The organism is Pseudomonas sp. B33.4 (assembly GCF_034555375.1).
In the GTDB taxonomy this organism is placed as follows: Bacteria; Pseudomonadota; Gammaproteobacteria; order Pseudomonadales; family Pseudomonadaceae; genus Aquipseudomonas.
Genome location: NZ_CP140706.1, coordinates 2,126,464 through 3,049,209, shown reverse-complemented (window position 1 = coordinate 3,049,209; position 922,746 = coordinate 2,126,464). Strand labels below are relative to the sequence as shown.

Below are 922,746 nucleotides of genomic sequence, written 5' to 3'. Positions count from 1 at the left end.
TTACCCATTGATACTTCATTCATAGACCGCTCCGTTTACGACAAACAGGAGCGAGCGCACATCACTCGCGCCCTGAGGACTACTTTAACGAGCCTTGATTCGAGCGTGACGGTTGATCGTTTCACCGTGAGTGCATCTCTGCCATCGGATTCAACTGTCGACCTGCAAGACCTGTTTATCCCTCGCGTTGCCGGCAGTACATTTGACGAGGCGTATGATCCTGCTCGCAACGTAATGCGGAAAATGACTCAAACCGAGGCGTTTTCGATCCTGCTCAACAAACTTTCTTACGCTGCCGATATTCAAGTCGGCATTGACGTCAATGCCGATCTTTTCATGGTCTTTGACTCTTATCGTTTCAGCATGCCAACAGCGTCTGATCACACCGGAGCGCTGGCTGGTGAAGTGATGATACTTGCAGAACTCGCCAAACAAACCGGTGGTTATGTCTACTCCGGCGAAGTGACAGGCGTCGAGCAGTGGCTGGCCTTCGGGGGTTTTACGCTACCGAAAACCCAAGGTGAAACAGAACACCTTATCGCCTATCTCGACTTCGAAATTCCCGCGCCCCCGGCACTGGGCGATTATCATGAATTATTGTCAGCCGATGAGAACTCACCGTTCCATTTGTCGGTTTCCGACCGTGAAACCATTACCCAAGTCATTCAGCAAACCACTCAAGGCAAGACGAGCCTTTTACAAAAGCTAACATTCGCTAACTTTAATTTGATTCCAGCCCCCGATAAGCGCAACAACGCAGATAAATTTCTGGAAAGCTTCTTGAAAAATAAGATCACTTCCAGTGTCGGCGAAGCACTCCATCAAAGTCTCGACTGGCATCTGGCTACGGACGATGCGCAAGTGCGCGACCGCCAACTCAAAGAGTTAATGGTCGCAGCGCTGATCATCGATATCGAAGCGCAGTCCGATGAGCCCTCCATCGCGGGGTATGACGTCTATCAACCCTTGAACGCAACACGCAGCGTCGCACAAGTGCGCGAAGACCTTGAACTGCATCTGATTGCCAAAGGTTTGATCGAACCGGACAACGCGCCGCTGGCAGCGCATCTGCTCCTGGCCGGGACAGCACCCGAATTTCTTGTTCAGGACATCCCGTCCGAATTGACGCTGGACAAGCCCGGATGGGTGGCCATAACGCAAGCCGTGGCGTTGATAGAATCAGCATCGCCAGGATCATCACGCTTGATGACGTTTGCGCAGATCAAAGCGTTTTCGGATCTGGCGCCCGTTACCCCCGAGCAGAACGAATTACACGACGCCGCCGGAATTATCCCCGTAGTCAATTGGGCAGTGCTCAATGACGTCATCACTTACCGGATGGCAAAGGACTACGACAAAGACGCTCTGGTCAAATCCACAACGTATTTCAATCGCTACATGGAAGCGCTCGGGCAGTCCGAAACGGGCCTGTCAACCACGCCTCCCGATCGGACTAAAATCGCGTTGCAGGAACTGAAAAGAGTGATGCCAGATGGTGGCTATATCGAACAGAAAACTTTCGAAATAACCTACCTCGGCAGCTTTGGTGAGCGCAGTTGGTTGGAGGGTTTGAAAGCGGCGCATCCGGCAGGCATTCTCAGCGAGTTCTGGGACTTTATTGCTACCAGTACGGATAACAATAAATACGCAATAAACAGTCTGTTACGGCTGCGCCTGTCGATTCTGGATCTTTACCTCTCCGGCGACCTTGTTGAAGAAGGTAAATTGTCGGAGAAGTTCAAGCAACAAAGCGGCTTCAATCCGCCACCCGCTGCTTTCACTCGCCTGGGGGAACTTGGATCGCCTGAAAAGCTGTTTGATAAAGCCTTCGACACTTATTATCAGAACGTCCGACAAGGATTATCGTCGGTTATCAAAATGGCCCTTTGCAACATGTCGGAGCAGGATCGGTATGCACTGACAAATGGGCACATGACGCTCTACACCGTCAGGAAAGAAGTCAATCCGCTGAACCCACAGGAAGAAACCCAAAGCGATCGCGATGAGGCGAAAGGCCGTTATGGGATCATTCTCTGCTGCAAGAACGGACGCGAAACGCATGCCTATGAATTGTTTACGTTGCGCGGGTTGTGTCGCGCGCGACCGGAACTGGCAGCCATGTTGCAAGACACCGGGATCATTCATGATCACCCTACACTCTCGTATCTTGGCGACAAGCAAGACTTCCAGCCAAAAAACAAAGCTCAGGAATGGCCTCTGGACTTTGCGGCCTACAACGAAGGTAGCGAGCCACGAACCAGCCAGACGTCCAGTGTCGTCGTAGAGAAACTTTGGCACATGAGTCTGAGTGCGACCGACGTGCGACCGGTCTCGCTGTTTTTCTCTCGTACAGCCGATGACATCGCCGAATGCATACTGACCGATCATCCCGTTGCGAGCCGCGATGAGTTGTATGACTCGCTTGATGTCTACACAGGTTTGAAAGAGTGGCGTAGTACCAAAGACAAGATCGAGCGGGTGGTGATCAATGTGATCGTGCCTTTCAAGCAATGTATTGAAGACATTCGCTCCGGGCGCGCTGATCGCGTGTCAGAAGGGATCGGCGGGTGCGTTCTGGACGGACTTTCGGTCCTCGGATTGTTGGTTGGCCTAGGCTCAACGGCAGCAAGCATTATCGCCAAAACAGGCTCGACAACACTCAAACTACTGAAAATTTCCAGAGCTATCGCCCGTGCAGCCCTGTCCCTGATCAACCCGCTCGACGGGCTGCCGACGCTGGCACGCAAGGGCCTGCGACTTGCAGGGCGGGGCGTTGTCTTTGTCGGCGAAAACGGTCTGAACGCAGTCAGAACCGCCAATACGCAGCTGCGAAAACTGGCCGGCGGCGCAAACGCCTACGATTTGTTCAAGGCCGAACGACTGACCGATATGCGTCAGGCGACCTGGCGGCGGGCCGGCAGTCTCGACCAGACACTTGACATTGCAGTGCTTGAACGCAACAGGGAATGGCACGCGTTCAATCTTAGGACCGGGGGGGCGTGGGGGCCTAAGTTGAAGGTATTCAATCTGAGCAACTTTTCACCCTTCAAGCGTTTTTTCACAAAACCCACACCTTTCAGTTACACACAAGGCTATCTGACAAAAGGCATTCAGCATGCAAAAGGCAGTTTGGACAACACAATAGAGATGATCTCGAACATACATGCAAGCGATCATGAGGTGGACTGGTTACTCAAAAATGTATTTGGTACCACCAGCAGTGAAGCCATTGAATACATCAATAAAAACTTGCGCGTCATGCGCAAGGATCTAGATCACGTCCAACTTTCTAACGTAGTTTTTCGACCTCCCGTGCCGGAAGTCCTCGCCTCCTTGCGCCTCGAAAGCTACGCAAAATGGAAAGCAGGCATCGAGGCCGGAGCGAATGTGAAAAAAACCGGGTTTCTGGCGATTTATTCAGACAATCTGGATGCGTACTACAAGTCGTTCAAGTATGACGATGCGATTATTGGAGATGTCCTCGTGCACGAAATGTCCCACGGAGGGCATGGTACACTGGACATGTACTACGCCGGCGAGCAGGCCGGAAAAACCGATGCCGTCGGGCTGTTTGAGTTTGCCAAGAATCCGTACAAAAAAGCGCACCCCAAGAACTTAATCAGCCCGCATCGCCGGTTTGCACAACAAAAGGGCTATGATGATTTTGAGCAACTCAGAGGGTCGCTGCCCTACTTCGTAAATGACCATCCTCCACTTGTGAATGCGGATTCGTATGCACTGTTTGTTTCACTTCTCGATCAGCGCAAGACCGCACCTGCTGCGTTTCAAACCAATCTCTCGATCATAGAAAATGGATTGAAGACACTCACGCCTGAAAATTTTATCCAGGGGCCGTTGCTGCTTGACCTTGCAAGACCCGCTTTTTAAAGAACACAGGCCGCACTTGATCACTGTGGCTGTGTTCTAATTGCGCCCTTTTTCTCACCGAGAGGATCTGCACCCATGACCCAATCCGATAACACCAAAGTTCTGGTCATCGGTTACGTCTGGCCAGAGCCGCGCTCCTCAGCGGCGAGCGGGCACGTCATGCAGATCCTCGAAACCTTTCTGCAACAAGGCTGGAACATTACCTTCAGCAGCCCGGCCGGTCCCGGAGAGCACAAAGCCGATCTTGCTGCACTCGGCATCCGCGAAGTCGCCATCGAACTGAACAACAGCAGCTTCGATCATTTCATCAGCGAACTGGCGCCGGACATTGTCTTGTTCGACCAGTTCATGATGGAAGAGCAGTTCGGCTGGCGGGTTGAGAAACACTGCCCTCAGGCGCTGCGCGTGCTGGAAACGTCCGACCTGCAAAGTCTGCGGCATGCGCGTCATCAGCGACTCAAGTCTCGCCTCAAGGTCAATCCTGATCAGAATGATTTCAGTGATGTATTCGCCCCGGCCCTGCGCGACGAGTTCGAACTGATGGCCGACACCGATCTGGCCAAACGCGAAATTGCCGCGCTGTATCGTTGCGATCTCAACCTGATGATCTCCGAAGTGGAAATCGAATTATTGATCGAGCAGTTCGGCTTGCCCCGGCAATTGCTGCACTGGTGTCCGTTGATGATCGCCCCACCTGCGGTCACCGCCGCCGCATTTGCAGAACGCGCGCACTTCTTGAGTATCGGCAACTTCCGCCATGCGCCCAACTGGGATGCCGTGCTGTGGATGAAGAGCACGATCTGGCCTTTGATTCGTCAACAATTGCCCCAGGCACAACTGCACATCTACGGCGCCTATACGCCGCCGAAAGCCACGGCACTGCATAACGCCAGCGAAGGTTTTCATATCATGAACTGGGCCGAAGATGCATTGCAGGTGATGTCGGCTGCGCGGGTCTGTCTGGCGCCTCTGCGCTTTGGTGCCGGCATCAAGGGCAAACTGATCGACGCCATGCTGTGCGGCACGCCCAGCGTCACGACCCCGGTGGGCGCTGAGGGCATGCACGGCAACCACGCCTGGCCCGGCGCTGTCACGGGCAGCGCAATCGAATTGGCCAACAGTGCCGTGGCGCTTTATAACGACGAGGCGCGTTGGCAGGAGGCCTGCCAGGCGGGATATACGCTGCTGAATGAACGCTATCAACAGTCCGTACACGGTTTGGCATTGATAGAGAAACTGCGTTATTGCCAACAGCATTTGCATGAACTGAGAGCTAAAAACTTTACCGGAAGTATGCTTCGCCATCACTCGCACAAAAGCACGCAATATATGTCGCAATGGATCGAAGCGAAAAACCGGAACATTTAACCGGCGTCAAACATACAAACAAAAACTTTCACATAACTTGCATTAAAAGCCGACTTTGCCCATCAGTCGCCACCCGTTATAAACATCCTGCGCGCACTTCAAAAAACTTATAAATCAAACGCAGGATGTATCACATGAACAACCATGAAAATTTTCAACCCTATCAATGGATGGCCGACGCGCCGCAACTTGATAACTTGTCGCTTTTCGAAATGACCTTGCCGGGTGCCCATAACGCTGGCTGCGACTGGGAAGCGGGTTATGCACTGATACCCGGCAAAAATCTGGTTGCCTGTCAGGACGTATCCTTTTATTCACAATTGAATCGCGGCGCTCGTGCACTCGATGTACGCCTGACTTCTGACAATAAAGCGCAAGGCCTGGCCAAGTTCAGTTTCCATCATGGCGGTTACCGATCTTCCCGTACGCTTGCAGATCTTGTCCGTGACATAAAAGCTTTCTATGAAAGAAACATCAATGAATTCATCATTCTGGACTTTCATGAACTGGGAGAAGACAAGGTCGCCTTCGATCATTCGGGATTTCAGGCATTGCTGCTGGAGCATCTGGGTGACCGGATGATCCCTACCCGGAATCTGCACCTGACGCTTGGCCAGCTCAAGGCGATCAGCCCTTTGCAGAGAATCATGGTGGCAGCCTCCATGACCTGGGAAACCGAGGACTACCGGATTCTTGGAAAAATTCAGCACAAGTGGATCGATAAACAGTTTGTCAGCTCTACCAACTTACACGGTTACATCAAAGAAGTATTGAGCACACCCGCCAGCACACTTCGCCCATGGTCGCTGTCAGCCACATGTTTCGGGATCGGCCCTCAGCGAATTCTGGATGATCTCGACAACTGGTTTGATCCAGCCAGATCCGACTGGGCAAAAAAGTGCAACATTATCAATTTCGACTTTATAAAAAACTCGAACATTGTGCGCTTTTGCCAGATGGCCAATCTGGAAAAAGCCATCGAGAAGTCCAGAAGCACCGTCCGCGAGCAGGCTGTTTGAGTGAAGCTGGCGCAAGCCCCGAGAAACGAGGCATGATCGGCAGGCGATAACAAAAAAGTAGCTCGCCATGACCCGAACCGCCCGCGTGACCGACCCCTCATACGAGTTGATGGATGACCATAACGGCTTGTCCATCATCTACCGTCAGCATGGTTTTCCGTGTCCGCTGGTGCGCTGGCATTTTCACAAGGAATATGAACTGCACCTGATCGTCGCCAGCTCCGGCAAGGTGTTCATCGGCGACTACATCGGCAACTTTTACCCCGAAACCCTGTTCCTCACCGGCCCCAATCTGCCGCACAACTGGATCAGTCAGGTAGCCGAAGACGAGGTGGTGGAAAAGCGCGACATGCTGGTCAACTTCACCGACGAGTTGTTCGAGAGCGGCCACCAGGTGTTTGCCGAGCTGAAAAGCCTGGCGCCCTTGCTCGAGCGCGCGCAGTACGGCATCGAGTTTCGCTGCAAGCGCACCATCCGCCAGGCCATGACACTGATGCAGCGCATCGCCGACAGTAAGGGCATCACCCGCCTCGGGCACTTTTTCATCCTGATGGAACTGCTTGCCGCCAGCGATGATTTCCAGTTGTTGTCCGGCGCCACCACCCCGCAACTGGCCGACGAGCACAACATCGATCGTACCAACCGGGCCGTCGATTACATCTTCAGCCATTACGCCCGCGACATTTCCCTGGAAGAAGTCGCCGAGCACTTGGGCATGACGCCGACTTATTTCAGCCGGGTGTTCAAACAAGCCACCGGGCGCAACTTCATCGAATTCGTTAATCGCCTGCGTATCAGCAAATCCTGCGAGCTGCTGGCCGACGGCGACAAACCGGTGACCGAGGTGTGCTTCGAATCCGGTTTCAACAATATTTCCAATTTCAATCGGCGCTTTCAGCAGCTTAAAGGCATGACGCCGTCGCACTACCGGAGGCTCGCGGTGCAGCGCCTGACTGAACAGAACCACCACTGACAACGCAATTCCCCTGTAGGAGTGAGCCTGCTCGCGATAGCGGTATGAAGGTTTACAGATGTGTTGGCTGACAATCCGCTATCGCGAGCAGGCTCACTCCTACAAGGGGCTGCGTCGGCATCAGAAACCTGTACGCATTCGATAGCGTCTGACCGCTGCAAACCCCTTCCCTGCGTTTACCCCACAAAAGCCCAGTGCAAAAAAGTATCGATAAAAGTGCTAGGGATGATTTGTCAGCCCTGCGATTGAAGGCTGTAATCAGTGCACATTCTTCCAGTCGTCGGAAGACACAAAAACAATAACTGTCCTTCTGTAACCCACTGGGTGCAGAAAAGGAGTGCACGATGCAACCCACTGCAAAAGCTCTGCTTGCCCTCACCTGCATGACCCTCAGCAGCGTCAGCATTGGCGCCCAGACCCTGACCATCGCAACCGTCAACAACAGCGACATGATCCGCATGCAAAAGCTCTCGAAAACCTTCGAGACCGAGCATCCGGACATCAAGCTCAACTGGGTGGTGCTCGAAGAAAACGTCCTGCGCCAACGCCTGACTACCGACATCGCCACCCAGGGTGGTCAGTTCGACGTGTTGACCATTGGCATGTACGAAGCGGCACTGTGGGGTGGCAAAGGCTGGCTGGAACCGATGAAGGATCTGCCCGCCAGTTACGCCCTCGATGACGTGTTCCCGTCGGTGCGTGAAGGTCTGTCGGTCAAGGGTTCGCTGTACGCCCTGCCGTTCTACGCAGAAAGCTCGATCACCTACTACCGCACCGACCTGTTCAAGGATGCCGGGCTGACCATGCCGGAGCGTCCGACCTGGGAACAGATCGCCGGCTTCGCCGAAAAACTCACCAACAAAGACAAAGAGCAATACGGCATCTGCCTGCGCGGTAAAGCGGGCTGGGGCGAAAACATGGCGCTGATCACCACTGTCGCCAACGCCTACGGCGCGCGCTGGTTCGATGAGCAATGGAAACCGGAATTCACCGGGCCGGAGTGGAAAAACGCACTGAATTTCTACGTCGACACCATGAAAAAATCCGGGCCGCCGGGTGCCTCCAGCAATGGTTTCAACGAAAACCTCGCACTGTTCAACAGCGGCAAATGCGCAATGTGGGTCGATGCCAGCGTCGCCGGCTCGTTCGTCACCGACAAGACCCAGAGCAAGGTCGCCGATCACGTCGGCTTCACCTTCGCCCCGCATCAGGTCACTGATAAAGGTTCGGCCTGGTTGTACTCATGGGCGCTGGCGATTCCGACCAGCTCCAAAGCCAAAGACGCAGCGAAAGAATTCAGCGCCTGGGCGACGTCCAAGGAGTACGGCGAGCTGGTCGCCAAGACTGACGGCATTGCCAACGTACCGCCAGGCACTCGCGCCTCGACCTACAGCGACGCTTACATGAGCGCAGCGCCGTTCGCCAAGGTCACCCTGGAATCGTTGAAAGCGGCTGATCCGAGCAAACCGACGCTGAAACCGGTGCCGTACATCGGTATTCAACTGGTGACCATTCCTGAGTTCCAGGCGGTGGGCACCCAGGTCGGCAAGCTGTTCTCGGCGGCACTGATCGGCCAGACCACGGTGGATCAAGCCTTGGCGGCTGCGCAGCAAACCACTGAACGCGAGATGAAGCGCGCCGGTTATCCAAAGTAACTTTCAGCGCTCGCTCTTGCTTTTGTAGGAGTGAGCCTGCTCGCGATAGCGGTTCTCCATCCAACAAAGCGGTGACTGACACACCGCTATCGCGAGCAGGCTCACTCCTACAGGGGATCTTCATTCGCCTGTCGAATCGGTTACTGCCATGAATACTTCAACTGCCAAAGCCCACCTCGACCTGTCGCAACCTGCGCGCAAGGTCCGCGTACGCAATCCCGGCTGGTTTCTGGTCAGCCCTTCAGTGGCCCTGTTGCTGCTGTGGATGATCGTGCCGCTGGGCATGACCATCTACTTCTCGATGATCCGCTACAACCTGCTCTACCCCGGTGAAAACGAGTTCGTCGGGCTGGAAAACTTCACTTACTTTCTGACCGACTCAGGCTTCATGCCCGGTGCCACCAATACACTGCTGCTCGTGGGTAGCGTGTTGCTGATCAGCGTGGTCCTCGGTGTGTTGATCAGCGCCTTGCTGGAGGCCAGCGAGTTTCTCGGTCGCGGCATCGTCCGGGTCATGCTGATTTCGCCGTTCTTCATCATGCCCACGGTCGGCGCACTGATCTGGAAGAACCTGATATTCCATCCGGTCTCGGGGATCCTCGCCTATATCTGGAAGCTATTCGGCGCGCAACCGGTGGACTGGCTGGCGCACTACCCGCTGCTGTCGATCATCATCATTGTTTCGTGGCAGTGGCTGCCCTTCGCCATCCTGATTCTGATGACAGCCATGCAGTCCCTCGACCAGGAACAGAAAGAAGCCGCGCGCCTCGACGGTGCCGGGCCGATCGCGATCTTCTGGCACCTGACCCTGCCGCATCTGGCACGGCCGATTGCCGTGGTGGTGATGATCGAGACGATCTTCCTGCTGTCGGTGTTCGCCGAGATTTTCACCACCACCAACGGTGGCCCCGGTTATGCCTCGACCAATCTTGCCTACCTGATCTACAACCAGGCGCTGGTGCAGTTCGACGTCGGCATGGCTTCGGCGGGCGGCTTGATTGCCGTGGTCATCGCCAACATCGCCGCGATCATTCTGGTGCGGATGATCGGCAAAAACCTGACTGACAAAGCCTGAGGCCTGCCATGACTCTTCAACAATCCCGCCGGCTGCAAAGCCTGCTGCTCGGCACCCTGGCCTGGGCCATCGCGATCGTGATTTTCTTCCCGATCTTCTGGATGGTGATGACCAGTTTCAAGACCGAAATCGACGCGTTCGCCACGCCGCCGCAGTTCATCTTCACGCCGACGCTGGAGAACTACCTGCACATCAACGAGCGCAGCGACTACTTCAGCTTCGCCTGGAACTCGGTGGTGATTTCCTTCAGTGCCACAGCTTTGTGCCTGTTGATCGCGGTGCCGGCGGCCTACTCGATGGCGTTCTACGAAACCCAGCGCACCAAAGGCACACTGCTGTGGATGCTCTCGACCAAGATGCTGCCGCCGGTGGGCGTGCTGATGCCGATCTACCTGCTGGCGAAGAGTTTTGGCCTGCTCGACACGCGCATCGCACTGATCGTGATCTACACGCTGATCAACCTGCCGATCGTGGTCTGGATGGTTTACACCTACTTCAAGGACATCCCCAAAGACATCCTCGAAGCCGCGCGCCTCGACGGCGCCACGCTGTGGCAGGAAATGGTCCGCGTGCTGCTGCCGATCGCCAAGGGTGGCCTCGCTTCCACCGTGCTGCTGTCGCTGATCCTGTGCTGGAACGAGGCGTTCTGGTCGCTGAACCTGACCTCGTCGAAAGCCGCGCCACTGACGGCGTTGATCGCCTCGTATTCGAGTCCGGAAGGCTTGTTCTGGGCCAAGTTGTCGGCGGTGTCGACCCTGGCGTGTGCGCCGATTCTGATCTTCGGCTGGATCAGCCAGAAGCAACTGGTGCGCGGCCTCTCGTTCGGTGCCGTGAAATGAAGATTGAAAAGCAAAAGATCGCAGCCTTCGGCAGCTCCTACATAAAGCATGCCGTCCCCCTGTAGGAGCTGCCGCAGGCTGCGATCTTTTGATCTTAAAAAAACAACATTGCGGAGGCCCATCATCATGGCCAACCTGAAAATCAAGAATCTGCAAAAAGGCTTCGAAGGTTTCTCCATCATCAAGGGCATCGACCTTGAGGTGAACGACAAGGAATTCGTGGTCTTCGTCGGCCCGTCGGGCTGCGGCAAATCCACCCTGCTGCGGTTGATCGCCGGCCTCGAAGAAGTCAGTGGCGGCACCATCGAACTCGATGGCCGCGACATCACTGAAGTCAGCCCGGCCAAGCGCGATCTGGCGATGGTGTTCCAGACCTACGCGCTGTACCCGCACATGACAGTGAAGAAGAACATGTCGTTCGCCCTCGATCTGGCCGGCGTACCGAAAGCCGAAGTCGAGAAGAAAGTCGGCGAAGCGGCGCGCATTCTCGAACTCGGGCCGATGCTTGAGCGCAAACCAAAACAGCTTTCCGGTGGCCAGCGCCAGCGCGTCGCCATCGGCCGTGCCATCGTGCGCAATCCGAAAATCTTCCTGTTCGACGAACCTCTGTCCAACCTCGACGCCGCGCTGCGGGTGCAGATGCGTCTGGAGTTGCTGCGTCTGCACAAAGACCTGCAAGCGACGATGATCTACGTGACCCACGATCAGGTCGAAGCGATGACCATGGCCGACAAGGTCGTGGTGCTCAACGGCGGCAAGATCGAACAGGTCGGCTCACCGCTGGATCTGTATCACAACCCGGCAAACATCTTCGTCGCCGGGTTCCTCGGCACGCCGAAAATGGGCTTCCTCAAAGGCAAGATTGCCCGCATCGATGGCCAGAGCTGCGAAGTCTCGCTGGACGCTGGGACGCGCATCACCCTGCCCTTCAATCCTGCCAACCTCAGTGTCGGCAGCGCCGTGACCCTCGGCATTCGCCCGGAACATCTGGAACTGGCGCAACCGGGCGACTGCAGCCTGCAAGTCACTGCCGACGTCAGCGAACGCCTGGGCAGCGACACCTTCTGCCACGTCACCACCAACGCCGGCGAAGCCCTGACCATGCGCGTGCGCGGGGATCTGGCCAGCCGTTACGGCGAACAACTGAGCCTGCACCTCGATGCTGCGCACTGCCATTTATTCGATGCCGAAGGTATCGCGTTGACCCGTCCGCTGCGCGCTGCGGCCTGATTTCGAGAACTCCCGATGAAACTCAACCAACAGAACCTCCATCGTCTGGCCAGCGAAGTGCAACTGCCGGCCTACAAACTCAGCGACACCCGTCAAGGCATCGCCCACATCGGCGTCGGCGGTTTCCATCGCGCGCATCAGGCGTATTACACCGATGCCTTGATGAACACCGGCGAAGCCCTCGACTGGGCCATTTGCGGCGTCGGCCTGCGCGCCGAAGACCGCCGCGCCCGCGACGATCTCAAGGAACAGGATTATCTGTTCACGCTGTTCGAACTCGGTGACAGCGACGACACCGAAGTCCGCGTGATCGGTGCGATTCGCGACATGCTGCTGGCCGAGGACGGCACTCAGGCGTTGATCGACAAACTCGCCGACCCACAGATCCGCATCGTCTCGCTGACCATCACCGAGGGCGGTTATTGCATCGACGACAGCAACGGCGAATTCATGGCGCACTTGCCGCAGATTCAGCATGATCTGGCCCACCCGGACAACCCGAAAACCGTGTTCGGTTTCTTGTGTGCAGCCCTGGAAAAACGCCGGGCGGCGGGCATCCCGGCGTTTACCGTGATGTCTTGCGATAACCTGCCGCATAACGGCGCGGTGACGCGCAAGGCGCTACTGGCATTTGCCACGCTGCGCAATAGCAACCTGTGCAGCTGGATCGACGCCAACGTCAGTTTCCCCAACGCCATGGTCGACCGCATCACGCCGATGACCAGCACCGCGCATCGCCTGCAACTGGCCGATAAACACAGCGTCGACGATGCCTGGCCGGTGGTCTGCGAGCCGTTCGTGCAATGGGTGCTGGAGGACAAATTCGTCAACGGTCGCCCGGCCTGGGAAAAGGTTGGCGTGCAGTTCACCAATGATGTTTCGCCCTACGAAGAAATGAAGATCAAATTGCTCAACGGCAGCCACCTCGCGCTGACGTATCTGGGCTTTTTGAAGGGCTACCGGTTTGTGCACGAGACCATGAACGATCCGCTGTTCGTGCGTTATATGCGCGCCTACATGGATCTCGACGTGACCCCGCAACTGGCGCCGGTGCCGGGCATTGATCTGACGGATTACAAAAACACCCTGGTGGCGCGGTTTTCCAATCAGGCGATTGCCGATCAACTGGAGCGGGTGTGTTCGGACGGTTCGTCGAAGTTTCCCAAGTTCACCATTCCGACCATCAACCGGTTGATTGCCGATGGGCAGGAGACCAAACGGGCGGCGTTGGTGGTGGCGGCGTGGGCGTTGTATTTGAAGGGTGTGGATGAGAATGGTGATACCTATTCGATTCCTGATCCACGCGCGGCGTTTTTTCAGGCGTTGGTGGCGGACGATGCTTTAATTACGCAGCGGTTGTTGGCGGTCGAGGAGATTTTTGGCACGGCGATTCCGCGTTCGGCGGAGTTTGTGGCGGCGTTTGAGTGGTGCTGCAATAGCTTGCGCGAGGACGGTGTGACGCGGACTTTGCAGCGGATTCTGGATTGAAAAGCCCCTCACCCTAGCCCTCTCCCGGAGGTAGAGGGGACTGACCGAGTGGTTTGTGCGCCTTACATCGACCTGAAAGTCCGGAGTTGAACTCAGGTTTTGAACAGCTCCGGTTTGAGAGAACCGCAGTCGAACTCAGATTTTGAACAGCACCTGATTGAGATATCCGGAGTCAAACTCAAATTTTGAACAGCCCCCGATCGGCTCCCTTCCCCCTCGCCCCCTTGGGGGAGAGGGCTGGGGTGAGGGGGTAAGCTCTTGATCTTCACCACACCCCGAATGGTTCAAACATGACAACACAACAACTCTTCCTGGGCATCGACTGCGGCACCCAAGGCACCAAAGCCATCATCCTCGACGCCGCGACCGGTCAAGTCCTCGGCCAGGGCGCCGCCGCCCACACGATGATCAGCGGCGCCAACGGCCGCCGCGAACAAGACACCCAGCAATGGCTGGAAGCCTTCACCCTCGCCACCCGCAGCGCCCTGCTGGCGGCGAATGTCGATGGCCAGTCGATCCTCGGCATCGGCGTCTCCGGCCAGCAACACGGTCTGGTCCTGCTCGATGATCAAGGTGAAGTGCTGCGCCCGGCCAAGCTCTGGTGCGACACCGAAACCAGCGCCGAAAACGACCGTCTGCTGACTCATCTGGGCGGTGAAAAAGGTTCACTGGAACGCCTCGGCGTGGTCATCGCCCCAGGCTACACCGTGTCGAAACTGCTCTGGACCAAAGAACAACACCCCGTAGTGTTCTCGCGCATCGCACGCATCCTGCTGCCCCACGACTACCTGAACTTCTGGCTCACCGGCCGCGCCTGCAGCGAATACGGCGACGCTTCCGGCACCGGCTATTTCAACGTGCGCACCCGCCAATGGGACTTGCAACTGCTGCGCGACATCGACGCCAGCGGACGCCTGCAAGCAGCTTTACCGGAGTTGATCGACGCGCACCAATCAGTCGGCACCCTCCTCCCGGCGATTGCCGAACACCTCGGCATCAACCCCAATGCGCTGGTCTCCAGCGGTGGCGGCGACAACATGATGGGCGCCATCGGCACCGGCAATATTCAGCCCGGCGCGATCACCATGAGCCTCGGCTCCTCCGGCACGGTGTACGCCTATTCCGAAGTGCCGAAAGTCAGCCCGGACGCCTCGGTTGCGACGTTCTGCTCGTCGAGTGGCGGTTGGTTGCCGCTGATCTGCACCATGAACCTGACCAACGCCACCGGCGCGATTCGTGAGCTGTTCGACCTCGATCTGCAGCAGTTCAACGAGCTCGTCGCCCAGGCCCCCATCGGCGCTAACGGCGTGAGCATGCTGCCGTTCCTCAACGGCGAACGCGTCCCCGCCCTGCCCCACGCCACCGGCAGCCTGCACGGTTTGACGCTGGATAACCTGACACAGGCCAACCTCTGCCGCGCCGCTGTCGAAGGCACCACCTTCGGTTTGCGCTACGGGCTGGATTTGCTCCGCCACAATGGTTTACAAAGCCGCAGCATTTGCCTGATCGGCGGCGGTTCGAAAAGCGCGGTGTGGCGGCAGATCGTCGCCGACATCATGAACACCCCAGTGATCTGCACCGAACAAAGCGAAGCTGCCGCCCTCGGCGCGGCGATACAAGCGGCGTGGTGCAAATCCTGGTCGAACGGCCACGAAGACACCCTCGCCGACCTGTGCCAGCGCTGCGTGAAACTCGATTCCAGCAGCGAAACCCTGCCGATTGCCGTCAACGTCGCGGCGTTCCAGCAGGCCTATGAACGCTATCAACAGCATGTCGCAACCCTATAAAGAGCAAACAATTATGTATTTGGTGTGTGGCGAAGCCCTGTTTGATTTTTTCAGTGAAGACGATGCCAGTGGTCTGGCCTCGAAAGTGAATTTCAAGGCGATTGCCGGCGGCTCGCCGTTCAACGTCGCTGTCGGTTTGCGCCGTCTGGGCGTGGACTCGGCCTTGTTTGGCGGGCTGTCCACCGACTACCTCGGCCGCCGCTTGCAGCAAGTGCTGCAGGACGAAGGCGTGTGCCCGGACTATCTGGTGGAGTTCGCCGCGCCGACCACGCTGGCCATGGTCGCCGTCGGTGCCAATGGCTCGCCGCACTACAGCTTTCGTGGTGAAGGCTGTGCCGATCGGCAACTGAGTCTTGCGCATCTGCCGACACTGGGCCCCGAGGTGCGTGGTCTGCATATCGGCTCGTTCTCGCTGGTGGTGCAGCCGATCGGCGACACCTTGCTGACCCTGGTGCAGCGTGAAAGCGGCAAACGCCTGATCACCCTCGACCCGAACGTGCGCCTCAATCCCGAGCCGAACATCGACCTGTGGCGTGAGCGCATCGCGACGCTGGTGCCGCTCGCCGATCTGATCAAGGTCAGCGACGAAGACTTGAGCCTGCTCTATCCCGAACAGGACCCGCAACGCGTGATCGAAGGCTGGCTCGAACAACGCTGCCAGATCGTCTTCCTCACCCGGGGCGGCGACGGCGCCACCGTGTTCAGCCGCCAACACGGCACATGGTCAGTCCCGGCAGCCTCGGTAAAGATTGCCGACACCGTTGGCGCGGGCGACACCTTCCAGGCCGCGTTGATCACCTGGCTGACCGAGCACGGTCTGGACTCGGTCGAAGGCGTTCAGCAACTCGCCCGCGAGCAGATCGACGCCATGCTCAGGTTCGCCGTGCAAGCCGCCGCGCTGACCTGCAGCAAGACCGGCCCGGATCTGCCCTATCGTCACCAATTGAGCTGAGCGCGTAGACTGTCGGCCTTTTTGCGCACGACGGGATAACGGCTTTTGAATTACGGGCAGACGCTTGGACTACTGACACTGGCAACGCTACTGAGCGGGTGCGGCACCTCGCCGCCCCGCTCGCCGGAAGACATCTGCGAAATCTTCCGGGAAAAAAGCGACTGGTACGACGCTGCGCAAGTCACGCAAAAACGCTGGGGCGTGCCGATTCAGGTGCCCTTCGCGATCATGTATCAGGAATCCGGCTACCGCTACGACGCCAAGACCCCGCGCAAATACCTGCTGTGGGTGATCCCGTGGGGCCGCGTGTCGACCGCTTCAGGTTATGCGCAAGCCAAGGATGAAGTCTGGGCCGATTACCAGAAAAGCACCGGCCGCAGCGGAGCCGATCGCGAAGACTTCGACGACGCCATCGACTTTGTCGGCTGGTACATGGACAAAACCTATTCGATCAACGGCGTCTACAAGTACGACGCCTATAACCAGTACCTCAACTACCACGAAGGCTGGGGCGGCTTCCGCAACAAGACTTACGCGAGCAAAGCCTGGCTGATGCCAACGGCGCGCAAAGTGCAGAACCGCTCGGATGTATATGCGCGGCAATATGCCGGGTGCAAGGACGATTTGAATCGGGGGTTCTGGAGCCGGTTCTGGCATTGGTTGTAACGGTGACTTCAAGGGCCTCATCGCGAGCAGGCTCACTCCTACAATGGATCAATGTCGAACACGATATCCGCGTCCACTGAAGATCCCCTGTAGGAGTGAGCCTGCTCGCGATAGCGCCCGATCAAGCACTACACATCCAAGACCTACAACACCGAAAAGCTATAACTCACAATCAACCGTGTCTCATCCACATCCCGGGCAAACTTCTCATAGTTGGTGCGATACGTCGCATTACGCAAACGCAGACTCACATCCTTGAACGTGCCCGTCTGAATCACATACTTCAACTCGCTGTCGCGTTCCCACTCCTTGCCTTCCTGATCACTGCCCAACACCTTGATGTGGTCACCGTTCACATAACGGGTCAGGAAGCTCAAACCATTAATACCAATGGCCTTGAAGTCATAGTCATAACGCAGTTGCCAGGAACGTTCCTGCGCAGCGGCGAAGTCGTTGACCTGCACATAGTTGACCAGATACGGGTTACTGCCATCCAGATACGGCATCGAGTTGTCGCCGTTCATGCGCTGCCAGCCGGCGCTGAAGGTGTGACCGCTGTGCGCGTAAGAGAGCATGCCGCTCAACGCCCGGTTATCGATGGAACCGGCCTTGGCATCGCCGCTGTCGGCACTTTTCAGCACCCGCAGATCTGCTTTAAGTACACCGCCAGCTAACGGTTGATTACCCAGCAGCCCGACGAAGTGCTGACGATAGATGTCTTCCAGTTCGGCGTAGTGATACTGCGCGGTCAGACGATCATTGATCTTGTAGTCGAAGCCGTACATGTCGAAATGATCGGCGGTGGTGTTGCAGGCGTAGCGCTTGTTCTTGCAGTGCACGCGGATATCTTGCGAGTCGGTGGAATCGCGCGCGGTGTACTTGTCCAGGCGCGCGGCCATGAAGGTCAGGTCTTTCACCTCTTTAGAATTGAGCATCGCGCCATTGAACATGGTCGGCAGCAAACGACCGTCGTTGTATTTCAGCAGCGGCAGATCCGGCAGCAGCGCGCCGTACTTCAGCACCGTGCCCGAAACCTTGACCTTGGCGGTCAGACCCATTTTTGCGTATTGCCCTTTCGAGCCGCGCGGGTCGTTGCCGCTGGAGGGCAACAAGCCGCTGTTGCTGCGGTCCGGGCTGGAATCGAGTTGAAAGCCGAGCATGCCCAGCGCATCGATACCGAAACCCACGGTACCGTCGGTGTAGCCCGATTGCAGGTTGAGAATAAAGCCCTGTGCCGACTCTTCACGCTTGGAGGCGCCCTGAGCGTTCGAGGTGCTCCCATCACGGAAATCGCGGTTGAAGTACACCGTGCGCGATTCGATTTTCGCCGTGGTGTCTTCAAAAAATCCGCTGGCCTGAACCTGTGCGGTAAAACCTGCGCACAGCACAAAGGCTCCGAAGCCAAACGACTGGCGCGGGGTGATGAGGGGAAATGGGGGACGCATGAAAAACTCCAACAATGCAGCGTTTGCGCAAGCGCGCAACAAGCCAGAAAAATAGCTCCCGTCCCGGGTCAGATTGAGCCAGGAGAAAGTGAACACGCAGGGGTGAACGGCAATGATGGCAGATGGCTTTGACGTGCTACAGGCGACTTTAGTCTGAATCTGACTGATGATTCTTCTACTCAGGGTCGTGGGAAAAGTTGCCGGCAGTGAGCACCGATTCGCACAAACCGCCCGGTTTCATTGGGCCAAACACCCCATCTAAGGGTTTTCCCTATACCGCAAACCTGCCAGACCTACGGCTTTTGTGCCTTGAACGAGGCCGCTTAATCCTCCATCATCCGTCCCCTGCTTATTCAACGGACGGAATTCAAGGCATGCTGGACGCCAACGCAACCCACATCACCCTCACGCTTGAAGGCGCCAACGCCGACCTGCAAGTCCTCAGCTTCACCGGTCGCGAAGCCCTCAACCAACCGTTCCGTTTCGACCTCGAACTCGTCAGCGCCCGCCCCGACCTCAAACTCGAAGAGCTGTTGCACAAGCCCGGCGTCCTGACTTTCGGCCCGACCGGCGAAGGCAAGATCCACGGTCTGGTCTATCGCATCGAGCAAGGCGACTCCGGCAAGACCCTGACCCGTTACAGCCTCAGCCTGGTGCCACAACTGGCCTACCTGCGGCACAACCATGATCAGCAGATTTTCCAGCAACTGACCGTACCGAAGATCATCGCTCAGGTCCTGGAAGATCGCGGCATCCTCGCCGACGCCTACAGCTTCCAGCTCGGCGCCGAGTACCCGGAACGCGAATACTGCGTGCAGTACGACGAATCCGACCTGCATTTCATCCAGCGCCTGTGCGAGGAAGAAGGTATTCACTTCCACTTCCAGCACAGCAGCAGCGGCCACAAACTGGTGTTTGGCGACGACCAGACCGTGTTCCGCAAGCTGAAACCGGTGAGCTACCAGCAAGACTCCGGCATGGCCGCCGACAAACCGGTGATCAAACGCTTCAACCTGCGCCTGGAAACCCGCACCACCCGCGTCAGCCGCCGCGACTACGACTTTGAGAAACCAAAGATCCTCCCCGAAGGCGCGGTCAAAACCGAGTTCGCCCCGGACCTCGAGGACTACGACTACCCCGGCCGCTTCACCACCCGCGAGCGCGGCAAGTTCCTTTCCACCCGCGCCCTCGAACGCCATCGCAGCGACTACAAACTCGCCGAAGGCAAAGGTGACGAGCCGACCCTCACCAGCGGCCATTTCCTGACGCTGGCCGAACACCCGCGCGCCGAGTGGAACGACCTGTGGCTGCTGCTGGAAGTCTTCCACGAAGGCAAACAACCGCAAGTGCTCGGCGAAAACGTCACCAGCGACGTCACCGATAACAAAAGCGATTTCCACCAGGGCTACCGCAACAGCTTCCTCGCCACCCCGTGGGACGCGCACTACCGCCCTGCCCTTGAACACCCGAAACCAAAAGTCCTCGGCAGCCAGACCGCCGTCGTCACCGGCCCCGCAGGCGAAGAAATCCACTGCGACCAATACGGCCGCATCAAAGTGCAATTCCACTGGGACCGCGACGGTCAGTCCAACGACAAAACCACCTGCTGGATGCGCGTCGCCAGCGGCTGGGCCGGCGCCGCGTACGGCGGCATCGCCATCCCGCGCATCGGCATGGAAGTCCTCGTCACCTTCCTTGAAGGCGATCCCGATCAGCCACTGGTCACCGGTTGCCTGTACCACAAGGAAAACGTCGTCCCCTACGACCTGCCGGCAAACAAGACCCGCAGCACCTTCAAAACCCTGAGCTCACCGGGCGGCAAGGGCTACAACGAATTCCGCATCGAAGACAAGAAAGGCGCCGAGCAGATCTACATCCACGCCCAACGCGACTGGGACGAGAACATCGAGCACGACCAGAAGATTCGCGTCGGCAACGAACGGCACGACACTGTCGAAGCCAACACGCTGAGTGAGTTCAAGGTTGAAGAGCATCGGATTACGCATCTGGATCGGATTAGCGAAATGCGTGCGGATGATCACCTGACCGTCGGTGTCACCCAGCACCTGAAAGTGGGGACTGCGCAGTTTGTTGAGACTGGGACGGAGATTCACTACCACGCCGGTGACAAGGTGGTGGTTGAAGGTGGCATGGAGCTTACCGCCAAGGCTGGCGGGAGTTTCGTCAAGGTCGACGCCGGTGGTGTGACCATTAGCGGCGCTGAAGTGAAGGTGAATTCGGGTGGTGGGCCGGGAGCCGGCACCGGCATTCAGATCCTCGCCCCATTCATCCCGGGGCTCGCAGCCATTGATAACGCCGGACGCCTGATGCAAACCCGCGCCAACCAGATGATGCAAGCGGAGTCCCTCGCCGTGACGCCGAAACTCAAAGCACCTACCGGCATCTGCGTCGAATGCCTGAAAAAAGCCATGCGCGAAAAACTTGCCCTGCAATCGGGGGCCAATTGATGACAAAGAGTGACGCGGCGAAAGCCTGGAGCGAAGCGCAAAAGAACGCTCAGTCGATATTCGCGATTGTTGAAACCGGTCTGTTGCCGGACCCCGCTCGATTGCAGTTCGTCAGTGCGGACCCGTCGCGACGACCGTTGATGGTGCAACCGGAATTCGCCGAACTGCGCAACTACGGCCCATGGCTGGTCGACGTTAGCCACATGGAATTCGAGGCCTTTCTCGCTCACGAACACTTCACCGGCTGCACCGCGATGGCCTGTTGGATTCGTACCGACTGCCCGGCCGACAAGCTCGCCGCTCACCTGAGTGATGCGTTGCTGGCAAAAAATGAAGCTGGCGAAGTTCTGATGATCCGTAGCTACGCGCCAGAAGTGCTGCCGATGCTGTACGCACGCGATGATCTGTCTTGGCATGCTTGGCTGTTTGGCCCGCTGCAAGAATGGTGGGTGCCCACAGAAGAAGATCAATGGCACTCTCTGAAGGGCCTCAACCTTGAAAAGCCCGGAAGATACGAGCCTATTTTTCTAGACGCAAAGCTGTGGACGGACATGGAGATCGATCCCCTGCCCTACAGCCTCACCACTGAACTGGAAAAAGAAGCGCCGGAAGTGTTTACCAGCACCTGCCACGGTGCACGGTTGAAGCAAGTGAAAGAAGCGCTGGACGCTGGCCGCAGTGAAGGCTTAACAGACGCGGAAGACGTCACTCTCTTTGCCAGCCTGCAATTGATGGATCGCGAATTTCCGGCGAACTGGCCGATGTGGGAAAAGGCGAAAGAACGGGCAATTGGAGAGAAGTTGCCGCTTGGTGTGGTGATGCGAGAGTTGTCGGAGTGAGTGTCGTGATGAGCATGTTGATCAGCACTTTCTGTCTGTCTCAAAGTTTTCTGGATATTCAAGATGCATTGCTGGATAAGGAATTTACGTAAATGACCGTGGCCATGAATACTAAGCGGCAAAAAATCTGGCGTCGCCGCAACCTTGTCATCGGGGTATTCGTTTTACTGCTGCCTTTCATTGGATCGTATCTTTATAATCAGTTTCGCACGCCGGGCGCGATGTTGACGTCTGAAAACTATATGGATCGGCCTATTCTAAGTTTTTGGATAAATGACTTCTGGGGAGGGAATCTCTTTGCGATGGGGGGCGGTGGAGTGATGTGCTGCCAGCGCATCAGTGGGCCAACGGTTAAAGTCACCTGGATCCTGAGTCGCACCGGAGAACAGCTTCGACAAGGAGTGAAAAAAGAAGAACATGAACGGACGTTACCTCTACCTGAACGCACGAAAAATGACGTTTATCTTCATGTTAGATTTCTCCCTGGAAACATTGTAGAACTGAAGTGGAGCCCAAATCTTATCAGCCCATTTGATGAGGTTCCCAATTCACAGAACAGTACAGTGCAAGGACGCGAAAAATGACTGAGACCAAAAACTTGGATCGTGCTCAATCAGTAAGCACGAGGGCAAGCACATGTGCTGGAAAGGAAAAAAAATCGGTTTTACCTTGCGAGACGACATTACATCTAAGCTTTTTTTTTGATGGATTTGGTCGAAACCTTATTAGCGATCTCAAGGAAAACCGACTAAGTAACGTTGCCCGCTTATTCATTTCTCATCCTGATGATAAAAATAAAAATACCGAGACAGCGGATACCGTTAAAAAATTCTATATATCCGGTTTAGCGACCGATTTTGACGCAACATTGGGTGGCGGTACTCAACTAACCAGCGCAGGTATGGATGGCGCAGTCAGTAAGGCGATGGATAGCGCTGTAAAATCACCGGAAGGGACAATAAATAACAGTCCATTAGACGCTATTAAAGATGTTCTGACAGGTAAGAAATGGTGGGAATCACTGCTCAACAATCTTAAAGTCGGCAACGTCATTATGGGTGCAGTTAAAGCGGCTGCTCCGGCAGCATTTGATATCTTTGGCATTACCCGCGACAACCCGATAACAGCAACGGTCTTAAAGACCGGGGTAAACACGCGTCTCGAAGCGGCATTTAAAGTTGTAGAAGATACTCTCGAGTCAGTGAAAGCAAAAAATGGAGTACCGGTAAAACGTGTGGCGATTTCTGTTTTTGGTTTTGACTTTGGCGCTAGTCTTGCCCGAGCGTTTATTCATAAATTGTTTGAAGAGTGTGATCCCGCCACTACCATTCTTAAAGGGGTAAAGCTGGATGTTATTTTCGCGGGCTTATTCGACTCTGTTGATCGGAGCGACGAGAGCTCGATTGTTTTGGAGTATCTGATCCCGTTCGTAAACACGGTAGATGACGGAGAGTGTCTTGCAGGCCCGGTTAAATCTGCTCTTCATCTAGTGGCTGCACATGAATGCCAAGGGGACCGCCGCTCTAGACTTATCGGTACAGGCACCTCCACTCCTAGGTGGGAGGAGCGGCTAGTACCAGGCACAAGCTATGACGTGGGAGGCGGCTTAAGAAAAGAAGACGTACTTCATAGCACTGAACTTCATCTGGCGAGCTTGCACGAGATGTATCAGGCTGCGTGCCGTGCTGGAGTGCCTCTCCTACCACTCGACAAACTGCATGAAGCCGATGCGGATGCGGCCGAGTACTTCGTTCTCAACGATCACATCAGCGGCACTAGTGCCATTGGTGCGAGCAAAAATTACATGGGCAAGGCAGGTAACAAAAAAGTATCCGCTGAAAGCTTTCTGGCTCACCGACGGTTGTATATCCAACGATTACGCGGTCTTTGGGAACTGTATCGTGGGCAGCATCAAGCATATGACGACCAAGAAGAGCGCCTACAACGTCCTATTTTTAGCAAACAAGGCTCAATCGCACGAGCGCTAGGGATGAGCAGCGAAAGCGCCGCTCAAGCTGCGAAACGCGATCAGGCTCTCAAGCAAACTCAGCAAGGCAAGGCTGCCCTTCGCGCCGAGCTAAGTTGGCTTGAGGACGTAGACCGCGAAGCCTGGAGGTTGAAAACCAGCTTTCCCTCTGCCCCCGTAAAAGCGCTGTTGGACGAGTGGTTTGCTCCAGTTGCCAAAGGTCTTAGTTTCGACGTTGAAGATCTACTCGAATTTTACGTAAACGATCAATACATGATCCAACAGATACCTCGGGGCACAGGTATTCCGATACCTAAATACTTTCGCGTTCGAGAGTTCGACATGCCGAGCCTGAATAAAACCAAAGGGATGGCCCCCGACTATCTGGAACAGATGATGCGGAAACCTTCAGCAGAGGCTCCCGGTGCATCAACCTAAACTCAGGCAGATTCATTTCAGTCTCAAAGACTGAATATTGCTTTTCTAGTGTGGATTTCATGCGTTTGATAGATATTGCTGCGGACGCACGTCGAAAACGAACATGGCGAAGAAGGCGAAGAAGGCGAATAGCCGTTGCTTTACTAGCTTTGCTGATTAGCTACGCCACCCCAAAAATCATTGATCTATTTCGTACACCCGGCGCCATGCTGACGTCAGAAAATCACACAGACCGCCCAATTTTCAGTTTTTGGGTAAATGATTTTTGGGGCGGCAATATGGCCGCATTGGGCGATGGCGGAATCATGTGCTGCCGGAGAGTTGAGGGGGAAGCGGTTCGTGTCTCGTGGATCGTTAGCATTACAGAAGATCAGTTCAGGCAAGGAATGAGGCAAGAAGAGCATGAGGTGACATTGCCTCTGCCCCTCCAAAAACGCACTGATCGTTATCTACATGTGCGTTTTCTGCCCAAAAATATTGTTGAGTTGAAATGGAGTCCGAGCTTGGATAGTCCGTTTGATTCCGAACCGAATACAGCATTTCTTAAGTGATCGAATTTCGTAATCGAAGAGAAAAAAATTCCGTCCTGGCATCACGCGAGGATTGAACCTCAGACCTAGGATTTGATGCGTGTGATCAGTATTTCTGCGGATGCGCACCGAAAGCGAACGTGGCGGCGAAGACGCATTGTCCTTGGCGTTCTGGCTTTGCTGCTTAGCTACGCCACCCCAAAAATTATTGATCTATTTCGTACGTCCGGCGCCATGCTGACATCAGAAAATTACACAGATCGCCCAATTTTCAGCTTTTGGATAAATGACTTTTGGGGCGGCAATCTGTTCGCAATGGGCGGCGGTGGAATAATGTGCTGCTCCAAATTTGAGGGAGACACAGCCAAAGTCACCTGGATATTGGACATGACCAAACAGCAGCAAATACAGGGCGCGGTAGAAGAGCACCATGAAGTTCAGCTTTCGCTTCCCCAGCGTGGCCCACACGATCAGTACCTGCATGTGCGCTTTGATCCGGGTAATAAAGTACGGCTCGGATGGAGTACTGACCTCTTCAGCCCCTTTGAATCCCGCCCAACCAAGGCTGTTTCGCTAAGCAGTGAGGCGCAGTAAGAATATGCGGTTCAGTCAGCCCCCCACGTGCAATCGGACTGAATCCAGCCCGCTCGGCTTATCTCAGGCGCTTATAACAAAACTACTACAGCTTACTCAGGACAAAATTAAGTCCCTAACTGCAGTTTTGCTTTTTTTGATATTAATGCCAGGGCTATCGCTCGGCGCACTCACACCCGATCAGTCGCAAGCCAAACGTAAAGGCATTGAACTTTACAATCAAAATCAATGGCTTAAATTAGAACCATATTTGAAGATTTCAGCCGAAGCGGGTGATACTGAATCACAGTATTTTTTGGCAGAAACCCTACGCCACCAAAAATTGTTTATGACGGAAGAAGCGCAGCATTGGTACGAGGAGGCTGCGGCCAAAGGTCACGTATATGCAATGTTAAGGCTCAGTGAGAACAAAGAGCTTTGCACTCTCACTGAAGAATGCAAACAGGATGAAAAGTATTGGATAAATACTGCGCGTAAAATAACAAAGGAATGCGCGGACACCGGTCAAAAAAAATGCCTTCTCATGATGTACAACGCCACAGCAGAAATTGAATGGCTTAAGAAATCTGCTGAAGCCGGCGATTCTCTCGCGCAAAATCTTCTTGCGCATCGTTTTGAGGAGGGTGAGGGATGGTTTTTACTTCCTTCTCAACGCCAACATGCTGTTATGAAATGGGCGAAGGCTTCGTCTGATGCGGGATATCCGCCAGCCATGCTCGAATGGGCCTTAGAGTTAGCGAAAGAAGGGAGCGCAGAAGCAGCCAAAAATGCGCTGATAAGTTCGGCAGAAACTGGATATGTAGACGCTGTATTTGAGTACGCGGCAGCTCTATCTTCTGAGGATCACAGCAAAAAATATGAAATAGAGCTGAACAAGGCAAAATCCTACGCTCTATTCAGTCTGCTTTCTGAACTGGGAGACAGCAGCCCAGGCGACTTAGCACAAAAGCAGACTTCGATCCTAGCTAGCAGCATGTCGAGCGACGAAATCAATCATGCAAAAAAAATTGTTCAGGACTGGAAATCTTCCCACCCCCCTCTTTCCTATTTTGCACCTGAATTTGGCTTCTAAGTTTTGAAAAAACAGTACAAACCGTGATCAGCAGATCTTCCAGTAACTGACCATGCCTAAGATCATCGCCCGGGTGCTGGAGGATCGCGGCATCCTCGCCGACGCCTACAGCTTCCAGCTCAGCGCCGAATACCCGCAGCGCGAATACTGCGTGCAGTACAACGAATCCGACCTGCACTTCATCCAGCGCCCTGCCAGAGTATTGAGGGGGCGATGGCTCTTCTCGTGGATCGGTAGCACTACAGAAGATCAGTTTAAGCAAAGAATAAGACAAGAAGAGTATGAGCTGACAATGCCTTTACCCCTGCAAAAGCGTACTGATCTTATCTACACGTACGTTTCTACCCGGGAATATTGTTAAGTTGAAGTGGAGTCCAGACTTATTTAGCCCATTTGAACCTGCCAAACAATCGTATCGAGTTGATGTGGGCATCGACGATGCTGGATCCTTGCCACACTGAAACACGGGTCGTTTCTCACTCCGTCCCGTGGTTGCGTCCTTTCAATTTCTCATCAAACCGGCGCGGTCCAACTCAACATCTGCTGCTGCGCCACCTGCAGCAAATCATTGCCATCTTGCGTCAGCAGGTACAGCGCATGGGTGATGTGTGGAATGTCTTGCACGTCGGCGTGTTTGAAGCACAGGCAATGCAAGGTCTCGAGCAGGTCGGCGGCGGCGCGGATGCGCTGGACGGCGGCTTCGAGGATGTCTTTCGGGTTGGCTTGGGTGTCGATGAGCAGCGTCGGGGTTTCGGTGACGTTGCTGCTGAGGGGGAGATAGCGGTTTTGTAGCAGTTTGATTATCGGCATAGGTGATTACTCAATTGGGGCGAAAGTAACCGCCAGCACTGTGACCAAACAGTGGGAGGCGGACTGTGTGCAGGCTTGGTCAACCGAGAACAACCCCAACTCAGCTCGCCCGAAGGCGTCCTGCACACAGCCGCCACAGCTATGCACCGCACGGACATAGATGTCCGCAGCGCAAATGATGGCACATCTGCAATGAGGAAGTTGTCAGGTGACCAAACCCGAACCACTGATTTTGCAGCGGCAACCGACAATAACCGCCCTGCTCCAACCGCCGAAAGCAGACAAGGCACCAGCCTTTGTAGGAATTCGCCAAACCTTCCAAAGAAAACCGCCGCACTCCCTGACAGCCGGCGTTCAGCTTGGTTAACCATCCCTTAACGCCGTGGTCAAAAACTCTACTGAACCGCACGCCCTCAGCCATTCTGGCTGTTGCCCAGTGCGGCAGGTTCGGGTGAATCACGCCGAACTCTAGAACCGCCACTCGGGAGTCCTTTCATGAACATTCGTCCTTTATTGCTCACCGCCGCCCTCGCCTGCACCGCGTTTGCCGGGCTGGCCCAGGCCAATGACACCTCTGCCACGTCCAAAGCCGTGCCGTATCAGTACGGCATGCCGCTGCATGTGGCCAAAGTGGTGTCGTTGACCGAGCCGCAAACACAAACGTGCAAAGTGGTCACGGCCGACATGAAGTACATCGACAACGCCGGTAAGCCTGAGGAAATCAGCTATCGGAAATTGTCTGACGCGTGCAACTTCCAGAACTGACAGAAACGTCTGATTTGCGGGTTTGCGGTAGGCGTGGGGTGTTTCGGCGGTTATGCTCGGAGCCCTCCTCACTGCCGCAAGGATTCGCCATGCAGTTGTCGTTTCGCACGTTGTCGGGCTTCACTTGTTCGTTGTGTTTTTTGCTGGCGCTGGCCTGGGGCTTTGTCCCAGACATGCTCCTGGCGATCTGGAGTATTGAATATTCCGAAGGTGCCGGGTTTGTCGCGCGGCGCAGTGCGGTGCTGTTTGCGGCGTTGGGGGTGATGTTTTATCTGGTGCGCAATGCGCCGCCGTCGCTGGGGCGCAATGCGCTGAGCAACGGGTTTATCGTCGGTTGTTTTGGTTTGGCGGTGCTGGGTTTTGCGGAATGGCTCAACGGCCATGCCGGCCCCGGGATTTTGCTCGCGGTGCTGGTCGAGTTCGCGCTGGGCCTTGGTTTTGTGCAGGCCCGGCGCGTGACGGTCGAACTGGGTGAAACGGTGCGTTAGACGACTCTGGAGCGTGGGCTGTAGTGATGTTGCACGGTTTGCTGGTTCAGATCCGAGCGCAGCCCGGCGATCAGTTCGTTGATTTCACGACAGCCATTGAGATGGCTGGCGTCGATGCCACTGACCAGCAGATCGACCTGATCGGTCTGGTGATCGCCGAAAACCTTGACGGTCATCGACAAGTCCGGCGACAGCGTGCACTGGCAGCGTTTCGGCAGAAAACTGCTTTCAATGATATTGCGTAGTTCCAAGGCAGACAGAAACATGGCGAAACCCTCTCCTTACTGTGAGATGCCAATCAAGTATTCACGCTGACCGTTGCGGCTCCTGCACGGGTGTGTCCCCGCTGTTTCCATGGTGCGACAAGCGGTGGTACTGCGAAATGCTCATTGGAGTGTAGGCGCCCAAGTCCGGTGCGCCGCACTGAAAAGACGCATAAAGCGTGCCTTTCATCGGTTCATTTTCACCCTCATGAAATCAAGCACTTGGCGGCGGTGCCAGTATTAGGCTACTTGCAAATTGCAAGAATGGCCTCGGCGGATACTGCAATTTGCAACTCGACGCTGGTTTGCAATCACGGCCCATGACGGTAAGAATGCCCGTTATCCACCCTACACCCGCACGGAGGCTTCCATGGGTTCTTTACGCGTCTACGCGACCACCGGCTTGTTCATCGCCAGCCTGTCCACCCTCGCCCACGCTGCCAAACTTGAAGACGTCGCGCCGTTCCCGAAGGCTGAAGCAGGGTTCACCCGCCAGGTCATTCACTTGCCCAAGCAAGAGCAGGAAGAGAACTTCCAGGTTGAAATCCTCGCTGGCAAAACCCTTGAAGTGGACTGCAACCGCCAGCGTTTGGGCGGCGTTCTCGATGAGAAGAATCTTGAAGGTTGGGGTTATCCGTTCTATCGACTGGAAAAGGTCATTGGGCCGATGAGTACGATGATGGCCTGCCCACCTGGCAGCCAGAAGAAACGTGCGTTCGTGCCGGTCGTCGGTGACGGCTTCATGCTGCGGTACAACAGCAAGTTGCCGGTCGTGGTGTATGCGCCGTCGGACGTCGAAGTGCGTTATCGCATCTGGTCGGCGTCGGACAAAGTCGGTACAGCCCTGCAGGAATAACCGAACAAGGAGTGCGTTGCTTGATTACCTGCCACGTCCGATATGTCATTGATCCGTACCAATTGCCCGAGTTCGAGGCCTACGCCAAGGCCTGGATCGGCATCGTCGAGCGCTTGGGCGGCACGCATCACGGCTACTTTTTGCCGTCCGAGGGCGCGAGCAACATCGCTTATTGCCTGTTCAGTTTTCCGTCACTGGCGGATTACGAGAGCTATCGGCACATCGCGATGACTGACCCGGAAAGCACCGCACTGGTGGCCAGCCTGGTCGAGAAGAAGTTTATCGTCAGCTACGAGCGCAGCTTCCTGCGCCCCTTGCTGCCCTAAGCCTCATCATGCCGAGATGCCGCACACTGCGGCGCGCTCGGCGACATGGCGCAGGCTGTCGAAGTTGATATTGGCGCCCGAGTCGATCGCCACGAATGTCTGCTCGCGCACCCCGGTTCGCGCTACATACTGCTTGATCCCAGCCACGGCCAGGGCGCCGGAAGGTTCGGTGATCGAGCGGGTATCGTCGTAGATATTCTTGATCGCCGCACAGAGATCGTCGTTGCTGACGGTGATTACCTCGTCGACGCAAAAGCGGCAAACCTCAAAGCCGAACGCGCCAATCTGCGCGACCGCCACGCCATCGGCGAAGGTGCCGACGCTCGGCAGCACCACACGCTGGTCCGCTTCCAGCGCGGCCTTCAGGCACGCTGAATGTTCCGATTCGACGCCGATGATCCGCACTTCCGGGCGCAGGTATTTGACGTAGGCCGCGATGCCGGCGATCAGACCGCCACCGCCCACCGGGATAAAGATCGCATCCAGTGTGCCTTGATGCTGACGAAGGATTTCCATTGCCACGGTGCCTTGCCCGGCGATCACCTCTGGGTCATCGAACGGTGACACGAAGGTGCGCCCGGTCTGTTCCGCCAGTTGCAGCGCATGGGCCAGCGCGAACGGGAAACTCTCGCCGTGCAGGAACGCTTCAGCACCGCGACTGCGCACACCCAGCACTTTCAGCTCCGGCGTCGTCGCCGGCATGACGATGGTCGCCGCGATCCCCAGTTCGCGCGCTGCCAGCGCCACGCCTTGCGCGTGATTGCCGGCCGATGCGGTGATCACTCCGCACGCCTTTTGCTCGTCACTGAGCTGCACCAGCTTGTTGTAGGCGCCACGGATCTTGAAGGAGAACGTCGGTTGCAGGTCTTCGCGCTTGAGCAGAATCCGGTTGCCCAGCGCCTCCGACAGCGCCGGCGCCGCTTGCAAAGGCGTGCGCACCGCGAGGTCGTACACCGGCGCGGCGAGGATCTTTTTCACGTAGTGCTCAAGCAGGGTTTGCTGATCGTATGTGTAGCTCATGAACATCTCCTTGGCAGAATTTCACACGGTCCCTGTAGGAGCTGCCGAAGGCTGCGATCTTTAGAAAAATAAAAGTCAAAAGATCGCAGCCTTCGGCAGCTCCTACATGAGCCACATTTCAAAAACCCCGGAGACAGAAAGTAAAAACCCGCCTCTAGGGCGGGTTGGGTGCTGCAGTCGTGAGCTAGCCCGCCAAATGAGGAATGGCGGTAATAATCATTGGCTGGCAGCGCGATACAGTCGAAGTCATGGACTGGAAATTAGCCTGCGCGCTAATGGCAAGTCAATGGCCAATTTTCCGTGGTGACGTTAGTCTGGCGACTCTCTCATCACACCACGGAAGGAATGCATGATGCCTATCGCCCTGCCCCTCACGGCTTTGCTCGCTTTTACCGGCTACACCGTTTCGGTGATGCTGCAGGCTGAACAGTCGTTGATCGATTTTGGCATCAGCCTGATGTCGCGGCCTGATACCGCGCAGGTGGTGATTGATCTGTATCTGCTGGCCACGCTGGCCGGCGTGTGGATGGTCAAGGATGCCCGGTCGCGGGGGCAATCGGTCTGGTCGGTGATGCCTTATTTGTTGTTGACGGCGGTTTTCGTGTCGATCGGGCCGTTGTTGTATCTGGTGGTGCGTGGGGTTCGCGAGCGCCGGAAGGCGGTGGCAAAGTGCAGCCAGATACTATGAACACCTGAAACCCCTGTAGGAGTGAGCCTGCTCGCGATAGCGGAGTGTCAGCCAAAGATGAGGTGACTGACACTCCGCTATCGCGAGCAGGCTCACTCCTACACTGGAATGCCGTGGGATTCAGCCCTTTTTTACGGCGACGAACGCGGCGGTTTCGTAAGGCACCGTCAGCACATCCCTGCCACGCAATTCAGGCTCTGCGGCGATCAACGCACGTATCTGCTCATCGACCTGCGCCCGCTGCGCTTCCGGCAGCGCGGCGATGAAACTGGTGGAGCGCACGCGGTTGAAGATCACATCTTCCGGTGAGCCGGTATGACCATGATGAAACTGTTCAACCTGCAATTTCTCAAATGCCGGGTGCGGAAATGCTGTGCGCCAGGCGCCGGTGTAATAGCGCGGCGTGTCCCCTTCCAGTGCGTTGACGATGGCATCCAGTTTCGGCACCCAACGGACTGCGATATCACGCAAGTTCCAGATCAGCCCCAACTTGCCACCCGGCTTGAGTACTCGAGCGATTTCGCTCAGCGCCTCGGTACTGGCGAACCAGTGAAACGCCTGCGCGCAAATCACCACATCCACGGAAGCATCCGGCAACGGCAGATCAGTCGCCGTGCCGCTCACCGCCAGCACTTCAGGCCAGGCGTCCGAGAGCTTTTCCAGCATTTGCGCCACCGGTTCAACGGCGATCACTTGCGCGCCGGTCGCCACCAGACGCCCGGTGAACTTGCCGGTGCCGGCGCCCAGATCAATCACCGTTTTATGCCCATCCAGGCCCAGCGTCGCGGTCAGCCACTGACTAACCTGCGGCGGATAGTCCGGCCGCCCTTTGACGTAGGTGTCGGCGGCAGTTTTGTAGCCGGCAGCGGCTGAGTGATGGACATGGTCGGTCATGGCAACGCTCCTTACGGCAAAACATCGGATCGACGGCAGACGCTGACGAGCATAGCGCTTGAATTTACGCTGAACTTGAACAGTCACTGATAAAGCAATGAATAAAAATTCACCCTGTGGTGTTCAAAGTGAAACATAACCCTCTGTGGAGCCTTGCCCATGACTATCCGTTCCGTTATGTTCGCCGCCCCGTTGCTGCTGGTCGCCGCGATGTCCAGCCAGTTGGCTTTCGCCAATGGTGATGAAGAAGCGCCAGTGCAGAAACCCGAGTGCCCCAAAGGCCAGGTCTGGGACAGCAAAACGCAGAAGTGCGTGCTGCAAACCAGCAGCCTGTTGCCGGATGCCGACCGCACCGACTATGCCTATCGCCTCGCCAAGGTTGGTCGCTACGAAGAAGCGCTGGCGCTGTTGGACACGCTGAAACAACCGAACACCGCCAAGGCTCTCAACTATCGCGGTTATGCAACGCGCAAGCTGGGAAGAACAGACGAAGGCATCGGTTATTACCTGCAATCGGTGAAACTTGATCCGCAGTACGCGCAAGTGCGCGAATACCTCGGCGAGGCCTATGTGATCAAAGGTCGCGTCGATCTGGCGCAGGAGCAGTTGCAGCAGATCAAATCGATTTGCGGCACCTCGTGCGAGGAGTACCAGGACCTGGCCGAAGCCATCAACGATTCAGCGAAAACCTGAGCATTTTCATAAGGGCAGCCATCATCGTCAGCGATCAGGCATTCAGAGCAGAACTCGGACAGCATCTGGCGCGACTGTGGCGCTACGGTTTGCTGCTGTCGCGCAATCGGCATGTGGCCGAGGATCTGGTGCAGGCCACCTGTGTGCGCGCGTTAGAACGTGCGGCTCAGTACGTGGCCGGCACGCGTATGGATCGCTGGTTGCTGAGTATTTTGCATTCGATCTGGCTCAACGAAGTGCGCGCACGACGCGTGCGTCAGGGTACGGGTCAGGTCGATGCCGATGGGCAACTGGCGTTCGATGGTGAATACGCGGCGCAGACTCACGTCATGGCCGCACAAGTGATTCGCCGCGTCGATGCGCTGCCGGAAACCCAGCGCGAAACCGTGTATCTGGCTTATGTCGAAGGCCTGTCCTACCGCGAAGTTGCTGAAATCCTGCAAGTACCGATCGGCACGGTGATGAGTCGTCTGGCCACCGCCCGCCTCAAACTCGCCGAATACCCGCCACTGCAAGCGGTGCCGAAATCCACCGAAGGAGACCGTTGATGAACACACCTTCGGATGAGCAACTGGTCGCCTACCTCGACGGAGAACTCGAGCAGGAATATCGCCATCAACTCGACAGCGCCATTGCCGAAGACCCGCTGCTCAGTCTGCGCGTGCAATGGCTCAGCCGCAGCAATCTGCCGTACCGGAAAGCCTATGACGAACTGGCGCAGCAGGCGCCGCTGGATCGCCTGCAAGCGCGGCTGGATGCCATTCCTTCGCCAGAAAGGCCGGGGCTGAGTCGCCGCTGGTTTATCGCTGGCGCCGCCGCCGCGTTGGTGACAGGCGGTGTGTTGGCTGACCGTTTGTTCCTTGGCTGGCATGCCGCGCAATCAAACAATTGGCGCGCACTGGTCGGCGATTACATGGCGCTGTATGTGCCGCAGACGCTCGATCATCTGCCCACCGACGAAGCGTCCCAGCGCGCGCAACTACGCACGATCGATGCGCGCCTGGGCCTGAACCTTTCGCCAGCTAATTTGAAGTTGCCTGGTGCCGAATTCAAACGGGCACAAATGCTTGAGTACGACGGCGTACCCATTGCGCAGATCGTTTATCTGGATCCGCAGCATGGGCCAGTGGCGCTGTGCGTGACACGCTCAAATAGCGGCAGTCAGCCGTTGGCCCATGAGCGTCGGCATGAGATGAATGTGGTGTACTGGACAGAGCGCGAGCAAGCGTGGATGTTGATTGGCCGTAATTCGTCGGCGGAGCTGGAGCAGCATGCGGGACGGCTGCGCGCGCAACTGCTGAAAGTGTAAGAACGCTGTAGACCTTCGCCATTTCTAAATCGCGGACAACCAGCACTGAAGTTGGCGACTGATCCAGCGCTTTCGCGGGCAAGCCCGCTCCCACAGAGACTTCGGGTATTCATACACTCTATGTACATCCAAACCTGTAGCTGCGGCACGCTGCGATCTTTTGACTTTGATCTCGAAAATCAAAATCAAAAGATCGCAGCGTGCCGCAGCTCCTACAAGGATATTGCGCGATAACAGATACAGCGTTCGACTTTATGCGGTAGTGGGCAACCACAACCGGAACCGTGCCCCGCCCAACGGCGAAGACTCAACCGTCAACGTGCCGCCCTGCGCTTCCAGTGCTCGACGGCTGATCGCCAGGCCAAGCCCAAAACCACCTGTGGCCCGATCCCGGCTGCGATCGAGCCGATAGAACGGCTCGAAAATCCGCTCGCGCTCGTCATCGGGAATCCCGATGCCGTCATCGTCGACCCAGATTTCACAACCCGCGGCATTGACCTGCACGCCAATCTGAATACGTTTCTCGCAATAGCGCATGGCGTTGCGCAGCAGGTTCTGGATCGCGCGCGCGGTCAGGCGTGGATCAAGCGAGAAGCGTTCGAGCTGACCGTGCAGCAACACGTCGATGACGATTTCCGGCGATTCCAGTTCTTCATCGACGCTGCCCAGAATGCTGTCGATGAACTCATCCAGCGACACCTCGACCTGCTCCGGCAACTGCGCCGGGTTCTGCAAACGGCTGTAGGAAAGTAGCTCCAGCACCAATTCATCCAGCTCGCGAATGTGTGCGACCAGTCCCAGCAGACGTTCACGACTGGCCGTCGGCAAGTCATCGGACAAAGCCAGGGCCAGACCGAAATCCAGACGCGTCAGCGGCGTGCGCAGTTCGTGGGACACGGCGTTGAGCAAATCGCGTTGTTGGTTGAGCAGGTTTTCGATGTCGCCGGCCATGGTGTCGAAAACGTTGGCGAGGCTGCCAATGTTAGAGCTTTGAGCGATTTTCGTGCGTTCGCTCAAATGGCCTTTGCCGAAGCGTTCGGCTGTGCCTTTGAGGCGTTCCAGATCGCGCCAGTGCGGGCGCAGCCACATCAGCAGGCAGGCGAGCAGGCTCGCGCCGATCAGCACATTGATGCTCCAGTACAACAGATTGACGTCCAGCGGGTCCGGCGGCACGACCATTTGCACCGCTGTGGTGTCATCCAGCGGCGTCACCGCCAGCGTGCGCCAGCCCCAATCGCCGATACGCACGACGTTTTCACCACGCCGCAGTCGCTGCTGCTCGATGGCGGTGAACTGAGCATCATCGATTCGCGCGAGGACGATGTGCAGCGGCTGGAAATCCTTGTCCATCGACGCCGCCAGCGCCGGCCATTGATCGTGCGGCACGGCATGAAACTGGCGGGTGATCAGCGATTGCAGGCCGCGCGAATAGTCGAGGTTATAGGTGACGAAGCGATCCCGGAACGCCATGACCACCAGATCCGGCACCAGATAAATCGCCGCGCTGTACGAGACGATCGTCACCAGATACAGGCGAAACAGGATGCGAAACATCAGCTCAGCATTCCCACTCGGAACGGCTGAACAGATAGCCCTTGCCCCACACGGTCTTGATCTTGCGTGCCTCGCCGGCGTGGTCGTCGAACTTGCGGCGCAGCTTGGAAATCGCCACGTCCACCGAACGGTCGGTGCCGTTGAATTCGATTCCACGCAGACGTTGCAGGATCTGGTCGCGGCTCAACACTTCGCCGGCGTGGCGGGCCAGGACTACGAGCAGATTGTATTCGCCGCTGGACAGTTCGACCGGTTGATCGCGCCAAGTGACGGTGCGCTCGGACAGGTCGATGCACAGATTGCCCATGAGGATGCGGTCATTGGCGGTCAGCGGTTCGCCGAGGCTGCTGCGGCGCAACAGGGTGCGCACCCGTGCCAGCAACACGCGCGGTTCGCAAGGTTTGGTGACGTAATCGTCGGCGCCCATTTCCAGGCCCAGAACCTGATCGTGGCTGTCGTCGCGGGCGGTGAGCATCAGGATCGGCAATGTCGCTGAATCGGCACGCAGTAAACGGCAGACTTGAAGGCCGTCGAGGCCGGGCAGCATCAGGTCGAGAATCACCAGATCCGGCGGATTGACCCGCGCCCGTTCGCGCACGTGGTCACCACGGCCGATCACGCTGACGGAATAACCGTTGCGCTCCAGGTAGCTGGAAATCAGTTCGGCGAGGGCGGTGTCGTCTTCGACCAGGAGGATGTTGGGCATGGGTGATCCAGAAAGTGCTGTGGCGACTGATAAGGCCCATTCGCGAGCAGGCTCGCTCCCACACTTGGAATGCGATTCCTTGTGGGAGCGAGCCTGCTCGCGAAAGCTATCTATCTGTCGCAATAAATTTCAAGACCTGAAGGATATACGCCCTCGCCCATCCCTGAGCAAAACCCTTACACAATTTCACACAGCGCCTACAAAGCTTCACCGCTAATCTCGGCGTCTGCCCGTAGGATGCGGACATCAATATTGGGGGTTCTACATGTCGAACAAACTGCTGGCCGGGCTCGGCCTGATCGCGATGGCGCTGACACTGAGCGCCTGTGATTCGTCCTCGAAGGCAGAGGATCAGACGCCACCGGCCACGGTGCGCATCGAGACGATCGAAGCGCATCCCCTGACGCTCAGCAGCGAACTCAGCGGCCGCATCGCCGCGCCGCGAATTGCCGAAGTGCGCGCACGGGTGGCCGGAGTGGTCTTGCAGCGCACCTTCCGCGAAGGCAGCGACGTGAAAAAGGGCGACGTGCTGTTCCGCATCGACCCGGCACCGTTCAAGGCTGACCTCGACAGCGCCGAAGCCGCGCTGCGCAAGGCCGAGGCCAATGCGTTCCAGGCCAAACTGCAAGAGCAGCGCTATGCCCAGTTGATCGACGACCAAGCCATTAGCGGCCAGGACTACGACAACGCCCGCGCCAATGCCCGGCAAACCGCCGCTGACGTTGCGGCCAACAAGGCTGCCGTCGAACGCGCAAAACTGAACCTCGGTTACGCCACCGTCACCGCGCCGATTTCCGGGCGTGTCGGTCGTGCACTGGTGACCGAAGGCGCCCTGGTCGGGCAGAACGAAACCACGCCGCTAGCCCTGATTCAGCAACTCAACCCGATCCACGCCGACCTCACTCAGTCGACCCGTGAACTCAACGAACTGCGCCGCGCTTTCCGCTCCGGGCAGTTGCAGGAAGTCGGCCAGGATCAGGTCAAAGCCACACTGATTCAGGATGACGGCAGCCTGTATCCGCTGCCGGGCAAATTGCTCTTCAGCGACATCACCGTCGACCCGGGCACCGGCCAGATCATCCTGCGCAGTGAATTCCCTAACCCGGATCTCGACTTGCTGCCGGGCAGTTTCATCCGCGTGCGTCTGGAGCAGGCAACGATCCAGAACGGCATCACCGTGCCGCAACGCGCGGTGCAGCGTGACAGCGCCGGTATCGCGCAAGTGCTGACGGTTGACGAGCAAATGCGCGTGGCCCAGCAACCGGTGCAAGTGGGCGCGGTGCAGAACGATCGCTGGATCGTCACTGGCGGCCTCAAGCCCGGCGACCGCATCGTCATCGAAGGCCTGCAACACGCCCGTCCCGGCGAAAAAGTACAGATCGACGACACCCCTCTTCCACTTGCCCAGACCTCTGGTCAGTAAGCAGGACGCTTTTCTATGCCGCAGTTCTTTATCGACCGCCCGGTGTTTGCCTGGGTCGTCGCGTTGTTCATCCTGTTGGCCGGTGCGCTGGCCATCCCGCAGTTGCCCGTGGCGCAATACCCCGACGTCGCCCCGCCGCAGATCGAAATCTACGCGGTGTATCCCGGCGCCTCGGCGCAGACCGTCGATGAAAGCGTGGTCAGCCTGATAGAGGAGGAACTTAACGGCGCTGATCACTTGCTGTACTTCGAATCGCAGAGCAGCCTCGGCAGCGCGACGATCAAAGCCACGTTCCAGCCGGGCACCAACCCGGAACTGGCGCAGGTCGACGTGCAAAACCGCCTCAAGGTTGTTGAATCGCGGCTGCCGCAAGCGGTCAATCAGCAAGGTTTGCAGGTCGAAAAGGTTTCGTCCGGCTTCCTGTTGCTGATCACCCTGACTTCCAGCGACGGCAAACTCGATGACGTCGCGCTCAGTGATTATCTGGCGCGCAACGTGATGAACGAGATCAAGCGTCTGGACGGTGTCGGCAAGGCGCAGCTATATGGCGCTGAACGGGCGATGCGCATCTGGATCGATCCGCAAAAGCTGATCGCCTTCAACCTGACGCCGGCCGATGTCAACGCCGCCATCGTCGCGCAGAACGCCCAGGTGTCCGCCGGCAGCATCGGCGATCTGCCCAATCCGTCGAGCCAGGAAATCACCGCGACCATTCTGGTGAAAGGCCAGTTATCGACGCCGCAAGAATTCGCCGACATTGTCCTCAAGGCCAATCGCGACGGTTCAACCGTGCGCATCGGTGACGTGGCGCGGGTCGAGATCGGCAGTCAGGAATACCAGTTCGGCACGCGCCTCAACGGCAAGCCGTCCACCGCCGTTGGCGTGCAACTGTCGCCGGGCGCCAACGCGCTGAACACCGCGACGCTGGTGCGGGCGAAGATGGATGAGCTGTCGCGCTACTTCCCGGCAGGGGTGGAATACAAGATCCCGTACGATACCTCGCCGTTCGTCAAAGTCTCGATCACCAAAGTGGTTTACACCTTGGGCGAGGCGATGCTGTTGGTGTTCGCGGTGATGTTCCTGTTCCTGCAGAACGTGCGCTACACGCTGATCCCGACGCTGGTGGTGCCGGTGGCACTGATGGGCACGTTCGCGACCATGCTGGCGCTGGGTTTCTCGATCAACGTGCTGACCATGTTCGGCATGGTGCTGGCCATCGGCATTCTGGTGGATGACGCCATCGTGGTGGTGGAGAACGTCGAACGGATCATGGCCACCGAGGGCCTGTCGCCCAAGGAAGCCACGCGCAAGGCGATGACACAGATCACCGGCGCGATCATCGGCATCACCCTGGTGCTGGTGGCGGTGTTTATTCCGATGGCGTTCATGCAGGGCTCGGTCGGGGTGATTTACCAGCAGTTCTCGCTGTCGATGGCGACGTCGATCCTGTTCTCGGCGTTTCTCGCCCTGACCCTGACGCCGGCACTGTGCGCGACGCTGCTCAAGCCGATTGCCAAGGGCGAGCATCATGAAAAGTCCGGGTTCTTCGGCTGGTTCAACCGCCGCTTCGAGCACCTGACTGATCGTTATCAGGGCTGGGTCGGCTATGCGCTGAAACGCAGTGGCCGTTATCTGCTGATCTACGTTGTGCTGCTGGTGGGCCTGGGCCTGTGCTTCGCGCGTCTGCCCTCCTCTTTCCTGCCAGTGGAAGATCAGGGTTACACCATCACCGACATTCAACTGCCGCCCGGTGCGACCAAGAATCGTACGGTGGCCGTGGCTGAACAGCTTGAAGCGCATAACGCCGGCGAGCCGGGGATCAGCGACAGTGTGGTGATTCTCGGTTTCAGCTTCTCCGGCAGCGGCCAGAACGCAGCCTTGGCGTTCTCGACGTTGAAGGACTGGTCGCAGCGCAGCAGTGATGACTCCGCCAGCTCGATTGCCGATCGCGCCAACATTGCGCTGAGCGAGATCAAGGACGCCATGGCGTTCTCGGTACTGCCACCGCCCGTGGATGGCCTCGGCACGTCCAGCGGTTTCGAGTTCCGCTTGCAGGATCGCGGCGGCCTCGGCCATGCGACCTTGATGCAGGCGCGCAGCGAACTGCTCGCGGCGGCCGAAAAAAGTCCGGTGTTGATGAACGTACGTGAAAGCGCGCTGGCCGAAGCGCCGCAAGTGCAATTGATCGTTGACCGCAAACAGGCGAATGCCTTGGGCGTGTCGTTTGCTGACATCGGCAATGTGCTGTCCACTGCCGTCGGTTCCAGCTACATCAACGATTTCCCCAATCAGGGGCGCATGCAGCGGGTTGTCGTGCAGGCCGAAGGTGATCAACGCAGCCAGGTCGCCGATCTGCTGAAAATGCATGTGCGTAACAACGCCGGGCACATGGTGCCGCTCTCGGCGTTCGTGCAGGCCAACTGGATTCAGGGTCCGGCGCAGTTGACCCGTTACAACGGTTATCCGGCGATTGCGATTTCCGGCGAACCGTCAGCGGGGCACAGTACCGGTGAAGCCATGGCGGAAATCGAACGCCTGGTTGCGCAGGGGCCGAAAGGCCTTGGCCAGGAATGGACCGGGTTGTCGTTGCAGGAACGCTTGTCCGGCAACCAGGCGCCGATCCTGCTCGGTTTGTCGCTATTGGTGGTGTTCCTGTGTCTGGCGGCGCTGTACGAGAGCTGGTCGATTCCGACCTCGGTGTTGCTGGTAGTGCCGCTGGGCGTACTCGGCGCGGTGCTGGCGGTAACGTTACGCGGGATGCCCAACGATGTGTTTTTCAAAGTCGGCCTGATCACTATCATCGGTCTGTCGGCGAAGAACGCGATCCTGATCATCGAGTTCGCCAAGAGTCTGTATGACGAAGGTCACGACCTGATCGACGCGACGTTGCAGGCGGCGCGGTTGCGCCTGCGGCCGATCGTGATGACTTCGCTGGCGTTTATTCTCGGCGTGGTGCCATTGGCCATTGCAACAGGCGCAAGCTCGGCGAGTCAGCAAGCGATCGGTACCGGGGTGATCGGCGGAATGATCACTGCCACGCTGGCAGTCATCTTCGTCCCCGTGTTTTTCGTCGTCGTCATGAAGCTCGTACAACGTTTCACCAAACCCCACTGATCCAGACTGTAGGAGCTGCCAAAGGCTGCGATCTTTTGACTTTGCTTTTAGAAGATCAAAAGATCGCAGCCTGCGGCAGCTCCTACAAAAGCCAGGTGGCGTGCGCTATGGTGCAGAGACATTTCACCAACGTGATTCCCCATGCGCTTCCTCGCCCGCACTCACCCTCGCCTGTCTGCCGCCGCCCTCCTCGGCCTTGCCACCGGTCTCCTGGTCCCCGCCGACTCCATCGTCAGTAAAATCCTCATCGGCTGGAACGCTGGCGTCTGGACTTACCTGATCCTGATGTTCTGGCTGACCGTGCGCGCCAAGGCTCCGGACGTCAAACGCATCGCTGAAGTCGAAGACGAAAATGCCGGGCTGGTGCTCTTCGTGGTCTGCATCGCTGCGCTGGCGAGTCTGGCGACCATCACCTTCGAACTGGCCGGCAGCAAGGACCTGGAAACTACGCGCAAGCTCATGCATTACGGTTTCACCGCGCTGACGGTGATCGGTTCATGGCTGCTGATCGGAGTGATTTTCTGCGTGCACTACGCGAGGTTGTATTACACCTGGGATGGCAAGGAGCCGGCGCTGCGCTTTGCCGAAGGGCTGACCACGCCTAACTATTGGGACTTTTTGTACTTCTCGTTCACCATTGGTGTCGCGGTGCAGACAGCCGATGTGGGGGTGGCGACGCGGGATATTCGGAAAATCGTGCTCGCGCAGTCATTGATCGGGTTTGTGTTCAACACGGCTATTTTGGGATTTTCAATCAATATCGCGGCGGGACTGTTTGGCTGATTATTTTATTGTCCACCAAGACCGTCCTTCCAATCGGGCGGCGCAGATCCGCTAACCTGATGATCGGGAGCCTGAACCGTTTTAAACACTTTCCCCATGAAGAACTAACCTTCGCCAATAACCCAATTCGGAAATCACACTTCCTGCCAACTGTAAACTGTCAAGTCTGACAGTTTACAGTTGGCCTCATTAGCGTTCTGATAGCTCATCCCGAAAGTTTCCTGATAACGGGATATCTCGTCATGACATGGAGACCGCAAAAATGATCAATAAAATTCTCAAACGTAGAAATGCGATCGGCACAGGTGAGTGTGTAGGGACAATCAACACCGTAGAACAGTTTAAAGCAAGCCTGGTTGAGCTCTCCGAGCAAACCTTCCCGCTGCCGCATGGTAAGGCCTACGTAATGTTTGCCCGTCAACGTAAAACGGACTTCACGACCAAAGAAATCACCCTGTCCTTCTCCAAAAACCTGCCGAATGACAGCTACGAACTCACACCGACATCCCATGAGGTTCGCCTGACATTTGTCGACAACAGCGATCCAGCCAAGCCTGTGACTTACACTCAGCGTTCGGGGACAGCCATCATCGCTTATGATCCTGACTCAGCTACTCTTTCCGGGAACTTGAACAGCGTCGTGGTGGAGAATCGAGACGACGATGAGGAGAAAGAACTAACCTTGGATGTCAGATTTTCAGCAAAGGGAGACATCGTGAAATTGCGGGGATATCGGTCGATCGCCGCATAACCATAATGCCGGCAAACAAAAAAAAGGAAGCTTTCGCTTCCTTTTTTATTGCCTCGTTCACCAAATATAGCGAATCCCGATGTTGGCACCCAAGGGCTGCTCAAAGTACCGGCCGTTGCTGTACTCGAAATCGGCATGCACGCTGAAACTTCTGGCTATCGCTACAGCGACGCCAGCACCCAGTTCCCCACGAGAGCCGGACAGGTCATTGTTGAACACATTGTTATTCACTTGGGCTTCATTGTTCTTTGCAAACTCATGTGCCCAGGCAAGTCGAATATAAGGCTGTACAGTCCGCCCCTGATCCAGTTCGATATTTCGACCGGCAGTGACACCCACTTTACCGATAAATGAACGAGTTCGATCACCTTCTGCCTGCAGGTCATTACTCAAGGAATAATCCTTGCCCTCAATGACCACTGCAGACCATTGCGTGTAGGGCTCCAGGAAGTTTCCGTCAGCAAGACTGATGTGTTTACCGATTTCCACCGAACCACCGACCCCGGAATTGTCGTAATCACCCTTGGCCCGCGTTCCATCACTCAGCCCTACCTTGGCATCATTATTGAAGCGGTTGGCCTTCAATACTCCGTCAAAGTAATAACCGGTTTGCGCATCCAGCCAGGTCACATAGCCACCCACATAGTAGCTGTCCACGCTCCCGGAGGTGCCTGCGTCAAGATCGAGGTCGGATTGACTCTGACCCGCCATCACCCCGACCAGCCACTGCCCGTCACCCACCGGCAGCGGCGCATCCGCCCCTAAAGTAAACCCGCTCTGGCGTTGCTGATAGCCGACACCCGAGCCATCGGCGATGTTGTACTTGTTGGTGTAAGTACGCCCCCACGCGCCGGATTGACCACCATTGAAGCGCAATTCGCCCATACGCGTGCGCAATGAAGTCAATTCGCCCAGCCATACCGTTGAGGCCGTGTTGAACAGAGCGAGCACAGAGCGAGCCCCAGGACTGATGGTCCGCGTAGTGGGATCGAGTATCCAGTCGTTGCCACTTTTCGCCAGACCATAGGAATACGTCCCCAAATCGACATCACGGCTCATGAAAAACCGAGCGTCGCCGCCTGCGGTTTGCACCACGCGGACAGGTTGTCCGCTAGCAGGATCAAGACCACTGCTGGCAATCAGCAGTTCGTGTGTCCCTTGGGCGGTGCCCGTGATATTCAACACGTCCGTTTCACCCGTGGTGAAGTTGGTGCCCATCACAAAACGGCCATTGCCAGACAAGGACGTTACGTTGAGTTGATAAAAGGCGTCGGTAGCCCCGAAGACCACCGAGCCACCGTTGTTCAGGCTCAACTGGTCGATACTGCTATTACCCGTCAGTACCCACTGGGAACTGTCATTGATCGTGGCGCTGGCCACATTTTGCAGTTGGCCCGTCAGCTTCGAGTTGTTTTGCAGAGTCAAGTTTGTGGTGCTGCCCTGCTCCGTGACGATGTCACCATTGAGCGTACTGTCGTTGACTACCAGCGAAGCATCCGCCCCACCTCGGACATCCAGTAAGGTGCCGTTGCCAGCGAGCAAGCGCGAGTTGGTCAACGTAATGGCCGCTGTGGAATCCGTGGTGTTAGCCAAGTCGACCAGAATGGCAGCGCCGGTTTTGCCTTGCACTGTAGTGTTCTCAAGATTCAACGTCGCCGGTTGAACCTGGTTGAGATCGGAATCGATGACGACGCCTTCCCGACCACCAATGATAGAGCTGTTTCGGGCCGTCGCTTGACCGCTATTCAGCCGAAGTCCGTAGCTGCTGGCTCCGGTCCCGAGAAGGTCGGAATCGCTGAGGTTCAGGACGCTGAAGGCACTGACCAACGCTCCCCCGGTCACACCAGTGATCTTCGTGCCATTGGTGACAGAAACACGGGAGCCGTCCTGTGTATTGGCATCGCGAACCACTTGGAGTCCTACACGATTTCCGCTAATAGAACTGCTGTCGATCGTCGCTTGCGAGCTACTTAAAAAGACCGCCGCCAAGCCCCCGGTAGCTGAAACGGTCGCACCGCTCAGATTGACCGTTGACCCTTCGCGAGCCGATATCTGTTGCGTTGTGCTGCCAGGATTCACAATCAATGTGGAATTTTCAGAGTTGATGACCAGCGTTTGCGCGCCGTTGACCGTCAGCGTGGCGTTCTGGGAAAGGTCCCATCGTTCCGGCGTGCCGCCGTTTACCGTTTCCTCGCGGCCCACGACCGGTGCCGCGCTTGCGCAGGCACTCAAAATTGCCAACAACGAAGGGCTCAAAACTATGTAACGCCGCGTACGGCCTGGACCCGACAATAACTTACCCCGCATAGTGAATACCTGCTGTCTGACTGGTGAAATGGCAGTCGTAGCCATTCGTGGAGGGGCGTAAGGCTATAGAGAAGACTCATAAATTTATGTAGGACTTATCCTCAGTTAGTTGGCGAAAACTCTTTTGGGCTAGAAGATTGAATACCAGATGTCAGTAACCGGGGGAGGCGGTCACAAACTTTGCGATCGCGCCCCCCACAATCACCCATCATGGAACGGGAATAAACTCCTCACAAAAACGACCTTGACTGTCATCCAGATCCAGTGTGTTCACAGCAGGCAGCGAGTCCGGTGTCGGAGTACCGGAACTTCCCCCGCGGGAAATGGAATAAGTCACCGTGCCAATTTGCATATGAGCCGGCTTGAAATCTTCCTCGTAATCACCAATATTGATAATCACACCATCGGCTGGAAATGTCCCCGAGATTGGGTAAGTCACCGTTGCATCAGTATCGGGAATAGGTTTCGTCGGGTCCGCCTGTTCAAATGCCTGATACTTCAAAGTAATGGTTTCACCATCGACCGTATACGTATTGGGCATCACACGAACGAGCAGATTTCGTCTCTCGGTGCCATCATTTGGGATAGTCTCCGTAGGGAAGTTCAAGGTGGAGCATCCAATCCTTCTTACCGACCCCGCCAGGCCCAAAATTATCGGCGCAGCCATTTCAATCGGGAATGGCTCGACCCGGATACCCCTCGGTGACGACGGAGTTGGGTTGTTCGAGCCCGGAGTGTAGAGGGTATACCGTAGAACCTTGTTGGGCCCACTTTCCTGCTGTTGAATAACAGACCACGGAATAACACGAGTTATGTCGGTGCCCTCTTGACCTGTTGTTAACGCAATGGGGTCGCCAATCTGGATGTCGTCATAAAACAGATCGATCAGCCAACCTTCTTCTGTCGGGGGGGCAGCAAAAAGTTTGATAGTCGCAGTAATGGCGTCATCTCCGTAATCACCCTCCTCGATTGCGTTGTCAGTACCCGCCGTTGTCTTCAGCGTTGGCGCGTCCAGACCAATGGTTATTGGATCCGGACCGATATATGAAATATCAACATCGATTTCAACGTTTGAGTCAGCCAACGGACGGGTACCACGAAACATATTGAAACTAACATTGGTTTTAACTATGCCATCGGTATCGCCGTACACCCGTTTGACCAGATCATAGGGTGCGTAAAACGTCAGTTCGGTCTTGGTACCCACGCGCTGTTCGGGGCCTGCCTGTTCGCCCCCCCAGAAGCCGGCAATCGTATCCGTTGGAGCATTGGGAGTGGGGACTTTGACCTTGAACTCCACACCTTGAGGATCAAACTGAGTGTCTGCAAGATCGACCAAGTTGTCGCCATCGGTACCATTTGCCAGCGTGACAATCGGTGGTACCACCGTATCGGGATCGGGATCCTTGGCATGTTGAACGGTGCGCTGACTGAAGTTTGATCGGCGCCCTTCATTTCCCGGCAGATCTTTGGACACATAGATAAGCTGATTGGAACCATCAGCGGCATCGACAAACACTTTGACTTCAATTGCAGCTTCCCGAGCCGGCGACAGTACATCATTAAACACGGGAGTATCGCGGCCGGGATCCGGCGCGGGCCCGAAGAAAAATCTGTAAACGTCAGTTGCCTCGTAATTTGCGGGAATCGCGGGCTTGACGATGATATGGGTTTTGCCCTCGAGGTAGGCATCATCAATGGGAACATTCGGCCCTAAATCGGCAGGCCATGTAGGCGCTCCGGGGGTTCTGTCGGAGGGCGGATTTTTTACTTTGTAGGGCGGTGTAAGATCGATGGCGAAGGTAGTGGTAATGGATGCGACATCATTAATACCGCCAGAAAAGAAAATATATCGAAACTCCCATCGGGTCGGCGCTTCGGGCGTAAGTTCCTCTCTAAGCAAGCTGCGTCGAATCTTGTAAGGCACCGTCCAGTCTCGATCATCGATCTCACCGGGAATAATATACGGATAGTCTGGATCGGCTGGATCAACAACGTCCAGCCACGTCGTACCTGCTACTCGAATCTGTGGTATAAATGAATCTTCGTCGTGCTCAGCTGCCGGCTTTGGTACCACATATTCCAAATCACCGTTAAGAGAAGCAATCGGGATGCGCAAATCAGGAAGTAGTGTTTGCGCAGGGAATGTAACAGCTGGTGGCGGATCATCATCAATAGCGTTATGCACGGTGGACCTTGCTTTCAGCGCCGCCAGCCTGGACAGCTGTGCCCTTTTAACGATAGCGTTCATGATTCTCTCCATACGTTTGCATATCAGGAAAATTTCCTAGTCACTTGGTTATCACGCGCTTATTACTGACCACTGCCATTCCATACTTTACGGCCCGCATGGAAGTTCCTCGCCAACAACTATTCGATCGATTTTAACCACTGTGACTTTGGAGACCCCAACAAGTCTCCGGCCACGAAAAATTCGATACTGAACGACCGCTGAAGCATTCTTCACCATGGGTTTTATATGAACGTCATAAGGCTCGATCACCAGCGAGTATCCGTCTTTTATATCATTCTCGCTCAGTGGAGAACGGATACTTTTCTTACGAGCCCTCACGTACTCCACATCACTTCCGTTCAAACTTGGATAACCTCGCCAAAGCAACTCAACTCGATCTCCAACCTTGAATCCCGACAAGGGAGGAACAGACACTCTAACGCCCTCCCATATAGGCGGATCTGTGTGGCAGTTCAGATATCCATGGAAATCTTTATCGGGGCAATCCGGCTCATCGAGATCACGTGGAATGGGGGTGTGATCAATTGTTAGATTGCGAGGATCTGACCGTGAGAGTTGATCCGCAGTATCCAAAACCTCATAGCGCAACTGACCAACGCCGTTAACCTTCAGAAAGCTCGCATCGATAGGAATAATAAATTCTGGCTGGATGTCCGCTGCTGTGTAGGTATTTTCGATCTTGACCAGCGGCTGCCCTGGCTGATCAAAGTAAACCGTTAAAATATCCCTATCATCAGGCAGCGTTGCGTAACTGGGCCACAGGGGAATGACCACGTCGATTCCTGCCAGTAACAAATCCAGCGGGATATATCCGTCCGGGTCAATATCGGCATCTTCTACACCGATGACTCTCGGTGGATTAAAGTTTTGCGGCCCTCGGTTAGACATACGTCAAAGCCCCTTGATGCCTATTGGAATTGATGAAAAGCCTCGGTCCGATTAAACGTCTTGTCAGACTTCTTGCCTACTGTCATATCTGACAGGTATTTCGACCGCCGGTCGGAATATCGCCCTATCTGCAAATAAAATCGCTTGACGACTTTCCTGCAAATCGGATCTCCTGAAACCGGTTTCAGCGCATTTCTATAACAACAAGGTTCATTAATGAACGACTTCTTAACCGCCCAGCGCAGCCGCGTGACCATGCTCGACGTCGCCGAGCGCGCCGGCGTGTCCAAGGCCAGCGTCTCGCGCTTCATCGGCGATGACCGCGCTCTGCTCTCCGATGCCATTGCCCTGCGCATCGAGCAAGCCATTGCCGAACTCGGCTATCGCCCTAACCAAATGGCCCGAGGTCTGAAACGCGGGCGTACGCGCCTGATCGGCATGCTGGTGGCCGATATTCGCAATCCTTATTCGATTGCTGTAATGCACGGGGTGGAAACCGCCTGCCGTGCGCACGGTTACAGCCTGGTGGTGTGCAACACCGACCGCGATGACGAGCAGGAACGCCAGCACCTTGCGCTATTGCGCTCGTACAATATCGAAGGGCTTATCGTGAATACGCTGGGCCATCACCTTGACGAACTGCACGAGCTGCGCCGCGAGATGCCGCTGGTGCTGGTGGATCGCAAGGTCGACGGTCTCGACAGCGACATGGTCGGGCTGAATAACCCGCAAGCCGTGGAGATGGCGATCACGCATCTGGAGCAGCGCGGTTATCGGGATCTGGTGCTGGTGACTGAACCGTATGACGGCACCAGTTCGCGGATCGAGCGAGTCAGCAGTTTTCAGGCACAGATTGCCCAGCGTTCGGCGCTGACTGGGACGGTGCTGGAAACCGGCGATGATCTGCGCGCGCAACTGCAAACCTTTTTAAACACGCCCGGTGTCGGGCCAAAAGCGTTGTTTTGCGCCAACGGTGTGGCGGCGCTCGCCGCTACGACTGCGTTGCGCCAGATTGGCTGCCGGTTGTTTGAGGATGTCGGGCTGATTGCCCTGGATGATCTGGATTGGTATCCGTTGGTGGGTAGCGGGATTACTGCGCTGGCCCAGCCGACGCAAGAGATAGGTGCGCGGGCGTTTGAGTGTCTGCTCAAGCGCTTGCGTGGGGATGATGAGGTGGCGCGGGTGATGGATTTTGCGCCGGTGCTCGTGGAGCGTGGGTCGACCCGCAAGGTTGGCGGTGTCTGATCTGACGCCTTCGCGAGCAGGCTCGCTCCCACAGGTGACCGCGTTCCAAATGTGGGAGCGAGCCTGCTCGCGAAGGCGTCCGGAAGGACAAAACAGAAACATCTGATATTTTTTTGAACAAAAATGAAACCGGTTTCAGAGGTCAATAACAATGAATAAACCCGCCGTTTCCATCAGTTTGTCCAGCTACGGCGCCGAGCTTGTGCGCCAGCGCGGGCAGGATGCTTTCATCGATGTTCTGGCTGCGGCCGGGGCCAACCGCATTGAGTGGCGCGAAGAGCTGCTGACGCGTGAAGACCCTGCGCAATTGGCTCAGGCCACCCAGGCGCAGGGCCTGCTCAGCATCTATTCCTCGCCCACCGAACTGTGGCTGGCCGGTCAGCCACAACCGAATCCCGAATTGATCACAGCGCTGCTACAGGCCGAAGCGTTCGGTTCGAAATGGCTGAAAGTCTCCCTCGGCTACTTCACCGACAACAATGATCTGCAGGCCCTGGCCGAGCGCTTGAAACACAGCCCGGTGCAGTTGCTGGTGGAAAACGACCAGACCTTGCACGGCGGGCGCATCGAGCCATTTCAGCGTTTCTTCGCAGCCGTCGAGCAGCACAACCTGCCGATCAGGATGACCTTCGACATCGGCAACTGGCAGTGGCAGGACCAGTCTGCCACCAGCGCCGCGCGCTTGCTCGGCCGGCATGTCGGCTATGTGCACTGCAAAGCCGTGGCCCGTCGCGCCGACGGCAAACTGGTCGCGGTACCGCCGGCCGTCAGTGACCTGCATCTGTGGGAACAACTGTTGCGGCACATGGCCCAAGGCGTTATGCGCGCGGCCGAATACCCATTGCAGGGCGATGACCTGGTGCAACTGACCACCGAGCATGTCGCCGCCCTCGCCCGCCTCGGCCAATCCCGTCTGGAGCCCGCTCATGTCTGAGATCGATATTCTCTCGTTCGGCGAAACCATGGCGATGCTGGTCGCCGAGCAGACCGGTGATCTGGCGGCGGTCGAACACTTCCACAAACGCATTGCTGGCGCGGACAGCAATGTCGCGATCGGGCTGTCGCGTCTGGGTTTCAATGTCGCGTGGCTGAGCCGGGTCGGCAACGATTCGCTCGGGCGTTTTGTGGTCGAGACCTTGATCAAGGAAGGTCTGGATTGCAGCCACGTCGACGTCGATAAGCAGCACCCGACCGGTTTTCAGTTCAAATCGCGCAATGACGATGGCAGCGACCCGCAGGTCGAGTATTTCCGTCGCGGTTCGGCGGCCAGTTTTCTGTCGCCGCAGTCGATCACGGCCAGCCTGTTGAGCGCCCGTCATCTGCATGCGACTGGCATTCCTCCGGCGCTCTCGGCCTCGGCGCGGGAGATGTCCTTTGAACTGATGACGCGCATGCGCAATGCCGGGCGCAGTGTGTCGTTCGACCCCAATCTGCGCCCGAGCCTGTGGACCAGCGAGGGCGAAATGATCCGCGAGATCAACCGCCTCGCCGCCCTCGCGCATTGGGTGTTGCCGGGGTTGAGTGAAGGCCGCTTGCTCACCGGTTTCGAAGACCCGGCGGACATTGCGGCGTTTTATCTCGATCAAGGTGCCGAAGCTGTGGCGATCAAGCTGGGGCCGGAGGGGGCTTATTACCGCACGCATCTGGCGTCGGGATTCGTCGCCGGCGTGCCGGTGGCCAATGTCGTCGATACGGTCGGTGCCGGTGATGGTTTTGCGGTGGGGATGATCAGTGCCCTGCTGGAGCAGCAGAGTTTTGCCGAGGCGGTGCAGCGGGCGAACTGGATTGGCAGTCGGGCGGTGCAGAGTCGCGGGGATATGGAAGGCCTTCCGACCCGGGCCGAACTTTTCAGCGAATTTGAGGCCGCCATCGCTGGCAAGCCAGCTCCCACAAGGGTTGGTGGTGGCAATGCAATCTTTGACATACCCGAGATCCCTGTGGGAGCTGGCTTGCCAGCGATGAGGCCCTGACAGGCAACCGATTCATTGAACCTGCTGCGACAAAAACAACAAGCTCAGGAGCAACACCCATGAAAACCGCAACCCTCGCCACCCGCCGCTGGTGGTACATCATGCCGATTGTGTTCATCACCTACAGCCTGGCGTATCTCGATCGCGCCAACTACGGCTTCGCCGCCGCATCGGGCATGGCCGCCGACCTGATGATCACCCCGGGCCTGTCATCACTGCTCGGCGCGCTGTTCTTTCTCGGTTACTTTTTCTTCCAGGTACCCGGCGCGATCTACGCGCAAAAGCACAGTGTGAAGAAGCTGATTTTTGTCAGCCTGATTCTCTGGGGCGGCCTCGCTACATTGACCGGCGTGGTCTCCAACGCCTATTGGCTGATCGTCATCCGCTTCATGCTCGGCGTGGTCGAAGCCGCGGTGATGCCGGCGATGCTGGTGTATCTGTGCCACTGGTTCACCCGCGCCGAACGCTCGCGGGCGAACACGTTTCTGATCCTCGGCAACCCGGTGACGATGCTGTGGATGTCAGTGGTTTCAGGGTATCTGGTGCAGCATTTCAGCTGGCGCTGGATGTTCATCATCGAAGGCTTGCCGGCGGTGCTGTGGGCGTTTATCTGGTGGCGTCTGGCCGACGATCGTCCGGCCCAGGCCAAGTGGCTGAGTGTTCAGGAGAAGCAGGATCTGGAAAGCGCACTGGCCGCCGAACAGGTCGGCATCAAAGCGGTTAAGAACTACGCCGAGGCGTTCCGTTCGCCGAAGGTAATCATTCTGGCGCTGCAGTTTTTTTGCTGGAGCATCGGCGTTTACGGCTTTGTGCTGTGGCTGCCGTCGATTCTCAAGGCCGGTGCGCAAATGGACATGATCGAAGCCGGTTGGCTGTCGGCGCTGCCGTACCTGGCGGCGGTGATCGGCATGCTCGCGGTGTCGTGGGGTTCGGACAAGTTGCAGAAGCGCAAACGCTTCGTCTGGCCACCGCTGCTGATCGCGTCCATTGCGTTCTACGGCTCTTACGCACTGGGCGCCGAGCACTTCTGGTGGTCGTACACATTGCTGGTGATTGCCGGCGCCTGCATGTACGCACCTTACGGGCCGTTTTTTGCCATCGTCCCGGAAATTCTCCCGGCCAACGTTGCCGGTGGCGCGATGGCGCTGATCAACAGCATGGGAGCACTCGGCTCGTTCGGCGGCTCGTATCTGGTCGGTTATTTGAACAGCTCCACCGGTTCGCCCGGCGCTTCGTATCTGCTGATGAGTGGCGCGTTGCTGCTATCAGTGGTGCTGACGATTTTTCTCAAGCCCGGCGCCAGTGATCGCGTCGTCGCCAAAGCCGTCGCCACGCGTACCGTGCCGGCGCATTCCTGAAGAGACTTTTGCCATGAAAAAACAGGTCGTGTTGTACAAGAAACTTTCGCCCGCGCTGATGACGCGTTTGCAAGAACAGTGCGAGGTGACACTGATCGACAGCCTCGACGCCGACGGTCTGATGCAACTGCGCGACGCCCTGCCCCGTGCCCACGGCTTGCTTGGCGCCAGCCTGAAACTCGACGCGGCGCTGCTCGATCTGGCGCCGCAACTCGAAGCCATCGCCAGCGTTTCGGTGGGGGTCGACAACTACGACATCGATTACCTGAGCCAACGCCAGATCCTGCTCAGCAACACCCCGGACGTACTCACCGAAACCACCGCTGACACCGGTTTCGCGCTGATCCTCGCCGCTGCCCGGCGTGTGGTCGAACTGGCGAAAATGGTGCGCAGCGGCCAATGGAGCCGCAACATCGGCCCAGCGCATTTCGGCACCGATGTGCATGGCAAGACGCTAGGGATTATCGGTATGGGCCGCATCGGCGAAGCGTTGGCGCAGCGTGGGCATTTCGGTTTCGGCATGCCCGTGATCTATCACAGCCAGTCGCGCAAACCGGCGGTCGAGGCGCGATTCGATGCGCAATACCAAAGCCTCGAAGAACTGCTAAAGCAGGCCGATTTCATTTGCCTGACCTTGCCGTTGACGGCGCAGACCGAAGGCTTGATCGGCGCCGAGCAGTTCGCGCTGATGCGCCCGGAAAGCATCTTCATCAATATCTCACGGGGCAAAGTAGTCGATGAGGCGGCGATGATCGATGCGCTGCGTCATCAGCGGATTCGTGCGGCGGGGCTGGATGTGTTTGAGCGTGAACCGCTGAATCATGATTCGCCGCTGTTGCAGCTGAACAATGTGGTGGCGACGCCGCATATGGGTTCGGCGACGCATGAGACGCGTGAGGCGATGGCGCGCTGTGCGGTGGAGAATCTGTTGGCGGCGCTGAAGGGAGAGAAGCCGGCGAATCTGGTGAATCCATCGGCCTGGCAGGGCTGAATTAATCGGTGGCTGTAATGCCGCCTTCGCGAGCAGGCTCGCTCCCACACTGGATCTTCAGTGCTCACAAAACCAATGTGGGAGCGAGCCTGCTCGCGAAGAGGCCGGGACAGGCAACACAAAACCATCAGGCACTACGCGCCTGTAAAAGCTGCGCCGCACACAAGGCAATCCGCGCACAGGCATCCGCCAGTTTCACCCGGTCCAGCACCAAACCAATGCGAATATGCCCCGCCGCACTCGGCCCGAACGCTTCACCGGCCAGCACCGACACGCCATAGCCCTCCAGTAACTGCTCGGCAAATGCCTGGGCACCGAGCCCGGTCTGGCGCACATCGACCATCACGAACATGCCGCCGTCCGGGCGAATCGGGTACAACCCCGGACAACCGTTTAGACGTTCGCAAACCAGATCCCGACGCAGGCGATACTCCTCGCGCATCTGCGTCACTTCCGGCAAATCGCTTTCCAACGCAATCTGCGCAGCTTTCTGCACAAAATCCGGCAACCCGAACAACATGCTCAACGACAAATTGACCAAATGCTCGGCCAGCGATTTCGGCCCGATCATCCAGCCGATACGCCAGCCGGTCATGGCGTGGGATTTCGACAGGCTGTTGATCGTCGCCGTGCGTTCGGCCATACCCGGCAAACTCGCCGGACTGACGTGCTGACCTTCGTAGAGCAGCTCGCTGTAGACCTCGTCGCTGATCAGCCACAAGTCATGCCGTACGCACAGCGCCGCCAGTTCCTGCCAGATCAGCAGTGACAGGCTCGCGCCGCTGGGGTTGTTTGGACTGTTAAGCAGCATGGCGCGGGTTTTCCGTGTGATGCGCGCAGCAACATCGCCCGGATCGACACGAAAACCGTTTTCCGGGCGCACCGGCACCGGCACCACTGTCGCCCCGCAAGCGCCAAACACGCCTTCGTAGGTGACATACATCGGTTCGGCGACGATCACCTCATCGCCCGGATCCAGCAGACATTGCGCCACCGAATACACCGCGCATTGCGCGCCAGGCATGACGATCACATGGTCGGCATCGACCGCTTGCCCGCTGTGTCGACGATGGCGCTCGGCAATCAGCTTGCGTAACGCCAAACGACCACGCACTTCGGAATAATGGGTATCGCCGGCCAGCAAGCTGTCGATCGCGCCGTGGACAATGGGCAGCGGTGTATCGAAATCCGGATCGCCCACGCTCAGCAGCAGGATATCGACACCCTCGGCGCGCAACTCCAGCGCTCGGTCGTGAATCTGCCAGGCGGCGGCTCCTTCGCCGGCGATTCGTTGGGTCAAGGCTGAATAGCGCATGTACGTCTCCTGATTGCGCGGTCTCCAGCCTTCACCGTATCTCAAATCACGAAACGCGCCACCATCGCGTTCAAATCCACCGCCAGACGCGAAAGTTCATGGGTCGCGGCGCTGGTCTGGTTAGCCCCGGCGGCCGATTGCGTGGCCAGATCGCGGATGTTGACCAGGTTGCGGTCGACTTCACGCGAGACCTGCGCCTGCTCTTCCGAAGCACTGGCGATGACCAGATTGCGTTCGTTGATCTGGTGAATCGACTGGGTGATCTGCTCCAGCGCGACGCCAGCGGCGCGGGCCATTTCCAGGGTCGACTGGGTGCGCTGGTTGCTTTGCTGCATCGACGAAACCGCTTCACCGGTGCCGTTCTGGATGCCGGCGACCATTTTTTCGATTTCCTGGGTCGACTGCGCGGTGCGGTGGGCCAAGGCGCGCACCTCGTCCGCGACCACGGCGAAGCCGCGTCCGGCCTCACCGGCGCGTGCCGCTTCGATGGCGGCGTTAAGCGCCAGCAGGTTGGTCTGTTCGGCGATGGCGCGGATCACGTCGAGGACTTTGCCGATGTCACGGCCCTGTGCGGCCAGGCCTTCGATCATTTGCGCGGTGTTCTGCACGTCGTGGGTCATGGTCTGGATCGCGTCGACGGTTTTTACCACTTGATCGCGACCTTCGCGGGCGGCGTGGGTCGACTGGTTTGAGGCTTCAGAGGTCGACACGGCGTTGCGCGCGACTTCCTCAACGGCAGCAGTCATCTCGTTGACGGCCGTGGCGGCTTGTTCGATTTCGTTGTGCTGCTGCTGCAGGCCACGGGAAGCTTCTTCGGTCACCGCGCTGAGTTCTTCGGCGGCGGCGCCCAGTTGCGTGGCGGAACCGGCGATCTGTTCGATGGTTTTGCGCAGGTTGCTCTGCATCGCGGCCAGTGCTTCGAGCAGGCGCGCCGGTTCGTCCTTGCCATCGACTTCGATTGTTTTGGTCAGGTTGCCGCTGGCGATGGTTTGCGCAGCCTGCACGGCGCGGTTCAACGGGGTGACGATGCTGCGGGTCAGCAACCAGGCCAGTAGCACGGTCGCTACGGCGGCAAAAACAGCGACGATAATGATGCCGGTGATGGCGCTGTCGTAATACTCGCCGGCCTGAATCGACGCGGTTTTCGCGTCGGAAGCATTCATGGCGATCAGCTTGTTGAGCTGCTCGCCCATCTGGTCGGTGCCGTCCTTGATGCGCGTATTGATCAGGGTGCGCATTTCGTCGAGTTTGTCCTGACGCGACAGCTCCATCATCTGGTTCTGCGCTTGCAGGTAGTTGTCCAGCGTGGTCGCGAAGCTCTGGTACAACGCCCGCTCTTCCGGGCCGGCCGGCAGCGCGGCGTAACTGGCCTGCGCGGCGCGAACCTTGTCGACCAGAACGCCAATGCGGGTCTGCGCTTCCTGCAACCCGGCGGCTTCACGGTTGACGAGCACACGGAACGACAGAATGCGCAGACGCAGGACGTTTTCAGTCACCACGCTGAGCTGGGTCACGCTGGGAAGTTGCGTCGAATCCATCTCGACGGACGCCTGACGAATGATCGACATGCGGTTAACGGCGAACACGCCGAGCACGATCACCAGCAAGGCGATAAAGGCAAAACCGAGGAAGGCACGGGGCGCGATATTGAGGTTACGCAGGGACATAGTTGAGCTCTCGAAAGATAGAAACTACGAGCGTCCATGCGTCATCACTGGCCCGAGGGGGGCGGGCTCAGTCCGGCGTCACTGTTTTAGAAAGTTATGTGCGCGCCTGTTAGCTGTATCGGCCAGGCTTTAGGAAGATTGCGGGTCAAGAGCAACTATTTTTCAGGGTGTTACAGCAATGAAACACCGTTAATCTCTTTGTGTAGGAGCTGCCGAAGGCTCGGGCCGCGATCGGACGATCTTTTGATCTGAGCTTTTAAAAGCAAAATCAAAAGATCGCAGCCTTCGGCAGCTCCTACAGGAATTGCTCAGGATTTCGCGGCCATGTGCCAGACGCGGGCAATGTCAGTTGCGCGCTCACGCAACAGGCGCGGTGCTTCGGCGCAGGCCTGTTCCAAGGGCATCGGCCCGCTGGTCACGGCGAATGCTGCATCGATGCCGTGACCGTAGAGTTCCTGGTAACCCTCGCCCAACGTTCCGGCGATGACGATCACCGGCACGGCGTGCTGTTTGGCAATCCGCGCGACACCGAACGGCGTCTTGCCGCGCAAGGTCTGGGCATCGAAGCGCCCTTCGCCGGTGATCACCAGATCGGCACCTTTGACCGCTTCGGCGAGGCCGACCAGTTCGGCGACCACTTCAACCCCGGCCTGAAACTGCGCGCCGAGAAAAGCCTTGGCGGCAAAGCCCAAACCACCCGCCGCACCACTGCCAGGTTCGTCGCGAACATCTTTGCCCAGCGCTTGCGCGCAGAGTTCGGCGAAGTGGCCCAAGGCCTGATCGAGTTGCTGCACCTGCGCCGGTGACGCACCTTTTTGCGGACCGAAAATCGCCGAGGCACCGTGCGGGCCGCACAGCGGGTTGTTGACGTCAGCGGCGATATCGAAGCGCACTTGCGCCAGACGTGGGTCGAGTTCGCTCAAGTCCAACTTTGCCAGTTGTGCCAATGCCAAGCCGCCGGGCACCAGCGACTGATGTTGTGCATCGAGCAACTTCACGCCCAGCGCCTGCATTGCGCCGGCGCCGCCATCGTTGGTCGCGCTACCGCCAATGGCCAGAATCACCCGTTGCGCGCCGGCGTCCAGCGCGGCACGAATCAATTCGCCGGTACCGAAGGTGCTGCTGATGCAGGCGTCGCGTTGGCCGAGCGGCACCAATTGCAAACCGCTGGCCTCGGCCATTTCGATGATCGCGGTGTGGTTGTGAGGCAGCCAGCCCCACGCGGCGTCGACCGGCGCGCCCAACGGCCCACGCACGCGGGTGCGGCGCAGTTCGCCTTCGCACGCGGCGAGAATTGATTCGACCGTGCCTTCGCCGCCGTCGGCCATTGGACATTTGACCAACGTGGCCTGCGGCCAGACCTGCGCCAAGCCGAGGGCGATGGCTTCGGCGACGCCTTGGGCACTCAGGCTGTCCTTGAACGAGTCGGGGGCGATGACGATCTTCATGCTGATTCTCCGGTGGCAATGCCCCTCATGCTGCCAGTCGGCCTGCGCATTGACGCCTGTCCGCTGCACAAGTGGCGGGGGCGTTTATTGTTCATTTTCACAAAAGGCTCTGCGGTGAATGTACCGCCGCCATCGCGAGCAGGCTCACTCCTACAGGGGAATGCGTTCCAAATGTAGGAGTGAGCCTGCTCGCGATGGCGTCTTTGAAGGCGCCCAATCAACCCGGATCAGTCTGCGGCAGCAACTGCACCCCAAGATACAGCGCCAACATCCCGTCCAGCCTTAACGGATCAACCCCACTCAATTCGGCAATCCGCTCCATCCGATAGCGCAGGCTGTTGCGATGAATCCCCAACGCATCGGCGCACGCCTGACTCTGGCCATCGTGCTCGCACCAACTGCGCAACGTCGCCAACAACTGGCCGTTGGCGTCCTTGGCGATCACTTTGCGCAACGGTTTGAGCAATTCGTCCAGCGCATCGTCGTTGCGATGCCGCCACAACATCACCGGCAATCGATAGCGGTTCAGCGTCAGCAAACGCGAGTGCGGCAACACTTCGCGACCATAGGCGAGCAAATCACCGACCCGTCGATAACACCGGCGCAGCCCGGCCAGTCCATCGGCTTGCCCGCCCACGGCGATGCGCAGAACCTTCCAGCCCAGACCATCGAGTTTTTCCAGCAGGCGATCATGCTCGACGTTTTGACTCGCCGGCCGGCACCACAACAGCGACGACTTCGCCGAACTCGCGCACCAACTGTCCGGATAACGCGAGGTCAGCCAGGCACTCAGCGCCTCAACGGTTTGCCCCGGCCCGTGTTCAAGGCCCAGTTCGAATAGATACGGCACCCGCGTCAGTTGCGGTTTGAGCCCGAGTTGCTGCGCTTCATCGACCAGACGCGGCGAGTCCCCCGCCTCGCTCAACAGCAACGCCAGCAGATCATCGCAACGCTGGCGCCGCCATTGCTGCTCAGCCTGTTGATTGCGCTGGCCGACGAGCATCTCGGCGGTCATGCGCACCAGTTCGGCATAGGTGCGCAACTGCTCCGGTTCGCCAGTGATGCCGAGCACTCCGATCAAGCGCTGGTCGAGCAACAGCGGCAGGTTGATACCCGGTTGCACGCCTTTGAGATGCACAGCGGTTTGCGCGTCGATTTCGACCACGCGACCATTGGCCAGCACCAGTTGCGCGCCTTCGTGACGGGTGTTGATGCGTTCCGGTTCGCCGCTGCCGAGGATCAGCCCCTGGCTGTCCATGACGTTGACGTTGTAAGGCAAAATGGCCATGGCCCGGTCGACGATGTCCTGGGCGAGGTCGTGATCGAGTTCGAACATAACGGCGGCAATCCTTGATTTATGGCGCTGGCGGTTGTTCACCCGCACAGGGTCTGGCGGCAAACCCTGTGCTCAGGCACAAAGACAATCCGGCCAAAGGTGACCGAGACTCTCGGGGCGATCAACGTTACCCTTTGCATCGCAAAAAATCATAATAAAGAGAGAGCCGCTATGTCGCAGAGCGCCGCAGCTACCCAGACCATCGATGACGATAAAAACGCCGTCTACAAACGCATCACCCTGCGTTTGATCCCCTTCATTTTCATCTGCTACTTGTTCAACTACCTCGACCGGGTCAACGTTGGATTTGCCAAACTGCAGATGCTCGACGCACTGAAATTCAGCGAAACCGTGTACGGCCTCGGTGCCGGTATCTTCTTCATCGGCTACGTGCTGTGCGGCGTGCCGAGCAACCTGGCATTAACCAAATTCGGCCCTCGGCGCTGGATTGCGGTGATGATGATCACCTGGGGCACGCTGTCGACTTGCCTGTTGTTCGTCACCACCCCGACCGAGTTCTACACCCTGCGCCTGTTCACCGGTGCGGCCGAAGCAGGGTTCTTCCCGGGCGTCGTGCTGTACCTTTCGCAGTGGTTCCCAACCTTCCGCCGTGGCCGGATCATGGCGCTGTTCATGTCGGCGATCCCGGTGTCCGGTTTGCTTGGCAGCCCGTTCTCTGGCTGGATTCTCAATCACTTCGCGGCAGGCCAGGGCGGTCTGGCCGGCTGGCAATGGATGTTTCTGCTGCAAGGCATTCCGACGGTGATCCTCGGCGCCCTCGCCTATTTCCTCCTGAGCGACAGCTTCGCCAACGCCAAGTGGCTGACTCCACACGAACGCGCAGTGCTCGAAGCGGATCAGGCCGAAGACCTGGCGAACAAGCCGAAGACTACGTCCGACTCGCTGCTGGCGGTGTTCAAGAACCCGGCAATCTGGGCGTTTGGCCTGATCTACTTCTGCATCCAGAGCGGCGTGTACGCGATCAACTTCTGGCTGCCGTCGATCATCAAGAACCTCGGTTTCAGCGATAACCTGGTGATCGGCTGGCTGAGCGCGATTCCGTATCTGCTGGCGGCGGTATTCATGCTGGTGGTCGGGCGTTCGGCGGACTTGCGCAAAGAGCGCCGCTGGCATTTGGTGGTGCCAATGCTGATGGGCGCGATCGGTCTGGTGATTGCCGTTAACTTTGCGGCAAACCCGGCGATTGCGATTCTGGGTCTGACCATTGCCACCATGGGCGCGTTGACGGGTCTGCCGATGTTCTGGCCGGTGCCGACCGCGATGTTGAGCGCGGGCGCTGCGGCCGGTGGCCTGGCGTTGATCAACTCGATGGGGCAGATGGCTGGCTTCCTTAGCCCGTATCTGGTGGGTTGGGTCAAGGACAGCACCGGCTCGACCGATGCGGCGTTGTATCTGCTCGCGGGGGTGATTGTCGGTGGGAGTTTGCTGGCGTTGCGTATGACGCGGACGTTGCGCGCTTGAGGTTTTGATGGATGGAAGAACGGCCCTTTTCAGGGCCGTTTTTTATTTGGGTTTCGGCTGGGCTTTTGTGGTGTTCTGGAGATCTTTTCCCCCTCACCCCAGCCCTCTCCCCCAAGGGGGCGAGGGGGAAAGGGAGCCGATCTGTGGGCTTTTCAAGACTTGAGTTCGACTCGGTATTGCACGTCGGTTTTGCTCGCTCAAACACCTCACCCTAACCCTCTCCCTCCGGGAGAGGGTTAGGGTGAGGGCTGTGTTTAGCCAATAATTCACTTTGCCGCATCGCACGCTTCTGGTATTTGATTAACCCTTTCCCACCGACAAAAGGATTTCGGCATGAGCTATCGCACACTCGGTCACTCGGGCTTGCAGGTGTCCACCCTCACCCTCGGCACGATGATGTTTGGCGAGCAGACCAGCGCTGAGGATTCGCTGCGTATCATCGACAAGGCCAGGGATCAGGGCATCAATTTCATCGACACCGCTGATGTCTACACCAACGGTCGCTCCGAAGAGATCGTCGGTGAAGCGATTGCCCGTCATCGGCATGAGTGGGTGCTGGCGACCAAGGTCGGTTTCGGCCCGGTGGACGGTGTGCCGAATCGTAGCGGCTTGAGCCGCAAACATATCTTCAATGGCATCGATGCCAGCCTGACCCGGCTCGGCACGGACTATCTCGACATTTACTACCTGCACCGCGAAGACCACAACACGCCACTGGATGTGAGCGTGTCGGCGATTGGCGACCTTATTCGTCAGGGCAAGATTCGTTATTGGGGGCTGTCCAACTATCGTGGCTGGCGGATTGCCGAGGTGATTCGCGTCGCCGACAAACTAGGCGTTGATCGCCCGGTGATCAGTCAGCCGTTGTACAACATCGTCAACCGCCAGGCCGAGACCGAGCAGATCACTGCTGCACAAACCTACGGCCTTGGCGTAGTGCCTTACAGTCCACTGGCCCGGGGCGTGCTCAGCGGCAAGTACGCACCCGATGTGAAACCGGACGCCAACAGCCGCGCCGGACGTCAGGACAAGCGCATTCTGGAAACCGAGTGGCGCGTAGAGTCGCTGCGTATCGCTCAAGAGATTCAGCAGTACACCGAGCAGCGCGGGGTCGGCATGGTCGAGTTTGCGATTGCCTGGGTGTTGAACAACAGTGCGGTGACGTCGGCGATTGTCGGGCCGCGAACTGAAGAACAGTGGGATGCCTATACCAAGGCGCAGGCTGTGCAGATCACAGCGCAGGATGAGGCGTTTATCGATTCGCTGGTCACGCCGGGTCACGCGTCGACTCCGGGATTCAACGATGTCAGTCATTTTGTGTCTGGGCGTAAACCACATCAGGCTTAGATTCCCCGTCCTTTCAACAGCCGATACACTCGGCTGTTTTTCATTGAAACAAACGCGATCAAACGGAATGAATTGATTGTTGGTTCTGAACCAGTCAGGGATTAATAAATGCTCAATCGCCCCGTTGAGGTAGCCGGAAAGCCTTTGCGAGGGCTGCTGTTTAAAATATTTGGCGATAAACAGCGGCGCGAGTCTCCTTCACCGGCAGCGACTGCCGGTGACCGCAAACCAACGATCAAATACCGTGCTGATATCGACGGATTACGCGCAATCGCGGTGCTGCTGGTGTTGATTTTCCACGGCGGTCTGGCGTTTTTCCCGTCCGGGTTTATTGGCGTCGATATCTTCTTCGTGATCTCGGGTTATCTGACCACCGCGATCATCATGAAATCGCTGAACAACGGCAGGTTCACGTTCTCGGGGTTCTATACGCGGCGAATCTGGCGCTTGCAGCCAGCGGTGCTTGCGTTGCTGGTCGTGACCCTGATGGTCACAACGCTGCTGTACCTGCCCGATGACTACGTCGACTTTCTGAAAAGCGAAAAGTACACGTCACTAATCATCTCCAATCAGTACTTTTCCAAAGTCACAACCGGCTATGCCACACCTGATGCGGCCAGCCTGCCGCTGTTGCACACCTGGTCACTGGCCATCGAATGGCAGTGGTATCTGGCCCTGCCGCTGGGCCTCTGGTTGCTCTACCGCTACCTGGCGAAAAGCCTGTTCAAAGCGGTGGTACTCGGCTTGACCCTGGCGGCAATGGCGCTCGCGCTGTACTGGTCTTACTCGGTTCCTGACAAAAACTACTACTTCTTCACTGCGCGAATTTTCGAATTGATGATCGGCTCCTGTGCGGTGATCTTCAGCACGGACACATTCAGGCTCAATCGCCTGGGCGCCACGCTGGTCTGCGCGCTTTCGCTGGCGACGATCATCTTCTGCGCCACCCTGGAAGATATCCTGCCGGGCTTTCCGCGATTCCACGCGATTGCCGTGTGCCTCGCCACGGCAGCCCTACTGTTTCAGGGGGTCGGCGATGCGAGCATTACGTCGAAACTGCTGGCGTTCAAACCCCTGGTGTTTATCGGCACGCTCTCGTACTCCTTGTACTTGTGGCACTGGCCGATCCTGGCGGTGATGAGTTACATGGGCATCGCGCTCACCCCGCCGATGACGATCGTTTATTTCGCCTCCACGTTCGTCATGGCCTGGCTCTGCTATGTGTTGATCGAAAACCGCTTTCGAAAGGCCAGGCTCGACTTTGCCAAAACCCTGGTCGTGCTGATGATCCTGCCCGCAATCGGCCTGTCGCTGCTCCACGCGGCCAGCGTCAGACAGGAAGGCTGGCCGAACCGCTTCAACCAAGGCTACAACAACGTGTTCAATGGCTTGAAAGCATCTGTTCCGGCCAATCGGGAGGGATGTCTTGGTGTCAGTGATGGCGCCGATCCGGGCTGCATAGCGGGTGCCGCGCAGGCCGCACCACAAATATTGCTGATGGGCGATTCGTTTTCGAATCACTACTGGGGCTTTGTCGAAACACTGGCCAGGGATGCCAATCTTGCAGTACTGACACAGGGCTACCCGGCGTGCCTCGCGTTGCCCGGGATCTATATCTACGACGTGAATAAATACACGAACGGGCTGTATAAAAAATGCCACGACGCCACTCAACGCTATTACGACATGATTGCGAAGCGGCATTTCAAGTATGTAATCGTGGGTCAGTTCTGGGAGGCTTATCTCGACGATGACATCGTCACCAGACTGGATGACCCGCGCAGCCCGGAACTGACGCAACAACGCATCGGAGTCGCCATCCGCAAGGCGCTGGATATCATTGTCGAATCCGGTGCTACGCCGGTTTTTCTGGAAAACACGCTGCCCATGCCTGCGGGGATCAACACTTGCCTGCTGCAACAGGTCAAGCTGCGCGGCTTGATGGGCAGTGCCGAGCAAAGCAGCCTCTGCGCTACGGCGCCATGGTCAGGCGCAAAAGAGCCGGTACTCGAACAGCTGTTCAATGACCTGAAGACCGAGTACCCCGGTTTGATCGTCATTGACCCGAAAATCGTGCAGTGCAAGGACGCCGCGTGCATGACCACCGTCGACGGTTTGCCGGTCTATCGTGATATTGGGCACATCACCGATTACGCCTCTTACAAGTTCGGCGAGATGTACCTCATGCGCTTCGGCAATCCGTTGAAGGTTGCGCAGTGAAGATTCACTCACACTGACTACGCTTTTGTAGGTGCGTGGATGTGGGAAATATTGAGCAACCGGCCAATATTCAGCACAAAAACCACGTATCCTTCGCGCCCCGTTTGACCATCAACCCGCGAGGACAGCTTGTCTAAAGGTATCGCTCTATCGGTTTCAGCTTCGGTGCTGTTTGCCGTCATGTATTACTACACCTCGTTGCTCACACCGTTGAGTGGCGTGGAAATTTTCGGCTGGCGGATGCTGCTGACCGTACCGTGCATGACCGTGTTCATGCTGGTGTCCGGGGAATGGCGGCGGGTGCTGGAGCTGATTCGGATGGTCGTGGCACAACCAAAACTGGTCGCCGGCCTGATCATCTCGGCCGCCCTGCTCGGCGTGCAGCTGTGGCTGTTCATGTGGGCGCCGCTCAACGGCTACAGCCTCGATGTGTCGCTGGGCTACTTCCTGCTGCCGCTGGCGATGGTCCTGACCGGGCGGATTGCCTACGGCGAGAGCCTGTCGTACCTGCAGAAAGTGGCGGTGTTCTTCGCCACCCTCGGTGTGTTGAACGAGCTGTATCAGGTTGGCGGGTTTTCCTGGGCGACACTGGTGGTGGTCGTCGGCTATCCGCTGTACTTCGTCCTGCGCAAATACCTGAAGACCGACAATCTCGGCGGATTGTGGGTGGATATGACGCTGATGCTGCCGGTCGCCTACTGGTTCGTGCAGGGTGGCGAGCAAGGCTTTGGCGTGTTTGACCAGTACCCGGGGCTGATGTGGCTGATCCCGCTGCTGGGGTTGATCAGTGCGTCGGCGCTGGTGGTGTACATCATTGCCAGTCGTTTGCTGCCGTTCAGCTTGTTTGGCTTGTTGAGTTACGTTGAGCCGGTGTTGCTGCTCGGTGTGGCGTTGCTGCTTGGAGAGAGCATCAAGTCCGGGGAATGGCTGACGTATATTCCGATCTGGCTGGCCGTGCTTGTGTTGATCTTCGAAGGCTTCAAACACTTGATGCGCCAACGCCGCCCCTAAGCCCAACAAAAAAAATGTAGGAGTGAGCCTGCTCGCGATTGCGTTCATTCAGTCACCAGCATTGCCGGATCTGAAAACGCTATCGCGAGCAGGCTCACTCCTACAGTGTTTAGCGGTGTAGCGGATTACTCGGTTGCGAGTACACCGCGACGCACCTGATCACGCTCGATCGACTCGAACAGCGCCTTGAAGTTGCCTTCGCCGAAACCATCGTCGCCTTTACGCTGGATGAACTCGAAGAACACCGGCCCCATCAGGGTTTCCGAGAAGATCTGCAGCAACAGACGCTTGTCGCCCTGCTCCGAGGCGCCATCGAGCAGGATGCCGCGCGATTGCAGCTGATCCACCGGCTCGCCATGGTTCGGCAGACGACCTTCGAGCATTTCATAGTAGGTGTCCGGCGGCGCGGTCATGAAGCGCATGCCGATCTTCTTCAGTTGATCCCAGGTCTTGATCAGGTCGTCAGTGAGGAACGCGACGTGCTGGATGCCCTCGCCGTTGAACTGCATCAGGAACTCTTCGATCTGGCCCGCGCCCTTGGACGATTCTTCGTTCAGCGGGATGCGGATCATGCCGTCCGGTGCGGTCATCGCTTTCGAGGTCAGGCCGGTGTATTCGCCTTTGATATCGAAGTAACGGATCTCGCGGAAGTTGAACAGCTTCTCGTAGAAGTTCGCCCAGTAGGCCATGCGACCGCGATACACGTTGTGCGTCAGGTGGTCGATGATCTTCAGGCCGGCACCGACCGGATTGCGATCAACGCCTTCGATAAACACGAAGTCGATGTCGTAGATCGAGCTGCCTTCGCCGAAACGGTCGATCAGGTACAGCGGCGCGCCGCCAATGCCCTTGATCGCCGGCAGGTTCAGCTCCATCGGGCCGGTTTCAATGTGGATCGGCTGGGCGCCGAGTTCCAGTGCGCGGTTGTAGGCTTTTTGCGAATCCTTGACGCGGAACGCCATGCCGCACACCGACGGGCCGTGCTCGGCAGCAAAGTACGAAGCGACGCTGTTGGGTTCGTTGTTGAGGATCAGATTGATCGCGCCCTGACGGTACAGGTGCACGTTCTTGGAGCGGTGGGTGGCGACTTTGGTGAAGCCCATGATCTCGAAGATCGGCTCCAGGGTGCCCGGCACCGGCGATGCGAGCTCGATGAATTCAAAGCCCATCAGGCCCATTGGGTTTTCGTATAAATCTGTCATGGTGACGCCTCATCATTCTTATCAAATTAACCAGGGTTATTTGTCAGTCTGCGAGGTCGGTGGGTGGCGCACAGGAGATGCCACGCACACTGCGGGCGAGGAAGTCACCGTAGATCAGTTGAAACCCGAATATCTTCATTGTCGACCCAAGGCTCTTGCGGGCGAGGCTTCTGCTGCCAGAAGACGATTATTATTGTATGCGTAACCCGATTCTACACAGCGTAAATAGGCTTGTCTGCCCTCCCTATAAAATCCGCTTTTTTGCGACCGGCGCAAGGGGTTTGTTGCACAGGTAAATGCCAGTCAGGATCAGCGCGCCACCGAGGTACATGGCCGCTGTCAATTGCTCGCCCAGCAGCAGCGCGCCAAGGATGACCGCCGTCAACGGATTAAGCGCGATAAACACCCCGCTGCGCGTCGCGCCGATTTTACGGATGCCGTCGTAATAGCCGATGTAGGCCAGCGCCGAGCCCAGGACGCCGAGGTACAGCAGGCTCAGCCATTGCGCCACGCCCAGATTATTCAGCGCCTGCCAGCTCAGCTCGCCGCGCGCCGCCCCCAGAGCCCACAACATGACGGTGCCGATCAGGATCGAGTACGTCACGGTCTGCACCGGCCCTAACGTCCGATTCAGATCGCGGGAAAACAGCGAATAAACGCCCCACCCCAGCACACAGCCGAGAATCAACACATCGCCGATCCATGCCTGCGGCGTTGCGGCCAGCAATTGCGGATTTCGGCTGACGATCACCAGGCCAGCTCCGCCAATACAGATCGCGATACCAGCGGTTTTAATTATTCCCAGACGCTCTTTGAATAACCACCACGAGACAAGGCCAATCACCGCCGGGTTCAACGCCACAATCAACGAAGCCCGCGACGCGTTGATGTATTGCAGGCCGTAAAAAAAACACAGGTTGTAGAAGAAGATCCCGAAGAACCCCAGCAGCGCCAGGTGCAGCCATTGCCGTGGCGTTGGCCGCGCCAAAGGGATGCGCGCCAGCCACAGGAAGCCGAGCAACGCCGCACTGGCGAGCAAGAAGCGCAAGCTGGCGGCGAACACCGGACTCAGACTACCGGCAAGAAAACGTCCAGCGACAAAGGTGCCGCCCCAAACCATGGTCACCATCGCGAGTGTCAGGTAAACCGCGATGTCGGATGATGTTGTGTGCAGCTGCTCGACGTTGCGCATGAGGCTCCAGACCAAAGCTTTTGAGGAATGCCGTATCATTCACCTCATTCCACATAATCGTAAAATGAGCAAACACTCATGACCTTCACGCAACTGGAAATCTTCTCGCTGGTCGCCGAACTGCGCGGTTTCACCCTCGCGGCCCATCGCCTGGGGATCTCGCAGTCGGCGGTGTCCCACGCGATGAAGTCGCTGGAGCAGGAATTGGGTGTCGAACTGCTGCGCCGGCATCAGTCGTCCGTGGAGCTCAGTGACATCGGTGAGCAATTGCTGCTGCGCGCCCGCGCCATGCTCGGGCTGGCCAACACCTTGCGCCAGGAAGCCGCTGATGCGCGCGGCATGAAAAGCGGCACCTTGCGCATCGGCTCGTTCGGCCCGACTTCGTCGATCAAGTTGCTACCCAACATTCTGCGGCAATATCGCGAGGCGCATCCGGGCATCGAAGTGCATATCGATGAAGGGCCGGATCGACAAGTGACGCAGTGGCTGGAAGAACGACGGATCGATATCGGTTTCGTGGTGCTGCCTGAGGAGCGCTTCGACACCTTCGCCTTGATCGAAGACCAGATGGTTGCGCTGCTCCCGGTGGGCCATGTGCTGGCAGCCCGAACCGCGTTGAGCCTCAAGGATTTGTGCGATGTACCGTTCGTCCTGACCGAAGCGGGTTCTGCGGAGCTGGTGTCGCGACTGTTCATGGCCGCGCGTTTGCAACCGAACATTCGCTATCGCTGCTCGCAGTTGCTCAGCACGCTCGACACGGTTGGCCGTGGCGACGCCATCACGATTGTCGCCGAAGGCTCTTTGCCGCAAGAGGCAACACCTCGCTACGTAAAGAGGCCATTGCTGCCCGCCGTACAACGTCAGGTCGGGCTCGCCGTTCTTGATCGGCGCCAGGCGTCTCCCGCCGCTCTGGCCTTTATCGAGCTGGCGACGCGAATGAAGCACTGATGAGCGGCGCAAGCGCCTTCTGCCATCTATCCTCCCCTCTGGCTGAAGTTTTTTTCAGCGGCGCGCCGTTATCCGGCCTGCATTCGATAGTTCCATTCCACCGCGACAGGATGCGCCCATGCCGTTGACCGTCAGACCCCGCCGCAAACGCAGCACACGCATTCTCGTCACACTGCTCAGCGGTTTGCTTCCGGTGCTGCTGGGCAGCGCGATTCTTTACATGCAGGCTGGCCGCACACTGGAACAAGGTTCACGGCAAACCGCCGAAGAGGCGCTGCGCCAGTTCGAGCTGATGCTCGACAACACCGCCCAGGCAGCCCGTGAATTGCTGCCGCTGGCCGGCCAGACCTGCGAGAACGTCAAACTCGCCCTGCGCGAGCAGGTGACCCGACGCCCGTTCGTGCGCTCGACCAATCTGGTGTGGGACGACAACCTCTATTGCAGCTCGTTGTTTGGCGACTTCAAGGAAGCCGTCAACGCGGGCGACTACAACCAGGGCAAGTTGTGGCTGATGAACGGCAACCCGGTCACACCCGACACCGCTCTGCTGGTCTATCGGCTCAGCGAAGGTCGCGGCGGCGCACTGACGACACTCGACGGTTACCACCTGAGCAACATGTTGCGTCTGATCGGCCGGCACATGTTGCTGGTGCTGCGAGTGGGCGATAACTGGCTGTCGGCTGACGGCAAAGTACACACTGGCGCCCTGCCCGCGCTGCCGATAGCACAACACACACTGGATTCTTCGCGTTACGCGTTCAGTGTCTCCGCCGGTTTTCCCGAGGGCGAAACCTGGCGCTACATGGCCGATGAATATCCGCCGCTGTTCAGTCTGTTGATCTTTTTTGGCGTGGTGGCCGGTGCCATCGGACATGTTTTGCAAAAACGCTCTACGTCGCCGAGCCACGAGATGCTCCGCGCGCTCGAGGCCGGCGAGTTCATTCCTTACTTCCAGCCCGTAGTGCATGGCGACAGCAAGAAATGGTCGGGAGCCGAAGTCTTGATGCGCTGGACGCACCCCAAAGAAGGGCTGGTGCGCCCGGATCTGTTTATTCCATTCGCCGAGCATTCAGGCCTGATCGTGCCGATGACCCGCGCCCTGATGCAACAGACCGCGGCGCTGCTGGGGCCGCTGTCAGCAACCTTCACCCCGCCGTTTCATATCGGCATCAATATTACTGCGAGCCATTGCAAGGACCTCGAACTGGTTGAGGACTGCCGGGCGTTTCTCGCCGCGTTCGTGCCCGACAGCATCAGCCTGGTGCTGGAGCTGACCGAGCGCGAGTTGATCGAACCGACCGACATCACCCGGCAACTGTTCGAGCAATTGCATGCACTGGGCGTGAAGATCGCGATTGACGACTTCGGCACCGGGCACTCGAGCCTTGGCTACTTGCGCAAATTCAATGTCGACTTTCTCAAGATCGATCAGAGTTTTGTCGCCATGATCGGCATCGACGCGCTGTCCCGGCACATTCTCGACACCATTATCGAACTGTCGGCCAAGCTTGATTTGGGTATTGTTGCCGAAGGTGTCGAAACTCAGGCGCAAGCCGATTATCTGACTGCGCATAACGTCAACTTCCTGCAAGGCTACCTGTTCGGCAAACCGATGCCGGCAGCGGACTTCATCAGCGCATTAACTCACCATTAACTAAGCCTGATTAAGACGAGCGTACCGATCAGGCGCACCAAATTGATACAAAAGACCGCTGTTGTTACATGAAGACAACATCAGGATTTACTCTTGGCGCATTAACTACTACAATTTTTTCAACCTGAGCAAAATTGGCAGGTGAGCCATTTATCACCGAGTCGCTTCAAGGCTCTTGGCTTATAGCTTTGTTTGCGGTTGGTATCAGCCAAACACACTATTGGAGTAAAGATATTGTCCAGACTCGCTGAATTTCGTGCAGCTGAAAAGGCCCTTCAGGAACAGCTCAAGCAGCTGGAATCGCTGAAGAACGATGCCGGGCTCAAGAAAGAAATCGAATTCGAAGAAAAGCTCCAGGGGCTGATGAAACACTACGGCAAAGGCCTGAAAGAGATCATCGCCATTCTCGATCCGAACCCGGCAAAATCCGGTCTGCAGACCTCTGCAGCACCTAAAACCCGCCGCGCCCGCGTGGTCAAGGTCTATCAGAACCCGCACACCGGTGAACTGATCGAAACCAAGGGCGGCAACCACCGCGGCCTGAAAGCGTGGAAGGAACAATACGGTGCAGCCACCGTTGATTCCTGGTTGCGCGGTTAATCCAGCGCCAACAAAAAAGCCCTGCATCATGCAGGGCTTTTTTATTGACAATATCTAACAAATGAAATGATTTTCATCGAACAAGTTGCGACTTTTCTGTAACGTTACTGAGCCAGATACCCAAACATTTTGATGCGCAATGTTGCGAGTCAGGGTCAGCGTTAAACTTTGTGCTTAATGCCTTTGGGTATCTAACCACCCTGCGAGAGTACAGCCGCTTAAAGTTTCAAGCTGTTTCTCACCGCCACTATCTCGTCGGCGCTCGCCTTATAAACCTCAGCCTGCCCGGCATAGGAAAGCACATAAGCCTTGTCCGCCTCGACCGCTGCGACCAGGGTTTGCGACAACACATGTCGCCCGTTTTCGGTGATCGTGCAAGTGGTTTCCAGCGCCGATAACGTACCCAGCGTGGCCGCATGCACTTTGTTGCAGACACTTTGGTAGCCGCTCTGGAAGAAGTCCTTCTGGATCGACTTGCGCATTTCCAGCAGCACGCCTTGCAAGTTGACCTGATGCCCGGTTTCTACCTGCGTCATGGTCAACTCCATGACCATCACCTGATTGCCATCAGCGTCGTTTTTGACCGCACGCTGACGGGAAACCCGGGCAGTCGCTTCAGGTAGCACCTCGACTTGCCAACCGGCCGGCCAGGTAATGCTCGGCTCACTTGCTGATGCACCGACAGCGCCGAGAGAACACGCGAAAAACACAAACAGGGATTTGAACAGTCGGATCATTGCCGGACGCACTCGCAGATTGAGCCGTAAAGTCTGAGCCTCGCCCACGCGCAGGGCAAGCCTGCCCTTTCATTTGGCGATGCCGGCAGGCATGCGTATCATTGCGCCCATTCACTCGCCCATAGTTATTGGAGGGCCCATGAGCCTGCACGAACTCAACACTTTCCCCGGCGTCACCGCTACCCCAGACAGCGCAACCCGCAACTTCGTCTTCAACCACACCATGTTGCGTGTCAAAGACATCACCCAATCTCTGGACTTCTACACCCGCGTACTGGGTTTCTCGCTGGTTGAAAAGCGTGACTTCCCGGAAGCCGAGTTCAGCCTGTACTTCCTTGCGCTGGTCGATCAATCGCAGATTCCGGCCGACGCAGCTGCTCGCACCGAATGGATGAAGTCCATTCCGGGCATCCTCGAACTGACCCATAACCATGGCACCGAGAACGACGCGGATTTCGCCTATCACAATGGCAACACTGACCCGCGTGGTTTTGGCCATATCTGCATTTCGGTGCCGGATATCGTTGCAGCGTGTGCACGTTTTGAAGAGCTGGGCTGCGACTTCCAGAAGCGCCTGACCGATGGTCGCATGAAAAGCCTGGCGTTCATCAAGGATCCGGATGGTTACTGGGTCGAGATCATTCAGCCAGCGCCGCTGTAAAGGCTGAAAAGCCCCTCACCCTAACCCTCTCCCAGAGGGAGAGGGAACTGATTGGGGGATATTGGAGAGATACGCCGACTTGAACGATTGGCGTTGAATCCATAATCGACTGGCGCTTTCAGGTCGATGGAAAACGCCAGACACCTCGGTCGGCTCCCTCTCCTTCGGGAGAGGGCTGGGGTGAGGGGCCGCTTTTGACGCACAATAAAAAAACCCGTGATCGCTCACGGGTTTTTTCATTTCTGGCCGGACGTTCAAGCCGGCGCCGACGTGCGGATCAAGTGATCAAATGCACTCAACGAAGCCTTTGCGCCCTCACCCACCGCAATCACGATCTGCTTGTACGGCACAGTGGTCACGTCGCCCGCAGCGAAGATACCCGGGATCGATGTTTCACCACGGTTATCGACAATGATCTCGCCACGCGGCGACAGCTCGATGGTGCCCTTCAGCCAGTCAGTGTTCGGCAGCAAACCGATCTGCACGAAAATCCCTTCCAGCTCGACAGTGCGCAGCTCATCAGTGTTGCGATCCTTGTAACGCAGGCCATTGACCTTCTCGCCATTGCCGGTGACTTCCGTGGTTTGCGCACTGGTGATCACGGTGACGTTCGGCAGGCTGTGCAGCTTGCGTTGCAGTACGGCGTCAGCGCGTAGTTGTACGTCGAACTCCAACAGCGTCACGTGCGACACAATACCGGCCAGATCGATGGCCGCTTCAACGCCGGAGTTACCGCCGCCGATGACCGCGACACGCTTGCCTTTGAACAGCGGACCATCGCAGTGCGGGCAGTACGCCACGCCTTTGTTGCGGTATTCCTGCTCACCCGGCACGTTCATCTCGCGCCAGCGCGCGCCAGTCGCCAGAATCACGCTTTTGGCTTTCAGGGTCGCGCCGCTGGCGAAACGGACTTCATGCAGTTGGCCATTCTTGCCCGGGATCAGTTTGTCAGCACGTTGCAGGTTCATGATGTCGACGTCGTACTGTTTGACGTGTTCTTCCAGCGCCGTGGCCAGTTTCGGGCCTTCGGTTTCCTGCACGGAAATGAAGTTCTCGATGGCCATGGTGTCGAGCACCTGACCGCCAAAACGTTCAGCGGCGACGCCAGTGCGAATGCCTTTACGTGCAGCGTAAATCGCTGCCGACGCACCGGCCGGGCCACCGCCGACAACCAGCACATCAAAGGCGTCCTTGGCGCTGATTTTCTCGGCCTGACGTTCGATGGCGCCGGTGTCGAGTTTGGCGAGAATCTCCTCCAGACCCATGCGGCCCTGACCGAAGTTTTCACCATTGAGGTAGATGCTCGGCACGGCCATGATCTTGCGATCGTTGACTTCGTCCTGGAACAACGCACCGTCGATAGCGACGTGGCGGATATTCGGGTTAAGCACTGCCATCAGGTTCAGCGCCTGGACCACGTCCGGGCAGTTCTGGCAGGACAGCGAGAAGTACGTCTCGAAGCTGAACTCGCCTTTCAGCGCGCGGATCTGCTCGATCACTTCAACACTGGCTTTTGATGGGTGGCCGCCGACTTGCAGCAAGGCCAGTACCAGCGAAGTGAATTCGTGACCCATCGGGATGCCGGCGAAACGCAGACTGATGTCGGCGCCCGGGCGGTTGATCGAGAACGATGGCTTGCGAGCATCGTCACCGCTGTCGATCAAGGTAATTTGGCTCGAAAGACTGGCAACATCTTTCAGCAGTTCCAGCATTTCACGGGATTTCGCACCGTCGTCGAGGGAAGCAACGATCTCGATCGGCTGGGTGACCCGTTCCAGGTACGATTTCAACTGGGCTTTAAGATTGGCGTCCAACATACGGGCGATTTCCTTTATTTGAGGCAAAAAAAAGCCCGAGCGAATCTCGCCCGGGCATTTTTATTGGGCGGTGCAGCGTACTTAAGAAGGTGCGGCGTACCGCCCTGAGTTGCGTGTCACAGACTTAGATCTTGCCGACCAGGTCCAGGGACGGCGCCAGAGTGGCCTCGCCTTCTTTCCACTTGGCTGGGCAAACTTCGCCTGGGTGAGCAGCAACGTACTGAGCAGCCTTGATCTTGCGCAGCAGCTCGGAAGCGTCACGGCCAACGCCGCCATCGTTCAGTTCAACGATTTTGATCTGGCCTTCAGGGTTGATCACGAAGGTGCCACGGTCAGCCAGGCCAACTTCTTCGATCAGCACGTCGAAGTTGCGGGAGATGGCGTGGGTCGGGTCGCCGATCATGGTGTATTCGATTTTGCCGATGGCTGGCGAAGTGTTGTGCCAGGCAGCGTGGGCAAAGTGTGTGTCGGTGGAAACGCTGTAGATCTCTACGCCGAGTTTCTGGAAGGCAGCGTAGTTGTCAGCCAGGTCTTCCAGCTCGGTTGGGCAAACGAAGGTGAAGTCGGCTGGGTAGAAGAACACGACCGACCACTTGCCTTTCAGGTCAGCGTCCGAGACTTGAACGAAGTCGCCGTTTTTGAACGCGGTAGCTTTGAACGGTTTTACTTGGCTGTTGATGATAGGCATTGATGACTCTCCGTCAGTGGTTGTGAATTCGATGGGTGAATCCTACCCACTCACTCGACGGATGGCTCATTGGCAAACCTGATGCTGCTGATTTGTTTTCGCTATTAGCCGACTGTATTAATAGAAGAAAACGATATCTACGACGAAGCCGGGTTATCCGTAATCCGAGCCATCCCCTGGAATGGGCTGGCTTCAACATAGCGCATTGCGGACTTCATATCCTTCCAGCCGACGTAACTCATCAGGGATTTCAGATCCCAGCCGCTTTGATGGGCCCAGGTTGCGAAGCCTCGACGCAGGGAATGGCTGGTGTAGTTTTCGGCAGCAATGCCGGCGCGCTGCAAAGCCTGGCGCAGCAGCGGGATGATGCTGTTGGCGTGCAGCCCCTCCTCGTTCAGATTGCCCCAGCGGTCGATGCTGCGGAAAACCGGGCCACGCACCAGCGCCGCTTCGGTGATCCAGTCGATATAGGCCTGCACCGGACAGAGCTTGAGCAGCGCCGGGGCTTGATAGGTCTGCCCGAGGTTTTCCCGATCGCCCTTGCTGCGCGGCAAATACAAGGTGATGCCTTTGCCTGCGTGTGCCTGCACGTGTTCGATCTGCAAACGACACAATTCATCGCTGCGAAAGCCGCGCCAGAACCCCAGCAGAATCAATGCGCGATCACGGTAAGCCTTGAGGAGTAACGGGCGGTCCTGCTGTTCTCTCGCGGTTTGTACTTCATGCTCAAGCCAATCGATGACGCGCTGCAGATCCTGTAATTGCAACGGCTCGGCCTGTTTCTCCTGCGCCGGGTGCAACGCACGTATGCCTTTGAAGACTTTGCGCACCACCGGCGCCTTGGTCGGATCGGCAAACCCTTGGCTGTTGTGCCATTGCGCCAGCGCCGACAGACGCAGCTTCAACGTATTGATCGACAGCTCTTCGGCGTGCGCCACCAGATACCGCGCGACGCTATCGGCTGTGGCCGGCAAGAACCCGCCCCACTTCACTTCGAAATGCTCGATGGCCGCGCGATAGCTGCGGCGGGTGTTATCGCGGGTGGCGGCTTGCAGATAGCGATCCAGATCGCTCATTGGGCTGTTTTCTCGCTGGTGTACTGATACAAGGATGGGGATGAGCATTTTGCCGTCTGACACTGGGTAATACCAGTATATCCCGTGTCTTTATTATCAAAGATTTATCTTTATTTTTGAGGTGGTACACTACGTACTTTAGTGGCATGTACCACAGTACGTAACCGTAGGAGTTCACATGGCCCGTGGCGGCATTACCAAAGCCCTGGTGCAGATCGCGCGCACCGCGATCCTCGCTCGTGGCGAACACCCGAGCATCGATGCTGTACGCATTGAAATGGGCAACACCGGCTCGAAAACCACGATCCATCGTTACCTGAAAGAACTGGATGACGGCGCGCAGCCGATTGAGGCTTCGGCAGAGCCGATCGATGATGAGTTGTCCGCCCTTGTCTCGCGCCTCGCGCAACGCCTCAAAGAGCAGGCGCAAGAGCCCATCGAGCAGGCCCGCGAGCAGTTTGAAGAGCAGCGCGAAGCACTGGAGTCGGAGCTGAAACAAACGCGCCAGGCACTGGAAAAGCTCGAACAGGAGCACGACATTCAAGGCGCAGCGCTGGAGCGCGAGTCCGAAGCCCTGAACAACACCCGTTCAATGCTGCAGACCGAACAAACGCGTAACGCCGGCCTGAATCAGGCATTGGCCGACTTTGAATTGCGCTTGCAGGACAAAGACGAGCAGATCCGCTCACTGGAAGAAAAACACCTGCACGCCCGTGACGCACTGGAGCACTACCGCAACGCCAGCAAAGAGCAGCGCGAGCAGGAACAGAGCCGTCACGAAGCACAAGTGCAGCAGATTCAGGCGGAATTGCGTCAGGCGCAGCAAAGCGCACTGGTTCGTCAGGACGAGATTACGCAACTGCACCGCGACAACGAGCGCCTGCTTACCGAGAACCGTGGCACCCAACGCGAACTGAGCCTGATGCAGGATCAACTCAAACAAAGCAATCAGCGTCAGGATCAACTGCTCGAACAAGCGACCCGCGTCGACAGTGAGCGCACCCTCCTCCAGGAACGTTTGCGCGTTGCCACACTGGAAAGCCAGACACTCAAACAGAGCATTGAGGAGCAGACGCTACTCAACCAGTCACTGGAAAAAGAATTGAACAAGGCTCAAGCAAGCCTGGAAGAAAGCCAGCGTCTGGCGACTACCGTTGCGGCAGCGCCAGACTCGGCCAAACCGAAGGACGCTTAAGCGCCGACCGGCGTACGCATGGTGACGAATTCTTCGGCGGCCGTCGGGTGCACCCCGATCGTGTCGTCGAAGTCACGCTTGGTTGCGCCAGCCTTCAACGCAATCGCCAGACCCTGAACGATCTCGCCAGCGTCCGGACCGACCATGTGGCAGCCGAGGACTTTGTCGGTCTTGGCGTCGACCACCAGCTTCATCAGGGTCTTTTCCTGGCACTCGGTCAGGGTCAGCTTCATCGGGCGGAAACGGCTTTCGAAGATCACCACATCGTGGCCGGCCTCGCGCGCTTCCTCTTCGGTCAAACCGACCGTGCCGATGTTCGGCAAACTGAATACCGCCGTCGGGATCATCTTGTAATCCACCGGACGGTATTGCTCAGGCTTGAACAAACGCCGCGCCACTGCCATGCCTTCGGCCAGCGCCACCGGCGTCAGTTGCACCCGGCCGATAACATCGCCCAGCGCCAGAATTGAAGGCTCGCTGGTCTGATATTGCTCGTCGACTTTAATGAAACCCTTGTCGGTGAGCTGCACATCGGTGTTTTCCAGGCCCAGATTATCGAGCATCGGACGCCGGCCCGTGGCGTAGAACACGCAATCCGCTTCCAGCACACGGCCATCCTTGAGGGTAGCTTTCAAGCTGCCGTCAGCCTGCTTGTCGATACGCGCGATGTCGGCGTTGAATTGCAGATCCAGACCACGCTTGGTCAGCTCTTCCTGCAAATGCTTGCGCACCGAACCGTCAAAACCGCGCAGGAACAGATCGCCGCGATACAGCAGCGTGGTGTTCGCACCGAGGCCGTGGAAAATTCCGGCGAATTCGACCGCGATGTAACCGCCGCCAACCACCAGCACACGCTTTGGCAGCTCTTTCAGGAAGAACGCTTCATTGGAACCGATCGCGTGCTCGCGCCCCGGAATTTCCGGAATCTGCGGCCAGCCACCGGTAGCGATCAGAATGTTCTTCGCTGTAAAACGCTCGCCATTCACTTCGACTTCATGCGGGCCAACGATCTTCGCGTGCGCTTCATGCAAGGTCACGCCGCTGTTGACCAGCAGATTGCGATAAATGCCGTTGAGGCGATTGATCTCGCGATCCTTGTTGGCGATCAGGGTCGCCCAGTCGAAATTTGCCTCACCCAGGCTCCAGCCAAAACCGGACGCCTGCTCGAAGTCTTCGGCGAAATGCGCGCCGTACACCAGCAGTTTTTTCGGCACGCAGCCGACATTGACGCAGGTCCCGCCCAGATAACGGCTCTCCGCCACCGCCACTTTCGCACCGAAACCGGCCGCAAAACGCGCAGCGCGCACACCGCCGGAACCGGCACCAATCACATAAAGGTCAAAATCGTAGGCCATTTCTATCTCCTCGGCAGGGGATCAGCATACCTGCAGCCACCCATTGGGCAAGCGCTGCCAATCATATGGGGGGCGTAAAATGAAAAAACCCGCCGAAGCGGGTTTTTCTTACAAACCAATCAAGCGCTCTTAGTAAGCCTTGCCAGTCTTGTAGAAGTTCTCGAAGCAGAAGTTGGTCGCTTCGATGTAGCCTTCAGCGCCACCGCAGTCGAAACGCTTGCCTTTGAACTTGTAGGCCATGACGCAGCCGTTCTGGGCTTGTTTCATGAGGGCGTCGGTGATCTGGATTTCGCCGCCCTTGCCTGGCTCGGTTTGTTCGATCAGGTCGAAGATGTCCGGGGTCAGAATATAACGACCGATGATCGCCAGGTTCGACGGCGCGTCTTCCGGCTTTGGCTTCTCGACCATGCTGTGCACGCGGTAGATGTCGTCGCGGATCATCTCGCCGGCGATCACGCCGTACTTGCTGGTTTCCTGCGGATCGACTTCCTGAATAGCGATGATCGAGCAGCGGAACTGCTTGTACAGTTTGACCATCTGGGTCAGTACGCCGTCGCCTTCGAGGTTGACGCACAGGTCGTCCGCCAGCACCACGGCGAACGGTTCGTCACCGATCAGCGGGCGACCGGTCAGGATCGCGTGGCCCAGACCTTTCATTTCGGTCTGACGGGTGTAAGAGAACGAGCACTCGTCGAGCAGTTTGCGGATGCCGACCAGGTATTTCTCTTTGTCGGTGCCTTTGATCTGGTTTTCCAGCTCGTAGCTGATGTCGAAGTGGTCTTCCAGAGCACGCTTGCCACGACCGGTGACGATGGAGATTTCCGTCAGGCCAGCATCCAGAGCTTCTTCAACGCCGTACTGGATCAGTGGCTTGTTTACCACCGGCAGCATTTCTTTAGGCATGGCTTTAGTCGCTGGCAGGAAGCGAGTACCGTAACCGGCTGCTGGGAACAAGCATTTCTTGATCATATAAGTCCTTGAAAGGGCTGTGTGTACGAGTTTCGGCGCAGTCTAATCAGGCGGCGTGCACCTTACAATGCCCCGCACTGGCTAACCGATGCCAACATAGAGAAATATTCTCGCCGATAGTTCCATCGACATCCTGGCGCAACCAGATCAGCGTAGCTCAAAGCGGTCGACAAACCGGATCACCATACGCTGATCATCCCCCAATGCGAGCATTTGCCGGTATCATGGCGCCTTTGAACCAGCGAACGAGACAGATAGATGGCCGCGGTAAAAATCATCAATGGGTATGTGATCGACAAGAAAGACGGCAAGTGGACGCTGACCACCACCAATGGCGAACACATCGCCGGGCCTTTCGACAGCGAACAAATGGCGACCGATGTAGCTTCCGTGTTCACGGACACGCCGGCATCGGCGAAACGCCGTGGCAAAGATCAAGACTGATCAGCTGCGATACGCCCGAGCCCTGCCCTTGAGCAGGGCTTTTTTGTGCCCACTTACAAACAAGTGGCCAAACGCTATAACCTTTTCCCATCGGCGCTGTCACAGCGTCTAGTCCCCCTCGCTGAAGACCATGAACATGACCATGAAAAAATTGCTGCCACTGATTGCGGTATTGGCACTGGCCGGCTGTGCCACGTCTCAGCCTACTTACCTGAAAAACGGCGAACAGGGCCTGGCCATCGATTGCTCCGGCGAAGCCAACTCCTGGGCGAGCTGCTATGAAAAAGCTGATGCGTCCTGCGCAGGCACCGGTTATCGCATCGTTGGCACAGACGGCACGCCTCAGCCCAAAGAAAGCGACAAAACCCTTGGCGTCGATGTCGGCAACTACAAGAATCGCAGCGTAGTCGTCGTCTGCAAGTAAACCTTACATGTGAATTTCGGCGAATTTGATACCGAGTCCGCGCACGACTTCGATCAGATCGTCGAGGCGACCGAACGACTCGACTTCATCGTTATCGTCCACCAGGAAATAACTGCGTCCGGCGCTCTTCTTGAAAAACACGATCCACTCCCCCGGATTCGCCGGGTTCTGGATGACATGGGTGGCAGAGATAAGGCCCTCTGCATGGCGCTCCCGTACTTGCTCTCGCTTCATCGCGACTCCAGAAATAAAAATGCCGTCACAGCATCGCTGCGACGGCATTGGTGCTGATGACGATCAGTCTATCAGCCGGAAATACACGCATTGGCGGCGCGTTGCACATCACGCGGACGAACCGGCACATTCGACATGCGCTCATGCAGCTTGATGCTGCTGCCACCCGAGCGATCTTCGATATCAAACACTGCCGCCGCGCCGGTGGAAAGTTTCCCTGGCACGATCACCCGAACCCCATCCTTGTGCGGCTGCATTTGCAGCGCGCCACGGCTGTCTGCCAGCTTTTCGGCCAGACATTGGGCATATTCATGGGGTTTCTTGCCGGAGATTACGCTCATGGTCGGCAGCGTTTCATTGATTTCGGAAACACTCGCGCAACCACTCACAGCCAGAACCAACGGCAGACACACCACACCCCACTTCATACAAAACCTCCGTTAAAGACCGTCCGACAGCACAAATGCCGTTTTTCTCCGGTGTCTTCTGCATTTAACCCGCATCCGATTGCGAATATCTGTTCAAAATTGTCAAACCAACGCCCGACGGCCAGATAATAACCCGTGCGGGCTGATAAACTGCGCCCAATCGACAAGCTATCGTTTTGATTTTGTAGAAAAAGCCCTTCTGGAGGCGCCCATGAAATTCATTCACCAGCGCGAACACCTCAACGAAGACGACATCGTCGTCATTCAATGCTCGCAAATGTGCAACATCCGTCTGATGAACGACGCCAACTTCCGCAGCTTCAAGAATGGCGGCCGTCACACCTATCACGGCGGCGCCTTCGACACCTTTCCGGCCCGTATCACCGCGCCAAGCACCGGTTTCTGGAACATCACCATCGACACCGTCAACCGCCGTCCGATCAGCGTGACGCGCAAGCCGACGCTGACTCACTCGATCAAGATCATCCGTCGCTCCAGCACCAAACTCAGCTGAGACACGCCGTTCAACCAGGAAGGAATGCATGACCGTGGCCCAAACGACCAAATACGTCATCAAGTACAAACTCAACGGTGAACGCCGCTTCGAGTTCGCGCAGCTGGTAAACGGCACTGAAGAAGAAGCCAAGGTTGAACTGGCCAAGCTTCATGGCCAGGAAGACGAGATCAGCGACATCGCCGTCAGCAAAGCGCTTTAAGCAACGAAGGAGTTTGACCGCAAGCGCCGGAGTGTTCTGCCGCAAGGCCCTGCCCAGACTGACGTTCTTCGACCATGAGTCTAGGAGTCAGTATGTCGATGTCACCTTCCCGGCTGGATTCGCTCGACTGGGCAAGCCTTGAGCGGCAACTGGATCAGGACGGCTGCGCGATCATCCGTTCGCTGCTGCAAGCCGAAACCTGTGATCACTTGAGTGCGCTGTATCCGCAGACCGAACCGTTTCGTTCGCAGGTCATCATGGCCCGCCACGGTTTCGGTCGCGGCGAGTACAAGTACTTTCGCTACCCTCTTCCGACACCGGTCGAACGCCTGCGCGGCGCGCTGTATCCACACCTCGTTGCATTGGCCAATCGCTGGTACGAACGCATGAACCTGCCCGAGCGCTTTGCGTCGGATCACGCCGAATTTCTTCAGCGCTGCCATGCCGCCGGTCAGACCCGCCCGACGCCTCTCCTATTGCAGTACGGCGCGCAGGACTACAACTGCCTGCACCAGGATCTGTACGGTGAATCGGTTTTTCCGCTGCAAGTGGCGATTCTTCTGTCAGAACCCGGGCAAGACTTCACGGGTGGAGAATTCGTTCTCACCGAGCAACGCCCGCGCATGCAGTCGCGGCCGCACGTACTGGATCTGAAGAAAGGAGATGCGCTGATCTTTGCCGTCAACCAGCGTCCGGTCAAAGGCGTGCGCGGTGATTATCGGGTGACCATGCGCCACGGCGTCAGTCGCCTGCACAGTGGAAAAAGGCATACCCTAGGCATCATCTTCCACGACGCCACATGACGACCATGCAACCGAACACTTTCGATCTGTTCGCCGGTCATGAACCCGAACAACGCCCCCACGCCGAGCAGATTGGCGAGCAATCCTGGGTGTTGCATGGTTTTGCCCTGCCGCTGGTCGAGCAGATTCTGCCAGCACTGGATGCGATTCTTGCCGCAGCGCCCTTGCGCCACATGGTCACGCCGGGTGGATTCAGCATGTCGGTGGGCACCAGCAGTTGCGGCGCACTGGGCTGGATCACTGATCGCCACGGTTATCGTTATTCGAGCGTCGATCCGCTCAGTGATTTGCCATGGCCGCCGCTGCCGGAAGTCTTCGCGGCACTGGCGCACTCAGCAGCGGCGCAAGCTGGATTCGCTGACTTCAACGCTGATTCCTGCCTTATCAATTGCTATATCCCCGGCGCCAAGATGTCATTGCATCAGGACAAAGACGAAAAGGCCTACAGCGCGCCGATCGTTTCGCTGTCACTCGGGTTGCCGGCCATGTTTCTCTTCGGCGGTTTCAATCGCAGCGACAAGAGCCAGCGCATTGCTTTGTTGCATGGCGACATGGTGGTCTGGGGCGGCGTTGATCGCTTGCGTTATCACGGCGTGCTGCCGATCAAGCAAGGCCGCCATCCACGTCTGGGTGAGCAACGGATCAATCTGACCTTTCGTGTGGCCGGATAACCTGCAAAAGTTTGACCGCAAGGCTCGGAGTGTTGCGCCTTGCGACGCTGGTTAACCTGAATCAAACAGGACAACGGATAACCACCATGAAAACGCTTTCGACCCCCTTCAAGACCGAAAACGATCCACGCTGGGCCGCCGTGGTTGCGCGAGACTCACGGGCGGACGGACAATTTGTCTACGCAGTGAAAACCACCGGCATCTACTGCCGCCCGAGCAGTCTCTCACGCTTGCCGAAACCGCAGAACGTCGAGTTTTTCGATACGGCTGAGCAGGCCGAGGCTGCCGGTTATCGGCCGAGCAAGCGTGCCAGCAAGGATCAGAGTGATGTCGCCGCGCAGCATGCCGCGACCGTCGCCATTGCCTGCCGTCTTATCGAATCCGCCGAGACCTTGCCGGCACTGAATGAACTGGCGCAGACCGCCGGCCTGAGTCCGTTTCATTTCCATCGTGTCTTCAAAGCCGCGACGGGATTGACGCCCAAAGGCTACGCAACGGCCCATCGCTCGCGCAAAGTCCGTGAGCGCTTGGCAGACGGCGATTCGGTGACGGAAGCGCTGTACGACGCGGGCTTCAATTCCAATAGCCGTTTCTATGAATCAGCGGATCACTTGCTGGGCATGAAACCTGGCGATTATCGTGCGGCCGGTAAGAACAACGACATTCGCTTCGCCGTTGGCCAGTGTTCGCTGGGAGCGATTCTGGTGGCGCAAAGCGAGCGTGGGGTGTGCGCGATTCTGTTGGGCGATGACCCGCATCAACTGGTGTGCGATCTGCAGGATCAGTTTCGCCAGGCCAACCTGATCGGCGCCGATGCCGGTTTCGAACAACTGATCGCCAAGGTGGTGGGATTTATCGAAGCTCCGGCGATTGGCCTGGATCTGCCGCTGGACGTTCGCGGCACGGCGTTCCAGGAACGTGTGTGGCAGGCGCTGCGGGAAATTCCGGCGGGCCACACCGCCAGTTACGCCGAAATCGCTCAGCGCATCGGCGCACCGACGTCCATGCGCGCAGTGGCTCAGGCGTGCGGCGCCAACCGCTTGGCAGTGGCGATTCCTTGCCACCGCGTGGTGCGCAGCGATGGCAATCTTTCGGGCTATCGCTGGGGCGTCGAGCGCAAGCGTCAGTTGCTGGAACGCGAGACGACGTCCTGAGAGGACGTCCCACCCCGTCGGCAGTTGTCAGCGATTGACATCAACGACAACCCGTCCGCGAAGTTGCCCGGCGAGCAACTTCGGCGCTGCATCAATGGCCTCACTCAGACCGATTTCATGGCTGATCAATGCCAGCAACGAGACATCCAGATCCCTGGCCAGACGATCCCACGCCTCCAGACGGCGAGCCTTGGGCTGGGTCACGCTGTTGATGCCGGCCAGGGTCACGCCACGCAAAATGAACGGGGCAACCGAAGCCGGGAAATCCATGCCCTGCGCCAGACCACACGCGGCGACGGTGCCTTCGGAGCGAGTGCTGGCGCAGGCATTGGCCAGGGTGTGACTGCCCACCGAATCGATCACCGCTGCCCAGCGCTCTTTGGCCAGTGGCTTGCCGGGCACTGACAAGGTCGCGCGGTCGATGATTTCACCGGCGCCCAGTTGCTTCAGGTACTCATGCTCGGAGACACGGCCAGTGGATGCGACGACGCGATAGCCGAGCTTGCTCAGCAAAGCGATGGCGAAACTGCCAACGCCACCATTGGCCCCAGTGACCAGAACCTCGCCCTGCTCTGGCGTCACGCCATTGCGCTCGAGTGCCAGAATGCACAGCATCGCCGTATAGCCGGCCGTGCCGATCGCCATGGCTTGCGCCGCCGTGAAGGCGTTGGGCAATGGGATCAGCCAGTCGCCATTGAGCCGTGCTTTCTGCGCCAGGCCACCCCAGTGATTTTCGCCGACGCCCCAGCCATTGAGCAGCACCTGATCACCCACCTTATAGTCGGGGTGCGAACTGGCTTCTACGCGGCCCGCAAGGTCGATCCCCGGCACCATCGGAAACTTGCGCACCACCGGACTGCTGCCGGTAATCGCCAGGCCATCCTTGAAATTCAGCGTGCTGTAAGCAACTCCGACGGTGACATCGCCTTCGGGCAATTGCTCTTCGTTGACCTGCTGCAGGTTGGCGCGATAACCGCTGTCGTCTTTGTCGATCACAATGGCGTTGAACATGACTGCCTCGCATGACTGTTTCGGAATGTCGTGCCCTGAAATAACACATCGCAACACGCTGCCACATTCGACTTTGCGCCAATCGGTGAATCGGCCGGGTATTTCCATGGCGGACGACTATGCTTTTTCGACGGCCGTTGTTTCGCCGTTATTCCTTCAGAAACCGGCCTGTCGATGGAGCTGACAATGTCTTACCCGCGCTCGTTCTTTGTGATGTTGATGCTGTGTCTGCTGGCACTCGGCAGTGCCTGGGCGGCATCGGCCACTGAGGCCCCGAGCGAGCCGACCTGGCCGCAAGTCATCAGCAGCGGCAAAGCGAAACTGACGGTGTATCAGCCGCAACTCGACAGCTGGGACGGTTACACGCTCAATGCTCGTGCGGCCGTTGAAGCCACCGGTGCCGACGGCAAATCCACCTACGGAATTGTGCAGTTCAGCGCACATACGCTGGTCGACAAGGCCACGCGCTGGGTCGCGCTGGATCAGTACAAGATCATCAAGGCCGATTTCCCGGCCGATGCCAGTCAAGCCGACACCTGGCTCGCGGCTTTGCAAAAAGACGCCGACAGCCGCAAGAAAACCATTTCGCTCGATCAGCTCGAAGCTGCGGTCGGTGTACTCTCTGCAGAACAGAAAGCCGACAGCGCGCCGCTGGAAAACACCCCGCCGACGATCATCAGTTCCGACGTTCCCGCCCTGCTCGTCTATATCGATGGCGACGCGGCGTACCGACCGGTGGAAGGCACGGCGCTGCAACGAGTGATCAACACTCGCCCTCTGTTATTGAAAGATGCACAGGGCAAACATTATCTGCATGTCTTCGATGGCTGGATGGTCGCCGACCAGATCAATGGCGCGTATACCCGTCTGGTCACACCGTTTGCCGAACTGGAGAAAGCCAAACAGGCCGCCATTCAGAGCCGGCAAGTGGATCTGCTGACTGGGCAAAGCGATCCGAAAGACAAGATTCCAAGCCTGGCCAAACCACCGCAACCGAAGATTTTCATCGCCACCACGCCCACGGAATTGTTGGTCACTGACGGCGCAGCGCAATGGACGCCAATTCAGGGCACCGGATTGCTGTATGTCAGCAACACTACCGGGCACATCTTCAAGGAAATCGGTGACCAGAACAGTTATGTGCTGATTTCCGGGCGCTGGTTTCGCGCCATTGACATGAATGGTCCGTGGACCTTTACCCCCGCAGACAAACTGCCGGCGGACTTCGCCAACATTCCCGACGACAGCCCGAAAGAGAACGTCAAGGCTTCGGTCGCCGGCACGCCGCAAGCCAAAGAGGCGGCCATTGCCGCGACCATTCCACAGACGTCGGCCATCAAGAAAAGCGCGGTAAAAATGACCGCACCACAGTTCGATGGCGAACCGCAACTCAAAGCCATCAATGCCACGCCGCTGCAATACGTGGTCAACAGCGCCACGCCCATCATCCGCGTCGACAACAATAGTTGGTACGCGGTGGAGAACGGTATCTGGTTCACTGCCACTACTGTAAACGGACCTTGGGTTGTCGCCAGTTCGGTGCCGGCGGTTATCTATTCGATCCCGCCGAGTTCGCCGATGCATTACCTCACCTACGTCAAAGTCTACGAGTCCAGCGGTGACACGGTAGTGGTCGGCTACACACCCGGGTATCAGGGTTCGAATCTGGATCCGGCGACGGGTGTCGTGGTGTATGGCACCGGTTATCCGTACACACCATGGGTGGGCAGCGTCTGGTATGGCCCGCCGGTGACTTACGGTTTCGGCGTCGCCATCCGCTATACACCGTGGACCGGCTGGACCTTCGGTTTCGGTTTTGGCTGGAGTTGGGGCGGCAGCACTGTAGCGATGGGTTGGGGCTGGGGCGCCTACCCGTGGTGGGGCAACTACGGCTGGGGTTACGCCTGGGGCCCGCACCTGTATCCGGCGCCTTTGGCCTGGGGTGGCGCCGCTTACGGTTATCGCGGCGGCGCAGTGGCCTGGGGTCCCGGTGGTTGGGCCGGAACCACCGGCAACATTTATCATCAGTGGGGCGACCGGGCTACAGTCAGCCGCTACGGCGCCGGGTACAACGCCTGGACCGGCAATCGCTGGGCCGGTCAGGTCGGCGCTTCCTACAACTCCCGCACCGGCGTCGCGGCTGCCGGTCAACGGGGCGCCGTGCATAACGTCTACACCGGCAATTATGCTGCTGGACGAAGTGGTGTGGCGGTCGGACCGAACGGTGGCGCAATTGCCGGCGAGCGGGTCACTGCCGGCAATGCGCGCAACGGCACGCAGGTCACCGCCAATCGTGGCGCCGTGTACAACCCCAACACTGGCAACACCACCCAATATGGCGGCATTCGCGGACGCAACGGCGGCGCTGCACACGTTGGCGACAACGTTTACGCAGGCCACGACGGCAACGTGTATAAAAAGACCGACAACGGCTGGCAGTCGATGGTTGGCGGCGGCGCGACCCGCAGCGCCCCCATCAACAACAATGCGCAATTGCAGAACCTCAACCGCGACTCTGCTGCGCGTAATTTCGGCAACCAGCGGACCAACAACTTTCACAACTCCTCGCAATTCATGAACCACTCGTTTGGCGGCGGTGGCTTTCATCGACGCTGAAAAACTGCACGGGTTGTTCTGAATTTCGAACTGGCTGCGGATCCGGTTTTGCTGTTAAAAAACCGGCTCTGCCTTCCACCGTTCGGAGAACAGCGTTCATGAGCCAATGGCCAGACACCCGCATTCTTGATCTGCTCGGCATTGAGCTGCCGATCATTCAGGGCCCGATGGCCGGTGCGACGAATTCGTCGATGGTCATCGCCGTGTGCAATGCCGGCGGCCTGGGTTCGATGCCGGCGGCGATGCTGAGCATCGAGCAATTGCGCGAAGAGCTGAAAACCATTCGCCAACACACCGACAAGCCCTTCAACGTGAACTTCTTCTGCCATCAGCCACCGGCGGCGAATGAGCAACGCGCACGTGAATGGAAGCAGCTGCTGGAACCGTATTACCGCGAACTGGGCGCCGATTTCGACGCACCTACACCGGTGTCCAACCGAGCGCCGTTCGATGCGGCAGCCTGCGCAGTGCTGGAAGAATTTCGGCCTGAGGTCGTGAGTTTTCACTTCGGTCTGCCAGAGCAATCCTTGCTCGATCGGGTCAAGGCGACCGGGGCAAAAATTCTCTCCTCGGCCACCACTGTCGATGAAGCGATCTGGCTGGAACAGCACGGCTGCGACGCAATTATCGTCATGGGCTACGAGGCTGGCGGCCATCGAGGCATGTTTCTCAGTGATGAACTGAGCAGTCAGGTGGGCACGTTTGCCCTGGTGCCCCAAGTGGTCGACGCGGTGAACGTACCGGTGATTGCCGCCGGCGCCATTGCCGATGCACGCGGCGTGGCGGCGGCGTTCACATTGGGAGCATCGGCGGTACAGGTCGGCACGGCCTATCTGTTCACGCCAGAAGCGAAAGTCAGCGCCGCTCACCACAAGGCATTGCGCACGGCCAAGGAAAGCGAAACGGCGATCACCAATATCTTCACCGGACGTCCGGCGCGGGGTATTCTCAACCGCGTCATGCGTGAGGTCGGCCCGATGTCGCCGAAGGCACCAGCATTTCCCTTGGCCGGCGGTGCGTTGATGCCGCTGCGAACGATCGACGAGGCCGGGTTTGCCAACCTCTGGGCCGGTCAGGCATTCCCCCTCGGCAAGGACTTGAACAGCGCAGAACTAACCCGGCAATTAGCCGAAGGTGCATTGGCAAAACTCACTCGTCAGTGACGCTGAACAGAGTGAGGATTCAAGCATCTTCACTCTTGGTTCAAGCAACACTTCCTGTTTGGCGGCATTTCGCTATATATTTCGCTATATAGCGAATTCACCCCTCGCATCGGCGCAGTCCACTTCCAACAATAGCTGCGCTCTGCACTCGCCAACCACGGAGCTGTTACATGACCATTCGTGCCTCACGTTTTGCCCCTACCTGCCTGGCCTCTTTACTCGCGGTCTTCGCCGTCGGCGCTGTTCAGGCCGATGAAGTGCAGGTGGCAGTTGCGGCCAACTTCACCGCACCGATCCAGGCCATTGCCGCCGATTTCGAAAAAGACACCGGGCACAAACTGGTCGCAGCGTACGGCGCCACTGGCCAGTTCTACACCCAGATCAAGAACGGCGCGCCGTTCGAAGTGTTCCTTTCCGCCGACGACACCACCCCGGAAAAGCTCGAAAAAGAAGGCGATACCGTCAAAGGTTCGCGCTTCACCTACGCCATCGGCACGCTGGCGCTGTGGTCAGCGAAAGAAGGTTATGTCGATGGGAAAGGCGAGGTTCTGAAAAAGAACGAGTACCAGCACCTGTCCATCGCCAACCCGAAAGCAGCGCCTTACGGCCTGGCCGCCACGCAAGTGCTGGAAAAACTCAAACTGACCGAGGCCACCAAAGCCAAGATCGTCGAAGGCCAGAACATCACTCAGGCTTACCAGTTCGTCTCGACCGGTAACGCGGAGCTGGGTTTTGTCGCTCTGTCACAGATTTACAAGGACGGCAAGGTCAGCAGCGGTTCGGCGTGGATCGTCCCTGCTGATATGCACGACCCGATCAAACAGGACGCCGTCATTCTGAACAAAGGCAAGGACAACGCCGCCGCCAAGGCACTGGTTGAATACCTCAAAGGCCCGAAAGCCGCTGCGGTGATCAAGTCCTACGGTTACCAGCTCTAAATGTCGCTGACGAGTGCCGATTTCGCGGCGATCTGGCTGACCCTCAAACTGGCGTCCCTGACCACTGCGATCCTGTTGGTTGTCGGCACTCCGATTGCCCTGTGGTTGTCGCACACCCGTTCGTGGCTGCGCGGCCCGATCGGAGCGATCGTCGCCCTGCCCCTCGTACTGCCACCGACCGTGATCGGTTTCTATCTGTTGCTGATGATGGGCCCGCACGGCTTTCTCGGCCAATTCACCCAATGGCTGGGCCTGGGCACCCTGACCTTCAGCTTCACCGGGCTGGTGATCGGTTCGGTGATCTATTCCATGCCTTTCGTGGTGCAACCGTTGCAAAACGCGTTCTCGGCGATCGGCACCCGTCCACTGGAAGTGGCCGCAACCTTGCGCGCCAATCCCTGGGACACTTTTTTCAGCGTGATTCTGCCGCTGGCCCGCCCCGGTTTTATCACCGCGGCGATCCTCGGCTTCGCGCATACCGTCGGTGAGTTCGGCGTGGTGCTGATGATCGGCGGCAACATTCCCGACAAGACTCGCGTGGTTTCCGTGCAAATCTACGACCACGTAGAAGCAATGGAATACGCGCAGGCCCACTGGTTGGCCGGGGCGATGCTGGTGTTCTCGTTTCTGGTATTGCTGGCGCTGTATTCCAGCCGCAAGACCCGTGCAGGCTGGAGCTGATCGATGATCGATGTACGTCTGAACAGGGTCTATTCGGGCTTCAGTCTCGATGTCGATCTGAACCTGCCGGGCCGTGGCGTGACCGCGCTTTATGGGCACTCGGGCTCCGGCAAAACCACCTGCCTGCGCTGCATCGCCGGACTTGAGCGCGCCGAACAAGGTTTCGTTCAGATCAACGACGAAGTCTGGCAGGACAGCGAAAAAGGCATTTTCGTCCCGCCACACAAACGTGCGCTCGGCTATGTGTTTCAGGAGGCCAGCCTGTTCCCGCATTTGTCGGTGCTGGCCAATCTGCAATTCGGCCTCAAGCGCATTGCCAAATCCCAGCGCCGGGTCGATATGGCACAGGCCACCGAACTCTTGGGCATCGGTCATTTGCTCGAACGCCATCCGCAACATTTGTCGGGCGGTGAACGCCAGCGTGTCGGGATCGCCCGAGCGTTGCTGACCAGCCCGAAACTGTTGCTGATGGACGAACCGCTGGCGGCCCTCGACAGCCAGCGCAAAAGTGAAATCCTGCCTTACCTGCAACGCCTGCATGACGAACTGGACATTCCCGTGCTGTACGTCAGCCATGCTCAGGACGAAGTCGCCCGGCTGGCCGATCACCTGGTGTTGCTCAGCGAAGGCAAAGCGCTGGCCAGCGGCCCGATCGGCGAAACCCTCGCGCGCCTGGACCTGCCGATGGCCATGGGCGATGACGCCGGCGTGATCATTGAAGGCCAGGTCAGCGCTTACGACGCCGACTATCAACTGCTGAGCCTGCAACTGCCGGCCACCGAGATGAGTATCCGCGTCACCCACGCGCCGATGGCGCTGGGTCAGGCCCTGCGCTGCAAAGTGCACGCGCGCGATATCAGCCTGACCCTGCAGAACAGTGAATTCAGCAGCATTCTCAATCGACTGCCAGTCACGGTGGTCAGTGAGCAATCGGCCGACAACGCCGCCCACGTGCTGATTCGTCTCGATGCGGGCGGCACCCCGCTGCTCGCGCGCATCACCCGCTATTCCAGAGATCAATTGGGCGTGCACCCGGGCCAGCGATTGTGGGCGCAGATCAAAGCGGTCGCGGTCCTCGCCTGAATCATTCGGCACGACGGCAACGGCGTGCGGTCAATCGTCTTACAGACCGCCGCACCACCGAAGGAAACCGCCATGCCCGACACCGAGCTGATTACCGAGCTGCCCTCCGATCTGCATTACGTTGATGACACCCAGCCCGGTATCACCCGCAAGAAACGGCGCGGCAAGTTCAGCTATTTCAAACCGTCTGGCGAGCGCATCAGCGACCCAGATGAAATCAAACGCATCAATGCTCTCGCCGTGCCGCCGGCTTATACCGATGTGTGGATCTGCGCCGACCCGTGCGGCCACTTGCAAGCCACCGGCCGTGATGCCCGTGGCCGCAAGCAATATCGCTATCACCCGCGCTGGCGCGAAGTGCGCGATGCCGACAAGTATTCACGCCTGCGCGAGTTCGGTCTGGCGCTGCCAAAGTTGCGCAAACAACTGGAGGCGTTGCTGGCCGCGCCCGGCTTCAGTCGCGACAAGGTCATGGCCACGGTAATCACCCTGCTCGACGCCACACTGATTCGCGTCGGCAACACGCAATACGCCCGCGACAATCGCTCCTATGGCCTGACCACCCTGCGCAGTCGACATGTCGAGGTCAACGGCAGCGCAATCCTGTTCCAGTTTCGCGGAAAGAGCGGCATCGAACATCAGATCACCGTCAAAGACCGGCGCCTGGCGCGCATCATCAAGCGTTGTCTGGAAATTCCCGGGCAGAACCTGTTCCAGTATCTGGATGAAAACGGCGAGCGCCACACCGTCAGCTCTTCCGACGTCAACAGTTACCTGCAAACCCTCACCGGCGCTGACTTCACCGCCAAGGACTATCGCACCTGGGCCGGCAGCGCTCTGGCGTTGGCGGTGTTGCGCGAGTTGCAATGGGAGTCCGAGACCGAAGCCAAGCGGCACGTGGTCGAGATGGTCAAAGGCGTCGCCAGGCAGCTGGGCAACACGCCGGCGGTTTGCCGAAAGTGCTACATCCACCCTGCTGTGGTGGAAAAATTCATGCTCGGCGCGCTTGCCGAACTGCCGCGTCCGCGTGTGCGCAAGGGCTTGCGGGCCGAGGAAGTCGCATTGGCAATGTTTCTTGAGCGAATGAGCGAAATGACCGACGCACCTTGATCCGCTGCGCAGCGTCATCTAGGCTAGCGACCTTCCCCTCCTCCGGACGACCGCAGAAGTGAACAACTCAACCTTCTAAAAATGCAATCGCGACACGCCGCTCTCGGCGCTTGTCAGTTTTCACGACATTTTTGGAGGTGCCGATGACTCACGTCTCGCGTACAGCCGCACTCGTTTCCCTGAATCAACTGGGTTTTCAGTTCGCCAATGGCGTCACGCTATTCGAAGCCCTGAACCTGAATTTCGATGGTCAACCGACCGCTATCGTCGGGCGCAATGGCGTCGGCAAAAGTGTGCTCGCACGCTTGATTGCCGGGCAGTTGCAGCCTGATTTCGGCAGCGTGGCACGTTCAGCGTCCGCGCACTATGTCGCGCAAACCTTCGTCACCACACCTGGACAAACCGTAGCTGACGCGACAGGAACAGCCACGGTGATCCGCGCACTGGAACGACTGAAACTCGGTGGTGCCACAGCCGAAGATTTCGATCTCATCGGTGAACGCTGGGATCTGGCAGAACGATTGCGTCAAATGCTTGATGAGGCCGCGCTGACCGATATCACCGCGACGGATCTGACCGAAAATCTCAGCGGTGGCCAGCAAGCCAGGATTGCCTTGATCGGTGCGCTGCTGAGTCAGGCGCAATTACTGGTGCTCGACGAGCCGACCAATCACCTCGACACTGCCGGTCGACAGTGGCTGATGAGCTCGCTCGATCGCTGGCGTGGCGGACTGATCGTCGTCAGTCATGACCGGCAAATGCTGGAGCAGATGCAGCGAATCGTCGAACTTACGCCGCTGGGGGCTACAGTTTTCAGCGGCAGGTTTTCGGAGTTCACCGAGCAACGTCGAGTACATCAACAAGCAGCGCAGGCGCAACTCGATCAGGCCCGCACCGAACGTCAGCGCGAACGTACGCGACTGCAACGCGAGCACGACGCCATTCAGCGTCACGCGGCCGGCAGCCGTCGCAACGCACAATCCGCTAACGTCTCTGGCTTCGAACGGGCTGCGCTGAAAGCGGCCGCGCGAGACATCATGGGCCACGTAAAGGTCGGCCATCAGGCACGCAAATCCGATCTGGATGAGCGCGTGCGTGAGGCGTACGAAAACGTATTGCCGGACGACGGCGTACTGATCAATCTGCCGGGCAGTGCGGTTCCAAACAATCGTCGAGTGTGCACACTGATCGACGCGTGCCTGCCATGGTTGCCGGCAGATGCGCCCACCACCCGGCTTGACCTCACCATTCAGGGACCGCTGCGCATCGCAGTCAGCGGTCACAACGGTTGTGGCAAATCAACGCTGCTGAAATTGCTGGCGGGTGAATGGACGCCAGTCAGTGGCGAATGCATCACGCATGTGGCTTTTGCCTTTCTCGATCAACAGCTGAAACTGCTGGATGACCGCACTTCTATTGTCGATCAATTGCAGGCACAGCAAACGCCCCTGAGCGAAGGCACCTTGCGCAGTTACCTCGCGCAATTACAACTGGACGCACAACGCGCCACGCGGCCATGCGGCTCGCTCAGTGGTGGCGAACGCTTGAAAGCTGCCCTCGCGTTGGCGCTGTGGCGCCAGACACCCGCACAATTGCTGCTGCTGGATGAGCCCACCAATCATCTTGATCTGGCTTGCGTGGAGGCTTTCGAGAAAGCCTTGCAGACATTTCCCGGAGCGATTGTCGCGGTTTCCCACGATCAGGGGTTTTTGCGGGCATTGAACCCAAGCCATCATTTGATCTGGCACCGCGAAGGCTGGCGCTGGCAACCGACGAGCTGAGCTGTGTATTTTTTGCACGATTGCCGGGGGCTTCTATAGTTGATCTGACACGAATCAGCTGCGGTGACGCCATGGAAGACATTTTCGTCGTGAAGCGTTGCAACAAGATCATTATTCACGGTCGACGCGCCGGTGACAGCCAGCATGATCCAGCCGAAGCGCATAGCTGGTTTCGCATCTGCGATACGCGTACTGGCGGCTTCATCGGCGATGGCTACGACGAGGAAGAGGACGCACGACGTGAATGCAAACGCCTCAACGCAGCCAGTTCCCCATTACCGGCCCGCGAATCGTCCGGCTGATGCCGATCAGAACCGGGTCTATACTGAAACCAGCTGAAGGAGCAGCGCCCCACGGCAGAAGGCTCGCAACACGCGGGCTTTTTGCTGCAGCTCAGGTTTCATAGAACGGAGGTGTTCCATGTCCGAAAAAGAGTCCATCACCACCCTCCTCACCCTGCTCGACGCCCGGCAAGCGCGCCTCGCGGCCGCCTGCAAAGAGATTGCCGACTGGGTCGACCACCAAGGCGGACACCCGACCGCCCTGCGCATCCGTGACCGGCTGAACGATATCGAGAAGGATGCTCCGCTGATTCGCAATACGCTGTCGGCGCTCAAGCCTGTCGATCGGCCACTGCCTCGGTTCAGATGACACCGATCGCACCAAGGCTTTTTCAGAGTTTGCCTTCACTGCGGTGACACACGGGTCACCGCATGCTTGTCTGTCCGCCATATTCTTTTCCGGCGACGGCACCTTTCACAGAACGACCGCAACTGTGCGCCTACAGTGGAATCACTTCTTTGCACCACAACATCAGCCCACCCGCCCGCATGCGGGTGTTCTTTTGCCTGCGACCCAGTCGCCGAACGGTGTGATCCGTGAGTTGTCATAACTCATACACGTCGCAAAGGAGACGGTTTATGGTTATCCATTTCAACGTCGACGGGCATCTGGCCTGTGGGCACAAAGGCAAACAGCTTGCGGCAAGCCGTGAGCTCAACCGCGTGAAGTGCCGCAGCTGCCGCAATACCGATGCCTACAAGCAGGCACGAAAAGATCAGCGTAACGCTGCCCGCAGAATGTCTCGTCAAGGCAAAGCCACGCACAGCGCAACAGACTGGCGCGCAGAATGGATCGATCGGCTGACAGCAATGGCCGGTCTTCAGCGCTTGCCTCGAGGTTTTAGCGGCCAGGCATTTGTTTAGCGCTAAGTAAAAAGCAGGCACAAAAAAGGCCTGCATGAGAATACTCATGCAGGCCTTTGATATTCATGGTGCCCGAAGCCGGAATCGAACCGGCACGCCCTTACGAGCGGGGGATTTTAAGTCCCATGCGTCTACCAGTTTCGCCATTCGGGCGGTAGCGCGGTGTTGCTGTCTTCTGCTCCAGAAGTGGAGATCCTGACAGGATCCAACCTTGAGCAGCAGAGCGGGAAATATATACATCACTTCCCGGCGAAGCAAGTTTGCAATGGCCGTATTTCAAGACTAAATCTTGCAGCGCAGTGCAAATAAAAAAGCTCCGTAAATCATGGATCTACGGAGCTTGTTTATAGTGGAGGCCGAGGTCGGAATCGAACCGGCGTAGGTGGATTTGCAATCCACGCTACAAAGCTAAGTAGATCAATAGGTTAGCACGCGATGTGTTACGCAAGCTACTGATTTCTAAAGCCCCCTAGGGCACGCCCCATCAAGGGGACAAATATCGTTGCGAACTCTTTTCACGCCCGACCAATCGCGAGACAGTCAGCCCGCTAGCTCCGTTGATAGCTATCTACGTAGTGGCTTGAACCTCATTTTCAACCCTATTTTCTGACGGTGCACCTCTCCCCGACAGATGCGTTGCGAACGTATTGGGATGCTCGGCGAGGTACTTCTGGATATCTAGGGCAGTCTTATAGGCACCATGGTCGGCCGCAAAAAAGGCTCCCGCCCATATCATCACACTTAACACGGTCAACCCTATGAAGAATCCAAAAGGGGGAATTTTGATGGTCAGCGCGATCGAAATCACTCCCCCAGTCAGAAGAAGGAGAATGGCAAACGTCAGGCCAAACATTGCCCCAAATTTGTCTGCCTTTGTGATCTTGACCAGTGGGTGTGGCTCCCCTGGCGTGACCACCAGGAACCTAGCGACTCTCCGAATCTGCTCCCGATTCCAATAACCTAGGCTGTCCAATTTGACCAGAGCTGCGATCTGCAAAGAGCTGCCTCTGATGCCTGACACGATACGAAATATCTCATGTTCTACGGAGTCATCCAGGTAACGCTTTACTCTGCTCTCTACCGGAATCCCGGAAGCCAGCTGCTTTAAAAGCTTGTACCGCTTTTCGATGAAGTGCTTGTCATGAAATTCCATAATCTGATTCAACATGGATATAGATTTGACAATCACTGCCACCAGCACACCTATGGCGGCCGCAACTGCACCGTCGCTGCTGAATAGCGCCAGTACCTGCTGGTACATACCGCCTCCCTCTCAAAATGGCAAGAAGGCACTTTGCCATCGTTGCTATTCGATTTCCAGCTTCGTACGTCTTGATCGATACGATGATGGATTGGGCGCAGGTCTCCGCCAACACCCCAGCCTGAAGGGCTCACCCGCTAAAATCTCTTCGCTTTGTAGCAATTTCTAAGCAATCCGCAATCACTGCCTGACAGGGGCACTAACGGTACTATGCTTGTACTTTTTCTCGAAAGGAGGCGATGCCATGCCAGACGAATATTCGTTATCGGACGTGCTAGAAAGGATGTACCAGAATCAGCTCGCCCTAGAGGCAGCACTGATGTAGCTGACGCTTCATTCTGAGAAGCAAGGGATGAGCGAGGTCGGAGACAACGTACGGGGCGCCTTATGGGTAATTGGCGAGAACGCTGGACACATCAAGCAAGGCTTAGCCAAGCTGAAGGGAAAGGGGGCGTCCTAGATCCCAGTCGCTGTAGCTCCCCCTAGTCAACCAGGACATGGATCGATCAGTCCAATTTGGTCCAGAAAGAAATTTCCAATCTGTCGAAAAACCTGAGAGCAGAATTACACCGCTTTGCTTCAAGGTGTCCAGTAAGCTTTCAGGAACAATTAAATCAAGGGCTTAGATCAAAACCATACTTGCTCAATCATGCCAAAACACGTTTATTGGTACGAGATCTTGCTTCGCTGCCCCTCAACTCGCCTCGCGTCGTCCGCCACGATGCGGTGCTTTTTCTTTCCATAAGGTATTAAAACGATGACTGCAACGAACAGGCGCCCCTGCCGCATCGCTTGCCCCCCCCCCCCCCCCCCCATTTACCACAAGGCCGAAAAACTCAGAGGGCGAATAGGCCCGCACGGCAGAGCGAATCGACGTTGACGGGCGGTCCAAGTGGCAACCACTGCCAAATGGCTGCTAGTGACGACAGACTGATGGTGATGTGAAGCTCTAGCAATCCCTGAAGCTCCCGCATGGCATACGGGGGGGGGACGATACGATTCGACACGCTCTGAACTACTTGAGCCGAGACAACTGGAGTCCAAAACAGACCGAATCCTCGCTGATGGGCTGGGAGGGTCACTGGTATCCAGATCGACACACGCACATCTCGAACGATGACGATCACCAGATGGACTCCGATTACCTATTCGACTTGCTCCAGCTCACGCCACTATTCTGATTTTGATGCTCTGTCCCTGATCAGCTCCCTGGCCACCCCGAGACGCCGTTGGCATTTGTTGTAAATTTCAACGCTTTAGACTAACCTCGCAGATTCGCCCCGTATTAGAGCAGAGCATGGATTTTCCTTCGATCGGGGATGCGCCCCAGTATCTTGAAGTGGCTACCGCGTGTGCGCATTTCCTCCTAGGCAGCGATGACCCGGGCGCTACCTGTTATCACGACTATCGCCCCATCGGCATTGTGATTTACTACGCCATCCCGTTGCTGTTCACGGATGATCCAATTCTGGTGAGCTATATCACTCTGTTCCAGAATCTGCTTTTCTTTGTGCTGCTGATCTATGCTGGTCTCACGCTTCTGCGACGATTCTCTAGCGTCGAGAACGGCGCTTTGCCGCCCGGCGTACAGAGACGGCCACTCATCGGCGATGTTTCGCTTGTTATTCTGATCACACTGTTCTCAATTGGCTACATTTCAGTGCGTCTGTCCGACCTTCAAAGTCTGACGCTATTCCTACTGTCATTCTGTTTGTTAAGCGCTGATGGACTTAACCCAACGAAAGGCAAGGCATTCCTGGCAGGGATACTTCTTGGCGCCTCGATCCTGATGAAGCAAAATTTCGCGGTAAGCGCGGTATTGATCGTGCCACTGTGGCTTGCCCTAATTAGCAGGCGCGATATTAAATCCGCGCTTCCATCACTCATCTGCTTTTGCTGCGGTGCATCGCTGGGATTCGTGCAAATTTTGTGGGTATATCTGCATTCAGGTGTGCCGTGGCTATACGACTTGCGCGCGATGGCCGCATTCGATCCAGCCAATCGTCAGCCCTATGTCGAACTGGCCGTGTACATGGAGCCGACAGCGGTTGTTTATTTCTCGAAGCTGGCAGCGCAGGTTCCGGAGATTCAATATTTCGCCACAAAGTTCTGGATAGGCCTATCCAAATTCTACTGGGCGGTGTACGCAGGACGGCCGCCGGCCGACGCATTGGCGCCGATAATCGACTACACAGGCGCCGAGATCACCGGCACCGTGATCGCATTCCTACTGGTTGCGATCCTGTCTTTTGCCTCGATCGCGTCTGGCCAGCCGTGGCTCGCGGTACTGGTAATCACCGCGTTCTGCTCGGTATCACTTAGCATGGCAATTGCGCACGTCGAGAACCGCTACTTCTACTTCCTGCGTGTTGTGTACGTGATCTACTTTATTGTGCTCATCCGTAGCGCGCTCGCGCGATGGAAGCGCCGGCGTGCGCCAGTCGTGCCTGCAGTGGCAGACCGACAATGACCAGGAAAGTCGCCATTCTCCAGTCGAACTACGTACCGTGGAAGGGTTACTTCGATCTGATCCGCTCAGTTGACGAGTTCATCCTGTACGACGAGGTGCAGTACACAAAGAATGACTGGCGCAATCGTAATCGCATCAAAACCCAAACCGGCGTGCAATGGCTGACGATTCCCGTCCGCCAGGACCGACTAGGACAGAAGATCAGCGAGACGCGAGTAGTCGATTCGCGCTGGGCAGCACGACACTGGAGAACTGTCGTTAACAATTATGCGCGTGCGCCCCACTTCGAAAAATATGCTCCTATGGTCGAAGCGTGGTACAGCGAGGCCGGTGCGTGCGAACTACTGTCAGATATTAATGCGTTTTTCATTCGCGAGGTCTGCGCGATTTTCGGCATCACCACCCACATTACTTCATCAAGAGACTATGAGCTCGAAGGCGACCGGGTCGAACGGCTGGTTGGCATCTGCCGGCAGGCGGGTGCGGATATTTATCTGTCAGGCCCGGCCGCCAGCGACTATCTCGACGAAACTCTCTTTACCAATGCTGGTGTACGCGTCGAATGGATGCAATATGACGGCTACCCGGAATATCCGCAGCTCTTTCCGCCGTTCGCGCATGGCGTGAGCATACTAGATCTGCTTTTCAACGTCGGCCCCGAGCATGCGGCTTTCATGAGGGTCCGATGATGTTAAAGCTCTCCGTGGTGACCAGCCTTTATCGGTCGGCAGGCTACATCGACGAGTTTTATCTCCGCATTGTGGCTGATGCGCAAAAACTCACATCGTCTTTTGAGATTGTGTTTGTCAACGATGCGTCTCCCGACGATTCATTGGAATTGGCGCGCCGGTTGTGCGCGTCTGACCCCCGCGTCAGGGTGATCGATCTCGCGCGCAACGTCGGTCAGCATCGCGCACTAATCACCGGCATGCGCTACGCAAGCGGCGAGCATGTTTTCGTAATCGACGTCGATCTCGAGGAAGAACCGGAGAATCTTGGCCGCTTCTGGCACGAGATGGACGAGGACCCGGAAACCGACGTGGTGGTAGGCCAACTCGAGAAGAAGACACTTCCGTTCGCGAAAGCCTTCACCAGCGACCTCTTTTACAAAGTGTTCAACGCGCTCTCGCCGGTGCAGGTATCAGATCGCGATATCGTCTCGCGGCTCATGAAACGCAGCTATGTGAGCGCTCTACTGCAGTACGGTGAAACGGAACTGTTTCTTCCCGCAGTCTGGAAAGATGCGGGATTCAGACAGAAGCGCATCGTTGCGACAAAAATATTCGATGGCAACTCGTCGTACACCTTTCGCAAGAAGTTAACGATGGCAATCGACGCGATCACGTCGTTCAGCAGCAAGCCGCTTACCGGGATCTTCTACCTGGGCCTACTTTCGTCGGGCATCGCGACGACAGTGATTCTCTACCTCCTCGCGCGAAAGCTGTTCTGGGGGCATGTGTTTCTCGGGTGGACGTCGCTGATGGCCGCGCTGTTCCTGATCGGCGGCGTCATTATCTTTTCGATTGGAGTGGTCGGAATCTACATCTCCAAGATCTTCCTCGAGGTGAAGAGGCGTCCGACTTCGCTGGTTAGAGCCATCTATCATGACGACCGCGCTCACGCCCCACCTGCGAGCGATGAATCGTGTAGGGAGCGCGAATGACAGGATTGATCATCTTCGGCGCGGGACCGTTTGCACAACTGGTGTACCGGTACGCGACAAACGATCTCGGCATGCAGGTTCACGCATTTACCGTCGACGAATCGTATCTGCCCGACGGAATCTCAGAGCTCGACGGCATACCATTGCTCGGCTGGCAAACAGTGTGCAATCGCTTCGCACCCGCTGACGTGATGGTGTTCGTCGCGGTTGGCTATCGAAGCATGCTGGCAAGGGAAAGCGCGTATCGCTCGATTAAACAATGCGGCTACCCACTTGCCAATCTAATGCATCCGACCGCGTGGATCGCCGCCGATGCGGTTATCGGGGATAACGTGATTGTCATGCCCGGCGCTGTCATCGAGACGGGCGTTAAGCTCGGCTCGAATAACGTAATCTGGTCGAACGCCACCCTGTGCCACGACAGCAAAATCGGCGATCACAATTTCATCGCCGCCAATGCGACGCTCGGCGGCAATGTCACGATCGGTGCTCGCAACTTCATCGGCTTCTCGGCCGTGGTGATGCAAAGCAGGCGCATCGGAGACGATACCCTGATTGGCGCCCAGTCGATGGTCAATCGCGACACGCAAGACCTCTGCGTCTATGTTGGTGCGCCGGCGCGGCGGCTACGCACACTCGATCCGGCAACGGCCGTAACCGTCAGCGATCAGGGGTGAGTACGTGATGACATCACAATCGCGCGCGTCGCTCGCCCAGCTGCTTCGCTATGGCCTCGTCGGTGGGGCCGTGAATTTAGGCGGCTATCTCCTGTTCATATTAATCACCTGGCTAGGAATGGAGCCGAAGGCAGCAATGACGGTACTTTATGTTGCGGGCGCGAGCGCTGGATTCTGGAGCAACCGCAACTGGACGTTCGGCCACCGCGGCGGCATCGCCGGGCCGGCATTCAAGTACTTCGGCGCTCATGTTTGCGGATACCTCCTGAACTACGTGATTCTCGCGGTCTTCGCCGACCACCTGCACTTTCCATATCGCGTCGTGCAGGCGGTGGCGATACTAGCGGTAGCGGGCTTCTTGTTCGTCACATTCAAGTTTCTTGTGTTTCCTCGTCCCGATCCGATCGCCAGGAGCAACCCGTGAAGCGGTGCCTCAGTTGCGACACCTTGTACCCGGTCAGCGATATGGCCTGCCCGGCTTGCCGCTGGCAGCCGGCACTGGAGAATGGGCTGCCGACATATGCGCCAGCACTGAGTGCGGAAAGCCCTGGCTTCAAGGCAAGCCACTTTGCCGAGCTCGCTGCAGTCGAAACCGGTAACTTCTGGTTCGAAGCTCGTAATCGGTTGATCATTTGGGCGCTACGCCACTATGCGCGCGACTTTGGCTCATTTCTTGAAGTGGGCTGTGGCACCGGCTATGTGCTAACCGCGCTCGCCGCGGCTTTTCCGCAAGCACGCGTCGCAGGTAGCGAGATTTTTTCGGCAGGGCTTTCGTTCGCGGCAAACCGTCTGCCCGGCGCTGGTTTCATGCAAATGGACGCACGTGACATTCCGTTCTCTGGCGAGTATGGCGCGATCGGAATGTTCGATGTGCTCGAACACATCGTGGAGGACGAAACGGTGCTGAGCCAGGCACACGCCTCGCTAAGACCGGGCGGTCATCTGCTGCTGACCGTGCCTCAACATCAGTGGCTGTGGAGTGCCACCGACGAGTATGCATGTCATGTGCGCCGCTACGCCGCTGCCGATCTGCACGCGAAGGTGCGCGCCGCGGGATTCTCGATCGTCCGTAGCACGTCTTTCGTCGCAATGCTGTTACCTCTGATGATGCTGTCGAGGTTCAGCCGTCGCGGCGTCGATGCTGAAGTAGCTGGGGCAGAACTCAGTGTCGCGCCGTGGTTGAACCGCCTGCTCAGCGCGGCAATGGTGGCCGAAGCGCGGATGATCCGCACAGGCGTCGATTTCCCGGTGGGCGGCTCGCGTTTTCTCATTGCAAGGAAGTTATGATCCATATCCCGTTCAATAAGCCGTATATGACAGGGCTAGAACTTACCTACATCTCCGACGCGCACGCAAATCTACAATTCGCGGGCGATGGAGCATATACAAAGCGCTGCCATGCATGGCTCGAAGCGCGCACGGGCGCCGCTCGAGCGCTGCTTACGCATTCATGCACGGCGGCGCTAGAGATGAGCGCCATACTCGCAGGAATTAGGCCCGGCGACGAAATCATCATGCCGTCCTATACATTCGTATCGACCGCAAATGCGTTCGTATTGCGTGGCGGTGTGCCGGTGTTTGTCGATATTCGCGCGGATACGCTAAATCTCGACGAACGTCTCATTGAGGCCGCGATCACGCCGCGCACGCGCGCGATTGTGCCGGTGCACTACGCGGGCGTTAGTTGCGAGATGGACTCGATCCTCGCAATCGCGCGGCGTCACAACATCCTCGTGATAGAGGACGCGGCGCAAGGCGTAACGTCTACATATCGAGGAAAGGAACTCGGCAGTATCGGCGATTTTGGCACGTACAGCTTTCATGAAACCAAAAATGTGATCTCCGGCGAGGGCGGTGCGCTGCTCGTCAAAAAGCCCGAGAGCGTACTGCGCGCCGAGATCATCCGTGAGAAAGGTACGGACCGGAGCCGCTTTTTTCGCGGCGAGGTCGACAAGTACACATGGCAGGAGGTCGGCTCGTCGTTTCTGCCTGGCGAACTGACAGCGGCTTTTTTGTGGGCGCAACTGGAACAGTCCGACCGCATCGGGAGAGAGCGCCTCTCGTCGTGGCGCTATTATCATGAGTGCCTAGAGGCCGCCGAGGCGGCCGGCATCCTGCGCCGCCCGATCGTGCCCGACACTTGCACGCATAACGGGCATATGTACTACGTGCTGCTCGCCGCGGATGTGGATCGCGACGCAGTGCTCCAACGCATGAAGCAGTATGGTATCGGTGCGGTATTCCACTATGTGCCGCTGCACACGGCGCCGGCGGGGCGCGCTTTAGGGCGTGCACACGGCGCGCTGCATGTCACCGAAACGCTACCTGCGCGACTTATCCGTCTGCCGTTATGGGTGGGATTGACACATAACGAGCAGAACGAAGTAATTGACGTGCTGTTGCGCTCCATAGACCTTGCCAAACGATAATCCGATGTAGATGTGAGAGCAGGTCGAATGCAAGTAGATAGGTCTCGGCCTAGGGTCGGGGGCGATCGTCCACCCTGCACAACCGTAGATCAGAGGTCATAACAGATCGTTGGGGTCGGTCGGGTAGAACCGGGAGGGGTCGACTGGCTTGCCGGCCGCGACTGCCTCCTGAGTTGCGGATATATTTGCCAGACGAGCCCCCCCCATTTACGATCGCCATCGCAGACGTCATCTGTTCTGGGATGTCGGTCTCGAATGTCGTGCGGCGTCAAGAAAACTTCGTGAACAGCACCATCCCTTCAATCAGCACGTCCTCCTTGCAATCATCGGACATCGAGTCGTCGAGCATCCGAATGATGCCCCACGCCCACGGCGGCAGCGCACTGCTGTCGAGCGACAGCCCCAGTGACAGCAGCAACGCCATCTGATTTTCGGCGCCAGCCAGTCGCCGGTCAGCTGCAACTGCCCTTCGTCCAACTGCTCGATATCGAACGGTTGATCGAGAAGTATGTCGTCTGGGTTGTGCCCGGTGCCTATTTTGCATGGCTGGCCGACACGAAGCGCGATCCATTTGAACGCCAACCCGGCGAAACCCGAGCGATCGCCGCATGCCGCGCCATCGTCGCAGCGAAGATCGGCAACACCGTCAGCGTTCCCGCCGAACTAATCCAGTTGTAAACCTAAACCTACGCCTCACAGCCTGCCGGTGAACGGCAGGCGAGAAAAATGGCGGCGCTACTGCGCATTCAACGATTGAGCAACAGGCTTTACAGGCTCGCTCCTAAATACCCGTTTAATAAAACGGGTATGAAGCTTGTGCTCAAACCAACCAAAGGCGCAGCCACCAATAATTGAGCACAGCATAAAAATCGCAAAAACTCCAGAGAATCGCATTTCCACATTATAGGCTTTAAACAGGGCAATCAAAGCACCAATGATTATCATATGAACAAGATAAATACCGTACGAATAATCTCCCAACCGAGTAACGACAGAAGGGAAACTTATCTGCTTCGAAGCAGCAATCAAACAGACAAAGCTGAACGACTGCATAATAAACATCGGACCAGGTGAGGGAAGTCTCATATTATTGCTAACTGCCCAAGTGCAAATTGCAATCAAAACAAGGTAAAAAGGTGGAATTCGTTCAAATCTTGAAAGCCCGCCAATCGAAGCAATCAATCCTGCGATAAAAAAGATCGGATAAGGCGTTATTAGGATCCCCCACCCTGGCTGAGCAACAGGTGCAAAAGCCTGTGCCGTATCGATGTCGCCAATAACCTTATAGGCGTCAACAACGATGATCACAGATAGCCAAGCAGCGCAGAACCACAACATATTCTTGCGAGATGCCCTCATTAGCATCAGCGCAAATACAAGCACATAAAATGCCATCTCATAACAGAGCGTCCAGTAAGGAATTTTATAGCTATTATTTACTAGCAGTGTAGGCAACAATAACGCAGACCTAAAGTCAAAAGTCCAATCGACACCGAGCGGAACTAAAACCAACCAACTAACTACTATGGCCAACCAGTAGGGCGGATATACTCGCGCAACACGATTCCAAAGAAACATCTTACCTTGATCTAGACACATTCCCATGACATAGCCAGATATCACGAAAAACAAACTAACACCCATGCGACCAAAATTAATCATCAGAAATGGCTGATAATCTAGACCTTTAAAGTAACAGGTAAAGAATGTTACGTGCTGAAAAAGAACAAAGAAACAAGCAAGTAACCTTAGGGCCTGTATCCCGCCCACATAGTCTTTCTGCATTTACTTAGATTCCATTGTGGTGATTAACGAATGACGCCGAATGCTGCTGATTGAATCATCGAAGTCGCATGGGTCGGTCATTATCACACTTAAGTCGGTCGTATTCCAAAAAATCACAGTAAAAGTGCATCTCCCTCTCCCCCTACCAGCCTTGGCTGGACTTCTAGGGACCATCTGCGGGTACGGCGGTCGATCCGGATGTCGACGCATCCGGATCGGCCGCTCTTTTTCACTTCGATGTTGAGACTTCTCTGGCGTATGCCTGACAGGCCGCGAGGGCGATCAGCCCCCGGTCGCCGTCAACGATGATGCCGATAATTCGGTGAGCATGCGCCGGGTCAAGTTCGGCTCTTGTGGAGCCATGAACCACGCCGCCGGTGGCGGTGGTGACTGACACCGATCCGTTGCCGGCGCCGGTGGTGGCGTCGAGTAGGACTGACAAGCGCAGATCAGCAGTGGCAAGGCGGTCGCGCAGGCGACCTTGATTACGCTGGGCATCGCTCAAGGCTCGGTAATGGGTTTGTTCGCTGGATGCCAGGCGCTGCTCGAGCGCGAGGCGTTTGTCCTGTTCCGCACGCCGTTGCGCGGCCGTGGCCAGATTCAGTTGGTTGAGGGTTTCGGTGTGCAGCCGGGACTGCTCGCTGAGGCGACTACCGTAGCGCCAGTCCTGCACCTGCCAAGTGATTGCTGCGGATGTGCCGGCCAAGGCGATCAGTAGCACCGGTTTGACCATCAGCCGATACGGCGCTGGCATCAAGTCGCCGAAACGCAAAACACCGCCCTCGCCCGCTCCCACAGTTCGAGCCGATCCTGCAGGCCATTAAGGCCGCCGTTGATTCTTCGGGTGATCGCGTTGAATTCGTTTTGATCCGCGAGGGAGTTCAACCCATTCACCGACCAGAACCACGCGGCTGACTCAGCAGCCCATTGCGGCAGCTCCAGCAGCTCCGGAGTGCGTAGCAATCGCTCATCGCCGAACAGCGCCAAGCTGCAGCGCAGGTAGTTGTCATGGCCGGTGACCTGGATCAGTCCGCGACCGCGATAGCGTTGTCCATCGCCATCCGCTGCAGGGGTGTTGCCCAGTTTTGCGGCCAGCGTACCCGTGTCGTATTTGCTCAGGTATTGATCGCCGCCCAGCTCGCGCACGTACTGCAGTTGACCAGACTCGTGACCGACTTGAGCCAAGAATGCGGCTTGGCGTTTCGGTGTGTTGATCTGTCGATGCGCCATAGCTGCGTTGAGGGCGGAAACAGAAACGCCCGCTTGGCGGCGGGCGTTGGGCATGATGGTTTGAATCTGCTGCGTCGTTATCTGCATAAATGCTCCAAATGAAAAAGCCCGCTTTACGCGGGCTTCTCAGTTAATTGACATTTCGATCAAAGGGTACATTTCGAGGTGGTAGGGTGGCGGACCATTTCATGCGCGCATTCTAAGTCAGCATTCCTCTTCTCCACGAATGGCGGCAACGCTGCTGCTGCAAATGCGAGCATCGGCACGAAATAAAGGGTTAGGTACAGTCTTCCAAGCATCACAAACTACCTTTCTGGTGGGTTTCAGAGACGCTAACGAAAAACCAAACTCCGTGCCATCGAACAAGATGTAATTACTCCAGCCCGGTTCAATCTCAATACGACCAAGGACACTTTGCTACTCCTTGAGCTGAACGACCTTCAGATCCTTCACCGCTTTTTTCTTCTTGCCTTTGGCCTTCGCCTTGCCTTTTTTGCCACCGTTGCACTCGACCGTCGTGCTCCAGCCGGACCGTGTGAACACCTGTTCCACCGAGTCGACCAGGTACTCGCCGTCGAGGCCAACCTTGAACCCTTGGGCATTGATCGATCGCTCGGCGAACAGATCGGTGCGCCCTGGCATTTCCAACCGGACACCGGCCGTAGACCGATTGAAAGCCGCCAGCCGTGCCTTAGCTGCTTCTTCAGCTGCAGACTTGTTCGGGTAGATGTGGCGGTCGGTATGCACAGGCGGCAAGCCGTCCGGTGATTCGTCGTTGTCGAGAGTGACGACCGCGAGCTTTCCGGTTTTCTTGTCTTGGTGCTTGGTCGATACCGCTTTGTGCGTGTTGCGATCACCGAGGCGAAACTGGAAGCGACTCACGTCGCGCCGCTGGATCAATACAACGCCAAAGCTCTTGCCCGAGGCGCTCTGCCCGGCTTGGCGCGGCATCACCAGCAGCTTGCCGTCGGCGACCTTGGCCGTGCAGTCGTACTGCTTGGCCAGGCCGGTGATGAAATTGAAATCCGATTCGCTGAGTTGATCCGCGCGAGGCACTTTGGTTTGCACCGGACACACCGGTTGCCAGCCATTGCGTGCGGCGACGTCGGCAACGATCTGCGACAGTGGCACGCTCTCCCAGCTGCCACTGCGGGTGGTCTTGCCGGTGCCGCGCATGTCGCTGGGCCTTGCCGGTGATAACCAGCGTGTCTGGTGGGCCGGATAGCTCGATCTCGTCGACGACGTAGCTCCCGATGCGGGTCAGCGACGTTTCGACGTAACCGAGGAAGATCTCAATGCTGGCTCCGCGCGGGGGCAGCACCACCGCACTGTCGCGGTCATCAATGCGTAGTTCGAACTCATCGGATTCCATGCCGGGCTTGTCCGTGGTTTTCAGCTGCAGTAGCCGGTCATTGATCAGTGTGGTGATGTCGGCGCCATTTGCCACGACTCGAAAGGCTGGGGTCATTTGTTTCATCCATAAAAAAGCCCGCTCAAGGCGGGCTAGTTTCATCAATTTGCTAGCTACATGACATTGCAGATCAGTCGGTCTTAACGATGGTCAGACTATCATCTCCTACAGCAATCACACTGTTACAGACGGGACAGGCAAACACGTCAGTATCAGGCACCGGCAACAACTTGGTACAGGTCGGGCAGTTGCCAACTAGAAAGGATTCCCGAGAGCCGAAGATCTTGGTGAAAACCGCGAACACCATCACCAACGCCAGAATCCACCCAACAATTGGGATCAAGGCTAATAGAGCTATTACTGCTGCGGAGATGATGAACCAAATGATGCGATGAGGGATTTCCTCTTTGATACTGCGTTTAACTTCCCTCAGTTCCGTCGACTTTTCCATGTACCGGCTCTCACCTATTCCTAAAAATGACAAGTCTATCGGCACCGGAAATCCATGGCAAACTGCCATCGCAATATCAAAGGACGTGTTAGCCCCACAACATTACTCCTCCGTTGGTGGACGCCGGCAGATCCGGCAGCTCAATCACGATGCCGGCGCGGTAAGGCTGCGGCTCATCGGCCAGCCCCTGATTGGCATCGAGTACCGCCTCGACAGTGCCGTCCAGATGCCCATACGCGTGATAACACAGGGTATCGAGCAGATCTCCGTCAGACGTTCTGCAGGTCATCGCCATAACGCGCGAACTCCAAAGTAAATGCCTGCTTACGCGGGATCCCGCCCTGCAGCAGCGCGCTATGTTCTTCTTCAACGTTCTTCAGGCACCAGGTGCCCAGCACGTCACCATAACCGCTGGTGAGTGTCAGCGGTTTCAGCTGGGAACCGAGACTGCGCAGGGTATCCAGTTGTTTGATGCCGCCTTTGACGCCCGGAAAAATCGCGCCCTTCAGGGTGATTTTTTCCTCACCGATGCCCACTGCCTGTTGCGCCGATCGACGCGTTAGGCGTTCTTGAGAGGCCCAGCGAAACTCCGTCGAGCGCCGCAGCTCATCAAACCACCCAGCCGAATGGGAATGCCTGCACGGCGTCCCACCGATGCCCGAAACCATCATCCCGCAATCCGCACCAGAGGCGTACATGCAGTACTTCAGCCGCCTGATGAAACTGACCCGGCTGATGTGCTGAAGGTATCGACCACCGATCTTAATCATGGCTTCCTGATGGTTGGCCAGGGCAAGACAGTAAAGCGCTTGCGGATCCGCCTCTACGACGGCACCAACGAAACGGACCTCTGTGTGTTCATCAACGGACTACTTGATCGGCGGGCCCAAGCCGGTACCAAAACTTCGGTCCTGATCACCAACCAAGCAGGCCTCGCATGAGCTACAACATGTTGCGCAATCGCTGGGACGAAGCCCGAGACAAGGCTGCAACGAAGGCGGCGACTGAGGGTGACGCCGAACTAGCCATCACTATCCGGAAGTTTCAATTCAGAGATATCCGACCAAAAGCAGGCAGCGAGATTGAGGATATTAAGGACGCAAGCCGATTACTCGGTCATTCCACTGAAGAAATGACCAAGAAAGTCTATCGTCGAGTTGGAGAAATAGTGAAACCAACCAAATGAACCCGACTGGATGACTTCAGTACAGCCTATAAGTTGCGCCATTTTAAATTTGAAGAATATTCAATAGCAACCCCACTTCTTATAGAGATGATATTGCATGCATAAAAACCGGGCAAGCTAATAGAACTGGGGCTAATCGTTATTCCAGCACCAGCGATTTCAAGATTAATCTCAAGGATAGTCAAGGGAAAACTCAAATGTTCTCGCAGAGCGCATAGGTTAACGGAGTACCTTCCCTGTAAACATTCAAAGTCTTGAATATCACTAATAAATTTTAGATAAAAACGGTCGCCATTGCGGTAAGTAACCTCCAGTTCCTTACCCTGTGACGGACTTCTAAGGTCAACCGGGTCGCCCTTCATGCTCCATGTTCCGTCCGTGATTCTCAAACGCTCCTCAGTGCGAGACTTAGCATTTTGGCGCTAAGCCTTAGATAACCTTCATCATCTCTTTTTAGCGCAATCACATCATGCTGATCGATGACAAGAATGCGGGGAGTTTCATAATAAAAACTACCACCCGCAACAACTAAAAGTTCTCGCCTCAACCAATCTAGATTTCCTCTTACGACTGCAGCATTTTCCCGATTGACTTTCATCTTATGAAGTTGCTCTGTAGTAAACGCGCCACCATCTGCCTTCTTATGATGATGCGCACAGAGTGCAATCATTCCTTGCGGTTCATTGTGAGCACGAACTTTTACTGGAGGATCGAAGTGATGATACTCAAGATATGGATTTCCACAGCCCTCTACAGGACAACCGAATCCTACCTCTTGACGAAGCAATTTTTTAACAAAAGGGGGAATACTCTGCCTTTGTTTCTTATGTTTCACCATCTTCATTTCCTTGAAGTAGAGATCTCGCACCTGGCAGGGGCGACAGCACGGATGGCTACCCGAAAGCACAATCAAGTGAGATTAGCACGCAGCAATCGTTCTCTTGAAGACTGGTCACATAACACAGATTTTCCTTGGCCGGGTTGCGGAACGCGCACCAGAAATTGCGGAACACCCCACTTTCTTTCAGGCAAAAAAAACCCCGTAGATCATTGATCTACGGGGTTTTTAAGAGTGGAGGCCGAGGTCGGAATCGAACCGGCGTAGGTGGATTTGCAATCCACTGCATAACCATTTTGCTACTCGGCCTCAAAACATTTGTTATCAGTAGCTCAACAACAAATGCGTTTTAAACTTGGAGCGGGAAACGAGACTCGAACTCGCGACCCCGACCTTGGCAAGGTCGTGCTCTACCAACTGAGCTATTCCCGCTTGGTGATGCGCATTCTATAGAATTAAGAAGCTCCGTCAACCCCTTGATTCAAAAAAGTTTTATTTCTTTTCAACATCGGTCTTCAGGTGCGGCCAGGCGGCGCGAAGGTACTGAACCATCGACCACAACGTCAAGCCGGCAGAGACCATCAGCAAGGCGTAACCCAAGACGACCCAGAAGCTGAAGTCCTTCGGGTTGGCCAACAGAATCACCAACGCGAGCATCTGCGCTGCGGTTTTCCATTTGCCGAGATTCGAAACGGCTACGTGGGCACGGGCGCCGAGTTCGGCCATCCACTCACGCAAGGCCGACACCACAATCTCGCGACCGATGATGACAGCAGCTGGCAAGGTGAGCCAGAGATTGCCATGTTCCTGGACCAGCAGCACCAGTGCCACTGCGACCATGAGTTTGTCAGCGACCGGGTCGAGAAACGCTCCGAACGGAGTGCTTTGCTCCAGACGGCGGGCCAGATAACCATCCAGCCAGTCCGTCGCTGCCGCGAAGGCAAACACCGAAGCGGACGCCATGTAACTCCACTGATAAGGCAGATAGAACAGCAAAATGAAGATTGGGATAAGCAGGACGCGTAGAACGGTAATCAGATTAGGGATATTCATCGGCACAACTGGCTACGAGGTGAAGGGGCATTCTACTCGCTATGCAGGTTCGCATAAATCGACTCTGCGAGCTTTTTACTGATCCCCGGGGCTTTGGCGATCTCTTCGATGCTTGCACGAGACAGCTCCTGCAATCCACCAAAATGTTTCAGCAAGTCGCGACGTCGGGTCGGCCCGACCCCCGCAACGCCTTCCAGTGTTGACGTACGGCGGGTTTTCCCGCGGCGGGCGCGATGCCCCGTGATAGCGAAGCGGTGGGCCTCATCGCGGATCTGTTGAATCAGGTGCAGCGCCGGCGAGTCGCCACGCAAGGTGAACTCATGCGCCGCATCATTTAGATACAACGTTTCGAAGCCGGCCTTGCGCGTGGCGCCCTTGGCAACGCCCAGCAGGATCAGGTCGGGCACAGCCAACTCGTTGAGGACATCACGGGCCATCGACAGTTGGCCCTTGCCACCGTCTACCAGCAGGATATCCGGCAACTTGCCCTCGCCTTCCTTGAGTTTGCTGAAGCGTCGCGTCAGGGCCTGATGCATGGCGGCATAGTCGTCACCGGCCGTGACCCCTTCAATGTTGTAGCGCCGGTAGTCCGACTTGATCGCACCTTCAGGGCCAAACACCACACAGGAAGCAACCGTCGCTTCACCACTGGAATGACTGATGTCGTAGCATTCCAGACGCTGCGGCGGCTCATCCAGGTTCAGTACTTCGGCCAGCGCCTCAAACCGTGCTGCAGTGTGTTGACGGTTGGCCAGACGTGCGCCCAATGCCTGCTCGGCGTTGGTTACAGCCAGTTGCTGCCAGCGCGCACGCGTGCCGCGCACCCGATGACTGATGGCCAACTCGCGGCCCCGCAACTCATGGATCGCTTCGATCAGCGTCGGGAAATCTTCGTGCACCACATTGACGATCAGTTCGCTGGGCAAATCGCGCTCAGGGCTGCTGATGAAATACTGGCCAAGAAACGCGGCCATGACTTCCGACACGTCTTCTTCGATCCCGACTTGCGGGAAGAAATTCTTGCTGCCCAGCACGCGTCCGCCACGCACACTGATCAAATGCACGCAGGCACCGCCCGGGTTGACGAATGCCGCGATGACATCGATATCCCCCGTGCCGCCTTCCATGCTTTGTTGATCCTGGACCCGACGCAACAGTGCGATCTGATCACGCAACTCGGCAGCCCGCTCGAACTCCAGGTTGATCGCCGCCTCCTCCATCGCCGTCGACAGTTCGTTGGTCAGCGCATGACTGCGGCCCTCCAGGAACATCACCGAGTGACGCACGTCTTCGGCATAAACCTCCGGCTCGACCAGACCAACGCACGGCGCCTTGCAGCGCTTGATCTGATACTGCAGGCATGGTCGGGTACGGTTTTTGTAATAGCTGTCTTCACACTGGCGAACGAAGAAGGTCTTTTGCAGCAGACTCAGGCTCTCGCGGATGGCGCCAGCACTTGGATAGGGACCGAAATACTTGCCTTTGGCTTTTTTCGCTCCACGATGAATGCTCAAACGCGGAAACTGGCCATCGGACAGAAACACATAGGGGTAGGATTTGTCGTCGCGCAACAGAATGTTGTACGGCGGCCGCCATTCCTTGATCAGGGTTTGTTCAAGCAACAGCGCTTCGGTTTCGTTGGCGGTGATGGTCGTTTCGACCTGGGCAATGCGCCCGACCAATGCAGCAGTTTTAGGCGCCAGACCGGTTTTGCGAAAGTAGCTGGCCAAACGCTTTTTGAGGTTCTTGGCCTTGCCCACGTACAACAGGCGTGCATCGCTGTCGAACATGCGATAGACACCAGGACGCCCGCTGACTGTCGACAGAAACGCGCCGGAATCGAATGTTTCAGTCATGGTCAGAGGCTGGCATCAACCATGCCGTGACGAACCGCCAACAGTGTCAACTCGACGTCGCTGCTGATCGAAAGCTTCTCGAAAATACGGTAGCGATAGGTGTTCACGGTTTTCGGCGACAGGCACAACTTGTCGGAAATGATCTGCACTTTCTGACAGCCGACAATCATCAAGGCGATTTGAATTTCCCGCTCGGACAAGGCGTCGAAGGGAGAATCGTTGGACGGCTGGAAGGACTTGATCGCCAATTGCTGGGCAATCTGCGGGCTGATATAGCGTTGACCGGCAAACACCAGGCGAATGGCCTGAACCATTTCCGGCAATCCGGCACCCTTGGTCAGATAACCTGCAGCCCCTGCCTGCAGCAAGCGTGTCGGGAAGGGATCCTCTTCACACACCGTAACTGCGACGACCTTGATATCCGGATGGCTGCGCAACAGTTTGCGCGTGGCTTCCAGGCCGCCGATGCCAGGCATCTTGACGTCCATCAGCACCACATCGGGTTTCAACTCTCGGGCCTTGATCAGGGACTCTTCCCCGGATTCGGCCTGGCCAACCACCTGCAAGCCATCGATATCGGCCAGCATACGTGTAATGCCTGTACGAACGAGATCATGGTCATCGACCACTAGCACCCTAATCAAGCAGACACCTCGCGATATGGTCATATTGGGATGCCGGACACCTTAGCAAAAAGTGCCACGCAGACCTAGCAGAATGCGTCATTTAAAAAGTTTCAATTCATCATTGAGGGCTTGCCGGCCGTGGCTTTCAGAGCACACGTGTACTGATATCAAGCTGCATTCGCAGAAAACACTCGTCCGCACCCTGAACCTGTAGTCCTTTTCTTTCATACAAGTGTCTTGCCGGATTATTTTCGAATACGGTCAGGCGCAAAGCCGGGCGTGTTTCTTTGCGGGCCATGCCGATAACCTGATCGATCGCCCAGGAACCCGCTCCTCGCCCCTTAAACGCTTCAGCAATCTGCAATTCACGAATGCACAGCGCGCGCATGTCCCGGCTGAGACTGAAAAAACCAACGACCACATCCCCCTGCACTATCAGCCAGTTCTGCCGCCCCGACCATGCCACGTCAAACGCCTCGTCCTGCCATAACAAGTCATGGCGAATGTAATAGCGCAACATGTTCTGACAGGTGAGATCGCGGGCAAACGCCAGATCCTCCGGCACCGCCTCTCGGAGCTGGAATGTCATGGGACGTTCGCTACAGGAATAACCCGTCCCTGCCACACACAATCGATACGCTGAGCCACGACCAGAAGGTCGCCCGCCCCCGATGCTGCGACGATCAGTGAACCGTCTTCCGACCAGATACCACTGCGCCCTGCGGATTGCCAACCACCCGTCAGTCCACCGTGATTGGCCATCAGAACAGCCATCGTGTGTTGCCGGGCGTAGCCCTGAAGTATTGCTGTGTCGGCTGCGTAACCTTTTTCGCTGATCAATACGCCGGCTGCGTACAAACCTGCGCCCTGTTCTGCCGCCGCGGCGGCATGGCTGGCATGTGAGAAATCGGCGCACACGGCCAGCGCGACCACTTCGCCGCCGATATTCAGTGCCGGCCCGCCGAGGCCGGGTGCAAAAACCAACTCCTCGCCCGCGTGCAAATGCTGCTTGCTGTAAACCCTGAGCTTACCATCAGCCCCCAGGACCAGCGCACCAATGCACACCGAATCACTGCCCTCCAGTCGAATCGGCATGCCGACTACGGCAGTGATCCTCAGCTCTCGGGCCAAATCCCTGAGAGGTTGCAGCACGACATCTTGCGGTTCGATCGCCAACGCTGCGGCTGTTTCTCCTTCGTAGCCAGTCAGCGACAACTCGGGAAAGACCAGCAAGTCGACGCCCTGCTCTGCTGCTGTCTCGAGGAAGCGACGATGTCGGGCAATATTCCCCGAGAGGTCACCGGCAATGGAAATGCTCTGGGCTGCGGCAATGGTCAATGTCGACACGGTTCATCCTTGGCAATCAAGCGAAGCGCAGAGTGTCACAACTCTTGCGTGAATCGAGCAATAGGCGTTTTGTCGATAATGCGATAGCAATTTCTGATTGCTGCGGCATATCGGCCTCTAGTAAGCTCGGCCCATTCATCGGAGACAGAACATGCTCAACGCCCTTTCACAGCTTCGTACCGCCAGCGCCTTGCGCTCGGTTGCGGCTGCCCGGGTGAATGACGTTTGCGCTCCGGTCAGCTTTTATTTTGGGTATTGGTTTAGCCACTGGCGCGCCTGATACCCAAACGGCGCCCATGAAAACGGGTCGCCTACCAGAGAATTCTCAACCCCCGGTCGGCCTCCCGACCGGGGGTTTTGTTTTTTCAGCCCCAGACTTTTTCCGCAACACACCAGACACTTTGAGGATTCACGACATGAACTACGCCACTTATTACCGTTACGACAGCTCCAGCGCCTGGCGATTTACCAGCTTCCGCTCGGGACAGCCTGCCGCCTCCGATCGGTCACCTACAGGTGGCAAGCACATACATGTAGCCAATACGGCCAACTGTCGAACACCCCAGTAGGGCCGAGCGAGCGGGAAGCACCCGCCGCCAGCCCAGGAAGACCGAATATGAACTCGTCCGTTTCTGCTCTGCCGCTGTCCACTTTGAACTCTGCCAACGAAGCATTGACCCTGCGTCTGCCCAGCTCGTTGCAACTCAAACAGCAATTGCCCCTGAGCAATGCCTTGAACCTGCAAGTCGCCGCCCATCGTCAGGCGATTCGCGCCATTCTCAATGGCCAGGACCCGCGACTGCTGGTCATCGTTGGCCCCTGCTCTATCCACGATCCACAATCTGCGCTTGAGTACGCCGGCAAGCTTGCTCGACTGGCTGAAGACGTCAGCGGCGAAATGCTGTTGGTGATGCGCGCCTACGTCGAGAAACCGCGTACCACGGTCGGCTGGAAAGGCCTGGCCTACGACCCGCATCTGGACGGCAGTGATGACATGGCTGGCGGCCTTACCCTGTCGCGCGAGCTGATGCTGGAAATGATCCGCGTCGGCTTGCCGGTGGCCACCGAGTTGCTGCAACCCATGGCTGCCGGATACTTCGATGACCTGTTGAGTTGGGTCGCGATTGGCGCCCGCACCACTGAATCGCAGATCCACCGGGAGATGGCCAGTGGTTTGAACATGCCGGTAGGTTTCAAGAACGGCACCGACGGCGGCGCCGCCATTGCCGTTGACGCCATGCGTTCGGCCGCCCATCCGCACCGACATTTCGGCGTTGACAGCCAAGGGCATCCGGCCGTCATTCAAACGCCAGGCAACCCCGACACCCACCTGGTATTGCGCGGGGGCCATAAAGGGCCGAACCATGATCGCGACAGCGTGGCGCAAATCCACGCCGACCTGAACCGACTGAAAATTCCGCGCCGGATCATGGTCGATTGCAGCCACGCCAACAGCGGCAAGGACCCATTGCGTCAGCCTGCCGTATTCAACGAAGTGCTCGAGCAACGCTTGCAAGGTGATCGTGCTCTGATCGGCATGATGATCGAGTCTCACCTGTTCGAAGGTTGCCAGCCGCTGAGCGAATCCCTGCGCTACGGGGTTTCGATTACTGATGGTTGCCTTGGTTTCAGCGCAACAGAACACTTGCTCCTTGACGCTGCCCAGCGTCTTGCTGCACACGCCAAAGGCTGATTGCCAGGCCAGCCCTGCGGATTGATTGCAATCCGCAGGGCTGGCGACGCTGCCGCTAAACCTCCACCCGCACCCGCGTCACCGCTGACTTCTGACTGACATCGTCCAGACGTTCAACGGTGTAGGACACACACACGGTAGTGCCATCGTGCTCACGCCAGAATCGATGCGGCACGATAAAGATCAGTGGCTTTCCCGCCGTCTCACGAGTGATTTCGCGGTCATCCCGGTGATTGAAAAGATCGCCGTCGCACTTGAGGTACACCAACTCACCTTCCTGCGTCTGAGCATTGCCCATCACAATGGTGACGCCATCAATCGAATCCGCTTTCAACAGCACGCCGTCTTCAGCTTCAAGTACGTCAGGAGCGTCCAGTTCACCATGCACGAACGGGGTGACGAGAATCCTTGCTGCCTCGGACTCGCGAACTGCCCCATCGACCTGCTCGATGCGATAGCGCACCACCACCTCGCCACCAAGATGTTCAGCGATATGCGCCCCACCCACCCAAAATGACAGGACCTCTGCGACAGCAAAGGCTTCGACCTTCAAGCTATCGCTGAACGTTGCCGGCAATGCATCTGCGCCCCACTGCAAAGTAACCCGATCCCCCGCAGCCATTCGCGCATAAGGCTGGAGCACGACAAGCGTGCCCTCGGTCACTCGCGCCAGATCCAGCGTCCCGCCGATCAGCCCCTCGACAATGGGTGCGAGCAACTGCGGCCGTGTATCTCCGACAGACAAATGCACACGCGAAGACAGCGCAGGCTCGGTCCCTGCGCTGAGCAACTTCCAGTGGATCTCCAGCGAACCGCCGTCCAGCGCCGCGATATGCATGCCTTTGATGACGAAAATGACATCCTTGCCGACCTGGGCTTCGCTGACATGGCGGACCATCTCATGTTGATAAGCAAAGCCCTCTATATCGAGGCCCTCCCAGTTCAACAGCAACTGATCGCCGCAAACCATGCCTGCATAAGGAGCGATTCGGACAACGACCTTGCCCAACGAGGGATCAAGCACCGTCCCCTCCAGAGAGTCGATGGTAACCGCTGGCAGCAGTTCGCTTGCCAGACACGGACTGACGTGGTGGCGCATCCGGTAGCAAAACTCGACTTCGTGCGTGTTCATTATTGCCTCCATTCCTTGGAAAAAACGCCGTTTCGTGGGCGGCGTCGACAGCCAACATTGAACGCTACCCCTCACATTTCCGATGTCAGCCGTCTCCGCCGCAGGCAATCGGCAAAGGCAGCGAACTCGGTAGGCAAACAGCACAAAAACGCGATCAACCTAGCGATAGATGGCTGCAACTTCCGATTCGGATTTCATAAGTAGCTGAAAATTCGTACAACCCCTAGTCCAGATTCATCGGCCAAGAGAAGCCTCTTCCTACTTCTTCAACGAGATGAGTGTTTTAGAGTGGCCTCCGGATTTCCCGATGAACTTCTGTGAAAAAGGTAAGAACATGCAACGGAATGCTTCAACTCGCTATCCCATCCTGTTGGTACACGGTCTGTTCGGATTCGAGCGCATCGGTCATTTCGAGCTGTTCCATGATGTAAAGGACGCTTTGAAAACGGCCGGCAGCCGAGTGTTTGTTCCACACCTTTCTGCTACCCATAAAAACGAAACAAGGGGTGAGCAACTGCTTGCACAGATTGATCGTGTGCTGCGTGGCACAGGCGCCGATAAAGTCAACCTCATCGGACATAGTCAGGGGGCATTGGCTGCTCGATACGCGGCTGCGCTTGCACCACACGCCGTAGCCTCGGTGACTTCCGTCAGCGGGCCGAACCACGGTTCGGAACTGGCTGATTTTCTGCGCAAGGCATTGATACCCGGGCGACTGCCCGAGGCGGTCGCACAGAATGTGGCAACGCTGTTTGGCAATTTTCTTTCATTGCTCAGTGGCAGTGTGACGTTGCCGCAGAATGCGCTGGCGGCGCTCAATGCACTGACGACCGAAGGAGTCGGTGATTTCAACGACAAATTTCCGCAGGGACTGCCCAAGACCTGGGGCGGGCACGGTCCGGAGCAGGTCAATGGTGTGCGCTATTACTCCTGGAGCGGCGTCCTGCCGGCAGACAGCCCGTCCTCACTCGACCCGACACAAAACATCTGCCACGCGCTATCGCAATACTTCATGACCGAGACGCAGCAGAATGACGGCTTCGTCGGCCGCTTCAGTTCTCACCTGGGCCAGGTGATCCGCTCCGACTATCCGCTGGACCATCTGGGCAGCCTGCGCCGCACAGCCAGTACCGTCACGGCTGTGCCCGACCCGATTGGACTGTACGTTGAACATGCCGGACGTCTGCGCGCCGCAAATCTCTGAGCAACGTCACGGACAATCGGACGGAACTTTGCCGAGAATTCGCCCACTGATTCCGGTAGGCTCCACACTTTACTGAAATAGATTGGAGAGTTTCCCCATGGCTAAAGCCACTGCCCGCCACATCCTGGTTTCCAGCGAAGACAAGTGCAACGAACTCAAGGCCCAGATCGAAGGCGGCGCTGATTTCGCCGAAATCGCCAAGGCCAACTCCACCTGCCCGTCCAGCCGTCAGGGCGGCGACCTGGGCTCGTTCGGTCCTGGCCAGATGGTCAAGGAATTCGACACCGTGGTCTTCAGCGCGCCAATCAACGTCGTGCAAGGTCCGGTGAAGACTCAGTTCGGTTATCACCTGCTGGAAGTCACCAGCCGTCAGGACTGATCCGTTCGCCTGAATGTTGACCAACGGCCCGCCTTCTGGTGGGCCGTTGCGTTTCAGTTACATATACGGCTGGCGGCTGGCGCGCCTCTCGCGTACAACTTGCGCTTATCGATTTCCCGGTTCCAAGGCTGACAATGCGACTGGTTTTCCCCACATTGATGTTCACCGCCCTCACCCTGCTGACAGGCGCCGCTGGCGTGAACGCTGCACCGCAACACGCGTTGACCGTTTATGGCGAACCTGCCAAGTACCCCGCCGGTTTCAGCCACTTCGACTACACCAATCTGCAAGCGCCCAAAGGTGGGACGATGCGCCGCTCGGCCATCGAGATCGGCCACTTCGACCATGTCCTTCCTTATATAGACAAAGGCATCGGCGTCACTCAGATCGATGGCTTGCTTTACTCGCCACTGGCCCAGCGTTCGCTGGACGAGCCTTACACCGTCTATGGCCTGGTCGCGCAAAAGATGGAGCGCTCGGACGATGGTCTGTCGCTGCGGTTCTTCATCAATCCCAAAGCACGCTTTGCCGATGGCAAGCCGATTACCGCCGAAGACGTACGCTACACCTACGATTTATTGATGACTCAGGGCAGCCTGCGTTATCGCACCCAGTTTGCTGACGTCAAAGGCGTCGAAGTGGAAGGTCCGTTGACCGTGCGATTCGACTTCAAGAGCAATGAAAACCGCACCCTGCCCCTGGACGTCGCGACCCTGCCGGTATTTCCCGAGCATTGGTGGAAGAGCCGCGATTTCGCCGGGGGTGGCGGCTATGAACCACCACTGGGCAGCGGCCCCTATCGAGTCGGCAAAGTCGATTCGGGGCGCAGCATCACCTTTGAGCGCAACGCCGACTGGTGGGGCAAAGACTTGCCGGTCAGTCGCGGCCTCTACAATTTCGATCATTTCAGCATCGAATACTTTGGTGATACCGACGTCGCCCGGCAAGTGCTGCGCGGTGGTGCCTATGACTACAACCGCGAATTCTCGGCCACGGGATATTCGATCGGCTACGACAGCCCCGCACTAAGCGACGGACGCCTGCAAAAAGCGCATCTGGCTACCGAGGCGCCGCAATCGGCCCAGGGCTTTGTGTTCAATCTGCAAAAACCTGTATTCGCCGATCGCCGTGTGCGACAGGCTCTGGCAATGCTTTGGGACTTCGAGTGGAGCAACCGGCAGATGATGCGCGGCATGTATATCCGCCAGCAAAGCTACTTTTCCAACACACAACTGGCGGCAAGCGAATTGCCCGATGCCCAGGAACTGAAAATCCTCGAACCGCTGCGCGGCCAGGTGCCCGACGAAGTCTTCAACACAGTCTTTGAAGCGCCGAAAACCGATGGCAGTGGCTTGATCCGCGACAAACAATTGCAAGCCCTCGAACTGCTCGAACAGGCGGGCTGGAAACCGGATGGCGATCAACTGGTGAATGCCCAGGGTGAGCCGCTGACCTTCACCTTTCTGGTCAGCCAGAACGGCATGGACCGGCTGCTGCTGCCGTACAAACGCACGCTGAAACAGATCGGCATCGACCTGAACATTCGCCGCATCGACTCCTCGCAATACGTCAATCGCCTGATGAGCCGTGACTACGACATGATTGTCACCGGCTACCCGGTCAGCACTTCGCCGGGCGGCGAGTTGCTCAATTACTTCGCTTCCGCGTCGGCCAACGACCCGGGCGCGAACAACTACATGGTGTTGAAGAACCCGGCGGTGGATACGCTGGTCAATGGTCTGATCCGGGCGTCCACGCAGTCCGACATGCTGCATTACGCCCATGCTCTGGATCGGGTACTGCAATGGAATTACTACTGGATTCCCAATTACTATCCACCCGGCACCTCGACCGTCTGGTGGAACCGTTTCGGCATACCCTCAGTACAAGCCAGCAATGACGAAGCCATCGAGAGCTGGTGGGAAATCAGCAGTACACCACTGACCAATCAGCAGATGACCGCCGAAAAAATTGCCCGTGGCAGACCCGGAGGGCCGCACTGATGTGGGGTTACATACTGCGGCGTTTGCTGCTGATCATCCCGACGCTGGTGATCATTCTGCTGGTCAATTTCGTGATCATTCAAGCCGCGCCCGGCGGTCCGGTAGAACAGGCCATTGCCCACCTGCAAGGGATCGGCGGCGCCAGTGTTGGTGGCGGCGCCAGCGAAACCATGAGCGGCACGTCACGTGCCAGTCGCGGCCTCGATCCGCAACTGATCAAGGACATCGAAAAACAGTACGGCTTCGACAAACCGGCCCATGAACGTTTGTGGCTGATGTTGAAGAACTACGCGCAACTGGATTTCGGCAAAAGCTTTTTCCGCGGCGCGACGGTCACCGACCTGATCCTGGAAAAAATGCCGGTGACCATTTCCCTCGGGTTGTGGGCGACGCTGATCACCTACCTGGTGTCGATCCCGCTGGGGATCCGCAAGGCCGTGCATCATGGCAGTCATTTCGATATCTGGAGCAGCACAGCGATCATCATCGGCTACGCAATGCCGGCGTTTCTGTTTGCGATGTTCCTGATCGTGGTGTTTGCCGGCGGCACGTCGCTGAACTGGTTTCCGGTGCGCGGTCTGGTCTCGGACAACTTTGAATCACTGTCGACTCTCGGCAAAATCACCGACTACTTCTGGCATCTGGTGCTGCCGGTGACGGCGCTGGTGATCGGTGGTTTCGCCACGCTGACGATCCTGACGAAAAACTCGTTTCTCAATGAAATCACTCGTCAGTACGTGGTCACTGCGCGCGCCAAAGGCCTGAGCGAACGTCGCGTGCTCTACGGGCATGTGTTCCGCAACGCGATGCTGCTGGTGGTGTCCGGCATCCCGCAGGCGTTCATCAGCGTGTTCTTCGCTGGCTCCCTGCTGATCGAAGTGATCTTCTCCCTCGAAGGCCTGGGACGCATGAGCTACGAAGCCGCGGTGTCGCGGGACTATCCGGTGGTGTTCGGTTCGCTGTTCATCTTCACTCTCTTCGGCCTGCTGATAAAACTGGTGGGCGACCTGTGTTACACGCTGGTTGATCCGCGTATCGATTTCGCCGCGAGGAACGCCTGATGTTCAAGCTCTCGCCTCTGGGCCGTCGTCGCTTCGAACGCTTCAAGAAAAACCGCCGTGGCTGGTGGTCGCTGTGGCTGTTTATCGGCCTGTTTGTAGTGACGCTGGGTGGCGAATTGATCGCCAACGACAAGCCTTTGGTCGTCAGCTATCAAGACCAATGGTACTTCCCGGTATTCAAGCGCCACACCGAGCAGGAGTTCGGCGGGCAACTGCCGTTTCAGGCCGATTACCGTAGCGATTATGTGCAGAACCTGATTCGCAAGGACGGTGGCTGGCTGCTGTTCCCGCCGATTCCGTTCAGTGACGACACGCCGAACTACGACCTCACCAAACCGGCGCCGAGCCCGCCTACGTCGGTCAACTGGCTGGGCACCGACGACCAGTCGCGGGATGTGCTGGCACGGGTGATTTTCGGCGCACGGGTGTCGATTCTGTTTGCCTTGATGCTGACCTTTGTCAGCGCCCTGATCGGCATCGCCGCCGGGGCGTTGCAGGGTTACTACGGCGGCTGGGTCGATCTGCTCGGGCAACGTTTGCTGGAAGTCTGGTCGGGGCTGCCGGTGCTGTACCTGCTGATCATTCTCTCCGGTTTTGTCGAACCGAACTTCTGGTGGCTGCTGGGGATCATGGCGCTATTTTCATGGCTGGCGCTGGTGGATGTGGTGCGCGCCGAGTTCCTGCGCGGACGCAATCTGGAGTACGTCAAAGCCGCGCGCGCGCTGGGCATGAGCGACCGCAAGGTGATTTTCCGGCACATTCTGCCCAACGCAATGAACGCGACACTGAGCTACTTGCCGTTCATTCTGACCGGTGCGATTTCCACCCTCACCGCGCTGGACTTTCTCGGTTTCGGCATGCCTGCCGGCAGTGCTTCGCTGGGTGAGTTGATCGGTCAGGGCAAACAGAACCTGCAGGCACCTTGGCTTGGGTTGACGGCGTTTTTCACCCTGGCGCTGATCCTTTCCTTATTGGTGTTCATTGGCGAAGCGTTGCGAGACGCGTTCGACCCTCGATCCTGAAGCGTGGCCATGACTGACAACCTGATTGAAATCCGCAACCTCAACGTCGCCTTCCATGGCCAGACCGTGGTGCGCGACCTGTGCCTGGACATCCGCCCCGGTGAGTGCCTGGCACTGGTGGGCGAATCGGGCTCGGGCAAATCGGTGACCGCCCATTCGATTCTGCAATTGCTGCCCGAAAGCGAAGCGCAAACCACCGGCAGCATTCGCTATCGCCGACAGGAGCTGATCGGTGCCGAGCCCAAGGTCTTGCGCGAATTGCGTGGCAACCGTATCGCGATGATCTTCCAGGAGCCGATGACCTCGCTCAATCCGCTGCACACCATCGAAAAGCAGATCGGCGAGACGCTGCTTTTGCACCGGGGTCTTGGCGGCAAAGCTGCGCAGCAACGCATCCTCGAACTGCTCGGACTGGTGGGCATCCAGAAACCCAAGGAGCGGCTCAAGGCCTATCCCCATCAGCTCTCTGGCGGACAACGGCAACGAGTGATGATTGCCATGGCCCTGGCCTGCGAACCGGAGCTGTTGATCGCCGATGAGCCGACCACCGCGCTCGACGTGACGGTGCAGCGCAAGATCCTGCTGCTGCTCAAATCCCTGCAACAACGCCTGGGCATGTCGCTGCTGCTGATCAGCCACGACCTCAATCTGGTGCGCAGCATTGCGCAGCGCGTGTGCGTGATGAAGGCCGGGGAAATCGTCGAACAGGCGCCTTGCGAAACCCTGTTCACCGAGCCAAAGCATCCTTACAGCTGCGTGCTGCTCAACGCCGAACCAGAAGGCGAAGCCCTGCCCCGGGATGAACGCGAAAACGTGCTGGAAGTGGATGATCTGAAGGTCGAGTTCGTCGTCGGTGGCGGTCTGTTTCAGCGCAAGCAATACCTGCGGGCGGTGGATGGCATCAGCCTGAGTATCCAGCGTGGCAAGACGTTGGGCATCGTTGGCGAATCCGGATCCGGCAAGTCGACGCTGGGCCAGGCGATCCTGCGTCTGCTCGACTCCGAGGGCAGTATCCGCTTTCAGGGCCAAGCGCTCGACGGTCTTAATCAAAAACAGATGCGGCCGTGGCGCCGTCAGATGCAAGTGGTGTTTCAGGATCCGTTCGGCAGTCTGAGCCCGCGCATGTCGGTGGCGCAGATCATCAGCGAAGGCCTCGAAGTGCACTGTGAATCGAGCGCTGACGAGTGCGATGAACAAGTGATCCGCGTGCTTAAGGAGGTCGGTCTCGATCCGCAGAGTCGCCATCGCTACCCCCACGAATTCTCCGGTGGCCAGCGCCAGCGCATTGCCATCGCGCGGGCCTTGGTACTGAAACCGGCGCTGATCCTGCTTGACGAGCCGACCTCTGCGCTGGATCGCACGGTGCAAAAACAAGTGGTCGCCCTGCTCCGCCAGCTTCAGGAAAAACACGGCTTGACCTATCTGTTCATCAGCCATGACCTGGCAGTGGTACGCGCCCTGGCCCACGACATGATCGTGATCAAGGACGGTAAAGTGGTCGAGCGTGGCGCCAGTCATGAGGTGTTCGACGCACCGCAGCATCCGTATACCAAAGAGCTGTTGGCGGCGGCGCATCCGGGGTAGGCATAATCTGTGCTCGACCTGAAACCGGGTCACGGCTTTCGCGAGCAGGCTCGCTCCCACAAAGGTCAAGCTCGCTTACAAAATTTGTGAACAACCCTGTCCACTGTGGGAGCGAGCCTGCTCGCGAAAAGGCCGGCGCAGGCAACATACAATCAGGATCAGCCTCCATGAACACCACCGAAAGCCTCAAGGACTACCAACGGGTTCGCAGCCTGGCGATCCGTTCGCTGTTCGAGATCATCGAGCAGTCCAGCGAAGGCACGGTGATTGTCGATCGCGATGCCAACATCGTCTGGATGAACGAGCGTTACGCCCGGCGCTTCGGTCTTGAATCGGCAGCAGGTGCGATCGGCAAACCCTGTGAGAGCGTGATCCCCGGCAGTTTGTTGCGTGAAGTCGTGCGCACCGGGCGGCCCATCCTTCTGGACATGCAGGACACCCCTAAAGAGCCATTGGTGGTGATGCGTCTGCCAATCCATGACGACGCCGGCACGGTGATCGGCGCGATCGGTTTTGCCCTGTTCGATGAACTGCGCACTCTGTCGCCGATGCTCAAGCGCTACTTGAGTATGCAGGAAGAACTGGCCTCGACCCGTTCTCTGCTGCGCGCCCGGCAAACCAAATACAACTTCGCCCATTTCATCGGTACCAGTGCCGCCAGCCTGGAAGTCAAACGCCGTGCCCGACGCAGTGCCAGCGCCGAGTCGCCGGTGTTGCTGCTCGGCGAAACCGGCACCGGCAAAGAGCTGTTGGCCCAGGCCATTCACAGCGCCTCGCCACGGGCGCACAAAGCGTTTGTCAGCATCAACAGCGCGGCGATTCCCGAGGCACTGCTGGAAGCGGAGTTTTTCGGCACGGCACCCGGTGCGTTCACCGGCGCCGACCGCAAGGGTCGCACCGGCAAGCTGCAGATAGCTCAGGGCGGCACGCTGTTTCTCGACGAGATCGGTGACATGCCGCTGCCCTTGCAGAGCAAACTGCTGCGTGTGCTGCAGGAAAAGGAATTCGAACCGGTCGGTTCCAACGACGTCATTCAAAGTGACGTTCGGGTGATTGCCGCGACTTCGACCGATCTGCAAGCGGCGATCAAACGCGGTGAGTTCCGCGCCGACTTGTACTACCGCCTCAATGTGTTGCCGATCCAGGTGCCGGCGCTGCGTGAACGTCTTGATGACCTGCCGGCGCTCAGCGAAGCCATTCTTGAAGAGCTGCGCAGTCAGCACGAACTGCACCGAGATGCGCTGGCATTGCTCGCACAGCACGCATGGCCGGGGAACATTCGCGAACTGCGCAATGTGCTGGAGCGGGCAGCGCTGCTCAGTGATGACTTGATGCTGACCGAGCAGGATATTCGTGCGGCGATTGGCACGTTGACGCCGGTCGAGCGTGGTTCTGCCCCACTGGCTGAGATGGCGCCAAAGGAAACATTCGCCCAGGCACGCGAGCGGTTTGATCGGCAGTTGATTCAGTCTGCCCTCGCTCAATGCGCGGGGAATGTACCGGAAGCGGCTGCTCGACTGGGGCTTGGTCGGTCGACGCTGTACAAGAAAATGGTGGCGCTGGGGATTGCTTGAGTCTCTATAAAGAGACGCGGATCTCATTAATTAGAAAATTCGCCAGGATCAAAAGATCGCAGCCTTCGGCAGCTCCTACAGGGGAATATTGGCTCCGCACTGTAGGAGCTGCCGAAGGCTGCGATCTTTTCGGCTCAATGCCGTCTCCATAGTGAGACAAAAACTCTGAAAACCGCCCTGCACGCACGATAATATCGTTATATTTCAACTAGTTAGATAACTGGCACAGATCTCGCTAACACCTCTCCCACAGCCGTTCCACCCACAAAAATAACAATTCTGGAGAGACACACCATGAGTGTGATCATTGCCTTGGCGGCCCTCGCGCTGCTGATGCTCGCCGCCTACCGTGGCTACAGCGTTATCCTTTTCGCGCCGATTGCCGCCCTCGGCGCTGTGCTGCTTACCGACCCTTCCGGCGTGGCCCCCGCGTTCACCGGGGTGTTCATGGAGAAAATGGTCGGCTTTATCAAACTGTATTTCCCTGTGTTCCTGCTCGGTGCCGTGTTCGGCAAGTTGATCGAACTGTCGGGCTTCTCCCGCTCGATCGTTGCGGCCGCCATCCGCTTGCTCGGCACCAAGCAGGCGATGCTGGTGATCGTGCTGGTCTGCGCCCTGCTCACTTATGGCGGCGTGTCGTTGTTCGTCGTTGTGTTCGCGGTTTATCCGTTCGCAGCGGAGATGTTCCGCCAGAGCAATATTCCCAAACGGCTGATTCCGGCGACCATCGCCCTCGGCGCCTTCTCGTTCACCATGGACGCCCTGCCCGGCACCCCGCAGATCCAGAACATCATCCCCAGCACGTTCTTCAATACCACCGCGTGGGCGGCGCCGTGGCTGGGCGTGATCGGTACGATTTTCGTGTTCTGCGCCGGCATGCTGTTTCTCCAGCGTCAACGCAACAACGCCCAGCGCGCCGGCGAAGGCTACGGCACTGAACTGCGCAACGAGCCGGAAACCGCAGAAGACCTGAAGCTGCCGAACCCATGGATTGCGCTGTCGCCGCTGCTGGCAGTGGGCATCATGAACCTGCTGTTTACCCAGTGGATTCCGCAGTGGTATGGCAAGACCCATAGCCTCGCGCTGCCGGGCATGGCCACCCCAGTCACCACCGAGATCGCCAAACTGACGGCGATCTGGGCGGTGCAAGCGGCTTTGCTGGTTGGCATTCTGATGGTGCTGGCGTTCGGTTTTCAGGCGATTCGCAGCAAGCTCGCCGAAGGCAGCAAAAGCGCGGTCAGCGGTGCGTTGCTGGCGGCGATGAACACCGCATCCGAATATGGCTTCGGCGCAGTGATCGCTTCGCTGCCGGGCTTTCTGGTATTGGCTGACTGGCTCAAGCAGATCCCCAATCCGCTGGTCAACGAAGCCATCACCGTGACGCTGCTGGCGGGTATCACCGGCTCGGCGTCGGGCGGCATGAGCATTGCGCTGGCGGCGATGTCGGAACAGTTCATTGCCGCAGCCCACGCCGCGAACATTCCGCTCGAAGTGCTGCACCGCGTTGCCGCGATGGCCAGTGGCGGCATGGACACCCTGCCGCACAACGGCGCGGTCATCACCCTGCTGGCCGTCACCGGCCTGACCCACCGCGAAGCCTATAAAGACATTTTCTGTATTACGCTGATCAAGACCCTCGCGGTTTTCGTCGTGATCGGCACTTTCTACGCCACTGGCATTGTGTGAGGTATTCATGACCACTCTTTCCGGCAAGACCGCACTGGTTACCGGTTCCACCAGCGGCATTGGCCTGGGTATCGCACTGAGCCTGGCCAAGGCTGGCGCCAATCTGATTCTCAACGGCTTTGGTGATGCATCGAAAGTCATCGCCGAAGTCGCCCGGTTCGGCGGCAAGGTTGGCCATCATCCGGCGGATGTCAGTGACCCGGCGCAAATTGCCGAGATGATTGCGTATGCCGAGCGCGAGTTCGGCGGTGTCGACATTCTGGTCAACAACGCCGGCATCCAGCATGTCGCCGCTGTCGAGGAATTTCCGGTCGAGCGCTGGGATTCGATCATCGCCATCAACCTGTCTTCGGTGTTTCACAGCACGCGCCTGAGCCTGCCGGGGATGCGCACCAAAGGCTGGGGACGAATCATCAATATCGCCTCGGTGCATGGCCAAGTCGGCTCGACCGGCAAAGCGGCCTACGTCGCCGCCAAGCACGGTGTGATCGGTTTGACCAAAGTGGTTGGCTTGGAAACTGCCACCAGTAACGTCACCTGCAACGCGATCTGCCCGGGCTGGGTGCTGACCCCGCTGGTACAAAAGCAGATCGATGACCGAGCGGCCAAGGGTGTCGATCCGCAGCAGGCGCAGCATGATTTGCTGGCCGAGAAACAGCCGTCACTGGAATTCGTCACACCGCAGCATCTAGGCGAACTGGTGTTGTTCCTGTGCAGCGAGGCTGGCAGCCAGGTGCGTGGGGCGGCGTGGAATATTGATGGTGGCTGGTTAGCCCAATAGCACGCCCCCCTCTGTGGGAGCGAGCCTGCTCGCGAAAGCGCTGGGTCAGCCAATGAAGTCGTTGAGTGTACGGACGTCTTCGCGAGCAGGCTCGCTCCCACAGGTGTCATGTGTGCGCTCGACCTTGTGCATTAATAAAACAAGAGGCAAGCAATGTCCGACATCCTCTGGCAACCCGACGCCAACCGTATCGCCAATTCGCGCATGGACACCTTCCGCCGTGCGATCAATGAGCGCCACTCGCTGAAACTCGACGACTACCCTGCCCTGCACCAATGGAGCGTCGAACAGCGCGCGGAATTCTGGCAGGCAATCGTCGACTTCTTCGATATCCGTTTTCACACCCAGCCCGATGCCGTGTTGCGTGAAGGGCCGAACATGCCCGACGCCGAGTGGTTTCCTGGCGCCACGCTGAACTTCGCCGAACACCTGCTGCGTCGTCGCGACGATGCTGTGGCGGTAATAAGCGTGGCGGAGAATGGCCAGCGCGAGCAGTTGACCTGGGCCGAACTCGCCGAGCGCGTCGCCGGGTTTCAAGCGAGCCTGCAAGCTGCCGGTGTTGGCCTCGGTGATCGCGTCGCCGCGTGCATGCCGAATACCTGGCAGACGCTGGTGGCGATGCTCGCTACTACCAGCCTCGGCGCGATCTGGTCGTGCTCCTCGCCGGACTTCGGCACCCACGGCGTGATCGACCGTTTCGGCCAGATCGAACCGAAGGTACTGATCACCTGCGCGGGTTATCGCTATGCCGGCAAGGCGATCGACCAGAGCGACAAAATCAACGGAATACTCGAACAACTGCCAACGTTAAAGCAGTTGATCATCGTGCCTTACGCGCATCCGCACGCCCACGTCGAGACCTACCGGACTCGCGCCGAAGTGACCTTGTGGGATGACTTCTATGAAGCAGGCGGCGAAGCGGATTTTGTAGCGGTGCCGTTCAATCATCCGCTGTACGTGTTGTATTCCAGCGGCACTACCGGCGTGCCGAAATGCATCGTTCACAGCACCGGCGGCGTACTGCTGCAACACGTCAAGGAACACGGCCTGCATTGCGATCTTAGTCCTGGCGATCGATTGTTTTACTACACGACGTGCGGCTGGATGATGTGGAACTGGCTGGTCTCCGCGCTCGCGGTCGGCAGCGCCGTGGTGCTGTATGACGGTTCGCCGTTTCACCCGGACAACCAGCGTTTGCTCGAGCTGATCGACGATGAACGCATCAGCGTGTTCGGCACCAGCCCCAAGTTCCTCGCCACCCTCGAAAGCAGCGGCGTCAAACCCCGCGAAAGCCATGATCTGGGGAGTCTGAAAACGCTGCTGTGCACCGGCTCGGCGCTGTCGCCGCAAAGCTATGACTTCGTCTATCGCGACTTCAAACCTGATGTGTGTCTGGCCTCGATGTCTGGCGGCACCGACATCGTCTCGTGCTTCGTCAATGGCAACCCGCTGTCACCCGTGCGTCGCGGCGAGAACATGGGCAAAAGCCTGGGCATGGCGGTTGAAGTCTGGAACGACGCCGGGCAGCCAGTGATTGGCGAAAAAGGCGAACTGGTCTGCACCCGACACTTCCCGGCGATGCCGATCGGTCTGTGGAATGACCCCGACGGAGCAAAACTGCGGCAGTCGTATTTCAGCCTGTTTCCCGGGGTCTGGGCACAGGGCGATTACGCCGAACAACGGCCTCATGGCGGGATGCTGATTCATGGCCGCTCGGATGCCGTGCTCAATCCCGGCGGTGTGCGCATCGGCACGGCGGAGATCTACCGTCAGGTTGAGAAAGTCGTTGAAGTGCTGGACAGCGTTGCCATCGGTCAGCAGTGGCAGGATGACGTGCGGGTTGTGCTGTTTGTCAGGTTGCGCGAAGGGCTGGAACTGGATGAAGCACTGGAGCAGCGCATCCGTCAGATAATCCGCGCCAATACCACACCAAGGCATGTACCGGCGAAGATCGTTGCGGTGACGGACATTCCGCGCACCATCAGTGGCAAGGTTGTGGAGCTGGCCGTGCGTGAGGTAGTGCATGGACGGCCGGTTAAAAATACTGATGCACTGGCCAATCCCGAAGCGCTGGAGCAGTTTCGGGATCGGCCGGAGCTGGGCGCGACCGAGGGCATTCAAAGATGAAACCTGCGCTGCACAGCTTTAGTTCAGACTGACCACAACTTCATCCGTAATCGGCTGATTCGCACTGGCGTCGAGTGCTGCACGCATGACGCCAACGGTCACCGAAAACAGCGCTTCGTCCGTTTTCAACAGACTGAGCAATGCCACCACAAGCGCTAGCGAGTCCGCATTGGCAAGCGCTTGAGCACTGTTGTGGAAATCCTCAGCGCCGCTCATCTCGGTTCGCCGGTGGCGCCCCTTCGCCAGGTTTAGCAAGGGCGCAACATCCAAGCCTGTCTTGCCATCGATAGTCGCACTTTCTGCTGTGACCAGACTGGTCTTGGCAGGAGTAACCCTTGTCATTTCATGAATGAGGTCATCCGCGACTTCGCCATAACCCGACAAGCTGAATCGCTGATTGAAGTTGATCGTATTGACCGTCATGTACTGCAGATGCTTCCTCTCCTGCGCACCCGCATTTTTCCACTTACCATAATCGAATGGGTTTACATGGATGACGCTGTCATCGACTTTCAAAAAGTCCAGGTAGAGGTTACTTGCGGAAATGCCGGCAAAATCCAGCCTGATTGTACCTAACAAATTCGATAAGCCGTCACGCGCAGCCGGGGTACTGCCCAAAAACAGCCCAATCGCGAGGTCAGTTTTGAAATTCAAGGCGGGAGACCGTAGCACATCAATAGCGTTGTCAATTTTCAAGCGGGCTGCTGTCAAGCTGCGCTCCATAATATGACTCGTGAAAGTAGACGGTATCGGCTTTTGTAGCAGCGGCAAACTGAATTTCTGTTGATGATCGAAATTAACAAGTCGCTTTCCCCATGGTTTACCCAAACGATTGACTGCAAACCACTGACTACTTTTATTGATCGCGCAAACATTCAAAGCTGCCGCCGTGCTTCCCAACGGACGCCACTTACCAAGCCCCAGATCTGCAGCACTCGCCAGTTTGTGAAAGTCCTGCGCAGTACCGGTCAACCTGCCCATCTGGACAACCGCAGCCTCCACCACTTTCGCTCCCGACGCGCCCAGATGCATGACACTCTTGAACAATGCTTTGGACGCTTGATATCCCGCAGTCGGTAACCCATCAATCGGGTTGAAAGTGGAAACCGTCAGCGACATGCCAAACCTGACCAGGCTGCCGATTTTTGCAGTCAGTGACACTGTCTTGGCTGCGATGTGCAAAATTTTCGTTGGCGCACCCAATACCGTAAAAAATATACCGATAGCATCCATCGTACATGCATAAATCCCGTCAACAACCTGATTTCTATTTCCAGACGCCAAATCCTCGATGCACTTTTTGAATGGAACACACAAATCAATAATATAGGTCAACACTTCTTTATATGTATTGGCTATACGCTCTTTATCTGTGTACTCGGTAAATACCTCCCTGAAATCCTGAAGACTGCCCAACGGTCTGTTTTCCACGACGAACCGGGCAATATTGTCGATGTGCTCACTGACAAAAAACTGATATGAATTACGAGCTGTTTTCCTCGTGGATGTCGGCGCCGGAACGTAGCCGAGCTTTTCTATGATCATGATCCCTGAAGCATTCCGGACAGGTTTTTTCCCGACAATGTAGCTATCGAAATCAGTTGGCACATTATGCGTTGCGGGCAAAGGAAAAAATGCATCATTCAGCTTCCCTTTGTACTCTACCCTGCCAGGCATATTCATTTTTTGAGTATAGACAATCAGTTTGCCTAACTCGTCATTCCTTCTGCACTCGCCCAGCAAGGTGAACATTTCATAACATAACGTCTGATTATTGCCGTAGGACGCTATCATGATCACGCCAAACCGCCCTACCGCTTGATCCTTCTTTAACTGAACCTCGATATTTTTAGGTGGTTGATTAGCCACACCCACCAGGTTGTAGTTACTCGATGAGGGATAGTGCAGCTCGGCGACCGAGGGCCGAACAGTAAAAAAAGTGACCTTGCTGGAGGCAAATATTTCTCGATCGGCACGGGGCATTCCGGCTATAGCCAATTTTATATTCGAACCAATAGCCTTATGAATATCTTGGTGATAACTGGCCAATTCCGCCTCGAACATCGGCTTGATGGGAGGCAACAGCAACAGTTCGGGATAGGCGTTAAATATATTCGGCTCTTTATTCCAATCCCATGTCGCGGATGTCAATAAACCTTCGATATGCAGATCGAGCATCGATACCCTCATCGCGGAGAAGGCTTCCGGGCGTAACAGCGGTTCTTCGATAAAATCACAATGGGGTACTGCCTGCTGCAAGGCAGTCATCGCCAATCGTTTTCGATTGGGTGGGGGCGCCGCAAACGCCTTGACTCCCAAGACCATTGCATCGACATGAGCTTTATAGGCATCCAGGGCACTTTGGGCCGCAGCAGTAGCAGCAGTCTGCAGATTTTCATGAGTGATGACCTCGTTGATCAATGCCCAGTCAATGATAGGGTCGATAGCAGCAATACCCTGAAGTTGCCCCAGAACAGGACTAACCACCTCCATATTTGCGAACTTCATGATCTGCTCATAAGACATGAAGCGAGAGGCCCCTCTTCGATTGACCTCGACAAAATTTAGCGCTTGGCAAAAAGTCACCCAGCCTATCGAGCCGACATGAAGTTGCGCCGGCAGGTTTTTCACCAAGAGTCCGGGTGCCACCTGAGCCAACAGCAAATGAGAAATCAAGGGAACGATCGAGTGCGAATGACCCTTTGCAACGAGATAGGCCTCAAAATTTTCACGAAGCGTATACAAAGGCTTGTCAGCCATTGAACCCGGATCGTAAATATCAAACCGTCCGATGCAATTACGCTTTGCGCTTATCCCGATAGAAGGATCCGATTGCAGAATAATAGCGGTCAGTAGAACCTGCGCAAGGTCGTCTTCATCAACTTTTTCGGACTTCGTTGCCCCCCACCAGCCCAACGCCTCGATATATTCTCTGGCAAGTTGCTGCGAGGTGGAATGGCGAAGCAGAATCGCTATGACCTCATTCGCACTATTCCAATCGACAGTAACAGTATTATATGGCTTGACCCGTTTAAAAATACTGCCAAGCAAGCTCTCACCCGCTGGAACCTTTTTTTCAGTCAACGCACGAATCTCGGCGCACTGAAGCGGCGTCAAGGCGATCGATTCATCATTGAAGCCTGTTATCTGCTCCCAATAGTTGGCAAAGTTATCTGCCTCAGGCCACTTCCATTCAAGAAAGCCAATCAAACTATCGAGTTTTGTCCGGTCATCCGGTACGTTGAACCCATGAAAGCTTAACCATTGCGAGAGCAGCACTGTATTATCAATGTGAACAAAGCCGCCGAGCTCCATGGCAATCGCAGCTATTCGTTCAAGTTTAATACTTGCTTGAGCATTACGCTTAACGTTGTGCGTCACATCTACCCAGCCTTCGTGAGAAGCATATACGTGAAGCTCCCCCGAAGACGTCACCCTGCTGTACAGCGATGACCCCATCAGATTCATCAGATCTTCAAGCATTTCACTCGCGGGTTTCTGCAAGCGTCCGAAAGAGGACTCTGGCCACAACTTTATAACCCATTCGCTGATTTTCGATAATTCAAGCACTTCAATTTTTTGTACTTCGCCCCTGAACTTTTTCAACTGTTCGATCAATACCCTCCGCTCCGCTTCATCTGCAGCAGAACAACGCACATTATCGACAGCAACCAACCCGGAGATCTTGTTAAAACCACAGCGATTTTTCATATCACGATTCTCTGTTTATTAATTATGACTTCTAGAACAGCAAGCCAAACTTAATAAAAACAGAAAAACTTTCAATCACTTATATATAAGTCGACATTTCACCCCCCCAACCCAGCGATATTGCTCAACATCACCAGAGCAACTTACTCGACCAAACCCCAATCACCTGTAGACATATCAGCATTCCCTGCGGACTCGACTTTGAGCTTTATACCAAGCCTTAAATTATTTACCGAGTCTGCATTTTTTAACGCCTCATCCACTGTAATCGCACGCTCTTCGACCAACCGTAGCAGTGCTGTATCGAAAGTCTGCATGCCCGCCTCTGCGGATTTTTCCATGATACTTTTCAATTCGCCTAACTCATTGCGTCGGATCGAATCAGCAATTGTCGGGGTGCCCAATAACACCTCTACAGCCGCCCTTCGTTGGCCATCAACAGTGCGCACCAAGCGTTGCGAGATAAATGCTTTCAAATTATTGCCCAGCGCCTGCAACAACTGCGGCCGGCGCTCTTGCGGGAACATATTGATAATCCGGTCCAACGCTTGATTGGCATTGATGGCATGCAACGTCGACAACACCAGATGCCCGGTATCGGCAAACGCTAAAGCATGTTCCATGGTTTCGCGGTCGCGGATTTCACCAATCAGCACTACATCCGGTGCCTGGCGCAGGGTGTTTTTCAAGGCTGCGTGGAAGCTGCGCGTATCGACCCCGACTTCCCGTTGATTGATGATCGAACGCTGATGCCGATGGATGTACTCGATCGGATCCTCGATGGTGATGATGTGGCCGCTGCTGTGGCGGTTGCGGTGGTCGATCAGCGCGGCCAGCGAGGTTGATTTACCGGAATCGGTGGCGCCGACGAACAGGATCAACCCTTGCTTGAGCATGACGGTTTCGAGCAGTACCGCCGGCAGTTTCAAATCGGCAAAACGCGGAATGTCGAGTTTGACGTTGCGTATGACGATCGATACATCGTTGCGCTGTTTGAAGATGTTCACGCGAAAGCGGCCGATGCCCGTTCGCGAAATCGCCAGGTTCATTTCCAGATCCCGGTCGAACTCCCGTCGTTGCTCGGCGTCCATCAGGGAAGCTGCTATCGCGGCGGTTTCACCGTTCTTGAAGGTTTGATCGCTCAGCGCTGTCAGCACGCCGTCGATGCGTGCGCTCGGCGACGCACCCGTGGAGAGGAACAGGTCGGAACCGTTTTTATTGGACAAAACTGACAACAGTGCATCGATTTCCATGGCAAAAAGCACCCGCGAAGCATTCAATGAACAGAAAATGGTCTGCGCTTGGCGCAGCTCAACTGCAACAATGATAGACGTCGCCTCAACGAACCACGCTCAGGACTGATGTAATGAATGCTGTACCGAACACCGACGACGCGCAGGCACTGATCGCCCGTACCGACTGGAGTCGCGGCCCGCTGGGCGCTGCCGGGAGTTGGCCGCAGAGCCTGCGTACGGCGGTGGACATTGTGATTCACTCGCCGATGCCGATGCTGTTGCTGTGGGGCCCGCAACTCACGCAGATCTACAACAATGGCTTCGCCCTGCTCGCCGGCCACAAGCATCCGCACGCTTTCGGACAGCCTGCGCACCAGATCTGGCCGGAACTTCGCGACTTTACCGACCCGATTTACAGCGCCGTCCTACAAGGCCAGGTACGCACCTACAGCGAAAGACGCTTCACCCTGCAGCGCGAAGGCAAAGAGTCCGACTTCTGGCTGGATCTGACCTACAGCCCGATTCGCGATGAAACCGCGCAAGTGGCCGGAATTCTGGTGACGGCCATCGAAACCAACGAACGCCGACGCATCGCTCTGGAACTGCAGCGACGTTCCGAAGAAAGTCTCAAGGCCCAACGCGAAACCGAGGAGCGTCTGCAACTGGCCCTCGCCGCGACCGATGCCGTCGGCACCTGGGATTGGGATATTGGTGAAGATCGCTTCATCGCCGATGCGCATTTCGCTCAGTTGCATGGCATCGATCCCAGTCTTGCCGGGCAGTTGCCGATTAGCGATTACTTGCAAGGCGTGCACCCTGAAGACCGCGCGATGGTCGCGCGCAGCATCAAACACTGCATCACCTATGGCACCGAATACGCTGAGGAATATCGCCTGCTGCAAGCCGACGGCGAGGTGCGCTGGGTGTTCGCCCGCGGGCGCTGCTACAAGGATCACCATGGCCGGCCCATGCGTTTCCTTGGAGCAGCGCTGGATCTGACCGAGCGTAAACACACCGAACAAGCGTTGCGCCAGAGCCAGACCGAACTGCAACTGATCATCAACGCCATGCCGATCCTGATCAGTTACGTCGACCGCGAAGAGCGTTTTCGCCTGAACAATGCGGCCTATCTCGACTGGTACGGGCTCACGCCGCAAGAGCTTTACGGGCGCACGATTCGTGACGTCATCGGTGAAGAAGCCTATTTTTTGCGCCTGCCTTACATTGCCGAAGCCCTGGCCGGCAGACCGTGCTCATTCAGCCTGTACACCCCGCACCGCGATGGCAGCAGCCGCCACGCGCTGATGAATTACCTGCCACGTTACGGTGCGGACGGCGCGGTGAATGGTTTCTACATCTTTGTCATCGACGAGACCGAGCGCAAGAAAACCGAAGAAGCCTTGCGTAATCTCAACGAAACCCTCGAAGAACGGGTCAGTGCTCGCACCGAACAACTGGCGCAGGCCAACCAGCGTTTGCAAAACGAGATGTTCGAACGCGAGCGCGCCGAAGATGCCTTGCGCCACGCGCAGAAAATGGAGGCGGTCGGTCAGCTCACCGGCGGCATCGCCCACGACTTCAACAACATGCTCACCGGGATCATCGGCAGTCTCGATTTGATGCAGCGCTACATTGCCAATGGCCGGGCCGATGAGATTGGTCGTTTTACCGAAGCGGCGGTGTCATCGGCCAACCGAGCGGCGGCGCTGACCCATCGTCTGCTGGCGTTTTCGCGGCGACAGTCGCTGGATCGCAAAACCCTCAACGTCAATGAACTGGTGCATTCGCTGGAAGACCTGATCCGTCGGACCAAGGGCGATCCGATCGAACTCAAACTGCGTCTGGCCGAGCATGTATGGCCGGTCAGCACCGACGTCAGCCAATTGGAAAACGCCCTGCTCAACCTGGTCATCAATGCCCGGGATGCGATGCCTGATGGCGGCGAGCTGGTGATTGAAACTGCCAACGTGTATCTCGATGGCAGTGACATCACCACGCTGGAACCGGTCAAGGCCGGCGATTACCTGATGCTGGCGGTCAGCGACAACGGCACCGGCATGACGCCGTCCGTACGTTCCAAGGCTTTTGATCCGTTCTTCACCACCAAGCCCATAGGCCAGGGCACCGGTCTGGGATTGTCGATGATTTATGGGTTTGCCCAGCAATCGGGCGGGCATGTCAGCCTTGATAGCTTGCCCGGCCAGGGCACTTGTGTGCGTCTGTACTTGCCGCGCCTTTACGGTATTGAGCCGGAACGTCCGACGATTGTGCCGCTCGAACAAGCGCCGACGACGGCCACGGGTGAAACCGTGGTGGTTGTTGAAGATGACCCGGCCGTGCGCATGCTGGTGCTCGATCTGCTCAGGGAGTTGGGTTATCAAGCCTATGAAGCCGAAGACGCGAAGACCGCCCTGCCCTTGCTTGAGTCCGATCTGCGCGTGGATCTGCTGGTGACCGACGTTGGCCTGCCCGGCATGAATGGCCGGCAACTGGCGGAAATCGCCCGTCAGCATCGACCGGGCCTCAAGGTGCTGTTCATGACCGGTTACGCGCAGAAAGCCGCCGAGCGCCAGGGTTTTCTCGAGGACGGCATGGACATGGTCGCCAAACCGTTTGCCATTGAGCTGCTGGCCAGCAAGATCCGCATGATGCTCAGCCAAACCCCGTGACTTGAGGCATAATCCGCGCCCCGCCGTCACCCCGTTATCAGGTACCGCACGATGAAAGCCCAAGCCCGCCACATTCTGGTGAAAACCGCCGAAGAGGCTGAACAGCTCAAACAACGCATCGCCAAGGGTGAAGCGTTTGATGTGCTGGCGAAGAAATTTTCCACCTGCCCGTCCGGCAAACGCGGCGGTGATCTGGGTGAAGTGCGGCCGGGGCAGATGGTCGGGGCGATTGATGCAGTGATCTTCAAAAAGCCGCTGCGCACCGTGCATGGGCCGATCAAGAGCAAGTTCGGGTATCACTTGGTGCAGGTGTTTTACCGCGATTAGTGCTTGGCTCCAGGGCCTCTTCGCGAGCAGGCTCGCTCCCACATCTGGAATGCATTCCCCTGTGGGAGCGAGCTTGCTCGCGAACTATTGCGCAGCAAGCGGCCATTCAAGCCTGTTTCGGAATCAATGCTCCCGGCACCTGAATCACCCGGCTTGCCAACTGATGCCCCGCCTCGGCAGCCTCGGCCGGACTGCCGCCCAGCAACCGGCTGGCCAGATACGCCGCACTGAACGAATCCCCCGCCGCCGTGGTGTCCACCACTTTTTCGACCTTCTGCGCCGGCACTTCAAACGCTTCGCCATCACAACGAATCAGGCACGCTTCAGCGCCACGCTTGAGCACCACTTCCGGCGTGCCGATCTGCGCGTAAGCCTCGAACACCGCATCGCAATCGGCAAACCCGAACAGGGCCTGCTCGTCATCCACCGTCAACAACGCTAGGTCTATGTGCGGAAGAACGCTGCGATAAGCCGCACGCGCCTCTTCCGGTGACGCCCACAAGCGCGGCCGGTAGTTGTTGTCGAAGACAATCCGCGCATCGCGCTGACGTGCTTCGATCAGGGTCTGGATCAATCGCTCACGGCCCTTCGTACCGAGCACGGCCAAGGTGATGCCGCTGAAATACAGCACATCGTAATTCGGCAAAGCCGCCAGAATCGGTTCGGCTGCCGGGGTGGTGAAACAATCGCGAACCGCCGCTTCGTTGCGCCAATAGAGGAAACGGCGCTCGCCGTTGGCGTCGGTCTGGATGCAATACAGGCCCGGCAAGCGACCCTGCAGGCGTTGAACCAGATCGAGGCCGATACCTTCGCTTGTCCAGATCTGGCACATGGCGTCGCTGAAACTGTCGTCGCCCAGCGCGGTGACGTAGTCGACATCGGCCTTGTCGCCCATTGCGCGGGACAGGTACACCGCGGTGTTCAGGGTGTCACCGCCGAAACTTTGCTGCAGACTGCCGTCGGCGCGTTGCTGCAGTTCGATCATGCACTCGCCGATCAGGGCGATGCGCGGGGTGTTCGGGCCCAGGGGGCTGAGGGTGTTCATCTTGTGCTGTCTCTGTTGATGCGCGGGTGTCTGGTCTGGCCTCATCGCTGGCAAGCCAGCTCCCACAAGGATTCATGTCGCTCACAAATTTTTTAATCAACACTGAACCCTGTGGGAGCTGGCTTGCCAGCGATTGGCCGCGACTCGGTTTCAAGTCTTAGAAACAGGTTTCCATGCTCTCGATCACCGACAACTGCTCATCCACCAACAACCCCACACGCCACTTGTCGAACGTCAGGCACGGATGCGACGTGCCAAAGGAAATGATGTCGCCAATGCGCAACTCCACACCCGGCGCCACGGTCATGAACGCGTGCTGATCCATCACCGCCGTGACCTTGCACGCACCGACATCCTCGCCCAGCGCCGGCACCACACCGGCCTTGTAACGCAACAACGGCACCGGCAAACCGGCATCGAACGCAACATCGCGCTTCCCCAGCGCGATCACTGCAAAACCCGGTTCCGGCAACGATTGCACGTGGGCCCAGACTTCCAGCGCCGGACGCAAACCTTCGTGCAAATCACTGCGGCGGTCGAGCACGCAGCACTGCGCTTCTTTGTAGATGCCATGGTCGTGAGCGACATAGCTGCCCGGACGCAACACGCTGAGGAAACGTCCGGCAGCGTTCTGCGCTTCGAACGATTCGGCAATCAGGTCGTACCAGGCTGAACCCGAGGCAGTGATGATCGGCTTGCCGATGGCAAACGCACCGCTGTCCTGCAACTGCACGGCCAGACGCACCAACGACGCGGCAAATTCACGAATCCCGCTGACCGCGTGATCGCCGTGAATCACCCCTTCGTAGCCTTCGATACCGGTCAGGGCCAGTGCCGGTTGCGCGCTGATGGCCTTGGCCAGTTCGATGACTTCCTGCTCGCTGCGGCAACCACAACGTCCGCCGACCACGCCGTATTCGATCATCACATTCAGCTTCACCCCACGCGAGGCGAAGTAGGCACCGAGATCAGCGACGTTGTCCGGGTGATCAACCATGCAATAGAAATCGAACGCGGGATCGGCGAGCAGATCGGCGATCAACGCCATGTTCGGCGTGCCGACCAATTGGTTGGCCATGAGCACGCGGCGTACACCATGGGCGTAAGCGGCACGAGTCTGGGTCGCGCTGGCGAGGGTGATGCCCCATGCGCCGGCGTCGAGCTGACGCTGGAACAGTGCCGGGGTCATGCTGGTTTTACCGTGGGGCGCGAGTTCCGCGCCGCTGTCGCTGACAAACTTCTGCATCCAGCGGATGTTGTGCTCCAGCGCTTTGCGGTGCAGCACCAGCGCCGGCAGGCTGACGTCACGCGTCAGATGTGCGCCAATGGCCGCGTCGCCCTTTTCCACAGCAGTATTGATGGCAGTCGTCATGGTCGAACTCCTCACTTTTTTCGCGGCCGCAGGCAGCCGCGATTATTCGTTGATGCGCCGGGCGAGGCTGTTGGCGCTCTCGATCAGAACCCGGCGATAGTCGTTGTAATTGTTCTTCGCATCGGCCCGTGGGGCGACGATGCACAAGGTGCAAATGGCCACGCCTTGAGGGTCTTTGACCGGGGCGGCGAAGCAATGGGTAAAGGTGTCAGCAACGCTGTCGAAAGAGAAAAATCCATCGATGCCGGCCTGACGGATTTCGCCAAGAAAACGCTCCAGTGGCAAACGCTCGCCGTCGGGCAGGATGTAATCATCTTCGTCGATGAGGTCGATGATCTGCTGATCGCTCAGGTGTGCGAGCAACAGGCGTCCGGAAGCGGTCCACGGGATTGGCGCGTTTTCGCCGATGTCGGAGGAAATGCGGAAATGCCGCTCGCCTTCCTTCATCAGTGCCACCGTGTATTTGCGCCCGTTGAGCAGGCACATCTGCGCGGTTTCATGGGTCTGGCTGACGATTTCCTGCAAGGCGTGATCGGCCTCGCGACTGAGATCGAAATGGCGCAGGTGCGCCTGACCGAGAAAGTACAACTGCCGGCCGAGATAGACGTGACCGTCCTTGCCCACCGGTTCCAGGATCCGTCGTTCCAGCAGCGAAGCGACCAGTTCGTAGACCGTGGATTTCGGACTGCCGATGCCGTTGGCGATGTCGTTCGGGCGCAGCGGCTGGCCGATCTCCTTGAGGAAATCGAGGATATCGAACGCCCGGTCCAGACCGCGGGCCCGGCGTTTGATGCTGTCTTCGGTCATTTCAGTGGTTCCCATTCAAAGTCGCCGGATGGTAACTGGCCCTTGGTGTTGTGTCAGTTGGATTGCTGCCCTCACCCCCCGCCCTCTCCCGGAGGGAGAGGGAGCCTGACCGTATCGATGTAAATGTAAGCGTCATACGCAAAATCCGCATCGATACAAATCAGTCCCCTCTCCCTTGGGAGAGGGTTAGGGTGAGGGGCTGCGGCCTAAGCAACGCAGCAATTTTCAAGCCTTTTTCTTGTAGGCGATGCAATCGATCTCGACCTTGCAATCAACCATCATGCTCGCCTGCACACAGGCCCGCGCCGGTGCGTGCTCAGGCTTGAAATACTCGCCGAAAACCTTGTTGAAACTGCTGAAATCCCGTGGATCATCCAGCCACACCCCGGCACGTACCACATCCTCCAGGCCATAACCGGCTTCCTCGAGTATCGCGATCAGGTTCTTCATGGTCTGGTGGGTCTGCTCGACGATGCCGCCCACAATGATCTCCCCATCCACCGCCGGTACCTGGCCGGACACGTGCAGCCAGCCATCGGCTTCAACGGCGCGAGCGAATGGTCGTGGCTGGCCACCAGCGGCGGTGCTGCCGGTGCCGTAACGCGTAATGCTCATGGGTGTTTCTCCTGATTGAAAAAGTGAAAAGTCAAAACCGCGTGTTTTTGAGAAATTCCGCCAGACGCGGCGATTGCGGGCGTTCGAACAGATCCTTGGGAGGCCCCTGCTCTTCGATCCGCCCCTGATTCATGAAAACGATCTTGTCCGAGACCTCGAAGGCGAAACGCATTTCGTGGGTCACCAGCAACATGGTCATGCCGTCTTCGGCGAGGCCCTTGATCACGTTGAGTACTTCGCCGACCAGCTCCGGGTCGAGGGCCGAGGTGACCTCATCGAACAGCATCAGACTCGGGTTCATCGCAATCGCCCGGGCAATCGCCACGCGCTGCTGCTGGCCGCCGGACAACTGACCGGGAAAGTGATTGCGCCGCTCCAGCAGGCCGACGCGCTCCAGCCATTTTTCGGCGAGGACCACGGCTTCGTCCTTGTGCATTTTCTTCACCTTGAGCAAGCCCAGAGTGACGTTCTGCAACGCGGTCAAATGCGGGAACAGGTTGAATTGCTGGAACGCCATGCCGGTCATCGCGCGATGGCGGGCGATGACTTTTTCCGCGTGGCGCACACGCTTGCCGTTGACCTCGTCATAGCCGATGGACTCACCGTCGAGCAGGATCTGCCCGCCCTGGAACTCTTCGAGCATGTTCACGCATCGCAACAGCGTGGTTTTGCCCGAACCGCTAGAGCCGATCAGCGTGACCACGTTGCCGCGCTGCATGCTCAGATCGACACCCTTGAGCACTTCGACCGCGCCGTACTGTTTGTGCAGGCCACGGATGTCCAGCAATGCCTGATTCTGTGGGGAAACTTGAACTTGAGTCATGGCAGGGCCACCCGTTTTTCAATGTGCCGGCCGAGTAACTCGATGCCGTAGTTGATGACGAAGAACAGAAATCCGGCGAACAGGTAGAACTCCAGAGTCATGAAGTTCCGGGCGATGATCTGTTGCGTGCTGAGGAGCAATTCGGCGACGCCGATCACCGACAGCAAAGTCGAAGCCTTGACGATTTCGGTCGACGAGTTGACCCAGGTCGGCAGGATCTGCCGCAGTGCCTGAGGCAACAGCACGTAACCGAGCGATTGGTAGAACGTCAAGCCGATGGCCTGGCTCGCTTCCATCTGCCCGCGTGGCAAGGCTTGCAGCGCACCGCGAACGATTTCGGCAACGTGCGAGCCGCAAAACAGCGTCAACCCCAAGGCACCGGCCTGAAACGCGCTGATCTGCCAGCCGAGCGCCGGCGCCATGTAGAAGCAGGCCAGGACCAATACAAACACCGGTGTGCCGCGAATCAGGTCGACGTAAAACCGAAACGGTGCGCGCATCCAGAAGTTGCCGTATGTCAGCACCAGCCCCGCGACCACGCCGAGCATCGTGCCGAGCAGGATCGCCAGCGCCGACACTTGCACGCTAGTCAAAAAACCCTGCCAAAGTGGCTCGCGTGCGACCCACAACTCATGTAACCAACTGGGAGATTCGTACATCGCAGCCTCCTATCGGCGGATCGCCAGGCGCTGCTCGAGGTAACGCAGCAGCATGGCAATGAGGTAACAGGCCGCGACATACAACGCCGTGGTCACCAGCCAGGTTTCGATCACCCGGTAGCTTTCGACGTTGATCTTGCGCGCGTAATAGGTCAGCTCCGGCACCGCAATCGCGGCCGCCAGCGAGGTGTCCTTGAACAGCGAGATGAAGTTGTTCGACAGTGCCGGCAAGACATTGCGCAGCATCACCGGCACGGTGACGTAGGCCTTGACCTGCCACTCGCCGAGACCGATCGCCAGTCCCGCTTCGCGCTGCCCCTTGGGAATGCTCAGCAAACCACCACGGAACACTTCGGTCAGGTATGCCCCGGCATACAGCGACAGGGTGATGATGAACGACGGAATCTTGTCCAGCCGAATGCCGAGACTCGGCAAGGCAAAGTAGATCAACAGAATCAACACCAGAATCGGCGTGTTACGCACCACCGTGACGTACACCGAAGCCAGCACCCGCAAGGCGCGATGCCTGGAAAGCAAGGCAAACGCCATCAGCAGGCCGATCACGCAGCCGATGGCGATCGACACCAGCGCCAGTTCAAGACCCAGACCGAGCCCCGCCAGCAAAGTGTCGAAATCGCGCCACACGGCGGCAAAGTTCAACTGATAGTTCATGGTCAGCAGTACCTTGAGCGGGGCGACGTGAACCGCCCCGCTCTCACGGGATCATTTGAATTCGACAGGGAAACCGATCGCAGGCGACGGCAGGTCTACACCAAACCATTGCTTGAACGAGGCGGCGTAGGTCGGGAATTCAACGCCGGTCATGGCTTCATGCAATGCGGTGTTGACGAAGTTCAGCCAGTCCTGATCGCCGCGTTTAACCGCACACGCGTATGTCTGCGGGCTCCACGCATAGGTCGGGCTGCGGTAGCGGCCAGGGTTCTGCACCATCAGGTATTTGACCGAGGATTGGTCGGTGGCAGCGGCATCGGCACGGCCGGAGTTCACCGCTTGATACATCAGGTCGACGCTGTCGTACTGATCGACCTTGGCTTTGGGCAATGCCTGATGCACCAGTTCTTCGGCGTAGACGTTTTGCAGCACGGCCACAGTGACGCTGTCGCCGCCGGCTTGCAGGTCTTCGATTTCCTTGTATTTGCTGTTGTTCGGCAGCAACAGGCCAACGCCTTCGCGGTAGTACGGCAGCGTGAACGCCACTTGCTGCGCACGGCTGGCGGTAACGGTGATGAACTGGCAGCTCATGTCGACCTTGTCGGTGAGCAGATTGGGAATCCGCGCATCAGACGACTGCACCACGAACTCGACTTTGCTCGGGTCGTTGAACAGCCCCTTGGCGACGATTCTGGCGATGTCGATATCAAAGCCCTGCAACTTGCCGTCCGCGCCCTGGAAGTGCCACGGCGCATTGGTGCTGCCAGTGCCGACAATCAATTTGCCACGGGCCAGAACACTGTCGAGCTTGCTGTCGGCTGCCTGGGCCATACCCATGACAGCGGACGAAGCCGCAAGAACAAAAACACACGTTTTGAACAACGAAGGACGGCGATGCATGGCAAGCACTCCAGAATTGTGTTTATTCCGCTATACCGGAACACGGTTTGTTACTACGGAATAGACAGCAGAAAGTGTGCCACAGGATTGGATGAGAATCTGCGTTGGAGTGAAATGTTTTCGAAATCAAAGAGATGCGGAAAAGGACCGTGTTGCTGTTACTCAACGTGCCGCGAGGACTCGCTACCGTTGGCTACACACGTCGGGTACTCGCGCCACATTTCGGGGCGCATGGCACAAAACCTGGCGGATTACACCTGTCAACTCTGACAGTAGGCGTACGGAGCGCGCTGGATTACCGTCAAGAAATCCAGCCACACCGGAAAAGGAGATTCTGATGAGCGCGAATATCCCTCTCGCTACTTTGCCGCCCACCTATCGCAAAGCCCTGAAAACCTGGCGCCCGGTGATCCTTTATTTCGCCAACGAACATTGCCCCGCATGCGAGTGGGCCGGTCCTATTTTTCGCCAGACTGCCGAGCCATACCGGCATCGCGCGAATATCTACATGCTCAATACCAGCGAAACTGCCCGTCATCCGCTGGTGACCGGTACGCCCACCGTACTGTTCTACAAGAACGGCAGGCTGGTAAAAAAACTCAAAGGCATCGGCACGGAAGAAACCCTCGCACGGGATTTCGCCGAGCACATTGGCAAGACCAAAGCGCCCGTTGCCATCCACAAAAAAAAGCATGATCTGCCTTGGCTGCGTCAGACACTTCGCACTTTGCGCACAGTTGCACGTGCACGTCTGCGGAGTCAGTGCTGAACAGGCTGGCTGAAGGTTTCGCAGCAGCATTACCCAAAAATCTCAGGGAGAGTTGGACATGACGAATCTGATCAAGAACGGCGAGTTCTACGAGGGCGCAAAAGACTGGTCAGTGAGCCATCCAAAGCACGTGAATTTTGAGGAGGATGATGGCTGCAAGATCACTTCACCCGGATACATGAGTCAGGACGTTATTTTTCAATCTGAAGCCAAAGAATATGCACTGTCCGCCAGAATGAAGACTGCACCCAACGACACGGCTCGCGTGATATTGACACTACATCCTTCTGGCGACGAACTTGAGTTGGCGCTGACAGCCGCTATAAAGTGGCAAGTGCATACCGACTGGATCCTCGCGCCAGCCGGCACGACCGGAGCCACGGTCAGAATCCAGCCAGACGAAGCAATCGGCGTCGCCGTCGCGCATTTTGGTAGTCTGGTGCTACTGAGTCTGGATACTAGAGAACCGAAAAACTTCCTTGAGCGAGTCGTGGCGTGGTGGAGATCCCTGTTCGGTGCAAGGGGATAAATCCAGCGTTTCAGGCAACGGCGTCCTTTGGAAATGTATTTCAGCGCTTGGCAGCCTCTGTATAGATTTCGCCTCGCGCTCGCTTGCCAACGGCTATCACCGTGACCACCAAGACTTCATCCTTGACGCGATACACCAAGCGATATCCGGCGCTTCGCAGCTTTATTTTGTATGCGTTACCCAGGCCTTTGAGTCGATCCGCCGGTACATGTGGATTAAGCAGCCGCTCCGCTAGTTTTTTCTTGAACTGAACCCGTAGACCTGCGCCCAGCTTTTCCCACTCTTTCCAGGCCTTTTCAGAAAATTCCAGCTCATAGGTCATCTATTGAGACCTTGATGGTGGGGTCGTTTTCTCGCTCCTTGCAAAGCGCGATCAACTCCAGATCATCAAGACGCGTCATCATTGCCTCATATTCTTTGGCAGGTACGCAATAAAACGCTGGTTCATTTCGGTTGAGAATCGCTACGGAGCGTCCACCTCCGGCAGCTACGGTGCCCATCGGATTTTTTTTCAATTCGGAAATACTCGCCACTACCTGTGAAAGAACAATGTGTGCCATTGAGGTGCTTCCTGAAGTACTTTAAGTAGCACCTAAAATAGCACTCCCTAGAGCTCTTAACTTCAATCCATTTGACGATATCACGTGATTTCCAGAGACGTTTCTGCGTTGTCCGTCAGATGTTTCGCGCACTTGAGTGGGAGCAGGAAGGATCGCTACACTTTTCATCAGTGAATACTGCGGTGCCTGAACCAAAGCATTCGCGAGCAGGCTCGCTCCCACATTTGAAACGCGTTCCAGTGTGGGAGCGAGCCTGCTCGCGAAGGGGCCGGCACAGTTAGTTGAGAACTCAAGTATTACGCGGCGGCGCGCACCAACAACACCCGCGTCACCCGCCGCTCTTCAACCGCTTTTACGGTCATGTGCCAGCCTTCAAGCTCCAGACGATCACCGATCACAGGCAATCGATCCAGCAGGCTCATCACCAACCCGGCCATGGTCTGATAGTCCTCGGTGGGTTCAGCGCCAAACCCGGTGCGTTGGCGTACACGCGCCAGGTTCAGCGCACCGCTGACCATAAACCCGCCCTGCTCCTCGACCACATCCGGGCCTTCGACTTCGCTGGCATCCGGCAGCTCGCCGGCAATCGATTCGAGGATGTCGGTCATGGTCAACACACCGACAAAGTCGCCGAATTCGTTGACCACGAAGGCAATGTGCGTCGAAGCGGCGCGCATCTGCTCCAGTGCGTTGAGGATCGAATAACTGTCGAGCAGGTTGATGGTCTTGCGCGCCAAATGTTCCAGGTTCGGCTCGGCACCGGCCAGGTACTCTTTGAGCAGTTCCTTCTTGTGCACGAAGCCCAATGGCTCATCCACCGCACCGTTGCGAATCAATGGCAGACGCGAGTAGGACGAGTGCATCAAGCGGGTACGAATCGCCTCGCGGTCATCGGCCAGATCAATCGTGTCGACATCGGCGCGCACGGTCATCAGTCCGCGAATCGGCCGCTCGGCCAGTTGCAGCACGCCGCTGATCATCACGCGTTCGCGTCGGTCAAACAGCTCGGCGCTTGGCGCGTCGCCATCATCGAGCAGGTCAGAGATTTCTTCACCGACTTCTTCAGCGGCCAGTTTACGACCACCAAGCAAACGCATGACCGCGTGCGCCGTACGCTCACGGATCGGTCGCAAGCCTTGCATCGAGCGCTTGCGACGCGCCCGAGCGATCTGGTTGAACACCTCGATCAGAATCGAGAAGCCGATGGCGGCATACAGATAGCCTTTCGGAATGTGGAAGCCCAGACCTTCGGCGGTCAGGGCAAAACCGATCATCATCAGGAAGCCCAGACACAGCATGATCACCGTCGGGTGCGCATTGACGAAGCGCGTCAGCGGCTTGCTGGCGACGATCATCAAGCCAATCGAGATGATCACTGCGATCATCATCACCGCCAGCTCATCGACCATGCCCACGGCGGTAATCACCGCGTCCAGCGAGAACACCGCGTCGAGTACCACGATCTGCGCGACGATCGGCCAGAACATGGCATAGGCGGCGTTGGTCGTGCGTTCACCGACGTGGCCTTCAAGGCGTTCGTGCAATTCCATGGTGGCCTTGAACAACAGGAACACACCACCGAACAGCATGATCAGGTCACGGCCGGAGAAGCTCTTGTCGAACACCTCGAACAACGGCTGCGTGAGGGTGACCAGCCAGGAAATACTCGCCAACAGACCAAGGCGCATGATCAGCGCCAGCGACAGGCCGATAATCCGCGCGCGGTCACGTTGATGCGGCGGCAGTTTGTCCGCGAGGATTGCGATGAACACCAGGTTGTCGATACCCAGCACCAGTTCCAGCACGATCAAAGTCAACAAGCCTAACCAGGCTGTGGGATCCGCTAACCATTCCATAAAACGTCTCTATCTCTCTCGGTTGATTCAGGCTGCCGGACACGGAAAAGCGCAACGCGAAGGCTCTGAAGCCGCGTTAGCAACGATAGTCGGGTGTCGGAAAACTGGATGTTGCGAGTGCGTCAAGACCGCGCCATGGCGCGAGGGGAAGGTGCGACTGGGAGGCTCCGAAAGGGTGTTCATGCAAATCCTGAATGAAAAATGGCCTTGGAGCGTACAGTCTTTGGGAACATTTCCTACAGCGGCAAATCATTTCAAAATCTGTAAAAGCTTCTACAGGGCAGTGTCAGCGTCCGGCAAAGCGCAGCCGGGACAACTGGCGCAAATCCCCTTCGATGTAGTAATCGTTGGTCCAACTGTCGTCCACCGCCAACGGACTCACCTGCTTCAATGCCAGTTTCTTCGCGAAATAGCGAAACCGGTAATGCTCATAAAATCGCAGCAGCTCCAGCCCGTAACGATCCGCCAGATCGGTATCGCCGCGAATGATCAGGTAGTTTTCATCATTGCCGTTACTGGCTGAAGCGCTGAGGTTGTGGCTGCCGCTGATGATCGTCGGCGAATCGCTGGTGAAGTCGGTAACTACGGCTTTGGTGTGCACCAGCAGATTGCCTTTCTGGCCTTTCATGTTCTCCCGCAGCCAGCCTTCCAGCCCGGTGTTGAGCAGCGCGGTGGCGGCGAATTCGGCGCTGCGGTCGGCATGGAAACCGGTGATGCGACTGGCAGTGTTTTGCAGGCCATAGCGCAAAATGTCATCGTGGGGCTGACCCAGCAAAGCATTGAGGACCGCGTCCGGCAGCGAGAACGCCGTGACGAACAGCACGTCCTTTTTCGCCGCGCCGATGATCCGTACAAACTCCTGCAGATCCGCGCCGCCGGTGCGCGGTGAAAACCCGGCGAACAAAGCTTGCGGCGGGTTCATTGGGTTGTGTTCAGTAATCCAGTTACGGGTTGTGCCGACATCATCCGGCTGCGCCCAGATCTGCTCGAACGTCTGCAGATAGCTGGCAGCTATCGATTCATCATCCAGCACATGCACGACATTGGCCTGACGATAAACACCGTTGGCGGTGAAATTGGTGCTGCCACACAGAACCGCTTCGGGCTGACGCTCCTCACTGGCATCGACGCGGCTGAGGACCATGAATTTGTTGTGAAAGATGTTGTGGGTCACTCGCCCGCGTTTGCTCGCCGCAGGCAATGCCGCCAGGCTCGCTTCGTTGATTGTGGTGTCTTCGTCATCCGGCCGGGCGTGATACAGCACCCGCACCTGCACGCCCCGCGCAAACGCCGCGTTCACCGCGTCGACGATCGCCTGCACCTGATACTCGTAAATCGCGATATCAAGCGCCCACTGGTTATCGACCGCACGCTCGATAAACCCGAGCAGGCGTGTGAGCAAGCCGTTTTCCAGCCATTGCCGTGGCGCGTCGGGCCAGGCTTCGATGGGCATGTTTTTATTGGCGCTGATCTGCGCGTCGAGATCGGGAAACTTGCGCTGGAACGCCTGACTGGCGGCGACGGCACGATTGAATATCACGCTTTGGTTGCTCGGGTGGCCGTCATCGGAAGTGATCGTCAGCTCCAGCGACTCGCCCAACTGCACGGCATCGGCAGTGCCGTAGGCCAGATGCACGCGATAGTGGATGGTCATGCCCGGATTGACCGCGTAATCGGCCCAGCGAAATTTCTGCAGTGGTGCGATATCGCTCGGTGTCGCGTGGAACTGGGGAAAGGTGTGAGCCTTGCTCGGGAAGGTCAAGCTATTGAACAGGAACAACCAGGGTTTGGCGCCCTGCTGCTTTTCGATGGCAAATCCCAGCAGGCCCTTGCGCCGCGGTTCGGTCAGGTCCATGGCCAACAGCACACCGTTGGTGCCGGCGTAGGCTTTGACGCGGAAATCGTCCTGAGGATTTTTGACCAGTACGCGCATCGCTCACTCCTTGTGATTGGGGCTGGGTGCAGCATAGAGCAGAGATGCGGGTTTTGGTTGTTCGGCTCAAGACCGGGTCGATGCAATTGCGAGCAGGCTCACTCCTACAGGGGAACGCATTCCAAATGTAGGAGTGAGCCTGCTCGCGAAGACGGTAGAACAATCGCCGAAAAGGTTAGAGAGAAATCAGCTCATCGATATGTCGATACTCGGATCCCAACGCTGAAGCCAGATCCCGCGCCCGCCCCAACCGAATCGGCCCACGCTCGATATCGATCAACAAGCCCGGGCACGCTAGCGCCGGCAATCCCGACCACTGCTTCAAACGCCCATCGGTCACCACCAACAGCCGTTGCTGTTCAGCGGGAAAGCGTTTGCGTCGCACCGTCAGCCATTGCTCTGCCTGCCCCAGCGCCGCCAGCAACGGCGTGCCGCCGCCGGCACCCAAAGCCTCCAGCCAGACACGCAAGCCGCTGGACGCCTTCAATCCCTGCACCTGCCATTTCGGCGCCGAACCACTGGCCGTCAGCAAAGCCAGTCGCGCGCGCTGGCGGTAAGCGTCATCGAACAGTTGCGCGAGCAGACCTTTGGCATCGCTCAAAGCGTGATGACGCCGCGTCGAGGCTGAGGCATCGACGATCACCAGCCACAGCTCATGCGGCGAGCGCGTACGCAGTTGAAACAGCAGATCTTCACGCACCCGAGGACGCCCGTTGAGCAGAGTGCCCGGCCAGTTCACCGTCCCGCCACGAGCGGCATGACGCTTGCCTTGGCGTCCGTTGTCCAGCTGTCCGGCGCGGGGTCTGGCATTCGCCCCCGCTTCGGATCGGGGGCGAATGCCTAAGGCTTTTTTGGCCAGCTCGGCACTTCGCGGCGCGCGCCCGTGGCGAGCGCGGGCGCCGGCATGTCGCCCCACTGGCCCTGCCCTTCGCTCGATGAGGCCTGGGTTTCGGTTGGCGACTGGGCAGGTTGCTGCGGGCTCGATGCCGGTTGTTCGCGACGACGATGGCGCAGAGCAAACTCGGCCACGGCGTCGATGTCTTCTTCGCCAATCTCCTCAGCTGCGCGCCATGCCGCGTGAGCACGAGCGGCGCGTAACCAGACCAGATCGGCACGCAGACCATCGACGCCGGCAGCGAAGCAACGCTCGGTGATCTGCGCCAGTGCAGCGTCATCCAGCGGAATACTGGCCAAGGCATCGCGGGCGTTTTCGCAACGTTCGCGCAACGCTTGTTGCTGTGTATCCCACTGTGCGCAGAACGCTTGTGGGTCGCTGTCGAAATCCAGTCGCCGACGAATGATCTGTCCGCGCTCGATCGGCACCGTGTGACCACTGAGGGCGACGTTCAAGCCGAAGCGGTCAAGCAGTTGCGGGCGCAATTCGCCTTCTTCGGGGTTCATGGTGCCGATCAGCACGAACTTCGCCGAATGCCGATGGGAAATACCGTCGCGCTCGATCAGGTTGGTGCCGCTGGCAGCGACATCGAGCAGCAGGTCGACGAGGTGATCAGGCAGCAGATTGACTTCATCGACGTAGAGCACACCGCCGTCAGCCTTGGCCAACACCCCCGGCGAGAACTGCGCGCGCCCCTCGCTGAGAGCGGCGTCGAGGTCGAGAGTGCCGACCAGACGTTCTTCGGTGGCGCCCAGCGGCAAGGTGACGAATTGACCACTGGCGAGCAGATCAGCCAGGCCACGGGCCAGGGTGGATTTGGCCATGCCACGCGGGCCTTCGATCAGCACGCCGCCGATTTTCGGGTCGATGGCAGTGAGGCACAGGGCGAGTTTCAAGTCATCGGCGCCGACCACGGCGGAGAGCGGGAAGTGCGGGGTGTCGGTCATTTGGGATTTCTCTGTCGTGGTCTTTGGTGTGCTTGATTGTTGTGGGGGGTCAGTTGGGGTGGCCCTCACCCTAGCCCTCTCCCGGAGGGAGAGGGAACTGATCTGGGTGTTCTTGCAAGTTGCGCCGACCTGAATTATCGAGTTGAACTCAGGCCTCAAAGCCAACACAAATCGGCCCCCTCTCCCTACGGGAGAGGGCTGGGGTGAGGGTAGCTTTTGAGCGGCTACATATCTTCCTCAATATCCAACAGCAGATTCTCCAGCGCCTCTTTATAAGCCCCCGGCTCCTGCCACATCCCCCGCTGCTGCGCCTCCAGCATGCGCTCGGTCATATCGCGCAGCGCATGCGGATTATGCTCACGCACAAAATCCCGCGTCGCCGGATCGAGCAAATAGGCATCCGCCAACAACGCGTACTGGTGGTCATCGATCAACTGCGTGGTGGCGTCAAACGCAAACAGGTTATCAACCGTCGCCGCCAGTTCGAACGCGCCTTTATAGCCATGGCGCTTGACCCCGTCGATCCATTTCGGATTGGCTGCTCGCGAGCGAATCACGCGGTTCAGCTCTTCCTTTAACGTTCGAATCTTCGGCAGATCCGGTTGGCTGTGATCGCCGTGATAACTGGCCGCCGCTTCGCCACGCAGGGTTTCCACAGCAGCAAGCATGCCGCCCTGGAATTGGTAGTAGTCGTTGGAATCGAGCAAGTCGTGCTCGCGATTGTCCTGATTCTGCAGCACCGCTTGCACGTGACTCAGGCGCTGGACAAATTGTTCACGGGCGGCCGTGCCTTCGTCGGCACCGCCATAGGCGTAAGCGCCCCAGTTCAGGTAAACCTCGGCCAGATCCGCGCGGCTCTGCCACAAGCGCCCGTCGATCGCGCCCTGCACGCCTGCGCCGTATGCGCCGGGTTTGGCGCCGAAGATCCGCCAGCCGGCCTGACGCCGCGCCGTTTCTTCATCAAGACCCGATTGCAGCAGAGACTCGCGCTCGGCGCGCACTTTTGCCGCCAGCGGATTGAGATCGTCCGGCTCGTCCAGCGCGGCCACTGCTTGCACGGCTGCGTCGAACAGGCGGATCAGGTTGACGAAGGCATCGCGGAAAAATCCGGAGACGCGCAACGTGACATCGACGCGCGGACGGTCGAGCAGGCTCAACGGCAGAATCTCGAAATCGTCGACGCGCTGACTGCCGGTGGCCCACACCGGGCGCACGCCCATCAGCGCCATGGCCTGAGCGATGTCGTCGCCGCCGGTGCGCATGGTGGCGGTGCCCCACACGGATAATCCGAGCTGGCGCAGGTGATCACCGTGGTCCTGGAGGTGACGTTCGAGAATCAATGTCGCTGACTGGAAACCGATGCGCCACGCGGTGGTGGTCGGCAGGTTGCGCACGTCGACCGAGTAGAAGTTGCGGCCGGTCGGCAGCACGTCGAGGCGGCCACGGCTGGGTGCGCCGCTGGGTCCGGCGGGGACGAAGCGGCCGCTGAGGGCGTCGAGCAGGCCGCGCATTTCGGCGGGGCCGCAGGCATCGAGGCGCGGAGCGACGACTTCGCGCAGATTGTCGATGATTGCGCCGACTTCAGCCCAACGCGGTCCTTGTAGGAGTGAGCCTGCTCGCGATGGCGGTGTATCAGGCAAATCTGTATCGAATGACACTCCGCTATCGCGAGCAGGCTCACTCCTACAAGGGGATTGCAGCGTCTGGAAAATCAGTTCAGTGGCAAACAGTTCGAGGCGTTCGCGGGTGTCGCCGGCGGTGCGCCAGACTTCGTCGCCGTGCGCTTGCAGCTCTGTCGGGCGTGGACCTGTCCATGGTTCGGCCAGCGCGCAATCGAGCGGATCGAATCCGAGTTCGAATGCTTTGGCCAGTGCGCGCAGCAGACTCGACTGTGCGCCCTTCCCGTCTCCGCGCGGAATCCGTAGCAGCGCGAGCAACGTATCGATCCGCAAACGTCCAGTCGGTGACTCGCCAAAAATGTGCAAGCCATCGCGGATTTGCGATTCCTTCAGATCACACAAGTAGGTATCGAGACGTGGCAGCCAGATCGCCGCATCGGCATCGCTGTCCAGCCCGGCATCAAGCTGCAATTCACGATCAATCTGCGTCTCACGCACCAGTTGCAGAATGTCGCGCTGCAACTCGCGGGCGCGGCGCGGATCGAGCAGTTGCGCTTCGTAATACTCGTCGGCCAACAGTTCCAGATTGCGCAACGGGCCATAGGTTTCGGCGCGGGTCAGCGGCGGCATCAGGTGATCGATGATCACCGCTTGCGTACGCCGCTTGGCCTGGGCGCCCTCACCCGGGTCGTTGACGATAAATGGGTAGATGTTCGGCAACGGTCCGAGCAATGCATCCGGCCAGCAGTTCTGCGAAAGACCAACGCCTTTGCCCGGCAGCCATTCGAGGTTGCCGTGCTTGCCGACGTGAATAACGCCGTGCGCGCCGTAGGTATTGCGCAGCCAGAAATAGAACGCGAGATAGCCGTGCGGCGGCACCAGATCCGGGTCGTGATACACCGCGCTCGGGTCAACCTGATACCCGCGCGCCGGCTGGATGCCGACAAAGGTCAGGCCGAAGCGAATGCCGGCGATCATCATGCGCCCGTCGCGGCACATCGGATCGTTTTCTGGCGGGCCCCAGCGTTCGACAACGGCGTCGCGATTGGCCTCGGGCAGCGCGTTGAACATTGTCAGGTAAGCGTCCATCGCCAGGCTTTGCTGACACGGGCGCAGGTCAATCGTATCGAGATCGTTGCTGACACCACCGAGCAATTGCTGGATCAACTCGGTGCCGCTGTCCGGCAATTGGGCGGTGATCGGATAACCCTCGGCCTGCAACGCGCGCAGAATATTCAGCGCCGCTGCCGGCGTGTCGAGACCGACGCCGTTGCCGATGCGTCCGTCGCGAGTCGGGTAGTTGGCGAGGATCAGCGCGATGCGTTTTTCGCCGTTCGGCACCCGCGCCAGGTCGATCCAGCGCCGCGCCAGTTCGGCGACGAAATCCATGCGCTCGGGCTGCGCGCGATAGCAGACCACATCGGACTGACTGCGCTCGCTGCGCCAGGCCAGATCCTTGAAGCTGATCGGCCGACTGATGATGCGCCCATCGAGTTCCGGCAAGGCAATGTGCATGGCCAGATCGCGCGGGCCGAGGCCCTGCTCGCTGGCGCGCCAGCCGGGCTCGTTATCCTGCGCGCAGATTGCCTGAATCACTGGAATATCGCGGCGAAACGGCCGCAAGTGTGGTGCTTCGGGGCTGGACTGGGCGAAACCGGTGGTGTTCAGAATCACCCCTGCCTCGACTTCATCCAGCCAATCCTCGACCACCGTCAGGCAGCCGGGCTCTTTCAAACTGGCCACCGCAATCGGCAGCGGATTAAGCCCCGCTGCCTGCAAGCGCTGGCAGAACACATCGATAAACGCAGTGTTCGCCGCTTGCAAATGCGAGCGGTAAAACAGCACCGCCGCGACCGGTTGATCGGGCAGCCATTCGGCTTGCCAGTCACTCAGTGCGGCGGAGTTTTTTTGTGGATGGTAAATCGCCGTACGCGGCAGGGTTTGCGGCTCTTGCCAAGCGTAATCGCGGGCGAGCCAGCGGTTGGCCAGGCAGCGGAAGAAATCCAGTGCATTGCCCATACCGCCCTGACGGAGGAACTGCCAGAGTCGGTCACGTTCCTCGGCGTTGACGGTGCTCAAGTCGCTGAGCTCCGGATCGGGCCGGTCATCGCCCGGCACCAGAATCACCTGCACGCCGCGCTCGGCCAACTCGACCAGACGCTCGACGCCGTAGCGCCAATAAGCAATGCCGCCGTGCAGCGAAATCAGAATCACCTTGGCGTGGCGCAGCACTTCATCGACGTACAAGTCGACCGAAGCGTGGTTCTGCACCTGCATCGGGTTAGCCAGACGCAGGCTCGGATAATCCTCGGGCAATTGCTGCGCGGCTTCGGCGAGCAGCGCCAGGCTGGAGTCGCCGCTGCACAGGATCACCAGTTCGGCGGGGGTTTGTCCAAGGTCGGCAATGTTGTCATCCGAGACGAATCCGCCGGGCTGGGTCCTGAGCAGGTGCATGGCTTAAACGCTGAGCGCAGCGCGCAGTTGCGCTTCGAGTTGCGCCGCATCGAGTTCCTGACCGATCAACACCAGACGCGTCACGCGCGCTTCATCGGCGCTCCACTGACGGTCGAAGTGTTTGTCAAAACGCGTGCCCACGCCCTGGATCAACAGGCGCATTGGCTTGTTCGGAATCGCCGCAAAGCCCTTCACACGCAGGATGCCGTGCTTGACCACCAGTTGCGTCAGCGCGTCGAGCAGCAGGCTTTCGTCGGCTTGCGGCAGTTCGATCGAGATTGAATCGAAAGCGTCGTGATCGTGGTCATCGTGGTCGTCATCGCCTTCACCGTGGTGGTGATCGTGATGGCTGTGGCGGCTGTCGATGTGTTCTTCGGAACTGGCGCCGAGGCCGATCAACACGTCGAGCGGCACACGGCCGTTGCTGGCTTCGATGATTTTTACCGCTGGCGGCAGTTCTTCGGCGACTTCAGCGCGCACGCGAGCGAGGTCTTCCGGGCTGGTCTGGTCGGCCTTGTTGAGGATGACGAGGTCGGCGCTGGCCAGTTGGTCAGCGAACAATTCGTGCAGTGGCGATTCGTGGTCGAGGTTCGGGTCGAGTTTGCGCTGGGCATCGACCTGATCCGGGAACGCGGCGAAGGTGCCAGCGGCCACGGCCGGGCTGTCGACCACGGTGATCACCGCGTCAACGGTGCAGGCGCTGCGGATTTCCGGCCACTGGAAGGCTTGCACCAGTGGTTTTGGCAGGGCCAGGCCCGAGGTTTCGATGAGGATGTGGTCGAGGTCGCCGCGACGGGCAACCAGTTCGCGCATCACCGGAAAGAACTCTTCCTGAACGGTGCAGCACAGGCAGCCGTTGGCCAGTTCGTAAACGCGGCCGGTGGCTTCTTCTTCGGTGCAGCCGATGGTGCATTGCTTGAGGATTTCACCGTCGATGCCCAACTCGCCGAACTCGTTGACGATCACCGCAATGCGCCGGCCCTGAGCGTTATCGAGCATGTGCCGCAGCAGTGTGGTTTTGCCCGAGCCAAGGAAGCCAGTGACGATGGTGACGGGGAGTTTGGCCAGTGTTTTCATCGGTATGCCCTTTGGCAAGCGGCGGGCATACGGGACGAGAACCGGCCACGCGCGTGCGCGCCGGAAGCGTTCGCCACCGGATCACCCCGCCCGGTTGTAGTGAGAATCTGTGACGAGGCAGGTCTCCTGGCTGACGGTGTTCAGGCGCGGGGCCTGGCATTCGCTGCGCCTTCCCGCTGGCTCATGGGTTGAGCTGGCAGTGGCGTGGCAGTGAATTTCACCGTTCACAGTTGCGGGGGCAGCCGCGGCATTGACCGCGTTCCCTTCTTAGCTTCGGCAGCGGCCGAAGAACCTCGAAAGCGCAAGGCTACGCATGGCTTGCTTATGGGTCAATGTTTGGGTTTTTTTGGATTGGGGGCATATCCGTTGCTGCGGGTGCTGCCGCTGGCGGTTTCGCTCTTACATCGAGTCACCTTTTCCAAACGCCGAAAAGGTAACCCAAAAGGCTTTGCCCCGGCGTACGGCACTTCGCTGAGGCTCAGTGTTCCCTCGCTACGGTGTCCATCCGGGGACATCGCCTACGGTTTGCTTCGCTGCACCTCCTCTCGATGTATGCGGCTACGCCGCACGGCGCTGCGCGCCTGATCCCCGGATGAACACCTACGCTCGGCCTGCCGAAGGGGCAAAAAAGCCAGATCAAAAGCCAGATCAAGAGCCCCTCACCCTAGCCCTCTCCCGGAGGGAGAGGGGACTGACCGAGGTGATTGCGAGAGATACGCCGACGTGCGATACCGCGTTGAACTCAGATTCTGAAAGGCCCACAAATCGGCTCCCTCTCCCTCGGGAGAGGGCTGGGGTGAGGGGCAGCAACAACGCAAATCAAAAGCCGAACACCCGCGCTCCTCACCACTCAATAGGCCGAGTGTCAGCTCGCCTGCTCTTGATCTTGATCCACGGGCGACGTCGGAAGGCTGAGTGGAGGGATTGATCCGGGCGTGGGAGCGCAGCGACCGTTTGGCGCAGCCAAACACAGCGAGAGGAGGTGCAGCGAAGCAAACCGTAGGCGCTGCGCCCGGATCAATCCCGGAGCGAAGGAACCCCGAGCCCCAGCGAGCGGGCCGCACGCAGGAGCAAGCCTTTTTGGTTACTTTTTCGGCGTCTGGAAAAAGTGACCCGCCGTAAGGGCGGAACCCTAATCAGCAACACCCGCAGCAACGGATCCACCCCAAAAAATTGACCAAAACCCCACCCCCATGCTCTCCTACACACCTTGTTACGGGTGCCCTTCACAGGGTGAAACGGGAAACCGGTGAATCATGTGCTTTACTCAGAGCCATGTCAGTCCGGTGCTGCCCCCGCAACGGTAAGCGAGCGAAGCGTCAAAACCACTGTGCCTGTACGGCATGGGAAGGTGACGCTTGCAGGTCGGCCTGACGCCAACCCCTCGTGAGCCCGGAGACCGGCCCGCAACACACAGCCCGCACCTTGTGCGTCGCTGAACATAACAAACCCGCGGTGGGCGGGCGCTGTTCGAACCTCTGCGAGCCCGACCCGCAGGGGTTTTCATGCGCTCGATTCACCCACTGACACTCCAGAGGGAAGCGCCATGTCGATCATCAGCAGCACCGGCAGCAACACGGACAAAATCGCCAGCACCACCACCCTGAGCCAACGCCTGACCGCCGCGATCTTCGCCTCGATCCTCGGCGCCAGCCTGGTCTACTTCGCTGGTTTCTCGCACATCGAAGCGGTACACAACGCCGCCCACGATACCCGCCACAGCGCCGCGTTCCCGTGCCACTGAGACCTGCCGACATGATCAAGCGTATAGCGCAAACCGCAGGTTTCACCGGTCTGCTGGCCGCCCTGCTCCTCACTCTGCTGCAAAGCTTCTGGGTATCGCCGCTGATTCTTCAGGCCGAAACCTACGAGAAAGCCGAACCGGTTGCGGTTCATGAACATACCGAAGGTGCCATGGCCGGCCACACCCACGACGCCGAAGCCTGGGAGCCGGAAGACGGCTGGCAGCGCGTGGTCTCGACCACTGGCGGCAATCTGGTGGTTGCGGTGGGTTTCGCTCTGATGCTCGCGGGCCTGTACACCCTGCGCGCCCCGACCAAAACCTCGCAAGGCCTGCTCTGGGGTCTGGCCGGTTACGCAACATTCGTGCTGGCGCCCACTCTGGGCCTGCCGCCTGAACTGCCGGGTACTGCCGCCGCCGATCTGGCCTCGCGACAGATGTGGTGGATCGGTACAGCCGCCTCGACCGCAGTCGGCCTGTCGTTGATCGCGTTCAGCCGTCATTGGCTGATGAAAGTCCTCGGCGTGGCCATTCTCGCCGTGCCGCACGTGATCGGCGCACCGCAGCCGGAAGTGCATTCGATGCTTGCCCCGGAAGCATTGGAAGCTCAGTTCAAAATCGCTTCGCAGCTGACCAACGTAGTGTTCTGGCTGGCCCTGGGCCTGATCAGCGCCTGGTTGTTCCGCCGCAAAAGCGATGGCCAATACCACGCATGACCGATGACCGCGCAGCGCCGACCTTCGTGGTCGGTCTGGGCTGCCAGCGCGGCTGCCCGGCCAGCACGTTGCGCGCGTTACTTGATCAGGCGTTACAAGCGCATCGCATTGAGCTGCAAATGGTCAAGGCCTTGGCCAGCATCGACCTGAAGCGCGATGAGCCCGGGTTACAGGAACTCGCCGCACAACTGGCGCTGCCGCTGCTATATTTCAGCAGCGAAGAATTGGCCAGTTATCAGGAACGACTCAGCCACCGTTCCGAGATCGCCTACGAACGCACCGGTTGCTATGGCGTCGCCGAAAGTGCCGCGCTGGCCCTTGCCGAACAGCTGATTCAGGCACCGGCAAAACTGCTGATTTCCCGACAAAAATACGCTCAGGCCACCTTCGCATTGGCCGGTGCTGCATAAATTCCCGATAATCCCCGCCACCGATCATGAGCAATCTTCATCTGAAGCGATTGCCGCCCCCCTTTTTCACAGGATTCAACCATGACCGTCTACTTCATCGGCGCCGGCCCCGGCGACCCGGAATTGATCACTGTCAAAGGCCAGCGGCTGATCCGCAGTTGCCCGGTGATCATTTATGCAGGCTCGCTGGTACCGGCGGCGGTGCTGGACGGTCACCAGGCGCAAACCGTGGTCAACAGCGCTGAATTGCATCTGGAACAGATCATCGAATTGATCAAAACCGCGCATGCCAACGGCGAAGATGTGGCGCGGGTACATTCCGGTGATCCGAGCCTGTATGGCGCGATTGGTGAACAGATTCGCTATCTGCGCGAGCTGAATATTCCGTTCGAGATCATTCCCGGTGTGACGGCTACGGCAGCGTGTGCGGCTTTGCTTGGCGCGGAACTGACCCTCCCGGACGTCTCGCAAAGTGTGATTCTGACGCGGTATGCCGATAAAACCGCGATGCCGGCAGGCGAAGAACTCGGCAGTCTGGCGCAGCATGGTGCGACGATGGCGATTCATCTGGGGGTCAACCATCTGCAGAAGATTCTGGCGGAGCTGCTGCCGCATTACGGCGCGGACTGTCCGATTGCGGTGATTCACCGGGCGACGTGGCCGGATCAGGATTGGGTAGTGGGGACGCTGGCGGATATTGCCGGGAAGGTTGAGGCCAAAGGGTTTCGGCGCACGGCGTTGATATTGGTGGGTCGGGTGTTGGGCAGTGAGGTGTTCAGCGAGTCATCGTTGTATCGCGCCGGGCATGCCCATCTTTATCGACCTTGAAGGCCCTTTCGCGAGCAAGCTCGCTCCCACATTTGGAATGCGATCAAATGTGGGAGCGAGCCTGCTCGCGAAGGCGTCGGTACATTTCACCCATAAAAAAACGGCGCTCACGGGGCGCCGTTTTTTCATGTCCGCAGTGAACACCTTACTTAGTAGTAGGCGTTTTCTTTCTGCGTGTGGTCGGTCACGTCGCGAACGCCCTTCAGTTCAGGGATGCGCTCGAGCAAAGTGCGCTCGATGCCTTCCTTCAAGGTCACGTCCGCCTGGCCGCAGCCCTGGCAACCGCCACCGAACTGCAAAACGGCGATGCCGTCTTCAACTACATCGATCAGGCTGACCTGACCGCCGTGGCTAGCCAGCCCCGGGTTGATTTCGGTTTGCAGGTAGTAGTTGATGCGCTCGTTGACCGGGCTGTCGGCATTGACCATCGGTACTTTGGCGTTTGGCGCCTTGATGGTCAGTTGGCCGCCCATGCGGTCGGTGGCGTAGTCAACAACGGCGTCGTCGAGAAACGCTTCGCTGAAGTGATCGATATAGGCGGTGAAGCTTTTCAGCCCCAGCGCGGTATCTTCTGGTTTCTCTTCGCCCGGCTTGCAGTAGGCAATGCAGGTTTCGGCGTACTGGGTGCCAGGCTGGGTGATGAAGACGCGGATGCCGATGCCCGGGGTGTTCTGCTTGGAGAGCAGATCAGCCAGGTAATCGTGGGCGGCGTCGGTAATGGTAATAGCGGTCATGGAAACTCCTCGCAGGCTTGGGCGCAGTTTACGCCAATCGTTGCGCCGGACAAAGTCCTAGTATTTTTGTCGGGAAAGATTCTCGTCAGGCTCGTCATCAATATGAGCCTTGAGCCAGCGATAGCTGCGTTTTTCCACCCATTCGTAGCTCAACCAGGAGCCAACGCCGATCGCCAGCGCGCACACGACAAACATCAGATACGGGTTGACAACGTAGCGCCGCGCGATAAATCCACCCACCGACAGCACCAGAACGTGCATCAAGTACACCGAATACGAGCAATCGCCGAGCAGTTTGAGCACACGGCTGCGCTCGACATAACGCTCAAGCGAGATACACGCCATCACCAGCACCGCACTCGGCACGCCCCAGTTGAGCAGCCTCGGCGCCGGTGCCAGGTGATAAATCGCCAGTAACGCCGCGCCGATGGCGGTCAGCGGCAGCCACAAACCGGGGCCGATCCAGCCCCGGCGATAGAGCATGCCAATGCCGATCCCCAGCAGAAACTCATAGACGATGTCCGACCGATAAAATGCGCTGACCCAGCCAAACCCGGTCCAGGCCTGACACACGGCAAACAGCAGCGCGGCAACCACCAACAGGCGCACCTGCAAGCGAAACAGCAGCGCCCAGGCAAACAGCACGTAGAAGAGTATTTCGTAATTCAGCGTCCAGCCGACATTCAATGTCGGATAGATGCCATAGCCGCCGGGATTTTCAGTCGGAATGAACAGCAGCGACAGCAGCAAATGGCTCCAGTCCACCGTTTGATCCGGCAGCAACGGCTGGGCGAACACCACCAGCAGCGCCATCAACAGCGTGTACAGCCAGTACGCCGGGACGATGCGAAACAGGCGGTACAGCAGAAAGCGCGCGGGCAGCAGCGGTTTGTTTTCGGTCGAGAGGAAAATCACCAGACCGCTGATGACAAAGAAAATATCGACGCCCACCGCGCCTTTGTCGATGAACAGTTGGCCAATCGGCCCGCGCGCCTTGAAGTCGAAGAAAATCTGCATGAAGTGGTGGCAGACCACCGCCCACGCGGCAAGCGCACGCAGGGCTTGCACTGAAATCAACATCGGCCGCTCCCGTCCATGATTCCTGAAACCACCGCAGATCCCTTGTAGGAGTGAGCCTGCTCGCGATGGCGGCGGCACATTCAACATCTCTAGTGCCTGATTTTCCGCTATCGCGAGCAGGCTCACTCCTACAGGGGATTTGTGTGTTACCTGAAGCTGTGACAGTCGGCCTGTTTCAAACGATCAAAGATTCTCGTAGCGGTTCATGTCCAGCACACCCTCTTCCACCGGATCGGTTTCGTGGATGTACTGGCTCAGATCATGGAAATACAACCAGAATTGCGGATGACTGCGGCGGATTCCCCAGCGTTCGACGATTTTCTCGAAACGGTTGGCATCTTTGGCATTTTCCATTGCATCGACAAACGCCGGCACCTGATCAGCCGGGACGTTGAAGATGAAGTTCGGATAACTGCTGAGCACGCCCGGATAAATCGTGAGGGTGTCGAGCCCCGGCTGGTAGCGCAGCGACTCACCGAGCAGGAACGCCACGTTGCTGTGCGCGCGGTTGCGCAACAGGCTGTAGACCTCGCGCGTACCGCTGGCGGTTTCAATGCGCAGCATCGTCGCTTCCGGCAACTGGTCGATCACCTTCAAACCGGCCGCCGGGCGTGAAGTGAGGCGACTCAACGCCTGTTCGGCATTTTGCAGCGCGGGGTCGATATTCGGCCGCGAGCAATAAGCGCCGTCGCAACGGTTGATCGGATCGGGCCGCGCATTGAGATCGCCGTAACGCGCGAGCAATTGCATGGCGAAGTCGTATTTCGGGTTTTTTTCGTCGAGTTTCAGCGCAGTCGGCTTATCGTCGTCAATCGCCTCGTAATCGAGCCACATCTTGAACTGGCCGCTGCTCTGATACCAATCGTCGAGGTAATCCTCACGGGAATCGGCCGGCATCAGGCGCAGGAAGTTCTGCTCGGCACCGTTGCGGATCAGGTCGAAATACAGACGGGTTTGCGCCTGATGCGAGACGTTGCCGAACACATCGAAGTTGACTGCCAATTGGTAATAGGTGCGTTCGAGCAGCGGATAGTCGAACAGCCACATCGTCTGCGGCACCTCGCCAATCAGGCCTTTGGTCACCGAAGCGCTGTCGAAGTGACGGAAAATACTCAGCAACGCGTTGTCATTGCCGGCCCACAGGGTCGACCAGCTCGGTGCGGGCACATCGGCGTAGCTGTCGCGGCGCAAAGCTTCGTACTCGTTACGCTTGTTGCGGTAGTTATGCCACAGACTCAAAACACTGCCGACATCGTCGTTCTGCCCGGGCATGGCCAGCAACGGCGTGGCCTGGCCGCGATAGTTCGGATCGGTGATATAGAGGTCGTGTTCCGGCGCCTGGAACAGTGCCCAGAAGTTGTCGCGGATCACGTCGGTCGCGATTTGCCCACGGCACACCGGGCCGCGAATAAAGGTACGGACGAAATATTCGGCGTTATCCAGCATGAACTGATAACGCGCCTGCGCCGGAATCGCCTCGAAGGTAGCAAACGGATTGGCGCGGCTCTGCGGGCCGTAACCGGGCAACGCATTGACCTGCCAGTTGCCGCTGTAGAACAGGCTCTTGACCCGCGCCATCTTCGCCGTGCTGAGCGGATAGGTGATGTGGGTTTTATGCACAATCACGCCCTGCACCGGCCACAAGCGGTAATACACCTGGGTGCCCGGATCATCGTTGGGACGACGGGTGGCGATCAGGTCGATCGGCTGGCCAGTCGGTGTGCGCGAACGCACCCACTGGAAGTAATGCCCCGGCTCGCCATCCTTGAAATAGAGGTGTGCGAGGTACAAGTGCTCGTACAGCCAGCGGCCGACCAGACTCTGCCGGGCGCCTGGAGTATTGAGCAGATTTTCCCACTGGACGATTTGCAGCGCCTCTTTCGCGCTCGGCGCCAGGCTTTGCTCGTCAATCGGCGCACCTGACGCCAGCCAGCGCTGCAACGTCTGATACTGCTGATCGGTCAGCCCGGTCACCGCCAGCGGCATGCCTTCTTTAGGATGGGCACCGGCATAGCCTTCGAACTCGGCAGGCAGCGCGCACATATTCTGGCGGTTCAGGCCCAGCACGATGTCTTCCGGCAGTTTGGCGTTCGGCGTCAGCGGGGTTTTGTGGCCCAGCTCCAGCATGCGCGCCATCAGCGCGGCCTGACTGCCCTGCGCATCAAGCACCGAATAGAAGTCTTTCTGCTGCCAGGCGCGTTTGCCGAAGGCGTCGTAAAACAATCGGGTGGTCGGCGCCGCGACGGTGCGCTCGCCGTCATACACCGGCATTTTGCTCGCACCACGGGCCGCGCCCTCGCCACTGCCCAGATTCAACTGACAAGCGGAGTCGTAGCACGCATGGCAGGCCACGCACTTCTCGGTGAAAATTGGCTGGATGTCGCGGACGTACGAAATCGAAGGAGAAATGGCCGGTGCAGTCGCTGGCTCTTGCGCCACGGCGCCCCAGCTGAGAAACAGCAACACAAAACCAATGACGCGGTAAGACATGCTGCTGATCCCGATTGTTAAAAAACGCCGCGATTCTACAGTATGACGCTCGTACCAACATGAGCGATATTCATGCAAAAGCCCCGCATGCTCTAAAAGCGCACAGGTTTGCTATGATCCCGCTCCTTCGTAATGGTCTTTCCGAGTAGTCCAAATGTCCGATCGCAGCGTCCGCCTTCAAGCTCTCAAGCAAGCTCTCAAAGAGCGCATCCTGATACTCGACGGCGGCATGGGCACGATGATCCAGAGCTACAAGCTCGAAGAACAGGATTATCGCGGCAAGCGCTTCGCGGACTGGCCGAGTGACGTCAAGGGCAACAACGACCTGCTGGTGATCACCCGTCCGGACGTGATCGGCGGCATCGAGAAAGCCTATCTGGATGCCGGCGCCGACATCCTCGAAACCAACACCTTCAACGCCACGCGCATTTCCATGGCCGACTACGGCATGGAAGAACTGGCCTACGAGTTAAACGTAGAAGGCGCACGACTGGCGCGCAAGATCGCCGACGCCAAGACTGCCGAAAACCCGGAAAAGCCGCGTTTTGTTGCCGGCGTACTCGGCCCGACCAGCCGCACCTGCTCGCTGTCGCCAGACGTCAACAACCCGGGCTATCGCAACGTCACCTTTGATGAGCTGGTGGAAAACTACACCGAAGCCACCAAAGGTCTGATCGAGGGCGGCGCCGACCTGATCCTGATCGAAACCATTTTCGACACCCTCAACGCCAAAGCGGCGATCTTCGCTGTGCAGGGCGTGTTCGAAGAGCTGCACATCGAACTGCCGATCATGATTTCCGGGACCATCACCGACGCCTCCGGCCGTACCCTGTCGGGCCAGACCACCGAAGCGTTCTGGAACTCGGTGGCACACGCCAAGCCAATCTCGGTCGGCCTCAACTGCGCGCTCGGCGCCAGCGAATTGCGTCCGTACCTGGAAGAGCTGTCGAACAAGGCCAGCACCCACGTTTCCGCGCACCCGAACGCCGGCCTGCCGAACGAATTCGGCGAGTACGACGAACTGCCGTCGGAAACCGCCAAGGTCATCGAAGAATTCGCCCAGAGCGGCTTCCTCAACATCGTCGGCGGTTGCTGCGGCACCACGCCGGGCCACATCGAAGCCATCGCCAAAGCTGTTGCCGGTTACGCACCGCGTGAAATCCCGGACATTCCCAAGGCCTGCCGCCTCTCGGGTCTGGAGCCGTTCACCATCGATCGCAGCTCGCTGTTCGTCAACGTCGGCGAGCGCACCAACATCACCGGTTCCGCCAAGTTCGCCCGTCTGATCCGTGAAGACAATTACACCGAAGCGCTGGAAGTCGCCCTGCAACAAGTCGAGGCCGGCGCTCAGGTGATCGACATCAACATGGACGAAGGCATGCTCGATTCGAAGAAGGCCATGGTGACCTTCCTCAATCTGATCGCCGGTGAACCGGACATCTCGCGCGTGCCGATCATGATCGACTCGTCGAAATGGGAAGTCATCGAAGCCGGCCTCAAGTGCATTCAGGGCAAGGGCATCGTCAACTCGATCAGCATGAAAGAAGGCGTCGAGCAGTTCATCCATCACGCCAAACTGTGCAAGCGCTACGGCGCGGCGGTAGTGGTGATGGCGTTCGACGAAGCCGGCCAGGCCGACACCGAAGCGCGCAAGAAAGAAATCTGCAAACGCTCCTACGACATTCTGGTCAACGAAGTCGGCTTCCCGCCGGAAGACATCATCTTCGACCCGAACATCTTCGCCGTCGCCACCGGTATCGAAGAACACAACAACTATGCTGTGGACTTCATCAACGCCTGTGCCTACATCCGCGATGAACTGCCGTATGCGCTGACCTCGGGCGGCGTGTCCAACGTGTCGTTCTCGTTCCGTGGCAACAACCCGGTGCGCGAGGCGATCCACTCGGTGTTCTTGCTGTACGCGATCCGCGCCGGCCTGACCATGGGCATCGTCAACGCCGGTCAGCTGGAGATCTACGACCAGATCCCGCAAGAGCTGCGCGACGCCGTTGAAGACGTGATCCTCAACCGTACACCGGAAGGCACCGACGCCCTCCTCGCCATCGCCGACAAGTACAAGGGCGATGGCAGCGTCAAGGAAGCCGAGACCGAAGAGTGGCGCAGCTGGGAGGTCAACAAGCGTCTGGAACATGCTTTGGTCAAGGGCATCACCACGCACATCGTTGAAGACACCGAAGAATCGCGTCAGTCGTTCGCCCGCCCGATCGAAGTGATCGAAGGCCCGCTGATGTCCGGCATGAACATCGTCGGTGACCTGTTCGGCGCCGGCAAAATGTTCCTGCCGCAAGTGGTGAAATCTGCCCGTGTGATGAAGCAGGCCGTGGCCCACTTGATCCCGTTCATTGAACTGGAAAAAGGCGACAAGCCAGAAGCCAAGGGCAAGATCCTCATGGCTACGGTAAAAGGCGACGTGCACGACATCGGCAAGAATATTGTTGGCGTAGTGCTCGGTTGCAACGGCTACGACATCGTCGACCTCGGCGTGATGGTCCCGGCAGAGAAGATCCTGCAGGTGGCCAAAGAGCAGAAGTGCGACATCATTGGCCTGTCTGGTCTGATCACGCCGTCGCTGGATGAAATGGTTCACGTCGCTCGCGAGATGCAGCGTCAGGACTTCCACCTGCCACTGATGATCGGTGGCGCGACCACCTCCAAAGCGCACACGGCAGTGAAGATCGAGCCGAAGTACAGCAACGATGCCGTGGTTTACGTGACCGATGCCTCCCGTGCGGTCGGTGTAGCAACCCAGTTGCTGTCGAAGGAATTGAAGGCCGGTTTCGTCGAGAGAACGCGTCTGGAATACGTCGATGTGCGCGAACGCACTTCGAACCGCAGCGCCCGTACCGAGCGCCTGAGCTACGCCGCCGCCATTGCCAAGAAGCCGCAGTTCGACTGGGCGGCTTATGAGCCGGTCAAACCGACGTTTACCGGCAGCAAGGTGCTGGACAATATCGATCTCAAGGTGCTGGCCGAATACATCGACTGGACGCCGTTCTTCATCTCTTGGGATCTGGCCGGCAAGTTCCCGCGCATCCTCGAAGACGAAGTGGTCGGTGAAGCCGCCACCGCGTTGTACAAGGACGCGCAGGAGATGCTCGCCAAACTGATCGACGAGAAGCTGATCAGCGCCCGTGCGGTGTTCGGTTTCTGGCCGGCCAATCAGGTGCATGACGACGACATCGAGCTGTACGGCGATGACGGCCAGCCAATGGCCAAGCTGCATCACCTGCGTCAGCAGATCATCAAGACCGACGGCAAGCCGAATTTCTCGCTGGCCGACTTCGTGGCGCCAAAAGACAGCGAAGTGACCGACTACGTCGGAGGTTTCATCACCACCGCCGGCATCGGCGCCGAAGAAGTCGCCAAGGCCTATCAGGACGCCGGCGACGACTACAACTCGATCATGGTCAAAGCCCTCGCCGACCGTTTGGCCGAGGCTTGCGCCGAATGGCTGCACCAGCAAGTGCGTAAAGAGCACTGGGGTTATGCCAAGGACGAAACCCTCGACAACGACGCGCTGATCAAAGAGCAATACAGCGGCATCCGCCCTGCCCCGGGTTACCCGGCGTGCCCGGATCATACCGAGAAGGCGGCGTTGTTTGCCCTGCTCGACCCGGAGGCTGAAGAAATGCGTGCCGGCCGTAGCGGCGTGTTCCTCACCGAGCACTACGCGATGTTCCCGGCCGCCGCCGTCAGCGGCTGGTACTTCGCCCATCCGCAGGCGCAGTACTTTGCCGTGGGCAAGATCGACAAGGATCAGGTCGCCAGCTACACCTCGCGCAAGGCCCAGGAACTGAGCGTGACCGAGCGCTGGCTGGCGCCGAACCTCGGCTACGACAACTAAGCAGCCTCCGCCAGCGCCTACAGGTGCCCGCGTCGTTCACAAATCCTGTGAACCAACGCTGAACCTGTGGGAGCTGGCTTGCCAGCGATGGCGTCGGGTCAGCCAACTTTGATGTCGCGTGTGCCGGCCTCATCGCTGGCAAGCCAGCTCCCACAGGGTTTCGGGGATGCTCGCTTAACCCTCTCTCCTGCCCATTTCCCACATTTCATTTTGCAGTGTTCTGCAGAGGGTTGGCTATGCTTGTCTGACACACACGGCAGACGAGGGATTTATGGACGATCCAGTCGACAACAAACCGCCGACCTTCTGGCAGATGCTGCACAGCGTGATGGCTGCAGCGTTCGGGGTGCAGAGCGGCAAGAACCGGGCAAGGGACTTCACCCATGGCAAGCCCAGCCATTTCGTCATCCTGGGCATTCTGTTCACGGCGGTATTTGCGTTGACGCTGTTTGCCATCGTCAAGCTGGTGCTGCATTTCGCCGGGGTCTGACGCGGTCAGCGCATCAGCGTCTGCAAGCTGAACGGGTAGCGGTAGGAATCCGGCTGCCCCTTGGCTGAGAGCTTGCGGAAATCCACGCCGTAGTTCGGCGATTTGCCCATGGCCAGCATTTGTCGGGCGTGCTGTTTGTCGATCAATTGCAACAAGGGAATCTGCCGGTCACGGCCGCCGTAGCGATCCAGTTCGACGCCTTGCGCAACGTCATGCAATTCGACCAGCGCCCAGCCGCCCAGGGTAAAGTGTCCACCGACCAGTGCGCTCAGACGCCCGTCAACCAACGCCTGCAAGGCAGCCGGCGAGGTATTGACCGCGCTGAACAACGCATCTTTGCCGGGGATTTTGCCCGTCTCGGCATACGCACGCATCGCTCCGAAAGCCATTTCATCGTTGGCCGACCACACCAGTGAAACCTTCGGGTAACGGGCGAACAGCTGTTTCGCCTGTTCATAGGCGCGCTCTTGCGTCCAGCCGCTGTAAACCAGTTGCCGCAAGCGCAGCCGTGGATGCTCCGCCAGCGCCCGCTGCATGCCGTGCTCGCGCAGTTGCGCCGAGGGAGTGATTTTCAGCCCGGAGAACGCCAACACTTCAATCGGCTCGGTGCCTGTCGCAGACGGATGCAGGCGGATCAGCTCTTTCATCATCAAGTAGCCGCCCTCCTCGTCGTTCGGCACCAGACTGCCGATGCGATCGTCACGCTCGCCGACCAGCGCCTGTTGGTCAGGTGTCAGCACGGCGTTGACCATGAAGAGCTTCACGCCGCTGTTCTCGGCCAGACGCAGGATCTGCGGGGCGACGTATTGTTCATTGACGAATATCAGATACTCGGGGCGATTCGGCCCCTGCAACGCGAGGCGTGCCTGCGCCAGGGTCAGTTCGGGCTGGCGCTGGGAATAAAGGATCTGCAGATCGATACCCAGATCCCGGGCGGCCGCCTGCATGAATTGCGAATAACTGACCCAGAACGCTTCCTGCGTCGAGCCCGGATTCAGAAACAGCACAGACTCGGCCCGCGCGCTGGTCTGGAACAGCGCGCCGAACAACAGAAGACTGATGTGGAAGAGCTTGAACATGAAGCATCCGGGCCCAAGGAAAAATGGCCGCGCATTATAGCCATCGATCCACCGGCTATTGATGCCTGATCCCGTTTTTTGTCCGACAATTCGTCGGGCGCGGGCCCGGATGGGTCGTTTACTGATGGCTGACCCAGAATACCGCTGTTCCTACTACGAGAATGATCAGGAACAAAATGGCCCACGCATCGACGCTACTGTCGCTTTTTCTTGCCTTGGTCGGATTGCTCATTGCATCGCCTCTTGTCGGTTTTATCGGTGATTGCAGAAAGACTCGACCACAGTTAAGACGATGATTGTCCGCACGACAAATGTGGGTTAGTTGACAGCCATTCTCGTTAGGCGATTTGGTTCTTTCCATATACTCAAACATCACTTTTGCGCATAACTGCAAACAGGTATATTGCCCCGGCTCCCTTAGGGAGCGCGCGGCCGTGCGCGCAGAATTGCAGAGGCACCATCGGACTTCAGCAAGCGAAAACGCAGCGTTTTCCGAGTAGCCCAAAGCCTGAGAACAGGACTTATATGTACGTATACGACGAGTACGATCAGCGGATCATCGAGGACCGCGTCAAGCAGTTCCGTGATCAGACCCGACGCTATCTGGCAGGTGAGCTGAGCGAAGAAGAATTCCGCCCCCTGCGCCTGCAAAATGGCCTCTACATCCAGCGCTTCGCGCCGATGTTGCGGGTGGCGGTGCCTTACGGCCAACTGACTTCGCGTCAGATGCGCATGATGGCCAAGATTGCCCGCGACTACGACAAGGGCTACGCCCACATCAGTACGCGGCAGAACGTGCAGTTCAACTGGCCGGCGGTGGAAGACATCCCGGACATCCTGGCGGAACTGGCCACCGTGCAGATGCACGCGATCCAGACCAGCGGCAACTGCCTGCGCAACGTCACCACCGACCAGTTCGCCGGTGTTGCCGCCGACGAAGTGATCGATCCGCGCCCATGGTGCGAGATCGTCCGTCAGTGGACTACGTTCCACCCGGAATTCGCCTACCTGCCGCGTAAATTCAAAATCGCCGTCAACGGTTCGACCGCTGACCGCGCCGCCATTGAAGTCCACGACATTGGCCTTGAGCCGGTGCACAACGCCGCTGGCGAACTGGGCTTCCGCGTACTGGTCGGCGGTGGCCTCGGTCGTACGCCGGTGGTTGGCGCGTTCATCAACGAGTTCCTGCCGTGGCAGGACCTGTTGAGCTACCTCGACGCTATCCTGCGGGTCTACAACCGCTATGGCCGTCGCGACAACAAATACAAGGCGCGGATCAAGATCCTCGTCAAAGCCCTCACGCCAGAAGTGTTCGCACAGAAAGTCGATGCGGAAATGGAACACCTGCGCGGTGGCCAGACCACATTGACCGACGCCGAATTGCAACGTGTGGCCAAACACTTCGTCGATCCGGACTACAAGGCGCTGGAAAACCAGACCGCGCAACTGACCGATCTCGACAAAGAGCATCCAGGCTTTGCCCGCTGGCGCACCCGCAACACCCTGGCGCACAAGAAGCCGGGTTATGTCGCCGTGACCCTGTCGCTGAAACCGACCGGTGTGGCGCCGGGCGACATCACCGACAAGCAGCTCGATGCTGTCGCCGATCTGGCCGACCGCTACAGCTTCGGTCAACTGCGCACCTCGCACGAGCAGAACATCATTCTGGCCGACGTCGAGCAAAGCCAACTGTTCACCCTGTGGGGCGAACTGCGTGAAGGCGGTTTCGCCACGCCGAACATCGGCCTGCTGACCGACATCATCTGCTGCCCGGGCGGCGATTTCTGCTCGCTGGCCAACGCCAAGTCGATCCCGATTGCCGAATCGATCCAGCGCCGTTTCGACGACCTGGACTACCTGTTCGACATCGGCGAGCTGGACCTGAACATTTCCGGTTGCATGAACGCCTGCGGTCACCACCACGTCGGCCACATCGGCATCCTCGGCGTCGACAAGAAAGGCGAAGAGTTCTACCAGGTCTCCCTCGGCGGCAGCGCCAGCCGTGATGCGAGCCTGGGCAAGATCCTCGGCCCGTCCTTCGCTCAGGAAGCCATGCCTGACGTGATCTCGAAGCTGATCGACGTGTACGTTGAACAACGTACCGAAGACGAGCGCTTCATCGACACCTATCAGCGTATTGGCATCGACCTCTTCAAGGAACGCGTCTATGCAGCGAATCATTAAGAACAACGAGGTCGTCGACGAAACCTGGCACTTGCTGCCCAAGGATTTCAATATCGACGAGATCAGCAACTGCGACGACCTGATCGTGCCGTTGCAACTGTGGCGCGAACACAGCCGCATGCTCAAGGCCCGCGATGGCGGTCTGGGTGTGTGGCTGGACGCCGACGAAGAAGCCGAGGAAATCGGTGAAGACGTCGCCGAGTTTCAGGTGATTGCCCTGAATTTCCCGGCGTTCACCGACGGCCGCAACTACTCCAACGCCCGTCTGCTGCGTGACCGTTACGGTTTCAAAGGCGAACTGCGGGCGATTGGCGACGTGCTGCGCGATCAGCTGTTCTACATGCACCGCTGTGGCTTTGATGCCTTTGCCGTGCGCCCGGATAAAGACCCGTACGAAGCCCTTGAAGGTCTCAAGGACTTCTCGGTGACCTATCAGGCCGCCACTGACGAACCGCTGCCGCTGTTCCGTCGCCGCTGAAGGTTTAGTGCAGACAAAAAAACGCCGGTCATGTGACCGGCGTTTTTTTATGCCTGTTCGATTTACCAGAAGCGTTGCTGGGTCAGACGGCTCCACCAGCTCAGCAGTACGCGGTCAACCGAACCGCTGGCGGCCATGCCAATGCGCTCTTGCAGGCTTTTGCGTTCTGCATAGTGCAGGTGATAGACCTCGGCCTTCTTCGCCCGGTCTGCCAGGTATTCATCGCTGGTCTTCAGTTCATCGACCAATTGCTTATCCAGCGCCGCGACGCCGAGCCAGACTTCACCGGTGGCGACATCGTCAATCGCCAGTTGCGGGCGATAGCGGGCGACGAAGTTCTTGAACAGTTGATGAGTGATGTCCAGGTCTTCCTGGAACTTCTCCCGACCCTTCTCGGTGTTTTCGCCAAACACCGTCAGAGTGCGTTTGTACTCGCCGGCAGTGAGCACTTCAAAGTCGATGTCATGCTTCTTCAGCAAGCGATTGACGTTAGGCAACTGCGCCACAACGCCGATCGAACCGAGGATCGCGAACGGCGCGCTGATGATCTTCTCGCCGATGCACGCCATCATGTAGCCGCCACTGGCCGCGACCTTGTCGATGCACACGGTCAACGGCACGCCGGCCTCGCGAATACGCGCCAGTTGCGACGACGCCAGGCCGTAGCTGTGGACCATGCCGCCGCCACTTTCCAGACGCAGGACCACTTCGTCCTTGGCTGTAGCGAGGGTCAGCAGCGCGGTGATTTCATGGCGCAGGCTTTCGGTGGCCGAGGCCTTGATGTCGCCGTCGAAATCCAGCACGAACACGCGAGGTTTGGCCTCGGGCTTGTTCTTCTGCTTCTTCTCGCTTTTCTCGGACTTGGCTTCGCCCTTGCGCAAAGCCTTGAGCTGATCCTTGTCGAGCAAGGTCTGCTCCAGGCGCTCACGCAGGCCCTTGTAGAAATCATTGAGCTTGCTGACCTGCAACTGACCGGCCGACTTGCGCCGGCCTTTGCTGCGCAATGCGGCAAAACTGGCGAGCACCACCAGAATGGCGATCACCAGGGTGACGGTCTTGGCCAGGAAGCTGGCGTATTCGGTGAAAAACTCCACAGAGACTCCTTAGAACAGTGCGTGGATGTGAAACACACGCGGGATGGTTCCAGCATACCCATGCGCCGGCTCATCGGCCAGCCGTGAAACCTCTGGCAACACCCCTGTAACGGGCATTTCAAACAAGCGTATGTTTTTTCATTGACAGCTCCCCGCCATCCTCATAACCTCGCCAAACCTTCAACGTACCGGGATGACGCGGACGTGGGCAGTATCTACTTGATTCGACATGGCCAGGCCTCCTTTGGTGCAGACGACTATGACGTCCTGTCGCCGACCGGTGTGCGTCAGGCAGAAATCCTCGGTCAGCACCTCGCTGAACTGGGGATCAGCTTCGATCGCTGCCTCGCCGGAGACCTGCGCCGTCAACAGCACACGGCCACCAGCGCGCTCGAACAGTTCACCGCCAAAGGCCTGCCGGTGCCGATCCTGGAGACCGATTCTGCCTTCAACGAATTCGATGCCGACGCGGTCATCCGCGCCCTGCTCCCGGACATGCTGGCGGACGAACCGGAAGCGCTCGACATCCTGCGCAACGCCGCGCAGAACCGTGGCGAGTTCCAACGCATTTTTGCCCTGATCATCGAACGCTGGCTGGCCGGCACTTACGACACGCCGGGGCTGGAAAGCTGGCTGGGTTTCGTCGAACGCGTCCAGGCCGGGCTGCACCGAATTCTGGATCTGGCCGATAAAAACCAGAAAATCGCCGTGTTCACCTCCGGCGGCACCATCACTGCCCTGCTCCATCTCATTACGCAAATGCCTGCCAGACAGGCCTTTGAATTGAACTGGCAAATCGTCAACACCTCGCTCAACCAGCTGAAGTTCCGCGGTCGCGAGGTGGCTCTGGCTTCCTTCAACAGTCACGCACACCTGCAACTGTTGAAGGCTCCGGAACTCATCACTTTTCGCTGAGTCCGGATAACTGTGAACCTTGCTGTAATCAACCTCATAAGGATCGAACCATGACCTCCGTAGCTGATGCCGTAAAAGCAATGCAAGCCAAGTTCAACCCAGCCGCTGCTGCCGGTCTGGATCTGGTTTTCGGTTTCAACATCACCGACGAAGACAAGCAGTACTCGCTGATCGTCAAAGACGGCACTTGCGACATCCAGGAAGGCGAAAACCCGGACGCCAACTGCACGCTGGTACTGGATAGCGAAACCCTGAAAGGTATCGTCAGCGGCGAAACCGACGGCATGCAGGCTTTCATGGGCGGCAAGCTGCGCGTTGAAGGCGACATGATGCTGTCGATGAAACTGTCCGAGCTGTTCCCGTCGTAATAGCGCGTTCAGTGACAAAAGAATCCCGCCTTCATGGCGGGATTCTTGCGTTTTGGCCCGGTAGGAGCTGCGGCACGCTGCGATCTTTTGACCTTGTTTTTTTCAAACCCAAAGTCAAAAGATCGCAGCCTCGTTTCACTCGACAGCTCCTACAGGGGTCAAGCCGTGTATGAGGCGGCCAGCAATTCTCGGGTATACGGATGCTGCGCCGCATGAAACAGCGCATTCGTCTCGCCACGCTCCACCACCTGACCGTCCTTCATCACAATCAAGTCATGCGCCAACGCGCGCACCACCGCCAGATCGTGGCTGATAAACAGGTAAGTCAGGCCGTGTTCCGCCTGCAAACGTCGCAACAACGCGACGATCTGTTTTTGCACCGTGCGATCCAGGGCCGAGGTCGGTTCATCGAGCAATATCAGATCCGGTTTGAGCACCAGCGCCCGGGCAATGGCGATGCGTTGTCGCTGACCACCGGAAAACTCGTGGGGATAGCGATGTCGCGTTGCCGGGTCGAGACCGACTTCGCGCAGGACATCAATCACCGCCCTCTCGCGCTCACTGGCATTCAAATCGCTGTGCACCTGTAGACCTTCGGCGATGATCTGCTCCACGCACAGGCGCGGACTGAGGCTGCCGAACGGATCCTGAAACACCACTTGCAGGCGTTTGCGCAGCGGCCGGAGCTGTTTACCGCTCAAGTGCTCCAGTGCCTCGCCTTGAAAGCGAATACTGCCTTGGGCATCAAGCAAACGCAGAATCGCCTGGCCCAGCGTCGACTTGCCGGAACCGGATTCGCCGACGATCCCCAAGGTTTTACCGCGCTGGAGATTCAAGTCAATGCCGTTGACCGCGTGCAAATACGACTTCGCGCGCAGCCATCCACCGCCCAGACGGAAGCGCACATTAAGATCGCGCACCTGCAGCAAATCTTCCGCAGGCTCCCGGCACAACGCTTCGCCACCCGGTTCGGCATTGAGCAACTCGACGCTATAAGGATGCTGCGGCGCGCTGAACAACTGTGCACACGACGCCTGTTCGACAATCACCCCGCCGCGCATCACCGCCACCCGCTGAGCGATATTGCGCACCAGATTCAGGTCATGACTGATGATCAGCAACGCCATGCCCAGCCGCTCCTGCAGTTCTTTGAGCAGCAACAGAATCTTGCGTTGCACGGTCACGTCCAGCGCGGTGGTCGGCTCGTCAGCGATCAGCAACTGTGGCTCGCACGCCAGCGCCATGGCAATCATCACCCGTTGCCGCTGGCCGCCCGACAGCTGATGCGGATAGGCCTTGAGCCGTTCGCGCGGGCGTTGAATGCCGACCAATTCGAGCAACTGCAGAATCCGTTGGCGCGCCGCCGCCCCGGCCAGACCTTTGTGCAGCGCAAGGCTTTCACCCAGTTGTCGCTCAATCGTGTGCAAAGGGTTCAGCGAGCTCATCGGTTCCTGAAAAATCATCGCGATGCGGTGACCGCGCAGTTGCCGCAGATAGCGTTCATGCACACCGAGCAGCTCCTCGCCGGCATAACGGATGCTGCCGTCGATCCGCGTGATGGCCGGGTCAAGCAATTGCAGAATACTGTGCGCCGTCACCGATTTACCCGAGCCGGATTCGCCGACCAGCGCCAGGCACTCGCCGGGGCGGATATCGAGGTCGATGCCATGCACCACAGGCTGGCCATTGAAGGCGACGCGCAGGTCGCGTATTTCGATCAGATGTTCAGGCATATCAAGTCCTCGGATCAAACGCATCGCGGCAGGCTTCGCCGATGAATACCAGCAGCGAAAGAATCAGCGCCAAGGCAAAGAACGCGGTCAAACCGAGCCACGGCGCTTGCAGGTTGCTCTTGCCCTGGCCGATCAACTCACCCAGCGAAGCACTGCCGGCCGGCATACCGAAACCGAGAAAATCCAGCGCCGACAAGGTCGCGATCGCTCCGGTGAGAATGAACGGCAGATAAGTCAGCGTCGCGCTCATGGCATTGGGCAGGATGTGCCGAACGATCACCTGCGCATCGCCGACCCCCAGCGCCCGCGCGGCTTTCACGTACTCCAGACCGCGACTGCGCAGGAACTCGGCCCGCACCACATCGACCAGGCTCAACCAGGAAAACAGCGCCATGATCCCCAGCAACCACCAGAAGTTCGGCTCGACAAACCCGGACAGAATGATCAGCAGGTACAACACCGGCAGCCCCGACCAGACCTCCAGCAAGCGCTGACCGATCAGGTCGACCCAACCGCCGTAGTAACCCTGCAATGCGCCGGCGGCGATGCCGATCAGCGCACTCGCTGCCGTCAGCGCCAAGGCAAACAGCAGCGACACGCGCGTGCCGAAAATCACCCGCGCCAGCACGTCCCGCGCCTGGTCATCAGTGCCCAGCCAGTTGTCGCCACTGGGCGGACTCGGTGCCGGTTCCGTCAGGTCGTAATTGACCGTGTCGAACGCGAACGGAATCGGCGCAAACCACAGCCGCCCGCCCTGCCCCTCGATCAACTGCCGCACCTGCGCGCTGCGATAGTCCGGCTGAAACGGCAGCTCGCCGCCGAAATCCTGCTCGGTGTAACGCTTGAACGCCGGGAAATACCATTGGCCCTGGTACGCCACCAGCAGCGGCTTGTCATTGGCCACCAGCTCACCGCCGAGGCTCAGGCCGAACAGCGCGAGAAACAGCCACAACGACCACCAGCCGCGCCGATGTGCCTTGAACCGTGCCCAGCGGCGCTGACCGATTGGAGATAACGTCAGCATCAGGCAGCCCTCGCGGTGAAGTCGATGCGCGGGTCGACCAGCGTGTAGCAAAGGTCGCCGAGCAGTTTTATCAGCAGGCCGAACAGGGTGAAGATGAACAGCGAGCCGAATACCACCGGATAGTCGCGCACCACTGCCGCTTCGTAACTGAGGCGCCCGAGGCCATCGAGGGAAAAGATCACTTCAATCAGCAGCGAGCCACCGAAGAACACCGTCACCAAGGCTTGGGGCAAACCGGCGACGACCAGCAGCATCGCATTGCGAAACACATGGCCGTACAACACCTGCTTTTCACTCAGGCCCTTGGCGCGCGCGGTCACCACATACAGACGCGAGATCTCGTTGAGAAAGCTGTTCTTGGTCAGGATGGTCAACGTCGCGAAACCGCCGATGACCAAAGCAATCACCGGCAACACCAGGTGCCAGAAATAGTCAGCCACTTTGGCCCACGGCGACAGCTCGGCGAAGTTGTCCGAGACCAGCCCGCGCACCGGAAACCAGTCCAGCGCGGTGCCACCGGCAAAGACCACGATCAACAACAGCGCGAAGAGAAACCCCGGCAGCGCATAACCGATGATGATCGCCACGCTGCTCCAGACATCGAATGCCGAGCCGTTGTGCACGGCTTTGCGAATGCCCAGGGGAATCGACACCAGATAGGTGATCAGTGTCGCCCACACGCCCAGCGACAAGGTCACCGGCAGTTTCTGCCAGATCAGTTCGGTGACGCTGGCACCGCGAAAGAAACTCTGGCCGAAATCCAGTTGCGCATAGCTTTTGAGCATCAGCCACAAACGCTCGCTGGGCGGTTTGTCGAAGCCGTACTGGCGCTCGATATCGGCCAGCAGTTTCGGGTCCAGCCCTCGAGTCGCGCGGGATTCACCTCCAACGGTTTCGACATGGCTGGAACCCACCGCCGCGCCCACGCCGATCCCCTGCAAGCGCGCGATGGCCTGCTCCACCGGGCCACCGGGCGCGGCTTGGACGATAACGAAATTGACCAACAGGATCGCCAGCAACGTCGGCACGATCAGCAGCAGGCGCCGCAGGCTATAACCCCACATGGCCGTACTCCTTGTGCATCTGGTTCGTGCTCAGAGCTGTCGGGCTGATTTCCCACCAGCTATCGAGACCGGCGTCGTACAACGGCGCAATCGCCGGTCGGCCGAAGCGGTTCCACCACACCGTGGAAATCCCCGGCGGGTAATAGTTGGGCACCCAGTAATAGCCCCACTGCAATACCCGATCCAGCGCATGAGCATGGCGCAGCAGGCTCTGGCGGTTGTCGGCCTGCACCAGCCCTTCGAGCAGAGCATCGACGGCCGGATCGCGCAGCACCATGTAATTGTTCGAGCCGGGATCAGCGGCGCCGTCGGAGCCGAAGTAATTGAACATCTCGCGCCCCGGTGCCTGACTCACCGGGTAGCCGGCGACGATCATGTCGTAATCGCGATTGCGCACGCGGTTGGTGTATTGCGCGGTGTCGACCTGGCGGATATCGAAGCCGATGCCGATCTGCGCGAGGTTGCGTTTGAACGGTAGCAACAGTCGCTCGAAACCTTTCTGGCCATTGAGAAAGGTGAAGTGCAGCGGCTCGCCACTGGCATTCACCAACTGATCGCCCTGAGGTTTCCAGCCAGCGGCTTCGAGCAGTTTCAGTGCCTGCAATTGTTCGGCGCGGATGTTGCCACTGCCGTCGGTTTTCGGTGGTTCAAACACCGTAGTGAACACTTCATCGGGAATCTGCCCGCGCAACGGCTCAAGAATCTTCAACTCTTCGGCATCCGGCAATGCAGTGGCCGCCAGTGCGCTGTGGGAGAAGTAGCTGCGCTGACGCAGGTACATGCTGCGCATCATCTGCCGGTTGCTCCATTCGAAATCCCAGAGCATGGCGATCGCCTGACGCACCCGACGATCCTGAAACAGTGGTTTTTGCAGGTTGAACACAAAGCCCTGCGCACCTTGCGCAGCACCGGGCGCGAGGTGCTCACGGAGCAGTTTGCCTTGCTCGAGTGCAGCACCCGCGTAGCCGATGGTGAAACTGGTGGCGGAGAATTCGCGGTTGTAATCGAAGCCGCCGGCCTTGAGTACCTGCCGCGACACGTCGGTGTCGGCGAAGAACTCCACGCTTAAGTGATCAAAGTTGTAGAGGCCGCGTGTGATCGGCAGGTCCTTGGCCCACCAGTCCTGCACCCGTTGAAATTTCACGCTGCGCCCGGCATCCACCGCGCTGATGCGGTACGGGCCGCTGCCCGGCGGAACCTCGAAACCGCCGCCCTCGGCAAAATCCCGCGTACGCCACCAATGTTCGGGCAGCACTGGCAGTGTCGCCAGATCCAGCGGCAAGGTGCGGCTGTCGTTGTTCTTGAAGAGGAAGCGCACTTGCGTCGGCGACTCGACGACAACCTCGGCGACATCGCGAAACTGCTGGCGGTATTTCAGGCTGCCCTGAGTGGTGAACAGTTCGAAGGTGTAGCGCACGTCTTCGGCGGTGATCGGCGTGCCGTCGTCGAAACGCGCTGCCGGGTTCAGGTAGAAACGCAGCCAGCGGCGATCCGGGTCCAGCTCCATCTGCTGCGCCACCAGACCGTAGACGCTGTAGGGTTCGTCCTTGCTGCGATAGGCCAGTGGCGCGTAGAGCCAGCCATCAATGTCGGCCACGCCAGTGCCTTTGTCGGTGTAGGGAATCAGGTGATCGAACGGCCCGCTTTCCAGCGAAGAGCGACGCAGGCTGCCGCCCTTCGGTGCGTCGGGATTGGCGTAGGCCAGGTGCTGGAAGTCGGGAGCGTATTTGGCGGGTTCGCCGTAGACCGTTAACGCCGGTTGCGGGGCGGCCAAACTGAGCGGGGTTAAAAGCGCAAAAGCGCTGAATAAAATGAGCCTTGAGAACATGGGCAGATCCTTTTACTCGGTGCTGCTACTGGCTTCATCGCGAGCAGGCTCACTCCTACAAGGGTCTGCGGTGAACACAAATCCACTGTAGGAGTGAGCCTGCTCGCGATAACGCCGGAACAGTCACCCCATTTCCTGCCTACCTGTGATGTGCAACAGGCCGGCGATTTTTATAGGGCAGGCTTTAGATCGATAGGTGACTAAAACCGGCCATCACTGATCATTCTCAAAACTTGTAACTGACTCGCGTGTACAGCGTCCGCCCAAACGGGTCGCCATATTTCGGGTCGTAGCCGCTCTGGAACGTGTAGGTCTGGTTGCTGAACGGTGGTTCGCGGTCGAACAGGTTTTTCGCGCCGAGGGTCACGCTCAGGGTCTTGCGCCAGGTGTAGGTGCCAGCCAGATCCCAGACGTTGTAGGAGCCGACATAGTCGTGAGTGTCGCGATCAGAGTCGTGATAGCCGCTGGTGTAGCGGTTGGTCAGGGCCGCGCCGAACGGTCCGTAATTCCAGCTGCCGGTCAGGCTGTGGCGCCAGCGCGCCACGGCACCCGCCGACGCAAAATCACCGCCTCGGAAATCGCCGAGCTTGTCGATGTAGTCGCCCTTGAGCTGTTGCTGGTAGTCATAACGAGTGACGTAAGTGCCTTGCAGGCCGATGCCGAAATTGCCGTACGGTGTGCTCGGCAAACGGTAATCGAAGCTCACATCGACGCCGTTGGTCTTGATCTTGCCGAGGTTGGCCAGCCCGGTGACGATGTGATCGATGGAGCCATCCGCCTTGCGCACCAAACGATCCGGGTACAGCTCAGGATTCTCGAACACCGCCGATTCGGGGAACTCGGCAATCTGGTTGGCGATGTCGATCCACCAGAAATCCAGCCCGGCGCTCAGGCGCTCGAACGGCTGATAGACAAACCCGAGGGTGACGTTACGCGCGGTTTCCGGACTCAGGTCAGTATTGCCGCCGCTGGTGCGATTGAACTGCTGCGCGCAATCACGGTTGGCGATGCCGCCATTGCTCGGATTACCGCCCGCGCACAAACGCGGGTCGTTGTAGTTGGCGTTGGTGAAACTGCTGAACGTCGGGTTGTACAGCTCATACAGCGACGGCGCGCGAAACCCTTCGCTGTAGGCGCCGCGCACCACCAGTTCCTTGAATGGCTGGAAGCGGAACGAGTATTTCGGGTTAGTGGTGCTGCCGAAGTCGCTGTACTTGTCGTGGCGTACGGCGGCGGACAGTTCGAGGCTGTCGAGCACCGGCACATTGACCTCGGCGTATTCGGCCGAGACGCTGCGGTCCCCGGCGACACTGCCGTTCGGATCAACACCGAGGCTTTGCACGTCGCCGGCAAATGCGGCGAAATCCTGATGGAAGTCTTCCTTGCGATACTCGCCACCCAGCGCCAATGCCGAAGGACCGGCACCGAACCAGTCGCCGATCTCGCGGCTGATGCGCCCGTCGATGGCCTTGACCCGCCCGACCGCCGTGGCGTAATCACCGTCCACCGCGTTGGCCGCCAGAAGCGCCGAACCGGCAGCTGTCTGCGGACCGAACGGGTTGATCACGCCGTTGGCAATGCCGGCGCTGACCGCGCGGTCGTTGACGTAGCCATCCTGAATGCTGTTGATCACTTTGTTCTGATTGTACGAAGCGCCGAGGTTGTAATCCCAGCCGGCGAGCGTGCCGTCGAAACTCAAGAGCAAGCGCTGACTGGTGTTGTCGTCCTCATGCTGGCGCGCGCCAACGGCGGTTTCACGCCAGTTGACGTCGACCGGTTGCGTCGGATCGAGAGCGAAGCCGTTCGGCCCTGGCGTGATGCCGTTACCCGGATAGAACGCCGTGCCGGGATTGACCTGATTGCCCATCAACGTGCCGGGGCCGATTTGCGTGCGGTTTTCATTGCGCGCCCAAAAGTATTCGAGGCTGACGTTGTGATCGTCCGACAGCTTGCCGGTGGCTTTGGCGAAGGCCGAGGTCTTTTCGGTTTCCGGCACCAGATCGAGGTAGTTCCACAGGCTCTGCCGGCAGATGCCGTTGCGCGCCAGCAAACCCGGTGCGTTGCAGCCGGAACCGGCCAAAGGGTTGGTGGCATTGCTGCCCTGACTCCAGTTGGCTGGCGAGGCGGTGCCGGAGGTGTAATCGAGTCCACGATTCGGCTGATAGTTGTAGGTGTAACCGCGATCTTCGGCGGCCAGGCGTTGCTGTTTGTCGTAGCTGACCACGCCGAACACGTTGAAGCGATCATCCTGCAAATCACCGAATCCCCAACTGCCGCTGAAGTTGCGGCTTTCACCGCCTCCCGAATGCGTCGGCGTGTCGTAGTTGCTGCTGATCTGCCCTTCGGTGAGACTGGTTTTGGTGATGAAGTTGATCACCCCGCCAATCGCATCGGTGCCGTACAGCGCCGAGGCGCCATCGCGCAGCACTTCGACGCGGTCGATGGCCGCGAACGGAATGGTGTTGAGGTCGACACCGGAGCCATTGATTGCGTTGGTGGCGTTATTGCTCAAACGCCGTCCGTTGAGCAGCACCAAGGTTTTGTTAGCGCCGATGCCGCGCAGATCCGCGTAAGACGCACCGCCACTGCTCGACCCCACCGAACGCCCGGAGCCAACCGAAGACTGGTTGGCGGAAATGCGACTGACCAGCTCCTCCGTGGTAGTAACACCCTGCTCGCGCAGCTCTTCGACTCGCAGGATCGTGACCGGCACTGCGGTTTCCGCATCGACCCGGCGGATTGCTGTACCCGTGACTTCAACCCGTTGCAGTTGGGTGGTCGGTTCGGTTGCCGTGCTGTCGGCGGCGATCGCCGGCAGTGTGTTGATTGCCAGCAGCAAGGCCAGGCTCAAAGGTGATTTGACGGGTGAAAACTGAATCATGAACAGCCATCCCTGCGTTTTGGTTTATGCAGGGATGTGCGATGACGAATAAGGATTTATAGAGGGCGATTTAGACTGTTGGGTGCTGAGGTTATGCAAAAAAAGCCATGCCTTGTTATCAAGCCGATGCCATCTCCCTCAGCAACCGTGTATCCAGGCCAAAACGTTCTTGAGAGACCATTTTGAACTGCCCCTCTGCGAGGTCGCAGCTCACCAGCAGATTCCACGAGTGGCGGGTTGCCGCCGAGGGAATCAGGACAAACGGATGCTCATCCAGTAAAGCGTCGGCAAACCGTTGTTGATTGGGCGACGGCCACGCGGGACTCAACCAGTAAGGATTCGGCACCTCTTCGGGCTGAACGACTTTGACCCGCGCATCGCCGATGACCTCAAAGCACGTCAGCACATAAGGCTCTCTGTCCAGTGCATCAAAACTATTATTGGCTGCCACCTCCAGAATGGCCGAGGACGGGTCGACAGATGCATAGACGACTCGCCGGCCAGGCGCATTCCATCGACCGCCTTTCAGTTTTGAACCCATCCCGCTGTCCCACGTATCTCCGTAGGCCTCCTGATCCAGGCGCCAGCCATACCAGTGCCCTTCCCAGGGCAAGGGATTCATGGGTAACCCCCGTACAGGAGCCGACACAAGTATTGTTCGACCATCTGGAAGCCCAGTGGATGGTGAGTCAATTCCAATGGCACGTAGCCGTTAAGGTAAGGGGTGGACTTCTGCATCCATATTTCCGCCTGTGGCAGCCCCCCGAACGCCTGAGTGGCCATCTCCAGCACCAGCGCATATTGGTAGGCGACGACACTCTGTTGCGAGTCAAGCCGTACCGGTTTGCCTTCCTTCAACAGCCGCTGCACGGTTCTGACAGATTTGCCGGTGATGCGTTTGACCATGTCTTCGCGCAGGTACATTTCGGAAGTTGAAAGCATGTTGACGACGTCGCTCAGCTCAAAGCCCTCGTCGGTAAGGCGGACAATCAGCATGGCATCGTCACCGAGGTCCCGGCCATGCACGAGCAAATCGACAGGTTTTCCCTCAGCCTTCTTCAGCACCGTCAGCCGGGGTGCTTTTGATGTGGACATCGCGACATCCTCCATGGGGCATCTGGCGCGATCGTCGATCCAGAAGTTGCGCAGGGAATAAACAGGGGTTTCATGCTCGATATGTGGGGTACGCATAATAGATCCTTGATCTGGGAGCCTGAGCGATCAAGCCGCTCAGCGACTTCAATGTCAGGTCCGATGCTATAGATCGCGCTTCCGACGACCAACCTGAAAAAGTCGTCGGAAATATCCCCTGCTTGCCGCAAAACCCGCCATTTTCCGTAGGACGTCAACGCGAGATTCCTGCCATCAGCCGCCGAAGTGATAACTCACATCCAGCCACCACTGCCGTCCATACGGGTCATAGTTGCCGGTCGGGTAATACGGCCAGCCCGCCGAGTCATCGTGTTTGATCTGATTGAGCACGTTGTTCACGGTCAGCCCGACGCTCGCGCGGTCATTGAGCTTGTAACGCGCACTGGCGTTGAACACCGTCCAAGGCGACAGGCGCCCGTCCCCTGCACCGTTGGTCACCGAGCCGTAACGAATGCCCATCAGCGTCGCCGTGGCTTTCTGGTAATCCCAGGTGAGACTGGCGTTGACCTTGCTGCGCCAGTCGTAATTGGTGCGCGAGGTACGCAAGTCTTGCGTCGGCGCTTCTTCCGATTCCTTGTAGTAATGCGACAACACCAGGGTGTAACCCAGCGCCGAACTGAACGCGCCGTATTGCCCGGCGCCCCAGCGGATATTGCTCTTGAAGTCCAGGCCGCTGACCCGCTCGCTCGCGGCGTTGATCGCGTTGACCCGCACGCGATTCAACTGGTTCGGATCGACCGCGGCATTGCCGGCGTTACGATCAATGCGCGCCAGGGTCGACTGGCAATTGGCCGAGTTGATGTCCTGGGTGCCGTTGCGGCACTCGTTCTCTTGTTGCAGCAAGCGGTTTTCATCGACGGTGGTCAGCAAATCGTCGATCTCGACGCGCCAGAAATCGGTGGAGAAATCGAAGTTGCGCGACGGTGACCAGACGAACCCGTAGGTCCACGATTTGCCACGTTCGGACTCCAGATCAGCGGTGCCACTCTGGGTGTAATCGACGCGCCCGCGATCACACGCGCCCTCCACGCCCTGGCTGCAACCGTAGTAATCGATCTGCGCCGGATAGTAGCCGTTGCTGTCGGATTGATAGATGTAGTTCAGATCCGGTGCGCGGAAACTGGTGCCGTAACTGCCGCGCAGCAACAGGCTGGTCACCGGGCGCCATTCCAGCCCCAGGTTGTAAGTCTTCTGCTGCTCGGTGCGGCCGCTGAATTTGTACTGATCCCAGCGCCCCGCCGCCGTCGCCAGCACGGTGTCAGTGACCGGAATGCTGAACTCGCCGCCCGCCGCGTAACGTTTGCGCGAGCCACCGGAACTTTGCTGTGGGCTCACGCCGTAAAAAGTGCCGTCGTTAAGTCCATCATCCGGGTCGACGCGGTATTCCTGTTTGCCCGCCTCCAGCACCCCGGCGAATCCCACGGGGCCGGCCGGCAAGTCGAACAGATCACCATTGACCGAAGCGTTGTAACTGGTCGACACCGATTTGCTGCTTTGGGTCAGGTTGCCGCGAAACTGCTGCCATTCCTGCGGTGTCAGCGGCCGGTCGAGACGCGAGGCATCCGGAGCAAACACCGGGTAACCGCCGCTGACACCGAGTTGCGGGCCAAGGTAGAAATCCTGAATCGAAGACAGTGGCGTATAACGCGTGGTCCTGACGCTGCGATATTCCGAGCGATTGGCCGCCAGATCGTAGCTCCAACCGGTGTCGGCAATCTTGTCCGAGAGACCGAGGGTGCCGGTCCACGAGGTGTCGCGCCACTTGCTGTTGTTGCTGGTGCGCCCGCCAATTTCTTCCTCACCGAAACGGCGATACCAGCGTTCCAGATTGCCGCTGTTCTGGTTGATGAAATCCGGCGAGGTGAAGGTCGGCCCGCGCGTGTTGTTCTGGATGTGGTCGAGGCCGTACATCAAATCGGCGAAGACCTGGCCGCTGTCGCTGAAATGCCAGGTGCCACGGGTATAGCCGTCGTAGTTTTCCTTCTGGGTCTGCACGGTCCAGTAGTCGTTGTACATCTGATCGGTACGGCAGCGCCCGCCGCTGTTGACCAGTTTGTTGTCGAAGGTGCCTTGGTAGGCGCCGCAGCCCGGTCCGAGATAGCGACTATTGGTCAGGTCGCGGCGGTAACCGACATCCGCCAGCGGACCGCTTTGCATGAAACCACGGTCATCGGCCCAGATCGGATCGCGGTTGGTCAGCTCCAGGCCGAACAGGCCGTCGAAGTCGCCCCAACTGCCGCCACCGCTGATCTGCAAGCGCTGATTGTCACCGCCGCCGCGTTCGCTGGTGCCGCCCTTGAGGTTGACGTCGACGCCGTTGATCTTGTCTTTGAGGATGATGTTGACCACCCCGGCGATCGCGTCCGAACCGTAAATCGCCGAGGCACCGCTGCTGAGGATTTCGATGCGCTCGATGACCGCCGACGGAATATTCGCCAGGTTGGTGAAGTTGACCTTGCCGTCGTACGGCGTCGGATAGTCGGCGACGCGGCGGCCGTTGATCAGCACCAGCGTATGGTTCGGACCGAGGCCGCGCAGGTTGAGTGCGCTGGCCGCCGGCTGCCAGGTGTTGCCGTAATCTTCGCCTTGGGTCATGCCGGTGTTTTGCGTCTGCGTCGCCAGGGCGTCGTAGACGTTTTTGTAGCCGCGCGCTTCCATTTCCTCGTGGGTGATGACGTTGACCGGCGTGGCGCCATCACTCTGCGCGCGGGCAATGCGCGAACCGGTCACAGTGACTTTTTCCATGCGGTAATCGGCGCTGGTGACCGGCGCTACGGCGGTGACTTTCGCCGGCACATCGGCCGCGCGAACCGTTAAACCCTGGGCGCTTTGTTCGACTTGCAGACCGCTGCCAAGCAAGGCCTTTTCCACCGCCTGACGACCGCCCAAAACCCCGCGCACCGCCGCACTGCGTTTGCCTTGTACCAGTTGCTGACTGAAAGAAATCGGTACGCCGCTCTGCCGCGAGATGTCCAGCAGCACTTCGTCGAGCGGCCCGCTGGCAATGTCGAAGGTGAACATCGCCGCTGCCGATTCCTGGGCCACCGCCGCCCATGGACTGATGCCCATCGCCAACGCAGCGGCGAGGGTCAATCGAGGTAATTGTTGTTTGATTGAGAACATCGAAGGGTTTCCCTGTTGTAGGCATCTGCAGGGAATGAGCAGCGGGCCAGCGCTTTTTATAGGGCGGCGATTAGGCCAAGAAGTTATGGGTTTATAACCGCGCGTCGATGCTGACCCAGTACGGGTTGTGCCAGGTGACGCGGATCGGCAGCGAGCGTTCCAGCAGTTGCAACGTACGATCGCTGTCGTCGAGCGGATAGAGGCCGCTGAGGCGCAGGTCGGCGACTTCCGGGCTCAGATGCAAGATGCCGCGACGGTAGCGGCGCAGGCTGTCGATGACTTCGTACAAAGGCCGGTCGCGCACCTCCAGTCGACCTTGCACCCAGGCACTTTCCTGACCGTTGCTGCGCTCCAGCGACAGCAGCCCGGCGCCGTTGAACAACAAACTTTCGCCTGCCTCCACCACTTGCCGCGCACCGCCGGCGGTGACCACTTCGACCTGCGAATGGAGCATCACCAAGCGCGTCGCCTCCTCTTTGTACTGCACGAGAAACTTCGTCCCCAGTGCACGCATGCGACCGTGCCCGGTCTCGACCACAAAGGGCCGCGCCGACTCTTTCGCCACATCGACCAACAACTCGCCGCTGCGCAACGCGAGCAAGCGCTGCTGGCTGTCGAACAAAGGCACCACTCGACTGCGTGCATTGAGCGTTAAAGCGCTGCCGTCGGCGAGTGTGAAGTCACGCCGCTCTCCGGTTCCGGTCGACAACTCCCCCGCCTCCGGCAGCCAGCCGTAACGTCGCCCGAGCAATGCGGCCAACAGCGCAACACCGAGCACACTCAAACTGCCGCTGATAAAGCGTCGACGACTCGACGGCGCATTGAGGCTGTGCAGCAAACTGTTGCGCGGCACGTTGCGCAGGCTCGGGTTGCGCAGCAGATTCAGGCTGCCGCCCATTTGCTCGATGACCTGCTGATGCCGCGGATCGGCGACCCGCCAGGCCTCGAACGCAGCCCGCTCGGCCGTGCCCGCCTCGCCCGACTGCAACAACGCCAGCCATTGCGCGGCCTCGTCGATCACCGCTTCGTCCGGCCTCATGCCTGCATCGCCTGATAGCAACGCTTGAACGCTTCGACCATGTATTGCTGCACGCGACTGGTCGACACGCCGAGGCGCTCGCCAATCTCGCTGTAGGTCAAACCGTCGAGCTGGTGGTAGAGAAACGCCGCTTTGGCCTTGGCCGACAGCCCGTTGAGCAAGCGATCGACCGCCAGCAGCGCTTCGATCACCAGCGCCCGCTCTTCCGGAGACGGATGCACCGGTTCCGGCGCCAGCGCCAGGCTTTCCAGATAAGCGCGTTCAAGGTCCTGGCGACGCCAGCCTTCGTAGACCAGCCGCCGGGCGATGGTAGTCAGCAGCGCGCGTGGCTCGCGAATGGCCGTCGGGTCCGGCAATGCCAGCACCCGCAGAAAGGTTTCCGAGGCGATGTCCTGCGCACTGTGCGGGCAACCCAGCGTGCGGCCAACGGCAGCGCACAGCCAGCGATAGTCCTTTTGGAACATCTGCCCGATGATCTGGTAATGCGGGTTGTACCCACCCATGCCTTGCTCCCTGAAACGGGTCCCACCCGCTGCGAAAAACCATCGTTCTGCCGGGATCGTCCGGCTCTGATCAGGCGCGACTGTGCAATAGCCTCGAAGACATTTGAAGTAATAAAAAATCAGCACAAGCAAACCATTGAGCATAAGGCGCTTCGTCGCCGCAGAAATACTGGCTGACAGAACGTTGACCTCGATCACTGGCGCGTGGCCGGTCACTGATTAATCTCGCGGCTCCATCGAAAGCCAGGGACGGCTCACCGAGAGCCGTGGCTGAACCCACTCAAGGAAGAGAAGCATGCGACCTCTCAACATCATTCTGCTGTCGTCAGCGTTCAATGGCCTGACCCAACGTGCGTGGCTGGAACTGCGCGAGGCCGGGCACTCGCCCAGCGTCGTGCTGTTTACCGATGAAAACGCCGTGTGCAAACAGATCGAACACAGCGGCGCCGATCTGGTGATCTGCCCGTTCCTCAAGGACCGCGTACCCCAGGCGCTGTGGAGCAATACCCAGCGCCCGGTGGTGATCATCCACCCCGGCATCGTCGGCGATCGCGGCGCCAGTGCCCTCGACTGGGCGATTACCAACGAGCTACCGAGCTGGGGCGTCACCGCGCTGCAAGCCGTCGAAGAAATGGACGCCGGCCCGGTGTGGGCGACCTGCGAATTCAACCTGCCGGCGGGCCTGCGCAAATCCGAGCTGTACAACGGCCGGGTCAGTGACGCGGCGATTCGCTGCATTCGCGAAGTGGTGGAGAAATTCATCGAAGGGTTCGGGCCAGTGGCTCTGGACTATGCCGATGCGCAAGTACGTGGGCGTTTGCAGCCGAACATGAAACAGGTCGACCGCAGTTTCAGCTGGCACGACTGTGCCCGGTTCATCAAACGCTGCATCGATGCCGCCGACGGCCAGCCCGGTGTGCTGGCGAGTCTGGCCGGCGGTCAATATTACGTTTATGACGCACACCTCGATTCGCGCAATGGCATGCCCGGCGAGATTCTTGCGGTGCATGACGATGCCGTACTCGTTGCGGCGGGCGATCAAAGCCTGTGGATCGGTGCACTGCGGCGCAAACCGCAACCCGGCGAAGAAACCTTCAAGCAACCGGCGCGGCACCTGTTGGCCGAACAATTGGCCGACGTGCCGGTGCTGGACTGGTCGGTTGCCACGCAGCCGTTCAGTGATGAAGCCTATCAACCGCTGCGTTATCGCGAATCCGGCAACGTCGGCGAGCTGACCTTCGAGTTCTACAACGGCGCCATGAGCACCGAGCAATGCCAGCGCATGGTCGCCGCGCTGCGCTGGGCCAAGTCCCGTGATACGCAGGTGTTGCTGATCAAGGGCGGGCGCGGCAGCTTTTCCAACGGCGTGCATTTGAACGTGATTCAAGCCGCGCAGGATCCGGGCGCCGAAGCCTGGGCCAATATTCAGGCGATCGACGATGTCTGCGCAGAACTGCTGACGGCCCGGCAACTGGTGGTCAGCGGCGTCACCGGCAATGCTGGCGCCGGTGGTGTGATGCTCGCGCTGGCCGCCGATATTGTGTTTGCCCGTGCCGATATCGTGCTCAACCCGCATTACAAGAGCATGGGTTTGTATGGCTCCGAATACTGGACCTACAGCCTGCCTCGCGCCGTCGGCCCGGCCCTGGCCGAGCAATTGACCCAGGCCTGCCTGCCAGTGAGCGCGGTGCAGGCGTGGCAACTGGGCATGGTTCAGGAAATCGGCCCGCGCTGCCCGGACGAGTTTTCCCTGTGGTTGCTGCAGCGGGCCAACGGAGTAGTGAGCGATCCGACCTATGCGGCGGTGCGTGAACGCAAGGCGCGGGTTGATCAGATGTTGATCCAGCAAAGCCGCGAAACTGAACTGCAAGAGATGCAGGAAGACATGCTCTACAACCGCAATCAATTTGCCGAGAAGTGCCGCAATTTTGTCTTCAAGCGCAAGGTCTGTGGCACGCCGACGCGGTTGATCGAGGAGTGGGCGCGGGGGCGGTTGACCGAGTTGGCCAGTTGATTTTGGCGGTGACTGCTTTCCCCTCATCGGAACGCCGCCCGCCTATCCCTCTCCCAAGGGAGAGGGAACTGACCGAGGTGTCTCGCGCCCTGCATCGACCTGAAAAATCGGATCGATTATGGATTCAACGCTGATCGTTCAAGTCAGTGCATTGCTTCAATATCCCCCAATCAGTCCCCTCTCCCTCAGGGAGAGGGTTAGGGTGAGGGACTTTTGCCTTTACAATGCCCGACACCTCAAACACCGGCCCGCCCATGGACATCGATCTCGCTCGCACCTTTCTGGAAATCGTCCGTCACGGCAGTCTCGCCGCTGCCGCGCAGAAGCTGTTCGTCACGCAAACGGCGATCACCGCACGCGTGCAAAAACTCGAAAGTCAGCTGGGCAGCACGCTGTTCGTACGCAACCGTGCCGGGGCGAAACTGACGCCCAATGGCGAGGCCTTTGTCATCTATGCCAATCAACTGGTGCAGACCTGGGAAGCCGCGCGCCGTGACCTGCCGCTGCCCGAGGGCTATCACAACGTGCTGCACATCGGTGGCGAAGTCAGCCTGTGCAACCCGTTGATGCTCAGTTGGGCGGCGGAGCTGCGCGAGAAAATCCCCGGGCATGCCCTGCGCATGGAAATTCGCGATGGCGAAAACCTGCTCCGCCAGCTCGAACTCGGTGTGCTCGACGCCGCGCTGGTCTACCAGCCGGAATACTGGCCGGGATTGCAGGTCGAGCAAGTGCTGGAAGAAAAACTGATTCTGGTGCGCGCACCCGATCGCCCCGATCCCTACGTCTACATCGACTGGGGCCCGGACTTCCGCCGCCAACACGACGCTGCCCTGCCGGAAAAAGCCAAAGCGGCGCTGAGTTTCAATCTCGGCCCGCTGGCCCTGCAATACATCCTCGAGCACGGCGGCAGCGGCTACTTCCGCACCCGCGTAGTGCGCACCTATCTGGAAAGCGGCGCTCTCGAAGCGGTGACCAAAGCCCCGGAATTCGGCTATCCGACCTACCTCGTCTACTCACGCGATCGCGATTCGGCGACGCTGCAGCAAGCTTTCAATCTGCTGCGCGAAGTGATCCGCACCGATGACGATTGGTCGCAGCGCTGGAATCCTCTGAGCTGAAGCGGCGGCTTTGCACCGGAGCATGGCGCATGTGACACCGAGGTGCGGCCTGCACAAACGGCCGGATCGGCTAATCTGCCGGGTATAACAACAATCCCCGCAGGTGATGCAGTGAGGCAGACCACCGAGGCATTTCGCAGCCGCTACCGCGCGGCCATTCATCCGCTGTACAACCCGTGGCTGCACGGTGCGTTCGTGCTGCTGTTCGGCGCGCTGGCCATCGGCGCATTCTGGAGCAGCGTGCAGCAGGTCAGTCTGCTGGAGTGGCTGACGGTGCCGCTGACCCTGCTCTTCTTCAACTTCGGCGTGTACATGGTCCACCGCCATCTCGGCCACCACAAAAAGACCTTCGCGAAAATGTTCTATGCCCGGCATGCGGGCGATCATCACAGCTTCTTCACCCCCGGCCACATGACCTACGACAGCGCCCGCGACTGGCGGGTGATTCTGTTCCCGGCGTGGCTGATCGTGCTGCACACACTGGTGGTTACCCTGCCGCTGTGGTGGTTGTTCGCACACGCCAACGCCAACGTCGCCGGGTTGTTCGGTGGCTGCATGGTTCTCGGTTATCTGACTTACGAAGTGTTCCATGCCTGCGAACACCTGCCGCCGCACAACCCGCTGACGCGCCTGCCATGGATCCGCCAGATGCGCCGCTTGCACGAGCTGCATCACCGCCGCGAGCGCATGCAGGAACGCAATTTCAACATCGTCCTGCCACTGATGGACTACCTGTTCGGCACCCTGTACTGGGAGCCGGAAACCGCCCCTCTGAGTTATTCGAGAATGCCCATGACCCGCATGCAGCACACCATCGATATCGCTGGCGAACCCATTGCCGTGCTTGCCTATGCCGCCAGCGTCGGGCGCTGGCCGGAGTGGCACCCGTCATCGCTGAAAATCGACGGGCCACACGGCCCGCTGCATGCCGGCACGCGCTTTGAAGAGGATATTCACGCCGGCGGCCGTGAAGGCCACTTGAGCTGGGAAGTCACCGAGTATTTGCCCGGTCGGCGCTGGTGCGCGCGGGCGCAAGGTGATCACGGATTGTCGTTGCTGCTGACCTATGAATGCGGCGCCGAGGGGAACGGCACGCGATTTGTGCGCACGCTGGATTATCGCTTCGCCGGGCTGGGCATGCGCATCGCCAATCACTTGCTGCTCAAACGCCGCATCGAGCGCGAATCTGCCGCGTCGATGCTGGCGCTGCGTGACATGGCCGCGCAATACCTGTCATCGGCGAGGGCCAGCGCGTGAAGCTGCGACATCTGCTATTGCTGGTGGTGCTCATCGTCATCGGGTTTTTATCGTTGATGCCGACCAAAGTCGAACCCGTAGCCTGGACGCCGCCGCCAGCACCATCGCTGACAGAAGGCATTTATGCCGAGAACCAGAAACTCAAAGCCGCAGTGCAGGTCGGGCCGAGCGACATCGAAGGGCCGGAAGCCTTGCTGCTGGAGAGTGACTTCTTGATCACTGGGCTGCACGACGGCCGACTGATCCGTACCAGCCTCGACGGCCAGCAACGCAAAGTGCTGGCCGACACCGGTGGTCGCCCGCTGGGCCTGGCTCGCCATCCGAACGGCTTGCTGGTGATCGCCGACGGGGTCAAGGGCTTGTTGTCCCTTGATGCGCAGGGTCAGTTGATTCCCCTGACCACGGCGGCCAACGGTCTGGCATTTGGTTTTACCGATGACGTGGCCATCGACAAGTCCGGGCACTACGCCTACTTCAGCGATGCTTCCAGCCGTTGGGGTTACGGCCATGACGGCGAAGCGATCATCGAACATGGCGGCGACGGACGCCTGCTGCGTTATGACTTTCAGAGCGGTAAAACCAGCGTGCTGCTGGACAGACTGGAGTTTGCCAACGGCGTGACCCTCGGCCCGGACGACGCCTATGTGCTGGTCAACGAAACCGGCGCCTACCGCATCAGCCGTTACTGGCTGAGCGGGCCGAAAGCTGGCACTCATGACCTGTTCATCGACAACTTGCCGGGGCTGCCGGACAACCTCGCGTTCAATGGCAGCAACCGGTTCTGGGTGGCGTTGTATGCGCCGCGCAATGCTTTGCTCGACGGCACTGCGGGGCATCCGTTCGTGCGCAAGATGATCGTGCGGGCGCTGACGGTTTTACCGAAACCGGTGGAGAAACGCGGGTTTGTGCTGGGCCTGGATCTGGAGGGCAAGGTGATCGCCAATCTGCAGGATGCGAGCGGTGGCAATTATTCGCCGATTACCACGGTGCGCGAGTATGGGCCGTGGTTGTACTTTGGCTCGTTGAAAGCCACGCATATGGCGCGGATGCCACTGGATGCGGCCCTGAAGTGAATCTGAAAGTTTTGTGTTGAAGGGGCTGACGCCATCGCGAGCAGGCTCACTCCTACAGGGGAATGCGTTTCAACTGTGGGAGCGAGCCTGCTCGCGAATGCGGTCTGTCAGTTACTCGATTTATCGAACTTGTCCGGATCTTCGTCTTCAGGCAGATCCTCATCCGGCTCTTCGGGATTGGCCGTGGTATGCGCCGGGCTGTTGGGTTCGGGATGCGTGGGAACCGGGTCGAATGCGCCCTGCTCTTCACTGGGGAATTTGGGATCGTTCATAAGGCACCTCGCAATGAGTCGGATGGAAGACTCTGTACATTCGAGGTGCCGGTCGTGGCTGTCGTTCCAGTCAATCCGCAACCGTAGGTCGGCGGATCAATGGGCCATCAGGATCGCGCCTGTAGTTGCTCGACGATCTTGTCCTTGACCTGCAAGCGCTTCTCTTTGAGTTTTTTCAGCGTGTCATCGCTGGGTGCATCCGAGGTGGCTGTCTCGGCCTTGACCACGTCGGCGTCCGCCTGGGAATACTTGTTGATCAGTGCGTCCAGATGTGGATCCGCGGTGCGTTTTTGCTGGATCTCTTCCTTCGTAAGCTTCAAATCCTGTAACAGATCATGGGTCACCGGCATGGAACACCTCCGTCAGTTGATCGGCAGCCAGCACGACCGATGCGCTGGCCCGTTATCAGAATGGCCTTGGTTGAGCCGTTCTGTCGACCACCTGTCAGACCAGCGGTGGCCGTTCGTCGCCCTGTCGCAAATGCGATAAAACCTTTATTCGCAGCGTTGCCTCCATTGGATAACCCCAACAAAAAACTGCGTGGAGATACACCAATGGACGGATTCAACCTGCGTCATCTGGTTTTGGCTGTCGCTTTGAGCAGCGGCATGGGCAGTGCTTTCGCCGCCACGGACAACAACTTTGTCGATAACGCCGCTGCCGGTGGCATTGCCGAAATCGAAACCAGTCGTTTAGCCCTGGAAAAGAGCCAATCGGCGGACATCAAGGCGTTCGCCAACATGATGATCACCGATCACGGTAAAGCCAACGATGAACTGGCGACCATTGCCAAGGCCAATGACATCGAGGTCCCGGACACCACAACGCTGGTCAAACAGGCCAAGGAAAAAATCCTTGAAGTGCGTGATGAGTCTTTCGACGCGGCGTACGCCAACAATCAGGTGAAGGCGCACGAAGAGACCATCGAGCTGTTCAAGAAACAAGCCAATACTGTGACCGATGACAAGGTCAAAGGCGCTCCTGAACTGAAGGCCTTTGCGCAGAAAATGCTGCCGGCGCTGGAGAAACACCTCGCGGCTGCCAAAGAATTGCAGGCCAAGCATCCGAGCAAGTAAAAGCTTTACCCTCACCCCAGCCCTCTCCCGGAGGGAGAGGGAGCCGACCGAGGTGGATGTTCGAGTTACGCCGACTTGAAAATCTTGAGTCGAACTCAGGCTCTGAACAGTCCCTGACTTGAAATCTCGAGTTGAACCTGATTTTTGAAAAGCACCGAGATCGGCTCCCTTCCCCCTCGCCCCCTTGGGGGAGAGGGCTGGGGTGAGGGGGATCGATCTCAGCCACACCACCAGACTCCAGCGAAAAAAAGGCCGCATCCATAAGATGCGGCCTTGTCATATCCGCCGAAATCAACCGCCATCCGTATCAATATCGGCATCCGTATCCTCCCCCGGTTTCGCCCGATCCGGCTGCGGTTCGAAGCCCGGACTGAACTCATTGTCGTTATCCGTGTGCTGGTTCTTCTGATCCACCGCCGGGTCGGCACTCTGCGCCTGACCGTCATCGCCCTGCTGCTGCGTCGGTGCCGGCTGCCCCGGCACCTGCGGGTCGATCGCCGGATCATTGCGATTGATCGGTTCGCCAGATTGGCTCTGCTTCGTTTGCTCGTTCATGGCCACCTCGTTGGTCAAACACCCCCGGCGCACATCCGCCGGGTGTCAAAGATTCGAAGCCTGCCGCGCGCCAACGTTCAAAACATCGCCGCTCGCCGGTACGCCGACTAGAGTTACCGGGACGTTCCTTGCGCCAGATCAAAAATATACGTGCATGAACGAACAACTATTTCGAACGGCAAATGTCGATCACTTCGCGGCGATCATTTTCACGATCGCCCCCCAATTCGCGACGGAGCAACAGGCACATGGCAGCACTGCAGAACAGCACACTCGATGCGATGAAAAACAAACAAGCACAACTGCTGAGTGAATGGGTCAACGGACTGGAAGCCAGCGGTGCCACGCGCAATCTGAAAGACCACGACATACAGCAACAAACCGGCGAATTCCTGCAACTGGTGATCAGTGGTCTGCAAAACGACAACGGCACCAATGTGGCCGCGCCGGGCTGGGAAACCACCCGTCAGTTCCTCGAAAAACTGTCCCACAGCCGCGCCCTGCTCGGTCAGGATTCGCAACAGACCGCCAGTTTTATCTTCGCCCTCAAAGGCCCGTTGTTTAACCTGCTGCAGAGCCATTACAAAGATCAGCCTGCGCTGCTCGCCGAACAACTCTGGGAAATCTCCGAGCTGCTCGACGCCTTCGGCATGCACACCATCCGCACCTTCCAGAAATCCCGCGAAGCGGTGATCAAGCGTCAGCAGGAAGAACTGCTGGAGCTGTCGACCCCGGTGGTCAAGCTGTGGGACGGCGTGCTCGCGCTGCCGATGATCGGCACCCTCGACTCGCAGCGCACGCAAGTGGTGATGGAGTCGCTGCTGCAACGCATCGTCGACACGGGTTCGGAAATCGCCATCATCGACATCACCGGCGTGCCGACCGTCGATACCCTCGTCGCCCAGCACCTGTTGAAAACCGTCACCGCGATCCGCCTGATGGGCGCCGACTGCATCATCAGCGGTGTGCGTCCGCAAATCGCGCAAACCATCGTCCACCTCGGTCTCGACCTGCAAGGCGTGGTGACCAAGGCCAATCTGGCCGACGCATTGAAACTGGCCCTGACCCGTCTGGGTGTCAGCCTCGTCAAGACGGTATAAGCATGGAACGTATCCCGATTCTCCAGATGGGCAAGTTCCTGCTGGTGACCATTCAGGTCGATATGCATGACCAGCTCGCCCTCACCCTGCAGGACGACTTGTCCGAGCGCATCAGCAAGACCTCGGCGCGGGGCGTGCTGATCGACATCTCGGCGCTGGACATGGTCGACTCGTTCATTGGCCGGATGATCAGCACGATCTCCGGCCTGTCGAAAATCATGGACGCCGAAACCATGCTGGTCGGCATGCAGCCGGCGGTGGCGATCACCCTGGTCGAACTCGGCCTGACCCTGCCCGGGGTCAGCACGGCATTGAACGTCGAGCGCGGGATGAAGCTGTTGCAGGAACGAGTAGACCGGCAATGACCGTTCGCAGCAGCGGTACTCAACCCATTCACATCGAGCAGGATGTCGTGCTCGCGCGCCAGACAGCACGCAAACTGGCCACCGAATGCGGCATGCGCCTGATCGACCTGACGAAAATGGTCACGGCGGTCAGCGAACTGGCGCGCAACACCATGGTTTACGGGGGCGGCGGCGACATGGACTGGCAGATTCTCGATGAGGATCACAAGGTCGGTCTGCGCCTGACGTTTCGTGATGAAGGGCCGGGCATCGCCGACATCAAGCTGGCGATGACCGATGGCTGGACGTCCGGCAGCGGCATGGGGCTGGGCCTGACCGGCGCAAAACGGCTGGTCGAAGAGTTCGAACTCGACACCGAGCCCGGCAAAGGCACACGCATAACGATCACCCGATGGACATGAATATCGTGGGGACGTTGACTCAGGTTCTGCCAATCGAAGACAGCAGTCAGATCGGTTATGCCCGGCGCACCGCGCAGCAACTCGCTGAACAGCATGGCTTTGATGAGCGCGATGCCGGGCGTGTCGCGTTGGTTGCCACTGAACTGGCGAGCAATGTGCTCAAACATGCCACTCACGGCGCACTGCATCTTCGGGTATTACCACGGCCTACGGGTTTCGGCATCGAGATGCTCGCGGTGGATCGCGCTCAGGGCTTTGATCTGGAGGCCTGCATGGCCGACGGATTCTCCACGGGCGGCACGCAGGGGATCGGCCTCGGTGCAGTTTCGCGGCAGACCGAAGTATTTGACGTCTATGCCGACGCCCGTGGCGCGGTACTGTTGGCGCGTCTTTACCCGCGCACGGACCGCGATCCGGATATCCGTTATGGCGTCAGCCAGCACTCGTTGCACAACGATCCGGCGTGCGGTGACGTTTGGCACCTGAAGTATGAAGGCGCCAGCATCAGCGCGCTGGTGATCGATGGCCTCGGGCATGGCGAGGAAGCCGAACGCGCCGGTCGTGCGGGGGCGCAGACCTTTGCCCTGGCTCCGTTTGCCGATCCGGTGATGCTGATGGAAGACATGCACCGCGACATGATCGGCACTCGTGGCGGTGCCGTCGCGTTTACCCAGTTCGACGGCAGGCGCGACAGCCTGACCTTCGCTGGCGTGGGCAATATTGGCGCCAGCCTGATCGCCGCTGACAAATCGCGCGGTCTGGCCTCGCACCCAGGTATCGTCGGCGTGCAATACCGAAAAGCCCGGCCCTTTGACTATGCTCACGTGAACGGACATCTATTGATCATGTACAGCGACGGCTTGCAGTCCCGTTGGAATCTACAAGACTACCCCGGCCTGGTGCATCGCCACCCCGCTGTGATAGCCAGCGTCCTGCACCGCGACTTCAGTCGCGGGCGTGACGATGCAACAGTATTGGTCGTTGCCCTGGAGGCCGCCCATGGCTGAGTCACCGATTTTGAGCAGCGCCGAACAGACCGCGTTGATTGCGCAGTTGCAGAGCGAATCCGCCGCACTGCGCGAAGAACTCGATGAAACCAATCAGGGCGTGCTCGCGCTGTACGCCGAGCTCGACACTCAGGCCGAGCAATTGCGTCAGGCCTCGGATCTCAAAAGCCGATTCCTGTCCTACATGAGCCACGAATTCCGCACGCCTTTAGGCTCGATCCTCAGCATCAACAGCCTGCTCGCCGACGAGCTCGACGGCCCGCTCAGTCCCGAGCAGCACAAACAGGTGGCGTTCGTCAGCACGGCGGCACGCGAGCTCAGCGACATGGTCGATGACCTGCTCGACCTGGCGAAGATCGAGGCCGGGCGCATCACCATTTCCCCGGCGTGGTTCGACATGTTCGACCTGTTCTCCGCGCTGCGCGGGATGTTCCGGCCGATTGTCGATGCCACTGCGGTGGATCTGATCTTTGAAGAACCCGGCGGCTTGCCGCGCCTGTACACCGATGACAAGAAACTCGCGCAGATCTTGCGTAACTTCATTTCCAATTCGCTGAAGTTCACCACCCGTGGCGAAGTGCGGGTGTCGGCGCGCCTCGAAGGCGTGGACAAGATCCGTTTTGCCGTCAGCGACACCGGAATCGGTATCGCTGCGGAGTTGCATGGTGCATTGTTCGAGGACTTTTCCCAGGTCGACTCGCCGCTGCAGAAACGTCTGCGCGGCACCGGGCTGGGCCTGTCACTGTGCAAACGCTTCGCGGCCCTGCTCGGCGGTGAAGTCGGGCTGGAAAGCACGCCGGGGGTTGGCTCGACCTTCTTCGTGGTCATTCCACTGGCGATCGCTCTGGAGAACGTCGATGAAACGTGACATCCGCCTGTTGATCGTCGACGACAACGTCGCCACCCGCTACGCCCTGCGTCGACGGCTGGAGCGGCACGGTTACGAGGTGCTGGAAGCCGGCACCGGCGGTGAGGGGCTGGCGCTGATTGACAGCGAAACGCTCGACGCGTTGATCCTCGACGTCAATCTGCCGGACATGAGCGGTTTCGACATCGTGCGTATCCTGCGTGCTGACACACGCACGGCGCTGCTGCCGGTAATCCATGTCTCCGCCGCGTCGATCCAGACCGGTGACATCATCACCGGCCTCGACGCCGGTGCCGATGCCTACCTGATTCACCCGGTCGACCCGGATGTGCTGCTGGCCACCCTGCGCACGCTGTTGCGGGTACGCGACACGGAAAATGCCCTGCGTGAAAGCGAGGCGCGGTTCCGCGAGATTTTCGTCAATGTGTCTGCGCCGATTGCGGTGCTTGATGCACATTTGAAAGTGCACGAATGCAACCACGCCTTCGCACAACTGATCCTCGACAATCAGGACCCGCAAACCCTGCGCGAATGCTTTGCCGACGATCAAAGCGCAATTCTCAACGAGCTGCGCCTGCGCCTGGTCGATGGCGAGCGCTGGAAAGGCACGCTGAACATGCGCGTGCAGGGTGAGATTCGTGAAACCGAGTGGCAGATTTCGCCGTACCGCACGCCCGAACTGAGCCTGGTATTTGTCGAAGACGTCACCGAACACCGTCATCGCGAGCGCTCGCATCTGGCCCGTCTGGACGACACCACCACGCAACTGGCCAAGGAAACCGCCGAACGCGTACGGGCCGAGGCGCAATTGCTGCAAGTGCAGAAAATGGATGCGCTAGGCAAGCTCACCGGCGGCATCGCCCATGACTTCAACAACCTGCTGACCGGGATCATCACCAGCCTGGAGTTGATCCAGAAGCGTGTCGCCGATCAACGTCTGGACAAGGTGCAGTTTTATTCTGAAGCGGCGCTGAATTCAGCGATGAGCGCGGCGTCCCTCACCCATCGTTTGCTGGCCTTCGCCCGTCAGCAACCGCTGGATACGCGGCCGGTGGACATCAACGATCACGTGCGTTCGCTGGAAGAACTGCTGATGCGCACCATCGGTGAACGCATCAGCCTCAAGCTTGAGCTGACCAACAAACCGGCGATCGCCCTGGTCGACCCGGTGCAGCTGGAAAGCGCGGTATTGAATCTGGTGATCAACGCCCGCGATGCGCTGCCGGCGGGCGGCAATATCTGGGTCAGCACCTACGCCGCCTATTCCCATGGCGATCCGAATCTGGCCGACGGCGCTTACGTGGCACTGTCAGTGCGTGACGACGGAACCGGGATCGAGCACAACGTCATCGATAAAGTCTTCGATCCGTTTTTCACCACCAAACCGTTGGGCCAAGGCACCGGGCTGGGGTTATCGACGATCTATGGCTTTGCCCGCCAATCGGGTGGCGACGCGCACATCCGCAGTGTCGCCCGGCGCGGCACCGAAGTGACGATCATGTTGCCGGCCACCACCGACCCGACCGGTGCCGACATCCCCCCACCCGTGGTCGATCCGCAAGGCACCGGTGAGCATGTGCTGATAGTCGAGGACATGCCGTCGGTGCGCATGTTTGTCACCGAAGTGCTGGAGGACGCGGGTTATCGCTGCACCCAGGCGGCGGATATCGAAACGGCGCTGGAGCGATTGCAGAATGATCCGTCGATCAACCTCCTGCTGACCGACGTCGGCCTGCCGCGCATGAGCGGTCGGGAATTGGCAGATGTTGCGCGAGGCTGGCGTGACGGATTGCCGATTCTGTTCATGACCGGGTATGCGGAAACGGCGATCAACCGCCAGGTGTTTCTGGGCAGTGGCATGGACATGCTGGTCAAGCCGTTCCAGATCAGTGAGCTACTCGACAAGGTCCGCCGCACCCTCGATGGTGCCTGACCACAGCTTCACAGGGATTAATGTCGAACACAGATCTAATGTAGGAGTGAGCCTGCTCGCGATAGCGGAGTGTCAGCCACAGATGAATTGACTGACCTGGCGCCATCGCGAGCAGGCTCACTCCTACAGGGGATCTGTGTGGACAGATAACGTGTTCACACCACAAAAACCTGTGGGAGCAAGCTTGCTCCGGGCGGCGTTCCGACGAAGACGTCAGCCCTGCCAACACACCTATCGGTTCAAAGCCCGAACCAGAAACGGCGCAGTCTTGCTCTTATTGCTCGCCGCAACCTTCTGCGGTGTACCCGCGACCACGATTCGGCCGCCCTGATCCCCCGCCCCCGGCCCGATGTCGATCACCCAGTCACTCTGCGCGACCACGCGCATTTCGTGCTCGACCACGATCACCGTGTGCCCCGCCGTCACCAGCGTGTCCAGTTGCTCCAGCAACCGATCGACATCGCGCGGATGCAGCCCGGTGGTCGGTTCATCCAGCACGTACAAGGTTGCGCCGCGCTGGTTGCGCTGCAACTCGGTGGCCAGTTTGATCCGCTGTGCTTCGCCGCCGGACAGTTCCGTGGCCGGTTGCCCGAGGCGCAGATAACCGAGGCCAATGTCGCGCAGCACTTCCAGCGAACGACGGATCCCCGGTTGCCCGGCAAACACCGTCACCGCTTCATCGACAGTCAATTGCAGTACCTGCGCGATGCTCAAACCCTCCCAGAGAATCGCCAGCGTCTGTGGGTTGTAGCGCGCGCCATGGCAGGTCGGGCACGGCGCATAGACACTGGGCATGAATAACAACTCGACACTGACAAAGCCTTCACCCTCACAGGTGGCGCAACGGCCCTTGGCGACGTTGAAGGAAAACTGCCCGGCGTCGTAACCCGCGCGCCGTGCCGCATCGGTGGCGGCATACAGCTTGCGCACGTTGTCGAACAGGCCTGTGTAGGTCGCCAGATTGGAGCGTGGCGTGCGGCCGATGGGTTTCTGGTCGACCTGCACTAGGCGTTTGATCGACTCCAGCCCTGAGGTCACCTGGCCGCTGCTGACCTGCGGCGCGTCATCTTCGAGGCTGAGTTCTTCCGGTTCGCTGTCCACCGGCGGACGCCCCAGCTGAGCGCCGACCAGTTCCAGCAACGCCTGACTGACCAGACTCGACTTGCCGGAGCCGGACACACCCGTCACCGAGGTAAAGCAGCCCAGCGGGAATTCGGCACTGAGGTTGTTCAGGTTGTTGCGAGTGATCCCGTCGAGTTTCAGCCACGCCGTCGGCTTGCGCGCCGTTCTAGTCTGGCGTTGCGATTCGGCAAACAGATACGCGCGAGTCTGCGACTGTGCGATCTCGGCCAGACCTGCCGGTGGGCCGCTGTACAGCACCTGCCCTCCCTGCTCGCCCGCCGCCGGGCCGACGTCGATCAGCCAGTCGGCGCGGCGCATGGTTTCCAGGTCGTGCTCGACCACAAACAGCGTGTTGCCGTCAGCCTTCAAGCGCTGCAACGCCTCGAACAAAGCCTCGCCATCGGCCGGATGCAAACCGGCGGATGGCTCGTCGAGTACATAAATCACCCCGAACAATTGCGAGCCCAGTTGCGTCGCCAAGCGCAAACGCTGCAGCTCACCGGACGACAGCGTCGGCGTGCTGCGCTCCAGCGCCAGATAACCGAGGCCCAGATCGGTCAGCGTGCTGACCCGTTCCAGCAAATCCTCGGCAATGCGCTGCGCCGCCAGGCGTTTCTCCAGCGACAGGTTCGGCGTGTGGCGCACATCCGGCGCGCTGGCATGGCCGCTGGCGCCGTGGGCCACGCGTTGCTGACGGGCCTCGCGGGTTTGCGCATGGCTCAAGGTCTCGCCGGTTTCCTCGGCGTGCTCCAGATAACTGTGCGCCGCCACGGGTTTCAAGACCTCGGCCACTTGCAGCAACGACATCTGCGCCAGTTCACCGATGTCATACCCGGCAAACGTCACCGACAACGCTTCACGCTTCAGGCGCTTGCCGTCACATAGCGGGCATGGGCTGCCGAGCATGAACTGCGCAACGCGCTTCTTCATCAGCGCACTTTGCGAATGGCTGAACGTGTGCAGAATGTAGCGTCTGGCGCCGCTGAAGGTGCCCTGATAACTCGGCTCCATCTTGCGCTTGAGGGCGACGCGGGTTTCTTCCGGGGTCAGCCCGGCGTACACCGGCACGGTCGGGGTTTCTTCGGTGAAGAGAATCCAGTCGCGCTGTTTTTTCGGCAGCTTTTTCCACGGGATGTCGACGTCGATGCCCATGGTCACGAGGATGTCGCGCAGGTTTTGCCCCTGCCACGCCAACGGCCAGGAAGCCACGGCACGCTGGCGAATGGTCAGGTTCGGATCCGGCACCATCAGCGCTTCGGTGACTTCATACACCCGCCCGAGGCCATGGCATTCAGGGCACGCGCCTTGCGGGGTGTTCGGCGAAAAGTCCTCGGCATACAACATCGGTTGCCCCGGCGGATAACTGCCGGCGCGCGAATAGAGCATGCGGATCAGGCTCGACAACGTCGTCACGCTGCCCACCGACGAACGTGTGCTCGGCGTGCCGCGTTGCTGTTGCAGGGCCACGGCCGGCGGCAGGCCTTCAATCGAGTCGACATCCGGTACGCCAACCTGATCGATCAGCCGTCGCGCATACGGCGCCACCGATTCGAAATAGCGGCGCTGGGCTTCGGCGTACAACGTGGAAAACGCCAGCGACGACTTGCCGGACCCCGAGACACCGGTAAACACCACCAGCGCATCGCGAGGAATGTCGACATCGACGTTTTTCAGATTATGTTCACGGGCGCCGCGCACCCGGACCATGCCGGCGGGTGCTTTGGAGGTGCGTTTGGAAGTCATCGACCTGCCTTGGTGAAGGAATGTTCAACGCTCAACTACCGAGCACCACGCGAATCATCTGCAACATGGCCTCCGGGCTATACGGTTTGCCGAGCAAATGCGTGTCGGGACTGAGCTGGTGATTGCGCGAGATGATGTCGCGGGTGTGCCCGGAGGTGAACAGCACCGCCACCGGCGGCGTCTGCACTTTGGCCCAGGCGAACAAGTCGGAACTCTTGATCAGCCCCGGCATGACCACGTCGGTGAAAATCAGGTCGACCTCGACACCTTCGAGGAGCATCTGCATGGCCGCATCGCCATTGCCGGCGGTCAACACGCGGTAACCTTCCTCGCGCAGCAACTCGACCGCCGAGGCGCGCACCGCGTCGTTGTCCTCGACCACCAGCAACGTCTCGTGGCCACCGCTCTGTTGCCGTTGCAGATTGGGCGATTCATCAAGGATCGGGCGCAGGCTGCGCGGAAAGTACAACTGCACCCGCGTGCCCTCGCCGACGGCACTGGCAATGTCGACATGCCCGCCGCTCTGTTTGACGAAGCCGAACACCATGCTCAGACCCAACCCGGTGCCCTGGCCATCGGCCTTGGTGGTGAAAAACGGTTCGAACACTTGCTCGAGAATGTCTTGCGCAATGCCAGCGCCGCTGTCACTGACGGCGACTCGGACAAACTCGCCGGGAACGATGCCTTTACCGGCACAAAACTCGCGGTCGAGTTGCACGTTGGCAGCGCTGAGCCCGATGGTGCCCTCGCCCTTCATGGCATCGCGGGCGTTGATCGCCAGATTGAGAATTGCGTTTTCCAGTTGATTGCGGTCGACGTTGATGTGCCACGGCGCGGTCGGCAACTGCACGTCGATCTGAATGGTTTCGCCCAACGCCCGCTGCAGTAACTCACCGACACCTTCGAAAATCTGTCGCGGGTTACACACTGCCGGCGACAACGGCTGGCGCCGGGCAAACGCGAGCAATTGCGAAGACAGCTTGGCGCCGCGTTCGACCGCCGCCAGCGAGGCGCTGACCCGGCGCTGCACATTGGCGTTGTTCGGCTCGTGACGTGCAAGCAAATGCAGATTGCCGGCGATCACTTGCAACAGATTATTGAAGTCGTGAGCGACGCCACCGGTCAAACCGCCAATGGCTTCGAGCTTCTGCGACTGACGCAACTGCTCTTCAGCCGCCAGACGCGCCTCAACCTCTTCGCCCACGCGCTGTTCGAGATTGCGGGTAAATTTGAGCAGGGATTCTTCGGCAATCTTGCGTTCATGAATGTCGATCAACACGCCGGGAAAGCGCAACGGCTCGCCGTGTTCGTCGAACTCACAGGCGCCACTGGCCAGCACCCACAGATAACTGCCGTCGCTACGCTGGACTCGGTATTCGGCGTTATACGGCTCGCCGGTCTGCACGGAATGGGCGATTCGTTCCTGTACCCAGGCGTGATCATCGGGATGGATGCGTGACTCGGCAATGTCCTGGGCCAGATTGTTCAGGTCATGATCCGGCGGATAAGAGAACGTACGGGCGAAACGCTCGTCTGCTGACAATGTGTTGTTTTTCACATCCCAGACAAACGAGCCAAGCAAGGCACCGGCATTCAGCGCCAGACGTACCCGCTCATTGTCAGCGCGGGAAGCCTTTTCGGCGGCCTGACGGCGGCGTTCGGAGTGCATGAATTCGGTGGTTTCCACCACCATCGCCATCACCCCGGCGGGCACCCCGTCATCGTTGGCGATCGGGCTGTAATACAAATCCATCCAGACGTCTTCGGGGACGCCATCGCGCAACAGCACCAGTTCTTTATTGCGGTAAGACAAAGTGCCACCGGCCAGGCAGGTATCGACCACGTGCCGGTTGAAATCGGCGACTTCCGGCCAACCCAGCTCCACCGGCGCACCGAGCAGATACGGGTGCCGACCACCGGCAAATATCGAATAGGCATCGTTGTAGATCATGTAGCCGGCGCGGCCCCAGAGCATGACCATTGGCAGCGGCGACGCCAGCATCAATTGCACCGCGCTGCACAGGCTGGCCGGCCAGGTGTCCAGCGGGCCGAGTTCGGTATGGCGCCAGTCGAACGCACTGATGCGTCCGGCCATTTCGCCTTTCCAGCCCTCACAACCATGGCTATCGGATAAAAACTGCATCGACTGACTCAGTGTCCTTAGGTGGTTGCCCGATAAATCGCGGCGCCATAACGACGCGACGCCCGTCTGTTTCGAGCGTCTTCAGTCGCATTGGTTTCATTAGAGGTATAGCCGATTTCATCCCGGTCTGGAGCCTAGACCCCGATCAGGTGCTTGAGCGGATGGTAGCCAGTTTTCATCTTCGCGGCGACGTCGAGGATGGCTTTCTCGATACCGTTCAAATGCATGCAGGTCAGCTCGATGGCCGCGCTCTGATTGCCCGCCTCGATGTATTCGATCAGGCGCAGATGCTCGTCGTCGCGACACACTTCATGACTGTCGTCGTCCAGTGCTGCGGCGTACAGCGAGGCACGGGAAATCAGCTTCTGGAACCAGTCGAGCAACACCGGGTTATTGAGGCTGCGCGCCAGTTTGATGTGGAACTCGCCGAGCAGATGAATCAACCGTTCGTGATCGCCGGCGGCATGGGCTTCGTCTTCCAGGAGCAGGTGTTCGCGCAAATCCTGCATCGCTGCAGTGTCCTTGCGCCGGCACAGTTCAGTGACGATGCCGATCTCGATCAGCCGACGGGTTTCGAACAGCGAACGGATCTCTTCGTTACTCGGCAGTGACACCGATGCACCTTTATTGGGCTCGGTAGTAACCAGTCCGTCGGCCTCCAATTGTTTCAATGCAGCGCGCACCGACGTGCGGCTGACATTGAATAACTCGGCCAATGAGGCCTCACCCAGTTTCATGCCCGGGCGTAACGAACGCTTGCTGATCGCCTCGTAAACCCCTTGGTAGACGCGGTCGACCGTGGTTTCCAGTTTCTTCTCGGTCATTCGAACACTCCTTTAGCGTCGGGCAACCAGCCCCTGGCGATGCCTGGCCATGGAAAAAGGGGGTTGCACGCGCAGATTAATCCGGGTATTTCTAAATTGCATTCATATATTGCATACAATAAATAGAGGATTGCACCATTATGGGTCAACCAATAGCAATTGAAGTGCGCAACGTCTCCAAACGGTATTCCGATGATCCTGGCCTCGCGCCAGCCCTCGACAATGTCTCGGTGAACATCGCCGACAACGAATTCTTCACCCTGCTCGGCCCTTCGGGCTGCGGCAAAACCACCTTGCTGCGGACCATCGCCGGCTTCGAACACGTCAGTGAAGGCGAGATTCGCCTGGCCGGCGAACCGGTCAACGATCTGCCGCCGTTCAAGCGTCGGGTCAACACGGTGTTCCAGAGCTACGCGCTGTTTCCGCACATGAGTGTGGCGCAGAATATCGCCTTCGGCCTCGAGATGCAGGGTCTTGATCGCAAGTTGATCCCCGATCGCGTCAACGAGATGCTCGCGCTGGTGCAAATGGAGCACCTGGCCGGGCGCAAACCGGCCGAATTGTCCGGCGGCCAGCAACAGCGCGTGGCTCTGGCCCGGGCCTTGGCGCCGAAACCGAAAGTCTTGCTGCTCGACGAACCGCTGTCGGCACTCGATCTGAAGCTGCGCAAGGAAATGCAGGTCGAACTCAAGCGCGTACAGAAAGAAGCCGGCATCACCTTCATTTTCGTCACCCACGATCAGGAAGAAGCGCTGACCCTGTCCGACCGCATCGCCGTGATGTCTGCCGGCAAGATCCTACAGATCGGCACCCCGACCGACATTTACGAACACCCCAAACACCGCTTCGTCGCGCAGTTTATCGGCGACATCAACTTCCTCCCCGGCCAGCTCAAGCACGGCGAACACAACGAAAAACTCTTCGTACCCAACGGCATGCCGATTGAAATCCCTTATCAGCAACAGAGCTTCGCCGGCAGCAGCGTGCAACTGGCGTTTCGCCCGGAGCGCTCGCAACTGGTCGACGCCAGCCAGCCGCATCACCTGCGCGGGGTGATCGAAGCGGTGCTCTACGTCGGCACCGCCACGCTCTATCAATGCCGTTTGAACAACGACATCAAAGTCATGCTGCGCGAAAACAATGAAGGCCTGAACCAAAGCCGTGCGGTCGGCGAACGCGTCGCTGTGCACTTGCCGCCGCACGCCTGCCTGTTGATGGAGGCCTGAGATGAGCGTCAGCAGCACTTCCCCTGCCCTCAACCGTGCGCTGTTGCTCAGCCCGGTGGTGTTGACCCTGCTCGCCCTGATCGCCATTCCGTTGGGGATCATGGGCTACATCAGCCTGTTGCCGCGCAACACCTACGGCGGCGTCGACTGGCAAGCGCCATGGCAACTGCAAAGTTACGTGCAGCTGTTTTTCCAGGAAGGGTTCGACGGTGAACTGGAGCTGAACTGGGTCTACGCCCAGGCGCTATTGCGCTCGGTGCTGCAGGCCGGCGGCACCACGGCGCTGTGCTTTCTGTTGGGTTTTCCGGTGGCGTTGTGGATGTCGAGCCTGACCCCGCGCCGACGCAACCTGATGGTGTTGCTCATCACTATTCCGTTCTGGACCAACCTGCTGATCCGCAACTACGCGTGGCTGATCATCCTGCGCGAACACGGTTGGGTCGCACAGAGCCTCAACGCGCTGTTGCCGAGTGCCGGCGGCATCACCCTGCTCTACAACGACTTCGCGGTGAGTGTCGGTCTGGTCTACAGCTTCCTGCCGTTCATGATTCTGCCGATCTACTCGACGCTGGAAAAACTCGACTGGCGTCTGGTCGAGGCCGCTTACGACCTTGGCGCCAATCGCTGGCACGCGTTGCGACGGATCATCCTGCCGTTGTCGATGCCCGGGGTGATTGCCGGCGCGTTGCTGGTGTTTGTGCCGAGCCTCGGCGCCTTCATCACCCCGGCGATTCTTGGCGGCGGCAAGACGCTGATGATCGGCAACCTGATCCAGCAACAGTTCGGCACCGCGCGTAACTGGCCGCTGGGCAGTTCGCTGTCATTCCTGTTGCTGGCGATTCTGCTGGTGTCGCTGGTGCTCTATGCGCTGTACAGCCGCCGCGCGGCCAAGACCATCCATCGGGGGGCCAAAGCATGATTTCCCTGCACCTGAAGAAACTCCCGGCGACCCGCGAAATAAGCCTGCTGATCCTCGCCTACCTGTACTTGCCGATCTTCGTGTTGATCGCCTACAGCTTCAACGCCAATCGCTCAGCGACGGTGTGGACCGAGCTTTCGTTTGCCTGGTACGGGCGGATTCTGGCCAACCCGTCGATTCAGACGGCGGCGCTGAATTCGATCATCGTCGCCACCATCGCTACGGTCTGTGCCACCGCGATTGCACTGCTCGCAGCACTGGCCACATACCGGCCGTTCTACGGGCAGAAAATGGTCGAGGGCGGGATCAACCTGCCGCTGATCCTGCCGGAGATCGTCACAGCCGTCGCCACCCTGCTGCTGTTCATGGCGCTGGGCATCAAGCTTGGTTTGCTCACGGTGATCGTCGCCCACATCGGCTTCTGCATTCCCTTCGCTTATCTGCCGATCCGCGCGCGGCTCAACGATCTGGACAAGAGTCTGCTGGAAGCGGCCAACGACCTGTACGCCAATCCATGGCAAGTGTTCCGCCGCGTGACCTTGCCGTTGCTGTGGCCGGCGGTGCTGTCCGGTGCGGTGCTGGCGTTCGTGGTCAGCCTCGATGATTTCATCATGACCTTCTTCGTCGCCGGCCCCGGTTCGACGACGTTGCCGGTGTACATCTTCTCGGCGATCAAGGCTGGCGTGACCCCGGAGATCAATGCGATCTCGACGCTGATGCTGGTGATCTCGATTGTCCTGGTGGTGCTGGCCTTCTGGCTGGGCCAACGCGGTAAACAACCATAAATCTGGAGCGTTCTGTTCATGAAAATCAAAAGCATGCGGTTGGCAATGTCCGGTCTGGCCCTGAGTTGTTTCGCCGCGTTCGGTGCGCACGCCGCCGAGCCGAAAGAGCTGTTTTTCTATAACTGGACCGACTACTACCCGGTCGATCTGTTGGCCAGGTTCGAGAAGGAAACCGGCATCAAGGTGACCATGGACGGTTACGACAGCAATGAAACCCTGCTCGCCAAATTGCAGGCCGGCGGCGCCGCGTATGACGTGATTGTGCCGTCGCAGTCGATCATGCAAACGCTGATCAAGCAGGACCTGCTGATGGAAATCGACGCGCCGAGCCTGAGCAATTTCCAGTACGTCAAAGGGCCGTTCCGCGATCCGGGCTTCGATCCGGGGCGCAAGTTCTCGGCGCCGTATCTGTGGGGCACCACCGGCTTCTCCTACGACAGCGCACGGGTGCCGGGCGGCAAACTGGATGACTCGTGGAAAGAGTTCTTCGAACCGCGCAAAGAGCTACAAGGCCAGCTCGCCGCATTGGATACGTCGAGCAGCGTAATCAACGCCGCCAGCCATTATCTGAATGTCGACGAATGCAGCGAAAACCCGCAGGACGCCAAGCGCATTCTGGAATTGCTGCAAAAGCAGAAACCGTTTTTGAAGATGTACAGCTCCGACAACACCGTCGACCGCATGGCCTCGGGTGAAGTGATCATGATGCAGAACTGGAACGGCTCGACCGCCCGCGCCACCTTGCAGAAGAGCACGATCAAGTACGTCTATCCGCGTGAAGGCGTGGCGATGTTCCAGGACAACTTCGCCGTGCCGAAAAGCGCGCCGCATCCAGGTAACGCGAAGATCTTTATCGACTGGATGATGAAGCCGGAGAACGCCGCTGCGGTTTCCAACGCCATTGCTTACGCCAACGGGATTCAGAGCGATTCGCTGCTTGATCCGAAGTGGAAGGTGATGGACGCGATCAACATGCCCGAAGAGTACGCCTCGCGTTTGCGGCCGGAGAAGGAATGCAGCAACAAGGCGCGCGAGCTGCAGGACCGGATCTGGTCGAAGCTCAAGGGTTGATCCGCAACCGCTGCCCTCACCCTAGCCCTCTCCCAGGGGTAGAGGGGACTGACCGAGGTGTCTTGCGCCATACGCCGACCTGATAAACCGAGTCGATTATGGATTCACAGCCGAGCTTTCAAACCGGTCAGCTTTGGATTCACATCTGCACTTTCAAACCGGTCAGCTTTGGATTCACAGCAGAGCTTTCAAACCGGTGAACTTTGGATTCACAGCCGGACTTTCAGGTCGGTGTACTTCTTCAATATCCCCCATTCGGTCCCCTCTCCCTCCGGGAGAGGGCTAGGGTGAGGGAAAAAAATTCAAAGACCTACGAGGTTTGTATGACCCAGCCACACTGGCTCCGCAACGTACGCCCCTACGGCGCCCCCGCCGAAGACCTGCTGATCGACAACGGCCGGTTCGCCCAGCGCCGCCCGGCCACCAATACGCCGCTGGCCGCCAGCGACATCGATGGCCACAACCAACTGCTCACCAGCGCGCTGGTCGAAAGCCACGTCCACCTCGACAAAACCCTCTACGGCCAACCCTGGCGCCCGAACAGCGCCGGCCCCACGCTCAAGGATTACATCAGCAACGAACGCCGCATCCTCCGCGAAGTCACGGCCCCCATCGCCGAACGCGCCGGTGCGCTGCTGGAAAACTGCATCGCGCGCGGCTCGCTGACGATGCGCTGCCACGTCGACATCGACCCGGAATTCGGCCTGCGTCACGTCGAAGCCATGCAGCAATTGCGTGAACGCTACAAAGACCTGATCGATCTGCAACTGGTGGTGTTCCCGCAAACCGGGTTGATCAGCCGCCCCGGCACCGCCGAATTGATGCGTGAAGCCATGACACTGGGCGTCGAGAATGTCGGCGGACTTGATCCCTGCGGTATCGACAACGACCCGATTGCGCAGCTGGATTTCGTCTTCAAACTGGCGGCAGAGTTTGGTCGTGGCGTGGATATTCACCTGCATGACAAAGGTGAACTGGGCCTGTGGCAAATCGCGCTGATCGCCGATTACACTGAGCGTTTCAGCCTGCAAAACCGGGTGATGATCAGCCACGCCTATTGCCTCGGCATGTTGCCGTGGAGCCAGGTCAAACCGGTCGCTGAACGCTTGGCGGCGCTGGGTATTTCGCTGATGAGTTCGGCGCCCGCCGACACGGCGGTGCCGCCATTTCTGCCGTTGCGTGAAGTCGGCGTGAATGTCTGCCTGGGTTCCGATGGCATCCGCGATGCGTGGTCGCCGATGGGCAATGGCGACATGCTGGAGCGGGCAATGTTGTTGGCGTTTCGCTTTGATCTGGGCAAGGACGATGAACTGGCGGCGGCGTTTGACGCGGCCACGGTCAATGGTGCGCGAGCGCTGGGCATTGCGGATTATGGATTTGCGCTCGGGCAGCGTGCGGACTTCTTGCTGATGCCGGTTGAAACCCTTGGCGAAGCCGTCGTTGCGCGGCCATTGCGGCAGGTCTATCGCGCGGGTTCCTTGATCGCTAGCGGCGGTCGTTTGCTGGACAGCCGCCTGTGAAACGCATCGGCCTGCGCGCCACTTGCGTGGTCGGTTTCGACGGCACGCAGCATGTGCTGTGGCGCGACGGTGAAGTCGTGTTTGCCGGCTCGCGTATCGAATTTGTCGGCCGTGGTTATCAGGGGCCGGTGGATCAGTGGATCGACTACGGCAATGCCCTGATCGGCCCCGGTTTCATCGATCTGGATGCGCTGGGCGATCTCGATTCCACGGTGCTGACGCTGGACAACGGCGACGAGCGCAGCATGGGCCGCATGTGGTCCGCCGAGTATCTGGCTGCCGGCCCGCGTGAAACTTACAGCCCGCAAGAAGAGGTCTTCAAATACCGCTACGCCTTCACTCAGTTGATCCGCAACGGCATCACCACGGCGATGCCGATCACCTCGATGTACTACCGCGAGTGGGCGGAAACCTACGATGAATTTGCCGCCGTCGCCGAGGTGGCGGCAGAGTCAGGGCTGCGAACTTACCTCGGCCCCTGCTACATGAGCGGCATGAGTTACTGGCGCGCCGACGGCTCAATCGCCCATCACTGGGATGAGGAACGAGGACTGGCCGGGCTGGGTGCCGCTGAACGCTTCTTCAAGGATTTCGACGGCGCGCACAACGGTTTGATTCGCGGTGCGCTGTTGCCCGATCGCATCCAGACCTGCACCCCGGCGTTGCTGCAACGCACCTCGGCGCTGAGCCGCGAACTCAATGCACCGATGCGCCTGCATTGCTGTCAGGCGCTCAGCGAAGTGGCGATGGTCGAGCAATTGCGCGGCACCTCGCCGCTGGGCTGGTTGCAGCAACTGGAGTTGCTCACGCCGCGCAGTCTGCTGCCACACGGCATCTACACCACTGGCAATGACGATTTGCAGCGGGTTATCGACGCCGGCGCGAGTCTGGTGCATTGCCCGTTGGTGTTTGCCCGTGACGGCGAAGCGCTGAACTCGTTCGGTCGCTACCGCGCCAGGGGCATCAACTTTGCGCTGGGCACTGACACCTGGCCTGCGGATCTGCTGGAAAACATGCGCCACGGCTTGAACATCGCTCGCTTGATGGAGGGCGGCCCGGCGCTGACCAGCAGCCTCGACCTGTACAACGCCGCGACGCTTGGCGGCGCGCGGGCACTGGGGCGTGATGATATCGGCCGCCTGGCCCCCGGCGCCAAAGCCGACATTACCGTGTTCAGCCTGCGCGGCCTGCATCTGGGGCCGCTGTTCGATCCATTGAAAAACCTGCTGCTGGCAGGTCGTGGCGACGATTGCATCGCCAGTTACATCGACGGTCGCTGTGTGATGCACGACGGTCAGGTCAGCGGCGTCGACTACCCCAGCCTGCAACGCCAGGCCCAACGCCAATACGAAAAACTGATGCGCAGCCACAGCGATCGGGCCTTTGCCCGACCGGACTGGAAAACCCTGTTCCATCCGGCCATTCCGTTCGCCGATGACTACAGCGCCGACGCGCCGTTGAGCGCGATTGATCCACTTGCCTAGAGACTTCTGCCATGCACAGCTTTGATTTCAGCCAGCTCAGCCCACGGGAAAAATACAAGATCCTGATCGGCAGCGTCGTGCCCCGGCCGATTGCGCTGGTCACCACCATCGATGGCGAGGGCCGGGTCAATGCCGCGCCGTTCAGCTTTTTCAATGCACTGTCGGCCGATCCACCGATTCTGGCATTGGGTGTCGAGAATTACGGCGATCAAAGTCCGAAAGACACAACGCGCAATATCCAGCTCAATCAGGAGTTCACCGTGAACATCGTCAGCGATGCACTGGTGGAGGCCATGAACGTCTGCGCCGTGCCCTTCGCGCCGGGGTTCGATGAACTGACCGCTGCGGGGCTGACGGCGATTCCCGGTACGACAGTGAAATGCCCGCGCATCGGTGAGGCACCGGTGGCACTGGAATGCCGGCGGATGATGGCGCTGAACATCGGTCAGTCACGTGAGATCATTTTTGGCGAGGTGTTGATGGCGCACGTGCGCGATGAGTTGATCGACCCAAAGACGCTGTACATCGATCAACTGGGCCTGGACGCGATCGGACGCATGGGTGGCCATGGTTACGCGCGAACCCGCGACTACTTCGATCTGCCGACCCGCTCGTTGCAAGCGTGGACGGAAGCGCCGGGGGGTGGCGAGCGGTTTTGGCCAGCCCCGAAATAACCCAGAGCAACGCATTCCCCCTGTGGGAGCGAGCTTGCTCGCGAAAGCGGCGGATCAGTCAGCAATTGTGTCGACCGGTATGACGCCTTCGCGAGCAAGCTCGCTCCCACAGGGATTTGTATCGTTTCTTAGTCCGTGCCGTACTTCGGCGAGCGTGGGCCGTACAGCAGGCCTGCGCGATGTCCGGCCGAGAGCAGACGATTGCTCGCCACACCGGCAATCGGGTAGCCGGCATCGGTGGCGCTGTTGATGACCTGCTTCACAGCCGCCGTGATCAGCATGCCGATCAGACCGCCACCACCGTTGTTGCCGCCCTCCTCGCTCGACGCCCGCGCCGAACCGGTCCACAGCGTCGTGCCGCTTTTCAGGTCGACCAGTTTCGCCGTTGCGGTCACCGCAGTTTCGCTGCTGATCACCATGTAACGCGTGCCGTACTCGGTCACGGTGATGTACAGCGCCGCGTCCGCACCGAAGATTTCCTTCAGTTTGCTCGGCGGTGCCTGATGGATATCGTCCGGGGTGGTCAGGCCGTTCTGGCGGAACGTCTCGTCAACCAGCGCGATCGGCAGCACGTAGTAACCGGCCTCGGCCAGCGGGAACGTCACTTGCGACAGCAGGCTGTACGACGCCTTCACATCCGGCGAGGTATTCAGCGGTGGCAGCACCAGAATGGTTTTCGGCCGCGCCTGTTTGTAGGCCGAGTAATCCACGGTTTTGGGGGCGACGCAGCCACCCAGCACGGTCAGGGCCAGACCGGCGGCCAGCAGTTTCAAGGTACGCGCGATCATTTCGCGTCTCCGCTCTTGGCGTTCTTGAGCAGGAAATCCATGTACGTGCCGGACTCGGGGAACAGGGTTTTCTCGGTTTTGAACTGCTGCACCATCTGGTCGTCCTTGCCCATGCTCAGATAGAGCAGGCCAAGGTGCGCGTGGTAACCCGGTGGTACGGCTTTGCCGGTGGAGCGGATTTTCTGCAGGTCACGTTCCAGCGCTTCAGCCTGGGCTTCTTTCGGCTCTTCGCCTTTGAAGTATTCGTAGACTTGCGGCTCGTAGCCTTCCCATTGGTACAGGGTTTGCGGGCCGGCAGCACAACCGGCCAGCAAGGCACTGGCAGCCAGCGTCAGCGCCATCAACGAGCGCGACAGATTCAGAGTCATGGGTGTTGCTCCTTGCAATGGGCGTCGATCAGTTGCCCGGTTTCCAGGCACCGGCGTTCATGCCATCCACCAGACGATTGATCGCCTCGCGCATGGCCAGATCCAGTACTTTGCCGTTGAGGGTGGAGTCGTAGGCAGCGGTGCCGCCGAAGCCGATGATTTCGCGGTTGGACAAAGCGTATTCGCCGGCGCCCTGAGTCGAATACACCACTTCGGAAGTGCTGATGTTGACGATGTTCAGGTTGACCTTGGCGTAGGCGACTTGAGTTTTGCCACGGCCGAGAATGCCGAACAGTTGATGATCGCCAGTCTCTTTGCGGCCGAACTCGGTGACGTCACCGGTGACCACGTAATCGGCGCCTTTCAAGCGTTGCGCCTGGCCCTTGATCGCGGCTTCCTGCTGGATTTCGCCCATGTTGTCGCGATCCAGCACGCTGAAGCGATTGGTTTGCTGCAAGTGGGTGATGAGGATGGTCTTGGCCTGACCGCCGAGACGGTCGACGCCGTCGGAGAATATCCCGCGCATGTAGCTGGAGCGGTTGTCGAACTTGCCCACGGCCATTGGCACGCGAACGCCGGTCCAGACTTGTGTGGCGCTTTCTACCTTGGCCACCGGCAGCGCGCGGGAGCTTTCGGTGGCGCAACCGGCGAGTGTGCCGGCAATCGTGCCGAGCACAGCAATCGCGACGCCTGAAACCAGCATCCGGGAGATCATTCTCACTGAATATTCCTTTTGAAAAACGGGGATGTCCCGGCGCGGCAAAGCGCAGCGGGAGCTGAAAAGGGGCGGCATTATGACAAAGTGCCATCATTCGTGACAGGTTTTTTTGACGCCAGTGAATTGGCTGCCTTGAACAGAAGCAAAACCCTGTAGGAGTGAGCCTGCTCGCGATAGCGGTGTGTCATTCACGTTGATGTTGTCTGACACACCGCTATCGCGAGCAGGCTCACTCCTACAAGGGTTGTGTTGATCAGTGGAAGTCGCGGCTCTGCACGCGAATGCCATTGAGCAGCGGGCTGAGGTCGCTCAGGCGGCCTGCAATCAAATGGCGCACTTCGCCCTCGCGCTCCCAGCGGCCATCGACCTTGAGCAATTGCGAACCGACCAGCACTTGCCGCTGACGCTCGGCCAGATCGCGCCAGACCACCACGTTGACGTTGCCGAATTCGTCTTCCAGGGTCACGAAGGTCACGCCACTGGCGGTGCCCGGTCGTTGCCGTCCCGTCACCAGTCCGGCGACGCTCACCGGTCGGCCGTGTTCGACCTCAAGCAACTCCTGCGAACTGCGGCAGCGCCGGGTTTTGAGTTCGCCACGCAACAGCGCCAGCGGATGCGGCCCCAACGTGGTGCCGACGGTGCTGTAATCGGCGTGCAGATCCTCGCCAACGCTGGGTTTGGGCAGCACCACCTCGGCCTCCTCCTGACTTGGCAACCCGGCAAACAGGCCCAGCTGTTTCTGCACCCCGGCCACTTCCCAGCGCGCCCGATGCCGATGCCCGGCCAAACCACGCAACGCCCCGGAGTCGGCGAGTAACGCCTGCGCCCGACTGTCGAGCACCGCCCGCTCGCCCAGATCAGCGACATCGGCAAACGCCCCGCTCGCCCGCGCCGCCTCGATGCGTCGGGCATCGTCCTCGCGAAAACCCTTGATCATGCGCAGGCCCATGCGAATCGCCGGTTGCGCCGCCGTGGTGGTTTCCAGGCTGCAATCCCAGTCACTGGCGCGCACATCGACCGGGCGAATCTGCAACTGATGCCGGCGCGCGTCCTGCAAAATCTGATCGGGGCTGTAGAAACCCATCGGCCAGCTGTTGATCAGCGCACAGGCGAATGCCGCCGGTTCATGACACTTGAGCCAGCAACTGGCGTAAGTCAGCAAGGCGAAACTGGCGGCGTGGGACTCGGGGAAACCGTAGCTGCCGAAGCCTTTGATCTGCTCGAAAATCTGCGCGGCGAACTCCGGCGTATAGCCGTTTTTCTTCATGCCGGCGGCCAGTCGCTCCTTGTGCGGTTCAAGTCCGCCATGACGTTTCCACGCGGCCATCGAGCGACGTAATTGATCGGCCTCACCGGGGCTGTAATCGGCGGCGACAATGGCGATCTGCATCACCTGTTCCTGAAACAGCGGCACGCCGAGGGTTCTTTCCAGAACGACCTTGAGTTCTGGCGACGGATAGGTTTCCTCTTCCTCCTTGTTCCGGCGACGCAAGTACGGATGGACCATCCCGCCCTGAATCGGCCCCGGGCGGACAATGGCCACTTCGATCACCAGATCATAGAACTTCGCCGGTTTCAGGCGTGGCAGCATCGACATCTGCGCCCGCGACTCGATCTGGAACACACCGATGGTGTCGGCGCGGCTGATCATCTCGTAGGTCGGCTTGTCTTCGGCCGGAATGGTCGCCAGGCTCAGATCCTGATTGCGGTGACGGCGCAACAAGTCAAAGCAGCGACGGATTGCGCTGAGCATACCGAGGGCGAGGATATCCACCTTGAGCAGGCCGACCGCGTCGAGGTCGTCCTTGTCCCACTGGATGATCGTGCGCTCGGCCATGGCGGCGTTCTCGACCGGCACCAGCGTGTCCAGCGGCTGCTCGGAAATCACGAAGCCACCGGGATGCTGCGACAAATGTCGGGGGAAGCCGATCAACTGCCCGGTCAGGCTCAGCACCCGGCGCAACACCGGGCTGTCGGGGTCGAAACCACCTTCCAGCAAACGCGCGACCGGCGGGGTTTCATCACTCCAGTGGCCGCAGCAATCGGCCAGTGCGTTGATCTGATCCGGCGGCAGACCCAAGGCCTTGGCCACATCACGTACCGCGCCGGCAGCGTGGTAAGTGCTGACCACCGCCGTCAGCGCCGCACGACCACGGCCGTAACGGCGGAACACGTATTGCAGGACCTCTTCACGGCGTTCGTGTTCGAAGTCGACGTCGATATCCGGCGGTTCGTTGCGCTCCCTGGACATGAAGCGTTCGAACAGCAGCGTGGTGCGGTCCGGGTCGATTTCGGTGATGCCCAGCGCAAAACACACCGCCGAGTTGGCTGCCGAACCACGGCCCTGACAGAGGATTTTTTGCTCACGGGCAAAGCGCACCACGTCGTGCACGGTGAGGAAATAACTTTCGTAGCCGAGTTCGGCGATCAGCTTCAGCTCTTTATTGATCTGCCTAAGCACCTTGAAGGGCGCACCTTTCTTCCAGCGCCAGGCGATGCCTTCCTTGGTCAGTTGCCTCAGCCAGGAACTGGCGCTGTGCCTCTCGGGAACCAGCTCTTTCGGGTATTGATAACGCAACTCGCCCAGATCGAAGGTGCAGCGCCGGGCCAGACTCACCGATTCGTCGAGCAAGGCCTGCGGATACAACTCGCGCAATACCTCGACGCTGCGCAAATGCCGCTCGCCATTGGGGTGCAAACGCAGCCCGGCTTCGGCCACCGGGACGTGATGGCGGATCGCGGTCATGGTGTCCTGCAAGGCGCGCCGGCCACGGGCGTGCATGTGCACATCGCCGCTGGCCACGGCCGGAATCTGCAACTCGGCGGCCAGACTCAGCAATGCCGCCAGCCGCTGCTGATCGTCCTGGCCACGATGCAATTGCACCGCCAGCCACAGGCGTTCGCCGAAGGTCTGCCGCAGCCAACGGCCCTCGTCTACCTGATCAAGCGAGTCCGGCACCCACAACACCAGCAGCCCCGGTTGCGGCTCGCTGAAATCTTCGCGCAACACCTGATACTGGCCTTTTTGCGTGCGCCGCCGCGCGCGAGTGATCAAGCCGCACAGCGCCTGATAGCCCGCCAGGTTCTCCACCAGCAACAGCAGTTTCGGGCCGTTTTCGATGCGCACTTCACTGCCAATGATCAGCGGTAGCTCAACTGATTTTGCCGCTTGCCACGCCCGCACGATCCCGGCCAATGTGCATTCATCGGTGATTGCCAGTGCCTGATAGCCGTGTTTTTTCGCGCGCTGGAACAGCTCCAGCGCACTGGACGCACCGCGCTGGAAACTGAAGTTCGACAAGCAGTGCAGTTCGGCATAACCGTCGTTCATGCAAACCAGCCCTGCAGCCACAATGGACCGCCCTCACCCACCGTGCGATAAGCCCAGCCCTGTTGGCCAGCGCGGTTCTGGATCAGGTAATAATCGCGGCGCACATCGTCACCGTCCCACCAGCCCGATTCGATGCGCTCCGGGCCCATGAGAATCCGCGCCGAACCTTCCACCACGCTCTGCGGCTCACCGAGCAGCCAGCCCGGACGGTGCACGCTGGGCAAACCGGCGCAGCGCTGTTTGTCGACGCCGTGCTGCCACGCGCACTCCGGACGATGATCGGCCTGAAAGCGCAGCCCCTGCACCGCGTCATCGCCCAAGCGTGCGCGCAGGCGTTCGCGCAATTGCTCCCAGGGCAAGGTCTGTTGCGGACGATCGTCGAACAGTTCCTGAAACTGCGGAACGAAACTCGGCAGATCCTCGGCGCGCAGACGAAAGCCACGCACGGGCGCCTCGACCTGCACTTGCTCCAGCCGCCCGCGCGCCAGTTCGAAGAGCATCGCCGGATCACGCTCGGCACTGAGCAGGCCGACTTTGATCACGCTGTCCGGCAGGCCGGCGTGTTCCAGATGCAGGTCGAAACGCTGCACGCCGCTGTCACGTCCGCAGAGGAACGCCGACAGGTCACCGGTCAACCGGCGTAACGGGAACAGCAAGGCCTGATGCGACTGCACGTCGAAATTCAGTTCGATACGCACATCGAAGCGATCCGGCGGCAGGTAAAACTCCAATGCCAATGGCCGTGCACCGAACAAGGTGTCGAGGTGTTTGAGCATCTGCGCCTCGAAACGCCGTGCCAGCGCCTGACGTGGCAGGCTTTGCAGCTGACTGAGGTTGCGCAGGCCCATGCGCGACAACGCCGTGGCCACCGCCGGTTCCAGCCCGACGCGGTCGACGGGCAACTGGCCGAGGTGATGCTGCAAGGCCTCGCCGTCCGGCACTACCAGCCCGTCATAAGCATTGGCCAGTACCCGCGCCGCCACCGGATTCGGTGCAGCGACGATGCGATGGCGGAAACCCAGATCGCTCAGTTCCTTGCGCAACCGTGCTTCGAACTGCGCCCAGGAACCGAACAGGCCCAGGCTCGATTCGATCTCGAACACCACGGTGCGCGGGTAATGCACACTCACTTGCGCACTGAAACCGTAAGCCCACGCGGCGAGAAACTGCTGCCAGTGTTCGACCTCGGCAGCCTCATAATCGGCGGTGGCAAAACCCTTGCTCATGGCCTGGGCGGCAGTCATCGACTGACCGGCGCGCAGACCGAGTTTGCGCGCGGCAGGGTTAACCGCTTGCAGCACCCGGCGCTGGGCCGGCCCGCTGAGCAGCACCAACGGTTCATCAGGATCGGGACGTTGACGCAGCACCGCGTCCAAGGCCAATTGCGGAAACAGAATACACACCCAGCGCATGGCGACCTCAGTGACCCACGGCAAAGGCAATCGGCGCCGTGCGCGCCAATCCGCCACGGCACTTGAGCACGCGCAACTGCGCAGGCTTGGCGTCGATGGCGATGCGTAACGCCGCCGGTGACGGGTTGACCGCTTCACTCAGCGGCCGCCAGGCAAATGCCAGGGTCTGGCCGGTTTCCGCCGCCACCTGCAAACGTCGCAACGCGCGGTCATCGGCCTTGTGCGGCCAGCACAGCACCGCGCCGCAACTGCCCGAACGCAAACACTGTTCCGCCGCCCACAAGGCATCGCGCTCACTGGCCTGAATCACCGACAACTGACGCAGATCGACCCCGGCGTTCGCCCACGCCTGCGGGTACGGCACGAATGGCGGCGCCACCAGCACGATGCGCTCGCCCGCCGCCGATAACCGCGCCAGCGTTGGCCAAACCAGTTGCAGCTCACCGACACCGGGGCCGGCCAAAAGGATTTCGCTCAGCGCCGCTTCCGGCCAGCCGCCGCTGGGCAGTGCCGCGTCCAGCGCCGCATGCCCGGTCGGTTGCGGACTGGCAGCGGGTGGCGCAGGCCGGCCCTTCCAGACCTGGCCGCCATTGAACAGCGTATCCAACGCAACGACGGCGCCCATCAGCCTTGCCTCACCAGACCACAGAACACGCCTTCGATGGCCAGGTCCTGATCGTCGCGCACGACAATCGGCCGATACGCCGGGTTGCGCGGCAACAGGCGCACTTCATCGCCGAGCCGTTCGAAGCGTTTGATGGTGACTTCACCGTCGAGCCGCGCCACGACAATCTGGCCATTGAGCGCCTCGGGATTGCGCCGCACGCCGACCAGATCGCCGTCGAGAATGCCGTCCTCGATCATCGAATCGCCCTGCACCCGCAGCATGTAATCGGGTGTGCGCGAGAACAGCGCCGGGTCGAGCAGCAAGCGGCTATGGATGTCGGCATCGGCGCCGATCGGCGCACCGGCAGCGACGCGGCCCAGCACGGGGATGTCGAGCAGTTCCGGGCGTGGCGGTTGCCCGAGCAGGCGAATGCCACGGGCCTGATGCGGATTGACCTCGATAAAACCGGCTTCGGTGAGCGCGAGCACGTGCTTGCGCGCCACGCTGCGCGAGGCAAAACCAAAAGCCTCGCTGATTTCAGCGAGGCTTGGGGGCTGACCGTGTTCGGCGATGCGATCGCGGATAAACGTCAGGATGGCGGTACGGCGGGGAGTCAGATTGGTCATGGAGTACATTTGTACTCCTGTAGGATTTTCCTGACAAGCGCCGCCAGTCGGCCTAAGCCGACGTAGGAGCTGCCGAAGGCTGCGATCTTTTGATGTTGTTTTTTAAGGGCAAGATCAAAAGATCGCAGCCTTCGGCAGCTCCTACAGGGGTTGTAGCGTCAGCTCAACCCACGTTAGGCGAGAAATGCTGCGATGTAATCGATGAAGGCAACGACTTTCGCCGTGGCCCGTCGATGACTCGGATACACCGCCAGGATGTGCGGGCCAAAGGTGTCCGGGTCGATCTCATAGTCGGCCATGACCCGCACCAGTCGCCCGTCGGCAATGTACGGCGCGGCGCTCCACAGCGGCGTGTGCAGCAAACCGCGTCCGGCCAAGGCACTGGCCAGCAACAGATCGTAATTGTCACTGCGTAACAGCGGCGCCGTCGGTTGCGCCAGACTCAAACGCTGCCCGTCACGCTCGGCCCACCAGAACTCGCGGCTGAGCAACGGATGCTGATAGAGCAGCCATTCATGCTCTTCGAGGGTCTGCGGATTCACCGGCAAGCCCTTGCGCGCCAGGTACTCCGGGCTGCCGCACAGAGCCAGACGATTGCTGCCCACCACTCGCGCAATCAGCCCCGGCAAATCATAATGGCCCTCACGCAGCGCCAGGTCGTAGCCACTTTCCAGCAGATTGACGAACGCATCGCACAGGTCCACTTGCAGGCTGATCTGCGGGTATTGCTGCAAAAAGCCGTCACACACCTGATCGAGAAACGCCCGCCCATACGCCAGCGGTGCGGTGATTTTCAGGCTGCCGCGCAAGCCGTGCTGCAACTGCTCGATTTCCTCACTGGCCTCATCGAGCCGTTGCAACACCAGCCGCGCGGTTTCCAGATACACACGGCCGATTTCGGTCAACAGAATCCGCCGAGTACTGCGTTCAAACAGCCGCGCACCCAGCTCCGCTTCCAGGTGATTGACCGCTTTGGTCAGCGCCGACGGGGTTTTGCCCAATTGCTCGGCGGCGCGGCTGAAACTGCCGAGCTGCGCGGTGACCACGAACATTTTCAATGCGCCCAACTTGTCCATGCTTTTTCCATTCAGGCAAAAACGTTTTTCGTGAGGGAGGCGTTCTGTCAGCCGCTGCCAGCCACTAATCTCGCCATCAGACGCAATAACAAGGAAATCTTCAATGAAAAGATTCATCCCGAGTCTGTTGGTAGCCGCTGTAAGTTTTGCCTCGATGGAAGCCATGGCAGCACCTGATCTGATCCTGCTCAACGGCAAGATTTTCACTGCCGATCGCGCTCAACCCAAGGTGCAAGCCTTGGCCGTAGAAAACGGCAAAGTGCTGAAAGTCGGCACCGACGCGCAGATCAAAGCCTTGATCGAACCCGGCACCCAAGTGATCGACCTCAAGGGCAAAGCGCTGATGCCCGGCCTGATCGACAGCCACTCCCACGCGATTTTCGGCGGACTGGAAATGGTCTCGGCGAACATGGAAGACGAAGTCGTCGCTCTCGACGAGCTGCAAAAACGCCTGCGCGACTGGCGTGAAGACGGCACAGCGAAACACGGTGATGTGCTGAGCATTGCCGGCATGAGTTCGGCTTACTGGGCGCAAGCCGAGGCACTCGGCAAAACCTTCAACAGCGGTGAATGGGCCAATGTGCCGGTGGTGTTCATCGGCAGCGACCACCACACCGCGTGGGCCAACAACGTCATGCTCAAGCGCGCCGGTATCGACGCCACGCTGCTGAAAACCCTGCCCGACGCGGAAAAAGACACCATCGGCAAACTGGCCAACGGTGAGCCGAATGGCTTTGTGGTCGACGCCGGATGGGACCGGGTCGCCTCGAAAATGCCGGTGCCAAGCCCCGCCGACATGTTGAACGCCGCCAAATCCGCAGTGCGCTACAACAACAGCCTCGGCATCACCGCGTGGATGGACCCGGCCGCCAACGCCGCACCGGGCGAAGCGGTGTTCGCGCTCAAACCGACCGAGAAAACCGTCGGCGTGCTGCCGGCTTATAAAGCGCTGTCGGAAAGCGGCGACATGAGCGTCCACGTCGCCGCGTTGCTGGTGGCCAACCCGAGAAGCGTACCCGCCGACCTCGACACGCTGGACAAGGTGCGCCAGCAATTTCAGGGCATTCCCAACCTGACCCTGCCCGGAATCAAGATCTTCGCCGACGGCGTGATTGAATTCCCGGCGCAGAGTGCGGCGATGATCGATCCGTACAGCAACTCGCACAAACAGGGCGAACTGCTGATCGATCCGCAGCATTTCGGCGAACTGGTCAGCGCCATCGACCAGCGCGGCTGGCTGGTGCACATCCACGCGATCGGCGACCGTGCGGTGCGGGAATCGCTGAACGGCATTGCTCAGGCGCGCAAGGATCGTCAGAGCGGCGTGACCCACTCGATCACTCACCTGCAAATGGTCAACCCGCAAGAGTTCGCCCGCTTCAAACCGCTCAATGTCATCGCCTCAATGCAATTGCTGTGGGCCAGCGCCGACGACTACACCACCGACATGATCAAGCCCTACGTCAGCGCCCTCGCCTTCCGCTACCAGTACCCGGCGCATTCGCTGTTGAAACAGGGCGCGACGATTGCCGGTGCGAGTGACTGGCCGGTGTCTTCGCCAAACCCGTTCAACGCCATGGCGCAGGCGATCACCCGCGTCGGCCCGTTGGGCGTGCTCAATGCCGACGAGCGTCTGGATCGCGACACCATGTTCTATGCCTACACCGTTAATGCGGCGCGGACGATTGGTCTGGAGAAGCAGATCGGCTCGCTGACGCCGGGCAAACAGGCTGACTTTATCGTCCTCGACCGCGACGTGTTCAGCGTCGACAACAAAGCCCTGCATGACACCCAGGTTCTGCAGACCTGGTTCGGCGGCCGTCAGGTCTACACCGCCATCCAATAACAACACTGCTCCCCCTGTAGGAGCTGCCGAAGGCTGCGATCTTTTGACTTTGATTTTAAAAAACCAAGATCAAAAGATCGCAGCCTTCGGCAGCTCCTACAGGTTTACTTCCTGCCCCCATAAAAATCACAACATCGGGACTTCACATGAAAGCCTTGCCCCTGTTCGCCCTGAGTTTCTTGAGCGTGCTGCCCTTGAGCAGTTTTGCGATCCCCTTGAACGATGACTTTGCGCTGTTGGTCGACCTGACCCTGGCCAGCGATTACCGCACTCGCGGCATCTCGCAAACGCAAAACGACCCTGCCGTGCAGGCCGGTCTGACCCTCGCCCACAGCAGCGGTCTGTACCTCGGCGCCTGGAGTTCCAACGTCGGTTTCGGCGGCGGTCTGAAAACCCGCCAGGAAGTCGATTACTACGGCGGCTGGCTGTGGCAAGCGACCGAGGATGTCAGCCTCGATCTGGGTTACATCAAGTACGCCTACCCCAAGGAAAGCCAGTTCAACCAGAGCGAGGTCTACGGGATTCTCGGGGTTTATGGGGTGAAACTGGCGGCGTATTACTCCAGCGATGCGCCGGGGATCGATAGCAAGCAGAGTTCGCTGTACAGCTATGTCAGCTATGAAACCGAGTTGCCGTTCGACTCAGGCTTGAAGTTGCGATACGGCAATATGGATTTCAAGGATGCGCATTTGTACTCGGCGTCCGGCAGCGCTGAGGACTCGTACCGCGAATGGGAAGTCAAAGTCACCCACAATCTGGCGGGGGTGGTGTTGGGGTTGAGTTATATCGATACCGATCTCTCACAAACCCAATGTCTGAGCAATTGGGGTTTCAAAGACGTCTGCACCGCCACCGTCGTCGCCAGCGTCAGCAAATCTTTCTGAAAAAACGCTGACCATCTGTGGGAGCGAGCCTGCTCGCGAAGGCGGTGTGTCAGGCAAAATTGATGTTGGCTGTTCCTCCGCTTTCGCGAGCAGGCTCGCTCCCACAGTTTTGATAGGGGTGAGCCAGCAGGTAGTTGTTACAGGATGTTTACGAATTTTTTACTAATGCTCTTCTACAGTTACCCGCGCAACCGCGTGGTTTTTCTCTTCATGTAGAGGGATGTTTGACATGGCTTTGGGCAACGGACTGCGTTTACCGTCCATCACTCCTACCCGACTGGTGCTGCTGTTTTCCCTGGCGCTGGTGGCGTTGTACAACCTGGCGACCTGGAAAGCGTTGGGTACGCTGATCACCCTGCAAGGCGCGCACAAAGTAGCGTTCTTTGCTTCGTTCGGGCTGTTTCTGTGGGCCGCGATCACTTTGCTGCTGACCCTGGTGTCGTTTCGCTGGACACTGAAACCGGTACTCACCGTGGTCGCCCTGCTCTCGGCTTGCGCCGCGTATTTCATGAACGAATACGGCATCACCATCGACACGGTGATGATCCAGAACGTCTTCGAAACCAACCCCGCCGAAGCCACCGCGCTGTTTAACGGCAAGCTGCTGGCTTACGTGCTGCTGCTCGGCGTGTTGCCGGCAGTGCTGATCTGGCGCTGGCCGGTGAGTTATCGGCCGTTCTTTCGCGGCTTGCTCAACAAGATTCTGGTGATCATCGTCTGTGTGCTGGTGATCGCCGCGTCAGTGGGCACCTTCTATTCGACCTACGCGCCGATCTTTCGCGAAGAAGACAAACTCACCCACTTCATCAACCCGACCAACTACATCTACGCGATCAGCAAGTACACCAAGCAACGCTTGGGCATCAAAAAGCACTTCGTGGTGCAGGCCATTGGCGAAGACGCAGTGATGAGCGCCAAGGCTGCCAGCCGCGAGAAGAAATCACTGATGGTGTTTGTAGTCGGTGAAACCGCCCGCGCCGATCATTTCTCGCTGAACGGCTATGAACGCGAGACCAACCCCGAACTGAGCAAGCAGGACATCCTCAATTTCACCCAGGTGCACTCCTGCGGTACGTCGACGGCGGTCTCGGTGCCGTGCATGTTCGCGATGTTCCCGCGCAAGGATTACAGCGACAAGAAAGGCAAAACCTACGAAGGCCTGCTCGACATCCTCCAGCGCGCCGGCGTGCAAGTGCTGTGGCTGGACAACAACAGCGACTGCAAAGGCACCTGCCTGCGCGTGCCACATCGCGATATTTCAAAGAATCAGCCGGGGCCGTTCTGCGACGGCAACAACTGCCTCGACGAAGCCCTGCTGGCGGACCTGCAAAGCTACATCGACAGCCTCAAGGGCCACGCGATCATCGTCCTGCATGCGGACGGCAGCCATGGCCCCGAGTACTACGAGCGCTATCCGCAAGACATGGAACGCTTCAAACCGATCTGCCACACCAACCAGTTGGGCAGTTGCAGCCGCGATGAACTGGTGAACGTGTACGACAACACGATTCTCTACACCGACCATTTCCTCGCCAAGGTCATCGAGCTGCTCAAACACAATCAGGATTCGCTGGACACCTCGATGGTGTATGTCTCCGATCACGGTGAATCGCTCGGCGAGAATGGCCTGTATCTGCATGCGGCGCCGTATGCGCTGGCGCCGGAAGCGCAGACGCACGTGCCGATGGTGATGTGGTTCGGCAATGGCACGCTCGCCAGCGAAGGGATTGATCGCGGCTGCCTGCAAGGCAAGACCGGGCAGACGGATTTGAGCCATGACAACCTGTTTCACTCGGTGCTGGGGTTGTTTGAGGTGAAGACCTCGTTGTATCAGCCGGGGCTGGATATTTTCCATGGCTGCCGGCCCTCAATGACGGCCGCCCAGTAACCTGGGAATGACACAACCCCCTGTGGGAGCGAGCCTGCTCGCGAAGGCGGCGTATCAGTCGCCATCAAGGCTGAATGAACCACCGCATTCGCGAGCAGGCTCGCTCCCACATTTGGATATTTGTCGGGTCAAGGGTTGAGGTTTGCCAGATAAGCCCACGGGTAGATGCCGCGCTGGTGGCCGTCGCTGAACACCAGTTGCACGCCATAGCCCTGCGGGTTGAGTTCGATCAGGCGCACGCGGTCATCCACCAGCGGCGTCAGGCCTTTCAGGCGAAACGCGCGGCATTGCGAGCACGGGCACTGGCGGCGCAGTTCGGCGTGATTCAGCTGTTGTTCGCGGCCGTCCGGCCAACTCAATCGTAGCGTCCCTTCGCTCTGCGAATTCCCCACCGACAGCGGGTTCATTGCAACTGACTCAGGGCGATGCGCACGGCTTTGCGCACTTCCGGGTCGCCGTCGTCCTGTGCGGACTGCAATGCGGCCACGGCGCCGCGATCATTCAGTTCGCCCAAGGCCAGTGCGGCTTCCTTGCGCAGGTTGCTGATGCGATGGCCGAGTGTGTCGATCAGCGCGTCCAGTGCCGGGGCAAATTGCAAACGACCAAGGCTGCGGGTGGCACGCAAGCGTACTTGCCAGTAGTCATCGCTCAAGGCTTCGACCAGCGCTGAGCCCGCGTCAATGTGGCCGACCTTGCCCAAGGTCGTCGCGGCTTCTTCGCGCACTTGCCAGGCGTCGTCCTGCAAGGCCTGGCGCAGGGCCGGGAGGACTTCGGCGCTGGAGGCCAGGCCCAAAGCACCGGTAGCCGCGCGGCGGACCTCGGTGTCCGGGTCTGCGCTGGCCAATCGTGCCAGGGCGGGTAAAGCGTCGAGTTGCTTGAGCCAGCCGAGCACGCCCACGGCTTCACGACGAACGCTGGCGTCGGCATCGTTCAGCGCCGAAACCGCAGCCGGCGCGGCGTCGGCGAAACGCAACTCACGCAAGGCACGGAACGCAGCGATACGCACACTGACGTCGGCATGATCAGTCCACGGCAGAATCACCCGCCCCGCCGCTTCGGTTTTGAGCAAGCTCAGGCTCTGCGCGGCGGCCGATTGCACGGCGGGCGACGGGTCGGTCAAGGCTTCACACAAGGCTTGCACGACGGCCTCATCTTCCCAGGCTTCCAGCAACCACGCGGCTTCAGCGCGGACGTCTTCAGCGGGATCCTGGCCGAGGCGATCGACCAGCCAGAGCAAGCCATCCGGCTCTTCCAGATCCGCCAGATCAATCAGCGCAATACGCCGCACACCAGCGTCTTCAGCAGTCAGGCGCGGTTGCAGATCGAGAATGTCTTGGTTATCGGTCACAGCAAAAATAGAGGTCATAGGGCAAATCGCGGCAAAGGGTTTTCGGGAGGCAGGCCGAGCGGATTGAGGCGCGGCAGCGGTTGGTCATTGTCGTGGCGCAGCAGGTCGAGGCAGTGGCGTTTGAGTCGGGAGAACTCGGGACTGGTGACCAGTTCGCTGGTGCGCGGTCGGGCAAAATCCAGACGCAAGTCTTCGATGATGCGCCCCGGCCGTGCGCTCATCACCAGCAAGCGGTCGGCGAGAAACAGCGCCTCGTCAATGTCGTGAGTGACGAAGACCACGGTGGTGCGGATGCGCGTCCAGATGTCCAGCAGCAGTTCCTGCATGTTCAGACGGGTCAGCGCATCCAGCGCGCCGAACGGTTCGTCCATCAACAACAGGCGCGGACGATTGACCAGCACACGGGCGATTTCCACGCGTTGCTGCATACCGCCGGAAAGCTGATCGGGCCAGCGTTCGGCAAAGCCTTCGAGGCCGACCAGTGTGAGGATGTCATCGGCGGCGCGATGCCGTTCGGCCTTGCCGATGCCACGCATCTTCAGGCCGAACGCAACGTTGTCACGCACCGTGCGCCACGGGAACAGCGTGTGATGCTGGAACACCATGCCGCGCTGCGGTGACGGGCCAGATACCGCCGCGCCATCGACTTTCAGGCTGCCAGCGTGCGCACTCAGATGCCCGGCCAATGCACCGAGCAAGGTCGATTTGCCGCAACCGGACGGGCCGAGAATACAGACGAACTGGCCCGGTTCGATCTGGCAATCGAGTTCGCGCACCGCTTCGAACGCTTCCCGACCGTGGCCGAGGACGATGGAAAGTTGGCGAATATCGATCCGTCCTTCCGAGGTTTGCATCACGCTCATCAGGCTTTTCCTCGCGGTCGATGCCAGGGCGTGAACAACCCGCCCAGGCGTTTGATCAGCAGACTGCTGCCCATGCCCAACACACCGATCAAGAGCATGCCGACGACGATGTCGGCGTAGTTCTGAATGGTGTAGGACTCCCAGGTGTAGTAACCGATGCCGAACTGGCCGGAGATCATTTCTGCCGTCACCAGGCAGAACCATGAAGTGCCCATGCCGATCGCCAGACCGGTGATGATGCTCGGCGCGGCACCGGGCAGGATCACTTCGAGCAGGATTGCGCGGCGCCCTGCTCCGAGGCTTTTCGCTGAGGCGATCAGGCGCGGATCGACGCCTTCGACGCCGTGCACGGTGTTGAGCAGGATCGGGAACAGTGCGCCGGTGAAGGTGATGAAGACCATCGACAATTCAGAGGACGGGAACATCAGGATCGCCAGCGGGATCCAGGCGACGGCGGGGATTGGGCGCAGGACTTCGAGCGGTGGCAGCAGCAGGTCTTCGGCCCATTTCGAGCGGCCGATGGCGAGGCCCAGGGCGATGCCGATCACCAGCGCAGCGAGGTAGCCGGCGAAGACGCGGCTGAGGCTGGCGGTGAGGTGTTGCAGGAGCTTGCCGGAGTCGCCCAGGCCAAGCGCGGCTTCGATCACCGCCAAGGGTGTTGGCACGTTGGCGAAGGTGACCAGGCCGAGGTTCCAGTGGTGGCTGGCGGCGAGTTGCCAGAACAGCAAGCAGAGCAGCAGTGAGGCGGCTCTTGATGTCCAGCGTAGGGTGGGTGTTTTCATGGAGCGGGTTTCCGGTTGTGGAGCTGTGTGATGGCTGAGATCTACCCCCTCACCCCAGCCCTCTCCCCCAGGGGGGCGAGGGGGAAAGGGAGCCGATCTTCATGCTTTTCAAAACCTGAGTTCGGCTCGATAGAGTCTTTTCAAAACCTGAGTTCGGCTCGATATTTCAGGTCGGCGTACCTCGCCCAAACACCGCGGTCAGTCCCCTCTCCCTCTGGGAGAGGGCTAGGGTGAGGGGCTGTTGATCTTCAATCAGCGCGCAGCAACAGCCTGGGCAGTGGCATCCGTAAAATCGAAAACCTTGCCACCCTGCGCCGAGGCAAATTGCTGAGCCTGCCCCTTAAGCAAAAACGCACTCAACCGCCCCTTGCCATCACTGGCAAACCACGCCTGCTCCGCCAGCAACTTGATCCCGCTGTCACTGGCCTGCGCATACACCGCCCGAACGTTTTTGCCTTCCTGCTTCAACGCGGCGAGCGCAGTGAACGCCTCTTCCGCTGAAGCGTATTGGCGCACCTTGTCCTCACCCCGCACCCAGATTTCCGCGACATGGCTGAAGTCGGTAATCGCTTTACCGGTCGCCGTATCCGTGGCTTTCAGCGGCGTCTGCGCGTAATTGGCCAATTGCGCCGTGTAATCCAGATTCGAAGCCTTGAACGCCTCACGGATGTACTGATCATCAATGAAGCTGTTCAGATCGAGCCCGCGATCAGCTTTCTTCAGCAATTTCAACGTGTCGATCGCCGTGCCGACTGCCTGACGATATTCCGGCTTCCAGCTCAGGTCGCGGGTCTGCACGCCAAGCGGGCCGTGGAACAGGTAATTCACTTCGGCATCGACACCAGTGACTTTGGCGATCAGCTCGCTGTACTTTTCAGGCTCGGCAGCGAGCAGCTGATTGGCCTCGATGCTCGCGCGCAGGTACGCAACGACGACCTCCGGGTACTTCTTCGCATACGCCTGATCAACCAGCGCACCATGGAACGTCGGCGCATTGGCCTGGGCGCCGTCATAGATCTTGCGGGCGAAGCCCCGGCTCGGGAACAGTTCGGCGAACGGCACAAAATCGGCGTGAGCGTCGATCTTGCCGGCCTGCAACGCCGAGCCGGCGACTTCCGGCGGCTGAGCGATGATGTTGACGTCCTTGAGCGGATCCCAACCCTGTTCCGCCACCGCACGCAGCAACATGCCGTGCGCAGTGGAGGCAAACGGTACGGAAATCGTCTTGCCCTTGAGTTCGCTCAGCGACTGCACGCTGGACGCGCTCGGTACAACAATACCGTTGCCGCTGCCCTTTATGCTCCCCGACAGCACGCTGATGAACAGGCTGTGTTTGCCGGCGGTTTCAAACGCGACGCCGTTGAACGCACCGGGGAAATCGGCCATGGCGCCGAAGTCGAGTTTGCCGGCGACCATCTCGTTGGTCAGCGGCGCGCCGCTGGTGAAGTTCTTCCACTGCACGTCGTACTTCGCGTCTTGGTAGGCGCCGTCGTGGGGCAGGTATTTGTCGAGCAGGCCAAGTTCACGAATCAACAGACCGCCAGCGGCGCAGTTGATGGTGGTGTCCTGGGTGCCGATGGCGATGCGGATGGTTTCGGCCGAGGCCGACACAGTGAACGAAGCCAGTACCAGACCGGCGAGTGCTGCACGCAACATGGTTGTTTCCCCTCGAATCATTTATTTGAGTTCGTCTCCGCCGCGATCAGGGCGCGGTGGGAAACGAGGGGTGTTTTTCAATTCAGCGTCCGGGGTTTACCGGATGGCTTGGGGTTGTCACAAATCCAATGTAGGAGTGAGCCTGCTCGCGATAGCGGTTTTCCAGATGTTGATGTGCTGACTGACACACCGCTATCGCGAGCAGGCTCACTCCTACAGAGGAAAGCGTTTCAGCGCAGGAGATAGGGGATGTCGACCTTGACGGCACCCGTCGGGCAATCCTTCTCGCACGGCATGCAGTACCAGCATTCATCGAACGCCATATAGGCCTTCTGCGTCGCCGGATTGATCGCCAGCAAGTCCATCGGGCAAACGTCGACGCACACGGTGCAGCCCTTTTCGGCGATGCATTTGTCCTCGTCCACGGTGACGGGGGCGTTGGAGCGGAAGAAGATTTCCTGAGCTTGATAGGCCATGGTTCGGACTCTTTGATTTATTGATGTATCAAGCGGCGAAAGCGCCGACCCGCAAACGGTCGTAGGCCTGCATTTCCTCGGCATCGAGCGGGATGATGTAAGGTTCGACGGCTTTCTTGAAACTGGTCATCTGGCCGTCCTCACCCTTCTTCAGATGGCAATGGCAGAACCACTCACTGTCGTTGCGCTGCGGGTGATCGACGCGATAGTGGTACAGGCCCCAACGGCTTTCGGCGCGGAACAACGAGGCGCGCGCGGCCATCTCGGCGCAGTCGCGAATCACGCTGGTTTCCATCGCGCGCATCAGCTCGTGAGCGTTATTGGCCTTCATCTGCTCGAGATCGCGTTCGATGTCGCTGAAGCGTTGCAGGCCGATCTGCATCTTCTTGGTGACTTTCGGCGGTTGCAGGTAATCGTTGACGAAGCGCCGCAGCTTGTACTCAACCTGCGCCGGCGGCAGACCGTGTTCGCGATCCAGCGGTGCGTAGACCCGGGCCTTTTCCTTCTCAATCTGCTCGGCATCCAGCGCAGAAAACTCGCGACCGGCGACGAAATCTGCAGCGTTGTGCCCGGCAAACCAGCCGTAGGTGAACGCGCCAAGCATGTAGTTATGCGGCACGGCAGCCATGTCACCCGCCGAGTACAAGCCTTTCACCGAAGTTTCGGCGCGTTCGTTGACCCACACGCCGGACGCCGAGTGGCCGCTGCAAAAGCCGATTTCGGAGATGTGCATTTCGACCATCTGCGTGCGGTAGTCGGTGCCGCGATTGGCGTGGAACTGACCACGGCTCGGACGCTCGTTGCTGTGCAGGATTTCCTCGATGTTCTGGATGGTTTCTTCGGCCAGGTGATCGAGTTTGAGGAACACCGGGCCGTTGCCGCTCTCCAGTTCCTGGTGAAATTCCCACATCATCTGCCCGCTCCAGTAGTCGCACTCGATGAAGCGTTCTCCCTTGTTGTTGGCGGTGTAGCCGCCCAACGGGCCGGTGACGTAAGCGCAGGCCGGGCCGTTGTAATCCTTGATCAGCGGGTTGATCTGGAAGCATTCGAGGTTGGCCAGTTCGGCGCCGGCGTGATAAGCCATCGCGTAGCCGTCGCCGGCGTTGGTCGGGTTTTCATAAGTGCCCATCAGGTAGCCCGACGACGGCAGACCGAGGCGCCCGGCAGCGCCGCAGGCCAAAATCACCGCTTTGGCCTTGATCACATGAAAATCGGCGGTGCGGCAGTCGAAGCCCATCACACCGCTGACGGTGCCCTCCTCGTCAGTCAGTAACCGTGTGCAGACGAGACGATTGGTGATGCTCACCCGCGCACGTTTCAACTGCCGATAGAGGACCTTTTTGATGTCGTGCCCTTCCGGCATCGGCAGCACGTAGGCGCCCATGTGGTGGACTTTTTTCACCGCGTAATCGCCGGTTTCGTCCTTCTCGAACTTCACGCCCCAGCGGTCGAGCTGTTCGATGGTTTCGAAGCTGTGCGTTGCGTAGGCGTAAACGGCGGCCTGATTGACGATGCCGTCGTTGGCGATGGTGATTTCCTTGGTGTACTGCTCCGGTGTCGAGTGGCCGGGGATGATCGCGTTGTTCAGGCCATCCATGCCCATGCTGATCGCGCCGCTGCGTTTGACGTTGGCCTTGTCGACCAGCAACACGCGCAAATCGCGATTCTTTTCCTTAGCCTTGATCGCCGCCATCGGGCCTGCGGTGCCACCGCCGATGACGACGATGTCGTATTCCTGTTCGAGAACGTTGCGGGTCATGCCTGCTCCCCTTTTTGCCGGTCGATCCGCAGGCGGTACTGGAACGCATCGCCACGGTAGTAAAGGTGTTCGAAGTCCAGCGGCTGGCCTTGCGCATCGTGGGTCAGACGTTCGATGCGCATGATCGGCGAGCCGGCCTCGACGTTCAGCGCCTGGGTCAGGTCGCTGTCGGCGAGCACCGCGTCGATGGCCAGATCGGCGTGGCCGAGGGCGATGCCGCAGTCGTTTTCGAGAATCAGAAAGATGTCGCGGGTGACCAGATCAGCCTTCTCCAGGCGCTCGCCGACGGCTTTGGGCAGGTAGGTGATTTCCAGCGAGATCGGCTCACGGTTGATCAGCCGCACGCGTTTGATCTGCGCCACGGTTTCGCCTTCGGCAATTCGCAAACGTTCGGCAACGCGCTTGTCGGCGGGGATGAATTTGAAGCTGCGCAGGCGGTTGATCACCTCGTAGCCACGACCGGTCATGGACTCGGCGAGGCCTTGCAGGCTGCTGACGTTTTGAAAGGTTTTCGGCTTGGCGACGAAGGTGCCTTTGCCGTGGATCTTGAAAATCAGCCCTTCCTTCTGCAGATCGCCCAGTGCCTGACGCACGGTGATGCGGCTGACTTTGAACAGCGCACCGAGTTCGCTTTCGGAGGGCATTTGGCTGTCTTGCGGGTATTCGCCGTCGAGAATGCGCGCACGGAGGACGTCGCGCAGTTGGGTGTGCAGCGGGACACTTGATAAGGAGAGCGGGCTTAAAGAGAGAACGTTATCGGTCATCACGGGATCACTTGTTATAACGAGTTATGACGTGATCTTAGGGTTGTTATGACAAGGTTGAGAAATACCGAATGGGCATAACCTTAGATTGGTGTTGGAGATCAAAAGATCGCAGCCTTCGGCAGCTCCTACATGAGACCGCAATCCCCTGTAGGAGCTGCCGAAGGCTGCGATCTTTTGATCTTAACGTTTGAGGATCTGGTCCATGACCCAGTCGGTCTTGAGGGCTTGTTCAGCGACGGCGGGATGTTGTGAGTCGCCACGAATGTGGGCGTTCATGCCGAGCACGTGATGCCACTGGATGTGTTCGTGATGAGGGATTTCCAGGCTGATGCGCTCATCGGCATGCAGCTCAACCGGGTGTTCGTCGAATACGGAAAAACCGATCCGCCCAAGGCTGCCGATGATCTCGACCCGATCCTCACGCCGATCCGCCACAAAACTCCAGCAGCCCATGCCCAGCGCCCCGGAGGCGAATCGCCAACTGGCGCTGACGGCATCTTCCGCCGCATACAACCCGGCCTGACGCGCGGTAAAACCGGCGACCTCGACAATGTCGCCGAGCAGATACTGGAACAGATCGAAACCGTGACTGGCCAGGTCAGCGAAGTAGCCGCCACCGGCCACCGTAGGATCGGTGCGCCAGTTGTCGCGACCGTTCAGATCCGCTGGCGACGGTGCCTTGGTCAGCGTCCAGCTCAAGTGTCGCACGTCACCTATGCGCCCCTCCTCCAACCATTGCCGCACCTGCGCAAAGCGCGGCAACGAACGGCGGTAGTAGGAAACGAACAGGTGCAAACCCGCCTCGGCAAACGCTTGCTGCATTTCGCGGCTTTGCCCGGCATTCAGCGCCATGGGCTTTTCCACGCAGCAATGTTTGCCGGCAGCGGCGACTTTCAGGCTGTAGGCGTGGTGGCTGTCGGGCGGCGTGGCGATGTACACCGCGTCCACCTCGGGATCGTTGATCAGCGCATCGACGTCGGTGTAGACGCGGGCGATGCCGTGGCGCGCGGCGTAGTCGGTCACGGCTTCAAGCCGTCGGCCCATCACCGCCACCAGCGCCGAGCCGGGCGCCTTGTAGAAGGCCGGACCGCTCTTGCGTTCAGCGACGCTGCCACAACCGATCATGCCCCAGCGCACCACGTTCATTTCCATTCCTTTAGCCGATGCGCAAGGCGCGCAGATCGAGGTGACCGTCCTTCAGCGGCGGGCACCAGTAGTAGCCGCCAGTGATCGGCCGGCTGATGCGATACAGACCATCAGTGATGCCGTCTTCCAGACCGCTCATGCGCCGCAGTTGTGCTTCGAAAGCATCCAGCGAGAAACCGAAGGCGAGGAACATCAAACCGGCGCGATCACCTTCGATCCACGGCATCGAGCGACGCACGACGAACGCTTCTGGCGCAAAGCTTTCCTGCGCGGTGCGTTTGACGTGGGCGGAGACTGGCGCGTCGTCGATCTCTTCGTTATCGCTGAGGCGACGGCCCATGATGTTGTCTTTGTCGTCGGCCGAGAGCTTGTGGAAACCCTTGAGGTCGTGCTGCCACTGCTGGATCGCGGCGAAGCTGCCACCGACCATGCCGTCAGTGCCGGCGCTTTGCAGAGCGGCGGCGATGGCGGCTTCGTCGTGCGGGTTTTCGGTGCCGTCTTCGTAGCCGGTCAGGTCGTGGCCGTCCTTGTGGCGAAAGGCTTCCTGCATCTCGACCAGACGCAAGGCCGGCGCCAGTGCGGCTTCGAGGGCGTTGCAGCGGTTGAGCAGTTCACCACGGTCAACGCCGTGCAGCCACACCCACAATGCGTGTTGGGTCGATGGGTTCTCGACACCGACGCCGCTCATGGCCGGGAAGCTGCGCAGGCCGTCGATCTGCACGTTGAGCGCCTTGGCCAGGGATTCGCCGAAACCGACCACTGCTGACTTGCCGTCCACCTGATTGATCAGGTTGTCGATCGCCTGCGGCAGTGCTTCAACCGATTCAAGGGCGAAAAACAGGTGACGTGCTTGCGCAGGAACTGGGGTGGCGAGAATGCCCGGCTGGTAGTAACTCATGTGAACTCCTTGGGAAAGTGCGCGGGAGTTTACCTGTGGCCGGAGGGTTTGTGTGGGATTGGATGGAAGTCAAAAGCCCCTCACCCTAGCCCTCTCCCGGCGGGAGAGGGAACTGATTGGGGGATATTAGAGATCTACACCGACTTGAACGTACTGTACCGAATCCATAATCGACATAAGTCTTTCAGGTCGATGCATGACGCAAGACATCCCGGTCGGCTCCCTCTCCCTACGGGCGGTCCGACGTTTCGGGAGGGCTGGGGTGAGGGTTGGCGTCATGACGCCAGGCGCTAGGGCTCAGCCCCGTCCAGCGCTTGAACGCCCGACGAAAACTGCGCACATCGCTGTAGCCGACTTCTTCGGTAATCCGCTCAATCGGCATGTCCGGGTTGGCCAGCAAACTCAACGTCCGCGCCTGGCGCACCTGCTCCAGCAGCGCCTCGAACGTCAACGCATGCTCAGTCAGACGTCGGCGCAACGTGCGGCCGCTCATATTCAAATCGCCGGCAATCTTTTCAATGTGACTGCCACTGCTCAGATCCCGGGCAATCGCCCGCTCCACGGCCTGAATCAGATCAAGTTTCTGATGCACCTGCGCCGCTTCCAGCTCCAGCAACGCCACTGCCTGACGCAATGCCAGCGAATGATGATTGGGCAGGTGCACATCCAGCCATTGCGCGTCGATCAACATGCGATTGTGCAGACAGCCGAAGCGCACCTGCGGCCCGAGCAGGCGGTGGTATTCGCTGAGGTAATCCGGCGCGGCGTGGACGAACTCCACGGCAATCGCCTTGAACTCAGGCCCGACCAGCGCCCGGCCATACACCAGCAGACTGGCGAAAAATTCCTCGACCGCGAACACCTGCACATCGGCAAATGGCAGACGACATTCAGCATCGAGATGCACTTTGCCACCGACCACATCGACGCTGGACACCACAATCCCGCCTGAAGTGTGTTGATGACGAATGCCCAACGCAAAGGCATCCCGCAAGGTCTTGCACAGCGACAACACATGCCCGAGCAGGCCCAAAGTGCCGAGTACGTTCTGCGCACCAACCCACAGCCCCAGACCCTGATTGGGCAGTACTTTGAGCGCGCGCTGAATCATCGCCACCGCCTGGCGATAGGAAATCCGCTGCGCCGGATCCTGCAGATCTTCAAGGGTAAAACCCAACCCACGGCACAAGCTCTGGGGGTCGATGCCCTTGTTCTGCGCGACTTCGGCGAGGGTTTGCAAAAGAAACGGCGAGACCAGCGCCAGTTCAAAGGTCGGGGCTTGGACTTTTACGTTCATGGGGACTGACATTCCGGATCACGCTTGATTGTTATTTTTGTAACCGGTTATGTCGATGGAAGTTAGCACAGGGTGCGCGAACTGTCCGCAGATGCCCCCCTCGGTGTCCGCCAATACCCTGCCCCAACGTACGCCAAACGCTTATTTCTAGCGTACCGGCGCTCCGAGCGACCGGTACCAGGTCCCAATCACAATAATAATGAGGACAGTCATGAGCCAGAACCGTGCAACATCCTTCTTGCCGCTCGCCCTTTTCATCGCAGGTTGCACCCTGACGTTGCCCGCTCTGGCCACCGAAGCCGGCGTCGACAACATCGGCACCGGCACCGACGGCTTTTTCATGCTGCCGCTGGAGGTCGACAGCCTTCCGGAAAACATGGTCGCGTTCAACCTCTACTACAACCATTACAAGTCGCGAAAACTCAACATCAGTTCCCTCGGCGGCAAAGTGCCAAATGTCGAGATCGAATCCACGGCAGTGATCCCGCGCCTCGATTACTTGAGCCCGGTGCGTGTGTTCGGAGGACGCCTGGCGGGCTACATCGCCCAGCCGTGGTTGAAGCAGGAAGTCGCGGTGTTCGGCTTGAGCGACACCCGCGAAGGCATGGGCGATACCACCTTCGCACCGATCATTCTGTGGGACATGGGCAAGAACCTGACCCTCGGCGCCGCCGTGGAAATCACCGTGCCCACTGGCGAATACAGCGTCGACCGGCTGGCCAACACCAGCAACAATTTCTACACCTACAAGCCGTTGTTCTCGTTCACCTGGCTGCCGACCGACAAGACCGAAGTCTCGATGAAGACCACTTACAGCTTCAACGAGAAAAACAAGGACACCGACTACAAGTCCGGGCAGATCTTCCACTTCGATTATTCGGCCAGCTACAAGATCACCGACGACCTGATGCTCGGTATCAACGGCTATTACCTCAAGCAGACCACCGACGACAAACAGTTCGGCCATACCGTGCAGTTCGCCGGGCAGGACGTCGATGATGGCGTGCGCGGCAAGGTGTTCGCGATTGGCCCGGCGCTGCACTTCACCTTTCTCAAGTACGCCAGTGCGGAGATTCGCTGGGCCAAGGAGTTTGATGTGGAGAACCGGCCGGAAGGGGAAATGCTCTGGGCGAAAGTCAGCATTCCGTACGCCTTCTGACCCCGCCAGCCCCCTTCAGGGGCGCGCAGTGCTCAGTCGGACGCTCAATACACAGACTCGCTGGGACTTGACCGTCCGTCTGAAACACGCTCACCCCTGTAAGATCTGACAGTAGTCGATGAGCAATGAATGGGATTAAAACGGGATCACCGGTTTTTCCCGTCCAGGCGATATTGCTCATGACTTCTTTCAGACTTTTTCTGTTTCCTCCCCGCAGAGACTTGTCCGTTGCGCCATTGGAACTGTGGCCTCTGTACATCGGTAATATGACTCGGCCTGTTGTGGATGCCGACGGCGGTATCAACCTGGCCACGTTTGAACAATCCGAGGCAGGCATATTCTGCCTTATCGACCCTTACCTCGGCATGGCGGCAGGCGATGAAATCCGGATTTTCTGGAACAACAAAGTCATTCACGAACTGCAAATCAAGGCCGAAGACGTCAATGTACGACTGTTCTTCTTCCTGCCGACCGCTGAAATCACCCCCGGTTACTCTGAGTGCTATTACCAGGTAACCCGGCTAGGTGAACCGCTCCCTGACGATCCTTCCGCCGTACTGACGCTGCTGGTCAAATTGACCTTGCCGGGCGGCGAGGATAAAGAGCAGTGGGATGATTGGCATTCGGCGCTGGACATGGTCGGTTTGCCGCCAGATGTCATCAACAACGGTATAAGCAAAGAATGGGCGGACACTGGCGTCCCCATGACCATCAAGCATTATCCGTTTATTACGGAGCGCGACGTCATCTGGGTTCGCTGGGGAGGGATTTTTCTGGCCCCGCACGTGGTGACAGAGGCTGAGGCCGCTGGCACCGAGGACATTGTCATCACCGCGTTGCCCAGCGACATCCGGACCGCTGGCGATAGCGCCGCCATGCCGATCAAGTACGAAATCCATGACGAGGTCTGGAACTGGTGCGAGATATGGTCGAAAGAGACGTCGGTTAAGGTAGATGGCGGGGCTGCTCGCCTGGACCCGGCTTTTTTCGAAGATGCCGATGATGGCGAACTCCATCTCGATCAACTGGATCATCAGGCGACCAATCTGTTGATCCTCCTCGAAACCAATCAAGAGTTCGCCGAAGGCGACACTATCGTGATCAATGTTGCCGGTGTCGGGGGTACTGGAACAGCGCCTCGCACACTGACCGAAGAAGTAACCGTCGGTACCCTGCCTTACATTCTTGAGTTCCCGATCCCTTTTGCATTCGTCAGTCTGTTCGCCAACGGGACGCTCGATGGCTCCTACGTTTTGCGCAAGAAAGACGGTAGCCCGTTGCTTTATTCCAAACGCACCTTCGTCAAGGTGATCGGCAACCCTGCGCTATTGCCCGCACCGGCAATTGATGAAGTAGTCGGTGCCATTTTACCCGCCGACAGCAAAACAGCGACCGTCAGAATTGCCTATCCGAGCCTTAAAGTCGGTGATTCGATCAACATGATCTGGGAAGGCACGAAATCGGACGGCAATCCCTATGTGTATGAAGAACCTTATGACGTCAGCAGTAACGATCAGCAGATGGGTTTTATATACATCTACGTGATGAACGAGCACATCCTCGAGTTGAACAACGGCAGCCTCAAACTCCATTACCGGGTGTACAACGACGATCTTGCCGACTATGGACTCAGCGAGTCTGACTTTCTGCGGGTCGAGGTACGCGCAGTGCCCGTCACCCTGCCGGCCCCCGATGTAGAAGAAGCCCAAGATGGCGTGATCGACCCGACGCTGGTTTATACCCAGGCCCATGTGCTGGTCAAACCGGTCAATTGGCTCAAGGGCGATACCCTGACGTATCACTGGATCGGACTCTCCGCTTTCAGCTCAACCAAAGGCAGCGTCCCCATCACTCAGTTGTCGATCGACAAGACCGCGCGTTTTCGGGTAGATGTCCAATACGTCTCGGCCAATATCGGCTATACGGTCACTGTCCGTTACACCCTGCTGCATGCCGCAACTGGAAAGTACAGCTATTCAGCACCCTTCGAAGTAATGGTTGGCATACCGGTGGGGCATTTGCCTGCGCCTACCGTATTACCAGCACCCAACGGTTCGTTGAACCCGATGGATGCGCTCAACGGTGTCGATATCGAGTGCAGTTATCTGAGCATGGACGCAACACTCGACACCCTGGCGCTGAAATGGCGCGGGACACCCGGGGGCGGTACATCAGAGGATCTGGAACAACCCGCCGAATCTTCCGGCATCGTTACCTTTCACCTGGCCGCCTCGTTTGTGGGCGCCAACATTCGACGCTCGGTTGACGTCAGCTATGACGTGCAGCGCTATGGCTTGTGGACGCCTTCGGAAGTGTTACCGCTGAACATCCTCGACTTTCAGGATCCGGAAAACGACCTGCCCAGACCGCAAGTGCCTCAAGCAGACAAGGCTATTCTGGACTTGATGGAGTTTGCCGGCGACGCGAGGGTGCTGGTGAACATATGGCCGTTTATTGTCAAGGGTCAGCGCACTTGGGTCTATGTCGAGGGCGAAACCAGCACCGGCACCTACCGGATCGATGTACTGAAAGATCATCAAATCAGTGACCAGCAAGTGACCGGAGGTCTGGACGAATCCTTGCTCAGAAGTGAACTTTTGAAATTGCGGCACAGTTCTCCAGCGGTGGTGAAATGCAAAGTGATTTTCGACAACAGCACAGAAGAAACCGCTGCAATCGAGTTCCCGGCCCTGCCACTGACTATCCGTACACGCTACGACTATGTGACGCCGGTCATCACCAAAATCCTCAACCCGCAAGGCCAGGAGATTCCCGAAGCCGGGTTGACCTACGACAAGCGAGTGACGATCCATGGCACGGCGACACGCGGTGAAAAGGTCGAGATCAAGGTCAACGGTGTTCCCAAAGGCACACCGCAAGCCACTGATCTGTGGGTATGGGAATCTCCTGCAGACGGCCTCGTCGAAGGTCTGCAGACCGTCACCGTGAAAGCCTTGTATGGCGCCGATGTACCGGACGGCAATCCACGCACCTTTACCATCGGTATTGCCACGAAACCCAGTATTACGGCAGTCGACGACTCCAAAGGACCGGTCGCGCACAATGGCATAACCTACGACAGAGAAATTACCGTTGCCGTATTGGCAGATCCCGACCAGCGTGTTCAGCTTTATGACGAAAACGCTCCCATCGGCGACCCTGTCACTCTGGATGGCGAGGGCAAGGGTTCGACAGATCTATCGACGCTGGCCCTGAAATCCTACGTCATCAAGGTACGAGCGCTCTATGGCGAGCAACTGGAATCCCCTGCGCACAATTTTACGGTCAAACCCCACGAAGCAGTGACGCTGACATCGGTAAGACACTCAGGAGGCGAACTGAGTAATGGAGGGCCTACTGTCGATACGTCGGTTGTTCTGACAGGCAAGGTCACGCCTTTTTATCAAGTGCAGATTTATGATTTGGGTACAGCCACAAATATCGTCGTGTCCGCCGATGCCAACGGGACGTGGACGACTCCCTTGGCGATCACCCTTGGTGAACATTCGGTGTACGCCAAGGCATTGAGTACAGATCAGATCTCTACGACGCGAACATTTCGCAGAATCTCGCCGATGAGCTTCGACACAAGCCCGGTCACATTGAGAGGCAAGACTTATATTTGTGTGGGTTCCCCCAACGTGCTCCCCAACTGGAATACAGGTAACTCATTTACGCGACGGGCCACAGGAGGCACAGGAGCAATTACTTACAGCTCCAGCAATCCAGCGATTGCCGCAGTCGATGGCGGCGGTTTCGTCACCGCTCGGGGCAGAGGCACCGCGACCATCACGGCCAGAGACACTGCACAGCAAGCCAAGAGCTATTCGGTTTCAGTGACTGGCGTGATTTATTGTGTGGGGCTTGGGGGGGGCACCTGGTACAACATAGTGAATGTAGCCAATGCGCAGGGAGCCCGTATACCCAGCTATGAGGAACTGTATGAGATTCACTTTGCCTACAGCGGGCGCTGGCCGATGGGTGACCACCATTATTGGTCGCACACTTCCACTCATGCCTGGTGGCCGAAACCGGCAAACCGAACAGTCTATCTAGTGAGAGGTTCGAATGGGTCGGCAATAACCCATCCGTTTTTTGGCCATAGTTCATTAGGTGTCGGACTCAAGTAATTATGCTGAGTTGGATGGTCTGTACTTGAGTGATTGCACATTCGAGCAGGGCAGCAATCGAATGTGCAATCAACTGGGGTTGATCGGTTACCAGCTTGCATGGCACAAGTACCGTTCGTCTGATTACTGCCCGCACCTGTCAGATCTGACAGGTGCGCTTTTCTCGATTCCGCGTCCTAATCACTCCATCGCCAAACCCTCGGCAGGAGTGCCCGTCATGCTCATCCAACCGCCCAAGGAAATCTCGCTTCTGGCCCTGCTCGACCCGGAAATCCCCGGCGGCATTCTGTTACCGGACGGCACCTGGGGCATCAACCTCGCCGCCGCACGACTCAACTTCATCAAGGGGCTGAAGACCCAGATTTCCGCCTGGAACAACATGAGTGTGGGCGACAACTGCAAATTGCTTCTCAACAAAACCATGGTGGATCAAAAGACCATCACCGATGAGGTCGAAATCGGGGAGCGCGTCACCCTGTTCGTCCCGCCGCAGCGCTTGCTCAGCGGCGACTGGGATCTGTCCTACGAGGTCAAGCGTGTCAGTCAGGCCGCGGAACCCGGGCCGACGCTCAAGCTTGTCGTCAAACTCGAACTGCCCGGCGGGCAGGATACCAACCCCGAGTATGGCCACTCCGAACTGAGCATGGCCTTCGATCCGCCGGATGTGGTGCGCGACGGTGTCGACAAGGTCACTGCCAAGCAAGGCGTGCTGGTTTACGCCAAACCCAAACCCGGCGATGGCCTGCTCTACGAGAATGTCGCCGTCGGTGACGTGATCATCCTGGCCTGGGCCGGGAAAAACGTGGAGTCCGAACCCGTCACCCAGCAACAGCTCGATGACCCTGAAGGTAACCCCATTGTGGTTCTGGCCGACGAAGCCACCATCCTTTCAGCCGGAGACTCCGACCGCGTGTCGGTCAACTACAAGATCCGCGACCGTGTGTACAACGAATCCGCAGACTGGTGCGAGGCTGTTTATATTGCCGTCGACACCCAGGGCTTGCGCCTGGGGGCGCCCATCCTCAAACAGGCCGACGGTCTCATCGTGGATCTGGAGATGCTGGGGGACGATGATCCGCTGGTGGAGGTCTGGGCGGATGACGTGAACATCTTCAAAAAGAACGACGAGATCTACCTCAGCGTTATCGGTACCGACGACGAAGGTAAAGAGATCAGTGAAACGGCGATCCAGCGTATTGAAACCACGCCGCCGGTGCGAGTCTCGATCGCGCACAAGAACAGCACCCTGCGCGCCTTGGCCAAACGCACGGTGGTGTATTCCTATCATGTACGCCGCGGCGGCGTCGTCGTCGACAACTCCAGATCCAAGTCTCGCGCCTACAGCGTTATCGGTGAACCGACACGCCTGGCCGCGCCCATCGCAATCGACCAGATCAGCGGCGCGCTTAACCCCGACGCGCCCGAATACCGCATCCGCATTCCCTACGATCCACTGATCACCGCGGACAAAGCCATCGAGCTCAGATGGTTCGGCATCCGGGCCGACTTCACGACCTACGACCCGGAACTGGAGTGGTATTTTCCCAGCGATGACGAGGCCAATGACCTCAAGGGGTTCATCGTCACCGTCGCCGGCAAACACGGCAAAATCCTGGAGGGCGGCACGCTGGATCTGTCGTACAACCTGCTGAGCGACGAAAACGGCACCATCACCCGTCGCGCCTCTCTGCACGCCTCGCTGTTAAACATTGGCGAGCCGCAGCGGGAGCTGGTCAAACCCATCGTGCTGGGTGAAAAGGATGGCGTGCTGGACCCCGAGGACCTTCCGGGCGGAGCCAGCAAAATCACCGCCCCACGGCCGGTGGCTGTTCCGAGCGAGGCCAACGATATCGTGACTTATTTCTGGATCGTTGAAGGCAATGAGCCTGTCACCGACTCTAAAAAACTCAATGCGTTGTCCAAGGACAAGGACGTGGATTTCCCACTGAACGCCGCGTTTGTGGCGCAGCACATCGAGCCTAATCGCGGAAAAAAAGTGAAGGTGCACTACGAAATCTTCCGGGCAGCGAGTAATACGACCAGTTATTCGAATGAGCTGGAGTTTACGGTAGGGCAACCGGTGGCGCTGGATCCGCCGACCATCGACTCGGTCAAGGGATCGCCAAGCGGCAAGGACATTGTCGAGGGTGGCACCACTGTTGAAACCAGCGTGATGCTGAGCGGCACGGCCGCCAAAGGCAAGAACGTCGAGATACGCGATGGTGCCACCGTCAAGGATCAGGTCACGGCCGATCCGGTTTCTGGAATCTGGACCTACACCGTGTCGGGGCTGACTGTGACGAAACACAGTTTTAGCGCGACAGGAAAGTACGCCGCAGAACCCGTCTCTGCGGCCTACACCCTCACCGTCACGGCCGTCATTGTGCCGACGCTTAGCAATGTGCTTGACGACAAAAACGTTGAAATCCCCGAGGGACAAACTACCGTCAGCACCGCACTGACGCTCAAAGGCACCGCGAGCAAGGGCCAGAGAGTCGAAATTTTTGATGGAAGCGGCCCGAGCCACACCTCCAAGGGGGTGGCCACAGCCTCGACGACAACAGGCACATGGGAGTTGTCGATTACAGTTCCAGTGGGTGCCCGGAGGCTATACGCAGGATCGCTGTATACACCGTCCCCGCTATGGTCAAATGTGCGCACACTGACTGTGACAGCGGCTGCAGCACCAACGTTGACATCGGTCAACGGTTCTCCCAGCGGTATCGAAATCCCTCAAGGCGGGGTCACCGTGGAAACCGCCGTCACCCTGAGCGGCGTTGCCGCAGCCGGGCGGGAAGTTGAAGTGCTCGACGGTACGGTTATCAAAGGTAAAGAGACGGCCGATGGAGTAACCGGCATCTGGAGTCTGTCGGTTTCAGACCTGAGCAAAGCCGAACACCGTTTTACGGCGAGATATCTGGAGCAACCGAGCCTGGTGTCGGCAGCGAGAACGCTGACCGTGACGGAAGCTACCGCTCCGACGCTAACCTCAGTCAAAGGCTCACCGAGCGGTTCTGAAATTCCACAAGGCGAAGAAACTGCGGAAAAAGCCGTGACGCTGAGCGGCTTTGCCGCTAAAGGCCAGAAAGTCGAGGTACTCGACGGCGAAGTATCCATAGATCAAACGTCAGTACATGCTGATACCGGAGCATGGAACTTATTCATTGAAGATCTGAGTGAAACAGCGCACAGATTTACTGCCAAAGGTTTATATGGCAACGCTGAAACTTCGGCACCTTGGGCAATAACGGTAAGCAAGAATGTCGATGACTTCACGGACTTCACCAGTGGCAACTGGAATAATTGGACAAATATCATTGCGGGCCGAGGAGAAATAAAAAATACACTTGGAGAATTTTACTGGGCAAACAACTTAACATTTCTCATGCCCAACGAACGTGTAGGAATCAGGAAAACCTATAAAAAACTGAAGCGGGGAGGTTATCAAATAAGCTTTTCATATAAGTATGACTATGTGGAAATTTCAATACCCGGCCATTTAAGAGTGGATTTTAATGGCCAGCTTGCTCACCACCTTGACGAATTGCCAGCAGACAACATCTGGAAAAGCACTACAAAAACTTATTATTACAACGCCGAAAATCAGGATGTTGTAATTGAAATAAGCTGTAGACACAACCGAAATCAAACCTTGTCGGTTCCTATCAACTTCGACAACATCACTATCAAGAGGCTTACATGATCAAAAAGAAAAGGACCACAGAGGGGACGGGTTTATTTAACCAGTGATTTAAACAGCGGGGCTTGATCGAGATCTTCCTGCTGACCGGGATGGCCCTTTCGCGAGCAAGCTCGCTCCCACAGGGAAACGCATTGCAAATGTGGGAGCGAGCTTGCTCGCGAAGGGGCCAGTTAAGTCAGTGCAAATCGCCTTTTAAACTCCGGCGTTTAAAAGACACCTTCAGACACGCCTTTCAGGCTACAAATTCTTGCGCAATTGCCTACAGCCAAGCCAGAATCCGCCGGCTTGTGCGCTTTGGGGTGGGGTTCTATTGTGGGCCGGTCGCTGAAGAATCAGCGATCGGGTTTAGCGACCTGAATCTTTGTAGGCGCACCAGCGCTCCAAACTCGACTGTGGATGCTTATCTACAATTTGCGTTATGGCGGCTGTGCGCGGGAGACCTTCGGGTCTGCCGGGCGCCTACACCCGGTTCGCTAACCTGCGTCCAGCCGCCACCTTACCTGTTTAGCGACGGGTTTTAGCGGCTCCACCTTGTAGGAGCTTCACCATGATCAAACCAACACCCAACCCACCCGAAACCGACCCCACCTCCCCCTACGAATCCCTCGATTCAAAAAAACTCCACGACGCCGCCGACCGCGCCCTCGATCACTACCTCTGCCCACCCGGCTCCACGCCACCGCCACGTAAAACCCGCCGGATGTACGCCGTCACCGCAGACTTCAAAAACGAAGAGCTGCTGGCCGATGCCAGCGAAACACTCGCCTCGGCCCGAACCATCGCCCATGACTTCGCCCACCTCATACCAGCGTCGCAGCGCAGGACTTTGCTGGGAATTGCGCAATTGATCATGCTCGGCGAGCTGGCGGTGAATCGGGTGATGGATCATCTGCACTTCTCGGATTGAGGCAGCCATGGGGAACACTTGCTGATTGATCCGGCGTCACTTCTGGCCCCTCGCGACCTGGCTCGCTCTCACAAGGCTCTCAGTGAGTTCAAGTGTCTTTGTGCAAGGAAAAAAAGGGCGACCCAGCGGTCGCCCAAACGTACTGCACGAGAGTCTTTTACAACGTCAGTTGCCCACGTTCCTCCTCGGTCAACTGCTGCTTCGCCTGTTCATCCAGCGCCCCTGCCCCCAACACCTGCACCGGACTGTTCGGGTTGTAACCCGGTGCCGGCGCACGGCTGGCGCCATCGCGGGACGGCGCGAGTTGCTCGTTGCCAAAGCTCAACACCTGCACGGTAAACACCGACGCCTGATTCTGCCGCGCTGCCGCCTGCTGCTGACGGACCACATCCTCTGCCGCCTGCGTGGCCGAGGATGCCGCCGAACTGGCTGAAGTGATCGCGCCGGTATTCACCGCCGACACCACCGGCACACCCGTCGCCTTGCCCTGCACCGAGATGTTGGCGGCGTTGACCACGGTCAGCGCGGCGATGTTGACGTTGCCCGACACGCGAATCCCCGCCTCGCCGGCATCGATGGTGCCCAGCGGCGCGATCAGGTCGATGTCGCCCGGTGCCACTTCGGCGATCGGGTTGAGGGTGGCGATACCGGCACCGGTGCTCGGCACCGACGGCGACAGCGTGACGTTGCCCCAAGTGTCGTAAACCCGTTTCGGCGGGGTGTAGACCACGGTGGTTTTCGAGCCGCGACCGGCGTTGATATCGCCCTCGGCCGACCAGCCGAGGATCGAGCCGCCGAAGGTGGTCATGATCCGGCTCTGGCCGAGCAGAATGCTGCCCTGCGAGTAGAGCTGAATGTTGCCCGAGCCCTGGGTGATGATCCCCGCGGTGGACGGTGGTGCTGCGCCTTCAATGCCGAACACCTGAGCGCCGCCCGGGGTGAGCATCTGGATGTCGCCGCCGAACAGGGTCTTGACCCCTGCCCCGCCGTACAGCGTGATGTCGCCGTCGTAGCGGATCGGGTTACCGGCCACATCGGTGCTTGGGAACAACGCGGCAATGGCGTTGCGACCGCGCAGATAGCTGCCTTTGCGCGGACCATCGACATCGTTGTATTCCAGGCCACCAGCACGCAGTTCGGCGAAATAAACCTGCCGCGCGAAAATCGCCTGCTCGGCATTCGGCAGTGCGGCGTAGAAGGCTTGCGCCTGTTCTGCGTTGCCACTGAAGCCGTAGCCCAAGGTCAGCCAGCTGTGCAATTCGTCGAGGTAGGTCTTGACCACTTTGCCCGGTTGCGCGCTGAGGGAGGCGTCCGCACTGGCGACGTTTTGCGGGTTCAGGTAACGCGCGATGAACCGTGAATAATCCGGTCCCTGCGCGCCCACACCGGCCTGCAAGACCACGCTGGCACCCGGCCGCTGATCACCCGCCAGCAACGGCCCGAGGCTGGTAATGCTGGCGCGGTCTTCCATGAGGATGTTACGCCCGGCATTGACCTCAAGAGTGCCGGGGCCGGCGACGTCGAAGCTGCTGTAGAGGATGTCGCGCCCGGCCGACACCCTCGATACATCCCTCGGGTCGTTGTGCACAAACAGATTGCCGGTCGAGTAGATCGTATCCTTGCTGGTGCCGACGCCATCCCTCGGCGAAATCGTCGATTGGCCCAGATTGGTACCGGAGGCGACGATGTCGCGACCGGCCATCATCCACACCGGCCCGGCGGCTTCGTTCCAGGTCAGCAGCGAATCGCTTGCGCGCAGTGACTCGCCACTGCGCACACCGACCAGGTCACCGCTCAAGGCGTAGATTCGCGCCGGTCCCTGAACATCACTGAGGCCCGAGTAGGAATTGCTGCCGAAGGCGAACAACGGATATCGCAAGTTCGGTTCAGCAGCGACACCATCGGCGCCGCTGTTGGAGATGAACGGAATTTCCGCCGAGTTGCTGGCATAGCCGTTGAACGCTGGGGCGAACGGCGTGGCAAGCGCCAGCGGACTGGCTCCGGACTGATTGATCGCATAGCCGCCGGCATAAATCGAATCACCGGCCAGCAGTTCCAGCTGCCCCGCCGTCGACGGCGCCAACAGCAGAGAGTACGCGGTTGCGGGGGCGGTGTTGCCAACGCTGTAAGCCGCCGACGAACCGGCATAGATCGAACCCTGCGCAGCCACCGCGCGCAGAATCGCTGGATAGACGAAACGGCTGTCGGTCGGCGAGGTGTTCTGCCCTTTGATCGGGCCGTTGGTGTCCGTCTCGGCCAATTGAGTACTCGGGGTGAGGTTGCCACCGGCCGAGAACAGGTCGATCGCCGTGTGCGCGGTCCACAGCGAGAAGCCGCTGAGAATGCCGCCCTTGGTGATTGTCCCCTCGTCATCAAACAACGGCGTGGCGTTCTGCAAACGCACCCGCCCCGGATCCACCGCCCCGCCCAGGACCAGATCGCCACGGGTGCTGATGCGCATGCCGGAGTCACCGGGGATCAGCACAATCCCGCCGGAGGCATTGCTGGTGGTCGCGGTAAACGGGTCAAGCGCGCGGGTTTCGCGCACATCGTGCTGCACGCTGTTGGCGCCATATTGCAGATTGATCCCTCCCACCGCACTGCCACTCACCTGTGCCGCGCCGCGCAGGTTGATCAGCGCGCCTTGCAGATCGTGCTTGGGCGGCGTAATCCCCCGATTACCGGCGCGAGCTTGCAGGGATGGATTGAGCGTGCCACCGATACGAATGTCCATATCGCCGCCACCGGTCATTTGCAGGCTGCCGTCGCTGCCAATGCGACCGGTGCTGCCCACCGCCACGATCAATCCCTGACTGCGTGGGTTGGTCCGCGCATCCCCCAGCGGTTTCAGCATGCCGGCGTCTTCACCGGCGCGCAGGCTGATGTTACCGCCCCCCAGGGTGCCGAAACCGGTGAAACCCACCAGGTACGGTGCCGTATCCATGTCGGCATCCGGCAGCGGCTGAGTGGCGTAACTGCCGAAGTTGATCCACCAGGCGGTCGGCACATCATCGCTGCCGGTGCCCTGACGCCACAACCAGTTGCCCACCGCGACGCTTGGCACCTGCTCACGATAGCCGCCGGTATTCGCGGCCTTGCGCCCGAGGGTGTCGCCAGAGACAGAGCCGCCGGCATTGATCGTCAGGTTACCGCCCAGTTGTGGATACCAGGCCTGGTAGAGACTGTCGGTGCCACCGTCGACCCATTTTTCAACATCGGTACCGCCACTGCCCAGTACCGAACCGTTGTCAGACAGGTGTGCGCGTTGCTGGTTGAAGCGCGGATCGATATCGGCTGACTGGGTGCCGGCGGTGTACACGCCGAACGGTGAAGCCATGCTCAGATTGCCGGCCGCGAGCAGATCCAGATCACCGGTGCCGGTGCGCAAGACGCTGAACATCTGGCTGTGGATGCTGGCGCTTTTCGCCGGATTGCTCTGCACGCACACCTCGGGGTAACTGTCGCACAGCGTCAGGTATTCCTCGGGAATCGGTGCGTAATCCTGGAAGCCGAACTGGTTGCCGGGTGCCCAGGTCCAGCGTGCCATCGGGGCACAGGCACCGGGATCGGTTTCGCAGAGAATCAGGTATTCCTCGGGCACCGGTTCGAAGGCAGGGAAACCATACTGGTTGGTTTCCGACCACACTGCGCGTGGATTGCCTTCGGTGATCTTCGCCCCGTAATGAGTGTCCGCAAGGCGCAAATTGCCTTCAGTGGTGAGCGGTTTCACAGCACGACTATCGGCGGCGGAAAGATCAGCCCCCGCCACCGCGCGGATCGACCACGACGCACTGCCCGACGGCAACATCGGCGCAATTGCCCAGTTGGCACCCTGGCTTGCGCCATTCAAAGCACGCAACTCGATAAATGCGACGCCGTCGGCGAGCACCACATTGGTCATCGACGGAATCAACGAACCGCGCAACAGCGCCAACGAACTGCTCAACATCAGGTTCTTGCTACTGCCAGTGTCGACATCGAAAGCACCCGGCAACGGCACGCCTTTGGGCCAGTTCATGGCTTGCAACTCGGTGTTGCGGTTCAAGCGAATCCCGGCACCCAAACGACTGCTGGCCGGCACCGTCACGTCGTTGCCCAACAGCGTCCCGGCGGCATACAACAGATTGCCCGAGGCGTCATGCACCGCCCCCGCCAGCACCGTGCCGGCACTGAAGGTATAAGGTGCGGCCAGTTCCACCTGCACCGGCAACAGCGTGCCGCCGACCAGCGTCGTCGCCTGAATCGGCAGATCGTAATTGAGGGTCACACCCGACGGGAATTGCGTGCCCGGCGCCAGCGTCACCCCGGCCCCCGGTACAACCAGATCACCACCGAACGGCTGCACACCCGGCAGCAGTTTCCAGCCGGCGTCATCGACAGTCTCTGGTGGCGGCGCGAAGCCGTCGTTGATGCTGCCGTAAATGTCGAGGTTGCCACCGGCACGGATCACCAGGCTGGCAGACTCACCGGAGCCATAGACGCCGGCGACCTTGCGCGTATGCGGATTGAGGCTGGCATAGCGGTAGCGCGACAGGTCGATGTCGCCCTCCACCACCAGGTCGCCGTCAGCCGTCTTGCTGGCGATCTCGACCCCGGGGCGCAGGTGGAAGGCATCGGCGTAGGTCGCATTGTTCAAGCCCGCCAGTTTGCGTTGCAACAGATCGGCGTTGTTCAGCGCGGCGTCGATGAAGCTGGTGTTGTCGCCGTCGATGCGGCTCAGCAGCGCCTGGTCGATCACCTGATACGGCCGGCCACTGACCGCCGGATCGACACCATCACGCGCATCGTCATAGCGGCGCACACCATTGAGGCCAATGGAGCGCGCGCCCTGAATGTTCACGCTGCCACTGGCATCGATGGCGATGTCGCCAGCGCCCAGTCGCGGCGCATTGAGTTCGAGGGTGCCGCGCAACATCTGGTCGTGCTGACCGGCGAGGAAACCCGGCACCGCATCAGTACCATGGCGCAGGTCGATGCGCGTACCGGACGCCAGGGTCAACAACCCGGCACCGGAATTCAACTCGACCATGGCCCGGTTCGGCGCGTCGATGATCTTGCCGTAACTGTCGACGCGCAACACCCGGCCATGGGCGTCGAGCACACTATTGCCGGCCAGGGTCAGGCCGTTCTGCGCCGCCAGACGAATACTGCCGACCCGTTCGCCACTGGCGTCGATCAAGCCATTGACGGTGAGGCTGCCGTTGTCCACCGAGACGTTGACTTCACCGGCCTTGAGACCGTCGCCGATGAGCAAATCGCCTTGCTTGAGTTGCAGGCTGCGACTGCCGAATACCTGCCCGGCGTTCAGGCGTTGATTGAGTGCCGCGAACTGCGCGCTGGCATCACCGCCCAACTGCTGAGCGCGAATATCCACGCGGCCGGCCTTGTACGGCACCAGCGTACCGCCGGCGTCGTAATAGCCGCTGCTGGCGCCGAGAATCTCGCCCTGCAGATCGACGATGCCGGCATCCGCCGCCAAGGCCACGGCGCTGAGGTTACCGGCCTGATTGTTTTTCGCCGACAGATCGATGCGCGACCCGCCGAGCTGACGAATATTGCCGTTGGTGCTCAACAACGACACGTCGCCGCCCCAGCTGTACTTGCTCACGTCGTTGAACGGCAAGGTGCGCCCGGCCATGTCCAGTTGCGCGCCGCCGGCCAGGATTAAATCATGCTCGGCGGTGACCGTGAGCTTGCCGCTGGCCAAGGCAATGCGGCTGTCGAGCACAATGTCACGGGCTTGCAGATTCAGGGTTGCACCCAAGGCATCGGCCACGCCCGAAGCACCGGCACCGTCAAGCGTCAGGCGATTGCCAGCCTTGAGCAGATTGACCGACGCCGCTTCACCGGTGAGCAACGGCGTGCGCAGATTGAGATTGCCGCCACTGTAGGCGTAGCCCTTCACCGGGTCGTAAGCGCCCTGCTGTTGATATACCGCCAGACTGCCCTTGTGATTGGCGCTGATGCGTTCGCTGGCACTCAGGTTGACGTTGGCAAAACCCAGCGCCAGACGATTGTTCTGATCGAGGCCGTTGGCTTGAGGCATCGGGCCGTAACCCAACTCGATGCGTTGCGCCTGAATATTCAGCGTGCCGCTGCCGGTACCGGCGCCGTCGCTGATTACGCTGCCGGGGTCCTGCGTGGCCCCGTTCCAGATCAGGTTGGCGGTGCGGATCGTCGCGACATCGTCGGCACTGCCCGCGCCGTAAATCGCCGGGGTAACGAGCACAAGGTTTTGCAATTTGCTCTGGCCGGTCTGTGCATCGAAGGTGTCGAGGGTCACGCTGCCGTACAGATTGACAGCGTCGCGCGTGGTCAGGCTCAGCGTCTCCAGAGCCGGTGCGCCGAACTGGTTATCACCGCGCAGCAAACGATCCAGGACGTTCTGGTTCAGGGTCAGGCCGGCCGGCACCCGGTTGCCGGCAGCGGCCAGCGCCTCGGCACTGCCGGCGTTGACCGCCCCCACCGCCAGGGCCAGATGACGCGTGCCAAAGCGCACGGCTTCACCGAGTTCGAACTGGTTATCCGTGGCGGCGGTGATGCTGCCATTCGAATACAGCAGTGCCGGACTGTTGCAGACCACCGTGGCACAGGTGCCGATGCGAATGCTGCCAGCGCCAATAAAGCCACCGCCCGCCTCCGGCGCGAGCACGTTGGTCCAGCCGTTGGACACCACCACCATGCTGGACGCGCCAGGTTGATAGAGGTAGCCGGCCGTCGAGTCATAAGCGACGTTGCCACGCCCCAAGGCATTGACCCCGGCGCCCGCTTCAATGGTGATGCCGCCATTGATCGAGTTGCTGCGCAACAACACTTCCGGCGCCGCCAACAACGCCCCTTCCCGCAGGACGATGCTGGAGGTGTCACCGATGAAGCCGATGATATTGCCTGCCGTGGTGTAGCTGACGGTCGGCATCGCACCGATGGTCAAACGCCCGGCGTTGAGGTTATTCAGGGTGTCGGCATACAGCGAAATGCCGTTGAAATCCTTGCTTGGCGCATGCCCGGCACCGAGGATTTCAAAGCTGCTGCTGGCATTGCCACTGCGCACCACGGCCGTGCCGACCAGGCCGCCTGCAGCCGCGTTGAATCGAGCCTGCCCATTGAACTGCAATGCGATGTCCTGCTCGCCACCGGCGACCAGTCGCAGATCGAGGGTCTTGCCGTCCTGCGGCGCCAGCGCCCGGGGAATCCCGCGCCGCACGGCATCGCTCTGGATGAATTGGCTGAGACTGGTTTCGTTGTACTGCGAGTAACGGCGCAGCACATCCGCCGGGGTCAGGATGATCTGGCGGGCGAGGCTGTCGCGCACGCCGGTATTGGCAATCGACATCTGCCCGCTGCCGGTCCACGACCCGTTGCGCATTGGCAGTACACCGCTGGACGCGCCCGACGTCGCCTGGCCGTTGACTTCGACCCGGAACGCGCCGGGCAGCAAGGCAAACGTCGACGGCAACAACGTATAGGTTCCCGCCGCCAGGCCTGGAACTCCGGCGCCGAGGGTGATCTGCTGGCCGATCCGTGGATCGACCGCGCCCGCCTCGGCCAGTACCGGCGCGTAAGTGCTCTGGTTGCCCGGCACGATTGCGTACACCGGGTTGCTGGCCAGCCCCGGCAAGCTGAAGCTGCCGTCGATGGCGTTGCGTACCAGCGGATTGAAACGGGCATCGGTGGAACCGCCGCGCCCGGAAATGAAACCGGCGCCACGCAGGTCGCCGCCGCCCGACAAATCGATGACTGCGCCGCTCTGCACATCGATGAATTGGGTGCTCATCGACACGCCGGTCGCTTCCCCGGTGATGCCGTTCAACACCACCGACTTGCCGCCATAGCGGTAGTCGATGCCGTCCGTGGTGCCGCCATACGGCATGACCAGCCCGGCACCGCTGACCGACGTCACGCTGCCCGGCAGCAGGCGAACCTCACGGGTGGTGGTCAACAAGTCGTCGCCGAGGACAATCTTGCCCAGCGGTGCACGCAACACGCCGCCCTGTTCGATAGACGCCGCCGAGAACGTCAGCTTGCCGAACGCCGAATAAGGCGCCGCAGCCGGCGCCGGGCCGTGGCCGCTGATGCGCAGGGTATGTTCGGCAACCGACTGCGCGCCCTGATAGCCCACACGCACTTCTGCCTGCACGTCACTGGCGGGATAAATCTGCGCCGCACGCAGGTTCAAATCACCCGGGGTCCACAAGCGACTTTTATCAGCGCCATCGGTCGGCGCCAGAAAGCGCAGATCACCGCTGCTGTCGAGGCTGACCTCGGCAAACCCACGGCGGCTGTATTCGGCGGCCGGGGCCTTCAGTTGCAGGATCGAACCCTGTGCCCCGAACGACAGACCATTGCCCAGATCCAGCAGGTTCGCCGTCGCCGTGAAGCGGGCGCACGCCAGTTTGTCGGTCGGGCTGTTGGTCAGGCGTGGGCGCACGCTGCCGACCACGCTGTAATAGCTGCCGACACCGGACAAGCGCAGATACGGCGCGCTCAGATCGACCCGTGACGCGTCTTTGGCTGACTCCGCCAGGGACAATGCCCCGGCGTACAGGCTGAGGCTTTGCTGCGTGTGCAAGCTAACGTCACCGTCGAACGACAGCAGGCCGTTACTCAACAGACTCAGATTGTCGAAGCCGCCGGTCATCAGGCTGTCGGCATGCACACGGGCCTGACCGTAGCGCAAACCGTCGGCGGCCTCGCCCGGGCGCAGGTCGGCGGCCAGTGCCTGCCCGGTCGACGTCTGGTCGATGATCAACTCTCTTGGCCCGCGCACCTGGTTGTCCGCTGAGTCGACGTACAACGGCGTCTCCAGCGCCACTTCCAGACGACCACCGGCCGCCCCGACACCGCCCGCCACCGCACGCAGATCGCCATCGATAAACAGACCGTTGTAAGAGCCGATGGCGATGCGTCCGCCGTCGGTTGCCACACGCGTCGGCCCCTGCCCGGCGATGTCCAACAGCGCCTCGGCGCCCGAAGCATCGAGCTGCGCACCCTGGCGCACAATCACGTAAGCATCGGCGGCAGTGGCCGTGGCCAGTTTTGCGTCGATCTCACCGCCGAGGATGATGCTGCCACCCTTGCCGACCTGCCCGTAAGTGCGGCCCAAAGCATCCACGGCGGTGTTCACACGCCCTGCCACATCCAGCCGCGCCTGTTCACCGATCCAGATCGAGCGGTTGTGCGCAGTCGGTTCGGCCAGTTGATTGGAGGTGGCCGGTTTGATCGAGCCGAACTGTTGCTGGCGAATATCAATCGTGCCGCCCCAGGCGTTGAGTTCGCCGTCAACGGTGATCTGCCCGGCGCCGCGCAGTTTGATGCTTTGCCCCGGATCGACGCTGATGCGCGAACCACGACCGAGGGTCAAATCGCTGTTGGCCGCATCGATCAGGGTGAGCAGGCTGGCCCCGCCTTGCAGCGTCAGGCTGGCACCGGCGCGTTGCGTCAGCACGCCCTGGGTCGGGTTTTCCTGGAACAGTCCCGGCGTCCATAGCTCCAGCGCTGATTGCGGGTCGGCACCGCTGGCCTGATTCGGCGCGGCATCGCCAAAACGATACACCGGCATGCTCACGTCCACGACCGTGTCGTCGGCCACTCGCAGACCGCTCAAGCCGATCAGGTTGTAAGCAGAGAAGCCTTTGTTGAACAGGTCGGCGGACAATTGCAGCGTGGTCTCGCTCAACGACTTGTCGGTCTGGCCGATCAAGATCTGGTTGGCCTGCACGGTCAAGGTGCCGCCGCCCGTGACACCGTAGCCACGCAGCTCGCCATCGAGGCGCAGGTGCGATTGGCCCGGTGCGGAAATCGCGCTGGATTCCAGGGTCAGATCACCGCCCTTGCCGCCACGGGTCTTGCCGTTGGCAAGGATGGCGCCACCGGACGAAACATCGAGCAGGCTGCCGGCGCCCATATTGATATCGCCGCTGCTGCGGATCGACACCAGCCCGCCATTCAGCGAGGCCAGGCTCGCGCCATCGTCCGGCTGGGTACGCAGGTTGCTCCACACGCCACGGGTATCAAGGTGAACGCCTTGGGCCACGGACACTTGCGTCGACTTGCCGGTCTTCGCCGTGAGTCGGGTGTCACTGCTTTCGCTGCCGTTGAACTGATTGAGCACGTTGCCCAACCGCAAGCTGCCGCTGCGTGCAGTCAGATCCGCGCCAATCTGCACATCGGGCGCATAGAGGGTGATGTCGCCACCGCTATCGACGCTGAGCGCGCCACCCACTACGACCTGATCCCTGGCCGCCACTTTGAGCGCGCCAAGACGCAAGCCGTTGAGCTGATCGTTATCGAGAAACAACTTGCCTTTGCGCGCCTCCGAGACAGCACCGGCGAGGTCCAGATCGCTGCCGGCGAGCGGACGGTCACCACCGATCTGCACCTGATCCAGCAACGGATTGAGCGCATACAAAACGCCGCCCGCTGCGGCCACATACGCCGGGTCATAACTGCCGACGATCAATTGCGCGCGGCGCGCCAGCGCGGTCTGACTCTGCTCATAACCATCAAGCACCGGTTTCGGCGTCTGGTTCTGCCGCTCGCCCTGATACACCTCGCCGAGCAACTGCCCGCCGAGCGCGGCGTTGGCCGTGGCAATCACCAGTTGCCCAGCGTCACGGCCCACGGTATAGCCCGCCTCGAAACGCGAACGCGGGGCAATCAGCGGGTTGTAGAAATAGCTGCTCTGGCCCCAGCGTTCGCTGCTGTCCTCGAAACCTTGGTACAGCCCGGTGTAAAGCAGATCGCCCGGCGCACGCGACACTTCATACAATTTGCCGTCGGCTCCGCGCAGCCAGCTCTGGCGGATCTCGCCACCCTGCACATCGAGGGTGCCGCCGGACAGATTGATCAGCGAGCCTTTCTCGGTGACCACGTCGTTGCCGGCAAAACTCACCGTGCCGCCCTGCGCCATCCATTCACCGACGCTGTGCGCCTGAGTGCCGAGATAACCGCCGACCTCAAGCAAGCCGCCCGCCGTATACCAGCGATCCGTGGCATAGCCGTTGGTGCCGGCCGGCACATAGACCAGCTCGCGCACATCGACCCAGATGTCATTGCTGTTGAGTGCGCCTTTGTCGCGGTTGACCGAAGCGTCGCGCTGCTCGTTGCCTTGCACGTTGATCTTGATGTTGTTGTTTTCCATCGCCACTTTGACGCCGAGGGCACCGGAAACATCGATCATCGCCCCGTCGCGCACCACGCTGCGGCGCTGTGCCGTCACCGCCACTTGCCCGCCGGTGGCGAGGGTGATCGAGCCGTTCTGGAACTCGACACTGCCGCCACTCTGGATCTCGATGCGCGACTGATCGCCACGAATGCGGTTGTTCGCGTTGACCGCGCTGAGGGCGGCCTGATGCTGACTGTCGAGCGCCGTCAGGTCGCTGCTGTCGAGCATGATCGCCGTGGCGCTACCTTGCGCCAGGGTGACACTGCCGCCGCTGTCGCTCGCGGGGTTGGACAAGTGAATGGTGCCGCGAGACGCCACCGACGTACTGGCGAGCAACACGCCGTTCTGCACGACTTCATGGCCGGTCAACGTGATGTCGCCGGTAGACGACTGGATCAGGCCGTTGTTGCTGACTTTGCCGCTAACGTTACCGGCCTTGAAGCCCGGCGTGACTTCATTGCCGAACGTGGTCGACAGCGCATTGCCCTCGGTGCCCGCGCCCTTGCGAATGTAGAAGCGGTCCCCAGCGCCGAGTACGGTCTGGCCCTTGGCGGTGCTGATGCTGCCGTCGTTCTGTACTTCGCTGCCGAGCAGCAAGGCATAACCACCGGCAGCTGTAGACGACGCCGGCTTGTGCGTTTCGATAGAAGCACCACGTTCCACCAACACCTTGCCAGCGGCATCGGTGAACGTCGGCTGAGTACCGTTGCTGTCGAAATACAGGCCACGGTCGCGGAACTGGATATCGGTGATATTCGCCGCTGCCGCCACCAGGTTGCGCACATTGACCTGACTGCTGCCGCTGAACACGATGCCGTTTCGGTTGATCAGCATCACCGTGCCGTCACCCTTGATCTGCCCCTGGATCTGGCTCGCCCGCGCATTCGGATCGTTGACCCGGTTGAGCACTGCCCAGTTCGCCTGCTGGGCAAACTCGACAGTGGTGTTGCGCCCGACGTTGAAGGTCTCCCAGTTGAGGATGGCCTTGTCGGCGGTCTGCTCGATCTTCACCGTAGTCTTGCCGTCGGCCTGGGTTTGCTGCGGACCTTTGGCGTTCTGCCAACCTTGGGTGAGGCTGTTATCGACCTTCAGACCGCCCTCGCCCAGACCGTCCGGGACAAACTGCACCGAGCCCAGCGCAGCGGCACGTCCGGCCGCCTGCGCCGCCTGCTGCGCGGCAATCGCGGCGACGGTGTTGTTCAGGGTCTGGATCGAGCGCTGCAATTGCTGATTGGCTTTCTGCTGCTGCGCCAGTGGCGGCGTCATCCCCGGCAAACCGCCAGTGCTCGGCCGTGCGGCAGCGGTTTGCTGCGCGGCACCCTTGGCGGCAAACCAGTTGGAGCTGAACGCCGTCGCCGCGTGCGCGTTGCCCGCCACCAGACACAACGCCACCGCGTGCGCCAGCGGTTTGAGCAACCACAGCGCCGGCTCCACGGCTTCACGTTTGAACGACTGGACGTTGGTACGACGGGATGGGCGAGCGAGCATCACTACGAGATCCTTTTGGGTTGCCACACGTTGGTTGCCACACATGCCGCAGGCGTGCAAAAACCTGCTGTTACGTCATAGGCAGTTGGCGGCGGTCGCGACCGAACGGATGTCACACAAACTTCATGTTGGGGGAGTATTCGCGCCGGGCCGTTCTGCGCCTTCAAAAAAAATGGCAGCCCTGTATGGGGCTGCCATCGGTTTGGCGGCAGTCACTTTTAAAGAGGACGACCGATGCCGTTGCACACGGCCGGGTTGTTGATATCGAGGTTGTTGCCGGTGGTGTTGGTGATGAAGTTGGCGGTGACGGCGTTTTTCCAGCTCAGCGGTATCGCAACGAATTTGTGCGCCTGTACCGCAGCATTGTTGCCAGGCTGGCTGTAGTGAGTGGTGAGAAAGTTGCGAATCTCGTTGGCCACGTTGGCATCCCTGTAGCACTGACCAATGATCAAGTTGCTGTAGGCAGCAATTTTGTAGCCAAGGGCAGGGTTCGCCACCACGGGCGACCAATTGGCCGGATTTTCCGCCTGAACCGCAGTCGACGGTGGTACTACCGATGACAGTGCCAGCAAGACGTTGGGCGGGGTTGGCAGCACACCGTTAAGACGGGCAACGACAGTGTTATCGCTCACCAGGATGCCGTCAGGGCCGGAGTAACCGATCGAGCCGTCGACCTGATTGATCGTAGGCAGGACATCACTGTCGCTCGACACGCCGACCCAGTTGCTCGGCAGTGTCCAACCTGACGGCAGACGCGCCGTAGTGAACAACGAACTGGTCGAGAACTTTGTCGGGCAAACGGAATTGAGGTGGCGAGTGAGGATTTCCGAGGTGCCGCTGGCGTTGTTCCGGTAGACCACGCGAATCGGCGTGGTGTCGGCAGTGCCCATTAGATGGCCCCACGTTGTGGTCTCACCCGCCAGCGCACTGCACAACTGACTGCTCGTCAGGTTGAGATTGCTGATACCGCTTTTCTTATAGGACACGACAATGGCGGTGCTGATGGAGGGCAGTTGAATCAGCGGACCATAACTGGCGTAAAAAGCGCTGTTGTATTGGCTGATTTCGCTTGCCGTCAGGATCGAGTCGCTGGCGGTGAAATGCACGGTGCCTGTAGTGCCGAACGGCGTAGCATTGTTGCTTAAAAACGCCACTTTGCCTGCCCCGCTGCCAACACCGGCGTAGCTGAAACTGACCGGCAAAATGCTGTTGGCCGAGCCCTTGTACAGCGCGGCTGGCAACGTCGCCCCGCCACCGGTCACCGCCAACGCGTGGCCCGACATCAACGCCGCCGCCGACAGCAACGCAACCTTTGCAATGTGTTTGTACATGTTCAATCTCCTTATCGAATGCCCCGCGAACGGGAGGCAAAAAAAATGGCAACCCCGAAGGGCTGCCATTCGTGTTGCGGTGTGAATCGCAGGCCTTACTGAGGACGACCGATGGTGTTGCAGACGCTGGTGTTGTTGATGTTCAGGTTGTAACCGGTGGCGTTGGAAACGAAGGTTTCATACACCTTGGTTTTCCAGGCCGATGGCACGGTGACGAAACCGTGGTTTTTGATCGCCAGGTCGTTGTTGGTGGTGTTGTAGTGAGTGGTAAGGAAGGCCTTCACGTCGTTGGCCACGGCTGCATCCTTGTAGCACTGACCGACGATGAGGTTGGTGTAGGCAGCCAGTTTGTAACCGATGGCCGGGTTAGCCACCACTGGCGACCAGCGAGTCGGGTCAGCAGCCAAAGCAGCGGTCGCCGGTGGAGTCACCGAAGCCAGTGCCAGGGCAACGTTGGCCGAGGTTGGCTGGACGTTGTTGATGCGCGAAACCAGGGCGTTGCTGGTAGCGTCTACGCCATCCGGACCGACATAACCGAGCGAACCGTCAACAGCGGCAACGGTAGGGGCAACGTCAGCAGTGCCAGCGACGCCGACCCAGTTCGACGGCAGGGTCGAACCGGCTGGACGGGCGTTGACGAACGTCGAGTTGGTGGTGAACTTGGTTGGGCACACAGCGTTCAGGTGACGGGTGAGGATTTCCGAAGTGCCGCTGGAAACGTTGCGATAAACGATGCGGATCGGCGTGGTGTCAGCAGTGCCCAGCAGGCCGCCCCAAGTGGTCACGGTGCCCGAGAAGGCGTCGCACAGTTGCGCGCTGGTCAGGTTCAGAGCGGTCTGACCGGATTTTTTGTAAGGGATGGCAACCGACGTGGCCACCGAAGGCAGTTGGATCAGCGGGCCGTACGAAGCACCGAACGCGCTGTTGTAGGTGCTGATGTCCGAAGCGCTGAGTACCGAGTCGCTACCGGCAAAGTGCACAGTGCCGGTGGCGCCGAAGCCAGTGGCAACGTTGGTCAGGAAAGCCGTTTTGCCAGCGCCGCTACCCACAGCCGCGTAGGTGAAGTTGGCTGGCAGGATGCTGTCGGCAGAACCTTTGTACAGAGCGGCAGGCAGAGTTGCACCACCACCGGTAACGGCCATGGCTTGAGCGGAAGCCAGAGCGGCGACGGTCAGGGAAGCTGCGATCAGAGTGCGCTTGAACATGAAGAATCTCCTTTTCAACTAGGTTGTGAACACAGGTTTTCGGGTGACTTGCATGACACTGGGAGGACTCACCGGGGCCCTCGCTAGCGTTGGCCTTGGTTAAGTCGCACTGAGAAATTCGCAGGTTCCGGTGACAGATAAAGGAAAAAACCTCGGGAGCTGTGCGGTGTTTCTGAAGGGATTTTCTCGGGTGTTTGTCGGGTGCAGCGCAGCGTCTGGATCGGGGGTTTGGCTGAATCGGGCTGGAGGCGTTGGCGGGTGGTTGCAGATGACAGAAAGGAGAACCCGAGGATGGGGGAATCGAGGGTCGGGTGATGGTCAGAGGAGGTGTAAAGTTTTGCAGATTTTTTGCCTGAGCCGACCTCATCGCGAGCAGGCTCACTCCTACAGGGGAACGCATTCCAAACTGTAGGAGTGAGCCTGCTCGCGATGAGGCCCGATCAGACACCATCAAAACCGGCTACTGGACCAGTTGGTTGATCTCAATGATCGGCAGTAGCACAGCCATCACAATCACCAGCACCACCCCGCCCATCACCACAATCATCAGCGGCTCCAGCAGAGCGGTCATGCCCATCGCCCTCCGTTCGATATCACGCGACAACGTCTGCGCCGCACGCTCAAGCATCGGTGGCAACGAACCGGTTTTCTCGCCGCTGGCGATCAAATGAATCAGCACCGGCGGAAACACATTCTCCACCCGCAGCGCTGCCGCCAGGTTGACGCCCTCACGCACCTTGGCCGTGGCCTCAGTGACGCTCAAACTCAAGCGATCGTTGGACAGTGTCTGCCGCGCCGCCTCCAGCGCACGCAAAAGCGGCACCCCGGCGCCTCCGAGAATCGCCAGCGTCGAGGCAAAACGCGCGGTGTTCAGACCGAGGATGAAGCGCCCGAACAGCGGCAATTTCAGCACCCGATGATGCCAACTCAAACGTGCCGCTGGATTGCGTAGATACAGGCGCCAGCTCCAAAACGCGCCTGCGATGATCGCCGCGCACAACCAGCCCCATGCGCGGATGAAATCACTCGCATTGAGCATCGCCAAGGTCAGCCCCGGCAAATCCTGCCGCGCCTGGGAAAACGCGCTGACCACCTGCGGCACCACGTAACTGAGCAGGAAAATCACGATACCGATCGAGACCAATCCAACCACGCCCGGATAGATAAACGCGGTGAGAATCTTGCCGCGCAGGTTGTTGCGTTCTTCGATGTAGTCGGCCAGCCGCTCCATGACCTGCGCCAGATCCCCCGATTCCTCGCCCGCCGCAATCAACGCGCGGTAAATCTCGGGAAAGTCTCGCGGTCGTGCGGCCAGCGATTCGGCCAGACGCATGCCGCTGCGCACATCGGCACGCACAGCGCTGAGGGTGTGGGCGATGTGCTTTTTTTCAGCCTGTTCGACCGTGGCACTCAGCGCGGCTTCCAATGGCAGACTCGCGCCCAACAGACTCGCCAATTGCCGCGTAGCCCAGGCTAGATCGTTGTCCGAGAGTTTGGCGCTGAACAATCCACCGCCGCCGTGCTGGGCGACGTTGCTTTCCTTGTGCACCGACAGTGCAGTCAATCCGCGCCCGCGTAATGTTGTGAACGCGGCAGCCTGGCTATCGGCCTCAAGATGCCCGGATTCGATCTTGCCGGTGGCGTCGGCGGCTTCAAAACGATAGCGATTCATCAGGCGTCCCGTGTAACACGGAGGATTTCTTCAGGGGCGGTGGCGGCGCTGCGGATCCAGCGTTCACCGTCCTCACGCAGGCTGAACATCCCGGCCTTGGCGGCGGATGCGCGCAAGGCCTGCTCCCCTGCCCCTTGGTGGATCAGGGTGCGGATGTCGTCGTCGATGCAGAACAATTCGTGGATGCCGGTGCGGCCGCTGTAGCCGGTTTGATTACACGCTGGGCAACCGACGGGACGCCACGTCCCCGGTGTCGCAGGATCTTCCTGTTTGCATTGATTGCACAGGCGCCGCACCAAACGCTGCGCGAGCACGCCGAGCATCGAGGAGGCCAGCAGGAACGGCTCGACGCCCATGTCGATCAAGCGGTTTACCGCCGACACCGCGTCGTTGGTGTGCAAGGTTGCCAGCACCAAGTGACCGGTGAGCGAGGCCTGCACGGCGATTTGTGCGGTTTCGAGATCGCGGATTTCGCCGATCATGATGATGTCCGGGTCCTGGCGCAGAATCGCTCGCAGTGCGAGGGCGAAGGTCATGTCGATCTTGGCGTTGACCTGAATCTGGCTGATGCCCGGCAGGTCGTATTCCACCGGGTCTTCGACGGTGAGAATGTTGCTGGTGCTTGCATCGAGCCGCGCCAGTGCGGCGTACAGGCTGGTGGTTTTGCCGCTGCCGGTCGGCCCGGTGACCAAAACGATACCGTGGGGCTGACGGATCAAATGATCGAGTTTGGCCAACACCTGCGCGTCCATGCCGAGGGTTTCCAGATGCAAACGCCCGGCCTGTTTGTCGAGCAGACGCATCACCACGCGTTCACCGTGGCCGGTCGGCACCGTGGAAACGCGGATATCGATCGGCCGTCCAGCCACGCGCAACGCGATACGACCGTCCTGCGGCAGGCGTTTTTCGGCGATGTCGAGTTGCGCCATGATCTTGATCCGCGACACCAGCGCACCGTGCAGAGCCTTGCGCGGCGAGACCACGTCGCGCAGGGTGCCGTCGACGCGATAGCGCACCACCGAATGGGTTTCGAACGGTTCGATGTGGATGTCACTGGCTTCATCGCGCGCCGCTTGGGTCAGCAACGCGTTGATCATGCGGATCACCGGCGCGCCGTCCTGAGTGTCGAGCAAGTCGGTGATTTCCGGCATGTCCTGCATCAGGCGATCCAGATCAACTTCGTTTTCCGCCGCGCCAACCACCGCCGCCGCACTACCGGTGTCGGCGTAAGCCGCGGCTAGCAACCCATCCAGCTCATCATCGCGCACCCGCTGAATCGTGGTCGCGCCAAACTGCCGCCGTGCCTCACTGATCGACCAGCCGGGCGTTGACGGGCAAACGGTCAACACGCCATCGCACAACAAAATCCGCTGTGCCTTGGCCCAGGCGTAGGGCAACGCACTCATTTCAAGCCCTCCCCAATCCCTGTAGGAGCTGCCGAAGGCTGCGATCTTTTGATCTTTGGCCGTTGGGGTCCGTCGAAGAGCAAGATCAACAGATCGCAGCCTTCGGCAGCTCCTACAGGTCCGCTTTCCAGATCAAGGGGCGATGGCGGAGTCATTGGATGGGCACCGCTTTGATGGTTGCGCGTGGGCCAGAGCTCGGTAACACCGCCGGCACACCCTGCGCCGCCGTGGGCAACTGCGGCGCCTGCATGTCCGGCATCGCCCAGCTGCGTTCCGGCTGCAAACCACCCTGAGCGCGGCGCATGAAGTCGTAGCGGTTGAGCGTGATGCTGCGCCCCGCTTCGCTGTCACGAATGATGTACGGGCGCAGGAACACCATCAGGTTGGTCTTGGTGATCGCCCGGCGCTCGTTGCGAAACAACGCACCAATCCCCGGCAGGCTGCCCAGCCACGGCACCGCGTCGTTGCTCTGGCTGTAACCGTCCTGCAGCAACCCGCCGAGCACCATGATCTGCCCGTCATCGAGCAAAATACTGGTGTCGATCGCACGCTTGTTGGTAACAATCCCCGCTGACGCCGCACTGTTCGAAGCCCGCTCATCAATGCTGCTGACTTCCTGATAGATATCGAGCTTGACCGTGCCGCCCTCGGAAATCTGCGGGCGCACGTTGAGTTTCAAACCGACCTCTTCCCGGGTCACGGTCTGGAACGGGTTATTGCTGGTGCCGCCACCGCCCGTGACATAACTGCCACTGACAAACGGAATGGTCTGACCCACAAAAATACTCGCCGCCTCGTTGTCCAGGGTCAGCAGGTTCGGCGTCGACAGCACATTGGTGCCGCCCTTGCTCTTCAACGCCCGGGCCAGCACTTTCAGGTCAAGAATCTTGCCGATGCCGGGGATGTCGACGGTGCCGTTGACGTAGCCCAGGTTCAAACCTTGCGGCAACACATCGATGCTGGTCTTGCCGTTGGTGTTGAGCCCCGAACCACCCAGATTCGCGCCGCCGATCACGCCTTTGCCGCCGAGGTTGCCGGTCTGCCATTGCACGCCGAACTCACTGGCATCGTCCTCGCCGACTTCGACGATCAAACTTTCGATCACCACTTGCGCACGACGCTGGTCAAGCAGATCGATGACTTCGCGCAGGTTGCGATACAACGGCTCCGGCGCGGAAATCAGCAAGGTGTTGGTGGTGGCGTCGGCCTGAATGGTCACGCCGCCGGCACTGAAAGCGACGTTCTGTTCGCTCGCCTGATTACCGCTGCTATTGGTGCCGCCACTGCTTTGTGCGTAACTGCCACCGGTACTGCCGCTGCTATTGCTGGTCGATGTAGTGCCGCTGCTTTGCGTACCGCTCTGGCCATTCTGCCCAGCGCTGCCGCCGGTACTTGCGCCCATCGCACTAAGTACCGAACGCGCACTGTCACTGCTGCCGCTATCACTCTCACCCGTGAGCAAACCACGCAACGCCTGCGCCAGTTTCGCCGCTTGCGCATTACGCAGATAAACCACATGCAGATTGCTCGGATTACTCTGCGCGTTATCCAGTTTGTAAATCAGATTACGCGCCAGCTCGGTGCGCTCCGGGCTGCCGGCGCGAATGATGATGGTGTTGGAACGCGGATCACCGATCACCGCGATTTTCTGCGTCGGATCATTACCCGGCGCATCGAGCAAATCCGCGACCATCGGCGCAATGTCGGCAGCGATGCCGTTCTGAATCTGCACCACATCCGTGTCAATCGCACTCGGCGAATCAATGCTCGCAATCAACTGCGCAACACGGGTCAGGTTCTCGGCGTAATCGGTGATGACGATGGTGTTATTGCCCGGATAGGCGTTGATCGGGTTGTTCGGCGAAACGATCGGCCGCAGCACCGGAATCAGGTTCACCGCGTTCTCGTATTGCAGACGAAACGTGCGCGTGAGCATGCCGTTACCCGCCGGTTTGTCGGCGCTGTAGATCGGCCCGCCGAGCAACTTCGCATCTGCCTCCGGCACCACCTGCGCGACACCACCGACATCGACCACACTGAAACCCTGCATGCGCAACGCCGCCAACAACATGTCGTACGCCTGCCGCGCCGGCACCTGACCTTCCGAGACCAGCGTCAGCGTGCCCTTGACCCGAGGGTCGACGAGAAACTGCTGCCCGGTCGAACGCGACAACGCCCGCACCACTGCTTGAATATCGGCGTCGACAAAATTCAGTGTCACCGGTTGATCACCCAACGGATTGCTCGGCAACGCAATACCCGAAGCCGCCGCGCCACTGCGCGCACTCTTAGTGATGTTGTGCAATTGCTTCGGCACAGGTCGCGCCTGGGCCTGTGCGCGCTCGCGGTCGAGCACCGCGTCGCCGCTGCGCTGGGTATTGGCCAGCGGCCGCCCGAGTTCACTGTCGACCAGCAGCGGCGGCTGATTCTGTGGTGCGGTGGTGTTGCTGCACGCGCTCAACGCCATCAGCAGCATCGGCAACGCCAGACGTGCCGGTTTGGATCCTGACCCCTTCATGAAGCTTCCTTAGCGCCCAGCGCCTGATCCATGCGAACGGTGCCTGACAAAGTGCCGGCAGTGACTTCGGTCGAGGGGTTGTCTGCGCGTTGCAAACGGGCCTCGACCACTTGCAGAGAAAGTTGTGCCGGGTTGCTCAACAGCCAGTCGAGCACCGCGTCGGCCGGCGCCGCGTCGAAGGTCAATTGCCAGGCGCCTTGTGCTTCCTGTAATTGGTAATGCCCCGCCAGGCCGCTGGCCTGAAGGGTCTGCTCCAGCGACTGCGCCACGCTCTGCCCGTCCGGACGCACGCTGACTTCGCGCAGCAGCACTTCCAGCGCTTCGGTCTGCGCGCGCAGCTTTGGCGTCTCGGTTTGCCAATAAGCGATTTTCTTCAGCGGCGGCTGGATCAGCGCAACCCACAGCAGCAAGCCGATCAGCGCTATGGCCATGCCGGCGACCATGCGTTTTTCGCGCAAAGCCAACGGCTGCCAACGCGCCTGCACCTGAGCGTTGAAGCGTTGCCACTTGGCGCGATACAGCGCGAGCGAGGCCTTATTCATCTTCTTCTGCTCCGCCGCTGTCATCGCTGTCGCTTGGGGTGGCTTCAGTGGCCGGACGCAAGGTCCAGCCCTCGTCATCTGCCGTCACGCTGATACCGGCCTGGGCCAAGGTGCTTTGCCACTCCTGATCATTGCCACCACGGCGGGCTTCACTCAGCAGACTTAGTTGCAACGTGCCGTCGACAAACGCCAACCGCTCGACACTGCCGGCCATCGACGGCATGCCGCTGCCCGCCTGCAACACCAGCCGATTGAACGTCTGCGCCGGATCATCCGCCGCGCCCTTCTGCCGCGCCGCCAATTGCTGACGCGCCTGTTGCAACGGGTTGAGGATCACCGGCAACTCAGGGAACGCCTGCTTTACCCGCAGATTCATCTGGGTTTTCAGTTGCTGGCCCTGCCCGGCCTCACGGGCGGCATACAGGTTCAAACCGATCACCCAAACGGCCACGGCCAACGCTGAGAGGGCGATAGCCCTGCCCCAGCCGCGATGCTCGGTTTGTTGCTGTTGGACTGCACCATGCAGCCCCCATCCCGGTAGCGGCCCAGTCCAACGCTGCGCATCGCTCATCGGCAGTTCAGCGCCCGGCGGCGGTTGCTCACCGATCCAATGTAAAGTGATGCCCGGCTCCCACACGACACTGTCGAGGCCGTCATCGAACAACGGCTGCACCCGCGCCACTTGCACGCTATCGCGCAACAACAAATGCCCGTCCTGCACGCACGCGACGGTACCTGGCAGCACCGGCAAACTGTACGGCGCCGGATAGAGTCCGCGCAGGTTCAGCCCAACACTTTTTAGCAACTGGCCAAAGCGCAACAAGTGCTGCCGAGGCGCCCAGGCGATCTGCACCTGCCCGGCTTCATCCCGCGAACTGTGTGCAATGTGCATCTCACTGCTGTCACCCAGCATCAAGGCCTGCGCCGCACACTGCACCGCCGCGACAATCTTGTTGGCGGGCAACGGCGGTAAATCGAGACTCGCCAACAGACTGTCAGCCGGGTGCAGAAAACACACCAGCGGCGGCAGTTTCGACTGCTGGCTCAACTGGCTTAGACTGAGGCGATCTTCCCGCGTGACCTGACCCTGACGATCCAGCCAGGCGCAGTGCAATTGACTGTGCAGGTCCAGCTCCGCCAACGGCGGCAACGAAACCTTCAACTGGCTCATACGCCCACCCGCGACCAGATCACCTGCGGCAAGCGGTCCTCGCTGCGATGCAACAACGCCTCAAGACTGACCCGCCGCTGATCGCGCCGCGCCTCGCCACGCAGGCGAAACCAGTCACTGGTGATGCCGACCTTGACGCTGGTCAGCTCCAGTTGCGGCATGCGCAAACGGTTAACGAAATCGCCACGGTTGATAAACCAGCGCCCGGCATCGCGCTCGGCAATCAGCGCGTTCGCGCGCTCCAACGACAGCCCCGGCACATACGCAGCCAAAACCGGCGCGGTGGCGGTGTTGCCGTTGAGCCAAGTGGTCGCGGGGATCACCGTCAGGTACGGCGCCAGTTTGCCGATCACCGCCTCATTGACGCCGTCGACACTGCGCAGATCATCGATGCTGCGCAGCATCGGCAGCGTTGGCTTCTGCGGTTTGTGTGAGGCGTTTGGCGAGGTGGCGCGACCACTGTCGAAACCACTTTTCGGCGCCTCGGCCATCTGCGCATTCAGCAGCCTCGGGTACGAAGCAATCACCCGCTGACTGATGCGCTGACTCAACCCGGCACTGACCCCGATCAACTCGCACAAACGCTGAAACGCCGCGACCTGCGCCTCATCGACCCGCTCGTTGGCGACCAGATTGCGCAGGTTGAACTTGCCCTGCTCATCCTCCAGTCGCCCCTCAAAACCTTGCGCCGAGAGACGCTGCGCCCACGGCTGATCGAGCCGGGTCAACGGGTCGCGCTGACGTGCATCCCAGAGCAACTGACGGCTGATCTCCAACCCGCCCAGCACCAGCCAACGCCCCTGCACACGCTGCTGATCCGCCTCGAGCGCACGGGTCGACACGCTCTGGCGCGTCAACATGCCCGCCGCAATCACCGCCACCACGGCCGCAATCAACAACGCGCTGATAATCGCCATGCCCTGTTGCTTCGCCCCCTCAGGCGAGCGGCTGTTCATGGCCGGCCTTACAACTGCCAGGAACCGATATCGGCATTCACGCCGTCGCCGTCAGGCTGACCGTCGGCACCGAGGGAAAAGATGTCGATCTCGCCATTGGCGCCGGGGTTGAGGTATTGATAAGGACGCCCCCACGGATCATTCGGCAAACGCTCCAGGTACGAGCGCCAATTGCTGTTCTTCGCATCCGCCGGCCGCTCCACCAACACCTTCAGCCCCTGATTCATGCTCGGGTAAGTACCGTGATCGAGGCGATACAACTTCAACGCCTGCATCAACCCACCAATATCCTGCTTCGCCGCCGTCGCCCGCGCCTGATCCGGCCGGTCGAGCACCTTGGGCACCACCATCGCCGCGAGAATCCCCAGAATCACCACGACCACCATGATCTCGATCAGGGTAAAACCCTGCTGCCCACGCGGCGTGCGCATCGGTTGCTGAAGCGATTTGAAAGGTGCGATATCCATCTCGACATACCCTGGCTTGATTCGATTCGACGCGCAGTGTTGCAAGAAGATATGTCAGTGATGTTGAAAATCCTCGGGTGTTTTCGTCGTCAAGCCGTCAAGGACGCGGGTTAGCGTCGAGGGCTGGGTTTTGGTTTTGGGCGGTTTATGCGTGCGCGTTCGCGGGAAGCGGGTTTCACATTGATTGAGGTGCTGGTGGCGCTGGCGATTATTGCCGTGGCGATGTCGGCGGCTGTGCGGGTGGCGGGGTTGATGACGCAGAGTAGTGGGGTTTTAAGGGATCGGTCGGTGGCGCTGATTGCGGCGCAGAGTCGGATGGCGGAGTTGCGGTTGGAAGGCAAGTTGCCGATGGGTATGAAAGCGCTGGATTGTGATCAGGGGCGGCTATTGCTGCGCTGTGAACAGCTGATCAGCGCAGCCGAGAACGGACGTCTACTCAAGATTGGTATCCAGGTATTCGACCGCAATCAGGATGCGCCGCCGTTGGCCAGGCTTGAGACTTTGTTGTCCCGAACGGAAAGCCCCTCACCCTAGCCCTCTCCCACGGGAGAGGGAACCGATTCGGGGATGTTCGAGAGCTACACCGACTTGAAAGCCATTCATTGAATCCAAAATGGCCAAGCTCACAAAGCCAAATCGAAGGTCCTTCACCCAAGCCATCACCGCCAAGGCCTTTCACCAAACCCATAATCACCAAAATCTTTCAGGTCGACGTACCCCGCAAGACACTTCAGTCGGCCCCCTCTCCCTCCGGGAGAGGGCTGGGGTGAGGGCCGCTTCTAATCACGAATTCCCCAGAACAACCACCCGATCAATCACCAGGTGACCCGACAACTACATCACCCCGGCAATTGCAAATTATCAAACGCCCGATTCACCGCCAACTCCCCGAGCATGATCAACTGCGCAATCCCCAACAACGCCCGACGCTGCGACGCCGGCAACAGGCTAGCGACGTTCTGCGCAATAGTTTGAGCCGAAGCAAGCGTTTCACTGGCATCAATCAGCAATTCTTCGTTTTTGTTGTCCGCAGTCACGGCATACATCCCACGTTTTTTACGTGGCGGCGGCGTGGAACCGGGCGGACAAAGGTAATGGTCGAGCGCGCGGTCAGCGGCTTCGTGGAGTTTTTTTGAGTCGATTGATTCGTAGGGAGACGTGCAGTTGGATTCGGGCGGGTTAGGTGTTGGTTTGATCATGGTGAAGCTCCTTGATGACTGGAGCCGCCACCGTTCGCGGTCAAACAAACTGGGTGGCAGCTGTACGCGGGTTGACCGACCGGACATCAAGGAGTCCGGCACACCCGAAGGTGTCCCACGCACAGCCACCGCGACATGATTTCAGACAATGCCTGAACACGTGCAGAACGCTGGCGCGCCTTGATATTGGGCGGACGGTCAAATCCGATCGCTGATACGTCAGCGACCGCACCACAATAGAACTCGCCCCCAAGGCGCACAAGCCGGCGGATTCTGGCGTAGCTGTAGGCAAAGGCGCAAGGGTATGTAGCCTGGGAGAGTGTCTGGAGATGTCTTTTTAAACGTTGGTGTTTATCGGCAACGAATCCCGTAACACCTCTCTGAATAGATCCGTCCACATCCCTAGCGAAATGCTCAACCTCGCAGCCCATCGAAACCCCGCGCGCCGCAAACCCGTGCTTCTCTGCCGTCTGGCCCACTACCCTTCTGACGTCCAGCGACTGAGTTACCGGAAGTGGTCAGGATGACTATGCTGTTGACTTACCTAGCTAAAAAAATAGTCAGGCAATGCCAATACCGAGGTCGATGCATAGAACGCAAAACACCGATCTGACATCAAATCGACCTGGCAAATAAAGCAACGGAGTGCGAGATGAAAATCATCGCTTTTTTAGCCATTTATCTCGCAGGTGGGGTCGCCCTGTTTCCTTTCCTCGACCTCATGCGTCCCGTAGGGGTTTTGCTCGACCATTTCTATTCACAAATTTTCCTCGGTTCCGGCGCTGATGTAGCAGAACGCCTAAGCCTGAGCTTTATCTACGCAAGTCTGTTTCATCTGGTGTGGTCGGCTTTATTTTCTGAGTCTGCAAAAAACTGGGTACCCACGATTAACTTCAGAGACCTTTGCTATCTCGCCTTACGATGTCTGAGTTTTCTTTGCGTCAGCCTGATAAGCCTCGGGCTGGTTGGAATAACCAGCCAAAAAGTGCCCCATACGGACTTTCATCAATATTTCACTTTTTTGGTGATCTGCATGCTTCTGGGTCTTTGGGCGTGGTCGCTCAAGGATTTTCTGGTAGCAGCCTTTCATTGCACCGGAAGAAGAATCACAGGAACGACTAAATAAAAGCAGGCAATAACCCAGGTCACTTTTACTAGGCTCGGCGCTAGGCCGAAAGCAGCAACAAGGGAGGCAGCACGTCCCGAAGGGCTGGCACCAAGAATCACCATCCTCCGCAACCTCATACCGAGGGTCCGGAGTTTCTGTCGAGCTAAAATCGGCTATAGGAACTGTAATTGAAGGCCTCGACCCTCGTATTTTTCGCACTTTATTGCACGGGTATCAGCGCAACGTTTGCCGATGACTCACAGGCGCCAAACGACAATCGCGGGCCAGCAGGCATCATCGTCGGTGAGCGTTTGGCTGCGGCCAAGTCCAAGCTAGTCAAACAAGGATGGAAACCGACGCGGATGCATACCAACGACGGCTATGAATACAGTGGCGTGGAGAAGGAGCTGGCTACACGCAGCTTCTTCGAACTGGATACCTGCTCGTTTGAAAGCTCGCGTTGCATCTTGTACTACGCGAAGAAAGGAATTTGCCTACGCGTCGATACCATCGGTGAGCAATTCAATGACATGAACGTGACGCGATGGACCCGCGAATGTCCTGAAGCGCCTCAATAACCACACGAAGACGGCACGGTAATAATTAACTGCTCCCACAGGTTTCTGCGTCGTACACAACATCTTCAATCAGCATAAAACCCTGTGGGAGCGAGCTTGCTCGCGAAGGCGCCAGAATGAACACCCGATCAATCACCAGATGATCCCGGCACCCGCATCACTCCGGCAATTGCAAATTATCCAGCGCCCGATTCACCGCCAACTCCCCGAGCATGATCAACTGCGCAATCCCCGCCAGCGCATGGCGCTGCGATGCCGGCAACAGGCTGGAGACGTTCTGGGCGATGGTTTTGGCCGAAGCGAGTGTTGCACTGGCATCGACCAGCAGTTCTTCGGTTTTGTTGTCAGCGGTGACGGCGTACATCCCACGGTTTTTACGTGGGGGCGGCGTGGAACCGGGTGGACAGAGGTAATGGTCGAGCGCGCGGTCGGCGGCTTCGTGGAGTTTTTTGGAGTCGATGGATTCGTAGGGGGAAACCGAGGCGGTTTCGGGCGGGTTGGGTGTTGGTTTGATCATGGTGAAGCTCCTATTAGAGTGGAGCCGCCATAACTGTCGCTAAACAGAAAGGTGGCGGCTGTACGCAGGTTAGCGAACCGGTTATAGGCACCCGGCAGACCCGAGGGTCTCCCGCATACAGCCACCATAGCGGAGTCGCAGACATCGAGTCTGCGACAAAGCATGGAACGCTGATGCACCTAATACAAAAAGTCGAGTCGCTAAACCCGATCGCTGATTCGTCAGCGACCGCACCACAATAGAACTCGCCCCCAAGGCGCACAAGCCGGCGGATTCTGGCGTAGCTGTAGGCAAAGGCGCAAGGATATGTAGCCTGAGAGAGTGTCTGGAGATGTCTTTTTAAACGTTGGTGTTTATCTAGACCTCATTCCGGCTCGGCCCCGCGACAGATCCGTCCCCTGCCCCAACAGACGAAAGAAAATGGCCGAGATTGCCAGTCGTAACTGACAACCTCGGCCATATAAACAGTGCTATTTCTTCCAGCACATATCGACATCATCCTGAGTACTCAGGTCTGTATCGATGCCCAACCGATACCTGCAGTAATCAATAATCCACCCCCGCTCCTCTGCCGTCAGGCGCTCTACCTTCCTGATCTCTCCATCATTGGCGTGGATGTTGTAGAACTTCATCTGAAACGTGGGGTGCTTTTTTATGAAGACAATCGTCTCGATGTCGCCATCCTCAACGGCGCTGTAGTAGCCGACGTAGAGCATGGTGAATACGACGAGGATTACTGCGATTAAAAGCTTTTTCATTCTTTCGGCCCCGTTGATGGAAGCTCTTTCGTCTGTAGCCCCCCAAGCGCTCAAACGACGCTGAACACAGTAATAGCGAGGTTATTTGAGTATTCCTGATTTACCCACCGCAGCCAGGACAGCCATCGCCGAAAGCAACGCTATTGCGCACCATTGCATCCATACAAGTTTCCGCTTGAGTGAGGAAGGAAAGCTCTTTACGTCTTCGGTGCTAAGCGTGCCGCGCCTGACGTAGAAACTCGCAAACGTAACGAGACCAGAGGCACCCCCTACTAAAAGCAATCTGCCCCAAGCACCTCCGTGCTTCAGGGCAGCCAACCTAGTGCCGGCAGAGCTATTTTTGAGGTGTTCAAGGATCAGGTCCATCTTGATGCGTGCAATGTAGAGGGCTATCCCGATCCAGATGATCATCAAAATAATCACTACACCACACAACCCTCCGACTATTAGCTCAGCGGAATTCACTTAATAACCTCGTCAATCGTTTCGCCTGCCGGCTCACTAGTGGCGCCCCCTTTTTGTGAGCAGCGGCGCTTATCGAAGCTTCGCTGTGCTTAAGCGTGGGAACCGCGCATTGCACAATGCGCTAAACAAAACCTGACTTAACAGCGATCCCAAAGCAGATCATGACCAACAACAGAGAAATGACGCTCCATTGCAGCACTACTAGCTTCCGTTTGAGGGGAGCTGGGAAACTGGCCAAATCTTCAGAGCTCAGCTCACCCCTTTTCAAATAAAACTTAGGAAAGGTCACAATTCCCGAAATACCACCTACGAGCAGAAGCTTTCCCCAAGGCCCACCATGTCGAAGCGGAGCCCGAGCCATGATCGCTGAGCAATTCTTCAGGTGCTCCAACATCAAATCCATCTTCGTATAGGCCAGGTGCAAACAGACGCCTATCCAAAGAATTAGCCCTGCCAGATCAACAATGGCAATGGACAGAAGTACCTTATCAACGACGTTCAAACTCATTTACTTGCCTCATAGATCTTCTCACCGGCCCATTCGCCTGTAGCCCCACCAAGAGCTCCACCAGCGTATGAGCCCGCCGCTACGACGATGACACCACATGCCAAGGTTGCCATGCCGCCTGTGGGTACACCCAAGCCAACACAGATAATCCCCGCTGTGGAACCAGTCAAAACCGCACCGGTGGCAGCACCGCCGGCCACTCCTCCGACGAAGTTACCACCCTCGGTATATTTGATCTTTTCGCAGGCATCCTTGTTGCCAGCCGCACAGACTTCTTGAACCTTCATGTAAGACGCCCCGCCTCCTACGGCAGTACCAATCCAGCCGCCGTACTTAACAACCTTGGCCGCTCTGGCGACACCTTCTGCATGAGTGGCGTAACCGGGAATCTGTCCCGCAGCACCGGCCAGGGTCCAGTGATGCACCAAGCTTTTGCTTGAGATACCGAGGGCTGATTTCAGACTTGGGTGATCAGGGAAACCAATGCCCTTTCTGGTTAACCCGGTGAGCTGCCTATCAAGCTTGGCAAACAGTCGTGCGCGTTCATCAAAGAACTCCGAACTACGCAAATGTCCGTCACGCTGAAAACTTTTCTGGTGCAGCGTCTCGATTTCCTTCAGCGAGGTTGTCACGTCTCCCAGGTTCTTGGCGAAGATTGATTCACCCACACCGATTGATGTTGAGCCTTGCGAAAGAATGGACTCAATCTGGCTCTGATAGCGAACCATGAAGCTCGCCTCTTCGTCGCTCATGGGTTTGAGCGCCGCGTCCACTTTCTGCGCCGCTTCCATGAGCAACGCTTCTTCACGTGTGCAATGAGGATTGTTCGGATCACTCAACACAATGAGCTGCCCGGGCTTGGCGTACCCGGTGACGTGAGGGTTGAGGCGCGTGAATTTCTCAAGCGTTGCACCATCCGGCTTATCGAACAATGCTGCTTCCTGTGCAGAGCGCGGCATGACTTGCTGAACGATATAGAAACCGGGTTCCGCTGCTGGCTTCGCAGCAACCGGTTTCTCTGCGGGAGCCTCAGGTTACTCTGCCCAGTGCTTGGCGTGCAGATCGGTCGGTTCTACGCCACGGTAGACCTGTTTTCTTGGCGGGTTAGGTAGTGCGGGCCTTGGTACATTTCCATATTCACTCATGCATCATCCTTGTTCACTTCAGGAATCCCGACTTGAGGTTCCGACAGTCCGACGCTATCGAAAAGCCCAAGTGCTGGCTGTAGGACAAAGCCTAAAAAGCTGTGCCCAAACGGCTGATTCCTGTCATTCGCGGGGTGCGCAGGATAACTGGTGAGGGAAGATGGTTGTATGGCAGCAGATGGCCACACATGAAATCATCGCTGGATTTGCCTGCCCCACCCCCAACCTTGTGCCGAGTATTCGGAGTTTTTGTAGAGCTATAAATCGGCTGAAGGAACAACCAAATGAAGACTTCACCCCTCGTACTCGTCGCACTTTATTGCATGGCTATCAGCGCAACGTTCGCCGACGCCTCACAGGCGCCAAAGGACGAGCGTGGGCCAGCAGGGATCGTCGTCGGTGAGCGTTTAGCTGCGGCCAAATCCAAGCTAGTCAAACAAGGCTGGAAGCCGACGCGGATGCACACCACCGACGGCTATGAATACAGTGGCGTGGAGAAGGAGCTGGCTACACGCAGTTTCTTCGAACTGGATACCTGCTCGTTTGATAGCTCGCGTTGCATCTTGTACTACGCGAAAAAAGGAACTTGCCTACGCGTCGACACCATCGGAGAGCAGTTCAATGACATGACGGTGACGCGATGGACCCGCGAATGTCCTGAAGCGCCTCAATAACCACACGAAAACGGCACGGTAATAATCAACTGCTCCCACAGGTTTCAGCGTCGTACGCAACATCTGCAATCAGCATAAAACCCTGTGGGAGCGAGCTTGCTCGCGAAAGCGCCAGAATGAACACCCGATCAATCACCAGGTGATCCCGACACCCGCATCACTCCGGCAACTGCAAATTATCCAGCGCCCGATTCACCGCCAACTCCCCGAGCATGATCAACTGCGCAATCCCCGCCAGCGCATGGCGCTGCGATGCCGGCAACAGGCTGGAGACGTTCTGGGCGATGGTTTTGGCCGAAGCGAGTGTTGCACTGGCATCGACCAGCAGTTCTTCGGTTTTGTTGTCCGCCGTCACGGCGTACATCCCACGGTTTTTGCGTGGCGGCGGCGTGGAACCGGGTGGACAGAGGTAATGATCGAGCGCGCGGTCGGCGGCTTCGTGGAGTTTTCTGGAATCGATGGATTCGTAGGGGGAAACCGAGGCGGTTTCGGGCGGGTTGGGTGTTGGTTTGATCATGAGTGAATCTCCAAATCATAGAAAAGGAGCCATCATCTTTCGCTACCAAACGAAGGGGTGGTGGCCATACGAAGGTTGGTAGACCGGTGACTTGGAGAACCGGCGCGCCCGAAGACGCCCTGCGCATGGCCACCATAAATACACAGCCCCAAAAGGACCTGTATCGGGTGACGCTATGCGCCAAGTCTAAACCGGGCTACCAAACCCGATCGCTGATTAGTCAGCGACCGGACCACAATAGAATCCGACCCAAAAGCGCACAAGCCGGCGGATTCTGACGTAGCTGTAGGCAATGGAGCAAGGATGTGTAGCCTGAGAGAGTGTCTGGAGATGTATTTTTAAACATTGGTGTTTATCTAGACCTCGCTGTACCTAAGGTGGGAAATGTGCAGTGCAGCAGCACTACACAAAACCTCACTTAACGGCGATCCCAGAGCTAATCATGACCAATAACAGAGAAATCACACTCCATTGCAGCGCTACTAGCCTAAGTTTAAGGAGGTCTGGGAAATTGGCTAAATCTTCGGAACTCAGCTCGCCCCTGTTCAGATAAAACTTAGGAAAGTTCACAATTCCCAAAATGTCACCCACGAGCAGCAGCTTTCCCAAAGGCCCACCATGCCGAAGCGGAGCGCGAGCCGTGACGGCTGGGCAATTCTTCAGATCTCCAAAATCAAATCCATCTTCATATAGGCCAGGCGCAAACAAACTCCTATCCAAAGAATAAGCCCTACCAGACCAGCGATTGCAATGGATAGAAGTATCTTATCAACGACTTTCAAACTCACTTTACTGCCGAGTACCTTACGCTACTAAGTCTTCGATTTTTCCCATTTAACTCAATTCTCTGGCTTTGGATTGAACGGTCAACAGATAGCTGAGAAACCGCTCAATGTGATTGCTAGGATCTCCATTGGTAGCCGTGACTGAGTTCGGGTGAACTGAAAATCCGAGTTTTTTCAACAGATTAGGCCGAGACCAGCCCAACACGATAAAACGTAAATCAAGGGTGACGACTAGATCATTGAACGGACGATAAAGTAAGCCTCGGCAGAGCAGTTTTTTCACTACACTTCTACACTCTACCCTGCTCGCGGGCACATTGGCGCCGTCCTAAACTGGATAAAATTGTTTCGATACTGCCCGCCAGAGCCGACCGCAACGTCACAAGGGAGCGGAATAATGAAAGCCATGCCTAGGAAGTACGTTCTATTGTTCACTGTCCTGACATTCACCGACGCACAAGCCAGTTGGCTCAGTGAAATAACCGGAATTGACATTAACGTTAATAGGGGAACTATTTCAATAAAAACACCGAACATAAGTGCAATTCCGCCAATGATTCAAAACTTACCGAAAGATGTCGGGCAGGCATTACTAAATCCTGCAGCGCCAATACTAGCTGAGGCAATACGATTTTCCCGAGCTCAAGCATTAAACAGAGGAACCCAACCCATTCCTGACAACATAAAGAATGAGCTATCGCCGTACTTTCCGCCAGGAATCCTCAACAAGGTTTCTTGGACAACCGCTGGTGGTTTAAGCCTTGATGGAGCGTTAAAAAACTGGTTTGATCAAGAGGGTGCAATTACTTACGACGATGTAATCGTCTTCGCCAATATCGACTTGACGAAGAATGTCGAATTGTGGGCGCACGAGCTGACGCATACACTTCAATATAATCAAATGGGGATTGATACTTTTGCGTTTCAATACTCATACGATTGGAGTGGTCTTGAATCTCAGGCCAGAAGCAATGCAGGACGAATTTATGCGAGCATCCAATCTACAGACCGTGGAAGCGCACAAATTTGGAGCTATAGCGGAACGGTTACACAAGCATCACAGCAAATCAATTGGTCAGAATTGAATCGGGCCGCACGCCAAGCTATCCAGCCGCAGCAATGCATTTGGATTGATAATAACTCCAATACCACAGGCAATGTGTGTCCCGTGCCCATTGTGGTCTGTGGTATCGTGCTGAGACGGCTAGCGGACGGGTACACTTTCGAGTATCCATGCAATGAGCCAACTTGCGTTTTTGGTGCTGGCCAATCGGGACCGCTACTTTCCCCACCTGGCCATTTAGTTGTTGGAGTCACTGCAGCTTATCAATGGCAGTAAATCAGCATGTCGGTTTTTTTCCGGGACGTCTGAACGACAGCCTCTGGCAGATTGCAGTATTTCAGGATGGGCGGCACTCAGCCGATGGCTGCCGCCCGATACATCTAAACCGAACTAGCCTCATCCATCGCCGGAGTTTTATCAGCATTAGAAGTATGGAAAGAAAATTGGATATTTGCTTTCATTGGATGTTTTATCAGCCCCTCGGCAGGACCGTCAGATGTGAATAGATTAGACAATACCGTGAGCAACGCCCCTAATATAACGTAACCAAACAAAACGTGAGTTATTACTAGCACCTGAGATAGCCAGCTTGATTTATTGGCAGCAATATCTCCGTAGCCAAGAGTGGTCATGGTGACGAAAGAAAAGTACATGCTCTGAACTAGAGTTAAATCTTTTCCCGCATCCCCCGATGTTGACGCAGGTACTAGCCAGTAAATAAGCGTATACAACAAGCACACGATCAGGAATGACATCAATACCTGACGCGGAGATCTACCATAATCCGACGCCATCCAGAACAATTTGACTAGGGAACTTTTTATTCTGCCGTTTTTCGCATACCAGGCAGCCCAGTTATGCCTGCGATTACAGTACTGAAGGGTTTGACGAAGGCCAGCAGAATAACAGGCACTTTCAAAACTTACTGTTCTAAAATCTGTTTTCCTTGAAACACTTGCAAGATGAAAATAAGTTCCACTTGTAAATTTAGCGTTGGAAAAATTTGTCCCGCACAAATTGAATCTCGATTCGCCCTCTAGTAATGGATTTCTTCCACCACCTAGAAATTGAGCATCCGAGAGATTTGCCGCGTAGAAGCTACAATCTTGAAACCTCGAATCAAAAAACTTAGCCAAAATCAAATTGCTTCTTTGAAAGCTCGCTTCGTCGAAATTACAAATTGCAAAAAAAGCATTGCCCAGTTGCGCCCGGTCAAAAATAGAGCCTTTAAATATAGATCCAGCCGCACTGACGCCGGTCATTTCGGCATTCAAGAAAATGCAATCGGACATATTTACACCTTCCAACTTTACATCCTTTAGATTGGCATCACAAAAAGTTGCACCTTTACCATCGACGTTTATGAATTTGGCGCCGATAATTTTTATGCCTTCAAGATTCGACTCTCGTAAATCTATAATTTCTTTGGTTTTAGATACATAATCATTCCACTCTGAGAAGTCTTCTTTTTTAGAACACTCTATTATTAAATTATATTGCTCTGGATTGAAGGTCTTATTCATGGTCTATTTATGGCTTCTGCGATAACTTTGCAGCTAGTGATGCCATTATGATGGCGCAAATCCAGAACAAACGTCAAATTGAGATTCATCTTCGGCATTAAATATGCTCGTATCTCACACTGATCGTTCGCCGCCTCGCACCCTTTTTTCTCGTACCCGCGGGATTCCCAGTCCGGTTTTGAATGCATGTCGCGCTCAAAAACGTTTTTACGCTGCCTCGGCCGAAAGCTGCCAGTCGCGTACGGCAGCGATCAACCCAAAGCTGCTCTTCACGGAGGGCAGGAGTATGAGGAGAGAAAAACTCGCAATAACAACCCTTAGTTAACACCTGCAACAGCCAGCCCATAAGGGGACACCATTGCGATGCCCCCCCTTCAACAAGATAATCAAATCGTGAATGTCTGAAACTGGCGCTTTTTAGCGGCAGCATTGTGATACCGGCGCAACCAAAAGTATTTTTTTAGAACACGACGGTTGCTATTTCGGCGGTCAGCATCCGCATAGTCCTTACGGTAAGCCGCATAAAACTCGCGAATTGACTTAATCACCAAGGCTTTTTGAGTATTCAAGAAGACCTCGACCTGTTCGCGGGTGCCGCTCACAGCCAGCCTTCCTTGATGAGTCCGTATTGCCCTTGCTACAGACGGGGATCGCATATCGGCTGCTGCAAGCATGAAGTCGAGCGCATTGACAAACGTCACCCCGTCTTCTTTAACCAGAAACTGCGAATCACCGTACATCAGTTTGAACAGCTCGCGGATTTGCTTCATCAACTTCGCGTTACGCACCACATCATCCGCCAGAGCCAGCCGGGCATAGATAGCTTTACCTTCTGCTTCATTAGCCGAACTGAGGCCGGCACCGACTGCAAAGCTTTCGCTAATATCACAATATTGTGTGGAGATGCCGCCCCGAAAAGTGATCTCTTTCTCCAACAGGCACTTGTTCATCAGCGCCCCTAGGCGCATGACGATGATCATCAAAGCATTAGCTGAATGCATCAATATCTTGTCAGCATTCATCTCCCATTCCACGCTCTTGGGCTTGAAAGTGACGACGATGGAATCGGAGATAAACGCACTTTTCGGCTCGTACCAGTCGTACAGATTGAACACCTTGTCTTGCTTGTAACGCTGCTCAATGTTCGCCTCAAGCTGCGCCAACACATCCCTGTTCGTAGTCATGAACTTGATGAGTTCTTGCGCGTGCTCATCGGTGGTAACCGAGGAATTCAGCTTTTTGAAGCCCAGCATGTCGATAAAAACTGTCCACTGCACTGCTTTCATGGATTCGAAATCACTTCTGAGAATCAACTGTAAAACCCCAAATGCCAGTATTTGACCAAAGGCGGTCCCTGGAATCAGGGGCTAGATGTCGCTGGCGCATGGCCCGGTTACGAATACTTCACCTGAATCCACTCGCGCAGCCAAATGATGCCATTCTTAAGCTCAATACAGTCCAACTGGACAAGTCGGTTGATCGCCGACGCATACTGACTGACGCTCAACGGGGGCAGAGCGTAGTGGGCCCTGAGTTCCGTGACGCGCACGAAGCCTTCCGCTTCAGCAATCTTGCACTTGTCGTTTCGATGCTTCCAAAGCGCGAGCATCGTGACAGCTTCGATATCAGAAAACTCTTCAACTGCTCCGCGCCAAACCTTGTTCCAGATGTAGAGACCAACAAGAACGATGGCGACTTGCGGCGCGACCGGCAGTGACGCTGCACCGAGTCCAGCAAGCGACACATCCGGGACAATTTCGAGCAACTTCTTCCAATTCAGCACAAGGTTGCCTGGCTTCCGGGACCGCGCTTTCGGTGAATCGAATAAAGAGTTGATCGTAATGAGCCCGATCGTAAACTCAGGTGCTTCGGGCGGTGTGATCCTAGCGAACGCATTCACCAAGCGGAGTCGAACTTCCTCCGAGAGGGTCGCTCCAACTGGATAGCGCGCCGCATGGCTTAGAAGTTGCTTCCGTTTTGCGAGTGCTGCGTCTTCGTCGTATTCCATCACAATGGGGGGTCCTGAAGGTATGAGGTTTAGCGCTCAAATAAAAGGGCTGTCTTTAGTCGGTATGAACCGATCTGAAACAATACTCGGTGCGCCCCGCAAAGGTCTATCTCAAAAGAGCGTTATTGCGCCGATAGTGGTCACTCACTATGTTCCGTTTCTGTCCGAAACCAGACACTAGTATTCTTTGTCTGGCAGTTCTATTCCTACGCAGAGGTACTTGAACTGGCAACTTAAGAAACGGCCAGAAATACTGACTTCAAACCTGCAAATCAGGGACGAATCAGTCTTGGTAACACCACCCCCTCCGCCAACCTCTCCACCCCCAACCTTACCCTCTCCCCACCCTGCTCAATCACCACCCCATCCCCCTCCACCGCCACCAACTTCACCCCAGGCCCAACCTTCTCCCCCTGCAAAAAACTCCTCGGCGGCCCATCGTTCAGGCTCAATATCGCCACCGCCCCCCGACTCCCCGCCATCACCCCGCTCACCTTGATATCCATCGGCGCCGTTTGATTGGAAAACCACTGCAACGCCGGGCTATCACTTCGCGCCGCCAGCAACTGCGGGGCCGCTGCCGGGGTGCGTGATTCGGCGGAGGTCAGCAGCAGCGACGACCATGTCGCCACGCCGACCAGCGCCGCGAGCAGCGCGAGGGCCTGGACCATTTGGGGTGGGGAAACGCGTGCGGTGAAGGTCATGGGTTGAATCTCCTTTTTATCCCTGCTGTCAGCCTACGCGGCAATTCTCTCCGTTTTATTTCACACGCCTTACATGTTGGCCGTGCACGATGGCGCAGGACGCAAAGGAGCGGCGCGCGATGAACAGGCAACAGGGTTTTACGCTGATCGAGTTGATGGTGGTGCTGGTGATCATCGGCATCGCCAGTGCGGCGATCAGCCTGAGTATCAAGCCCGATCCGTTGCAGTTGCTGCGCAAGGATGCCGAGCGTGTGGCGCAGTTGCTGCAGGTGGCGCAGGCGGAGGCGCGCGCGGATGGTCGGCCCATTGTGTGGGTGAGTGATGCCAAGGGGTTTCGGTTTAGTCGGCGCAGTGACAGTGGCAAGGGGTTTGATCATTTCGCGCAGGATCCGCAGTTGCGGCCGCGTGTCTGGCAGAGTCCGAAGATGGAGGTGCGGGTGGAGCCGAAACAGAGGGTTGTGCTGAACGCTGAGTGGATCAATCCGCCGCTGCAAATGACGTTGTCGGATGGCTTGAATCGCTTGAGTGTGCTGCGTGATGGCAGCGGAAGGATCAGCCTGCAATGAAGCGCCAGCAAGGGTTTACGTTGATTGAGGTGATGGTCGCGATTCTGTTGATGGCGGTGGTGAGTCTGATTGCCTGGCGGGGGCTGGACAGTGTGACGCGGGCGGACAGTCATTTGCAGGCGAGCAGTGAGCAGAGTGACGGTTTGTTGCGCGCGCTGAATCAGTTGCAGCGGGATGTGGAGATGCGGGCGGGGGTTGAGTTGACCGAGCCGAAGAAGGTTGGCGTGGATGATGAGCCGCCGAGCGCCCCGCCCGCTTTGACTGTGCGCAGTAGCGACAGTAAGGGGTTTCGGCTGGACATTATTCGTACGGCGGCGGATCAGCCGGGGGCTTTGCAGCGGGTGCGGTGGTGGGTCAAGGGCGACACGTTGTATCGGGCGGTGGCTGAGGCGCGGAGTCGGTATCCGTTGCCGGCGCCTGGGAATGGGGTGGCTGTTTTGAGTGATGTCAGTGATGTGCAGGTGCGGGTTTGGGAGGTGGATAAGGGCTGGCGGCAGTTGAGTGGGAATCGGCGGGAGGATCCGTTGGGGTTGGAGATTCGGTTGAGTCGGGGGACGGCGCAGGGGGTGGAGAAGTATCGGCAGGTGATTGGGCCGTTGGAGTGATACTGGCTGCAATGTGGATATCCGTGTAGGAGCTGCCGAAGGCTGCGATCTTTTGATTTTGAAGATCAAAAGATCGCAGCCTTCGGCAGCTCCTACATTGGGATTGGGTGCAGTCAGTTGGGGTTGGTTGGCTGGCAGGCCGTCATCGCTGGCAAGCCAGCTCCCACAGGAATTGGGTGAAGTCAGTCAGGGATTGGTTGTCTGGTTGGTCGCCATCGCTGGCAAGCCAGCTCCCACAAAGACTGAGTGCAGCCGGTAGATATTGGTCCGCTGACAGGCCGCCATCGCTGGCAGGCCAGCTCCCAAAATTTCGACTCGCGAGCACAGCATGCGGCGAAGCCGCCCCACTCAATGGCCGAGTGTCAGCTCGCCGAAAGCTCTTGATCTTGATCCACGGGCGACGTCGGAAGGCTGAGTGGAGGGATTCATCCGGGGGTGGGAGCGCAGCGACCGTTTGGCGCAGCCAAATGCATCGAGAGGAGGTGCAGCGAAGCAAACCGTAGGCGATGCGCCCGGATGGATCCCGGAGCGAAGGAACCCCGAGCCTCAGCGAGCGCGCCGCACGTAGGAGCAAGCCTTTTTGGTTACTTTTTCGGCGTCTGGAAAAAGTGACCCGCCGTAAGGGCGGAACCCTAAGCAGCCGTTACCGCAGCAACGGATATGTACCCAATCAACCCCACTAGCTCAAAACAACGACGCCACCCGGCAGCTCAGTGCACTTGACGCCATAAGCATCCCGAATCAGCAGCGCAACACCAGCAAGTTGATCAAGGCTAAAGCGCGCCTGGACGCGGCGTTGGCCGAGTTCGCGGTTGAGCAGCAGCAACATGCCGGGGCGGTAGCGGTTGATTTCGTCGATCATCTGGCTGAGGGTCGCGCCGTTGAAGACCAGCACTTGTTGGCGCCAGTTCATCACTGCGGCCGTGTCGACGCTTTGTACGCTGCCGACTTGCCGTGCGTCGTAGGTCACTTGCTGGCCCGGTTCGAGGCGCAGACTACGACCATCAACATCCACTTCAACCGCGCCATCAAGGCAAGTCACGCAGACTTGCTGATCGGTATTACGCAAGTTGAAACGCCCCTGACTGGCGCGCAACCACCCTCCCCCAGCCTGCATCGCCAGCGGCAGGCGTGCGGTCTGCACTTCGACTTCGCCGCTGACCAGTTCAAAGCCTTGCACACCGTTATCAATGGAGCGCTGATTGATCCGCGTCTGAGTATTCAGCTCCAGACTCACACCCTGCGCGGGTTCAAAACGACGCTGCTGGCCAACTTCAGTGATGTAGTCAGCGCCCAACCCTTCAAAGCCACCAGGAATCGTCCCGCGCACCAGCAAAAACGCCGCCGACGCAGCAATCGCCCCGCCGAGAAAAGCACGTCGACCAAACCCGCGCGGCGCCTGCATCTGCTCCACGGCCGGTTGCAGCTGCTGCCACAACCGCTTGGCCTCTTCGAACGCGCGGGCATGCTCGGCGCTCTGCGCGCACCATTCGCGCAGGGCGCGGGCGTCGGCCACGGTGGCGCGGCCGGAGGTCAGCAGGACCAGCCAGTCGCGGGCTTCGCTGTGCAGATTGTCGGCCGCCGATGGCTCGGCAGGTGTCAGTCGAAAGATGTTCAAACGCGCAGATTCTCAACGAATTGATCGGGCACTATTCAGAAGACGGTTTTCCGGCCCCGCGACCGAACCGCTGAAACACTTTTCTTTCCAGTTTTGCGGCGCAGAAGCCCAATGCGGCTTTGATTTCCTTCTCGACCATGCGCGTGGAAATGCCGAAGCGCTGCGAGATTTCCAGGTGCGGCGCCTCTTCCAGACGCGCGGCGATGAAGATCTTCCGGCGCCGTGCGGGCAGCTCGTACAACGCACTGAGCAGTGACTGGATTTCCTTTTGCCCACCGACCACCCGCGCCGGGTCCAGCGCTTCATCGCCGATTTGCAGCAGCTCTTCGACTTCCTCGCCGGTGAGCAGACGCGCGTCGGCCTGGCGGCGGTCGGCGGCGATGTTCAGGGCCATGCGATAGAGGTAGGCATTCGGCCGCAGGACGTTTGGCGGCGTCTCCATGCGGTCGACGCGCAGGTAGGTTTCGTGCAGCACATCGTTGGCCAGATCTTCCGAACCGAGACGCCTGCGCAGGCGCACCCGAAAGTCCTCGTAGGACGTCAGGAACAGTTGGACCATCGAACCTTGTCCGGTGTCTTTCATCCCCCGGAAACTCCTTCCCATTTGGTGCATTCCATGCGTTTCCCTGACGACTCCGGTAACAACAGCAACGTGACCGGCTGACGCAAGGCGCTGGGCGTCGGCCGGTCGATTTTGAGGTTGCGAAAACTTTCCACCAGCGCATTGTCGCGCCGTACATCTCCGGTCGAAGTGACCAACCGGTTGTGCTGCACCAAGCCGTCGCGGCCAACCCAGACCTGCAACACCGCGCGATAACTGCCCGGCCGGGTCAGCGGCGAGCGGCACAGGTTGCGCTCGATCGCTGCTTGCACCGCCGTGGCGTAACTGCGGTTGACGGCAACGCTTTCCGGCGTCTGTTTTTGCGCCGGCGCTGCCACGTCTTCGACCTGCGCCACTTGCAACGTAAATGCATCGTCGCGGGCATACCGCGCCATCAAACCACTGCCGCCGAGCAATCGACGCAGGGCATCGGCGGCGGTGAATTCACCGTCCACCGCGAGCGAACGTCGACCGCGACTCAACTGACTGTCGACCAGCACCGCAACGCCCGTGGCGTGGCTGTACTGATCCAGCGCGTGCGCCAGATCCTGTGCCGGAATATGCAGCGTCATGCGCAAGTCCGCCGGCACCGCGTCGGCCATGGCGTGGCCCGCCGCACAGCCAAGCAGCCACCCCAGACACATCCGGCGCACAAGCCTCGTTGAACGCTGAAAACCGTCCGTGGAATTGCCTCGCTGCACGGCTGACGAATCCTTGGAAATCGTCATCCTGAGGGCTGTTTATGAATCTGGTGTGACGGGCGGTGCAAAAAAACCATCACGGGAATTGCGCACGGCTTGCACTAGACTCAAGCCATAGCGCGGCCCCATCGGGTCGGCCAGGAGGCGAGCATGAATACACTGTGGCGATTGAGCCTTGGCGGGCTGTTGTTGATGACGCTGTCGAGCGCTTATGCCGAACAGCCGTTGGGCTGTGTGGAAGTGACGGTCGGCGGCTACAAGGCGCCGAATTACGACTGTTTGAGCCAGCAGATGGGCAACAACCCGGAAGGCGCGGCGGCGGAGAAGAATCAGGAGGCGCTGAATGTGCCGGTGAATAAGCGGCCGCCGAATCAAATTGGGCTGGCGACACCGGCGGCGACCAGTACGCGGATGGGCAATACCTTTGGCACCTCAGTGAAACCACAACGGCCGGCGAATTAAGGCAACGTCAAAATCAAAAGATCGCAGCCTTCGGCAGCTCCTACATGGGATTTCGATCGTTTCCCTGTAGGAGCTGCCGAAGGCTGCGATCTTTTGATCTTCAATCGCTAGGCGTTTGGCGGAAGCTTACCGCGAGGCGATTCCAGCTGTTGATGGTGGTGACGGCCATGGTCAGATCGACCAGTTCCCCTTCGCTGAATTGCTCGCGCGCTTGCTGATACACCTCATCAGGCACGCGGCTTTCCGCCAACAACGTCACCGCCTCCGCCCAGGCCAACGCGGCACGCTCGCGCGGGTTGAAGAAGTTGCTGTCGCGCCACACCGCAATCGCATACAAACGCCGATCACTCTCCCCGGCCCTCCGCGCATCCACCGAGTGCATATCGGTGCAGAAAGCACAGCCATTAAGCTGCGAGGCACGGATCCTGATCAGTTGCAGTATCGGCTGTTCGACGCTGAGGTTGGCGGTCAGCGCCTCCATGGCAATCATCGCTTTCATCGCCTTGGGCGAAGCGTTGTAGTAATCCAGGCGCGGGGACATGGGCTAGTCTCGGTAGACGGAATAATGACTTCACCGTAAACGCCGACAGCGATGCATGACAGCCCCAATTCCACGGAAAAGCGCTACACCACTGAATCCCCGCCAAACAAAAATCCCTGTAGGAGTGAGCCTGCTCGCGATAGCGGTGTGTCAGGCAACAGTGATGTCGGATGTGCCACCGTGATCGCGAGCAGGCTCACTCCTACAGGGGATCTAGGCCAATTTCGGGTTTTTCGGGTAGGCAACTATTGCCAATCAAACAACAGCGGTAATCTGGCGGGCACGCCAAACAGTCTCGGGAGCCTCGTCGGTATGGAACTTCACGTCGTGATCAACGGCCGCAAGGATCTTGCCGGTCAGTTGTATCAGCAGTTGCGCGGCGCCATTGAATCCGGGCGTCTGGCCGCTGGCACGCAATTGCCGCCCAGCCGTCTGCTCGCCGAGCAACTGGGCATTTCGCGCAAGACCATTTCCGACACCTACGCGCAATTGACCTACGAAAACTTCCTCACCGGGGTGATCGGCAAAGGCACTTACGTCAACGCGCGCCCGGCGCAGATCCAGCGCAAGCAAAGTCACACCGAACTGGCCAGTGCCGAAGTGATCGAGAGCTGGCGCACTCTGCCGGTGTTTTTGCGCCACCCGACTCTGGAAGGCTCGCTGCGCTACGACTTCATCGGCGGCGCCACCAGCAAGGGCCAGTTTCCGCAGGATGACTGGCGCCGCTGCGTCGCCCATGCAATGCGCCAGATGGGTCAGTCCAAGGGTTTCTACAGTGTCGCCGAGGGCCTGCCGGCGCTGCGCAATGCGATCGCCCGGCACATCGCGTTTTCCCGTGGGATCAACTGTCAGGACGAAGACATCGTGGTGTGCAACGGCGCGCAACAGGCGCTGGACCTGATCACCCGTGTGTTGATCCGCCCGGGCAGTCGGGTGGCGATGGAAGATCCTGGTTATCCGCCGGCACGTCTGCTGTTCGGCACGCATGGCGCCGAGGTGGTCGGAGTGCCGGTGGACGCTGAAGGGATTGTCGTCGAGCAGATTCCCGATGGCACGCGGATGATTTATGTAACGCCATCGCACCAGTTTCCGCTGGGCATGCCGATGAGTCAGGCGCGCCGTGAAGCCTTGCTGGCCCGTGCCCATGAGCTGGGCGCGATCATCATCGAGGACGACTATGACAGCGAGTTTCGCTACGAAGGTCGGCCGACCGATTCGCTGTTCAACCTCGACCAGCGCGGCATCGTCGCTTACGTCGGCACGTTCTCGAAAACCCTGCTGCCGGAGTTGCGCCTGGGTTATGCGATCCTGCCGCCGGCGATTCTCGAAGCGGTGATCCGCGCCAAGCAGCTCACCGATCTGCACGCCTCGACATTGCCGCAATGGGCATTGGCCAAGTTCATCGCCGAGGGCTGTCTGCTCAAGCATATCCGCCGCTGTCACGCCATTTATGCTCAGCGCCGCGAGCGGATTCTGGCGCGCATGGCGGATGACTTGTCGCCATGGCTTGAGGCGGTACCGGCGAGCGCCGGGTTCCACATGGCGGTGTTCTGCAAGGTGCCGATCGACCTGCCGTTGGTGATCGAACTGGCGAAAAAGGTCGAAGTCGGGCTGTACTCGATCAACGGTTTCTATCATCAGCAACCGGCGAAAAACGGTCTGTACTTCGGCTTCGGCGCCATCGAAACGCTAGACATCGATATCGCTCTGGATCGCCTGCGTGACATCCTCGAACAGATGTCATGAGCCTTTGGTATAACGCATTTACTGCCGATTGGTTATTGGTGATTCACGACGGCAGGCCTATCCTGCACAGGCGTTATCCCTCAATGAGCAGGATTCGTCCGGCCTGATTCAGGAGTGTGAGCAATGTCCAACGAAGTGATCAATACGGTCCAGGTGCAGGCTGCTGCCGGCCGCTCGGATGAACTAGGCAGGCAACTGCAGAAGATCGTCGAAACCCTGCGCGAAACGCCGGGCTGCGATTCCTATCTGGTCGACCGCTGCCCCGAGGACAGCCACCGCTGGACGGTCAGTGCCCGCTGGCAGTCGGAAGCGGCGATGCAGGCGCATTTCAACCGGCCCGAGGCCCAGGGGTTTATTGACCTGATCGATAGCCGATTGGCCAATAGCGTCGACTTCAATAGCTTTCCCATCGTCTGATCTGACGCCTTCGCGAGCAGGCTCGCTCCCACAGGGTTATTTGTTGTTCACAAAATAGGTGAGCAACCGCAGAACCTGTGGGAGCGAGCCTGCTCGCGAAAGCGTATTCAGCCGCACCGATAACCTTCCTGCCTCCCTCGCCAATTGGTCACCCAATCTTCCCGAATATTGGCCGTTTGAATGCGCCACCCTGCGGACTACTGTGATTGCACCCCCAATCATCACAGGTAACCCGCCATGAAAGCCCTGCCCTTCTTCGCTGCCGCCCTCGCTCTGAGCCTCTGCACCTCGGCCGTCTTCGCCCACGACCCGTCGGAAAAAGTCACCGTGCTGCAAGACCAGATGCTGACAAACGCCCCCGGCAAAAAAGCCATGATGATCGAGGTGGACTACAAACCCGGTCAGTCCTCCATCGCCCACAAACACGACGGCACCGCGATGGCTTACGTACTCGAAGGCGAAGTCATTTCTCAGGTGAAAGGTGAACAGGCGATCACTTACAAAAAGGGCCAGTTCTGGTACGAACCCGCTGGCTCCGAACATTTGGTCTCGAAAAACGCCAGCAAAATCAAACCGGCCAAGTTGCTGGTATTCATGGTGCTGGCCCCGGATGAGCAAGTATTGATCCCGCTGAAAAACTGATGGCTGTTTAACCAGCCATAAATAAACGGGCGCAAATCGACGATTGGCGCCTGTTTATTTCTCTGCGCAATTAGCTGCTATGGGTTAAAGCGAATCAAACTATTATTCGGCTTTTATTACAGCAAATTGTCAGCTTGGCGGGTTTAGTCTGAATTAACTGTCGTCACCGACGGCATTTCAAACTTTCCGACTGTTGTTGTTTCACGGGAGAAACACCATGAAACTTGCGTTCACCAGTGTACTGGCGATATCGGTTTTAGCTCTGTCAGCCTGTTCGGTACCCACTGCGCCCCAAGCCGTTTCTTCACTCGACACCCTGCTCCCCCATCCCACCGGCCGCAGCAGCGCCACCCAGGTGAAAAGCGGTCCCGGTGTGTCGCTCGGCGTGGTCTACAGCCCGAGCACTCAGACTAATCGCGAATACCTGCGCGACTATCAGGCCAACGCCGGCACCGGTTTCGGCCAGAGCCTGCTGGTGCAGCCGATCCATGACGCCTACGTCGCCAGCTCGAAACCGGACATGGCTGTGGAATGGGTTAACGCATCCTTGCAACGCCAGTTCGGCTCGGTGACGGTGTATCCAGACATGCAGAGCCTGCGTTCGGCCAGACCGGATGTAGTCGCAATCGTCGACACCCACAGCCAGTTGATCACCTCGCGCAGTTCCGACATCAAGGCCGATGTCAGTGCCGATTTCTATGATGCGCGGTTGAACTACATTGGTACGGCGAAAGGTTCGGATGCACGGGAATTGACGCCGGTGTGGGCGGACTTCAAGCGGTCGGAAGAGATAGTTGCCGATATTAATCAGCAGCAGGATGTGCAGGTTAGGGCGCTGCAGAAGTTTGACCAGTCGCTCAACAATTTAGTCGCCAGACCTTCGGATAAAGTGTCGATGCTGGATAGTAAACAAGGTCAGAAGTTGTATTGATATAAAGAACGCCATCGCGAGCAGGCTCACTCCTACAGTTGGAATGCGTTCCCCCTGTAGGAGTGAGCCTGCTCGCGATGGCGCCAGACCAGACAACACAGAACCCTCAGACATAAACAAGCCCCGGCATCTCACGACACCGGGGCTTTTTCATTCCACCACTACTTACGCCAATTCAAGCTCGGCATTCGCAGCCACAGCAGGCACGACCGCCTGTCCACTCAACGCCAAATCCAGCAGTTCACGGTTGGCCACCGCATACATGGCGTAGTCCGTGCCGCTTGCCGCGCGGATTTCCACCAGCATGGCGCGCCAGCGCGAGATCATGCTTTCGTGCTGTTCCATCCACAGCGCCAGACGTGCTTCCACATCCAGCGTGCCGTCGCCCTGTTGCAGGACGGAGATGGTGATCGCACGTTGTTGCCAGTCGACATCGTCACGGAACGCTTCACGGGCCAAGGCTTGCCAGTTGTTTTCAACCGGTAGCGCGCTGATCTGTTGCAGGTACCAAGTGATGTCGAGCGCACTGCCCACGGCGAAGTAGGCTTTCGCCACTTCAGCAGGGTTCTGGCCAGTCACGTCGGAGGCTTCGATGATCGGCAGCAGGGTGTACAGGTGCGAGGTGCCCGCAACCATACGCGCCAGCAATTCCGGCACACCGGCTTCGACGTAAGCCTGATAGCGCGCCTGCCAGTTTTCACGGATTTCGCCGCTCAGCAGTTCGTCGAGCTTCAGACCCAGCTCTTTCAGGTGTGGACCGAAGTGCGCGGTATCACGGGCAGCGTTCTGCTCGTTGCGGCGGGCACGCAGGAACCAGCGTGTAGCGCGACGGCCGAGACGCATCAGCTCGTCCATCAGCTCCAGCTGAACGTCAGCAGAAACCTGATAATCCAGCGCTTCGATCTGACGGAACCAGTGCGGGAGGTGGAAGATGTCGCGCACGATCACGTAAGCGCCAGCGACGTTCGCCGGGCTCATGCCGGTCGACTCTTTGAGTCGTTGAACGAAGGTGATGCCCATGTGGTTGACCAGGTCGTTGGCGATCTGGGTGCTGACGATCTCGCGCTTCAGGCGGTGACGACGCATGGCTTCGGAGAACTTGCTGACCAGAGACGGCGGGAACGCCGTTTCCATGTCGCGGGTCAGGTAATCGTCGTCCGGCACCAAGGAGCCCAACAGCTGCTCTTTTAGGTCGATTTTGCTGTAGGAAATCAGAACCGACAGCTCAGGACGGGTCAGACCGTGGCCTTCGGCAATGCGCTCGGCCAGTTGCTCTTCGGTCGGCAGGAACTCAATGGCACGGTCCAGCTTGCCACGGCCTTCCAGATCACCCATCAGACGCTTGTACTCAGCGATGCGCGCATAGGCACGACGCGCCGCCAGCGACAGGGCCTGAGTCTGCTTGTAGTTGTTGCCCAGCACCAGATTGCCGACTTCGTCGGTCATGCTCGCCAGCAACTGGTTGCGTTGCTTGTCGGTCATGTCACCGGCCTGAACCACTTCGTTCAGAAGGATCTTGATGTTCACTTCGTGGTCGGAGCAGTCCACGCCACCGGCGTTGTCGATGAAGTCGGTGTTGGAGCCGCCGCCATTCAGACCAAATTCCACGCGACCCAGTTGGGTCATGCCGAGGTTACCGCCCTCGCCCACGACTTTGCAGCGCAGTTCGTTACCGTTGACGCGCAGTGCATCGTTGGCCTTGTCGCCGACATCGGCGTGGCTTTCGGTGCTGGCCTTGACGTAAGTACCGATACCGCCGTTCCACAGCAGATCCACCGGCGCCTTGAGCAAGGCGTTCAGCAGTTCGGTCGGGGTCAGCTTGTCAGCCTTGATGTCGAAGCGTTCCTGCATCTGCGGGGAGATTGCGATGCTCTTCGCGCTGCGCGAGAAGATACCGCCACCTTCGGACATGATGCTGGTGTCGTAGTCGGTCCAGGCCGAACGCGGCAGGTCGAACATGCGCTGACGCTCGACGAAGCTGGTCGCCGGGTTCGGGTTCGGATCGATGAAAATGTGCATGTGGTTGAAGGCAGCGACCAGTTGCAGCTTGTCGGACATCAACAGGCCGTTACCGAACACGTCACCGGCCATGTCGCCGACGCCGACCACAGTGATGCTGTCTTCCTGAACATTGATGCCGCGCTCACGGAAGTGACGTTGTACGCCAACCCACGCGCCTTTGGCGGTAATGCCCATTTTCTTGTGGTCGTAACCAGCCGAACCACCGGACGCAAACGCGTCACCCAGCCAGAAGCCGTAGTCGATGGCGATGCCGTTGGCGATGTCGGAGAAGGTTGCAGTGCCCTTGTCCGCTGCCACTACCAGGTACGGGTCGTCATCGTCGTGGCGAACCACGTTCAATGGTGGCACCAGTGCGCCGTCCTTCAGGTTGTCGGTGATGTCCAACAGGCCGGAAATGAAGATGCGGTAGCAGGCGATGCCCTCGGCCGCGATCTCGTCACGGCTGCCGCCCAGTGGCAGGCGACGCGGCAGGAAGCCGCCCTTCGCGCCGACTGGCACGATGACCGAGTTCTTCACTTGCTGGGCTTTTACCAGGCCGAGGACTTCAGTACGGAAGTCTTCTTCACGGTCGGACCAGCGCAGACCACCACGAGCGACGTTACCGAAGCGCAGGTGCACGCCTTCAACGCGTGGCGAGTAAACGAAGATTTCGAACTTCGGCACCGGCTTCGGCAGTTCAGGGATCGCGTGCGGGTTGAACTTGAAGCTGAAGTACGACTTGTTCTGGCCGTTGGCATCAGTCTGATAGAAGTTGGTCCGCAGAGTCGCTTTGATCAGGTCGAGGTAACGACGCAGGATGCGGTCTTCGTTGAGCACCTGGACGTCGTCCAGTGCGGTCAGAATCGCTTGTTCCAGACGCAGTTGCTTGTCTTCCAGATCGTCGTCGCTGAGTTTGCGCGCCAGATAGAAGCGGGTCTTGAACAACCGGGTCAGCTCGCGAGCGATATCGGTGTGGTTGTTCAGGGTGCTGGCGATGTAACCCAGATCGAAGCCCAGACGAATCTGCTTCAAGTAACGCGCGTAAGCACGCAGCAGCGCCACGTCGCGCCATGGCAGGCCGGCGGTCAGTACCAGACGGTTGAACGCATCGTTTTCGGCGTCGCCGCGAACGATGTGGACAAAGGCGTCCTGCAAGGTGTCGTTGAGTTGCTGGATGTCGAGATCCAGGCCTTCAGCGGCAGTGAACGCGAAGTCGTGAATCCAGAACTCGCGGCCATTGGTGTGACGCAGGCGGTACGGGAATTCACCGAGTACACGCAGACCGAGGTTTTCCAGGATCGGCAAGACGTCGGACAGCGCCAGCGGGGTGTCGGCGTGGTACAGCTTGCAATGCAGCTCGCGCTGGCCGGAGACCTGACCGAGCGGCTGATAGAAGCTCATCACCAGCGGATTTTTTTCGTTGAGGCTCAGCAGGTGCTGCATGTCGACCACGGCCGAATGCGCAGCGAAACGCTCGCGGTAACCCGCCGGGAAGCCTTTCGGGAAATCGGCCAGCACATTGGTGCCGTGGGCTTCGCCGAAGCTTTCGACGGTCAGTGCGGCGTAATCGTCCTGCCAGCTGCGGCAGGCTTGCACGACTTCTTTTTCCAGCAGCACCGGGTCGATGTCGAGACGGTTTTTCGGGTCGACACGCAGGATCAACTGCACGCGCGCCAGTACCGACTCGGAGAAGAACGTCCAGAATTCGCAATCGGACGCCTTCAGGCGCTCCATCAGCACTTGCTGGATCTTCTGGCGAACTTCGGTGGAGTAGATGTCGCGCGGCACGTAGGCCAGGCAGTAGCAGAAACGACCGTACGGGTCTTTGCGCAGGAACACGCGAATCTTGTTGCGCTCCTGGATCTGCACGATCGACATCACCGTGGTGAACAGTTCGTCGACCGGGGTCTGGAACAGGTCATCACGCGGCAATACTTCGAGGACCTGAGCCAGTTCCTTGCCCAGGTGAGCCTTGGACTGGAAGCCGGAGCGGCGTTCGATTTCCTCGACCTTGCGACGGATGAACGGGATGACCCGCACGCTCTCGCCATACACCGAGGAGGTGTACAGGCCCATGAAGCGGTGTTCCTTGATGACTTTGCCGTCGGCGTCGATTTCACGGATCGAAACGTAATCCGGGTAAGCCGGACGGTGAACACGGCTTGGATGCGCAGCCTTGGCGAACGACAGCAGGGTCGGTTCGCGCAGATAGCTCACGGCGTAGTCTTCGATGCGCAGGTCTTCGTAGGTCAGACCGGTGCGCAGCAGTTTGGTCAGGCCGAGGAAGGAGTTCTGGTCGTACTCGATGTGGCCGCCATCGGCCTGATCGGTGACCACGAATTCTTCGTAGCCGAGGAAGGTGAAATGGTTGCCCACCAGCCATTCCAGGAAGCTTTTGATCTCGTTCTTCTCGTCGGTATCGACGGCGAAGGCGCTGTTGTCGAGCTGGGTGAGGATGTCCTGCACCTTGGCTTTCATCGGCTCAAAATCGGCGACCGCGACGCGGACTTCACCGAGAACCTGTTCCAGCTCTTTGCTCAGCACATTCAGTTCGGCCGCGTTGGCGCAGCGGTCAATTTCCAGGTACATCAGCGATTCGTGCAGAACGCCTTCGCCGGTGCTGCCCTTCGGCAGGATTTCCAGCAACTCGCCCTTGCTGCCACGACGCACGCTGAGCACGGTGGTTTGCAGGGTGTGGATGCTGTAGCCGCGACGGTTCAGCTCGGTACGAACCGAGTCGACGAGGAATGGCAGGTCGTGGTGCAGCACTTCGACCGCGGTGTGGGTCGACTGCCAGCCATGACGCTCGTAATCAGGGTTGTAGACGCGCACTTGCGGTTGCGCGTGATCGAAGCGCTCAAGCAGGCGCCACGCAGAAAGAGTACAGCCAGCGAGGTCGGAGAGGCGACGTTGAGTCAGCTCGTCCAGGGAAATGATGCCGAAGAATTGTTCAGCGAACAGCGCCACTTGTGGCAGTGCCTGTTCACTGATGTGCTGCGCCAGTGCCGCTTGCAGTTGGTGCTGGAAGTCGGCTTTGCTGGCTGCGGTGAAGAACGCCATCTGTGGTACTCCGCTTAAGCTTGTTATTGATGGAAAGCGTCGCGTGCAACACCCCTTTCGGGGCTTGTGTCGCCCTGTTCCTGATTCTCGGGCAGAGGAAACAGGGGGACAGGTGGATGAAGCTGGACGGGACACTCAGGTCACATTCACCTTCCATAGAATGAGCATCTGCAAAAGCGACTGTCAGCACGGCCGACAATGCCTTTACGGGTGCTCATCCGTTGCGCAGCTTAAAGGGTGCGACAATGTGTCTGCTTGCGGTGCTGCGACATATTCGGTCATTGGCACGTAAACCGAGGGTTTGGCACCGGTAAACACTAGCACTCGTGGCGGAAAACGCTGGTCTGAATGCCCGTTTTTACGGTACATGCGTACCATAAATGACCATTGACCCACGTCGCGTTCACGACACATCCTCTGACACTCTCACATGCAGAAATTCCCGAGGACTGGCAGAATCGCGCCCATTAGCGACCGACACGCCCCTCGAGGCAGGAATTGACCATGCAAATGACCACCGCCCTACTGATCGTCAACCCATGCGATGACGAAGAAGACAACATGGCCATGCTCTGCTGCCACAGCGACAAGGGAGACATGTTTCTGATGAGCCGCTATCCGGATGAGGACGAGCTGGAGATCACGCTGGATGGCGAGCCCTCGACGCTCGACGGGGTGAAAGTCACGCTGACTTCGAATCTGCTGAAGATCGAGATCGCGGCGGCGGATGCCGATGCGCTGAATGGGGATGATGTGCTGGAGATCAGCTTTAACCCGGATATGGTGGATATGGATGAGGTTGTCGAGACCTTGACGAACATCCTTGATGGGACTGGCACCTTCATTAACGAAGCTTGATGGTGTCCGGACTGGCCCTATCGCGAGCAGGCTCACTCCTACAGGTCGGTGTACGACGATCCATTGTAGGAGTGAGCCTGCTCGCGATAGGGCCAGCACAGGCAACCAATCACTCCCCCGCTACAAAAATCCAACAAATCCCCCAGTCATTTCCCGCACTTTGCGCAAAATGCCGTTAGTCGCCACCCCCCGCGATGGATTAAAGTAACGCCCCCAGCCCCGGCGTTATCCGAACGCCGGTGGCCACCCCTTTCCAGGAACAGTCACCGATGGAACATCGTGAAGCGCTACTGGCGCTGCGAACCTTTCTTTCAACGCAGATTCTCGGCCAGGAAAAACTCATCGAGCGTTTGCTCATCGCCCTGCTCGCCGATGGCCACATGCTGGTCGAGGGCGCTCCGGGTCTGGCCAAGACCAAAGCGATCAAAGAACTCGCCGAGGGCATCGAAGCCCAGTTCCATCGCATCCAGTTCACCCCGGACTTGCTGCCGGCCGACATCACCGGCACCGAGATCTACCGCCCGGAAACAGGCAGTTTCGTGTTCCAACAGGGGCCGATCTTCCACAACCTGGTGCTGGCCGACGAAATCAACCGCGCCCCGGCCAAGGTGCAATCGGCGCTGCTCGAAGCCATGGCCGAGCGTCAGGTCAGTGTCGGCCGCAGCACCTATGAGTTGTCGCCGCTGTTTCTGGTGATGGCCACGCAGAACCCGATCGAGCAGGAAGGCACTTACCCGCTGCCGGAAGCGCAGCTCGACCGTTTCCTGATGCACGTGAAAATCGGTTTCCCGGACGCTGCCGTCGAACGCCGCATTCTGCAGCAGGCCCGTGGCGAAGCGCTGAACGGCGAAACCAAACCGGAACGCCGCGTCAGCCAGCAGGCGATTTTCGCTGCGCGCAAGGAAATCCTCGGTCTGTACATGGCCGACGCGGTGGAGGAATACCTGGTGCAACTGGTCATGGCCACGCGCAACCCGGCCAAGTTCGACCCGGAAATGGCCGAGTGGATCGCCTACGGTGCGAGCCCGCGTGGCTCGATCGCCCTCGACCGTTGCGCACGTGCCCACGCCTGGCTGGCCGGTCGCGACTTTGTCAGCCCCGAAGACATCCAGGCGGTGCTGTTCGACGTGTTGCGTCATCGCATCATTCTGTCGTTTGAAGCCGAAGCCGCCGGCATCGATCAGGATCGGGTGGTGCAGCGGATTCTCGACGTCGTAGCCGTCGCTTGACCCCCATGAACGCCCCCCAGCCTTCCGAACCCGGTATTCGCGTCAGCCTCGCCGAGCTGATCGAGATGCGCCACCGCGTGCGTGAAGTGCAGCTGTTTTCCACGCCGAGTCAGCGCAGCCCGCTGATCGGCCTGCATCACTCGAAATTCCGTGGCCGTGGCGTCGACTTCGATCAGGTGCGGGTCTATCAGGCCGGCGACGACGTGCGCACTATCGACTGGCGCGTGACGGCGCGCACGCAAGAGCCGCACACCAAGCTGTTCCATGAAGAACGCGAGCGGCCAATTTTCATCATGGTCGAGCAAAGCACGCGGCTGTTTTTCGGCTCCGGGTTGATGTTCAAATCAGTCCTCGCGGCGCAAGTCGCGGCATTGATCGGCTGGGCCGCGCTCGGGCACAACGATCGCGTTGGCGGGCTGGTCTTCGGTGACAATGAGCATTACGAAATCAAGCCACGGCGCAGCAAACAGAGCCTGCTGCAATTGCTCAATCGTCTGGTCAAGGTCAATCAGTCGCTGCACAGCGAGCGTGAGCCGGATCGCGATGCGTTTGGCGTGGCCCTGCGCCGTGCCCGCGAAGTGCTGCGCCCGGGCAGTCTGGTGATTGTGATCTGCGACGAGCGCGCGTTGTCTGACAGTGCCGAACAGCAACTGAGCCTGCTCTCACGTCATTGCGATCTGTTGATGCTGCCGCTGTCCGACCCACTCGATCACGCCCTCCCCGCCGCCGGGCTGTTGCGCTTCGCCCAACGCGGTGCACAACTGGAACTTGACACGTTGAATTTCGAGCTGCGCCAGACCTATCGCGCCCAGGCCGAAGCACGCATCGCCCGCTGGGAATTACTCGCGCAAAAGCTGCGGGTATTGCTGATGCCGCTGAGTACGCAAAGTGAAATGGTCGAGCAGATGCGCGAATTCCTCAATCCGCAGCGTCCGGGCAAAAGTCGATGAACGGCCTCGAACAATTGCAACCGCTGATCTCTCCGCCACCGATTGCCTTCTGGCCACCGGCGCCGGGCTGGTGGCTGCTGCTTCTGTTGCTGCCGCTGCTGGGGTTTGCCGTGTGGCGCCTGCGCCGTTTCATTCCGCTGAAGAAACGCCCGATCGTCCGTGCCGAGCAGCCGCTCGACCCGGTGCGCATCGCCGCCCTCGCTGAGCTGGCACAAATGCCCAAACCCTACGACGGCGCCCCGGCCGGTGCGTGGTTGCAACAACTCAACGGGCTGCTCAAGCGTTTGTGCCGCAACCACTATCCCTACAGCCAGAGCCACACCCTCAACGGCCGAAAATGGCTGGCCTTTCTCGACAACCGTTGCCCGGCGGCGGGCCTCACCCGTTGGATGGTGCTGGTCGAAGGTGCCTATAAACCGGAATGCAAACTCGATGACAAAGCCATTGCCGGCCTGACCCAAGCGGTCGATACATGGATTCGCAAACATGTTTGAGTTCGCCTGGCCGTGGATCTTCGCGCTGGTGCCGCTGCCGTGGCTGATGCGTCTGGTGCTGCCAGTGGCCGACAGCGGCGAGCCAGCGCTGAAAGTCAGTTTCCTCGCCGACCTCGAGGGTCTCGCCCGCCGTCGCGCTCGGGCTAATCTGCCCGCGTGGCGGCAACAGGCACCGTTCATGCTGCTCTGGCTGTTGCTGCTGACAGCCGCCGCCCGTCCGCAATGGCTTGGCGAGCCGTTGCCGATTGCCGCCAGTGGTCGCGATCTGCTGGTAGCGGTGGATGTGTCCGGTTCGATGGACTTCCCCGACATGCAGTGGCAGGACGAAGAAGTCAGTCGCCTGTCGCTGGTTCAGCATCTGCTCGGCGACTTCCTCGAAAGCCGCGAGGGTGATCGTGTCGGCCTGATCCTGTTTGGCAGTCAGGCCTATCTGCAAGCGCCGCTGACCTTTGATCGCCGCACCGTGCGCGTCTGGCTCGACGAATCGCGCATCGGCATCGCCGGCAAAAACACCGCCATCGGTGACGCCATCGGTCTGGGCCTGAAACGCCTGCGCCTGCGTCCGGCGCAAAGTCGTGTACTGATTCTGGTCACTGATGGCGCCAACAACGGTGGCGAAATCGATCCGCTGACTGCGGCAAAACTGGCTGCCCGCGAAGGGGTAAAAATCTATCCGATCGGCATCGGCGCCAATCCTGAAGACAGCGGTTCGACCGGTTTGCTCGGAGTCAATCCAAGCCTGGACCTCGACGAGCCAGCGCTCAAAGCCATCGCCGAAGTCACCGGCGGACAATATTTCCGTGCCCACGACGGCAAAGAACTGCAAGCGATCAAAGACACCCTCGACCAGCTCGAACCGGTCACCCAGCAACCGACTCAGGCGCGTCCGGCACAGGCCTTGTATCACTGGCCTTTGGCGTTGGCGCTGTGGTTGAGTCTGTTACTGGTTACCCGTGAATTGTGGCCGGACAACCCGTTGCAACGCCTGTTTACCAAGGAGCTGTACCTGCAAAGTCCGCTGCCTGACTGGCGTGAGCGCCTCAAGCGCCTGCGTTTGCGGAGGCGCCGATGATCGCGCTCTGGCCGCACTGGTTCCGTCCGTGGTGGTTGCTGTTGCTGCCGCTGCTGGGCTGGCTGATCTGGCAACTCTGGCATCGGCAAAAACGCGCCGGGCGCTGGCAGATGATTTTGCCACCGGCGTTTCATGCCACGCTGCTCAGTGGCGGCAATGGTCGCGACAGCAAACTGCCGTGGGTCGCCCTTGGCGTGGCGTGGTTGCTGACCATTCTGGCGCTGCTCGGGCCAAGCTGGGAGCGCGTCGAACAGACCAGCCAGAAACCGGCCGATCCCTTGGTGGTGGTGCTGGAGCTGACCCCGGAAATGCTCGCCACCGACTCGCCACCGACGCGACTGGAACAGGCGCGGCGCAAGCTCTTTGATCTGCTGCAGGCGCGCAGCGATGCGCAGACCGCCATCGTCGTTTACGCCGGCAGCGCGCACACGCTGGTGCCGCTGTCGGATGACCTGGCCACCAGCCGCAATCTGCTCGATGCGCTCAAGCCTTCGTTGATGCCGGAAAGCGGCCATCGCGCCGATCTCGCCGTGGGTAAAGCACTGGCCCTGCTGAAACAGGGCGCGCTCGGTCAGGGGCGGATTCTGTTGATCGGCTCGTCGCTTGATGAACAGGAACGCCAAGGCATTCGCCGCGCGCTGAGTGAGCAATCGACGCAACTGTTGATGCTCGGCGTCGGCACCGCCGAAGGTGCGCCGATTGCTCAGGAGGACGGCAGTTTCCTCAAGGACGAGCAAGGCGCAATTCGCGTGCCGCAACTCGACAGTCCGGGCCTGAGCGCATTCCTCAACAGCGTCGGTGGTGAATACCACCCTGCCCGCCTCGACGAGGCTGATCTCGGCGCGCTCGGCCTGCTCAACGGTCCGCGCAGCCTGCGCGACGACGGCCAGACCGTGCGCCTCGATACCTGGGCCGATCAGGGTTACTGGCTGCTGTTGCCGCTGTTGCTGCTCGCGGCGTGTGCCGGGCGTCGCGGCTGGTTGTTCTGCCTGCCTTTGCTGTTTTGCCTGCCACAGCCGAGCTACGCTTTTGACTTTGAGGATTTGTGGCTGCGCCCCGATCAACAGGGCCTGCACTTGCTCAAACAAAAACGCCCGGCTGAAGCCGCGCAGCATTTTGACGATCACCAGTGGCAAGGGGTGGCGTTGTACGAGGCCGGCGACTACAGTGGCGCCGCCCAGCGTTTCGCCGAAGGCAGCGATGCCCGCGCCCACTACAATCGTGGCAACGCGCTGGCGAAAAGCGGCGAGCTGGAAGCGGCGATCGACGCCTATGAGCAAGCGCTGGAACAGCAACCGGATTTACGTCCGGCGCAGACCAACAAGACGCTGGTGGAAAATCTGCTCAAGCAGAAAAATACGCCGCCGCCCGCCGAACCGGACACCAAACCGAGCGAGCAGCAAAGTCTGCCGGGCGACGAACCAGCGCCCGCGACCACGCCGCCGCCCGCCGTGAACAGTGAAACCCAGAGCCCGTCGCAGCCTGTCGAACCGGCCAGCGAACCGCCACCGACTACACCGCCGCAGCCAGGCCCCAACGAAGTGCCGGGCAGCGACGAGGAAGAACAAACGGACACCGTGCCGACGCTGCGCCCGAGTGAAGACAACCTCGAAGGCGAGCAGCGTCAGGCACTGGAACAATGGTTGGGCAAGATCCCGGATGATCCGGGCGAACTGCTGCGACGCAAATTCTGGTACGAACAGCAACAACATCAGGATCAGGAAAACACTCGATGACCCGCTTCACCGCTCTCTTGCTGCCCCTGCTGCTCTGCACGGCCACCGCCCAGGCGGCCGAGCTGACGGCCAGCGTGGATCGCAGTCGCCTGAACTCCGGCGAGACGGTCGAACTCACCCTCGAAACCAGCGACGTCACCCAGTTCGGCAAACCCGACCTTACCGCACTGGAAGCGTTGTTCGAAGTGCGCGGCACGCGGCAGGTCAACCAGCTCAACACCCTCAATGGCGACAACCGCGCGACCACGCGCTGGATCATCACCCTGCTGCCCAAAGAGAACGGCAGCGTGGTGATCCCGCCGCTGCAACTGGGCGACGCGCAGAGCCAGCCGATCACCGTGCAAGTGGTCGAAAGCGACACCCGCGAAAACAAGAACAGCCTTGATCCGGTGTTCATCGAGGCCAGCCTCGACCAGTCGAGCGTCTACGTGCAGGCGCAGGTGATCCTGACGTTGCGCATCTACCATTCGGTGTCGCTGTACGACGACAGCAGCCTGACGCCCCTGCAAATTGCCGATGCGCGCATCGAGCAGCTCGGCGACACGCGCACCTACGAAAAAGACCTCAACGGTGTGCGCCATGGCGTGATCGAAATGCGCTACGCAATCTACCCGCAGCACAGCGGTTTGCTGACCATTACGCCGCAGACCTTCAGCGCAACACTGGTCGATACGCAGCCGTCTCAGGACGCCAATGCGCAGGGGCCGAAACCGGGCAAACTGATGCGCGTGAGTTCGTCCGAAATCCCGCTGACGGTCAAACCCAAACCCCTGACCTACCCGGTCGACGCGCCCTGGCTGCCCGCGCGCAGCCTGAGCCTGAGCGAAAGCTGGAACCCGGAACCGGAACACAGTCAGGTCGGCGACTCCCTGACCCGCAGCCTGACGCTTAAAGTCGAAGGCCTGGCCGCCTCGCAACTGCCGGCGCTGCCCGCTACCGACGTCAACGGCCTGCGCCGCTACCCCGATCAACCGGTGCTGAGCAACCAGAGCACTGACCGGGGCATTGTCGGCAGCCGCGAAGAACGCGAAGCGCTGGTGCCAAGTCGCAGCGGCGCCATCGACTTGCCGACGGTAGACGTGGTCTGGTGGAACACCTTCGAAGATCACCTTGAACACAGCAGCCTGCCGGCGCGCACCCTGCAAGTGGCCACCAACCCGAGCCTGCAAGTCGACACCCCGACCGGCAACCTGCAGCCGAGCATCGTCGATAACGATGTGTTGTGGTGGTGGAAACTCAGCACCCTGATCCTCGCCTGCACCACCCTGCTCGGCTTCGGCCTGTGGTGGCGCGCACGCTGGCAACCGGCGGTGCATCGCGCCGCCCAAACCGGCCCGAGCCCGCGCACGTTGATGGATGACATCAAGCGGGCGAGTCAGGCGAATGATCCGCAGGCCACGCGGCAGGCACTGGATGCGTGGGCGCGGCAGCAGCCGGAGACGCTGGCGGACATGGCGGCGCGGTTTGTGCCGTTGTCGGATGCGCTGGATGGGCTCAATGGTGCGTTGTACAGCGAGACGGGGCAGCATTGGCAGGGTGAGGATTTGTGGCGGGCGATCCGCACTATACCGGCGGCGGAACGGGTGCAGGATCCGGTGGGTGACAGTGGGTTGCCGCCGCTTTATCCGAAGTGAACGCACGATCCCTTAACGAACACTTGAGGGATGTATCGGCAGGTCTGACTTGCAACGAGCTGACCTTGCCTGCCGAAGGGCACGACGAAACTCCCCCTTCGGACTGGATAGACAGGCATCACTCTGGGTCTGTCTTGCTGCGCTGGTCAGATAAACGACAGGTGGCCAGAGCCACCCGTTCGTTACCCGGAACGCGGAAATGCGGCGTCCCCCGGATCAATACTTGAATTTCGTTTTCACTTGTTCGCCTTCGCGATAAGACAGGACAAAGGATGTCCATGGCTCGCCGCGAGCGTCTGCATTCTCATGTAACTTTTCTACAAGCGCATAGATTTTCGAATTATTGAAATCAGTTTCAGCGTCCCAGATTTCTGCGCCATTTCTTTCAACGGCGAGGTCGGCCTCCATGTAATTACCCCCCCACTCAACGCTATACCGAAAGGCGTCATAACCTTGAATAATTCCCGCTTCAACAAGTTTAAAAATCTCTTTGACGAGTTCGAAATCTTCAGTAATCACCCGCTTACCTCCGGAGTTTGATGGGCTTCATTTTTGAAAGTCACGGTTTTTGGTTTACCGTCAATGATGTACGTCAATATTAGCGAATCAGGTCGTATTGAGCCGGGATCAGCACGCTCAAACTTGACTGTCGTCGGCCCTACAGTGCGGGCAGGATCGTCCAGCGCCTCTCTGACCCTGTTTTCATAGAACACTTTGTAGGCCGAATTGTTGAAGTTCTTGTCCTGTGGGAAGAGATTATACTGATCGCAGGTTCCGCCCTGGCTGCATGCCTGAGCATGCCCGCCCACGTCGCTATCCCGCCCTTCTTTACCCGCCTCCGTCTGCCTTGAGTCCCGAGGCACCTTCTCTTTGGTCGGGGTGAACGTCAGCTCTTCCACCATACCCTTACTGTTGGTCGTAAACGTATTGCCATTATCCAGCTCATAACGGGTGTTGGGGCTTCTGGCAGCAGGATTGTTGAGCAGTTCATATTCATGACTGCCTTTGACGGACTTGGCAGTCTCGACTTTTACCACCGCCTCGACGTGGGGTTTCGCCCCGTCACCATGCACTGGCGAAACAGGAGGTTTGACCGTTGGCCCGTCTACCCATCCTTTGCCCGGAGTATCACCAAACTCATTTGCCCAGCCCGGGTGCTTGGGTTCAATCGGATCGGTAAGTTTCCCGCCGGTAGTGCCCTTGTTACCCGCGACACTGAAGACCTTGCCAGTGACACTGCCTGCCATGTTGGCTGCGGTGCCCAAGGCGATGTTCAGCAGAGTAGTTGCGCCGCGTACATAGATGTCGCCCTGCTGTTCGGTCGCTCCAGCGGCAAACATCGTTTTAAAGGTGTTGTCACTGTGCTCCAGCCGGTCTTTGTCCTCACCGCTCAGTTCACTGGCAATGCCTTTGGAAATGGCGTCTTTGGCCGCGTCTATTTTGTCGCCAAACAACTTGGCGATCAGAACATTTCCGGCAAGACCAAGAGCCATTTTTGCCGGGCCCATCGCTGCCTGGATACCCAGAGCCAGCAACTGGGCCTCCTCCTTGTGCAGTCCATCCATGAAGCTCTGTAACCGCTCAGTCTCAGCCAACAACTTGCCGCCCGGGGTGCCTGGACGCAAATCCTTGAGCAAAGTGGTCAGGTTGTTTTTGTTGTTATCGCGGTACTTGTTAACGTCCGGATTCCCCGGTTTATCGCCATCAGCACCACACCCGCCTGAATCGCTGCACTTGGCAAATTCGGCAAACACCTTGGCGTATTTACGGATGACCGCGACATCCTCCGGTTTCAGATTATTGATATCTCCCGGCTTCCCGCCATTTCGAACCAGATTCTTCGCGATGTTCAGGGCCAGGTCGTCACCCAGGTCCTTGCGCGCTGTCGCTGGAACTTCATCCAGCGATACTCGCTGTGCCTGAAGATTGTTCCAGGCCTGACCCACTACGTTGACCGGTCCGGTAATCAGGCTGAGCGCTGCCTCAAAGGAACCTTGCGTTGCGTCCGCGTAGTTCTCAATTTTCTCTGCCCAGGCCTGCAACGTGCCGGAAGGATCCGCTACGGCCTCAAGGGACGATTTGCTCACGTACAGATCGGTACGTGACTCCTTGTCCTTGGTAATTTCGTAGCCCTTGTCGACATCGCGATTCAAACCGACTGTCGAATCCTTGCCGGTCCCGGCATCTTGGCGCACCACAATTTCGCCGGCGCCGACGGTGCCTCGTACGATCTGTTCGCGGTCCTTGTCGTATTTCCAGCCGCTGACGCTCCAGCCGTTCTCGCCTTCATTGCCTTTACTTAATTGGCTGGAGTCCTGCGCAGCACCGCTCTTTCCTTTTGTATAACTGCCACCTGCGTTGAGGTAGTAACCATGCTCCCTGTCGGAACCGGCAATGTCACTGAAGCCCAGTGTGCCGGTATCCAGTTTCAGATTGCCGTTGTCGGCAGCGATCAGCGCACCGTCCAGCTGGGTGTGATTTTCGGTGCGGATATCAACCTTGTTTTTACCGGTGATAGTGGTTTGCTGTTCGATCCATTTGGTCTTGCCCGTGGTTTGGCCGTAGCCGACCGAACCACTGACACCGGGCGCCGGACCAAATGTGGCGGTCACGCTGATATCGAACTCTTTACCCTTCACTTTTCCGGTGTCGGCCACAGACGAAACATTCAGATCGCCGCCCACTCGACCATTCACCTCATCGCCGCGCAACGTGGCGCCGGCGATATTGGTGTCCTTGCCGCTGGTGAAACCCAAGCGGTCGCCGGCGTAGAGGTAAGCCTCTTGCTGGCGGTTGCCCTCGCGCTCCAGATCGCCTTTGCCCATGCTGACACTGGCGTAAACGCCAACACCTTCGGAACCGAACACCAGACCCACTTCGCCGCCACCGTTGTGCCGGTTGCTATCGCTGCTGTTGTCATTCTGCGCCGAGCGGATATTGAGATCGTTGAAGGCATTAAGCTCGATATCCCGGCGAGCAGTGACCTGGGTACCGATCAGATTCAGATCATGGTTAGCTTGCAAGTTGACGTCCCGGCCGGCGCCCAGTTGCGTCGGCGTAGACGTGCCATGTGAGCCGTCTTCAGTGGCGATGCCATAGCTGCCACCGATGCCGATCTTGAAGCCGCCACTGGTGCCGCCATGGATACCGCCCCAACTTTCGCGCTGCGTGCTGTCCTGGTTGACACTGCCCTTGGCCACATCGAACGTGACGTCACGACCGACGACATTGATGTCGCGTCCGGCGAGGAATTTCGCCCCTTTTACCGTTACGTCGTTCTTGGCATTGAGGTTCAGATCGTGACCGGCATTCAGCGTCGACGATCGGCTGCTCTGCTCGATGGTCTGCTGACTGCTGCTCTGCTTGCTGTTGCCGAACTTGACGTCTGCTGTCGGCCCGGAGAGGAACTGGCTGATGCCGTCCACGGCCTTGAGGGTACTGGAGCCCTTGCTGACATTGTCCTCGCCCTTGCCCGCACCGTTGACTGCGTCTTTCGTCTGGCCATAGTTGTGGTCGATACGCACGCCCAGACCGTTGCGCTCGGTCTCGCGTTGCTGTTCTACCAACAGGGTTTCGCGGCCGGCATCGATGTTGATGTTGCGACCGGCAGTCAGGTCGATATCGTTACTGGCCTGTAGGTCCGAGCCAATCTGATTGATATCGCGCTTGGCGTTGACGGTCAGATCCTGCCCCGCACTGATCTGGCTGGCGGCACCGGTCTGCTGTTCGCGTCGATTCTTTTCCTTGAGGCCATCGACACCGGCAAAGAAACCCACGCCATTGTCATCACTGGAAATGCCGATGCCTGTCTGCCTGGACTTCGACCATGCCTGCTCGGCACGGTCATTGGCTGCCGCCAGGACGTTGACGTCCCGGCCGGCGTCCATGCTGACATGACGGCCAGCGTCGATACCGCTGCCCACCATATTGATATCGCGCTCGGCACTGAGGATCGTGTCACGGCCAGCCGTGACCAGGCTGCCCACGCTGGTGTTACCTTCACCCAGCCGCCCTGCTTCTTTGGCCGAAGAAAGGGAAAGGAAGCCACCCGAGACCGAAAGACCGGTTTTCTTTTTATAGGCTTCGCTTCGGCTGTAGTCCGTGTCATTGGCCGAAATCAGATTGATGTCGCCGGTGTCATCCACCAGACCGGCACGGAACTCGGCATCGTTGCCCGCTGCAGCAGTACTGCCCCGGAGGAGGAAGTCTTTACCCGAAGCAACGACGATGTCATTGCCTGCCTGCAACTGGCTGGCGACTTGACGGGTGCTGGAGTTGACCGCACTTTTGCCACTTTTGGAGAGACCGAAGGAGCCCTTTTTAGTGGTCTTGCTGAAATCACTGTGTTCGTCAGTCGCCGAGAGCACCGAGATATCGTTCAACGCGCCCAGAACCACATTGTTTCCGGCTTTCAACTGACTACCGATCACCGTGACATCGTGCCCTCCCTCCAGGGAAACACCGCCCTTGTCCGACAGGCTGGCGTTGACGGTCAGATTGCGTCCAGCCTCGATCACCGAGGCGACGTTGGTGCTGTCGTAGCTTTCCTTTTGGGTCGTCTTTTTGCGACCGAATGAGCCTTTGCTTTTCTTGAGATAGAACGAAGCATCTTCGTCCTTGGCCGAGGTCACGAGCAGATCCCGCCCGGCATCGATATCGACGTCACCACCCCCTTCAATCCGGCTGGCGACAATCTCCATGTCATTACCGGCGCTCAAGGAAACATTGCCGCCACTTTGCACCGTCGTGGAAACCTGGGTGATTTTGTCCGTTGAAGTGGTGACCTTTTTGCTCTTGTTGTAGGTGTGCTGCTCGTTCGCTGCCGAGGAAAGGGTCAAGTCACCGGTGGCCGCCATCGTAATGTCGCGTTGGGCAGCTATCTGGCTTGCAATGGCGGTGATGTCACGACCGGCATTGACTTTCAGATTACCTCCCACGTCCACAACCGCACCGTTCTGCACCACCGTGCTGGTGCGCGAATGCGATCCGATACTCAGACCGTCATGCCGCTCAAGGGCCGTGATATTGACGTCACGCCCAGCCTTGATCGTCGTATCGCCAATGCTCTTGATCTCGCTACCGAGGTTGCTGACATCTCTTCCCGCGGTCAGGCTCAGATTGTTTGCCGCTTCTATTCTGGCGGCGGTGTCGAGATAGCTGCGTTGCAGCGTCGTGCCGCCGAAGGTGGTCTGGCTCTGGATGACGTTGCGTTCGTTGATCAGATCACCCTGGGTGGCCGTGATGCTGACATCGCGACCGGAAATGATCCCGCCTGCAGCATTGATCAGATCGTTTGTCGCCAGCAGGTCCAGACGATTGCCCGCCTCGATCAGTCCACTGTTGACCAGGTTGTTCCCCGCTGTGGCGGACAGGTTGTTGGTTGCCCGCAACGTACCGACGTTGTTCAGATCCTGCCCGGCAATCAAGTTGATGTCGTTACCGGCAATCAATGCACCATTGGGCGCCAGGCGATTGTTGGCCTGCGCCAGATAAAGCACAGGGACAAGCACGGACTCTCCGTTCACCTCATGCTTTTCTAGCCACACGATGTCATGGGTCAGCGCTGTCACCTGTTCGGCCGACAGGCTGACGCCCATTGCCAGATTGAGTTGATCCTTGCTCTTGATGGCGTTGTCCATCAAGTATTTGAACAGTTTCTCGTCCGACGTCTGGCCATCGATAAAGCGTTGCCCGGTGCGGGCGACAACGGCTTGCTGAATCAATCGCTGCTCGTACAGACCGTCGCCCAGACGTTTGGCGCTGATATCAGGGTCGTAGCCGAGATTGGCCAGCAAGTAATCCGAGCTCATGAACTGCTTGAGGTCTGTCAGTACCGGATTGGTTTCAATCAGGTATTTATGTGGATTGCTGCGAACACTGGTATCTGGCAGACCTTGCACCCGGTTCAGATTCTGCGCACTGAAAGGCGAATCGGCGGCTGTCATTGAACGTTTGGGAATGGCTGTCTGAGTCGCGCTGTTGCCGGCCATTGCCGCACTGAGTTTTGAGGCGGCGTCGTCGACATTGAAGCCTTTGCTGACCCTATCAATCGCCAGGCTGCTCGCGGTAGATGAAGCCGCATCCACTGCCTTGATCGCAGTCGTCGGTCTGGCGGGAAATCCTGGTTCGTGTTTACCGACGCTGATCGTCGCGCTGCCCATGCGCAAATCCGGTCCGGCGTTACCCGCCACCGTCGACGTCTGGCCGCTCAAACGAAACAGACCGTTCTGGCCTTGGGGCAAGGTGAATCCCGAGAGGGCTAACGGATTGACTTGTTGCTGCGCCAGATCCGGTGGCAAATGGGACTGTACGTTAATGACCGTTACCGACGGAGCGCCTGGCAGGGTGGACTCATACGTACGGCCGTTCTTCAGAGAAACCGGCTGGCCTGCTCGCTCGACGCTGTTAGTCAGGTTTTTCGTGGCATTGATCGTCAGACTGCCGCCGGCCTGAACGACGGCGGTAGCATCACCCGCCACGCCAGGGCCGGTGATGGTCTTGTTGTCGAAGAACGTGACGTTCTGCAAGGCAGCCGGGAGCGGCGCGGGGTTGGCCTTGTTGTACGCCGGCGCTGGCGAATAACTGCGGAATTGTTCCGGGCCACTCGAGCTTGTGTAATGTTTCCAGCCGAAATAGATATTTGTGTGTTGGCTCCCCCCGGTAGCGACAGACACTCTCGGTGTCACGACAGACTCGTTCCAGTTCACATCCCAAGAGCGAAACGCTGCCAATTGCTTGCCAACCGGCCCTTTATAGGAAGGATCATTGACCGCGTTGTATTCCATGAACGAGCGCCACAGCTGGATGATTGCCTTGTCTTTGCGGACCTCCGGCAACGCAAAGGACTTGAGTGTGGAGTAAGTGCCCAGCGTCGCGCCGGCATTGGTAAAGCTGGAAAGGTTGGCGGTCAGGTTCGCTCCGGCGGTGATCACCGAGGCTGAGTTGGTCAGGGTCCCACCTGCGATGTCGAGGTTACGACCCGCCGAGATGTTGGCCGCGGCCGAGTCGGCTTCGACCTTGGTTTCGTAGTTCTCCATCAAAACCATATGGCCGGACTGATTGCCCGTCTGGCGCAGGCCGATCGCCCCTGAAGTCAGCTGGGAAGTCACCTTGAAGAAATCCTTGCGGTTTTCCAGGGTGGAGGCCCTTAGCAACATGTCGCCCGAACTCTGGATATTTCCAGAAATATTTTCCAGGCGATTGGTCCAGTTACCGGCGTCGTCCCTGGCGACCGTCAGGTTATCCATGCTGTAGACGTCGCCATATTTATTGACCAGATCATTGGTCAACAGGGACATCGCGGCGCCACTGAACAGCAACCCGTGATCGTTTAAAACGTTGCCGGCATTGAGCCGCAAGTTCTGATTGCTGGCCACGGTGCCGTAGTTGTTCACCCCGCCTGCATTGATGGTCAGCCCACCTGCCGAACTGATTCGCCCCTGATTGCCGAGCACGCCACCGACGTTGAGTGTGGTGGCGTCCCCGCCGGCAAGACTGGCAGTTGCCGTCAGATTCACTTGCCCGGCCCCAAGGACAAAAATGCCCTTGCTACTGGCTCGGCCATTGCCGCTGTACACGCCGCCAAGGGTCAATCCAAGGCTGCCATCACTGGCAATGAGCCCATCGTTGTTCCAGTTCCCACCACTGCCAACAAAGCTGTCGGAGGCCAACAGTTGGCCACCCGCTGTCTGATTGAGCGTGTTGACATTGACCGTCAGACGTCCGGCCTGGATCACGCCACTGTTGGTCCAGCTATCGGCAGCCAGCGTCAGGCCACCCCGGGTGAGCAGATCACCGCCCGCCTGCGTGAGGTTGGCCATGCTGATATCGAATGTACCGATTCCCGCATGCAATACATGGCCGCCCGCATTCTGGAAGTTGCCGGCATTGAGTGTCAGGTCATAGTTCGCAGTTTCGAGACGACCATTGCGATTATCGAAAAGCCCACCAATCTGGAACTCGGTTTTGCCTGTTTTACCCAACGCCCGCAATTGTCCGCCCTGGTTGTTCAGGCTCGCGGCACTGACCTTCAACTGGCCATCGCTTTCGATAACACCAAGACGATTATCCAGCAAGCCGGTCAGGCTGAAATCGACTTGCCGGCCTGCCACCTGGCCCGGAATGTCTCCGGTATTGAGGAAATCGTTGGCCGAAATGCGAACAGCGCCCTGACCATAAAGCCCACCGTTACGGTTGTCGAAATTGCCAGTGGTGATGGAGATGTCATTATTCTGCGCGGAAACGCGGCCACCGTTGTTATCCAGACTGGCGCTGGTGAAACTCAGGCGTTGCGCCTGAATGATGCCGCCCTGGCGGTTCTGACTCAGGTCGTAACCATTGCGCAGGGCGCCTGTGGTCTGTACTTCAAGAGTGCCAGCAAGACTGGCGAGCGTCCCTCCACGGTTATCCACGGAGGTGGCGCCCAGGGTGACATCGCCCGACTGGGCGATGATCTTGCCGCGCTGGTTGTCGAGTTTCCCGCTCACATCGAGCACAAGACCCTTTTCGCTCTGCACCGCGCCGTCGGCGTTCTCAAGACTGGCCGCCTTGAGTTGCAAACCGGCCTTCTGGCTGTAAATCAGCCCCCCATTACCGTTCTGCACAGCACCGTCGGCGCGGATATCCAGCGCCTGTGCGGCGGCAACAGTGCCTCGATTACGGTTGTCCAGGCCGCCGGTCAACAGGGTCAACAAGTGCTGGCTTGCCAGTTGCCCTCCCTGATTGTCGACTTGACTGGCCCCACGGATCAGCAAGTCGCCTGCGCTGGCCAATTTGCCTTGGGTATTGGTCAACACACCCAGCAGATTCAGGGTCAGCGCATCCTTGCCAATCAAGGTTCCGGCGGTGTTATCCAGCGTTGCAGTGGTGATATCAATCGCCTCACCAGCGCCGATCGTACCGCCGTCGTTATCCACTTCTCTGGCCTGCACACTCAGTGTCGTCGCACTGTTGATCAGGCCGCCTTGGCCATTGCGCAGCGCTGCGCCGATCGTCAGGACCTGCCCGGCGCCGCTGGACACGATGCCCTTGTCCCGATTGTCGAGACTGTTGGCTGCAACAGTCAGCGCTTGGTGGCTGACCAGCGCCCCCCCAGCACTGTTGAGCAGAGTGTTGGCGACACGCACATCAACGTTGCCATCGCGACTGGAAAGCGTGCCGTTGTTACGGTTGTCCAAATCATCCGCAGCGACTTCGAGACCTTGCCATCCCGATAACAGGCCTCTCTGGTTGATCACACTGCCAGCCTGCAGTTGCAGGGTGCCGTTGCTGAGCAGCTTGCCGCTACCGTTATCGAGGACTCGTGCACCCAACTGCAGGTTTTGACTGGTGGAGATTTCTCCGCCCTGGTTATTGAGGTCACGCAGGTGCTTGATGCTCAACTCGCCTGCTGTAGTGATCAAACCTGCCGCGTTGTTCAGGTCGGCAGCAACACTGCCCAGATCGATGCCAATGGCAGTGCCCAGCAACGTACCTTGCTGGTTGTCCAGACCGTTGCTCGCAAGGGTGAGGTTGCCGTCAGCAGTGATCAGCCCCTTGCTGCGATTGATGAGCAGACCATCAACACCCAGCGTCAAGTCGCTGCGACTGGAAAGCGTGCCACCCTCGTTGTCCAGCCTGGCCGCATGCCCGTCCAGCGACTGAGCTGCGATCAGCCCTTTGGCGTTGTTCAACGCCTGCTCAATGCGCAAGATCAAACCTTGCTGGCTGAGGATCTTGCCGTTGTCGTTGTCCAGGTTTTCAGTATTCAGGGAAAAACCCTGCACGCTGGAAATCTCACCACCGCGGTTATCGACAGCTTTCAGATTTTTCAGCAGGAGCAAAGGGCCGTTGATAAGTCCACTGCGGTTATCCAGTTGACCGCCGTTCAGATCCAGAGAGACCGATGCTTCACTGAACAGCTTGCCCCCTTGCTGATCGAGGCCGCTGGCAATGACACTCAAGTCACCGCTGCTGGTGATGCGTCCACCAGCGTTATTGCTCAGTTGCTGTGCGCGAATATCGAGCGTTGAGGCGCTACTGACGTTACCTGCATTGCTGTTGTTGAAATCACCCGTGCCAACCACCATCGCAGCCCTGCTACTGAGCGTGCCGCCATGACTGTTATCGACGCGACCCGCCTGCAACTTCAAGGCTGCGTCGGTCACTATCTCGCCGCCCTGATTGTCCAACCCCTGCATTGTGCTGACTGCCAGATTGCGAGCGCTGGTCAGAATGCCAAGCCGGTTACTCAGGCTGGCCGCGCTCACCGTCAACAGCCCTTCGCTGCTCAGTTCTCCCTGCCCGTTATCAAGATTGCCGAGAAGTTGCACATCGAGATTCTGCTGGCTGCTCAGGCTGCCACCAGTATTGGTCAACGTAGTACCCAGCAGGCTCAGCCCTGTCTGTGCAGCCAGGCGACCTTGGTTGCGGTTGAGCACTTCATCTACCGTCAGGTGCAGCCAGCCCGAGGCGGATATCTGCCCTGAGTCACTGTTGTCCAGCTTCAGTCCCGTCAGTTGGAGGGAGCCGTTGCTGGTAATTTCCCCGCCCCGGTTGTCCAGCGCACCAATGTTCAGTACGCCACCGGCAACCCCACCCAACAGGCCTTCCTTCTGATTGTGCAAAGTGCCCGCATCCAGCTTGAGCATGCCCAAGGTGGTCAGCGAACCACTCTGATTACTGACATCAGTGAAACGGCCACTGAGGTCGCCCTTGCTGGACACCTTGCCATTGTCGTTGTTGAGTTGCTGCGCTGTCAGTCGTGTGTGACCGTCGCCAACGACCGAACCGTTGCGGTTAACAAACTCATCATCAACGTCAACATTCAGCTCACCCCGGCTGCTCAACAAGCCCTCGCTGTTGTCCAGGCTCGCGCTGTGCTGATTCAAGGCAGAAGCGGAAATCAGACCTTTGGCATTCACCAGTGCCTGCTCGATCCGTATCGTCAGAGCCTGATTGCTGATGAGTTTGCCATTGCTGTTATCCAGGCTCGCGGCGTTGAGGGTGAACCCTTGGGCACTGGAGATCTCACCGGCGTGGTTATCCACCGTTGCAAGGTTTTTCAGCACCAGCAAAGGGGCGTTGATCAGCCCCTGATTGCTTAACCGGCCCTGGTTGAGGTCCAGACTCAACGAATGCTTGCTGAATAACTGCCCGCCTTGCTGATCCAGCCCGGTCACACTGGCGATCAAGGCATTATCGCTGGCGATTCGACTGTCCAGCCCGTTGCTGACCTGACCGGCCACCAGGTCCAGTCGGTCGTTGCTGATCAAGCGACCACCCAACGTGTTATTGAGGTCGCCGGTGACCAGCTTCAGATCCGCCCGGGAGCTGATTTCACCTGCATGGTTATCGAGACTCGCACTGCTGATCGACACGCCAGCCTCGGAGGTCAGCACGCCCTCCTGATTAATCAGTGCTGCGCCAGAATTGAGTACCAGCGATCCGGCACTGGCCAACTTGCCTCGGGTGTTGTCGAGTTCAGCGCTCAGATCGATGTTTACACTTTGCTGTCCCAGAAGCTGGCCCTGGGTGTTATCCAGATGCTGGCCCTTGATAAGCACCGCACCTTTACCACGCAGTAGCCCTTGAGCCTGATTGATGACACGCGCTACCCGAAGCCCGAGATCCGAACCCGCGAGGACTTTGCCCTGGTTGCTGTTATCCAGTTGGGTACCGGACACATCAATATTGGCACCGGCAGAAATTTCGCCGCCCCGATTGTCGAGTACATCGACATTGAGCTTCAGCGCTTTTGTCGCCCCGATCAGACCACCTGACTGATTATCCAGATAAGTCCCGAAAAGGCTGAGATTACCCAACGCCATCAACTTGCCGGATTGCTGACTCAAACGGTCTGCGTGCGCCGTCAGATCGGCGCTGCTGGAAATCCGCCCGCCAGTGTTATCCAGTGTTTTCACTTGCAGGTACAAGGGGCCTACAGCTCCCAGTACACCTTGCTGATTGTTGAGCAGTGTTCCCTGAAAATCGAGTGTCCCCTGAGCATTGACAAGGCCTTGCTGGCGGTTGTCCAACTGATCGACCCGCAACTGCAGATCACCGTCAGCCGTGAGCCTGGCGCCACGGTTGTCCAGCGTGGTGCTGGTCAAGGCCACCCGTTGTTTACCGGTCAGACTGCCACCGCGGTTATCAACGTCGAGGGCCTGCAGTTGCAACGTATTGCCGGCGCTGATCAGCCCGTTGTTGCGGTTATCCAACACCCTGTTGACGCGCAAATCCACGCCAGACTCACTGAGGATCTTGCCGGCGCTGCTGTTGTCCAGGTTGTCGGCATTGATCTGCAAACCGCCGCCAGCTCCCAGTACGCCCAGATGGTTGATCAGGTCGCTCTTCACTGCCAGGGTCAACTGATCGGTACCTGTCATCAGGCCGGAGGTGTTGTCCACTCGGTTTGCGTCGACTCGGGAAACACCAGCACTGGACACTTCACCCGAATGATTGTCCAGCGACTGCTCCAGGGTCAGGTGAAGATCGCTGTCACTGGTGACGACCCCCTCTCGGTTGTTCAGGCTCAGTGCGTTGATGTCGAGCCCGTCGGCGGAAATCACTCCGTGCGCATTGTTCACCCGGCCGGTATTCAGTTTCAGGTGGGCGCTGGTCTGCACCTTGCCACCGTCGCTGTTGTCCAGCGTGCCGGCGCTAACGGCGGCAGTTTGCGCGCTCAGCGTACCGCGCTGGTTATTGAGGGTTTGCGCGGTGTTGACCGTCAGGTTGCGGCTGGCGGTGAGGCTTTTGCCAGTGTTGTCGAGGTTCTGCGCGGTGATACTCAGGTCGCCGTTGGCATTTCGGCTGCCGTCGGCATTGACGCCGGCTTCGATGGTGCCGGCGTTGGTCAGTTGGCCGCCCGCGCTGAGGCTGATGCTGTCGCGGGCCGCGAGGGTCTGACGGTTGGTCAGGTTGCCCTGGGTTTGCACGTTCAGCGCGGTGCCGGCGTAGATCGGACTTTGCGCATCAAGGCTCGCGGCTTTGACATTGACGGCGCCGGTCGCCGAGGTATCGGCCAGACTCAACTGGCCGTTGGCATCGAGCTGAATATCGCCACCGCTGGCAATCAGCTTGCCGTCGAGTTTCACCCCGACGCCTGCTTCGGTACCGACCAGTTTGATCGCGCCGGCGTACATGCCGCCGAGCGCCGAGGAGTCGATGGCCAGTTGCGGTTTGGCGCTGCCGTCCTCAGCGCGGGCGGTGGCATTCAGGGTCTGTGCATTGACGTCGTTGCGACCGGCAACGATGGTCAGGTTCTGCGCCTGAAGTTGCGCGTTGATCTTTGCGCTGCGGGTGATGATTTCGAAACGGTCAACGTTGGTCGCGTTGAGGCCCGCGCCTTCGATAGCCACCGAACCCTGATCAACCTGAAAGCGATCCAGCCGACCGTTGTCGAGCACCGGTTTGCCGGTGGTCAGGGTCACGCGCGGCGAGTTGATGAAACCGCAACCGTTGCAGGTAATGCCATAAGGGTTGGCGACGATCACCCGCGCCGACTGCCCCGCCACTTCGGTGTAGCCGCGCAACTGGCTCGGGTTGCCGCTGATGACTTCGTTGAGAATCGCTTGCGCCGAACCGCTGTTTTTCAGATTCGGGTTGCCGATGATATGGCCACCCAATTGCGTGGCGGTGGTCTGAGTCGATCCGTTATTGAGGATGACGCCCTGCGCGCCAACGTTGTAATCGTGAAACTGGTTGTGCGACAGGCCACTGGCATTGGGCGTAGCAATATTGATGATCGGCACGCCATTGCCGGCGCGATCCAAAGAAGTATTCGGGCTGGCCACCACGATGCCGTCGGCCTGCGCCCACATCGGTTGCCAGAACATCACGTTCGCCAACAGGAACGCCAGGCCGCGCTTGGGCATGCCAAGGAAAGACTCGCGTTTTTTCACGGCAGCAGCAGGCTGAAGGGCGAGGAAGGCGTACTGGCGAACGTCCATGTTGAAGATCTCTTTACAACGGGCAGTAATAGTTGGATTGATGGCAGGCGCTACTTCCTGACAGGCACGCACTTGGGGGCCGGTCAGTGCAATGACGAGAAGAAAGGTAGATCACCTAATGACAGTCGATCACCGGCCAGATCGTGGAAGGTCCGATCGCACCTTCTCAGCAGCGCACTAATATCAAAATAGTGGCGCAATATTAGATGGCCACTATTTTGGCGTCAATTAATGGATGCACCAAAACAACGCATTCGATGAGTGCTATCAGCCAAACCGTGCCTGCGCGAACAGTCGCTGGCTCGCACAACAAGCCCTCCTACCGCAATAATCTGTAAACTCTCCCCTCTTTCGCCGCCCATCATTTCCTCGCGGCCATCACCTCTTTAAACGTTGCGGAGTCCACCTTGCGTCTGTTCCACACCTCCGACTGGCACCTTGGGCAAAACCTGCACGGCCAGGAGCGCGATTTCGAGCATGCGTGCTTCCTCGAATGGCTGCTGCGCCAACTGCAACTGGCGCAGCCGGATGTGCTGCTGATTGCCGGGGACATCTTCGACACGGTCAATCCGCCGGTCAAAGCCCAGGAACGCCTCTACGACTTCATCGTCAGCGCCCACGAACAGCAGCCATTGCTGACCATCGTGATGATCGCCGGCAACCACGATTCCGGTTCACGGATCGAACTGCCCGCGCCGCTGATGCGCCGTTTGCGCACGCATGCGCTGGGTCGGGTGCTATGGCTGGATGACGGGCAACTGGATGCCGAACGCCTGCTGCTGCCGTTGCCGGATAAAACCGGAGAAATTGCAGCGTGGTGCCTGGCGCTGCCGTTTCTGCGCCCGGCGGAGGTGACTGGCGCGCATCTGGGCGACAACTATTTGCGTGGCATCGGTCAGGTGCACGAATGGCTGATCGAAGCGGCCAACGCCAAGCGCCAACCCGGTCAGGCGCTGATTGCGATCAGCCACGCACACATGGCCGGCGGCTCGGTGTCGGAAGACTCCGAACGCAGCCTGATCATCGGCAACGCCGAAGCCCTGCCCGCCAGCCTGTTCGGGCCGAGCATCAGCTATGTCGCCCTCGGCCATTTGCACAAGCCGCAGAAGGTCAACGGTGAAGAGCGCATTCGCTACAGCGGCTCGCCGATCCCGTTGTCATTCTCTGAGATCGGCTATCAGCACCAGATTCTCGACGTCACCCTCGACGGCGAAAACCTGGTCAGCGTCGAGCCAAAACTGGTCCCGCGCTCGGTCAATCTGCAACGCATCGGCCCGGCACCGCTGGCCGAAATCCTGCTGCAACTGGCGGACCTGCCGAACATTGATCTCCTCGCCGAAACCCAGCGGCAACCGTGGCTGGAAGTGCGCGTAACCCTCGACGAGCCGCAGCCGGATTTGCGCCATCAAGTCGAAAGCGCCCTGCAAGGCAAAGCCGTGCGCCTGGTGCGCATCGCCGCCGAATACGCCGGCAATCGTGGTGCTGACGGCGTCGAAGATGGCACCGCGCTGATCGAACTCGACCAACTCACCCCGCAGGAACTGTTCAGCCGCGCCTGGCTCGACAACTACGGCAGTGAGGTCGATGAGCAGACGTTGAAGGACTTCGGCGAACTCTTGCAAGACGTGCAACTGGAGGGCGAGCAGCCATGAAGATTCTCGCCATACGCTTGAAGAACCTCGCTTCGCTGGCCGGCCCGTTCGAGATCGATTTCACCGCTGAGCCGTTGGCCAGCGCTGGCCTGTTTGCAATCACCGGCCCGACCGGCGCCGGTAAAAGCACCCTGCTCGACGCGCTGTGTCTGGCGCTGTTCGGCGCCGTCCCGCGTTTGAACAACACCGGGCGTGACGCCAAAGTCCCGGACGCTGACGGCGAAATCGCCACCGGCGACCCGCGCACTCTGCTGCGTCGCGGCACCGGCGAAGGCTATGCCGAAGTGGATTTTGTCGGTGTCGATGGCCGTCGCTATCGGGCGCGCTGGGAAGCCAACCGTGCGCGTGAGAAGGCCGGCGGCAAGCTGCAGGCCAGCCGTCAGAGCCTGCGCGACATCGATCAGGATCAACTGCTCGCCAGTCAGAAAGGCGAATACAAAACGCAACTGGAAGCCGCACTCGGCCTGAACTTCGAACAGTTCACCCGCGCTGTATTGCTGGCGCAGAGCGAGTTCAGCGCGTTCCTCAAGGCTGACGACAACGACCGCAGCGAACTGCTGGAAAAACTCACGGACACCGCGCTGTACACCCGCCTCGGCCGCCGCGCCTTCGACAAGACCAAAGAGGCTCGCGAAGCGCACAAACTGTTGCAGGATCAAGCGACTGGCGTCACCCCGCTGGCACCCGAAGCCCGGGCCGAACTGGACGAGCGCTTCAACGCTGCGCAACAACAGCTGAAACTGCAACAGGCGCAGCTCAAACAGCTTGAGCAACAGCACGGCTGGCTCAAGGATTTGCGTGTGTTGCAGGACGCGCAGCAAGCGGCCACCGAGCAATTGCACGGTGCACAGCAGCAATCGGAAAGTCTGGCCGGCGAACGGGTGAAACTGACGCGACTGGAGCAGCTCGGCCCGCAGCGGCATCAGTTCGCGCGTAAAACCGAACTTGATGCGCTGTTGGCGCCGTTGGCTGCACAGATTGCTGCGCACACGCAGCAACACACGGAGCTGACCGAGCGCCAGACGCAACTGGAGCACAACCTCGAAGCGGCAAAAGTCGCCCTGAGCGAAACGCAGCAGCGCCAGTCGGAAAACGCGCCGCTGTTGCGTCAGGCCTTCGAAGAACAAAGCACCCTCGCCCGCCTGGCCAAAGAAGTCGCCGCTTATGCTGAAGCCAAAGCCAATGCGCAGCAGGCTTGTAACGAAGGCCAGAACGCCATTCAAGCCTTGCTGGAAAAACAGACCCAGGTCGGCGAGCGCCTGCAACGCATCGCCGCCGAGCTTGAGCAAAGCACTCATCTGGCGCCATTGAGCGACGCGTGGAATGCCTATCGCGATCGCCTGCAACAGCTGATGCTGATCGGCAATCGCCTGAACAAGGGTCAGGCGGAACTGGCGAGTCTCGAAGAGAACGCCGCGCGCAGTGCCTCAGAGCTGACCACGCAGAAACAGCAACTTGAGGTGTTGTTCAAAGAGGCTGGCGCGGAACCGGATGCGGTCGCCGAGCAGATCGGCATCCTTGGCACGCTGCTGCAGGAAAACCGCAAACAACTGCGGCTGTTCGAAGATCTGTCGCGCCTGTGGGCCACGCATCAGGACCTGGACAAACGCAACGCCGAGTTGCAACAGCGCCAGCTCAGCGCCCAGCAGGAACGCGAACGACTGACTCAGGACGGCGTGAAAACCAAAGCCGAGCTGACCGTCGCCGAGCAAACTCTCAACGTCACTCGCGAACTGCTTGAACGCCAGCGTCTGGCGCGCAGTGCCAGTGTCGAAGAATTGCGTGCGCAGTTGCAGGACGATCAGCCATGCCCGGTCTGTGGCAGCAACGAGCATCCGTATCATCAGCCCGAAGCGCTGCTGCAAAGCCTCGGTCGCCACGATGAAAGCGAGCAGGCCAATGCTCAGCAGGTGGTCGATCAGCTCAAGGAAAAACTCATCGAGCTGCGCGCTGAAGTCGGTGGCGTCATTGCTCAGCAGAAAGAATTGCTGCAACAGCAGGAACAACTGGCCACCCAGCAGCAAGCGTTGGCGCCGAGCCTCGACGCGCATCCGCTGTCCACGCAGTTGTTCAATCAGGACGCCGACAAGCGCGATGCCTGGCTCGCCCGGCAAAACGAGCAACTGAACCAGAGCATCACTCAGGACGAACAACGCCAGAACGCCCTGCTCACCCTGCAACAGGATGCCGCGCGGCTGACCCAGCAATTGCGTCAGGCGGAAACCGCGCACCAGCAGGCCGCGCAGCATTTGAGCAATCAGCAGCGCGAATTGAGCAGTGACCGGCAGCGCCTCGACGAGGAACTGACGGCGTTCGGCAATGTGCTGCCGGCCGAGACCCTTGAGGCCTTGCGTCGTGAGCCGGCGGCGACCTTCATGCAACTCGACCGACAGATCGCCGAGCGTCTGGCGCAACTCGATCAACAGAAAGAAGAACTGACCGAGCAGCAACAGCGTCAGCAAACGCTGGAGAAAGAGCAGGACCGTCAGCAGACCCGCCTCCAGCAAGCGCAAACGGCTGAGCAACAGTTCAATGCGCTGGCCGAACAGCAGCAACGCTGCCAGCAGAAACTTGCGCAATTGCTTGGCGACCACCGCAGCGCCGAGCACTGGCAGCAGCAACTGGAACAGGCTGTGGAACAAGAGCGCGCCGCCGAAACCGGCACCGCTCAGGACCTCCAGAACGTACGCACGCAGATTGTGCAGATCGCCGCTGAACTCAAGGCGCAGCAACAGCGTTTGCAGGCGCTGGACAGCGAGGAAAAGGATCTGGCGAGCAAGATTGCCGACTGGCGCGCTCGTCATCCGGAGCTGGATGACGGCGGCCTCGAAGACTTGTTGCGAGTCGATGATGAGCAAGTCGCACAATTGCGCCAGCGCTTGCAGCTCAACGAAAAAGCCATCGAACAGGCCATGGTATTGCTGCAGGAGCGTGCTCGGTTGTTGCTCGATCACCAGGCGCAACACAACGGCAATCTTGATGCCGAGCAACTGACCACGGCCCTGAGCGATTTGCAGAATCAGTGCAATGTCAGCGAACAGCAATGCGCCGAACTGCGTGCCGAACAGGTTGAAGATCAGCGCCGGCAGAACGCCAATCAGGCGCTCGCGCAGCAGATCGCTTCGGCGTATGCCGAATATCAACGCTGGGCGCGACTCAGTGCCTTGATCGGCTCGGCCACCGGAGACACCTTCCGCAAGATCGCCCAGGCCTACAACCTCGACTTGCTGGTGCATCACGCCAACGTGCAACTGCGCCAACTGGTCAAACGCTATCGCCTCAAGCGCGGTGGCAGCATGCTTGGCCTGCTGGTGATGGACACGGAAATGGGCGACGAACTGCGCTCGGTGCATTCGTTGTCTGGCGGTGAAACGTTCCTGGTGTCGCTGGCCCTGGCGCTGGGTCTGGCGTCGATGGCGTCGAGTACGCTGAAAATCGAATCGCTGTTTATCGACGAAGGCTTCGGCAGCCTCGATCCGGAGTCGCTGCAACTGGCGATGGATGCGCTCGATGGCTTGCAGGCGCAGGGTCGCAAGGTCGCGGTGATTTCCCATGTGCAGGAAATGCACGAACGGATTCCGGTGCAGATTCAGGTGCAGCGCCAAGGCAATGGTTTGAGCACATTGGAGGTGAAATGAACACGCTGTATTCCTTCCGCCGCTGCCCTTACGCGATGCGGGCGCGGATGGCGTTGCGTTATTCGGGCGTGCCGGTGGACATTGTTGAAGTCAGCCTCAAGGCGAAACCGGCCGAGATGCTGGCGATCTCGCCCAAGGGCACGGTGCCGGTGCTGGATGCGGGTGGGCGAGTGATTGATGAGAGCCTGGAGATCATGCGCTGGGCGTTGGCGCAGAATGATCCGCAAGGTTGGTTGCTTGCTGGCGATTCACGGATTGCTGAGCTGATCGAGGCGAATGATCAGGGGTTCAAGGTGCAGTTGAATCGCTACAAGTATGCCGAGCGTTATCCCGAGCAGCCGATGGAGGTTTATCGGGCTGAAGGCGCGGTGTATTTGCAGCGGCTGGAAGTGCTGCTCAACGATCGCGATTATCTTCTGGCCGATCATCCGAGCCTGGCGGATATCGCCCTGCTGCCCTTCGTTCGGCAGTTTGCCCATGTGGATCGCGAGTGGTTTGCGCAGACGCCTTATGTTCGCTTACAAGCCTGGTTGCAGCGCTTCCTCGAATCCGAGCTCTTCACTTCGATCATGAAGAAGTAACTCATGTAGGAGCTGCCGAAGGCTGCGATCTTTTGATCTTGCCTTTAAAAGATCGCAGCCTTCGGCAGCTCCTACAGGGTCAAGCCAGCGCTTGGCACATGCCGAGTGCCATGCAATCCACTTCGAACGGGCCGAGAAAATCGGCCGAGACTTTCACCGGTGGATTGCCGGCCATCAGCCCCAGCGTATTCGCCCGTTCGATGTTGTGCGCGATGCTGTGATTGGCCTCTATGGCCCGGGCCAATGCTCCCACCGAGCCTTGGCCGATACCCAATAATGAAGCGCCGTTGGTGAAAAACGCCAAACCGGCGACTACCCAGAGTCTGTAGCCTTTCATGCTCCGCCGACTCCCGCGAGTTCGGCCCGTTCGACCATCACGCTTTGCGAGCGGACTTCGAACTGGATGCCGGGATGGGCGACTTGAATCGGTGCGTCGAAGCTGTGTTCCATTTGCGAGGCGATGCTGACGACCAGCACCACGGCCAGGTAAAGACCGATGGCCAGGTAGGCGCCGCGTTTGGCTGAATGAAGGATTGCGCTGGCCATGGTGTTCTCCCGTGGGCATGTTTCGATGTCCACAGAATCGATCAAAAAAGCCGTGGCAACCACTCAGGGTTTTCCATAGTAAACATCAGCTTCGTTGATTATTTAGCCAGTCTATTTGCGTGTTTGAACAAACCTATCGTGCTGCGAAAAACACACGCACACGTGTAGGAGCTGCCGGAGGCTGCGATCTTTTGATTTTGCTTTTAAAAAACAAGATCAAAAGATCGCAGCCTTCGGCAGCGCCTACAGGGAGTTGTGCGCAATGCGCATTTCAGTGTTGGGCTTTGTGATCCAGCGCAGCGTAGAAGTTGGCGCTTTGTTGCAGGTATTTCTGGGTGTAGCTCTGGGTGTGGGATTTTTTGCTGGCGATTTCAACGTTGGCACTGGCTGGCAGTACCACGGTGGCGGAGATGGCGGAAGCGGCAATCACGGAGAAGAGATTGAAGTTCATGGCGGTAACCCTCGTGTTCGGTTGGCTTGTTTGCCCGGTTGGGCCGTGAAGCAAACTTAACGCTCGAGGGTTGATCGCTTGAAATGCTTTGTAGCATTACCGGATATCAGCGCAATTAATACAAAGAGACAGGCCCCGTAAATCGGGGCCTGTGGCTTATTGTCGCACTAGAAACTTGAGGTCGCTTGGCGCATCCATCGGCAGTTTCTGCACGGTTTTGCCGAGCAGACCGGTCTTGCCATCGCGCTCGACGACGACAATTTCGTTGCTCTTCTGGTTGGCGATCAGCAGAAACTTACCGCTCGGATCGAGGCTGAATTCGCGCGGGTGATCACCTTCCACCGAGCGCTTTTGCAGCTCTTTGAGCTGGCCGCTCGCCGGATCAATCGCGAACACCACCAGTTGATTGGCGGTGCCACGGTTGCTGACGTAGAGGAACTTGCCATCCGCCGAGGCATGCAGCGCCGCACCGGCCTTGTCCGAAGTCGGCTGGCCGGCAGCCAGATCGACCAGTTGCGTCTGGGTCAGCACGCCGTCGTTATAGTCGAACACCGCGACCTGCGCGCTCATTTCCATGGTCAGCCAGGCGTGTTTGCCATCAGCGCTGAACAGCAGATGGCGCGGGCCGCTGCCGGCGGGCATGGCGACCGAAGCGGTTTTCGCCGGGGTCAACGGCAGCTCCGGGTTGGCTTTCGGGTCGAACTGGTAAATGAACACCTTGTCCGCGCCCAAGTCATTGGAGAACACGTAGCGACCGTCCGGCGAGGAAACAGTCGAGTGCACGTGGTTCGAGGCCTGACGCTCCGGATTGACGCGGCTGGCCGGGTGCGCGCTCATCTGCACGACGGGTTTGAGTTTGCCGTCGGCACCGACCGGCAATACCGCCAGCGTTCCACCCGGATCTTCCACCACCGAATAGTTGCTGACGAACAAGTGGCTGGCGTCACCGCTGAGGCTCGAATGGGTCGGTTCGTTGCCCAGGCTCTGCACCTGATTGATCAGGGTCAGGGCGTGGGTTTTCGGATCGATCGAATAGCTGCTGACGCGGCCGACCGGGTCTTTCTGGCCCGGGCCGTTTTCATTGACCACAAACAGACGATGCTGGTCTTTGGACAGGGTCAGCCACGACGGGTTTTCGCTCTTGACCACTTGCAACGGTTTGGCGGCGATCTGGCCAGTAGCGCTGTCGAAGTTCATTCGATAGAGGCCCTGACTGGTGTTGGCGGTGTAGGAGCCGACCAGCAACTGGAAGTTTTCTGCAGAGGCCGTGGACAGGCCCATGGCGCCGACGCTGCCAGCCATCAGCAGCGGCCAGAATTTACGCATTTTCATCAGTGTCATCCTCATCGTCGCTGCTGCTGACTACATCGCCGAGGCAGACCAGGCGGTGTTCGCCAGTGGTTTTGGTGTCGCTGGCATAACCAATGACCAGCCAGCTCTGCAGGTCTTCGTCAAACGTCGCTGCTTCGATCTGCGCCGGGGTGAACTCCCAATGTTTGGCCGCTCGGCCATCAATGCATTCGATGTGCAGGTTGTCGTCTTCGTCGAGGGCGAATTCGAAGGCATGCAGGCCGTCGATTTCGACCATACCGCAGTGTTCGAGGGCGTTGAGAAGGGTTTGGGCAGTCATGGCAAACAGTCTTTCTAGGGGGGAAAGGGCCAATGATAGCTCATTGACGATGCAGAACTCCTGTGGGAGCTGGCTTGCCAGCGATAGCAATCTGTCAGTCACATCTATATTGGATGTGCCGCCGTCATCGCTGGCAAGCCAGCTCCCACAGTGATTTGCGGTGTGGATTAGAGCGCGTCGCGTGATGGCTTGCCGTCGACCAGGCGCTGGATGCGCAGCGGGTTGGCGTTTTTCAGCGGCTCCGGTAGCAAGCTGTCCGGGTAGTTCTGGAAGCACACCGGGCGCAGGAAACGGTCGATGGCCAGCGTGCCTACCGAAGTGCCACGAGCATCCGACGTCGCCGGATACGGCCCGCCGTGCACCATCGAATCACACACCTCGACACCGGTCGGATAGCCGTTAAGCAGAATCCGCCCGACCTTCTGTTCCAGAAGTGGCGTCAATTCAGGGAAACGTTCGAAGTCCGCCAGCTCGCCAATGATCGTCGCGGTGAGTTGCCCGTGCAGGCCATGCAGCGCAGCGCTGAGTTGCGCCTTGTCCGCCACTTCGACAATCACCGTGGTCGGGCCGAACACCTCTTCCTGCAGCACTTCATCGCTATTGATCAACAGGCTGGCATCGGCCTTGAACAACTGCGGCTGCGCCTGATTGCCCTGCTGCGGATTACCCGCCAGATGTTCAATGCCGGAATGCGCCAGCAGCTTCTGCAAGCCTTTGCCGTAGCTGCCGAGGGTGCCGGCATTGAGCATGGTTTGCGCCGGTTGATCGCCGATCAAACCGGCGACCTGCTGCACGAACGCGCTGAACTGCGGCGAACGGATGCCGATCACCAGACCGGGATTGGTACAGAACTGGCCACAGCCCTGCACCACCGAAGCGGTCAGGTCGCGGGCGACGGTTTCCGAACGCTCGGCGAGCGCCTGCGGCAGCATGATCACCGGGTTGATGCTCGACATCTCGGCAAATACCGGGATCGGCTGCGGGCGCGCGGCGGCCATGTCGCACAGTGCCCGGCCACCCTTGAGCGAACCGGTGAAACCGACGGCCTGAATCGCCGGGTGCTTGACCAGCCACTCACCGACGCCACCGCCGTAGATCATGTTGAACACGCCCGCCGGCATGGCGGTTTTTTCAGCGGCGCGGATCAGTGCATCGGCGACCAGTTCAGCCGTGGCCATGTGACCGCTGTGGGCCTTGAACACCACCGGGCAACCGGCAGCCAGTGCCGAGGCGGTGTCGCCGCCAGCGGTGGAAAATGCCAACGGAAAGTTGCTTGCGCCGAACACCGCCACCGGGCCAAGACCAATGCGGTATTGGCGCAGATCCGGACGTGGCAACGGCTGACGATCCGGCAGTGGCAGATCAATCCGCGCACCGTAAAAATCACCGCGACGCAGCACTTTGGCGAACAGACGCATCTGCCCGCTGGTACGCCCGCGCTCACCTTGAATCCGTCCAGCTGGCAACGCCGTTTCGCGGCAGACCACGGCGACGAAATCATCACCGAGCGCGTCCAGTTCATCGGCGATCGCATCGAGAAACTGCGCGCGGCGTTCGGCACTGAGGCTGCGATAAGCAGGATATGCGGCAGCGGCGGCTTTAGCGGCGGCGTCGACTTCTTCGGCGGTGGCCTGAATGAAATCGTGCGGCAGTTGCTCGCCCGTCGTTGCATCGACCGATTGCAGTTTGACGTCGCCAGCCGCACTGCGCTGACCGCCGATGTAGTTGTGACCGAGAATCTGAGTCATGGGATCTCCTTAAAGGGTGCCGATGCTGTCCGGCTCATAAACCGCTGGAACCGGGACGATGCCGTTCACCAGTGGCGCGCCGAATTCGGCCTGGCTGATTTCAAAGACATCGCCCGGCTGCGTGCGAATGCCATCGGCAAACGACAGCGTCGCGGTGCCGAAAAAATGAATGTGCACGTCGCCCGGGCGCAAGAACTGACTGTATTTGAAGTGGTGGTATTCGAGGTTGGCGAGGCTGTGGCACATGTTCGCCTCGCCACTGAGAAACTCGTTCTGCCAAAGCACTTCGCCTTCACGCAGGATGCGACTGGTGCCTGCCAGATGTTGAGGCAATTCACCGGTGCGAAGTTCCGGGCCATAGCTGCAACTGCGCAGTTTCGAGTGCGCGAGGTACAGGTAATTCTTGCGTTCCATGATGTGATCGGAGAACTCGTTGCCGACCGCAAAGCCCAGGCGATAGGGCTTGCCGTCGTTGCCGATGAGGTACAGGCCGGCCATTTCTGGCTCCTCGCCGGCGTCTTCGGCAAACGGCGGTACCGGGAACGGCTGGCCGGGGCGGACGACGATGCTGCCATCGCCTTTATAGAACCATTCCGGTTGCACACCGGCCTGTCCCGCTGCCGGTTTACCGCCCTCCACGCCCCATTTGAAGATGCGCATGGTGTCGGTCATCGTCGCTTCGTCGCCGACCTGCTGGTGCATTTTGTCCCGCGCCGAGGCGCTGCCCAGGTGGGTCAGGCCGGTGCCGCTGATCAGCATGTGCGCCGGGTCCGGGTGGTCGAGGGGCGGCAGCACGCGCAGTTGCGCAAGCAGTTCGGCGTAGTCGTGGCTGATACCGAGGCCGAGGGTTTGCACTTGCTGCTCGAGGGTGTTGCCGGCTTCGATGGCGGCGAGCGCCAGATCGCGCACGCAGCGGGCGTCCTGGACTTCGCGCACCAGACCGTTGTCGACCACGCCGACGCGGCGTTCGCGGTTGCTTAATTCGAATTGAACCAGATGCATGTTCTTCTCCTGTGTTATTCGAAACACCGCCGCCCCCTTGTAGGAGTGAGCCTGCTCGCGATAGCGGTGTGTCAGGTGACAACTTTTTTACTGATACACCGCTATCGCGAGCAGGCTCACTCCTACAGGGGGTCAGCGTTGGTCTGTCAGGTGCGGGTGGCGCCGCGGGCACTGGCGGCAAATTGGTCAGCCGGCAGCACGTGTTTGCGTTCCAGCACGCGGTAAACCACGCCGGTCAGAATCAAGCCGAACACCATAACTCCAGAGAGGAAATACAATCCCGAAGCCAAGTTGCCGGTGTACTCCTTCAACGCCCCGATCACGAACGGCCCGATGTACCCGCCCAGATTCCCCACCGAGTTGATCAGCGCAATCCCCGCCGCCGCACTCGCGCCAGCGAAGAACCGCCCCGGCAAGGTCCAGAACACCGCGGTGCAGGAAAACAGCGCGAACGCCACCAGACACAGCGCCGCCAATTGCGCCATTGGCAACGACAGCCACGCGCTCAGGAACAGGCCAATCGCACCCAGCACATAAAGAACAGCCAGATGCCCGTAACGATCATTCAAACGATCGGAACTGCGCGGGACGATGAGCAAGCCGATGATCCCGAAGATGTACGGCACCGACGAAACGAAGCCAGTGACCAGATCGCTGCCACCGAACTGTTTGATCAATGTCGGCAACCACAAACCCAAGCCATAAATGCTCAAGGTCACCGGCAGATAGAACAGCGCCAGCAGCAACACGCGTTTGTCTTTCAGCGCATGCAGCGGATTGCCGTGGCGAGTCTGGCCGTATTCCTGCAAATCCTTTTTCAGTTCGCCGGTCAGCCAGTCTTTTTCCGCCTGATCCATCCACTTCACTTGCTGTGGGCCGTCCGGCAACCAACGCAACACCGGCCAGGTCAGCAGGATCGCCGGAGTACCGATGACGATGAACAGCCACTGCCAGCCATGCAGGCCAAGGACGCCGTCCATGCCGAGCAAACCGCCGGACACAGGACCGGTGATCATCATCGCGATGGGCTGGGAAAGAATGAACAGCCCAAGAATCTTGCCGCGATGGCGCACCGGGAACCATTGGGTGATGTAGTAGAGAACGCCGGGGAAGAACCCCGCCTCGGCCGCGCCGAGCAGAAAGCGCATCACGTAGAAACTGTGCGGGCCCTGAACGAAGGCCATGCCGATAGTGATCGCGCCCCAGGTGATCATGATCCGCGCGAACCAGCGTCGTGCGCCGAAGCGTTCGAGCATCAGATTGCTGGGAATTTCGAGGAGGAAGTAACCAATGAAGAACAGCCCGGCGCCGAGGCCGTAAGCCGCATCGCCAATGCCAATGTCGGCGCCCATGTGCAGCTTGGCGAAGCCGACAGCGGAGCGATCCACATAGGCGATCAGGTACAGCAGGATCAGGAAAGGAATCAGTTTCAGCGTAATGCGCCGTATCAGCCGCAGTTCCTGGCTCATGAGATCGGTCTCCGATTGTTGTTTTTATAGAACCTCGGGGGACGCCTCTCACGGAAAACCGTCAGGGCCATCCCTCCGTCGAAAACGACTATATAGTAATACTAATTCACCAACAACACTTCCAAACCTAGGATTTTACGCTTAGATTAAGCCGTAGCTGGAACACTATAGTCATACAATAAGAGAATCGATCATGTCTGATAAGAAACCCACCCTGCGCTCCGCCCAATGGTTTGGCACGGCCGACAAGAACGGCTTCATGTACCGCAGCTGGATGAAGAATCAGGGCATCGCCGACCACCAGTTTCACGGCAAGCCGATCATCGGCATCTGCAACACCTGGTCGGAACTGACCCCGTGCAACGCGCACTTCCGCCAAATTGCGGAGCACGTCAAACGCGGGGTGATCGAGGCCGGTGGCTTTCCAGTGGAATTTCCGGTGTTCTCCAACGGCGAATCGAACCTGCGCCCGACCGCCATGCTCACCCGCAACCTGGCGAGCATGGATGTTGAAGAAGCGATTCGCGGCAACCCGATCGACGGCGTGGTGCTGCTGACCGGTTGCGACAAAACCACCCCGGCGCTGCTGATGGGCGCGGCCAGTTGCGACGTGCCGGCGATTGTTGTCACCGGCGGGCCGATGCTCAACGGCAAGCACAAAGGCAAGGACATCGGTTCCGGCACCGTGGTCTGGCAGCTCAGCGAACAGGTCAAGGCCGGCACCATCACCATCGATGATTTCCTCGCAGCCGAGGGCGGCATGTCGCGTTCGGCGGGCACCTGCAACACCATGGGCACCGCATCGACGATGGCCTGCATGGCTGAAGCACTCGGCACTTCGCTGCCGCACAACGCGGCAATTCCGGCGGTGGATGCGCGGCGTTATGTGCTGGCGCACATGTCCGGCATGCGTGCGGTGGAGATGGTGCGCGAAGATTTGAAGTTGTCGAAAATTCTGACCAAAGAAGCCTTCGAAAACGCTATTCGGGTTAACGCGGCCATCGGCGGTTCGACCAACGCGGTGATTCACTTGAAAGCCATCGCCGGGCGCATCGGCGTCGAACTGGATCTGGACGACTGGACACGCATCGGTCGCGGCATGCCGACCATCGTCGACCTACAGCCTTCCGGGCGTTTTTTGATGGAAGAGTTCTATTACGCTGGAGGCCTGCCCGCAGTATTGCGTCGACTCGGTGAGGCCAACCTGATTCCTCATCCGAATGCGTTGACCGTCAACGGCCAATCCATTGGCGAGAACACCAAAGACGCGCCGATCTATGGCGAAGACGAAGTGATCCGCACCCTCGACAACCCGATTCGCGCCGACGGTGGCATCTGCGTGTTGCGCGGCAACCTGGCGCCACTCGGTGCGGTGCTCAAGCCGTCTGCCGCCACACCGGAATTGATGCAGCATCGCGGCCGCGCGGTGGTGTTCGAGAACTTCGACATGTACAAGGCGCGGATCAACGATCCGGAGCTGGATGTCGATAAGGATTCGATTCTGGTGATGAAAAACTGCGGGCCGAAGGGTTATCCGGGCATGGCTGAAGTCGGCAACATGGGCTTGCCGGCCAAACTGTTGGCGCAGGGTGTGACCGACATGGTGCGCATTTCCGATGCGCGGATGAGCGGCACCGCGTATGGCACCGTGGTTCTGCACGTGGCGCCGGAAGCGGCGGCCGGCGGGCCTTTGGCGACGGTGAAGGAAGGCGACTGGATCGAGCTGGATTGCGCCACCGGGCGTTTGCATCTGGACATTCCGGACGCCGAACTGGCGGCGCGCATGGCGGATCTGCAGCCACCGCAGCAGTTGCTGGTGGGTGGCTATCGCCAGTTGTACATCGACCATGTGCTGCAGGCGGATCAGGGCTGTGACTTTGACTTCCTGGTCGGCTGCCGAGGCGCTGAAGTGCCGCGTCATTCTCACTAAGAGCAAAAGATCGCAGCCTGCGGCAGCTCCTACCTTGGAATGCATTCCCCTGTAGGAGTGAGCCTGCTCGCGATTGCGGTGTGTCAGTCAGCAATTGTTCAGCTGACACACCGCTATCGCGAGCAGGCTCACTCCTACATCTGGTTTTGTGTACTCCCTCAAGATTGCGCCGTGCCTGCTATGATGCGCGGCATCTCCATCGCTCAGGATCACGCCGCTCCCCATGGATTACCGCAAACCTTCCGACCGCAAAAGCATGCACTCGCGCATCGTCCAGGAACTGGGCATGCAGATCGTCTCTGGACGCTTCAAGCCCGACGACAAACTGCCCGCCGAAGCCCTGCTCTGCGAGGAGTACGCGGTCAGCCGTCCGGTGTTGCGCGAAGCCACGCGGGTGCTGGTCGCCAAAGGTCTGGTGTATTCCAAACCGCGTGTGGGAACAGTGGTGAAGGCGCGCCGCGAGTGGCACATGCTCGATCCCGATGTACTGCACTGGCTGATGCAAAGCAGCCCGCAGAATGAATTCTTCAATGTGCTGACCAGTGTGCGCAGCATCATTGAGCCAGCTGCCGCTGCCCTCGCCGCTCAACATGCGACCGACGCTGAAATTGCGGGGATTGGTGAGGCGTACCAGCGCATGGAAGCAGCGCCGACCCCGGAAGCCTTGTTGCAGCCGGATCTGGATTTTCATAGCCGGATTGCTGATGCGACCCACAATGATCTGTTGGCGAATCTGTGCAACATGTTGTCGGTGGCGATTGCCGAGGCGTTGAAGCATTCGAATCAGCGGCCGAATCTGCATGAATTGGCGTTGCCGCGGCATAAGGCGATTTTGACGGCGATTGAGAATCGTGATGCGCTGGGGGCTCGGCATGCGACGTTGGTGCAGTTGGATGATGCGCGTAGTGCGCTCAGCGTTGTGCTCGGAACTGAACTCTCTTAAATTTTTAACCCTCTTGCCCTCACCCTAGCCCTCTCCCAGAGGTAGAGGGGAACGACCGAGTTGTGCTTCGTCATACATCGACCTGAAAAACCGCGTCGATTATGGATTCACAGCAAATCGTTCAAGTCGGTGTAAATCGCCAATCTCCCCCAATCAGTCCCCTCTCCCTCCGGGAGAGGGCTAGGGTGAGGGGCTTTTGATCTTGAGCCACAAAAAAAAGCCGCAACCCCAAGGTTGCGGCTTTGTCGTTTCAGGCCCTCCGATCAGTGGGCAAACAGCGAATTACCCTTCTGCCCCGCCAGCTTCTCCGGCTTGATCAGGAACTTCGCCAGTGCCGGCAACAGCCACAGCGCACCGAACATGTTCCACAGCAGCATGAAGGTCAGCATCAGGCCCATGTCGGCCTGGAACTTGATCGCCGAGAAGATCCACGTGCACACGCCGATCGCCAGGCACAGACCGGTGAACAGCACCGCTTTACCGGTGGATTTCAGCGTCTGGTAATAGGCTTCCTGCAGCGGCAGGCCAGCGCGCAGGAAACTCTCCAGACGGCTGTAGATGTAGATGCCGTAGTCGACACCAATCCCCACACCCAGCGCCACCACCGGCAGCGTCGCGACTTTCACGCCGATGCCCATGAACGCCATCAGCGCGTTGCCGAGTACCGAGGTCAGCACCAGCGGCAGGACGATGCACAAGGTCGCCGCCCACGAACGGAAGGTGATCATGCACATCACCGCCACGCAGATGTACACCAGAATCAGGATGGTCAGCTCGGCCTGCTTGATGACTTCGTTGGTGGCCGCTTCGATCCCGGCGTTACCGGCGGCGAGGATGAATTCCAGGCCGTCCTTGTTGTTGTCCTTGGCAAATTCCTGCACCGCATGCACCGCACGATCCAGGGTTTCGGCCTTGTGATCGTTGAGGAACACCAGCACCGGCGCCAGCGAGCAACTGTTGTTGTAGAGACCGTCGGCGCGGGCAATCGAGTTGTTCAGCACGTCCGGGTTACGCGACAGGGTTTCCCATTTCAGGTTGCCCTCGTTCATGCCCTTGATCATCTGCTTGGACACGGTCACCAGCGAGATCGCCGACTGCACGCCCTCGGTGTTCTGCATCTTCCACATCAACTGATCGATCGGCGCCATGGCTTCATAACGCGAGCAGCCTTCGGCTTTGGTCTTGACCATCACCACCAGTACGTCAGAACTGGTGGAGTAGTTGCTGATGATGAAGTTGTTGTCCTTGTTGTAGCGCGAGTCCGGACGCAGTTCCGGCGCGCCCTGGTCGAGGTCGCCGATTTTCAGGTTCTGGCTGTACCAGAGGCCGCCACCGAAGGCGATCAGCGCCAGCACCACCGAGACGCGGGCGACTTTCGGATTGGCGAAGTTCGACAGCAGGCGCCAGAACGGATGTTCGCGGTTCGCGTCTTTCTTGCTCCTGGCAATCGCGCGTTTACTGATGCCGACATAGGAGATGGCGACCGGCAGCAGAATCAGGTTGGTGAACACGATTACCGCGACGCCGATAGACGCGCCGATCGCCAGTTCACGGATCACGCCGATGTCGATAATCAGCAGCGTGATGAAGCCCACCGCATCCGCGAGAATCGCGATCATCCCCGGCAGGAACAGTTGCCGGAAGGTGCGCCGCGCTGCGGTCAGGGCGTTATCGGCCTCACTGGATTGCAGGGCGATACCGTTGATCTTCTGCACGCCGTGGGAAATACCGATGGCGAAGATCAGGAACGGCACCAGCATCGAATACGGATCGAGCCCGAAACCGAAGAAGTGCATCAGACCGAGCTGCCAGACCACTGCCACCAGCGTCGTACTCAATACAGCGATGGTGCTGCGTACGCAGTTGGTAAACCACAACAGCAAAATCAGGGTAATGACGAAGGCGATGCCGAAGAACAGCACGACCATCACCAGACCATCGATCAAGTCGCCGACCTTCTTGGCGAAACCGACGATGTGAATCTTGACGTTGGGGTTCTGCGCTTCGAACTTGTTGCGGATCTTGTCTTCGAGTTCATGGGAGAACTTGCGATAGTCCAGCGCCAGCAACTTGCCCTGGTCTTCCGGATCCGGGTAGGACTCCAGCAGCGGGATATCGACGATGCTCGACTTGAAGTCGTTGGCCACCAGACGCCCGACCTGCCCTGACTTGAGCACGTTGTTGCGCAGCAGATCGAGGCTGTCCTGCGAGCCGTTGTAGCTCTGCGGGATCACTTCACCGCCGGCAAAACCCTCTTCGGTCACTTCGGTCCAGCGCACGCTCGGGCTCCACAGCGACTTCAGCCCGGAGCGATCAACGCCGGAGATGTAGAACACCTCGTCGTTGATCTGCCGCAGGGTCTCCATGTACTCCTTGGAGAAGATGTCGCCGTCCTTGGCTTCCACCGAAATGCGCACGGTGTTGCCCAGGTTCGCCAGATCGTTGCGGTGCTCCATCATCTTCTCGATGAACGGATGCTTGAGCGGGATCATTTTTTCGAAACTGGTCGACGGCCGGATCAGCGTGGCCTGCCAGAACAGGAAAATGCTCACCACCAGACAGATCAGGATCACTGCCGGGCGGTTGTTGAAAATCAGGCGTTCAAGAAACGTCGCCTTGTCCTGCTGAGGAGTGATCAAGGAAGTCATAGCCCCGCCTTCTTGTTATTGATCTCGGCACCGTTTGGCAGTGTGGTGTGAACGCCACCCTGCCCGCTCAGAATCAGGTTGCCGTCGCCGGCAGCGGTGACCGATGACAGCGAGATGCGGTCCGGACGGTTGAACACACTGAAGGTTTCGCCATTGTCGCCGCTGCTGATCACCGAACCGCCGTTGCCGACAATGACGATCGAGCCGTCCTCGAGCAGGGTAGCGCCGGACAGGCCGAACTCCAGTGCACCGCGCGCGGCTTTCAATTCAACCTGTTCCCAGGTGCTGCCGAAATCCGTGGAGCGATAAAGATTGCCGCGCAAGCCGTAGGCCAGCAGGGTTTGCGCTTGCGCGGTGCCGATCACGCCGAACAGCGAGCCTTCGTACGGGCCTTCGAGTTTTTCCCAGGTCTGGCCCCAGTCGGCGGAGCGAAACATGCTGCCCGACTCGCCGACGATGAACAGCCCGGCGTCCTTCACCGCCGCGATGGCGTTGAGGTGGAACTGGTCTTCGTTGTCGAGGCGGTCGCTGACGTCTTCCCAGTTTTTACCGCCATCGGTGGTTTCCAGCAGCGCGCCGTACGCGCCCACGGCGAGGCCGCTGTTGACGTCCTTGAACCAGACATCGAGCAGCGGCGATTCACGTTTGAGGTCTTCGAATTGCTTGGTCCAGGTCAGACCGCCGTCTGCGCTGGCGAGGATTTGCGCATCGTGGCCTACCGCCCAGCCGTGCTGGTCATCGACAAAGTACACCGCCGTCAGCAGTTGCCGGCTCGGCACCTTGGCCTGGGTCCAGGTCTTGCCCTGGTCATCGGAATAGACAATGTGCCCGCGATCCCCGACCGCCACCAACCGTTTGCCGGCGTGGACAACATCGAGAATCAGGCTTTTCGCGGCTTTGGCGGATTCGGTGGCATAGACCACGTCGGCAGGCGCCTCGGCGGCCATCACCGGTGCCGATAACGTGGCGAAGCCCAGCAGAGAGAGTGCTGTGGCCAGCAACGCGGTGTTGCGTAACGCCGGCGGGCGGCAACGACTCATAGACCTTCCCCTATTTATTATTGTTAGGCCATCAGGCCTTCAAGGGCGCCGCAAGTGTGCTCCGCTGATGGCTGCTCAGGAGCATAGTCCTGAAACCCGCAATCCAGAGCCACTTCGGAAGCTGGCTCATCCTATCGGGCTTTCGAAACGTCTGACAATCGGCGCCACGTTATCTTTTGTTAACCGAAAGCAGCCCTCTACCGACGCTGATTTCCATTGTGGGAGCGAGCCTGCTCGCGAAAGCGGTGTGTCAGCCAATGGAAAGGGTGACTGTTACACCGCCTTCGCGAGCAGGCTCGCTCCCACAGGGTTTAGGGGTGGTCTTGGTATTTGTGGTTGTCAGTGAATGCGCCGCCATTCGCCGGATGGATGCGGCAAAAGTTATCGAGGGGACTTGCACGATCGGTATTATGGTATACCATCAGACGCACAGACACTCTCAATCCCCCAACGGAGCAGCTCATGAGTTTCGAAATTCGCAAGATCGTCAGCTATGTCGAAGAAACCTTCATCGAAGGCGGCAAAGCCACTGACAAGCCAGTGACCATGGTCGGCCTCGCCGTGGTGATGAAAAACCCTTGGGTGGGCAACGGTTTCGTCGAAGACCTCAAACCGCAGATCCGCGCCAACTGCTCCGACCTCGGTGCGCTGATGGTCGAGCGTCTGGTCGGCATCATCGGCGGTGCCGAGAAGATCGAGGCCTACGGCAAAGCCGCCGTGGTTGGCGCCGATGGCGAGATCGAACACGCCTCCGCCGTGATCCACACCCTGCGCTTCGGCAACCATTACCGCGAAGCCGTGAACGCCAAGAGCTACCTGAGCTTCACCAACAAGCGCGGCGGCCCGGGCACTTCGATTCAGATCCCGATGATGCACAAGGACGACGAAGGTCAGCGTTCGCACTACATCACCCTGGAAATGCAGATCGAAGACGCGCCGCGTGCCGACGAAATCGTCGTCGTGCTGGGTTGCGCCGACGGTGGTCGTCTGCACCCGCGCATCGGCAACCGCTACATCGATCTGGAAGAACTGGCCGCCGAAAAAGCCCAGTAATCACAATAAAAAGGCACTGCAGGAGCGCTCCATGATTCGGCTCACCGCTGAACTCACCCCGGCTGGCACCAGTTACCTGGCGACCGGCCAAGGCCAGCCCGTGGTTTTGATCCACGGCGTGGGCCTGAACAAAGAAATGTGGGGCGGGCAGATTGTTGGTCTGTCCAGCCAGTACCGGGTGATCGCCTACGACATGCTCGGTCATGGCGCCAGCCCGCGACCGGCCAGCGGCACCGCCCTGCTCGGCTACGCCGATCAGTTACTGGAGCTGCTCGATCACCTGAATCTGCCGCAGGCAGCGGTGATCGGTTTCTCCATGGGCGGTCTGGTCGCGCGGGCCTTTGCCCTGCATTACCCGCAGCGCCTGCAAAGCCTGGTGGTGTTGAACAGCGTGTTCAACCGCAGCGAAGAACAGCGTGCCGGCGTCATCGCGCGCACCGCGCAAGCGGCCGAACATGGCCCGGACGCCAATGCCGAAGCGGCGTTGTCACGCTGGTTCAGCCGTGAATATCAGGCGGCCAACCCGGCGCAGATCGCCGCATTGCGCCAGACCCTCGCCAATAATGATCCGCAGGGTTACCTGACCACCTACGAATTGTTCGCCACCCAAGACATGTACCGCGCCGACGACCTGGGCAGTATTCAGGCGCCGACGCTGATCGCCACTGGCGAACTCGATCCGGGTTCGACCCCGGAAATGGCCGAGCAACTGGCCCGACGCATCCCCGGTGCGAAGGTTGCCGTGCTGCCCGAGCAACGGCATATGATGCCCGTAGAGTCGCCGCGTCTGGTCAATCAGACGCTGCTGGAATTTCTCCAATTCGCACACTCCCGACAAAACCATATAAAGGGGATCGTTGCATGACACTCGCACGCTTCCAGATGTGCATCGGCGGAGAATGGGTCGACGCCGTCTCCGGCAAGACCTTCGAAAGCCTCAACCCGGCCACGGCGCAAGCCTGGGCCGAACTGCCTGACGCCGATGAAGCGGACGTCGAACGCGCCGTGCAATCGGCACAGACGGCTTTCGACAGCCCCGCCTGGCGTGGTCTGACCGCCACCGCACGCGGCAAATTGCTGCGCCGTCTCGGTGACCTGATCGCGGAAAACAAGGAACAACTGGCGCAGCTGGAAAGCCGCGACAACGGCAAGCTGATCCGCGAAACCCGTGGCCAGGTCAGTTATCTGCCGGAGTTCTTCCACTACACCGCTGGCCTTGCCGACAAGCTCGAAGGCGGCACGCTGCCGCTGGATAAGCCGGATCTGTTCGCCTACACCGTGCATGAAGCGATGGGTGTGGTCGCCGCGATCATTCCGTGGAACAGCCCGCTGTACTTGACCGCAATCAAACTCGCCCCGGCCCTCGCCGCCGGCAACACGATTGTGATCAAGCCGTCCGAACACGCCTCAGCAACCATTCTTGAACTGGCGCGGCTGGCCCTCGAAGCCGGAATTCCGCCGGGCGTGGTCAACGTCGTCACCGGTTACGGCCCGAGCACCGGTGCCGCCCTCACCCGCCATCCGCTGATCCGTAAAATCGCCTTCACCGGCGGCGCAGCCACGGCGCGGCATGTGGTGCGCAGCAGCGCCGAGAACTTCGCCAAGCTGTCGCTGGAACTCGGTGGCAAGTCACCGAACATCATCTTCGCCGACGCCGACCTGGACAGCGCGATCAACGGCGCGATTGCCGGGATCTATGCGGCGTCTGGGCAGAGTTGCGTGTCGGGTTCACGGCTGTTGGTGCAGGACGAAATCTATGACGAGTTCGTCAGCCGACTGGTCGAGCGCGCCCAGCGCATCCGCATCGGTAACCCGCAGGAAGACAACAGTGAAATGGGCCCGATGGCCACTGCGCAGCAATTGGCGGTGGTCGAAGGTCTGGTCGCTGATGCCATTGCTGAAGGTGCGCGTTTGCGCACTGGCGGCAAGCGGCCAACCGATCTCGGCGAGGGCTGGTTCTACGAGCCGACGCTGTTCGAATGCGACCGCAATTCGATGAAGATCATGCAGGAAGAAGTCTTCGGCCCGGTGGCGTCGGTGATCCGCTTCAAAGATGAAGCCGAAGCGCTGGCCATCGCCAACGACTCGCAGTTCGGCCTCGCCGCCGGCATCTGGACCCGCGACCTGGGCCGCGCCCATCGTCTGGCGCGTGATGTGCGTTCGGGGATCATCTGGGTCAACACTTACCGCGCGGTGTCGGCGATGGCTCCGATTGGCGGTTTCAAGAACAGTGGCTATGGACGCGAAAGCGGCATCGATTCGGTGCTGGCCTACACCGAACTGAAAACGGTGTGGATCAACCTTTCCCAGGCGCCAATGCCTGATCCGTTTGTGATGCGCTAGGAGTCCTGCGAAATGATCGAACCCGGCATTTACAAAGACGTCATGAGCTCGTTTCCGTCCGGCGTCACGGTGGTCACCACTGTTGATCCGGAGGGCGGCATTGTCGGTATCACCGCCAGCGCCTTCAGCGCGCTGTCGATTGACCCGGCGCTGGTGCTGTTCTGCCCCAACTATGCTTCCGACACGTATCCGGTGTTGCGTGACAGCAAGAAATTTGCGATCCATTTGCTGTCTGCTGACCAGACGGCTGAGGCCTACGCCTTTGCCGGTAAAGGCAAGGACAAGGCCAAAGACATCGAGTGGCATCTGAGCGAGTTGGGTAACCCGATTCTGGCCAAGGCCACGGCGATCATCGAGTGCGAGTTGTGGCGGGAATACGACGGTGGTGATCACGCGATCATTGTTGGCGCGGTGAAGAACCTGATCCTGCCCGCACAACCGGTGACGCCGATGATTTACCACAAGGGCAAGCTAGGCCCCCTGCCGACACTGGCCTGATTGCCACACTCGATTCCCTGTAGGAGCTGCCGAAGGCTGCGATCTTTTGACTTTGATTTTCAAAGCAAGATCAAAAGATCGCAGCCTTCGGCAGCTCCTACAGGGGGGATTGGAGGAATGATGAGTAACGAAAAGTACGAAAAAGGCCTGAAAATCCGCACTCAGGTATTGGGCGAAGCGTACGTGCAGCGTTCAATCGACAACGCCGACGACTTCACCCGCCCACTCCAGGAAATGGTCACCGAATACTGCTGGGGCCATGTCTGGGGGCGCGAGGGGTTGTCGCTCAAGGAGCGCAGCATGATCAACCTGGCGATGATCTCGGCGCTCAACCGTCCGCACGAACTCAAGCTGCATGTGCGTGGCGCCTTGCGTAACGGCCTGAGTCGTGAGCAAATACGCGAAATTCTGCTTCAGGTCGGCATTTATTGCGGCGTTCCGGCAGCCGTGGACAGTTTCCGGCTGGCCCGTGAAGCCTTTGCCGAAGCCGACGCCGAAGCCTCAGTCAACCCCTCGGCTGTTTAGATGCCCGTCTGGCATGGACAGCCAACCGAAAGAGCGGACCCCATGAAACGCCAGCCACTCGACGACAGCTTCAAGGTCAATCGCAACCCCGTTACCCTGCGCGAGATCGTGCTGGATAAACTGCGTAGCGCGATCATGAATTTCCAGCTCATGCCAGGGGATCGTCTGGTCGAACGCGATCTGTGCGATCGCCTCGGCGTCAGCCGCACCTCTGTGCGTGAAGCCCTGCGTCACCTCGAATCCGAAGGCCTGGTCGAGTTCGCCGATGCCAAAGGTCCGCGTGTCGCCATCATCACATTGGCCGACGCCGTCGATATCTACGAATTGCGTTGCGTGCTGGAAGGTTTGATCGTGCAGCTGTTCACCCTGCGCGCCAAGGCCAAGGACATCAAAGCCCTGGAAAAAGCCCTCGACGACAACCGCAAGGCGTTGAAGGACGGCGAGTTGCAGCAGGTGATCGACTCAGTGCAGGGTTTCTACGACGTGCTGCTCGAAGGCTCGGGCAACCATGTCGCGGCCACTCAGCTGCGTCAGTTGCAGGCGCGCATCAGCTACTTGCGCGCGACCTCGGTCTCCCAGGAAAACCGTCGCGGCGCGAGTAACCACGAAATGGAAAAAATGGTCGAGGCGATCAAGAGCGGCGATCCGCTGGCGGCGCATCAGGCCTGCGTCGATCACGTCCGCGCGGCCGCTGCCGTGGCCCTCGATTACCTCAAGCGCAAGCAGGAAGAGACTGGCGCTACCCCGCCAATCACCCTGCCGATCGCCTTGAAAGAACCCCGTATAGGTCACTGATATGTTCAGCCCGAGCTATTGCCCGAAATGCGGTGGCCCTGACCTCGGTCAGCAGATACCGGCGGGCGATACGCACGAGCGCCTGATGTGTCGCGGCTGCGGCTACATCCATTACGTCAATCCGAAGATCATTGCGGGCTGCATCATCGAGCAGGACGGCAAATACCTGCTGTGCCAACGGGCGATCCCACCGCGTCCGGGCACCTGGACGCTGCCCGCCGGTTTCATGGAAAGCGGCGAAACCACCGAGCAAGCGGCGATTCGCGAAGTCTGGGAAGAAAGCGGCGTGCGAGCGGAAATCGTCTCGCCGTACTCGATTTTCAGCGTGCCGAAGATCAGCGAGGTGTACATCATCTTCCGCGCGATCGCGCTGGAGATCACCGGGCAGTACGGGCCTGAGACCATGGATTACAAGTTCTTCGCACCGGAAGAGATTCCGTGGGAACAGATCTATTACCCGGCGATCCGGCAGATTCTCGAGCGCTATATCGAAGAGCGCCAGGCTGGGGTGTATGGGATCTACATGGGCAATGACGACAGCGGCAAGATTCACTTCATCCGCTGATCACATCCCTCTGACACCCCAAAATCCCTGTAGGAGCTGCCGAAGGCTGCGATCTTTTGATCTTGTTTTTAGGAGCAAGATCAAAGGATCGCAGCCTTCGGCAGCTCCTACAGGGGATTCACGGTGAGTCTTAAAGCGGGGCGATGCCTTCGACGATGATGATTTCCGCCCTCGCCCATTCTTCGCGATAACTTTTCGCTTCCTGGTACGCCGCCGAGTGGTAGCACGCCACGGCTTTTTCGTAGCTCTCGAACTCGATCACCACGCTGCGCTGCGGCGTCTTGCGCCCTTCCATCGCCTCACTACGCCCGCCTCTGGCCAGAAACTTCGCGCCAAACTCAGCGAAGGCTGCCGGCGCGCGCTGGGTGTATTGGCTGTAGTGATCGGTATCGGCTATATCCACATGAGCAATCCAGTAAGCCTTCATAGTGACCTCTTTGTTGATTTTGTATTATGGTATACCAATATATTTCCAACGAACCCTGAGAGTCCAGCATGGCCTTCAACAGCATCGAAGAAATCATCGAAGATTATCGTCTCGGCAAAATGGTTTTGCTGGTCGATGACGAAGACCGCGAAAACGAAGGCGACCTGTTGCTGGCCGCCGACCGTTGTACGCCTGAGGCGATCAGCTTTATGGCCCGAGAGGCGCGTGGACTGATTTGCCTGACCCTGACCGACGAACATTGCCAGCGTCTGGGCCTTGAGCAAATGGTCCCGGCCAACGGCAGCGTGTTCAGCACCGCGTTTACCGTGTCGATCGAAGCGGCGGTTGGCGTGACCACCGGCATCTCCGCGGCGGATCGCGCCTGCACGGTTGCCGCCGCCGTCGCGCCGAATGCTCGCGCTGAAGACCTGGTGCAGCCGGGGCACATCTTTCCGCTACGCGCCAAGGAAGGTGGCGTGCTGACCCGCGCCGGCCATACCGAAGCGGGTTGCGATCTGGCGCGTCTGGCCGGGTTCACCCCAGCCTCGGTGATTGTCGAGGTGATGAACGATGACGGCACCATGGCCCGTCGCCCGGATCTGGAAGTGTTTGCGCGCAAGCACGGGATCAAGATCGGCACCATCGCCGACCTGATTCACTATCGCCTGAGTACTGAACACACCATCGAACGCATTGGCGAACGTGAGCTGCCGACGGTGCATGGCACCTTCCGCCTGATCACCTTTGAGGATCGCATCGAGGGCGGCGTGCACATGGCGATGGTCATGGGCGATCTGCGCCGCGAAGAGCCGACGCTGGTGCGCGTGCATGTGATTGATCCGCTGCGTGATCTGGTCGGCGCCGAGTACAGCGGGCCGACGAACTGGACGCTGTGGGCGGCGTTGCAACGGGTCGCGGCTGAGGGGAATGGGGTTGTCGTGGTGTTGGCTAATCATGAGTCTTCGCAGGCGTTGCTGGAGCGGGTGCCGCAACTGACCCAGCCGCCACGGCAGTTCAGCCGTTCGCAATCGCGGATTTATTCGGAGGTGGGGACTGGGGCGCAGATTTTGCAGAACCTTGGGGTTGGCAAGCTGCGGCATCTTGGGCCGCCGTTGAAGTATGCGGGGTTGACGGGGTATGACCTGGAGGTGGTTGAGAGTATTCCGTTTACCGAGTGAAGCTGCCCTCACCCCAGCCCTCTCCCGGAGGGAGAGGGAGCTGACCGAGGTGTTTAGTCGCTATACGCCGACCTGAAATATCGAGTCGTACTCGTTTTTGAACAGCACAAAGATCTGCTCCCTTTCCCCCCTCTCCCATTGGGAGAGGGCTGGGGTGAGGGGCTGGATCTAGAATTTCTACACATTTCTCAAGTGAAAAAACCACCAGCCGCCAGATAACCGGTAAGGCAAAGTGCTTGCACAATGTTTGGAATACCATAATATGATATTCCATAGACCGGACACTCAGACGAACGTCCAGCTACTGCTCCCGACAGGCGGGCAACAACGCAAGCCCGCTCAAAAACACAACAATGAGGGCGTGAACATGGTGTTGAACAAAGCTGCAACCGCGATCTTTTTTGCGGGACTGCTCAGCGTCACCGGCCAGGCTGCAATGGCGGCCGACAGCGTGAACTTCGTCAGCTGGGGCGGAAGCACCCAGGACGCGCAGAAACAGGCCTGGGCCGATCCGTTCAGCAAGGCCAGCGGCATCACCGTCGTGCAGGACGGCCCGACCGACTACGGCAAACTCAAAGCCATGGTCGAGAGCGGTAACGTGCAATGGGACGTGGTCGATGTCGAAGCCGACTTCGCCCTGCGCGCCGCCGCTGAAGGCCTGCTCGAACCTCTCGATTTCAAAGTCATTCAACGCGACAAGATCGACCCGCGTTTCGTCAGCGATTACGGCGTCGGCTCGTTCTTCTTCTCCTTCGTCCTCGGCTACAACGAGGGCAAGCTCGGCGCCAACAAGCCGCAGGACTGGAGCGCCCTGTTCGACACCAAGACCTACCCCGGCAAACGCGCCCTGTACAAATGGCCAAGCCCCGGCGTGCTCGAACTGGCGCTGCTGGCCGATGGCGTAGCGGCCGACAAGCTCTACCCGCTGGATCTGGATCGTGCTTTCAAAAAACTCGACACGATCAAGAAAGACATCGTCTGGTGGGGCGGCGGCGCGCAGTCGCAGCAACTGCTGGCGTCCGGTGAAGCGAGCATGGGCCAGTTCTGGAACGGTCGCATTCACGCCCTGCAAGAAGACGGCGCGCCGGTCGGCGTGAGCTGGAAACAGAACCTGGTCATGGCCGACATTCTGGTGATCCCAAAGGGCTCGAAAAACAAGGACGCGGCGATGAAGTTTCTGGCCAGCGCCAGCAGCGCCAAAGGCCAGGCCGACTTCTCCAACCTGACCGCCTACGCCCCGGTCAACCTCGACAGTGTGGAGCGTCTGGATTCGACGCTGGCCCCCAACCTGCCGACTGCCTACGCTAAGGATCAGATCACTCTTGATTTCGCGTACTGGGCCAAGAACGGCCAGGCCATCGCGACACGGTGGAACGAATGGCTGGTCAAATGAAAATGGCGGCCACCGCGTCCCGTCCCTCTACTGCCACCGGGAGCGCGACCAGCGCTGCCGGTTCGGCCCACGGAACACAGGCGGTTGCGATGCAGCAAGCCCCGACCCTCAGACAACGCTGGCGCGGCGCCGGCAACCTCGCGCCAGCGCTGCTGTTCATCGGCCTGTTCTTTCTCGCGCCGTTGATTGGCCTGCTGTTGCGCGGCGTGCTCGAACCGACCCCGGGCCTTGGCAACTATGAACAGTTGTTCGCCAACTCGGCGTATGCCCGGGTGCTGCTCAACACCTTTTCGGTGGCCGGGCTGGTGACGCTGTTCAGCCTGCTGCTGGGCTTTCCGCTGGCCTGGGCGATCACCTTGGTGCCGCGTGGCTGGGGGCGCTGGATCCTCAACATCGTGCTGCTGTCGATGTGGACCAGTCTGCTCGCCCGCACCTATTCGTGGCTGGTGCTGCTGCAAGCGTCCGGCGTGATCAACAAGGCTCTGATGGCGATGGGCATCATCGATCAGCCACTGGAAATGGTCCACAACCTCACCGGTGTGGTGATCGGCATGAGCTACATCATGATCCCGTTCATCGTGCTGCCGTTGCAGGCGACCATGCAGGCCATCGACCCGATGATTCTGCAGGCCGGTTCGATCTGCGGCGCCAGTCCGTGGACCAACTTCTTCCGGGTGTTCCTGCCGCTGTGCCGGCCGGGTCTGGCCTCCGGTGGTTTGATGGTGTTCGTGATGTCGCTCGGTTACTACGTCACCCCGGCGCTGCTCGGCGGGGCGCAGAACATGATGCTGCCGGAGTTCATCATTCAGCAGGTGCAATCGTTCCTCAACTGGGGCCTGGCCAGTGCCGGCGCCGCGTTGCTGATCGCGATCACTCTGGTGCTGTTCTACTTCTACCTGAAGCTTCAGCCGGAATCCCCGGTTGGCGCCAGTAACGCGAGGTAAGCCGACATGCTCCTGACCCCCAATGCGATGAGCCGACGCATGCGCTTCGGTCTCTACGCCACCACAGGGCTGATCGGTCTGTTCCTGCTGTTGCCGATCGTATTCATCGTGCTGCTGTCGTTCGGCTCTTCACAGTGGCTGGTATTCCCACCGCCGGGCTGGACGCTGAAATGGTACGGCCAGTTCTTCTCCAACCCTGACTGGATGAACGCTGCAGCAGCGAGCCTCAAAGTTGCTGTCCTCACGACGATTTGCGCCGTGGCCCTCGGTTTGCCGACTGCATTTGCGCTGGTGCGCGGACGCTTTCCTGGGCGGGAAATGCTCTACGGTCTGTTCACCCTGCCGATGATCGTGCCACTGGTGATCATCGCCGTGGCGGTGTACGCGCTGTTCCTCAAGCTCGGTTACACGGGGACGATGTTCGCCTTCGTCGTCAGCCATGTGATCGTAGCGCTGCCGTTTACCATCATCTCGATCATCAACTCGCTGAAGCTGTTCGATCAGTCGATTGAGGACGCCGCGGTTATCTGCGGTGCCTCACGCCTGCAAGCGGTGTTCAAGGTGACGTTCCCGGCGATCCGCCCGGGCATGGTTGCCGGCGCCCTCTTCGCCTTCCTCGTTTCGTGGGACGAAGTGGTGCTCAGCGTAATGATGGCCAGCCCGACCCTGCAAACCCTTCCCGTGAAAATGTGGACCACCCTGCGCCAGGACCTGACACCGGTGATCGCCGTCGCTTCGACGTTGCTGATCGGCTTGTCTGTTTTGGTCATGGTGATCGCCGCCGCATTGCGCCGGCGCAACGAAATCAGCGCCTGAGCGCCCAGGAGTACGACATGAGTGCCGTGATCAAAGACGCTTCCCAGCAGAACGACAAACCCCTGGTCAGCCTGCGCAACCTGAACAAACACTACGGCGACTTTGCCGCCGTCGACAACATCTCGCTGGACATCAAGGACGGTGAATTCCTGACCTTCCTCGGCTCCAGCGGCTCGGGCAAAAGTACGACGTTGTCGATGCTCGCCGGGTTTGAAACGCCGAGCAGCGGCGAGATCCTCGTCAACGGTCAGTCGCTGGTGAATGTGCCGCCGCACAAGCGCGATATCGGCATGGTGTTCCAGCGCTATTCGCTGTTCCCGCATCTGTCGGTGCGCGACAACATTGCTTTTCCTTTGGCGATTCGCAAACTCGCGGCGGCTGAGCGCGACAAACGCGTCGATGCGATGTTGAAACTGGTGCAGCTTGAGCAATTCGCCCATCGCCGCCCTTCGCAACTTTCTGGCGGCCAGCAACAACGTGTCGCCATCGCCCGCGCCTTGGTCTACGAACCACGCATTTTGCTGATGGACGAACCGCTCGGTGCGCTGGATAAAAAACTGCGCGAGGATTTGCAAGACGAACTGCGCCAACTGCATCGCCGTCTGGGCATCACCATTGTTTACGTGACCCACGACCAGGAAGAAGCCATGCGCTTGTCGCAACGCATCGCCATTTTCAGTCACGGCAAGATTGTCGGTCTGGGTAGCGGTTACGACCTTTATCAGAATCCGCCGAATGCGTTTGTCGCGTCGTTTCTGGGCAACTCGAACTTCCTCAAACTCAAGGCTCAAGGCAATGCGGCGGCTTCGTTTGAAGGACAGTCATTGTCGATTCGCCTGACCGCTGGGTTGCACACCGATCAGGATGTTTTGCTGATGGTGCGGCCGGAAAAGGCACTGGCGTTGAGCGTGGCGCAAGCAATCAGCGAACCGCTGCCGTCGGGTTGGAATGAGGTATCAGCGAAGGTTGTGGAAGTGTTGTTTCTGGGTGAGAGCCAGACGTGCAGCGTAGTCACCTCGGGCGGCACCTCAATGACGGTTAAAGCACTGTCAGCCGCCGGCATGCCGCTCAAGGCTGGCGATCCGGTGCAAGTGCGCTGGGCCACCGCTGATGCTTGCGTCTACACCGAATGGACCGAAAGCGACCTCAACAAAGCCGCCGGCTCCCACTGAAACCCCCTGTAGGAGCTGCCGCAGGCTGCGATCTTTTGATCTTGCCGTTAAAAACAAGATCAACAGATCGCAGCCTCGTTTCACTCGACAGCTCCTACAGGAATGCATTGCAAATGTGGGAGCGGGCTTGCTCGCATAGAGGCTATCGCGAGCAGGCTCACTCCTACAATTGAACCGTGTTTGCCCCTCAGGGCTGCGGTGGCTCTTTTTTTTGCTCTCAAGGCGCGACCGTCACATCGCCCTGCCCACTCTCGGCCAGCGCTGCAGCGACAAACCCTTCAGCCTTCTTGCGCTCGACGAACGCCCGCACATACGCTGCGCCTGCCTCCCGCCCACGGGGCACCGCCATGGCCTGGCGAATCGCCGTGAACGCGCCGTCCAGCACGCGGTAACGCGCGTCGGCATCCGCGACTTTCTGCAATGGCTGACGGACACCGGCGGCGGCATCCAGGTGTTGCTCGATAAACAGGTCAACGGCACCCGCCGAGGTTTCGGCACGCTCCAATTGTGCGTGCTGCAGCGTGCGACTGAGGAACAGGTCGTAGGCTGCGCCTTTGCCAACGGCCAGTCGCAATCCTGGCTGATCGAGATCCTCGACGTTGCGATACGAGGCCTGCGCCTCGACCAGATAAGTCCCTTCAATGATCACGTACGGCTCGCTGAACGCAATCTGCGCCTCACGCACCGGCTCGATGGCGAGGAATGCCAGATTCCATACGCCCTCTTCCAACGCCGCGAAGACCTTGCCCGCCGCATCAAAGGTGCGCATCTCCAGTTCGACACCCAGCTCGGCAGCCAGCGCGATCGCCAAAGCCACCGAAACACCTTGCGGCGCACCATCTGCTCTGCGCTGCGCCAGCACCGGGTTACCGAAGTTGATGGCGGCATGCAGCACGCCGTCGGGCGCGAGATCGGCCATCACGGCCGGGGTGATTACACTCATCGTGTTGCTCCCTGATTGGATAAGAAATCAGTGTGTGTCGTGACTGACAACTGTCGAGGACACAACACCCAGCGGGTAAGCCTTATGTCGGTGCCTGACAGGCACTCAAATGTTCCAGCGCCCGACGCGTCACCGCATCAATGTAAGCCGCGTCACCATAGACCCGCGCCAGCAGAATCGCCCCCTCGTAATCCGCCACCCATTGTCGAGCGGTCAGCAAGGCTTGTCCCTCATCGACCTGACCTTCCAGCAAATGCGCAAACGCCTTGGCCCATGCATCGAAAAAACCGCGAATCGGCTCCAGCAATTCACTTTTACCGTACGCCGCATCGACCGCCACCACGCCCATCAGGCAACCAATCGAGTCATCCTGAAACAGCCGCGCAGCCTTGCGGCCCATTTTGCTCAGGCGTTCTTGTGGCGTGAGTTTTTCGTCGAAGGCCACGGCAAACAAGGTCTGGTTGATGACCTGATGCGTCCAGTCGAGCACGTCACGCAGCAAGGCCTCCTTGTTCGGATAGTGGTGATAGAACGAAGCCTTGGTAAAGCCGCAAGCGGACGCAAGCACGTCCATGGTGGTGCCATGATAGCCAAGGCGCTTGAAGGTATTGGCGCACCGCAGAAGCAGCTCTTCACGGGGGATTTTCAACGGTCGCACGAGTATTTCCTGATCCGGATAACTGGCGGTGATTCTATGACATAAGCCTGCCCTTCTCAATTTGACGGTTACCAACTGTTCGTTTAGTTTCTATTTACCGAACGGATGGTCAGTAACTGGCCGCCGACAAAAAATCAGGGAGAGCAGAGATGAACGAAGCCAACAGTGGCCCCGGCCGAGTCACCCGCGAACAACGCGGTCAGTTGTTTTTGATCGGTCTGGATCGCGCCGGCAAACGCAACGCATTCGACAGTGCAATGCTGACGGACCTGGCATTGGCCATCGGCGAGTATGAGCGCAATGACGAACTGCGCTGCGCCGTGCTGTTCGCCCATGGCGAGCACTTCACTGCGGGTCTGGACTTGATGGAACTGACGCCAAAACTGGTGTCAGGCGCCTTCAAGTATCCTGAAGAAGGCATCGACCCATGGGGCGTTTCCAAACCGCGCAGGCGTAAACCGGTGGTGGTTGCCATTGAAGGCATTTGCTGGACGGCGGGCATCGAATTGATGCTCAACGCCGACATCAGCATTGCCGCCACCAATGCCCGTTTCGCTCATCTGGAAGTGTTGCGCGGGATCTCACCCGCCGGCGGTTCCACCGTGCGCTTCACCCGCGCAGCGGGCTGGACCGCCGCCATGCGCTACATGCTCACGGGGGAAGAGTTCGATGCCACTGCCGCCCTGCACATGCGCCTGCTGACCGAAGTGGTCGCACCCGGCCAGACTCTGGCACGCGCCATCGAGTACGCCGAACGCATTGCCAAGGCTGCGCCTCTGGCGATTCAGGCGACGCTGCAATCGGCGTTTCTGGCGCAGGATCAGGGTGACGATGCGGCACTGTCGAAGCTTGATGAACAACTGCTGGCCCTGATCAAAACCGAGGATGTCCGCGAAGGCGTCATGGCGATGATGCAAAAGCGCGAACCGCAGTTCAAAGGTCGCTGAAGGCTTTGCTCAACTCACTCGGAACAATTTCATGAACACCATGGCCGCAGCCTTCACCGAATCGATCCAGAGACAGGACATCGCCCTCATTGCCCGCGATGGTTATCCGTTGTCAGCCAAGCGCTACAGCGCGCCGGGCGCGGTCAAAGGCAACCTGATCATGGCCGGCGCCACCGGGGTGCAACAGCGTTTTTATCGGCGCTTTGCCGAGCATGCAGCGCGTCAGGGCTTCAATGTCCTGACCCTCGATTACCGGGGCATCGGTGAATCGAAGCCGGCTTCCCTCAAAGGCTTTGAGATGTCTTATCTGGATTGGGCTTATCAGGATCTGGCGGCGGCAGTGGATCTGCTAAGCCAGGAAGCGTTGCCGTTGTATTGGGTCGGCCATTCGTTTGGTGGTCACGCGATTGGTCTGTTGCCCAATCACCCCGCCCTGACAGCTTGCTACACCCTGGGCAGTGGCGCGGGGTGGAGCGGCTGGATGTCCCGAACCGAGGCCTGGAAAATCCGTCTGATGTGGACGTTTGTGCTGCCGGTGATTGTCGCCCGCAAAGGCTACATGGCCTGGAGCATGCTGGGCATGGGCGATGATTTGCCGCTGGGCGTTTACAACGACTGGAAACGCTGGTGCAAATTCCCCCACTACTACTTCGACGACCCCCAGATGAGCCATCTGCATGCGCTCTACGCCGAGGTCACAACGCCATGCGTTTTCGCCACGTCGGTCGATGATCCGTGGGCGCCACCGCGTTCGCGCGATGCGTTTGTCAAAGCCATGGTGAATGCACCGCTGACATTGCTGGATCTGCAGCCGCCACTGGGCAGCAAACCTTACGGGCACATGGGTTACTTCCGCGAAAGCGCACAGCCGTTGTGGGATGAGGTGCTTGATTGGCTGCAAAGCGCCCCTGCACACACCACATAACTTGTAGGAGCTGCCGCAGGCTGCGATCTGTTGATCTTGCTGTTAAAAACAAGATCAACAGATCGCAGCCTCGTTTCACTCGACAGCTCCTACAGGGGGTTTATGGTGTTTAGGTGATCGGGGAATAGCCTTCGATCTGATCCGGCCAGGCGGTGAGAATTTCAAAGCCGGTCTCCGTCACCGCCACCATATGCTCCCACTGCGCCGACAACGAGCCATCCTTGGTCAGCACCGTCCAGCCATCGGGCATGTTCTTCACATGACGTTTACCGGCATTGAGCATCGGCTCCACGGTAAAAATCATCCCCGCCTTCAACTTCATGCCTTGATTGGGAAAGCCGTAATGCAGGATTTGCGGTTCATCGTGATAGACCTTGCCGATCCCGTGCCCGCAATACTCACGCACGACGCTGAAGCCTTCCTTTTCCGCCAACGTCTGGATCGCGTGGCCGATATCGCCCAAGGTGGCGCCCGGCTTGACCACGCGAATCCCCGCGCACATGGCGTCATAGGTAGTCTTGATCAGATGCTGCGCCTCAGGCGTAGCCTCACCGACCACGTACATGCGGCTGGTGTCGCCGAACCAGCCGTCCTTGATCACCGCGATATCGAGATTGACGATATCGCCATCCTTCAACGGCGTGCCCGACGGAATGCCGTGACAGACCACATCATTGACCGAGGCGCAGACGGTTTTCGGAAAGCCGTGATAACCGACGTTGGCCGGCACTGCTTTTTGCACATTGACGATGTAGTCGTTGCACAGTTGATCGAGCTGATCAGTGGTGACGCCGGCCTTGACGTGCGGCACCAACATCGCCAGCACTTCAGCCGCGAGTTTGCCGGCGGCGCGCGATTGCGCGATGTCGGCAGGGGTGTTGATCTTGATCTGGTTTCTCATGCGCTGACGGCTTCCTGAGTCAGTTGTTGCAGATCCAGCCCGCCATTCTGTTCGGCGCGGATCAGCAAGCGGCAAATGGCGCTGTGGTCGAGGTTGGGGTGCAGTTCGGCGAGCATGCCGATGCGCATCCAGTGCTCGGCCTGCGCGTTGATCGAGCGGCTGAGGGCGTTGCTGGAGATCCGCAGGTTCTCGTGCATGTCCTCTGAAATCTTTACGATGCCCATATATGAATCCGATACGATGTGTATATGGATCGTATATTAGCCAAGCCTCGCTGAAGATTGCAAACCCTCAGCCGAGCGCCGCATCAAAAAACGACGAAATGAGCCGACTGGAACGCCGCTCGGCCAAACAGTACAGGTACGTCTCGGTAAACAGTTCTTCGCCATCGATTCTGATCGTGCGGATGTTCGGGTCGGCAATGAACTCCGCTTCCGACACCACACCCAGCCCCAACCCACGCACCACCGCTTCCCGCAACGCCTCACGACTGCCGATTTCCATGGCGATGCGCGGTTTCACCTGCGCCGCATTCAGCGCCTGCTCCAGCACCAGCCGCGTGGTGGAACCGGGCTCACGTTGTAGAAGCCGCTGCCCTTCCAATTCATCCAACCGCACGCTGCCGCGATTGGCCAGCGGATGCTCATGATGGGCAAACAGGATGATCGCGTGGCGCGCATAACGCACTGCGCACAACGCCGGATCATCCTGACGCCCGGCTAGAACGGCTATGTCGGTCACATAGTTTTCCAGATCCGACAGCACTTGCGCCGAGTTGCCGACGCGAATCGACACGTCGATATTCGGATGCTGTTGCAAATAGCTGTCGACCATCTCGATCACATGAAACGGCCCCACCGCACCAACCTTGAGCTGGCCACTGTCGAGCCGCCCGGAATCGCGCAGCAGGTTGTGCGCCTCCAGCTCCAGCAAGGCAAGCCGTTGTGCGATAGGCAGCAACTGCCGCCCTACATCGGAAAGCTCGATCCGCCGCCCGCGCCGATGGAACAGCTCAACATTGTGCTGGCGTTCCAAGGCTTGTACTTGCGTGGTCAGCGTCGGTTGGCTGAGCCCCGACGCCCGCGCACCAGCACTGAAACTGCCGTGACGGGCAACGGCGAGAAAGGCCCGCAATTTGGCGCTCGACATCCATAGACTCCATCAATAGTTAGCTGCGGTTTCGCATATTGAATTGATTGAATGACTGTCACGTGACAGACCTAGCCTGTGGCAACTCCCAACCACACCGTGGAATGCCATGAAAACAATCAAACAGTTTCTGCGTGTCGCCAGCCTTGCCGTACTTGCCCTGAGTGCCAGCCAGGTCTGGGCCAAGGACAAACTGACCATTGGCCTGATCCCCTCCGAAGACTCCCAGGCAATGATCGAATCGAGCAAACAGGTACTCGACGACCTGCAAGCCAAAATCGGCATGCCGGTGGTGCCGTTCGTGGCCACCGACTACAACGGCATCATCGAAGCGCTGCGCTCGGGCAAACTCGACGTCGCCTATCTCGGGCCGTTCTCCTACGTGCTGGCGACCTCGGTGGCGGATGTCGAAGCGTTCTCGGTGGCGGTGACCAAGAAGACCGGCCAGAGCGCGTACAAAAGCGTGATTCTGGCGCGCAAGGACAGCGGCATTCATACGCTGGCCGACCTCAAGGGTCATACATTCGCGTTCGTCGACCCGAGTTCGGCCTCCGGTCATCTGTTCCCGAAAGCAGGCCTGGAGCAGGCAGGATTTGCGCCGGATACACTGTTCAAACGAGTGATATTTTCGGGGTCCCACGACGCCAGCATCCTTGCGGTCGAGAACAAGAAAGTCGATGCCGCCGCTGTCGCCGACCGCATCTTCGCCAGCGCCGTGGCCAAAGGTGTGGTCAAGCAGGATGACTTTGAAATCGTCTGGAGTTCCAAGCCGATCCCCGAATCGCCGATGGTCTGGCGCAAGGCACTCGACCCGGAGTTGAAGAAGAAAATCGCCGACGCGCTGGCTTCAATCAAGGACGTGCCGTGGGGTGATCAGGGCGTGCTCAATGGCTTCCAGCCCACCACCGATGCGTCCTATGACGTGGTGCGTGAAACCGCCAAGGTGCTCGATCTCGATTTGCGGAGCATGAAATGATCAGCATCCGCCAACTGACCAAACACTACGGCAGCAACCCGGTGTTGCGCGGCATCGACCTTGAAGTCGCTGCGGGCGAATTCGTCGTCGTGCTCGGTCAGTCCGGCGCCGGCAAATCGACCTTGCTGCGTTGCATCAACCGCTTGGCCCAAGCTGACAGCGGCACGTTGAACGTCGCCGGTATCGACGCCCTCGCCTGCCCCGACACCAGCGTCCTGCGCCGTGAAGTCGCGATGATTTTTCAGCACCACAACGTCGTACCACGCCTGAGCGTGTTGAAGAATGTGCTGACCGGTCGCCTCGGTTCCGTCGGCACCCTCGCCTCCATTCTGCAACTGTTCCGCCGTGACGATGTGGCGCTGGCGATGCAATGCCTGGAGCGCGTCGAACTGGCGCACAAGGCTGGTGAGCGTACCGATTCGTTGTCTGGCGGACAAAAACAGCGCGTCGGCATTGCCCGCGCTCTGGCGCAACGGCCGCAGGTGATTCTGGCCGATGAACCGATCGCCAGCCTCGACCCGAAAACCGCGCGCCTGGTGTTGCAGTACCTGCGCGATGCCACTCGCGAACTGGGCATCACCGTGCTGTGCAATCTGCATCAGGTCGAATACGCCCGTGAGTTTGGCGACCGCGTGGTCGGCCTTGCTCACGGCAATCTGGTGTTCGATGGCAAAGCTTCAAGCATGACCGAAGCGGATCTGGCGCGAATCTATCCGGGGCAATTAGCGGACTCCTCCGCCGACATCCCGACGCCCACCCTGTCCTACCGCGCTGCCTCGAGGGCCTGAGCATGTCATCGCAAAACTATCAGTGGGTCGGCGACCGGCCCCGTGGCCCACGTGGCTGGCTGACCACTGCCGGCATCGTCCTGATTGTGCTGTGGACGCTGAACTGGAGCGCCCAAGGCGCGCAGCTCAGCCTCGGTGAACTGGCAGCGGGATTGCCGCAGATCGGTGATTTCCTTTCGCGCACCTTCCCACCGGATCTGAGCATTCTTCCGCGTCTGCTCGCGCCAGCGGTGGAAACCTTGCAGATCGCCATTTGGGGCACCCTGCTCGGCGTGTTGCTGGCGATTCCGCTGTCCTTCCTCGCCGCGCGCAATCTGAGCCGCAATCGCTGGGTGTTTCACGCCACCCGTCAGGCGCTGAATTTCACCCGCAGCATCAACGAACTGATCCTCGCGCTGATTTTCGTCTCGGCGGTCGGGCTCGGGCCGTTCCCCGGTGTCCTGGCGCTGGCGCTGCATGGCCTGGGCATGCTCGGCAAGTTCTTCGCCGAGAGCATCGAAGAGATCGACCAGGGCCCGATTGAAGCGCTGCAAGCGACCGGGGCGCGACCGTTGCAGGTCATCGTGTTTGGCGTCCTGCCACAGGTCATCACGGCGTGGATTGCCGTGATTCTCTATCGCTTCGAGGTCAATCTGCGCTCGGCCACGGTGCTGGGAATGGTCGGCGCCGGCGGCTTGGGTTTCGAACTGGTGAGCAACCTGAAGTTGTTCAAATACCAGGAAACCGCGACTTGCATCATCGTCATCACCTTCATGGTGATCGTCGCAGACGCCATCTCCAGTCGCCTGCGCGCGGCGATCCAGAGCGGTTCGGCACACTGACGTCGAGCGGCTATCGGCTGAGCCGATTCAAACCTGCGAATTATCGATTTGAGCCGTTGTCGACGGGCGCTGAGTATGGCGCCACACGACAACAACAATAAGGATCCACCATGACTGCCCGCTTCCAGAACCCCGTCGATACCCGTTTCGGCTGGGGCAGCCTGCAAGACCTCACCGCCCTCACCGAACAGCAAACCGTGGCCCTCGTCACCTTCCCTGAGGCCCGTGGCCTGGGGCTGGTCGATCGCCTGCAAGCCTTGCTCGGTGAGCGCCTGGTCTACGTGTTCGAAGACGTTCAGCCCAACCCGGATGTCGCCCACCTGCGCAGCACTTACGAGCACTTCTGGCAGCACGCCGGCGACTGTGACGTGGTCCTCGCCGTGGGCGGCGGCAGCGCCATCGATACCGCCAAGGCGTTGATCGTCGGCACCGAATCCGGCCGTTTCGATGAACTGTTGAGCCTGCTGTCCAGCGGCAAACCGTTCACCCCGGCCCGTTGCAAACAACTGATCGCCGCACCAACCACCGCCGGCACCGGCAGCGAAGTCACCCCGTGGGCGACGATCTGGGACAGCGCCAGCCAGAAGAAATATTCGCTGCACCTAGACTGCACCTGGCCACGGGTGGCGATCATTGACCCGCAACTGATGCTCACCGTACCGGCCGGCGTGACCGTTTCCACCGGTCTCGATGCGCTGTCCCATGCGTTGGAAGCGATCTGGAACGTCAACGCCAACCCGGTCTCCGACACTTTCGCCATTTCTGCGATTGAAGACATTCTCGAATGCCTGCCGCATCTGCAGAAAGACCTGTCGAGCCAAGAGTTGCGCACGCGCATGGCACTAGCCGCACTCAAGGCCGGGCTGGCGTTTTCCAACACCAAAACCGCGCTGGCACACTCGATTTCTTATGAGATGACCTTGCGCCATGGCTTGCCTCACGGCATCGCCTGCTCCTTCACCCTGCCGTTGGTGCTCGGCCTCGCCTGGGGTCATGACGCAACCCGTGACCGCATCCTGCAACGGGTATTCGGCGATGATCTGCTCAGCGCACAACAGCAGTTGCGCGAGTTCCTGCACAGCCTTGGGGTGAAGACCGAATTTGCCGATTACGGCGTCTCGGCCAAGGACGCCGAAGACATCATCCACCTCGCGATGCAGGGCGCACGCGGCAAGAATTTCATCGGTTCGCAAGCTGCCTGACGCCCGCCACCGCCCGATCAACCAAGCACCGCCTACGGCTCATAGCCGTGGTGATTTCCTGCCGCACCGAAAAAGAGTGCACCCGCCGACGACAACCGACGGGAACCGACAACAATAAGGAAAAGATCATGAATCGTGCCGAAACAATGCCTGGTCTCGCCGTACGTTCTGCCTCGTTCCGGGTCGCGCAGTGGCGCATGCTGCTGGCGGCGATGTTCTGTTACCTGTTTTTCTACACCGGGCGGCAGACCTTCGGTTTTGCCATTCCGGGGATTCAGGCTGAATTTGGCTTGAGCAAGGAAACCCTCGGCTGGGCCTCTGCGGCGATGCTCTGGGCCTACGCCATTGGCCAGGCCATCAACGGCAACCTCGCCGATAAATTTGGTGGCCGGCGCATCATGACGCTGGGTGCGGTGTTGTCCTGCGGTGCCAACTGGGTGACCAGTTTTGCCAGCGGTTTCACCAGCCTGATTCTGCCGTGGGGCGTCAACGGTTACTTTCAGGCCTTGGGCTGGGCGCCGGGCGGTCGACTGATTGCCAATTGGTGGGCGGCCGGCGAGCGCGGCAAGGTCTATGGCTTCTACACCTTCGCCGCCGGTTGCGCGTCGATTCTGTCGTACGTCACCTCTATCGTCGTGCTCGAAGTGCTGCAACTGGAATGGCGCTGGATATTCCGTTTGCCGGTGCTGCTGATGCTCGCCGGCGGGATCATTTTCTATCTGGTTGCCCGCGAACGGCCGCAGGATCTAGGCTTCGAACCGGTAGGTGATACTGGCGTGGCCAACGCTGACGACAAACATCAGGAAGCCGCCCATGGCGAAGTCGAGACCTCGGCACAACGCTATAAAGCCGTGTTGAAGAATCCGCGCCTGCTGATCGCCGCGCTGTCACTGGGCTTTCAGAACGCGGCGCGCTACGGCTTGATCGTCTGGGTGCCGGTGCACTTTCTCGGCGCCGACTGGAAAAGCGGTGACGGCATGATCGATCCGAAGTGGATCACCGTCGCCCTCCCCGTCGGCATGGCGGTCGGCGCGTTGAGCAACGGCTGGGTGTCGGACAAGCTGTTCGGCTCCAAGCGCTATCTGGCAATCATGCTTTATATGTTCCTCGGCGCCGCGACCAGTCTGTGGATGTGGAGCCTGCCGCCGCACAGCGTGATCGGCCTGGTCGCGTTGTTCCTTTGCGGCTTCTTCGTCTACGGCCCGGCCTCGAGTTTCTGGGCGCTTTGTCCGGATCTGGTCGGTGCCAAACGCGCCGGCACCGCAACCGGGATCATGAACTTTTCGTCCTATCTGTTTGCCGGCCTCGCCGAGCCTTTGATCGGTCGTTTGCTTGACACCACGGCAAACACGTCTCTCATCTTCATAGTGGTCACCAGCGCCTGCCTGTGCAGCGCGGCCGTGGCATTGTTCATCCGACGCTGATGGGGCTTGCATGTACCAGTATCACAAGTGGTTGCGTTCGTTTCATGCGGTGGCGAAAACCGGCAGTTTCACCCTCGCGGCAGAGTACCTCAGCGTCGGTCAGCCGACCGTCAGCGAGCAGGTCAACGCGCTGGAGAAAACTTTCTCGGTCGAGCTGTTCCATCGGCGCGGGCGCTACATCGAGATGAGTTCCGCCGGGCACAAGCTCTACGCAATCACTCAAGGTTTGTTCGGCCAGGAGGACGAAGCGGTGCAACTGCTGCAGAGTTTCAAGCAACGCAAGAACGGCATGCTGCGGCTCGGCGCGGTGTCGCCGCCGATTGCGATGAACCTGACCTATGAGCTGATGCAGCGCCACCCGGATATCGAACTGGAAACTTCGTTTTCTTCGGAAAAGGACACCCTGGCGCGGTTGTTCAACTTTGATATCGACGTAGCGATCCTGGCCTTGTCGGAATTCGATGAGCGCTTCCACACGCGGCTGTATCACCGTTATCCAATCATCGCCGTGGTGCGCGATGATCATCCGTGGGCCAGTCAGGCGCAGGTTAACATCAGCGAAATCAGCCGCGAGAAATGGGTGATGCGCGAGCAAAGTGCGCGCACCCGGCAACTGGTGGAAGAAAGCTGCAAGCGCCTCGACATCGACCTCAACCGCGTCATGCAACTCAACAGTCGCGAAGCCATCGTGCACGCGATCGTCAAAGGCATCGGCATCGGTTTTGTCTCGGCGGTCGAGTACGCCGAAACCCCGGGCACCACGCCGATCACCTTTGTCGATCACCCGTTTTTCATCGAATACCACCTGTGCTGCCTCGGCATCCGCCGGAACCGACCGGTGATTGCCGAACTGTTTGATTCGAATCCACCGCTGACCTGATCAGCATTGACCCTTGAAACCGCCTACCTCATTGCCGAGGGACGGCCCACGCTTACCCGAAAACGGAGATTTGACCATGCAGTATAAAAACCCGACTCACCTGCAAGCCGCGATCCTTGACTGGGCCGGCACCGTTGTCGATTTCGGCTCGTTTGCGCCGACGCAGATTTTCGTCGAGGCCTTTGCCGAGTTTGGCGTCAAGGTATCGCTGGAAGAAGCGCGCGGGCCGATGGGCATGGGCAAGTGGGATCACATTCGCACGCTGTGCAACCTGCCGCAGATTGCTGAACGCTATCGTGCAGCGTTTGATCGCTTGCCGAGTGACGACGATGTCACGGCAATCTACGAGCGCTTCATGCCGTTGCAGATCGAGAAAATAGCCCTGCATTCGGCGTTGATCCCCGGCGCGCTCGAGGCGATTGCGGCGTTGCGCAACAAGGGTCTGAAAATCGGTTCGTGCTCCGGTTATCCGGCGGTGGTGATGGCCAAAGTTGTCGAACTGGCGCGGGAAAATGGCTACATCGCCGACCATGTCGTCGCCACCGATGAAGTCCCCAATGGCCGGCCGCATCCGGCGCAGGCGCTGGCTAACGTGATTGCTTTGGGCATCGATGACGTGGCGGCCTGCGTCAAGGTCGACGACACCTGGCCGGGGATTCTCGAAGGGCGCGCCGCCGGCATGTGGACAGTGGCGTTGACCTGCTCCGGCAACGCACTGGGCCTGACCTATGAGCAATACAAGGCGTTGCCGTTGGATCGACTGGCGGAAGAACGCGCGCGGATCGGCAAGATGTTCGCGCCTTCGCGTCCGCATTATCTGATCGACACCATCGCCGAGTTGCCCGAGGTAATCGAACACATCAATGCGCGTCTGGCCCGAGGCGAAACTCCTCAGTCCTGCTAACTCCCCACTACCCCTGTAGGAGCTGCCGAAGGCTGCGATCTTTTGATCCTGCTCTCAAAAACAAAGTCAAAAGATCGCAGCCTTCGGCAGCTCCTACAGGGATTTCGCTGAATTTTGGGCAAAAAAAAGCTGCCAAATTCGGCAGCAAAAACTTTAAGAACACGCGATGTATTGGCCTCAGCATAGACGCCGGATAATGACAGTGTCATGACAGCCACACATTCATTGAACCGCCGCTGCCCCGTCATCAGGATGTCATCAAGATCACGGCAGAATTCTCGCAAACCGTCTCGCGCCTCCCGACGGGTGCTTTGCAAGGATTCCCATGAAAGACGACGCCTCGCTGTTTGCCGCCATCGACCTGGGTTCGAATGCCTTTCGCCTGATGATCGGCCAGTCGGTGCGCAGTCGAAAGGGCCTGCAGATTCAGGAAGTGAAAACCCTGCGTGAACCGGTGCGTCTTGCCGAAGGCTTTGATGGCGGCGCGCTGGACGCCTTGGCGCTCGATCGCGGCTGGCAGGCGTTGGCGCGGTTCGGCAAGAAACTGCGCGGTTTCGAGGCCGGCCGCGTTCGCGCGGTGGCCACCAGCGCGGTGCGTGAAGCGGACAACGCGCAACTGTTTCTGGCCAGTGCCGAGCGGCATCTGGGCTTTCCCATCGACGTCATTTGCGGCCATGAAGAGGCGCGGCTGGTCTACGCCGGCGTGACCCATGCCTTGCCGAGCGCTGAAGACCTGCGCCTGGTGGTCGACATCGGCGGCGGTTCCACGGAATTGATCCTCGGCCAGGGCGCGCAACCATTGCTCACCGAAAGCATCGCCATCGGTAGCGGCACCTTGAGCACACGCTTTTTTCGCGGCGGCGACCTGTCCGCCGCTGCGCTGCAGGAAGCCGAACGCTTCGCCATCCTGCAGTTTGAAAAAGTTGCCCGGCGCTACCGCGCTCAGGGCTGGCAGCAAACCATCGGCTCTTCCGGCACCGCGCGCATGCTCGCCAAAGTGCTCAAGGCCAATCGCCTCAACGACTACGGTCAGGACGGCATCACCTACGGCGGGCTACTGCGCCTGTCGTTGCTTCTGCTGAAGGTGAACAACGTCCAGCAACTGAAACTGGCCGGGCTGCAACCTCATCGCCAGAGCATTCTGCCCGGTGGTCTGGTGTTGATGCTCGCGGCATTCAAAGTGTTCGGCATCGCGCAGATGCTGCCCTCCGAACCGGGCCTGCGCCTGGGCGTGTTGCACGGTTTGATGAGCCAGCACTAATCCTCGCCGCGACAGATTCGTCTCCCCTTAAACGGCGCGATCGACTAACATGCCGCCGCCGGTTCCCGAACGGGACTAATAGGGAATCCGAGGTGCTTGCTCAGCATTGATCGGAACTGCCCCCGCAACTGTAGGTGCCGAGCCTGCTCCACGACTGCCACTGGGTGAATCCCGGGAAGGCCGGAGCCAGGCGATGACGCATCAGTCAGGAGACCTGCCGGCACAGTGACTACTAACCGGCGGGGTGTCCGGGAAGGACATCGTGCCGTGCGCGTCTTCGTTGGCTGCCCGGCCTTGCGCTGTTTTCCTGACCGCGTTCGATGGTGTGTTTCCAGACCGTACTCTCCCGCTCCCCGTACGGTTCCCTCGGAGACTGCCCCATGCTGCTGCCCCGCATCGCCACCCTCATCACCGGCCTGACCCTTGGCGCCATGGCGCAGGCGGCACCGACTGTCTATCCGCTGACGGTGAAAAACTGCGGCAGCACCCTGACCTTCCAGCACGCCCCGACGCGCACCGTGACCATCGGCCAGGCCGGCACGGAAATGCTCTACGCCATGGGCCTGAGCGACGAAGTCGTCGGCACCTCGCTGTGGTTCAACAATGTGCTGGACAAGTACAAGGCACAGAACGACCTGATCGAGCGCCTGGCCGATAACGAACCGAGTTTCGAATCGGTGATCGGCAAGCGCCCGGAACTGGTGGCCGTGGAGCTGGAATGGATGGTCGGCCCGCAAGGCGCGGTCGGCACCCGCGAGCAGTTTCATGAGCTGAAGATTCCGACCTACCTGCTGCCTTCCGATTGCGAAGCCAAGGACAACCTCGTCGGCGCCGATGGCACGCGGCTGGCGCCGTTCCGCATCGACACGATTTACAAAAGCGTGAGCCAACTGGCGCAGATCTTCGATGTGCAGGAGCGCGGCCAGCAGCTCAACGACCAACTCAAGGCCAGCCTCGCCAAATCGATTGCCACCGCGCAAGGCAAACAGCTGAAGGACGCCAGTGCGCTGGTCTGGTTCTCCAGCGCGCAAATGGACATCGAGCCATTCGTGGCCGGGCACAAAGGCATTCCCGATTTCATGCTCAGCACCCTCGGCGTGCGCAACGTCGTGCAGTCCGATGAAGAATGGCCAACGGTCGGCTGGGAAACCATCGCCAAGGCCAACCCGACCTTCCTCGTCATCGCGCGCATGGATCGCCGACGCTTCCCCGCCGACGACTATGAAAAGAAACTCGCCTTCCTGCGCAGCGACCCGGTGACACGCAACATGGACGCAGTGAAACACAACCGCATCATCATTCTCGACGCCATGGCCATGCAGGCCAGCCTGCGCATGTTCGATGGCATCGAGCAACTGGCCACGGCCATCAACGGCTATGACCTGTCGCAATGAGTGCCAGTCTGATCCGTACGTTGCTGGCCCTGGCGACGCTGTTGATTGCAGTGGTTGCTGGCGTGGCCATTGGTGAAACCTCGATTGAACCGGGCGTGGTCGTGCAAGTGCTGGCGAACAAATTGTGGGGCGCCGGTTATGTGCTCGACCCTATCGATGAAGGCATCGTCTGGAACTACCGCCTGACCCGCGCACTGGTCGCGGCCGCGTGCGGTGCCGGTCTGGCGACGTGCGGGGTGATTTTGCAGTCGCTGCTGCGCAACCCGTTGGCCGATCCGTATCTGCTGGGGATTTCTGCCGGCGCTTCGACCGGGGCGGTGATGGTGGCGTTGCTCGGGGTTGGCGCCGGAATGATTTCGTTATCCGTCGGTGCCTTTGCCGGGGCAGTTACAGCGTTTGTGCTGGTGATTCTGTTGGCGCGGGTCAGCGGCTCGGCGAGCGGCACCGGGCAAATCATTCTCGCGGGGATCGCTGGCTCGCAGTTGTTCAACGCGCTCACGGCGTTTTTGATCACCCGCTCGGCCAGCTCCGAGCAGGCACGCGGGATCATGTTCTGGCTGCTGGGCAATCTCGGTGGCGTGCGCTGGCCATCGGTGTGGCTGGCGGTGCCGGTGGCCGTGTTGGGGTTGATTGTGTGTCTGTGGCATCGGCGGGCGCTGGATGCGTTTACCTTTGGCGCGGATTCGGCGGCATCTCTCGGCATTCCGGTGCGACGCGTGCAAATTCTGCTGATTGGCTGCGCGGCGCTGGTGACGGCAGTGATGGTGTCGATTGTCGGCTCGATCGGTTTTGTCGGTCTGGTGATCCCCCACGCGGCGCGCCTGTTGCTTGGCACCGGCCATGCACGCCTGCTGCCGGCCAGTGCATTGGGTGGCGCGGTGTTTCTGATTGCCGCTGATGTGTTGTCACGTACGCTGATCAAGGGTCAGGTGATTCCGGTCGGGGTGATTACCGCACTGGTCGGTGCGCCGGTGTTTGCCTTGATTCTGGTTGGCCGCAGGTCCGCACGATGAGCAGTGTTTTGGGTTGTTCTGGTCTGAGCTTCAGAGTGCGTGGCGCCGAGTTGCTCAGCGGTGTCAGCCTTAAGGTGCAGCGCGGCGAGACGCTGGGCATCGTCGGGCCGAATGGCGCGGGCAAATCCACCCTGCTGAAATTGCTGGCCGGGTTGCGCGAACCGAGCGCTGGTGAGGTGCTGCTTGAAGGTCAGCGCCTCGGCAAAATGGCCCGGCGCAGCATTGCGCAAAAGCTCGCGGTCGTTGAACAACAGGCCGACACCGACGACGGCATTCGCGTGTTCGATGCCGTGGCGTTGGGGCGCACGCCGTGGTTGTCGGCGCTGCAACCATGGTCGGCGGCGGACAATGCCATCGTCGAGCAGGCGCTCACCGACGTTGACGCGATGCACCTGCGCACGCGTCTCTGGCGCAGCCTGTCGGGGGGTGAACGGCAGCGGGTGCATATCGCTCGGGCATTGGCGCAGCGACCGCAGATTTTGTTGCTCGACGAGCCGGCCAATCACCTCGACATTCAGCATCAACTGACCATTCTCAACGTGGTGCAGGCGTTGCCGGTGACCACGCTGATTGCGCTGCATGATCTCAATCAGGCGCTGAAATGTGATCGTCTTGCGGTGCTGGAACGCGGGCGGCTGGTGGCGCTGGGCGAACCGTTGGCGGTGCTGACACCGCAGCGGTTACAGGAGACCTTCGGAGTCAGGGCGCACTACCTGACGGACCCGTTTGATGGGGCGCAGATTCTTCGATTCCACTCATGACGCTGTGCATGTGAATGGTCTGCCAGACCGGGTCAGCGTCGACATCGATGATCTCGAAACCCTGCCGCTGCCAGAACGCGATGGCGCCCGGCAGAAACGGATGGGTGTGCAGGTAAATCACGTCTACTGCGTTGGCGAGTGCCAGATCCTTGAGTGATCGATACAGTGCGCCGGCCAGCCCTGAACGGCGCTGCGCAGGCAGGACGAACAGACGCACTACCTCCACCACTGTGCGGTCGGGATAGACAAGGTGCGGGAAGCGTCGGTCGTAAGGAAGATAGCCGATGGACGCGACGATTTGCCCCGCCTGCCGAGCAATCAGAAAGCGCCCTGCCCCATGCAGATAAACCTCGGCAAAACGCGCCAGATCGTCGGGCATACCCGTCGCGCTCAGCTTCGGGAAAAGCTCGGCGCGGGCCTTTAGAACAAAATCCAGCACCTGGGCAATGTCTGCTTCAGACACTGCCTGAATAATCGGTTGATGACTCATGTAACGGCAAACACCTGGACTGCGGCTGGCCACATTAACAACAGCCTCCCGGCGATGCCAGCCATCCGTCTACCTGTAGGAGCTGCCGCAGGCTGCGATCCTTTGATCCTGTTTTCTAACAGCCAACATCAAAAGATCGCAGCCTGCGGCAGCTCCTACAGGGGGGTGTTTATTCGTGTCAGGCCAGCTCTTTGCGCAACTGGCGGGCAGCGGTGACCATGTGCACCAGCGCCGCTTCCGTCTCCGGCCAGCCACGGGTTTTCAAACCGCAGTCCGGGTTGACCCACAGCCGCTCGGCCGGAATCCGCTTGGCAGCCTTGCGCAGCAGATTAGCCATTTCCGAAGCATCCGGGATGCGTGGCGAGTGAATGTCATAAACGCCCGGGCCGATTTCGTTGGGGTACGCGAAGGCTTCGAAGGCATCCAGCAATTCCATGTCCGAACGCGAAGTCTCGATGGTGATCACGTCGGCATCCATCGCCGCAATCGACTCGATCACGTCGTTGAACTCGCTGTAGCACATGTGCGTGTGGATCTGCGTTTCGTCGCGCACACCCGAGGCGCACAGGCGGAACACTTCCGTCGCCCAGTCCAGATAATGCTGCCACTGCGCCTGACGCAACGGCAGCCCCTCACGGAACGCCGCTTCGTCGATCTGCACGATCTTGATGCCAGCGGCTTCCAGATCCACCACTTCGTCGCGAATCGCCAGTGCCAGTTGCCGCGCCTGCACTTCACGACTGACGTCTTCACGCGGGAACGACCACATCAGCATGGTCACCGGGCCGGTCAGCATGCCTTTCATGACTTTGTCGGTCAGGCCTTGGGCGTAGCGGATCCACTCGACAGTCATGGCTTGCGGACGGCTGAGGTCGCCGAAAATCACTGCCGGTTTCACACAACGCGAACCGTAGCTTTGCACCCAGCCAAAACGGGTGAACACGTAGCCATCGAGTTGCTCGGCGAAATATTCGACCATGTCGTTGCGCTCGGCTTCACCGTGCACCAGCACGTCGAGGCCCAGGCGCTCCTGGATTTCCACCGCGTGGCGGATTTCGCTGTGCATGGCTTCGGTGTATTCGGCTTCGGTCAACTTGCCTTGTTTGAACGACTGACGAGCGAGGCGAATCGACGCAGTTTGCGGGAACGAACCGATCGTCGTGGTCGGGAACAATGGCAGATCGAGTCCGGCGCGCTGCTTGGCAATGCGCTGGGCGAACAGCGACTGACGCCGACTGTCCTTGGCCGTGATAGCGGCAACCCGGGCTTGCACCGCAGGTTTGTGAATACGCGGCGACGCAGCGCGGGCAGCCTGCACCGCGCGGCTTTCAGTCAATGCGCGCAGCACTTTCGGCGCTTCAGGTTCGTTGACCGCTTGAGCCAGCACCGCGACTTCTTCGCACTTCTGCACAGCGAAAGCCAGCCAGCTTTTCAACTCGGCATCCAGTTTGTCTTCACGAGCCAGATCCACCGGGCTGTGCAGCAACGAGCAGGACGGCGCCACCCACAGCCGATCGCCCAGACGCTCATGGGCATGCTGCAACGTCGCCAAGGCACTTTCCAGGTCGCAGCGCCAGACGTTACGGCCGTTGACCACGCCCAGGGACAACACTTTATAAGCCGGCAAGCGATCAAGAATGGTCGGGTATTGCTCCGGTGCGCGCACCAGATCTATGTGCAAACCGTCGACCGGCAGGTTGGCGGCCAGACCGAGGTTTTCTTCCAGGCCACCGAAGTACGTGGCCAGCAGTTTTTTCAGCGGATCTCGCTGGATCTGGTTGTAGGCACGCTCGAAAGCGTTCTTCCATTCCTGCGGCAGGTCGAGCACCAGAATCGGCTCGTCGATCTGTACCCACTCGACGCCTTGAGCAGCAAGACGCGAGAAAATCTGCCCGTACAGCGGCAGCAAACGATCAAGTAATTCCAGCTTGTCGAACTCGGCACCTTTGGCCTTGCCCAGCCACAGATACGTCAGCGGGCCGATGATCACCGGTTTGACGTTATGGCCCAGTGTGCGTGCTTCTTCGACCTCTTCGAACAACTGCTCCCAGCCCAACTGAAACTGCTGATCCACGCTGAATTCCGGGACCAGGTAGTGGTAGTTGGTGTCGAACCACTTGGTCATTTCCTGGGCGTGCGCGCCGCCGCAGCAACTGTCGCTGACGCCACGGGCCATGGCGAACAGGGTCTGCAGATGGGCTTTGCCGTCGTGCGGACGGAAGCGTTCAGGGATCACACCGAACATCAGCGAGTGCGTCAGGACCTGGTCGTACCAGGCAAAATCGCCGACCGGGAGCAATTCGATACCGGCATTTTTCTGCAGGTCCCAGTGGGCCTTGCGCAGCTCGCGACCCACTTCACGCAGGCCGGCCTCGTTCAGTTCTCCTTTCCAGAACGCCTCTTGCGCTTTCTTCAGTTCGCGGTCGCGACCGATGCGCGGAAATCCAAGGGAATGGGCCAGTGCCATAACAAACAACTCCAATGTCTTGTTGATGGCGGCCATTGTCGGCATCGGTAGCTAGTGAGACAAACTCAATTTAATCTTGATCAACACGAGTTTCCCTCATGATCAAATCGTTGCTGAAAACACCTCTGACTTGTGCTTTGGCAAAAACATCAAACCGTTTTCGCAGCAGGAAATTTCTTCACAGATCAAGCGATTGGTGAGCGTAACGACGCCCTTTGAAAACTCGATGACGCCTCTGTGTAAACGCACTCAAACCCGCCCCGGCAGGTCTTTGATTTCGATCTATCGTTAGATCGAAATGGCTGAATTGGCGACCGACTAAAGGTTGCGACAGCCGATGTCTGAGCCTATGTTGCACGCGAGTCTTTTCCCCGCGATTGGAACGCGATCAACACCACTAAGAGGTGAAGAAATGTCAAAGGAATCACGCCCTGCCGTACTTGGGCTGATCGGCAATACTCCGCTTGTGCAAGTCACCCGCTTCGACACTGGGCCTTGCACGCTGTTTCTCAAACTCGAGTCGCAGAACCCCGGTGGTTCGATCAAGGACCGCATCGGTCTGGCCATGATCGACGCCGCCGAACGTGATGGTCGCCTGCAACCCGGCGGCACCATCGTCGAAGCCACTGCCGGCAACACCGGCCTGGGCCTGGCATTGGTTGGCCGTGCCAAAGGCTATCGCGTGGTGCTGGTGGTGCCGGACAAAATGTCCACCGAGAAAGTCCTGCACTTGAAGGCCATGGGCGCCGAGGTACACATCACCCGCTCCGATGTCGGCAAGGGCCATCCCGAGTATTACCAGGACGTCGCCGCCCGTTTGGCCAAAGACATTCCCGGCGCATTTTTCGCCGATCAGTTCAATAACCCGGCCAACCCGCTGGCCCACGAATGCAGCACCGCGCCAGAAATCTGGGCGCAGACCGAACATGATCTGGACGCCATCGTCGTCGGTGTCGGTTCCGCGGGAACCCTGACTGGCCTGAGTCGCTTCTTCAAGCGTGTGCAGCCGGATCTGGAAATGGTCCTGGCCGATCCCGTCGGTTCGGTGATGGCGCAATACAGCCGCGACGGCTCTCTGCCAACGCCGGGTTCATGGGCGGTGGAAGGTATCGGCGAGGACTTCATTCCGTCGATCACCGACCTCTCCAGCGTGCGCCACGCCTACTCGATCAGCGATGAAGAAAGCTTCGATCACGCCCGCCAGTTGCTCAAGGCTGAAGGCATTCTCGGTGGCTCGTCGACCGGCACCCTGCTCGCGGCGGCGCTGCGTTACTGCCGCGAACAGACCGAGCCGAAACGCGTGGTGAGTTTCGTCTGCGACACCGGCACGCGCTATCTGTCGAAGGTCTACAACGACCAATGGATGACCGATCAAGGCCTGCTACAGCGCAAAGGTTATGGCGACCTGCGTGACCTGATCGCCCGGCGTTTCGAAGACGGCCGCGTGATCAGCGTCGGCCCCGACGACACCCTGCTGACCGCGTTCCAGCGCATGCGCCTGGCCGATGTTTCGCAGTTGCCGGTGCTGGTGGAAGGCAAGCAACTGGTCGGCGTGATCGATGAATCAGACATCCTGCTGCCAGTGCACGAAGATGCCGCGCGCTTCAGTCAATCGGTGTCCAGCGTGATGACCGACAAGCTGCAAACCCTCGCGCCGGGCGCCAGCCTTGCCGAGCTGGAATCGGTGCTCAGCCGTGGCCTCGTCGCCATCATTGCCGATGCATCGGGCTTCCATGGTCTGATCACTCGCACCGACATGCTCAACCAATTACGGAGATCCCTCGCATGAGTCAGCACGACGATAAATCCCAAGGCTTCGCGACCCGGGTGATCCACGCCGGGCAGACGCCGGACCCGACCACCGGCGCGCTGATGCCGCCGATCTACGCCAACTCCACCTACCTGCAAGACAGCCCCGGCGTGCACAAGGGTTTCGATTACGGCCGCTCGCACAACCCGACGCGGTTTGCCCTGGAGCGTTGCGTGGCGGATCTTGAAGGTGGCACCCGCGCATTCGCCTTTGCCTCCGGGTTGGCGGCGATTTCCACGGTGCTGGAATTGCTCGATGCCGGTTCGCACATCGTCTCTGGCAACGACTTGTATGGCGGCACCTTCCGCCTGTTCGACAAGGTCCGTCAGCGCAGCGCCGGGCACCGTTTCAGCTTCGTTGATCTAGCCGATCTGTCGGCGTTCGAAGCGTCGTTGCAGGACGACACGCGCATGGTCATGGTCGAGACGCCGACCAACCCGCTGCTGAGCCTGTCGGATCTGGCTGCGATCGCACGTATTTGCCGTGCTCGCGGGATTATCTGCGTGGCCGACAACACCTTTGCCAGCCCGTATATCCAGCGGCCGCTGGAGTTGGGTTTCGACATCGTGCTGCACTCGACCACCAAGTACCTGAACGGTCACTCCGACGTCATCGGCGGCATCGCCGTGGTCGGGCAGAACGAAGAACTGGCCGAGAAACTGGGCTTCTTGCAGAACGCAGTCGGTGCGATTGCCGGGCCGTTCGATGCGTTTCTGACCCTGCGCGGGGTGAAAACCCTGGCACTGCGCATGGAACGTCATTGCAGCAACGCGCTGGATCTGGCGCAGTGGCTGGAACAACAGCCGCAGGTCAAACGCGTCTACTATCCGGGGCTGGCCTCGCATCCGCAGCATGAATTGGCCAAGCGCCAGATGCGCGGTTTCGGCGGGATGATTTCCGTCGATCTGAACAGTGATCTGGATGGTGCGCGGCGCTTTCTCGAGAACGTGAAGATCTTCGCGTTGGCGGAAAGTCTCGGTGGCGTAGAAAGTCTGATCGAGCACCCGGCGATCATGACTCACGCGACCATTCCGGCTGATACCCGCGCCAAACTGGGGATCGGCGATGGTCTGGTGCGACTGTCGGTTGGCGTTGAAGACGTCGAAGACCTGCGCGCTGACCTGGCGCAGGCGCTGCAAGCGATCTGACCTTGCAGGAACGACAAAGCCCGCACGAAGCGGGCTTTGGTGTTCGAGTAGGCGGCCAGTGCTGGTCTCTGGCTTACAAGGTTTATCGGGCTTCCCACAGTACCGGGCCAAATTGAAAAGGTACGGCCTCGGCTGCTTCACACGGCATAAGGGCTGGATCTCAGCGCGGAGATCTTTCTAACCGTGTACCTTTCGGAGCGCGCCCCACGCCCCCTTGCTATCCGATTGCGCATCAGTCTGCGTCTTCGCCTACATCTTTGAGCCTAGCAAAGGCTGGTCAGCGCGAATCAGTGTTTTTAGACTGATTTGAGCTTTGCCCGAATCGGGCAGGAAGAGAAGCGCCTAACGCCCGTCGATCCCCCCGCCCTACCGCTTCGCAATCGCGATCTATACTCAATCAGTTCGATCATGTTTCTGTCGACACCCGCGCGCCGGATGGTGTGCCCGTGCCTTTCGCCAACCAGGTTAACCCGAGCCAAATCAGTCGTAGCGCCCGCGAACACGCGGCGAACGATGCCTTATCGCTTTGTGGCTGCTGGGTCGTGGAGAAAAACTATGAAACACAAGCTGTTGTCAGGCGTGCTTCTGGCGGTCGTGGCGACCGTTGTGGTGCCCAATGTCTGGGCGGCGCAGCCGCAGGCGTTGGCGTCCGACGGGGCGGATCATGTGGGTGCCGGGGCGGTGGCATCGGATGGGGCTGATCATGTCGGTGCCGGTGCAGTCGCTTCTGATGGTGCCGATCATGTAGGTGCAGGAGCCGTTGCGTCCGATGGCGCCGACCATGTCGGTGCCGGTGCAGTCGCTTCTGATGGTGCCGATCATGTAGGTGCAGGAGCCGTTGCGTCCGATGGCGCCGACCATGTCGGTGCAGGCGCGGTGGCTTCTGACGGTGCCGACCATGTCGGTGCAGGCGCCGTGGCTTCTGACGGTGCTGATCATGTCGGTGCGGGCGCACTGGCTGCGGATGGCGCCGATCGCACTGGCGTCAACCGGGTTGCCTATTCCCGCGTCGGCGTCGGTTCTGATCGTGTTGCATCCGCGTTGATGACGGGCAGTTATTCCGACCAGTTCAACAGCCCGCAGTAATCTTCCCTTGGCCCAACGGGCGGTTCCAGCGAACCGCCTGTTGAGCATCGCACTAGCACATTTGTGCTAATCGACCGCCCTGCCACCCGGCGTTATATTCCCCCGCACCCCCGATGTTCCCCAACGTTGCCTGTTCGCAGCGTGCGGGATCGTTGTGCCTGGAAATCAGAACAACACCAAGGAAGACACACCATGAAACTCCATACAAACCTCTGCAAGATCGCCTTGGTCGGCGCCGTGCTGCTCGGCGTGGCCGGCTGTCAGACCGTCAAGCCCACTGAAGCGAGCATGAAAGAACGCGCGCAAACGGTGATTGGTAAACCGGTGTCGAAAATAGACAACATCCGCAACGACAGCACCCTCACTTACTACACCGCCTACACCCCGGCCGGGGAATACAACTGTGAGTTGCCCAGCGGCGTAATCATCGCCGTGGCGAGCATGGGCATGATGTCTCCGCCGCTGTCATGCCTGCCGAAAGGCGCCTCGCCGATTCCACTGCAGTAACTTCCCCGCCCGGTAAAGGACACGTTTGCCCATGAAAACCCTGATCGCAACACTCACCCTCAGCGCCCTGTTCCTGACTGGCTGCGCCACGCCGAAACAGTGGGAAGCCACCGGCGGCAGCAAAAACGATGGCGTCGTCCAGGTCTCCTATGAACTGGGCCAATTCGAAAGCGGCCAGACCAGCGCCGAACAAGGCCTGACCGTCGCCGCGCAACGCTGCAAGACCTGGGGCTACAAAAACGCCGAGGTCACCGGCTCCGAGAAAAACATCTGCCGCACCATGGGCCAGTACAACTGCCTGCAGACCACCATCACCCAGGATTACCTGTGCAAGCGCTGAACACGCACTAACCCTGTAGGAGCTGTCGAGTGCAACGAGGCTGCGATCTTTTGATTTTGATCCTGAAAATGAAGATCAAAAGATCGCAGCGTGCCGCAGCTCCTACGGGGGTTGGGTTTGCGGTTGGTGATCGCGCAAGTCTCGCAAAGTTGCGCGCAGTTCGGCCGGGCGTACCGGTTTGGACAGGATGGCGATGTCGCGGTCGTGCAGGGCTGCCTGGATTTTCTCGACGTCATGCCCGGTGATGATCATCGCCGGTACCGCCCAACCGCGCTGCCGGCGCACATCATCGATACATTCGACGCCGGTGGCATGGCTGCCGAGGTCATAATCGGCGACGATGATGTCGCAGTCGGTGACCAGGTCCTGAGCCGTCAACTCGGCCTGAACCACACAGCCCCAACGCTCCAGCAACGCTGAAGTCGCCAGCAGCACATTGCGGTCATCTTCCACCAGGCACACCTTCAGCCCGGTCAGCAAACCGACTTGGCGCGCCTCATTCCGATTGACCGTTACCTGCGGTGGCGCGGTGATCGGCAAGCCGTACAAAGTCACCGCCGTTCCCCGCCCGAGCCGCGAGCGCAGAGCAACGTCGACACCGATCAATTCACCCAACCGCTTGACGATCGACAGCCCCAGCCCAACGCCTTCGACATCCTTGTCGCGCACTTGCCGCACCCGATAAAACTCATCGAACACCTTGCCCAGATGCTCATCGGCGATACCGTTGCCTTGGTCATAAATCACAACGGCCAGCCCTGCCCCGCGCCGGCGCACGCCAATCAATACGGGCCGGTGCGCACCGTATTTGAAGCAGTTGGACAGCACGTTCTGCACCATAGTCGCCAGCAACGCCGGATCGGTCTGAACCCAGTAGGAACAAGGACGCAAACGCAGCTCCACGCCTGCCCAACGCGCCGCCTCGGCGTTCTGACGGATCAGCTCCGCCAGCCATTCGCCGAGATTCACGCTTTGCAGTTTGGGCAACACGCGCCCGTTGTCGAGGGTGTACAGGTCGAGAATCGAGCGGAACAATTGCGACACGTTGAGCAACGAACGGTCGATGTTGTCGACCAACCGCCGCTCGTCTTCACCCAAGTGCGACTCACGCAGGCACGCGGTAAACAGACCAATCGAATGAATCGGCTGGCGCAAATCATGACTGGCCTGAGCGAGAAATCGCGACTTTTCCAGATTCGCCGCCACCGCCTCTTCGGAGGCCTTGCGCGTACGTTCCAGCAACAAGTGCGCATAAAACGGAATCACCGTGCTGGTAAGCATCAGCATCAACACCATGAACGGTTGCGCCTGCCACACTGGCGTCAGCCGATAAACACACAGCAACGCCACTAACGCCAGCGCCGTGGCGATCGCCAGATAGCGCGAGCCATAACGCATGCCATTGCCGAGGTTGACCCAGATAATCACCGCATACAGCGGCAACGCCGCCTCACCACCGATCACCAGCCCGAAGCAGGTGCCGGTGTAATCGTGAACCATGGCGAAAATCCGTCGCGCCGGATAATGCCCCGGCCAGCGCGCAATCGCCTGACGCAAGCCGATCGAGGCCAGCAAAAACACAATGATGTAGGTGATCACCGGCAGATAGGTATCGAAGCGCTGGCCCGGCAAAAAGCCCAGTATGAGCATGTAAACCACGGCAATACTGGCGATGATGATGCGCAGATTGGCTTGGTCGAGTTCGGTGTTTTTCTCGAACTTCATGGTTAAACGTCCTTGTGCGGCAATCGTCAGTTTCCGAATCAGCCTACAGGCAACCTTCGCGCCCGGTGCTAAGGTGCAAGCCTTGAGTAACGCCTGACCCAGGGAGGGTCATGCCATGAACTGCCGAATTATCATAGCCGACGATCACCCGATGTTTCGCGAAGCGATGCTGCGCACGGTGCAGCGGTTGCTGCCCGAAGCCGTTATCGAAGAAGCCGGCGATCTCGACGCGGTGCTGGCCCTGCTGCCTTTGGGTGACGAACCAGACACCTTGATTCTCGACCTGCGTTTCCCCGGACTCACCTGTGTCAGCCAGCTCGGCGAACTGCGTCGGCGCCTGCCGCGCACCACGCTGATTGTGGTGTCGATGGTTGATGATGAGTCGCTGATCAACGAAGTCATGGCCGCCGGGATCGACGGTTTCATCGGCAAGAACATCGCCCCGGATGAAATCGGCCAGGCGATTCTGGCGATTCGCCAAGGTGAAGTGCTGGTGAAGTTCGCACCATCGGGCCTGCTGCCGCTGGAAACCGGCGCTGCCCTCACACCTCGTCAGCAGGATGTGTTGCGCTTGATCGCTCAAGGCAAGACCAACAAGGAAATCGCCCGCGAACTGGATATTTCACCGTTCACGGTGCGGATTCATGTGTCCTCACTGTTGCGCACGCTGAACGTGCCTTCGCGGGCGGCTGCCGCCGTGAAATACACGGGGACTCTGTAAGAGCCGCCGAAGGCTGCGATCTTTTGCCTTTGTTTTTCAAAGACAAGATCAAAAGATCGCAGCCTTCGGCAGCTCCTACATGGGGAGTTAAGGGTCGACTTGCGCCATCAGCTCCGGCACCGATTCCGGCCGTTTCGCATAACGCTGAGCGAGCACCGCACAGACCATCAACTGGATCTGATGAAACAGCATCAGCGGTAGAATCAACACGCCAATCGTGCTACCGGCAAACAACACCTGCGCCATCGGCACACCGGTGGCCAGGCTCTTTTTCGAACCGCAGAACAGAATGGTGATGCGGTCTTCCTGGCTGAAGCCGAAGGCCTTGCCCAGCAGCGTCGACGCCAGCAGCACCAGCGCCAGCAGAATGCAGCAGACCACCACCAGCCCCAGCAGATCAATCACCGGAATCTGATGCCAGATGCCTTCGTTGACCGCCTCGCTGAACGCGCCGTAGACCACCAACAGAATCGAACCCTGATCAACGAACTTCAGCCAGTTCTTGTTGCGCCCCACCCACGCGCCGATCCAGCGACGGGCGATCTGCCCGGCAATGAATGGCAGGAGCAATTGCACGCTGATTTTCAGGATCGCCTCCAGCGTCGAACCGCCATCACCGTGGACGTTGAGCAGCAGCGTTACCAACAACGGCGTGAGGAAAATCCCGAACAGGCTCGATGCCGCCGCGCTGCAGATCGCCGCCGGAATATTACCGCGCGCCAAGGAGGTGAACGCGATTGCCGACTGCACCGTGGCCGGCAGTGCACACAGGTAAAGCATGCCCATGTACAGCTTGTCGCCGATCAGCGGTGACAGCAGCGGTTTCAACGCCAGGCCCAGTAACGGGAAAAGCACAAACGTCAAACCGAACACCAGCAGATGCAGGCGCCAGTGACCGGCGCCGGCGATGATCGATTCGCGGGAAAGCTTGGCGCCGTGCAGGAAAAACAGCAGCGCGATGGCGATGTTGGTCAGCCAGCCGAAGCCAACGGCGACCTCGCCGCTGGCCGGCAGGAAGCTGGCCAGCAGCACGACGCCGATCAGCGTCAGTGTGAAGTTATCGGGCAAAAAACGTGGGCGAGTCATGGTCGGTTCATCCGGGGGTTGCCAGTGCGTGCCGACGACTCTAACGTGACTGCCAATTACCGACTAACGCCGAAGAGCCACAAGATGCCGCGTAAAGGACATGACAAAAGCGTTCGCCGCAGCATTCCCGGGCTGCCCAGCCTGCCGCGTCCACTCTACGGCCGTACCGAATCGCTGCCCAATCGCGCCCTGACCCGGCGCCACAGCCACCCGTGGGTGCAGTTGTCCTACGCGATTCAGGGTGTGCTGGAAATCCAGACCAGCGTCGGCCGCTTCGTCGCCCCGCCGGAGCGCGCCGTGTGGATCCCGGCGGGCGTGCCGCATCGGGTATTCAGCTCGCCGCACACGGAAATGCGCAGCCTCTACATCGATTGCAGCGTTGCCGGATGGGCAATCGAGCGCTGTCATGTGCTCGGCGTCAGCGATCTGCTCAGGGAACTGATCCGCGCGTTCAGTCAGGTTCCCGTGGAATACGACCAGAGCGGCCCGCACGGACGTCTCGCCCAAGTGATCCTCGATCAACTGGCCGAAGCGCCGCAGATCGACCTGATGTTGCCGCTGCCGCAAGACGCGCGCTTAAAGCAGATCTACCAGAGCCTGGAACACCATCCGGAACAGCAAACCACGCTGAGCCACTGGAGCGAGAAGTTCGGCGTCACCGAAAAGACCCTTACGCGCCTTTTTCTGCGCGACACCGGCCTGACCTTCCGCGCCTGGCGTCAGCGCTTGCGCCTGCTCGGCGCGCTGACACCGCTGGAAAAAGGTGAACGCGTCACCGACGTCGCGTTGGCCTGTGGGTACGACTCGACGTCGGCGTTCATTGCGGCGTTTCGCCAACAGTTCGGCGAAACACCGGGGGAGTTTTTTCGTTGATCAGCGATCCGCCAGTTCTTCCAGCAAATCTGCTGACGGCACGAAATACAGGCTGCCCGTGACCGCAGTACTGAAATCCAGCAACTTGTCGTAGTTACCCGGCGGCTTGCCGACAAACATGTTTTCCAGCATCTGCTCCATCGGCTCCGGCGAGCGCGCGTAACCGATAAAGAACGTGCCGAACTCCCCTGCCCCGGGCCGGCCGAACGGCATGTTGTCACGCAGGATCTTCACCTCCTGGCCTGCAGCGTTGGTGATGGTGGTCAGCGCACTGTGCGAGTTGCTCGGTTTGACCGCGTCATCCAGTTCTATGTCGGAGAGTTTCGTGCGACCAATCACGCGTTCCTGCGCTTCAACGCTCAAGCCGTTCCAGGCGCTCATGTTGTGCAGGTACTTCTGCACGAGCACGTAACTGCCACCGCTGAAATCCGGATCTTCGTCACCGACGATGGTGAAATTCACCGCTTTGCGCCCGACCGGGTTTTCCGTGCCGTCGACAAATCCGATGATGCTGCGCATGTCGAAATAGCGGAAACCCTGAACCTCGTCGACCACGGTCACGGCATCGCCCAGCGCGGCCATGATTTGCGTGGCCAGTTCGAAACACAGGTCCATTTGATCGGCGCGAATGTGCAGCAGAAGATCGCCCGGGGTTGCCGGAGCGTGCCGCCCTTCCCCGCCAAACTCGCGAAAACCGTGCAGCGACGCTGGCCGAGGATGGCCGAACAGGCGATCCCAAGCATTCGAAGAAAAGCCGCAGATGCACGTCAGGTTGCCGGTCGGTACACGCTTGCCCACCGAACGCACCAGCCCGGCGACATCGCCGCACCAGTCTTTGACGGTTTGCGCAGCATCAGCCCCGGCATTCAGCGTCGCGACGATGAAAATCGCGCTGCTGGTGATCGGGCTGCACACCGCTTGAGGTTCGAGAATGTCGGTATTCATCGCTGGAAATGTTGCTCCGTAAAGACTGCCCGAGCTGTTAACGAGGGCAGATACTTCGTTTTTAACGAACTGTTGCGCAGAAATAAACGATTTTTCTTTGCCGCAAACCCGTCGTTAGCATGGCCTCGTCTGACCCCAATCCAATAATAGACAGGGAGCGTGACATGCCAGCCACAAACATCAATATCGGCGAACCGTGGATGTGGGGCGCCTTCATCGTCTTCGTGCTTGCGATGCTGGCATTGGACCTGTTTGTCTTCGGTGGGCGCAAGGCGCATCGGGTGTCAGTGCGCGAAGCCTTGTCCTGGGTCATCGCCTGGTGCTTGCTTGCACTGAGCTTCGCGGCCCTGCTCTGGTGGTATTTGCACGGCGCGTTCGGCGCGGAAATCGCCCGGGAGAAAACCCTCGAATTCCTCACCGGTTATTTGATCGAGCAATCGCTGTCGATCGACAACATGTTCGTCTTCGTGATGATCTTCAGCTACTTCGCCGTACCGCCGGAGCTTCAGCGGCGCGTGCTGCTGTACGGCGTGCTCGGGGCGATCGTGATGCGCGCGGTGATGATTTTTGCCGGGGTGTGGCTGGTGTCGCAGTTCGAATGGCTGCTGTATGCGTTCGGTGTGTTTTTGATCTTCACCGGGATCAAGATGCTGGTGTTCGCCGAGCAGCAACCGGATCTGGACAAGAACCCGCTGTTGCGTTGGGTGCGCAGTCATATGCGCATCACCAGCAGCTTTCATGGTGAACGCTTTTTCGTCCTGCAGAACGGCGTGCGCTGGGCCACGCCGATGTTTCTGGTGTTGGTGCTGATCGAGGCCAGTGACTTGATGTTCGCGGTCGACAGCATCCCGGCGATCTTCGCCGTGACCACTGACCCGTTCATTGTATTCACTTCGAATATCTTCGCGATCATGGGATTACGTGCGCTGTATTTCCTGCTGGCGGACATGGCGGACCGCTTTCACTTGCTCAAGTATGGGCTGGCGATTGTGCTGGTGTTTATCGGCGGCAAGATGGTGTTGATGCCGTGGCTGCACATGCCGGTGGAATGGTCGCTGGCGGTGGTGGGTGGGGTGATCCTCGGGTCGGTTTTGCTGAGCCTGGTGGTCACCCGAGAAAGCGAACGCAGCACTGAATGACACACCATAAAACCCTGTAGGAGTGAGCCTGCTCGCGATAGCGGTCTGTCAAACGACGCGATGTTGACTGATCTGGCGCTATCGCGAGCAGGCTCACTCCTACAGGGGGAGCGGTGTTATTTGTCAGACTTGATGCTGGTCCACACCCGTGTACGCACACGCTCAAGTTTCTGCGGCAACGGCTGCACAACGTAGAGGTTTTTCAGCGCCTCAGGTGTCGGCGTCAGGTTCGGGTTGTCGGTGATTTCCTTGTTGATCAGCGGCATCGAATCCTTGTTCGCATTCGGGTAACCGAGAAAGTCACTGATCGGCGCGATCACTTTCGGGTCGAGCAGGTTGTTGAGGAACTCATGCGCCTCGGCGACGTTCTTCGCGCTCTTCGGAATGGCGAAGGTGTCGAACCAGATCGGCGCGCCCTCCTTCGGCAAGCGCCAGTCGACCACTACGCCGTTTTTCGCCTCTTTGGCGCGGTTGCCGAACTGATAGAAGCTGCCGGAGTAACCGATGGCCACGCAGATGTCGCCGTTGGCGATGTCGGTCATGTACTTGGCCGAGTTGAAGTAGGTCACGTACGGACGAACCTTGAGCATCAGCTCCTTGGCTTTTTCATAGTCGGCGGGGTTCTGGCTGTTCGGGTCGAGGCCCAGATAATGCAGAGCCAGCGGCAGGATTTCCGTCGGCGAATCGAGCATCGCCACGCCGCAGGATTTGAGCTTTTCCATGTTCTCCGGTTTGAACACCAGATCCCAGCTGTCCACCGGCGCGTTGTCGCCCAGTGCCGCTTTGACTTTGGCCGGGTTGAAGCCGATCAGCACGGTGCCGACCATGTAAGGCACACCGTACTGGTTGCCCGGATCGTTCTTGCCCAGCAGTTTCAGCAGTTCCGGATCCTGGTGGCTCCAGTTCGGCAGTTTCGATTTATCCAGTTTCTGAAACACACCAGCCTTGATCTGCGTTTCAAGGAACTGGTTCGACGGCACGACAAGGTCGTAACCGGAGTTGCCGGTCAGCAGTTTGGCTTCAAGGGATTCGTTGGTATCGAAGGTGTCCCAGGTCACTTTGATGCCGCTTTTTGCAGCGAAATCCTTGGGCACGGACGGCAGGATGTAGTCCGCCCAGTTGTACACGCGCAGTACGCGTTGCTCAGCCTGGACAGCGCCGGCCAGCAGCGACAGCCCACACACAGTGGCACCCAGAATGCGTTTCATCGTGACCATGGTTGTTCCCCAAAAGGCAGCGTGAGTTCGATGGTTTTTATGTTCTGTACACGGCAGCGGCTGTAAAGGTAGCCAAGGGTAAAAAGGGTCGAGCGTCTTGTTGTGGTTTTGATTCTTGCTGACAGCGTAGCTGGAGCCCAGTGGGGGATGGGCCAAAAGGGGATCGATGTGGCCAATTTGATTGACCGTCGGGATGCGTAAACGAAAAAGCCCGGCACTTGGCCGGGCATTGTCGGGTAACGGATCAGCTCAATCGGTGTAACCCAGTCTCGCCGCCCTGCTCTGCTGTGTCTGGCCGCGTGTCGCCAAGCAGTAATACAGGGGAACAGTCACCACCAGGCCGACCAGCCAGGACAGATCCGCGCCGTCGACCAGATTGGCGTAAGGCCCGACGTACAGCGAAGTATTGGCAAACGGCAACTGCACGAGGATGCCGATGAAGTAAGCAATGATCGCGTGCAGATTAAAGCGCCCGTATATCCCGCCATCGGCGCGGAAGATTGAGGTGATGTCATAGCAGCCGCGCTTGATCAGGTAGAAGTCGATGAGGTTGATCGACGCCCACGGCACCAGCACCAGCAGCAGCGCCAGAATCAAACCGATGAACTCGGAAATGAAATCCGCCGATGCGCCCAGCGCAACCACGCAGCAACCCGCGAGTACCACGCTCGACAACGCTACGCGCACCTTGATGCTCGGCGTCCATTGGCTGGCGAAGGTCTGGATCGAGGTGATGATCGAGAGCACCGCGCCATACAGGTTCAACGCGTTGTGACTGATGATATTCAGCAGAAACAACACCATCAGAATCGGCCCCAGCCACCCGGTCGATTGCTTGACCGCGACCATCGCTTCGGTGCCTTCCGGGGTCGCCAGCACCGCCACGGCGCCGAAGCTGAATGACAGAATCGTCCCCAGCGTCGCGCCCAGATAAGTCGCCCAGAACGGCTTGGCAATGCCAATGTCCGCCGGCAGGTAACGCGAATAGTCAGACACATACGGTGAAAAGCTGATTTGCCAGATGATCCCCAGCGACACCGTCGCCAGCCAGCCGGACAAGTTAAAACTGCCGCGAGTGAGAAAGTCCGCCGGCAAGTCATGGGCAAAGATATAGATGAACCCGGCGAGCAACGCGCTGCCCATCACCCAGGTGCCGATGCGATTCAGCGTATGGATGAAGTTGTAGCCGATCACGCCAATCGCCGTGGCCGCCAGTGCGCCGATCAGAATACTCAACGGCGCCGGCACCGACGGCGCAATGCCGACAATGGATTTACCGGCCAGCACGATGTTGGAAATGAAGAAACCGATGTAGATGATCGCCGCGAAGAACACGATCAGCAGCGCGCCATAACGGCCGAACTGGCCGCGACTCTGGACCATTTGCGGAATGCCCATGCGCGGGCCTTGCGCCGACGCCAGCGCAATCACCACCCCGCCAATCATGTGCCCGAGCGCAATCGCCAACAGCCCCCAGAGCAGATCGAGATGGAACACCTGAACCACCATGGCGCCGGTGACGATGGGCAGTGGCGCAATGTTGGTGCTGAACCAAAGAGTGAATAGGTCGCGGGCCTTCCCGTGGCGTTCCGCGAGTGGGACGTAGTCGACCGTATGGTTCTCGATCAACGGATCTTGCCGGGACATCTGGGACATATGCATGAACTCGAGTTTGTCTGTTCTTATCTTTGTATGAAGCCAAACCGGGGGGACTCTTTGGTCGTCCCTCAGATGCAGACCATATTATGGTATTCCAAACAATTCACAAGACTGATCCGTAGTTTACGACGCCAGCTGATACGCCATCCTCGCTGAAACCGTGGCCTGCAGACCAGCCGAAAGCCCCGTAAATGCTGAGTTTCCGACGAACGCGGCACGTTTATCGGTTCAGCTTAAAAGCCCTTGCAAAGATTGAATACTGGTATACCATCAGACCAACAAACACATAAAAACAGCGTCACAACACCCGAGGACCGACCAATGATCGATGCCGCCATCTACAAACAAGTCATGGGCTCGTTCCCGTCCGGCGTAACCGTTATCACCACCCTGGACGATGACGGTCAGATCGTCGGCCTGACTGCCAGCGCCTTCAGCTCGCTGTCGATGGACCCGGCGCTGGTGCTGTTCTGCCCCAACTACAGTTCCGATTCCTATCCGGTGCTGATCAAGAACAAGCGCTTTGCCATTCACGTTCTCTCCGGCGGTCAGCAGAGCGAGGCCTACGCCTTCGCCCGCAAAGGCAAGGACAAGGCCCAAGGCATCGAGTGGACCTTGAGCGAACTGGGTAACCCGATCCTGGCCAACGCGACGGCTATCATCGAATGTGAGCTGTGGCGCGAATATGAAGGTGGCGACCACGCCATCATGGTCGGCGCGGTGAAGAACCTGATCGTCCCCGAGCAAATCGCCGGGCCGCTGGTGTATTGCCACGGCAAGATGGGCGCCCTGCCCGTCCTGGCCTGATCGTCAGCCCCGCACAATTCAACTGTAGGAGTGAGCCTGCTCGCGATAGCGATTTATCCGATGTCGATATGTTTTCTGACACACCGCCATCGCGAGCAGGCTCACTCCTACAAGTTTTGTAGCCTCAACAACAAAAGATCCGAGGAAGCGTCATGAAATTTTCCCTGTTCATCCACATGGAACGCTGGGACGAAAGCGTCAGCCACCGCCAACTGTTCGAAGACCTCACCGAACTGACCCTGATGGCCGAGACCGGCGGTTTCAGCACCGTATGGATCGGCGAACACCACGCCATGGAATACACCATTTCGCCGAGCCCGATGCCATTGCTCGCCTACCTCGCCGCCAAAACCACCACCATCCACCTCGGCGCCGGCACCATCATCGCGCCGTTCTGGCATCCGCTGCGGGTTGCCGGTGAATGCGCGTTGCTCGACGTGATCAGCAACGGCCGCATGGAAGTCGGCCTGGCCCGTGGCGCCTATCAGGTTGAATTCGATCGCATGGCCGGCGGTATGCCTGCCTCATCCGGCGGTCAGGCACTGCGGGAAATGGTCCCGGTGGTCCGCGCCCTGTGGCAAGGCGACTACGCCCACGACGGCGACATCTGGAAATTCCCCACCTCGACCAGCGTACCGAAGCCGATCCAGCAGCCGAACCCGCCGATGTGGATCGCCGCCCGCGACCCGGATTCGCACAACTTCGCCGTGGCCAACGGCTGCAACGTGATGGTCACGCCGCTGATGAAGGGCGACGAAGAAGTCCTCGACCTGAAGAACAAGTTCCAGACTGCGCTGGACAACAACCCCGACGTGCCACGCCCGCAACTGATGGTGCTGCGTCACACCCACGTGCACACCGCTGACAACCCGGATGGCTGGAAAGTCGGCGCGAAAGCCATCTCACGTTTCTATCGCACCTTCGATGCGTGGTTCGGCAACAAGCAAACCCCGGTCAACGGCTTCCTCGCGCCAAGCCCGGAAGAGAAATTTGCCGGGCGTCCGGAGTTTGAGCTGGAGAGTTTGCACAAGACGGCGATGATCGGGACGCCGGAAGAGATCATTCCGCGGATCAAGTACTACCAGGAACTGGGGGTGGACGAGTTCAGTTTCTGGTGTGACAACAGCTTGCCGCATGAGGAGAAGAAGAAGTCGTTGGAGCTGTTTATCAAGCATGTGGTGCCGGCGTTTCGGTAACCGCTTACTGGCTCGGCCCGGTAAATGAAAACGCCCCGGCAGAGTTCGGGGCGTTTTAGTGTTACGCGGGTTCATCGTCCCAGAAATTTCCTGCGGGTGCGTATTGTCCATCCCGGAAAACAGCGCACCAACCAAAGCTTCGGTAGAACATTTCAAGATCAATGATTTGATAAAGGCCTTCGCTAATTTTACTTAACGTAATCAGACTATTGGCATAGTGAGTGTATTGACCACCCGCCCCGGCGACCGCCCGTCGTTCCAGTTCCTCACGACTCCAGCCCGATACGATCCCGGATGACTCAGGGACCGTATCCGAGAAGGAAATTTCGAACTGCGTTGAAACCTTGCAAAGGCAGGGAATCCGTTGCTGTCTGAGCAAATTATCGGAAATGAGGTTGTCAGGGAAATGAATGTGTAATTTCAAATGGCTCAGGCTCCGATGAGGCTACGTTGACCTGGAAAACGGTGAAAAACGGGGTCAGCCGACGTTTCTAAATATTCGCTAAACATGGTCTACCCGCATTTATTTCATACCACTGTACGGATCAGCGATATTATCACCCAGCTCAGTAATTGCCTCTTTGATCTCGATAGCTACTTCTGAGGACAGCTCACTGATATTTTGGCTTGATATAAAGTCAAACAGTCCAACCAACCCAAGGTTTGCCGCAACGACGATCGATCCCTCAGCAAATTCGAAATCAAACCCATCCCACTCACTGATCAAGACTTTTTCAATTTGAGTCTTTAGTGGCTCGCACAACGGTTCATAGGTGTGCCACTGACGATCACTGAGCTCTAACAAAGCCACTAAAAAATCATGCTTTGACTTTCCAGATAAAGACTTCTCCATCAGCAGTTCATGTAGCTCCTTTGCCACATCTTCTACAGGCATCGAGTCAGGAAGCGATTGATAATAAAAAAAAGTCTTCGTCATTTATAATCCACATGCAATAAAGGGTAGCGGGGACACGGCGCGCTTTCGGAATATTCTCTAAAAGTGTTCTACCCCACTTATCCTCCGCTTCCAATCCGACACTTTCCTTATGGCGCTCCTAAGAGGTTTTTATATTTTGCATAAACCGCGCTTCGCGAAAGAATAGCATCGTCCACGTCATTTAATATACAGGAGCACGCCGTCGCAAAGCTCAAAAAAACCTCCACATACATCAACTTGGCGTGCTCAGTATGATCCAGATCAACCTCAATCATTACCTGCGGAGTGTCTCCTAAAACATCCTGCCACTCCTGCAGATCTTCGGCATCATAAAACTCTTCAAGAATATCTCTTGAATGCAAGGACAACCAGATGCTTGAATCGCCCTGACCAAAGGTGCCCCGATGAGGCATGCCGGAACTCACGAACCCACCCTGTGCCAGGATGATTTCCTTAAAATCGTCTGTGGTCAACTTTTCTGATGAAATGATTATCGCTGATAATGACATAATTATGATCCCCCGCCCCCATTCCTACCTGTTCCATGTAACCTTCAATCAGACTTATGTGGCTGGCTTAAAATCATCAATCATCTTATTCCGCTAATCAGCAGAGACGCAACAAACCGGGATAAAACTCCATTAGTACGGGGAGTCCCCCAGGGCTTGTACCCATTTATCCCATTTTCCTTCTATCCATTCTCAAGAAGCCCACTGGGTCTTATCAGGATACTCGCCTTTTACGAAGAGCCGAGCGAGCTTCACACCCGCTCTTTCCGACCATTTTCCGCTTACATCCAACGGGCATTCCTTTATGACGCTTATAGTTTCCTTTATTTTATCTAGCCTTATCAGACCTACATCGCCGCCCCGGCCAAACGTATATTCCACATACTCTTCAGTCTCTAAAACCTTGTCCATCTCTATATAAATAGCCACGTACACCTCTCAATTTAGCGACCTGAATAACGAATCTGCCCCCATTTATCTCCTGTCTAAATGTGGTCTGTCCCTGAGGGATCCCCGATTTTTCTTACAGAAAATCAAGAAGTTGGAATATTGAAGAGACCTGCATGAGTCGGCAACTTGGTTTGCACCACACAAATACAAGAAACCGAACCCATGCAGGCCATCCGATTTTTACACAGAGCGCTCGCTCAAGCACTGCCCTCTATCCATTCTCGCCGCCTGACATCAGTAATGAGTTGTGTCAGTTCGTTACTGCATGGACGTCGCCTGACGCTGACCGCTCTTGGTCGCTTCATGACGGGGCACGCTTACCCCAAGCATTCAATCAAGCGCGTGGATCGGTTGCTGGGAAATCAACACTTGAGATCAGAGCGTCCATTGTTCTATTGGGTAATGCTTCGGGCATTGCTGGGTTCGTTGAAGCATCCTTTGATCCTGGTCGACTGGTCTCGAATTGACGCTTCAGGCACAGCCTTTTTGCTAAGAGCATCGATCCCTCTGGCGGGGCGCTCATTTCCTGTTTATGAAAGCGTTCATGAGCACGAGAGCTGTCCCAAGTATCAAAACCGCCTACTCAAAACGCTGGCCGAATTGCTACCAGATGACTGCGTCCCGATTCTGGTCACCGATGCGGGTTTTCGGCGACCGTGGATGAAGGCTGTCGCCGCGCAGGGCTGGTATTACGTCGCGCGGATAAGGAGGAAAAACGGGGACAGACCACGTTTTCGGAGTTCTGTCTAAACGTGGTCTGTCCCCATTTACATCACGCGGCATCGGTGAATCCTTTCAATTGGTCGAACTGAAAGCTTAGCGGGCCGCACAGCACAAATGACGGCAAATTTTTACGTATTATTGCAGTCAACTACATTAAACGTGATCTCTCCCCCTTTACCCCCAAGCTCGACCCAAGCGAAAGGCATTTCAAAGAAGCGCATAAAATAGTCCTCTCTGGGGTAAAAAGGGGACAGACCCCGTTTTCAGAGCGCTTTCTAAATGTGGTCTGTCCCCATTTATCTGTCCCCATTTATCTGCTTAATTTTTTATTCGCCCTAAGAACTCAACCATTGCTAGTGGGTCTCGCTCCACGAGATCTTCAATCAAATCTTGCGCTGCCCAATGCAGAATCATGTCCCCCCCATCCGCATCCTTGCAAAGAATAAGATCATTCGACAAAGAAGAATCAATAATATTGACCTCTTTTTCACTGAGTACCATCAGTCCACCGTAGCCATCATAGGGAATTACCCAGTAAAAGCGCTCGTTCTCTATCCAGTAAATTCCAAACACCTGCACAGGCTTTTCCCGCCCATTTTCTCGAACAATCATATCAGCATCACTCAATAGTTCTTCCAGGCTGCAGCGCAGGCGGCAGCTGCTGCGGGGTGGTAATTTTCATATCATATGCTTTACCGGTAACGGAGTTATACTGGTAGTGAACGGTTATATTTTCTCCGCAGGAAAAAATGGGGACAAAAAAATGGGGACAGACCACGTTTTCACTAGATGGTCGATTTTTTTGGCCGCCCCGGGCTCCCTCGCTGCACGCGACGACCGATCATTGCCTCGACATCAACAGCAAACTTTGAACCGCCAAAAACATTATTTCCATTGGTCGCGTCACGAATCTGGTCAACCAATTCTGATTCTAAATCATTTTTGAACAGTTCGCGGTAAGCATCTGCCGGCTGCCCGCCCTGCCCTCCAAGCGCCAAATACTGAGCATGAGGAGTAACAGTGTGTGATCGCTCTGATTGTGCGTTAACACGGTAACTTGACCAGCGATATTCTGCCGGGTGATTTACCATTTTCGCTCTGACGGGATTCATTTCGATGTATCGATAACAGCACAACAAATATCGTTCACTCTCAACAAGGCATGAACGAAACCGGCCTTCCCACAAACTTCCGCTGCGACTATACGTACGATTTATATATTGGACGTATCGCTGCCCGACACCTTTCATCAGCAGGCTTGCGCTGTTGGCATTATGAGGACTGACTAACAAATGAACGTGATTGGTCATTAAGCACCAAGCATGAATATCACAATCATTTTTAGAAGCCTGCTCGACCAAAAGCTCCAAATAAAAAAGGTAATCTTCCTCGGTAAAAAAACAGACAGATCTATTGTTTCCTCGCTGAATCAAGTGCAATGGTACGCCTGGTATCAAAACTCGGGGTCTACGCGGCATCGATGAATCCTTTCAATTGGTCGAACTGAAAGCTTAGCGGGCCGCACAGCACAAATGACGGCAAATTTTTACCTATTGTTGCAGTCAATTACGTTAAACGTGGTCTGCCCCCTTTTACCCCAACTCAATACTAATTGCATGTAAGCAATTGTGAGCAATAAGCAATTCATTCAACTCTGGAAGACTAATCACTGTTGACCCTCGTCTCTTTCCCATTGGAGCCATAGCCTGGACCATATTCATAGGGGTAAAAAGGTAAAAAGGGGACAGACCACGTTTTCAGAGTGCTTTCTAAACGTGGTCTGTCCCCATTTATTCGCGAGGAAAAGCTTAAAATCAATAATGACCAACTGCCCTTCCAACTCAATAACGTCGCCAGCACCCATGACTATTTTCCTATAACAATTGCATTAACACCGCCTGACATTGCACCATCCAGCAGTCCTTGCATGACACCTCTAGGGCCGGCTAATGAATCCCGCGCCATATAATAATTCACGCCTCCAACAGACTTGACACCGTCAACTATAAGAAAGTGTCTTTGTTGCCCCGCGGGAACTTGCACGATAACACTCAAGCCATCTTTCAGAGGGTAAAAAGGGGCCAGACCACGTTTTCAGAGTGCTTTCTAAACGTGGTCTGTCCCCATTTACTCCTTTCTAAACGTGGTCTGTCCCCATTTACTCGTCGTTTTTTGATCAAATAGCCCCGGCAGGGCCTAGGCAATTTGTTATGCAAAACTAGAAAGAGAGCTTATCCAAAAGTTCTTTTATTTTCGCGGTATCTTCAGGGTGGCGTTTAAGATATTTCTCACAAGCTAATCGAATGTATTCTGAGCAAGTAGCTTCACTCACGACAACTGTGCATTCATCGATAGGCGGATAGCCATAAGCAAATTCAACTCCCTCAAAGTGTTCCTCATCAAACAGACTATTTTCATCAGGGAAGTTACAGTATGCCCCATCCGTACTGAACCCCCACCTCTTAACGATATAGCCAACCGCCTCAATGAAGTAGCCATCATTATACATTCTGTCAAAATACCCTTTAACGGCCCAGTAGGGATCTGACTCGCCATATGGCTGACCGAACAATTCTTTCATAAGCACCTCACCTTTACTTTGGGTGGAAGTTTGTCACCGTTCCTGTGGTTTTATCTAAATACACCCTAAAGGTGACATGCCCTGCAACAGAGTCATATTGACTCAACCCTTTAGATAACGCTTCCTTATAGCCACTGGCTGCGGCCTGCTGCCCTAGATCAAGTATTTTCTGATCGGCAAATATTTTCGGGTCATAAACAGTTTTCGGGAAGACCTTGTCTTTGAAACCAACAATATTCCCGGCCCGATCATATGCAGGCATTTGATATCTGACAGTAGTAACTCCAGCGACGGAAGTTGGTGTTTCGCTGAGTATCTTCAACCCATTTGTAGCCGCCGCCTGATTGAAAGCATCCAAGTTATGGGTGCCGCTAATCCCGTTCTTCTGCGTAAAGCCATCAAAACTGCTGAGGTGGCTCTTGATATTGGGATTAAAACTCAACCCCTCAGGGAAATCAGCACTTACTTTTGCACCACCCGCAAAATAATCCGGAGGCAAATCACAAGGCCCAGTGTTGTGTACCCAGGTCTTGAGCTCGCCAACGTAGAACGTATGCCCACATCGACCGTCAGATTGTATGTTTTGCCCTCGGGCAGGTACAGCTCTAGCGATTCGACTTCGGACGAGGTGTTTTCGGTGTCGCCATCAGCCAGTGACTGCAGCAGATCATCCGGTTCCAGATCTTTGACAGGAATGAAATCACGTTTGGCGGGTACATAGAAGGGGTGGCTCGGCGTAACCAGCAGGGTTTCGCCTTCCGCTGCGCCAGCGCCACGAACACTTTTGAGCTTGAGGCGGTAGATCGGCTGATCCGAGCGCTGATGCGTTGCCAGAATGGCTGCAGCGAACGGCTTGCCCCCTTTCTCAGGCTTGCTCCAGACAACATCTCCCACCTTGAGCGACTCAATAACGCGGTCGCCTTGCGGTGTAGAAACTTTCGTACCCGCAGCAAAGCAGCAAGGCCCCTTCGTTACTGGAGTTCCCGTTATGCCTTTTGCACTAACCCACTTCCCACCAAACGATTCAACGGCTCTGCCCCCAATATAGGCGGTGATAAGCCCGGTGGCCGCATCGAAAGCAATACCGCCCAACTCTTGGGCGGACGCGGTCGCTACTTTATCAAACTGTTTTTCCAGCGTGTGCGACGGGATCGGACTGGTAATCCAGTCTTTGAACCCCACCGCTAACCCACCTACGCCCCCAGCGATTGCACCAATCGTGTCTAAAGGTGATGACACTGCCTTCCAGATCGATTCCGCTGTCTGAGAAAACGGGGACATGGAAAACGGGGACAGACCACGTTTTCAGAGTGCTTTCTAAACGTGGTCTGTCCCCATTTTTCCCTTACGCTATGTTTTTCTGAATAGAGAATATATTTTCTGACATCATCAAAACTGGTGCGAGCCCCATCCCAACTAACAAATCGCTCAAAAACGACCCCATCGTCCATTTCTAAAACGGTAACAACCTTATTTATTAATGCTGTCATTTGAGTGACCTTACCGAGTCAAAATGCACCTCATACAGCTCTGGATTAGTTCGGGGAGTCTTATCAATAAAATCAACCTGATGACCACCTCCCGGCAACCGAATCCCATTTTTTGCATCCCACATATCACCCACGTCCCCCTCACGAAGCCCCACACCGGGTTTAATGGTAATTTTAACCTGATACAGTTCTCCGCTTTTAAATAAAAAGGGGACAGACCACGTTTTTGGAGTGCCTTCTAAACGTGGTCTGTCCCCATTTATCCCCACCCCCACCCGCATAGCCATCATAGACATCCGATACAATCTGTTCTAACTTCCAAACACTCTTATCCTGAGCCTTGGCCATTGGGCCATGGTCTCTGCATCCATCCCAGAAGTTACCTAGGACCCAGCTTTTTATATCCTGATACGAAACCCGATACTGTTCTACTTTATTGACCCACCTTAAGAGGACGAATGACAACTCCCTTATTATCTAATACATCGACTCTAATATTTGAATATCTACTCTTGAACTGTCCAACCACACCAAGACAGCTACTACATGCAGGGCGCTCTGTAAATATGGTAACGACACCACTGGCACTGTAAAGTAAAAAGGGGACAGACCACGTTTTCGGAATGTTTTATAAACGTGGTCTGTCCCCATTTATCTCCCCTAAAACAGCCCTGGAATCGCTGTACAAGGGTCGATGGCATGTTGAACTGGATCTGCGCAATCTCAAAGCTACGCTGGGACTAGGCAAGTTAAGCTGCAAAACCCCAGGCATGGCAGTAAAGGAGTTATGGGTCTATCTGTTAGCTCACAATCTGATCCGAATGCTGATGGCACAATCGGCTCTGTTAGCTGACTGTTTACCTCGCGAACTGAGCTTCAAACACAGCCTTCAGCTATGGCTGGCGCTGACGAGGATGGCCTGTCGAATTTATTGATGCTGCTTGCTCAGAGGCGCGTCGGAAATCGGCCTGGTCGTATCGAGCCGCGAGCCATAAAACGAAGACCTCAAGCCTACCCCTTGCTGACCAAACCACGTCCGTCAGCAAGGTCAGATGTCAGAAAAAACGGGCACCCAAAACATGTTAAGAGTGCCATTCGGGACAGACCACGTTTTCAGAGCGCTTTCTAAACGTGGTCTGTCCCCATTTATCCTCCTTCCCAAGTTCTTTTGCACCGCCTAAGCAACCGAGAACGATGAAAAATAAAACGATAATTTTCTATCTTCAAGATCATTCAATTGATAACGCATCCTGTCAAAGCCAGAATCTAGCTTATTAACCTTCATATGCATCAGCTGAGTTAATCCGCCGCCAAAATCACGGGACGTAACCTGGCTAACATCAATGAATTTGATACGCACGACATCAGCCCCGATCTTCTCTGAGGCCGAAATCGATAGCGACAAATCATAAGCCATCCCATCCACATCCAACTCAATACTAATTGCATGTAAGCAATTGTGAGCAATAAGCAATTCATTCAACTCTGGAAGACTAATCACTGTTGATCCTCGTCTCTTTACCATTGGAGCCATAGCCTGGACCATATTCATAGGTATGCGAATAAGAAAGGGGACAGACCATGTTTTCAGAGTGCTTTCTAAACGTGGTCTGTCCCCATTTATCCCTCGCCTTCTTGCAAACTCACTCCAGGGCGAAGATAGCCACGAGGTTCACTTGTACTGACCAGAACAGAGCGAACACCATTCGCATCCTCTACTACTGCAACCCCCATAGTTATTCGGCCTTGAGAGTTCGCAGGTATTTGTGACTGAATTTCACTTACACGATTTTGGACAAGGTTTGATGGGTTGTCATAGGCAAGACCTCGCTCTAAGGATGTACCTGCGCCTTTTGCACCGACTAGCCTTGGTATTCTTTAAAAAACCTCATGCCTCAGCAACTTAAAGCCACCACCTTGGCTAATCACTTTTTCTATATCAGCTGAACGATTTGTAGCGTTTACATAGAGCAAGACTTTATAGCTAGCGTAGTTCTGCTCTGCTGGATCGCCGTCCAAAGGATCAATATTCAATTTTAAAACAAAATTCTCTGAATCACTCCTACCCCACATATAGTAAATACCACCTTGATAAGAGCTATCTCTTTCCTCAAAAATCTCTCCCAGCGCTCTTTCCACATCACTTCTCGCCGACAGAAGACATGATTTTTCCGCACCATAGAGATCATACACAATAGTCATTTCGGTAACACCGCACTCGGAGCACGACTTGCGGCTGTTGCCGCAGAGTCATAGATCATAAAATTAACTTCGCGTCCTGCTTGGGCGCTCATCTTACTCGACAAATCTTTCAGGCCAAGGGCTTGCAAGTCTCTTGCACTCAACGGCCCCGTACGAGTTCCGCCACTCCTCAAACCTATTCCTAAGGATTGAGCGCGTTGCAAAAGTTCTGGACTTGCCAGCGCAACATCGAAGTCACTCACCCTGCCAACGTCAAATGCCTCCCCAGTTTTAAAACTTTTACCTGTTACGGCACTTCCTTGAAGAATTGGCTCTACATTTTCATAGCCAGCACGTGCCAAACCATCTCGCGTATTTGTGCCAAAGCGAACGAAATCATCCGCACTTGAAAAACCTTTTGGGATTACAGCCCCTTTTGCACCACCCGCAAAATAATCCGGAGGCAAATCACAAGGCCCGGTGTTGTGTACCCAAGTCTTGAGTTCGCCAACGTAGAACGTATGCCCCACATCGACCGTCAGATTGTATGTTTTGCCCTCGGGCAGGTACAGCTCAAGCGATTCGACTTCGGACGAGGTGTTTTCGGTGTCGCCATCAGCCAGTGACTGCAGCAGATCACCCGGTTCCAGATCTTTGACAGGAATGAAATCACGTTTGGCGGGTACATAGAAGGGGTGGCTCGGCGTAACCAGCAGGGTTTCGCCTTCCGCTGCGCCAGCGCCACGAACACTTTTGAGCTTGAGGCGGTAGATCGGCTGATCCGAGCGCTGATGCGTTGCCAGAATGGCTGCAGCGAACGGCTTGCCCCCTTTCTCAGGCTTGCTCCAGACAACATCTCCCACCTTGAGCGACTCAATAACGCGGTCGCCTTGCGGTGTAGAAACTTTCGTACCCGCAGCAAAGCAGCAAGGCCCCTTCGTTACTGGGGTTCCCGCGGTGCCTTTTGCACCACCATTCAATCCACCGCCCAGTACCAGCCCTAGTCCGACACCCGTAGCCGTTGCCACAGCTGCGTTAGCCCTGACAACGTCAATTCCGTTGCCTTGCATAGTGTGCAAGACATCCAGATACCCCTTGAGCCGAACTTCCTCCGGCCAATTTATGACCGGGAAAAAATGGAAAAAATGGGGACAGACCACGTTTTCACTAGATGGTCGATTTTTTTGGCCGCCCCGGGCTCCCTCGCTGCACGCGACGACCGATCATTGCCTCGACATCAACAGCAAACTTTGAACCGCCAAAAACATTATTTCCATTGGTCGCGTCACGAATCTGGTCAACCAATTCTGATTCTAAGTCATTTTTGAACAGTTCGCGGTAAGCATCTGCCGGCTGCCCGCCCTGCCCTCCAAGCGCCAAATACTGAGCATGAGGAGTAACAGTGTGTGATCGCTCTGATTGTGCGTTAACACGGTAACTTGACCAGCGATATTCTGCCGGATGATTTACCATTTTCGCTCTGACGGGATTCATTTCGATGTATCGATAACAGCACAACAAATATCGTTCACTCTCAACAAGGCATGAACGAAACCGGCCTTCCCACAAACTTCCGCTGCGACTATACGTACGATTTATATATTGGACGTATCGCTGCCCGACACCTTTCATCAGCAGGCTTGCGCTGTTGGCATTATGAGGACTGACTAACAAATGAACGTGATTAGTCATTAAGCACCAAGCATGAATATCACAATCATTTTTAGAAGCCTGCTCGACCAATAGCTCCAAATAAAAAAGGTAATCTTCCTCGGTAAAAAAACAGACAGATCTATTGTTTCCTCGCTGAATCAAGTGCAATGGTACGCCTGGTATCAAAACTCGGGGTCTACGCGGCATCGATGAATCCTTTCAATTGGTCGAACTGAAAGCTTAGCGGGCCGCACAGCACAAATGACGGCAAATTTTTACCTATTGTTGCAGTCAATTACGTTAAACGTGGTCTGTCCCCCTTTACCCACTCGCCATACCCTGGCAACCACTCGTATGGATTTACTATTAATCTTGGCTTGCTAATTATCATGGACGCACCGACTTCAGTTGTTCTGCATCGGTTGACGGCAAACCATTTCTTTTAATTGATCTGCTGCCAAATAAGGTAAAAAGGGGACAAACCACGCTTTCAGAGTGCTTTCTAAACGTGGTCTGTCCCCATTTATTCCGACGCGGCTCAAACTCTCGAAAAACTTTGGTGAGACTTGAGCGCGCCTTGCGAGCCGAGGTACATCAACAGGCGCAGGTGCTGGAGTAGTTTGTGGGGATCCCTCAGGGTCTGTCCCCATTCATCTTTTCTTATTCCTTCACATGAAGCTTCGTAACAAACTCAACAATCATCTGACGATCAGATTCATTTTTAGCAAACCGCTCAAGAACAGGAACCAGATAATAGCAAAGCAGTTCAATTCTTGATGACTCTGTAGGTAGATGCTCTAAAATGCAGGCAACTAAAACCTGCAGCGGCATTATAGAAGCGAAGACTTCATATCCTCTCCCCCCAGAAAATGGCAACTTACAAAAATAATATCTTGCCAACCGCTTTTGGTCAGAACGTTTCCAGGTGCGATGGGGTATGAGTAACAGTGCCTCCCCCCACTCCATAGCGTCAACTGGGTAAGTTGAAATCATCCAGTCGGTAGCCAACTCAGAACTCATCTTCCCAAGCTGCACACACAGCGCCTTTAATCTCTTGTCCATAACGCTATTACCTAGGGTTGAAAAGCTCTTCAGGCAAACCCGCATTTCCACTCAAAAAAGCTGGTGGCTTATAGTGGCCCGAGCTATTAGACCATTGACTTATCTTCCCTCTTTCAGGGCCATCATTATTTCCAAAGCGAATAGATCCTGCATACTTCACCTCTCCACCTCCACTTAGTCCAAGGTGTGTAGAAAAATCCTCATTAATATTCGATCGGCTAACCCTTACCTTACCATCCGGCATCGTCACAAAATCGTACGAGCCTGACGGTGTTATTTTTCCTCCACCTGGGGTTTGTAGCCAGTATCGACCCGATGAATCTTGAACGAGATTTCTCACTGGGCGCTGAGCAATTGCGGGATCATTTGGAAAAACATTTACCAGAGTGCCGCGTTTCGTCAGGTTCGGGACAGCCAGTTCTTTCGCAAGTGTACTACCCGGCTTAGGATTCACCACTGGGAGATCAACAATACCCGAACCCTTCGGCAACCGAACATCCGGAATCCCCGCCCCAGCGATCGCCAGTGCGCCGACCACGATGTTTCCAGCTGCGTTCCAAAGGTCACCATTAAGCGCCTGTCGCGCTCCAGCGCCTACCTGTAGAACGCCGTCGGCCGCGGCCGCCAAACGAATGCTGGTACCCAGTGGGCCGGTCAATCCGTAAAGTGCCGGGCCTCCAATATTCGATAGGCCCTGCTGTTCGTTGTTGATCCGCAGATAGCCCTGCGCATCCCTGTAAATCAGTTCGTTTTCAGTTTTGGGCCTGATCCAGGCAAGTTGATCAAACCAGCCATCCAATTGCGCCCGCATCGCATCAGCGGCAGCATTTTTTGCTTCCGTAGTACCTGCATACAAATAGATACCCGAGGTAGCTGGACCTTCTTTAAGCAGTTTGAGAACGAGGCCTTCGACAGATTCCTTGGTAACGTTCGGCTGGTTCAACATATCTGCGGTATACACCTGCAGATAAGCATTCAGCTCAGCACGCTCCGCGTATGTCATCGAACCGTAGTCCGTCTGATATTTCTCTAGCAGAATGTCACTACGTTGATCCGCACCTTCTAGCTCCACCAATTGCCTGGCGGGTTCTATTCCATGGGTCTTTTGGAACTCTTCGCGGATAAAAAGGGGACAGACCACATTTTCGGAATATTTTCTAAACGTGGTCTGCCCCCATTTATCTCGACCCAAGCGAAAGGCATTTCAAAGAAGCGCATAAAATAGTCCTCTCTGGGGAGAGAAATGTTAATTTTTAATCTCAAAAGGAGCGAAAACACTGTTGTACTCTAGACAAAACCATACAATCAGTCAGCCGACTCAACCGGTCATTCAAAGACCAATGAACAGCTTATTTTTTCTCCCAGAAGGACTAGGCAAATAAATCTGCCCCCCTTTACTGCTCGAAATTTACTAATACGCAGGTATCACCAGACTTCACAACCAAGCTAATCGGCTTTTTGGTTACACCATCATCAGTTGATATTTCAACCAACAAATTTTGATTTTCGAAAGATTGCAACTCAGCGACAAGTTGCTTAATGGTTTTCCCCCGACCAACCCAGTCGGGAGTTTTTTTATCGTTCATATCAATCTCCAATGCGATTTAAGTTTGCATCGTAGGTTCCTGATCGTGTCTCTTTACGACCAAGAGCCTTAACTGAATTTGCCATCTTCCAAGCATCACCATTGGGTAAAAAGGGGTAAAAAGGGGACAAACCACGCTTTCAGAGTGCTTTCTAAACGTGGTCTGTCCCCATTTATTCGTCGCTTTTTGATCAAATAGCCCCGGCAGGGCCTAGGCTATTTGTTATGCAAAACTAGAAAGAGAGCTTATCCAAAAGTTCTTTTATTTTCGCGGTATCTTCAGGGTGGCGTTTAAGATATTTCTCACAAGCTAATCGAATGTATTCTGAGCAAGTAGCTTCACTCACGACAACTGTGCATTCATCGATAGGCGGATAGCCGTAAGCAAATTCAACTCCCTCAAAGTGTTCCTCATCAAACAGACTATTTTCATCAGGGAAGTTACAGTATGCCCCATCCGTACTGAACCCCCACCTCTTAACGATATAGCCAACCGCCTCAATGAAGTAGCCATCATTATACATTCTGTCAAAATACCCTTTAACGGCCCAGTAGGGATCTGACTCGCCATATGGCTGACCGAACAATTCTTTCATAAGCACCTCACCTTTACTTTGGGTGGAAGTTTGTCACCGTTCCTGTGGTTTTATCTAAATACACCCTAAAGGTGACATGCCCTGCAACAGAGTCATATTGACTCAACCCTTTAGATAACGCTTCCTTATAGCCACTGGCTGCGGCCTGCTGCCCTAGATCAAGTATTTTCTGATCGGCAAATATTTTCGGGTCATAAACAGTTTTCGGGAAGACCTTGTCTTTGAAACCAACAATATTCCCGGCCCGATCATATGCAGGCATTTGATATCTGACAGTAGTAACTCCAGCGACGGAAGTTGGTGTTTCGCTGAGTATCTTCAACCCATTTGTAGCCGCCGCCTGATTGAAAGCATCCAAGTTATGGGTGCCGCTAATCCCGTTCTTCTGCGTAAAGCCATCAAAACTGCTGAGGTGGCTCTTGATATTGGGATTAAAACTCAACCCCTCAGGGAAATCAGCACTTACTTTTGCACCACCCGCAAAATAATCCGGAGGCAAATCACAAGGCCCAGTGTTGTGTACCCAGGTCTTGAGCTCGCCAACGTAGAACGTATGCCCACATCGACCGTCAGATTGTATGTTTTGCCCTCGGGCAGGTACAGCTCTAGCGATTCGACTTCGGACGAGGTGTTTTCGGTGTCGCCATCAGCCAGTGACTGCAGCAGATCATCCGGTTCCAGATCTTTGACAGGAATGAAATCACGTTTGGCGGGTACATAGAAGGGGTGGCTCGGCGTAACCAGCAGGGTTTCGCCTTCCGCTGCGCCAGCGCCACGAACACTTTTGAGCTTGAGGCGGTAGATCGGCTGATCCGAGCGCTGATGCGTTGCCAGAATGGCTGCAGCGAACGGCTTGCCCCCTTTCTCAGGCTTGCTCCAGACAACATCTCCCACCTTGAGCGACTCAATAACGCGGTCGCCTTGCGGTGTAGAAACTTTCGTACCCGCAGCAAAGCAGCAAGGCCCCTTCGTTACTGGGGTTCCCGCGGTGCCTTTTGCACTAACCCACTTCTCACCAACCCATTCAACGGCTCTGCCCCCAATATAGGCGGTGACAAGCCCGGTGACCGCATCGAAAGCCATACCGCCCAACTCTTGGGCGGACGCGGTCGCTACTTTATCAAACTGTTTTTCCAGCGTATGCGACGGGATCGGACTGGTAATCCAGTCTTTGAACCCCACCGCTAACCCACCTATGCCCCCAGCGATTGCACCAATCGTGTCTAAAGGGGAAAAACGGGGGACAGACCACGTTTTCAGAGTGCTTTCTAAACGTGGTCTGTCCCCGTTTACCCCCCGTTTACCCCAGACACCAAACGAACATCTGCGCCGACACCTGTTCATCTATTACCCACCCAACGAATTACCGGTTTTAGCGTTTAGCCACATAATTGCTTCGGCGCATCCATTCTCGGCGGCTTTGTTGAGATACCTGAGCTGTTCTTCATTAAGGTTTGCCGTCGACATTTGAACCGATAAGCGCATATAAAGGTTGGCGCGAAAGCTTCTTTCGTCTAGCGATACGATTGTGAAATGAGATCGTCTATCGCTGAAGATATCGCGTGTCGGTAGCATTGTCGGTTGAGGGTAGTATTTTTTATAAATAGTTTCATTTTTAGGCAGGGCCTCGATGAGTGAGCGGCAGCAAAACGGGGACAGATCACGTTTTCGGAATTTTTTCTAAACGTGGTCTGTCCCCATTTATCTAACGTGGTCTGTCCCCATTTATCTCTATCCGTCACCCTTGTCCCCTCCTTCCAAGCCGGACGCTGTGTTCCCCAGTATGGAGCATCTATTCCACCTGACTGTTCTTTCAGGAGCCGGTCATTCGCCGTTTTCTCACCATCAACACGCGGAAGACCATCACGATCCGATACCTGTCCAGCGTTGATATTTTCCGTAAAAAGGGGACCGACCACGTTTTCAGAGTGCTATCTACGTTTATCCCTATGACACAGGCTCCATTTATCGGACACTTGCTAAATCAATGGAACCAACTCATTGACTAATAGCGAACCCACTTCCCCGTAGGTATCAGTTTCGGACTATTGGGATCAATCGAACAAAGCCATTCTGGCTGTTGTCCTAACGAACCGACCAAGACACCTAAAGATTCAGGATAATTTTGCGATGCGGAGTGGTGTACCGCACCAATATAACTACCTATTCCATACGGACTTTGTAGTTGGAATCGCAATGAACCGTCAGCATTATAGATAGCTGCATTATTAGGACACTCAAAAAACCAAGGAGCAATGGAGCAGCTGAGTTTTGCTGGTTTATCTTCAAAAATCACCAGTACGCCAGTCCTATCTGAAAGAATATGAGGAATCTCCTCCACTGGGATGCTAATTTCGACGTCATCATCCAGAATCAATAAGCGCTTAAAGCCTTTAAGCGCAAGATTTTTCGTATTCGCCATACTTTTTTTAATTTCATCAAAGCTGGTTCGCGCTCCATCCCAGCGGACAAATTGTTCAAAGCCCGCCCCACCCTCGAACTCCCAAATCGTTCTAACCTCTTTAATTAGTTGTTTCATTGCAACGCCCTCACTGACCCCATATCAACTTGGTATAACTCAGGATTAGTTCGAGGTGACTTATCCATAAAATTCACCTGATGCCCGCCACCAGGCAATCGAACACCATTGGTCGCATCCCACATATCGCCGACTGTTCCCTCACGAATTCCTGGTCCTGGCTTAACAGTAAATGTAACTTGATACAATGGACCTTCTTTGAACTCCTCGGACACCGCGAGTTTATTTCTAACGTCTGCTACAGAATTTATAGGCGTATCCGTGGCCCATCCGCCTAGAGAGGTGACCGGATTCCTGCCAAACGCCTCACTTTCTAGCATTTTCGCATACTGATCTTCATTTATAGTCATCGTCATAGTGCGCGGTTGATCCACTACCTTATCTCTCACGATCGTCCCCTCCTTCCAAGCTGGACGTTGTGTACCCCAATAAGGAGGTTTTACCCCTCCCGCCTGCTCAGTCAATAGCAGATCGTTTGCCGTTTTCTCGTCATCCACACGCGGAAGACCATCACGATCCGTTACCTGTCCAGCGTTGATATTTTCCGCACGATGCTCTTTCCCCGGGACAAAGTCACGCTGGGCAGACAACCCAAAACCTTCTGCATCGCGAGTCGCATTGAATTCAACTTTATCGACTGCCGAGGTGCTGCCTGGGAGACTCCCTCCCTTCTTGCCACCTGAAGTCAACAGAAGCTCCCCACTTCCCTCCAGGTATTTTCCGGCGCCCTTGAGCAGCGCTATTTCCATTGCAGCCTTTGCAGCTTCCGTTCCGTAATCTCGAAGCGGATTCACGTCACCCGGGTAGGTCGCGCTGCTGAAAGAGTCGAGTACTTTGCTTCCCTGGCTGTATTCATATGGCGCAAACAACTCCCCGGTGGCTTGCCATCCATCAGCGAACGATGCAACGCCTCCCAGCCCGGACAACGCCGGAATCGCGCAACCAACGGCGGTTACACACGCCGGGCTGGACACTATCGCGCCGCCAAATCCTGCGGCAGCCCCTATAGCACCCAGTACCGCTCGACTGGCATTTGCCGATTGCCTGAGATTTTTGTCGTTGAGCAACAAGTCGTCGTTGACCTGATCCCATTTCGAATACTCGTCAAAGGCTCCCGTAGCGAACAGCGCACCCTGAGCATCTTTGAAACCTTTACCATCAGTTTCCAATGCTTTGATGGTTTCATACTGCGGATCATCGGGCGGAACCGAAGCACTGCAATGAACCAAGGCACAGGCCGCCGCCTTGAGTTGATAAGCTTTATCAGGGTTCTCTTTCTGCAGTTTTTCCAATGCCAACGTTTCTTTTTGATGAAGCTGACGGTTGTATTCGTCAGCCATCAAAGCGACCCACGATGCCTTGTTGACATCTCCGCCGGCCAGTCCAGCGGCGGTCAAACCGACAATCTGGGAAAATGCCTGGCGTAGCTCAGGTTGGGTGTCGAACGTGGAGTTGAGTACGCTGGCCATTGCCTGGCTGGCGCCTGCAGCCACCGCGCCGGTTTTGAAATCGCCACCGGTTGCACTGGAGATCGCGCCCCCCATCAACGCATGCATCGCAGTGCGAGCCACGCCCCCCTCGGCCCACATCGCCATACCGGTTGTATCACCCGCATCCTTTGCTGCCTGCCAGTGATTGTGGGAATAGCCCCCGACAAAGTTGAACGCGGTGGCAGCGGCCACATTGCCGGCCTGCGAAACCAGCCCTTCCTTCAAGTTATCGCTGTAACTGCCCCCACCAATCACGGTTTTTATGGCCCCGCCAGCGATCCCCTGAGCACCCGCATGAACCGCGAAACCACCGATACCTTGAAGAGTATTTAGGTCAAATCCTTTTGTAAGGTTGTTGAACGGCACCGTGTGGCCGCCGAGTTGTGGATCGATCACACCCTTTGTAACGCCAGCTGTGAGACCCGAAATCGCTGCACTTTTCAGATTGTCCTTACTAAAGGTTTCCTTAACTACAGCCCCTAGATTGCCTTTGTTATTGATCGTGCTAACGGCCGCGGTGCTGGCCATGGTGGTCAGCACGGCTGAGGCCATCACGTTCCCCAACCCTGCCGCAGTGGCAGCAGTAGCGGCCGAGGTTGCCGTTGCTGCAGTGGCCGCCGATGCCGCCGCCATAGTGCCGCTAGCGCTCGCCCCCATTGCCGTACTGGCAGACGCAACCGCTGTACTGGCAGCACCTGCCGTCAGCACGGTGACGATAATAATGATCACCAACATCGCGCCCTGACCAAGGCTTGAGCTGCTGTATTTGAACGAGTCGTGGGTTTCCTTGATCAGTTTCCAGTCGACGTCACCGCGCTTCTCGGCTTCTTTCAGCCACGCCAGTTGTGGATCTGCCTTCACCATTACATCGATGGTCTGGCTGATCGTTTTCTGGTTGATCTGTTTGATGTCGATGTTCAGGCCATCAACCGCGTTGATCACCAATTGCCCTTTGGCAATTAGCTGACTTTGGCGCAAAGTCTCGTCGGTTTTGCCTTTGCCCGACATCGAGTTCCAGGCGAGGCTGGTATTGCTTTTTGTGTGGCTCTCTTGATGCAGGTCTTTCACGCCCTCGAACGTGACGGCTCCGCCACTGCTGATAACCAGGTCGTTTCCGCTATCCAGTTTGGCCGCCTGATAATGCTGATCGCCGCCACTGGCGAGCAGCATGCTGCCGCCGGAGGTGATTTCGCTGCTGATGTTCTTCACATCAGTGACTTCGTCATGCTTGGTTTTCTTTTTGCCGAAGCTACCTTTCTTCTTCATGTCATACAGCGAGTAATCGGTATCCTGCGCAGCAAGGATATCCAGACGATCACCCGCGACCAGGTAGGCTTCATCGCCAGCAGTGACACGACTGGACACCACGGCGAGGTTTTGCCCTGCCGCCAGCGACACGTCACCACCCGCGGTAATGCCGGACATGACCTGACTGACATGGTCTTCCTGACGGGTGACTTTCTTGCTTTTGGACAGCGAGTGTTGTTCGTCCGCCGCCGAGCTGATCAGCATGTTCTCAGCCGCCGACATCGCCACATCACGCTTGGCATCGATTTCACTGGCAATGATATTGATATCGCGCTTGGCGTCGGCCTTGAAGTCACGCCCGGCATCGATGTCGGCGCCCAACTGAGTGATGTCGCTGCGGTTGTGCTTCGCGTCCATGTACACGCTGTTGGTGACTTGCACGGACGACACGTTGACGTCGCGGCCCGCGTTCATTGTCATGTCGCGGCCGCTTTGCATGACGCCGCCGACGATATTGATGTCTTGCGCCGCTTTGACGGTCAGGTCATTGGCGGCTTCGATGCGGGCTGCGTTATCGGCGTAGTCATTATGTTGCTTGGCATATCGAGTGCTGTTGTCGGACGAGGTAAGGGTCCGCTCGTTGATCACATCACCCGTGCGCGTGGTCAGGCTGACATCGCGTCCGGCGATGATGCCGCCGGCCTTGTTGACGATGTTGTTGGTCGCCAACAGATCCAGACGATTACCCGCCTCGATCGAGCCACTGTTGACCAGGTCCTTGCCCGCCGTGGCGGAGAGGTTATTGGTGGCTTTAAGCGTGCCGACGTTATCGAGGTTTTCACCGGCGATCAGCGTCACATCGTTACCAGCGATCAATGCTCCAGTCGGGCCGAGACGGCCGCTGGCTTGCGCCAGATACACCACCGGCACCAGCACTTTTTCGCCATTCACTTCGTGCTCTTCGAGCCAGACAATATCGTGCGTCAGCGCCGCGACTTGCTGCGACGTGAGGCCGACGCCGACCGACAGGTTGAGCGCGTCCTTGCTGGCGATGGCGTTGTTCATCAGGTACTTGAACATGCCCTCGTTGGAGGTCTGGCCGTCGAGGAAAGCCTGGCCGGTGCGGGCGGTCACGGCTTGCTGGATCAGACGCTGTTCATAGAGGCCATCGCCCAGGCGTTTGGCGCTCTGGTCAGGGTTGTAGCCGAGTTTTTCCAGCAGGTAATCGGAGCTCATGAACGACTTGAGGTCGGTGAGTACCGGGTTGGTTTCGATCAGGTATTTGTGCGGGTTCGAGGTCGCCGTGGTGTCTGGCAGGCCAGTGACACGCGTGACCGGACGGGTGTCGATCGACTCCTTCATGTCGTTACCGCGGTTGGGCCTGCCCGTGCCTGCAGAATTCTCCGGCACTTTTACATCGACGGTACTGGCGACTGCCTGAACCATACTTGGCGTACGGTGGAATGTATCCACGGCGCGGGTGCTGTCGGACACCGGCGCAGGTGCATCGATGAACAGGTTGCGCGGCCCGCCGCTGCTGGCGGCGACCATATGATCCTGGGCGTTCACCGACTCGCTGCCGACCGTCCACGTCGGCGCTGGCCCGGTGTTGCCGGCAGTGGCGCCACTGCTGCCCTGCCCGCTCAGACGGAACAAACCGTTCTCGCCCGTCGGCAGAGAGAAACCAGGCAGGCTCAGCGGGTTGACTTGCTGTTGGGCAAGGTCCGGCGGCAGTTGGCTGTTGATACGCACAACGACGGTGCCGCTGTTTCCGACCGAGGTATCAGCAACTTTGTTGGTACCGCCGGTTGAGCTGTAGTCCTGATGGATAACGCTGTTTTCAGCTTCCCGTGTGGCGGTGATCGAAACGTTGCCGACAGCCTGAATCACTGCGTTGCGAGAGTTCGTGACATCAGCAGCACCTGTGCTGTTAACCGGGTTTTCGGATGCAACGCGACTCTGGTAAGGCGCCAGTTCGCTCGGTAATGCCAACAGATTATTCGGGTCATACATCGATGGCGTTGAGGTTTCAAAGCCAGCGGTATATCCGGACATTGCCCGGCCATATTTGCGACTACCGACGTTTTCGCCCGTCTCGGCGTCGACGATGACGATGCCATTGCCCACGGTTTTGGCGATCGCTTTACGGATCAGGCCTTCCGGCGCGATGACGTAATACACAAAAGGGAAGTCAGGGTTGTTGCGCTGGTTGTACGGCATGATCACGTTGGCCATGAATTGCGCCGTGGTGCCTGTGCCCATCTCGAAGTTGTACTGGCGCGTGACTTCAACGGTCCCGCTCTTGGCGCCGACATTCTTCAGGCTATCGGCGGTGATGGTGATGTTGCCACCCGCCGCTACCGTGCTTTTACTGTTAAGGAATGTGCCGCCGGTAAACGTGAAATCCTTGCCGACGTTGAACATCGCCGAGGCGCTGGTATCAGTATCGAAGAATTGGTAGGTCTCGCGGCTGGCGAGGTAGTTGTTAAAGGTGCCGCCAACGCAGTCACCGCACGTTGCTGCGATGAACCCGGAAATGAGCTTGCGTTCAACTGATGCCGTCGGCCCCTCGGTACGGTTTTCGAATACATCTGAGTTGATCGTAAACCCGCGCCCGCTCTCCATCGAACCGGAAATGTTGTACACCCCCGCTGCCCGTGCCGCGCCGCCATACCCGCCGATCACCACATCGCCCAGACCGTAGAAATCACCGTGCTGGTTGGTCAGCGTGCTGACGCCGAGGGTCATGTTGTTGCCGCTGAAAATCAGCCCGCGATCGTTGAGCAACGAAGGCGTGTTGATGATGAGGTTCTGCGCCGCGCCCAGGGTGCCATTGTTGACAACGCTGCCCGCGTTGATCGTCAGGTCTTCGCTAGAGGTCATGCGTCCGGCGTTGCTGAGCTGCCCGCCGATATTGACGGTCGACGTTGCACCTACCGCGAAACTGCCGCCCGCCGCGACGTTCATCTGCGCGGCGGAGAAGTAAGCCCCACGCTGACTGGTCAAGCGGCCGCTGCCGGCATAGGTTCCGCCGATTTGCATATCGAGGATGCCATCACTGGCGATCAAGCCATCGTTGCTCCAGTTGCCGCCACGGATCTGCAGGGAATCGGAAGCCAGCAATTTGCCGCTGGCGGTCTGACTGAATTGGCCGACGTTGACGTTCAGGCGACCGGCCTGAATGACGTTGGAGTTGCTCCAGCTGTCGGCGTTGAGTTCCAGCAGCCCGCCGGTGACGATGCTGCCGCCAGCGCCGATGACATTGGTGGTGGAAATCTCGAACTTGCCGCGCCCGACGTGGTTGAGTTGCCCGCCAGCGTTGAGGAAGCCGCCGACGGCCAGGGTCATGTCGGTATTGGCGGTTTCCAGCACGCCGTTGCGGTTGTCGAGCAAGCCGCCGATCTGGAACAAGGTCTTGCCGGTGTTGCCCAGCGAACGCAGACGACCGTTCTGGTTGTCGACGCTCGCCGCTTTTACGCTCAGTTGGGTATCGCTTTCGATGACACCCGTGCCGTTACGCAACGCGCCGCTGAGACCGAAATCGATGCGGTTGGCAGCGATCTGCCCGCCGGCGTTTTCCAGACTTGAACCGGTGACGCTCAGCAACCCTTTCGAATACAGCACACCACTGCTGTTATCCAGTGCCGCCGTGGTAATGCTGCTGTCGGCCGACTGCGCGGAAATGCGCCCGCCGTTGTTGTTGAGGCCAGCCAATGCAGTAAGCGTCAGGCTCTGCGCCTGAATGATGCCGCCCTGGCGATTGTTGTTCAGGTCGAAGCCGTTGCGCAGCACGCCAACGGTGCGTGCTTCCAGTGCGCCTTTGATACTGGACAGCGTGCCGCCACGGTTATCGATGTTGGCCGCTGTGACCAAGACATTGCCGCTTTGCGCGATGACCTTGCCACTCTGGTTGTCGAAGTCACCGCTGACTTCGAGGGTCAGCGCGCCTTCGCTCTGGATCGAACCTTTACCGTTGCGCAGGCTGGCTGCGTTCAGTTGCACGCCTGCCTTCTGGCTGTAGATCAGACCGTCGGCGCTGTTGTTGAAGGCGCCCGTTGCGGTGATCTGCAACTGGTCGTTCGCCGCGACGGTGCCCTTGTTGCTGTTGTCCAGAGAAGCGGTGCGCGCCTCCAGTGTTTTCTGGCTGGCGATCTGGCCGTTCTGGTTGCGCAGATCGGTCACGCCTTTGATCAGCATCGCGCCGCTGCTCGCCAGTTTGCCGGCGTTGTTGTTCAGCTCGCCGCTCAGGATGAGGGTAAGCGCAGCGTTGCTGGCGATCTGGCCGCCGTTGTTGTCCAGACGTGTGGCCGCGGCCGTGAACGCCTGTTCGGCATTGATTGAGCCGCCAGCATTGGTGAACGCTGTGCTGACGACATCCAGTGCCGCGCCACTGAAAATCAGGCCTTGGCTGTTATCGAGTGCGCCGCCCAGCGTCAGGATTTGCCCTGCGCCACTGCTCAGATTGCCCTTGTTGCTGTTGTCGAGACTGCCTGCCTTGACGACCAGATTGCCTTGAGCAACTACAGCCCCGGCGTCACTGTTGAGCAGCGCGTCCTTGAGGTCGACCGAGACATCGGCGAACTTGCTGGAGAGCGTGCCACCGTTGCGGTTGTCCAGGTTGTCGGCGTTGACGGTGAGTCCTTGCCAACCGGAGATCAGGCCTTTCTGGTTGATCAGATCGGTGCCACGCAAAAGCAGTTTTTCACCGCTGATGATTTTGCCGGCGCCGTTGTTCACCGCTTGAGCAATCAGATCGAAACCGAGGTTGCTGGAAATCTCACCGCCCTGGTTGTTCACGTCGCGCAGACGTGTGAGCGTCAATGGCCCTTGCGCCGTGAGCACGCCGCGCTGGTTGTCGAGATCGCCATTGGCCAGATCGAGGGTGACGGCTTTGTCACCCACCAGGCGTCCGCCATTCTGGGTCAAGGACGCCAGCTTCAGGTCGATGTCGCCGCTGGCGGAGACTTCGCCGCCGTCGCTGGAGTCCAGTCCGGTGGCGGTCAGCGTCAGGTTGCCTTGGCTGTTGATCAAACCGCTGTCGCGGTTGTTCAACTCGGCACTGGTGATCTCCAGAGATTGCGCCGCGCTGATCAAGCCTTTGGTGTCATTGCGCAGCAGACCGTCCACAGTCAGGTCGAAATCGCCACGGCTGACCAGGTTGCCGCCGCTGTTGTTCAGGCTCGCGGCGCGGGCGTCGATGGCGGCTGCGCCGATAATGCCTTTGACATTGTCCAGTGCGGCCGCGATGCGCAGGGTCAGGCCCTGATTGCTCAGGAGTTTGCCGTTGCTGTTGTCGAGGCTTTGCGCCGTCAGGGTGAACGCCTCGGCGCTGGAAATCGTGCCGCCCTGGTTGTTGACGCCGTGGAGTTGCTTGAGCAGGAGCATGCCCGGGGCGTTGATCACCCCCCCGACGTTGTTCAACTGGCCGTGGTTCAGGTCCAGGCTCAGTTGCGTGTTGCTGAACAGCTTGCCACCCTGTTGATCAAACCCGCTGACCGAAGCCGTCAGCGCGTTTTGACTGCCGATACTGCCGTCGCCACCGTTGGTGACCTGGCCGGCAGTGAGGTTGAGGGTGTCGGCGCTGCTCAATTGACCGTTGCTGTTATCGAAGGCGCCGGTGGCCACGGTGACCGCGCCTTTACCGCTGAGCATGCCCTTTTGACGGTTGTCGAGGCTGGCACTGTCGAGGACGAGCGCGCCATCGGTAACCACTTGCCCGCCTTGGTTGTCGACGCTGCCGCTGCTGTCCAGCTTCAGATCCGCCGCGCTGGACAGGCTGCCACCGAGATTGGTCAATTGCGCAGTGTTGACCGTCAGCGTGCCTTCGCTGCTGACCTTGCCCGAGGTGTTATCAATGGCGCCGGTGAGGTTCAACAACATGCCTTGCTGACTGAGCAATTCGCCGCCGTCGTTCACCAGCGAGCGACCCTGCAGGTTGAACTGCGAGCCGGCATCGATCAGACCTTTGGTGCGGTTGAGCACTTCGTCGACGGTCAGGGTCAGCGCCTTGCCGGCGAAGATTTTGCCGCCGTCGCTGTTATCGAGTTTTTTACCGGTAACGCGCAAATCGTCTTTGCTGCTGATCTCGCCGCCACGGTTGTCGAGGTCAGCGACGGTCAGGATCATGTCTTGGCTCGACCCCAGCAGACCGTTCTGCCGGTTATCGAGTTGATCGGCCTCTAGTTTGAGGACGCCGGTGGCAATCAACTGACCTTTGCGGTTGTTGACGGTTTTTGCCTGCACGCTGGCATCCGCTTTGCCGGCGATATTGCCTTCACGGTTGTCCACTTCGTCAGCCGTGAGGGTCAATTGGCCGTCAGCGATGACGGTGCCGAGTTGGTTATCCAGGGTCTTGTCGGTGGCGAGCAACAACTCGCCGCGACTGCTGATCAGGCCTTCGTGGTTGTCGAGACTGGCGCTGTGGCTGTCCAGCGAAGCGGCGGAGATGACGCCTTTGAGGTTGTTCAATGCCGCCGCAATGCGCAACGTCAGGCCCTGCTGGCTGAGCAGTTTGCCGTTGCTGTTGTCGAGGTCGTGCGCGGCGAGCGTGAAGGCTTGCTGGCTGGAAATTTCCCCGCCCTGGTTGCTCACGCCGTTGAGGTTTTTCAGCAGCAGCGTGCCGGGGGCATTGATCAACCCGTTCTGGTTGTTCAACTGGCCATTGTTCAGATCGAGGGTCAGATCAGTTTTGCTGAACAGCTCACCGCCCTGTTGATCCAGCCCGGTGAGCGAAACATTCAGCGCCTGCTGGCTGGCGATGCGGCCCGTGGCGTTGTTGACCTGCTCTGCCTTGAGCGTCAGCGCCGCACCGCTGGTGAGTTTGCCACCCTGGCTGTTGTCGAATCCGCCGGTTTCGACCCGGCTGGAACCTTGGCCGAAGATCACGCCTTTGCGACTGTTATCAAGGCTGCCGCTGTTGACGGTCAGTAGGCTGTCGCCGTTGATCGAACCGGCCTGATTGAGCAACACGCCAGTGCTGGTCAGTTTCAGGTTGCCGGCACTGCCGAGGCTGCCGTTGCTGTTGTCGATGCGTGCGGCGTTGACAGTCAGTGTGCCGTCGCTGCTGATCGCGCCGAGCGAATTGGTCAGCGCATCATCGAGGGTAATCACCAGACCGTTGAGGCTGCTGAGATTACCACCGCTGTTGTCCAGCGTAGTGCCGGTAACCGTTACCGCGCCTTTGGTAGCGGCGATCAGACCTTTGCTCTGATTGATCAGTTGGGCGACGCTCAGACCAAGATCGCTGCCGGTGAGGATTTTGCCGCTATCACTGTTATCCAGACGCAGGCCTTTGACGTTCATCAGCAGGCTGCTGGAGATTTCGCCGCTGCGATTGTCGACATCGTCTACAGAGAGTGTCAGCGCTTTTGTCGTGCCGACCAGCCCGCCGTTGCGGTTGTCGAGGGTCTTGCCAGTCAGGCTCAGATTGCCTTGGGCAACCAGTGCGCCGGCCTGTTGTTGCAGCAGGCCGATGGTTGCCAACAGGTCGCCCTGACTGGAAATCCGTCCGGCCGCGTTTTGAATATCCGCAGCCGTAAGGTTGACCGGGCCGACTGCACTGACCAGGCCGCCGCTGTTATCCAGACGAGTACCAACATAGGTCAGGCCTTGCTTGCTGCTGATCACGCCTTTTTCGCGGTTATCCAGTTGCGCGATATTCAGGGTCAACTGCTGGTCGGCCTGAATCACCCCGCCCCGGTTGTCAGCCAATTCGCCGCGCAGGGCCAGGGTGCTTTTGCCAATGACTTTACCGTCGCTGTTGAGCAGCGTGCCGGCCTGCAGATCGATGGCGCCTTTGGCCGAGATATCGCCTTTGTTGCGGTTGTCGAGCGTGCCACTGATGCGCGCAGTCAGGTTGCCATCGCTGACCAGCGCACCGGCTTCACGGTTGTCCAGGCTGGCAGCTTTCAGAGCCAGCGAACGCCCCGAACCGAGTACGCCGTCGCGGTTGTCCAGCGCACCGCCGAGATCGATATTCAGGCCCAGGTCACCGAGAATCTGCCCGCTGCGGTTATCGAGCATGCCGCCGGTGATGGCGATGTTCTGACCGCTGAGCGTGCCGCCCTGATTGTTCAGGGTTTGCGCGGTGTTGACGGTCAGATTGCGGCTGGCGGTGAGGCTTTTGCCGGTGTTGTCGAGGTTCTGTGCCGTGAGGCTCAGGTCGCCGCTGGTATTGCGGCTGCCATCGGCGTTAACGCCAGCATCGATGGCGCCGGCGTTGGTCAGTTGGCCGCCCGCGCTGAGGCTGATGCTGTCGCGAGCCGCGAGGGTCTTGCGGTTGGTCAGGTTGCCCTGGGTCTGCACATTGAGCGCGGTGCCTGCATAGATCGCGCTTTGGGTATCGAGACTGGCAGCCTTGACGTTGACGGCGCCAGTGGCCGAGGTTTCTGCGAGGCTCAACTGGCCGTTGGCGTCGAGCTGGATGTCGCCGCCGCTCGCAATCAGTTTGCCGTCGAGCTTCACCCCGACCCCGGCCTCGGTGCCGACCAGTTTGATCGCCCCGGCGTACATGCCGCCCAATGCAGATGAGTCGATAGCCAGTTGCGGTTTGGCGCTACCGTCATCGGCCCGCGCCGTGGCATTCAGGGTTTGTGCGTTGACGTCGTTGCGCCCGGCGACGATCGTCAGGTTCTGCGCCTGAATCTCGGCGTTGATCTTCGCGCTGCGGGTGATGATTTCGAAACGGTCGACGTTGGTCGCGTTAAGGCCCGCGCCCTCGATCGCCACCGCCCCCTGATCAACCTGAAAGCGATCCAGTCGGCCGTTATCGAGCACCGGTTTGCCGGTGGTCAGTGTGACGCGCGGCGAATTGATGAACCCGCAACCGTTGCAGGTGATGCCGTAAGGGTTGGCGACAATGACCCGCGCCGACTGCCCCGCCACTTCGGTGTAACCGCGTAGCTGGCTCGGGTTGCCGCTGATGACTTCGTTGAGAATCGCCTGCGCCGAACCGCTGTTTTTCAGGTTCGGGTTGTCGACGATGTGCCCCCCCAGTTGCGTAACCGTATTCTGTGTTGAGCCGTTGTTGAGGATCAGTCCTTGCGCGCCGACGTTGTAATCGTGGAACTGGTTATGCGACAGGCCGCTGGCATTGGGCGTGGCGATGTTGATGATCGGCACACCATTGCCGGCGCGATCCAGCGAGGTATTGGGGTTGGCCACCACAATACCGTCGGCCTGCGCCCACATCGGTTGCCAGAACATGACGTTCGCCAGCAGGAACGCGAGTCCGCGTTTAGGCATGCCGAGGAAACGTTCGTGGTTTTTTTCGGCAGCAGAAGGCTGACTGGCCAGAAGAGCCAGTTGAAGGACGTCCATATCAGAATCTCGGGGCGGGCAACGGTCGGGGGAGGAAATCCACGCAAAAACCGACCGGCAAGGCAGACGATGTCAGCGGATGCGATCGTTGAGGAAATAAGCGAATGTCACGTCGACGGCAGGCAGGCTAGGCGCGACGAAGCGGTGATATCAATATAGTGGCACTATTGTAGAGCGGCATAATTCTGGCGTCAATTAATGGATGAGACTCGTGCTTCACGATGCCTGAGCCCAATTGGCTGCCAGCCGAACGTTGCATTCGGCTCAATAAATTTTGGAGAAATGGGGACAGGCCACATTTTTAAACGTGGTCTGTCACCATTTTTTTCCTTGTGGCGACTGGGCCTCGAGTATTGGCGTAGATGCACAGAGTTCGGAGGCAGCGGAGACCGGGAAACATTGGAGAAAGCTCTGCGTGATGAGGTGCATCATCAGGCGCAGAGCCTGGAGTAGATTTGTGGGGATCCCTCAGGGACAAACCACCTATCCGCTTTGTCTTTAGAAGAGAAAAAAAACAAGCACATATAAAAACATCGCTACTCCCGCCAACACCGCGCGGTGCATTGGATTATCTTCGGGAGCCATTCCTCCCGGTCCAATAGTTACCCAACCATCGCGTAAGTAATTGTAGACCGCTTGACCAAACCATATCTGCCCCAAGACCATCGCAAAGAAACGCTCCCGGTCCCCATTGAACCGTAAAAAGCCAGCAACCAATGCAACCACCAATAATGTCAGGCCAATTGCGTGTTTGTAGCGTTTTAGTTCACTCAACATTCACTAGTCCTTAAAAAAGCCGAGCGTCTTGTCTGCAAGCCTGTCCCACGCACCGGTCATACCAATAGTATTCGATGCCTTGCTGGCTACCTCTTTCGATAAACCACTGGCGACAGCAAATTTTTCGAAACCGGCACTCAACCCGGCACTAGTCAACGACTTATTAAAATCCTCTGGCCCCTTTAAATAGCCTGATAACAATCCTACCAGGGTCGATCCGTTAGACAGCAGCGTGGCCGTCAAACCTGCCGCTGGGACTGACGCAGCGCCCATGAACCAGCCGGCATTGCTCAATGCGTCGATATTGGCGGCGCGTATCCACTGAAGGGTTGCTGCATCTCCAAAGTCGAGGTTCGCCCCCGCCGTAAGGCAATCGGTACTTGCACAGGAATAATAGCGCGGGGTGTAGGCGTTGCCGTCTATTACAATAGGTACTCTATATCCGCCTTTTTCATCCATTGGGTAACCTGTCAATGGATCTCTTTTACCCGGTCCGTTAGGCGTCTTCGTCCAATCATGCTTGTCGTTCAAAGAGCCGAATCCTGTCTCGGCCGTCAGTGCCCAACTGTACGCACCAGTACTTTCTTTGATAAAGGCAATAATGTCTTTATCAGCAGGTGCAAAGTTCTGCAAATACATGCCATTGCCCAAATCAATCCAATTGCCACCGGTATCGTAGATCCCGCCGCTTGGCACGACTATGTCTGTTGCGGCCGTGATATTGGTGCCATTGACAGAGGACAATCTCAGTTGTGCTTCAATCTGCTCAACCGTGTATTTGCCACCACTACGCGCGGCCAATTGTGCGGCAAGGTCCTTGTCTTCCTTGTGTAATTGACGGTTGAACTGCGTAGCAAACTTTGTGACCCACGCGGCATTCGCCAATGTGTTTGCAGTGACATTTTCTTGAACCGAGCCGGCCAGGACTCCAATAATTTGAGAACTCATCGTCAGGAGATTCGGATCGCCTTTAACCAGATTATCCAGGTAACCAATCAATGCTTCGTTTGCACCGGCGGCAAGCGCACCTGTCGCAAAATCACCTCCGGTCGCCTCGGCAAGGAGCCCTCCTACCATTGCGTGAATGACAACCTTTGTCGCAGATCCGTCATCGATGACATCCTTGGTGAGATCACCTACAAGATTGAAACTGACTGCCGCCAATGTATTGAACAACGCAGTTTTCAGTACATCGCTGACATTTGCATCGCCACCCAGAGCCTTGGTTATCAGTGCAGACGTACCGCCCTGCAATACTTGACTTCCAGCGAATTGCCCCACACCCGTCCAAGTGGTCAATGGCGGTGATATCACTTTGTTGGTAACTGGATCGACTTTTATGCCTGTCAGGTCATTCAAATAGGCAGAGGTCAACCCTGCGGTGAGACCGGAAATAACGTATCCCTGCAGAGCGTCGGAGGAAGTAACGTCAGCAAATACCGCTCCAAGATTGCCACCATTATTGATAAAGCTGACTGACGCATTTGTTGCCGCACCGGAAGCAACGGCAGCAATACCAGCTGCCCAAGCCGTTCCAACTGTTCCGCTTAAGGCACCGAGAACCGCCGGTCCAACCACTGCGGCCATGACAATCGCGATGATCATTTGCGAAGCCGGACCGAGGCCTGAATTGTCGTATTTGAACGACTCGTGAATTTCTTTGACCAGCCGCCAGTCGACGTCACCCCGTGTTTCAGCATCTTTCAACCAGGCCAGTTGCGGATCAGCCTTGACCATTGTGTCGATGGTTTGACTAACGGATTGCTGGTTGACGTCCTTGATATCGATCTTCAGTCCTTCAACTGCTTTGATCGTGATTATCCCGCCTGCCGTCATATGGGTCTGACGCAGCGTTTCATCGGTATTACCCTTACCTTTCGATGACACCCATGCCGCGTTATTGTTGGTTTTCTCGTGGCTTTCCTGATGCAGGTCTTTCACACCTTCAAATGTAATGGAGCCACCGCTGTCCAGAATGATGTTCTTGCCACTTTCAAGTTCCGCCACTTGATACAGCTGGTCGCCCTTACTTTTCAGGGTCAGGTCACCCCCAGCCGAGATTTCGCTGCCAATATGAGTATTCTTGGTCACTTCGTCACGTTTGGTTTGAAGCTTGCCGAAACTACCCTTTTTCTTCTTGTCATAGAGCGAATAGTCAGAGTCTTGCAATGCAAGTATTTCGAGTTTGTCGCCTGCTGCCAAATAGGCTTCGTCACCTGCGGTAACCCGACTGGAGATCACGCTGAGGTCATTGCCTGCGTCCAGCTTGACGTCGCCACCTGCCGAAATCCCGGACATGACCTGGCTGACATGATCTTCCTGACGGGTGACCTTTTTGTTTTTGGACAGTGAGTGTTCTTCATCCGCAGCCGACGTGATGACGATATCGCCGACTGCCTTCATCGTCACATCACGTTTGGCATCAATTTGACTGGCAATGACATTGATATCGCGTTTGGCATCAGCTTTGAAATCGCCTCCAGCATCAATTTCAGCGCCCAATTGGGTCACATCGCTGCTGTTGTGCTTCGCGTCCTGGTAAACACTATTGGATACTTGCACCGAGGATATATTCAAGTCTCGAGCGGCATTCAGTACCATGTCGCGACCACTTTGCATGACACCACCAAGAATGTTGATGTCCTGAGCAGCTTTAACAGTAAGGTTATTCGAGGCTTCGATTCTTGCAGCGTTATCGGCATAGTCATGCATCTGGATGCCAAATCGGGTGGCATTGGCAGAAGTCGTTATCGTCCGGGTGTTAAGCACGTCCCCTTTGAGGGTGGTCAGGCTGACATCGCGACCTGTAATAATCCCTCCAGACTTGTTGACGATGTCATTGGTCGCCAATAGATCCAGACGATTACCTGCCTCAATCAACCCACTGTTAACCAGATCCTTACCCGCCGTCGCCAACAGATTATTCGTGGCCTTCAACGTCCCGACGTTGTCCAGGTTCTCACCGGCAATCAGCGTCACATCACTACCGGCAATCAACGCCCCGGTTGGACCCAAACGGCCATTGGCCTGGGCCAGATACACCACCGGCACCAGCACTTTTTCACCATTCACTTCATGCTCTTCGAGCCAGACGATATCGTGGGTCAGTGCCGCGACTTGCTGCGACGTGAGGCCCACACCGACCGACAGGTTGAGCGCGTCCTTGCTGGCGATGGCGTTGTTCATCAGGTACTTGAACATGCCCTCGTTAGAGGTCTGGCCGTCGAGGAAGGCCTGACCGGTGCGCGCAGTGACGGCTTGCTGAATCAGGCGCTGTTCGTAGAGACCGTCGCCCAGGCGTTTGGCGCTCTGGTCGGGGTCATAGCCGAGTTTTCCCAGCAGGTAGTCGGAGCTCATGAACGACTTGAGGTCGGTGAGTACCGGGTTGGTTTCGATCAGGTATTTGTGCGCGTTGGACGGCGCCTTGGTGTCCGGCAGGCCGGTGACGCGGGTCACCGGGCGGTTGTCGATCGAGTCTTTGGCGTCGCTGCCAACACTCGGCGTGCGACGGAATGTATCGACTGCGCGGGTGCTGTCGGAGACCTGAGCCGGCGCGTCAATAAACAGATTGCGCGGGCCGCCAGTGGTCGCGACGGCCACATGGTCCTGAGCACTGATCGCGCCACTGCCGACAGTCCAGGTCGGCGCTGGGCCGTTGGCGGACGACGCGGTGCTGCTGCCCTGCCCGCTCAAACGAAACAGGCCGTTTTCACCGGTGGGCAGGGAGAAGCCTGGCAAGCTCAGCGGATTGACTTGCTGCTGCGCGAGGTCTGGTGGCAGCTGGCTATTGATACGGATAACCGTGGTGCCACTGTTCCCGACTTTGGTGTCGGCAACTTTGTTGGTTCCGCCGGTTGAGCCGTAGTCCTCATGGATAACGGCGTTTTCAATGGTCCGAGTGGCCGTGATCGCGACTTTGCCGCCTGCCTGGATAACCGCATTGCGACCGGCAGCAGTGTTCGCGCCGTCCAAGGGACGCTCTTTATCATCAATCAGCGTGAACCCCTGCAATCCGGTGGGCATTTCCACGAGGTTGTTGGGGTCGTATTGGGATTGAGGACTGGTGTTTCCCCACGAATATCCGGACTGGGTCAAGGAGGAGACGGACTGGTTGGTCACCGAATCCTTGATTACGACGACATAGGTCGTGCCGCCATCATGGCCAGGCTCCCGCCCTTTCGCCGATGAAACGACACCCTGGGCAAAATTCCCGCTGCCGTCGATGTAATATACGTTCGGAAAGTCCGGGTTATTGCGCTGGTTGTAGCCAATCACCTCAGGCATGAAGGCGTTGAAAGAGCCTAAGTAAAGTGCGCCAGTACGGTAGATACGGGTGCGCTCGATGCTGCCGCTGACCGCGCCGACGTTCCTCAGGTTATTGGCATTGATGGTGATGTTGCCGGAAGCGCTGAGCGTACTTTTGCTGTTGAGGAACTCAGCGCCGTTGAAGACGAAATCGCCACCGGCAGTCAGCAAGGAAGAAGCCGTGGTGTCGTTGTCCTGACCACCCTCGAAGACTTCACGAGCAATAAAATTCACGTCGTAAGTGCTGCCCGAGCAATCGCCACACTGGACGGCGATAAACCCGGAAACCAGCTTGCGATTCAGGGCGAAATTTTGGGTACCGTCGTCACCGGACGTGCGGTTGGCGAAGTTGGCAGCGTCGATCTTGAAGGTTTTACCGCTCTCCATCGAACCCGACAGGTTCAACACCTGGCTGGCTTGCGCGGTGCCGTAACCCTTTATGGTCACGTTACCCAGCCCGTAGAAATCACCGTTCTGGTTCGTGAGATTGCCGACGCTGAGCGTGATGTCATTGCCGCTGAAAATCAGTCCGCGATCGTTGAGCAATGAAGGCGTGTTGATGGACAGGTTCTGCGCCGCCCCCAGACTGCCGTAGTTGACAACGCTGCCGGCGTTGACGGTCAGATCTTCGCTTGAGGAAATGCGTCCCGAGTTGAGCAATTGCCCGCCGACACGGAGGGTCGATGTCGCGCCTGCAGCGAAACTGCCGCCCGCACCAATGTTCATCTGTGCAACGGTCAGTTCGCTGCCACGCAGGCTGGTCAAGCGGCCGGTGCCCGCATAAACACCGCCCAACTGCATGTCGAGGGTGCCATCACTGGCGATGAGTCCGTTGTTGGTCCAGTTGCCGCCCCGAGCCTGCAAAGACTCCGAAGCCAGCAGTTTGCCGCTCGCGCTCTGGCTGAATTCGCGCACGTTCACGTACAGGCGACCGGCCTGAATCGCGCCGGTGTTGTTCCAGGTATCGGCATTGAGTTCCAGCAGCCCACCGGTGACGATGCTGCCACCAGCACCAAGCACATTGGCTGTGGAGATATCGAACTTGCCGCGCCCAACATGGTTGAGCTGCCCGCCGCTGTTGAGGAAGCTACCGACCGCCAGGGTCATGTCAGTGTTGGCGGTTTCCAGTACGCCATTACGGTTGTCGAGCAAGCCGCCGAGCTGAAACACGGTCTTGCCGGAGGTACCCAGCGAGCGCAGGCGACCGTTCTGGTTATCAACCGCGCTGGCTTTGACACTCAGTTGGCTGTTGCTTTCGATGACGCCCGCGCCATTGCGCAGCGCACCGCTGAGGCCGAAGTCGATACGCTCGGCGGCGATCTGTCCGCCACTGTTATCGAGACTCGCGCCGGTAACACCCAGCAGCCCTTTCGCGTAAAGCACACCAGCGCCGTTATCCAGCGCCGCCGTGGTGATGCTGCTGTCTGCCGCTTGCGCCGAGATCCGCCCGCCGTTGTTGTTCAAGCCAGCCAATGCCGACAGCGTCAGGCTCTGCGCCTGAATGATGCCGCCCTGACGGTTGTTGTTCAGGTCGAAACCATTGCGCAGAACGCCAACCGTGCGCGCTTCCAGTGCCCCCTTGATGCTGGCGAGCGTACCGCCACGGTTATCAATGTTGGCTGCCTTGATCAGCACATCACCGGTCTGGGCGATGACTTTGCCGCTCTGGTTGTCGAAATCGCCGCTGATTTCCAGAGTCAGCGCGCTGTCGCTCTGGATCGAGCCTTTGCCGTTGAGCAGCCTGGCCGCGTGCAGTTGCACATCGGCATTCTTGCTGTAGATGAGGCCATCGCCATGGTTGCTGACGGCGCCCGTCGCGGTGATCAGCAATTGGTCGTTGGCGGCGAGCGTGCCTTTGTTGCTGTTATCCAGCGAGCCGGTACGCAGGTCCAGGGTTTTCTGGCTGGCGAGCTGGCCGTTCTGATTGTGCAGATCGGTTACGCCCTTGATCAGCAGCGGACCGGCAGCAGCGAGTTTACCGGCGTTGTTGTTCAGGTCACCGCTCAGGTTGAGGGTGATCGCATCGTTACTGGCGATCTGTCCGCCACGATTGTCGAGGCTCGATGCCGTGGCATTGAAGAGCTGCTGTGCATTGATCACACCGCCGATATTGCTGAATGCCGTGCTGACGATATCCAGCGCTGCGCCACTGGCAATCAGGCCGCCCTGATTGTTATTAAGCGCACCGGCCAACGTCAGGGTCTGCCCTGCTCCACTGCTGAGGTTGCCCTTGTCGCTGTTATCGACGCTGCCAGCATTGACGCTCAGATTGCCCTGTGCGACCACGGCACCCGCACCGCTGTTGAGTAGCGCCCCCTTGAGATCAACAGTGACATCGGCGTACTTGCTGGATAGCGTGCCGCTGTCGCGGTTATCGAGGCTTTCGCCCCTGACCGTGAGCCCTTGCCAGCCGGACAGCAGGCCTTTCTGGTTGATCAGTCCGGTGCCGCGTACCAGCAGCTTTTCACCGCTGATGATTTTGCCAGCGCTGTTATTCATCGCTCGGCCGATCAAGGCAAAACCGAGGTTGCTGGAGACTTCGCCGTTCTGGTTATTCAGATCACGCAGGCGCTTGAGGGTCAGCGGACCTTTCGCGGTGAGCAAACCGTTCTGGTTGTCGAGGTCGCCGTTGGCCAGATCCACGGTGAGCGATTTGTCACTCAGCAGTCGCCCACCGTTCTGGGTCAACGAGGTCAGTGTCAGGTCAACGTCACCGTTGGCGGAGACTTCGCCATCGTTGCTGGAGTCAAGACCGGTCGCCCTCAGCGTCAGGTTGCCTTTGCTGTTGATCAAACCACTGTCGCGGTTATTGAGCTCGGCACTGTCGATGTGCAGCGTTTGTGCAGCGCTGATCAACCCCCTGGCGTCGTTACGCAGTTGGCCGTCGACGGTGATGTCCAGATCGCCACGACTGATCAGACCACCACCGCCGTTGTTCACGCTTCCCGCGCGGACATCAATGGAAGCGGCGCCGATCATGCCCTTGACGTTATCCAGTGCAGCGGCAATGCGCAGAGTCAGGCCCTGATTGCTCAAAAGATTGCCGTTGCCGTTATCCAGACTTTGCGCGGTCAGCGTGAAGGCTTCTGCGCTGGAAATCGTCCCGCCCTGGTTGTTGACGCCGTTGAGTTGTTTGAGCAGCAGCGCGCCGGGGGCGTTGATCAAACCGCCGTTGTTCAACTGACCGTGATTCAAATCCAGGCTAAGACGCGTGTTGCTGAACAGCTTGCCGCCCTGTTGATCGAGACCTGTGACCGAAGCTGTCAGAGCGCCTTGACTACCGATAATGCCGTCACCGGCATTGGTGACCTGAGCGGCGATGAGGTTCAGGGTTTCGGCACTGCTGAGCAGGCCGTTGCTGTTATCGAATGCGCCGGTGGTAACGGTGACTGCACCTTTACCGCTGAGCGTGCCCTGCTGACGGTTGTCGAGGCTGCCGCTTTCAATGACGAGTGCACCATCAGTAACAACCTTGCCGCCCTGGTTATCCACGCCGCCACGGCTGACCAGTTTCAAATCAGTGGCACTGGAAAGACTGCCTTGAGCGTTGCTCATCTGCGCGGCGTCGACCGTCAACGTCGCTTCACTGCTGACCTTGCCCTGGGTGTTATCAAAGGCGTCGGCGGCGGTCAGGAGCATGGTTTGCTGACTGCGCAATTCACCGCCGTTGTTGGCCAGAGTACGCGCTTGCACAGTCAAGAGCGTGCCCGCATCGATCAGGCCTTTGTTGCGGTTGATTACTTCATCGATGGTCAGCTTCAGCGCCTTGCCGGAAAACAGCTTGCCGCCATCGCTGTTGTCGAGTTTTTTACCGGTGAACAGCAGATCGCTGTTGGTGCTGATTTCGCCGCCACGGTTGTCCAGTTCACCAACGGTCAAGGTCATGGCTTTGGTCGAGCCCAACAGACCGTTTTGACGGTTATCAAGTTGATCGGCGTTGAGTTTGAGCACGCCGGTGGCGATCAACTTGCCTTTCTGGTTGTTGAGGTTCTGTGCCTGCACGCTGACGTCCGACTTGCCGGCGATGTTGCCGACCCGGTTGTCCAGAACACCGGCCGCGAGCGTGAGCTGGCCGTCGGCAATCACCGTACCCTGCTGGTTATCCAGCGTTTTGTCGGTGGTCAGCAGCAACACACCGCGACTACTGATCAGACCATCATGGTTGTCGAAGCTGGCGCTGTGGCTGTCCACGGACGCGCCGGAAATCACCCCTTTGACGTTGTTCAAAGCTTGCGCTACGCGCAACGTCAAACCTTGTTGCCCGAGGAGTTTTCCATTGCTGTTGTCGAACAGACCGGTATCGACCCGGCTGTCTTGTTTACCGATGATCAGGCCTTTTTGACTGTTGTCCAGGCTTGCACTGTTGACGGCCAATAGGCTATCGGTGCTGATCGAACCTGCCCGATTCAGCAATGCTCCCGCGCTGGTGATCGTGAGCTTGCCGGCACTGCTCAGGTTGCCGGTGCTGTTATCGATACGCCCGGCGTTGAGGGTCAGCGTGCCTTCACTGCTGATGACGCCGCCAGCATTGGTCAGCGCATCATCAAGCGTAATCACCAAGCCATTGAGACTGCTGAAATTGCCGCCGCTGTTGTCCAGCCTTTGGCCGGTCAGGGTCGTCGCGCCTTTGGCGGTAATCTCGCCCTTGTTGCGATTGTCGAGCAAGCCACTGACGCGCAGCGTCAGACCACCATCGCTGACCACCGAGCCGGCATCGCGGTTATCGACACTGGCGGCTTTGAGGTCTACCGCCCGCCCGGAGCCGAGCACGCCATCACGGTTGTCCAGCGCCGCGCTGAGATCGATGTTCAGGCCCAGATCGCCAAGAATCTGACCGCTGCGGTTGTCCAGAGACCCACCGGTGAGGGCGATGTTTTTTGCACTGAGCGTACCGTTCTGATTATTCAGGATGGCGGAGTTGACCGTCAGATTACGGCTGCCGAGCAAGCTCTTGCCGGTGTTGTCCAGATGCTGCGCAGTGAGACTCAGATCGCCACTGGCATTGCGACTGCCGTCGGCGTTGACGCCCGCTTCGATGGTGCCGGCGTTGGTCAGTTGCCCGCCGGCGCTGAGGTTAATGCTGTCGCGGGCGGCGAGGGTCTGGCGGTTGGTCAGGTTGCCTTGAGTCTGCACATTGAGCGCGGTGCCTGCATAGATCGCGCTTTGGGTATCGAGGCTGGCAGCCTTGACGTTGACGGCGCCAGTGGCCGAGGTTTCTGCGAGGCTCAACTGCCCGTTAGCATCGAGCTGAATATCACCGCCGCTGGCAATCAGTTTGCCGTCGAGCTTCACCCCGACCCCGGCCTCGGTGCCGACCAGTTTGATCGCCCCGGCGTACATGCCGCCCAATGCAGATGAGTCGATAGCCAGTTGCGGTTTGCTGCTGCCGTCATCGGCCCGCGCCGTGGCATTCAGGGTTTGCGCGTTGACGTCGTTACGACCGGCCACAATCGTCAGGTTCTGCGCCTGAATCTCGGCGTTGATCTTCGCGCTGCGGGTGATGATTTCAAAACGATCGACGTTGGTCGCGTTAAGGCCTGCCCCCTCGATGGCCACCGAGCCCTGATCGACCTGAAAGCGATCCAGCCGACCGTTGTCGAGCACCGGTTTACCGGTGGTCAGTGTGACGCGCGGCGAGTTGATGAAACCGCAGCCGTTGCAAGTAATGCCGTAAGGGTTGGCGACGATCACCCGCGCCGACTGCCCCGCCACTTCGGTGTAACCGCGCAACTGGCTTGGGTTGCCACTGATGACTTCGTTGAGAATCGCCTGTGCCGAACCGCTGTTTTTCAGGTTCGGGTTATCGATGATGTGGCCGCCCAACTGGGTGAGATTATTCTGCGTCGAGCCATTGTTGAGGATCAGCCCTTGCGCACCGACGTTGTAGTCGTGGAACTGGTTATGCGACAGGCCACTGGCATTGGGCGTGGCGATGTTGATGATCGGCACGCCGTTGCCGGCGCGGTCCAGCGAGGTATTCGGGTTGGCCACCACGATGCCGTCAGCCTGCGCCCACATCGGTTGCCAGAACATGACGTTCGCCAGCAGAAACGCCAGCCCGCGCTTGGGCATGCCCAAAAAACGTTCGCGGTCTTTAACGGCCACAGAAGGTTGAAGCGCAAGAAAGGCGAACTGGCGAACGTCCATGTCGATGTTCTCGGAAAGTTGTTATTAGAGGAAGAAATCCAGGCGGAAATAAATCGGTGCTTCACGCTCGGTCAGTGCGTCCGGGCGTTCCAGGGAATGGGCAAAGGTCACGCTGGCAGCGACATGCTGACCACGGGCAAACAGGTCCAGCGAATTGCTCGACATGCGCCCGTGCTGATCGCCGTTGTAGCGACCGTTCTGGATCACACCTTGGTCGTAACCGAGGCTGGTGCCGTATTCGGAGAACACCGGTTGCAGCCACTCGACCGTCACCGGACGCGACCAGCGCAAATCGTTGCGCCAGTAACCGCCGCTGTCACCGGACAGCGACTGGTCCTTGTAACCACGAATCGACGACGAGCCACCAAGGCTGGTGCGTTGCGGGCTGAACAGCACATCTTCACTGCGCTGGCCGGTCATCAGGCTGCTGAAGCTGAACGACTCGCCCCACAACTTGAACGGCTGCAGGTAGCTCAGGGTGGCGGTGTATTTGCGGTAGCGCGCATTTGGCTCACCCGGCCCCGGATCGTGACTACCCTGCGCATCGAAGGCACCGATGCCCTCTTGCATGCCGGCGTCAAAGTTGACGAAGGCACTGCCGACACGGCGACCGTGGTTGAAGCCGAACTGCGCTTCACTGATGCGGTTGCTGCTCAGTTTGAGTTTGCTGTCTTCGATGAAGTTGTTGGTGCGCAGGTACGACAGACCAGCGCTGAGCGAAGTCTTGCTGACAGCGTCGCGGTGGATCACCCGCTCGGCGCGCAACTGATGGTTTTCGCTGTCGCCGGTCTGTTTGAAGTTGTAGAGGTTGGCGGCGATTTGCGAGCGGTATTCGCTCTGGCTATAGGTGTAGCTGAACGTCCACCAGCCCCACGGCAGGCTGTAATTGAGCATGGCGTTACGGGAGGTGTGCTGATGGTCGGTCATCGCATCGTGACCGCCACGCAGGCTCAACTGATCGGCCAGGCCAAGCGGACTGTCCCAGTCAAACGTGGTGCCCCACTGCTGCTCACCGGTGCTGCGCTGGCCGTCGTTGTTGCGCGACAGCCCGACTCGCCATGGTTTCTGCGGCGTGTTGGTGACCAGCACTTCGCTGCCACCGACGTTCTGGCCGGGCGCCAGCTCCATTTTTGCCTGATTCGATGGCAGGCGGTTGAGCTGATCAACCATTTGCTCGATCTCGCGCAGGTTGACCAGCTCACCGGTGTTGCCGGGAAAGGTCATGGCCAGTTCGCGCGCCGAGAGCTGGCTGTTTTCCGCGCCTTTCATGCCTTCAAGTTTGCCTTCGACCACCAGCACTTGCAGATGCCCGGTGGACAGATCCTGCTGCGGCAGGTAGGCGCGGCTAGTGACCAGGCCTTTCTCGATGTAGTGATCGGTGATGACTTTGAGCAGTTCGTTGAGCTGCGGCACACCGAGGCATTCACCGATATAGGGTTTGAGCAGGCGAGTCTTGTCACGCTCGGAGAGGCTGTCGGCACCTTTGAGCTCGATGTCTTTGATCGGGAAACAGCGGGTATCGGTGGGAGCTGCCGGTTGCGCAGGCTTGGCGTCCTTGCCGGGCAGATCCTTGAGTTCCTCAAGGCGTCGCTGCTGCTCTTCGAGCAGGCGGTTCTGGCGGTCACGGATAAGGTCGGTGTCACCGGGAGTCGGAGCGGCGACGGCAATCTGAATTGGAGACAGGCACAGCAAAGCTACGCACAACCTCGCCACGAGGGCGGGTGAGGACATGTTCGATCCCTCGAGACGAAAATTGACATCAAAATAGTGGCGCGATATTAGATGGCCATCATTTTGGCGTCAAACAATCGTTTCGACCATTTGTCGGGTTTGTAACGAGGAATGTACAAATGCCTGACTAAGCAGCACCGTCTCTCAGTGTTCAACACCCAGTCGCGTCGCAACGTCCTCCGGAGCCAGCGACCGAGATCAATTCCAGCTTGCGAATCGGCTGACGCTTCTTTGCATCAACCATCACCGACCCCGGCTCACCCGGCGCATACATGAATTCACCGCCCCACTGCGACAGCGCGACGATCACGGTCTGCAAGGCCTTGCCACGCTCGGTCAGCACGTATTCCTTATAGGCCCCGCCGTCAGCGGCTGGTATCGCTTGCAGAATCCCCTGCTCCACCAGCCCCTTGAGGCGTGCGCTGAGCATGTTTTTCGCGATATCCAGACTCTTCTGGAAATCATTGAAACGCCGGATGCCATCCAGCGCATCACGAATGATCAGCAGGACCACCAGTCACCGATCAGGTCCAGCGTGCGGGCGATCGGGCAGGCATGGCCCTGCAAACTTTTGCGTTTCACGTAAATGTACTCCCTCGAATCAGTGGGCAGCTGTGCGGCTCAGGGTTGCACCATACAACTCTATCGCCGATCGACGGCTGAACTGCACAAAACCAGCACCTGCATACAAGTAGCCGGAGCGCTTTGCGCTGATAGTGAATGCCGCCATTCCGGCACTACCGCGAACCCTGAAGCAGGAGTTTCCATGAGCACCTTCACCACGCAAGACGGCACCGAGATCTATTACAAGGACTGGGGCAGCGGTAAACCCGTGCTGTTCAGCCATGGCTGGCCACTGGATGCCGACATGTGGGAATACCAGATGGAATACCTGAGCAGCCGTGGCTATCGCACCATCGCGTTCGACCGCCGTGGTTTCGGCCGTTCTGATCAGCCGTGGACCGGTTACGACTACGACACCTTCGCCGATGACATCGCGCAGCTGATCAATCACCTGGACTTGCGCGACGTAACGCTGGTGGGCTTCTCGATGGGCGGCGGCGATGTCAGTCGCTACATCGCCCGGCATGGCAGCGAGCGGGTTGCCGGTCTGGTGTTGTTGGGTGCGGTGACGCCGCTTTTCGGCAAAAAGGCCGACTTCCCGCAGGGCGTAGACAGCTCGGTGTTCGATGGCATCAAAGCTGGCCTGCTGCAGGATCGTGCGCAGTTCATCGCTGATTTTGCCGCGCCGTTCTATGGCACCAATCAAGGCCAGAAAGTCTCTGACGGCGTGCTCACGCAAACGCTGAATATCGCCCTGCTTGCCTCGCTCAAAGGCACCGTGGATTGCGTCACGGCGTTCTCGGAAACCGACTTCCGCCCGGACATGGCCAAGATCGACGTGCCGACGCTGGTGATCCATGGCGACGGCGACCAGATCGTGCCGTTCGAAACCACCGGAAAACAGGCTGCCGCACAAATCAAAGAGGCCGAGTTGAAGGTGTACGCCGGGGCGCCGCACGGCTTTGCGGTGACCCATGCACAGGCCTTGAATGAGGATTTGCTAGCGTTTCTCAAACGCTGAAAATTCGAAATTAAAAAGTCCGTCAGCATCGGCTTGACGGACTTTTTTGTTACCCTCGTTCAATGACCCCTTCCGACCTCAACGCAATGGACGAAGACATCTCTGTGCAAGCCGCCGATTGGTGCATGCGTCTGCACGATGACAATTGTCCGCCGGCTGTCCGCCAGGATTTCCAGCGCTGGATACAGCGCGACTCGCGCCACGCTTTCGAATACGCAAAAATGCTCGAAATCTGGGATCTCAGCGGCCAACTGCCGGATGAGCCCGAGACAGCGAAAAAACTCCTGACCGTTGACAGACTGGCGCACAAAGGCTCGCGCGAAATATAGGGGCTACGCTCGCGCCTCTCCTCCCGCTCCAACAGCTATAAGCCGTGTATTCAAAGGCTTTCGCCCCTCTGCATCAGAATTTTATCTTCACATCCCAGCTTAATAATATTTTACCGATATCCCCCCTCTCCCTAGTCTGACCTCAAGCAAAACGGACAAGCCAACAGCGGCCCGAATCCCACTGCCTTGCTAGGAAGGATGTAGAGATGACCCCTGAAATAATAAAAACAGACACGCTGATCGTGGGTGCCGGCCAGGCAGGCGTCGCCATGAGCGAGCACCTGAGCAAACTCGGTGTGCCGCACCTGGTGCTGGAGCGCAGTCGCATTGCCGAACGCTGGCGCACCGGGCGCTGGGACTCGCTGGTTGCCAACGGCCCGGCATGGCACGACCGCTTTCCGGGTCTGGAATTCGATGATGTCGACCCCGACGGTTTCGCCCCGAAAGAACGCGTGGCCGATTACTTCGAAGCCTACGCGAAGAAGTTCAATGCACCGATCCGTACCGGTGTGGAAGTGAAAAGCGTGGTGCGCAATGTCGGGCGCCCGGGCTTCACTGTCGAGACGTCCGAAGGTGTGATCGAAGCCAACCGAGTCGTCGCCGCTACCGGGCCGTTTCAGAAACCGGTGATCCCGGCGATTGCCCCGCAAGACGAACGCCTGTTGCAGATCCACTCCGCTGACTATCGCAATCCACAGCAACTGCCGCAGGGCGCGGTGCTGGTGGTCGGTGCCGGTTCGTCCGGCGTGCAGATCGCCGATGAACTGCAGCGCTCGGGCAAACAGGTTTACCTGTCGGTGGGTGCTCACGACCGTCCACCGCGTGCTTATCGCAACCGTGATTTCTGCTGGTGGCTGGGCGTGCTCGGCGAGTGGGATCAAGCGGCGATGAAGCCCGGTCGCGAGCACGTGACCATTGCGGTCAGCGGCGCCCAGGGCGGGCGCACCATCGATTTCCGTGGTCTGGCCCATCGCGGCATGACCCTGGTCGGCGTCACCGAGTCGTTCAATAACGGCGTGGTGACCTTCAAGCAGGATCTGCTCGGCAACCTCAATCGCGGCGACGAAAACTACCTGGCGCTGCTGGATGCCGCCGATGCCTACATCGAACGCAACGGCCTCGATCTGCCGGAAGAACCGGAAGCACGCGAAACCTATCCCGACCCTGAGTGCGTGAAAAATCCCCTGGCCGATCTGGATCTGGCCGAGGCCGGCGTCACCTCGATCATCTGGGCCACCGGGTTTGCCGTGGATTACTCGTGGCTGCAAGTCGCCGCGTTCGATGACAAAGGCAAGCCTGTGCATCAGCGCGGCGTGTCGAGTGAGCCGGGGGTGTATTTCCTCGGGCTGCCGTGGCAGTCGCGCCGGGGTTCGTCGTTTATCTGGGGCGTGTGGCACGACGCCAAGCACGTCGCCGATCACATCGCCACCCAGCGCAAGTATCTGGACTATCGCGATGCCGAGCAGCGTGAAGCCGCATTGCACTCGGGTACCCACAGCAAAGCCGCCGATACCGTCGACGCTTGATATCCCTCTTTCGCTCCGGCGCCGATTGCGCCGGGGCTCACCTTCTTCAGGAGCTGCACATGAGCAAGCCTACCCACACCCGCATTCGCATGTTCAACACCAAAGACACTTACCCGAACCAGACGCTGGACAACGACTTGTGCCAAGCCGTGCGTGCCGGCAACACCGTGTATGTCCGTGGTCAGGTCGGTACGGATTTCGACGGCAATCTGATCGGTCTTGGTGATCCGCGCGCGCAGGCTGAACAAGCGATGCGCAACGTCAAGCAACTGCTCGAAGAAGCCGGCAGCGACATGAGCCACATCGTCAAGACCACCACCTACCTGATCGATCCGCGTTATCGCGAGGCGGTGTATGGCGAAGTCGGCAAGTGGCTCAAAGGGGTGTTCCCGATTTCCACCGGTCTGGTGGTGTCGGCGCTGGGGCAGCCGCAGTGGCTGATGGAAATCGATGTGATTGCGGTGATTCCTGAGTAAGGCATCACACCGCGTTATGGCCATCGCTGGCAAGCCAGCTCCCACAGGTATCGGGTTGATCACAACATCTGGGCTTAACTCAAAACCCTGTGGGAGCTGGCTTGCCAGCGATGAGGCCCTCAAGGACAACATCTTCCTAGAAAGGAATAAGCAGATGACCTTTTCAATCGCAGCCCGCTGCGCCGAAACCGGCCAGTTCGGTGTCGCCATCAGTTCCTCCAGCATCGCCGTCGGCGCCCGTTGCCCGTGGCTGCTGCCGGGCGTTGGCGCGGTGTCGAGCCAGAACATCACCCTGCCCTCCCTCGGCCCGGAAGTTCTTGCGCTGATGGAGCAAGGTCTGGCGCCGGACGATGCGCTGGACAAAGTGCTCACGCGCAACGGTTACAGCCAGTACCGGCAGATCACTGCAATCAACCACCTCGGCCAGACCGCGCATTTCAGCGGTGCGCAAACCCTCGGCGTGCACAACGCCGTCACTGGCGAACAGTGCGTTGCCGCCGGAAACATGCTCGCCGGGCGTTCGGTGATCGAAGCCATGGTCAGCGCCTTCGAGGACGGCGAAGGTCAACTCGCCGATCGTTTGCTCAAAGCTTTGCACGCCGCACAAGCCCTCGGTGGCGAAGCCGGCCCGGTGCACTCAGCCGCTGTCATGGTGGTCGGCGAGCAGACCTGGCCGATCGTCAATCTGCGCGTGGATTGGGCCGATGAAGACCCGATCGGCCAGCTGCAAAAACTCTGGAACGCTTACGAGCCGCAACTTCAGGACTACATCGACCGCGCCCTCGACCCCGCCAAGGCACCGGGTTATGGCGTGGCCGGTGATGACCGATGAACAGCGTCGGGTTGCTCAAGGCGCTGGTGGGTTTCGATACCACCAGCCGTGAATCCAACTTGCAACTGATCGAATTCGTCCGCGATTACCTCGAAGGTTTCGACGTGCCGTGCGCGCTGATCTACAACGATGAGCGCAGCAAAGCCAACCTGTTCGCCACGATCGGCCCGGTGGATCAACCGGGCATTGTGCTGTCCGGGCACACCGATGTGGTGCCGGTTGATGGCCAGCCTTGGACGCTGCCGCCGTTCGAACTGACGGAACGCGACGGCAAACTGTTCGGGCGCGGTACGGCGGACATGAAGGGTTATATCGCCTGCGTGCTGGCGTTGGTGCCGGCGCTGGTGCAGGCATCGTTACGCCTGCCGGTGCACATCGCGCTGTCGTATGACGAAGAAGTCGGCTGCCTCGGTGTGCGCTCGTTGCTTGAGGTCTTGCAGCAACGCCCGATCAAACCGTTGCTGTGCATCATCGGCGAACCGACCGAACTGAAACCGGTGCTCGGCCACAAGGGCAAACTGGCGATGCGCTGCGATGTGCAGGGCCATCCGTGCCATTCGGCCTATGCGCCGCTCGGGGTCAACGCGATTGAATACGCCGCCGAACTGATCGCTGAACTGGGTCGGCTCGGCCAGCAGTTGAAAGCGCCGGAGCATCACGATGCGCGCTTCGATCCGCCCTACAGCACGGTGCAGACCGGTGTGATCAGCGGCGGCAAGGCCTTGAACATCGTCCCGGCCGATTGCCGTTTCGATTTCGAAATCCGCGCCCTGCCCTCACAGGATCCGGCGCTGGTTGCCGAAGCATTGAAAGACTACGCCGAGCGCGAAGTGCTGCCGCGCATGCGTGCGGTCAGTGCGCAAAGCGATATCCGCTTCAGCGCCTTGTCGGCGTATCCGGGGCTGGCCACTGATGCGCAAAGTCAGGCCGCCGAGTTGATTTCGGCTTTTTGCGGCTCGAAGGATTTCGGCACTGTGGCGTTCGGTACTGAAGGCGGTCTGTTTGATGCTGTCGGCATTCCGACCGTGGTCTGCGGGCCCGGCAGCATGGATCAGGGCCACAAACCCGATGAGTTTGTCAGCCTCGATCAGTTGCAGGCTTGCGATCAGATGCTCCAGCGCATGCTTGCGTTTATCAGAGCTTGAACCCCGGCCCGACCGCCCTCACGGGTGCAGTCGGGCCAGTTCTTCGCGGCAGTGATCGACAAACAACTGCGCCGGTTTGGTCAGTTGCACCCGGCGCAGCCAGGCCGCCGACAATCCCGATCCGGTGACGTTTTCCGCCAGCGGCACGCAGACAACTTGCTGACCGTCGTAGGTGTAGTCGCTGAACGGTTTGGTCACCAGAATCGAAAAGCCGAAACCGTTGCCGACCATGCCGCGCACCATCTCGATCGACGGTGAACTGAAGACGATGTTCGGCGTCAGTCCGCGTTCCTCAAAGATGCTCACGAAGTAGGTGCGGCTCGGCACCACGTCGAGCAGGATCATCGGTTCCAGCACCAGATCATGCAGCGAGACTTTCGCCTGTTGCGCGAAGCGATGGCTGACCGGCAGCAACGCATAAGGCTGTTGCGGCGGCATCAGCGGCGCGGTTTCGATGGTGCTGTCCAGATCGTGCTCGAACATCATGGCCACGTCGATGCTGCCGGCGGTCAGCGCCTGCACCAGTTCCTGCTGTTCGCCATCACGAATACGGATTTCCACCCCTGGCCAACGCGCCTTGAAGCCGGCAATCAGGCGCGGCAGGTACAGCGGCGCGACGGTTTCGAAACAGCCGATATCGATCTGCCCCGCGACCACGTCGTTGTCAGCCAACGCGTTCTGCTCGAACTCATGGGCGACCCGCAGCAGCTCCAGCGCCTTGCGATAAAAGCGCGAGCCACTCGGTGTCAGGGAAACTCCTTGGGCGTGGTGGCGGATGAACAGCTGCACACCGAAGCTTTCTTCCAGATGTTTGATCGCGGTGGAGACCGAGGGCTGCGCGATGTAGAGCTTGCGCGAGGCCTCGGCAACGCTGCCGCAGTCGGCGGTGGTGACGAAATATTTGAGCTGGCGCAGGTTGTAGGCGGCCATATGAGTCTCCAAAAGAGCGCGGGTGTTCGCCCTGTTTCCCTGGCGCACGATCAGGTTTGAACATACCGGACGCGCGCACCAGCCGAAGCATATTTTTTTTAAGGTCTGAAGCAACAAACTTACTAATTTATCTATCCCGACGCTTTGCACATGATCACTTCAACAAGAAATGCGCCGCCCGTGCCGGCGCTTGCCGAAGTACGTCCACGTACTCATCCTTGCCTTGGAGTTCGTCATGGCTACCCCTGCAGCATCCTCCGCTCCGCTGATTGAAAAACACACGATAGGATACGTGCCCCCCGAAGATCGCCACGGAAAGGTCAGGGATCTGTTCACGCTCTGGTTCGGCGGCAACATCGCACCGTTGCCCATCGTCACCGGTGCGCTGGGCGTGCAGTTGTTTCACTTGAATCTGGTCTGGGGCATCGTCGCAATTCTCGTCGGCCATCTGGTCGGCGGCGTGCTGATGGCGCTGCACTCGGCACAAGGCCCGCAGATGGGCATCCCGCAGATGATCCAGAGCCGTGCGCAATTCGGCTCTCTCGGCGCGCTGTTGGTGGTGTTGATTGCCGGCGTCATGTACATCGGTTTCTTCGCTTCCAACATTGTGCTGGCCGGCAAGTCGCTGCACGGTGTGGTCGACAGCGTTCCGGTACCGGTCGGCATCGTCATCGGTGCGTTCGGCTCGGGGATCATCGGCATCATCGGCTACCGCTTCATCCACGTGCTCAACCGCATCGGCACCTGGGTGTTGGGGATCGGCATCGTTGTCGGCTTCGGCTACATCTTCACCCACATTCAAACCGATGACTTCCTCACCCGTGGCAGCTTCAACCTGTCCGGCTGGCTCGCCACTGTGTCGTTGGCGGCGTTGTGGCAGATCGCGTTTGCGCCGTACGTGTCCGACTATTCGCGTTACTTGCCGGCCGACGTCAAAGTCTCGTCGACGTTCTGGACCACCTATCTGGGTTCGGCGCTGGGTTCGAGCCTGGCGTTCATCTTCGGTGCCGTCGCGGTGCTTGCGACGCCTGTGGGCATGGACACCATGGACGCGGTGAAACTCGCCACCGGCTCGATTGGCCCGCTGATGCTGGTGCTGTTCCTGCTCAGCGTGATCAGCCACAACGCTCTCAACCTGTACGGCGCGGTGCTGTCGCTGATCACCCTGGTGCAGACCTTCGCCTACCGTTGGATCCCCACCGCCAAGAGCCGCGCGGTGATCTCGATCATCGTCTTGCTGGCCTGCTGCTTCGCCGCCGTCGGCGCCTCGAAAGACTTCATCGGCCACTTCGTCGACATGGTGCTGGTACTGCTGGTGGTGCTGGTGCCGTGGACCGCGATCAACTTGATCGACTTCTACGCGATCCACAAAGGCAAGTACGACATCCAGTCGATCTTCCAGGTCGATGGCGGTATCTACGGCCGTTACAACCCGCAAGCGCTGCTGGCCTACGCGATCGGCATCGCCGTGCAGATCCCGTTCATGAACACGCCGCTGTACGTCGGCCCAGTGTCGGCACACATCAACGGTGCGGATTTGTCGTGGCTGGTGGGATTGTTGGTGACCTCGCCGTTGTATTTCTGGCTGGCCAATCGCGACACGTCTTACCGTCGACGGATGATGGGCGGCAAACTGGCGGGCAGTCTGTGAGATTGATGCGCTGAAAAAGAAGGCCCGCACTGTGCGGGCCTTCTCAATTGCGCTGTGGTATTTCTGTAGGCCTGTCGACTGTTGGGTAAGGGAAATCCAATGCTGCGAATCCTCGGTAAGGCCTCATCGATCAACGTGCGCAAAGTGCTATGGACTTGCGCTGAATTGCACATTCCTTTCGAGCGCGAAGACTGGGGGTCGGGCTTCAAATCGACCAACGATTCGGAGTTTCTAGCGCTAAATCCCTGCGCCATGGTGCCGGTGATTCAGGACGGTGATTTCACCTTGTGGGAATCGAACACGATCATCCGATATCTGGCCACACGTTATGACGGTTCGCACCTCTATCCGACTGACGCGCAAACCCGGGCGCGGGTCGATCAGTGGATCGACTGGCAAGCGTCGGAGCTGAATCGCTCGTGGTCGTACGCCTTCATGTCGCTGGTGCGCCAGTCGCCCGACTATCAGGACAATGCCGCGCTGGCGAACGGCATTGAGCAATGGTCGAAGACCATGGCAATCCTCGACCGACAACTGGAAAAGACCGGCGCCTACGTCAGCGGCGAGCAGTTTTCCCTGGCGGACATCCCCATTGGCCTGTCGGTGAACCGCTGGTTCGAAACACCATTGGCTCACCCGGATTTTGCCGCAGTGAAAGCCTATTACGAACGTTTGAGCCAGCGCCCCGGCTACATGCTGCACGGTCGAAACGGCACACCGTGATCGCGGTTATTTGCCTTTGAACGCTTCACGCCGCGCCAGCCGTTCGGCGGCGTAGGCTGCTTGTGGCTGGCTGATCAGATCTTCCCGACGCAACGCTTCGCCGCAGTGCTCGCACAGCGGCCCGAGGCCGGCGTTGTGGTTGCAATCTCTGTGGATCATGTTCACCGCCAGTCCCTCTTCCGGTGTTTTGCACCAGGTTTCTCCCCACGCCCGCAACGCGATGATTACCGGGTAGAACGCCTCGCCTTTCGCGGTGAGGTGGTACTCGTAGCGTTTCGGCCGCTCGTTGTACAAGCGCCGCTCGACCAGCCCATCCGCTTCCAGACATTTCAGACGTGCGGCGACCATTTGCGGCGTACCGCCGGTCTGCGCCTGAATCTCGTCATAACGATGATTGGCCATGAACAACTCGCGCAAAACCAGCACGGTCCAGCGGTCGCCGACGATCGTCTCGGCCCGGGAGATCGGGCACAGCGTGTCAGGAAGACTATCGTTTACTGCCATCAGGGCTTGCCTCTTTTACAGTTACTATGATTATCATATCTACACGATGCCGGGACAAGCCCTGTGCACCGATAATCCCATTGCCGGAGCAAGCAGCCATGTCGAATACCCCCTACCCGCTGGACAGAACCGCCTATCTGCTGGTCGATCCGTACAACGATTTTCTATCGGACGGCGGCAAGATTTTCCCGCTGATCAAACCGATGGCTGAACAGAATGGCCTGCTCGATAACCTGCGCAAACTCGACCGCACGGTGCGCGATCTGAAGATTCCGGTGGTCATCGTACCCCATCACCGCTGGGAAAAAGGCGACTACGAAACCTGGGATCACCCGACCCCGACCCAATGCAAAATCATGCACATGCATCATTTTGCCCGTGGCGAATGGGGCGGTGAATGGCACCCGGATTTTGCGCCGAAGCAAGGCGATATCGTGGTTCAGGAACACTGGGGCTCCAGTGGTTTCGCCAACACTGATCTGGATTTTCGCCTGAAACAACAAGGCGTCACCCATGTGATCATCGTCGGCCTGCTGGCCAACACCTGCATCGAAGCCACGGCGCGCTATGCCTCGGAACTTGGCTACCACGTCACCCTGGTCCGCGATGCGACAGCAGCCTTCCAAGCAGAAATGATGCACGCCGCCTACGAACTCAACGGCCCGACATTCGCTCACGTCATTGCCAGCACTGACGAACTAATTGCCAACCTCCAATCCCAGGGTGAAGCGAAATGAGTCTGACCGGCCATTTGCTGATCGGCGCGGCGGATGTTGCCGCCACCGAAGGCACGATGAAAGCGCTGAACCCGGCCACCGATCAACGGATAGAACCGGACTTCGCTTTCGGCGGTGCGGCCCAGGTTGATCAGGCTGCAACACTCGCCGATGCCGCGTTCGACCACTACAGCCACACCTCGCTGGCCGAGCGTGCCGCGTTTCTCGAGAGCATCGCTGACAACCTCGATGAGGTTCGTAGCGAACTGGCGGCACGCGCGGCCCTGGAAACCGGACTGCCCGAAGCACAGCTTGAGGGCGAAGCTTTGCGAGCCGCGACACAGTTCCGCCAATTCGCCGAGGTGGTGCGCCGGGGCCGCTTTCTGCAATTGGCCATCGACCCGACGCAACCCCAGCGTCAGCCGCGCCCACGAATGGATCATCGCCTGCAAAAAATCGCCATCGGCCCGGTGGCGATTTTCGGCGCGAGCAACTTCCCGATTTCCTACTCAGTGGCGGGTGGCGATACCGCTTCGGCACTGGCGGCCGGGGCACCGGTGATTCTCAAGGCACACAACGCGCATCCCGGCGCTTCGGAAATCCAGGCGCGGGCCATTCGTAAAGCCGCGCAGGCGCATGGCTTGCCCGAAGGTGTTTTCTCGATGGTGCGCGGTGGCGGCAATGCCATTGGCGAAGCGCTGGTCGATCATCCGCTGATCAAAGCCGTGACGTTTACCGGATCTGAACAGGGCGGCATGGCGCTCTATCGTCGCGCACAATTGCGCCCCGAGCCAATCCCGGTGTTCACCGAAATGACCAGCGTCAATCCGACCTTCATCCTGCCCGAGGCGCTGGCGGCTCGCGGCGCCGAGATCGGGGACGGCTTTATCGAACGGATGCTGGTCAACGTCGGTCAGGCCTGTTTGTGTCCGTCGATCCTGATTGCCATTCGTGGTGCCGGGTTCGAAGAGCTGCGCAGCGCCATGCGCAAACGGGTCAGCGAAGCACCGGCGCGGACGATGCTGACGCCGGGCATTCATGGCGCCTACGTCGAGGGTCTGATGGCAATGGAAGGTGCCGGCGCGCAGGTGATCGCGGCAGGCACGCTGGCCGATGCCACATTCGCCGGGCGTGCGGCCTTGCTGGAAATCGAGGGGCAGCATTTGCTCAGCGAACCGGCACTGGCCCACGAAGTGTTCGGCCCGTCGGCGCTGCTGGTGGCGGTCAGTGATGCCGAGGAACTGCTGACAGTCGCCCGCTCGTTCAGGGGACAGCTCAGCGCTGCCATTCACCTTGAAGATGCGGACCTGGAACTCGCGCGGCGCCTGCTGCCGATCCTCGAACGCCGCACCGGACGCATCGTCGTCAACGCTTTCGCGCATCCACAGGAAGTGACGTACGCCACGGTGCACGGCGGGCCGTTTCCGGCGACGTCGGACAGCCGCTTTACCTCGGTCGGCATGACCTCGATCGAACGCTTCTTGCGTCCCGTGGCGTATCAAGGGTTTCCCGATGAGTTGCTGCCAGAGGTGTTGCGCGAAGGCAATCCGCTGAATCTGCCGCACAGCGTCGACGGGCAATAACGGCGATCCGGTGCGCGGCAGACGCGATCATGCATCTGCGCGCACCACCCCGCGCTCTTCCAGCAAACGCACAAACATGCTCAGGCTGCGCGACACCGTGCCCCGTCGCCACACCAGCCAAGTGGTCAGATAGCGAAAATCCGCCGTCAGCGGCCAGACACTCACGGTGGCGCTGCCCGGCATGCTCTGCAGCATTTTGCGCGGCATCAGCGCCAGGCCGGCACCGGCGCTGACGCAGGCGAGCATGCCGTGGTATGACTCCATTTCGAAGATCTTGCCTGGCACAGCAGCGTCGGTGCTGAACCATTTTTCGAAGTGATGACGGTAGGAGCAGTTGGAGCGGAAGGCATAAATGTTCTCGCCGTTTACGTCCGCCGCGCGCTTGACGGGCGCGTGGTTGATCGGGGCGATGATGACCATTTCTTCCTCGAACGCCGGCACGCCTTCCAGCGTCGGATGCAGCACCGGGCCATCGACAAATGCCGCCGCGAGTCGTCCGGACAGCACGCCATCGATCATCGTGCCGGACGGCCCAGTGGACAGGTCGAGGTCGACTTTCGGGTGCAGTTGGTTGTACGCCGCAAGTAATTCGGGAATGCGCACCGCCGCTGTGCTTTCCAGTGAACCCAATGGAAACGCGCCCTGCGGTTCCTCCCCCGCCACCGTGGCCCGAGCCTCCTGTACCAGGTCGAGAATCCGTCGCGCGTATTCAAGAAAACTCCACCCGGCTGGCGACAAACGCAAACGGCTTTTCTCGCGGATAAACAGATCAACACCCAGATCCTGCTCAAGCTGCTTGATCCGCGTGGTCAGGTTCGACGGCACGCGATGGATCTGCGCGGCGGCGGCGCTGATGCTGCCGTGTTCGGCAACGGCTTTGAAGATTTCCAGCTGCACCAGATCCACGGCCATTCTCCAATCGTGAAAGAAACGATCTTTATTATTCAGTTTCCAGAAAACAAACACCACCCTACTCTAGGCCCATCCGACGAACATGCAGGACGATGCCATGAGCCAGATTTCCAGCCAGACCCACGCCATCTCGATCAACCCCGCCACTGGCGAGCAGATCGGTCATTACGCGTTTGAATCCGCCGCCGCTCTCGACGCCGCACTGACCCGTGCCGCCTACGGCTTCGGCAAATGGAAGCGCAAGCCGTTGCAGGATCGCTCGCGCTTGTTGACCGCCCTCGCCAGTGCGCTGCGTGAAACCAGCGAGGCCATGGCCACCATGATCACTCAGGAAATGGGCAAGCCCATCGCCCAGGCCCGTGGCGAAATCGAAAAATGCGCCAAGCTCTGCGAGTGGTACGCCGAACATGGCCCGGCGATGCTCGACGCTGAGCCAACGCAGGTTGAAGGTGGCAAGGCGCGCATCGAGTACCGCCCGCTCGGCCCGATTCTCGCGGTCATGCCGTGGAACTTCCCGATCTGGCAAGTACTGCGCGGTGCCGTTCCGGCGCTGATCGCCGGCAACACTTACGTGCTCAAACATGCGCCGAACGTGATGGGCAGCGCCTATCTGTTGCGCGACGCCTTTACCCGCGCCGGTTTCGCCGATGGCGTTTTTGAAGTGATCAACGTCACGCCTGAAGGTGTGTCCACCGCGATTGCCGACCCGCGCATTGCCGCCGTGACCCTCACCGGCAGCGTCCGTGCAGGTATGGCCATCGGTGCTCAGGCGGGTGCCGCGTTGAAGAAATGCGTGCTGGAACTGGGCGGTTCCGATCCGTTTATCGTGCTCAACGACGCCGATCTGGACGAAGCTGTGCAAGCGGCGGTCATTGGTCGCTATCAGAACTCCGGTCAGGTCTGCGCAGCAGCCAAACGGCTGATCATCGAAGAAGGCGTGGTTGAAGAATTCACCCGCAAGTTCGTCGAAGCCACGCGCAAGTTGAAGGTCGGTGATCCGCTGTCCGCCGAGACCTACATCGGTCCGATGGCACGTTTCGACCTGCGCGATGAACTCGACCAGCAAGTGCGCGCCACTCTTGAAGAAGGCGCCACCCTGCTGCTCGGCGGCGGCAAGTCCGAAGGCCCGGGCAACTACTACGAGCCGACCGTGCTGGCCGACGTCACCGACCGCATGACCTCGTTCAAACAGGAGTTGTTCGGCCCGGTCGCTTCGATCATCACCGCCCGCGATTGCGCGCATGCCGTGGCCTTGGCCAACGACAGCGAGTTCGGCCTGACCGCGACGATCTACACCGCCAACGTGGCACTGGCCCAGCAACTGACCAGTGAACTGGACACTGGCGGCGTGTTCATCAACGGCTACTCGGCCAGTGATCCGCGTGTGACCTTTGGCGGCGTGAAGAAAAGCGGTTTCGGTCGTGAACTGTCGCACTTCGGCGTGCGCGAGTTCTGCAATGCGCAGACCGTTTGGCTGGATCGCAAGTAATCCAGACACCGGAAAAACCGGTGGGAGCGAGCCTGCTCGCGAAGGCGGTAAGTCACGCAGCTTAATTGCCACTGACCCACCGCTTTCGCGAGAAGATTCGCTCCCACAATCGGCTGCTTACAAATACTTCAGCCAGGCGATGTCACGGCGACGGGCCTTCAACGCCGAGAACCAGCGCACGGCCGGGAACAGCCCGATCGCCAGAATGATCGCCGCCAGCCAGATCGCCGCCACGGAAGAGAAACCGAAATAGCTGCCCTGGTTCAGCCCGAACAGGGCCACGCCGATCAGGTACAACACCTTCAACGCGTACAGGTGCAGCAGATAGAAAAACATCGGCGCCGAACCGAACACGGTCAAAACGCGAATCCAGCGACGATCCTGTAAACGCTCGAACACCAACAGCAACAACAGCCCGGCGCTGACGGTCAGCGCGATAAACAGCAGCGACGGCGGGTACTTGGTGATGTTGAAAAAACCCATCAGGGTTTGCACCGACGTGTCGCCCACGGCCCATGGTTTTTCGCCATAGCCATTGATCAGCCGCAGCGCGACAAAGCCGAGCAGCCCTGCGCCACCCGCGATCAGCAGGCGCCGTTGACGCACACCGGCGTCAACGCCGCGAGCGAACCACGGTCCAATCGCATAACCCAAGCCAATCACGCCGATCCACGGCAACAACGGATAGGACGTGCGCAGGCGCAAATTGTCGCTGACCTCGATCCAGCCGCGATCGTGCAGAATCGCCCACGGCACATGCAGCGCTGACTCCACCGGGAAATGCAGGCCGTCGAGCAGGTTATGCCCGGCAATGATCACCAGGCTCAAGGTCAGCAATAATCCGCGCGGCAGCCAGACCAGCAGCGACAACGCGATCATGCTCAAGCCGATCGCCCAGATCACTTGCAGATAAATCACGTTCGGCGGCAGCTGGAAGGTCCAGGCGAAGTTGACCAGGGTGAATTCCAGCAGCACCAGAAACAGCCCACGCTTGAACAGAAACGCACTGACGTCGGCCTTGCCTGCGTACTTCTCGCCAAACAACCACGCCGACAATCCGGTCAGCAACACAAACACCGGCGCACACAAATGCGCCAGGGTGCGACTGAAGAACAGCGTCGGTTCCGTACTGGCGATGTCCATCGGGTCGCTGACCTGCCGGTGCAACAAAAAGGTTTCACGCACGTGATCCAGCAGCATGAACAGAATGACCAGGCCTCTGAGGGCATCAATGGACAGCAGCCGGCCGGTGGTCAAAGGGGCAGAACGAGGAAGCACAATCGTCATGAGCGTTTCGCAATAGAAGGGATAACCGCTGGCGCCTGCAAGGGGCGCCCCAAAATTTGCGTTACCTTATAACACTGAAAAGCAAATAACCACGCTCAAACGAAAGTGATTCTCAGAAAAACTTCGACCCGGCAAGTTGCCCAATAGGCTCAGGCTTCTATAGTGATCAGGTCTGCCGCGCCCTTGCGGCCTGCTGTCGAGCGTTGTCCATGGTCAACACCGAACACCTGATTATTTGCGAGCACTGCGACTGTGTGTACGAAAAAGTCGTGCTGGCCAAACACCAGAAAACCTCGTGCGTGCGTTGCGGCGGCGTACTGCAGCGCTTCAACGGTCTGACCGTTGAACAGCGTCTGGCCCTGACGTTCACGGCGGCGGTGCTGTGGCTTTTCGCCAATTTCTACCCGGTGATGAGCATCAGCATGAAGGGTCTGAAAAACAGCGCGACGCTGTGGGATTCGGTACTGGCGCTGAGTCAGGGGCCGATTACCTTTATCGCCATGGTTGCAGCCATTGCAATCATCATTGCCCCGGCATTCCAACTGGTGCTACTGGTCTGGGTACTGAGTTTCGCCCTGTCATCGCGACGCGCGCCGGGTTTCAAGGTGTGCATGCGCTGGCTGGAAACCCTGCGCCCATGGAGCATGCTCGAAGTATGTTTGCTTGGCGCTATGGTGGCGGTGTTCAAACTCGCCGGACTGCTCGATGTGTTGCCCGGCATCGGCCTGTTTGCGCTGGCAGCACTGAGTTTGATGATGATCAGGATTGCCGGCCGCGACATCCGCGACCTCTGGGACATTCTATGAAGCGACCACCGACCGCCAGCGAGCTCAATCTGTGTCTGTGCCACAGCTGTGGGCTGGCCTGCGACATGAGCGACGAGCCGCACGAGTGCCCGCGTTGCGACGCCCCGCTGCATCGGCGCAAGACCAATTCGCTGACGCGCACCTGGGCTTACATGTTCGCCGCCCTGGCGTTTTACGTGCCGGCCAATCTGCTGCCGGTGATGAATACGGTGATGCTCGGCAATGGCGCCGACAGCACGATCATGAGCGGCGTGCTGGAGTTCTGGGAGCACGGCGCGTGGGACATCGCCCTGATCATTTTCATCGCCAGTATCGCGGTGCCGGGAATCAAGTTCGTCGCCCTGTCGCTGCTGTTGATTACGGTAAAACGCGACAGCGCCTGGGCACGCAAGGAGCGCTCGAAGCTGTACCGTTTCGTCGAGCTGATCGGCTATTGGTCGATGCTCGACGTGTTGGTGGTGGCGCTGGTCGCAGCATTGGTGAAGTTTCAGGCGCTGGGCGATATCGAGCCGCGACCGGGCATTCTGTTTTTCGGCCTGGTCGTGGTGTTCACCATGCTCGCGGCGATGAGTTTCGACCCGCGCCTGATCTGGGACCAGGACACGGGCGACGACCTCAGCGATGTTGAACCTCAAGCAGCACCTGCAACGGATGACGCAGTGCCTGATCCGACTGGCGTTTGACCTGACTGCGACAGGAATAACCGGTCGCCAAGGCTTCACCCTGCTCTGCCGGCGCATCGACCTGACGTGCCCACGACTGCTCGTAGATCACCGCCGAAGTCTGGCGATTGCGCGCTTCATGGCCGTAAGTGCCGGACATGCCGCAGCAGCCAGTGGCTTGTGTGGCCAACTTCAAACCCGCACGTTCGAACACTTGCTCCCACTGCCGGGTTGCGGCCGGGGCGTTGGTTTTTTCGGTGCAGTGCGCGAGCAACCGGAACGACTTGGTTGCATCCTGCGGCGCCTGCTGCGGCATGACCTTGAGTAACCACTCCTGCACCAGCGCCACTTCCGGGCAATCCTGCATACCGGGGACTTTCAGGTATTCCTGGCGATACACCAAGGTCATCGCCGGATCGAGACCCAACAACGGCACGCCAACCTCTGCCAATTCACGCAGTTGCCGAGCGTTGCGCAACGCCGCGCGGTTGAATGCCGAGAGGAAGCCCTGCACATGCAATGGCTTGCCGTTGGCGCTGAACGGCGCCAGATACACCTGATAGCCAAGCCGTGAAATCAGTTCGACCAGATCCGCCAGCAACGGCGCTTCGAAGTAACGCGTGAAGGCGTCCTGCACGATGACCACACTGCGCTCGCGTTGCGCCGGGGTCAGCGCCGACAACGTCGAAACCATAGCTGGTTGCACCTGCCAGCGACGCATCGCAGTGTGAAAATCGAAGCGGCTGAGCAACGGCACGTCGATCATGCCGCCGAACCTTTCCAGCAGGCCCCGCACCCAGGAAGCGCCCATCAAACCGTTGTACAGCGCCGGAATTCGCGCCATGTACGGAATGCTGTACTCCAGCGAGGCAATCAGATAATCCCGCGCCGGACGCAGATAACGGCTGTGATACAGCTCGAGAAAGCGCGAACGAAATTCCGGCACATTGACCTTCACCGGGCACTGCCCTGCGCAGGACTTGCACGCCAGGCAACCGGCCATGGCGTCGTAGACTTCATGGGAAAAGTCCGCAGAAGCCGAGCGACTGTTACGCCAGCGTTGCCACAACGAGCTGAAAAATGCCGGTTGGCGAATCACATCGGACAATACATCAACGCCCGCCTCGCCCTGCAAACGCAGCCACTCACGAATCAACGAGGCGCGGCCCTTGGGCGACTGCGCACGCTCGCGGGTGGCTTTCCACGACGGACACATGGCGTCATTGGGATCGAAGTTGTAGCAGGCGCCGTTGCCGTTGCAGTGCATGGCAGCGCCGTAGCTTTGCCAGACTTTTTCGTCAATCTGCCGATCAAGTTCGCCGCGCAAAGTGACTTCATCGATTTTCAGCAGCGCCGCGTCGGTGTTGGCCGGCGTGGCGATTTTGCCTGGGTTGAACTGGTTGAACGGGTCGAATGCAGCTTTCAGCGCTTGCAGCGCCGGATACAACTCGCCGAAGAATGCCGGTGAGTATTCCGAGCGCAGACCTTTACCGTGCTCGCCCCACAACAGGCCGCCATAACGCTGAGTCAGCGCGGCAACGCCATCGGACACCGGACGCACCAATGCCGCTTGCTGCGGGTCTTTCATGTCGAGAATCGGCCGCACGTGCAACACGCCCGCGTCGACGTGGCCGAACATGCCGTACTGCAAACCGTGGCTGTCGAGCAGGTCGCGCAACTCGGCGATGTATTCGGCCAGGTGTTGCGGCGGCACGGCGGTGTCTTCGACAAACGGCTGCGGCCGCGCTTCCCCGGCGACGTTGCCGAGCAGACCCACCGCACGTTTGCGCATGCCATAGACCTTGTTCACTGCCGCGTGACCGACCGCCAGGGTATGACCCAGGCGCTCAACGGTTTGATCGCGGCTCAGGTGTTCGACGAACGCTTCGACCCGGCGCTGCAAATCCTCCGGATCGTCGCCGCAGAACTCGACCAGATTGATACCCAACGTCGGGCGCTCGGCACTTTCCGGGAAATACTCGGCGACGCCGTGCCAGACGATGTCCTGCATCGCCAGCAACAGCACTTTCGAGTCGACGGTTTCGATCGACAATGGCTTGAGCGCCATCAAGGCCCGCGCATCGCGCAACGCGTCCATGAACCCGGCGTAGCGGATGTTCACCAGCATCGTGTGTTTGGGGATCGGCAGCACATTCAGCCGCGCCTCGACGACAAACCCCAGCGAACCCTCGGCACCGCACAACACACTGTTGAGGTTGAAACGGTTGTCCGCCTCACGCAGATGCGCCAGGTCGTAACCGGTCAGGCAACGGTTGAGATCGGGAAAACGCGCCTTGATCAGCTCGCCCTGCTCATCAATGATCTGCCGCGCGCAACGATGGACTTCACCGACACGATCTTCGCGGGCGCACAGTGCTTCAAGCGCGTTTTCTTCCAGGGGCTGAGCGTGCAGACGTTCGCCGCCGCGCAGGATCATGTCGAGTCCGAGCACGTGGTCGCGGGTCTTGCCGTAGGTACAACTGCCCTGGCCGCTGGCATCGGTGTTGATCATGCCGCCGACGGTCGCGCGGTTGGAGGTCGACAGTTCCGGGGCGAAAAACAGCCCGGCAGATTTCAGCGCGGCGTTGAGCTGATCCTTGACCACCCCGGCCTGCACGCGCACCCAACGCTGCTCCACGTTGATTTCGAGGATGCGGTTCATGTGCCGCGACAGATCGACGACGATGCCGTCCGTCAGCGATTGGCCGTTGGTGCCGGTGCCACCGCCGCGCGGAGTAATCACCACTTGCTGGTACGCCGGCTCGGCGATCAGTCGCGCCACCCGCGCCACATCATCGGCATCCAGCGGAAATACCGCCGCTTGCGGCAGACGCTGATAGATCGAGTTGTCCGTCGACAGCACCACGCGGCTGGCGTAATCGGCGCTGATTTCACCGCGAAAGCCGCTGGTCTTCAGGGCTTTGAGGAACTGCTGGTAATCGCTGGTCAGGGCTTTGGCGGGGGACAGCTGGGCAATCATCGGTCAGGTTATCTCGGTCAAATCGGGCCGTGCGGCGGTGAACAGTTGTACGCAACGAATGATTGCGTCAGGCTCCGCCATCTCATGGTGCCCATGTTCATTGCTGGAAGACGCTGGGACAACCGTAAATTCGACCCGCTATTGATGACTTTTACGAATGAATCCGCGCACGCTCACCCCTTCCATGTCGTTATTGCTGGCTTTCGAGGCTGCCGCGCGTCACGAAAGCTACACCCGCGCAGCCCACGAACTGTCGCTGACGCAAAGTGCAGTCAGCCGTCAGGTGCAGATTCTCGAAAAAATGCTCGGCATGCGCTTGTTCAGCCGTGAAGGCCGGCAAGTGGTGCTGACCGATGTCGGGCGCATGTATCAGCGCGAACTCGCCGAAGCCTTGGGGCAGATTCGCAGCGCGACCTTGCAGGCGATGGCGTTTGGCTCGGGCATTCATAGCTTGCGCCTGGCGACGCTGCCAACGTTCGGTTCGAAATGGTTGCTACCGCGCCTCAAGGATTTCTACACCGCGCACCCGGGCATGACCGTGCATTTGCATTCGCGTATCGGCGTAATCGACTTCGATACCAGCGAAATCGATGCGGCGATCTGCGTCGGTGGCGGTGAATGGCCAGGGCTGACCGCCCTGCCCTTGCACACTGAAGAACTGGTGGTGATCGCCAGTGCGCAGCTGTCTGACGCCGAGCGCAATGACGCCGAACAACAGATTGCCGGGCAACTGCTGCTCAACGTCAGCAGCAATGCCCAAGCGTGGGCGGAATGGTTCAGCCATCACGGTTTGCCGCACCGCAGCATGCGCATCGGGCCGAGCTTTGAAATGACCTCGCACTTGATTCAGGCGGTGCGGGCGAATATTGGTGTCGGTTTGGTGCCGAGGATTCTGGTGGAGGATGAGTTGCTCAGCGGCGAGTTGCTACAACTTGGCGAGCCGATTACCAGTCGGCGCAGCTATTACCTGGTGTATCCACCGCGTAATGAAAATCTGCCATCGCTCAAAGCGTTTCGGGATTGGCTGGTAGAAACGTTGTAAGGACGCCAATCGCGAGCAGGCTCACTCCTACAGTTGGAATGCGTTTCCCTGTAGGAGTGAGCCTGCTCGCGATAGCGTCAATTCAGACACCTTAAAACCTCGGCTTAACCGCCCTCCAGTCCGGCTTGTACCGCTGCATCTGCCGCACATCATCACGCTGGCGAATCCCGCACGTCAGATACTGATCATGCAGCTTGCCCAACTGGTCATGATCCAGCTCCAGGCCAAGCCCCGGCGCCCGGGTGATCTTCACACAGCCGTCGACAATCGGCAGCTTGCCACCCTTGATCACCTCTTCATCCGGCTCCTGCCACGGGTAATGGGTGTCGCAGGCGTAATCCAGATTCGGCACCGCCGCCGCGACATGCGCCATTGCCATCAGGCTGATGCCCAGGTGTGAATTGGAATGCATCGACACGCCGAGGCCAAACACATCGCACATCTTCGCCAGCGTCTGCGTGTCGCGCAGGCCGCCCCAGTAATGGTGGTCGGCGAGAACAATCTGCACGCTGTTCTGCGCGACACTGCGACGGAACTCGTCGAAGTCGGTGACCACCATATTGGTCGCCAGCGGCAGGCCGGTGCGTCTGTGCAGCTCGGCCATGCCGTCGAGGCCCGGGGTCGGATCTTCGTAATACTGCAGATCATCGCCGAGCAATTCGGCCATGCGAATAGACGTTTCCAGCGACCAGTTGCCATTCGGATCGATGCGCAGCGGATAACCGGGGAAGGCTTTTTTCAAGGCCTTGATGCACGCCACCTCATGCTCCGGCGGCAACGTGCCGGCCTTGAGTTTGATGCTTTTGAAACCGTACGCCTCAATCATCCGCGCAGCCTGCGCGACGATTTGCTGCTCGCTGAGCGCCTCGCCCCAGTTGTCCGGTTTGTACGGCGAATCGACATGCTGCGCATACTTGAAAAACAGATAGGCGCTGAACGGCACTTCATCACGAATAGCACCGCCGAGCAGGTCCACCAGCGGCACATTCAGGTAATGCGCCTGCAAATCGAGAAACGCCACTTCGAACGCCGAGTAGGCATTGCTCACCGCTTTGCTGGCGTGGGAACCGGGCGCCAGTTCGGCACCGGCAATGCTAGCAGGTTTATTGGCGGCAACGGTGGCCTGCACGATCGCGCGCAACTGGTTGAGGTTGAACGGATCAAGGCCGATCAGCTGAGACTGCAACTGCTGCTGGATCGCCAGTGCCGGGGCATCGCCGTAGCTTTCGCCGAGGCCGATGTAGCCATTGTCGCTTTCAATCTCGATGATCGAGCGCAGCGCAAAGGGTTCGTGGATGCCGCTGGCGTTGAGCAGCGGCGGATCGCGGAAGGCAATCGGGGTCACGGTGACACGGGTGATTTTCAAGATAACGCTCCTGACGGATCAACAATCAATTCAATGGCTCGCAGCCGGGCTGGCCGTCGCGACAACGGCGGTGACCTCATGCGGCTTTGCGAGGTTTTCACCTTTCGCGCCAGGCGCCGTGCGGGCGAAGAAGATCACCACCGCTGCGATCAGCGACGTGCCAGCCAAGCCATACAGGCCGCCCTCGATAGAGCCGGTGGTTTGTTCGAGAAAACCAAATGCAGTCGGTGCGACGAAACCACCGAGATTGCCGATAGAGTTGATCAGCGCGATCACCGCAGCGGCGATGCGCGCATCCAGATAGCTTTGCGGAATCGGCCAGAACAATGCCGACGCTGCCTTGAAACCGATGGCGGCGAAGCAGATCGCGACGAAGGCGAAAATCGGCCCGCCAGTGGTCGACATGAACATGCCGATGGCCGCGATCACCAGCGTCAGTGCGACCCACGCCTGTTGGAACTTCCATTTACCGGCCATCGCTGCAAAGCCGTACATGGCGACAATCGAAATGATCCACGGAATCGAATTGAGCAGGCCAACCTGGAAATCGCCGAGATTGCCCATCTTTTTGATCATGCTTGGCAGCCAGAACGTCGCGCCGTAAATGGTCAGGGCAATGGAGAAATAGATGAAACAGAACAGCGCAATCTGCCGATCCGCCAACAGCTTGAACATCGACGGTTTGGAAACTTGCACCGCCTCACGGGCACGCTGCTCCTCGGCAATCGCCGCCACCAGCGCTTCGCGCTCTTCTTCGCTCAGCCACTTGGCCTGACGCGGATGCGATTGCAGCCAGAACCAGACAAACCCGCAAAGCACCACCGACGCCGCGCCCTCGATCAAGAACATCCACTGCCAGCCGTGCAGGCCCAACCCGCTGATGTGCAGCAGCGCACCGGAGACCGGGCCGGAGATCACCGAGGCAATCGCCGAACCGCTGAGAAACACCGCCATGGTCTTGCCGCGCTCGGAGGCCGGCAGCCACTGCGTGAAGTAGTAAATGATCCCCGGAAAGAACCCCGCCTCGGCCGCGCCGAGAATAAAGCGCAGCACATAGAAACTGGTTTCACCTCTGACAAACGCCATGGCCATGGCGGCGGCGCCCCAGGTGAACATGATCCGTGTCAGCCAGACCCGTGCGCCGTAACGCTGCAGAAGCATGTTGGACGGCACTTCGAACAGTGCGTAGCCCACAAAAAACAAACCGGCGCCGAGGCCGTAAGCCGCCGCGCCGATGCCCAGATCGGTTTCCATGTGACTGCGCACGAAACCGATGTTGACCCGATCGATGTAGTTGACGATGAACATCACCACGAACAGCGGCAGCACGTGGCGCTTGACCTTGGCGGCGGCACGGGCGAGTACCGTGACGTCCAGCGGACTCTGGAGGGTTTTCAAGGGGCGACTCCCGATCTTGTTTTTTTAGGGATGGCGTAAAGCGTTGGATCGATCATGGACGGCGATCATTGATCCCGTCTAATCTAACTTGGCATTCGATTGATACCCGGATTAGATCAATGTTCGAACTGACCCAGCTGCGCTGCTTCACCACTGTCGCCACCGAGCTCAACTTTCGCCGCGCCGCCGAGCGACTGAACATGACGCAGCCGCCACTGAGCCGGCAGATCCAGTTGCTTGAGCATCACTTGGGCGTCGAACTGTTTACCCGCAGCACCCGCAGCGTCGCGCTGACCGCAGCCGGCCGGGCTTTTTTCATCGAAGCACAGAACCTGCTGGAGCGCGCGCAGCAAGCGGCGGTCACCGCTCGACGGTTTGCCGAAGGCGACATCGGGTCGGTGAACATCAGTTTTGTCGGCAGCGCGGTGTATGAGTTTCTGCCCAAGGTCATCGCCGAGGCGCGACTGAAACAGCCGCAGGTGAAAATCGATCTGTCGGAGATGAACACTTACCAGCAGCACGAAGCCCTGCGCGCGCGACGCATCGATTTGGGCATCGCCCGTGCGCCATTACTCGAGCCGGGATATGCCACTGAATGTCTGGTGCGCGAGCCGTTTGTACTGGCGGTACCGAGTGGTCATCCATTGGCGAGCGCGGCTGAAGTGGCCGTAAGCGATCTGGATAAGCAGCCATTTCTGATGTATTCCCACGCCGCTTATCCGCCGTTCAACGAACTGCTGACCGGCATGCTGCGCTCGGCCCGGGTTGCACCGGATTACGTGCAGTGGCTGGGGTCGTCGCTGACGATTCTGGCACTGGTGAATGCGGGCATGGGTCTGGCGCTGGTGCCGCGTTGTGCGACCAGTGTGGTGTTCAGAAATGTGGTGTTTCGCGATATCGATCTGGGCGAAGGGGTGCAGAGCGAGCTGCATCTGATCTGGCGGGAGAACAACGACAACCCGGCGTTTGCGATGTTGCTGGAAGCGATTCGCCGGGCGGTGGCTGAGGGGTGGGGCTGAAAGGCGCTAGCTCTTGAGCGGTGGTGGAGCACTGGGTGCTCTAGGCTGCGCATTTGCCACTGGCTTGCCATCTTTCGTATACCGACGCGCCACCCATTCTGGCATTGGTTGCGGTGCTCTGGCTGTCATGACGAAACCTCCGATTTCGGGCCGAACTCTACCCATTTGACTTTCCCGGAATCTATCAGCAAAAACTCAGCGCCAAAAGGCACTTCTGTTCCGTCGGCATCCAGCCAACAGGGATTTTGCATCACGAACTGACCACTGTCGGATTCCGGCGGCCACTCCACAGGCCAGCCAAAAACGCGCCTCTCATCGTTCAAATGGAGGGTGATGAGACGATGGTGCTGAGCGAAAATACTGAACCATTCACTGGGGTAAGAAGATTGTTTCGTTACATTTCTACTACGTAGCCACGCATGCATCCTGTCGCTGGTGGCCAGATAGCACGCGAAGATTCCAAGCGCCAACGAGAAAACAAATGCCCAAAGGGTTTCAGCCCGAGCATCCCACTTCCCGAGAGAAAAGCCCTTCGCGCCTATCCACAAGCAGATAGCCCCAACCGCCAGCACCGCCCCATGAATCACAAACGTAAAAATCAACGCCTGCACGATCTGCCCAAACGTATCGGGTCGTTTGAAAGCCGTCAGCGAATAAAAAATCCACGCCGACAAAAACCCGGGAATCAGGTACTGCAACAGCGGAATAACTTCTTTGACCAGATCATCCATGATCCGAGGCTCCTTGAAAGACCGGTCGATCTGACTACCGACCGCCCCTCAAAAGCCTAGTGCACATCGCTGAAAACCCTCGCGCGCAACTGTCACCACTCATTACGCATCCTGCAAAATCAGATCCGCGCCCTTCTCCGCCACCATCAACACCGCTGCGTGAGTATTGCCCGAGGTCACATTCGGAAAAATCGACGCATCAACAATCCGCAGCCCGTCGAAACCGTGCACCTTCAGCCGCTTGTCGACCACCGACGTCTGCTCGTCAGCGCCCATCGCGCACGAACCACAGAGGTGATAGATCGAGCCACAGTTATCGCGGAAGTACTGCAACATCTGCTCGTCAGTTTCCACCGCTGGCCCCGGTAAAACCTCATCTACCGTGATGCTCTTGAGCGCCGGGGCGTTCATGATCTTGCGCATCAGACGACTACCCTGAATGACCTCGTCGATGTCCTTTTGCGTGCTCAGGTAGTTCGGATCGATCAGCGCCGCATCCCGGGGATTTTTCGAGGCGATCTCGATATGCCCACGACTGGTCGGCCGGCACGGATTGAAGCACAGCAGGAAGCCGGAATACGGCTCGGGCTTGAGGCTGGCCTTGTTGTTTTTCGGAATCTGGTACGACAGCGGGTTGAAATACAGCTGCAGGTTCGGATGATTCTGCTGCGCGTCGCCACGGAAAAAACCACCGGCCTGATTGACGCTCATGGCCAGGGCGCCCTTGCGCGTCAGCAGGTATTTCACGCCGAGTTTGAACTGACCGAACAGCGAACTCAGTTCATCGTTGAGCGTCGGGATATTGGCCTTGTAGTAATAGCTGGCGCACAGGTGATCCTGCAGGTTCTGCCCCACTGCCGGCAGGTGTCTGACCAGAGGAATGCCGTGCCTGGCCAGCAACGCGCTGTCCGCCACGCCGGACAATTGCAGAATTTTCGGCGTGTCGACGGCACCCGCACACAAGATCACTTCCTTGCGTGCGGTGAAGGTTCTCACCACACCATGCTGAGTAATCGAGATCCCGGTCGCACGTTGTTGCGCGTCATCAAACAACACCCGATCCACCAGCGCGAAATGCTCGACGGTCAGGTTCGGCCGCTTCAGTGCCGGATGCAGATGCGCGAAGCTGCTGGAGCAGCGCTGACCGTTCTTGGTGTTGACGTCGTAGAGACCCGCCCCTTCGAACTTTGCCCCGTTGAAATCTTCACTGCGCGGATAGCCGAGTTCCGAGCAGCCCTCAAGAAACACATCGCAGATCGGGTGAGTCTGGCCCTTCATCGGCGTAATACTGATCGGGCCGCTGCCACCGTGATATTCGCTGTCACCCAACGGATGGTTTTCCAGTTTGCGGAAGTACGGCAACACATCCTTGAAGCCCCAGCCGTCGTTGCCATTGGCGGCCCAGTCATCAAAGTCATGAGCCTGACCACGCACGTAGATCATCGCGTTGATCGACCCGGAACCGCCCTGCACTTTGCCGCGCGGGGCGTAGATTTCGCGGTTGCCCAATTGCTTTTGTGGCTGGCTGTAATACATCCAGTTGAAGGTCGGGTTGTAATACATTTTGGCAAAGCCGACCGGGATCTTGAACCACAGCGAGCTGTCTTTGCCGCCGGCTTCCAGCAACAGTACGGTGTGTTTGCCCGTGGCCGAGAGCCGGTTGGCCAGCACGCAGCCAGCGGCGCCAGCGCCAGCGATGATGTAGTCGTATGTCATGCACGGTTACCGCGTAAGTCGTTATACAAAATTCGGCTCGCTCCCACAGGAACTGCGCCTGCCGTGTCAGCCGCGAGCTGGCGAGGTGTCTTTCACATCCACCGGGGTCGGCGCCATCTGCAAGTGCAGCCGCTCACCGGTGTACGGCGAATGCCGGCGCACCACGTCCATGTTCAGCTCGACCCCAAGACCCGGCTCGCTGGACGGAATGATGTAGCCGTCTTCCCACTGCAACGGTTTGGTCAGTACTTCGGCGTGAAAGCCGCCCCAGGTCTCGATGCTTTCCTGAATCAGGAAATTCGGCGTACAGGTCGCCAACTGAAAACTCGCCGCCGCACCAATCGGTCCGTTGTACAGATGCGGGGCGATTTGCGCGTAATACGCTTCGGCCATGCTGGCGATCTTCTTGGCTTCGAGCAGGCCGCCGCAGCGCGCCACGTTCATCTGCAGAATCGACGCACCGCCGGCCTGCAACAGCTTGAAGAATTCGTACTTGGTGGTCAGGCGTTCGCCAGTGGCAATCGGGATGCTGGTCTTCGCCGCGACTTGCGCCATGGCCTCTTCCTGACCCGGCGGCACCGGCTCTTCGAACCACAGCGGATCGTATTTCTCCAGGCGCTTGGCCAGGCGGATTGCCGACGACGGCACCATCTGCCCGTGGGTGCCGAACAGCAGATCGCACTTGTCGCCCACCGCTTCACGAAGCTTGCGGCAGAAGGTTTCGCAGCGTTCCAGCACTTCCAGGGAAATCTGGTGCCCGGAGTACGCGGTGTAAGGCCCGGCCGGATCGAACTTCACGGCGGTGAAGCCTTTGTTCATGTTCTCGATCGCGCACTCGGCGGCCAGATCCGGGTCGTCGTAGTCGTACTCGCCACGGCTGTTGACCGGGTACAGGTAGGTGTAGGAACGCAGGCGTTCGTTGACCTTGCCACCGAGCAGTTCGTACACCGGCTTGTTCGCCGCTTTGCCGATGATGTCCCAGCAGGCCATCTCCAGACCGCTGACCACACCCATCATGGTCAGGTCGGGACGCTGGGTGAATCCGCTGGAATAGGCTTGGCGAAAGAAACGTTCGATGTGGTGCGGATCATGATTGAGCAGGTAGCGTTCGAACACGTCTTCGATGATCGGCAGCATCGCTTTCGGGCCAAAGGTCGCGGCGTAGATCTCGCCGACACCTTCGATTCCGCAGTCGGTCTTGAGCTTGACGAACAGCCAGTACATACCGCCGATGTGCGGTGGCGGTACGGCAACGATATGGGTTTCAAGGGCGATGATTTTCATCTCAGGCACCTGCTTTTTTCGAAGATTGACGATTGATTCGGGCACGCAGGGTCACGGCAGCGAGGGTGCCGACCAGACCGATAGTGGCGATGTAGCCGAAGTAGAGCTTGTAGCCGAGGGCACCGGGAAAGTGCTCGGTGAGGTAGCCGTTGATCAGCGGAATAAAGGCATCCGGCATGTAGCCGACCACCGAGACGATGCCGATGGCCAGACCGGTGATCCGCAGCGGAATGTTGCAACTGTCGAGAATCGCCCAGTACAGACCACGAATCGCATAAGTCATCAGGCCGATGAAAATCACCGTGGCGATCAACAGACCGATGCTGTTGAGCGCGGGGAACACGATCAGCCCGACGATCGCCAGACTCGCCAGCAACAGCGCGACGATCAGCACCGAAATATTCGAGAACTTGTCACCCAGCCAGCCGCCGCCAATGCCACCGATCGGACGCATCCAGAGTTTGATCGTGGTAATCGTGCCAGCCATGACGGCGGTCATGCCGCTGCCTTGCAGATAGTCGGAGAAACTGTAGGTGGCCCAGAAGATGTGATAACCGCAGAACACGATGGCGGTGACCAGCCACAGCTCAGGGATTTTCACCAGCGTGGTCAGGTCGGCGAGCAGATTGAACTTGCCCTTCTCCACCGCTGGCGTGTCTTCCATCGACTTCGGGTCCTTGATCAGCACCAGCAGACAACCGATGGCGATACAAGTGAAGGCGTACAGGTAAACCACATGTCTGAAGCCTTCGGCTGTCGACTCGCCACGGGTCTCAGTGGCGAAGGCAAACAAGCCCAGTGCGACCGTCGCCAGCAGCGCTTCAACCAAGCCGCGACCACCGTCGAGAATGCCGAAGAACCGGCCCTGCTCGGTGTGATGCGCAATCATCTTCACGCGCTTGAGTACCGAGGCCCAGAAAGTCAGACCGGTGGTCAGACCCCAGCAGCCGAAGATAATCATCAACCCGGTCATCGACGGCGCAGTGGAATACCAAAGGCCCAAGGCACCGGTGGCCACCAGCGAGAAGAAAATCAGAAAGCGCGGTGCAATGCGATCGGCCAGCCAGCCGCTCGGCAAGTAGCTGAGCAGGAAGATCGTGCCTAGCATCGAGTACAGATAACCCAGCTCGCTGTGGTTGATCTGGAACACCTCGAGCATGGTCGTTTGATAGACCTGACGCAGGTACAGAATCGGATAGATCGCGCCGGCAGCGAGCACCAGCAACATCAATTGAAAATAGCGACTTCCCTTGTCGCTCTGGCTTTTCACAGCCGAATCGGAACCCTGAACAGCGGCAGCAGAGGATGCATGCTTGGACATTGAAGTGACCTCGGGCAACCCGTGCTCCGGGCGCCCCTGATAATTGTTTTTATAGGTGTAGCGTGAGGCGTGTAGCGGCGGATCAGTACTTCATGACCACGAGTCGGGTCTGGGTAAATTCGAGCATGCCGTGCTTGCCGTCATCGCCGCCCAGGCCGGAGCGTTTCCAGCCGGCGTGGTAGCCCTGATACGGGTCAGCCGGGGTGCGATTGACGTACAACTCGCCGGCCTCGATGGCGTTGGCGACTTTCTGCGCGGTGCGGTAGTTCTCGGTGTAGAGCACCGACGACAGGCCGAACTGATGGTCGTTGGCCATGGCCAGCGCGTCGTCGATGTCGCGGTACTTGAGCACCGGCAGCACCGGGCCGAAGATTTCTTCCTGGACGATTTCCATGTCCTGACGGCAACCGCTGAGCAGCGTCGGCGGGTAGAAATGCCCCGATCCTTGCGGCAACACGCCACCGCTTTCGAGGATTGCGCCGTCAGCGATGGCGCGCTCGACCATGGCGTGAATGTTCTGCTGCGAACTGGCATTGACCAGTGGCCCCATCAGACTGGCGTCGATGGCGCGGTCGCCGAATTTCACTTCAGCGATTTTCGCCTTGAGCAGCGCGAGGAATCGGTCGTAGACGCTTTCCTGCACATAGACGCGCTCGACCGCCGTGCACAACTGGCCGCAATGCGTGGTTTTCGACGCGATGATTGCTGTCGCGGCCGCACCCAGGTCGGCATCCGCTTCGATGATCGCCGGGGTCTTGCCACCCAGTTCCAGCGACGGCTTGGCGATGTTGGCCTTGCAATAATCGAGAACGATGCGCCCGGCGTTGACGCTGCCGGTCAAGGTAATCAGGCCCACGGCTTTATGGGTGCATACGGCCGCCGCCGTGGCGTGATCCATGGTCAGGATATTGATCACACCGGCCGGCATGCCCGATTGCTGCACCGCTTTGGCAATTTCGAATGCCGAGGTCGGTGTGTTGTTGCTTGGGCGCACCACCACGGTGTTGCCGGCAATCAGCGCCGGGGCGATTTTGCGCAGCAACGTGTAAACCGGGTAGTTGAACGGGATCAGGCACGCAACGACGCCGATCGGCTCGCGGTGCAAAAACAGGTTTTCGTCAGGGCTGTCGCTGGGGATGATCTCGCCTTCGATGCGCCGCGCCCATTCGGCGTGGTAGCGAGTGATCTGCGCGGCATAACGGGCTTCGTTGCTGGCATCGCTGACGCTTTTGCCAGACTCGGCGGCCAGTGCGTTGCCGATGGCTTCGGCACGATCTTCCAACGCAGCGGCAAAGGCTCGCAGATGTTCGGCGCGCTCGATGCTGGTGAGTTTGCCCCAGACCTTTTGCGCCGCTGCCGCCGCATCGACCGCTGCGGTGGCTTCCTCGGCGGTGGCACCCGAGACATGGCCGAGCAACGCTTCGGTGGCCGGGTTGTAGACCGCGATCAGCGCCGCGCTGGCAGGCTCGATGAATTGGCCGTTAACAAAATTTCGCTCGGTTCGCATGTGCATCGCCCATCGTTTGTTTTTATCAATGCCACCAGTCTTGTCATCGATGGCGGGTTGAACAAACGATTTATCGGGCGGTTAAACATTCGAAAAATGCAGGTTACCCCCGCATCGGCACAAATCCCCTGTAGGAGTGAGCCTGCTCGCGATGGCGGTGTGTCAGCCACCTATTTTTCGCTGATACATCGCCATCGCGAGCAGGCTCACTCCTACAAGGGAATCCGGGCTGATTCAGATAGCAGCGGTCGAAGGCTCTAACTGGCGCTGCGCCAGCCAGATCTCCTCCTGCAGCCATTGAGCAAAAACCTGCAACTGCGGCATATCCGTCTGCTCCGGCCGGGTCACCAGCCAGTACGACTGATGACCTTCCACATGTACATTCAGCACTTGCGTCAACTGCCCGCTGGCCAGTTCCGCCGCGACCATGTGCCAGTCGGCGATGGTGATGCCCAGGCCATCGGTCGCCGCCTGAATCGCCAGATCGAGCAGATCGAACTCATAACCGCCCTGGGTATCCACCCCGGTAATGCGCGCCGCGTCGAGCCAGTGATTCCAGGTCAGGTAGCGCTGGTCTTCCCTGGCCAGAACGTGGAGTAACGTCAGGCGATTGAGGTCGATGCCTTGCTCGCCACTCTCGCGGGCATACACCGATGGCGCGCACACGGCGATGTGGCGCTCTTGAACCAGTAGCGAACTGTCGAGACCGTCCCATTCGCCATTGCCAAATCGAATCGCACAATCGAGCGTGCTGGTTTCCGCCAGACTGTCCTGCAAGCGCGTGGTGATGCTCAGTTCCAGCTCGGGATGTTGCTCGCGCAGTCGGCCCAGACGCGGCATCAACCAGCGACTGGTAAAGGTCGGCGGTGCATTGATGTGCAATCGGTTGGAGTGGGTTTTCTGCTGAATGCTGCGCACCGTCAGCTCGATCTTGTCGAACGACTGGTGCAGCGCCCGCAGGAGAATCTTGCCGGCAGCGGTCAATTCCAGATGATGGTGACGGCGTTCCAGCAGGCTCTCGCCGAGCTGTTCCTCCAATTGCCGCACCTGACGACTGACCGCACTCTGGGTGACATTGAGCAACTCGGCGGCGCGGGTAAAACTGCCGGTGCTGCCGGCCACTTCGAACGCCTTGAGCGCGTTCAGGCCGGGCATTTTGCGTTTCATATCAAGGCACTCGAAAACCACTGACAAGGCGCAAAGCATCCCATGAGTGTGCCGGACTGTCCTACAGGAATTTGCGAGTAACATGCATTCGATGCAGGTTTGTTCACCGTTTTTATCGTTTGTTCAACACACACCGGATGGCAAAACTGCGCGGCATCTCTAATAAAAACAATCGAGAGCCGCTCCATGCCCTTCTCTGCTTCCTTGCGCTTGCGCAGCACTTCCATCGCTCTGTTCTGCAGCATTGCCGCCCCGGCGATGGCCGTGCAGGTCACCGACAATCTCGATCTGGGCGGCGCCATTCGTGCGCGCTGGGATCTCGACCCGGATCGCGATATTCAGAAGTTCGGCCTCGACACGGTATTCCTCAGCGCCAAGTACAATTCCGACAGCTGGATCGGTGAGGCGCAGTACCGCTTCTACGGTCGCTCCTACCCTTACCAGTACACAAAAAACTACGGCGATATCCAGTTCGCCAAGTTCGCCTGGGCCGGCTACAAGTTCAATCCCGATCAGCAAGTACAAGTCGGCCTGAACACCGTGCCGTTCGGTTTGCAGCCGTACTTCGGCAGTACTTTTTACGAAACCCTCGGCAACGTCATTGGCCTTGAAGAGGTGCAGCAAGTCGGCGCCAAGTACATCCAGCAAAGCGGCGACTGGAACCTCCAGGCCGGCTACTACCTGCGCCCGGCATGGCAAGGCAAAGGCACCAGCAATGGCGTGAGCTATTCCAGCATTGTCTCCGAGGCCGACAGTTACGTGGCTGACGGCAGCGACAACCAGGAACGCGACACGGTGGTGCTGCGCGTGGCCAAGGCACTTGATCTGGGCCCGTGGAAGTCCGAGGTCGGCGTCTCCGGCCTGACTTCAAGCCTGCAGAACCGCGACACCAACAACGATGGCCGGCGCAACGCCGTGGCCATTCACTATCTGGGCAAGAACGGGCCTTGGGGCGTGCAACTGCAAGCGGCGCGGCAGCAGATGTCGCCGCGCAATCCAGGCAGTGATGAAGTAGTGACGTTGGGCGGGTATGACGGTACTTACAATGTCGCCAGTCGCGGCAATCTATACGTCGCGGACTTGAGCTATGACGTGGCGGGCAAATACCTCTTCGATAAGGTCAGCGGGGTCAAGCTTTACGCCAACTACAGCGCCTTCGACAAATCCGCCAGCGGCTTCAAGACATCAGAGCGGATGATCCTCGGCAGCTCGTTTTCGGTCAGCAAACTGTGGGTTGCTGCCGAGTGGCTGTTTGGCCGCAATGATCCGTACATTGGCGGCAGCAGCTATACCCAGAGCCTGGGTGCCGGCGGGCTGGATCAGTGGGAGAACCAGGTGTATGTGAACGTTGGCTACTACTTCTGATCCAGATTGTTCGAATTCATGAAATAGCTATCGCGAGCAGGCTCACTTCTACACTTGGAATGCATTTCAATGTGGGGCCGAGCCTGCTCGCGATGGCGCCGGCACAAACAACCCTTGCATCAAACCCTGCGCAATAGTCAGATACCCCCTACAAACAAAACCTACAAAAACAAACCGAGCCAAACGCTCGATCGGGGTTCTGCCTCCATGCGTCAACTGCCCTCCCTCAACACCCTGCGCGTGTTCGAAGAAGTCGCGCGTCATCGCAGTTTCAGCCAGGCCGCACTCGGCCTGAACGTCACCCAGGGCGCAGTCAGTCGTCAGATCAAACAGCTCGAAGACTACCTCGGCGTCGCCCTGTTCGTGCGCACCCCGCAAGGCCTGTCGCTGACCGAAGCCGGCAGCAACCTCAAGCCGCATCTGGCCGAAGCCTTCGATCATATGGAACGCGCCCTGCAAGCGGTACGCGTGCCCAATCTGCGCCAGCGCCTGCGCGTACTCGCTCCGCCCACCTGGGCCACGCGCTGGCTGTCGCCACACCTGCGCGCGTTCTGCCAGCGCTACCCGGACATCAGCCTCAGCGTGACCAATCAGGCCAGCCACGACAGCCTCGCGGAAATCGACTGTCACATCCGTTTCGGTCTCGCGGCATCCACCCAATGCGCCAGTCAATTGCTGGTGATGGAGCGGCACATCGCCGTGGCCAGTCCAGAACTGTTCAATGGCGATCAAGCGCCGGATCTGCGCGAGTTTCCATTGCTGCACATCCTGCATGACGGCAAGCGTCTGAAGGTCTGGGAAAACTGGCTGGCGGCGATGGGTCGTGAAGATATCGAGGCGGGACAGGGGCTGGAATTCAGCACGCTCGATCAGGTGATCCACACCGCGCTGGCCGGTGGCGGACTGGCGGTGATTGATCGGCAGATGATCGAGAAGGAACTGGCCAATGGCAGCCTTGTGCCGATCACTCCGATTGAAGTGATCGGGCCTTACGGCTACTGGCTGGATGTGGCGAATGACAAGCAGGGATTGTCGAAGGTGAAGCTGTTTACTGACTGGCTGAGTCTGGTGAGTAACCCCTGAAAGAGCCCCTCACCCTAGCCCTCTCCCGGAGGGATAGGGAACTGACCGAGGTGATTATTCGAACTACGCCGACCTGAGATACCGAGTCGAACGTAGATTTTGAATACTACATAGATCGCCCCCCCTTTCCCCCTCGCCCCACAAAGGAAGAGGGAACTGGCCGGGGTGAATGTATGGGGGACACCGATCTGAAATCTCGAGTCGAACGCAAATGTTGAAAGCCACAAAGATCGGCCCCCTTTCCCCCTCGCCCCTCTGGGGAGAGGGCTGGGGTGAGGGGGAGGTTTTAAGCCTTACACATCAAATCGGCGTGGCGACTTTACTCACGACAATCGCCCCCCCCTCCACCGGATTCTGCGCCTTGCACGCCTGGCTCAACGTCAGCGACTTGGTCTCCGGCGCCCACGCCCACGACAGCCATGCGCCAATCGCCAGAATCGCCGCGAGAATGCCCATGGTCGGACTCAAGCCGATCCCGGCCACACTCACCGGCAACAGAAACGTACTGACGGCCGAACCCAAGCGACTCACTGCCGTTGCCAGCCCGATACCACTGGCGCGAACCTCAGTCGGAAAGCTCTCGGCCGGAAACACCCCGACCAGATTGCTCACCGCCGACAGCACCAAGGTGAACAGGCCAAACACCAGCACCATCAGCCACGCCGCACTGCCCGGCAGTACCGCCAGCAGAAACAACGCCACCGCCAGAATGATGAACGAGTTGATGAGGAAGCCGCGCCGGGTGAATTTGATCGTGCACCAGATGCCGATCAGCGCGCCGAGGATCAGCAACATGTTCAACATCAACTCAGTGCCGAAGCCTTCGGCCAGGCCCATCTTCTGCAGGATCGACGGCAGGAACGTATAGATGGCGAAGTACGGCATCACGATGCACACGAAAAACAGGCAGTTGAACGCCGTGCGCTTGCGATATTCACGGCTGAACAGCACCGCATAACCCGATCGGGTTTCCGTGGAGCGGGTTTCGTCGAGTTCAACGTTGTCACCCAGATGCTTTTTGACGATCGCCCGTGCCTCGGCGATGCGCCCCTGATTGACCAGCCAGCGTGGCGATTCCGGCGTGCCGATGCGCGCGATCAGAATTAACGCTGCAGGGATTGCCGAGGAGGCCAGCATCCAGCGCCAGGCGTCATCGCCAAGGCTGAGCATTGCGGTGCCAACGAAGGTCGCGGCAACATAACCAAAGGTCCAGATCACGCTGAACGAACCCAGCAAAACGCCGCGATGTTTCTTCGGCGAGAACTCGGCCAGCATCGCGTGGCCGACGCTGAAGTCGCCGCCCAAGCCGATGCCGATCAGCACTCGGCAAAGAAACAGACTCATCGCTGTTTCGACATAAAACTGCATCACCGAGGCCACGGTGATCAGCACAAAACTGACCAGAAAGATTTTCTGCCGGCCGACCTTGTCCGAGATCCAGCCGAAAAACAGACTGCCGAGAAACAGCCCGATCAATGCCGACGCGCCGATCAATCCTTGCCAGAACGCGTCCAGTTGCATTTGCGGGCTGAGCAAGGTGAAGGCGATGCCGATCAGGCCAAGAATGTAGCCGTCGGTGAAGTGCGCGCCGAAGGTCAGACCGGCGATCTTGATGTGGAACCGGCCGATCGGCAGGTCGTCGATTTTTATGGGTTGAGCGGACATGTTCGTCTCCAATTGTTGTTATTGACGGAGAAACCGATTGCTCTTGCTTGTTTGTATGTGGGAGCAAGTCTGCTCCCACAAAGGGATTTTCGTTGAGGGTTACAGACCCCCCATCAACAGATATTTGATCTCCAGATAGTCATCCAGCCCGTACTTCGAACCTTCGCGGCCGAGGCCCGATTCCTTGATCCCGCCGAACGGTGCCACCTCGGTGGAGATGATCCCTTCGTTGATCCCGACCATGCCCGCCTCCAGCCCTTCGGCCATGCGCCAGACCCGGCCGATGTCGCGGCTGTAGAAGTACGCCGACAAACCGAATGGCGTGTCATTGGCCCGTGCCAGCACTTCGGCCTCGTCCTTGAAACGGAAGCAAGCCGCCACCGGGCCGAACGTTTCGTCCTGGGCAATCAGCATGTCGCCGTTGACTTCGGTAAGGATGGTCGGCTCATAGAACGTACCGCCCAAGGCGTGGCGACGGCCGCCGCACAACAGCGTCGCACCCTTCTCTAGAGCATCGCTGACATGGCTTTCGACCTTGGCCAGCGCCGCACTGTTGATCAGCGGCCCCTGTTCGGTTTCACCGTCCAGCGCATTGCCGACGCGCATCGCCGCCACCGCTTCGGCGAGCTTGCCGGTGAAGGCCTCGTAAACGCCGTCCTGAATAAAGAAGCGATTCACACAGACGCAGGTCTGCCCGGTGTTGCGGAACTTCGAGGCCATCGCGCCTTTGACCGCAGCATCCAGATCGGCATCGTCGAAGACAATGAACGGCGCGTTGCCACCCAGTTCCAGCGAGACTTTTTTCAAGGTGTCGGCAGCTTGGCGCATGAGCAGTTTGCCGGTGCGGGTTGAGCCGGTGAACGACAGTTTGCGCACAATACTGGACGCCTGCAGCGCGCCACCGATGGCGAAGGCATCGCCGGACACGATGTTGAACACGCCGGCCGGAATCCCTGCTTGCTCGGCCAATACGGCCAAGGCAAATGCCGACAGCGGCGTCTCTTCCGAAGGCTTGAGAATCATCGTGCAGCCCGCCGCCAGCGCCGGGCCGACTTTGCGGGTGACCATCGCCAACGGGAAGTTCCACGGGGTGATCGCCGCGACCACGCCGATGGCTTCCTTGACCACAATGATCCGCGCATCGGCCTTGTGACTCGGGATCACATCACCGTAGGCACGCTTGGCTTCTTCGCCAAACCACTCGAGAAAACTCGCTGCGTAAACCACTTCGCCCATGGCCTCGGCCAGCGGCTTGCCTTGTTCGCGGCTGAGCAACGTGGCCAGATCTTTCTGGCTGGCGAGCATCAACTCGCTCCAGCGCTTGAGGCGTTGACTGCGTTCCTTCGCGGTCAATTTGCGCCACGCCGACAGTGCGCGGTGGGCAGCGTCGATGGCGAGGTTGGTCTCTTCGGCGCCAGCCTTCTGCACCTCAGTGATCAGCTCGCCGTTGGCCGGATTGCGCACCTGATAGGTCGCACCGCCCTGCCCCCACTGGCCGTCAATAAAGTTGCCGTGTCGGATCAAATCGCTCATGCCACCGCTCCCTGCAAAGTGAACCGCTCCAGCCCCGGACGCGCCGAGCGCAGGATGCGTTTACCGGCGGTGTAGTCGTTGATCACATCGCAGGGGGTGTAATTGCGCTCCAGTTCATACAGCTCATCAGCATCAAGTCGGGTCTCGAGTGCAGCCAATGCGCTGTCGAATTGCGCGGTGGTGTCAGCGCCAACCAGCATGCAGTCAACACCCGGATGATTGGCCACCCACGCCTGGGCGATCTGCGCATTCGATACACCGCGAGCACGGGCTACGCGCTGCACCGAGTGGGCGATTTCGAACGAGGCTTCGTCGCTGTACATCTGCTGAGTGAAGAAGTCGGTCTGGTTACGGGTCGACTGCACGTCGCCAGTCAACAGACCGCGCGCCAAGGGACTGAACACCGAAACGCCAATCCCCTGATCGCGGCAGAACGGAATCATCTCGCGCTCTTCTTCGCGGTAAGCGCAGTTCAGTTGCAGCTGCATGTTGATCGGCTTGACCCAACCGTTGCGCTCGCAGGCCATGAGGATTTTCGCCAGTTGCCCGGTGAGCATGGTCGACACGCCGATGTAACGTGCCTTGCCCGAGCGCACGATGTCGTTCAGCGCGCCCATGGTTTCTTCGACCGGGGTGTTCACATCGAAGTAATGCAGCATGAACACATCGACGTAACCCATGTCCAGACGCTTCAGCGAAGCGTCGATGCTGTCCATGATGTGCTTGCGCGAATGGCCGCTGGCATTGATGCCGCTGCGGGTGCCGTAACCGACCTTGGTGGTGATCACCAGGTCTTCGCGGCGGGCCAGACGCTTGACGATGCGCCCGACCACTTCTTCGCCGACACCGGCGGAATAGAAGTCGGCGAGGTCGATGAAATTCACGCCGTTATCCAAGGCGTGGGCGACGATCGGCTCGCTCTGTTTTTCGTTGAAGATCCACGGTTTCCAGTCCGGCGTGCCCATGTTCATCGTGCCCAGGCACAGACGCGAAACCTGCAGGCCGGAGTTGCCCAAACGGATGTATTGCATGGCGTCGACCTCAGGCTTTTGGCGTGTAGAAAGGGTTGCTGATGTGCGCAACGACATCTTTCAATTGCGCAGTTTCCGGCTTGCCGGTCAGGGCCGCGCGGATCGCCGTGCGGCAGGCGTTGTAGTTGTTCAGGTACACCGCGTCGAGGTCGTCGCAAGCCGGATTGACCCAGTTCGCGGTGACGATCGCCCACTCGTCTTCGGCTTCCGGCGGCAGCGTGCCGTCGAGCAGCGCTTCGAGCACGGCTTTGGCGATCCCGGCTTGCGAGGCACCCCACGTGGCGTTGCCGTGCAGGTCGCTGCTGATGGCGGCTTTGTTGACGTACAGGGTCATCGGCTTGACCGGGATGTTCGGTTGCGCGATCACCATGAACGGGCAGTGGCCCTGGCTAGGCGATGCGAGGCTGTTGGCGAACGCCTGCCCCGCCGGGCCATTGCGCGGGCCGATCAGAATATTGATGTGTGCGGCGTTCACGCCCGGGCCTTCGAAACCTTCACCGATGTACAGGTCGAGTTCTTTCATCAGTCATTACTCTTGTGCGATACGAGGGATGTTCGATAGCTCACGCAGGCCGGGCGGCGAGCGCGGTCAATAACAGGCGCGGGGAGAGACGGCGGAAGAAACGGGACATGGCTGCAAACGCTCTCTGGTTGTTATTGATGAGCTGTGTTTGCGATTTTTTAACACCGGGGCTGGAGCCGGCCGTAACCATTAAAAATCATGGGGCAATGAGTTTTAGTCATAGCCCTTTTGCGAGTGCAAAAAAATCCCGCTCAGGGAGCGGGATCGATTGAGGCGGAGTTTGTTACGCGACCACAGGAATCAGCGGATCAGCCGCCGCCAATGCGCTAACGCGATCAGCCGCCGGCGGGTAGATCCACTGGGTGTTGATCTGCGTCTTCAGGGTTTTGCCTTCCTGCTTGACCAGCTTCACCTGACGATCCCAGCCTTCGGTGTACACCGCGCCCCAGGCGCCGAGGTCCAGGCAGGTGACGTATTTCGGCTGGCTGTACGGTGTCGGGTCGACACCAAGAATCTGCGCTGCGACGTTGTTGCCGGCGTGCCGGCCCAGCGAGATCGCGTGCTGGCAGGTCATCAGTGCATAGTTGCCGATGTTGTCGGTGGCGGCGTAAGCGACATCGCCGGTGGCGAAGATGTCGTCCTGACCGATGACTTTCAGGTGCGCGTCGACGTGCAGGCGACCTTGCTTGTCACGTTCAGCGGGAATCTGCTCGGTCAGCGAACTGGCGCGTACACCGGTGGTCCAGACCACGGTTTTCGCTTCGATGTGCTGACCATCCGAAAGCGTCACGCCGTTGGCATCCACCGACTGTACCGACACAGCCAAACGCCATTCAACGCCCAACGCTTCGCTGGCTTCGAGAATCGATTGGCTGATCTCTTCGCCCATCGACGCGCCGATCTTCGCGCCGCGATCAACGATGATCACCTTGATATCCGCCTGCTCACCAAGAATCTCGCGCAGTCGCCCCGGCATCTCGGTGGCCGTTTCAATCCCGGTAAAACCACCGCCAGCTACGACCACCGTGTTGCGTGACTTGCTGTCAGACTGATCTTTCAGGGCTTTCAGATGGGTCTCCAGTCGAATCGCCGCTTCGATCTGGTCAACGTCAAAGGCGTATTGAGCGACACCCGGCGTGGCCGACTGTGCCAGACCGCTGCCGCTGGCCAGAACGAGTTTGTCGTAGTGGAACACTTGCTCGCCGCCCGCAGCATCGGAGTAACCGACGGTTTTGTTCGCCACGTCGATGGTTTCCGCCGCGCCCTTGATGAAGTGAACGCCGACTGCTTCGAACAGTTCATGCAGCGGTGCGGCCAGTTGATGCGCATTGGGTTCATAGAAACGTGGACGCACGCGCAGCTCGGCTTGCGGTGCGAGTACGCTGATTTCGACGTCGTTGCGATTGTGCAGGTCGACCAGACGCGTAGCGCTCAACGCCGACCACATGCCGCCAAACCCGGCGCCGACAATCAGAATCTGCTGCTTCATTGTGTTTCTCCAGAAAACGCCCAGCGATTGAAAGAGGTGAAATCGAATTTGTCGTGAGCCAGTCATCCCGACTCGATAGCGCCGACTCTATTGGTCGGATATAAAATCAACAAGTCAGATTATCCGATAGGTTTGATCGGATTTACAGATATCAAATCCAACTCGATGCTGCAGCGATCTCTGGTATTTGCAAGTGAAACAGCTGATATTCATGACGCTCTACCGAATCGAGCGGATTGCCGGGGACCGATCAGGCTGGTAGTATTTACGACAAATCAAGTCGGACTTATTTATGTCTCTCTACAGTGCAGGCGTCGAATACGGCATCCACTGCCTGGCTTTTCTGGTCACCAGCAACGGCGATACCCGTGAGGCCAGCGTGCGTGACCTCGCGGAATTGCAAGGCGTGCCTTTGGAATACCTGGCAAAAATTTTTACCAAACTGGCCAAGGGCAAACTGGTGGTGGCTTCAGAAGGCGTGCGCGGCGGATTCAGCCTGGCGCGGCCGGCCGATGAAATCAGCCTGCTCGACATCGTTAACGCCATCGACGGGCGCAAGAATATTTTCGAGTGCCGCGACATTCGCGGACGCTGTGCGTTGTTTGACGGCAACCCGCCAGAGTGGGCCGTCGACGGCACTTGCTCGATTCACGGCGCAATGATGACCGCGCAAAAACGCATGGAAGAAGCCCTCGCCCAACAGACCATCCTCGACATCGCAAGGAAGGTCGGACGCAAGGCACCGAAAGAGTTCGGTCAGCAAGTGGAAGACTGGATGCAGGATCGGCGGGAGAAAAAGGGCAACGTCGGCAGCATCCCGCTCACCGACATTTCCGACTGACGTAGCGGTTGGTAAAACCTCAAAAAAAAGCAGAAACCGTTTAACCGGTTTCTGCTTTTTTGTTTCTGAAAAAATGCTTACAGGCAGTCACGTACCGATTGGCGCAACGAACCGGACTTCGCCCACGGCGGCCCCTGATACAACGAAACCCGGCTGCCGTTCTTGTATTTGACGATATCGAGAATTTCATCGGCCGTGATGATGCTTGGCGCGGTGATGCGATAGCCGTTGGAAATCGAGGTCTGCGAGGTTTTGGCGACGTCCTTCTGCCACAACGGTAATACACACGCGGCATAGTCCTTGGGTGCCTTGTCACTGGTCTTGCTGACATTCGGCTCACCCGGCACCAACGACGCCGGCAACGAGCAACCCGCCAACAGGGCCAACGCCAACGTCCCGATCCATATCCGCATAGTGTTTTCCTGATCTGAAAAAAGTGAATGTAGCGCGTAACCCGGCGCACATCCATCGTGGCACCGCGCCCTTGGCGCAATCTGCACAACTTTTCACAACCGCTGGGCGTACTGACGAATGCGCTTTGTCCATCGCCTGAAAATGCGACTACTCTTTTCTACCGAGAATGTTCTGGAGGTGATCATGCGGCTCAATGAATACGAACACGAACTTCAACGCGACCTGCAAAGCGTCGCATCGGACTTGAGATGGTCGGCGGTCGACCTGAAACGTATCGCCGAACAACTGCGCAAATCCGGCAACGAGGCGGATGCGCAAACCGTGCTGAGATCCTGCGAGGTGCTGCAAAGTGATGAAGAACGGTTGCAGTTGTATGCCAAGGAAGTGAAAGCCCGCGCCATCAGCCGAACCAAGGTCCACTGAGACCTGCATCCCTTCCCCCAAACAAAAGCCCCGACAAGTGCCGGGGCTCTTTCATTGCAGCCGTTCAGTCAGTGGCTTTTGTGACTTTGCATGCGCGTCGAGTGCTTTTTGTAGCCGGGCAATGCGGCGGCATAGGCCAGCGCCTCTTCCCGGCTGCAAAACGACGCCAGCCGATCGCCCTGGGTGCAAACCCGCCATGGGCCATTGTTCACGCTAAGCACGTCATAGCCGTTCATGTGCATCTTGTTCAACATCGGCATGCTCATGGACACCTCCATTTTCGCTAACGGTCAGATCCAGCTTCACGCTTTTACCTTACACCCTCATCCACGCGAATGGCCGACCGGGTGTCGCCAGCCCGGCGGTCAAGGATCCGGCACTTTTCCCGGAAACCAACTCTCCAAATCCCCATGAAACCTTTCCCTCAAGGCCCGGCTCAAATATTGCAGTTTTATTTCTATTTTGTGACAGGCAGTAACGCAGGTAACAGATGAAAGTACGTGCAACCGTTATATGCGAACAGGATCGCCACATTCTCCTGGTGCGCAAACCCCGCTGCCGCTGGACATTGCCCGGCGGCAAGGTCGAGCCAGGGGAAACCCGGGCGCAGGCTGCCATGCGCGAATTGCAGGAAGAAACCGGCCTGGAGGCCGAAGATGTCTTGTATGTGATGGAACTGCAGAGCGGCAGCACGCAGCATCATGTTTACGAAGCGTCGGTGCAGGACTTTGAGCAGGTGCGCCCGCAAAACGAGATCATCGATTGCATCTGGCATCCGCTGGACGCGGTGGGCAATCTGAACACCAGCGAAGCGACGTTGCGCATCGTTCAAGCGTTTCAACGGCGTTTGTGAGGCGTTAGCCAGCGAAAGCTCGGCGGCCCGCGCTCATTTCAGTGCGTAATTCACCGATGAAGTTGGAAATGTCACGGATCGTGACGAGGTGTTCCGGGGAAACGCCATTGAGCAGCAATTCGACGCGCCCGCTGTCTGGCTCATAAACCTTTATTTGCAGCAGACCCTGCGTGCCGGGAATGCAATCGCACTTGAACGCAGGAAAGCCGGACTCGACAATCCGGCAGATATCGTCAATGGCAAGCATGAGTGAACGCCTCACAGGCGATGATTCGGTCGACTCGTAGAGCATAGGTGAGCAATTTGCATCTTGCTCGACACAAAAATGCCAAGTTCATCACAACTTCCGACCTCGTCCTCAGTGCGCATCGTGATCCCAGATCCAGTTCCATATCCCCGGCAAACTCACCGACTCCGAGCTGTTTTCAACCGTGCGCGCCAACGCGGCTTTCTCCAGTGCAGCGTGATCATCGTAGAAAGGTTTGTCTGCCAGCCGCACGCCCGTGGCGGCGGCGCTATCCAGCAGAATCTGCAGGTATTCGCGCGTGTGCCGCGCGGTATAGCGGTTCAGATCATGAAACGTCACCACTACCGGAATAACGCCGTCCACGCTCGGCAATTCGCCAAGGGCAATACGTTCACGGACTTCCGACAACTGCCGCAGCATGTTTGCCCGACGTCGCGGGCTGGCGTTGAAGCCCCAGATCTTGCCGTCATTGGCGCTTAAATCGGTGAGCAAAACGTGCAAGCCGTGCTGCTGATAGGCCGCGAAGGTGCGTTTGTCGTAATTCCAGAACGGCGGGCGTAGCAGTTTCGGCGGCGCACCGGTGATGGCGGCGATATCGGCTGTGCCGTTGCTCAGCGATTCTTCAAGCTGTTGTGGGTCGAGCGAGCGATGATTGGTGTGCCAATGGGTCGCCGTGTGAAACGCGAGGATGTGCCCCTCATCATGTTCACGTCGCATGATGCTGCGACCGATGTCACTGTTGCCCGCTCGCGGAGCACGCGTCTGAACGAAGAACACCGCTTTGATACCCGGCTGCAGCGGATTGTCTTTGAGACTGTCGAGTACCGCGGCCGACGGATTCCACAAACCCGAAGCGCTGGGGCCGTCGTCGAACGTCAGCAGAAAACGCACCGGCGCCTGGGTCTTCAGCCGTGTTTCGGTTTGCGCGGTCATTTCTATCGGGGCGGCGATGCAACCGGCCAGCCCGAGAACAATGAACGCTGCACAAAGAAGTTTGAATCCGGAGGTCATGTTTTGCCTTGAGCACGGCGGCTGCCGTCATGTTGTCGATTGGCAAAACTCCCTCGCCCTTATCCATCCCTGCGCTCCGATCCGTGAGCCGAGGTTGGATAAGGTACACAGGGTTTGGTTCCGGCGCTCGCTCAGTGCGTCAATGCCTGCTGAAAAGACCTGTCGATAATCCCTGCCGTGGCCAACGGGGCCGGCAGCGCTTTCACTTTGAACAGGAAGTCGGCAGTGCTTTGCAGGTCCGTCGCAGCCTGCTGATCCACCGGCCCGACCGTCATGTGCGCCTGCCGCAACCAGTGCCGCGACACTTGTTGGTCGAGATTGGCTTTCTTTGCCCACAAATCGGCGTACTCATCGGTGTGGCTGTCGACCCAGGCCCGCGCCAGTTTCAACCGACCGAGAAAATCCGCAATGGCGGCACGCTTGCTGTCGATGGACGGCGTCGACGCCGCGATCGCGCTGAGCCCCGGCATCAGATTCTTTGCGGTCAGGATTGGTCGCGCGCCGGAGAACACGATCTGCTGGGAAATGTACGGTTCCCACACCGGAAAGGCGTCAATGCTGCCCTGTGGCAAAGCGGCGGCGGCATCGATCGGCATCAGCTTGACGAAGTCGACATAGTTGTCCGGCAGACCGACCTGCTCAAGAGCACGCAAGGTCAACTGCTGACTCCAGGCACCGGGCCAGTAGGCGACCTTCTTGCCTTTCAGGTCGGCGATGGTTTTCACCGGCGAATCCTTCGGCACCAGCAACGCGATGGTCTCCGGATTCTGCCGCGAGACGCCGATCAGTTTCACCGGCGCCTGCTTGGCGGCCAGAAACAAAAAGCCGGAATCACCTAGAAAGCCGAGATCCAGCGAGCCGGTCTGCAAGGCTTCGGCCAAGGGTGCTGCGGCCTGGAAGTGTTTCCAGTCGACGGTATAAGGCGCGTCTTTCAACACGCCGGAGGCCTCCACCGACGCACGGATGTTGTAGTAGTTCTGATCGCCGACATGCAGGACCAATGGCTCGGCTGCGTAGGAAAGCGGCGAGGTAAACAGCGCTGCGAATAGCGCATTGCGTAGGAAACGAGAAAGCTTCATGGGCTGACCTGCAGAGGGAAATTGCATAGACCATAACGCTGTTATTTCTCGGTTTGAAATTCCATTAATGCATAAGCTCATCACTCTCGATGCCGGCTGTTCGCGGGCCAACAGTGGCGAACCACACTGTTGGCCATGCAACAGCTGAAATCCTGCCTCCAGCCGTAAAACCCTTATAAACCGGCACTTACAAGCACATGGCACAGAGCCTGCAATATTCCATTCATGCAGGAAGCATTCGATAAAAATACCTTTTTGGACATAAGAAACCTGTGCCTTTGCCGGAGCGCCCCATGACATCGTTCTTTGCTCATTTCAAAACACTGCTGGCCGCCAGCGCGATGCTGCTGAGTCTGCAACCGTTCGCCCACGCGACTGAGACCGCGCCAGCGGAAGTGCATCTCGACTACGCCTATTACTCGCCGGTCAGTCTGGTGCTCAAGCACTTCGGCTTCCTCGAAAAGGCCTTGCCGCAAACCAAAGTCAGCTGGGTACTGAGCCAAGGCAGCAACCGTTCGCTGGAATACCTCAACAGTGGCGGCGTGGATTTCGCTTCCAGTGCCAGCCTCGCGGCCGTGCTGAGTCGGGCCAATGGCAGCCCGATCAAATCCGTCTACGTCTACAGCCGCGCCGAATGGACAGCCTTGGTGGTGCGCAAGGATTCGCCGTACCAGACCGTCGCTGACCTGAAGGGCAAAAAGATTGCCGCCACCAAAGGCACCGACCCGTATCTGTTCACCCTGCGCAGCCTGCAACAGGCCGGGCTGAAAAAAGACGATGTCGAACTGGTCCATCTGCAACACCCGGATGGCCGCACCGCGCTGGAAAAAGGCGATGTCGACGCCTGGGCCGGACTCGATCCGCACATGGCCGCCAGTCAGGTGCAGGCCGGTTCGCGCCTGCTCTACCGCAACCCGGCGTTCAACAGTTACGGCGTGGTCAGCGTCACCGAGCAGTACGCCAAGGAACACCCGCAGACGATCGACACCGTGATCAAGGCCTATGAACAGGCGCGCGACTGGGCCTTGAAAAACCCCGATGAATTCGCCGCCCTGTTGGCCAAGGAATCCGGTCTGCCGCTGGACGTGGCCAAGTTGCAACTGTCACGCACCGACCTGAGCAGCCCGCAACTGACCCGTCAGGACATCAGCGCCTCCAAGGCAGCCGCGCCGATTCTGCTCTCCGAGGAATTGGTGCGCCGTGGGGTGAATGTCGATCAAGTCATCGATCAATTGCTCGACAGCGGTGTGCAGCAAGCCGTCGCCCACCAGTAATCGATCAGTCTCACGATAAATCCGCGCCTGTCGCGGATTTGTCGTGAGCGGAGCCAGGATCATGACCACTCACAGCAAAGACTTGCCCGCGCCACTTGCCGTACCGCGCCAGCGTCCTGCGAGTTTGAATCCGACATGGCAGCGCCGCGGCAAAGGCCTGGCACTGCCGTTGCTGATCATCGTCGCACTGGAAATTATCGTACGCATCGGTTGGCTGCCGTCCTACCAGATGCCAGCGCCGAGCGAGATCGCCTTGACCCTCACCGACCTCGCCGAAGGCGCATTGTGGAAGCATATTGGCGCCAGCCTGATTCGGGTGTTGCTGGGTTTTGCCATTGGCGCCAGTCTGGCATTGGTGTTTGCTGCCTGGGTCGGTTTGAGCCGTGAAGCCGAGGCCTATCTGGAGCCGACGTTCGCCGCCCTGCGCTCGATTCCGAGCCTGGCCTGGGTGCCTCTGCTGCTGTTGTGGCTGGGCATCGATGAGACGTCGAAAATCGTCTTGATCGCCATCGGCGCGTTTTTTCCGGTGTACGTCAACGTCGTCGCGGCCATTCGCAACATTGATCGCAAACTGGTGGAAGTCGGCCGCATCTACGGCTTCAGCCGCCTGCAACTGGTACGACGGATCTTGCTACCGGCCGCCCTGCCCGGCCTGTTCACCGGGTTACGCAGCGGCATGAGCCTGGCGTGGATGTTTCTCGTCGCGGCGGAGTTGATCGCGGCGACCAAGGGCCTGGGTTACCTGCTCAGCGACGGTCGGGAAACCTCGCGACCGGACATCGTGCTGGCCGCGATCATCGTGCTCGCCTTGCTCGGCAAACTCAGTGACGGCTTGCTGGCCATGCTCGAACGTCGCTGGTTGAAATGGCGCGACACGTTCACCGGTCAGGACGCCAGCGACTAAGCTGAAATATCCCACCGGAGATTCAGCCCATGTGCGGAAGACTCTCGCAGTACCGTGGCATTCACGACTTTGTCGCGGTGCTGAGCATTCCCGACGCGTTGATCAATCACGTCGGCGATGCATCGCTTGATCGCTACAACGCGGCGCCGACCACCGCGCTGGCCGTCCTGCATCAACAAGGGCAACAGCTGCATGCCGACAATCTGCGTTGGGGCTGGCGCCCGCACTGGGCCAGGGATCGCCCCGCACCCATCAATGCCCGGGTGGAGAAAGTCGCCCATGGCCGGTTCTTTCGGGCGATCTGGCACCATCGCTTGATTGTGCCGGTCGATAACTGGTTTGAATGGGTCGACGCCGAGGACAAAACCCGCCAACCATGGCTGATCCGTCGCGCGGATCACGGGCCAGTATTCTGCGCGGCCATCGGACAATTTCCGACAGCCGAAACGGCGGCTCGGGATGACGACGGTTTCGTCATCATCACCGCCGATGCCGCTGGCGGCATGCTCGATATCCATGATCGCCGACCGGTGGTGTTGCGCGCAGATCGGGTGCACGAATGGCTCGATCCAGCGACGCCCATCGAGCGTGCCGAACAAATGTTGCTGTTCGAAGGTGAAGGCAGCGAAGTGTTCGAGTGGCACAAAGTCGGCAAAGCTGTCGGTAACTCGCGCAATCAGGGCGCCGAATTGATTGAACCCGTCACCTAAATATTTCCCCGAGCGGCACGTTATTAAAAAACGACCAAAGCTTTGAATCCACAGCGTTACACCGGGTGTTTCAACGACGAAACACCGATGATGAAACAGACGTTCGAATGAACTAACCGCCTGTCTGACATTTCAACCGTCATACATACATTTAGAAGCACTACGGATAGCATGCGCGCCGCATTTCCGATTGGTATACCAGTTGACCAAAGAGTCAACAAATCAGGAATTCCCCCACAACTTCTACAAGCCTTGCAGAGAAATAAGTTGCGCGACGATTTTGCAATCAAACAGGTCAGCGGCCTGGAGTGTATTTATCTGTCGATGACAGAACGCTTTGAACTCGACTGTTTTATCGGCCACTACATCAAGACCCGAAACCTGCGTACCGTTCCCGATATCGAACGCACCCTGCGCACCACCCTCGAAGCGTATCCCGGCCACCCGCCGGTGATGGTCAACGAGCTCAATGCCTGGATCGACCGAACCTTGGGATTTCGGGCCTCACACCCCGATTTCACGCAGCTGGACGATCTTTGAAACCACGAAAAAGCCCCGCAAATGCGGGGCTTTTTCGTATAAATCAATTAAAACTTGCGATCCGGATCTGACAGCTCCCGGCCGTCATCATGCTTCCAGGTTTGCTCCTTGTGCTTCTCCCGCTCTATTTCCTCCTCAGTCGGTTCATCAGCCTCTTGCTCATCCGTCTCTGGATGCTTTTGCTCAGTCGCCATGCGCACCTCCTTTTATCAGTAAACCGTCATCCCTAAAGCGTAGAACAGTTTCAAGCGGACCACTTACAACCACCAGCGCAGCAGAAAGAAGAACGCCATGCTCAGCAACATGCTGAGCAAAGTGCTGCGCGTATATATCACCAGTGCGATCGCGACCAGTGAACTAAGCAGATACGGGTTATCCCACTGCAGATTCAGCTGTTTGTCGGGCATGAAGACAATCGGCCCGCAAATGGCGGTGAGCATTCCGGGAACCGCAAACCCGAGAAACTGCCGCGCATTGCTACTTAAACGTAGCGGTAAACGCGGCTCGAGAAACACGTAGCGGTTGAGAAAAACCAGAATCCCCATGCCAAAAATAACGGCCCAAACCATCATGTGCGCTCCCGATACAGCTTGTTGCAGATAAACCCGGCGGTCATGCCGGCCAGCCCGGACAACACCAGTGCCGAGCCCCATTGCCAGTAACTGAACAACACCGAGCAAAACAGCGACACCGCCACACACACCACCGTCGGCACGTTACGCACCACCGGCGTGATCAACGCGATAAACGTGGCGGCAATTGAAAAGTCCAGCCCCAGATGCTCAAGCCCCGGAATGCTGCTACCGAGGACAATGCCGGCCAGGGTGAACAGATTCCACGCGAGGTAAAACGTCAGGCCGACGCCCAGCGCATACCAGCGATTGAACTGCTGACGGTCATGCTGACTGGTCAGCGCAAACAACTCATCGGTGAGCAAAAAGCCCAAACCGATTCGCCAGCGCCCCGGCAGCGGTGAAATCACTGAGCGCATGCTCATGCCATACAGCAAGTGCTGCGACGTCAGCAGCAACGTGGTCAGCAGAATCGAGAAAATCCCGGCGCCGCCCTTGAGCATGCCGATCGCAACCAATTGCGCGGCACCGGCAAACACGATGCTCGACAGACCTTGACCTTGCAGCGGCGTGAGATTGGCTTCGATCGCCATGGAACCGGCCAGCAGCCCCCACGGCGCGGTGGCCAGAGACAACGGCAGGATCGCCACAGCGCCACGAAGGAACGCACTGCGTGGCATTACTGAGTCAGACATAAACGTTCTTCAACCAGGAAAACGGTCGGCGACTGTGCCAGCAAATTCGCCTTTCTGGCTTGAACAATCTTGCGCACTTGTGGGAAATCAGCCGAATGCAACCGTTCATCGGCAAGCCGCTTGCAACCGGGGATGGCCAACAACATGCTGGCGCTGCATTTTCCCACGAGACCATGCCCTGCCATGACCGCCATCGACAGCGACGTGTACAAGACTCTGCTGGAATCGACCAAAGCCATCCCGTGGCGAATCGACTGGAAAACCATGACCTTCAGCTACATCGGCCCGCAGATCGAAACCCTGCTCGGCTGGCAGCAGGACAGTTGGGTCGGGGTCAACGACTGGGTCGAGCGCATGCACCCGGATGATCGCGATTACGTGGTGGAGTTTTGTGTGTCGCAGTCGCGTGCCGGGGTCGACCACGAAGCCGATTATCGCGCCCTGACCAGCGCCGGCGAGTACGTGTGGATTCGCGATGTTGTACACGTGGTGCGCAAGGACGGCGAAGTCGAAGCGCTGGTCGGGTTCATGTTCGATATCAGCGAGCGCAAGAAGACCGAAGAACACCTGATCCGCCTGCAGAAACAACTGGAAGAGTATTCGTTTCAGGATGGTCTGACCGGCATTGCCAACCGGCGCATGTTCGACACCGTCCTCGAACGCGAATGGCTCAACGCCCAACGCACGGGATTGCCGCTGTCTCTGCTGATCCTCGATATCGACTACTTCAAGCAGTACAACGACCATTACGGCCACATCAAAGGTGACGAATGCCTGCGCCAGGTGGCCAAGACCCTGGCGCTGGCGGCCAATCGTCCTCGGGATTTCATCGCTCGGATCGGCGGTGAAGAATTTGTCTGGCTGCTGCCGGAAACCGATGCCGAATCGGCGCGTCTGGTCGCCCGAAAATGTCTGCACCTGATCCGCCAACAGCAGATCGCTCATGCTCAATCACCCGTGTCGTCGCTGGTGAGTCTGAGCCTCGGCGTGGGCACTACGCAGGCGAGCGCCGAAAGCGATCCGCTGCAGTTTGTCGAGCGCGTCGACAAACTGCTCTACCAGGCCAAGCACAACGGTCGGATGCGCGCGGAATTCGCTGATTTTCGTACTGACGATTAATCCACTGACCGGCGTAACATAGCGCCATTCACAATCGCGTCAGGGAGACGACATGCTGTACCGAATCGCAGCCGACGGGCTGGTGCTGTTTCATTTGTCATTTATTTTGTTCGTGCTGTTTGGTGGGCTGCTGGTGCTCAAATGGCCACGTTTGATGTGGTTGCATTTACCCGCCGCCACCTGGGGCGTGATGGTCGAGGTGCTGCACCTGACCTGTCCGCTGACTTACTGGGAAAACCTCATGCGCCACGCCGCCGGGCAGACCGAATACGCTGGCGGTTTCATCGAGCACTACATCTGGCCGGTCATCTACCCGGCCGGGCTCACTCCGCAGATTCAACTGGCGCTCGGCAGCGTGGTGCTGGCGGTCAACCTGCTGGTCTACGGCCGTTTGATCCGCTCGTGGAGGCTGCGTCGAGCGCTGTAATCAGCGCCGCGTCTGCTTCAAGGTTTCCAGCCAGGCCGGATCCAGACGCGTCTGCTCAGTGTCGAGACCCAGCGCCTGCATGCGTTCCTTGTGCGCTTCGACTTCGCGCCACAGTTGCCCGTGATCGCTGGAGTTGCCGTCCAGTTCGTGCATTTGTGTCAGCCCGAGATGGTAGAAGCGCAGCACCTTCATCGCCGTCGGATCATTCTGCTCCACCGCCGCCGTCACCTGATGCATCACATTGGTGATGCTCATCAGGCTGCGCTTGAGCCGCCAGCTGTATACCGCTGGCGCCATCCAGGTCTGATTCCAGAAGCGTCCGCGCAGTAATGCCGCAGTCAGCAGAAATGCCAGAAAAACCCCGCCGACATTGAAGCGCAGGTTATCGCCGCCAGGTTCGCCGAACAGCGCCACCGCCACGCTCGAGAACAACATCGCCAGCACTAGAAACAGCACGGCGATGATGATCGTGCTGCGTCGGGTCTGCTGGCGAAAGGTAGCGGCATCCATCGGCTGAATCTCGAACATCACAAATGACTTCCTTGAGCGACAAAAGGGGTAACTGAAAAAACCGGCCGGCGCATTATCGCCTCTGCGACGGATTTAGCTATGCTGGGGCTCCTCTTCATCTTTTCAGCGTCCAAAGGGGACATGGCGGTATAGCGCAGATCGTGCCATCTTCATTCATGGATACACACTATTCGGATGCCATTGCTCAGCTTCGTGATGACATCGTTTTAAGGATCATTGCATGACCCAACGACACGTAATCAACGCCTCGGTCAGCCCAAAAGGCAGCCTGGAAACCCTTTCTCAACGTGAAGTTCAGCAACTGAGCGAAGCCGGATCCGGCAGCACCTACACCCTCTTCCGCCAGTGCGCCCTGGCCATCCTCAACACCGGCGCCCATGTCGATAACGCCAAGACTATCCTTGAAGCCTACAAGGACTTCGAAATCCGCATTCACCAACAGGATCGCGGCGTACGCCTGGAGCTGCTGAACGCTCCGGCCGACGCCTTCGTCGACGGCGAAATGATCGCCAGCACCCGTGAAATGCTTTTCAGTGCCCTGCGCGACATCGTCTATACCGAAAACGAACTCGACAGCCAACGCATCGACCTGACCACCTCGCAAGGCATCAGCGACTACGTTTTCCACCTGCTGCGCAATGCGCGCACTTTGCGTCCAGGCGTCGAGCCAAAAATCGTCGTGTGCTGGGGCGGTCACTCGATCAACACCGAAGAATACAAATACACCAAGAAAGTCGGCCACGAACTCGGCCTGCGCAGCCTCGACATCTGCACCGGTTGCGGCCCGGGCGTGATGAAAGGCCCGATGAAGGGTGCAACCATCGCCCATGCCAAACAGCGCATCCACGGTGGTCGCTACCTCGGTTTGACCGAGCCAGGCATCATCGCCGCTGAAGCGCCGAACCCGATCGTCAACGAGCTGGTGATCCTGCCGGACATCGAAAAACGTCTGGAAGCGTTCGTGCGGGTTGGCCACGGCATCATCATCTTCCCGGGTGGCGCCGGTACGGCTGAGGAGTTCCTTTATCTGCTCGGCATCCTCATGCACCCGGACAACGCAGGGCTGCCATTCCCGGTCATCCTCACCGGGCCGAAACATGCCGCGCCGTATCTGGAACAGCTCGACGCCTTTGTCACCGCGACCCTCGGTGAAGCGGCCAAGCAGCATTACGAAATCATCATCGACGACCCGGCCGAAGTGGCGCGGCAGATGACTCAGGGGCTGAAAGCGGTGAAGCAGTTCCGTCGCGAGCGCAACGACGCGTTCCACTTCAACTGGCTGCTGAAAATCGACGAAGGCTTCCAGCGTCCGTTCGATCCGACCCACGAAAACATGGCCAACCTGAAACTGCACCGCGACCAGCCACCGCACGAACTGGCGGCGAACCTGCGTCGGGCGTTTTCCGGCATTGTCGCCGGCAACGTCAAGGACAAGGGCATTCGCCTGATCGAAGAACACGGGCCATACCAGATCCGTGGTGATGCGGCGATCATGCAACCGCTCGATGCGCTGCTCAAAGCCTTCGTCGCCCAGCACCGGATGAAACTGCCGGGTGGCGCGGCGTATGTGCCATGTTATCGAGTGGTGGCATAACCCTTTCGGTTAGCACGCAACAAATGTAGGAGCGAGCCTGCTCGCGATAGCGGTACATCAGTCACCTTTTATATCGACTGAATCACCGCTATCGCGAGCAGGCTCACTCCTACAGGTGCTGCGGTGTGGCACAAATGGTGTTTTCAAACTGAATCCCCTGTGGGAGCGAGCCTGCTCGCGAAGAGGCCCGAAAGAACACCATCAACCTTATCCCACCAATCGCGCCGCCAGAACCTTCGCCTGCAACGCCACATCCGTCACCGCCGTACTCTCCCACCACATCCCGCGCAATGGCGGCCCCATCGCAAACAACCGCCCAGCCGCAACCCCCTCGGCATCCAGCACCGCGCCATCCACGGTTGCCGCGATCCCCAACGCCAATGGTCCCGGTTGCACCAAGCCACGCGCCAATAACTGCTGCGGCAATGGTCGCGCCACCCGACGCCAATCGTACTCAATACCACTGGAGTTGATCAGCGCGGCACCCTGCACTACGCAAGTTTCAGACTCACCGCGACGGCGAATACGAATACTCACGTCACGTTCGGCACTCGGCTCAAGCCCTTTGAACGAAGCTGCCTGAATCCGCAGTCGCCCTTCTTTGTGCAATCGCTCAACCAGCTTCGCGCTCAACGGCGGCGAACGGTGATGATGACTTTCCCACCACGGCCGCACATGCCGTACGAATTGTCGACGCTGCACGTCAGTCGCCTGACTCCACAACCGGGCGATGTGTACCCGAACCGTGTCCAGCGGCGCCTGCCAATCGATGCCTTGGGCCATGGCGTCACGACACTGCCGGCGTAATTCGCGCAGCAACTGGCGTGGCGTACGCAAGCTGTAATCGCTGCCAAGAAAGTCGATCCAAACCGGCGGTTGTCGGCGCACGTGGGGCAGCAAGCCATGTCGGGAAAATACTTCGATCAGCCCGCGATGCCCGGCCTGTTCCAGCGAGACCACGGCATCGACCATGGTCAGGCCGGAGCCAATGATCATCACGGTGGATTGCGGATCAAGCTGGCGCATGGCCGCGACATCCCAGGGATCGAGCGCGGCGGCGTTGAGGCCACTGGAAGCTTTCTGCGGGGTTCGTGCGGCCGGGAACATTCCGGTCGCCAAAACCGCGCGGCTTCCGCGCAATGACTGACCATCGCTCAACTTCAACTGCACCGAATCGGCCTCGGCTTGCAGATCGACGACTTCCGCACAAATGTGCTCAACGCTTGAGCCATTCTGTGCCCCGACTCTGCGCGCCTCGGCCAGACGCTGCTGCACATAGACGCCAAACAATCCACGCGGCGGAAACAGCTCGCTGACCGGCACATCCTGCTCGGCCGATTCTGGCCAGCCACCGCCGGCAATGTGCTCAGTCAGCCATTGCGTCAGATCATCAGGATTATCCGGATCGACGCTCATGCGCGCCGCATTGCCATTGAGCGTGTGCCCCAACTCGACCGCGCTGTACGCCTCGCCCCGTCCCAGTTCGGCGCGCGGCTCGATAAGCAGAATCTTGCGATGGCCAGGCAGCCGCAATAATTGCACCGTCAGCATCGTGCCGCTGAGGCCGCCGCCGATGATCAGAATGGATTCTCCCCGTTCAGCAGCCATTTTCAGTACGCTCGGTATGTTATTCACGCCATCTCGCAAAATTGAATTCCAATCAATAATCGGCGATTTGGCCAAAAGCGAGATGTCAAGAAAAAGCCCCTATGACCGAAATCATAGGGGCATATGAAGACACCTGACACCATGCCCGCCTGGGTTATTCATAACATGGAGGTTTCAATGATCAATCCTATAGTTGATCGGCTCCGATGCACCGGCATTCACCCCGCCGAACCAATAAATGTATCTGAACGGCACCTCCTTATTCGTCCCCGCGAAGTCTAAAAACATGTTTTTGGGAATTGTAAATTCGAAGGTCCTGTCGGCAATGGGACCTAAAAAATGTTCAGTCCTTTCAGTTCCGATCTCTATTTCAATAGAGTCGTCGTCTTTTTCGAACGGCGGCTTGGGAATAACTGCTGTCGCGCCATCTGGGATGTCTTTCAGCGAGATAACGTTTGTACCGTTCGCTTGTTTAATTGCCAAAGGTTTAAGTAATGTCTCGGTTGAGTCACTCATCACGCAATTCCTTTACGTATCCAACGGGAATGCTCCATCTCAAGCGATGTGAGCGGTATCGGACATAATCGGTCACGCCCGTGAGTTCATCAGATATTGACGCCCTCATTCCGTCTACTGTCAGAAATTACAGGTAGATGCCTATTTCCGACAAATGGTCGCGGGTCTTATATCACCACATTGCGAACAAACCGTGCCGCGACATCGCCATCATTGCGATAGGAATGCGGCTGGTTACTGGCAAACATGAAAAACTCCCCAGTGCCGATGTGCTGCGGCTGATCGCCGAGCATCAGCGTCAGGCAACCTTCAAAGACGAAAATCTGCTCGCTCCAGCCCTCGGCATCCGCTTGCGACGGGTAGACCTCGCCCGGTTGCAGACACCATTCCCATTGCTCGACTTCGCGAGTGGCCGTGGCTTTGGAGAGCAGCACCGCTTTGCTGCCCGGGATCGTGCCCGCCCATGCCACCTCATTGATGCGGCTTGGATCACGCGCATCCGGCGCCTGGATCAGATCGCTGAAGGCCACATCAAGCGCCTCGGCAACGCGATCAAGCGTAGTCAGACTGACGTTCTTTTCACCCGCCTCGATCGCCACCAGCATGCGCCGGCTAACCCCGGATTTTTCCGCCAGCGCGGTCTGGCTCATGTCAGCGGCATGGCGTAGACGTCGCACATTCAGGCTGACGTGTTGCAGGACGGACGCCCGTTGCGTTGAATCTTTGTGCACTATATTGCTCACTCGGTGAGGTTGGGCAGTATACTGCGCAACGTTGGGCGCATTGTGCGGCCTCCTTTTTATAGTGCGCAAGGTCATGACGTCGCAGAACAGCTCTCCCACTCCCCTCCGTTTCTCTCGTTTCAGCAAAGCCGAGTGCGTGCTGGTGCTGATCACCATGGTCTGGGGCGGCACCTTTCTGCTGGTTCAGCATGCGATGACGGTCAGCGGGCCGATGTTTTTCGTCGGTCTGCGTTTTGCGGCGGCGGCTTGTATCGTGGCGCTGTTCTCGTGGCGGCATCTGCGCGAACTGACCCTGTTCGAACTCAAGGCCGGCGCCTTCATCGGCGTGGCGATCATGCTCGGTTACGGCTTGCAGACGGTCGGTTTGCAAACGATCCCGAGCAGTCAGTCGGCGTTCATTACTGCGCTGTATGTGCCGTTCGTGCCGTTACTGCAATGGCTGGTGCTCGGGCGGCGCCCCGGGTTGATGCCGAGCATCGGCATCATGTTGGCATTTACCGGGCTGATGTTGCTGTCGGGGCCGTCCGGGGCTGCGCTGAATTTCAGTCCGGGTGAAATAGCCACGTTGATCAGCGCCATCGCCATTGCCGCCGAGATCATTCTGATCAGCACTTATGCCGGTCAGGTCGATGTGCGTCGAGTCACCGTCGTGCAACTGGCAACCACGTCCGTGCTGTCGTTCCTGTTGGTGGTGCCTACCGGAGAAATGCTTCCGGATTTTTCCTGGACCCTGCTGGTGACCGCGCTGGGGCTGGGCGCAGCGAGTGCGGCGATTCAGGTGGCGATGAACTGGGCGCAGAAGAGTGTCTCGCCAACCCGGGCGACGTTGATCTATGCCGGGGAGCCGGTATGGGCCGGGATTGTCGGGCGGATTGCCGGGGAGCGGTTGCCGGCGATTGCACTGGTGGGCGCGGGGTTGATTGTTGCGGCGGTGATTGTCAGTGAGTTGAAGACCAAGGGTAAGGTTGTGCAATCCGACGTGGATCAGGGCCAGGAAGCTGAGGGTTAGGAGGGACTGAATGCACCCCGGGCACTCAAGAAGCAGCCTCTGTACCAAATGCCAGGCCGGTTCACTCACAATTCAGATTGAGTGATCGACCTGGCTACAGCACATTCAATCCGTTACTTCATACATTCTCTTTGCAGAAAAAAACTCTGCGTCTCCTTGCACTAACACGTAAAAAGCATCCGCCCATTCAGTATTGTTAAAGTGAAACGCCAGGACTCTAAATTCCAAAGGCTTGCCCAGATGCAACTCACTGAGTTGCAGACGAGAGGACCAGAGCCCTTCTTCTGTATCGGAATAAACGTCCAGTGTGTCGCCGGCTCTTGCCTGAGGAATAACGGGAACCACGAACGTGGCGCCATTCTTGGTTTTCTCCCTGGAAATAACATTCCCGACGGCTTCAGAAAAGTGGGGCGCCTGTAACTGGTCTTTCTTTGTTGTACGTTTCCCTTCTGATTGAATAAGCATCTTTCGACTCTCCTTGTACCAATGTATGGCCCACGCCGATTCGGCCGACCGTTCAATGCACCTCGGTGCCAAAGCAAGTAGAACGGCGTTACACAAAGGTCGTCTACTGTCAGAAATTACAGGTACAGAGCTTTTCCCGATAAACGGTCGCATATCGAGCGCATCCTTCCAGTGACATTTCATCCTTCCGAGGGCATCGGGCGACTGCCGGGCCTGGCGGAAACAATGCCAAACAGAAAATTCCAGACTACTTTGTAGGATTCTGAGACATCCTGGCGTTTGGTGATCGGGGAGCTGGCACGTATGATGCTTCACAAACTTCCGCAGATTAGAAGCCTATGTCCCTGATAGTTCTACTGCTTCTGCCATTCATTGGCAGCTGTCTGGCAGCGGTGCTGCCACACAACGCGCGTAATACCGAATCCCTGCTGGCAGGTCTGGTCGCTTTGATCGGCACCGTTCAGGTCGCGATGTTGTACCCGCAAATCGCCCACGGCGGCGTCATTCGTGAAGAGTTCATGTGGCTGCCCAGCCTTGGTCTGAACTTCGTTCTACGCATGGACGGCTTCGCCTGGCTGTTCTCGATGCTGGTGCTCGGCATCGGCACGCTCGTTTCTCTCTATGCCCGTTATTACATGTCGCCGGACGATCCGGTGCCGCGTTTCTTCGCGTTTTTCCTGGCGTTCATGGGCGCCATGCTCGGTCTGGTCATCTCCGGCAATCTGATACAGATCGTGTTTTTCTGGGAGCTGACCAGTCTCTTTTCATTCCTGTTGATCGGTTACTGGCACCACCGCGCCGATGCTCGTCGCGGCGCTTACATGGCACTGATGGTCACCGGTGCCGGCGGGTTATGCCTGCTGGCGGGGGTCATGATTCTCGGCCATGTTGTCGGCAGCTATGACCTCGACAAGGTCCTGGCCGCCGGCGACATGATTCGTGCACACGCCCTCTACCCTATTCTCCTTCCTCTGATTCTTATCGGCGCACTCAGCAAAAGTGCACAGTTCCCTTTCCACTTCTGGTTGCCGCACGCGATGGCGGCGCCGACACCGGTTTCTGCCTATCTGCATTCGGCAACCATGGTCAAGGCCGGGGTGTTCCTGCTCGCGCGTCTGTGGCCGTCGCTGTCTGGCAGTGAAGAATGGTTCTACATCGTCAGCGGGGCCGGCGCGTGTACGCTGTTGCTCGGCGCCTATTGCGCGATGTTCCAGAACGACCTCAAAGGTCTGCTCGCTTACTCGACCATCAGCCACCTTGGCCTGATCACCCTGTTGCTGGGCCTGAACAGTCCGCTGGCTGCCGTGGCGGCGGTGTTCCACATCCTCAACCACGCCACGTTCAAGGCTTCGCTGTTCATGGCCGCAGGCATCATCGACCATGAAAGCGGTACCCGCGATATCCGCAAACTCAGCGGCCTGATCAAACTGATTCCGTTCACCGCGACGCTGGCCATGGTTGCCAGCGCCTCGATGGCGGGTGTGCCATTGCTCAACGGCTTCCTGTCGAAAGAGATGTTCTTCGCCGAAACCGTGTTCATCAACGCCACGGCGTGGGTTGAAGCGGCACTGCCGATTGTCGCGACCATCGCCGGTACATTCAGCGTTGCCTACTCACTGCGTTTCACCGTCGATGTATTCTTCGGTCCGCCAGCCACTGATCTGCCGCACACCCCGCACGAGCCGCCGCGCTGGATGCGGGCGCCGGTAGAACTGCTGGTGTTCACTTGCTTGCTGGTGGGGATTTTTCCTGCGCAGATCGTTGGCCCGTTGCTCGCCGCCGCCGCGTTGCCCGTGGTTGGCGGCACGCTGCCGGAATACAGCCTGGCAATCTGGCACGGCCTGAATGCGCCGATGATCATGAGCCTGATCGCCATGTCCGGCGGCATCGTCGTCTACCTGCTGCTGCGCAACCAGTTCAAACTCGGCCGTTTCAAATACCCGCCGCTGGTAGGCCGCTTCAACGGCAAGCGTCTGTTCGAGCGCAGTCTGGTGGTGATGATGCGCATGGCCCGACGCCTCGAGCGGCGACTCGGTACCAAGCGTCTGCAGATGCAATTGTTCCTGATGGTATTGGCAGCGGTGCTCGCTGGCCTGATCCCGATGCTGCACAGCAGCCTGAGTTGGGGTGACCGGCCGAAGATTCCCGGCTCGATCGTTTTCGTAACCCTGTGGCTGCTGGCGATTGCCTGCGCTCTTGGCGCCGCATGGCAAGCCAAGTATCACCGTCTCGCCGCCCTGACCATGGTCAGCGTCTGCGGCTTGATGACCTGCGTAACCTTCGTTTGGTTCTCCGCACCGGATCTGGCCCTGACGCAACTGGCAGTGGAAGTGGTCACCACCGTACTGATTCTGCTCGGCCTACGCTGGTTACCACGACGCATCGAAGAAGTCTCGCCACTGCCAGGCAGCCTGCGCAAGGCGCGCATTCGTCGTCTGCGCGACTTGCTGCTGTCGATTGCCGTCGGCGGCGGCATGGCGCTGCTGTCCTACGCCATGCTCACGCGGCAGACGCCGAACGACATTTCCTCGTTTTATCTCAGTCGCGCCATGCCCGAGGGCGGCGGCAGCAACGTGGTCAACGTGATGCTGGTGGATTTCCGTGGCTTCGACACCCTCGGTGAAATCACCGTACTGGTCGCCGTGGCCCTGACGGTATTCGCCCTGCTGCGCCGCTTCCGCCCACCGAAAGAAAGCCTGCAGTTGCCAGCCCAGCAACGCTTGCTGGCACCGGACGTGGTCACCGATCTGGTCAACCCGCGTTCGGCCAGCGACACCGCACTCGGCTTCATGATGGTGCCGGCCGTGCTGGTGCGCCTGCTGTTGCCGATTGCGCTGGTGGTGTCGTTCTACCTGTTCATGCGTGGGCACAACCAACCGGGCGGCGGTTTTGTTGCCGGGCTGGTGATGTCGGTGGCGTTCATCCTGCAATACATGGTCGCCGGTACACAGTGGGTCGAGGCGCAAATGAGTCTGCGGCCGCTGCGCTGGATGGGCACCGGATTACTGTCCGCCACCGCTACAGGTCTGGGCGCGATGTTGGTCGGTTATCCGTTCCTGACCACGCACACCTGGCATTTCACCTTGCCAGTGCTGGGTGACATCCATATCGCCAGCGCGCTGTTCTTCGACATTGGCGTGTATGGCGTGGTGGTCGGTTCGACGCTGCTGATCCTCACCGCCCTCGCCCACCAATCGGTGCGCGGTCACAAGACTGCATCGCTGCCAAAATCCGTCGCCAGCAAAGGAGCCGTCTGATGGAAGAAGTCATCGCAATCGCCATCGGCGTGCTCGCCGCGTCCGGCGTCTGGCTGATCCTGCGCCCACGGACGTTCCAGGTGGTCATGGGCCTGTGCCTGCTGTCGTACGGCGTCAACCTGTTCATCTTCAGCATGGGCAGCCTGTTCATCGGCAAGGAGCCGGTGATCAAGGATGGCGTGACGCAAGACTTGCTGCACTACACCGACCCGCTGCCACAAGCACTGGTACTCACCGCGATCGTCATCAGTTTCGCCATGACCGCGCTGTTCCTCGTCGTTCTGCTCGCCTCGCGCGGCCTGACCGGCACCGACCACGTCGACGGCCGGGAGCCTAAAGAATGATGGCGATGACTCACCTGATCGCCGCACCAATCCTGCTGCCGCTGCTGACCGCCGCCATCATGCTGATGCTCGGCGAGCGGCACCGACCGCTGAAGGCGAAAATCAACCTGTTCTCCAGCCTCGTCGGCCTGTTCATTTCGGTGATGCTGCTGCAATGGACGCAAACCACTGGCGTCCCCGGTTCCATCGGCGTTTACCTGCCGGGCAACTGGCAGGCGCCGTTCGGCATTGTGCTGGTGGTCGATCGACTGTCGGCGCTGATGCTGGTGCTGACCGGGGTCATCGGCGTCAGCGCCTTGCTGTTTGCCATGGCCCGTTGGGACGGCGCCGGGTCGAGCTTCCACGCACTGTTCCAGATTCAGTTGATGGGCTTGTATGGCGCGTTCCTGACCGCTGACCTGTTCAACCTGTTCGTATTCTTCGAAGTGCTGCTGGCGGCGTCTTATGGCTTGTTGTTGCATGGATCGGGTCGGGCGCGGGTGTCATCGGGGTTGCATTACATCTCGATCAACCTGCTCGCCTCATCGCTGTTCCTGATTGGCGCGGCACTGATCTACGGCGTCACCGGCACGCTGAACATGGCCGATCTGGCGCTGAAGATCCCGCTGGTGCCGGAAGCCGACCGTGGCCTGCTGCACGCCGGTGCGGGGATTCTCGCCGTCGCGTTCCTGGCCAAGGCTGGCATGTGGCCGCTGAACTTCTGGCTGGTGCCAGCCTACTCCTCGGCCAGTGCACCGGTGGCGGCGATGTTCGCGATCATGACCAAGGTCGGCGTCTACACCCTGCTGCGCCTGTGGACGCTGCTGTTTTCAGGTCAGGCCGGAGCGTCTGCGTTCTTTGGCGGCGACTGGCTGATCTACGGCGGCATGGCGACCATGGCCTGCGCGGCGCTGGCGATTCTGGCCGCGCAACGGCTGGAGCGCATGGCCAGCCTGAGCATTCTGGTCTCGGCGGGGATTCTGCTGTCCGCGGTCGGTTTCGCTCAGCCGAACCTGATCGGCGCGGCGCTGTTTTATCTGGTCAGCTCGACGCTGGCATTGAGCGCGCTGTTCCTGTTGGCCGAGTTGATCGAGCGGTCGCGCTCGGCCAACGAAATACCGCTGGAGGACGAAAGCGAATTGCTGCCGCGTCCGCAGGAATCCCTGCAACCGCCCAAAGGCATCAACCTTGATGACGAGCAGAAAGCCGTGGTCGGTCAGGTCATCCCGTGGACCATGGCGTTTCTCGGCCTGAGCTTCATCGCCTGCGCCCTGCTGATCATCGGCATGCCGCCGCTGTCCGGTTTTATCGGCAAACTCAGCCTGATCGGCGCCTTGCTCAATCCGCTGGGCCTGGGCACTGGCGCGCCGATTTCCAACGCGGCCTGGGCGTTGCTGGCGCTGCTGATCCTCTCCGGGCTGGCGTCGTTGATGGCATTCTCGCGCCTGGGCATCCAGCGTTTCTGGACACCCGAAGAGCGCCCTTCACCACTGCTGCGCAAACTTGAATGCGCGCCGATATTTCTGCTGCTGGGGCTGAGCATCGTCCTAACCTTCAAGGCTGAACCTCTGCTGCGCTACACCCAGGCCACCGCCGACGCGCTGAACAACCCGCAGCAATACGTCATGGCGGTCCTCGGCACCCGTGCCGTACCAAGTCCGGAAGCCAAAGCCGCGATGCTGGAGGTGCAGCCATGAACCGTGTGTTTCCTGCACCGTTGTTGTCGCTGGCACTGTGCGCCTTGTGGCTGACCCTGAACCTGTCGATCAGCCCGGGCAACCTTTTGCTCGGCGCGATACTGGGATTCGCTGCACCATTGATGATGCGCAAATTGCGTCCGAAACGCGCGCGCATTCGCCGGCCGGGAACGATCCTGCGGCTGTTCCTGATCGTCGGTCGTGACGTGGTGATGTCCAACCTGATCGTCGCTTGGGGCGTGTTGAATGCCGGTCGTCGCCCTCCCCGTTCGGGCTTTATCAAAGTGCCGCTGGACCTGCGCGATGCTCACGGTCTGGCGACGCTGGCGATGATCTGCACGGTGGTGCCCGGCACGGTGTGGTCGGAACTGTCGCTGGATCGCAGCATTCTGTTGCTGCACGTCTGGGATCTGGATGACGAAGCGCAATTCATCGAGCACTTCAAGAGCACCTACGAGCGGCCGTTGATGGAGATTTTCGAATGAGCCCATTACTGTCGAACGCGATTCTGCTGACGCTGTTCCTGTTTTCGCTGGCGATGGTGCTGACGCTGGTACGTCTGTTCAAAGGGCCGTCGGCGCAGGATCGGGTCTTGGCGCTGGATTACCTGTACATCGTCGCCATGCTGATGATGCTGACCCTGGGCATTCGTTACTCCAGTGACACTTACTTCGAAGCGGCGCTGCTGATTGCGCTGTTCGGCTTCGTCGGCTCGTTTGCCCTGGCGAAATTCCTGCTGCGTGGCGAGGTGATCGAATGAATGCTGAACTGTCTTTGTGGATCGAGATTCCGGTGGCGATCCTGCTGGTGCTCAGTGGCCTGTTTGCGCTGATCGGTGCGATCGGGCTATTGCGCATGAAAGATTACTTCCAGCGCATGCACCCGCCGGCCCTGGCTTCGACGCTGGGTGCATGGTGTGTGGCGTTGGCGTCGATCATTTGTTTTTCGGCGCTTAAGTCCGGGCCGGTCATACATGCCTGGCTGATTCCGATTTTACTGGCGATCACCGTGCCGGTGACCACCTTGCTACTGGCGCGGGCGGCGTTGTTCCGCAAGCGCATGGCTGGGGATGATGTGCCGGCTGAGGTCAGTAGCCGCCGGACCGAGAGCGGTAGCTGATTCCGAATCCTTGTGGTGTTGGTGCTGGCCTCATCGCTGGCAAGCCAGCTCCCACAGGGTTTTAGGTGGAACCCGTTATTTGTCTACACCCACAATCACTGTGGGAGCTGGTTTGCCAGCGATGAGGCCAGTTCAGCAACCACAAAAATCCGATCTGCTCTCAGACCCAAGCCACCGCCAACAACCCCGCCCCCAACACCGCACACAAAGGCGAATACACCCAGGTGTCCAGCCGCGCAAATCGCGAATCCTTCACTTCCTTGAAGAACCCGACCAGATTGGAATCACCAATCGCCCGGGCAAACATCAACAGCGCAATCGCGCTGATTACCAATTGCAGCGCTTTGTGCGTCACTGCCGGCATTCCCCAGCCAACCCGCATGCACACCAACGCAGCAATCACCAGCAGTGCCGCCGCCACGATCAACGTGAGCCAGCCCGACGGTTTGAACGCCGGTCGCACCGTTGCGACAAATCCGCGCACCGGCACCTGCGGCACGACTACTGCCGCCGCCCATTGCCCACCCAACGCCCAATACACATGCATCAAGGCGATCACCGCAAACGTTGTCACCAGCCATTGAGCCAACACAAAGGTCATGGTTGAAATCCTTGGAAAGGGATTTGAACAAATCATCCTAGTCGGATTTTTTTCAAGTGCACGACCGATCAGCGGTACGGTAAAGTGCCGCCCCATGAAATTCTCCCGTTCCGATCGCTCACTGCTGGCCTGGATGCTCTATTGCTGCGTCCTGTTCAACGTGTTCGCCTGCAGCATCGGTCACGGACAAATGGTCGGCATGCAGCTGAACGGTATCGGCGGCCAGTTCTGTACAGTCGACCCGGCCACTCAAGCGCCGCTCGCCAGCAACCCCACCGAAGAACAACTGCCGACGCTGTCCAAGGCCTTCGGCTGCCCGCTGTGCTCGGTCGGCGGCGGCATGGGCCCGGCGTTCAACTCCAGCCTCACGCTGGCGATCCTGCCGGAACAACACAGCCCACCGCTGGCACCCATTGTCAGCGCCGACCTCCCTGCCCGCTTCACCTGGCCTTCGGCCAACCCCCGCGCCCCTCCGCTCGCCTGAGTGTCTCTACCTTTTTGATTTGTCAGCCCACTGCGCCAACGCGCGGCGTTCGCCTGTGCGCTGACTCCTAGACAAGCATTCAGGATTCAATGATGAAACAACTCACTCTACTGGCGAGCCTGTGCGGCTGCCTGTCCGTTAACGTCTGGGCGCAATCCACCGTGGATCTGGCGCCGATCACCATCGACGGCGAGTCCGGCGCAGAACCGGGCCTGAGCCTCGACCAATCCAGCGGCATGGCCTCGCGCCTCGGTTTGAGCGTGCGCAACACACCGGCTTCAGTGGCCATCGCCAATCGCAACGACGTCGAGCGCCACGGCGCACAGAACTTCCAGGACGCCGCCAACACCCTGCCCGGGGTCAACGCCAGCGCACCGCCGGGCTTCGGCGGATTCGTTTCCTACCGTGGTTTCACCAGCAGCCAGATCACCCAGATGTTCAACGGCATCAACGTTTCCGGCGGTCTCGCCAGGCCTGTCGATTCGTGGATCTATGACCGCGTTGAACTGGTCGGTGGCCCGTCATCGCTGATCAATGGCGCAGGCTCGGTCGGCGGTTCGCTGAACTACGTGACCAAACTCGCCACCCGCGATGAACAAGCCGTTGAAGGCCGGGTCAGCTACGGCAGCTACGACACCACCGAAACCGCGTTTGGCCTAAACCATGCCCTGACCGAGCCAGGCGCCGACGTGCAGCACTACGCGCGCGTCGACGTCAGCCACAACACCAGCAACGGCTACATCGACCGCCAGGAGCGCGATGCCTGGAGCGTGGCGTTCTCGCTGCTCAGCGACCTGACGCCCGACCTGTCGCACACCCTGGCTCTGGAATATCAGGACGAACATGAAGACAGTCCGTACTGGGGCACACCCGTGCTCAACCCCAAGGCCGGTGAGCTGAAGATCGATAAACACAATCGTTTCAACAACTACAACGTCGAGGACGGTCGTTACGAGCAGCGAACGATCTGGGTGCGCTCGATCATCGACTACCGCATCAACGACAGCACTACCCTGCGCAACACGCTGTATCACCTCGACAGTCAACGCGATTACCGCAACCTCGAAACCTACCAGTACAACGCCGACAACACCGCGGTAAACCGCTCCACCGCGTATCAAGTGCGTCATCAGGGCGAGCAGAACGGCAACCAGTTCGAACTGCGCCACGACAACACGCTGTTCGGTCTCGACACGACGTGGTCGGGTGGCTTTGAATACAAGGCCAACCAGACCACCAACTCGCCGCTGAACATCAAAGGCGCGAGCACGGTTGACCCGAACAACTACCGTCCAGGGCACTTCTACGACATTCCCGGCACCAACCCCAAGCTGATCAGCGACAAGACCAATGAGGTCACCACCAAGGCATTGTTTGTGGAAAACCGTTTGGCGTTGACCGACAAACTGTCGCTGCTCACGGGCCTGCGCTATGACGACATTGACCTCGACGTAACCAACCATCGCACCGTGACCGCCGCCAATCCCAAGCACCTCAAGCGCAGTTGGGAGCCAGTCACCGGCCGTGCCGGCCTGACCTACCAGTTCATTCCCTCGGCCAACGTCTACGTGCAATACAGCACCGCCGCCGAGCAGCCAAATGGCACACAGAATTTCGATGTCTCGACCGGCAAGCAATGGGAAATTGGCAGCAAATTCGATTATCTGAACGGCCGCGGTTCGGCGACGATTGCCGCCTACACGATTGAGCGAAAGGACTTCGCGGTGACCGACCCGTTAGATCCGGCCGGCAGTATTCCGGTCGGCCAGCAGACCTCAAAAGGCATAGAAGTCGCCAGTTCATTGCGCATCACTGACAAGTTGCTAGCCGAAGGCAACTTCGCTTGGGTCGACGCACAGTACGATGACTTCACCGAAAAGAATGCCGCCGGTGTGGTGGTCTCGCGCAAGGGCAACACGCCGACCAACGTGCCGGATCGGGTCGGCAATCTATGGCTGACTTATGATTTTTCGCCGCAATGGCAAGGTGGGGTTGATGCGCGATATGTGGCATCGGTGTATGCAGACACGGCGAACACCATGACCGTGCCGTCGTACACATTGTTTGGCAGCTTCCTCAGCTACAAGGTCGATTCGCACACCACCGTGACCGGGCGCGTGCGTAACCTGACCAATGAGGTGTATGCCGAGTTTGCACATGTTTCGCCGGCGTATTACCTCGGAACACCGCGCACCTTTGAATTGGCGGTGCAAACGAAGTTTTAAAAGCATCGCGAGCAGGCTCACTCCTACAGGGGAATGCATTCCAATTGTAGGAGTGAGCCTGCTCGCGATGAGGCCATCAGCCTCAACCCTTTACTTCAAATCAGCCGAAACTTTCTCCGCCACATCCTTCGGCAACCACGCCTGCCACACATCCGGGTGCGCCTTCATGAATGCCACCGCCGCCTCCCGTGGCGCCGTGTGCTTCTCGCTCATGTCCGCCAACGCCTTGTTCAACGGTTCGATCGGAAAATCCACTTTGCTGAAGAATTCGGCAATCTGCGGATACTGCTTTTGAAACGGCGTAGAGACGCCAATCGACAGCTTCGAGGCCAGCGACCGCGTCGGTTTCGGATTGGGGTTATCAGCATCAGTCAGCGTCTTCCACGCTTCAGCATCAAACGGTGGCTCTTCCAGTTGCACCAGTTTGAACTTGCCGAGCAACGGCGTCGGCGACCAGTAGTAAAACAGCACCGGTTTGCCGCGACGAATCGAAGAACTGATCTCGGCGTCCAGCGCCGCTCCCGATCCACTGCGGAAATTGGTGTAATCGTCCTGCAGACCATAAGCCGTCAACTTCTGCTTGTTGACCACCTCCGACGTCCAGCCGATCGGGCTGTTGAGGAATCGCCCCTTGCTCGGGTTTTCCGCATCCTTGAACACATCCTTGTACTTCTTGAGATCACTGACACTGCGCAGGTCCGGCGCCAGAGGCTTGATGCCTTTGGCCGGGTCGCCCTTGATCACATACTCCGGCACCCACCAGCCCTCGGTAGCGCCCTTGACCGTATCACCCAGGCTGACAACTTTGCCTTCGGCCTCGGCCTTGACCCATACCGGACTGCGCCCGGCCCATTCTTCGCCAATGACCTGGATGTCATTGTTGGCCAGTGCGGTTTCCAGAGTGATCGTGGTACCGGGCAACGTATCGGTCGGCAGTCCGTAACCCTTCTCGACGATGATCCGCAGTACATCGGTAATCAGACTGCCGCTTTCCCAGTTCAGGTCGGCGAAATGGATCGGCGCCTGGGCAGCGGTCACCGATTGCGCTGATGTCAGCAAACCGAACGTGGCCACGCTGGCGGCCAGTAACCGTCGAAATCCGTTCATGCATTGCACCTCGTGCTGTTCACAGCAATGGCAGGATGGCCTGACAGAAGACCGCAAGCCTCTGAATACTCAGTCAACTGACTGTAGCCGAGGTTCCTGCTTTTTCCGGGCCATGCCCCGGACGAGGTTATGAATCAGATTTTTCCTGCAAGCTTTGCAGCTCACGTCTGACCATGCTGGCGTATTCCGCGGGACGTAACTGGTAGATCTGCGCAGCCACCCAGTTCAGCCAGGCGCCCTGCAATTCGGCCTTGGCGGTAAACAAACGCCGGGCCTCCTCGCGTGCAGTGTCGAGGTTTTGCGAATGAAAATCCGCGCGGCTCACTCGCTGGCCTTGAACGTCACCAGTTCGCCCTTGCGCCACTTGGCGGCTTTGGCGGTAACGGCTTTGAGGGTCTTGGTCAGGCCTTCCTGCAATTGCTGGTTGGCCGCAAACACGGTCACCACGCTGTGGCCTTCCTTGAACAGGATCGCGTGCCCGTCGGCGGTGTCGACAAAGGCGTAATCGCCCAGTCCATAGACCGTCAGTTTGATTTCGCGGAAACGGATATCCATCTTGCCACCTTCACGGCTGGGCAAGACCGATGCACTGAAATGATCGCCGACCTTAAGCTTGAGCCCTGGTTTGTCATCGACCACCAAGGCACTTTCGGTGTCGATCTCGGCCACGTAAATACCTTCGGCGTTCTGCTCGGTGATGTAAACAAAACGCGACTGGAACAGCTTGACCAGCTTTGCACGCAAATCACCCAACACGAACAAAGCATGCATATCGAGATTACTGACTGCCAAAGAAACATCCCCACATCTGAAAAAAACCGCACACGGAAAACGCGCACGGCAAAAAACGGCCAGGCCGATGTCACTGCAAATAAATCAATAAAGCCCGAATCGAGCGGAGCGCTCAATCAACGCGAGGTTGGTAAGACTACTGGATTGTCACTCGCGAAACTCATCCCGATGTCGCCAAAGCTTGAAGGAAAAATCCTCACCGTCGGCAAGAGCAGTCTGACTACGAACTTTAGGGAAAATTCTCACGAAAAAAAGCACTTTTCCGACATATCGCTGGCGAAAAATTGCTTTAGATAAGCCCTGTCGTCAACAGGTACTGGCGATTCTAGAGCAGCGATGCTCATTCCGACTACCCGAAACGGCCTGTAAATATCGGCCAACTGATGAAAAGGACTTCATATGTGCACTCGGACTCACTTTGCCATGACCACAGACGCCCGTATCGAATCGCCGCTGATCCTGCATGTCAGCGCCATCAACGAGCACTGGCCACGCTTTCAAGTCGTACCGGCCGGCAATGCCTTCTTCCACATCAAGGAAACATCAACCGGGCGCGTAAGAGGTTTCCGTGAAGATCACAACGAAGCGTGCGCCCTCGCCCGCTCACTTGAATCGAAGATCGAACTCCTGGCGAACGGCTGCCTCAGATAAAGAGAGACCCACCGCGCCGTACCGGCGCCCACCGAAGGAGTACACGATGGAACTGCCAGCATACGATCTGAAAACCCTGTTCGATCAACTGGGACTACCTTCCGAAGGTAACGCAATCGACGATTTCATCGAGGCGCATCCACTGGACGCCAACACCAAATTGATCGACGCTGACTTCTGGTCACCGCAACAGGCGCAATTGCTAAAGGAATGGTTACGGGCGGACGGCGAAGAAGCGGTCATGGTCGATGAACTGAATGTGCGCCTGCACCGAGGCAAGTAATCCCGGATCAGTGAAGGCTGTCACATGGCTCGGCGTGCAACTGCGCGAGCCACGCAGCCTTGCATTCCTCGGCCTCGTCGCGACTGGCAAACGCCGTGCCGCGACGCTCGCCATTGAGCAACACCACCCAGCAGACGCTGCGGCCCATTGCGCGCAAACCGGCAGGCACGCCACTGCCGATCATCACGGCGACATCAACTCTGCACTGCATGCAGCCCTCCCGAAATCATTAGCAACCTAACTAAGTGGTCAGATTAATGGTTTCTTTCGAGCGGAAACAGCAAGCTCTGTGCACAGATTTATTGCACCGAGAGCAACAATCGCTCAGCGCGTTTTTTCCGGCTTATAGCCCAAACGCAATCCACCCCAGTGCCGGCCCTTGATCATGATCGGCACCGACAGGTCATGCATCAACTCACCAGTGTCGCGGGTGTAGGTCTGCAACAACACCGGTTGCTGATGACTGCCACAACGAATACCGGTGCGGTCGGCAAACTTGCGTTTGGTGCGATTGTTCACCGCGTCGACCTGCGCATCACCGGTCAACGGTTGACTGAACAGCTGATTGTGCGTTGGCACATAACCTTGTTGCGTACAGGCAATGGCGAACACCAACCCCTCGTGACGCGGCAACAACGGCTCCTGAATCGCCGGCAGCACCTGATCGGTGTAACGGTCGAAACGGGTTTGAAATTTCGCCGGTTGGGTATTCGGGATCGGCTGGTATTGGCGGTCGAACAGGTCTTCGAGGCTGATCCGCCCCTGCTCGACATCCGCCTCGAAACGCGCGGCAATCTGGCTCGCGCCTTCGCGGGCCAGATCGTAGATGCGCTGGTGATAGTCATCCAGCCCGACCTCGGCCAGACGCTCGCTGATGGTTTCCGCCTGCCCTTCCATCTGCACGGCGGCTTCAGCGAGGCGGCGGGTCTGTTGATCGCTGATCGCCAGGTCGCTGCGCATTTGCTCGATCGCCTTGAACAGGCTGTCGAGTTGTTCGCGATTGGTTTCTGCACCTTGGGCAATTTCACCGACCTGACTTTCCACCCCGGCTGCCAATCGCGCAATGTTCTCCAGATGCTGCCCGGTGTGCTCGACCTGCGCGACACCCGTTTGCAGATCGCTGGACAACTCACGGATCTGCTCAACCACCTGCGCCGTGCGCTGTTGAATGTCAGCGACCATCTCACCGACTTCACCGGTTGCCGACGCCGTACGCGCCGCCAACCCACGAACCTCGTCCGCCACCACGGCGAAACCGCGACCATGCTCACCGGCCCGCGCCGCTTCGATCGCCGCGTTCAACGCGAGCAGATTGGTCTGGCTGGCAATCGACTGAATCACCAGGGTCACGCGCTGAATATCATCGCTGCGCAGACTCAAGGCTTCGATCAGTTCACGGCTGGCATTGGCGCGCTGACTGAGCTGATGCATGCGCGCGATCGAATCCACCAGTTCCGTACGCCCCGCCGCGCTGCTGTGATGCGCCTGACTGGCCGCCTCAAGCGCTGCACGGCTGAGCTGCGAAGTCGCATGTTCGGTGGCGATCATCACCTCGGCGTTGCTGACAATTTGCGCCGCCGCATCGAGTTGCGATTCGAGTTTGCTCGCCAGTTCCTTGACCGAAAACGCCACACCCGCCGCAGACAAGGCGTTATGACTGGTGGTGTAGGAAAGGTCGCGGGTCAATTCGGACATGGCGCTGCCACTGTCGGCAGGCGGGGTATCGGGGATGGCGCGGGAGCGCAGGCGCGGCAGCCAGACAATCAGCACGGCCAGCGGCATGCCAATGTACAGCGACCATCCACCCAACGTCATGCCGGCCAACAACAGCATCAGGGCGATGCTTTGCAGGGTCGGAGCGATCCAGCGGTTTTTCGGCAACAGCACTGGTGCAGGCAAAGCCCCAACCAGAGATCCATCTCTCGTCATATCAACACCCCACGCTTGTTCTCATTGTTGTGACTGCATTAAACGCCACTACAACGCCATTATCCATGGTCCGTTAGTCGTGGGGTCTGTGGCAGGTCAATGGAACGGCTCGGGATTATTAAAGACGAGCAAAAACAAAGATCGCAGCCTTCAGCAACGCCCGTGTGGGAGCTGCCGAAGGCTGCGATCTTTTCAAGGCGTCCCCTATCGAAAGGGTCACCTCACAGAATCAGGCCTGACGCTGGTGCTTGTCGATCTGCTCGTGACGCTCTTGAGCTTCGATGCAGTACTTGGTGGTCGGGCTGATCAGCAGGCGTTTCAGGCCAATGGCCTCGCCGCTGTCATCGCACCAGCCAAAACTGTCTTCCTTGATGCGCTCAAGGGCTTGTTCCAGTTGCGGCAACATACGCTGGTCGCGATCGATCGCGTTCACCAGCCAAGTGCGCTCTTCTTCAACCGAAGCCGCGTCCGCCGGGTCAGCCGGGGTGTCCAGGCTTTCGATGGCGATACGGTTTTGCTCAATGCGCTCGTGGGTTTCGACTTTCATGTTCTGCAACAGCTCAGTGAAGAAAGCGTGCTGCTCGGAATTCATGTAGTCATCTGCCGGCATGGCCAGCAACTTGTCCTTTGTCATTGATATCTCTATAAAAAAACGTGCATTAAGGCGAATTAGGGAGCGTTTCGGCGAACCGCGTGCGGTCGGCGAAAAGGCATCGTTTATTGCAAATGCCACCCGGCACTCAATTTACGAGGGGCGGCAGTCTAAGGCCCGAATGAGGCCTCAGCAACTGTAAATACAGGGAATTTGTCCGACAACGTACGGAAACTGCTCTGACACAGCGTTTACACGGCCATCGGAGTGCGTTTATAGCAAGAAATTCAGTCGAGCGGCTGTATATAGAAGACAAACGGCTAACCACGCAGCGCTCAGAAGCAATTTTTTACCACGCACTGCATCGTTTCAGCAAAGCAGACCTGCAAAAGCCCCCCTACTATCAGGCCCACCGTGTGATCAAACAGCCTGAAGGATGACCTATGCCCCGCCCCGATCTGCCGGCCACCGACGAGGTTTCACTCGCCAGCCCCCCGATCAATGCCGAGCGCCTGCTGCAACTGATCACCGACGAATACGACGCCCTGCCGCGCCAGCTCAAACGCATCGCCAGCTACATCAGCCAGCAGAGCGACCGGATCATGGTCGACCGCATCAGCGACATCGCCCGCGAGTGCGAAGTCCACCCGTCCGCCATCGTGCGCTTCTCGCAACGCTTCGGTTTTAGCGGCTTCAGCGAAATGCAGGCCTTGTTCCGCAGCGCCTACACGCACAAAGCCTCGCCGGTGCAAAACTACCACCAACGCATCCGCAGCATGATCGCCAACCAGTCGCAGCAAGTCAGCGCCGGCGACCTCGCCCGCGAATGCATCGACGCCACCCGCTCCGGCATCGAACGCCTGGGCCGTGAACTCGACGACGCCGCGTTCGAAAAAGCCGTCGACCTCATCGTCAACGCCGACAACATTTATGTCGTCGGCGTGCGCCGCTCTTTCGCCGTCGCCGACTACCTCGTTTACAACTTGCAACACACTCAGAAAAAAATTCATCTGGTGTCCGGGCTAGGCGGCAGTTATCGAGAGCAAATGCGCAGCGTGCGCGCGAACGATCTGGTCATCGCCATCAGCTTCGTGCCCTACGCCAAAGAAACCCAACACTGCCTGCGCTTCGCCCGACAGCAACATGCCAACACCCTGATCCTCACCGACAGCCACCTCTCGCCACTGGCGAAACTCGCGAACAGCGTATTGCTGGTCAACGAAGGCAGCGCCCTTGCCTTTCGTTCGTTGAGTGCGACGTTGTGTTTGTGTCAGGCGCTGTTTGTGGCGGTGGCGTATCGGCTTGAGCTGAATGTTGATGAGATTCACGAACAGGCCGGCTTCGACGACTGACAACCCAATACAGCGACGACCTGCCCGAACAGATCGACGCTGTGATTTGCTGCCACCTACTCGAGATTGACCTTGATGATCTGTTTCAACGGAAAGGTATCAATATTCGCCGCTTCGACGACTTTGCGATCGTTGATTAACGTGTCGATATCAATGTTGATGCCCGAATAACCGATAGCCACCGGTGTATCGAAAACTTGACGCAACGTCAGACTCGTCGCGGAGGACTTCACCACTGAACCGGTCACACCCGGCATCGCAGGCGTTACGGACTCCACCCGTTTACGGATATCGGCGTTGACCTGCGCCAGTTCCGCCTCTTTCTGTTTAACAAGCGCCTGATTGGTCGCCGGCACGACGGCCGCTGGCTTGTCGGCAGCCGCCTTGGTATCGCCTGCCTTGGCCACTGCGGACTTCCCGTCTCCCGCGCCATCCCCTTTGGCAGTTGGCTTTAGCGCGCGAAGCTGGTTCTCAATAGCCGTTTTGCGCTCATCCAGATCTGTCAGTGCCCGTGTAACCGCAGACAATTGCGCACCGTTGCTTTCGGTCGAGGAAACCACCACATCCAACGAGCGCGCCAGATAAACCTGGGTTACCAGTACAAGCACAGACGTCGTGTCATTCTTGTCGTTGACCTTCGCATCGTTTTTCAGCGAAACCACCGCATTTGTCAGCTTGTTGCGTTGAGCGTCGGTGTAATTGCTTAAATATTTGTCGGCTGCAAGATGGGCATCGCTATAAAGCACCCCATATGTTTCCGCCAATGGCACCGAGTACGCCACCGAATATCCCGACTTGCGCGCGCCCCCAAAAAATGCGCCGATCGCGCTATTACTGACCCCTAGCCCGATATCACTCTCAGCCAGTGAGGCAAAGGTGAAGCCGGGAAAGGCCACCAATGCATTCATTTTCACGTTGGTGTTCGGTACAAAAAGGTCCGGAACACTGGTCGCCGTCACAAGTCCGGACTTGTCCACCGGAGTTTTCTGCGCGGTGATATAAGGCGCGGCCTTCTTCAGTTCCTCATCCAGCCTCATCCGATCAAACCAGACCGAACTCATGTAGTAATCAGCGGTTTTCATTTTGTTACCGGCCTTCGCGGCCCTTACCACATAAAAATCGCCTACTTCAAAGTTGCCACGCGGCGGAAATATCGGTTTGAAGTTCAACTGCTCCGTATTGGCCGACCACTGCTGCACGACCGCCCCGCGTTCCGGGCGGCTACTGCAAGCGACCAACCCAATACACAACGCACAAATCGTCAAACGATGAAAATTGTTCATGACATGCCCCTCGGACCCTTTTATGTGACCGACGGCGCGCACTCTTACCGCGCGCACGGCAGTGCCTCATCGCTCTAGGGTTGATGGACTGCAAGGGAGTAATACAAACGAGTACTGAATCAGAGGGCCTGAGCTCGCTTAACTGTTCCATCCCTGGTCGGTGCTGGCAATTTGACTATAGATCCACACAAGCAACCAACAAGCTCATGAAAGCCTTTATTTATGGGTGTTTCGCACGTGTTACAGATTTCGCTTCAGTTCCGATACAGACGTTGCGTACGCGCAGGGACAGTAGTCAATCGACAACCTTTCCAGCTACATTCGGCATCCATCGACGATTGCAGGCAGTCACGCCAAGGAATTGCACATGAAACTGATCGGCATGCTGGACTCTCCTTACGTACGCCGCGTGGCGATCTCCGCCAAACGCTTGGGGATCGACCTCGAACACGAGTCAGTCTCGGTGTTCCGCCACTTCGAGCAATTCCAGCAGATCAACCCGGTGGTCAAAGCCCCCACACTGATCCTCGACGACGGCGTGGTCCTGATGGACTCGACGCTCATCCTCGACTACCTCGAAGCCAGTTCCGGCAAAAGCCTGCTGCCGACCGACCTGAAACAACGCGCCCACGCCCTGCGCCTGATCGGCCTCAGCCTCGCCGCCTGCGAAAAAGCCGTGCAGCTCTATTACGAACGCAACCTGCGCCCGGCCGACATTCAATACCAGCCGTGGGTCGAACGCGTCGAAGGCCAACTCGCCGCCGCGTTCACCGCCCTCGAGCAAGAACTGGAAAAAACCGGCCTGCCCACCGACGGCACCCTCACCCAGGCCGGCATCAGCCTCGCCGTCGCCTGGAGCTTCACCGACCTCGTCGTCCCCGACCAGATCGACACCCGCCGCTACCCCCACATCGCCCAATACACCGCCTACGCCGAAACCCTCGAAGCGTTCGTCAGCACCCCGATGACCTGATCATGAGCACCACCGAAACCGCCGCCCCGGCGTTAAAGGAAATCTTCAACGCCGAGCGCTTGCAACACATCGCCCGCGAAATGAGCGCCGTGTACCCGGCATTCAAGGCCAAGGCATTTCTCAAAAATGCCCAGGACGGACTCGCCGAATTATCAGTGATGCAACGTATGGCGCGTGTCAGCGAAAGCTTGCATGCCGTGTTGCCGCTGGATTACCAAGATTCCCTCGATGTATTGCGTGAACTCGCGCCAAGGCTGAACAGCGGATTCGTCAGCATGTGCCTGCCGCACTACGTCGCAAGCTACGGCGGACACGCGTTCGATACCTCCATGGATGCGCTGAAACACTTCACCACCTTCGGCTCCTCCGAATTCGCCATCCGCCATTTTCTGCGCAGCAACCTCGAGCGCTCGTTAGAACTGATGCACGACTGGACCCGCGACGAAAACCACCACGTTCGACGCCTCGCCAGCGAAGGCAGCCGCCCTCGCCTGCCTTGGTCGTTTCGGTTGGACGCGGTGCAGGCGGATCCGCAGTTGGCCGCCGGGATACTGGATCGGTTGAAGGCGGATGAGAGTTTGTACGTGCGCAAGTCCGTGGCGAATCATTTGAATGATGTGACGAAGGTGCATCCGGAGTGGGTGCTGGACACGATTGAGGGTTGGCCGCTGGAGAACAAGCACACGGCCTGGATTGCCAAGCATGCGTTGCGGAGTTTGATCAAGCAGGGGGATTTGCGCGCGCTGACGGTGATTGGTGCCGGGGCGAAGGCTGAGGTTGAGTTGTTGGATGTGCGGGTTGAGCCGGCGGTGGTTAGGTTGGGGGAAGCGATTACGTTGTCGTTTGTGGTGAAGTCGACGGTGGCGCATGAGCAGCGGTTGGTGATTGATTATGCGATTGACTATGTGAAGGCGAATGGCGGGGTTTCGAGGAAGGTTTTTAAGTTGAAGACGGTGGGGTTGGCGGGGTTTGAGAGTGTGGTTGTGGGGAGGCGGCAGGTGATTAAGGATTTTACGACGCGGAAGCATTTTGAGGGGCGGCATGGGGTTCGGGTTATGGTTAATGGGGAGGTGTTGGCTACTACCGCTTTCAACATCCCGGAAGGTTCAAACTCCAATTGAAAATAGTGGCAGGATTAAAAAGTGGTTTGAGCAAGCCAAATTCAGCTAAAAAATACATCAAATAAGAAGTTTGAGTTTTAGTGGTTCATTTGACGCCTGCAGAATCGAAGCTAGCCTTGTGATGGCTCCTTAATAGCAACAATGCATTCGTGAGCACAAGGAGGGTATCAGTGATGGCGAAAATTCAGCTTCCTAAGGACGCATTGCAGCGTATTAAACTCGGCCAAGCATTCGCTGAATACGATATTATCCGCAATGACCATGAGTTATTTGTCACTACACCTGCGACGCTCTCCGCATTAAACCATGATAGCTCGAATTGTTTTTTTGTCGGGCGCAGGGGCGCCGGTAAAACTGCAATCACCTTTGAAGTCGAACGCCGTTTCGCTCGGACAATCAATATTGTCCCCCAAATATTCGACTTACTCACACTACCGTTAGACCATGAACAATTTCTTGACACTAGACAACGCCCATTTAAGTCACTAATGCACTCAATGGAGAGGGCCCTGATCGACGAAGTTATCAAGACTTGGGTGGCAGAGGGCAGCATGAACTTTGAGAAGACCTCTGACACTATAAGGCGAGAAAGAAGCCTAATTGAGGACTGTGACTTTGATCAGCGCGTACTGAATCTCACCGAGGAGATATTCGACGCTTACACTAAAGACAATGATAAATTATGGTTAAGACAAATCAGCAGAAGCAAAAACCTAATTTCAGAAATCAATCAAATATCCACTACAACCCCGCTAAACTACGTACTATTAATAGATCGACTGGATGAATCATGGGATGGCTCGAACAGTGCAATTATATGCTTGATGGCATTAATGCACGCAACAGTTAGATTAATCGCCTCTACCAAACACGTAAAACCCTATGTTTTCATCAGAGAGAACATATATGATCGCATACGTTCTCTTGATAACGAATTTTCTCGCCTCGAAACGTCAGTGGTTTTTTTAGATTGGTCCTCTGAGAAGCTGACTGAGCTTGTTGAGCGCCGACTTGTGAAACCATTTACTACTAAACCAAAACTGGGCGGCGAGGCTTGGGAGTGTTTTTTTGATCCTGAGGGTTTAAAAACAAGCTCTTCATCCGTCATGAGCTTATGTCAAAATCGCCCTCGTGACATTCTGATGCTAACTAGCTACGCCATCGACTCAGCTATTAATCATGGGAATCTTACCGTTAAAGATGCCGACATGGCTGTTGCATCTAAGCGATATAGCACTAGTCGTTTAAAAGACCTTGGAGACGAATACGCAGAAAACTTCCCAAACATCAGTCTTATATTAGAGTATTTCTTTGGGCTAGGTAATGAATACACTCTTGTGGCGATTGAAGATTTTATACAAAAATTGCTTGTAACGGAATCAATCAACAAATACTGCAATGCATGGTTTTACGATCATACAACTCCTTTTCGCTTTGTCGAGGTGCTATATGGCATCGGTTTTTTGGGAATCAGAAGAAAAAAAGAGGTTGAGTACAAAGAATCAGGGAAGGACTCTAACGCCAAACCTTCTTTCGACAACAGTTCTACGTTCTTTATTCATCCAACGTATCACGAAGCACTAAACCTTCAACCCTTACTACTCAAAGACCTAAAAGACGAAACCCAACTGAAGAATGAGGGAATCCTTGAGGATTTGCCCGATGCATTTAATCGGGACGAATACAAGGGAGCACTTCAGGAAACACTCGAAAACCTCAGGACCCTCCCGAAAGGTCATTCGGGTGCAAAGGAGTTTGAGGAGATTGTTGGAAACATTATTAAACTTTGCTTTTTTCGATCACTCACAAACGTTCAACCTCGTGAGAGAGACATAGAAGGTACGATTATAAGGGATTGGGTAGCGTCAAATCGTGCTCCTGATGGGTTCTGGGAAGTCATTAGAAACAAATACGGATCTACGCAGATAGTTTGGGAGTGCAAAAACTACGACACTTTGAAGGCAGACGACTTCCATCAATTAAACTACTACCTAAACGACACGTTCGGAAGATTCGGAATTATCGCATTTAGAGGAGAGGAAATCAGGGCGAACTATTATCGCCACATATCAAACATCGTAAACCGAAATAAGTCCGGCATCGTAATTGTATTAACACAAAAGGACCTAGAGGTTTTCCTTCGCCAAGCAATAAAAGGCGCATTTAAAGAGTCGCACTTACAAGACAAATACGACCAGACAATAAGGCAAATATCGTGAAGGCTCGGGGACAGCTCACCATCAAAAACTGACGTCCCCTTTTTCGTATTACCAACTGCCATACGGAATCCCGTATCTATCGATATAGCGCTTAGCCTTTTCACTCACTGGATAGGCATAACGCCCACCGTGCTTCCCCTGCTCTGGGCCTAGTGGTTCAAGTTCACCTTGAGAATGAGCGACTTGGATCGTGCGATGGCATGAATCTCTGACCCACGCTTGTAATACGCCACCTGGAGCTAGCCCCACGTACAGCGAGGCCATATATCGCGCAGCTCTTTCTGGAGTTTCCGGGCAACGATGGTGCGTTGAGTCCACCATCAATTGCCTGGCTGATTCTGGGATTTCAATGAATCCCTTGTAGGTCTTTTGCTCTGATATGGACTGCCAACGGACGAAGATGAGTTTGGGAAGATCGGCACCGGTTAGCGGAATACCAGAGCCACTGACAGTGCCCCACCCACGGGCGGACTCTGTGCCATCTTCTGGTTCACCTCCAGCAGCAGTTCTCCCGCCCGCCTTGAAAAACGTCCTGTTTTTGATGTCCAGAACTGTGCTGTCTTCTACCCAAACCTTCATGTAAGCCGGTTCAGTGAAGGCTAGTCCCCACCATTCGGATCGCGGATCGTTCTCGGCTGAAAGTGGGTCGGTAGCTTGGCATCCAGCTACCAGTAAACTACTCAACATTAATATGATTTGCTTCATTGGCGGACGGGTTACCAACTCTCGTAAGGGATGCCGAATTTCTCGATATACCGCTTGGACTTTTCGCTGACGGGATACGCGTAGCGTCCTTGGTTTTTGCCTTGACTAGGCCCTAGCATTTCGATTTCCGCCTGTGCTCTGCCGACTTTGACAGGATGGTGGCATGAGTTCCTGACCCAGACTTGCACGACACCACCGGGCGCCAGGCCCAAGTGGATAGACGCGTTATAACGCCCCTTTTATTCAGGTGTTTTTGCGCAGCGCTGGTTGACGGACTCAAGCATGAGTTGTCTGGCTTCTTCTGGAATATCGATCCAGACCTTATACGTTTGCGGTTCAGCAATGGATTGCCAACGGACATAGATCCGTTTGGGAAAATCAGCACCAACAACAGCTTTTCCTGTGCTTCCCACGCCATGCCAACCACGGGCAGAGTCTGTGCCGTCTTCCTGTTGGCCACCTGAGGCGGATCCTCCACCAGTGCGCAAGAACGTCTCGCCCTTGATGTCTTCCACTGCAGTGTGCTCTACCCAAACCTTCATGTAATTATGCTCGGTGAACGGGAGTTCCCACCATGGAGACCTAGGATCATTTTTTGTGGAAAGCGGATCAGTTGACTGGCAACCGGTAATTAACAAAGCAACAAGCATCGTTATCAGTTGTTTCATTGGATGACGATTACCAACTCCCATAGGGAATGCCGTACCTGTCGATATACCGCTTCACCTTCTCACTGACGGGATAAGCATATTGACCACCATTCTTACCCAACTCGGGCCCCAGCGGCTCCAACTCAGCCTGAGCACGAGCGACTTTAACTGGGCGCCGGCATAAATCTCTTACCCACACTTGCACCACACCACCCGGGGCGAGTCCCAAATAGACGGAGGCCATGAAGCGTGCGGTTTTCTCGGGAGTTTCCGGGCAGCGCTGATGGGTAGACGTCAGCATCACTTGTCTGGCTTCTTCAGGGATATCTACCCAAGCCCGGTAAGTTTTTTGCTCCGGTATCGATTGCCAGCGGACAAAAATCCGCTTAGGTAGTCCTGCACCAATCACCGGCTTGCCTGTACCTCCAACACCAATCCAACCGCGCGCAGATTCTATGTCGTCATTTGGCTCTGCACCGCTAGCATTCCCTCCTCCGGCTCGCAAAAAGGTTCTACCTTCAAGTCTTCCACAGAGCTGTCTTCAACCCACACGTTCATGAAATTGGGTTTGATAAACGCCAGTTCCCACCAAGGGTACTTAGGATCGTTTTCACCAGAGTTGGAGCTTGTGACGTGACAACCGGTGAAGATCAAAACGGCCAAGAGGGTTACGAGCATTTTCATTGCCAAGCGCTCAACTATTCAATTCCCGCGACTACCAACTTCCGTACGGAATGCCGAATTTTTCGATGTAACGTTTGGACTTTTCGCTAACGGAGTACGCGTAACGCCCTTGGTTCTTGCCTTGACTAGGCCCTAGCGGCTCGATCTCCGCCTGTGCTCTGGCGACCTTGACAGGGCGATTGCACTCGTCCCGAACAAAAACCTGCACAACGCCGCCTGGAGCCAATCCCAGATAAATAGATGCGCTATAGCTGGCCTGCTGCTCCGGTGTTTCCGGGCACCGCTGACTGACCGATTGCACCATCAGTTGCCTCGCCTCTTCAGGCACATCCAACCAAACCTTATAGGTTTGCGGCTCGACAATGGATTGCCAGCGCACGAAAATGCGCTTGGGCAAGTCAGCGCCAATCACTGGTTTCGCAGCCGCGCCTACCGCATGCCAACCGCGCGCGGGCTCTTTGCCATTTTCTGGTCCTCCACCAGCGGCCGTCCCTCCTCCTGTGCGCGTGAATAGCTTGCCGTTTATGTCTTCGACGGCACTGTCCTCAACCCAAACCTTCATGTAATAAGGTTCGGTGAACGCAAGCTCCCACGATTCGGACTTCGGGTCGTTTTTCCCGGATAGAGGAGAGGCAGACTGGCAACCGCTCAGGAACAACACACATACCGCCACGATGCATTGCTTCATTGGTTTATCGCTTACCAACTACCGTAAGGAATACCGAATTTCTCGATATACCGCTTGGACTTTTCACTGACGGGATAAGCATATCGCCCTTGGGTTTTCCCCTGACTCGGCCCCAACGGATCGATTTCGGCCTGCGCTTTCGCCACTTCGACCGGATGGTGACATGAGTCTCTTACCCAAACCTGGATGGCCCCGCCGGGAGCTAAACCCAAATAGACCGAAGATATATAGGTAGCTGTCTGGTCTGGAGTTTTCGCGCAGCGTTGATTCACCGATGTCAGCATCAGTTGCCTTGCCTCTTCGGGTATATCCACCCAGGCTCGATAGGTCTGAGGTTCTACAATGGACTGCCAGCGAACGAAGATCCGTTTCGGGAGATCAGCACCCACTACTGCTTTCGCGGAACTGCCCACACCGTGCCAACCTCGCGCCGACTCTGTTCCATCTTCTGGCTGCCCACCCGATGCGGATCCCTTTCCCGTACGAAGAAACGTCTTTCCTTTGATGTCTTCGACGGAAGTATCTTCAACCCACACCTTCATGTAGTCAGGTTCGGTGAAGCCTAGCTCCCACCAAGGAGATTTGGGGTCGTTTTTGGCTGATAGTGGATCAGCGACCTGGCATCCCGTGACTAGCAAGATGCAAAGCATCGTAATGAGTTGCTTCATTGGCTGACGGGTTACCAACTCCCATAAGGTATGCCGTACTTTTCGACGTACAACTTAGCCTTCTCACTCACTGGATAAGCATAACGACCACCGTTTTTTCCTTGCTGCGCACCTAGCGGCTCAACCTCGCCTTGGCCTCGAGCGACCTTGATAGGATTTCGGCATGAGTCTTTTACCCAAGCCTGTAGAACACCGCCAGGGGCAAGGCCTACGTAAAGAGACGCCATGAATCGAGCAGTTTTATCTGGGGTTTCCGGGCAGCGTTGATGTGTGGATGTCACCATCAACTGTCTGGCTTCTTCAGGAATATCAATAAATCCGCGATAGGTTTTCTGCTCTGTGATGGACTGCCAACGTACGGAAATGCGTTTTGGAAGGTCGGCCCCTGTTACCGGCATTCCCGATCCTGTCACAGCTCCCCAGCCACGTGCTGACTCGGTGCCAATGTCGGGCTCTCCTGAAGCGGCAGTGCTTTTGCCGGCTTTGGAAAATACCTTGTCGTTGATGTCCTGAACGGAGCTGTCCTCTACCCAAACTTTCATGTAGTTAGGCTCAACGAACACTAATTCCCACCATGGGTATTTTGGGTCGTTTCCGCCGGTTTCGGCTCCTCCGGACTGGCATCCCGACAACAGTAAAACGCCCAAGAGGGCAATCATTGATTTCATTACCAAAGCGTCCAGTCAGGTACATGGGGGTGTTGTACGCGAATCCCGTCTTCCGTGGGGGCATTGATATAAACGGCGTCGATGCCACTTCCATCTCTTCTTCCGAGGGGATGATTCCAGTTTGCGGAGGTATGAATGTACCTCAGTTTAAGAAGTGCCTCTTCCTCTGGAGTGGTTGTGTAATCACCGGCGACAAATCGATCGCATAGCGGTTGGAGCTCCTCGGGTACGGAATACTCACCATCATCGGGAATGTCGATGAAGCGGACACCTTTTTCTTTTGCCAATTCATACATTACTTTCAAATAAACCCTCGAAAGCTTGCCGCTAACTGCGCGTTTGAGTTGCAGAGCTGCGAACACGCGCTTCTGACCGGGGGAAAGCCTGTCTTGATTTTCACGTGGGAGTTCTACAGACGCGGGGGTGACAATTTCCAGCAAATGAGCAGGCCATCCCTTTGCAACCCATTCACTTTTTGCTCGTGCAGCATCACGGTAGATCGAGGTACTTGCGACGTCGGTAAAAGTAGATACCGCCAGGGTTTGCATGGGGCTCACCAGCACGCACTCTTCAACTTCGTCGAGATAGCTGCCGCCGATATCAGAGTGGACGCCGGGAAAGGTGAACTCCGGGTGAGCGGGCTTCACCCGGCTGAGCGCAAAGTTTGCGCGGCATTCATCACGAGCAACCAAGTGGACAACGTCCTTGAAATACTTCCGATCCAGATAGAGCTTCACACCGGGAGCGATAGGACTTTTCACTCGCCCAAAATTCGTGAAACCGGCGATCGAGGGTACGGTGTCGAAAAGCCCGATGAACCCCATGTTGATGCCGCTTCCGTATTGACTATCAAAGGTTCGGCTGAAGTCTCTGGCGCTGCCGTTTAGTAACGCCCCTAACGGTCCTTGCTTGCCCCTGACAACCTCGTTCGAAAAGTGCCGCGCTGCAGCGGCTCCGCGACTAAAGCCAAAAGTATCAAAAGTCAGAGAAGCAATTTCGCTGTTTGAATTTTCCTTCAATGCTTCTTCAATAATGTGGTTGATCTGCGTGAATGATGTTTGTACACGGCCGGCGACTCCTGTGTCACCGCGCCCCATACCGGAACCCAGCGCACTGTCTTTTTTATCGTTCTCTGTACCGATACCGTCGATGTAGATAGCACGCGAAACGCGCCTCAAAGAACCTTCACCCTCGTCTTCTTTGATCTCTTCATACAATGAAAACAATTTTTTTACGTTGGTAGGCCCGGCACCATAACTGCTGTCCGGATCCCTCATGTAAGGCTGACAGCTAGCAGGAATATCTTCCGGCGCAATCGGATGCTGCGCCCCACACAGCAATCCAGCCGCCGTGTTGTTCGCATTATTCCCAGTGCCATCAAAGAAAACCCCAATCCTCAACGCGATCCCGATTTTCTCAGGTTCGCGCGCAGGTTCTTTCCCGTGCTTCTCATATTCCGCCCAACGCTGGGCGTGAATATCGACGGGTTTGGCTTCTTCGTAACGAAAATTTTTCGGGGGGTTGGGTACGTAGCCACTCATCCGTGTTTCCTGGTTCTGATCCTTGAGAACGGCCCGAAGGTTGACAGCCGTGGCTGGGGGGCGCAAGCCGTGGCCGTGTGCCAGCCATGGTGTGACCACGGGGTTCGACGAGGGTTTCCCCTCGTCGGGGTGGGGGTTAGCTGGCGATTTCGACGTTATCCAGCGCTTGGTTGACGGCGATTTCGCCGAGCATCACGACTTGGGCGATGCCCAGTGCGGTTTTGCGGTGGGGGGTATCGAGCATGGCGGCGAAGTTGAGGAGCATTTCGCTGGCGGAGCCGAGGGTTTCGCTGGCGTTGGCGAGCAGGGATTCGCTGTTGTACTTCGGGTTGGCGAGGTACATGCGTTCGGGTTGTTGGGTGCTGGCCATGATTTGGCTGGCGGGTTTGAGGTAGTGGTCGAGGGCGCGTTCGGCGGCTTCGTGGAATCGCTTGGAGTCGGGGGATTCGTAGGGGGATGTTGGGTCGGTTTCGGGTGGGTTGGGTGTTGGTTTGATCATTGATGAAGCTCCTACGTCAAAAAAAGGAGCCATCACTCTCGCTACCAAACGAGGGTGGCGGCCATGCGCAGGTTGGTAGACCGGGACGTAGAAAACCGGCGCGCCCGAAGACGCCCTGTGCATGACCACCATAAAGCCGTGTCGAACAGACACTGCGAATCATGATGCTTATGCAATCTACGAAAACTCAGGGCTACCAAACCCGATCACTGTTTTTCAGCGACCGACAGACGATAGAACCCGCGACCTAGACGCACAAGCCGGCGGATTCTGGCTTAGTCGTAGGTAACGGCGCAAGGCGTTGTAGGGTTTCGGTGGTTACTTGAGGCTTCGTTTAAACAGTGGTGGCTTTTACTGTTTATTTCGGTCAGTGGTTGATGGGGTGACTGGGTGGGCGTCTTCGCGAGCAAGCTCGCTCCCACAGGGGGTTTGTGGTTGGCGCGAGACTCGCTGTGGCTGGGCTGGCGTTATCGCGAGCAGGCTCACTCCTACAGGGGATTGAGTCTGGCTTGGGATTTGGGGTGATTGGGCTGGCGTCTTCGCGAGCAGGCTCGCTCCCACAGGTTTTGTGTCGGACGGTGGGTTCGCGGCGGCCGGGCTGGCGTCTTCGCGGGCAGGCCCGGCTCCCACAGGGATTGGGGGATGGTTAGGGTCGGTGGCGTGTCATGTTGATCAGGGCGGAACGTTTGCCACCCGGTGCCGGGCGCTCTTCGATGGAGTACGGCACGAAGCCGAGTTTCGGGTAGAGCAGCAGGCCAGCGGTGTTTTCGTTGAAGCAGGACAGTTGCACTTCCTTGGCCTGGTACTTTTCGAAGCCGACGGCGGTCATGGTTTCGACAATGTACCGCGCAACACCCTGGCCTCGGGCGTAGGGCGCGACGATGACGTTGCCGATGCAGCAGATGCCATCGTGCTCAGCGCGGTAGAAATTGGCGAAGCCAACGAATTCGCCGTTGGCCAGAAAAGCCGTGGAGTCGAAGCGCTGGCTGATTGCGCTGTGCATCTGCTCCTCTGTCAGCGGGAAGTTGGCTTTCGGGAACATGAAGAACAGCTCTTGTTCGCCTTGGGGAAAGCTGCAGAGGGTGTTGACGTCGTCGGCCGTCACTGGCCGGTGGGAGAAATTCATCGCTGCCCTGCCCTCACTTTTTACCCGCCAGATGATGCGCAACCAAGGCGTTGGCATGACCGTGGCCCATGCCGTGTTCATCCTTGAGCCACGCCACCAGTTCCATGTGCTTCTTGTCGGTGATGCCGGCGAGCAGGCTCAGCCAGTGATCGATGGGCTGGCCGTACTTCTTTTCAATGGACGGGAAGTAGGAGGCTGGGCCTTTTACTTTGTTGTCTTCGCTCATACTGTTGGCTCCGTTTGCTTGCTCATCGATAAAACCGGCGGAGACTCCACCGGATTCAATTCTCGAACATCCTGAACCGCTTCTTCCAGATCATAGGCGGCCAGATCAACATAGCGTTTTATCCGCAGCCTTTGGTAGGGCGTGCTTTGAATGCCATCCCAGACAATCCAGTAAATAAACGACACCGCGGCGACCAGAATGAGGATGACAGCGCCCTTCCCTCCTATAAAAAATGACGTCGCTTTGATCAGTTCAGTGGACAGACCGATCATCAGAGCGAAGAGCGAAACGAAGACCAGATTTTGCGAAAGTGCAGGTTTGGCTGGCGCGACGGTCAGGTCTGAATACGCCGACAACTCTCGGAGTTTGGCGGCCGTGTAGCGTTCATCCTTCACGATCTGCAAAAAGAACGCGTAGCAAAGAATGTTCTCTTGCTCGCCCCAGGGTTGCTGGCCAATGGCATGTTCAGCGAACTGCACGGGATAAACCCTGCGAAGGGCATTGAGTCGAGTGAAGAACAGTCCACCCGCCCACACGGCAAGACAGACATAAGAAATCGGAACCAGTATCGGATACAGGATGCCCAGAGCGGATAAAGCAATGAGGGGCAACGTGGTCGCGGCGGCCGTCCACATCGGCCACAACCGGCGCGCATTCTTCCATGTGAACAGCAATTTGTTTGGCTGTCTGCGGCTGCGTTTGTACAGCGCCGTCAAATCTACCCATTCCTTGAATTTCATGACTAACACGTCCTTGAGTTTGCCCGTGACACGGTGATGTGCAGATATCCTATGTGAATCGGCCAGCATTTGCAGCCGGCCAAATCATGCTGCGAAAGTGCTACTTAGATCGAACGCTGGTTGACCCGCGCCATCAGTTGCTCGGCGCTTTCCTTGCGCTCGGAGTAGCGGTCGACCAGATGCGCCTGTTGATCGCGCAGCAGCACGGTGAACTTCACCAGTTCTTCCATCACATCAACCACGCGATCATAGAACGGCGAGGGTTTCATCCGCCCGTTATCGTCGAATTCCATATAGGCCTTCGGCACCGAGGATTGGTTGGGGATGGTGAACATGCGCATCCAGCGGCCCAACACGCGCAACTGGTTGACCACGTTGAACGACTGCGAACCGCCGCAGACTTGCATCACGGCCAGGGTTTTGCCCTGAGTCGGGCGAACGGCACCGAGCTCCAGCGGCACCCAGTCGATCTGTGCCTTGAACACGGCGGACATCGCGCCATGACGTTCGGGTGAGCACCAGACCTGCCCTTCCGACCACAGCACCAGATCGCGCAGTTCCTGCACTTTAGGATGGTCGACCGGAACGTCGTCGGGCAGCGGCAAACCGGACGGGTTGAAGATGCGCGTTTCGGCGCCGAAGTGTTCGAGCAGGCGCGCGGCCTCCTCTACCAGCAAACGGCTGAAGGAGCGTTCGCGGGTCGAGCCGTAGAGCAGCAGGATGCGTGGTTTGTGTTTATCCAAAGAAGAAGTCTGTAAGCCTTCGAAGAGCGAATGATCAAGATGGGGCAGTTGTTCTGACATGTGTCCTCCAGCTCAGAGCGAGCCGATACGATCCAGCTCACGCTGGAGTTCAGCGCGGTTGAGTGATTTGAATGGCAGGCCGAGAAAGGTCGCGCAGCGCCGCTCGATGATCGCCAGCGTGGCAGCAAATGCCGCGTCCACGGAGGCATCGTCGCCGATCACATCCGAGGGATCTGCCAGCCCCCAATGGGCTTTGAGCGCAGGGCCGAAGTACACCGGGCAGCTCTCACCGGCGGCCTTGTCGCAGACGGTGATGACAATGTCTGGCGGATTGTCTTCGAACGCGTCATTGCCCTTGCTATACAGACCATCGATGGCAATGCCGGCCTGTTGCAGCGTCGACAGGCTGCGCGGCAACACTTGGCCCTTGGGGAAACTTCCGGAACTCACGGCCTCGAATCCGGGGCGCGCCAGATGATTGAACATAGCTTCGGAGAGGATGCTGCGGCAGCTGTTGGCCGTGCACATAAACAGAATTCGCATGGTTTTCTTGCTTCCTCAGCAGTAGGCGGTTTCACGGACGGGACGACCGTCCATGTTCTGCAGGCGCGCGGCGTTGTCCTTGAGCCAATCGGCGTTGGCCTTTGACGTCACTTGCAGGATTTCGCGTACCCACGCAGGAAGATCAGGGTTGAGGCGGTAATAGACCCACTGGCCCTGACGGCGATCAAGCAGCAAGCCATTGCTGCGCAGTTGCGCGAGGTGGCGGCTGATTTTCGGTTGGCTGTCGCCGAGTGCGCACACCAGCTCGCAGACGCAGAGTTCACCTTGATCGGCGATGAGCAGCATGGCGCGGACGCGGGTTTCGTCGGCGAGGCTCTTGAAGACTTCGGTGGGGGTGATCATGGGACGGGCTCAATACATACGGAAATCCGAATATACGGATATCCATATGTAAATCAACCCGGCAAATACCCTCGACCAAAAAGCTCTGGGGGCGCAGCTGTCGTCACCAGTGCTTTCAACAACGTATGACGACTCCACGGGCCGCAGTACTCAGGCACGTGCGCGATCAATCGGTAGCCGCAGCGGGTGTACCAACGGGCGACGTCGTCATCCAGCGTTTCGATCAAGGCATCCACGCACGCCCTTTCAACGGCCAGCGCCTCAAGCTTGTGCAACGCCTGAGCACCCAGCCCGGTTCCGCGCCATTGCGCGTCGATCCACAGGTAATTGACAAACAGGCGCCTGAATTCGGTTCTGCCGGTAGCGCCGCCGATCAGTGTTCCCTCCTCCATCAGCGCGCAGGCGATGGCTTCCGCGTGCCCGCCGCGCGCCTCAGACAAGGCTCGGCCATGCCGTAAGACGCCGTTACTGATGGCCTTCAAGGTGTCCGCATTGATGTCGCTAACGCTAAGCCATTCCCTCATTGCTGCTCTCCATTGCCAAAGGCTTTGGAGCTATTCAAGCAAAAGCGGCGCCAACACCAGCACAGCCAAAGAGGATTAACGGTTGCCGGCCTGCGATCTGCCCAGCAGCAAGCCCTGCTCCGCCTCGCACAACCCCACCACATAATCCCAGACCACCCGCAGCCGCACCGACTTGTGCAACTCGCGCCGAGTACTGATCCAGTAACTACGCTCGATGCTTTCATCCGGCAGCAACGGCACCAGATCGGGATCCGACTCGGCCATGTAGCAAGGCAACACCGCAATGCCCAATCCCGACCGCGCCGCTTCCTGCTGAGCAATAACGCTGGTGCTATGGAACACCACCCGAGGGCTGCGGCAGAAGCTGTTGAGAAACATCAGTTCCTGGCTGAACAGCAAATCATCGACATAACCGATCCACGCATGCCGCCCCAGGTCTTCGCGGCTTTGCAGTGGCGGCGCCTTATCGAGATAGCGTTGGCTGGCGTACAACGCGAGTCGATAGTCGGTGAGTTTGCGCGTCACCAGCATGTCCGCCGCCGGGCGCTCCAGATGGATGCTGATTTCCGCTTCACGGTTAAGGATGCTGACAAAGCGCGGCACGGCGACCAGTTCCACTTCCAATCCCGGATAGCGTTCGAACAAGCCGATCATGCGGCTGGCGAGAAACTTGATGCCCAGTCCTTCGGTGACGCCGACACGAATCTTGCCCAGTGGCGCGGTGGATTGGGTGATCTCTTCCTGCGCCAGCAGCGCAACGTTTTCCATCGCTTCAGCGTGCTTGAGCAACGCCTCCCCCGCCGGGGTCATTTCGTAGCCTTGGGCGTGCTGGACAAACAGCGCAGTGCCGAGGCTTTTTTCGATGGCTTCGATATGGCGGGCGACGGTGGCGTGGGTGGTGTTGAGACGGCGAGCGGCGGTGAGCAGTCGGCCGCTGCGTTGCAGTTCGAGAAAAAACCGCAGGTCGTTCCAGTCGAACATGGCGTGTCCTTGTCGGCTATGGTCTATGCAGGCTGTTTGAAAACGCACAGCGGCTGCGCAAAAACTAACATTCTTTTAACGAAAGCTAACAACTAGAGTGTCCGACAATAAAAACAAAAAGCGAGGTCAGGGAATGCAGACTTCCCCCGATGAGTACGACTACATCGTGGTCGGCGCCGGCCCTGCCGGGTGTTTGCTGGCCAATCGGCTGTCGGCGGATCCGCAGCAGCGTGTGCTGTTGCTCGAAGCCGGCGGGCGCGACAACTATGCGTGGATTCACATTCCTGTCGGTTACCTGTTCTGCATCGGTAACCCGCGCACCGACTGGTGCTTCAAAACCGAAGAACAACCGGGCCTCAACGGCTGCGCGCTGAGCTATCCGCGCGGCAAAGTGTTGGGCGGCTGTTCGTCCATCAACGGCATGATCTACATGCGCGGCCAGGCCAACGACTACGATGGCTGGGCGGCCGAGGGCAATCCGGGCTGGGCCTGGAACGATGTGCTGCCGCTGTTCAAACAAAGCGAAAACCATTTTGCCGGCGCGGCTGAATTTCACGGCGCCAAGGGTGAATGGCGGGTCGAGCAGCAGCGCCTGTCGTGGCCGATTCTGGATGCCTTTCGCAGTGCCGCCGAGCAAAGCGGCATTGCCAGCATCGATGACTTCAATCAGGGCGATAACGAAGGTTGCGGTTACTTCCAGGTCAACCAGAAATCCGGCGTGCGCTGGAATGCGGCGAAGGCGTTTCTCAAACCCGTGCGTGGCCGAGCGAATCTGACGGTGCTGACCGGGGTTGAGGTTGATCGGGTGCTGCTGGAGGACGGTCGCGCTTCAAAAGTCAGCGCGCGTCACGAAGGTCAGATCAAACAGTTCAAGGCACGCAAAGAGATCATCTTGTGCGCCGGAGCCGTCGGTTCGCCGAGCATTCTGCAGCGTTCCGGAATTGGCCCACGGCCGTTGCTCGAACGCTTGGGCATCGGCGTGATTCATGAGCTGCCGGGCGTCGGCGGCAACCTGCAGGATCACCTGCAACTGCGCCTGATCTACAAACTGGAAAACGCCCGCACCCTCAACCAGATCGCTGGCAGCGTGTGGGGCAAGATGGGCATGGGCCTGCGTTATCTGTATGACCGCAGCGGGCCGCTGTCGATGGCGCCGAGTCAGTTGGGCGCGTTTGCGCGTTCGGGGCCGGAGCAGACCTCGGCGAATCTTGAGTACCACGTGCAGCCCCTTTCGCTGGAGCGTTTTGGCGAGCCGTTGCACAGTTTCCCTGCCTTCACCGCTTCGGTGTGTGATCTGCGTCCGCAGAGTCGTGGGCGCATCGACATTCGTTCGGCGAATCCACAGGAAGCGCCGTTGATTCAACCGAACTACCTTAGTCATCCAGAAGATTTGCGCGTCGCGGCAGATGCGATTCGCCTGACCCGACGCATCGTCAGCGCGCCTGCCCTGCAAGCGTTCAAACCGGTCGAGTATCTGCCCGGCGCCAGCCTGCAAAGCGAGGAGGAATTGCAGCAAGCGGCGGCGAAGATCGGCACGACGATTTTCCATCCGGTCGGGACTTGCCGCATGGGCAATGACGGTGACGCGGTGGTCGATGCGCAACTGCGCGTCCACGGCGTGCCCGGTTTGCGCATTGCCGACGCGTCGATCATGCCGCGCATCACCTCGGGCAACACCTGTTCGCCTACGCTGATGATTGCCGAGAAAGCGGCACAACTGATCCTGGCTGGACCTGTACACAGTCCAAATGTGGGAGCGAGCCTGCTCGCGAATGCGGTAGCACATTCAACATAAACGTTGACTGACACGACGCCTTCGCGAGCAGGCTCGCTCCCACAGGAATCAACAGCAGATTCAAAGCATCGCGCATCACCCGGACACGCAACACCAGTGGAACAACAAAAACAATCACTGTGAGGGATACCGATATGTCAGAACACGTTCAGCCGCTGGACGCTGTGCGCAGCGCGGAGACCAGCCCGGATACACGCAAAGTCATCTTCGCCTCATCACTGGGGACGGTGTTCGAGTGGTATGACTTCTTCCTCTACGGCGCCCTCGCGGCGGTGATCAGCAAGCAGTTTTTCGCCGGGGTCAACGACACCACGGCGTTCATCTTTGCGCTGATGGCCTTCGCCGCCGGCTTTATCGTGCGACCGTTCGGGGCGCTGGTGTTCGGTCGGTTGGGGGACATGATCGGGCGCAAATACACCTTTCTCGCGACGATCATTCTGATGGGTGTGGCGACGTTCTGCGTCGGTCTGCTGCCGACCTACGCCAGCATTGGCATCGCCGCGCCGATCATTCTGGTGCTGCTGCGCATGCTTCAGGGCCTGGCGCTCGGCGGTGAATACGGCGGCGCTGCAACCTATGTGGCCGAGCACGCACCGATTGGCAAACGCGGTTTCCACACCAGCTGGATTCAGTCCACCGCCACCCTCGGTCTGTTGCTGTCGCTGCTGGTGGTGCTCGGTTGCCGCTACTTCACTGGCGATCAGTTTGAAGTCTGGGGCTGGCGCATTCCGTTCCTGCTGTCGATCGTGCTGCTGGGCATCTCCACCTGGATTCGCCTGAGCCTGCACGAGTCGCCGGCGTACCTGAAAATGAAAGAGGAAGGCAAAACCTCGAAAGCACCAATCCGCGAATCCTTCGGCAAATGGGAAAACCTCAAAGTCGTGTTGATCGCCCTGTTCAGCATCAACGCCGGGCAAGCGGTGACCTTCTACGCCGCGCAATTTTACGTACTGTTCTTCCTCACCCAGTTTCTGAAAATGGACCCGGCGGTGGCCAACACCTTGCTGATCATCAGCGTGGTCATCGGTGCACCGTTCTTCATCATTTTCGGCTGGCTGTCGGACAAGGTCGGGCGTAAACCGGTGCTGATGCTTGGCTTGCTGCTGGCCACGGCGCTGTACTTTCCGATTTTCAAATCCCTCGCGCACTACGCCAACCCGGCGATCGATCAGGCCAGCCGTCAGGCGCCGATCACCGTGCTGGCGGATCCGGCGACCTGCACCTTTCAGTTCGACCCGGTCGGTAAAGCCAAATTCGACAGCCCGTGCGACAAGGTCAAAACCTTCCTGGTCAAGCAAGGCCTGCCCTACTCCAGCGCCGCCGCCCCGGCGGGCAGCGCCGTGCAAGTGAGCGTCGGCGACGTCAAACTCGATGGCTTCGACGAGGCCGCCCTGCGTGGCGCGATCACTCTGGCCGGCTACCCGCAACAGGCTGATTTGCAGCAAATCAACAAGCCAATGATCGTCGCCCTGATCGTGGCGCTGATCATCATCTCGGCCATGTGCTACGGACCGCTGGCAGCGCTGATGGTCGAACTGTTCCCGACGCGCATTCGCTACACCTCGATGTCGTTGCCGTACCATATCGGCAATGGCTGGTTTGGCGGGTTTCTGCCGACGGTGTCGTTTGCGTTGGTGGTGTACACCGGGGATATCTTTTACGGGCTGTGGTACCCGGTGCTGATTACCGGGGTGAGCCTGGTGGTGGGGATGATCTGTTTGCGTGAGACGAAGAATATCGATCTCGACAAGAACTGATTACGTTAATCGAGCCGCTTCAGGTAGGTCCTGAAGCGGCTTTTTGCTGCCTGAAATTTGCCTCTACCGAAGTAATGGCGTATCAGTGGCCACCCATTTGAGGCAGCAAGCCTTCAAGTCTATTAACGTCGTCAAATGACAAGGATCATCCTCTCGATGAACGATCAATATGTATGCATTACCTGTCCGACCCTGCAGCCGCTCGAACCGGTTCTGAAAAGCTGGATAGCCTGCACCCAAAGATACATTGATGTGTGGGACGGCGATGATCTGCCTTACTGGTACAACGAACAGGCGAACGTCAGCATTCTCGCTGGCGCTGCCTGGAAAGCCGACTGGACGGCCATCGAGGAATACCAGATCAGCAAAATCGCGACAGAGGCAAGTGAGCAGACAGCCTCGATCGGTCGCAATGATTTGTACATTGCCAATGAGCAGGTCGGGTTTTGCATAGAGGCAAAAGTGGCTTACGTAGATATCAACGGAGAAGAAAAAGCCAAAAACCATATCGCTGCCAGACGTGATCAAGCTACGACAGACGCAAAACGAGTCGACTGCCATGACCCACGTTTGGGCGCGGTGTTCGTCGCGCCATATTCGGTAGGTGCAGAGGCCAGTGACGAACAGATCAGAGCCTTTCAGCAAGAGTTGCTCAAGTTGGACTTTCAGGCCTTGGCCTGGGTGACACCGTCCCAGGCCCAAAAAACCCGTAGCCACGACAATCGCTACTATCCGATGGTCGCTCTGTTGCTGATGACGGTTTGAACTGGATGGGCGGCCCTCCACGGAGGGCCTGTACTAATCACTCCGCCTTGATCACTTCAAACTTCACCTGATCCGGATAAAACGCCACGTAATCACGGATCGGCGCCACTGACACTTTCGGATTCTCGTAAGTCCACACCGCATTCGCGCCCTCATGCCCCGGTACTTGCAGGCTGAAGTAATTGGCATCGCCCTTGTAAGGGCAGTAACTGGTGTGGTCGGTGCGGGCGAAGTACTTTTCGTCGATGTCTTCGCGGGGGATGTAATAGACCGGCGGGTAGTTGGCTTCGTTGAGAATCATGACGTGGGAAGAGGCGGCAACCTGGATGCCGTGGAATTTCACCAGCAGACAGCCGGCAAGTTGTTCGAGGGCGATGACTGGACTGGGGCCGGAGGTTTTCATGGGGGTTCTCCTGAATACGGCGAAGAGACCGGTTCAGGTATAGCCCATCGGCTCTGGTTGGGGTGGGTTTACAGCCGAACGGCCCATCAACTTCAAAAGCCCCTCACCCCAGCCCTCTCCCAGAGGGAGAGGGAGCCTACCTAGGTGTCTTTAGTTCTACATCGACCTGAACGTGCGGTTTCGATTATGGATTCAAAGCCAATCGTTCAAGTCGGTGAATTTCGCCAAAATCCCCCAATCGGTCCCCTCTCCCACTGGGAGAGGGTTAGGGTGAGGGCCGCTCTTCAGGCATCACGCAACGATATCAGTCGCCACCGCCTGCCCCACCACACCCACAGCAAAGTCCACCGAACCCTGCCCTGTCAGGTCAACCATCAAACTGGTCTGATTGGTCTGCGCGAAGTAGGTCAGGATCGCGTCGCCCGCATGCCCGGTGAAGCCGTTGACGAAGTTCAGCGACGCCGCACCCGTGGCGAAACCGCCGATACCCGACAGGTCGATCTTGTCCAGGCCGCTGGTGAAATCCATGATCCAGTCCGGCGCGGTCATGGTCGAATCGCTGGCAGCACCGAACACGAAGGTGTCTGCGCCTGCACCGCCCCACAACGTATCGCCACCGCCACCCCCGTAAATGATGTCGTTACCGGCACCACCGAACAGGTCGTTGGCGGCCGCATTGCCGATCAGCAGATCATTGCCTGAACCGCCGATGGCATTTTCTACGGTCACGCCGTGAGCGATGGATACGTTACCGACGAGGCCGCCGACATCGGAGAACGAACCTTCATTGAGGTTGATCTTCTGGTTCTGGCTGAAGCCGGAGAAATCCAGGGTGTCATTACCGCCGCCATCCCACACCGAGAAAACGACTTTGGAGGACGCCGAGGTGGCGCTGTAAAAGTCGCGCTCGGCGCTGGAGTTGAAACCGTACGTGGTGTCATCGGCGCGGGTCGCGTAGTTGGCGCCATACAGTTTTTGCACCGCGACGATGTCATCCAGCAATGGCGCCGAAGCGTACGCGCCGCTGCCGTCCTTGCTGAAGTTCTGATCGGTGTTGGCTTCGCTCCAGTAGCTCATCAGGCTGTAGCCACGGGTGTCTTCGGCGTATTTGGCGTCGTTGTAGGTCGGGTTGCCGTTACCGGCGTTGTATGCGCCCGGGTGCGACAGGCCGAGGGTATGGCCGATTTCGTGGGTCAGGGTCTGGCGCCCGTAGTTGTTGGTGTCAGGGGTTTTGTTGACCTGATATTGATCGTTGATCAGATACCACGACTGGCCGTCATAGCTGCCGCCGCTCGGCAGATAAGCGAACGCTGCGCCGCCGGTGCTGACGTCGTAATTACCGAACGTCATGTGGCCATCGCCGCCCTTGCCTTCAGTGAAGGTGACGTTGGCGACGTCAGCCCAGGACTGCATGGCCAGCACGGCTTGCGCCTTTTGCTGGGCGCTGAACTCGCTGAAGTTGCCCAGTTTGACGTTGTAGTTCGCCGGTTTCTCGGTCAGGAAGGTGTAACTGAGGTCGATCTTGCCGTCAGCGTTCTTGTCGCCCCACGACAGGCCTTTGCGCAGGATTTCATCCGCGGCCTGGTCTGCGGTGAATGAGGGTTTGCCGTTGACCAGCCCGACGCCACGGTCATACAGGTGGCTGAAGGTATCGATTTCGTCGAAGGCGCTGCTGGTTTTCGATTTGGCTTGAGCCATGGTGGACTTCCTTGTTTCTGAGTAGTCAGTGTCGACAGACCACGGCGATCTTCTGGCGAGATCGTCCTGTCACTCGCGTGTTTGCATCGGCGAAAAACCTGACACAGGTGCAAACCGGGCGCTAATCAATTTCTCGATAGCCGGGCCGGCGTCCCTGTATTGCCCGTCATGCGCTGCAATGCTTTTTATCTGTATATCCATACAGATAAAAGTTGCCCCTGAGGCCAAGTCCGGCCATTCTGTGCACTTGTTCCGACCTTGATCGACGATGGTGGTTATGCGGCTGTACCTCTGTGAAAAACCCTCCCAGGCCAAAGACATTGCGGCCGTGCTCGGCGCCAGACGTCGGGGCGACGGCTGCTGGCTGGGAACGGATGTCACGGTGACCTGGTGCATTGGCCATTTGCTCGAAACCGCCCCGCCGGATGCCTATGACGCGCGCTACAAGCGCTGGGTGCTGGCCGATCTGCCGATCATTCCGGACAAGTGGAAAATGACCGTCAAGCCGCGCACGGCCAGCCAATACAAAGCGGTCAAACGTCTGCTGGGTGAGGCCTCCGAGCTGATCATCGCCACCGACGCCGACCGTGAGGGCGAGATGATCGCCCGGGAACTGGTCGAGCATTGTCGTTATCGCGGGCCGATCCGCCGGTTGTGGCTGTCGGCGCTGGATGAGGCGTCGATCCGCAAGGCCCTGGCCGCGTTGAAACCGGGGGCCGAAACCTTCAGCCTGTATCACTCGGCGCTGGGCCGCTCGCGGGCGGACTGGCTGATCGGCATGAACATGAGCCGGCTGTTCACGCTGCTCGGTCGGCAATCGGGTTATCAAGGCGTGTTGCCGGTAGGTCGCGTACAGACGCCAACCTTGCGGCTGGTGGTGGATCGCGACCGCAGCATCACCGATTTCGTGCCGGTGCCGTTCTGGGCGATCGATGTCGATCTGCTGCACAACGGCACGCCGTTTACCGCGCAATGGCGTGCACCAACGGATGCCTGCGATGATCAGGAGCGCTGCCTGAATCAGGCGCTGGCCCAGCAAGCGGCCGCCGCCATCAACGGCGCTGCCAGTGCCCGGGTGGTCAAGCTGAAAACCGAGCGCATGCGCGAAGTGGCGCCCCTGCCCTTCGATCTCGGCACCTTGCAGGAAGTCTGTTCGAAGAAACTCGGTCTTGGCGCGCAGGAAACCCTCGACATCGCCCAGGCACTCTACGAAACCTACAAAGTCATCACCTACCCGCGCAGTGATTGCGGCTTCTTGCCGCTGAGCCAGCACAGCGAGGCGCCGGGGATTCTTGCGGCATTGCGTCAGGCCGATCCGGGCCTTGAAGCGCTCAGCGGGTTTCTGGAGCCGCAACGCAAATCCCGGGCGTGGAACGACGCCAAGGTCAGCGCGCACCACGGCATCATTCCCACCGCTGCAGCGAAGAATCTAGAGCGCCTGACCGGCAAACACCGCGCGGTCTACACCCTGATTCGCGCACGCTATCTGGCGCAGTTCCTGCCCAATCACGAATACGATCGCACCCAGGCCGATTTCGATTGCGCCGGTGAAGCCCTGCGCGCGGTCGGCAAGCAGATCATTGAGCCGGGCTGGAAACGCGCATTGCCCGAGGCTCTGGCGCCGGCCAAGGGCAGTGAAGCTCCCGCGCCGCAAACCTTGCCGGCCCTGAGCCAAGGCGTTGAATGCGCCATCGCCGCTGTGAAGCTCAAGGATCTGTGGACGCAACCGCCCAAACCCTACACCGAGGGCGATCTGATCAAGGCGATGAAAAACGTCGCCAGACTGGTGGAAGATCCGCTGCTGAAACAGAAACTCAAGGACACCACCGGCATCGGCACGGAAGCCACCCGCGCCTCGATCATCCAGGGTTTGCTGGACCGTGGTTATCTGGTGAAAAACGGCAAGGCCCTCGCCGCCACCCCGGCGGCGTTCAGCCTGATCGACGCGGTGCCCCGCGCAATTGCCGACCCCGGCACCACGGCCATCTGGGAGCAGGCGCTGGACATGGTGCAAAGCGGCGAAATGAGTCTTGAAGAGTTCGTCACCAAACAAGCGGCGTGGATGAGCAAGCAGGTGACGCGCTGCTCCAGCCTCAGCCTGACCATTAGCGGCCCGCCACCCGCCGGCAAAGCCGCAGCACCGTGGAAGAAAAAACGTAAATCGACGCGCAGCAAAACCGCAGGCACCACCAAACGCACGGCGAAACCGGCGGGCAAATAAAACGCGCTACTGTTTCTGCAAGGCTCATCACTTTCAGGAACCCGGCATATGGCCAATATCGAACTGCACCTCGCCCAGCGCGATGAGCTGGAAGTCATCGAAAACCTCATGCAGTTCTACATGTATGACTTCAGCGAATGGCTGCCGCTGAAGTTCGGCGAACATGGCTTCTTTTCCATCCAGCCGAAAACCGACTACTGGCGTCACCCCGCCACCCAACCCTTCCTGATTCGCGTCGACGGCGAACTCGCCGGTTTCGTGACCGTCGATAACGAAATCTACATCGCCGGAGCCGAATACAACATCGGTTACTTCTTCATCGCCCGGCGCCTTCGTGGCCAAGGCGTCGCGCAGTTTGTCGTCTCTGCCCTCTTGAGCCAGATCCCCGGTCAATGGCAGATTTTCCACATCGACGCCAACCTGCCGGCGCAGCGCTTCTGGGCCGGCCTCATCCCTGAATTGAGCGGCGGCGATTTCACCCGCCAGCAGCGTGAAGTGGACGGCTATCCGTGCACGTTCTACCGCCTGCACACGCCTTTTTCCGTTGCCTGAACGGATTCTTTCTCATTCCAAAACAGCTTTGTCCGACAATATGTAGTGAACAAAAATAATCACTACAAAACCGTTGACGGCGTCGTTTTGCTTTTGCATGATGAAGACGTTCCCCGATCGGGAACATCGGTAACACGCTTGAGCAAACTCGTCTGACCGCCGAGTTGTTTTTTCCGGATACACGCTGCCCACAAGGCAGATTGAAGAAGCTGACCTGGCCTGAACGTCCAGTACAAGGACGAGAAGCGCTGGCGAAAATTCTCAAGACGCTTGTGGTCGACACGGTAAATGTCGTCAAGGAGCCTCCCGGTTTTCGCTGCTTCTCCTCGTTGTGACGCTATTGCGTAGCAGTTATTCAACACGACTACATGCAACAGATGCACGACCCCGTACTGCACACGGGCGAGCGCTGACGTCCTGGTTTCGGTGCCAGGGATCAACTAACCGATGGGCTACCTGTATTAGCGAATCAACTTTTAAAGATCACCAGACTGGTCAAGGGGCAAAATCATGAATCTGAACAATCAACCAACTATCGAAGAACTGGCTCGTATGTTCGCTGCGCAAAAAGACAGCCACGACAGCCATATTCTGTGGATCAGCAAGTCGGGACAGGTGCATATCGACTGCCTGGCGCCCCATGCTGGCGAAGAAGAGTTCGACCGCAACCATCAGAACCTGCTGGCCCGCCTGAAGATGTACCGTCGCGGTCACGGTTACGTTGGCAAGAAAGCCGCGGCCGACAAGGACTTCATCGGTAATGTTCTGCAAACGCTGAAACAGGCGTGGGGTTCGATGCAGAACCACAATGAAGTTCGGGTGATTGATCGGTTCTGCTGAGTTAGTCATCAAATGGTTGAAAGGCCTGCTTCCTTAAAGGAAGCAGGCCTTTTTTTGTTCGCTTGCATTGATTTGGCGTGCTGGAATTGTAGCCCCTCACCCCAGCCCTCTCCCGAGGGAGAGGGAGCCGATTCATGGTGCTTTCAGAACCCGAGTCCGGCTCAGACTTCTCAGGTCGGCGTAAATCGCACAAACACCTCGGTCAGTCCCCTCTCCCTCTGGGAGAGGGTTAGGGTGAGGGGCTTCCCATGTCCAACACCAATTCCACAAACGCCACCGCCGCCGCACTATGATAATTATTGCGCCGCCGCAACAACGCCGCCCCACGCTGCGGCGCGTCACTCTTCAGCTGCAACCGACGCAACGCCCGATCCTCGCTCGCAATCGCCTGCGGCAACATCGTCGCCAGCGGCGAATGCCGCACCACTTCCAGCAACGTACTCACCGAGTTCACCTCGATCCGCACCTGCGGCGTAATCCCGTGCTGGCGGAAATACTCATCCACCGATAACCGCGTAATGAAGTCCGGCGCCAACAAGGCAAAGTCCAAGAAAGCAATATCCCCCGGCGTCAGTACCGACTCGCTGTCGTACAACGGGTGCTCACGCCCGACCATGATCCCCAACGTTTCAGTAAACGCCGGAATGCACTCGATATCAGCACTGCGCACCGGCGTAAACGCAATCGCAATATCCAGCGAGTCATCCGCCAGCCCCGCCTCAATGTCGTCCATCGACAGCTCGAAGATCTGCAAATGAATCCCGGGATACCGCGCGGCAAAATCGCGCACCAACGGCCCAACCAGATACGCCATGAACGTCGGCGTCATCGCCAGGCGCAACGTCCCGCGAGACAAATCCTTCACGTCATGCAGCGCGCGCTTGCCCGCCTCCAGTTCCACCAACACCCGCCGTGCGCACTCGATGTAGGCCTCGCCGGCATCCGTCGGTTTGACCGTACGCGAGGTGCGATCAAACAGGCTCACCCCCAGGGTTTCCTCCAGTTGGCGAATCTGCTGCGACAGGGTCGGCTGTGAAACATGCAATGCCTCGGCGGCACGGGTGAAGCCGCCGTGATCGGCAACGGCCAGCAGATAACGCAAATGTCGCAGCAGCATGGGAAACACCATCTATAGGCAGGACTTATGCGAAGGATTGTATATCGGTCTTGGACGCTATGGATCAATCGGCAGAAAATCAATCCCACACAGCAAGCCAACCCCTGAAAGGAGTGACACCATGCAACAGTCCCACGCCTACAACGACACCAGCCTGGCCCTGACTACCCGCGTTCTCGACGCCAAGGCACGCAAGGATCTGTCGTGGCAGGATCTCGCCGACGGCACCGGCCTGAGCCTGGCGTACGTCACCGCCGCCCTGCTCGGCCAGCACCCACTGCCGGAAAATGCCGCCCAAGTGGTGGGCGACAAGCTGGAACTGAGCGTTGAAGACGTCGCGGCGATGCAGATCATCCCGCTGCGTGGCAGCCTCAGCGGCGTGCCGACCGACCCGACCATCTACCGTTTCCACGAGATGATCCAGATCTACGGCACCACCCTCAAAGCGCTGGTTCACGAGCAGTTCGGTGACGGCATCATCAGCGCGATCAACTTCAAACTCGACATCAAGAAAGTCGAAGACCCGGAAGGCGGCTCCCGCGCCGTGGTCACCCTCGACGGCAAGTTCCTGCCCCTGCGTCCGTTCTGATCCGCCCCGGCCCGCACCCCGCGTGCGGGCCAACCCACCTCGAATGGTTACCTGTCACCCAACACATCTGGAGGCTGCCCCATGCAAAAAATTCTGTTGATTCTGGCCCTGCTCGGCGGCTTCGGCACCCAGGCTATTGCCGCTGACGAGGCCGTCGCCTACCGCTACGGCATGCAACTGGACATCGCCCAAGTGCTGAGCATCACCCCGGTTGCTGACGTGTGTGGCGTGGTGCCGGTGGAGATGACGTATCTGGACAGCCACGGCGGCAAACACATTCTTCAATACAGCGAATTCGGCAGCGGTTGCTCGAACTAAGAGGACAACACCATGAAAAACCTGATTGATGGCTTCCTGAAATTCCAGAACGAAGCGTTTCCACAACGCACCGAACTGTTCAAACACCTGGCGACCACGCAACAGCCCGGCACCTTGTTCATCACCTGTTCCGACAGCCGTGTAGTGCCTGAATTGCTGACTCAACAAGAACCCGGTGAACTGTTCGTGATCCGCAATGCCGGCAATATCGTGCCGTCCTACAGTCCGCATCCGGGCGGGGTTTCGGCGACGGTGGAATATGCGGTGGCGGTGCTCGGGGTGACCGACATTGTGATCTGCGGGCATTCGGACTGCGGCGCGATGACCGCAATCGCGAAGTGCAAATGCATGGACCACCTGCCCGCCGTCAGCGGCTGGCTGCAGCATGCCGAGTCGGCGAAAGTGGTTAACGAGTCACGACCGCATGCCAATGACGCAGCGAAGTTGAGTTCGATGGTGCGCGAGAACGTGATTGCGCAACTGGCGAACATTCAGACCCACCCGAGCGTGCGTCTGGCCCAAGAGAAAGGTCTGCTGAATCTGCATGGCTGGGTGTATGACATCGAGACCGGTTCGATCGATGCGCTGTCCTCGGACCGCCGCACATTTGTGCCGCTGGCCGAGCAACCGGCTACTTGCGCAATTCAGGCAAACGCCACTGCAGCCGCCTGAAATTCAAGCCATCCCTGTAGGAGCTGCCGAAGGCTGCGATCTTTTGATCTTGTTTTTAAAAGCAAAATCAAAAGATCGCAGCCTTCGGCAGCGCCTACACGGGATCAGCGTTTTACGGAGAGATCGATCTGGGTCATGCGGCTACGAACGGTGAACACGCCATCCCCCGAAAGAATCGCACTGCGCGCAAACAAACGCCCGCTCTCCCAGTTCGAAAGCCCCAGTTCCGGCTTGTTCAGCGCGTACTGCCCATCGACCCAACGGGTAATGCCATTGCCCACAAACGGCGCATTCACCGCGTTGTAAAAACGCTCTTGTTCGGCGGCATCTTCGCTGATCAACGACACGGTAAATTGCGGGCTGTAGCGGTTGAACAGCGCAATCGCCTGATCCAGATCGTCGACAATCATCAGGCTGACTTCCGGGGTTTCTTCCCATTCCCACTCGCGCCCCAACCCGGACTCTGCCAACGGTTCAGCCAGAGCTTCGGTGTTATAGCCCTCCGCGCGATAGACCTCGACCGTTGCACTCTGCCACTCGCTCGGCAGGTAACTTTCGCAGCCTTCGACAATGTGCAGTTTGCAGCCCTGGCCACGCGCGGCGCCGGCCTGTTGCAATGCATCAAGAAACAACGGCACCAGTTCCGCCGCGCGATCACGCTGGATCAGGCAGACGTTCAACGTATTGCAGACTTTGCGATCCAGCGAGTTGCGCACCACGGCGGCGAAACGTGTGGCATCGGCAGCACGATCGGCGATCAACCACGCGCCTCCCGTGCCGTGCAGGCTGACAGCGGTGCCAGCCTGCTGGGCGATACTGCCCAACTGACTGACCGCACGACCCGAGCCGCGCGCCACCGCCAGCGACAGACGTCGGTCAGCGAACATCGCCCAACCGGCCGCATGATTAACACTTTCCACCAACGCCACCGCACCGGCCGGCAGACCGGCATCGGCCAGCGCCGGGTTCAACGCGTGAGTGACAATGGCTTGCGCGGTGCCCAAGGCATCGCTGCCGATGCGCAGCACGGCGGTGTTGCCGGTGCGCAAGACACCCGCCGCGTCGGCGAACACGTTGGGCCGACCTTCAAAGACAAACGCGACAATGCCCAGCGGCGAGACCACTTGTTCGACCTTCCAGCCGTCGTGCTCAACGCTACTGATGACTTTGCCACGCGTAGCCGCCGCATCACGCCAGGCGCGCAGGCCCGCGATCATGTCGCCACGCATGCGCTCATCGGCAAGCAGGCGCGTGGTGGAGCGGCCGCGCGCCTTGGCCCGTTCGATATCGGCGCGGTTGGCGGTTTCGATGTGCGCCCAGCAGTCCGGGGTCTCCAGACGCTGTGCAAACAGGTCGAAAAACTGGCTGATCGCCTCATCGGACACCGCCGACAACGCGGTGAATGCCGCTGCCGCGCGTTCGATCGCCACGGACGCCGCTTGCTGATCCGCCACGGGGATCAGCAGCAACTCACCACTGACCTGCTCCACCAACAGGTGGTCACCGGGCTGAAACCGCGCAGCCAGTTCGGGGCTGACCACGGTGACGCGGTTACCAGCGAAAGGGATCGGCGTGCCAGCGACTAGACGTTCGAGCGCAAGAGACATGAAGCGGATTCACCATGCAGGGAGCGGCCGGAAAATGTATAGGAACACCCTCTCCCCAGGCAACACAAAACCAGTGTAGGAGTGAGCCTGCTCGCGATGACGGAATAACATTCAACATCTGCGTTGGCTGATACACCGCTATCGCGAGCAGGCTCACTCCTACACTGGTTTTGTGTTTCAGATCAAAATACTGACCAGCCAATCCGCGCACTAAGCATCTCCAGCGCCGCCATCCCCGCCAGTGAATTCCCCGCCGCATTCAACTCTGGCGACCACACGCACACTGTGAACTGCCCCGGCACCACCGCGACAATCCCGCCACCGACGCCGCTCTTGCCCGGCAAACCAACGCGATAGGCGAAGTTGCCCGCTTCGTCATACAGCCCGCTGGTGGCCATGATCGAGTTGACCTGCTGGGTTTGCCGGCGCGTCAGGATCTGATCGCCGCTGTGTTTGCAGAAACCGTCATTGGCCAGAAAGCAGAACGCACGCGCCAGATCGATGCAGTTCATGCGCAACGCGCAATGGCTGAAATAGCTGCGCAGCACCGCTTCGACGTCGTTGTGAAAGTTGCCGAACGACTGCATCAGATACGCCATCGCCGCATTGCGCGCGCGGTGCTGGTATTCGGAGTCGGCGACTTTGCCGTCGATCATGATTTGCGGATTACCCGACAGGCGCCGGACGAAATCACGCATCGACAAAGTAGGTGCGGCGAAGCGCGACTGGTTGATGTCGCAGATCACCAGCGCACCAGCATTGATGAATGGATTGCGTGGTCGACCGCGCTCGAACTCCAGTTGCACCAGCGAGTTGAACGGCTGTCCGGACGGCTCGTGACCGAGGCGTTCCCAAATCGCTTCGCCGGAATGATCGATCGCCTGCACCAGGCTGAACACCTTGGAAATACTCTGCACCGAGAACGGCGTCTCGGCGTCACCGGCGCAATACATCTCGCCGTCGTTGCCGTACACGGCGATGCCCAGCTGATTGGCCGGCACGGTGCCGAGGGCAGGAATATAGTCAGCCACCTTGCCCTGCCCAATCAGCGGGCGGACAGCGTCAAGAATCTCGTTCAACAGCGCTTGCATGCCGGGTTCCGAAGTCTCGCCCCATGGGATTGCGGGGACACTGGGGCTAGACGCTGCGCCCGCCCGTCGAATCACACCGGCCGGCATTGCGCAGAATGTTCTAGGCTGAACCGGACATTCAAAACGGGAGAGCACCCATGCAGCTCGAAGGCTCCTGCCATTGTGGCGAGGTCACGTTCAGCCTCACCAGCGCCCACCCCTACCCTTATCAACGCTGCTATTGCTCGATCTGCCGCAAGACTCAGGGCGGCGGCGGTTATGCGATCAACCTCGGCGGCGACGCGACCAGCCTCAAGGTACGCGGGCGCAAACACATCAGCATCTATCACGCGAAGATGAAAGACGAAGGCGACCAGCGCGCCCATCGCAGCACGGCCGAGCGGCATTTTTGTTCACTGTGCGGCAGCGGCTTGTGGCTGTTCAGCCCGGAATGGCCGGAGCTGATCCACCCGTTCGCCTCGGCCATCGACACGCCGTTGCCAGTGCCGCCGGAGCACACGCATTTGATGCTCGGTTCGAAAGCAACCTGGGTCGAAGTCGAGGCGAAACCCAAGGACCAGCAATTTGACGAATATCCCGAAGAATCGATTGCCCAGTGGCATGAGCGCCTCGGTCTGACTCGTTAGGTTCAGGGCAAACCCAAATCACTGTGGGAGTGAGCTTGCTCGCGAAGTGGCCGGCGCAGGCCAGCGCACTCAATCCAGATGCGCCCAGGTCATGCGGAACGACGCCCCACCCCAAGGCGAATCACCCACTTCAACCTGCCCGCCATGGGACTGCGACACCCGGCGCACCAACGCCAGGCCCAAGCCAAACCCGCCCGTGCGGCGATCGCGGCTGGCATCCAGTCGCGAAAACGGCTCAAAGATCTTCTCCCGCCCGTCCACCGGCACGCCCGGCCCGTCGTCATTGACCCGCACTTCGTAATAATCACCGCTGCGCACCAGCGTCACTTCAACCCGCTGCTCGGCATAACGAATCGCATTGCGCAGCAGATTGATCACCGCCCGCGCCATGAATCGCGGCTCGATGCGCACCGTTTCCAGCCGGCACTCACCAATCAACAACTGCACGCCCGCCGCCTCTGCCTCCAGGGCCACGCTGCCGACCACACTGTCGAGCCAATTGGCAGCCTGGATGTTTTCACGCTTGATCACCGTTGCGCCGCGCTCCAGGCTGGCATAGGTCAGCAGTTCCGAAACCATTTCCTCCAGCTCGCCGAGGTCGGCATACATGTCGGCAATCAGCTCGCGGTTCTGGCTGGGGTCCGACTGCTGCTTGAGCTGATCGAGTTCAAACGACAGCCGCGCAATCGGCGTGCGCAGCTCGTGGGACACGGCATTGGTCAGTTCGCGCTGATTGGCGATCAGCCCTTCGATGCGCGCTGCCATCAGGTTGAAGTGCTCGGCCAGATCGCGGATGTTCGAGCGTTTCGACAACTGGATGCGCACCGACAGATCGTTGTCGCCGAAACGCTCGGCGGCCAGACGCAGCTTCTCCAGGTCACGCCAGTGCGGGCGCACCCAGAAAAACAGGACGAAGCCGATCAGCACGGCAATCATCAGGTAGGCACCGGCGATGTAGAACGGCATCAGGCTCGGCTCGGCCGGCAAGCGGATGCTGAGCAGTTGCGGGCCATCGTCGATGGCGGAAATGTACTGGGTGTATTTGTCTCGGATCACCAGCAGCCCTTGGGCCAGCTCGGCTTTTTCCTCATCGCTCAGGGCCAGTTCACCAGCATCGACCAGCGTCAGCCCCAAGCCATAATGCGGGCGAATCGTTTCCAGCTGGTTTTCCCGGGCCGGGCCGTCGAGGTCACGCAACTGCTGAGCCAACGTCCACGCTTGCCCTCGCACAGCCTCGCGGTTGTAGTCCTGCATCTGATAATCGAGCAAGGCATCAAAGGTGCGTTCGACCGTCTGCAACGCCAGCACCAGACCAATCGTCATGACCAGAAACAACCCGAGAAATAACCGCAGCATCTACAGCTCCCACGCGAACGGATTGAACAGATAACCCTTGCCCCACACGGTCTTGATACACATCGGCTCGCGGGGGTTGTCCTTGAGCTTGTTGCGCAACTTGCTGATGTACACGTCGACGCTGCGGTTGAGCCCGTCGAAGGCGATCCCGCGCATGCGATTGAGGATATCGTCGCGCGACAGCACCTTGCCCGCCGCGCTGGCCAGCAACCACAGCAGCTCGAATTCCATAGTGGTCATTTCAATGATTTCGCCCGCCAGCCGCACTTCACGACAACTGCGGTCGACGCTCAGCTGGCCAAACTCCATGAAACTGACCACGTTACTGTCCGGCACCTGTCGCCGTTGCAGCGCTCGCAACCGGGCCAGCAACACCGGCGGCTTGATCGGTTTGATCACGTAGTCATCGGCGCCGGACTCCAGACCGAGAATGTGGTCCAGATCGTCTTCCTTGGCGGTCAGGATCACGATCGGCGTGTCCGACACACTGCGAATTTCCCGGCACACATGCAGACCACTCTGCCCCGGCAACATCAGGTCGAGCACCACGACTTTCGGCTTGAATTCCAGAAAGGCCGCCACGGCCAGATCGCCGCGCAGCACGGTGCGTACTTCGTAGCCGTGCTGTTCGAGAAAGTGTGCGATCAGCGCTGCCAGACGTTCATCGTCTTCCACTAGCAGGACTTTGCCAAAACCCAGGTTATCCATAACGACCGTCTGCCGCCCATGTGTGAAGTGGCCGACATTATGGCGGCAATCACCGGCGAGGCGTTTGCTTCAGGCAGCAAAAACCGGCCGCTGGGGCCGGTTTTCGGTGATGTTTCATACTCTTAAGAGTTTTTAACAGTTGGCGATCAGTCTACAACCCCCTCTCGCCTGCTAAAACCTAGAAAAGGTCCTCCGACATGAAACGAGAACAATCGAGGTTCAAATACCCGAAAAATTAAGTGCTATGCGTTCAATCACTTGTTCGGGGGAGGGATGTTTTCTGATCCCGGTTTGATGAAACGCTTCGAACTCACACTGCATCGTTGCAGGGATCACAAGGTTCACCCCCACGCTGGTTTTCTTATCAAATCCGCCCATTAGTTCTTTATAAATCTCATGATATATATCATCCACCTCTCCATCCTGGCGGAAGAACTCAGCAAAATACCTACTGGTAAACCCTGCCAACACATCGGCAACCTGAACACCTATGGACTTAAGGGAGTCTGCAAACTCTAGTTCGACTCCATCCACGAAGGAAAAATCGGAATTAGGTGTCGGTGGGGAATTGGCCGGTGCAGAAAAATTCAACATCAGCTCTTTTATATCATTCAGAGCGCCATCGAAATGATCTTGTTTATCGTGTACGAAAATTACACCTGACAAATCACGATCATGCGCAACATTGACTCGTGCGAGAATATTAGTTAGCGATGACACATGAGGAAGCAAATAAACATCTTCTCCCCGTTTGTTCTTGTCTGGTATTGGAACAAACATTTTTATCGCTTTATCGCCCAACTGCTTCTTGAGGTCGTGATAGTCCTCTACGCTGGAGTCCATATGCTCAGCGAACTGCTTATATTCTCCAAAGCAATCTTCGCCTACGTAAAAGGACTTTATAGTACCCATTGATCGCAGAACTGACTCTTCGGTAGGACTACGGCAGCTCATGAAGAAGTCATTAAAATATTGATCTGGCATTTCTCTAGCCATATGATCAGAGATGAAATTTCGCATCTTTTGCATTTCTGCATTTGACTCATCACCAGTAAAATATGGCGGCAAAACCTGATGATTGACTATCGCAGTTGAAACATAATATCTCTTATCTACAGCCTCTACAAAAAAAGGAACACCTGCCTTTACCAACTCCTTTACCAAATCAAGTATAAATCCCGGCTTATCCTTGTAAATCTTGGTACTTTTAAGCTCGGCTGCTTGAACCTTATACTTTGCCTTCAGTGCATTTATGATTGACTCTATTGAATCAACCTCACGCAAACCAACAGCAGCCAAGGTAAAAAACGGTTGTCCCGCGAAGCCTAGTCCATTCTTCAGGCTCAGAACATCACCGCTATTCCCACTTTCATCCAAATAATACTTAACCATCAGAGTTCCCTTCTCATAAAAAACCAAATAGCAGCCAACTTTCACTGCCGTCACCAACTTTGGGGCAGTACACTATAAATCTTATGCAGGCACACCGCTGTGGAAGCGGAATTCTTCATCCGGCGACTCGATCAGTTCCTGCTCGGCGGCACGGACCTTGTCGATGACCTGAGCAATATCCTTCGCATCACCGTACTGATAGGCGAGTTTCAGATAACCCTGAAAATGCCGCGCTTCGCTTTTCAGCAGACCAAAGTAGAACTTGCCGAGTTCTTCGTCCAGATGCGGTACCAGCGCTTCGAAACGCTCGCAACTGCGCGCTTCGATAAATGCGCCAACCACCAGCGTATCCACCAGTTTCACCGGCTCATGGCTGCGCACCACCTTGCGCAAGCCCGAAGCATAACGGCCGGCGTGGAGCTGACGCAGTTCGATCTTGCGCCGTTTCATGATGCGCATGACCTGCTCGTGGTGCACCAGTTCTTCCCGGGCCAGACGCGACATCATGTTGATCAGGTCGACGTGGGAATGGTACTTGGCAATCAGGCTCAGGGCGGTGCTGGCAGCCTTGAACTCGCAGTTCTTGTGGTCGATCAGCAGGGTTTCCTGATCGGCCAGTGCGGCCTGAACCCAGGCGTCGGGGGTGCGGCAGCCAAGGAATTCGTGGATTTCGGGAAGGATCATGGGGCTCACGGTAAAAGGTGTTCGAGCGAAGGGCGCCGATTATACCGGCCTGCCCGCAGACCACCAGCCACCACCGTTGATATGCATCAAGTCGCGCACGATCGAGCAGCAACTATAGTTGTGCAACGCCGTGCCTTTTCTTTGCTGGAGACTCCGCTCATGCAAGCCATTCGCAGCATTCTGGTGGTCATCGAACCCGAACATTCGGAAAGCCTGGCGCTCAAGCGCGCCAAGTTGATCGCTGGCGTGACCCAGGCCCATCTGCACCTGCTGGTGTGCGACAAGAAGCACGATCACGCCGGCATGCTCGGCGTGCTCAAAGCTGCGCTGTTGGCCGACGGTTACAGCGTGACCACCGAACAGGCATGGAATGAAAGCCTGCACGAAACCATCATCGATGTGCAGCAGGCCGAGGGTTGCGGGCTGGTGATCAAGCAGCATTTCCCCGACAGCTCGCTGAAAAAAGCCTTGCTGACCCCGGCCGACTGGAAACTCCTGCGCCACTGCCCTACCCCGGTGCTGCTGGTGAAAACCGCCGGTTCGTGGAAGGACAAGGTGATTCTGGCAGCCGTTGACGTGGGCAATGCCGACGGCGAACACCGGCATCTGCACACGACGATCATTGATCATGGCTACGACATAGCCAGTCTGGCGAAAGCGCATCTGCATGTGATCGCGGCACATCCATCGCCGATGCTCTCGGCGGCTGACCCGACGCTACAACTGAGCGAAACCATCGCGGCGCGTTATCGCGAGCAATGCCGGGCGTTTCAGGCGGAGTTCGATGTCGATGATGAGCATCTGCACATCGAAGAAGGCCCGGCGGATGTGTTGATCCCGTTTATGGCGCACAAGCTGCAGGCGGCGGTGACCGTGATTGGCACCGTGGCACGCACCGGTTTGTCAGGGGCGTTGATCGGCAATACGGCGGAAGTGATTCTGGATGCGCTGGAGAGCGATGTGCTGGTACTCAAGCCGCAGGAGGTTGAGGATCATCTGGTGGAGCTGGCGGTGAAACATTAAAGATCAAAAGATCGCAGCCTTCGGCAGCTCCTACAGGTAGAAACGCATTCCCATGTAGGAGCTGCGGCACGCTGCGATCTTTTGACCTTCAGGCGCCGAAGGCGTCCTTGAGAAAACCCGGGGCGATGTAGCGCTGGTAGTGCGCTTCCGACAGCAGGAAAAATTCCCGATCAATGGCGTCACGCAATTCCGGCAGGCTCCAGTCGCGAAACTCCGGCAGCAACACCATTCCGTAAGCTTCCAGATTAATGATCACCCGCGCACCACGGGCAATCAGCTGATATGCCCAGCAATATTCCGACTGATGCGGCACGAAGCGGATCTTGCGCTGTTCCAACTGCTCGCGCAGGCGCGCCGAGTCGAAAATCTCGACCTTGGCCGCCATCACTTGTGACAGCAATTGCTCCAGACGCAGCCACACCGCGCGTTTTTCCTCCTCGTTATATCCATTCCAGTGGATCACTTCGTGGTGGAAACGCTTGCAGCCACGGCACACCAGATCACCGTAAACAGTGGAGCAGAGGCCGACGCAGGGGGTCTTGATGGTCTGATTGGGCATAAGATAGGCAAAACACTGAAACGCGGAACAGGTCGGCATGTTAGCCCTTTGTCAGGCATTGATCACCCCTCAAACATCAGGGTCTCAGCCGCACCGCGCGTTTGCCCCGGCCGCGCGCATTGCCACGAAAGTCCAATAGAGCCCGACTTACCTTTAAATTTTTTTTGCCGTAGAATCAGCCAGCCTTTTAAGGCGCCAATGTCCGTTAGAAGCTGTTTTCAAAGCGTCACGAGCACAGTCGTTCCTTCAGAGCGGTGTTGGCGAGGGATTTTTCCAGCGGGGAAGAATCCAGCGCCAACCCTCATCAGCTCCCCGTTCTGCAGGCGTAAAACTTTGAAAGCAGCTTCTGTAAGGAATTGCCGGTAATTCTGGCCGAACGACCCACAACGTCGTGAGGAGCATGAGTACGGCAATTTCGGGATGAGCGTCCCGGACACCCATTTGGGACCACTGATGAGGGTAATAACTGTGCTTGAAGCCTACCGCAAACATATCGAAGAGCGTGCAGCCCTGGGTATCGTTCCCCAGCCGCTTAACGCCGAACAAACAGCAGGCCTGGTCGAGCTGCTGAAAAACCCTCCGGCTGGCGAAGAAGAATTTCTCGTTGACCTGATCACCAATCGCATTCCACCAGGCGTGGACGAAGCTGCTTACGTTAAAGCCGGTTTCCTGTCTGCTCTGGCCAAGGGCGAAGTTTCCTCCCCGCTGCTGGACAAAAAGCGCGCTGTAGAACTGCTCGGCACCATGCAGGGCGGCTACAACATCGTCACTCTGGTTGACCTGCTGGACGACGCCGAGCTGGCGCCAGTCGCTGCCGCGCAACTCAAGCACACCCTGCTGATGTTCGATGCGTTCCACGACGTCGCGGAAAAGGCCAAGAACGGCAACGCTCACGCTAAAGCCGTGCTGCAGTCCTGGGCTGACGGCGAGTGGTTCAAGAACCGCCCGACCCTGGCCGACAAGATCAGCCTGCGCGTATTCAAGGTTACCGGCGAAACCAACACCGACGACCTCTCCCCTGCTCCTGATGCCTGGTCGCGTCCAGACATCCCGCTGCACGCCCTGGCCATGCTGAAAATGGCCCGTGACGGCATCGTTCCTGATCAGCAGGGCGCCATCGGCCCGATGAAGCAGATCGAAGAAATGCGCGGTCAAGGCTTCCCGATCGCTTACGTCGGTGACGTGGTCGGTACCGGTTCGTCGCGTAAATCCGCTACCAACTCGGTACTGTGGTTCTTCGGCGACGACGTTCCTTACGTGCCGAACAAGCGCGCTGGCGGTTTCTGCTTCGGCAGCAAAATCGCTCCGATCTTCTACAACACTATGGAAGATGCCGGCGCACTGCCAATCGAGTTCGACGTGTCCAACATGAACATGGGCGACGTGATCGACCTGTACCCGCATGCTGGCAAAGTCTGCAAACACGGCACCGACGAAGTTCTGACCACCTTCGAAATGAAAACCCCGGTGCTGTTGGACGAAGTCCGTGCCGGCGGCCGTATCCCGCTGATCATCGGCCGTGGCCTGACCGAGAAGGCTCGCGCCGAACTGGGTCTGCCACCGTTCGACCTGTTCAAGAAGCCTGATGCTCCGATCGAAAGCACCAAGGGTTACACCCTGGCGCAGAAAATGGTCGGCAAGGCTTGCGGTCTGGCAGAAGGCAAAGGCATCCGTCCTGGCACCTACTGCGAACCGAAGATGACCACCGTAGGTTCTCAAGACACCACCGGTCCAATGACCCGTGACGAACTGAAAGACCTGGCGTGCCTGGGCTTCTCCGCTGATCTGGTAATGCAGTCGTTCTGCCACACCGCGGCCTATCCAAAGCCGATCGACGTGACCACCCACCACACCCTGCCTGACTTCATCATGACCCGCGGCGGCGTTTCCCTGCGTCCGGGCGACGGCATCATCCACTCGTGGCTGAACCGCATGCTGCTGCCGGACACCGTCGGTACCGGTGGTGACTCGCACACCCGTTTCCCGATGGGCATTTCGTTCCCGGCCGGTTCCGGTCTGGTTGCGTTTGCTGCGGCCACCGGCGTTATGCCGCTGGACATGCCGGAATCGATCCTGGTGCGTTTCAAAGGCAAAATGAAGCCTGGCATCACCCTGCGTGACCTGGTTCATGCCATTCCGTACTTCGCCATCCAGAACGGTCTGCTGACCGTCGAGAAGAAAGGCAAGAAAAACGCCTTCTCCGGTCGCATCCTGGAAATCGAAGGTCTGGAAGGTCTGACCCTGGAGCAAGCGTTCGAACTGTCCGACGCCTCGGCCGAACGTTCGGCTGCCGGTTGCACCATCAAGCTGTCGAAAGAGTCGATCACCGAGTACCTGAACTCCAACATCACCCTGCTGCGCTGGATGATCGGCGAAGGCTACGGCGACGCGCGTACCCTGGAACGTCGTGCTCAAGCGATGGAAGCCTGGGTTGCCAACCCGGAACTGATGGAAGCCGATGCCGACGCCGAATACGCCGAAGTCATCGAAATCGATCTGGCCGACATCAGCGAGCCGGTACTGTGCGCGCCGAACGACCCGGACGACGCCCGTCTGCTGTCCAGCGTTGCTGGCGAGAAGATCGACGAAGTGTTCATCGGTTCGTGCATGACCAACATTGGTCACTTCCGCGCTGCCGGTAAACTGCTGGATCAGGTCAAGGGTCAGCTGCCAACCCGTCTGTGGCTGTCGCCGCCGACCAAGATGGACGCTCACCAACTGACCGAAGAAGGCTACTACGGCATCTACGGCAAGGCTGGCGCACGCATGGAAATGCCAGGCTGCTCGCTGTGCATGGGTAACCAGGCACGCGTTGAGCCGAACAGCACCGTGGTGTCGACGTCGACCCGTAACTTCCCGAACCGTCTGGGCGACGGCGCGAACGTCTACCTGGCTTCGGCTGAGCTGGCGTCCGTTGCTTCGATCCTGGGTCGCCTGCCGACCGTCGAGGAGTACATGGAATACGCTGGCAAGATCGACAGCATGGCGGCCGATATCTACCGCTACCTGTCCTTCGACCAGATCGCCGAGTTCCGTGAAGCTGCTGCGAACGCCAACATCCCGGTCGTTCAAGCCTAACGTTACAACGCAATGAAAAACGCCGCCCATCGTGAGATGAGCGGCGTTTTTTTATGCCTTGGGGTCTGGTTTGAGGGCTTTCTGCACGGCGCCATCGACGCTCAAACCGCTGAGGATCACACCGTTGGCCTGCACTTCAGGCAATGCGTCCAACACCGTCAGCGCTTCATGCTTGAGCCGCGCCAGAATCAATCGCTTGCCTTCCTGATGCACTCGCAGGAAAAACTCCTGCATCGCCTCAATACTGGTGCCATCCAGGTCAGGCGTCTCCTCAAGACTCAGAATCACCGTGTGCACCGGCACCTCTGCATGGCGGATCAGTCGCAGCGCCGCCCCCAGAATTCGTTCAACGTTGGCAAAAAACAACGCTTCACTCGGCCGAATGATCAGTACGCCGGGCTCCGCTTGCGCAATGGGATGACGCAGTACATCGACAAAGTCGTGCCCGCCATCAATCCGTCCCAATACTTGAATATCCGCTGCCGACATCTGTTTGAGCATCAACAGCACACTGATCGCCACCGAGACCAGCAAGCCGTCCAGCACGCCCAACATCAAAACGGCCGAGACCGCACAGATCACCAGCACACGATCCCGGCGCCAGATGAAGTAACGGCCCAGCGGCTGCAAACTCAAACCGCGACCCAATGCATGCATGACAATCGCGGCGAGAACCGGCTCCGGCGTCAGGGCAATCCATGGCAACACCGTCAGCACGATGATCAACACCACCAACGCAGCTACCCCGCCGGCCCAGCGAGACGTCGCCCCTGCGGCTTCATTTGCCGAGGTCGCCGAGTACCCTGCCCCTGCCGGCATGCCATGAAACAACCCGGAGAGCAGGTTCGACGCTCCCAGCGCCAACAGATCACGGTTTGAAGTGACGCGGTCGCCATGCTTGAGCGCGTAGGAACTGATCGACCCGTAAGACTCCGCATACAGAATCATCACCAACGCAAACCCCACCTCCCCCAGCCGTAGCCAGTCGGCGAAAGGCAGCACCGGCAGGTTGGGGACGTCCAGGCTGAGGTCGATAATGCCGATCATCTTCACACCATGCGCTGGCAGGTTCAGCCATTGCCCGGCGGCGATGCCGATCATTACCACCAGCAAGCCACCGGGTAGACGAGGGAATCGTGAAAACAACCCGAGCAGCACCAGTGCAACGGCAGCGACACCTGCGGCCGGCCAGTTCCATTGCGGCAGTTGCTCAAGCAGTTGCGGGGCGAAACGCACCAGATTGGCGTCGGTCAGATGCACGCCGACCACACTGGCGACCTGCTTGAGAATGATGGTCAGCGCCAGACCGAAGGCGAATCCACGCAAAACCGGTTTGGCGATGAAGGACGTGACACTGCCCAAACGAAAGGCCCCGGCCAGCAAAAACAACACACCCGCGACCAAGACCAGGCCAACCGCCAACGTGGAGCGCAACTGCGGGTCACCATTGGCCAGCGTTGCCGTCGCCGCCGCCAGCACTGCGGCCGAAGAGGAAGTGGCCGAGACAATCGCAAAGCGGCTGGTGCCGAACACCCCGTAGCAGATTAACCCGGCGAACAAAGCAATCACCCCGGCCTGAGGTGCCAGCGCGGCGATGGTCGAATACGCCACCGCTTCGGGCAGCAAGAGGCCGGCTATCGATAGGCCGGCCAGCACATCCCGCCAGCGACTGGGTGGTTCAACAGGTTGCGGGGCGCTCGACAATCCAATGTCTCCAGACGAAAAAAAGCCGCTGCATACACCGTATGCAGCGGCCACTGTAGCTGAGTCTCTGGAGTTGTGGTTTACGCGGTCAGCGAATAAATCAGCGCCGAAATCGCCACCAGACCTACTGCAGTGACAAACACATTGGACGCCTGACCACGATAACGCGCCATTGCTGGCACCTTGCGAATGGCGTACATCGGCATCAGGAACAGAATCGCCGCGATCACCGGGCCGCCGATCGTTTCGATCATGCCCAGAATGCTTGGGTTCAGGGTCGCCACGATCCAGCACACCACCAGCATGAACGCCGCCACAATACGGTCCAGTGCCTTGGCGCCCGGACGTTTGCCGCTCTTGACGATCAGACCTTTGAGACCTTCGCTGGCACCGATGTAGTGACCGAGGAAGGACTTGGAGATCGCCACAAACGCAATCAACGGTGCTGCGAAGGCAATGGTCGGATTGCTGAAATGGTTGGCCAGGTACGACAGGATCGACAGGTTCTGCGCCTTGGCTTCCGCGAGTTGTTCAGGCGTCAGGGTCAACACGCAGCTGAAGACGAAGAACAGCACCATCGCCACCATCAGCAGGTGTGCGCGGGACAGGATCTGCGAGCTGCGCTCTTCAGCATGCTCGCCATAGCGACGCTTCTGATCGACCGCAAACGCCGAAATGATCGGCGAATGGTTGAACGAGAACACCATCACCGGAATCGCCAGCCACAACGTGTGCAGCAGCGCGGACGGTGCCGGCACGTGCGAAGCGGTGGCGAGAATGCCGCCGTTCCAGTGTGGAATCAGGTACACCGCGAGAAATAACAGCGCGACGATAAACGGGTAAACCATCAGGCTCATCGCCTTGACGATCGCCTGCTCACCGCACCGCACCACCGCCAGCAAACCGAGGATCAGCACGAACGACAGCAACGCACGCGGAGGCGGCGTGATGTGCAACTGATGTTCGAGGAAACTGGCGACCGTATTGGTCAGACCGACGCTATAGATCAGCAGGATCGGGAAAATGGCGAAGAAGTACAGCAAGGTGATCAGCGCGCCGGCCTTGATGCCGAAATGCTGCTCGACCACTTCCGTGATATCAGCGCCTTCACGACCGGAAAGCACAAAGCGGGTCAGGCCACGGTGGGCGTAGAACGTCATCGGGAACGCCAGCAGCGCGAGGATCACCAGCGGCCAGAAGCCACCCAGACCTGCGTTGATCGGCAGAAACAGGGTGCCGGCGCCGATGGCCGTCCCAAACAGTCCCAACATCCAGGTGGTGTCCTGGCGATTCCAGCTCGAAAGTTCAGCGGGTGCTGCTGCATCAAAGCGCTCTTCGACGCTATTGGCCTGATCATTCATCCGGTCGGATCTCCGCATTCCGGTCACTTGCCACTCGGTCAGGACGCGTCGGAAAAAACCGACAGACATGCTCCGGCCGAAACAGGGGCGCGATTCTCCGCGATAAATGAGCAGAAGCAAAGACTTAGCTGAGGAATGGTTGTGCGGAGCAGATCCGTTTGGCGTCGTTTTCGGGAAATTATCTGTCGTAAACAGGTATTCATGATGTCGTTAACAGGCACATGCAAGGGTATTCAGATGGTTCGAGCCAACACCATCACGAAAGCGATCCCCACCGCGCCCATCAACATTCCAAGGCTAAACAGCAAAACCGTTTCACGCCTTTCGGCTTTGCGAAAGGGCTTCATGGCTTCTCTGAACTCAAACTCCTCTTGATACAGTCGGTTTATCCTGGCTCTGCTTTCCTCTGTGCTCATACTGCCCCCTTCCCTTTTTTTGGTGCTCTGAATCAACACGCATGCGCAACTGCAACCTGCTGCGCTCTCTTACAGCTTCAAATAAAGCCCAACGGCGGTGGCAATTGCAGTTAATGCCCCAGCCCCCACCACAAGGGGATACAAGAAAGTCTCAAGTTTCAGTTTTGCTTCCTCCGCCAAAAGCTTGCGCCTCTCCGCGCCGAGCTTTTGGGTTTCCGTTTGTAGCCTTTCGAGTTCCACATTTTTGTGGTCATCCAGATGCATGAACCTTCCTTGGCTGCTGACAGTTAACGCTCGGGAAGTTTTTCCATCCTGGACCACCTCCCATTGCTGCCCCATGATTTCGCGTTAACCGTCTGCCCGATAGCAGATGGCTCTGCCAAATGCGTAGGTAAAATCCGCGAGTTTCGTAGGTAGCCTCATACAAAAACAGCAAGGAGGTCATCACCCCACACTTTCAATTTGGTTGATATGTTCTAGCGTGAATGAGTCCCCTCCCCCAGAGTCTCTGCCCATGCCCCTCGTTCGCATCGACATCAAACAAAACCCCGACCCCACTTTCGCCAAACGCATCGGCGAGCAGATTTATTCCGCCCTGCGCAGTTGTATCGATGTGCCGGAGCACGACAACTTTCAGATCCTCACCGAGCACGACAGCCAGCATTTCGTCTATGACCCGCAGTATCTGGGAATCCAGCGCAGCGACGGCGTGGTGTTCATTCAGATCACCATCAGCGAAGGGCGCTCGATAGAGAAAAAACAGTTGCTGTTCAAAACCATCGCCGAAAGCCTGCACACCCAACTGGCGGTGCGCCTGGAAGACGTCTTCATCAATCTGGTCGAGGTAAAAAAAGAGAACTGGTCATTCGGCAATGGCGTCGCGCAGTACGTCACTTGATCCGCTCATTGACAGCCCGGTATCAGCGCCAGCATGATCGGCCCATGAACTTTCGCGCGCTGCAACTCACCCGTACCACCACGACCGCCACCGGCGGGTCGTGGTGTTTCTGTCTGAGGTAAATCCAGCGCAGCAAACCCAAGGCCCCGCCAGCAATGGACGGGGCCTTGTTGTTTCTCCCGTCCGTGCGGCATCTGCAGCACTCAAGGAGAAGCACCATGCCCGCAGCACTATTGATCATCGATATGCAGGTCGGCCTGTTCCATGGTCCGGAAAAGCCCTGCGACGGCGAACGGATTCTGGCCAATATCCAGCGCCTGATCGCTCAGGCCCGCGTGAGCCAAGTGCCAATCTTCGCCGTACGCCACACTGGCCCGGAAGGCTCACCGATTGCCGCTGGCAGCCCATTCTGGCAATTGCTGCCAGCGCTTGAACTGGACGCTGATCTCGACACCCTCTTCGACAAATCCCGCCCGAATGCCTTTCATGGCACTCAATTGGCTCGGCAACTCGAATCCGCGCAAGTCGATGACCTTTATATCGTCGGCATGAAAAGCCAGTTCTGCATCGACAGCACTTGCCGCGCCGCCGCAGACCTCGGTTTCAAGCCATTGCTGGTCGTTGACGCCCACACCTGCATGGACACTGCCGCGCTACCGGCCGCAACAATCATCCAGCATCACAACGCAACCCTCGGCGCTGCCTTCGCGCGTTTAATCAACAGCGCTGAAGTGACATTCTAGAAAAGCGCCCCCGAAATTGACGCAACCTGATCTCCTGAGGTTGCGTCAATCAGCCATTTGTAACCCCATCGGTTTTCCTGCAATAACGTGTAACCAACTAACTCAACCACGAACCGAATGACAGATATCACCTACAAACAAGTACATAACTTATCGACAATTCAGAATAACCCTACAACTTGCACACCTCAAAACAACTATCACAAAATATTACTTGAAAATAGAAAACAAGCCATTTGTTACAAGCAACTACCTGACTATTGAACAACCTTCCAGACGAGGGCTATATTTTTTACGCCCTGAACACGAATAACCAACAGAAAATTATTCTCAAGTTGATATAGAGGAGATCGCATGCACAAGAACATGATTATCGGTCTGTTACTCGCAGCGCTGTTTATCCCCCACGTCAGCGCTGCCCAAACGGCAAACGTGCACCAACTGGCCTCCTCGCCGCGATGGCTGACGACCAAGGTCTATGTCGACGGCGCCCCTGAAACCGACGTCAAGGCAAAGTACCCCGGCGTTGTCGGTATATCGACGTGGGATCCCGAGCGCAATCGATATGAGTTCTTTTACACCGATACAGGTGAGTCAAAGTACAACAAGGGTGGTGGCGGTTATTTCTTTGTCACCGGCGATCAGCAACAGCACATTCTTGTCCCCGATATCGGGCCGACCAAAACCGTAGTCAGGCGCCTGGAAACATTGAATGACCGAGAATTCACATATTCCCGGGAAGTGCCGCGAGACATGACCGACAACAACCCACTCGTACGTATTCACGTTGTTCACGAGCCGTATACCGGAACCGTAGAAACCAGGTCCGCCATCAAACAATAAAACCAGGAGTTCGATATGCAAAAGTCACTTAAAACCCTGCTGATGTCGACGTTGCTGGCCTCTTCGGTGTATTGCGCCGGGGTCAACGCACAAGCCGCCAGTCAACCCGCAAAAAATGCCGTCGCCACTGCCGACAACGCGATGATGCTGACCGTTTTTCTGAAACATGATCAAACCCGACCGTTAAGTGAACTCAAGGCCCAGCTCGCACAACAGGGTTTCCATAAAACCTTTCCCCCGGCCGGAGTCGAGGTGGTGAGCTGGAACATCATGATGGGAATTGGCCAAGTCGTTACCGTGCGTTTTCCTGTCTCGCGTCTGGCAGAAGTGAACCTTGCGCTGGAAAACACTGCCTGGGGCAGTTACCGCACCGAGTTCTATCCGACCTACGATTTCAAGCCGATCGCGATGGCTGAACAAGCCAAAGCCCAAGCGGGCCGATGATGCCGACAGCGCACCGGATCACCGGTGTGCTGCCAACCCTTGCTTCTTGCCCGAAGCCGTCCAGAATCAAAGCACCACTGCGCGAATGACAACGATTGCCAAGTCGCTGCGGATTCAGCACTCTGAAACGATTTTCGCGACCAACCCGCCGACGTTCACAGGAGCCGCGCAATGCCCGCAACCGTTCTGGTACTGGTTGAAACCATCAATGACTATTTGCCGATTCTCGAACATCAGGGCTTTCACCTGATTCTCGCCCCCACGCCCGCTGAACGTGCGCACGCCATTGCCTCCCAGGGCAGTCGCATCGACGCGGTGCTGACCCGCGGTCCGCTGGGCCTCACCGCCGAAGAAATCGCCGCCCTGCCCGCGCTGAAGATCATTACCGTCATCGGCGCCGGCTACGAACACGTCGACCTGCAGGCCGCCAGCAACCGTGGCATTACCGTCACCAACGGCGCCGGGGTCAACGCCTCATCGGTGGCCGACCATGCGATGGCGATGTTGTTGGCGCTGGTACGGGATATCCCGCGTTGTGATGCCGCCGTACGCCGGGGTGAATGGCCGAAGATCATGCGCCCGTCACTGGCCGGCAAACGCTTGGGGATTCTCGGGCTGGGCGCAGTGGGCCTGGCGATCGCCAAACGCGCGAACCTCGGCTTCGACATGGAAATCAGCTACCACAGCCGCCAGGTGCGTAGCGATGTGCCTTATGCGTTCTGCTCGACGCCGACCGAACTGGCCCGTGCCTCGGACTTTCTGATTGTCGCCACGCCCGGTGGCATTGGCACCCAACATCTGGTCACCCGCGCGGTGCTCGATGCGCTCGGGCCGAAAGGCTTCATCGTCAACATTGCCCGCGCCAGCGTCATTGCTACGGCGGATCTGATCACTGCCCTCGAACAACGCAGAATTGCCGGTGCCGCGCTCGATGTATTCGATCACGAGCCGCAAGTGCCGGATGCGCTGAAAACCCTGAGCAACGTGCTGCTGACACCACACGTCGCCGGTCTGTCACCGGAAGCAACGCAAGGCACGGTCGAACTGGTAGGCAAAAACCTCGTGGCGTTCTTCTCCGGCGAGCCGGTACTGACGCCCATTGCGCTACCACCGAAACTCAGCAACCAGCGCGTGCACTAAAGCACCCCAAGCAACGTCCACAGGCGCCGTGATTCCGCGTCGGCGCTGATCAATTCACCCAGCAACTCGCTCAACGGTTTATTTCCCCACTCGACGCCGCGACGGATCAGATAGGGCACGGGACTGTGAGGTTCCGTGCGGGCCAGGTATTCGGCGATCAACAGCAATTGCCGATACGCCTCCTCGCGATTGGCCGGTTCGCGAAATACCTGGGCAACCGGCGCTGGCTCTTCAGACTGCGGCAGGGTGACGGGGGTTTCGACCACGGGTGCCGGTGCTGCCGGTTGTTGTGGGTGCATGGCGATAAACTCCTGAACCAGCTTCAGCAGCGCTTGAATGATGTCCTGCAAGGGACGCAATCCCGGGCCTTGCTCACCCAGATAAGCATCGCTCCAGCTGTCGAGCCGTTGCAGGTGTTGCAAGCTCAGCAGCAGGTTGCCCTGGGTGCGCAACCAGAATGCCAGCGGTGTGGCACGGATCTGGTCGCTGAGTTTTTTCTGTTCATTGCGTGCAGTTTCTGCCGAGCTTTTGGCATTCTTGCTGTCGTTGACCTGCACCTGTTGAATCTGCAAACGACGCCAGACTTCGAGGGTATAGGCTTCAAAATCGCTGTTGCGCGTGCCGAACAGCGGCACGCGGGTGAGCAACACTTCACTGTAGCGACGCACCAGCCATTCCAGCGGAATCACGCGCCACGACTGATCGCCCTCCTCGGCTTGCGGATGCAAATGCTCGGGGAAGCGCTCACACAAACCCGCGATCAGCGCCAGGCTGCCGGGCAAACCGTCCAGTGCTTGCAGGTGCAGCCACGCTTCGCCGAGCCAGGCGCTGAGCATCAAGTCCTTGCTGCGCTCGAGCAATAAAGCAGTGGTGAGCTTCTCCACCTCCGGCCAGTTCGCCCGCTTCAGTGTCGACTGCCAGACCCCGGTCGGCAGGCTGGCATCATCTTCGCGGCGCAAGTCGCGCAACTGATCGAACTCACGCTCATAGCGCAAATCGACGCCGCAGGGGGCATCCGCGCTGATCGGCGCGAGCAGTTGATCAATCAGGTCTGGCACAGCGGTCGAGGGCAGGCTCACAGGTCATCCTTCTGCGATTCAAGGGCGGCGGTGCTGCCGGTCAGCTGAAACGGTGAGCGCGGCGCACGGGTGGGCAACGGTGCAATCGACAGCGGCAATTTCGAGCCTTGGCTCATCAGTGACAAGCGCACGAACATGCGGGTGAATTCGCTGGTGACGCTGTCGGTCGCAGCGGTCACCGGCAGGCGCAGGGTCAGCGGGAAGTCGGTGTAATCCATGCTCGGCTGCCGCTGCACCGAAAAGTGCGCGCGCATCATCCGCAGCAACGACCATGGCCCGCCATACTCCCAACCAGCCTCCAGATCGCGCACCACCAGATTCGGCTGCTGTGGATCGTTGACCGGGCGCTCCTTGCCGTTGCGTGCCCAGCGCAGGGTCAGGCGGATGGGTTGACCGACCATCCAGCGCAAACTCGACTGCTCGGCCGCGACCGGGTAGTTGATCTGCTGACTGCCCGCCAGCAAACCCCAGGCAATCACTTGATCGGCACCCTGCTCATTATCGCGATCGGTGCGCCAGCGCACGTCCAGCTCGACGCCGAGGATGCCGCTCTTGTCGCGTACGAACAGCGGCGTCAGCCAGGTACTGGCCTGCTTCAAACGATTGAGAAAGTCCGCTGCGGCCACGCGCTCCGGTGTCTGATTGTTGGCCAGTCCGGCCTGAGCGACCGGCAGGCGCTTGTCGATCAGCTCCAGCAAATACTGCACCCGCGCCGGGTCGGCATCTGGCATCTGCACGCCGTTGGCGAAGGGAAACCGGTCAGCCAGATATTGATTGAAGTAGTTCGCCAGCTCATTCCACGCGGCTGCCGCCTGCTGTACTTGCAGCTGCTGGCAACGCTGCATGGCTTCCTGTTGCAGCTCCACCGCGCGCATCGCCAACGTGCCACGCCCGCCGGCAACGTTGGCGGTCTGCAACATTTGCAGGCAGGAATTGACGTCCATTTCAATGAAATCACGGCTGACGAGTTGCTCGATCTGCGCCGGCGAACTGGCCGGATTCGCTTCTTTGTATTTACGCAGTTCATCGTTCAGTGCGCTGAACTGGGTCACGCGTTCGTAATCCAGTGCCGAGAGATTGGCTTGCTGCGTCGTCAACCACTGCAACGAAGACGTGCGCCGCTCAGTGATGCCGAGCATCGTGTTGAATTGCTGTTTGAGGCTCAGCTTCAGATCCTGCACATCGCTGGCGCCGAACAACTGCAAGCCGAGGTTTTTCGAACCGTCCCACTGGCTGATTTCGGCACGGCCACCGAACAGCGGCTGTGCGGTGATTTCCTCGATACCACCGGTAATCTGCGCCATCGCGCGGCGGTTGAGCGCCGCTTGCAGGCGCGTGGCGAGATCCGCGCGGTGCACCTCGACAAAAGCCTTCTGCAGGGCCATGGCTTGCTCGGCCTGGACGTTGAACACGGCGTAAGGGTGCGCCTGGTCGTTGTGGTCCTTGAGGCTCAACCACATCGCTTGAGCAGCGGCGCGCTCGGCGGTTTTCAACAGTGCTATGCGAAAGTCCGGTGGAATCCGCGGCAGCTCTTCGGCGATGTAGCTGTTGTAGTCGGCAAAATACTTCAACGATTCATTGAGGTCATCGCCGTCTACGGTCTGGCCTTGCAGGTTGACGTTGTCTTCGCTGTCGCGCAGGGCGACCGATACGAATTCACGCTTGAACAGCGCCTGTATCGCGTTATCCAGCTTGATCACTTGTTCCTGCAAGGCCAGTTGCCCGCTGGCTTGCTGCACCAGCAGGTTGTCCCGCGAACCGATCTGGGCGATCCATTGATCGCGGAAACTCTGCTGCAGGCGTGTCGCTTGTGTGTCGAGGTCTTGCTCGACCTGCGTTCCCAGCAACGTACTCTTGCCGACCTTGGTGAGAAAGTCGCGATAACCCGGCACCAGTTCCTGGCCCTTGCCGCGACTCCACGTCGAATTGGTCAGGGCGATCGCCGCTTGCAGATCGTCGACCAGCGCGGTCAGGTCTTCCAGCTCGCTCAGGCTGTTGCCACTGCCGGCGTGCAACTGATCCAGATGCAATTTGAGATAGCCGGCCTTGCTGACAAAGTTGTCGGCGAGGAAATACTGATCCAGCCAGCGCTGCATCAATCCGGAAAAGTTGCTGACGATCTGCGGCCGGTCGACGCTCAGATCAAGCGCCTGCAAGCTGCCGTCTTCCCCGGCCACGAGCAGCCGATTGTAGAACGCGGCAAAGGGCAAGGTGCCCGTGTTGAGGTTCAGCGACAGCGCGTTGTTGCTCAGTTGCACCAGGTCGTCCAGCGGTGCGCGCGGGTTGTTCTGCACTTGATTGAACAACTGGTTCTGCTGTTCCAGACGCAAGGCCCGATCCACCAGATCGTTCGCCTTCAGATAGTTCTGCCACTGCGTCGGGTCGTCGCTTTCGATAGTGCTGCGCCGATCGGTGCTGCGGATCGCCTTGATCTGCGCCAGTTGCGCGTTCAACAGGTCATGCAGCGGCACCATGATGTGGCGCTGGGTGGACTGCAACACTTGCTGCTCAAGCTGATTGTCCAGCGAGGAAAACCACGACGTCGGAAACACCAGAGACACATAGTTCCAGTGCGGCGCACGCTCCAGCACACGCCAGAAGGTCTGCACGTTACGCCGGGTCGAGTCGACTCGCTGCGCCTCATCGCTGATCGCCACGTAGCTCTTTTGCGCGCCCTGCATCTGCCGCGCCAGTTCGTGGGCATCCTTGACCGACACGTGCCAGACCCAAAGCATCGTCACGGCCCAGATAACCCCGATCACCAGCGCCACGCCGGCCGTCAGCCGCTGCCAGCGCTGGCGCAAACGCAGCAGGCGCGGCACGCCTTGCGCCAACCCGCGCTCGCCGACCAGGCGCTGACGCCACAACTGGCGCACGAACACACTTTGTTGCAAGCCGCTGTCGTCGGCGGAGAATCCATCCTTGGCATCCTCCGAGGCCTGACTGGCGCTGAAATAGACACCGCGAAAACACGGTGCTTCACCCTGAGCGTTGCCTTGAAATACCGGTTCCAGGACACTCTGCAAACCACGTCGCAAGGTTTCCAGACGCTCCGGCAAGGCGTACAGATCGGCGCTCAACTGGCCGGACAAGGTGCCGATTTCGATGATGGCTTCCGCCACAGCACGATGGATGCGATCAAGCGCCTGATCGCTCCATTGCCCTTGCCATACCGCATCGCGCGAATAAGGCGACGACCAGCCAAGGGTACGTTCGCGGGCCTCTTCGGGCAGCGCACTGATCAGTTCCTGAAACCCTGGCAGCTCTTCAAGTCCGGTGATGATCACGTATACCGGCACACTCAGGCCAAAACGTTGCAATAGATCGATGAAGCGTCGACGCGCAGCCAGACCGAGGCTGGCAGCCTGTTCGAGATTACTCAGGCGACTGACCGGCACCAGCCAGACCACCCCGTCCAGCGGCCGTTTGCTGCGTATCCGCAGGATCAGACCGAGCAATCGCCACCAGCCGCCACGCTGCAAATGCATACCGTCGTCGGGCAGAAACAACGCCTGCGGCACCACCAGCACAGCGCCTTCCGGGTCCGACCACCAGCGGCCGAACCACGCCGGTTTGTCGGTCGGTTGCAGACGCCATTCACTGACCAGTTGCGTGCCCTGGGTTTCGTCGCCGAGCATCAGCAGCCATGGCATCTGATAGCGATCGTGACTGCCCTGCTCCTGCTCCATTTGCCGCACGGCTGCGTAGAAACTGCGGATCGCTGCGCCACTCTGGGTGCGTAGCCACCATACCGCCACAGCGATGATCACCACGACCAGTAGCAGCGCAACCACCCACGCGACTATTGTCAGGGTACTCATGAGTCTTGCTCCGCTGGCGCCACCGAGTCGATGATCTGCAACACCGGGTCCAGCTCCGAACGAATGTCACGCCAGAGGAACTGGCCAAGCCCGGTCAGCAACAGCACCATCGCCAGAATCCCCAGTGCCAGGCGAAAGCCGTCCGGCAGCGCCGTGCGCACCGGCAGTTGCAATGGCGTGGTCAACGACGGTTGCACCAGACGCTGACTGACATCGGCATAACTGGCCTCGTCCTGCCAGGCAAAGGTGTACAGCGCCAGCCGCCACTTCTCCAGTTGCGCCTGGCTGTGTTCACCGCGCAAACGCCCATGGAAACCGAGAATCAGGCACTGCAGATAAACGTTGGCCAGATCGCGGTTGGTCGGTTGCTGTTCATCGAGCAATGTCTGAATCGCCGCCGGCACTTGCTCGCCGGCCTGACGACTGGAATACAGACGCGACTCCAAAGGTTTGTCCTGCCACGCCGACTGTCCGGGCCATGGCGTGAACAGCAGGGTTTCGTCGACCAGTGCGACGAACGCATAGACCAGCGCCTTGACCTGCTCGGTCGCCGAATCACCAACCCGCGCATAAGCGGTGCGCCACAACCGCTGCGACGCTTGCGTGGACAGTTCGACCACAGTGTCCACCAGCACGGCTTCGTCCTCGCTGTCCTTGGGCAATTGCACCCAGTCCTGTTGCCATTGCTGCCACGTCTGGCGGAACGCGCTGCTCAACGGTGCGTCCTGCAACCCAAGGTTTGCGGCACTTCCTTGCGACATACGGCGTTCCTTGTGTGATCAGGCACTTTCACTGTTCTGGGCGATAAACAGCACCACTTGCCACGGACTGCTGGTCAGCTTCGCCGCCGGTGCAGCGATGACCAGCGGCAGTTGCGCATCAAACCACGTGCCTTCGGCCGTGATCACAAACAGTCGCGTGTCTTCGCCGACGCTGTAGGCCACCTGTTCGCTGCGGCTCATGACCTGATGCGTCAAACCGCTCATGCGCTGACGACTGAGCAGCGCAATGTGCGGTGCCGAGGCGATGATCGCACCGCGCAACCAGTCAATGGCCGCTTGTTCGCTGGCGCCGTTGGGCATGCGCAGACCGATCACCAGACGCTGACTCGGCTGCTCGTCCGGCAGTTGAATGGAAAAGCTGTGCTCACCACGCTCGAAAGGCAGGCTGCGGTAGCCGGCACGGATCAGTTCGAGGGTGGTTTCCAGCCATTGCAGCACTGCATCAAAACCGCGCTGCAACTCGAGAAAATCCAGCGGCGCAAACGCCGGCACCCCAGCCAGCGGATCGAGCGCCGCCCATGCGCCTGCCAGCCCGAGCAGGTGCACATACAAAGATTGCGGATGCACGATACGACTGCTCAGTGCGCCTTCGACTTCCGGCAAGCGCGCCCACAACGCTGTCAACTGGCGGCGGATTTCCAGCGCATCGTCCTGGTTGCCAGCCTGTTGCGCCTGACGCAAGCGGCCGCCGAGAAACAGGCATTTCTCCCGCGCCCGCGCGCAGAGGCCGGCGATGCGTCGACCCAGTGCAGACTCCGGCAACAGCAGCGGTGTTGGCGCGGTGTAAGTCAGCGCCAGGAACCCGCCGCCCTCCTTGCGGATTTTCAGCAGTGGCAGGCAGATCGAATCGGCTTTGTTCAGTTGCGTGCACAGGCGTGGATTAGGTCGCCACACGGTGATCGATTCAGGGAATTCACCACTGGTGAGATCCGGTAGCGCGTCACCCACCACCGACTGCAAGCGGCCCTTGAGCGGCAGCAACTGCCCGGCACGCCACATCGGGCTGATCGCCAGGTACACGGTGACGGTCGCATCGTCGGTGGCATCGACGGCCGCACTGACATCCAGCTCGAGTGCCGGCCCGATCCCGGCCTGCAAATCCACCGGCAGACCGTCGGGCATCGTCCCTTGCAGCGAGAGTACCCGCACCACCCCAGCGCTCAGCGCCGAAGGATCGAACTCCATGTGGCTGACACCCCAGAACCACGGGTTGCACGCTTGCGCCAGATGCGCGCCGAGCGCTTCGGCTCGCAGCCCTTGCAACTGAAAATGCTGCGGCAGCAATTGCATGCCTTCGTGCCAGCAAACCGCGTCAGGTAGCAGGCTCATACGACTCCTTTCGACAAAGCCGCGATCCGGCGGCAGCGGTGGTGTTTCAGTGTTCGGGGTTGACCAGGCTCATCTCGCGGCTGTCGAATTTCAGCCACGCCTCACTCTGATCGTCGAGGCGCAAGCGGTGTGCTCCGGGTGTGGTATAGCTGGCGAAGACCAAAAGTCCAGCGGCCTTCTTGCCCCCTAACGGGAAGGGCTGGCGGTCAATGAATTGCCCCGGCACCAGCTCCAGTCCCCACACGCTCATCAGCTGACGATAGTCGCGCTGGTACTGTTCGCGCCCGGCGAACCACTGGCTGGCACTGATGCCCGACAATTGCTTGAGCAAATCCGGATCGGCGACCGCAACGAAGTCCACGGCAATCGGGGTGTCGTCGTTGGCTTTTGGCGCGACGTCGAGGGTCAGGCTGTCGAGGTCCACTTTCGGCCCGAAGAGCGAGCAACCGGCCAGGGACGCAAACAGCAGTGTTAGAAAAAGTCGTCTATGCAAAATGAATTTTCCTTTTCGCGAACCTGTCCAAAAATGTTTTTGCTTGCTTTTTTATAGACCTGTTCTAGCGTCTTGGGTAGTTCGGTTCCTACAGCCGAATCAAGAAGGTTTGTCAAAGGAACGACAGGTCATCTGCCTCCCTTTCTAACCTACGGTCCAGCAAGGGAAAGCGATGAACGGGCCTCCCCGATGCATTGCGCCCGCTCATCGCATCGGAGTCCGCCGACATGGCAGAAAGTACTCAGCACAAGCTCGACCGGGTGCGCCCGCCCCGAGTGCAAATCACCTACGACGTCGAAATCGGCAACGCCATCGAGAAAAAGGAACTGCCACTGGTGGTCGGAATTCTCGCCGATCTGTCGGGCAAGCCACTTGAACCATTGGCAAAACTGACTGAGCGGCGTTTCACCGAAATCGACCGTGACAACTTCAACGAAGTGCTCGCCTCGATCAGTCCGCGCGCCACGCTGCAGGTCAACAACACCCTCAGCGGCGACGACAGCAAGCTCAATATCGAACTCAATTTCAAACACATCGACGACTTCGACCCGGTCAAGGTGGTGGAGCAAGTCACGCCGCTGCGGCGCCTGTTCGAGGCACGCCAGCGTCTGCGCGATCTGCTGACCAAACTCGACGGCAACGATGACCTGGACAAGCTGTTGCGCGATGTCATCGCCAACACCGAAGGCCTGCAGGAAATCAAATCGGCCCGCCCAGACACCGCTACCCCGGCAGCTGATGCCGAGGCACCGGCCGAACCGCAAGCCTGATCGTCCACTTAATCGAGGGGAGAATTCGCCATGCCCGCTTCTGCTCAGAAACAAGCCAGCGACAGTACGACCGAGACACTTTCCCTGCTCGACCAGATCATTCTCGACGGCCGCATGGCCCACGATGACAGTCAGCAGGACTACGCCCGCGACATGCTCGCGGAATTCGCTACCCAGGTACTTGACGAAGGCATGGCCATCGACAAGGACACCGTGGCAATGATCAACGACCGCATCAGCCAGATCGACGAGTTGATCAGCGCCCAGCTCAACGAGGTGCTGCACCATCCCGATCTGCAAAAACTCGAAGCCTCGTGGCGTGGTCTGCACATGCTGGTGCAGAACACCGAAACCAGCACCCGGCTTAAACTGCGCTTGCTCAACGTCACACAGAAAGAGTTGCAGAACGACCTGGAAAAAGCCGTCGAGTTTGACCAGAGCGCACTGTTCAAGAAGATCTACGAAGAGGAATACGGCACCTTCGGTGGCCATCCCTTCAGCTTGCTGGTCGGTGACTACACCTTTGGCCGGCATCCGCAGGACATTGGCCTGCTGGAGAAACTGTCGAACGTTGCCGCCGCTGCCCACGCGCCGTTCATTGCCGCCGCCAGCCCGCGCCTGTTCGACATGAACAGCTTCACCGAACTGGCGGTGCCGCGTGATCTGTCGAAAGTGTTCGAGAGTCAGGAGCTGATCAAGTGGCGCTCGTTCCGCGAGAGCGAGGATTCGCGCTACGTGTCTCTGGTGCTGCCGCACTTCCTTCTGCGCCTGCCCTACGGCCCTGACACCTCGCCAGTGGAAGGCATCAACTACGTCGAAGACGTCAACGGCACCGACCACAGCAAATACCTGTGGGGCAATGCGGCCTGGGCGCTGTCGCAACGCATCACCGAAGCGTTCGCCAAGTACGGTTGGTGCGCAGCGATCCGTGGTGCTGAAGGTGGCGGCGCGGTCGAAGGTTTACCGGCGCATACGTTCCGCACCAGCTCCGGCGACCTGTCACTGAAATGCCCGACCGAAGTGGCGATCACCGATCGCCGCGAAAAAGAACTTAACGACCTCGGTTTCATCGCCCTGTGCCACAAGAAAAACAGCGATGTGGCGGTGTTCTTCGGCGGCCAGACCACCAACAAATCCAAGGTCTACAACACCAACGAGGCCAACGCCAACGCGCGGATCTCGGCGATGTTGCCGTATGTTCTCGCCGCGTCACGTTTCGCCCATTATCTGAAGGTGATCATGCGCGACAAGGTTGGCAGCTTCATGACCCGCGACAACGTGCAGACCTACCTCAACAACTGGATCGCCGACTACGTGCTGATCAACGACAACGCGCCGCAGGAAATCAAGGCGCAGTACCCGTTGCGTGAAGCGCGGGTAGACGTCACCGAAGTCGCCGGCAAGCCTGGCGCCTACCGGGCGACGGTGTTCCTGCGACCGCACTTCCAGCTGGAAGAGCTGACCGCATCGATTCGCCTGGTGGCGACGTTGCCACCGCCGGTTGCCGCTTAAAGCTGCAGAGAAAACCCTGATGGCGAGGGGATTTTTCCCCTCGCCACGGGTTCCGTGTTCAGCCCGTTTGCCTAATGTGAATTTCTTCAGGAGTTTCAAGCGATGGATGCAATCATTCTCGACCTCGGCGGCGACATCAAAGGCGACAGCCTGCTCGAAGGTTTTGCGGACAAGATCGAAGTCATGTCCTACAGCCACAACGTCGCGATGCAAGTGACCAACGACGTCAGCAACTCGGAACGCACTTCCGGCAAGCCACATATCGGTGAGTTCACTGTTACCAAGTTCGTCGACAGCTCGACGCCCTCGCTCAACGAGTACTGCTGCGCCGGCAAACCGATTCCCGAAGCAGTCATCACCATCGGCCGCAACGCCGCCGAGGGCAGCGGGCAGTTGATGCCCTTCATCGTCTACACCCTGACCAATGTAGTGCTGTCGAACGTCAGCGTCAGCGGCGGCACCGGCGGTAAACCGGTGGAGACCGTATCGCTGAACTTCACCAAGATCAAATGGGAGCTCACCGCACAGAAAGACGACGGCACCAAGGAAGGCACCGCCGCGTCGACCTGGGACATGGCCGCCAACAAGCTTGTCAGCTAACCCGGCGTTCCGGCCATGGCAGGCACCGGCATGCGCGCACCGCTGTTCGAACGCCTCGCGACCAGCGAGGCCGAGAATCCGCGCGCATTCGATCGGCAAGACTTGCTCGACTCGGTGCACGCCGAGCTCGGGCGCCTGTTCAATACACGTCGTGGTCCACTCACACGAACCACACCAGCGAGTGTGATCGACTACGGCATCGCTGACTGGAGCGCCCTGCAACAGCAGCGCAGCGATGATCGGCGCAAGCTGGCACGCGATATTCGCGAAGCCATCACCTGTTTCGAACCGCGCCTGAAACTCAGCGAAGTTCAGGTCAATCCCTTGCCCGAACAGCCGCAGCGGATGAGCATTCGCTTGCTCGGCGAGTTGCGCAGCGGCCAGCAGCACTGGCCGGTGGCGTTTGTCATCGAGCCCGGCGGCGAAGGGCTGGAGGTGCGCCATGAGCGACTCGATTGATCCGCAACTGCTCGACTACTACCAACGCGAACTGACCTGGCTGCGCCACGCCGGCAGCCAGTTTGCCGAGCGCTATCCAAAAGTCGCGCGACGCCTGGAACTGTCGCCAGGCGAATGCCCCGATCCCCACGTTGAGCGTTTGCTGGAAGGCTTTGCGTTGCTCGCCGCACGCCTGCAAAGGCGCCTGGATGACGACTACGCCGAGTTCAGCGACGCGTTGCTCGAACAACTCTATCCGTTGGCGATGCGGCCGTTGCCGTCCTGCGCCATCGTGCAGTTCGAGCCGGACCCGAGCAAAGGCAACCTCGACGACGGCTATTCCCTGCTCCGCGACACGCCGTTATTCGTCACCACCAGCAAAGGCGAGAGCATTCACTTTCGCACCTCGGCCGCCGTTCGTTTATGGCCGATCGAAGTCAGCGAGGCGCTGCTGCTGGGCAGCGATGAAGCCCAAGCGTTGACCGGTGTCGCGCAGTCGCGCTCGGCATTGCGTTTGAGCCTGCGTTGCCTGGGCGAAAGCCAATGGGCAGATCTGGGTATTGAACAATTGCGCATCCATCTGGCCGCGTCACCGGTGGTCAATGCCTGCCTGTATGACCTGCTCGGCGCGCATGCGGTGCAGGTGCTGGCGGGGTCGCCGGGCAGTGTTCCGACGGCGCTGAAAGGTTTGCCGAACATCGTCGGCTTCAGTGATGACGAAGCCCTGTTGCCGGATGAAGACGGTGTCCATCCGGGCATGCGCTTGCTGGCCGAATACTTTGCTTTCCCGGACAAATTTCACTTTTTCGATCTGCCGTTGTGCGGTGTCTCCAGCGACAGCCAGACCCTCTATCTGTACATCGTTTTCGACCGTGCCCCCGCTAGCCGCCTGCACTTGCAGGCCAGTGACATCACCCTGGGCTGCGCGCCGGTGATCAACCTGTTCCCGCGGACTTCCGAGCCTTTGCGGCCCGACGGGACTCGCAGTGAGTATCGACTGATCGCCGACAGCCACCGCGAGAACAGCGTCGAGATCCACAGCATTCGCGGTATGCGCGCCAGTACTCGCGCTGGCGTGCAGCGTCTGCCGGCGTACTACGGCAGTCAGCACAGCGGCGGCGACCAGCAGCGCTACTGGCATGCGCGACGGGTCAATGGCATGACGCCAAACCGGCTCGGCAGTGATTTACTGGTGAGCGTGGTCGACACCCGTTTTGAACCGCAAACCGATCTGCCCGATTACAGCCTTACCGCCGAGTTGCTCTGCACCAACCGCTATCTGGCACAAAGCCTGCCGGCCGGCACGCCGCTGGGTTTCGAGCGTCCCGGGCCGGTCGCCTGGGCACGCTTGCGCAATTCGCCGAGTGCGCAAAGTCTGCCACGGCTGGACGGTGATTCGCGCTGGCGCCTGGTCTCGCAACTGACCCTCAATCATCTGTCGCTGGTCGAAGGACCGCAGGCGCTGGATGCCCTGAAAGAGATTCTGCATCTGCACAATCTGCGCGATGAGACCAGTGCGTTGAGGCAGATCGAAGGTCTGCTGCAACTCAACTGTGAACGGGTGATCGGCCATGTGGGCGCCGATGCCTGGCGCGGTTGGCGCAATGGTCTGGAAGTACAGTTGCAGCTTGATCCGCAGCACTTTGTCGGCAGCAGCGCCGTGCTGTTTTCGGCGGTGCTGGCGCAGTTCTTTTCCCTGTACGCCACGGCCAATCGCTTTGTGCGCACCGTCCTGATGCAGTCCGACAAGGAGGTCAAGGCATGGCAACCCCAAGCCGGCATGCCCCTGTCGCTCTGACCCTGAGCCAGCGCCTGCGCCGTGAGCCGCAGGCCTTCGAATGGTTGCAGGCGTTGCTGTTGCTCGAACGCGAGCAGCCGCAGGCCGATCCACTTGGCAGCGGCACCTCGCCTCAGACCGAAGCGCTGAAACTGCGCGGGCCACTGACGCCGGCGTTTGCCGCCAGCCAGATCGAAGCGCTGCACGAAGCGCCTGGCGAACCGCTGACGATCGACACGCCGATCTTCGGTCTCGGCGGCCCGGACGGTCCTCTCCCCTACGCCTATCAGGATTGGCTGCAACAACGGGCGCGGGCCAAGGATCATGCACCGGCCGCGTTTCTCGATCTGTTCCAGCATCGCTTGCTCAGCCTGCTTTACAAAGTGATGCGCAAACACCGCGTCGCGTTGGGTTTTGTCACGCCGGGGGCTTCGCCGGTGCAGGCGCAATTGCGCGCACTGACCGGTTTGCTGCCCAAGGCTTTGCAGGAGCGCCAGGCTGTTCCCGACTGCGCCGTGCTCGCGTGCACAGCGTTGTTTGCCGATGGCCGTCGCTCACTGGCGGGGTTCGCCGCGATTGTCCGCGAGCAGTTTGCCGTGCCGGTCGAATTGAGCGCCTACGAGGGTGCCTGGCGGCAGATCCCGCCGGCCAGCCGCAGCGTGATCAAACCGGGTGGACGCAACCTGCAACTGGGCCGCAGCGCCGTGGCTGGCACGCGAGTCTGGGATGAGCACGCCGGTATTCGCCTGACCCTCGGGCCATTGCCATCGACACAGGCGGCGCGCTTTCTCCCGGACGGCGAAGCACACCCGGCACTGGCCAGTCTCGCCGGGTTGTATTTCGGCCCGGATCTGGACGTCAGACTGGTGCTGCGGGTGCGCGGGGCCGGGCCGCTGAAGCTCGCTCGCCAGAGCCCGGTTCTGCTGAGCTGGAACGGCGGCTTGCAGCGTCAGGCCAGCCTCGGCGTGCAAACCATCGAAACCCGCCTTCGTCAGCTGGAGATCACCTGAACATGGAACTGGCCAGCCTGATCGGACGCCTCAACCCGGACAACCGCCGCGCCCTCGAACGCGCCGCGCAGCGCTGTTTGCAGCGCGGGCATCACTTTGTCGAGATCGAACATCTGTTGCTCGAACTGCTCGACATCGAGGGCGGTGATTTTGTTTTTCTGCTGCCGCGTTTCGGCCTGGAACGTGATGCGCTCACGGCTGAGATCAACAAGGCGCTGGACCTGTTCAAGGCGGGCAGTACGCGCACGCCGGCGCTGTCGTCGCACACCCTCGGTTTGCTCGAAGATGCGGTGGTCCAGGCCAGTGTATTGGGGCTCGACAGTATTCGTTCCGGGTTGCTGTTGCTGGCGTTGATCGATCGCGACGAGCGCCGCAGCTTGTTGCTCAACAGCGCCTCATCGTTGCTGCGGATTCCCAAAGAAGCGTTGCGCGCGAATCTGCTGGAATGGACGGAAAACTCTCGTGAGCATGTCGGTGCGCGTAAGGGTTCATCGGCCAATCCTGCACCGCGCCAGGACTCGGTGCTCGATCAATACACCCAGGATCTGACGGCCGACGCTCATGCCGGGCGCATTGATCCGATCGTGGGTCGCGACGGTGAGATCCGTCAGTGCATCGACATTCTGCTGCGCCGTCGGCAAAACAATCCGATTCTGGTGGGTGCTCCGGGCGTGGGTAAAACCGCCGTGGTCGAAGGCCTGGCCCTGCGCATTGCCGCCGGTGATGTACCGCCATCGTTGCAGGAGGTCAGTTTGCGTGTGCTCGACCTCGGTCTGTTGCAGGCCGGTGCCGGGGTCAAAGGTGAATTCGAACAGCGCTTGAAGGGCGTTATCGATGCAGTGCGCAGTGCCGACAAGCCGATCATCCTGTTTATCGACGAAGCCCATACGTTGATCGGCGCTGGCGGTGCCGAGGGTGGCAGCGATGCGGCCAACCTGCTGAAACCGGCGCTGGCCCGTGGCGAGTTGCGCACCCTCGCCGCCACGACATGGATGGAATACAAAAAATATTTCGAGAAAGACCCGGCCCTCGCCCGCCGCTTTCAACTGGTACAGGTAGAAGAGCCGGACGAAATCACTGCCGTGGAAATGCTTCGTGGCGTGGCCGCCAAACTTGAACAGCACCACGGCGTGCAGGTGCTCGATGCCGCTATTCATGAAGCGGTGAAGCTCTCGCACCGCTACATTTCCGGCCGTCAGTTACCGGACAAAGCCATCAGCGTGCTCGACACCGCGTGCGCCCGGGTCGCCCTCGGCCAGCACGATGTGCCGCCACCGCTGGAGAGCCTGCGTCATCGCCAGCAAAGCCTGAAAGAAGAAGTCGAACGCCTGCGCCGTGAACAGGCCACCGGGCTGGACCACCGCGAACGCATCACGCTGCTGGAAAGTGAGTCGAAGACCAACGTTCAGGCGATTCGCGAACTGGAAACCCGCTGGAGCGAAGAGCGCGTCGCCGTACGCGAACTGCTCGATACCCGCCGTGAACTGCTGGATTTGAGCGAACGCGCCGACAGCGAAAAACCTGATGAAGCCACCGACAGCCGCATCGATCATCTGGCCGCCGAACTGCTGCGACTGGAGGCCGGCCTCGATGCGATTCGCCAGGACGACCCACTGGTGCCCGAACAGGTCGACACCAAAACCGTCGCCGCCGTGATTGCCGGCTGGACCGGCATCCCCGTCGGCAAAATGCTCGCCGACGAAGCCCACGCCGTGCGCACTCTAGGCACACGCATGGGCCAACGCGTGATGGGCCAAAGCCTCGCGCTCAATACCATCGCCCAACGCTTGCAGGCCTACCGCGCCGGACTCACCGACCCGCAAAAACCGGTCGGAGTGTTCCTGTTGGTCGGCCCCACGGGCGTCGGCAAAACCGAAACGGCGTATGCGTTGGCCGACGCCTTGTACGGCGGCGAACGCAACCTGATCAGCATCAATCTTTCCGAATATCAGGAGGCCCACACCGTCAGCCAACTCAAAGGCGCACCACCCGGTTATGTCGGTTACGGCAGCGGCGGCGTGCTGACCGAGGCGGTGCGGCGCAAACCTTATTCGGTGGTGTTGCTCGATGAAATCGAGAAGGCCCACCCGGATGTGCTGGAGGCGTTCTACAACGTTTTCGATAAAGGCTTGATGGAGGACGGCACCGGGCTGGTGGTGGATTTCAAGAACACCGTGATGCTCGCCACCAGCAACGTCGGCGCCGAACTGTTGCTCGACACACCGGTTGCGCAACTCGGCTCCGAAGCCTTCAACGAAGCCCTGCACAAGGTCCTGCTGCAAGCCTTCCGCCCGGCGTTTCTGGCGCGCATGACCGTGGTTGCCTATCGGCCGCTGGATGAGGCGACGCTGGAAGGGATTGTGCTCGCCAAGCTTGAGAAGTTGCGTGGCCGGTACAAGGCGGCGACCGGCAAGCAGTTCGAGTTCGATTCGGGAATTGTCAAAGCGGTGCTGGCCAAGTGCAGCGCGGCGGGTGCACGGGATGTCGAGAATGTGTTGATGACACAGGTGACGGGGAAGCTGGCGGAGTGGGTGCTGGAGTAACAGAAACGACACCTCCAGTTCTGTGCAAATAAAATCAAGGATGACCTATGTTAAATACGCACGCCGACCCTAAAGAAACAGAACTGGCAAATGCGCTCAATCATCTGAATGCCTTGCTGTCGACAAATTTCAACATCCCCAACATTCACAGCCTGTTAAAAAGCAAAGCCATTTTACTGACCCAAGACACCGACGATGTTTCACCCAACGCAACTACTTGCCTCAACGGGCAAGTCAGTGTCCCTAGAGGAATAGAAATCAGCGTCCCCGAAGGTAATGGAATAATGATTAAGGCGAAAGGTGCTGTCAGCACCCGTCCTTGGTATGTTTTTCATTATGCAAATGGCGAGTCCACCAATGGCACCCTTGGAACGGGTTCCTGCCTGGTCCCCTATGATGCGCCGATAGGTACAGTCGTAATATCAGGAGGTTTTTGCGGTTGTGTCGCGCGCGTAGACAAGGCTAACAATGGCTTGCTGTTTACGCATGACAATAACGGTAAATGCCTCGTTGCCCCCTTACCGGGCACAACCAGAATTGCCAGCATCGATTTCAACTCATACTGCGAAAAAGGTAACAGCCACCAAAGAAACGCATTTGAAGAGGCCGTTGTCGCAGAGGTGCACATTTCGATGCCGTCAGTTGTGGCTGCTACTATTTTTTTCTTGAAAATAAACAACTCCCAGTTCTTCGCTTTCTGTTCTTCTTATTTGTTCGGCTTCTCATCCAGACCGACTTCTAGCTTTGGTTTTCTGGCACGGTTGATAACAACCCCCCAGCCGGTGCCCAATTTACACCGCTATTACTTTCCAGACCCTGAAAACTCCAAGTTCATCAGTTTGATCGATAACGCCGCTGCCAACCTGCAGGAAGTGGCCAACCCACTGCCCATTACAAATGAGACACCATAAATGAGCCAATTGGAATTCAGAATCGCAGCAGGCCGGCATACACAACCTGTGCGTCGAGTTGACAAAACGAAGTGAGAAATCAAAATGCCGCTCACGATAATGACTTGGAACGCGCAACACTTCGACGAACAGAATTCGACGCTATCCGAGGCTTACAGAGAAAAACTTGCCTTTCTGGTTTATTACCTTGAGCAAAGAAAGCCCGATATCTTCGCCTTGTTCGAAACAGGTAAATCGGGCGCAGCCAACACCCAATTAGTGAGGGACCTGACTGCACATTACAGTCCAGTAAGCATCCTTCAGCCCGAGAGCGCAAAGAACAAAATCACGACATTGGGTTCAATCGTTTTTGTAAAGAACGCGATTGCCAGTGAATTTACCGACATTTCAGAACATGTTCCACTGGATGACAAAGAGCAACGTGGAGCATTACTTATTCACCATAAAACTACCGATTTATGTTATGGCTTCTATCATGCAAACGCGTCCTGCGTGGCACTGGGAAATATCGTCAACGCAATAAATTACATTCAGGGCATGAGGGTCAAACTGGTTTTTTTTGGTGGCGATTTGAACGTACCCACTGATGGCAAGCCTGACGCAATAATGAAAATGCAGAAACTCACGCCAACAGGTGCGGGGTATACACATGTCAGCATCCTGAGTGATGACGTGAGTTCCTCCAGCAGAGAATTAAGAGACATGCAGGAGTTTGGCCACTTCCTTAATCTCACGCCAAAAAAATATTTTGAAGAAGAATACAAATGGAACCATGCCATCGATGCAAAACCTCGGCATCCAACAGCACAGTTAAGCTTGTTGGACTATGCCTATGTACATGAACTAGAGAAATGGAGCGCCGTTTGCGAAGGCAGTGCTAACACCGTTGAATCGGGAGAGTCAGTCAGGCACCGCACAACCGTCATCCAGAAAATCTGCCTGGGCATGTCCGTAAGAAGTGATCATTTCCCGGTATTTTTTACCTATGGTGTTGTGCCGTCTTCTCCATCGACATCCTCTGGTTCCCCTCCATTACTGGCTCCGGTATCGACTGGTGCCTCGGTATCACCGTCGCTCGGCCCCGCCCCCGTTGACGGCAGTTCAATGTTTTAGCCATTGAGACCACCCCATGCCACGTTCCACCGACAGCAACACCAGTCTCTCCCTCACCGCGACTTCGCTGTCGGCGCTTTATCCTGAGTGTCTGTCCGGTGAAGAAGCGCTCAATGCGCTCGGTTCGCAAATGCTCAGTGGCCTCAACGATGGCGCCTCGCTCACGCTGACCTCTGCCGTCGCCACCCATGTCACCACTACCCTGCACAACAATGCACAGCTGCGCCCGTTCGATGCCCTCGTCGCCGAGATCCGCCAACTGCCTGCCGATGCGACCGCCGAGCGCTATCAGCTGATTTTAAGACCGTGGCTATGGTGGCTGACGCTAGCCAGCAACAACCGCGTCTTCCAGAACCTCGCGACCTCGGACATCGTCACGACGATTTTCAAGGCCCATGGCTTCAGCGATTTCAAACTCTCGCTAACCGGCAGTTACACGCCGCGCGAGTACTGTGTGCAGTACTGCGAAACCGACTTCGCCTTTGTCTCGCGACTAATGGAAGAGGAAGGCATTTTCTGGTTTTTCACTCACGACGACGGCAAACACACGCTGGTATTGGGCGACAGCAACGATGCTTTCGTACCCATTCCCAACGGGCCGACGGTTAAGTATCTGGGTCAGGGCCTGGGCGAGCGGGAGTTACACGGCATTCGTTCCGGGCAAGTCTGCTTGCAAGCGGTAGCCGGGGTTTATCGAGCGACGGATTACGAATTCACCACGCCAACCACTTCGCTCTACGGCCAGGCCGAAGCCGTGGCCGGGCCGCTTTCGATCTACGAGCATCCGGGCAGCTACAACGCCAAGGCGCGCGGTGATGCGCTGACCAAGCAACGGGTCGACGGCTTGCGCAGCGAGGAGAAACGCTTTGTCGGTGAAAGCGACTGCCGTTGGCTGATTCCGGGCCACTGGTTCACCCTCGACGGGCATGACGATGCGAGTCTGAACGTCGATTGGGTCGTCACGCGGGTCACCCATGACGCCAGCCACGAAAGTTATCGCAACCGCTTCGAAGCCATCCCCAAAGCCACCCCGTTTCGCCCGCAACGTGTGACGCCAAAGCCGCGCATGCATCCGCAGACCGCGATCGTGGTGGGCAAGTCCGGTGAGGAAATCTGGACCGACGAATACGGCCGGATCAAGTTGCAGTTCCCGTGGGATCGCGACGGCAAGAACGATGAAACCAGCTCCTGCTGGGTGCGCGTGGTGTTGCCGTGGAGCGGCAAAGGCTTCGGCATGCAGTTCATCCCGCGCATCGGCCAGGAAGTCATCGTCACGTTTATCGACGGTGATCCGGACCGGCCGCTGGTCACCGGTTGCGTTTATAACGGCGACAACGCCCTGCCCTATGCCCTCCCGGCCAATCAGACGCAATCGGGGATCAAGACCCAGTCGTCCAAGGGTGGCGGCGGCTTCAACGAGCTGCGCTTCGAGGACAAGAAGGACGCTGAAGAAGTGTTCTTGCAGGCGCAGAAGGATTTCAACATCAACGTGCTCAACGACACCGCTGCCACCGTCGGCCACGACGAAACCCTCACGGTGCAAAATGCGCGCACGCGCACAGTGAAGGACGGCGACGAGACGGTGACGCTGGAAAAAGGTAAACGCAGCGTGACCATTCAGACCGGCAGCGACAGCCTCGATGTGAAGGACAGCCGCACGGTGAAGGTCGGCGCCGACCAGAACCACAGCACCGGCGGCAACTTCACCGACAAGGTCACAGGCGATTACAGCCTGACGGTCGATGGCAACCTGACGATCAAGGTCAGCGGCACCCTCACTCTGCAAAGCGGCGGTAGTTTCACCATCAAGAGCGGCGCTGATCTGGCGACGTCGGCCAGCACTTCGATCACGCACAAGGCCGGCACCGCGCTGACCAATCAGGCCGGAACCTCACTGGACAACAAGGCTGGAACGACGCTGACCAACGATGCCGGCATCAGCCTGACCAACAAGGGCGCAGCCTCGCAGACCGTGGATGGCGGCGGCATGCTGACCATCAAGGGCGGTCTGGTGCAGGTCAACTGACAAGGAGCAGCCATGGGGATTACACCGCTGGATCTGCAGCAGGACGACAAGCAACTCAAGGGGCGCTTGCAGGACGGTCAGCTAGAGGGGCCGTTGAACATCAAGGATGACGGGCGCAAGCAGGCGGATCTGCATTACAGCCAGGGCGAACTGCAGGGCACGTCGCTGCTCTATCACCCCAACGGCAAGGTCTCGGCGCAAATGCCCTTTGTGCGCGATAAGCTGCAAGGGGTCGCCAGTTTTTATGCGCCGGAGGGTTTTCTGCAGCGCAAGGCGACGTATCGGCGCGGGTTGCTGCACGGCGAAGCGTTCAACTACTTCCCGGATGGGCAAGTGGCGGAGGCGGAGTTTTATCGCGATGGCGTGCGAGAGGGGCGTTATCAGCGCTTTCATCCCAATGGTAAACCGGCGCTGGAGGCGCGCTATGTGAATGGTCAACTGCTGGAGCCGGAGCAAGGTTTTGCCGAGGACGGGCGGCCGCTGGGGGCGGATGGCAAGCCGATTTCGCGGGTGCGCTGGTGGTATCGGCAGTGGGCGGATCCGCAGCAGGTCTGAGAACCTTGAAGAGCCCCTCACCCTAGCCCTCTCCCAGAGGGAGAGGGGACTGATCGGGGGAGATTGAAGAGGTTCGCCGACGTGAAGGATATGCAGTGAATCCAAAATCAAATCGGTTCGATGCGCAGAGCTAATAATCGACTCGGTCGGCCCCCTCTCCCCCTGGGAGAGGGCTGGGGTGAGGGGTTTGGATTTCACGCCAAGTAAAAAACTCAGGGAATCAGCATCTGCATCTGCCCCGGCACGACAATCTTGATCACCCCCGCCCAGTTGCACATCAACGTCGAGTTGGCATCGATCGCCGGCATCCCGCCCAACAATAACGTCGGCGCCCCGCCGGGGATCCACGGCGTGGCCGTCGCCGGAATGCACGGCATCGGCGTCAACACCCCCAACGCGGCCGCCGTCGCAGCGGCCACCATCGGATTGGCCATGCTCATGCACACCCCGAACGGCAGGATATTGACCAGCGGAATGTGATCCATGATGTTCGCCGCCGGCATCCCGCCGGTCAGCGTGCGGTTAACCGGCAACACGTTGAGCATCGACGGCGCGGCGCCGAAGCTGCATTGCAACGTGGCCGTGGCACAGACTTGCGGACAGCCCATTTCAACGCTCCTTTGCGACCATGGCATACCCGCTAAACCTTAGTCTGCCGCAGCCCGTCGCGCACATTCCCAAAGGTGATTATCCGGCAACACGCTAACCTATAAGACCGACCCGCGCTTGTGACCGCCCGAGCGCCCCATTAGATTAGCCAATGATGTCTGGCCTCCAAAATAAGCAGAAGGGATAAGCATGGCGCTTACTGACCAGTCCACCCGTATCCGCTCTGGCGAAGAACTCGATGCCAGCCTGATCGATCCGTACCTCAAGGCGCACATTCCGGGCCTCAGCGGCACACCTGCGATCAGCCAGTTCCCCGGCGGTGCGTCGAACCTGACCTACCTGCTGGAATACCCGGAACAGGAATTCGTCCTGCGCCGCCCGCCGTTTGGCCACAAGGCCAAATCCGCCCACGACATGGGCCGTGAATTCCGCATCCTCAATCAATTGCGCGACGGCTTCCCGTATTGCCCGAAAGCCTACGTGCACTGCACCGACGAATCGGTGATCGGCGCCGAGTTCTACGTGATGGAACGGGTCAACGGCATCATCCTGCGCTCGGAACTACCGCCGGAGCTGGGCCTTGATTCGGCAAAAACCGAAGCGTTGTGCAAAAGCTTCATCGACCGCTTCGTCGAACTGCACCGCGTCGACTACAACGTCTGTGGCCTCGGTGATCTGGGCAAACCGCAAGGCTACGTCGCCCGCCAGATCAAAGGCTGGAGCGAACGCTACGAAAAAGCCCTGACCCCCGACGCGCCACACTGGGAAAAGGTCAAAGCCTGGCTCAACGACAAGATGCCGGCCGACCACCCGACTTCAAGCATCGTCCACAACGACTACCGTTTCGACAATGTCATCCTCGACCCGCACAACCCGATGCAGATCATCGGCGTGCTCGACTGGGAACTGACCACCCTCGGCGACCCGCTAATGGACCTGGGCAACACCCTCGCCTATTGGATTCAGGCCGATGACCCAGCGCCGGTGCAACTGATGCGCCGCCAGCCAAGCCACGCGCCGGGCATGCTCACGCGCCGCGAATTCGTCGATTACTACGCCGAACGCTCGGGCATCCAGATCGACAATTTCGATTTCTACTACACCTACGGCCTGTTCCGCCTGGCCGGCATCGTGCAGCAGATCTACTACCGCTTCTATCACGGCCAGACCCAGGACAAACGCTTCGCGCAGTTCATTCACATGAACAAACTGCTGGAGCAGATGAGCCTGCAAGTCATTGCGAAATCGAGCCTCTGACGGCCCACACCAAGGAACCCCTATGTCCAAGACTCAGTTGTTCGACCTCGACGGCAAAATCGCTTTCGTTTCCGGCGCCAGCCGTGGCATCGGCGAAGCCATCGCCAAACTGCTGGCCCAGCAAGGTGCCCACGTAATCGTCTCGAGCCGCAAGCTCGACGGTTGCCAGCATGTCGCCGACGCGATCATCGCCGCTGGCGGCAAAGCCACTGCGGTGGCCTGCCACATCGGTGAAATGGAGCAGATCAGCCAGGTCTTCGCCGGGATCAAGGAACAGTTCGGCCGCCTCGACATTCTGGTCAACAATGCCGCAACCAATCCACAGTTCTGCAACGTGCTGGACACCGATCTGAGCGCATTTCAGAAGACCGTCGACGTGAACATTCGCGGCTACTTCTTCATGTCCGTGGAAGCGGGCAAGCTGATGCGTGAAAACGGTGGCGGCAGCATCATCAACGTCGCGTCGATCAACGGTATTTCGCCGGGGATTTTCCAGGGCATCTACTCGGTGACCAAAGCGGCGGTGATCAACATGACCAAAGTGTTTGCCAAGGAATGCGCGCAGTTCGGCATCCGCTGCAACGCCCTGCTGCCGGGCCTGACCGACACCAAATTCGCTTCGGCACTGGTGAAGAACGATGCGATCCTCAAGCAAGCACTGACGCAGATTCCGCTCAAGCGTGTGGCGGATCCGAGCGAAATGGCTGGCGCGGTGTTGTACCTGGCCAGTGACGCGTCGAGCTACACCACGGGTGTTGCGCTGAATGTCGACGGTGGGTTCCTGTCCTGATCCCACTCGGGACTTGAACTGATCTTGTCCCTGTAGGAGCTGCCGAAGGCTGCGATCTTTTGATCTTGTTTGTAAAAAATCAAAATCAAAAGATCGCAGCCTTCGGCAGCTCCTACAGGGATTTGTGTATCAGGCGATGACTTTCGGCAATTGCCAGCCGAAATGCACCGACAGCAAACGCAACGTCAAACACCCCGCCCCCGCCAGCAATGCCGCCGCTACCGGGGAAACACCCAGCCTGCGGGCGATGATCAACACCGCCGCACCGACAAACGCCGAACTCGCATACAAATCCACCTGCAACACCACCGGTATCCGCGCCAGCACAATGTCGCGAATCACCCCGCCGCCAACCCCCGTGATCGTGCCCATCAGCATCGCCACAAACGGCGTAATGCCGAAATTCAACGCCTTCTGCGCACCCGCCACGGCGAACAACGCCAACCCCGCAGCGTCGAGCACAATCAGCGTCGATCCAGACCAACCCAGCACCTGCTCATGAAAGATAAACGCCAACCCGCCCATGAAAAACGCCAGCGCCGGGTAACGCCAATCGGCCACGGCATTGGGTGGCGTCGCACCAATCAAAAGATCACGGGTGACCCCGCCGCCAAGGGCGACGATAAACGCAATCACCATCACCCCGAGCAAATCGAGCTGACTGCGCATTGCCGCAATCGCACCCTCGACAGCAAACACCGCCGTGCCGGCCAGGTCGGCCACCAGCACAATCCGCTCAACCCGGGACTTACGCCCCGCCGGCGCTACTGCGTGACGCAACGGGTTGTAGTGATGTGTCGAGTAACCTGCCCGTCGGCGTACACGTCACCGGCGACCTCGGTGTTCTCGAGGACCTGGCAAGTACGTTCCGGTGGCGGAGGTGGCGCTACCGGTGGAGGTGGCGGTGGACTGGCACAACCCGCCAGCAACACAGCAAAAAAAGCCAACGGCAACACGCGTTTCCCAAGAGGGTTCATAGGACGATCCGCGATGAATGGAAGAGCAACTCCCGCGACCGAACCGACCACGGAAGACCTGACCACTCATTCTTTATAGCCGAGGCCCCCGCAAGCGCCAGTGAATCGGCCGGATCGGAGGGGTATGGCTGTCGATTTTGCGTTGGAATCAGCGAGGGTTGGCAGGCTGGGATTCGCTTTGCCAGACAGGCCGCCTTCGCGAGCAGGCTCGCTCCTACAGTTGGAATGAGTACATCTGCAAAAAACAGGTCGGCTGTCAGGCCGCCTTCGCGAGCAGGCTCGCTCCTACAGTTGGAATGAGTACATCTGTAAGAAACAGGTCGGCTGTCAGGCCGCCTTCGCGAGCAAGCTCGCTCCCACATTGGAATTGAGTGCCGCCAGCAAGAAATTGGTCGGTTGGCAGACCGCCATCGCGAGCAGGCTCACTCCTACAGTTGGAATGAGTACATCTGCAAAAAACAGGTCGGCTGTCAGGCCGCCTTCGCGAGCAGGCTCGCTCCCACAGTGGAACCGAGTACATCTGCAAAAAACAGGTCGGCTGTCAGGCCGCCTTCGCGAGCAAGCTCGCTCCCACAGTGGAGCCGAGTACATCTGCAAAAAACAGGTCGGCTGTCAGGCCGCCTTCGCGAGCAGGCTCGCTCCCACAGAAAAGCAAAAGCAAGGCACCTCCCACCTCGCACCTCGCATCGCCTCGGCTCCTCACCACTCAACAGGATGAGCGTTAGCTCGGCTGCAGCTCTTGATCTTGCCGTGCTGGCCCCTTCGGCAGGCTGAGTGGAGGGATTGATCCGGGGGTGGGAGCGCAGCGACCGTTTGGCGAAGCCAAACACAGCGAGAGGAGGTGCAGCGAAGCAAACCGTAGGCGCTGCCCCCGGATCGATCCCGGAACGAAGGAACCCCGAGCTTTAGCGAGTGGGCCGAACGCCGGGGCCCAGCCTTTTGGTTACTTTTTGGCGTTTGAAAAAGTGACCCGCTGTAAGAGCGGAACCGCCAGCCGCAGCACCCGAAGAAACGGATATACACCCAAAACCCCAAGAGCATGGTCGGCCCAAAGGCCGCCAAGCCTAAAAGCCCTAAGCCAAATCCGGATCCCGAAACAAACGCAAAGAATTGCTCTCAAGCTCATACCGCAACTCTTCAATCAACGCCTCAACAGCCTCAGGCGTACGCAACGCATCAAGCTTCAACCCGCTGATCACCAGATCCACCTGCCCCGACACCGGGTGATACAGCTTCACGGTCAGCGAATGATCACCATCCACCAGACACTCACACGCCAGCGGCGAAAAACTGCGCTCAAGCTGCGCGCGCAACTGCACAAGATTCATCATTGCGGCTGTTCCTTTAGCAACTTCGAAGGGACGCGACCACAAACCTCAAAAGGCTCGCACCGCACCCCAACAGACTAAGAACAGCCGCCCGACATCAACACCTCAAATTGCACCAGACCCACTAGTGCATTTGCACCCTATCGCTGGCCCTTGACGCTCGAATCCCCGGCAAACAATCCACGCTCGCGCGCCCAGACAATCGCCTCGCTGCGACTATGTACATCCAGCTTGGAATACACCGTCGCGACATGATTACGCACAGTGTTCGGCGCCAGTTTCAGCCGCGCCGCGATCTCCTTGTCCGCCAGCCCTTCACAGATCAACCCCAGCACATCACGCTCACGCGCCGTCAGATCAGTGAACGAAACGCTAGGCAATTGCGGCGAGTTGACCTTCTTCACATTGGCCAGTTTTTCGATCAGCGTCCGACTGAACCACGAAGCATCTTTCATCACCTCTTCAATCGCCGCCACCAGCTCAAGCTCGGTGCGCTTGCGCTCGGTGATATCCATCAACACCAGCAAATAACATGGCATGTCCTGAATATTCACGGTGTCGGCCGACAGCGCACACTCGAGCAGTTCCGCATCCTTCTTGCGCACCCGCACATCCACCCGATCCACTCGACCGTTTTTCTCAAGCGCGGCCAGCAACCGCGTGCGCGCACCGCTGTCATCGATGAAATCCAGCTGCGTCACGGTTTTGCCGAGCATGTCCTCACTGTCGTAGGCCAGGGTTTCGAGGAACGCCTGATTGACGTCGATCACTTGCTGCTCGTCGGCACTGCAAATCAGGATCGGCACCGGCGTCAAGCGAAACGCCTTGGCAAAACGCTCTTCGCTTTGACGCAACGCCACCTCGGCCCTATGCCTCGGCTCCATGTCGACGAAGGAAAACAGCATGCAATCCTCATCGTTGAGCGTCAGCGGTTGGCCGGCGACGATCACTTGCTTGCTGCCGCCATCGGGCAGGCGCAGTTCGGCCTGCATCTGCGGAATGGTCGCGACGTCGCGCAGACGCTGAATCGCCAGATCCTTTTTCTCGGCTTGCTCAAAGATGTCGATTTCATAGGCCGAGGTGCCGATCACTTGCTCGCGGGTATAGCCGGTCATCTCGAGAAAACCGGGATTGACCTTGATGTAGCGCAGGTCGCTGAGGCGGCAGATCACCGCCGGCGCCGGGTTGGCGTTGAAGGTCTTTTCGAAGCGCTGCTCAGCGTTCGCCCAATCGGTGACGTCGCTCATGATCAGCACCAGCGACTCAGGCTGCCCTTCGCGATCGGTGAGGATCATGCTGCGCACGCTGTGCACCCAGACGCGCTCCGGATCATCGGTCGGCGACACTTCGATCAGCACGTCATTGAAACTCTCACAGCGCGCTACCCGGCTGATCGGGTAGTTTTCGGCGCTGATCGAGTGATTATTGCGATAGCGCAGGTTGAATTTCTTGGCGTATTCGTCGGCGTTGTGGCCCAGATCGGTGATCCGGCTGACACCGTGCATGGACAGCGCGGCTTCGTTGGCCCAGAGAATGCTCTGATCCAGCTCCAGCAGGATCACCCCGTCGGACAGCCCGGCGATGATCTGCTGCAACTGGCGGCGGTTGGTTTCGGTGGTCAGGACTTCCTGGCTCATTGGATCTCCACAAGTGATACGCCCATGTGAAGAGTACGACCGCAGCCACCCGTGATCGTGCCGAGCCATTAATTTGCGCAACAACGCCTACAGGGGATCGCGGTGCATTCGCGACTTCCGGCTTTGTCGTCTAACGTTAATACCTCATCGGATTGAGCCCCTGCCCGCAACACCGGGCTCTTGATCAAGGAGAGACTGATGACGTCGCGTCGCAACATCGAACAGACCTACCGCACCTGGTCCAGCCCGATTCTGCTGGAGCTGAAAAAGCGCGAACACCAAATGGCGCCGGTCGAGCGTCAGGCCCTTGAGAATGTCCTGCTGGAAAGGAGGTTGCTGGACATCGGCGGCGCGGAGGGTATTGAACGTCGTCGAAACAGTGGTGCCTGACACTGCGCTTTCGCGAGCAGGCTCGCTCCCACAGGGTTTGAAGTTGTTCACAACATTTGTGTTCATCCGCAATCACTGTGGGAGCGAGCCTGCTCGCGAAGAGGCCGGTGCAGAGCCCATCATTTGGGCCGACGCACCGCCCTCACCCGACCACTGTCGCCGCCACCGCAATAGAAACGATCGGCTCCGTCGGCCTCCAGCCCCGAAACACCCGAGCCCTTTGGCATCTTCAGCGACTCGATCACCTTTCCGTCCTGCGGATCGATCCGCCGCAGCTCACTCTCATCCGCCTCCCAAGTGCCATGCCACAACGCGCCATCCGCCCAGGTCACCCCGGTGACAAAGCGGTTCGACTCCAACGTGCGCAGGATCTCGCCGGTCTGCGGATCAATCTGATGAATCTTGCGCTCGCGATACTGCCCGACCCATAACGAGCCATCCGCCCAGGCCATGCCTGAGTCGCCGCCATTCCCCGGGGCCGGGATGGTGTGGAGCACGCGCCCCGTGGCCGGATCGATCTTGTGGATGCGGCGGTCGGCAATCTGGTACAGGTGCTGGCCGTCGAACGCAGTGCCGCCGTCGGCGCCAACCTTGATCGTGCGCACGGTTTCGCCGCTGGCCGGATCGAGTGCATTGAGCTGGCCGTCGCTGGCGAACCAGACCTGCTGGCCATCGAATGTCACGCCGTGTATGCCTTTGATGTCATCAAAAGGACCGTACTCGCGAAGGACTTCTGCATTTGCTTGTTTCATGGCAACTTCCTCGTGGGTGTGTGGGTCCAGCCTAGCCATTGCCCAGCGACACCGGGAGTAACAAGATCGTCGCGAAACCCGGGAGCGGTGGCGTCATCCAGCGCCGCGCCCGGCCGACACCGAACGCCTGCACTTTGTCCGCCCGCGCCAGAGCCTCCAAGGCGCGTTGCACCTGGCGCTGGCTGTTGCCCAAAGCCAATGCCAGCGCTGAACTCGACCAGGCCTCGCCGTCGGCGAGCAAAGCCAGCAACGCCGCGTATTTGTCTTCGACCGGCAGTGTCAGCAGTGCCAAGTCCTCGGCCATCAGCGCAAACCCCTTTGGCGTCGCGCTGATGTTCGCCAGCGGTGCCAACGCTGCACGCAATCGGCCAATTTCGACCCGCAGGCGAGCACGGTGCGATTCATCCGTGAGGGGAAAACCAAAGGCTGTGGCGAACAGTGTTTCGCGCGCCACATCGCCCGGCCAGGCTTGCGCAAGTAATCGTGCGAGATTGAACAGCACCGGCCGCGTGGCCAGCGCCACCGTCATGCCGGCACCGCGCACGCTATAGCGGCAGGCATCGACGATCAGTGTCGACGAGTTGAACAAAGCTTCAACCTGCGCCAGATTCACCCGTTGCGCCTGACCGGCAACGATCAACCGCGCCGCCGGCGCAGCGAGCATGTGACAGGCGTGATCGACCTCGGCGCTCAGTGCGGCGATCCCGGCCTGTTGCGCCGCAGCCTGCGCCCGAGCCAGCGCCGCGCCGGCCATGTGCGCCTGGACCCGACGCACGGCAATCCCGGCGGCGATCAACTCATGAGCAGCACGCAGCGCCGGCGGCAACGGTGCCGGGTCAGTTTCACCCAGCAACGTTTCGGCCTCTTGCAGCTCGCCAATCAACAGCAACCGGCGAATCTGCAAATAGCGCGCGTGTGCCGCGTTCACGCCGTCACCGTGCTCCTGCAAGACCCGCCGCGCCGCCTCCAGCGCCTTCACCGGCCAGCCCAGATCCCGCGCTGCCAGCGCCACCTCGGCCTCGGCGACCACACAGCGCGCCCGCGACAGCGGTTCATTGCTGCCGAACGCCTTTATCGCCCGTTGCAACAACGCCTTGGCGCGGGGCAGATCACCGAGCTGAGCCATGGCAATTGCGCGCAGGGCCAGCGCCGGCGGGTCCTCACGCAGAGCGACGCAGTTCAACGCGCCTAGCGGGTCACCAGCAGACAGCGCGCGGCCGGCGGCGTTGATCAGCGAATCCATGGCTCGTCCGTCCCTCGGTGACTGAATCGTGAGCTGAGTCTGATCGCTGATTATGGCGCGTTTGGACGCTTGATCGGCTGTTTCAGTTGTTGCAACATCGGCACAGCTTTTCCAATGGATGGAGTCGAGCATGCTGGAAGCAAACGCTAGCCACATTACCTTCACTGTCGAAGGCGCCAACGCCGACCTGCAAGTCCTCAGTTTCACCGGTCGCGAAGCCCTCAACCAACCGTTCCGTTTCGACCTCGAACTCGTCAGCGCCCGCCCCGACCTCAAACTCGAAGAGCTGTTGCACAAACCCGGCGTCCTGACTTTCGGCCCTACCGGCGAAGGCAAGATCCACGGTCTGGTCTATCGCATCGAGCAAGGCGACTCCGGCAAAACCCTGACCCGTTACAGCCTCAGTCTGGTGCCACAACTGGCCTACCTGCGGCACAATCACGATCAGCAGATTTTCCAGCAACTGACCGTACCGAAGATCATCGCCCAAGTGCTGGAGGATCGCGGCATCCTCGCCGACGCCTACAGCTTCCAGCTCGGCGCCGAGTACCCGGAACGCGAATACTGCGTGCAGTACGACGAATCCGACCTGCATTTCATCCAGCGCTTGTGTGAAGAAGAAGGCATTCACTTCCACTTCCAGCACAGCAGCAGCGGCCACAAACTGGTGTTCGGCGACGACCAGACCGTGTTCCGCAAACTCAAAGCCGTGAGCTACCAGCAAGACTCCGGCATGGCCGCCGACAAACCGATGATCAAACGCTTCAACCTGCGTCTGGAAACCCGCACCACCCGCGTCAGCCGCCGCGATTACGACTTCGAAAAACCGAAGATCCTCCCCGAAGGCGCGGTCAAAACCGAGTTCGCCCCGGACCTCGAGGACTACGACTACCCCGGCCGCTTCACCACCCGCGAGCGCGGCAAATTCCTCTCCACCCGCGCCCTCGAACGCCATCGCAGCGACTACAAACTCGCCGAAGGCAAAGGTGACGAACCGACCCTCACCAGCGGCCATTTCCTCACGCTCGCCGAACACCCGCGCACCGAATGGAACGACCTGTGGCTGCTGCTGGAAGTCTTCCACGAAGGCAAACAACCGCAAGTGCTCGGCGAAAACGTCACCAGCGACGTCACCGATAACAAAAGCGATTTCCACCAGGGCTACCGCAACAGCTTCCTCGCCACCCCGTGGGACGCGCACTACCGCCCTGCCCTTGAACACCCGAAACCGCAAGCTCTCGGCAGCCAGACCGCCGTCGTCACCGGCCCCGCAGGCGAAGAAATCCACTGCGACCAATACGGCCGGATCAAAGTGCAATTCCACTGGGACCGCGACGGTCAGTCCAACGACAAAACCACCTGCTGGATGCGCGTCGCCAGCGGCTGGGCCGGCGCAGCCTACGGCGGCATCGCCATCCCGCGCATCGGCATGGAAGTCCTCGTCACCTTCCTTGAAGGCGATCCCGATCAGCCACTGGTCACCGGTTGCCTGTACCACAAGGAAAACGTCGTCCCCTACGACCTGCCGGCAAACAAGACCCGCAGCACCTTCAAAACCCTGAGTTCACCGGGTGGCAAGGGCTACAACGAATTCCGCATCGAAGACAAGAAAGGCGCCGAGCAGATCTACATCCACGCCCAGCGCGATTGGGATGAGAACATTGAGCACGATCAGAAGATCCGGGTGGGCAATGAACGGCACGACACGGTTGAAGCCAATACGCTGAGTGAGTTCAAGGTTGAAGAGCATCGGATTACGCACCTGGATCGGATTAGCGAGATGCGCGCGGATGATCACCTGACCGTGGGTGTGACGCAGCATCTGAAGGTGGGGACTGCGCAGTTTGTTGAGGCTGGGTCAGAAATCCATTACTACGCAGGCCAGAAGGTTGTGGTCGAAGGCGCCATGGAACTCACGGCCAAGGCTGGCGGGAGTTTTGTGAAGGTGGATGCCGGTGGTGTGACCATTAGCGGGGCTGAGGTGAAGATCAATACCGGCGGCTCGCCCGGCGTGGGCACCGGGATCGGGATTCTGGTGCCGTTGATTCCCGGCGCAGTTGACACCGATAAATTCGGCCAATTGCCTGACAGCGCGCCGCGCAGTCACAAGGCGCGCTACCTGTTGCTGGATGAGAAAACCGGTGAACCTCTGGTAGGTACCCCCTATACGTTGAAGCTCGCTGATGGCACCCGAATTGCCGGTTATACCAACGAAGAAGGAAAAACCTTTCAGGCACACAGCAGCAGCCCGGCAGAGGTTGAACTGCTGACACCTGTTCGCAAACCCGAGCCTGAAGAGCCGTTGATCAGGGCAGGGGAAAGCGCACCCAAGGAAATGACCCTGGACTTCAAAAACGCCAACTCGGAGGGCTGAATCATGCCGGTCATGCAACCACCTCAAACGCCACAAGGCTGCACGAACACCAGTATCGAAGGTACGGTCAAACAAGCACCGCTGCCCAATCCTGATAACAAACCGTATCTGATGGAAAAAGCCAATTACGCATCGCGGTTTCCCAGATTAACGATAAAAAAAGCCAAAGATGGCGACTTCACCGGCATGGAGCTTAAACAGCTGGTAATGAGTGGATTGATTCGGGCAGATGAATACCGCTGGGAATTCAAATGGGATTACAAAGCTGAAGTCTGCTTCGACATGTCGTCCCTCCCCCCCAAACCATTCCTGAGTTCCTCATGGCTGGGCGACGACGTGAAGCCAGACCCCACGCGGCGCCATTCACTCTTTCCATTCCCTAAAGGTTCAGTCAAAGGATTATTACGGCGTCCCGACGTTATCATCGTCAAGACACGCAGCTTGCGTTGGCCGGGACAAGCTGGAACAGATCATCAAGGTGTTGCGCACCCGGATAATCTGGAAAGGCTAGTGGAAGTGAAGTTTCCCGGGGACGTCCTCGGTATGGCACAGCGAGAGGCTTATCTAGATATAGCAGGTGGCCCAAACCGTTTTTCTGTACTCGAAATCAATGATTGTCGAGATGACGGCGAGCGTGAACGCGACCGCGAATACAACAGACAACATAAGCCTACTGGTGAGTTCAACCCACAGCAATGGCCTGTTTTGCTGCCCCCGACCGGAGGCCCGGGGCAAGCCCCAAGACCCGCTCCGGTCCCTGTTCCCGCGTACGGCCCAACAGCGACACCCAGACCGGCGCGGGTCGAAAGCTGGACGCAACTTCAAGAGGCCGTTGAAGGGCTCTTGGAGCAAGGTGCTCAGGGCATTCGAAGGCTATCGCAAGAAATGCAACAACACCTCGAAGACGCCGCTACGTGGCTCGGAATCAAGGGTCAATGGATTAGACGTGAGTCTCAAAAAGCCTGGGAATGGGTCAGTGAAACAGGTGCGAAGATCGTTCGCTGGACGGATGAGCAACTCAGGGCTGCGTGGAAGGAAATTCAGCATTTCACCGACCTGACCTTGGAAAAGCTCAAGGAAATCGACTGGATGCAAGTATTGATTGACGTAGGAACAGTCGTTGCCACCGTTGTGGTGGCTTTTGCTATTGGAGCGGCACTGGTTGCTGCCGGTGTGCCTGCTGCTATCGTCGCAGCAATTTTGGTTATCGTTCGACTGGCTCAGCTTTCATGGGCCGTGCTAGCCACCATTTTGGGCGGCGCTGCTATCACTGCTGCGGCGACAGCCTGATAAAAGAGAGCTTTATGAATACATTGGAAAAACTGAGCGAACAAGCTCCAGACCTGACGTTTGAGCTACCCGATAACACCCCCGTTGTACGACTCGGGCTGATCGCAACCCTCTACTTCAAGGAAGGCTACTCGCTGCAAAGCAAGCGCAATGTCATGCAATGCTTCACCCGATTCAAGGAAGAGTTCGGCCAGCATCTGAAGGGACAGTTCGACGACCGCTACAAGAAGCTGACAGATTCCGGATTCAGCAAAACCCAGGAAAAAATCCGCGAGTCAGGGCCAAACGAACAATACGAATGGCACATCAGCAGCGCCGCAACGGCGAACGAAGCTGCTGCGTACAGCCTGTCCGCACTGAACTCGTTCGAGGTGCATGGCGATCAAAAACGCTCATACCTGAAGATGACATTGCCCTGGAGTTTCCTGAAAGAGCCCGATGGCGTCGCGCGCTTTGAAGAATGGCTGGTTTACTTGTGCGATCAGGTTGAAGCCGAACATGGCTACGGCGGACTCTCGAGCATACTGCCCTACGACTTCGATCGTTACATGCCCATGGAATTTCAACTGGCGCAGCAATATGTCGGTCTGGAAGTTGACTCAATGGTGCACAACTTCAAACGAGAATTGCTTGATCACATCAAAGGTGTCAACTGGTACACCATTGTAGGCACTCGATTTACCGAGCAACTGGGAGGTAAAGACGGATTACGCCACGCCTTAAGCGGACGTGGCGACGTCGAGATGCTGGATTATCAGGGCGGACTGATCATTCGCGCCGGCGCTTTACCCGAACTGGGCGCTATCCATGAACCTCTGCCCGTAACCTATGTAGCGGTGAACCGCGTTTTGAAACAGCTTCGTAATCCAAAACCCGATCAACTGCACACTTATTCACCCTACGGTAACTGCTTCGAACAAGACAGTACCGAGCGCTGGTACGCGCGATTCGACCAAGACGATGCGCATTCGAAAACTCCAGCACGAATAGAGGCCGGTCAGCCTTGTAGCGCCGCGGGTTATTGGTTCAGCCCCGCACAGGCAAACTCCCGACGTTACTTCGACTTGGGGGAAATAATGCCTCGGTTCAGTGGCTCGAATTGGGGCGATACGCTTTGGTATTGGTCAGGTGATTGAAATCGACAACATTGCGCAAGCTTCGGCTCTGCTCCAACAGCATTTACGTTATCTAGGAACACATGAGCTCCGATGAAAACGAAACAAAATCTCCTTGGCGACGCTCAATATGCGGAGTTTCTCGCCTACAGCGTGGACACCGAGGAGTTCTGGAAAAACAACACCTTTGAATCTGACTCCCCGGAACAGGAAGCCTCACTGCGGGCGAATCACTTCAAGACAGTTGCTTTAAAAAAGCTGCTGATCTCCTATACCGCCGGCGTCGATATTCCAGAGTTAGAGCCTCTGCTTGAAGACCTGATTTCAAAATATGAAGTACGCCAGCAAAAACTGGCAGCTTTCGAACAGATCGCGAATATCTCTCCACTGGCTATCGACAGCTGGCTGGACGAATATGAAGAGTGCGTACAGGTGATCAGTCTGTGTGTCCTGCTCCACCGCACTGATCTTCTGAAACGGTTCATAAGCCTGGTGGACAATGCGGGTTTCAAGGGAGAGGACGCACTCTACGAAGATCTTCTCTGCAAAGTGTTGCCTGATCGAGACGATGTTGATGAGTGGTTTCACGATGTCTACACGCCGTTGATACAGGCGATTTACGCAGATGAAAAAGAAGAAGCTTCCGAGCTGCTACTGACTTATTGCAAACAATGGTATCCCGCATTCCGGCATGCGCCTTGGCACGACGCTCACCTACAGGGAGAGGACGGGAACTACGTGGGCTATTGGGCGTTTGAAGCTGGCGCCGTCGCATTTTTGTATGGCATCGATGATCACGCCGTCGACCATATGGTTTACCCGAAAGATCTGGTCGACTACGCGAGAAATCATCAAAGCCCACGAATGACACAAGTTGGCCGAATCGTTGCCGGCGATGCATGCAGCCGGACCGGCTATTGGTTCACGCCTGCTCAGGCGAACTCCCGCCGTCATTTCCAACAGGGTGAACTCATGCCGAAGATCAACGACTCCCGTTGGGGCGATACGCTTTGGTATTGGTCAGGTGAAGCGTGAGTGCAGGAATAAAAGCGAGCGAACGCCAATCCTTTTTCAGCAGACGCCACTACGCACACTTTCTCAGGGAACATGATGCTGTCGTGGAGTTCTTCAAGACCAATCGCTTCCAATCAGATTCTGACGACGAAGAAGCGAGCCTGCGCGCGGCATTCTTTCAGAGACTGGCGCTTGATAAGTTGCTTGCAACTTATACCGTTGGCGAGCCTATCGAAGCTCTCCTCCCGTTACTCGAAGACTTGCTCGATCAGTATGAACTGCGCCAGCAGAGGCTGGCCGCCTACGAAGATGTACCGCAAATCTCACCACTCGCCATTGATGATTGGCCAGATGAATACGAAGAAGCCGTTCAAGTGATCAGCCTGTGCATTCTGCTCGACCGCAAGGACCTGCTCATACGATTCGTTAAACTTCTGGACGACGCTGGTTACGCCGGGGACGACACGCTCTATGAAGACCTGCTGAAAAAAGTCCTGCCTGATCGGCAAGACGTTGATCAGTGGTATCACGACGTCTACACCCCTCTCGTACAGGCAATTTATGCCGACACACGCGAAGAGGCGTCCCTGCTGCTCAAGGAGTATTGCCAGACTTGGTATCCAGCTTTCGAACAAGCGCCTTGGCACGATACGCACTTACAGGGCGACGACGGTAACTACGTCGGCTACTGGGCATTCGAAGCTGCGGCGATTGTCTTTCTGTATGGCCTGGATGATCGCCATGTCGATCACTGGGTTTACCCGAAAGATCTCGTCGAGTACGCGCGAAGTCGGTGAATCGATTGCACCGGAATTCGTATCCCCCAACTGAGCTCAGCCGAGCAATCCAGTACTCATCAGCAGCTCCTGCAAGCCTTTTGGCACCAAGGGCGCCTGCTCGCTGAAGCTTGAGCTGTCATGCCAGAGCGCGGTGAAGGGCGCGCCGTCGCTTTCATGGCCATCGATCTGTGCGTGGTCGTAAACGCCCAGATCGACAAACGTCGCGTCGTATACCTGGACAATTTCGTGTCCCGGTTTGCCGTTGTAAACGAAAAGACTTTCGAGTGTGCCGAGCAGGCGCACATCGGTCATAGACAGGCCCAACTCTTCCTGCACTTCGCGCACGATCGCTTCAGCGCTGGTTTCGCCAAATTCGATACCGCCGCCGAGAGGCCGAAAGCAGGTTTGCTGGCTGACCGGATCGCGAAATTCGTTAACCAGAATTTTCCCGTTGTGATGAAAAACGCAAAGTGCGAGCGCGCGAATGCGGTGTTCGGCCATGACTGAAGTCCATTTACAAGTGTGTGGCGCGGCATTTAAACATGCTTTGCGCGACACACCCTTGGACGTCACTGGAAAAGGGTCGCCTCAGACCGGAGAAATCGTTGCGAGCAGGCCGATCAGAATGGTCAGTGTCAGAAAACCACCCAGAAAAATCGCCATCTTGTTCATGTTGCTCTCCTCAATGCTGAGCTTGCGGTGCACTGGGCGCTTCGGGATGAAGGACTGCCGCGAGTGCCGAACCGTGGGGCTATTTTGAGCGGATGACTGAGCTGGTAACAGAGGCAGATCCAGTGAAAAAATACGGATCAGATGCGCATCTGATCCGCATGGGCCATGGGCCGATATTCAGATCGCCGCACAAGGGTTCAATTTCGGCGTGGTTGACCTAGAGTCATTGCCGTCGCGACAACAACAAGAAAATCCTGGAGTGAACATGACCGACCTGAACCTGCAACCCATCGTCGCCGCATCGCTAGGCAAATGGCACGAAATGATCCGCACCGGCAACCTCAGCACCCTGCCCGGCCTGCTCGACCCGCAAGCCGTGTTCCGCTCGCCGATGGCCCACACGCCTTATCCGGGCGCGCCAGTGGTGTCGATGATCCTCAATACCGTGTTCGAGGTGTTTGAAGACTTCACCTATCACCGTGAGCTGGCGACTGCCGATGGCTTGAATGTGATTCTGGAGTTCAGCGCCAAGGTGGGTTCGAAGGAACTGAAAGGCATCGACATGATTCGCTTCGATGAGCACGGCAAGATTGTCGAGTTCGAGGTGATGGTGCGGCCACTCAGCGGTCTGCAAGCCTTGGGCGAAGAGATGGGCCGGCGGCTCGGTGCTTATCTGGCGTCCGCCAAAGCCCTGTAGGAGCTGCCGCAGGCTGCGATCTTTTGATCTTGATCTTTCAAAAGCAAGATCAAGATCAAAAGATCGCAGCCTCGTTTCACTCGACAGCTCCTACAAAACTATTTGCCATAAAAAACCCACTGACCGTCGCCGGTTCAGTGGGTTTTGTGTGTCAGGCGTCTGGTTACAGAGCCATGTCACGTGCAGCGTTTTCCTTCGGAGCTTCAGCCTTTTCAGCTGCAGGTGCGGCCGGAGCAGCCACCTGACCGATCACTGGAGGTGTCGGCAGTTCGAGGATCTTGGCGGTGTAGGCCCATTCTGCAGCCACTTTGGCTGGATCGCTGTTCAGCTGGGTGCCGTAGCTTGGCACGATCTGGTGCAGCTTGGATTGCCACTCAGGCGTTGCGACTTTGTCTTTGAAGACTTTCTGCAGCACGCTCAGCATGATCGGTGCAGCGGTCGACGCGCCTGGCGATGCGCCCAGCAGACCGGCGATGGAGCCGTCTTGTGCAGCAACGATTTCGGTGCCCAGTTTCAGCACGCCGCCAGCGGCTTCATCGCGCTTGATGATCTGCACGCGTTGGCCGGCTTGCCACAGGCGCCAGTCTTCGGCTTTGGCGTTCGGGAAGTATTCCTTCAGCGCGTTCAGACGGTCTTCATCCGACAGCATCAGTTGGCCAGCCAGGTACTCGACCAGCGGGTATTCCTTGATGCCGACCTTGGTCATAGGCCAGATGTTGTGGGTGGTGGTGCTGGTCAGCAGGTCCAGGTACGAACCTTCCTTGAGGAACTTGGTGCTGAAGGTTGCGAATGGGCCAAACAGGATGACGCGCTTGCCGTCCAGAACACGGGTGTCCAGGTGCGGAACGGACATCGGTGGTGCGCCAACCGACGCTTTACCGTAGGCCTTGGCCAGGTGCTGTTCAGCGATGGCCGGGTTATCGGTCACCAGGAACGAGCCGCCTACCGGGAAGCCAGCGTATTCCTTGGCTTCAGGAATGCCCGACTTCTGCAGCAGGTGCAGTGCACCGCCGCCCGCGCCGATGAACACGAACTTGGCATCGGTTTCGGTTTTAGTGCCGTCTTTCAGGTTTTTGTAGCTGACGCGCCAAGTGCCATCGGCATTCTTGGTGATGTCCTGGACTTCGCTCGACAGTTTCAGATCGAAGTTAGGCTTGGTCTGCAGGTACGTGGCGAACTGGCGGGTGATTTCGCCGAAGTTCATGTCGGTACCCAGCGGGCTCCAGGTGGCCGCGATTTTCTGGTTCGGGTCACGCCCTTCCATCATCAGCGGGACCCACTTCTTGATCACAGCCGGGTCTTCGGAGTACTGCATGCCGGCGAACAGCGGGCTCGCTTGCAGGGCTTCGTAGCGCTTTTTCAGGAACTTGATGTTGTCATCGCCCCACACAAAGCTCATGTGCGGAGTGGTGTTGATGAACGAGCGAGGGTTCTTCAGAACGCCTTGCTGAACCTGCCAGGCCCAGAACTGACGGGAGACCTGGAACGCTTCGTTGATCTCGACGGCTTTCGGGATCGTTACGTTGCCTTTGTCGTCTTCCGGGGTGTAGTTCAGCTCGGCAAGTGCCGAGTGACCGGTACCGGCGTTGTTCCAGCCGTTGGAGCTTTCGAGGGCGACGCCGTCGAGGCGCTCGACCATTTCCATCGACCAGCCTGGCTCCAGCTCATTGATCCACACACCGAGGGTGGTGCTCATGATGCCGCCGCCGATCAGCAGAACGTCGACTTTCTTTGCTTCGTCAGCATTGGCGGATGTCATCCCCATCGCCAAAGCCAGACCCAGCAGGGCTGTGTTCACTTTTTTAAACATCTGTTGCACCTATGATAAAACGCCTTCCGCCCGCCGCTGTTATCTGCATGCGATCCGCTTTGATGACGCTCAGGCTAGCGTCGCAGATTCCGGCACACTTCAATTTTGACGGGTGGGCACACAAGGCCGACATGCTGCATCGACCTCAGTTAATGTCCCTTCTGAACTGACTTCTTATCATTATTGGCTCAGCTACTTGAGCGACAGGGATTCCGTCGGCCCGCCCTGAGGCAAGCAAACTGAATAAGGTCAAACCAAGTTGGCGCGAAGAATATCACGTCAGGGCAAACCCGCGCGTCTGTTCCCGACTTGAGAGTCTTTTTCCGCTCAGGACACTATCGGCCGACGAAGGCTGAACATGATCCCTGAAGACTAAGGATGTGGAAGGAGTGCCTAAGTTCTGGATAACCTGCTAAGTTGTACGATGACTGACGAACAAGTCGCGCAGTCATCACCCATAACAACAAGGAAACAACGTCCATGACCAAAACCCGACTCCTCATCGGTTTCCTCTGCGCCTTTAACGGCTACGCCATGGCCGCGTCGGCCCCGGCAGAAAAAGATGTCGCCCAAGCGGTCGATCATCTGACCCAGGCAATGTTGCACAAGGACATCGCCGAACTGAATGCACTCACCGCGCCCAACCTGACCTACGGCCATTCCAGCGGCAAGATTCAGGACAAGAAGGAATTCATTGCCGACATCGAAACCGGCAGAAGCGCTTTCAAGACCCTCGAGATGCAGAAGCAGACCATCACACTCTCAGGCGATACCGCGCTGGTACGCCACCACTTTTCCGCGCAGGCGTTGAAAGGAACCGAGGTGGTGCCGACCGAGATCGAGAACTTTCAGATCTGGCAGAAGCAGGATGGCAAGTGGTTGCTGGTGGGGCGGCAGGCGTTCAAGTTTTGAGGGGAGCTATCTAGCCTGAATGGATATTGACCGGGCTGGCCTCATCGCGGGCAAGCCCGCTCCCACAGGGTTCGATGTTGTAAATGCAATTGTGTTTACACCACCGCCCATTGTGGGAGCTGGCTTGCCAGCGATGAGGCAAATTAAGACGCCACAACTGCAATTGTTCCAACCGCTTTCACAACCGAAACCGATCCACCGACTGCGCCAACTGCCCCGCCAGACTCGACAACTCATCAGTCGTATTCGCCGTTTGCCCGATCACCCGACTGTTGCCCTCGGACATCCCGGCAATCATTTCCACCTGATGGGCAATCTCGTTACTGGCCTGGCTCTGCTCGCCAATCGTGCGGGTGATGTCGTTGACCAGTTGCGTCGTGCTCAACGTCGCATCGAGGATTTCGCGGATGGCCCGCTCGACATCCGCCGTCACCGCCATGCCCTTGTCGACCTGCGCGACACCCGCCTCCATGCTGCTGACCGCCTCGCGGGTGCTGTGCTGAATGCGCGCGACCATCGCAGCGATTTCCTGGGTGGAAGCGCTGGTGCGCGCCGCCAGACTGCGTACTTCGTCCGCGACCACTGCAAAACCCCGTCCCTGCTCGCCGGCCCGGGCTGCTTCAATGGCGGCGTTGAGCGCCAGCAGATTGGTCTGGTCGGCGATGCTCTTGATCACCTGAATGATGTTGAAAATGGCTTCGGATTCCTGATCCAGTGTGCGGATCACTTGTGCCGACTGTTGCGCCGAACGCGCGATATCGTCCATATCGCTGACCACTTGATGAATCACTCCGCCGCCCTCTTTCGCCAGGGTTTCGGCTTGATTGGCCATGCTCAGGGCACGTTCGGCGTGGCGGGTGATTTCCTCGATGCTCGCGGTCATCTGGCTGGCGGCGGCGGCCATGGTGCCGGCGGCGACGCTTTGTTGTTGACTGCTGTCGGCGACCTGATGGCAACCCTGACTAAGTTGTTCGCTCATGCCGCTGACGCCGTGAGCGTTGCGCCGCACCACATCGATCATGTCGCGCAAGTCGCGCTGCATGGTCGCCAGCGTACGGATCAAGACACTGGCTTCGTCCTTGCCGGACGGCTCGGCGATCGGCTCGCTGAGGTTGCCGTGGGCGATGCTTTCGGCGATGCGACTGGCGGTCTTCAGCGGCCCCATGATGCTCAGAATGACCCAGCGACCCTGTGCCAAAAGCAGCACCAGACTAGCGATCAACACCACACCGAGCGCGAGGTTGGCATTGCGGATCGCCGCTTCAGTGCCTGCGCTGGTCTGCCGCGTGTTGGTTTCGATCAACTCGCTCAACGCGGCCATTTGTTCTTCCAACTGGCCAAACGCCGTATTAAAGGTGCCCAGTTCCTGCTGAGCGGCATCGGGATTGTCCAGCGCCAACCCGACAATCCGCTCGCCGGTGTTGATGTAGGTGTCGAGGCTCGGTTTTATCTGCTCCAGCGCCGTGCGCAATGTCGGGTTGATCGGTAACTTGAGATTGTCTTCAAGTACCTCACGAAAATGCCCGGCATGCTCGTTGATCGAGTCGCGCACCTCGCTCGCCGTGCTGGTGCTTTTGCCCAGCCCCACCAGCATCGCCGAGTAGACATCGGCGCGCAGGGCGTCGTGCATCATGTCGGCTTCCATGTGGTTGCGCAGCGCGCTCATGCTCACCGCGTTATCGCTGACCGCCGAAGCCATCCGCTGATTGCCGACGTAGCTGACCAGACTCACGATCAGGGCCGTCAGCAAACTTGTCACAATCAGCAACATTAAACGCAGTTTGATCGACACCGGGTTTTCCTCCTTGGCCACGCCCGCAAACGCCTGTCAGACCTTGAGTTAAGCCTATTTGCGCAGGTCTGCCGCGCCAGAGCGTGTCAGCAGGTGTCGGCATGCAGGCACACTGGCGTAAAACTTTCGGATTGCGCGGCAAGTCTCACTTTTCAACGCGCACGGCTAACGCCTTCATCGCCGGTTAATGCCGGCAGGCTATTGAGTCCGTCGTTCTGAATTCTCATGCAGCAAAAGGAAACGCTATGAAACGCGCATTGTGGTTAGGTTTGCTCGGCACCTTCGCCATCGGAACCGCACAGGCGGCGACGGAAAAAGTCGCCATCAATCTGGTCAGCGCAGACGGCGCGCCGCAGGCGATCGGCTCGGTCACCATCAGTGAAACCGCGTATGGCCTGTTGTTCACGCCCGATCTGAAGTCCTTGCCGGCCGGCGTGCACGGTTTCCATGTGCATGAAAACGGTAGCTGCGAAGCCGGCATGAAGGACGGCGTGAAAGGCGCCGCACTGGCCGCTGGCGGGCATCTCGATCCGCAGAAAACCGGCAAGCACCTTGGCCCGTATGCTGACGGCCATTTGGGTGACCTGCCCGCGGTTTACGTGACTGCTGACGGCGTCGCCAACTACCCGGTGCTGGCGCCGCGCCTGAAAAAGATCGCCGAGATCAAGGGCCATGCGCTGATGATCCATGCCGGTGGCGACAACCATGCCGACATGCCCAAACCGCTGGGCGGTGGCGGCGATCGTATGGCTTGCGGGGTGATCTGACCCGTCGCAGTCTGAAGGCCGGGCAACCCGCAATGGCGTTGCCCGCGTCCGTCTTGCAATAACGCAGACTTTCCAGCCCCACGGAACTCCGGCCCACCGCGCCCCTCTCACATTATGTAATCCTTCCCTTTTTGCTTCGCGCTTGTGGAGGAACACCGTCATGCGCAAGTTAGTGCTCGTTTCTTCTTTACTCTTATGCCTGCCGGTCGGTTCGGCGTTGGCCCGCGTTGATGCTGGCGACGTTGCCACCTCGGCCGGTGTCTCCGCGTCGCTGTACTCGACCTTCAAGGATCACAAAATGGTGATTCCGGCCCGTGACGACTTGTCTGCATTTGTCGCCAGTGGCGGGGCCATTCGTGGGGTTTATCTTGAATCGGTACTGCAACAGGTTCGCCAGGACAACCCAGGGCTCAACGCCAGCGATGAAGATCTGGCCAATGCGATTCTGGTGCATTACGAAGGCCTCAATCAGTAGCCCTCACGGACAAAGCAGCCGATGGATGGCCGCTGAAGGCGCATAGGCAAAACCGTCCGACGGCCTCTATGATGGAGGCCATGACGACTTCCGCGCCTTTGCGCTCCCCTTGCCCGCCCGGCGCCTGCATTTGCGGGCGCGATCCGTTGCTGGAGACGCCCGGCGCGGACCTGCGCATCCTGCGTCTGACTCGCGGAGAAGAAAAAATCCTTCTCGCCCGGCTGGAAAAACTCAAAGACCTTGCCGACCTCGCACACTTGCAGAAGCGCATGTACGAGCAGTTGGGTATTCGTGTGGAAGTCGCGCCCGGGTTCAACGAAGTACGCACTATGCGCGGCATCGCCATTCAGATCGATGAATTACCAGGTATGTGCCGCAAGACCCGCGCCGCAATTCCGGCCGCGATCCGTCGCGGACTGGAAAACCACCCTGAAATCGCCTTCGAACTGCTCAACGCCCACGACTTGCTGCGCGACACCTGATCACTTTTTCAGACCGACCCGTTTGCGCATCTCGGCCGTGATGCTCTGGCGGGTTTTCTTCATGTCGGCCCACGGTTCATCGCCGACCTCAGCCAAGCGCTCGTGGACATTGTGCACGTTCCACTGATTGCCGCCCTTGATCTCGGCGACCTCTTCACGAAACAGTGGCACCGATACCGGCAAGCCTTCACGGGTGCGCGCCGCGTAGGCGCAGATGGTGGTGGCGCCGAGACCGTTGCGCAGATAGTCGATGAAGATCCTTCCAACGCGATTCTTCGGCCCGGACACCGCCGAAAAACGGTCTGGCAACAGCTTGGCGATATGACTGACGATGGCGTGGCTGAAATCCTTGACCTCATCCCAGCCGAGTTTGCGGGTCAGCGGCACCACCAGGTGAATGCCCTTGCCGCCGCTGGTTTTGAGGAACGCTTTCAACCCCAGTTCATCGAGCACGGTCAAAGTCAGCGCCGTCGCCTCGACCATGCTTTTCCACGGCAATGCCGGATCCGGGTCGAGATCGAGGACGAATCGATCGGGCTTGTCCAGATCGACGGTGGTAGCGTTCCAGGTGTGCAGCTCGACGGTGCTCATCTGCACTGCGCCGATCAGTGCTTCGGCGTTATTGATCAGCATCACCGGTTGCCCGGTAACGTCCTTGTCCAGCGTAGTGATGCCGGGAATTGCCAGGCGTTCGGCGTTTTTCTGGAAGAACAACTCACCGGCGATGCCGTCCGGCGCCCGCACCAGCGCCACCGGACGCTCCTTGAGTTGCGGCAGGATCCATTCGGCGACGCTGGCGTAATACTCGGCCAGTTGCATCTTGGTGGTGCCGCTGACCGCGTCGATGACTCGATCCGGGTGAGTGATGCGCACCTTACCGTTGGCCAGTCCGAGTTGTGACGGTGCGGTGTCGGTATTGCTCGCCGGGGCTTTTTTTGTCTGCTTCTTCGCAGGCGTTTTTTTCTCTGCAGTCTTCACCGGTTTCGCTCGCTCCTCAGTGATGTCCTTGGCTGGCTTGTCATCGCGCAAGCCGTGAAACACAGCGTGGCGGACCGAACCGTCCTTGGTCATTTCGGCAAATGCGACTTCAGCCAGCAGTTTCGGCTTCAGCCAATGCACACCTTTGACCTCGAAGCCGCTGGGTGGATTGATCACCGCAGCCGTCTTCATCTGCAACGGTTTGAGCTGGGCCAGAATGCTTTTCAACGTCGACTCGTTGAAACCGGTGCCGACCTTGCCGGCGTAACGCAATTCGCCACTGTCACGGTCATGCAGCCCCAACAGCAATGCACCGAAGGCACTGCGCGAACCTTTCGGATCGGTGTATCCAACCACCACGAATTCCTGCCGGTGTTTGCACTTGAGCTTGATCCAGTCGCTACTGCGCCGCGACAAATACGGCGAGCCGAGGCGTTTGCCGATCAGGCCTTCCATCTGCATCTGGCAGGCGCTGTTAAGCAGTGCATCCGGCGTTTCGTCGAAGGCTTCTGAGAAACGCAGCAACGGTTGCTCATGATTGCCGAGCACCGTGGCCAGCGCGGCGCGACGTTCCTCCACCGGCACCTCACGCAGGTCGACACCGTTGAGATATGGCAGATCGAACAGGTAGTAGAGAATGTTGCCGCTACGTCCCGCTTCAAAGGCATTTTGCAGGGCCTGAAAGTCCGGCACGCCGTGTTCGTTGGCGACGACCATTTCACCGTCCAGCCATGCCGATTCCAATCCCAGCGCGGCCAGGGCTTCGGCCTGTTGCGGCAACTTGTGCGTCCAGTCGTGACCGTTGCGGGTGAACAGTTGCACCTGATCATGATCGATGCGCGCCATGATCCGGTAACCGTCGAATTTGATCTCGTAGCTCCACTGTCCTTCGGGTGCGCTGTCGACCAGCGTGGCCAACTCCGGCTTGAGTTGCGTCGGCAGTTTCGCCTTGTGCGCGCCGGTGAGCTTGCCGGTCGCGGGTTTGCGGGTCTTGGCCGGGGGCTTCTTTAGCGGTTTGCTTTGCTCGGCGGCCAGTTTGGGTTTGCCCACTATCGTGCGTTCGCTCAGCACACTGTCCGGCTCGGCCACCAACACATCGTAGTCATCCTGCGGCCGTGCGGCGTTGTCCTGATGCTTGATCAAAAACCACTGTTCCTTCTTGCCTGGCATGTGCGTGCGCACCAGGTTCCAGATGCCGCCGAGCTTCTCGCCTTGCAGCTCGAACTTGAGCTTGCCCTTGGCGTAAGCCTTGTGCGGATCTTCCAGCGGAATCCACACGCCACGATCCCAGACAATCACATCTCCGGCGCCGTAATGCCCTTCGGGAATGCTGCCCTCGAACGTCGCGTAATCCAGCGGATGATCCTCGACATGCACCGCCAGACGTTTGACCTTAGGGTCGAGTGACGGCCCCTTCGGCACCGCCCAACTCTTCAACGCACCATCGAGTTCCAGGCGAAAGTCGTAATGCAGGTGCGAAGCGTCGTGCTTCTGGATGCAGAACTGCAACGCGTGATCCGTGGTGGCTTTGCGCCCCGAACGCTTGACGGCGGCCGGTTCCGAGGTCGCCGAAAAATCGCGCATGCGGTTGTAGTCGTCGAGGTTCCTGTTCATCGCGCACCTGCCTTGCTTCAGCCAATTCGGGTCACGGTCAGCGCTACCACCGCGATCCGGTCGACCCGTTGATAGCCGGGATTGAGCAACTCCTCGCCGAAGACGTCCGGATCGATTTCGTGGTACGTCCAGCCAAAGCGCTTCTCGTCCAGTCGAGGCAACACGGTGTCGAGAAACGGATCGCGACCATCGACCATCGCCACGCCGGTGTAGAGCAGCAGCGAGCCGCCCGGCGCCAGCCTGTTCAGCGCCTGCTCGACGATGCGCAGCGACAGCCCTGCCCCCAGCGTCCCGCCACCGTGACGATAAGCGCGCTCTGCCGGATCGGCCATGTACGGTGGGTTGGCGACGATCAGGTCGAACTCGCCGTCGACGCCCTGCAACAGATCACTGGCGCGCACTTCGACGTTAGCGACCTCTGCCAGCACCGCGTTGATCGCGGTCAGGCGCAGCGCCGCGGGATTGATATCCAGCGCCAGCACTTGCGCCTCGCGACGAGCACGGCCAATCAGAATCGCTCCGACGCCCGCCCCACAACCAATGTCCACCGCGCGCTGGATGGGCGCGAAGTTCTGTTGCAAGTGGGCATGAATCAATTGGGCGAAACGGTAGGTGTCGGGGCCGAAAAACACCGCATCCGCCGCGTCGGTGGGAAATGCTGAATGCACGAACAGCAAATCATCCAGGCTTGACCAGCGCACGCGACTTTTTAACTGACCTTCGTAGGCATCAATGATCTGCGCGTCTTCCAGTTGCCGCTGTTCATCGGCCGACAACAACCCCGGGGCGAACGGACGCGACCAGCCGAACACATCGCGCAACGAGTCGGCCATCTCGCCCTCGTCACGCTGGTTGACCCGTTGATGGGTCAACGGCGTCGGTGTGACGAACCGATATCCGTCTGCCAACAAGCGCCGGCCCAGTTGCAGCAGCACGAGGTCGTTGGGGCACAGTTGTTCTTCCTGATTCATCGGTGATGTCCTAAAGCAAGCGGGATTTGAGTTCGATAAAACGGCGGGTAGCGAGCAGCCCGGCCGGATGTGCATGGCGGGCCGGGGCGAGCCAGGGGATCAGAATCGCCATTTGCGCCAAGGCATCCTGACCTTGCAGCGCGGCGTTGAGCGCCTGAACATCGGGATCCTGTTCAAGCCCTTCGATGGGTGCTGCGGTCTGACTGTGCCGCCGAACAGGTTTCGCTTTATCCGATGGTGTCCAGTCGCCGGCGATCCAGTCATGCACCAGCTGTTTTTCGTAGGCATTGAACACGCCGAACATCGCCGCACCGTCGCCGGCGATCAGCTGCCAAAAGCGGCTGCCCTGCGGGTCTTCATGGCGTTTGATCCAGCCTTTGTCTTGCAGTGCCTGAAGAAAACCGGCCAATTGCTCCGGTGCGGCGAGCCACTGATTGACGGTCTTCCCTTCGAAGCGGCAGTAATCGGAGTGCATGTGCTGGGCAAACGGACACTTGCGTTCAAGCATCGCCAGCAACTCACGCTCAAGATCGAAACCTTCGATGATCGCGCGGCTGCCCTGCCCCAGGTCGTTGAGCCGATAGCCCAGCGCGACCCGGCGCAGAAACTCGCCGCGATCGGCCTCAAGGGGCAGCAGATCGAGCGCCGCCTGCACAGCCTTTTGCGCATGGCCCGTGCTGGCGTTGTCGATGGTCACATGCAGGGTGAAGTAGTAGGGATCGATGCCCAGCTCGCTGAGTTCGTAACTGCTGATCAACAGGTGCAACGGCAGTTGTTCGTAGCCGAGGTTGTAGCCGATCACTTCGGGCAAGTAATCCATACCGCAGACACCGAGGGCCAGTTGTATCGCGCCCTGCAGGTAGCGTTCATCGTCGATGGCGCTGCCATCCTGCAAATCGTGCTCGGCGAGTAATTTCTGGTAAATCACCACGTGATTTTGCGCCGGATTGCCTTCGCCCAGTTCCTCCAGAAAAGTTCGCAGCAGGCCTTGGAAACGCGGGTCCTGCCAGCGCGGCAACAGACCATGGAGCCAAGCGCCATCGACCAGTTTGGTCGGTGCGACCGCTTGCAGAAAATACAGTGCCTGCGCCTTGCCACGGAAGAATTGCCGAGGCCCGCCGGCCTTGCGCTGTTGCAGGTAATCGGCGTATTGCCGGGCGACATCGGCGCAATGTGCGGCCACCCAGGCGTGCCAGGTCGTGGGATCTTCGGGCAGAGAGTCGGCCAGTTGCGCGGCATATTGCAGTTGCTCCTGCAAAAATGCCTGCGCAAGCTCTTGGGGATTGTCATCACGCAACAACGCTTCATAGGCTTGCCGGATGTTCCCGGCGGTGTTCATCGCATGCGGTTGGGCAGGTCCGGCCTGCAGGTGTGTCAGGACAGTCATGGCAAAATTCTCGGTCGGTTGGCAGGACGCTGATCCACACGCCTCTACAGCAGCAGAGAGGCAGCGCCTGCGAAAAATTCAATCGACGTGAAAATTGCCCGGACGGACGGCGACGCAGCTCCGTGACGGAGCTGCTGGTGGCAATGATTATTTGACGTTACTTCAGGCCTGACCTTTGGCCTGCTGTTCCAGATGCACCTGCAACTCAGGATCGATCTGCAAGGCTGCCGCCAACTCATCCAGATAACTGCGCTCGGCGTCCTGCTGGTCATCCACCAGCATCACGCTGACCAGATACATTTCAGCGGCCATGGCCGAATCGCCGTTGGCCGCCTGCGCGACTTCGTCCGCGTCCAGCGGTTTCGCGACTTCTTCGTCAAACCATTGCTGCAATTGTGGATCGTCGGTGTGTTTGCTGATTTCCCCACTGATCATCTGTTGCTCCCGGGCGTCGATCTCACCGTCAGCCTTGGCTGCCGCGATCAAAGCACGCAGCACCGCGTGGCTATGCTCTTCGATTTCCGGGCCGGCAAGGAGGTTAGCCGTTTGCGGCGTTTGTTGCGGTGCCGAACTGGCCTGGCTGCGTTGCCAGGCCTGATACGCCTGGAACGCCATCATCCCTAGCGACGCCAGCGCCGCATAATTGGTCCCGCCGGAACGACTTTGCGTGCGGCCACCGCCGCCCAGTGCGCCACCCAATGCGCCGCCAAGATCACCACCGGCACCGCCGCCGAGCAAACCACCGAGCAAGCCGCCCAAGCCGCCAAGTCCACCGGCAGATCCGCCGCCGCTGGCGGCGCCCGAGCCGCCACCGAGCAGACCACCCAGTAAGCCACCGAGGCCGCCCACACCATCACCGGCGGAGGCTGAAGATTGTTGTCCCGCCGAGGCCTGGCCTCGCAGCAGTTGTTCGAGCAAATCGCTGGTGTTCATGACGTCATCCTCAGGCAAGGGCAGTGACTGCGTCTGGCAACGATAGACCCCGACAGCCATTGCGCCAGCACCGTTTGGCTGAGACTCGAAGCTGCGGCGGATTTCGCCCGCGTATTTTTTCACCGGCCAGCTAAGATTCATCAATGGTGAACCTTATCCCGGCCAGACCGGTCGATAGCTGCAACCCCGACCCGGTTTGCCGGCGCCCTTCCAATCAAGGGTGATACCCGGCTTGCTTCACTTTCTGGAGAACGCCCCCGTGATATCGACCGTACACATCGCCAGGCTCAAAGCATGGGGCGCCCATGGTTTTACTGCGACTGGCGTGGTCACCGCTTTTCTGGCCACCCTCGCCCTCCTGGAAAACCAGCCGACCCATTGCCTGATGTGGCTGGGCGTGGCGCTGATTGTCGACGGACTCGACGGGGCACTGGCGCGCAAGGTCAACGTGCAATCGGTGCTGCCGAGCTTCGACGGTTCGATCCTTGATCTGGTGATCGATTACCTGACGTATGTGTTTATTCCGGCGCTGTTCATCTATCGCTACATTCCGTTGCCCGACTACACCTTGCTGCTGACCGTGTCGCTGATTCTGGTGTCGTCGCTGTTCTGCTTCTGCAACGTCAACATGAAGAGCAAGGACAACTACTTTGTCGGGTTTCCTGCAGCATGGAATGTGGTCGCGCTGTGTCTGTACATCATCGGTCCGGGGCCGTGGATTACTTTTCTGACGGTGATTGGTCTGGCGCTGCTGACCGTGACGCGGATGAAGTTTTTGCACCCGTTCCGTGTGCGGCGCTTTATGCCGATCAACATTGCGGTGACGGCGATCTGGCTGCTGTGCAGTCTGTCGCTGGTGCTGAACCACCCAGTGATCAACCCGTTGGTGATGGGCCTGTGGTTGCTGATGTCGGCGTACTTTCTGGGGATCTGCATCTGGCGCACGGCGCTGGAGTGGTTTGATCGGCCGCAGGTGAAATAGACTCCAGAGCCAAACACAAATCCATTGTAGGAGTGAGCCTGCTCGCGATAGCGGTCTGTCAGCTGAATATTTTTGACTGAAAGACCGCTATCGCGAGCAGGCTCACTCCTACAGGGATCTTCATTTAGCGTTTGGTAACCACCACCTCCAGATACTCACTCGGCACCACCAGCGACGCCTCCCCCGCCCGATTCAACCGATTGAGCAAATCCGCCAGATCACTCTCCAGCGCCTGCCCGCTCTCCGGCGGCAGTGCCGCGAAAGCCTTGTGCACCGGTCCGTACCAATGGCGGAAAATGTCGATGAAGTGCGCGGCGGAACGATAGCGGAAATTGAACTCGCGCCGCGTCACGCGCAGCAGAAAATCGCGGTCATCGAAATGCTTGTGCAGCCAGGCATCGGAGCCCCAGTTAGAGGGCGGTTGTGCGCCGGCAGGTGGTGGCAGATGCCGGCCGAGGGTCTTGAACATCTGGCCAACGAAACCCTCTGGCGTCCAGTTGGCCAGACCGATCCGCCCGCCACGGCGACAAACCCGTCCCAGTTCGGCGGCAGCCTTGTCCTGATCCGGCGCGAACATCACGCCAAAGGTCGACAGTACCGCGTCGTAGCTCTCATCGGCGAATGGCAGTGCCTCGGCGTCGGCGACCTGAAACGTCACTTCAAGATGCTCTGCCCGCGCGCGATCCTGACCGCGTTCAAGCAGTGCCGCGACGTAGTCGGTCGAGGTGACCAGACAACCACGCCGCGCCGCCGCCAACGTCGCATTACCGTTGCCGGCAGCGACATCCAGTACCTCCTCGTCGCAATGCAGATCGCAGGCTTCGGCGAGGTTTTCGCCGACAATTTGCAGGGTGGTGCCGATCACGGCGTAGTCGCCACTGGCCCAGGCGACTTTCTGGCGTTCTTTCAAGGCAGTGAGATCAATCGGGGTACTCATGACAGTGAGCTCCGCTACAAATTGGATCAGCGATTATTCGGCCGTAGTCGGGTCAATGACCGTCATTACACGCGCCACACTGTTGGCAGGAAAACCACCGAGCCTGGCGTGTTCGCGCACCTGCTCTTCGTCAGGCGCGATGTACACGCAATAGATTTTGTCTGCGGTGACGTAGCTCTGCAGCCACTGCACCTGCGGGCCGAGCTCGCGCAACACATCACAGGACGTTTGCGAAACGGCTTTGAGTTCTGCTTCCGACAGCTTTCCGGCTCCTGGAATCTCGCGTTCAATCACGAATTTCGGCATGGCAACCTCGCGTTCTTGTTATGTGCCAGGGCCGGCAGTGACCCTGCTCGCTCACTATCGCGCCGCGACTGATCGGCGTCCCCGCCGATCGTCTGGCAAGCCAATAAAACCGGGGGTTTGCCGATGAGCGGTGGCAATCTGTAAAGCGTCTGGAACACCTTCAGGATTGCCATGGCACGGGGATTGGTTTCTGATGCACGCTCGCTTCTGGAACGGACTCGACCGATGGCACTGCAAATTGATTGGCTCGCGCATCACATGCGCCACAGCGACCGCTATGCCGAGTGGATTCACCAACAATTCCCCTACGAATACATCGACCACCCGCTGGCCGAATGGCAACGTGAATTTGCCGAAGGCCAAAGCAATGGCAATTGGTCCTGCCTGATCGCCATGGACGGTGAACATCTGCTCGGCGGCGCGGCGCTGGCACGCGATGACCTCGCCCTGCGCCCTGATCTCGGGCCTTGGCTGGCCTGCGTGTTCGTCAGCCCTGAAGCGCGCGGGCAAGGGCTGGCAGAACGCTTGATTGCAGGGATTTGTCAGGAGGCGAAAGATTGCGGATTCGCGCGTTTGTACCTGCACACGCAGAACAAGCAGGACTACTACGCCAAGCGCGGCTGGCAAGTCCTGGAGCGCTTTCGCGCCTGGGACAACGAACAATGGCTCATGGTCCGCGACCTATGAGCCATTGGTTCTGTTGATCAAGCGGCAGGCGCCTTCGCCTCCTGCAGCAACTGCTGGATCATCTGCTCCTGCGCTTCGTAGCGACCTTCGCCGAAGTGGCTGTAACGCACCTGCCCCTTGGCGTCGATCAGGTAGTGCGCCGGCCAATACTGATTGTCGAAGTTGCGCCAGATCGCGTAGTTGTTATCGATGGCCACGGGGTAGGTGATGCCGAGCTTTTTCACCTGATCCTTGACGTTATCGATGATCCGCTCGTAACCGTATTCCGGGGTGTGGACGCCGATCACCACGAGGCCGTCCTTCTCGTATTTTTTCGCCCAGTCTTTGACGTACGGCAGGGTGTGCTGGCAGTTGATGCAGTCGTAGGTCCAGAAGTCCACCAGTACAACTTTGCCGCGCAGGGATTCAGCGCTCAGTTCTGGTGAGTTCAGCCATTGCACCGCGCCGGACAGTGACGGCATCGCGCCTTTGCCCTCCTCCATCGGCGAGTCCGCGCGGACTTTGCTGATGAAGTAGTCGACCACTTTTGGCACGTTTTCCAACACGCTTTTTTCGACGCTGGCGACGCCTTCAGAGGAGGTCTTTGCCAGCAAGGTTTTATCGAAGCCGGTGGCAATCACCGCTGCCGTTGCCAATACCGCAACCCCGGCACCACGACGCAACCAACCGGTGAACGGGATCGACGGTTTCAGGCGATTGACCAAGCCGCGTCCGGTGAAAATCAGCGTGCCCAGCGACAACGCACTGCCGGCGCCATAAGCCAGCAGCAACAGGCTGGTCTGCGCGTTGGCGCCTTGCAGCATGGCGCCGGTGAGGATCACGCCGAGAATCGGACCGGCGCACGGTGCCCACAGCAGCCCCGTGGCCACGCCGAGCATGATCGAACTCAACGGCCCGGCCTTTTTCCGCGTGTCCGGGTCGAGGCGATTGCCGAGCATCACGAAGGGGCGTGTCAGCCAGTCACCGATACGCGCCGAGATCAGCGACAGGGCGAACACACTCATCACGATCAGCGCAACGTAACGGCTGCTGTTGCTGACCTGAATCACCCATTCGCTACTGACCACAGCGAGGCTTGAGATCAGCGCGAAGGTCAGGGTCATGCCACCGAGGGTCAGCAGAATCGAGGTGCGGCTGCGTTGGGCGCCGGCAAACAGAAACGGCACCACCGGCAGAATGCAGGGGCTGAGCACGGTCAGCAGACCGCCGAGAAATGCGATGAGGTACATAGTGAATCACCCTTGATCAATGATTGTGAGGAGCCGTTCAGGCGCTCTGGCTTTCCAGCCATTGGCTCTGCGGCGTACGACTGGCGCCGTTCTCGGCAAACATCTGGCCTTGTGGCGTGCGGCTGGAGCCGTCCGCAGCAAACATCTGGCCTTGTGGCGTGTGGCTGGAGCCGTCTGCGGCAAACATCTGGCCCTGCGGCGTGCGGCTGGAACCGTCCGCTGCAATCAAGCCATCGGTGCCTTGCTTGGCCACCGGCGTCAGTTGGAAGCAGGTGCTGCTGTGACAGCTATGCTGTTCAACCGCAGCGTTGGCATGGGCGGCGACACCGGCCAGGCAGAAAGCGACGGCGGTGAAAAAGCGCGAGACGTTGTTCATGGTTTTGATCCTTCTATAAAGAGTGGCTTGATTGCCGCTGATGACTCAGTTGTCGTTGTTGCAGCCGTCGGCAAATTTGCTGTAATCGAGTACGCGGGTCTGACCGGCCGAATCGAGGTAGGTCATTCGCGCCTCGACGATGCCGCAGGACACCGAGTTGTCCTGTTTCAGCGAGATCACTTTCTGGATATCCAGGTGGGTGCCGTAGGTGTAGGTTTGCGGGGTGACATCGGCTTCGGCGCGGGCCGACAGCGTGCAGATGTTCAGCGCGGCAAACAGGCAGGCGGCGATTACGGATTTGTTGTTCATGGCGTTTTCCTCAAGGCTTCAGTGGGTTTGAGCCGAGGCGGTCTGTGTGTGCCTCGATGGAGCCTATTTGAGGCTCGCGAGGTATCGCGTCTGTGTCAGGAACAGGCGCGTTTCAATCGCTGTGTATCGCGGCCAGTGAGGGATACACAGCGATACAAAACCCTGAAAAAACCGCGTTTTTGCGTGTTCATGTATCCGTTGTCGCGGCAGATACACTGCAATACAAAGGCAGGCAGGCGAGCTGCACGAGGCTCGATAGACTGCACGGCATTCCCCTTTGATAGAGGTTCGGACCCGATGGAACATGTCGATCACATTCTCATCGTCGATGACGACCGCGAGATCCGTGAACTGGTGGGTAACTACCTGAAGAAAAACGGCCTGCGCACCACGGTGGTCGCCGATGGCCGGCAGATGCGCAGCTTTCTCGAAGCCAACACCGTCGACCTGATCGTGCTCGATATCATGATGCCCGGCGACGATGGCCTGCAGCTTTGTCGCGAACTGCGGGTGGGCAAACACAAGGCCACGCCGGTGCTGATGCTGACCGCGCGCAACGATGAAACCGATCGCATCATCGGCCTGGAAATGGGCGCCGACGACTATCTGACCAAACCGTTCGCCGCCCGCGAACTGCTGGCACGGATCAACGCCGTGCTGCGCCGCACGCGGATGTTGCCGCCGAATCTGGTGGTCACCGAAGCCGGCCGCTTGCTGGCCTTCGGCCGCTGGCAACTGGATACCTCGGCCCGCCATCTGCTCGACAAGGACGGCACCATGGTCGCCCTCAGCGGTGCCGAGTATCGATTGTTGCGGGTTTTTCTCGATCACCCGCAACGCGTGCTCAGCCGCGATCAACTGCTCAATCTCACGCAGGGCCGTGACGCTGACCTGTTCGACCGTTCGATCGATTTGCTGGTCAGCCGTTTGCGCCAGCGTCTGCTCGATGATGCGCGCGAGCCGGCCTACATCAAGACCGTGCGCAGCGAGGGTTACGTGTTCTCGCTGCCGGTCGAGATTCTCGGTGCGCCGGCATGACCGGCAATCTGCACTGGCCGCGCACCCTCGCCTCGCGCCTGTCGCTGATTTTCCTGATCGGCCTGCTGCTGGCCCAGGCGCTCTCGTTCGGCGCGCAGTATTACGAGCGTTACCAGAGTGCGAAAAACACCATGCTCGGCAATCTGGAAACCGACGTGTCGACCTCGATTGCGATCCTCGATCGCCTGCCTGCAGAAGAGCGCCCTGCCTGGCTCAAGCGTCTGGCGCGAAAAAATTATGGCTACCTGTTGAGCGAAGGTGAACCGGGCACGCCGATCGAGGTCGGGGATGTGCCGGTGGCCGTCACTTCGATCACGGAAGCCATCGGTGAGCGCTATCCGCTGACTTTCACCGACATTCCCGGGCCGAAGAAACACTTTCAGGGCCATCTGCGCCTGAGCGATGGCAGCCCGGTGACCATCGACGTGCGCCCCGCCATGGTCCCGTTATCGCCCTGGTTGCCGGTGGTCTTGCTCGGCCAACTGGCATTGATGATCGCCTGCACCTGGCTGGCCGTGCGCATTGCGGTTCGCCCCTTGACCCGTCTGGCCAACGCTGTGGAAACCCTTGACCCCAACGCCCACCCGATCAACCTCGACGAAAGTGGCCCGAACGAAGTGGTCTACGCGGCGCGGGCGTTCAACACGATGCAGGCGCGTATCGCTGCCTATCTCAAAGAACGCATGCAACTGCTGGCGGCGATTTCCCATGACCTGCAAACACCGATCACGCGGATGAAACTGCGCGCCGAGTTCATGGACGATTCGGCGGAGAAAGACAAACTGTGGAATGACCTCAGCGAAATGGAGCATCTGGTGCGCGAGGGCGTGGCCTATGCGCGCAGCATCCACGGCTCGACCGAGGAAAGCCGCCGCACCAACATGGATTCCTTCCTCGAGAGCCTGGTGTTCGACTACCAGGACATGGGCAAGCAGGTGCAACTGGTCGGCAAGAGTGCAACGGTCATCGACACCCGTCCTCATGCGTTGCGCCGAGTGCTGGTGAACCTCACCGACAACGCGCTGAAGTTCGCCGGCGCCGCCGAAGTCTGGGTCGAAGCCAACAAGGGCAGTCTGGCGATCACCGTCATGGATCGCGGCCCGGGCATCGCCGACGCCGAACTGGCGCAAGTGCTGCAACCGTTCTACCGCGTCGAGAACTCACGTAATCGCGACACTGGCGGCACGGGCCTTGGGTTGGCCATCGCCCAGCAACTGGCCATGGCGTTGGGTGGCTCGTTGACCTTGAGCAATCGCGAGGGTGGCGGGTTGTGTGCCGAGCTGAAGTTGCCGCTGCATCCCTGAACGCTTGTTTAAACGCTACCGACAGGCACCTGTCGCTAGCCTGCACACTGCCGCGCCAATGCCTACAACTTCATCGGAATCTGCTGACCGCGCGTCTTCTTCGGTGCGCTTATCGTTGTGCTGCCCGTCCTGCACTGATCACCGCTGGTCGCCACTGTCAGATCTGACAGTAGCGAGTCCGCGCCGGGCTGCGGTTCCATGACGATTGGCCCAACCTGTCGAGGCGCAACATGAATCTGCTCGAATCCGTCACCCATTTGTGTACGCGACTGGCGCCCGGCGGCTGGCACTCGCTGATGCTCGCGCATGGCCTGGACCTGCTCGCCGAACCGCTGGCGGCGGAACTGGGCAAGGCGCTGAACATCGACCGTTCAATTCCGGGATTTGCCGATTTCGCATTGGCCGGCCACCGCGCGATCGAAGCCGGCGTACCGTCGCGCAGCCTGTTGTTTCACGCCTTGGCCTCGCCGCAGGTCATCAACGATGTAAACGGCCAACCCTTACAGTTGTTTGCCACCCCGGGCGAAATCGAAACGGTGCTCGACTATGTCTACAGCGTCAGCCCGCCCACGCTCGACAGTTTGCGCAGCAAAGCGTTGGGCGCCCCGTTGGCCGTGGTCGCGTTCGCCAGTGAATACCGCTGCGCCGCCGACACCGTGCATGGCCGCCACGCCGACCTGTGTTTCTCGCGCACCGGCATCGCCCGTGTCGGCACCGCGCCCGCGCGCCATGACGAAAAGCTGCGCAGCTTTCTGCCCTTCGTCGACGACGACCCGCACGGCATCCGGGTGATGCCGGTGCGCTACAGCGCTTACATCGCCGTCCAGCTCAAGGGCAACGCCGCACACTTCGGGCCGATGGATTTTCAGGCTGACATCGATCCCGCACTGGATTTCTGGGTGCCGCTGCACAAGCTGTTCAATGGTTCGCAATGCCTGGAAGACATGACGCTGAACGTGTCGCTGGACAACCACCAGATCAACGAAAAACTGCGGCATATCCATTTACGCCACAGCGGTACCGGTTGGCAGGAACCGCAGATCAGCCAGCCGCCCTTCGTGGTTACCGAGAATCTGGCGCATTGGGCATCGATAGCGGATGTCGGCCCCGGGTTGCTGGTGCCCGACGCCAGAACACGACTGGTCGAGCCAGTCGAATATCAGGGTCAAGCGTTATCCTTTGTGATGCCGGCCAATACCGCCGGCATGGTTCACGGCCGGCACCGGGTCAAAGCGGATGGCAGCATCGACGATCTGAACGACCACGCGGATGTCGAGGAGCGGGTGCGTCAGGGGGGATATCGCGCCTTGCATTATCAGGATGGCACCGCCGATGGCTGGGTTAGGGCTCGTTGTGAAGCGCTGGAAAAGCTCTTTCCTTCAGTGGCGGCCTACTCATTGATCGGCCCTCCGGACTTCTATCCGCTGTGCAGCCAGCGCAAGCTGTTGCACTGGGTCAGTGACGAGCCGGCATTACCCGGCAACAGTATCTGGCACGCCCGGCTGGAAGCGCTTTCCAACGTTCGCTACTGCGCCAACCTGCACTTGCAGGATCAGTTGTTCTCCCCCGTCGATCGCGGAGTGAGCGCCATCGTCGGTCTCCTCGATCAGGCCGGCACAGCGCAACCCGCGACTCAACTGCCATCGCCATCGCCATCGCGTCCGACCACATTGCCCGACGGCGCCGCTGGTGTGTTCGGGCCTGGCTGGGAGGTGGGTTGGGTGCGCCAGCAGACTGCGGACAGTGAGTGGATCAACGTCCTCGCCGGATATCAGATGGCCAGTCCGTTTCCCGAGGATGCGAAGATCTGCGCCGCGCTGGGTTCTTTCTGGCCCGGTGTGGCACCGGATTCGGCGCGGGTCTTCGAGCCGCGTTCGACACTGCACAGCATCATTCCCCTGACCGATCAGGAAATCGGCATGGGCAGCGGCGTCGCCTGGGATGATCAACGCGGCCCGCAACTGGTCGTTCAAGACGATCGGTTGCTCGTCCAGTACCGCGCGTATGCTCATGCCGATTACACGCAAGTGGCCCTCGATGGCCGGTTTTCCGTGGGCATGACCGGCCGCACCGGGCAAACGGCGTATCAGCATCGCGTGCTGTCGATGTATCGGGTGTACGCCGTGCTCGGCGCCGCCAGTGACAAATCACTGCGCAATGCCTGGCCGCTATTGTCGTTCACTGACGTGCTGCGGCCAGACGCCGAACTGGACATCGCGCAGGAGCAATCCGGGCGGGTTCTCGAAGGCGATGTTCAGCGTTTTCTGCTGTACAAACGCGGCGCCGTGCAGATCGCTGAAAGCGATTTCAGGTTGCGCCACGTCGAAGTCGAGGAACTGGTGATCCTGTTGCTCAGCGCCAAGGCGATTCTGATCAAACGCGAGACGCTGCCGTGGCAGGTCGCCAATGAAAAACGTTGATGTCGTGATCATCGGTGCCGGGCCTGCGGGGTGCGCAACAGCAATCAGCTGTGCCCGTCGAGGCCTGCGCGTGGCCTTGATCGAACGGCAGGCGTTCCCGCGGTTTCGCCCCGGCGAAAGCCTGCATCCGGGCATCGAACCGCTCCTGCGACAACTGGGCGTCGCCGAGCCGTTGTGCGGCCAGGCGGCCCGGCGCTTTGACGGCCAATGGGTGCACTGGCACGGCCCGCCGCGCTTCAATGGCTTCGGTGGCGATGAGCGTGGCGCCTGGCAGGGTTTTCATATCGAACGCGCGCTGTTGGACACAACGATGTTGTCGCAGGCCGCCGCTTTGGGCGCAGAGGTTCATCAGCCCTGCCGGGCACTACGGGTGTTGACTCAGGCCAACCGGGTGATCGGCGTGGAGACCGACAACGGCTGCATTTACGCGACCTGCCTGATCGATGCCAGCGGTGCTCGCGGCTGGTTGAGTGGTCAACTCGGTCTGCCAATCCACCATTGTTCAGCGCCGCTGCTGGCCTGTTACGGCTATTTGCAAGGCCGGAGCGCGACCTATGCAACGACCGCGCATTTGCTGGCCGACCCTGATGGCTGGACGTGGATCACTCAGGTTGAAGATTGCCTGTTGCACTGGACACGCCTGACCTTCGAAAAAAATACTCGATCAGTAACGCTGCCCAAGGCACTGCAAGCGCTGCCCGTCGTGGGCACCCTGCGCGGCGCGGATGTGACCTGGCGCATCACCCCGGCCGCTGCCGGAGCCGGTTATTTTCTGGTCGGCGATGCTGCCAACCGGCTCGACCCGGCGTCCTCCCATGGCGTACTGAAAGCATTGATGAGCGGTATGCAGGCAGCGCAAGCCGTGACGGATTGTCTGCGCCAGCCGGCCCTGCAACTGCTCGTTCAGCGGCAATATCGCCAATGGCTGAACGATGGGTTCAGCCACGATATGACGCACCTGCGCGACTTCTATCGACAGCATCCGCGCCCGCCTTCCTGGTTGCCTGTCGAATGACTCACATAACGCTGCCGAGCACGCCGTCCTCGTGAAACTGCCGTAACAACAGCGATCCGCTGTCCATGAACGCAACACTGGCTGCCACGCCCGCTTCCACCGCCAAATCTTGCAACTGCTGACGGCCATCAAGGGCAGGAGACTCCTCGATACGCTGCAGCAAACGCCAGGCTAACGGACTCAATTCGGCAAACTTCACGCTCCAGTCCGCCGTACGCCGCACCAGCAACAGCGTCGGTTGCGCCGGTGGCGTGGCGGGCTGATGGTTCGGATCGAGTTCATGCACAGGCCACTCGTACGCCAGTGGCCAGGCCAGTGCCGAGATCTGCAGCGGACGCTCCAGCAACAGTGCCGGATCCGTTGCCGGCAGCGCTTGGGCATCCGATTGCTGCAGGACCATCTCGACCCACTCGTAATGCGCCAGCTCCAGCAGGAACGCCGGCCACTGCCCCTCTTGCAGCACCTGCGGTTGCGTCACGAGATAGTCGAGAAACGTTTCGGCAATCTCTCCAAATTTGGGAGTCTGCGCCCGCGAGTCGCGCAAAAAACCTCGCACCAGCAAGCGCCAGCGTTGCTCACCGATAATGCGGATCAGCACCGGAAACGTGCCGCTTAACAGTTGCGATACGTTGTTGAACACCAGATCGCGATAGACGTTGACCCGCGCCGCATTCATGTTGGCCGGGGGCAGCTGATGCTCGGGATCACGCAAATATCGGGTCAGCGCCTGTTGTTGCTGCATCAGGTTATCCACGAAAGCCACCCTCCACTTGCAAGTGGCGAATGGTCTGCAACTCGACGACCAGCTCGGAAAACGCCGGAAAGTTGAAATCCCGTTCAAGCAAGGTCGGCTGCACGCCAAACCGCGCATAGGCTTCGGCCAGCAGCGCCCACACCGCCGGTTTCACCGAAGCGCCGTGAGTATCGATTTTCAACGTATCGGACTCATCGAAATGCCCCGCCACATGCATGCTGACCACCCTGCCCGGCTCGATAGCGGCGAGAAACGTTTGCGGATCAAAACCGTGGTTGATTGCATTGACGTAAACATTGTTGACGTCCAGCAGCAGGTCGCAATCAGCCTCGTGCAGCACGGCGTTGGTGAAAGTCACTTCATCCATGTCCTGACGCGGCGCAGCGTAATAGGAGACGTTTTCTACGGCCAGACGCCGACCGAGAATGTCCTGAGCCTGACGGATTCGTGCGGCGACGTGATGCACCGCCTCTTCGGTGAACGGCAACGGCAGCAAGTCGTAAAGCTGCCCGTCATCGCTGCAATAACTCAGGTGTTCGCTGTACAACGGCACGTTGAATTTATCGAGAAACACCCGCACTTCCTGCAAGAACCCGACGTCCAGCGGCGCCGAGCCACCGAGCGACAGCGACAAGCCGTGGCAGGACAACGGGTAGCGTTCAGCCAGTTCACGCAACGCCGCACCATGGGCACCACCGACGCCGATCCAGTTTTCCGGGGCGACTTCGAGGAAATCGAAATCACCGGTGCGAGCGGTTTGCAGGTCTTTGAGCAGGCCACGGCGCAGGCCGAGGCCGACGCTGGGTGGCGATGATGATTGAGGAATTTGCATGGGGAAACCTCGATGGGTGGGTCTACCCAGTGGAATCGACGCCTGTATCACGGCTGTGTGCAACTGACCGGACATTTGCCGCCCTGTGTATCCTCCAACCACCGCGATACACAGTGATACACAACCTTCATCAAACACCGGACCTTGTGGGAGCTGGCTTGCCAGCGATGGCGTCGACACAGCCAATGACCTTGGAGCCTGATACACCGTTATCGCTGGCAAGCCAGCTCCCACAGTTTTTTCAGTGTTCACAAATACAGCGTCCCCCCCAGACCGGGGCTAGACTCCTTTATTACCCAGTCGAGGGGGACGCAGGACGTCAGCCGTGCCCTGCACAACTCCGTGACCACCGCCCGGTGGCGCACGCCTCGACCTTCGACGCCGCCGGACCGTGATCCTGTTTCAGGAGCACACATGATGGACGAGGCGAAGCTCAACCAATTCATGGGAAAACTGGTCAACGACATGGGCGGCGCGGCGATGCTGGCCAATGTCATCGTCGGCGAAGAACTCGGCTTGTATCGGGCAATGGCCGACAGTCAGCCGATCAGTGCCGATGCCCTTGCCGCCAAAACCACCTGCAACCCGCGTCTGGTGCGTGAATGGCTCAGCGCTCACGCGGCATCGGGTTACATGGAGCACCACGACGGCCAATTCCGTTTGCCGGAAGAACAGGCGCTGGCCCTGGCCGTCGAAGACTCGCCGGTCTACGTTGCCGGCGGGCTCGGAGTTGTAGCGTCGTTTTTCCATGACAAAGACAAACTGGTCAAAGCCATGCGCGGCAATGGTGCCCTGCCCTGGGGCGATCACCATCCGTGCATGTTCAGTGGCACAGAGCGCTTCTTCCGGCCCGGCTACAAGGGCCACTTGATCGCCGAATGGCTGCCGGCGCTGGACGGCGTGGTGGCGAAACTGGAGGAAGGTGCCAAAGTCGCCGACATCGGCTGCGGTCACGGCGCCTCGACGGTGATCATGGCCCAGGCGTTTCCCAACTCGCGCTTCGTCGGCTACGACTATCACGCGCCCTCGATCACCGTCGCCACCCAGCGCGCCGAGGAAGGAGGCGTCAGCAGCCGGGCGAAGTTTTTTCAGGGCTCGGCGAAAAGCTACCCGGGCAATGACTACGACCTGATCTGCTATTTCGACTGCCTGCACGACATGGGCGACCCGGTCGGTGCCGCCCGCCACGCCTATGATTCACTGAAGGACGACGGCACGGTGTTGCTGGTCGAACCGTTCGCCAACGACACCCTGGATGACAACATCAACCCGGTCGGGCGGCTGTTCTACGCGGCCTCGACATTTATCTGCACACCGAACTCGCTGTCGCAGGAGGTCGGCCTCGGCCTGGGTGCGCAAGCCGGGGAAATGCGCTTGCGTAAAGTGTTTGTCGAGGCCGGGTTCAAGCAGTTCCGTCGGGCCACGCAAACGCCGTTCAACCTGATTCTGGAGGCACGCAAGTAACCTGCGCGGGTCGCGTGCTAACCTGCTGGCAACGTCCTTCCCCGGAGCGCTGACCATGCTCGACAGCCCGACCCGCGAACACCTCGACACCCTGCAAGAGGTGATGGCTGATGGCGATTTCATCGTATTGACCGGGGCCGGCATCAGCACGCCGTCGGGGATTCCGGACTACCGCGACAGCGACGGTGTACGCCGTGGCCGGCAACCGATGATGTATCAGGAGTTTCTGGCCGCCCCCGAGTCGCGCCGCCGCTATTGGGCGCGGGCGATGCTTGGCTGGCCGAAGGTGCGTCAGGCGCAGCCGAATGCGGCTCACGAGGCATTGGCCGATTTGCAGCGCAGTGGGCTGATCCGCGATTTGATCACTCAGAACGTCGACACCCTGCACGATCAGGCTGGCAGTCACGATGTGATCGAGTTGCACGGCAGCTTGCATCGCGTCTTCTGCCTGGACTGCGGCCAGCGCAGTGAGCGCGATTCGATTCAGCTCCTGATGGAACAGCAAAATCCGTATCTGGCTGGCGTTGATGCGGTGCAGGCGCCGGATGGCGACACCCTGCTCGACCCGGCGTTCGAGGCGCGTTTTCAAGTGCCGCACTGCCCGCATTGCTTTGGTGAGCGGATGAAACCGGATGTGGTGTTTTTCGGCGAGAACGTCGCGCAAGCCACGGCGGCACGGGCGATGGCGGCGGCGGAAAATGCGGCAGGGATGTTGGTGGTGGGGTCTTCGTTGATGGCGTATTCGGCGTTTCGTTTGTGCCGGGTGATTGCCGATCGTGGCAAGCCGTTGATTGCGATCAATCTGGGCAAGACCCGCGCGGATGATTTGCTGGATTTGAAGATTGAAGCGTCGTGCGAACAGCTTCTACCCCTGTTGGTAAGGAAGCTGGATCGGTGAGTTGCTGCACTCTGCGCTCGACTCAGGACCCAGGCCCCTCACCCTAGCCCTCTCCCAAGGGAGAGGGAACTGACCGAGTTGTCTGGGCTGAATACTGCGACCTGAAAATGCTGAGTCGAGCTCACAAGCTGAATAACCCCCGACCAGCTCCCTTCCCGCTAGCACTAGGCCTCGCCCAAGGGAGAGGGGACTGACCGAGTTGTTGTGAAGCGAAACATCGACCTGAAAATTTCAAGTCGAACCCATTTTCTGAAATGCCCCCGATCAGCTCCCTGCCCCCTCGCCCCCCTGGGGGAGAGGGTTGGGGTGAGGGGGTAGATCTCACAGTTGCCGCAGATCTTCAGCTTTGAGGATATCGAACAACGCCTGCGCCGCTGCCGACAGTTCATTGCCCGGCTCGGTCAGCACACCAATCGCCCGCTCCACCGAGTCGTCCAGCGTCAGGCAATGGGCGCCCAGTTCTTGCATCTGCTCGGCACACAACGCCGGGACGGCGCTGACGCCCAGACCGCTGGCGACCATGCGCCCGACCGTCGCCAATTGATGGCTTTCAAACTCCACCGGCAACTTCATGCCGCGGGCCTGCAAGTGCTCTTCGAGCATCACCCGCACCGTCGAGGGCCGCTGCAAGGTGATAAACGGCTCCTGAAGCAACGTCTGCCAATCGATCTCAGCGCGCTGGGCCAACGGCGAATCCTTCGATACCACCGCAACAAAGCGATCCATGTACAACGGCGTGAACGTCATCGCCGTGTTTTGCATCGGCTCGAACGCCACGCCCAGTTCCACCTGACGGTCACGGACCATTTCCAGTACCTGCTCGTTGATCACATCGTTGACCGTGACGTTGACGTTCGGATAGCGCGCGCGAAACGTCTTGAGGATCGGCGGCAGCAGATTGCCGGCAAACGACGGCATCGCCGCCAGCGTTACCCGCCCACGCTGCAAGCTGAAGCGCTGACGCATTTCGTCTTCGGCGTTGTCCCAGTCGGCAATCAGCCGTCGCGCCAGTGGCAGCAAGGATTCGCCCTCTGCGGTCAGTGCCACATTGCGCGTGTTGCGGCTGAACAGGCGTCCGCCCAAGCCCTCCTCCAGCGCTTTGATGGTCAGGCTCAACGCCGATTGCGACAGGTGCAGACGCTCGCAGGCGACGGCGAAACTCAGGCTCTGGGCCACGGCGAGGAAGGCGCGGATCTGTTTGATGGTCATGGTCGCTTCGCTCCAGTTGTAAGCTACAAGCGTTAAGCGGCAAGCCATGATGATCGTTCCCACGCTCCTGCGTGGGAACGCAGCCCGTGACGCTCCGCGTCACTGGACGCAGAGCGTCCCTAGAGGCATTCCCACGCGGAGCGTGGGGAACGATCAAAGCAGCACGCCATAACGCGATTATTGAGCTTTATCAATCAATCAACCTTAAAAATCAACTTAACAAATATATCCTCCAGCGCGACACTCCAACCATTCGGCTAGCCAGCCGCCCGCAAATAATAAAAGAGGTGCATATGGCAGGTTTCGACAAGCGTGTGAGTTCCTACGAGGAAGCCCTGGCCGGGCTTGAGGACGGCATGACCGTCATCGCCGGCGGCTTCGGTCTGTGCGGCATTCCGGAAAACCTGATCGCCGAGATCAAGCGCAAAGGCACCCGCGACCTTACCGTCGTTTCCAACAACTGCGGCGTCGACGGTTTTGGCCTTGGCGTGCTGCTCACCGATCGCCAGATCAGCAAAGTCATCGCCTCCTACGTCGGCGAAAACAAGCTATTCGAAGAGCAACTGCTCAAAGGCGACATCGAAGTCATCCTGACCCCGCAAGGCACCCTCGCCGAGAAAATGCGCGCGGGCGGCGCCGGCATCCCTGCCTTCTTCACCGCCACCGGCGTCGGCACTCCAGTTGCCGAAGGCAAGGAAGTGCGTGAATTCAAAGGTCGCAAGTACCTGATGGAAGAATCCATCACTGGTGACTTCGCTATCGTCAAAGGCTGGAAAGCCGACCACTTCGGTAACGTCATCTACCGTCACACCGCGCAGAACTTCAACCCGCTGGCCGCCACCGCCGGCAAGATCACTGTGGTTGAAGTCGAAGAAATCGTCGAACCCGGCGAACTCGACCCCTCGCAGATCCACACCCCGGGCATCTACGTCGATCGGGTCATTTGCGGCACGTTCGAAAAACGCATCGAACAGCGCACCATCCGCAAATAATTCAGGCTGACGGAGAACAAAAACATGGCACTTTCCCGCGAACAAATGGCTCAGCGCGTCGCCCGCGAAATGCAGGACGGCTTTTATGTGAACCTCGGCATCGGCATTCCGACCCTGGTCGCCAACTACATTCCCGAAGGCATGGAAGTCATGCTGCAATCGGAAAACGGCCTGCTCGGCATGGGTCCGTTTCCGACCGAAGACACCATTGATGCCGACATGATCAACGCTGGCAAACAAACCGTGACCGCGCGCATCGGCGCGTCGATTTTCAACTCCGCCGAATCCTTCGCGATGATCCGTGGCGGCCATGTCGATCTGACTGTACTCGGCGCGTTCGAAGTGGACGTCGAAGGCAACATCGCTTCGTGGATGATCCCCGGCAAACTGGTCAAGGGCATGGGCGGTGCGATGGATCTGGTGGCCGGCGCCGACAACATCATCGTCATCATGACCCACGCGTCGAAGGATGGTGAGTCGAAACTTTTGGCCAAATGCAGCTTGCCGCTGACCGGCGCCGGCTGCATCAAACGCGTGCTGACCGACCTCGCCTACCTGGAAATCGAAAATGGCGCTTTTGTCCTCAAGGAACGCGCACCTGGCGTCAGCGTCGAGGAAATCGTCGCCAAAACCGCTGGTAAACTGATCGTCCCGGATCACGTTCCGGAAATGCAGTTCGCTGCCCAGTGAGGAATTCGAAAATGCAAGACGTCGTAATTGTTGCCGCCACGCGTACCGCGATCGGCAGTTTCCAGGGTTCGCTGGCCAGCGTTTCCGCCGTTGATCTGGGCGCGGCGGTGATCCGCCAGTTGCTCGAACAGACCGGTCTGGACGGTGCACAGGTCGATGAAGTGATCATGGGCCAGGTGTTGACCGCCGGCGCCGGCCAGAACCCGGCGCGTCAGTCGGCGATCAAGGCTGGCCTGCCGCACGCGGTGCCGGCGTTGACCCTGAACAAGGTTTGCGGCTCGGGCCTCAAGGCCTTGCACCTCGGTGCGCAGGCGATCCGTTGCGGCGACGCCGAGGTGATCATCGCCGGCGGTCAGGAAAACATGAGCCTGTCCAACTACGTGATGCCGGGCGCACGCACCGGTCTGCGCATGGGCCACGCGCAAATCGTCGACACGATGATCAGCGACGGTTTGTGGGATGCATTCAACGACTACCACATGGGCATTACCGCCGAGAATCTGGTCGACAAATACGAGATCAGCCGTGAGCAGCAAGATGCTTTTGCCGCCGCGTCGCAGCAGAAAGCCGCTGCCGCGATTGAGGCCGGTCGCTTTGTCGATGAAATCACCCCGATCCTGATCCCGCAGCGCAAAGGCGATCCGGTGGCGTTCAAGGTCGACGAGCAACCGCGCGGCGACACCACCGCCGAATCGCTGGCGAAACTGCGTCCGGCCTTTAAAAAGGACGGCAGCGTCACCGCTGGCAACGCCTCGTCGCTGAATGACGGCGCCGCTGCGGTCATCCTGATGAGCGCCGAGAAAGCCAAAGCCCTCGGCCTGCCGGTTCTGGCAAAAATCGCCGCCTACGCCAACGCCGGCGTTGACCCGGCAATCATGGGCATTGGCCCGGTGTCGGCGACCCGTCGCTGCCTGGACAAGGCCGGCTGGAACATCGACCAACTTGACTTGATCGAAGCCAACGAAGCCTTCGCCGCACAATCGCTGGCGGTGGCCAAGGATCTGCAATGGGATCTGGACAAGGTCAACGTCAACGGCGGCGCCATTGCGTTGGGCCATCCGATCGGTGCCTCGGGTTGCCGCGTGCTGGTGACGCTGCTGCATGAAATGATCAAGCGTGATGCGAAAAAGGGTCTGGCGACCCTGTGCATCGGCGGCGGCCAAGGTGTGGCACTGGCGCTGGAACGCGCATAAACAGAGTTCAACAGTGATCGGCGGATCCACGACATCCGCCGCTTGCTGGCAACAAAAACCCGGTGCGACTTGCGTTGCACCGGGTGTTTTTTTGCCTGTTCGAAATGTGCGTTGAATCATTGGCCCTCATCGCGAGCAGGCTCACTCCTACAATTGAATGGGTTCACAATTCCAATGTAGGAGTGAGCCTGCTCGCGATAGAGCCCGTCCAAGCACTAACAATTTAAGGTTTGCGCAGCAAGTACGTATCCATGATCCACCCATGCTTCGCCCGCGCCGCCTTGCGCACCCGCTCGATTTCCTCCGAGACATCCGCCAGCCTGCCGCTGATCAGGATCTCGTCCGGCGTGCCCAGGTAAGCGCCCCAGTAAATCTCGGTCTGCTGATCGGCGACCCGCTGATATGAATCTTCAGCATCGAGCATCACCACCAGACTGTCCGTATCACTCACCTGCCCGGCCGCCAAACGCCGCCCGGTGGTGATTTCGATCGAGTGACCGATCGTGTTCAACGGCACCTTGTGCTGCGCCGCCAGCGCCTGAACACTGGTGATCCCGGGGATCACCTCAAATTCGAAGGCACACGCACCCGACGCCAGAATCGTCTGGAGGATACGCACGGTGCTGTCGTACAACGCCGGGTCGCCCCACACCAGGAAACCGCCGCACTGGCCGTCAGACAATTCGTCATTGATCAGCCGCTCGAAGGTCTGCTGCTTGGCACGGTTCAGATCATCGACACTGGCCGTGTAGTCGACATCGCCGCGCTCGCGCTCCGGGCTGTGGGCTTCGACGAAGCGATAGTCGGGGTCGTCGATGTAGCGCTCACAGATCTCCCGGCGCAGGTCGATCAGTTTGTCTTTGCTCTGGCCTTTATCCATCAGGAAGAACACGTCGACCTGATTCAGCGCCTTCACCGCCTGCATCGTGATGTAGTCGGGGTTACCGGCACCGATGCCGATCACCAGCAGTTGTTTCATCAAAGTGCTCCTTTAACGTCGAGGCCTGGCAAGCGTAGCCGCCAGCGCCCGGTGAAGCGCAGTTCGACCATCGATAACGGTTCGACATCAATGTCATGAAACGCTGTGCCTTGCATCACGTGGATCAGCGCGGCGCGGATGACAAACGGATGCGTGACCGCCACCACATGTCCCGATGTGGCTTGCAGACTGGCCAGCCACAGCGCCACGCGCTCACGCAACTGCGCCACCGACTCACCGCCATGGGGGGTGGCATGGGGATCCTGCAGCCAGGCGTGCAGCGCGGCGTCTTCCGAGCCCTGCAGGGATTTGATCGACACCCCATGCCAGCGGCCCCAGTCACAATCGCGCAGCGCCTCGTCTATTTGCGCATCCGCACCTAACCATGCCGCCGTCTGTTGCGTGCGCAGTTCCGGCGCGCAAATCAAGCGTCGCGAGCCGTCGAAACGGTCGGCCAAAGATCCTGGCGCCAACCCGCTATTTTCAACAGGCTCATTCGTAGGAAAACACGCCAATTTTTGTGCGACGGTTCGCGCATGGCAAATCAATGTCAAACGAGTGGTCTGCACAGGGATCGCTCCGGTAGGCCTTCGTGAAAATCAACGGCGCCAAGCCGCTCTGTGGGCAATTGTGCCGTAAACCGAGGGTTGAGCGGCTTCTGAATAGCCACGGTAAAAAACGACGACGCCAGGAATACGGCAATATCTGACAGCATTGTGGGCAATGGACTACAAGCGCGATCGAATTACGTGTAGCCCTTGTTGCACGGGCATCTCACTCCATTCTGGAGCCTTTTCAACACACTGAAAAATTCACTAGACATGTAACGCCAGTTACATAAATACTGTTTTAACGGATTATGAAGCGAATTCAACACCCTCCATCCAGCAGGAGCCCGGATGCCCCCTCTCAGAGACCTGATCACCGACCCCGGCCTGGATCTTACGCCGTCGGAGCGCAAAGTCGTTCGCGCCTTGCTTGATCAGTACCCGCGTAACGGTCTGGGGCCGATGGCGCGACTGGCTGAACACGCCGGCGTCAGCGATCCGACCATTGTGCGACTGGTGAAAAAACTCGGCTTCGGCGGTTATGCCGAATTCCAGGAAGCGCTGCTCAGCGACATGGATCACCGCCTGCGCTCGCCGCGCACGCTGTTGCAACCGCGCGCCCATCAGCACAAGGACGACGCCTGGAGCCACTATCTGGGCGACAGCCATCGCCTGCTGGTCGAAACCCAATCGCTGACCCAACCGGAAGACGTGCGCATTCTCACCGACTGGCTGTTGGATGCGCGGCATCAGGTGTACTGCTTCGGCGGGCGCTTCAGCAGCCTGATGGCCACTTACCTGCTCAATCACCTGCGCCTGCTGCGGCCCGGTTGCTTTGCCCTGGAAGATAACGCGCAACTGCCCGATCGCCTGTTCGATCTGCAACGCCAGGACGTGGTGCTGCTGTTTGACTACCGCCGCTACCAGACCCAGGCCCTGCGCGTTGCCAGTGCCGCGAAGAACAACAACGCGCGCGTGGTGCTGTTCACCGATATCTACGCTTCGCCGCTGCGCGAACTGGCCGACCTGATCATCAGCGCCCCGGTGGAATCGGCCTCGCCGTTCGACACCATGGTGCCGGCGCTGGCTCAGGTCGAAGCACTGATCGCCTGCCTGACCCTGCGCACCGAAAACCTCGCCGATCGCCTGGAAGGCATCGATGCCCTGCGCAATGACTTCAACACCCACCTGATGGAGGATAAATAAGGATGTTCAGCCTTCCCCACCGCTCGCCGCGGGACTTGCCGTTTGTCACCGATCACACCTCGCTGTTGCTGGTGGATATGCAGCGTGCCTGGCTCGAACCGCAGTTCGACGCGCACCTCAACGGTCCTGACGCCGAGTACTTCCTGACCCGCGCGCACATGCAGGTGGTGCCCAATCAGCGTCGCTTGCTCAGCGCGTTTCGCGAGGCGCGGCAGAACGTGCTGCACACCATTATCGAAAGCCTCACCGCCGATGGTCGCGACCGCTCGCTCGACCACAAACTCTCGGACATGCACCTGCCCAAAGGCAGCGTGCAGGCCAGGATCATTGAAGACCTGACCCCGGTGGAGAACGAAATCGTCCTGCCGAAGACGTCATCGGGCGTCTTCAACTCGACCAACATCGACTACGTACTGCGCAACCTCGAAACCCGCCATTTGATCATCGCCGGCATCGTCACCGACCAGTGCGTCGACATGGCCGTGCGCGACGCCGCCGATCGCGGCTATCTGGTCACGCTGGTCGAGGACGCCTGCGCCACCTACAGCGCCGAACGCCATCACGCCTGCCTGAATGCGATCAAGGGTTACTGCTGGATCACCGACACTGACACCGTGATCAGCCGCCTGCAGGAGATGCGACCATGAGCACGCGCCTGACGCCGCTGCCGATGACCACCCTGGTCACCACTGACCTGATCGGCATTACCCGCGGCCGCTCGTTCCCCACCGATGAGCTTGAGCATTATCAAGCGGCGGGTTGCGGCTGGGTGCCGGCCAACAGCGCGTTGACGCCGCAGGACATCATTGCCTCGACCAATCCATGGGGCGCTTATGGCGACCTGCGGTTGATTCCCGATCTGAGCAGCCGCGTCACCGTCGCCAACGGCCCGGACGCCAACGCGCCGGCGCTGGATTTTATCCACGGCGATATTCGCGAAACCGATGGCCGCCCGTGGGGCGCCTGCCCGCGCACGCTGCTGCGCGATGAAATCGAGCGTTATCGCGATGAACTGGGCTTGCAGGTCAACGCCGCGTTCGAACACGAGTTCAATCTGCACGCCGGTTTCGCCGAGCATCTGGCGTTCTCCCTCGAGGCCCAGCGTCAGGGTGCCGAATTCGGCGGCTGGCTGCTCAGCGCCCTGCGCGCCGGCGGTGTCGAGCCGGAAATGTTTCTGCCGGAATACGGCAAGCACCAATACGAAATCACCTGCCGCCCGACGCTCGGCGTGGCGGCGGCGGATCGCGCCGTCAATGTGCGCGAGATCACCCGCGAGATCGCCCGGCAAATGGGTCTGGACTTGAGCTTTGCGCCGAAAACCGCCGCCGACGCGGTGTGCAACGGCGTGCACCTGCACGTCAGCCTGCTCGATCTGGCCGGTGTGCCGATGCTCTACGACGCAGGCACCAGCAATGGTCTGTCGAGCCTCGGCCAACATTGGGCAGCGGGAATCCTGCATTACTTGCCGGCACTCTGTGCCTTCACCGCGCCGACGCCGGTGTCGTACGAGCGCTTGCAGCCGCATCACTGGAGCGCGTCCTACGCCTGTCTCGGCCAACAGAACCGCGAGGCGGCGCTGCGCATCTGCCCGACCGTGACCCTCGGCGGCAAATCCGTGGCCAACCAGTTCAACCTCGAATTCCGCGCCATGGACGCCACTGCCTCGCCGCATCTGGCCATGGCTGCATTGCTGATCGCCGGGCGACTGGGTATCGAACAACGCCTGGCGCTGAACGCGATCACCGATGAAATTCCCGATTCACTCAACGACGAGCAACGCAAGGCCCGGGGCATCGTCGCCCTGCCCGCCTCGCTGGCCCAGGCACTGGATTGCCTGCGCGCCAGTGGCGCCTTCACCGAATGGCTGCCCAAGCCGCTGCTCGACACTTATTACGCCCTGAAAACCGAGGAACTGGCGCTGACGGAACAGCTCTCGCCCGCTGACTTGTGTGAGCACTATGCACGCCTGTACTGAATCCGCCGAGCTGGGGTTGTACACCCGACCGGCCTACAACCTGAGCCGCGAAGAGTCGACGCACCCGTTGATTCTGGTGTGCGAACACGCCAGCCGCTACATCCCCGACGCCCTGAACAACCTGGGCCTGGACGATGCCGCCGCGCGCGAACACATCGCCTGGGACATTGGCGCCCTGCAACTGGCCGAGCAGTTATCGGAAATGCTCGGCGCAACCCTGTTGAGCGCCAACTATTCGCGCCTGCTGATCGATTTGAATCGGCCACGTCACGCCCCGGACAGCATTCCGGCGCAGAGCGAGATTTATCAAGTACCGGGCAACCGCGAGCTGGACGAAGCCACCCGCGAATATCGCCGCCAAACGCTGTTCAAACCGTTCCACGCACGCTTGCAGACCTTGATCGACGAGCGTGTCGCACAAGGCCAAGCGGTGCGGGTGGTAGGAATTCACAGTTTCACCCCGGTGTACTACGGCCAGCCGCGACCGCTGGAAGCCGGCGTGCTGTTCGGTCAGGCCAAGGCCTATGCGCAACGCCTGCTCGACGGTCTCGGCGAACACCCACTGAAAGTGGCCGGCAATCAGCCGTACAAGATTGATCCGCTGGGCGACATGACCGTGCCCGTACACGGCGATGCCCGTGGCCTCGACTCGGTGCTGATCGAAGTGCGCAACGACTTGCTGCGCAGCCCCGAAGCCGTATCGCGCTGGGCCAGATACCTCGCGCCATTGCTGTAAAGACAAGCTTTACCGACTGCTGATGCTGTAAACGATGGACCGATAACAACTAAAACGACCGACTGGCTGACAAGGAGTTGCGCTTCATGGAAATTGAAGAATTCGGCTACAAGCAAGAGTTGAAACGTAGCCTGACGCTGACCGACCTGGTGGTGTACGGGATGATCTTCATGATCCCCATCGCCCCGTTCGGGGTGTACGGCTACGTCAACGCCGAGGCGCCGGGGATGGTGCCGCTGGCGTACATCATCGGCATGGTGGCGATGCTGTTTACCGCGTTGAGCTACGGCAGCATGGCCAAAGCCTTTCCGATTGCCGGCTCGGTGTATTCCTATGCGCAGCGCGGCCTCAATCAACACGTCGGTTTTATCGCCGGTTGGCTGATGCTGCTCGATTACCTGCTGATCCCGCCGCTGCTCTACGTTTATGCGGCGATGGCGCTCAACCATTTGTACCCGGACATCCCGAAAGTCGGCTTCATTCTGGCGTTTCTGGTCAGCGCGACCTTCGTCAACCTGCGCGGCATCACCTTCACCGCACGGATGAACATCATCTTCCTGCTGGCGCAACTGGTGGTGCTGGGCATTTTCCTGTTCTACGCCTGGAATGCCCTGCACAACGGTGGCGGTAACGGCGAGCTGACCCTGGCGCCGCTGTATCACCCGGAAACCTTCAACTTCGCCCTGCTGATGCAAGCGGTATCGATTGCGGTGCTGTCGTTCCTCGGCTTCGATGCGATCTCCACCCTCGCCGAAGAAATCAAGGGCGATCCGGGCAAGAGCGTCGGCAAAGCCGCACTGATCACCCTGGTAGTCATGGGTGTGATTTTCGTTGCACAAACCTGGATCGCCACCGATCTGGCGGCCGGCATGGGTTTCAAATCGGCCGACACCGCGTTCTATGAAATCGCCGAAATCGCCGCCGGCAGCTGGCTGGCGACCCTGACTGCTGTCGCCACGGCATTGGCCTGGGGCGTGGCCGTGGCCATCACCTCGCAAGCCGCCGTCTCGCGCCTGCTGTTCGGCATGGCCCGCGACGGCAAACTGCCGAAGGTGCTGGCCAAGGTGCACCCGAAACACAACACGCCGTACCTGAGCATTTATCTGGTGGCGGTGCTGTCGCTGGTGATCTGCTACCTGTTCATCAACTCGGTCGACACCCTGACTTCGCTGGTCAACTTCGGCGCACTCAGCGGCTTCATGCTGCTGCACCTGACAGTGATCAACTACTACTGGCGTCGGCAGAAGTCCGGTCAGGTCGTGCGTCACCTGATCTGCCCGGTGATCGGCTTCATCATCGTCGCGGCCATCATGTACAACATGGGCGTCGATGCGCAGAAGCTCGGCCTGATCTGGATTGCCCTGGGTCTGGTGTACCTGTTCTTCCTCAACAAACTCGGCGCCAGCACCGCGCTGCCTGACCCGAGCAACGGCTGACAAGAAAAAGAGCGGCGTCTGACAACAAATCAGGCGACCGCCGATTTATCGCGTGGAAACCGACAGTGATAGTCAGGTTCGGCGACTTTGCCGAACCTTTTGATACAGGAGTACATCCATGCTGGTCTTACGCCCAGTCGAACAGACTGATCTGCCCCAGCTCCAACAATTGGCCCGCGACAGTCTGGTGGGCGTGACCTCCCTGCCGGATGACAGCGAACGCCTGCGCGAGAAAATCGCCGGTTCCTGCGCCTCGTTCGCCAGTGCAGCGACGGCCCACGGCCCGGAGAATTACTTCTTTGTGCTGGAAGATCTGGACGACCAGCGCCTGGTTGGCTGCTCGGAAATTCTCGCCACAGCGGGCTTCGACGAGCCGTTCTACAGCCTGCGCAACCGCCATTTCACCAGCGCTTCCCGCGAGTTGAACATCGAACACGGCGTGCCAGCGCTGTCGCTGTGCCACGACCTCAACGATCACACGCTGCTGCGCGGCTTTCACATCGACGCCAATCTGGTGCGCACGCCGTTTTCCGAGTTGCTGTCACGGGCGCGCCTGCTGTTCATCGCCGCTCATGCACCGCGCTTTGCCGAGGCGGTGATTACCGAAATCGTCGGCTACAGCGACGAGGAAGGCCATTCGCCGTTCTGGGATGCACTGGGCAAACACTTCTTCGACCTGCCCTACGCGGAGGCTGAACGTCTTTGCGGGCTGCAAAGCCGCTCGTTTCTGGCCGAACTGATGCCGCAATACCCGATTTACGTGCCGATGCTGCCGCAAGCGGCGCAGGACTGCATCGGTCGGATTCACCCGGACGGTCAGGAAGCGTTCGACATTCTTGAGCGTGAAGGCTTCGAAACCAATAGCTACATCGACCTGTTCGACGCTGGCCCAACCCTGTATGCGCGCACCGCCAACATTCGTTCGATCGCGCGCAGCCAGACTGCAACCGTGCAGCAACAGCCACAAATCGATGCCCGAGGCCGTTATCTGCTGAGCAACGACGGGCTGCACGGTTTTCGTTCGATCATGGCCGAACTCGATTTCCAACCCGATCAACCGCTGTCCCTCACCCCTGCAATGTGTGCGGCGCTGAACGTGATCGATGGCAGCCCGATCCGGCTGATTGCCCTGTGAAACCCGCCCGGTTGCGCAGTCAACGACAGTGCCCGAACAGGCGCGCAGAAGGAGTTACAGCATGATTGTCCGTCCGGTCAAAGTCAGCGACCTGCCTGCCTTGCTGGCGCTGGTACAACAGGCCGGCCCGGGGTTCACCACCCTGCCGGCCAACGAAGATCGCCTGTCCCACCGGGTCCGCTGGGCGCAACGGGCGTTCGCCGAACAGGTGGAACGGGCCGACGCTGATTATCTGTTTGTGCTCGAAGACGACGACCTGCGCGTGGTCGGCGTCAGCGCACTGGCCGGAGCGGTCGGCCTGCGCGAGCCCTGGTACAACTACCGTGTCGGGTTGACCGTGAGTTCGGCGCCGGATCTGGGCATTCAACGGCAGATCCCGACACTGTTCCTCAACAATGAACTGACCGGCCAGTCGGAGCTGTGCTCGTTGTTTCTCGGTCACGAACAGCGCCACGGCAGCAACGGCCGCCTGCTGTCGCTGGGACGTTTGCTGTTCGTTGCCGAATTCCCGCACCTGTTTGGCGAGAAGATGATTGCCGAACTGCGCGGCAGTGCCGATGAACACGGTTGTTCGCCGTTCTGGGACAGTCTGGGCCGGCATTTCTTTCAAATGGACTTCAGCCATGCCGATCACTTGTCGGGCCTTGGCAACAAATCGTTCATCGCCGAACTGATGCCGCGCCAGCCGCTGTACACCTGCATGCTCACCGAACAGGCCCAGGCGGCGATCGGCCAGGCACACCCGAACACCGAGCCAGCGCTGAAAATCCTTCAGGCCGAAGGTTTTACCCACAAAGGCTACATCGACATCTTTGACGGCGGCCCGGTGATCGAGGCGCCGGTGCGCAATATCCGCACCGTACGCGAAAGCCTTGAGCTCACCCTGAGCCTGGGCAGCCCGGATGAACAGGCACCGCTGTGGCTGATTCACAACCGCCGTCTGGAAAACTGCCGCATCACCGTCGCCCGCGCCCGCCGGGTCGGCAGCAGCCTGGTGATCGACCGCCTCACGGCCAAGCGCCTGCAACTGCAACCGGGCAATTCGGTGCGCGCGGCGATGCTGCCCAATCAACAGCAACAGGCGGTGGCGGCCTGACGGTCACCACCGCAAAAAGGTAAATCCTTTCAGCAAAAGAGTCCGCGACAACCTGTCCCTTGCAAATTCGTCATGATCATTGACCCATTCGCGTGATAGCCTTTTCATTCTTCGGCGTTGACACCTTTGTTCAAGCCTTTCCATTCCTTTGTATTGGTGGAACTCGTATGACCAGGCTTTCCCATCAAGATTTGCGCCGTAACTTCCGTCAACTGCTGGCTTCCGACACCTGCTACCACACGGCTTCGGTGTTCGATCCGATGTCCGCGCGCATTGCCGCTGACCTGGGTTTTGAAGTGGGGATCCTCGGCGGTTCCGTGGCCTCTTTGCAGGTACTCGGTGCCCCGGATTTTGCCCTGATCACCCTCAGCGAGTTCGCCGAACAGGCCACTCGCATCGGCCGCGTCGCCCAATTACCAGTGATCGCCGACGCCGACCACGGCTACGGCAACGCCCTCAACGTGATGCGCACCATCGTCGAACTGGAACGCGCCGGCGTCGCCGCCCTGACCATCGAAGACACCTTGCTGCCAGCGCAATTCGGCCGCAAATCCACCGACCTGATCACCGTTGCCGAAGGCGTCGGCAAGATCCGCGCGGCGCTGGAAGCCCGGGTTGATACGGAAATGGCGATCATCGCCCGTACCAACGCCGGCATCCTGCCGAACCAGGAAATCATCAGCCGCACTCGCCAGTACCAGGCGGCCGGGGCTGACGGCATCTGCATGGTCGGGATTCAGGATTTCGATCAGCTCGAACAAATCGCCGAACACCTCACCGTACCTCTGATGCTGGTGACCTACGGCAACCCGGCGTTGCGCGATGACAAACGTCTGGCCGAACTCGGTGTGCGTGTGACCATCGATGGCCATGGTGCGTACTTTGCGGCGATCAAAGCGACGTATGACAGCTTGCGTGAACAGCGGCAGATCTTTACCCAGGCTTCGGACCTGAGCGCGACCGAGTTGACGCACACCTATACACAACCGGAGGAATACATTCTCTGGGCCAAGGAATACATGAGCGTCAAGGAGTGATGGGTTGACCGGGCTGACGCCATCGCGAGCAGGCTCACTCCTACAATTGATCAGTGTTGAACACAAATACTGTGTGCACTGAAGATCTACTGTAGGAGTGAGCCTGCTCGCGATAGCAACAGCCGCTACACCGCTAAACCGGCGTCTTGTAAGCCTCCTCCCGCTGCACCGCCCGCGCCTGAATCACATTCAGAATCGCACAGCCCTCGCGCATCAACAGATGCACCGCGCTGGTCACCCGCGTCAGATCACAATCGGAAATACCCTTGAGGTTGAGACTGGCAAAGGTGTCGGCCAGATCGCGCACGACCACAAACCGGTGCATCGCACAGGCGGCCATGTCGCTGAGTTCTGAGTGGGTGTTAAGGAAGAGCACCGGGGATTCGGCGTCGTAGGTATCGATGGGGAGGAAGCGGGGCATTACTTGGTCGGTCATAGAGTTCACTCCAAATAGGGGTCAGGTGCTGTATTCGACCGGCCAAGATCGTCGCAGAGTTTTCTGCGAGCCGAGACTATAAGAGCCGCGCTCAACGGCCGCAACGGGAGCTTCTGTCGGAATTTTCGGTATTTTTTGTACGCCGTCCGCGCCTTCCACTTTTCCCACAAAAGCCCCTCACCCTAGCCCTCTCCCAGAGGGAGAGGGGACTGATTGGGGGATGCTCGAGAGCTACGCCGACTTGTGATACCGCGCTGAATCCGATTTTGAACTCAAAATTGATCTTTCAGGCCGCCGCGTTAACCACAAACAAAACAGTCAGTCCTCTCCCAGAGGGAGAGGGAACCGATTGGGGGATGATTGGGAGCTACGCCGACTTGTGACATCGCGCTGAATCCGATTTTGAACTCAAATGAATCTTTCAGGCGGCCGTGTTAATCACAAACAACGCGATCAGTCCCCTCTCCCTCTAGGAAAGAGAACTGATTGGGGGATGCTCGGGATCTACGCCGACCTGTGACACCGCGCTGAATCCGATTTTGAATTCAAATGGATCTTTCAGGTCGCCGTATTCATCACAAACAACACGGTCAGTCCCCTCTCCCTCCGGGAGAGGGTTAGGGTGAGGGCAAATGCACCTGACACCCCACCCGCATCAGTCACACCCCAAACCCACTCACCGCGGCTTGGCCAACTCCATGATCATCCGCGACAACAGATAAATCCGCGGCGCCACACTCGCCACTTCGGCGTATTCCTCCGGCGTGTGAATATTGCCGCCAACAATCCCGAAACCATCCAGCGTCGGCGTGCCAACACCGGCAGACAAACTCGCGTCCGCCGCGCCGCCACTGCCCTCCTCCGTCAACTTGCGGCCAATCTCGCCGTAGATCCCCTGAGCCATGGCCATCAGGCGATCCGACTCGGGCGTCTGCGGCATCGGTGGCAAGCCGCGCTGCAACGAAGTCTTCACTTCAGTCTCAGCAATCAGCTTGTCCTGCGAAACCCGCGCCAGATCCTTCTCGATCCGGTCGAACTCCTCTGGCACCGCCGCGCGCACGTCAGCCTTGGCCGTGGCTTGATCGGGAATCACGTTGGTGCGATCGCCGGCCTTGAGCACGGTGAAGTTGATGGTGGTTTTCTTCGCCTCATCACCAAGTTTGCCCAACTGAAGAATCTGATGCGCCGCCTCCATCGCGGCATTGCGCCCCAGTTCCGGCGCGACACCGGCGTGCGCGGCTTTGCCCTTGACCTCGACCAGCGCCGTCGCGCTGCCCTTGCGCCACACCACCAGGCCATCGGCCGGGCGGCCCGGCTCCAGATTGAGCGTCACGTCGTGCTGTTTGGCGGTTTTCTTGATCAGATCGGTGGCGACGTCCGAACCGGTTTCTTCGCTGGCGTCGAGCAGGAAAGTGATTTGCGCGTAGTCCTTGAAGTCGAGGTTTTTCAGGACTTTCAGCGCATAGATCCCGGCGACGATGCCGCCCTTGTCATCCATCACCCCTGGCCCGTAAGCGCGGCCATCCTTGATGTGAAACGGCCGCTCGGCCGCCGAACCTTCCTTGAACACCGTGTCCATGTGCGCCATCAGCAGGATTTTCGCCTTGCCGGTGCCCTTGAGCGTTGCGAGTACATGGTTGGATTTTTCCGGCGTATTGGGCACCAGTTCGATGGTGGCGCCGAGCTTTTTCAGCTCATCGATGGCGATGTCGCTGACTTGCTTGAGGCCTGGCTCGTAACCTGAACCGGAGTCGATATTGACCAGCCGTTCCAGCAGTTTCAGGGCCTCTGGTTGATATTGCTCGGCATCGGCGAGCACTTGTTTGTGCGGTTCGGCGAAGGCGTGGGCAGCGGAGAAAGCGAGAGACAGGCCGAGGCTGGCGGCCAGCAGGGAGCGAGAAAATGAGAACGTCATGAAGCGATCCTTGTTTCGCGTCGGGGGGGATTTAACCGTACCCGACATCGGCGCGAGGCTCTACACCGAATGCGACATCTCCCTGATCACCACCGAACACGTGTAGGAGCTGCCGAAGGCTGCGATCTTTTGATCTTGCTTTTGATTTAGAAAGACCAAAGTCAAAAGATCGCAGCCTTCGGCAGCTCCTACAGGGGATGTGTGGTGTAGCGGTCAAACCGAATCCAGCAACGTTCGCCGGGGCTTGTCATCGCAATTGCACATCACCCGATTGCGCCCGCTCGCCTTGGCCTCGTACAACGCCTGATCGGCATCATTGAGCCAGCGCGTCGCGTCGGCATGCGCCGGATCGTACGCCGCCAGGCCGATACTCAAACTGACCTTCAACGCCGGGTTCTGCTCATAACCCAGAATCGCGAAACGCTCGCGCAACGCCTCCATCGCCTGCGCGGCGTTGAACAACGGCAGTTCCGGCAGAATCACGCAGAACTCATCACCGCCATAACGCCCGGCAACGTCTGTCACCCGCAGGTTCTGCTTGAGCAACTTGCTCAACTGGCGCAACACGATGTCGCCCGCGACGTGGCCGTAAGTGTCGTTGATCGCCTTGAAGTGATCGATGTCGATCAACGCAATCGCTGCGCCCTGCTTCTGCCGTTTGCAACGCTGAAAAGCGATCTCCAGTTGATCCTTCCAGGCGCCGTGGTTGAGCAGCCCGGTCAAGCTGTCGGTGCGGCTCAGGGCAAGCAATTCGCGTTTATGCCGGCCAAGGGTGTAGGCCTGCCGAAAGCAGATCCAGCCCAGCGCCAACGGGTACAGCAGTAGTAACGGGAAACAGGCGTACATTTGCGCAGGCGAGGTCTGCGGAACGAATGCCGGAGCAAAGACCACCAGCCCGACGCCGACCCCGAGCAACTGCGTCGCAGAGCCTGCCAATAGAAAGCGTGAACCGCCGATAGCGACGTTGTTCATCGCCATCATCGAAATGGTCGTCGCCGTGGGCAACGGATTGAAATGCATGGCGGCAACCCAGAAACCGCCGAGAAACGCGTCGATCAACAGATTTCGATGTTCGGCGTGATAGGGAACGCTGGAACGACGCGCCCATTGAAATGCCAGGTGCGGCCAGACCAGGCCATTGAAGAACATCAGTGCCCAGACCCACAGCGGCGGATCGAGCGAATACATCGCAACGGAAACACACAGCAGCCCAAGCAACAGCCCGAGGGTTCGCGACGTATAAAGCCTCCTGGCCAATGAAAGTCCCTTTCCTCCCGTATTTCCCATGAGGACCTCGATCACGCACACCGCAGGACGGATGTGATGGGAGTCTATCAGGGCGACGTTAAATAGCCATCACCGGCCAGCGGGCTGAATAGAGCGCCATCAACACCTTACACAGTGCAAATATTTGGCTATACATGAAAGGAGCAAAATGGAAAAACAACTATAAGAAGGAGGCCCATGCACACCTTTCAAGTGTTGATCATCGGCAGCGGTTTTGGCGGCCAGTGTGCCGCAGTCAACCTGCTGAAGGCCGGGATCGACGATTTTCGCCTGCTGGAACGAAGGGACTTCTTTGGCGGCACCTGGTGCCAGAACACCTACCCCGGCGCCGCAGTGGACGTGCCGTCGCCGCTGTATTCGCTTTCCTTCGCTCCGTACCGCTGGTCGCAGATGTTCGCCGGGCAAGCCGAACTGCACCGTTACACCGAGCATGTCATCGAGCAGTTCGGCCTTCGTCAGCGGGTGGAGCTGCAAGCCAATGTCGAGCGCGTCGAATGGGACGACACGGAAAAACGCTGGGCCGTGCACACCGCCAGCAAAGGCACCTTTTATGCGCAGTTCCTGATCAATGCCACCGGGCCGCTGAGCCAACCGCTCATCCCGCACTTTCCCGGCCAGGATCGCTTTCAAGGCAAGAATTTTCATACAAACAATTGGGATCACAGCTACGACTACCGGGGTAAACGCGTGGCCATCGTCGGCAGCGGCGCCAGTGCGGTGCAGGTGATTCCGGCGATTGCGCCGCACGTCGAACAACTGCATGTATTTCAGCGTACGCCACACTGGGTGCTGCCTCGCGCCGACCGCCAGTTCGGGCCGTTACAGCGCTGGCTGCTCGGCCTGAAACCCGCCTACAAGCTGTTGCGCTGGCTGATTTACTGGCAATTCGAAACCCGGGTCATCGCGTTCAAATACTCGAAAGCGGCGATTCACATGGTCCAGCAGCACGCCCTGCGCTTTCTCAAACGCCAGGTGCCAGACCCTGTGCTGCAAGACAAACTCACCCCGGACTTCACCATCGGCTGTAAACGGGTACTGGTTTCCAGCACGTATTACCCGGCGCTGAGCCGTCCCAACGTGACCTTGCATACCCGCGAACAAGGCATCGCATCCATCGACGAAACCGGGATCAACACTCAGGACGATCAGCACATCGATGTTGATCTGATCGTCTGGTCGACCGGTTACGACGCCACCGACGGGGTGATTTCCTACCCGGTCAGTGGAAAAAACGCCGTGCAACTCAGAGATGTCTGGGCGCAATACCCGCGCGCGTATCTGGGCACCAGTCTGCCGGACTTTCCCAACCTGTTTATCGTCACCGGCCCCAATACCGGCATCGGCCACACCTCGGCGCTGTTCATCATCGAGTCGCAGATGAACTACATCCTCGACTGCATTCGCACCGTGCAGGCGAAAGGTCTGCGCAGCATCGAAGTGCGCCGTGAAGCGGAACGTACCTACACTGAGATGATTCATCGGGAAATGCAGCGTACGGTCTGGAAGTCCGGCGGCTGCCACAGTTGGTATCAAAGCAAGAGCGGTCATGTGATCGCGATGTTTCCCGGCTTCAGTTTCAGCTATCACCGCTTGACACGGGCGCTGAAACCGGCCGACCACATTCTGTCCTGAACACGTAAAAGGAAGACGTCGATGCTTTTGCTGTTTGTCGCCCTCGCGGTTTTCGTGGCCTGGAGCTGGTTGAGTTATCCGGCGGTCGGTCATTGGCTGTACGACCTGAACATGGCCATCGAGGCCAAGTTGTACAAATTGCACAAGATCGAAGTGCCGATCGCCGAGATGACCGTCTCGACCTGGCAGGGCGGGCCGTATGAAGCGGCCAGCGCGATTCTGATGCTGCATGGCTACAGCGCCGACAAGAACCTGTGGCTGCGCTTTTCCCGGCACTTCGTGCGCCAGTATCGGGTGATCATTCCGGACCTTGCCGGCCATGGGGAAACCGGCTTCAAGGCTGGCGGCGGCTACGACATTCCGTTGCAGGCCAAACGCATGATCCAGTTGCTCGACGTTTGCGGCGTGGAGAAAGTCCACGTGATCGGCAACTCGATGGGCGGCTACATCGCAGCGTGGCTGGCGGCGACGTATCCCGACCGCATCGCTTCGGTGGCACTGATCGACCCGGCGGGCGTCACCGCGCCCGAGGTCAGCGACATGGAGCGGCATCTGGCGCGCGGGCATAACCCGTTTCTGATCAACTCGCGGGAAGAGTTTCGCCAGTTTTACGCGATGACCATGGAATCGCCGCCGTGGGTGCCGAACCTGGTGCTGGACGCGATCGCCCAGCGTTACGAACAACAACGCGATGAACTGGAAGAGATCTTCCGCGATTTTCGCGCCAGCCCGCCGATGGAGCCGAAACTGGCCGACATCAAATGCCCGGCGCTGTTGCTCTGGGGGCGCAAGGATCGGCTGATCGATGTCAGCAGCGTGCCAGTGTGGAGCAAGGGCATCGCCAATTTGCGCGTGGATGTCTGGGATCATGTCGGGCACATGCCGATGGTTGAACAGCCGGGGAATACTGCGCGGCTGTATCGCGAATTCCTCGGAAGCCAGAAATGACACTCAACACATCCTGTGCAGGAGCTGCCGCAGGCTGCGATCTTTTGATTCTGCTTGTAAAAAACAAGATCAAAAGATCGCAGCCTCGTTTCACTCGACAGCTCCTACAAGGTGACGAGATGTGAGGCGCAGATGAACATCCTTTATGACGAACGCCTCGACGGCCCCTTGCCGCAGGTGAACAAGGCCGAATTGCTCAAGGCATTGCAGCAAACGCTGCCAGACCTCGACATTTTGTGGCGCGAGGACGAACTCAAACCCTACGAATGCGACGGCCTCTCCGCCTACCGCACCACGCCGATGCTGGTCGCCCTGCCGCGTCGACTCGAGCAAGTGCAAACCCTGCTCAAACTCTGTCATGAAAAAAACGTCCCGGTGGTTGCCCGTGGCGCCGGCACCGGGTTGTCCGGCGGCGCCTTGCCGCTGGAACAAGGCCTGCTGCTGGTGATGGCGCGCTTCAACAATATCCTGCACATCGACCCCGCTGCCCGTACTGCGCGGGTTCAGCCGGGGGTGCGCAATCTGGCGATCTCCCAGGCGGCCGCGCCCTTCGGCCTGTATTACGCGCCGGACCCGTCCTCGCAAATCGCCTGTTCGATCGGCGGCAACGTCGCCGAAAACGCTGGCGGCGTGCATTGCCTCAAGTACGGCCTGACCGTGCACAACCTGCTGAAAATCGAAGTGCTGACCATCGAGGGCGAACGCCTGACTCTGGGCTCGGACGCCCTCGATTCAGCGGGTTTCGATTTGCTCGCCTTGTTCACCGGTTCCGAAGGTTTGCTGGGGATCATCACCGAAGTCACGGTCAAACTGCTGCCCAAACCGCAAGTCGCGAAAGTCCTGCTGGCCAGTTTCGATTCCGTGGAAAAGGCCGGCCGCGCCGTCGCCGAAATCATCGCGGCGGGGATCATTCCCGGCGGGCTGGAGATGATGGACAACCTCGCCATTCGCGCCGCCGAAGATTTCATCCACGCCGGTTACCCGGTCGATGCCGAGGCGATTCTGCTGTGCGAACTCGATGGCGTCGAAGCCGATGTCCACGACGATTGCCAACGGGTGCGCGAGGTCATGACCGCGGCCGGCGCCACCGAAGTGCGTCAGGCCCGCGACGAAGCCGAGCGCGTGCGTTTCTGGGCCGGACGCAAGAATGCGTTTCCCGCGATCGGCCGTCTATCACCCGACTATTACTGCATGGACGGCACCATCCCGCGCCGCGAATTGCCCGGGGTTCTGCAAGGCATCGCCCGCCTCGGCGAAGAATACGGATTGCGCGTGGCCAACGTGTTCCATGCCGGCGACGGCAACATGCACCCGCTGATTCTGTTCGACGCCAATCAACCCGGCGAACTGCATCGCGCCGAAGCCTTGGGCGGCAAGATCCTTGAACTGTGCGTGCAGGTCGGCGGCAGCATCACCGGCGAACACGGCGTCGGCCGCGAGAAAATCAACCAGATGTGCGCGCAGTTCAACAGCGATGAGTTGAGCCTGTTCCATGCAGTAAAAGCCGCGTTCGACCCACAAGGCCTGCTCAATCCCGGCAAGAACATTCCGACCCTGCACCGCTGTGCCGAATTCGGCGCGATGCACATTCACGCCGGGCAATTGCCGTTCCCCGAACTGGAGCGTTTCTGATGGCCGATTTCGACGCCGCCAGCGCCCTGCTCGATCAGGTCAACGAAGCGCGGGCCAATGCCACGCCGCTGAAAATCCAGGGTGGCAACAGCAAGGCCTTTCTCGGTCGCGAGGTGGCCGGCGAAGTGCTCGACACCCGTGCCCACTGCGGCATCGTCCGTTACGAGCCGACCGAACTGGTGGTCACGGCGCGCGCCGGTACGCCTTTGTCCGAGCTGCTGGCGGCGCTGGACGCTGCCGGACAAATGTTGCCGTGCGAGCCGCCGGCATTCGGTGAAGGCGCGACCGTCGGCGGCATGATCGCCACGGGGTTGTCCGGGCCACGACGACCGTGGTCTGGCTCGGTGCGCGACTTTGTCCTCGGCACGCGGGTGATCACCGGCCTCGGTCAGCACCTGCGTTTCGGCGGCGAAGTGATGAAAAACGTCGCCGGTTATGACCTGTCACGGCTGATGGCCGGCAGCTATGGCTGCCTCGGCGTGCTCACCGAAGTGTCGCTGAAAGTCCTGCCGAAACCGCGCCAGTGCCTAAGCATTCGCCTCGACATGGACTGCGCGCGGGCGCTGGCCAAGCTTGCCGAGTGGGGCCAGCAGCCGCTGCCGATCAGTGCCGCGTGTCACGATGGTCAGAGCCTGTATCTGCGGCTCGAGGGCGGCGAAGGCTCGGTGACGGCGGCGCATCAACGCCTCGGGGGCGAGCCGCTGGATTCAGGGTTCTGGCGCGATCTGAATGAGCAACGTCTAGCCTTTTTCAACGAAGGTCTGCCGCTGTGGCGCTTGTCGTTGCCGAACAATCTCGGGCCACTGGATCTGCCCGGCGAGCAACTGATCGACTGGGCCGGTGCACAACGCTGGCTGAAATCCGACGCGGCGCACATTCATATTCTCGCTCAGGAACTCGGCGGCCATGCCACCTGCTTCACCCACGGGGCTAGTTCTTCGCCGTTCCAGCCGCTGGCCTGGACACTGCTGCGCTATCACCGGCAACTCAAGGCGCAACTCGACCCGCAAGGGCTGTTCAACCCCGGGCGCATGTACGCGGAGTTCTAGCCATGCAAACCACCCTCAGCGAACAATCGCGACAACTGCCCCGCGCCGCCGAGGCGGAGAAGATTCTGCGCACCTGCGTGCATTGCGGTTTCTGCAACGCGACCTGCCCGACCTATCAGTTGCTCGGCGATGAACTCGATGGCCCGCGCGGGCGTATCTACCTGATCAAACAAGTGCTCGAAGGCGCACCTGCGACGGCGCAGACGCAACTGCATCTGGATCGCTGCCTGTCGTGCCGCAACTGCGAAACCACCTGCCCGTCCGGTGTCGACTATCACAACCTGCTCGACATTGGCCGCGCGGTGGTCGATCACGCGGTGCCACGTCCGGCGGCGCAACGTCTGTTGCGCGAGGGTTTGCGCGCATTGGCGCCGAATCCAGGGTTGTTCAAAGGCTTGCTGCGGGTGGGTACGACGTTTCGGCCGCTGTTGCCGCGTTTGCTTGAAAGTAAACTGCCAAAGCATCTGGCTCTTTCCGGTGTGCGTCCTGCCCTGCGTCATGCCCGGCGGGTGTTGTTGCTGGAAGGCTGTGTGCAACCGGGACTGTCACCCAATACCAACGATGCGACGGCACGGGTGCTGGATCGATTGGGCATCAGCGTCACTCCGGTAACTGAAGCCGGTTGTTGCGGCGCTTTGGACTATCACCTCGACGCCCAGGCCAAAGGCCTTGACCGCGCCCGGCAGAACATCGATGCCTGGTGGCCGCACCTGCAAAACGGTGCCGAAGCCATTGTGCAGACCGCCAGCGGTTGCGGTGCATTCATCAAGGATTACGGGCATTTGCTCGAAGACGATCCGGTGTATGCGGCCAAGGCCCGGCAAATCAGCGAGCGCACGCTGGATCTGGTGCAGGTACTCGATCGGGAACCGCTGGAAAAAGTCTGCGCGGCGAGCGAGCGACGGATTGCCGTGCATTGCCCGTGCACTTTGCAGCACGCGTTGAAACTGGGCGGCGCGGTGGAAGCCGTGCTGACCCGCCTCGGTTTCAATCTCACCGCCGTACCCGACGGCCATTTGTGCTGCGGCTCGGCGGGTACGTATTCGTTGACGCAACCGGTGCTGGCCCGGCAACTGCGCGATAACCGCCTCAACGCGCTGGAGAGCGGCCGACCTGAGCTGATCGTCACCTCCAACGTCGGCTGTCAGAGCCATCTGGCCAGTGCCGGCCGCACGCGGGTGATGCACTGGATCGAACTGGTGGATCAGTCGTTGGCAGAATGAAGTTCGTAGGATTCTTCGTTTGCCCGCGTGCGAGAAGGCTGCGATCTTTTCCCTCATCCATTCCGTGACCGTGGCAGGAATTTTTTTCATGACCGTGCAGCCGTTCGTCAGCCCCGACCTGATCCGCCAACACTTCTCCAAAGCGATGTCCGACATGTACCGCGAAGAAGTGCCGCTGTACGGCGCGCTGATGGAGTTGGTGGAACAGACCAATCACGAAGTGCTTGCACGTCAGCCAGACATCGCCCGGCAACTCGACAGCACCGGTGAAATTCAGCGGCTGGACATGGAGCGCCATGGCGCCATCCGCGTTGGTACTGCGACGGAACTGGCCACCCTCGCCCGCCTGTTTGCGGTGATGGGCATGCAGCCGGTGGGTTATTACGACCTGACCCCGGCGGGCGTGCCGGTGCATTCCACGGCTTTTCGCGCAGTGCATGAGGAGGCCCTGCAAGTCAGCCCGTTTCGGGTGTTCACGTCTTTGTTGCGCCTGGAATTGATTGAAGATCCGGAACTGCGCGCCTTTGCCGAATCCGTGTTGGCCAAGCGTTCGATCTTTACCTCGGAGGCGTTGCGCCTGATCGCGCAAGCTGAAAACGCGGGTGGACTGAATGAAAGCGAGGCCGAGGCATTCGTCCTACAGGCACTGGAAACCTTTCGCTGGCACCACAGCGCCACGGTTACCGCTGCGCAATATCAGACCTTGAGCGCCCAACACCGCTTAATCGCCGACGTGGTCGCGTTCAAAGGCCCGCACATCAATCACCTGACGCCGCGCACGCTGGACATCGACAGCGTGCAGGAACAGATGCCGGCCCATGGCATCACCCCAAAAGCCGTCATCGAAGGCCCGCCGCGCCGGCAGTGCCCGATCCTGTTGCGCCAGACCAGTTTCAAGGCGCTGGACGAGCCGATCGCCTTCACCGATCAAAGCGAAACCCGTGGCAGTCACAGCGCGCGATTCGGCGAAATCGAACAACGCGGCGCGGCACTCACTCCCAAAGGCCGGGCGCTGTATGACCGCTTGCTCAATGCCGCACGCGATGAACTCGGCGACTTCCCCAACGAAGCCAACGCCGCACGCTACAACGCGCTGATGGCTGAGCACTTTGGCGAATTTCCTGACAGTGTCGAAGGCATGCGTGAACAAGGGTTGGCGTACTTTCGCTATTTCGCCACGGAAAAAGGGTTGGCGGCGGGAGGACTTGGGGACTCGTCTCTGGAGGACTTGTTACGCAATGGTTATGTGAAAGCGGAACCGTTGGTGTACGAAGATTTCCTGCCGGTGAGTGCGGCGGGGATTTTTCAGTCGAACCTTGGCGATGCGGCGCAGGCGCATTATGGCGAGCATTCCAATCGGCAGGCTTTTGAGCAGGCGTTGGGGCGCACGACCATTGATGAGTTGGGGTTGTATGCGGAGACACAGCAGCGTTCGATCGAGGAGTGTCTGAGCCAATTTTCGCGTTGAAAAATCAAAAGATCGCAGCCTTCGGCAGCTCCTACAGGGGAAATGCATTCCAAAGGTAGGAGCTGCCGCAGGCTGCGATCTTTTGATCTAAAAGTTTTAAGTTGCCGCCTCGACCAAATGATGGCGTGTGGCCATTGTGCGCAAGAAGTTGCGCACTTGTTTTGCAAAAAAGCCTGATAAAACCGCTGAAAGCTACGTCGTACAAGGCCTGCAGCCAAGTGCGCAAGAAGTTGCGCAGTACTGCGCAACTTCTTGCGCACTTTTGCCTTGGATGGCCGCTCTATTTCGCACGTTCACCGGAAAAATCAGTCAAACACCCCGGCCCGTATGGCTGCCACAATTGTTGGCACGCTCCTTGATAACAGTCAGGCACCCACCGGGCGATTTCGCCTCCCGGGCACCTTAAATTATTCCGCAAGGAGAGCACCCCATGGCAACACCAGCGTACATGTCGGTTACCGGCGAAAAACAAGGCCTGATCACTGCAGGCGCTTTCACCGCTGACTCCGTAGGCAACACCTACCAGGAAGGCCACGAAGACCAGGTTATGGTTCAGGCTTTCACCCACGACGTGATCATCCCGCGTGACCCACAGTCCGGTCAGCCAACCGGTCAGCGCGTGCACAAGCCAGTTGTGATCACCAAGGTCTACGACAAGGCTTCGCCACTGCTGCAAGCTGCTCTGACCTCCGGCGAGCGCATGAGCGAAATCGTTATCCAGTGGTACCGTACTTCTGCTCAAGGTACTCAAGAGCACTACTACACCACCAAACTGGAAGACGCGATCATCGTCGCCATCAACAACAAAATGCACAACTGCCAGGATCCAGGCAACGCTCACTTCACCCACTTGGAAGAAGTGCAGTTCACCTACCGTAAAATCACCTGGACCCACGAAGTATCCGGTACTTCGGGTTCCGATGACTGGCGTGCTCCAGTCGTTTAATTACGGCTGATCGTTACAAGCATCGGCCAGCTCTGCTGGTCGATGTTGTTTTCGCCCTCCAGAATTTCGCGTAAGTTGAGCCGCTTTGCGGTCGTCGACGTACGCCGCTGTACAGCACGAGGAACAAGGGATGTTCGCGCCGGCCAATGAAACCCATTTTGCCCTGACCATCGAAGGTCTTTCCGCCGATTTCCAGGTGTTTACCCTCACCGGTCGGGAAGCCATCAGCCAGCCTTTTGTCTTCGAGGTGGAGCTGGTCAGTGAGCAGCCGTCGCTGGACCTCGAAACCCTGCTGCACAAACCGGCCTTCCTGCAGCTGTCGCCCGACGGCAGCGGCATTCACGGCCAGATCTACCGCGCCGCGCAAGGCGATTCCGGCAAACGCCTGACCCGTTATTCGGTGACCCTGCGCCCGCAACTGTCCTACCTGGCGCATCGCGTCAACCAGCGAATCTTCCAGAACCTCAGCGTGCCGAAAATCATCGGTATGGTCCTCGAAGAGCACGGTATTCAAAGCAACGCCTACGAATTCAAGACCGGTTCGATTTATCCCGAGCGCATCTACTGCGTGCAATACGATGAATCGGACCTGCATTTCATCCAGCGCCTGTGCGAAGAAGAAGGTATCCACTACCACTTCGAGCACACGGCGACGGCGCACAAACTGGTGTTCGGCGATGACCAGACGGTGTTCCCGAAACTCAAGCCTGTGGCCTATCAGCAAGACTCCGGCATGGTCGCCAGCGACCCGGTGATCAAGCGTTTCGACCTGCGCCTGGAAACCCGCACCAGCCGCACCACCCGCCGCGATTACGACTTCGAAAAACCACGCATCACTCTCGAAAGCGAAAACCGTGGCGACGCCCTGCCCGACCTTGAAGACTACGATTACCCAGGTCGTTTCATCGACCGCGAGCGCGGCAAACACCTGGCCAAACGCGCCCTCGAACGTCATCGCAGCGACTTCCAGTTGGCTGAAGGCAAGAGTGATCAACCGTTGCTGGTCAGCGGCCACTTCCTCGCGCTGACCGCGCACCCGAAAGCCAAATGGAATGACCTCTGGCTGCTCACCGAAGTCCTCCACGAAGGCAAACAGCCGCAAGTCCTCGAAGAGTCGGTGACCAGTGACACCACCGCACTCAAAGACGATTTCCACCAAGGCTACCGCAACCGCTTCCAGGCCACCCCATGGGACGTGCCGAACCGCCCGCCCCTGCGCCACCCGAAACCGCGCATCCTCGGCAGCCAGAGCGCTGTGGTCACCGGCCCGAAGGGTGAAGAGATCCACTGCGACGAATACGGCCGCGTCAAAGTGCAATTCCATTGGGACCGCGAAGGCCAGGCCGATGACAAAACCAGCTGCTGGCTGCGCGTCTCCAGCGCCTGGGCCGGCGCCCAGTACGGCGGCATTGCCATCCCGCGTATCGGCATGGAAGTGCTGGTCACCTTCCTTGAAGGCGATCCCGATCAACCGTTGATCAGCGGCTGCCTGTACCACAAGGAAAACACCGTCCCGTATGAGCTGCCGGCGAACAAGACCCGCAGCACCTTCAAGACCCTCAGCTCCATGGGCGGTGGCGGCTACAACGAACTGCGCATCGAAGACAAAAAAGGTCAGGAACAGATCTACCTGCACGCCCAGCGCGACTGGGACGAAAACATCGAGCACGACCAGAAAATCCGCGTCGGCAACGAACGCCACGACACCGTCGAAAAGAACAGCTACACGGAATTCAAGGCCGAAGAACACCACACCGTCTACGCCGACCGCAAAGTCGAAACCCGCGCCAACGACCACCTGACCGTCGGTGTAAACCAACACATCAAGATCGGCACCGGCCAGTTCATCGACGCTGGCCAGGAAATCCACCTCAGCAGCGGCATGAAAGTGGTGATGGAAGCCGGCAGCGAGCTGACCCTGATCGGCGGCGGCAGCTTCATCAAGATCGACGCCGGCGGCGTCACCCTGAGCGGCCCGGTGATCAACATGAACTCCGGCGGCAGCCCCGGCAGCGGCACGGGCGCTGCCCCGCTCATGCCCGGCATCCTGAAACAGGCCGACGCCGACAAGGCCGGTCAGGTCCTGACCCCGGCCCAGATCAACACCCTCAAACGCAACGCGCCGTTCTGCGAAGAATGCGAAAAATGCAAGGCAGGTGCCTGTGCCATCTGATCGAATTACGCCCAAGGATTGGCTGGCGCAACAGCCGTTGCAGACTGGCGAGCGTTTGTATCTGGTTATTAGTGCGGCAAGTGATTCCGACGCGCTGAAAAATCTCTACCTGACCGAGCCTACCGCCCAGCTCCTGCCGATATGGGGCGGCACGCCCTACTCCACCTGGCAACCGGTGATGCCCTACGTCACCGAGCTCAAACCGAACTCGGCGTTCCTGCCGTGGAACGCTGAAACCGATGCCCTCGATTGGGGCTGGCTGGCGGTGTCGCGTTCGGAACCGAACGAAGTGTTCGAGCATCTGCGCAGCCTTACTCAGGTGAAGATGCCAGACGGGACCGAGGTGTTTTTCCGGTTTTGGGATGGACGGCATATCTACCCGATTCTGCATGGGCTTGGGGAGAAGGCTGGGGAAGTGCTGCCGATGTTTGAGCGGTATTTGATTAATGGGCAAGCGCTGGAGGTTGGGACGCGGGTTGTGCCGAAGGTGAAAGATTGGCCGTGGTGGGAGGTGCCGAAGGAGTTGTTGGATGGGTTGATGGCGGAAAACCCGTCGACCGTCATCGGCAACATGATGCAGTGGTTGTTGGACGAACATGCCGATCTGTACTTCTCGTTCCCCGAATCAAACCTGAAACAAAAAGTGGCGCGTTTCGTAAAGCGCACGCCGCTCACGGAAGAAAATTTTGCCGGGCTGTTGAAAGCCCATCTGGAAAATGAGGTGGTTGTATGAGCGTTTTGATGGGTGGGATCGTTGGTGGCCTCACGGCAAAACAACCTGATGCTCAGGCAATCATTGCCGACTTCAAGAAATGTCTGAAAGACTACCGTGAGCATGCTGAAGCCTGGTATGGCGGCATTCTGGACGCCGAGCAGCAGTTCAAGGTCGGAGACGAAGTCGGCACTGCAGACAAGGACAGCAAAAAGGAAAACACCCTTTATGCCAACTGCCCGGCGAACGGCAAGCTCGTACTGGTGCACAGCTTCGAATCCGCACGTTTTGTACCGATCGGTAATACACCGGTCCGTCTGACACCAGTGGTAGATGGCCGCTTTATTGGCAAGAACGAAGTCGGTCCAACCATCAACAAAACCATCGACTCGACCGGCATTCTGGAAGTTTCCGGGCTTACACCCAATCAGCAATACAAGATTACGTTCTTCCCTAATCCTACGCCCGCTCAGATCGATAGTCTGTTCAACTCCTACCAAGGTGTGATCGGTGAGCTCGGCGGTTGGCTGCAAACCGAGTGGAGCACAAGTTTCTTGCCGCTTTGGCAGGCACACACTGATGCATCACTGGGCGGCCGTGCCCTGCAGGAGCTGGAAGCCGCGTGGGAAGGCTTCATGAAGGCGATCATGGGTTTGTGGGGCGATATCAAGAGCCTCTACGACCTCGTCGCCCACCCTCGCGAAAACTACGAAAAGCTGAAAAAGTTTTTCACTGAGGAGCAGATCAAGAAAATTTATGATGCCTCAGCAGAGGCCATCCACACGGCCTTGCTGATCGCCAGTGATGAGCCACTGATGTGGGTCTACGTCGCCGCCATCGTGGCGTGGATAAAGATGCTGCCGCCACAAACCTGCACGGAAGTGCTGGCGCAAATGAGCACAGAGTTCTTGGTGAACATTCTGGTCGGTGTGGTTCTGACAGGTGGCCTAGGTCTGGCTGTACGAGTGGGCACAAAGGCAATCCAAGGGGTGCAAAGCAGCGGCAAGGTCATAAAACTGATCGAAGACTTTACCGGCATGCTGATGAAAGTCAGCAAATCCAAGGCCACACCGCACACCGAAGCGTCGAAACCTTTGTTGCTTAATGGCGATTCGAAATTCAATCCGGCACGTAAAGCGGATGTGCAAATTGCGGCCCCCAAACCTGCCGAAACCGCGACAGCACCGAAAAACAAGCCACCGGTCAGCGGCGGAAAAGTGGAGTCCGATGCGCAGATTCAAGCACGTAAAAAAGATGAGCCCGCCTCGCGTGTCGAACAGGTGGAACACGTCGACAACGCGCCAGATCAATCGAAAAACCCGGCCGACAAACCCGCCCAATGCGTCGACAAAACCTGCTCAGACGGTGAACCCGTGTCGATGGTGACCGGTGAGGAATTACTCACGCTGACCGATGGTGAAATGGGTGGTTTGCTGCCCTTCGAGTGGACCCGCCTATACCGTAGCAGTGCGGTAGAGATCGACAGCCGTCTCGGCCATGGCTGGAGCCATTCGCTTTCCCATCGTTTGCATCTCGATGATGAAGGTGTGCTGTGGACAGACAACGAGAACCGGCAGACCCGATTCCCGATGCCCACTGAACAGCGCCCCGCCATTACCAATAGTCTGGCGCAAGCGGCGATTTATCTAGGCGATGCTCCCGGAGAACTTGTCCTGACTCAGGCCGGGGCAAAAACACGCTTCTACCATTTCCGAGCCGGTCGCCTCACCACGATCAGCGACGCCTACGAAAACCGGTTACATATCAGTTATGACTTCGTTGACCGTATCCAGCGCGTCGATAACGGTGCAGGCCGTGCCCTGCTAATGCGTTACGACGACCGACACATTGTGGCCGTCGATCAGCAGCAACAACGCCAGGAATACAACGACCGCGGTGAACGTCAGGATCCATGGCAGACCATTCAAACGCTCGTCACCTACCAATACAACGCACGCAATCAACTGGTTTCCTCTACCAATGCGGCGGGTGAAACCGAGCATTACCGATACAACGATCAGCATGTCATCCTCGAACGACAAATGGCCGGCGGCGCCAGTTTCTTCTGGGAATGGGAACGTGAAGGTAAACACTCCCGCTGCATACGCCACTGGGCCAATTACGCGCAAATGGAAGCGCGTTACGAGTGGGACGACAAAGGCTCGGTGACCGTCAACAACGCCGACGGCAGTGAGCTGGTCTACGTGCATGACGAAAATGCGCGGCTGGTCAGCGAGACCGCGCCCGACGGCGGTGAAACGCAAAATGCATACGACGATCAGGGACGTCTGATCGCCGTAAAAGATCCGATGGGCGCGATCACCGAGTATCAGTACAGCGAAGCTGGGCGTTTGATCGCCGTTATTCCGCCAGAAGGTGTGCCGACCCGTTACAACTATTTCAACGGTCAACTCATTGATGTCCAGCGCGGCAAAGCCCGCTGGAAATACGAGCGCAACCGTCAGGGCGACATCACCCAACAAACCGACCCGGACGGCAACGAAACCCACTACAGCTATGACCGTCAGGGCCGACTGCTGGAAATTCGTCATCCCAATGGTAGCCGCCATCAATTGGGCTGGAACAATCTCGGCCAACTGCTGGAAGAGCGCCTGCCCGATGGCGGCCAACGCAAGTATCGCTACGATGCTTTGGGTCGGCAGATTACCCGCCAGGATGAATTCGGTGCTATTACCCAATACCAATGGGATGCTGCTGATCGTCTGACCCAAGTAACCCTGCCCGGCGGCGCCACCCGCGCCTTCAGCTACAACCCATATGGCCGCGTCACCGCCGAACGCGACGAGCTTGGGCGAATCACTCGTTACGAGTACGCCGACAACCTGCACCTGGTCAGCCGCCGCATTAATCCTGACGGCAGCCAACTGCGTTATCGCTACGACAACTCGCAACTCAACCTCACCGAAATCGAGAACGAGCGCGGCGAACGCTACCAACTCGACTACTACTCGAATGGCCTGATCCAGCAGGAAACTGGTTTTGACGGTCGCCGCACTGCCTACGAGTACGACCTCAACGGCCAGTTGCTGAAGAAAGTCGAGTTCGGCGATGACGGCAGTGAACTGGTCAGCGAATACCAGCGCGATGCGTCCGGACGTCTGCTGGTCAAAACCTTGCCAGACGGCGAAGAAATCCACTACAGCTACGACGCATTGGGGCGCCTGGTAAACGTCGACGACGGTAACTGGCCGCTCGCGTATGAATACGACGTGCAGGACCGCCTGATCACCGAACACCAGGGCTGGGGCACTACACGTTACGAATACGACAGCGTCGGACAACTGAGCCACTGCCGCCTTCCAGATGGCAGCACACTCGATTACCGTCATCTACCCGGCGGACGCCTGAGCAGCATCGACCTGAACGGCTCACGCCTGACCTCTCACCAGTTCAGCGCCGGTCGCGAACACCAGCGACAACAGGGTTTGCTCCTAAGCCAATACCAATACGACGAACAAGGTCGCCTGCAAGCGCATAGCGTTAGCCAACGCGAAAAAAATCTGTTCCAGCGACGCTACAACTACGACGCGAATGGCAACCTAGCCGGCGTAGATGACACCCGCAAAGGTAATCGCAGCTATCACTACGACCCGTTGGATCGACTGATCAGTGTGCGTGGTGCTACACCGGAAAGCTTCGCCCACGATCCAGCAGGCAACCTCCTCGGTCAGAATGACCTGCCCGTAGCCAATTTGGCTAACGTCAAAGGCAACCGCCTGCTGATGCAGGGCGACCGCCATTATGATTACGACGCTTACGGTAATTTGAGCCGCGAACGTCGTGGCGCCGGCCAGAAACTCGTCACCGAATATCGCTACGACTGCCAGCATCGTCTGATCGGCGTCAGCCTGCCGGGCGGCAGCATAGCAACCTACAAGTACGATGCCTTCGGCCGTCGAATAGAGAAAACCGTCGACGGCTACACCACCGAATTCCTGTGGCAAGGCGAACGCTTGATCGCTGAAAGCGCCGAGAACCGCTACCGCAGTTACATCTATGAACCGGGCAGCTTCCGTCCGTTGGCCATGCTCGACGGCGAAGGCCCACGTAAAGCCACCCCGTTTTACTACCAACTCGACCACCTCGGCACACCGCAGGAACTAACCGATTACAGCGGTGAGATCATGTGGTCGGCCAGATACCGAGCTTATGGCAACCTAGTGGCACTTGACGTCAGCGAAATCGATAACCCGTTGCGTTTTCAAGGCCAGTATTTCGACGCCGAGACGGGGTTACATTACAACCGCCACCGCTACTACAATCCAGGCACCGGGCGGTTTTTGACACCGGATCCGATCAAGCTTGCGGGTGGGTTGAATAATTACCTGTACGTATCAAACCCTACAGGTTGGGTGGATCCTCTTGGGCTTCAGCAGTGTCCGGGTAGCGATTCGGCCAAACCTGCCACACCTGTCAAAACTGGGAATTACCTAGACAAGCCCGCAAATGCTGATGGTTCCTTAAATATTGGTGCTGGTACGAACCCGATTGAAGGCTATTACAATATCGATATTGACCCTAAAGCTCCGGGCGTACACGCTGGCAATGCAACGGATTTATCGGGTATAAAATCAGGATCGCAAAGTCATATCAATATGGATAACCCATACGGTTACGACCCTTTAAACCCAGAAATATTAAGGGTATTAGCCGACAATGGACAAATCACCCTTACAGGCAGCGCATTCGCGAACAAATACATAAAAAAATCATTGAAAAAAATAGAAGAGCTAGGACTAAGAATAGTCTCGCAAACAAAAGTCGACCCAAAAGGTTTTAAAACCATTGACGGCAATCAAATAGAATCAAAACAACTTGATCAATTTATAATCGAGAGAGCAAAATGAATTTTTTAATTGACATTACAAAATCCTTTGGCGCTATCGATTTCGACAATGCCGGCGGAGTCATATCCTATATAAATATTCCTCCAACTGAGGACATTCATAATAGCTTTCAACTCGAAATTTTTAATGTCGTTTTTAACCTAATAGACGAACCAGTAGTTTCTTCAATAAAACTTCAGAACTCAAAATTTCTAGACAACATGGACGAGGACGGCTTCTTAATACTCAAGAAAGCAATCATTACATTTGAGAAGATGAAGGGGCATGAAAAACTAATACGCCTATTAAACCAAGATGAAGGTTACTTGACGCACGAATCTTACGGCCCCAAATTAGCGAACGAAGATAAAATCTACGACGTCGGAGGGAGATCATTCTCAACACCACAGCTATTGATCAATCTTGCCATAATCTCACCAAAAAAAGTAACTATCGAGTTCAGCCCTTCGAACCATACTTATATAGCAACATACGAAGAACTCCAGAACTCAGTAGAACTCTTAAATCTACAAGCAAATCGTGTCCAACCTCCAATCCAGGGAATATTCGACACAACCTACAGCAATATGCACACCGTTAGCGATTTTGATGCGGGTTATCGAGTATACAAACAATAGAACAATGGTAAGTGGGGACAGTCCATATCTACCCTGAACAGCCAAAAAGATTTTTCACTTCACCTAACAAATATTTAAAAATAGAAGCCCTAACGCGTAAATAGGAACAGGAGAAAAGGGAGAAAACGGGAAATAAAACGTGGACAGACCACGACTCCTTATTTTAAGCGGGGCAGACCACAGTTTTTTTGCATCTATAATCTGCCGCCTGGGCGGCTCTCCTCTTTCTCGCTATTTAACGTGATCCGTCCCTGAACAACATGAACAGCAAGGTTTACGAAGAATATAACTACTGGCTTGGAGCAAATGAAGACTCAAATTGGAATGAGTACATTACTGAACAGGTAGCTCATGGGGTTTTAGGAAAATTTAACGCCATGGACTGGAAACACCTTAATGAAGCAATTCTTTTAAAAGAGGAATACTGGCAAGAAAGAAGCGCTGCTGCTCTCGGAGAGTTGCGATCGCCCGAAGCGATAGAGATTTTAAAAAAACTTCTTGACTCTACGTTCTCCGAGGTAGCAGTCGCCGCAGCTTCCGAACTTGATTGGACTGAAGCAGTTATTGAGGAAAAATACGCTAATAAAATTCAGCGAATCATAGACAATTTACCCGATGAAGAAATTGATTGTTACCCTGAACTCAAAAACCTACTAAAAAATCACAAAACCAAGGTTCCTAATAAAAAGCTGAAAGCCTGAGTTTTTAAGACGAGTAAAAAGCCTCTATAAGTACGGAAACCGCTTCAACTTCGCCAGCCTGCTAGGTAGAAATACCACAACCACAGGATGTGCTCTATCACCGAACTGTAGTGGTAAGGCAAGCGCGAGAACACCGGGAGCAATGCGGGAGGGTAATCTTGACTAAAAAGGGAGTAGATCCTGAGGGTTCCCCACAAACTACTCCACACCTGCGCCTGTTGATGTACCTCGGCTCGCAAGGCGCTCAGGTCTCACCAAGACACAAAAAGAGGACAAATTTATTCTCTACAAACTGAAAATAAATCTGTCCCCTTTTCCTTACAGGGCATTTAAAAATGAGTTATTTCGACGACGAGCTTGAAAAAGACCTATCAAACTCCAACATTACTTTCGAAAAATTTAAACCCGAAGTACATGATAGCTTTGTATCTAGCATCAATAAAAAACTTCCATTTCGCGGGTCTAAAATAGCTTGGAACTCCCTCCCCAACAGTATGAACTACGTAAAAAAAGAGGCCGACCAAGCTTTTATTGACATTTCAAAAAAAATAACGACCCTCAACGCTCCCGAAATTGTATTCATTGGCGACTCTCTTACAGATAACGCATACAAAATAAGCACAGCAAATTTAGAATGCACTCTAGCGATTTTCGCGGACATCCCGCAACATACTTACTTCTTCTCGGAAAGTCTAAGCTTCATCGGCTGCATTAGTAGCGAAGGAGAAATTGATTTTAGCGAATCATCTTCTTAATCATCATTCCCAATCAAGCCGGGACAGACCACGCGCCTGTTTTCCTGATGGACTAAATAGGGGACGAACTAAAAGGTGACAGATTTATTTTCTACAAACTGAAAATAAATCTGCCCCCTATTAAGCTTTAAGTATCACCATTGGACCCCATGAGGTAGAACTATGAATTTCAATGACACCCTCGTAAATACGGACGAGAGATTCGCTATAGGAATTGAAGAAACAACAGGAAAATACTACATCTCGATTTCGGTCAACAATCGCATGGTTGACTACGAAGAATATTATGAATTAAGCAAAGGGTCTTACTTGCTGTTTCTTAAAGACTCCTCTGCAGCATTACTGTTTGTGGAGCGCTGTAGAGCTAGGTTGGAGGATGAGCTTCTCTTTTTCAAGCCGGGAGCAGACCGCGGAATCGCGACGTAAAAAACGATAAAATTTGGTAATTAGTGAAACACAGGCAGATCCCCAGCAGGGCCGTACTGGAGGAGATCAGGAAACAAAACAACACTCATTTCACTCGGGCGGAATTGAATCTGATTGATGAGCTTCTATATTGCTATGGATAAGACAACGTTGATAAATCAATGAAGAAATCACACGCCATGACTGCCCAGTTAAAATACAATCTCCAGCCGATCAGAGTACCCAGCGGATGGACAATAACCATCAACAACATGTTTGAAGTTGAACTGACAGCCGAAACAACTGAGTGGTTCTCCAGCTCGGTTCTGTTGGGTGGCGTTCGGCGCAGTACAGGTCATTGCTTCGACTCGAGGGTCGAACCGGAAGGCGATCCTGAGGGAGAATTCGTGGTGGATTTTTTGACGATAGAACATGACAAACATGGCAAACCGGTCAAAAACTCTGAGGCATTCCTGGGTGAATTCAGAACCCGACACAAAGCCAGGTTTATTGAGAAAATCGAGTCATTCATGCTGGAGACCTGACAACCTCCGGGACAGAATCTAAAAACTCATGTCGGCTTCGATATTTTCCTCATACCCGGAAAGTGCTTTAAGAATGGCAGCGTTCTCCGCATATTTTTCTTTCAGTTGCCTCAGCTGTCGATCCGTTCCTTTGCAATAGCGGTTGATCTCACCGACCATCCGGCTGATGTCTTCTGGTTCCACCAGATCAGGCTCGGAAACCTCTCCCCGCAAGGAATCGCAGTTATCCCTTGCCATGACGTAGTCCGCAACATCGGAGGGCACGGCATTTTCGCTTTTGGCTGGGCCCGCTAAAACCGCAAGTGCCAGCAGCGCCATGAAACGACAGGCCGTGTACCTTTTGGTCGGACTGTTCGTTATTGCACCGGCCAGGGAAGTCATGTCGATTTCAACCTCTCGAAAAGTCACGCGCGTCACTCGATCAACGCTTGCGCGACCTCATATTTGACCACCACGCGATTGCGATAAAGTCTCTCACGCTTCACCAATTCCCCCACCTGCCCTTTGTTTCGCACTTCCCGCCAAATCTCATTCTCCCGATACACCCGCGCGCCCTCCCGCACAAACCGATGCGCCTCTTGAAACACGTGATAGCGATATTCCCTCACTCGATCACACAACAACTCCCCTTCCAGTTGTGTCTCGCCGACGTTCAACTTCAGCTGAAAGTGCCGATCCGTCGGGTTATGCAGCACCAGATCAACGTAGTTATAGAAAATCGCCGCCCCGGATCCGAACGGCAGCACCCGCCCCTCATCCGGAAACGGATCGAAGCTGTGGTTGGAGCGCTCGACCACCACCAGCGGTGAATGAATCGCCATCCAGTGAATCAGGTTGCTCAGTTGGCAAATGCCCCCGCCTACACCGCGTCGTGCCTCGCCGAAAGACAGTTCCATGCCTTCAACGTAGCCGCGCTTCACAGTCGGGCGGCCGACGAGGCGGCAGAAGGAGAAGTGTTCGCCGGGGGCGATGATGACGCTGTCGATGGCGGTGACGGCGAGTTTGAGGTTGATGACTTTGTTGTGTTGCAGGGCGAGGTCGGAGTCGCCGAGTTTGCGGATCAGTTTCGAGGTGTGTTTGAGGTAGCGAAATGGCAGACGCTCGGCCGTGGCGAGGGGACGTGCATAGCGTTTGCTGGAACAGCGCCAGGCGATCTGGCGGAACAGTCTTTTTTGCCACACGCGCAGCCAGTAGAGGGCTGGGTGGTAGAGGGAGAGTGGTTTCATCCGTGACACAACGGCGATCGCCGTTTCTTCCTTGATCCGTGAGAGGGGCGCGCATTTTATCCGGTAATGACCGGCAGCACCCCATGCATTTCATAAGACCAGCGGTCTCCCTTCGGCATACATCTACCGTCACATCCGCAAATTAAGGTTCGACTAAGGTTGCCTCGCTACGATCGCGGCCACGAAACCCTGTTGTCCTTGAATCGCAGATGAGTCCTTCCGACATGAAAGCGTTTGATTTACCAGCCCAGCCAGCGTCGAATTTCAGCCTTGTCCTGGTAAATTACAAAACCCCGGACATCACTAAAATGTGCCTCGAACTTCTGCGCGAGCACGTCCAGGAGCAACGCATTCCGGTGTGGGTGGTGGATAACGATTCGGCGGATGCAAGTCTCGATTACTTGCGCTCGCTCGACTGGATCAACTTGATCGAACGCCCTTCGCCGGGCAAGGAAGCCGGCCATATTGCGCACGGTAAAGCACTGGATCTGGCGCTGGAAAAAGTCGACACCGATTATTTGTTTCTGTTGCACACCGACACCTTTGTCTACGACAAAGAAGTGTTTGCGATGATGATGCGTGAATGCACGAAGACTGCGGATATGGCTGCAGTTGGTTGCGTCGAACAACTCAATCGCGGGATTGTGCGTGACACCTGGCGTTTAACTTCGCGCTTTTGCAAGCACTATGTTCGTAAAGTAAAAGTGCGTCTTGGCCTACGTTCGAAAATGCCAAGACCCTACAAGGAAACTCATCTGAAAAGTTTCTGCACATTGTGGAATGCGCGGTTGATGAAGTCCCGGGGCTTGCACTTCTGCATGGATGAGCAGGTGCCCGGTTATGCGCTGCAAGACCGAATGAGCAGCCTGGGCTATGGCATCAAATTCCTGTCGCCGCGCAAGATTTTCAGCTATCTGGATCACATCCAGTCAGGAACCGTCGCGGCTGCCGGCACCTACGGGGAAAATCACCGCAGGACGAAAATGTATCAGGCCACGCTGAAGCGCTTTCAAGGGCAGCAAGGCTAGCCTGCGGCGCACACCTCGGTTTAATTTCCGACAAACAAAAAGGGCGACTATAAAGTCGCCCTTTTTGTTTGCAGAAATTGTATACATCCACTCCGAAGAGGTGTTCGCCCAGTGTAATGGCCTGGCAATCCATGCACCGGTAAAGAGCCCTGACACTGGGCGAACGGGAAGGATTTTAATAGAAGTTGGCGCTTATGTCCTCATTCTTGAATATGAAATTTATGTACGAAAGCGTTAATAGATATTTATCGACGATTCCTTTCATGAAACTTTCAATGAGGTCAATCCAAACTAATAGTATGACTACTCTCATACAAAAACTGTACAAGAGCAGTCATTCTGTAGAGTTAAAGCTCAACTTTCGTGTTGACTGGTCACTTTTAAGATATCGGTGTAAGTGACAATAACGCTCTGGCCTTCTTTCAGATCTTTCAGTTTGGCTTGAATTTCAGGCTTTTTCACGTCGAGCACTTTCGATACGCCAGCCGGGTTTTGCAGGGTCACCTGATTTGTCTTCAAATCAATTTTGGTGATTTTCAATTGCACCTGAACCTGACGATACGCTTCGCCGCCGGGGTTATCGCTGCCCGGAGCCTTACGCAACTCACCGGTACGTTCGGTGGTGCCAGGCAGACCTTTATCCACATCGGTGTCGAGGTAGGCGGCGACAGAACGCTGTACCTGAATGTTGACCTGATCGCCGGCCTTCAGATTGGCGAGGTTTTTCGCCTTGTCGCTGAGCTGAACGTGAACCGGCTTGCCTTCGGCGCCTTCGAGCACAACTTGGTGGTTGGCGGCATCGACGGAGATCACTTTGGTTGTGACCTGATCGGCTTCAACAGTGGCAGACAGCGGAATATCGGCAGCCAGTGCGCCGAAGCTAGTGGCGGACAGTACGGTTGCGAGGGTGATGGCCTTGGCCAGTGCGTCGAGCTTCATAAGCAATACTTTCCCTGTGATGAATGGCAGCGCCCGGCGTTGAAGCGGCTTCGACGCCGGGCGTGCCACTGAGCATAGACGCTGTTCAGGGCTTGGCGGGGGTTTGTTGCTTTGCGGTGTCCTGCGCGGTGGATTCGCCACTGGGCGTGCCCTTTCCGCTATTTTGACGTTGTTTGGGATCGGTGGGCCGCAGCGCATCGTTGTCGCGTTCGGTTTCGCCCGGTGGTCGGGGTTCGTCGGGGTGTTCGCCTTGGGTGATCGGTTTCATGGGGTTGTCCTCAGGCTTCGGGGTCGTCGAGTTCACGGGTGACGTTGATGGCGGGTGAATCCTTGTGCAGGTCATCGGCCTTGGCACGCAGGATCTGCCATTGTTCAAGGTCGATGGCGCCTTGGCCGAGCAGGTCGTCGGCGATGCGTTGCAAGTCAAAATAGTGCGCGTCGGGGGATTGCTGCCAGTAGGTTTCGTCGTCGAACAGGCGCTGCCAGATGGTCATGTCTGGGGGTTGCAGGTCGTCGCTCATGGCTAATCCTCGGCAGGTTTCTCTGTAGAGGACAACACCGTAAGCCGAGTTCAAACCGATCCTTTGTAGGAGCTGCCGAAGGCTGCGATCTTTGGATCTTGTTTTTTAAAAGCAAAATCAAAAGATCGCAGCCTTCGGCAGCTCCTACAGGGATTTGTGGATACTTTTCAGTATCCGGTCATTTCCAGATAGCCCTGGCCGGGATGGCTGCCGCTGATGTGCACCGGGCCCTCCCAATACGGGATGCGCAGGTTCATCCAGGCATTGGGGTTGAGCGCGTCGAGGGTGATGTCGAGGTGTTTGTCGGGAATGCTGATCGACCATTTCACCGGCATCGCCCGGCCGGCGACGTTGGCGGCGTCTTGCGGGGTGAGCCGGATCTGCGAACTGCGCAGGGTTTGCGTCTGACCATCGGCGGCGATCCACGTGCCGGTGAGATACGGCGCGCCGTCCTTCTGACGCATGCGGTACAGCATCACGTGTTCGCCGCTGTCCAGGTGCAGGGAAAACCAGTCCCAACCGGTTTGATTGGCGGTCAGCGGCTGGCTGCTCCATTCGCGATCGAGCCATGCCGGGCCGCTGACGGTGTAGCTCTGGCCGTCAATCTGCAACGTTCCGCTGGCCTGAAAAAACGGCTGACTGTAGTAATACGACGCCTGACCTTCTTCGGATTTCTGGCTGAAACCCTTGTCGCCCTGCAGCACCAGCGGACGGCTGGAAGTCAGCTGCAGTTGATAGGCGAAATCCTTGTCGCGCGCGCTGAGTTGCAGGTCACTCATGGGATCCTGCGCCTGACTGGCAAACCGCCAATCATCGATCCACGCATCGAACGGCGCCAGTTGCACACCCGCCTGCCCCACTCCGCCCCGCGCATAGCGTTCAGCCGCGTGATGCACCGTGCTGGAAGTCACCGCCGCGTGCCCCAGCCAGACCGTCTGATTACCCCACCCGGCTTGCTCCGCCAGCGGTTTCAGCGCGTTGCGAAACAGCGTCCATTGCACGCCAAACTGATTGCCCTGCTGATCCTTGAGATTGGCGGTGAGGTACCACCACTCAATGCGAAAGCCGTCATGCGCCCCGTGATCTGCGGGAAAACTGAACACCCGCCCCGGCACCACCGGCGTGAACGCCAACGCCCGATTACCCATCCCGGCAAACCCCTTTTGCGCCGGCGCCGATTGATCGCATCCACCGAGCAACAACAAAACCATCAGCACAACGAGGTTAATCCTCATGGGCAAACGTCCTCAGCAGGTCCGCCGGTTGCGTGCGGTACAGCGAATACAGCGGCCATGCCGAAGCCAGTAACGTCGCCAACAACGCCAACCCCATCAACTGCAGCAATTGCCACGGGAACACCCGCAACGGCAGCCGCCAGCCAAACGCCTGCACATTGATCACCGCGTCCAGACACCACGCCAGCGCGATCCCCAGTGGCAACGCCAACACCAGCGTCAGCACCGCCAGCAGCCAGGTCTGAGCGAGATTGAGCAGCATCAATTGCCGCCGCGTTACGCCCAGCGCCCACAGCGGTGCGAGTTGACCGAGGCGACTTTGACTTTGCGTCAGCAGACTGATGAACAGCGCCACGCCCGCCACCGCCAGGGTCAGACTGTTCAACGCCGCCGTGGCCGCAAAGGTGCGTTCGAAGACTTGCACCGACCAGCCCTTGAGCCGTGCCTGATCAACGATGCGGCTGTCATCGAGTTGAAAACGCGTCTGCAATGCAGCTAAAAATCCCGGAATGTTCTGCGGCTCGATGCGCAGATTGAAACGGTTCGGCGTCAGTTGCGGCCAGCCGCGCAGCAAGTGATTGATGTTGACCAGCAAGTGCCCCTTGGGATTGCCGTAGTCGGCGTAGATGCCGACGATGCGTGGCGACCACGCACCATTCGGCGCAGGAATCGTCAGTCGATCACCCGCCCGTACCTTCAACCGACGCGCCAGTTGTTCGCTGAGCATCACCGCATCGTCGGTGGCCAGATGCGCCCACGGGTCGCTGCCACTGACATCGAGCAACGGCCAATGCTGGCGATAATGCGCGTGATCGATAATGCCGAACACCTCCGCCGGCCAGCCCTGCAACGTCACCGCGACTTGCCAGTTGGGCAGCACTGCCGCGACGTTCGGCTGCTGCTTGAGCCAGCTGTAAATTTCGCGCGACTGTGCCGGATTGCTCGGGTTGATATACAACTCGGCGCTCAGGCGTTGTTCAAGCCAGTCGTTGAAGGTTTGGCGAAAACCGGCGGTCATGCTGCCCGCACCAATATTGGCAGCGAGCGCCAAAAGCAACGCCATCAACGCCAGACTCAGTGCCGGCAGTTGCTGGCGGCAGTCGGCGAGAAACCACTGGCCGAGTACCGAGCGACTGCGTCCGAGCAACTGATTCAACAGCGCGCTGAGCAACACCGGCAGCGCCAATGCGGCGCCGATCAGCAATCCGGCCATCAGGACAAAACCGCTGGCCAGACTGTCGCCCCAGATCAATGCCACCAAGGCAATCAAACCCAACGAGGCTGCCAGCCAGCCCTGACGGCGCAACCAGCGCGCATATTGCTGATGCCAGGCCTGCGGATCGGCCACCGCCAACAACGGCAAGCGTGCGGCACGCAACAGACTATTGGCCCCGGCCAGCAAGGCGCCAAGCAGGCTCAAGCCGATGCCGCTGAACCACCACCAGGTGCTCAGGCGCAACTGCCCCGCCACTTCTGCGCCATACAATCCGCGCAGGCTGGCGGCGACATCCGGCAGCAACACACTCGCCAACCAATAGCCGCTGATCACACCGAACAGTCCACCGATCAGTGCCAGCACACCCAGCTCAACGATCAAGCAGAAAATCAACATTTGCGCGCTGACCCCGCAGGCGCGCAGCGTACGCAGCAGACCGCGCCGTTGCTCAAGCGCCAGCCCGATAGCGGCGTGGACGATGAACAAGCCAACCACGAATGACAAAAAACCCAAGGCATCGAGATTGAGGTGAAAACTCTCGGTGAGTCGCGCCAGATTGTTTTCCTCGCCGCTGCTTTTGAGCTGCAACTGTCCCTTGAACACGGCGGGCAGTTCGGCGTGAAAATCCTTGGGCAGCAATAGCCGCGACAATTGTCCGGGTTGTTCCAGCAGGGTTTGCGCGACGCCGATGTCCACCAGCATTAGGCCGGGCGCCATGTCCTTTTGCGCGAGCAACGGCGGCAATCGCAGACCATTAGCCGTTTGCGGCGTGTCGCCTTCACGCAGATCCAGCGCTTGCAGCGTTTCCGGTGAAATCCACGTGCTGCCCGGCGGCGTGAAAAACTCGACGATCCGTTCGATGGGCAGCGCCTGCCCGGCCACCGCCGAATCGGCGGGGAGCGACACCGGCTCAATGCCCAAGAGTTGCAACCGCTGATTTTCAAAACCCTTGAGCAGCAACCGCCCCTGCAACAGCGGCGACACCGGCCAGCCCTGTCGGCGCAGATCAACGAACCATTGTTGCGCGAACGTCGCGCCACTCGGCGTACTGAGACTGGCCTGCGGTTCGCCGCCGATCAACTGGCTGGCCCGTGCGTAGCTGTCACGCGCCTGACTGTTCAGTGCTTCGACGCCGGTGAGCAGACTGGTCGCCAGCCACAACCCGGTCAGCACGCTGAAAAACTGCACCGGATGGCGCCGCCAATGGCTGAGCAGCGCACGTAGCGTTTGCGCAAAGACGATCACGTCAGCCGTCCGCTGGACAAGACCACCCGCTGGGCCAATCGCGCCGCAACCCGCTGACTGTGAGTGACCATCAACAACGTGGTCGGCGTGTCGTCGAGCAATTCCAGCAACAAACGCAGCACTTCATCACTGGTTGCCTCATCGAGGCTGCCGGTGGGCTCATCGGCCAGCAGTAATTTCGGCTGCGATGCCAGCGCCCGGCCCAATGCGACCCGCTGTTGCTGACCACCGGAAAGTTGCTCGGGATAGCGCTTGAGCAAATCGCCCAGGCCCAGGCGTTGCATCAGGTGCGCCTGCCAACGCGGTTCATGGCGCCCGGCCAGGCGCGCCTGAAAGGCCAGATTATCCTCGACGCGCAGACTGCCGATCAGGTTGAACTGCTGGAACACCAGACCGATTTCCGTCCGCCGCCAGTTGGCCAGTTGCGCCTCGTTCATCGCTTCCAATCGATGCCCGCCGCTGCGGATGCTGCCGCTGTCGACTTTGTCGAGGCCGGCCACCAGGTGCAGCAACGTGCTTTTGCCACTGCCGGATTCGCCCATCAGCGCCAGGCTGCCGCCGGATTCGAGCGTCAGGTCGATGCCTTGCAGCACCGGCAATGAACCCTGCGGTGTGACGTAGCTTTTGAAGACGTTGCGAACCTCAAGCATGGCAAAACCCGATCAATGAGCCTGGGCCAAGGATAGCGGCCCTGAATGGTTTTTGTCCGTTTGCGATCATCGCCGCGACACAGCCGCGCCCTACCCTCCGAGACGGGTCCACCCATAACGATAAAAACCGGAGACGCCATGCAACGTTTCACTTTGAGCCCCCGCGGCCTGTTGGCCTGCCTGATCACTGCGTGCCTGAGCCAGTCAGTACTCGCCGCTGACGCGCCTGTCGCACCCAGTGCGCAAACCATCGCCAGCAACGCCGGCGTTCTGCAACAGTTGCCCTTCAGCGACCGCACCGATTTCGAATCCATCAGCAAAGGCCTGATCGCGCCGTTCAAGGGTCAGATCAAGGATGCGGCGGGCAAAGTCATCTGGGACGTGCAGGCCTACGACTTCCTCGCCAAGGATCAGGCGCCGGAATCGGTCAACCCGAGCCTGTGGCGCCTGGCCCAGCTCAATGTCCACGCCGGCCTGTTCGAAGTCAGCCCGAAGCTGTATCAGGTGCGCGGCCTCGATCTGGCCAACATGACCATCATCGAAGGTGACGACGGGCTGATTATCATCGACCCGCTGACCATGGCCGAAACCGCCAGGGCTGCGCTGGACCTGTACTACGCCAACCGCCCGCACAAACCTGTAGTGGCGGTGATTTACAGCCACACCCACGTCGACCATTTCGGCGGCGTGCGCGGGGTGATCGACGAGGCGGATGTAAAGGCCGGCAAGGTCAAGGTGTTCGCTCCAGCCGGGTTCATGGAACACGTGATGAGCGAAAACGTGATGGCCGGTAACGCCATGAGCCGCCGCGCGCAGTACCAGTTCGGCAGCCTGTTGCCGCGTGGTGAAAAGGGCCAGGTCGATGCCGGTCTGGGCAAGAGCTCGCCGACTGGCGGCACAGTCACGCTGATCCCGCCGACCGACCTGATCACCAAGGAGCTGGAAACCCGCACCATCGCTGGCGTTCAATTCGAGTTTCAATTGACGCCTGGCACTGAAGCGCCGGCAGAAATGAATATGTATCTGCCGCAGCTGAAAGCTCTGTGCATGGCCGAAAACGCCACGCAGATAATGCACAACGTGCTCACTCCGCGTGGCGCGCAAGTGCGTGATGCCAAGGCCTGGTCGCAATACCTCGACGACAGTCTGGCGCGCTACGGCGACCAGGCTGATGTGTTGTTCGCGCAGCACAACTGGCCGACCTGGGGCGGCGAGCGGATCCGCACGTTCCTCGCCGATCAGCGCGACATGTACGCGTTCCTCAACGACCGCACGTTACACCTGCTCAATCAGGGTCTGACGCCGCAGGAAATCGCCGACACCATCACCAAACTGCCGGGTTCGCTCGACCAGAAGTGGTACACCCGCGGTTATTACGGTTCGCTGAGCTTCAATACGCGCGCGGTGTATCAGCGCTACATGGGTTTCTACGACGGCAACCCGGCCAACCTCAATCCGCTGCCGCCGGTCGACACCGCCAAACGCACGGTCGAAGCCATGGGTGGCGGCGCGGCGGTTCTGGAGAAAATGCGCAAGGCCATGGCCAGCGGTGATTATCGTTGGGCGGCGCAGTTGGGCAATCAACTGCTGTTCGCCGAACCGGACAACGCCGAGGCGCACAAGGCACAGGCCGAGACGCTGGAGCAATTGGGTTATCAGAGCGAGAACGCGACCTGGCGCAACATGTACCTGACCGGCGCGATGGAACTGCGCAACGGCGTGCCGCCACACGCAGGCACTTCGGTGTCGGTGGACATGGTGCGGGCGATGAGTCCGGAAATGTTCTTCGATTACCTGGCGGTGCGGCTGGACAGCGACAAGGCTGTCGGTCATGACTTGACCTTGAACTGGACGTTTGAGGACTTGCAGAAAGACTTCAATCTGACCTTGCGCAATGGCGTGCTGACCCACCGTGCCGGGCTCAATCCTGCGGCGGATGCCGGCGTCAGCCTGAGCAAGGACACGCTGGAGAAAATCAGCCTCAAGCAACTGGATTTCCCGACGGCGATGCAGAAAGGCTTGATCAAGTTGCAGGGCAACGGCAAGAAGCTCGGCGAGCTGATGGGCAGCCTGGATACGTTTGGGCCGCAGTTCAACATCGTCACGCCTTGAGATCAAAAGCCCCTCACCCTGGCCCTCTCCCGGAGGGAGAGGGGACTGATTGAGGCGGATGTTTGAGGCACGCCGACCTGCGATACCGAGTCGAACTCAGACGTTGAAAAGCACAAAGATCGGCTCCCTTTCCCCCTCGCCCCCCTTGGGGGAGAGGGCTGGGGTGAGGGGGTAAATCTCCCAGACACCACAAAAACTAAGCAATCACCTCAACCACCGGCATCCGCCACTTCTGCTCAACCACTTCTTGCTTCGGCCCATACAAGCGCAAAATCACATTAAACGCCCCAGCCTGCGGCGTCGGCAGCCAATTACTCTCCTCCCCCGCCCCAGGCGAATTCGCCTGCATCCATAACGTCAGCCCGCCATCAGCATCCCGCTGCAATTGATCCCGACTGCTCAAGCAATACCGATCAAGCAGATTCGCCACCAGCTGCCGATCCGGCAAGTCATACAACGTCAGCGACCAGAACTCACTGGCCGGCGGCAATTGCCCCGGCGCGAAACGCAGGCGATAACGTCGCCCACCCTGCAACGGCTGCCCCTGATTATCCAGGCGGCTACCGGCATAAAACGCCTCCTCGACACTGTTACCGTAGATCCCCAGATACGCCCCCACTGCACGATTCAGATAATTGCCATGCATTGCCTCGCGGTTACCAAACAGGCCAAGCGTGGTGCGTGTTTTCGCGGCGGTTTCTTGCAGTTGCGCTTGTGCCTGTCTGATACCCGCTGCAATCGCTTGCTGCTTCTCGACAGGCAACGCCGCGAAATCGAACGCCTGCCCCGGCACAATGCCGATCCGTGCGAAGCGTTCGCGCAATGCTTGCTCCGCCGGTGGCGTCGGGCATAGCGCGAGGATCTGATTAAGCACCGCGATAAACGCCGGCCCCAACCCGGTTTTGCTGTCCCACACCGGCCAGTCAATCGCCGGCGCCGCAACCGGGCTCGGGCTGCCGGCGTACTCATGCAACCCATGCAAACGGTATTGCTGCTGCAACGCGCGCACTGCCGGCATGTCGTCGGCGTTCTTCAACCCGGTACGCGCGAGCACCATGACAATCTCGGTTTCACTGCGCAGCACGGCTTTGATACCGCTGGGCGTCGGCCCCTGCCAGCTCGGCCCGGTGATCAAATAATCCCCCGCCTCGCGACCTGTGCTGAGCACGCCAACATAAGCAAAGTTATGCGTGTACTGATCGACCAGTTGATGAACGTAATAACGGTCCGCATCCACCGCCGGCACGCTCAACACTTGCGGCTCGCTGCGCAGATCGAGCCAGGCCCAGGAGTAAGGCGTGTCGTTGTTCGGCGTGACGATTTCGCGATTGGCCGGGGTGTAGAGCTGGCTGTAATGGCGGAAACGATTGAAGCCGCCGAGGTACTCCGCCGCGCTCGGATCAAGCAGTTGTTTCTCCATCGTCTGGTAATGCATCAGCAGCGCAAAAGCATAGATCCACGCCTCCTCCGCCAGCGCTTGCGTTTCATCGGCCAGCAACCAGCGCGGCACCATCAGCCCTCCTCCGAGTACACTCATGCCGCCCAGCATCTGGCGGCGATTGATCGTCAGGCTCATGGTTCGGCCCTCGCAATCGTCGGCAACTGATAACTGCCATCCAGCGCAGCGGCTTGCGGCAGGTACAGACGCAGCAGGAGGTTGAACGGGCCTTGTGGCGTCGGCAGCCAGTTGCCCTGCTCGCCCTGCGCCGGTGCATCCGGTTGCAGCAACAAGGTCAGGCCACCGTCGGCGTCATAGTGCAAATCGGCGCTGCGATCACCCAAGGCGTAACGCCCGATGGCATTGCTCGCGAGCAACTGGGTTTTGCCGTCGTACAGCGTCAGCGACCAGAACGCGTTCACCGGCGGTAACTGCCCGGCGGGGAAATGCAGGCGATAAGCCCGGCGACCGTCGAGCAACTGGCCTTCGGCATCATGCAGGGCCATCGGGTAAACCGCTTCGACCGCGTCGTTGGCGTAGATGTAGCGCCATGCGACGGCAGCGCGGGTCAGGTCATCGTCGGCGAATTTGCCGATGTTGGTCGGTGATGGAAACCAGCCGTTCTGTTCTTTCGACAGTTGGCTGGAGGCGGCGCGAACCTGCTCGCGGCCGGCTTCGGCGCCTTCTGCGATGGCTTGGCGAAGGTTGTCGGCCGGTGCGAACGCGGCGCCGGGCAACACGCCAATCGCGGCAAATCGAGCGAGTTTCGTTTGCTCGCTGGCCGTCCATTGATGCAACGGCGCCAAGGCATTGAAGGTGTTGAACAGGGCCTGCGCTTCACCGTGTTTGGTGTCCGGATACGCCGGCAAATGCAACGGCGCAGGCGCGTCGGGTGCAGTGCTGTTGGAGGCGCGGGACAACGGTTGCAAGGCATAACCCATCAACACTTTGGCGGCGTCTTTTTGATCGGCCTCGCCTTTGACTTCGGTGCGACCGAGCAAAAACACCACGCGGCTTGGCGAACGAATCAAGCCGTTGAAACCGGTCGGCGCTGGACCCTTCCAGTCTGGCCCGACGATCAGATAGCGCCCGGCCTGATTGCCGGTGGCGCGAGTGCCGATGTAGTCGAGGTTGTCGGTGCGCAGGTCGACCAACTGGAAGCTGTAGTAGCGATCCTCGATCGCTGGCACTTGCAGCACCATCGGTTCGGCGCGCAGGTCGAGCAAGGCGCGGGAGTAGAAGGTGTCGTTGTTTGGCGAGACCACTTTGTTGTCTTGCGGGCCGAGCAGACGCGGTTCGCTGTAGAGGCGATTGAACGGCAGCCTGGCGTTGATCGCGGTGAGCACTTTGTCGTGTTCGACGGTGGCGTAGGCGAACACGTAAGCCTCTTGTGCGAGGGCTTTGGCCTGGCTCACATCAAGGTCAGCGGCGTGTACGGTGCCGAGGCTGGCGCCGACCGCTAGAGCGGAAATCCAGTGACGCATAAACAATCTCCAGACAGAAAACAAATCCCTGTAGGAGCTGCCGAAGGCTGCGATCTTTTGATGTGGCTTTTTAAGATCAAAAGATCGCAGCCTTCGGCAGCTCCTACAGGGGTTGTGGTGATGGTGAGAGGTTATTTAGCCCAACGTCGCAAGTCCGACGGCGTGTAATCGTCGGTCTTCGCCGCGAACCCGACGCGCATCGGCTGGGTCTCTTCGTTGGCCAGGCCACCGGCGTAATAACGCCCGGCAATCAGGTCATACGAAGTCTCCAGCACGTTGTAGGTGAAGCCATGGTCGTACTGTTGAATCGCGTGCAATTCACCGCTGCGCCACAACTCGCCACGGCTGTCGTATTGATCCGACTGAGCAATCTGCCAACTGTCTTCGTCCACATAAAACCGGCGTTTGGCGTAGATGTGCCGGGCGTTCGGCTTGAGCGTGGCTTCCACCACCCACACCCGATGTTTCTCGTAGCGCGCCAGATCCTGATTGACGTGACTGGGCTTGATCACCTCGTCGTATTTGAGCGCGTGACTGCCGATCTTGTAGCTGTTGTAGGGGATGAACAGTTCCTGCTTGCCGATCAGTTTCCAGTCGAAACGATCCGGCGCGCCGTTGTAGCCATCGATGTTGTCGGCGGTGATCAGGCCGTTGCTGTAACGGGCGCTGTTGTCGTAGGCAATCATCGGCGCGCGGCGCACGCGGCGTTGTCCCGGCAGGTATTGCCAGGCCGAACGCGGCTCAGCGACCTGATCGACAGGCTCGTGCACCAGCACCGCTTCGCCGGACAACCGCGCCGGTTCCAGCACCCGGCTCTTGAACAGGAACAACGTGTTGGCGTTCGGCTCCAGTCCGGAAACGGTATCGGCGAAGTTGATCAGCGACTGGTTGCGCACATAACTGGTCGCGCCGTTTTCGCGCACCAGCGCCGAACTGCTGATGCGCTCATAGCTGCCGCCGCGATAGCGGGTCATGTGGTTCCACATCACCTCCAGACCTTCGGTTGGCAGAGGGAAAGGAATGCCGCGCGCATAGTCGTGCAAACCGTTGCCGCCGTCGGCCATGCTGGTTTTGGCGACGTTGGCGCGGCTCTGCTCCAACACATCCTTGGGCAGATTGGCGCTGCGATGTGTCGGGTAGACGTTCATCTTGTAGCTGTCCGGGTAACGCTTGAACAAGGCGATCTGCCCGGGGCTGAGAAACTTCTGATACTGCGCCAGATTCTGCGCGGTGACGGTGAACAGCGGTTCTTCCGCCGCATACGGATCGCTGTAGCTGCCCTTGCTGTCGACGGTGCCGGCGTTGCTCGCCAGCCCCCCGCTCCACGGCGGAATGCTGCCGTCGGCGTTCGCGGCCATCTCCGAGCCCATCGGCGTCAGTGTTTTGCCCAGCGCAGCTGGATCGTTACCTTTGGCTTGCGCCAGACCGACGCTGCACGCCAGCGCCAATACACACATTTGAATACGCATAAGGGTTCTCCTTAGAAGTCGGCCTTGAAGCTGACCGAGGCAAAATCGCGGTCGTCGAGGGTGCTGTAGTCGTTCGAACCGAAGAAGGCGTTGTAAGCGAGTTCGACGCTGTAATCGTTCATGTAGACGCCGGTCAGGCTCAGGCCCAAGGCTTGCTGACCTTCCTGAAACGGCCCTTGCGGGTCGTAGGAATAACCCGACACGTCATGCCGCCAGTTGACCGCCGGAATCAGGTTGATCCCCGGCAACACGTCGCTGTATTCAAGGCTCGCGCGCAGGCGATAACCCCACGACCACTCGCTGGCGAATCCCTTGTCAGTGCAGTACTGATTGGTCACGCCCGAGGCCACGGTGTTGCATGCCGTGCCGTTGCGCGGGGCACTGCGGCCGAACGCGGCGTTGCGGCCCAGACGTTCGTCGCCAAGGTCGTCGATGTGCACCACGCCGGCTTCGCCGAACAGACTCAAGCGCGTGGCGCCGAGGATGTTGTCGAAGGCTTGCGTGGCCGAGCCGGTCATCTGCCACACACCTTTGCGCACCCAGCCGTCGTAGCGACTGCCGCCATTGGTGTTGAAGCCTGGCGGCAGATCGACCCAGGAACTGCCACCCGGCCCGGAGATCACCGCGACGTTGATGTCCGGGGCGTTGATCGCCAGCGGCATGTTTGGCCGATAGCTCAACTCACCCGCCAGCGAGATGCCGCTGATCGGTTCCACACCGTTGAGGCTGATGCCATACAGGTGAATATTTTCCGGAAACGCTGCGGCATAACTCGGCGCCTGAACGCCGCCGGGAAAAGTCCCGGGCAGCGAGGTATTGCGCGCATCGAGGGTGAAATACGGCAGCCGCGAGTGATAGTTGATGTAGTAGATCGCTGCTTCCGCATCGTTCAGCGCCGGGATCATATTGCGCAGCGCGAAACCGAATTGGCCGTTGTCCGACGGTGATTCGTTGCCACGCGGGGAAGCGTACAAACCGGCGGCCTGCATCTGTTGGTCAGTCTGTACCTGGCTCAGGTACAACGGCCCGCAGCCCTTTTGGATCGCATCGCTGGAGGCGAAAAACGTGCCGCAGCCATCCAGCACGCTGGGGCGCCAGTTGTACTGATAGAAACCCTCGAGATTGAGCGTGTCGGACAGGCCGAAGCTGAACGAGACCATTTCCACCGGTAACTGGCCTTCCTTGATTTCCACGCCCGGCCGATTGAACGCCGAGACGTCGAGCGGGTTGATCACGTTGATGCCGTTCTGGATCAGCAGCGATTCGCCCCACGACAACACCTGATTGCCGACCTTGACGTTCAACGGGTGATCGGCGATCTGGAAATCCTTCCAGACATAGGCGTCGAGGGTCTTGAAACCCTTGAATTTCGACAGGTCATCCCAACCCGAATCATCGAATTTCTTGAAGCGGCCGTTGCCGTCTTCATAGGCGGTGTCGTACCAGTATTTGAAGCGAATGAACGCGCCCTGCCCCTGCCCATCGAGGCTGAAATCGGTCAGGCCCTTGAAGTTCTGCGAGATCGGGTCGCCCTTCTCGAAGTTCAGCCGGTTGTCATCGGCGCTGACGCTGCTGCCGTTGGCCCGCACGCCTTGGGCTTGCAGGGCGTTGGCGCGGGTCATCAGGCTTTTGTCAGGGTTTTGCGTAGACCAACTGCTGCCCAGGGTCAGCGTGGTTTTGGTCGACAGGCTCCAGTCTTCGTTGAGTTCAAAACTGGTGGCATAGCCGGGGCTCGACAGTGCGGCGAGGATCGCCAGGGTCAGGGGTTGCGTGCAGGTGTGGCCACGCCGGGCAAGTCGCGGACGGACTTGGGGCGTGACCGAGCATGTTTTTATCATTATTGGGCTCCGGTCAGGTTTGCTCAGCACAGACACGGTGCCCAACCATCAGCCGCGACACACAAGCGATGGCCGACAAAAAACAATCATCGGCGTGCTTACAGTGGATTGAGCCGGAACTGCTTCGGCGTGATGCCGAACTGTTTGCGGAAGGCACGGATGAAGTTGCTCGGCTGGCGATAACCGAGGCGTTCAGCGATGCGTTCGATCGGTTGATCGCCGGCGGTCAGCCAGTGCCGCGCCAGCTCCAGACTGTCGTTGCGCGTGGGCGCAGCGGATTCGGTTTGCCAGTGACGGAGCATGCTCTGGTGCAGAAACGGATTGGCGCCGAGCAGTGGTTCTTCGAGGGTTGAGCGCTTCAGGGTCAGACGCGGATGAGCGCCTTGTTCGACGCGAATACCGTTGTTGCGCAGCCAGTTTCCGGCGGCTTGTGCTGGGCACAGTGTGACGCTGACAAACACCTCGTCGGGCGTCTTGCCGAGTCGGCGGGCGATGTTGCGCACCAGGGTGATCGTCGCAGCGTCGAGACCGAAGTGATGGGCCTGGCCCTGCACCGGACGCAGGTGCAAATGCGCGTCGTCGCCCGACGCCTGCAACTCGACCGCGACGTAATTGGTCACGCGCGGCGCAAACGCCACAAAGCAATCGAGACTGGTGCGCAACGTCGGCGCCGAGTCGAGCAAAATGTTCAGACCTTGCAGGCACGTGGTCGCCATACCGTTGACCAATTCACAGCCGAACGTCGGTGCAGCACCGGCCTGCTCGCATTCAAGCCATAGTTTCTCGACCGCGTGCGCAGGGATTTGCTGGTCGTAAGCGTCAAGAGCCGATGCGCAGATTCCGGCCCGTGCCAACAAGGTTTGCGGGCACAAGCCTGATTGCTCGGCGTGGCCGAGAATAGTGCGGGTGAAGGCGCTGGAAGCGAACATGGATGCAGACATGGCGACGATTACCAAGGGACAGGCGTGTACTTATGCCAGCCAACGTGATATCGATCCAATGCATTAAAAGTATCCGCAGAATGCAGGAGACGCATGATGGATTTACGCCAGCTTCGCCACCTTGTCGCCCTCGCCGACTATCGCAACTTCGGCCGCGCAGCTGAAGCGATCAGCCTCAGTCAACCGGCGTTCAGCCGCAGCATTCAGACGCTGGAGCGCGATCTCGGCTGCGAACTGGTCGAGCGCAGCAGCCGTGAATTTCGCCTCACTGGCCAAGGCGAACTGGTGTTGCAGCATGCGCGGCGCTTGCTCGCCGGCAGTCAGGCGTTGCACAACGAACTGACCCAGTACAACGGCCTCACCGGCGGCGAACTGCAATTCGGTTGCGGGCCGTATCCAGCGCAGGTGCTGGTGCCGGAAGCACTGGCACAATTCATTCAAGCGCACCCGGCCATTCGCACGCGTTTTCATCAGGGCGACTGGCAACAATTGTCGCTGTGGCTACGAGAGCAGCAGATCGAATTTCTGATCGCCGATGCGCGGTATTTTGTCGGTGATCCGCAATACCACGTACACCTGCTGCGTACCCGGCCGGGGCGGTTTTTCTGTCGGGCCGGGCATCCGCTGGCCGGTCAACAGCAATTGAAATTGCGGGCGCTGCTCGATTACCCGGTGGTCGGCACACGCATTCCGCCGATGATTCGCAAGATCCTCGCCGACATATTGGGCGAGCCGGACTTCAATCCCAGCGTTGAATGTGCGCAGTTCGATGCGATTCAACGGGTGGTATTGCGTTCCGATGCAATCGGTCTGGCGACGCTCGAAGCACTGCGCGAACAGGTCGATCAGGGCTTGATCCACTTGCTCGACTTCATCGACGTGCCGCGCAACGACCCGGCGCTGCAACTGGGTTACGGCATCGTCAGCCGCGTTGGCTACTCCATGACCCCGGCGGCGCGGGCCATGGTCGAAGCGATCCTCACCGTCGACCAACGCTTGCTCGCGGCCAATCAGTAATCCAATCACACACAGAACCCTGTGGGAGCATTCCTGCATAAAGAAAACCGGGGGCGGCCCCCACTACCGCGAGCCCGCACGCTCCCACAAATGCTGGGTTTTCGCCGGGATCTGCGGTGTTTCGCCAAGGGCGTTCAGCAAACAATGCATCGCCTCCTCGCGGCTGCGCTCGAAGCGGTAGCGTGCTTCGATGTACAGCGCCAGTTTCAGCTCCACCGCATCCTCCAGCGGCAGCGGCGCCTGTTGCATGCCCAACGCGATTGCGACCCGGCTCGGCAGACTCAAGCCAAACGGATGACGGTCAGCCATCAGCTTCGCCGCCAGGGTACTTTGCGTGGTCACCGCGATGGTGCGGCGCAGGCCTTTGAGGCCCAGGTGCAAATCCACCGGATTGAGCCCGTCGCGCCGGCTCGACACCTGAATCTGCGGCTGCTGCAAATACGCCTGCAAGGTGCGCGGCGGCGCCTTCAACGCAGCGCCGTAAGCAAACACGTAGTGATCCGCGGCCAATGTGCGTTTATGCAAACCACTCAACCCGGCCAATGGCTGATCGATATCGATCAGGATGTCGAGCTTGCCGCTGGCCAGTTCCTGCAAGGCATCGCGCCGACGCGGCTGGAAGTAGCGCACCTGCCAATCGGCATGCGGCGCTTCGAGCAACGCATCGAGCAATACCGGTTGCAGGCAATCCAGACAACTGATGCGCAGCAGCGGATCATTCTGCCGCGCCGCCGGAATCATCCGCAGCCCGTCGCGCAACGACTCCAATGCTGAACGCACATAGTCCGCCAGCCGATGCGCCACCAGCGTTGGCGTAACACCCAAACGACTCTTGATGAACAACGGATCGCCGCACAATTCACGCAATCGGCGCAGTGCATTGCTCATCGCCGGTTGCGACAGGCTCATCACATCGGCGGCGCGAGTGACGCTGCGTTGCTGGTAGATCGCGTCGAAGGCAAGCAACAGGTTGAGGTCGAGCTGGCGTAAATCAAGCATGGTCTTGCTCCGGCAAATCGCTTAACGTCGGCCAGCCTAACCAGTGTCCAGAAACAAGCGGTGAGCCCTACATGACAAAAATCAATCAGCCGCCCGCCAATGCCTTTTACGCGCCGACCCTGTTGCCGGCCATTGAAGAACTGCTCGCCCGTGGTATTGCGCGCCAAGCCATTGAAGAACAATTCCACCGCAGCCTGTTTGACCTGCGCACACCGTTCATGCGTATTCCGCTGGTGTTGTCGCGGCGTTTCTGGGCGTTTGCCATGGAGCAAAGCGGTGATCCGCTGATCGGTCTGGCGGCAGGTCGGCGGTTCGTCTCCACCGCCACCAACGGCTTGACCTATCTGTTCGATGTCGCGGTGTCGCTGGAAAGTGCCTGCGATTACTTCGTACGGTTTTTCCCTTTCTTCAATGGGCATTTTCGTGCGCAGATCGTGCGCGAAAACGGCGTTGTGGAATTGCGCCTGGTCGAAGCCGGCAGCCTGCGCGCCGCAGCGCCCATTGCCGATTACATTCTGGTCAGCCTGTGCAGCATGCTGCGACGCAAGTTGCTGGCCAGTGGTCTGGGTCGTGATCCGGTATTGGCCGTGGCGCTGGTTTCAGCGAGAAGCGAAGAACACGAACAGGCCTTTCGCGCGCCGGTGCAGGGTGCGCAGAAATACCCGGCGATTCGCCTTGATCCGCAACTGTTCGTGGCCGCGCTGACGCCGGGCAATCAGGCGCTGGAGCAGACGCTGGTTGAACTGCTGGAACAGACTCGACGCAACAGCGAACCGACCTTGCTGGAGCAAGTCAGTGATTACCTGATCGAGGATCTGGCAGCGGCGGACTGGAAGCAATTCTGCGCGACACAGCATTTGATCGAGCGCACAGCGGCACGACGGTTGAAGGCGTTGGGCTGGAGTTTTTCCGAATTGCTCGATGAGTATCGGCGTTATCGGGCTGAGGATCTGTTGCGGAGCGCAGAGTTGGAGCTGGTTGAGGTGTCTGACCGGTTGGGGTACAGCGATGTGCAGAGTTTCAACCGGGCTTGTTCAAGATGGTTGGGGTGTGCACCGGGGGTTTATCGAGCTCAAGAGCGTATGAAGATTTGAGTTTTTGCGTGACTTCAAGATCCTTACCCCCTCACCCCAGCCCTCTCCCCCAGAGGGGCGAGGGGGAAAGGGAGCCGATTTGTATGCTATTCAAGACCTGAGTTCGACTCAGAATTTTCAGGTCGGGAAGGTTAGAGTTAAGGCTGCCCGACTGCCACACTCGCCGGCGCCTGCGACGGCGTGACAATGCTGCCCAGATCAATATGCTTCCACTCAGGCTTGGCGCCCAGCCGCGCATTGAAGCGGTAGTTGAAGGTGAACTCGTCCGCCGTCGCGACACTCAGTGGCTTGCCATATACAGCCTCGATTCCCGCCAGGTCATAACCCATCAACTGCAACAGCGTCGGAAAGATATTGTAGTGACTGGAGCGATCCTTGTTCGCCGCCAGTTGCGCCGGCCAGTCCAGCGTTTTCAGAGCGCTGCCCTGAATCACCACCAACGGCACCAGACCCTCCTCTTCCACCGGATCACCGCCGCAGTGGGTGTTCAATCCCGGATTACCGCGTTCATGCAGATCCTGACCGTGATCAGAGGTATAGATCAGCAGCGCATTGTTCAGATTGCCTTGGGCGAACACCCGCGCAAAGAACTCACCGACATTCCATAACAGCGTGTTCTTGTAGGCGTTGCGGTACAGCACCCAATCATCCGGCTGACCATTGAAACCGTTGCGCTCGCCGGTATCCGCCACTTCGGTGAATTGCCCGCGCGGCAAGGTCGGACGGTAGGCCATGAACGCATCGGGATATTTGTCATGCACCGGGAAGTGCGCACCGACCTTGTTGATCACCACCAGCTCTGGTTTGTCATCGTTGAGCAACTCGATGAGCTTCGCCGCTGCCGCCATGTCGCGATCGCGCACGCTGGTCTGGTCGAACTGCACGAATTCGTCGATATCCTTTTTCTCGGTGTCGGTCATCAGGTTCTGCAGATTGCCGGCGGTGCGCTGGGCGTCGATGTACACCGTGCGCAGCCCGGCCTTTTTCGCGTACTGCCAGATCGACGGCAACGTGCTGTTGATGCGCATGTAGTCGGCGCGGGTGCCGCCGTAGCGCAGGGTCACGTTGGTGTCGGCGCTGCAATTGGCGATGGAGGCGGCGTAGCCGTAATTGAAGATGTCGACGCCGGGACGCGCCTGTTTGAGGTTGCTGTGCACGCCGAACGGCGCGTTGATATCCAGATAATTGCCGGAAATGCTTTCGTCGATGATCAGCACGATATCGTGGCCAACGGCTTGCGAGGTGCGCGCCAGTGTCACCGGTTCGCGTGGGCCGACGGTGTTGTGCAGTGCCTCATAGGCAAACAGGTTCAGATAGGCCAGTGGCGTGTACATGATCGGCAAGCCCCGCGCGCCCTCTCCCGCACGCAAGAACAGCACGGCACTGAGCAGCAACACGCCGCACACCGGCGCCGCCACACGTAACGCGTTGGGAATCGCCAGCCCATGGCGTGGTTTCAGGCCGATGCCGAACAGCAACAGCAAACCGCTGAGGGCGCCGCGCAGGATCGCGTCTCGGTACTGGTACGCCGCTTCCTGGATGAAGCCGCCGGAATATACCAGCGAGACGAAGCTGCTGTAGCTCAGATAATCCGCTGTGACACGGGTGTAAACATCAAAAAACACCGCCGAGGCGAACATCGCCAATGCGAATGCATGGCGGATGAGAGTCTGCCGTATATACGCCGTTAGATATAACGCAAAAGTAAGCGCCAAAAACATCGCGCCAAAAAGAAGTACAGCAAAACCCAGGCCGATAGCATTTAACCGCTCTATGTAATATTCGGCATAAAGCAATAAATAAGTAATTAAAAGCAATTCTTTGGCATATCTGAACATGGCGATACCGGTCGTGCAAAACGGTAAGGAGTCAAAGGTTTGGCAATCAGACCCTGACACTAGCACCCGGCCATCAAAGCGCAAGAATTGACTGTTTTTTGTGGAAAGCGTCAAAAAACCGGTGACTCAAATCTGACACACAGAAGGCGCTAGAAGCCTCTAAAATAAAGGCTTTCGACCGTTTATCGCTTATTTTGAATCTGAACAAATCTGCAAAAAAGCAACAAATCCAATCGCAGCAATGACTTGATGGCCAATCGCCAAAAAATGCTCAAGTGTTATACAGATGCAACATGTCATTTTGCTGACACGCTTTTCAAACGCTGCGCTATACCCCTTTTACAGTCTTCTTCCGAACTTCTTCTTTTCGCTTTATCGAGGGTGCGCAGATGGACGTGAGCGTATTTGGCACGGGCTATGTTGGATTAATACAAGCCGCCGCACTTGCAGATGTCGGTCATCGCGTTTTATGCGTTGACATTGACCCAAACAAGATTAAACAACTGCAACAAGCGGTACCGCCGATCAGTGAGCCCGGTTTGTCCAGCACGCTCGAAGAAAACATCAAGGCTGGCCGTCTGCTGTTCAGTACCCAGGCCAGCGATGCGGTCGAGCATGCCGAGTTGATCTTCATCGCCGTCGGCACCCCCGCCGATGAGGATGGTTCTGCCGACCTCAGCCACGTGCTCAACGTCGCCCGACAAATCGCCTCACACATGGAAGCCGATCGCACCCTGATCATCAAATCCACGGTGCCGGTGGGCACCGCCGATCAGGTGCTGGCCACCGCCAACAGCGAACTGCTGCGCCGCGGCAAGGCTGATCTGGCCGTGCGCGTGGTGTCCAACCCGGAATTTCTCAAGGAAGGCAGCGCCCTCGCTGACTGCATGCGCCCCGACCGGATCATCGTCGGCACCCGCGACGACGCGGCCCGCGAACAGATGAGCGAGCTGTACGCGCCGTTCTGCCGCAACCACGAGAAACTGATGTTCATGGACAATCGCAGCGCCGAACTGACCAAGTACGCCGCCAACGCGATGCTCGCCACGCGCATCAGTTTCATGAACGAATTGGCCAATCTCACCGAGCTGCTCGGTGCCGACATCGAGGCGGTGCGCAAAGGCATCGGCTCCGACCCACGCATCGGCTACCACTTCATCTATCCGGGCTGCGGCTTCGGTGGCTCGTGCTTTCCCAAAGACCTGCGCGCCCTGCTGCACACCGCCGAACACAACGGCATGCCGCTGAAACTGCTGCGTAGCGTCACCGACGTCAACGACCTGCAACGGCACATCCTGTTCAGCAAACTCAAAGCACAGTTTCCGCAAGGTCTGGCCGGCAAATCCATCGCGATCTGGGGCCTGGCCTTCAAGCCCAATACCGATGACATGCGCGAAGCACCAAGCCGTTATCTGATGGATGCGCTGTGGGCCGAGGGTGCCAGCGTGCAGGCTTACGACCCGGAAGCGATGTCCGAATGCCGGCGCCTTTACGGTTATCGCAACGACCTGCACCTCTGTGCCACTCGTGACGACACCCTGGAAGACGCCGATGCGCTGGTGATCTGCACCGAGTGGAAAAACTTTCGCGTGGTCGATTTCGAACTGCTCGCCAGCAAACTGCGTTCGCGGGTCATCATCGACGGCCGCAACCTTTACAACCCGGAACAAGTGGCGGCCGCCGGCCTGCACTACAGCGGCATCGGTCTGCGCCACATTGCGCCTGAAGGCGTGCGGCCATGAAGATTCTGGTCACCGGTGCGGCCGGTTTCATTGGTGCTCATTGCGTAATGCGGCTAATACGCGACGGGCACTCAGTGGTTGGGCTGGACAATTTCAACGCCTACTACGACCCGCAGCTCAAGCACGACCGAGTGGAGTGGGTGCGCGCGCAGGTCGGCGATTTCCAGCTCGCCACGGTTGACCTGGCCGATGCCTCGGCCATCGAAGCGCTATTCGTCCGCGAAGGCCCACAAGCGGTGATTCACCTCGCGGCGCAGGCCGGAGTGCGTTATTCGCTGGAGAATCCACGGGCGTATCTGGACAGCAACCTCAACGGTTTCCTCAATATCCTCGAGAGCTGCCGGCATCACCCGGTCGAGCATCTGATCTACGCCTCGTCGAGTTCGGTGTACGGCGCCAACCAGCGCACGCCGTACTCGGTGCAGGACGGCGTCAATCACCCGCTGTCGCTGTACGCCGCGACCAAAAAAGCCAACGAGCTGATGGCGCACAGTTACAGCCATCTGTTCGGCATTCCCTGCACCGGCCTGCGCTTTTTCACCGTGTACGGGCCTTGGGGCCGGCCGGACATGTCGCCGATCCAGTTCGCCCGGGCGATCAGCGAGGGCACGCCGCTGAAGCTGTTCAACTACGGCGAGCACCAGCGCGACTTCACCTACATCGACGACATCATCGAAAGCATCGCCCGCCTCATCGAGCAGCCACCGCAGGTCAATCCGCAATGGGATCGCGAGCAGCCCGACCCGGCCAGCAGCATGGCGCCGTGGCGCTTGTTCAACATCGGCGGGCAGCACCCGGTCGAGCTGAAAACCTATCTGGCGCTGCTGGAAAAACACCTTGGCCAGAAAGCCATTGTCGAGCTGCTGCCGCTGCAACCGGGCGACGTGCTCAACACCTGCGCCGAGGCCAGCGATCTGGCCCAGGCCACCGGGTTTCAGCCCCGGATCGAGCTGGATGAGGGACTCGGACGTTTTATCGCCTGGTTTCGCGACTACTACCCCACTGCCTATCGCCCACGCGCCGCTCGCGGCTGAATTAATGCGGAGGATTTTATGACTGGACATGAGAAAGGTGTGCCGATCCAACAAATGCGCCGCGACAAGCGCGTTGATCCCGAGCACCGAATGCGTCTCGACGCGGCGATTCATCGCCAGGGTCGCGGCTGGTTTACCGGCCGCGACGGCGGTCGGCCATGGCAACTGTCACGCACCAATCGTGTGGTTGCCTGTCTTGGCGCGCTGATGATTCTGCTGCTGATTTCGCCGCTGTTGCTCGGTCTGGCACTGATCATCAAGTTCACCAGCGAAGGCCCGGTGATGTTCGTGCAGAAACGCACCGGCTATCGCGGGCGCAAATTCGGCATGTACAAATTCCGCACCATGGTGGCCAACGCCGAAGAACTGAAAGAGTCGCTGCGTCACCTGAACAAGCACGGTGCCGATGCCATCGATTTCAAGATCGACCATGACCCGCGCATCACCCGCATCGGCGGTTTCCTGCGGCGCACCAGCCTCGATGAGCTGCCCAACCTGATCAATGTAGTGACCGGCGACATGCGCCTGGTCGGCCCGCGTCCGACCTCGTTCAACGCCTACCGCTACAAGGACAACCATCTCGCTCGTCTGGCGATCTACCCCGGCATGACCGGCCTGTGGCAGATCTCCGGGCGCAGCAATATCGACTTCGACCAGCGCGTTGAGTTGGACCTCAGCTATATCGCCGAGCAGAGCCTTTTGCTTGATCTGAAGATTCTGTTGAAAACCCCCTTCAAAGTATTCAGCGGCCACGGAGCAAGCTAATGGACGGTTCAACCAACAAAAGCCTGAGCATCGCCAATCCCAGCGAATCGAACCTGACCTCGACCGTGCTGGATCTCGATCTGCGGATCCTGTTCCTGACCGCCGCCAACCCCGGCGCGGGTACTACCACCAGTGCCCTGGCGCTGGCCAGCCAACTGGCGCAAATGAGTAGCGGCCAAGTGCTGCTGGTCGACGCCAGCCAATCGGCGAGCAACCTCACCCAGCAGTTGAATTTAAACAAGGAGCGCGGCCTGCGTGACTTGCTGTTCAACCCGGACAACCCGCCGCTGCTGCAGGACTGCGTGGTGCAGGTCTCCAGCCTGCCCTTCCACGTGCTGCCCAACGGCCGGCCGATTCGCACCATGGAACACCTGACCGCCGAGCGCCTGAGCCCGTTGCTCGATCAATTGGGCAGCCAGTACCGCTTCGTGGTGATTGACGGCGACGCGGTGTATTCCGCCGCCGACACGCTGGTGATCAGTACGCAGGTCGATGGCGTGGTGTTTGTCGTCCGCGCCGAAGACACCCGCTGGGAAGTCGCGCAAGCCGCCGTGCAACGCCTGACCCAGGCTGGCGCGAAAGTGGTCGGCAGCGTGTTCAACCGGCGCAAGTACTACATGCCCAAATGGCTTTACAAAAACCTCTAAGCGAACGCGAAGGATGACGCCATGAACGCCAAGATTCTTGTGCTGCTGATGCTGCCGCTTGCAGGCTGCTCCAGCACCTCCGATACCCAGAACATGCCGGTGAACATTCTCACCGCCAGCCCGGCCAACGCTCAGGCCACGGATATGCCGAAGATCGAGCAGACCCTGCGTCCGCAGGATGTCCTCGATGTGATCTTCCATATCAGCACCAGTGGCTCGGACGCCTACCGCGTGCAGTCGGGTGACCAGATCGGCCTGAACTTCACCGCTGCCAGTCAGCTCAACGGCAATCAACTGGTGTTGCCCGATGGCACCATCGAACTGCCGGGCGCCAACACTTCGGTGAAAATCGCCGGGCTGACCAGTGATCAGGCCCGCGAAGAAATCCAGCGTGCCTATCAGCGCAAGCAACTGTTCCAGCCCAACCGCAATCAGTTGACCGTGCAGATCATCAGCCCGCTGACCAATGAGCAGAACCTGAAAAGCGCGCTGAATCACCCGGCCACCGGCATGAGCCGCGAGATCACCGTCGGCACTGACGGCTACGCGAGCTTCCCGGAAATCGGCGCCGTGCCGCTGCAAGGCATGACCGTCAATCAACTGGAAAGCTTCCTCAACAAAAAATACGCGCAACTGCCGGGCCGGATGACCGTGGACGTGCTGCTCAAGTCCACCGCCGGCAACGAAATCTATGTGCTGGGTGAAGTCGGTCAGCCGGGTTCCTACCCGATCCGCCGGCCGGTCTCGGTGCTTGAAGCGCTGACCCTGGCTCGTGGCACCAACGTTAAGGCGCGCCTTGATTCAGTGGTGATCATGCGCCGCAACGGTAATCAGGTGCAGGCCGTGCGTTACGACGTCGAGAAGGCCCTGTCGGGTGAGGCGCCACAAATCGCCTACCTGCAACCGGACGACATGCTTTACGTACCGAAAACCAAACTGGCCAGCGCCGGCGAACTTGCCCGCCAACTGGCCGACGTGGTGCTGTTCCAGGGCGTCGGGTTCAGCTTCGGCTACCGCGTCGACAACAAAGACAGTGACAGCAACTAACTCTCAGGTGACCGACATGAACCCAAAGGAAAACTACCTGCATGAGTTCTTCAGGATCTTCTTCGCCAACAAACAATTGGTGAAACGGGTCTTCCTGATCTTTGCAGTGATCGCCCTGCTCCTGCCGCTGCTGCTCAAACAGAGCTTTGATATCACCGCGCAGGTCATCGTGCAGTCGAAAAAACTCTCCCAGGGTGACGCCACCACGTCGCTCACGGTGGACAACGCCACCTTCATTCCACCATCGCTGGCGGACATGGAAACCGAGAGCAATATCCTCCGCTCGCCAGCACTGATCCGGCAGACCATCAGTGAACTGCGCGACAAGGGTGAATACACACCTTCGCCGGGCATCTTCAGCAAACTGGTGGCCGAGCCGTTCAAGCGCTACGTCAGTTCGCCGCTGCGCCAATACGTGATCAACCCGGCGCGTAACGTACTCGGGCTGGAAACCGATCCGGTGCGTGACACCGCGCTCGACGCCTTCACCCAGCAAGCCATCGACAGCCTGAAAATCGAGACCCTGCCCGGCTCCAACGTGATCTCGATCGTCTACAGCTTCCCCGATCCGCACCAAGGCACGACGTTTGTTGCAGCCCTGCTGCAGAACTATCTGTTCAGCCGTCAGGCCTTGCAGTCGATCGACTTGCCGCAGTCCTTCTATGAGTCGAAAAAACACCTCTATCAAGTGCGCCTCGATGGCCTGGAAGGCAACCGTCAGGCCTTGCTGGAAAGTGTCGGTTCGTCAGATCCGAAGGAAGAAATCACCTTCCGCCTCAACGCCATCAACACCGAAGAACAAGCGCTGAACCTGTACCAGGATCGCCTGTTGCAGAGCCAGCGCTGGCTCGAATACCTGAAGACCGCGATGGCTGCGGCCACCAACAGCAAGCTCAACGACTACACCTTCCCCTTCACCTTCACCACCACCGTCGACAACGTGGCGTTCGAGGATCGGGAGATCAAACAAATGGGCGAGCAACTGACCACCCAGGTCAGCCGCTACATGAATGATCTGGCGGTGTTCCAGCCCGGCAGCGAACCGATGCTGCTGACCCGCGAGCAGATCGCCCGCACCCGCCAGCAATTCCTCAAAGTGGTGAGCAACCGCATTCAGGAGCGCACCGCCGATCTGGCCGTGGTCAAGCAAGTGATCGAGCAGAAAACTGCGCGCATCGCCGAGTTCAAGAACCGCATCCACGAGTTGCAGCAGACGCAAAGCAAGCTGCGGCAGATGGACACCGAGATCGATGCGCTGCACGCCGCGTTCTCGACCTACGCCCAGCGGTTTGCCGAAAGCAGCACCACCGGCGCGCTCAACGACGATCTGTCCAACGCCCGGGTGCTCAGCCCACCGTTCGAACCGACCGAAGCAGCGTTCCCGAAACCGGGCCTGATCATTCCGTTCGGCTTGTTCACCGGGTTGTTGTTGGCGATTGCGCTGGTCTACGTGCGTGAGTTCTTCGATCACCGCTTCAAACACCCGGCGCAAATCAGCCACGAACTGGGCGTACCTGTGCTGTTGGTGATCAACGATCAGAACGCGCTGCCGAGCAATCCGCACAAGAACTGGACAGTGCCAAGCTTCCTGCACTGGGTGCGCAATTGAACACCGCACCCTCCCCGACTGCCGCGCTGCCGATCATTCATTTGCTCAGCAGCGGCGGCTTCTATGGGGCAGAGCGCATGTTGCTGGATCATTGTCTGGCGACGCCGGGGCAGCATCAGGTGCTGTTTCTCGACGCGCCGCCAGCACTGATCGCGCGCTTTCGCGAGGCTGGGGTGGACTGTCGCGGCTGTGCCGGACTGGGGGAGTTGCTGCGGCATCTACGCCAGCGTCGCAGCGAAAAACCGCTGATCAATACGCACAATTTCAAAGGTCTGTTGTTCGGTTGGGTTGGCGCGACACTCTTGCGCCTGCCGCTGGTGATTACCCAGCATGGCTTCACACCGCGCAGTCGCAAACAGAAGTTCTACACCTGGCTGAGCCTGCAACTGTGCCGCACGGCGTCGGTGGATCGGGTGGTCTGCGTGGCGGAAAGTATTGCCGCGCTGCACCGTCAGGCCAGCGTCCGCGCGGAAAAGCTGCAGGTGATCCCTAATGGTTTGCCTGCCGCTGCAGCACTGGTGCCGGACGCGGGGCGGCAACGCTGGCTGGCCGGTTATGTCGGACGCTTGAGCAGTGAGAAAGGCCCGGATCTGTTTCTCGATGCCTTGATCCCGCTGTGTCATCAGCATCCGCAACTGGATGCGGTGATGCTCGGTGATGGCCCGGAACGCGAGGCGTTGCAGGCGCGGATCGACAGCGCCGGTTTGCAGCAACGGATTCGTTTGCCCGGTTACCAGATCGCCATGCAACCGTGGTGGCAGCAACTCGATGCGCTGGTGATCAGCTCGCGAACCGAAGGCACACCGATGATTTTGCTCGAAGCCATGCAGGCCGGGGTGCCGGTGGTGGCGTTCGCTGTCGGCGGGATTCCCGATGTGCTCGAACACCGGCACAACGGTTTACTCGCCACACCGGCCGATTGCGCCGATCTCGCCCGCCAGCTCGACACCCTGCTGAGCGAGCCGAAACTGGCCCGACAACTGCGCGACAACGCAAAACGCACGCAACAGGATCGCTACGACCTCAAGGCCCTCGCCGAACGCTGGTCGCAGCTGTACATCCGCACGGCACGGGAGGCACGCGCATGATTTTCCCGCTCTCGATCGTCAGTCTGCTCAGTCTGGTCTGCATCGCTTTGCTGGCCAGCCCTTATCCGTATCTGGCGCCAGGGGCGGTGCTCGGCCTGGTGGGTTTTGCGGTGTTGTACCGCAAGCCGACCTGGGGTTTGCTCGGCATCGTCGCGCTGGTGCCGTTCGAAGGCTTTTTCAAGGACAGCCCACTGTCCGGCAGCAAGCTGCTCGGTGCCGCACTGGCGGTGATCCTCATGCTGCAACTGGCGCTGCATCAGATTCCTTCGCAGCGCCTGCGCAGCAATATCTGGCGCTTTCTGATCTGGTTCATGGTTCTGTACTTTTTGAGCCTGCTCAACACCGATGATCTGGGCATGTCGCTCGGGCATCTGCGTGAACTCAGCGTCGGGCTGATCCTGTTTGTCATCACCCTGCTGATCGGCCGTGAGCTGAACCTCGACCTGTTCGCCCGTCTGGTCACCCTCGCCGTCAGCACCACCTGCGCGATGGCGATGTTCTCGGCCAAGTTCCAGGATCAGGGCCGTGCCGCTGGCTTGCTCGAAGACCCTAACGCGTTCGCCCTGCTCATCGCGTTTGCCATACCGATGGGGCTGTTTCTGGTGATCCGCAGCCCGAATCTGCTGCACCGGTTGTTCTGGGGCGCTTGCTGCCTGCTGTTGTTGGGCGGCATGACCAAAACCGAATCGCGCTCCGGGCTGGTGGTGTTGGCCTTGAGTCTGTTGATCGGTTGCTGGCACTACCGCGCGCAACTGACGCGCATTCGCCCTCGGCATCTGGGTTTTGCCATGCTCGGCGCAGCCATTGTGATTCCGCTGGCGATCTACGCGATGCCGGCCGGTTATCTCGCGCGGATTCAGTCGCTAAGCGTGTTGAGCGCCGGGGCCAAGGGGCACAACGACGAATCCCTTGGCCGTCGCGCCTCGTACATCGTCGTCGGCAGCCAGATGATCCGCGAGAACCCGCTGCTCGGCTCCGGCCCCGGCACCTTCCCGCTGCATTACGCGACCACCGGTTACGCAAAGGCGTTTTCGGCCAACCGCAAGATCGGCGACCTCTATCGCCGCGCGCACAACACGTATCTGGAAATCTTCAGTGAACTCGGGGTGCCTGCCGGGTTGTTGTTCGTCGGCATGCTCGGCCTCGGTCTGTACAACCTGATTCGCGCGCGGGCCGCGTGGATGCTGCGCCGCGACACGTATCAGACCGATCTGATGACGCACCTGAGTGTGAGCTTTCTGTCGCTGACGCTGTTCCTGATGTTTCTCAGCGCGCCGAACCAGAAATACGTGTGGATCATGCTCGCCATGACCAGCGTCCTGCGCCTGAAAGCCGAGCAGGCGCCACTGACCACGGAGGCCAAGGCATGAGTCGCATCAGCATCGTCATCCCGATGTTCAACGAGGCCCGGCACATTGGCCGCACGTTGCTGGCCGCGCAAAAAGCCGCGCATGCCGCCAACGTTGAGTGCGAGCTGATCGTGGTCGACAACGGCTCGACCGATCAGGGCCCGCACATCGCCCGCCAATTCGGCGCGCAGGTGCTGATCATGCCGGGGTTGTTGATCGGTGCCCTACGCAATCGCGGTACGGCGATCGCCAGCGGTGAGTGGCTGGCGTTTATCGATGCCGACATCGAAATGCCCGAGGACTGGCTGAAGCCGTTGTTCGACATCGAGGCCAGCGGCCAGGCCGATGTCTTCGCCCTTGATCTGCACACGCCCGCCGAAGCACCGTGGTACGCCACCGCCTGGCAACGGCGCACCTTGCGTGTGTCGTCGCAGACCTCGCATGTGGTCGACTGGCTGCCCAGTGCCAACCTGCTGATGCGCCGTCGCTGGTTCGACAAGGTCGGCGGCTTCAATGAAAGCCTGCGCACCGGCGAAGACAAGGAGTTCACCCTGCGTCAGCATGAACAGGGCGCGCGGTTGCTGTCGATCAATGACAACGTCGCCCTGCATTGGGGTTACGAAATGAACTGGCGCGAGTGGATGGGCAAGGAGTTGTGGCGTCAGGGCAGTCATTTGCAACTGCTGCGCACCCACGGCTTCAGCCTGCGCCTGCTGCGTTTTCCGATGCTGTCGCTGCTGGTGTGGTTGCTGGATTTTCTGGCGATCTCGGCGCTGCTCGACGGCTTTCCGCATCATGCGGCCGTCATGGTCATGCTGACACTGATACCCGGGCTGGTGCTCAGCCTGCGTCAGAGCTTCAAACACCACAATATCGGTCTGACCCTGCAACTGTGGGGCCTGCACTGGGTGCGTCTGCACCTGGCCGGCGCCGCGTTCATTTTGAGTCTGTGTCATTGGAACGCCAGGAGGCCTGCCCGTGGCTGAATTCATTTTCTGGATGTGCCTGTTGCTGCCGGTCTACGCCTACGTCGGCTACCCGCTGCTGCTGACGATCGTCGCGCCATTGTTTCCGGCGTGGCGCCACACGCCAGCGCCGCCGTTGAACGTCAGCATCGTGATTGCCGCGCACAATGAAGCGCGGCATATCGAGCACAAGTTGCGCACGCTACTGGCGCAGGATTATCAGCCGGCCACGCTGCAGATCATCCTCGCCAGCGACGGTTCGACTGATGACACGGTGGCCTGCGCGCACAAGGTCGTCGACCCGCGCATCACAGTGCTCGACCTGCCGCGCCAGGGCAAAGCCGCAACACTGAATGCCGGCGTAGCGCTGAGCAGCGGCGACATTCTGGTGTTTACCGATGCCGACAACCAATGGTCGCGGGAGACCCTCGGTTATCTGCTGGCGCCACTGAATGATCCGAATGTTGGCGGTTGCGCCGGGCACATGGTCATCCCGGTCACCGGCGGCGGCTTGAGCGTCGGTGACAGCCTTTATCGGCATTACGAAGGCTGGCTGCGTCGCGTGGAAAACCGCACCGGTTGCATGGTCTCCGCCGATGGCGCCCTGCTCGCCCTGCGCCGCGAGTTGTTCCAGAACGTGCCGGCGGAGGTTAACGACGATTTCTTTATCAGCACCTGCGCACCGGTTGCGCACAAACGCATCGTCTACGTGCCTGAAGCGCAAGTGATCGACCACGGCGTCGATGAGGCGGACAAACAATTCCGTCGTCGTCAGCGCGTCACCGTCGGCGGTCTGCAAAGCCTCGCCCAGCGCCGCGAGCTGCTCAATCCGCTGAAATATGGCCTGTATTCGATCGCGTTGATCAGCCACAAACTGATCCGCCGCCTGGCGCCAATCCTGTTGCTGCCGCTGTTGCTGAGCAACTTCTGGTTGTGGGACGACCACGGTTTCTATCGCCTGGCCCTGATCGCGCAATTGATCGGCTACACCATCGCGATTGCCGGGCTGCTGGATTCGCAACACCGCTTGCCCAAGCCCTTCCGCCTCGCCGCGTTCCTGCTGGTCACCCTCGCCGGGATGAGTCTCGGCCTGTGGCAGTTCCTGCGCGGTCAGCGGTATGCCCAGTGGAATCCGGAACAGAACCGTTAAGAGGACCGAAGCCATGGCGATCAAACAATTACTCAAACGCACCAGTGGCTGGCTCTATCTCAACTCGTCCATGGGCCGTAACCAATTGCACGGCGCCGGGGTGATTCTGATGCTGCACCGCGTGCTGTCGAACGACCGCGCCGCCGATCTGCCGCACCGCAATGAATTGTGCGTGGGGCCGAAAGCCTTCGAGCATTTGCTGGTGTGGCTGCGCAAGCATTTCGATTGCGTGCCGCTGATGGAAATCCTTCAGCCCAACTCGCTGCGCACCGAACGCCCACGGGTGGCGCTGACCTTCGATGACGGCTGGCGCGACAATGCGGTCAACGCCTTCCCGCTGCTGCAAAAACATCAGGTGCCGGCGAGCATTTTCCTCTCCACCGATTTCATCGGCAGCCGTCAGCGCTTCTGGTGGGAAAGCCTCGGCGAAACCCTGTGGGGCAGCCATGGCGACAAGGCGCGGATGCACTTGATCGAATGCCTGCACGCCATGCACCACCCGTTACCGGTGCTGCTCGATGACATTGACGTCGACCGCCGCAGCCTGGCCTTGTTGCATTACCTGCAAGGGCTGAAGTCGCTTGACCCGAAGGAGCTGGAACAACTCACCGATGAATGCCCGGCGGAATCACAACCGCAAGCCCTGGACTGGCATCAAGTCCGCGCGCTGGAAGCTTCGGGGCTGGTGCGTTTCGGCCCACACGGCGCCAGCCACGCGATCCTCACCGGCCTGGATGATCAGCGCCTGAGCGAAGAAATCAGCCGCAGTCGCGATGCCCTGCACAACGGCTGCAATCGACCGCTGCCGGTGTATTGCTACCCCAACGGCGACAATGATAAGCGCGTGCGCGAACAGATTGCCCATCACGACTATCCTTTCGCCCTCGGCACCGGCACCGGCATTTATCGCGGTGAAGGCGATCCGCTGAATCTGCCGCGTTTCGGTGTCAGCCAGCGCACCGCACGTAATCCGCAACTGTTGTCGTGGCGGATTTTTCGCGGGGCGCGGCCATGAGCCGAGGCAACTACCTCAAGCATCTGGCGCTGAGCATGGGCACCAAACTGGCGATGATCGCCCTGCGCTTGCTGCGCAACGTCTTGCTGGCGCGGATTCTCGGGCCGAGTGAGCGTGGCTTGTTTGCCTTGCTGAGTACCCTGCCGGACTTGATCAGCGCCGCCACCAGCGGTGGCTTGAATTCAGCGGTGGGTTATCAGGCAGCCAAGCAACGGCCGATGGGTTTGTTGCTCAGCCAAGTGTTGGTCTTCGGCTGTTTGCTGGCGGGGTTGCTGACCTTGCTGGTGGTGGCGTTGGCGCGTGAGTTTGGCGCTGAGCTGGATGTGACGATGCAACTCGGCTTGCTCGCCTGGTTATTGTTGCTGGCGGTGCCGTTGACCGTATTGAAAAGTGGCTTGCTGACGCTGCACAACGCCTCCGGCGGCGTGGTCGCATTCAATGCCTTGCGCCTGGTCGAGTCGCTGGCGCCGTTGTTGTTGTTCCTCGCATTGTTCTGGATGTGGCAAAGCGCTGCCCTCGAAGCCGCGTTGATCAGTTGGCTGGCCGGCATCAGTCTGGTGGTGCTGGTCGGTTGGGTCTGGCTCAAACGCGCGCAGCCGTTGCAACTGCAATGGGATCGCGCCAGCCAGAACGAACTGCTGCGCTACAGCGCGCGCAGCCATCCGGATCTGCTGTTCCAGCAAGTGATTCTGCGCTCGGATTACCTGTTTATCGGCGCCCTGCTCGGCAGCACCGCGCTCGGTCATTACGCGATGGCCAGCGCTGCCGCCGAACTGCTGCTGATCGTCCCGGAAGCGGTGACCACACCACTGATGAAACGCCTGCTGCAACAGGACGAAGGCATGGACAAGGTCACGCCGCTGGCGCTGCGCCTGACTGCCACGGTGATGCTCGGCGCCTGTCTGACCATGGCGGTGATTGGCGAATGGCTGATCGTCACCTTGTTCGGCGCGGTTTACCAACCGGCGTATCCGGCGCTGCTGGCCCTGCTGCCGGGACTTTTGGGCCTGTGCTACGCGAGCATTTTGCGCCTCGACTTGCTGGGCAAGAATCGCCCCGGCACGGTGTCGTTGCTGATGGGTCTGGGGGCGCTGCTGAACCTGGCGCTGAATCTGGTGTTGATTCCGGCTTACGGCATTGTCGGCGCGGCGGCGGCTTCATCGATTGCCTATCTGGCAGTGACCGTGGCGATGCTGGTGTTGTACTGCCGTTTGAGCGGCGTGCCGTTCTGGCAAGTGCTGATCATTTTGCCCCGCGACCTCACGCCGATGTGGCTGATACTGCAACGGCGGAAAACCGCATGAAAGGCCTGGCCCTGCTGCTCGGTCTCGGCCTGTCGCTGGACGCCTTTGCCGCGTCGATGCGTTGGGGCGAGATCCGCGACGGCAGTCTGTATCTGCAGGCGGATCGCCCGGATACGGTGACCGTGCGCTGGACGCCGGCGTGGCAGGCCGATGCCAACGAAGAACATCTGTACCTGCTCGACGGTCAAGGCAAACTGGCGGGCGATCGGTTCATAAAGGCCAGCGAAATTCGCGGCAGTCAGAGCTGGTCATTGCTGCCCGGCGCGAGCAGTTATCGGCTGGAAATTCCCGGCTACAGCTTTCGCAATTATCGAATTGAACATGACGAGCGCACGGTCGCGTTGTTCGCGCCCGCTAAAGTGCATTTCAGTGCCGACACGCACAACGGCGATGAGCTGTATTTCAGAGTCGCGCCGGGTGAGCACGCGGTGCTGGCCGGCAAGTTTCATGGCGGTGTCAGCGGCTTGCAGGCGCAGCGGGTTGGCGACGATCAGCAACTGACATTGGCGCTGAAACCCTATCGCGCTTATTGGCAGTTTGATCAGGTCGCCCTGCCCGTCAGCGAGCGCGAACAGGTCTGGCGCCTGCGTCTACAAGGCAGCGGCAAAGCGGCATTCTGGCTGGATGGCACGGCCAATTTGTTTGCGCAGAACCCGCAGCAACTGAAAGCGCTGCGTGAAGACGCCGGTCAGACGCATCTGGTCTTGCACAACAAAGTGCTCGGGCGCACGCCGGCTCTGGGCATTGCCCTGCCCTACGTGATGCCGCCACCGGCCAGTCATGCCGCATTGAACGCGCTGAAACCGACGGCAGCGAGTTTCTACAGCTTTGTCGATGTGACGGCGAAGAATCCGCAGTTCGAAGATGCGTTCCGTCAGCTGTATCAAGAGCGCTTCGGCATCAGGCAGGACATCACTCTGCTCGCCGGCAGTCAGCGTCAGGCGGATTTGCGCGCCGATGTGCAAAGCAACAGCGGCCTCGATGCGTGGCTGGCCAGCACCCGTAAGCTGGGTGGCAAAGGCACGCACTACATCGGTTTTGCTGATGAGCCGAATCTCAACTATTCCAGCTACGCACAATATCAGGCGATTTTCGCCAGCATGGCTCGTCAGGTGCGCAGCGATCCGGCCAACGCCAAGGCAGGCGTGCGCATTGCCATGCCGGCCAGTTCGCGGCTGGTCAACGGCCCCTTCGCCAATAACGCGGCGGACAAGCGCGGCATCGATTGGGCGCGGCGCTTGCTCAGCGAATCCGGCGATCAGGTCGACGCGCTGGCGTGGCACGAATGGATGATCCGCGACCTGCTCGCCACGCGCGTCTACCGCGACAGCGTGCGCCGCGCCGCAGACTTGGTCGGCCTCGACGCCAAGGGTCAGCCGCGCAAAGCCTTGCTACTCGACCAGACCAACCTGTCCAGCGGCTCCAGCCTCAGCCCCTACGATCAGGAAACCCACTACGCTTCGCTGTGGTGGGCGTCGGTGGTGATCAACGCTTCGCAGGACGGCTTGCTGAGCATGCTCAACTGGTTTCAGGCCGCCGATGAGCCGCAGTATCCCAAGGGTATGTTGCGGGTTTCGCAGGATGAACAACGTTTCGAGCTGAAACCCGTGGGCCTGGCCCAGCAATTCATCGCCCAACACTGGCTGAATCAAGTGCTGTGGCTGGAGAACGATGCGTTCGAAGTCGATGTGCTGGCGATGGCCGGTGACGATCAACGTGGCTTGCTGGGGGTGAACAAAGGCACGCGCTTGCAACGTGTCGACTTGAGCGGTGCCAAATGCCCGCTGAACAACGGCGCCCTGCGCTACTTTGGTGCCGACAACCGCAGCCGCGACGCGCCGTTTGCCTGCGAGAACGGGCGCGTGCGTTTCGAGCTGCCGGGGCAAACCCTGTTCGCCCTCAGCTGGAGTGCTTCATGAACCGTCCGTTGATGTTCAGCCGCGTCGGCTTCTGGCCGCGCGATGCCTCGTCATCAGGAGCCAAGACCATGAACGTTGTGCAAAAACTCAGTCAGCACATCAAGCAAAAAGGCCTGCGCGCTACCTTTGCCAAAGCGTGGAAGCACTACGTTTTTTCCCATCAGGAACTGTTGTGGATGGAACGCGACCTGGTCAGCCCGGTGCCACCGCACAACCTCAAACCCTACCCGCCGCTGCGGGTGGTGAAGATCACGGCGGACAACGCCAGCGCCTTCGCGCGCTATTTCGGCGACCGCGTCCGCACCATGGCCGAGCTGGCCAACGAAGGTCACACCGGGCACATGCACCTGGATGATCAGGGCGATGCCGTGGCATTTATCTGGGGTACTTCCCGCGATTATTTCGACCGGCACTACTACGGCTGCCTGTTCCCGGTGAAACCCGGCGAGTTCTTCGAATTCGGCGGCGAACTGACCCGTGCCTACTGGGGCAGCGAGCTGTCGGTAGACCTGCAACTGGAACTGTGGAAAGCCATGGCTGCACAAGGCTGCGACAAGGTGGTCGACGTCTGCGAGTTCCACAACATCCCGGCGCTCAAGCTGCACCTGCGCATGGGCTATACCGAGCAGAACCGCATCATGAATGTATACACCCTGTTTGGTCGCTGGCGCTTCTACCGCGAAACCCGCTATAGCGGTTCGCGTCTGGAGGCGCTGCGCAAACCTTCCCGTCCACCCGTAACAGCCACGGCAGCCTGAGCTTATGGTGACGCGATTTGCATGGCGCACTTCCCTGTGCGCCGCCGATTTCCCCGAAGCAGCATATGAAGCGCTGCGCCTGCGGGTGACGGATCACACGCCGTTCAACAACCTTGGTTGGTTGTGTGCGGCCGAGCAGACCCTCGGCGAGGATGAGCGTCTGCACATTCTGCTGGGTTGGGAGGCGGAGGAATTGCGTCTGTGTCTGCCGTTGGTGGCGAGTCGCGAACGCTTTGCCGGCGTGCCGTTTCGGGTGCTGCATCACTTGGGTTATCCGCTGGCCGATCGCCTGGCGCTGTTGTCTCTGCTCGGCAGCGACGACATGCGCGAGGCCTTGCGGTTGATTCGCCAACGTGTGCCCCATGCGCTGCTACAGCTCAATGAATTGTCCGAGCCGGCCGGTGAGGAAAGTGCGCTGACCCAATGGATGGCACGCAGCTCCTCCGGTGAACGGCGCTTGAGTTGTCGCGTGCCGGTGCATCTGATCAGCGAGGCCGATCATCAGGAAGTCTCCGGCGATCCGCGCTACAAGCTGCGCCGGGCACGCAAGCGCATCGCCGCGTGTGGTGCCGAGGTGCGCCGGATCACTCCCGATGCGTTGAGCATGGGGCCGTTATTGCAGACCATCAGCGAAGTCGAAGCGGTGAGCTGGAAAGGCGACGAAGGCGTGGGGATTTTCGCCAGCGAACGCAGCCGCCAGTTGATCGAACGCGCCTTCATCGCCCTCGCCGGCCAAGGCCTGGTGCGGGTGGTGACGCTGGAACTGAACGGCCGCTGCATCAGCTATCGCCTCGGTCTGCTGGAGCAGGGTCGGCTCTACGATTACAACCTCGCGTTCCTGCCGCAGTACGCTGATCTGGGCAGCGGCCGGGTATTGCTGGAGGAATGGATTCGCTGGGGCCTGGACGACAACTGGCGCTGGATCGATGCCTCGCGGGTCAGCCTGGAAAACTCCAGCCATCAATTGCACGAACGCATGACCGGGCAACTGGAGCACTGGCGTTGGAGTTTTTATTCCTGGCGCCCGAGCGGCCTGATCCTCGGTCTAGGCCTGCGCCTGTGGTATCGACTCAAACCGCACGTACAAACGTGGCGGGCACGACGTGCCGAACAAGCCAAACCTGCAGGGAAACCTGTCGCGATCACCACGGAGGGCGAACATGCCTCGCCAAGTCATAGTCAACGCTGACGATTTCGGTCTCAGCCCGAACGAAAACGCGGTGATCTTCGCCGCGTTTCAGGCCGGGGTCATCAGTTCTGCCACAGCGATGGCCAACATGCCGGCGTTTGAAGCAGCGTGTGCCATGGCCCGGCATCCGACCTTGCAAGGCCGGGTTGGCCTGCATTTCAACCTGACCTACGGGCGCCCCTTGAGCCAGGCGATTCTAGCCCGACGCACCTTCTGCGATGACTTCGGCGTGTTCGATCTCAGCCTGCCCCGCCACAGTTTTTCGCTGGGGCGCGAGGACCGTGAAGCGGTGCGCGAAGAGTTGCAGGTGCAGTGGCAGCGTTGCGTCGATCACGGCATGCGCCCCAGCCACATCGATTCGCACCAGCACGTGCACAACATCTGGCCGATTGGCGAAATCGTCGCGCGGTTCGCCGCGCAGCAAGGCGTACCGATTCGACTGGCGCGCAATCTGGGACAGAACCTCAATCTGCCCAAGCGCGTATTCAAGGGTTTGCTCAATTGGCGTTTGCAGCGTCTGGCGGGGGTTACCGCTGACTATGTGTGCACGCCGGTGGACCTGCGCAACGGCAGCGCGCCGACCGACGGCGTGCTGGAAATCGTCGCACATCCAACGCAACTCGGCGCCGGTTTTGGTGACGCCTATCTCAACCCCGACGAGTCCCTGAGCAGCGTACTAGAGCAGCGGCTGAGGGGTATAGCACGGGTTTCATACGCCGATCTGAACAAGGATTTTCTACGCGGTGCCACGGCACTCGATTGACTTACATACCTTGCAATACTTTCCAAGATGGCACTTTGGAATGAGTTTGCTCAGGTGATCTATACCCACAAAAGCACCATCCACAACACCCGGGCTTCGGCCACGGAGGGCAGCATGAGCATCATCGAAAAACTACAAGAACGCATCCGGCAAAAAGGCCTCGGCCGCACTTTCAGCACGTTGTGGAAACGCTACGTGTTCTTCCATTGGGAGCTGCTGTGGATGGAGCGCGACCTGGTCAGCCCGGTACCGCCACACAAGCTGCGTCCTTACGATGGCCTGCGCAAAGCCGACATAACGCCGGAGAACGCCATCGCGTTTTCCAAGCATTTCGGTGACCGCGTGGGGACCATGGCCGAGCTGGCTGCCGAGGGTCACACCGGGCACATGTACCTTGATGCCGACGGGCACGCGGTGGGATTTATCTGGGGCAGTATTCGCGACTATCACGACCGTCACTATTACGGCTGCACCTTCCCGGTGAAGCCCGGTGAATTCTTTGAGTTTGGTGGTGAAATGATTCGTGCGTACTTCGGCAGCAGCCTGTCGGTGGACGTACAGGTGGCGTTGTGGGAAGCGATGGCGGCGCAGGGTTGCAACAAAGTGGTGGACGTTTGTGAGACGCACAATATTCCGGCGCTGAAGCTGCATATCCGCATGGGCTATCACGAACAGGGGCGTGTGATGCATGTGTATTGCCTGTTCGGGCGCTGGAAATTTTTCCGCGAAACGCGCTATGAGGGTTCGCGACTGGAACCGCTGCGTAAGCCGGGGCGGCCGGTGGTGAGTGCGGCGGCGCAGGCTTGAGTCACATCTGAAATGTTTAGCGGCAGTGATGCCGTCATCGCGAGCAGGCTCACTCCTACAGGGGAACGCATTTCAAATGTAGGAGTGAGCCTGCTCGCGATGAGGCCGGTTACCGCACCGATCAATCACGCCTTACTGGCGATCAGGGTAAAACACATCGGCAGCTGCGCTTCCTGATTCAGATACTGGTCATACACCTCTTCCCGATTCGAATGCGCATACTCCTTGAAGTGCGCAATATTCAGTCCCGCCGCAATGGCCGCGCTGAAGATGGCGCCGAGGTTATGCACAAACCAATACGACTTCGCCGCCTGCTGTTCAACCTTGCCGACGTAGACAATCGGCTCTTCCTGCACAAACGGCTCGGCGCGGAAATAGGAACTGGCAAGGCGATACGGATCCTCAGCATCCGGATCGACCATTTCCAGAAACGGATGGGTTTCGTAGATCAGCAGTTTGCCACCCGGTTTAAGGGTCGAAGCGACATGGTGGAAGAACTCGCCGATGTCCGGCATCCAGTTCAAAACACCAATGGTGATCAGCGCCACATCAAAGCGGTTCTGCAACGATGCCGGCAGATGATGGACATCGCTTTCGATGAACTCGGCGTTGTGCGGTGAACGCTTGTTCAGCTCACGCGCCTGTTCGAGAAACGCCGCCGACTGATCGACACCGACCACGCTTCTGGCACCGAGCGCAAACAGGGAGAGACTCTCGCGGCCATTGTTGCAGCCCAGTTGAATCACATCTTTGCCGTCAACCTCCAGCAACCCGCTCAAGGTCTCATCAAGGCAGGAAAAATCCGCCTGCGCGACTTCGCCGAGTAAAGCCTGCCAGTCAGGCGAATCCTGGTGATGGCGGGCGGAATCGTTCCACGCCTGTCGATTGCTCTCGATGGCGGTTTTGTTGTTGGGCACTTCCATGGCGCACTCCGTACGATGCTCGTGATTGAGCGGATCCGAGTCTAGATCAGCCTGCCAATTGCGGTTGTTGCAAACTTGTAAGCCCCTCCTACAGGGATCCGATGTGGATGGGGTGTTGGGGGCGTGGGCAGCTATAGTTAATAGCCTTGGGGAAAACCGCACTCGCAGGTGCCGCCATGCTAATGCTCGATCGGCTGTTGTTGACCGGCTGTCTGCTCGCTGCCACTCAGGCGCAAGCGCTGGACAGCAATTTCAATTATTACGGGCCCAACCAGCCCTTCGCCCACCCTGCGCCGTATTCGCTGGGTTCCACGCCGCCCAAGCCTTACGACGATACGGCGCCGCAGGATTTTGTAGTGCTTCCGGGTGACCATGAATTCTACGATTCGCAACTGCCGACGGTGGCCGATGCGACGGTGCGGGTGTTTATCCGCACGTACGATGCCGAGCGCGGGATTTATGTGAACGATGAGGTGCTGGATCCTGGTTGTGTGCTGGAGTGTTTGAGTCGGCAGCAGCATTGATCCGGGTTGCTCACAACATCTGCTGCACCATCGATCCCTTGTAGGAGTGAGCCTGCTCGCGATAGCGGTGTGTCAGTCGACCTGTTTATTGGCTGACACACCGCTATCGCGAGCAGGCTCACTCCTACAGGGGAAATGCGGTGTGCCTGGGCTACCACTGCCGTTTATCCGGCCGGGCGAGGCCGAGTTTTTCGATGCGGTAGCGCAGCATGTCGCGGCTCAGGCCCAGCAGGCGCGCGGATTTGGTGACGTTCCAGTCGGTCTTGTCGAGCATCTTGCGCACCATGTCGCGCTCGACTTCCGGCAGGTTCATCGACTCCATATTGCTCGCCGGACGCGGTTCGTAGGGCGACACAGGTTCGTGGTGTTGATGCTGATGCTGCGGCGGCAACTCGTCACACAGGCTCATGCACACGTTCAATTGATGCGCGGCAATCGTGTCGCTCGGCGCCAGCAACACCGTCTGTTCGAGCATATTGCGCAGTTCGCGCACGTTGCCCGGCCAGGTGTAACTGAGCAGCAGCTCCTCGGCCTGCTGGCTGAAATGCAGGTTCGGTTTGCCATAGCGTTTGCCGTGACTGGCAAGGAAGTGCCGCGCCAGCAGCAAGATATCTTCACCCCGCGCATACAGGCGCGGCACCTTGATCGAAATAATCCGTAGACGGAAAAACAGATCGCGGCGGAATTTGCCCTGCTGGACCATCTGCTCAAGGTTGCAGTTGGTCGCACTAATCACCCGCAGATTGACCTTGCGCTCCTTCACCGAGCCGACGCGGCGAATGGTGCGATCCTCCAGCAACTTCAAGATCTTCGCCTGCAACAGCAGGTCCATCTCACCAATCTCATCGAGAAACAGCGTGCCGCCGTCCGCCGCTTCCACCAGTCCGACCCGGCGATCCTTGGCATCGGTGAATGCACCCTTCTCATGCCCGAACAGCTCCGACTCGACCAGATTCGACGGGATCGACGCGCAGTTGAATTCAATGAACGGGCCTTTGCTGCGCGGGCCGTCGAAGTGCAGCGCGCGGGCCACCAACTCTTTACCGGTGCCGGTCTCGCCTTCGACCAAGACCGGTGGCAGATCGGTGTTGGCCATGCGCCGCTCGGCATCGAGCAACTGGCCGATGGTGTTTTTCAGATATTGCATCGGTGCCGAGTCGCCAATCAGCGCCTGCACCCCGGATTTCTGCGCCTCGCGCTCCTGATAGAACGACAGCGTGCGCTCCATCCGTTCAGTCGCCAGCGCCTTGTCGAGCAGCAGTTTGAGTTCCTGCAACGCGACCGGTTTGGTGACGTAATGAAAGGCGCCCTCCTTCATCGCCACCACGGCATCTTCGACGTTGCCGTAACCGGTCATCATGATCACTTTCAGATCCGGCGCGCTGATGCGCAGCTTCTGGATCAGGTCGTGACCGCTCATGCCCGGCAGCGAGTTGTCGGTCAGCACGATGTCAGGCATGAAGCTGCCCAATTGCTCCAGCGCGTCTTCAGCCGAATGGCAGACCGTCACCTCGAAGTCCTTGCGCTCCAGGTAGGTCTGAATATTTTCGGCCAGCAGTTCGTCATCCTCGACCAGCAGAATGCTGTGTTCCATATTCCCCTCCCGATGCCACTTTGAAGTTGAGACTGACGCGGGTTCCTTCCTGCTCTTTGCTGGTCAGGACGACCGAGCCCTGAAACCGCTCCATGATTCTTTTGACCAACGCCAGGCCAACCCCGAGGCCGCCCTGTTTGGTGGTGAAAAACGGTTTGAACACCAACAGTTGCTGCTGCGCGCTCATGCCCTTGCCGGTGTCGATCACCGTCACGCGCACGCTGTCCGGCTGCGGCGACTCGAATTCGACGCTGAGCACGCCGCCCTTGGGCATGGCTTCGAGGGCGTTGGCAAACAGGCTATTGAGTATTTGCGTGAGCAGCACCTTTTGACTGACGACCGGTGCGCAGTTTTGCGGACTGAATCGCACTTCGACGTTGCTGCGTTTGATCAACGCTTCGAAGGCGCCAAAGGTGTCTTCGACCGCCATGACCAGATCCACCGCCTCGCCGTCGTCATTCATCGGCCGCAGCGACACCAGCAGTTCGCGCACCCAGCGCGACATGCGATCGACCTGGCTGATGATGTCGCCAATGTTGCGCTGCGCACCGGGGCTGGCGACTTCCTGGGCCAGTTCGGCGCTGGAGCGAATGGTCGCCAGTGGATTGCGCAAACTGTGCGCCACCGCCGAGGACATCTCGCCGAGGGCGACGAAGGTTTCGTTGCTGATCAGCTGTTGCTGCTGGCTCTGCAGCAATTTCGCCGCGCGGCGGACGATCCAGAACAAGGCTAGAAAGATCGCCGCACCGCCGAAGCAAGTCGCCGCCCAGATCGAGGCAAATCCACGGTCTATACGATCGACCAGATCCGCCGGCTCCTTGTAGACCTCGACCATGGCGACGACTTTACTTTTGTCGGCGTTGAACATCGGGATGTAGTTCTCGATGAACAGGTATTTCGGTTCGCGCAACATTTGCTGCTCGGGTTTTTCATCGTCGATCTTGTGGTAGCTGGAGGACACCGGCACTTTCATCTCGAACGACTCGTCGAGCTCATCGTCATCCTTGATGTGCACGCCGATAAGCTCAGCGTTGGTCGACCAGATCACCGTGCGGTCCAACGCGTACACCGTGGCCAGGAGAATGTCTGGCAGGTGTTCGACGTGATCGAGAAATTCGGTGCGCGCCGACAGCTGTAATGCCGGATCAACATCGGGATAGTGGTTGTCCTGGCGCGGGTCGAGCATTTCGCCCATCGTCCGGTTCGGATTGATTTTGGCGTGGCGCATTTCCGCCGCCCCAATGGCCTGAACGAATTGCGCGGTCAGCAGGGCATCGCGCTCGACGCTTTCGGTGACGACGAAGCGCGTGGAGATGTAACCGAGACCTAGCGCCACCGCCGCGATGATGAAAAAACTCGCGAGCGAGAACCAGCGCAGCAGATTGAACTGCTCGCGCCAGCCCTTGCCTGCGACCGATGCGTTCGGTGCAGAGTTTTTTTGTGCTTCCAGTCGCTGCATGGGAGTGCCCTGGAGTTTTATATCGCGCCGCTTATAGCCATCAGTGTAGGTGGCTCTGACCGCGACACACGGTTCAATGATGCTATTTCGCCGCTACCGCATCTGACTTACCGTCGTTGCTGGATCGCCCGGTTTTACTGGCGTCAAAGCACCGTCGGTCAAGGCTTTGGTAGCCGGTTGCTGACGCTCGGTTTCATCGCTGAGGAAGTCGATGATCGACTGCGCAGATGCCTCGTCGAGGCGCAGGTTGGGCATTGGGATTCGCTCGAATTGTTCGTAGAGTTGCAGGGCAATCGGGTCTTTTTCCGCGAGCAGGCGGTCCGGTTCGCGAATCCAGCGATTCAGCCACTTGGGATCGCGGTTGCGGGTCACGCCGATCAGGTCCGGGCCGATGCTGCGCATGCCAATGCCTTGGCCATCCTGCGGGCCGAGGCTATGGCACGAGGCACAGCGAGTGCGGAACAGTTCTTCGCCATTGCTCGGCGGACGAATGTCCGGAGCGTTGGCGTAGCTTTCTTCGATGCTCGGCTGTTTCCAGTTCTGCAAGGTGTTGGCCAGTTGGTCGGCGAGAATCCATGGGTTCTCGAACGGCGAGGCTTTCATCCAGCGCCCGGTGCTCTGGTTACCGACGATCAGGCTGAGGTTGTGATCCTTGGTGCGGCCGTTGTCGACGCCGTCGATAAACAGCCCGAGCTTTTTGCGCAGATCGGTGACGTCTTCGAACTCGCCGGTGAGAAACTTCCAGCCGGGGCCGACCTTGAAACGTTGCGCGTAAGCCTTGAGCACTTGGGGGGTATCGCTGAGCGGGTCGATGCTGATCGAGTAGAAAAAGATGTCTTGCCCGACCCGATCACCGAGCAGTTTCTGCACCTGACGCAGGCGTGCGGTTTCCAGTGGGCAAGAGTCGCTGCACGAGGTGAAGATGAAGTTGATCACCACCACTTTGTTCTTGATCAGGTCATTGAAGAAGTGCACCTGCCGACCGTCCTGATCGGTCAGCAGGGTGTTGGGGAAATAGTCGCCACCCCACGGGGTGGCGGATTCGTTCGCCGCTGGTGGCTCGCCGACACTGGCCTGGTGTGCCAGCAGCACACGGCTGGCGAGCACGCAGACCACCAGCATCAGCACCAGGTGCATGCCCAGCGCCCGGGAACGCGGGGTATGCACAGGTTGGCTGTCACCGTGGCGGCGGTTCATGGCTTGACCACCACTTGTGGGCCCATACCGTCACCGTTGCGGAAGGTTGGCAGCGCGGCGGAGTTGACGTAGCGCACACCGTCCCAGCTCGGCAGAGGCGTTGGCATCAATTGCAGTTGGCCGGGCTTCTCAAGGTCCCAACGCAGCAGCATCGAGTTGTCCTCATGCTGAGTGTTGTGACAGTGCTCCATGTACGTCCCGGCAAACTCGCGGAAGTTGATCGCCATCTCGACGCTGTCCAGCCCGTCGTTTTCCGAACCGATGCGATAGACGTCCTTGCGCGCCCATTTTTCCCATTCTGGCGGTGCCTTGCCGCCGCGACTGAGGATGATCCCCTCTTCGAAGTGCACGTGCACCGGATGGCTCCAGCCCTTGCCGCCGGCCTTGATGTTCCACACTTCGAGGGTGCCGAACCCGGTGATACCGGCATCGGTCGGACCGCTGGACAGCTGAGTCGAAGCATTCAAGCGACGCGGGTCCATGTGGAAGCCGAAACCGCCATCGGTCTTGACTGTCCACGGTGCTTCATCGGTGCCGTCGGAACGGCCGAAAGTGAAGGTACGGTGGCGAGCCTTGGCCAGCACGGCTTTGTCGGCGGCGTTGTCGCGATGGAGCTTCAGCGGAATCATAACCAGCCCTTCAGCCTTGCCGGGTTTCGCCGGTTCATACGCTGCCGGGTTCATCGCCAGATCCTGGCCGGTGTAGGCCTTGACGTTGAGCTGCAGAAACTTGCCGACCACCGGATCGCCCTTGTCCCACTGCGGACCTTTGCTGGTCTGCTTGATCACCGGCAGGTATTTCTCCGAGAGCACCTCAGCCAGCGAGATCACGTCTTTCGGGCCTTTGCCGTCGTCGTGGGATTGCAGGTTGACGAAGAACAGCTTGTCGCCGGGCTTGATGCCGTTTTTCGAGAAGTTGACGATGATGTCGAAGCGCTCGGCGATGCCCTGGGTCGGCAGAATCGCGTTGTGGTTCTGTTTATCGCCATCGGCGTCCAGATCCATCGAGCCGTCGAACGGCACGCTGTGTTCCATGATGTTGCCGTCGTTGGCGATCATGTGGAACGGCACACGGCTGTACGTCAGGCCGGAATTTTTCGGCCCCTGGAACTCGCCGCCGCTACCTTTGATTTCCCGCACCAGCGCCAGTTTGAAGTAGCGCGACACCGAGCCGTTGAGGATGCGGAAACGATAGCTGCGTGCGCGCACATCGAGGGTCGGTTTCCACTGCCAGTTGACCAGCATCTGATCGCCGATAAAGCCATCGGTGTTGAACGGGTTGAACCACAATTGGCCTTCCTGATCCCAGGCCTTGTCGGCCAGCACCAGGTTGACGTCGTAGTCGCGGTTGCCCCACGGCAAGGCGCTGCCGCTAGGCAGACGCAGGTTGACCCCGTCGTTCACCGATTCGTTGCCGCGATCCAGCGCGCTGTAGTAGTTCATCATCGCCGCGTTGCCCTTGTAGACGTTCTGCGCGGTGAAATCGAGCATGTGGTCGTGGAACCAGTGGGTGCTCATGGTCTCGCGCCAGTCGCCGCGGATCTTGATGGTGCCGTTGTCACAGGTCTTCTTCGCCGGTGCCATGTCGTTGACCCACAGGGTTTCGCCCGGGGCGCAAGGGAACGCTGCGCGGGGGTCTTCGGCCTTGGTGTTGATGCTGTCGTAACCGGCGAGCTGGATCGGCCAGCGATAGTCGTAGAACTGCCCGGGGAAGAAAAACGCGTTGGCATAGCCGTCGCTTTCCGCTGGCGCATGGCCGTTGTGCTCGTGGGTGCTGATGGTGTGCAGACCGAAACCACGGTTTGCCGACGGATCGATCGGCAAGCCGTTGTAGTGGCGCATCATCAGCGGTTGGCCATAGCGCACCATCAACAGTTTCGGCGGCAGCGTGCCGTCGAAGGTCCACACCGAGTTGTGGTTCTGCACCGGCATGTTCGGGTGGAAACGCGCATCGACGCCTTTGGCCGTGCCATCGGTCGCCGGTACGCCCGCGACGTTGTGGTACAGACCACCGGGGCCGAATTCGCCCATGGTGTAGCCATGCATTTGGCGACTGTCGCGCAGGCCTCCGTTGAGGCGCGCACCGGTCTGCACGGTTTTGTAGGCTGCTTGCGGGTAGAACTCGTTCCAGCGTTGGTGCGCCCAGCCTTTTCCTGGCGGCCGCCCTTCAGCAGAGGAGCCGATATGGCGGTTGAGGAACACTTCGATCTGCGCCTGCCACGGGTTGCGGTCGACGATATTGGAGAACTGGCTCGGGAAAGGAGTCAGTCCCGGCTGGCGCAGGAACGCATCGAGGGCAGTGCCGGGTGGCGCACTGCGGGCAATGTTGTTCGGGTCTTGGGCCGGTGCCGGGCCAATCGCTGCCGGCGGAAATGGCAGCGGCGCGGCGGGGGTGCTCGGGTCGAGTTTTTCCGGGCCGAACTCTTCGAACAGGGTCAACTGCTGGGTAAACGGCTGCGCGCCATAGAGCGGGCTCGGCTTGCCGTTGGTGGGGTAGTTGAAACTGGTCTGCACGGTCGGCGGCAGAATGTTTTCCGTGCGGGTCGAGGCGCGGGTGCCTTTGACGCCGTCGGGCAAGTCGAAGGAATCTTCGTTGGCCTCGGGCAGGGTCAGGATGTTGTTGAGCGCCCCGGCGCGGTCGGCCGGTTCGTCGTAGTACGCCGACGGGTCGGAATTTTCTGGCTGTCGCTCGTCATCGATGGGACTGGCGCGGACGCCGACCATGGTGCCGAGGGTCAACATCAGAAAGACGCTCAACGGCGTCAGCAGGAAGGTATTGCTTGGGTCACGCGTTGTTTTGTCCATCACCAGCCGCCTCATCAAGGAAGGGGTGATGGTGTTTTGCAACTACTGCGCCAATAAATTATTTCCAGTTGTTACAGGGACTTGAGGGCGCTGTGGGTTTCCCCACTCCCCGGTGACCGGGGCTTGACACCCACTGATGGGGGAAGTTCATAAAATTTTTGAAGTAATGAAAAACTCCTACAGGGGAATGGTTCAGGGGACGAGTTGGAAGGCCAGGCGCACGGTGGTGCCCTCGCCTTCGCGGCTGTCGAGGGTCACGCCGCCGCCGAAGCGCTCCATGATGCGTTTGACCAGGACCAGACCAACACCCAGGCCGCCAGACTTGGTGGTGAAAAACGGGCGGAAGGCCATGGTGCGTTGCTCTTCATTCATGCCTTTACCGGTGTCGCTGAGCACCACGCATACGCCACGGTCGTCGCTCGACTCCAGGCTCACGGTCAGCGTGCCGCCCTTGTCCATCGCTTCCAGAGCATTGGCCAGCAGGCTATTGAGGATCTGCGTCAACTGCACCGGTTGGCTGAGCACCATCGGCGTATTTTGCGGATGAAACACCACCTGCACGCCGGCCTTGGCGATCTGCTGCTCAAATGCGACGAGGCTTTCGTGCAACGCCGCAACGAGGTTCACTGGCTCCGGATCATCGTTGAGCGGACGCAGCGATTGCAGCAGTTCGCGCACCCATTTCGACATGCGATCGACCTGACCGATGATGTCCTTGATGTTCTTCTCGGCCGGGCCGGCATCGAACTCCAGTGCCAGCTCGGCACTGGAGCGGATGGTCGCCAGCGGGTTGCGCAAACTGTGCGCCACCGCTGAAGACATCTCCCCCAGCGCGACAAAGGTTTCATTGGCGATCAGTTGTTTTTGCTGGGCCGCAAGCAGGATCGCCGCGCGCCGCACGATCCAGTACAGGCCCAGATAGATCAGTCCGCCCCCAAGCGCGGTGGCCAGCCAGATCAGGGTCAAGCCACGCTCCATGCGCGCAATCAGGTCTTTCGGCTCCTTGTAGATCTCGACCATCGCCGTGACGTTCTTGCCCTCGGCGTCGAACAGTGGGATGTAGTTTTCGATGAAGATGTAATCCGGCGGTGTGACGAACTTCTGCTCCTCACGCTCCTTGTCGACATCGTGATAACTGGCGGAGACGGGGATTTTTTCGTTGAAGGCGCGATCAAGGTCTTCGTCGGCATGAATGCTGGTGCCGATGAGTGCGGGATTGGTTGACCAGATTACCTGGCGGTCCGGCGCATAAATGTTGGCCAGAATAACGTCCGGCAAGTGTTCGATGTGATCGAGAAACTCGCCCCGGGCATCGGCCCGGGCTTGCGGGTTGACGTCGGGAAAATCCTTGTCCTGACGCGGGTCGAGCAACTCGCCCATGGTCCGCACGTTGGGAATGGAAACGTGGCGCACCTCGGCCGAGGCGATGGCCTGGATGAACTGCGCGGTGAGCAAGGCATCGCGTTGCACGCTTTCCTCGATCACGAACCGCGTCGACACCGCCCCAAGGGCCACGGCAACGGTGCCGATCACCGCCATGCTGATCAGCGAAAACCAGCGCAGCAGGTTGAACGGCTGCTTGCGCGAGCTCAAGCGCAGATTGCCCTCCTCGACCGGTAGCGACTTTGACTGCATGTTCATGGCGGCGACTTCTCTATACGTCCCTATAGGGTTATAGCCCACGGGTGGGGGTTTGCCCGGTTGCGGGGCAATCGCCCCGGTTGAGTTGATCCCACAGACACCGCTAATCCCTTGTAGGAGTGAGCCTGCTCGCGATCGCGGTGGGTCAGCTGAGATTTTTGGTACAGGGAGACCGTTATCGCGAGCAGGCTCACTCCTACAGGGGGGTTGTGTACGGCGGGCAATGATGGTCATCCCCACCGTCCCCGATTCTGGGGAATGACGCCCTTTCCCCAGCTATCCCATCCAGCGCTTTCCAATCGCAAAAGCCCTCTATCCCGGCCCTCTCCCGTCCACTCACCACACCTTGGCATGGAAGGTGTACAGGCCCTGTGCAACTGACCCATCCCCAAGGGGCAGGTACTTCGATAGAGGGATTAACTCATGCACCCTTTACTGTCCAAAACCGCGACCGTCCTGGTCGTGAGCGCCTTGGCCCAAGGCATTGCCCAGGCCGCTTTGTTTGCTGTTGATCCGGGCCCGTACACGCCGGCCAACGGTGGTTTCGCCAGTTGGTATCAGGACTCCCACGGTCGCACCCTGGATCTGTGCCTGTCCAAAGCGCTCAGCTCCCGAGTACCCAGCGCCCCCGGCGCACCGTCGTATATGTGCTCGCTGCTGCCGACCCCCGGCGTGTTCGATGACACCCAACCGATTGTCTTCCCGACAAACTTTCCCGACGAAGCGTTCTGGTTCACCGGCGAAACGGCCCTCGTCGACGCCGCGCGGGGGATTGATCTGGGCTACGTCAGCGCCATCGAAGCCGCATTCGCCGCTGAAGAACCGGTCGAGGGCGATCAAGTCAGCTTCGCCCGAATCCGTATTCGCGTCGACGTGCCCACCGCCGGCACCTATGTCATCACCCACCCGTATGGCGTCGACGTGTTCAACATCGATACCCCCGGGCGGCGCGCGATCAACATGACTCGCGACATTGGTATCGGCACGCCGAAAACCTATGACGGCGCGCTCAAGGGTGACATCGGACCGTTCCTGCGCAGTGTCAACGGCCCGTACACCGAGACCAACCCGCTGACCGGTGCCGCCGAACAATTCGTTGGCGACCCGAACCTCAACGAGGCAGTCACCGGCAGCCCGTTCAACACCAACTACGTGCGCATCGAAGGCCCTAACGGCCTCGATCTGCGGACGAACGTGTTCGCCGTTTCGGGCAAGTTGTCGACAGTGGTCCGGCCTACGCCAATGATCACCCAGCGCAGCACCTACTCACGCAAAGCCGGCGACAGCGCACCGGTGGCGCAGCAAGACGTGTTCGTCCTCGCTCCGCCAGCTCCGGGTACGGCAGCCGTCACCAGCAGCACTCCCGTGCTGAACATGACCGAAGCCAACAGCACCGGCAGCTGGTACGCGCAGTCCTCGGTCAACCCGACCCTGCCGACCACCTTGCAGGTGACCGCCGACAACCACCTGGCCATCGCCAGCAGCACGCCGACCACCTTGCCCATGACCCTCACCGATCTGGTGGTGATCCAGAGCGCGCAATACAGCCTCAGCTCCGGACAACTGACCGTGGTCGCCTCGACCAGTGACGAAACCTCGCCGCCGGTACTCACCGCCACCTCCGGCAGCGGCGCCGCCATCGGTGCGCTCGGTGGCGACGGCGCAGTGAAAACCCTGGCCACCGGGATCTCGCCGATTCCACCGGCCAAGGTTCGGGTGACGTCGTCCAACGGCGGCAGCGATACCGAAGAAGTGGTCATCGTGCAATGAACGCTCACATGCCCAGATCCGCATCAGGAGGCATCATGAACAAGTGGCCACGCTTTGCGCTCAACGCGCTCGGGCTCGCTCTCTCGCTGACCGGCAGTGCCTATGCGCAACTCGCCGCCGTCGACCCCGGCCCCTACACCTTCGCCACCGGGAAATTCCCGATGTGGTATCAGGACAACAATCTGCTGTCGATGGAACTGTGCCAGTCGCGTGCTGCCAGTTCGCGCGTTGCCGCGACCACGCCGCCGGCCTACATGTGCATTTTGCTGGCTGAGCCGGGTATCTACGACGACGCCCAGCCGATGATTTTCCCGGACAACTGGCCGCCGGAAGCCTTCTGGTTCCTGGCCGAAACCACGATTGCCGACAACGCTGCCGGTTATGGTGTGGACGCTTATGTCGCCGGGATCGAAGCGGCATTCGCCTCGGAAAATCCGGTCGATGGAGATCAGCAAAGCTTTGCGCGGATTCGCATCCGGGTGAACGTACCCGTTGCCGGCACCTATACGATCACTCACCCGTATGGCGTCGAGACGGTCAATGTCACCGCACCCGGGCGCCGCGCGATCAACATCACCCGCGACATTGGCATCGGCGCACCGGGCAATTTCACCGGTGCCGTCAATGGCGCTATCGGACCGTTCCTGCGCAGCGTCAACGGCCCGTACACCGAAGTGAACCCCGATACAGGCGCCACGGAAACTTTCGTCGGTGACCCGAACCTCAACGAAGCGGTGACCGGCAGCCCGTTCAACACCAACTTCCTGCGTATCACCGGGCCGGCCGGGACGATCCAGTCAAGCGTGTTCAGCCTGTCCGGCAAAGTGCTCGACAACCGTCAGCAGACGCAGGTGGAAATCGACCGCGCCACCTATCGCCGCACCGCCGCTGGCGTGCGTGCCGAAGTGTTTGCCAAGGCCAGTAACAGCTCGACCCTGTGCTTCCGCGAAACCGTGGCGCTGCTGCCCGGCCCACCGCCAACGCCGTGCCAGACCAGTCTGTTGGGTGACAACAATGGTCTGTTCTTCGGCCACCGACTGGGCACTGGCGCGGTACCTCCGGTCGTCGTCGTGACCGCCACCAACCCTGCCGGCACCACGCGTCCGACGGCCGTGTCAGCCAAGCTCACCGACGTGGTGAAAGTGCAGACTGCCCGTTACAACTGGGCCAACCATAGCTTGCTGATCGAGGCCACCTCGAGCGATGAAGTGGCGATCCCCGACATGGTTGCCCAGGGCTACGGACGTCTGTCGAAAACCGGCACCCTGCAGCGCATCACCGTCGCCGACCTGACCCAGCCACCGGCCACCGTGACGGTGAAATCTGCCGCTGGCGGTGGTGACACTGAAGCGGTCGTCGTGGTCGGCAGCGCCCCGGACACTGGTGAAAACCAGGCGCCAATCACCAACGCCGACAGCGGCAGCACCAGCTTCGGTGTGCCGATCACCCTCAGTCTGTTGACCAACGACAGCGATCCTGATGGTGACAATCCGCTGGGCATCACCGCGTTGACTCAACCGGCCACCGGTCAAGGCACCGTAGCCCTCAACGGCACCACATCGGTGGTCTACACCCCGCCAGCCGTGGTCAACGCGCCACTGACCACCACCTTCACCTACAAAGCGCAGGACGCCAAAGGCCTGGCCTCGGCCAACCCGGCCACCGTAACTATCACCGTCGCGCCAAACCAGGCACCGACCGCCGTCGCCGACAGCGTCGCCACTTTGGGCGTAGCAATCCCGATCAACGTGCTGGCCAATGACACCGATCCGGAGGGCAACGTGCCACTGGCCGTCAACAGCCTGACCCAACCGGCCGCCGGCCGAGGCACGGTTAGCAGCAACGGGACGGTGATCACCTACACCCCACCGGCCACCGTGACCACGGCGTTCACCACGACCTTCACCTACATCGCCCGGGACGCCTTCGGTGCCCTGTCGACGCCGGCCACGGTCACGGTGCAAGTGTCGCCACGGCCAGCGGCGGAAACGTTCGCCGTCACCGCTTCCACGGTGCAGGCACGCTCCGGTGGTCGCTTCAACTGGGACTTCACCGGCACCTCGTCAGTGACCACCGGCAACACCATCACCGTGCAGGTCACCACCCCTTCCGGGCTGGTCACCCTTGGCACCACCACGGTGCCATTGACCGGACGCTGGCGGCTGACGCTGAACAACACGCTGGTAGTGCCATCGGCCAACCCGACCGCGACGATCCGCTCGTCCCAGGGCACCGTGCGCACGGTCTCGGTGACCACGCTGTAAGCCTGCCCCCCAGCCACTTTCGGGTGGCTGGGGCCGACTGCAAACCGGTTAACGCCTGACAGGAAGTGAGCCATGAACACGCCGACCGCCGCCCTGCTTTGTCTGCTTCTGTTGTGCAGCAGTGCGGGCGTGCGCGCCGACGACCTGATGGAAAACGACGACCTGGCCCCAACCAGCAGCGACCTCGGCGAACTGCCCCCAGCGGTGGGTCAGCAAGCCCTGATCGACCAGCTCGGCCAGGCCAACGTCGCCCTGCTGCAACAGAACGGTCAGTCGCTGCTCGGGCAGATCGTGCAGTCGGGCAGCAATCAGGAAGCGTACATCCTGCAACAGGGCAGCGACCTGATGGCGCTGATCAACCAGAACGGTTCCGGCAACGCCGCCTCGATCACGCAAAACGGCAGCCATAACCGCGCGCAGATTTCGCAAAACGGCAACAACAACGACGCCAGCATCGAGCAGGCCGGCGCGGGGCTGCAAAGCGCCGTGACCCAGTCGGGCAACGGCATGAGCGTTTCGGTCAAGCAATATCGCTAAGCACTGCCAATCATCGGAGAGTTCATCATGTTCAAACTGACGCCCCTCACCGCCGCCATCCTGGTCATGATCAGTGCCCAGGCCATGGCCGACGACAGCCTGTCCAACCAAAGCCAGGTCGGCACCGCCAACATCGCCGACGTGAAACAGACCCAGGCGCCGTTCAGCACGGCCACCCAGACTCAACTGGGCCAAGGCAACGACGCCGCCGCCGTGCAAGACCACGCCAGCAGCGTGATCACCCAGGACGCGGTCGGCGACTACAACGCCGGATACGCCGAACAGCTTTACGAAGACAACGCCACCATCACCCAGCAACAGGTCGGCGCCTTCAACACCGCTCACGCCAGTCAGTCGCTGGGCTTCGGCTCACCGAACAGCGCGCTGCAACAGCAGCAAGGTACCGGCAACTTCTCGTTCATCTATCAGGATTCGCAGAACGGCAGCGAAGGCAAAACCTTCCAGTTCGGCGACAGCAACGAAGCCAACATCGAGCAACTCTATGAAGGCACCGGCAACAGCGCCGTGATCACCCAGTACGGCACCGCCAACTACGGCACCGCCGAACAAGTGCTGCACAACGGCGGCCAGATCGGCATCAACCAGGCCGGCGAAGGCAACTACGCCTACGGCGACCAGCGCAACGGCACTGGCGGCAACATCACCATCAACCAGTTTGGCAACCTCAACGGCACGGAAATCTGGCAGGACGCGCAACTGGCCAGCCAAGCCACCGTCAACCAATACGGCGACAGCAACGAAACCGTGGTCGACCAAAGCTTCGGCGAAAACAACAGCGCCGCCGTCACCCAGGTCGGCAACACCAACGCCATCTACGCCGACCAGTTCGAATCGGTCAACTCGACACTGGCGCTGTATCAGGTGGGTAACGGCAACGTGCACTTCACCTATCAGAACGGCGACAGCCACGTGCTCAACGCCACGTCCGTGGGCAACGACAACAAGGTCTACGCCAGCAACTGGAAAGGCCCGCAGTCGGGCGGCCAGTTCGGCAGCGGCCAGCGTGCGACGGTTACTCAGGCGGGGAATGGCAACGTTGCCAGTTTCACTCAGGATGGCGTCGGGCAGGTGATGACCACGCATCAGACCGGGACGGGCAACAAGACCACGGTCAGTCAGGCGGAGTCGTATAACGAGCTGTATTTTGATCAGAATGGTAGCGACAACATTTTGATCTCGGATCAGCGCGGCACGGGCAACCTGGTGCAGGGTTCTTCGAATGGCACCGGCAACAGTGCTGAGTTTGATCAGTCGGGAACGGGGAACCAGGCGTATACCGCGCAACTGTATGGCAGTGACAACATGATCACGGTGAAACAAGCGGATACGATGAACGTGGCGTATGTGACCCAGGGGGGTACCGGGAACATTGCCAATGTGGATCAGAGTGGGATTACGCAGACGGCGAATATTCAGCAGTTCGGGTCGGCTAACCAGGCGACGGTGTTGCAGCAGTAGGGGTTGGGTGTTGATGGGCCGCGATTCTCTGGTGAGGGGGGTCGCGGTTTTTTTTGGCCCTATGGAACTGCCGAAGGCTGCGATCTTTTGACCTTGATTCTAAAAATTAAAGTCAAACTATCGCAGACTTCGGCAGCGCCTATAGAACTGGTCAATCTGGCATCGAGCGAATAATGTCGGCCAGATCATCCTTGGTTATTTCATTAGATTTAATAGCGGCGGCAATGTCTTTTTTGGAAAGGGGGAAACGCTTGAAAATTTCTTTCAACGTATCTGCATCAACATCAGACAACCAAAGGGGATCAACAAGTGAGCCTTGATATTTTGGCTCCATTGGAACCTCATCACCAACAATGGGACCATGGTGATTAAAATAAACCATGTACCGACTAAATCCTTCCGAGAAGCTTTTGTCATAGTAAACAGTAGCCCCCATAGGCAGCACATAGTAATTTTCATCACCGTTCTGCCCACCAATCAACATAGGCTCTCTAGTCTTAATCATTTTCATGCCTTGGGTTCTCGAAAAACCATTAAACATGACAAACATCAGCACTGCGATATTCACAAACACTGAAACAACCAACAAAACGGCAACCAACTTACTTTTCATATACGTTTTTCTTGTCATAGTGCGCTTCCGTGTTTCCTTCAATCATTGCCTGAAAATCCGCAGGCATGAAAATACCATTTGATCGTTCCCACGCTCTGCATGGGAATGCCTCTCGGGACGCTCCGCGTTCCAACTCGCAAATTTGACGCAGAGCGTCAAGGGCTGCATTCCCACGCAGAGCGTGGGAACGATCAATCAGCCATCCTTCAACTCGACGTGATCCAGCGCTTGATTCACCGCCAGTTCGCCCAGCATGACGACTTGAGCGATGCCCAGTGCGGTTTTGCGCTGAGAGGTTTCCAGGGAGGCGGCGAAGTTGATGAGCATTTCGCTGGCCGAGCCAAGGGTTTCGCTGGCGTTGGCCAGGAGCGATTCGGTGTTGTACCTGGGATTGGCGAGGTACATGGGTTCCGGCTCGTTGGCGCTGGACATGATGTGGGCGGTGGGGTTGAGGTAGAAATCGAGGGCGCGGTCGGCGGCTTCGTGGAGTTTTTTGCTGTCGACTGAGGCGTAGGGGGATGTGGTGTTGGTGTCTGGTTCTGGGGGGTTGGGTGTTGGTTTTTTCATGGTGATTCTCTCTCATTGATAGTTGCAGCTGGCCCATTCGACTTCCAGGAAAAATGGGTGGCAGCTGTACGCAGGCTGGAAATCCGGGAGAGAGCAACCCGGCAGACACGAATGTCTCCCGCGCACAACCGCCATAACAGAGTGCACACAATGAAAGTGCGCAAGCATACGTTATGAAAGGCGTATCTGCTCTCTCGTGTCTTCGGGTTTCCATGCCCGGTCGCTGAATTGGCAGCGACGAACACAGGCTAGAGACCGGACGTCCGACGGACAACCTGAAAACCTTGTGGGAAGGTTCCGCTGATTCAGACATTTCTTTAAACACACTTCAGATCGCAGCCCTCACCCTAACCCTCTCCCGGAGGGAGAGGGGACTGACCGAGGTGTTTGGTAGATATACGCCGACGTGAAATACCGAGCTGAATTCAGGTTTTGAAGCGTTGAAGCAAGAGCCCCTCACCCTAGCCCTCTCCCAGAGGGAGAGGGGACTGACCGAGTGGTTTGGTAGAGATACGCCGACGTGCGATACCGCGTTGAACTCAGATTTTGAAAGGCCCAAAAATCGGCTCCCTCTCCCTCGGGAGAGGGCTGGGGTGAGGGGCGAATCCACCACAAATCCAAAGCCGACCACGCTGTGCTCCTCACCACTCAATAGGCCGAGTGTCAGCTCGCCTGCTCTTGATCTTGATCCACGGGCGACGTCGGAAGGCTGAGTGGAGGGATTGATCCGGGCGTGGGAGCGCAGCGACCGTTTGGCGCAGCCAAACACAGCGGGAGTAGGTGCAGCGAAGCAAACCGGAGACGCTGCGCCCGGATCGATCCCGCAGCGAAGGAACCCCGAGCCCCAGCGAGCGGGCCGCACGTAGGAGCAAGCCTTTTGGGTTACCTTTTCGGCGTTTGGAAAAGGTGACCCGCCGTAAGGGCGGAACCCTAAGCAGCCATTACCGCAGCAACGGATATGCACCCAGTCAACCAGAACTCACCGCCCAACCAGAACCTGGTCGGCCCGAAGGCCGCCACGTTCACTCCGCCTCCGGATCCACCTTGTTCTGGCTCAAATACCGATTCAAAACATCATCCTGCCCAGGCACAGAAGCGTCCCCCGCCACCTGCCACAACCGCCGCTCAATCCCCTGCGCCACCATATGCCCCACCGCCGCCTCAATCGCCGACAGAACACAAAGCTGCGCCGGCTCATTCGTGGTGTAGCCAACCTCAGCCTCAAGCAACTTCTTGAACTCGATAAACTTGAAAATCCCGGCACTGCGCGCCACCGAATAAATCGTCTTGCTGGTCATCACATTCGCCAACACCTGCCCGCTACGAACATCCACCGCACGTAAATTCACGGTCACCTGATCCACCCGATACTCACGCTGCAGATCAATCCCCAGATACCGCGCCCCTTCCCCACCGCTACGCACATTCGTGTCATAGGCGATGATCCCGCCCTCAAGCATCATGTTCGCCGCCTGCAACGGCGGCAGCTCGCCCTGAATATTCACCGGCGTATTCGGCTTCTTCTGCGACGCGCGAATGATCTTGCGCTCGGTCAACAGGTTCTGCAGCCCTTCCCGTTCCAGCACGACAAACCAGCCACTGGCCTGCATCGCGTCCATCAACATCGACGCCGCGCCCTGGGTCACGCTGGTGGAAAACGAACTCGCCGGCGTCGGTTTGTACTGCCCGGTCTGGTCACGGAAGCCGTACACCACCGCCATCAACCGGCCCTTGGGCCGCGGCATCTTCAGCAAGTCGTAATAAGTCGAGGCCCTGGGGGTCAGGGTCGGGGTTTCGGTGTCCTGCTCGGCCGACATCGGCTCGCGCAGACTGCACCCTTGTAATGTCGCCAACAGCAGCCCTAACGCGATGATCTTTTTCATGTCCGTTCTCCCCGGAACCGTCAGCCCGTCACGGGTTGAGGCCGTTCACCTGAATTTCCGAAACCTCACCGGTCGCTCGATCGGTCACTTCAATGCTCAGTGCCCCGGAGTCGTCGATGACGTTGACGATAAAAGAGTCGGTGGACAGGCTCCCCGTGTTGCCAGTGGAGATGTTGTCCAGCAACTGCCCTAGCAGCCGCGATTGCAATTGACTGGTGAAGCGCTCCAGTGCCGAAGTACCGGCCACCGCCGAACGGCTCTGGATGTCCGGGTCATCGTGATCGTTTTGCGCCTGAGCGTTGTTGAGCAGCCAGGTGCCGTTGAGCGGGTTGCCGCCGAACGACGGGTTGACCGGCGTGTAGACCAGTTCAGTGGCCTGGACAGCCGCGGCGCTGGCGAGCCCGATCAACAACCCCGAGATCCAGAATCCGCTGCGCCGTGAGAACGTTGTGCTGTTCATAGTTCGTCCTTCTCAAGGTCGGTGGTGTCCTGCAACAGAGCCTCCAGCTTGCGCTGGACAACCTGGCGTCGAACCCAGTCGGCGGCCGCGTAGGCCTCGTCCTTCAGTTCCACGGTGTTCGGCGGCAGGAAGCGCCGATAAACCAGGCGTTGCTGATATTCCACGGTCACCAGGCTGCCCCAGCGCGCGTCGGGCCGCTCGCGCACCACCAGGTTGAAATCCATCCGGCTGGTGTCGCGCAGGCGTTCACTGAACGAGTAGTAAAAGTCGTGGCCGATGTGCGAGATCGTGTCGTCGACGATGAAGCCCATCATTTCGTCTTCTTCACCGGCCTGAGCGCAGCACGCCGCCACGGTGAGCATCAGCGCGCACCACCACTGACGAGTCATGGCTGCAACGCCTGCGGCAGATTCGACTGGCTTTTGGCCGGGCCATTGGTGCCGTCGAGGAAGGCTTTTTCGGCGACGAACTGCCAGTCCGAATAACGCTGCATGCCTTCGAAATCCGACCACTGCGTCGGGAAGTCCGCTTGCTTCAAAGGAAGCTCGGTCGAAGGACTGTTAAGGCCGGTGATGCGTCCATCGAAGCCACGTTGTAGTGCCCATTCGCCCTGACCGATCGGGTCCGGATAGAGCTGACGCAAATGATGCTTGGCCTCGGGAAAACGCTGATCTTCAAGCAGATCCACCAACTCTTTCGGGTACTGCGCCAGCCCCGGCGAACTGCGGTAGTAGCTGCGCAGCGCCTGTGCGTACTGAGTGCCAACCCAGAGCAACTGGCGTTCACGGTCACGACGTGAAGCGGTCGACCACAACTCGCCGGCACTGGCCAGGCCCATGCCCATCACCACGATCAGGAACAGCACGCCCAGGTAAGTGAAACCACCCTGCTGCGCGCGGTTACCACTCGGAATACTGGCTGCCATCACGCGCCCTCCCGGTAGCACCGCTTTTTATGTCGGCCACACCACCGGCAACGCCGTCCGGTGGCGCGATCAGCACCCACTGGTCTTTGCGTTCGGTGATCGGGTCGAGTGGCGCGTTGCGCAGGTAACGTTGTTCGATCAGTTGCTCGATGGAATCCGGATAGCGCCCGGTGTCGCCGTAGAAGTGATCCAGCGCCTCGCGCATCGCCGACAGACTCTGGCGCAGGGTGGTTTCCTTCGACGCTTCGAGGCTGTTGAAGTAGCGCGGCAGCGCGATGGTCATCAGCGTGGCGATGATCGCCATCACCACCATCAGCTCCAGCAAGGTAAAACCTTTTTCCCGGCGCATGAGGTTCACCATTCGCGGTAGGCGATGCCGTTGAGGCCCTTGCCCCGGGCGTGGGAGTAGACGTCGAAAACGTCCTCGCCATCGCGCGGGTTTTGAGCCGAACTGTTGTAGGCGCGCACGCCCCAACCCCCTTCGTCATCACGTTTGGCCGGCACCAGCGGATCGCGCGGGATGCGGCGTAAAAAGTAGAACTTGGCACCCTTGGCGCTGCGCACATCGCGCACGCCTTCGACCAGCACTTTCAGGTTCGGCGGGTAGCCGCTGCTGTTCAGCGACTTCTCGATGTAGCCGGCATCGAAGGCACGCTTGTAGGCGTCGATGCCATCGCGAATCTGGTACAGCGCGTTGCGCAATTCCTGCTCCTTGCCACGCCGCACCAAAGTCTCGGTCAGCGGCGCGGCCATGCTCGCCAACAGACCGATCAGGGCCAGCGTCACCACGACTTCGATCAGGCTGAAACCGCGTTGGGAGGCGTTCATGATCAAGGCTTCTCGACAGTGACGCGGGTGGTGGCCACGGCCGCCTCACCGACGGCACGCGGCTGCGCGGCCGGCGACGGCATCACGTAGCTCTGCGAACGATCCGGGGCCTGGATGTGCATGCTGGTTTCGGTGCCGGTGGAGAACTCCATGTCCGACGGGCTCTGGTACGGCAGGTTGCGCACGATCCGCGGGGTGATCGACAGCACCAGTTCGGATTTGCCGACGGTGTCCTTGTTGCTGCCGAACAGCCGACCCAGCCCCGGAATATCACCCAGGCCCGGAATCTTGTTGCCGGTGGCGCCGTGGTCGTTACGCATCAGACCCGCGAGGATCTGCGTTTCGCCGTCGTGCAGGCGCAGCGTGGTCTGCGCGTTGCGGGTGTCGACCTGCACTGGAATCGTGCCTTGACGGGTCGGCTCCAGCGGTGTCGCGTTACTCACTTCCAGCGCAATCTTGATCGCCACTTCGTTGTTCAGGTGTACGGTCGGTTGCACTTCAAGCTTCAGACCGACGTCCAGGTAAGTGACGCTTTCGGTAATCACCGGACCCTGCGTCGAAGGCACCGAAGTGGCGCTGATGATCGGCACCCGCTGACCGATGTGAATGCGCGCCTGCTCGCGGTTACTGACGCGGATCACCGGGCTGGCCAATGTGTTGATGTCGTTGTCCTGCGCGTTGATCTTGGCCTGCGGCGAAGGCGAGATCGAGATGCGGCTGGAGTTGATGCCTTTGAGCTGATCGAGAATGGTGACCGCCGAACCGTCGCTGTTGACCACGCCGAACGTGTTCGGCCATTGCAGCCCGAGGTCGAGAATGCGCTGGGTAGCGACTTCCATCACTTCCACTTCGAGTACCACTTCCGGGTTGGACTGGTCTTGCGATTGCAGGAGTTTTTCGGCCATGCGCACGGCGTCTTCGGTGTCGCGCATGGTCAGGGTGTTGAGGCGTTCATCGACGAACACGTCGCGGGTCTTGAGCATGGTTTTGACCATGTTCAGCGCAGTGTTGGCGTCGATGCTGGTCAGGTAGAAGGTGCGCATCACCAGTTCCTGATAATCCTTCACTTTCTGCGGCGAATCCGGGTAGATCAGCAGGGTGTTTTCGTTCACCACTTTCTGGTGCAACTGGTTCTGTTGCAGCAGCAGGGTAACGGCGTCTTCGATGCGCACGTCACGCACGAAGATCGTCGCTTTCATGTCCGGGCGCAGATCTTTGTCGAAGATGAAATTCAGCCCGGCGACCTGCGACAGCACTTCGAAAATGGTCTTGAGGTTGGCGTCGCGAAATTCCAGGGTCACCGGCCGATCGAGCTTGGTGCGCAGTTGTGGATAGGCAATCACGTTGCGGCTCTGCACCAGACGAATGTTGCCTTGCAGCTCCAGCGCGCCCTCGTTGTTGGGGTCGAGTTCGAGGATCTGTTTGACCTGACGATCAGCGCCGTAGATATCGCCACGACGCAGATCGCCACGGGCCAGTTCGATTTTCTCGTCCATGCTGCGCAGATAATCGAGCTGACGCAACGCATCCTGGGCACGCCGATTGTTCGGTTCGATGGTCAGCGCGCGGCTGTAGGCGGTGCGGGCCGAAGCAAAGTCACGGCGCGAACGGTCGGTGTCGCCAGAGGTCAGCAACGCGGTGATCGCCTTGGCGCGGCCACTGTTGAGCAGCAAGTGCAACTCAGTGTCCCGTGGATTTTCGCGCAGCCCCTCCTCGACGCGGGCCAGACCCGCTTCGTACTGACCCTGTTCAATCAGGTCGGCGGCTTCCTTGTTGGCCACCTGCGCGGAGCTGCACGCGGCCAGCCCGGCGCACAGGCTCAGGCTCATCAGCAAACGGGAACGGTTCATTGCGTACTCCCCACAGACAAGGTCTGCGACAAATGCAAAGGCAGGTAGACCAGACTCAGCTCCAGATCGGAAATGCCGGTGATCTTCCAGGTGTCGTCGATCACATCCCCGTTGCGCACGACGTAGATCTTTTCGCCGTTCTGCAAAAACACTTGCAGGTCGCTGCGGTCATGCAGCCTGCCGACGAACTGAAACGGCACCGGTGGCAGGCTCGGGGCTTGCACCACTGTTGCTGGATTGATGGCAATTTCGGTGACCGTGGCCAGAGTCGGCGCGGCCTTCCAGGATTTGGCCGCGAACAAGTCGCCGGCCGGGCTCAGGTCCTTGATCGGCGCATCCTTGGCCTTGGCGACGCTGGCTGGCAGAGCGCCGCGGGTTTTCCCCGGCGTAGCGACAGCCACTTCGTTCGAATCGACGTCTTCGCTCGGCGAGAAATATTCCGGCAACCACGCCAGCGCGGCCGCCACGCCGAAGAACGCTACCCACCCTGTCACGCGCTTGGTATTCATCACGACCTCGACAGGTAAAGGGTCATACGGATCCGGCCATTGAGGTCGGTGTCGCCAATCTTCTTGCGTTGCAACTCGAGGTCTTCCACCACCACCGCCGGCAATTGGCCGAGCAAGGCATGCAGAAAGCGCCGCAGTTGCGGGTAGCTGCCGCGCACTGGCAGAAGAATCTGATAGCGCGCCAGATGGGTTTTCGGGTCGACGCCGAGGGCGTATTCGCCGCGCGCCAGGGTGATGTGTTCTTGCGCTGCGAGGGCATAGATGCGGTCGATGGCGACGGTGGCTTGCGGCTGCGCCGGCAGTTTGTTGCGGAAGTCGTCGAGTTGGCGTTGTGGCACCACCGGCGGCGCGATGCTGCCGTCTTCAACCTTGGCCAGGTACGCGGTAGCTTCCTGAGTCTGCTGGCTCAAGTGCTGCAACGATTGCCAGCCCGGCAGCAAACCGCCGAGTGCCCAAGTCACGGTGACCAGCAGCAGCGCCAGCCCGGCCAGGCCCGGAACGCCAAGGCCTTGCAGGTATTCGTGGACGATCAGTCTAGGGATTCGCATCGCCAATCTCCCATGTCGCCGACAGGTTGAATTGCACCGGTTGCTCCGGCGATTTGACGACGATTTCGTGGCTGAGCAGCGAGACGTCGGACAGCTCGTCGCTGGCTTCCAGACGTTTGTGGAAGTCGAGCATCGCTTGCAGATCGCGCGCTTCGGCGCTGATGCGCACCTGGCCTTTGCGCGCATCCGGGGTCAGGGTCAGCAGCGCGACGTCATCGCGCGGCATCGCTTCGAGCATGGCGAACAGGCGTTCCCACGGCCGGCGCAGTTGCTGCGAGACCTTGCGCATCTCGGCAAGGTTTGCCGCTTGCTCGCGGGTTTCCGCCGGGCTCAGGGTGGACTTGGCGCCGCTGTCGCCAGTGAGCTGACGCTGGGTGGTTTGCAGGTGGCCCTGTTGCTGTTCGGTGTGCGCGTCGAGGTGCTGTTGCACGCCGAAGCACAGCGCCGCCAACAACACACCGCCGCCAAGCAGGCTCCAACCCAACGGGCCGGAACGTGGACGCGGTTGAAAATCCAGATTCAGGGCGCGCATATCAGGCCACCGCCCGGGACATGACGTACAAGCCGTCACGCACAGTCATCGAGTCGTCTTCAAGGGTGCGCAGTTGCACACCCGCCACGTCCGGCTGCGCATCGAGGCGCGCCGGTGTATGCAGATATACGTTGAAGGCGCGTTCGCTGGTCGAGGCTTGCAGCTGGCGTTCACGACCGATCAGGGCATTCAACGCGGCATCGCTGTCGCTGCCGCCCACCGAACGTACGCCGGCCCAGCGCCCTTCCCTCGCTAGTAACAACACGCTGCGTTGCGGCTCGGCGACGACAAAGAGGAAGTCGCCGGCATCGAGGCTTTTGTCGAAGCGGTTGAACGCCGCCATCAGGTACGGCTGCACCGAGCGCAGGCGCAAACCGCGACCGCTGACCAGCGAGCGCAGGCGTTCGAGCAAGTCCTGTGGTAACGCGCTGGCAATGCGGTCGTAACCGGCCGGTTCGGCGGACAGCACCAGGCTCCAGGCTTGCGTTGGCGCGCCGAACAGGTCTTCAAAACACAGTTGGGCAAAGCCGCGCAGTTCTTCCGGGCTGCTGATCTGCGCGCTCCATGGCACCAGGCAGAAGCGGCTGAAGTGCCCGGAGATGACTACGCTCAATTCGGCGCCGGCGCGGGCGTGTTCACCGAGCAGACGGTCGAGGGTGTCCAGCGCCACCGCGTAGCTCTGGAAGCCTTCGTCGATGTAACCGACGCTGCCCAGCCACAGGGTGTCGCTGCCGCGCCGCTGACCGAGGCCAACACCGCTGGCGCCGAGCACGGCGACAAAACGCTCACGCGATAAATGTGACACGATTGATCTCCTCCAGCGTGGTGCGACCTTGTTCCACCAGCTCCAGCGCCGATTCACGCAGCAGGCGCAAGCCACGGGCGCAGGCCAGGGCTTTGATTTGTTTGATCGGTTGGCGCTCGACGATCATCTGGCGCAGCTCGTCGTCGAGGTGCAGCAACTCGGCAATCGCCGTGCGCCCGCGATAACCGCTGCCCCGGCAATGCCCGCAGCCCTTGCCGTGAACGAAGTGGTAATGGTCGACTTTCTGCGGATCGAGGCCCGAGGCGCGCAGCTCTTCATCGCTCGGATTGACCGGCGCGCTGCAACTGGCGCACACCAGCCGGATCAGGCGCTGGGCGAGAATCGCGTTGAGCGCCGAGACCAGGCTGTAGGGGTCGATTTCCATTTGCGTGAAGCGGCCGATCACGTCGAAGACGTTGTTGGCATGGATGGTGGTGAACACCAGGTGACCGGTGAGCGCCGATTGCACGGCGATCTGCGCGGTGTCCGGATCACGGATCTCGCCGACCATGATCTTGTCCGGGTCGTGGCGCAGGATCGAGCGCAAGCCGCGGGCGAAGGTCAGGCCTTTTTTCTCGTTGACCGGGATTTGCAGCACCCCCGGCAATTGATATTCGACCGGGTCTTCGATGGTGATGATCTTGTCCACGCCATGGTTGATCTCGGTGATCATCGCGTACAGCGTGGTGGTCTTGCCGCTGCCGGTCGGGCCCGTCACCAGGACCATGCCGTAGGGTTCGGCAGCGAGGCGGCGCAACTGGCGCAGGGTTTCGTCTTCAAAACCCAGCGCCTGCAATTGCACGCCGCAGACCTTGTCGGCCAGATCCTGTTTGTCGAGCACACGCAGCACCGCGTCTTCACCGAAGATGCTCGGCATGATCGATACGCGAAAATCGATCTGGCGGCCACTGATACCGATCTTGAAGCGACCGTCCTGTGGCACGCGCTTCTCGCCGATGTCCAGTTCGGCCATGACCTTGACCCGCGAGATCACCTGCTCGGAGAACTCCGTACCTTGGACTTTGCTGATGTTGTTGAGCACGCCGTCAATGCGATATTTGATCACCAGACCGTTGCCGGTGGTGCCGAGGTGGATGTCGCTGGCGTGCATTTTCAGCGCGTCGTAGAGGGTCGAGTTGACCAGTTTCACCACGCTGCTGGCGTCTTCGCTGATGCTGGTCAGCGACAGGCTTTGCAGGGTGTCGATTTCGTTGTGGATGTCGCCCTGGGCGTTCAGCGATTCGACGGCATGAAAGCTTTCTTCGTGGCGGGCCAGATAGGCCTTGAGGTCATCGGCGTGCACCAGATACAGCGGCGCGCCGTGCAGGCAGTCGTCGATCCAGGCCAGCCGCGCCGAGTCGAAGGGGTCGGCAAATACGCCGATGACTTCGTCGTTGTGGCGCAGCAGGATGAATTCACGTTTCAGGCATTGTGCGAGGGTGACCCGGTCGAACACCGGCGTCGCTTGAAACAGGCTGTCGGTGTCGAGCACCGGGTAATGCAGGGTGGCGCCGAGGGTGTGAATGAACGGCATCGGCGCCAGTTCACAGAGTACGCCAAGGGCTTCAAGCACGCGTTCGCCGGAAGTGGCGGCCCGCGCCCGGGCCTGGGCAAGCTGTTCACTGGAAAAGCGTTCTGGCGCGCTTTCGGCCAACAGCGGTTCGACGACAACGGACAGACGTTCCATGGCTTGCTCTCCAACCGGGGCTCAGAGCCCTGTCGGCGCGGCAAACCTTGGCGGCAAGTGCCGGAACGTCTGATCGCGCCATTACTCCCCGGTGAGCATTTGATCGTCGTCCGGCGCCATGGATTGCGACTGCCGTCGCCGATCCGCCAACACCCAACTGCCATCGTACAACTGCAACGGGAAGCTCTCGGTCCTGCTCTGGCGTCGTTCGACAAACCCTTCGGAAGGATTCGCACCGGGTTTCGCTTCGCGCTTGATGCCCAGAAGGTCGCAGACAGCTCGGGCCAGTTCCGCCAATGGAAACGGTTTGAACAGGATGTGGCTGACTTGCAGTTGCCGCGCCCGCTCACAGACTTCAGCGGTCGGGTGACCCGTTATCAGCACAAAATTGCACTTCCTGTTCTGGCGGACCGCGTCGAGCACCTCAAAGCCTTCCATATCGGGCAAGCGGTAATCGAACACCAGCACGTCGGGGGCAAACGTTTCGGCCAAACCGATACCCGTCGCTCCGTCATGTGCAATCCGGACGTCCAGCCCCTGCGCCGACAGATAATCCTGAAGGTTCTGTGCAAGCAGCTGTTCGTCTTCGACAACCAGTACTTTGTTAACCAAGGTCGACTCCTTGAAGCAGCAGGTCCGATGACCCCGCCCTGAGAGTGCGCCTTACCAGGGGTAACGCACACTTCATGCCAGGCTGAGTGCCGGTAATTTTATCTCTTCATGTCCTTGAATTTAATGACAATGCCCGCTCGTCCAGGTACCCCGTTCCCCAGAAACGGGGAAGCACCTGAATGGGCATCGAAGCCATTCCCCACTATTGGGGGGGAACCTTCAGTCGTCGTCAATTCGTTCGATCCTGTTCTGCACCCGTAATTGCGCGAGCACTTGGCGACGAGCCTGGGTCTGTTGCTGTCGGGCGAGCTGTGCCCTGACTGTATCCAGCCCCTGCAAATCTGGGACATCGGCGGCCTCCAAGTGGTTCTGCAAATAAATCACATGCCAGCCGAACGGTGAACGCACCGGATCGCTGGCGAAACTCGCCCCACTGATGATTGAGGCGCGCATTTGCAACAAGCGTAGACGCGCTGCGGCTACTGTGGCTGCATCCGATTGCGCAGGCACGCGGATCAACAAGTGCCGGGGTTGCAAAGTGTTCGCGCGGATCAGCTCGGCAAATGTTTGCTGCGCGGCCAATTCGCGGCGGGTGTACTCGGTAAAAGAAACCTCGTCGAAACCGGCATCCTGCAAGCGACGCTGGAATTTGTCCGAGCCACCGATGGCACTGCGCATCTGCTCGATCTGCTGACGCACCGCTTGCTCGTCAATCTGCACGCCACGTTTTTGCGATTCCTGCCACAACAACTCCTTGTCGATCAGCGTTTGCAGTGCAGCCTGACGCAGCTGTTTATAGGCCTTGGGACTACGAATGCTCGCCACCGCGCGGCCCTGATCTTCGAGGTATTCGGCAAAAAAGCGCTCGAAGCGATAGCCAGAAATTTCCTCGCCATTGACCCGCGCCACCGCCGGTTCGTTGTTGGCCCAGACCGCCGGGAGCCAGCAGGTCAGCAGCATTAACAGCCTTGTGAGCTTCATGATCGGGGCCTCCGTTCAGGGGCTGGCAACAATCGGTTTGTAGGGCGCGACCAGATAGAAACGCTGATCGGGCAAATCCACGGTGACCACGTGTGCGCCGCTCAAGCCCAGGCGTCGACCGGGGCCGAAACTCAAGCGCGGGGTCAGGCCGGTGTCGAAGTCGTGCAGGCCTTCCAGCGCCGCCACCAGTTTTTCGCGGCTGGCATCGCGACCGGCCTGTTTCATGCCTTCGCTGAGCAGCAGCATCGAGGCGTAGGCGCCGACTTGCAGCACCGCGTGCTGGGCGCCGAGGCCCTGACCTTCGCGCAGCAGCGTCAGGGCCATGCGCCCGGTCTGGGTCCAGTCGCTGGGCACGAACGGATAGGCGAGAAACACCCGCCGGGTGAATCCGTCGGGGACTTGCAGCAGATCGCCGGCCACCTGGCTTGAAGCGGCGAACAGATAAGGCACTTGCCCGGCGCTTTGCAGCCGCGTTGCCAGACGACTGAAACCGCCGCCATTGCCCAGATAGAACACCGAGCGCGAACCCAGCGGCAGCGCATCCGCTGCCGGGCCATAGGCTTGCAGATGGATTTTTTGCCAGCCGTGATCCTGCAAGTACTGGCCGAGGTTTTGCGCGGCCAGCGCTTGTGCAGGGTCATCGGGATAGGCAATCAGCGTCGGCCCTTGCAGCACGCGCAAGCTTGCCGTGGCGTAGTCGGCCAAGGCGATCAGTTGCTCGCGCAAGCCCGGCAACGGCTCGAAAATCTGCGGACTGGCCTGCATCGATCCGAGCAACGACAAAGCGCCAATCAGCGGTACGCCAGACTGCTCCAGTCGACTCGCCAGTTCGCTGTCGAGGGCCGGTGCCAGCGGTGCGATCAGAGCGAACACCTGCTCCTGCTCGATCAAACGCTGCAACGCCTGTCCGGCACTGGCGCGATCCGGGCCGGGGTCGATCACCGTCAACCGCAACTGCCGACCGTGAATACCGCCGGCCTGATTGATCCGCGCGACACTGCCGTTGAGCACCGCTGCCACCGTCGCGCCCTCCTCGGCCAATGGCCCTTGGCTGGGCAATAAGGTGCCCAGGTGCAAGGTCTCGGTATCGAGGCCGGGGTCGCGTTCATCGGCGAGGCGTTTGAGATAGGCGGTGAGGTTGCGCTGATCCTTCATCGACAGCAGAAAGCGCGGCATGCTCGGGTCGAGGCGGTTGTGGCCGGGGTCGCGACCCTGCTCGATGGCAATGGCCAGAGTGCTTTCGCTGTAGGCCGGATAGCTGCGCCCGTTGATCTGTTGCTGGCCATACGTGCTGGTCAGCCGCGCCCAGTTCAGCGGCGGCGGACGCACGCCGCCTTCGGGCCGACCGAGGCCATCGGCGCCGTGGCAATTGGCGCACGGCAGGCTGGTCGCCGGCAGCAGCACATCCGCCGCGCCGACCCGCGCCATGATCGCTTCGCCGCTGGCTGACAGGCCTTGGCGATACAAGCGCTTGCCCGCCGCCTCTTCGGGTGTCAGCGGCGCAGCGCTGGCGCCAAGGCTGACGCCAGCGAGCAGGACCAGGGCGAGGACGCGACTCAGGTTCATGGCGCGGACTCAGCGCCCAGCCACAGGCATTGTCAGCAGCTGCAAGCGCTGGGCAATGGCGGCGGCCGGGGCGTCGGGGCGGATTTTGCTCCAGCGCTTATTGGCGACATCGCCGACGATCAACTGCGTCGAGTGCTGCTCGGGCGTCGGCACGATCTGGCCGATGCGACTCAACACCAGGTCCATCTGCGCCTTGTCGCCAGTAAGAAAAAGCCAATGAGGGTCATCGGAACCCTGCTTCAAGGTGTAAGCCTTGAGCACCGCTGGCGTGTCGCGCAACGGGTCACTGGTAAGGGAAATAAAGGTGATGTCCTGTGCCTTGTCACCCAACAGCTCGCGGACTTCCTTGAGCTTTTGGGTGATCAGCGGGCAGGCATCGTTGCAACTGGTGAAGATCACGTTGAGCAGAACGATGCGGTTTTGCAGCGCGTCGCTGTAGAAGCGCAAAGTCTCGCCGTTCTGATCCTGCAACGGCGTGTCGGTGAACCAGGTTTTTGCGTCGTGGGTGCCTTTTGCTGGCGCGGCGGCAACAGTGGCCGGCGGCTCTTGAACGTGACCTTCGTGGGCGAACGCGAGGGTGCTGAAGATCCAGAAACACACGGTCAGGGAGATCCAGTCGAGGAGTCTCATGGCTGTTGCTCCATGGCGATGGCGGTGTGTTTGGCGTGGGTGCGCAGGCCGCTGAGTTTTTCCACTTCCTTGGCCAGCAGCGCCGGGTCGGTGAAGCCGTAGTAGCGCATCCAGTGCCGGTTGTTGCCGTCGCCGACGAGGATCAGCGGTTGATGACTCTTCAGGTCGCCGCTGAAACTGCCGAGGCCCTTGAGGGTTTCATTGATCGACTGTGGCGAGCCGGTCAGCCAGCTCCAGCCCGGTCCGCGCTGAAAGGTTCGGGCGTAATCCTGCAGGCGTTTCGGGTCGTCACGCTGCGGGTCGATGCTGATCGACACCAGTTGCACTTCATCGCCGACCCGGGCACCGAGCTGTTTCTGCACCTTGCCCATGATCGACGAGACTACTGGGCACACCGTGGTGCAACTGGTGTAGATGAAGCTCATGACGACAATCTTGCCCTGTACCAGATCCGGCTCCAGACGAACCGTCTTGCCGTTCTGGTCGAGCAGCGGCACGTTGGCGAACTTCACCTGGGCATGTTCCTGGGTGCTGCTGGCCGGGGCTTTGTGTCCCGCGTGTTCGTCCGCCGAATGGGCCTGGGCTTGTTGAATGCCAAGGCTCAACAGGCACAAGGTCAGCAGGCCACTGGATGCAAATCGGTTCATGTCGAAACTCCTCTTCAACGGGCCTGGCCGGGGGCTACCCGAACACTGGCAAAGGTCTTGTCATCGAAACCGGCACCCAGCGAAGCCGCGCGCACATGCAGGTACCAGGCACCGCTGCGGTCGAGGGTGATCGGCGCTTCGTACACGCCGTCGGCGACCTCCAGCGCTGCCACTTCACGCGGGTGTGAGGTCGGTGCGAGGTAATAACGCAGTTGCACGTCTTTCACCCCGCTGCGTTGGCTTTTGTCTTTGCCTTGCACGATGCGGAAACGCACGACGTAAGGGTCGTTGAGTGCCACGGCAGTCTTGTCGAGAAGGAACTCGACCTTCGGCTGGCCGAGGTGTTTTTGCGGTTTGCCGTCGCTATCAATCTGCGCGCTGAAGCAATGAATGATGTTCGGTTGATTGAGCAGGAATGCCACGTCAAAACGCCCCGCTGCCGGCAGTTTCACCCGCGCGCTGTAAAGTCCCGGCGAGACTTCGCGCAGGCTGCGATCGATGACCATGGCGGCGCGGGCGATCTGGCCACGGTTGGGGTAACCGGACATCGGCGCGTTCATGCCTTCGGCGTAGAAGTAGGTGGTGTTGTCGACCGGGTTGACCACGAACACCGCGTTGTCGTCGCGCGAAACCGCCAAGCTTGAGGCCAGCGGCAGATCCCCGGCCAGGCGCGGCGCTTGCGGGCCGGCTTCGAAACCCTGGCTGATCGGCTGACGGCCTTCGCCGAGGGACGACAGGTTGATCATGGTGACTTTCGGCGAAGCGAGTCCGCGGATGTAGGCGTAGGCCTGGGTGAACACCACTTGGTAGGGTTCGGCGCTGACGTCCAGATCATGGATGGCGCTATTGGTCGCGGCATCAATGATGCTGGCGCGGTTTTCCACGGTGTTGAGCACCACACCGAAGCGGCCGTCGGCGCTGAAGCCCATCGGGCCGAGGCCTTGTTGCAGTTTGATTACCCGGCGAATGGCGTGGGTGCTGGCGTCGATCACAGTGACGGTGCCGTCCTTGCCGTCGGCCACATACACCGCGCCGGACAGCGCTGAATAGGCGACAGACAACGGGTGGGCGCCGGTTTTGATCTGCTCGACGATGCTCAGGCTGGCGATGTCGATCACGCTTAAAGTGCCGTCGTCGCGGTTGCTGACGAAGGCGAAGCGGCTGTCTTTGCTGAAGGTGATTTCGTGGTGGCCGCGACCGGTCTGTAAATGTTTGAGGGATTTGAGGCTTTGGCTGTCGATCACTGTCACGCCGGAGTCTTCGGCTTTGCTGGCGTTGTTGCCGACCCAGAGCAGGCGTTCGTCCGGTTGCAGCGTGACGCGAAACGGTTGGCTGCCGGCGCTGATCGAGTCGATGACTTTGAATTGTTCGCTGTCGATCACCGCGACTTCACCGGCTGTCGGCATGGAAACGAAGACGCGTTTGTTGTCTTTGGGCGTGACCCAGTCCATCGGCGGTTGCTTGAGTTGGATCCGTGCGAGGGTGCTGGTGATGCCGCCTACTGATACCGATGGATCGACCACGGCGATGCTCGCGTCGCGGTTCATCACCAGCAGGAAATAGCTGTTGAGGTCGAGCAACGGCCGCGCGCCTATGTTGGATTTGAGGAACACCCCGACCCGGGCTTTGCAGCTCTGGTCGCGGCCTTGAGCTTGGTCGGCAGCGAGGGTTTGCGGATCGACCCAGGCCCCCGGCGCCACGCCGGACAATGGCTGGCCGGAAGCGCTGTCGCGGATGCGGAACTGCACATCGGCGAACTCGCCTTCACGCAGTTTGCCGTCGGCGGCCAGTGGCTTGAGATCGAAATCCACCGCCACACCATCACGGTTCAGCGTCTGCCCCCCGCCGGTCTGCGCCAACGCAATTTCACTCAGCGTCAACAACGCCCCGGCCATGGCCAGCGTGCAAATCCCGATGATGTTGATGATCCTGTTCATCTCGAACTCCCCTAACTCTTCATCTGGCAAAACACCGCCCCCCATGTGGGAGCGAGCCTGCTCGCGAAGGCGTCTTCAGCCTCACCCTCACAAACCGAGTTGCCCCCATTCGCGAGCAAGCTCGCTCCCACAAGGGATTTGCGTACATCCACTTCCTCACTACCAACCACTGCCCCCTGTGGGAGCGAGCTTGCTCGCGAAAGCGGTCTGTCAGCCAACACACCTGTTGCATGTGCCGCCCTCTTCGCGAGCAGGCTCGCTCCCACAGGGATTTGCATCCGCCGGGGCATTACCGTTGTACCTACTGGCTTGGCGGCGCCGGTTCCGGTTCGTTGGTCACGCGCAGTAGTCCCCATAACCCGGAGGTGTTGCCGTAGGCGGCGTAGTCGCGGAACAGGTAGTCCCCCGGGATCGCATTACTGCCGCCAGCACTCGGAATCATGAAGCTGAAGTGCGCGGCCGGCAGGATGCTTTCGTGGGCGCCGATGTACATCGACATCGGGTTGTAGCCGAAGCGCACCGAGCCGACGCCCGGCGAACCCATCGGATAACCACCGACATCGCTCTTCTCGGCCTGGAACGGGTTCACCGACCAGACGTGCCCGTCGAGCTGGAACGTGGTGCCACGACTGCCACCGCTCGGCATCAAAATATGCGTGCGGAACGGTTGCCCCGGTTTGGCATACAGCACCGGTGTCTGCGGATCACCGCCGACCAGTGCATTGCTGTAGGCCATGTGCGCATTGGTCATGTCGCCATAACCCGCGCCATCGGCATGCCCGAACGGTGCATCCGGGGCGAGGCCGAAGCGATACCACAGCGGTTCGGTCTTGTAGTTGATCGCCATGCTCGAGTTGTCCTGCGGATCGGTCGGCACACCGAAGCCCTCAGCAGCAATCCCTTCCACCGGACGGCCATTGGCCCAACGGGTGTTCAGCGCCTTGTGCCAGACCATCGCAAAGTCGCGGTAGCTGGTCTGCCCTGGCGCCGTAACCGTGGCGTTGACCTTGCGCGCATCATCAACCCAGGTCGCGCCGATCGGCAGGATGCTCATCGCCCCGCCAAGGCCTTTTTGCGGTTGCTTGATCACGTCCGCCGGGGTGAAATTCAAACCGCCGAACTCGACCGCCGTGGCATTTATGTTGTCTACGCTGCGGCCCAGTTGCGTCACCGGTTTGCCTTCACGCTCCAAGTGCCCGGCGTAGTACTGATAGGTACGGGTCGGGTACGCGCCGCTGTTGCCAACGCGCGGTGGCACGGTCTGGATCGGGTTGGCGCCGACGTTGGCACCGTCGGATTTGGTGATGTCGTAAGCCAGCAATTGCGCGTGCAGGCCGACGTGGCTGGACGGCCGCATCAGGTTGTTGCTGAAGGTGGTCGAGCCCAGACCGCTGTTGCGATCACGCTTGACCATGCCTTGCATCACCGCCGTCTGGGTCAGGTCAGGCATCACGCTCGGCAGACGGTTTTCCAGAGTGATGTTGATGCAATCCCCCGCCGCCGCACGCAATACCAGCGGTTCAACCGGGATGCCGGGTTTCAGCTTGCCACTCACCGGATCGAGATCGGATTTACGCACATAGAGGATCGCGGTCGGATCATGCAACGGCCCGCTCTGCCCGCCGATGGTGATGGTTTCGCCATCCTCCGGATCAGTCACGGTGACTTGTGGAATGCTCACCGTGCGCGAGTTCAGCACCAGGGTGCCGCCCGCTGGATTGAGCGGCCCGCCGACATGCTGGCCAAGCCCTTCGGGATCGCCGATGGTCAGGCCCAGCGTATTGCCGAGAATGTCGTTGGCCAGCGCCGCGACCACTTCATAGTTGCGCTGCACGGTTGGCCGGGTGCCAATGCCGTTAGGGTTGGCGCCATAGCGCGGGCAACTGCCCTCGAACGCCACGGTGTTGCGCATGCCCGCCGGGCTTGGATTATTAGGGATAGCGAACAGGTCGGCGCGTTTGGCGGTGTAGTTGCGCATCACGCCCCAGATACCGCTCCAGTAGCCTTCGATCGAAGCGTCCATCGAGTACAGATAGTCGCCCGTGGTCGCCGCCGAACTGGACAGCATCGACACCGGCGCAATGAAGCCCATCTGCTCGGAGATGCCGATCATCTGCGACGCGCGCCAGCCGGAGTTGGAGCTGTTGCCGAAACCGGAACCGCTCTGCAGCCATTTCACGCCGTGCAGGGTGACGTTGTGCTCTTCTTCATGGCCGCCGGCATGCACCCGCAGCCGCACGTTGTCGCCGGTATAGGTGCGCAGCATCGGCGTGAACGGGTCACCGGGTTCGGCGCCGCCCTTGTTGATGTGCGGCGGGAACAGCGTGGTGCCGCCGGTGGGTCCGGTCGCAGAGGTGAGCAGATTCGGCGCCAGATTCATCGCCGGGATCGCGCGGTCGGTACGGCTTTGCATGGCGAACGACAGATCACCGCCGAGGCCGTCGGCCTGCATGCCACGCTTGCCGTCCGGGCCGACCTTGTTCGGGTCGTACACGCGCAGGGCCAGCGGCTCGTTGCGATAGTTGACGACAAACATGCCCGGATCATCCACCGAAATCGCCTGCGGACATGGCCGGCTTGGGCAGCCCGGCACCTGACCGCCCTGCACTTCCAGCACGCCCTCAAGCAGGTTGCTGGCGTTGTTACGCACGGGCGGATTGATTGCGTAGCGGAAGCTGTCGGCAGTGGCCGGGAACGCCTGCGCATTCGGCACACCGTTAGGACCGGCACCGACATAGACGCCAGCTTCATAGGCGTGCTGGAAGTCGCTGTATTCGAGGAAGAACTCGCGGAAGCTGTCGTTCTTGCCATCGCCATCGAGGTCGCCAGTGTTGATCACCGCTTGCCACGAGGTCGGGCCGCCATCCTGACGCGCGCCGCTGTACAACGGCTCGCCGGTTTCGGCGTGGAACCAGGTGGAACCGGCCGGCTCGGCGAGCACAGTCGCGTACAAACCGATCTGTTGGTGCGTCGATGGGCCTAAGTGGTCGTGGGTGAAGATGGTGCCGAGGCCGCGATCGACGCCTTTGGCGTTGACCACCGGATCGACGAACCAGCGCTGCATCGCCGTGCGCGCACCGACCCAATCGGCGCGCCCGTATTGGCCGAAGAACGGATGGTTCTTGGCTTTCGGGCAGGCCTGAGTGCCGTCACGTGGATCGGTGCCGGCGCACTGGTTGAACTCGCGGATCGCATGAATGCGCTCCTGCACGGCGCCGGGCGAGAGCACGCCGTCCTCATAGTTCCAGCCGTTGGATGATCCATCGGCAGCGGTCAGGTCCCACTTCGGCAGGTGAATGTGCTGGCCGATCACATCGGTCGGCGTGCGCACCTGATAGTCGTCCATCTCGTAGGTGGCCGGCACCAGGTTGGTTTGCTGGTATTGCACGCAATCGAAGGTGTTCATGCGCATCACCAGCGGCTCTGGTGGACGCTGCTTGGTGATCACCGGCCAGGCGTCTTCCCACAGCGCCAGAATGCGCGCTTGCGGGAAGTGATAACCGACCTTGTTGTACACCGCGTCGAACTGGATGTTCGCGGCTTTGTAGATACGTGGGCGGTCGGCAGTGAAGGTCGAGGCGCCGACAAAGGACATGCCGTCGATGCGTTCACCGCTGGCGAATTCACCGCTACCGGCGCTGGCGGTCAGACGTTTTTGCCGATCGTCCATGCACGGCTCGTAGTACGGCGCACCGGCCATTGGCAAGGCGCCGTTGGTACGGAACGCCTTGGCCACCACTTGATTGCCGGGCAGCAAGGCATAGCTTGGATGGTCTTTTTTCGCGTGGAAGGCCATCGCAGCCTGTTCGACTTCGGTGCCTTCTTCCGGCAGGTAAATCGGTTTGGCGCGGGTGACTTCTTTGGAGAAATCCAGCGAAGTGGTCACGGTGTGCGCTTCGCCACCGGCCGCGACGCCATCGAGTGCGTGCCGTTGCAAACCACCATCCCAACCACCGGACTGCGCCGGATCAAGGTTGGCCCACAGCGCTTTGCCGCTGGCCTTCAAAGATTGCGCGGTGGCGGCGTCGAGCATGTCCAGCGGCGGAGTTGGTGGCCGTTGGCCGACCGAACTTTCCATGCCGCCGATCCAGAACGGATAGCCAGGGTTTTTCAGGCTGCCGTCGGCATTGCGGTTGGCTTCGCTGCGATCGACCAGCGCCAGCGAACCGATGGCTTGACCACCAGCGTTGCCGCCGTGATGTTCGCCGTCGTCATCGCCCTCTTCTTCATCCTCGTCGTCATCATTGCCGGCGACCAGGGTTTCGCCGATTTTCGGCACCACCACGACTTTGCCCGGCATCGGCGCCATGGCTTTGCCGGGCAGCGGCACGATGGCCGGAATCGGCGTGCCGGCAACGATTTCGCCATCCGGCAAGGCCCGTGCGCCGGCCGCCGGTTTGCCACTGCGCAGGGCGAACGGTTCGCTGTGATAGCCGTCGGCGCCCTGCTGCGAAACGTCGAGTCGGGTGCCTTCTTCAAAGACATCGTGCACCCGCCACATGGCCCACATGCCTTGGGCAAAGTGCGGGTAGAAATGGCAGTGATAGATCGCATCGCCGGCCACGCGGTTGCGGTTGCCCGAACCACCGTTGGCGATTTCATAGGTGTAACCAGCGCCCGGACCGATGCCTTGGGCGTCGACGTAATCGGAGTTGTCATCGTTGGGGTTGAACAGCCACTGATGGCCGTGCAAGTGGAAGATGTGTTGCTCGTGACCGTTGTGGGTGTTGCGGAACTTGACGAAGTCACCGATGTAGCTGTGGTTGACGTTCGACGGCTCCGACGGATACAGGGCCATGGTGGCTTTCACGCCGATCTGATCGGCGCGCGGTGTCTGGCCCGGGGCGATGTTCTCAAGCCCGGTGTTGGCTGGCACATCCACCAGTATCGCCACGTCGCCGACGGTGTGCGAGCTGAGGAAGAATTCTTCATAGGCGCACGACAGGCAGTCGTGCATCGGCCCCACGCCCAAGCGGTTGGCGACCACTTCAGCGCCCATACCGCCGGAGCCGTAGTTGATCATGAACGAGTCGCGGGTCGGCTCCAGCACATGGGCCATCACTGGGTCGGCCCAATACGCCGGGAAGGCTTGGGTAGCGGCAGTTTCGTCCTGGAATTGCGAGGCAAAATCGCGGAACGCCTCGAGACGGTTGGGGATTGCCGGGTTGCGCTTGCCGACCGCTTCCAGCGGATAGGTGCTGGACGGGAAGCTGCCATCGGCGTTGCTGCCCATGACAATCGCGTCGCTTTCGCTGGAAATGATTTCATTGCCATCGACCATGCCGATGATCGGCGTGCCAGCCTTGCCTTCGCGCAACCACGGTTCGCGCTGTGGGTAGCGCGCCTGGTAATCAACGATCGGTTGGCCGGTGGGTGCGCGGCCCGTGGTGGCCAGGCGCATTTCTTCTTCGGTAAGGGTGTTGCGATAGGTGCGACCGCCCTTGGGCAGTACGACGACCTGACCGAACAGTCCGTTGGCAACGTTGCCGGCCGCGCCCTCGCCGCCAAACGTTGCGCCACGGCTGCTCACGGCAAACGCGCCTTCACGTTCGGCGAACAAGGTGTAGGAACGGCTCGCGCCGGGAGGCACAAGGGTGTTGGCGTTACGCCCGGTGAACGAAGAAATGTCATCGATGCTGTTCACCGCTTGCAGGCCATTGACCTGGAAACCGACGTGACGATCCGCCACCTGCTCATCGACTTTGAAGTCTTCGGTGCCGTTGGCGTTTTCCGCGCCCTCTTCTTCGCCCTCGTTTTCAAAGTGCTTGTTCGGGTTGGCCTGATAGTCGAGCAGGTTCTGCAGATTGATCGTCAGGCAATCGCCGGCAGCCACGCGCAGCACCAGCGGCCGTGGACGCTTGTCCGGGCGCAACGAGACTTTGCCTGGCACTGCGGCGCCGCCGTAAGCCAGTGACTGCTCATGTTCATCGACCACATCGCGGCGCAGGGCGAACATCATGCCGTTGATGTTCTGCGCGCCGAGGCGGTTGAACATCAGTGGCTGATCGAAGGCTACGACGTTGGCCACCAGGTTGCGCTCGCAACGTACGGCCGCGCCGGCCAGCTCGACGCTGAGCATCGAGGCCAGAATCAGCAGCCAGTTAATCAGGGACGGAGCGTGAGGAAAGCCAGCCATGATCAGTAACCTCGTAGTGGGTGCTCTTGGGAACACTTCTCGACAAATGCCTCGGAGCAATCCGCGTGCCACAAAAAATTGCATTAGCGTTCAATCAGTTACTGCGGCCACTTGAGAATCCGGGGGATATTCCCCACCCGTTTTCCCCACTTTTCGGGCCTCCACGGTTTACCCCGAAAGTGGGGAAAACCGGGTTGGGGGTCACAACGGCGCGTCCATCGCCAGGCCCTGCAAACGCCGGTACTGACGCAACACATTCGGTACATAACGCTGGGTTTCGGCGAACGGCGGAATCACCCGGCCACGGCTGAGCACCGCGTCTGGCCCGGCGTTGTAGGCCGCCACGGCGAGGGCAATGTCGTTGTCGAACAGGGTCATCAGGCGCTTGAGGTATTTGGCCCCGCCCTGGATGTTGGCCTTGGGGTCGTAGACGTCAGTGACGCCCAGCTCCCGTGCGGTGTCGGGCATCAACTGCATGAGCCCGCCCGCACCTTTGGGTGAAGTGGCACCGGGGTTGTAGCGAGACTCGGCGTTGATCACTGCATGCAGCAGCGCCTCGGGTAATTGATTGACCTTGGCCGCCGCCGAAACCAGTTCCGCGTAGGGCTGGTTGGCGATCATTTGCGGCTGCTGATCGAGGCTGGCCACAGGCATTTCAGCCTCATGGATCACCCGTTCGTAAGTGCGTCCGGGCCGGTGAACGTTGGACAGTACATAGCTGCCCTTGGCGTCCACCGAAATGAACACATCGGCCTGCGCGGCGCCGCTGAGCAGCACACATCCGAGCAATCCGCTGGCGAGAAATTTCATGTCGGGCCTCCCCGGATCGACCCCGATAAATTGGGGGAAATGCCCCAATGGCCGATCACGTTTGAGCCATACGCAAGCACTGTGCCGACTCTGGAGATGCCCTGATTACAAGGGTTTCAGCCAATCCAGTGATTTTCAGTGGGGCTGAGCATGGCAATTGCATAAGCCGTTCTGGCGACACGGCTGCCACTCACGGGAGGTCATCATGAAGCTGCAATTTCGTCCGCGTAGCCAACGCGGTTTTACCCTGCTCGAATTGCTCGTGGTGCTGGTGGTGCTCGGCCTGTTGGCCGGGATCGTCGCGCCGAAATACTTCGCCCAACTCGGTCGCTCCGAAGTGAAAGTGGCCAAGGCGCAGATCGAAGGTCTGAGCAAAGCGCTGGATATCTATCGGCTGGAAGTCGGCCACTACCCGTCCACCGAACAGGGCTTGCAAGCCTTGGTCATCGCGCCGAGTGACGAGGCGAAATGGACCGGCCCGTACTTGCAGAAAAAACTGCCGCAGGATCCGTGGGGGCGTAATTACGCTTACCGCTATCCCGGCGAAAACAGCGAGTACGACTTGCTGTCGATGGGCAAGGACGGACAGCCCGGCGGCGAAGGCGAAAACGCCGAAGTGACCAACTGGCAGTGAGCGGAGCGCGGCCCATGCGATTTCATGTGAAAGCGGTCGGCAAGGCTGGGGTGGTGTCCTTGAGTGTGGAGGCGCCGGGTGACAGCGAGGCGCGGCGCATTGCCGAGGATCAGGGTCTGCGTGTGCTCAGTTCGCACGCCGACAAGCATTGGCGCTCGCTGAAACTGCGCCAGCGCGAGACGTTCAATCTGGTGTTGTTCAGCCAGGAACTGACCACTTTGCTCAATGCCGGCCTACCGTTGATCGATGCGCTGGAAAGCCTCGCCGAAAAAGAAACCGCCCCCGCCGCCCGCAAAACCTTGAGTGAGCTGGTGCGCCTGCTCTACGAGGGCAAGTCTTTTTCGCAGGCGCTGGGCCAGTTGTCGGCGGTGTTCCCGCCGCTGTACGTGGCGCTGGTGCAGTCCAGCGAAAAGACCGGCGCGGTCGGCGATGCGCTGGGGCGCTACGTCAGCTATCGCCAGCGCATGGACGAGGTGCGGCAGAAGATCATCAGCGCGTCGATCTACCCGATGCTGTTGCTGGTGGTCGGCGGTGGCGTGGTGCTGTTCTTGATGGGTTATGTGGTGCCGCGTTTCAGTCTGGTGTTTGAAGGCTTGGGCGATAACCTGCCGTGGCTGTCGCAGGTGTTGATGAGCAGTGGCATGTTTTTGCATGCGCATCAGGCTGAATTCTTCGCTGGGTTGGCGGCGATTGTCATCGCCCTCGCCGTGTTGCAAAAGCAACCGGCGTTTCGCCGTGGGCTGGATCGGCTGGTGGAGAGACTGCCGGCCGTGCATCAGCGGATTTTCATGTATGAGCTGGCGCGCTTTTATCGCTCGCTGGGGATTCTGCTGCAAGGCGGGATTCCGCTGGTGACCGCCATGAGCATGGTGCGCGGCTTGCTCACCGTGGCCTCACGGGTGCGGCTGGATCAGGCTTGCGAACGGGTGCGCGAGGGACAGTCGCTGTCTACCGCGCTGGAGCTCAATCACCTGGTGACGCCGGTGTCGCTACGACTGCTCCGGGCCGGTGAACAGTCCGGCAACCTCGGGCAAATGATGGAACGCAGCGCCGACTTCTACGACGAGGAAATCAGCCGCTGGCTGGAGTGGTTCGTGAAGTTGTTCGAACCGCTGTTGATGACGTTTATCGGCCTGCTGATCGGGGTCATCGTGATCCTGATGTACATCCCGATTTTCGAACTGGCTTCGAGTATTCACTGACCCCCGGGAACGCGTCCGGTCCCTGCAACAACGCACTTTTACGTTCCCAACAAAACCACAAAGACGGAAAACGATATGCACATTAAAAAGCTCGTGCTCGCAATGGCCATCGGCGCAGTTCTGTCGGCTTCTACGGTGTTGGTTCCGGATGGTTTGTCCGGGGTGTCCAGTGCTTATGCCAAGGATGGGGGAAGCGGTGGTGGCGGCGGAGGTGGCGGAGGTGGCCACGGCGGCAATGGTGGTGGAGGCGGCGGTAGTGGTGGTGGCAGCGGAAGCGGCGGCGGAGGCAGTCACGGCGGCGGAGGCAACAGCGGCAGTGGCAGTGGCGGTGGCGGTGGCGGTGGCAGCAACAGTGGCCACAGCGGCAGCGACCACGGCACCGGCCACTCAGGCAACACCGCCTCCTCCGGCCGCAACGGCACCCATGCTGAACCTGGGGATGACCGCGGTGTGCATGTCGGCGGCGAGCCCGGCGATGACAAGCGCGCGAACTGACCTTTAGACACACCGCAATTCCTGTGGGAGCTGGCTTGCCAGCGATGAGGCCCAGTCAGGCAAAGTTGTGTTGCCTGACCCGACGCAATCGCTGGCAAGCCAGCTCCCACAGGTTTTTGTGGCGTGCAAAGATTCCGCAGACGACCACCATCAATTGTAGGAGTGAGCCTGCTCGCGATAGCGGTTATTCAGCCACTGAAGCTGTGACAGACATAACGCTATCGCGAGCAGGCTCACTCCTACAGTTTTGATCTGCGTAAGGCTCAGAGGGCGACGTTGTTCTCGTTCAGGCGTTCACGCAAAAACTCAACCAGCGCCTGCACCGGCCTTGAAGCCTGACGATGCTGCGGGTACACCGCCGACAACGTCAGCGGCTCCGGGCGCAAATCATCCAGCACCGGCACCAGCCGGCCATCCTTCAGCGCCGCGCCGACAATGAACGTCGGCAAATAGGTAATGCCCATCCCCTGCACCGCCGCATCCCTGAGCAACTCGCCGTTGTTAACGCGCATGCGCCCGGTGACATTGACCAATAACGGCTTGCCCTGCCCGGCATTGAAGCGCCATTGCACCGAACGCCCATGACCATAAGGCAGACAGTCATGGCTGTGCAGGTCTTCAGGCTTAAGCGGCGTGCCGCGCTCGGCGAGGTACGCCGGGCTGGCGCAATACACCCGTTCGATCGACGCAATGCGTCGGGCAATCAGCGTCGAGTCTTCGAGCACACCAATGCGCAGCGCCAGATCGTAGCCTTCGCCGAGCAGATCCACCGGCCGATCACTCAAATCCACTTCCACCGTCACCTCGCGATAACGCTGCAAAAACAGCGGCAGCAGACACCCCAGATGCGCCACGGCAAACGACAGCGGCGCGCTCAGGCGAATTGTCCCGCGTGGCTCGGCGGTCTGCCCGGCAATGCCCTGCTCCACCTGTTCCACTTCACCGAGTAGACGCAACGCCGATTCGTAATAGCTCTGTCCCAACGGCGTGACGTCCAGGCGCCGCGTCGAACGGTTCAACAATCGCACGCCGAGGCGCTCTTCCAACTGCATCAAGCGCCGACTGACGAACTGCTTGGACAGCCCCAACTGATCAGCCGCCGACGTGAAGCTGCCGGACTCCATGACCTGGCAAAAAATACGCATGTCTTCGAACGGGTTCATTGTCACTCTCTGGTGGACAGTTAAACGCTTTATAGCCGCTTTTTCACTTTCAAGCAGCTCATTAATCTGTGCTCACGGTTTGAAAACAACCCCCTACCGGTAGGAGCTGCCGCAGGCTGCGATCTTTTGATCCTGATCTGCGCAGAGGCTGGAAAAAGGCCAAAGCAGGATCAAAAGATCGCAGCCTGCGGCAGCTCCTACATCACACATTTGAAAATGGAATTGAACATGAACATTAAAAAGACGCTGACCGCCTCCCTCCTCGCACTCTCCATCGGCAACGCTGTCGCCGCTGAAAGCAGCGGTGTCGAACACAACACCCAGGCCTTCCTCAACGCCCTCGCCGCCGGCGGTGGCAAACCTCTGGAGCAACTGAGCCCGAAAGACGCCCGTGCAGTGCTGACCGGCGCGCAGGCTTCGGTGAAGGTGGACTTGTCCGGTGTTGAAGTCAGCGACAAGGTGATCAAGGTCGACGGCCAGACGATCAACCTGAAAGTGGTGCGTCCGGCCAAGATCAAAGGCGAGTTGCCGGTGTTCATGTTCTTCCACGGTGGCGGCTGGGTACTCGGCGATTTCCCGACCCACCAGCGCTTGATTCGTGACTTGGTGGTGGGCTCTGGCGCTGTCGCGGTGTACGTCGATTACACGCCGTCGCCCGAAGCGCAGTACCCGACCGCGATCAACCAGGCTTACGCCGCGACAAAATGGGTCGCCGAGCATGGCAAGGACATCGGTGTCGACGGCAAGCGCCTGGCGGTGGCCGGCAACAGCGTCGGTGGCAACATGGCGGCGGTTGTCGCGTTGATGGCCAAGGAACAGAAAGCCCCGGCGCTGCGCTTCCAGCTGTTGATGTGGCCGGTGACCAACGCGCAGTTCGACGACGGTTCGTACCAGCAATTTGCTGAGGGCCACTTCCTCACCAAAGGCATGATGCAGTGGTTCTGGGACAACTACACCACCAACCCGGCCGAGCGTGCGCAGATCCATGCCTCGCCGCTGAATGCCAGCGCCGAACAGCTCAAGGGCTTGCCTGCCGCATTGGTGCAGACCGCCGAGTTCGACGTGCTGCGTGACGAAGGTGAAGGCTATGCGCGGCACCTTGATGCGGCCGGTGTGGCGGTGACCTCGGTGCGTTACAACGGGATGATTCATGACTTTGGTTTGCTTAATCCGCTGAGTCAGATTGCGGAAGTGAAAGCGGCAGTGCGTCAGGCGGCGGCTGAGCTGAAAACCCATCTGAATCCATAACAGCAAAAGATCGCAGCCTGCGGCAGCTCCTACATTGGAATACGTTCTTCTGTAGGAGCTGCCGCAGGCTGCGATCTTTTTATCGGCAGACACTGCGGAGCTTCGGCCATGACCCTTTTCTACACTCACCTGCTGTCCTGGAGCGCCGCCCTGCTGTTGCTCGACGCCGTGCTCTGGCACTTCTCGCCCTTCAGCCATCGAGCCCCAAAAGTCGCTGTGCGGCTGGTGCTGTTTCTGGCGTTCACGGCGCTGGTGATCAACGCCGGCGTCAGTCCGTTGCAAGCACCACAATTCACCGATGACCGCGTGGCGCAGTTGGGTGCGACGGCATTGGGGATTCTCTGGTGGCTGTACGCCGCTCGCGCGCTGACCGAAGTCATCGGCCTGGCGCTGATGCGTCGCATCGGCCACAGCGGTCGGTTGCTGCAAGACGTGATCGGCGCCCTGGTCTTTCTGGTCGCCACCGTCGCCGCGGCTGGTTACGTGCTGGAACTGCCGGTGAAAGGCTTGCTGGCGACTTCCGGTGTGGTGGCGATCGTTGTCGGTCTGGCGCTGCAAAGCACCTTGGCCGATGTGTTTTCCGGAATCGTGCTCAACACCACCAAGCCGTATCAGGTGGATGATTTTGTGGTGATCGACGGCGTCGAAGGCAAGGTATTCGACATCGACTGGCGTGCCACGCACCTGCTCACCAGCGCCGGAACCATGGCGGTAGTGCCGAACTCGGTCGCGGCCAAGGCGAAGATCGTCAACCTCAGTCGCCCGAACAACATGCATGGCGTGTCGATCAGCATCAAAGTGCCGAATCACATCCGCCCGCGTCGAGTACTCGATGCGCTTGATCGCACCTTGCAGGGCAGCAGTTCGCTGTTGCTGACGCCGGCGCCAAAAGCCGTGTTGAAAGAGGCCGGTGAAACCATGTCGGAATACGTGGCGAGCGGTTTCATCGCCGAGCTGGGCAAGAAAAGCGAGGTGCGCAATCAACTGTTCGACCTCGCTCACCGGCATCTCGAAGCGGCGGGAATCTCGCGGCATCCGGATGGCGTGATTGAACCGTCGACCCGCGCCCGCGCATTGCTCGACGAAGTGAAAATCTTCCGCTCGCTGAGCAGTGATGAGCGTGATCGCCTCGCCGAATCGATGGTTGCGCAGCAGTATGCGGCGGGCCAAGTGGTACTGGATCTGGACGAAGTGCCGGACAGTCTGTTTGTGATTGCCACCGGCGTCGTCAGTGCGACCGTGGCGGACGGCGACAGCAAGGTCGAGGTCGGCCGGATGGGACCGAGCGAGGTCATGGGTGAACAGAGCATTCTGGCCGACACGCCGTCGCAGGCGACGTTCACGGCGTTGACGTCGAGCATCATTTATCGTCTCGACAAGAATCTGACCCGCGAGTGCATGGAGCAGCGCACGGAGGTGGGTCGGGCGTTGAACAAGTTGCAGGCGGTGCGTCAGCAGAACAGTCGCCTCGCGTTGATGGCCAAGCCGGTGGCGGTGAGGAAAGGTGGCTTTCTCGGTTGGTTGCAGAAGCGTTGACACGCAAGAGTCAAGATCAACAGCTTACCCCCTCACCCCAGCCCTCTCCCCCGAAGGGGGCGAGGGGGAAAGGGAGCAGACCGCATGCAATTCAGAACCTGAGTTCGGCTCGGTATTGCACGTCGGCGTATCTCGAAAGAACCCCTCGTTCAGTCCCCTCTCCCCAAGATTTCAGAGGAAAAGGGAGCCGATCTTCAAGCTGTTCAAAACTGAAGTTCGGCTCGGTATTACACGTCGGCGTACCTCGAAAGAGCCCCTCGGTCAGTCCCCTCTCCCTCTGGGAGAGGGTTAGGGTGAGGGGCTTTTCAGGATCAGCCGATTACTTGGCAGTGAACTTGGTATAGCTGTTGATCAGGTTGCGGTAGTTAGGCAGGCGCTCCGACAGCAAATGCGCCAGGCCTTCCATGTCGTTGCGCCAGTCACCCTGCAGCTCGCACGCCACCGAGAACCAGTTCAGCAGGTGGGCACCCGCCGCCGACATCCGCGCCCATGCCGCTTGTTGCACGGTGGTGTTGAAGGTGCCGGACGAGTCAGTCACCACAAACACTTCGTAGCCTTCAGCAATCGCCGACAAGGTCGGGAACGCCACGCAAACGTCCGTCACCACGCCAGCGATGATCAGTTGCTTGCGACCCGTCGCCTTGATCGCCTTGACGAAGTCTTCGTTGTCCCACGCATTGATCTGGCCTGGACGCTGAATGAACGGCGCATCCGGAAACTGCTCGCGCAGTTCAGGCACGATCGGACCATTGGGACCTGCGTCAAAACTGGTGGTGAGGATGGTCGGCAGCTTGAAGAACTTGGCGATGTCGCCCAGCGCCAGCACGTTGTTCTTGAATTCGTTCGGGGTGAAATCCTGGACCAGCGAGATCAGGCCGGTCTGGTGATCGACCAGCAATACAACCGCATCATCTTTGTTCAGACGTGTGTAAGGAACGCTCATGGGAAAACTCCTGATGGACGGATGGATGAAGCGTGAAGCGCCGACCGGATGGCCGACGCTTCAGGGGAAATCAGAAGGCGAAGCAGGAACAGCCAAACGCGCCCCAGAAACCGGCGAAGTCGCTGACCGGCGCATTCGACATCCGCGCCTTTTCATGGCTGTGAGTGTGCACCGCGCACGGGCCGCTGCACTGGTGCACCTGCGCCTGCATCGGCGAATTCGGCCGCCAATGGCCCGGGACTTTCACCACCGGCGACCAGTCCGGCAGCACTGGAATCGAGCGCGGGCCGAGGTCTTCGAAGTCGCCAGCGGCATAAACGATCTTGCCGCCGACCACGGTCAGTACCGATTCGATCCACTTGATCGCTTCTTCCTCGACATGGAAGAAGTCCGCGCTCAGCGCCGCCAGATCCGCCAATTGGCCGACCTTTATCTGGCCTTTCTTGCCCTGCTCCGAGGAGAACCAGGCACTGCCGTGGGTGAACAGTTCCAGCGCGGTGGTGCGCGGCAGACCTTCTTCGTACAAGGCCAGACCACCGACGGTGCGGCCGCTGACCATCCAGTACAGCGAAGTCCACGGGTTGTAACTGGAAACGCGCGTAGCATCAGTGCCGGCGCCGACCGGTACGCCTTCGGCGAGCATGCGTTTGATCGGTGGCGTGGCCTCGGCAGCTTGCTTGCCGTAGCGGTCGACAAAGTACTCGCCCTGGAACGCCATGCGATCCTGAATCGCGATGCCGCCGCCCAGCGCTTTCACCCGCTCGATGTTCTGCGGAGTGATGGTTTCGGCGTGGTCGAAGAACCACGGCAGACCGTTGAACGGAATGTCACGGTTAACCTTCTCGAACACGTCGAGCATGCGGCTGATCGACTCGTTGTACGTCGCGTGCAAACGGAACGGCCAGCGCTGCTCGACCAGGTGGCGCACCACCGGCTCCAGCTCTTCCTCCATGGTTTGCGGCAGATCCGGGCGCGGTTCGAGGAAGTCTTCGAAATCCGCTGCCGAGAACACCAGCATCTCGCCGGCGCCGTTGTGGCGCAGGAAGTCGTCACCCTGGTGCAACTTGACGCTGCCGGTCCAGTTCTGGAAATCGCTCAGCTCTTCTTTCGGTTTCTGGGTGAACAGGTTGTAGGCGATACGCACGGTCAACTGGTCGTCTTTGGCCAGTTGTTCGATCACCTGATAATCGTCCGGGTAGTTCTGGAAACCACCGCCGGCATCGATCGCGCTGGTCAGGCCGAGGCGATTGAGTTCGCGCATGAACTGGCGGGTCGAGTTGACCTGATATTCCAGCGGCAGCTTCGGCCCCTTGGCCAGCGTCGAGTAGAGAATCATCGCGTTCGGCCGCGCGACCAGCATGCCGGTCGGGTTGCCGTTGCTGTCGCGGACGATCTCGCCGCCCGGCGGATTCGGCGTGTCGCGGGTGTAGCCGGCGACGCGCAACGCGGCGCGGTTGAGCAAGGCGCGGTCATACAGGTGCAGGATGAACACGGGTGTGTCCGGCGCGGCCTGGTTGATTTCTTCGAGGGTCGGCATGCGTTTTTCGGCGAACTGGAATTCGTTCCAGCCACCGACCACGCGCACCCATTGCGGAGTCGGCGTGCGGTCGGCCTGATCCTTGAGCATGCGCAGCGCGTCGGCCAGCGATGGCACGCCTTCCCAGCGCAGTTCGAGGTTGTAGTTCAAACCGCCACGAATCAGGTGCAAGTGCGAGTCGTTGAGGCCGGGGATGACGCAGCGGCCATGCATATCGACCACTTGCGTGTTCGGCCCGCGCAGGGCCATGGCCTGGTTGTCGTTGCCGACGACCACGAAGCGGCCGTCAGTGATGGCCACGGCACTGGCCAGTGGTTTGGTGCGGTCTACGGTATGAAACTGGCCATTGAATAAAATCAGATCGGCGCTCATCGCAGTTCCTCAAGCAAAGTGAAAAGGAGCAAACCCCGCGCGCTCAGCGTGGCGAGGTCTCTTGGGAATCGAGGTGTTCATGGGCCTGGCTGGCTTCGAGCCACGGCGTAAACAAACGGGTGACCGGCGGCATTACCACGTACACCACCGACAGGACGATGGTCAGGGTGATCAGGAACGTGGCGACCACGTAGTTGGAAAGCAGCGGATGCAGCGCCAGCAGCGGCCCCCAGATCAGCGGCACGAGCAAGGTGTGCGGCAGAATCACCAGCAGCGTGACCACCGCTTGCTTCCAGCGCGGCGGCGGCGAAGCGGCATCGGCCAGTGGGGTAAACCAGAATTCATTGATCGGCGCGACTTCGGTCTGATCGCCATCAGCCAGCATTGGCGCGGCTTCGGCGACCAACGCCTGACGCTGCGACGACTCCAGCCAGCCTTGCATCGCTTCGGTGGAGCTGAAGCGCAGCACGCAGGTATAGAAATCGAGACGACCGCGCTTGCCGCGCACCACGTCCACACCCAGATGCCCTTCCCGCTGCCCTGCCACGTGGACGATATTGCGCAGCCAGGCCTCGTACGCCGACTCGAAACCGGCCTTGACCCGGTGTTTGATGATCAATGTGACCGTTTCGTCGGCCCCCGGCGCTTGTGGATTGAGGACTTCAGGCATAACGCAACACTCCGGGCAAACGAACAGGAATCACCAGCCGTCCCGGCCCGGCGATCAACACAGTGGTAAACAGGATCAACAGCAACCAGCCGAACTGCCCCTCGGCCACACTCCATTGCGGATGCACGACGAGCAGTGCCACCAGCAGCACAAAGAGAATAGGCACGCAGGCCAATCGCGCCAGTAACCCGGCGACGATCAGTAGTGGACAGAGGACTTCGGCGAAGATAGCCAGGATCAACGTGAGGCGGGATCCGAGGTGGAACGGGTCTTCGATCAGTTGCAGTTGCGCGGTGAAGTCCAACAGCTTGGGCAAGCCGTGGACCCAGAGTAAAAACAATCCGCCACTGACCCGCAGGAACAGCAGACCGACGTCGCGTGCCCGTTCATCTGTTGAGGCATTCATGACCCGACCCTTGAAATGTCATTGGCTGGAATCATGCCAATGATGGTCGGGAGGAAATTGGATGGGTGTGCTCAGTTCTTGCGATCAACCAGGTTACCGGAACGCCGAAGAACTCTGTGGGAGCTGGCTTGCCAGCGATAGCGGAGTGTCAGGCGCCGTCGCTGTTGGCTGAGCTGACGCCATCGCTGGCAAGCCAGCTCCCACAGGGTTTCTGAAAGTCCACAAGTTCTGTGTGGGAACGATCAGTGGTCCCGGTTAGCCTGGCACTTCGAGGTTATCCAGTACCCGATTCACCGCCAGCTCGCCGAGCATGATCAACTGCGCAATCCCCAACAGCGCCCTGCGCTGCGGCGCGGGCAACAGGTGGGCAACGTCCTGGGCGATGGTTTTGGCCGAGGCGAGTGTTTCGCTGGCATCGGTCAGCAGTTCTTCGTTTTTGGTGTCGGCGGTTACCGCCTACATGCCGCGGGTTCTGCGTGGGGGTGGCGTGGCGCCGGGTGGAAGGAGGTAATGGTCGAGCGCGCGGTCGGCAGCTTCGTGGAGTTTTCTCGAATCGATGGATTCGTAGGGAGATGTGGGGTCGATGTCTGGCGGGATGGGTGGCGACCGTATGCAGGTTAGCGAACCGGTAAAAAGGCAACCCGGTAGACCCGAAGGTCTCCCGCATACAGCCGCCATAGCGAAGTGCAGACGATAGCCTGCGACGAAGCATGGAGCGCTGATGCTCTTTTTTGGTCCGAGTCGCTAAACCCGATCGCTGAGTTTTCAGCGACCACCAAACGATAAAGACCCGACCACAAGCGCACAAGCCGGCGGATTCTGGCTTAGCTGTAGGCAAAGGCGCAAGGCTGCGTAGCCTGAAAGAGTGTCTGATGGTGTTGCTTAAACGGCGATGTTTAAAGCACCAACAACTCGAGATTCACACCCGATCCCTGTAGGAGTGAGCCTGCTCGCGATAGCGGTATTCCAGTGACATAGATTTTGGCTGACACGACGCCATCGCGAGCAGGCTCACTCCTACAGGGGATCGATGTGTATGGGAGATATGCGCAGGGATTCAAATCGCTGGAATATCCAGCGGCGCCGCCATGAACTGGCTGATCCGCGCGCGCAACCATTTCTCCGCCGGGTCGTTGTCATGCACCCCGCTCCACGCCATCGACAATTGCGCCGCATCGATCGGGAACGGCGGATCTTCGGCGCGCAATGCACAGCCCTCAACCAACGCGCAGGCAGCGTAATCCGGCACGGTGGCGATCATCTCGGTGCCGGCGAGCAAGGCGCGCAGACCGCTGAATTGCGGCACGCCCAACACGACGCGGCGACTGCGTCCGACCTTGGCCAGGTCCATGTCGATATTGCCGCTCAGGTCGCCGGAGAACGACACCATCGCGTGTGGGCGCTCGCAGTATTCGTCCAGCGTCAGCGGCCCAGGTCGATCATCGCCGCGCAGGACTTTGCAGGGAATGTCGCGCAGTTTTTTGCGCTTGGCGTTGGCCGGCAATTCAGTGGTGTAACTGACGCCGACGGAGATTTCTCCAGAGGCCAACAGTGCCGGCATCAACAAGTAATTGGCGCGGCGCACGACCACGACAATCCCCGGCGCCTCTTGCTGAAGCTGACGCAGCAACGGCGGAAACAGGCCGAATTCGGCGTCGTCTGACAGGCCGATGCGGAAAACATCGCAACTGCTCGCCGGTTCGAACTCCTTGGCCCGGCTGACCGCGCCGGAGATGACGTCCATCGCCGGTTGCAGCTCCTTGAGAATCGCCAGCGCCCGCGCAGTCGGCTCCATGCCACGCCCGTTGCGCAGCAACAACGGATCATCGAACAGATCGCGCAAACGGCCCAACGCAGCGCTGACTGCCGGCTGGCCCATGAACAGTTTTTCGGCGACGCGGGTCAGGTTCTTTTCGAACATCAGCGCTTCGAAAATCACCAGCAGGTTCATGTCGACGCGACGCAGATCGTTACGGTTCATGGGCATGTTTTCCTTTTCGGTGTCAGCTGCTTTGGCGAGTGGGCGCTGCGCACTTTACTCGATTAACGGCACCTTGGCCGCGCGCTTGTACGGACCGTATTCCACGGGCACCCACTGAAACTGTTTGCCTTGCGCGGTGATATGACCGATGCCCGGGAACGGCAGGTGCGCCGCCGTCACCCACGTCTTGCTGGCCACCGCCGCACTGAAGACTGCCTGACGAGCGTTGATCGCTTGCGCACTGTTGACATCAAAACCGATAGACACTTCCGGATGCTCAAACTGCACAGCGAGGTTATGCACCAGATCCCCCATGAAGACGATGCTCTGATTCTGCGAGGTGAAACGGTAAGTGGTGCTGCCCGGCGTATGTCCGGCTTCCAGTGTCGCTTCGACTAATCCCGGCAACGGCGAGTGGCCAGCGGCGAACGTCTTGAAGCGCCCGGCGGCGACGTAGGCCGCCGTGGAGTCCTGGGCGATCTTGAAAAACTCTTTGGCGCCGGCCGGAGCTTTGGCCAGCGCGGTCGGATCGAGCCAGTAATCCGCTTCCGCCTTGGCGGCGTACACCGTGGCATGCGTGAACAACGCTTGTTTCTGTGCATCGACCAGACCACAGACATGATCAAGGTGCAGGTGCGTCAGCAAGATCGTATCGACCTGCTCTGGCTGGTAGCCGGCCGCCCGCATATTCGCCAGGAGCTGCCCGGCGGTGGCGCCAATGCATTGCCCGGCGCCGCTGTCGACCAGAATCAGTTGCTTGCCGGTATTGACCAGAAAGGCATTGAACGCGGTCTGGACACCCGGGGTTTCAATCGAACGGCGTGCCAGCAGCGCGCGGATCTGACTCTGACTCATGCCCTGCAACAGTTTCGGCGACAGGTCGTTGTAGCCATCGAATAAAGCGGTGACCTCGTAATCCCCTACGGCCAGGCGGAAATAGCCCGGCGCCTGAGTGCCCTGCTGTGGTGCCTGCGCCATGGCACCGGAAGTCACCAGCGCACACGTCAACGTCATCGCTGCTTTTAGGATGCCTTTCATTTGATTCCCCTTGGACCTGCCGATTGCAGCGCCCCATCGGTTCGCCACGCTTGCAGTCATCGTGCCGCAAACAGCGGGGCGCAGACTTGCAGGGATGTGCTGAGTTCAGGTCAATGCGCTGGAATTAACAACGATTAACTCGCCAGCCTCCCGCCCTCGACCAACAATGAAACCCTCTGCGCAGCGTTGTTTTTTTGACCTGAGGGGATGCGCCGACCGTGCATTCCCCATCGACACGGACTTTGGCCATGGCTCATTTACAGCACAGCGTCGCCCTCGCCCCTGCCAGCGAACCGCGCAAGACCGGGATCGGCGGGCTCAGTCCGCAACGTGAACGACAGGTCAAACAGCTGATCCTCGAACGCCTCGGCGAAAGCCTCGAGGTCACCGAACTGGCCCGCGCCTGTTCACTGTCACGCAGCCATTTTTCCCGCGCCTTCAAATGCAGCACCGGGGTGTCGCCGCAGGACTGGATTCGCACCCAGCGCATCGCGCGGGCCAAGCTGTTGATCCAGCACACCGACCTGAGCCTGACGCAAATCAGCCTGGAATGCGGGTTCTGCGATCAGGCGCATTTCTGCCATATGTTCACCCGCAGCGAAGGCATCAATCCGTTTGCCTGGCGCTGCCAGATCATGCGTGAACCGAAAGCTCACCGTTTACAACCTGCCGTGTTTTGAGCCCGGCAACCGTTGCACTGACGCTCGAACCTGAGGATTATGCCGGGACACCCCGGATCAGAATGCCTGCGCATGCGCGCCGCACTACTCCGCTCTGTCCGCCGCAGCACCGCAGGAGTGAGTCGTTGAGTCTTTTGCCGAATCAGGCCCTCGGTTTTGGCCCCTATCGGATTCATCCCGGACAACGGCGCGTGCTCGAAGGCGAGCAGCCGTTACGTCTGGGCCGACGGGCAATGGACATCCTGCTGATTCTGCTGGCCCATGCCGGCGAAGTGGTGAGCAAGCAGCAATTGATGGCCGGGGTCTGGCCGGACAGCGTGGTCGAAGAGATCAACCTGCGGGTGCACATGGCAGCGCTGCGCAAGGCGCTCGGTGACGGTCAGGCCGGCCAGCGTTACATCATCACCGTGGCGCAACGGGGCTACAGTTTTGTCGCGCCAGTGTTGCTGGAATCCATGGAGGAGCGTCCTGTGGGCGATGTCGGCGGTCGGCACAATCTGCCCTTGCGGCGCACGCGGATGATCGGCCGCCAACCGCTGGTCGATAGTTTGATGACGCAGTTGCCGCGCCAGCGCTGCATCACCCTGGTCGGCCCTGGCGGGATCGGCAAGACCACCGTGGCCCTGCGGGTAGCCGAGCAGTTGATCGGACACTATCGCGACGGCATTCGTCTGGTGGATCTGGCACCGCTGAGCGATCCGCGGTTGATCTGTTCACACCTGGCCGCCCTGCTTGATCTGGCACTCCTCGAGGGCGAACCGCAGACGGCGCTGGTCAAAGGTCTGCAACAGCGGCAGATGCTGTTGCTGCTCGACAACTGCGAGCATTTGATTGATGCCGTCGCGGCGCTCAGTGAAAGCATTCTGCGCGGCGCGCCGAAGGTGCATATCCTCGCCACCAGCCGCGAGAGCCTGCGGGCGGAAGGCGAATTCGTGCAGCGTCTCGATTCGCTCGAATACCCATTGATGAACGCGACATTGAATCGTCAGCAAGCGCTGGATTATTCGGCGCTGCAACTGTTCATCGAACGGGCCACGGCCGCGCAGGAAAGCTTTGAACTGAGCGATGCGCAGTTGCCGCAAGCAATCGAGATCTGCCACCGACTCGACGGTATTCCATTGGCGCTGGAGCTAGCGGCAGCGCAGGTCGCCGAACTGGGCCTGGAAGGTTTGCTGAGCCAGTTGCAGGGCCGTTTGCCACCGCTGGCAGCGGGTAATCAAAGCAGTCTTGAGCGCCATCTCACCCTGCGCGCCACGCTGGACTGGAGTTTCAACCTGCTCGACCGGTGCGAACAAACCTGCCTGCGCCGTCTGAGCGTGTTTTGCGGAGGGTTTACCCTGGAGTCGGCGGCGGCCGTCATCGTCGGCCAACAGATTGATCCGGGGGTGGTGTGTGTATCGATCACCCAACTGGTGGCGAAATCCCTGCTCAGCGTCGAAGTCGGTGACGAAGAGGTGTTCTATCGTCTGCTCGACACGACCCGCCGCTATGCACTGGAAAAACTCGAGCACGCCGCCGAATGCGAAGAAACCCGCGAACGCCACGCCGAACGCTGCCTGGCATTGATGCAACAGGCGCAAAGCGATTGGGAAATGACGCCGACGGCTTTGTGGATCGAGCGTTACGCCCGAGGGCTGGAAGACCTGCGCGCGGCGCTGGACTGGAGCCTTAACGGTGTCGGCCCGGGTAGTCTGGGGATTCGCCTGACAGCAGCGTCGGCGCCCCTGTGGCAAGAGTTGTCGCTGCTCAAGGAGTACGGCGGCTATGTGCGGCGGGCGCTGAGCCTGCTCAATGAACTCGGCGAATCCTGCCCGCGTCTGAAAATCTCTCTGAAACTGGCCCTCGGCAGCGCCTGTTATCACACGTGGGGAGGCACCCCGGAAACCATCCAGGCGTTCGTCGAGGCTCGCCAGTTGGCCCTCGAACACGACGACGTCGCCGGGCAATTGCGCGCGGTGTCCGGACACATGGCGGTCAACCTCAGTTGCGGGCACTACCGCATGGCGCTGGCGCAGAGTGAACAGTTCGACCGCCTCGGCCTGCACGGCGATCCGCTGTTGTCACTGAGTACCCATCGCTTGCGCGTATTGGCCCTGCACTATGCCGGCGACCAGTTGCAGGCGCGCATTCACGCCGAACAGGTCCTCCAGCGCATGGCGCAAAGCGGCCATGTCAACCGCTTCACTCATGGCTTTGGCGTGCAATACGACCAGAGCGTCGCGTCGCTGACGGTGCTGGCACGGGTCTTATGGATGCAAGGTCTGCCGGAACAAGCCTGGCGCACGGCGCGGCAGGCCCTGGACATTGCCGTACAGATCGACCATGGCACCTCGATTTGCTACACCCTCGCGCTGGCGAGTTGCCTGATCGCTCATTACAACGGTGATCAACAAAACGCCCGGGCGCTGTTGCAGCTGTTGCTGGAGCAGTCGCAGAAACATTCGGTGCTGCTGTTCAACACGTGGGCGCGGCACTACGCGCAGGTGATTGACGCGCAAGCCAAGGCGTCAGTGCCCAAGGACAGCAGCGGGCTGATACGGGAAATCATGGTGACACTGGATGGCCGTTTTATGGATGACGCGCTGCTTGAGCGGGCGCTGAGTGGTGATGCCGGGTGGAGCACGGCGGAGATCCTGCGGGCTCGGGCAAATTCGTTATTGAGTGACGATCCGGGTTGTCTGGACGGGCCCCTTCGCGAGCAAGCTCGCTCCCACATGGGTTCTGAGCACACCCAAAATCTCCGTGGGAGCGAGCTTGCTCGCGAAGAGGTTCTCCTAAACGCCACCAATATTCAGCAAGCCGAAGCACTCCTGCAACAATCCCTGGCCATCGCTCGCGCCCAAGGCGCGCTCGCCTGGGAACTGCGCAGCGCTACTTCATTGGCGCAACTCTGGCAGCGCCAATCGCGCTGTAGCGAGGCGCTGGATTTGCTCAGTCCGATCTATCAACGCTTCACCGAGGGCTACGCGACCCCGGACTTGCGCAAGGTGCGCTTGCTGATCGACGAGTTACGCGAGGGCGTGCACTCCTGAGGCCAGACGAATCCGCTTGATGTAACGCACATGCCGGCGTTCAAGCTCAATCCCTTCACCGCTGCGCTCAAGTTGCTCGCGGGCATAGCAGCGGGTGGTATTGAGCATCCGGTATCGGCCCGCACTGCCGCCCCGCTCCACCGTCAACAACGACTTCAGTGCCAGACCTTCGATGATCACGGCGAGCCGCTGCGGAGCCAGTTGCGCACAGCTGATCACCGCCAGCGCCGCCTCCAGCGTAAACGCCATTTTGAACACCGATAGACGCTGCAGTACGCGTTGTTCCTGCTCACTCAAGCGCTGATAGCACCAGTCGAATGCCGCCTGCATGGATTGGTGCCGTGGCACAGCCGTGCGCCGGCCATGGCTGAGCACTTGCAGGCCGTGGGCCATTTGCGCCTGCAAGCCGACCACCGCCAGTGCATCGATCTGCGCCGCCGCCAGTTCGATTGCCAGCGGCAAACCGTCGAGTTGCCGACAGATCTCGACCACGACTTTGACGTCCTGCTCACGCAGGCGGAAATCATGCTGTCGCGCCCGCGCACGGCTGACGAACAACTGTACCGACGAATGGCCCATGGCTTCAGTGATGCAATCGGTTGCCGAGCGCTTCGGAATGGCCAGCGGTGGCACGTACTGAAGCGTTTCCAGACTGACGTGCAAGGCTTCGCGGCAGGTGGCGAGAATCGACAGTCGAGGCGCGGCTTCGAGCAACGTTTCAAGCGCTGTTCTGCAAGCGTCGCGGTGGTGGTCACAGTTATCCAGCAGCAACAAGGCATGGCGAGTCGAGAGCCCGGTCAAATCGCACTCCAGGGTGCGCAGCACATGATCGAGGAGCGACGTGTCGCCGTCGATCAAGCTCAGATCGACCTGCCACACGCCGTCTCGGTAGTACTGCAACAACAGCTCCGCGACCCGCAATGCGACAGTGGATTTACCCACGCCGGCCGCCCCCGTGACGGTCATCAGCCGACACAGCGGCATTTGCCGCACCAGCCCGCCGACCAGCGAGTCGCGCCCGGCGACCGAGGTCAGGCGCGCAGGCAAATTATGCTGAGGCGTTTGCAGCCCCTCGAAGACCACTTGCGCGGCGCTGTCGCAACGCACCGGGGCAATAAAGCTGTAACCACATTGCGGCACGTTAACGATGTAGCGCTGACCGTTTTCGCCGTCACCCAAGGCGCGCCTGAGCGCGGCGATGTGCACGCGCAGATTGATCTCCTCGACCACCGACGTGGGCCACACCAAAGCAATCAACTGCTCTTTTCTGATCACTCGACCGGCACGCTCGACCAGCACTTGCAGGATGTCCAGCGCACGACCGCCCATGCGCAAGGGCCGATCTCCATCGAGTATCAGCCGTTGCCGCAGGTGGAAGGCGTAAGGGCCGAAATGCAGCACCGACGCCGTGTTCAAATCGTTGAGGCTATCCATGCCAACTATCTTGGCAGCCTCAGATGACGCGACAACCGCTAGACGAGGCGCAGCACGGACATCCGGGTGCGCCAGACGGACACAAGCGCTCTAGCTGAACTGTTCGCGGTACTGCGCGGGGGTCAGGCCGAGCTTTTCAGCGAACAGCGAACGCATGTGCCGGACACTGCCGAAACCGCTTTTGTAAGCCACGGTTTTAAGCGGCAGATCGCTGGTTTCCAGCAGATTTCGCGCGCAGTCGATGCGCGCACTTTGCAGAAATTCCATCGGCGTCATGTTGATATCGCGGGTGAATACCCGCGCAAAGTGCCGCGCACTCATGTTGGCAATGGCCGCCATGCGTTCGACCGTGAACGCTTCGTCGAGGTGTTCCAGCACGTAGCTTTGCGCGCGGGTGATCGGCGTTTCCTGCGGTGCCACAGCGGCCATCAGCGGACTGAACTGGGCCTGCCCGCCCTGCCGTTTCATTACCACCAGCAGAACTTTGGCGACATCCTGGGCAAGTTTCTTGCCGTGATCGCGGGCGATGACGGCGAGCGCCATATCGATCCCGGCGGTGACACCGCCCGAGGTGATCAGGTTGCGATCTTCGACATAGATCTGATCGGTCGTGACATGGGCTTTCGGGAATCCCTTGATCAGGCGTTCGGTGTAATTCCAGTGCGTGGTCACACGATAACCATCAAGCAATCCGGCATGACCCAGTACAAACGCGCCAGTGCAGATCGAGCCGTAACAGTCGACACGCTGGACAGCGCCTTTGAGCCAGGCGAACAACGACGGGAATTGTTGGTTGTAGGCGCCCGGGCCGCCCGGTACCAACAGCAGATCATAATGTTCGGTGTTGTCGTCGATAGTTCGGTCGGCATGCACCAACACACCATTGGACGCCCGAAGAGGACCACGCTCGGTGCCAAGCGTGATCAATTGATAATGCGCATCGGGTTTCAGGTAGCGGTTGGCAACCGAAAAAACCTCCAATGGCCCGGCCATGTCGAGCAGAAGAAAATCGGGGAACAGCACCATTGCCACGGTTTTCATGGGATGACATCACTTCAATCAAAGAAACATGAGACAGGCCAGACATTATGGCCAAGTCAGACATCGCAGGCGCAAGAGTTTGTGTGAAGGGTATCGCATAACTGTCAACCTGATCAGGACAGTCTTTCAATTTTCAGCTACTTATTGCCTCACTCAGTAAACAGTAACCTTCTCCTCACTCGGACGAATTCACGTCCCGCAAGGAGAATTCATCATGCTGACCCTTCGCAAAGCCTCCGATCGTGGCCTCGCCAATCATGGCTGGTTGAAGTCCTTTCACACCTTTTCCTTCGCCAGCTACCGCGACCCTCGCGAACAGGGTTTTTCCGACCTGCTGGTGATCAACGATGACCGCGTTGCCGCCGGTAAAGGCTTCGGCCAACACCCGCATCGCGACATGGAAATCTTTTCCTACGTGCTGGAAGGTGCGCTGGAACACAAGGACACGCTGGGCACCGGCTCGGTCATCCGCCCGGGTGACGTGCAATTGATGAGCGCCGGCAGTGGCGTGGCACACAGTGAGTTCAACCATTCGGCGAGCAAACCGGTGCACTTCCTGCAGATCTGGATTGTGCCGGAGGTTGCCGGTGCCAAACCGCGCTATCAACAGGAGCATTTCACCGCACAGAAAAAACGCGGTCGTCTGCAGTTGATCATTTCGCCGAACGGCCACGACGGCTCGCTGAAAGTGCGTCAGGATGCACGGGTCTTCGCCGGGCTGTTCGACGGCAAGGAAAGCGCCACGCTGGAACTGGCGGCCAACCGCTATGCCTATGTACATGTCGCACGTGGCAGTGTTGAACTCAATGGCCAACCATTGCAGGAAGGTGACGGCGTGCGGGTTCGCGAGGAGCAGTTGCTGACCTTGAGCAACGGTGTCGATGCCGAGGTGCTGGTGTTTGACTTGCGGCCGCAGGAATTGCCAGAAATGCCATGATCCGGTGTTTCAATGCTCACGAAAAACGGCCTTCTTTGAAGGCCGTTTTCTATTGTGCTAATTCGGTTGTTTGTTGCGAAGCAGGTCTTGGTGCGCCTATATCTTTACCTACCTGGATCGCCGCGAGTGTCGTCTGCAAGGTGGTTAACACCGCTGCCTGATTGGCGAAGTGCGCCCCCACGACGACGGTGATCATTCCAAGAAAATGGACGGCTGTCGTCGCCCAGTAATGCGCCTTTATTGTCGAGGCATGTTTGATGGCTTCTTTTGATTCTTCGGCGATTCGCTGTACACCGTCCCACATCAGATCGTATCGTTTATCCCTCTCCATTTGAGCCTTGTCTCGCTCAGCCTGAGTCAACAGGTAAGCATCGATTCTTGCCGACACACCCTCGACCCGAGCGTCCATCCTGGTCTCGATGGTTTCGATCCTGGCATTGAACTCTTCACGACTTATAGCGTTCATGGCTTTAGCATTCCGACTTTTACTCGACAGATCACTGACTGGATTTTGACTGAATTCCGTGGTTTTCAACTCGACACCTTCCTGGCTCTGACCCTACCGTCCCTGGTATTAACATCAGTGAAAGCCTGACGTCACTCACCGAGCTGATGAAACGATAGGCCCCATCCAGAATGCTGACAAGCCGGGAGATTCTGCCTCTGGCGTAGGCCGTTTCGTCAGAAGTTGTAGCCCTGCCAAAACAGCATTTACCTACTCATTCTCCGACGCGAACACGTCGACAATCTGCTCGATCACCGCCCTCACCCGCGCGGTATGGCGCAGGTCTGCGTGGGTTACCAGCCATACCTCATACGGGAGCGGCGTCGTGCGCTCCGGCCAGAGCCTGATCAAGCCGTCGCGCTCGCCCATGTACACCGGGATTTCTCCTACACCCAAACCGGCAGCAATCGACCGGCGCACAAGCAAACTGGAACTGAGGCTGGCGACGATCCGACCGCGACTCAACGGCTCAGACACCAACGTCAGGTCTTTTTTGCCTTGCAGATACGGTTGATAAACCACCAGATCATGCCCTTCAAATGCCGTGCCCGGCTGCGGCACGCCATTGCCGTCTATATAGGCTTGGGAAGCAAACAGCCCCACCGGCCATCGGGCAATTCGCCGGGCGATCAGGTCCGGATTGTCCGGTCGGGTATTGCGCACGGCGATATCCGCCTCGCGCTTGGCCAGGCTGAGGATTTGCGTGGAGGCATCCAGTTGCACGCGCACATCCGGGTGCCGTGCATGCAAACGGGCAATGGCCGGAATCAGAAAGTCGATGGCCAGCGAATCGGTGGTACTGACGCGCACCGTGCCGGTCAGGCGATCGTCCAGGCCTTGAATCTGCCGCTCCAGCTCCAGCGCCGAATGCTCCATTTTCTCCACGTTTTTGAGCGCCGCTTCGCCGACGGCCGTCAACGCGTAACCGTCGGAGGTGCGCAAGAACAACGTCGCGTCCAAGGACTTTTCCAGTGCCGTGATGCGCCGCCCGACGGTCGCCTGATCGACCCCCAGAATCCGTGCCGCACCCCGCAGCGTCGACTCGCGGCAAACGGCGAGAAACACCCGTGCGTCATCCCAATTCATGTTGCCTCCGTATGATGCAAATACGCATCAGCGTGCCGCTTAATCGCTGCATTAACGCAGCAAAGATAGCCGATATGCTGAACGCCATAAACCTTCCGCGAGATCGCTATCATGCGCACTTCAAACTCCACCGGTATCTGGCTGCCGATCTTTGCCGGCCTCTGCGCCAGCCTGGTCAGCATCGGACTGGCGCGTTTCGCTTACACGCCGTTGATTCCTTCGCTGATTGAAGCGCAGTGGTTCAGCGCCAATGATGTGGTCTACCTCGGTGCGGCCAATCTGGTGGGCTACCTGATCGGCGCCCTGCTCGGCCGGCCGACAGCGCGCTGGCTCGGTAATAAAAATGCCTTGCGCTTGATGATGCTGATCGTCACCGCCGCATTTTTTGCCTGTGCATTTCCCTTGTCGGTGAGCTGGTTCTTCGGCTGGCGGCTGCTGTCCGGGATTGCCGGTGGCGCGATCATGGTGTTGGTGGCGGCGACGGTATTGCCGCATGTTCCAGCCGCACGCAAAGGGTTGGCCAGTGGCGCGATTTTTCTCGGCATCGGTCTCGGCATTGCCGGCTCCGGGACGCTGGTGCCGCCGCTGTTGAGCCTGGGTTTGCAGGCGACTTGGCTGGGCCTGGGCGCATTGGCCCTGTTGCTGACTGCGCTGAGCTGGTTCGGCTGGCCGTCCGATTTTGCGCACCCGGTGGCTGCGCACGAAACGGCGTCCGTTGAACCAACGCCGCGCGCGGTCTACGTGCTGTTTGCCCAATATGCCTTTATGGCCGCTGGTCTGGTGCCGGCGATGGTGTTTCTGGTGGATTACGTGGCGCGTGGACTCGGCGCCGGGGCGCATGTCGGCGCGTTGATCTGGGTGATGTATGGCTTGGGCGCTATTGTTGGCCCGGTGAGTTATGGCTTTCTCGCCGATCAATTGGGCGCGCGGGCCGGCATTCGCCTGGTGCTGGTGGTGCAGGCGATTGCCCTCGGGTTGCTGGCGCTGACTCACTCGTTTCTCGCGCTGGCGTTGCTGGCGGTGATTCTCGGTTCATTTCCGCCCGGCATCGTGCCGCTGGCGCTGGCGCGAGTGCATGAGCTGGTGCCGGAGCACCATCGCCAGCAGATCGCCTGGAGCCGTGCCACGGTATCGTTCGCCACCTTTCAGGCGCTGGCCGGTTTTGCCTATTCGGCGCTGTTCAATGCCAGCGGCGGTCATCACGCGTTGTTATTCGTCATTGCCGCTGGCGCGATCGTCATGGCGCTGCTGCTGGAGCAAGCCATGAAATGGCTGCCCGCCCCTATTGAGCTGCGCTGCTGTGCAAATTGAAGGGAATCATTGTTTGCGCAGCGCGCTCCCATCTACAGAACTTATGCCAACAGGAATCGATATGTCCCTGCCCAACGAAATGACCCGAATCGAAATTACTGAACCCGGCGGCCCCGAGGTATTGCAACCGCGACGCGTGCCGCTGCCAGTCGCCGCAGAAGGCGAGGTGCTGATCCGCGTGCACGCCGCCGGGATCAATCGACCGGATGCCTTGCAGCGAGCCGGCAAATACCCGATGAAACCCGGCATGAATCCAATCCCCGGGTTGGAGGTTGCCGGCGAAGTCGTGGCACTCGGGACGGGTGTCAGCCAGTTCGCCGTGGGCGACAAAGTCTGCGCGCTGACCAACGGCGGTGGTTATGCCGAATACTGCGCAGTCCCGGCCGGCCAGACCTTGCCGATTCCCGACGGTCTGGACTGGCTCCACGCCGCCGCGATCCCGGAAACCTTCTTTACCGTGTGGGCCAACCTGTTCGGCCTCGGCGGTGCCAGCCGTGGCCAGCGCGCGCTGATTCATGGCGGCACCAGCGGCATCGGCACTACCGCACTGATGCTGTGCCGCGAACTCGGTATAGAAGCGTTCGCCACCGCCGGCAGCCCGGACAAATGCGCAGCGATCAGCAAGCTTGGCGGCTTGCCGATCAACTATCGCGAAGAACAGTTCGCCCAAGTCATCGCCGATAAAACCGCAGGCCAGGGCGTCAATGTGATCCTCGACATCATGGGTGGCTCGTATCTCAACGATAACGTCAGCGCCCTGGCGATGGATGGTCGTCTGGTCATGCTTGGCTTCCTCGGCGGCGCTCGGGCCAATGACTTTGATCTGCTGGCGATGATGGCCAAACGTGCGGTGATTACCGGCTCGCTGTTGCGCGCCCGTACCGCAGCCGAAAAAGCCGCGATCGCCGATCAACTGCGTGAGCACGTATGGCCGGCGCTGGCTGCCGGGCGCTGCCTGCCGATGATCGACAAGGTCTACCCACTCGTCGACGCCGCTCAGGCTCATGCGCACATGGAAGCTGGCGACCATATCGGCAAGATCGTTCTGCGGGTCGTGTGAGTCTTCGCAGCATTTGGTAATCGTTGCGCCGGGGCGGTGGTCGAAAAACTCACGCGCAGAGCGAGGCATCTGGTAAAAAGCCTTCTTTGTCTGCGCCTGAGTGAAACGTTTAATGTTCCTGTCCTTCATGACGCGTCTGCGCCGCCGCCGTTTGGCGTTCGCCTGCATGGCCGCGCTGATTATCGGCGTGCCGACCAGTTGTGCCGTACTCGAACACACCGAACGCAAACTGCTGTTTCGCATCGAGCCCGGCACGGCGGGTTGGTATCACGGCCTGCCCGGCAGCGTGCAGGAACTCGACCTGCAACCGAAGAGCTTCAAGGCCGGGCAGAACATTCATGCCTGGTGGTGGCCGGCGGAAAAGGCCAATGCGCCGGCGATTCTTTATTTGCACGGCGTACGCTGGAATCTCACCGGGCAACTGTTCCGCATCGAACAATTGCGCGCGGCGGGTTATTCGGTGCTGGCCATCGACTATCGCGGATTCGGCAAGAGTCACGGTGATCTGCCATCGGAAAGCAGCGTTTACGAAGATGCGCGGGTGGCGTGGGAGCGCTTCAAACTGCTGCAACCGGACCCGGCCAAACGCCTGATCTACGGGCACTCCCTCGGTGGCGCCGTGGCCATCGATCTGGCCGCGGAACTCGGCCAGGCCGCCGCTCGCGATCACTCTGCATTACCGGTGCGCGGGCTGGTAATCGAGTCCACCTTCACCACGCTGGCGGATGTCGCCGCGTCAGTCGCCAACACCTCACTGCCGGTGCGCTGGCTGCTCTCGCAGAAATTTGATTCGATCGACAAGATTGCCGACATTCACATGCCGCTGCTGGTGGTGCACGGTCTGGCTGACGCGTTCGTTCCACCGCGTTTCAGCGAACAACTGTTCAACGCCGCGCAACAACCCAAGCGCCTGTTGCTGGTGCCGGGCGCGACGCACAACAACAGCATGGCGCTCGGCGGGCAGAATTACCGCAAGGCGCTCGACAGCCTGATGCAGAGCAAGCCCGTCCCTCGGGTGGCCGGGCCGACAAACTTGCGCAGTGGGCGGGACACTTAACGGTAGCCGCGAGCCTGCAAATCGAACAGTTGCGCGTAGTGTCCGGCGGCGGCGATCAGTTGATCGTGGCCGCCCTGCTCGAGGATTTGGCCTTGTTGCAGCACGATGATGTGATCGGCATTGCGCACGCTGGAAAAACGATGGGAAATCAGCAAGGTCATGCGCCCTTCGCTGTGCTGGCTGAAATGCTCGAATACCGCCGCTTCGGCCGCCGGATCCAGGGCGGAAGTCGGTTCATCGAGGATCAGAATGTCGGCATCACGGCGCATGTACGCACGGGACAAGGCAATCTTCTGCCACTGCCCGCCAGACAATTCCTGGCCACCGGCAAACCAGCGTCCCAACTGCGTGGCATAACCCTTGTCGAGCCCTTCGATGAAGGGAGCCGCCATGCCTTGGGCCGCGGCCTCCTGCCAGCGTTGCGCGTCGTTGAACGCCAGGGTATCGCCGACGCCAATGTTTTCTCCGACGCTGAACTGATAGCGGATGTAATCCTGAAAAATCACGCCAATGCGCCGCCGTAACGCGGTTTCCTGCCAATCCTGCAAATCGCTGCCGTCGAGCAGGATGCGCCCTTGATCGGGGCGATAGAGCCGGGTCAGTAACTTGATCAGTGTGGTCTTGCCGGATCCGTTCTCCCCGACCAGCGCCATGCTTTGGCCTGGCACCAGTTGCAGATCAATGTTTTCCAGGGCCGGCCGACTGGCGCCCGGATAACGGAAACCGACGTTTTCGAAACGCAAACCATCGCCCGGGCACGCTCCGACCGTCAGGTGGCCGGTATCGACCTGAACCGGTTCGGCCAGGTATTCATAAAGACTGGTCAGATAGAGGCCGTCTTCGTACAGGCCGCTGATCGCACTCAGACTGCTGCTTACCGCGCCTTGGCCTTGCTTGAACAACACCAGATACATGGTCATCTGGCCGAGGCTGATCTGGCCATGCACGGCATCGATCACTACCCAGGCATAGGCCACGTAGAACGCCGCAGTACCGAGCAGGCCGAGGCCGAAACCCCAGCCGTCGCGCCGCAGTGTCAGGCGCCGGTCTTCGGCATACAGCCTGGCGAACGTGTCGCGGTAACGTTGCAGCAGCAGCGGTGCAAAGCCGAACAGCCTGACCTCTTTGATATACGTTTCGTGGGACAGCAAGGTTTCGATGTAGCTCTGCTGGCGACTCTCCGGCGCGCGGCGGGTGAACAGACGAAAGGCGTCCCCGGAAAAATGCGCCTCGGCAAAGAACACCGGCAACGCACCGACCACCAGCAGCACCAGCGCCCAGGGGGAGAAGTGCACCAGCAGCACACCAAAGCTGATCAGCATGATCAGGTTTTGAATCAAGCCCAACGACTTCATGACCAGCGCCAGTGGCCGGGTCGACGCCTCGCGACGCACGCGCACCAGTTTGTCGTAGAACTCGGAGTTCTCGAACTGCACCAGTGACAGGGTCTGTGCTTTTTCCAGGATCAGCGTATTGACCTTCTGCCCCAGTTGCACACGCAGCAGCGACTGCTGCACCGACAGTGCCCGTTGCGTGCCGGACAACATTGCCAACACCCCCGCCTCCAACAACACGTAACGCAACACGGGCCACAGCGGTGCACTGCCATGTTGCGCGTGCAACTGCATCGCGGCAACCACGGCATCGACAATCCGCTGCCCCAGCCACGCCGCCAGTGCCGGCAGCAGCCCGGCCACCAACGTTGCCAGCACCAGCCCGAGAAACAAGCCACGCGATGTCCCCCAAACCAAGCGCAAGGCTCGCTGCGCCTGATCGAACAAGGAGGTGAAACGCGATAGATCAGGCATGGGGCATTGGACTCGGCAGGCGATGGCGGTGCGTTATGGTACTCCAGCGCTACGACTGAATTTCACACGACGAGCGCGTTATCGTCGACGCGCTTTTCAGAACAAAAACATCTGGAAGACTCTGGCCTTTCCGGCGTCCAACGCTCTGCTATGTTTTAACCGCCCTACGCGGAACCCGGCGAACCCCCGCCACGCTCCGCGCCTGACTGCCGGGAGCAGAGACATGAAAATCAACCCGTACCTGATCTTCAATGGTGACTGCCGCGAGGCGTTCACCTTTTACGAGCAAGCCTTGCAGGGAAAACTCGAGGCCATGATGACCTTCGGCGAAACACCCGCCGCCGAGCATGTGCCGAAAGAGCACCACCACCTGATCATTCACACCTGCCTGAAAGTCGGCGATCAAATGATCATGGCCTCGGACACCACGCCCGATCGGCCGACTCAAGGCATGAGCGGCTGTTCGATTTCGCTGAACGTCGACAGCATTGCCGAGGCCGAACGTGTGTTCAACGCACTGGCCAGCGACGGCCGCATCGACATGCCGCTGGAAGCGACGTTCTGGGCGGCGCGTTTCGGCATGCTGGTCGATCGTTTTGGCGTGTCGTGGATGGTCAATTGCGAGAGCGAAAAGTAACCCTGACATTTCGTCAGGCATGAAAAAGCCCAACCTGTTCAGGTTGGGCTTTTTGTATTAACGCTGGGCCAATTCATGGCGCACGCATTGTTCGTAATACGTCTGTTTGACCGCCGCAGGCTTGAGCTTCGACGAGCTGTTGTAGGTTTGCTCGGTAATCCCCATCGCCGTCATGCGCATCCACGGCTGCTGGAACCGGCGCACCTGCAATTGCTTACGCGCGCCATACAGCGAGACGCCTGACAGTTTCGATTGCTGGGCACCGGCAGCAATGTCCGAGCCCCAAGTGCAGGCAAAGCGATGGCTTTTACTCAGCTCTTTCGCCTGCACTCCCACCGCGAAAACAGCCAGGGAAAGCGTTGCAACGGTGATGACAATCGTCCGCATAAGCCAACCTAACCTTCTGAAAAAAGGCGATTTTGCCGGGGAAGCGAAAAGCCGGGGGCCAGCAGTTTGCCTCCTTGCCACTCGTCCGGTGGCCCGCACCTTTCGCCTCTCTGCACTTCCAAACTGTACACCCCTCAGTGGAGCGTACAGATAATGAACAAGAACATTGCTGCCCTGTCCTTCGCCAGCCTGCTCCTCATCGGCCCGATATGCGCGATGGCCGCCGAAAAGACGACTGCGCAATCCGCTGCCCCGCCGACGGCCCTGCCAGGGGTCAATCAGTCGAGCAGTAAACAATCTAACGACGACAAGGCGAACAAGAAGGGCGAAGAGTCCTCAGGTGGGAACGCGGGCGCGCAATCGCACGAAACGGCAAAGGATGCTGCGACTTCGAGTGATTCACATGACATCAAGAAAAAGCCAGTGCAATAACTCGTCCTGTTCAGTGCTGCTATGGCGTTTGTAAGCCGTAGCCACTAGCGAAGTCTGGTGCGATGGCAATATGATAGCCGCGCTGGCATCTCATGAAGAGTTGCCAGGGACCTACATTCAAGGAATGCACATGAAAGACTTCGTCATCGGCGTTAACAACACCGTCCTTTACATCGCCCTCGCGGTCATCTGGATCGCCGCCCTGGTGATGCTGAGCCAAAGTTTTCTCGCCGCTGTTGGCACCTTTGTTGTTGGTACTCTGAGCTGGTGCATCATCTCCGGGTTCTGGTTTGTGCAGTCGGCGACTTATGAAGAGTTGCGCAAGTTGAACGCCAAGAACAACTGAGCCAAGCCCAGAACGAATGATGGCGTAGCGGCGACGCTGCGGTAATAATCGGGCTAATCTGCCGCAGTTCTGCCTTGCAAAAATGACGTACAAAAAAGGCCAATGCTTAATGCATTGGCCTTTTTTATTTGAGATTGCCGGTCATCCGTAATACCCCAACCCAAACCAAATTGCCACCACCGGTCACGGAGGGCGGCGCCTGACTGGAGATCATCCATGGACTACAACTGCGCATACGTCCGGCAGCACTATCAGGTGCCCGCCGAGATGCCTATGAGCAGCTTCAGGATTACTGCCACAGCATCAAGGCGATGCTGCACTTCAAGGTCCGGCGCGCCTGATCTGCCATAACACTATTACAGTGCTACTGACTCAACCGCTCGATGAAATCAAGCAGGTTTTTAGTCAAGGTTGAAGCGGTAGCCCCGAAACCAACCCACTTCATAAGCGATGACTGGGAAACCAGTTCGGTCTTTTTTTCGATGGACTCACCTGCGATTGCTTTGATTCTCTCAATCACCACCTTAAGCACTTCAGGATCAGTGTCGGGGCTCAGCCCCAATTTCGAAAAAAGACTTCTATCTTGGAAATCAAAGACTTTTTTTACGTTTCGAAATTTGTTACTAGACCCAATGAACTCCAAATCCATATCTGATGGTGCGGAAACTCCGATACCACAGTCAGTGATGGTGTTGTTAGAAAAATCGATTTTGATAGGCAATGTTTCCCCTCCCTTTCGAAAGACAAAACACTACTCCTAAAAAATCAATCTGCCATCACGCCAGCCGGCGAGGATCCCTATGCAGGTTTTGTTCTGCAGTTACGGGAACGACTACATCGCCCTGATCCAGTGGGCGCATGAAAACAGAATACCGGACGTTACATGCCTCTACTCCGACACAGGATGGGCTTCAAAGGAATGGCCGGAGCGCGTAACGCGCGGTGAGGCACTAGCAAAGAGTTACGGATTCAAGACTGTGTAAACCCAGTCCGAGGGAATGGTCGCCTTAGCCAAGCGGAAACGCGGCTGGCCTGGCGCCGGCGGCCAAGGCCAGTTCTGCACTGCCGAACTGAAGGTACAGCCTGCGTTGTCATGGCTGGATGAACATGATTCCGACAAGCTGGCGACGGCGATGACAGGCGTACGCAGATCTGAAAGTGCACATCGAGCTGATGCACCTGAGCATGTGATCGAGTCTGAGCGACATGGTGGCCGAGAGTTGTGGCAGCCGCTGGTGCGGCACGACGACATTATGCGCAACGAGTTGCTGTCCAGGGCTGGATTCGATCCCCTGCCGCACCGGTCCAACGAGTGCTACCCGTGCATCAATGCAAACATTGATGAGCTTCGGGTGCTGACAGAGGACCGAATCAGGCTCATCGATATCACGGAGCAAGAACTGGGCTTTACCAAAAAGGGCAAGGCTAGGGTGAGGTTCAGGCCAAGCAGACGAAAAAACGCCGTCGGAATCCGTGTCGTTCTGAAGTGGGCCGAAGCGCCCAGGGCACGAGATCAGTTGCAGCTGTTTCCGATCAACAAATGCGACTCTGGATTCTGCGGCGGCTGAGCGGTGGCCTTAGGTCCACCACTCACACCGCTGCGCGTATCAGCAAAAGACAGAAAAGAATCACTCTATCGAGCAATCGACACGCCACTTGCGAGCAGCAGAAGGCGGTTCAACGGCCTGACATAATTTTCTAGCTTCTCGGCGAGCTCCAGCTGAATCTGCGGATCAGTTACCTCGCTTAGCTCTTCCAGCATTTTCGCAACATCATCAAAGCTAAGACGCACCGCGTGGTCGTACTGCCCGACCTGATTTGGGTCAGAGGTCGTCTTGAGCGTTATGTCGACCACGCTAGGTTTTTTCTCATCCCTTTCGATCGTAAATATTGCTGCTTTTTTTGAGCGGATAACCGTCCATCCTGTCCTACGATTAGCACCCTGACGCCAAATTTCCATATGTACCCCCTAAGCGGCTACGTTGCCGCTTACAGATAATCCGACAACCAAAAGGTAATTACAAGTCAGTTAATTACCTTTTAATTAGTAATTAACTATCGACCTAGCAATATCTGCCGAATAAGGATGCCCCATGCCCACAGCAATCGATTTGTTCGCCGGTCTCGGCGGATGGACTAAGGGTGGCCGCAACGCCGATCTGAACGTTCTCTTGGCCGCTAATCACTGGCCCGAGGCAGTCGAATGGCACACCCGGAACAATTCAGACACGATCCACGCGTGCCAAGATCTGCACCAGGCGAATTGGGCTGATGTACCGAAGCACGATGTCATGCTCGCGTCGCCCTGCTGCCAAGGTCACACCAAAGCCCGCGGGAAGGCTGCCGGAAATCCTCAGCACGACAATTCGCGATCGACAGCCTGGGCACCGGTACAGAACGCCGAGGTAAACCGGCCGGAGTTCGCGGTGATCGAGAATGTACCGGAGTTCATGGACTGGATTCTCTACCCGGCATGGGCTGACGCAATGCAGCGGCTCGGTTACGCACTGGCGCCGCACATCGTGGACTGCGCCAATCTTGGCATCCCACAGCACCGCGAGCGGTTGTTCATGGTCTGCTCGCGCAGCAAGGCACCGTTGCACCTGCAACTTCCACGCTACCAGCATGCGCCCGCCCGCGAGATTATCGACTTCGACGCCGGCAAATGGTCGCCGATCAACAAGCCAGGCCGAGCCGCCTCGACGCTGATCCGGGTGAAGAATGGCCGCGAGCGCTTTGGCGATCGTTTCGTGATGCCCTACTACGGCTCAGGCTCGGGCCTCACCGGCCGCAGCCTTGATCGACCGATCGGCACCATAACCACGCTGGACCGTTGGGCAGTCGTGGACGGCGACACGATGCGGATGATCAGCGCTGACGAGGCCATGGCAGCTCAGTCTTTCCCGAAAGACACGTTGCGTCCGGACAACCATCGTTTGACCATGCATATGACTGGCAACGCCGTGCCGCCGCTCGCCGGGCAGAGGATCATCGAGGCTTTGAAAGTTGCAGCTTAACTAAAGCAACGCTATGGAACTTCCACCTCCCTGCAAAACTTTCTAAGTGCCCTTTCCTGCAGATTGAAAGGCTTGATTGTTTTTTTGGACTTCGGAATCCAGATAGCTCGCACTTCACACTGAGGTTCAAACGCAGGGTCTTTCATAAGATCAGGTCTACACCCTAGGTTTTCCCCGTTAAACTTTTCACGCCGATCAGAATAGACAATTCTATGAAAACCATAAAAATGAACAGCCGTGCGTTTATTTATTATTTCGGTAAGGCATCTATAAAAAGCAGCAGGCCGCACGATCTCAATGCAAGAGTCAGCTTTCTCAAATTGCTCCAAAACTACTCGAGTCAGGGTGTGAGCCGTGCAATGAACATAGCAATCTGGCGCAGCGAGGTCTCGCTCAATCATTAGATGATGAATAGAGAAACCTCCATCGCCAACCCCTATAAACGGGCGAGCTCGGCCTGTGCGGGATGGTCGCTGTTCTGCCGGGCTGGGATGCATCAAGGGGCGCACGCCTCGAAGTGCACATCGCCCGAGAGCTGTGCATGCCGGTACTGAACGCCCATGGGTTGGTATCGATGGGATTGCAGGGTGAACGCTAATCGGCGTCTAGGTCTGCCCTAATGCGAGCAGCAATAGACGGCGCCCAGTTCTGGCCAGTGATTTGATACGTCGAACGCTTCTTGCTGACGATTCGAACTGAATAACTGTCTGCGGATGGCGAGACAGGAGTAACAAACAAACCGATGACCTCCCCCCAAGTGGCCATTCCTGCAGGTGCTTCGGATTTAATGACGCCAGCACTCTTGTTTGTCTCGACGATTGCCAGGCCGGAACTCATAGCGCTTACCGACACCTTCCACACCTCGTTGTAAGTTTTATTACGCACCTCAACGGTCACTCCACTGTCAGTGGGCTGAAGCCCGTCAACAGTAGAGCAAGCAGAAACACTAAGGCACAAAACACCCATAGCTAAAACCTCCGATACGTTTTTAATCATAACCCCCCCCCCTCGATCAGAAAACTTAGTAAAGCTTCTCTGAACCGGTTTGGCTAAATGAAAGCTCGCAACGCGCCAGAGCTTCGCACAAATCCCAGAAAAAACTCCCTCCCCCTTCAAAGTCAGCCGCTATAGCGGCAAGGACGAAGTCATGTCTGCACAAAAGCCAATCATCATGTACGACGCTCCGGAAGCGGCCAGCCTGCAAACGGTAACCGGTTGGGTTTCCTCTGGTGGTCGTTTTTTCGGCGACGACGAGAACCTTGCCCGCCACTGCGGCGCAACTCACCGCCGCTGCGAAGTGAACCCTGAATACCCCATCTATGAAGTGAACAGTTCCTGCGATGAGTGCCGACACGTCCGGCGCCAAGCAAAATTTGCGGCGATGCCGGTCAAGGACTGCGCCGGCGAGCCTCTGGTTATCTTCGATGGCGACCGCTACTTATTCGAAAAGGATGACCTGCGCGACTACAGCCCAAACGAGAACGGCCTGTTGCGTGAAGCGCTGCGGTGCCAGGGTCTTCACCACGGCGAACAGCAAGGCCTGCTGAGAATTCAGCCCCCACTCCAGCGCCTTCACCTGATTGATCGTGACGGTGAATTGCATATCAGGCCTCGGCCAGCTTGTACTGAGCCCAAAGGCCGGCAATCCAGTTGACGCCCTTGGGAGTGAATTTGGATTGGTTGTAGGCGTGGCCGCTGTCGCTGGTGCCGGCTTTTACTTCGAAGCGGCCGGCGTCGATGTGAGGCTGGTAGGCCTGCCATTCACCGCCCATGCGGTACATGATTTTTTTGTCGAGCAGGAACTCTCGGAATCGCGACTCGTTGGCCTTGAGCAGCTTTGCCACCTGGCGGAAACCGTTGAGGCCGGTTGATTCGACGTAGCGCTCGACAAAGGCGATCTTTGGCGCTGCCTCAGTCAGCGCCTGATTGGCTGCCTGCTGAAGCTCGAACTGTTCGGCCCAAGCACGGGCGGCAGCGGCGGGATTGGAAAAGTCAGGCAGTGTGGCGAGAACCCGCGGCCCTTCCAGCTCTTTGAGCTTTTTCAGGACAGATCGGCGAACGGCTTTCGACTCGCGCATCCCCACCCACCCGATGAGCATGAATGAGGTTATCGCCATTCGTGATCGCTCCGAGGCGTGGAAGGCCTACATCAAAGACAACTCGAAGCTTTGCCCTTGGGTAACTGATCCGGGCGAAATGACGAAGAAAACTTGCGTAAAGCAGGCCTACAAATATTGGCCGAAGACTGACCGCCTCGAGAAGGCGATCCACTATCTGAATACCGAGTCGGACGAGGGGCTGAAGCTGACCTCTGTTTCCGATCAGCCGGCCACGGATGCTGCGCTGGCTCGGGGCTGGTCATCTCAAGCGAAGGCAGCGGGCACGATCGAAGCCTTGCAGGCGGTGTGGGTGTCCGGGCTTGAGGCCATCAAGCAATCAAAGGACATGGCCGCCTACGAGCAATTCAAAGCAGCCGTTAACAACCGCAAAGCAGAGCTTGAACAGGCTCTCGGCATCCGACAGAAGCTTGATGAGTTGATGGCCTGGAGCGACATTACGGAAATCAACGAGGCGGTGCATGACTTGATCCTGACTGCGCATGCTCTCGGACCAACTCTTTCGTATCTGGTGATTGGCAGTCCGCGCAACAAAATTCAGATACGTGAGAGCGTGGCGCGGATGTTTCAGAGTGAATGTTTGGCCTAACTAAAGCGCGATCCGGGTGATGAGATGGTCTTACCGAATTACCTACGACTAAAGTAGTTACAAACAGATTCAGATACGAAAAATTGGTGTTTCAAATTCGCTGAAGGAGCGTAAATTTTCAACTTTTTACGACTACTGGTAGTAATGAATGCCATACTTAAAAACATAACTAACTCACACGGCTCCATAGCATCAGTAAATATAGAAAAATAATATTTTTTCCTTTTTGTCGACAAATTTGAAACATGCAAAAAGCCAAAAACCTTGAAAGCCTTTAAAATCACTTTCTTATCTTTATCATTGTCAAGACATTTCCTTACCTCCGTTTCAATCTCTTTTAGTCTGACTTTAATTGGAAATGCATCAATTTCCTCTTTACGTGATTTTAGCTCAAGAACTTTACTTATCCCCTTCGTGTACTTTTCACCATGATTAGTTTGCCGCCAATGCCTCTCAGCAGCAGTCTCGTAACGTTCAAGCAACTGGTAAAAACTAGACTCAAATCGCTCCTGCTCAAAAAGTTTTTGCTGTTCCAGCATAATCGCGGAAGTCTTCCTGGTTTCAATCGTCTGTATCAGAGTTGTCCTTAAAAGCACTATCAACGCGATAAAACTTAGAACAGGATTAGTCAACCCCCCGACAAAGTCACCCACCTGCCCCAAGTTATTAGAAATCTCGAACTCCTCGCTAACAAAAACATAAAACAGAAACAAAATCGTAACAGCAAAACCGAGGGCACACGCGCCTATCGAAAATTGGCTATATGGCTCAATCTTATCACTACCCTTTTTCCGCGTTAACCCATATAAATATATAGCGATTGAGGTTGTAAATATCTGAAACACTATTAGAGCGATTAGTAGCAGGTACATTACGTGGCGTCCTTGGGATGAGCGCGGCAATCATAATGACAGTGCGCTAATTTTCCAATCGCAAATTGCCATCACCGAAATTTTCGCACCGCATTCAACCCCGGAAGGCGACGCCCTCATTGAGGCACACCATGGATTTAAAAATTTGGGCGATTTAGTCGCTGCATGAGGCGCATCAGCAACCAGGTCGCCAGCGCCGACGACTGACATTGCCGGACTTACCGGCCAGCGGAAGAGGTAGGTCATGGCCGAAGAACAGGAGCCGACGAAGGAAGCGATCAAGCAAAAGAAAAGCGCGAGTAGGCAGCAGCAAAGGACGCTGCATTGGGCGTCGAGAAGTTTACAGTTGAGGTGGCTGGGGTGTTCAAGCCTGACCTCAAGCGGGTCATGGCAGCGCACGGCATCAACAATCAGCAGGAGATTTACCAGCTGCTGCTGATGAACCTGATCGCGGCCGACTTCGAAACCCAAGCCAGATGCTCAAGTGCATCACGACACCTTTTGTTGTGACTGAAAAGGTGTCGCGCATTATTCAGGCCGCCGGCATGAAGTCGATCGCAGATGATCCGCCAGAGCCTGACGATGAAATAATCAGGACTGCTTAAAGATCGAGATGAGCCAGCTCGTCACCAATAACTGCTTCAGCCTTATGCATCGCTGCGGTGGCGTAACGGTAGTAAATTTGCAGATCGTCATAGTCGAGGCCGGTTTTTCCGTCTTGAATTTCCCGACAGCGAAGCAGTGCGACCTCAATCAGCCCGTGCTCCAGAATGTTGTTGGCCGCCTCTCCGCCTTCGGTTTGGCCTATTCGCCTAGCAAGGTCGGTCACCTGCTCAAGCTTACTCACCGCTGCAGCACGGCCCTGTGAATCCAGATCAGCTATTTTGTGCCAAACCTGGTCGACGATTGATTTTTTCAAAGTTCACTCCTTGATCCGGCTCCATGCCGGGCCGAACACAAATACCCCACTTCTACGAATCACGCCAGCCGGCGAGGACCCCCTATGCACGTTTTGTTCTGCAGTTACCCGTTGTCGTGGGAGGAGCAGTCGATGTTGTTTGCCGAGATCCCGGATTACCTGCTGAGGATGGCACTCTACAAAGTGAACTCGGGAAGCCGGGAGCAGGAGGTCTGCAAACTTCAGTGGGATTGGGAGATACGGGTGCCGGAATTAGGGACGAGCGTGTTCCTGATCCCTTCAGAATTTGGTGGGAGGCACGAAAAGGCGGGAGTTAAAAACAGGGATGAGAGGTTGGTGGTGCTGAATCGGGTTGCGATGTCGATTATCGACGGCCAGCGCGGTCTGCACACGAAGTTCGTCTTCCCCTACGGACAGCCGGACGAGTACGGGCCAACCGCGATGCACCGCATGAACGACACGGCATGGAAGAGTGCAAGGATCAGGGCGGCGGCGAAATGGGAGAAGGAACACAAGTCGCCAGCACACCCTGGGTTCCGGTCGATCAGGGTTCACGATCTGAAGCACACCTTTGGCAGAAGGCTTCGTGCAGCGAACGTGACAGAGGAAGATCGAAAGGCATTACTCGGGCACAAGAACGGCAGCATTACGAGCCACTATTCTACCGCAGAGCTTGAGCATTTGATTGAGGCGGCAAACAAAGTGTCGGCAACCGATTCGCGAGGACCGGCTCTGACCATCTTGAGGAGAAAAACGGGATAAACCCCCGCAAAAGTCCCTACGCATGAAAAAGCCCAACTCGCTAAAGTTGGGCTAAGTCATTGAAAAATATGGTCGGGACGGAGTGATTCGAACACTCGACCCCTAGCACCCCATGCTAGTGCGCTACCGGACTGCGCTACGCCCCGACTGGTCCTGCAACTCGTTCTTCACCTCGAAGAACGCTCAAGAATATAGCGCAAGCTTTTGAAAACTGGAAGTATTCAAACGCTGCTTTTTATTTCTTGAGAACCACCAGCACATCTTCCAATTCGGCAATCATCTGCCGAATCATCTGCTTGTATTGGGTCGTGTCGTCTTTGGCTTCATCGCCGGACAGACGCAGTCGTGCGCCGCCGATGGTGAAACCTTGATCGTAAAGGAGCGCGCGGATCTGCCGGATCATCAGCACGTCCTGGCGCTGATAATACCGGCGGTTTCCGCGGCGTTTGACGGGGTTGAGCTGAGGAAACTCCTGCTCCCAGTAGCGCAGCACGTGTGGCTTTACGGCACACAGCTCGCTGACTTCACCGATGGTGAAGTAGCGTTTGCCCGGGATGACGGGTAGTTCGTCGTTATGACTTGGTTCCAGCATAAGCCTCAACTCGGGCCTTCAACTTCTGCCCTGGACGAAAGGTGACCACACGGCGAGCCGTGATCGGGATTTCTTCCCCCGTTTTCGGGTTGCGGCCAGGCCGCTGGCGTTTGTCCCGAAGGTCGAAATTGCCGAAACCGGACAATTTGACCTGCTCGTTGTCTTCAAGAGCGTGCCTGATTTCCTCGAAAAACAGTTCGACCAATTCCTTGGCTTCCCGCTTGTTCAGGCCCAGCTCTTCATACAGACGTTCCGCCATCTCAGCTTTCGTCAAAGCCCCCATACGTCACTTCCTTAACGTGGCGTTCAACCTTTGTTCGAGCGAGGTGAGGATATTTTGCGTCGTCGAATTCACCTCATCGTCATTAAGAGTGCGCGATGGATGCTGCCAGGTCAAGCCAACTGCAAGGCTTTTTCTATCAGGATCAATGCCTTTACCCTGATACACGTCAAACAGCCTGAGATCTGTGAGCCATTCGCCTGCATTTTCACGGATTACGTCCAGTACGGCTGCGGACGCGACGTCTTTGTGCGCAATCAGTGCAAGGTCACGGCGCACTTCAGGAAAGCGCGACAACTCGTGGAATTTCGGCATTTTACCGAGTGCCACTTCAGCCAGAACCAGTTCGAAAACGAAGACTGGACGATCCAGACCCAGTGCTTTCGACAATTCCGGGTGAATGGCGCCGATGAAACCGACTTCACGCCCCTCTCGCTCGATGCGTGCGGTTTGACCCGGGTGCAGCGCCGGGTGCTTGCCCGGTGCGAAGGTGAACGAATCCAGTGCACCGGCAAAGCCCAGCACCGCTTCCACGTCAGCTTTGACGTCGAAGAAGTCGACGGTGTCGCGACCCTGCGCCCAACCTTCCGGCAGACGGCTACCGCAAACCACACCGGACAGCATCGGCTCTTGCTTCAGACCTTCGAGCTGACCAACGAAGCGCAGACCGCTTTCGAACAGACGCACGCGATCCTGCTGACGGTTGAGGTTGTGCTGCAACGCTTTGACCAAGCCAGGCCACAGCGACGAACGCATGGCAGCCATGTCATTGGAAATCGGATTGGCCAGCAACAGCGGCTCAACGCCCGGGCTGAACAGTTCGAACTGACGCGGATCGATGAAGCTGTATGTGATCGCTTCCTGATAACCACGCGCTACCAGCAGGCGACGCAGTTCCGGCAGATCGCTACGCGCTTCAGCTTTGGCTTGTGGTGCCAGACGCGCTTGCGGGTAACGAACCGGCAGACGGTTGTAGCCGTACAGACGGGCCAGCTCTTCGATCAGATCGACTTCCAGGCTGATGTCGAAGCGATGGCTTGGCACTTCTACGCGCCACTGGCCTTCACCGTCGGCAGTAATGCCCAGACCCAGACCGCCGAGCAAACGCTCAACCTGAGCGGAATCCATTTCCATGCCGAGCATCTGAGTGATGCGCTGGGCACGCAGCGTGATCGGCGCGATCGACGGCAGATGCTGCTCGCTGACGGTCTCGATGATCGGGCCGGCTTCGCCGCCAGTGATGTCCAGCAGCAGGCCAGTGGCGCGCTCCATGGCTTCACGGGCCAGTTGCCAGTCAACGCCACGCTCGTAGCGGTGCGATGCATCGGTGTGCAAGCCATAAGAACGAGCCTTGCCAGCGACCGCGATCTGGTCGAAGAATGCGGATTCCAGGAATACGTCGCGAGTGGTCGCGGAGACACCGCTGTGCTCGCCACCCATCACACCGGCAATTGCCAGCGCGCGAGTGTGGTCGGCAATCACCAGCGTATCGCTGCGCAGGCTGACTTCCTGACCGTCGAGCAGTACCAGCTTCTCGCCCTCTTCCGCCATGCGCACACGAATGCCGCCATTGATTTCGGCGAGATCGAAAGCGTGCAGCGGCTGACCCAGTTCGAGCATCACGTAATTGGTGATGTCGACGGCAGCGTCGATGCTGCGCACGTCGGCGCGACGCAGACGCTCAACCATCCACAGCGGCGTTGGCTTGGACAGATCAACGTTACGGATAACGCGGCCCAGGTAACGTGGGCAAGCAGCAGGCGCCAGTACTTCTACCGAACGCACTTCGTCATGCACGGCTGGAATAGCCATAACCACCGGACGGGTGACCGGCGCGTCGTACAGCGCGCCGACTTCACGGGCCAGACCGGCCAGGGACAGGCAGTCGCCGCGGTTCGGGGTCAGGTCGACCTCGATGCTGGCGTCTTCCAGATCCAGATAGACACGGAAGTCTTCGCCCACCGGCGCATCGGCCGGCAGCTCCATCAGACCGTCGTTGCCTTCACCGACCTGCAACTCGGCTTGCGAGCAGAGCATGCCGTTGGACTCAACGCCGCGCAGCTTGGCTTTCTTGATTTTGAAGTCGCCCGGCAGTTCGGCACCGATCATGGCGAACGGAATCTTCAGGCCCGGACGCACGTTTGGCGCTCCGCACACGACCTGGAAGGTTTCCGCGCCATTGCTGACCTGGCACACGCGCAACTTGTCGGCATCAGGGTGTTGCTCGGTGCTCAGCACCTCGCCTACCACCACGCCACTGAATACACCGGCGGCCGGGGTCACGCTATCGACCTCAAGGCCAGCCATCGACAGACGAGCAACCAGCTCGTCGCGATCTACCTGCGGGCTAACCCAGCCACGCAGCCATTGTTCACTGAATTTCATCCTGCTCTCCTAAGAATTCGTTACGACTAGCGAAATTGCGCGAGGAACCGCAAGTCGTTGTCGAAGAACAGACGCAAGTCGTTCACGCCGTAACGGAGCATGGCCAGACGCTCGACGCCCATGCCGAAGGCAAAACCGGAGAACTCTTCCGGATCGATGCCGGACATACGCAGTACGTTCGGGTGAACCATGCCGCACCCCATCACTTCCAGCCAGCCGGTCTGTTTGCAGACGCGGCAGCCTTTACCGCTGCACATCACGCATTCCATATCGACTTCAGCGGATGGCTCGGTGAACGGGAAGTACGAAGGACGGAAACGTACGGCCAGCTCTTTCTCGAAGAACACGCGCAGGAATTCTTCGATGGTGCCTTTGAGATCGGCAAAATTGATATCGCGATCAACCAGCAGGCCTTCGACCTGGTGGAACATCGGCGAGTGGGTGATATCAGAGTCGCTGCGATACACGCGGCCTGGGCAGACGATGCGGATCGGCGGCTGCTTCGATTCCATGGTGCGGACCTGTACCGGCGAGGTATGGGTGCGCAGCAACATGTTGGCATTGAAGTAGAAGGTGTCATGCATCGACCGGGCCGGGTGATGGCCTGGGATGTTGAGCGCTTCGAAGTTGTGATAGTCGTCTTCAACCTCAGGACCTTCGGCAATGCCGTAGCCTATGCGGGTGAAGAACTGCTCTACACGTTCCAGAGTCCGGGTCACCGGATGCAGGCCACCGGAGGTCTGACCACGGCCCGGCAGCGTCACATCAATGGATTCGGCAGACAGTTTGGCAGCCAGTTCGGCTTCTTCAAACACAGCCATGCGCGCATTGAGAACGCCTGTGACACGTTCCTTGGCAACGTTGATCAGGGCACCGACTTGCGGACGCTCTTCTGCCGGCAAATTCCCCAGGGTCTTCATCACCTGAGTCAATTCACCCTTTTTGCCAAGGTATTGAACCCGGATTTGCTCCAGGGCATTGATATCTTCAGCGCTTTGCACAGCCTCTAGTGCTTGAGAGACCAGCGCATCCAGGTTTTCCATGTACAGACTCCAGATACAAAATAGGGGAAGAGCTTGAAGGCTCTTCCCCTATTTAAGACGTTTACCACCTGACCCCACGGAAGTGAGGCCGGGTGATTGTCGGGGGTACTTAAGCCAAGGTGGCTTTAGCTTTCTCGACAATCGCAGCAAACACCGCTTTTTCGTTCACTGCCAGATCAGCCAGAACCTTACGGTCGATCTCGATGGACGCTTTTTTCAGGCCAGCGATGAAACGGCTGTAGGACAGACCGTTAACACGAGCACCAGCGTTGATACGAGCAATCCACAGAGCGCGGAACTGACGTTTTTTCTGACGACGGTCACGGTAGGCGTATTGGCCTGCCTTGATTACCGCTTGCTTGGCAACACGGAATACGCGGGAGCGTGCGCCGTAGTAGCCTTTAGCAAGTTTCAGAATTTTTTTGTGACGCTTACGGGCAATGACGCCACGCTTTACACGAGCCATGAGTTACTTCCTCTATTCTTGACTAAAATTAACGAAGGCGCAGCATGCGCTCGACTTTTGCCACGTCAGACGGATGCAGCAAGCTGCTACCGCGCAGTTGACGCTTACGCTTGGTCGACATTTTAGTCAGGATGTGGCTCTTGAAAGCGTGCTTGTGCTTGATACCGTTAGCAGTTTTCAGAAACCGCTTAGCAGCACCACTTTTGGTTTTCATTTTTGGCATGTTCGGATACTCCGCATTCAGTTGATAAACATAATCAGAAGGCCTGCCGTGCCCTGTTGATTACTTCTTCTTTTTCGGGGCGATGACCATGATCAGCTGGCGTCCTTCCATCTTAGGATGCTGTTCGACCGAACCGTACTCGAGCAGGTCAGCTTCAACCCGCTTGAGGAGTTCCATCCCCAGCTCCTGGTGGGCCATCTCACGGCCGCGGAATCGCAAGGATACCTTGGCCCTGTCCCCATCACTCAGGAAACGTACCAGGTTGCGCAGTTTTACCTGGTAATCCCCTTCCTCCGTCCCTGGACGAAACTTGATTTCTTTTACCTGAATCTGCTTCTGGTTCTTCTTCGCCGCGGCAACCTGCTTCTTCTTTTCGAAGATCGATTTGCCGTAATCCATCACCCGGCAAACCGGTGGGATTGCGTCTGCGGAGATTTCCACCAGATCAAGCTTTGCTTCTTCAGCAATACGAAGCGCTTCATCAATCGAGACGATGCCAATCTGCTCGCCATCAGCGCCAATTAACCGAACCTCGCGTGCCGAGATATTCTCGTTGATCGGGGCTTTCGGTGCAGCTCGTTTATCTTGTCTCATTTCACGCTTAATAATAATTACTCCGAATCTGGGCGACCACGCCGGGAAACCGCTTGCGCGAGAAACTCAGCGAACTGGGCGACGGGCATCGAGCCCAGGTCAGCACCTTCACGAGTACGCACAGCGACAGTCTGCATCTCGACTTCCTTATCTCCGATAACCAAAAGATAGGGAACCTTGAGCAAAGTATGCTCGCGGATTTTAAAGCCGATCTTTTCATTTCTCAAGTCGGACTTGGCACGAAATCCGCTTTCGTTGAGAGTTTTTTCAACTTCTGCAACAAAATCTGCCTGTTTATCAGTGATATTCATGATCACCGCCTGCGTTGGCGCGAGCCATGCAGGGAATGCACCTTCGTAGTGCTCGATCAGAATCCCGACGAAACGCTCGAAGGAACCGAGGATCGCACGGTGCAACATCACTGGGTGTTTGCGGCTGTTGTCTTCAGAGACGTATTCAGCGCCCAAACGGACAGGCAGGTTAAAATCGAGCTGCAGAGTACCACATTGCCAGACCCGACCAAGGCAGTCTTTCAGCGAAAACTCGATCTTCGGACCGTAGAACGCACCTTCGCCCGGCTGCAGATCGTACGGCAGGCCTGCAGAATTAAGGGCTGCAGCCAATGCAGCTTCAGCGCGATCCCACAGCTCGTCGGAACCAACGCGCTTTTCCGGACGAGTGGACAGTTTCATCTCGACATCGGTGAAGCCGAAGTCACGATAAACGTCCATGGTCAGCTTGATGAACGCGGCGGATTCGGCCTGCATCTGCTCTTCTGTGCAGAAGATGTGGGCGTCGTCCTGAGTGAACGCACGTACGCGCATGATGCCGTGCAGTGCACCCGACGGCTCGTTGCGGTGGCAAGCACCGAACTCGGCCAGACGCATCGGCAGCTCGCGGTAACTCTTCAGGCCCTGGTTGAACACCTGTACGTGGCACGGGCAGTTCATCGGCTTGATCGCGTAGTCGCGGTTTTCCGACTGAGTGGTGAACATGTTGTCGGCGTAGTTGGCCCAGTGCCCGGATTTCTCCCACAGGCTGCGGTCAACGACTTGAGGGGTCTTGATCTCAAGGTAGCCGTTGTCGCGCTGGATCTTGCGCATGTACTGCTCGAGCACCTGGTACAGAGTCCAGCCGTTCGGGTGCCAGAACACCATACCCGGGGATTCTTCCTGGGTGTGGAACAGGCCCAGACGCTTGCCGATCTTGCGGTGATCGCGCTTTTCAGCTTCTTCAATGCGCTGGATATAAGCGGCCAGCTGCTTTTTATCTGCCCAGGCGGTGCCGTAAACGCGCTGCAATTGCTCGTTCTTGGCGTCGCCACGCCAGTAGGCGCCCGACAGTTTGGTCAGCTTGAAGGATTTCAGGAAGCGCGTGTTCGGCACGTGCGGGCCACGGCACATGTCGACGTATTCTTCGTGATAGTACAGACCCATGGCCTGCTCGTTCGGCATATCCTCGACCAAGCGCAGCTTGTAGTCTTCGCCACGGGCCTTGAACACTTCGATCACTTCGGCGCGCGGAGTGACTTTCTTGATGACGTCGTAATCTTTCTCGATCAGCTGCTGCATGCGCTGCTCGATCGCGGCCATGTCGTCCGGAGTGAAAGGACGTTCGAAGGCGATGTCGTAATAGAAGCCTTCGTCGATGACCGGGCCGATCACCATTTTCGCAGTCGGGTACAGCTGTTTGACCGCATGGCCCACCAGGTGAGCGCAAGAGTGGCGAATGATCTCCAGCCCCTCTTCATCCTTGGGCGTGATGATTTGCAGGGTCGCGTCGCTGCTGATGATGTCGCTGGCGTCGACCAGTTGACCATTGACCTTGCCGGCCAGGGTGGCTTTGGCCAGACCCGCACCAATGGATGCGGCGACCTCGGCTACGGAAACCGGGTGATCGAATGAACGTTGACTGCCGTCGGGAAGAGTAATAGTTGGCATGGCGCCTCCTCTCCTAGTGGTGACCCCTACCAAAGGTCACGTGGGTTGGGATGAGCCAGTACAAGATCCGATCCAGGCCATTCAATGACGAACGCCTGCCTTACAGCGGCAGGAGCCTTGCGGCCAACCGGAAAACCGAACCAGAGTGACTGGGATTCAAATCGAAATATTCGCACGTTGACCGCTGCCGGGACTGAAGGTCATCCGGAGCCTGAGAACGCTTGAGCCCGGCATGCTAGCACAGATGAGCGGTCACCTATGCCTCTGTTTGATCAGAAGGCAAATCGTCTGTTTTTATGCCAGAGTGCTGAACTTGATGGCCCCTTCAGCCCTCAGATAACAAGACATTGACCCACAAGGAGCATCCTCGCATGCGTCTGAATACCCTGTTCGCCGTAGTCGCCCCCATCGTTATGCTGCTGCCGCTGAGCGCCCACGCCGATTGGCCGAAGGGCGAGCGCGAGAAGTACATGGCGCAGTGCACGCAGGCGGCGACTCCGCAAATTGGCGCTGCGGCGGCCAAATCGCACTGCGCCTGTGGTGCTGATGCTATCAAGTCCTACCCTGCTGCTGACATTCAGGCGCTGATGGACAACAAGGCCACCCCTGAATTGCAACAGAAAGCGTTGGGCCAAATTGCCAAATGCAAGGCAAATACCCCGGCTAAAAAGTGATCAAAAAGGTCTTTTGAGTTGGCTCAGCGCCTCTAAAAAGGGCTGAATTTGAGCCTTTTCGGAGGATTTATGCAGGTTTTACAGGTTTTTTTATCGTCTTTACGTTCCGCTCAAAGCCTTGTAAACCGGGGCTTTCAGCAGAAACAGGCAGTAAAGAAAACACGACTGATTGGCAAACAGCACGTCCGGGGGGCTACCAAAGCGAACATTTCGACTATGATACCCGGGTGTGCCCAGTTGGCCTGAGCAGCACAGTACTGAAAAATATATGTTTCTTGGAGATACACCATGTCTAATCGCCAAACCGGCACCGTTAAGTGGTTCAACGATGAAAAAGGCTTCGGCTTCATCACTCCTCAAGGTGGCGGTGACGACCTGTTCGTACACTTCAAAGCTATCGAATCCGACGGTTTCAAAAGCCTGAAAGAAGGCCAGACCGTCTCCTTCGTGGCTGAGAAAGGCCAAAAGGGTATGCAAGCTGCACAGGTTCGCCCAGAGTAATTTCTCGGCGCACTAAAAAAACCCCGTCCATGTGACGGGGTTTTTTATGCCTGCAACAAAAGCGCTGTCTGATTAGCCGCAGTTGACGCGAGTGATCACCAGATTGTTGTCGGTGTTCAGATTCAAGCGATCCGAGCGGTACTCGAGCGTGATCATGTCATTCGGCTTGAGGAAGCGGGCATTCTGCGCCCCGGCTTTGGTGCGCGCCTGCTCCAGCAACTCTGGCGAAGCTTTCTTGCCGATGGCGAATTCCGCTGCCGTTGCTTCACAGCGGCTGTGACCGGCTTCGGTCGCCGCAGTTTCCTTTGCCGACTCGCTGGAGGTCGTGCTGCAACCGGCCAACATAACAGTGGCCATAAGTGCACCCAGTGTCGCGAACTTCAAAGGCATGAAGCCTCCTTGTTTTCAAAATGGTTAAGCTGAGATCGTGCGACCGCCATTCCGGCGTTTGGTTTCACGGCCAAGGCCATCACCCTGCCCCACGATTGGAAAAACGCCGAGTGTGCCTGAGCGGCATGCGTCACTTCATCAATGAATCGTGACTGAATATTAACGGCACTCAGTAGACGTCGATGTAGTCATACGGCGGATTCGGCCAGTTGTCCTTCAGCGCGTTGAAAATCTGCATCACCCACACCTCGTCGCTGGCCGCGACGTTGCCGACGTACCCTGAACCCTTGGCCCAGGTTTCCAGGCGAAACAGCAAACCGTCGATATCCTGCCCACCGGTAACGCCCGAAGAAATGTAAGCGATACCGCCCTTGGTCACGCGCAGTTGCGTGTGTTCGTCGTCACTGGCCGAGGCAAGCAATTGGCGCACTGCGTCGAGCGTGAGGCCGTCAGGGGTATTCAAATCGATCTGCACAGCACGGTCCTTGGAAAGCCTTGAAAGACCAAGTGTCGCATAGCGCTCCGTTCATGCCTAAGTCGCAGTGCCAAATGCCCGACAAAATGGTTAACTCGACGCACAGACCTTCTGACTTTTGAGCGCTCCCATGACCACCATCAGCATCGACGCCGACATCAAAGCCAAATGGGCAGACGGTCACAGCTCCTACAGCCCGGGAACCACAGAGGAACTGGCGCTGATTGGTATCGATCTATTGGTCAAAGAACTGGGCACGGAAGCGGCCAAACAATTCATCAAGCAGATTTTCGAGCGCTATCCGACCGAACAGGACGAACCCACTGAGAGGGTGTAAAAACCCGCAGGCTGGCACCTGCGGGCGAATGATTTACTTCAGTCGCTTCAGGCGCTCGGTCAGCAAGTCAAAGAAGCCCTGCGCGTCGCCGTTTTCCACCCAGAAGGCGTTTTTCGGCGCCTTCAGGCCGTCGTACCAATCGACGATGGTCTGACCGAAAGTCGGCCCTTCACGGCTATCCACCACGACATTCACCGAGCGACCGGTGAACAGCTCCGGCTTGAGCAAATAGGCCACAACGGTAGCGTCATGCACCGGGCCACCCGGAATACCGTAGTGCTCCATGTCGCCTTTGATGTACTCGTTGAGGATGTCACCGACAATCTTGCTCGCATTGTTGTTCAGCGCAGCGATCTGTTTCAGGCGCGCATCACTGGTGAGAATCTTGTGGGTCACGTCCAGTGGCAGATAGGTCAGTTTCACGCCACTTTTCAGAACCACTTCTGCCGCTTGCGGATCGGCGAACAAATTGAATTCGGCCACCGGTGTGATGTTGCCGCCGTTGAAGTGCGCACCACCCATGATCACCACTTCCTTGATGCCCTGAACAATTTCAGGCTCCTGGATCAGCGCCAGTGCCAGGTTGGTCTGTGGACCGAGCATGGCGATAGTGATGCTGTGCGGCTTGGCTTTTTTCAGGGTGTCGATCAGATAGTTGACCGCATTGCCCTCAGCCAGACCTTTTTTCGGCTCATGTACGGTGACACCCGACAGGCCTTCCTTGCCATGGATGTTCTCGGCGTAGATCGGCGTGCGCATCAGCGGCTTTGGCGCCCCCGCATAAACCGGTACGTCTTCGCGCCCTGCCCACTCGCGAGCCAGGCGCGCGTTACGTGAAGTCTTGTCGAGGCGCACGTTGCCGGCCACGGTGGTCAGCGCGCGAATGTTCAGTTCGTCCGGCGAGGCCAGCGCGAACAACAGGGCGACCACATCGTCGGCTCCTGGATCGGTATCGATGATCAGGTCGATTTTTTCCGCCGCCTGAGCGCCGGTCGCAGTGATTACGGACAAAAGCAGTAAACCCCGGATGAGTTGATGCAGTTTCTGAGCATAGCGGTGCATGGCGCATTCCTTGTGCATGTGGAATCGAAAAATCAGAACGTAACCCCGGCGACCAGAACGATATTGCAGTACGGCTGGCATTCGCCTGTACGAACAATCGCCCGAGCCTGTCGGCTGAGAACCTTGAATTGCTCGTGACCGAGCAGATCGCGACGGCCCAGAGCGCCCTCTTCATTCAACTCGTCCAGCGTATTCAGCGCGGTCGGTTGCTTGTCGAAGATTTCTTTGGCCAGTGCATGGCTTTCTACCTGCATCTCGCTGAGTACGACCTTCAGGGTGCTGATGAAATCCGGCACGCCATGGGTCAGCGCCAGGTCAATCAGCTCGACACCCGGCGGCACCGGGAGCCCGGCATCACCGATAACCACCATGTCGCCGTGACCCAGAGATGCAATCAGCCGCGACAAGGCGACGTTGAGCAGAGGAGTTTTTTTCATGCGGTTTTAAAGGCCTGTACGTCGGATCGGGTTGGAATGGACGGCTGCGCGCCGGCACGGGTGACAGACAGCGCGGCGGCGATCTGCCCGTAGCGGATCGCTTCTGCCTCGGACTTGCCATTGGCCAGCGCAGCGGCAAAACCACCGACGAAGGTGTCCCCCGCCGCAGTGGTGTCGACAGCCTTCACTTTCGGCGCCGGGAAATGCTCGAAGCCTTTGCCATTGGCGAACAGCGAGCCTTGAGACCCCAGAGTAATGATGACTTTGCCCGCCCCCATGGCGATCAGCTGGCTGGCAGCAACTTCTGCGGTTGCCAGCGAATCCACCGGCAATCCGCTCAATGCGCTCGCTTCGCTCTCGTTGGGAATCAGGTAGTCGATCGCGGCAAACCAGTCTGCCGGCAATGGACGACTGGCCGGCGCCGGATTGAGAATGACGACTTTGCCGAGCGCACGGGCACGCTTGAGCGCATGCCCCACCGTGGCATCCGGAATTTCCAGCTGGCAGATGATCACATCGGCGCCTTTCAGCACCGCATCAAACCGATCGATCACTGCGGGTGTCATGGCACCGTTGGCACCAGCGACAATGACAATTGCGTTCTGACTGTTGTCATCGACCACAATCAACGCCACACCACTGCAATCCTCGACCGTGCTCACGGCCTGACAATCGATCTGCTCAGCCAGCAGAGCGTCACGCAACTGCACGCCATAGTCGTCATTGCCAACGCAACCGACCATCGCCACCTGCGCACCCAAACGTGCTGCGGCCACCGCCTGATTGGCGCCCTTGCCACCGGAAACCGTGGCAAACGAATGACCGATCAGCGTTTCACCGCCTGCGGGCAGCCGTGGCGCCCGGGTCACCAGATCCATGTTCAGGCTGCCTATTACCACTACATTTGCTGGCATACATCATTACTCGTCAATTCGGTTTCAGCGGTATTCGGTGAACACACCGGACAACGGTGCGGTCGATTCGCGCAAGACAATACTCGGGGTCACGATCCGCTGATCAGTGCCCAGATTCGGCGTAGCAATTCTTCGCAGCAGCACTTCGGCCGCCATCTCACCCAGTTGCAGGATCGATTGCCCCACCGTAGTGAGTGCCGGATACACGTAACGGCTCATCTGGATATCGTCAAAACCGATCACCGACAGCTCGCTCGGCACGCGCACCTTGCGCTCCGCCGCCGCACGCAGCACGCCGATGCCGATCATGTCGTTACCGGCAAAAATCGCACTCGGCGGATTGCTCTCAAGGAGAATCGCCGCCGCGTTGTATCCACCCGTGCTGGTGAAATCGCTTTCCAGCATGCGCTCCCGGCGGACTTCAATGCCCGCCTCATTCAGCGCCCGGCAATAACCGGCCTGACGCATCTGCGCCACGCTGGTAGTGGCCGGACCGCCAATGGTGGCAATGTCGCGATGACCCAACTCCAGCAGATGACGGGTCGCCAGATATGCACCGTATTCGTGGTCGATGCGCACCAGATCGGCATCGACACCGTCCAGGCCACGGTCAACGATGACCATCGGCGTTTTCACCCCGGCCAGCCCCTGCGCCAGACCGCTGTCACCGCCAGCGGAGGCGACGATCAAACCGTCGATGCGCTTTTCCAGCAGAACACGTAAATAGCTGCGCTGCTTGTCGGGGTTATCGTCGGAGTTGCAGAGGATCACGCAGTAGCCGTTACGCTCGCAGTAATCTTCGATGCCCCGCGCCAATTCCGCGAAGTACGGGTTGAGACTGTTCGGCACCAGCAAGCCGATGGTCGCAGTCGTCTTGGCCTTTAATGAGCGCGCCACTGCACTTGGCACATAGTCGAGGCTCTTGATCGCTGCCTCGACTTTCAGCCGCACTTCCTGACTGACCGGCCGGGTGTTGTTCACCACATGCGACACCGTCGTGTAGGAAATTCCCGCGAGGGCTGCCACGTCCTTGATTGTTGCCATTTCTTAGCCCCGGCGACTGGCGCGCTGACTGCGATAAGTATCGAGTACCACCGCGATCACGATGACGGCGCCAGTGATGATTCGTTTGGTCGGTTCGGTCGCCCCGATTTGCGCCAGACCCGCCGCCAGCACAGAGATGATCAATACGCCGAAGAACGTGCTGATCACCGAACCGCGCCCGCCCATCAGGCTGGTGCCGCCGATCACCACAGCGGCGATCACCTGCAACTCCAGACCAGAACCGGCATTCGGGTCAGCGGCTTCCAGACGGGAAATCTGAAACAGCGCGGCGATACCGGCCAGCAGGCCCATCAGGCTGAAAACCAGAATCTTGTAAGGTTTTGGATTGATCCCTGCGAGTCGCACCGCTTCTTCGTTGGTGCCGATACCGATCAGGTAGCGACCGAACACGGTCCGGGTCAACACAGCCTGGGCGATGATAATCACCAGCAACGCAATAATGAACGACGGCGAGATACCGAATGCGACCGGATTCGACAACCAGGCGAACGAGTCTCCAATGTATGCGGTGCGCGATCCGGTCATCTGATACGCCAGACCTCGGGCCATTTCCAGCACACCGAGAGAGACGATGAACGATGGAATCCGCCAGGCCACGGTGATCGACCCGGTGACCGTACCGGCCAGTGCCGCCACAGCCATACCGAGCAACGCCGACGGCAACACGCCCCAGCCCCAACCGAGAATCGCGACGCTGACCGTAGAGGCCGCCAGTGCCAGCACCGAACCAACGGACAGATCGATGCCACCGATGATCAGCACAAAGGTCATGCCGACCGCCAAGACCATCAGATCAGGAATCTGGTTGGCCAACGTACTGAAGGTGTTATACGAAAGAAAGTGGCTGCTCAAGACCGAGAACAGCGCAATCATCGCCAGCAACGCACCGGCCAGACCCAGGTAAGTGCCCAGGCCATAGAAGTTGCCACTACGTTTGCCGGCAGGAGATGCAGTTTTCATGGGAGATCCCTAGGCGCCGCTTCGTTGAGCAACGCATCACGTTTTTGGTAGCCGGCGAACGCGGCGGCAAGCAGTTCATCCTGGGTCCAGCTGTCGCGCTCGAAGGTGTCGATCAGCCGCCCTGCCGACAACACGCCGATCCGGTCGCAAATCAGCATCAGTTCGCGCAGGTCACTGGACACCACCACCAGCGCTTTGCCCTGGCGCGTCAGCTCGCCGAGCAAGGCATAAATGTCGAACTTGGCACCAACGTCGATGCCTCGGGTCGGCTCATCGAACAGCAGCACCGAACAGTCACGCTCCAGCCAGCGGCCGATCACGACCTTCTGCTGATTGCCACCGGACAATTCCGAAACCAGCTGTGTCGGACTTGAACTGCGGATGCGCATGGCGTCGATCTGACGTTGCGCCAAAGCGATCTCGTCGCCGTTGTTGACGACACCACCACTGGAAATTTCCGGCATATTGCCGAGCGCGATGTTGGCACTGATCGACTGACTGAGCAGCAGGCCTTCACCTTTGCGGTCTTCAGTGATCAGTGCGATGCCATTGCGCACAGCATCAACGGGCGAGCGCACATTGACCACTTTGGCTGGCGAGCCGAGTGCAATGCTGCCGCTGTCAGCGGTGTCCGCACCGAATATCAAACGCAGTAATTCCGTGCGCCCTGCCCCGATCAGTCCGGAAATCCCGAAGATCTCGCCGGCACGGACTTCAAACGAGACATCGCGCACTTTGTCGGAGCGCGTCAGACCTTTGATCGTCAGCGCCGGGGCACCAATCTTGCGCGGGCCCATGTCGATATGCTCACCCAACTCGCGACCGACCATCAGCGTTACCAGTTGCTCGCTGTTGTAATTGGCCATCGGCTCGACACAGACCAGATTGCCGTCACGCAGCACGGCAATGCGCTGCGCCACGCGGGCAAGCTCTTCGAGACGGTGGGAAATGTAGATGATCGAGACGCCGCGCGCCTGCAATCGGGTGATCTGCTCGAACAGCATTTCGACTTCACGTGCGGTCAGCATCGCGGTCGGCTCATCGAGAATCAGCACATGGCAATCGCCGATCAGGTTACGGGCGATTTCGACCATCTGCTGATGCCCGATACCCAACTCGCCGACCAGCGTATCCGGATCGATCGCGTCGAGACCGACTTGCGCCATGGCTTCGATAGCGGCTTTGCGCAATTGCTTGCGGCTGATCCAGCCGCCATTGCTTGGCAGATTGTCGAGAAACAGGTTTTCCGCGACCGACAGTGTCGGCAACAGATTGAGCTCTTGCATGACCATACGCACGCCGAGCTCTTCGGCCTGGGTGCGGCTGCCCGGACGATAGTCCTTGCCCTGGAATTGCATCTGGCCGGTGGTCGGCGTGACCAGTCCGCCAATGATCTTCGACAGCGTACTTTTGCCGGCACCATTCTCGCCGGTCAGCGCCAGCACTTCACCGCGCATCAGCGTCAGATCGATGCCGGTGAGCACCGGTTGCGCATAGGTCTTACCGATACCGCTGACCGAGAGGACAGCGTTCGGGGCGGAAACAGACATAAAAACTCTCCATGCGCTCGCCCGGACGGACGAGCGCCATTGTGTCGCCAGAAGACTTACTGGGTGACCAGCTCGACCGGTGTTTCGATGACGCCGTTGGCGCCGCTGTCGACTTTCTCGCCCTTGATGATTTTCAGCGCGGTTTCGATGCCGAACACGGCTTGTTTTGCAGCGAACTGGTCTGCAGTGGCCAGCACGCGGCCGTCCTTCAACATTGGCTTGATGGCATTGATGTTGTCGTAACCGACGACTTGAACCTGACCGGCCTTGCCAGCAGCGCGCACAGCAGAAACCGCACCTACAGCCATACTGTCGTTGCCGGCCAGCAGCGCTTTGACGTCCGGGTATTCACTGAGAATCGAAGCAGCAACCTTGTTGCCCTTGTCGATTTCCCAGTCACCGGATTGCAGGGAAACGATCTTGATCTGTGCGGCATCCATCGCATCCTTGAAGCCCGCAGTACGTTGCTGTGCATTGGTCGTGGTGGACACGCCTTCAATGATGCCGACTTCGTCACCGGCCTTGAGCTGCTTGGCCAGGTATTCACCGACCAGACGCGCACCTTTGCGGTTGTCCGGGCCTACGAAAGGCACGCTGATGTTTTTGCTTTTGACGATTGCCGGATCAAGCTGATTATCGATGTTGATCACGGTGATGCCGGCATCGACGGCTTTCTTGATCACCGGCACCATGGCTTTGGAGTCAGACGGCGCGATCACCAGCGCGTTGACCTTGGCCAGGATCATCTGCTCGACGATGCGCGTCTGACCGGCAGTATCCGTTTCGTCCTTGATACCGTTGGAGATCAGGTCGAAATCGGCGGAGTGTTCTTTCTGATAAGCCTTGGCGCCATCTTCCATGGTCAGGAAGAATTCATTGGCCAGAGACTTCATGACCAACGCGACTTTGGGTTTTTCGGCAGACTCGGCGAATGCCGAAGAGACAGGTAGTGCGGCGGCTGTGGCAGCCAGCATAGCGACAGCAAGAAGACGTCCAGCGAATGGCAGCTTCATGGGTTCACTCCGATCTTATGATTATTGTGAGCAACGTTTGCGCTGGCGTAAGCTACGCCGGTTTTTCTGGCCGATACGGCGCCGAAAAAGCCGCGCAAACGTTTGCGTAGACCGAACTATGCGAATCCCGCCGACATTTGTCAACAATCAGAAATCGTCTTTTATTGTAGGGCGAATCGTCCGACTCACCCCACCGCTGCTCATACCGTGGTGTTGACCAGATTACCGCTGGTGGAACTCTTGGTCATTTCCTTGACCAATGCACCCGCCACTTCTGCCATCGCGGCGCTGGTTTGGGCGATCTGCCCTTGGATGGACATGACCGCCTGCGATTTCGCCTCGGGCGTCGGATAAGTTTCAGCTTGTGCCGCGGCCAGTTGCTGTTGCTGCTCCTGAAGTTGCTTCTGCAATTCCTGCATGCGCTTGAGCAGCATCTTGACGGTAACGCTCAGGTTGTCGCCGCTTTCAGCCTTGCTGTCTTCTGGCGCAGCAGCTCCACCGGTTCTGACTTGATTGCCTTGATCTTTCTCGGTACCCAGCGCCTCGGTAGAGGCGTCCGCCTCTGCCTCGCTCAATGCATTGATCGTCGCTGCGGTTTTGCCGCCAATCGTGACTGCACCGGGATTTGAAAAACCGACCGTCAGTGACATGTGAACTCCCTACATTTTAATTTCCTTGAACACCCATCGGCCTGCGCGAAGCTTTCTTTAGCAGAAAACCCCAAACCGGCAACCCGAATCACTCGACAGAAGCAGTAGTCCTTTTCGGAGAGCCGAACGCGAAAGCGTCTATTGTTCGGAAACCCGGATAGAGGACGCTGGACAGGTTTTTAAAACCAATAAAATCTTGATGTAAATCATCAGGTTAAACATTTTTCTAACGCAAAGTAGCGCTGGTACAGATCCTGCTCCCTTCATCGCATCCCAAGGATCCAGATCGGCTTGGGATGCATCTAGATGAACCTGCATCAGCACCGTCTCACTACTAGAGAGAAAAATAATGAAATCTGCTTTCAACACTTTGGTTCCGGGCGCTTTGGCCCTCCTCCTGCTCCTGCCCACCGCCCTTCAGGCAAAAGAAGTCGAAACCCAGACCAAGCTCGCCAACGTTGTGGTACTTGCCACCGGCGGCACCATTGCCGGTGCTGGCGCAAGCGCCGCCAACAGCGCCACTTACCAGGCAGCAAAGGTGGGTGTCGAGCAATTGATCGCCGGCATTCCCGAGCTGAGCAAACTGGCGAATGTGCGTGGCGAACAAGTCATGCAGATTGCCTCGGAAAGCATCACCAACGAAAACCTGCTGCAACTGGGTCGCCGCGTGGCCGAACTGGCTGACAGCAAAGACGTCGATGGCATCGTCATCACCCACGGCACCGACACCCTGGAAGAAACCGCTTACTTCCTCAACCTGGTGGAAAAAACCGACAAGCCAATCATCGTCGTCGGCTCGATGCGTCCGGGCACCGCCATGTCTGCAGACGGCATGCTCAACCTGTACAACGCCGTGGCCGTGGCCAGCAGCAAAGAAGCGCACGGCAAAGGCGTACTGGTGACCATGAATGATGAAATCCAGTCCGGTCGTGACGTCAGCAAAATGATCAACATCAAGACCGAAGCGTTCAAAAGCGCCTGGGGCCCATTGGGCATGGTGGTTGAAGGCAAATCCTACTGGTTCCGCTTGCCAGCCAAGCGTCACACCATGGACTCGGAATTCGACATCAAAAACATCAAGAGCCTTCCTGACGTAGAAATCGCTTATTCCTACGGCAACGTGAGCGATACCGCCTACAAGGCTCTCGCCCAGTCCGGCGCCAAGGCAATCATCCACGCCGGTACCGGCAACGGCTCGGTGTCCTCTCGCGTAGTTCCGACCCTGCAAGCACTGCGCAAGGATGGCGTGCAAATCATCCGCTCGTCCCACGTCAACGCTGGCGGCTTCGTTCTGCGTAACGCCGAACAGCCAGACGACAAGTACGACTGGGTTGTGGCTCACGACCTGAACCCGCAAAAAGCGCGCATCCTGGCGATGGTTGCACTGACCAAAACCAACGACAGCAAAGAGCTGCAACGGATGTTCTGGGAATACTGATTGACCTTCGCCCGGTCCACTCCTGATCGGGCGCCCGGCACACCGCTCGCTTAAAAGGCGGGTGGTGCGTCGCCTACAACGCTCTCGCATTTTTCCCACAAAAAATTCGCCACGACCTACACCAAAACAGGAAAAGCGCTGTCAGAGGATTTTCTTGAATTTTAAGCAGTTGCGAAAATGCTTACAGTTAAATACTGTATGCACGTACAGCTTAATAAGGATAACCTCGTGGCCACCTCCCCTGATGCTCCTGACGCTTACGAACGCATGGGTATGCGCGTTCAGAAAATCATCAATTCTCCCACCGCCCAAAAAGCCAAAGCCGCACTGATCTTCCGTCTACCGGATGAACCGATGGATGAGTGGGAGCGCCTGCTCGAGGAAATCGACGAGAACGACAACGTCACCCTCGCCTATCGCGACGACGGTGGCGTGCAGATTTTTTGGGTCGTACCGAAGGAAGATTGATTTAATGAGTGTCCGCTGTTTTGCATTGCTGTTGCTGTTCATCACCATGGGCGCGCAGGCTGGCGCACCCCGCACATTTACCGAAGCCAAGAAGGTCGCCTGGAAGCTTTACGCACCGCAATCCACAGAGTTTTACTGCGGGTGCAAATACACCGGCAACAAGGTTGATCTGAAAGCCTGCGGTTATGTCCCACGCAAGAATGCCAAGCGCGCATCGCGCATTGAATGGGAACACATTGTGCCCGCCTGGCAATTCGGCCATCAGCGCCAATGCTGGCAAGAAGGCGGACGCAAAAACTGCACCCGTTATGACCCCAGCTATCAGAAGGCTGAAGCTGATCTGCACAACCTGGTGCCAAGCATTGGCGAGGTCAACGGAGACCGGAGCAACTTCAGCTACGGCTGGTTGCCAGTGCAATCCGGGCAGTATGGTTCGTGCCTGACTCAAGTCGACTTCAAGGCGAAGAAGGTCATGCCTCGCCCGTCGATTCGCGGCATGATTGCCCGAACATACTTCTACATGAGCAAGCAGTACGGCTTGCGCCTGTCGAAACAGGACCGCCAATTGTATGAAGCGTGGGACAAGACCTACCCGGTGCAGGACTGGGAGCGTCAGCGCAATCAGAGCGTGGCGTGCGTGATGGGACGCGGCAATGAGTTTGTCGGCCCGGTGAACATGAAAGCCTGCGGCTGATTGCAGTGCCAACAAAAAGGCCTCGAACGCGATGTTCGAGGCCTTTTCATTTGCGCTTAATTAGCCGCTTTGTTGTGTCGCCAATAACCCATCAAATTGAGTGACTCACGAGGGATGCCACACTCCTTGATAAGGTATCTACGCAAGCTCATCACAGCAGCAGACTCTCCGGCAATCCAGCCGTAAAACCCTTCAGGGGCGGTTTCGGCGATTTCCCAGAGAATGTCCTTTTCTATGTCGACGTCAGCCAATTCGATCGCTTGTCCCGCCGAAGAAACGTGAACGGGTAGAGGCGCCGCCCTCACCGCTTCCACCATCAGAGTACCCGCGATGGTTTCGTTCGCCGGATCCCGGATCAGCCAACGTACCGACAGCCCAGGCCAATCAGGAACGGCAAGCATGTCCTGAGCGCTGTCCACTTCGAAAAATGCCTGGACTTGCGGCGGCGCGGCGAGCAACGCCAGCTCATCCAGAATACCCATGGCTGCCGGCAGCGCGGTCGCATCTGCAACGAGCAAAACCTGCTTGAGCGCGTGTGGTGGCTTCCACTCGAAACCGCCAGCATCCTTCGCCGAGAAATGCCGATCAGGCGCGAGAATCTGCATCGAATCACCCGGCTGCGACCGCAGCGCCCAGCGAGACGCCGGACCGGTCTCGCCATGGAGAACAAAATCAATATCGACTTCGCCTTGCTCCGCTCGCAGATTCCGGATGGTGTAGGTGCGCATGGCGGGACGTCGATCTGCCAACATCGCACGGAAGCGAGCGTACCAACCGTCTTCCTGGGAAAGCTTCGCGTGAGAACCGTTGGCTGCAGGGAAAAACAGCTTCACCCGCTGATCCGGCGCCCAGGTAGCCATCTCGCTGACTGCTGGGCCCGCGAGCGTGATCCGCATCATGTGCGGGCTCAGCTGAGTTTTACGATGCAAGATGGCATCGAATAATTTGTAAGGATTGGCGGAGGCCATGGGGAACTCCTTCTGGAAATCATCTTGACCCTTTAGGAACGAGTCGCGTTTGATAGCCTTTAGGAGATTCCGCCGACCGGATCGTTTACGGCGTGAGCGGATGCTCGACCAACACCGATTCAATGTTCTGTTTTTTGGCCTTCACCAACGCCGCATCCACTTGTACCTTGCGAGCTTCGGCTTCAGCCTGGGAGTTGAACGGGCCAATCAGGATCCGCGTTTTGCCGCTGCTGTCCTTGATTACCGTAGGCACGAATGCGTGCTCGATCAACCAGCCGCTCAGGTCGCTGACAGCCTGTGGAGTTTCGCCGCGCACCTCGAGATCCCATTGTGGCGCAGCCGCCGTCGGCGCCGTGACTGCGGCCGATTGTGGCTTTGGTGCGTCTACATTCTTGCCTTCACCACACCCCGCCAATACCAGTGCTGCGACTACCCAAACCAATTTGCGCACAACGCTTTCCTCGAAATTCTCAAAGACGCGATCTTATCATTCATAAATAGTTCGCGAGCCCCGCAAAATGGGCACAAAACAACGAGATTGATGGTTGCAGCCTCTGTATAGTTACGCCCTGGGAATTAATGCCGCTTCTGCGCGTCAGAAAGAGGCACCCAAACCGTGAGACTTCGCACTAATCTATACGTACCACCGACCTCTGCACTGTCTGAATCAGGTGCCCTACAAAGCAATCAAGGAGAAGACCATGCTGATACTCACCCGCAAAGTCGGTGAAAGCATAAACATCGGTGATGACATCACCATCACCATTCTGGGCGTTAGTGGCCAACAGGTCCGCATTGGTATCAACGCTCCGAAAAACGTTGCCGTGCACCGTGAAGAGATTTACCAGCGTATTCAGGCTGGCCTGACCGCCCCGGACAAGCCACAGACTCCCTGAACCAATCGCAGTCAGTAGCCAGTCCGTTTACCTTGTGGAATGACTGGCTAGAGATTCACGCGCCGTATTGCCATCCGCTCCCCTCTGCTGGGCACGGCGCCTGACACGCCAATTCCGATTCCACTTCATCCCCCCACTATCTCCTTGCCGCCCGATACTACCTGCCATCCCCGTGACTGGCTGTCGGACATTTCCGATAGAGCGCAGAGAATTCGCCCTCTAACCGAATGTCACGCCTCGCGCCATGCCCGTGGCCGCAACCACCATCAGCAGCAACAGCAACGCCTCAACGTGACTGATACGTGCGAACAACTTTGACCGCCCAGTATCGAGCACCACACCCCGCGCTTTTGCAATTCGCCATTTTATCAACGTGAGCATCGGCACAAGCTCTATCAGCAGAATCAGCACGAACAGCGTCATCTTCAGATGAAAGAGTGGCTGATGAAGGTAATAGTCCGTGCCTTTTTCATAGCCGCCGAAGGCACGCATCCCACCGGTGACCAACAAGATCAGCGCAGAGACGCCCCAGATATTGTCAGCCAGCAAAATCCGCCCAACCTCGCCCGTACCGGCGGCCAGACGGCTGAACGCTGCTCCACGTGTCAGCACTGCCCAGAAGGCCAGGGCAAAGGCGAGTAAATGACTAGCGGCAAGAAACCAATGACTCAGCATCGATACACCCCATCAGAAAGAGTTGGAAATCGGCCAGTCAGTAGTAGTTGAAAAAGTATGGATTTGCCCGCGACGTCTCATGGCAACGCGTTGAGTGCCAAATCGCAGGCAAAAAAAATCCCAAGCAGCTGATGGAAGCTTGGGATTTAAAAATGCATAAACCGTGGTGGTGAACGCGGGACGGATGTTACTGAAATTCACAACCTGCAACAAGGTATTTTCGATAACCGGTCAGTTAACAAATCTCGTAACCCATTCAATATCCACATATTTTTTAAGGTCGCCACTTTAAGACTGTCACTGCCAGTGCATCTGGCGATTGGTTTAGCTCGATCGAATCACGATCGTTGAAGCGAGCATGTCACCCAGACGCTTTCGTGAACCGAAGAAAATGAAAATCCAGTCAAGGACATTCAAAAACGGCGTAGTGATATTGCGCATGAAAGATTGGTACTCCACTGCCAGCAAGATCCCCACTTCCTCGTTGAAGATGCTCTCCGGCTGTATAACGCCCGGCCAGCTGGGAGCCACAATGTTCGACCTGTGTTCATCCGTCGTATTAGCCGCTATTGGGAGCGGACTATGGCTACTGGGCAGATATATCCGGACTTCACAGCTTAAGAAGCAGCCTCGGCCTTCCGCTGCGCATCAGCCATAACCTTCTGAGGAAGAGGTTTTGCAAAGTTTTGCAAATCGCAGACAACAAAAAAGGGCCCACCTTTCGGTGAGCCCTTCTAGACCGCCCAGCAGAGCGGATTTTGTTTGGTAGGCGCGATTGGACTCGAACCAACGACCCCCACCATGTCAAGGTGGTGCTCTAACCAACTGAGCTACGTGCCTGCTGTGAGGCGGCATTCTACGGAATTCCGGAGGGGTGTCAACACCTTTTTTTCACCTAACCCTATGAATATGCAAAATATTTAATTTCGGGTCCTCGACGAAGATTTTCCGGTGGCTGGCGGAGGTTTTTCAACTCGGGTAGGATCGGCGCACTCGTAAAATATATTAAACAGAGGCGGCAGGATGGCGAACACCCCTTACCCAGAGTCTTATTACGCTGCGTCGGCCAATGCCGTACCGCCCCGCCCTGCCTTGCAGGATGACGTGGAGACGGACGTCTGTGTGATCGGCGCCGGGTATACCGGGCTGTCCTCCGCCCTGTTCCTGCTGGAAAACGGTTTTCGCGTCACCTTGCTGGAAGCGGCCAAGGTCGGTTTCGGCGCCTCCGGGCGCAATGGCGGGCAGATCGTTAACAGTTATAGCCGCGACATCGACGTGATCGAACGCAGCGTTGGCCCCAAGCAAGCGCAACTGCTCGGGCAGATGGCGTTCGAGGGTGGCCGGATCATTCGCGAGCGCGTGGCCAAATACAACATCCAGTGCGACCTGAAGGACGGCGGTGTATTCGCGGCCCTTACCGCCAAGCAGATGGACCATCTGGAATCGCAGAAACGTCTCTGGGAGCGCTTCGGCCATACGCAACTCGAACTGCTCGATCAACGCCGCATCCGCGAAGTGGTTGCCTGTGATCAGTACGTCGGCGGCATGCTCGACATGAGCGGCGGCCATATTCATCCGCTGAACCTCGCGCTCGGCGAAGCAGCAGCGGTCGAGTCGCTCGGCGGCACGATCTATGAACAATCGCCTGCCGTGCGCATCGAGCGCGGCGCCAATCCGGTGGTACATACACCGCAAGGCAAGGTCAGAGCCAAGTTCATTATCGTCGCCGGCAACGCGTACATCGGCAATCTGGTACCGGAACTGGCGGCCAAATCGATGCCGTGCGGTACGCAAGTGATCACCACCGAACCGCTGGGCGATGAGCTGGCAAAAGCCTTGCTGCCACAGGATTACTGCGTTGAAGACTGCAATTACTTGCTCGACTACTACCGACTGACCGGCGACAAACGCCTGATCTTCGGCGGCGGCGTGGTGTATGGCGCACGCGATCCGGCGAACATTGAAGCGATCATTCGCCCGAAGATGCTCAAGGCTTTCCCGCAACTCAAGGATGTGAAGATTGATTACGCCTGGACCGGAAATTTCCTGCTGACCCTGTCGCGTTTGCCGCAGGTTGGACGCTTGGGCGACAACATCTATTATTCGCAGGGTTGCAGCGGCCATGGTGTGACTTACACGCATCTGGCCGGCAAGGTATTGGCTGAGGCGTTGCGCGGTCAGGCCGAGCGCTTCGATGCGTTTGCCGATTTGCCGCACTACCCGTTCCCCGGCGGGCAACTGTTGCGCACGCCGTTTGCTGCGTTGGGCGCCTGGTATTACGGCTTACGCGACAAATTCGGGATGTAAAAAAGGGCCGCTGAACAGCGGCCCGTTTTATTCAACACTGAACGGTTTCAGAGCTGATCCCGAGCAATTCCACTCCGGATCCGCAGAATATCCGCCAACACAGCCAGCGCGATTTCCGCCGGCGTCTTGCTGCCGAGATTAAGACCAATCGGCGCATGAATACGCGCCAACTCAGCCTCACCCAAACCGCCAATCCGGCGCAAACGTTCAAACCGCTTCTGCGATGTTTGCAGCGAACCCATCACGCCAATGTAGAACGCTTCAGTGCGCACCGCTTCCATCATCGCCAGATCGTCGATGCGCGGGTCATGCGTCAGCGCCACGACCGCCGTATCACGGTGGCAGCCGCCGTCGGCAATAAACACCGACGGCAGTTGTCGACGAATCTCCACGCCATTCAGTACTACGCCTTCCAGAACTTCATCGCGTGGATCGCAGAGAATCACTTCAAACCCGAGGCCGACGGCAAACTCGGCGCACGCCTGTGCCACGCTGGAATATCCGGCGAGCAACAAGCGCTGCGCCGCGCCAACGCGAATGCGCACCCGATCAATCTCGCGCTCGATCCGCGCACCCTGCTCGCGATCAGCGAACAGGCTGCGCGCACCGCTGGCCAGATCGACCTCGCGTATCAGCCGACGCTGCCCGAGCAGCGCCGACTCCAATTCACGCAGATGCGCCTGCACCTCGCAGTGGGCGTCAAATTTCTCTACCAGCACATCGAGAATGCCACCACACGGCAGGCTGACCCGTGATCGCGGATCGTCGCCTTCACCATAACGCACAACATTGACCGCATCGAGAAACGCACCTTCGGCGACACGCTCAAGGAAATCTTCCTCGACGCAGCCGCCGGACAGCGAGCCGATCCACTGCCCGCCATCGTTCACCGCCAGCAGCGAACCCGGCGCGCGCGGCGCCGAACCGTAAGTGGTCAGCACGGTGCAGAGCCAGATGCGCTGCCCCGCCACCGACCACTCCAGCGCCCGACGAACCACTCGCAGATCGAGATGCTGCATGTCAGTGCGCCTTGTGCTCGATGGACGGTGCATCGGCTTGCAGCTTCTGCACCTCGCTCACTGCCAGCTCGGCGGACTGACCACCCCAGCCCTGACGCAGGTAGTTGAGCAGATCGGTCAGCTGTCCCGGACTGAGTTTGTCGGCAAAACCCGGCATCGGCTGCATATGCTCGAACCCGGAGAACTTCTGCTCGCCGATCCCATCCTCGATTACCCGCAGCAGATTGCGCGGATCCTCGAGACGCAACGTAGTATTGCCGCGCATGGCCACCGCAATGTGCGGCTTGCCTTCGCCACCAACCGCGTGACAGCCGGCGCAGACGTTCAGATATACCTGACGGCCGCGTTGAGCACTGGCGCTGAGTTGCTCGACGGGCACTTCAACCAGTGCTTTCGCTGCTGGCGGCTTGTCGCCGAGCAGGAACGTCGCCATCGCCGCCAGATCTGCATCGCTCAGACCTTGAGTGCTGTTGTGGAACACCGGGAACATCTCGTTGAACATCGTCCCCTGCGCGCTCATGCCGTGCTTGAGGAACGTGCCCAGATCCTGCTCGTTCCAGCCGCGAGCGGCCAGATCAGTGGCCAGCAGGCTCGGTGCCAGGTAACCATTGAGGATGCCGCCGGTGAGGCGCTTGTCCAGTTGCATTGCACCCGGCAGGCCGCGTGGTGTGTGGCATTCGCCGCAGTGACCAAGCACTTCAACCATGTACTGGCCGCGTTTCCAGGCTGCACTTTTGCCTTCAGCTGGTTCCAGCTTCAGCGCTTTGCCGTACATCATGTTCCAGCCGATCAGGCCCGGACGCACGTTGAATGGAAAGCTCAGGCTGGTGACCGGTGCTGCGCGCTCGATGGGCTCGATGGTTTTCAGGTACGCATGGATCGCGTCGGAATCTTCGCGCGGCATCAAGTGATACGAGGTGTACGGCATCGCTGGGTACAGGTTGGCGCCGTCGCGACGCTTGCCTTCGGTCAGCGCAGCGAAGAACTCGTCATCGTTGTACAGACCGATGCCGTGCTCTTTGCTCGGGGTGATGTTGGTGCCGTAAATCGTGCCGAACGGCGAAACGATCGGCAGGCCGCCGGCAAACGGCGCGCCACCCGGTGCGGTGTGGCAAGCCATGCAGTCGGCCGCGCGAGCGAGATACTCGCCGCGCTTGACCTGATCATCGGCGTGGGCAAACAACACCGGCGCAGCCAGACCGAACGCCAGGGTCAGGCGGGTCAGAAAAAGCTTCATGCTTAACCCTCCTTGACCAGGCCGAGATCGGTCAGCACGTTGCGGGTGGCGTTGTAATAACGCACGTACCCGGTGCAACGGCAGATGTGATGGCCGAGGCTGTCTTCGATGACTTGCTCGAGTTTGCTTTGCACGGTCGGCTGGCGCTGCAGCTTTTCAACCAGCACGGTCGCCGCGTTGACGAAGCCCGGTGCGCAGTAGCTGCACTGAAAAGCGAATTCGTCGACGAAGCGCTGCTGGATCGGGTTCAGCTCGGTGACCTGGCCTGACTCGTCGCGCTTGGCGTGGGATTCGATGGTGCGAACTTTCTTGCCCTCGAAGTAATGCGCGCCGGTGATGCAGGTGCGCACTTCTTCGCTGGTGCCGTCCGGGTTGTCGACGATCACCACACAAGCGTGGCAGATGCCCTGACCGCAGCCCAGACGCGAGCCGGTGAGGTTCTTGTATTCGTGCAGGTAGTCGATCATCGGCAGGTCATCAGGGATGTCCACCGGGCCGACGGATTGACCATTGAGGGTCAGTTGAAGCGGACGGTTAGCCATTGAGGGCCTCCTTGATGCGCGCAGCAGTGATTGGCAGGTCGCGAACACGTTTACCGATGGCGTGCGCCACGGCGTTACCGATGGCACCGACAATCGGGATCATCACCACTTCGGCGATGCCTTTCGACGGATCGCTTGGCGACAGCGCCGGCAGAATCTCCGCAGTCTGCTTCCACACCGCAACGTGACGCGCCATCGGCAGACGGTAACGGTTGAAGTTCCAGTCACCCTCCCCCGGCCCGCCTTCATACAGCGGCATCTCTTCCATCAAGGCGTGGCCGATGCCCATGGCGATACCGCCTTCGAGCTGGCCCTTGACCAGTTCTTCGACCAGCACACGACCGCACTCGACCCACGAGTGGTGATTGAGCACTTCGACTTCTGCCGAACCTTTGTTGACCTTCAACTCGACCAGCGTGGCGACCGGACTGTAGTAAGTCACGGCGGCATTGTTCAGTTGGACGACTGGGTAGTTGATGTTCTGACGATCCAGCAGGTGGAAACCTGCCGTGTTCATCAGAGCTTTTTTCGCCTTCGGCGCGCCATCGCCGTATTTCACCGCCAGACCGTCGAGCGGCAGACGCTCGCGCACGCCGTCGATGCTGTATTCGGCTTCGGCCCAGCTCCAGCGGTTGAACGCGTGAACAGTGGCGCCGGTCACCAGACCACGCTCGTGAGCGTGCTTGGCCAGCTCTTCGAAGGTCAACGGCTGCATGCCGTTGGCGGTGAGCTTGCCGTCGATCCAGTGCGCATCTTCGCGACGCACGACGTAAGGGTTGGCTTGACCGCCGTAAGGCCCCTGACGCCAGATCTCCATGGCCGCCGGCCACAAACCGTTGTTGAACAGTACGCGCGCCGCTTCACGGGTGGCGTGGCTGAAGTAGTAAGCCGAGTTGGTCGCGGAAGAAGCCGAGGCCAACTTGCCGACCCAGCGCGGGTTGCGCAGCAGGTTGTCCTGCTCGGCCTGACTCATGATGTAAGGGTTGCCGCTGGTGATCAGCTGCATTTCCTTCCATTCGGTTTCGCCGGTTTTCACTTCGTGTGCCGGACTGCCGAGGAAATCGGCGACGACCAGGGCTTGCGAGGTCGACATGCCGGTACCGATTTCGATACCGATGTGGCGCAGGGTAATGCGACCGTCAGCGGTGAATTCGATGCTGGCCATCGGTGCTTCAGAACCGGTACCGAAGTCTTTCTGGCAAATGGCGAAACCGACGCCGTACCAGTTGTCCGGGTCGGCGGCTTCGCGCTGTTTCTTGATCGCGTCGCGGTTTTTCCAGACCTCGTGCACGGAGGCCTTGTCGAGAATTTCATGCAAGCGCAGAGCACCGGCCGGAATCGCGCCCTGGGTGTTTTTCATGCCCGAACGCAGGGCGTTCTTGCGACGCAGGTCAATGGCGTCTACCCCGAGGCGATTGGCGATTTCGTCGACCATCATCTCGGTCGCCGCCATGCTTTGCAGGGTGCCATAACCGCGCATCGAACCCGCCTCGACACCACGCGAGTGGTAGGCGGTGACTTGCAGGTCGTTCTGCGGCATGTAGTAGATCGACTGCGCCGCCGTGGCGCCAACCGCCGCTACGGATGGGCTGTAGTTGACCCGGCCGCCACCGTCGACGCTCATGTCAGCGCGGAAAATCTTGAAGGTGTAGTCGTTCTTGTCCACGGCCAATTGGTAGCGGATGTCGAACGGGTGACGCTTGATGCCGCTCTGGAACTGCTCGTAGCGGTCGTTCGCCAGACGCACCGGCACACCGGCGCCGTAGAGCGCGGCGAGGGCTGCGTAGTAAACGAAGATGTTGTGGTCTTTGGATCCGTAACCCACGGTGTAACCCGGGTGCATGTTGAGGTTGTCCAGGCCGAAGCGCGACGGCGCGATCATTTTCGCGGTTTCTGTCGCAGCTTCCAATGGGCACTGGGTAGCCACAACGAAGTGCAGGGTCTTGGTTTTCGGGTCGTACCAGCCGTTGCCGTTGTCGGGCTCCATTGCAGCCGGTTCGATCGACGGGGTTTTGTAGCGCTCGTCGAACACCAGCCAGTTGTCCGGCGGCGTATCGATCTCTTTTTTCATGCGGTCGGCGTAGAACAGGCCGCGCTCGGTCAGGTTGCCGTGCAGGTTGGGCTGGGAATTCCACACCGGGCGACGGTTTTTCAGCATCGGAAAGAGGATCGAGTCCTTCAGGCTGGCGAACTCATCTTCGTCGGCCGAGGTCGGGCCACCCACGCGCACGTAGCGGAAACTGCCATAGGGGTCGCCTTCGTAGAACGGCACTTGTGCACCGTAACGAATCGCCTTGTCATTGAACTTGAGTTTGTTCTTGGCCTGACGGAAACGCTCGAAATCGTTCCAGATCAGGATCGCCACCGGGTGACCGATGAACATCGGCACTTTGCCTTCCGGCAGCAGCGGATCCGGCGCGTGCTCTTCCGGGAAGACGATGCCGTCCTTGTCCAGATCAGCGGCGGTGACAATGCGGTCAGGCTGCAACTCGGCGCCGAGCCACGACAGGTCGTAACCGTCGTAGATGCGATCAGCCTTGATGGTTTTCAGCAACATGGCGTGGCCTTGCTGCTCGGGCCAGCCCGGCATGTCCTTGGAGCGGATGTCGCGGGCGAAGACCTTGCTGCCGCAGACCTTGGACAGTGCATCGTTACGCTGGCGCGCCTTGCCGTTGTTGCCGAGCCACTTCTCGGACGGCACGGTGACGCTGTTTTCCATCAAGGCAGCCAGCGCCTGGGTGCTGAGCGGCGTGAGCGTGACGCTCACACCCGCCACCAGCCCGCCCTGGAGGAACGAGCGCCGGGATATTTCACGGTTGGACATGGATCATCCTCTGGGCGGTTATACGTCCGCCCTTCTGGTTATCTACTGGGGAATCTCGAGTCTTGCAGAAGCCCTCTTTGGCGAAACAAAGGGCGTGTTGACAGTGCAAAGCTGACCGAAAGGTTAACTTTAAAGGTTTCTGCGCTCGCAGCAAACAACCAGTTACAAAAATTTGACTAAAGAATCAAAAAATCAATGCGACGTGAGACCGCAGGATGGTTACAGGCATCCCTTGTAGGAGCTGTCGAGTGAAACGAGGCTGCGATCTTTTGATCGTGTTTTTTACGATCAAGATCAAAAGATCGCAGCGTGCCGCAGCTCCTACAGGGAGCCGGGTTACGTGACGGGAGCGGAGGTCAAATTTCAGACACAAAAAACCCCGGTCTTTCGACCAGGGTCTTTGCTATCGATTCCGAATCAACCAATGGTTGCTTTCGGTGCTTCAAGGCGTTCAGTGGTCCTTGAAGCAGATATGGCGCAGCGGACGGGACTCGAACCCGCGACCCCCGGCGTGACAGGCCGGTATTCTAACCGACTGAACTACCGCTGCGTATCGCTTTGAGCTTGCGCTCAAGTAACTCGTTTTGATTGCTGGCTTCGGTGCCTTGCAATCGCGAACCAGACAAGTCTGACTCGTAAAATATGGCGCAGCGGACGGGACTCGAACCCGCGACCCCCGGCGTGACAGGCCGGTATTCTAACCGACTGAACTACCGCTGCGCGTCGGTGCAGGCACTTTCAGCCTACGCTCTTGCTTACGCAAGTCTCTCGGGGAGTGGTGGGTGATGACGGGATCGAACCGCCGACATTCTGCTTGTAAGGCAGACGCTCTCCCAGCTGAGCTAATCACCCGTTTGCATCTCCGAGGCCGCGAAATTTACGCAGGTAGCGAACCTAAGTCAATAGCAGGATTGAAGTTTTTTTCAAAAACAGTTTTTAGCGGCAAGTCTTGAGCTGCAAGCAAAAGCATAAACATCTAAAGCAGACACACCGCGATCTCGCTTCAACTTGCAGCTCGGCGCTTGCAACTGTCTCTTACTGCTCGTAGATCATCTTCTTGGTCATGCCGCCATCGACGACGAATTCCTGCCCGGTGACAAACCCGGCATTCCTCGACAGCAACCAGGCAACCATCGCTGCCACGTCTTCAACCGTCCCTACCCTGCCCGCCGGATGCTGGGCATGATCGGTATCGGCCAGAGGCTCAGCCCGACGCGCAGAAGGATCTCGCGCATCGATCCAGCCAGGACTGACCGCATTGACGCGAATCTCCGGCCCCAGGCTGATCGCCAGCGCATGCGTCAACGCCAACAACCCGCCCTTGCTCGCCGCATAGGCCTCGGAGTCTGCCTCCGATTGCCGCGCACGGGTCGAGGCCAGGTTGACGATCGAACCGCTGTGCGCGCGCAGATAAGGCGCACAGTGCTTAGCCAACAGCATCGGCCCGCTGAGATTCACCGCCAGCACGCGATTCCAATAAGCCAGATCAAGACTTTCCAGCGTGATGTTATGCGGATCAGCGACCGCCGCGTTGCAGACCAGCGCATCGAGACGACCAAACTGCCCCAGCACTTCAGCAACCCCAAGCGCAACCTGCCCCTCATCGGCGACATCCATGGCGATGAACCAGGCGTTTTCGCCCAGCACCTTCGCCACTTTCGAACCACGCGCACGATCCAGATCGGTCAGCACGACCTGCCAGCCTTCGCTGATCAGCCATGCCGCGATCCCCAGACCGATACCGCGCGCGGCCCCCGTGACCAGCGCAACGCGGCCATGGGTGCCCGCTGTTGGAGTGGACAACTCGATCACAACGCAGCCAGACCGCGCGCCAGATCGGCCTGCAGGTCCGCCACATCCTCCAGACCGACCGCAATACGGATCAGGCTGTCACGAATGCCCGCCGCTTCCCGCTCTTGCGGCGCCAAACGACCGTGAGAGGTGGTGCTCGGGTGCGTGATCGTGGTTTTGCTGTCACCGAGGTTGGCAGTAATTGAAATCAACCGGGTGGCATCGATAAAGCGCCAGGCGCCCTCTTTCCCGCCCTTGACCTCAAAGCTCACCACCGCACCAAAGGCCTTTTGCTGACGCTGAGCCAACTCATGCTGCGGATGGCTCTGGAGACCGGCGTAATGCACCTTCTCAATGCCGTCCTGCTGCTCCAGCCATTCAGCCAGTTCCTGGGCATTCGCGCAGTGCGCCTTCATTCGCAGGTTCAGGGTTTCCAGGCCTTTGAGGAAGATCCACGCATTGAACGGGCTCAAGGTCGGCCCGGCGGTGCGCAGGAAGCCGACGATCTCTTTCATCTGTTCGCTGCGACCGGCTACCACACCGCCCATGCAACGGCCCTGGCCGTCGATGAACTTGGTCGCCGAGTGCACGACGATGTCCGCACCCATTTTCAGCGGCTGCTGCAACGCCGGGGTGCAGAAGCAGTTGTCGACTACCAGCATCGCGCCTTTGGCATGGGCGATTTCCGCCAGTGCGGTGATGTCGACCAGTTCAGCCAAAGGGTTCGACGGAGATTCGACGAAGAGCAGTTTGGTGTTCGACTTGATTGCCGCATCCCAGGCCGACAGGTCAGCCAGCGGTACGTAATCGACCTCAACGCCAAAACGCTTGAAGTACTTCTCGAACAGACTGATGGTCGAACCGAACACGCTGCGCGAAACCAGCACGTGATCGCCGGCGCTGCACAGGCTCATTACCACTGCCATGATCGCGGCCATGCCGGTGGCGGTCGCAACGGCTTGCTCGGCGCTTTCCAGCGCAGCAATACGCTCTTCGAACGCACGCACGGTCGGGTTGGTGTAACGCGAGTAAACGTTGCCCGGCACTTCCCCGGCGAACCGTGCGGCTGCATCGGCAGCGGTACGGAACACGTAGCTGGAGGTGAAGAACATCGGATCACCGTGCTCGCCTTCCGGCGTACGGTGCTGACCGGCGCGTACGGCCAGGGTATCGAACGCTACGCCTTCAAGGTCGCTGTCCAGCCGACCGGCATCCCATTCCTGACTCATGCTGTCACTCCTTGCCCTGTTCGCGAAAATTGAAAGTCAGATACAAAACCGGCCCCTCAGGGCCGGTAGAAACTCAGTTGTTGTACAGATCGATGATCGCACTGACCGCCTGGGTCTTGATCTTCGAGGAGTCGTTACGCGCCTGTTCGATCTTGTTCAGGTAGGCTTCGTCGACGTCGCCGGTGACGTACTTGCCGTCGAACACCGCGCAATCGAAGTTCTCGATCTTGATCTTGCCGCCGCCGACCGCTTCGATCAAGTCAGGCAGGTCCTGATAGATCAGCCAGTCAGCGCCGATCAGATCCGCGACATCCTGAGTCGAACGATTGTGCGCGATCAGTTCGTGAGCGCTTGGCATGTCGATGCCGTAGACGTTCGGGAAGCGTACCGCCGGAGCAGCCGAGCAAAAGTAGACGTTTTTCGCGCCGGCTTCGCGGGCCATCTGGATGATCTGCTTGCAGGTGGTGCCGCGCACGATCGAGTCATCGACCAGCATCACGTTCTTGCCACGGAATTCCAGCTCGATGGCGTTGAGCTTCTGGCGTACCGACTTCTTGCGAGCCGCCTGGCCCGGCATGATGAAGGTACGGCCGATGTAACGGTTCTTGACGAAACCTTCGCGGAATTTCACGCCCAGGTGGTTGGCCAGTTCCAGTGCCGCGGTACGGCTGGTGTCAGGAATCGGGATAACCACGTCGATGTCGTGCTCTGGGCGCTCGCGCAGGATCTTCTCGGCGAGCTTCTCACCCATGCGCAGACGGGCCTTGTAGACCGACACACCGTCGATGATCGAATCCGGACGCGCCAGGTAGACGTGTTCGAAGATGCACGGGGTCAGGGACGGGTTGGTCGCGCACTGACGGGTGTGCAGCTTGCCGTCTTCAGTGATGTAGACCGCTTCGCCCGGCGCCAGGTCGCGAATCAGGGTGAAACCGAGCACGTCCAGCGAAACGCTTTCCGAGGCGATCATGTACTCGACGCCTTCGTCGGTGTGACGCTGGCCGAACACGATCGGGCGGATGCCGTGCGGGTCGCGGAAACCGACGATGCCGTAACCGGTCACCATTGCCACAACGGCATAACCGCCGACGCAACGGTTGTGCACGTCGGTCACGGCGGCAAACACGTCTTCTTCAGTCGGTTGCAGCTTGCCACGCTGGGCCAGTTCGTGAGCGAACACGTTGAGCAGCACTTCCGAGTCGGAACTGGTGTTGACGTGACGCAGGTCGGATTCGTAGATCTCTTTGGCCAACTGCTCAACGTTGGTCAGGTTACCGTTGTGCGCCAGGGTGATGCCGTAAGGCGAGTTGACGTAAAACGGCTGGGCTTCGGCCGAAGTCGAGCTGCCCGCAGTCGGGTAACGGACGTGACCGATACCCATGTGGCCGACCAGACGCTGCATGTGACGCTGTTGAAACACGTCACGCACCAGGCCATTGTCCTTGCGCAGGAACAACCGGCCATCATGGCTGGTCACGATACCGGCAGCGTCCTGGCCGCGGTGCTGGAGCACGGTTAGCGCGTCATACAGCGCCTGATTGACGTTCGACTTACCGACGATACCGACGATGCCACACATGCGACGCAACCCCTACTTAATGGATCTGAACTGAACAACACTCACTGAGGCGTTTTCGCCGACGGCAAGAGTTGCTCCTTGAACGGAATATCAGCGGGTACGCTGATTCCGCTGGCAAGCCACTGACTGCTCCACCCGAGTATCAGGTTTTTGGACCAGTCGGCGACCAATAGAAACTTTGGCACGAGCTGTGACTCTTTCCACCACCCGTCCTGCTGTACCGGCCCCAGGCTCAACAGCCCGACCGCCACGACCACCAGCAATACGCCACGCGCTGCGCCGAAGGCCATGCCGAGGAATCGATCGGTCCCGGACAACCCGGTGACGCGAACCAACTCGCCGATAAGATAATTGATCATTGCGCCCACGATCAGTGTGGCGACAAACATGATGGCACAGCCCGCGATCACGCGAGCCGATGGGGTTTCGATGTATCCGGCGAGGTACTCGGACAGTGAGCCACCGAACATCCAGGCGACGACTCCTGCGATGATCCAGGTCACCAGCGATAATGCTTCCTTGACGAAGCCGCGGCTCAAACTGATCAAAGCGGAGATGGCGATGATTGCAACGATCGCCCAGTCAACCCAGGTAAATGGCACAGTGCAGCCTACAGACGGATAAGGCGGCGCATTTTAGCAGAGCGCATGCCTCTCGGTAAGCTGCGATTGTCAGTGCATTTCAATCGAGGCGATAGTTTTTAGCCGCGTTCAGGCTGGAAGCGCACAACAAAACCCTTGAGGTTCTGCTGACGGCCCAACAGATCACGCAGACGATCGGCTTCGGCACGCTCGATCAGCGGACCGACAAATACCCGATTCTTGCCATCGGCCGAACGGATATAGGCGTTGTAGCCTTGGCTGCGCAGGGTTTTCTGCAAGCTCTCGGCACTGGCCCGACTCGACAGACTGGCCAGCTGCACCGACCAGCTCACCGACAGGCCATTGGCATCGACGCGGCTTTGCGTGGTGTCAGGCTTACTCGATGCAGAGGTAATCGGCTGGGCAGGCGCAGGAATCGGCTTGGCCACCGCCGGCGGCGCAACAGGCTTGGTGATCATAATGGGAGCCGTCGGCGCCGGTGCGACGGGCGCAGCAGGCGCCGTGTCTTCGGCGACCTCTTCATCCGTTGGCACTGGCTCTTGCGGCAAGGCTTGCGGCTCGGGAACAGCCACGGTTTCCATTTGCACTTGCGGCACGACAGGCGCTTGCGGAGCGGCAGGCGCCTCGACCGTCACCTGACGCTGCTCATCCTGACGGGAAAACAGCATTGGCAGGAAGATCACCGCCAGCGCAACCAGCACCAAAGCGCCAACCATGCGCTGCTTGTACGCTTTGTCCAGCAAAGCCATTTGCCGCTTCCTCCGTGGAGCGCCGGGACAGCCATTCGAGGGCCTCGGCGACACAATAAAATGATCCGAACAACAGAATCTCGTCGTCGCTGGTAGCTACTGCGCACTGCCCTTCCAGTGCGGCCGCGACACTGTCATAAGACGTGACAGCGGCACCAAGGTTCTGCAATGCCGCGTGCAACTCAGCCACAGGGCGCGCGCGCGGTGAATCCAGCGGCGCCACAGCCCAGTGCTGGACACTAGCATTCAATTCGCTGACAACACCATCCAGATCCTTGTCCGACAGCAAACCAAATACCGCCAGACGCTTGCCGACCGGTGGGCGCGAGGCCAGACGACGGGCCAGATACTCGGCGGCATGCGGGTTATGCCCGACATCCAGCAACAGGTTCAGACGCTTGCCGTTCCACTCGAACGAGCGGCGATCCAGTCGACCGACCACACGAGTCGCCTGCAACGCCGCCACAATCTGCTGCGCATTCCACGGCAAACCGAGCAGCAAGTACGCCTGCAACGCCAACGCGGCGTTTTCCATCGGCAGATCGAGCAGCGGCAAGTCACGCAACTCAACAGCCTGACCGCGCGCATCGGTGCCACGCCATTGCCAGTGCTCATCAGTAATGCCGAGGTCGAAATCACGCCCACGCAGGAAGAACGGACAGGCCAGTTCACGCGCCTTGTCGAGCAACGGTTGCGGAGGATTCAGATCGCCGCACAAGGCAGGTTTGCCCTGACGGAAAATTCCGGCTTTCTCGAAAGCCACGGATTCGCGGGTGTCGCCCAGATAATCGGCATGATCGACGCCAATGCTAGTGACCAGCGCGATGTCGGCATCGACCACATTGACCGTGTCCAAACGCCCGCCCAGCCCGACTTCCAGCACCACCGCATCGAGCCCGGCCTGCTGAAACAGCCAGAACGCCGCAAGGGTGCCCATTTCGAAGTAAGTCAGGGAAGTGTCGCCGCGCCCGGCCTCGACCGCAGCAAAGGCTTCGCACAGCTGCGCGTCAGTGGCCTCGACGCCATTGAGCTGCACCCGCTCGTTGTAACGCAGCAGGTGCGGGGAATTGTAGACACCAACGCTCAGGCCCTGCGCGCGCAGCAATGAAGCCACGAAAGCGCAGGTTGACCCCTTGCCGTTGGTGCCGGTGACCGTAATCACCCGAGGCGCCGGCTGGCCCAGCCCCATACGGGACGCTACCTGTTGCGAACGCTCCAGGCCCATGTCGATGGCCGACGGATGCAACTGCTCAAGGTAGGCGAGCCATTCGCCAAGGGTGCGCTCGGTCATAGGCCAGCAGGGACCGGCGGTACCACGATCGGCTCGATTGGCGCGGCGACGAATTTCGGCGTCGGCTTGCCAGTCATTTGTGCCAGTAGATTACCCAGACGTGGGCGCAACTCCTGACGGTGGATGATCATGTCGATCGCACCATGCTCCAGCAGGAATTCGCTGCGCTGGAAGCCTTCCGGCAGTTTTTCACGCACGGTTTGTTCGATAACACGCGGACCGGCGAAGCCGATCAGGGCTTTCGGCTCACCGACGATCACGTCACCGAGCATCGCCAGACTCGCGGAAACACCGCCGTAGACCGGGTCGGTCAGCACGGAGATGAACGGGATGCCCTCTTCGCGCAGACGCGCCAGTACCGCCGAGGTTTTGGCCATCTGCATCAGCGAGATCAGCGCTTCCTGCATGCGCGCCCCACCGGAGGCGGCGAAGCAGATCATCGGGCAGCGGTTTTCCAGCGCGTAGTTGGCGGCGCGCACAAAGCGCTCACCGACGATGGCGCCCATGGAACCGCCCATGAAGGCGAATTCAAAGGCCGAAACCACCACTGGCATGCCCAGCAAGGTGCCGCTGACCGAGATCAGCGCGTCTTTCTCGCCAGTCTGCTTCTGTGCAGCGGTCAGGCGATCCTTGTACTTCTTGCCGTCGCGGAATTTCAGACGGTCAACCGGCTCCAGATCGGCGCCCAGTTCGTTGCGACCTTCAGCATCGAGGAAGATGTCGATGCGTGCACGTGCGCCGATGCGCATGTGGTGGTTGCACTTGGGGCAAACGTCCAGGGTCTTTTCCAGCTCCGGACGATACAGCACCGCCTCGCAGGACGGGCATTTGTGCCACAGACCTTCAGGGACCGAGCTCTTCTTGACCTCGGAACGCATGATCGAAGGGATCAGTTTGTCTACTAACCAGTTGCTCATGCTTTCTTTCTCCAGTACCGGCGGCCCGAACGCTCTGGTTCGCAGCCCCGCGTATGCCCTTCAGCTAAATTCATGTGTGTGGCGATGGTTGATGGACAGCCACGGTCAGCGCGAAACATGACCTGCGTACATTCCATTAACCCTCAGCCGCGCCTGCTTTGTGCAAGTGCATTGATGGACGGCGGCAGACTGCCAGCCGTCACATCAATATGGCGCTTTGCGTACAGCGTCGATGAACGCCCGAACCTTTGCGTGATCCTTGATGCCCTTGCTCGCCTCTACTCCACCACTGACGTCTACCGCATAGGGTTTTACCCGAGCCACGGCGTCTGCGACGTTCTCGGCAGTCAAACCACCCGCGAGAATCAACGGTTTGCTCAAACTCTGCGGAATCAATGACCAGTCGAATGCCTCACCGGTTCCGCCGGGCACGCCTTCAACGTAAGTGTCGAGCAGCACGCCACTGGCGCTCGGGTAAGCATCAACGGCTGCAGCAATGTCATCACCGGCCTTGACCCGCAGCGCCTTGATATAAGGACGATGCCAGCCTTCACAGTCTTCAACGGCTTCATCGCCATGGAACTGCAACAGATCCAGCGGCACGGCATCGAGGATTTCCCCCAACTCGCAGCGGCTGGCATTGACGAACAAACCCACGGTGGTCACGAACGGTGGCAAAGCCCGGATGATCGCCCGCGCCTGCTGCACGCTCACCGCGCGCGGACTCTTGGCGTAGAACACGAACCCGATCGCATCCGCCCCGGCTTCGACGGCGGCCAGCGCATCTTCTATGCGGGTAATCCCGCAGATCTTGCTGCGAACGGCTGACATGTCGAGAAAAACTCCAAGGCAAAATCCGGGAAAGTCCCGGATGGTAACAAAAGCGTTCGAGGGCGTCAGCCGTCAAGTTCGGAGAATCCCGTAAGGAAATGTGGCCCGATAAAACGCTCGGGCAACGGGAATTCGTCGTGGTACTCGACCTGCACCAGATACAAGCCGTACGGATGCGCCGTGACACCGCCGGAGCGACGCTCGCGACTCTCCAGCACTTCCTTCATCCACTCCACCGGACGCTCGCCGGCACCAATGGTCATCAACACCCCGGCGATATTGCGCACCATGTGATGCAGGAATGCGTTGGCGCGAATATCGAGCACGATCATCTTGCCGTGACGGGTCACGCGCAGGTGATGCATCTTCTTGATCGGCGATTTGGCCTGGCACTGGCCGGCGCGAAACGCACTGAAATCGTGGGTGCCAATCAGGTATTGCGCGGCCTCGGCCATCCGCTCGACGTCGAGCGGGCGATGGTTCCAGGTGATTTCTTCGTTGAGATGCGCCGGGCGGATCTGGTCGTTGTAGATCACATAGCGATAGCGCCGGGCGATGGCTTTGAAGCGCGCGTGAAAATGCGCCGGCATCACCCGCGCCCAACTGACGCTGATGTCGTGAGGCAGATTGATATTGGCGCCCATGACCCAGGCCTTCAGCGAACGATCGACAGTTGTATCGAAATGCACCACTTGTCCGCAGGCATGCACGCCGGCATCGGTGCGCCCGGCGCACTGCAGCGAAACCGGCGAATTGGCGACTTTCGACAGGGCTTTTTCGAGTTCTTCCTGCACCGTCGCCACACCCGTCAATTGACGCTGCCAGCCGCTGTAGCGCGAGCCTTTGTACTCTACGCCCAGCGCGACGCGGTAAAAGCCGTCGGGGGCCATTTCGGCGACCGGGTTATCTATGTTTGCCAAGGTGGGACAGCCTGCTGTTTGTGCAAAGGCGGGCATTATAAGGCTGTGGTTCAGGGATGCCAGAACTCTCTATTGGCAGTTCTGGCCCTATCGCGAGCAGGCTCACTCCTACAGGGGAACGCATTCCAAAGGTGGGAGCGAGCCTGCTCGCGATAGCAATCCTTCAGACACCACTGAATCCGGCAAACAAAAACGGCAGCCTCAATGGGCTGCCGCTTTCGTTTACCGCTGGACTTACTACAAGCTCGAAAGCATGTCCTTGGCCTCGCCCCGCTGCTTCTCGTCACCCTCGGTCAACACTTCGTTGAGGATATCGCGCGCACCATCGCTGTCGCCCATGTCGATATAGGCCTGAGCCAGATCGAGCTTGGTCGCCGCTTCATCAGTGCCGGCGAGGAAGTCGAAATCATCTTCGCCCAGATCACCACCGATTGCCGCATCGGCCTCGGTGAAGGTCGGCTCTGCAATGGTTTGCGACAGACGATCCAGCTCGGCGTTGACATCATCCAGTTCAGCGGCGAACGCATCAGGTTCCGCCGCCGGATTGCTGTCCATTTCGTCGGCCAGCGACAGATCGAAATCGGCCGGCAGCTCCAGATCATCCTGTGGCACGTCAGCCACCACCGGCGGCTCGACCGGAGGCAGATCCTTCACGCCTTCGTCCAGATCCAGCAGGAAGTCATCGTCCGCCAGATCAACCGCTGGCGCCGGCTCGGCACCGAGGTCCAGATCGAGATCGAAGTCCGACAGGTCATCCAGATTCTCTTTGATATCGGTCTGCTGTTGCAGCACCGATTCGAAGCTCAGGTCGTCGTCGGACGGGAACTCGTCCAGCTCGACCGGCGCTTCTGGCTCAACCACGGGCGCAGGCTCTACCGGGGTGATGTTATCGAGATCGTCCAGGCTCAGATCAAACGCGCTGTCCAGATCGTCTTCCGCTGGCGCTGGCGCAGGTGCTTCAGGCTCATCCAGCAGCAGATCCTTGACGTATTGCGCGTCCAGCTCGGCAGCCACGGCAGCAGCGGCCAGACCCGAAGCAGCGACCATGGCCATGGCCGGGAAGCGGCTTTTCAGCTCTTCGACCTTGGCGAAGTTGTCGCCATTGGCCACCAACTGACGCTCCTGGCCGACGAAAGCATCGCGGTCGCCCTGCTGACCGTAGACTTCCATCAGTTTCAGACGCAGATCGCTGCGCTGCGGCTCCAGGCTGACGCCCTCCTCCAGCAACGCGGCAGCCTGATTCAAACGACCGGCGTTGATGTGCGACTGCGCCTTGTCGAGTACGTCGTCGGAACGCTCGGCGGCCGGCGCCACCAGGGGCGCGGCAATCGGCTCAGCCATCACGACCGGGGCGACTATCGGAGCCGCTACGGGTGCCGGAGCAGGTGCAGGCGCCGGGGTGTTGAGTTTGACACTAGCGGCCGGCGTTTCCAGACCTTCGAAACTGCTTTCCGGCAGCTCCTGCTCAGCGGAGAACTCTTGCTCTTCCGACAGGGCACGGGCCATACGCAGATGCTTCTCGGCTTCCTGCTGAGCTTTGCGACGACGCGCCAGCAGCAACAGCAGGAGCAGCAGAACGACTGCGCCACCACCGATCAGGCCCAGCAGAATCGGGTTGGTCAGCAGTTCGTTGAAGGTTTTCTCTTCATCGACAGGCGGCTTCGGCGCTACAACAGGTTCAACCGGTGTTTCAGCCGGAGGCGCAATCGCCGACTCAGGCGTCGGTGCTGCTTCTGCCGGGGTGGCCGGCGGCGTGGCAGCCAGTTCAGCAGTGATTGCCGGAACCGCAGGGGCAGCAGGATTGGCAGCTGGCGCAGCGCCCGCCCCTTCAGCCTGCAGTTTCGCCAGTTGGTTGTTCTTCAATTCGATCAGCTTTTGCAGCTTGTCCATCTGGCTTTGCAGATCGGATACGCGGCTCTTCAGTTCCTCATTGTCACGACGGGTCGTGTCGAGGCTTTCCTGAGTGACCGCGAGCTTGTTGCTCAAGGCCTTCGCATCACCCGCCGGGCCTTTGCCGCGCGTCTTGGCGCTTTCAGCGGAGACCAGGCTCAGATTGTCCTGCGCGTTTTGCGCTGCACCGGCGTTGCCGCGACCACGGCTGGTCGCATCGAGCTGCTGCTGGCCGGTGCCCGGCTTGGCCACATAACGACGCCCCTGACGCCAGGCCTCGTTCTGCGCCGCGACTTCGGCAATCGCCTTGGACTGTGGCAACGCTGTGCTTTGCACTGCATCCGGCAGACGCAAAACCTGACCGGTTTTCAGTCGGTTGATGTTGCCACCGATGAATGCATCCGGGTTCAACGCTTGAATGGCCAGCATGGTCTGCTGCACCGAACCACCGTTGCGCGCCTTCGCGGCGATTTCCCACAGGGTATCGCGCGGCGTGGTGGTGTATTGCGTCGGGTGCGTGGCGCCCGTGGTCGGCGCGGTGATGGTCTGCGATGGCGCCGGTTGCGCGGCGGCATCAGCGGTCTGTGGCGAGAACTTCGAAGGATCGAGCAGCACGCTGTAATCGCGCAGCAGACGGCCGTTCGGCCACATCACCTGCACGAGGAACTTCACCATCGGCTCCGACAACGGTTTGCTCGAGGTGACGCGCAGCACGCTTTTGCCGCTGGCGTTGAGCACCGGAGTAAAGGTCAGATCGTTGAGGAAGGCTTGGCGATCAACGCCGGCCTTGGCGAAATCTTCATGGGAAGCCAGGCTCGGCACCACTTCGGCAGCGGTGAGATCCTTGACGTCGAGCAGCTCGATTTCAGCCACCAGCGGCTGGTTCAGGGTCGACTTCAGGGTCAGCTCCCCGAGCCCGAGGGCATGCGCCATACCGGAGGACAGCGCCGAGGCGGCCGCTATTGCTAACACCAGTTTGCGAACTTGAACCATAGCCTCATCCTTTGTTTGAACGTTCCTCGGCCAGCGAGAAGATGTTGAATACCGCTGCCGTAAGGCATTGCGCGCGACGACGACAGATGTCGCGCGCGATCATTTCTTTGATGCCCCGGAAAGTCCCGGAGGGTGACACGTTATCAAGCAATCTGGGCAAGCATAGCGCTCACCTAGAATCAGTCGACAAATTGTTGCCAAGTATCTTTTACAGCAGGTCTTTTATCAACAATTCAGCCACCTGCACAGCGTTAAGGGCCGCGCCTTTGCGTACGTTATCTGACGTCAGCCACAGATTTAGTTCCGCCGGGTCGTCGACACCGTTGCGCACGCGACCGACATAGACAACATCCTGCCCTACCGCGTCACCGACGGCAGTCGGGTAATCACCGGCCTCGACCAGCTCAATACCCGGCGCTGCTTCGAGTGCCGCGTTGACCTTTTCCAGGTCGACAGCCTGCGTTGACTGCAAGGTCACGCTAAAGCTATCGCCAAAAAACACCGGGGCTTGAACGCAAGTTGCGGAAATCTTTAATAAAGGCAGTGCCAGCACCTGACGCAGCTCGCGCACCAGGCGCTTTTCCAGCAGCGTATGGCCCTGCGCGTCAGGCGTGCCGACCTGGGCCAGCAGGTTGAATGCTACTTGCCGATCAAAAAACGTTGGTTCCAGCGGGCGCATGTTCAGCAGCTCGGCAGTTTGCCGCGCCAGCTCAGTCACCGCTTCGCGACCTTGGGCGGACATCGCCAGGCTGGCGCTGACATTGACGTATTGCAGGTCGATCAGATCGAGCAACGGCGTTAATACCACGGCGAGGGTGGTCGCCGACGGACTCGGGCTGCTGACCTGGAACGGCGCTTTCAAACCGGCGAGTACTTCGGCGTTGGCTTCCGGCACCACTTGCGGCGCCTGATCGGCCGGCAGCGCGCCGGACAAGTCGATCAGCGAACAACCGGCGGCATGTGCGCGGGCGGCGTAGCTCAAAGTGATGGCTGGGCCAGCAGCGAAGAACACCAGTTTGACCTTGCTGAAATCGAACTCGTCGACTTCGCGTACGCGCACGTTCTTGTTGCGGAACAGCACCGAGCTGCCGGCGGATTCGCTGCTCGCCAGCAAGTGCAGATTGCCGACTGGGAAGTCGCGCTCTTCGAGAATCTGTACGAGGGTTTCGCCGACAGTACCGGTGGCGCCGATCACGGCAATATCTAGGGTCTGGGTCATGGTGCGAGCCTCTGGCGAAACGGGGGGAGCGGCACTTTACCGGGTGACTGGCGCACAGGCAATTTCTGCCGGGGATTTGCCGCGCCTGCACCGGCCCCTTCGCTGGCAAGCCAGCTCCCACAGGTTTCTGTGTTGTGCATGAATCTTGTGTACAACACTGAGCACTGTGGGAGCTGGCTTGCCAGCGATGAGGCCGGTACAAACACCCGAGAAACCCCAGGCATAAAAAAACCCGCACCTCTCACAAGGCACGGGCTCTTTCATTGCGGCAAACGATCAACGCTCAAGCAAAATCCGCAACATGCGACGCAGCGGTTCGGCCGCGCCCCACAGCAGTTGGTCGCCGACGGTGAAAGCACCGACGAACTGCGAACCCATGTTCAGCTTGCGCAGACGACCGACCGGAACATTCAGGGTGCCGGTGACCTTGGTCGGGCTCAGCTCCTGCATGCTGATTTCGCGCTGGTTCGGGACCAGTTTGACCCAAGGGTTGTGCTGACTGATCAGCCCTTCGATATCGGCGATCGGTACGTCTTTGTTCAGCTTGATGGTCAGCGCCTGGCTGTGGCACCGCATGGCGCCGATGCGCACGCAGATGCCGTCGACCGGGATCGGGCTCTTGAAGCGACCGAGGATCTTGTTGGTCTCGGCCTGGGCTTTCCACTCTTCGCGGCTCTGACCGTTCGGCAGTTCCTTGTCGATCCACGGGATCAGGCTGCCGGCCAGCGGTACGCCGAAGTTTTCGGTCGGGTACGCTTCGCTGCGCATGGCATCCGCTACGCGACGGTCGATGTCGAGAATCGCGCTGGCCGGATCGGCCAGTTGATCGGCGACAGCGGCGTGGGTCGCGCCCATTTGCTTGATCAGTTCACGCATGTTCTGCGCGCCGGCACCGGAGGCCGCCTGATAGGTCATGGCGCTCATCCACTCGACCAGACCGGCTTCGAACAGACCGCCCAGGCCCATCAGCATCAGACTGACGGTGCAGTTGCCGCCGATGTAGTTCTTGGTGCCCGCGTCGAGCTGCTGGTCGATGACCTTACGGTTGACCGGATCAAGAATGATCACCGCGTCATCGTTCATGCGCAGGCTCGAGGCCGCGTCGATCCAGTAACCCTGCCAGCCGGCTTCGCGCAGCTTCGGGAACACTTCGCTGGTGTAGTCGCCGCCCTGGCAGGTCAGAATCACGTCGAGGGTCTTCAGCTCATCAATGCTGTAAGCATCCTTGAGCGGAGCAATGTCCTTGCCCACGGACGGGCCTTGGCCACCGACGTTGGACGTGGTGAAAAACACCGGCTCGATTAGATCGAAATCCTGCTCTTCCAGCATCCGCTGCATGAGCACGGAACCGACCATCCCGCGCCAACCGATCAGACCTACACGTTTCATCGCAACTACACCTTCTTGAAAAGTGGGCCGCTGCTTTGTATTGAATTTCGCAGCGGGCCCGAGAGATTACAGATTCCGCAGCGCGGCGACTACTGCGTCGCCCATTTCCTGCGTACCGACTTTGCTGCAACCGGCCGAATGGATGTCGCCGGTGCGCAAGCCTTGATCCAGCACCACGCTCACGGCTTTCTCGATGGCATCGGCCGCGTCATGCAGATTGAAGCTGTAACGCAGCATCATCGACACCGACAGAATGGTCGCCAACGGGTTGGCAATGCCTTTACCGGCGATGTCCGGAGCGGAACCATGGCAAGGCTCATACATGCCCTTGTTGTTGGAATCCAGCGAGGCCGAAGGCAGCATGCCGATGGAACCGGTGAGCATCGACGCTTCGTCGGACAGAATGTCGCCGAACATATTGTCGGTGACGATCACGTCGAACTGCTTCGGCGCGCGCACCAGTTGCATGGCGGCGTTGTCGACGTACATGTGGCTCAGTTCGACTTCTGGATAGTCTTTGGCCACTTCTTCGACGATTTCACGCCACAGTTGGCTGGACGCCAGCACGTTGGCCTTGTCCACCGAGCAGAGCTTTTTGCCACGGACCATGGCCATGTCGAAACCGACACGGGCGATGCGGCGGATTTCGCTTTCGCTGTACGGCAGCGTGTCGTAGGACTGACGCTCGCCGTTTTCCAGAGTACGGGTACCGCGTGGCGCGCCGAAGTAGATACCGCCAGTCAGTTCACGAACGATCAGGATGTCCAGACCGGCAACGATTTCCGGCTTCAGGCTCGAAGCGTCCGCCAGTTGCGGGTACAGGATCGCCGGACGCAGGTTGCCGAACAGGCCCAGTTGCGCACGGATTTTCAGCAGACCGCGCTCAGGGCGGATATCCCGCTCGATAGTGTCCCATTTCGGGCCACCGACAGCGCCCAACAATACCGCGTCAGCAGCACGGGCACGGTCGAGGGTTTCGTCGGCCAGCGGCACGCCGTGCTTGTCGATGGCGGCGCCACCGATCACGTCATGGCTCAGCTCGAAGCCCAGGCTGTACTTGTCGTTGGCCAGCTCCAGCACCTTGACCGCTTCGGCCATGATTTCCGGACCAATACCGTCACCTGGGAGAATCAGAATCTGCTTGCTCATGCTTTCCTCGTGTCTTCAGTCGGTGCGCCACTTCGGGCGCGCCGGGAAAAATTCTTATCGCTCAGCCATCAGTACGATCACATCGGTACTGAACGAGCCGTCGGCATCAATCTCAAAATATTCGCGCACTTCGTTGCCCATCGACTGCTGCAACTGGCGGATCGCTGCGCGCATCACTTCGGGCGTACGCATGCGCTCGACCCAGCTGGTGTACTCCAGACGCAGGCGCTGACGCGTGGTACTGCGCACATGCAAACCGGCTTCGCTGACCTGACGCAACCATTCGGCGCCTGAATAATCGCGCACATGGCTGGTGTCGCGCAGCACTTCGACGCTTTGCAGGTAAGTGTCGAACAACGGACTGCCCGGTGACAACACGTCAACGAACGCCGCCACACCGCCCGGTTTCAGCACCCGACGCACTTCGCGCAGGGCCACACCGAGGTCGCTCCAGTGATGCGCCGAATAACGGCTGAACACGAAGTCGAACTCGCCATCGGCAAACGGCAAACGCTCAGCGGCGCCGTTGACCGTGGCAATGTTGCGCATGTTGCGATCAACGGCAGCGGCGGCGACCACGTCGAGCATCTGCTGCGACAGGTCGTAGGCGACCACTTCCTTGACCAGCGGTGCAACGTGGAAACTGACGTGACCGGCGCCACACCCCAGATCCAGCACCCGCGCCTCGCCCCGCCCGGCCAGCTCAGCTTGTAGCAGGGCGAATTCAGTGCCTTGAGCGTGAACGGCGCTGCTCAGGTAGGCGGCGGCCTGTTCACCGAATTGCTTTTGTACGACCTGAGTGTGTTGGGCGGTGCTGGTCATGGGACTTCCTTTTTAGGGTGAGTCTTGTGGTGCTTTTGAGGGCCTCATCGCGAGCAGGCTCACTCCTACATTTGGAATGCGTACCCCTGTAGGAGTGAGCCTGCTCGCGATGGCGCCATTCGCCATACGCAAATTATGCGTCGCGAAACAACCACGGCTGGCTCACACGATGCTTGGCCTCAAACGTCGCAATCGCATCACCGTCCTGCAAGGTCAAACCGATATCGTCCAGACCGTTCAACAGGCAATGCTTGCGGAACGCATCGATCTCAAAGCTGTACACCTTGCCATCCGGGCGGGTCACGGTCTGCGCTTGCAGATCGACCTGCAATTGATAGCCCGGCTCAGCCTCAACTTGCTTGAACAATTCATCGACTTCGGCGTCGCTCAAGATGATCGGCAGCAAGCCGTTCTTGAAGCTGTTGTTGAAGAAAATGTCGGCATAGCTCGGCGCGATGATGCTGCGGAAACCGTATTCTTCCAGCGCCCACGGCGCGTGCTCACGGCTGGAACCGCAACCGAAGTTCTCGCGAGCGAGCAAAACGCTGGCGCCTTGGTAGCGCTCGGCGTTGAGGACGAAGTCCTTGTTCAGCGGACGCTTGGAGTTGTCCTGATACGGTTGCCCGACATCCAGATAACGCCACTCGTCGAACAGATTCGGACCGAAACCGGTGCGTTTGATCGACTTCAAGAACTGCTTTGGAATGATCTGATCGGTGTCGACGTTGGCACGATCCAGAGGCGCGACAAGACCAGTGTGCTGGGTAAAAGCTTTCATGCTGCGCTCCTTTAGATCAATTCACGAACGTCGATGAAACGACCGTTCACCGCTGCCGCCGCCGCCATGGCCGGGCTGACGAGGTGGGTACGGCCACCGGCGCCCTGACGGCCTTCGAAGTTACGGTTGGACGTCGAGGCGCAGTGTTCGCCGGACTCCAAACGGTCCGGGTTCATTGCCAGACACATCGAGCAACCCGGCTCACGCCATTCGAAACCGGCTTCGAGGAAAATCTTGTCGAGACCCTCGGCTTCTGCCTGAGCCTTGACCAGACCCGAGCCCGGCACCACGATCGCCTGCTTGATGGTCGAAGCGACTTTGCGGCCCTTGGCGATCACCGCCGCAGCGCGCAAATCTTCGATGCGCGAGTTGGTGCAGGAACCGATGAACACGCGATCCAGTTGAATGTCGGTGATCGCCTGATTGGCGGTCAAACCCATGTATTTCAAGGCGCGGACGATCGAGTCGCGCTTGACCAGATCCATCTCTTTGGCCGGGTCCGGCACGTTCTGATCAACGGCCAAAACCATTTCCGGCGAAGTGCCCCAGCTGACTTGCGGTTTGATCTGCGCAGCGTCGAGCTCGACCACAGTGTCGAACTTGGCGTCGTCATCGGAGACCAGGTCTTTCCAGGCTTCGACGGCCATGTCCCATTCCGCGCCTTTCGGGGCGAATGGACGGCCCTTCACGTAGTCGACAGTCTTCTGATCCGCCGCTACCAAACCAACGCGGGCGCCGGCTTCGATGGACATGTTGCAGATGGTCATGCGGCCTTCGACGGACAAGTCGCGGATCGCGCTGCCAGCGAATTCGATGGCGTGGCCGTTGCCGCCGGCGGTGCCGATCTTGCCGATGACCGCGAGAACGATGTCCTTGGCGGTCACGCCGAACGGCAATTGCCCTTCAACGCGCACCAGCATGTTCTTCATTTTCTTGGCGACCAGACACTGGGTGGCGAGCACATGCTCGACCTCGGAAGTGCCGATACCGTGAGCCAGAGCGCCGAACGCGCCGTGGGTCGAGGTGTGCGAGTCGCCGCAAACCACGGTCATGCCCGGCAAGGTCGCGCCCTGCTCCGGGCTGATCACGTGGACGATGCCTTGGCGGACGTCATTCATCTTGAATTCGACGATGCCGTATTCATCGCAGTTGTCGTCGAGGGTCTGAACCTGCAAACGCGAGACCTGATCGGCAATGGCTTCGATGCCGCCCTTGCGCTCTGGAGTCGTTGGTACGTTGTGGTCCGGGGTCGCGATGTTGGCATCGATGCGCCAAGGCTTGCGCCCGGCCAGACGCAGGCCTTCAAAGGCTTGCGGCGAAGTCACTTCGTGAATGATGTGACGATCGATATAGATCAGCGCCGAGCCATCGTCGCGCTGCTTGACTAAATGCGAATCCCAGAGCTTGTCGTAGAGCGTTTTGCCGGCCATCAGACGGTTCCTCATCAGCTTGTTTCTATGCCCTGGGCTTATCAATAACCCTTTGGCTTGTGAGGCCGATCCTATGGGGTTAGATTAAATAACTCAAATTCATATTTTTTATGCTTTGGATAACCAACTGGAATACAAACATGGACCTGGCCAACCTCAACGCTTTTATCGCGATTGCCGAGACCGGCAGCTTCTCCGGCGCCGGCGAACGCTTGCACCTGACCCAGCCGGCGATCAGCAAACGCATCGCCGGCCTGGAGCAGCAATTGAAGGTGCGTCTGTTTGATCGACTGGGCCGTGAAGTCGGCCTGACCGAGGCTGGCCGCGCCCTGCTGCCACGGGCTTATCAGATTCTCAACGTGCTCGACGACACCCGCCGCGCCCTGACCAACCTGACCGGTGAAGTCAGCGGCCGCCTGACCCTGGCCACCAGTCACCACATCGGTCTGCACCGTTTGCCGCCGCTATTAAGGGAATTCACTCGCCGCTACCCACAGGTGGCGCTGGATATTCAGTTCCTCGATTCGGAAGTGGCCTACGAGGAAATTCTCCATGGCCGCGCCGAACTGGCGGTCATCACCCTCGCGCCGGAGCCGCACGCACTGGTCAAAGCCACGCCGGTCTGGGACGACCCGCTGGATTTCGTGGTCGCCCCGGAGCATTCGTTGATCAATAACGGCGCCGTCAGTCTGGCGGACATTGCCGGTCATCCGGCGGTTTTCCCCGGCGGCAACACCTTTACTCACCATATTGTCCAACGCTTGTTCGAGGCTCAGGGTCTGACGCCGAACATCGCCATGAGCACCAATTACCTGGAAACCATCAAGATGATGGTCTCGATTGGCCTGGCCTGGAGCGTTTTGCCGCGCACCATGCTCGATGATCAGGTGGCGAGCATCGCTTTGCCGGGCATACAGCTCACTCGCCAGCTAGGCTATATCTTGCACACCGAACGGACGCTATCGAATGCGGCGAGAGCCTTTATGGCATTGCTGGACGCACAACTCGATCTGCCAGGGACTTGAGGCCAACTTGTGCTACTCCTATAGAGCCGCTGTCCCTGTGCCTAACGCCACCATCAGCTCAAGGCCTGTCCACAATGCCGAAATCTGTTGACCGAATTCCGCCGATGCCGCGTATTCAGGCGATTGACCCGCGTCATTCCGAGCAGAGCTGGGAGAGCGCGCCGCAATTGCTGGCGGCGCTCAACGGCGCACGGCTCGGCGCCTGGTACTGGGACATCGAGCGTGGGCAGATCAGTTGGTCACGTGGTACGCAGGCATTGTTCGGCTTCGATCCTCGGCAACCACTGCCCGAAGATCTGGAATACCTCGATCTGCTGCCGCCAGAAGACCGGGCGAAAACCGTTCGCGCCTTCCACGCAGTGATTGCCGGCGCGCCGCTGGAACAGGCGATGCACCACCGCATCCGCTGGCCCGACGGCAGCCTGCACTGGCTGGAGATCAGTGGCAGCCTGCTGCCGGATAAAAACGGCCGCCCCCGAATGATCGGGGTGATTCGTGAAATCACCCACCAGCGTCAACGCGAACAAGCCCTGAGCAGCTCGGAGAAACGTTTCGCGACACTTTTTCACCTGTGCCCGAACATGGTCTTGCTGACCCGCCAGGAAGACGGCCTGATCAGCGAGGCCAATCAGTACTTTGAAAGCCTGTTCGGCTGGCCGGTGCAGAGCGCCATTGGCCGCACCACACTGGAGCTGGGCCTGTGGGTGCATCCGGAACAGCGCGGCGAACTGGTCAAGAAGACCAAGGCCAAGGGCGAATTGATCAGCATGGAAGTGCAGTTTCGCGCCAGCAACGGGCAGATTCACGACGGCATTCTCAGTGCGCAGAAAGTCGAACTCGAAGGTCAGCCCTATCTGCTCAGCACCTTCCTCGACACCACCGAACGCAAAGCCGCCGAACACGCCTTGAAGGACAGCCAGGAACGCCTCGATCTGGCGCTGGACTCGGCGCAACTCGGCACTTGGGACTGGCACATTCCCAGCGGAATGCTCTATGGCTCGGCCCGCGCTGCGCAATTGCACGGGCTGGAGCCGAAACCGTTCCATGAATCGTTCGAAGAGTTTTTCGAAGGCGTGCCCGGTGAGGAGCGCGACAGCATGCGCGACGCCTACCGCAGTCTGCGCGAAGGCCCGGCGGGCAATTATCAACTGACCTATCGCGTGCAACTGCCGGACGGCAGCTCACGCTATCTGGAAAGCCGCGCTCGTCTCTACCGTGACGATAATGGCGCGCCGTTGCGCATGGCCGGGACGCTGCTCGACATCACCGATCAGGTCGAGCGCGAGCAGCGGCTGGTGGCCTCGGAAGAGAAATTCGCCACGCTGTTCCAGGTCAGCCCCGACCCGATCTGCGTCACCCGCCAGGACAGTGGCGAGTTCATCGAAATCAATAACAGCTTTACCCAGACCTTTGGCTGGAGCGCCACCGACGTGATTGGCCACACCGCCGAAGAAATCGGCCTGTGGGACGCCTCGGCGAAAAGCCTGCAGCGCATCGAGCGGGTGATCCGCGAACAGGGTTTGAGCAACGTCGCGATCATCGTGCAACACAAGGACGGCCAATCGCTGACCTGTGTAATTTCCAGCCGGCAGATCAGCGTCGGCGATCAACCGTGCATCGTCACCACCCTGCGCGATATCACCCAGCAGCAGCGCTCGGAAGCGGCACTGAAGGCCAGCGAAGAGAAATTCGCCAAAGCCTTTCACTCAAGCCCCGACGCGATCACCATCACCGAGCGCGACACCGGACGTTATCTGGAGGTCAACGACGGTTTCTGTCGGCTCACCGGTTATCGCGCCGAAGAAGTGGTGGGCAAAACGGTTTATCAGGTGGGTATCTGGGCCGAGGAAAAACAGCGCTCGGCATTACTCGCCGAGCTGCAGATCAAGGGCCGCGTGCACCATCAGGAAATGCTCGGGCGCAACAAACGCGGGGAGATGCTGACGGTGGAGGTCTCGGTCGAGCCGATCACCCTCAATGAAACCGCGTGCCTGTTGCTGACCGCGCGCGACGTCAGCCTGCTGAAAAACGCCGAAGCACAGATTCGTCATCTGGCTTATCACGATCCGCTGACCAACCTGCCCAACCGTGCCTTGCTGATGGATCGCCTGAGCCAGCAGATCGCCCTGCTCAAGCGCCACAATCTGCGCGGCGCGCTACTGTTTCTCGACCTCGATCACTTCAAGCACATCAACGACTCCCTCGGTCACCCGGTCGGCGACACCGTGCTGAAGATCATCACCGCGCGGCTCGAAGCCAGTGTGCGCATGGAAGACACGGTCGCGCGCCTCGGTGGCGATGAGTTCGTGGTATTGCTCAGCGGCCTCGAAGGCTCGCGTAACGAAGTCAGCGTGCAGGTGCGCAATCTGGCCGACACCCTGCGCGAATTGCTCTCAGAACCGATGTTCCTCGACGGCCAGCGCCTGCAAGTGACGCCGAGCATCGGCGTGGCGCTGATCCCCGATCACGGCTCAACGCCGACCGACCTGCTCAAACGCGCCGACATTGCGCTGTATCGGGCCAAGGATTCCGGGCGCAACACCACGCAGATGTATCACAACACCATGCAGAAAGCCGCCAGCGAGCGACTGCGCATGGAGACCGACTTGCGCCTGGCGCTGTCGCGCGGTGAATTCAACGTGCACTTTCAGCCGCAGGTGGATGCCCGCGACAACCGCATCATCGGCGCCGAAGCCCTGGTGCGCTGGAATCACCCGGAACTGGGTGCGCAGTCGCCCACCGAGTTCATCAAGGTGCTGGAAGACAGCGGGCTGATTCTCGAGGTCGGTACATGGATCCTCGACGAGGCCTGCAATGCGTTCAAACAACTGATCGCCCTGAAACGGGTCGACCCGCTCAATTTCAGCCTGTGCGTGAACATCAGTCCGCGACAGTTCCGCCAGAACGACTTTGTCGAGCGCATCGAACACAGCATGACCAGCCACGGCCTGCCGTGCTCGTTGCTGAAACTGGAAATCACCGAAGGCATCGTCATTCAGAACCTCGAAGACACCATCAGCAAAATGCGTCGCTTGAAAAAACTCGGCGTGAGCTTTGCGATGGATGATTTCGGCACCGGTTATTCGTCGCTGACTTACCTCAAGCGTTTGCCGGTCGATACGTTGAAAATCGATCAGTCGTTTATCCGCGATGCAACGACCGACCCGAACGATGCCGAGATCATTCGCGCAATTGTCGCCATGGCCCGCAGCCTCGAGCTGGAGGTGATTGCCGAGGGCGTGGAGACCCCGGAACAACTGGCGTTCCTGCAAGGCTTGGGCTGCCATTTGTATCAGGGCTATCTGCACAGCCGTCCGGTTGCGCTGGAGGATCTGAAAAAGCTTCTGCCATAACCGGTGCACGTTGCAACAGAAGCGCAATTGCCACGCTTTGCGCCAACCTGTAGGGTCGCGGTTTTTGCGCCGTTTCGAGATCTGTCATGCAGGATGCATCCCTCCCCCGCCCGGCTCTGCTGGGCATCGACCTTGGCACCACCAACAGTCTGATCGCCGTCTGGCAGGACGGTCAGGCCCGCCTGATTCCCAACGCCCTCGGCGAGGTGCTGACGCCCTCGGTGGTCAGTCTCGATGAAGACGACACGATTCTGGTCGGCAAAGCCGCCCGCGCCCGCCTGACCACGCACCCGGATCGCACCGCTGCGGCGTTCAAGCGTTTCATGGGCAGCGATAAACGAGTCCAGCTCGGCACACGTCAGTTCAGCCCGGAAGAGTTGTCGGCGCTGGTCCTCGGTTCGCTCAAGCAGGACGCCGAAGCCTTTCTCGGCCACCCGGTGTCGGAAGCGGTGATTTCCGTGCCGGCGTATTTCAGTGACGAACAACGTAAACGCACGCTGTTTGCTGCCGAACTGGCCGGGCTCTCGGTGACACGCCTGATCAACGAACCGACCGCTGCAGCCATGGCATACGGGCTGCATGAACAGAAATTCGAACGCACGCTGATCTTCGATCTCGGCGGCGGTACTTTCGACGTCACGGTGCTGGAATACGCTTTGCCACTGATCGAAGTGCACGCCTCCACCGGCGACAACTTTCTCGGCGGCGAAGACTTCACTGCCGCGCTGTTGCAGGCCTGCCTGAAACACTGGCAACTGACTCCGGCCATGGTCGATGCGCAAAGCATGGCCAGCCTCGGTGACGCGCTGGAACAACTGAAATGCAAACTCGGCGAAGGCACTCAACAACTGAGTTGGCGTCACGCCGACAAGACCTTCGAATGGTCACTGGACGAAGCCGCTGCGGTAAAAATCTGGGAGCCGCTGCTGGCGCGTTTGCGCGCACCGATCGAACAAGCGCTGCGCGATGCCCGACTCAAGCCCCGCGACCTCGACAGCCTGGTACTGGTCGGCGGCGCCACGCGCATGCCGGCGGTGCAGCAAATGGTTGCCACGCTGTTCGGGCGCCTGCCTTATCGGCACCTTGATCCGGACACGATCGTTGCGCTGGGGGCGGCGACGCAAGCGGCATGCAAGGCGCGCGACGGGGCAGTTGAAGAGTTGATTCTGACGGATGTCTGCCCGTATACGCTGGGGATTGCGACCATGCGTGGAGAAGACATCAAAGGTGCCTTCTCGCCCATCATCGAACGTAACACCATCATTCCGACGTCAAGGGTGGAGCGCTATTACACCACCCAACCTAAGCAAACAGTGCTGCGCATCGCCGTCTATCAGGGTGAACGGCCGTGGGTTTGCGACAACATTCTGATTGATGCTTTCGAAGTCACGTTGACGCCTACTCAACACATCCAGGAACTGGACGTGCGCTTCAGCTATGACATCAACGGTTTGCTCGAAGTCGACGTCACCCTGCTCGAAACCGGCGAGCGTCACAGTCACAGCATTGATCGCAGCCCCACCGGTCTGGACGAGCAAGCGCGCCGCGACAGCCATAACCGGCTGTCGACGCTGAAGGTCCATCCACGCGATGCACTGCCCAACCGCACATTGCTGGCCCGTCTGGAGCGGGCATGGATGCAGAGTCTGGGCACGCAACGCGAGCACATTGCCGAATGGCTGCACAGCTTCACCACGGTGCTCGGTGGCCAGCAATCAGCGGAGATCGCCAGCCATCGCACCGAGCTGAACAAGGCACTGGATCAACTGCGCCTCTAGCCGTTGAGCCGCCGCAAAGCGGCCTGCAAGCCGCCGGACAGCATCTCGCTATCGCCGCTGTCCGGCGGCACACCATAGCGGTTGGGCAGCTTGTCACCGGGACAGCCGAACAGCAGCAACGGCAGGAATGGCAGGACCGGCGTCAGCGCCATGAAGATCAGCAATGTGGGAATGCCCCGACCCATGTCGTGCAAGCGACGCAAAATCGCGCCGAACAACAGCAGCACGCCCAATAGCAGGATAAGAATGCCTGCGCCCGTGGTGCCACTGATCAACCCTGCCACTGGCGCAATCACCAAACACCCCAAGACCTGAGCGATAAAAGCCTTGCGCCCCAACCGCGAACCGAGACGCCAGATCGCTGTCGCCGGTACCGGCTGCACATCGCTTTTCGCCAGCAGTAATCGCTCCGACCAGGACAATAACGCGCACAGGGCCAGGCGCAGGCCGACGCTGTTCTGCAAATCATCCTTGCCCTGTTGCAACTGCCGCAGGACCCGCGTCTTCGGCACGCCGGCAGCGCCATAACGAATCAAGCCCTTCAGCGTGTCCAGCGCTTCATACGCCAACAGTTTGTCGACGCCAAAATCGGTCAGTACTTTGCGCGGCGGCCACACCGGCTCGCCCTTGATCAAGCCGTCGCGGAAGCCTTCGAACCAGGCGTCTTCACAACTGACCGCCGCGATCGATTGCAGCAATGCGCGATGCTGCTCGGCACTCAGGCTCGGGTCGTGATAGAGCACGCCCCAGAACATCATCAAACCCAGCAAATCGTCGCCGCAGGCAGCACGATCACTTTCGAGGCAGGTGTAAAGCAGGCTATTGGCAGGCAACCGGGCACTGTCGAGTGCCTGCTGTACGCTGAACAATTGCTGCACCAACAAGCCGTGCACCGGGTCATTGCCTTGCAGCCATCCGAGCAAACCATCGCAACTGCCTTGCTCACGCAGCAAGCGCCGCAACAAAGGTTGCAGGCGACTCAACGGATGAGCCGGATTGAAGGGCAGGCGCTCCAGGCACTGCACATCAATCATTTGCAGCCAGCGTTCGGGCTGGTCCAGCAATGCCAGTAAAAACAACGTCTGAGCGTGCCACTCCCAAGTAGCTTCACCCAACCCGACTGGCGGCCACTGAATCCCGCGCCGGCTCAACTGCACAATCAAATCGAGTTCGGACAAGTCGCAATCATCTTTGACCGCAGCCAGCTTGAACGCGTCTGCCAGCCGTTCCAGCGCAGCGTCGCTGTAAGGCCGCAAGCGGCGCAACCACAGACGACAGACCTTGTGCGGCTCGCCTTGTGTCAGCACCTGCGGCAATGGCCGTGAACCTGAGTCGGCGTCGCTGAACGCGCTCATAGCCAGTGCAATCGGCGCCCTGCGCAACCAGCGCAGGTGTTGCTCAGCCTGATATTTGAACCCGCTCATCACCAGGCTTTCGAGGGCATCGATCGGCAGCGGTGCATCCACAATCTGCTGCAACAACGCAGAATCACCGCGATGCAGCGCCCAGGCGTGGCGGTACAGATGCAGCAATCGGCTATCGGCATTTTCGCCCAGCAATTGCGCGAGCAATGGCAGCTCATCACCGCTCATGCGCCAATCGACAAAGCTTTGCGCAAGGCTCTCAAGCTTCAGCCTCCCGACACCCAGCCAACGGTTGAGTGTTTCGGGGTGTTGTGACGGGCTGCCAAACACCTGACAGTCATCGGCAAGATCCTCTGACCAGTCAGAGATGCCCTGCAGGCGATCGAACGCCTGAATCAGCAGAGGCAGAAAAGTCGGCTGGCGCTTGGCGCACAGCTCCAGCAGACGACTTTCCGCCATCGGATGGCGATGCTCGTTCCACAGCCGGATCCAGCACGGCAATGCCTGATCATCGCGCCCCAGCAGACTGCTCTGACAGGCCAACAGGTAAAGCCAGTCGACATCATCCGGTGCTGCAGCCTGCTGCTCGACGCAGCACTGCAAAAATGTCCGCACGCCGATGCCCGCTTGGGTGAACTGCACCAGGAGGCGCTTGAGGAACGCGGCATCATTCGGCAACGGCAGGCAAGTGTGCCGACTGGCGAAGTCGGCGAACTCATGGAGTGGGCGCTGGGTGAAGATGAAATCGAGGCTACGGGCGTACCACAGTGATTCAGTCTGGGCGGCCTCTGACCATGTGCACATCAGATCCGTATCGAATGGGTCCGGCGTTTCGATTCGCTGGAGAAAGAAGCCCACCTGATGCGCGTCGTCGAAGCCCAGATCCAGCAACTGTTGATCCCAGGCCATACGCTTGGCCAAAAGATTCGCGCAGCGGTACGACAACGGACCGGCGTCGGCCATCCGGTGGTACAGCGGCCAGCTGAGTTCATCGAGCACGTCCAGCGACAGCTCATCCAGCCCTCGAATAAAGGCCTGCCACGCGGCGAAATTGAACCGGCGCGCGGGATCATCCAGCAGCTCGCAAAAATCCCCAAACACTGGAGGGACCTCAACGACAGTCTGTTCCGAGGCTTGGGACTCGTACTCGTGCTCGGGCTCCTCTTCCTCATCTTCACGGGCCAGACGCATGGCGCTTTCGTAGGCCGCGCGCAGCGCCTGGAAGCCTTGCGGGTCGGTCTCCGGGTGATGCGCCGGCAAACGTGCGCGGTAGGCATTGCGAATCAGGTTTTCGTCGTTAGTAGGCTCGATGCCCAAGCGGATCCAGCAACTCATGACCAGTCGAACTCCTTGAGCGATGCCGGACGTGGCGGCAAATCAATTTCCATGTGCCACGGCAAATCAGCAAGGAACCGAGGAATGTTCTCGGCAAGCCCACGGGCAATCCGCACGTTAAGGGCGTTGGCGCCTTGTCGATCCAGTTCGCGCGCCAGCTCATCGTCGCTGGCACTCAGGCAGGACCAAAACGTCCGGCCCACCACGAAGCCATCGAAGTAAGCCATCCAGCTACCGTAGTGAAATTGCGCTCTGAGGGCCAAACGACTGTGCAGCCAGTTGCTTTCGTCCAGGTCGACCCACTGATTGCGCACCGCGCAACGCAAGAGAAAACCCATACGGCCATAGTCCCAGGACAGTATCCCGCCCGGCCCACAACTGCCGAAGGTGCGGCTGGCAAACTCGTGCAGGATGCGTTCACGGGGGGAGAGATCGTCCAGCAAGGCCTGCCATTCACTCGGCAGACAACGCTGCCACGCCAGATAGGCTGCACTCAGGTGTTTGGCATGGCCGTCGTCGGTCATCCGTTCGAGCATGTCGAACAATTGCCCACGGTCGTCGATACCCCAGCTGTCTTTCAGGTCGATGTAGCGATCGTCGCAGAACGCGGGGTCGTCGTAGCTGGCGCCGGTATTGATCGCCGCCATGGGTGCAGACAGGGCGCACAGCCAGCGCTGTTGAATCTCGTCCATGAAAAAAGGCTCCAGGCCGACCGTTGAGGAATGAGGTCGGCAAAACTGCGGCGGATTGTAGAGAAACCGCCGTCAGCGGCAAAGCCGAACAACAGTTTTCTTGCGCGCACAAAAAAGGCCCCGACGTATCGGGGCCTTCATTCAGCGGCTCACCGCCTGTTCAGACGATTGTGTTGCGGCACATGACTCAGTGCTGCAACGCCGGCTTCTGCACCCCATTGATCGGGATGCGTTTGGCTTTCGCTTCTTCCGGGATCACCCGCAACAGGTCGATGCTCAGCAGACCATTGCTCAGATCCGCCGCCTTGATCTCGATGTGATCGGCCAAGCGGAAGGACAGCTTGAACGCACGCTGGGCGATGCCCTGATGCAGGAAGGTAACGCCTTCGTTGGCATCACGCTTGCCACCACTGATGGTCAGCACACCTTTCTCGACTTGCAGCTCCAGGTCTTCTTCCTGGAAACCGGCTGCCGCAACGACGATGCGGTATTGGTCATCACCGTGTTTTTCGACGTTGTAAGGTGGATAGCTGCTGCCTGGCTCGTTGCGCAGGGCGGTTTCGAACAGGTCGTTGAAACGGTCGAAACCCACCGAGGAACGGAACAGTGGCGCGAGGGAAAATGCAGTACTCATGGTTCAAATCTCCTGAAAACAATCAGCAAGTTTTTTTGTCTCCGCGACCCGAATTCGGCATCGCGTACCCCTTAGATAGGGACCGCTGAAATGATTTCAAGAGCGTATTTGCAGATTTTTTTCAGGCCGCTTCGGCGACCGGCAGACCGAGCAAACGCGAGACGTGATCCGGCTCGGTTTCACGGCGCAGGACGGTAAACAGCTCGGCAGCCTCGGGATAATTACGCGTCAGCATGGCCAGCCATTGCTTCAAACGGCCCGGCGACTGGCGCGCGGTCATCTGCGCTTTGGCTTGCAGCCAGAAGTCCTGGATCAGCGGCAGCAGCTCGGCCCAGCTCATCTCGACCACGTCTTCGCCAGCGCGGGCAGCGGCAATTTGCCTGGCCAGATCCGGGCGTGAAACCAGACCACGACCAAGCATGATGTCTTCCACACCACTGATTTCGCGGCAACGACGCCAGTCTTCGACGCTCCAGATATCGCCGTTGGCGAACACCGGGACCTTGACCACGTCCTGCACGCGCGGAATCCACTCCCAGTGCGCCGGCGGTTTGTAACCGTCCATTTTCGTACGGGCATGGACTACGATGTGCTCGGCGCCACCTTCGGCCAACGCCGTGGCACAGACCAGCGAACCGTCCGGACTGTCGAAGCCCAGGCGCATTTTCGCGGTCACGGGAATATGTGCAGGCACAGCGCGGCGCACGTGCTCGACGATCTGATTGAGCAGTTCAGGCTCTTTCAGCAGCACGGCGCCGCCACGGGATTTGTTCACGGTCTTGGCCGGGCAGCCGAAGTTGAGGTCAATGACTTCGGAGCCGAGTTCGCAGGCCAACGCAGCGTTTTCCGCCAGGCACACAGGGTCGGAACCGAGCAATTGCACACGCAATGGCACACCGGATGCGGTGCGCGCGCCGTTTAGCAGTTCCGGGCCGAATTTGTGGAAATAGGCCGGCGTGAGCAACTGGTCGTTGACCCGAATGAATTCGGTCACGCACCAGTCGATGCCGCCAACGCGGGTCAGCACGTCGCGGAGGATGTCGTCGACCAACCCCTCCATGGGCGCCAGAGCAATTTGCATGGGGAAAACACTACTTGAGGAAAAAACGTGGGGCAGTTTACTGGATTGAGCGGCTTAAACCCACGACCACCTGTAGGAGCTGCCGAAGGCTGCGATCTTTTGATGTTGTTTTTTAGAATCAAGATCAAAAGATCGCAGCCTTCGGCAGCTCCTACAGGGATTGTGTCAGGCCGGGGCTTGGATTGCGGGGCCGTAGCCTTCGATGAACTCGGCCGGCATGCGCTTGGGCCTGCCGGTGGACAGTTCGATGCAGACAAAAGTGGTCTGCGCGCGCAACAGCGTGGTGTTGTCACTCGGGCGCTTGAGCTGGAAATGCCGGGTCATTTTCAGGCGCTGATCCCAATCGACGATCCAGGTCGCCAATTGCAACTCGTCGCCCTCATAGGCGGCCGCCAGATAATCGATCTCGTGGCGCACCACCGCCATCGCCCGATCCAGGCGCCGATATTCGACCAGATCCAGACCCAGACGCTGCGAATGGCGCCAGGCACAGCGTTCGAGCCAGGTCACGTACACCGCGTTGTTCGCGTGGCCCAGCCCGTCGATGTCTTCGGCGCCTACTTGCAGATCAATGGTAAACGGCGTTGCCCGATCCCAACCCATGCCCCACTCCCGGTCAATGTATTCAACCCGGGCAGTGTAACGGAGCTCACGCCGATTGGCGCGCCTGCAGGCTGCGGCCGGCCAACAGTGATAACACGCCATCAATCACTCGCGGGTCGGCGAGCACGCGCTGATGACCACCACCCTCAAGCCGCAGCAAGCGGCTGTCGAACCAGGATTCGTGAATCAGTTGCGATTCTTTGACCGAAACGAAGTTGTCGTCCTCGGCATGCACGATCAGGCCAGGCATATCCAGTTGATAGTGAGCAACGTCGAGCGTGGCGGCGCGCATGCCGACATCTTGTTCGACCTGACGAATGAACGCGGAACGCGCTCTGGGAGGCATGCCGACGTAGCGCGCGAAGCCGCGCAGTACGCCGAGTATTCGAGCCGGCGCGGCAATGCTGACCAGCGTTTCGGTGCGCAAGCCCAATTGCACGGCAAGCATGGCGCTGGCGCCACCCATGGAGTGACCGATCACCGCTTGCAGTGGCGGCAACTCGGCAGCGGCTTCGAGCATAGCGCGAGCGAACAATACGACGTTGGCTTCACGCCCCGGCGAACGCCCGTGGGCCGGGCCATCGAGCGCGACAACGGTATAACCGGCGTCGACCAGCGCGGTAATCAGTGCGGCGAACTGAGTGGGCCGCCCTTCCCAACCGTGCATCAGCAGCACTGTCGGGCCCTGCCCCCAGCGCAGCGCCGAGAGGCCGAAGCGTAAAGTGATGCGTTCGGAATTGGCCAGTAATGGCAGCTCCCAATCGCGCAGTGGCAGCGATCGTGGCGTCATGAACGCCAGACGCATTTTGCTCGCCACCCGTTGCGGTGCAATCCAGCCCAAGGTGCCATTAACGCCACGAACCCACTTCAACGTGTTCATCGCTCTCTCCTCAGGCGTGTTGCCTTCAGGTCAACGCACCGCCGACTTGGCAGCGCGCAGCAATCGATCGGATAAATCTCCCGGGCCCAGCGCTCTTGCGAGTGCCAGACCACCCACCATCAAGGCCACATCAGCCAAGGCTTTGTCGGTGTCTTCAGGGCTGGACGCCAACTGCGCAATCATCAATTCCAGGTGTTCGTTCAGCGCGATGCGGAACGATTCCGGCAAACGGCCCAATTCGCCAATCGAAGCTGGAATCGGACACGCCGCGTCACTGGAATCACGATGTTTGCGCGACAGGTAGAACGCAGCGACCAAGGCACGGCGCTCTTCGCCGGTCATTTCGGTATCCATGTCGGCAATCAGGTCGCGGCGGCGACCGAGCAATTGCTTGAACGCTTCGAGCATCATCGCGTCCTTGCTTTCGAAGTGCGCATAGAAGCCGCCAACCGTCAGGCCGGCTGCGCCCATCACTTCGCCCACGCTAGGATCCGCCGGACCACGCTGAATCAGTGCGGCGCTGGCAGCCTTGAGGATGCGTTCGCGGGTTTGAGCTTTTTTATCGTTCATCGTTGCCTCCGAATATTACGAATAGAATATTATTCGCATAATAATATTCTGCAAGTCAAGAATATGACCGCTGGTCTGAAGCACAGTGTAAGGAAAAAGGAGATTTGGCCAAACGCCAGACAAACAAAAGGGCCATTCAATAATTGAATGACCCTTATAAAATCCCGCAGAGCGGGTAATCGTGGCGTCCCCTAGGGGACTCGAACCCCTGTTACCGCCGTGAAAGGGCGGTGTCCTAGGCCACTAGACGAAGGGGACACAAACCTTCTATACAACTGATCAGTGCTGAGATCTGATCGATTCAAGGCCGGTGTGGCCAGACCTTGAACTTGTAAAATTGGTGGAGCTTAGCGGGATCGAACCGCTGACCTCCTGCATGCCATGCAGGCGCTCTCCCAGCTGAGCTAAAGCCCCGGATTTTTCGCCTCGCGGCGGAGCGACATCTTGCAACATCGCTTCTGTAAAACTGGCGTCCCCTAGGGGACTCGAACCCCTGTTACCGCCGTGAAAGGGCGGTGTCCTAGGCCACTAGACGAAGGGGACGCAAACCCTTCTATACAACTGATCAACGCTGAGTGTTGATCGCTTCGAAGCCGGTGTGGCCAGGCTTCGAAGTGTAAATTGGTGGAGCTAAACGGGATCGAACCGTTGACCTCCTGCATGCCATGCAGGCGCTCTCCCAGCTGAGCTATAGCCCCTCATCGTTGATGTCATCGCTGAGGACGGGGCGAATCTTAAGGGCGTATCGAAAGCCTGTCAAACTTATTTTTGAAATTTTTCAAAGTTTTTCGTCGGCATAACAATCACTTACCGCCCTCCCCCCGTAAATTCGGGAGAAGCGCCGAAGGCACGATCAAAAGATCGCAGCCTTCGGCAGCTCCCACAGAGAACAAAAATGCTTAAGCGATAGCGCCCAGCAGCTTTTCCCACTCTTTGTTTTCTTTCTTCGACACGCCGCCCAGCAGGTCGATCGCCTGGCGCAGACGATAACGGGTCAGATCCGGGCCGATGATTTCCATGGCATCAAGTACCGACACCGAACTCGCCTGCCCCGTGATTGCAGCAAACATCAGCGGCATCGCATCACGCAGTTTCAACTCCAGCGATTCGACCACGGCCTGAATCGTCGCGGTGATGTTGTCCTTCTCCCACTGACGCAGGCTTTCCAGCTTCCACAGGATCAACTGCATCAACTGACGAACCTGATCACCCGAAAGCTTCTTCGATTCAAACAGCTTGGCATCCGGATTGACGCCACCGGCGAAGAAGAACCCGCCCAGCGGTGCAACCTGGCTGAAGGTTTCAACGCGCCCCTGCACCAGCGGCGCGATCTTCATCATGTATTCCGGGTTCAACGCCCAAGTCTGCAAGCGACTGGCGAACTCTTCCACCGGCAGATCACGCAGCCACTGGCCGTTGAGCCACGACAGCTTCTCGATATCGAAAATCGGCCCGCCCAGCGAGACACGCTTGAGGTCGAAGTTGTCGACCATTTCCTGCAGCGAGAACTTCTCGCGCTCGTCCGGCATCGACCAGCCCATGCGGCCGAGGTAGTTGAGCATCGCTTCGGGCATGAAGCCCATGCGCTCGTAGAACGTCACCGAGGTCGGGTTCTTGCGCTTGGACAGCTTGCTCTTGTCCGGGTTACGCAGCAGCGGCATGTAGCACAGCTCTGGTTGTTCCCAGCCGAAGTACTCGTAAAGCAGAATCAGTTTCGGCGCCGATGGCAGCCACTCTTCGCCACGCAGCACGTGAGTGATACCCATCAGGTGATCATCGACCACGTTGGCGAGGAAGTACGTCGGCAGGCCATCGGTCTTCATCAGCACTTGCATGTCCATGCGATCCCACGGGATCTCGACGTCGCCACGGAGCATGTCCGGCACCACACAAACGCCTTCGCTCGGCACTTTCATGCGGATTACGTGGGGTTCGCCAGCCGCCAGGCGGGACGCGACTTCTTCTTTCGACAGCAGCAGCGCGCGGCCGTCATAGCGTGGGGTTTCGCCGCGAGCCATTTGCTCGGCGCGCATCTGATCGAGTTCTTCAGCGGTGCAGAAGCATGGGAACGCATGGCCCATGTCGACCAGTTGCTGGCAGTACTTCTGATAGATATCGCCGCGCTCGCTCTGGCGATACGGGCCGTGCGGGCCGCCAACGTCCGGGCCTTCACTCCAGTCGATACCCAACCAGCGCAGGGCGTCGAAGATCTGCTGTTCGGACTCGCGGGTCGAACGCAACTGGTCGGTGTCTTCGATCCGCAGGATGAACTCACCGCCATGCTGCTTGGCAAAGCAGTAGTTGAACAATGCGATGTAAGCGGTACCTACGTGGGGATCCCCGGTAGGCGATGGCGCGATGCGAGTGCGGACGGTGGTCATGGCATGTCTCGAAAAGAATGAAAAGCAAAACAATCAAGCGGCGAATGGTAACAGGCGACACCCGCCCCGCTCCAGCGGGCAGGGCATTTAAGCCAAGTTTGCGTCTGTAAGGCCCGTAAGCCGTGATGAATGACGGAATATCAGCAGATGGCATTTACCGTTTATCGGCTGTATGCCAGATTCGCCTGCTGATAACTTTCCTTACAATTCCTCGACTACAGTTTGCCCATGCCTGCCCAACTCAAGCGTCGCCTGTTGATTTTCCTGCTGCTCGTCCTGCTGATCGCCGGGGGCTTTTTCGCCCATTGGTTTTTCAAGGGACGCTTTTATGAAAGCACCGACAACGCCTATGTCCAGGGCGAAATCACCCGTGTGTCGAGCCAACTGAGCGCGCGCATCGATGAAGTGCTGGTGCAGGACAATCAACACGTGGAAAAAGGCCAGTTGCTGGTGCGCCTCGAACCAAATGATTTCCGTCTGGCCATCGATCGCGCCAACGCCGCCCTCGCGACACGCGAGGCGGAACGCCTGCAAGCGCAAAGCAAATTGACTCAGCAAGCCAGTCTGATTGCTTCCAGTGATGCGCAAGTGGCGACCACGCAAGCGACACTTGGCCGCTCGCAGATGGATTTGTCGCGGGCCGAAACCCTGCGCAAACCCGGTTATGTTTCCGAAGAACGCGTGACCACCCTCTCCGCCGACGCCCACATTGCTCGTTCACAAGTGGCCAAGGCACAGGCCGACGCGCAAGGCCAGCGCCAGCAGGTCAACGCCCTGAACGCGGAAATCAAACGCCTCGACGCCCAGATCGCCAACGCCCGCGCCGATCTGGCGCAAGCCGAACTCAACCTGACCCGCAGCGAAATCCACGCGCCAATCAGTGGTCTGGTCGGTCAGCGCGCCGCCCGTAACGGCCAAGTGGTGCAGGCCGGCGCTTACCTGTTGTCGATCGTCCCGGATGAAGACATCTGGGTACAGGCCAACTTCAAGGAAACCCAGATCGGCCACATGCAACCCGGGCAAAAAGCCGAGCTGACCTTTGATGCGTATGGCGACACGCCGATCGAAGCGCGGGTCGACAGCCTGTTCGCCGCCTCAGGCGCGCAATTCAGTCTGCTGCCACCGGACAACGCCACTGGCAACTTCACCAAGGTCGTGCAGCGGATTCCGGTGAAACTGACCTTCAAGGCCGATAACCCGTTGCACGGCAAGATCCGTCCGGGCATGTCGGTGACCGCCACCGTGAACATCAAAGACGCCCCGGACAATGGCCGGTGATTCGCTGATCCGCCCGGTCGGCGAACCGACCCGGCGGGACTGGATTGCGGTGATGAGCGTGATGCTCGGCGCCTTTATGGCCGTGCTCGACATCCAGATCACCAACTCGTCGCTGAAAGATATTCAAGGTGCGTTGTCGGCGACACTGGAAGAAGGCTCGTGGATTTCCACGTCGTATCTGGTCGCGGAAATCATCATGATCCCGCTGACCGCGTGGCTGGTGCAGCTGCTGTCGGCGCGGCGACTGGCGGTTTGGGTGTCGCTGGGCTTTCTGGTTTCGTCGTTGCTGTGCTCGATGGCCTGGAGCCTGGAAAGCATGATCGTCTTTCGCGCCATGCAGGGATTCACCGGCGGCGCGCTGATTCCGCTGGCGTTCACCCTGACCCTGATCAAACTCCCCGAACACCACCGCGCCAAAGGCATGGCGATGTTCGCCATGACCGCCACATTCGCGCCGTCCATTGGCCCGACACTGGGTGGCTGGCTCACGGAAAACTGGGGCTGGGAGTACATTTTCTATATCAACATTCCGCCGGGCCTGATCATGATCGCCGGGTTGATGTACGGGCTGGAGAAGAAAGAAGCGCACTGGGAATTGCTCAAAAGCACCGACTACACCGGCATCCTCACGCTGGGGATTGGCCTCGGTTGCTTGCAGGTGTTTCTGGAAGAAGGCCATCGCAAGGACTGGCTCGAATCAAGCCTGATCGTGACGCTGGGCAGCATTGCGCTGGTGAGCCTGATCACTTTTGTGATTGTGCAGATATCCAAGCCCAATCCGTTGATCAACCTTGGCATTCTGCGCAATCGCAACTTTGGCTTGTCGAGTATTTCCAGCCTGGGGATGGGTGTCGGGTTGTACGGTTCGATTTATTTGTTGCCGTTGTATCTGGCACAGATCCAGAACTATAACGCCCTGCAGATCGGCGAAGTGATCATGTGGATGGGCGTGCCGCAGCTGTTTCTGATTCCGCTGGTGCCCAAGCTGATGAAGTTTGTTTCGCCGAAATGGCTGTGCACGATTGGCTTCGGGCTGTTCGGGCTGGCGAGCTTTTCTTCCGGCGTGCTCAATCCGGATTTTGCCGGGCCGCAGTTCAATCAGATCCAGATCATTCGGGCGCTGGGGCAGCCGTTGATCATGGTGACCATTTCGCTGATCGCCACGGCGTACATCCTGCCGCAGGACGCAGGGTCGGCATCGAGTCTGTTCAATATCCTGCGAAATCTGGGTGGCGCGATTGGTATTGCCCTGCTCGCGACGCTGCTGGACGCGCGCACCAAGACGTACTTCGATTATCTGCGCGAGGCGGTGGTGCCGACCAACCCGCAGGTGGCCGAGCGACTGGCGTCGATGACCGATCGATTTGGCAGTGACACGGCGGCGCTGGGCAAATTGAGTGAGATCGTCCATCAGCAGGCGGCGATCATGGCTTACAACGATGCGTTTCACTTTGTCGGGATTGCGCTGGGGATCAGTATGTTGGCGATTTTGTTGACCAAGAAATTGCCACAAGGGTTGAAGGCTGGGGAATCTCATTAAGACCGCGTCGCCTCAATCGCGAGCAGGCTCGCTCCCACAGGGGTTTTGTGAACGACACAGATCCAAAGTGGGAGCGAGCCTGCTCGCGAAGAGGCCCGCTCAGGCAATGAAGATCAAACCGCCAAAAGCCGCTCGCGCAGTTTGGCAATCTCATCACGCATCTGCGCCGCCGCTTCAAACTCCAGATCCCGCGCCAGCTGATACATCTTCTCTTCCAGCGCACGAATACGCTTGGTGATCTCGCTCGGCGAGCGCAGCTCGGCTTCGTACTTGGCGTTTTCTTCGGCAGCCTTGGCCATGCCTTTGCGCTTCTTGCTGCGCGAGCCCGGCACGGTGGCGCCTTCCATGATGTCGGCGACGTCCTTGAATACGCCTTTCGGGGTAATGCCGTTTTCCAGGTTGAAGGCGATCTGTTTGTCGCGACGCCGCTCGGTTTCGCCAATCGCCCGTTCCATCGAACCGGTCATGCGATCGGCATACAGAATCGCCCGGCCATTGAGGTTCCGCGCTGCGCGGCCAATGGTCTGGATCAGCGAACGCTCGGAACGCAGAAAACCTTCCTTGTCGGCGTCGAGAATCGCCACCAGCGACACTTCCGGCATGTCGAGGCCCTCACGAAGCAGGTTGATCCCGACCAGCACATCGAAGGTGCCGAGGCGCAGGTCGCGGATGATCTCGACCCGCTCGACGGTGTCGATGTCCGAGTGCAGATAACGCACACGCACGCCGTGATCAGCAAGGTAATCGGTGAGGTCTTCGGCCATGCGCTTGGTCAGCGTGGTGACCAGCACCCGCTCCTCGACGGCCACGCGCTTGCTGATTTCCGAGAGCAGATCGTCAACCTGAGTCAGCGCCGGACGTACTTCAACCTGCGGGTCGACCAGACCGGTAGGACGCACCACTTGCTCGACCACCCGCCCGGCGTGCTCGGCTTCGTAGTTGCCCGGCGTCGCCGAGACGAAAATGGTCTGCGGGCTGACCCCTTCCCACTCGTCAAAACGCATCGGCCGGTTATCCAGTGCCGAAGGCAGACGGAAACCGTATTCGACGAGGGTTTCCTTACGCGAACGGTCGCCCTTATACATCGCGCCGACCTGCGGCACGCTGACGTGGGACTCGTCGATCACCAGCAAGGCATCGGCCGGCAGGTAATCGTAGAGCGTCGGCGGCGCAGCGCCGGCCGGACGACCAGACAGATAGCGCGAGTAGTTTTCGATGCCGTTGCAATAACCCAGCTCGAGGATCATTTCCAGGTCGAAACGGGTGCGCTGCTCAAGGCGCTGGGCTTCGACCAGTTTGTTGTTGCTGCGCAGGTATTCGAGGCGTTCCTGCAGTTCGACTTTGATGTGTTCGATGGCGTCGAGCAGGGTTTCCCGTGGCGTCACATAGTGGCTCTTCGGGTAGAAGGTGAAGCGCGGCATCTTGCGGATGACCTCGCCGGTAAGCGGGTCGAATGCGGAAATGCTTTCGACTTCGTCATCGAACAACTCGATGCGGATCGCTTCCAGATCGGATTCCGCCGGGTAAATGTCGATCACATCGCCACGGACGCGGAAGGTCGCGCGGGCAAAATCCATGTCGTTGCGGGTGTATTGCAAATCGGCCAGACGCCGTAGCAACGCACGCTGATCGAGTTTGTCGCCGCGATCGACGTGCAGCACCATCTTCAAATAGGTTTCCGGGCTACCGAGACCGTAGATGCACGACACCGTAGTGACGATGATCGCGTCCTTACGCTCCAGCAATGCTTTGGTCGCGGACAGGCGCATCTGCTCGATGTGGTCGTTGATCGACGCGTCCTTCTCGATGAAGGTGTCGGACGACGGCACATAGGCTTCGGGCTGATAGTAGTCGTAGTAGGAAACGAAGTATTCGACGGCGTTATTCGGGAAGAACGCCTTGAACTCACCGTACAACTGCGCGGCGAGGGTTTTGTTCGGCGCCAGCACCAGCGTCGGGCGCTGAATCTGCGAGATGACATTGGCGATGCTGAAGGTCTTGCCCGAGCCGGTCACACCAAGCAGCGTCTGGTGCGCCAGGCCGGCTTCGATGCCCTCCACCAGTTGGCGAATGGCCTCCGGCTGATCGCCGGCGGGCTCGAAGCGGGTGACGAGCTGGAATTCGGACATAAACACCTCTGGAATCGCGGCATTCCGAGTAAAGCGGAGCACCACGGGGACGACCGCAAATGACCGGTGTCGCGCAAGAAAAAACCTGGATTGTGCTCAATGTGGTGGCGATTGCCCGCTCTTTCAAGGCAAACGTCCTACATCCGCTAAAGACTCTGACACGAGCAGTCGACTAACGGTCAAGAAATAATCGGAAAAACTTACCCTAAAAGCCGAATCGCCTGTCGCCATTGTTCCGTAATGGCCTCTATACTAGCTCCCCGTTTGTGCACCGCTCTAGTGCATCCGGCTGGAGCGCGACACGTCCCTCCATTCTCCATTCAGAGCCGCCGCAATAATGAGCCTGTTCTCCGCTGTCGAAATGGCACCCCGCGATCCAATCCTGGGCCTCAACGAAGCATTCAACGCCGATACCCGGACCACCAAGGTCAACCTGGGCGTTGGCGTGTACTGCAACGAAGAGGGGCGAATTCCACTTCTGCGCGCCGTGATCGAAGCCGAAACCGTTCGCGCTGCTCAACACGCTTCGCGCGGTTACCTGCCGATCGATGGCATCGCTGCCTACGACCAGGCCGTGCAAAAGCTGCTGTTCGGCAACGACTCGCCGCTGATCAGCGCCGGTCGCGTCATCACCACTCAGGCCGTCGGCGGGACCGGCGCACTGAAAATCGGTGCCGACTTCCTCAAGCAACTGCTGCCGAACGCTGTTGTAGCGATCAGCGACCCGAGCTGGGAAAACCACCGCGCACTGTTCGAAACCGCCGGTTTCCCGGTGCAGAACTACCGCTACTACGACGCAGCCACCCACGACGTTAACCGTGCCGGCATGCTCGAAGACCTCAACGCCCTGCCAAACGGCTCGATCGTTATCCTCCACGCGTGCTGCCATAACCCGACCGGCGTCGACCTGACCCCGGCGGACTGGAACAACGTGCTGGAAGTGGTCCGCGCCAAAGGTCACGTGCCATTCCTCGACATGGCCTACCAAGGCTTCGGCGACGGTATCGACGAAGACGCCGCAGCTGTGCGCCTGTTCGCTGAATCCGGCCTGACCTTCTTCGTTTCGAGCTCGTTCTCCAAGTCGTTCTCACTGTACGGCGAGCGCGTTGGCGCCCTGTCGATCATCAGCGAATCGAAAGAAGAAAGCGCGCGCGTGCTGTCGCAGGTCAAGCGTGTGATCCGCACCAACTACTCCAACCCGCCGACTCACGGTGCGAGCATCGTGGCTGCCGTGTTGAACAGCCCGGAACTGCGCGCGCAGTGGGAAGCCGAGCTGGCTGAAATGCGTCTGCGCATCCGTGGCATGCGCGAGCAGATGGTTGCGCTGCTGGCCGAAAAAGCCCCGGGCCGTGACTTCAGCTTCGTTGGTCGTCAGCGCGGCATGTTCTCCTACTCGGGTCTGACCACTGAGCAAGTGCATCGCCTGCGTAACGAGTTCGGCATTTACGCACTGGACACCGGCCGGATCTGCGTGGCTGCGCTGAACCAAAGCAACATCACGGCTGTAACGGATGCGATTGTTCAGGTCATCTGATTTCGCCGCGTGATGAAAAACGGGAAGCCTTGGGGCTTCCCGTTTTTTATTTGTCCCGGATAACGCCCCACACCCTCTAGACTGCACACAAATCAAACTGTAGGAGTGAGCCTGCTCGCGATAGCGGAGTGTCAGGTAATGAAGTTTCGGCTGACACGACGCTATCGCGAGCAGGCTCACTCCTACAGGTTTTGTGTACACCCGAGATTTCTGAAGAGAGCCCATATGAAAAACGACAACCTGCGCGCCGACCGTGACGACCTGGATGATTTCATCCCCCGCGCCTCGGCCAAACGCGAAAAAAGCCTGGTGCTGCAAGTCGCGGCCGGGGTCTTCCTTGGCGGCCTCGCCCTGTGGCTGGTGCAACTGGCAGCCACAGCGGCTTACGCCAAACTGATGCTGGGCACCATTACCTTCGGCAGTTAAGCCAGTTCGCTCGCGCGCTGAGTGGCGGCATCGTCATAAGCGACGTAAAGCGATTCGGCGATCTGGCTTTTGATCGCTTTGGTGCTTTCCAGACCGAGGACAAAACCTTCGGCCTTGCCGCCGGCGCGGTTCAATTCTTCAGCGGTGCCAGCCTGAGTGATTGCGTCGAAGAGTTTTTCGGCATGTGCACCGACGCCTTTGGGCAGGCTGATTTGCGCGATGCTCATGCGAACACCTCGTTATTGCGGATTGAATGCTTCATGGCACGTACCTTTTCGGCGAATGGCCGGCAGCGCGTGTGACCACTTCCGGGCGGCTATGGTAGACCTCTGCTACGGTTCTGGTAACCGCCAATCACTGACAAACCACCGTTCATCCCGGCAAATCAGCCAATTTCACAAGAGAAGCTTGACTTCTCTTTTTGAATCAGTAACATACGCACCAATTCCGCAATAGCTCAGTTGGTAGAGCAAATGACTGTTAATCATTGGGTCCCTGGTTCGAGTCCAGGTTGTGGAGCCAAATAGCAAAGCCCCTGAATCGAAAGATTCAGGGGCTTTTTTGTGGGCGATGGAAAAGATCAGAAGATCGCAGCCTTCGGCAGCTCCTACAGATTCAGCGTTCATCCGCAGAATCGGCGGAGTATGAGATCTGTGTAGGAGCTGCCGAAGGCTGCGATCTTTTGATCTTGAAATGAAAAAGGGCCGATCTGTGTGTAACAGATCGGCCCTTTTTATTTAGAGTCAGCCGTCAGACGTGCTCGCTACTCTTCACCTGCACCTTCGGCGCACCATGGCCATGATCGTGGTCATCGGGCTCGATCACCGGCACTTCCTTGCCATCGCAGTCATGCAGCTTGCCGTCGCTGAAGTAATCGCCTTCGCGCAGCGCCGCCAGATCGCGGTAACGCAGGGTCCGCTCCTCGGCTGCGGCAAACACCGATTGCTGATCCGAGTTACCGGCAGTGAAGTGGTTGAACGCCAGGTTGAGCAGAATAGCCATGATCGCCGACGAGCTGATGCCCGAGTGGAAAATGGTCGCGAACCAGCTTGGGAAGTGATCGTAGAAGTTCGGCGCAGCAATCGGAATCATGCCGAAACCGATCGAGGTGGCGACGATGATCAGGTTGACGTTGTTGCGGTAATCAACCTTGGACAGCGTACGGATGCCGCTCGCGGCCACGGTGCCGAACAGCACGATACCGGCACCACCGAGCACCGAAGTCGGCACTGCCGCAATGACCCGGCCCATGAATGGCAGCAGGCCGAGGATGACGAGGAAGATACCGCCTGTGGCCACCACGTAACGGCTCTTGATCCCGGTTACCGCCACCAGCCCGACGTTCTGGGCGAAGGCGCTCTGGGTGAACGAACCGAAAATCGGCGCAAACATGCTCGACAGCATGTCCGCCCGCAGGCCATTGCCCAGACGTTTGGAATCGACCTTGGTGCCGATGATTTCACCGACCGCCAGAATGTCCGCCGAGGTTTCGACCAGCGTCACCATGACCACGATGCACATCGACAGGATCGCGGCGAAATGGAAGGTCGGCATGCCGAAGTGGAACGGTGTCGGGAAGCCGAACATCGGGCCAGTGGTGACACTGGAGAAGTCCGCCATGCCGAGGAACACCGCCAGCACCGTGCCGATCACCATGGCCAACAGGATCGACAGACGCGAGATGGTCGAGCTGCCGACCTTGCTCAGCAGCAACACCAGCACCAGCGTGACCGCCGCCAGACCGATGTTCTGCATGCTACCGAAGTCCGGCGCATGGCTGTTGCCACCCATCGCCCAGCGCGCGGCCACCGGCATCAGCGTCAGGCCGATGGTGGTGATCACGATGCCGGTGACCAGCGGCGGGAAGAACTTGGTGATGCGCGAGAACACCGGTGTGATCAATAAGCCTATCAAGGACGCCGCAATCACTGCGCCCAGCACCGACTGGAAGCCGCCCTCCCCGCCACTGCTGACGATCGCGACCATGGTCGCCACGCCGGAAAACGACACGCCCTGTACCAGCGGCAACTGACAGCCAAAAAACGGTAGACCCAGGGTTTGCAGCAGTGTCGCCAGCCCCCCCGCAAACAATGAAGCAGCAATCAGCAAACCAATGTCTGCCGGCGACAGGCCGGCCGCCTGGCCGATGATCAGTGGCACCGCAACGATACCGCCGTACATGGTCAGAACATGTTGCAGGCCGTAAGCCATATTCGCGCCGACCCCGAGATTTTCGTCCTCGGGCCGTTGGTGTGAAACATGGGGCGTTTTCATGGTGGGGGGTTCCCTGGTTTTTGTTATGCGCACACTGTATTCAATAATCGGGACAAATGTCCATATAGTTGTATACAACTTGTCAGTCACATAATGGATAGGTAGCCACCCAAGCTTCTAGCCCGCTGCTCCCATCTCCCACAAATCCGGCAACACTTCCTCTCCAGTGCCCTCGCCTGCCGCCACTACGCTGAAGTGTTCACGGCGACCGACGGTGCGGACGCGCTCTTTTTTATACATATAAAGTATGCATAATGAAGTCAATTGAAATTCAGTACGACAAAAGCAAGAACGCAGCTAACAAACTCAAGCACAAGGGCGTCAGCCTCGCCGAGACCGAACCGGTCTTTCACGACGAACGAGCACTGACGATCGAGGACAACGACCATGACGAACAGCGCTGGATCACTATTGGCCTCAACGGCAAAGGGCGCTTGTTGGTCGTTGCGTACAGTTACCGGGAAGCGAATGTTGTTCGAATCATTTCTGCACGTGCCGCCACACCGAGCGAACGTTGCGCTTATTTTCTGGAGGCTTGACCGATGAAAGATGAATATGACTTTTCTCAGGGCAAACGCGGCGCAGTGGCGTCAAACAAAGGTAAAACCCGCATCACCATCATGCTCGACGACGCCGTCATCGAGGCAGCGCGTACGGTCGCGGAAAACGAAGGGTTCGGTTATCAGACGGTGATCAATAACACCCTGCGCCATGCCCTGCTCGATGCCGTCGCCAAACCGGAACAAGCCGAATCGAGCGGGCAATTCAAGAAAGGCATTACCGCCGCAGACCTCAAGAGTCTAGAGAAAAAACTGTCGGCAGCGGTCGGGGAAATCCGCCGAGTGCTGGAGCCAGACGCCAAGCCCTAAACGGAAACCGGTGTGATCATCCGCGCCAGAGCCTGCCGTATGTGGGGCAGATCCGGCAGGTGCAGAGCAAACTCGCGCGCCAGCAATTCAATCAGCTCATCGACCTGCGTCACCTCGCGCCGCTCACTGCTGGCGCCCGTGCGATGAACAGCGAAGCTGCCGTTGTTCAGCGTCTTGCGCCAGCCATCGCCAGTACGCGCGACCATCAGGCGTTGGGTAAACGGAGAGTCGGGATGGGCCGAGACGTACCAGTTGCCAATGGTGAAATCGATGTCTTCCTGGCGTTGCAAATCGAACAGATACATCGACCGCCACTCGCCCGCGACATTGGCGCGCAGCATGTAGCCATCAGCTTGCTTTTCGATGCGATAGGGTTCGTGCGGTGTGGTTTGTTCGGCTTCGGTATCGAGAAGCAGCGGCGCAGTCGGCACCATGCCGCCGAAGCCTACGTCGGTGATGTAGCGCACACCGTCTAGCGTGACCAGACTCAAGCGGTGCGTGCGCGCCGTCCAACTGCCTTCCGGCTGATTCATCACCACGCGCCCGCTGATGGCGCGAGCGTCGAAACCCAGTTCCAGCAACAGGTTGAAAAACAGATTATTCAGCTCGTAGCAGTAGCCACCGCGACCGCCGAGCAGAACTTTCTCTTCAATCGATGGCAGATCGATCAGCACTGGCGCTCCGGTAATCGTCGCCAGATTCTCGAACGCAAAGGCACCGGTGTGGCGCCATTGCAGCAGCCGCAGGTTCGCCAGCGTCGGCGCTGGTGGTGCATCAAAACCCAGGCGTTGCAGATACAGCTTCAGATTCTTCAGGCGTGGCTCGCTCATTGCTTGATCCTTTTGCATGGGGCCGCAGTTCACTGCGTTGATGGTCGCCATGTATACGGGATCAGGCAGGCATTTCGACAATTGATTTCGCCAATCGCCCGCTAGCGTTTCTTGCGTGAGCCGATACGAATCCACGTCGGCGCATGGTCGCTGGCATGCGGCTCGTTGCGCACCCAGGCGTCGACCCCGGCCTCATGCAGATACGGACTCAGCGCCGGGTTGAGCAGCAGATGATCGATGCGCAGTCCGGAGTTGGTTTGCCAGTGTTGGCGGAAATAATCCCAAAACGTATAGAGACGATCCTCGGGATACAGATGGCGCAGCGAATCGGTCCAGCCCTGATCGAGCAGGCGCTGATAACACTCGCGGCTCTGCGGTTGCAGCAACGCATCCTTGAGCCACGAGCGGGTGTTGTAGATGTCCATGTCAGTGGGCACGACGTTGTAGTCACCGGCCAGCACCACCGGGTGATCGCTGCTTTGCAGGTCTTTGGCGTAGCTGATCAGCCGTTCGAACCAGGCCAGTTTGTAATCGAATTTCGGTCCCGGCTGCGGATTGCCGTTGGGCAGGTACAGGCAACCGACGAGTACGCCATGCACCGCCGCTTCCAGATAACGACTGTGCTTGTCATCCGGATCGCCCGGCAGACCGCGTCGACTCTCCAGCGGTTGCGCGTCACGGGCGAGAATCGCCACGCCGTTCCACGACGCCTGGCCTTGCCAGATCGCGCCATAACCGGCGGCTTCCAGTTCTGCTGCAGGAAATGCGCTGTCGAGGGATTTGAGTTCTTGCAGGCAGGCGATATCCGGTTGCTCGCGCTTGAGCCAATCCAGCAGGTTCGGCAGACGCGCGCGTAAACCGTTGACGTTGTAGGTGGCGATCCGCAGGTTTTTCATCGGCGCAGGCTCCTGCCAGTGGACTGTGAAAATTATGACCTCGTGAACATCGTGGCGGTTGCATCGGATCCACTCGATGCGGCGTAATACGCGCTCGCCATTCGCCCGCTCCGCCGAGACCTGAATCCCATGCCAACCACGCTGCAAGGTCAGCGCATTCTCCTGCGCCCGCTTGAGTATTCCGATGCCGCCGCCCTGCTCCATGCGGCCGCTGACGGCGAATTGTGGAACCTCACCGTCACCGTGGTGCCTTCGGCCAGCACGGTCGACAGTTATCTGAAAAAGGCACTCGATGGGCGTGACGCTGGCACCGTGATGCCGTTCGTCATCGTTCTCAAAGAGACCGGCGAAGTCATCGGCTCCACGCGTTTCTGGAAGATCGACACGCTCAATCGCAAGCTGGAAATCGGCAGCAGCTGGATCGCGGCGAGCTGGCAGAAATCCTTCGTCAACACCGAAGCCAAGTACCTGATGCTGCGTCACGCCTTCGAAGTCCTCGATTGCGTGCGCGTGCAGTTCACCACCGACGAGAACAACGAGAAGTCACGCAACGCGATCCTGCGCCTTGGCGCGCAACAGGAAGGCATCGTCCGGCATGAGCGGATCATGCCGGACGGGCGCAAGCGCAACTCGGTGCGCTTCAGCATCATCGACGACGAGTGGCCGCAGGTGCGTCGGCACCTGGAACAGAAACTCGTCGGCTACCGGTAATGCTCAGGCGCGATTGCGCAGCCATTGCAGGAAGCCTTTTTTCGGTGCGACCACTGGCGCGTCCTCGGTCAGCGATTGCGCCTTGTGCAGGCGGTAATCGAGCAAGGCTTTCATCGCGTCGTTGATGTCGTGACGGGCGTCGAGGCATGGCTTGAGGTACGACTTTTCAATGCGGTACAGGGCGCAATAAGTCTTCGCGGCAAACTTCGCCGGCACCGAGGAATCGGAAAGAATGCCCGCCTCACCGATGACCTCGCCGGGGCCCATGCGTCCGGATTCAAACGGCGTGCCATGGCGGGTCAAGGTCACCGTGACCACACCCGACTCGATAATGAACAAATGATCGCTGACCTCCCCCGCCTCAAGGATCGTCTCGCCGGTACGGAAGGTTTGCAGGCTCATGTTCTGGCTGAAGGTGTCTTTCTCTTCCTGGCGCAGGGTCGAGAAGATCGGCGAACTGTCGAGCAGCGCGCGGGGCCGCGACAGGTTGCTCGGTGTGCTGCTTTCATCACTCGACAGCAGATTGACCCCGGACGCCTGCAAGTGCCGATACGCCAGATCGAACAACTGATTGCGCACCACGCGCTTCTCGCCCATCGACGCAACGAAACCGCTGATCTCGTATTCCGCGCCACTGCTGCCGGAGCTTTTCAGCGCCACGTTCGGCGCAGGCGTGTCGAGCAATTGCCGACAGCCCTGCATGGCCCGCTCCAGCGCATCGATCACCGCATTGGGCCGCGCATGCGGGCTGACCTGCACGCTGACCGCGACGCCGAACATATTGCTCGGCCGACTGAAGTTGATGATCTTGGCCTTGGCCGCCAGCGAGTTGGGGATCACCGCCATGCTGCCCTGACTGGTTTGCAGGCGCGTGGCGCGCCAGTCGATATCGGTGACCCGCCCTTCGGTGCCGTCGATGGAAATCCAGTCATCCAGTTGATAAGGCTTGGTGGTGTTGAGGACGATGCCGGAGAACACATCGCTGAGGGTGCTCTGCAAGGCCAGACCGACGATGATCGCCAATGCGCCGGACGTCGCCAGCACGCCTTTGACCGGCAGGTCCAGTACATAGGCCAGCGCGGCAATGATCGCGATGAGGAAAATCACCGCGCCGAGCAAGTCCTGCAACAGTCGGCCGGTGTGGCCGACTCGCTGCATCATTACCGCGCCGATCAACACCGTCAGGGTGCGCGCACCGAACAGCCACCAGCCAATCTGCAACCCGGTCGCCGCCAGGTGCAGCGGCACGTTGTCGGCCCACGGCGCCGGCTCCATCGGGTTGAGACCTTCGTTGAACAGCAGGACGCTGAACAGCGTGAAAATCAGCACCCGCACCAGCAGTTTCCACTCGCTGCCATGGGAACTGATCAAACGCCACAGGCCCAGATCGAGGAGGATCAGGATCAACGCGCAGAACAACGGGTGTTCGGTGAGCAGAGACAGCATCAAACAACTCCGACGGGGGCCAATCGCGAGAAGATCGCACAGATTGAGCAAGTGTAGGAGCAATTGATTTCAGAGGATGAACACGCCCGCAAAAACACCACAAAACCCATGTAGGAGCTGCCGCAGGCTGCGATCTTTTGATCTTGAAAAAACAACATCAAAAGATCGCAGCCTGCGGCAGCTCCTACACAGGTTTACGGGGTGACAGATTACTTACCGTTGGTCAGGCTGTTGTAGCTGGTGAACAGGTTGCGATAGTCCGGAATGTGGTTGGAGAACAGCGTGCCCAACCCTTCGATGTCGTTGCGCCAGTCGCGGTGCAGCTCGCAGGCCAGACCGAACCAGGTCATCAATTGCGCACCGGCCGTGGACATACGGTTCCACGCCGATTCACGGGTCAGTTCGTTGAACGTGCCCGAGGCATCGGTGACCACAAACACATCAAAACCTTCCTCTATCGCCGACAGTGCCGGGAAAGCCACGCAGACCTCGGTCACCACACCCGCGATAATCAACTGTTTCTTGCCGGTGGCCTTGATCGCCTTGACGAAATCCTCGTTGTCCCAAGCGTTGATCTGCCCCGGACGGGCGATGTACGGCGCATCGGGAAACAGTGCCTTGAGTTCCGGTACCAGCGGGCCGTTGGGGCCGGTTTCGAAACTGGTGGTGAGGATTGTCGGCAGCTTGAAGTACTTGGCCAGATCGGCCAGCGCCAGCACGTTGTTCTTGAACTTGTCCGGATCAATATCGCGTACCAGCGACAGCAGTCCGGCCTGATGATCGACCAGCAGCACCGCAGCGTTGTTTTTATCCAGACGTTTGTATTGAGTGGTCATTGCAGTAATCCTCGCGGGTGGTAGAGGCCGACGGGGGGTCGGCCTCAGGGGACTCGATCAGCGCTGGGAATCCAGCACTTCGTGTTCGTTCGCGACTTGCTGAGCCTTGAGGTAGCTCTCGATCAGCAATTGATAATGCGGCATGGCCTGGGCGTAGACGGCCGCCCACTGCTCAGCATCGGGACGGTTCCACGAGCCTTGCAGCTCGGAAAGCGTAGCCATGATGTCGATCGGCACCACCCCGGCCTGAGCCAAACGGGCAACGGTCAGATCAGTGGCCAGTTTCGAGTGATTACCGGACGCATCGACCACGGCAAATACCTTGTAGCCTTCGTGCACGGCGGCGATGGACGGGAACGCCAGGCAGACGCTGGTCAGGGTCCCGGCGATCACCAAGGTTTTCTTGCCGGTGGCTTTGACCGCCGCGTGAAACTGCGGATTGTCCCAGGCATTGATCTCGCCCTTGCGCGCCACGTATTGCGCATGCGGCGCTGCTTCGTGAATCTCCGGGATCAACGGCCCGTTCGGCCCTTGCGGCACGGAGGCGGTGGTGATCACCGGCATCTTCAACAGGGTTGCGGCTTTGGCCAGTGCGATGGCGTTGGCGCGCAATTGCGGCACGTCCATGTCCTTGACGATCTGGAACAGACCGCTCTGGTGGTCGATCAGCAGCATCGCTGCGTCGCTGGCATCGATGGTCGGTTTCTGGCCGTCGAAGTTCGCTGCATTGACAGTGTTCATGTGCGTTTCCTCTTTTCTATAGGCGACAGCCATCCCTGGCCTGCGAACCGGCCTACGCGTCCTGTGTAGAGCGGAGTGGTGGTGCGTTAAGCGTGCATCTGGCCGAAGCGGCCGGACTGGAAGTCGGCGAACGCCTGGTGGATTTCCTGCTCGGTGTTCATCACGAACGGGCCGTGGCCGACGATCGGCTCATCGATTGGCTCGCCGCTGAGCAGCAACACCACCGCGCCCTGGCTGGCTTCGAGCGTCATCTGATGGCCGTCACGTTCGAACAGGGCCAACTGCCCTTCGCGCACCGATTCCACACCATTGACCTGCACCGAGCCTTTCAACATCACCAGCGCGGTGTTGCGGCCTTCGTGCAGATCGAGCGTCAGCAACTTGCCGGCGTTGAGGCGCAAGTCCCACACGTCGATCGGTGTGAAAGTGCGCGATGGGCCGGTATGGCCATCGAACTCACCGGCGATCAGGCGCAAGCGGCCGGCGTTGTCCTTGAGCGCGATGCTCGGGATATCGCTGTCGAGAATGGTCTGGTAGCCCGGCGCGGCCATTTTGTCCTTGGCCGGCAGGTTGACCCACAGCTGGACCATTTCCAGTTTGCCGCCGGTCTTGGCGAAGTTTTCCGAGTGGAATTCCTCGTGGAGGATCCCCGACGCCGCCGTCATCCATTGCACATCGCCCGGGCCGATGATGCCGCCGCTGCCGGTCGAGTCGCGGTGCTGCACTTCGCCTTCATAAACAATAGTCACGGTTTCGAAACCACGGTGCGGATGCTGACCAACGCCACGCCGTTCGGTGGTCGGGGTGAAATCGGCGGGACCGGCATGATCAAGCAGCAGGAACGGGCTGATGTGTTTGCCCAGGTTGTCGTAGGAAAACAGCGTGCGAACCGGGAAACCATCGCCGACCCAATGGCCGCGCGGGCTGGTGTAGATACCGATGATGTTTTTCATGGTTGTCTCCAATGGGGGTGAGTGATGCGATGGATTAAGCTTAAATCCATGACCATTAATGCACTAGACTGCAAAAATCAGTCTTAGCGTTCTATCTGGAGAACGATGGTGGAAGACCTCAACACCCTCTACTACTTCACCCAAGTGGTCGAGCACCACGGATTCGCTGCCGCCGGGCGGGCGCTGGACATGCCCAAATCAAAACTCAGCCGGCGCATTGCCGAGCTTGAGGAGCGTCTCGGCGTACGTCTGCTGCACCGCACCAGCCGTCATTGTTCATTGACCGAAATCGGCCAGGCCTATTACCAGCGCTGCCTGGCCATGCGCATCGAAGCCGAGAGCGCCGCCGAACTGATCGAACGCAACCGCTCCGAACCGCAAGGTCTGGTGCGCCTGAGTTGCCCGACGGCGCTGCTCAATTCGTGGGTCGGGCCGATGCTCACGCGCTACATGCTCAAGTACCCGCTGGTGGAGTTGTTCATCGAGAGCACCAACCGCCGGGTCGATTTGATTCACGAAGGATTCGACATTGCGCTGCGGGTGCGTTTTCCGCCACTGGAGAACACCGACATGGTCATGAAGGTGTTGGGCAACAGCACGCAATCGGTGGTCGGCAGCCCGCAGTTTGTCGAACGCCTGTCGTCACCGCCCTCGCCTGCGGACCTCAACGGTCTGCCGAGTCTGCACTGGGGTGCGGCGCAGCGTGAATATCAGTGGGAGTTGCTGGGGCCGAATGACAACACGGCGCTGATTCGCCATACGCCACGGCTGGTCACTGATGATCTGATCGCGTTGCGTCAGGCAGTGATTGCCGGGGTCGGCGTGGCGCACTTGCCGAGTGTGGTAGTGCGTGAGGACATTGCCGCCGGACGCGTGGTCGAGTTGATTCCCGGCTGGGCACCGAAGTGCGGGGTGGTGCATGCGATTTTTCCGTCGCGGCGCGGGTTGTTGCCGTCGGTGCGCACCTTGATTGATTTTCTCGGGGAGGAGTTTGCCCACAGCGACATTGCCTGAATCGGCGGTGCGCCCATCGCTGGCAAGCCAGCTCCCACAGGTTTCGGGGTGTATACATAATTCATCACTCACACAAATCTCTGTGGGAGCTGGCTTGCCAGCGAAGGGGCCAGCCCGGACAACACAAAATGAACATTTGATTCATGATTTGCGGTCAACAGTGCTTTGTCCCACCAGCGGTTTTTCTCAACGATGCAGACGCGGATACTCCTGGCCATTCTCACTGCAACCCTTGGAGTCTTTCATGTCTGTTCCCGCTTTCGGTCTTGGTACGTTTCGTCTGCAAGGCCAGGTGGTCATCGATTCGGTGAGCACCGCCCTCGAGCTCGGCTACCGGGTCATCGACACCGCGCAAATCTACGAAAACGAAGCCGATGTCGGCCAGGCCATCGCCGCCAGTGGCATCCCGCGCGAAGAGCTGTTCATTACCAGCAAGATCTGGGTCGCCAACTTCGCCAAAGATCGCTTGATCGACAGCCTCAAGGAAAGCCTGCAAAAACTGCAGACCGACTACCTCGACCTGACGCTGATTCACTGGCCGTCGCCGGAAAATCAGGTTCCTGTGGCAGAATTCATGGGCGCCCTGCTCGAAGCCAAACGTCTGGGCCTGACCCGGCAGATCGGTGTTTCCAACTTCACCCTCGATTTGATGAAGCAGGCAATAGCGGCGGTCGGTGCAGAAAACATCGCGACCAACCAGATCGAACTGCATCCGTACCTGCAGAACCGCAAGGTGGTCGAGTTCGCCCGTAGCCAAGGCATTCACATCACTTCGTACATGACCCTCGCCTACGGTGAAGTGCTGAAAGACCCACTGATCCAGCAGATCGCCGAACGCCTGCAAGCCACCCCGGCGCAAGTCACCCTCGCCTGGGCGATGCAGTCGGGCTACGCGGTGATCCCGTCGTCGACCAAACGCGCCAACCTGCAAAGCAACCTTGCCGCCACGGCGCTGACCTTGAGCGATGCCGACATGGCGCTGATTGCCACGCTGGAACGCGACCATCGCCTGACCAGCCCGAAAGGCATCGCACCAGACTGGGACTGACCTGCCGTCCGTCAGCTTTGCAGGCGTTGCGCGAGGCCGGCCATGGCCTCACGCAACGTATCGCTCGCCATGCCCAATGGCGCCACGTGCGTTTCGCGGCATGCCTGCTCAAGCTCGACACACGCCGCCACCACCCGCGCGGCCCCGACCATCTGCGCCCCGCCCTTGATGTGATGAGCCAGTTCGCGCAGCCCTGCGCGATCCTGCTCATGCAGCAGAATATCCAGACGTTGCAGATCGAGGTGCAAACTGTTCAACACCTCCTTGCGCAACTGCTCGATCAAGCCACGATCATCCCCGGCCATTTGCTCCAGGGTGCTCAGATCGATTTCCGCCAATGCTGGCACCGCGCTGGAAGCCGCCGCGATGTCGCAATGACTGGCCGCCGTCAACGCCTGCGCCAGATCGTGCAAGCGGATCGGTTTGAACAGACACTCGTCCATGCCGGCATTCAGGCAGCGCGTCCTTTCCTCGGCCTGCGCATTGGCGGTAAAGCCAAGGATCAGGCACGGCTTGCGCCCGGCAAGCGCTTCCTCCTCACGAATCGCCAGCGCCAGTTGATAACCGTTGCGCCTCGGCATGTTGCAATCGGTGATCAGCACATCGAACGCTTGCGTGCGCCAGCGCTCCAGGCCTTCATCACCGTTCTCGGTGTCGACCGTCCGATGGCCCAGCTCACTCAACTGCCAGCACAGCAACAGACGGTTCACCGGATGATCGTCCACCACCAGCACGCTTAGTGAACACGCATCGGCAGCCGCAGCGCGCGGGGTAGCCGGGGCCTGAGCGAGTGCGGCCAACAGCGGCAGTTCGAGACTGACTTCGACTTGCGTTCCCTCGCCCGGCGCACTGTCGAGCCGCAGCGTGCCGCCCATCATTTCGCAGAGGCTGCGACTGATCACCAGGCCCAGCCCGGACCCGCTGCGTGCCGACGCCGAGTGATTGCCGGCCTGCACGAACGGGCTGAACAAGCGCCGCCGATCGTCTTGGCTGATCCCGACCCCGCTGTCCTCGATCCGCACTTTCACGGCCAGTGTGTCTGTCACCGTTGCACTCACCGCCAGCCGCAGACTGACTTCGCCCTCTTCAGTGAACTTGATTGCATTGCTCAGCAGATTCGACAGCACTTGTTTGAACCGCGTCGGATCAATCAGCACATCAACGTTGCTGCGGGCATCCAGTTCGATGTGCCACAACAAGCGTTTCTGCCGCGCCAGCCCTTCAAACACCCGACACACTGACGCCACCAGTTCGCGCAGGTTGGCGCGTTCGGGCGCGAGGGACAAATGCCCGGTCTCGATCCGTGCAATGTCGAGAATGTCGCCGATCAGCGCCAGCAATTGTTGCCCGGCATTGGCCGCCACTTGAATCGCCAAACGATCGGTCACGCCCTCTTCTGCGCGCTTGAGGGCCAGTTCGAGCATGCCGATCAAGGCGTTCATCGGTGTGCGGATTTCATGGCTCATGGTCGCCAGAAACGTGGTTTTCGCCCGATTGGCATCATCGGCTGCCTCCTTGGCTTCCTGCAGTTGCTGCAACCACTGCTGACGCCGGCGAATCTGCTGACGCTGAAAAACGATCCAGGCCAGCGCAAGCGCCAACAGAACCGTTGCACCGGCAAAGCCAAGCAGGATTTCCTGACGATGTTTTAACCAGTAACTGTCTTCGACCACCACATCGTGGCTCCAGCGCTCAACCAGTTCGTCCATCTGTTGCGGGGCGATACTCAGGAGTGCCTTGTTCAGGATTGAATGCAGCGCGGGCATTTGCGGTGCGGTCGCCAGCGCAATGCGCGCCGGTTGATCACCGACGGTGCCGCTTATCCGCAGACGCTCGCGGTAGTGACGTGCGATCAGAAAGCGTGCGACCAACAACGAACTCACCGTGGCGTCGACTTGCCCCTTGGCAATCATCGCCATGCCTTCAGCGGGGCTTTTGGCATCGACCAGACGAATGCCCGGCACACGTCCCGATAGATAACCGCGTAACGGATGGCCGCGGTAAATCGCCAGTCGCTTACCTGCCAGGTCATCGAGTTTGAGCGATCCCTGCGCCGAGCTGGCAGCGACCAGCACAAACGGGTTGTTCAGATAGGCGCGGGTAAATTGCAGGTCGGTTTCACGTTCGCTGCTGGGCGTCACCACCTGCAATACATCGAGTTCCCCGGCCTTGAGTTGCTCGATCTGATGATTGAGCGATACACCGCGCACGATTGCAAAATTCAATCCGCTGCGCTGGCTGATCAAACTCAGCAACTGCGCCGACAAGCCGCTGAAACGGCCGTCGGCATCAAAAAAAGTCAGCGGCGCAAAATCGTCGATGGCACCAACCCGCACCACCGGATGCTGGTCCAGCCAGGCCTGCTCACTGGCACTGAGTTGCACCCGAGATTGTTCAGCCATTTCGGCAAGGCCGACGCTCCAGCGCAGCTCGATTCGTTGGCGATGTTCCATGGGAATGGCGATCAACACTTGGTCGACGATACGTTTAAGGCGCACATCGCTGCGCAACAAGGCAAAAGCGAACGAATTGGCATCCAGTCCCGACGGGCCGGCCAGTTGAAGGTCGTTGCGATAATTGGTGTTGATCAGATAATTGGCACTGATGAAGTCGCCCAGATACACGTCATCCGCGCCGAAGGCCACCGCTCCGAGCGCATCCATCGCCGAAGAATAACGCTGCACACTGGCGTGGGGGTAAAACGCCTGCACATTCGCCAGCGGCAAATAATCCTCGACCATGGCCACGCGCTTGCCGGCGAGATCTGCCGGCAGTTTTTCATCGAGGCGAGTCACCAGCATCGGCTGATCTTCGGCGTAAGCGCGGGACAGGATGAAGTCCGGGTCGGCGGCTTCAAAATTGTTCGAGGTCCCCAGCAGCTCGAGATCGCCGCGCTTGAGTGCCGCCATCACCGCATCACGGTTGGCAAAACGCAGGACTTCGATGCGCACGCCGAGCAACTGCGCCAGCAGATCGGCGTAATCGGCGGTGAGCCCTTCAAGTTCATGCTGATTGCGAGTGATCTCGAACGGTGGGTAATCCGGACCGGAAACGCCCATGCGCAACACCGGGTGCTGAAGCAGCCATTGCCGGTCCTGTTCATCCAGGCGCAACCGGGCGTTTTCCGGCCCGCTGCGGGTCAGCACCTGCAGCACCTGCGGTGTGTCACTCGCCCAGCAGGTGGCGATCAGACTCAGCCACAGCCAGAAAATCTTCCATCCCTGCTTCATGTGCGATCGCTCAGATCACATGATTGCGCTTGGCGAAATCGCGCAAGTGCACCGCTGAGCCGACCCCGAGTTTTTTCATCAGCCGGGTTTTATAGGTGCTGACGGTTTTATGGCTCAGGTGCATGTCCGCTGCAATCGCCTTGTTGGAATTGCCCTGCCCCAATTGCTGGAAAATGCTCAACTCACGGTCGGAAAGCTGATCGATCATCTGTTTTTCTGTGGTTTGCACGGCATTCAGCGTACTGAAACTTTCCGGGAGCGAGGAAAAATAGGTATGGCCCGACATCACCGCCCGAATGGCGTTGCGCAGTTGCTCCAGTTGATTGGTTTTGGTTACGTAAGCCATGGCCCCGGCACGCACGCAGCGATCCTGATAGAACATCGGTTCGTGTGTACTGAACACCAGCACGCGGCAAGCAGAATCATTGGCCTTGATCCGGGCAAGAACCTCCAGCCCGCCGAGTGCCGGTAAATTGAGATCGAGTATCACCAATCGAGGCTGATGTTCCCGAATGAGCGACATCACCTCGTTGCCTTGGGACGCCTCGTGGATCTGCTTGAATCCCAAGGTTTGCAACACGATCCGGATGGCGGCGCGCACCACTGGATGATCGTCGACGATCAGCGCTGACTTCATGGCCACTCCCGGTGCAAAGTCTGACGAACAGGCCACCGATGGGGGCTGATCCAGACTCAGTGGCTGCGCAGGGACTGTTACATGGAACGGGGAGCAAATCACCTGTCAGACCTGACAGTTGCAACAGGTGTTTTTTTATGCATGCGCTGCGTTTTGCATCGCCAGGTATGGCTTGCGCACGGCGGATTCCTGTGGTTTCGCGGGCGCATCGACCAACGCCATCAACTGACTGATCGACTGCTTTGAAGGCAATGCCAAATGGCTGATCTGTACATTTTCCTGAGCGAAACCCGCAGCCGGTTGCACCGGCGCCGTGCCATCGTTGTAGATCAACGCCTGACGAACCTGCGGGTTATCGAGGAAAAACCCCAGTAGATCCAGCGAACCCGCTGCCAGCTCGGCATTGATGACTACCACATCGAACGGCTCGCAACCGTAGTCCACCAGGGTCATCAGTTCGATAAGGCTTTGCGCCGGCGCCACGCGGTAGTAATCGAGGCTGTTGAACAAGCGCTCGACTTTCATCCGGTGGAAATGCTGTGAGTCGGCGATCAGGATGCGCAGGGCTTTATTGATCATGGTCAATATCCGGGGATTGGCGGTTTCTGGGTGCGGCAAGACTACGCAAGCCTCACGGCTGGTTCTGTAGGAATATTCCGAAAAAAATGGTCAGCCATCCGAGTCCTGCCCATCACCGTGCTGTTGTAACCAATGCAACAGCTCAGCACCGGCCATTGGCCGCGCGTACCAGTAGCCCTGCCCTTGAGAACAGCCCAAGGCCAACAGTTCACGGCGCTGTGCATCGGTTTCGATCCCTTCGATCACCACGCTCATGCCGAGGGTTTCACCTAACGCCAGCGTGCTGCTGATCGCCGCCCGGCATCGCGGTTCGTGCTCAAGATTGCGGATGAATTCGGCGTCGAGCTTGATCTCGTTGAACGGCAACTGGCACAAGCGCTGAAGTGATGAAAACCCGGCGCCGAAGTCATCAATCGACAGGCGACAACCCATCATCCTCAGGCGGACCAGACTTTCCAGGCTGGTAGCCGGCGCTTCGAGCAGGCCACTTTCGGTTAGCTCGAAAGTCAGACCGGCACCGCATGCGCCATGCTGCACCAAAAGGTCTTTCAACGTGGCGGTGAGCTGAGCGTTGGCCAACTGCACAGCTTGAAGATTGAATGCGAGATTCAGGGTAACCCCCTGCGCGCGAGCACTTCGTTGTACAACCAGTGCCTGCTCGATCTGCATGAACAGCAACGCATCGAGCAACCCGCAACGCTCCAGCACAGGCATGAACAGCGCGGGTGAAAGGATGCCCTGAGTCGGGTGGAGCCAGCGACACAGGACCTCTACGCCACAGACCTCACCGGTCTGCAGGTTGAATTTTGGTTGATACCAGGCCTGCAACTGCTGCTGCGCCAACGCCTGACGAACCTCCGCCTCACTGGCCAGCGTCACGGCAGCGCCCTTGGGTTGTGCCAGCGCCGGTCTGTCGAGGAATTTGCCCAGCAGATTCGCCAGCACCTGCACATGTAGCGGCTTGCCCACATCGCCCAGCAGATCAAGGCCGAGCAGCGCCACCATCTGATGCACCGCGCGTCGCAGGTCGGCCGACAGTGAACTGCTGATGATCACCGACTTGACCTGGCCCGACGCGCCGACCCGCTGCAGAAACTCCAGCCCGTCCATACCCTCCATCTGCAAATCGCACAGGGCAACATCGACCGTACCCAGCGTCTGCAAAAGCGCCAGCGCCTGAGCACCGTCACTCGCTTCGAAGACTTCACGGCAACCAAGCGTACGCAGCATGTTGACCGCCACCGACCGCTGAAAAGTGTGGTCTTCCAGTACCAGCACACGCAGTGGCAGAGCGGGTGTGGGGACTGAATCGTCGATGCAACGAGCACGGAGTGTCGTAGCCAATTGCGCATTCGACTCGCCAGCAGATGCCTCAAGGTGTGTGGAATTATTCCTGAACATCAAGGTGCTCCAGCAGAGGGCCAAGGGTTTGCCGATCCGTATTACGGATCAGCATCAACTGTCGTCGGTGATTGGCGTAAATCGTCTGAGGTTGTGGCTGGCCACGAACGGTGTCGTGAATCACACCGTAGCGAATCTGTGCGTTGCTCTGAAAAAAACGCACGGGATCCACACCCGCAGCAGCGATCAACTCAGCGTTGATGATCATCAGGTCAAAGTGCTCGAAGGGGTCGCAGGCGTAATGGGTCACGCCCAACAACTCACGAAACGAATGCACCTGCGTCAACGCTCGATAGCCCAGTTGGTTAAAGGTCTTGCCGATTCGGAATTGCAGTGCAGGCTGCTTGTCGGCAATCAGAATTCGCCAGCATTTGTAGGACATGGGTTTCAACGGTGAGGGAAAAGGTCGCCGGACATGGCGTAAGAGGCGACACACTAGGCAAAAGCGTCGCCAAAGCATGTAGGACGAGTCTGAAAAAACACCCGAAAAGCTCCGCGTGACGGTCTGCTGACTGGCATTGAACACGGCACTGGCGTGCAGCGGCAGCAAAAACGCAGCGGCGATGGCCACGGCGACGGTGTTGCGCGGGAAAAACGGGAACGGGTTTTCATCAACAGAACCTCACGTGCGCCTTCTTGGGCAACGGCGTAAATCGAGTTGAGTTCGAACCACTGAAAGAACCGGTTCGCACTCGGGGAACCGGCAATTTAGAGAAGCGAAGGGATTTTCTGAGTAGGATTTTTCCCTGTTTTTGTAGGAAACTTCCCAAGAGCATTGATCGGTCCTGACCCATGCTCAGATGCAAGAAAGCGAGCCCGTTGCAGGCTCGCTTGATTGATCATCAGCTGCGTGCGCCAACCACGTTTGAACCGTAAGAGATGATGACTTCCACCCGACGGTTGAGCTGACGGGAGCGGGCATTGCCGTTGTCGGCAATCGGAAACTGCTTGCCATAGCCTTTGGTGATCAAGCGATCAGCGCTGATGCCCATCTGCTGCAGCGCAAAAGCCACAGCATCGGCACGCCGCTCCGACAGACGCTGATTGAAATCGTCAGCGCCGACATCGTCGGTAAACCCTTCAATGCGCACTTTGCGTTCAGGGTTGGCCGCCAGGTACTGCGCCAGTTGCTCGAAGTTGCGCTGGCTGCCGTATTTGAGATCGGCCTTGCCGGTGTCGAACAGCACATCACCGAAGGTCACGACTTCCCCGCGCTGGGTTTTCTGCGCTTTCATCGCTTGCAAGGCCTTGAGCTGCTGAGTGCGCACATCAAGTTGCACCTGTGTGCGCTCGGCGTCGATTTTCTTCAACCCTGCCTCAGCCTGACGACCGATGATGGTCTGCTCGGCCAGAGCGATTTTCTGGCTGGCCAGATACGCCAATTGATCGATTTGCGGAGCCTGACGGTCCTTCTGCGACGCTTGGTCGGCCGTGTTCAACGCAGTGAATGCAGACTGGGTTTCGAGAGCTGCGAGGGTGTTGGCTTCAGGCTTGTTTTGCAACGCCGCGAACTGTTCGCGCGCTTGCAGCAGTTGCGGGTTTTCCGGTGGCGTGGCACAACCGGCCAGCGTCAGAGCGATCAGCGAAGCGACGGGCAACAGTTTGAAATTCGACATGAACAAGTCCTTATTGAGCGCTGGCTGGCGGATTGAAACCGGTGACCGGGTCTTGCAGCATTTCCTGCTTGAGCACCTGAATGCCGCTGCGTGCATCGGTCAATTGTTTCTGCCATTTCACCGCGCGCGATTTACCCTCGGCGAGGTTGGCGTCGGCTTCGATCTGCTCAGCCAACAATTTGGCTTGCGGGTAGTTTTTTTCTCCCAGGGCGCGTTCCATCTGGAACATTTTGTCTTGCGCTGCCTTCATCTCCAGCGGTGCGTATTGCGTCGCTTGCGCCGACACCGCACGGTTGACTGCATCGCGCGACAGGCTGATTTGCTGTTCGGGAATCGGCGCACTGGCGCAGGCACTCAAGGTCCCGGCCATGATCAACAGGCACGCCGACAGGCGCGCGCGCGAAGACACACGTTGAATACTCATCTAACACTCCTAACAGTGAAGTCCGGGCCCGGTCGTTATTGATCTATAGGCCCGCACGGGTGGCGCTCAAACAAGTCGGTGGATCAGTAGTAATTGATGGTGAAAGTCGCCGTGGCATTGGCCGGGCCGGCGGTGATGCTGTCGCCGGTCTGGATGTAGCGGGCCTTCAACGGGATGGTGTAGCTGGCGCCCTCGACCGCGCGCGGCGTGATGCCGCTGGCGCGCAATGTCGCCAGTGGCAATGGCGTGCCGTGGCTGTCGGCGATTTGCAGGCCGACACCGGTGGCGGCCGGGTCCGCGCCGGGCGCGCTCGCGTTCAGGCTCATGATGCCGAGGTTGGGGGTGATCGCCGTGCGGGTCGGGTCGAGGCGCACTTGCAATACGTTGTTCTTGCGTGAATCCAGGTTGCTCGATGTACCGTCACTGGCCCAGCGCGGGCCGGTGTTCTGGTAGTAGCCGTTGAACGCCGGGCAGTTGTTCAGGGCGATGGAGAAATCCTGCCACTGGGTGAACGTGTTCTTGCCGGAAAACTCATTGAGCATGTGCGTGCCCATCGGCACCGAGACGTCCGGAGTCTGGCAAGTGCGCGAGACGATGTTGATGCTGCCCGAGAAGTTCACACGACTGACTTCGACATTGTTGCTGGTCACCCAGCGCTGGTCAGCCGTAGGTAATTGGGCGCCCTGGATGGTGCCCGGGGAAACATCGCCAATTTTGATCAGGGACATATCGAAGATCAGGGTGTTCTGGATCGTCCAGATGCAAGCATTGACTCCACCGCCACAGTTGGTTCCATTACCGGAAAATGGCAATGCACTACCGGCGTACCAAATGGCAACGCCAATGCCGGGAACACCGCTCTGATAGACATTTCCTGACCAAGGCGTTCCTGCCCAAGAAGACAAGGCCAGCGGCCTGACCGGCAGACCCCGGCGGGTTTCAATGTTGTACAAACCGGCGCTGCACGACAGTCTGACAAAAGTCGCCGCCTGGAAGGTCTGCCGGTAAATCTCAGCACCCAACGGTACATCGCGCCCCACCGTCAGATTACCGCCCAACAACGGTTGGGTTCTGACCATGGTTGATGTCCCATCAATGAAATTACAGTCAGCCAACGCCGCGCCAGCCGACAACGACAAGCCCGCCAACAGCAGACCCGACTTGAACGCTCCGATTATTTTCATCACTTGTACCCCTGTGCGCTGTTCACAGAAGCAACGCGATTGTCTGAATGATTCACCGAACACACCACGTCCACCTGACGCAGTGACTTGCCCGCGCTTTTGCCCGCCGGCAACGCCAGCGCACACTGCTGACCGGGCTGGCTGCCCCAACTGATCAACAGCCGGCGCGCGTCTTCCTTGACCCGGGCGTAGAGCTGGCCGCCCTGCCCGACCACACCCACCGAGACGCCACGGTCATCGACCACACCGGCGCCGAACGGCAGCGCACTGCCATCGTCCAGCGTGACGTTGAGCAACACCGCCTGACCGTTTTGCGTGCCGTACTTGAGCGCCACCACGGCACCGGCGCGCGGCGCGACTTGCTGGCTGGTTTCGCTCAACTCGACGTCGAGCGACGTGCCCAGCGGATCGATGGCCACTTCGTTCAATTCGTAAGGGCGCAAGTACGGCACCACCGCGTTGCCACGGCTGTCGAGTTTCAAGCCAGGGAAGCCGACGACTTTCGCGCCTTCGGCACCCTCGGCGGTGATCACCGCCATGGTTTCGCCGCGATACGGCGTCAGCGTCACGCCGTTCGGATGCGCGACCACACTGCCGCTGGCATTCAGCGACAGGCTGTCGTAACCCTCACCGCGGCTGACGGTCGCGCCAACAATGGCTTTCGGGCCTATGTACTGGCCGTTCACCGAGGTGCTGTTGGTGCGGCTCGCGCCGTCATGGCCGGCGGTTACGCCATAGTTGTATTGGCGGTCCGCACCGGCGGTACCGCTGAGGGTCGCCTGCTCGCTATAGTTGCCGTCGGTGTCACGCATGACCCGCGTCGACAGTTGCGGACGGTTGACCGAGGAGCCGAATTCGAGCGGCATGCTCACGGTGAACAGCAGACTGCTTTCCATTTCGCCGACACCGCTGCGCGCACGGTTGGCGCTGACGCCATAGCTGACCGAACCGACCTGCTTGTTGTAGCTGAACTGGTACTGCACATCGCTGCCCGGCAGGTTCCAGTAGTTCTGGGTAAACCCGTTGAACGCGACCTGGCCCCAATCGCCCAGGCTCTGGTTGGCGGTCAGCGAAAGACGACTGCGCGGTCGCCCGAACAGGCTGGTGTCGAGACCCTTTTGCTCGGCATCGATGAGTTGCACGGCGTTGCTGAAATCGAGGTAGTTTTCCGTGGAAAACCGCGTCGCCGCCACGGCAAAGTTACTGCCGGTGTCGAGAATATTCTTGCTGTAGCTCAGGCGTGCACTCTGGCCGCTGGCAGTGCCGCTTTTCAGGTCGGTCTGCGCCTGCGTGACGTCCACTGCCACCGCACCGAGCGGCGTGCTGAACGCCAAACCGCCAAGGGCCGAATGGTAGTTGTCACTGACTTGCGCACCGCCATAACCGGTGAAGATATTGTTCAGGCCACGCTGGTAGGTGCCTTGAAACAGCTTGGCCTGGCTGTCGATGTAGTTGTTGCGGGTTTCACCGGCAGTGACGCTGAAGCGCGAGGTGCCCGGACGCAACAATTGCGCGGTCGAGGCGAATGGCACGATGAAGCTCTGCTCACTGCCGTCGGCTTCGTAAACGGTGACGTCGAGGTCGCCGCCATATCCGGTCGAGTACAGGTCATCGATGACGAAGGCGCCCGGCGCCACCGTGGTTTCATACAGCAGATTACCGGCCTGACGCACTGCCACTCGCGCACTGGTGCGGGCAATGCCACGGATCACCGGCGCATAACCGCGCTGGGATTCGGGCAACATGCGATCGTCGGTGCCCAGTTGCACGCCGCGATACGCCAGGGTGTCGAAAATCTCGCCACTGGTGTTGGCTTCGCCGACGGTCAACTGGCTCTTGAGCGAGGTGATGTCGCGTTGGGCATAGGTGTTGAGGACTTGATAATCCTGACCATTGAATTTGTCCCAACTGGCCGAGCCGTTGTGGCGCAGACGCCAGTCGCCAACGTTCAGCCCGGCGTTCAAACCGAGGTAGGCCGAATCGTAATTGCCGGTGTCGGTCTTGTTGTGGTTAGCGTTGAAGTTGTAGCTCAGGGTGCCGGCAGTCACGCCGCGATCCCACAGCTCAGGGCTGACGTAACCACGGGCATCGCGACGCAGGGCGACCTGCGGAATGCTGATGTCCAGTTGTTGCGTGGACGGCGAAAACATCGCTGTCGCGCCGTCGATCAATTGCGCAATGTCCAGGCACGAAGCACCGCTCTCCACGCTGGCCATGGCTTCGGCGGACAGCCGACGCAAATCCACGCCAATCAACTCCAGCACGCCGCGACTGAAACACACCGTCGGGTGGCTGCCATCGGCGTCGGCATGGATACGGATGTCCTGACGGGTCACCAGTTTGCCGTTGACCGCAATGTCGGCGCGGTACTCGCCGGGCAACACCGGGTTGCCCTGCTGGTAAGCGGTGAGATCCAGGGTCTGCGAATCCTCGGGGAGGAAGGCGTCGTTGAACTGCACGTCTTCGGCGAACGCCGCCTGGGCCGCAAACACCGCAGAAACCCCTGCCAGCGCCTGGAACACCAGAACGGCCACGGGATTCAAGGCAAAGCGAGGGCGAGCCTGTGGGCGCGCCCCCAGGCGTGGAAGAGTTTTCATAGGTTACTCGTGCGCTAAAACGTTCGCGGAAAGATCAAAGCTTGAGCGGTTGTTTGGTCGGTACCAGTGCGCCATAGTCGTTGATCGCATTGAACTCGACCTGAGCCCCGGCACCGGGCATCGTCTTCAGCGATGGCAAGACGAAGGTTTTGGTTTCGCCCGGGCCGACCATGCCATTTTCACTGTCGAAACGTTGGCTGCCGAGCGTCAGCGCCAACTCGACCTGCGACACGTGGAACGCCGTCGGGTTGAACGCTTGCAGGGCATAACCCTTGTCCGCCGCGACGACTTTCCACTGCACTTGCTGCGGCGCGTCATTGGCATTGCCCGGCAGGCCGTCGGGACGGTAGAAAATCTTGATCCGCGAACGAAAGGCCATTTGCAGCACGTTCATGTCCGTCGGGCCATCGGCCTTCGGCGGAATCTCCAGCACGTTGAGCCAGAACACTGACTCTTTGCCGCTCGGCAGCGCCGCCCCGGTGAACATCAGACGCAGGCTCTGGCCCTTGTTCGGGTCGATGCGCGAAACCGGTGGCGACAGCACAAACGGCGCCTTGGAACTGGTCGGACTGGACTGCAGGTCGCCGTCATCGACCCAGGATTGCACCAGCACCGGACGGGCGCCGTTGTTGTTCAATTTGACGGTGACTTCCTTCTGACTCGCCGGGTAGACCAGACGCGTCCCAGTGATCACCACACCGGCCTTGGCTTGCGAATACATCAGCGTGGAAAGCATCAGTATTGCGCTGATTCGAATAACACCTGAAAAACGCATGCGCACCTCTTTGCCCACACGTTGACGCGCCGTTGCCCCCCTGGCCGGGCGCGTCATCGTGAAATCGGCTTACTGGTAATCGACGTTGTAGGTCACGGAGCTGACCACAGTGCCCGGCGTGGTCGCGCCAGTGGCGAAGTACTGCACGGCGTACGGCATGTTGGCCGCGCCAGTGCCGTCGATAGTGTTGCGGGTGGTGTTGGCGATCTGGTTGGTGTTACCCGCCTGGATCACTGCGCCGCCCTGCTGATCGACCAGTTGCAGTTGCACGTTGTTCGCCGAACCGGTCATGTTCTTCAGGTTGCCGCTGATCGGGTCAACGGTTGCACCGGAGTTGAAGAACGCCGCCGCCGTGGTAGCGGTGCCGACGCAGTTGGTCAGCTGGATGTTGAAACCGGTCTGGCCTTCAACCTGGCCGGCGGCGGTCAGCAAGCCGGTAGAAATGGTTGGCAGGGTCACGGTCGCGACGGCTGGCGAAACCACGCCATCAACGGCGATGGTGCAGGTCTGGTTGACCAGTTCACCGTTGAAGTTGATGGTGCCGTCGGCAGCATTGGCGAATTGAATGCCGGACGCGGAAACCAGTACGGCGATGGCGAGAGCTTTGCGATTCATGGGACAACTCCAAAAGTAAGTGACGAATCTGTCGCGAAAGTCCGGATGGTTGTCCGACGCGGAATGCGTCGTGTGTTAGCAGCCATCTGCCTGGGCGACGAAACAATCTTGGTCTTTTGGGTGAGGGGCTCCTGTAGGCGCATTCCCTGCGCCGTGTAGGATATTTCCTAGCGGTTGAACTTAAGCCGTCTTAAACAAGCAATGGTTCCAACTCCTCGGCCAAGCGTTCCATGGCTTGCTGCAAGGCATCCACTGCGACGGTCAGTTGATTGGAATCCCGCCCGTTGCAGGCCGCTTCCAGTTGTTCGCAGGCTTTGATCAAGGCGTCGGCCTTGATGATCCGTGCGCCGCCCTTGACCCGATGCGCCAGATCCGCCAACCCCGGCAGATCATGCTGAGTGAACAGGCGCAGCAACCGCGCCATATCGTCGTCATTGCTGCTGGCCAGATCACCGAGCAGGCTTTTGATCGATGCCGGATCGCCTCGGGTCAATTGCTCAAGGCTGCTCAGATCGATGTCATCGGCAGACGCAGCAACCGCTGCTTGCGCAATGTCTGCGACAGGCTGCGGCGTGGCTTGCGCCAGCCGGGCATTGAGGTCTTTGAGACTGATCGGCTTGAACAGGCAATCGTCCATTCCCGCCGCCTGACAGCGGCCGATCTCTTCGGGCTGCGCATTGGCAGTAAAGCCGAGAACAAGACACGGCGTCAGTGCTTTCGCCGTCTCTTCTTCGCGAATGGCCCGCGCCAGTTCATAGCCGTTCATGATCGGCATGTTGCAGTCGGTGATGACCACATCGAAAATCTCGTTGCGCCAAGCGCGCAGACCATGCGCGCCATCTTCGGCGTCTTTGACGCGGTGCCCGAGGTAGCTCAGTTGCTGCGACAACAGCAGCCGATTGGCCGGGTAATCGTCGATCACCAGAATGTTCAAGGCATACCGGGCAACGGCCGGTTCGGCGGCCTCCGCCGGCACCTCGATCAACGCCGGCAAGGTCGGCAACGCCACGTCGACTGCGATTTGCGTGCCCTGCCCCAGCGTGCTGTGCAGACGTAAATGGCCGCCCATCATTTCGCATAACGTACGACTGATCACCAAGCCCAGACCGGAACCGCTGCGTGCCGATTGCGTGTTGTTACTGGCCTGGGTGAACGGGCTGAACAGTCGCTGCTGGTCTTCGACGCTGATGCCGCTGCCCGTGTCTTCGACCCGCAGAGACACGGCCAGACGTTCCTCGTCGGTGCCCGGATTGACCTTGAGGCTGACGCGCACCTGGCCTTTTTCGGTGAACTTGATGGCGTTGCTCAACAGGTTCGACAATACCTGCTTGAAGCGCAGCGGATCGACCAGCACATCGCGGTTCGTCGCGGCGTCCAGCTCCAGTACCAGGCGCAACTGTTTTTGCCGCGCCAGGCCTTCAAAGATGCGCACCACCGACTCCAGCAGTTCGCGCAGGTTGGCCCGTTCCGGCGTCAAGGACAGGCGCCCGGATTCGATACGGGCGATGTCGAGGATGTCGCCAATCAGGTCGAGCAGGCCACGCGCAGCACCGGACGCGACTTCGATGGCGAAGCGATCCATGATGCCCTGCTCGGCTTTCTTCATTGCCAGTTCGAGCATGCCGATCACCGCGTTCATCGGCGTGCGGATTTCATGACTCATGGTGGCGAGGAACGTAGTCTTGGCGCGGTTGGCGTCGTCGGCGCCCTCCTTCGCTTCACGCAGGGCTTCGAGCAAGCGCTGGCGTTCGCTGACGTCGATCCAGCCGCCAATCATACCGCTGACTTCACCATCACTGCCGCGATACGGCAGCATCCAGTGATAGATGGTCAACACGCTGTCGCCCATGCTCAGGCTGCGATCCTGCACACGCGGCAAGCCTTCGCTCATCACTTGCAGGTAATCATCGTGATAGGCCTGGGCTTGCGCGGAATTCTCCAGGACACCTTCAAGCACGGTCTTGCCAATCACCGCTTCACGCTCGACCTGGAACACCTGCAAGTAGCCTTCGTTGCACACCAGCAGCTTGCCGGCGCGGTCACGCACGTAGATCGGATGTGGCGTGCCGTCGATCAATACGCGCATGAATTCGAGTTGATCGTTGAGGGCAATTTCCGCCTGCCGGCGTTTGCGCATCAGCAGACGCAGATAGGCGATCCAGCCGAATGCCAGCAGCAACAGGAAAGCCGCGAGGGCAAAGCCCTGAATGATCGCGCTGCGATTGCGCAGCCAGTAACTGTCATCGACCACCACTTCGCTGCGCCAGCGATTGGTCACCTCGTCCAGCTCTTCCGGGGGAATGCTCAGCAGTGCTTTGTCGAGGATCGAGTACAGCTCCAGTGCCCCACGCGCGGTAGCGAACGCCACTTGCGCCGACCGCGTACCGACGGTGCTGGTGATGCGCAACCGATCGCGATACTGCCGGGAAATCATATAGCGCGCGGTGATCAGCGAATTGACCGCCGCCTCGGCTTGACCATTGGCGACCATGTCCATGGCTTGCTGGGCATTGTCGGCATCGACCAGCGTCACCCGCGGATATTGCTCGACCAGCATGTCGCGCACCGGATTGCCGCGAATCACCGCCAGCCGTTTGCCGAGCATGTCATCGAGGGTTCCGGGACTGTTGGGATCGATGCGGCTGACCAGCACAAACGGCGTGCTCAGATACGGCCGGGTGAAGCGCAGGGTGTCCTCGCGTTCGACACTCGGGGTCAGGGTGATCAATACATCCGCACGGTTGCCGCGAATCTGCTCGAGCAATTCCGGCACCGATTGCGCGCGTTGCACATCGAACTTCAGACCGGTGCGCAACGCGACCTTGGCCAGCACATCGGCACTGATCCCGCGAAACTCGCCGTCCTGACTGTAAAATGACAGCGGCAGAAAACTGTCATCGATGGCCACGCGCAAGCGCGGATGCTGGGCCATCCAACGTTGTTCGCTGGCGCTGAAATGCAGCGCCTGTTGGCCGGGCATACTCGCGCCGCCGGCGCTCCAGCGGCGCAGAATGGTCATGCGCTCGCCGGGCGAAATACTCTCCAGGGCGGCGTTGACAATGCGCAACAACCGCTCATTGGCGCGAGGCATGGCGAAGGCAAAGTTCTGCACTTCCATTTGCGAGAAGTCGGCCAGTTGCACGTTGTTCAGGTAGTTCTTGTTGATCAGGTAATTGGCACTGATCGAGTCGCCGAGATAGACGTCGGCACTGCCGAACGCCACGGCACCGATGGCGCTCAGCGTCGAAGGATAAAGCCGCACAGTGGCGTGCGGATAGAACGCTTTGACCTGCTCGGGCGGCAGGTAGTGATAAAGCATCGCCACCTGTTTGCCGGCGAGGTCCGGGGACAGGTTCTGACTGTCGCCGACGCGCGTTACCAGGGTCGGCACATCGTCAGCATAGGCTTGAGACATTGCCAGATCAGGGTCGGCGGCTTCGAAGCCGTTGGACGTGCCGAGCATATCCACTTCCCCGCTTTTCAGCGCCGCCAGCACCTCCGAGCGCGAGGCATAGCGGCGCACTTCAATGTGGATATTCAGCAATTGACTGAGCAACTCTGCGTAATCGGCCGTCAGCCCTTCGTAATCGTTACCGTTGCTGGTGATCGCGAAGGGTGAATAATCGGGGGCCGAAGCCCCCAGGCGCAAAGTGCCTTTGCTGCGCAGCCAGGACCAGTCCTGACCATCGAGCTGGACGCTGTAGCCGTCGACGCTCGAACGGCCGAGCACATGCAGGGTTTCCACCGGCGCCGCCAGCGTCGTATTGGCAAAAACGGCCAGGCCCAGCAGCCAGCATCGGGTGAAATAGCGCATTCAGATCAGGTTATTGCGTTTGGCAAAATCGGCGAGGTAAACCACCGACTTGACGTTGAGTTTTTCGATCAGGCGCGTCTTGTAGGTGCTGATCGTCTTGTTGCTCAGCAGCATCGCTTCGCCGATTTCCTTGTTGGTCAGACCGTTGGACAACTGCTGCAGAATGGTCAGCTCACGGTCGGAAAGGCTCTGGATCAATTCCAGATCGCTAGCCTGCGAATCACTGCGGCGGACACTGCTGGTCGAAAGATTGGGAAAAAACGTGTAGCCATCCATGATGACCTTGATCGCTTTGATCAACTCATCCAGCTCATTGGTCTTGGACAGGAAGCCTGCGGCGCCGGCCTTCATGCAGCGCGCTGAATAGAACAATGCCGACTGCGAAGTCAGCACCAGAATCTTGCTCTTCACACCGAGAGCACAGATGCGGCCGATCACTTCCAGCCCGTCGAGTTTGGGCATGGCGATGTCGAGGATGATCAAGTCGGGTATGAGCTCGCGCGTCAACTGCACCGCATCGGCACCGTTGTCGGCCTCGCCCACCACCTCGAAACCTTCCAGCTTAAGGAGCATCCTGACCGACGAGCGAATGAAAGGGTGATCGTCTACAACCAACGCTTTAAACATATGAACCCCTGTAGGACCCGCCGAAAGACTCGGAAATGCAATCGTCCATGGCCTGGAAGAAACTCGAATGAATGACGGTCCGAAGCGTGGCTCAAAAATACACCAGACTCCGCACAGTGTAGGAACTATCTTGGCCTTTTCCGCACGCTTTGCGAAGCGGCTCAATCCAGTTGATCGCGAGACGTCAGCCACTGCAACAAATCATGCCCGGTCATGGGCCGGGCGAGGTGAAAACCCTGGCCAACCTCACAACCCAGCCCGACCAGCGCCTCCTTCATCGAGCGGCTGCTGACCCCCTCAATCACCAGTTGCATATCCAGCGAACGGGCCAGCGCTTGCGTGGTGGCGATTATGGTTTGCCAATAGGGCTGGTAGAGATGCTGGACCCGTTCGGCGTCGAACTTGAGCTGATTGAAGGGCAACTGGCATAGCAGTTTCAACGAAGAGAAGCCGGCACCGAAATCGTCGATGGCCAGGCCACAACCGAGCAAACGCAGGCGCAACAGGCTTTCTTGCGTGCCGGGCGCCATTTCCAGCAAACCGTTTTCACTCAGCTCAAACTGCAAGACCGAGCCGGTAAACCCGTGACGCTGCAATGCGCTCTGGATATGCCCGACCAGTTCGTGGTCGGCCAGTTGCGATGCATGCAGGTTGAATGACAGTTCCAGGTGCAGACCCTGATGACGCAAGATTCCCAGCAGGCACAAGCCCTGTTCGAGCAACTGTTTGAACATCGGATTGATCAAGTCATAGGCGACCAACGCGGCGAGAAACTCGCTCGGCAGCAACACGCCGCTGGCCGGATGTTCCCAGCGCACCAGCGCCTCGGCGCCAGCGACCTGGTTGCTAGCCAGATAGAACTTGGGCTGGAACCATGCACGAAATTCGCCCAGTGCCAGTCCCCGACGCAGCTCGTCTTCGCTGGGCAATTCCCTCGGCGGCATCCGCACACTCAGCGCCGGATGCGGTGTCCGGTAGCGATGCAACGCTCGGTGCAAAACGCGTAAAGGTACCGGCGGTTGAATGACTCCCAGCAACTGCAAGCCCGCCAGCGTGTCCATTTGCCCGAGAGTACGCTGTAAGCCCGGGCGCAATTCGCTGCTGAGGATAACGGCGCGCACCATGCCGGTTTCATTGGCATGGCCAAGAAACCCCAGGCAGTCGAGGCCATTATCGAGCAAATCGCAGACCACGATGTCGACCCCGCCCGACAAATGCATCTGCACCAGCGCCTGCTCGCCATCACTGGCCTGCAACACATCGCGCACACCGAGACGGTGCAGCATCCTGACCATCACGCTGCGTGCGAACGCATGATTTTCCAGTACCAGAACACGGGGTGAGGTCATCTTTCATCCATCGCTGCGCAGACCTGAGAGGCGGCATAGTGGCGTCGGATGAGGCGTTGTATTGACAGATTAATCCTGTCGACTTGTAGGAAATTTCCCAAGCCGGCACTGATTCAAGGGTTATTCCGTTGTACTCGGACTCCAGAACGCCTGCACCACCAGCGCCGATGTGGAAATCCGCGCCACCAAGGCGTCGAGTTCATCGCCATCGACTGACGTCGTCGCCAGCGTCGCTTCGATTTCGATTTCATCGGCGCCGAAGGCATGCACATCGACATCGCTGGCAGGGTAGTTGCTGCGCTCAAGCTCGGCTTCGAGCAGGGCGAATACGGCGGTTTGCTGTGAGCGCCGGGCGATGACGTAGACGATGTTGGTGACTTCCGCCGAGACCACGTCCAGTGGCTGGCGGTTGATGTTGTTGACGATCGGCCGCAGCAAGGTATTGGCGGCGAGGATGAACAGCGTGCCGAGCACGGCTTCTGCGAGCAGGTCGGCACCGGCACAGGCGCCGACCGCAGCAGACGTCCACAGGGTCGCGGCGGTATTGAGACCGCGCACGTTGCCCTCTTCGCGCATGATCACCCCGGCGCCGAGAAAGCCGATGCCGGAGACCACGTAGGCAACCACGCGCACGGCACCTTCTGCGCCAGCTAGACGGTTGGCCATATCGACGAAAATCGCCGCGCCGACGGCGACCAGTACGTTGGTGCGCAGGCCGGCAGTGCGTTGCCGGTACTGGCGCTCGAAGCCGATCAGACCACCGAGAATGAACGCGGCGCTGAGGCTGACGAGGGTGTCGAGCAGCGAATCGAGGTTGAGGTTGTTGATGGCTTGCATAGTCATTTCCTTGAATACACACAAATCCCCTGTAGGAGCTGCCGAAGGCTGCGATCTTTTGATCTTTGGAAGCAGAATCAAAAGATCGCAGCCTTCGGCAGCTCCTACAGGGGGGCAGCGTTCTAGCTGTTTATTGCCAGCCGAACCGACGGATGTAGAAACCTTTCACCGCCTGGGTCAGCGCCATGTACGCCAGCAGGATCACCGGCAGGAACACGAAGTACAGCGATGGCAGCGCCTGCAATTTGAAGTAGTGCGCCAGTGGTCCCATCGGCAGGAAGATGCCGACCGCCATGATGATTCCGGTCATCACCAGCAGCGGCATGGCTGCACGGCTTTGCAGGAACGGAATCTTCGGCGTACGGATCATGTGCACGATCAGCGTCTGGGTCAGCAACCCGACCACGAACCAGCCGGACTGGAACAGGGTCTGGTGATCCGGGGTGTTGGCATCGAAGACGTACCACATCAAGGCGAACGTGGTGATGTCAAAGATCGAACTGATCGGGCCGAAGAACAGCATGAAGCGCCCGACGTCACCCGGCTGCCAGCGTTGTGGTTTTTTCAGCATTTCCTCGTCGACGTTATCGAACGGAATCGCAATCTGCGAAATGTCGTAGAGCAGGTTCTGCACCAGCAGATGCATCGGCAGCATCGGCAGGAACGGAATGAACGCACTGGCGACCAGCACCGAGAAGACGTTGCCGAAGTTGGAACTGGCGGTCATCTTGATGTACTTGAGCATGTTGGCGAAGGTGCGCCGCCCTTCGAGCACGCCCTCCTCCAATACCATCAGACTCTTTTCGAGGAGGATGATGTCCGCCGCTTCCTTGGCGATGTCCACCGCGCTGTCCACGGAAATACCGATGTCGGCAGTGCGCAGCGCTGGTGCATCGTTGATGCCGTCGCCCATGAAGCCGACTACATGGCCGTTGCCTTTGAGGATGCGCACGATGCGCTCCTTGTGCGACGGCGTCAGTTTGGCGAAGACGTTGGTCTTCTCTACGGCCACTGCCAGCTCGGCATCGCTCATGCGCTCGACGTCGTTGCCCAGCAACAGGCCTTGTTGCGCCAACCCGACTTCGCGGCAAATCTTCGCCGTCACCAGTTCGTTGTCGCCAGTCAGCACTTTCACTGCCACGCCATGTTCGGCCAAGGCCTTGAGCGCTGGTGCAGTGCTTTCCTTCGGTGGATCGAGGAACGCGACATAACCGATCAGCGTCAGTTCCTGTTCATCGGCCAGGCTATAAACTTCACGACCTTCGGGCATCGAGCGAGCGGCCACGGCCACCACGCGCAAGCCTTCAGCGTTGAATGCTGCGGTGACCTGACGAATCTTGGTCAGCAATTCATCGCTCAAGGCTTCATCGATATCGCCATGACGCACGCGGCTGCACACCGCCAAGACTTCTTCGACCGCACCTTTGCAGATCAATTGATGCGGCTGACCACGCCCTTCGACCACCACCGACATGCGCCGACGATTGAAGTCGAACGGGATCTCATCGACCTTGCGGAATGCCGTGCCGACTTTCAGTTCGCGGTGGATCTCCACGTGTTCCAGTACCGCGACATCCAGCAGGTTTTTCAGGCCGGTCTGGTAGTAGCTGTTGAGGTAAGCCATTTCCAGCACGTCATCGGAGTCTTCACCCCAGACGTCGACATTGCGCGCGAGGAAGATCTTGTCCTGAGTCAGCGTGCCGGTCTTGTCGGTGCACAGTACGTCCATGGCGCCAAAGTTCTGGATCGCATCAAGACGTTTAACGATGACTTTTTTGCGCGACAGGAACACCGCGCCTTTGGCCAGCGTCGAGGTGACGATCATCGGCAGCATTTCCGGAGTCAGGCCGACGGCAATCGACAGCGCGAACAGCAGTGCTTCCGTCCAGTCGCCCTTGGTGAACCCGTTGATGAACAGCACCAGCGGCGCCATGACGAACATGAAACGGATCAGCAGCCAGCTGACTTTGTTGACGCCTTGCTGGAACGAAGTCACTGCGCGATCGGTAGCGCCAACCCGTTGCGCCAACGCACCGAAATAAGTGCTGTTGCCGGTGGTCAGGATGACTGCCACAGCAGTACCGGACACAACGTTGGTGCCCATGAACAGGATGTTTTCCAGCTCCAGCGGATTGCGCGTGACGCGATCGGCCTGACGCGGGAATTTTTCCACCGGCATCGATTCGCCAGTCATCGCTGCCTGACTGACGAACAGGTCCTTGGCGCTGAGCACCCGGCAATCGGCCGGAATCATGTCACCGGCCGAGAGCACGATCAGATCGCCCGGCACCAATTGTTTGATCGGCAATTCGCTGCGCGGCGCGTCACGGCGCATGACGGTGGCGGTGTTGCTGACCATGGCTTTGAGTGCGTCGGCGGCCTGATTGGATTTGCTTTCCTGCCAGAAGCGCAGCAGCGTCGACAGCACCACCATGGAGAAAATCACCACGGCGGCCTTGAGGTCTTCGGTCAGCCACGAGATCACCGCCAACAGGGTCAGCAGCAGGTTGAACGGGTTTTTGTAGCAGTGCCACAGGTGAGTCCACCATGGCAGCGGCTGCTCGTGTTCGACCTCGTTGAGGCCGTATTGCGCACGCAGCGCATCGACTTCGAAATCGGTCAGGCCATCGGAATGCGTGCCGAGTGACGACAGCAACACACCGCTGTCGCAATGTGCGGCATCGACCAGGGTGTTGGCCAAAGTGGGTGGGACTTCACGGCTGACCGTGGTGTCGTTGATCGACTCCAGCAGCGCCAGACGACGGAAGTGCCGGGCGATGTGGCGGGTCCGCAGGAAGCCTGCGAAAAATTCCTTGAGCGTAAGTTTCATGGCTGTTGCCCCTATGGTCAGCCGGGAAACCGTCAAGCAGGTACGGCCGCGCCTCGTGCGCCGGAAAAACCGGCACGGCAAGGCTTGGCGCGCCAGTCAGAAAAGACAGGCGTGTCGATAGGGCTGCGATGACGACAATAAAGTCGCAATCACGCTCTGTTCAGCGTCGATGAGAAGGACGTCTAGACATGACCACGGACGGGCCATGCACGGGATGCCGCTGCTCGCTTTTACGGCGAGACAACGACAGAGAAAGTCTGCGCGTTATCTTGCCGAGAATCTGCCGGTTACCGAGACCGGCCGACAACTGTCACTCGAACAAGTACCCACTGTGGGTCTCCGCTATTGATGAAAACGCGCGAAGCTTACGCCCCGATGATTGGAGAGTAAACCCGCAAAAGGAGGTGTGTCGGAGAATGTGGGGGATGTTCAGGAAGGGTTCAGGATTGTGAAACTCTGGTGTTTTCGAGAGCCCCATCGCGAGCAGGCTCACTCCTACATTGGTCCTGCGTACACAGAACATTGTAGGAGTGAGCCTGCTCGCGATAGCGGTGTATCAGGCGCCGCTGATCTTAGCTGGCGGTTGCTAACAACAAGTCCGCCATCGACCGATGCCCACGGTTCTTGCCATGCTCATACAGCGAGCCGGCAATCTCGTCCGCGCGAATCGGCAGCACCGACAGCAACGTGTCGCTCAGACCATGGCTGGCCTGGCAGAAGCCCTGCATGTAGATGCCGGCCTTGCAGCGCTCGTCAGTGATCACTTTGTAGTTGCGATCAACCTCGAAGTCGCCCAGGTATTCTTCCAGCGGCGCCAGCAGTTTGCGGTGCATCTGCCGCTCGTAACCGGTGGCCAGAACAACGGCGTCGTAGTTGCGCACGGTCACTTCGCCGGTGGCGTTATTGCGCACGGCCAGTTCAATGCCATTGGCGGTCGCGGTAGCGCTTTCGACGGTGGTCAGGGTGCGGAACGCGTGACGGGCAATTCCGGACACCTTCTGGCGATAGAAGATGCCGTAGATGCGCTCGATCAGGTCGATGTCGACCACCGAGTAGTTGGTGTTGTGGTACTCGTTGACCAGCCGCTCACGCTCGGCGCTGTTCTGCTGGAACACCAGGTCGGTGAACTCCGGCGAGAACACTTCGTTGACGAACGGGCTGTCGTCGGCAGGCTTCAAGGCCGAGCCGCGCAGGATCATGTCGACCTGCACCGACGGGAACGAATCGTTCAGATCGATAAAGGCCTCCGCCGCGCTCTGCCCGCCACCGATGATCGCGATGCTCATCGGCTGGTTGTTCATGCACGGCTGCTTGGCCATTTGCGAGAGGTATTGGGAGTGGTGGAACACGCGCTTGTCGCCCTTCAGCGCTTTGAACGCTTCCGGAATACGCGGTGTGCCGCCAGCGCTGACCACCACCGAACGGGTGGTCCGCACGTGTTGCAGGCCATCGCTGCCACGGGAAATCACGCGCAGTGCTTCAACCTGATGGTTGTGCAGCACCGGCTCGATGGTCAGCACTTCTTCGCCGTAACGGCTCTGCTCGGTGAACTGCCCGGCGACCCAGCGCAGGTAGTCGTTGTACTCCATGCGGCATGGATAGAAAGTGCCGAGGTTGATGAAGTCGACCAGACGACCGTGATATTTCAGATAGTTGACGAATGAATACGGGCTGGTCGGATTACGCAGGGTCACCAGATCCTTGAGGAAGGAAATCTGCAACTCGCTTTGCGTCGACAGGGTGTTGCCGTGCCAGCTGTAGTTGGCCTGCTTGTCGAGGAACAGCACATCCAGCTCGCCCTGGGTCGGGCCGCGCTCTTGCAGAGCGATGGCCAGCGCCAGGTTCGAAGGGCCGAAACCGACGCCGATCAGGTCGTGAACGATGGGCGATGCAATTGCCTGTGTCATTTCCAGTGTCCTCTGGATGAACCCCTCAACCGTGGGGATAAAGCCTGGGTGACCTGACCGGCCCGAAGCAGGACAGCAGATCGTCTGTTGAGTAGGAACGAGGACGGTGAAAAAAAATTTACTGATGAAGGATCAATGGGCGTCCCATTGCTTGATCCGCACCCGGCAATGTTTCATGGCATTGACGATGTGTTTCTCTACCAGCGCTTTTGAAATCCCGAGGTTCTCGGCGATTTCGTTATGGGACAGACCTTCGATCTTGCGCAGCAGAAAACTTTCGCGACACAGCGGTGACAATTCTGCCAGTGCGCGCTGAAGCATCGCCAGACGTTGACCGTGATCAAGGGTGCCATGGGGCGACGGGGTGAAATAGCGCTCTTCGCTGTCCAGCACGTCAAGCGGCTCGGCCTGACGCAAGGCGTTGCGCCGATGATCATCGATGACCAGGTTCAAGGCCGTGCGATAAAGGAAGGCCCGCGGTTGTTCGATCGGCGTATCGCTGGAACGCTCCAGCACCCGCACATAAGCGTCATGCACCACATCTTCGGCCACCTGACGGTTGCCCAGTCTGGCGTTAAGGAAACACACCAGCTCGCGATAGTAGTTTTCCAACATGACTCCCGACCGCAACGGTGCGGTTTCGATCCTTGAGCCAGATCCGCCAGGGTCAAAACGACAATGGCACGATGGTGGCAATTTCAGATGCGTAATTTATAGTAATTCTCATATAGATTTAAAGTGCTGTTTCGATTTGCCCGACAAATTGTGGGCATCTATACCTGTTACCGGGTTTTTCAGCGCTTAAATTACCTGCCGCGTCTCTCGTTTAAAGGACAGTTCCCCGTATCTGTCGCCTCCTGCGACAGCGTTCGGTCGTGGCCCGCGTGCGGTGCCGGCTGGATGACGGGTCGATTCTCACTGGCCGGAACCCTGCATGAAACGTCCCCGCCCCGCCCGACGCGCCCTGCTCGTAGCCCTTTGTCTGATTCCCGTTGTCGCCGTAGCCGCCTGGCAGATATTGCCGCCCGGCCGGGACAAGTTCGCCACCGTGCTTGTCAGTCGCGGCGACATTGAAAGCAGCGTCACCGCGCTGGGCACGCTGCAGCCCAGGCGCTATGTGGACGTCGGCGCCCAGGCTTCCGGGCAAATCCGCAAAATCCATGTGGAAGTCGGCGACGTGGTCAAGCAAGGCCAATTGCTCGTCGAAATCGATCCGTCCACGCAAAAGGCCAAGCTCGACGCCAGCCAGTTCTCGATCGAGAACCTCAAGGCGCAGTTGCAAGAGCAACAGGCGCAGCACGAACTGGCGCGGCAGAAGTACCAGCGCCAGCAGAACCTCGCGGCCGGCGGCGCCACCCGTGAAGAAGACGTGCAGACCGCCCGCGCCGAGCTCAAGGCGACCCAGGCACGGATCGACATGTTCCGTGCGCAGATCCGTCAGGCGGAGGCCAGTCTGCGCAGTGATCAGGCAGAACTGGGCTACACGCGCATTTATGCGCCGATGGAAGGCACCGTGGTCGCACTCGATGCCCGCGAAGGCCAGACACTCAATGCCCAGCAGCAGACGCCACTGATTCTGCGCATCGCCAAACTGTCGCCGATGACGGTCTGGGCCGAGGTCTCCGAGGCCGATATCGGCCATGTAAAACCGGGCATGACTGCTTACTTCACCACACTCAGCGGTGGCAATCGGCGCTGGAGCAGCACTGTTCGGCAAATCCTGCCGGTGCCACCCAAACCGCTGGATCAGACCAGCCAGGGCGGTGGCAGCCCGGCCAGCTCGAGTAAAAGCGGCAGCGCGCGCGTAGTGCTGTACACCGTGCTACTGGACGTCGATAACGCCGACAACGCCTTGATGGCAGAGATGACCACCCAAGTGTTCTTCGTCGCCGACCAGGCGAAAAACGTTCTCACCGCACCGGTCGCCGCCCTGCAGGGCAGCGCGGCGGCCAATCGGCAGACCGCGCAGGTCATCGCCGCCAATGGCGAGATTCAGTTGCGGGAAGTACGCACCGGCATCAGCGACCGCCTCAAAGTGCAGATCATCGAGGGCTTGAACGAAGGCGATCACTTGCTGATCGGCCCGGCCGACGGCAGCGGAGGTTGAATGCAAACGCCTCTGATCGACCTGCAGGACATCCGCAAATCCTACGGCGGCGGTGACGCTCCCGAAGTTCACGTGTTGCGCGGCATCGACCTGTCGATTCACGCCGGCGAGTTCGTGGCGATTGTCGGCGCGTCCGGTTCCGGCAAATCGACACTGATGAACATTCTCGGCTGCCTCGACCGGCCGACGTCCGGCGAATACCGCTTCGCCGGGGAAAACGTCGCCGGCCTCGATAGCGATGAACTGGCCTGGCTGCGCCGCGAAGCCTTCGGATTCGTGTTCCAGGGTTACCACCTGATTCCGTCCGGCTCGGCCCAGGAAAACGTCGAGATGCCGGCCATCTACGCCGGCACCCCCGCCGCCGAGCGTCACGCGCGCGCCGCCGCCCTGCTCGATCGCCTGGGCCTGGCCTCACGCACCGGCAACCGCCCCCATCAGCTTTCCGGAGGCCAGCAACAACGAGTGTCGATTGCCCGCGCGCTGATGAATGGCGGCCACATCATTCTGGCCGACGAACCGACCGGCGCCCTCGACAGCCACAGCGGCAAGGAAGTCATGGCGCTGCTCGATGAACTGGCGAGTCAGGGCCACGTTGTGATTCTCATCACCCACGACCGCGAAGTGGCGGCGCGTGCCAAGCGCATTATCGAAATCAGCGATGGCTTGATCATCAGCGATAGCGCCAGAAACAACCCCGACGCCCAGCACAGTGCCAATCCCGGCGCCCTGCAAGCGGTGGATCTGCGCAAGCGCTTGAGCGAAGGCGCCGAAGCCACCGGGGCCTGGAAAGGCGAACTGGTGGATGCCCTGCATGCGGCGTGGCGGGTGATGTGGATCAACCGCTTCCGCACCGCGCTGACCTTGCTCGGCATCATCATCGGCGTCGCCTCGGTGGTGGTCATGCTCGCCGTCGGCGAAGGCAGCAAACGCCAGGTCATGGCGCAAATGGGTGCATTCGGCTCCAACATCATTTACCTCAGCGGCTCGGCGCCCAACCCGCGAACGCCACCGGGCGTCATCACCCTGGACGATGTGCATGCCCTGGCGAGCCTGCCGCAAGTGCAGCGGATCATGCCGGTCAACGGCGCCGAGGCCGGCGTGCGCTTCGGCAATGCCGACCACCTCAGTTACGTCGGCGGCAATGACACCAATTTCCCGGCGATCTTCAACTGGCCGGTGGTTCAGGGCAGTTACTTCACTGAGGCCGACGAACAGAACGCGGCAGCCGTTGCTGTGATCGGCCACAAGGTGCGCACCAAACTCCTCAAAGACATACCGAACCCGATCGGCCAATACATCCTGATCGAGAACGTGCCGTTTCAGGTGGTCGGGGTGCTGGCGGAAAAAGGTGCCAGCTCCGGCGACTCCGACAGCGACAACCGCATCGCCGTGCCCTACTCCGCCGCCAGTGTGAGGTTGTTCGGCACGCGTAATCCGGAGTACGTGGCCATCGCTGCCGCCGATGCGCGCAAGGTCAAGGACACCGAACATGCCATCGAACAATTGATGTTGAACCTGCACAACGGCAAGAAGGATTTCGAACTGACCAACAACGCCGCGATGATCCAGGCCGAAGCGCGCACACAAAACACCCTGTCGCTGATGCTCGGCTCGATTGCGGCGATCTCGCTGCTGGTCGGCGGCATTGGCGTGATGAACATCATGCTCATGACCGTTCGCGAACGCACTCGCGAGATCGGCATCCGCATGGCCACCGGCGCCCGCCAGCGCGACATCCTGCGCCAGTTTCTCACTGAAGCGGTGATGCTCTCGGTGGTCGGCGGTATCGCCGGCATCGCCCTGGCGCTGATCATTGGCGGCGTGCTGATTCTCAGTGAAGTCGCGGTGGCATTCTCATTGATGGCGGTACTCGGCGCTTTCGGTTGCGCCTTGGTCACCGGTGTTGTCTTCGGCTTCATGCCCGCCCGCAAAGCTGCCCGGCTCGATCCGGTCACGGCCCTTACCAGTGAATGATCGCTCTATGAAACCGCGCCTCAGTTTGTTGACCGTGTGCCTGATACTCAGCGCTTGCGGCAGTTCCCCGCAACGTCCGGACAGCGGCATTGTGCCGCCTGCCGCTTGGCAATCACCGCACAACACCGGCGCCGAACGCGACGCCCTGCGCTGGTGGACGCGCTTCGCCAGCCCGCAGCTCGATCAATTGATCGAGCAGGCCCAGGTCGGCAGTTACGACCTGGCCGCAGCCATCGCTCGCGTCCGTCAGGCGCGTGCCGACACCGTGATTGCCGGCGGCTCGTTGCTGCCGGAAATACAAGGTACCGGCAACGCCAATCGGCAAAAGCTGTTGCGTGGCGATGGCTATCGTCAACTGGATGCCGACAGCAGTAACAGGGCGGTGGACTACTTCGACGTCGGCCTCAGCGCCAGTTACGAAATCGACTTCTGGGGCGGCAAGCGCGCATCGCGCGACAGTGCCCGGTTCAGCCTGCAGGCCAGCGAGTTTGATCGCGCCACCGTCGAGCTGACCCTGCTCAGCAGCGTCGCCAACAGCTACACGCAGGTGCTGTCGCTCCAGGAACAGAGCCGCATCGCCGAGCTTAATCTGGCCAACGCGCAAAACGTCCTGCAACTGGTGCAGACGCGCTACAACGCAGGTTCCGCCACGGCGCTTGAACTGGCGCAACAGAAAAGCCTGGTGGCCGCGCAGCAACGCCAACTGCCGACCGTCCAGCAACAGGCTCGAGATGCGCAGATCGTCCTGGCGGCACTGCTCGGCCGCCCGGTGCAAGACCTGCCGGACAGCCACGAGTCATTCGACCAGTTGCAATGGCCGCCGATATCCGCCGGCCTGCCCAGCGAACTGCTGACCCGGCGTCCGGACATCGCCCGTGCCGAGGCGCAATTGGCGGCCGCTCAGGCGAACGTCACGGTGGCACGGGCGGCGATGCTGCCGAAAGTCACGCTGGGCGCGAGCATTGGCTCGGGTGCCAACCAGGCCGATGACCTGTTGCGCAGTCCGTTCTACAACCTCACCGCCGGGCTGACCGCACCGATCTTCAACAATGGGCGTCTGGGTGCCGAGCGCGACAAGGCCACGGCCCGTCAGGAAGAGCTGTTGCAAACCTATCGGGGCGCCATCATCAATGGTTTCGCCGACGTCGAAAAAGCCCTCAACAGCATCCGTGGCCTTGATCAACAACGGCAGTGGCAGAGCGAAGAACTGAATCAGGCGCAAACCGCCTTCAACATCGCCCAGAGCCGTTATCAGGCGGGTGCCGAGGACTTGCTGACCGTGCTGGAAACCCAGCGCACGCTGTATGCGGCGCAAGACCAGAACGTGCAACTGCGGCTGTCGCGAATGCAGGCGAGTATTGCCTTGTACAAGGCGCTGGGTGGTGGGTGGCAGACGCATTAATTGCGTTGCCTGGCAGACCGCTTTCGCGAGCAGGCTCGCTCCCACAGGGAATTTGTGATTGGCTCAGACATTGCGGTCTGACACATGAACCTGTGGGAGCAAGCCTGCTCGCGAATGAACGATGACCCAGCTCTCAAGCCGGGCTGGTTTTAGGCTTCAGATTGCGCGCATACCACGGCCGTTGCGGCACGCGGCGGAACAGCCCGGCGAGTTTTTTCTCGTCATTGAGGAAGGTGATGCGCAGTGCCAGCTTCATGGTTTCCGGGTCCATCTCCACCGTCTTGCCCGCCTGCAACCCCGGCGTAGTGCTGCAGCCATGCGTGACCGGCCCCAGCCACGGATCATCGACTTCGTTCCAGCGCCCGGGTGCAAACCACTGCACACCGTTGACCACCTTGCGAGTGACCTCACCCGGATGGAAGCGCTCGTGCGCGCGAAACCAGTCTTCGATACGGTCGTCGATCCAGCCATGAAAATGCCAGAACGACGGATTGACGTGGGATGAAAACGGGTCGCCAAGGAAGTCATTTTCCGGGCCATACCAACGCGCAGCGAAGTCGGCAGGATCACGCGCGAAAGGCACCGGCTGACCGTTCGACGGGTCGCGTGGCACGGACGCCCAGCGCATGTGCAGCCAGTCGTGCAGGCCCAATTCAACTTCGGAACCGAACTGACCGAGCGTGAGTCTGGCCAGGTACACCGGATCACGGTATTGCGACTCCCAGACCTGGAAGTTGCTTTCGTAGGTCTCGGCCGTCTTGATGTCGCTGACCCACTTGCTGTACTCGTCATCACCGTCAGCCAGCCATGCGGGCGGCAGCGCCGTGCCGTCATGGTTGTCGAAGTAACGGGCGAAGCCCGGGCGATCACGGATCAATTCCGGCTGAGGCAGCGGAAAGTATTGCCACGATGGCAGGTCCTGCATTGAACGCGCCGTGCCAAGCATGTGCCGGTGCATGAAGAAGAAATCCACCCCGGAGCCGTTGCGATCCTTGCGCGACCCACGGGCATCGCGCTCCTTGTCACGCGGTCCGGGCTGCCAGCCGATGCCGCGCAGGGCTTCGCGCTTGTCTTCCGGCAAGGTGTGCCACTTGTCCCGCGTGGCATGCCACAACTGGTGGAACAGTCGGTGCTCGGGGGAAATCAACCAGGCCAGCAACGTCGGATTCAACGGCGTACGCTCACGCGCCTCGGGAAACAGGCGCTTGACTGCGACGAAACCATTGTCCTGTACCGGCAAGGCCAAGGGCCGATCCAGGCGCAAGACTTTACCGCTGAGGGTGCCTTTGCCGGCGTTGCCGAAATCGGCCCAGACCTCATCCAGGATCATTTCCAGCTCATAGTCGATCTGGCCTTGCACACCGATCAGCCGCCAGGTCAACTTCGCGGCGTCGGCACCGGCGAGATCGCCAAGAATTCGGTAACGAGGTGTTTCGCCGGAGCGCAAACGCTCCGGTGTATCAAGAAAACCACAGACGCCACGGCCTTTCTGGCCGATGTCGAGGAACACTTGCAGGCCCTTGGCCGGAAGCCCTTCAAGGCCTGCGTCACGGCCTTCGAAGCGAATATCCCAGACGCCCCGCAAGGCACTGGCCAAGCGTTGTCCGGCGAGGTCGGCGACGTCGAAAGACGCTTCACCCGGAGTGATCGTCGGATCCGGCTTCGTCCATTCACGATGCCCAAAATAAGCCGCCGGCACCGCAGCGCCGGTCAGCGCCAGGCCCGCCATGAACCATCGTCGAGAAATCTTCATTGCCCTACCTGTGTCAGCCATGAAGCAGGCTTTATCCAAGCTAGAACGTTTGTTGCGCGGGTAAATTTATGTGGGTTTGAAAAGATCGCAGCCTTCGGCAGCTCCTACATCGAATGTATATCCCTGCAGGAGCTGCCGAAGGCTGCGATCTTTTAACCTGGCAAGCTAAATTCCACGGCCATCCACTCGTTCTTCCCAGATAGCAAAGGCTTTGCGCCTGCACCTCGATGGCGAACCCGACTGAGATGGCAATGACAAAACCACGTTCGAAAAAGGCTCTATTCATCGGCCTGCCCTTAGCCCTGGCGATCAGCGCCGGTGCAGGCTTTGCCGCTTGGCATCACTGGTTCAAGGACGACCTTGGCTATGACGCCAAGATTGTGAAACAGGCAGATGAACTGCACGAACGCATGCTCTCTTTCGACAGCCATGTCAGCCTGATGCAGAACTTCGGCACCGACGGTCACGAAGCCGACAAGGATGGCTCCGGCCAGTTCGATCTGGCCAAAACCAGTCGCGGTCGCTTGTCTGGCGCGGCGCTGACCATTTTCGGCTGGCCGGAAATGTGGAACGGCCCCGATGCCCCCCACAAACCGACTGCCGGCTTCATCGACGAAGCACGCAACCAGCAGGAAATCCGCTACCGGATCATCTCCGGCATGGTTCGCGACTACCCCAATCAAGTCGCGATCGCCTATACCCCGGACGACATGCGCCGCCTGCACGGCGAAGGCAAGTTCGCGATTTTCATCAGCATGCTCAACGCCTATCCGCTGGGCCATGACTTGAACCTGCTGGACCTGTGGACGGCGCGCGGCATGCGCATGTTCGGCTTCAGCTACATCGGCAACAACGACTGGGCGGATTCGTCTCGCCCACTGCCATTTCTCAATGACTCACCGGACGCCCTCGACGGCCTCTCCGATCTGGGCAAGCAGGCGGTCAAGCGCCTCAATGATCTGGGCGTGATCATCGACGTGTCACAGATGTCGACCAAGGCCCTCGAACAAGTCGCACAACTGAGCCGTACGCCGCTGATTGCCTCGCACTCGGCACCGCGCGCGATGGTCGACATCCCACGCAACCTCAGCGACAAAGAGATGCAGTTGATCAAGAACAGCGGCGGCGTGGTGCAAATCGTCGCGTTCTCGCAGTACCTGCGGCCGCTGACCCAGAAGACCCAGGATCGCCTCAACGAGCTGCGCAAGGAATTCGACTTGCCGCCACTGCCGAACCTGGCGATGGCGCTGATGCCGGGCGACCCGATCATTGCGGCCTGGTCCGAAACGAAATTCGGCCTGTACGCCAGCCGCCTCTACGCGATCCTCGAAGACGAACCGAAGGCCAGCCTCAAGGATTTCGGCGACGCCATCGAATACGCCGTGCGCAAGATCGGCATCGACCATGTCGGCATCAGCTCCGACTTCAATGAGGGCGGCGGCGTCAAAGGTTTCCAGAACGTCGGCGAGATCCGCAATGTCACCGCTGAACTGCTGTCACGCGGTTACTCCGAAGCCGACATCGGCAAACTCTGGGGCGGCAACTTCCTGCGCGTCTGGGATCAGGTCGAAAAAGCCGCGAAACCGGCGCTGGCCAACGCGCAGGGAACGACGCAGCCATGAGTAATCGTCGTGATTTTCTGAAACAGGCCGGACTGCTCGCCGCTGCGCTGCCACTGGGCGCAAGCCTGCCGAACATCGCCAGCGCTGCCGCCACGGCTGCGCCCGCTGCGCCAATGCCGCGCAGCAAGTGGACGCAGTTGCAGCAACTGTTCGACCAGGATCCGGACTACCTGCACTTTTCCAACTTCCTGATCACCTCGCACCCGAAACCGGTGCGCGAAGCGATCGAACGGCATCGCGCCGCCCTCGACAAAAATCCCGGCCTGGCCATGGATTGGGACCTCGGCGTGATCGAGCAGCGCGAGGAAAACGTGCGCGTCTGGGCCGGCCAATACCTGCAAGCCAACGCCAAACAGATCGCCCTGACCGGCAGCACCACTGAAGGTCTGACGATGATTTACGGCGGTGTGCATGTGCGCCCCGATCAGGAAATCCTCACCACCGCCCACGAACACTATGCCACCCACACCATCCTCGCCTTGCGCAAGGAACGTGAAGGCACGCAGGTGCGCAAGATCCGTCTGTTCAAGGATCCGCAGACCGCGACCACAGCCGAAATCCTCGCCGCCATCGACACTGCCATCCGCCCTGAAACCCGCGTGCTGGGCATGTGCTGGGTGCATTCGGGCAGCGGCGTGAAGCTGCCGATCGGTGACATCGGCGCCATCGTCGACAAGCACAACCGTGGCCGCAGCGATGCTGACCGGATCATTTATGTGGTCGACGGCGTGCACGGTTTCGGCGTCGACAACCTGAGCTTCGCGCAGATGAACTGTGACTTCTTCATCGCCGGCACCCACAAGTGGATGTTTGGCCCGCGCGGCACCGGCATCGTCTGCAGCCGTTTCGAGGAGGTCAAATACGTAACGCCGATCACCCCGACCTTCTCCGAGGCCACAGCCTTTTCCACCACCATGACGCCCGGTGGCTATCACTCCTTCGAGTATCGCTGGGCGCTGGACGAAGCCTTCAAGCTGCACCTGCAACTGGGCAAGGCCGAGGTCGAAGCGCGTATCCACGCGCTCAACAGCTACCTGAAGAAGCGCCTGCTGGAACACCCGCAAATCGAACTCGTCACCCCGCTGAGCCCGCAACTGTCGGCCGGTTTTACCTTCTTTCGAGTCAAGGGCCAGGACAGCGACAAAGTCGCCGCGTACCTGATGCAGAACCGCGTGGTTGCCGACGCCGTGAACCGCGATGTGGGTCCGGTGATTCGTACCGCACCGGGCCTGCTCAACGACGAAGCGCAAATCGATCGCTTGATGGCGCTATTGGCCAAACAGCTGTAGGCGCCCCGCTCCCCCGTTTCCTTTCAACCTGTTATCGAGAATCATGATGAACAGTAGTGAACTGCGTAATTTTTCCTTGAAAGCGTTGCCCGCGCTCGGTCTGGCTGCATTGCTCGGTTGTGCCTTGCCGGGGCTGGCGCAAGCGGCCGAACCGCTCAAACCGGGCAAAGTCTTCAAGGACTGCAAGGACTGCCCGGAAATGGTCGTGCTGCCCACCGGCACCTTCACCATGGGCACCCCGGATGACGAAGTCGGCCGCGAGCCGGACGAAGGTCCGATGCACCCGGTGACCTTTGCCAAACCGCTGGCCATCAGTCGTTTCCAGGTGCTCAAAGGGCAATGGGACGCCTACCTCGCCGACACCGGTTATCAGATGCCCGACGGCGACAAACGCCCGGGCCGCGCGTGCAAGGCCGGTATTCCCGACTACGCGGGCAGCGATCCGAAAAAGCAGTACACCGACAAGCATCCGGCGGTGTGCATGGATTTCCCCGAAGCCGAGGCCTACGTCGCCTGGCTGTCGAAGAAAACCGCTAAATCGTATCGACTGGTCAGCGAATCGCTGCGTGAATACGCCGCCCGTGCCGGTAGCACCGGGCCTTTCCCGTTCCCCTTCGATGAGGGCAAGGAATACAGCATCGCCAGACACGCCAACACCTATGGCGCCGCCGACGGCTACAACTTCACCGCGCCGGCGGGCAAGTTCCCGGCCAATGCCTTCGGCGTCTACGACATGCACGGCAACATCTACGAATGGACCGCCGACTGCTACAACGAAAACTATGTCGGCGCGCCGAGTGATGGCAGCGCCTGGCTGACCGGTGACTGCAAGATTCGCCGCATCCGCGGCAACGACTGGGGTGAAGCACCGGTGTTTTCGCGCTCGGGCAACCGCAACGCCACCTACAGCGACACCCGCGGCGACTGGATCGGATTTCGCGTCGCGCGCGATCTGTAAGGACAGCGGTAACGGCAGCCGCCACGGCGGCGCTGGGCGCTCGCTCGTCGCTTCAGCCTCGATAAACCCGTGGTCGGCTAAATCGCCGCCCACGGGTTTCGTCTTTTAACCAGCCCAATCCTTGAAACGATGCCGTTAGCGGCACTAGAAGCGGAAACCTCCATGACCACAAAATCGCGCGGAGCCATCAGTGAAGTCCTCGGCCTGCTCAAGCCTTACCGGGTCGTCGTGGCGCTGTCGATCCTGCTCGGCATGCTCGGTGGCGTCAGCGTCACTGCCCTGCTGGCGACCATCAACAAAGCCCTGAACGGCAGCGGCGTTCCGTCGGCCACCGTACTCCTGACGTTTGCCGGCCTCTGCGCGTTCGCCCTGTTGACTTCGATTCTGTCGGACATCGGCACCAACCATGTCGGCCAGCACATCATCGCCGGCCTGCGTAAATCACTCGGCGAAAAAGTCCTGCTGGCGCCCATCGAGCAGATCGAGAGGTTTCGCAGTCATCGCCTGATTCCGGTGCTGACCCATGACGTCGACACTGTCAGCGATTTCGCGTTTTCCTTTGCGCCACTGGCGATCGCTTTTACCGTCACCCTCGGTTGCCTGGGTTACCTGGCCTACCTGTCCCTGCCGATGTTTGCCCTGCTGTTGATCGCGATCGTGATCGGCACCGTCGTCCAATACATTGCCCGGGCCAAAGGCATCAAAGGTTTCGAAGCGGCGCGCGAAGCCGAAGACGAACTGCAGAAGCACTACAGCGCGATCGCCGCGGGTGCCAAGGAACTGCGTATTCATCGCCCGCGCCGCCAACGCATGTTCAGCCAGCGCATCGAGGGCACGGCGGATTACATCTGCAACACGCACATCCGCTCCATCAACACGTTCGTGGTGGCGAAAACCTTTGGCTCGATGCTGTTTTTCGTGGTGATCGGTCTGGCCCTGGCCCTGCAATCGTTCTGGCTCGGTACCGATAAAGCCGTGCTCAGCGGCTTCGTGCTGGTGCTGCTGTACATGAAAGGCCCACTGGAATACCTGGTCACCACGTTGCCGGTGGTCAGTCGCGCGAACATTGCCTTCAAACGCATCGCCGAGCTGGCCGAACAGTTTTCTTCGCCGGAACCGCACTTGCTCCTGCGCGACTGCGCTGCGGCGAGCAAAACGGCGGTACAACAGTTGCAACTGCATAACGTGCACTACGCCTTCCCGCCGGTTCAAGGCAGCGCAGCGTTCGAGCTGGGGCCGGTCAATCTGGACATCGCGCAGGGTGACATCGTGTTTATCGTCGGCGAGAACGGCGGCGGTAAAACCACCCTGATCAAATTGTTGCTGGGCCTGTATGCGCCACAACGCGGGGAAGTCCTGCTCAATGGCCAGGTGGTCGATGCCCAGGCTCGCGATGACTATCGCCAACTGTTCACCACGATTTTCGCCGACTACTACCTGTTCGATGAACTGGTACAAGGCGACAAACAAGTGCCGGCCGACACCAGCCGCTATCTGGAACGCCTGGAGATTGCGCACAAGGTGAGCATTAACGACGGTGTTTTCAGTACCACCGACCTGTCTACCGGCCAGCGCAAACGCCTGGCGTTGATCAACGCCTGGCTGGAAGAGCGTCCGGTGCTGGTGTTCGACGAATGGGCTGCCGATCAGGACCCGGCCTTCCGGCGCATCTTCTACACCGAGCTGCTGCCGGAGCTGAAACAGATGGGCAAGACCATCATCGTGATCTCCCACGATGACCGCTACTTCGACGTTGCCGATCAGTTGGTGCGGATGGAGGGAGGCCGAGTGGTCACCCACAAGAAGCCCCTCGAGACTGCTTGATCGATTGCACCTTTGCAGCCGGCCGGACGCCCGTCCTGCCGGCCTTCAATCCGAATGTTTATCGCCGTGGACCCGACTGTCGGCAACGCCGTCAGCGCTCACGGTGCTGCCAACCACGAGAGCCCGATGAACGACTTACTCGATGATGAGGTACTGGCGCTGCTGATGGCAGATGCCGGCGAGCAATCCCAAGGCATCATTGCCCGTCCCCACCCGGCCCCGGCCCCCCTCTCCTTCGCGCAACAGCGACTGTGGTTCGTGCAACAGCTGACACCTGACAGTGCCGCCTATAACCTGCCACGCGCCGTGCGCCTCAGCGGTGCCTTGCAAGCACAGCATCTGGAAATGGCGCTGAATAAAGTCATCGAACGCCACGATGTCCTGCGCAGTGCGATCGTCGAGATCGACGGGGTAGCCATGCAGGTGGTCGATGCACACGCAACGCTGCTGCTGGGGTTCGATGATCTGCGCGGCCTGAGCGCTGAAGCGCGCGAACAGCAGATTGCCCAGCGCATTGGCGAAGAGGCCGCCAAGCCCTTCGACCTGAAGCACGCACCACTGATGCGCGCGACACTGCTGCAAGTCGCCGACACGGAGCACTTGCTGTTGCTCAACATGCACCATATCGCCTCGGACGCCTGGTCCAACGCGATTCTGATGCAGGACCTGACCCGCGCCTACGCGCAAGCGGCAATGGGCATGAGCGCGCCACTGCCGCGCCCGGCCATCCAGTACGCCGACTATGCCGACTGGCAACGAGGCGACTATCTGCACAGCCCGGCCTGCAAGACCAGCGCCGAGTACTGGCAGAATTATCTGGGCCAGACGTTGCCGCCGCTGGATCTGCCGGTGGACTTTGCGCGCAACGACCAGCACAGCCATGCGGCCGGCAAACACGACTTCAGCCTGCCCGCCACCTTGGCGCAGGCACTCAATCGCTTCTGCCAGCAGCACGGTTTGACTCCCTTTGTGGTCGCCCTGGGCGCCTGGCAATTGCTCCTGAGCCGCTACAGTGGCCAGGACGATTTCACCGTCGGCGTGCCCAACGCCACACGCAACCGCAGTGAAATTCAGGACCTGGTCGGGTTCTTTGTCAGCACCCAGGTCTATCGCGTGCGGATTGACCCGCAGTTGCCTTGCAAGGACTTTCTGCTGCGGCTGCGCCGCGAATCGCTGGCCGCACTCGACCATGCCGACTATCCGCTGGAACTGAGCTTCGACGACCTGCAACTGCAAAGCAGTCAGCAGATCAATCCGTTGTTCCAGGTGTTGTTCAACTGGCGCACGGACGGCGGCAACTCGGTGCCGCTGAACCTGGGCGAATTGACCCTGGACTTTGTCGATGCCGGCAGCGGGCAGGCGAAATTCGACCTGTCGCTGGACGTCAGTTATTCCCTGAACCGCATCGACGCCAACATCGAATTCAGCCGCGATCTCTACAGCCCCGCCACCATCGAGCGGTTGGCCGGGCATTGGCAGAACCTGTTGCACGCCATCACCGCAAATCCCGAGATTGCCCTGAGCGAATTGCCGCTGCTGAGCGACGCCGAGTGCCGCCAGCAACGCGAACAATGGAACCCAGCCGTTACGACATTGCCGAGCGAAGGCGTGCATCAGCTCTTCGAACGCCAGGCACTGGCCACGCCGCATGCCCTCGCGCTGATTTGCGATGACGTGTGCATGAGCTATGCCCAACTCAACTCGGCAGCCAATGGCCTGGCACAGACCCTGCTCGGCTACGGCGTGGGCCCGGAAGTGCGGGTGGGCATCGCGGTCGAGCGCTCGGCGCGGATGATCGTCAGCCTGCTCGCGGTGCTCAAGGCCGGCGGTGTGTACGTGCCCCTCGATCCCGAATACCCGCAGGAACGCCTGACCTGGATGATCGAAGACAGCGGCCTGAGCGTGCTGCTCAGCCAGCGCTCTTTGCGCCAGCGCCTGCCCTCGGTAGACGCGGTCAGCGTGCTCTGCGTCGACGAACTCGACCTCGCCGACAGCGCGCACAGCGACAATCCGACCTGCCGTACCCATGGCCATAACCTGGCGTATGTGATGTTCACCTCAGGTTCCACCGGTCGACCAAAAGGTGTGGGGATTACCCAGGCGGCGTTGACCCGACACGCGCAAGTCGCCCTGCAATTCCTCGGCCTGACACCCGCCGATCGGTCGCTGCAATTTGCCACGTTCAACTTCGATGCCTTTGTCGAACAACTCTACCCGGCGCTGATCTGCGGCGCATCGGTGGTACTGCGCGGGCCGGAGATCTGGGACAGCGAAACCTGGTACCAGCAGTTGCTCGACAAGCAATTCACGGTCAGCGACCTCACCACCACATACTGGAACATGCTGGCGAGGGATTTTGCCGCCGCCGGTGTCCGTGACTATGGCCCGTTGCGCCAGGTGATCGTGGGCGGCGAAGCCATGCCACCGGAAGGCGTGGCGGCGTGGGGCAAGGCGGGACTTGGCCATGTGCGCCTGCTCAACACCTATGGCCCGACGGAAACCACGGTCAGTGCCACGGTGCTCGATTGCACGGACTACGTCACCGGTCATAAGCCACTGCCGAAAACCATGCCGATCGGCCGCCCCTTGGCTGGACGCGCCATTTACCTGCTGGACAGCGGTGGCCAACCGGTCCCGGTGGGCGTCGTCGGTGAATTGGTGATTGCCGGCGATCTATTGGCCCGGGGCTATTTCCAGCGCCCGGAGCTGACCGCCGAACGCTTCATGCCTGACCCGTTCAGCACGCAGGGCGGGCGTCTGTACCGAACCGGCGATCTGGCGCGCTATCGCGCCGATGGCGTCATCGAATACGTCGGCCGACTCGATCACCAAGTGAAGATTCGCGGCTTCCGTATCGAACTCGGTGAAATCGAATCCTGCCTGCTGCAAATTCCGGCCGTCCGCGAAGCCCTGGTCCTTGCCCGCGAAGGATTGGCCGGGATGCAGTTGATCGGTTATATCGTGCCGAGCGACGGTGATTTGTCGAGTGAACAGCACGATCAACTGCGTGCAGCCCTCAAGGCTGAACTGAAAAGCCGTCTGCCCGCCTACATGGTGCCGAGCCATCTGCTGGTGCTGGAAGCCATGCCCGTCAGCCCGACAGGCAAGCTTGATCGCAAGGCGTTGCCGCTGCCTGACATCAGTCAATCGGAGACCCGCTTCAAGGCCCCGGAAACTGCATTGGAGCAAGCGCTGGCCGAACTCTGGCAGGAAACCCTGCACGTTGACCGGGTCGGCCTCGACGACAACTTCTTCGAACTGGGCGGGCATTCGATTCTGGCCATCCAGTTTATTGCCGCACTCAATGCGCGCCTGGGGATCAAACTCGCTTTGCAGCAAATGCTCGCCCACGCCACCGTCGAAGCCCTGGCGCAATTCATTGCCATGGAACACCAGCAGCAAGCCCAATGCGTGGTGGAACTTTCCGCCTCGGCCACCAGCGCCCCGCCGCTGTTCTGCCTGCATCCCAGCGGCGGCATCGTGTTCTGCTACCAACCGTTGGCCAAACGCCTGAGCAAACACGCGCGCACTTTCGGCGTGATGCACACAGGCTTCGCCGACAAACACGCCCACGCCCAGACATGGGCGCAAATGATCGCTGATTACACCCGACAGATTATCGATAAACAGGCTGACGGCCCGTATCGTTTGATGGGCTGGTCGCTCGGCGGCTCCATCGCCATGGACATCGCCGCCGAACTGGAGCGTCAGGGGCGTGAAGTGAGCTTTCTCGGTCTGGTCGATACCACACTGCCGGACAGCCTGTTGCCGGCCGATCTGCCGCGCAAACCGCTGGAAGAAGAAAATCCCGAGTACTTCAGCGCACAAAATGAACTGGCGACGGCCGTGGAAATGTTCAGCCTGATGTTCGCGCATCTGCACGAGCCGGCGGCACGCTTCCTCGCCGAAAACCCGCAAACCGATCTCAAGGCTTTCTACCAGTGGGCCAGCCAACAGGCCGCTACCAGCGAACAGGAAATGGTGGCGACGCTGGACGCCATCAAACAGGAAATCATGAACGCCCAGGCGTTCGAGATTCATGACCGACTGGTGAAATCCTACGACGCTTTCATGCTGCCGACGCTCAAGGTCGAGGCGAGTTGCTGGTGGTCGCTGTCGCACAAGACCCTGGAGCAGGTGTTGCACTCGGAACAGGTGCTGCGTGAACACACCGTCAGCGGACGACTGCAAGGCTCGGTGCATTCCACCCTGCCCCACCGCAGCATGATTTACGGTGAGTCGTTGCTTGAGTCCTTTGAAGCGGTGTTCCTGACGTGTGAGGCGGCACTGAACAACTGACTTTCATACGGGCAAACAAAAACGCAGAAGCGCTGGCTTCTGCGTTTTTTTTGCCTGATTTGCCACATAACCTGTGGGCGTTGCGCCCACCGCGATTCACCTGCCGACGGCATGCAAAAAAAACGGCCCACGCCCTCTTTCGAGGAGCGTGGGCCGCTTCGGTGAAGGCCCTTCAGTGCATCAGAACTTTGGGGTCCACTTCACGGAGAACATCAGGTTGCGTGGATCACCGAAGTTGTTGTTGCCGTCGAGCTGGTTGTAACCGGCCGCAATGTACTTCTTGTCGAACAGGTTGTTGGCGTTCACGGCCAGACCGACTTCCGGTGTCAGCTGGTAACCGACACGGGCGTTCCATACGGTGTAACCCGCGACATCGTAGGTCCCTTCGTAGCCCAGCGTATGGCTCTGAGTGGTGAAGCCCAGACCGGTACTGACACGATCCCACTCACCCGGCAACTGGTAGTTGGCCCACATGCGCAGCATGTGTTTTGGCGTCCAGGTGCTGAACACGCGACCTTCGTTGATCGGGTCTTTGAGGTACTTGGTGGTGTTGTAGGTGTAACCGGCGAACAGTTGCAGGTCTTCCACCACTTCGCCGCTGATCTCGGCGTCGATACCCTGGCTGCGCACTTTGCCCGAGGCCGTCGAGCAGTACGAACCGTCGCACTCGAAGCCACCGGCAATGTCGTTGACCGCACGGTTTTCCTGGTCGTAGCGGAAGAGTGCCAAGGAGGTGTTGACCCGGCCGTCCATCAGCTCGCCCTTGAGACCGATTTCGTAGTTGCTGCCGATGACCGGTTTGAGCACGGTGCCACCGGCATCGCGGTTGGTCTGCGGCTGGAACACGTCGGTGTAACTGGCGTAGACCGCCCACTCGCGGCTCAGGTCATAGACGATACCGGCGTAAGGCGTGACTTCCCCGGTTTCGGTCGCGGTGCTTGGGTCGTTCTTGGTGATGCCGCCGAACGAGGATTGCGCCTTGGATTTGTAGCTGAAGTCATACCAGCTGACACGGGAGCCGAGCACCAAAGTCAGATCGTCGATCGGCTTGACGCGCCAGGTGCCGTACAGGCCTTTCTGGCGGACGTCGTATTTACTCAGCGTGCCGCGACCACCCGAAGCGATCAGGCTGTCGTAGTTGATATCGGGACGGTCATTGTTGACGCCGAAAATCGTGTCGCTACTGTTGCTGAAGGTACGGGCGAGCTGATCGTCCGTTTCGAGCTGGGAAAAGTTACCGCCCAACATCACTTCCTGCTGCATCGACAAGGCTTCGAACTTGCCGTTCAGGTTCATGTCGATACCGACTTTTGTCGAGTCGAAATCGGTCACGAAGTTGGCGTACTGCACGCCGCTGCCATCCGGTTCCAGACCGTCGCCGGCACTTTGCACGCGCTGGTTTTTCGCCTTGTTGCTCTCGGTCATGCGCACCGCACCGACCTTGAGTGCCCAGTCTTCGTTGAAGCGATGTTCGAGGTCGGCGTAAAGCGTGGTGACGTCGATGTCGGAACTGTTCCAGCGGGCACCGGTGTAGGTGGAGCGCGAGACATCCGGCATCTTGCCGTCAGCGTAACGTGGCAGGCCACGAATCATCGGACGCGAATCACCGTCGGAACGGCTGACGGCCAGGCCCAGGGTGGTGTCTTCGCTCAGGTCGAAGTCCAGCGAGCCATACAGCGACAACGTCCGGCTCCAGTCGTGATCAATGAACGAGTTGCTTTGATCCTGATCGGCCACCAGGCGACCGCGGATGGTGCCGGCCTGGTTCAGCGGGCCGCCCGCGTCTACCTGCAGACCGTAATGGTCCCAGGAACCCGCCTTGGCGGTCACGGACACAGTCGGTGCAGCCTGGCCGCGCTTGCGCACCAGGTTGATGGCGCCACCCGGGCTGCCAGTGCCTTGCAGCAATCCGGAAGCACCGCGCAGGATTTCCAGGCGATCGAAAAACACCAGATCCTGAGTCGCCCAGTTACCCAGCGAATAGGTGTTGCGTGGAATCGGTACGCCATCGTACTGCCAGTCATCGATCTGGAAACCGCGCGAGGAGATGATCAACCCCTTGCCGACGCCCTGCAGACCCACGACACCGGTGGTCTGGTTCAGCGCATCCTTGAGGTCGACCAGGTCCTGGTCGTCCATCTGCTTGCGGGTCATCACGGTGACCGACTGGGGTATTTCCTTGAGGGTGTGGGTGCCCTTGCCAATCGTCACAGCGTTGGAGGTGTAGGAGTTGCTGCCTTCGGTGGTTGCGCCGACCTGATGTGCGCTGATGTTGGTCGCGCCCAGCTCCAGGCCTTGAGTGTTGCTGCCCCGCACCAGCATCAGGGTGTTGCCCTCGACGCTGTAGCGCACGTCGGTGCCCTTGAGCAATTCGGCGATGGCCGCCTGCGGGCTCATCTTGCCGCTGACGGCGTGGCTTCTGAGCCCGGCCATGTCGTCAGCGTTGTAGATCACTTGCTGGTTGGTCTGCTGACCGAACGCCTGCAGCGCTTGTGGCAACGATTGCGCCGGGATATTGATGCTGACGCTTTCAGCCATCACCTGAGCGCTCAAAGGCAATACACAGACCAGCCCCAGACCCGTCAACACTCGGCGTGAACGCAGGCCGCGGGACATGACGAGTGCCTTGAACAAAGGTTTCAACTCATGAATTGCTGACATCGTGCTCTCTATTATTGGTAGAAGTGAAAGTCCATTGGGCCGACGGGCCCGCCGCTGTCTGCACACGTGAACCGCACACTGTCGCGGGCCCTGCGGGCGACCTGGCAGTGCATGGCGATCTGCCCCTCCCCGGGCTCGATCATCTGGCTGGACATCGGCGAAATATTTTCTGCTGAACAAACCGGTGCATTGGCGGCCCTGCCTGACACGATTTGCCCACATACCCTATTAAGACGCAGCACCTCCAAAAAACCGGAATGAGTTTATTTATCATTAACGCAAAAAGTTAAAAAAAAGGCCGACGCTGGTGGGCGACGGCCTTTTGTTTCTTCCTGTGTCAGCTGGTTTGCGCAGCCTTGGCGGCCTGCAACTGTCGCGCCTGCTCGGCCAGACGGGCCTTTTCCTCAGGACTCATGGCCTCCATACGCAGGCGTACCTGAGCCATTTTCTCCAACTGCCCCGGGCTGCTTTCCACCGCCCGCAACGCCAGCGCCAACGACGCTACGGTTGGATGATCGAAAACCAGTCCCGGATGGATTTCGCATTGCAGCAACTTGCGAATACCGGCCACCAGTTTGATCACCAACAACGAATGGCCTCCGGCCGCGAAAAAGTCGCGCTCGATGCTCAAGCGTTCAAGCCCAAGCAGTTGCGCCATGCGCACGGCGAGCAATTGCTCAAGTGCATCACGCGGCGCAACGCCTTCGTCATCCGCTGCCGTAGCGGCCAATTGTTGCAGCGCCTTGCGATCGATCTTGCCGTTGGCCAGCCGTGGAAAACGCTCGATCAGTTGCAGATGCTGCGGCACCATCACGGCGGGCAGACGCGCACTCAGTTCGGCGCGTGCAGTGTCGAGCAGACTCGCTGTGGCGCCCTGCTGCGGCACGATAAACGCCAGCAGACCTTGCTCGGCCGACGCGGCAGGCAGCACCAGCGCTTCGGCAACCGCCGGCAGGCGCAGCAACTCGGCTTCGATTTCCGCGAGTTCGATACGGAACCCGCGCACCTTGACCTGCTGATCACGTCGACCGTGCAACTGGATCGCTCCGTCGGTGCGGTAACGCGCCAGATCTCCGCTGCGATACAAACGCTGCGCCGCATCGAACGGACTCTGGATGAACGTCTGCGCATCGGCCTCGGCATTCAGATAACCACGGCACAATTGCGCACCGCCCAGGTACAACTCGCCCAGCACCCCGACGGGCGCCAGACGCAAATCAGCGTCCAGCACATACACCTGATTGTTGCCCAGCACCTGGCTCAGCGCCGAGCAATCGCTGGCCGTGCCGTCCAGGGTCAGTGGATGGATCATCACGCCCACCGTGGTTTCGGTCGGGCCATAGTGGTTGAACACCCGACAATCACTGCGCAGCCGCGCAATGCGCTCGATCAGCGTCGGCGCAATCGGTTCGCCGCCCAGCACCAGCGTGTGCGGCAAGGTTGCCTGCTCATTGTCGAGCAGCGCCGCAAGGTGCGACGGGACGATTTTCAGGCAGTCGACCTGATGCTGCTGCAGGTAGTCGGCGAATAATGCGCCGTCCTGCATTTGCGCATCACTGGCGACGTGCAGGGTTGCCCCATTGAACAGCGCACCGAACAACGCCGTGTTGCCCAGATCTGCCGCGACCGTAGAACTGAAACCGATGTTTTTGCATCGCTCCAGACCCAGCGCCTGACTGGCCTGAGCGACGTAGTTGAGCAATTGCCGATGTTCGATCACCACACCTTTCGGCACACCGGTAGAACCGGAGGTGAACAACACATAAGCAATGTCGGAGCCTTGCGCCGCGAGCGCCGGCAACGGCGCGCTCGAGGCACCGAGTTCTGCCAGCGTCAGCGCTTGGTACGGCTGATCCTGCCAGGCCGTCAGGTGCGCCGCATCGGTCAACAACAGCGCGGCGCCGGCCTGTTCCAGCATCAACGCCTGACGCGCCTGTGGCCACTGCACATCCAGCGGCAGATACGCGCAACCGAGGCGCCAGCTCGCCAACATCGCGATCACCAGATCCGCCGAGCGTGGCAACGCCAGCGCAATGATCGAACCTGCGCTGACACCTTGATGGTTCAAACCCTCAGCGGCGCTTTCGACGCGGGCCTGCAACTGGCCGTAGCTCAAAGACTGCTCAGCGTCGGTCAAGGCAATGGCGTGCGGCGTACGCAGCGCCAGATCAGCAATGCGCTGGGGCAGATAACGCTGATCAGCCAGCGCCTGTATCGCCGGATTGATTGCCAGCAAGCGCTGTTCGGCGGCGCGACTGAGCAGGTTGAGTTGCGCCAGTGTTGTGTGTGGTGCATCGACAACCGCGCTCAACAGCACGCCAAACTGTTCCAGTACGGCGTTGGCTGCCGCTGGCGAATAGCGCGAAGCGGCGTACTGCAGACCAGCGCCGGCAAGACGCTGGTTTTCGTCCAGCTGCACTTGCAACAACAACTCGAAAGCATCCGGTTGCACCTGCACGGCGTCAGCCACGCTCCAGCGCAGACCGCCGCTGCTCGCGGCAACACCGATCTGGCCAAGGCTGAAACCGTAGGCCGGACGTGCTGCGTCGGGCGCCAGTTCCGGCGTCCAGTACTCCTGCCAGGTGCGATGTTCTTCGACACGCGCGGCCAATGGCCCCAGCCAGTCACTGAAGCGCGCGCTGCCAGGCAGTTCCAGCGAGAGCGGCAAGCTTTTCTCGAACACGCCAACGGCGTTGGCGAAATACTCATAGTCGGCACGGCTGTCATGCCGCAGACCGACCAGTACCTGATCGAGCCCGCTCAAACGCCCCAGCAACACCCACCACGCGCCTTGCAACAACGTGGCGACTGGCTGACCGAGCTGCTCGGCCAGCGCTTGCAGAGCATCACGCTGCGCCGACTGCAGACTCAGCGATACGCACGTATCGGCGGCACTCACTTCGAGGCCGGTGCTACGAGCGGCCAGCCATGGCGTAGCGATATCGGCCTGCACACCTTGCAGGTGCTGCTGCCAGTAGGTACGCGCGGTGACGGCGTCTTCATCGAGCACCACCTCACTGCGCCATTCCAGATACTGGGCGAATTCCCCCGACTCTTCGTCTTCGGTTGGCTGAACCCCGGCGTACGCTTGCTGCACTTGTTGCAGCACAAGGTTCAACGATGGCGCGTCGGCACTGTAGCGAGCAATGCCCAGCACCAGTTGCCATTGCTGTGACGCCAGTCGATACAGCACCGCCTGGACACTGGCCGATTCGCCGACGACAAAGGCGCGTTCCAGCGATTCGCTGATTTGCGCCTCAACGTCCCCGGCGCGTTGCTCGCCGGCATGGATCGTCAGCGGGAAGCGTCCGGCGTCGGCCGCAGCCTGACGCAAACCGTGGAAACCGCTGACCTTGTCCAGCCGCGCCAACAGCATCGGCTGTTGTGCCAGCACGCTATCGAACGCGGCCTGCAAACGTTGCGGATCAAGATCACCGTCAATGACAACGCTGAGCCAGCGCATGGCCTCGCCACAGGTGGCGGTGTTCGACAGGCGCTCAAGCAGCGCCTGTTGCTCAGGCGTCAGGGCGAAACCCGGATCCTGCACGTCCTTCATGACTTCGCTCATGCGCCGCTTTCCTCGGTATTCAATGCCGCCCGGGCGTTGCTGGCCGGGCGCTCCAGGCTGCTGTGGTCGTACATGTCACCCATGGCGACGACAATCTTGCGCGGGCCCTCGAACGGATCGCGGGCATGTGCCACCAGCATGTTGTCGAGCAAAATGGCGTCGCCTTTCTGCCAGTCGAACCGCACGGCGCACTCTTCGTACAGCTCGCCAATGCGCTGCATCACGTCGTCTTCGATCGGTGTGCCGTCGCCGTAATACACATGACGCGGCATGCGCTCGGCGCCGAACATCGACAGCAGGTCTTCACGCACATCCGGCTCCAGCCAATAGATGTGGTGCAACTGCACCTGATTGAAGAATGACTTGGCGCCGGTGATCGGGTGACGAATGATCGCTGGCCCCGGAGTACGGGTTTGCAGTTCGTTGTTGTCGAGCCAGCGCCACTCGATACCGCCCGCGCGGCAGCGGGCTTCGACTTCGGCACGGTCTTCGGTCTTGAAGAAGTGCTGCCACGACACGTCGAGGTTGTCGGTGAAGGTGCGCACATACAACAACCCCTTGGACTCGAACTTGTCACGCAGGTCTGCCGGCAGTTTTTCGTACATCAAGCGGCAGTCGACTACCGGCGTTGCACCGCCGACCGGCGCCGCTTGCTCGCAATAGAACATCTGCTTGCGCGGCCAGCGATCCTGATGCGAGCTCTCGTTGTGGAACAGGATCATCTTGCGTTCCGGGTACGGCGTGGAGCGATAGGTGTTCTTGCCGCCCTCCTTCTTCGGCAGATCGCCGTATTGACCGTACAGGCCCGGATGAATCGCTTCGGCGAACGCTTCAAAACCCTGAATGCCATCGAGCTCGAAACCGCGGAAGAGAATGCCGGCGTGGGTCGCCAGTTTTTCTTCGATCAGCGGCCGGTTGTGCTTGATCCACTCGATCAAATCCAGCTGCGCCTCGTTCGGTTCCATCAACAGCGGGAAAGGCTGCGGCGCAGCGATCAGCGATTCGCGGATCGGCGCCGGGCGAACCTTGGCCACCGGGGCGGCGCCACGTTTGAGGAACTTGCCCAGTTTGTCGGCCTTGGGCCCGGGGGCAGCGGGTTTGGCGGCCACTGCTAAATTGTCGACTGGCATGCTGATAGCTCCCAATTGAATGTCCTGATCAGCGACGATCTGTTCCAACAGGGCTATCCAGGCCTTCACCAGGTACTGAATGCGCTCGTGTCCGAACAAGGTTGTGGCGAATTGCCAATTACCCAGCAATTGCCCTTCTTCTTCGTCAACGAACAATGCCATGTCGAATTTAGAATGGCTCTGCAGCGCCGCCAGTGGTTCGACGCTCAAACCGCCCATGGATTGGGTGCGGCCCGGCAGGTTGTTCATCACGAACAACACCTGCACCAACGGGTTCATGCCCTTGTGACGCGGCACGCCGCAGGATTCGACGATCATGTCCAGCGGCAGGTCCTGATGCTCCAGCGCGCCGAGCAAGGTGTCCTGAGTGCCCGCGAGGAAAGTCGAGAACGCCGTGTCGGCCGAGAAGCGCGAACGCAGCGGCAAGACGTTGACGAAGAAGCCGATCAGTTGCTCCAGCTGCGCCTGCTCGCGCCCGGCGACGTCGGCGCCGACCAACACGTCGTCGCCGCCGCTGAATTGATGCAACAGCACCTGGAACGACGCCAGCAGCGTGCTGTACAGCGTCACCCCGGCGTCATTGGCAACCTTGCGCAAGGCCTGACTCAAATCCTTCGGCAGATGGAACTGCACGGCATCACCGTCGTACGACGCCACCGGCCCTCGCGGGGTGTCCAGCGGCAGGTTGAGCTGCCCGCTGTAGCCACTGAGCCTCTCTCTCCAGTAATCCGCCTGCTGGCCGAGAATCCCTCGGCGTTCCAGCTCCTGTTGCCACAGGGCAAAGTCCGAGTACTGCACTTCCAGCGCCGGCAACGACGCGGCAGCACCGGCCTTGCTCAACTCATAGATCTGCACCAGCTCATTGATCAATACGCCCATCGACCAACCGTCAGAAATGATGTGATGCATGGAGAACAACAGCACATGCTCGGTCGGCGACAGATGCAGGATGCGCCCGCGCCACAATGGTGCCTGCTCCAGATCGATCGGCGTTCGCGCGTTATCCAGCGCGGCCTGCGCCACCTGTTCTTCCTGGGCACTGCGCGACAGACCGGACAAATCGAGCAACGGGAAGTCGACGTCGACCTGCTCGGCAATCAGCGCAATCGGATCACCTTCGTCATCCTGCGAGTACGCGGTGCGCAACACCTCATGACGGCGCACCACTTCGGCAAAACTGCTCATGAAGCGCTCGACCGACAGCTCACCGCGCAAGCGCAAGGCCAGCGGCATGCCGTAGGCCGAGCTGCCGCCGGACAATTGTTCGGCGACCCACAAACGACGTTGCACCAACGACAGCGGTGCCGTCGACTTGGCGCCCCAGGCCTTCAGTGGAACGGCCTGACTGGCCGCCCCGCCGAGGGCCGGCGTCTGTTCCGCGGCCATCCAGGTGGCCAGATCCTTGAGGCGCGGATAGTTGAACAGGTCGCGCAGGCTCAACGTGCCGCCGGTCAAATGGCGCAAACGCGAGACTGCCTGAGTGGCCAGCAGCGAGTGCCCGCCCAGTTCGAAGAAATGATCCTCGCGGCTGACCTGATCGAGCTCCAGGACGTTCTGCCAGATGGCTGCGATCTGCTGTTCCAGTTCACCGACCGGGGCAACGAAATCACCCGCCGCGACAAACGCGTCGACGCTCGGCAAGGCTTTGCGGTCGACCTTGCCATTCGGCGTCAGCGGCAGGCTGGCGAGGAACAGCACGTGCGCCGGAATCATGTAGTCCGGCAGGTGCACCTTGAGTTGCGTCTTCAGCGCTTCGCGCAGAACGGCTTGCGCGGCTGCATCGGCGCTGGCCACGGTCGCATCATCGACCACCACATACGCCACCAGTTGATGGCTGGAGGCGATCGGTTGCGCCACCACCAGTGCCTGGCTGACGTTGTCGATCTGCAACAGACGCGCTTCGATTTCGCCCAGCTCGATACGGAAACCGCGCACCTTCACCTGGTGATCGATACGCCCGACGTATTGCAACGTGCCGTCGCCCAGATAACGGGTCAGGTCGCCGGTGCGGTACATACGCTCGCCATTGCCGGCGAACGGATTGGGCACGAATTTCTCTGCGGTCATCGCCGCCCGGCCCAGATAGCCACGGCTGAGGCCGGCACCGGCCAGGTACAACTCCGCCGACACACCCTGCGGTGCCGGTTGCAGATCGCCGCCCAGCACATAACTGGCGGTGCGGATCATCGGTCGACCGATGTTCGCCGTGCCGCCTGCCTCTCGACGGGTCCAGGTGGAGTAAACGGTATCTTCCGACGGGCCGTACAAGTCGAAGATATCGGCGATGGTTGCCTGTTGATAAAGCGTGTCCACGAGGTTCTGCTTCAGCGCTTCGCCGCACAGGTTGATGATGCGTACGCTGGCAGGAATATCGCCAGAGTCTTGCAAGGCATTGATTGCCGACGGCACGGTATTGATCAGGCGCACCTGATCGCGCGCCGGCAAGTGCGGCAACTCCAGCGCGTTGCGCGCAATGATCAACGAACCGCCATTGGCCAGGGTGACAAACAGCTCCCACACCGACAGGTCGAAACACACCGACGTCGAAGCGAGCACACCTTGAATGTCCTCGCGGCTGTAGAGATGCTTCGACCAGTCGCTGAGCGCCATGATGTTGGCATGGCTGATCGATACGCCTTTGGGCTTGCCGGTGGAACCAGAGGTGTAAATCACGTAGGCAAGATTGTTCACACTCACGTCGGTGACCGGCGCGAGCGTGCTGTAGGCCGAGAGATCCAGTTGATCCAGGAGCAACACTTGCATGTCGCTGGCGAGCGACAGGGTGGCGGCTACATCGGTTTCGGTCAGCAGCACGCGAGCGCGGCTGTCTTCAAGCATGTAGGCGACCCGATCCGCCGGGTAATCCGGGTCCAGCGGCACGTACGTGCCACCAGCCTTGAGGACCGCGAGCAATGCCACCAGCAGATTGTCGGAGCGCTGCATGGCCACACCGACGCGGATTTCCGGAGCGACGCCGATGCTGATCAAACGATGCGCCAGGCGATTGGCCCGGGCATCGATATCGCCATAACTGAAGGACTGCTGGCCGAACGTCACGGCGCGCGCGTCCGGCTGGGCAGCGACCTGACGCTCGATGGCCTGGTGAATGCAAATCGGCTCAAGGTCAGCGGTTGCCTGCGGGTTCCAGTCACGCAGAATACGTTGCTCGTCGCCTTCCTCCAGCAAGTTCCACTCGCCCAGGCAGGCATCGGCGCTGGCGTGCATGCCGCGCAACAGTTGCTGCAACTGCGTTGCCAGTTTGACCACGGTGGCGGCGGCAAAGCTTGTGTGCTGATAGCTGAAGTGCACGGTCAATTGCTGATCGAGGTTGACCATCAACGTCAGCGGATAGTTGGTCTGCTCATACCGGTCAACCTCGCCAAAGCGCAGGTCAGCCGATTCGGCTTGCTGCAAGGCTTCGGCAATCGGGTAGTTCTCGAACACCAGAATGTTATCGAACAACGCCTCACCGCTCTGCCCTGCCCAACGCTGAATATCGAACAGCGGTGTGTGCTCTTGCTCGCGCAGCAACAGGTTCTGTGCCTGCACCTGTTGCAGCCATTGCGGCAACGACTGTTCGGCACGTGGGCTGGCAATGATCGGCAAGGTGTTGATGAACAGACCGATCTGCCCTTCGACGCCATTCAACTGCGCCGGTCGCCCCGATACCGTGGCGCCGAACGTGACCGTGTCCTGCCCGGTGTAGCGTTGCAACAGCAAGAGCCACGCGGCTTGCACCAGCGTGTTGACCGTGACCTTTTGCGCCCGGGCAAAACTGTTGAGTTCGGCGGTCGCGTGCGTGTCGAGGGTCAGCAGGTATTCACCCTGACCGGTGACGGTTGCATCAACGAGGTGCGGCACAGCATCGGCCAGATACGTCGGTGTCTCGAAGTCGGCCAGTTGGCCCTTCCAGAAGTTTTCCGTGACCTGCGCATCCTGCTGCGCCAACCACTCGATGTAATCGCGATAACGCCCCGCCCCCATCGCCGGCGCGTGGCCGTGATAGCGCTGCAATACATCGCCGAGCAACTGCGAGTTGCTCCAGCCGTCCATCAGAATGTGGTGCGAGGTGTAAATCAGATGGAAGCGCTCAGCCGCCACCTGCACCACGACCAGGCGCAGCAACGGTGCCGCGTGCAGATCAAAACCTTGCAGGCGTTGCTCAAGTTCCAGGGCTTTCAGGGCTGGCGCCAGGTCGCCGCGATCACGCCAGTCGAGCACGCTGAACGGCACTAGCAAGCCTTTGTGCACCACTTGCAGCGCGTTGGGTAGATCGCCTTCCCAGACAAAACCGCTGCGCAGGACTTCGTGGCTGTCCATCGCCGCTTGCCAGGCATCGCGGAAACGCTCGACCTGCAAGCCATCGACGGCCACACACATCTGGTTGATGTAATCACCGGACTGTTGCGCGTAGAGGGTGTGGAACAACATGCCCTGCTGCATCGGCGACAACGGATAAATGTCTGCAATCTGCTGCGGGCGGGTTGGCAAGCCGTCGAGCTGCGCCTGGGTCAGGCCGGCCAGCGGGAAGTCCGAAGGCGTCAGCCCAGCGACGCCCGGGGTCAGGCAATAGCCGATCAAAGCGGCCAGCTCCTCGGCGTAATCCGCCGCCAGTGCTTCGATCACAGCACTGTCGAAACGCTCGCTGCTGAATGTCCAGCCTACGCGCAATTCGCCGCCGTACACCTGACCGTTGAGGGTCAGCCAATTGCCCATTGGCGCGTCCGGGCTCTGGTCGAGACCGGCGTTGTCCGGCGCCGGTGCGAACAGCGCGCCGTCATCGCCCTCGAAACTGCCGTCGAACTGGCCGAGGTAGTTGAAGGTGATGCGCGGGGTCGGCAATTCACGCAGGCTCTGTTGTGCCTGAGCATCGCCAAGATGACGCAGTGCGCCGAAACCGATGCCCTTGTTGGGGATCGAGCGCAGTTGTTCCTTGATCTGTTTGATCGACTCGCCGGCCGTAGCTGCCGGGGTCAGGCGCACCGGGAACAGGCTGGTGAACCAGCCCACAGTGCGGGTCAGGTCAACACCGTCGAACAGCTCTTCACGACCATGACCTTCGAGCTGAATCAGTGTCGAAGCCTGCCCGCTCCAGCGGCCAATGACCCGCGCCAACGCAGTCAGCAGCAAGTCGTTGACCTGGGTGCGATACGCCGCCGGGGCTTCTTGCAGCAACTGTCGGGTCAGCTCGCTGCCGAGACGGCTCTGCACAGTGTGCGCCAGCCGATTGTGCTGACCGGCGTCGACATGTTTGCACGGCAGATTCGTGCTGACATCGCTCAGGCTGGTTTGCCAGTAAGCCAGTTCCTGCTGCAACGCCGCGCTGTTGGCGTAGCGCTGCAAGTGCTCGCTCCAGTCCTTGAAAGCACTGGTTTTCGCCGGCAGCTTCAGTGGCTGACCGTCGAGCAATTGCTGATAAGCGTTTTGCAGGTCTTCCAGCAGAATCCGCCACGACACACCGTCGACGACCAGGTGATGGATCACCAACTGCAAACGCTGGGTGCCATCGGCCAGATTCGCCAGCACCGCGCGCAACAGCGGCCCGTTCTGCAGATCGAGGCTGCGCTGGGCGCGGTTGCCCAAGGCCTCCAGCGCGGCGGCATCGGCGACGTCTTCCTGCCACAGCAGGTTATGTGGCTGATCTTCAACCGCGCGGTGCTCGGCCTGCCACACGCCGTTGTGCTGAGTGAAACTCAGGCGCAAGGCATCGTGATGCGCGACCAGCGCACGCAACACTTGCTCGATTTTCTCCCCGTCCAGCGGCTGACGCGGTTTGAGCAGCACCGACTGGTTCCAGTGATGACGCTCAGGGATTTCATCGTCGAAGAACTGCTGCTGGATCGGCAACAGCAACGCTGCGCCGGTGACCGCTTGTTGGTCGATGCTCGTTTCGTCGTCGCCCAACTGCGCGACCAGTGCCAGTCGCTGAACGGTCTGGTGCTGGAACAGGTCTTTCGGGTTCAGGCGAATACCGGCCTGACGCGCGCGGCTGACCACCTGAATCGAGATGATCGAGTCGCCACCCAATTCGAAGAAGTTATCGTTGAGGCCCACTTGCGGCAGCTTCAGCACGTCTTGCCAGATCGTGGCCAAGCGTTGTTCCAGCTCGCTTTGCGGCGCCTGATAGGTCTGCTGCGCCTGACTGGCGTCCGGCGACGGCAACGCGCTGCGGTTGAGCTTGCCGTTGGCGGTCAGCGGCAATTGCGCGAGCAGCAACAGGTGCGCCGGGATCATGTGATCCGGCAGATTTTCCTTGAGCTCGGCACGCACGCTGTCGCGCCATTGCGCTTGTTCAGCGGCGCTGGCGTCGAGTAACGCCGCATCAGTCGGCACCAGATACGCAACCAGTTGTTGACCACTGAGGCCCGGCTGCGCCAGCACCACCGCCTGGCGTACGGCAGCCTGTTCGAGCAGTTGCGCTTCGATTTCGCCCAACTCAATGCGGAAACCGCGAATCTTCACCTGATGGTCGATCCGCCCGATGTATTCGATCACGCCGTCAGCGCGATAACGCGCCAGGTCGCCGGTGCGATACAGACGACCACCGTCAGCGGCGAACGGATCGGGAATAAACCGTAACGACGTCAGATCGGCACGGTTCAGATAACCGCGCGCCAGACCGGCGCGACCGACGTACAGCTCACCGATGCTTCCCTTGGCCACCGGGTTCAGGTCGCCGTCGAGCAAGTACCACGACAGGTCCGGAATCGGCTCGCCGATCGGGCTGCTCGCGTCACGCTGCAAATCGGCCATCGACAACGGCCGGTACGTCACGTGGACGGTGGTTTCGGTGATGCCGTACATGTTGATCAGTTGCGGCGTTTGATCGCCGAAACGCTCGAACCATGGACGCAGGCTTTTCACTTCCAGCGCCTCACCGCCGAACACCACGTAACGCAGCGCCAGTTGTTGAGCGGCGTGCTCCGGGGCGCAGGCGACCTGCATCAATTGCTTGAACGCCGACGGCGTCTGGTTGAGCACGGTAATGCCTTCGCGGCACAGCAATGCGAAGAAGTCTTCCGGTGAGCGGCTGACCTCGTAAGGCACCACCACCAGTTTGCCGCCGTACAGCAGCGCGCCGAAAATCTCCCACACGGAGAAGTCGAACGCGTAGGAATGGAACAGGCTCCAGACATCCTGCGCGCCGAAATCGAACCACGCGGCGGTGGCCTCGAACAGGCGCAGCACGTTGCGATGAGCTAGCAAGGTGCCCTTCGGCTGACCGGTCGAACCCGAGGTGTAAATCACGTACGCCAGGTTATCCGCGCTCATGCTCACTTGCGGATTGCTGTCGCTGTAGCCCTCTAGGTCTTCGCGATCCTGATCGAGCATCAGGCTGCGCACCGAGTCGGGCACCGGCAGACGTGCGAGCAAATGGCTCTGGGTCAACAGCAGGTCGATGCCGCTGTCGCCGATCATGTAGCTCAGGCGTTCTTCCGGGTAGCTCGGGTCCAGCGGCACGTACGCGCCGCCCGCCTTGAGAATCGCCAACAGACCGACCAGCATGTCGAGGCTGCGCTCGACCGCGAGGCCTACGCGCACGTCCGGGCCGACGCCGCTGGCAATCAGCTTGTGCGCCAACTGGTTGGCGCGGCTGTTGAGCTCAACGTAGCTCAAGGACTGCT

Annotated in this window: 782 protein-coding genes, 13 tRNA genes, 18 pseudogenes and 3 riboswitches (2 of these 816 cut by a window edge); of the genes and pseudogenes, 376 read left to right on the top strand and 437 right to left on the bottom strand. The window is 58.9% G+C overall.

What is annotated here, in order from left to right:
- The 12 genes from U6037_RS13465 to U6037_RS13410 all read left to right on the top strand — a co-directional run.
- A protein-coding gene (locus U6037_RS13465) for a hypothetical protein (RefSeq protein ID WP_322847106.1) crosses the window boundary here: on the top strand, positions 1-3,888 show its 3' portion. It extends 12 nt beyond the left edge of the window; 3,888 of the gene's 3,900 nt are visible here — the last part of the coding sequence; its start codon lies beyond the left edge, outside the window; the stop codon is at positions 3,886-3,888.
- 75 nt (positions 3,889-3,963) lie between these two features.
- Positions 3,964-5,256, top strand: coding sequence for a glycosyltransferase (locus U6037_RS13460; protein ID WP_322847105.1), 1,293 nt, complete (start codon positions 3,964-3,966; stop codon positions 5,254-5,256).
- 134 nt (positions 5,257-5,390) lie between these two features.
- Positions 5,391-6,275 carry a phospholipase gene (locus tag U6037_RS13455; protein ID WP_322847104.1) on the top strand — a complete coding sequence of 295 codons (885 nt, stop codon included), beginning with the start codon at positions 5,391-5,393 and terminating at the stop codon, positions 6,273-6,275.
- A gap of 67 nt (positions 6,276-6,342) precedes the next feature.
- Positions 6,343-7,248: an AraC family transcriptional regulator gene (locus tag U6037_RS13450; protein WP_123449704.1), complete on the top strand. Its 906-nt coding sequence runs from the start codon at positions 6,343-6,345 to the stop codon at positions 7,246-7,248.
- Between the two features lie 344 nt (positions 7,249-7,592).
- Positions 7,593-8,903: a sugar ABC transporter substrate-binding protein gene (locus tag U6037_RS13445; protein WP_322847103.1), complete on the top strand. Its 1,311-nt coding sequence runs from the start codon at positions 7,593-7,595 to the stop codon at positions 8,901-8,903.
- A 148-nt stretch (positions 8,904-9,051) separates the two neighbouring features.
- Entirely contained in the window at positions 9,052-9,978 is a 927-nt protein-coding gene (locus tag U6037_RS13440) for a carbohydrate ABC transporter permease (RefSeq protein ID WP_038367588.1), read from the top strand.
- 8 nt (positions 9,979-9,986) lie between these two features.
- Entirely contained in the window at positions 9,987-10,817 is an 831-nt protein-coding gene (locus U6037_RS13435; RefSeq protein WP_034154211.1) for a carbohydrate ABC transporter permease, read from the top strand.
- Positions 10,818-10,943: 126 nt separating this feature from the next.
- Positions 10,944-12,047, top strand: coding sequence for a sn-glycerol-3-phosphate ABC transporter ATP-binding protein UgpC (locus U6037_RS13430; RefSeq protein ID WP_322847102.1), 1,104 nt, complete (start codon positions 10,944-10,946; stop codon positions 12,045-12,047).
- A 15-nt stretch (positions 12,048-12,062) separates the two neighbouring features.
- The gene (locus U6037_RS13425; RefSeq protein ID WP_322847101.1) at positions 12,063-13,535 is read left to right on the top strand and encodes a mannitol dehydrogenase family protein; all 1,473 of its coding nucleotides are present in this window, start codon (positions 12,063-12,065) and stop codon (positions 13,533-13,535) included.
- Positions 13,536-13,825: 290 nt separating this feature from the next.
- Entirely contained in the window at positions 13,826-15,322 is a 1,497-nt protein-coding gene (xylB, locus tag U6037_RS13420) for a xylulokinase (RefSeq protein WP_322847100.1), read from the top strand.
- Positions 15,323-15,335: 13 nt separating this feature from the next.
- Positions 15,336-16,274, top strand: coding sequence for a carbohydrate kinase (locus U6037_RS13415; protein ID WP_322847099.1), 939 nt, complete (start codon positions 15,336-15,338; stop codon positions 16,272-16,274).
- 45 nt (positions 16,275-16,319) lie between these two features.
- Complete coding sequence (locus U6037_RS13410; protein ID WP_322847098.1) at positions 16,320-16,940, top strand: hypothetical protein; 621 nt, start codon at positions 16,320-16,322, stop codon at positions 16,938-16,940.
- 143 nt (positions 16,941-17,083) lie between these two features.
- Here U6037_RS13410 and U6037_RS13405 read toward each other — a convergent pair whose 3' ends face one another.
- Complete coding sequence (locus tag U6037_RS13405) at positions 17,084-18,385, bottom strand: OprD family porin (protein ID WP_322847097.1); 1,302 nt, start codon at positions 18,383-18,385, stop codon at positions 17,084-17,086.
- Positions 18,386-18,759: 374 nt separating this feature from the next.
- On the opposite strand from U6037_RS13405, the gene U6037_RS13400 reads away from it, so the two are divergent.
- From U6037_RS13400 to U6037_RS29440, 8 genes and pseudogenes are all read left to right on the top strand, one after another.
- A complete protein-coding gene (locus tag U6037_RS13400; RefSeq protein WP_322847096.1) occupies positions 18,760-20,853 on the top strand; it encodes a type VI secretion system tip protein VgrG in 2,094 nt (697 codons plus the stop codon).
- Positions 20,799-21,692 (top strand): DUF4123 domain-containing protein, encoded by an 894-nt coding sequence (locus U6037_RS13395; RefSeq protein ID WP_322847095.1) that lies wholly within the window; start codon positions 20,799-20,801, stop codon positions 21,690-21,692. The genes U6037_RS13400 and U6037_RS13395 overlap by 55 nt, the downstream gene beginning before the upstream one ends.
- Positions 21,693-21,784: 92 nt before the next feature.
- A complete protein-coding gene (locus U6037_RS13390; RefSeq protein ID WP_322847094.1) occupies positions 21,785-22,276 on the top strand; it encodes a DUF3304 domain-containing protein in 492 nt (163 codons plus the stop codon).
- Positions 22,273-24,096, top strand: a complete 1,824-nt coding sequence (locus tag U6037_RS13385) for a DUF2235 domain-containing protein (protein ID WP_322847093.1) — start codon at positions 22,273-22,275, stop codon at positions 24,094-24,096. Before U6037_RS13390 ends, U6037_RS13385 begins: the two co-directional genes overlap by 4 nt.
- Positions 24,097-24,155: 59 nt before the next feature.
- Positions 24,156-24,647 carry a DUF3304 domain-containing protein gene (locus U6037_RS13380; protein ID WP_322847092.1) on the top strand — a complete coding sequence of 164 codons (492 nt, stop codon included), beginning with the start codon at positions 24,156-24,158 and terminating at the stop codon, positions 24,645-24,647.
- Between the two features lie 75 nt (positions 24,648-24,722).
- Positions 24,723-25,220 (top strand): DUF3304 domain-containing protein, encoded by a 498-nt coding sequence (locus U6037_RS13375; protein ID WP_322847091.1) that lies wholly within the window; start codon positions 24,723-24,725, stop codon positions 25,218-25,220.
- 4 nt (positions 25,221-25,224) lie between these two features.
- On the top strand, positions 25,225-26,292 hold the full coding sequence (locus U6037_RS13370) for a sel1 repeat family protein (protein WP_322847090.1): 1,068 nt from the start codon (positions 25,225-25,227) through the stop codon (positions 26,290-26,292).
- Between the two features lie 19 nt (positions 26,293-26,311).
- Positions 26,312-26,482: pseudogene (locus U6037_RS29440) on the top strand (contractile injection system protein, VgrG/Pvc8 family); the annotation flags it as partial.
- A gap of 323 nt (positions 26,483-26,805) precedes the next feature.
- On the opposite strand, the gene U6037_RS13360 reads toward U6037_RS29440, so the two are convergent.
- On the bottom strand, positions 26,806-27,102 hold the full coding sequence (locus U6037_RS13360) for a hypothetical protein (protein WP_064117974.1): 297 nt from the start codon (positions 27,100-27,102) through the stop codon (positions 26,806-26,808).
- A gap of 495 nt (positions 27,103-27,597) precedes the next feature.
- On the opposite strand from U6037_RS13360, the gene U6037_RS13355 reads away from it, so the two are divergent.
- Together U6037_RS13355 and U6037_RS13350 are read left to right on the top strand one after the other, a co-directional pair.
- Positions 27,598-27,867, top strand: a complete 270-nt coding sequence (locus U6037_RS13355) for a DUF2790 domain-containing protein (protein WP_322847088.1) — start codon at positions 27,598-27,600, stop codon at positions 27,865-27,867.
- An 89-nt stretch (positions 27,868-27,956) separates the two neighbouring features.
- On the top strand, positions 27,957-28,355 hold the full coding sequence (locus U6037_RS13350) for a hypothetical protein (RefSeq protein WP_322847087.1): 399 nt from the start codon (positions 27,957-27,959) through the stop codon (positions 28,353-28,355).
- Here U6037_RS13350 and U6037_RS13345 read toward each other — a convergent pair.
- The gene (locus tag U6037_RS13345; protein ID WP_007912157.1) at positions 28,352-28,621 is read right to left on the bottom strand and encodes a DUF1652 domain-containing protein; all 270 of its coding nucleotides are present in this window, start codon (positions 28,619-28,621) and stop codon (positions 28,352-28,354) included. The two genes, U6037_RS13350 and U6037_RS13345, sit on opposite strands and share 4 nt — an antisense overlap.
- A gap of 367 nt (positions 28,622-28,988) precedes the next feature.
- Between U6037_RS13345 and eco the strand changes: the two genes are divergently transcribed.
- Complete coding sequence (gene eco / locus U6037_RS13340) at positions 28,989-29,474, top strand: serine protease inhibitor ecotin (RefSeq protein ID WP_007912158.1); 486 nt, start codon at positions 28,989-28,991, stop codon at positions 29,472-29,474.
- A 20-nt stretch (positions 29,475-29,494) separates the two neighbouring features.
- Positions 29,495-29,800: an NIPSNAP family protein gene (locus tag U6037_RS13335; protein WP_322847086.1), complete on the top strand. Its 306-nt coding sequence runs from the start codon at positions 29,495-29,497 to the stop codon at positions 29,798-29,800.
- A 30-nt stretch (positions 29,801-29,830) separates the two neighbouring features.
- On the opposite strand, the pseudogene ilvA reads toward U6037_RS13335, so the two are convergent.
- Positions 29,831-30,826, bottom strand: a pseudogene (gene ilvA / locus U6037_RS13330) (threonine ammonia-lyase, biosynthetic); the annotation flags it as partial.
- Positions 30,827-31,169: 343 nt separating this feature from the next.
- Here ilvA and U6037_RS13325 point away from each other — a divergent pair.
- Entirely contained in the window at positions 31,170-31,508 is a 339-nt protein-coding gene (locus tag U6037_RS13325; RefSeq protein WP_322847085.1) for a DUF2834 domain-containing protein, read from the top strand.
- Positions 31,509-31,628: 120 nt separating this feature from the next.
- Here the strand turns inward: U6037_RS13325 and U6037_RS13320 are convergent, their stop codons facing one another.
- Entirely contained in the window at positions 31,629-32,402 is a 774-nt protein-coding gene (locus U6037_RS13320; RefSeq protein WP_322847084.1) for a methyltransferase domain-containing protein, read from the bottom strand.
- 159 nt (positions 32,403-32,561) lie between these two features.
- On the opposite strand from U6037_RS13320, the gene U6037_RS13315 reads away from it, so the two are divergent.
- The 3 genes from U6037_RS13315 (at position 32,562) to U6037_RS13305 (ending at position 34,404) form a co-directional block, all read left to right on the top strand.
- Complete coding sequence (locus U6037_RS13315; protein ID WP_322847083.1) at positions 32,562-33,095, top strand: tetratricopeptide repeat protein; 534 nt, start codon at positions 32,562-32,564, stop codon at positions 33,093-33,095.
- Between the two features lie 65 nt (positions 33,096-33,160).
- Positions 33,161-33,643, top strand: coding sequence for a sigma-70 family RNA polymerase sigma factor (locus U6037_RS13310; RefSeq protein ID WP_416221721.1), 483 nt, complete (start codon positions 33,161-33,163; stop codon positions 33,641-33,643).
- Entirely contained in the window at positions 33,643-34,404 is a 762-nt protein-coding gene (locus U6037_RS13305) for a transcriptional regulator (protein WP_322847082.1), read from the top strand. The genes U6037_RS13310 and U6037_RS13305 overlap by 1 nt, the downstream gene beginning before the upstream one ends.
- A 252-nt stretch (positions 34,405-34,656) precedes the next feature.
- On the opposite strand, the gene U6037_RS13300 is transcribed toward U6037_RS13305, so the two are convergent.
- Together U6037_RS13300 and U6037_RS13295 are read right to left on the bottom strand one after the other, a co-directional pair.
- Entirely contained in the window at positions 34,657-35,958 is a 1,302-nt protein-coding gene (locus tag U6037_RS13300) for an ATP-binding protein (RefSeq protein ID WP_322847081.1), read from the bottom strand.
- 4 nt (positions 35,959-35,962) lie between these two features.
- Entirely contained in the window at positions 35,963-36,664 is a 702-nt protein-coding gene (locus tag U6037_RS13295) for a response regulator transcription factor (protein ID WP_007912171.1), read from the bottom strand.
- A gap of 265 nt (positions 36,665-36,929) precedes the next feature.
- Here U6037_RS13295 and U6037_RS13290 point away from each other — a divergent pair, with 265 nt between their 5' ends.
- The 4 genes from U6037_RS13290 to U6037_RS13275 all read left to right on the top strand — a co-directional run bounded on the left by U6037_RS13290 (position 36,930) and on the right by U6037_RS13275 (position 42,735).
- A complete protein-coding gene (locus U6037_RS13290; RefSeq protein WP_322847080.1) occupies positions 36,930-38,087 on the top strand; it encodes an efflux RND transporter periplasmic adaptor subunit in 1,158 nt (385 codons plus the stop codon).
- A 15-nt stretch (positions 38,088-38,102) separates the two neighbouring features.
- A complete protein-coding gene (locus tag U6037_RS13285; RefSeq protein WP_322847079.1) occupies positions 38,103-41,201 on the top strand; it encodes an efflux RND transporter permease subunit in 3,099 nt (1,032 codons plus the stop codon).
- A 141-nt stretch (positions 41,202-41,342) separates the two neighbouring features.
- Entirely contained in the window at positions 41,343-41,984 is a 642-nt protein-coding gene (locus tag U6037_RS13280; protein ID WP_034154234.1) for a DUF1345 domain-containing protein, read from the top strand.
- A 262-nt stretch (positions 41,985-42,246) separates the two neighbouring features.
- Positions 42,247-42,735, top strand: a complete 489-nt coding sequence (locus U6037_RS13275; RefSeq protein ID WP_322847078.1) for a hypothetical protein — start codon at positions 42,247-42,249, stop codon at positions 42,733-42,735.
- 57 nt (positions 42,736-42,792) lie between these two features.
- Here U6037_RS13275 and U6037_RS13270 read toward each other — a convergent pair whose 3' ends face one another.
- The 3 genes from U6037_RS13270 to U6037_RS13260 form a co-directional block, all read right to left on the bottom strand.
- Complete coding sequence (locus U6037_RS13270; protein WP_416221712.1) at positions 42,793-45,042, bottom strand: autotransporter outer membrane beta-barrel domain-containing protein; 2,250 nt, start codon at positions 45,040-45,042, stop codon at positions 42,793-42,795.
- A 208-nt stretch (positions 45,043-45,250) separates the two neighbouring features.
- On the bottom strand, positions 45,251-47,293 hold the full coding sequence (locus tag U6037_RS13265) for a hypothetical protein (protein ID WP_322847076.1): 2,043 nt from the start codon (positions 47,291-47,293) through the stop codon (positions 45,251-45,253).
- An 87-nt stretch (positions 47,294-47,380) separates the two neighbouring features.
- Positions 47,381-48,184 carry a hypothetical protein gene (locus U6037_RS13260; protein WP_322847075.1) on the bottom strand — a complete coding sequence of 268 codons (804 nt, stop codon included), beginning with the start codon at positions 48,182-48,184 and terminating at the stop codon, positions 47,381-47,383.
- A 216-nt stretch (positions 48,185-48,400) separates the two neighbouring features.
- Here U6037_RS13260 and U6037_RS13255 point away from each other — a divergent pair, with 216 nt between their 5' ends.
- From U6037_RS13255 to U6037_RS13235, 5 genes are all read left to right on the top strand, one after another.
- Positions 48,401-49,429, top strand: coding sequence for a LacI family DNA-binding transcriptional regulator (locus U6037_RS13255; RefSeq protein WP_322847074.1), 1,029 nt, complete (start codon positions 48,401-48,403; stop codon positions 49,427-49,429).
- Between the two features lie 151 nt (positions 49,430-49,580).
- A complete protein-coding gene (locus U6037_RS13250; RefSeq protein WP_322847073.1) occupies positions 49,581-50,363 on the top strand; it encodes an AP endonuclease in 783 nt (260 codons plus the stop codon).
- A complete protein-coding gene (locus U6037_RS13245; protein WP_322847072.1) occupies positions 50,356-51,399 on the top strand; it encodes a sugar kinase in 1,044 nt (347 codons plus the stop codon). The genes U6037_RS13250 and U6037_RS13245 overlap by 8 nt, the downstream gene beginning before the upstream one ends.
- 59 nt (positions 51,400-51,458) lie before the next feature.
- Complete coding sequence (locus U6037_RS13240) at positions 51,459-52,757, top strand: MFS transporter (protein WP_322847071.1); 1,299 nt, start codon at positions 51,459-51,461, stop codon at positions 52,755-52,757.
- Positions 52,758-52,770: 13 nt separating this feature from the next.
- Complete coding sequence (locus tag U6037_RS13235) at positions 52,771-53,748, top strand: D-glycerate dehydrogenase (protein WP_322847070.1); 978 nt, start codon at positions 52,771-52,773, stop codon at positions 53,746-53,748.
- A 127-nt stretch (positions 53,749-53,875) separates the two neighbouring features.
- On the opposite strand, the gene U6037_RS13230 is transcribed toward U6037_RS13235, so the two are convergent.
- The 4 genes from U6037_RS13230 to U6037_RS13215 all read right to left on the bottom strand — a co-directional run bounded on the left by U6037_RS13230 (position 53,876) and on the right by U6037_RS13215 (position 59,514).
- On the bottom strand, positions 53,876-55,063 hold the full coding sequence (locus U6037_RS13230; protein ID WP_322847069.1) for a pyridoxal phosphate-dependent aminotransferase: 1,188 nt from the start codon (positions 55,061-55,063) through the stop codon (positions 53,876-53,878).
- A gap of 41 nt (positions 55,064-55,104) precedes the next feature.
- A complete protein-coding gene (locus U6037_RS13225; RefSeq protein ID WP_322847068.1) occupies positions 55,105-56,730 on the bottom strand; it encodes a methyl-accepting chemotaxis protein in 1,626 nt (541 codons plus the stop codon).
- A 308-nt stretch (positions 56,731-57,038) separates the two neighbouring features.
- The gene (locus U6037_RS13220) at positions 57,039-58,178 is read right to left on the bottom strand and encodes a glycerate kinase (RefSeq protein ID WP_322847067.1); all 1,140 of its coding nucleotides are present in this window, start codon (positions 58,176-58,178) and stop codon (positions 57,039-57,041) included.
- Between the two features lie 217 nt (positions 58,179-58,395).
- Positions 58,396-59,514 carry a sugar diacid recognition domain-containing protein gene (locus U6037_RS13215; protein ID WP_322847066.1) on the bottom strand — a complete coding sequence of 373 codons (1,119 nt, stop codon included), beginning with the start codon at positions 59,512-59,514 and terminating at the stop codon, positions 58,396-58,398.
- Positions 59,515-59,685: 171 nt separating this feature from the next.
- Between U6037_RS13215 and U6037_RS13210 the strand changes: the two genes are divergently transcribed.
- The 4 genes from U6037_RS13210 (at position 59,686) to rarD (ending at position 65,574) form a co-directional block, all read left to right on the top strand.
- The gene (locus tag U6037_RS13210) at positions 59,686-60,996 is read left to right on the top strand and encodes an MFS transporter (RefSeq protein ID WP_322847065.1); all 1,311 of its coding nucleotides are present in this window, start codon (positions 59,686-59,688) and stop codon (positions 60,994-60,996) included.
- Between the two features lie 333 nt (positions 60,997-61,329).
- Positions 61,330-62,343, top strand: coding sequence for an aldo/keto reductase (locus tag U6037_RS13205; RefSeq protein WP_322847064.1), 1,014 nt, complete (start codon positions 61,330-61,332; stop codon positions 62,341-62,343).
- 108 nt (positions 62,344-62,451) lie between these two features.
- Positions 62,452-64,563 (top strand): acyltransferase family protein, encoded by a 2,112-nt coding sequence (locus tag U6037_RS13200; protein ID WP_322847063.1) that lies wholly within the window; start codon positions 62,452-62,454, stop codon positions 64,561-64,563.
- Between the two features lie 129 nt (positions 64,564-64,692).
- Positions 64,693-65,574: an EamA family transporter RarD gene (rarD, locus tag U6037_RS13195; protein ID WP_322847062.1), complete on the top strand. Its 882-nt coding sequence runs from the start codon at positions 64,693-64,695 to the stop codon at positions 65,572-65,574.
- Positions 65,575-65,699: 125 nt separating this feature from the next.
- Here the strand turns inward: rarD and hppD are convergent, their stop codons facing one another.
- Both hppD and U6037_RS13185 read right to left on the bottom strand, forming a co-directional pair.
- Positions 65,700-66,776 (bottom strand): 4-hydroxyphenylpyruvate dioxygenase, encoded by a 1,077-nt coding sequence (hppD, locus tag U6037_RS13190; RefSeq protein ID WP_016984437.1) that lies wholly within the window; start codon positions 66,774-66,776, stop codon positions 65,700-65,702.
- Between the two features lie 244 nt (positions 66,777-67,020).
- On the bottom strand, positions 67,021-67,968 hold the full coding sequence (locus U6037_RS13185) for a DMT family transporter (protein WP_322847061.1): 948 nt from the start codon (positions 67,966-67,968) through the stop codon (positions 67,021-67,023).
- Between the two features lie 78 nt (positions 67,969-68,046).
- Between U6037_RS13185 and U6037_RS13180 the strand changes: the two genes are divergently transcribed.
- From U6037_RS13180 to U6037_RS13170, 3 genes are all read left to right on the top strand, one after another.
- Positions 68,047-68,916: a LysR family transcriptional regulator gene (locus U6037_RS13180; RefSeq protein WP_322847060.1), complete on the top strand. Its 870-nt coding sequence runs from the start codon at positions 68,047-68,049 to the stop codon at positions 68,914-68,916.
- Between the two features lie 118 nt (positions 68,917-69,034).
- Positions 69,035-70,570, top strand: a complete 1,536-nt coding sequence (locus U6037_RS13175) for a cyclic diguanylate phosphodiesterase (protein ID WP_322847059.1) — start codon at positions 69,035-69,037, stop codon at positions 70,568-70,570.
- 234 nt (positions 70,571-70,804) lie between these two features.
- Positions 70,805-71,170 (top strand): histone-like nucleoid-structuring protein, MvaT/MvaU family, encoded by a 366-nt coding sequence (locus U6037_RS13170; protein WP_127927198.1) that lies wholly within the window; start codon positions 70,805-70,807, stop codon positions 71,168-71,170.
- Positions 71,171-71,388: 218 nt separating this feature from the next.
- Here U6037_RS13170 and U6037_RS13165 read toward each other — a convergent pair whose 3' ends face one another.
- On the bottom strand, positions 71,389-71,907 hold the full coding sequence (locus U6037_RS13165; RefSeq protein WP_322847058.1) for a DUF4946 domain-containing protein: 519 nt from the start codon (positions 71,905-71,907) through the stop codon (positions 71,389-71,391).
- Positions 71,908-72,046: 139 nt separating this feature from the next.
- Between U6037_RS13165 and gloA the strand changes: the two genes are divergently transcribed.
- Positions 72,047-72,568, top strand: coding sequence for a lactoylglutathione lyase (gene gloA, locus U6037_RS13160; protein ID WP_322847057.1), 522 nt, complete (start codon positions 72,047-72,049; stop codon positions 72,566-72,568).
- 254 nt (positions 72,569-72,822) lie between these two features.
- Here gloA and ahpF read toward each other — a convergent pair whose 3' ends face one another.
- The 3 genes from ahpF to U6037_RS13145 form a co-directional block, all read right to left on the bottom strand.
- The gene (gene ahpF, locus U6037_RS13155) at positions 72,823-74,385 is read right to left on the bottom strand and encodes an alkyl hydroperoxide reductase subunit F (protein WP_322847056.1); all 1,563 of its coding nucleotides are present in this window, start codon (positions 74,383-74,385) and stop codon (positions 72,823-72,825) included.
- A 124-nt stretch (positions 74,386-74,509) separates the two neighbouring features.
- Positions 74,510-75,073 carry an alkyl hydroperoxide reductase subunit C gene (gene ahpC / locus U6037_RS13150; RefSeq protein ID WP_007912224.1) on the bottom strand — a complete coding sequence of 188 codons (564 nt, stop codon included), beginning with the start codon at positions 75,071-75,073 and terminating at the stop codon, positions 74,510-74,512.
- 137 nt (positions 75,074-75,210) lie between these two features.
- Entirely contained in the window at positions 75,211-76,149 is a 939-nt protein-coding gene (locus tag U6037_RS13145; RefSeq protein ID WP_150707106.1) for a site-specific integrase, read from the bottom strand.
- A gap of 178 nt (positions 76,150-76,327) precedes the next feature.
- Between U6037_RS13145 and U6037_RS13140 the strand changes: the two genes are divergently transcribed.
- On the top strand, positions 76,328-77,344 hold the full coding sequence (locus U6037_RS13140) for a DNA-binding protein (RefSeq protein ID WP_322847055.1): 1,017 nt from the start codon (positions 76,328-76,330) through the stop codon (positions 77,342-77,344).
- Here U6037_RS13140 and gorA read toward each other — a convergent pair.
- Both gorA and galU read right to left on the bottom strand, forming a co-directional pair.
- Positions 77,341-78,699, bottom strand: coding sequence for a glutathione-disulfide reductase (gorA, locus tag U6037_RS13135; RefSeq protein ID WP_322847054.1), 1,359 nt, complete (start codon positions 78,697-78,699; stop codon positions 77,341-77,343). The two genes, U6037_RS13140 and gorA, sit on opposite strands and share 4 nt — an antisense overlap.
- A gap of 129 nt (positions 78,700-78,828) precedes the next feature.
- The gene (galU, locus tag U6037_RS13130; RefSeq protein WP_007912230.1) at positions 78,829-79,668 is read right to left on the bottom strand and encodes a UTP--glucose-1-phosphate uridylyltransferase GalU; all 840 of its coding nucleotides are present in this window, start codon (positions 79,666-79,668) and stop codon (positions 78,829-78,831) included.
- Positions 79,669-79,926: 258 nt separating this feature from the next.
- Between galU and U6037_RS13125 the strand changes: the two genes are divergently transcribed.
- Together U6037_RS13125 and U6037_RS13120 are read left to right on the top strand one after the other, a co-directional pair.
- Complete coding sequence (locus tag U6037_RS13125) at positions 79,927-80,112, top strand: hypothetical protein (protein ID WP_007912238.1); 186 nt, start codon at positions 79,927-79,929, stop codon at positions 80,110-80,112.
- 142 nt (positions 80,113-80,254) lie between these two features.
- Positions 80,255-80,536, top strand: coding sequence for a hypothetical protein (locus U6037_RS13120; RefSeq protein WP_242207173.1), 282 nt, complete (start codon positions 80,255-80,257; stop codon positions 80,534-80,536).
- Between the two features lie 3 nt (positions 80,537-80,539).
- Here the strand turns inward: U6037_RS13120 and U6037_RS13115 are convergent, their stop codons facing one another.
- The gene (locus tag U6037_RS13115) at positions 80,540-80,770 is read right to left on the bottom strand and encodes a hypothetical protein (protein WP_064390226.1); all 231 of its coding nucleotides are present in this window, start codon (positions 80,768-80,770) and stop codon (positions 80,540-80,542) included.
- A 71-nt stretch (positions 80,771-80,841) separates the two neighbouring features.
- Positions 80,842-81,198: a hypothetical protein gene (locus U6037_RS13110; protein WP_322847053.1), complete on the bottom strand. Its 357-nt coding sequence runs from the start codon at positions 81,196-81,198 to the stop codon at positions 80,842-80,844.
- A 211-nt stretch (positions 81,199-81,409) separates the two neighbouring features.
- Here U6037_RS13110 and U6037_RS13105 point away from each other — a divergent pair, with 211 nt between their 5' ends.
- The 5 genes from U6037_RS13105 to ada all read left to right on the top strand — a co-directional run bounded on the left by U6037_RS13105 (position 81,410) and on the right by ada (position 84,542).
- Entirely contained in the window at positions 81,410-81,712 is a 303-nt protein-coding gene (locus tag U6037_RS13105) for a DUF1883 domain-containing protein (protein WP_016984992.1), read from the top strand.
- Positions 81,713-81,740: 28 nt separating this feature from the next.
- On the top strand, positions 81,741-81,914 hold the full coding sequence (locus U6037_RS13100; RefSeq protein ID WP_322847052.1) for a hypothetical protein: 174 nt from the start codon (positions 81,741-81,743) through the stop codon (positions 81,912-81,914).
- A gap of 92 nt (positions 81,915-82,006) precedes the next feature.
- Positions 82,007-82,717, top strand: a complete 711-nt coding sequence (locus tag U6037_RS13095; protein WP_322847051.1) for a 2OG-Fe(II) oxygenase — start codon at positions 82,007-82,009, stop codon at positions 82,715-82,717.
- Between the two features lie 5 nt (positions 82,718-82,722).
- Entirely contained in the window at positions 82,723-83,388 is a 666-nt protein-coding gene (gene alkB / locus U6037_RS13090; RefSeq protein WP_322847320.1) for a DNA oxidative demethylase AlkB, read from the top strand.
- Positions 83,389-83,474: 86 nt separating this feature from the next.
- Positions 83,475-84,542, top strand: coding sequence for a bifunctional DNA-binding transcriptional regulator/O6-methylguanine-DNA methyltransferase Ada (gene ada, locus U6037_RS13085; protein WP_322847050.1), 1,068 nt, complete (start codon positions 83,475-83,477; stop codon positions 84,540-84,542).
- A 27-nt stretch (positions 84,543-84,569) separates the two neighbouring features.
- Here ada and U6037_RS13080 read toward each other — a convergent pair whose 3' ends face one another.
- On the bottom strand, positions 84,570-85,553 hold the full coding sequence (locus U6037_RS13080; protein ID WP_322847049.1) for an MDR family oxidoreductase: 984 nt from the start codon (positions 85,551-85,553) through the stop codon (positions 84,570-84,572).
- Positions 85,554-85,739: 186 nt separating this feature from the next.
- Between U6037_RS13080 and U6037_RS13075 the strand changes: the two genes are divergently transcribed.
- From U6037_RS13075 to U6037_RS13030, 10 genes are all read left to right on the top strand, one after another.
- Positions 85,740-88,169, top strand: coding sequence for an autotransporter (locus U6037_RS13075; RefSeq protein WP_322847048.1), 2,430 nt, complete (start codon positions 85,740-85,742; stop codon positions 88,167-88,169).
- A 98-nt stretch (positions 88,170-88,267) separates the two neighbouring features.
- Positions 88,268-89,332: a nitronate monooxygenase gene (locus U6037_RS13070; RefSeq protein WP_322847047.1), complete on the top strand. Its 1,065-nt coding sequence runs from the start codon at positions 88,268-88,270 to the stop codon at positions 89,330-89,332.
- Between the two features lie 170 nt (positions 89,333-89,502).
- A complete protein-coding gene (modA, locus tag U6037_RS13065; protein WP_322847046.1) occupies positions 89,503-90,270 on the top strand; it encodes a molybdate ABC transporter substrate-binding protein in 768 nt (255 codons plus the stop codon).
- Positions 90,271-90,951 carry a molybdate ABC transporter permease subunit gene (gene modB / locus U6037_RS13060; protein ID WP_322847045.1) on the top strand — a complete coding sequence of 227 codons (681 nt, stop codon included), beginning with the start codon at positions 90,271-90,273 and terminating at the stop codon, positions 90,949-90,951.
- Positions 90,952-90,954: 3 nt separating this feature from the next.
- Positions 90,955-92,034 (top strand): molybdenum ABC transporter ATP-binding protein, encoded by a 1,080-nt coding sequence (gene modC, locus U6037_RS13055; RefSeq protein WP_322847044.1) that lies wholly within the window; start codon positions 90,955-90,957, stop codon positions 92,032-92,034.
- A 72-nt stretch (positions 92,035-92,106) separates the two neighbouring features.
- Positions 92,107-93,144, top strand: coding sequence for a DNA topoisomerase IB (locus tag U6037_RS13050; RefSeq protein WP_322847043.1), 1,038 nt, complete (start codon positions 92,107-92,109; stop codon positions 93,142-93,144).
- Between the two features lie 143 nt (positions 93,145-93,287).
- Complete coding sequence (locus U6037_RS13045; protein WP_322847042.1) at positions 93,288-94,925, top strand: ATP-binding cassette domain-containing protein; 1,638 nt, start codon at positions 93,288-93,290, stop codon at positions 94,923-94,925.
- A 71-nt stretch (positions 94,926-94,996) separates the two neighbouring features.
- On the top strand, positions 94,997-95,227 hold the full coding sequence (locus U6037_RS13040) for a hypothetical protein (protein ID WP_322847041.1): 231 nt from the start codon (positions 94,997-94,999) through the stop codon (positions 95,225-95,227).
- A 118-nt stretch (positions 95,228-95,345) separates the two neighbouring features.
- Positions 95,346-95,576 (top strand): hypothetical protein, encoded by a 231-nt coding sequence (locus U6037_RS13035; protein ID WP_008082703.1) that lies wholly within the window; start codon positions 95,346-95,348, stop codon positions 95,574-95,576.
- Positions 95,577-95,845: 269 nt separating this feature from the next.
- The gene (locus U6037_RS13030) at positions 95,846-96,130 is read left to right on the top strand and encodes a hypothetical protein (protein WP_242207186.1); all 285 of its coding nucleotides are present in this window, start codon (positions 95,846-95,848) and stop codon (positions 96,128-96,130) included.
- A gap of 66 nt (positions 96,131-96,196) precedes the next feature.
- Here U6037_RS13030 and U6037_RS13025 read toward each other — a convergent pair.
- A tRNA-Leu gene (locus U6037_RS13025) sits at positions 96,197-96,283 on the bottom strand.
- A 415-nt stretch (positions 96,284-96,698) separates the two neighbouring features.
- Positions 96,699-97,391 carry a hypothetical protein gene (locus U6037_RS13020; RefSeq protein WP_322847040.1) on the bottom strand — a complete coding sequence of 231 codons (693 nt, stop codon included), beginning with the start codon at positions 97,389-97,391 and terminating at the stop codon, positions 96,699-96,701.
- 1,297 nt (positions 97,392-98,688) lie between these two features.
- Between U6037_RS13020 and U6037_RS13010 the strand changes: the two genes are divergently transcribed.
- From U6037_RS13010 to rffA, 7 genes are read left to right on the top strand one after another with little or no spacing between them, the layout of a single operon-like run.
- Positions 98,689-99,861 (top strand): hypothetical protein, encoded by a 1,173-nt coding sequence (locus tag U6037_RS13010; RefSeq protein ID WP_322847039.1) that lies wholly within the window; start codon positions 98,689-98,691, stop codon positions 99,859-99,861.
- Positions 99,858-100,550 (top strand): WbqC family protein, encoded by a 693-nt coding sequence (locus U6037_RS13005; RefSeq protein ID WP_322847038.1) that lies wholly within the window; start codon positions 99,858-99,860, stop codon positions 100,548-100,550. Before U6037_RS13010 ends, U6037_RS13005 begins: the two co-directional genes overlap by 4 nt.
- Positions 100,547-101,524 carry a glycosyltransferase family 2 protein gene (locus tag U6037_RS13000; protein WP_322847037.1) on the top strand — a complete coding sequence of 326 codons (978 nt, stop codon included), beginning with the start codon at positions 100,547-100,549 and terminating at the stop codon, positions 101,522-101,524. The genes U6037_RS13005 and U6037_RS13000 overlap by 4 nt, the downstream gene beginning before the upstream one ends.
- A complete protein-coding gene (locus tag U6037_RS12995) occupies positions 101,521-102,201 on the top strand; it encodes an acetyltransferase (protein ID WP_322847036.1) in 681 nt (226 codons plus the stop codon). Before U6037_RS13000 ends, U6037_RS12995 begins: the two co-directional genes overlap by 4 nt.
- A 7-nt stretch (positions 102,202-102,208) precedes the next feature.
- Complete coding sequence (locus U6037_RS12990) at positions 102,209-102,625, top strand: GtrA family protein (protein WP_322847035.1); 417 nt, start codon at positions 102,209-102,211, stop codon at positions 102,623-102,625.
- Complete coding sequence (locus tag U6037_RS12985; protein WP_322847034.1) at positions 102,622-103,488, top strand: class I SAM-dependent methyltransferase; 867 nt, start codon at positions 102,622-102,624, stop codon at positions 103,486-103,488. Before U6037_RS12990 ends, U6037_RS12985 begins: the two co-directional genes overlap by 4 nt.
- A complete protein-coding gene (gene rffA / locus U6037_RS12980) occupies positions 103,485-104,630 on the top strand; it encodes a dTDP-4-amino-4,6-dideoxygalactose transaminase (RefSeq protein WP_322847033.1) in 1,146 nt (381 codons plus the stop codon). The genes U6037_RS12985 and rffA overlap by 4 nt, the downstream gene beginning before the upstream one ends.
- A gap of 268 nt (positions 104,631-104,898) precedes the next feature.
- Here the strand turns inward: rffA and U6037_RS12975 are convergent, their stop codons facing one another.
- Positions 104,899-105,054, bottom strand: a complete 156-nt coding sequence (locus tag U6037_RS12975; RefSeq protein WP_322847032.1) for a hypothetical protein — start codon at positions 105,052-105,054, stop codon at positions 104,899-104,901.
- Here U6037_RS12975 and U6037_RS12970 point away from each other — a divergent pair.
- Positions 105,036-105,308, top strand: coding sequence for a hypothetical protein (locus tag U6037_RS12970; RefSeq protein ID WP_322847031.1), 273 nt, complete (start codon positions 105,036-105,038; stop codon positions 105,306-105,308). The two genes, U6037_RS12975 and U6037_RS12970, sit on opposite strands and share 19 nt — an antisense overlap.
- 57 nt (positions 105,309-105,365) lie before the next feature.
- On the opposite strand, the gene U6037_RS12965 is transcribed toward U6037_RS12970, so the two are convergent.
- From U6037_RS12965 to U6037_RS12935, 7 genes and pseudogenes are all read right to left on the bottom strand, one after another.
- Positions 105,366-106,415 carry an acyltransferase gene (locus U6037_RS12965; protein WP_322847030.1) on the bottom strand — a complete coding sequence of 350 codons (1,050 nt, stop codon included), beginning with the start codon at positions 106,413-106,415 and terminating at the stop codon, positions 105,366-105,368.
- A 229-nt stretch (positions 106,416-106,644) separates the two neighbouring features.
- Entirely contained in the window at positions 106,645-107,187 is a 543-nt protein-coding gene (locus tag U6037_RS12960) for a lysis protein (RefSeq protein WP_322847029.1), read from the bottom strand.
- Positions 107,169-107,732 carry a glycoside hydrolase family 19 protein gene (locus U6037_RS12955; RefSeq protein ID WP_322847028.1) on the bottom strand — a complete coding sequence of 188 codons (564 nt, stop codon included), beginning with the start codon at positions 107,730-107,732 and terminating at the stop codon, positions 107,169-107,171. The genes U6037_RS12960 and U6037_RS12955 overlap by 19 nt, the downstream gene beginning before the upstream one ends.
- A gap of 330 nt (positions 107,733-108,062) precedes the next feature.
- Positions 108,063-109,113: pseudogene (locus tag U6037_RS12950) on the bottom strand (phage late control D family protein).
- A gap of 73 nt (positions 109,114-109,186) precedes the next feature.
- Positions 109,187-109,507: a hypothetical protein gene (locus U6037_RS12945; protein ID WP_093431007.1), complete on the bottom strand. Its 321-nt coding sequence runs from the start codon at positions 109,505-109,507 to the stop codon at positions 109,187-109,189.
- An 88-nt stretch (positions 109,508-109,595) separates the two neighbouring features.
- Positions 109,596-109,802 carry a tail protein X gene (locus tag U6037_RS12940; protein WP_093431004.1) on the bottom strand — a complete coding sequence of 69 codons (207 nt, stop codon included), beginning with the start codon at positions 109,800-109,802 and terminating at the stop codon, positions 109,596-109,598.
- Positions 109,777-110,121, bottom strand: a pseudogene (locus U6037_RS12935) (phage tail protein); the annotation flags it as partial. The pseudogene U6037_RS12935 and the gene U6037_RS12940, both read right to left, overlap by 26 nt.
- A 114-nt stretch (positions 110,122-110,235) precedes the next feature.
- On the opposite strand from U6037_RS12935, the pseudogene U6037_RS12930 reads away from it, so the two are divergent.
- Positions 110,236-110,693, top strand: a pseudogene (locus U6037_RS12930) (tyrosine-type recombinase/integrase); the annotation flags it as partial.
- A gap of 26 nt (positions 110,694-110,719) precedes the next feature.
- On the opposite strand, the gene U6037_RS12925 reads toward U6037_RS12930, so the two are convergent.
- The 9 genes from U6037_RS12925 to U6037_RS12885 all read right to left on the bottom strand — a co-directional run bounded on the left by U6037_RS12925 (position 110,720) and on the right by U6037_RS12885 (position 116,413).
- On the bottom strand, positions 110,720-111,055 hold the full coding sequence (locus tag U6037_RS12925; RefSeq protein ID WP_322847027.1) for a hypothetical protein: 336 nt from the start codon (positions 111,053-111,055) through the stop codon (positions 110,720-110,722).
- Between the two features lie 23 nt (positions 111,056-111,078).
- Positions 111,079-111,531: a hypothetical protein gene (locus U6037_RS12920; protein WP_322847026.1), complete on the bottom strand. Its 453-nt coding sequence runs from the start codon at positions 111,529-111,531 to the stop codon at positions 111,079-111,081.
- A 235-nt stretch (positions 111,532-111,766) separates the two neighbouring features.
- A tRNA-Cys gene (locus U6037_RS12915) sits at positions 111,767-111,840 on the bottom strand.
- 47 nt (positions 111,841-111,887) lie between these two features.
- Positions 111,888-111,963: transfer RNA gene (locus U6037_RS12910), tRNA-Gly, on the bottom strand.
- A 60-nt stretch (positions 111,964-112,023) separates the two neighbouring features.
- The gene (gene pgsA, locus U6037_RS12905; RefSeq protein ID WP_016984200.1) at positions 112,024-112,584 is read right to left on the bottom strand and encodes a CDP-diacylglycerol--glycerol-3-phosphate 3-phosphatidyltransferase; all 561 of its coding nucleotides are present in this window, start codon (positions 112,582-112,584) and stop codon (positions 112,024-112,026) included.
- Between the two features lie 32 nt (positions 112,585-112,616).
- On the bottom strand, positions 112,617-114,440 hold the full coding sequence (gene uvrC / locus U6037_RS12900; RefSeq protein WP_127927157.1) for an excinuclease ABC subunit UvrC: 1,824 nt from the start codon (positions 114,438-114,440) through the stop codon (positions 112,617-112,619).
- A gap of 2 nt (positions 114,441-114,442) precedes the next feature.
- Positions 114,443-115,084 carry a UvrY/SirA/GacA family response regulator transcription factor gene (gene uvrY / locus U6037_RS12895; protein WP_016984198.1) on the bottom strand — a complete coding sequence of 214 codons (642 nt, stop codon included), beginning with the start codon at positions 115,082-115,084 and terminating at the stop codon, positions 114,443-114,445.
- A 127-nt stretch (positions 115,085-115,211) separates the two neighbouring features.
- On the bottom strand, positions 115,212-115,655 hold the full coding sequence (locus U6037_RS12890) for a GNAT family N-acetyltransferase (RefSeq protein WP_322847025.1): 444 nt from the start codon (positions 115,653-115,655) through the stop codon (positions 115,212-115,214).
- Positions 115,652-116,413: a carbon-nitrogen hydrolase family protein gene (locus tag U6037_RS12885; RefSeq protein ID WP_322847024.1), complete on the bottom strand. Its 762-nt coding sequence runs from the start codon at positions 116,411-116,413 to the stop codon at positions 115,652-115,654. The genes U6037_RS12890 and U6037_RS12885 overlap by 4 nt, the downstream gene beginning before the upstream one ends.
- 616 nt (positions 116,414-117,029) lie before the next feature.
- Between U6037_RS12885 and U6037_RS12880 the strand changes: the two genes are divergently transcribed.
- Positions 117,030-118,106 (top strand): 3-deoxy-7-phosphoheptulonate synthase, encoded by a 1,077-nt coding sequence (locus U6037_RS12880; protein WP_322847023.1) that lies wholly within the window; start codon positions 117,030-117,032, stop codon positions 118,104-118,106.
- Positions 118,107-118,161: 55 nt separating this feature from the next.
- Here U6037_RS12880 and U6037_RS12875 read toward each other — a convergent pair whose 3' ends face one another.
- Positions 118,162-119,238 carry a hypothetical protein gene (locus U6037_RS12875; RefSeq protein WP_322847022.1) on the bottom strand — a complete coding sequence of 359 codons (1,077 nt, stop codon included), beginning with the start codon at positions 119,236-119,238 and terminating at the stop codon, positions 118,162-118,164.
- A gap of 334 nt (positions 119,239-119,572) precedes the next feature.
- Between U6037_RS12875 and U6037_RS12870 the strand changes: the two genes are divergently transcribed.
- The 10 genes from U6037_RS12870 (at position 119,573) to U6037_RS12825 (ending at position 132,659) form a co-directional block, all read left to right on the top strand.
- Positions 119,573-120,442, top strand: coding sequence for a triacylglycerol lipase (locus tag U6037_RS12870; protein WP_322847319.1), 870 nt, complete (start codon positions 119,573-119,575; stop codon positions 120,440-120,442).
- A 97-nt stretch (positions 120,443-120,539) separates the two neighbouring features.
- Complete coding sequence (locus tag U6037_RS12865; protein WP_181286215.1) at positions 120,540-120,821, top strand: peptidylprolyl isomerase; 282 nt, start codon at positions 120,540-120,542, stop codon at positions 120,819-120,821.
- A 134-nt stretch (positions 120,822-120,955) separates the two neighbouring features.
- Positions 120,956-122,824 carry an extracellular solute-binding protein gene (locus U6037_RS12860; protein ID WP_322847021.1) on the top strand — a complete coding sequence of 623 codons (1,869 nt, stop codon included), beginning with the start codon at positions 120,956-120,958 and terminating at the stop codon, positions 122,822-122,824.
- Positions 122,824-123,885 carry a microcin C ABC transporter permease YejB gene (locus tag U6037_RS12855; RefSeq protein ID WP_322847020.1) on the top strand — a complete coding sequence of 354 codons (1,062 nt, stop codon included), beginning with the start codon at positions 122,824-122,826 and terminating at the stop codon, positions 123,883-123,885. The genes U6037_RS12860 and U6037_RS12855 overlap by 1 nt, the downstream gene beginning before the upstream one ends.
- Positions 123,885-124,907 (top strand): ABC transporter permease, encoded by a 1,023-nt coding sequence (locus U6037_RS12850; RefSeq protein WP_322847019.1) that lies wholly within the window; start codon positions 123,885-123,887, stop codon positions 124,905-124,907. The genes U6037_RS12855 and U6037_RS12850 overlap by 1 nt, the downstream gene beginning before the upstream one ends.
- 9 nt (positions 124,908-124,916) lie before the next feature.
- A complete protein-coding gene (locus U6037_RS12845) occupies positions 124,917-126,491 on the top strand; it encodes an ABC transporter ATP-binding protein (protein ID WP_322847018.1) in 1,575 nt (524 codons plus the stop codon).
- 167 nt (positions 126,492-126,658) lie between these two features.
- On the top strand, positions 126,659-128,065 hold the full coding sequence (locus U6037_RS12840; RefSeq protein WP_322847017.1) for a sigma-54 interaction domain-containing protein: 1,407 nt from the start codon (positions 126,659-126,661) through the stop codon (positions 128,063-128,065).
- Positions 128,066-128,359: 294 nt separating this feature from the next.
- Positions 128,360-129,751: a GntP family permease gene (locus U6037_RS12835; RefSeq protein WP_322847016.1), complete on the top strand. Its 1,392-nt coding sequence runs from the start codon at positions 128,360-128,362 to the stop codon at positions 129,749-129,751.
- A 7-nt stretch (positions 129,752-129,758) separates the two neighbouring features.
- Positions 129,759-130,532, top strand: a complete 774-nt coding sequence (hbdH, locus tag U6037_RS12830) for a 3-hydroxybutyrate dehydrogenase (RefSeq protein WP_322847015.1) — start codon at positions 129,759-129,761, stop codon at positions 130,530-130,532.
- A 153-nt stretch (positions 130,533-130,685) separates the two neighbouring features.
- Positions 130,686-132,659, top strand: coding sequence for an acetoacetate--CoA ligase (locus U6037_RS12825; RefSeq protein WP_322847014.1), 1,974 nt, complete (start codon positions 130,686-130,688; stop codon positions 132,657-132,659).
- 18 nt (positions 132,660-132,677) lie between these two features.
- Here U6037_RS12825 and U6037_RS12820 read toward each other — a convergent pair whose 3' ends face one another.
- Both U6037_RS12820 and U6037_RS12815 read right to left on the bottom strand, forming a co-directional pair.
- On the bottom strand, positions 132,678-136,370 hold the full coding sequence (locus tag U6037_RS12820; RefSeq protein ID WP_322847013.1) for a hypothetical protein: 3,693 nt from the start codon (positions 136,368-136,370) through the stop codon (positions 132,678-132,680).
- 143 nt (positions 136,371-136,513) lie between these two features.
- Positions 136,514-137,623, bottom strand: coding sequence for a PilT/PilU family type 4a pilus ATPase (locus U6037_RS12815; RefSeq protein WP_322847012.1), 1,110 nt, complete (start codon positions 137,621-137,623; stop codon positions 136,514-136,516).
- Between the two features lie 113 nt (positions 137,624-137,736).
- Here U6037_RS12815 and U6037_RS12810 point away from each other — a divergent pair, with 113 nt between their 5' ends.
- Positions 137,737-140,274: a PAS domain S-box protein gene (locus U6037_RS12810; protein ID WP_322847011.1), complete on the top strand. Its 2,538-nt coding sequence runs from the start codon at positions 137,737-137,739 to the stop codon at positions 140,272-140,274.
- A gap of 51 nt (positions 140,275-140,325) precedes the next feature.
- On the top strand, positions 140,326-140,601 hold the full coding sequence (locus U6037_RS12805; RefSeq protein WP_007912322.1) for a peptidylprolyl isomerase: 276 nt from the start codon (positions 140,326-140,328) through the stop codon (positions 140,599-140,601).
- Positions 140,602-140,707: 106 nt separating this feature from the next.
- Here U6037_RS12805 and U6037_RS12800 read toward each other — a convergent pair whose 3' ends face one another.
- The 8 genes from U6037_RS12800 to U6037_RS12765 all read right to left on the bottom strand — a co-directional run bounded on the left by U6037_RS12800 (position 140,708) and on the right by U6037_RS12765 (position 147,494).
- A complete protein-coding gene (locus U6037_RS12800; RefSeq protein WP_322847010.1) occupies positions 140,708-141,646 on the bottom strand; it encodes a sugar kinase in 939 nt (312 codons plus the stop codon).
- Positions 141,647-141,803: 157 nt separating this feature from the next.
- Complete coding sequence (locus U6037_RS12795) at positions 141,804-143,018, bottom strand: amino acid deaminase (protein WP_322847009.1); 1,215 nt, start codon at positions 143,016-143,018, stop codon at positions 141,804-141,806.
- 42 nt (positions 143,019-143,060) lie between these two features.
- Entirely contained in the window at positions 143,061-143,825 is a 765-nt protein-coding gene (locus U6037_RS12790; protein ID WP_322847318.1) for an IclR family transcriptional regulator, read from the bottom strand.
- Positions 143,826-144,050: 225 nt separating this feature from the next.
- Complete coding sequence (locus U6037_RS12785; RefSeq protein WP_007912330.1) at positions 144,051-144,440, bottom strand: RidA family protein; 390 nt, start codon at positions 144,438-144,440, stop codon at positions 144,051-144,053.
- A gap of 31 nt (positions 144,441-144,471) precedes the next feature.
- Positions 144,472-145,263: an amino acid ABC transporter ATP-binding protein gene (locus tag U6037_RS12780; protein ID WP_322847008.1), complete on the bottom strand. Its 792-nt coding sequence runs from the start codon at positions 145,261-145,263 to the stop codon at positions 144,472-144,474.
- The gene (locus tag U6037_RS12775) at positions 145,260-145,922 is read right to left on the bottom strand and encodes an amino acid ABC transporter permease (RefSeq protein ID WP_322847007.1); all 663 of its coding nucleotides are present in this window, start codon (positions 145,920-145,922) and stop codon (positions 145,260-145,262) included. The genes U6037_RS12780 and U6037_RS12775 overlap by 4 nt, the downstream gene beginning before the upstream one ends.
- Before the next feature lie 9 nt (positions 145,923-145,931).
- Entirely contained in the window at positions 145,932-146,594 is a 663-nt protein-coding gene (locus U6037_RS12770; protein WP_038368362.1) for an amino acid ABC transporter permease, read from the bottom strand.
- Positions 146,595-146,645: 51 nt separating this feature from the next.
- On the bottom strand, positions 146,646-147,494 hold the full coding sequence (locus tag U6037_RS12765; RefSeq protein ID WP_322847006.1) for a transporter substrate-binding domain-containing protein: 849 nt from the start codon (positions 147,492-147,494) through the stop codon (positions 146,646-146,648).
- A 337-nt stretch (positions 147,495-147,831) separates the two neighbouring features.
- Between U6037_RS12765 and U6037_RS12760 the strand changes: the two genes are divergently transcribed.
- Positions 147,832-148,263 carry a thioredoxin family protein gene (locus tag U6037_RS12760; RefSeq protein WP_322847005.1) on the top strand — a complete coding sequence of 144 codons (432 nt, stop codon included), beginning with the start codon at positions 147,832-147,834 and terminating at the stop codon, positions 148,261-148,263.
- A gap of 58 nt (positions 148,264-148,321) precedes the next feature.
- Positions 148,322-148,792, top strand: a complete 471-nt coding sequence (locus tag U6037_RS12755) for a hypothetical protein (RefSeq protein ID WP_322847004.1) — start codon at positions 148,322-148,324, stop codon at positions 148,790-148,792.
- A 40-nt stretch (positions 148,793-148,832) separates the two neighbouring features.
- On the opposite strand, the gene U6037_RS12750 is transcribed toward U6037_RS12755, so the two are convergent.
- The 8 genes from U6037_RS12750 to cobW all read right to left on the bottom strand — a co-directional run bounded on the left by U6037_RS12750 (position 148,833) and on the right by cobW (position 160,133).
- Positions 148,833-149,114, bottom strand: coding sequence for a type II toxin-antitoxin system RelE/ParE family toxin (locus U6037_RS12750; protein ID WP_322847003.1), 282 nt, complete (start codon positions 149,112-149,114; stop codon positions 148,833-148,835).
- Entirely contained in the window at positions 149,104-149,352 is a 249-nt protein-coding gene (locus U6037_RS12745; RefSeq protein ID WP_322847002.1) for a type II toxin-antitoxin system Phd/YefM family antitoxin, read from the bottom strand. Before U6037_RS12745 ends, U6037_RS12750 begins: the two co-directional genes overlap by 11 nt.
- 296 nt (positions 149,353-149,648) lie before the next feature.
- Positions 149,649-151,208: a TerC family protein gene (locus U6037_RS12740; protein WP_322847001.1), complete on the bottom strand. Its 1,560-nt coding sequence runs from the start codon at positions 151,206-151,208 to the stop codon at positions 149,649-149,651.
- Between the two features lie 286 nt (positions 151,209-151,494).
- Complete coding sequence (locus U6037_RS12735) at positions 151,495-153,141, bottom strand: phospholipase D-like domain-containing protein (protein ID WP_322847000.1); 1,647 nt, start codon at positions 153,139-153,141, stop codon at positions 151,495-151,497.
- A gap of 175 nt (positions 153,142-153,316) precedes the next feature.
- Positions 153,317-154,000 carry a vWA domain-containing protein gene (locus U6037_RS12730; RefSeq protein WP_322847317.1) on the bottom strand — a complete coding sequence of 228 codons (684 nt, stop codon included), beginning with the start codon at positions 153,998-154,000 and terminating at the stop codon, positions 153,317-153,319.
- A complete protein-coding gene (locus U6037_RS12725; RefSeq protein ID WP_322846999.1) occupies positions 153,982-154,983 on the bottom strand; it encodes an ATP-binding protein in 1,002 nt (333 codons plus the stop codon). The genes U6037_RS12730 and U6037_RS12725 overlap by 19 nt, the downstream gene beginning before the upstream one ends.
- A gap of 224 nt (positions 154,984-155,207) precedes the next feature.
- Positions 155,208-159,056, bottom strand: a complete 3,849-nt coding sequence (cobN, locus tag U6037_RS12720) for a cobaltochelatase subunit CobN (protein WP_322846998.1) — start codon at positions 159,054-159,056, stop codon at positions 155,208-155,210.
- A gap of 3 nt (positions 159,057-159,059) precedes the next feature.
- On the bottom strand, positions 159,060-160,133 hold the full coding sequence (gene cobW / locus U6037_RS12715) for a cobalamin biosynthesis protein CobW (RefSeq protein ID WP_322846997.1): 1,074 nt from the start codon (positions 160,131-160,133) through the stop codon (positions 159,060-159,062).
- Positions 160,134-160,231: 98 nt separating this feature from the next.
- Positions 160,232-160,444: riboswitch (cobalamin riboswitch) on the bottom strand.
- A gap of 889 nt (positions 160,445-161,333) precedes the next feature.
- Positions 161,334-161,556: riboswitch (cobalamin riboswitch) on the top strand.
- Between the two features lie 123 nt (positions 161,557-161,679).
- Between cobW and U6037_RS12710 the strand changes: the two genes are divergently transcribed.
- The 4 genes from U6037_RS12710 to cobM all read left to right on the top strand — a co-directional run bounded on the left by U6037_RS12710 (position 161,680) and on the right by cobM (position 163,828).
- Positions 161,680-161,877, top strand: coding sequence for a CbtB domain-containing protein (locus U6037_RS12710; protein ID WP_093430890.1), 198 nt, complete (start codon positions 161,680-161,682; stop codon positions 161,875-161,877).
- A gap of 11 nt (positions 161,878-161,888) precedes the next feature.
- Positions 161,889-162,590: a CbtA family protein gene (locus U6037_RS12705; RefSeq protein WP_322846996.1), complete on the top strand. Its 702-nt coding sequence runs from the start codon at positions 161,889-161,891 to the stop codon at positions 162,588-162,590.
- Positions 162,587-163,000, top strand: a complete 414-nt coding sequence (locus tag U6037_RS12700) for a cobalamin biosynthesis protein (RefSeq protein ID WP_322846995.1) — start codon at positions 162,587-162,589, stop codon at positions 162,998-163,000. The genes U6037_RS12705 and U6037_RS12700 overlap by 4 nt, the downstream gene beginning before the upstream one ends.
- Positions 163,001-163,081: 81 nt before the next feature.
- Positions 163,082-163,828 (top strand): precorrin-4 C(11)-methyltransferase, encoded by a 747-nt coding sequence (cobM, locus tag U6037_RS12695; protein WP_322846994.1) that lies wholly within the window; start codon positions 163,082-163,084, stop codon positions 163,826-163,828.
- A gap of 149 nt (positions 163,829-163,977) precedes the next feature.
- Here the strand turns inward: cobM and nfuA are convergent, their stop codons facing one another.
- The 3 genes from nfuA to U6037_RS12680 all read right to left on the bottom strand — a co-directional run bounded on the left by nfuA (position 163,978) and on the right by U6037_RS12680 (position 168,132).
- Positions 163,978-164,562, bottom strand: a complete 585-nt coding sequence (nfuA, locus tag U6037_RS12690) for a Fe-S biogenesis protein NfuA (RefSeq protein WP_007912592.1) — start codon at positions 164,560-164,562, stop codon at positions 163,978-163,980.
- A gap of 57 nt (positions 164,563-164,619) precedes the next feature.
- Positions 164,620-165,642 (bottom strand): acyltransferase, encoded by a 1,023-nt coding sequence (locus U6037_RS12685; protein ID WP_322846993.1) that lies wholly within the window; start codon positions 165,640-165,642, stop codon positions 164,620-164,622.
- 183 nt (positions 165,643-165,825) lie between these two features.
- Positions 165,826-168,132, bottom strand: coding sequence for a fatty acid cis/trans isomerase (locus U6037_RS12680; protein ID WP_322846992.1), 2,307 nt, complete (start codon positions 168,130-168,132; stop codon positions 165,826-165,828).
- A gap of 154 nt (positions 168,133-168,286) precedes the next feature.
- Here U6037_RS12680 and metH point away from each other — a divergent pair, with 154 nt between their 5' ends.
- Both metH and U6037_RS12670 read left to right on the top strand, forming a co-directional pair.
- On the top strand, positions 168,287-171,997 hold the full coding sequence (gene metH / locus U6037_RS12675; protein ID WP_322846991.1) for a methionine synthase: 3,711 nt from the start codon (positions 168,287-168,289) through the stop codon (positions 171,995-171,997).
- A 271-nt stretch (positions 171,998-172,268) separates the two neighbouring features.
- Entirely contained in the window at positions 172,269-172,487 is a 219-nt protein-coding gene (locus U6037_RS12670; protein WP_077573152.1) for a DUF2970 domain-containing protein, read from the top strand.
- 5 nt (positions 172,488-172,492) lie between these two features.
- Here the strand turns inward: U6037_RS12670 and U6037_RS12665 are convergent, their stop codons facing one another.
- Positions 172,493-173,566 carry an ABC transporter substrate-binding protein gene (locus U6037_RS12665; protein WP_322846990.1) on the bottom strand — a complete coding sequence of 358 codons (1,074 nt, stop codon included), beginning with the start codon at positions 173,564-173,566 and terminating at the stop codon, positions 172,493-172,495.
- Positions 173,567-174,091: 525 nt separating this feature from the next.
- Between U6037_RS12665 and U6037_RS12660 the strand changes: the two genes are divergently transcribed.
- Entirely contained in the window at positions 174,092-175,750 is a 1,659-nt protein-coding gene (locus U6037_RS12660; RefSeq protein WP_322846989.1) for a nitrite/sulfite reductase, read from the top strand.
- The gene (locus U6037_RS12655; protein ID WP_008080464.1) at positions 175,734-176,228 is read left to right on the top strand and encodes a DUF934 domain-containing protein; all 495 of its coding nucleotides are present in this window, start codon (positions 175,734-175,736) and stop codon (positions 176,226-176,228) included. The genes U6037_RS12660 and U6037_RS12655 overlap by 17 nt, the downstream gene beginning before the upstream one ends.
- Positions 176,229-176,290: 62 nt before the next feature.
- Here the strand turns inward: U6037_RS12655 and sohB are convergent, their stop codons facing one another.
- Positions 176,291-177,322: a protease SohB gene (gene sohB, locus U6037_RS12650; protein ID WP_160058281.1), complete on the bottom strand. Its 1,032-nt coding sequence runs from the start codon at positions 177,320-177,322 to the stop codon at positions 176,291-176,293.
- 204 nt (positions 177,323-177,526) lie between these two features.
- On the opposite strand from sohB, the gene U6037_RS12645 reads away from it, so the two are divergent.
- Positions 177,527-178,237, top strand: a complete 711-nt coding sequence (locus U6037_RS12645; protein WP_242207224.1) for a histidine phosphatase family protein — start codon at positions 177,527-177,529, stop codon at positions 178,235-178,237.
- Between the two features lie 50 nt (positions 178,238-178,287).
- On the top strand, positions 178,288-178,605 hold the full coding sequence (locus tag U6037_RS12640) for an SCP2 sterol-binding domain-containing protein (RefSeq protein ID WP_007912567.1): 318 nt from the start codon (positions 178,288-178,290) through the stop codon (positions 178,603-178,605).
- Between the two features lie 158 nt (positions 178,606-178,763).
- Here U6037_RS12640 and U6037_RS12635 read toward each other — a convergent pair whose 3' ends face one another.
- From U6037_RS12635 to U6037_RS12590, 10 genes are all read right to left on the bottom strand, one after another.
- Entirely contained in the window at positions 178,764-180,338 is a 1,575-nt protein-coding gene (locus U6037_RS12635) for an ABC transporter ATP-binding protein (protein ID WP_322846988.1), read from the bottom strand.
- Position 180,339: 1 nt separating this feature from the next.
- Positions 180,340-181,362 carry an ABC transporter permease gene (locus tag U6037_RS12630; RefSeq protein ID WP_322846987.1) on the bottom strand — a complete coding sequence of 341 codons (1,023 nt, stop codon included), beginning with the start codon at positions 181,360-181,362 and terminating at the stop codon, positions 180,340-180,342.
- Positions 181,362-182,426 (bottom strand): microcin C ABC transporter permease YejB, encoded by a 1,065-nt coding sequence (locus tag U6037_RS12625; RefSeq protein WP_322846986.1) that lies wholly within the window; start codon positions 182,424-182,426, stop codon positions 181,362-181,364. Before U6037_RS12625 ends, U6037_RS12630 begins: the two co-directional genes overlap by 1 nt.
- The gene (locus U6037_RS12620) at positions 182,413-184,254 is read right to left on the bottom strand and encodes an extracellular solute-binding protein (RefSeq protein ID WP_322846985.1); all 1,842 of its coding nucleotides are present in this window, start codon (positions 184,252-184,254) and stop codon (positions 182,413-182,415) included. Before U6037_RS12620 ends, U6037_RS12625 begins: the two co-directional genes overlap by 14 nt.
- 226 nt (positions 184,255-184,480) lie before the next feature.
- Entirely contained in the window at positions 184,481-187,135 is a 2,655-nt protein-coding gene (locus U6037_RS12615; RefSeq protein ID WP_322846984.1) for a TonB-dependent receptor, read from the bottom strand.
- Between the two features lie 118 nt (positions 187,136-187,253).
- The gene (locus U6037_RS12610; RefSeq protein ID WP_322846983.1) at positions 187,254-187,757 is read right to left on the bottom strand and encodes an RES family NAD+ phosphorylase; all 504 of its coding nucleotides are present in this window, start codon (positions 187,755-187,757) and stop codon (positions 187,254-187,256) included.
- Complete coding sequence (locus U6037_RS12605) at positions 187,754-188,230, bottom strand: antitoxin Xre/MbcA/ParS toxin-binding domain-containing protein (RefSeq protein ID WP_322847316.1); 477 nt, start codon at positions 188,228-188,230, stop codon at positions 187,754-187,756. The genes U6037_RS12610 and U6037_RS12605 overlap by 4 nt, the downstream gene beginning before the upstream one ends.
- Before the next feature lie 270 nt (positions 188,231-188,500).
- Positions 188,501-191,410 carry a TonB-dependent receptor gene (locus U6037_RS12600; protein ID WP_322846982.1) on the bottom strand — a complete coding sequence of 970 codons (2,910 nt, stop codon included), beginning with the start codon at positions 191,408-191,410 and terminating at the stop codon, positions 188,501-188,503.
- Between the two features lie 91 nt (positions 191,411-191,501).
- Positions 191,502-192,449: a FecR family protein gene (locus U6037_RS12595; protein ID WP_322846981.1), complete on the bottom strand. Its 948-nt coding sequence runs from the start codon at positions 192,447-192,449 to the stop codon at positions 191,502-191,504.
- Positions 192,446-192,952, bottom strand: coding sequence for a sigma-70 family RNA polymerase sigma factor (locus tag U6037_RS12590; RefSeq protein WP_034152323.1), 507 nt, complete (start codon positions 192,950-192,952; stop codon positions 192,446-192,448). The genes U6037_RS12595 and U6037_RS12590 overlap by 4 nt, the downstream gene beginning before the upstream one ends.
- A 295-nt stretch (positions 192,953-193,247) precedes the next feature.
- Here U6037_RS12590 and U6037_RS12585 point away from each other — a divergent pair, with 295 nt between their 5' ends.
- From U6037_RS12585 to U6037_RS12570, 4 genes are all read left to right on the top strand, one after another.
- Positions 193,248-194,966 (top strand): hydrogenase maturation protein, encoded by a 1,719-nt coding sequence (locus U6037_RS12585; RefSeq protein WP_322846980.1) that lies wholly within the window; start codon positions 193,248-193,250, stop codon positions 194,964-194,966.
- 254 nt (positions 194,967-195,220) lie between these two features.
- Positions 195,221-196,084, top strand: coding sequence for a LysR family transcriptional regulator (locus U6037_RS12580; protein WP_322846979.1), 864 nt, complete (start codon positions 195,221-195,223; stop codon positions 196,082-196,084).
- 111 nt (positions 196,085-196,195) lie between these two features.
- The gene (locus tag U6037_RS12575) at positions 196,196-197,341 is read left to right on the top strand and encodes a sterol desaturase/SRPBCC family protein (protein ID WP_322846978.1); all 1,146 of its coding nucleotides are present in this window, start codon (positions 196,196-196,198) and stop codon (positions 197,339-197,341) included.
- Positions 197,338-198,414 carry an SMP-30/gluconolactonase/LRE family protein gene (locus U6037_RS12570; RefSeq protein ID WP_322846977.1) on the top strand — a complete coding sequence of 359 codons (1,077 nt, stop codon included), beginning with the start codon at positions 197,338-197,340 and terminating at the stop codon, positions 198,412-198,414. Before U6037_RS12575 ends, U6037_RS12570 begins: the two co-directional genes overlap by 4 nt.
- A 107-nt stretch (positions 198,415-198,521) precedes the next feature.
- On the opposite strand, the gene U6037_RS12565 is transcribed toward U6037_RS12570, so the two are convergent.
- Together U6037_RS12565 and U6037_RS12560 are read right to left on the bottom strand one after the other, a co-directional pair.
- Positions 198,522-198,686, bottom strand: coding sequence for a hypothetical protein (locus U6037_RS12565; RefSeq protein ID WP_007912545.1), 165 nt, complete (start codon positions 198,684-198,686; stop codon positions 198,522-198,524).
- Positions 198,687-198,793: 107 nt separating this feature from the next.
- The gene (locus U6037_RS12560; protein ID WP_053120870.1) at positions 198,794-199,036 is read right to left on the bottom strand and encodes a YdcH family protein; all 243 of its coding nucleotides are present in this window, start codon (positions 199,034-199,036) and stop codon (positions 198,794-198,796) included.
- Positions 199,037-199,240: 204 nt separating this feature from the next.
- Between U6037_RS12560 and U6037_RS12555 the strand changes: the two genes are divergently transcribed.
- Complete coding sequence (locus U6037_RS12555; protein WP_322846976.1) at positions 199,241-199,762, top strand: DUF4142 domain-containing protein; 522 nt, start codon at positions 199,241-199,243, stop codon at positions 199,760-199,762.
- Between the two features lie 291 nt (positions 199,763-200,053).
- On the opposite strand, the gene U6037_RS12550 is transcribed toward U6037_RS12555, so the two are convergent.
- The gene (locus U6037_RS12550) at positions 200,054-200,317 is read right to left on the bottom strand and encodes a hypothetical protein (RefSeq protein ID WP_322846975.1); all 264 of its coding nucleotides are present in this window, start codon (positions 200,315-200,317) and stop codon (positions 200,054-200,056) included.
- Between the two features lie 248 nt (positions 200,318-200,565).
- On the opposite strand from U6037_RS12550, the gene U6037_RS12545 reads away from it, so the two are divergent.
- Genes U6037_RS12545 through U6037_RS12520 form a run of 6 tightly spaced genes read left to right on the top strand, consistent with a single transcriptional unit; the run spans position 200,566 to position 205,991 of the window.
- Complete coding sequence (locus U6037_RS12545) at positions 200,566-201,417, top strand: STAS domain-containing protein (RefSeq protein ID WP_322846974.1); 852 nt, start codon at positions 200,566-200,568, stop codon at positions 201,415-201,417.
- A gap of 2 nt (positions 201,418-201,419) precedes the next feature.
- Complete coding sequence (locus U6037_RS12540) at positions 201,420-201,782, top strand: STAS domain-containing protein (RefSeq protein WP_007912539.1); 363 nt, start codon at positions 201,420-201,422, stop codon at positions 201,780-201,782.
- Positions 201,779-202,183, top strand: a complete 405-nt coding sequence (locus U6037_RS12535) for an anti-sigma regulatory factor (protein WP_003225570.1) — start codon at positions 201,779-201,781, stop codon at positions 202,181-202,183. The genes U6037_RS12540 and U6037_RS12535 overlap by 4 nt, the downstream gene beginning before the upstream one ends.
- The gene (locus tag U6037_RS12530; RefSeq protein ID WP_322847315.1) at positions 202,180-203,190 is read left to right on the top strand and encodes an ATP-binding protein; all 1,011 of its coding nucleotides are present in this window, start codon (positions 202,180-202,182) and stop codon (positions 203,188-203,190) included. The genes U6037_RS12535 and U6037_RS12530 overlap by 4 nt, the downstream gene beginning before the upstream one ends.
- Positions 203,183-204,058: a sensor histidine kinase gene (locus U6037_RS12525; RefSeq protein WP_322846973.1), complete on the top strand. Its 876-nt coding sequence runs from the start codon at positions 203,183-203,185 to the stop codon at positions 204,056-204,058. Before U6037_RS12530 ends, U6037_RS12525 begins: the two co-directional genes overlap by 8 nt.
- Positions 204,048-205,991, top strand: a complete 1,944-nt coding sequence (locus tag U6037_RS12520) for a response regulator (protein WP_322846972.1) — start codon at positions 204,048-204,050, stop codon at positions 205,989-205,991. Before U6037_RS12525 ends, U6037_RS12520 begins: the two co-directional genes overlap by 11 nt.
- 231 nt (positions 205,992-206,222) lie before the next feature.
- Here U6037_RS12520 and U6037_RS12515 read toward each other — a convergent pair whose 3' ends face one another.
- The 3 genes from U6037_RS12515 to U6037_RS12505 all read right to left on the bottom strand — a co-directional run bounded on the left by U6037_RS12515 (position 206,223) and on the right by U6037_RS12505 (position 211,823).
- Positions 206,223-208,856 carry an excinuclease ABC subunit UvrA gene (locus U6037_RS12515; RefSeq protein ID WP_322846971.1) on the bottom strand — a complete coding sequence of 878 codons (2,634 nt, stop codon included), beginning with the start codon at positions 208,854-208,856 and terminating at the stop codon, positions 206,223-206,225.
- A 31-nt stretch (positions 208,857-208,887) separates the two neighbouring features.
- Positions 208,888-210,999, bottom strand: a complete 2,112-nt coding sequence (locus U6037_RS12510) for a hybrid sensor histidine kinase/response regulator (protein WP_322846970.1) — start codon at positions 210,997-210,999, stop codon at positions 208,888-208,890.
- Positions 211,000-211,133: 134 nt separating this feature from the next.
- Positions 211,134-211,823, bottom strand: coding sequence for a GntR family transcriptional regulator (locus tag U6037_RS12505; protein ID WP_016985306.1), 690 nt, complete (start codon positions 211,821-211,823; stop codon positions 211,134-211,136).
- 140 nt (positions 211,824-211,963) lie between these two features.
- On the opposite strand from U6037_RS12505, the gene U6037_RS12500 reads away from it, so the two are divergent.
- The 7 genes from U6037_RS12500 to U6037_RS12470 all read left to right on the top strand — a co-directional run bounded on the left by U6037_RS12500 (position 211,964) and on the right by U6037_RS12470 (position 219,502).
- Positions 211,964-213,049, top strand: a complete 1,086-nt coding sequence (locus U6037_RS12500; protein WP_322846969.1) for an ABC transporter ATP-binding protein — start codon at positions 211,964-211,966, stop codon at positions 213,047-213,049.
- A 1-nt stretch (position 213,050) separates the two neighbouring features.
- Complete coding sequence (locus tag U6037_RS12495) at positions 213,051-213,968, top strand: ABC transporter permease (protein ID WP_322846968.1); 918 nt, start codon at positions 213,051-213,053, stop codon at positions 213,966-213,968.
- A complete protein-coding gene (locus tag U6037_RS12490; protein ID WP_322846967.1) occupies positions 213,965-214,753 on the top strand; it encodes an ABC transporter permease in 789 nt (262 codons plus the stop codon). Before U6037_RS12495 ends, U6037_RS12490 begins: the two co-directional genes overlap by 4 nt.
- Before the next feature lie 18 nt (positions 214,754-214,771).
- Entirely contained in the window at positions 214,772-215,824 is a 1,053-nt protein-coding gene (locus U6037_RS12485) for an extracellular solute-binding protein (protein ID WP_322846966.1), read from the top strand.
- Positions 215,825-216,147: 323 nt separating this feature from the next.
- Positions 216,148-217,344 carry an amidohydrolase family protein gene (locus U6037_RS12480; protein ID WP_322846965.1) on the top strand — a complete coding sequence of 399 codons (1,197 nt, stop codon included), beginning with the start codon at positions 216,148-216,150 and terminating at the stop codon, positions 217,342-217,344.
- Entirely contained in the window at positions 217,341-218,828 is a 1,488-nt protein-coding gene (locus tag U6037_RS12475) for an amidohydrolase family protein (RefSeq protein WP_322846964.1), read from the top strand. The genes U6037_RS12480 and U6037_RS12475 overlap by 4 nt, the downstream gene beginning before the upstream one ends.
- A gap of 11 nt (positions 218,829-218,839) precedes the next feature.
- Complete coding sequence (locus U6037_RS12470) at positions 218,840-219,502, top strand: flavin reductase family protein (RefSeq protein WP_016985312.1); 663 nt, start codon at positions 218,840-218,842, stop codon at positions 219,500-219,502.
- 128 nt (positions 219,503-219,630) lie between these two features.
- Here U6037_RS12470 and U6037_RS12465 read toward each other — a convergent pair whose 3' ends face one another.
- The 8 genes from U6037_RS12465 to U6037_RS12430 form a co-directional block, all read right to left on the bottom strand.
- On the bottom strand, positions 219,631-220,290 hold the full coding sequence (locus U6037_RS12465; protein WP_141130022.1) for a DUF799 domain-containing protein: 660 nt from the start codon (positions 220,288-220,290) through the stop codon (positions 219,631-219,633).
- Positions 220,287-220,658, bottom strand: coding sequence for a DUF4810 domain-containing protein (locus U6037_RS12460; protein WP_322846963.1), 372 nt, complete (start codon positions 220,656-220,658; stop codon positions 220,287-220,289). The genes U6037_RS12465 and U6037_RS12460 overlap by 4 nt, the downstream gene beginning before the upstream one ends.
- A gap of 28 nt (positions 220,659-220,686) precedes the next feature.
- Positions 220,687-221,373 (bottom strand): CsgG/HfaB family protein, encoded by a 687-nt coding sequence (locus U6037_RS12455; RefSeq protein ID WP_161986630.1) that lies wholly within the window; start codon positions 221,371-221,373, stop codon positions 220,687-220,689.
- 256 nt (positions 221,374-221,629) lie between these two features.
- Entirely contained in the window at positions 221,630-224,728 is a 3,099-nt protein-coding gene (locus U6037_RS12450) for an error-prone DNA polymerase (protein WP_322846962.1), read from the bottom strand.
- Positions 224,704-226,119: a DNA polymerase Y family protein gene (locus U6037_RS12445; protein WP_322846961.1), complete on the bottom strand. Its 1,416-nt coding sequence runs from the start codon at positions 226,117-226,119 to the stop codon at positions 224,704-224,706. Before U6037_RS12445 ends, U6037_RS12450 begins: the two co-directional genes overlap by 25 nt.
- A 7-nt stretch (positions 226,120-226,126) precedes the next feature.
- On the bottom strand, positions 226,127-226,744 hold the full coding sequence (imuA, locus tag U6037_RS12440) for a translesion DNA synthesis-associated protein ImuA (RefSeq protein WP_122600346.1): 618 nt from the start codon (positions 226,742-226,744) through the stop codon (positions 226,127-226,129).
- On the bottom strand, positions 226,744-227,361 hold the full coding sequence (gene lexA / locus U6037_RS12435; protein WP_064120653.1) for a transcriptional repressor LexA: 618 nt from the start codon (positions 227,359-227,361) through the stop codon (positions 226,744-226,746). The genes imuA and lexA overlap by 1 nt, the downstream gene beginning before the upstream one ends.
- Positions 227,362-227,525: 164 nt before the next feature.
- Positions 227,526-228,428 carry a LysR family transcriptional regulator gene (locus U6037_RS12430; protein WP_322846960.1) on the bottom strand — a complete coding sequence of 301 codons (903 nt, stop codon included), beginning with the start codon at positions 228,426-228,428 and terminating at the stop codon, positions 227,526-227,528.
- 103 nt (positions 228,429-228,531) lie between these two features.
- Here U6037_RS12430 and U6037_RS12425 point away from each other — a divergent pair, with 103 nt between their 5' ends.
- From U6037_RS12425 to U6037_RS12415, 3 genes are all read left to right on the top strand, one after another.
- The gene (locus U6037_RS12425) at positions 228,532-230,274 is read left to right on the top strand and encodes an amidohydrolase (RefSeq protein ID WP_322846959.1); all 1,743 of its coding nucleotides are present in this window, start codon (positions 228,532-228,534) and stop codon (positions 230,272-230,274) included.
- A 146-nt stretch (positions 230,275-230,420) separates the two neighbouring features.
- On the top strand, positions 230,421-231,158 hold the full coding sequence (locus tag U6037_RS12420; protein WP_322846958.1) for a TorF family putative porin: 738 nt from the start codon (positions 230,421-230,423) through the stop codon (positions 231,156-231,158).
- Positions 231,159-231,387: 229 nt separating this feature from the next.
- On the top strand, positions 231,388-233,046 hold the full coding sequence (locus U6037_RS12415) for a phosphoethanolamine--lipid A transferase (RefSeq protein WP_322846957.1): 1,659 nt from the start codon (positions 231,388-231,390) through the stop codon (positions 233,044-233,046).
- 128 nt (positions 233,047-233,174) lie between these two features.
- Here the strand turns inward: U6037_RS12415 and U6037_RS12410 are convergent, their stop codons facing one another.
- The 11 genes from U6037_RS12410 to U6037_RS12360 all read right to left on the bottom strand — a co-directional run bounded on the left by U6037_RS12410 (position 233,175) and on the right by U6037_RS12360 (position 244,038).
- A complete protein-coding gene (locus U6037_RS12410) occupies positions 233,175-233,453 on the bottom strand; it encodes a DUF971 domain-containing protein (RefSeq protein ID WP_322846956.1) in 279 nt (92 codons plus the stop codon).
- On the bottom strand, positions 233,450-234,412 hold the full coding sequence (locus U6037_RS12405; protein WP_322846955.1) for a HEAT repeat domain-containing protein: 963 nt from the start codon (positions 234,410-234,412) through the stop codon (positions 233,450-233,452). Before U6037_RS12405 ends, U6037_RS12410 begins: the two co-directional genes overlap by 4 nt.
- A complete protein-coding gene (locus U6037_RS12400; RefSeq protein WP_322846954.1) occupies positions 234,409-235,257 on the bottom strand; it encodes an ABC transporter ATP-binding protein in 849 nt (282 codons plus the stop codon). Before U6037_RS12400 ends, U6037_RS12405 begins: the two co-directional genes overlap by 4 nt.
- On the bottom strand, positions 235,257-236,039 hold the full coding sequence (locus U6037_RS12395; protein ID WP_322846953.1) for an ABC transporter permease: 783 nt from the start codon (positions 236,037-236,039) through the stop codon (positions 235,257-235,259). The genes U6037_RS12400 and U6037_RS12395 overlap by 1 nt, the downstream gene beginning before the upstream one ends.
- 252 nt (positions 236,040-236,291) lie before the next feature.
- Positions 236,292-237,695, bottom strand: a complete 1,404-nt coding sequence (locus U6037_RS12390) for an ABC transporter substrate-binding protein (RefSeq protein ID WP_322846952.1) — start codon at positions 237,693-237,695, stop codon at positions 236,292-236,294.
- A gap of 230 nt (positions 237,696-237,925) precedes the next feature.
- Positions 237,926-238,171 carry a 4Fe-4S dicluster domain-containing protein gene (locus tag U6037_RS12385; protein ID WP_003225615.1) on the bottom strand — a complete coding sequence of 82 codons (246 nt, stop codon included), beginning with the start codon at positions 238,169-238,171 and terminating at the stop codon, positions 237,926-237,928.
- Positions 238,172-238,199: 28 nt separating this feature from the next.
- Positions 238,200-239,930, bottom strand: a complete 1,731-nt coding sequence (locus U6037_RS12380) for a fumarate reductase/succinate dehydrogenase flavoprotein subunit (protein WP_322846951.1) — start codon at positions 239,928-239,930, stop codon at positions 238,200-238,202.
- Entirely contained in the window at positions 239,927-240,694 is a 768-nt protein-coding gene (locus U6037_RS12375) for a GntR family transcriptional regulator (RefSeq protein ID WP_322846950.1), read from the bottom strand. The genes U6037_RS12380 and U6037_RS12375 overlap by 4 nt, the downstream gene beginning before the upstream one ends.
- A 183-nt stretch (positions 240,695-240,877) precedes the next feature.
- A complete protein-coding gene (locus U6037_RS12370; protein ID WP_322846949.1) occupies positions 240,878-241,843 on the bottom strand; it encodes a Gfo/Idh/MocA family oxidoreductase in 966 nt (321 codons plus the stop codon).
- A gap of 10 nt (positions 241,844-241,853) precedes the next feature.
- The gene (locus U6037_RS12365; RefSeq protein WP_322846948.1) at positions 241,854-242,741 is read right to left on the bottom strand and encodes a Dyp-type peroxidase; all 888 of its coding nucleotides are present in this window, start codon (positions 242,739-242,741) and stop codon (positions 241,854-241,856) included.
- Between the two features lie 229 nt (positions 242,742-242,970).
- Positions 242,971-244,038 (bottom strand): AraC family transcriptional regulator, encoded by a 1,068-nt coding sequence (locus tag U6037_RS12360; protein WP_322846947.1) that lies wholly within the window; start codon positions 244,036-244,038, stop codon positions 242,971-242,973.
- A gap of 211 nt (positions 244,039-244,249) precedes the next feature.
- On the opposite strand from U6037_RS12360, the gene U6037_RS12355 reads away from it, so the two are divergent.
- The 4 genes from U6037_RS12355 (at position 244,250) to U6037_RS12340 (ending at position 253,937) form a co-directional block, all read left to right on the top strand.
- Positions 244,250-245,197, top strand: a complete 948-nt coding sequence (locus tag U6037_RS12355) for a SphA family protein (RefSeq protein ID WP_322846946.1) — start codon at positions 244,250-244,252, stop codon at positions 245,195-245,197.
- A 179-nt stretch (positions 245,198-245,376) separates the two neighbouring features.
- A complete protein-coding gene (locus U6037_RS12350) occupies positions 245,377-249,327 on the top strand; it encodes an Ig-like domain-containing protein (protein WP_322846945.1) in 3,951 nt (1,316 codons plus the stop codon).
- Between the two features lie 217 nt (positions 249,328-249,544).
- Positions 249,545-253,030, top strand: coding sequence for a hypothetical protein (locus U6037_RS12345; RefSeq protein ID WP_322846944.1), 3,486 nt, complete (start codon positions 249,545-249,547; stop codon positions 253,028-253,030).
- Positions 253,031-253,577: 547 nt separating this feature from the next.
- Entirely contained in the window at positions 253,578-253,937 is a 360-nt protein-coding gene (locus U6037_RS12340) for a DUF6124 family protein (protein ID WP_322846943.1), read from the top strand.
- A 157-nt stretch (positions 253,938-254,094) separates the two neighbouring features.
- Here U6037_RS12340 and U6037_RS12335 read toward each other — a convergent pair whose 3' ends face one another.
- The 10 genes from U6037_RS12335 to gspG (U6037_RS12290) all read right to left on the bottom strand — a co-directional run bounded on the left by U6037_RS12335 (position 254,095) and on the right by gspG (U6037_RS12290) (position 277,857).
- Positions 254,095-266,589: a filamentous haemagglutinin family protein gene (locus U6037_RS12335; protein WP_322846942.1), complete on the bottom strand. Its 12,495-nt coding sequence runs from the start codon at positions 266,587-266,589 to the stop codon at positions 254,095-254,097.
- Between the two features lie 218 nt (positions 266,590-266,807).
- Positions 266,808-267,920: a substrate-binding domain-containing protein gene (locus U6037_RS12330; RefSeq protein ID WP_322846941.1), complete on the bottom strand. Its 1,113-nt coding sequence runs from the start codon at positions 267,918-267,920 to the stop codon at positions 266,808-266,810.
- 95 nt (positions 267,921-268,015) lie between these two features.
- Entirely contained in the window at positions 268,016-269,125 is a 1,110-nt protein-coding gene (locus U6037_RS12325) for a substrate-binding domain-containing protein (protein WP_322846940.1), read from the bottom strand.
- A gap of 460 nt (positions 269,126-269,585) precedes the next feature.
- The gene (gene gspF, locus U6037_RS12320) at positions 269,586-270,797 is read right to left on the bottom strand and encodes a type II secretion system inner membrane protein GspF (RefSeq protein ID WP_212622268.1); all 1,212 of its coding nucleotides are present in this window, start codon (positions 270,795-270,797) and stop codon (positions 269,586-269,588) included.
- Positions 270,797-272,203 (bottom strand): type II secretion system ATPase GspE, encoded by a 1,407-nt coding sequence (gspE, locus tag U6037_RS12315; protein ID WP_322846939.1) that lies wholly within the window; start codon positions 272,201-272,203, stop codon positions 270,797-270,799. Before gspE ends, gspF begins: the two co-directional genes overlap by 1 nt.
- A 151-nt stretch (positions 272,204-272,354) precedes the next feature.
- A complete protein-coding gene (gene gspD, locus U6037_RS12310) occupies positions 272,355-274,721 on the bottom strand; it encodes a type II secretion system secretin GspD (RefSeq protein ID WP_322846938.1) in 2,367 nt (788 codons plus the stop codon).
- The gene (gene gspM / locus U6037_RS12305) at positions 274,718-275,263 is read right to left on the bottom strand and encodes a type II secretion system protein GspM (protein ID WP_322846937.1); all 546 of its coding nucleotides are present in this window, start codon (positions 275,261-275,263) and stop codon (positions 274,718-274,720) included. The genes gspD and gspM overlap by 4 nt, the downstream gene beginning before the upstream one ends.
- On the bottom strand, positions 275,256-276,434 hold the full coding sequence (gene gspL, locus U6037_RS12300; RefSeq protein ID WP_322846936.1) for a type II secretion system protein GspL: 1,179 nt from the start codon (positions 276,432-276,434) through the stop codon (positions 275,256-275,258). The genes gspM and gspL overlap by 8 nt, the downstream gene beginning before the upstream one ends.
- Positions 276,431-277,390, bottom strand: a complete 960-nt coding sequence (gspK, locus tag U6037_RS12295; RefSeq protein ID WP_322846935.1) for a type II secretion system minor pseudopilin GspK — start codon at positions 277,388-277,390, stop codon at positions 276,431-276,433. Before gspK ends, gspL begins: the two co-directional genes overlap by 4 nt.
- A gap of 8 nt (positions 277,391-277,398) precedes the next feature.
- On the bottom strand, positions 277,399-277,857 hold the full coding sequence (gene gspG, locus U6037_RS12290; protein WP_038368790.1) for a type II secretion system major pseudopilin GspG: 459 nt from the start codon (positions 277,855-277,857) through the stop codon (positions 277,399-277,401).
- A 147-nt stretch (positions 277,858-278,004) separates the two neighbouring features.
- Between gspG (U6037_RS12290) and gspI the strand changes: the two genes are divergently transcribed.
- Positions 278,005-278,391, top strand: coding sequence for a type II secretion system minor pseudopilin GspI (gspI, locus tag U6037_RS12285; RefSeq protein WP_322846934.1), 387 nt, complete (start codon positions 278,005-278,007; stop codon positions 278,389-278,391).
- 305 nt (positions 278,392-278,696) lie between these two features.
- Here the strand turns inward: gspI and U6037_RS12280 are convergent, their stop codons facing one another.
- Positions 278,697-279,056, bottom strand: coding sequence for a DUF6124 family protein (locus U6037_RS12280; protein ID WP_322846933.1), 360 nt, complete (start codon positions 279,054-279,056; stop codon positions 278,697-278,699).
- Between the two features lie 652 nt (positions 279,057-279,708).
- Here U6037_RS12280 and U6037_RS12275 point away from each other — a divergent pair.
- The gene (locus tag U6037_RS12275) at positions 279,709-280,182 is read left to right on the top strand and encodes a hypothetical protein (RefSeq protein ID WP_322846932.1); all 474 of its coding nucleotides are present in this window, start codon (positions 279,709-279,711) and stop codon (positions 280,180-280,182) included.
- A 170-nt stretch (positions 280,183-280,352) separates the two neighbouring features.
- Positions 280,353-280,742 carry a hypothetical protein gene (locus U6037_RS12270; RefSeq protein WP_322846931.1) on the top strand — a complete coding sequence of 130 codons (390 nt, stop codon included), beginning with the start codon at positions 280,353-280,355 and terminating at the stop codon, positions 280,740-280,742.
- A 157-nt stretch (positions 280,743-280,899) separates the two neighbouring features.
- Here U6037_RS12270 and U6037_RS12265 read toward each other — a convergent pair whose 3' ends face one another.
- From U6037_RS12265 to U6037_RS12245, 5 genes and pseudogenes are all read right to left on the bottom strand, one after another.
- The gene (locus tag U6037_RS12265; protein WP_008087957.1) at positions 280,900-281,259 is read right to left on the bottom strand and encodes a DUF6124 family protein; all 360 of its coding nucleotides are present in this window, start codon (positions 281,257-281,259) and stop codon (positions 280,900-280,902) included.
- Positions 281,260-281,729: 470 nt separating this feature from the next.
- Entirely contained in the window at positions 281,730-282,017 is a 288-nt protein-coding gene (locus U6037_RS12260) for a hypothetical protein (protein ID WP_322846930.1), read from the bottom strand.
- 81 nt (positions 282,018-282,098) lie between these two features.
- Positions 282,099-282,428, bottom strand: a complete 330-nt coding sequence (locus U6037_RS12255; protein ID WP_322846929.1) for a hypothetical protein — start codon at positions 282,426-282,428, stop codon at positions 282,099-282,101.
- A gap of 175 nt (positions 282,429-282,603) precedes the next feature.
- On the bottom strand, positions 282,604-282,990 hold the full coding sequence (locus tag U6037_RS12250) for a hypothetical protein (protein ID WP_322846928.1): 387 nt from the start codon (positions 282,988-282,990) through the stop codon (positions 282,604-282,606).
- Positions 282,987-284,135: pseudogene (locus U6037_RS12245) on the bottom strand (hypothetical protein). Before U6037_RS12245 ends, U6037_RS12250 begins: the two are co-directional and overlap by 4 nt.
- A gap of 284 nt (positions 284,136-284,419) precedes the next feature.
- Here U6037_RS12245 and U6037_RS12240 point away from each other — a divergent pair.
- Positions 284,420-284,809, top strand: coding sequence for a hypothetical protein (locus tag U6037_RS12240; RefSeq protein WP_322846927.1), 390 nt, complete (start codon positions 284,420-284,422; stop codon positions 284,807-284,809).
- Positions 284,810-284,966: 157 nt separating this feature from the next.
- On the opposite strand, the gene U6037_RS12235 is transcribed toward U6037_RS12240, so the two are convergent.
- On the bottom strand, positions 284,967-285,326 hold the full coding sequence (locus U6037_RS12235; RefSeq protein WP_034155636.1) for a DUF6124 family protein: 360 nt from the start codon (positions 285,324-285,326) through the stop codon (positions 284,967-284,969).
- 1,182 nt (positions 285,327-286,508) lie between these two features.
- Here U6037_RS12235 and U6037_RS12230 point away from each other — a divergent pair.
- The gene (locus U6037_RS12230; RefSeq protein ID WP_322846926.1) at positions 286,509-287,450 is read left to right on the top strand and encodes an eCIS core domain-containing protein; all 942 of its coding nucleotides are present in this window, start codon (positions 286,509-286,511) and stop codon (positions 287,448-287,450) included.
- Positions 287,451-287,554: 104 nt separating this feature from the next.
- Here the strand turns inward: U6037_RS12230 and U6037_RS12225 are convergent, their stop codons facing one another.
- The 4 genes from U6037_RS12225 to U6037_RS12210 all read right to left on the bottom strand — a co-directional run bounded on the left by U6037_RS12225 (position 287,555) and on the right by U6037_RS12210 (position 291,409).
- Positions 287,555-288,697 carry a pentapeptide repeat-containing protein gene (locus U6037_RS12225; protein WP_322846925.1) on the bottom strand — a complete coding sequence of 381 codons (1,143 nt, stop codon included), beginning with the start codon at positions 288,695-288,697 and terminating at the stop codon, positions 287,555-287,557.
- Positions 288,698-289,083: 386 nt separating this feature from the next.
- On the bottom strand, positions 289,084-289,983 hold the full coding sequence (locus U6037_RS12220) for a hypothetical protein (RefSeq protein WP_322846924.1): 900 nt from the start codon (positions 289,981-289,983) through the stop codon (positions 289,084-289,086).
- A 107-nt stretch (positions 289,984-290,090) separates the two neighbouring features.
- A complete protein-coding gene (locus U6037_RS12215) occupies positions 290,091-290,705 on the bottom strand; it encodes a hypothetical protein (protein WP_322846923.1) in 615 nt (204 codons plus the stop codon).
- 272 nt (positions 290,706-290,977) lie between these two features.
- Positions 290,978-291,409 carry a type II secretion system protein N gene (locus U6037_RS12210; RefSeq protein WP_322846922.1) on the bottom strand — a complete coding sequence of 144 codons (432 nt, stop codon included), beginning with the start codon at positions 291,407-291,409 and terminating at the stop codon, positions 290,978-290,980.
- A gap of 119 nt (positions 291,410-291,528) precedes the next feature.
- On the opposite strand from U6037_RS12210, the gene gspH reads away from it, so the two are divergent.
- Both gspH and U6037_RS12200 read left to right on the top strand, forming a co-directional pair.
- Positions 291,529-291,975, top strand: coding sequence for a type II secretion system minor pseudopilin GspH (gspH, locus tag U6037_RS12205; RefSeq protein WP_322846921.1), 447 nt, complete (start codon positions 291,529-291,531; stop codon positions 291,973-291,975).
- A complete protein-coding gene (locus U6037_RS12200) occupies positions 291,972-292,580 on the top strand; it encodes a prepilin-type N-terminal cleavage/methylation domain-containing protein (protein ID WP_008087982.1) in 609 nt (202 codons plus the stop codon). Before gspH ends, U6037_RS12200 begins: the two co-directional genes overlap by 4 nt.
- Positions 292,581-293,259: 679 nt before the next feature.
- On the opposite strand, the gene U6037_RS12195 is transcribed toward U6037_RS12200, so the two are convergent.
- From U6037_RS12195 to U6037_RS12185, 3 genes are read right to left on the bottom strand one after another with little or no spacing between them, the layout of a single operon-like run.
- Positions 293,260-294,198 carry a FecR family protein gene (locus tag U6037_RS12195; RefSeq protein WP_322846920.1) on the bottom strand — a complete coding sequence of 313 codons (939 nt, stop codon included), beginning with the start codon at positions 294,196-294,198 and terminating at the stop codon, positions 293,260-293,262.
- Between the two features lie 31 nt (positions 294,199-294,229).
- A complete protein-coding gene (locus tag U6037_RS12190; protein ID WP_007913935.1) occupies positions 294,230-294,781 on the bottom strand; it encodes an RNA polymerase sigma factor in 552 nt (183 codons plus the stop codon).
- Complete coding sequence (locus U6037_RS12185; protein ID WP_322847314.1) at positions 294,778-295,443, bottom strand: secretin and TonB N-terminal domain-containing protein; 666 nt, start codon at positions 295,441-295,443, stop codon at positions 294,778-294,780. Before U6037_RS12185 ends, U6037_RS12190 begins: the two co-directional genes overlap by 4 nt.
- Positions 295,444-295,650: 207 nt before the next feature.
- Here U6037_RS12185 and U6037_RS12180 point away from each other — a divergent pair, with 207 nt between their 5' ends.
- Complete coding sequence (locus tag U6037_RS12180; RefSeq protein WP_322846919.1) at positions 295,651-295,962, top strand: hypothetical protein; 312 nt, start codon at positions 295,651-295,653, stop codon at positions 295,960-295,962.
- A gap of 100 nt (positions 295,963-296,062) precedes the next feature.
- On the opposite strand, the gene U6037_RS12175 is transcribed toward U6037_RS12180, so the two are convergent.
- Positions 296,063-296,503 (bottom strand): carboxymuconolactone decarboxylase family protein, encoded by a 441-nt coding sequence (locus U6037_RS12175; RefSeq protein WP_322846918.1) that lies wholly within the window; start codon positions 296,501-296,503, stop codon positions 296,063-296,065.
- A 312-nt stretch (positions 296,504-296,815) separates the two neighbouring features.
- Here U6037_RS12175 and U6037_RS12170 point away from each other — a divergent pair, with 312 nt between their 5' ends.
- The 4 genes from U6037_RS12170 (at position 296,816) to U6037_RS12155 (ending at position 300,239) form a co-directional block, all read left to right on the top strand.
- On the top strand, positions 296,816-298,249 hold the full coding sequence (locus tag U6037_RS12170; protein WP_322846917.1) for a PLP-dependent aminotransferase family protein: 1,434 nt from the start codon (positions 296,816-296,818) through the stop codon (positions 298,247-298,249).
- 123 nt (positions 298,250-298,372) lie between these two features.
- Positions 298,373-298,666 carry a putative quinol monooxygenase gene (locus tag U6037_RS12165; protein ID WP_016984406.1) on the top strand — a complete coding sequence of 98 codons (294 nt, stop codon included), beginning with the start codon at positions 298,373-298,375 and terminating at the stop codon, positions 298,664-298,666.
- A gap of 237 nt (positions 298,667-298,903) precedes the next feature.
- Entirely contained in the window at positions 298,904-299,308 is a 405-nt protein-coding gene (locus U6037_RS12160) for a cupin domain-containing protein (protein ID WP_322846916.1), read from the top strand.
- A gap of 217 nt (positions 299,309-299,525) precedes the next feature.
- Positions 299,526-300,239: an ATPase gene (locus tag U6037_RS12155; RefSeq protein WP_322846915.1), complete on the top strand. Its 714-nt coding sequence runs from the start codon at positions 299,526-299,528 to the stop codon at positions 300,237-300,239.
- A gap of 165 nt (positions 300,240-300,404) precedes the next feature.
- Here U6037_RS12155 and U6037_RS12150 read toward each other — a convergent pair whose 3' ends face one another.
- Positions 300,405-305,300: an NAD-glutamate dehydrogenase gene (locus U6037_RS12150; RefSeq protein ID WP_322846914.1), complete on the bottom strand. Its 4,896-nt coding sequence runs from the start codon at positions 305,298-305,300 to the stop codon at positions 300,405-300,407.
- A 504-nt stretch (positions 305,301-305,804) separates the two neighbouring features.
- Between U6037_RS12150 and U6037_RS12145 the strand changes: the two genes are divergently transcribed.
- The 7 genes from U6037_RS12145 to U6037_RS12115 all read left to right on the top strand — a co-directional run bounded on the left by U6037_RS12145 (position 305,805) and on the right by U6037_RS12115 (position 313,273).
- The gene (locus U6037_RS12145; RefSeq protein ID WP_034155616.1) at positions 305,805-306,158 is read left to right on the top strand and encodes a hypothetical protein; all 354 of its coding nucleotides are present in this window, start codon (positions 305,805-305,807) and stop codon (positions 306,156-306,158) included.
- Between the two features lie 269 nt (positions 306,159-306,427).
- Positions 306,428-307,387: an AAA family ATPase gene (locus U6037_RS12140; RefSeq protein WP_007913915.1), complete on the top strand. Its 960-nt coding sequence runs from the start codon at positions 306,428-306,430 to the stop codon at positions 307,385-307,387.
- 5 nt (positions 307,388-307,392) lie between these two features.
- Positions 307,393-308,337: a DUF58 domain-containing protein gene (locus U6037_RS12135; RefSeq protein WP_242206039.1), complete on the top strand. Its 945-nt coding sequence runs from the start codon at positions 307,393-307,395 to the stop codon at positions 308,335-308,337.
- Entirely contained in the window at positions 308,334-308,831 is a 498-nt protein-coding gene (locus U6037_RS12130; protein ID WP_034155614.1) for a DUF4381 domain-containing protein, read from the top strand. The genes U6037_RS12135 and U6037_RS12130 overlap by 4 nt, the downstream gene beginning before the upstream one ends.
- A complete protein-coding gene (locus U6037_RS12125) occupies positions 308,824-309,903 on the top strand; it encodes a VWA domain-containing protein (protein WP_322846913.1) in 1,080 nt (359 codons plus the stop codon). Before U6037_RS12130 ends, U6037_RS12125 begins: the two co-directional genes overlap by 8 nt.
- Complete coding sequence (locus U6037_RS12120; RefSeq protein WP_322846912.1) at positions 309,900-311,639, top strand: tetratricopeptide repeat protein; 1,740 nt, start codon at positions 309,900-309,902, stop codon at positions 311,637-311,639. Before U6037_RS12125 ends, U6037_RS12120 begins: the two co-directional genes overlap by 4 nt.
- Positions 311,636-313,273: a BatD family protein gene (locus tag U6037_RS12115; RefSeq protein ID WP_322846911.1), complete on the top strand. Its 1,638-nt coding sequence runs from the start codon at positions 311,636-311,638 to the stop codon at positions 313,271-313,273. The genes U6037_RS12120 and U6037_RS12115 overlap by 4 nt, the downstream gene beginning before the upstream one ends.
- 216 nt (positions 313,274-313,489) lie before the next feature.
- On the opposite strand, the gene U6037_RS12110 is transcribed toward U6037_RS12115, so the two are convergent.
- Positions 313,490-313,792: a hypothetical protein gene (locus U6037_RS12110; protein ID WP_322846910.1), complete on the bottom strand. Its 303-nt coding sequence runs from the start codon at positions 313,790-313,792 to the stop codon at positions 313,490-313,492.
- A complete protein-coding gene (locus U6037_RS12105) occupies positions 313,789-327,201 on the bottom strand; it encodes a hemagglutinin repeat-containing protein (RefSeq protein WP_322846909.1) in 13,413 nt (4,470 codons plus the stop codon). Before U6037_RS12105 ends, U6037_RS12110 begins: the two co-directional genes overlap by 4 nt.
- 407 nt (positions 327,202-327,608) lie before the next feature.
- Here U6037_RS12105 and U6037_RS12100 point away from each other — a divergent pair, with 407 nt between their 5' ends.
- The 3 genes from U6037_RS12100 to U6037_RS12090 are packed head-to-tail and all read left to right on the top strand — an operon-like array spanning position 327,609 to position 333,072.
- The gene (locus U6037_RS12100; protein WP_322846908.1) at positions 327,609-328,853 is read left to right on the top strand and encodes an exonuclease SbcCD subunit D C-terminal domain-containing protein; all 1,245 of its coding nucleotides are present in this window, start codon (positions 327,609-327,611) and stop codon (positions 328,851-328,853) included.
- The gene (locus tag U6037_RS12095; protein ID WP_322846907.1) at positions 328,850-332,491 is read left to right on the top strand and encodes an AAA family ATPase; all 3,642 of its coding nucleotides are present in this window, start codon (positions 328,850-328,852) and stop codon (positions 332,489-332,491) included. The genes U6037_RS12100 and U6037_RS12095 overlap by 4 nt, the downstream gene beginning before the upstream one ends.
- Entirely contained in the window at positions 332,488-333,072 is a 585-nt protein-coding gene (locus U6037_RS12090) for a glutathione S-transferase (RefSeq protein ID WP_322846906.1), read from the top strand. The genes U6037_RS12095 and U6037_RS12090 overlap by 4 nt, the downstream gene beginning before the upstream one ends.
- Positions 333,073-333,151: 79 nt before the next feature.
- Here U6037_RS12090 and U6037_RS12085 read toward each other — a convergent pair whose 3' ends face one another.
- The 8 genes from U6037_RS12085 to U6037_RS12050 all read right to left on the bottom strand — a co-directional run bounded on the left by U6037_RS12085 (position 333,152) and on the right by U6037_RS12050 (position 339,918).
- On the bottom strand, positions 333,152-333,409 hold the full coding sequence (locus U6037_RS12085) for a hypothetical protein (RefSeq protein ID WP_123593797.1): 258 nt from the start codon (positions 333,407-333,409) through the stop codon (positions 333,152-333,154).
- Positions 333,406-333,618 (bottom strand): hypothetical protein, encoded by a 213-nt coding sequence (locus tag U6037_RS12080; RefSeq protein ID WP_322846905.1) that lies wholly within the window; start codon positions 333,616-333,618, stop codon positions 333,406-333,408. Before U6037_RS12080 ends, U6037_RS12085 begins: the two co-directional genes overlap by 4 nt.
- A 271-nt stretch (positions 333,619-333,889) precedes the next feature.
- Complete coding sequence (locus U6037_RS12075; protein WP_122594286.1) at positions 333,890-334,069, bottom strand: hypothetical protein; 180 nt, start codon at positions 334,067-334,069, stop codon at positions 333,890-333,892.
- 156 nt (positions 334,070-334,225) lie between these two features.
- Positions 334,226-335,401, bottom strand: a complete 1,176-nt coding sequence (locus U6037_RS12070) for a lactonase family protein (protein WP_322846904.1) — start codon at positions 335,399-335,401, stop codon at positions 334,226-334,228.
- Entirely contained in the window at positions 335,388-335,699 is a 312-nt protein-coding gene (locus U6037_RS12065; protein WP_322846903.1) for a DUF5629 family protein, read from the bottom strand. The genes U6037_RS12070 and U6037_RS12065 overlap by 14 nt, the downstream gene beginning before the upstream one ends.
- 167 nt (positions 335,700-335,866) lie before the next feature.
- Positions 335,867-337,447: an aldehyde dehydrogenase (NADP(+)) gene (locus U6037_RS12060; protein WP_322846902.1), complete on the bottom strand. Its 1,581-nt coding sequence runs from the start codon at positions 337,445-337,447 to the stop codon at positions 335,867-335,869.
- A gap of 9 nt (positions 337,448-337,456) precedes the next feature.
- Positions 337,457-338,449: an AraD1 family protein gene (gene araD1, locus U6037_RS12055; protein ID WP_322846901.1), complete on the bottom strand. Its 993-nt coding sequence runs from the start codon at positions 338,447-338,449 to the stop codon at positions 337,457-337,459.
- Positions 338,450-338,595: 146 nt separating this feature from the next.
- Positions 338,596-339,918 carry an MFS transporter gene (locus U6037_RS12050; RefSeq protein ID WP_322846900.1) on the bottom strand — a complete coding sequence of 441 codons (1,323 nt, stop codon included), beginning with the start codon at positions 339,916-339,918 and terminating at the stop codon, positions 338,596-338,598.
- Between the two features lie 193 nt (positions 339,919-340,111).
- Between U6037_RS12050 and U6037_RS12045 the strand changes: the two genes are divergently transcribed.
- Together U6037_RS12045 and U6037_RS12040 are read left to right on the top strand one after the other, a co-directional pair.
- On the top strand, positions 340,112-341,848 hold the full coding sequence (locus U6037_RS12045) for an IlvD/Edd family dehydratase (RefSeq protein ID WP_322846899.1): 1,737 nt from the start codon (positions 340,112-340,114) through the stop codon (positions 341,846-341,848).
- Between the two features lie 223 nt (positions 341,849-342,071).
- Entirely contained in the window at positions 342,072-342,791 is a 720-nt protein-coding gene (locus U6037_RS12040) for a FadR/GntR family transcriptional regulator (RefSeq protein WP_134173689.1), read from the top strand.
- A gap of 263 nt (positions 342,792-343,054) precedes the next feature.
- Here U6037_RS12040 and U6037_RS12035 read toward each other — a convergent pair whose 3' ends face one another.
- Both U6037_RS12035 and U6037_RS12030 read right to left on the bottom strand, forming a co-directional pair.
- The gene (locus U6037_RS12035) at positions 343,055-345,439 is read right to left on the bottom strand and encodes an RND family transporter (protein ID WP_322846898.1); all 2,385 of its coding nucleotides are present in this window, start codon (positions 345,437-345,439) and stop codon (positions 343,055-343,057) included.
- Positions 345,436-346,479, bottom strand: a complete 1,044-nt coding sequence (locus tag U6037_RS12030) for a WD40/YVTN/BNR-like repeat-containing protein (RefSeq protein ID WP_322846897.1) — start codon at positions 346,477-346,479, stop codon at positions 345,436-345,438. The genes U6037_RS12035 and U6037_RS12030 overlap by 4 nt, the downstream gene beginning before the upstream one ends.
- 462 nt (positions 346,480-346,941) lie before the next feature.
- On the opposite strand from U6037_RS12030, the gene U6037_RS12025 reads away from it, so the two are divergent.
- From U6037_RS12025 to U6037_RS11995, 7 genes are all read left to right on the top strand, one after another.
- Positions 346,942-347,532, top strand: a complete 591-nt coding sequence (locus U6037_RS12025) for an amino acid synthesis family protein (RefSeq protein WP_007917992.1) — start codon at positions 346,942-346,944, stop codon at positions 347,530-347,532.
- A gap of 31 nt (positions 347,533-347,563) precedes the next feature.
- Entirely contained in the window at positions 347,564-348,397 is an 834-nt protein-coding gene (locus U6037_RS12020; RefSeq protein ID WP_123593801.1) for an alpha/beta fold hydrolase, read from the top strand.
- Positions 348,394-349,875, top strand: a complete 1,482-nt coding sequence (locus U6037_RS12015; protein ID WP_322846896.1) for an aldehyde dehydrogenase — start codon at positions 348,394-348,396, stop codon at positions 349,873-349,875. The genes U6037_RS12020 and U6037_RS12015 overlap by 4 nt, the downstream gene beginning before the upstream one ends.
- Positions 349,876-349,887: 12 nt before the next feature.
- Positions 349,888-350,373: a flavin reductase family protein gene (locus U6037_RS12010; RefSeq protein WP_016984497.1), complete on the top strand. Its 486-nt coding sequence runs from the start codon at positions 349,888-349,890 to the stop codon at positions 350,371-350,373.
- Between the two features lie 120 nt (positions 350,374-350,493).
- Positions 350,494-350,898, top strand: coding sequence for a carboxymuconolactone decarboxylase family protein (locus U6037_RS12005; RefSeq protein WP_016984498.1), 405 nt, complete (start codon positions 350,494-350,496; stop codon positions 350,896-350,898).
- Between the two features lie 42 nt (positions 350,899-350,940).
- Positions 350,941-351,693 (top strand): GntR family transcriptional regulator, encoded by a 753-nt coding sequence (locus U6037_RS12000; protein ID WP_099758791.1) that lies wholly within the window; start codon positions 350,941-350,943, stop codon positions 351,691-351,693.
- Position 351,694: 1 nt separating this feature from the next.
- Positions 351,695-352,258 (top strand): NUDIX hydrolase, encoded by a 564-nt coding sequence (locus tag U6037_RS11995; RefSeq protein ID WP_160039545.1) that lies wholly within the window; start codon positions 351,695-351,697, stop codon positions 352,256-352,258.
- Positions 352,259-352,388: 130 nt separating this feature from the next.
- On the opposite strand, the gene U6037_RS11990 is transcribed toward U6037_RS11995, so the two are convergent.
- A complete protein-coding gene (locus U6037_RS11990) occupies positions 352,389-352,685 on the bottom strand; it encodes a DUF1330 domain-containing protein (RefSeq protein ID WP_322846895.1) in 297 nt (98 codons plus the stop codon).
- Between the two features lie 68 nt (positions 352,686-352,753).
- On the opposite strand from U6037_RS11990, the gene ribBA reads away from it, so the two are divergent.
- The 5 genes from ribBA to U6037_RS11965 all read left to right on the top strand — a co-directional run bounded on the left by ribBA (position 352,754) and on the right by U6037_RS11965 (position 358,188).
- Positions 352,754-353,863, top strand: coding sequence for a bifunctional 3,4-dihydroxy-2-butanone-4-phosphate synthase/GTP cyclohydrolase II (ribBA, locus tag U6037_RS11985; RefSeq protein WP_322846894.1), 1,110 nt, complete (start codon positions 352,754-352,756; stop codon positions 353,861-353,863).
- A gap of 367 nt (positions 353,864-354,230) precedes the next feature.
- A complete protein-coding gene (locus tag U6037_RS11980) occupies positions 354,231-355,256 on the top strand; it encodes an ABC transporter substrate-binding protein (RefSeq protein WP_322846893.1) in 1,026 nt (341 codons plus the stop codon).
- Entirely contained in the window at positions 355,253-356,200 is a 948-nt protein-coding gene (locus tag U6037_RS11975; protein ID WP_322847313.1) for an ABC transporter permease, read from the top strand. Before U6037_RS11980 ends, U6037_RS11975 begins: the two co-directional genes overlap by 4 nt.
- Positions 356,201-356,206: 6 nt before the next feature.
- Positions 356,207-357,016, top strand: coding sequence for an ABC transporter permease (locus U6037_RS11970; RefSeq protein ID WP_007918021.1), 810 nt, complete (start codon positions 356,207-356,209; stop codon positions 357,014-357,016).
- Positions 357,017-357,033: 17 nt separating this feature from the next.
- Positions 357,034-358,188 (top strand): ABC transporter ATP-binding protein, encoded by a 1,155-nt coding sequence (locus U6037_RS11965; RefSeq protein WP_134173701.1) that lies wholly within the window; start codon positions 357,034-357,036, stop codon positions 358,186-358,188.
- Between the two features lie 217 nt (positions 358,189-358,405).
- On the opposite strand, the gene U6037_RS11960 is transcribed toward U6037_RS11965, so the two are convergent.
- Together U6037_RS11960 and U6037_RS11955 are read right to left on the bottom strand one after the other, a co-directional pair.
- Positions 358,406-359,131 carry a transporter substrate-binding domain-containing protein gene (locus tag U6037_RS11960; RefSeq protein WP_122660897.1) on the bottom strand — a complete coding sequence of 242 codons (726 nt, stop codon included), beginning with the start codon at positions 359,129-359,131 and terminating at the stop codon, positions 358,406-358,408.
- A gap of 82 nt (positions 359,132-359,213) precedes the next feature.
- Positions 359,214-359,789: a TetR/AcrR family transcriptional regulator gene (locus U6037_RS11955; protein ID WP_008088096.1), complete on the bottom strand. Its 576-nt coding sequence runs from the start codon at positions 359,787-359,789 to the stop codon at positions 359,214-359,216.
- 149 nt (positions 359,790-359,938) lie between these two features.
- Between U6037_RS11955 and U6037_RS11950 the strand changes: the two genes are divergently transcribed.
- Entirely contained in the window at positions 359,939-360,736 is a 798-nt protein-coding gene (locus U6037_RS11950) for a crotonase/enoyl-CoA hydratase family protein (protein ID WP_095111468.1), read from the top strand.
- Between the two features lie 31 nt (positions 360,737-360,767).
- Positions 360,768-361,661 (top strand): alpha/beta fold hydrolase, encoded by an 894-nt coding sequence (locus U6037_RS11945; protein WP_322846892.1) that lies wholly within the window; start codon positions 360,768-360,770, stop codon positions 361,659-361,661.
- A 109-nt stretch (positions 361,662-361,770) separates the two neighbouring features.
- Here U6037_RS11945 and map read toward each other — a convergent pair whose 3' ends face one another.
- The 3 genes from map to U6037_RS11930 form a co-directional block, all read right to left on the bottom strand.
- Entirely contained in the window at positions 361,771-362,562 is a 792-nt protein-coding gene (gene map / locus U6037_RS11940; RefSeq protein ID WP_322846891.1) for a type I methionyl aminopeptidase, read from the bottom strand.
- Positions 362,559-362,786, bottom strand: a complete 228-nt coding sequence (locus U6037_RS11935) for a ParD-like family protein (protein ID WP_007918027.1) — start codon at positions 362,784-362,786, stop codon at positions 362,559-362,561. The genes map and U6037_RS11935 overlap by 4 nt, the downstream gene beginning before the upstream one ends.
- A 67-nt stretch (positions 362,787-362,853) precedes the next feature.
- Positions 362,854-363,711, bottom strand: a complete 858-nt coding sequence (locus U6037_RS11930; RefSeq protein WP_322846890.1) for a LysR substrate-binding domain-containing protein — start codon at positions 363,709-363,711, stop codon at positions 362,854-362,856.
- 109 nt (positions 363,712-363,820) lie between these two features.
- On the opposite strand from U6037_RS11930, the gene phnD reads away from it, so the two are divergent.
- From phnD to U6037_RS11875, 11 genes are all read left to right on the top strand, one after another.
- The gene (gene phnD / locus U6037_RS11925) at positions 363,821-364,687 is read left to right on the top strand and encodes a phosphonate ABC transporter substrate-binding protein (RefSeq protein WP_322846889.1); all 867 of its coding nucleotides are present in this window, start codon (positions 363,821-363,823) and stop codon (positions 364,685-364,687) included.
- Entirely contained in the window at positions 364,684-365,475 is a 792-nt protein-coding gene (phnC, locus tag U6037_RS11920) for a phosphonate ABC transporter ATP-binding protein (protein ID WP_016987107.1), read from the top strand. The genes phnD and phnC overlap by 4 nt, the downstream gene beginning before the upstream one ends.
- A 2-nt stretch (positions 365,476-365,477) precedes the next feature.
- Positions 365,478-366,296 (top strand): phosphonate ABC transporter, permease protein PhnE, encoded by an 819-nt coding sequence (gene phnE / locus U6037_RS11915; RefSeq protein WP_322846888.1) that lies wholly within the window; start codon positions 365,478-365,480, stop codon positions 366,294-366,296.
- A gap of 110 nt (positions 366,297-366,406) precedes the next feature.
- Positions 366,407-367,498 (top strand): iron-containing alcohol dehydrogenase PsrA, encoded by a 1,092-nt coding sequence (gene psrA / locus U6037_RS11910; protein WP_322846887.1) that lies wholly within the window; start codon positions 366,407-366,409, stop codon positions 367,496-367,498.
- Between the two features lie 128 nt (positions 367,499-367,626).
- Positions 367,627-368,922, top strand: a complete 1,296-nt coding sequence (locus U6037_RS11905) for an MFS transporter (protein WP_322846886.1) — start codon at positions 367,627-367,629, stop codon at positions 368,920-368,922.
- A gap of 10 nt (positions 368,923-368,932) precedes the next feature.
- The gene (locus U6037_RS11900; RefSeq protein ID WP_322846885.1) at positions 368,933-369,802 is read left to right on the top strand and encodes a LysR substrate-binding domain-containing protein; all 870 of its coding nucleotides are present in this window, start codon (positions 368,933-368,935) and stop codon (positions 369,800-369,802) included.
- A gap of 76 nt (positions 369,803-369,878) precedes the next feature.
- Positions 369,879-370,706: a phosphonoacetaldehyde hydrolase gene (phnX, locus tag U6037_RS11895; RefSeq protein WP_322846884.1), complete on the top strand. Its 828-nt coding sequence runs from the start codon at positions 369,879-369,881 to the stop codon at positions 370,704-370,706.
- A 325-nt stretch (positions 370,707-371,031) separates the two neighbouring features.
- Positions 371,032-371,967: a Ppx/GppA family phosphatase gene (locus tag U6037_RS11890; RefSeq protein WP_322846883.1), complete on the top strand. Its 936-nt coding sequence runs from the start codon at positions 371,032-371,034 to the stop codon at positions 371,965-371,967.
- A 42-nt stretch (positions 371,968-372,009) separates the two neighbouring features.
- Positions 372,010-372,204: riboswitch (cobalamin riboswitch) on the top strand.
- Between the two features lie 143 nt (positions 372,205-372,347).
- Complete coding sequence (locus U6037_RS11885; RefSeq protein ID WP_322846882.1) at positions 372,348-373,361, top strand: ABC transporter substrate-binding protein; 1,014 nt, start codon at positions 372,348-372,350, stop codon at positions 373,359-373,361.
- A gap of 8 nt (positions 373,362-373,369) precedes the next feature.
- Positions 373,370-374,374 (top strand): iron ABC transporter permease, encoded by a 1,005-nt coding sequence (locus U6037_RS11880; RefSeq protein WP_322847312.1) that lies wholly within the window; start codon positions 373,370-373,372, stop codon positions 374,372-374,374.
- Positions 374,371-375,135, top strand: a complete 765-nt coding sequence (locus tag U6037_RS11875; RefSeq protein ID WP_322846881.1) for an ABC transporter ATP-binding protein — start codon at positions 374,371-374,373, stop codon at positions 375,133-375,135. Before U6037_RS11880 ends, U6037_RS11875 begins: the two co-directional genes overlap by 4 nt.
- On the opposite strand, the gene U6037_RS11870 is transcribed toward U6037_RS11875, so the two are convergent.
- A complete protein-coding gene (locus tag U6037_RS11870; protein ID WP_322846880.1) occupies positions 375,074-375,625 on the bottom strand; it encodes a GNAT family N-acetyltransferase in 552 nt (183 codons plus the stop codon). The two genes, U6037_RS11875 and U6037_RS11870, sit on opposite strands and share 62 nt — an antisense overlap.
- A 178-nt stretch (positions 375,626-375,803) precedes the next feature.
- On the bottom strand, positions 375,804-378,092 hold the full coding sequence (metE, locus tag U6037_RS11865; protein ID WP_322847311.1) for a 5-methyltetrahydropteroyltriglutamate--homocysteine S-methyltransferase: 2,289 nt from the start codon (positions 378,090-378,092) through the stop codon (positions 375,804-375,806).
- 412 nt (positions 378,093-378,504) lie between these two features.
- Between metE and U6037_RS11860 the strand changes: the two genes are divergently transcribed.
- From U6037_RS11860 to yecR, 5 genes are all read left to right on the top strand, one after another.
- Positions 378,505-379,881: a pyridoxal-phosphate dependent enzyme gene (locus tag U6037_RS11860; protein WP_105705023.1), complete on the top strand. Its 1,377-nt coding sequence runs from the start codon at positions 378,505-378,507 to the stop codon at positions 379,879-379,881.
- On the top strand, positions 379,878-381,050 hold the full coding sequence (locus tag U6037_RS11855; RefSeq protein WP_322846879.1) for a cystathionine gamma-synthase: 1,173 nt from the start codon (positions 379,878-379,880) through the stop codon (positions 381,048-381,050). Before U6037_RS11860 ends, U6037_RS11855 begins: the two co-directional genes overlap by 4 nt.
- Before the next feature lie 555 nt (positions 381,051-381,605).
- Entirely contained in the window at positions 381,606-382,136 is a 531-nt protein-coding gene (locus U6037_RS11850) for a phage infection protein (RefSeq protein ID WP_322846878.1), read from the top strand.
- 192 nt (positions 382,137-382,328) lie between these two features.
- Positions 382,329-382,643 (top strand): hypothetical protein, encoded by a 315-nt coding sequence (locus U6037_RS11845; protein ID WP_322846877.1) that lies wholly within the window; start codon positions 382,329-382,331, stop codon positions 382,641-382,643.
- Between the two features lie 31 nt (positions 382,644-382,674).
- On the top strand, positions 382,675-382,983 hold the full coding sequence (yecR, locus tag U6037_RS11840) for a YecR family lipoprotein (RefSeq protein ID WP_007918065.1): 309 nt from the start codon (positions 382,675-382,677) through the stop codon (positions 382,981-382,983).
- 102 nt (positions 382,984-383,085) lie between these two features.
- Here the strand turns inward: yecR and U6037_RS11835 are convergent, their stop codons facing one another.
- Positions 383,086-384,708, bottom strand: a complete 1,623-nt coding sequence (locus tag U6037_RS11835) for a hybrid sensor histidine kinase/response regulator (protein WP_322846876.1) — start codon at positions 384,706-384,708, stop codon at positions 383,086-383,088.
- A gap of 115 nt (positions 384,709-384,823) precedes the next feature.
- On the opposite strand from U6037_RS11835, the gene U6037_RS11830 reads away from it, so the two are divergent.
- Positions 384,824-385,429, top strand: a complete 606-nt coding sequence (locus U6037_RS11830; protein WP_322846875.1) for a response regulator transcription factor — start codon at positions 384,824-384,826, stop codon at positions 385,427-385,429.
- Between the two features lie 87 nt (positions 385,430-385,516).
- On the opposite strand, the gene U6037_RS11825 is transcribed toward U6037_RS11830, so the two are convergent.
- The gene (locus U6037_RS11825; protein ID WP_322846874.1) at positions 385,517-386,515 is read right to left on the bottom strand and encodes a bile acid:sodium symporter family protein; all 999 of its coding nucleotides are present in this window, start codon (positions 386,513-386,515) and stop codon (positions 385,517-385,519) included.
- 84 nt (positions 386,516-386,599) lie between these two features.
- Between U6037_RS11825 and U6037_RS11820 the strand changes: the two genes are divergently transcribed.
- Complete coding sequence (locus U6037_RS11820) at positions 386,600-387,388, top strand: helix-turn-helix transcriptional regulator (RefSeq protein WP_322846873.1); 789 nt, start codon at positions 386,600-386,602, stop codon at positions 387,386-387,388.
- Here the strand turns inward: U6037_RS11820 and U6037_RS11815 are convergent, their stop codons facing one another.
- A complete protein-coding gene (locus tag U6037_RS11815; RefSeq protein ID WP_322846872.1) occupies positions 387,389-388,333 on the bottom strand; it encodes a Dyp-type peroxidase in 945 nt (314 codons plus the stop codon).
- 164 nt (positions 388,334-388,497) lie between these two features.
- Here U6037_RS11815 and U6037_RS11810 point away from each other — a divergent pair, with 164 nt between their 5' ends.
- Positions 388,498-389,472, top strand: coding sequence for a TerC family protein (locus tag U6037_RS11810; protein WP_322846871.1), 975 nt, complete (start codon positions 388,498-388,500; stop codon positions 389,470-389,472).
- Positions 389,473-389,588: 116 nt separating this feature from the next.
- On the opposite strand, the gene U6037_RS11805 is transcribed toward U6037_RS11810, so the two are convergent.
- Positions 389,589-390,689, bottom strand: coding sequence for a polyamine ABC transporter substrate-binding protein (locus U6037_RS11805; protein ID WP_322846870.1), 1,101 nt, complete (start codon positions 390,687-390,689; stop codon positions 389,589-389,591).
- 249 nt (positions 390,690-390,938) lie between these two features.
- Positions 390,939-392,345 (bottom strand): purine-cytosine permease family protein, encoded by a 1,407-nt coding sequence (locus U6037_RS11800; protein ID WP_322846869.1) that lies wholly within the window; start codon positions 392,343-392,345, stop codon positions 390,939-390,941.
- 324 nt (positions 392,346-392,669) lie between these two features.
- Between U6037_RS11800 and U6037_RS11795 the strand changes: the two genes are divergently transcribed.
- On the top strand, positions 392,670-393,155 hold the full coding sequence (locus tag U6037_RS11795; protein WP_016987069.1) for a flavin reductase family protein: 486 nt from the start codon (positions 392,670-392,672) through the stop codon (positions 393,153-393,155).
- Positions 393,156-393,307: 152 nt separating this feature from the next.
- Positions 393,308-394,351, top strand: a complete 1,044-nt coding sequence (locus tag U6037_RS11790; RefSeq protein ID WP_322846868.1) for an LLM class flavin-dependent oxidoreductase — start codon at positions 393,308-393,310, stop codon at positions 394,349-394,351.
- A gap of 61 nt (positions 394,352-394,412) precedes the next feature.
- Here U6037_RS11790 and U6037_RS11785 read toward each other — a convergent pair whose 3' ends face one another.
- The 4 genes from U6037_RS11785 to U6037_RS11770 form a co-directional block, all read right to left on the bottom strand.
- Positions 394,413-394,775: a hypothetical protein gene (locus U6037_RS11785; protein WP_322846867.1), complete on the bottom strand. Its 363-nt coding sequence runs from the start codon at positions 394,773-394,775 to the stop codon at positions 394,413-394,415.
- Positions 394,776-394,874: 99 nt separating this feature from the next.
- Complete coding sequence (locus U6037_RS11780; protein ID WP_322846866.1) at positions 394,875-395,288, bottom strand: hypothetical protein; 414 nt, start codon at positions 395,286-395,288, stop codon at positions 394,875-394,877.
- Between the two features lie 107 nt (positions 395,289-395,395).
- Entirely contained in the window at positions 395,396-395,797 is a 402-nt protein-coding gene (locus tag U6037_RS11775) for a hypothetical protein (RefSeq protein WP_150751901.1), read from the bottom strand.
- Positions 395,798-395,989: 192 nt separating this feature from the next.
- Complete coding sequence (locus tag U6037_RS11770) at positions 395,990-396,226, bottom strand: hypothetical protein (protein WP_322846865.1); 237 nt, start codon at positions 396,224-396,226, stop codon at positions 395,990-395,992.
- Between the two features lie 183 nt (positions 396,227-396,409).
- Here U6037_RS11770 and U6037_RS11765 point away from each other — a divergent pair.
- A pseudogene (locus U6037_RS11765) lies at positions 396,410-396,964 on the top strand (IS4 family transposase); the annotation flags it as partial.
- Between the two features lie 324 nt (positions 396,965-397,288).
- Here U6037_RS11765 and U6037_RS11760 read toward each other — a convergent pair.
- The 7 genes from U6037_RS11760 to U6037_RS29435 form a co-directional block, all read right to left on the bottom strand.
- Positions 397,289-397,597 (bottom strand): hypothetical protein, encoded by a 309-nt coding sequence (locus U6037_RS11760; RefSeq protein WP_322846864.1) that lies wholly within the window; start codon positions 397,595-397,597, stop codon positions 397,289-397,291.
- 158 nt (positions 397,598-397,755) lie between these two features.
- Entirely contained in the window at positions 397,756-398,448 is a 693-nt protein-coding gene (locus U6037_RS11755; protein ID WP_150751896.1) for a transposase, read from the bottom strand.
- 740 nt (positions 398,449-399,188) lie between these two features.
- Complete coding sequence (gene cdiI / locus U6037_RS11750; RefSeq protein ID WP_258709672.1) at positions 399,189-399,551, bottom strand: ribonuclease toxin immunity protein CdiI; 363 nt, start codon at positions 399,549-399,551, stop codon at positions 399,189-399,191.
- A 13-nt stretch (positions 399,552-399,564) separates the two neighbouring features.
- On the bottom strand, positions 399,565-400,050 hold the full coding sequence (locus tag U6037_RS11745; protein ID WP_322846855.1) for a CdiA family toxin C-terminal domain-containing protein: 486 nt from the start codon (positions 400,048-400,050) through the stop codon (positions 399,565-399,567).
- Complete coding sequence (locus U6037_RS11740; RefSeq protein WP_322846863.1) at positions 400,014-400,733, bottom strand: Hint domain-containing protein; 720 nt, start codon at positions 400,731-400,733, stop codon at positions 400,014-400,016. The genes U6037_RS11745 and U6037_RS11740 overlap by 37 nt, the downstream gene beginning before the upstream one ends.
- Positions 400,734-401,037: 304 nt before the next feature.
- Positions 401,038-401,337, bottom strand: coding sequence for a hypothetical protein (locus tag U6037_RS11735; RefSeq protein WP_322846862.1), 300 nt, complete (start codon positions 401,335-401,337; stop codon positions 401,038-401,040).
- Positions 401,338-401,474: 137 nt separating this feature from the next.
- Positions 401,475-401,609: a deaminase domain-containing protein gene (locus U6037_RS29435; protein WP_416221720.1), complete on the bottom strand. Its 135-nt coding sequence runs from the start codon at positions 401,607-401,609 to the stop codon at positions 401,475-401,477.
- A gap of 79 nt (positions 401,610-401,688) precedes the next feature.
- Here U6037_RS29435 and U6037_RS11730 point away from each other — a divergent pair.
- Positions 401,689-402,170 (top strand): annotated as a pseudogene (locus U6037_RS11730) (transposase); the annotation flags it as partial.
- 48 nt (positions 402,171-402,218) lie between these two features.
- On the opposite strand, the gene U6037_RS11725 reads toward U6037_RS11730, so the two are convergent.
- From U6037_RS11725 to U6037_RS11645, 17 genes and pseudogenes are all read right to left on the bottom strand, one after another.
- Positions 402,219-402,575, bottom strand: a complete 357-nt coding sequence (locus U6037_RS11725) for a hypothetical protein (protein ID WP_322846861.1) — start codon at positions 402,573-402,575, stop codon at positions 402,219-402,221.
- A 344-nt stretch (positions 402,576-402,919) separates the two neighbouring features.
- A complete protein-coding gene (locus U6037_RS11720) occupies positions 402,920-403,243 on the bottom strand; it encodes a hypothetical protein (protein ID WP_322846860.1) in 324 nt (107 codons plus the stop codon).
- Entirely contained in the window at positions 403,240-404,292 is a 1,053-nt protein-coding gene (locus U6037_RS11715; RefSeq protein ID WP_322846859.1) for a Hint domain-containing protein, read from the bottom strand. The genes U6037_RS11720 and U6037_RS11715 overlap by 4 nt, the downstream gene beginning before the upstream one ends.
- A 97-nt stretch (positions 404,293-404,389) precedes the next feature.
- Positions 404,390-405,082 carry a transposase gene (locus U6037_RS11710; protein ID WP_150751896.1) on the bottom strand — a complete coding sequence of 231 codons (693 nt, stop codon included), beginning with the start codon at positions 405,080-405,082 and terminating at the stop codon, positions 404,390-404,392.
- A gap of 453 nt (positions 405,083-405,535) precedes the next feature.
- Positions 405,536-405,937 (bottom strand): hypothetical protein, encoded by a 402-nt coding sequence (locus U6037_RS11705; RefSeq protein ID WP_322846858.1) that lies wholly within the window; start codon positions 405,935-405,937, stop codon positions 405,536-405,538.
- A 7-nt stretch (positions 405,938-405,944) separates the two neighbouring features.
- Complete coding sequence (locus U6037_RS11700; protein ID WP_322846857.1) at positions 405,945-407,129, bottom strand: hypothetical protein; 1,185 nt, start codon at positions 407,127-407,129, stop codon at positions 405,945-405,947.
- A 202-nt stretch (positions 407,130-407,331) separates the two neighbouring features.
- Complete coding sequence (locus U6037_RS11695; RefSeq protein ID WP_322846856.1) at positions 407,332-407,523, bottom strand: hypothetical protein; 192 nt, start codon at positions 407,521-407,523, stop codon at positions 407,332-407,334.
- A gap of 1 nt (position 407,524) precedes the next feature.
- Positions 407,525-407,626 (bottom strand): annotated as a pseudogene (locus U6037_RS11690) (toxin C-terminal domain-containing protein); the annotation flags it as partial.
- A gap of 129 nt (positions 407,627-407,755) precedes the next feature.
- Positions 407,756-408,118: a ribonuclease toxin immunity protein CdiI gene (cdiI, locus tag U6037_RS11685; protein WP_258709672.1), complete on the bottom strand. Its 363-nt coding sequence runs from the start codon at positions 408,116-408,118 to the stop codon at positions 407,756-407,758.
- Between the two features lie 13 nt (positions 408,119-408,131).
- Positions 408,132-408,617 (bottom strand): CdiA family toxin C-terminal domain-containing protein, encoded by a 486-nt coding sequence (locus tag U6037_RS11680; protein WP_322846855.1) that lies wholly within the window; start codon positions 408,615-408,617, stop codon positions 408,132-408,134.
- The gene (locus tag U6037_RS11675) at positions 408,581-409,300 is read right to left on the bottom strand and encodes a Hint domain-containing protein (RefSeq protein ID WP_322846854.1); all 720 of its coding nucleotides are present in this window, start codon (positions 409,298-409,300) and stop codon (positions 408,581-408,583) included. Before U6037_RS11675 ends, U6037_RS11680 begins: the two co-directional genes overlap by 37 nt.
- Positions 409,301-410,123: 823 nt before the next feature.
- A complete protein-coding gene (locus tag U6037_RS11670; protein ID WP_322846853.1) occupies positions 410,124-410,657 on the bottom strand; it encodes a hypothetical protein in 534 nt (177 codons plus the stop codon).
- Positions 410,654-422,713 carry a filamentous hemagglutinin N-terminal domain-containing protein gene (locus U6037_RS11665; RefSeq protein ID WP_322846852.1) on the bottom strand — a complete coding sequence of 4,020 codons (12,060 nt, stop codon included), beginning with the start codon at positions 422,711-422,713 and terminating at the stop codon, positions 410,654-410,656. The genes U6037_RS11670 and U6037_RS11665 overlap by 4 nt, the downstream gene beginning before the upstream one ends.
- 498 nt (positions 422,714-423,211) lie before the next feature.
- On the bottom strand, positions 423,212-423,490 hold the full coding sequence (locus tag U6037_RS11660) for a hypothetical protein (protein WP_222833117.1): 279 nt from the start codon (positions 423,488-423,490) through the stop codon (positions 423,212-423,214).
- Between the two features lie 3 nt (positions 423,491-423,493).
- Positions 423,494-433,942: a filamentous hemagglutinin N-terminal domain-containing protein gene (locus U6037_RS11655; protein ID WP_322846851.1), complete on the bottom strand. Its 10,449-nt coding sequence runs from the start codon at positions 433,940-433,942 to the stop codon at positions 423,494-423,496.
- Positions 433,943-433,966: 24 nt separating this feature from the next.
- Entirely contained in the window at positions 433,967-435,673 is a 1,707-nt protein-coding gene (locus tag U6037_RS11650) for a ShlB/FhaC/HecB family hemolysin secretion/activation protein (RefSeq protein ID WP_322846850.1), read from the bottom strand.
- 144 nt (positions 435,674-435,817) lie between these two features.
- Positions 435,818-436,255 (bottom strand): annotated as a pseudogene (locus tag U6037_RS11645) (winged helix-turn-helix transcriptional regulator).
- A 184-nt stretch (positions 436,256-436,439) separates the two neighbouring features.
- Between U6037_RS11645 and U6037_RS11640 the strand changes: the two are divergent.
- The 6 genes from U6037_RS11640 (at position 436,440) to argE (ending at position 441,566) form a co-directional block, all read left to right on the top strand.
- A complete protein-coding gene (locus tag U6037_RS11640; RefSeq protein WP_322846849.1) occupies positions 436,440-437,258 on the top strand; it encodes an alpha/beta hydrolase in 819 nt (272 codons plus the stop codon).
- Positions 437,259-437,320: 62 nt separating this feature from the next.
- Positions 437,321-437,587, top strand: coding sequence for a FecR/PupR family sigma factor regulator (locus U6037_RS11635; RefSeq protein ID WP_322846848.1), 267 nt, complete (start codon positions 437,321-437,323; stop codon positions 437,585-437,587).
- A 206-nt stretch (positions 437,588-437,793) separates the two neighbouring features.
- On the top strand, positions 437,794-439,113 hold the full coding sequence (locus U6037_RS11630) for an NAD(P)/FAD-dependent oxidoreductase (RefSeq protein ID WP_322846847.1): 1,320 nt from the start codon (positions 437,794-437,796) through the stop codon (positions 439,111-439,113).
- A 59-nt stretch (positions 439,114-439,172) separates the two neighbouring features.
- Complete coding sequence (locus U6037_RS11625) at positions 439,173-439,589, top strand: RidA family protein (protein WP_127926852.1); 417 nt, start codon at positions 439,173-439,175, stop codon at positions 439,587-439,589.
- Between the two features lie 154 nt (positions 439,590-439,743).
- Positions 439,744-440,421, top strand: coding sequence for a DUF1028 domain-containing protein (locus U6037_RS11620; protein WP_322846846.1), 678 nt, complete (start codon positions 439,744-439,746; stop codon positions 440,419-440,421).
- On the top strand, positions 440,418-441,566 hold the full coding sequence (argE, locus tag U6037_RS11615; protein WP_322846845.1) for an acetylornithine deacetylase: 1,149 nt from the start codon (positions 440,418-440,420) through the stop codon (positions 441,564-441,566). Before U6037_RS11620 ends, argE begins: the two co-directional genes overlap by 4 nt.
- Before the next feature lie 18 nt (positions 441,567-441,584).
- Here argE and U6037_RS11610 read toward each other — a convergent pair whose 3' ends face one another.
- Positions 441,585-442,496 (bottom strand): LysR family transcriptional regulator, encoded by a 912-nt coding sequence (locus tag U6037_RS11610; RefSeq protein WP_322846844.1) that lies wholly within the window; start codon positions 442,494-442,496, stop codon positions 441,585-441,587.
- Positions 442,497-442,731: 235 nt separating this feature from the next.
- Between U6037_RS11610 and U6037_RS11605 the strand changes: the two genes are divergently transcribed.
- Both U6037_RS11605 and U6037_RS11600 read left to right on the top strand, forming a co-directional pair.
- A complete protein-coding gene (locus tag U6037_RS11605; RefSeq protein ID WP_322846843.1) occupies positions 442,732-444,147 on the top strand; it encodes a cytosine permease in 1,416 nt (471 codons plus the stop codon).
- Positions 444,148-444,246: 99 nt separating this feature from the next.
- Positions 444,247-444,870: a glutathione S-transferase gene (locus tag U6037_RS11600; RefSeq protein ID WP_322846842.1), complete on the top strand. Its 624-nt coding sequence runs from the start codon at positions 444,247-444,249 to the stop codon at positions 444,868-444,870.
- A 6-nt stretch (positions 444,871-444,876) separates the two neighbouring features.
- Here U6037_RS11600 and U6037_RS11595 read toward each other — a convergent pair whose 3' ends face one another.
- Entirely contained in the window at positions 444,877-445,374 is a 498-nt protein-coding gene (locus U6037_RS11595; RefSeq protein ID WP_322846841.1) for a helix-turn-helix domain-containing protein, read from the bottom strand.
- A gap of 98 nt (positions 445,375-445,472) precedes the next feature.
- On the opposite strand from U6037_RS11595, the gene U6037_RS11590 reads away from it, so the two are divergent.
- Together U6037_RS11590 and U6037_RS11585 are read left to right on the top strand one after the other, a co-directional pair.
- On the top strand, positions 445,473-446,111 hold the full coding sequence (locus tag U6037_RS11590) for an isochorismatase family cysteine hydrolase (protein WP_322846840.1): 639 nt from the start codon (positions 445,473-445,475) through the stop codon (positions 446,109-446,111).
- Positions 446,108-447,673 carry an aldehyde dehydrogenase (NADP(+)) gene (locus tag U6037_RS11585; protein ID WP_322846839.1) on the top strand — a complete coding sequence of 522 codons (1,566 nt, stop codon included), beginning with the start codon at positions 446,108-446,110 and terminating at the stop codon, positions 447,671-447,673. Before U6037_RS11590 ends, U6037_RS11585 begins: the two co-directional genes overlap by 4 nt.
- Before the next feature lie 27 nt (positions 447,674-447,700).
- On the opposite strand, the gene ptrR is transcribed toward U6037_RS11585, so the two are convergent.
- Complete coding sequence (gene ptrR / locus U6037_RS11580) at positions 447,701-448,579, bottom strand: putrescine utilization regulator PtrR (RefSeq protein WP_122600302.1); 879 nt, start codon at positions 448,577-448,579, stop codon at positions 447,701-447,703.
- A 103-nt stretch (positions 448,580-448,682) separates the two neighbouring features.
- On the opposite strand from ptrR, the gene U6037_RS11575 reads away from it, so the two are divergent.
- A complete protein-coding gene (locus U6037_RS11575) occupies positions 448,683-450,074 on the top strand; it encodes an aldehyde dehydrogenase family protein (protein ID WP_322846838.1) in 1,392 nt (463 codons plus the stop codon).
- A 117-nt stretch (positions 450,075-450,191) separates the two neighbouring features.
- Here U6037_RS11575 and U6037_RS11570 read toward each other — a convergent pair whose 3' ends face one another.
- The gene (locus U6037_RS11570; protein ID WP_322846837.1) at positions 450,192-451,361 is read right to left on the bottom strand and encodes a DUF1624 domain-containing protein; all 1,170 of its coding nucleotides are present in this window, start codon (positions 451,359-451,361) and stop codon (positions 450,192-450,194) included.
- Positions 451,362-451,570: 209 nt separating this feature from the next.
- Between U6037_RS11570 and U6037_RS11565 the strand changes: the two genes are divergently transcribed.
- Both U6037_RS11565 and U6037_RS11560 read left to right on the top strand, forming a co-directional pair.
- Entirely contained in the window at positions 451,571-452,167 is a 597-nt protein-coding gene (locus U6037_RS11565; protein WP_322846836.1) for a paraquat-inducible protein A, read from the top strand.
- Positions 452,164-452,850: a paraquat-inducible protein A gene (locus tag U6037_RS11560; protein ID WP_322846835.1), complete on the top strand. Its 687-nt coding sequence runs from the start codon at positions 452,164-452,166 to the stop codon at positions 452,848-452,850. The genes U6037_RS11565 and U6037_RS11560 overlap by 4 nt, the downstream gene beginning before the upstream one ends.
- Here the strand turns inward: U6037_RS11560 and U6037_RS11555 are convergent.
- The gene (locus tag U6037_RS11555) at positions 452,783-455,809 is read right to left on the bottom strand and encodes an FAD-binding and (Fe-S)-binding domain-containing protein (protein ID WP_322846834.1); all 3,027 of its coding nucleotides are present in this window, start codon (positions 455,807-455,809) and stop codon (positions 452,783-452,785) included. The two genes, U6037_RS11560 and U6037_RS11555, sit on opposite strands and share 68 nt — an antisense overlap.
- Before the next feature lie 157 nt (positions 455,810-455,966).
- On the opposite strand from U6037_RS11555, the gene U6037_RS11550 reads away from it, so the two are divergent.
- The gene (locus U6037_RS11550; RefSeq protein ID WP_322846833.1) at positions 455,967-456,851 is read left to right on the top strand and encodes a LysR substrate-binding domain-containing protein; all 885 of its coding nucleotides are present in this window, start codon (positions 455,967-455,969) and stop codon (positions 456,849-456,851) included.
- Positions 456,852-456,942: 91 nt separating this feature from the next.
- On the opposite strand, the gene U6037_RS11545 is transcribed toward U6037_RS11550, so the two are convergent.
- Positions 456,943-458,217 carry a glucarate dehydratase family protein gene (locus U6037_RS11545; protein ID WP_322846832.1) on the bottom strand — a complete coding sequence of 425 codons (1,275 nt, stop codon included), beginning with the start codon at positions 458,215-458,217 and terminating at the stop codon, positions 456,943-456,945.
- A gap of 30 nt (positions 458,218-458,247) precedes the next feature.
- Complete coding sequence (locus tag U6037_RS11540; protein WP_322846831.1) at positions 458,248-459,615, bottom strand: MFS transporter; 1,368 nt, start codon at positions 459,613-459,615, stop codon at positions 458,248-458,250.
- 119 nt (positions 459,616-459,734) lie between these two features.
- Between U6037_RS11540 and U6037_RS11535 the strand changes: the two genes are divergently transcribed.
- Positions 459,735-460,634, top strand: a complete 900-nt coding sequence (locus U6037_RS11535; protein ID WP_242206255.1) for a LysR substrate-binding domain-containing protein — start codon at positions 459,735-459,737, stop codon at positions 460,632-460,634.
- Positions 460,635-460,759: 125 nt separating this feature from the next.
- Here the strand turns inward: U6037_RS11535 and U6037_RS11530 are convergent, their stop codons facing one another.
- From U6037_RS11530 to U6037_RS11505, 6 genes are all read right to left on the bottom strand, one after another.
- Positions 460,760-461,365, bottom strand: a complete 606-nt coding sequence (locus U6037_RS11530) for a DUF6338 family protein (RefSeq protein ID WP_322846830.1) — start codon at positions 461,363-461,365, stop codon at positions 460,760-460,762.
- Positions 461,366-461,467: 102 nt separating this feature from the next.
- The gene (locus U6037_RS11525; RefSeq protein WP_322846829.1) at positions 461,468-463,081 is read right to left on the bottom strand and encodes a GMC family oxidoreductase; all 1,614 of its coding nucleotides are present in this window, start codon (positions 463,079-463,081) and stop codon (positions 461,468-461,470) included.
- Between the two features lie 66 nt (positions 463,082-463,147).
- Positions 463,148-464,365: a mandelate racemase/muconate lactonizing enzyme family protein gene (locus tag U6037_RS11520; protein ID WP_322846828.1), complete on the bottom strand. Its 1,218-nt coding sequence runs from the start codon at positions 464,363-464,365 to the stop codon at positions 463,148-463,150.
- Between the two features lies 1 nt (position 464,366).
- The gene (locus U6037_RS11515) at positions 464,367-465,686 is read right to left on the bottom strand and encodes an MFS transporter (RefSeq protein ID WP_322846827.1); all 1,320 of its coding nucleotides are present in this window, start codon (positions 465,684-465,686) and stop codon (positions 464,367-464,369) included.
- Between the two features lie 82 nt (positions 465,687-465,768).
- Positions 465,769-467,193: an aldehyde dehydrogenase gene (gene aldA / locus U6037_RS11510; RefSeq protein WP_322847310.1), complete on the bottom strand. Its 1,425-nt coding sequence runs from the start codon at positions 467,191-467,193 to the stop codon at positions 465,769-465,771.
- Between the two features lie 234 nt (positions 467,194-467,427).
- The gene (locus U6037_RS11505) at positions 467,428-468,360 is read right to left on the bottom strand and encodes a LysR substrate-binding domain-containing protein (RefSeq protein WP_322846826.1); all 933 of its coding nucleotides are present in this window, start codon (positions 468,358-468,360) and stop codon (positions 467,428-467,430) included.
- Between the two features lie 186 nt (positions 468,361-468,546).
- Between U6037_RS11505 and U6037_RS11500 the strand changes: the two genes are divergently transcribed.
- A complete protein-coding gene (locus U6037_RS11500) occupies positions 468,547-469,725 on the top strand; it encodes a hypothetical protein (RefSeq protein WP_322846825.1) in 1,179 nt (392 codons plus the stop codon).
- A 207-nt stretch (positions 469,726-469,932) separates the two neighbouring features.
- The gene (locus tag U6037_RS11495) at positions 469,933-470,808 is read left to right on the top strand and encodes a LysR substrate-binding domain-containing protein (protein ID WP_322846824.1); all 876 of its coding nucleotides are present in this window, start codon (positions 469,933-469,935) and stop codon (positions 470,806-470,808) included.
- Between the two features lie 300 nt (positions 470,809-471,108).
- Here the strand turns inward: U6037_RS11495 and U6037_RS11490 are convergent, their stop codons facing one another.
- From U6037_RS11490 to U6037_RS11470, 5 genes are all read right to left on the bottom strand, one after another.
- Positions 471,109-472,473: an MFS transporter gene (locus tag U6037_RS11490; RefSeq protein ID WP_322846823.1), complete on the bottom strand. Its 1,365-nt coding sequence runs from the start codon at positions 472,471-472,473 to the stop codon at positions 471,109-471,111.
- Positions 472,474-472,572: 99 nt separating this feature from the next.
- Positions 472,573-474,006 carry an NAD-dependent succinate-semialdehyde dehydrogenase gene (locus tag U6037_RS11485; protein ID WP_322846822.1) on the bottom strand — a complete coding sequence of 478 codons (1,434 nt, stop codon included), beginning with the start codon at positions 474,004-474,006 and terminating at the stop codon, positions 472,573-472,575.
- A complete protein-coding gene (locus tag U6037_RS11480) occupies positions 474,003-475,037 on the bottom strand; it encodes an aldo/keto reductase (protein ID WP_322846821.1) in 1,035 nt (344 codons plus the stop codon). The genes U6037_RS11485 and U6037_RS11480 overlap by 4 nt, the downstream gene beginning before the upstream one ends.
- 10 nt (positions 475,038-475,047) lie before the next feature.
- Positions 475,048-475,560 (bottom strand): formaldehyde-activating enzyme, encoded by a 513-nt coding sequence (fae, locus tag U6037_RS11475; protein WP_093437400.1) that lies wholly within the window; start codon positions 475,558-475,560, stop codon positions 475,048-475,050.
- Positions 475,561-475,843: 283 nt separating this feature from the next.
- Positions 475,844-477,049: an NAD(P)/FAD-dependent oxidoreductase gene (locus U6037_RS11470; RefSeq protein WP_322846820.1), complete on the bottom strand. Its 1,206-nt coding sequence runs from the start codon at positions 477,047-477,049 to the stop codon at positions 475,844-475,846.
- 292 nt (positions 477,050-477,341) lie between these two features.
- On the opposite strand from U6037_RS11470, the gene U6037_RS11465 reads away from it, so the two are divergent.
- Positions 477,342-477,890, top strand: a complete 549-nt coding sequence (locus U6037_RS11465; RefSeq protein ID WP_242206278.1) for an RrF2 family transcriptional regulator — start codon at positions 477,342-477,344, stop codon at positions 477,888-477,890.
- A 77-nt stretch (positions 477,891-477,967) separates the two neighbouring features.
- Here U6037_RS11465 and U6037_RS11460 read toward each other — a convergent pair whose 3' ends face one another.
- Positions 477,968-478,303, bottom strand: a complete 336-nt coding sequence (locus U6037_RS11460) for a hypothetical protein (RefSeq protein ID WP_322846819.1) — start codon at positions 478,301-478,303, stop codon at positions 477,968-477,970.
- Between the two features lie 184 nt (positions 478,304-478,487).
- On the opposite strand from U6037_RS11460, the gene U6037_RS11455 reads away from it, so the two are divergent.
- Positions 478,488-478,727, top strand: coding sequence for a hypothetical protein (locus U6037_RS11455; RefSeq protein ID WP_008085812.1), 240 nt, complete (start codon positions 478,488-478,490; stop codon positions 478,725-478,727).
- A gap of 68 nt (positions 478,728-478,795) precedes the next feature.
- On the opposite strand, the gene U6037_RS11450 is transcribed toward U6037_RS11455, so the two are convergent.
- Positions 478,796-478,993, bottom strand: a complete 198-nt coding sequence (locus U6037_RS11450; RefSeq protein WP_322846818.1) for a DUF2188 domain-containing protein — start codon at positions 478,991-478,993, stop codon at positions 478,796-478,798.
- Positions 478,994-479,217: 224 nt separating this feature from the next.
- Between U6037_RS11450 and U6037_RS11445 the strand changes: the two genes are divergently transcribed.
- On the top strand, positions 479,218-479,580 hold the full coding sequence (locus tag U6037_RS11445) for an NUDIX hydrolase (protein WP_322846817.1): 363 nt from the start codon (positions 479,218-479,220) through the stop codon (positions 479,578-479,580).
- 4 nt (positions 479,581-479,584) lie between these two features.
- On the opposite strand, the gene U6037_RS11440 is transcribed toward U6037_RS11445, so the two are convergent.
- The 3 genes from U6037_RS11440 to U6037_RS11430 all read right to left on the bottom strand — a co-directional run bounded on the left by U6037_RS11440 (position 479,585) and on the right by U6037_RS11430 (position 481,917).
- Positions 479,585-479,827, bottom strand: coding sequence for a DUF1652 domain-containing protein (locus tag U6037_RS11440; protein WP_322846816.1), 243 nt, complete (start codon positions 479,825-479,827; stop codon positions 479,585-479,587).
- A gap of 111 nt (positions 479,828-479,938) precedes the next feature.
- The gene (locus U6037_RS11435; RefSeq protein ID WP_322846815.1) at positions 479,939-480,838 is read right to left on the bottom strand and encodes a polysaccharide deacetylase family protein; all 900 of its coding nucleotides are present in this window, start codon (positions 480,836-480,838) and stop codon (positions 479,939-479,941) included.
- Between the two features lie 131 nt (positions 480,839-480,969).
- Positions 480,970-481,917 (bottom strand): ABC transporter substrate-binding protein, encoded by a 948-nt coding sequence (locus U6037_RS11430; RefSeq protein ID WP_322846814.1) that lies wholly within the window; start codon positions 481,915-481,917, stop codon positions 480,970-480,972.
- A gap of 293 nt (positions 481,918-482,210) precedes the next feature.
- Between U6037_RS11430 and U6037_RS11425 the strand changes: the two genes are divergently transcribed.
- The 4 genes from U6037_RS11425 to U6037_RS11410 all read left to right on the top strand — a co-directional run bounded on the left by U6037_RS11425 (position 482,211) and on the right by U6037_RS11410 (position 485,345).
- Positions 482,211-483,191, top strand: coding sequence for an aliphatic sulfonate ABC transporter substrate-binding protein (locus U6037_RS11425; RefSeq protein ID WP_322846813.1), 981 nt, complete (start codon positions 482,211-482,213; stop codon positions 483,189-483,191).
- Between the two features lie 61 nt (positions 483,192-483,252).
- Positions 483,253-484,095, top strand: a complete 843-nt coding sequence (locus U6037_RS11420; protein ID WP_322846812.1) for an ABC transporter permease — start codon at positions 483,253-483,255, stop codon at positions 484,093-484,095.
- A 29-nt stretch (positions 484,096-484,124) separates the two neighbouring features.
- Complete coding sequence (locus tag U6037_RS11415; protein ID WP_322846811.1) at positions 484,125-484,805, top strand: SOS response-associated peptidase; 681 nt, start codon at positions 484,125-484,127, stop codon at positions 484,803-484,805.
- Positions 484,806-485,072: 267 nt separating this feature from the next.
- On the top strand, positions 485,073-485,345 hold the full coding sequence (locus U6037_RS11410; RefSeq protein WP_322847309.1) for a hypothetical protein: 273 nt from the start codon (positions 485,073-485,075) through the stop codon (positions 485,343-485,345).
- A 47-nt stretch (positions 485,346-485,392) separates the two neighbouring features.
- Here U6037_RS11410 and U6037_RS11405 read toward each other — a convergent pair whose 3' ends face one another.
- The 4 genes from U6037_RS11405 to U6037_RS11390 form a co-directional block, all read right to left on the bottom strand.
- Positions 485,393-485,539, bottom strand: a complete 147-nt coding sequence (locus U6037_RS11405) for a hypothetical protein (RefSeq protein ID WP_322846810.1) — start codon at positions 485,537-485,539, stop codon at positions 485,393-485,395.
- Between the two features lie 63 nt (positions 485,540-485,602).
- Positions 485,603-485,914: an AzlD domain-containing protein gene (locus U6037_RS11400; RefSeq protein WP_322847308.1), complete on the bottom strand. Its 312-nt coding sequence runs from the start codon at positions 485,912-485,914 to the stop codon at positions 485,603-485,605.
- Positions 485,914-486,612, bottom strand: coding sequence for an AzlC family ABC transporter permease (locus tag U6037_RS11395; protein WP_322846809.1), 699 nt, complete (start codon positions 486,610-486,612; stop codon positions 485,914-485,916). Before U6037_RS11395 ends, U6037_RS11400 begins: the two co-directional genes overlap by 1 nt.
- A complete protein-coding gene (locus tag U6037_RS11390) occupies positions 486,597-486,758 on the bottom strand; it encodes a hypothetical protein (RefSeq protein ID WP_322846808.1) in 162 nt (53 codons plus the stop codon). Before U6037_RS11390 ends, U6037_RS11395 begins: the two co-directional genes overlap by 16 nt.
- Before the next feature lie 37 nt (positions 486,759-486,795).
- On the opposite strand from U6037_RS11390, the gene U6037_RS11385 reads away from it, so the two are divergent.
- The gene (locus U6037_RS11385; RefSeq protein ID WP_322846807.1) at positions 486,796-487,731 is read left to right on the top strand and encodes a GGDEF domain-containing protein; all 936 of its coding nucleotides are present in this window, start codon (positions 486,796-486,798) and stop codon (positions 487,729-487,731) included.
- A gap of 52 nt (positions 487,732-487,783) precedes the next feature.
- The gene (locus U6037_RS11380; protein WP_242206309.1) at positions 487,784-488,158 is read left to right on the top strand and encodes a DUF2784 domain-containing protein; all 375 of its coding nucleotides are present in this window, start codon (positions 487,784-487,786) and stop codon (positions 488,156-488,158) included.
- Here the strand turns inward: U6037_RS11380 and U6037_RS11375 are convergent, their stop codons facing one another.
- Complete coding sequence (locus tag U6037_RS11375; RefSeq protein WP_322846806.1) at positions 488,159-488,686, bottom strand: DUF3087 family protein; 528 nt, start codon at positions 488,684-488,686, stop codon at positions 488,159-488,161.
- Between the two features lie 223 nt (positions 488,687-488,909).
- On the opposite strand from U6037_RS11375, the gene ppnN reads away from it, so the two are divergent.
- Entirely contained in the window at positions 488,910-490,283 is a 1,374-nt protein-coding gene (gene ppnN, locus U6037_RS11370) for a nucleotide 5'-monophosphate nucleosidase PpnN (protein WP_105704980.1), read from the top strand.
- A 207-nt stretch (positions 490,284-490,490) separates the two neighbouring features.
- On the opposite strand, the gene U6037_RS11365 is transcribed toward ppnN, so the two are convergent.
- The 3 genes from U6037_RS11365 to U6037_RS11355 form a co-directional block, all read right to left on the bottom strand.
- Complete coding sequence (locus U6037_RS11365) at positions 490,491-491,891, bottom strand: FAD/NAD(P)-binding protein (RefSeq protein ID WP_322847307.1); 1,401 nt, start codon at positions 491,889-491,891, stop codon at positions 490,491-490,493.
- A 174-nt stretch (positions 491,892-492,065) separates the two neighbouring features.
- Positions 492,066-492,407, bottom strand: a complete 342-nt coding sequence (locus tag U6037_RS11360; RefSeq protein ID WP_322846805.1) for a hypothetical protein — start codon at positions 492,405-492,407, stop codon at positions 492,066-492,068.
- A 167-nt stretch (positions 492,408-492,574) separates the two neighbouring features.
- Positions 492,575-493,138, bottom strand: a complete 564-nt coding sequence (locus U6037_RS11355) for a helix-turn-helix domain-containing protein (RefSeq protein ID WP_160057355.1) — start codon at positions 493,136-493,138, stop codon at positions 492,575-492,577.
- 85 nt (positions 493,139-493,223) lie between these two features.
- Here U6037_RS11355 and U6037_RS11350 point away from each other — a divergent pair, with 85 nt between their 5' ends.
- A complete protein-coding gene (locus U6037_RS11350; RefSeq protein WP_322846804.1) occupies positions 493,224-494,159 on the top strand; it encodes a DMT family transporter in 936 nt (311 codons plus the stop codon).
- 105 nt (positions 494,160-494,264) lie between these two features.
- Here U6037_RS11350 and U6037_RS11345 read toward each other — a convergent pair whose 3' ends face one another.
- Positions 494,265-494,624: a hypothetical protein gene (locus tag U6037_RS11345; RefSeq protein WP_322846803.1), complete on the bottom strand. Its 360-nt coding sequence runs from the start codon at positions 494,622-494,624 to the stop codon at positions 494,265-494,267.
- Between the two features lie 338 nt (positions 494,625-494,962).
- On the opposite strand from U6037_RS11345, the gene U6037_RS11340 reads away from it, so the two are divergent.
- The 6 genes from U6037_RS11340 to U6037_RS11315 are packed head-to-tail and all read left to right on the top strand — an operon-like array spanning position 494,963 to position 501,020.
- Positions 494,963-497,881 carry a monovalent cation/H+ antiporter subunit A gene (locus U6037_RS11340; RefSeq protein WP_322846802.1) on the top strand — a complete coding sequence of 973 codons (2,919 nt, stop codon included), beginning with the start codon at positions 494,963-494,965 and terminating at the stop codon, positions 497,879-497,881.
- A complete protein-coding gene (locus U6037_RS11335) occupies positions 497,881-498,225 on the top strand; it encodes a Na+/H+ antiporter subunit C (protein ID WP_007910763.1) in 345 nt (114 codons plus the stop codon). Before U6037_RS11340 ends, U6037_RS11335 begins: the two co-directional genes overlap by 1 nt.
- The gene (locus tag U6037_RS11330; protein WP_322846801.1) at positions 498,222-499,901 is read left to right on the top strand and encodes a monovalent cation/H+ antiporter subunit D; all 1,680 of its coding nucleotides are present in this window, start codon (positions 498,222-498,224) and stop codon (positions 499,899-499,901) included. The genes U6037_RS11335 and U6037_RS11330 overlap by 4 nt, the downstream gene beginning before the upstream one ends.
- Entirely contained in the window at positions 499,898-500,386 is a 489-nt protein-coding gene (locus U6037_RS11325; RefSeq protein ID WP_322846800.1) for a Na+/H+ antiporter subunit E, read from the top strand. The genes U6037_RS11330 and U6037_RS11325 overlap by 4 nt, the downstream gene beginning before the upstream one ends.
- Positions 500,383-500,661, top strand: a complete 279-nt coding sequence (locus tag U6037_RS11320) for a K+/H+ antiporter subunit F (RefSeq protein ID WP_007910754.1) — start codon at positions 500,383-500,385, stop codon at positions 500,659-500,661. The genes U6037_RS11325 and U6037_RS11320 overlap by 4 nt, the downstream gene beginning before the upstream one ends.
- Complete coding sequence (locus U6037_RS11315; protein ID WP_007910752.1) at positions 500,658-501,020, top strand: Na+/H+ antiporter subunit G; 363 nt, start codon at positions 500,658-500,660, stop codon at positions 501,018-501,020. The genes U6037_RS11320 and U6037_RS11315 overlap by 4 nt, the downstream gene beginning before the upstream one ends.
- A 160-nt stretch (positions 501,021-501,180) precedes the next feature.
- Here the strand turns inward: U6037_RS11315 and U6037_RS11310 are convergent, their stop codons facing one another.
- Positions 501,181-501,621: a DUF3995 domain-containing protein gene (locus tag U6037_RS11310; RefSeq protein WP_322846799.1), complete on the bottom strand. Its 441-nt coding sequence runs from the start codon at positions 501,619-501,621 to the stop codon at positions 501,181-501,183.
- Between the two features lie 94 nt (positions 501,622-501,715).
- Between U6037_RS11310 and U6037_RS11305 the strand changes: the two genes are divergently transcribed.
- Positions 501,716-502,105: a DUF2946 domain-containing protein gene (locus U6037_RS11305; protein WP_016982997.1), complete on the top strand. Its 390-nt coding sequence runs from the start codon at positions 501,716-501,718 to the stop codon at positions 502,103-502,105.
- Positions 502,106-502,197: 92 nt separating this feature from the next.
- The gene (locus U6037_RS11300) at positions 502,198-504,330 is read left to right on the top strand and encodes a TonB-dependent receptor (protein ID WP_322846798.1); all 2,133 of its coding nucleotides are present in this window, start codon (positions 502,198-502,200) and stop codon (positions 504,328-504,330) included.
- Positions 504,331-504,420: 90 nt separating this feature from the next.
- Here the strand turns inward: U6037_RS11300 and U6037_RS11295 are convergent, their stop codons facing one another.
- From U6037_RS11295 to U6037_RS11285, 3 genes are all read right to left on the bottom strand, one after another.
- Positions 504,421-505,437 (bottom strand): ABC transporter substrate-binding protein, encoded by a 1,017-nt coding sequence (locus tag U6037_RS11295; RefSeq protein WP_322846797.1) that lies wholly within the window; start codon positions 505,435-505,437, stop codon positions 504,421-504,423.
- Between the two features lie 127 nt (positions 505,438-505,564).
- A complete protein-coding gene (locus tag U6037_RS11290) occupies positions 505,565-505,762 on the bottom strand; it encodes a hypothetical protein (RefSeq protein ID WP_242206337.1) in 198 nt (65 codons plus the stop codon).
- Complete coding sequence (locus U6037_RS11285) at positions 505,759-506,208, bottom strand: hypothetical protein (protein WP_174245057.1); 450 nt, start codon at positions 506,206-506,208, stop codon at positions 505,759-505,761. The genes U6037_RS11290 and U6037_RS11285 overlap by 4 nt, the downstream gene beginning before the upstream one ends.
- Here U6037_RS11285 and U6037_RS11280 point away from each other — a divergent pair.
- The 3 genes from U6037_RS11280 (at position 506,203) to U6037_RS11270 (ending at position 507,163) form a co-directional block, all read left to right on the top strand.
- A complete protein-coding gene (locus U6037_RS11280; RefSeq protein ID WP_322846796.1) occupies positions 506,203-506,526 on the top strand; it encodes a hypothetical protein in 324 nt (107 codons plus the stop codon). The two genes, U6037_RS11285 and U6037_RS11280, sit on opposite strands and share 6 nt — an antisense overlap.
- A 102-nt stretch (positions 506,527-506,628) precedes the next feature.
- The gene (locus U6037_RS11275) at positions 506,629-506,880 is read left to right on the top strand and encodes a hypothetical protein (RefSeq protein WP_322846795.1); all 252 of its coding nucleotides are present in this window, start codon (positions 506,629-506,631) and stop codon (positions 506,878-506,880) included.
- Positions 506,881-506,926: 46 nt separating this feature from the next.
- A complete protein-coding gene (locus tag U6037_RS11270; protein WP_007910733.1) occupies positions 506,927-507,163 on the top strand; it encodes a DUF2789 family protein in 237 nt (78 codons plus the stop codon).
- Positions 507,164-507,170: 7 nt separating this feature from the next.
- Here the strand turns inward: U6037_RS11270 and U6037_RS11265 are convergent, their stop codons facing one another.
- The 3 genes from U6037_RS11265 to U6037_RS11255 form a co-directional block, all read right to left on the bottom strand.
- The gene (locus tag U6037_RS11265) at positions 507,171-507,374 is read right to left on the bottom strand and encodes a hypothetical protein (RefSeq protein WP_223026144.1); all 204 of its coding nucleotides are present in this window, start codon (positions 507,372-507,374) and stop codon (positions 507,171-507,173) included.
- 113 nt (positions 507,375-507,487) lie between these two features.
- Positions 507,488-508,711 (bottom strand): methyl-accepting chemotaxis protein, encoded by a 1,224-nt coding sequence (locus U6037_RS11260; protein ID WP_416221719.1) that lies wholly within the window; start codon positions 508,709-508,711, stop codon positions 507,488-507,490.
- Between the two features lie 610 nt (positions 508,712-509,321).
- The gene (locus U6037_RS11255) at positions 509,322-509,726 is read right to left on the bottom strand and encodes a TraR/DksA family transcriptional regulator (RefSeq protein WP_008084239.1); all 405 of its coding nucleotides are present in this window, start codon (positions 509,724-509,726) and stop codon (positions 509,322-509,324) included.
- A gap of 401 nt (positions 509,727-510,127) precedes the next feature.
- On the opposite strand from U6037_RS11255, the gene U6037_RS11250 reads away from it, so the two are divergent.
- Positions 510,128-511,036, top strand: a complete 909-nt coding sequence (locus U6037_RS11250) for a MurR/RpiR family transcriptional regulator (RefSeq protein ID WP_322846793.1) — start codon at positions 510,128-510,130, stop codon at positions 511,034-511,036.
- Positions 511,037-511,092: 56 nt separating this feature from the next.
- Here the strand turns inward: U6037_RS11250 and U6037_RS11245 are convergent, their stop codons facing one another.
- Entirely contained in the window at positions 511,093-512,319 is a 1,227-nt protein-coding gene (locus tag U6037_RS11245; RefSeq protein ID WP_322846792.1) for a hypothetical protein, read from the bottom strand.
- Between the two features lie 367 nt (positions 512,320-512,686).
- On the opposite strand from U6037_RS11245, the gene U6037_RS11240 reads away from it, so the two are divergent.
- From U6037_RS11240 to U6037_RS11230, 3 genes are all read left to right on the top strand, one after another.
- The gene (locus U6037_RS11240; protein ID WP_016982987.1) at positions 512,687-513,292 is read left to right on the top strand and encodes a glutathione S-transferase; all 606 of its coding nucleotides are present in this window, start codon (positions 512,687-512,689) and stop codon (positions 513,290-513,292) included.
- Between the two features lie 2 nt (positions 513,293-513,294).
- A complete protein-coding gene (locus U6037_RS11235; RefSeq protein WP_322846791.1) occupies positions 513,295-514,413 on the top strand; it encodes a DNA alkylation repair protein in 1,119 nt (372 codons plus the stop codon).
- Positions 514,414-514,586: 173 nt separating this feature from the next.
- Positions 514,587-516,632 (top strand): P-loop ATPase, Sll1717 family, encoded by a 2,046-nt coding sequence (locus U6037_RS11230; RefSeq protein ID WP_150751992.1) that lies wholly within the window; start codon positions 514,587-514,589, stop codon positions 516,630-516,632.
- Positions 516,633-516,680: 48 nt separating this feature from the next.
- On the opposite strand, the gene U6037_RS11225 is transcribed toward U6037_RS11230, so the two are convergent.
- The 16 genes and pseudogenes from U6037_RS11225 to U6037_RS11150 form a co-directional block, all read right to left on the bottom strand.
- Positions 516,681-517,337 (bottom strand): DUF2931 family protein, encoded by a 657-nt coding sequence (locus U6037_RS11225; protein ID WP_322846790.1) that lies wholly within the window; start codon positions 517,335-517,337, stop codon positions 516,681-516,683.
- Positions 517,338-517,348: 11 nt separating this feature from the next.
- Positions 517,349-518,005: pseudogene (locus U6037_RS11220) on the bottom strand (DUF2931 family protein).
- A gap of 10 nt (positions 518,006-518,015) precedes the next feature.
- Positions 518,016-518,671 (bottom strand): annotated as a pseudogene (locus tag U6037_RS11215) (DUF2931 family protein).
- A gap of 31 nt (positions 518,672-518,702) precedes the next feature.
- Positions 518,703-519,359 carry a DUF2931 family protein gene (locus tag U6037_RS11210; RefSeq protein ID WP_322846789.1) on the bottom strand — a complete coding sequence of 219 codons (657 nt, stop codon included), beginning with the start codon at positions 519,357-519,359 and terminating at the stop codon, positions 518,703-518,705.
- An 11-nt stretch (positions 519,360-519,370) separates the two neighbouring features.
- On the bottom strand, positions 519,371-520,027 hold the full coding sequence (locus tag U6037_RS11205; protein WP_322846788.1) for a DUF2931 family protein: 657 nt from the start codon (positions 520,025-520,027) through the stop codon (positions 519,371-519,373).
- A gap of 11 nt (positions 520,028-520,038) precedes the next feature.
- Entirely contained in the window at positions 520,039-520,695 is a 657-nt protein-coding gene (locus tag U6037_RS11200) for a DUF2931 family protein (protein WP_322846787.1), read from the bottom strand.
- Positions 520,695-522,236, bottom strand: coding sequence for a DUF2235 domain-containing protein (locus tag U6037_RS11195; RefSeq protein WP_322846786.1), 1,542 nt, complete (start codon positions 522,234-522,236; stop codon positions 520,695-520,697). Before U6037_RS11195 ends, U6037_RS11200 begins: the two co-directional genes overlap by 1 nt.
- 136 nt (positions 522,237-522,372) lie before the next feature.
- A complete protein-coding gene (locus tag U6037_RS11190; RefSeq protein WP_016982978.1) occupies positions 522,373-522,735 on the bottom strand; it encodes a DUF6124 family protein in 363 nt (120 codons plus the stop codon).
- Between the two features lie 646 nt (positions 522,736-523,381).
- Positions 523,382-523,861 (bottom strand): GNAT family protein, encoded by a 480-nt coding sequence (locus U6037_RS11185; RefSeq protein ID WP_322846785.1) that lies wholly within the window; start codon positions 523,859-523,861, stop codon positions 523,382-523,384.
- Positions 523,862-523,874: 13 nt separating this feature from the next.
- Positions 523,875-524,087, bottom strand: coding sequence for a DUF4287 domain-containing protein (locus U6037_RS11180; RefSeq protein WP_322846784.1), 213 nt, complete (start codon positions 524,085-524,087; stop codon positions 523,875-523,877).
- Positions 524,084-524,827: a hypothetical protein gene (locus U6037_RS11175; protein WP_322846783.1), complete on the bottom strand. Its 744-nt coding sequence runs from the start codon at positions 524,825-524,827 to the stop codon at positions 524,084-524,086. The genes U6037_RS11180 and U6037_RS11175 overlap by 4 nt, the downstream gene beginning before the upstream one ends.
- 104 nt (positions 524,828-524,931) lie before the next feature.
- A complete protein-coding gene (arsH, locus tag U6037_RS11170) occupies positions 524,932-525,630 on the bottom strand; it encodes an arsenical resistance protein ArsH (RefSeq protein WP_322846782.1) in 699 nt (232 codons plus the stop codon).
- Positions 525,631-525,642: 12 nt separating this feature from the next.
- Positions 525,643-526,113 carry an arsenate reductase ArsC gene (locus U6037_RS11165; protein ID WP_322846781.1) on the bottom strand — a complete coding sequence of 157 codons (471 nt, stop codon included), beginning with the start codon at positions 526,111-526,113 and terminating at the stop codon, positions 525,643-525,645.
- Between the two features lie 15 nt (positions 526,114-526,128).
- A complete protein-coding gene (locus tag U6037_RS11160; RefSeq protein ID WP_322846780.1) occupies positions 526,129-526,476 on the bottom strand; it encodes a metalloregulator ArsR/SmtB family transcription factor in 348 nt (115 codons plus the stop codon).
- Between the two features lie 53 nt (positions 526,477-526,529).
- Entirely contained in the window at positions 526,530-527,000 is a 471-nt protein-coding gene (locus U6037_RS11155) for a GNAT family N-acetyltransferase (RefSeq protein WP_322846779.1), read from the bottom strand.
- A 75-nt stretch (positions 527,001-527,075) separates the two neighbouring features.
- Positions 527,076-527,981, bottom strand: a complete 906-nt coding sequence (locus tag U6037_RS11150) for a LysR family transcriptional regulator (protein WP_273915080.1) — start codon at positions 527,979-527,981, stop codon at positions 527,076-527,078.
- A gap of 133 nt (positions 527,982-528,114) precedes the next feature.
- Between U6037_RS11150 and U6037_RS11145 the strand changes: the two genes are divergently transcribed.
- The 3 genes from U6037_RS11145 (at position 528,115) to U6037_RS11135 (ending at position 532,298) form a co-directional block, all read left to right on the top strand.
- Positions 528,115-529,776, top strand: coding sequence for a GMC family oxidoreductase (locus tag U6037_RS11145; RefSeq protein WP_322846778.1), 1,662 nt, complete (start codon positions 528,115-528,117; stop codon positions 529,774-529,776).
- 134 nt (positions 529,777-529,910) lie between these two features.
- Positions 529,911-531,533, top strand: coding sequence for an MFS transporter (locus U6037_RS11140; RefSeq protein ID WP_322846777.1), 1,623 nt, complete (start codon positions 529,911-529,913; stop codon positions 531,531-531,533).
- Positions 531,534-531,689: 156 nt separating this feature from the next.
- Entirely contained in the window at positions 531,690-532,298 is a 609-nt protein-coding gene (locus U6037_RS11135; RefSeq protein WP_322846776.1) for a hypothetical protein, read from the top strand.
- Between the two features lie 37 nt (positions 532,299-532,335).
- Here U6037_RS11135 and U6037_RS11130 read toward each other — a convergent pair whose 3' ends face one another.
- On the bottom strand, positions 532,336-532,701 hold the full coding sequence (locus U6037_RS11130) for a DUF427 domain-containing protein (protein ID WP_322846775.1): 366 nt from the start codon (positions 532,699-532,701) through the stop codon (positions 532,336-532,338).
- 291 nt (positions 532,702-532,992) lie between these two features.
- Complete coding sequence (locus tag U6037_RS11125; protein WP_322846774.1) at positions 532,993-534,399, bottom strand: serralysin family metalloprotease; 1,407 nt, start codon at positions 534,397-534,399, stop codon at positions 532,993-532,995.
- A 277-nt stretch (positions 534,400-534,676) separates the two neighbouring features.
- Between U6037_RS11125 and U6037_RS11120 the strand changes: the two genes are divergently transcribed.
- From U6037_RS11120 to U6037_RS11110, 3 genes are all read left to right on the top strand, one after another.
- Positions 534,677-536,620, top strand: coding sequence for a DNA topoisomerase III (locus U6037_RS11120; protein WP_322846773.1), 1,944 nt, complete (start codon positions 534,677-534,679; stop codon positions 536,618-536,620).
- A gap of 48 nt (positions 536,621-536,668) precedes the next feature.
- Positions 536,669-537,172: a GNAT family N-acetyltransferase gene (locus U6037_RS11115; protein ID WP_322846772.1), complete on the top strand. Its 504-nt coding sequence runs from the start codon at positions 536,669-536,671 to the stop codon at positions 537,170-537,172.
- A 510-nt stretch (positions 537,173-537,682) separates the two neighbouring features.
- Positions 537,683-538,012, top strand: a complete 330-nt coding sequence (locus tag U6037_RS11110; protein WP_322846771.1) for a hypothetical protein — start codon at positions 537,683-537,685, stop codon at positions 538,010-538,012.
- Between the two features lie 229 nt (positions 538,013-538,241).
- Here U6037_RS11110 and cynR read toward each other — a convergent pair whose 3' ends face one another.
- Positions 538,242-539,129: a transcriptional regulator CynR gene (gene cynR / locus U6037_RS11105; protein WP_322846770.1), complete on the bottom strand. Its 888-nt coding sequence runs from the start codon at positions 539,127-539,129 to the stop codon at positions 538,242-538,244.
- A 121-nt stretch (positions 539,130-539,250) separates the two neighbouring features.
- Here cynR and cynS point away from each other — a divergent pair, with 121 nt between their 5' ends.
- From cynS to U6037_RS11090, 3 genes are all read left to right on the top strand, one after another.
- On the top strand, positions 539,251-539,718 hold the full coding sequence (gene cynS, locus U6037_RS11100; RefSeq protein ID WP_129392419.1) for a cyanase: 468 nt from the start codon (positions 539,251-539,253) through the stop codon (positions 539,716-539,718).
- 81 nt (positions 539,719-539,799) lie between these two features.
- Complete coding sequence (locus U6037_RS11095) at positions 539,800-540,036, top strand: DUF2790 domain-containing protein (protein WP_322846769.1); 237 nt, start codon at positions 539,800-539,802, stop codon at positions 540,034-540,036.
- A gap of 12 nt (positions 540,037-540,048) precedes the next feature.
- Positions 540,049-540,708, top strand: coding sequence for a carbonic anhydrase (locus U6037_RS11090; protein WP_322846768.1), 660 nt, complete (start codon positions 540,049-540,051; stop codon positions 540,706-540,708).
- A gap of 104 nt (positions 540,709-540,812) precedes the next feature.
- On the opposite strand, the gene U6037_RS11085 is transcribed toward U6037_RS11090, so the two are convergent.
- On the bottom strand, positions 540,813-542,315 hold the full coding sequence (locus U6037_RS11085; protein WP_322846767.1) for an aldehyde dehydrogenase family protein: 1,503 nt from the start codon (positions 542,313-542,315) through the stop codon (positions 540,813-540,815).
- Positions 542,316-542,497: 182 nt separating this feature from the next.
- The gene (glsB, locus tag U6037_RS11080) at positions 542,498-543,406 is read right to left on the bottom strand and encodes a glutaminase B (protein WP_322846766.1); all 909 of its coding nucleotides are present in this window, start codon (positions 543,404-543,406) and stop codon (positions 542,498-542,500) included.
- Positions 543,407-543,543: 137 nt separating this feature from the next.
- Between glsB and U6037_RS11075 the strand changes: the two genes are divergently transcribed.
- Complete coding sequence (locus U6037_RS11075) at positions 543,544-544,032, top strand: GFA family protein (RefSeq protein ID WP_322846765.1); 489 nt, start codon at positions 543,544-543,546, stop codon at positions 544,030-544,032.
- A gap of 69 nt (positions 544,033-544,101) precedes the next feature.
- On the opposite strand, the gene U6037_RS11070 is transcribed toward U6037_RS11075, so the two are convergent.
- The 4 genes from U6037_RS11070 to U6037_RS11055 all read right to left on the bottom strand — a co-directional run bounded on the left by U6037_RS11070 (position 544,102) and on the right by U6037_RS11055 (position 548,172).
- The gene (locus U6037_RS11070) at positions 544,102-545,388 is read right to left on the bottom strand and encodes an ATP-binding protein (protein ID WP_322846764.1); all 1,287 of its coding nucleotides are present in this window, start codon (positions 545,386-545,388) and stop codon (positions 544,102-544,104) included.
- Positions 545,389-546,096 carry a response regulator gene (locus U6037_RS11065; RefSeq protein WP_322846763.1) on the bottom strand — a complete coding sequence of 236 codons (708 nt, stop codon included), beginning with the start codon at positions 546,094-546,096 and terminating at the stop codon, positions 545,389-545,391.
- A 219-nt stretch (positions 546,097-546,315) separates the two neighbouring features.
- Positions 546,316-547,488, bottom strand: coding sequence for a DUF3800 domain-containing protein (locus U6037_RS11060; protein ID WP_322846762.1), 1,173 nt, complete (start codon positions 547,486-547,488; stop codon positions 546,316-546,318).
- A gap of 81 nt (positions 547,489-547,569) precedes the next feature.
- On the bottom strand, positions 547,570-548,172 hold the full coding sequence (locus U6037_RS11055) for a tRNA-(ms[2]io[6]A)-hydroxylase (protein WP_102902034.1): 603 nt from the start codon (positions 548,170-548,172) through the stop codon (positions 547,570-547,572).
- Positions 548,173-548,331: 159 nt separating this feature from the next.
- Here U6037_RS11055 and U6037_RS11050 point away from each other — a divergent pair, with 159 nt between their 5' ends.
- A complete protein-coding gene (locus U6037_RS11050) occupies positions 548,332-549,195 on the top strand; it encodes a universal stress protein (RefSeq protein ID WP_322846761.1) in 864 nt (287 codons plus the stop codon).
- Positions 549,196-549,283: 88 nt separating this feature from the next.
- Here U6037_RS11050 and U6037_RS11045 read toward each other — a convergent pair whose 3' ends face one another.
- Positions 549,284-549,754, bottom strand: a complete 471-nt coding sequence (locus tag U6037_RS11045) for a DUF1289 domain-containing protein (RefSeq protein WP_026000439.1) — start codon at positions 549,752-549,754, stop codon at positions 549,284-549,286.
- A gap of 468 nt (positions 549,755-550,222) precedes the next feature.
- Here U6037_RS11045 and acnB point away from each other — a divergent pair, with 468 nt between their 5' ends.
- Entirely contained in the window at positions 550,223-552,832 is a 2,610-nt protein-coding gene (acnB, locus tag U6037_RS11040) for a bifunctional aconitate hydratase 2/2-methylisocitrate dehydratase (RefSeq protein WP_026000438.1), read from the top strand.
- Positions 552,833-552,883: 51 nt separating this feature from the next.
- Here acnB and U6037_RS11035 read toward each other — a convergent pair whose 3' ends face one another.
- The 4 genes from U6037_RS11035 to U6037_RS11020 all read right to left on the bottom strand — a co-directional run bounded on the left by U6037_RS11035 (position 552,884) and on the right by U6037_RS11020 (position 556,577).
- Positions 552,884-554,536: a SulP family inorganic anion transporter gene (locus U6037_RS11035; protein WP_322846760.1), complete on the bottom strand. Its 1,653-nt coding sequence runs from the start codon at positions 554,534-554,536 to the stop codon at positions 552,884-552,886.
- 80 nt (positions 554,537-554,616) lie between these two features.
- A complete protein-coding gene (locus tag U6037_RS11030) occupies positions 554,617-555,897 on the bottom strand; it encodes an HAAAP family serine/threonine permease (RefSeq protein WP_322847306.1) in 1,281 nt (426 codons plus the stop codon).
- 233 nt (positions 555,898-556,130) lie between these two features.
- Positions 556,131-556,313, bottom strand: coding sequence for a hypothetical protein (locus tag U6037_RS11025; RefSeq protein ID WP_150751816.1), 183 nt, complete (start codon positions 556,311-556,313; stop codon positions 556,131-556,133).
- A gap of 69 nt (positions 556,314-556,382) precedes the next feature.
- Entirely contained in the window at positions 556,383-556,577 is a 195-nt protein-coding gene (locus U6037_RS11020; RefSeq protein ID WP_034152472.1) for a hypothetical protein, read from the bottom strand.
- A 250-nt stretch (positions 556,578-556,827) separates the two neighbouring features.
- Between U6037_RS11020 and U6037_RS11015 the strand changes: the two genes are divergently transcribed.
- The 5 genes from U6037_RS11015 (at position 556,828) to U6037_RS10995 (ending at position 560,381) form a co-directional block, all read left to right on the top strand.
- A complete protein-coding gene (locus U6037_RS11015) occupies positions 556,828-557,211 on the top strand; it encodes a tautomerase family protein (protein WP_127926760.1) in 384 nt (127 codons plus the stop codon).
- Positions 557,212-557,429: 218 nt separating this feature from the next.
- Positions 557,430-557,954: a cysteine hydrolase family protein gene (locus tag U6037_RS11010; protein ID WP_322846759.1), complete on the top strand. Its 525-nt coding sequence runs from the start codon at positions 557,430-557,432 to the stop codon at positions 557,952-557,954.
- A 354-nt stretch (positions 557,955-558,308) separates the two neighbouring features.
- Positions 558,309-558,797 (top strand): DUF4822 domain-containing protein, encoded by a 489-nt coding sequence (locus tag U6037_RS11005; protein WP_322846758.1) that lies wholly within the window; start codon positions 558,309-558,311, stop codon positions 558,795-558,797.
- Positions 558,798-558,812: 15 nt separating this feature from the next.
- On the top strand, positions 558,813-559,241 hold the full coding sequence (locus U6037_RS11000) for a hypothetical protein (RefSeq protein WP_322846757.1): 429 nt from the start codon (positions 558,813-558,815) through the stop codon (positions 559,239-559,241).
- A 171-nt stretch (positions 559,242-559,412) separates the two neighbouring features.
- A complete protein-coding gene (locus U6037_RS10995) occupies positions 559,413-560,381 on the top strand; it encodes a 2-hydroxyacid dehydrogenase (protein ID WP_322846756.1) in 969 nt (322 codons plus the stop codon).
- On the opposite strand, the gene tssA is transcribed toward U6037_RS10995, so the two are convergent.
- From tssA to U6037_RS10970, 5 genes are read right to left on the bottom strand one after another with little or no spacing between them, the layout of a single operon-like run.
- The gene (gene tssA / locus U6037_RS10990; RefSeq protein ID WP_322846755.1) at positions 560,378-561,460 is read right to left on the bottom strand and encodes a type VI secretion system protein TssA; all 1,083 of its coding nucleotides are present in this window, start codon (positions 561,458-561,460) and stop codon (positions 560,378-560,380) included. The two genes, U6037_RS10995 and tssA, sit on opposite strands and share 4 nt — an antisense overlap.
- Positions 561,457-565,281 carry a type VI secretion protein IcmF/TssM N-terminal domain-containing protein gene (locus tag U6037_RS10985; RefSeq protein WP_322846754.1) on the bottom strand — a complete coding sequence of 1,275 codons (3,825 nt, stop codon included), beginning with the start codon at positions 565,279-565,281 and terminating at the stop codon, positions 561,457-561,459. The genes tssA and U6037_RS10985 overlap by 4 nt, the downstream gene beginning before the upstream one ends.
- On the bottom strand, positions 565,278-566,042 hold the full coding sequence (locus U6037_RS10980; protein WP_322846753.1) for a DotU/TssL family secretion system protein: 765 nt from the start codon (positions 566,040-566,042) through the stop codon (positions 565,278-565,280). Before U6037_RS10980 ends, U6037_RS10985 begins: the two co-directional genes overlap by 4 nt.
- A gap of 18 nt (positions 566,043-566,060) precedes the next feature.
- Positions 566,061-567,392, bottom strand: a complete 1,332-nt coding sequence (gene tssK / locus U6037_RS10975; RefSeq protein ID WP_322846752.1) for a type VI secretion system baseplate subunit TssK — start codon at positions 567,390-567,392, stop codon at positions 566,061-566,063.
- Positions 567,393-567,438: 46 nt separating this feature from the next.
- Positions 567,439-567,885 (bottom strand): type VI secretion protein, encoded by a 447-nt coding sequence (locus tag U6037_RS10970; protein ID WP_322846751.1) that lies wholly within the window; start codon positions 567,883-567,885, stop codon positions 567,439-567,441.
- Positions 567,886-568,112: 227 nt separating this feature from the next.
- Between U6037_RS10970 and tssB the strand changes: the two genes are divergently transcribed.
- The 11 genes from tssB to U6037_RS10915 all read left to right on the top strand — a co-directional run bounded on the left by tssB (position 568,113) and on the right by U6037_RS10915 (position 581,140).
- A complete protein-coding gene (gene tssB, locus U6037_RS10965) occupies positions 568,113-568,655 on the top strand; it encodes a type VI secretion system contractile sheath small subunit (protein ID WP_064390536.1) in 543 nt (180 codons plus the stop codon).
- Positions 568,656-568,685: 30 nt separating this feature from the next.
- Positions 568,686-570,167, top strand: coding sequence for a type VI secretion system contractile sheath large subunit (gene tssC, locus U6037_RS10960; RefSeq protein WP_129394379.1), 1,482 nt, complete (start codon positions 568,686-568,688; stop codon positions 570,165-570,167).
- Between the two features lie 102 nt (positions 570,168-570,269).
- Positions 570,270-570,767 (top strand): Hcp family type VI secretion system effector, encoded by a 498-nt coding sequence (locus tag U6037_RS10955; RefSeq protein WP_150650720.1) that lies wholly within the window; start codon positions 570,270-570,272, stop codon positions 570,765-570,767.
- Between the two features lie 15 nt (positions 570,768-570,782).
- The gene (tssE, locus tag U6037_RS10950) at positions 570,783-571,226 is read left to right on the top strand and encodes a type VI secretion system baseplate subunit TssE (RefSeq protein ID WP_322846750.1); all 444 of its coding nucleotides are present in this window, start codon (positions 570,783-570,785) and stop codon (positions 571,224-571,226) included.
- Positions 571,210-573,003 carry a type VI secretion system baseplate subunit TssF gene (tssF, locus tag U6037_RS10945; RefSeq protein ID WP_322846749.1) on the top strand — a complete coding sequence of 598 codons (1,794 nt, stop codon included), beginning with the start codon at positions 571,210-571,212 and terminating at the stop codon, positions 573,001-573,003. The genes tssE and tssF overlap by 17 nt, the downstream gene beginning before the upstream one ends.
- Entirely contained in the window at positions 572,967-573,992 is a 1,026-nt protein-coding gene (tssG, locus tag U6037_RS10940; protein ID WP_322846748.1) for a type VI secretion system baseplate subunit TssG, read from the top strand. The genes tssF and tssG overlap by 37 nt, the downstream gene beginning before the upstream one ends.
- Before the next feature lie 2 nt (positions 573,993-573,994).
- Entirely contained in the window at positions 573,995-576,535 is a 2,541-nt protein-coding gene (gene tssH / locus U6037_RS10935) for a type VI secretion system ATPase TssH (protein WP_322846747.1), read from the top strand.
- 47 nt (positions 576,536-576,582) lie between these two features.
- On the top strand, positions 576,583-577,446 hold the full coding sequence (locus U6037_RS10930; RefSeq protein WP_322846746.1) for a hypothetical protein: 864 nt from the start codon (positions 576,583-576,585) through the stop codon (positions 577,444-577,446).
- A gap of 84 nt (positions 577,447-577,530) precedes the next feature.
- Positions 577,531-578,559 (top strand): hypothetical protein, encoded by a 1,029-nt coding sequence (locus U6037_RS10925; RefSeq protein ID WP_322846745.1) that lies wholly within the window; start codon positions 577,531-577,533, stop codon positions 578,557-578,559.
- A 16-nt stretch (positions 578,560-578,575) separates the two neighbouring features.
- Positions 578,576-580,585, top strand: a complete 2,010-nt coding sequence (gene tssI, locus U6037_RS10920) for a type VI secretion system tip protein VgrG (RefSeq protein WP_322846744.1) — start codon at positions 578,576-578,578, stop codon at positions 580,583-580,585.
- 12 nt (positions 580,586-580,597) lie between these two features.
- A complete protein-coding gene (locus U6037_RS10915; protein WP_322846743.1) occupies positions 580,598-581,140 on the top strand; it encodes a toxin-antitoxin system YwqK family antitoxin in 543 nt (180 codons plus the stop codon).
- Positions 581,141-581,352: 212 nt separating this feature from the next.
- On the opposite strand, the gene U6037_RS10910 is transcribed toward U6037_RS10915, so the two are convergent.
- Positions 581,353-581,748: a DUF4280 domain-containing protein gene (locus tag U6037_RS10910; protein WP_007911072.1), complete on the bottom strand. Its 396-nt coding sequence runs from the start codon at positions 581,746-581,748 to the stop codon at positions 581,353-581,355.
- Between the two features lie 190 nt (positions 581,749-581,938).
- On the opposite strand from U6037_RS10910, the gene U6037_RS10905 reads away from it, so the two are divergent.
- Both U6037_RS10905 and U6037_RS10900 read left to right on the top strand, forming a co-directional pair.
- The gene (locus U6037_RS10905) at positions 581,939-583,006 is read left to right on the top strand and encodes a phosphotransferase family protein (protein WP_322846742.1); all 1,068 of its coding nucleotides are present in this window, start codon (positions 581,939-581,941) and stop codon (positions 583,004-583,006) included.
- 22 nt (positions 583,007-583,028) lie between these two features.
- Positions 583,029-583,796 (top strand): SDR family oxidoreductase, encoded by a 768-nt coding sequence (locus U6037_RS10900; protein WP_034152479.1) that lies wholly within the window; start codon positions 583,029-583,031, stop codon positions 583,794-583,796.
- 129 nt (positions 583,797-583,925) lie between these two features.
- On the opposite strand, the gene U6037_RS10895 is transcribed toward U6037_RS10900, so the two are convergent.
- The 3 genes from U6037_RS10895 to U6037_RS10885 all read right to left on the bottom strand — a co-directional run bounded on the left by U6037_RS10895 (position 583,926) and on the right by U6037_RS10885 (position 587,738).
- Positions 583,926-584,576, bottom strand: a complete 651-nt coding sequence (locus tag U6037_RS10895; RefSeq protein WP_322846741.1) for a trimeric intracellular cation channel family protein — start codon at positions 584,574-584,576, stop codon at positions 583,926-583,928.
- Positions 584,577-585,846: 1,270 nt separating this feature from the next.
- Entirely contained in the window at positions 585,847-586,104 is a 258-nt protein-coding gene (locus tag U6037_RS10890; protein WP_127926739.1) for a DUF1652 domain-containing protein, read from the bottom strand.
- Positions 586,105-586,241: 137 nt separating this feature from the next.
- The gene (locus U6037_RS10885) at positions 586,242-587,738 is read right to left on the bottom strand and encodes a helix-turn-helix transcriptional regulator (protein ID WP_322846740.1); all 1,497 of its coding nucleotides are present in this window, start codon (positions 587,736-587,738) and stop codon (positions 586,242-586,244) included.
- 198 nt (positions 587,739-587,936) lie between these two features.
- Between U6037_RS10885 and U6037_RS10880 the strand changes: the two genes are divergently transcribed.
- A complete protein-coding gene (locus U6037_RS10880) occupies positions 587,937-588,128 on the top strand; it encodes a hypothetical protein (protein ID WP_322846739.1) in 192 nt (63 codons plus the stop codon).
- 119 nt (positions 588,129-588,247) lie between these two features.
- Here U6037_RS10880 and U6037_RS10875 read toward each other — a convergent pair whose 3' ends face one another.
- A complete protein-coding gene (locus U6037_RS10875) occupies positions 588,248-588,880 on the bottom strand; it encodes a PQQ-binding-like beta-propeller repeat protein (RefSeq protein ID WP_322846738.1) in 633 nt (210 codons plus the stop codon).
- A gap of 31 nt (positions 588,881-588,911) precedes the next feature.
- Positions 588,912-590,123, bottom strand: a complete 1,212-nt coding sequence (locus tag U6037_RS10870; protein WP_322846737.1) for a helix-turn-helix domain-containing protein — start codon at positions 590,121-590,123, stop codon at positions 588,912-588,914.
- A 130-nt stretch (positions 590,124-590,253) separates the two neighbouring features.
- Here U6037_RS10870 and tssI (U6037_RS10865) point away from each other — a divergent pair, with 130 nt between their 5' ends.
- The 5 genes from tssI (U6037_RS10865) to U6037_RS10845 all read left to right on the top strand — a co-directional run bounded on the left by tssI (U6037_RS10865) (position 590,254) and on the right by U6037_RS10845 (position 596,713).
- Complete coding sequence (gene tssI, locus U6037_RS10865; RefSeq protein ID WP_322846736.1) at positions 590,254-592,497, top strand: type VI secretion system tip protein VgrG; 2,244 nt, start codon at positions 590,254-590,256, stop codon at positions 592,495-592,497.
- A 3-nt stretch (positions 592,498-592,500) separates the two neighbouring features.
- The gene (locus tag U6037_RS10860) at positions 592,501-593,787 is read left to right on the top strand and encodes a VRR-NUC domain-containing protein (RefSeq protein ID WP_007919616.1); all 1,287 of its coding nucleotides are present in this window, start codon (positions 592,501-592,503) and stop codon (positions 593,785-593,787) included.
- 14 nt (positions 593,788-593,801) lie between these two features.
- Entirely contained in the window at positions 593,802-594,923 is a 1,122-nt protein-coding gene (locus tag U6037_RS10855) for a DUF3396 domain-containing protein (RefSeq protein ID WP_150650735.1), read from the top strand.
- A 72-nt stretch (positions 594,924-594,995) separates the two neighbouring features.
- Positions 594,996-595,937 carry a PoNe immunity protein domain-containing protein gene (locus tag U6037_RS10850; protein WP_322846735.1) on the top strand — a complete coding sequence of 314 codons (942 nt, stop codon included), beginning with the start codon at positions 594,996-594,998 and terminating at the stop codon, positions 595,935-595,937.
- A gap of 83 nt (positions 595,938-596,020) precedes the next feature.
- On the top strand, positions 596,021-596,713 hold the full coding sequence (locus U6037_RS10845) for a PoNe immunity protein domain-containing protein (RefSeq protein WP_416221711.1): 693 nt from the start codon (positions 596,021-596,023) through the stop codon (positions 596,711-596,713).
- Positions 596,714-596,749: 36 nt separating this feature from the next.
- Here the strand turns inward: U6037_RS10845 and U6037_RS10840 are convergent, their stop codons facing one another.
- Complete coding sequence (locus U6037_RS10840) at positions 596,750-597,196, bottom strand: NUDIX hydrolase (protein WP_322846734.1); 447 nt, start codon at positions 597,194-597,196, stop codon at positions 596,750-596,752.
- A gap of 436 nt (positions 597,197-597,632) precedes the next feature.
- On the opposite strand from U6037_RS10840, the gene U6037_RS10835 reads away from it, so the two are divergent.
- Complete coding sequence (locus U6037_RS10835) at positions 597,633-598,064, top strand: nuclear transport factor 2 family protein (RefSeq protein WP_322846733.1); 432 nt, start codon at positions 597,633-597,635, stop codon at positions 598,062-598,064.
- A 163-nt stretch (positions 598,065-598,227) separates the two neighbouring features.
- Here the strand turns inward: U6037_RS10835 and mqo are convergent, their stop codons facing one another.
- A complete protein-coding gene (mqo, locus tag U6037_RS10830) occupies positions 598,228-599,874 on the bottom strand; it encodes a malate dehydrogenase (quinone) (protein WP_322846732.1) in 1,647 nt (548 codons plus the stop codon).
- A 480-nt stretch (positions 599,875-600,354) separates the two neighbouring features.
- Here mqo and U6037_RS10825 point away from each other — a divergent pair, with 480 nt between their 5' ends.
- Entirely contained in the window at positions 600,355-600,786 is a 432-nt protein-coding gene (locus U6037_RS10825; protein WP_105709004.1) for a nuclear transport factor 2 family protein, read from the top strand.
- Between the two features lie 178 nt (positions 600,787-600,964).
- Here U6037_RS10825 and U6037_RS29430 read toward each other — a convergent pair.
- Both U6037_RS29430 and U6037_RS29425 read right to left on the bottom strand, forming a co-directional pair.
- Positions 600,965-601,558: pseudogene (locus tag U6037_RS29430) on the bottom strand (methyl-accepting chemotaxis protein); the annotation flags it as partial.
- Between the two features lie 309 nt (positions 601,559-601,867).
- Positions 601,868-602,557 (bottom strand): annotated as a pseudogene (locus U6037_RS29425) (MCP four helix bundle domain-containing protein); the annotation flags it as partial.
- Between the two features lie 266 nt (positions 602,558-602,823).
- On the opposite strand from U6037_RS29425, the gene sodC reads away from it, so the two are divergent.
- From sodC to U6037_RS10805, 3 genes are all read left to right on the top strand, one after another.
- The gene (gene sodC / locus U6037_RS10815; protein WP_322846731.1) at positions 602,824-603,345 is read left to right on the top strand and encodes a superoxide dismutase [Cu-Zn] SodC; all 522 of its coding nucleotides are present in this window, start codon (positions 602,824-602,826) and stop codon (positions 603,343-603,345) included.
- A gap of 160 nt (positions 603,346-603,505) precedes the next feature.
- Complete coding sequence (locus U6037_RS10810) at positions 603,506-603,820, top strand: DUF2388 domain-containing protein (protein WP_122594408.1); 315 nt, start codon at positions 603,506-603,508, stop codon at positions 603,818-603,820.
- An 80-nt stretch (positions 603,821-603,900) separates the two neighbouring features.
- A complete protein-coding gene (locus U6037_RS10805) occupies positions 603,901-604,302 on the top strand; it encodes a hypothetical protein (RefSeq protein ID WP_322846730.1) in 402 nt (133 codons plus the stop codon).
- Here the strand turns inward: U6037_RS10805 and ligD are convergent, their stop codons facing one another.
- The 4 genes from ligD to U6037_RS10785 form a co-directional block, all read right to left on the bottom strand.
- Complete coding sequence (ligD, locus tag U6037_RS10800) at positions 604,303-606,894, bottom strand: DNA ligase D (RefSeq protein ID WP_322846729.1); 2,592 nt, start codon at positions 606,892-606,894, stop codon at positions 604,303-604,305.
- Positions 606,895-606,911: 17 nt separating this feature from the next.
- Entirely contained in the window at positions 606,912-607,865 is a 954-nt protein-coding gene (locus tag U6037_RS10795) for a class I SAM-dependent methyltransferase (protein WP_322846728.1), read from the bottom strand.
- Between the two features lie 10 nt (positions 607,866-607,875).
- A complete protein-coding gene (locus U6037_RS10790) occupies positions 607,876-609,252 on the bottom strand; it encodes an iron-containing redox enzyme family protein (RefSeq protein WP_322846727.1) in 1,377 nt (458 codons plus the stop codon).
- 162 nt (positions 609,253-609,414) lie between these two features.
- On the bottom strand, positions 609,415-610,185 hold the full coding sequence (locus tag U6037_RS10785; protein ID WP_322847304.1) for a tellurite resistance TerB family protein: 771 nt from the start codon (positions 610,183-610,185) through the stop codon (positions 609,415-609,417).
- A gap of 259 nt (positions 610,186-610,444) precedes the next feature.
- Here U6037_RS10785 and pcsA point away from each other — a divergent pair, with 259 nt between their 5' ends.
- Complete coding sequence (pcsA, locus tag U6037_RS10780) at positions 610,445-611,167, top strand: phosphatidylcholine synthase (RefSeq protein ID WP_007919592.1); 723 nt, start codon at positions 610,445-610,447, stop codon at positions 611,165-611,167.
- A 124-nt stretch (positions 611,168-611,291) separates the two neighbouring features.
- Here pcsA and U6037_RS10775 read toward each other — a convergent pair whose 3' ends face one another.
- Positions 611,292-612,104 (bottom strand): class I SAM-dependent methyltransferase, encoded by an 813-nt coding sequence (locus U6037_RS10775; RefSeq protein WP_322846726.1) that lies wholly within the window; start codon positions 612,102-612,104, stop codon positions 611,292-611,294.
- 33 nt (positions 612,105-612,137) lie between these two features.
- Entirely contained in the window at positions 612,138-612,410 is a 273-nt protein-coding gene (locus U6037_RS10770) for a DUF4242 domain-containing protein (protein WP_175554690.1), read from the bottom strand.
- A gap of 225 nt (positions 612,411-612,635) precedes the next feature.
- On the opposite strand from U6037_RS10770, the gene U6037_RS10765 reads away from it, so the two are divergent.
- Complete coding sequence (locus tag U6037_RS10765) at positions 612,636-613,097, top strand: GNAT family N-acetyltransferase (RefSeq protein ID WP_322846725.1); 462 nt, start codon at positions 612,636-612,638, stop codon at positions 613,095-613,097.
- Between the two features lie 17 nt (positions 613,098-613,114).
- Here the strand turns inward: U6037_RS10765 and U6037_RS10760 are convergent, their stop codons facing one another.
- From U6037_RS10760 to U6037_RS10750, 3 genes are read right to left on the bottom strand one after another with little or no spacing between them, the layout of a single operon-like run.
- Entirely contained in the window at positions 613,115-614,326 is a 1,212-nt protein-coding gene (locus U6037_RS10760; protein ID WP_322846724.1) for a cytochrome c biogenesis protein DipZ, read from the bottom strand.
- A gap of 37 nt (positions 614,327-614,363) precedes the next feature.
- Positions 614,364-614,702, bottom strand: coding sequence for a hypothetical protein (locus U6037_RS10755; RefSeq protein ID WP_322846723.1), 339 nt, complete (start codon positions 614,700-614,702; stop codon positions 614,364-614,366).
- 45 nt (positions 614,703-614,747) lie between these two features.
- Positions 614,748-615,011 carry a DUF2790 domain-containing protein gene (locus U6037_RS10750; RefSeq protein WP_322846722.1) on the bottom strand — a complete coding sequence of 88 codons (264 nt, stop codon included), beginning with the start codon at positions 615,009-615,011 and terminating at the stop codon, positions 614,748-614,750.
- Positions 615,012-615,308: 297 nt separating this feature from the next.
- Between U6037_RS10750 and U6037_RS10745 the strand changes: the two genes are divergently transcribed.
- The 4 genes from U6037_RS10745 (at position 615,309) to U6037_RS10730 (ending at position 620,788) form a co-directional block, all read left to right on the top strand.
- On the top strand, positions 615,309-616,049 hold the full coding sequence (locus U6037_RS10745) for a response regulator (RefSeq protein WP_064392669.1): 741 nt from the start codon (positions 615,309-615,311) through the stop codon (positions 616,047-616,049).
- Positions 616,046-617,353 (top strand): HAMP domain-containing sensor histidine kinase, encoded by a 1,308-nt coding sequence (locus tag U6037_RS10740; RefSeq protein WP_322846721.1) that lies wholly within the window; start codon positions 616,046-616,048, stop codon positions 617,351-617,353. Before U6037_RS10745 ends, U6037_RS10740 begins: the two co-directional genes overlap by 4 nt.
- Positions 617,354-617,583: 230 nt before the next feature.
- Positions 617,584-619,773 carry a hypothetical protein gene (locus U6037_RS10735; protein WP_322846720.1) on the top strand — a complete coding sequence of 730 codons (2,190 nt, stop codon included), beginning with the start codon at positions 617,584-617,586 and terminating at the stop codon, positions 619,771-619,773.
- A complete protein-coding gene (locus tag U6037_RS10730) occupies positions 619,760-620,788 on the top strand; it encodes an NAD(P)/FAD-dependent oxidoreductase (protein WP_322846719.1) in 1,029 nt (342 codons plus the stop codon). Before U6037_RS10735 ends, U6037_RS10730 begins: the two co-directional genes overlap by 14 nt.
- Position 620,789: 1 nt before the next feature.
- On the opposite strand, the gene U6037_RS10725 is transcribed toward U6037_RS10730, so the two are convergent.
- Both U6037_RS10725 and U6037_RS10720 read right to left on the bottom strand, forming a co-directional pair.
- A complete protein-coding gene (locus tag U6037_RS10725; RefSeq protein ID WP_322846718.1) occupies positions 620,790-621,542 on the bottom strand; it encodes a DNA-binding domain-containing protein in 753 nt (250 codons plus the stop codon).
- The gene (locus tag U6037_RS10720; protein ID WP_322846717.1) at positions 621,535-622,374 is read right to left on the bottom strand and encodes a DUF692 domain-containing protein; all 840 of its coding nucleotides are present in this window, start codon (positions 622,372-622,374) and stop codon (positions 621,535-621,537) included. The genes U6037_RS10725 and U6037_RS10720 overlap by 8 nt, the downstream gene beginning before the upstream one ends.
- Before the next feature lie 417 nt (positions 622,375-622,791).
- Here U6037_RS10720 and U6037_RS10715 point away from each other — a divergent pair, with 417 nt between their 5' ends.
- Together U6037_RS10715 and U6037_RS10710 are read left to right on the top strand one after the other, a co-directional pair.
- Positions 622,792-623,838, top strand: a complete 1,047-nt coding sequence (locus U6037_RS10715; RefSeq protein ID WP_116031408.1) for a class I SAM-dependent methyltransferase — start codon at positions 622,792-622,794, stop codon at positions 623,836-623,838.
- Positions 623,839-623,893: 55 nt separating this feature from the next.
- Positions 623,894-624,736: an NAD-dependent protein deacetylase gene (locus U6037_RS10710; protein WP_322846716.1), complete on the top strand. Its 843-nt coding sequence runs from the start codon at positions 623,894-623,896 to the stop codon at positions 624,734-624,736.
- 321 nt (positions 624,737-625,057) lie between these two features.
- Here U6037_RS10710 and U6037_RS10705 read toward each other — a convergent pair whose 3' ends face one another.
- Positions 625,058-625,945 (bottom strand): LysR family transcriptional regulator, encoded by an 888-nt coding sequence (locus U6037_RS10705; RefSeq protein ID WP_322846715.1) that lies wholly within the window; start codon positions 625,943-625,945, stop codon positions 625,058-625,060.
- Positions 625,946-626,238: 293 nt separating this feature from the next.
- Between U6037_RS10705 and U6037_RS10700 the strand changes: the two genes are divergently transcribed.
- The 3 genes from U6037_RS10700 to U6037_RS10690 are packed head-to-tail and all read left to right on the top strand — an operon-like array spanning position 626,239 to position 628,820.
- On the top strand, positions 626,239-626,937 hold the full coding sequence (locus U6037_RS10700; protein ID WP_016983257.1) for a CoA transferase subunit A: 699 nt from the start codon (positions 626,239-626,241) through the stop codon (positions 626,935-626,937).
- Positions 626,938-626,961: 24 nt separating this feature from the next.
- The gene (locus U6037_RS10695; RefSeq protein WP_016983256.1) at positions 626,962-627,627 is read left to right on the top strand and encodes a CoA transferase subunit B; all 666 of its coding nucleotides are present in this window, start codon (positions 626,962-626,964) and stop codon (positions 627,625-627,627) included.
- 11 nt (positions 627,628-627,638) lie between these two features.
- Positions 627,639-628,820 (top strand): acetyl-CoA C-acetyltransferase, encoded by a 1,182-nt coding sequence (locus U6037_RS10690; protein WP_322846714.1) that lies wholly within the window; start codon positions 627,639-627,641, stop codon positions 628,818-628,820.
- 223 nt (positions 628,821-629,043) lie between these two features.
- On the opposite strand, the gene cobF is transcribed toward U6037_RS10690, so the two are convergent.
- The gene (gene cobF, locus U6037_RS10685; RefSeq protein WP_322846713.1) at positions 629,044-629,799 is read right to left on the bottom strand and encodes a precorrin-6A synthase (deacetylating); all 756 of its coding nucleotides are present in this window, start codon (positions 629,797-629,799) and stop codon (positions 629,044-629,046) included.
- Positions 629,799-630,368 carry a histidine phosphatase family protein gene (locus tag U6037_RS10680; protein WP_322846712.1) on the bottom strand — a complete coding sequence of 190 codons (570 nt, stop codon included), beginning with the start codon at positions 630,366-630,368 and terminating at the stop codon, positions 629,799-629,801. Before U6037_RS10680 ends, cobF begins: the two co-directional genes overlap by 1 nt.
- Positions 630,369-630,698: 330 nt before the next feature.
- Here U6037_RS10680 and U6037_RS10675 point away from each other — a divergent pair, with 330 nt between their 5' ends.
- The 8 genes from U6037_RS10675 (at position 630,699) to U6037_RS10640 (ending at position 638,968) form a co-directional block, all read left to right on the top strand.
- Positions 630,699-631,553: a MurR/RpiR family transcriptional regulator gene (locus U6037_RS10675; RefSeq protein ID WP_322846711.1), complete on the top strand. Its 855-nt coding sequence runs from the start codon at positions 630,699-630,701 to the stop codon at positions 631,551-631,553.
- A gap of 2 nt (positions 631,554-631,555) precedes the next feature.
- Positions 631,556-632,200 carry an isochorismatase family cysteine hydrolase gene (locus U6037_RS10670; protein WP_322846710.1) on the top strand — a complete coding sequence of 215 codons (645 nt, stop codon included), beginning with the start codon at positions 631,556-631,558 and terminating at the stop codon, positions 632,198-632,200.
- The gene (locus U6037_RS10665) at positions 632,197-633,528 is read left to right on the top strand and encodes a glutamine synthetase (RefSeq protein WP_322846709.1); all 1,332 of its coding nucleotides are present in this window, start codon (positions 632,197-632,199) and stop codon (positions 633,526-633,528) included. Before U6037_RS10670 ends, U6037_RS10665 begins: the two co-directional genes overlap by 4 nt.
- Positions 633,512-634,264: an N-formylglutamate amidohydrolase gene (locus tag U6037_RS10660; RefSeq protein ID WP_322846708.1), complete on the top strand. Its 753-nt coding sequence runs from the start codon at positions 633,512-633,514 to the stop codon at positions 634,262-634,264. The genes U6037_RS10665 and U6037_RS10660 overlap by 17 nt, the downstream gene beginning before the upstream one ends.
- An 86-nt stretch (positions 634,265-634,350) precedes the next feature.
- Positions 634,351-635,700, top strand: a complete 1,350-nt coding sequence (locus U6037_RS10655; protein ID WP_038369117.1) for an APC family permease — start codon at positions 634,351-634,353, stop codon at positions 635,698-635,700.
- A 118-nt stretch (positions 635,701-635,818) separates the two neighbouring features.
- Positions 635,819-636,835 (top strand): arginine N-succinyltransferase, encoded by a 1,017-nt coding sequence (locus U6037_RS10650; RefSeq protein ID WP_322846707.1) that lies wholly within the window; start codon positions 635,819-635,821, stop codon positions 636,833-636,835.
- A gap of 61 nt (positions 636,836-636,896) precedes the next feature.
- Complete coding sequence (astA, locus tag U6037_RS10645) at positions 636,897-637,931, top strand: arginine N-succinyltransferase (protein WP_322846706.1); 1,035 nt, start codon at positions 636,897-636,899, stop codon at positions 637,929-637,931.
- A 167-nt stretch (positions 637,932-638,098) separates the two neighbouring features.
- A complete protein-coding gene (locus U6037_RS10640; RefSeq protein ID WP_007919546.1) occupies positions 638,099-638,968 on the top strand; it encodes an isocitrate lyase/PEP mutase family protein in 870 nt (289 codons plus the stop codon).
- A gap of 133 nt (positions 638,969-639,101) precedes the next feature.
- On the opposite strand, the gene U6037_RS10635 is transcribed toward U6037_RS10640, so the two are convergent.
- From U6037_RS10635 to U6037_RS10625, 3 genes are all read right to left on the bottom strand, one after another.
- On the bottom strand, positions 639,102-639,404 hold the full coding sequence (locus tag U6037_RS10635; protein ID WP_034152534.1) for a hypothetical protein: 303 nt from the start codon (positions 639,402-639,404) through the stop codon (positions 639,102-639,104).
- A 676-nt stretch (positions 639,405-640,080) separates the two neighbouring features.
- Positions 640,081-641,319: a M20/M25/M40 family metallo-hydrolase gene (locus U6037_RS10630; protein ID WP_095120225.1), complete on the bottom strand. Its 1,239-nt coding sequence runs from the start codon at positions 641,317-641,319 to the stop codon at positions 640,081-640,083.
- Positions 641,320-641,532: 213 nt separating this feature from the next.
- Positions 641,533-642,606, bottom strand: coding sequence for a diguanylate cyclase (locus tag U6037_RS10625; protein WP_322846705.1), 1,074 nt, complete (start codon positions 642,604-642,606; stop codon positions 641,533-641,535).
- Positions 642,607-642,783: 177 nt separating this feature from the next.
- Between U6037_RS10625 and U6037_RS10620 the strand changes: the two genes are divergently transcribed.
- The 15 genes from U6037_RS10620 (at position 642,784) to U6037_RS10550 (ending at position 662,280) form a co-directional block, all read left to right on the top strand.
- Positions 642,784-644,238, top strand: coding sequence for an NAD(P)/FAD-dependent oxidoreductase (locus tag U6037_RS10620; protein WP_322846704.1), 1,455 nt, complete (start codon positions 642,784-642,786; stop codon positions 644,236-644,238).
- Between the two features lie 21 nt (positions 644,239-644,259).
- The gene (locus tag U6037_RS10615) at positions 644,260-645,186 is read left to right on the top strand and encodes an alpha/beta fold hydrolase (RefSeq protein WP_322846703.1); all 927 of its coding nucleotides are present in this window, start codon (positions 644,260-644,262) and stop codon (positions 645,184-645,186) included.
- A 132-nt stretch (positions 645,187-645,318) separates the two neighbouring features.
- Complete coding sequence (glcD, locus tag U6037_RS10610) at positions 645,319-646,818, top strand: glycolate oxidase subunit GlcD (protein ID WP_322846702.1); 1,500 nt, start codon at positions 645,319-645,321, stop codon at positions 646,816-646,818.
- Positions 646,818-647,867: a glycolate oxidase subunit GlcE gene (gene glcE, locus U6037_RS10605; protein ID WP_322846701.1), complete on the top strand. Its 1,050-nt coding sequence runs from the start codon at positions 646,818-646,820 to the stop codon at positions 647,865-647,867. Before glcD ends, glcE begins: the two co-directional genes overlap by 1 nt.
- A gap of 2 nt (positions 647,868-647,869) precedes the next feature.
- Positions 647,870-649,090 carry a glycolate oxidase subunit GlcF gene (gene glcF / locus U6037_RS10600; protein ID WP_322846700.1) on the top strand — a complete coding sequence of 407 codons (1,221 nt, stop codon included), beginning with the start codon at positions 647,870-647,872 and terminating at the stop codon, positions 649,088-649,090.
- 88 nt (positions 649,091-649,178) lie between these two features.
- Positions 649,179-650,558 (top strand): VOC family protein, encoded by a 1,380-nt coding sequence (locus U6037_RS10595; RefSeq protein WP_322846699.1) that lies wholly within the window; start codon positions 649,179-649,181, stop codon positions 650,556-650,558.
- A gap of 430 nt (positions 650,559-650,988) precedes the next feature.
- Complete coding sequence (locus U6037_RS10590) at positions 650,989-651,504, top strand: Hcp family type VI secretion system effector (protein WP_007949952.1); 516 nt, start codon at positions 650,989-650,991, stop codon at positions 651,502-651,504.
- Positions 651,505-651,634: 130 nt separating this feature from the next.
- Entirely contained in the window at positions 651,635-653,677 is a 2,043-nt protein-coding gene (gene tssI, locus U6037_RS10585; RefSeq protein ID WP_322846698.1) for a type VI secretion system tip protein TssI/VgrG, read from the top strand.
- Complete coding sequence (locus tag U6037_RS10580; RefSeq protein ID WP_322846697.1) at positions 653,667-654,410, top strand: DUF4123 domain-containing protein; 744 nt, start codon at positions 653,667-653,669, stop codon at positions 654,408-654,410. The genes tssI (U6037_RS10585) and U6037_RS10580 overlap by 11 nt, the downstream gene beginning before the upstream one ends.
- Positions 654,407-659,257, top strand: coding sequence for an RHS repeat-associated core domain-containing protein (locus tag U6037_RS10575; protein ID WP_322846696.1), 4,851 nt, complete (start codon positions 654,407-654,409; stop codon positions 659,255-659,257). Before U6037_RS10580 ends, U6037_RS10575 begins: the two co-directional genes overlap by 4 nt.
- A complete protein-coding gene (locus U6037_RS10570; protein WP_322846695.1) occupies positions 659,254-659,874 on the top strand; it encodes a hypothetical protein in 621 nt (206 codons plus the stop codon). The genes U6037_RS10575 and U6037_RS10570 overlap by 4 nt, the downstream gene beginning before the upstream one ends.
- 260 nt (positions 659,875-660,134) lie before the next feature.
- A complete protein-coding gene (locus U6037_RS10565; protein ID WP_322846694.1) occupies positions 660,135-660,575 on the top strand; it encodes a HEAT repeat domain-containing protein in 441 nt (146 codons plus the stop codon).
- Between the two features lie 335 nt (positions 660,576-660,910).
- Entirely contained in the window at positions 660,911-661,330 is a 420-nt protein-coding gene (locus U6037_RS10560; RefSeq protein WP_322846693.1) for a hypothetical protein, read from the top strand.
- A gap of 162 nt (positions 661,331-661,492) precedes the next feature.
- Entirely contained in the window at positions 661,493-661,756 is a 264-nt protein-coding gene (locus U6037_RS10555) for a hypothetical protein (protein WP_322846692.1), read from the top strand.
- 179 nt (positions 661,757-661,935) lie between these two features.
- Entirely contained in the window at positions 661,936-662,280 is a 345-nt protein-coding gene (locus U6037_RS10550; protein WP_322846691.1) for a hypothetical protein, read from the top strand.
- Between the two features lie 18 nt (positions 662,281-662,298).
- Here U6037_RS10550 and U6037_RS10545 read toward each other — a convergent pair whose 3' ends face one another.
- Positions 662,299-662,661, bottom strand: coding sequence for a hypothetical protein (locus U6037_RS10545; RefSeq protein ID WP_150752173.1), 363 nt, complete (start codon positions 662,659-662,661; stop codon positions 662,299-662,301).
- A gap of 32 nt (positions 662,662-662,693) precedes the next feature.
- Positions 662,694-663,506 carry a VanW family protein gene (locus tag U6037_RS10540; RefSeq protein WP_322846690.1) on the bottom strand — a complete coding sequence of 271 codons (813 nt, stop codon included), beginning with the start codon at positions 663,504-663,506 and terminating at the stop codon, positions 662,694-662,696.
- Positions 663,507-663,730: 224 nt separating this feature from the next.
- On the opposite strand from U6037_RS10540, the gene U6037_RS10535 reads away from it, so the two are divergent.
- Positions 663,731-664,534, top strand: a complete 804-nt coding sequence (locus U6037_RS10535) for a glycosyltransferase family 2 protein (protein ID WP_322847303.1) — start codon at positions 663,731-663,733, stop codon at positions 664,532-664,534.
- A 354-nt stretch (positions 664,535-664,888) separates the two neighbouring features.
- Here the strand turns inward: U6037_RS10535 and U6037_RS10530 are convergent, their stop codons facing one another.
- From U6037_RS10530 to U6037_RS10505, 6 genes are all read right to left on the bottom strand, one after another.
- Positions 664,889-665,473: a hypothetical protein gene (locus U6037_RS10530; RefSeq protein WP_042704991.1), complete on the bottom strand. Its 585-nt coding sequence runs from the start codon at positions 665,471-665,473 to the stop codon at positions 664,889-664,891.
- A gap of 85 nt (positions 665,474-665,558) precedes the next feature.
- Positions 665,559-665,741, bottom strand: a complete 183-nt coding sequence (locus tag U6037_RS10525) for a hypothetical protein (RefSeq protein WP_077572118.1) — start codon at positions 665,739-665,741, stop codon at positions 665,559-665,561.
- A gap of 10 nt (positions 665,742-665,751) precedes the next feature.
- Positions 665,752-665,994, bottom strand: coding sequence for a hypothetical protein (locus U6037_RS10520; protein ID WP_322846689.1), 243 nt, complete (start codon positions 665,992-665,994; stop codon positions 665,752-665,754).
- Between the two features lie 167 nt (positions 665,995-666,161).
- Entirely contained in the window at positions 666,162-667,229 is a 1,068-nt protein-coding gene (locus U6037_RS10515) for a lipocalin-like domain-containing protein (protein WP_322846688.1), read from the bottom strand.
- Entirely contained in the window at positions 667,219-669,690 is a 2,472-nt protein-coding gene (locus tag U6037_RS10510; RefSeq protein WP_322846687.1) for an FtsX-like permease family protein, read from the bottom strand. Before U6037_RS10510 ends, U6037_RS10515 begins: the two co-directional genes overlap by 11 nt.
- On the bottom strand, positions 669,687-670,340 hold the full coding sequence (locus U6037_RS10505) for an ABC transporter ATP-binding protein (RefSeq protein WP_322846686.1): 654 nt from the start codon (positions 670,338-670,340) through the stop codon (positions 669,687-669,689). Before U6037_RS10505 ends, U6037_RS10510 begins: the two co-directional genes overlap by 4 nt.
- Before the next feature lie 138 nt (positions 670,341-670,478).
- Here U6037_RS10505 and U6037_RS10500 point away from each other — a divergent pair, with 138 nt between their 5' ends.
- Positions 670,479-672,452 carry an alkyl/aryl-sulfatase gene (locus U6037_RS10500; protein ID WP_322846685.1) on the top strand — a complete coding sequence of 658 codons (1,974 nt, stop codon included), beginning with the start codon at positions 670,479-670,481 and terminating at the stop codon, positions 672,450-672,452.
- 196 nt (positions 672,453-672,648) lie between these two features.
- On the opposite strand, the gene U6037_RS10495 is transcribed toward U6037_RS10500, so the two are convergent.
- The 5 genes from U6037_RS10495 to U6037_RS10475 all read right to left on the bottom strand — a co-directional run bounded on the left by U6037_RS10495 (position 672,649) and on the right by U6037_RS10475 (position 679,622).
- Positions 672,649-674,028, bottom strand: coding sequence for a DUF1254 domain-containing protein (locus tag U6037_RS10495; RefSeq protein WP_322846684.1), 1,380 nt, complete (start codon positions 674,026-674,028; stop codon positions 672,649-672,651).
- Positions 674,025-675,374 carry a DUF1254 domain-containing protein gene (locus U6037_RS10490; protein ID WP_322846683.1) on the bottom strand — a complete coding sequence of 450 codons (1,350 nt, stop codon included), beginning with the start codon at positions 675,372-675,374 and terminating at the stop codon, positions 674,025-674,027. Before U6037_RS10490 ends, U6037_RS10495 begins: the two co-directional genes overlap by 4 nt.
- Positions 675,375-675,505: 131 nt before the next feature.
- A complete protein-coding gene (locus U6037_RS10485) occupies positions 675,506-676,843 on the bottom strand; it encodes a DUF1329 domain-containing protein (RefSeq protein WP_322846682.1) in 1,338 nt (445 codons plus the stop codon).
- 11 nt (positions 676,844-676,854) lie between these two features.
- A complete protein-coding gene (locus tag U6037_RS10480; protein ID WP_322846681.1) occupies positions 676,855-678,681 on the bottom strand; it encodes a DUF1302 domain-containing protein in 1,827 nt (608 codons plus the stop codon).
- Between the two features lie 98 nt (positions 678,682-678,779).
- Positions 678,780-679,622, bottom strand: coding sequence for an AraC family transcriptional regulator (locus U6037_RS10475; RefSeq protein ID WP_322846680.1), 843 nt, complete (start codon positions 679,620-679,622; stop codon positions 678,780-678,782).
- 96 nt (positions 679,623-679,718) lie between these two features.
- Here U6037_RS10475 and U6037_RS10470 point away from each other — a divergent pair, with 96 nt between their 5' ends.
- The gene (locus U6037_RS10470; protein WP_322846679.1) at positions 679,719-680,639 is read left to right on the top strand and encodes a LysR family transcriptional regulator; all 921 of its coding nucleotides are present in this window, start codon (positions 679,719-679,721) and stop codon (positions 680,637-680,639) included.
- A gap of 63 nt (positions 680,640-680,702) precedes the next feature.
- Here the strand turns inward: U6037_RS10470 and U6037_RS10465 are convergent, their stop codons facing one another.
- Positions 680,703-681,638 carry a LysR family transcriptional regulator gene (locus U6037_RS10465; protein WP_322846678.1) on the bottom strand — a complete coding sequence of 312 codons (936 nt, stop codon included), beginning with the start codon at positions 681,636-681,638 and terminating at the stop codon, positions 680,703-680,705.
- 71 nt (positions 681,639-681,709) lie between these two features.
- On the opposite strand from U6037_RS10465, the gene U6037_RS10460 reads away from it, so the two are divergent.
- The gene (locus U6037_RS10460) at positions 681,710-682,732 is read left to right on the top strand and encodes a helix-turn-helix domain-containing protein (protein ID WP_322846677.1); all 1,023 of its coding nucleotides are present in this window, start codon (positions 681,710-681,712) and stop codon (positions 682,730-682,732) included.
- Positions 682,733-682,869: 137 nt separating this feature from the next.
- On the opposite strand, the gene U6037_RS10455 is transcribed toward U6037_RS10460, so the two are convergent.
- Complete coding sequence (locus U6037_RS10455) at positions 682,870-684,570, bottom strand: sulfatase-like hydrolase/transferase (protein ID WP_322846676.1); 1,701 nt, start codon at positions 684,568-684,570, stop codon at positions 682,870-682,872.
- Between the two features lie 389 nt (positions 684,571-684,959).
- Between U6037_RS10455 and U6037_RS10450 the strand changes: the two genes are divergently transcribed.
- The 17 genes from U6037_RS10450 (at position 684,960) to U6037_RS10370 (ending at position 703,721) form a co-directional block, all read left to right on the top strand.
- Entirely contained in the window at positions 684,960-686,312 is a 1,353-nt protein-coding gene (locus tag U6037_RS10450) for a UDP-glucose/GDP-mannose dehydrogenase family protein (RefSeq protein ID WP_322846675.1), read from the top strand.
- On the top strand, positions 686,309-687,346 hold the full coding sequence (locus U6037_RS10445) for an NAD-dependent epimerase (protein ID WP_322846674.1): 1,038 nt from the start codon (positions 686,309-686,311) through the stop codon (positions 687,344-687,346). The genes U6037_RS10450 and U6037_RS10445 overlap by 4 nt, the downstream gene beginning before the upstream one ends.
- An 18-nt stretch (positions 687,347-687,364) precedes the next feature.
- On the top strand, positions 687,365-688,111 hold the full coding sequence (locus U6037_RS10440; RefSeq protein ID WP_322846673.1) for a sugar transferase: 747 nt from the start codon (positions 687,365-687,367) through the stop codon (positions 688,109-688,111).
- Positions 688,111-688,758 (top strand): CpsD/CapB family tyrosine-protein kinase, encoded by a 648-nt coding sequence (locus U6037_RS10435; RefSeq protein ID WP_322846672.1) that lies wholly within the window; start codon positions 688,111-688,113, stop codon positions 688,756-688,758. The genes U6037_RS10440 and U6037_RS10435 overlap by 1 nt, the downstream gene beginning before the upstream one ends.
- A 21-nt stretch (positions 688,759-688,779) precedes the next feature.
- On the top strand, positions 688,780-689,805 hold the full coding sequence (locus tag U6037_RS10430) for a polysaccharide biosynthesis/export family protein (protein ID WP_322846671.1): 1,026 nt from the start codon (positions 688,780-688,782) through the stop codon (positions 689,803-689,805).
- Positions 689,806-689,821: 16 nt separating this feature from the next.
- Positions 689,822-691,414, top strand: a complete 1,593-nt coding sequence (locus U6037_RS10425) for a GumC family protein (RefSeq protein WP_322846670.1) — start codon at positions 689,822-689,824, stop codon at positions 691,412-691,414.
- Positions 691,411-692,502 (top strand): glycosyltransferase family 4 protein, encoded by a 1,092-nt coding sequence (locus U6037_RS10420; protein WP_322846669.1) that lies wholly within the window; start codon positions 691,411-691,413, stop codon positions 692,500-692,502. The genes U6037_RS10425 and U6037_RS10420 overlap by 4 nt, the downstream gene beginning before the upstream one ends.
- Entirely contained in the window at positions 692,499-693,872 is a 1,374-nt protein-coding gene (locus U6037_RS10415) for an O-antigen ligase family protein (RefSeq protein ID WP_322846668.1), read from the top strand. Before U6037_RS10420 ends, U6037_RS10415 begins: the two co-directional genes overlap by 4 nt.
- On the top strand, positions 693,869-694,837 hold the full coding sequence (locus U6037_RS10410) for a glycosyltransferase (RefSeq protein WP_322846667.1): 969 nt from the start codon (positions 693,869-693,871) through the stop codon (positions 694,835-694,837). The genes U6037_RS10415 and U6037_RS10410 overlap by 4 nt, the downstream gene beginning before the upstream one ends.
- Entirely contained in the window at positions 694,830-695,966 is a 1,137-nt protein-coding gene (locus U6037_RS10405) for a glycosyltransferase (RefSeq protein WP_322846666.1), read from the top strand. The genes U6037_RS10410 and U6037_RS10405 overlap by 8 nt, the downstream gene beginning before the upstream one ends.
- A 13-nt stretch (positions 695,967-695,979) precedes the next feature.
- On the top strand, positions 695,980-696,981 hold the full coding sequence (locus tag U6037_RS10400) for a polysaccharide deacetylase family protein (RefSeq protein WP_322846665.1): 1,002 nt from the start codon (positions 695,980-695,982) through the stop codon (positions 696,979-696,981).
- The gene (locus U6037_RS10395; RefSeq protein WP_322846664.1) at positions 696,978-698,285 is read left to right on the top strand and encodes a lipopolysaccharide biosynthesis protein; all 1,308 of its coding nucleotides are present in this window, start codon (positions 696,978-696,980) and stop codon (positions 698,283-698,285) included. Before U6037_RS10400 ends, U6037_RS10395 begins: the two co-directional genes overlap by 4 nt.
- Positions 698,282-700,204, top strand: coding sequence for a hypothetical protein (locus U6037_RS10390; RefSeq protein WP_322846663.1), 1,923 nt, complete (start codon positions 698,282-698,284; stop codon positions 700,202-700,204). Before U6037_RS10395 ends, U6037_RS10390 begins: the two co-directional genes overlap by 4 nt.
- Before the next feature lie 68 nt (positions 700,205-700,272).
- On the top strand, positions 700,273-700,962 hold the full coding sequence (locus tag U6037_RS10385) for an N-acetyltransferase (protein ID WP_322847302.1): 690 nt from the start codon (positions 700,273-700,275) through the stop codon (positions 700,960-700,962).
- A gap of 4 nt (positions 700,963-700,966) precedes the next feature.
- Positions 700,967-702,151 carry a GNAT family N-acetyltransferase gene (locus tag U6037_RS10380; protein ID WP_322846662.1) on the top strand — a complete coding sequence of 395 codons (1,185 nt, stop codon included), beginning with the start codon at positions 700,967-700,969 and terminating at the stop codon, positions 702,149-702,151.
- Positions 702,123-702,914 carry a ChbG/HpnK family deacetylase gene (locus U6037_RS10375; protein WP_322846661.1) on the top strand — a complete coding sequence of 264 codons (792 nt, stop codon included), beginning with the start codon at positions 702,123-702,125 and terminating at the stop codon, positions 702,912-702,914. The genes U6037_RS10380 and U6037_RS10375 overlap by 29 nt, the downstream gene beginning before the upstream one ends.
- Before the next feature lie 114 nt (positions 702,915-703,028).
- Positions 703,029-703,721 carry an N-acetyltransferase gene (locus U6037_RS10370; protein ID WP_322846660.1) on the top strand — a complete coding sequence of 231 codons (693 nt, stop codon included), beginning with the start codon at positions 703,029-703,031 and terminating at the stop codon, positions 703,719-703,721.
- 125 nt (positions 703,722-703,846) lie between these two features.
- On the opposite strand, the gene U6037_RS10365 is transcribed toward U6037_RS10370, so the two are convergent.
- Positions 703,847-704,644 (bottom strand): class I SAM-dependent methyltransferase, encoded by a 798-nt coding sequence (locus tag U6037_RS10365; RefSeq protein ID WP_322846659.1) that lies wholly within the window; start codon positions 704,642-704,644, stop codon positions 703,847-703,849.
- 176 nt (positions 704,645-704,820) lie between these two features.
- Here U6037_RS10365 and U6037_RS10360 point away from each other — a divergent pair, with 176 nt between their 5' ends.
- Complete coding sequence (locus U6037_RS10360; protein ID WP_322846658.1) at positions 704,821-705,168, top strand: hypothetical protein; 348 nt, start codon at positions 704,821-704,823, stop codon at positions 705,166-705,168.
- A 151-nt stretch (positions 705,169-705,319) separates the two neighbouring features.
- Here the strand turns inward: U6037_RS10360 and U6037_RS10355 are convergent, their stop codons facing one another.
- The 5 genes from U6037_RS10355 to U6037_RS10335 all read right to left on the bottom strand — a co-directional run bounded on the left by U6037_RS10355 (position 705,320) and on the right by U6037_RS10335 (position 713,863).
- Positions 705,320-706,762, bottom strand: coding sequence for a sigma-54 dependent transcriptional regulator (locus U6037_RS10355; protein WP_322846657.1), 1,443 nt, complete (start codon positions 706,760-706,762; stop codon positions 705,320-705,322).
- Positions 706,731-708,221, bottom strand: coding sequence for a HAMP domain-containing sensor histidine kinase (locus tag U6037_RS10350; RefSeq protein ID WP_322846656.1), 1,491 nt, complete (start codon positions 708,219-708,221; stop codon positions 706,731-706,733). The genes U6037_RS10355 and U6037_RS10350 overlap by 32 nt, the downstream gene beginning before the upstream one ends.
- Before the next feature lie 93 nt (positions 708,222-708,314).
- Positions 708,315-709,418, bottom strand: a complete 1,104-nt coding sequence (locus U6037_RS10345; RefSeq protein ID WP_322846655.1) for an SCO family protein — start codon at positions 709,416-709,418, stop codon at positions 708,315-708,317.
- Positions 709,415-712,222 (bottom strand): multicopper oxidase domain-containing protein, encoded by a 2,808-nt coding sequence (locus tag U6037_RS10340; RefSeq protein WP_322846654.1) that lies wholly within the window; start codon positions 712,220-712,222, stop codon positions 709,415-709,417. The genes U6037_RS10345 and U6037_RS10340 overlap by 4 nt, the downstream gene beginning before the upstream one ends.
- 192 nt (positions 712,223-712,414) lie before the next feature.
- Complete coding sequence (locus tag U6037_RS10335; protein WP_322846653.1) at positions 712,415-713,863, bottom strand: ATP-binding protein; 1,449 nt, start codon at positions 713,861-713,863, stop codon at positions 712,415-712,417.
- A gap of 423 nt (positions 713,864-714,286) precedes the next feature.
- Between U6037_RS10335 and U6037_RS10330 the strand changes: the two genes are divergently transcribed.
- The 4 genes from U6037_RS10330 to U6037_RS10315 all read left to right on the top strand — a co-directional run bounded on the left by U6037_RS10330 (position 714,287) and on the right by U6037_RS10315 (position 719,913).
- Positions 714,287-715,633 carry a hypothetical protein gene (locus tag U6037_RS10330; RefSeq protein WP_322846652.1) on the top strand — a complete coding sequence of 449 codons (1,347 nt, stop codon included), beginning with the start codon at positions 714,287-714,289 and terminating at the stop codon, positions 715,631-715,633.
- A 35-nt stretch (positions 715,634-715,668) separates the two neighbouring features.
- A complete protein-coding gene (locus tag U6037_RS10325; protein ID WP_322846651.1) occupies positions 715,669-717,897 on the top strand; it encodes an Ig-like domain-containing protein in 2,229 nt (742 codons plus the stop codon).
- 72 nt (positions 717,898-717,969) lie between these two features.
- Positions 717,970-718,434 (top strand): curlin, encoded by a 465-nt coding sequence (locus U6037_RS10320; RefSeq protein ID WP_322846650.1) that lies wholly within the window; start codon positions 717,970-717,972, stop codon positions 718,432-718,434.
- A 27-nt stretch (positions 718,435-718,461) separates the two neighbouring features.
- Positions 718,462-719,913 (top strand): curlin, encoded by a 1,452-nt coding sequence (locus U6037_RS10315; protein ID WP_322846649.1) that lies wholly within the window; start codon positions 718,462-718,464, stop codon positions 719,911-719,913.
- Positions 719,914-720,064: 151 nt separating this feature from the next.
- Here U6037_RS10315 and U6037_RS10310 read toward each other — a convergent pair whose 3' ends face one another.
- The 22 genes from U6037_RS10310 to U6037_RS10205 all read right to left on the bottom strand — a co-directional run bounded on the left by U6037_RS10310 (position 720,065) and on the right by U6037_RS10205 (position 744,439).
- Positions 720,065-720,526 (bottom strand): hypothetical protein, encoded by a 462-nt coding sequence (locus U6037_RS10310; protein WP_322846648.1) that lies wholly within the window; start codon positions 720,524-720,526, stop codon positions 720,065-720,067.
- Between the two features lie 195 nt (positions 720,527-720,721).
- Positions 720,722-721,093, bottom strand: a complete 372-nt coding sequence (locus U6037_RS10305; protein WP_123463223.1) for a DUF6124 family protein — start codon at positions 721,091-721,093, stop codon at positions 720,722-720,724.
- A gap of 1,022 nt (positions 721,094-722,115) precedes the next feature.
- Positions 722,116-722,976, bottom strand: a complete 861-nt coding sequence (locus tag U6037_RS10300; RefSeq protein ID WP_007919403.1) for a CsgG/HfaB family protein — start codon at positions 722,974-722,976, stop codon at positions 722,116-722,118.
- A 28-nt stretch (positions 722,977-723,004) separates the two neighbouring features.
- Entirely contained in the window at positions 723,005-723,436 is a 432-nt protein-coding gene (locus tag U6037_RS10295) for a curli assembly protein CsgF (RefSeq protein WP_095047567.1), read from the bottom strand.
- Positions 723,433-723,825 carry a curli production assembly/transport protein CsgE gene (csgE, locus tag U6037_RS10290; RefSeq protein ID WP_322846647.1) on the bottom strand — a complete coding sequence of 131 codons (393 nt, stop codon included), beginning with the start codon at positions 723,823-723,825 and terminating at the stop codon, positions 723,433-723,435. The genes U6037_RS10295 and csgE overlap by 4 nt, the downstream gene beginning before the upstream one ends.
- Positions 723,822-724,361, bottom strand: a complete 540-nt coding sequence (locus U6037_RS10285) for a type II secretion system protein (protein ID WP_322846646.1) — start codon at positions 724,359-724,361, stop codon at positions 723,822-723,824. Before U6037_RS10285 ends, csgE begins: the two co-directional genes overlap by 4 nt.
- Positions 724,336-724,710 carry a type II secretion system protein gene (locus U6037_RS10280; protein WP_007919395.1) on the bottom strand — a complete coding sequence of 125 codons (375 nt, stop codon included), beginning with the start codon at positions 724,708-724,710 and terminating at the stop codon, positions 724,336-724,338. Before U6037_RS10280 ends, U6037_RS10285 begins: the two co-directional genes overlap by 26 nt.
- 5 nt (positions 724,711-724,715) lie before the next feature.
- Positions 724,716-725,189 carry a type II secretion system protein gene (locus U6037_RS10275; RefSeq protein WP_322846645.1) on the bottom strand — a complete coding sequence of 158 codons (474 nt, stop codon included), beginning with the start codon at positions 725,187-725,189 and terminating at the stop codon, positions 724,716-724,718.
- Positions 725,190-725,191: 2 nt separating this feature from the next.
- On the bottom strand, positions 725,192-727,039 hold the full coding sequence (locus U6037_RS10270; RefSeq protein ID WP_322846644.1) for a secretin N-terminal domain-containing protein: 1,848 nt from the start codon (positions 727,037-727,039) through the stop codon (positions 725,192-725,194).
- Positions 727,036-727,548 (bottom strand): hypothetical protein, encoded by a 513-nt coding sequence (locus U6037_RS10265; RefSeq protein WP_322846643.1) that lies wholly within the window; start codon positions 727,546-727,548, stop codon positions 727,036-727,038. The genes U6037_RS10270 and U6037_RS10265 overlap by 4 nt, the downstream gene beginning before the upstream one ends.
- Positions 727,548-728,096, bottom strand: coding sequence for a GspMb/PilO family protein (locus tag U6037_RS10260; RefSeq protein WP_220558532.1), 549 nt, complete (start codon positions 728,094-728,096; stop codon positions 727,548-727,550). The genes U6037_RS10265 and U6037_RS10260 overlap by 1 nt, the downstream gene beginning before the upstream one ends.
- The gene (locus tag U6037_RS10255) at positions 728,083-728,628 is read right to left on the bottom strand and encodes a PilN domain-containing protein (RefSeq protein ID WP_127926655.1); all 546 of its coding nucleotides are present in this window, start codon (positions 728,626-728,628) and stop codon (positions 728,083-728,085) included. Before U6037_RS10255 ends, U6037_RS10260 begins: the two co-directional genes overlap by 14 nt.
- 1 nt (position 728,629) lies before the next feature.
- A complete protein-coding gene (locus U6037_RS10250; protein WP_322846642.1) occupies positions 728,630-729,433 on the bottom strand; it encodes a hypothetical protein in 804 nt (267 codons plus the stop codon).
- Entirely contained in the window at positions 729,414-731,120 is a 1,707-nt protein-coding gene (locus tag U6037_RS10245; RefSeq protein WP_322846641.1) for a GspE/PulE family protein, read from the bottom strand. The genes U6037_RS10250 and U6037_RS10245 overlap by 20 nt, the downstream gene beginning before the upstream one ends.
- Before the next feature lie 81 nt (positions 731,121-731,201).
- A complete protein-coding gene (locus U6037_RS10240) occupies positions 731,202-731,732 on the bottom strand; it encodes a response regulator (RefSeq protein WP_322846640.1) in 531 nt (176 codons plus the stop codon).
- A gap of 219 nt (positions 731,733-731,951) precedes the next feature.
- Positions 731,952-732,713, bottom strand: coding sequence for a peptidylprolyl isomerase (locus tag U6037_RS10235; protein ID WP_322846639.1), 762 nt, complete (start codon positions 732,711-732,713; stop codon positions 731,952-731,954).
- Between the two features lie 15 nt (positions 732,714-732,728).
- The gene (locus U6037_RS10230; RefSeq protein WP_322846638.1) at positions 732,729-734,279 is read right to left on the bottom strand and encodes an ABC transporter substrate-binding protein; all 1,551 of its coding nucleotides are present in this window, start codon (positions 734,277-734,279) and stop codon (positions 732,729-732,731) included.
- 9 nt (positions 734,280-734,288) lie between these two features.
- Entirely contained in the window at positions 734,289-734,909 is a 621-nt protein-coding gene (locus tag U6037_RS10225) for an SCO family protein (protein WP_322846637.1), read from the bottom strand.
- Positions 734,906-735,556 carry an SCO family protein gene (locus tag U6037_RS10220; RefSeq protein WP_322846636.1) on the bottom strand — a complete coding sequence of 217 codons (651 nt, stop codon included), beginning with the start codon at positions 735,554-735,556 and terminating at the stop codon, positions 734,906-734,908. The genes U6037_RS10225 and U6037_RS10220 overlap by 4 nt, the downstream gene beginning before the upstream one ends.
- Before the next feature lie 14 nt (positions 735,557-735,570).
- Entirely contained in the window at positions 735,571-737,493 is a 1,923-nt protein-coding gene (locus U6037_RS10215) for a YncE family protein (protein WP_322846635.1), read from the bottom strand.
- Between the two features lie 301 nt (positions 737,494-737,794).
- The gene (gene mnxG / locus U6037_RS10210) at positions 737,795-743,629 is read right to left on the bottom strand and encodes a manganese-oxidizing multicopper oxidase MnxG (protein WP_322846634.1); all 5,835 of its coding nucleotides are present in this window, start codon (positions 743,627-743,629) and stop codon (positions 737,795-737,797) included.
- Between the two features lie 201 nt (positions 743,630-743,830).
- The gene (locus U6037_RS10205) at positions 743,831-744,439 is read right to left on the bottom strand and encodes a lytic transglycosylase domain-containing protein (RefSeq protein WP_102902845.1); all 609 of its coding nucleotides are present in this window, start codon (positions 744,437-744,439) and stop codon (positions 743,831-743,833) included.
- A 205-nt stretch (positions 744,440-744,644) separates the two neighbouring features.
- Here U6037_RS10205 and gspG (U6037_RS10200) point away from each other — a divergent pair, with 205 nt between their 5' ends.
- From gspG (U6037_RS10200) to U6037_RS10190, 3 genes and pseudogenes are all read left to right on the top strand, one after another.
- Entirely contained in the window at positions 744,645-745,073 is a 429-nt protein-coding gene (gene gspG / locus U6037_RS10200; RefSeq protein WP_095124788.1) for a type II secretion system major pseudopilin GspG, read from the top strand.
- A 14-nt stretch (positions 745,074-745,087) separates the two neighbouring features.
- Entirely contained in the window at positions 745,088-746,275 is a 1,188-nt protein-coding gene (locus U6037_RS10195; RefSeq protein ID WP_095124789.1) for a type II secretion system F family protein, read from the top strand.
- A gap of 75 nt (positions 746,276-746,350) precedes the next feature.
- Positions 746,351-746,755, top strand: a pseudogene (locus U6037_RS10190) (hypothetical protein); the annotation flags it as partial.
- 278 nt (positions 746,756-747,033) lie between these two features.
- Here the strand turns inward: U6037_RS10190 and U6037_RS10185 are convergent.
- A complete protein-coding gene (locus U6037_RS10185) occupies positions 747,034-747,933 on the bottom strand; it encodes a LysR family transcriptional regulator (RefSeq protein ID WP_322846632.1) in 900 nt (299 codons plus the stop codon).
- A 228-nt stretch (positions 747,934-748,161) separates the two neighbouring features.
- On the opposite strand from U6037_RS10185, the gene U6037_RS10180 reads away from it, so the two are divergent.
- Both U6037_RS10180 and U6037_RS10175 read left to right on the top strand, forming a co-directional pair.
- Complete coding sequence (locus U6037_RS10180) at positions 748,162-749,181, top strand: alpha/beta hydrolase (RefSeq protein ID WP_322846631.1); 1,020 nt, start codon at positions 748,162-748,164, stop codon at positions 749,179-749,181.
- 108 nt (positions 749,182-749,289) lie between these two features.
- A complete protein-coding gene (locus tag U6037_RS10175) occupies positions 749,290-750,717 on the top strand; it encodes a mechanosensitive ion channel family protein (RefSeq protein WP_322846630.1) in 1,428 nt (475 codons plus the stop codon).
- 319 nt (positions 750,718-751,036) lie between these two features.
- On the opposite strand, the gene ycaC (U6037_RS10170) is transcribed toward U6037_RS10175, so the two are convergent.
- From ycaC (U6037_RS10170) to U6037_RS10140, 7 genes and pseudogenes are all read right to left on the bottom strand, one after another.
- The gene (ycaC, locus tag U6037_RS10170; protein ID WP_007913541.1) at positions 751,037-751,660 is read right to left on the bottom strand and encodes an isochorismate family cysteine hydrolase YcaC; all 624 of its coding nucleotides are present in this window, start codon (positions 751,658-751,660) and stop codon (positions 751,037-751,039) included.
- A gap of 70 nt (positions 751,661-751,730) precedes the next feature.
- Positions 751,731-753,569 carry an amidohydrolase gene (locus tag U6037_RS10165; protein ID WP_322846629.1) on the bottom strand — a complete coding sequence of 613 codons (1,839 nt, stop codon included), beginning with the start codon at positions 753,567-753,569 and terminating at the stop codon, positions 751,731-751,733.
- 43 nt (positions 753,570-753,612) lie between these two features.
- Complete coding sequence (locus U6037_RS10160; protein WP_322846628.1) at positions 753,613-754,239, bottom strand: antibiotic biosynthesis monooxygenase; 627 nt, start codon at positions 754,237-754,239, stop codon at positions 753,613-753,615.
- Positions 754,232-754,645: a DoxX family protein gene (locus U6037_RS10155; RefSeq protein ID WP_322846627.1), complete on the bottom strand. Its 414-nt coding sequence runs from the start codon at positions 754,643-754,645 to the stop codon at positions 754,232-754,234. Before U6037_RS10155 ends, U6037_RS10160 begins: the two co-directional genes overlap by 8 nt.
- A gap of 255 nt (positions 754,646-754,900) precedes the next feature.
- Positions 754,901-755,257 (bottom strand): annotated as a pseudogene (locus U6037_RS10150) (DUF6124 family protein).
- 445 nt (positions 755,258-755,702) lie between these two features.
- Positions 755,703-756,626 carry a LysR family transcriptional regulator gene (locus U6037_RS10145; RefSeq protein ID WP_322846626.1) on the bottom strand — a complete coding sequence of 308 codons (924 nt, stop codon included), beginning with the start codon at positions 756,624-756,626 and terminating at the stop codon, positions 755,703-755,705.
- Positions 756,627-756,680: 54 nt separating this feature from the next.
- Positions 756,681-757,664, bottom strand: a complete 984-nt coding sequence (locus U6037_RS10140; RefSeq protein ID WP_322846625.1) for an MBL fold metallo-hydrolase — start codon at positions 757,662-757,664, stop codon at positions 756,681-756,683.
- A 248-nt stretch (positions 757,665-757,912) separates the two neighbouring features.
- On the opposite strand from U6037_RS10140, the gene U6037_RS10135 reads away from it, so the two are divergent.
- Together U6037_RS10135 and U6037_RS10130 are read left to right on the top strand one after the other, a co-directional pair.
- Positions 757,913-758,344, top strand: a complete 432-nt coding sequence (locus U6037_RS10135) for an AraC family transcriptional regulator (protein WP_322846624.1) — start codon at positions 757,913-757,915, stop codon at positions 758,342-758,344.
- A 125-nt stretch (positions 758,345-758,469) separates the two neighbouring features.
- Positions 758,470-761,376: an ATP-binding protein gene (locus U6037_RS10130; protein ID WP_322846623.1), complete on the top strand. Its 2,907-nt coding sequence runs from the start codon at positions 758,470-758,472 to the stop codon at positions 761,374-761,376.
- On the opposite strand, the gene U6037_RS10125 is transcribed toward U6037_RS10130, so the two are convergent.
- Together U6037_RS10125 and U6037_RS10120 are read right to left on the bottom strand one after the other, a co-directional pair.
- The gene (locus U6037_RS10125; RefSeq protein ID WP_322846622.1) at positions 761,353-762,810 is read right to left on the bottom strand and encodes an ATP-binding protein; all 1,458 of its coding nucleotides are present in this window, start codon (positions 762,808-762,810) and stop codon (positions 761,353-761,355) included. The genes U6037_RS10130 and U6037_RS10125 overlap by 24 nt on opposite strands.
- 90 nt (positions 762,811-762,900) lie before the next feature.
- A complete protein-coding gene (locus U6037_RS10120; RefSeq protein ID WP_322846621.1) occupies positions 762,901-763,851 on the bottom strand; it encodes a GlxA family transcriptional regulator in 951 nt (316 codons plus the stop codon).
- Positions 763,852-764,065: 214 nt separating this feature from the next.
- On the opposite strand from U6037_RS10120, the gene U6037_RS10115 reads away from it, so the two are divergent.
- Complete coding sequence (locus U6037_RS10115) at positions 764,066-764,788, top strand: pirin family protein (RefSeq protein WP_322846620.1); 723 nt, start codon at positions 764,066-764,068, stop codon at positions 764,786-764,788.
- A 49-nt stretch (positions 764,789-764,837) separates the two neighbouring features.
- Here U6037_RS10115 and U6037_RS10110 read toward each other — a convergent pair whose 3' ends face one another.
- Both U6037_RS10110 and U6037_RS10105 read right to left on the bottom strand, forming a co-directional pair.
- A complete protein-coding gene (locus U6037_RS10110; protein WP_322846619.1) occupies positions 764,838-765,323 on the bottom strand; it encodes a hypothetical protein in 486 nt (161 codons plus the stop codon).
- Positions 765,324-765,503: 180 nt separating this feature from the next.
- Positions 765,504-766,379: a LysR family transcriptional regulator gene (locus U6037_RS10105; RefSeq protein WP_322846618.1), complete on the bottom strand. Its 876-nt coding sequence runs from the start codon at positions 766,377-766,379 to the stop codon at positions 765,504-765,506.
- Between the two features lie 111 nt (positions 766,380-766,490).
- Here U6037_RS10105 and U6037_RS10100 point away from each other — a divergent pair, with 111 nt between their 5' ends.
- The 3 genes from U6037_RS10100 to U6037_RS10090 all read left to right on the top strand — a co-directional run bounded on the left by U6037_RS10100 (position 766,491) and on the right by U6037_RS10090 (position 769,807).
- Positions 766,491-767,690 carry a YbfB/YjiJ family MFS transporter gene (locus tag U6037_RS10100; protein WP_322846617.1) on the top strand — a complete coding sequence of 400 codons (1,200 nt, stop codon included), beginning with the start codon at positions 766,491-766,493 and terminating at the stop codon, positions 767,688-767,690.
- Positions 767,691-767,751: 61 nt separating this feature from the next.
- Complete coding sequence (locus tag U6037_RS10095; protein WP_322846616.1) at positions 767,752-768,750, top strand: NAD(P)H-quinone oxidoreductase; 999 nt, start codon at positions 767,752-767,754, stop codon at positions 768,748-768,750.
- Between the two features lie 112 nt (positions 768,751-768,862).
- On the top strand, positions 768,863-769,807 hold the full coding sequence (locus tag U6037_RS10090; RefSeq protein WP_322846615.1) for an alpha/beta hydrolase: 945 nt from the start codon (positions 768,863-768,865) through the stop codon (positions 769,805-769,807).
- Here the strand turns inward: U6037_RS10090 and U6037_RS10085 are convergent.
- A complete protein-coding gene (locus tag U6037_RS10085) occupies positions 769,804-771,615 on the bottom strand; it encodes an ABC transporter ATP-binding protein (RefSeq protein WP_322846614.1) in 1,812 nt (603 codons plus the stop codon). The genes U6037_RS10090 and U6037_RS10085 overlap by 4 nt on opposite strands.
- A 223-nt stretch (positions 771,616-771,838) precedes the next feature.
- Here U6037_RS10085 and U6037_RS10080 point away from each other — a divergent pair, with 223 nt between their 5' ends.
- Positions 771,839-772,252 carry a VOC family protein gene (locus U6037_RS10080; protein ID WP_322846613.1) on the top strand — a complete coding sequence of 138 codons (414 nt, stop codon included), beginning with the start codon at positions 771,839-771,841 and terminating at the stop codon, positions 772,250-772,252.
- A 57-nt stretch (positions 772,253-772,309) separates the two neighbouring features.
- On the opposite strand, the gene U6037_RS10075 is transcribed toward U6037_RS10080, so the two are convergent.
- Positions 772,310-772,639 (bottom strand): hypothetical protein, encoded by a 330-nt coding sequence (locus tag U6037_RS10075; protein ID WP_322846612.1) that lies wholly within the window; start codon positions 772,637-772,639, stop codon positions 772,310-772,312.
- A 153-nt stretch (positions 772,640-772,792) separates the two neighbouring features.
- Here U6037_RS10075 and U6037_RS10070 point away from each other — a divergent pair, with 153 nt between their 5' ends.
- Together U6037_RS10070 and U6037_RS10065 are read left to right on the top strand one after the other, a co-directional pair.
- Positions 772,793-773,071 (top strand): hypothetical protein, encoded by a 279-nt coding sequence (locus U6037_RS10070; RefSeq protein ID WP_322846611.1) that lies wholly within the window; start codon positions 772,793-772,795, stop codon positions 773,069-773,071.
- Between the two features lie 130 nt (positions 773,072-773,201).
- Positions 773,202-773,417, top strand: a complete 216-nt coding sequence (locus U6037_RS10065) for a hypothetical protein (RefSeq protein WP_322846610.1) — start codon at positions 773,202-773,204, stop codon at positions 773,415-773,417.
- Between the two features lie 364 nt (positions 773,418-773,781).
- Here the strand turns inward: U6037_RS10065 and U6037_RS10060 are convergent, their stop codons facing one another.
- Positions 773,782-774,138: a hypothetical protein gene (locus tag U6037_RS10060; protein ID WP_322846609.1), complete on the bottom strand. Its 357-nt coding sequence runs from the start codon at positions 774,136-774,138 to the stop codon at positions 773,782-773,784.
- Between the two features lie 277 nt (positions 774,139-774,415).
- Between U6037_RS10060 and U6037_RS10055 the strand changes: the two genes are divergently transcribed.
- Positions 774,416-774,985, top strand: coding sequence for a hypothetical protein (locus U6037_RS10055; protein ID WP_322846608.1), 570 nt, complete (start codon positions 774,416-774,418; stop codon positions 774,983-774,985).
- Between the two features lie 65 nt (positions 774,986-775,050).
- On the opposite strand, the gene U6037_RS10050 is transcribed toward U6037_RS10055, so the two are convergent.
- The gene (locus tag U6037_RS10050; RefSeq protein ID WP_322846607.1) at positions 775,051-775,377 is read right to left on the bottom strand and encodes a hypothetical protein; all 327 of its coding nucleotides are present in this window, start codon (positions 775,375-775,377) and stop codon (positions 775,051-775,053) included.
- A 133-nt stretch (positions 775,378-775,510) separates the two neighbouring features.
- Here U6037_RS10050 and U6037_RS10045 point away from each other — a divergent pair, with 133 nt between their 5' ends.
- Both U6037_RS10045 and U6037_RS29420 read left to right on the top strand, forming a co-directional pair.
- Positions 775,511-776,434: a DNA cytosine methyltransferase gene (locus tag U6037_RS10045; protein ID WP_322846606.1), complete on the top strand. Its 924-nt coding sequence runs from the start codon at positions 775,511-775,513 to the stop codon at positions 776,432-776,434.
- A gap of 466 nt (positions 776,435-776,900) precedes the next feature.
- On the top strand, positions 776,901-777,032 hold the full coding sequence (locus U6037_RS29420; protein ID WP_416221710.1) for a DUF4406 domain-containing protein: 132 nt from the start codon (positions 776,901-776,903) through the stop codon (positions 777,030-777,032).
- Here the strand turns inward: U6037_RS29420 and U6037_RS10040 are convergent.
- Positions 777,029-777,430 carry a hypothetical protein gene (locus U6037_RS10040; RefSeq protein WP_322846605.1) on the bottom strand — a complete coding sequence of 134 codons (402 nt, stop codon included), beginning with the start codon at positions 777,428-777,430 and terminating at the stop codon, positions 777,029-777,031. The genes U6037_RS29420 and U6037_RS10040 overlap by 4 nt on opposite strands.
- 151 nt (positions 777,431-777,581) lie before the next feature.
- Between U6037_RS10040 and U6037_RS10035 the strand changes: the two genes are divergently transcribed.
- Complete coding sequence (locus U6037_RS10035; RefSeq protein WP_322847378.1) at positions 777,582-778,088, top strand: hypothetical protein; 507 nt, start codon at positions 777,582-777,584, stop codon at positions 778,086-778,088.
- Here the strand turns inward: U6037_RS10035 and U6037_RS10030 are convergent.
- Positions 778,039-778,512: a phage antirepressor KilAC domain-containing protein gene (locus tag U6037_RS10030; RefSeq protein ID WP_416221718.1), complete on the bottom strand. Its 474-nt coding sequence runs from the start codon at positions 778,510-778,512 to the stop codon at positions 778,039-778,041. The two genes, U6037_RS10035 and U6037_RS10030, sit on opposite strands and share 50 nt — an antisense overlap.
- A 19-nt stretch (positions 778,513-778,531) precedes the next feature.
- Here U6037_RS10030 and U6037_RS10025 point away from each other — a divergent pair, with 19 nt between their 5' ends.
- Positions 778,532-779,140: a recombinase RecT gene (locus tag U6037_RS10025; RefSeq protein ID WP_322846604.1), complete on the top strand. Its 609-nt coding sequence runs from the start codon at positions 778,532-778,534 to the stop codon at positions 779,138-779,140.
- Positions 779,141-779,178: 38 nt separating this feature from the next.
- Here the strand turns inward: U6037_RS10025 and U6037_RS10020 are convergent, their stop codons facing one another.
- From U6037_RS10020 to U6037_RS10010, 3 genes are all read right to left on the bottom strand, one after another.
- Positions 779,179-780,012, bottom strand: coding sequence for a hypothetical protein (locus U6037_RS10020; protein WP_322846603.1), 834 nt, complete (start codon positions 780,010-780,012; stop codon positions 779,179-779,181).
- Between the two features lie 30 nt (positions 780,013-780,042).
- Positions 780,043-780,483, bottom strand: coding sequence for a hypothetical protein (locus U6037_RS29415; protein ID WP_416221709.1), 441 nt, complete (start codon positions 780,481-780,483; stop codon positions 780,043-780,045).
- A gap of 130 nt (positions 780,484-780,613) precedes the next feature.
- The gene (locus U6037_RS10010) at positions 780,614-780,931 is read right to left on the bottom strand and encodes a hypothetical protein (protein WP_322846602.1); all 318 of its coding nucleotides are present in this window, start codon (positions 780,929-780,931) and stop codon (positions 780,614-780,616) included.
- A gap of 105 nt (positions 780,932-781,036) precedes the next feature.
- Between U6037_RS10010 and U6037_RS10005 the strand changes: the two are divergent.
- Positions 781,037-781,693: pseudogene (locus U6037_RS10005) on the top strand (tyrosine-type recombinase/integrase); the annotation flags it as partial.
- A 69-nt stretch (positions 781,694-781,762) separates the two neighbouring features.
- Here U6037_RS10005 and U6037_RS10000 read toward each other — a convergent pair.
- The 9 genes from U6037_RS10000 to thrS form a co-directional block, all read right to left on the bottom strand.
- A tRNA-Pro gene (locus U6037_RS10000) sits at positions 781,763-781,839 on the bottom strand.
- 89 nt (positions 781,840-781,928) lie between these two features.
- Positions 781,929-782,285, bottom strand: coding sequence for a MerR family transcriptional regulator (locus tag U6037_RS09995; RefSeq protein ID WP_003179985.1), 357 nt, complete (start codon positions 782,283-782,285; stop codon positions 781,929-781,931).
- A complete protein-coding gene (gene ihfA / locus U6037_RS09990) occupies positions 782,266-782,568 on the bottom strand; it encodes an integration host factor subunit alpha (RefSeq protein WP_002553164.1) in 303 nt (100 codons plus the stop codon). The genes U6037_RS09995 and ihfA overlap by 20 nt, the downstream gene beginning before the upstream one ends.
- A 3-nt stretch (positions 782,569-782,571) precedes the next feature.
- Positions 782,572-784,950, bottom strand: coding sequence for a phenylalanine--tRNA ligase subunit beta (gene pheT, locus U6037_RS09985; RefSeq protein WP_322846601.1), 2,379 nt, complete (start codon positions 784,948-784,950; stop codon positions 782,572-782,574).
- A 26-nt stretch (positions 784,951-784,976) separates the two neighbouring features.
- On the bottom strand, positions 784,977-785,993 hold the full coding sequence (gene pheS / locus U6037_RS09980) for a phenylalanine--tRNA ligase subunit alpha (RefSeq protein WP_127926600.1): 1,017 nt from the start codon (positions 785,991-785,993) through the stop codon (positions 784,977-784,979).
- Between the two features lie 109 nt (positions 785,994-786,102).
- Complete coding sequence (gene rplT / locus U6037_RS09975; RefSeq protein ID WP_007913489.1) at positions 786,103-786,459, bottom strand: 50S ribosomal protein L20; 357 nt, start codon at positions 786,457-786,459, stop codon at positions 786,103-786,105.
- A 28-nt stretch (positions 786,460-786,487) separates the two neighbouring features.
- Positions 786,488-786,682 (bottom strand): 50S ribosomal protein L35, encoded by a 195-nt coding sequence (rpmI, locus tag U6037_RS09970; RefSeq protein WP_002553160.1) that lies wholly within the window; start codon positions 786,680-786,682, stop codon positions 786,488-786,490.
- 60 nt (positions 786,683-786,742) lie between these two features.
- The gene (infC, locus tag U6037_RS09965) at positions 786,743-787,294 is read right to left on the bottom strand and encodes a translation initiation factor IF-3 (protein ID WP_171057393.1); all 552 of its coding nucleotides are present in this window, start codon (positions 787,292-787,294) and stop codon (positions 786,743-786,745) included.
- Positions 787,294-789,216 (bottom strand): threonine--tRNA ligase, encoded by a 1,923-nt coding sequence (gene thrS / locus U6037_RS09960; RefSeq protein ID WP_322846600.1) that lies wholly within the window; start codon positions 789,214-789,216, stop codon positions 787,294-787,296. Before thrS ends, infC begins: the two co-directional genes overlap by 1 nt.
- A gap of 371 nt (positions 789,217-789,587) precedes the next feature.
- Between thrS and U6037_RS09955 the strand changes: the two genes are divergently transcribed.
- Both U6037_RS09955 and U6037_RS09950 read left to right on the top strand, forming a co-directional pair.
- Positions 789,588-789,890, top strand: coding sequence for a hypothetical protein (locus U6037_RS09955; RefSeq protein ID WP_093432157.1), 303 nt, complete (start codon positions 789,588-789,590; stop codon positions 789,888-789,890).
- A 288-nt stretch (positions 789,891-790,178) separates the two neighbouring features.
- Positions 790,179-790,391 carry a cold-shock protein gene (locus tag U6037_RS09950; RefSeq protein WP_003179963.1) on the top strand — a complete coding sequence of 71 codons (213 nt, stop codon included), beginning with the start codon at positions 790,179-790,181 and terminating at the stop codon, positions 790,389-790,391.
- 72 nt (positions 790,392-790,463) lie between these two features.
- Here the strand turns inward: U6037_RS09950 and U6037_RS09945 are convergent, their stop codons facing one another.
- Complete coding sequence (locus U6037_RS09945; RefSeq protein WP_322846599.1) at positions 790,464-790,781, bottom strand: I78 family peptidase inhibitor; 318 nt, start codon at positions 790,779-790,781, stop codon at positions 790,464-790,466.
- Between the two features lie 169 nt (positions 790,782-790,950).
- On the bottom strand, positions 790,951-791,256 hold the full coding sequence (locus tag U6037_RS09940) for a hypothetical protein (RefSeq protein ID WP_007913485.1): 306 nt from the start codon (positions 791,254-791,256) through the stop codon (positions 790,951-790,953).
- Between the two features lie 130 nt (positions 791,257-791,386).
- Here U6037_RS09940 and U6037_RS09935 point away from each other — a divergent pair, with 130 nt between their 5' ends.
- Positions 791,387-791,593: a hypothetical protein gene (locus U6037_RS09935; RefSeq protein WP_322846598.1), complete on the top strand. Its 207-nt coding sequence runs from the start codon at positions 791,387-791,389 to the stop codon at positions 791,591-791,593.
- Positions 791,594-791,626: 33 nt separating this feature from the next.
- Here the strand turns inward: U6037_RS09935 and U6037_RS09930 are convergent, their stop codons facing one another.
- The 8 genes from U6037_RS09930 to U6037_RS09895 form a co-directional block, all read right to left on the bottom strand.
- Entirely contained in the window at positions 791,627-792,655 is a 1,029-nt protein-coding gene (locus U6037_RS09930; RefSeq protein ID WP_322846597.1) for a nucleoside hydrolase, read from the bottom strand.
- A gap of 32 nt (positions 792,656-792,687) precedes the next feature.
- On the bottom strand, positions 792,688-793,092 hold the full coding sequence (gene rbsD, locus U6037_RS09925; RefSeq protein WP_322846596.1) for a D-ribose pyranase: 405 nt from the start codon (positions 793,090-793,092) through the stop codon (positions 792,688-792,690).
- Positions 793,089-794,006 (bottom strand): ribokinase, encoded by a 918-nt coding sequence (rbsK, locus tag U6037_RS09920; protein WP_322846595.1) that lies wholly within the window; start codon positions 794,004-794,006, stop codon positions 793,089-793,091. The genes rbsD and rbsK overlap by 4 nt, the downstream gene beginning before the upstream one ends.
- A 24-nt stretch (positions 794,007-794,030) precedes the next feature.
- Positions 794,031-795,050, bottom strand: coding sequence for a LacI family DNA-binding transcriptional regulator (locus U6037_RS09915; protein ID WP_322846594.1), 1,020 nt, complete (start codon positions 795,048-795,050; stop codon positions 794,031-794,033).
- Positions 795,051-795,053: 3 nt separating this feature from the next.
- Complete coding sequence (locus U6037_RS09910; protein ID WP_016984938.1) at positions 795,054-796,031, bottom strand: ABC transporter permease; 978 nt, start codon at positions 796,029-796,031, stop codon at positions 795,054-795,056.
- Entirely contained in the window at positions 796,028-797,581 is a 1,554-nt protein-coding gene (locus U6037_RS09905) for a sugar ABC transporter ATP-binding protein (protein ID WP_322846593.1), read from the bottom strand. Before U6037_RS09905 ends, U6037_RS09910 begins: the two co-directional genes overlap by 4 nt.
- A gap of 56 nt (positions 797,582-797,637) precedes the next feature.
- The gene (locus tag U6037_RS09900; protein WP_077571943.1) at positions 797,638-798,594 is read right to left on the bottom strand and encodes a sugar ABC transporter substrate-binding protein; all 957 of its coding nucleotides are present in this window, start codon (positions 798,592-798,594) and stop codon (positions 797,638-797,640) included.
- A gap of 200 nt (positions 798,595-798,794) precedes the next feature.
- Positions 798,795-799,244 (bottom strand): hypothetical protein, encoded by a 450-nt coding sequence (locus U6037_RS09895; protein WP_322846592.1) that lies wholly within the window; start codon positions 799,242-799,244, stop codon positions 798,795-798,797.
- 349 nt (positions 799,245-799,593) lie between these two features.
- On the opposite strand from U6037_RS09895, the gene U6037_RS09890 reads away from it, so the two are divergent.
- The 3 genes from U6037_RS09890 to U6037_RS09880 all read left to right on the top strand — a co-directional run bounded on the left by U6037_RS09890 (position 799,594) and on the right by U6037_RS09880 (position 801,844).
- Positions 799,594-800,682 (top strand): asparaginase, encoded by a 1,089-nt coding sequence (locus U6037_RS09890; protein WP_093432129.1) that lies wholly within the window; start codon positions 799,594-799,596, stop codon positions 800,680-800,682.
- A 198-nt stretch (positions 800,683-800,880) separates the two neighbouring features.
- On the top strand, positions 800,881-801,150 hold the full coding sequence (locus U6037_RS09885; RefSeq protein WP_166219800.1) for a DUF1654 domain-containing protein: 270 nt from the start codon (positions 800,881-800,883) through the stop codon (positions 801,148-801,150).
- Between the two features lie 4 nt (positions 801,151-801,154).
- The gene (locus U6037_RS09880; protein WP_095111733.1) at positions 801,155-801,844 is read left to right on the top strand and encodes an endonuclease; all 690 of its coding nucleotides are present in this window, start codon (positions 801,155-801,157) and stop codon (positions 801,842-801,844) included.
- Between the two features lie 56 nt (positions 801,845-801,900).
- Here U6037_RS09880 and U6037_RS09875 read toward each other — a convergent pair whose 3' ends face one another.
- Both U6037_RS09875 and U6037_RS09870 read right to left on the bottom strand, forming a co-directional pair.
- Positions 801,901-802,812 carry a siderophore-interacting protein gene (locus U6037_RS09875; protein ID WP_322846591.1) on the bottom strand — a complete coding sequence of 304 codons (912 nt, stop codon included), beginning with the start codon at positions 802,810-802,812 and terminating at the stop codon, positions 801,901-801,903.
- 85 nt (positions 802,813-802,897) lie between these two features.
- Positions 802,898-803,263: an SPOR domain-containing protein gene (locus U6037_RS09870; RefSeq protein ID WP_322846590.1), complete on the bottom strand. Its 366-nt coding sequence runs from the start codon at positions 803,261-803,263 to the stop codon at positions 802,898-802,900.
- A 250-nt stretch (positions 803,264-803,513) separates the two neighbouring features.
- On the opposite strand from U6037_RS09870, the gene csrA reads away from it, so the two are divergent.
- Positions 803,514-803,708, top strand: a complete 195-nt coding sequence (gene csrA / locus U6037_RS09865; RefSeq protein ID WP_003179932.1) for a carbon storage regulator CsrA — start codon at positions 803,514-803,516, stop codon at positions 803,706-803,708.
- Positions 803,709-803,927: 219 nt separating this feature from the next.
- On the opposite strand, the gene U6037_RS09860 is transcribed toward csrA, so the two are convergent.
- Entirely contained in the window at positions 803,928-804,383 is a 456-nt protein-coding gene (locus tag U6037_RS09860) for a DUF2214 family protein (protein WP_322846589.1), read from the bottom strand.
- A 763-nt stretch (positions 804,384-805,146) separates the two neighbouring features.
- Positions 805,147-805,223, bottom strand: a tRNA-Val gene (locus U6037_RS09855).
- Between the two features lie 183 nt (positions 805,224-805,406).
- Between U6037_RS09855 and U6037_RS09850 the strand changes: the two genes are divergently transcribed.
- On the top strand, positions 805,407-806,690 hold the full coding sequence (locus U6037_RS09850; protein ID WP_322846588.1) for an FAD-binding oxidoreductase: 1,284 nt from the start codon (positions 805,407-805,409) through the stop codon (positions 806,688-806,690).
- Positions 806,691-806,737: 47 nt separating this feature from the next.
- Here U6037_RS09850 and U6037_RS09845 read toward each other — a convergent pair whose 3' ends face one another.
- The 23 genes and pseudogenes from U6037_RS09845 to leuC form a co-directional block, all read right to left on the bottom strand.
- A complete protein-coding gene (locus U6037_RS09845; RefSeq protein ID WP_322846587.1) occupies positions 806,738-807,709 on the bottom strand; it encodes an XdhC family protein in 972 nt (323 codons plus the stop codon).
- 1 nt (position 807,710) lies between these two features.
- Positions 807,711-808,946, bottom strand: coding sequence for a cytochrome c (locus U6037_RS09840; protein ID WP_322846586.1), 1,236 nt, complete (start codon positions 808,944-808,946; stop codon positions 807,711-807,713).
- Between the two features lie 2 nt (positions 808,947-808,948).
- Positions 808,949-809,488 (bottom strand): (2Fe-2S)-binding protein, encoded by a 540-nt coding sequence (locus U6037_RS09835; protein WP_322846585.1) that lies wholly within the window; start codon positions 809,486-809,488, stop codon positions 808,949-808,951.
- Entirely contained in the window at positions 809,481-812,312 is a 2,832-nt protein-coding gene (locus tag U6037_RS09830; RefSeq protein WP_322846584.1) for a xanthine dehydrogenase family protein molybdopterin-binding subunit, read from the bottom strand. The genes U6037_RS09835 and U6037_RS09830 overlap by 8 nt, the downstream gene beginning before the upstream one ends.
- Positions 812,313-812,785: 473 nt before the next feature.
- Positions 812,786-812,862: transfer RNA gene (locus tag U6037_RS09825), tRNA-Asp, on the bottom strand.
- Positions 812,863-812,955: 93 nt separating this feature from the next.
- Positions 812,956-813,032, bottom strand: a tRNA-Asp gene (locus U6037_RS09820).
- A 56-nt stretch (positions 813,033-813,088) separates the two neighbouring features.
- A tRNA-Val gene (locus U6037_RS09815) sits at positions 813,089-813,164 on the bottom strand.
- A gap of 183 nt (positions 813,165-813,347) precedes the next feature.
- Positions 813,348-814,124 carry an SDR family oxidoreductase gene (locus tag U6037_RS09810; protein ID WP_322846583.1) on the bottom strand — a complete coding sequence of 259 codons (777 nt, stop codon included), beginning with the start codon at positions 814,122-814,124 and terminating at the stop codon, positions 813,348-813,350.
- Positions 814,121-815,332, bottom strand: a complete 1,212-nt coding sequence (locus U6037_RS09805; protein WP_322846582.1) for an O-succinylhomoserine sulfhydrylase — start codon at positions 815,330-815,332, stop codon at positions 814,121-814,123. Before U6037_RS09805 ends, U6037_RS09810 begins: the two co-directional genes overlap by 4 nt.
- A 73-nt stretch (positions 815,333-815,405) precedes the next feature.
- Positions 815,406-816,911, bottom strand: a complete 1,506-nt coding sequence (gene purF / locus U6037_RS09800; RefSeq protein WP_007913462.1) for an amidophosphoribosyltransferase — start codon at positions 816,909-816,911, stop codon at positions 815,406-815,408.
- A 41-nt stretch (positions 816,912-816,952) separates the two neighbouring features.
- Positions 816,953-817,513, bottom strand: a complete 561-nt coding sequence (locus U6037_RS09795) for a CvpA family protein (RefSeq protein ID WP_007913461.1) — start codon at positions 817,511-817,513, stop codon at positions 816,953-816,955.
- A 98-nt stretch (positions 817,514-817,611) separates the two neighbouring features.
- On the bottom strand, positions 817,612-818,262 hold the full coding sequence (locus U6037_RS09790; RefSeq protein ID WP_127926583.1) for an SPOR domain-containing protein: 651 nt from the start codon (positions 818,260-818,262) through the stop codon (positions 817,612-817,614).
- Positions 818,249-819,553 (bottom strand): annotated as a pseudogene (folC, locus tag U6037_RS09785) (bifunctional tetrahydrofolate synthase/dihydrofolate synthase); the annotation flags it as partial. The gene U6037_RS09790 and the pseudogene folC, both read right to left, overlap by 14 nt.
- The gene (gene accD, locus U6037_RS09780; RefSeq protein ID WP_007913458.1) at positions 819,550-820,470 is read right to left on the bottom strand and encodes an acetyl-CoA carboxylase, carboxyltransferase subunit beta; all 921 of its coding nucleotides are present in this window, start codon (positions 820,468-820,470) and stop codon (positions 819,550-819,552) included. The gene accD and the pseudogene folC, both read right to left, overlap by 4 nt.
- A gap of 204 nt (positions 820,471-820,674) precedes the next feature.
- Positions 820,675-821,301 (bottom strand): phosphoribosylanthranilate isomerase, encoded by a 627-nt coding sequence (locus tag U6037_RS09775; protein ID WP_322846581.1) that lies wholly within the window; start codon positions 821,299-821,301, stop codon positions 820,675-820,677.
- Between the two features lie 65 nt (positions 821,302-821,366).
- Positions 821,367-822,191 carry a tRNA pseudouridine(38-40) synthase TruA gene (gene truA, locus U6037_RS09770; protein WP_034152768.1) on the bottom strand — a complete coding sequence of 275 codons (825 nt, stop codon included), beginning with the start codon at positions 822,189-822,191 and terminating at the stop codon, positions 821,367-821,369.
- 267 nt (positions 822,192-822,458) lie between these two features.
- On the bottom strand, positions 822,459-825,104 hold the full coding sequence (locus U6037_RS09765) for a FimV/HubP family polar landmark protein (RefSeq protein ID WP_322846580.1): 2,646 nt from the start codon (positions 825,102-825,104) through the stop codon (positions 822,459-822,461).
- Positions 825,105-825,312: 208 nt separating this feature from the next.
- Positions 825,313-826,323 carry an aspartate-semialdehyde dehydrogenase gene (locus U6037_RS09760; protein WP_322846579.1) on the bottom strand — a complete coding sequence of 337 codons (1,011 nt, stop codon included), beginning with the start codon at positions 826,321-826,323 and terminating at the stop codon, positions 825,313-825,315.
- 276 nt (positions 826,324-826,599) lie between these two features.
- The gene (asd, locus tag U6037_RS09755) at positions 826,600-827,712 is read right to left on the bottom strand and encodes an aspartate-semialdehyde dehydrogenase (protein WP_007913448.1); all 1,113 of its coding nucleotides are present in this window, start codon (positions 827,710-827,712) and stop codon (positions 826,600-826,602) included.
- 66 nt (positions 827,713-827,778) lie between these two features.
- Positions 827,779-828,861 carry a 3-isopropylmalate dehydrogenase gene (leuB, locus tag U6037_RS09750; protein WP_150729471.1) on the bottom strand — a complete coding sequence of 361 codons (1,083 nt, stop codon included), beginning with the start codon at positions 828,859-828,861 and terminating at the stop codon, positions 827,779-827,781.
- Positions 828,862-828,915: 54 nt separating this feature from the next.
- Positions 828,916-829,683: a class I SAM-dependent methyltransferase gene (locus tag U6037_RS09745; protein ID WP_322846578.1), complete on the bottom strand. Its 768-nt coding sequence runs from the start codon at positions 829,681-829,683 to the stop codon at positions 828,916-828,918.
- A 133-nt stretch (positions 829,684-829,816) separates the two neighbouring features.
- On the bottom strand, positions 829,817-830,461 hold the full coding sequence (gene leuD / locus U6037_RS09740; RefSeq protein ID WP_007913445.1) for a 3-isopropylmalate dehydratase small subunit: 645 nt from the start codon (positions 830,459-830,461) through the stop codon (positions 829,817-829,819).
- An 11-nt stretch (positions 830,462-830,472) separates the two neighbouring features.
- Entirely contained in the window at positions 830,473-831,891 is a 1,419-nt protein-coding gene (gene leuC / locus U6037_RS09735; protein WP_077571922.1) for a 3-isopropylmalate dehydratase large subunit, read from the bottom strand.
- A gap of 140 nt (positions 831,892-832,031) precedes the next feature.
- Here leuC and U6037_RS09730 point away from each other — a divergent pair, with 140 nt between their 5' ends.
- From U6037_RS09730 to U6037_RS09720, 3 genes are all read left to right on the top strand, one after another.
- Positions 832,032-832,916, top strand: a complete 885-nt coding sequence (locus U6037_RS09730; protein ID WP_242208490.1) for a LysR family transcriptional regulator — start codon at positions 832,032-832,034, stop codon at positions 832,914-832,916.
- 74 nt (positions 832,917-832,990) lie between these two features.
- Positions 832,991-836,269 (top strand): PAS domain S-box protein, encoded by a 3,279-nt coding sequence (locus U6037_RS09725; protein WP_322846577.1) that lies wholly within the window; start codon positions 832,991-832,993, stop codon positions 836,267-836,269.
- Positions 836,270-836,355: 86 nt separating this feature from the next.
- Complete coding sequence (locus tag U6037_RS09720) at positions 836,356-838,047, top strand: molecular chaperone HscC (RefSeq protein ID WP_322846576.1); 1,692 nt, start codon at positions 836,356-836,358, stop codon at positions 838,045-838,047.
- Here U6037_RS09720 and U6037_RS09715 read toward each other — a convergent pair.
- The 12 genes from U6037_RS09715 to gltX all read right to left on the bottom strand — a co-directional run bounded on the left by U6037_RS09715 (position 838,044) and on the right by gltX (position 847,587).
- Positions 838,044-840,746, bottom strand: a complete 2,703-nt coding sequence (locus U6037_RS09715; RefSeq protein ID WP_322846575.1) for a DUF805 domain-containing protein — start codon at positions 840,744-840,746, stop codon at positions 838,044-838,046. The two genes, U6037_RS09720 and U6037_RS09715, sit on opposite strands and share 4 nt — an antisense overlap.
- Positions 840,743-841,438, bottom strand: a complete 696-nt coding sequence (locus U6037_RS09710) for a DUF1266 domain-containing protein (RefSeq protein ID WP_322846574.1) — start codon at positions 841,436-841,438, stop codon at positions 840,743-840,745. Before U6037_RS09710 ends, U6037_RS09715 begins: the two co-directional genes overlap by 4 nt.
- A gap of 187 nt (positions 841,439-841,625) precedes the next feature.
- Positions 841,626-842,072: an Hsp20 family protein gene (locus U6037_RS09705; protein WP_016985252.1), complete on the bottom strand. Its 447-nt coding sequence runs from the start codon at positions 842,070-842,072 to the stop codon at positions 841,626-841,628.
- Positions 842,073-842,193: 121 nt separating this feature from the next.
- Positions 842,194-843,153, bottom strand: coding sequence for a tRNA-dihydrouridine synthase (locus U6037_RS09700; RefSeq protein ID WP_322846573.1), 960 nt, complete (start codon positions 843,151-843,153; stop codon positions 842,194-842,196).
- Positions 843,154-843,318: 165 nt separating this feature from the next.
- Positions 843,319-843,756 (bottom strand): thioesterase family protein, encoded by a 438-nt coding sequence (locus U6037_RS09695; protein WP_322846572.1) that lies wholly within the window; start codon positions 843,754-843,756, stop codon positions 843,319-843,321.
- Between the two features lie 46 nt (positions 843,757-843,802).
- Positions 843,803-844,636: an alpha/beta fold hydrolase gene (locus tag U6037_RS09690; RefSeq protein ID WP_322846571.1), complete on the bottom strand. Its 834-nt coding sequence runs from the start codon at positions 844,634-844,636 to the stop codon at positions 843,803-843,805.
- A gap of 30 nt (positions 844,637-844,666) precedes the next feature.
- On the bottom strand, positions 844,667-845,206 hold the full coding sequence (locus U6037_RS09685; protein ID WP_322846570.1) for a TetR/AcrR family transcriptional regulator: 540 nt from the start codon (positions 845,204-845,206) through the stop codon (positions 844,667-844,669).
- Positions 845,207-845,388: 182 nt separating this feature from the next.
- Positions 845,389-845,464 (bottom strand) — tRNA-Glu (locus U6037_RS09680).
- 80 nt (positions 845,465-845,544) lie between these two features.
- A tRNA-Ala gene (locus U6037_RS09675) sits at positions 845,545-845,620 on the bottom strand.
- A gap of 53 nt (positions 845,621-845,673) precedes the next feature.
- Positions 845,674-845,749, bottom strand: a tRNA-Glu gene (locus tag U6037_RS09670).
- A 79-nt stretch (positions 845,750-845,828) separates the two neighbouring features.
- Positions 845,829-845,904: transfer RNA gene (locus U6037_RS09665), tRNA-Ala, on the bottom strand.
- A gap of 201 nt (positions 845,905-846,105) precedes the next feature.
- Positions 846,106-847,587 (bottom strand): glutamate--tRNA ligase, encoded by a 1,482-nt coding sequence (gene gltX, locus U6037_RS09660; RefSeq protein ID WP_160057136.1) that lies wholly within the window; start codon positions 847,585-847,587, stop codon positions 846,106-846,108.
- A 228-nt stretch (positions 847,588-847,815) separates the two neighbouring features.
- Between gltX and U6037_RS09655 the strand changes: the two genes are divergently transcribed.
- Together U6037_RS09655 and U6037_RS09650 are read left to right on the top strand one after the other, a co-directional pair.
- Positions 847,816-848,865 carry an HlyD family secretion protein gene (locus U6037_RS09655; protein ID WP_127926569.1) on the top strand — a complete coding sequence of 350 codons (1,050 nt, stop codon included), beginning with the start codon at positions 847,816-847,818 and terminating at the stop codon, positions 848,863-848,865.
- A gap of 49 nt (positions 848,866-848,914) precedes the next feature.
- A complete protein-coding gene (locus U6037_RS09650) occupies positions 848,915-850,405 on the top strand; it encodes an MDR family MFS transporter (protein WP_175555719.1) in 1,491 nt (496 codons plus the stop codon).
- Between the two features lie 113 nt (positions 850,406-850,518).
- Here U6037_RS09650 and uvrB read toward each other — a convergent pair whose 3' ends face one another.
- Positions 850,519-852,534, bottom strand: a complete 2,016-nt coding sequence (uvrB, locus tag U6037_RS09645; protein ID WP_322846569.1) for an excinuclease ABC subunit UvrB — start codon at positions 852,532-852,534, stop codon at positions 850,519-850,521.
- Between the two features lie 337 nt (positions 852,535-852,871).
- Here uvrB and U6037_RS09640 point away from each other — a divergent pair, with 337 nt between their 5' ends.
- Together U6037_RS09640 and U6037_RS09635 are read left to right on the top strand one after the other, a co-directional pair.
- The gene (locus tag U6037_RS09640) at positions 852,872-854,068 is read left to right on the top strand and encodes an amino acid aminotransferase (RefSeq protein WP_322846568.1); all 1,197 of its coding nucleotides are present in this window, start codon (positions 852,872-852,874) and stop codon (positions 854,066-854,068) included.
- Between the two features lie 225 nt (positions 854,069-854,293).
- Complete coding sequence (locus tag U6037_RS09635; RefSeq protein ID WP_016983541.1) at positions 854,294-854,494, top strand: hypothetical protein; 201 nt, start codon at positions 854,294-854,296, stop codon at positions 854,492-854,494.
- Here the strand turns inward: U6037_RS09635 and U6037_RS09630 are convergent.
- Positions 854,491-854,721: a hypothetical protein gene (locus tag U6037_RS09630; RefSeq protein ID WP_322846567.1), complete on the bottom strand. Its 231-nt coding sequence runs from the start codon at positions 854,719-854,721 to the stop codon at positions 854,491-854,493. The genes U6037_RS09635 and U6037_RS09630 overlap by 4 nt on opposite strands.
- A 219-nt stretch (positions 854,722-854,940) precedes the next feature.
- Between U6037_RS09630 and U6037_RS09625 the strand changes: the two genes are divergently transcribed.
- Positions 854,941-855,016, top strand: a tRNA-Asn gene (locus U6037_RS09625).
- Between the two features lie 228 nt (positions 855,017-855,244).
- Here the strand turns inward: U6037_RS09625 and U6037_RS09620 are convergent.
- Positions 855,245-856,768, bottom strand: a complete 1,524-nt coding sequence (locus U6037_RS09620) for a nucleobase:cation symporter-2 family protein (protein WP_007913403.1) — start codon at positions 856,766-856,768, stop codon at positions 855,245-855,247.
- Between the two features lie 254 nt (positions 856,769-857,022).
- On the opposite strand from U6037_RS09620, the gene U6037_RS09615 reads away from it, so the two are divergent.
- Both U6037_RS09615 and U6037_RS09610 read left to right on the top strand, forming a co-directional pair.
- Positions 857,023-857,307, top strand: a complete 285-nt coding sequence (locus U6037_RS09615) for a BrnT family toxin (protein ID WP_322846566.1) — start codon at positions 857,023-857,025, stop codon at positions 857,305-857,307.
- Between the two features lie 3 nt (positions 857,308-857,310).
- Positions 857,311-857,637, top strand: coding sequence for a BrnA antitoxin family protein (locus tag U6037_RS09610; protein ID WP_150650995.1), 327 nt, complete (start codon positions 857,311-857,313; stop codon positions 857,635-857,637).
- On the opposite strand, the gene U6037_RS09605 is transcribed toward U6037_RS09610, so the two are convergent.
- Complete coding sequence (locus U6037_RS09605; protein WP_322846565.1) at positions 857,634-858,467, bottom strand: arylamine N-acetyltransferase family protein; 834 nt, start codon at positions 858,465-858,467, stop codon at positions 857,634-857,636. The two genes, U6037_RS09610 and U6037_RS09605, sit on opposite strands and share 4 nt — an antisense overlap.
- Before the next feature lie 101 nt (positions 858,468-858,568).
- Complete coding sequence (xth, locus tag U6037_RS09600) at positions 858,569-859,363, bottom strand: exodeoxyribonuclease III (RefSeq protein WP_322846564.1); 795 nt, start codon at positions 859,361-859,363, stop codon at positions 858,569-858,571.
- A gap of 129 nt (positions 859,364-859,492) precedes the next feature.
- Between xth and U6037_RS09595 the strand changes: the two genes are divergently transcribed.
- On the top strand, positions 859,493-860,074 hold the full coding sequence (locus U6037_RS09595; protein WP_322846563.1) for a GNAT family protein: 582 nt from the start codon (positions 859,493-859,495) through the stop codon (positions 860,072-860,074).
- 3 nt (positions 860,075-860,077) lie between these two features.
- On the opposite strand, the gene U6037_RS09590 is transcribed toward U6037_RS09595, so the two are convergent.
- The 4 genes from U6037_RS09590 to U6037_RS09575 all read right to left on the bottom strand — a co-directional run bounded on the left by U6037_RS09590 (position 860,078) and on the right by U6037_RS09575 (position 864,050).
- The gene (locus U6037_RS09590) at positions 860,078-861,520 is read right to left on the bottom strand and encodes a mechanosensitive ion channel family protein (RefSeq protein WP_322846562.1); all 1,443 of its coding nucleotides are present in this window, start codon (positions 861,518-861,520) and stop codon (positions 860,078-860,080) included.
- A gap of 209 nt (positions 861,521-861,729) precedes the next feature.
- A complete protein-coding gene (gene ycaC / locus U6037_RS09585) occupies positions 861,730-862,356 on the bottom strand; it encodes an isochorismate family cysteine hydrolase YcaC (RefSeq protein WP_322846561.1) in 627 nt (208 codons plus the stop codon).
- 57 nt (positions 862,357-862,413) lie between these two features.
- Positions 862,414-863,097: an isochorismatase family protein gene (locus U6037_RS09580; protein ID WP_316917952.1), complete on the bottom strand. Its 684-nt coding sequence runs from the start codon at positions 863,095-863,097 to the stop codon at positions 862,414-862,416.
- 86 nt (positions 863,098-863,183) lie between these two features.
- Entirely contained in the window at positions 863,184-864,050 is an 867-nt protein-coding gene (locus tag U6037_RS09575) for a pirin family protein (protein WP_322846560.1), read from the bottom strand.
- Positions 864,051-864,155: 105 nt separating this feature from the next.
- Here U6037_RS09575 and U6037_RS09570 point away from each other — a divergent pair, with 105 nt between their 5' ends.
- Both U6037_RS09570 and dkgB read left to right on the top strand, forming a co-directional pair.
- The gene (locus tag U6037_RS09570) at positions 864,156-865,064 is read left to right on the top strand and encodes a LysR substrate-binding domain-containing protein (protein ID WP_242208505.1); all 909 of its coding nucleotides are present in this window, start codon (positions 864,156-864,158) and stop codon (positions 865,062-865,064) included.
- Between the two features lie 244 nt (positions 865,065-865,308).
- Positions 865,309-866,112, top strand: coding sequence for a 2,5-didehydrogluconate reductase DkgB (gene dkgB, locus U6037_RS09565; protein ID WP_322846559.1), 804 nt, complete (start codon positions 865,309-865,311; stop codon positions 866,110-866,112).
- A gap of 11 nt (positions 866,113-866,123) precedes the next feature.
- Here dkgB and U6037_RS09560 read toward each other — a convergent pair whose 3' ends face one another.
- From U6037_RS09560 to U6037_RS09475, 18 genes are all read right to left on the bottom strand, one after another.
- Positions 866,124-869,342, bottom strand: a complete 3,219-nt coding sequence (locus tag U6037_RS09560) for an ATP-binding protein (protein ID WP_322846558.1) — start codon at positions 869,340-869,342, stop codon at positions 866,124-866,126.
- 10 nt (positions 869,343-869,352) lie between these two features.
- The gene (locus tag U6037_RS09555; RefSeq protein WP_322846557.1) at positions 869,353-869,979 is read right to left on the bottom strand and encodes a response regulator transcription factor; all 627 of its coding nucleotides are present in this window, start codon (positions 869,977-869,979) and stop codon (positions 869,353-869,355) included.
- Between the two features lie 135 nt (positions 869,980-870,114).
- Positions 870,115-870,558, bottom strand: coding sequence for a chemotaxis protein CheY (locus U6037_RS09550; protein WP_322846556.1), 444 nt, complete (start codon positions 870,556-870,558; stop codon positions 870,115-870,117).
- A gap of 90 nt (positions 870,559-870,648) precedes the next feature.
- On the bottom strand, positions 870,649-871,788 hold the full coding sequence (locus U6037_RS09545) for an EAL domain-containing response regulator (RefSeq protein ID WP_322846555.1): 1,140 nt from the start codon (positions 871,786-871,788) through the stop codon (positions 870,649-870,651).
- Between the two features lie 157 nt (positions 871,789-871,945).
- On the bottom strand, positions 871,946-872,341 hold the full coding sequence (locus U6037_RS09540) for a hypothetical protein (RefSeq protein WP_322846554.1): 396 nt from the start codon (positions 872,339-872,341) through the stop codon (positions 871,946-871,948).
- A gap of 460 nt (positions 872,342-872,801) precedes the next feature.
- A complete protein-coding gene (locus U6037_RS09535) occupies positions 872,802-873,575 on the bottom strand; it encodes an OmpA family protein (RefSeq protein ID WP_322846553.1) in 774 nt (257 codons plus the stop codon).
- Positions 873,576-873,585: 10 nt separating this feature from the next.
- Positions 873,586-873,999 (bottom strand): DUF4398 domain-containing protein, encoded by a 414-nt coding sequence (locus tag U6037_RS09530; RefSeq protein ID WP_322846552.1) that lies wholly within the window; start codon positions 873,997-873,999, stop codon positions 873,586-873,588.
- A gap of 83 nt (positions 874,000-874,082) precedes the next feature.
- The gene (locus U6037_RS09525; RefSeq protein WP_322846551.1) at positions 874,083-875,183 is read right to left on the bottom strand and encodes a fimbrial protein; all 1,101 of its coding nucleotides are present in this window, start codon (positions 875,181-875,183) and stop codon (positions 874,083-874,085) included.
- Complete coding sequence (locus tag U6037_RS09520; RefSeq protein ID WP_322846550.1) at positions 875,183-877,780, bottom strand: fimbria/pilus outer membrane usher protein; 2,598 nt, start codon at positions 877,778-877,780, stop codon at positions 875,183-875,185. Before U6037_RS09520 ends, U6037_RS09525 begins: the two co-directional genes overlap by 1 nt.
- A gap of 34 nt (positions 877,781-877,814) precedes the next feature.
- Positions 877,815-878,555: a molecular chaperone gene (locus U6037_RS09515; protein ID WP_322846549.1), complete on the bottom strand. Its 741-nt coding sequence runs from the start codon at positions 878,553-878,555 to the stop codon at positions 877,815-877,817.
- Between the two features lie 69 nt (positions 878,556-878,624).
- Entirely contained in the window at positions 878,625-879,170 is a 546-nt protein-coding gene (locus U6037_RS09510) for a fimbrial protein (protein WP_322846548.1), read from the bottom strand.
- A gap of 190 nt (positions 879,171-879,360) precedes the next feature.
- The gene (locus U6037_RS09505) at positions 879,361-882,984 is read right to left on the bottom strand and encodes a transporter substrate-binding domain-containing protein (protein WP_322846547.1); all 3,624 of its coding nucleotides are present in this window, start codon (positions 882,982-882,984) and stop codon (positions 879,361-879,363) included.
- The gene (locus U6037_RS09500) at positions 882,985-883,611 is read right to left on the bottom strand and encodes a response regulator transcription factor (protein ID WP_322846546.1); all 627 of its coding nucleotides are present in this window, start codon (positions 883,609-883,611) and stop codon (positions 882,985-882,987) included.
- A 161-nt stretch (positions 883,612-883,772) separates the two neighbouring features.
- On the bottom strand, positions 883,773-884,960 hold the full coding sequence (locus U6037_RS09495; protein ID WP_322846545.1) for an EAL domain-containing response regulator: 1,188 nt from the start codon (positions 884,958-884,960) through the stop codon (positions 883,773-883,775).
- A 120-nt stretch (positions 884,961-885,080) separates the two neighbouring features.
- Positions 885,081-885,797: an MgtC/SapB family protein gene (locus tag U6037_RS09490; protein WP_007913384.1), complete on the bottom strand. Its 717-nt coding sequence runs from the start codon at positions 885,795-885,797 to the stop codon at positions 885,081-885,083.
- 130 nt (positions 885,798-885,927) lie between these two features.
- Positions 885,928-888,627 (bottom strand): magnesium-translocating P-type ATPase, encoded by a 2,700-nt coding sequence (mgtA, locus tag U6037_RS09485; protein WP_322846544.1) that lies wholly within the window; start codon positions 888,625-888,627, stop codon positions 885,928-885,930.
- A 572-nt stretch (positions 888,628-889,199) separates the two neighbouring features.
- On the bottom strand, positions 889,200-890,534 hold the full coding sequence (locus U6037_RS09480; RefSeq protein ID WP_322846543.1) for a lysine N(6)-hydroxylase/L-ornithine N(5)-oxygenase family protein: 1,335 nt from the start codon (positions 890,532-890,534) through the stop codon (positions 889,200-889,202).
- A 132-nt stretch (positions 890,535-890,666) separates the two neighbouring features.
- Complete coding sequence (locus U6037_RS09475) at positions 890,667-891,149, bottom strand: sigma-70 family RNA polymerase sigma factor (protein ID WP_322846542.1); 483 nt, start codon at positions 891,147-891,149, stop codon at positions 890,667-890,669.
- 319 nt (positions 891,150-891,468) lie between these two features.
- Here U6037_RS09475 and U6037_RS09470 point away from each other — a divergent pair, with 319 nt between their 5' ends.
- Genes U6037_RS09470 through U6037_RS09460 form a run of 3 tightly spaced genes read left to right on the top strand, consistent with a single transcriptional unit; the run spans position 891,469 to position 896,017 of the window.
- Positions 891,469-892,641 carry an efflux RND transporter periplasmic adaptor subunit gene (locus tag U6037_RS09470; protein WP_322846541.1) on the top strand — a complete coding sequence of 391 codons (1,173 nt, stop codon included), beginning with the start codon at positions 891,469-891,471 and terminating at the stop codon, positions 892,639-892,641.
- Positions 892,642-894,615, top strand: coding sequence for a MacB family efflux pump subunit (locus U6037_RS09465; RefSeq protein ID WP_322846540.1), 1,974 nt, complete (start codon positions 892,642-892,644; stop codon positions 894,613-894,615). It abuts the gene before it with no gap.
- A gap of 7 nt (positions 894,616-894,622) precedes the next feature.
- Complete coding sequence (locus tag U6037_RS09460; protein ID WP_322846539.1) at positions 894,623-896,017, top strand: efflux transporter outer membrane subunit; 1,395 nt, start codon at positions 894,623-894,625, stop codon at positions 896,015-896,017.
- A 133-nt stretch (positions 896,018-896,150) separates the two neighbouring features.
- Here the strand turns inward: U6037_RS09460 and U6037_RS09455 are convergent, their stop codons facing one another.
- On the bottom strand, positions 896,151-897,770 hold the full coding sequence (locus U6037_RS09455; protein ID WP_322846538.1) for a PvdJ/PvdD/PvdP-like protein: 1,620 nt from the start codon (positions 897,768-897,770) through the stop codon (positions 896,151-896,153).
- Between the two features lie 251 nt (positions 897,771-898,021).
- Between U6037_RS09455 and U6037_RS09450 the strand changes: the two genes are divergently transcribed.
- From U6037_RS09450 to U6037_RS09430, 5 genes are all read left to right on the top strand, one after another.
- Positions 898,022-899,392: a dipeptidase gene (locus U6037_RS09450; RefSeq protein WP_322846537.1), complete on the top strand. Its 1,371-nt coding sequence runs from the start codon at positions 898,022-898,024 to the stop codon at positions 899,390-899,392.
- Positions 899,389-900,681: an aminotransferase class V-fold PLP-dependent enzyme gene (locus U6037_RS09445; protein ID WP_322846536.1), complete on the top strand. Its 1,293-nt coding sequence runs from the start codon at positions 899,389-899,391 to the stop codon at positions 900,679-900,681. The genes U6037_RS09450 and U6037_RS09445 overlap by 4 nt, the downstream gene beginning before the upstream one ends.
- 43 nt (positions 900,682-900,724) lie before the next feature.
- Complete coding sequence (locus U6037_RS09440) at positions 900,725-901,639, top strand: formylglycine-generating enzyme family protein (RefSeq protein ID WP_416221708.1); 915 nt, start codon at positions 900,725-900,727, stop codon at positions 901,637-901,639.
- Positions 901,640-901,801: 162 nt separating this feature from the next.
- The gene (locus tag U6037_RS09435; RefSeq protein ID WP_322846534.1) at positions 901,802-903,463 is read left to right on the top strand and encodes a cyclic peptide export ABC transporter; all 1,662 of its coding nucleotides are present in this window, start codon (positions 901,802-901,804) and stop codon (positions 903,461-903,463) included.
- A 126-nt stretch (positions 903,464-903,589) separates the two neighbouring features.
- Positions 903,590-907,762, top strand: coding sequence for an amino acid adenylation domain-containing protein (locus tag U6037_RS09430; protein WP_322847301.1), 4,173 nt, complete (start codon positions 903,590-903,592; stop codon positions 907,760-907,762).
- 180 nt (positions 907,763-907,942) lie between these two features.
- On the opposite strand, the gene U6037_RS09425 is transcribed toward U6037_RS09430, so the two are convergent.
- The 3 genes from U6037_RS09425 to U6037_RS09415 all read right to left on the bottom strand — a co-directional run.
- On the bottom strand, positions 907,943-910,423 hold the full coding sequence (locus tag U6037_RS09425; RefSeq protein WP_322846533.1) for a TonB-dependent siderophore receptor: 2,481 nt from the start codon (positions 910,421-910,423) through the stop codon (positions 907,943-907,945).
- Positions 910,424-910,760: 337 nt separating this feature from the next.
- Positions 910,761-913,991 (bottom strand): amino acid adenylation domain-containing protein, encoded by a 3,231-nt coding sequence (locus U6037_RS09420; protein ID WP_322846532.1) that lies wholly within the window; start codon positions 913,989-913,991, stop codon positions 910,761-910,763.
- Positions 913,988-922,746, bottom strand: the 3' portion of a protein-coding gene (locus U6037_RS09415; RefSeq protein WP_322846531.1) for a non-ribosomal peptide synthase/polyketide synthase. Its footprint extends 4,768 nt past the window's final position; the window shows 8,759 of its 13,527 coding nt (coding positions 4,769-13,527); its start codon lies beyond the right edge, outside the window — the gene reads right to left on this strand; it ends in the stop codon at positions 913,988-913,990. The genes U6037_RS09420 and U6037_RS09415 overlap by 4 nt, the downstream gene beginning before the upstream one ends.

Bases quoted from the DNA above. Each gene is read 5' to 3' on its own strand.
- U6037_RS13460 (WP_322847105.1), top strand. From the start codon at position 3,964: ATGACCCAATCCGATAACACCAAAGTTCTGGTCATCGGTTACGTCTGG.
- U6037_RS13455 (WP_322847104.1), top strand. From the start codon at position 5,391: ATGAACAACCATGAAAATTTTCAACCCTATCAATGGATGGCCGACGCG.
- U6037_RS13450 (WP_123449704.1), top strand. From the start codon at position 6,343: ATGACCCGAACCGCCCGCGTGACCGACCCCTCATACGAGTTGATGGAT.
- U6037_RS13445 (WP_322847103.1), top strand. From the start codon at position 7,593: ATGCAACCCACTGCAAAAGCTCTGCTTGCCCTCACCTGCATGACCCTC.
- U6037_RS13440 (WP_038367588.1), top strand. From the start codon at position 9,052: ATGAATACTTCAACTGCCAAAGCCCACCTCGACCTGTCGCAACCTGCG.
- U6037_RS13435 (WP_034154211.1), top strand. From the start codon at position 9,987: ATGACTCTTCAACAATCCCGCCGGCTGCAAAGCCTGCTGCTCGGCACC.
- U6037_RS13430 (WP_322847102.1), top strand. From the start codon at position 10,944: ATGGCCAACCTGAAAATCAAGAATCTGCAAAAAGGCTTCGAAGGTTTC.
- U6037_RS13425 (WP_322847101.1), top strand. From the start codon at position 12,063: ATGAAACTCAACCAACAGAACCTCCATCGTCTGGCCAGCGAAGTGCAA.
- xylB (WP_322847100.1), top strand. From the start codon at position 13,826: ATGACAACACAACAACTCTTCCTGGGCATCGACTGCGGCACCCAAGGC.
- U6037_RS13415 (WP_322847099.1), top strand. From the start codon at position 15,336: ATGTATTTGGTGTGTGGCGAAGCCCTGTTTGATTTTTTCAGTGAAGAC.
- U6037_RS13405 (WP_322847097.1), bottom strand. From the start codon at position 18,385: ATGCGTCCCCCATTTCCCCTCATCACCCCGCGCCAGTCGTTTGGCTTC.
- U6037_RS13400 (WP_322847096.1), top strand. From the start codon at position 18,760: ATGCTGGACGCCAACGCAACCCACATCACCCTCACGCTTGAAGGCGCC.
- U6037_RS13395 (WP_322847095.1), top strand. From the start codon at position 20,799: ATGCCTGAAAAAAGCCATGCGCGAAAAACTTGCCCTGCAATCGGGGGC.
- U6037_RS13390 (WP_322847094.1), top strand. From the start codon at position 21,785: ATGACCGTGGCCATGAATACTAAGCGGCAAAAAATCTGGCGTCGCCGC.
- U6037_RS13385 (WP_322847093.1), top strand. From the start codon at position 22,273: ATGACTGAGACCAAAAACTTGGATCGTGCTCAATCAGTAAGCACGAGG.
- U6037_RS13380 (WP_322847092.1), top strand. From the start codon at position 24,156: ATGCGTTTGATAGATATTGCTGCGGACGCACGTCGAAAACGAACATGG.
- U6037_RS13375 (WP_322847091.1), top strand. From the start codon at position 24,723: ATGCGTGTGATCAGTATTTCTGCGGATGCGCACCGAAAGCGAACGTGG.
- U6037_RS13370 (WP_322847090.1), top strand. From the start codon at position 25,225: ATGCGGTTCAGTCAGCCCCCCACGTGCAATCGGACTGAATCCAGCCCG.
- U6037_RS13360 (WP_064117974.1), bottom strand. From the start codon at position 27,102: ATGCCGATAATCAAACTGCTACAAAACCGCTATCTCCCCCTCAGCAGC.
- U6037_RS13355 (WP_322847088.1), top strand. From the start codon at position 27,598: ATGAACATTCGTCCTTTATTGCTCACCGCCGCCCTCGCCTGCACCGCG.
- U6037_RS13350 (WP_322847087.1), top strand. From the start codon at position 27,957: ATGCAGTTGTCGTTTCGCACGTTGTCGGGCTTCACTTGTTCGTTGTGT.
- U6037_RS13345 (WP_007912157.1), bottom strand. From the start codon at position 28,621: ATGTTTCTGTCTGCCTTGGAACTACGCAATATCATTGAAAGCAGTTTT.
- eco (WP_007912158.1), top strand. From the start codon at position 28,989: ATGGGTTCTTTACGCGTCTACGCGACCACCGGCTTGTTCATCGCCAGC.
- U6037_RS13325 (WP_322847085.1), top strand. From the start codon at position 31,170: ATGATGCCTATCGCCCTGCCCCTCACGGCTTTGCTCGCTTTTACCGGC.
- U6037_RS13320 (WP_322847084.1), bottom strand. From the start codon at position 32,402: ATGACCGACCATGTCCATCACTCAGCCGCTGCCGGCTACAAAACTGCC.
- U6037_RS13315 (WP_322847083.1), top strand. From the start codon at position 32,562: ATGACTATCCGTTCCGTTATGTTCGCCGCCCCGTTGCTGCTGGTCGCC.
- U6037_RS13305 (WP_322847082.1), top strand. From the start codon at position 33,643: ATGAACACACCTTCGGATGAGCAACTGGTCGCCTACCTCGACGGAGAA.
- U6037_RS13300 (WP_322847081.1), bottom strand. From the start codon at position 35,958: ATGTTTCGCATCCTGTTTCGCCTGTATCTGGTGACGATCGTCTCGTAC.
- U6037_RS13295 (WP_007912171.1), bottom strand. From the start codon at position 36,664: ATGCCCAACATCCTCCTGGTCGAAGACGACACCGCCCTCGCCGAACTG.
- U6037_RS13290 (WP_322847080.1), top strand. From the start codon at position 36,930: ATGTCGAACAAACTGCTGGCCGGGCTCGGCCTGATCGCGATGGCGCTG.
- U6037_RS13285 (WP_322847079.1), top strand. From the start codon at position 38,103: ATGCCGCAGTTCTTTATCGACCGCCCGGTGTTTGCCTGGGTCGTCGCG.
- U6037_RS13280 (WP_034154234.1), top strand. From the start codon at position 41,343: ATGCGCTTCCTCGCCCGCACTCACCCTCGCCTGTCTGCCGCCGCCCTC.
- U6037_RS13275 (WP_322847078.1), top strand. From the start codon at position 42,247: ATGATCAATAAAATTCTCAAACGTAGAAATGCGATCGGCACAGGTGAG.
- U6037_RS13270 (WP_416221712.1), bottom strand. From the start codon at position 45,042: ATGCGGGGTAAGTTATTGTCGGGTCCAGGCCGTACGCGGCGTTACATA.
- U6037_RS13265 (WP_322847076.1), bottom strand. From the start codon at position 47,293: ATGAACGCTATCGTTAAAAGGGCACAGCTGTCCAGGCTGGCGGCGCTG.
- U6037_RS13260 (WP_322847075.1), bottom strand. From the start codon at position 48,184: ATGTCTAACCGAGGGCCGCAAAACTTTAATCCACCGAGAGTCATCGGT.
- U6037_RS13255 (WP_322847074.1), top strand. From the start codon at position 48,401: ATGAACGACTTCTTAACCGCCCAGCGCAGCCGCGTGACCATGCTCGAC.
- U6037_RS13250 (WP_322847073.1), top strand. From the start codon at position 49,581: ATGAATAAACCCGCCGTTTCCATCAGTTTGTCCAGCTACGGCGCCGAG.
- U6037_RS13245 (WP_322847072.1), top strand. From the start codon at position 50,356: ATGTCTGAGATCGATATTCTCTCGTTCGGCGAAACCATGGCGATGCTG.
- U6037_RS13240 (WP_322847071.1), top strand. From the start codon at position 51,459: ATGAAAACCGCAACCCTCGCCACCCGCCGCTGGTGGTACATCATGCCG.
- U6037_RS13235 (WP_322847070.1), top strand. From the start codon at position 52,771: ATGAAAAAACAGGTCGTGTTGTACAAGAAACTTTCGCCCGCGCTGATG.
- U6037_RS13230 (WP_322847069.1), bottom strand. From the start codon at position 55,063: ATGCGCTATTCAGCCTTGACCCAACGAATCGCCGGCGAAGGAGCCGCC.
- U6037_RS13225 (WP_322847068.1), bottom strand. From the start codon at position 56,730: ATGTCCCTGCGTAACCTCAATATCGCGCCCCGTGCCTTCCTCGGTTTT.
- U6037_RS13220 (WP_322847067.1), bottom strand. From the start codon at position 58,178: ATGAAGATCGTCATCGCCCCCGACTCGTTCAAGGACAGCCTGAGTGCC.
- U6037_RS13215 (WP_322847066.1), bottom strand. From the start codon at position 59,514: ATGTTCGAACTCGATCACGACCTCGCCCAGGACATCGTCGACCGGGCC.
- U6037_RS13210 (WP_322847065.1), top strand. From the start codon at position 59,686: ATGTCGCAGAGCGCCGCAGCTACCCAGACCATCGATGACGATAAAAAC.
- U6037_RS13205 (WP_322847064.1), top strand. From the start codon at position 61,330: ATGAGCTATCGCACACTCGGTCACTCGGGCTTGCAGGTGTCCACCCTC.
- U6037_RS13200 (WP_322847063.1), top strand. From the start codon at position 62,452: ATGCTCAATCGCCCCGTTGAGGTAGCCGGAAAGCCTTTGCGAGGGCTG.
- hppD (WP_016984437.1), bottom strand. From the start codon at position 66,776: ATGACAGATTTATACGAAAACCCAATGGGCCTGATGGGCTTTGAATTC.
- U6037_RS13185 (WP_322847061.1), bottom strand. From the start codon at position 67,968: ATGCGCAACGTCGAGCAGCTGCACACAACATCATCCGACATCGCGGTT.
- U6037_RS13180 (WP_322847060.1), top strand. From the start codon at position 68,047: ATGACCTTCACGCAACTGGAAATCTTCTCGCTGGTCGCCGAACTGCGC.
- U6037_RS13175 (WP_322847059.1), top strand. From the start codon at position 69,035: ATGCCGTTGACCGTCAGACCCCGCCGCAAACGCAGCACACGCATTCTC.
- U6037_RS13165 (WP_322847058.1), bottom strand. From the start codon at position 71,907: ATGATCCGACTGTTCAAATCCCTGTTTGTGTTTTTCGCGTGTTCTCTC.
- gloA (WP_322847057.1), top strand. From the start codon at position 72,047: ATGAGCCTGCACGAACTCAACACTTTCCCCGGCGTCACCGCTACCCCA.
- ahpF (WP_322847056.1), bottom strand. From the start codon at position 74,385: ATGTTGGACGCCAATCTTAAAGCCCAGTTGAAATCGTACCTGGAACGG.
- ahpC (WP_007912224.1), bottom strand. From the start codon at position 75,073: ATGCCTATCATCAACAGCCAAGTAAAACCGTTCAAAGCTACCGCGTTC.
- U6037_RS13145 (WP_150707106.1), bottom strand. From the start codon at position 76,149: ATGAGCGATCTGGATCGCTATCTGCAAGCCGCCACCCGCGATAACACC.
- U6037_RS13140 (WP_322847055.1), top strand. From the start codon at position 76,328: ATGGCCCGTGGCGGCATTACCAAAGCCCTGGTGCAGATCGCGCGCACC.
- gorA (WP_322847054.1), bottom strand. From the start codon at position 78,699: ATGGCCTACGATTTTGACCTTTATGTGATTGGTGCCGGTTCCGGCGGT.
- galU (WP_007912230.1), bottom strand. From the start codon at position 79,668: ATGATCAAGAAATGCTTGTTCCCAGCAGCCGGTTACGGTACTCGCTTC.
- U6037_RS13125 (WP_007912238.1), top strand. From the start codon at position 79,927: ATGGCCGCGGTAAAAATCATCAATGGGTATGTGATCGACAAGAAAGAC.
- U6037_RS13120 (WP_242207173.1), top strand. From the start codon at position 80,255: ATGAAAAAATTGCTGCCACTGATTGCGGTATTGGCACTGGCCGGCTGT.
- U6037_RS13115 (WP_064390226.1), bottom strand. From the start codon at position 80,770: ATGAAGCGAGAGCAAGTACGGGAGCGCCATGCAGAGGGCCTTATCTCT.
- U6037_RS13110 (WP_322847053.1), bottom strand. From the start codon at position 81,198: ATGAAGTGGGGTGTGGTGTGTCTGCCGTTGGTTCTGGCTGTGAGTGGT.
- U6037_RS13105 (WP_016984992.1), top strand. From the start codon at position 81,410: ATGAAATTCATTCACCAGCGCGAACACCTCAACGAAGACGACATCGTC.
- U6037_RS13100 (WP_322847052.1), top strand. From the start codon at position 81,741: ATGACCGTGGCCCAAACGACCAAATACGTCATCAAGTACAAACTCAAC.
- U6037_RS13095 (WP_322847051.1), top strand. From the start codon at position 82,007: ATGTCGATGTCACCTTCCCGGCTGGATTCGCTCGACTGGGCAAGCCTT.
- alkB (WP_322847320.1), top strand. From the start codon at position 82,723: ATGCAACCGAACACTTTCGATCTGTTCGCCGGTCATGAACCCGAACAA.
- ada (WP_322847050.1), top strand. From the start codon at position 83,475: ATGAAAACGCTTTCGACCCCCTTCAAGACCGAAAACGATCCACGCTGG.
- U6037_RS13080 (WP_322847049.1), bottom strand. From the start codon at position 85,553: ATGTTCAACGCCATTGTGATCGACAAAGACGACAGCGGTTATCGCGCC.
- U6037_RS13075 (WP_322847048.1), top strand. From the start codon at position 85,740: ATGTCTTACCCGCGCTCGTTCTTTGTGATGTTGATGCTGTGTCTGCTG.
- U6037_RS13070 (WP_322847047.1), top strand. From the start codon at position 88,268: ATGAGCCAATGGCCAGACACCCGCATTCTTGATCTGCTCGGCATTGAG.
- modA (WP_322847046.1), top strand. From the start codon at position 89,503: ATGACCATTCGTGCCTCACGTTTTGCCCCTACCTGCCTGGCCTCTTTA.
- modB (WP_322847045.1), top strand. From the start codon at position 90,271: ATGTCGCTGACGAGTGCCGATTTCGCGGCGATCTGGCTGACCCTCAAA.
- modC (WP_322847044.1), top strand. From the start codon at position 90,955: ATGATCGATGTACGTCTGAACAGGGTCTATTCGGGCTTCAGTCTCGAT.
- U6037_RS13050 (WP_322847043.1), top strand. From the start codon at position 92,107: ATGCCCGACACCGAGCTGATTACCGAGCTGCCCTCCGATCTGCATTAC.
- U6037_RS13045 (WP_322847042.1), top strand. From the start codon at position 93,288: ATGACTCACGTCTCGCGTACAGCCGCACTCGTTTCCCTGAATCAACTG.
- U6037_RS13040 (WP_322847041.1), top strand. From the start codon at position 94,997: ATGGAAGACATTTTCGTCGTGAAGCGTTGCAACAAGATCATTATTCAC.
- U6037_RS13035 (WP_008082703.1), top strand. From the start codon at position 95,346: ATGTCCGAAAAAGAGTCCATCACCACCCTCCTCACCCTGCTCGACGCC.
- U6037_RS13030 (WP_242207186.1), top strand. From the start codon at position 95,846: ATGGTTATCCATTTCAACGTCGACGGGCATCTGGCCTGTGGGCACAAA.
- U6037_RS13020 (WP_322847040.1), bottom strand. From the start codon at position 97,391: ATGTACCAGCAGGTACTGGCGCTATTCAGCAGCGACGGTGCAGTTGCG.
- U6037_RS13010 (WP_322847039.1), top strand. From the start codon at position 98,689: ATGGATTTTCCTTCGATCGGGGATGCGCCCCAGTATCTTGAAGTGGCT.
- U6037_RS13005 (WP_322847038.1), top strand. From the start codon at position 99,858: ATGACCAGGAAAGTCGCCATTCTCCAGTCGAACTACGTACCGTGGAAG.
- U6037_RS13000 (WP_322847037.1), top strand. From the start codon at position 100,547: ATGATGTTAAAGCTCTCCGTGGTGACCAGCCTTTATCGGTCGGCAGGC.
- U6037_RS12995 (WP_322847036.1), top strand. From the start codon at position 101,521: ATGACAGGATTGATCATCTTCGGCGCGGGACCGTTTGCACAACTGGTG.
- U6037_RS12990 (WP_322847035.1), top strand. From the start codon at position 102,209: ATGACATCACAATCGCGCGCGTCGCTCGCCCAGCTGCTTCGCTATGGC.
- rffA (WP_322847033.1), top strand. From the start codon at position 103,485: ATGATCCATATCCCGTTCAATAAGCCGTATATGACAGGGCTAGAACTT.
- U6037_RS12975 (WP_322847032.1), bottom strand. From the start codon at position 105,054: ATGGCGTTGCTGCTGTCACTGGGGCTGTCGCTCGACAGCAGTGCGCTG.
- U6037_RS12965 (WP_322847030.1), bottom strand. From the start codon at position 106,415: ATGCAGAAAGACTATGTGGGCGGGATACAGGCCCTAAGGTTACTTGCT.
- U6037_RS12955 (WP_322847028.1), bottom strand. From the start codon at position 107,732: ATGCAGATAACGACGCAGCAGATTCAAACCATCATGCCCAACGCCCGC.
- U6037_RS12945 (WP_093431007.1), bottom strand. From the start codon at position 109,507: ATGGAAAAGTCGACGGAACTGAGGGAAGTTAAACGCAGTATCAAAGAG.
- U6037_RS12940 (WP_093431004.1), bottom strand. From the start codon at position 109,802: ATGGCGATGACCTGCAGAACGTCTGACGGAGATCTGCTCGATACCCTG.
- U6037_RS12925 (WP_322847027.1), bottom strand. From the start codon at position 111,055: ATGAAGGGCGACCCGGTTGACCTTAGAAGTCCGTCACAGGGTAAGGAA.
- U6037_RS12920 (WP_322847026.1), bottom strand. From the start codon at position 111,531: ATGGTGAAACATAAGAAACAAAGGCAGAGTATTCCCCCTTTTGTTAAA.
- pgsA (WP_016984200.1), bottom strand. From the start codon at position 112,584: ATGAATATCCCTAATCTGATTACCGTTCTACGCGTCCTGCTTATCCCA.
- uvrC (WP_127927157.1), bottom strand. From the start codon at position 114,440: ATGACTGAAACATTCGATTCCGGCGCGTTTCTGTCGACAGTCAGCGGG.
- U6037_RS12890 (WP_322847025.1), bottom strand. From the start codon at position 115,655: ATGACATTCCAGCTCCGAGAGGCGGTGCCGGAGGATCTGGCGTTTGCC.
- U6037_RS12880 (WP_322847023.1), top strand. From the start codon at position 117,030: ATGAACTCGTCCGTTTCTGCTCTGCCGCTGTCCACTTTGAACTCTGCC.
- U6037_RS12875 (WP_322847022.1), bottom strand. From the start codon at position 119,238: ATGAACACGCACGAAGTCGAGTTTTGCTACCGGATGCGCCACCACGTC.
- U6037_RS12870 (WP_322847319.1), top strand. From the start codon at position 119,573: ATGCAACGGAATGCTTCAACTCGCTATCCCATCCTGTTGGTACACGGT.
- U6037_RS12865 (WP_181286215.1), top strand. From the start codon at position 120,540: ATGGCTAAAGCCACTGCCCGCCACATCCTGGTTTCCAGCGAAGACAAG.
- U6037_RS12860 (WP_322847021.1), top strand. From the start codon at position 120,956: ATGCGACTGGTTTTCCCCACATTGATGTTCACCGCCCTCACCCTGCTG.
- U6037_RS12855 (WP_322847020.1), top strand. From the start codon at position 122,824: ATGTGGGGTTACATACTGCGGCGTTTGCTGCTGATCATCCCGACGCTG.
- U6037_RS12850 (WP_322847019.1), top strand. From the start codon at position 123,885: ATGTTCAAGCTCTCGCCTCTGGGCCGTCGTCGCTTCGAACGCTTCAAG.
- U6037_RS12845 (WP_322847018.1), top strand. From the start codon at position 124,917: ATGACTGACAACCTGATTGAAATCCGCAACCTCAACGTCGCCTTCCAT.
- U6037_RS12840 (WP_322847017.1), top strand. From the start codon at position 126,659: ATGAACACCACCGAAAGCCTCAAGGACTACCAACGGGTTCGCAGCCTG.
- U6037_RS12835 (WP_322847016.1), top strand. From the start codon at position 128,360: ATGAGTGTGATCATTGCCTTGGCGGCCCTCGCGCTGCTGATGCTCGCC.
- hbdH (WP_322847015.1), top strand. From the start codon at position 129,759: ATGACCACTCTTTCCGGCAAGACCGCACTGGTTACCGGTTCCACCAGC.
- U6037_RS12825 (WP_322847014.1), top strand. From the start codon at position 130,686: ATGTCCGACATCCTCTGGCAACCCGACGCCAACCGTATCGCCAATTCG.
- U6037_RS12820 (WP_322847013.1), bottom strand. From the start codon at position 136,370: ATGAAAAATCGCTGTGGTTTTAACAAGATCTCCGGGTTGGTTGCTGTC.
- U6037_RS12815 (WP_322847012.1), bottom strand. From the start codon at position 137,623: ATGGAAATCGATGCACTGTTGTCAGTTTTGTCCAATAAAAACGGTTCC.
- U6037_RS12810 (WP_322847011.1), top strand. From the start codon at position 137,737: ATGAATGCTGTACCGAACACCGACGACGCGCAGGCACTGATCGCCCGT.
- U6037_RS12805 (WP_007912322.1), top strand. From the start codon at position 140,326: ATGAAAGCCCAAGCCCGCCACATTCTGGTGAAAACCGCCGAAGAGGCT.
- U6037_RS12800 (WP_322847010.1), bottom strand. From the start codon at position 141,646: ATGAACACCCTCAGCCCCCTGGGCCCGAACACCCCGCGCATCGCCCTG.
- U6037_RS12795 (WP_322847009.1), bottom strand. From the start codon at position 143,018: ATGACGACTGCCATCAATACTGCTGTGGAAAAGGGCGACGCGGCCATT.
- U6037_RS12790 (WP_322847318.1), bottom strand. From the start codon at position 143,825: ATGACCGAAGACAGCATCAAACGCCGGGCCCGCGGTCTGGACCGGGCG.
- U6037_RS12785 (WP_007912330.1), bottom strand. From the start codon at position 144,440: ATGAGCATTACGCGTTACGGCACCGGCAGCACCGCCGCTGGTGGCCAG.
- U6037_RS12780 (WP_322847008.1), bottom strand. From the start codon at position 145,263: ATGACTCAAGTTCAAGTTTCCCCACAGAATCAGGCATTGCTGGACATC.
- U6037_RS12775 (WP_322847007.1), bottom strand. From the start codon at position 145,922: ATGTACGAATCTCCCAGTTGGTTACATGAGTTGTGGGTCGCACGCGAG.
- U6037_RS12770 (WP_038368362.1), bottom strand. From the start codon at position 146,594: ATGAACTATCAGTTGAACTTTGCCGCCGTGTGGCGCGATTTCGACACT.
- U6037_RS12765 (WP_322847006.1), bottom strand. From the start codon at position 147,494: ATGCATCGCCGTCCTTCGTTGTTCAAAACGTGTGTTTTTGTTCTTGCG.
- U6037_RS12760 (WP_322847005.1), top strand. From the start codon at position 147,832: ATGAGCGCGAATATCCCTCTCGCTACTTTGCCGCCCACCTATCGCAAA.
- U6037_RS12755 (WP_322847004.1), top strand. From the start codon at position 148,322: ATGACGAATCTGATCAAGAACGGCGAGTTCTACGAGGGCGCAAAAGAC.
- U6037_RS12750 (WP_322847003.1), bottom strand. From the start codon at position 149,114: ATGACCTATGAGCTGGAATTTTCTGAAAAGGCCTGGAAAGAGTGGGAA.
- U6037_RS12745 (WP_322847002.1), bottom strand. From the start codon at position 149,352: ATGGCACACATTGTTCTTTCACAGGTAGTGGCGAGTATTTCCGAATTG.
- U6037_RS12740 (WP_322847001.1), bottom strand. From the start codon at position 151,208: ATGGAATGGTTAGCGGATCCCACAGCCTGGTTAGGCTTGTTGACTTTG.
- U6037_RS12735 (WP_322847000.1), bottom strand. From the start codon at position 153,141: ATGCGCGTACTGGTCAAAAATCCTCAGGACGATTTCCGCGTCAAAGCC.
- U6037_RS12725 (WP_322846999.1), bottom strand. From the start codon at position 154,983: ATGACCGACACCCCGCACTTCCCGCTCTCCGCCGTGGTCGGCGCCGAT.
- cobN (WP_322846998.1), bottom strand. From the start codon at position 159,056: ATGCACCTGCTCAGGACCCAGCCCGGCGGATTCGTCTCGGATGACAAC.
- cobW (WP_322846997.1), bottom strand. From the start codon at position 160,133: ATGAAAACACTGGCCAAACTCCCCGTCACCATCGTCACTGGCTTCCTT.
- U6037_RS12710 (WP_093430890.1), top strand. From the start codon at position 161,680: ATGTCGATCATCAGCAGCACCGGCAGCAACACGGACAAAATCGCCAGC.
- U6037_RS12705 (WP_322846996.1), top strand. From the start codon at position 161,889: ATGATCAAGCGTATAGCGCAAACCGCAGGTTTCACCGGTCTGCTGGCC.
- U6037_RS12700 (WP_322846995.1), top strand. From the start codon at position 162,587: ATGACCGATGACCGCGCAGCGCCGACCTTCGTGGTCGGTCTGGGCTGC.
- cobM (WP_322846994.1), top strand. From the start codon at position 163,082: ATGACCGTCTACTTCATCGGCGCCGGCCCCGGCGACCCGGAATTGATC.
- nfuA (WP_007912592.1), bottom strand. From the start codon at position 164,562: ATGACCGCTATTACCATTACCGACGCCGCCCACGATTACCTGGCTGAT.
- U6037_RS12685 (WP_322846993.1), bottom strand. From the start codon at position 165,642: ATGTTGATTTCAGTGCAAGCCCTGCGTGCGCTTGCCGCGTGGGCGGTG.
- U6037_RS12680 (WP_322846992.1), bottom strand. From the start codon at position 168,132: ATGTCTTACCGCGTCATTGGTTTTGTGTTGCTGTTTCTCAGCTGGGGC.
- metH (WP_322846991.1), top strand. From the start codon at position 168,287: ATGTCCGATCGCAGCGTCCGCCTTCAAGCTCTCAAGCAAGCTCTCAAA.
- U6037_RS12670 (WP_077573152.1), top strand. From the start codon at position 172,269: ATGGACGATCCAGTCGACAACAAACCGCCGACCTTCTGGCAGATGCTG.
- U6037_RS12665 (WP_322846990.1), bottom strand. From the start codon at position 173,566: ATGTTCAAGCTCTTCCACATCAGTCTTCTGTTGTTCGGCGCGCTGTTC.
- U6037_RS12660 (WP_322846989.1), top strand. From the start codon at position 174,092: ATGTACGTATACGACGAGTACGATCAGCGGATCATCGAGGACCGCGTC.
- U6037_RS12655 (WP_008080464.1), top strand. From the start codon at position 175,734: ATGCAGCGAATCATTAAGAACAACGAGGTCGTCGACGAAACCTGGCAC.
- U6037_RS12640 (WP_007912567.1), top strand. From the start codon at position 178,288: ATGACCTCCGTAGCTGATGCCGTAAAAGCAATGCAAGCCAAGTTCAAC.
- U6037_RS12635 (WP_322846988.1), bottom strand. From the start codon at position 180,338: ATGCCTGAACATCTGATCGAAATACGCGACCTGCGCGTCGCCTTCAAT.
- U6037_RS12630 (WP_322846987.1), bottom strand. From the start codon at position 181,362: ATGCTGACGTTATCTCCAATCGGTCAGCGCCGCTGGGCACGGTTCAAG.
- U6037_RS12625 (WP_322846986.1), bottom strand. From the start codon at position 182,426: ATGTGGGGTTATAGCCTGCGGCGCCTGCTGCTGATCGTGCCGACGTTG.
- U6037_RS12620 (WP_322846985.1), bottom strand. From the start codon at position 184,254: ATGTTCTCAAGGCTCATTTTATTCAGCGCTTTTGCGCTTTTAACCCCG.
- U6037_RS12615 (WP_322846984.1), bottom strand. From the start codon at position 187,135: ATGATTCAGTTTTCACCCGTCAAATCACCTTTGAGCCTGGCCTTGCTG.
- U6037_RS12610 (WP_322846983.1), bottom strand. From the start codon at position 187,757: ATGAATCCCTTGCCCTGGGAAGGGCACTGGTATGGCTGGCGCCTGGAT.
- U6037_RS12605 (WP_322847316.1), bottom strand. From the start codon at position 188,230: ATGTCCACATCAAAAGCACCCCGGCTGACGGTGCTGAAGAAGGCTGAG.
- U6037_RS12600 (WP_322846982.1), bottom strand. From the start codon at position 191,410: ATGTTCTCAATCAAACAACAATTACCTCGATTGACCCTCGCCGCTGCG.
- U6037_RS12595 (WP_322846981.1), bottom strand. From the start codon at position 192,449: ATGAGGCCGGACGAAGCGGTGATCGACGAGGCCGCGCAATGGCTGGCG.
- U6037_RS12590 (WP_034152323.1), bottom strand. From the start codon at position 192,952: ATGGGTGGGTACAACCCGCATTACCAGATCATCGGGCAGATGTTCCAA.
- U6037_RS12585 (WP_322846980.1), top strand. From the start codon at position 193,248: ATGCGACCTCTCAACATCATTCTGCTGTCGTCAGCGTTCAATGGCCTG.
- U6037_RS12580 (WP_322846979.1), top strand. From the start codon at position 195,221: ATGGACATCGATCTCGCTCGCACCTTTCTGGAAATCGTCCGTCACGGC.
- U6037_RS12565 (WP_007912545.1), bottom strand. From the start codon at position 198,686: ATGAACGATCCCAAATTCCCCAGTGAAGAGCAGGGCGCATTCGACCCG.
- U6037_RS12560 (WP_053120870.1), bottom strand. From the start codon at position 199,036: ATGCCGGTGACCCATGATCTGTTACAGGATTTGAAGCTTACGAAGGAA.
- U6037_RS12555 (WP_322846976.1), top strand. From the start codon at position 199,241: ATGGACGGATTCAACCTGCGTCATCTGGTTTTGGCTGTCGCTTTGAGC.
- U6037_RS12550 (WP_322846975.1), bottom strand. From the start codon at position 200,317: ATGAACGAGCAAACGAAGCAGAGCCAATCTGGCGAACCGATCAATCGC.
- U6037_RS12545 (WP_322846974.1), top strand. From the start codon at position 200,566: ATGGCAGCACTGCAGAACAGCACACTCGATGCGATGAAAAACAAACAA.
- U6037_RS12540 (WP_007912539.1), top strand. From the start codon at position 201,420: ATGGAACGTATCCCGATTCTCCAGATGGGCAAGTTCCTGCTGGTGACC.
- U6037_RS12535 (WP_003225570.1), top strand. From the start codon at position 201,779: ATGACCGTTCGCAGCAGCGGTACTCAACCCATTCACATCGAGCAGGAT.
- U6037_RS12530 (WP_322847315.1), top strand. From the start codon at position 202,180: ATGAATATCGTGGGGACGTTGACTCAGGTTCTGCCAATCGAAGACAGC.
- U6037_RS12525 (WP_322846973.1), top strand. From the start codon at position 203,183: ATGGCTGAGTCACCGATTTTGAGCAGCGCCGAACAGACCGCGTTGATT.
- U6037_RS12520 (WP_322846972.1), top strand. From the start codon at position 204,048: ATGAAACGTGACATCCGCCTGTTGATCGTCGACGACAACGTCGCCACC.
- U6037_RS12515 (WP_322846971.1), bottom strand. From the start codon at position 208,856: ATGACTTCCAAACGCACCTCCAAAGCACCCGCCGGCATGGTCCGGGTG.
- U6037_RS12510 (WP_322846970.1), bottom strand. From the start codon at position 210,999: ATGCAGTTTTTATCCGATAGCCATGGTTGTGAGGGCTGGAAAGGCGAA.
- U6037_RS12505 (WP_016985306.1), bottom strand. From the start codon at position 211,823: ATGACCGAGAAGAAACTGGAAACCACGGTCGACCGCGTCTACCAAGGG.
- U6037_RS12500 (WP_322846969.1), top strand. From the start codon at position 211,964: ATGGGTCAACCAATAGCAATTGAAGTGCGCAACGTCTCCAAACGGTAT.
- U6037_RS12495 (WP_322846968.1), top strand. From the start codon at position 213,051: ATGAGCGTCAGCAGCACTTCCCCTGCCCTCAACCGTGCGCTGTTGCTC.
- U6037_RS12490 (WP_322846967.1), top strand. From the start codon at position 213,965: ATGATTTCCCTGCACCTGAAGAAACTCCCGGCGACCCGCGAAATAAGC.
- U6037_RS12485 (WP_322846966.1), top strand. From the start codon at position 214,772: ATGAAAATCAAAAGCATGCGGTTGGCAATGTCCGGTCTGGCCCTGAGT.
- U6037_RS12480 (WP_322846965.1), top strand. From the start codon at position 216,148: ATGACCCAGCCACACTGGCTCCGCAACGTACGCCCCTACGGCGCCCCC.
- U6037_RS12470 (WP_016985312.1), top strand. From the start codon at position 218,840: ATGCACAGCTTTGATTTCAGCCAGCTCAGCCCACGGGAAAAATACAAG.
- U6037_RS12465 (WP_141130022.1), bottom strand. From the start codon at position 220,290: ATGATCGCGCGTACCTTGAAACTGCTGGCCGCCGGTCTGGCCCTGACC.
- U6037_RS12460 (WP_322846963.1), bottom strand. From the start codon at position 220,658: ATGACTCTGAATCTGTCGCGCTCGTTGATGGCGCTGACGCTGGCTGCC.
- U6037_RS12455 (WP_161986630.1), bottom strand. From the start codon at position 221,373: ATGATCTCCCGGATGCTGGTTTCAGGCGTCGCGATTGCTGTGCTCGGC.
- U6037_RS12445 (WP_322846961.1), bottom strand. From the start codon at position 226,119: ATGCGCTGGGTGTGTATTCTGTTTCCGCAATTGGCCTTGGACGCGGTG.
- imuA (WP_122600346.1), bottom strand. From the start codon at position 226,744: ATGGGCGCCGTCGTTGCGTTGGATACGCTGTTCAATGGCGGCCAGGTC.
- lexA (WP_064120653.1), bottom strand. From the start codon at position 227,361: ATGTACTCCATGACCAATCTGACTCCCCGCCGTACCGCCATCCTGACG.
- U6037_RS12430 (WP_322846960.1), bottom strand. From the start codon at position 228,428: ATGGACAAGTTGGGCGCATTGAAAATGTTCGTGGTCACCGCGCAGCTC.
- U6037_RS12425 (WP_322846959.1), top strand. From the start codon at position 228,532: ATGAAAAGATTCATCCCGAGTCTGTTGGTAGCCGCTGTAAGTTTTGCC.
- U6037_RS12420 (WP_322846958.1), top strand. From the start codon at position 230,421: ATGAAAGCCTTGCCCCTGTTCGCCCTGAGTTTCTTGAGCGTGCTGCCC.
- U6037_RS12415 (WP_322846957.1), top strand. From the start codon at position 231,388: ATGGCTTTGGGCAACGGACTGCGTTTACCGTCCATCACTCCTACCCGA.
- U6037_RS12410 (WP_322846956.1), bottom strand. From the start codon at position 233,453: ATGAACCCGCTGTCGGTGGGGAATTCGCAGAGCGAAGGGACGCTACGA.
- U6037_RS12405 (WP_322846955.1), bottom strand. From the start codon at position 234,412: ATGACCTCTATTTTTGCTGTGACCGATAACCAAGACATTCTCGATCTG.
- U6037_RS12400 (WP_322846954.1), bottom strand. From the start codon at position 235,257: ATGAGCGTGATGCAAACCTCGGAAGGACGGATCGATATTCGCCAACTT.
- U6037_RS12395 (WP_322846953.1), bottom strand. From the start codon at position 236,039: ATGAAAACACCCACCCTACGCTGGACATCAAGAGCCGCCTCACTGCTG.
- U6037_RS12390 (WP_322846952.1), bottom strand. From the start codon at position 237,695: ATGTTGCGTGCAGCACTCGCCGGTCTGGTACTGGCTTCGTTCACTGTG.
- U6037_RS12385 (WP_003225615.1), bottom strand. From the start codon at position 238,171: ATGGCCTATCAAGCTCAGGAAATCTTCTTCCGCTCCAACGCCCCCGTC.
- U6037_RS12380 (WP_322846951.1), bottom strand. From the start codon at position 239,930: ATGACCCGCAACGTTCTCGAACAGGAATACGACATCGTCGTCATCGGC.
- U6037_RS12375 (WP_322846950.1), bottom strand. From the start codon at position 240,694: ATGACCGATAACGTTCTCTCTTTAAGCCCGCTCTCCTTATCAAGTGTC.
- U6037_RS12370 (WP_322846949.1), bottom strand. From the start codon at position 241,843: ATGAACGTGGTGCGCTGGGGCATGATCGGTTGTGGCAGCGTCGCTGAA.
- U6037_RS12365 (WP_322846948.1), bottom strand. From the start codon at position 242,741: ATGAGTTACTACCAGCCGGGCATTCTCGCCACCCCAGTTCCTGCGCAA.
- U6037_RS12360 (WP_322846947.1), bottom strand. From the start codon at position 244,038: ATGAACGTAAAAGTCCAAGCCCCGACCTTTGAACTGGCGCTGGTCTCG.
- U6037_RS12355 (WP_322846946.1), top strand. From the start codon at position 244,250: ATGAGCCAGAACCGTGCAACATCCTTCTTGCCGCTCGCCCTTTTCATC.
- U6037_RS12350 (WP_322846945.1), top strand. From the start codon at position 245,377: ATGACTTCTTTCAGACTTTTTCTGTTTCCTCCCCGCAGAGACTTGTCC.
- U6037_RS12345 (WP_322846944.1), top strand. From the start codon at position 249,545: ATGCTCATCCAACCGCCCAAGGAAATCTCGCTTCTGGCCCTGCTCGAC.
- U6037_RS12340 (WP_322846943.1), top strand. From the start codon at position 253,578: ATGATCAAACCAACACCCAACCCACCCGAAACCGACCCCACCTCCCCC.
- U6037_RS12335 (WP_322846942.1), bottom strand. From the start codon at position 266,589: ATGCTCGCTCGCCCATCCCGTCGTACCAACGTCCAGTCGTTCAAACGT.
- U6037_RS12330 (WP_322846941.1), bottom strand. From the start codon at position 267,920: ATGTACAAACACATTGCAAAGGTTGCGTTGCTGTCGGCGGCGGCGTTG.
- U6037_RS12325 (WP_322846940.1), bottom strand. From the start codon at position 269,125: ATGTTCAAGCGCACTCTGATCGCAGCTTCCCTGACCGTCGCCGCTCTG.
- gspF (WP_212622268.1), bottom strand. From the start codon at position 270,797: ATGAATCGCTATCGTTTTGAAGCCGCCGACGCCACCGGCAAGATCGAA.
- gspE (WP_322846939.1), bottom strand. From the start codon at position 272,203: ATGAGTGCGTTGCCCTACGCCTGGGCCAAGGCACAGCGGATTTTGTTG.
- gspD (WP_322846938.1), bottom strand. From the start codon at position 274,721: ATGAAGGGGTCAGGATCCAAACCGGCACGTCTGGCGTTGCCGATGCTG.
- gspM (WP_322846937.1), bottom strand. From the start codon at position 275,263: ATGAATAAGGCCTCGCTCGCGCTGTATCGCGCCAAGTGGCAACGCTTC.
- gspL (WP_322846936.1), bottom strand. From the start codon at position 276,434: ATGAGCCAGTTGAAGGTTTCGTTGCCGCCGTTGGCGGAGCTGGACCTG.
- gspK (WP_322846935.1), bottom strand. From the start codon at position 277,390: ATGAACAGCCGCTCGCCTGAGGGGGCGAAGCAACAGGGCATGGCGATT.
- gspG (WP_038368790.1), bottom strand. From the start codon at position 277,857: ATGGATATCGCACCTTTCAAATCGCTTCAGCAACCGATGCGCACGCCG.
- gspI (WP_322846934.1), top strand. From the start codon at position 278,005: ATGCGTGCGCGTTCGCGGGAAGCGGGTTTCACATTGATTGAGGTGCTG.
- U6037_RS12280 (WP_322846933.1), bottom strand. From the start codon at position 279,056: ATGATCAAACCAACACCTAACCCGCCCGAATCCAACTGCACGTCTCCC.
- U6037_RS12275 (WP_322846932.1), top strand. From the start codon at position 279,709: ATGAAAATCATCGCTTTTTTAGCCATTTATCTCGCAGGTGGGGTCGCC.
- U6037_RS12265 (WP_008087957.1), bottom strand. From the start codon at position 281,259: ATGATCAAACCAACACCCAACCCGCCCGAAACCGCCTCGGTTTCCCCC.
- U6037_RS12260 (WP_322846930.1), bottom strand. From the start codon at position 282,017: ATGAAAAAGCTTTTAATCGCAGTAATCCTCGTCGTATTCACCATGCTC.
- U6037_RS12255 (WP_322846929.1), bottom strand. From the start codon at position 282,428: ATGATCATCTGGATCGGGATAGCCCTCTACATTGCACGCATCAAGATG.
- U6037_RS12250 (WP_322846928.1), bottom strand. From the start codon at position 282,990: ATGAGTTTGAACGTCGTTGATAAGGTACTTCTGTCCATTGCCATTGTT.
- U6037_RS12240 (WP_322846927.1), top strand. From the start codon at position 284,420: ATGAAGACTTCACCCCTCGTACTCGTCGCACTTTATTGCATGGCTATC.
- U6037_RS12235 (WP_034155636.1), bottom strand. From the start codon at position 285,326: ATGATCAAACCAACACCCAACCCGCCCGAAACCGCCTCGGTTTCCCCC.
- U6037_RS12230 (WP_322846926.1), top strand. From the start codon at position 286,509: ATGAAAGCCATGCCTAGGAAGTACGTTCTATTGTTCACTGTCCTGACA.
- U6037_RS12225 (WP_322846925.1), bottom strand. From the start codon at position 288,697: ATGAATAAGACCTTCAATCCAGAGCAATATAATTTAATAATAGAGTGT.
- U6037_RS12220 (WP_322846924.1), bottom strand. From the start codon at position 289,983: ATGAAAGCAGTGCAGTGGACAGTTTTTATCGACATGCTGGGCTTCAAA.
- U6037_RS12215 (WP_322846923.1), bottom strand. From the start codon at position 290,705: ATGGAATACGACGAAGACGCAGCACTCGCAAAACGGAAGCAACTTCTA.
- U6037_RS12210 (WP_322846922.1), bottom strand. From the start codon at position 291,409: ATGACCTTCACCGCACGCGTTTCCCCACCCCAAATGGTCCAGGCCCTC.
- gspH (WP_322846921.1), top strand. From the start codon at position 291,529: ATGAACAGGCAACAGGGTTTTACGCTGATCGAGTTGATGGTGGTGCTG.
- U6037_RS12200 (WP_008087982.1), top strand. From the start codon at position 291,972: ATGAAGCGCCAGCAAGGGTTTACGTTGATTGAGGTGATGGTCGCGATT.
- U6037_RS12190 (WP_007913935.1), bottom strand. From the start codon at position 294,781: ATGAAAGACACCGGACAAGGTTCGATGGTCCAACTGTTCCTGACGTCC.
- U6037_RS12185 (WP_322847314.1), bottom strand. From the start codon at position 295,443: ATGTGTCTGGGGTGGCTGCTTGGCTGTGCGGCGGGCCACGCCATGGCC.
- U6037_RS12180 (WP_322846919.1), top strand. From the start codon at position 295,651: ATGAATACACTGTGGCGATTGAGCCTTGGCGGGCTGTTGTTGATGACG.
- U6037_RS12175 (WP_322846918.1), bottom strand. From the start codon at position 296,503: ATGTCCCCGCGCCTGGATTACTACAACGCTTCGCCCAAGGCGATGAAA.
- U6037_RS12170 (WP_322846917.1), top strand. From the start codon at position 296,816: ATGGAACTTCACGTCGTGATCAACGGCCGCAAGGATCTTGCCGGTCAG.
- U6037_RS12165 (WP_016984406.1), top strand. From the start codon at position 298,373: ATGTCCAACGAAGTGATCAATACGGTCCAGGTGCAGGCTGCTGCCGGC.
- U6037_RS12160 (WP_322846916.1), top strand. From the start codon at position 298,904: ATGAAAGCCCTGCCCTTCTTCGCTGCCGCCCTCGCTCTGAGCCTCTGC.
- U6037_RS12155 (WP_322846915.1), top strand. From the start codon at position 299,526: ATGAAACTTGCGTTCACCAGTGTACTGGCGATATCGGTTTTAGCTCTG.
- U6037_RS12150 (WP_322846914.1), bottom strand. From the start codon at position 305,300: ATGGCGTTCTTCACCGCAGCCAGCAAAGCCGACTTCCAGCACCAACTG.
- U6037_RS12145 (WP_034155616.1), top strand. From the start codon at position 305,805: ATGCAAATGACCACCGCCCTACTGATCGTCAACCCATGCGATGACGAA.
- U6037_RS12140 (WP_007913915.1), top strand. From the start codon at position 306,428: ATGGAACATCGTGAAGCGCTACTGGCGCTGCGAACCTTTCTTTCAACG.
- U6037_RS12135 (WP_242206039.1), top strand. From the start codon at position 307,393: ATGAACGCCCCCCAGCCTTCCGAACCCGGTATTCGCGTCAGCCTCGCC.
- U6037_RS12130 (WP_034155614.1), top strand. From the start codon at position 308,334: ATGAACGGCCTCGAACAATTGCAACCGCTGATCTCTCCGCCACCGATT.
- U6037_RS12125 (WP_322846913.1), top strand. From the start codon at position 308,824: ATGTTTGAGTTCGCCTGGCCGTGGATCTTCGCGCTGGTGCCGCTGCCG.
- U6037_RS12120 (WP_322846912.1), top strand. From the start codon at position 309,900: ATGATCGCGCTCTGGCCGCACTGGTTCCGTCCGTGGTGGTTGCTGTTG.
- U6037_RS12115 (WP_322846911.1), top strand. From the start codon at position 311,636: ATGACCCGCTTCACCGCTCTCTTGCTGCCCCTGCTGCTCTGCACGGCC.
- U6037_RS12105 (WP_322846909.1), bottom strand. From the start codon at position 327,201: ATGGACGTTCGCCAGTACGCCTTCCTCGCCCTTCAGCCTGCTGCTGCC.
- U6037_RS12095 (WP_322846907.1), top strand. From the start codon at position 328,850: ATGAAGATTCTCGCCATACGCTTGAAGAACCTCGCTTCGCTGGCCGGC.
- U6037_RS12090 (WP_322846906.1), top strand. From the start codon at position 332,488: ATGAACACGCTGTATTCCTTCCGCCGCTGCCCTTACGCGATGCGGGCG.
- U6037_RS12085 (WP_123593797.1), bottom strand. From the start codon at position 333,409: ATGAAAGGCTACAGACTCTGGGTAGTCGCCGGTTTGGCGTTTTTCACC.
- U6037_RS12080 (WP_322846905.1), bottom strand. From the start codon at position 333,618: ATGGCCAGCGCAATCCTTCATTCAGCCAAACGCGGCGCCTACCTGGCC.
- U6037_RS12075 (WP_122594286.1), bottom strand. From the start codon at position 334,069: ATGAACTTCAATCTCTTCTCCGTGATTGCCGCTTCCGCCATCTCCGCC.
- U6037_RS12070 (WP_322846904.1), bottom strand. From the start codon at position 335,401: ATGAAAATGCGTAAATTCTGGCCGCTGCTGATGGCTGGCAGCGTCGGC.
- U6037_RS12065 (WP_322846903.1), bottom strand. From the start codon at position 335,699: ATGACTGCCCAAACCCTTCTCAACGCCCTCGAACACTGCGGTATGGTC.
- U6037_RS12060 (WP_322846902.1), bottom strand. From the start codon at position 337,447: ATGACTCAGATTCTCGGTCACAACTACATCGGCGGTCAGCGCAGTGCG.
- araD1 (WP_322846901.1), bottom strand. From the start codon at position 338,449: ATGCATCTGGTTCAATTCGAATTAAGCAACCGCGAACGCCGCGTCGGC.
- U6037_RS12050 (WP_322846900.1), bottom strand. From the start codon at position 339,918: ATGAGCCAGGAACTGCGGCTGATACGGCGCATTACGCTGAAACTGATT.
- U6037_RS12045 (WP_322846899.1), top strand. From the start codon at position 340,112: ATGTCTGATAAGAAACCCACCCTGCGCTCCGCCCAATGGTTTGGCACG.
- U6037_RS12040 (WP_134173689.1), top strand. From the start codon at position 342,072: ATGGATTACCGCAAACCTTCCGACCGCAAAAGCATGCACTCGCGCATC.
- U6037_RS12035 (WP_322846898.1), bottom strand. From the start codon at position 345,439: ATGACTTCCTTGATCACTCCTCAGCAGGACAAGGCGACGTTTCTTGAA.
- U6037_RS12030 (WP_322846897.1), bottom strand. From the start codon at position 346,479: ATGAGTCGTTGCCGCCCGCCGGCGTTACGCAACACCGCGTTGCTGGCC.
- U6037_RS12025 (WP_007917992.1), top strand. From the start codon at position 346,942: ATGAGTTTCGAAATTCGCAAGATCGTCAGCTATGTCGAAGAAACCTTC.
- U6037_RS12020 (WP_123593801.1), top strand. From the start codon at position 347,564: ATGATTCGGCTCACCGCTGAACTCACCCCGGCTGGCACCAGTTACCTG.
- U6037_RS12015 (WP_322846896.1), top strand. From the start codon at position 348,394: ATGACACTCGCACGCTTCCAGATGTGCATCGGCGGAGAATGGGTCGAC.
- U6037_RS12010 (WP_016984497.1), top strand. From the start codon at position 349,888: ATGATCGAACCCGGCATTTACAAAGACGTCATGAGCTCGTTTCCGTCC.
- U6037_RS12005 (WP_016984498.1), top strand. From the start codon at position 350,494: ATGAGTAACGAAAAGTACGAAAAAGGCCTGAAAATCCGCACTCAGGTA.
- U6037_RS12000 (WP_099758791.1), top strand. From the start codon at position 350,941: ATGAAACGCCAGCCACTCGACGACAGCTTCAAGGTCAATCGCAACCCC.
- U6037_RS11995 (WP_160039545.1), top strand. From the start codon at position 351,695: ATGTTCAGCCCGAGCTATTGCCCGAAATGCGGTGGCCCTGACCTCGGT.
- U6037_RS11990 (WP_322846895.1), bottom strand. From the start codon at position 352,685: ATGAAGGCTTACTGGATTGCTCATGTGGATATAGCCGATACCGATCAC.
- ribBA (WP_322846894.1), top strand. From the start codon at position 352,754: ATGGCCTTCAACAGCATCGAAGAAATCATCGAAGATTATCGTCTCGGC.
- U6037_RS11980 (WP_322846893.1), top strand. From the start codon at position 354,231: ATGGTGTTGAACAAAGCTGCAACCGCGATCTTTTTTGCGGGACTGCTC.
- U6037_RS11975 (WP_322847313.1), top strand. From the start codon at position 355,253: ATGAAAATGGCGGCCACCGCGTCCCGTCCCTCTACTGCCACCGGGAGC.
- U6037_RS11970 (WP_007918021.1), top strand. From the start codon at position 356,207: ATGCTCCTGACCCCCAATGCGATGAGCCGACGCATGCGCTTCGGTCTC.
- U6037_RS11965 (WP_134173701.1), top strand. From the start codon at position 357,034: ATGAGTGCCGTGATCAAAGACGCTTCCCAGCAGAACGACAAACCCCTG.
- U6037_RS11960 (WP_122660897.1), bottom strand. From the start codon at position 359,131: ATGAGTGTAATCACCCCGGCCGTGATGGCCGATCTCGCGCCCGACGGC.
- U6037_RS11950 (WP_095111468.1), top strand. From the start codon at position 359,939: ATGAACGAAGCCAACAGTGGCCCCGGCCGAGTCACCCGCGAACAACGC.
- U6037_RS11945 (WP_322846892.1), top strand. From the start codon at position 360,768: ATGAACACCATGGCCGCAGCCTTCACCGAATCGATCCAGAGACAGGAC.
- map (WP_322846891.1), bottom strand. From the start codon at position 362,562: ATGAGAAACCAGATCAAGATCAACACCCCTGCCGACATCGCGCAATCG.
- U6037_RS11935 (WP_007918027.1), bottom strand. From the start codon at position 362,786: ATGGGCATCGTAAAGATTTCAGAGGACATGCACGAGAACCTGCGGATC.
- U6037_RS11930 (WP_322846890.1), bottom strand. From the start codon at position 363,711: ATGTCGAGCGCCAAATTGCGGGCCTTTCTCGCCGTTGCCCGTCACGGC.
- phnD (WP_322846889.1), top strand. From the start codon at position 363,821: ATGAAAACAATCAAACAGTTTCTGCGTGTCGCCAGCCTTGCCGTACTT.
- phnC (WP_016987107.1), top strand. From the start codon at position 364,684: ATGATCAGCATCCGCCAACTGACCAAACACTACGGCAGCAACCCGGTG.
- phnE (WP_322846888.1), top strand. From the start codon at position 365,478: ATGTCATCGCAAAACTATCAGTGGGTCGGCGACCGGCCCCGTGGCCCA.
- psrA (WP_322846887.1), top strand. From the start codon at position 366,407: ATGACTGCCCGCTTCCAGAACCCCGTCGATACCCGTTTCGGCTGGGGC.
- U6037_RS11905 (WP_322846886.1), top strand. From the start codon at position 367,627: ATGAATCGTGCCGAAACAATGCCTGGTCTCGCCGTACGTTCTGCCTCG.
- U6037_RS11900 (WP_322846885.1), top strand. From the start codon at position 368,933: ATGTACCAGTATCACAAGTGGTTGCGTTCGTTTCATGCGGTGGCGAAA.
- phnX (WP_322846884.1), top strand. From the start codon at position 369,879: ATGCAGTATAAAAACCCGACTCACCTGCAAGCCGCGATCCTTGACTGG.
- U6037_RS11890 (WP_322846883.1), top strand. From the start codon at position 371,032: ATGAAAGACGACGCCTCGCTGTTTGCCGCCATCGACCTGGGTTCGAAT.
- U6037_RS11885 (WP_322846882.1), top strand. From the start codon at position 372,348: ATGCTGCTGCCCCGCATCGCCACCCTCATCACCGGCCTGACCCTTGGC.
- U6037_RS11875 (WP_322846881.1), top strand. From the start codon at position 374,371: ATGAGCAGTGTTTTGGGTTGTTCTGGTCTGAGCTTCAGAGTGCGTGGC.
- U6037_RS11870 (WP_322846880.1), bottom strand. From the start codon at position 375,625: ATGAGTCATCAACCGATTATTCAGGCAGTGTCTGAAGCAGACATTGCC.
- metE (WP_322847311.1), bottom strand. From the start codon at position 378,092: ATGGCACTGGCCCATTCCCTTGGATTTCCGCGCATCGGTCGCGACCGC.
- U6037_RS11860 (WP_105705023.1), top strand. From the start codon at position 378,505: ATGTCAAAGGAATCACGCCCTGCCGTACTTGGGCTGATCGGCAATACT.
- U6037_RS11855 (WP_322846879.1), top strand. From the start codon at position 379,878: ATGAGTCAGCACGACGATAAATCCCAAGGCTTCGCGACCCGGGTGATC.
- U6037_RS11850 (WP_322846878.1), top strand. From the start codon at position 381,606: ATGAAACACAAGCTGTTGTCAGGCGTGCTTCTGGCGGTCGTGGCGACC.
- U6037_RS11845 (WP_322846877.1), top strand. From the start codon at position 382,329: ATGAAACTCCATACAAACCTCTGCAAGATCGCCTTGGTCGGCGCCGTG.
- yecR (WP_007918065.1), top strand. From the start codon at position 382,675: ATGAAAACCCTGATCGCAACACTCACCCTCAGCGCCCTGTTCCTGACT.
- U6037_RS11835 (WP_322846876.1), bottom strand. From the start codon at position 384,708: ATGAAGTTCGAGAAAAACACCGAACTCGACCAAGCCAATCTGCGCATC.
- U6037_RS11830 (WP_322846875.1), top strand. From the start codon at position 384,824: ATGAACTGCCGAATTATCATAGCCGACGATCACCCGATGTTTCGCGAA.
- U6037_RS11825 (WP_322846874.1), bottom strand. From the start codon at position 386,515: ATGACTCGCCCACGTTTTTTGCCCGATAACTTCACACTGACGCTGATC.
- U6037_RS11820 (WP_322846873.1), top strand. From the start codon at position 386,600: ATGCCGCGTAAAGGACATGACAAAAGCGTTCGCCGCAGCATTCCCGGG.
- U6037_RS11815 (WP_322846872.1), bottom strand. From the start codon at position 388,333: ATGAATACCGACATTCTCGAACCTCAAGCGGTGTGCAGCCCGATCACC.
- U6037_RS11810 (WP_322846871.1), top strand. From the start codon at position 388,498: ATGCCAGCCACAAACATCAATATCGGCGAACCGTGGATGTGGGGCGCC.
- U6037_RS11805 (WP_322846870.1), bottom strand. From the start codon at position 390,689: ATGGTCACGATGAAACGCATTCTGGGTGCCACTGTGTGTGGGCTGTCG.
- U6037_RS11800 (WP_322846869.1), bottom strand. From the start codon at position 392,345: ATGTCCCAGATGTCCCGGCAAGATCCGTTGATCGAGAACCATACGGTC.
- U6037_RS11795 (WP_016987069.1), top strand. From the start codon at position 392,670: ATGATCGATGCCGCCATCTACAAACAAGTCATGGGCTCGTTCCCGTCC.
- U6037_RS11790 (WP_322846868.1), top strand. From the start codon at position 393,308: ATGAAATTTTCCCTGTTCATCCACATGGAACGCTGGGACGAAAGCGTC.
- U6037_RS11780 (WP_322846866.1), bottom strand. From the start codon at position 395,288: ATGACGAAGACTTTTTTTTATTATCAATCGCTTCCTGACTCGATGCCT.
- U6037_RS11775 (WP_150751901.1), bottom strand. From the start codon at position 395,797: ATGTCATTATCAGCGATAATCATTTCATCAGAAAAGTTGACCACAGAC.
- U6037_RS11755 (WP_150751896.1), bottom strand. From the start codon at position 398,448: ATGCCGCGTAGACCCCGAGTTTTGATACCAGGCGTACCATTGCACTTG.
- cdiI (WP_258709672.1), bottom strand. From the start codon at position 399,551: ATGAAAGAATTGTTCGGTCAGCCATATGGCGAGTCAGATCCCTACTGG.
- U6037_RS11735 (WP_322846862.1), bottom strand. From the start codon at position 401,337: ATGTCTATGATGGCTATGCGGGTGGGGGTGGGGATAAATGGGGACAGA.
- U6037_RS11725 (WP_322846861.1), bottom strand. From the start codon at position 402,575: ATGGCTCCAATGGTAAAGAGACGAGGATCAACAGTGATTAGTCTTCCA.
- U6037_RS11720 (WP_322846860.1), bottom strand. From the start codon at position 403,243: ATGACTATTGTGTATGATCTCTATGGTGCGGAAAAATCATGTCTTCTG.
- U6037_RS11715 (WP_322846859.1), bottom strand. From the start codon at position 404,292: ATGCAAGGCAACGGAATTGACGTTGTCAGGGCTAACGCAGCTGTGGCA.
- U6037_RS11710 (WP_150751896.1), bottom strand. From the start codon at position 405,082: ATGCCGCGTAGACCCCGAGTTTTGATACCAGGCGTACCATTGCACTTG.
- U6037_RS11705 (WP_322846858.1), bottom strand. From the start codon at position 405,937: ATGGACAAGAGATTAAAGGCGCTGTGTGTGCAGCTTGGGAAGATGAGT.
- U6037_RS11695 (WP_322846856.1), bottom strand. From the start codon at position 407,523: ATGAACGATAAAAAAACTCCCGACTGGGTTGGTCGGGGGAAAACCATT.
- cdiI (WP_258709672.1), bottom strand. From the start codon at position 408,118: ATGAAAGAATTGTTCGGTCAGCCATATGGCGAGTCAGATCCCTACTGG.
- U6037_RS11670 (WP_322846853.1), bottom strand. From the start codon at position 410,657: ATGAAACAACTAATTAAAGAGGTTAGAACGATTTGGGAGTTCGAGGGT.
- U6037_RS11665 (WP_322846852.1), bottom strand. From the start codon at position 422,713: ATGGACGTCCTTCAACTGGCTCTTCTGGCCAGTCAGCCTTCTGCTGCC.
- U6037_RS11660 (WP_222833117.1), bottom strand. From the start codon at position 423,490: ATGTTGAGTGAACTAAAACGCTACAAACACGCAATTGGCCTGACATTA.
- U6037_RS11655 (WP_322846851.1), bottom strand. From the start codon at position 433,942: ATGGACGTTCGCCAGTTCGCCTTTCTTGCGCTTCAACCTTCTGTGGCC.
- U6037_RS11650 (WP_322846850.1), bottom strand. From the start codon at position 435,673: ATGTCCTCACCCGCCCTCGTGGCGAGGTTGTGCGTAGCTTTGCTGTGC.
- U6037_RS11640 (WP_322846849.1), top strand. From the start codon at position 436,440: ATGAGCACCTTCACCACGCAAGACGGCACCGAGATCTATTACAAGGAC.
- U6037_RS11635 (WP_322846848.1), top strand. From the start codon at position 437,321: ATGACCCCTTCCGACCTCAACGCAATGGACGAAGACATCTCTGTGCAA.
- U6037_RS11630 (WP_322846847.1), top strand. From the start codon at position 437,794: ATGACCCCTGAAATAATAAAAACAGACACGCTGATCGTGGGTGCCGGC.
- U6037_RS11625 (WP_127926852.1), top strand. From the start codon at position 439,173: ATGAGCAAGCCTACCCACACCCGCATTCGCATGTTCAACACCAAAGAC.
- U6037_RS11620 (WP_322846846.1), top strand. From the start codon at position 439,744: ATGACCTTTTCAATCGCAGCCCGCTGCGCCGAAACCGGCCAGTTCGGT.
- argE (WP_322846845.1), top strand. From the start codon at position 440,418: ATGAACAGCGTCGGGTTGCTCAAGGCGCTGGTGGGTTTCGATACCACC.
- U6037_RS11610 (WP_322846844.1), bottom strand. From the start codon at position 442,496: ATGGCCGCCTACAACCTGCGCCAGCTCAAATATTTCGTCACCACCGCC.
- U6037_RS11605 (WP_322846843.1), top strand. From the start codon at position 442,732: ATGGCTACCCCTGCAGCATCCTCCGCTCCGCTGATTGAAAAACACACG.
- U6037_RS11600 (WP_322846842.1), top strand. From the start codon at position 444,247: ATGCTGCGAATCCTCGGTAAGGCCTCATCGATCAACGTGCGCAAAGTG.
- U6037_RS11595 (WP_322846841.1), bottom strand. From the start codon at position 445,374: ATGGCAGTAAACGATAGTCTTCCTGACACGCTGTGCCCGATCTCCCGG.
- U6037_RS11590 (WP_322846840.1), top strand. From the start codon at position 445,473: ATGTCGAATACCCCCTACCCGCTGGACAGAACCGCCTATCTGCTGGTC.
- U6037_RS11585 (WP_322846839.1), top strand. From the start codon at position 446,108: ATGAGTCTGACCGGCCATTTGCTGATCGGCGCGGCGGATGTTGCCGCC.
- U6037_RS11575 (WP_322846838.1), top strand. From the start codon at position 448,683: ATGAGCCAGATTTCCAGCCAGACCCACGCCATCTCGATCAACCCCGCC.
- U6037_RS11570 (WP_322846837.1), bottom strand. From the start codon at position 451,361: ATGACGATTGTGCTTCCTCGTTCTGCCCCTTTGACCACCGGCCGGCTG.
- U6037_RS11565 (WP_322846836.1), top strand. From the start codon at position 451,571: ATGGTCAACACCGAACACCTGATTATTTGCGAGCACTGCGACTGTGTG.
- U6037_RS11560 (WP_322846835.1), top strand. From the start codon at position 452,164: ATGAAGCGACCACCGACCGCCAGCGAGCTCAATCTGTGTCTGTGCCAC.
- U6037_RS11555 (WP_322846834.1), bottom strand. From the start codon at position 455,809: ATGATTGCCCAGCTGTCCCCCGCCAAAGCCCTGACCAGCGATTACCAG.
- U6037_RS11550 (WP_322846833.1), top strand. From the start codon at position 455,967: ATGAATCCGCGCACGCTCACCCCTTCCATGTCGTTATTGCTGGCTTTC.
- U6037_RS11535 (WP_242206255.1), top strand. From the start codon at position 459,735: ATGTTCGAACTGACCCAGCTGCGCTGCTTCACCACTGTCGCCACCGAG.
- U6037_RS11530 (WP_322846830.1), bottom strand. From the start codon at position 461,365: ATGGATGATCTGGTCAAAGAAGTTATTCCGCTGTTGCAGTACCTGATT.
- U6037_RS11525 (WP_322846829.1), bottom strand. From the start codon at position 463,081: ATGACATACGACTACATCATCGCTGGCGCTGGCGCCGCTGGCTGCGTG.
- U6037_RS11520 (WP_322846828.1), bottom strand. From the start codon at position 464,365: ATGAAAATCATCGCCCTTGAAACCCATATCGTTGCCGTACCGCCACCG.
- U6037_RS11515 (WP_322846827.1), bottom strand. From the start codon at position 465,686: ATGTCCAAGCATGCATCCTCTGCTGCCGCTGTTCAGGGTTCCGATTCG.
- aldA (WP_322847310.1), bottom strand. From the start codon at position 467,193: ATGCGAACCGAGCGAAATTTTGTTAACGGCCAATTCATCGAGCCTGCC.
- U6037_RS11505 (WP_322846826.1), bottom strand. From the start codon at position 468,360: ATGAAACGCAAAATGCCCGGCCTGAACGCGCTCAAGGCGTTCGAAGTG.
- U6037_RS11500 (WP_322846825.1), top strand. From the start codon at position 468,547: ATGCCCTTCTCTGCTTCCTTGCGCTTGCGCAGCACTTCCATCGCTCTG.
- U6037_RS11495 (WP_322846824.1), top strand. From the start codon at position 469,933: ATGCGTCAACTGCCCTCCCTCAACACCCTGCGCGTGTTCGAAGAAGTC.
- U6037_RS11490 (WP_322846823.1), bottom strand. From the start codon at position 472,473: ATGTCCGCTCAACCCATAAAAATCGACGACCTGCCGATCGGCCGGTTC.
- U6037_RS11485 (WP_322846822.1), bottom strand. From the start codon at position 474,006: ATGAGCGATTTGATCCGACACGGCAACTTTATTGACGGCCAGTGGGGG.
- U6037_RS11480 (WP_322846821.1), bottom strand. From the start codon at position 475,037: ATGCAATACATCCGTTTGGGCAACTCCGGCCTGCAGGTTTCGCGTCTG.
- fae (WP_093437400.1), bottom strand. From the start codon at position 475,560: ATGAAAGAACTCGACCTGTACATCGGTGAAGGTTTCGAAGGCCCGGGC.
- U6037_RS11470 (WP_322846820.1), bottom strand. From the start codon at position 477,049: ATGAAGCAGCAGATTCTGATTGTCGGCGCCGGGTTTGGCGGCATGTGG.
- U6037_RS11465 (WP_242206278.1), top strand. From the start codon at position 477,342: ATGTCTCTCTACAGTGCAGGCGTCGAATACGGCATCCACTGCCTGGCT.
- U6037_RS11460 (WP_322846819.1), bottom strand. From the start codon at position 478,303: ATGCGGATATGGATCGGGACGTTGGCGTTGGCCCTGTTGGCGGGTTGC.
- U6037_RS11455 (WP_008085812.1), top strand. From the start codon at position 478,488: ATGCGGCTCAATGAATACGAACACGAACTTCAACGCGACCTGCAAAGC.
- U6037_RS11450 (WP_322846818.1), bottom strand. From the start codon at position 478,993: ATGAGCATGCCGATGTTGAACAAGATGCACATGAACGGCTATGACGTG.
- U6037_RS11445 (WP_322846817.1), top strand. From the start codon at position 479,218: ATGAAAGTACGTGCAACCGTTATATGCGAACAGGATCGCCACATTCTC.
- U6037_RS11440 (WP_322846816.1), bottom strand. From the start codon at position 479,827: ATGCTTGCCATTGACGATATCTGCCGGATTGTCGAGTCCGGCTTTCCT.
- U6037_RS11435 (WP_322846815.1), bottom strand. From the start codon at position 480,838: ATGACCTCCGGATTCAAACTTCTTTGTGCAGCGTTCATTGTTCTCGGG.
- U6037_RS11430 (WP_322846814.1), bottom strand. From the start codon at position 481,917: ATGAAGCTTTCTCGTTTCCTACGCAATGCGCTATTCGCAGCGCTGTTT.
- U6037_RS11425 (WP_322846813.1), top strand. From the start codon at position 482,211: ATGACATCGTTCTTTGCTCATTTCAAAACACTGCTGGCCGCCAGCGCG.
- U6037_RS11420 (WP_322846812.1), top strand. From the start codon at position 483,253: ATGACCACTCACAGCAAAGACTTGCCCGCGCCACTTGCCGTACCGCGC.
- U6037_RS11415 (WP_322846811.1), top strand. From the start codon at position 484,125: ATGTGCGGAAGACTCTCGCAGTACCGTGGCATTCACGACTTTGTCGCG.
- U6037_RS11405 (WP_322846810.1), bottom strand. From the start codon at position 485,539: ATGGCGACTGAGCAAAAGCATCCAGAGACGGATGAGCAAGAGGCTGAT.
- U6037_RS11400 (WP_322847308.1), bottom strand. From the start codon at position 485,914: ATGGTTTGGGCCGTTATTTTTGGCATGGGGATTCTGGTTTTTCTCAAC.
- U6037_RS11395 (WP_322846809.1), bottom strand. From the start codon at position 486,612: ATGTCTGACTCAGTAATGCCACGCAGTGCGTTCCTTCGTGGCGCTGTG.
- U6037_RS11390 (WP_322846808.1), bottom strand. From the start codon at position 486,758: ATGTTGTTGGCCATCCCCGGTTGCAAGCGGCTTGCCGATGAACGGTTG.
- U6037_RS11385 (WP_322846807.1), top strand. From the start codon at position 486,796: ATGACCGCCATCGACAGCGACGTGTACAAGACTCTGCTGGAATCGACC.
- U6037_RS11380 (WP_242206309.1), top strand. From the start codon at position 487,784: ATGCTGTACCGAATCGCAGCCGACGGGCTGGTGCTGTTTCATTTGTCA.
- U6037_RS11375 (WP_322846806.1), bottom strand. From the start codon at position 488,686: ATGTTCGAGATTCAGCCGATGGATGCCGCTACCTTTCGCCAGCAGACC.
- ppnN (WP_105704980.1), top strand. From the start codon at position 488,910: ATGACCCAACGACACGTAATCAACGCCTCGGTCAGCCCAAAAGGCAGC.
- U6037_RS11365 (WP_322847307.1), bottom strand. From the start codon at position 491,891: ATGGCTGCTGAACGGGGAGAATCCATTCTGATCATCGGCGGCGGCCTC.
- U6037_RS11360 (WP_322846805.1), bottom strand. From the start codon at position 492,407: ATGAGTGACTCAACCGAGACATTACTTAAACCTTTGGCAATTAAACAA.
- U6037_RS11350 (WP_322846804.1), top strand. From the start codon at position 493,224: ATGACGTCGCAGAACAGCTCTCCCACTCCCCTCCGTTTCTCTCGTTTC.
- U6037_RS11345 (WP_322846803.1), bottom strand. From the start codon at position 494,624: ATGCTTATTCAATCAGAAGGGAAACGTACAACAAAGAAAGACCAGTTA.
- U6037_RS11340 (WP_322846802.1), top strand. From the start codon at position 494,963: ATGTCCCTGATAGTTCTACTGCTTCTGCCATTCATTGGCAGCTGTCTG.
- U6037_RS11335 (WP_007910763.1), top strand. From the start codon at position 497,881: ATGGAAGAAGTCATCGCAATCGCCATCGGCGTGCTCGCCGCGTCCGGC.
- U6037_RS11330 (WP_322846801.1), top strand. From the start codon at position 498,222: ATGATGGCGATGACTCACCTGATCGCCGCACCAATCCTGCTGCCGCTG.
- U6037_RS11325 (WP_322846800.1), top strand. From the start codon at position 499,898: ATGAACCGTGTGTTTCCTGCACCGTTGTTGTCGCTGGCACTGTGCGCC.
- U6037_RS11320 (WP_007910754.1), top strand. From the start codon at position 500,383: ATGAGCCCATTACTGTCGAACGCGATTCTGCTGACGCTGTTCCTGTTT.
- U6037_RS11315 (WP_007910752.1), top strand. From the start codon at position 500,658: ATGAATGCTGAACTGTCTTTGTGGATCGAGATTCCGGTGGCGATCCTG.
- U6037_RS11310 (WP_322846799.1), bottom strand. From the start codon at position 501,621: ATGACCTTTGTGTTGGCTCAATGGCTGGTGACAACGTTTGCGGTGATC.
- U6037_RS11305 (WP_016982997.1), top strand. From the start codon at position 501,716: ATGAAATTCTCCCGTTCCGATCGCTCACTGCTGGCCTGGATGCTCTAT.
- U6037_RS11300 (WP_322846798.1), top strand. From the start codon at position 502,198: ATGAAACAACTCACTCTACTGGCGAGCCTGTGCGGCTGCCTGTCCGTT.
- U6037_RS11295 (WP_322846797.1), bottom strand. From the start codon at position 505,437: ATGAACGGATTTCGACGGTTACTGGCCGCCAGCGTGGCCACGTTCGGT.
- U6037_RS11280 (WP_322846796.1), top strand. From the start codon at position 506,203: ATGCATATCGAGATTACTGACTGCCAAAGAAACATCCCCACATCTGAA.
- U6037_RS11285 (WP_174245057.1), bottom strand. From the start codon at position 506,208: ATGCATGCTTTGTTCGTGTTGGGTGATTTGCGTGCAAAGCTGGTCAAG.
- U6037_RS11275 (WP_322846795.1), top strand. From the start codon at position 506,629: ATGTGCACTCGGACTCACTTTGCCATGACCACAGACGCCCGTATCGAA.
- U6037_RS11270 (WP_007910733.1), top strand. From the start codon at position 506,927: ATGGAACTGCCAGCATACGATCTGAAAACCCTGTTCGATCAACTGGGA.
- U6037_RS11265 (WP_223026144.1), bottom strand. From the start codon at position 507,374: ATGCAGTGCAGAGTTGATGTCGCCGTGATGATCGGCAGTGGCGTGCCT.
- U6037_RS11260 (WP_416221719.1), bottom strand. From the start codon at position 508,711: ATGATCGCCACCGAACATGCGACTTCGCAGCTCAGCCGTGCAGCGCTT.
- U6037_RS11255 (WP_008084239.1), bottom strand. From the start codon at position 509,726: ATGACAAAGGACAAGTTGCTGGCCATGCCGGCAGATGACTACATGAAT.
- U6037_RS11250 (WP_322846793.1), top strand. From the start codon at position 510,128: ATGCCCCGCCCCGATCTGCCGGCCACCGACGAGGTTTCACTCGCCAGC.
- U6037_RS11245 (WP_322846792.1), bottom strand. From the start codon at position 512,319: ATGAACAATTTTCATCGTTTGACGATTTGTGCGTTGTGTATTGGGTTG.
- U6037_RS11240 (WP_016982987.1), top strand. From the start codon at position 512,687: ATGAAACTGATCGGCATGCTGGACTCTCCTTACGTACGCCGCGTGGCG.
- U6037_RS11235 (WP_322846791.1), top strand. From the start codon at position 513,295: ATGAGCACCACCGAAACCGCCGCCCCGGCGTTAAAGGAAATCTTCAAC.
- U6037_RS11230 (WP_150751992.1), top strand. From the start codon at position 514,587: ATGGCGAAAATTCAGCTTCCTAAGGACGCATTGCAGCGTATTAAACTC.
- U6037_RS11225 (WP_322846790.1), bottom strand. From the start codon at position 517,337: ATGAAGCAAATCATATTAATGTTGAGTAGTTTACTGGTAGCTGGATGC.
- U6037_RS11210 (WP_322846789.1), bottom strand. From the start codon at position 519,359: ATGAAGCAATGCATCGTGGCGGTATGTGTGTTGTTCCTGAGCGGTTGC.
- U6037_RS11205 (WP_322846788.1), bottom strand. From the start codon at position 520,027: ATGAAGCAACTCATTACGATGCTTTGCATCTTGCTAGTCACGGGATGC.
- U6037_RS11200 (WP_322846787.1), bottom strand. From the start codon at position 520,695: ATGAAATCAATGATTGCCCTCTTGGGCGTTTTACTGTTGTCGGGATGC.
- U6037_RS11195 (WP_322846786.1), bottom strand. From the start codon at position 522,236: ATGAGTGGCTACGTACCCAACCCCCCGAAAAATTTTCGTTACGAAGAA.
- U6037_RS11190 (WP_016982978.1), bottom strand. From the start codon at position 522,735: ATGATCAAACCAACACCCAACCCACCCGAAACCGACCCAACATCCCCC.
- U6037_RS11185 (WP_322846785.1), bottom strand. From the start codon at position 523,861: ATGAATTTCTCCCACCGGCCAGTGACGGCCGACGACGTCAACACCCTC.
- U6037_RS11180 (WP_322846784.1), bottom strand. From the start codon at position 524,087: ATGAGCGAAGACAACAAAGTAAAAGGCCCAGCCTCCTACTTCCCGTCC.
- U6037_RS11175 (WP_322846783.1), bottom strand. From the start codon at position 524,827: ATGAAATTCAAGGAATGGGTAGATTTGACGGCGCTGTACAAACGCAGC.
- arsH (WP_322846782.1), bottom strand. From the start codon at position 525,630: ATGTCAGAACAACTGCCCCATCTTGATCATTCGCTCTTCGAAGGCTTA.
- U6037_RS11165 (WP_322846781.1), bottom strand. From the start codon at position 526,113: ATGCGAATTCTGTTTATGTGCACGGCCAACAGCTGCCGCAGCATCCTC.
- U6037_RS11160 (WP_322846780.1), bottom strand. From the start codon at position 526,476: ATGATCACCCCCACCGAAGTCTTCAAGAGCCTCGCCGACGAAACCCGC.
- U6037_RS11155 (WP_322846779.1), bottom strand. From the start codon at position 527,000: ATGAGGGAATGGCTTAGCGTTAGCGACATCAATGCGGACACCTTGAAG.
- U6037_RS11150 (WP_273915080.1), bottom strand. From the start codon at position 527,981: ATGTTCGACTGGAACGACCTGCGGTTTTTTCTCGAACTGCAACGCAGC.
- U6037_RS11145 (WP_322846778.1), top strand. From the start codon at position 528,115: ATGCAGACTTCCCCCGATGAGTACGACTACATCGTGGTCGGCGCCGGC.
- U6037_RS11140 (WP_322846777.1), top strand. From the start codon at position 529,911: ATGTCAGAACACGTTCAGCCGCTGGACGCTGTGCGCAGCGCGGAGACC.
- U6037_RS11135 (WP_322846776.1), top strand. From the start codon at position 531,690: ATGAACGATCAATATGTATGCATTACCTGTCCGACCCTGCAGCCGCTC.
- U6037_RS11130 (WP_322846775.1), bottom strand. From the start codon at position 532,701: ATGAAAACCTCCGGCCCCAGTCCAGTCATCGCCCTCGAACAACTTGCC.
- U6037_RS11125 (WP_322846774.1), bottom strand. From the start codon at position 534,399: ATGGCTCAAGCCAAATCGAAAACCAGCAGCGCCTTCGACGAAATCGAT.
- U6037_RS11120 (WP_322846773.1), top strand. From the start codon at position 534,677: ATGCGGCTGTACCTCTGTGAAAAACCCTCCCAGGCCAAAGACATTGCG.
- U6037_RS11115 (WP_322846772.1), top strand. From the start codon at position 536,669: ATGGCCAATATCGAACTGCACCTCGCCCAGCGCGATGAGCTGGAAGTC.
- U6037_RS11110 (WP_322846771.1), top strand. From the start codon at position 537,683: ATGAATCTGAACAATCAACCAACTATCGAAGAACTGGCTCGTATGTTC.
- cynR (WP_322846770.1), bottom strand. From the start codon at position 539,129: ATGCTGCTGCGACATTTGCGTTATCTGCTGGCCGTTGCCGATCACGGC.
- cynS (WP_129392419.1), top strand. From the start codon at position 539,251: ATGCAACAGTCCCACGCCTACAACGACACCAGCCTGGCCCTGACTACC.
- U6037_RS11095 (WP_322846769.1), top strand. From the start codon at position 539,800: ATGCAAAAAATTCTGTTGATTCTGGCCCTGCTCGGCGGCTTCGGCACC.
- U6037_RS11090 (WP_322846768.1), top strand. From the start codon at position 540,049: ATGAAAAACCTGATTGATGGCTTCCTGAAATTCCAGAACGAAGCGTTT.
- U6037_RS11085 (WP_322846767.1), bottom strand. From the start codon at position 542,315: ATGTCTCTTGCGCTCGAACGTCTAGTCGCTGGCACGCCGATCCCTTTC.
- glsB (WP_322846766.1), bottom strand. From the start codon at position 543,406: ATGCAAGCGCTGTTGAACGAGATTCTTGACGCTGTCCGCCCGCTGATT.
- U6037_RS11075 (WP_322846765.1), top strand. From the start codon at position 543,544: ATGCAGCTCGAAGGCTCCTGCCATTGTGGCGAGGTCACGTTCAGCCTC.
- U6037_RS11070 (WP_322846764.1), bottom strand. From the start codon at position 545,388: ATGCTGCGGTTATTTCTCGGGTTGTTTCTGGTCATGACGATTGGTCTG.
- U6037_RS11065 (WP_322846763.1), bottom strand. From the start codon at position 546,096: ATGGATAACCTGGGTTTTGGCAAAGTCCTGCTAGTGGAAGACGATGAA.
- U6037_RS11060 (WP_322846762.1), bottom strand. From the start codon at position 547,488: ATGGTTAAGTATTATTTGGATGAAAGTGGGAATAGCGGTGATGTTCTG.
- U6037_RS11055 (WP_102902034.1), bottom strand. From the start codon at position 548,172: ATGATCCTTCCCGAAATCCACGAATTCCTTGGCTGCCGCACCCCCGAC.
- U6037_RS11050 (WP_322846761.1), top strand. From the start codon at position 548,332: ATGCAAGCCATTCGCAGCATTCTGGTGGTCATCGAACCCGAACATTCG.
- U6037_RS11045 (WP_026000439.1), bottom strand. From the start codon at position 549,754: ATGCCCAATCAGACCATCAAGACCCCCTGCGTCGGCCTCTGCTCCACT.
- U6037_RS11030 (WP_322847306.1), bottom strand. From the start codon at position 555,897: ATGAATGATCAGGCCAATAGCGTCGAAGAGCGCTTTGATGCAGCAGCA.
- U6037_RS11025 (WP_150751816.1), bottom strand. From the start codon at position 556,313: ATGAGCACAGAGGAAAGCAGAGCCAGGATAAACCGACTGTATCAAGAG.
- U6037_RS11020 (WP_034152472.1), bottom strand. From the start codon at position 556,577: ATGCATCTGGATGACCACAAAAATGTGGAACTCGAAAGGCTACAAACG.
- U6037_RS11015 (WP_127926760.1), top strand. From the start codon at position 556,828: ATGCCCCTCGTTCGCATCGACATCAAACAAAACCCCGACCCCACTTTC.
- U6037_RS11010 (WP_322846759.1), top strand. From the start codon at position 557,430: ATGCCCGCAGCACTATTGATCATCGATATGCAGGTCGGCCTGTTCCAT.
- U6037_RS11005 (WP_322846758.1), top strand. From the start codon at position 558,309: ATGCACAAGAACATGATTATCGGTCTGTTACTCGCAGCGCTGTTTATC.
- U6037_RS11000 (WP_322846757.1), top strand. From the start codon at position 558,813: ATGCAAAAGTCACTTAAAACCCTGCTGATGTCGACGTTGCTGGCCTCT.
- U6037_RS10995 (WP_322846756.1), top strand. From the start codon at position 559,413: ATGCCCGCAACCGTTCTGGTACTGGTTGAAACCATCAATGACTATTTG.
- U6037_RS10985 (WP_322846754.1), bottom strand. From the start codon at position 565,281: ATGAGTACCCTGACAATAGTCGCGTGGGTGGTTGCGCTGCTACTGGTC.
- U6037_RS10980 (WP_322846753.1), bottom strand. From the start codon at position 566,042: ATGTCGCAAGGAAGTGCCGCAAACCTTGGGTTGCAGGACGCACCGTTG.
- tssK (WP_322846752.1), bottom strand. From the start codon at position 567,392: ATGAGCCTGCTACCTGACGCGGTTTGCTGGCACGAAGGCATGCAATTG.
- tssB (WP_064390536.1), top strand. From the start codon at position 568,113: ATGGCAGAAAGTACTCAGCACAAGCTCGACCGGGTGCGCCCGCCCCGA.
- tssC (WP_129394379.1), top strand. From the start codon at position 568,686: ATGCCCGCTTCTGCTCAGAAACAAGCCAGCGACAGTACGACCGAGACA.
- U6037_RS10955 (WP_150650720.1), top strand. From the start codon at position 570,270: ATGGATGCAATCATTCTCGACCTCGGCGGCGACATCAAAGGCGACAGC.
- tssE (WP_322846750.1), top strand. From the start codon at position 570,783: ATGGCAGGCACCGGCATGCGCGCACCGCTGTTCGAACGCCTCGCGACC.
- tssF (WP_322846749.1), top strand. From the start codon at position 571,210: ATGAGCGACTCGATTGATCCGCAACTGCTCGACTACTACCAACGCGAA.
- tssG (WP_322846748.1), top strand. From the start codon at position 572,967: ATGGCAACCCCAAGCCGGCATGCCCCTGTCGCTCTGACCCTGAGCCAG.
- tssH (WP_322846747.1), top strand. From the start codon at position 573,995: ATGGAACTGGCCAGCCTGATCGGACGCCTCAACCCGGACAACCGCCGC.
- U6037_RS10930 (WP_322846746.1), top strand. From the start codon at position 576,583: ATGTTAAATACGCACGCCGACCCTAAAGAAACAGAACTGGCAAATGCG.
- U6037_RS10925 (WP_322846745.1), top strand. From the start codon at position 577,531: ATGCCGCTCACGATAATGACTTGGAACGCGCAACACTTCGACGAACAG.
- tssI (WP_322846744.1), top strand. From the start codon at position 578,576: ATGCCACGTTCCACCGACAGCAACACCAGTCTCTCCCTCACCGCGACT.
- U6037_RS10915 (WP_322846743.1), top strand. From the start codon at position 580,598: ATGGGGATTACACCGCTGGATCTGCAGCAGGACGACAAGCAACTCAAG.
- U6037_RS10910 (WP_007911072.1), bottom strand. From the start codon at position 581,748: ATGGGCTGTCCGCAAGTCTGTGCCACGGCCACGTTGCAATGCAGCTTC.
- U6037_RS10905 (WP_322846742.1), top strand. From the start codon at position 581,939: ATGGCGCTTACTGACCAGTCCACCCGTATCCGCTCTGGCGAAGAACTC.
- U6037_RS10900 (WP_034152479.1), top strand. From the start codon at position 583,029: ATGTCCAAGACTCAGTTGTTCGACCTCGACGGCAAAATCGCTTTCGTT.
- U6037_RS10890 (WP_127926739.1), bottom strand. From the start codon at position 586,104: ATGATGAATCTTGTGCAGTTGCGCGCGCAGCTTGAGCGCAGTTTTTCG.
- U6037_RS10885 (WP_322846740.1), bottom strand. From the start codon at position 587,738: ATGAGCCAGGAAGTCCTGACCACCGAAACCAACCGCCGCCAGTTGCAG.
- U6037_RS10880 (WP_322846739.1), top strand. From the start codon at position 587,937: ATGACGTCGCGTCGCAACATCGAACAGACCTACCGCACCTGGTCCAGC.
- U6037_RS10875 (WP_322846738.1), bottom strand. From the start codon at position 588,880: ATGAAACAAGCAAATGCAGAAGTCCTTCGCGAGTACGGTCCTTTTGAT.
- U6037_RS10870 (WP_322846737.1), bottom strand. From the start codon at position 590,123: ATGGATTCGCTGATCAACGCCGCCGGCCGCGCGCTGTCTGCTGGTGAC.
- tssI (WP_322846736.1), top strand. From the start codon at position 590,254: ATGCTGGAAGCAAACGCTAGCCACATTACCTTCACTGTCGAAGGCGCC.
- U6037_RS10860 (WP_007919616.1), top strand. From the start codon at position 592,501: ATGCCGGTCATGCAACCACCTCAAACGCCACAAGGCTGCACGAACACC.
- U6037_RS10855 (WP_150650735.1), top strand. From the start codon at position 593,802: ATGAATACATTGGAAAAACTGAGCGAACAAGCTCCAGACCTGACGTTT.
- U6037_RS10850 (WP_322846735.1), top strand. From the start codon at position 594,996: ATGAAAACGAAACAAAATCTCCTTGGCGACGCTCAATATGCGGAGTTT.
- U6037_RS10840 (WP_322846734.1), bottom strand. From the start codon at position 597,196: ATGGCCGAACACCGCATTCGCGCGCTCGCACTTTGCGTTTTTCATCAC.
- U6037_RS10835 (WP_322846733.1), top strand. From the start codon at position 597,633: ATGACCGACCTGAACCTGCAACCCATCGTCGCCGCATCGCTAGGCAAA.
- mqo (WP_322846732.1), bottom strand. From the start codon at position 599,874: ATGTTTAAAAAAGTGAACACAGCCCTGCTGGGTCTGGCTTTGGCGATG.
- U6037_RS10825 (WP_105709004.1), top strand. From the start codon at position 600,355: ATGACCAAAACCCGACTCCTCATCGGTTTCCTCTGCGCCTTTAACGGC.
- sodC (WP_322846731.1), top strand. From the start codon at position 602,824: ATGAAACGCGCATTGTGGTTAGGTTTGCTCGGCACCTTCGCCATCGGA.
- U6037_RS10810 (WP_122594408.1), top strand. From the start codon at position 603,506: ATGCGCAAGTTAGTGCTCGTTTCTTCTTTACTCTTATGCCTGCCGGTC.
- U6037_RS10805 (WP_322846730.1), top strand. From the start codon at position 603,901: ATGACGACTTCCGCGCCTTTGCGCTCCCCTTGCCCGCCCGGCGCCTGC.
- ligD (WP_322846729.1), bottom strand. From the start codon at position 606,894: ATGAACAGGAACCTCGACGACTACAACCGCATGCGCGATTTTTCGGCG.
- U6037_RS10795 (WP_322846728.1), bottom strand. From the start codon at position 607,865: ATGAATCAGGAAGAACAACTGTGCCCCAACGACCTCGTGCTGCTGCAA.
- U6037_RS10790 (WP_322846727.1), bottom strand. From the start codon at position 609,252: ATGACTGTCCTGACACACCTGCAGGCCGGACCTGCCCAACCGCATGCG.
- U6037_RS10785 (WP_322847304.1), bottom strand. From the start codon at position 610,185: ATGAACACCAGCGATTTGCTCGAACAACTGCTGCGAGGCCAGGCCTCG.
- U6037_RS10775 (WP_322846726.1), bottom strand. From the start codon at position 612,104: ATGAGTACCCCGATTGATCTCACTGCCTTGAAAGAACGCCAGAAAGTC.
- U6037_RS10770 (WP_175554690.1), bottom strand. From the start codon at position 612,410: ATGCCGAAATTCGTGATTGAACGCGAGATTCCAGGAGCCGGAAAGCTG.
- U6037_RS10765 (WP_322846725.1), top strand. From the start codon at position 612,636: ATGGCACTGCAAATTGATTGGCTCGCGCATCACATGCGCCACAGCGAC.
- U6037_RS10760 (WP_322846724.1), bottom strand. From the start codon at position 614,326: ATGTACCTCATCGCATTTCTCGGCGGTCTGCTGACCGTGCTCAGCCCC.
- U6037_RS10755 (WP_322846723.1), bottom strand. From the start codon at position 614,702: ATGAACAACGTCTCGCGCTTTTTCACCGCCGTCGCTTTCTGCCTGGCC.
- U6037_RS10750 (WP_322846722.1), bottom strand. From the start codon at position 615,011: ATGAACAACAAATCCGTAATCGCCGCCTGCCTGTTTGCCGCGCTGAAC.
- U6037_RS10745 (WP_064392669.1), top strand. From the start codon at position 615,309: ATGGAACATGTCGATCACATTCTCATCGTCGATGACGACCGCGAGATC.
- U6037_RS10740 (WP_322846721.1), top strand. From the start codon at position 616,046: ATGACCGGCAATCTGCACTGGCCGCGCACCCTCGCCTCGCGCCTGTCG.
- U6037_RS10735 (WP_322846720.1), top strand. From the start codon at position 617,584: ATGAATCTGCTCGAATCCGTCACCCATTTGTGTACGCGACTGGCGCCC.
- U6037_RS10730 (WP_322846719.1), top strand. From the start codon at position 619,760: ATGAAAAACGTTGATGTCGTGATCATCGGTGCCGGGCCTGCGGGGTGC.
- U6037_RS10720 (WP_322846717.1), bottom strand. From the start codon at position 622,374: ATGCAAATTCCTCAATCATCATCGCCACCCAGCGTCGGCCTCGGCCTG.
- U6037_RS10715 (WP_116031408.1), top strand. From the start codon at position 622,792: ATGGACGAGGCGAAGCTCAACCAATTCATGGGAAAACTGGTCAACGAC.
- U6037_RS10710 (WP_322846716.1), top strand. From the start codon at position 623,894: ATGCTCGACAGCCCGACCCGCGAACACCTCGACACCCTGCAAGAGGTG.
- U6037_RS10705 (WP_322846715.1), bottom strand. From the start codon at position 625,945: ATGACCATCAAACAGATCCGCGCCTTCCTCGCCGTGGCCCAGAGCCTG.
- U6037_RS10700 (WP_016983257.1), top strand. From the start codon at position 626,239: ATGGCAGGTTTCGACAAGCGTGTGAGTTCCTACGAGGAAGCCCTGGCC.
- U6037_RS10695 (WP_016983256.1), top strand. From the start codon at position 626,962: ATGGCACTTTCCCGCGAACAAATGGCTCAGCGCGTCGCCCGCGAAATG.
- U6037_RS10690 (WP_322846714.1), top strand. From the start codon at position 627,639: ATGCAAGACGTCGTAATTGTTGCCGCCACGCGTACCGCGATCGGCAGT.
- cobF (WP_322846713.1), bottom strand. From the start codon at position 629,799: ATGAAACAACTGCTGGTGATCGGCATCGGTGCCGGTAACCCCGACTAC.
- U6037_RS10675 (WP_322846711.1), top strand. From the start codon at position 630,699: ATGCCCCCTCTCAGAGACCTGATCACCGACCCCGGCCTGGATCTTACG.
- U6037_RS10670 (WP_322846710.1), top strand. From the start codon at position 631,556: ATGTTCAGCCTTCCCCACCGCTCGCCGCGGGACTTGCCGTTTGTCACC.
- U6037_RS10665 (WP_322846709.1), top strand. From the start codon at position 632,197: ATGAGCACGCGCCTGACGCCGCTGCCGATGACCACCCTGGTCACCACT.
- U6037_RS10660 (WP_322846708.1), top strand. From the start codon at position 633,512: ATGCACGCCTGTACTGAATCCGCCGAGCTGGGGTTGTACACCCGACCG.
- U6037_RS10655 (WP_038369117.1), top strand. From the start codon at position 634,351: ATGGAAATTGAAGAATTCGGCTACAAGCAAGAGTTGAAACGTAGCCTG.
- U6037_RS10650 (WP_322846707.1), top strand. From the start codon at position 635,819: ATGCTGGTCTTACGCCCAGTCGAACAGACTGATCTGCCCCAGCTCCAA.
- astA (WP_322846706.1), top strand. From the start codon at position 636,897: ATGATTGTCCGTCCGGTCAAAGTCAGCGACCTGCCTGCCTTGCTGGCG.
- U6037_RS10640 (WP_007919546.1), top strand. From the start codon at position 638,099: ATGACCAGGCTTTCCCATCAAGATTTGCGCCGTAACTTCCGTCAACTG.
- U6037_RS10635 (WP_034152534.1), bottom strand. From the start codon at position 639,404: ATGACCGACCAAGTAATGCCCCGCTTCCTCCCCATCGATACCTACGAC.
- U6037_RS10630 (WP_095120225.1), bottom strand. From the start codon at position 641,319: ATGACGTTCTCATTTTCTCGCTCCCTGCTGGCCGCCAGCCTCGGCCTG.
- U6037_RS10625 (WP_322846705.1), bottom strand. From the start codon at position 642,606: ATGGGAAATACGGGAGGAAAGGGACTTTCATTGGCCAGGAGGCTTTAT.
- U6037_RS10620 (WP_322846704.1), top strand. From the start codon at position 642,784: ATGCACACCTTTCAAGTGTTGATCATCGGCAGCGGTTTTGGCGGCCAG.
- U6037_RS10615 (WP_322846703.1), top strand. From the start codon at position 644,260: ATGCTTTTGCTGTTTGTCGCCCTCGCGGTTTTCGTGGCCTGGAGCTGG.
- glcD (WP_322846702.1), top strand. From the start codon at position 645,319: ATGAACATCCTTTATGACGAACGCCTCGACGGCCCCTTGCCGCAGGTG.
- glcE (WP_322846701.1), top strand. From the start codon at position 646,818: ATGGCCGATTTCGACGCCGCCAGCGCCCTGCTCGATCAGGTCAACGAA.
- glcF (WP_322846700.1), top strand. From the start codon at position 647,870: ATGCAAACCACCCTCAGCGAACAATCGCGACAACTGCCCCGCGCCGCC.
- U6037_RS10595 (WP_322846699.1), top strand. From the start codon at position 649,179: ATGACCGTGCAGCCGTTCGTCAGCCCCGACCTGATCCGCCAACACTTC.
- U6037_RS10590 (WP_007949952.1), top strand. From the start codon at position 650,989: ATGGCAACACCAGCGTACATGTCGGTTACCGGCGAAAAACAAGGCCTG.
- tssI (WP_322846698.1), top strand. From the start codon at position 651,635: ATGTTCGCGCCGGCCAATGAAACCCATTTTGCCCTGACCATCGAAGGT.
- U6037_RS10575 (WP_322846696.1), top strand. From the start codon at position 654,407: ATGAGCGTTTTGATGGGTGGGATCGTTGGTGGCCTCACGGCAAAACAA.
- U6037_RS10570 (WP_322846695.1), top strand. From the start codon at position 659,254: ATGAATTTTTTAATTGACATTACAAAATCCTTTGGCGCTATCGATTTC.
- U6037_RS10565 (WP_322846694.1), top strand. From the start codon at position 660,135: ATGAACAGCAAGGTTTACGAAGAATATAACTACTGGCTTGGAGCAAAT.
- U6037_RS10560 (WP_322846693.1), top strand. From the start codon at position 660,911: ATGAGTTATTTCGACGACGAGCTTGAAAAAGACCTATCAAACTCCAAC.
- U6037_RS10555 (WP_322846692.1), top strand. From the start codon at position 661,493: ATGAATTTCAATGACACCCTCGTAAATACGGACGAGAGATTCGCTATA.
- U6037_RS10550 (WP_322846691.1), top strand. From the start codon at position 661,936: ATGACTGCCCAGTTAAAATACAATCTCCAGCCGATCAGAGTACCCAGC.
- U6037_RS10545 (WP_150752173.1), bottom strand. From the start codon at position 662,661: ATGACTTCCCTGGCCGGTGCAATAACGAACAGTCCGACCAAAAGGTAC.
- U6037_RS10540 (WP_322846690.1), bottom strand. From the start codon at position 663,506: ATGAAACCACTCTCCCTCTACCACCCAGCCCTCTACTGGCTGCGCGTG.
- U6037_RS10535 (WP_322847303.1), top strand. From the start codon at position 663,731: ATGAAAGCGTTTGATTTACCAGCCCAGCCAGCGTCGAATTTCAGCCTT.
- U6037_RS10530 (WP_042704991.1), bottom strand. From the start codon at position 665,473: ATGAAGCTCGACGCACTGGCCAAGGCCATCACCCTCGCAACCGTACTG.
- U6037_RS10525 (WP_077572118.1), bottom strand. From the start codon at position 665,741: ATGAAACCGATCACCCAAGGCGAACACCCCGACGAACCCCGACCACCG.
- U6037_RS10520 (WP_322846689.1), bottom strand. From the start codon at position 665,994: ATGAGCGACGACCTGCAACCCCCAGACATGACCATCTGGCAGCGCCTG.
- U6037_RS10515 (WP_322846688.1), bottom strand. From the start codon at position 667,229: ATGAGGATTAACCTCGTTGTGCTGATGGTTTTGTTGTTGCTCGGTGGA.
- U6037_RS10505 (WP_322846686.1), bottom strand. From the start codon at position 670,340: ATGCTTGAGGTTCGCAACGTCTTCAAAAGCTACGTCACACCGCAGGGT.
- U6037_RS10500 (WP_322846685.1), top strand. From the start codon at position 670,479: ATGCAACGTTTCACTTTGAGCCCCCGCGGCCTGTTGGCCTGCCTGATC.
- U6037_RS10495 (WP_322846684.1), bottom strand. From the start codon at position 674,028: ATGAGCCTGACGATCAATCGCCGCCAGATGCTGGGCGGCATGAGTGTA.
- U6037_RS10490 (WP_322846683.1), bottom strand. From the start codon at position 675,374: ATGCGTCACTGGATTTCCGCTCTAGCGGTCGGCGCCAGCCTCGGCACC.
- U6037_RS10485 (WP_322846682.1), bottom strand. From the start codon at position 676,843: ATGCGTATTCAAATGTGTGTATTGGCGCTGGCGTGCAGCGTCGGTCTG.
- U6037_RS10480 (WP_322846681.1), bottom strand. From the start codon at position 678,681: ATGATAAAAACATGCTCGGTCACGCCCCAAGTCCGTCCGCGACTTGCC.
- U6037_RS10475 (WP_322846680.1), bottom strand. From the start codon at position 679,622: ATGTCTGCATCCATGTTCGCTTCCAGCGCCTTCACCCGCACTATTCTC.
- U6037_RS10470 (WP_322846679.1), top strand. From the start codon at position 679,719: ATGGATTTACGCCAGCTTCGCCACCTTGTCGCCCTCGCCGACTATCGC.
- U6037_RS10465 (WP_322846678.1), bottom strand. From the start codon at position 681,638: ATGCTTGATTTACGCCAGCTCGACCTCAACCTGTTGCTTGCCTTCGAC.
- U6037_RS10460 (WP_322846677.1), top strand. From the start codon at position 681,710: ATGACAAAAATCAATCAGCCGCCCGCCAATGCCTTTTACGCGCCGACC.
- U6037_RS10455 (WP_322846676.1), bottom strand. From the start codon at position 684,570: ATGTTCAGATATGCCAAAGAATTGCTTTTAATTACTTATTTATTGCTT.
- U6037_RS10450 (WP_322846675.1), top strand. From the start codon at position 684,960: ATGGACGTGAGCGTATTTGGCACGGGCTATGTTGGATTAATACAAGCC.
- U6037_RS10445 (WP_322846674.1), top strand. From the start codon at position 686,309: ATGAAGATTCTGGTCACCGGTGCGGCCGGTTTCATTGGTGCTCATTGC.
- U6037_RS10440 (WP_322846673.1), top strand. From the start codon at position 687,365: ATGACTGGACATGAGAAAGGTGTGCCGATCCAACAAATGCGCCGCGAC.
- U6037_RS10435 (WP_322846672.1), top strand. From the start codon at position 688,111: ATGGACGGTTCAACCAACAAAAGCCTGAGCATCGCCAATCCCAGCGAA.
- U6037_RS10430 (WP_322846671.1), top strand. From the start codon at position 688,780: ATGAACGCCAAGATTCTTGTGCTGCTGATGCTGCCGCTTGCAGGCTGC.
- U6037_RS10425 (WP_322846670.1), top strand. From the start codon at position 689,822: ATGAACCCAAAGGAAAACTACCTGCATGAGTTCTTCAGGATCTTCTTC.
- U6037_RS10415 (WP_322846668.1), top strand. From the start codon at position 692,499: ATGATTTTCCCGCTCTCGATCGTCAGTCTGCTCAGTCTGGTCTGCATC.
- U6037_RS10410 (WP_322846667.1), top strand. From the start codon at position 693,869: ATGAGTCGCATCAGCATCGTCATCCCGATGTTCAACGAGGCCCGGCAC.
- U6037_RS10400 (WP_322846665.1), top strand. From the start codon at position 695,980: ATGGCGATCAAACAATTACTCAAACGCACCAGTGGCTGGCTCTATCTC.
- U6037_RS10395 (WP_322846664.1), top strand. From the start codon at position 696,978: ATGAGCCGAGGCAACTACCTCAAGCATCTGGCGCTGAGCATGGGCACC.
- U6037_RS10390 (WP_322846663.1), top strand. From the start codon at position 698,282: ATGAAAGGCCTGGCCCTGCTGCTCGGTCTCGGCCTGTCGCTGGACGCC.
- U6037_RS10385 (WP_322847302.1), top strand. From the start codon at position 700,273: ATGAACGTTGTGCAAAAACTCAGTCAGCACATCAAGCAAAAAGGCCTG.
- U6037_RS10380 (WP_322846662.1), top strand. From the start codon at position 700,967: ATGGTGACGCGATTTGCATGGCGCACTTCCCTGTGCGCCGCCGATTTC.
- U6037_RS10375 (WP_322846661.1), top strand. From the start codon at position 702,123: ATGCCTCGCCAAGTCATAGTCAACGCTGACGATTTCGGTCTCAGCCCG.
- U6037_RS10370 (WP_322846660.1), top strand. From the start codon at position 703,029: ATGAGCATCATCGAAAAACTACAAGAACGCATCCGGCAAAAAGGCCTC.
- U6037_RS10365 (WP_322846659.1), bottom strand. From the start codon at position 704,644: ATGGAAGTGCCCAACAACAAAACCGCCATCGAGAGCAATCGACAGGCG.
- U6037_RS10360 (WP_322846658.1), top strand. From the start codon at position 704,821: ATGCTAATGCTCGATCGGCTGTTGTTGACCGGCTGTCTGCTCGCTGCC.
- U6037_RS10355 (WP_322846657.1), bottom strand. From the start codon at position 706,762: ATGGAACACAGCATTCTGCTGGTCGAGGATGACGAACTGCTGGCCGAA.
- U6037_RS10350 (WP_322846656.1), bottom strand. From the start codon at position 708,221: ATGCAGCGACTGGAAGCACAAAAAAACTCTGCACCGAACGCATCGGTC.
- U6037_RS10345 (WP_322846655.1), bottom strand. From the start codon at position 709,418: ATGAACCGCCGCCACGGTGACAGCCAACCTGTGCATACCCCGCGTTCC.
- U6037_RS10340 (WP_322846654.1), bottom strand. From the start codon at position 712,222: ATGGACAAAACAACGCGTGACCCAAGCAATACCTTCCTGCTGACGCCG.
- U6037_RS10335 (WP_322846653.1), bottom strand. From the start codon at position 713,863: ATGAACATGCAGTCAAAGTCGCTACCGGTCGAGGAGGGCAATCTGCGC.
- U6037_RS10330 (WP_322846652.1), top strand. From the start codon at position 714,287: ATGCACCCTTTACTGTCCAAAACCGCGACCGTCCTGGTCGTGAGCGCC.
- U6037_RS10325 (WP_322846651.1), top strand. From the start codon at position 715,669: ATGAACAAGTGGCCACGCTTTGCGCTCAACGCGCTCGGGCTCGCTCTC.
- U6037_RS10320 (WP_322846650.1), top strand. From the start codon at position 717,970: ATGAACACGCCGACCGCCGCCCTGCTTTGTCTGCTTCTGTTGTGCAGC.
- U6037_RS10315 (WP_322846649.1), top strand. From the start codon at position 718,462: ATGTTCAAACTGACGCCCCTCACCGCCGCCATCCTGGTCATGATCAGT.
- U6037_RS10310 (WP_322846648.1), bottom strand. From the start codon at position 720,526: ATGAAAAGTAAGTTGGTTGCCGTTTTGTTGGTTGTTTCAGTGTTTGTG.
- U6037_RS10305 (WP_123463223.1), bottom strand. From the start codon at position 721,093: ATGAAAAAACCAACACCCAACCCCCCAGAACCAGACACCAACACCACA.
- U6037_RS10300 (WP_007919403.1), bottom strand. From the start codon at position 722,976: ATGAAAAAGATCATCGCGTTAGGGCTGCTGTTGGCGACATTACAAGGG.
- U6037_RS10295 (WP_095047567.1), bottom strand. From the start codon at position 723,436: ATGAACAGCACAACGTTCTCACGGCGCAGCGGATTCTGGATCTCGGGG.
- csgE (WP_322846647.1), bottom strand. From the start codon at position 723,825: ATGACTCGTCAGTGGTGGTGCGCGCTGATGCTCACCGTGGCGGCGTGC.
- U6037_RS10285 (WP_322846646.1), bottom strand. From the start codon at position 724,361: ATGGCAGCCAGTATTCCGAGTGGTAACCGCGCGCAGCAGGGTGGTTTC.
- U6037_RS10280 (WP_007919395.1), bottom strand. From the start codon at position 724,710: ATGCGCCGGGAAAAAGGTTTTACCTTGCTGGAGCTGATGGTGGTGATG.
- U6037_RS10275 (WP_322846645.1), bottom strand. From the start codon at position 725,189: ATGAACGCCTCCCAACGCGGTTTCAGCCTGATCGAAGTCGTGGTGACG.
- U6037_RS10270 (WP_322846644.1), bottom strand. From the start codon at position 727,039: ATGAACCGTTCCCGTTTGCTGATGAGCCTGAGCCTGTGCGCCGGGCTG.
- U6037_RS10265 (WP_322846643.1), bottom strand. From the start codon at position 727,548: ATGAATACCAAGCGCGTGACAGGGTGGGTAGCGTTCTTCGGCGTGGCG.
- U6037_RS10260 (WP_220558532.1), bottom strand. From the start codon at position 728,096: ATGCGAATCCCTAGACTGATCGTCCACGAATACCTGCAAGGCCTTGGC.
- U6037_RS10255 (WP_127926655.1), bottom strand. From the start codon at position 728,628: ATGCGCGCCCTGAATCTGGATTTTCAACCGCGTCCACGTTCCGGCCCG.
- U6037_RS10245 (WP_322846641.1), bottom strand. From the start codon at position 731,120: ATGGAACGTCTGTCCGTTGTCGTCGAACCGCTGTTGGCCGAAAGCGCG.
- U6037_RS10235 (WP_322846639.1), bottom strand. From the start codon at position 732,713: ATGAAGCTCACAAGGCTGTTAATGCTGCTGACCTGCTGGCTCCCGGCG.
- U6037_RS10230 (WP_322846638.1), bottom strand. From the start codon at position 734,279: ATGAACCTGAGTCGCGTCCTCGCCCTGGTCCTGCTCGCTGGCGTCAGC.
- U6037_RS10225 (WP_322846637.1), bottom strand. From the start codon at position 734,909: ATGAGACTCCTCGACTGGATCTCCCTGACCGTGTGTTTCTGGATCTTC.
- U6037_RS10220 (WP_322846636.1), bottom strand. From the start codon at position 735,556: ATGAACCGATTTGCATCCAGTGGCCTGCTGACCTTGTGCCTGTTGAGC.
- U6037_RS10215 (WP_322846635.1), bottom strand. From the start codon at position 737,493: ATGAACAGGATCATCAACATCATCGGGATTTGCACGCTGGCCATGGCC.
- mnxG (WP_322846634.1), bottom strand. From the start codon at position 743,629: ATGGCTGGCTTTCCTCACGCTCCGTCCCTGATTAACTGGCTGCTGATT.
- U6037_RS10205 (WP_102902845.1), bottom strand. From the start codon at position 744,439: ATGAAATTTCTCGCCAGCGGATTGCTCGGATGTGTGCTGCTCAGCGGC.
- gspG (WP_095124788.1), top strand. From the start codon at position 744,645: ATGAAGCTGCAATTTCGTCCGCGTAGCCAACGCGGTTTTACCCTGCTC.
- U6037_RS10195 (WP_095124789.1), top strand. From the start codon at position 745,088: ATGCGATTTCATGTGAAAGCGGTCGGCAAGGCTGGGGTGGTGTCCTTG.
- U6037_RS10185 (WP_322846632.1), bottom strand. From the start codon at position 747,933: ATGAACCCGTTCGAAGACATGCGTATTTTTTGCCAGGTCATGGAGTCC.
- U6037_RS10180 (WP_322846631.1), top strand. From the start codon at position 748,162: ATGAACATTAAAAAGACGCTGACCGCCTCCCTCCTCGCACTCTCCATC.
- U6037_RS10175 (WP_322846630.1), top strand. From the start codon at position 749,290: ATGACCCTTTTCTACACTCACCTGCTGTCCTGGAGCGCCGCCCTGCTG.
- ycaC (WP_007913541.1), bottom strand. From the start codon at position 751,660: ATGAGCGTTCCTTACACACGTCTGAACAAAGATGATGCGGTTGTATTG.
- U6037_RS10165 (WP_322846629.1), bottom strand. From the start codon at position 753,569: ATGAGCGCCGATCTGATTTTATTCAATGGCCAGTTTCATACCGTAGAC.
- U6037_RS10160 (WP_322846628.1), bottom strand. From the start codon at position 754,239: ATGCCTGAAGTCCTCAATCCACAAGCGCCGGGGGCCGACGAAACGGTC.
- U6037_RS10155 (WP_322846627.1), bottom strand. From the start codon at position 754,645: ATGAATGCCTCAACAGATGAACGGGCACGCGACGTCGGTCTGCTGTTC.
- U6037_RS10145 (WP_322846626.1), bottom strand. From the start codon at position 756,626: ATGAACCGTAACGATCTGCGTCGCGTCGACATGAACCTGCTGGTGATT.
- U6037_RS10140 (WP_322846625.1), bottom strand. From the start codon at position 757,664: ATGAAAGGCATCCTAAAAGCAGCGATGACGTTGACGTGTGCGCTGGTG.
- U6037_RS10135 (WP_322846624.1), top strand. From the start codon at position 757,913: ATGGCTCATTTACAGCACAGCGTCGCCCTCGCCCCTGCCAGCGAACCG.
- U6037_RS10125 (WP_322846622.1), bottom strand. From the start codon at position 762,810: ATGGATAGCCTCAACGATTTGAACACGGCGTCGGTGCTGCATTTCGGC.
- U6037_RS10120 (WP_322846621.1), bottom strand. From the start codon at position 763,851: ATGAAAACCGTGGCAATGGTGCTGTTCCCCGATTTTCTTCTGCTCGAC.
- U6037_RS10115 (WP_322846620.1), top strand. From the start codon at position 764,066: ATGCTGACCCTTCGCAAAGCCTCCGATCGTGGCCTCGCCAATCATGGC.
- U6037_RS10105 (WP_322846618.1), bottom strand. From the start codon at position 766,379: ATGAATTGGGATGACGCACGGGTGTTTCTCGCCGTTTGCCGCGAGTCG.
- U6037_RS10100 (WP_322846617.1), top strand. From the start codon at position 766,491: ATGCGCACTTCAAACTCCACCGGTATCTGGCTGCCGATCTTTGCCGGC.
- U6037_RS10095 (WP_322846616.1), top strand. From the start codon at position 767,752: ATGTCCCTGCCCAACGAAATGACCCGAATCGAAATTACTGAACCCGGC.
- U6037_RS10090 (WP_322846615.1), top strand. From the start codon at position 768,863: ATGTTCCTGTCCTTCATGACGCGTCTGCGCCGCCGCCGTTTGGCGTTC.
- U6037_RS10085 (WP_322846614.1), bottom strand. From the start codon at position 771,615: ATGCCTGATCTATCGCGTTTCACCTCCTTGTTCGATCAGGCGCAGCGA.
- U6037_RS10080 (WP_322846613.1), top strand. From the start codon at position 771,839: ATGAAAATCAACCCGTACCTGATCTTCAATGGTGACTGCCGCGAGGCG.
- U6037_RS10075 (WP_322846612.1), bottom strand. From the start codon at position 772,639: ATGCGGACGATTGTCATCACCGTTGCAACGCTTTCCCTGGCTGTTTTC.
- U6037_RS10070 (WP_322846611.1), top strand. From the start codon at position 772,793: ATGAACAAGAACATTGCTGCCCTGTCCTTCGCCAGCCTGCTCCTCATC.
- U6037_RS10065 (WP_322846610.1), top strand. From the start codon at position 773,202: ATGAAAGACTTCGTCATCGGCGTTAACAACACCGTCCTTTACATCGCC.
- U6037_RS10055 (WP_322846608.1), top strand. From the start codon at position 774,416: ATGGTCGCCTTAGCCAAGCGGAAACGCGGCTGGCCTGGCGCCGGCGGC.
- U6037_RS10050 (WP_322846607.1), bottom strand. From the start codon at position 775,377: ATGGAAATTTGGCGTCAGGGTGCTAATCGTAGGACAGGATGGACGGTT.
- U6037_RS10045 (WP_322846606.1), top strand. From the start codon at position 775,511: ATGCCCACAGCAATCGATTTGTTCGCCGGTCTCGGCGGATGGACTAAG.
- U6037_RS29420 (WP_416221710.1), top strand. From the start codon at position 776,901: ATGGTCGCTGTTCTGCCGGGCTGGGATGCATCAAGGGGCGCACGCCTC.
- U6037_RS10040 (WP_322846605.1), bottom strand. From the start codon at position 777,430: ATGATTAAAAACGTATCGGAGGTTTTAGCTATGGGTGTTTTGTGCCTT.
- U6037_RS10035 (WP_322847378.1), top strand. From the start codon at position 777,582: ATGTCTGCACAAAAGCCAATCATCATGTACGACGCTCCGGAAGCGGCC.
- U6037_RS10030 (WP_416221718.1), bottom strand. From the start codon at position 778,512: ATGCGCGAGTCGAAAGCCGTTCGCCGATCTGTCCTGAAAAAGCTCAAA.
- U6037_RS10025 (WP_322846604.1), top strand. From the start codon at position 778,532: ATGAATGAGGTTATCGCCATTCGTGATCGCTCCGAGGCGTGGAAGGCC.
- U6037_RS10020 (WP_322846603.1), bottom strand. From the start codon at position 780,012: ATGTACCTGCTACTAATCGCTCTAATAGTGTTTCAGATATTTACAACC.
- U6037_RS09995 (WP_003179985.1), bottom strand. From the start codon at position 782,285: ATGCTGGAACCAAGTCATAACGACGAACTACCCGTCATCCCGGGCAAA.
- ihfA (WP_002553164.1), bottom strand. From the start codon at position 782,568: ATGGGGGCTTTGACGAAAGCTGAGATGGCGGAACGTCTGTATGAAGAG.
- pheT (WP_322846601.1), bottom strand. From the start codon at position 784,950: ATGAAATTCAGTGAACAATGGCTGCGTGGCTGGGTTAGCCCGCAGGTA.
- pheS (WP_127926600.1), bottom strand. From the start codon at position 785,993: ATGGAAAACCTGGATGCGCTGGTCTCTCAAGCACTAGAGGCTGTGCAA.
- rplT (WP_007913489.1), bottom strand. From the start codon at position 786,459: ATGGCTCGTGTAAAGCGTGGCGTCATTGCCCGTAAGCGTCACAAAAAA.
- rpmI (WP_002553160.1), bottom strand. From the start codon at position 786,682: ATGCCAAAAATGAAAACCAAAAGTGGTGCTGCTAAGCGGTTTCTGAAA.
- thrS (WP_322846600.1), bottom strand. From the start codon at position 789,216: ATGCCAACTATTACTCTTCCCGACGGCAGTCAACGTTCATTCGATCAC.
- U6037_RS09955 (WP_093432157.1), top strand. From the start codon at position 789,588: ATGCGTCTGAATACCCTGTTCGCCGTAGTCGCCCCCATCGTTATGCTG.
- U6037_RS09950 (WP_003179963.1), top strand. From the start codon at position 790,179: ATGTCTAATCGCCAAACCGGCACCGTTAAGTGGTTCAACGATGAAAAA.
- U6037_RS09945 (WP_322846599.1), bottom strand. From the start codon at position 790,781: ATGCCTTTGAAGTTCGCGACACTGGGTGCACTTATGGCCACTGTTATG.
- U6037_RS09935 (WP_322846598.1), top strand. From the start codon at position 791,387: ATGACCACCATCAGCATCGACGCCGACATCAAAGCCAAATGGGCAGAC.
- U6037_RS09930 (WP_322846597.1), bottom strand. From the start codon at position 792,655: ATGCACCGCTATGCTCAGAAACTGCATCAACTCATCCGGGGTTTACTG.
- rbsD (WP_322846596.1), bottom strand. From the start codon at position 793,092: ATGAAAAAAACTCCTCTGCTCAACGTCGCCTTGTCGCGGCTGATTGCA.
- rbsK (WP_322846595.1), bottom strand. From the start codon at position 794,006: ATGCCAGCAAATGTAGTGGTAATAGGCAGCCTGAACATGGATCTGGTG.
- U6037_RS09915 (WP_322846594.1), bottom strand. From the start codon at position 795,050: ATGGCAACAATCAAGGACGTGGCAGCCCTCGCGGGAATTTCCTACACG.
- U6037_RS09910 (WP_016984938.1), bottom strand. From the start codon at position 796,031: ATGAAAACTGCATCTCCTGCCGGCAAACGTAGTGGCAACTTCTATGGC.
- U6037_RS09905 (WP_322846593.1), bottom strand. From the start codon at position 797,581: ATGTCTGTTTCCGCCCCGAACGCTGTCCTCTCGGTCAGCGGTATCGGT.
- U6037_RS09900 (WP_077571943.1), bottom strand. From the start codon at position 798,594: ATGAAGCTGCCATTCGCTGGACGTCTTCTTGCTGTCGCTATGCTGGCT.
- U6037_RS09895 (WP_322846592.1), bottom strand. From the start codon at position 799,244: ATGTCACTGACGGTCGGTTTTTCAAATCCCGGTGCAGTCACGATTGGC.
- U6037_RS09890 (WP_093432129.1), top strand. From the start codon at position 799,594: ATGAAATCTGCTTTCAACACTTTGGTTCCGGGCGCTTTGGCCCTCCTC.
- U6037_RS09885 (WP_166219800.1), top strand. From the start codon at position 800,881: ATGCACGTACAGCTTAATAAGGATAACCTCGTGGCCACCTCCCCTGAT.
- U6037_RS09880 (WP_095111733.1), top strand. From the start codon at position 801,155: ATGAGTGTCCGCTGTTTTGCATTGCTGTTGCTGTTCATCACCATGGGC.
- U6037_RS09875 (WP_322846591.1), bottom strand. From the start codon at position 802,812: ATGGCCTCCGCCAATCCTTACAAATTATTCGATGCCATCTTGCATCGT.
- csrA (WP_003179932.1), top strand. From the start codon at position 803,514: ATGCTGATACTCACCCGCAAAGTCGGTGAAAGCATAAACATCGGTGAT.
- U6037_RS09860 (WP_322846589.1), bottom strand. From the start codon at position 804,383: ATGCTGAGTCATTGGTTTCTTGCCGCTAGTCATTTACTCGCCTTTGCC.
- U6037_RS09850 (WP_322846588.1), top strand. From the start codon at position 805,407: ATGGCGAACACCCCTTACCCAGAGTCTTATTACGCTGCGTCGGCCAAT.
- U6037_RS09845 (WP_322846587.1), bottom strand. From the start codon at position 807,709: ATGCAGCATCTCGATCTGCGAGTGGTTCGTCGGGCGCTGGAGTGGTCG.
- U6037_RS09840 (WP_322846586.1), bottom strand. From the start codon at position 808,946: ATGAAGCTTTTTCTGACCCGCCTGACCCTGGCGTTCGGTCTGGCTGCG.
- U6037_RS09835 (WP_322846585.1), bottom strand. From the start codon at position 809,488: ATGGCTAACCGTCCGCTTCAACTGACCCTCAATGGTCAATCCGTCGGC.
- U6037_RS09830 (WP_322846584.1), bottom strand. From the start codon at position 812,312: ATGTCCAACCGTGAAATATCCCGGCGCTCGTTCCTCCAGGGCGGGCTG.
- U6037_RS09805 (WP_322846582.1), bottom strand. From the start codon at position 815,332: ATGAGTCAGGAATGGGATGCCGGTCGGCTGGACAGCGACCTTGAAGGC.
- purF (WP_007913462.1), bottom strand. From the start codon at position 816,911: ATGTGTGGCATCGTCGGTATCGTCGGTAAGTCGAACGTCAATCAGGCG.
- U6037_RS09790 (WP_127926583.1), bottom strand. From the start codon at position 818,262: ATGGCTTTGCTGGACAAAGCGTACAAGCAGCGCATGGTTGGCGCTTTG.
- accD (WP_007913458.1), bottom strand. From the start codon at position 820,470: ATGAGCAACTGGTTAGTAGACAAACTGATCCCTTCGATCATGCGTTCC.
- U6037_RS09775 (WP_322846581.1), bottom strand. From the start codon at position 821,301: ATGTCAGCCGTTCGCAGCAAGATCTGCGGGATTACCCGCATAGAAGAT.
- truA (WP_034152768.1), bottom strand. From the start codon at position 822,191: ATGGCCCCCGACGGCTTTTACCGCGTCGCGCTGGGCGTAGAGTACAAA.
- U6037_RS09765 (WP_322846580.1), bottom strand. From the start codon at position 825,104: ATGGTTCAAGTTCGCAAACTGGTGTTAGCAATAGCGGCCGCCTCGGCG.
- U6037_RS09760 (WP_322846579.1), bottom strand. From the start codon at position 826,323: ATGACCCAGACCCTAGATATTGCCGTGATCGGCGCCACCGGTACTGTC.
- asd (WP_007913448.1), bottom strand. From the start codon at position 827,712: ATGAAACGTGTAGGTCTGATCGGTTGGCGCGGGATGGTCGGTTCCGTG.
- leuB (WP_150729471.1), bottom strand. From the start codon at position 828,861: ATGAGCAAGCAGATTCTGATTCTCCCAGGTGACGGTATTGGTCCGGAA.
- U6037_RS09745 (WP_322846578.1), bottom strand. From the start codon at position 829,683: ATGACCAGCACCGCCCAACACACTCAGGTCGTACAAAAGCAATTCGGT.
- leuD (WP_007913445.1), bottom strand. From the start codon at position 830,461: ATGAAAGCTTTTACCCAGCACACTGGTCTTGTCGCGCCTCTGGATCGT.
- leuC (WP_077571922.1), bottom strand. From the start codon at position 831,891: ATGGCCGGCAAAACGCTCTACGACAAGCTCTGGGATTCGCATTTAGTC.
- U6037_RS09730 (WP_242208490.1), top strand. From the start codon at position 832,032: ATGGACCTGGCCAACCTCAACGCTTTTATCGCGATTGCCGAGACCGGC.
- U6037_RS09725 (WP_322846577.1), top strand. From the start codon at position 832,991: ATGCCGAAATCTGTTGACCGAATTCCGCCGATGCCGCGTATTCAGGCG.
- U6037_RS09720 (WP_322846576.1), top strand. From the start codon at position 836,356: ATGCAGGATGCATCCCTCCCCCGCCCGGCTCTGCTGGGCATCGACCTT.
- U6037_RS09715 (WP_322846575.1), bottom strand. From the start codon at position 840,746: ATGAGTTGCTGGATCCGCTTGGGCATCGAGCCTACTAACGACGAAAAC.
- U6037_RS09710 (WP_322846574.1), bottom strand. From the start codon at position 841,438: ATGGACGAGATTCAACAGCGCTGGCTGTGCGCCCTGTCTGCACCCATG.
- U6037_RS09705 (WP_016985252.1), bottom strand. From the start codon at position 842,072: ATGAGTACTGCATTTTCCCTCGCGCCACTGTTCCGTTCCTCGGTGGGT.
- U6037_RS09700 (WP_322846573.1), bottom strand. From the start codon at position 843,153: ATGCAAATTGCTCTGGCGCCCATGGAGGGGTTGGTCGACGACATCCTC.
- U6037_RS09695 (WP_322846572.1), bottom strand. From the start codon at position 843,756: ATGGGTTGGGATCGGGCAACGCCGTTTACCATTGATCTGCAAGTAGGC.
- U6037_RS09690 (WP_322846571.1), bottom strand. From the start codon at position 844,636: ATGAACACGTTGAAGTGGGTTCGTGGCGTTAATGGCACCTTGGGCTGG.
- U6037_RS09685 (WP_322846570.1), bottom strand. From the start codon at position 845,206: ATGAACGATAAAAAAGCTCAAACCCGCGAACGCATCCTCAAGGCTGCC.
- gltX (WP_160057136.1), bottom strand. From the start codon at position 847,587: ATGACCACCGTCCGCACTCGCATCGCGCCATCGCCTACCGGGGATCCC.
- U6037_RS09655 (WP_127926569.1), top strand. From the start codon at position 847,816: ATGCCTGCCCAACTCAAGCGTCGCCTGTTGATTTTCCTGCTGCTCGTC.
- uvrB (WP_322846569.1), bottom strand. From the start codon at position 852,534: ATGTCCGAATTCCAGCTCGTCACCCGCTTCGAGCCCGCCGGCGATCAG.
- U6037_RS09640 (WP_322846568.1), top strand. From the start codon at position 852,872: ATGAGCCTGTTCTCCGCTGTCGAAATGGCACCCCGCGATCCAATCCTG.
- U6037_RS09635 (WP_016983541.1), top strand. From the start codon at position 854,294: ATGAAAAACGACAACCTGCGCGCCGACCGTGACGACCTGGATGATTTC.
- U6037_RS09630 (WP_322846567.1), bottom strand. From the start codon at position 854,721: ATGAGCATCGCGCAAATCAGCCTGCCCAAAGGCGTCGGTGCACATGCC.
- U6037_RS09620 (WP_007913403.1), bottom strand. From the start codon at position 856,768: ATGAAAACGCCCCATGTTTCACACCAACGGCCCGAGGACGAAAATCTC.
- U6037_RS09615 (WP_322846566.1), top strand. From the start codon at position 857,023: ATGAAGTCAATTGAAATTCAGTACGACAAAAGCAAGAACGCAGCTAAC.
- U6037_RS09610 (WP_150650995.1), top strand. From the start codon at position 857,311: ATGAAAGATGAATATGACTTTTCTCAGGGCAAACGCGGCGCAGTGGCG.
- U6037_RS09605 (WP_322846565.1), bottom strand. From the start codon at position 858,467: ATGAGCGAGCCACGCCTGAAGAATCTGAAGCTGTATCTGCAACGCCTG.
- xth (WP_322846564.1), bottom strand. From the start codon at position 859,363: ATGAAAAACCTGCGGATCGCCACCTACAACGTCAACGGTTTACGCGCG.
- U6037_RS09595 (WP_322846563.1), top strand. From the start codon at position 859,493: ATGCCAACCACGCTGCAAGGTCAGCGCATTCTCCTGCGCCCGCTTGAG.
- U6037_RS09590 (WP_322846562.1), bottom strand. From the start codon at position 861,520: ATGCTGTCTCTGCTCACCGAACACCCGTTGTTCTGCGCGTTGATCCTG.
- ycaC (WP_322846561.1), bottom strand. From the start codon at position 862,356: ATGACCACTCAATACAAACGTCTGGATAAAAACAACGCTGCGGTGCTG.
- U6037_RS09580 (WP_316917952.1), bottom strand. From the start codon at position 863,097: ATGAACACTGTCAATGCAGCGAACTTCGACGGCCAGAAACCGACCATC.
- U6037_RS09575 (WP_322846560.1), bottom strand. From the start codon at position 864,050: ATGAAAAACATCATCGGTATCTACACCAGCCCGCGCGGCCATTGGGTC.
- U6037_RS09570 (WP_242208505.1), top strand. From the start codon at position 864,156: ATGGTGGAAGACCTCAACACCCTCTACTACTTCACCCAAGTGGTCGAG.
- dkgB (WP_322846559.1), top strand. From the start codon at position 865,309: ATGTCTGTTCCCGCTTTCGGTCTTGGTACGTTTCGTCTGCAAGGCCAG.
- U6037_RS09560 (WP_322846558.1), bottom strand. From the start codon at position 869,342: ATGAAGCAGGGATGGAAGATTTTCTGGCTGTGGCTGAGTCTGATCGCC.
- U6037_RS09555 (WP_322846557.1), bottom strand. From the start codon at position 869,979: ATGAAGTCAGCGCTGATCGTCGACGATCATCCAGTGGTGCGCGCCGCC.
- U6037_RS09550 (WP_322846556.1), bottom strand. From the start codon at position 870,558: ATGATCAATAAAGCCCTGCGCATCCTGATCGCCGACTCACAGCATTTC.
- U6037_RS09545 (WP_322846555.1), bottom strand. From the start codon at position 871,788: ATGCTGCGTACGCTTGGTTGCCGTGAAGTCTTCGAAGCGAGTGACGGT.
- U6037_RS09540 (WP_322846554.1), bottom strand. From the start codon at position 872,341: ATGTCCTACAAATGCTGGCGAATTCTGATTGCCGACAAGCAGCCTGCA.
- U6037_RS09535 (WP_322846553.1), bottom strand. From the start codon at position 873,575: ATGTCGAATTTCAAACTGTTGCCCGTCGCTTCGCTGATCGCTCTGACG.
- U6037_RS09530 (WP_322846552.1), bottom strand. From the start codon at position 873,999: ATGAGTATTCAACGTGTGTCTTCGCGCGCGCGCCTGTCGGCGTGCCTG.
- U6037_RS09525 (WP_322846551.1), bottom strand. From the start codon at position 875,183: ATGAAAATAATCGGAGCGTTCAAGTCGGGTCTGCTGTTGGCGGGCTTG.
- U6037_RS09520 (WP_322846550.1), bottom strand. From the start codon at position 877,780: ATGAAAACTCTTCCACGCCTGGGGGCGCGCCCACAGGCTCGCCCTCGC.
- U6037_RS09515 (WP_322846549.1), bottom strand. From the start codon at position 878,555: ATGCGTTTTTCAGGTGTTATTCGAATCAGCGCAATACTGATGCTTTCC.
- U6037_RS09510 (WP_322846548.1), bottom strand. From the start codon at position 879,170: ATGAATCGCAAAGCTCTCGCCATCGCCGTACTGGTTTCCGCGTCCGGC.
- U6037_RS09505 (WP_322846547.1), bottom strand. From the start codon at position 882,984: ATGCGCTATTTCACCCGATGCTGGCTGCTGGGCCTGGCCGTTTTTGCC.
- U6037_RS09500 (WP_322846546.1), bottom strand. From the start codon at position 883,611: ATGTTTAAAGCGTTGGTTGTAGACGATCACCCTTTCATTCGCTCGTCG.
- U6037_RS09495 (WP_322846545.1), bottom strand. From the start codon at position 884,960: ATGACCTCACCCCGTGTTCTGGTACTGGAAAATCATGCGTTCGCACGC.
- U6037_RS09490 (WP_007913384.1), bottom strand. From the start codon at position 885,797: ATGCAAGCCATCAACAACCTCAACCTCGATTCGCTGCTCGACACCCTC.
- mgtA (WP_322846544.1), bottom strand. From the start codon at position 888,627: ATGAAACTTACGCTCAAGGAATTTTTCGCAGGCTTCCTGCGGACCCGC.
- U6037_RS09480 (WP_322846543.1), bottom strand. From the start codon at position 890,534: ATGACACAGGCAATTGCATCGCCCATCGTTCACGACCTGATCGGCGTC.
- U6037_RS09475 (WP_322846542.1), bottom strand. From the start codon at position 891,149: ATGTTGGAAAACTACTATCGCGAGCTGGTGTGTTTCCTTAACGCCAGA.
- U6037_RS09470 (WP_322846541.1), top strand. From the start codon at position 891,469: ATGAAACGTCCCCGCCCCGCCCGACGCGCCCTGCTCGTAGCCCTTTGT.
- U6037_RS09465 (WP_322846540.1), top strand. From the start codon at position 892,642: ATGCAAACGCCTCTGATCGACCTGCAGGACATCCGCAAATCCTACGGC.
- U6037_RS09460 (WP_322846539.1), top strand. From the start codon at position 894,623: ATGAAACCGCGCCTCAGTTTGTTGACCGTGTGCCTGATACTCAGCGCT.
- U6037_RS09455 (WP_322846538.1), bottom strand. From the start codon at position 897,770: ATGAAGATTTCTCGACGATGGTTCATGGCGGGCCTGGCGCTGACCGGC.
- U6037_RS09450 (WP_322846537.1), top strand. From the start codon at position 898,022: ATGACAAAACCACGTTCGAAAAAGGCTCTATTCATCGGCCTGCCCTTA.
- U6037_RS09445 (WP_322846536.1), top strand. From the start codon at position 899,389: ATGAGTAATCGTCGTGATTTTCTGAAACAGGCCGGACTGCTCGCCGCT.
- U6037_RS09440 (WP_416221708.1), top strand. From the start codon at position 900,725: ATGATGAACAGTAGTGAACTGCGTAATTTTTCCTTGAAAGCGTTGCCC.
- U6037_RS09435 (WP_322846534.1), top strand. From the start codon at position 901,802: ATGACCACAAAATCGCGCGGAGCCATCAGTGAAGTCCTCGGCCTGCTC.
- U6037_RS09430 (WP_322847301.1), top strand. From the start codon at position 903,590: ATGAACGACTTACTCGATGATGAGGTACTGGCGCTGCTGATGGCAGAT.
- U6037_RS09425 (WP_322846533.1), bottom strand. From the start codon at position 910,423: ATGTCAGCAATTCATGAGTTGAAACCTTTGTTCAAGGCACTCGTCATG.
- U6037_RS09420 (WP_322846532.1), bottom strand. From the start codon at position 913,991: ATGAGCGAAGTCATGAAGGACGTGCAGGATCCGGGTTTCGCCCTGACG.